891 protein-coding genes, 4 tRNA genes, 1 other RNA gene, 2 pseudogenes, 8 riboswitches and 1 other annotated feature (2 of these 907 only partly in view) are annotated in these 922,746 nt (G+C 43.2%); of the genes and pseudogenes, 676 read left to right on the top strand and 222 right to left on the bottom strand.

What is annotated here, in order from left to right:
* Together dnaN and dnaA are read right to left on the bottom strand one after the other, a co-directional pair.
* Positions 1-809, bottom strand: partial view of a DNA polymerase III subunit beta gene (dnaN, locus tag ACSVDE_RS16280; protein ID WP_439301896.1) — the 5' portion only. Its footprint begins 334 nt before the window's first position; 809 of the gene's 1,143 nt are visible here — the first part of the coding sequence; its start codon is at positions 807-809; its stop codon lies off the left edge, out of view.
* Between the two features lie 249 nt (positions 810-1,058).
* Positions 1,059-2,414: a chromosomal replication initiator protein DnaA gene (gene dnaA / locus ACSVDE_RS16275; protein WP_439301895.1), complete on the bottom strand. Its 1,356-nt coding sequence runs from the start codon at positions 2,412-2,414 to the stop codon at positions 1,059-1,061.
* An 851-nt stretch (positions 2,415-3,265) separates the two neighbouring features.
* Here dnaA and rpmH point away from each other — a divergent pair.
* The 12 genes from rpmH to ACSVDE_RS16215 all read left to right on the top strand — a co-directional run bounded on the left by rpmH (position 3,266) and on the right by ACSVDE_RS16215 (position 13,554).
* A complete protein-coding gene (gene rpmH, locus ACSVDE_RS16270; RefSeq protein WP_221567513.1) occupies positions 3,266-3,400 on the top strand; it encodes a 50S ribosomal protein L34 in 135 nt (44 codons plus the stop codon).
* 95 nt (positions 3,401-3,495) lie between these two features.
* Positions 3,496-3,846, top strand: a complete 351-nt coding sequence (gene rnpA, locus ACSVDE_RS16265) for a ribonuclease P protein component (protein ID WP_439301894.1) — start codon at positions 3,496-3,498, stop codon at positions 3,844-3,846.
* A gap of 4 nt (positions 3,847-3,850) precedes the next feature.
* Positions 3,851-4,084, top strand: coding sequence for a membrane protein insertion efficiency factor YidD (yidD, locus tag ACSVDE_RS16260; RefSeq protein WP_439301893.1), 234 nt, complete (start codon positions 3,851-3,853; stop codon positions 4,082-4,084).
* Positions 4,085-4,166: 82 nt separating this feature from the next.
* Positions 4,167-4,904, top strand: a complete 738-nt coding sequence (gene spoIIIJ, locus ACSVDE_RS16255; protein WP_439302031.1) for a YidC family membrane integrase SpoIIIJ — start codon at positions 4,167-4,169, stop codon at positions 4,902-4,904.
* A complete protein-coding gene (jag, locus tag ACSVDE_RS16250) occupies positions 4,901-5,521 on the top strand; it encodes an RNA-binding cell elongation regulator Jag/EloR (RefSeq protein WP_439301892.1) in 621 nt (206 codons plus the stop codon). The genes spoIIIJ and jag overlap by 4 nt, the downstream gene beginning before the upstream one ends.
* Before the next feature lie 444 nt (positions 5,522-5,965).
* On the top strand, positions 5,966-7,342 hold the full coding sequence (mnmE, locus tag ACSVDE_RS16245) for a tRNA uridine-5-carboxymethylaminomethyl(34) synthesis GTPase MnmE (RefSeq protein ID WP_439301891.1): 1,377 nt from the start codon (positions 5,966-5,968) through the stop codon (positions 7,340-7,342).
* A 26-nt stretch (positions 7,343-7,368) separates the two neighbouring features.
* Complete coding sequence (gene mnmG / locus ACSVDE_RS16240) at positions 7,369-9,258, top strand: tRNA uridine-5-carboxymethylaminomethyl(34) synthesis enzyme MnmG (RefSeq protein ID WP_439301890.1); 1,890 nt, start codon at positions 7,369-7,371, stop codon at positions 9,256-9,258.
* Between the two features lie 12 nt (positions 9,259-9,270).
* On the top strand, positions 9,271-9,984 hold the full coding sequence (gene rsmG, locus ACSVDE_RS16235) for a 16S rRNA (guanine(527)-N(7))-methyltransferase RsmG (RefSeq protein ID WP_439301889.1): 714 nt from the start codon (positions 9,271-9,273) through the stop codon (positions 9,982-9,984).
* A 111-nt stretch (positions 9,985-10,095) separates the two neighbouring features.
* Positions 10,096-10,980, top strand: a complete 885-nt coding sequence (gene noc / locus ACSVDE_RS16230; protein ID WP_439301888.1) for a nucleoid occlusion protein — start codon at positions 10,096-10,098, stop codon at positions 10,978-10,980.
* A gap of 138 nt (positions 10,981-11,118) precedes the next feature.
* Positions 11,119-11,880 carry a ParA family protein gene (locus ACSVDE_RS16225; protein WP_439301887.1) on the top strand — a complete coding sequence of 254 codons (762 nt, stop codon included), beginning with the start codon at positions 11,119-11,121 and terminating at the stop codon, positions 11,878-11,880.
* A complete protein-coding gene (locus ACSVDE_RS16220) occupies positions 11,873-12,721 on the top strand; it encodes a ParB/RepB/Spo0J family partition protein (RefSeq protein WP_439301886.1) in 849 nt (282 codons plus the stop codon). Before ACSVDE_RS16225 ends, ACSVDE_RS16220 begins: the two co-directional genes overlap by 8 nt.
* 95 nt (positions 12,722-12,816) lie before the next feature.
* The gene (locus tag ACSVDE_RS16215) at positions 12,817-13,554 is read left to right on the top strand and encodes a DUF554 domain-containing protein (RefSeq protein ID WP_439301885.1); all 738 of its coding nucleotides are present in this window, start codon (positions 12,817-12,819) and stop codon (positions 13,552-13,554) included.
* 34 nt (positions 13,555-13,588) lie between these two features.
* Here ACSVDE_RS16215 and yyaC read toward each other — a convergent pair whose 3' ends face one another.
* Positions 13,589-14,206 carry a spore protease YyaC gene (gene yyaC, locus ACSVDE_RS16210; protein WP_439301884.1) on the bottom strand — a complete coding sequence of 206 codons (618 nt, stop codon included), beginning with the start codon at positions 14,204-14,206 and terminating at the stop codon, positions 13,589-13,591.
* Positions 14,207-14,328: 122 nt separating this feature from the next.
* On the opposite strand from yyaC, the gene ACSVDE_RS16205 reads away from it, so the two are divergent.
* The 24 genes from ACSVDE_RS16205 (at position 14,329) to rlmH (ending at position 36,467) form a co-directional block, all read left to right on the top strand.
* A complete protein-coding gene (locus ACSVDE_RS16205; RefSeq protein ID WP_439301883.1) occupies positions 14,329-15,333 on the top strand; it encodes a YkvI family membrane protein in 1,005 nt (334 codons plus the stop codon).
* Between the two features lie 114 nt (positions 15,334-15,447).
* The gene (locus ACSVDE_RS16200) at positions 15,448-15,645 is read left to right on the top strand and encodes a DUF951 domain-containing protein (RefSeq protein ID WP_439301882.1); all 198 of its coding nucleotides are present in this window, start codon (positions 15,448-15,450) and stop codon (positions 15,643-15,645) included.
* Positions 15,646-15,817: 172 nt separating this feature from the next.
* Entirely contained in the window at positions 15,818-16,915 is a 1,098-nt protein-coding gene (gene ychF / locus ACSVDE_RS16195) for a redox-regulated ATPase YchF (protein ID WP_439301881.1), read from the top strand.
* Between the two features lie 211 nt (positions 16,916-17,126).
* The gene (gene rpsF / locus ACSVDE_RS16190; protein ID WP_226552535.1) at positions 17,127-17,417 is read left to right on the top strand and encodes a 30S ribosomal protein S6; all 291 of its coding nucleotides are present in this window, start codon (positions 17,127-17,129) and stop codon (positions 17,415-17,417) included.
* 17 nt (positions 17,418-17,434) lie between these two features.
* On the top strand, positions 17,435-17,968 hold the full coding sequence (gene ssb, locus ACSVDE_RS16185; RefSeq protein WP_439301880.1) for a single-stranded DNA-binding protein: 534 nt from the start codon (positions 17,435-17,437) through the stop codon (positions 17,966-17,968).
* 50 nt (positions 17,969-18,018) lie between these two features.
* Positions 18,019-18,246, top strand: a complete 228-nt coding sequence (rpsR, locus tag ACSVDE_RS16180) for a 30S ribosomal protein S18 (RefSeq protein WP_226552531.1) — start codon at positions 18,019-18,021, stop codon at positions 18,244-18,246.
* A 538-nt stretch (positions 18,247-18,784) separates the two neighbouring features.
* Positions 18,785-19,480, top strand: coding sequence for a Type 1 glutamine amidotransferase-like domain-containing protein (locus ACSVDE_RS16175; RefSeq protein WP_439301879.1), 696 nt, complete (start codon positions 18,785-18,787; stop codon positions 19,478-19,480).
* A 114-nt stretch (positions 19,481-19,594) separates the two neighbouring features.
* Positions 19,595-20,524, top strand: coding sequence for a YybS family protein (locus tag ACSVDE_RS16170; protein WP_439301878.1), 930 nt, complete (start codon positions 19,595-19,597; stop codon positions 20,522-20,524).
* A 19-nt stretch (positions 20,525-20,543) separates the two neighbouring features.
* The gene (locus tag ACSVDE_RS16165; protein WP_439301877.1) at positions 20,544-22,517 is read left to right on the top strand and encodes a DHH family phosphoesterase; all 1,974 of its coding nucleotides are present in this window, start codon (positions 20,544-20,546) and stop codon (positions 22,515-22,517) included.
* On the top strand, positions 22,514-22,960 hold the full coding sequence (gene rplI, locus ACSVDE_RS16160) for a 50S ribosomal protein L9 (protein ID WP_439301876.1): 447 nt from the start codon (positions 22,514-22,516) through the stop codon (positions 22,958-22,960). Before ACSVDE_RS16165 ends, rplI begins: the two co-directional genes overlap by 4 nt.
* A 15-nt stretch (positions 22,961-22,975) precedes the next feature.
* Positions 22,976-24,343 (top strand): replicative DNA helicase, encoded by a 1,368-nt coding sequence (gene dnaB / locus ACSVDE_RS16155; protein WP_439301875.1) that lies wholly within the window; start codon positions 22,976-22,978, stop codon positions 24,341-24,343.
* Positions 24,344-24,742: 399 nt separating this feature from the next.
* Positions 24,743-26,029 (top strand): adenylosuccinate synthase, encoded by a 1,287-nt coding sequence (locus ACSVDE_RS16150; RefSeq protein ID WP_439301874.1) that lies wholly within the window; start codon positions 24,743-24,745, stop codon positions 26,027-26,029.
* A 322-nt stretch (positions 26,030-26,351) separates the two neighbouring features.
* Positions 26,352-26,427: transfer RNA gene (locus ACSVDE_RS16145), tRNA-Lys, on the top strand.
* 135 nt (positions 26,428-26,562) lie between these two features.
* Positions 26,563-26,638, top strand: a tRNA-Asp gene (locus tag ACSVDE_RS16140).
* A 29-nt stretch (positions 26,639-26,667) separates the two neighbouring features.
* A tRNA-Phe gene (locus tag ACSVDE_RS16135) sits at positions 26,668-26,743 on the top strand.
* A gap of 305 nt (positions 26,744-27,048) precedes the next feature.
* Entirely contained in the window at positions 27,049-28,476 is a 1,428-nt protein-coding gene (locus ACSVDE_RS16130) for a peptidoglycan DD-metalloendopeptidase family protein (protein WP_439301873.1), read from the top strand.
* Positions 28,477-28,655: 179 nt separating this feature from the next.
* Positions 28,656-29,363 (top strand): response regulator YycF, encoded by a 708-nt coding sequence (gene yycF / locus ACSVDE_RS16125; RefSeq protein ID WP_439301872.1) that lies wholly within the window; start codon positions 28,656-28,658, stop codon positions 29,361-29,363.
* A 5-nt stretch (positions 29,364-29,368) separates the two neighbouring features.
* Positions 29,369-31,198, top strand: a complete 1,830-nt coding sequence (gene walK, locus ACSVDE_RS16120; protein ID WP_439301871.1) for a cell wall metabolism sensor histidine kinase WalK — start codon at positions 29,369-29,371, stop codon at positions 31,196-31,198.
* The gene (gene yycH, locus ACSVDE_RS16115; protein WP_439301870.1) at positions 31,195-32,637 is read left to right on the top strand and encodes a two-component system activity regulator YycH; all 1,443 of its coding nucleotides are present in this window, start codon (positions 31,195-31,197) and stop codon (positions 32,635-32,637) included. The genes walK and yycH overlap by 4 nt, the downstream gene beginning before the upstream one ends.
* A gap of 3 nt (positions 32,638-32,640) precedes the next feature.
* Complete coding sequence (gene yycI / locus ACSVDE_RS16110) at positions 32,641-33,504, top strand: two-component system regulatory protein YycI (protein WP_439301869.1); 864 nt, start codon at positions 32,641-32,643, stop codon at positions 33,502-33,504.
* Positions 33,479-34,294 (top strand): MBL fold metallo-hydrolase, encoded by an 816-nt coding sequence (locus tag ACSVDE_RS16105; protein WP_439301868.1) that lies wholly within the window; start codon positions 33,479-33,481, stop codon positions 34,292-34,294. The genes yycI and ACSVDE_RS16105 overlap by 26 nt, the downstream gene beginning before the upstream one ends.
* Before the next feature lie 151 nt (positions 34,295-34,445).
* On the top strand, positions 34,446-35,648 hold the full coding sequence (locus ACSVDE_RS16100; protein WP_439301867.1) for a S1C family serine protease: 1,203 nt from the start codon (positions 34,446-34,448) through the stop codon (positions 35,646-35,648).
* A 92-nt stretch (positions 35,649-35,740) separates the two neighbouring features.
* Entirely contained in the window at positions 35,741-35,905 is a 165-nt protein-coding gene (locus ACSVDE_RS16095; protein WP_439302030.1) for a CxxH/CxxC protein, read from the top strand.
* Between the two features lie 82 nt (positions 35,906-35,987).
* Positions 35,988-36,467, top strand: coding sequence for a 23S rRNA (pseudouridine(1915)-N(3))-methyltransferase RlmH (rlmH, locus tag ACSVDE_RS16090; RefSeq protein ID WP_439301866.1), 480 nt, complete (start codon positions 35,988-35,990; stop codon positions 36,465-36,467).
* A gap of 127 nt (positions 36,468-36,594) precedes the next feature.
* Here rlmH and ACSVDE_RS16085 read toward each other — a convergent pair whose 3' ends face one another.
* On the bottom strand, positions 36,595-37,596 hold the full coding sequence (locus ACSVDE_RS16085; protein ID WP_439301865.1) for a tRNA dihydrouridine synthase: 1,002 nt from the start codon (positions 37,594-37,596) through the stop codon (positions 36,595-36,597).
* Between the two features lie 272 nt (positions 37,597-37,868).
* On the opposite strand from ACSVDE_RS16085, the gene ACSVDE_RS16080 reads away from it, so the two are divergent.
* The 5 genes from ACSVDE_RS16080 to ACSVDE_RS16060 all read left to right on the top strand — a co-directional run bounded on the left by ACSVDE_RS16080 (position 37,869) and on the right by ACSVDE_RS16060 (position 42,676).
* Entirely contained in the window at positions 37,869-38,657 is a 789-nt protein-coding gene (locus ACSVDE_RS16080; protein ID WP_439301864.1) for a GNAT family N-acetyltransferase, read from the top strand.
* Positions 38,658-39,303: 646 nt separating this feature from the next.
* Positions 39,304-40,812, top strand: a complete 1,509-nt coding sequence (locus ACSVDE_RS16075; protein WP_439302029.1) for a malate:quinone oxidoreductase — start codon at positions 39,304-39,306, stop codon at positions 40,810-40,812.
* A gap of 317 nt (positions 40,813-41,129) precedes the next feature.
* Positions 41,130-41,573, top strand: coding sequence for a hypothetical protein (locus tag ACSVDE_RS16070; RefSeq protein WP_439301863.1), 444 nt, complete (start codon positions 41,130-41,132; stop codon positions 41,571-41,573).
* Between the two features lie 53 nt (positions 41,574-41,626).
* On the top strand, positions 41,627-42,262 hold the full coding sequence (locus tag ACSVDE_RS16065) for an NUDIX hydrolase (protein WP_439301862.1): 636 nt from the start codon (positions 41,627-41,629) through the stop codon (positions 42,260-42,262).
* Between the two features lie 6 nt (positions 42,263-42,268).
* Complete coding sequence (locus ACSVDE_RS16060; protein ID WP_439301861.1) at positions 42,269-42,676, top strand: YbaN family protein; 408 nt, start codon at positions 42,269-42,271, stop codon at positions 42,674-42,676.
* A 95-nt stretch (positions 42,677-42,771) separates the two neighbouring features.
* Here ACSVDE_RS16060 and ACSVDE_RS16055 read toward each other — a convergent pair whose 3' ends face one another.
* From ACSVDE_RS16055 to ACSVDE_RS16045, 3 genes are all read right to left on the bottom strand, one after another.
* The gene (locus ACSVDE_RS16055) at positions 42,772-44,676 is read right to left on the bottom strand and encodes a diguanylate cyclase (protein WP_439301860.1); all 1,905 of its coding nucleotides are present in this window, start codon (positions 44,674-44,676) and stop codon (positions 42,772-42,774) included.
* 16 nt (positions 44,677-44,692) lie between these two features.
* Entirely contained in the window at positions 44,693-45,094 is a 402-nt protein-coding gene (locus ACSVDE_RS16050) for a hypothetical protein (RefSeq protein WP_439301859.1), read from the bottom strand.
* A gap of 77 nt (positions 45,095-45,171) precedes the next feature.
* On the bottom strand, positions 45,172-45,885 hold the full coding sequence (locus ACSVDE_RS16045; protein WP_439301858.1) for a DUF421 domain-containing protein: 714 nt from the start codon (positions 45,883-45,885) through the stop codon (positions 45,172-45,174).
* Between the two features lie 191 nt (positions 45,886-46,076).
* On the opposite strand from ACSVDE_RS16045, the gene ACSVDE_RS16040 reads away from it, so the two are divergent.
* The 12 genes from ACSVDE_RS16040 (at position 46,077) to ACSVDE_RS15985 (ending at position 58,112) form a co-directional block, all read left to right on the top strand.
* A complete protein-coding gene (locus ACSVDE_RS16040; RefSeq protein WP_439301857.1) occupies positions 46,077-47,021 on the top strand; it encodes a BMP family lipoprotein in 945 nt (314 codons plus the stop codon).
* Positions 47,022-47,024: 3 nt separating this feature from the next.
* Positions 47,025-48,677, top strand: a complete 1,653-nt coding sequence (locus ACSVDE_RS16035) for a methyl-accepting chemotaxis protein (protein ID WP_439301856.1) — start codon at positions 47,025-47,027, stop codon at positions 48,675-48,677.
* 325 nt (positions 48,678-49,002) lie between these two features.
* On the top strand, positions 49,003-49,533 hold the full coding sequence (locus ACSVDE_RS16030; protein ID WP_439301855.1) for a GNAT family N-acetyltransferase: 531 nt from the start codon (positions 49,003-49,005) through the stop codon (positions 49,531-49,533).
* A 13-nt stretch (positions 49,534-49,546) separates the two neighbouring features.
* Positions 49,547-50,365, top strand: coding sequence for an AraC family transcriptional regulator (locus tag ACSVDE_RS16025; RefSeq protein WP_439301854.1), 819 nt, complete (start codon positions 49,547-49,549; stop codon positions 50,363-50,365).
* A 47-nt stretch (positions 50,366-50,412) separates the two neighbouring features.
* Positions 50,413-50,775 (top strand): VOC family protein, encoded by a 363-nt coding sequence (locus ACSVDE_RS16020; protein ID WP_439301853.1) that lies wholly within the window; start codon positions 50,413-50,415, stop codon positions 50,773-50,775.
* Between the two features lie 238 nt (positions 50,776-51,013).
* Positions 51,014-51,148, top strand: a complete 135-nt coding sequence (gene yhfH, locus ACSVDE_RS16015; RefSeq protein ID WP_439302028.1) for a protein YhfH — start codon at positions 51,014-51,016, stop codon at positions 51,146-51,148.
* 112 nt (positions 51,149-51,260) lie between these two features.
* Positions 51,261-52,850, top strand: a complete 1,590-nt coding sequence (gene aceB, locus ACSVDE_RS16010) for a malate synthase A (RefSeq protein ID WP_439301852.1) — start codon at positions 51,261-51,263, stop codon at positions 52,848-52,850.
* 22 nt (positions 52,851-52,872) lie between these two features.
* Complete coding sequence (gene aceA / locus ACSVDE_RS16005) at positions 52,873-54,156, top strand: isocitrate lyase (RefSeq protein ID WP_439301851.1); 1,284 nt, start codon at positions 52,873-52,875, stop codon at positions 54,154-54,156.
* Between the two features lie 603 nt (positions 54,157-54,759).
* Positions 54,760-55,950, top strand: a complete 1,191-nt coding sequence (locus tag ACSVDE_RS16000; protein WP_439301850.1) for an Alp7A family actin-like protein — start codon at positions 54,760-54,762, stop codon at positions 55,948-55,950.
* Positions 55,951-55,959: 9 nt separating this feature from the next.
* Positions 55,960-56,520: a hypothetical protein gene (locus tag ACSVDE_RS15995; protein ID WP_439301849.1), complete on the top strand. Its 561-nt coding sequence runs from the start codon at positions 55,960-55,962 to the stop codon at positions 56,518-56,520.
* Positions 56,521-56,607: 87 nt separating this feature from the next.
* Positions 56,608-57,786 carry a chromate transporter gene (locus ACSVDE_RS15990; RefSeq protein WP_439301848.1) on the top strand — a complete coding sequence of 393 codons (1,179 nt, stop codon included), beginning with the start codon at positions 56,608-56,610 and terminating at the stop codon, positions 57,784-57,786.
* Between the two features lie 20 nt (positions 57,787-57,806).
* Positions 57,807-58,112, top strand: coding sequence for an antibiotic biosynthesis monooxygenase family protein (locus tag ACSVDE_RS15985; RefSeq protein ID WP_439301847.1), 306 nt, complete (start codon positions 57,807-57,809; stop codon positions 58,110-58,112).
* Between the two features lie 17 nt (positions 58,113-58,129).
* On the opposite strand, the gene ACSVDE_RS15980 is transcribed toward ACSVDE_RS15985, so the two are convergent.
* Positions 58,130-59,215, bottom strand: coding sequence for an acyltransferase family protein (locus ACSVDE_RS15980; RefSeq protein WP_439301846.1), 1,086 nt, complete (start codon positions 59,213-59,215; stop codon positions 58,130-58,132).
* Positions 59,216-59,321: 106 nt separating this feature from the next.
* Between ACSVDE_RS15980 and ACSVDE_RS15975 the strand changes: the two genes are divergently transcribed.
* The 3 genes from ACSVDE_RS15975 (at position 59,322) to ACSVDE_RS15965 (ending at position 60,681) form a co-directional block, all read left to right on the top strand.
* The gene (locus ACSVDE_RS15975; RefSeq protein ID WP_439302027.1) at positions 59,322-59,678 is read left to right on the top strand and encodes an ArsR/SmtB family transcription factor; all 357 of its coding nucleotides are present in this window, start codon (positions 59,322-59,324) and stop codon (positions 59,676-59,678) included.
* Entirely contained in the window at positions 59,675-60,127 is a 453-nt protein-coding gene (locus ACSVDE_RS15970) for an SRPBCC family protein (RefSeq protein ID WP_439301845.1), read from the top strand. The genes ACSVDE_RS15975 and ACSVDE_RS15970 overlap by 4 nt, the downstream gene beginning before the upstream one ends.
* A gap of 71 nt (positions 60,128-60,198) precedes the next feature.
* A complete protein-coding gene (locus ACSVDE_RS15965; RefSeq protein ID WP_439301844.1) occupies positions 60,199-60,681 on the top strand; it encodes a DinB family protein in 483 nt (160 codons plus the stop codon).
* Positions 60,682-60,736: 55 nt separating this feature from the next.
* On the opposite strand, the gene ACSVDE_RS15960 is transcribed toward ACSVDE_RS15965, so the two are convergent.
* Genes ACSVDE_RS15960 through ACSVDE_RS15950 form a run of 3 tightly spaced genes read right to left on the bottom strand, consistent with a single transcriptional unit; the run spans position 60,737 to position 61,904 of the window.
* Entirely contained in the window at positions 60,737-61,132 is a 396-nt protein-coding gene (locus ACSVDE_RS15960) for an SRPBCC domain-containing protein (protein ID WP_439301843.1), read from the bottom strand.
* 18 nt (positions 61,133-61,150) lie between these two features.
* A complete protein-coding gene (locus tag ACSVDE_RS15955) occupies positions 61,151-61,597 on the bottom strand; it encodes an SRPBCC family protein (RefSeq protein WP_439301842.1) in 447 nt (148 codons plus the stop codon).
* Complete coding sequence (locus ACSVDE_RS15950) at positions 61,581-61,904, bottom strand: ArsR/SmtB family transcription factor (protein ID WP_439301841.1); 324 nt, start codon at positions 61,902-61,904, stop codon at positions 61,581-61,583. Before ACSVDE_RS15950 ends, ACSVDE_RS15955 begins: the two co-directional genes overlap by 17 nt.
* Before the next feature lie 115 nt (positions 61,905-62,019).
* Here ACSVDE_RS15950 and ACSVDE_RS15945 point away from each other — a divergent pair, with 115 nt between their 5' ends.
* The 3 genes from ACSVDE_RS15945 (at position 62,020) to ACSVDE_RS15935 (ending at position 64,624) form a co-directional block, all read left to right on the top strand.
* Positions 62,020-62,961: an AraC family transcriptional regulator gene (locus ACSVDE_RS15945; protein ID WP_439301840.1), complete on the top strand. Its 942-nt coding sequence runs from the start codon at positions 62,020-62,022 to the stop codon at positions 62,959-62,961.
* A gap of 20 nt (positions 62,962-62,981) precedes the next feature.
* Positions 62,982-63,368, top strand: a complete 387-nt coding sequence (locus ACSVDE_RS15940; RefSeq protein WP_439301839.1) for a DUF1761 domain-containing protein — start codon at positions 62,982-62,984, stop codon at positions 63,366-63,368.
* Positions 63,369-63,457: 89 nt separating this feature from the next.
* On the top strand, positions 63,458-64,624 hold the full coding sequence (locus ACSVDE_RS15935; protein ID WP_439302026.1) for an iron-containing alcohol dehydrogenase: 1,167 nt from the start codon (positions 63,458-63,460) through the stop codon (positions 64,622-64,624).
* A 44-nt stretch (positions 64,625-64,668) separates the two neighbouring features.
* Here the strand turns inward: ACSVDE_RS15935 and ACSVDE_RS15930 are convergent, their stop codons facing one another.
* Positions 64,669-65,028, bottom strand: coding sequence for a Lin0512 family protein (locus tag ACSVDE_RS15930; protein WP_439301838.1), 360 nt, complete (start codon positions 65,026-65,028; stop codon positions 64,669-64,671).
* 186 nt (positions 65,029-65,214) lie between these two features.
* Between ACSVDE_RS15930 and ACSVDE_RS15925 the strand changes: the two genes are divergently transcribed.
* Both ACSVDE_RS15925 and ACSVDE_RS15920 read left to right on the top strand, forming a co-directional pair.
* Positions 65,215-66,930, top strand: coding sequence for an ABC transporter ATP-binding protein (locus ACSVDE_RS15925; protein WP_439301837.1), 1,716 nt, complete (start codon positions 65,215-65,217; stop codon positions 66,928-66,930).
* Positions 66,930-68,765 (top strand): ABC transporter ATP-binding protein, encoded by a 1,836-nt coding sequence (locus ACSVDE_RS15920; protein WP_439301836.1) that lies wholly within the window; start codon positions 66,930-66,932, stop codon positions 68,763-68,765. Before ACSVDE_RS15925 ends, ACSVDE_RS15920 begins: the two co-directional genes overlap by 1 nt.
* Before the next feature lie 49 nt (positions 68,766-68,814).
* Here ACSVDE_RS15920 and ACSVDE_RS15915 read toward each other — a convergent pair whose 3' ends face one another.
* Positions 68,815-70,158 (bottom strand): MFS transporter, encoded by a 1,344-nt coding sequence (locus ACSVDE_RS15915; RefSeq protein ID WP_439301835.1) that lies wholly within the window; start codon positions 70,156-70,158, stop codon positions 68,815-68,817.
* A gap of 180 nt (positions 70,159-70,338) precedes the next feature.
* Between ACSVDE_RS15915 and ACSVDE_RS15910 the strand changes: the two genes are divergently transcribed.
* From ACSVDE_RS15910 to ACSVDE_RS15900, 3 genes are all read left to right on the top strand, one after another.
* Positions 70,339-70,983: a glycosyltransferase gene (locus tag ACSVDE_RS15910; RefSeq protein ID WP_439301834.1), complete on the top strand. Its 645-nt coding sequence runs from the start codon at positions 70,339-70,341 to the stop codon at positions 70,981-70,983.
* An 80-nt stretch (positions 70,984-71,063) separates the two neighbouring features.
* Positions 71,064-71,630: a DUF6944 family repetitive protein gene (locus ACSVDE_RS15905; protein ID WP_439301833.1), complete on the top strand. Its 567-nt coding sequence runs from the start codon at positions 71,064-71,066 to the stop codon at positions 71,628-71,630.
* Positions 71,631-71,698: 68 nt separating this feature from the next.
* Positions 71,699-72,895 (top strand): class I SAM-dependent rRNA methyltransferase, encoded by a 1,197-nt coding sequence (locus tag ACSVDE_RS15900; protein ID WP_439301832.1) that lies wholly within the window; start codon positions 71,699-71,701, stop codon positions 72,893-72,895.
* Positions 72,896-72,937: 42 nt separating this feature from the next.
* Here the strand turns inward: ACSVDE_RS15900 and ACSVDE_RS15895 are convergent, their stop codons facing one another.
* Positions 72,938-74,170, bottom strand: a complete 1,233-nt coding sequence (locus tag ACSVDE_RS15895; protein WP_439301831.1) for a DUF418 domain-containing protein — start codon at positions 74,168-74,170, stop codon at positions 72,938-72,940.
* 371 nt (positions 74,171-74,541) lie between these two features.
* Between ACSVDE_RS15895 and abc-f the strand changes: the two genes are divergently transcribed.
* Complete coding sequence (gene abc-f, locus ACSVDE_RS15890; RefSeq protein WP_439301830.1) at positions 74,542-76,356, top strand: ribosomal protection-like ABC-F family protein; 1,815 nt, start codon at positions 74,542-74,544, stop codon at positions 76,354-76,356.
* Between the two features lie 17 nt (positions 76,357-76,373).
* Here abc-f and ACSVDE_RS15885 read toward each other — a convergent pair whose 3' ends face one another.
* The 3 genes from ACSVDE_RS15885 to ACSVDE_RS15875 form a co-directional block, all read right to left on the bottom strand.
* Positions 76,374-77,639 (bottom strand): ATP-binding protein, encoded by a 1,266-nt coding sequence (locus ACSVDE_RS15885; RefSeq protein WP_439301829.1) that lies wholly within the window; start codon positions 77,637-77,639, stop codon positions 76,374-76,376.
* A 246-nt stretch (positions 77,640-77,885) separates the two neighbouring features.
* Positions 77,886-79,451 (bottom strand): BCCT family transporter, encoded by a 1,566-nt coding sequence (locus tag ACSVDE_RS15880; protein WP_439301828.1) that lies wholly within the window; start codon positions 79,449-79,451, stop codon positions 77,886-77,888.
* A gap of 82 nt (positions 79,452-79,533) precedes the next feature.
* Positions 79,534-81,075 carry an FAD-dependent oxidoreductase gene (locus tag ACSVDE_RS15875; RefSeq protein WP_439301827.1) on the bottom strand — a complete coding sequence of 514 codons (1,542 nt, stop codon included), beginning with the start codon at positions 81,073-81,075 and terminating at the stop codon, positions 79,534-79,536.
* Positions 81,076-81,341: 266 nt separating this feature from the next.
* Here ACSVDE_RS15875 and ACSVDE_RS15870 point away from each other — a divergent pair, with 266 nt between their 5' ends.
* The 3 genes from ACSVDE_RS15870 to ACSVDE_RS15860 all read left to right on the top strand — a co-directional run bounded on the left by ACSVDE_RS15870 (position 81,342) and on the right by ACSVDE_RS15860 (position 85,716).
* Positions 81,342-82,403, top strand: a complete 1,062-nt coding sequence (locus ACSVDE_RS15870) for a fatty acid desaturase family protein (RefSeq protein WP_439301826.1) — start codon at positions 81,342-81,344, stop codon at positions 82,401-82,403.
* 459 nt (positions 82,404-82,862) lie between these two features.
* On the top strand, positions 82,863-84,695 hold the full coding sequence (locus ACSVDE_RS15865) for a cation:proton antiporter (RefSeq protein ID WP_439301825.1): 1,833 nt from the start codon (positions 82,863-82,865) through the stop codon (positions 84,693-84,695).
* Positions 84,696-84,819: 124 nt separating this feature from the next.
* Positions 84,820-85,716, top strand: a complete 897-nt coding sequence (locus ACSVDE_RS15860) for a hypothetical protein (RefSeq protein WP_439301824.1) — start codon at positions 84,820-84,822, stop codon at positions 85,714-85,716.
* 65 nt (positions 85,717-85,781) lie between these two features.
* Here ACSVDE_RS15860 and ACSVDE_RS15855 read toward each other — a convergent pair whose 3' ends face one another.
* Positions 85,782-86,732, bottom strand: coding sequence for an isopenicillin N synthase family dioxygenase (locus tag ACSVDE_RS15855; protein ID WP_439301823.1), 951 nt, complete (start codon positions 86,730-86,732; stop codon positions 85,782-85,784).
* 157 nt (positions 86,733-86,889) lie between these two features.
* Here ACSVDE_RS15855 and mscL point away from each other — a divergent pair, with 157 nt between their 5' ends.
* The gene (gene mscL / locus ACSVDE_RS15850; RefSeq protein ID WP_439301822.1) at positions 86,890-87,369 is read left to right on the top strand and encodes a large conductance mechanosensitive channel protein MscL; all 480 of its coding nucleotides are present in this window, start codon (positions 86,890-86,892) and stop codon (positions 87,367-87,369) included.
* A 9-nt stretch (positions 87,370-87,378) separates the two neighbouring features.
* Here mscL and ACSVDE_RS15845 read toward each other — a convergent pair whose 3' ends face one another.
* A complete protein-coding gene (locus ACSVDE_RS15845) occupies positions 87,379-87,813 on the bottom strand; it encodes an SRPBCC family protein (protein WP_439301821.1) in 435 nt (144 codons plus the stop codon).
* 161 nt (positions 87,814-87,974) lie between these two features.
* Here ACSVDE_RS15845 and ACSVDE_RS15840 point away from each other — a divergent pair, with 161 nt between their 5' ends.
* From ACSVDE_RS15840 to qoxD, 6 genes are all read left to right on the top strand, one after another.
* Entirely contained in the window at positions 87,975-88,547 is a 573-nt protein-coding gene (locus tag ACSVDE_RS15840; RefSeq protein WP_439301820.1) for a TetR/AcrR family transcriptional regulator, read from the top strand.
* Positions 88,548-88,597: 50 nt separating this feature from the next.
* Positions 88,598-89,530, top strand: coding sequence for an SDR family NAD(P)-dependent oxidoreductase (locus ACSVDE_RS15835; RefSeq protein ID WP_439301819.1), 933 nt, complete (start codon positions 88,598-88,600; stop codon positions 89,528-89,530).
* A 159-nt stretch (positions 89,531-89,689) separates the two neighbouring features.
* Complete coding sequence (gene qoxA / locus ACSVDE_RS15830; RefSeq protein ID WP_439301818.1) at positions 89,690-90,589, top strand: cytochrome aa3 quinol oxidase subunit II; 900 nt, start codon at positions 89,690-89,692, stop codon at positions 90,587-90,589.
* Positions 90,590-90,616: 27 nt separating this feature from the next.
* Entirely contained in the window at positions 90,617-92,545 is a 1,929-nt protein-coding gene (qoxB, locus tag ACSVDE_RS15825) for a cytochrome aa3 quinol oxidase subunit I (RefSeq protein WP_439302025.1), read from the top strand.
* 15 nt (positions 92,546-92,560) lie between these two features.
* Entirely contained in the window at positions 92,561-93,211 is a 651-nt protein-coding gene (gene qoxC, locus ACSVDE_RS15820; protein ID WP_439301817.1) for a cytochrome aa3 quinol oxidase subunit III, read from the top strand.
* On the top strand, positions 93,204-93,500 hold the full coding sequence (gene qoxD / locus ACSVDE_RS15815) for a cytochrome aa3 quinol oxidase subunit IV (RefSeq protein WP_439301816.1): 297 nt from the start codon (positions 93,204-93,206) through the stop codon (positions 93,498-93,500). Before qoxC ends, qoxD begins: the two co-directional genes overlap by 8 nt.
* Positions 93,501-93,595: 95 nt before the next feature.
* Here the strand turns inward: qoxD and ACSVDE_RS15810 are convergent, their stop codons facing one another.
* A complete protein-coding gene (locus tag ACSVDE_RS15810; protein WP_439301815.1) occupies positions 93,596-93,856 on the bottom strand; it encodes a spore morphogenesis/germination protein YwcE in 261 nt (86 codons plus the stop codon).
* Positions 93,857-93,969: 113 nt separating this feature from the next.
* The gene (locus ACSVDE_RS15805; protein ID WP_439301814.1) at positions 93,970-94,305 is read right to left on the bottom strand and encodes a DUF488 domain-containing protein; all 336 of its coding nucleotides are present in this window, start codon (positions 94,303-94,305) and stop codon (positions 93,970-93,972) included.
* Positions 94,306-94,440: 135 nt separating this feature from the next.
* On the opposite strand from ACSVDE_RS15805, the gene ACSVDE_RS15800 reads away from it, so the two are divergent.
* From ACSVDE_RS15800 to msrB, 6 genes are all read left to right on the top strand, one after another.
* Positions 94,441-95,547, top strand: a complete 1,107-nt coding sequence (locus ACSVDE_RS15800; protein ID WP_439301813.1) for a PRK06851 family protein — start codon at positions 94,441-94,443, stop codon at positions 95,545-95,547.
* A 456-nt stretch (positions 95,548-96,003) separates the two neighbouring features.
* Positions 96,004-97,329 carry a S8 family peptidase gene (locus tag ACSVDE_RS15795; protein ID WP_439301812.1) on the top strand — a complete coding sequence of 442 codons (1,326 nt, stop codon included), beginning with the start codon at positions 96,004-96,006 and terminating at the stop codon, positions 97,327-97,329.
* A 70-nt stretch (positions 97,330-97,399) separates the two neighbouring features.
* On the top strand, positions 97,400-98,296 hold the full coding sequence (locus tag ACSVDE_RS15790; protein WP_439301811.1) for a GNAT family N-acetyltransferase: 897 nt from the start codon (positions 97,400-97,402) through the stop codon (positions 98,294-98,296).
* A gap of 243 nt (positions 98,297-98,539) precedes the next feature.
* Entirely contained in the window at positions 98,540-107,701 is a 9,162-nt protein-coding gene (locus tag ACSVDE_RS15785) for a carboxypeptidase regulatory-like domain-containing protein (RefSeq protein ID WP_439302024.1), read from the top strand.
* Positions 107,702-107,813: 112 nt separating this feature from the next.
* Positions 107,814-108,980, top strand: coding sequence for a class I SAM-dependent methyltransferase (locus ACSVDE_RS15780; protein WP_439301810.1), 1,167 nt, complete (start codon positions 107,814-107,816; stop codon positions 108,978-108,980).
* Between the two features lie 187 nt (positions 108,981-109,167).
* Entirely contained in the window at positions 109,168-110,139 is a 972-nt protein-coding gene (gene msrB / locus ACSVDE_RS15775; RefSeq protein ID WP_439301809.1) for a peptide-methionine (R)-S-oxide reductase MsrB, read from the top strand.
* 533 nt (positions 110,140-110,672) lie between these two features.
* Here msrB and hmpA read toward each other — a convergent pair.
* Positions 110,673-111,884 (bottom strand): NO-inducible flavohemoprotein, encoded by a 1,212-nt coding sequence (hmpA, locus tag ACSVDE_RS15770; RefSeq protein WP_439301808.1) that lies wholly within the window; start codon positions 111,882-111,884, stop codon positions 110,673-110,675.
* 212 nt (positions 111,885-112,096) lie between these two features.
* Here hmpA and ACSVDE_RS15765 point away from each other — a divergent pair, with 212 nt between their 5' ends.
* Positions 112,097-112,543, top strand: a complete 447-nt coding sequence (locus ACSVDE_RS15765) for an RrF2 family transcriptional regulator (protein WP_439301807.1) — start codon at positions 112,097-112,099, stop codon at positions 112,541-112,543.
* A 108-nt stretch (positions 112,544-112,651) separates the two neighbouring features.
* Positions 112,652-114,118: a potassium/proton antiporter gene (locus ACSVDE_RS15760; RefSeq protein ID WP_439301806.1), complete on the top strand. Its 1,467-nt coding sequence runs from the start codon at positions 112,652-112,654 to the stop codon at positions 114,116-114,118.
* Positions 114,119-114,164: 46 nt separating this feature from the next.
* Here the strand turns inward: ACSVDE_RS15760 and bshB2 are convergent, their stop codons facing one another.
* From bshB2 to ACSVDE_RS15740, 4 genes are all read right to left on the bottom strand, one after another.
* Positions 114,165-114,830, bottom strand: coding sequence for a bacillithiol biosynthesis deacetylase BshB2 (gene bshB2, locus ACSVDE_RS15755; protein ID WP_439301805.1), 666 nt, complete (start codon positions 114,828-114,830; stop codon positions 114,165-114,167).
* Between the two features lie 24 nt (positions 114,831-114,854).
* Positions 114,855-115,202, bottom strand: a complete 348-nt coding sequence (locus ACSVDE_RS15750; protein ID WP_439301804.1) for a YojF family protein — start codon at positions 115,200-115,202, stop codon at positions 114,855-114,857.
* A gap of 124 nt (positions 115,203-115,326) precedes the next feature.
* On the bottom strand, positions 115,327-115,878 hold the full coding sequence (locus tag ACSVDE_RS15745) for a GNAT family N-acetyltransferase (RefSeq protein ID WP_439301803.1): 552 nt from the start codon (positions 115,876-115,878) through the stop codon (positions 115,327-115,329).
* A gap of 24 nt (positions 115,879-115,902) precedes the next feature.
* Positions 115,903-117,153 (bottom strand): GNAT family N-acetyltransferase, encoded by a 1,251-nt coding sequence (locus ACSVDE_RS15740; RefSeq protein WP_439301802.1) that lies wholly within the window; start codon positions 117,151-117,153, stop codon positions 115,903-115,905.
* 113 nt (positions 117,154-117,266) lie between these two features.
* Between ACSVDE_RS15740 and ACSVDE_RS15735 the strand changes: the two genes are divergently transcribed.
* Positions 117,267-117,821, top strand: a complete 555-nt coding sequence (locus ACSVDE_RS15735; protein WP_439301801.1) for a flavin reductase family protein — start codon at positions 117,267-117,269, stop codon at positions 117,819-117,821.
* A gap of 100 nt (positions 117,822-117,921) precedes the next feature.
* Positions 117,922-118,602 carry a uracil-DNA glycosylase gene (locus ACSVDE_RS15730; RefSeq protein ID WP_439301800.1) on the top strand — a complete coding sequence of 227 codons (681 nt, stop codon included), beginning with the start codon at positions 117,922-117,924 and terminating at the stop codon, positions 118,600-118,602.
* Positions 118,603-118,716: 114 nt separating this feature from the next.
* Here the strand turns inward: ACSVDE_RS15730 and ACSVDE_RS15725 are convergent, their stop codons facing one another.
* Positions 118,717-119,691 (bottom strand): YbgA family protein, encoded by a 975-nt coding sequence (locus tag ACSVDE_RS15725; RefSeq protein WP_439301799.1) that lies wholly within the window; start codon positions 119,689-119,691, stop codon positions 118,717-118,719.
* A 120-nt stretch (positions 119,692-119,811) separates the two neighbouring features.
* Positions 119,812-119,934 (bottom strand): YuzL family protein, encoded by a 123-nt coding sequence (locus ACSVDE_RS15720; RefSeq protein ID WP_439301798.1) that lies wholly within the window; start codon positions 119,932-119,934, stop codon positions 119,812-119,814.
* A gap of 119 nt (positions 119,935-120,053) precedes the next feature.
* On the opposite strand from ACSVDE_RS15720, the gene ACSVDE_RS15715 reads away from it, so the two are divergent.
* Entirely contained in the window at positions 120,054-120,272 is a 219-nt protein-coding gene (locus ACSVDE_RS15715) for a DUF2188 domain-containing protein (RefSeq protein WP_439301797.1), read from the top strand.
* Between the two features lie 43 nt (positions 120,273-120,315).
* Here ACSVDE_RS15715 and ACSVDE_RS15710 read toward each other — a convergent pair whose 3' ends face one another.
* The 3 genes from ACSVDE_RS15710 to ACSVDE_RS15700 all read right to left on the bottom strand — a co-directional run bounded on the left by ACSVDE_RS15710 (position 120,316) and on the right by ACSVDE_RS15700 (position 123,235).
* On the bottom strand, positions 120,316-121,182 hold the full coding sequence (locus tag ACSVDE_RS15710) for a hypothetical protein (RefSeq protein WP_439301796.1): 867 nt from the start codon (positions 121,180-121,182) through the stop codon (positions 120,316-120,318).
* The gene (locus ACSVDE_RS15705) at positions 121,179-122,309 is read right to left on the bottom strand and encodes a mechanosensitive ion channel family protein (protein WP_439301795.1); all 1,131 of its coding nucleotides are present in this window, start codon (positions 122,307-122,309) and stop codon (positions 121,179-121,181) included. The genes ACSVDE_RS15710 and ACSVDE_RS15705 overlap by 4 nt, the downstream gene beginning before the upstream one ends.
* 128 nt (positions 122,310-122,437) lie before the next feature.
* Positions 122,438-123,235: a class I SAM-dependent methyltransferase gene (locus ACSVDE_RS15700; protein WP_439301794.1), complete on the bottom strand. Its 798-nt coding sequence runs from the start codon at positions 123,233-123,235 to the stop codon at positions 122,438-122,440.
* A gap of 109 nt (positions 123,236-123,344) precedes the next feature.
* On the opposite strand from ACSVDE_RS15700, the gene ACSVDE_RS15695 reads away from it, so the two are divergent.
* The 4 genes from ACSVDE_RS15695 to hflC all read left to right on the top strand — a co-directional run bounded on the left by ACSVDE_RS15695 (position 123,345) and on the right by hflC (position 128,710).
* Positions 123,345-124,184, top strand: a complete 840-nt coding sequence (locus tag ACSVDE_RS15695) for a DUF4037 domain-containing protein (RefSeq protein WP_439301793.1) — start codon at positions 123,345-123,347, stop codon at positions 124,182-124,184.
* A 27-nt stretch (positions 124,185-124,211) separates the two neighbouring features.
* Entirely contained in the window at positions 124,212-126,623 is a 2,412-nt protein-coding gene (locus tag ACSVDE_RS15690) for a penicillin acylase family protein (RefSeq protein ID WP_439301792.1), read from the top strand.
* 208 nt (positions 126,624-126,831) lie between these two features.
* Complete coding sequence (hflK, locus tag ACSVDE_RS15685) at positions 126,832-127,791, top strand: FtsH protease activity modulator HflK (RefSeq protein ID WP_439301791.1); 960 nt, start codon at positions 126,832-126,834, stop codon at positions 127,789-127,791.
* On the top strand, positions 127,781-128,710 hold the full coding sequence (gene hflC / locus ACSVDE_RS15680) for a protease modulator HflC (protein ID WP_439301790.1): 930 nt from the start codon (positions 127,781-127,783) through the stop codon (positions 128,708-128,710). The genes hflK and hflC overlap by 11 nt, the downstream gene beginning before the upstream one ends.
* Before the next feature lie 417 nt (positions 128,711-129,127).
* On the opposite strand, the gene ACSVDE_RS15675 is transcribed toward hflC, so the two are convergent.
* The 4 genes from ACSVDE_RS15675 to ACSVDE_RS15660 all read right to left on the bottom strand — a co-directional run bounded on the left by ACSVDE_RS15675 (position 129,128) and on the right by ACSVDE_RS15660 (position 133,209).
* On the bottom strand, positions 129,128-130,057 hold the full coding sequence (locus ACSVDE_RS15675; protein ID WP_439301789.1) for an NAD(P)/FAD-dependent oxidoreductase: 930 nt from the start codon (positions 130,055-130,057) through the stop codon (positions 129,128-129,130).
* Positions 130,054-130,602 (bottom strand): 5' nucleotidase, NT5C type, encoded by a 549-nt coding sequence (locus ACSVDE_RS15670; RefSeq protein ID WP_439301788.1) that lies wholly within the window; start codon positions 130,600-130,602, stop codon positions 130,054-130,056. The genes ACSVDE_RS15675 and ACSVDE_RS15670 overlap by 4 nt, the downstream gene beginning before the upstream one ends.
* Positions 130,603-130,896: 294 nt before the next feature.
* Entirely contained in the window at positions 130,897-132,048 is a 1,152-nt protein-coding gene (locus ACSVDE_RS15665) for a S1C family serine protease (protein ID WP_439301787.1), read from the bottom strand.
* A gap of 18 nt (positions 132,049-132,066) precedes the next feature.
* Positions 132,067-133,209: a zinc-ribbon domain-containing protein gene (locus ACSVDE_RS15660; RefSeq protein WP_439301786.1), complete on the bottom strand. Its 1,143-nt coding sequence runs from the start codon at positions 133,207-133,209 to the stop codon at positions 132,067-132,069.
* A 165-nt stretch (positions 133,210-133,374) separates the two neighbouring features.
* Between ACSVDE_RS15660 and ACSVDE_RS15655 the strand changes: the two genes are divergently transcribed.
* From ACSVDE_RS15655 to ACSVDE_RS15620, 8 genes are all read left to right on the top strand, one after another.
* Positions 133,375-134,154, top strand: coding sequence for an SDR family NAD(P)-dependent oxidoreductase (locus ACSVDE_RS15655; protein ID WP_439301785.1), 780 nt, complete (start codon positions 133,375-133,377; stop codon positions 134,152-134,154).
* A gap of 67 nt (positions 134,155-134,221) precedes the next feature.
* Positions 134,222-135,250 carry an FUSC family protein gene (locus ACSVDE_RS15650; protein WP_439301784.1) on the top strand — a complete coding sequence of 343 codons (1,029 nt, stop codon included), beginning with the start codon at positions 134,222-134,224 and terminating at the stop codon, positions 135,248-135,250.
* A 213-nt stretch (positions 135,251-135,463) separates the two neighbouring features.
* Complete coding sequence (locus ACSVDE_RS15645) at positions 135,464-136,003, top strand: DUF420 domain-containing protein (RefSeq protein ID WP_439301783.1); 540 nt, start codon at positions 135,464-135,466, stop codon at positions 136,001-136,003.
* 15 nt (positions 136,004-136,018) lie between these two features.
* Positions 136,019-137,092: a GGDEF domain-containing protein gene (locus ACSVDE_RS15640; RefSeq protein WP_439301782.1), complete on the top strand. Its 1,074-nt coding sequence runs from the start codon at positions 136,019-136,021 to the stop codon at positions 137,090-137,092.
* A 117-nt stretch (positions 137,093-137,209) separates the two neighbouring features.
* A complete protein-coding gene (locus ACSVDE_RS15635; protein WP_439301781.1) occupies positions 137,210-137,803 on the top strand; it encodes a histidine phosphatase family protein in 594 nt (197 codons plus the stop codon).
* Positions 137,800-138,309, top strand: a complete 510-nt coding sequence (locus tag ACSVDE_RS15630) for a DUF6886 family protein (RefSeq protein ID WP_439301780.1) — start codon at positions 137,800-137,802, stop codon at positions 138,307-138,309. The genes ACSVDE_RS15635 and ACSVDE_RS15630 overlap by 4 nt, the downstream gene beginning before the upstream one ends.
* A 68-nt stretch (positions 138,310-138,377) precedes the next feature.
* Positions 138,378-138,989 (top strand): YczE/YyaS/YitT family protein, encoded by a 612-nt coding sequence (locus tag ACSVDE_RS15625; RefSeq protein WP_439301779.1) that lies wholly within the window; start codon positions 138,378-138,380, stop codon positions 138,987-138,989.
* A 115-nt stretch (positions 138,990-139,104) separates the two neighbouring features.
* Positions 139,105-139,806 (top strand): MOSC domain-containing protein, encoded by a 702-nt coding sequence (locus ACSVDE_RS15620; protein WP_439301778.1) that lies wholly within the window; start codon positions 139,105-139,107, stop codon positions 139,804-139,806.
* A gap of 76 nt (positions 139,807-139,882) precedes the next feature.
* Here the strand turns inward: ACSVDE_RS15620 and ACSVDE_RS15615 are convergent, their stop codons facing one another.
* Entirely contained in the window at positions 139,883-141,919 is a 2,037-nt protein-coding gene (locus ACSVDE_RS15615) for a sigma-54 interaction domain-containing protein (RefSeq protein ID WP_439301777.1), read from the bottom strand.
* Positions 141,920-142,101: 182 nt separating this feature from the next.
* On the opposite strand from ACSVDE_RS15615, the gene yfcC reads away from it, so the two are divergent.
* The 4 genes from yfcC (at position 142,102) to ACSVDE_RS15595 (ending at position 146,532) form a co-directional block, all read left to right on the top strand.
* Entirely contained in the window at positions 142,102-143,604 is a 1,503-nt protein-coding gene (gene yfcC, locus ACSVDE_RS15610; RefSeq protein WP_439301776.1) for a putative basic amino acid antiporter YfcC, read from the top strand.
* A 38-nt stretch (positions 143,605-143,642) separates the two neighbouring features.
* Positions 143,643-144,821, top strand: coding sequence for a beta-aspartyl-peptidase (gene iadA / locus ACSVDE_RS15605; protein WP_439301775.1), 1,179 nt, complete (start codon positions 143,643-143,645; stop codon positions 144,819-144,821).
* 188 nt (positions 144,822-145,009) lie between these two features.
* Positions 145,010-145,936, top strand: coding sequence for a DMT family transporter (locus tag ACSVDE_RS15600; protein ID WP_439301774.1), 927 nt, complete (start codon positions 145,010-145,012; stop codon positions 145,934-145,936).
* A gap of 23 nt (positions 145,937-145,959) precedes the next feature.
* Entirely contained in the window at positions 145,960-146,532 is a 573-nt protein-coding gene (locus ACSVDE_RS15595) for a cysteine dioxygenase (RefSeq protein WP_439301773.1), read from the top strand.
* Here ACSVDE_RS15595 and ACSVDE_RS15590 read toward each other — a convergent pair.
* On the bottom strand, positions 146,522-148,000 hold the full coding sequence (locus ACSVDE_RS15590; protein ID WP_439301772.1) for an amidase family protein: 1,479 nt from the start codon (positions 147,998-148,000) through the stop codon (positions 146,522-146,524). The genes ACSVDE_RS15595 and ACSVDE_RS15590 overlap by 11 nt on opposite strands.
* Positions 148,001-148,178: 178 nt before the next feature.
* Here ACSVDE_RS15590 and ACSVDE_RS15585 point away from each other — a divergent pair, with 178 nt between their 5' ends.
* From ACSVDE_RS15585 to ACSVDE_RS15540, 10 genes and pseudogenes are all read left to right on the top strand, one after another.
* Complete coding sequence (locus ACSVDE_RS15585; protein ID WP_439301771.1) at positions 148,179-150,530, top strand: FdhF/YdeP family oxidoreductase; 2,352 nt, start codon at positions 148,179-148,181, stop codon at positions 150,528-150,530.
* Between the two features lie 119 nt (positions 150,531-150,649).
* Entirely contained in the window at positions 150,650-151,336 is a 687-nt protein-coding gene (locus ACSVDE_RS15580) for an LppM family (lipo)protein (RefSeq protein ID WP_439301770.1), read from the top strand.
* 291 nt (positions 151,337-151,627) lie between these two features.
* Positions 151,628-152,032, top strand: coding sequence for an SLAP domain-containing protein (locus tag ACSVDE_RS15575; protein WP_439301769.1), 405 nt, complete (start codon positions 151,628-151,630; stop codon positions 152,030-152,032).
* 78 nt (positions 152,033-152,110) lie between these two features.
* Positions 152,111-153,076, top strand: a complete 966-nt coding sequence (locus ACSVDE_RS15570; protein WP_439301768.1) for a TAXI family TRAP transporter solute-binding subunit — start codon at positions 152,111-152,113, stop codon at positions 153,074-153,076.
* A gap of 162 nt (positions 153,077-153,238) precedes the next feature.
* Positions 153,239-153,754 carry a DUF1850 domain-containing protein gene (locus tag ACSVDE_RS15565; RefSeq protein WP_439301767.1) on the top strand — a complete coding sequence of 172 codons (516 nt, stop codon included), beginning with the start codon at positions 153,239-153,241 and terminating at the stop codon, positions 153,752-153,754.
* Positions 153,755-153,806: 52 nt separating this feature from the next.
* Positions 153,807-155,732, top strand: coding sequence for a TRAP transporter permease (locus ACSVDE_RS15560; protein WP_439302023.1), 1,926 nt, complete (start codon positions 153,807-153,809; stop codon positions 155,730-155,732).
* Between the two features lie 114 nt (positions 155,733-155,846).
* Positions 155,847-156,281, top strand: a complete 435-nt coding sequence (locus ACSVDE_RS15555) for a MarR family winged helix-turn-helix transcriptional regulator (RefSeq protein ID WP_439301766.1) — start codon at positions 155,847-155,849, stop codon at positions 156,279-156,281.
* A 126-nt stretch (positions 156,282-156,407) separates the two neighbouring features.
* Entirely contained in the window at positions 156,408-157,037 is a 630-nt protein-coding gene (wrbA, locus tag ACSVDE_RS15550) for an NAD(P)H:quinone oxidoreductase (protein WP_439301765.1), read from the top strand.
* A gap of 370 nt (positions 157,038-157,407) precedes the next feature.
* Positions 157,408-157,995: pseudogene (locus ACSVDE_RS15545) on the top strand (DsbA family oxidoreductase); the annotation flags it as partial.
* Positions 157,996-158,140: 145 nt separating this feature from the next.
* Positions 158,141-158,590 (top strand): chemotaxis protein CheX, encoded by a 450-nt coding sequence (locus ACSVDE_RS15540; RefSeq protein ID WP_439301764.1) that lies wholly within the window; start codon positions 158,141-158,143, stop codon positions 158,588-158,590.
* A gap of 87 nt (positions 158,591-158,677) precedes the next feature.
* Here ACSVDE_RS15540 and ACSVDE_RS15535 read toward each other — a convergent pair whose 3' ends face one another.
* Complete coding sequence (locus ACSVDE_RS15535; protein WP_439301763.1) at positions 158,678-159,028, bottom strand: general stress protein; 351 nt, start codon at positions 159,026-159,028, stop codon at positions 158,678-158,680.
* 195 nt (positions 159,029-159,223) lie between these two features.
* On the opposite strand from ACSVDE_RS15535, the gene ACSVDE_RS15530 reads away from it, so the two are divergent.
* A complete protein-coding gene (locus ACSVDE_RS15530) occupies positions 159,224-159,586 on the top strand; it encodes a DUF1499 domain-containing protein (RefSeq protein ID WP_439301762.1) in 363 nt (120 codons plus the stop codon).
* A 743-nt stretch (positions 159,587-160,329) separates the two neighbouring features.
* Complete coding sequence (locus ACSVDE_RS15525) at positions 160,330-160,608, top strand: YwdI family protein (RefSeq protein ID WP_439301761.1); 279 nt, start codon at positions 160,330-160,332, stop codon at positions 160,606-160,608.
* Positions 160,609-160,798: 190 nt separating this feature from the next.
* On the opposite strand, the gene ACSVDE_RS15520 is transcribed toward ACSVDE_RS15525, so the two are convergent.
* Positions 160,799-162,436 carry a glycoside hydrolase family 13 protein gene (locus tag ACSVDE_RS15520; protein ID WP_439301760.1) on the bottom strand — a complete coding sequence of 546 codons (1,638 nt, stop codon included), beginning with the start codon at positions 162,434-162,436 and terminating at the stop codon, positions 160,799-160,801.
* A gap of 133 nt (positions 162,437-162,569) precedes the next feature.
* Between ACSVDE_RS15520 and ACSVDE_RS15515 the strand changes: the two genes are divergently transcribed.
* The 5 genes from ACSVDE_RS15515 (at position 162,570) to ACSVDE_RS15495 (ending at position 165,326) form a co-directional block, all read left to right on the top strand.
* The gene (locus ACSVDE_RS15515; protein WP_439301759.1) at positions 162,570-163,739 is read left to right on the top strand and encodes an MFS transporter; all 1,170 of its coding nucleotides are present in this window, start codon (positions 162,570-162,572) and stop codon (positions 163,737-163,739) included.
* Positions 163,740-163,908: 169 nt separating this feature from the next.
* Positions 163,909-164,436, top strand: coding sequence for a sigma-70 family RNA polymerase sigma factor (locus ACSVDE_RS15510; protein ID WP_439301758.1), 528 nt, complete (start codon positions 163,909-163,911; stop codon positions 164,434-164,436).
* A complete protein-coding gene (locus ACSVDE_RS15505) occupies positions 164,429-164,635 on the top strand; it encodes a YvrJ family protein (protein ID WP_439301757.1) in 207 nt (68 codons plus the stop codon). Before ACSVDE_RS15510 ends, ACSVDE_RS15505 begins: the two co-directional genes overlap by 8 nt.
* Positions 164,592-164,870 (top strand): helix-turn-helix domain-containing protein, encoded by a 279-nt coding sequence (locus ACSVDE_RS15500; protein ID WP_439301756.1) that lies wholly within the window; start codon positions 164,592-164,594, stop codon positions 164,868-164,870. Before ACSVDE_RS15505 ends, ACSVDE_RS15500 begins: the two co-directional genes overlap by 44 nt.
* A gap of 84 nt (positions 164,871-164,954) precedes the next feature.
* Positions 164,955-165,326, top strand: a complete 372-nt coding sequence (locus ACSVDE_RS15495; protein WP_439301755.1) for a DUF423 domain-containing protein — start codon at positions 164,955-164,957, stop codon at positions 165,324-165,326.
* A 340-nt stretch (positions 165,327-165,666) separates the two neighbouring features.
* Here ACSVDE_RS15495 and gerQ read toward each other — a convergent pair whose 3' ends face one another.
* From gerQ to ACSVDE_RS15475, 4 genes are all read right to left on the bottom strand, one after another.
* Positions 165,667-166,122: a spore coat protein GerQ gene (gene gerQ, locus ACSVDE_RS15490; RefSeq protein WP_439301754.1), complete on the bottom strand. Its 456-nt coding sequence runs from the start codon at positions 166,120-166,122 to the stop codon at positions 165,667-165,669.
* 91 nt (positions 166,123-166,213) lie between these two features.
* On the bottom strand, positions 166,214-166,645 hold the full coding sequence (locus tag ACSVDE_RS15485; RefSeq protein ID WP_439301753.1) for a cell wall hydrolase: 432 nt from the start codon (positions 166,643-166,645) through the stop codon (positions 166,214-166,216).
* A gap of 133 nt (positions 166,646-166,778) precedes the next feature.
* On the bottom strand, positions 166,779-167,525 hold the full coding sequence (hemQ, locus tag ACSVDE_RS15480) for a hydrogen peroxide-dependent heme synthase (protein ID WP_439301752.1): 747 nt from the start codon (positions 167,523-167,525) through the stop codon (positions 166,779-166,781).
* Positions 167,526-167,740: 215 nt separating this feature from the next.
* Complete coding sequence (locus ACSVDE_RS15475; RefSeq protein WP_439301751.1) at positions 167,741-168,517, bottom strand: sporulation protein; 777 nt, start codon at positions 168,515-168,517, stop codon at positions 167,741-167,743.
* Positions 168,518-169,059: 542 nt separating this feature from the next.
* Here ACSVDE_RS15475 and pta point away from each other — a divergent pair.
* Positions 169,060-170,031, top strand: a complete 972-nt coding sequence (gene pta, locus ACSVDE_RS15470) for a phosphate acetyltransferase (RefSeq protein WP_439301750.1) — start codon at positions 169,060-169,062, stop codon at positions 170,029-170,031.
* A gap of 19 nt (positions 170,032-170,050) precedes the next feature.
* On the opposite strand, the gene ACSVDE_RS15465 is transcribed toward pta, so the two are convergent.
* Complete coding sequence (locus ACSVDE_RS15465) at positions 170,051-170,893, bottom strand: lipoate--protein ligase family protein (protein ID WP_439301749.1); 843 nt, start codon at positions 170,891-170,893, stop codon at positions 170,051-170,053.
* A 358-nt stretch (positions 170,894-171,251) separates the two neighbouring features.
* Here ACSVDE_RS15465 and ACSVDE_RS15460 point away from each other — a divergent pair, with 358 nt between their 5' ends.
* The 6 genes from ACSVDE_RS15460 to ACSVDE_RS15435 all read left to right on the top strand — a co-directional run bounded on the left by ACSVDE_RS15460 (position 171,252) and on the right by ACSVDE_RS15435 (position 179,767).
* The gene (locus ACSVDE_RS15460; protein WP_439301748.1) at positions 171,252-172,499 is read left to right on the top strand and encodes a dicarboxylate/amino acid:cation symporter; all 1,248 of its coding nucleotides are present in this window, start codon (positions 171,252-171,254) and stop codon (positions 172,497-172,499) included.
* Between the two features lie 1,022 nt (positions 172,500-173,521).
* Entirely contained in the window at positions 173,522-174,814 is a 1,293-nt protein-coding gene (locus tag ACSVDE_RS15455) for an HD domain-containing protein (protein ID WP_439301747.1), read from the top strand.
* Positions 174,815-174,827: 13 nt separating this feature from the next.
* Entirely contained in the window at positions 174,828-175,337 is a 510-nt protein-coding gene (locus tag ACSVDE_RS15450; RefSeq protein ID WP_439301746.1) for a YwgA family protein, read from the top strand.
* Between the two features lie 203 nt (positions 175,338-175,540).
* A riboswitch (cobalamin riboswitch) is annotated at positions 175,541-175,750 on the top strand.
* A gap of 161 nt (positions 175,751-175,911) precedes the next feature.
* A complete protein-coding gene (locus ACSVDE_RS15445; RefSeq protein WP_439301745.1) occupies positions 175,912-178,140 on the top strand; it encodes a ribonucleoside-diphosphate reductase subunit alpha in 2,229 nt (742 codons plus the stop codon).
* A complete protein-coding gene (locus ACSVDE_RS15440) occupies positions 178,130-179,173 on the top strand; it encodes a ribonucleotide-diphosphate reductase subunit beta (protein WP_439301744.1) in 1,044 nt (347 codons plus the stop codon). Before ACSVDE_RS15445 ends, ACSVDE_RS15440 begins: the two co-directional genes overlap by 11 nt.
* 222 nt (positions 179,174-179,395) lie before the next feature.
* Entirely contained in the window at positions 179,396-179,767 is a 372-nt protein-coding gene (locus ACSVDE_RS15435) for a DUF1992 domain-containing protein (RefSeq protein WP_439301743.1), read from the top strand.
* 41 nt (positions 179,768-179,808) lie between these two features.
* Here the strand turns inward: ACSVDE_RS15435 and ACSVDE_RS15430 are convergent, their stop codons facing one another.
* Together ACSVDE_RS15430 and ACSVDE_RS15425 are read right to left on the bottom strand one after the other, a co-directional pair.
* Positions 179,809-180,678, bottom strand: coding sequence for a glycerophosphodiester phosphodiesterase (locus tag ACSVDE_RS15430; protein WP_439302022.1), 870 nt, complete (start codon positions 180,676-180,678; stop codon positions 179,809-179,811).
* Positions 180,679-180,869: 191 nt separating this feature from the next.
* A complete protein-coding gene (locus ACSVDE_RS15425; protein WP_439301742.1) occupies positions 180,870-182,180 on the bottom strand; it encodes an NCS2 family permease in 1,311 nt (436 codons plus the stop codon).
* A 352-nt stretch (positions 182,181-182,532) separates the two neighbouring features.
* On the opposite strand from ACSVDE_RS15425, the gene ACSVDE_RS15420 reads away from it, so the two are divergent.
* Positions 182,533-183,075, top strand: coding sequence for a YwhD family protein (locus ACSVDE_RS15420; RefSeq protein ID WP_439301741.1), 543 nt, complete (start codon positions 182,533-182,535; stop codon positions 183,073-183,075).
* A gap of 147 nt (positions 183,076-183,222) precedes the next feature.
* Here the strand turns inward: ACSVDE_RS15420 and ACSVDE_RS15415 are convergent, their stop codons facing one another.
* Positions 183,223-185,289 (bottom strand): transglycosylase domain-containing protein, encoded by a 2,067-nt coding sequence (locus tag ACSVDE_RS15415; protein ID WP_439301740.1) that lies wholly within the window; start codon positions 185,287-185,289, stop codon positions 183,223-183,225.
* A gap of 227 nt (positions 185,290-185,516) precedes the next feature.
* On the opposite strand from ACSVDE_RS15415, the gene speE reads away from it, so the two are divergent.
* From speE to ACSVDE_RS15375, 8 genes are all read left to right on the top strand, one after another.
* Entirely contained in the window at positions 185,517-186,344 is an 828-nt protein-coding gene (gene speE / locus ACSVDE_RS15410) for a polyamine aminopropyltransferase (protein ID WP_439301739.1), read from the top strand.
* A gap of 15 nt (positions 186,345-186,359) precedes the next feature.
* Positions 186,360-187,232 (top strand): agmatinase, encoded by an 873-nt coding sequence (speB, locus tag ACSVDE_RS15405; protein WP_439301738.1) that lies wholly within the window; start codon positions 186,360-186,362, stop codon positions 187,230-187,232.
* A gap of 372 nt (positions 187,233-187,604) precedes the next feature.
* Positions 187,605-189,704, top strand: coding sequence for a PAS domain S-box protein (locus ACSVDE_RS15400; RefSeq protein ID WP_439301737.1), 2,100 nt, complete (start codon positions 187,605-187,607; stop codon positions 189,702-189,704).
* A gap of 91 nt (positions 189,705-189,795) precedes the next feature.
* The gene (locus tag ACSVDE_RS15395; protein ID WP_439301736.1) at positions 189,796-190,233 is read left to right on the top strand and encodes a DUF1934 domain-containing protein; all 438 of its coding nucleotides are present in this window, start codon (positions 189,796-189,798) and stop codon (positions 190,231-190,233) included.
* Positions 190,230-191,900, top strand: coding sequence for an arginine--tRNA ligase (gene argS / locus ACSVDE_RS15390; RefSeq protein WP_439301735.1), 1,671 nt, complete (start codon positions 190,230-190,232; stop codon positions 191,898-191,900). Before ACSVDE_RS15395 ends, argS begins: the two co-directional genes overlap by 4 nt.
* A gap of 268 nt (positions 191,901-192,168) precedes the next feature.
* Positions 192,169-192,342, top strand: coding sequence for a XapX domain-containing protein (locus ACSVDE_RS15385; RefSeq protein WP_226547509.1), 174 nt, complete (start codon positions 192,169-192,171; stop codon positions 192,340-192,342).
* Positions 192,343-192,357: 15 nt separating this feature from the next.
* Complete coding sequence (locus tag ACSVDE_RS15380; protein WP_439301734.1) at positions 192,358-193,125, top strand: alpha/beta fold hydrolase; 768 nt, start codon at positions 192,358-192,360, stop codon at positions 193,123-193,125.
* Positions 193,126-193,196: 71 nt separating this feature from the next.
* Positions 193,197-193,667: an RDD family protein gene (locus ACSVDE_RS15375; RefSeq protein WP_439301733.1), complete on the top strand. Its 471-nt coding sequence runs from the start codon at positions 193,197-193,199 to the stop codon at positions 193,665-193,667.
* A 43-nt stretch (positions 193,668-193,710) separates the two neighbouring features.
* Here the strand turns inward: ACSVDE_RS15375 and ACSVDE_RS15370 are convergent, their stop codons facing one another.
* Both ACSVDE_RS15370 and cls (ACSVDE_RS15365) read right to left on the bottom strand, forming a co-directional pair.
* Positions 193,711-194,346, bottom strand: a complete 636-nt coding sequence (locus tag ACSVDE_RS15370) for a hypothetical protein (RefSeq protein WP_439301732.1) — start codon at positions 194,344-194,346, stop codon at positions 193,711-193,713.
* A gap of 174 nt (positions 194,347-194,520) precedes the next feature.
* Positions 194,521-195,717 carry a cardiolipin synthase gene (gene cls / locus ACSVDE_RS15365; RefSeq protein ID WP_439301731.1) on the bottom strand — a complete coding sequence of 399 codons (1,197 nt, stop codon included), beginning with the start codon at positions 195,715-195,717 and terminating at the stop codon, positions 194,521-194,523.
* A gap of 244 nt (positions 195,718-195,961) precedes the next feature.
* Between cls (ACSVDE_RS15365) and ACSVDE_RS15360 the strand changes: the two genes are divergently transcribed.
* The 10 genes from ACSVDE_RS15360 to ACSVDE_RS15315 all read left to right on the top strand — a co-directional run bounded on the left by ACSVDE_RS15360 (position 195,962) and on the right by ACSVDE_RS15315 (position 210,732).
* Complete coding sequence (locus tag ACSVDE_RS15360; RefSeq protein ID WP_439301730.1) at positions 195,962-198,094, top strand: (Fe-S)-binding protein; 2,133 nt, start codon at positions 195,962-195,964, stop codon at positions 198,092-198,094.
* 129 nt (positions 198,095-198,223) lie between these two features.
* The gene (locus tag ACSVDE_RS15355) at positions 198,224-199,411 is read left to right on the top strand and encodes an acetyl-CoA C-acetyltransferase (protein ID WP_439301729.1); all 1,188 of its coding nucleotides are present in this window, start codon (positions 198,224-198,226) and stop codon (positions 199,409-199,411) included.
* A gap of 19 nt (positions 199,412-199,430) precedes the next feature.
* Positions 199,431-200,282: a 3-hydroxybutyryl-CoA dehydrogenase gene (locus ACSVDE_RS15350; RefSeq protein WP_439301728.1), complete on the top strand. Its 852-nt coding sequence runs from the start codon at positions 199,431-199,433 to the stop codon at positions 200,280-200,282.
* 33 nt (positions 200,283-200,315) lie between these two features.
* Entirely contained in the window at positions 200,316-201,458 is a 1,143-nt protein-coding gene (locus ACSVDE_RS15345; RefSeq protein ID WP_439301727.1) for an acyl-CoA dehydrogenase, read from the top strand.
* A gap of 172 nt (positions 201,459-201,630) precedes the next feature.
* Positions 201,631-202,773 carry an acyl-CoA dehydrogenase gene (locus ACSVDE_RS15340; protein ID WP_439301726.1) on the top strand — a complete coding sequence of 381 codons (1,143 nt, stop codon included), beginning with the start codon at positions 201,631-201,633 and terminating at the stop codon, positions 202,771-202,773.
* A gap of 29 nt (positions 202,774-202,802) precedes the next feature.
* A complete protein-coding gene (gene meaB, locus ACSVDE_RS15335) occupies positions 202,803-203,777 on the top strand; it encodes a methylmalonyl Co-A mutase-associated GTPase MeaB (RefSeq protein ID WP_439301725.1) in 975 nt (324 codons plus the stop codon).
* A 2-nt stretch (positions 203,778-203,779) separates the two neighbouring features.
* A complete protein-coding gene (locus ACSVDE_RS15330; RefSeq protein ID WP_439301724.1) occupies positions 203,780-204,421 on the top strand; it encodes a TetR/AcrR family transcriptional regulator in 642 nt (213 codons plus the stop codon).
* A gap of 65 nt (positions 204,422-204,486) precedes the next feature.
* The gene (icmF, locus tag ACSVDE_RS15325; RefSeq protein ID WP_439301723.1) at positions 204,487-207,750 is read left to right on the top strand and encodes a fused isobutyryl-CoA mutase/GTPase IcmF; all 3,264 of its coding nucleotides are present in this window, start codon (positions 204,487-204,489) and stop codon (positions 207,748-207,750) included.
* A 586-nt stretch (positions 207,751-208,336) separates the two neighbouring features.
* A complete protein-coding gene (gene rpoE / locus ACSVDE_RS15320) occupies positions 208,337-208,891 on the top strand; it encodes a DNA-directed RNA polymerase subunit delta (RefSeq protein WP_439301722.1) in 555 nt (184 codons plus the stop codon).
* 236 nt (positions 208,892-209,127) lie between these two features.
* Positions 209,128-210,732, top strand: a complete 1,605-nt coding sequence (locus ACSVDE_RS15315) for a CTP synthase (protein WP_439301721.1) — start codon at positions 209,128-209,130, stop codon at positions 210,730-210,732.
* An 898-nt stretch (positions 210,733-211,630) separates the two neighbouring features.
* Here the strand turns inward: ACSVDE_RS15315 and ACSVDE_RS15310 are convergent.
* On the bottom strand, positions 211,631-212,152 hold the full coding sequence (locus tag ACSVDE_RS15310) for a DUF2529 family protein (RefSeq protein ID WP_439301720.1): 522 nt from the start codon (positions 212,150-212,152) through the stop codon (positions 211,631-211,633).
* Positions 212,153-212,321: 169 nt separating this feature from the next.
* Between ACSVDE_RS15310 and ACSVDE_RS15305 the strand changes: the two genes are divergently transcribed.
* The 10 genes from ACSVDE_RS15305 to ACSVDE_RS15260 all read left to right on the top strand — a co-directional run bounded on the left by ACSVDE_RS15305 (position 212,322) and on the right by ACSVDE_RS15260 (position 220,847).
* Entirely contained in the window at positions 212,322-212,690 is a 369-nt protein-coding gene (locus ACSVDE_RS15305) for a response regulator (RefSeq protein ID WP_226547492.1), read from the top strand.
* Positions 212,691-212,953: 263 nt separating this feature from the next.
* Positions 212,954-213,817 (top strand): class II fructose-1,6-bisphosphate aldolase, encoded by an 864-nt coding sequence (gene fba / locus ACSVDE_RS15300; protein WP_439301719.1) that lies wholly within the window; start codon positions 212,954-212,956, stop codon positions 213,815-213,817.
* A gap of 178 nt (positions 213,818-213,995) precedes the next feature.
* On the top strand, positions 213,996-214,643 hold the full coding sequence (gene fsa, locus ACSVDE_RS15295; protein ID WP_439301718.1) for a fructose-6-phosphate aldolase: 648 nt from the start codon (positions 213,996-213,998) through the stop codon (positions 214,641-214,643).
* A 101-nt stretch (positions 214,644-214,744) separates the two neighbouring features.
* The gene (locus tag ACSVDE_RS15290) at positions 214,745-216,031 is read left to right on the top strand and encodes a UDP-N-acetylglucosamine 1-carboxyvinyltransferase (RefSeq protein ID WP_439301717.1); all 1,287 of its coding nucleotides are present in this window, start codon (positions 214,745-214,747) and stop codon (positions 216,029-216,031) included.
* A gap of 63 nt (positions 216,032-216,094) precedes the next feature.
* Positions 216,095-217,063: a class II fructose-bisphosphatase gene (gene glpX, locus ACSVDE_RS15285; RefSeq protein WP_226547488.1), complete on the top strand. Its 969-nt coding sequence runs from the start codon at positions 216,095-216,097 to the stop codon at positions 217,061-217,063.
* A 212-nt stretch (positions 217,064-217,275) separates the two neighbouring features.
* Positions 217,276-217,422, top strand: a complete 147-nt coding sequence (locus tag ACSVDE_RS15280; RefSeq protein WP_439301716.1) for a hypothetical protein — start codon at positions 217,276-217,278, stop codon at positions 217,420-217,422.
* A 275-nt stretch (positions 217,423-217,697) separates the two neighbouring features.
* Complete coding sequence (gene rho, locus ACSVDE_RS15275; RefSeq protein ID WP_439301715.1) at positions 217,698-218,981, top strand: transcription termination factor Rho; 1,284 nt, start codon at positions 217,698-217,700, stop codon at positions 218,979-218,981.
* 93 nt (positions 218,982-219,074) lie between these two features.
* Positions 219,075-219,275, top strand: a complete 201-nt coding sequence (gene rpmE / locus ACSVDE_RS15270) for a 50S ribosomal protein L31 (protein WP_226547486.1) — start codon at positions 219,075-219,077, stop codon at positions 219,273-219,275.
* A gap of 287 nt (positions 219,276-219,562) precedes the next feature.
* Entirely contained in the window at positions 219,563-220,177 is a 615-nt protein-coding gene (locus ACSVDE_RS15265; protein ID WP_439301714.1) for a thymidine kinase, read from the top strand.
* A 202-nt stretch (positions 220,178-220,379) separates the two neighbouring features.
* Positions 220,380-220,847 carry a hypothetical protein gene (locus tag ACSVDE_RS15260; RefSeq protein ID WP_439301713.1) on the top strand — a complete coding sequence of 156 codons (468 nt, stop codon included), beginning with the start codon at positions 220,380-220,382 and terminating at the stop codon, positions 220,845-220,847.
* A 58-nt stretch (positions 220,848-220,905) separates the two neighbouring features.
* Here the strand turns inward: ACSVDE_RS15260 and ACSVDE_RS15255 are convergent, their stop codons facing one another.
* Positions 220,906-222,240, bottom strand: a complete 1,335-nt coding sequence (locus ACSVDE_RS15255; RefSeq protein WP_439301712.1) for a CoA-disulfide reductase — start codon at positions 222,238-222,240, stop codon at positions 220,906-220,908.
* A gap of 128 nt (positions 222,241-222,368) precedes the next feature.
* On the opposite strand from ACSVDE_RS15255, the gene ACSVDE_RS15250 reads away from it, so the two are divergent.
* The 6 genes from ACSVDE_RS15250 to ACSVDE_RS15225 all read left to right on the top strand — a co-directional run bounded on the left by ACSVDE_RS15250 (position 222,369) and on the right by ACSVDE_RS15225 (position 227,877).
* Positions 222,369-222,698, top strand: coding sequence for a hypothetical protein (locus tag ACSVDE_RS15250; protein ID WP_226547482.1), 330 nt, complete (start codon positions 222,369-222,371; stop codon positions 222,696-222,698).
* Between the two features lie 386 nt (positions 222,699-223,084).
* Positions 223,085-224,155: a peptide chain release factor 1 gene (prfA, locus tag ACSVDE_RS15245; RefSeq protein WP_439301711.1), complete on the top strand. Its 1,071-nt coding sequence runs from the start codon at positions 223,085-223,087 to the stop codon at positions 224,153-224,155.
* 8 nt (positions 224,156-224,163) lie between these two features.
* Entirely contained in the window at positions 224,164-225,024 is an 861-nt protein-coding gene (gene prmC / locus ACSVDE_RS15240) for a peptide chain release factor N(5)-glutamine methyltransferase (RefSeq protein ID WP_439302021.1), read from the top strand.
* A gap of 131 nt (positions 225,025-225,155) precedes the next feature.
* Positions 225,156-225,803: a stage II sporulation protein R gene (spoIIR, locus tag ACSVDE_RS15235; protein ID WP_439301710.1), complete on the top strand. Its 648-nt coding sequence runs from the start codon at positions 225,156-225,158 to the stop codon at positions 225,801-225,803.
* A 476-nt stretch (positions 225,804-226,279) separates the two neighbouring features.
* The gene (locus ACSVDE_RS15230; RefSeq protein ID WP_439301709.1) at positions 226,280-226,723 is read left to right on the top strand and encodes a GNAT family N-acetyltransferase; all 444 of its coding nucleotides are present in this window, start codon (positions 226,280-226,282) and stop codon (positions 226,721-226,723) included.
* 101 nt (positions 226,724-226,824) lie between these two features.
* On the top strand, positions 226,825-227,877 hold the full coding sequence (locus ACSVDE_RS15225) for an L-threonylcarbamoyladenylate synthase (RefSeq protein ID WP_439302020.1): 1,053 nt from the start codon (positions 226,825-226,827) through the stop codon (positions 227,875-227,877).
* Between the two features lie 20 nt (positions 227,878-227,897).
* Here ACSVDE_RS15225 and ACSVDE_RS15220 read toward each other — a convergent pair whose 3' ends face one another.
* Entirely contained in the window at positions 227,898-230,099 is a 2,202-nt protein-coding gene (locus ACSVDE_RS15220; RefSeq protein ID WP_439301708.1) for a PAS domain S-box protein, read from the bottom strand.
* A gap of 225 nt (positions 230,100-230,324) precedes the next feature.
* Between ACSVDE_RS15220 and ACSVDE_RS15215 the strand changes: the two genes are divergently transcribed.
* The 39 genes from ACSVDE_RS15215 to ACSVDE_RS15025 all read left to right on the top strand — a co-directional run bounded on the left by ACSVDE_RS15215 (position 230,325) and on the right by ACSVDE_RS15025 (position 265,558).
* The gene (locus ACSVDE_RS15215) at positions 230,325-230,834 is read left to right on the top strand and encodes a manganese efflux pump MntP (RefSeq protein WP_439302019.1); all 510 of its coding nucleotides are present in this window, start codon (positions 230,325-230,327) and stop codon (positions 230,832-230,834) included.
* A gap of 277 nt (positions 230,835-231,111) precedes the next feature.
* Positions 231,112-231,705, top strand: coding sequence for a low molecular weight protein arginine phosphatase (locus tag ACSVDE_RS15210; RefSeq protein WP_439301707.1), 594 nt, complete (start codon positions 231,112-231,114; stop codon positions 231,703-231,705).
* A 111-nt stretch (positions 231,706-231,816) separates the two neighbouring features.
* Positions 231,817-232,266, top strand: coding sequence for a ribose 5-phosphate isomerase B (gene rpiB / locus ACSVDE_RS15205; RefSeq protein WP_439301706.1), 450 nt, complete (start codon positions 231,817-231,819; stop codon positions 232,264-232,266).
* Between the two features lie 48 nt (positions 232,267-232,314).
* A complete protein-coding gene (locus ACSVDE_RS15200) occupies positions 232,315-232,887 on the top strand; it encodes a TIGR01440 family protein (RefSeq protein ID WP_439301705.1) in 573 nt (190 codons plus the stop codon).
* 517 nt (positions 232,888-233,404) lie between these two features.
* Positions 233,405-234,640 carry a serine hydroxymethyltransferase gene (gene glyA, locus ACSVDE_RS15195; protein ID WP_439301704.1) on the top strand — a complete coding sequence of 412 codons (1,236 nt, stop codon included), beginning with the start codon at positions 233,405-233,407 and terminating at the stop codon, positions 234,638-234,640.
* Positions 234,641-235,024: 384 nt separating this feature from the next.
* Positions 235,025-235,654: a uracil phosphoribosyltransferase gene (gene upp / locus ACSVDE_RS15190; RefSeq protein ID WP_226547472.1), complete on the top strand. Its 630-nt coding sequence runs from the start codon at positions 235,025-235,027 to the stop codon at positions 235,652-235,654.
* A gap of 246 nt (positions 235,655-235,900) precedes the next feature.
* Positions 235,901-236,131 (top strand): AtpZ/AtpI family protein, encoded by a 231-nt coding sequence (locus tag ACSVDE_RS15185; RefSeq protein ID WP_439301703.1) that lies wholly within the window; start codon positions 235,901-235,903, stop codon positions 236,129-236,131.
* A complete protein-coding gene (locus ACSVDE_RS15180; RefSeq protein ID WP_439301702.1) occupies positions 236,128-236,508 on the top strand; it encodes an ATP synthase subunit I in 381 nt (126 codons plus the stop codon). The genes ACSVDE_RS15185 and ACSVDE_RS15180 overlap by 4 nt, the downstream gene beginning before the upstream one ends.
* 25 nt (positions 236,509-236,533) lie before the next feature.
* The gene (atpB, locus tag ACSVDE_RS15175) at positions 236,534-237,244 is read left to right on the top strand and encodes a F0F1 ATP synthase subunit A (protein WP_439302018.1); all 711 of its coding nucleotides are present in this window, start codon (positions 236,534-236,536) and stop codon (positions 237,242-237,244) included.
* Positions 237,245-237,346: 102 nt separating this feature from the next.
* Positions 237,347-237,559, top strand: coding sequence for a F0F1 ATP synthase subunit C (atpE, locus tag ACSVDE_RS15170; protein ID WP_226547468.1), 213 nt, complete (start codon positions 237,347-237,349; stop codon positions 237,557-237,559).
* Positions 237,560-237,636: 77 nt separating this feature from the next.
* Positions 237,637-238,182: a F0F1 ATP synthase subunit B gene (locus ACSVDE_RS15165; protein WP_439301701.1), complete on the top strand. Its 546-nt coding sequence runs from the start codon at positions 237,637-237,639 to the stop codon at positions 238,180-238,182.
* On the top strand, positions 238,179-238,727 hold the full coding sequence (locus tag ACSVDE_RS15160; RefSeq protein ID WP_439301700.1) for a F0F1 ATP synthase subunit delta: 549 nt from the start codon (positions 238,179-238,181) through the stop codon (positions 238,725-238,727). Before ACSVDE_RS15165 ends, ACSVDE_RS15160 begins: the two co-directional genes overlap by 4 nt.
* Before the next feature lie 25 nt (positions 238,728-238,752).
* Complete coding sequence (atpA, locus tag ACSVDE_RS15155) at positions 238,753-240,261, top strand: F0F1 ATP synthase subunit alpha (protein WP_439301699.1); 1,509 nt, start codon at positions 238,753-238,755, stop codon at positions 240,259-240,261.
* Positions 240,262-240,342: 81 nt separating this feature from the next.
* Entirely contained in the window at positions 240,343-241,203 is an 861-nt protein-coding gene (locus ACSVDE_RS15150; protein WP_439301698.1) for a F0F1 ATP synthase subunit gamma, read from the top strand.
* A 63-nt stretch (positions 241,204-241,266) separates the two neighbouring features.
* Complete coding sequence (atpD, locus tag ACSVDE_RS15145) at positions 241,267-242,670, top strand: F0F1 ATP synthase subunit beta (protein WP_439301697.1); 1,404 nt, start codon at positions 241,267-241,269, stop codon at positions 242,668-242,670.
* 26 nt (positions 242,671-242,696) lie between these two features.
* On the top strand, positions 242,697-243,101 hold the full coding sequence (locus tag ACSVDE_RS15140; RefSeq protein ID WP_439301696.1) for a F0F1 ATP synthase subunit epsilon: 405 nt from the start codon (positions 242,697-242,699) through the stop codon (positions 243,099-243,101).
* Positions 243,102-243,429: 328 nt separating this feature from the next.
* On the top strand, positions 243,430-245,040 hold the full coding sequence (locus ACSVDE_RS15135) for a gamma-glutamyltransferase family protein (protein ID WP_439301695.1): 1,611 nt from the start codon (positions 243,430-243,432) through the stop codon (positions 245,038-245,040).
* Positions 245,034-245,621, top strand: a complete 588-nt coding sequence (locus ACSVDE_RS15130) for a chromate transporter (protein WP_439301694.1) — start codon at positions 245,034-245,036, stop codon at positions 245,619-245,621. Before ACSVDE_RS15135 ends, ACSVDE_RS15130 begins: the two co-directional genes overlap by 7 nt.
* On the top strand, positions 245,621-246,148 hold the full coding sequence (locus ACSVDE_RS15125; protein WP_439301693.1) for a chromate transporter: 528 nt from the start codon (positions 245,621-245,623) through the stop codon (positions 246,146-246,148). The genes ACSVDE_RS15130 and ACSVDE_RS15125 overlap by 1 nt, the downstream gene beginning before the upstream one ends.
* Positions 246,149-246,423: 275 nt before the next feature.
* Positions 246,424-246,798, top strand: coding sequence for an NADH-quinone oxidoreductase subunit A (locus tag ACSVDE_RS15120; RefSeq protein WP_439301692.1), 375 nt, complete (start codon positions 246,424-246,426; stop codon positions 246,796-246,798).
* Entirely contained in the window at positions 246,789-247,307 is a 519-nt protein-coding gene (locus tag ACSVDE_RS15115; protein WP_439301691.1) for a NuoB/complex I 20 kDa subunit family protein, read from the top strand. Before ACSVDE_RS15120 ends, ACSVDE_RS15115 begins: the two co-directional genes overlap by 10 nt.
* Positions 247,304-248,524: an NADH-quinone oxidoreductase subunit C gene (locus tag ACSVDE_RS15110; RefSeq protein WP_439301690.1), complete on the top strand. Its 1,221-nt coding sequence runs from the start codon at positions 247,304-247,306 to the stop codon at positions 248,522-248,524. Before ACSVDE_RS15115 ends, ACSVDE_RS15110 begins: the two co-directional genes overlap by 4 nt.
* A gap of 3 nt (positions 248,525-248,527) precedes the next feature.
* Complete coding sequence (locus ACSVDE_RS15105; protein ID WP_226547456.1) at positions 248,528-249,628, top strand: NADH-quinone oxidoreductase subunit D; 1,101 nt, start codon at positions 248,528-248,530, stop codon at positions 249,626-249,628.
* Positions 249,628-250,629: an NADH-quinone oxidoreductase subunit NuoH gene (gene nuoH, locus ACSVDE_RS15100; RefSeq protein ID WP_439301689.1), complete on the top strand. Its 1,002-nt coding sequence runs from the start codon at positions 249,628-249,630 to the stop codon at positions 250,627-250,629. The genes ACSVDE_RS15105 and nuoH overlap by 1 nt, the downstream gene beginning before the upstream one ends.
* Positions 250,630-250,642: 13 nt before the next feature.
* On the top strand, positions 250,643-251,062 hold the full coding sequence (gene nuoI / locus ACSVDE_RS15095) for an NADH-quinone oxidoreductase subunit NuoI (protein ID WP_226547454.1): 420 nt from the start codon (positions 250,643-250,645) through the stop codon (positions 251,060-251,062).
* Positions 251,059-251,577: an NADH-quinone oxidoreductase subunit J gene (locus tag ACSVDE_RS15090; protein ID WP_226547453.1), complete on the top strand. Its 519-nt coding sequence runs from the start codon at positions 251,059-251,061 to the stop codon at positions 251,575-251,577. The genes nuoI and ACSVDE_RS15090 overlap by 4 nt, the downstream gene beginning before the upstream one ends.
* Entirely contained in the window at positions 251,570-251,884 is a 315-nt protein-coding gene (nuoK, locus tag ACSVDE_RS15085) for an NADH-quinone oxidoreductase subunit NuoK (protein WP_439301688.1), read from the top strand. Before ACSVDE_RS15090 ends, nuoK begins: the two co-directional genes overlap by 8 nt.
* Positions 251,885-251,899: 15 nt before the next feature.
* Complete coding sequence (gene nuoL, locus ACSVDE_RS15080; protein WP_439301687.1) at positions 251,900-253,762, top strand: NADH-quinone oxidoreductase subunit L; 1,863 nt, start codon at positions 251,900-251,902, stop codon at positions 253,760-253,762.
* Complete coding sequence (locus ACSVDE_RS15075; RefSeq protein ID WP_439301686.1) at positions 253,762-255,288, top strand: complex I subunit 4 family protein; 1,527 nt, start codon at positions 253,762-253,764, stop codon at positions 255,286-255,288. The genes nuoL and ACSVDE_RS15075 overlap by 1 nt, the downstream gene beginning before the upstream one ends.
* Positions 255,285-256,778 (top strand): NADH-quinone oxidoreductase subunit NuoN, encoded by a 1,494-nt coding sequence (gene nuoN / locus ACSVDE_RS15070; RefSeq protein ID WP_439301685.1) that lies wholly within the window; start codon positions 255,285-255,287, stop codon positions 256,776-256,778. The genes ACSVDE_RS15075 and nuoN overlap by 4 nt, the downstream gene beginning before the upstream one ends.
* A gap of 234 nt (positions 256,779-257,012) precedes the next feature.
* Positions 257,013-257,243: a DUF1146 family protein gene (locus ACSVDE_RS15065; RefSeq protein WP_439301684.1), complete on the top strand. Its 231-nt coding sequence runs from the start codon at positions 257,013-257,015 to the stop codon at positions 257,241-257,243.
* 188 nt (positions 257,244-257,431) lie between these two features.
* Positions 257,432-258,181 (top strand): YwmB family TATA-box binding protein, encoded by a 750-nt coding sequence (locus ACSVDE_RS15060; RefSeq protein ID WP_439301683.1) that lies wholly within the window; start codon positions 257,432-257,434, stop codon positions 258,179-258,181.
* 33 nt (positions 258,182-258,214) lie between these two features.
* A complete protein-coding gene (gene murA / locus ACSVDE_RS15055) occupies positions 258,215-259,537 on the top strand; it encodes a UDP-N-acetylglucosamine 1-carboxyvinyltransferase (protein WP_439301682.1) in 1,323 nt (440 codons plus the stop codon).
* Between the two features lie 567 nt (positions 259,538-260,104).
* Complete coding sequence (spoIID, locus tag ACSVDE_RS15050; protein WP_439301681.1) at positions 260,105-261,136, top strand: stage II sporulation protein D; 1,032 nt, start codon at positions 260,105-260,107, stop codon at positions 261,134-261,136.
* 313 nt (positions 261,137-261,449) lie between these two features.
* Positions 261,450-262,268 (top strand): peptidoglycan DD-metalloendopeptidase family protein, encoded by an 819-nt coding sequence (locus tag ACSVDE_RS15045; RefSeq protein ID WP_439301680.1) that lies wholly within the window; start codon positions 261,450-261,452, stop codon positions 262,266-262,268.
* A 310-nt stretch (positions 262,269-262,578) separates the two neighbouring features.
* Positions 262,579-263,379, top strand: a complete 801-nt coding sequence (locus tag ACSVDE_RS15040) for a hypothetical protein (protein WP_439301679.1) — start codon at positions 262,579-262,581, stop codon at positions 263,377-263,379.
* Positions 263,380-263,382: 3 nt separating this feature from the next.
* Complete coding sequence (locus tag ACSVDE_RS15035; protein ID WP_439301678.1) at positions 263,383-263,763, top strand: GntR family transcriptional regulator; 381 nt, start codon at positions 263,383-263,385, stop codon at positions 263,761-263,763.
* Complete coding sequence (locus ACSVDE_RS15030) at positions 263,763-264,452, top strand: ABC transporter ATP-binding protein (protein WP_439301677.1); 690 nt, start codon at positions 263,763-263,765, stop codon at positions 264,450-264,452. Before ACSVDE_RS15035 ends, ACSVDE_RS15030 begins: the two co-directional genes overlap by 1 nt.
* A gap of 206 nt (positions 264,453-264,658) precedes the next feature.
* Complete coding sequence (locus ACSVDE_RS15025) at positions 264,659-265,558, top strand: DUF1028 domain-containing protein (RefSeq protein WP_439301676.1); 900 nt, start codon at positions 264,659-264,661, stop codon at positions 265,556-265,558.
* An 18-nt stretch (positions 265,559-265,576) separates the two neighbouring features.
* Here ACSVDE_RS15025 and ACSVDE_RS15020 read toward each other — a convergent pair whose 3' ends face one another.
* The 3 genes from ACSVDE_RS15020 to ACSVDE_RS15010 are packed head-to-tail and all read right to left on the bottom strand — an operon-like array spanning position 265,577 to position 268,834.
* On the bottom strand, positions 265,577-266,446 hold the full coding sequence (locus ACSVDE_RS15020; RefSeq protein ID WP_439301675.1) for a transglutaminase family protein: 870 nt from the start codon (positions 266,444-266,446) through the stop codon (positions 265,577-265,579).
* A complete protein-coding gene (locus ACSVDE_RS15015) occupies positions 266,443-267,384 on the bottom strand; it encodes an alpha-E domain-containing protein (protein WP_439301674.1) in 942 nt (313 codons plus the stop codon). The genes ACSVDE_RS15020 and ACSVDE_RS15015 overlap by 4 nt, the downstream gene beginning before the upstream one ends.
* A 19-nt stretch (positions 267,385-267,403) precedes the next feature.
* The gene (locus ACSVDE_RS15010; RefSeq protein WP_226547437.1) at positions 267,404-268,834 is read right to left on the bottom strand and encodes a circularly permuted type 2 ATP-grasp protein; all 1,431 of its coding nucleotides are present in this window, start codon (positions 268,832-268,834) and stop codon (positions 267,404-267,406) included.
* A gap of 883 nt (positions 268,835-269,717) precedes the next feature.
* On the opposite strand from ACSVDE_RS15010, the gene spoIIID reads away from it, so the two are divergent.
* The 10 genes from spoIIID to ACSVDE_RS14960 all read left to right on the top strand — a co-directional run bounded on the left by spoIIID (position 269,718) and on the right by ACSVDE_RS14960 (position 277,417).
* Positions 269,718-269,984, top strand: a complete 267-nt coding sequence (spoIIID, locus tag ACSVDE_RS15005; RefSeq protein ID WP_221567262.1) for a sporulation transcriptional regulator SpoIIID — start codon at positions 269,718-269,720, stop codon at positions 269,982-269,984.
* A gap of 148 nt (positions 269,985-270,132) precedes the next feature.
* Positions 270,133-271,134 carry a rod shape-determining protein gene (locus ACSVDE_RS15000; RefSeq protein WP_439301673.1) on the top strand — a complete coding sequence of 334 codons (1,002 nt, stop codon included), beginning with the start codon at positions 270,133-270,135 and terminating at the stop codon, positions 271,132-271,134.
* Between the two features lie 67 nt (positions 271,135-271,201).
* Positions 271,202-272,023: a flagellar hook-basal body protein gene (locus tag ACSVDE_RS14995; protein WP_439301672.1), complete on the top strand. Its 822-nt coding sequence runs from the start codon at positions 271,202-271,204 to the stop codon at positions 272,021-272,023.
* A 27-nt stretch (positions 272,024-272,050) separates the two neighbouring features.
* Positions 272,051-272,881, top strand: coding sequence for a flagellar hook-basal body protein (locus tag ACSVDE_RS14990; RefSeq protein WP_439301671.1), 831 nt, complete (start codon positions 272,051-272,053; stop codon positions 272,879-272,881).
* Positions 272,882-272,903: 22 nt separating this feature from the next.
* Positions 272,904-273,224: a DNA-directed RNA polymerase subunit beta gene (locus ACSVDE_RS14985; RefSeq protein WP_439301670.1), complete on the top strand. Its 321-nt coding sequence runs from the start codon at positions 272,904-272,906 to the stop codon at positions 273,222-273,224.
* Between the two features lie 323 nt (positions 273,225-273,547).
* Complete coding sequence (locus tag ACSVDE_RS14980) at positions 273,548-274,135, top strand: transposase (RefSeq protein ID WP_439301669.1); 588 nt, start codon at positions 273,548-273,550, stop codon at positions 274,133-274,135.
* A 79-nt stretch (positions 274,136-274,214) separates the two neighbouring features.
* Complete coding sequence (gene fabZ, locus ACSVDE_RS14975) at positions 274,215-274,649, top strand: 3-hydroxyacyl-ACP dehydratase FabZ (protein WP_226547426.1); 435 nt, start codon at positions 274,215-274,217, stop codon at positions 274,647-274,649.
* Between the two features lie 27 nt (positions 274,650-274,676).
* Positions 274,677-275,294, top strand: coding sequence for an arylformamidase (kynB, locus tag ACSVDE_RS14970; RefSeq protein WP_439301668.1), 618 nt, complete (start codon positions 274,677-274,679; stop codon positions 275,292-275,294).
* Positions 275,295-275,446: 152 nt separating this feature from the next.
* Positions 275,447-275,605 carry a hypothetical protein gene (locus ACSVDE_RS14965; protein ID WP_439301667.1) on the top strand — a complete coding sequence of 53 codons (159 nt, stop codon included), beginning with the start codon at positions 275,447-275,449 and terminating at the stop codon, positions 275,603-275,605.
* A gap of 323 nt (positions 275,606-275,928) precedes the next feature.
* A riboswitch (cyclic di-GMP riboswitch) is annotated at positions 275,929-276,016 on the top strand.
* A gap of 129 nt (positions 276,017-276,145) precedes the next feature.
* Positions 276,146-277,417 (top strand): hypothetical protein, encoded by a 1,272-nt coding sequence (locus tag ACSVDE_RS14960; protein WP_439301666.1) that lies wholly within the window; start codon positions 276,146-276,148, stop codon positions 277,415-277,417.
* A gap of 45 nt (positions 277,418-277,462) precedes the next feature.
* Here the strand turns inward: ACSVDE_RS14960 and ACSVDE_RS14955 are convergent, their stop codons facing one another.
* Entirely contained in the window at positions 277,463-277,996 is a 534-nt protein-coding gene (locus tag ACSVDE_RS14955; protein ID WP_439301665.1) for a DUF2569 domain-containing protein, read from the bottom strand.
* 186 nt (positions 277,997-278,182) lie between these two features.
* On the opposite strand from ACSVDE_RS14955, the gene ACSVDE_RS14950 reads away from it, so the two are divergent.
* Positions 278,183-279,229, top strand: coding sequence for an acyltransferase (locus tag ACSVDE_RS14950; RefSeq protein ID WP_439301664.1), 1,047 nt, complete (start codon positions 278,183-278,185; stop codon positions 279,227-279,229).
* 7 nt (positions 279,230-279,236) lie between these two features.
* Here the strand turns inward: ACSVDE_RS14950 and ACSVDE_RS14945 are convergent, their stop codons facing one another.
* On the bottom strand, positions 279,237-280,034 hold the full coding sequence (locus ACSVDE_RS14945) for a GNAT family N-acetyltransferase (protein ID WP_439301663.1): 798 nt from the start codon (positions 280,032-280,034) through the stop codon (positions 279,237-279,239).
* A gap of 134 nt (positions 280,035-280,168) precedes the next feature.
* On the opposite strand from ACSVDE_RS14945, the gene ACSVDE_RS14940 reads away from it, so the two are divergent.
* Positions 280,169-282,187 (top strand): penicillin-binding transpeptidase domain-containing protein, encoded by a 2,019-nt coding sequence (locus tag ACSVDE_RS14940; protein WP_439301662.1) that lies wholly within the window; start codon positions 280,169-280,171, stop codon positions 282,185-282,187.
* Positions 282,188-282,213: 26 nt separating this feature from the next.
* Here the strand turns inward: ACSVDE_RS14940 and ACSVDE_RS14935 are convergent, their stop codons facing one another.
* The 3 genes from ACSVDE_RS14935 to ACSVDE_RS14925 form a co-directional block, all read right to left on the bottom strand.
* A complete protein-coding gene (locus ACSVDE_RS14935; RefSeq protein WP_439301661.1) occupies positions 282,214-282,906 on the bottom strand; it encodes an OmpA/MotB family protein in 693 nt (230 codons plus the stop codon).
* A 5-nt stretch (positions 282,907-282,911) separates the two neighbouring features.
* Positions 282,912-284,483 (bottom strand): hypothetical protein, encoded by a 1,572-nt coding sequence (locus ACSVDE_RS14930; RefSeq protein WP_439301660.1) that lies wholly within the window; start codon positions 284,481-284,483, stop codon positions 282,912-282,914.
* A 105-nt stretch (positions 284,484-284,588) separates the two neighbouring features.
* Positions 284,589-284,765, bottom strand: coding sequence for a Spo0E family sporulation regulatory protein-aspartic acid phosphatase (locus ACSVDE_RS14925; protein ID WP_439301659.1), 177 nt, complete (start codon positions 284,763-284,765; stop codon positions 284,589-284,591).
* Positions 284,766-285,025: 260 nt separating this feature from the next.
* Between ACSVDE_RS14925 and ACSVDE_RS14920 the strand changes: the two genes are divergently transcribed.
* Together ACSVDE_RS14920 and ACSVDE_RS14915 are read left to right on the top strand one after the other, a co-directional pair.
* The gene (locus ACSVDE_RS14920) at positions 285,026-288,358 is read left to right on the top strand and encodes a 5'-nucleotidase C-terminal domain-containing protein (RefSeq protein ID WP_439301658.1); all 3,333 of its coding nucleotides are present in this window, start codon (positions 285,026-285,028) and stop codon (positions 288,356-288,358) included.
* 232 nt (positions 288,359-288,590) lie between these two features.
* Entirely contained in the window at positions 288,591-290,039 is a 1,449-nt protein-coding gene (locus tag ACSVDE_RS14915; protein ID WP_439301657.1) for a phospholipase D family protein, read from the top strand.
* Between the two features lie 65 nt (positions 290,040-290,104).
* Here the strand turns inward: ACSVDE_RS14915 and ACSVDE_RS14910 are convergent, their stop codons facing one another.
* The 5 genes from ACSVDE_RS14910 to ACSVDE_RS14890 all read right to left on the bottom strand — a co-directional run bounded on the left by ACSVDE_RS14910 (position 290,105) and on the right by ACSVDE_RS14890 (position 295,318).
* A complete protein-coding gene (locus ACSVDE_RS14910) occupies positions 290,105-290,986 on the bottom strand; it encodes a diacylglycerol/lipid kinase family protein (RefSeq protein ID WP_439301656.1) in 882 nt (293 codons plus the stop codon).
* Between the two features lie 98 nt (positions 290,987-291,084).
* Positions 291,085-291,594, bottom strand: coding sequence for a hypothetical protein (locus ACSVDE_RS14905; RefSeq protein ID WP_439301655.1), 510 nt, complete (start codon positions 291,592-291,594; stop codon positions 291,085-291,087).
* A gap of 92 nt (positions 291,595-291,686) precedes the next feature.
* Positions 291,687-292,127, bottom strand: coding sequence for a hypothetical protein (locus ACSVDE_RS14900; RefSeq protein WP_439301654.1), 441 nt, complete (start codon positions 292,125-292,127; stop codon positions 291,687-291,689).
* 210 nt (positions 292,128-292,337) lie between these two features.
* The gene (locus tag ACSVDE_RS14895) at positions 292,338-293,852 is read right to left on the bottom strand and encodes a cell wall-binding repeat-containing protein (RefSeq protein WP_439301653.1); all 1,515 of its coding nucleotides are present in this window, start codon (positions 293,850-293,852) and stop codon (positions 292,338-292,340) included.
* Between the two features lie 518 nt (positions 293,853-294,370).
* Positions 294,371-295,318, bottom strand: coding sequence for an LCP family glycopolymer transferase (locus ACSVDE_RS14890; protein WP_439301652.1), 948 nt, complete (start codon positions 295,316-295,318; stop codon positions 294,371-294,373).
* Positions 295,319-295,458: 140 nt separating this feature from the next.
* Here ACSVDE_RS14890 and ACSVDE_RS14885 point away from each other — a divergent pair, with 140 nt between their 5' ends.
* The 10 genes from ACSVDE_RS14885 (at position 295,459) to ACSVDE_RS14840 (ending at position 307,435) form a co-directional block, all read left to right on the top strand.
* Entirely contained in the window at positions 295,459-295,743 is a 285-nt protein-coding gene (locus ACSVDE_RS14885; protein WP_439301651.1) for a YhdT family protein, read from the top strand.
* A complete protein-coding gene (gene panF / locus ACSVDE_RS14880) occupies positions 295,740-297,206 on the top strand; it encodes a sodium/pantothenate symporter (protein WP_439301650.1) in 1,467 nt (488 codons plus the stop codon). Before ACSVDE_RS14885 ends, panF begins: the two co-directional genes overlap by 4 nt.
* Before the next feature lie 226 nt (positions 297,207-297,432).
* Positions 297,433-297,960: a sigma-70 family RNA polymerase sigma factor gene (locus tag ACSVDE_RS14875; protein ID WP_439302017.1), complete on the top strand. Its 528-nt coding sequence runs from the start codon at positions 297,433-297,435 to the stop codon at positions 297,958-297,960.
* Positions 297,953-299,269: a hypothetical protein gene (locus ACSVDE_RS14870; RefSeq protein WP_439301649.1), complete on the top strand. Its 1,317-nt coding sequence runs from the start codon at positions 297,953-297,955 to the stop codon at positions 299,267-299,269. The genes ACSVDE_RS14875 and ACSVDE_RS14870 overlap by 8 nt, the downstream gene beginning before the upstream one ends.
* Before the next feature lie 231 nt (positions 299,270-299,500).
* Entirely contained in the window at positions 299,501-300,226 is a 726-nt protein-coding gene (locus tag ACSVDE_RS14865) for a hypothetical protein (RefSeq protein ID WP_439301648.1), read from the top strand.
* Between the two features lie 567 nt (positions 300,227-300,793).
* Positions 300,794-302,284 carry an AbgT family transporter gene (locus ACSVDE_RS14860; protein ID WP_439302016.1) on the top strand — a complete coding sequence of 497 codons (1,491 nt, stop codon included), beginning with the start codon at positions 300,794-300,796 and terminating at the stop codon, positions 302,282-302,284.
* Between the two features lie 25 nt (positions 302,285-302,309).
* Positions 302,310-303,497: a M20 metallopeptidase family protein gene (locus ACSVDE_RS14855; protein ID WP_439301647.1), complete on the top strand. Its 1,188-nt coding sequence runs from the start codon at positions 302,310-302,312 to the stop codon at positions 303,495-303,497.
* 2 nt (positions 303,498-303,499) lie between these two features.
* Positions 303,500-304,807, top strand: a complete 1,308-nt coding sequence (locus ACSVDE_RS14850; protein WP_439301646.1) for an amidohydrolase — start codon at positions 303,500-303,502, stop codon at positions 304,805-304,807.
* 3 nt (positions 304,808-304,810) lie between these two features.
* Positions 304,811-306,061, top strand: coding sequence for a M20 family metallo-hydrolase (locus ACSVDE_RS14845; protein ID WP_439301645.1), 1,251 nt, complete (start codon positions 304,811-304,813; stop codon positions 306,059-306,061).
* A gap of 72 nt (positions 306,062-306,133) precedes the next feature.
* Positions 306,134-307,435, top strand: coding sequence for a hypothetical protein (locus ACSVDE_RS14840; protein ID WP_439301644.1), 1,302 nt, complete (start codon positions 306,134-306,136; stop codon positions 307,433-307,435).
* Between the two features lie 85 nt (positions 307,436-307,520).
* On the opposite strand, the gene ACSVDE_RS14835 is transcribed toward ACSVDE_RS14840, so the two are convergent.
* Positions 307,521-308,564, bottom strand: coding sequence for a hypothetical protein (locus ACSVDE_RS14835; RefSeq protein WP_439301643.1), 1,044 nt, complete (start codon positions 308,562-308,564; stop codon positions 307,521-307,523).
* A gap of 337 nt (positions 308,565-308,901) precedes the next feature.
* On the opposite strand from ACSVDE_RS14835, the gene ACSVDE_RS14830 reads away from it, so the two are divergent.
* Positions 308,902-310,350: a TcaA NTF2-like domain-containing protein gene (locus tag ACSVDE_RS14830; RefSeq protein ID WP_439301642.1), complete on the top strand. Its 1,449-nt coding sequence runs from the start codon at positions 308,902-308,904 to the stop codon at positions 310,348-310,350.
* A gap of 24 nt (positions 310,351-310,374) precedes the next feature.
* On the top strand, positions 310,375-311,190 hold the full coding sequence (locus ACSVDE_RS14825; RefSeq protein ID WP_439301641.1) for a hypothetical protein: 816 nt from the start codon (positions 310,375-310,377) through the stop codon (positions 311,188-311,190).
* Positions 311,191-311,288: 98 nt separating this feature from the next.
* Here the strand turns inward: ACSVDE_RS14825 and ACSVDE_RS14820 are convergent, their stop codons facing one another.
* The 5 genes from ACSVDE_RS14820 to ACSVDE_RS14800 all read right to left on the bottom strand — a co-directional run bounded on the left by ACSVDE_RS14820 (position 311,289) and on the right by ACSVDE_RS14800 (position 315,875).
* On the bottom strand, positions 311,289-311,501 hold the full coding sequence (locus ACSVDE_RS14820; protein WP_439301640.1) for a hypothetical protein: 213 nt from the start codon (positions 311,499-311,501) through the stop codon (positions 311,289-311,291).
* Between the two features lie 19 nt (positions 311,502-311,520).
* Positions 311,521-312,600 (bottom strand): hypothetical protein, encoded by a 1,080-nt coding sequence (locus tag ACSVDE_RS14815; RefSeq protein ID WP_439301639.1) that lies wholly within the window; start codon positions 312,598-312,600, stop codon positions 311,521-311,523.
* 194 nt (positions 312,601-312,794) lie between these two features.
* Positions 312,795-314,609 carry a bifunctional diguanylate cyclase/phosphohydrolase gene (locus ACSVDE_RS14810; protein WP_439301638.1) on the bottom strand — a complete coding sequence of 605 codons (1,815 nt, stop codon included), beginning with the start codon at positions 314,607-314,609 and terminating at the stop codon, positions 312,795-312,797.
* A gap of 165 nt (positions 314,610-314,774) precedes the next feature.
* Positions 314,775-315,341, bottom strand: a complete 567-nt coding sequence (locus tag ACSVDE_RS14805; protein WP_439301637.1) for a DUF5317 domain-containing protein — start codon at positions 315,339-315,341, stop codon at positions 314,775-314,777.
* 204 nt (positions 315,342-315,545) lie between these two features.
* Positions 315,546-315,875, bottom strand: a complete 330-nt coding sequence (locus ACSVDE_RS14800) for a hypothetical protein (RefSeq protein WP_439301636.1) — start codon at positions 315,873-315,875, stop codon at positions 315,546-315,548.
* A 277-nt stretch (positions 315,876-316,152) separates the two neighbouring features.
* Between ACSVDE_RS14800 and ACSVDE_RS14795 the strand changes: the two genes are divergently transcribed.
* Both ACSVDE_RS14795 and ACSVDE_RS14790 read left to right on the top strand, forming a co-directional pair.
* Positions 316,153-316,974 (top strand): SGNH/GDSL hydrolase family protein, encoded by an 822-nt coding sequence (locus ACSVDE_RS14795; RefSeq protein ID WP_439301635.1) that lies wholly within the window; start codon positions 316,153-316,155, stop codon positions 316,972-316,974.
* A gap of 304 nt (positions 316,975-317,278) precedes the next feature.
* On the top strand, positions 317,279-318,235 hold the full coding sequence (locus ACSVDE_RS14790; RefSeq protein ID WP_439301634.1) for an MBL fold metallo-hydrolase: 957 nt from the start codon (positions 317,279-317,281) through the stop codon (positions 318,233-318,235).
* A 464-nt stretch (positions 318,236-318,699) separates the two neighbouring features.
* Here the strand turns inward: ACSVDE_RS14790 and ACSVDE_RS14785 are convergent, their stop codons facing one another.
* From ACSVDE_RS14785 to ACSVDE_RS14765, 5 genes are all read right to left on the bottom strand, one after another.
* Positions 318,700-319,830 (bottom strand): DUF2927 domain-containing protein, encoded by a 1,131-nt coding sequence (locus ACSVDE_RS14785; protein ID WP_439301633.1) that lies wholly within the window; start codon positions 319,828-319,830, stop codon positions 318,700-318,702.
* 152 nt (positions 319,831-319,982) lie between these two features.
* Positions 319,983-320,690, bottom strand: coding sequence for an ABC transporter ATP-binding protein (locus ACSVDE_RS14780; RefSeq protein ID WP_439301632.1), 708 nt, complete (start codon positions 320,688-320,690; stop codon positions 319,983-319,985).
* Entirely contained in the window at positions 320,677-321,825 is a 1,149-nt protein-coding gene (locus ACSVDE_RS14775) for an ABC transporter permease (protein ID WP_439301631.1), read from the bottom strand. Before ACSVDE_RS14775 ends, ACSVDE_RS14780 begins: the two co-directional genes overlap by 14 nt.
* Positions 321,822-323,030 (bottom strand): ABC transporter permease, encoded by a 1,209-nt coding sequence (locus tag ACSVDE_RS14770; protein ID WP_439301630.1) that lies wholly within the window; start codon positions 323,028-323,030, stop codon positions 321,822-321,824. Before ACSVDE_RS14770 ends, ACSVDE_RS14775 begins: the two co-directional genes overlap by 4 nt.
* A gap of 79 nt (positions 323,031-323,109) precedes the next feature.
* The gene (locus ACSVDE_RS14765) at positions 323,110-324,723 is read right to left on the bottom strand and encodes a hypothetical protein (protein ID WP_439301629.1); all 1,614 of its coding nucleotides are present in this window, start codon (positions 324,721-324,723) and stop codon (positions 323,110-323,112) included.
* A 289-nt stretch (positions 324,724-325,012) separates the two neighbouring features.
* On the opposite strand from ACSVDE_RS14765, the gene ACSVDE_RS14760 reads away from it, so the two are divergent.
* The 5 genes from ACSVDE_RS14760 to ACSVDE_RS14740 all read left to right on the top strand — a co-directional run bounded on the left by ACSVDE_RS14760 (position 325,013) and on the right by ACSVDE_RS14740 (position 334,119).
* Entirely contained in the window at positions 325,013-325,846 is an 834-nt protein-coding gene (locus ACSVDE_RS14760; protein WP_439301628.1) for a hypothetical protein, read from the top strand.
* A gap of 165 nt (positions 325,847-326,011) precedes the next feature.
* A complete protein-coding gene (locus ACSVDE_RS14755) occupies positions 326,012-326,872 on the top strand; it encodes a LysM peptidoglycan-binding domain-containing protein (protein ID WP_439301627.1) in 861 nt (286 codons plus the stop codon).
* A gap of 187 nt (positions 326,873-327,059) precedes the next feature.
* Positions 327,060-327,524 carry a hypothetical protein gene (locus tag ACSVDE_RS14750; RefSeq protein ID WP_439301626.1) on the top strand — a complete coding sequence of 155 codons (465 nt, stop codon included), beginning with the start codon at positions 327,060-327,062 and terminating at the stop codon, positions 327,522-327,524.
* Positions 327,525-327,670: 146 nt separating this feature from the next.
* Complete coding sequence (locus ACSVDE_RS14745; protein ID WP_439301625.1) at positions 327,671-329,701, top strand: cell wall-binding repeat-containing protein; 2,031 nt, start codon at positions 327,671-327,673, stop codon at positions 329,699-329,701.
* 227 nt (positions 329,702-329,928) lie between these two features.
* A complete protein-coding gene (locus tag ACSVDE_RS14740) occupies positions 329,929-334,119 on the top strand; it encodes a cell wall-binding repeat-containing protein (RefSeq protein WP_439301624.1) in 4,191 nt (1,396 codons plus the stop codon).
* A gap of 167 nt (positions 334,120-334,286) precedes the next feature.
* Here the strand turns inward: ACSVDE_RS14740 and ACSVDE_RS14735 are convergent, their stop codons facing one another.
* The 6 genes from ACSVDE_RS14735 to ACSVDE_RS14710 form a co-directional block, all read right to left on the bottom strand.
* On the bottom strand, positions 334,287-334,727 hold the full coding sequence (locus tag ACSVDE_RS14735; RefSeq protein WP_439301623.1) for a hypothetical protein: 441 nt from the start codon (positions 334,725-334,727) through the stop codon (positions 334,287-334,289).
* A 795-nt stretch (positions 334,728-335,522) separates the two neighbouring features.
* On the bottom strand, positions 335,523-336,605 hold the full coding sequence (locus tag ACSVDE_RS14730) for an acyltransferase family protein (RefSeq protein WP_439301622.1): 1,083 nt from the start codon (positions 336,603-336,605) through the stop codon (positions 335,523-335,525).
* Positions 336,606-336,619: 14 nt separating this feature from the next.
* On the bottom strand, positions 336,620-337,360 hold the full coding sequence (locus ACSVDE_RS14725) for a PIG-L deacetylase family protein (RefSeq protein WP_439301621.1): 741 nt from the start codon (positions 337,358-337,360) through the stop codon (positions 336,620-336,622).
* 208 nt (positions 337,361-337,568) lie between these two features.
* Positions 337,569-338,306 carry a hypothetical protein gene (locus ACSVDE_RS14720; protein ID WP_439301620.1) on the bottom strand — a complete coding sequence of 246 codons (738 nt, stop codon included), beginning with the start codon at positions 338,304-338,306 and terminating at the stop codon, positions 337,569-337,571.
* Between the two features lie 128 nt (positions 338,307-338,434).
* On the bottom strand, positions 338,435-338,797 hold the full coding sequence (locus ACSVDE_RS14715) for a DUF4870 domain-containing protein (RefSeq protein WP_439301619.1): 363 nt from the start codon (positions 338,795-338,797) through the stop codon (positions 338,435-338,437).
* 32 nt (positions 338,798-338,829) lie between these two features.
* A complete protein-coding gene (locus tag ACSVDE_RS14710) occupies positions 338,830-339,156 on the bottom strand; it encodes a hypothetical protein (protein ID WP_439301618.1) in 327 nt (108 codons plus the stop codon).
* A 202-nt stretch (positions 339,157-339,358) separates the two neighbouring features.
* On the opposite strand from ACSVDE_RS14710, the gene ACSVDE_RS14705 reads away from it, so the two are divergent.
* On the top strand, positions 339,359-339,835 hold the full coding sequence (locus ACSVDE_RS14705; protein WP_439301617.1) for a VanZ family protein: 477 nt from the start codon (positions 339,359-339,361) through the stop codon (positions 339,833-339,835).
* 8 nt (positions 339,836-339,843) lie between these two features.
* Here the strand turns inward: ACSVDE_RS14705 and ACSVDE_RS14700 are convergent, their stop codons facing one another.
* Positions 339,844-340,755: an LCP family glycopolymer transferase gene (locus tag ACSVDE_RS14700; RefSeq protein WP_439301616.1), complete on the bottom strand. Its 912-nt coding sequence runs from the start codon at positions 340,753-340,755 to the stop codon at positions 339,844-339,846.
* Positions 340,756-340,918: 163 nt separating this feature from the next.
* Here ACSVDE_RS14700 and ACSVDE_RS14695 point away from each other — a divergent pair, with 163 nt between their 5' ends.
* The 35 genes from ACSVDE_RS14695 (at position 340,919) to ACSVDE_RS14525 (ending at position 387,870) form a co-directional block, all read left to right on the top strand.
* Positions 340,919-342,715 (top strand): cell wall-binding repeat-containing protein, encoded by a 1,797-nt coding sequence (locus ACSVDE_RS14695; protein ID WP_439301615.1) that lies wholly within the window; start codon positions 340,919-340,921, stop codon positions 342,713-342,715.
* Between the two features lie 188 nt (positions 342,716-342,903).
* Positions 342,904-343,641, top strand: a complete 738-nt coding sequence (locus ACSVDE_RS14690) for a YveK family protein (RefSeq protein WP_439301614.1) — start codon at positions 342,904-342,906, stop codon at positions 343,639-343,641.
* Positions 343,631-344,332 (top strand): CpsD/CapB family tyrosine-protein kinase, encoded by a 702-nt coding sequence (locus tag ACSVDE_RS14685; protein ID WP_439301613.1) that lies wholly within the window; start codon positions 343,631-343,633, stop codon positions 344,330-344,332. The genes ACSVDE_RS14690 and ACSVDE_RS14685 overlap by 11 nt, the downstream gene beginning before the upstream one ends.
* 117 nt (positions 344,333-344,449) lie before the next feature.
* Complete coding sequence (locus ACSVDE_RS14680; RefSeq protein ID WP_439301612.1) at positions 344,450-345,214, top strand: tyrosine-protein phosphatase; 765 nt, start codon at positions 344,450-344,452, stop codon at positions 345,212-345,214.
* A 386-nt stretch (positions 345,215-345,600) separates the two neighbouring features.
* Positions 345,601-347,421: a polysaccharide biosynthesis protein gene (locus ACSVDE_RS14675; protein WP_439301611.1), complete on the top strand. Its 1,821-nt coding sequence runs from the start codon at positions 345,601-345,603 to the stop codon at positions 347,419-347,421.
* Between the two features lie 169 nt (positions 347,422-347,590).
* The gene (locus ACSVDE_RS14670; protein WP_439301610.1) at positions 347,591-348,706 is read left to right on the top strand and encodes a DegT/DnrJ/EryC1/StrS family aminotransferase; all 1,116 of its coding nucleotides are present in this window, start codon (positions 347,591-347,593) and stop codon (positions 348,704-348,706) included.
* A complete protein-coding gene (locus tag ACSVDE_RS14665) occupies positions 348,706-349,410 on the top strand; it encodes a sugar transferase (RefSeq protein ID WP_439301609.1) in 705 nt (234 codons plus the stop codon). Before ACSVDE_RS14670 ends, ACSVDE_RS14665 begins: the two co-directional genes overlap by 1 nt.
* A 55-nt stretch (positions 349,411-349,465) precedes the next feature.
* On the top strand, positions 349,466-350,680 hold the full coding sequence (locus tag ACSVDE_RS14660) for a glycosyltransferase family 4 protein (protein ID WP_439301608.1): 1,215 nt from the start codon (positions 349,466-349,468) through the stop codon (positions 350,678-350,680).
* Positions 350,681-351,538 carry a sulfotransferase gene (locus tag ACSVDE_RS14655; RefSeq protein ID WP_439301607.1) on the top strand — a complete coding sequence of 286 codons (858 nt, stop codon included), beginning with the start codon at positions 350,681-350,683 and terminating at the stop codon, positions 351,536-351,538.
* A gap of 12 nt (positions 351,539-351,550) precedes the next feature.
* Positions 351,551-352,582: a polysaccharide biosynthesis protein gene (locus ACSVDE_RS14650; RefSeq protein ID WP_439301606.1), complete on the top strand. Its 1,032-nt coding sequence runs from the start codon at positions 351,551-351,553 to the stop codon at positions 352,580-352,582.
* Positions 352,579-353,688 carry a capsular polysaccharide biosynthesis protein CapF gene (locus tag ACSVDE_RS14645; protein WP_439301605.1) on the top strand — a complete coding sequence of 370 codons (1,110 nt, stop codon included), beginning with the start codon at positions 352,579-352,581 and terminating at the stop codon, positions 353,686-353,688. Before ACSVDE_RS14650 ends, ACSVDE_RS14645 begins: the two co-directional genes overlap by 4 nt.
* 1 nt (position 353,689) lies before the next feature.
* Entirely contained in the window at positions 353,690-354,820 is a 1,131-nt protein-coding gene (gene wecB / locus ACSVDE_RS14640) for a non-hydrolyzing UDP-N-acetylglucosamine 2-epimerase (RefSeq protein ID WP_439301604.1), read from the top strand.
* Complete coding sequence (locus ACSVDE_RS14635) at positions 354,817-355,815, top strand: glycosyltransferase family 2 protein (RefSeq protein ID WP_439301603.1); 999 nt, start codon at positions 354,817-354,819, stop codon at positions 355,813-355,815. Before wecB ends, ACSVDE_RS14635 begins: the two co-directional genes overlap by 4 nt.
* Before the next feature lie 34 nt (positions 355,816-355,849).
* A complete protein-coding gene (locus ACSVDE_RS14630; protein ID WP_439301602.1) occupies positions 355,850-357,079 on the top strand; it encodes a glycosyltransferase in 1,230 nt (409 codons plus the stop codon).
* 52 nt (positions 357,080-357,131) lie between these two features.
* The gene (locus tag ACSVDE_RS14625; protein ID WP_439301601.1) at positions 357,132-358,502 is read left to right on the top strand and encodes a hypothetical protein; all 1,371 of its coding nucleotides are present in this window, start codon (positions 357,132-357,134) and stop codon (positions 358,500-358,502) included.
* A complete protein-coding gene (locus tag ACSVDE_RS14620) occupies positions 358,503-359,912 on the top strand; it encodes a lipopolysaccharide biosynthesis protein (protein ID WP_439301600.1) in 1,410 nt (469 codons plus the stop codon).
* Between the two features lie 82 nt (positions 359,913-359,994).
* Positions 359,995-360,915, top strand: a complete 921-nt coding sequence (locus ACSVDE_RS14615) for a sulfotransferase (RefSeq protein ID WP_439301599.1) — start codon at positions 359,995-359,997, stop codon at positions 360,913-360,915.
* A 238-nt stretch (positions 360,916-361,153) separates the two neighbouring features.
* A complete protein-coding gene (gene cysD, locus ACSVDE_RS14610; protein ID WP_439301598.1) occupies positions 361,154-362,053 on the top strand; it encodes a sulfate adenylyltransferase subunit CysD in 900 nt (299 codons plus the stop codon).
* Position 362,054: 1 nt separating this feature from the next.
* Positions 362,055-363,881, top strand: coding sequence for an adenylyl-sulfate kinase (gene cysC, locus ACSVDE_RS14605; RefSeq protein WP_439301597.1), 1,827 nt, complete (start codon positions 362,055-362,057; stop codon positions 363,879-363,881).
* 67 nt (positions 363,882-363,948) lie between these two features.
* Complete coding sequence (locus tag ACSVDE_RS14600; RefSeq protein WP_439301596.1) at positions 363,949-365,727, top strand: SLC13 family permease; 1,779 nt, start codon at positions 363,949-363,951, stop codon at positions 365,725-365,727.
* Between the two features lie 34 nt (positions 365,728-365,761).
* Positions 365,762-366,565 carry a 3'(2'),5'-bisphosphate nucleotidase CysQ gene (gene cysQ / locus ACSVDE_RS14595; RefSeq protein ID WP_439301595.1) on the top strand — a complete coding sequence of 268 codons (804 nt, stop codon included), beginning with the start codon at positions 365,762-365,764 and terminating at the stop codon, positions 366,563-366,565.
* A 147-nt stretch (positions 366,566-366,712) separates the two neighbouring features.
* Entirely contained in the window at positions 366,713-367,591 is an 879-nt protein-coding gene (gene rfbA / locus ACSVDE_RS14590; protein WP_439301594.1) for a glucose-1-phosphate thymidylyltransferase RfbA, read from the top strand.
* 16 nt (positions 367,592-367,607) lie between these two features.
* On the top strand, positions 367,608-368,174 hold the full coding sequence (rfbC, locus tag ACSVDE_RS14585; protein WP_439301593.1) for a dTDP-4-dehydrorhamnose 3,5-epimerase: 567 nt from the start codon (positions 367,608-367,610) through the stop codon (positions 368,172-368,174).
* Positions 368,171-369,025, top strand: coding sequence for a dTDP-4-dehydrorhamnose reductase (rfbD, locus tag ACSVDE_RS14580; protein ID WP_439301592.1), 855 nt, complete (start codon positions 368,171-368,173; stop codon positions 369,023-369,025). The genes rfbC and rfbD overlap by 4 nt, the downstream gene beginning before the upstream one ends.
* Positions 369,026-370,042: a dTDP-glucose 4,6-dehydratase gene (gene rfbB / locus ACSVDE_RS14575; RefSeq protein ID WP_439301591.1), complete on the top strand. Its 1,017-nt coding sequence runs from the start codon at positions 369,026-369,028 to the stop codon at positions 370,040-370,042. It abuts the gene before it with no gap.
* 179 nt (positions 370,043-370,221) lie between these two features.
* Positions 370,222-372,381, top strand: coding sequence for a glycosyltransferase (locus ACSVDE_RS14570; RefSeq protein ID WP_439301590.1), 2,160 nt, complete (start codon positions 370,222-370,224; stop codon positions 372,379-372,381).
* A 385-nt stretch (positions 372,382-372,766) separates the two neighbouring features.
* Positions 372,767-373,558 (top strand): sulfotransferase family 2 domain-containing protein, encoded by a 792-nt coding sequence (locus ACSVDE_RS14565; RefSeq protein ID WP_439301589.1) that lies wholly within the window; start codon positions 372,767-372,769, stop codon positions 373,556-373,558.
* A 29-nt stretch (positions 373,559-373,587) separates the two neighbouring features.
* Entirely contained in the window at positions 373,588-374,487 is a 900-nt protein-coding gene (cysD, locus tag ACSVDE_RS14560; RefSeq protein WP_439301588.1) for a sulfate adenylyltransferase subunit CysD, read from the top strand.
* Position 374,488: 1 nt separating this feature from the next.
* A complete protein-coding gene (gene cysC, locus ACSVDE_RS14555; protein WP_439301587.1) occupies positions 374,489-376,315 on the top strand; it encodes an adenylyl-sulfate kinase in 1,827 nt (608 codons plus the stop codon).
* An 80-nt stretch (positions 376,316-376,395) separates the two neighbouring features.
* Positions 376,396-378,174, top strand: a complete 1,779-nt coding sequence (locus ACSVDE_RS14550) for an SLC13 family permease (protein WP_439301586.1) — start codon at positions 376,396-376,398, stop codon at positions 378,172-378,174.
* A gap of 325 nt (positions 378,175-378,499) precedes the next feature.
* On the top strand, positions 378,500-380,524 hold the full coding sequence (locus ACSVDE_RS14545; protein ID WP_439302015.1) for a sulfatase-like hydrolase/transferase: 2,025 nt from the start codon (positions 378,500-378,502) through the stop codon (positions 380,522-380,524).
* 142 nt (positions 380,525-380,666) lie between these two features.
* On the top strand, positions 380,667-383,177 hold the full coding sequence (locus tag ACSVDE_RS14540) for an ABC transporter substrate-binding protein (RefSeq protein WP_439301585.1): 2,511 nt from the start codon (positions 380,667-380,669) through the stop codon (positions 383,175-383,177).
* Between the two features lie 204 nt (positions 383,178-383,381).
* The gene (locus tag ACSVDE_RS14535) at positions 383,382-385,472 is read left to right on the top strand and encodes a cell wall-binding repeat-containing protein (protein ID WP_439301584.1); all 2,091 of its coding nucleotides are present in this window, start codon (positions 383,382-383,384) and stop codon (positions 385,470-385,472) included.
* Between the two features lie 24 nt (positions 385,473-385,496).
* The gene (locus tag ACSVDE_RS14530; protein WP_439301583.1) at positions 385,497-386,246 is read left to right on the top strand and encodes a hypothetical protein; all 750 of its coding nucleotides are present in this window, start codon (positions 385,497-385,499) and stop codon (positions 386,244-386,246) included.
* Positions 386,247-386,532: 286 nt separating this feature from the next.
* Positions 386,533-387,870, top strand: coding sequence for a cell wall-binding repeat-containing protein (locus tag ACSVDE_RS14525; protein WP_439301582.1), 1,338 nt, complete (start codon positions 386,533-386,535; stop codon positions 387,868-387,870).
* Positions 387,871-387,914: 44 nt separating this feature from the next.
* On the opposite strand, the gene ACSVDE_RS14520 is transcribed toward ACSVDE_RS14525, so the two are convergent.
* Positions 387,915-389,357 (bottom strand): lipopolysaccharide biosynthesis protein, encoded by a 1,443-nt coding sequence (locus ACSVDE_RS14520; protein ID WP_439301581.1) that lies wholly within the window; start codon positions 389,355-389,357, stop codon positions 387,915-387,917.
* A 158-nt stretch (positions 389,358-389,515) separates the two neighbouring features.
* On the opposite strand from ACSVDE_RS14520, the gene ACSVDE_RS14515 reads away from it, so the two are divergent.
* Positions 389,516-390,625: a glycosyltransferase gene (locus tag ACSVDE_RS14515; protein WP_439301580.1), complete on the top strand. Its 1,110-nt coding sequence runs from the start codon at positions 389,516-389,518 to the stop codon at positions 390,623-390,625.
* A 9-nt stretch (positions 390,626-390,634) separates the two neighbouring features.
* On the opposite strand, the gene ACSVDE_RS14510 is transcribed toward ACSVDE_RS14515, so the two are convergent.
* Entirely contained in the window at positions 390,635-391,441 is an 807-nt protein-coding gene (locus ACSVDE_RS14510) for a glycosyltransferase family 2 protein (RefSeq protein ID WP_439301579.1), read from the bottom strand.
* Between the two features lie 322 nt (positions 391,442-391,763).
* On the opposite strand from ACSVDE_RS14510, the gene ACSVDE_RS14505 reads away from it, so the two are divergent.
* From ACSVDE_RS14505 to ACSVDE_RS14460, 10 genes are all read left to right on the top strand, one after another.
* Positions 391,764-392,117 carry a hypothetical protein gene (locus tag ACSVDE_RS14505; protein WP_439301578.1) on the top strand — a complete coding sequence of 118 codons (354 nt, stop codon included), beginning with the start codon at positions 391,764-391,766 and terminating at the stop codon, positions 392,115-392,117.
* Positions 392,118-392,158: 41 nt separating this feature from the next.
* The gene (locus ACSVDE_RS14500; RefSeq protein ID WP_439301577.1) at positions 392,159-393,529 is read left to right on the top strand and encodes an O-antigen ligase family protein; all 1,371 of its coding nucleotides are present in this window, start codon (positions 392,159-392,161) and stop codon (positions 393,527-393,529) included.
* A gap of 82 nt (positions 393,530-393,611) precedes the next feature.
* A complete protein-coding gene (locus ACSVDE_RS14495; RefSeq protein ID WP_439301576.1) occupies positions 393,612-394,559 on the top strand; it encodes a hypothetical protein in 948 nt (315 codons plus the stop codon).
* Positions 394,560-394,830: 271 nt separating this feature from the next.
* On the top strand, positions 394,831-395,709 hold the full coding sequence (gene galU / locus ACSVDE_RS14490; RefSeq protein ID WP_439301575.1) for a UTP--glucose-1-phosphate uridylyltransferase GalU: 879 nt from the start codon (positions 394,831-394,833) through the stop codon (positions 395,707-395,709).
* Between the two features lie 20 nt (positions 395,710-395,729).
* The gene (locus tag ACSVDE_RS14485) at positions 395,730-397,037 is read left to right on the top strand and encodes a UDP-glucose dehydrogenase family protein (protein WP_439301574.1); all 1,308 of its coding nucleotides are present in this window, start codon (positions 395,730-395,732) and stop codon (positions 397,035-397,037) included.
* A 380-nt stretch (positions 397,038-397,417) separates the two neighbouring features.
* On the top strand, positions 397,418-399,649 hold the full coding sequence (locus tag ACSVDE_RS14480; protein ID WP_439301573.1) for a SpoIID/LytB domain-containing protein: 2,232 nt from the start codon (positions 397,418-397,420) through the stop codon (positions 399,647-399,649).
* 462 nt (positions 399,650-400,111) lie between these two features.
* On the top strand, positions 400,112-400,753 hold the full coding sequence (locus ACSVDE_RS14475; RefSeq protein ID WP_439301572.1) for a sugar transferase: 642 nt from the start codon (positions 400,112-400,114) through the stop codon (positions 400,751-400,753).
* 152 nt (positions 400,754-400,905) lie between these two features.
* Positions 400,906-401,664 carry a glycosyltransferase family 2 protein gene (locus ACSVDE_RS14470; RefSeq protein ID WP_439301571.1) on the top strand — a complete coding sequence of 253 codons (759 nt, stop codon included), beginning with the start codon at positions 400,906-400,908 and terminating at the stop codon, positions 401,662-401,664.
* A 19-nt stretch (positions 401,665-401,683) separates the two neighbouring features.
* Positions 401,684-402,610 carry an NAD-dependent epimerase/dehydratase family protein gene (locus ACSVDE_RS14465; RefSeq protein WP_439301570.1) on the top strand — a complete coding sequence of 309 codons (927 nt, stop codon included), beginning with the start codon at positions 401,684-401,686 and terminating at the stop codon, positions 402,608-402,610.
* A gap of 30 nt (positions 402,611-402,640) precedes the next feature.
* Positions 402,641-403,594 (top strand): LCP family protein, encoded by a 954-nt coding sequence (locus ACSVDE_RS14460; protein ID WP_439301569.1) that lies wholly within the window; start codon positions 402,641-402,643, stop codon positions 403,592-403,594.
* Between the two features lie 23 nt (positions 403,595-403,617).
* Here the strand turns inward: ACSVDE_RS14460 and ACSVDE_RS14455 are convergent, their stop codons facing one another.
* Entirely contained in the window at positions 403,618-404,700 is a 1,083-nt protein-coding gene (locus tag ACSVDE_RS14455; protein ID WP_439301568.1) for a glycosyltransferase family 4 protein, read from the bottom strand.
* 63 nt (positions 404,701-404,763) lie between these two features.
* Positions 404,764-405,408 (bottom strand): YigZ family protein, encoded by a 645-nt coding sequence (locus ACSVDE_RS14450; protein WP_439301567.1) that lies wholly within the window; start codon positions 405,406-405,408, stop codon positions 404,764-404,766.
* Positions 405,409-405,630: 222 nt separating this feature from the next.
* Here ACSVDE_RS14450 and ACSVDE_RS14445 point away from each other — a divergent pair, with 222 nt between their 5' ends.
* The 32 genes from ACSVDE_RS14445 to ACSVDE_RS14290 all read left to right on the top strand — a co-directional run bounded on the left by ACSVDE_RS14445 (position 405,631) and on the right by ACSVDE_RS14290 (position 435,107).
* The gene (locus tag ACSVDE_RS14445; RefSeq protein ID WP_439301566.1) at positions 405,631-406,785 is read left to right on the top strand and encodes a sensor histidine kinase; all 1,155 of its coding nucleotides are present in this window, start codon (positions 405,631-405,633) and stop codon (positions 406,783-406,785) included.
* A complete protein-coding gene (locus tag ACSVDE_RS14440; RefSeq protein ID WP_439301565.1) occupies positions 406,782-407,501 on the top strand; it encodes a response regulator in 720 nt (239 codons plus the stop codon). Before ACSVDE_RS14445 ends, ACSVDE_RS14440 begins: the two co-directional genes overlap by 4 nt.
* 192 nt (positions 407,502-407,693) lie before the next feature.
* Positions 407,694-408,545, top strand: coding sequence for a DegV family protein (locus ACSVDE_RS14435; RefSeq protein WP_439301564.1), 852 nt, complete (start codon positions 407,694-407,696; stop codon positions 408,543-408,545).
* Between the two features lie 19 nt (positions 408,546-408,564).
* The gene (locus ACSVDE_RS14430) at positions 408,565-410,055 is read left to right on the top strand and encodes a DEAD/DEAH box helicase (protein WP_439301563.1); all 1,491 of its coding nucleotides are present in this window, start codon (positions 408,565-408,567) and stop codon (positions 410,053-410,055) included.
* The gene (locus ACSVDE_RS14425; protein WP_439301562.1) at positions 410,048-410,755 is read left to right on the top strand and encodes a ComF family protein; all 708 of its coding nucleotides are present in this window, start codon (positions 410,048-410,050) and stop codon (positions 410,753-410,755) included. The genes ACSVDE_RS14430 and ACSVDE_RS14425 overlap by 8 nt, the downstream gene beginning before the upstream one ends.
* Before the next feature lie 99 nt (positions 410,756-410,854).
* Entirely contained in the window at positions 410,855-411,250 is a 396-nt protein-coding gene (locus tag ACSVDE_RS14420; RefSeq protein WP_439301561.1) for a TIGR03826 family flagellar region protein, read from the top strand.
* A gap of 29 nt (positions 411,251-411,279) precedes the next feature.
* Entirely contained in the window at positions 411,280-411,543 is a 264-nt protein-coding gene (gene flgM / locus ACSVDE_RS14415; RefSeq protein WP_439301560.1) for a flagellar biosynthesis anti-sigma factor FlgM, read from the top strand.
* A gap of 11 nt (positions 411,544-411,554) precedes the next feature.
* Positions 411,555-412,058: a flagellar protein FlgN gene (locus tag ACSVDE_RS14410; protein ID WP_439301559.1), complete on the top strand. Its 504-nt coding sequence runs from the start codon at positions 411,555-411,557 to the stop codon at positions 412,056-412,058.
* Between the two features lie 17 nt (positions 412,059-412,075).
* Complete coding sequence (flgK, locus tag ACSVDE_RS14405) at positions 412,076-413,599, top strand: flagellar hook-associated protein FlgK (protein WP_439301558.1); 1,524 nt, start codon at positions 412,076-412,078, stop codon at positions 413,597-413,599.
* An 8-nt stretch (positions 413,600-413,607) separates the two neighbouring features.
* Entirely contained in the window at positions 413,608-414,483 is an 876-nt protein-coding gene (flgL, locus tag ACSVDE_RS14400; RefSeq protein ID WP_439301557.1) for a flagellar hook-associated protein FlgL, read from the top strand.
* Between the two features lie 46 nt (positions 414,484-414,529).
* Positions 414,530-415,081 carry a DUF6470 family protein gene (locus ACSVDE_RS14395; RefSeq protein ID WP_439301556.1) on the top strand — a complete coding sequence of 184 codons (552 nt, stop codon included), beginning with the start codon at positions 414,530-414,532 and terminating at the stop codon, positions 415,079-415,081.
* A 22-nt stretch (positions 415,082-415,103) separates the two neighbouring features.
* Positions 415,104-415,559, top strand: coding sequence for a flagellar assembly protein FliW (gene fliW, locus ACSVDE_RS14390; protein WP_439301555.1), 456 nt, complete (start codon positions 415,104-415,106; stop codon positions 415,557-415,559).
* 1 nt (position 415,560) lies between these two features.
* Positions 415,561-415,791 carry a carbon storage regulator CsrA gene (gene csrA / locus ACSVDE_RS14385; RefSeq protein WP_439301554.1) on the top strand — a complete coding sequence of 77 codons (231 nt, stop codon included), beginning with the start codon at positions 415,561-415,563 and terminating at the stop codon, positions 415,789-415,791.
* 141 nt (positions 415,792-415,932) lie between these two features.
* On the top strand, positions 415,933-416,802 hold the full coding sequence (gene hag, locus ACSVDE_RS14380) for a flagellin Hag (protein ID WP_439301553.1): 870 nt from the start codon (positions 415,933-415,935) through the stop codon (positions 416,800-416,802).
* A gap of 538 nt (positions 416,803-417,340) precedes the next feature.
* On the top strand, positions 417,341-419,005 hold the full coding sequence (locus ACSVDE_RS14375) for a tetratricopeptide repeat-containing glycosyltransferase family 2 protein (protein WP_439301552.1): 1,665 nt from the start codon (positions 417,341-417,343) through the stop codon (positions 419,003-419,005).
* A gap of 294 nt (positions 419,006-419,299) precedes the next feature.
* On the top strand, positions 419,300-419,650 hold the full coding sequence (flaG, locus tag ACSVDE_RS14370; protein ID WP_439301551.1) for a flagellar protein FlaG: 351 nt from the start codon (positions 419,300-419,302) through the stop codon (positions 419,648-419,650).
* 12 nt (positions 419,651-419,662) lie between these two features.
* Positions 419,663-421,264, top strand: a complete 1,602-nt coding sequence (locus ACSVDE_RS14365) for a flagellar hook-associated protein 2 (RefSeq protein WP_439301550.1) — start codon at positions 419,663-419,665, stop codon at positions 421,262-421,264.
* Between the two features lie 33 nt (positions 421,265-421,297).
* Positions 421,298-421,696: a flagellar export chaperone FliS gene (fliS, locus tag ACSVDE_RS14360; protein ID WP_439301549.1), complete on the top strand. Its 399-nt coding sequence runs from the start codon at positions 421,298-421,300 to the stop codon at positions 421,694-421,696.
* A complete protein-coding gene (locus ACSVDE_RS14355; protein ID WP_439301548.1) occupies positions 421,697-422,047 on the top strand; it encodes a hypothetical protein in 351 nt (116 codons plus the stop codon).
* Positions 422,048-422,056: 9 nt separating this feature from the next.
* Entirely contained in the window at positions 422,057-422,443 is a 387-nt protein-coding gene (locus tag ACSVDE_RS14350; RefSeq protein WP_439301547.1) for a hypothetical protein, read from the top strand.
* A gap of 85 nt (positions 422,444-422,528) precedes the next feature.
* Positions 422,529-423,131 (top strand): pyroglutamyl-peptidase I, encoded by a 603-nt coding sequence (pcp, locus tag ACSVDE_RS14345; protein ID WP_439301546.1) that lies wholly within the window; start codon positions 422,529-422,531, stop codon positions 423,129-423,131.
* A gap of 158 nt (positions 423,132-423,289) precedes the next feature.
* Positions 423,290-423,487 carry a cold-shock protein CspD gene (gene cspD, locus ACSVDE_RS14340; protein WP_236336607.1) on the top strand — a complete coding sequence of 66 codons (198 nt, stop codon included), beginning with the start codon at positions 423,290-423,292 and terminating at the stop codon, positions 423,485-423,487.
* Positions 423,488-424,022: 535 nt separating this feature from the next.
* Positions 424,023-424,598, top strand: coding sequence for a ribosome hibernation-promoting factor, HPF/YfiA family (gene hpf / locus ACSVDE_RS14335; protein WP_439301545.1), 576 nt, complete (start codon positions 424,023-424,025; stop codon positions 424,596-424,598).
* Positions 424,599-424,791: 193 nt separating this feature from the next.
* Positions 424,792-427,299 (top strand): preprotein translocase subunit SecA, encoded by a 2,508-nt coding sequence (gene secA / locus ACSVDE_RS14330; RefSeq protein WP_439301544.1) that lies wholly within the window; start codon positions 424,792-424,794, stop codon positions 427,297-427,299.
* 208 nt (positions 427,300-427,507) lie between these two features.
* Positions 427,508-428,609 (top strand): peptide chain release factor 2 gene (gene prfB, locus ACSVDE_RS14325; protein ID WP_439301543.1). Its coding sequence is split into 2 segments (ribosomal slippage): positions 427,508-427,579 and positions 427,581-428,609, totalling 1,101 coding nucleotides; the frame shifts between segments, so codons are not numbered across the junction.
* A 280-nt stretch (positions 428,610-428,889) separates the two neighbouring features.
* A complete protein-coding gene (locus tag ACSVDE_RS14320) occupies positions 428,890-429,747 on the top strand; it encodes a YitT family protein (protein ID WP_439302014.1) in 858 nt (285 codons plus the stop codon).
* Positions 429,748-429,873: 126 nt separating this feature from the next.
* Complete coding sequence (locus tag ACSVDE_RS14315) at positions 429,874-430,509, top strand: collagen-like triple helix repeat-containing protein (RefSeq protein WP_439301542.1); 636 nt, start codon at positions 429,874-429,876, stop codon at positions 430,507-430,509.
* Between the two features lie 79 nt (positions 430,510-430,588).
* Complete coding sequence (locus ACSVDE_RS14310; protein WP_439301541.1) at positions 430,589-430,978, top strand: thiol-disulfide oxidoreductase DCC family protein; 390 nt, start codon at positions 430,589-430,591, stop codon at positions 430,976-430,978.
* On the top strand, positions 430,936-431,679 hold the full coding sequence (locus ACSVDE_RS14305) for a DUF4166 domain-containing protein (protein WP_439301540.1): 744 nt from the start codon (positions 430,936-430,938) through the stop codon (positions 431,677-431,679). Before ACSVDE_RS14310 ends, ACSVDE_RS14305 begins: the two co-directional genes overlap by 43 nt.
* 536 nt (positions 431,680-432,215) lie before the next feature.
* The gene (gene ftsE, locus ACSVDE_RS14300) at positions 432,216-432,926 is read left to right on the top strand and encodes a cell division ATP-binding protein FtsE (RefSeq protein WP_439301539.1); all 711 of its coding nucleotides are present in this window, start codon (positions 432,216-432,218) and stop codon (positions 432,924-432,926) included.
* A complete protein-coding gene (gene ftsX, locus ACSVDE_RS14295; RefSeq protein WP_439301538.1) occupies positions 432,892-433,788 on the top strand; it encodes a permease-like cell division protein FtsX in 897 nt (298 codons plus the stop codon). The genes ftsE and ftsX overlap by 35 nt, the downstream gene beginning before the upstream one ends.
* A gap of 98 nt (positions 433,789-433,886) precedes the next feature.
* Positions 433,887-435,107, top strand: a complete 1,221-nt coding sequence (locus ACSVDE_RS14290; protein ID WP_439301537.1) for a murein hydrolase activator EnvC family protein — start codon at positions 433,887-433,889, stop codon at positions 435,105-435,107.
* 42 nt (positions 435,108-435,149) lie between these two features.
* On the opposite strand, the gene ACSVDE_RS14285 is transcribed toward ACSVDE_RS14290, so the two are convergent.
* The 5 genes from ACSVDE_RS14285 to ACSVDE_RS14265 form a co-directional block, all read right to left on the bottom strand.
* Positions 435,150-436,091, bottom strand: a complete 942-nt coding sequence (locus tag ACSVDE_RS14285) for an ABC transporter ATP-binding protein (protein WP_439301536.1) — start codon at positions 436,089-436,091, stop codon at positions 435,150-435,152.
* Positions 436,078-437,142, bottom strand: coding sequence for an ABC transporter ATP-binding protein (locus ACSVDE_RS14280; protein WP_439301535.1), 1,065 nt, complete (start codon positions 437,140-437,142; stop codon positions 436,078-436,080). The genes ACSVDE_RS14285 and ACSVDE_RS14280 overlap by 14 nt, the downstream gene beginning before the upstream one ends.
* A gap of 20 nt (positions 437,143-437,162) precedes the next feature.
* The gene (locus ACSVDE_RS14275; protein WP_439302013.1) at positions 437,163-438,080 is read right to left on the bottom strand and encodes an ABC transporter permease; all 918 of its coding nucleotides are present in this window, start codon (positions 438,078-438,080) and stop codon (positions 437,163-437,165) included.
* Between the two features lie 26 nt (positions 438,081-438,106).
* Positions 438,107-439,006, bottom strand: coding sequence for an ABC transporter permease (locus ACSVDE_RS14270; RefSeq protein WP_439302012.1), 900 nt, complete (start codon positions 439,004-439,006; stop codon positions 438,107-438,109).
* Positions 439,007-439,187: 181 nt separating this feature from the next.
* A complete protein-coding gene (locus tag ACSVDE_RS14265) occupies positions 439,188-440,822 on the bottom strand; it encodes a peptide ABC transporter substrate-binding protein (RefSeq protein WP_439301534.1) in 1,635 nt (544 codons plus the stop codon).
* A gap of 358 nt (positions 440,823-441,180) precedes the next feature.
* On the opposite strand from ACSVDE_RS14265, the gene ACSVDE_RS14260 reads away from it, so the two are divergent.
* The 4 genes from ACSVDE_RS14260 to ACSVDE_RS14245 all read left to right on the top strand — a co-directional run bounded on the left by ACSVDE_RS14260 (position 441,181) and on the right by ACSVDE_RS14245 (position 445,237).
* Complete coding sequence (locus tag ACSVDE_RS14260; RefSeq protein ID WP_439302011.1) at positions 441,181-442,647, top strand: S41 family peptidase; 1,467 nt, start codon at positions 441,181-441,183, stop codon at positions 442,645-442,647.
* A gap of 102 nt (positions 442,648-442,749) precedes the next feature.
* Positions 442,750-442,914 carry a DUF4083 family protein gene (locus tag ACSVDE_RS14255; protein WP_439301533.1) on the top strand — a complete coding sequence of 55 codons (165 nt, stop codon included), beginning with the start codon at positions 442,750-442,752 and terminating at the stop codon, positions 442,912-442,914.
* Positions 442,915-442,929: 15 nt separating this feature from the next.
* Positions 442,930-444,126, top strand: a complete 1,197-nt coding sequence (locus ACSVDE_RS14250) for a hypothetical protein (protein WP_439301532.1) — start codon at positions 442,930-442,932, stop codon at positions 444,124-444,126.
* A gap of 133 nt (positions 444,127-444,259) precedes the next feature.
* Complete coding sequence (locus ACSVDE_RS14245; RefSeq protein WP_439301531.1) at positions 444,260-445,237, top strand: glycosyltransferase; 978 nt, start codon at positions 444,260-444,262, stop codon at positions 445,235-445,237.
* Positions 445,238-445,244: 7 nt separating this feature from the next.
* Here ACSVDE_RS14245 and ACSVDE_RS14240 read toward each other — a convergent pair whose 3' ends face one another.
* Positions 445,245-446,237 carry a glycosyltransferase family 2 protein gene (locus tag ACSVDE_RS14240; RefSeq protein ID WP_439301530.1) on the bottom strand — a complete coding sequence of 331 codons (993 nt, stop codon included), beginning with the start codon at positions 446,235-446,237 and terminating at the stop codon, positions 445,245-445,247.
* 152 nt (positions 446,238-446,389) lie between these two features.
* Between ACSVDE_RS14240 and ACSVDE_RS14235 the strand changes: the two genes are divergently transcribed.
* From ACSVDE_RS14235 to pruA, 18 genes are all read left to right on the top strand, one after another.
* Positions 446,390-446,812 carry a hypothetical protein gene (locus ACSVDE_RS14235; protein ID WP_439301529.1) on the top strand — a complete coding sequence of 141 codons (423 nt, stop codon included), beginning with the start codon at positions 446,390-446,392 and terminating at the stop codon, positions 446,810-446,812.
* Positions 446,813-446,943: 131 nt separating this feature from the next.
* The gene (locus tag ACSVDE_RS14230; protein WP_439301528.1) at positions 446,944-447,171 is read left to right on the top strand and encodes a DUF2198 family protein; all 228 of its coding nucleotides are present in this window, start codon (positions 446,944-446,946) and stop codon (positions 447,169-447,171) included.
* Positions 447,172-447,463: 292 nt separating this feature from the next.
* Positions 447,464-447,946, top strand: coding sequence for a flavin reductase family protein (locus ACSVDE_RS14225; RefSeq protein WP_439301527.1), 483 nt, complete (start codon positions 447,464-447,466; stop codon positions 447,944-447,946).
* A gap of 21 nt (positions 447,947-447,967) precedes the next feature.
* Positions 447,968-449,449 carry a 4-hydroxyphenylacetate 3-hydroxylase family protein gene (locus ACSVDE_RS14220; RefSeq protein WP_439301526.1) on the top strand — a complete coding sequence of 494 codons (1,482 nt, stop codon included), beginning with the start codon at positions 447,968-447,970 and terminating at the stop codon, positions 449,447-449,449.
* Between the two features lie 82 nt (positions 449,450-449,531).
* On the top strand, positions 449,532-450,281 hold the full coding sequence (locus ACSVDE_RS14215) for an IclR family transcriptional regulator (RefSeq protein WP_226547256.1): 750 nt from the start codon (positions 449,532-449,534) through the stop codon (positions 450,279-450,281).
* A gap of 31 nt (positions 450,282-450,312) precedes the next feature.
* On the top strand, positions 450,313-450,867 hold the full coding sequence (locus ACSVDE_RS14210; protein WP_439301525.1) for a 3-hydroxyanthranilate 3,4-dioxygenase: 555 nt from the start codon (positions 450,313-450,315) through the stop codon (positions 450,865-450,867).
* Positions 450,864-451,925, top strand: coding sequence for an amidohydrolase family protein (locus ACSVDE_RS14205; protein ID WP_439301524.1), 1,062 nt, complete (start codon positions 450,864-450,866; stop codon positions 451,923-451,925). Before ACSVDE_RS14210 ends, ACSVDE_RS14205 begins: the two co-directional genes overlap by 4 nt.
* The gene (locus tag ACSVDE_RS14200) at positions 451,867-452,328 is read left to right on the top strand and encodes a RidA family protein (RefSeq protein ID WP_439301523.1); all 462 of its coding nucleotides are present in this window, start codon (positions 451,867-451,869) and stop codon (positions 452,326-452,328) included. The genes ACSVDE_RS14205 and ACSVDE_RS14200 overlap by 59 nt, the downstream gene beginning before the upstream one ends.
* A 56-nt stretch (positions 452,329-452,384) precedes the next feature.
* Positions 452,385-453,860: an aldehyde dehydrogenase gene (locus tag ACSVDE_RS14195; RefSeq protein WP_439301522.1), complete on the top strand. Its 1,476-nt coding sequence runs from the start codon at positions 452,385-452,387 to the stop codon at positions 453,858-453,860.
* Positions 453,861-453,895: 35 nt separating this feature from the next.
* Complete coding sequence (locus tag ACSVDE_RS14190; RefSeq protein WP_439302010.1) at positions 453,896-454,675, top strand: 2-keto-4-pentenoate hydratase; 780 nt, start codon at positions 453,896-453,898, stop codon at positions 454,673-454,675.
* A 29-nt stretch (positions 454,676-454,704) separates the two neighbouring features.
* Positions 454,705-455,583: an acetaldehyde dehydrogenase (acetylating) gene (locus tag ACSVDE_RS14185; RefSeq protein WP_439301521.1), complete on the top strand. Its 879-nt coding sequence runs from the start codon at positions 454,705-454,707 to the stop codon at positions 455,581-455,583.
* Between the two features lie 24 nt (positions 455,584-455,607).
* Positions 455,608-456,627 (top strand): 4-hydroxy-2-oxovalerate aldolase, encoded by a 1,020-nt coding sequence (gene dmpG / locus ACSVDE_RS14180; protein ID WP_439301520.1) that lies wholly within the window; start codon positions 455,608-455,610, stop codon positions 456,625-456,627.
* 15 nt (positions 456,628-456,642) lie between these two features.
* Complete coding sequence (locus ACSVDE_RS14175; RefSeq protein ID WP_439301519.1) at positions 456,643-457,413, top strand: 2-keto-4-pentenoate hydratase; 771 nt, start codon at positions 456,643-456,645, stop codon at positions 457,411-457,413.
* 14 nt (positions 457,414-457,427) lie between these two features.
* Positions 457,428-457,628 (top strand): 2-hydroxymuconate tautomerase, encoded by a 201-nt coding sequence (locus ACSVDE_RS14170; RefSeq protein ID WP_439301518.1) that lies wholly within the window; start codon positions 457,428-457,430, stop codon positions 457,626-457,628.
* Positions 457,629-457,710: 82 nt separating this feature from the next.
* Positions 457,711-458,727 (top strand): TRAP transporter substrate-binding protein, encoded by a 1,017-nt coding sequence (locus tag ACSVDE_RS14165; protein ID WP_439301517.1) that lies wholly within the window; start codon positions 457,711-457,713, stop codon positions 458,725-458,727.
* A gap of 23 nt (positions 458,728-458,750) precedes the next feature.
* The gene (locus tag ACSVDE_RS14160) at positions 458,751-459,230 is read left to right on the top strand and encodes a TRAP transporter small permease (RefSeq protein WP_439301516.1); all 480 of its coding nucleotides are present in this window, start codon (positions 458,751-458,753) and stop codon (positions 459,228-459,230) included.
* Positions 459,227-460,507, top strand: coding sequence for a TRAP transporter large permease (locus tag ACSVDE_RS14155; RefSeq protein WP_439301515.1), 1,281 nt, complete (start codon positions 459,227-459,229; stop codon positions 460,505-460,507). The genes ACSVDE_RS14160 and ACSVDE_RS14155 overlap by 4 nt, the downstream gene beginning before the upstream one ends.
* 155 nt (positions 460,508-460,662) lie before the next feature.
* Positions 460,663-462,210, top strand: a complete 1,548-nt coding sequence (gene pruA, locus ACSVDE_RS14150; RefSeq protein ID WP_439301514.1) for an L-glutamate gamma-semialdehyde dehydrogenase — start codon at positions 460,663-460,665, stop codon at positions 462,208-462,210.
* Positions 462,211-462,269: 59 nt separating this feature from the next.
* Here pruA and ACSVDE_RS14145 read toward each other — a convergent pair whose 3' ends face one another.
* From ACSVDE_RS14145 to ACSVDE_RS14135, 3 genes are all read right to left on the bottom strand, one after another.
* Positions 462,270-463,127 (bottom strand): sulfite exporter TauE/SafE family protein, encoded by an 858-nt coding sequence (locus ACSVDE_RS14145; protein ID WP_439301513.1) that lies wholly within the window; start codon positions 463,125-463,127, stop codon positions 462,270-462,272.
* Positions 463,128-463,446: 319 nt separating this feature from the next.
* Entirely contained in the window at positions 463,447-464,142 is a 696-nt protein-coding gene (locus ACSVDE_RS14140) for an AIM24 family protein (protein WP_439301512.1), read from the bottom strand.
* Between the two features lie 60 nt (positions 464,143-464,202).
* Positions 464,203-464,589, bottom strand: a complete 387-nt coding sequence (locus ACSVDE_RS14135; RefSeq protein ID WP_439301511.1) for a YobA family protein — start codon at positions 464,587-464,589, stop codon at positions 464,203-464,205.
* Positions 464,590-464,818: 229 nt separating this feature from the next.
* On the opposite strand from ACSVDE_RS14135, the gene uvrB reads away from it, so the two are divergent.
* From uvrB to ACSVDE_RS14105, 6 genes are all read left to right on the top strand, one after another.
* A complete protein-coding gene (gene uvrB / locus ACSVDE_RS14130) occupies positions 464,819-466,798 on the top strand; it encodes an excinuclease ABC subunit UvrB (protein WP_439301510.1) in 1,980 nt (659 codons plus the stop codon).
* Positions 466,799-466,803: 5 nt separating this feature from the next.
* Entirely contained in the window at positions 466,804-469,671 is a 2,868-nt protein-coding gene (uvrA, locus tag ACSVDE_RS14125) for an excinuclease ABC subunit UvrA (RefSeq protein ID WP_439301509.1), read from the top strand.
* 190 nt (positions 469,672-469,861) lie between these two features.
* Positions 469,862-470,167, top strand: coding sequence for a DUF4870 domain-containing protein (locus tag ACSVDE_RS14120; protein ID WP_439301508.1), 306 nt, complete (start codon positions 469,862-469,864; stop codon positions 470,165-470,167).
* An 18-nt stretch (positions 470,168-470,185) separates the two neighbouring features.
* Positions 470,186-471,340 carry a DUF4097 family beta strand repeat-containing protein gene (locus ACSVDE_RS14115; RefSeq protein WP_439301507.1) on the top strand — a complete coding sequence of 385 codons (1,155 nt, stop codon included), beginning with the start codon at positions 470,186-470,188 and terminating at the stop codon, positions 471,338-471,340.
* An 11-nt stretch (positions 471,341-471,351) separates the two neighbouring features.
* Positions 471,352-471,714, top strand: coding sequence for a phage holin family protein (locus ACSVDE_RS14110; protein WP_439301506.1), 363 nt, complete (start codon positions 471,352-471,354; stop codon positions 471,712-471,714).
* Between the two features lie 553 nt (positions 471,715-472,267).
* Positions 472,268-474,193, top strand: a complete 1,926-nt coding sequence (locus ACSVDE_RS14105; protein ID WP_439301505.1) for a heavy metal translocating P-type ATPase — start codon at positions 472,268-472,270, stop codon at positions 474,191-474,193.
* Between the two features lie 338 nt (positions 474,194-474,531).
* Here the strand turns inward: ACSVDE_RS14105 and ACSVDE_RS14100 are convergent, their stop codons facing one another.
* Positions 474,532-474,930 (bottom strand): GNAT family N-acetyltransferase, encoded by a 399-nt coding sequence (locus ACSVDE_RS14100; protein ID WP_439301504.1) that lies wholly within the window; start codon positions 474,928-474,930, stop codon positions 474,532-474,534.
* 194 nt (positions 474,931-475,124) lie between these two features.
* Between ACSVDE_RS14100 and hprK the strand changes: the two genes are divergently transcribed.
* From hprK to ACSVDE_RS13990, 22 genes are all read left to right on the top strand, one after another.
* Complete coding sequence (gene hprK, locus ACSVDE_RS14095; RefSeq protein WP_439301503.1) at positions 475,125-476,060, top strand: HPr(Ser) kinase/phosphatase; 936 nt, start codon at positions 475,125-475,127, stop codon at positions 476,058-476,060.
* An 11-nt stretch (positions 476,061-476,071) separates the two neighbouring features.
* Positions 476,072-476,884: a prolipoprotein diacylglyceryl transferase gene (lgt, locus tag ACSVDE_RS14090; RefSeq protein WP_439301502.1), complete on the top strand. Its 813-nt coding sequence runs from the start codon at positions 476,072-476,074 to the stop codon at positions 476,882-476,884.
* A gap of 24 nt (positions 476,885-476,908) precedes the next feature.
* On the top strand, positions 476,909-477,862 hold the full coding sequence (locus ACSVDE_RS14085) for a nucleoside recognition domain-containing protein (protein ID WP_439301501.1): 954 nt from the start codon (positions 476,909-476,911) through the stop codon (positions 477,860-477,862).
* Positions 477,852-478,502, top strand: coding sequence for a pyrophosphatase PpaX (gene ppaX / locus ACSVDE_RS14080; RefSeq protein ID WP_439301500.1), 651 nt, complete (start codon positions 477,852-477,854; stop codon positions 478,500-478,502). The genes ACSVDE_RS14085 and ppaX overlap by 11 nt, the downstream gene beginning before the upstream one ends.
* Positions 478,502-479,029, top strand: a complete 528-nt coding sequence (locus tag ACSVDE_RS14075; RefSeq protein WP_439301499.1) for an acyltransferase — start codon at positions 478,502-478,504, stop codon at positions 479,027-479,029. The genes ppaX and ACSVDE_RS14075 overlap by 1 nt, the downstream gene beginning before the upstream one ends.
* A 27-nt stretch (positions 479,030-479,056) precedes the next feature.
* Positions 479,057-479,587 carry a hypothetical protein gene (locus ACSVDE_RS14070; protein ID WP_226547227.1) on the top strand — a complete coding sequence of 177 codons (531 nt, stop codon included), beginning with the start codon at positions 479,057-479,059 and terminating at the stop codon, positions 479,585-479,587.
* A gap of 332 nt (positions 479,588-479,919) precedes the next feature.
* Positions 479,920-480,789, top strand: coding sequence for a hypothetical protein (locus ACSVDE_RS14065; RefSeq protein ID WP_439301498.1), 870 nt, complete (start codon positions 479,920-479,922; stop codon positions 480,787-480,789).
* Between the two features lie 308 nt (positions 480,790-481,097).
* Positions 481,098-482,279, top strand: coding sequence for an ATP phosphoribosyltransferase regulatory subunit (locus ACSVDE_RS14060; protein ID WP_439301497.1), 1,182 nt, complete (start codon positions 481,098-481,100; stop codon positions 482,277-482,279).
* A complete protein-coding gene (gene hisG / locus ACSVDE_RS14055) occupies positions 482,276-482,923 on the top strand; it encodes an ATP phosphoribosyltransferase (protein ID WP_439301496.1) in 648 nt (215 codons plus the stop codon). The genes ACSVDE_RS14060 and hisG overlap by 4 nt, the downstream gene beginning before the upstream one ends.
* The gene (gene hisD / locus ACSVDE_RS14050; protein WP_439301495.1) at positions 482,920-484,188 is read left to right on the top strand and encodes a histidinol dehydrogenase; all 1,269 of its coding nucleotides are present in this window, start codon (positions 482,920-482,922) and stop codon (positions 484,186-484,188) included. Before hisG ends, hisD begins: the two co-directional genes overlap by 4 nt.
* 3 nt (positions 484,189-484,191) lie before the next feature.
* Entirely contained in the window at positions 484,192-484,785 is a 594-nt protein-coding gene (gene hisB, locus ACSVDE_RS14045; protein WP_439301494.1) for an imidazoleglycerol-phosphate dehydratase HisB, read from the top strand.
* A gap of 1 nt (position 484,786) precedes the next feature.
* Complete coding sequence (gene hisH, locus ACSVDE_RS14040) at positions 484,787-485,437, top strand: imidazole glycerol phosphate synthase subunit HisH (protein ID WP_439301493.1); 651 nt, start codon at positions 484,787-484,789, stop codon at positions 485,435-485,437.
* The gene (hisA, locus tag ACSVDE_RS14035; protein ID WP_439301492.1) at positions 485,421-486,158 is read left to right on the top strand and encodes a 1-(5-phosphoribosyl)-5-[(5-phosphoribosylamino)methylideneamino]imidazole-4-carboxamide isomerase; all 738 of its coding nucleotides are present in this window, start codon (positions 485,421-485,423) and stop codon (positions 486,156-486,158) included. Before hisH ends, hisA begins: the two co-directional genes overlap by 17 nt.
* Positions 486,159-486,917: an imidazole glycerol phosphate synthase subunit HisF gene (gene hisF, locus ACSVDE_RS14030; protein ID WP_439301491.1), complete on the top strand. Its 759-nt coding sequence runs from the start codon at positions 486,159-486,161 to the stop codon at positions 486,915-486,917. It abuts the gene before it with no gap.
* Positions 486,914-487,561 (top strand): bifunctional phosphoribosyl-AMP cyclohydrolase/phosphoribosyl-ATP diphosphatase HisIE, encoded by a 648-nt coding sequence (gene hisIE / locus ACSVDE_RS14025; RefSeq protein WP_439301490.1) that lies wholly within the window; start codon positions 486,914-486,916, stop codon positions 487,559-487,561. Before hisF ends, hisIE begins: the two co-directional genes overlap by 4 nt.
* 144 nt (positions 487,562-487,705) lie before the next feature.
* A complete protein-coding gene (locus ACSVDE_RS14020) occupies positions 487,706-489,325 on the top strand; it encodes a tetratricopeptide repeat protein (protein ID WP_439301489.1) in 1,620 nt (539 codons plus the stop codon).
* 197 nt (positions 489,326-489,522) lie between these two features.
* Complete coding sequence (trxB, locus tag ACSVDE_RS14015; RefSeq protein ID WP_226547215.1) at positions 489,523-490,476, top strand: thioredoxin-disulfide reductase; 954 nt, start codon at positions 489,523-489,525, stop codon at positions 490,474-490,476.
* Between the two features lie 430 nt (positions 490,477-490,906).
* Positions 490,907-491,365, top strand: coding sequence for an 8-oxo-dGTP diphosphatase (locus tag ACSVDE_RS14010; RefSeq protein WP_439301488.1), 459 nt, complete (start codon positions 490,907-490,909; stop codon positions 491,363-491,365).
* A 91-nt stretch (positions 491,366-491,456) separates the two neighbouring features.
* Entirely contained in the window at positions 491,457-492,368 is a 912-nt protein-coding gene (gene rapZ / locus ACSVDE_RS14005) for an RNase adapter RapZ (protein ID WP_439301487.1), read from the top strand.
* Complete coding sequence (locus ACSVDE_RS14000) at positions 492,352-493,305, top strand: gluconeogenesis factor YvcK family protein (protein WP_439302009.1); 954 nt, start codon at positions 492,352-492,354, stop codon at positions 493,303-493,305. The genes rapZ and ACSVDE_RS14000 overlap by 17 nt, the downstream gene beginning before the upstream one ends.
* Before the next feature lie 35 nt (positions 493,306-493,340).
* The gene (gene whiA, locus ACSVDE_RS13995) at positions 493,341-494,276 is read left to right on the top strand and encodes a DNA-binding protein WhiA (protein ID WP_439301486.1); all 936 of its coding nucleotides are present in this window, start codon (positions 493,341-493,343) and stop codon (positions 494,274-494,276) included.
* Positions 494,277-494,405: 129 nt separating this feature from the next.
* The gene (locus ACSVDE_RS13990) at positions 494,406-494,663 is read left to right on the top strand and encodes an HPr family phosphocarrier protein (protein WP_439301485.1); all 258 of its coding nucleotides are present in this window, start codon (positions 494,406-494,408) and stop codon (positions 494,661-494,663) included.
* Between the two features lie 319 nt (positions 494,664-494,982).
* Here ACSVDE_RS13990 and ACSVDE_RS13985 read toward each other — a convergent pair whose 3' ends face one another.
* Positions 494,983-495,891, bottom strand: coding sequence for a nuclease-related domain-containing protein (locus tag ACSVDE_RS13985; protein WP_439301483.1), 909 nt, complete (start codon positions 495,889-495,891; stop codon positions 494,983-494,985).
* A 128-nt stretch (positions 495,892-496,019) separates the two neighbouring features.
* On the opposite strand from ACSVDE_RS13985, the gene ACSVDE_RS13980 reads away from it, so the two are divergent.
* Complete coding sequence (locus ACSVDE_RS13980) at positions 496,020-496,871, top strand: VOC family protein (RefSeq protein WP_439301482.1); 852 nt, start codon at positions 496,020-496,022, stop codon at positions 496,869-496,871.
* A 415-nt stretch (positions 496,872-497,286) separates the two neighbouring features.
* Positions 497,287-499,023: an aromatic amino acid hydroxylase gene (locus ACSVDE_RS13975; RefSeq protein WP_439301481.1), complete on the top strand. Its 1,737-nt coding sequence runs from the start codon at positions 497,287-497,289 to the stop codon at positions 499,021-499,023.
* A gap of 78 nt (positions 499,024-499,101) precedes the next feature.
* Here the strand turns inward: ACSVDE_RS13975 and ACSVDE_RS13970 are convergent, their stop codons facing one another.
* Both ACSVDE_RS13970 and clpP read right to left on the bottom strand, forming a co-directional pair.
* Positions 499,102-499,587 (bottom strand): Gmad2 immunoglobulin-like domain-containing protein, encoded by a 486-nt coding sequence (locus ACSVDE_RS13970; protein ID WP_439301480.1) that lies wholly within the window; start codon positions 499,585-499,587, stop codon positions 499,102-499,104.
* Between the two features lie 96 nt (positions 499,588-499,683).
* Positions 499,684-500,277, bottom strand: a complete 594-nt coding sequence (gene clpP, locus ACSVDE_RS13965) for an ATP-dependent Clp endopeptidase proteolytic subunit ClpP (RefSeq protein WP_439301479.1) — start codon at positions 500,275-500,277, stop codon at positions 499,684-499,686.
* Positions 500,278-500,763: 486 nt separating this feature from the next.
* Here clpP and fdhF point away from each other — a divergent pair, with 486 nt between their 5' ends.
* Together fdhF and ACSVDE_RS13955 are read left to right on the top strand one after the other, a co-directional pair.
* Positions 500,764-503,718, top strand: coding sequence for a formate dehydrogenase subunit alpha (gene fdhF / locus ACSVDE_RS13960; protein WP_439301478.1), 2,955 nt, complete (start codon positions 500,764-500,766; stop codon positions 503,716-503,718).
* The gene (locus ACSVDE_RS13955; protein WP_439301477.1) at positions 503,718-504,188 is read left to right on the top strand and encodes a DUF1641 domain-containing protein; all 471 of its coding nucleotides are present in this window, start codon (positions 503,718-503,720) and stop codon (positions 504,186-504,188) included. The genes fdhF and ACSVDE_RS13955 overlap by 1 nt, the downstream gene beginning before the upstream one ends.
* A gap of 119 nt (positions 504,189-504,307) precedes the next feature.
* Here the strand turns inward: ACSVDE_RS13955 and ACSVDE_RS13950 are convergent, their stop codons facing one another.
* Positions 504,308-505,306 (bottom strand): LCP family protein, encoded by a 999-nt coding sequence (locus tag ACSVDE_RS13950; protein WP_439301476.1) that lies wholly within the window; start codon positions 505,304-505,306, stop codon positions 504,308-504,310.
* A gap of 133 nt (positions 505,307-505,439) precedes the next feature.
* On the opposite strand from ACSVDE_RS13950, the gene ACSVDE_RS13945 reads away from it, so the two are divergent.
* The 10 genes from ACSVDE_RS13945 to eno all read left to right on the top strand — a co-directional run bounded on the left by ACSVDE_RS13945 (position 505,440) and on the right by eno (position 515,536).
* A complete protein-coding gene (locus tag ACSVDE_RS13945; RefSeq protein ID WP_439301475.1) occupies positions 505,440-505,682 on the top strand; it encodes a hypothetical protein in 243 nt (80 codons plus the stop codon).
* A gap of 83 nt (positions 505,683-505,765) precedes the next feature.
* On the top strand, positions 505,766-506,362 hold the full coding sequence (locus ACSVDE_RS13940) for a cupredoxin domain-containing protein (RefSeq protein ID WP_439301474.1): 597 nt from the start codon (positions 505,766-505,768) through the stop codon (positions 506,360-506,362).
* A gap of 103 nt (positions 506,363-506,465) precedes the next feature.
* A complete protein-coding gene (gene rpoN / locus ACSVDE_RS13935) occupies positions 506,466-507,794 on the top strand; it encodes an RNA polymerase factor sigma-54 (RefSeq protein ID WP_439301473.1) in 1,329 nt (442 codons plus the stop codon).
* Between the two features lie 123 nt (positions 507,795-507,917).
* Positions 507,918-508,160 carry a glutaredoxin family protein gene (locus ACSVDE_RS13930; protein WP_439301472.1) on the top strand — a complete coding sequence of 81 codons (243 nt, stop codon included), beginning with the start codon at positions 507,918-507,920 and terminating at the stop codon, positions 508,158-508,160.
* Positions 508,161-508,298: 138 nt separating this feature from the next.
* Positions 508,299-509,312: a sugar-binding transcriptional regulator gene (locus ACSVDE_RS13925; RefSeq protein ID WP_439301471.1), complete on the top strand. Its 1,014-nt coding sequence runs from the start codon at positions 508,299-508,301 to the stop codon at positions 509,310-509,312.
* A gap of 62 nt (positions 509,313-509,374) precedes the next feature.
* Positions 509,375-510,382: a type I glyceraldehyde-3-phosphate dehydrogenase gene (gene gap, locus ACSVDE_RS13920; RefSeq protein ID WP_439301470.1), complete on the top strand. Its 1,008-nt coding sequence runs from the start codon at positions 509,375-509,377 to the stop codon at positions 510,380-510,382.
* A gap of 316 nt (positions 510,383-510,698) precedes the next feature.
* Positions 510,699-511,883 (top strand): phosphoglycerate kinase, encoded by a 1,185-nt coding sequence (locus tag ACSVDE_RS13915; protein ID WP_439301469.1) that lies wholly within the window; start codon positions 510,699-510,701, stop codon positions 511,881-511,883.
* A gap of 41 nt (positions 511,884-511,924) precedes the next feature.
* Positions 511,925-512,686, top strand: a complete 762-nt coding sequence (tpiA, locus tag ACSVDE_RS13910; RefSeq protein WP_439301468.1) for a triose-phosphate isomerase — start codon at positions 511,925-511,927, stop codon at positions 512,684-512,686.
* A complete protein-coding gene (gene gpmI, locus ACSVDE_RS13905) occupies positions 512,679-514,211 on the top strand; it encodes a 2,3-bisphosphoglycerate-independent phosphoglycerate mutase (protein WP_439301467.1) in 1,533 nt (510 codons plus the stop codon). Before tpiA ends, gpmI begins: the two co-directional genes overlap by 8 nt.
* A 35-nt stretch (positions 514,212-514,246) precedes the next feature.
* A complete protein-coding gene (gene eno, locus ACSVDE_RS13900) occupies positions 514,247-515,536 on the top strand; it encodes a phosphopyruvate hydratase (RefSeq protein WP_439301466.1) in 1,290 nt (429 codons plus the stop codon).
* Positions 515,537-515,734: 198 nt separating this feature from the next.
* Here the strand turns inward: eno and ACSVDE_RS13895 are convergent, their stop codons facing one another.
* Positions 515,735-515,914 carry a hypothetical protein gene (locus tag ACSVDE_RS13895; RefSeq protein WP_439301465.1) on the bottom strand — a complete coding sequence of 60 codons (180 nt, stop codon included), beginning with the start codon at positions 515,912-515,914 and terminating at the stop codon, positions 515,735-515,737.
* A 115-nt stretch (positions 515,915-516,029) separates the two neighbouring features.
* Between ACSVDE_RS13895 and uvsE (ACSVDE_RS13890) the strand changes: the two genes are divergently transcribed.
* The 7 genes from uvsE (ACSVDE_RS13890) (at position 516,030) to ssrA (ending at position 522,611) form a co-directional block, all read left to right on the top strand.
* Positions 516,030-516,995, top strand: coding sequence for a UV DNA damage repair endonuclease UvsE (uvsE, locus tag ACSVDE_RS13890; protein ID WP_439301464.1), 966 nt, complete (start codon positions 516,030-516,032; stop codon positions 516,993-516,995).
* Between the two features lie 215 nt (positions 516,996-517,210).
* A complete protein-coding gene (secG, locus tag ACSVDE_RS13885) occupies positions 517,211-517,426 on the top strand; it encodes a preprotein translocase subunit SecG (protein ID WP_439302008.1) in 216 nt (71 codons plus the stop codon).
* Between the two features lie 313 nt (positions 517,427-517,739).
* On the top strand, positions 517,740-518,462 hold the full coding sequence (locus ACSVDE_RS13880) for an alpha/beta hydrolase (RefSeq protein ID WP_439301463.1): 723 nt from the start codon (positions 517,740-517,742) through the stop codon (positions 518,460-518,462).
* On the top strand, positions 518,459-519,205 hold the full coding sequence (locus ACSVDE_RS13875; protein ID WP_439301462.1) for an alpha/beta hydrolase: 747 nt from the start codon (positions 518,459-518,461) through the stop codon (positions 519,203-519,205). The genes ACSVDE_RS13880 and ACSVDE_RS13875 overlap by 4 nt, the downstream gene beginning before the upstream one ends.
* A 55-nt stretch (positions 519,206-519,260) precedes the next feature.
* The gene (rnr, locus tag ACSVDE_RS13870; RefSeq protein WP_439301461.1) at positions 519,261-521,570 is read left to right on the top strand and encodes a ribonuclease R; all 2,310 of its coding nucleotides are present in this window, start codon (positions 519,261-519,263) and stop codon (positions 521,568-521,570) included.
* Between the two features lie 121 nt (positions 521,571-521,691).
* A complete protein-coding gene (gene smpB, locus ACSVDE_RS13865; RefSeq protein ID WP_226547188.1) occupies positions 521,692-522,159 on the top strand; it encodes an SsrA-binding protein SmpB in 468 nt (155 codons plus the stop codon).
* A 114-nt stretch (positions 522,160-522,273) separates the two neighbouring features.
* Positions 522,274-522,611, top strand: a transfer-messenger RNA (tmRNA) gene (ssrA, locus tag ACSVDE_RS13860).
* A 322-nt stretch (positions 522,612-522,933) separates the two neighbouring features.
* Here ssrA and ACSVDE_RS13855 read toward each other — a convergent pair.
* Positions 522,934-523,341, bottom strand: a complete 408-nt coding sequence (locus tag ACSVDE_RS13855) for an LAGLIDADG family homing endonuclease (RefSeq protein WP_439301460.1) — start codon at positions 523,339-523,341, stop codon at positions 522,934-522,936.
* Between the two features lie 193 nt (positions 523,342-523,534).
* Positions 523,535-524,086 (bottom strand): TetR/AcrR family transcriptional regulator, encoded by a 552-nt coding sequence (locus ACSVDE_RS13850; protein ID WP_439301459.1) that lies wholly within the window; start codon positions 524,084-524,086, stop codon positions 523,535-523,537.
* Between the two features lie 255 nt (positions 524,087-524,341).
* Between ACSVDE_RS13850 and ACSVDE_RS13845 the strand changes: the two genes are divergently transcribed.
* From ACSVDE_RS13845 to ACSVDE_RS13835, 3 genes are read left to right on the top strand one after another with little or no spacing between them, the layout of a single operon-like run.
* The gene (locus ACSVDE_RS13845) at positions 524,342-525,232 is read left to right on the top strand and encodes a 3-keto-5-aminohexanoate cleavage protein (RefSeq protein ID WP_439301458.1); all 891 of its coding nucleotides are present in this window, start codon (positions 524,342-524,344) and stop codon (positions 525,230-525,232) included.
* A 2-nt stretch (positions 525,233-525,234) separates the two neighbouring features.
* Positions 525,235-526,197 (top strand): 3-hydroxyacyl-CoA dehydrogenase NAD-binding domain-containing protein, encoded by a 963-nt coding sequence (locus tag ACSVDE_RS13840; protein WP_439301457.1) that lies wholly within the window; start codon positions 525,235-525,237, stop codon positions 526,195-526,197.
* A gap of 12 nt (positions 526,198-526,209) precedes the next feature.
* The gene (locus ACSVDE_RS13835) at positions 526,210-526,677 is read left to right on the top strand and encodes a thioesterase family protein (protein WP_439301456.1); all 468 of its coding nucleotides are present in this window, start codon (positions 526,210-526,212) and stop codon (positions 526,675-526,677) included.
* A gap of 43 nt (positions 526,678-526,720) precedes the next feature.
* Here ACSVDE_RS13835 and ACSVDE_RS13830 read toward each other — a convergent pair whose 3' ends face one another.
* Positions 526,721-527,272 (bottom strand): lipase family protein, encoded by a 552-nt coding sequence (locus tag ACSVDE_RS13830; RefSeq protein WP_439301455.1) that lies wholly within the window; start codon positions 527,270-527,272, stop codon positions 526,721-526,723.
* Positions 527,273-527,574: 302 nt separating this feature from the next.
* Here ACSVDE_RS13830 and ACSVDE_RS13825 point away from each other — a divergent pair, with 302 nt between their 5' ends.
* The 9 genes from ACSVDE_RS13825 to ACSVDE_RS13785 all read left to right on the top strand — a co-directional run bounded on the left by ACSVDE_RS13825 (position 527,575) and on the right by ACSVDE_RS13785 (position 533,809).
* On the top strand, positions 527,575-528,117 hold the full coding sequence (locus tag ACSVDE_RS13825; RefSeq protein WP_439301454.1) for a sigma-70 family RNA polymerase sigma factor: 543 nt from the start codon (positions 527,575-527,577) through the stop codon (positions 528,115-528,117).
* A gap of 2 nt (positions 528,118-528,119) precedes the next feature.
* Positions 528,120-529,253 (top strand): hypothetical protein, encoded by a 1,134-nt coding sequence (locus ACSVDE_RS13820; RefSeq protein WP_439301453.1) that lies wholly within the window; start codon positions 528,120-528,122, stop codon positions 529,251-529,253.
* Positions 529,254-529,417: 164 nt separating this feature from the next.
* A complete protein-coding gene (locus tag ACSVDE_RS13815) occupies positions 529,418-529,966 on the top strand; it encodes a 2'-5' RNA ligase family protein (RefSeq protein WP_439301452.1) in 549 nt (182 codons plus the stop codon).
* An 86-nt stretch (positions 529,967-530,052) separates the two neighbouring features.
* Positions 530,053-530,751 carry a zinc dependent phospholipase C family protein gene (locus ACSVDE_RS13810; protein ID WP_439301451.1) on the top strand — a complete coding sequence of 233 codons (699 nt, stop codon included), beginning with the start codon at positions 530,053-530,055 and terminating at the stop codon, positions 530,749-530,751.
* 39 nt (positions 530,752-530,790) lie between these two features.
* Positions 530,791-531,060, top strand: a complete 270-nt coding sequence (locus ACSVDE_RS13805; RefSeq protein WP_439301450.1) for a hypothetical protein — start codon at positions 530,791-530,793, stop codon at positions 531,058-531,060.
* Positions 531,061-531,172: 112 nt separating this feature from the next.
* The gene (locus ACSVDE_RS13800) at positions 531,173-531,637 is read left to right on the top strand and encodes an NUDIX hydrolase (protein ID WP_439301449.1); all 465 of its coding nucleotides are present in this window, start codon (positions 531,173-531,175) and stop codon (positions 531,635-531,637) included.
* Between the two features lie 10 nt (positions 531,638-531,647).
* Positions 531,648-532,076: an SRPBCC family protein gene (locus ACSVDE_RS13795; RefSeq protein ID WP_439301448.1), complete on the top strand. Its 429-nt coding sequence runs from the start codon at positions 531,648-531,650 to the stop codon at positions 532,074-532,076.
* A gap of 157 nt (positions 532,077-532,233) precedes the next feature.
* Complete coding sequence (locus ACSVDE_RS13790) at positions 532,234-533,172, top strand: hypothetical protein (protein WP_439301447.1); 939 nt, start codon at positions 532,234-532,236, stop codon at positions 533,170-533,172.
* Positions 533,165-533,809, top strand: a complete 645-nt coding sequence (locus tag ACSVDE_RS13785) for a lysostaphin resistance A-like protein (RefSeq protein ID WP_439302007.1) — start codon at positions 533,165-533,167, stop codon at positions 533,807-533,809. Before ACSVDE_RS13790 ends, ACSVDE_RS13785 begins: the two co-directional genes overlap by 8 nt.
* 50 nt (positions 533,810-533,859) lie before the next feature.
* Here the strand turns inward: ACSVDE_RS13785 and ACSVDE_RS13780 are convergent, their stop codons facing one another.
* Positions 533,860-534,036: a small acid-soluble spore protein H gene (locus ACSVDE_RS13780; RefSeq protein ID WP_439301446.1), complete on the bottom strand. Its 177-nt coding sequence runs from the start codon at positions 534,034-534,036 to the stop codon at positions 533,860-533,862.
* A gap of 137 nt (positions 534,037-534,173) precedes the next feature.
* On the opposite strand from ACSVDE_RS13780, the gene ACSVDE_RS13775 reads away from it, so the two are divergent.
* The 7 genes from ACSVDE_RS13775 (at position 534,174) to ACSVDE_RS13745 (ending at position 540,869) form a co-directional block, all read left to right on the top strand.
* Complete coding sequence (locus tag ACSVDE_RS13775; protein WP_439301445.1) at positions 534,174-534,926, top strand: endonuclease/exonuclease/phosphatase family protein; 753 nt, start codon at positions 534,174-534,176, stop codon at positions 534,924-534,926.
* 94 nt (positions 534,927-535,020) lie between these two features.
* Positions 535,021-535,248 carry a hypothetical protein gene (locus ACSVDE_RS13770; protein WP_439301444.1) on the top strand — a complete coding sequence of 76 codons (228 nt, stop codon included), beginning with the start codon at positions 535,021-535,023 and terminating at the stop codon, positions 535,246-535,248.
* A gap of 193 nt (positions 535,249-535,441) precedes the next feature.
* Entirely contained in the window at positions 535,442-536,863 is a 1,422-nt protein-coding gene (locus ACSVDE_RS13765) for a peptide MFS transporter (RefSeq protein WP_439301443.1), read from the top strand.
* 296 nt (positions 536,864-537,159) lie between these two features.
* The gene (locus ACSVDE_RS13760) at positions 537,160-537,411 is read left to right on the top strand and encodes a hypothetical protein (RefSeq protein WP_439301442.1); all 252 of its coding nucleotides are present in this window, start codon (positions 537,160-537,162) and stop codon (positions 537,409-537,411) included.
* A 153-nt stretch (positions 537,412-537,564) separates the two neighbouring features.
* Positions 537,565-538,665 (top strand): S8 family peptidase, encoded by a 1,101-nt coding sequence (locus ACSVDE_RS13755; protein WP_439301441.1) that lies wholly within the window; start codon positions 537,565-537,567, stop codon positions 538,663-538,665.
* Positions 538,666-538,704: 39 nt separating this feature from the next.
* Positions 538,705-539,805: a S8 family peptidase gene (locus ACSVDE_RS13750; RefSeq protein ID WP_439301440.1), complete on the top strand. Its 1,101-nt coding sequence runs from the start codon at positions 538,705-538,707 to the stop codon at positions 539,803-539,805.
* A gap of 146 nt (positions 539,806-539,951) precedes the next feature.
* Positions 539,952-540,869: a thermonuclease family protein gene (locus ACSVDE_RS13745; protein ID WP_439302006.1), complete on the top strand. Its 918-nt coding sequence runs from the start codon at positions 539,952-539,954 to the stop codon at positions 540,867-540,869.
* 41 nt (positions 540,870-540,910) lie between these two features.
* Here the strand turns inward: ACSVDE_RS13745 and ACSVDE_RS13740 are convergent, their stop codons facing one another.
* Positions 540,911-541,783, bottom strand: coding sequence for an esterase/lipase family protein (locus tag ACSVDE_RS13740; protein WP_439301439.1), 873 nt, complete (start codon positions 541,781-541,783; stop codon positions 540,911-540,913).
* Between the two features lie 223 nt (positions 541,784-542,006).
* Here ACSVDE_RS13740 and ACSVDE_RS13735 point away from each other — a divergent pair, with 223 nt between their 5' ends.
* The 9 genes from ACSVDE_RS13735 (at position 542,007) to ACSVDE_RS13695 (ending at position 549,301) form a co-directional block, all read left to right on the top strand.
* Entirely contained in the window at positions 542,007-542,750 is a 744-nt protein-coding gene (locus tag ACSVDE_RS13735) for an SDR family NAD(P)-dependent oxidoreductase (protein ID WP_439301438.1), read from the top strand.
* 129 nt (positions 542,751-542,879) lie between these two features.
* The gene (locus ACSVDE_RS13730; protein ID WP_439301437.1) at positions 542,880-543,446 is read left to right on the top strand and encodes a bifunctional transcriptional activator/DNA repair enzyme AdaA; all 567 of its coding nucleotides are present in this window, start codon (positions 542,880-542,882) and stop codon (positions 543,444-543,446) included.
* 3 nt (positions 543,447-543,449) lie between these two features.
* Entirely contained in the window at positions 543,450-543,998 is a 549-nt protein-coding gene (locus ACSVDE_RS13725; RefSeq protein WP_439301436.1) for a methylated-DNA--[protein]-cysteine S-methyltransferase, read from the top strand.
* Positions 543,958-544,881: a DNA-3-methyladenine glycosylase family protein gene (locus tag ACSVDE_RS13720; RefSeq protein WP_439301435.1), complete on the top strand. Its 924-nt coding sequence runs from the start codon at positions 543,958-543,960 to the stop codon at positions 544,879-544,881. Before ACSVDE_RS13725 ends, ACSVDE_RS13720 begins: the two co-directional genes overlap by 41 nt.
* 157 nt (positions 544,882-545,038) lie before the next feature.
* Positions 545,039-545,671 carry a DsbA family oxidoreductase gene (locus ACSVDE_RS13715; protein ID WP_439301434.1) on the top strand — a complete coding sequence of 211 codons (633 nt, stop codon included), beginning with the start codon at positions 545,039-545,041 and terminating at the stop codon, positions 545,669-545,671.
* Positions 545,672-545,773: 102 nt separating this feature from the next.
* Positions 545,774-546,334, top strand: a complete 561-nt coding sequence (locus tag ACSVDE_RS13710; RefSeq protein WP_439301433.1) for a TetR/AcrR family transcriptional regulator — start codon at positions 545,774-545,776, stop codon at positions 546,332-546,334.
* A gap of 15 nt (positions 546,335-546,349) precedes the next feature.
* Positions 546,350-546,778, top strand: a complete 429-nt coding sequence (locus ACSVDE_RS13705; protein WP_439301432.1) for an OsmC family protein — start codon at positions 546,350-546,352, stop codon at positions 546,776-546,778.
* A gap of 98 nt (positions 546,779-546,876) precedes the next feature.
* Complete coding sequence (locus ACSVDE_RS13700) at positions 546,877-547,983, top strand: DEAD/DEAH box helicase (protein WP_439301431.1); 1,107 nt, start codon at positions 546,877-546,879, stop codon at positions 547,981-547,983.
* Positions 547,984-548,548: 565 nt separating this feature from the next.
* Complete coding sequence (locus tag ACSVDE_RS13695; RefSeq protein ID WP_439301430.1) at positions 548,549-549,301, top strand: CAP domain-containing protein; 753 nt, start codon at positions 548,549-548,551, stop codon at positions 549,299-549,301.
* 155 nt (positions 549,302-549,456) lie between these two features.
* Here the strand turns inward: ACSVDE_RS13695 and ACSVDE_RS13690 are convergent, their stop codons facing one another.
* Complete coding sequence (locus tag ACSVDE_RS13690) at positions 549,457-550,683, bottom strand: O-antigen ligase family protein (protein WP_439301429.1); 1,227 nt, start codon at positions 550,681-550,683, stop codon at positions 549,457-549,459.
* Between the two features lie 304 nt (positions 550,684-550,987).
* On the opposite strand from ACSVDE_RS13690, the gene ACSVDE_RS13685 reads away from it, so the two are divergent.
* Together ACSVDE_RS13685 and ACSVDE_RS13680 are read left to right on the top strand one after the other, a co-directional pair.
* Positions 550,988-551,908, top strand: a complete 921-nt coding sequence (locus ACSVDE_RS13685; protein WP_439301428.1) for a Nif3-like dinuclear metal center hexameric protein — start codon at positions 550,988-550,990, stop codon at positions 551,906-551,908.
* A gap of 66 nt (positions 551,909-551,974) precedes the next feature.
* Positions 551,975-552,643 carry a class I SAM-dependent methyltransferase gene (locus ACSVDE_RS13680; protein ID WP_439301427.1) on the top strand — a complete coding sequence of 223 codons (669 nt, stop codon included), beginning with the start codon at positions 551,975-551,977 and terminating at the stop codon, positions 552,641-552,643.
* A 31-nt stretch (positions 552,644-552,674) separates the two neighbouring features.
* Here ACSVDE_RS13680 and ACSVDE_RS13675 read toward each other — a convergent pair whose 3' ends face one another.
* Complete coding sequence (locus ACSVDE_RS13675; RefSeq protein ID WP_439301426.1) at positions 552,675-553,094, bottom strand: organic hydroperoxide resistance protein; 420 nt, start codon at positions 553,092-553,094, stop codon at positions 552,675-552,677.
* Positions 553,095-553,635: 541 nt separating this feature from the next.
* Here ACSVDE_RS13675 and ACSVDE_RS13670 point away from each other — a divergent pair.
* From ACSVDE_RS13670 to ACSVDE_RS13610, 13 genes are all read left to right on the top strand, one after another.
* Positions 553,636-555,009: an ABC transporter substrate-binding protein gene (locus ACSVDE_RS13670; protein WP_439301425.1), complete on the top strand. Its 1,374-nt coding sequence runs from the start codon at positions 553,636-553,638 to the stop codon at positions 555,007-555,009.
* A 140-nt stretch (positions 555,010-555,149) separates the two neighbouring features.
* Positions 555,150-558,245 carry an extracellular solute-binding protein gene (locus ACSVDE_RS13665; RefSeq protein WP_439301424.1) on the top strand — a complete coding sequence of 1,032 codons (3,096 nt, stop codon included), beginning with the start codon at positions 555,150-555,152 and terminating at the stop codon, positions 558,243-558,245.
* Positions 558,190-559,152 (top strand): carbohydrate ABC transporter permease, encoded by a 963-nt coding sequence (locus ACSVDE_RS13660; protein WP_439301423.1) that lies wholly within the window; start codon positions 558,190-558,192, stop codon positions 559,150-559,152. Before ACSVDE_RS13665 ends, ACSVDE_RS13660 begins: the two co-directional genes overlap by 56 nt.
* Before the next feature lie 41 nt (positions 559,153-559,193).
* Positions 559,194-560,075 carry a carbohydrate ABC transporter permease gene (locus tag ACSVDE_RS13655; protein ID WP_439301422.1) on the top strand — a complete coding sequence of 294 codons (882 nt, stop codon included), beginning with the start codon at positions 559,194-559,196 and terminating at the stop codon, positions 560,073-560,075.
* Between the two features lie 15 nt (positions 560,076-560,090).
* A complete protein-coding gene (locus tag ACSVDE_RS13650) occupies positions 560,091-562,157 on the top strand; it encodes a YIP1 family protein (protein ID WP_439301421.1) in 2,067 nt (688 codons plus the stop codon).
* Positions 562,147-564,462, top strand: coding sequence for a DUF5696 domain-containing protein (locus ACSVDE_RS13645; protein ID WP_439301420.1), 2,316 nt, complete (start codon positions 562,147-562,149; stop codon positions 564,460-564,462). Before ACSVDE_RS13650 ends, ACSVDE_RS13645 begins: the two co-directional genes overlap by 11 nt.
* A gap of 7 nt (positions 564,463-564,469) precedes the next feature.
* Entirely contained in the window at positions 564,470-565,342 is an 873-nt protein-coding gene (locus ACSVDE_RS13640; protein ID WP_439302005.1) for a carbohydrate ABC transporter permease, read from the top strand.
* Between the two features lie 22 nt (positions 565,343-565,364).
* The gene (locus tag ACSVDE_RS13635) at positions 565,365-566,336 is read left to right on the top strand and encodes a carbohydrate ABC transporter permease (RefSeq protein ID WP_439301419.1); all 972 of its coding nucleotides are present in this window, start codon (positions 565,365-565,367) and stop codon (positions 566,334-566,336) included.
* A 95-nt stretch (positions 566,337-566,431) separates the two neighbouring features.
* Complete coding sequence (locus tag ACSVDE_RS13630; protein WP_439301418.1) at positions 566,432-567,592, top strand: Gfo/Idh/MocA family protein; 1,161 nt, start codon at positions 566,432-566,434, stop codon at positions 567,590-567,592.
* Between the two features lie 149 nt (positions 567,593-567,741).
* Complete coding sequence (locus ACSVDE_RS13625; RefSeq protein WP_439301417.1) at positions 567,742-568,518, top strand: sugar phosphate isomerase/epimerase family protein; 777 nt, start codon at positions 567,742-567,744, stop codon at positions 568,516-568,518.
* Between the two features lie 47 nt (positions 568,519-568,565).
* Positions 568,566-570,938 carry a beta-galactosidase gene (locus tag ACSVDE_RS13620; protein ID WP_439301416.1) on the top strand — a complete coding sequence of 791 codons (2,373 nt, stop codon included), beginning with the start codon at positions 568,566-568,568 and terminating at the stop codon, positions 570,936-570,938.
* Positions 570,939-570,977: 39 nt separating this feature from the next.
* Positions 570,978-571,613, top strand: a complete 636-nt coding sequence (locus tag ACSVDE_RS13615; protein ID WP_439301415.1) for a YesL family protein — start codon at positions 570,978-570,980, stop codon at positions 571,611-571,613.
* Positions 571,603-574,053 carry a beta-galactosidase gene (locus ACSVDE_RS13610; RefSeq protein ID WP_439301414.1) on the top strand — a complete coding sequence of 817 codons (2,451 nt, stop codon included), beginning with the start codon at positions 571,603-571,605 and terminating at the stop codon, positions 574,051-574,053. Before ACSVDE_RS13615 ends, ACSVDE_RS13610 begins: the two co-directional genes overlap by 11 nt.
* A 44-nt stretch (positions 574,054-574,097) precedes the next feature.
* Here ACSVDE_RS13610 and ACSVDE_RS13605 read toward each other — a convergent pair whose 3' ends face one another.
* Positions 574,098-574,871, bottom strand: a complete 774-nt coding sequence (locus tag ACSVDE_RS13605) for a helix-turn-helix domain-containing protein (protein ID WP_439301413.1) — start codon at positions 574,869-574,871, stop codon at positions 574,098-574,100.
* A gap of 198 nt (positions 574,872-575,069) precedes the next feature.
* On the opposite strand from ACSVDE_RS13605, the gene ACSVDE_RS13600 reads away from it, so the two are divergent.
* The 5 genes from ACSVDE_RS13600 (at position 575,070) to ACSVDE_RS13580 (ending at position 580,821) form a co-directional block, all read left to right on the top strand.
* On the top strand, positions 575,070-576,536 hold the full coding sequence (locus tag ACSVDE_RS13600; protein WP_439301412.1) for a sulfatase family protein: 1,467 nt from the start codon (positions 575,070-575,072) through the stop codon (positions 576,534-576,536).
* A gap of 13 nt (positions 576,537-576,549) precedes the next feature.
* Complete coding sequence (locus ACSVDE_RS13595; protein WP_439301411.1) at positions 576,550-577,845, top strand: hypothetical protein; 1,296 nt, start codon at positions 576,550-576,552, stop codon at positions 577,843-577,845.
* A gap of 85 nt (positions 577,846-577,930) precedes the next feature.
* Positions 577,931-578,725, top strand: a complete 795-nt coding sequence (locus tag ACSVDE_RS13590; RefSeq protein ID WP_439301410.1) for an endonuclease/exonuclease/phosphatase family protein — start codon at positions 577,931-577,933, stop codon at positions 578,723-578,725.
* A gap of 19 nt (positions 578,726-578,744) precedes the next feature.
* Positions 578,745-579,686: a formylglycine-generating enzyme family protein gene (locus ACSVDE_RS13585; RefSeq protein WP_439301409.1), complete on the top strand. Its 942-nt coding sequence runs from the start codon at positions 578,745-578,747 to the stop codon at positions 579,684-579,686.
* A 10-nt stretch (positions 579,687-579,696) separates the two neighbouring features.
* A complete protein-coding gene (locus ACSVDE_RS13580) occupies positions 579,697-580,821 on the top strand; it encodes a Gfo/Idh/MocA family protein (RefSeq protein WP_439301408.1) in 1,125 nt (374 codons plus the stop codon).
* Between the two features lie 86 nt (positions 580,822-580,907).
* Here the strand turns inward: ACSVDE_RS13580 and ACSVDE_RS13575 are convergent, their stop codons facing one another.
* Together ACSVDE_RS13575 and bglX are read right to left on the bottom strand one after the other, a co-directional pair.
* Positions 580,908-584,255 (bottom strand): GH36-type glycosyl hydrolase domain-containing protein, encoded by a 3,348-nt coding sequence (locus tag ACSVDE_RS13575; RefSeq protein ID WP_439301407.1) that lies wholly within the window; start codon positions 584,253-584,255, stop codon positions 580,908-580,910.
* A 10-nt stretch (positions 584,256-584,265) separates the two neighbouring features.
* Complete coding sequence (gene bglX, locus ACSVDE_RS13570) at positions 584,266-586,431, bottom strand: beta-glucosidase BglX (RefSeq protein WP_439301406.1); 2,166 nt, start codon at positions 586,429-586,431, stop codon at positions 584,266-584,268.
* Positions 586,432-586,781: 350 nt separating this feature from the next.
* Here bglX and ACSVDE_RS13565 point away from each other — a divergent pair, with 350 nt between their 5' ends.
* From ACSVDE_RS13565 to ACSVDE_RS13530, 8 genes are all read left to right on the top strand, one after another.
* A complete protein-coding gene (locus ACSVDE_RS13565) occupies positions 586,782-588,020 on the top strand; it encodes a sugar ABC transporter substrate-binding protein (RefSeq protein WP_439301405.1) in 1,239 nt (412 codons plus the stop codon).
* A 121-nt stretch (positions 588,021-588,141) separates the two neighbouring features.
* A complete protein-coding gene (locus tag ACSVDE_RS13560; protein WP_439301404.1) occupies positions 588,142-589,041 on the top strand; it encodes a carbohydrate ABC transporter permease in 900 nt (299 codons plus the stop codon).
* A 15-nt stretch (positions 589,042-589,056) separates the two neighbouring features.
* A complete protein-coding gene (locus ACSVDE_RS13555; protein ID WP_439301403.1) occupies positions 589,057-589,887 on the top strand; it encodes a carbohydrate ABC transporter permease in 831 nt (276 codons plus the stop codon).
* Between the two features lie 72 nt (positions 589,888-589,959).
* On the top strand, positions 589,960-591,618 hold the full coding sequence (locus ACSVDE_RS13550; protein ID WP_439301402.1) for a glycoside hydrolase family 13 protein: 1,659 nt from the start codon (positions 589,960-589,962) through the stop codon (positions 591,616-591,618).
* Positions 591,605-592,381 carry an alpha/beta hydrolase gene (locus tag ACSVDE_RS13545; protein ID WP_439301401.1) on the top strand — a complete coding sequence of 259 codons (777 nt, stop codon included), beginning with the start codon at positions 591,605-591,607 and terminating at the stop codon, positions 592,379-592,381. The genes ACSVDE_RS13550 and ACSVDE_RS13545 overlap by 14 nt, the downstream gene beginning before the upstream one ends.
* A gap of 15 nt (positions 592,382-592,396) precedes the next feature.
* Positions 592,397-593,389, top strand: coding sequence for a LacI family DNA-binding transcriptional regulator (locus tag ACSVDE_RS13540; RefSeq protein WP_439301400.1), 993 nt, complete (start codon positions 592,397-592,399; stop codon positions 593,387-593,389).
* Between the two features lie 72 nt (positions 593,390-593,461).
* Positions 593,462-593,638, top strand: coding sequence for a hypothetical protein (locus ACSVDE_RS13535; protein WP_439301399.1), 177 nt, complete (start codon positions 593,462-593,464; stop codon positions 593,636-593,638).
* A gap of 73 nt (positions 593,639-593,711) precedes the next feature.
* Positions 593,712-594,695: a nuclease-related domain-containing protein gene (locus ACSVDE_RS13530; protein ID WP_439301398.1), complete on the top strand. Its 984-nt coding sequence runs from the start codon at positions 593,712-593,714 to the stop codon at positions 594,693-594,695.
* A gap of 50 nt (positions 594,696-594,745) precedes the next feature.
* On the opposite strand, the gene ACSVDE_RS13525 is transcribed toward ACSVDE_RS13530, so the two are convergent.
* Entirely contained in the window at positions 594,746-596,218 is a 1,473-nt protein-coding gene (locus ACSVDE_RS13525) for a SulP family inorganic anion transporter (protein ID WP_439301397.1), read from the bottom strand.
* 343 nt (positions 596,219-596,561) lie between these two features.
* Here ACSVDE_RS13525 and ACSVDE_RS13520 point away from each other — a divergent pair, with 343 nt between their 5' ends.
* Positions 596,562-596,981: a universal stress protein gene (locus ACSVDE_RS13520; RefSeq protein WP_439301396.1), complete on the top strand. Its 420-nt coding sequence runs from the start codon at positions 596,562-596,564 to the stop codon at positions 596,979-596,981.
* Positions 596,982-597,103: 122 nt separating this feature from the next.
* Entirely contained in the window at positions 597,104-597,727 is a 624-nt protein-coding gene (locus ACSVDE_RS13515) for a hypothetical protein (RefSeq protein WP_439301395.1), read from the top strand.
* 39 nt (positions 597,728-597,766) lie between these two features.
* On the opposite strand, the gene ACSVDE_RS13510 is transcribed toward ACSVDE_RS13515, so the two are convergent.
* Genes ACSVDE_RS13510 through crcB (ACSVDE_RS13500) form a run of 3 tightly spaced genes read right to left on the bottom strand, consistent with a single transcriptional unit; the run spans position 597,767 to position 598,826 of the window.
* Positions 597,767-598,069, bottom strand: a complete 303-nt coding sequence (locus ACSVDE_RS13510; RefSeq protein ID WP_439301394.1) for a hypothetical protein — start codon at positions 598,067-598,069, stop codon at positions 597,767-597,769.
* 20 nt (positions 598,070-598,089) lie between these two features.
* The gene (crcB, locus tag ACSVDE_RS13505) at positions 598,090-598,446 is read right to left on the bottom strand and encodes a fluoride efflux transporter CrcB (protein WP_439302004.1); all 357 of its coding nucleotides are present in this window, start codon (positions 598,444-598,446) and stop codon (positions 598,090-598,092) included.
* On the bottom strand, positions 598,446-598,826 hold the full coding sequence (crcB, locus tag ACSVDE_RS13500; RefSeq protein ID WP_439301393.1) for a fluoride efflux transporter CrcB: 381 nt from the start codon (positions 598,824-598,826) through the stop codon (positions 598,446-598,448). The genes crcB (ACSVDE_RS13505) and crcB (ACSVDE_RS13500) overlap by 1 nt, the downstream gene beginning before the upstream one ends.
* A gap of 120 nt (positions 598,827-598,946) precedes the next feature.
* On the opposite strand from crcB (ACSVDE_RS13500), the gene ACSVDE_RS13495 reads away from it, so the two are divergent.
* From ACSVDE_RS13495 to ACSVDE_RS13475, 5 genes are all read left to right on the top strand, one after another.
* A complete protein-coding gene (locus tag ACSVDE_RS13495; protein WP_439301392.1) occupies positions 598,947-599,294 on the top strand; it encodes an ArsR/SmtB family transcription factor in 348 nt (115 codons plus the stop codon).
* Between the two features lie 30 nt (positions 599,295-599,324).
* Positions 599,325-600,623: an arsenic transporter gene (locus ACSVDE_RS13490; RefSeq protein WP_439301391.1), complete on the top strand. Its 1,299-nt coding sequence runs from the start codon at positions 599,325-599,327 to the stop codon at positions 600,621-600,623.
* A 27-nt stretch (positions 600,624-600,650) separates the two neighbouring features.
* Complete coding sequence (arsC, locus tag ACSVDE_RS13485; protein ID WP_439301390.1) at positions 600,651-601,070, top strand: arsenate reductase (thioredoxin); 420 nt, start codon at positions 600,651-600,653, stop codon at positions 601,068-601,070.
* A 26-nt stretch (positions 601,071-601,096) separates the two neighbouring features.
* Positions 601,097-601,564: an ArsI/CadI family heavy metal resistance metalloenzyme gene (locus ACSVDE_RS13480; RefSeq protein WP_439301389.1), complete on the top strand. Its 468-nt coding sequence runs from the start codon at positions 601,097-601,099 to the stop codon at positions 601,562-601,564.
* A gap of 78 nt (positions 601,565-601,642) precedes the next feature.
* Entirely contained in the window at positions 601,643-601,924 is a 282-nt protein-coding gene (locus ACSVDE_RS13475; RefSeq protein ID WP_439301388.1) for an iron-sulfur cluster biosynthesis family protein, read from the top strand.
* Positions 601,925-602,194: 270 nt separating this feature from the next.
* Here ACSVDE_RS13475 and ACSVDE_RS13470 read toward each other — a convergent pair whose 3' ends face one another.
* Both ACSVDE_RS13470 and ACSVDE_RS13465 read right to left on the bottom strand, forming a co-directional pair.
* Positions 602,195-603,061, bottom strand: a complete 867-nt coding sequence (locus tag ACSVDE_RS13470; RefSeq protein ID WP_439301387.1) for a permease — start codon at positions 603,059-603,061, stop codon at positions 602,195-602,197.
* 64 nt (positions 603,062-603,125) lie between these two features.
* Positions 603,126-603,446, bottom strand: coding sequence for an ArsR/SmtB family transcription factor (locus ACSVDE_RS13465; RefSeq protein ID WP_439301386.1), 321 nt, complete (start codon positions 603,444-603,446; stop codon positions 603,126-603,128).
* Positions 603,447-603,611: 165 nt separating this feature from the next.
* Between ACSVDE_RS13465 and ACSVDE_RS13460 the strand changes: the two genes are divergently transcribed.
* The 5 genes from ACSVDE_RS13460 (at position 603,612) to ACSVDE_RS13440 (ending at position 609,835) form a co-directional block, all read left to right on the top strand.
* Positions 603,612-603,788, top strand: coding sequence for a hypothetical protein (locus ACSVDE_RS13460; RefSeq protein ID WP_439301385.1), 177 nt, complete (start codon positions 603,612-603,614; stop codon positions 603,786-603,788).
* Positions 603,789-603,841: 53 nt separating this feature from the next.
* Positions 603,842-603,976, top strand: coding sequence for a hypothetical protein (locus ACSVDE_RS13455; RefSeq protein WP_439301384.1), 135 nt, complete (start codon positions 603,842-603,844; stop codon positions 603,974-603,976).
* A 197-nt stretch (positions 603,977-604,173) separates the two neighbouring features.
* Positions 604,174-608,526 (top strand): alpha-amylase family glycosyl hydrolase, encoded by a 4,353-nt coding sequence (locus ACSVDE_RS13450; RefSeq protein WP_439301383.1) that lies wholly within the window; start codon positions 604,174-604,176, stop codon positions 608,524-608,526.
* A gap of 309 nt (positions 608,527-608,835) precedes the next feature.
* On the top strand, positions 608,836-609,453 hold the full coding sequence (locus ACSVDE_RS13445; RefSeq protein WP_439301382.1) for a DedA family protein: 618 nt from the start codon (positions 608,836-608,838) through the stop codon (positions 609,451-609,453).
* A 238-nt stretch (positions 609,454-609,691) separates the two neighbouring features.
* On the top strand, positions 609,692-609,835 hold the full coding sequence (locus ACSVDE_RS13440; RefSeq protein WP_439301381.1) for a hypothetical protein: 144 nt from the start codon (positions 609,692-609,694) through the stop codon (positions 609,833-609,835).
* A gap of 50 nt (positions 609,836-609,885) precedes the next feature.
* Here ACSVDE_RS13440 and ACSVDE_RS13435 read toward each other — a convergent pair whose 3' ends face one another.
* Positions 609,886-610,956, bottom strand: a complete 1,071-nt coding sequence (locus ACSVDE_RS13435) for an undecaprenyldiphospho-muramoylpentapeptide beta-N-acetylglucosaminyltransferase (RefSeq protein WP_439301380.1) — start codon at positions 610,954-610,956, stop codon at positions 609,886-609,888.
* A 293-nt stretch (positions 610,957-611,249) separates the two neighbouring features.
* Here ACSVDE_RS13435 and ACSVDE_RS13430 point away from each other — a divergent pair, with 293 nt between their 5' ends.
* From ACSVDE_RS13430 to ACSVDE_RS13400, 7 genes are all read left to right on the top strand, one after another.
* A complete protein-coding gene (locus tag ACSVDE_RS13430; RefSeq protein WP_439301379.1) occupies positions 611,250-612,722 on the top strand; it encodes an ATP-binding protein in 1,473 nt (490 codons plus the stop codon).
* Between the two features lie 367 nt (positions 612,723-613,089).
* Positions 613,090-614,598 carry a spore germination protein gene (locus ACSVDE_RS13425; protein ID WP_439301378.1) on the top strand — a complete coding sequence of 503 codons (1,509 nt, stop codon included), beginning with the start codon at positions 613,090-613,092 and terminating at the stop codon, positions 614,596-614,598.
* On the top strand, positions 614,591-615,694 hold the full coding sequence (locus ACSVDE_RS13420) for a GerAB/ArcD/ProY family transporter (protein ID WP_439301377.1): 1,104 nt from the start codon (positions 614,591-614,593) through the stop codon (positions 615,692-615,694). Before ACSVDE_RS13425 ends, ACSVDE_RS13420 begins: the two co-directional genes overlap by 8 nt.
* Positions 615,695-615,725: 31 nt before the next feature.
* Entirely contained in the window at positions 615,726-616,787 is a 1,062-nt protein-coding gene (locus ACSVDE_RS13415) for a Ger(x)C family spore germination protein (RefSeq protein ID WP_439302003.1), read from the top strand.
* Positions 616,788-616,934: 147 nt separating this feature from the next.
* A complete protein-coding gene (locus tag ACSVDE_RS13410; protein WP_439301376.1) occupies positions 616,935-617,624 on the top strand; it encodes a PspA/IM30 family protein in 690 nt (229 codons plus the stop codon).
* 8 nt (positions 617,625-617,632) lie between these two features.
* The gene (locus ACSVDE_RS13405) at positions 617,633-618,175 is read left to right on the top strand and encodes an NfeD family protein (RefSeq protein ID WP_439301375.1); all 543 of its coding nucleotides are present in this window, start codon (positions 617,633-617,635) and stop codon (positions 618,173-618,175) included.
* A 30-nt stretch (positions 618,176-618,205) separates the two neighbouring features.
* The gene (locus ACSVDE_RS13400; RefSeq protein ID WP_439301374.1) at positions 618,206-619,762 is read left to right on the top strand and encodes a flotillin family protein; all 1,557 of its coding nucleotides are present in this window, start codon (positions 618,206-618,208) and stop codon (positions 619,760-619,762) included.
* 39 nt (positions 619,763-619,801) lie between these two features.
* On the opposite strand, the gene ACSVDE_RS13395 is transcribed toward ACSVDE_RS13400, so the two are convergent.
* Positions 619,802-620,257, bottom strand: coding sequence for a DUF3052 domain-containing protein (locus ACSVDE_RS13395; protein WP_439301373.1), 456 nt, complete (start codon positions 620,255-620,257; stop codon positions 619,802-619,804).
* A gap of 148 nt (positions 620,258-620,405) precedes the next feature.
* Here ACSVDE_RS13395 and ACSVDE_RS13390 point away from each other — a divergent pair, with 148 nt between their 5' ends.
* Positions 620,406-621,776: an aldehyde dehydrogenase gene (locus ACSVDE_RS13390; RefSeq protein ID WP_439301372.1), complete on the top strand. Its 1,371-nt coding sequence runs from the start codon at positions 620,406-620,408 to the stop codon at positions 621,774-621,776.
* Between the two features lie 265 nt (positions 621,777-622,041).
* Here the strand turns inward: ACSVDE_RS13390 and ACSVDE_RS13385 are convergent, their stop codons facing one another.
* Positions 622,042-622,389: an SgrR family transcriptional regulator gene (locus tag ACSVDE_RS13385; protein WP_439301371.1), complete on the bottom strand. Its 348-nt coding sequence runs from the start codon at positions 622,387-622,389 to the stop codon at positions 622,042-622,044.
* A gap of 115 nt (positions 622,390-622,504) precedes the next feature.
* Between ACSVDE_RS13385 and opp3b the strand changes: the two genes are divergently transcribed.
* Positions 622,505-623,434 carry an oligopeptide ABC transporter permease gene (gene opp3b, locus ACSVDE_RS13380; protein ID WP_439301370.1) on the top strand — a complete coding sequence of 310 codons (930 nt, stop codon included), beginning with the start codon at positions 622,505-622,507 and terminating at the stop codon, positions 623,432-623,434.
* A 52-nt stretch (positions 623,435-623,486) separates the two neighbouring features.
* Here the strand turns inward: opp3b and ACSVDE_RS13375 are convergent, their stop codons facing one another.
* The gene (locus ACSVDE_RS13375) at positions 623,487-623,654 is read right to left on the bottom strand and encodes a hypothetical protein (protein WP_439301369.1); all 168 of its coding nucleotides are present in this window, start codon (positions 623,652-623,654) and stop codon (positions 623,487-623,489) included.
* A 155-nt stretch (positions 623,655-623,809) separates the two neighbouring features.
* Between ACSVDE_RS13375 and ACSVDE_RS13370 the strand changes: the two genes are divergently transcribed.
* The gene (locus ACSVDE_RS13370; RefSeq protein ID WP_439301368.1) at positions 623,810-624,661 is read left to right on the top strand and encodes a hypothetical protein; all 852 of its coding nucleotides are present in this window, start codon (positions 623,810-623,812) and stop codon (positions 624,659-624,661) included.
* A gap of 6 nt (positions 624,662-624,667) precedes the next feature.
* Here ACSVDE_RS13370 and ACSVDE_RS13365 read toward each other — a convergent pair whose 3' ends face one another.
* Positions 624,668-624,949: a hypothetical protein gene (locus tag ACSVDE_RS13365; RefSeq protein WP_439301367.1), complete on the bottom strand. Its 282-nt coding sequence runs from the start codon at positions 624,947-624,949 to the stop codon at positions 624,668-624,670.
* Positions 624,950-625,042: 93 nt separating this feature from the next.
* Positions 625,043-626,545, bottom strand: a complete 1,503-nt coding sequence (gene cls / locus ACSVDE_RS13360) for a cardiolipin synthase (protein WP_439301366.1) — start codon at positions 626,543-626,545, stop codon at positions 625,043-625,045.
* A gap of 190 nt (positions 626,546-626,735) precedes the next feature.
* Between cls (ACSVDE_RS13360) and ACSVDE_RS13355 the strand changes: the two genes are divergently transcribed.
* Entirely contained in the window at positions 626,736-627,794 is a 1,059-nt protein-coding gene (locus ACSVDE_RS13355; RefSeq protein ID WP_439301365.1) for an HD-GYP domain-containing protein, read from the top strand.
* 47 nt (positions 627,795-627,841) lie between these two features.
* On the opposite strand, the gene ACSVDE_RS13350 is transcribed toward ACSVDE_RS13355, so the two are convergent.
* Positions 627,842-628,270: a CBS domain-containing protein gene (locus ACSVDE_RS13350; RefSeq protein WP_439301364.1), complete on the bottom strand. Its 429-nt coding sequence runs from the start codon at positions 628,268-628,270 to the stop codon at positions 627,842-627,844.
* A gap of 241 nt (positions 628,271-628,511) precedes the next feature.
* Here ACSVDE_RS13350 and ACSVDE_RS13345 point away from each other — a divergent pair, with 241 nt between their 5' ends.
* Positions 628,512-628,931 carry a MarR family winged helix-turn-helix transcriptional regulator gene (locus ACSVDE_RS13345; protein WP_439301363.1) on the top strand — a complete coding sequence of 140 codons (420 nt, stop codon included), beginning with the start codon at positions 628,512-628,514 and terminating at the stop codon, positions 628,929-628,931.
* 69 nt (positions 628,932-629,000) lie between these two features.
* Entirely contained in the window at positions 629,001-630,611 is a 1,611-nt protein-coding gene (locus ACSVDE_RS13340) for an MDR family MFS transporter (protein ID WP_439301362.1), read from the top strand.
* A 47-nt stretch (positions 630,612-630,658) separates the two neighbouring features.
* Here the strand turns inward: ACSVDE_RS13340 and ACSVDE_RS13335 are convergent, their stop codons facing one another.
* Positions 630,659-631,045 carry a hypothetical protein gene (locus tag ACSVDE_RS13335; protein WP_439301361.1) on the bottom strand — a complete coding sequence of 129 codons (387 nt, stop codon included), beginning with the start codon at positions 631,043-631,045 and terminating at the stop codon, positions 630,659-630,661.
* A 204-nt stretch (positions 631,046-631,249) separates the two neighbouring features.
* Between ACSVDE_RS13335 and ACSVDE_RS13330 the strand changes: the two genes are divergently transcribed.
* Complete coding sequence (locus tag ACSVDE_RS13330) at positions 631,250-631,963, top strand: phosphatase PAP2 family protein (protein WP_439301360.1); 714 nt, start codon at positions 631,250-631,252, stop codon at positions 631,961-631,963.
* A gap of 155 nt (positions 631,964-632,118) precedes the next feature.
* Here the strand turns inward: ACSVDE_RS13330 and ACSVDE_RS13325 are convergent, their stop codons facing one another.
* The 4 genes from ACSVDE_RS13325 to ACSVDE_RS13310 form a co-directional block, all read right to left on the bottom strand.
* Positions 632,119-632,784: a sortase domain-containing protein gene (locus tag ACSVDE_RS13325; RefSeq protein WP_439301359.1), complete on the bottom strand. Its 666-nt coding sequence runs from the start codon at positions 632,782-632,784 to the stop codon at positions 632,119-632,121.
* Positions 632,785-632,841: 57 nt separating this feature from the next.
* Positions 632,842-634,188, bottom strand: coding sequence for a copper amine oxidase (locus tag ACSVDE_RS13320; protein ID WP_439301358.1), 1,347 nt, complete (start codon positions 634,186-634,188; stop codon positions 632,842-632,844).
* A gap of 150 nt (positions 634,189-634,338) precedes the next feature.
* Positions 634,339-635,124 carry an anti-sigma factor gene (locus tag ACSVDE_RS13315; RefSeq protein ID WP_439301357.1) on the bottom strand — a complete coding sequence of 262 codons (786 nt, stop codon included), beginning with the start codon at positions 635,122-635,124 and terminating at the stop codon, positions 634,339-634,341.
* Positions 635,121-635,681 carry an RNA polymerase sigma factor gene (locus ACSVDE_RS13310; RefSeq protein ID WP_439301356.1) on the bottom strand — a complete coding sequence of 187 codons (561 nt, stop codon included), beginning with the start codon at positions 635,679-635,681 and terminating at the stop codon, positions 635,121-635,123. Before ACSVDE_RS13310 ends, ACSVDE_RS13315 begins: the two co-directional genes overlap by 4 nt.
* A gap of 178 nt (positions 635,682-635,859) precedes the next feature.
* Between ACSVDE_RS13310 and ACSVDE_RS13305 the strand changes: the two genes are divergently transcribed.
* The 7 genes from ACSVDE_RS13305 to ACSVDE_RS13275 all read left to right on the top strand — a co-directional run bounded on the left by ACSVDE_RS13305 (position 635,860) and on the right by ACSVDE_RS13275 (position 641,819).
* Positions 635,860-636,681 carry an alpha/beta fold hydrolase gene (locus tag ACSVDE_RS13305; RefSeq protein ID WP_439302002.1) on the top strand — a complete coding sequence of 274 codons (822 nt, stop codon included), beginning with the start codon at positions 635,860-635,862 and terminating at the stop codon, positions 636,679-636,681.
* A gap of 136 nt (positions 636,682-636,817) precedes the next feature.
* Positions 636,818-637,402 carry a copper resistance CopC family protein gene (locus ACSVDE_RS13300; protein WP_439301355.1) on the top strand — a complete coding sequence of 195 codons (585 nt, stop codon included), beginning with the start codon at positions 636,818-636,820 and terminating at the stop codon, positions 637,400-637,402.
* The gene (locus ACSVDE_RS13295) at positions 637,399-638,481 is read left to right on the top strand and encodes a copper resistance D family protein (protein WP_439301354.1); all 1,083 of its coding nucleotides are present in this window, start codon (positions 637,399-637,401) and stop codon (positions 638,479-638,481) included. The genes ACSVDE_RS13300 and ACSVDE_RS13295 overlap by 4 nt, the downstream gene beginning before the upstream one ends.
* Before the next feature lie 108 nt (positions 638,482-638,589).
* Complete coding sequence (locus ACSVDE_RS13290; protein ID WP_439301353.1) at positions 638,590-639,144, top strand: NADPH-dependent FMN reductase; 555 nt, start codon at positions 638,590-638,592, stop codon at positions 639,142-639,144.
* Between the two features lie 111 nt (positions 639,145-639,255).
* Positions 639,256-640,851, top strand: coding sequence for a GAF domain-containing sensor histidine kinase (locus ACSVDE_RS13285; RefSeq protein ID WP_439301352.1), 1,596 nt, complete (start codon positions 639,256-639,258; stop codon positions 640,849-640,851).
* A 1-nt stretch (position 640,852) separates the two neighbouring features.
* Positions 640,853-641,503, top strand: coding sequence for a response regulator (locus tag ACSVDE_RS13280; RefSeq protein WP_439301351.1), 651 nt, complete (start codon positions 640,853-640,855; stop codon positions 641,501-641,503).
* 67 nt (positions 641,504-641,570) lie between these two features.
* Positions 641,571-641,819, top strand: coding sequence for a YusU family protein (locus ACSVDE_RS13275; RefSeq protein WP_439301350.1), 249 nt, complete (start codon positions 641,571-641,573; stop codon positions 641,817-641,819).
* A 186-nt stretch (positions 641,820-642,005) separates the two neighbouring features.
* On the opposite strand, the gene ACSVDE_RS13270 is transcribed toward ACSVDE_RS13275, so the two are convergent.
* Genes ACSVDE_RS13270 through ACSVDE_RS13260 form a run of 3 tightly spaced genes read right to left on the bottom strand, consistent with a single transcriptional unit; the run spans position 642,006 to position 643,156 of the window.
* Positions 642,006-642,329: a spore coat protein gene (locus ACSVDE_RS13270; RefSeq protein ID WP_439301349.1), complete on the bottom strand. Its 324-nt coding sequence runs from the start codon at positions 642,327-642,329 to the stop codon at positions 642,006-642,008.
* 12 nt (positions 642,330-642,341) lie between these two features.
* The gene (locus ACSVDE_RS13265; RefSeq protein WP_439301348.1) at positions 642,342-642,653 is read right to left on the bottom strand and encodes a hypothetical protein; all 312 of its coding nucleotides are present in this window, start codon (positions 642,651-642,653) and stop codon (positions 642,342-642,344) included.
* Positions 642,654-642,703: 50 nt separating this feature from the next.
* A complete protein-coding gene (locus tag ACSVDE_RS13260) occupies positions 642,704-643,156 on the bottom strand; it encodes a helix-turn-helix transcriptional regulator (RefSeq protein WP_439301347.1) in 453 nt (150 codons plus the stop codon).
* A gap of 225 nt (positions 643,157-643,381) precedes the next feature.
* Between ACSVDE_RS13260 and ACSVDE_RS13255 the strand changes: the two genes are divergently transcribed.
* The 5 genes from ACSVDE_RS13255 (at position 643,382) to ACSVDE_RS13235 (ending at position 650,549) form a co-directional block, all read left to right on the top strand.
* Positions 643,382-644,299, top strand: a complete 918-nt coding sequence (locus tag ACSVDE_RS13255; RefSeq protein WP_439301346.1) for a proline dehydrogenase family protein — start codon at positions 643,382-643,384, stop codon at positions 644,297-644,299.
* 193 nt (positions 644,300-644,492) lie between these two features.
* Complete coding sequence (locus tag ACSVDE_RS13250) at positions 644,493-645,008, top strand: DinB family protein (RefSeq protein ID WP_439301345.1); 516 nt, start codon at positions 644,493-644,495, stop codon at positions 645,006-645,008.
* A gap of 153 nt (positions 645,009-645,161) precedes the next feature.
* Positions 645,162-647,558 carry a 3-hydroxyacyl-CoA dehydrogenase NAD-binding domain-containing protein gene (locus ACSVDE_RS13245; RefSeq protein WP_439301344.1) on the top strand — a complete coding sequence of 799 codons (2,397 nt, stop codon included), beginning with the start codon at positions 645,162-645,164 and terminating at the stop codon, positions 647,556-647,558.
* A 12-nt stretch (positions 647,559-647,570) separates the two neighbouring features.
* Positions 647,571-648,749 carry an acetyl-CoA C-acetyltransferase gene (locus ACSVDE_RS13240; protein WP_439301343.1) on the top strand — a complete coding sequence of 393 codons (1,179 nt, stop codon included), beginning with the start codon at positions 647,571-647,573 and terminating at the stop codon, positions 648,747-648,749.
* Between the two features lie 15 nt (positions 648,750-648,764).
* The gene (locus ACSVDE_RS13235) at positions 648,765-650,549 is read left to right on the top strand and encodes an acyl-CoA dehydrogenase family protein (RefSeq protein WP_439301342.1); all 1,785 of its coding nucleotides are present in this window, start codon (positions 648,765-648,767) and stop codon (positions 650,547-650,549) included.
* Between the two features lie 202 nt (positions 650,550-650,751).
* On the opposite strand, the gene ACSVDE_RS13230 is transcribed toward ACSVDE_RS13235, so the two are convergent.
* On the bottom strand, positions 650,752-651,405 hold the full coding sequence (locus ACSVDE_RS13230) for a LysE family translocator (RefSeq protein ID WP_439301341.1): 654 nt from the start codon (positions 651,403-651,405) through the stop codon (positions 650,752-650,754).
* Between the two features lie 210 nt (positions 651,406-651,615).
* On the opposite strand from ACSVDE_RS13230, the gene ACSVDE_RS13225 reads away from it, so the two are divergent.
* The 9 genes from ACSVDE_RS13225 to ACSVDE_RS13185 all read left to right on the top strand — a co-directional run bounded on the left by ACSVDE_RS13225 (position 651,616) and on the right by ACSVDE_RS13185 (position 657,968).
* Positions 651,616-651,972 carry an arsenate reductase family protein gene (locus tag ACSVDE_RS13225; RefSeq protein ID WP_439301340.1) on the top strand — a complete coding sequence of 119 codons (357 nt, stop codon included), beginning with the start codon at positions 651,616-651,618 and terminating at the stop codon, positions 651,970-651,972.
* Between the two features lie 101 nt (positions 651,973-652,073).
* Entirely contained in the window at positions 652,074-652,457 is a 384-nt protein-coding gene (gene gcvH, locus ACSVDE_RS13220; protein WP_439301339.1) for a glycine cleavage system protein GcvH, read from the top strand.
* 91 nt (positions 652,458-652,548) lie between these two features.
* A complete protein-coding gene (locus ACSVDE_RS13215) occupies positions 652,549-652,800 on the top strand; it encodes a DUF2553 family protein (protein WP_439301338.1) in 252 nt (83 codons plus the stop codon).
* A 247-nt stretch (positions 652,801-653,047) separates the two neighbouring features.
* A complete protein-coding gene (locus ACSVDE_RS13210) occupies positions 653,048-653,410 on the top strand; it encodes a toprim domain-containing protein (protein ID WP_439301337.1) in 363 nt (120 codons plus the stop codon).
* Positions 653,407-654,495 carry a PQQ-dependent sugar dehydrogenase gene (locus ACSVDE_RS13205; protein WP_439301336.1) on the top strand — a complete coding sequence of 363 codons (1,089 nt, stop codon included), beginning with the start codon at positions 653,407-653,409 and terminating at the stop codon, positions 654,493-654,495. The genes ACSVDE_RS13210 and ACSVDE_RS13205 overlap by 4 nt, the downstream gene beginning before the upstream one ends.
* A gap of 27 nt (positions 654,496-654,522) precedes the next feature.
* Positions 654,523-654,873 carry a thioredoxin family protein gene (locus tag ACSVDE_RS13200; protein WP_439301335.1) on the top strand — a complete coding sequence of 117 codons (351 nt, stop codon included), beginning with the start codon at positions 654,523-654,525 and terminating at the stop codon, positions 654,871-654,873.
* Between the two features lie 361 nt (positions 654,874-655,234).
* Entirely contained in the window at positions 655,235-656,002 is a 768-nt protein-coding gene (gene sigI, locus ACSVDE_RS13195) for an RNA polymerase sigma-I factor (protein WP_439301334.1), read from the top strand.
* 28 nt (positions 656,003-656,030) lie between these two features.
* Entirely contained in the window at positions 656,031-657,362 is a 1,332-nt protein-coding gene (locus tag ACSVDE_RS13190) for an anti-sigma factor domain-containing protein (RefSeq protein ID WP_439301333.1), read from the top strand.
* Between the two features lie 252 nt (positions 657,363-657,614).
* The gene (locus ACSVDE_RS13185) at positions 657,615-657,968 is read left to right on the top strand and encodes a hypothetical protein (protein WP_439301332.1); all 354 of its coding nucleotides are present in this window, start codon (positions 657,615-657,617) and stop codon (positions 657,966-657,968) included.
* Here ACSVDE_RS13185 and ACSVDE_RS13180 read toward each other — a convergent pair.
* Complete coding sequence (locus tag ACSVDE_RS13180; protein WP_439301331.1) at positions 657,936-658,361, bottom strand: TlpA disulfide reductase family protein; 426 nt, start codon at positions 658,359-658,361, stop codon at positions 657,936-657,938. The genes ACSVDE_RS13185 and ACSVDE_RS13180 overlap by 33 nt on opposite strands.
* A 180-nt stretch (positions 658,362-658,541) precedes the next feature.
* A riboswitch (SAM riboswitch) is annotated at positions 658,542-658,654 on the top strand.
* Positions 658,655-658,809: 155 nt separating this feature from the next.
* Here ACSVDE_RS13180 and ACSVDE_RS13175 point away from each other — a divergent pair.
* From ACSVDE_RS13175 to ACSVDE_RS13090, 18 genes are all read left to right on the top strand, one after another.
* On the top strand, positions 658,810-659,850 hold the full coding sequence (locus tag ACSVDE_RS13175; protein WP_439301330.1) for a methionine ABC transporter ATP-binding protein: 1,041 nt from the start codon (positions 658,810-658,812) through the stop codon (positions 659,848-659,850).
* Positions 659,828-660,496 carry a methionine ABC transporter permease gene (locus tag ACSVDE_RS13170; RefSeq protein ID WP_439301329.1) on the top strand — a complete coding sequence of 223 codons (669 nt, stop codon included), beginning with the start codon at positions 659,828-659,830 and terminating at the stop codon, positions 660,494-660,496. The genes ACSVDE_RS13175 and ACSVDE_RS13170 overlap by 23 nt, the downstream gene beginning before the upstream one ends.
* Positions 660,497-660,512: 16 nt before the next feature.
* Positions 660,513-661,328: a MetQ/NlpA family ABC transporter substrate-binding protein gene (locus tag ACSVDE_RS13165; protein WP_439301328.1), complete on the top strand. Its 816-nt coding sequence runs from the start codon at positions 660,513-660,515 to the stop codon at positions 661,326-661,328.
* 158 nt (positions 661,329-661,486) lie between these two features.
* Positions 661,487-661,867, top strand: a complete 381-nt coding sequence (locus tag ACSVDE_RS13160) for a carboxymuconolactone decarboxylase family protein (protein WP_439301327.1) — start codon at positions 661,487-661,489, stop codon at positions 661,865-661,867.
* A gap of 238 nt (positions 661,868-662,105) precedes the next feature.
* Positions 662,106-662,249 carry a hypothetical protein gene (locus tag ACSVDE_RS13155; protein ID WP_439301326.1) on the top strand — a complete coding sequence of 48 codons (144 nt, stop codon included), beginning with the start codon at positions 662,106-662,108 and terminating at the stop codon, positions 662,247-662,249.
* A 678-nt stretch (positions 662,250-662,927) separates the two neighbouring features.
* A complete protein-coding gene (gene sufC / locus ACSVDE_RS13150) occupies positions 662,928-663,710 on the top strand; it encodes a Fe-S cluster assembly ATPase SufC (RefSeq protein WP_439301325.1) in 783 nt (260 codons plus the stop codon).
* A gap of 19 nt (positions 663,711-663,729) precedes the next feature.
* On the top strand, positions 663,730-665,040 hold the full coding sequence (gene sufD, locus ACSVDE_RS13145) for a Fe-S cluster assembly protein SufD (protein WP_439301324.1): 1,311 nt from the start codon (positions 663,730-663,732) through the stop codon (positions 665,038-665,040).
* Entirely contained in the window at positions 665,037-666,257 is a 1,221-nt protein-coding gene (locus ACSVDE_RS13140) for a cysteine desulfurase (RefSeq protein ID WP_439301323.1), read from the top strand. Before sufD ends, ACSVDE_RS13140 begins: the two co-directional genes overlap by 4 nt.
* Positions 666,247-666,696, top strand: coding sequence for a Fe-S cluster assembly sulfur transfer protein SufU (sufU, locus tag ACSVDE_RS13135; protein ID WP_226547077.1), 450 nt, complete (start codon positions 666,247-666,249; stop codon positions 666,694-666,696). The genes ACSVDE_RS13140 and sufU overlap by 11 nt, the downstream gene beginning before the upstream one ends.
* A 106-nt stretch (positions 666,697-666,802) precedes the next feature.
* The gene (gene sufB / locus ACSVDE_RS13130) at positions 666,803-668,200 is read left to right on the top strand and encodes a Fe-S cluster assembly protein SufB (RefSeq protein ID WP_439301322.1); all 1,398 of its coding nucleotides are present in this window, start codon (positions 666,803-666,805) and stop codon (positions 668,198-668,200) included.
* A gap of 171 nt (positions 668,201-668,371) precedes the next feature.
* A complete protein-coding gene (locus ACSVDE_RS13125; RefSeq protein WP_439301321.1) occupies positions 668,372-669,667 on the top strand; it encodes a hypothetical protein in 1,296 nt (431 codons plus the stop codon).
* Positions 669,645-669,812 carry a hypothetical protein gene (locus ACSVDE_RS13120; protein ID WP_439301320.1) on the top strand — a complete coding sequence of 56 codons (168 nt, stop codon included), beginning with the start codon at positions 669,645-669,647 and terminating at the stop codon, positions 669,810-669,812. Before ACSVDE_RS13125 ends, ACSVDE_RS13120 begins: the two co-directional genes overlap by 23 nt.
* 302 nt (positions 669,813-670,114) lie before the next feature.
* Positions 670,115-670,236: riboswitch (SAM riboswitch) on the top strand.
* Between the two features lie 234 nt (positions 670,237-670,470).
* Entirely contained in the window at positions 670,471-670,953 is a 483-nt protein-coding gene (gene msrA, locus ACSVDE_RS13115; protein ID WP_439301319.1) for a peptide-methionine (S)-S-oxide reductase MsrA, read from the top strand.
* Between the two features lie 290 nt (positions 670,954-671,243).
* Positions 671,244-672,095, top strand: coding sequence for a DUF72 domain-containing protein (locus tag ACSVDE_RS13110; protein ID WP_439301318.1), 852 nt, complete (start codon positions 671,244-671,246; stop codon positions 672,093-672,095).
* 37 nt (positions 672,096-672,132) lie between these two features.
* Entirely contained in the window at positions 672,133-673,533 is a 1,401-nt protein-coding gene (locus ACSVDE_RS13105) for a bifunctional metallophosphatase/5'-nucleotidase (protein WP_439301317.1), read from the top strand.
* A gap of 66 nt (positions 673,534-673,599) precedes the next feature.
* On the top strand, positions 673,600-673,905 hold the full coding sequence (locus ACSVDE_RS13100; protein ID WP_439301316.1) for a YunC family protein: 306 nt from the start codon (positions 673,600-673,602) through the stop codon (positions 673,903-673,905).
* Between the two features lie 77 nt (positions 673,906-673,982).
* Positions 673,983-674,771, top strand: a complete 789-nt coding sequence (yunB, locus tag ACSVDE_RS13095) for a sporulation protein YunB (protein ID WP_439301315.1) — start codon at positions 673,983-673,985, stop codon at positions 674,769-674,771.
* A gap of 91 nt (positions 674,772-674,862) precedes the next feature.
* Positions 674,863-675,048, top strand: a riboswitch (Lysine riboswitch).
* Between the two features lie 142 nt (positions 675,049-675,190).
* Complete coding sequence (locus ACSVDE_RS13090) at positions 675,191-676,771, top strand: Na+/H+ antiporter NhaC family protein (protein WP_439301314.1); 1,581 nt, start codon at positions 675,191-675,193, stop codon at positions 676,769-676,771.
* A gap of 54 nt (positions 676,772-676,825) precedes the next feature.
* Here ACSVDE_RS13090 and ACSVDE_RS13085 read toward each other — a convergent pair whose 3' ends face one another.
* Both ACSVDE_RS13085 and ACSVDE_RS13080 read right to left on the bottom strand, forming a co-directional pair.
* Positions 676,826-678,196, bottom strand: a complete 1,371-nt coding sequence (locus ACSVDE_RS13085) for an ammonium transporter (RefSeq protein WP_439301313.1) — start codon at positions 678,194-678,196, stop codon at positions 676,826-676,828.
* A 22-nt stretch (positions 678,197-678,218) separates the two neighbouring features.
* Complete coding sequence (locus ACSVDE_RS13080) at positions 678,219-678,560, bottom strand: P-II family nitrogen regulator (protein ID WP_439301312.1); 342 nt, start codon at positions 678,558-678,560, stop codon at positions 678,219-678,221.
* A gap of 331 nt (positions 678,561-678,891) precedes the next feature.
* Between ACSVDE_RS13080 and ACSVDE_RS13075 the strand changes: the two genes are divergently transcribed.
* Positions 678,892-680,397, top strand: a complete 1,506-nt coding sequence (locus ACSVDE_RS13075; protein WP_439301311.1) for a sodium-dependent transporter — start codon at positions 678,892-678,894, stop codon at positions 680,395-680,397.
* A gap of 1 nt (position 680,398) precedes the next feature.
* Positions 680,399-680,509, top strand: coding sequence for a MetS family NSS transporter small subunit (locus ACSVDE_RS13070; RefSeq protein WP_226547067.1), 111 nt, complete (start codon positions 680,399-680,401; stop codon positions 680,507-680,509).
* A 27-nt stretch (positions 680,510-680,536) separates the two neighbouring features.
* Here ACSVDE_RS13070 and ACSVDE_RS13065 read toward each other — a convergent pair whose 3' ends face one another.
* The gene (locus tag ACSVDE_RS13065; protein ID WP_439301310.1) at positions 680,537-681,529 is read right to left on the bottom strand and encodes a M23 family metallopeptidase; all 993 of its coding nucleotides are present in this window, start codon (positions 681,527-681,529) and stop codon (positions 680,537-680,539) included.
* A gap of 279 nt (positions 681,530-681,808) precedes the next feature.
* Here ACSVDE_RS13065 and lipA point away from each other — a divergent pair, with 279 nt between their 5' ends.
* Positions 681,809-682,708: a lipoyl synthase gene (gene lipA, locus ACSVDE_RS13060; RefSeq protein WP_439301309.1), complete on the top strand. Its 900-nt coding sequence runs from the start codon at positions 681,809-681,811 to the stop codon at positions 682,706-682,708.
* Between the two features lie 56 nt (positions 682,709-682,764).
* Here lipA and ACSVDE_RS13055 read toward each other — a convergent pair whose 3' ends face one another.
* Positions 682,765-683,400, bottom strand: a complete 636-nt coding sequence (locus tag ACSVDE_RS13055) for a YhcN/YlaJ family sporulation lipoprotein (RefSeq protein WP_439301308.1) — start codon at positions 683,398-683,400, stop codon at positions 682,765-682,767.
* Positions 683,401-683,516: 116 nt separating this feature from the next.
* Between ACSVDE_RS13055 and ACSVDE_RS13050 the strand changes: the two are divergent.
* Positions 683,517-683,786, top strand: a pseudogene (locus ACSVDE_RS13050) (YutD family protein); the annotation flags it as partial.
* A 136-nt stretch (positions 683,787-683,922) separates the two neighbouring features.
* On the opposite strand, the gene ACSVDE_RS13045 reads toward ACSVDE_RS13050, so the two are convergent.
* The 3 genes from ACSVDE_RS13045 to glpX (ACSVDE_RS13035) all read right to left on the bottom strand — a co-directional run bounded on the left by ACSVDE_RS13045 (position 683,923) and on the right by glpX (ACSVDE_RS13035) (position 685,792).
* Positions 683,923-684,150: a cytosolic protein gene (locus ACSVDE_RS13045; protein ID WP_439302001.1), complete on the bottom strand. Its 228-nt coding sequence runs from the start codon at positions 684,148-684,150 to the stop codon at positions 683,923-683,925.
* Between the two features lie 389 nt (positions 684,151-684,539).
* Complete coding sequence (locus ACSVDE_RS13040) at positions 684,540-684,812, bottom strand: DUF3055 domain-containing protein (protein ID WP_439301307.1); 273 nt, start codon at positions 684,810-684,812, stop codon at positions 684,540-684,542.
* An 11-nt stretch (positions 684,813-684,823) separates the two neighbouring features.
* Positions 684,824-685,792 carry a class II fructose-bisphosphatase gene (gene glpX, locus ACSVDE_RS13035; protein ID WP_439301306.1) on the bottom strand — a complete coding sequence of 323 codons (969 nt, stop codon included), beginning with the start codon at positions 685,790-685,792 and terminating at the stop codon, positions 684,824-684,826.
* Positions 685,793-685,988: 196 nt separating this feature from the next.
* Here glpX (ACSVDE_RS13035) and ACSVDE_RS13030 point away from each other — a divergent pair, with 196 nt between their 5' ends.
* From ACSVDE_RS13030 to ACSVDE_RS13020, 3 genes are all read left to right on the top strand, one after another.
* Entirely contained in the window at positions 685,989-687,269 is a 1,281-nt protein-coding gene (locus tag ACSVDE_RS13030) for an EAL domain-containing protein (protein WP_439301305.1), read from the top strand.
* 27 nt (positions 687,270-687,296) lie between these two features.
* On the top strand, positions 687,297-687,743 hold the full coding sequence (locus ACSVDE_RS13025) for a DUF86 domain-containing protein (RefSeq protein ID WP_439301304.1): 447 nt from the start codon (positions 687,297-687,299) through the stop codon (positions 687,741-687,743).
* 111 nt (positions 687,744-687,854) lie between these two features.
* Positions 687,855-688,625: a TIGR01457 family HAD-type hydrolase gene (locus tag ACSVDE_RS13020; protein WP_439301303.1), complete on the top strand. Its 771-nt coding sequence runs from the start codon at positions 687,855-687,857 to the stop codon at positions 688,623-688,625.
* 24 nt (positions 688,626-688,649) lie between these two features.
* On the opposite strand, the gene ACSVDE_RS13015 is transcribed toward ACSVDE_RS13020, so the two are convergent.
* Entirely contained in the window at positions 688,650-689,159 is a 510-nt protein-coding gene (locus tag ACSVDE_RS13015) for a phosphatidylglycerophosphatase A family protein (RefSeq protein WP_439301302.1), read from the bottom strand.
* Positions 689,160-689,324: 165 nt separating this feature from the next.
* On the opposite strand from ACSVDE_RS13015, the gene yutH reads away from it, so the two are divergent.
* Together yutH and ACSVDE_RS13005 are read left to right on the top strand one after the other, a co-directional pair.
* On the top strand, positions 689,325-690,344 hold the full coding sequence (yutH, locus tag ACSVDE_RS13010; protein ID WP_439301301.1) for a spore coat putative kinase YutH: 1,020 nt from the start codon (positions 689,325-689,327) through the stop codon (positions 690,342-690,344).
* Between the two features lie 111 nt (positions 690,345-690,455).
* On the top strand, positions 690,456-691,427 hold the full coding sequence (locus tag ACSVDE_RS13005) for a 2-hydroxyacid dehydrogenase (protein ID WP_439301300.1): 972 nt from the start codon (positions 690,456-690,458) through the stop codon (positions 691,425-691,427).
* Positions 691,428-691,484: 57 nt separating this feature from the next.
* Here the strand turns inward: ACSVDE_RS13005 and ACSVDE_RS13000 are convergent, their stop codons facing one another.
* The gene (locus ACSVDE_RS13000; protein WP_221566648.1) at positions 691,485-691,706 is read right to left on the bottom strand and encodes a NifU family protein; all 222 of its coding nucleotides are present in this window, start codon (positions 691,704-691,706) and stop codon (positions 691,485-691,487) included.
* A gap of 238 nt (positions 691,707-691,944) precedes the next feature.
* Positions 691,945-693,585: an FAD-dependent oxidoreductase gene (locus ACSVDE_RS12995; RefSeq protein ID WP_439301299.1), complete on the bottom strand. Its 1,641-nt coding sequence runs from the start codon at positions 693,583-693,585 to the stop codon at positions 691,945-691,947.
* Positions 693,586-693,742: 157 nt separating this feature from the next.
* On the opposite strand from ACSVDE_RS12995, the gene ACSVDE_RS12990 reads away from it, so the two are divergent.
* From ACSVDE_RS12990 to erpA, 6 genes are all read left to right on the top strand, one after another.
* Positions 693,743-693,979 carry a YuzB family protein gene (locus ACSVDE_RS12990; protein WP_226547054.1) on the top strand — a complete coding sequence of 79 codons (237 nt, stop codon included), beginning with the start codon at positions 693,743-693,745 and terminating at the stop codon, positions 693,977-693,979.
* Positions 693,980-694,402: 423 nt separating this feature from the next.
* Positions 694,403-695,623: a NupC/NupG family nucleoside CNT transporter gene (locus ACSVDE_RS12985; protein ID WP_439301298.1), complete on the top strand. Its 1,221-nt coding sequence runs from the start codon at positions 694,403-694,405 to the stop codon at positions 695,621-695,623.
* 151 nt (positions 695,624-695,774) lie between these two features.
* Positions 695,775-696,005, top strand: a complete 231-nt coding sequence (locus tag ACSVDE_RS12980; protein WP_439301297.1) for a hypothetical protein — start codon at positions 695,775-695,777, stop codon at positions 696,003-696,005.
* Between the two features lie 15 nt (positions 696,006-696,020).
* Entirely contained in the window at positions 696,021-696,920 is a 900-nt protein-coding gene (gene dapF / locus ACSVDE_RS12975; RefSeq protein WP_439301296.1) for a diaminopimelate epimerase, read from the top strand.
* Positions 696,921-696,974: 54 nt separating this feature from the next.
* Entirely contained in the window at positions 696,975-697,154 is a 180-nt protein-coding gene (locus tag ACSVDE_RS12970) for a Spo0E family sporulation regulatory protein-aspartic acid phosphatase (RefSeq protein ID WP_439301295.1), read from the top strand.
* A gap of 62 nt (positions 697,155-697,216) precedes the next feature.
* Positions 697,217-697,588: an iron-sulfur cluster insertion protein ErpA gene (gene erpA, locus ACSVDE_RS12965; RefSeq protein WP_439301294.1), complete on the top strand. Its 372-nt coding sequence runs from the start codon at positions 697,217-697,219 to the stop codon at positions 697,586-697,588.
* Positions 697,589-697,978: 390 nt separating this feature from the next.
* On the opposite strand, the gene ACSVDE_RS12960 is transcribed toward erpA, so the two are convergent.
* Complete coding sequence (locus tag ACSVDE_RS12960) at positions 697,979-698,971, bottom strand: NAD(P)/FAD-dependent oxidoreductase (protein ID WP_439301293.1); 993 nt, start codon at positions 698,969-698,971, stop codon at positions 697,979-697,981.
* 283 nt (positions 698,972-699,254) lie between these two features.
* Here ACSVDE_RS12960 and ACSVDE_RS12955 point away from each other — a divergent pair, with 283 nt between their 5' ends.
* From ACSVDE_RS12955 to ACSVDE_RS12935, 5 genes are all read left to right on the top strand, one after another.
* Complete coding sequence (locus tag ACSVDE_RS12955) at positions 699,255-700,454, top strand: NAD(P)/FAD-dependent oxidoreductase (protein WP_439301292.1); 1,200 nt, start codon at positions 699,255-699,257, stop codon at positions 700,452-700,454.
* Between the two features lie 230 nt (positions 700,455-700,684).
* Positions 700,685-701,170 carry an NUDIX domain-containing protein gene (locus tag ACSVDE_RS12950; RefSeq protein ID WP_439301291.1) on the top strand — a complete coding sequence of 162 codons (486 nt, stop codon included), beginning with the start codon at positions 700,685-700,687 and terminating at the stop codon, positions 701,168-701,170.
* 140 nt (positions 701,171-701,310) lie between these two features.
* Positions 701,311-701,448 (top strand): YuiA family protein, encoded by a 138-nt coding sequence (locus tag ACSVDE_RS12945; RefSeq protein ID WP_226547046.1) that lies wholly within the window; start codon positions 701,311-701,313, stop codon positions 701,446-701,448.
* Positions 701,449-701,565: 117 nt separating this feature from the next.
* Positions 701,566-701,889 carry a YuiB family protein gene (locus tag ACSVDE_RS12940; RefSeq protein ID WP_226547045.1) on the top strand — a complete coding sequence of 108 codons (324 nt, stop codon included), beginning with the start codon at positions 701,566-701,568 and terminating at the stop codon, positions 701,887-701,889.
* Between the two features lie 415 nt (positions 701,890-702,304).
* Positions 702,305-703,003, top strand: coding sequence for a 3D domain-containing protein (locus ACSVDE_RS12935; protein WP_439301290.1), 699 nt, complete (start codon positions 702,305-702,307; stop codon positions 703,001-703,003).
* A 31-nt stretch (positions 703,004-703,034) separates the two neighbouring features.
* On the opposite strand, the gene ACSVDE_RS12930 is transcribed toward ACSVDE_RS12935, so the two are convergent.
* Together ACSVDE_RS12930 and ACSVDE_RS12925 are read right to left on the bottom strand one after the other, a co-directional pair.
* Entirely contained in the window at positions 703,035-703,865 is an 831-nt protein-coding gene (locus tag ACSVDE_RS12930; RefSeq protein ID WP_439302000.1) for a cobalamin-binding protein, read from the bottom strand.
* A 12-nt stretch (positions 703,866-703,877) separates the two neighbouring features.
* On the bottom strand, positions 703,878-704,360 hold the full coding sequence (locus ACSVDE_RS12925) for a divergent PAP2 family protein (protein ID WP_439301289.1): 483 nt from the start codon (positions 704,358-704,360) through the stop codon (positions 703,878-703,880).
* A gap of 118 nt (positions 704,361-704,478) precedes the next feature.
* Here ACSVDE_RS12925 and ACSVDE_RS12920 point away from each other — a divergent pair, with 118 nt between their 5' ends.
* From ACSVDE_RS12920 to ACSVDE_RS12895, 6 genes are all read left to right on the top strand, one after another.
* A complete protein-coding gene (locus ACSVDE_RS12920; protein WP_439301288.1) occupies positions 704,479-704,862 on the top strand; it encodes a DUF309 domain-containing protein in 384 nt (127 codons plus the stop codon).
* Positions 704,863-704,914: 52 nt separating this feature from the next.
* Positions 704,915-706,414: a leucyl aminopeptidase gene (locus tag ACSVDE_RS12915; RefSeq protein ID WP_439301287.1), complete on the top strand. Its 1,500-nt coding sequence runs from the start codon at positions 704,915-704,917 to the stop codon at positions 706,412-706,414.
* Positions 706,415-706,595: 181 nt separating this feature from the next.
* A complete protein-coding gene (locus ACSVDE_RS12910; RefSeq protein WP_439301286.1) occupies positions 706,596-707,918 on the top strand; it encodes a Na+/H+ antiporter family protein in 1,323 nt (440 codons plus the stop codon).
* A 118-nt stretch (positions 707,919-708,036) separates the two neighbouring features.
* Positions 708,037-708,633, top strand: a complete 597-nt coding sequence (locus ACSVDE_RS12905) for a sulfite oxidase-like oxidoreductase (protein WP_439301285.1) — start codon at positions 708,037-708,039, stop codon at positions 708,631-708,633.
* Positions 708,634-708,645: 12 nt separating this feature from the next.
* Complete coding sequence (locus ACSVDE_RS12900) at positions 708,646-709,113, top strand: hypothetical protein (RefSeq protein WP_439301284.1); 468 nt, start codon at positions 708,646-708,648, stop codon at positions 709,111-709,113.
* A gap of 84 nt (positions 709,114-709,197) precedes the next feature.
* The gene (locus ACSVDE_RS12895; protein ID WP_439301283.1) at positions 709,198-710,016 is read left to right on the top strand and encodes a helix-turn-helix domain-containing protein; all 819 of its coding nucleotides are present in this window, start codon (positions 709,198-709,200) and stop codon (positions 710,014-710,016) included.
* Between the two features lie 35 nt (positions 710,017-710,051).
* On the opposite strand, the gene ACSVDE_RS12890 is transcribed toward ACSVDE_RS12895, so the two are convergent.
* Together ACSVDE_RS12890 and ACSVDE_RS12885 are read right to left on the bottom strand one after the other, a co-directional pair.
* Positions 710,052-711,227, bottom strand: coding sequence for a CapA family protein (locus ACSVDE_RS12890; RefSeq protein WP_439301282.1), 1,176 nt, complete (start codon positions 711,225-711,227; stop codon positions 710,052-710,054).
* Positions 711,228-711,460: 233 nt separating this feature from the next.
* Positions 711,461-712,315 carry an alpha/beta fold hydrolase gene (locus ACSVDE_RS12885; RefSeq protein WP_439301281.1) on the bottom strand — a complete coding sequence of 285 codons (855 nt, stop codon included), beginning with the start codon at positions 712,313-712,315 and terminating at the stop codon, positions 711,461-711,463.
* A gap of 208 nt (positions 712,316-712,523) precedes the next feature.
* Here ACSVDE_RS12885 and ACSVDE_RS12880 point away from each other — a divergent pair, with 208 nt between their 5' ends.
* From ACSVDE_RS12880 to yugI, 5 genes are all read left to right on the top strand, one after another.
* The gene (locus ACSVDE_RS12880) at positions 712,524-712,913 is read left to right on the top strand and encodes a hypothetical protein (RefSeq protein WP_439301280.1); all 390 of its coding nucleotides are present in this window, start codon (positions 712,524-712,526) and stop codon (positions 712,911-712,913) included.
* A gap of 181 nt (positions 712,914-713,094) precedes the next feature.
* On the top strand, positions 713,095-713,376 hold the full coding sequence (locus tag ACSVDE_RS12875) for a hypothetical protein (RefSeq protein WP_226547035.1): 282 nt from the start codon (positions 713,095-713,097) through the stop codon (positions 713,374-713,376).
* Between the two features lie 192 nt (positions 713,377-713,568).
* Positions 713,569-714,969, top strand: coding sequence for a class II fumarate hydratase (locus ACSVDE_RS12870; RefSeq protein ID WP_439301999.1), 1,401 nt, complete (start codon positions 713,569-713,571; stop codon positions 714,967-714,969).
* Between the two features lie 358 nt (positions 714,970-715,327).
* Positions 715,328-717,250, top strand: a complete 1,923-nt coding sequence (gene asnB, locus ACSVDE_RS12865) for an asparagine synthase (glutamine-hydrolyzing) (protein ID WP_439301279.1) — start codon at positions 715,328-715,330, stop codon at positions 717,248-717,250.
* A gap of 134 nt (positions 717,251-717,384) precedes the next feature.
* Complete coding sequence (gene yugI, locus ACSVDE_RS12860; protein ID WP_439301278.1) at positions 717,385-717,777, top strand: S1 domain-containing post-transcriptional regulator GSP13; 393 nt, start codon at positions 717,385-717,387, stop codon at positions 717,775-717,777.
* Positions 717,778-717,926: 149 nt separating this feature from the next.
* On the opposite strand, the gene ACSVDE_RS12855 is transcribed toward yugI, so the two are convergent.
* Positions 717,927-718,157, bottom strand: a complete 231-nt coding sequence (locus ACSVDE_RS12855; RefSeq protein ID WP_226547032.1) for a DUF378 domain-containing protein — start codon at positions 718,155-718,157, stop codon at positions 717,927-717,929.
* A gap of 156 nt (positions 718,158-718,313) precedes the next feature.
* Between ACSVDE_RS12855 and ACSVDE_RS12850 the strand changes: the two genes are divergently transcribed.
* The 5 genes from ACSVDE_RS12850 (at position 718,314) to ACSVDE_RS12830 (ending at position 724,495) form a co-directional block, all read left to right on the top strand.
* On the top strand, positions 718,314-719,477 hold the full coding sequence (locus ACSVDE_RS12850; protein WP_439301277.1) for an iron-containing alcohol dehydrogenase: 1,164 nt from the start codon (positions 718,314-718,316) through the stop codon (positions 719,475-719,477).
* A gap of 165 nt (positions 719,478-719,642) precedes the next feature.
* Positions 719,643-721,271, top strand: coding sequence for an SLC13 family permease (locus ACSVDE_RS12845; protein WP_439301998.1), 1,629 nt, complete (start codon positions 719,643-719,645; stop codon positions 721,269-721,271).
* 69 nt (positions 721,272-721,340) lie between these two features.
* Positions 721,341-722,525 carry an MFS transporter gene (locus ACSVDE_RS12840; RefSeq protein ID WP_439301276.1) on the top strand — a complete coding sequence of 395 codons (1,185 nt, stop codon included), beginning with the start codon at positions 721,341-721,343 and terminating at the stop codon, positions 722,523-722,525.
* A 99-nt stretch (positions 722,526-722,624) separates the two neighbouring features.
* Complete coding sequence (locus tag ACSVDE_RS12835) at positions 722,625-723,974, top strand: glucose-6-phosphate isomerase (RefSeq protein WP_439301275.1); 1,350 nt, start codon at positions 722,625-722,627, stop codon at positions 723,972-723,974.
* Positions 723,975-724,090: 116 nt separating this feature from the next.
* Positions 724,091-724,495: a YugN-like family protein gene (locus ACSVDE_RS12830; protein WP_439301274.1), complete on the top strand. Its 405-nt coding sequence runs from the start codon at positions 724,091-724,093 to the stop codon at positions 724,493-724,495.
* On the opposite strand, the gene ACSVDE_RS12825 is transcribed toward ACSVDE_RS12830, so the two are convergent.
* Positions 724,492-725,247, bottom strand: coding sequence for an ion channel (locus ACSVDE_RS12825; protein WP_439301273.1), 756 nt, complete (start codon positions 725,245-725,247; stop codon positions 724,492-724,494). The two genes, ACSVDE_RS12830 and ACSVDE_RS12825, sit on opposite strands and share 4 nt — an antisense overlap.
* Positions 725,248-725,334: 87 nt before the next feature.
* Here ACSVDE_RS12825 and ACSVDE_RS12820 point away from each other — a divergent pair, with 87 nt between their 5' ends.
* The 3 genes from ACSVDE_RS12820 to ACSVDE_RS12810 all read left to right on the top strand — a co-directional run bounded on the left by ACSVDE_RS12820 (position 725,335) and on the right by ACSVDE_RS12810 (position 726,565).
* On the top strand, positions 725,335-725,649 hold the full coding sequence (locus tag ACSVDE_RS12820) for a YggT family protein (RefSeq protein WP_226547027.1): 315 nt from the start codon (positions 725,335-725,337) through the stop codon (positions 725,647-725,649).
* 71 nt (positions 725,650-725,720) lie between these two features.
* Positions 725,721-726,428: a chitin disaccharide deacetylase gene (gene chbG / locus ACSVDE_RS12815; protein ID WP_439301272.1), complete on the top strand. Its 708-nt coding sequence runs from the start codon at positions 725,721-725,723 to the stop codon at positions 726,426-726,428.
* A 64-nt stretch (positions 726,429-726,492) separates the two neighbouring features.
* Positions 726,493-726,565: transfer RNA gene (locus ACSVDE_RS12810), tRNA-Ala, on the top strand.
* A 274-nt stretch (positions 726,566-726,839) separates the two neighbouring features.
* Here ACSVDE_RS12810 and ACSVDE_RS12805 read toward each other — a convergent pair.
* From ACSVDE_RS12805 to ACSVDE_RS12790, 4 genes are all read right to left on the bottom strand, one after another.
* A complete protein-coding gene (locus ACSVDE_RS12805; protein ID WP_439301997.1) occupies positions 726,840-727,484 on the bottom strand; it encodes a transcriptional regulator in 645 nt (214 codons plus the stop codon).
* 269 nt (positions 727,485-727,753) lie between these two features.
* Entirely contained in the window at positions 727,754-729,904 is a 2,151-nt protein-coding gene (locus ACSVDE_RS12800) for a YhgE/Pip family protein (RefSeq protein WP_439301271.1), read from the bottom strand.
* Between the two features lie 244 nt (positions 729,905-730,148).
* The gene (locus ACSVDE_RS12795; RefSeq protein WP_439301270.1) at positions 730,149-730,871 is read right to left on the bottom strand and encodes a hypothetical protein; all 723 of its coding nucleotides are present in this window, start codon (positions 730,869-730,871) and stop codon (positions 730,149-730,151) included.
* The gene (locus ACSVDE_RS12790) at positions 730,852-731,382 is read right to left on the bottom strand and encodes an RNA polymerase sigma factor (protein ID WP_439301269.1); all 531 of its coding nucleotides are present in this window, start codon (positions 731,380-731,382) and stop codon (positions 730,852-730,854) included. The genes ACSVDE_RS12795 and ACSVDE_RS12790 overlap by 20 nt, the downstream gene beginning before the upstream one ends.
* Positions 731,383-731,650: 268 nt before the next feature.
* Here ACSVDE_RS12790 and ACSVDE_RS12785 point away from each other — a divergent pair, with 268 nt between their 5' ends.
* On the top strand, positions 731,651-732,781 hold the full coding sequence (locus ACSVDE_RS12785) for a mechanosensitive ion channel family protein (RefSeq protein WP_439301268.1): 1,131 nt from the start codon (positions 731,651-731,653) through the stop codon (positions 732,779-732,781).
* Positions 732,782-732,822: 41 nt separating this feature from the next.
* Here the strand turns inward: ACSVDE_RS12785 and ACSVDE_RS12780 are convergent, their stop codons facing one another.
* The 6 genes from ACSVDE_RS12780 to ACSVDE_RS12755 form a co-directional block, all read right to left on the bottom strand.
* The gene (locus ACSVDE_RS12780; RefSeq protein ID WP_439301267.1) at positions 732,823-733,221 is read right to left on the bottom strand and encodes a VOC family protein; all 399 of its coding nucleotides are present in this window, start codon (positions 733,219-733,221) and stop codon (positions 732,823-732,825) included.
* A gap of 64 nt (positions 733,222-733,285) precedes the next feature.
* Positions 733,286-734,380, bottom strand: a complete 1,095-nt coding sequence (locus tag ACSVDE_RS12775; RefSeq protein WP_439301266.1) for a GerAB/ArcD/ProY family transporter — start codon at positions 734,378-734,380, stop codon at positions 733,286-733,288.
* A gap of 18 nt (positions 734,381-734,398) precedes the next feature.
* A complete protein-coding gene (locus ACSVDE_RS12770; protein WP_439301265.1) occupies positions 734,399-734,635 on the bottom strand; it encodes a hypothetical protein in 237 nt (78 codons plus the stop codon).
* Between the two features lie 12 nt (positions 734,636-734,647).
* Positions 734,648-735,805, bottom strand: coding sequence for a Ger(x)C family spore germination protein (locus tag ACSVDE_RS12765; RefSeq protein ID WP_439301264.1), 1,158 nt, complete (start codon positions 735,803-735,805; stop codon positions 734,648-734,650).
* A gap of 12 nt (positions 735,806-735,817) precedes the next feature.
* On the bottom strand, positions 735,818-737,377 hold the full coding sequence (locus ACSVDE_RS12760; protein WP_439301263.1) for a spore germination protein: 1,560 nt from the start codon (positions 737,375-737,377) through the stop codon (positions 735,818-735,820).
* Positions 737,378-737,544: 167 nt separating this feature from the next.
* Complete coding sequence (locus ACSVDE_RS12755) at positions 737,545-737,979, bottom strand: DMT family transporter (RefSeq protein ID WP_439301262.1); 435 nt, start codon at positions 737,977-737,979, stop codon at positions 737,545-737,547.
* Between the two features lie 441 nt (positions 737,980-738,420).
* On the opposite strand from ACSVDE_RS12755, the gene ACSVDE_RS12750 reads away from it, so the two are divergent.
* The 14 genes from ACSVDE_RS12750 to ACSVDE_RS12685 all read left to right on the top strand — a co-directional run bounded on the left by ACSVDE_RS12750 (position 738,421) and on the right by ACSVDE_RS12685 (position 753,171).
* A complete protein-coding gene (locus tag ACSVDE_RS12750; protein WP_439301261.1) occupies positions 738,421-739,311 on the top strand; it encodes a nitrilase-related carbon-nitrogen hydrolase in 891 nt (296 codons plus the stop codon).
* A 167-nt stretch (positions 739,312-739,478) separates the two neighbouring features.
* The gene (locus tag ACSVDE_RS12745; RefSeq protein WP_439301260.1) at positions 739,479-740,846 is read left to right on the top strand and encodes an NAD(P)-dependent oxidoreductase; all 1,368 of its coding nucleotides are present in this window, start codon (positions 739,479-739,481) and stop codon (positions 740,844-740,846) included.
* 40 nt (positions 740,847-740,886) lie between these two features.
* Positions 740,887-742,173 (top strand): NAD-dependent dihydropyrimidine dehydrogenase subunit PreA, encoded by a 1,287-nt coding sequence (gene preA, locus ACSVDE_RS12740; protein ID WP_439301259.1) that lies wholly within the window; start codon positions 740,887-740,889, stop codon positions 742,171-742,173.
* A gap of 31 nt (positions 742,174-742,204) precedes the next feature.
* Positions 742,205-743,620 (top strand): dihydropyrimidinase, encoded by a 1,416-nt coding sequence (gene hydA / locus ACSVDE_RS12735; protein WP_439301258.1) that lies wholly within the window; start codon positions 742,205-742,207, stop codon positions 743,618-743,620.
* Between the two features lie 136 nt (positions 743,621-743,756).
* Positions 743,757-745,217, top strand: a complete 1,461-nt coding sequence (locus ACSVDE_RS12730) for an NCS1 family transporter (protein WP_439301257.1) — start codon at positions 743,757-743,759, stop codon at positions 745,215-745,217.
* Between the two features lie 110 nt (positions 745,218-745,327).
* Complete coding sequence (locus ACSVDE_RS12725) at positions 745,328-745,531, top strand: hypothetical protein (RefSeq protein ID WP_439301256.1); 204 nt, start codon at positions 745,328-745,330, stop codon at positions 745,529-745,531.
* Positions 745,532-745,590: 59 nt separating this feature from the next.
* A complete protein-coding gene (locus tag ACSVDE_RS12720) occupies positions 745,591-745,827 on the top strand; it encodes a hypothetical protein (protein WP_439301255.1) in 237 nt (78 codons plus the stop codon).
* Positions 745,828-745,892: 65 nt separating this feature from the next.
* Positions 745,893-747,512 carry a PucR family transcriptional regulator gene (locus ACSVDE_RS12715; RefSeq protein WP_439301254.1) on the top strand — a complete coding sequence of 540 codons (1,620 nt, stop codon included), beginning with the start codon at positions 745,893-745,895 and terminating at the stop codon, positions 747,510-747,512.
* A gap of 121 nt (positions 747,513-747,633) precedes the next feature.
* A complete protein-coding gene (locus ACSVDE_RS12710; RefSeq protein ID WP_439301253.1) occupies positions 747,634-749,100 on the top strand; it encodes a CoA-acylating methylmalonate-semialdehyde dehydrogenase in 1,467 nt (488 codons plus the stop codon).
* A gap of 16 nt (positions 749,101-749,116) precedes the next feature.
* Positions 749,117-750,478, top strand: a complete 1,362-nt coding sequence (locus tag ACSVDE_RS12705) for an aspartate aminotransferase family protein (protein ID WP_439301252.1) — start codon at positions 749,117-749,119, stop codon at positions 750,476-750,478.
* 114 nt (positions 750,479-750,592) lie between these two features.
* Positions 750,593-751,900, top strand: a complete 1,308-nt coding sequence (locus ACSVDE_RS12700; protein ID WP_439301251.1) for a lysine N(6)-hydroxylase/L-ornithine N(5)-oxygenase family protein — start codon at positions 750,593-750,595, stop codon at positions 751,898-751,900.
* 130 nt (positions 751,901-752,030) lie between these two features.
* The gene (locus tag ACSVDE_RS12695) at positions 752,031-752,237 is read left to right on the top strand and encodes a hypothetical protein (RefSeq protein ID WP_439301250.1); all 207 of its coding nucleotides are present in this window, start codon (positions 752,031-752,033) and stop codon (positions 752,235-752,237) included.
* A 69-nt stretch (positions 752,238-752,306) separates the two neighbouring features.
* Complete coding sequence (locus tag ACSVDE_RS12690; RefSeq protein WP_439301249.1) at positions 752,307-752,513, top strand: transcription initiation factor TFIIIB; 207 nt, start codon at positions 752,307-752,309, stop codon at positions 752,511-752,513.
* A gap of 241 nt (positions 752,514-752,754) precedes the next feature.
* Entirely contained in the window at positions 752,755-753,171 is a 417-nt protein-coding gene (locus ACSVDE_RS12685) for a hypothetical protein (RefSeq protein ID WP_439301248.1), read from the top strand.
* A 41-nt stretch (positions 753,172-753,212) separates the two neighbouring features.
* On the opposite strand, the gene ACSVDE_RS12680 is transcribed toward ACSVDE_RS12685, so the two are convergent.
* Complete coding sequence (locus ACSVDE_RS12680; RefSeq protein WP_439301247.1) at positions 753,213-754,550, bottom strand: DUF2254 domain-containing protein; 1,338 nt, start codon at positions 754,548-754,550, stop codon at positions 753,213-753,215.
* Positions 754,551-754,710: 160 nt separating this feature from the next.
* Positions 754,711-755,325, bottom strand: coding sequence for a TetR/AcrR family transcriptional regulator (locus ACSVDE_RS12675; protein ID WP_439301246.1), 615 nt, complete (start codon positions 755,323-755,325; stop codon positions 754,711-754,713).
* Between the two features lie 137 nt (positions 755,326-755,462).
* Between ACSVDE_RS12675 and kynU the strand changes: the two genes are divergently transcribed.
* The 3 genes from kynU to ACSVDE_RS12660 all read left to right on the top strand — a co-directional run bounded on the left by kynU (position 755,463) and on the right by ACSVDE_RS12660 (position 758,158).
* A complete protein-coding gene (gene kynU / locus ACSVDE_RS12670; RefSeq protein ID WP_439301245.1) occupies positions 755,463-756,749 on the top strand; it encodes a kynureninase in 1,287 nt (428 codons plus the stop codon).
* A 30-nt stretch (positions 756,750-756,779) separates the two neighbouring features.
* Positions 756,780-757,634 (top strand): tryptophan 2,3-dioxygenase, encoded by an 855-nt coding sequence (gene kynA / locus ACSVDE_RS12665; protein WP_439301244.1) that lies wholly within the window; start codon positions 756,780-756,782, stop codon positions 757,632-757,634.
* 188 nt (positions 757,635-757,822) lie between these two features.
* A complete protein-coding gene (locus ACSVDE_RS12660; protein WP_439301243.1) occupies positions 757,823-758,158 on the top strand; it encodes a L,D-transpeptidase in 336 nt (111 codons plus the stop codon).
* 70 nt (positions 758,159-758,228) lie between these two features.
* Here ACSVDE_RS12660 and ACSVDE_RS12655 read toward each other — a convergent pair whose 3' ends face one another.
* On the bottom strand, positions 758,229-759,026 hold the full coding sequence (locus ACSVDE_RS12655; protein WP_439301242.1) for a VLRF1 family aeRF1-type release factor: 798 nt from the start codon (positions 759,024-759,026) through the stop codon (positions 758,229-758,231).
* A 128-nt stretch (positions 759,027-759,154) separates the two neighbouring features.
* On the opposite strand from ACSVDE_RS12655, the gene ACSVDE_RS12650 reads away from it, so the two are divergent.
* Positions 759,155-759,376, top strand: a complete 222-nt coding sequence (locus tag ACSVDE_RS12650) for a hypothetical protein (RefSeq protein WP_439301241.1) — start codon at positions 759,155-759,157, stop codon at positions 759,374-759,376.
* 11 nt (positions 759,377-759,387) lie between these two features.
* On the opposite strand, the gene ACSVDE_RS12645 is transcribed toward ACSVDE_RS12650, so the two are convergent.
* Complete coding sequence (locus ACSVDE_RS12645) at positions 759,388-760,002, bottom strand: GNAT family N-acetyltransferase (RefSeq protein WP_439301240.1); 615 nt, start codon at positions 760,000-760,002, stop codon at positions 759,388-759,390.
* 82 nt (positions 760,003-760,084) lie between these two features.
* Entirely contained in the window at positions 760,085-761,620 is a 1,536-nt protein-coding gene (locus ACSVDE_RS12640) for a BCCT family transporter (RefSeq protein ID WP_439301996.1), read from the bottom strand.
* 583 nt (positions 761,621-762,203) lie between these two features.
* Here ACSVDE_RS12640 and ACSVDE_RS12635 point away from each other — a divergent pair.
* From ACSVDE_RS12635 to ACSVDE_RS12625, 3 genes are all read left to right on the top strand, one after another.
* The gene (locus tag ACSVDE_RS12635; RefSeq protein ID WP_439301995.1) at positions 762,204-762,992 is read left to right on the top strand and encodes a zinc-dependent metalloprotease; all 789 of its coding nucleotides are present in this window, start codon (positions 762,204-762,206) and stop codon (positions 762,990-762,992) included.
* A 249-nt stretch (positions 762,993-763,241) separates the two neighbouring features.
* The gene (locus ACSVDE_RS12630) at positions 763,242-763,619 is read left to right on the top strand and encodes a VOC family protein (RefSeq protein ID WP_439301994.1); all 378 of its coding nucleotides are present in this window, start codon (positions 763,242-763,244) and stop codon (positions 763,617-763,619) included.
* A gap of 92 nt (positions 763,620-763,711) precedes the next feature.
* Positions 763,712-765,343 carry an acyl-CoA dehydrogenase family protein gene (locus tag ACSVDE_RS12625; protein ID WP_439301993.1) on the top strand — a complete coding sequence of 544 codons (1,632 nt, stop codon included), beginning with the start codon at positions 763,712-763,714 and terminating at the stop codon, positions 765,341-765,343.
* Between the two features lie 51 nt (positions 765,344-765,394).
* Here the strand turns inward: ACSVDE_RS12625 and ACSVDE_RS12620 are convergent, their stop codons facing one another.
* Entirely contained in the window at positions 765,395-765,736 is a 342-nt protein-coding gene (locus ACSVDE_RS12620; protein ID WP_439301239.1) for a hypothetical protein, read from the bottom strand.
* A gap of 329 nt (positions 765,737-766,065) precedes the next feature.
* Here ACSVDE_RS12620 and ACSVDE_RS12615 point away from each other — a divergent pair, with 329 nt between their 5' ends.
* From ACSVDE_RS12615 to ACSVDE_RS12580, 8 genes are all read left to right on the top strand, one after another.
* A complete protein-coding gene (locus ACSVDE_RS12615) occupies positions 766,066-767,634 on the top strand; it encodes a fatty acid--CoA ligase (RefSeq protein WP_439301238.1) in 1,569 nt (522 codons plus the stop codon).
* 22 nt (positions 767,635-767,656) lie between these two features.
* Positions 767,657-768,802 (top strand): acyl-CoA dehydrogenase family protein, encoded by a 1,146-nt coding sequence (locus ACSVDE_RS12610; RefSeq protein ID WP_439301237.1) that lies wholly within the window; start codon positions 767,657-767,659, stop codon positions 768,800-768,802.
* A gap of 88 nt (positions 768,803-768,890) precedes the next feature.
* Complete coding sequence (locus ACSVDE_RS12605) at positions 768,891-769,736, top strand: 3-hydroxyacyl-CoA dehydrogenase family protein (RefSeq protein WP_439301236.1); 846 nt, start codon at positions 768,891-768,893, stop codon at positions 769,734-769,736.
* A 27-nt stretch (positions 769,737-769,763) separates the two neighbouring features.
* Positions 769,764-770,915, top strand: a complete 1,152-nt coding sequence (locus tag ACSVDE_RS12600; RefSeq protein ID WP_439301235.1) for a thiolase family protein — start codon at positions 769,764-769,766, stop codon at positions 770,913-770,915.
* 13 nt (positions 770,916-770,928) lie between these two features.
* A complete protein-coding gene (locus tag ACSVDE_RS12595) occupies positions 770,929-771,693 on the top strand; it encodes an enoyl-CoA hydratase-related protein (protein WP_439301234.1) in 765 nt (254 codons plus the stop codon).
* A 214-nt stretch (positions 771,694-771,907) separates the two neighbouring features.
* Positions 771,908-773,341 (top strand): alanine/glycine:cation symporter family protein, encoded by a 1,434-nt coding sequence (locus ACSVDE_RS12590; RefSeq protein WP_439301233.1) that lies wholly within the window; start codon positions 771,908-771,910, stop codon positions 773,339-773,341.
* Between the two features lie 130 nt (positions 773,342-773,471).
* Positions 773,472-773,810, top strand: coding sequence for a hypothetical protein (locus ACSVDE_RS12585; RefSeq protein ID WP_439301232.1), 339 nt, complete (start codon positions 773,472-773,474; stop codon positions 773,808-773,810).
* A gap of 88 nt (positions 773,811-773,898) precedes the next feature.
* The gene (locus ACSVDE_RS12580; protein WP_439301992.1) at positions 773,899-775,119 is read left to right on the top strand and encodes an MFS transporter; all 1,221 of its coding nucleotides are present in this window, start codon (positions 773,899-773,901) and stop codon (positions 775,117-775,119) included.
* 146 nt (positions 775,120-775,265) lie between these two features.
* On the opposite strand, the gene safA is transcribed toward ACSVDE_RS12580, so the two are convergent.
* Positions 775,266-775,886, bottom strand: coding sequence for a SafA/ExsA family spore coat assembly protein (gene safA / locus ACSVDE_RS12575; RefSeq protein WP_439301231.1), 621 nt, complete (start codon positions 775,884-775,886; stop codon positions 775,266-775,268).
* Positions 775,887-776,137: 251 nt separating this feature from the next.
* Between safA and ACSVDE_RS12570 the strand changes: the two genes are divergently transcribed.
* The gene (locus tag ACSVDE_RS12570; RefSeq protein WP_439301230.1) at positions 776,138-777,790 is read left to right on the top strand and encodes a M14 family metallopeptidase; all 1,653 of its coding nucleotides are present in this window, start codon (positions 776,138-776,140) and stop codon (positions 777,788-777,790) included.
* A gap of 86 nt (positions 777,791-777,876) precedes the next feature.
* Positions 777,877-778,803: a hypothetical protein gene (locus ACSVDE_RS12565; protein ID WP_439301229.1), complete on the top strand. Its 927-nt coding sequence runs from the start codon at positions 777,877-777,879 to the stop codon at positions 778,801-778,803.
* A gap of 18 nt (positions 778,804-778,821) precedes the next feature.
* On the opposite strand, the gene ACSVDE_RS12560 is transcribed toward ACSVDE_RS12565, so the two are convergent.
* Positions 778,822-779,607 (bottom strand): PAS domain-containing protein, encoded by a 786-nt coding sequence (locus tag ACSVDE_RS12560; RefSeq protein WP_439301228.1) that lies wholly within the window; start codon positions 779,605-779,607, stop codon positions 778,822-778,824.
* A gap of 134 nt (positions 779,608-779,741) precedes the next feature.
* On the opposite strand from ACSVDE_RS12560, the gene ACSVDE_RS12555 reads away from it, so the two are divergent.
* Positions 779,742-780,287 (top strand): GNAT family N-acetyltransferase, encoded by a 546-nt coding sequence (locus tag ACSVDE_RS12555; protein WP_439301991.1) that lies wholly within the window; start codon positions 779,742-779,744, stop codon positions 780,285-780,287.
* Here ACSVDE_RS12555 and ACSVDE_RS12550 read toward each other — a convergent pair whose 3' ends face one another.
* Both ACSVDE_RS12550 and uvsE (ACSVDE_RS12545) read right to left on the bottom strand, forming a co-directional pair.
* Positions 780,288-780,896, bottom strand: a complete 609-nt coding sequence (locus tag ACSVDE_RS12550) for a DUF6624 domain-containing protein (protein WP_439301227.1) — start codon at positions 780,894-780,896, stop codon at positions 780,288-780,290. It lies immediately after the preceding gene.
* Positions 780,897-781,112: 216 nt separating this feature from the next.
* Positions 781,113-782,069 carry a UV DNA damage repair endonuclease UvsE gene (gene uvsE, locus ACSVDE_RS12545; protein ID WP_439301226.1) on the bottom strand — a complete coding sequence of 319 codons (957 nt, stop codon included), beginning with the start codon at positions 782,067-782,069 and terminating at the stop codon, positions 781,113-781,115.
* A gap of 176 nt (positions 782,070-782,245) precedes the next feature.
* Positions 782,246-782,437: riboswitch (Lysine riboswitch) on the top strand.
* Between the two features lie 252 nt (positions 782,438-782,689).
* Here uvsE (ACSVDE_RS12545) and ACSVDE_RS12540 point away from each other — a divergent pair.
* The 5 genes from ACSVDE_RS12540 (at position 782,690) to ACSVDE_RS12520 (ending at position 789,833) form a co-directional block, all read left to right on the top strand.
* The gene (locus ACSVDE_RS12540) at positions 782,690-783,925 is read left to right on the top strand and encodes an aspartate kinase (RefSeq protein WP_439301225.1); all 1,236 of its coding nucleotides are present in this window, start codon (positions 782,690-782,692) and stop codon (positions 783,923-783,925) included.
* Positions 783,926-784,032: 107 nt separating this feature from the next.
* Positions 784,033-784,707 carry a response regulator transcription factor gene (locus ACSVDE_RS12535; RefSeq protein WP_439301224.1) on the top strand — a complete coding sequence of 225 codons (675 nt, stop codon included), beginning with the start codon at positions 784,033-784,035 and terminating at the stop codon, positions 784,705-784,707.
* Positions 784,704-786,056 carry a HAMP domain-containing sensor histidine kinase gene (locus tag ACSVDE_RS12530; RefSeq protein WP_439301223.1) on the top strand — a complete coding sequence of 451 codons (1,353 nt, stop codon included), beginning with the start codon at positions 784,704-784,706 and terminating at the stop codon, positions 786,054-786,056. Before ACSVDE_RS12535 ends, ACSVDE_RS12530 begins: the two co-directional genes overlap by 4 nt.
* Positions 786,057-786,156: 100 nt before the next feature.
* A complete protein-coding gene (locus tag ACSVDE_RS12525; protein WP_439301222.1) occupies positions 786,157-789,264 on the top strand; it encodes an efflux RND transporter permease subunit in 3,108 nt (1,035 codons plus the stop codon).
* A 122-nt stretch (positions 789,265-789,386) separates the two neighbouring features.
* Positions 789,387-789,833, top strand: coding sequence for a DUF4385 domain-containing protein (locus tag ACSVDE_RS12520; RefSeq protein ID WP_439301221.1), 447 nt, complete (start codon positions 789,387-789,389; stop codon positions 789,831-789,833).
* Between the two features lie 40 nt (positions 789,834-789,873).
* Here the strand turns inward: ACSVDE_RS12520 and fni are convergent, their stop codons facing one another.
* Genes fni through ACSVDE_RS12480 form a run of 8 tightly spaced genes read right to left on the bottom strand, consistent with a single transcriptional unit; the run spans position 789,874 to position 798,832 of the window.
* A complete protein-coding gene (gene fni / locus ACSVDE_RS12515) occupies positions 789,874-790,920 on the bottom strand; it encodes a type 2 isopentenyl-diphosphate Delta-isomerase (protein WP_439301220.1) in 1,047 nt (348 codons plus the stop codon).
* A complete protein-coding gene (locus tag ACSVDE_RS12510; protein WP_439301219.1) occupies positions 790,920-792,425 on the bottom strand; it encodes a phytoene desaturase family protein in 1,506 nt (501 codons plus the stop codon). Before ACSVDE_RS12510 ends, fni begins: the two co-directional genes overlap by 1 nt.
* Complete coding sequence (locus ACSVDE_RS12505) at positions 792,422-793,552, bottom strand: glycosyltransferase (RefSeq protein ID WP_439301218.1); 1,131 nt, start codon at positions 793,550-793,552, stop codon at positions 792,422-792,424. Before ACSVDE_RS12505 ends, ACSVDE_RS12510 begins: the two co-directional genes overlap by 4 nt.
* Complete coding sequence (locus ACSVDE_RS12500) at positions 793,528-794,277, bottom strand: lysophospholipid acyltransferase family protein (RefSeq protein ID WP_439301217.1); 750 nt, start codon at positions 794,275-794,277, stop codon at positions 793,528-793,530. Before ACSVDE_RS12500 ends, ACSVDE_RS12505 begins: the two co-directional genes overlap by 25 nt.
* A complete protein-coding gene (locus ACSVDE_RS12495) occupies positions 794,231-794,968 on the bottom strand; it encodes a carotenoid biosynthesis protein (protein ID WP_439301216.1) in 738 nt (245 codons plus the stop codon). The genes ACSVDE_RS12500 and ACSVDE_RS12495 overlap by 47 nt, the downstream gene beginning before the upstream one ends.
* Entirely contained in the window at positions 794,969-795,835 is an 867-nt protein-coding gene (locus tag ACSVDE_RS12490; protein WP_439301215.1) for a phytoene/squalene synthase family protein, read from the bottom strand.
* Positions 795,819-797,288: a phytoene desaturase family protein gene (locus ACSVDE_RS12485; protein WP_439301214.1), complete on the bottom strand. Its 1,470-nt coding sequence runs from the start codon at positions 797,286-797,288 to the stop codon at positions 795,819-795,821. The genes ACSVDE_RS12490 and ACSVDE_RS12485 overlap by 17 nt, the downstream gene beginning before the upstream one ends.
* On the bottom strand, positions 797,285-798,832 hold the full coding sequence (locus ACSVDE_RS12480; protein WP_439301213.1) for a phytoene desaturase family protein: 1,548 nt from the start codon (positions 798,830-798,832) through the stop codon (positions 797,285-797,287). The genes ACSVDE_RS12485 and ACSVDE_RS12480 overlap by 4 nt, the downstream gene beginning before the upstream one ends.
* A 188-nt stretch (positions 798,833-799,020) precedes the next feature.
* Here ACSVDE_RS12480 and ACSVDE_RS12475 point away from each other — a divergent pair, with 188 nt between their 5' ends.
* On the top strand, positions 799,021-799,938 hold the full coding sequence (locus ACSVDE_RS12475; RefSeq protein ID WP_439301212.1) for a MerR family transcriptional regulator: 918 nt from the start codon (positions 799,021-799,023) through the stop codon (positions 799,936-799,938).
* Here the strand turns inward: ACSVDE_RS12475 and ACSVDE_RS12470 are convergent.
* The gene (locus ACSVDE_RS12470; RefSeq protein ID WP_439301211.1) at positions 799,918-801,399 is read right to left on the bottom strand and encodes a phytoene desaturase family protein; all 1,482 of its coding nucleotides are present in this window, start codon (positions 801,397-801,399) and stop codon (positions 799,918-799,920) included. The two genes, ACSVDE_RS12475 and ACSVDE_RS12470, sit on opposite strands and share 21 nt — an antisense overlap.
* 122 nt (positions 801,400-801,521) lie before the next feature.
* Between ACSVDE_RS12470 and ACSVDE_RS12465 the strand changes: the two genes are divergently transcribed.
* The 11 genes from ACSVDE_RS12465 to ACSVDE_RS12415 all read left to right on the top strand — a co-directional run bounded on the left by ACSVDE_RS12465 (position 801,522) and on the right by ACSVDE_RS12415 (position 812,500).
* Positions 801,522-802,961 carry an aldehyde dehydrogenase family protein gene (locus tag ACSVDE_RS12465; protein WP_439301990.1) on the top strand — a complete coding sequence of 480 codons (1,440 nt, stop codon included), beginning with the start codon at positions 801,522-801,524 and terminating at the stop codon, positions 802,959-802,961.
* A 24-nt stretch (positions 802,962-802,985) separates the two neighbouring features.
* Entirely contained in the window at positions 802,986-804,068 is a 1,083-nt protein-coding gene (locus ACSVDE_RS12460) for a glycosyltransferase (protein WP_439301210.1), read from the top strand.
* A gap of 33 nt (positions 804,069-804,101) precedes the next feature.
* Entirely contained in the window at positions 804,102-805,484 is a 1,383-nt protein-coding gene (locus ACSVDE_RS12455; protein ID WP_439301209.1) for an FAD-binding oxidoreductase, read from the top strand.
* A gap of 114 nt (positions 805,485-805,598) precedes the next feature.
* Positions 805,599-806,723: an NAD(P)/FAD-dependent oxidoreductase gene (locus ACSVDE_RS12450; protein WP_439301208.1), complete on the top strand. Its 1,125-nt coding sequence runs from the start codon at positions 805,599-805,601 to the stop codon at positions 806,721-806,723.
* A 231-nt stretch (positions 806,724-806,954) separates the two neighbouring features.
* Positions 806,955-807,677 carry an SDR family NAD(P)-dependent oxidoreductase gene (locus ACSVDE_RS12445; protein ID WP_439301207.1) on the top strand — a complete coding sequence of 241 codons (723 nt, stop codon included), beginning with the start codon at positions 806,955-806,957 and terminating at the stop codon, positions 807,675-807,677.
* A 5-nt stretch (positions 807,678-807,682) separates the two neighbouring features.
* Complete coding sequence (locus ACSVDE_RS12440) at positions 807,683-808,768, top strand: S-adenosylmethionine:tRNA ribosyltransferase-isomerase (protein ID WP_439301206.1); 1,086 nt, start codon at positions 807,683-807,685, stop codon at positions 808,766-808,768.
* A complete protein-coding gene (locus ACSVDE_RS12435; RefSeq protein ID WP_439301205.1) occupies positions 808,743-809,087 on the top strand; it encodes a VOC family protein in 345 nt (114 codons plus the stop codon). Before ACSVDE_RS12440 ends, ACSVDE_RS12435 begins: the two co-directional genes overlap by 26 nt.
* 136 nt (positions 809,088-809,223) lie before the next feature.
* The gene (locus ACSVDE_RS12430) at positions 809,224-810,417 is read left to right on the top strand and encodes a M24 family metallopeptidase (RefSeq protein ID WP_439301204.1); all 1,194 of its coding nucleotides are present in this window, start codon (positions 809,224-809,226) and stop codon (positions 810,415-810,417) included.
* On the top strand, positions 810,414-810,878 hold the full coding sequence (locus tag ACSVDE_RS12425; protein ID WP_439301203.1) for an aminopeptidase P family N-terminal domain-containing protein: 465 nt from the start codon (positions 810,414-810,416) through the stop codon (positions 810,876-810,878). The genes ACSVDE_RS12430 and ACSVDE_RS12425 overlap by 4 nt, the downstream gene beginning before the upstream one ends.
* Positions 810,875-812,014, top strand: a complete 1,140-nt coding sequence (locus ACSVDE_RS12420; protein ID WP_439301202.1) for an NAD(P)/FAD-dependent oxidoreductase — start codon at positions 810,875-810,877, stop codon at positions 812,012-812,014. Before ACSVDE_RS12425 ends, ACSVDE_RS12420 begins: the two co-directional genes overlap by 4 nt.
* Positions 812,015-812,026: 12 nt before the next feature.
* Positions 812,027-812,500, top strand: a complete 474-nt coding sequence (locus ACSVDE_RS12415; RefSeq protein WP_439301201.1) for a DUF3830 family protein — start codon at positions 812,027-812,029, stop codon at positions 812,498-812,500.
* 281 nt (positions 812,501-812,781) lie between these two features.
* On the opposite strand, the gene ACSVDE_RS12410 is transcribed toward ACSVDE_RS12415, so the two are convergent.
* From ACSVDE_RS12410 to fdhD, 4 genes are all read right to left on the bottom strand, one after another.
* On the bottom strand, positions 812,782-813,387 hold the full coding sequence (locus ACSVDE_RS12410; protein WP_439301989.1) for an STAS domain-containing protein: 606 nt from the start codon (positions 813,385-813,387) through the stop codon (positions 812,782-812,784).
* A gap of 33 nt (positions 813,388-813,420) precedes the next feature.
* On the bottom strand, positions 813,421-813,624 hold the full coding sequence (locus tag ACSVDE_RS12405; protein ID WP_439301200.1) for a hypothetical protein: 204 nt from the start codon (positions 813,622-813,624) through the stop codon (positions 813,421-813,423).
* A gap of 164 nt (positions 813,625-813,788) precedes the next feature.
* Complete coding sequence (gene moaA / locus ACSVDE_RS12400) at positions 813,789-814,796, bottom strand: GTP 3',8-cyclase MoaA (RefSeq protein ID WP_439301199.1); 1,008 nt, start codon at positions 814,794-814,796, stop codon at positions 813,789-813,791.
* Positions 814,797-814,829: 33 nt separating this feature from the next.
* The gene (gene fdhD / locus ACSVDE_RS12395; RefSeq protein ID WP_439301198.1) at positions 814,830-815,624 is read right to left on the bottom strand and encodes a formate dehydrogenase accessory sulfurtransferase FdhD; all 795 of its coding nucleotides are present in this window, start codon (positions 815,622-815,624) and stop codon (positions 814,830-814,832) included.
* Positions 815,625-816,282: 658 nt separating this feature from the next.
* Here fdhD and ACSVDE_RS12390 point away from each other — a divergent pair.
* Positions 816,283-817,356 carry an NAD(P)H-dependent flavin oxidoreductase gene (locus tag ACSVDE_RS12390; protein ID WP_439301197.1) on the top strand — a complete coding sequence of 358 codons (1,074 nt, stop codon included), beginning with the start codon at positions 816,283-816,285 and terminating at the stop codon, positions 817,354-817,356.
* A gap of 270 nt (positions 817,357-817,626) precedes the next feature.
* Positions 817,627-818,427 carry an SDR family NAD(P)-dependent oxidoreductase gene (locus ACSVDE_RS12385; protein ID WP_439301196.1) on the top strand — a complete coding sequence of 267 codons (801 nt, stop codon included), beginning with the start codon at positions 817,627-817,629 and terminating at the stop codon, positions 818,425-818,427.
* Between the two features lie 48 nt (positions 818,428-818,475).
* Here the strand turns inward: ACSVDE_RS12385 and ACSVDE_RS12380 are convergent, their stop codons facing one another.
* Positions 818,476-818,751: an HU family DNA-binding protein gene (locus ACSVDE_RS12380; protein WP_226546948.1), complete on the bottom strand. Its 276-nt coding sequence runs from the start codon at positions 818,749-818,751 to the stop codon at positions 818,476-818,478.
* A 186-nt stretch (positions 818,752-818,937) separates the two neighbouring features.
* Positions 818,938-819,123 (bottom strand): cold-shock protein, encoded by a 186-nt coding sequence (locus ACSVDE_RS12375; RefSeq protein WP_439301195.1) that lies wholly within the window; start codon positions 819,121-819,123, stop codon positions 818,938-818,940.
* Positions 819,124-819,215: 92 nt separating this feature from the next.
* Here ACSVDE_RS12375 and ACSVDE_RS12370 point away from each other — a divergent pair, with 92 nt between their 5' ends.
* The 5 genes from ACSVDE_RS12370 (at position 819,216) to ACSVDE_RS12350 (ending at position 822,970) form a co-directional block, all read left to right on the top strand.
* Entirely contained in the window at positions 819,216-819,578 is a 363-nt protein-coding gene (locus tag ACSVDE_RS12370) for a hypothetical protein (RefSeq protein WP_439301194.1), read from the top strand.
* 55 nt (positions 819,579-819,633) lie between these two features.
* The gene (locus ACSVDE_RS12365; RefSeq protein WP_439301193.1) at positions 819,634-820,083 is read left to right on the top strand and encodes a TraR/DksA family transcriptional regulator; all 450 of its coding nucleotides are present in this window, start codon (positions 819,634-819,636) and stop codon (positions 820,081-820,083) included.
* A gap of 444 nt (positions 820,084-820,527) precedes the next feature.
* Positions 820,528-821,274, top strand: a complete 747-nt coding sequence (gene liaF, locus ACSVDE_RS12360; protein ID WP_439301192.1) for a cell wall-active antibiotics response protein LiaF — start codon at positions 820,528-820,530, stop codon at positions 821,272-821,274.
* Positions 821,275-821,286: 12 nt separating this feature from the next.
* Positions 821,287-822,348, top strand: coding sequence for a HAMP domain-containing sensor histidine kinase (locus tag ACSVDE_RS12355; protein ID WP_439301191.1), 1,062 nt, complete (start codon positions 821,287-821,289; stop codon positions 822,346-822,348).
* The gene (locus tag ACSVDE_RS12350) at positions 822,332-822,970 is read left to right on the top strand and encodes a response regulator transcription factor (protein ID WP_439301190.1); all 639 of its coding nucleotides are present in this window, start codon (positions 822,332-822,334) and stop codon (positions 822,968-822,970) included. The genes ACSVDE_RS12355 and ACSVDE_RS12350 overlap by 17 nt, the downstream gene beginning before the upstream one ends.
* Positions 822,971-823,007: 37 nt before the next feature.
* On the opposite strand, the gene ACSVDE_RS12345 is transcribed toward ACSVDE_RS12350, so the two are convergent.
* Positions 823,008-823,187 (bottom strand): H-type small acid-soluble spore protein, encoded by a 180-nt coding sequence (locus tag ACSVDE_RS12345; RefSeq protein WP_439301189.1) that lies wholly within the window; start codon positions 823,185-823,187, stop codon positions 823,008-823,010.
* Positions 823,188-823,576: 389 nt separating this feature from the next.
* On the opposite strand from ACSVDE_RS12345, the gene ACSVDE_RS12340 reads away from it, so the two are divergent.
* The 4 genes from ACSVDE_RS12340 to ACSVDE_RS12325 all read left to right on the top strand — a co-directional run bounded on the left by ACSVDE_RS12340 (position 823,577) and on the right by ACSVDE_RS12325 (position 829,376).
* Positions 823,577-824,830, top strand: coding sequence for a S8 family peptidase (locus tag ACSVDE_RS12340; protein WP_439301188.1), 1,254 nt, complete (start codon positions 823,577-823,579; stop codon positions 824,828-824,830).
* 815 nt (positions 824,831-825,645) lie between these two features.
* Complete coding sequence (locus ACSVDE_RS12335; RefSeq protein ID WP_439301187.1) at positions 825,646-826,338, top strand: ABC transporter ATP-binding protein; 693 nt, start codon at positions 825,646-825,648, stop codon at positions 826,336-826,338.
* Complete coding sequence (locus tag ACSVDE_RS12330; protein WP_439301186.1) at positions 826,335-827,687, top strand: ABC transporter permease; 1,353 nt, start codon at positions 826,335-826,337, stop codon at positions 827,685-827,687. Before ACSVDE_RS12335 ends, ACSVDE_RS12330 begins: the two co-directional genes overlap by 4 nt.
* Positions 827,688-828,023: 336 nt before the next feature.
* Entirely contained in the window at positions 828,024-829,376 is a 1,353-nt protein-coding gene (locus tag ACSVDE_RS12325; protein ID WP_439301185.1) for a glucoamylase family protein, read from the top strand.
* Positions 829,377-829,436: 60 nt separating this feature from the next.
* Here ACSVDE_RS12325 and ACSVDE_RS12320 read toward each other — a convergent pair whose 3' ends face one another.
* Both ACSVDE_RS12320 and ACSVDE_RS12315 read right to left on the bottom strand, forming a co-directional pair.
* Positions 829,437-829,820: a hotdog fold thioesterase gene (locus ACSVDE_RS12320; RefSeq protein ID WP_439301184.1), complete on the bottom strand. Its 384-nt coding sequence runs from the start codon at positions 829,818-829,820 to the stop codon at positions 829,437-829,439.
* Between the two features lie 24 nt (positions 829,821-829,844).
* Entirely contained in the window at positions 829,845-830,795 is a 951-nt protein-coding gene (locus tag ACSVDE_RS12315; protein ID WP_439301183.1) for a 1,4-dihydroxy-2-naphthoate polyprenyltransferase, read from the bottom strand.
* 248 nt (positions 830,796-831,043) lie between these two features.
* Here ACSVDE_RS12315 and ACSVDE_RS12310 point away from each other — a divergent pair, with 248 nt between their 5' ends.
* The 7 genes from ACSVDE_RS12310 (at position 831,044) to ACSVDE_RS12280 (ending at position 838,781) form a co-directional block, all read left to right on the top strand.
* The gene (locus ACSVDE_RS12310) at positions 831,044-832,447 is read left to right on the top strand and encodes an isochorismate synthase (protein ID WP_439301182.1); all 1,404 of its coding nucleotides are present in this window, start codon (positions 831,044-831,046) and stop codon (positions 832,445-832,447) included.
* The gene (menD, locus tag ACSVDE_RS12305; protein WP_439301181.1) at positions 832,444-834,201 is read left to right on the top strand and encodes a 2-succinyl-5-enolpyruvyl-6-hydroxy-3-cyclohexene-1-carboxylic-acid synthase; all 1,758 of its coding nucleotides are present in this window, start codon (positions 832,444-832,446) and stop codon (positions 834,199-834,201) included. Before ACSVDE_RS12310 ends, menD begins: the two co-directional genes overlap by 4 nt.
* Positions 834,191-835,012 carry a 2-succinyl-6-hydroxy-2,4-cyclohexadiene-1-carboxylate synthase gene (gene menH / locus ACSVDE_RS12300; RefSeq protein ID WP_439301180.1) on the top strand — a complete coding sequence of 274 codons (822 nt, stop codon included), beginning with the start codon at positions 834,191-834,193 and terminating at the stop codon, positions 835,010-835,012. Before menD ends, menH begins: the two co-directional genes overlap by 11 nt.
* Position 835,013: 1 nt before the next feature.
* A complete protein-coding gene (menB, locus tag ACSVDE_RS12295) occupies positions 835,014-835,835 on the top strand; it encodes a 1,4-dihydroxy-2-naphthoyl-CoA synthase (protein ID WP_439301179.1) in 822 nt (273 codons plus the stop codon).
* Between the two features lie 80 nt (positions 835,836-835,915).
* Positions 835,916-837,397 carry an o-succinylbenzoate--CoA ligase gene (locus ACSVDE_RS12290; RefSeq protein WP_439301178.1) on the top strand — a complete coding sequence of 494 codons (1,482 nt, stop codon included), beginning with the start codon at positions 835,916-835,918 and terminating at the stop codon, positions 837,395-837,397.
* Positions 837,387-838,493, top strand: coding sequence for an o-succinylbenzoate synthase (menC, locus tag ACSVDE_RS12285; RefSeq protein WP_439301177.1), 1,107 nt, complete (start codon positions 837,387-837,389; stop codon positions 838,491-838,493). The genes ACSVDE_RS12290 and menC overlap by 11 nt, the downstream gene beginning before the upstream one ends.
* Before the next feature lie 93 nt (positions 838,494-838,586).
* The gene (locus tag ACSVDE_RS12280; RefSeq protein WP_439301176.1) at positions 838,587-838,781 is read left to right on the top strand and encodes a small, acid-soluble spore protein, alpha/beta type; all 195 of its coding nucleotides are present in this window, start codon (positions 838,587-838,589) and stop codon (positions 838,779-838,781) included.
* 125 nt (positions 838,782-838,906) lie between these two features.
* On the opposite strand, the gene ACSVDE_RS12275 is transcribed toward ACSVDE_RS12280, so the two are convergent.
* Positions 838,907-839,497, bottom strand: coding sequence for a superoxide dismutase family protein (locus tag ACSVDE_RS12275; RefSeq protein ID WP_439301175.1), 591 nt, complete (start codon positions 839,495-839,497; stop codon positions 838,907-838,909).
* A gap of 131 nt (positions 839,498-839,628) precedes the next feature.
* Here ACSVDE_RS12275 and ACSVDE_RS12270 point away from each other — a divergent pair, with 131 nt between their 5' ends.
* From ACSVDE_RS12270 to ACSVDE_RS12260, 3 genes are all read left to right on the top strand, one after another.
* Positions 839,629-842,571 (top strand): bifunctional diguanylate cyclase/phosphodiesterase, encoded by a 2,943-nt coding sequence (locus ACSVDE_RS12270; protein WP_439301174.1) that lies wholly within the window; start codon positions 839,629-839,631, stop codon positions 842,569-842,571.
* A gap of 87 nt (positions 842,572-842,658) precedes the next feature.
* Positions 842,659-842,814, top strand: coding sequence for a hypothetical protein (locus tag ACSVDE_RS12265; protein ID WP_439301173.1), 156 nt, complete (start codon positions 842,659-842,661; stop codon positions 842,812-842,814).
* Positions 842,815-842,860: 46 nt separating this feature from the next.
* Positions 842,861-843,595 carry a GDSL-type esterase/lipase family protein gene (locus ACSVDE_RS12260; RefSeq protein WP_439301172.1) on the top strand — a complete coding sequence of 245 codons (735 nt, stop codon included), beginning with the start codon at positions 842,861-842,863 and terminating at the stop codon, positions 843,593-843,595.
* A 470-nt stretch (positions 843,596-844,065) separates the two neighbouring features.
* Here the strand turns inward: ACSVDE_RS12260 and ACSVDE_RS12255 are convergent, their stop codons facing one another.
* Positions 844,066-844,263, bottom strand: coding sequence for a hypothetical protein (locus ACSVDE_RS12255; RefSeq protein WP_439301171.1), 198 nt, complete (start codon positions 844,261-844,263; stop codon positions 844,066-844,068).
* Between the two features lie 183 nt (positions 844,264-844,446).
* Between ACSVDE_RS12255 and ACSVDE_RS12250 the strand changes: the two genes are divergently transcribed.
* Complete coding sequence (locus ACSVDE_RS12250; protein ID WP_439301170.1) at positions 844,447-845,121, top strand: hypothetical protein; 675 nt, start codon at positions 844,447-844,449, stop codon at positions 845,119-845,121.
* 42 nt (positions 845,122-845,163) lie between these two features.
* Here the strand turns inward: ACSVDE_RS12250 and ACSVDE_RS12245 are convergent, their stop codons facing one another.
* On the bottom strand, positions 845,164-845,652 hold the full coding sequence (locus tag ACSVDE_RS12245; protein WP_439301169.1) for a hypothetical protein: 489 nt from the start codon (positions 845,650-845,652) through the stop codon (positions 845,164-845,166).
* A 101-nt stretch (positions 845,653-845,753) separates the two neighbouring features.
* Entirely contained in the window at positions 845,754-846,359 is a 606-nt protein-coding gene (locus tag ACSVDE_RS12240) for a DNA-3-methyladenine glycosylase (RefSeq protein ID WP_439301168.1), read from the bottom strand.
* 123 nt (positions 846,360-846,482) lie between these two features.
* Here ACSVDE_RS12240 and ACSVDE_RS12235 point away from each other — a divergent pair, with 123 nt between their 5' ends.
* From ACSVDE_RS12235 to abbA, 8 genes are all read left to right on the top strand, one after another.
* Positions 846,483-847,055, top strand: coding sequence for a biotin transporter BioY (locus tag ACSVDE_RS12235; RefSeq protein WP_439301167.1), 573 nt, complete (start codon positions 846,483-846,485; stop codon positions 847,053-847,055).
* Between the two features lie 89 nt (positions 847,056-847,144).
* A complete protein-coding gene (locus ACSVDE_RS12230) occupies positions 847,145-848,608 on the top strand; it encodes an AMP-binding protein (RefSeq protein ID WP_439301166.1) in 1,464 nt (487 codons plus the stop codon).
* Positions 848,608-849,756: a thiolase family protein gene (locus tag ACSVDE_RS12225; protein WP_439301988.1), complete on the top strand. Its 1,149-nt coding sequence runs from the start codon at positions 848,608-848,610 to the stop codon at positions 849,754-849,756. Before ACSVDE_RS12230 ends, ACSVDE_RS12225 begins: the two co-directional genes overlap by 1 nt.
* A 1-nt stretch (position 849,757) precedes the next feature.
* Complete coding sequence (locus ACSVDE_RS12220; protein ID WP_439301165.1) at positions 849,758-850,189, top strand: hypothetical protein; 432 nt, start codon at positions 849,758-849,760, stop codon at positions 850,187-850,189.
* Positions 850,186-850,545, top strand: coding sequence for a MaoC/PaaZ C-terminal domain-containing protein (locus tag ACSVDE_RS12215; RefSeq protein WP_439301164.1), 360 nt, complete (start codon positions 850,186-850,188; stop codon positions 850,543-850,545). Before ACSVDE_RS12220 ends, ACSVDE_RS12215 begins: the two co-directional genes overlap by 4 nt.
* Positions 850,546-850,556: 11 nt before the next feature.
* The gene (locus ACSVDE_RS12210) at positions 850,557-851,387 is read left to right on the top strand and encodes an SDR family NAD(P)-dependent oxidoreductase (protein ID WP_439301163.1); all 831 of its coding nucleotides are present in this window, start codon (positions 850,557-850,559) and stop codon (positions 851,385-851,387) included.
* Positions 851,388-851,478: 91 nt separating this feature from the next.
* A riboswitch (cyclic di-GMP riboswitch) is annotated at positions 851,479-851,569 on the top strand.
* A gap of 55 nt (positions 851,570-851,624) precedes the next feature.
* Positions 851,625-851,810 (top strand): hypothetical protein, encoded by a 186-nt coding sequence (locus ACSVDE_RS12205; RefSeq protein WP_439301162.1) that lies wholly within the window; start codon positions 851,625-851,627, stop codon positions 851,808-851,810.
* A gap of 285 nt (positions 851,811-852,095) precedes the next feature.
* Positions 852,096-852,293 (top strand): antirepressor AbbA, encoded by a 198-nt coding sequence (gene abbA / locus ACSVDE_RS12200; RefSeq protein ID WP_439301161.1) that lies wholly within the window; start codon positions 852,096-852,098, stop codon positions 852,291-852,293.
* A gap of 54 nt (positions 852,294-852,347) precedes the next feature.
* Here the strand turns inward: abbA and ACSVDE_RS12195 are convergent, their stop codons facing one another.
* Positions 852,348-852,560: a hypothetical protein gene (locus ACSVDE_RS12195; RefSeq protein ID WP_439301160.1), complete on the bottom strand. Its 213-nt coding sequence runs from the start codon at positions 852,558-852,560 to the stop codon at positions 852,348-852,350.
* A gap of 478 nt (positions 852,561-853,038) precedes the next feature.
* Here ACSVDE_RS12195 and ACSVDE_RS12190 point away from each other — a divergent pair, with 478 nt between their 5' ends.
* From ACSVDE_RS12190 to ytkD, 4 genes are all read left to right on the top strand, one after another.
* Positions 853,039-853,299, top strand: coding sequence for a holin (locus ACSVDE_RS12190; RefSeq protein ID WP_439301987.1), 261 nt, complete (start codon positions 853,039-853,041; stop codon positions 853,297-853,299).
* 102 nt (positions 853,300-853,401) lie between these two features.
* Positions 853,402-853,890, top strand: coding sequence for a hypothetical protein (locus ACSVDE_RS12185; RefSeq protein WP_439301159.1), 489 nt, complete (start codon positions 853,402-853,404; stop codon positions 853,888-853,890).
* Between the two features lie 342 nt (positions 853,891-854,232).
* Positions 854,233-854,856, top strand: coding sequence for a hypothetical protein (locus ACSVDE_RS12180; RefSeq protein WP_439301158.1), 624 nt, complete (start codon positions 854,233-854,235; stop codon positions 854,854-854,856).
* Between the two features lie 270 nt (positions 854,857-855,126).
* Positions 855,127-855,612 carry an RNA deprotection pyrophosphohydrolase gene (ytkD, locus tag ACSVDE_RS12175; RefSeq protein WP_439301157.1) on the top strand — a complete coding sequence of 162 codons (486 nt, stop codon included), beginning with the start codon at positions 855,127-855,129 and terminating at the stop codon, positions 855,610-855,612.
* On the opposite strand, the gene ACSVDE_RS12170 is transcribed toward ytkD, so the two are convergent.
* The 3 genes from ACSVDE_RS12170 to ACSVDE_RS12160 are packed head-to-tail and all read right to left on the bottom strand — an operon-like array spanning position 855,609 to position 858,183.
* The gene (locus ACSVDE_RS12170; RefSeq protein ID WP_439301156.1) at positions 855,609-856,406 is read right to left on the bottom strand and encodes an ABC transporter permease; all 798 of its coding nucleotides are present in this window, start codon (positions 856,404-856,406) and stop codon (positions 855,609-855,611) included. The two genes, ytkD and ACSVDE_RS12170, sit on opposite strands and share 4 nt — an antisense overlap.
* The gene (locus ACSVDE_RS12165) at positions 856,390-857,163 is read right to left on the bottom strand and encodes an ABC transporter ATP-binding protein (protein ID WP_439301155.1); all 774 of its coding nucleotides are present in this window, start codon (positions 857,161-857,163) and stop codon (positions 856,390-856,392) included. The genes ACSVDE_RS12170 and ACSVDE_RS12165 overlap by 17 nt, the downstream gene beginning before the upstream one ends.
* Before the next feature lie 15 nt (positions 857,164-857,178).
* Positions 857,179-858,183: an ABC transporter substrate-binding protein gene (locus ACSVDE_RS12160; protein WP_439301154.1), complete on the bottom strand. Its 1,005-nt coding sequence runs from the start codon at positions 858,181-858,183 to the stop codon at positions 857,179-857,181.
* A gap of 87 nt (positions 858,184-858,270) precedes the next feature.
* Between ACSVDE_RS12160 and ACSVDE_RS12155 the strand changes: the two genes are divergently transcribed.
* Positions 858,271-859,059, top strand: a complete 789-nt coding sequence (locus ACSVDE_RS12155; RefSeq protein ID WP_439301153.1) for an alpha/beta hydrolase family protein — start codon at positions 858,271-858,273, stop codon at positions 859,057-859,059.
* Positions 859,060-859,238: 179 nt separating this feature from the next.
* On the opposite strand, the gene pckA is transcribed toward ACSVDE_RS12155, so the two are convergent.
* On the bottom strand, positions 859,239-860,822 hold the full coding sequence (gene pckA, locus ACSVDE_RS12150) for a phosphoenolpyruvate carboxykinase (ATP) (protein ID WP_439301152.1): 1,584 nt from the start codon (positions 860,820-860,822) through the stop codon (positions 859,239-859,241).
* 317 nt (positions 860,823-861,139) lie between these two features.
* Positions 861,140-861,228, top strand: a riboswitch (SAM riboswitch).
* 368 nt (positions 861,229-861,596) lie between these two features.
* Between pckA and metK the strand changes: the two genes are divergently transcribed.
* The 3 genes from metK (at position 861,597) to ACSVDE_RS12135 (ending at position 864,269) form a co-directional block, all read left to right on the top strand.
* Positions 861,597-862,790, top strand: a complete 1,194-nt coding sequence (gene metK / locus ACSVDE_RS12145) for a methionine adenosyltransferase (protein WP_439301151.1) — start codon at positions 861,597-861,599, stop codon at positions 862,788-862,790.
* Positions 862,791-862,955: 165 nt separating this feature from the next.
* Complete coding sequence (locus tag ACSVDE_RS12140; RefSeq protein ID WP_439301150.1) at positions 862,956-863,639, top strand: GntR family transcriptional regulator; 684 nt, start codon at positions 862,956-862,958, stop codon at positions 863,637-863,639.
* A gap of 9 nt (positions 863,640-863,648) precedes the next feature.
* The gene (locus ACSVDE_RS12135) at positions 863,649-864,269 is read left to right on the top strand and encodes a sterol desaturase family protein (RefSeq protein WP_439301149.1); all 621 of its coding nucleotides are present in this window, start codon (positions 863,649-863,651) and stop codon (positions 864,267-864,269) included.
* 65 nt (positions 864,270-864,334) lie between these two features.
* Here the strand turns inward: ACSVDE_RS12135 and ACSVDE_RS12130 are convergent, their stop codons facing one another.
* Entirely contained in the window at positions 864,335-865,492 is a 1,158-nt protein-coding gene (locus ACSVDE_RS12130; RefSeq protein WP_439301148.1) for a glycosyltransferase family 4 protein, read from the bottom strand.
* A 24-nt stretch (positions 865,493-865,516) separates the two neighbouring features.
* Complete coding sequence (locus tag ACSVDE_RS12125; RefSeq protein ID WP_439301147.1) at positions 865,517-866,047, bottom strand: phosphatase PAP2 family protein; 531 nt, start codon at positions 866,045-866,047, stop codon at positions 865,517-865,519.
* A 204-nt stretch (positions 866,048-866,251) separates the two neighbouring features.
* On the opposite strand from ACSVDE_RS12125, the gene ACSVDE_RS12120 reads away from it, so the two are divergent.
* Complete coding sequence (locus tag ACSVDE_RS12120) at positions 866,252-866,620, top strand: VOC family protein (protein WP_226546898.1); 369 nt, start codon at positions 866,252-866,254, stop codon at positions 866,618-866,620.
* On the opposite strand, the gene ACSVDE_RS12115 is transcribed toward ACSVDE_RS12120, so the two are convergent.
* A complete protein-coding gene (locus ACSVDE_RS12115; RefSeq protein ID WP_439301146.1) occupies positions 866,610-867,122 on the bottom strand; it encodes a gamma carbonic anhydrase in 513 nt (170 codons plus the stop codon). The genes ACSVDE_RS12120 and ACSVDE_RS12115 overlap by 11 nt on opposite strands.
* Before the next feature lie 94 nt (positions 867,123-867,216).
* Here ACSVDE_RS12115 and ACSVDE_RS12110 point away from each other — a divergent pair, with 94 nt between their 5' ends.
* Positions 867,217-868,026, top strand: a complete 810-nt coding sequence (locus ACSVDE_RS12110) for an alpha/beta hydrolase (RefSeq protein ID WP_439301145.1) — start codon at positions 867,217-867,219, stop codon at positions 868,024-868,026.
* Positions 868,027-868,030: 4 nt separating this feature from the next.
* Positions 868,031-869,098, top strand: coding sequence for a tetraprenyl-beta-curcumene synthase family protein (locus ACSVDE_RS12105; protein WP_439301144.1), 1,068 nt, complete (start codon positions 868,031-868,033; stop codon positions 869,096-869,098).
* Between the two features lie 103 nt (positions 869,099-869,201).
* On the opposite strand, the gene ACSVDE_RS12100 is transcribed toward ACSVDE_RS12105, so the two are convergent.
* The 3 genes from ACSVDE_RS12100 to ACSVDE_RS12090 form a co-directional block, all read right to left on the bottom strand.
* On the bottom strand, positions 869,202-870,080 hold the full coding sequence (locus tag ACSVDE_RS12100) for a hypothetical protein (RefSeq protein ID WP_439301143.1): 879 nt from the start codon (positions 870,078-870,080) through the stop codon (positions 869,202-869,204).
* A gap of 101 nt (positions 870,081-870,181) precedes the next feature.
* On the bottom strand, positions 870,182-870,757 hold the full coding sequence (locus tag ACSVDE_RS12095; RefSeq protein ID WP_439301142.1) for a class I SAM-dependent methyltransferase: 576 nt from the start codon (positions 870,755-870,757) through the stop codon (positions 870,182-870,184).
* Positions 870,754-871,707: a TIGR01212 family radical SAM protein gene (locus tag ACSVDE_RS12090; protein WP_439301141.1), complete on the bottom strand. Its 954-nt coding sequence runs from the start codon at positions 871,705-871,707 to the stop codon at positions 870,754-870,756. The genes ACSVDE_RS12095 and ACSVDE_RS12090 overlap by 4 nt, the downstream gene beginning before the upstream one ends.
* A gap of 185 nt (positions 871,708-871,892) precedes the next feature.
* Between ACSVDE_RS12090 and ACSVDE_RS12085 the strand changes: the two genes are divergently transcribed.
* The 4 genes from ACSVDE_RS12085 to leuS all read left to right on the top strand — a co-directional run bounded on the left by ACSVDE_RS12085 (position 871,893) and on the right by leuS (position 877,583).
* Complete coding sequence (locus tag ACSVDE_RS12085; RefSeq protein WP_439301140.1) at positions 871,893-873,080, top strand: MDR family MFS transporter; 1,188 nt, start codon at positions 871,893-871,895, stop codon at positions 873,078-873,080.
* Between the two features lie 139 nt (positions 873,081-873,219).
* Positions 873,220-873,867 (top strand): phosphatase PAP2 family protein, encoded by a 648-nt coding sequence (locus ACSVDE_RS12080; protein ID WP_439301139.1) that lies wholly within the window; start codon positions 873,220-873,222, stop codon positions 873,865-873,867.
* Entirely contained in the window at positions 873,855-874,406 is a 552-nt protein-coding gene (locus ACSVDE_RS12075) for an HD domain-containing protein (RefSeq protein WP_439301138.1), read from the top strand. Before ACSVDE_RS12080 ends, ACSVDE_RS12075 begins: the two co-directional genes overlap by 13 nt.
* A gap of 100 nt (positions 874,407-874,506) precedes the next feature.
* Positions 874,507-874,737: a binding site (T-box leader), on the top strand.
* 428 nt (positions 874,738-875,165) lie between these two features.
* Positions 875,166-877,583, top strand: a complete 2,418-nt coding sequence (gene leuS / locus ACSVDE_RS12070) for a leucine--tRNA ligase (RefSeq protein WP_439301137.1) — start codon at positions 875,166-875,168, stop codon at positions 877,581-877,583.
* 90 nt (positions 877,584-877,673) lie between these two features.
* Here the strand turns inward: leuS and ACSVDE_RS12065 are convergent, their stop codons facing one another.
* Entirely contained in the window at positions 877,674-878,024 is a 351-nt protein-coding gene (locus tag ACSVDE_RS12065; RefSeq protein WP_439301136.1) for a hypothetical protein, read from the bottom strand.
* Here ACSVDE_RS12065 and ACSVDE_RS12060 point away from each other — a divergent pair.
* The 4 genes from ACSVDE_RS12060 (at position 878,000) to ACSVDE_RS12045 (ending at position 879,487) form a co-directional block, all read left to right on the top strand.
* Positions 878,000-878,311, top strand: a complete 312-nt coding sequence (locus tag ACSVDE_RS12060) for a rhodanese-like domain-containing protein (protein WP_439301135.1) — start codon at positions 878,000-878,002, stop codon at positions 878,309-878,311. The two genes, ACSVDE_RS12065 and ACSVDE_RS12060, sit on opposite strands and share 25 nt — an antisense overlap.
* Before the next feature lie 31 nt (positions 878,312-878,342).
* Positions 878,343-878,672: a rhodanese-like domain-containing protein gene (locus ACSVDE_RS12055; protein ID WP_439301134.1), complete on the top strand. Its 330-nt coding sequence runs from the start codon at positions 878,343-878,345 to the stop codon at positions 878,670-878,672.
* Positions 878,673-878,759: 87 nt separating this feature from the next.
* Positions 878,760-878,951, top strand: a complete 192-nt coding sequence (locus ACSVDE_RS12050) for a sporulation protein Cse60 (protein WP_439301133.1) — start codon at positions 878,760-878,762, stop codon at positions 878,949-878,951.
* A gap of 59 nt (positions 878,952-879,010) precedes the next feature.
* Positions 879,011-879,487: an NUDIX hydrolase gene (locus ACSVDE_RS12045; protein WP_439301132.1), complete on the top strand. Its 477-nt coding sequence runs from the start codon at positions 879,011-879,013 to the stop codon at positions 879,485-879,487.
* 1 nt (position 879,488) lies between these two features.
* Here the strand turns inward: ACSVDE_RS12045 and ACSVDE_RS12040 are convergent, their stop codons facing one another.
* Both ACSVDE_RS12040 and ACSVDE_RS12035 read right to left on the bottom strand, forming a co-directional pair.
* Positions 879,489-879,959 carry a GNAT family N-acetyltransferase gene (locus tag ACSVDE_RS12040; protein WP_439301131.1) on the bottom strand — a complete coding sequence of 157 codons (471 nt, stop codon included), beginning with the start codon at positions 879,957-879,959 and terminating at the stop codon, positions 879,489-879,491.
* 13 nt (positions 879,960-879,972) lie between these two features.
* The gene (locus ACSVDE_RS12035; protein ID WP_439301130.1) at positions 879,973-881,235 is read right to left on the bottom strand and encodes an NAD(P)/FAD-dependent oxidoreductase; all 1,263 of its coding nucleotides are present in this window, start codon (positions 881,233-881,235) and stop codon (positions 879,973-879,975) included.
* Between the two features lie 87 nt (positions 881,236-881,322).
* Between ACSVDE_RS12035 and ACSVDE_RS12030 the strand changes: the two genes are divergently transcribed.
* The gene (locus ACSVDE_RS12030) at positions 881,323-881,691 is read left to right on the top strand and encodes a hypothetical protein (RefSeq protein WP_439301129.1); all 369 of its coding nucleotides are present in this window, start codon (positions 881,323-881,325) and stop codon (positions 881,689-881,691) included.
* A gap of 93 nt (positions 881,692-881,784) precedes the next feature.
* Complete coding sequence (locus ACSVDE_RS12025) at positions 881,785-883,428, top strand: putative polysaccharide biosynthesis protein (protein WP_439301128.1); 1,644 nt, start codon at positions 881,785-881,787, stop codon at positions 883,426-883,428.
* Positions 883,429-883,464: 36 nt separating this feature from the next.
* Here ACSVDE_RS12025 and ACSVDE_RS12020 read toward each other — a convergent pair whose 3' ends face one another.
* Positions 883,465-883,893: a DUF6884 domain-containing protein gene (locus ACSVDE_RS12020; RefSeq protein WP_439301127.1), complete on the bottom strand. Its 429-nt coding sequence runs from the start codon at positions 883,891-883,893 to the stop codon at positions 883,465-883,467.
* A 90-nt stretch (positions 883,894-883,983) separates the two neighbouring features.
* On the opposite strand from ACSVDE_RS12020, the gene ACSVDE_RS12015 reads away from it, so the two are divergent.
* Complete coding sequence (locus tag ACSVDE_RS12015) at positions 883,984-884,706, top strand: pseudouridine synthase (protein ID WP_439301126.1); 723 nt, start codon at positions 883,984-883,986, stop codon at positions 884,704-884,706.
* A 108-nt stretch (positions 884,707-884,814) separates the two neighbouring features.
* Positions 884,815-885,453, top strand: coding sequence for a PRC-barrel domain-containing protein (locus ACSVDE_RS12010; protein ID WP_439301125.1), 639 nt, complete (start codon positions 884,815-884,817; stop codon positions 885,451-885,453).
* Between the two features lie 68 nt (positions 885,454-885,521).
* Here the strand turns inward: ACSVDE_RS12010 and ACSVDE_RS12005 are convergent, their stop codons facing one another.
* On the bottom strand, positions 885,522-885,743 hold the full coding sequence (locus ACSVDE_RS12005) for a DeoR family transcriptional regulator (RefSeq protein ID WP_439301124.1): 222 nt from the start codon (positions 885,741-885,743) through the stop codon (positions 885,522-885,524).
* Positions 885,744-886,069: 326 nt separating this feature from the next.
* Between ACSVDE_RS12005 and ACSVDE_RS12000 the strand changes: the two genes are divergently transcribed.
* Positions 886,070-887,086, top strand: coding sequence for a potassium channel family protein (locus ACSVDE_RS12000; RefSeq protein ID WP_439301123.1), 1,017 nt, complete (start codon positions 886,070-886,072; stop codon positions 887,084-887,086).
* Between the two features lie 21 nt (positions 887,087-887,107).
* Positions 887,108-888,511, top strand: coding sequence for a dipeptidase PepV (gene pepV / locus ACSVDE_RS11995; RefSeq protein ID WP_439301122.1), 1,404 nt, complete (start codon positions 887,108-887,110; stop codon positions 888,509-888,511).
* A 342-nt stretch (positions 888,512-888,853) separates the two neighbouring features.
* On the opposite strand, the gene ACSVDE_RS11990 is transcribed toward pepV, so the two are convergent.
* Positions 888,854-889,771, bottom strand: a complete 918-nt coding sequence (locus ACSVDE_RS11990) for a nuclease-related domain-containing protein (RefSeq protein ID WP_439301121.1) — start codon at positions 889,769-889,771, stop codon at positions 888,854-888,856.
* 141 nt (positions 889,772-889,912) lie between these two features.
* Here ACSVDE_RS11990 and ACSVDE_RS11985 point away from each other — a divergent pair, with 141 nt between their 5' ends.
* On the top strand, positions 889,913-891,091 hold the full coding sequence (locus ACSVDE_RS11985; protein WP_439301120.1) for an MFS transporter: 1,179 nt from the start codon (positions 889,913-889,915) through the stop codon (positions 891,089-891,091).
* Positions 891,092-891,127: 36 nt separating this feature from the next.
* Here ACSVDE_RS11985 and ACSVDE_RS11980 read toward each other — a convergent pair whose 3' ends face one another.
* Together ACSVDE_RS11980 and cysK are read right to left on the bottom strand one after the other, a co-directional pair.
* Complete coding sequence (locus tag ACSVDE_RS11980; RefSeq protein ID WP_439301119.1) at positions 891,128-891,325, bottom strand: hypothetical protein; 198 nt, start codon at positions 891,323-891,325, stop codon at positions 891,128-891,130.
* A gap of 238 nt (positions 891,326-891,563) precedes the next feature.
* A complete protein-coding gene (cysK, locus tag ACSVDE_RS11975) occupies positions 891,564-892,502 on the bottom strand; it encodes a cysteine synthase A (protein WP_439301118.1) in 939 nt (312 codons plus the stop codon).
* Positions 892,503-892,656: 154 nt separating this feature from the next.
* Between cysK and thpR the strand changes: the two genes are divergently transcribed.
* The 6 genes from thpR (at position 892,657) to ACSVDE_RS11945 (ending at position 897,367) form a co-directional block, all read left to right on the top strand.
* Entirely contained in the window at positions 892,657-893,220 is a 564-nt protein-coding gene (gene thpR / locus ACSVDE_RS11970; RefSeq protein WP_439301117.1) for an RNA 2',3'-cyclic phosphodiesterase, read from the top strand.
* Positions 893,221-893,223: 3 nt separating this feature from the next.
* Positions 893,224-893,601: a CidA/LrgA family protein gene (locus ACSVDE_RS11965; RefSeq protein WP_439301116.1), complete on the top strand. Its 378-nt coding sequence runs from the start codon at positions 893,224-893,226 to the stop codon at positions 893,599-893,601.
* Positions 893,594-894,280, top strand: coding sequence for an LrgB family protein (locus ACSVDE_RS11960; protein WP_439301115.1), 687 nt, complete (start codon positions 893,594-893,596; stop codon positions 894,278-894,280). The genes ACSVDE_RS11965 and ACSVDE_RS11960 overlap by 8 nt, the downstream gene beginning before the upstream one ends.
* A 15-nt stretch (positions 894,281-894,295) precedes the next feature.
* On the top strand, positions 894,296-895,210 hold the full coding sequence (locus tag ACSVDE_RS11955) for a hypothetical protein (RefSeq protein ID WP_439301114.1): 915 nt from the start codon (positions 894,296-894,298) through the stop codon (positions 895,208-895,210).
* Positions 895,211-895,519: 309 nt separating this feature from the next.
* Complete coding sequence (locus ACSVDE_RS11950) at positions 895,520-896,455, top strand: diacylglycerol/lipid kinase family protein (RefSeq protein WP_439301113.1); 936 nt, start codon at positions 895,520-895,522, stop codon at positions 896,453-896,455.
* 123 nt (positions 896,456-896,578) lie between these two features.
* Positions 896,579-897,367 (top strand): phosphotransferase family protein, encoded by a 789-nt coding sequence (locus tag ACSVDE_RS11945; protein WP_439301112.1) that lies wholly within the window; start codon positions 896,579-896,581, stop codon positions 897,365-897,367.
* Positions 897,368-897,549: 182 nt separating this feature from the next.
* Here the strand turns inward: ACSVDE_RS11945 and ACSVDE_RS11940 are convergent, their stop codons facing one another.
* The 3 genes from ACSVDE_RS11940 to ACSVDE_RS11930 form a co-directional block, all read right to left on the bottom strand.
* The gene (locus tag ACSVDE_RS11940; protein WP_439301111.1) at positions 897,550-897,825 is read right to left on the bottom strand and encodes a YtzH-like family protein; all 276 of its coding nucleotides are present in this window, start codon (positions 897,823-897,825) and stop codon (positions 897,550-897,552) included.
* Positions 897,826-897,889: 64 nt separating this feature from the next.
* Positions 897,890-897,976, bottom strand: a complete 87-nt coding sequence (gene cydS, locus ACSVDE_RS11935) for a cytochrome bd oxidase small subunit CydS (RefSeq protein ID WP_439301986.1) — start codon at positions 897,974-897,976, stop codon at positions 897,890-897,892.
* 141 nt (positions 897,977-898,117) lie between these two features.
* A complete protein-coding gene (locus ACSVDE_RS11930) occupies positions 898,118-898,267 on the bottom strand; it encodes a hypothetical protein (RefSeq protein WP_439301110.1) in 150 nt (49 codons plus the stop codon).
* Positions 898,268-898,567: 300 nt separating this feature from the next.
* On the opposite strand from ACSVDE_RS11930, the gene trmB reads away from it, so the two are divergent.
* From trmB to ACSVDE_RS11915, 3 genes are all read left to right on the top strand, one after another.
* Positions 898,568-899,212, top strand: coding sequence for a tRNA (guanosine(46)-N7)-methyltransferase TrmB (gene trmB, locus ACSVDE_RS11925; RefSeq protein WP_439301109.1), 645 nt, complete (start codon positions 898,568-898,570; stop codon positions 899,210-899,212).
* Positions 899,213-899,278: 66 nt separating this feature from the next.
* Positions 899,279-900,121, top strand: a complete 843-nt coding sequence (locus ACSVDE_RS11920) for a YtnP family quorum-quenching lactonase (RefSeq protein ID WP_439301108.1) — start codon at positions 899,279-899,281, stop codon at positions 900,119-900,121.
* Between the two features lie 153 nt (positions 900,122-900,274).
* Complete coding sequence (locus tag ACSVDE_RS11915) at positions 900,275-900,841, top strand: hypothetical protein (protein ID WP_439301107.1); 567 nt, start codon at positions 900,275-900,277, stop codon at positions 900,839-900,841.
* Positions 900,842-900,938: 97 nt separating this feature from the next.
* Here the strand turns inward: ACSVDE_RS11915 and ACSVDE_RS11910 are convergent, their stop codons facing one another.
* Positions 900,939-901,244, bottom strand: coding sequence for a PepSY domain-containing protein (locus ACSVDE_RS11910; RefSeq protein WP_439301106.1), 306 nt, complete (start codon positions 901,242-901,244; stop codon positions 900,939-900,941).
* A 383-nt stretch (positions 901,245-901,627) separates the two neighbouring features.
* On the opposite strand from ACSVDE_RS11910, the gene queD reads away from it, so the two are divergent.
* From queD to ACSVDE_RS11885, 5 genes are all read left to right on the top strand, one after another.
* The gene (gene queD / locus ACSVDE_RS11905) at positions 901,628-902,104 is read left to right on the top strand and encodes a 6-carboxytetrahydropterin synthase QueD (protein WP_439301105.1); all 477 of its coding nucleotides are present in this window, start codon (positions 901,628-901,630) and stop codon (positions 902,102-902,104) included.
* Entirely contained in the window at positions 902,097-902,828 is a 732-nt protein-coding gene (locus ACSVDE_RS11900; protein ID WP_439301104.1) for a 7-carboxy-7-deazaguanine synthase QueE, read from the top strand. Before queD ends, ACSVDE_RS11900 begins: the two co-directional genes overlap by 8 nt.
* Before the next feature lie 6 nt (positions 902,829-902,834).
* A complete protein-coding gene (queC, locus tag ACSVDE_RS11895; protein WP_439301103.1) occupies positions 902,835-903,512 on the top strand; it encodes a 7-cyano-7-deazaguanine synthase QueC in 678 nt (225 codons plus the stop codon).
* 73 nt (positions 903,513-903,585) lie between these two features.
* On the top strand, positions 903,586-904,656 hold the full coding sequence (locus ACSVDE_RS11890; protein ID WP_439301985.1) for a M42 family metallopeptidase: 1,071 nt from the start codon (positions 903,586-903,588) through the stop codon (positions 904,654-904,656).
* Positions 904,657-904,717: 61 nt separating this feature from the next.
* Positions 904,718-905,224 carry a DUF84 family protein gene (locus tag ACSVDE_RS11885; RefSeq protein WP_439301102.1) on the top strand — a complete coding sequence of 169 codons (507 nt, stop codon included), beginning with the start codon at positions 904,718-904,720 and terminating at the stop codon, positions 905,222-905,224.
* A gap of 54 nt (positions 905,225-905,278) precedes the next feature.
* Here ACSVDE_RS11885 and ACSVDE_RS11880 read toward each other — a convergent pair whose 3' ends face one another.
* Together ACSVDE_RS11880 and ACSVDE_RS11875 are read right to left on the bottom strand one after the other, a co-directional pair.
* On the bottom strand, positions 905,279-906,124 hold the full coding sequence (locus ACSVDE_RS11880; RefSeq protein ID WP_439301101.1) for a hypothetical protein: 846 nt from the start codon (positions 906,122-906,124) through the stop codon (positions 905,279-905,281).
* A gap of 145 nt (positions 906,125-906,269) precedes the next feature.
* Complete coding sequence (locus ACSVDE_RS11875; protein WP_439301100.1) at positions 906,270-906,716, bottom strand: YtoQ family protein; 447 nt, start codon at positions 906,714-906,716, stop codon at positions 906,270-906,272.
* A gap of 133 nt (positions 906,717-906,849) precedes the next feature.
* Here ACSVDE_RS11875 and mltG point away from each other — a divergent pair, with 133 nt between their 5' ends.
* Entirely contained in the window at positions 906,850-907,851 is a 1,002-nt protein-coding gene (mltG, locus tag ACSVDE_RS11870; protein ID WP_439301099.1) for an endolytic transglycosylase MltG, read from the top strand.
* Between the two features lie 43 nt (positions 907,852-907,894).
* Here the strand turns inward: mltG and ACSVDE_RS11865 are convergent, their stop codons facing one another.
* Entirely contained in the window at positions 907,895-910,033 is a 2,139-nt protein-coding gene (locus ACSVDE_RS11865; RefSeq protein ID WP_439301098.1) for a methyl-accepting chemotaxis protein, read from the bottom strand.
* A gap of 249 nt (positions 910,034-910,282) precedes the next feature.
* Between ACSVDE_RS11865 and ACSVDE_RS11860 the strand changes: the two genes are divergently transcribed.
* The 8 genes from ACSVDE_RS11860 to murC all read left to right on the top strand — a co-directional run bounded on the left by ACSVDE_RS11860 (position 910,283) and on the right by murC (position 919,185).
* Positions 910,283-911,296, top strand: a complete 1,014-nt coding sequence (locus tag ACSVDE_RS11860) for a PTS transporter subunit IIC (RefSeq protein WP_439301097.1) — start codon at positions 910,283-910,285, stop codon at positions 911,294-911,296.
* A gap of 18 nt (positions 911,297-911,314) precedes the next feature.
* Positions 911,315-911,629: a thioredoxin family protein gene (locus ACSVDE_RS11855; RefSeq protein ID WP_439301096.1), complete on the top strand. Its 315-nt coding sequence runs from the start codon at positions 911,315-911,317 to the stop codon at positions 911,627-911,629.
* A gap of 81 nt (positions 911,630-911,710) precedes the next feature.
* Positions 911,711-912,130, top strand: coding sequence for a preQ(1) synthase (gene queF, locus ACSVDE_RS11850; RefSeq protein WP_439301095.1), 420 nt, complete (start codon positions 911,711-911,713; stop codon positions 912,128-912,130).
* A 122-nt stretch (positions 912,131-912,252) separates the two neighbouring features.
* A complete protein-coding gene (locus ACSVDE_RS11845) occupies positions 912,253-913,059 on the top strand; it encodes a DUF1444 domain-containing protein (RefSeq protein WP_439301094.1) in 807 nt (268 codons plus the stop codon).
* Positions 913,060-913,089: 30 nt separating this feature from the next.
* Positions 913,090-913,701, top strand: coding sequence for a YtpR family tRNA-binding protein (gene ytpR, locus ACSVDE_RS11840; protein WP_439301984.1), 612 nt, complete (start codon positions 913,090-913,092; stop codon positions 913,699-913,701).
* A gap of 230 nt (positions 913,702-913,931) precedes the next feature.
* On the top strand, positions 913,932-916,511 hold the full coding sequence (locus ACSVDE_RS11835) for a DNA translocase FtsK (protein WP_439301093.1): 2,580 nt from the start codon (positions 913,932-913,934) through the stop codon (positions 916,509-916,511).
* Between the two features lie 119 nt (positions 916,512-916,630).
* The gene (locus ACSVDE_RS11830) at positions 916,631-917,731 is read left to right on the top strand and encodes a nicotinate phosphoribosyltransferase (protein ID WP_439301983.1); all 1,101 of its coding nucleotides are present in this window, start codon (positions 916,631-916,633) and stop codon (positions 917,729-917,731) included.
* 152 nt (positions 917,732-917,883) lie between these two features.
* Complete coding sequence (murC, locus tag ACSVDE_RS11825; RefSeq protein ID WP_439301092.1) at positions 917,884-919,185, top strand: UDP-N-acetylmuramate--L-alanine ligase; 1,302 nt, start codon at positions 917,884-917,886, stop codon at positions 919,183-919,185.
* 238 nt (positions 919,186-919,423) lie between these two features.
* Here the strand turns inward: murC and ACSVDE_RS11820 are convergent, their stop codons facing one another.
* A complete protein-coding gene (locus ACSVDE_RS11820; RefSeq protein ID WP_439301091.1) occupies positions 919,424-920,539 on the bottom strand; it encodes an aminopeptidase in 1,116 nt (371 codons plus the stop codon).
* 185 nt (positions 920,540-920,724) lie between these two features.
* Here ACSVDE_RS11820 and ACSVDE_RS11815 point away from each other — a divergent pair, with 185 nt between their 5' ends.
* Together ACSVDE_RS11815 and ACSVDE_RS11810 are read left to right on the top strand one after the other, a co-directional pair.
* On the top strand, positions 920,725-921,165 hold the full coding sequence (locus tag ACSVDE_RS11815; protein WP_439301090.1) for a DUF948 domain-containing protein: 441 nt from the start codon (positions 920,725-920,727) through the stop codon (positions 921,163-921,165).
* Positions 921,166-921,179: 14 nt separating this feature from the next.
* Positions 921,180-921,629, top strand: coding sequence for a YtxH domain-containing protein (locus ACSVDE_RS11810; RefSeq protein ID WP_439301089.1), 450 nt, complete (start codon positions 921,180-921,182; stop codon positions 921,627-921,629).
* Between the two features lie 54 nt (positions 921,630-921,683).
* Here ACSVDE_RS11810 and ACSVDE_RS11805 read toward each other — a convergent pair whose 3' ends face one another.
* Positions 921,684-921,821, bottom strand: a complete 138-nt coding sequence (locus ACSVDE_RS11805; protein ID WP_439301088.1) for a hypothetical protein — start codon at positions 921,819-921,821, stop codon at positions 921,684-921,686.
* Positions 921,822-921,997: 176 nt separating this feature from the next.
* Here ACSVDE_RS11805 and ytxJ point away from each other — a divergent pair, with 176 nt between their 5' ends.
* Together ytxJ and ACSVDE_RS11795 are read left to right on the top strand one after the other, a co-directional pair.
* Positions 921,998-922,324: a bacillithiol system redox-active protein YtxJ gene (gene ytxJ, locus ACSVDE_RS11800; protein WP_439301087.1), complete on the top strand. Its 327-nt coding sequence runs from the start codon at positions 921,998-922,000 to the stop codon at positions 922,322-922,324.
* Between the two features lie 108 nt (positions 922,325-922,432).
* Positions 922,433-922,746, top strand: the 5' end (the start) of a protein-coding gene (locus ACSVDE_RS11795; protein WP_439301086.1) for a bifunctional 3-deoxy-7-phosphoheptulonate synthase/chorismate mutase. It continues 763 nt past the right edge of the window; 314 of the gene's 1,077 nt are visible here — the first part of the coding sequence; it begins with the start codon at positions 922,433-922,435; its stop codon lies off the right edge, out of view.

Here is a 922,746-nt window from a genome sequence, read left to right as displayed (position 1 = left end):
GTGGAAACGATCATTTCCGTCTTACTTTCGTTCGGGATGAGTTTAGATGTATCCGGATAATTCCCGTCCAGGAGTCTTGAGAAGAACAAAATGTTTTTCGCTTTGAACAACACCTGACTTTCGGTTAGAACGATATCGATCAAGTCGCTATTATCATCCAGAATTTTCGAGAGCTCTGTCAAACTCTTACCCGGGATCACTACATTGGAGAAGTCGATTTCTTCCGAAGTCGTTTCCACTGCAGCTGATCTCGATGCAAGTCTGTGACTGTCCGTTGCAACACACTTCAATTCACCATCTTCAATATGCCAGTTTACACCTGTCAAGATGGGGCGTGTTTCTGAGGTGGACACTGCGAATACGGTTTGACGAATCAACGTTTTCAAAAGATCTGCCTGAATGCTGAATCGGTTATTTTCCTGAACTTCTGGCAATCTAGGATATTCCTGAGGATCGAGTCCATTCAAATTGAATTCAGACGAACCAGAGCGAATTCGTGTCGCAAATCGTTCAGATACTTCAATTTCAATCTTTGAATCAGGTAACTTTTTTACGATTTCTGAGAAAAAGCGAGCTTGAAGAACGATGCTTCCAGGCTTCTCAACCGTTACATGCTCATAACCATCTTCTTCAGCTGGTACAAAACGTTCGATTGAAATATCGGAATCGCTTCCTGTCAACGTTACACCATCTTCATGTGCTTCAATCTTAATTCCCGTGAGAATCGGAATCGTTGTTCGTGTTGAGACAGCTTTCATTACATCTTGCACACTGTCGACAAGCTGATCTCGGTTCATTACGAATTTCATTTATTTATTTCCTCCTCAGAAAGGTAATCCCTGAATCACTAAGGGCAACCTTTTTTGTCTATCAATCGAATCTAATTTCGGAGACATATTATTCTTTATTAATAAATAAAAATTAGCAGTAATAATAGTAGGGGCTGTGATTTTGTGGATAAGTCCAACAGAACGTTTTGTTAGCGGTTATCCACATGTGGACAGGTTGTGCATAAAACATAGGATTTTCAGATGAATTATTCACAGTTGTTCACAGCATTAACTTTTCAGTGCATCCCGAATTTCTTTGATTTTGTTTTGTAATTGTTGATCAGACCCTATTAATTTAGAAATCTTTTCGTGGGCATGAATGACCGTCGTATGATCACGTCCGCCGAACTCTTCTCCAATTTTCGGTAAGGAGAAGTCAGTCATTTCTCTGGATAGGTACATCGCAATTTGTCTAGGAAATGCGACAGTTTTCGTTCTTTTCTTCGCTTTGAAGTCTTCAAGACGTACATTGAACTTTTCTCCAACCATCTCTTGTATATCATGGATCGTCAATGTCCGTGGTTTAGATGACGGGATGATGTCCTTCAATGCTTCCGCTGCCAGATCCGCATTCATATCTTGATTGATGAGTGAAGAATAAGCTACGACACGAATCAACGCACCTTCTAATTCACGGATGTTCGTATCAATCTGATTGGCGATGTATAGCATCACTTCATTCGGAATATCGAGACCTTCGGCTTTCGCTTTCTTGCGTAAAATGGCGATACGTGTCTCAAGGTCCGGTGGAGTGATATCCGTAATGAGACCCCATTCAAATCGAGACCGTAACCGGTCCTCAAGTGTCGGAATTTCCTTTGGCGGCCTGTCACTTGAGATGACAATCTGCTTGCTTTCTTCATGCAAGGCATTAAATGTATGGAAAAATTCTTCTTGAGTTTGTTCTTTTCCAGCTAAAAATTGAATATCATCAATTAGCAAAACATCGACATTTCTGAATTTGTTACGAAAATCGACTGTTTTATTATCACGGATCGAGTTAATGAACTCATTCGTGAACTTTTCTGATGATAGATAGACAACTTTCGCACTCGGTTTATGATCGATGACGTAATGACCAATGGCATGCATCAAGTGAGTCTTACCGAGTCCAACGCCCCCGTAAATGAATAATGGGTTATAGGCTTTAGCCGGTGCTTCAGCTACCGCTAGGGATGCAGCATGCGCAAACCGGTTACCAGAACCGATTACGAACGTATCGAATGTATATTTAGGATTCAACATGCTTTGCGTCAAATTTTCATCCGATTGTTCCGCTTCGACTTTTGCTCTCTTCTTAGAGGCTTGATCCAGGTCAATCTCATCCTGTGTCTGATTTTGCGGAATGATGAATTTTACAGCTAACTTCGTCCCAGTGATGCTATCCAATGTTTCTGATATCAAATTGGAATAGCGGGATTCAAGCCAATCACGTGCGAATTCGTTAGGAGCTGTAATCACTAATGTATCGTTTTGAAGCGAATGAGCGGACGTTGATTTCAACCAGGTTTCAAAGCTTGGTTTACTCAATTTCTTTTCGATTTCACCCAAAGCTTTGTTCCATAAATCAGTGATATTTTCCATCATCACCCTCCTTTACGTTTTTTGTCGTAATTTAAATAAAGGTTATGTACACGGCTGACGTACAAACCATCAACTTCATCTCTATACATTCACAGAAAATGTGAATAACTATTAATATAGTAGAAACTGGAGTTATTTTCTGTATACACAAATTTGTGGACAAGCTTATACACAGACGTGCATGAGTGTCCACATTTTTATCCACAGCGTGTGGATAAGAGATCTATTCGAGGAAGTTTTGAACGGGTTAAAACACACTAATCATATCAAAAGGATACTGTAGTTGCAACGAGTTTTTTGTGGTTATCCACATTCGCAACACGTTGTGGAGAGAGGTTGTCCACAGCACTAGATTTTGTGTGTAATTTGTCGATAAAGGATGTGGATATGAAAAATGCTGTCGAAATTTTATCCACAAGACAATAAACAGACATGTATCTGCAATTCTTGAAAGTGAATTGTTGATAACTTTTAATCAGGTCATTCAAATGTAATTTTTGGCTGGGAGATGGAAGAATCGGAATAGGGAGAATGTGAACTGATTTGAAGAAAGTAGTTTTAAGAAATAAATGAAGAGGAAGAAAACGAAAGTGTTAGAAGTAGATCTTTGGAGAGGAACAACTTTTGCAAATTGATTGGAGAGCAAGGTGCGAGACTCCAGCAGGATTGCCGCACGCCCCGCGGAAAGTGAGCAGCTGGAGCGGAAATCAATATCCTATGAGTATTTAACTCAATCAATTTCATAATGAAACTTGACAGAAAGTGCAGATGTTCTTATAATTACAAAGACTGTCTAAAAGCATTATGCAATTATTTAGTTGTACTTGAAATCCTCGAGGAGGTGTAAATAAATGAAACCTACATTCCAACCAAATAATCGTAAGCGTAAGAAAGTACACGGTTTCCGTGCGCGTATGAGTACAAAGAACGGACGTAAAGTTCTAGCTCGTCGCCGTCAAAAAGGAAGAAAAGTATTATCTGCGTAGGCCACTGAATAAACAGTGGTCTTTTTTCACTTGCACATTATTTTTTTGCAGTGAAAAGAAAGATCCAAGTAAAGTGTTGTACGGAGTGAATCCGGATGGAGAAGAAGTATCGAATAAAGAAAAACGAGGAATTCCAAGCGGTTTTCCGAAATGGTGAATCCTTCGCAAACCGACAATTCGTCGTTTATTTTTTGAAGAAACCGAACCAGGATTACTTCCGGTTGGGTTTGTCGGTGAGTAAAAAAATCGGTAATGCTGTTACCCGAAACCGGGTGAAAAGGTATGTCCGAGAAGCTTTTCATCAAATTGATGAAGAAATTCGAAATTCCTATGATTATGTCATAATCGCAAGAAAACCAACCTCTAATATGGATTTCCATGAAGTGAAGAGCAGTTTGATCCATGTCATGAAACGCTCTAAACTATTGAAAACATCGAGAGGATAATGGTATGAAATATATATTGATGTTCATCATCCAAATCTATCGAAAAGGCATATCTCCATTTACTCCGCCATCGTGCCGATTCTATCCGACCTGTTCATCATACGGATTAGAGGCGATACAAAAGCATGGCGCGTTTGCTGGAGGATGGCTGACATTGAAGCGGATTTTGAAATGTCATCCTTTTCATCCAGGTGGAGTAGATCCTGTACCTGAAAAGGACAAGATGGATCGGGAATAACCTTTTTTTGTAGAAAGGTACCGTTGTAAGGAGGATTTAGCAAGTGAGAAAGAGAATAGGCTTAATAATCTCAGCCATTTTCATGGTTATAGTTTTAGCAGGGTGTTCACTTGACAAACCAATTACAGATGAGAGTACTGGATTTTGGGACGAGTACTTCGTCTATCCATTATCCTGGTTGATTACTGAGGTAGCTGAGTTCTTTAATGAAAACTATGGCCTCGGAATCGTCATCGTAACCCTGTTGATCCGTTTAGTATTATTACCATTAATGATTAAACAGACAAAAAGTTCTATGGCAATGCAGCAGATTCAACCTGAAATCAAAGCATTGCGAGAAAAATACAGCTCAAAAGACCAGAAGACTCAACAGAAATTACAGCAAGAGACGATGCAGTTGTTCCAAAAACATGGCGTCAATCCTTTAGCTGGTTGTATGCCATTGATTATCCAAATGCCGATTTTATTAGGATTCTATCATGCAATTATGCGAACAGAAGCGATTGCGGAACATAACTTCCTATGGTTTGACCTTGGAAGTCCCGATCCATATTATCTCTTACCATTAATTGCAGGTGTGACGACTTATTTACAACAGAAGATTATGATGGGCGGGTCAGATGCGATGTCTGCCAATCCGCAAATGAAGATGATGCTTTACATCATGCCGATCATGATTATCGTCTTCGCAATATCATTCCCAGCTGCACTTTCCCTTTATTGGGTAGTCGGAAACCTGTTCATGATTGCACAAACCTACTTTATTACTCTTCCTATGAAAAATAAGGAAAGTAATGCTACGGGGGGCGCGAAAAAGTGAAGCAATTAACGATAACGAGCAAGTCAGTTGAAGAAGCAGTCCAAGAAGCATTAGCTCAATTACAAACATCAGAAGAAAAAGTTGAAATTTCGATCTTAGAAGATGCTAAGAAAGGGTTTCTGGGACTTGGTTCCAAGCCTGCGGTCGTTCAAGTCACTTTGAAGGTTGATCCTATCGAAGATTCCATCGAATTTTTGAAAAAGGTCGCTGCGAAAATGGGTGTTGAACTGTCCGTTGAAGTGAAGGAAGACGAAGATGGTACCGTATTGGACCTATCAAGTGAGAAGATTGCGATCTTGATTGGAAAAAGAGGCCAAACGTTGAATGCACTTCAGTATTTGACGAACCTTGTAGCCAATAAATCTTCTGATGAATATCAACGAGTGATCTTAGATGCTGAAAACTATCGTGAGCGAAGGAAAGAAACGCTCGAAAGACTTGCCCATCGTTTAGCTTCCAAAGCGTTGAAAATCAACAAGAAAGTATCGTTGGAACCGATGCCGTCGATGGAACGGAAAATCATCCATATGACATTGAAATCCAACAATAAAGTGCAAACCTCATCGGAAGGCAGTGAACCACATCGTCGCGTGGTCATCAAACCTTCATCGATCTAAATGAAACTGTAACTTATACGAGTGCTGATTCTTAGCTACCCTTAAATGGTAGGAGGATCAGCACTTTTTTAGCGAGATTTACCGTGAAAATTGTGCTGTCTTAGAAATAGACGCGCTTGTTTTGTAAAAATAGGTGGTCGTTTTAGAAATTGAGAGGCTGGTTTTAGAAAAACAGCAGCTCGTTTTAGAAAAACAGTGTTCGGTTTTAGAAAATCACCCAGAAGTTTTAGATTGATTCTTGTGCTGGAAAGAACTAAACTAGTATGTTGTGGATAAGTGCAAAAATAGGTCGAAAAAGACCGTTAAAAGTTATCCACAGTGGATAAAATGCAGGTAATGCAATCAAATTCTACCAATAGATGATTTATAGAGATTCGAAAGTGTGCTATTCTATTGTGTTAGGAAGCATGATTCGGGAAAACATAGAGAAAAGAGGTGAAATCGATGGAAGGAGATACGATTACAGCGATATCGACTCCTATGGGAGAAGCCGCGATCGCGATCGTTCGTTTGAGTGGGGATGATGCGCTGGATATTGCGGATCGAATGTTCCGGGGAAAGCAATCGTTGAAAGAGGTAGAAAGCCATACGATCCATTATGGCTATATCATTGACCCAGATACAGGGGAAAAAGCGGAAGAAGTCATGGTAACTGTCATGAAGGCTCCGAAGACCTTCACTCGAGAAGATGTGGTGGAAATCAACTGTCACGGTGGGCTTGTATCTGTGAACCGGGTCCTTGAACTTGCCTTGAGCGGTGGAGCGCGACTCGCTGAACCTGGGGAATTCACGAAACGAGCTTTCTTGAATGGTCGAATCGATCTTTCTCAAGCAGAAGCGGTCATGGATCTGATCCGCGCCAAAACCGATCGAGCGATGAACGTCGCTTTGAATCAAATGGAAGGTCGACTGTCTAAATTGATTCACACGCTTCGTCAAACATTGCTTGAAACGGTAGCCCATGTAGAGGTGAACATCGATTACCCTGAATACGATGCAGAGGAAATGACGCATCAGCTCTTAAACGAGAAGTTAGGATATGTGCAAAGCGAAATCGACTCGCTCCTTCAAACTGCAGAACAGGGGAAAATTCTCCGTGAAGGACTATCTACGGTTATCATCGGTCGTCCGAATGTCGGGAAATCATCCTTATTGAACAGTCTCGTTCATGAAAATAAAGCGATTGTTACGGATATACCGGGTACGACACGTGATGTGATAGAGGAATATGTAAATGTTCGCGGTGTTCCGCTCCGTCTTGTCGATACGGCAGGTATACGAGAGACAGAAGATATTGTCGAACGGATCGGAGTTGAGCGCTCTCGACAAGTATTGAAAGAAGCAGACTTGATCTTATTGCTGTTGAACAATGGAGAACCATTGTCAGATGAAGATCGGAAATTGTTCGAAGCAGCTCGTGGGATGGATGTTATCGTCATTGTGAATAAAACTGATCTGGATTCGAGAATCGACATGGATGAAGTTCGACAGTTAGCCGAAGACCATCCAGTCGTAAGTACGTCGATTAAGGAAGAAAAGGGAATTGATGAGCTCGAGGAAAGCATCAAAGAACTCTTCTTCTCAGGTAGTGTCGAATTAGGAGATATGACCTATGTGTCGAACTCCAGACATATTTCGTTACTGAAACAGGCTAAGCGTTCTTTGCAAGAAGCCTTTAATGGTATTGAAGCTGGCCTTCCTGTCGATATGGTGCAGATCGATATCACAAGAACTTGGGAAATTTTAGGAGAAATTGTCGGAGATACTGTATCAGAAAGCTTGATTGATCAGCTATTCTCACAATTTTGTCTCGGGAAATAAATTAGGAACGATTAGGAGGTTCCGATATGAAACGATATGATGCGGGAAACTTTGATGTCATTGTCGTTGGAGCAGGCCATGCAGGAGTAGAAGCAGCGCTGGCCTCAGCAAGAATGGGGGCGAAAACCCTCGTACTGACATTGAATTTGGATACGATCGCTTATATGCCATGTAACCCATCCGTCGGTGGTCCGGCAAAAGGGATTGTCGTCCGTGAAATAGATGCCCTCGGTGGGGAAATGGCAAGGAACATTGATAAGACCCACATTCAGATGAAAATGTTGAACACAGGAAAAGGACCTGCTGTTCGTGCACTACGCGCGCAAGCAGATAAATTCCTGTACCAAAATGAAATGAAGAAGACGATGGAACAAGAAGAAAACCTTACACTCCGCCAAGGTATGGTTGAAGAATTGATCATTGAAGACGGAGTATGTAAAGGTGTCGTGACCAAAACCGGTTCTGCCTACTATGCGAACAGCGTTGTCGTGACAACTGGTACGTACTTGAGAGGGAAGATCATCATCGGTGAATTGACTTATGAAAGCGGACCGAACAACATGCAGCCGTCAATCAACCTTTCTCATGACTTGAAGAAGCTTGGTTTCAATATGGTTCGTTTCAAAACAGGCACACCACCTCGTGTCAATTCTCACACGATTGATTACAGTAAGACGGAAATCCAGCCAGGAGATGATAAACCGCGAGCGTTCTCTTATGAGACGACGGAATACATCACCGATCAAATCCCTTGCTGGTTGACGTACACAGGTGAAGTGACGCATCAACTGATTAACTCGAACCTGGAACGTTCACCAATGTATTCTGGTATGATTCAAGGAACAGGACCTCGTTATTGTCCTTCTATTGAAGATAAAATCGTGCGTTTCAATGATAAGCCACGCCATCAGATTTTCTTGGAGCCGGAAGGACGTAATACGGAAGAAGTCTATGTACAAGGCTTGTCGACGAGTCTACCGGAGGATATTCAACGAAAAATCCTCGCAACGATTCCGGGTCTTGAAAAAGCGGAAATGATGCGCGCTGGATATGCGATTGAATATGATGCGATTGTACCGACACAGCTGTGGCCATCACTTGAGACCAAGTTGGTGAACAACCTGTTCACGGCAGGGCAGTTGAACGGCACAAGCGGATATGAAGAAGCCGCAGGTCAAGGAATCATGGCTGGAATCAATGCTGCACGAAAATCACAAGGTGAAGATCCAGTCATCCTGGATCGTTCCGAAGCATATATCGGAGTTCTGATTGACGATCTCGTGACGAAAGGGACGAATGAACCTTACCGTCTGCTTACATCGAGAGCAGAATACCGTCTCTTGCTCCGTCATGATAATGCTGATCTTCGTTTAACCGAGCTTGGTTACAAGATCGGACTTGTACCAGAAGACCGTTACCAACGCTTTGTTTATAAAAAAGAACAAATTGCTGAGGAAATCAACCGCCTGGAGCATACGTCCGTCAAACCGGATGAACAGACGCAAGCCATTCTTGAAAAAGCAGGAAGTAGTGCACTGAAAGAACCGATGAGTGCAGCTTCATTATTGAGAAGACCTGAAATCACTTATGACGTAATTGCGGAAATTGCTCCGGCAGATCAAGAGGTTCCGGAAGTTGTAGGGGAGCAGGTTGAAATCCAGACGAAATATGCTGGATATATAGATAAGCAACTGGCACAGGTTGAAAAAGTGAAGAAAATGGATGAAAAGAAGATCCCTGAAGATATCGACTATGATGCGATCAATGGTCTAGCAACGGAAGCAAAGCAGAAGCTAGCTGAAGTCCGCCCGCTTTCAGTCGGCCAAGCGTCCAGAGTTTCAGGTGTGAACCCATCTGACATTTCCATTTTGCTCGTCTACCTTGAACAAGGAAAGATTGCGAAACTTGCCAAGTAATGAGGTGCACCAATGAACATTGAACAATTCCAACAAAAGCTGGAGGAGAAAGGGATCACCCTTTCTCCTGAACAGCTTCATCAATTTGATACATATTACGAAACATTAGTGGAATGGAACGAGAAAATGAATTTGACAGCGATTACAGACCGGGAAGGGGTGTACTTGAAACACTTCTACGACTCGATCAGCGCGGCATTCCATTTCGATTTCAACCAGATTGAAAAGATGTGTGACGTTGGTGCCGGAGCCGGCTTCCCGAGCATACCGATTAAAATCTGCTTTCCACATCTAGACATTACGATCGTTGATTCGTTGAAAAAGCGGATGACGTTTTTAGAGCATTTATCTGAAAGATTGAACCTAACGAATACGCATTTTTTCCACGATCGCGCCGAAACGTTCGGAAAAAACAAATTCCACAGAGAACAGTATGATCTCGTTACTGCGCGTGCCGTCGCACGCCTTTCTGTGCTAGCGGAATTATGTTTACCGCTTGTGAAAGAAAACGGTACATTTTTAGCAATGAAAGCGGCCAATGCATCAGAAGAACTGGAAGATGCTAAAAATGCAATTACGCAATTAGGCGGCCGATTTGAAAACTTAGAGCAGTTCCAGCTACCGATTGAAGAGAGCGAACGGAATTTAATTTTCATTCATAAGCAAAAATCGACACCTAAAAAATACCCAAGAAAGCCTGGTACGCCAAACAAATCCCCACTATAGTTTCACGTGAAACATCCTATTTTGTCGGAAGAAAGATGCCTCTTCATGAAAGGATATAGGAAACATCCTGTAGAAAGTTATGTATGGAGTTTGAAAAAGGTGGTGTAAGAGATGAAACATCCGTTTTCACGATTGTTTGGTCTGGGAGAAAAGACTTCTGAGGCTGAAGAGGGTACTGTCGAGAATGAAACGATCGAAGAAGAGTTCAGTGGAAACGAAGAAGTGCTTCAAATACCAATCAAAGAAATCGTCCCGAACCGATACCAACCACGTACGGTCTTTATTGATGAACGAATAGAAGAATTGTCTCAAACGATTAAAACACATGGAATCATACAGCCTATTGTTGTCCGCCGTAGAGAGGATGTATATGAGATCATTGCAGGGGAGCGCCGCTTCCGTGCAGTCCAAAAGCTCGGGTGGTTGACGATTCCTGCAATCGTCAAAGAATTCAACGAGTCTCAGACGGCATCCATTGCGCTTATTGAGAACTTGCAACGTGAAGAACTCTCTGCCATTGAAGAAGCGACAGCGTATGCAAAATTGATTGAGATTCATGGCTTAACGCAAGAAAGTCTTGCCCAGCGGTTGGGCAAAGGGCAATCGACCATTGCGAATAAGCTTCGTTTGTTAAAGCTGCCTGATGCGGTCCAAAATGCTCTTTTGAATAAAGAAATAACAGAACGTCATGCAAGGGCGCTTATTTCATTGAAAGTACCTGAAAAACAAGAAAAGGTACTGAAGGAAATTAAGGAACGCAATCTGAACGTTAAACAAACGGAAGAACGGATCAAGCAGCTATTAGAAGCTGAAGATCCAGACAAAAAGGCGAAACCGAAGCCAAAGCGTAAATCGGTAAGTAAGGATATGCGCCTTGCGATGAATACGATTCGCCAATCGATCGATATGGTCCATCAAACAGGTCTTTCTATCGATACAACAGAAGAGGACCTGGATGATTGCTATCAGATCACCATTCGTATTCCGAAAAAGTAATCACAATCGACGATAGATTCATAGAGAGGGCTGGCTACACACCGTAGCTGGTCTTCTTTGTATTAAAATTATCATTCCTTTTTCCGTATTCATGATAGAATAAGAAAAAGTAGTTGTAGGGTAAGGGTAGGTGACATCGTGGCGAAAGTCATTGCAATTGCCAATCAAAAGGGCGGAGTTGGCAAAACGACCACATCAGTGAATTTAGGAGCATGCCTAGCATATCTAGGTAAGAAAGTGTTAATGATTGATATCGATCCTCAAGGAAACGCCACAAGTGGTGTTGGTATAGATAAAGGGGACATTGATCAATGCATCTATGATGTATTGGTGGATGATGTAGACGCTCAAAAAGTCATCCAACAAACGAATGTAGAAGGCTTGTCGATCATTCCTTCTTCCATTCAGCTTGCGGGAGCTGAAATCGAACTCGTACCGACGATTTCCCGAGAAGTACGATTGAAACGTGCGCTTGAGCAAGTAAATCATCAATTTGATTATATTATCATTGATTGCCCCCCTTCATTAGGGCTTTTGACGATCAATTCTTTGACAGCATCAGATGCAGTCCTCATTCCGGTCCAGTGTGAATACTATGCCCTGGAAGGCTTAAGTCAGCTTTTGAACACAGTCCGTCTCGTACAAAAGCATTTGAATACGGATTTACGTATAGAAGGTGTATTGCTCACCATGTTTGATGCCAGAACCAATCTTGGCATCCAGGTGATCGAAGAAGTAAAGAAATATTTCCAAGAAAAAGTGTATGGTACTGTCATTCCAAGGAATGTCCGGTTGAGTGAAGCACCCAGCCATGGGAAACCAATCATTATCTATGACCCGAAATCTCGGGGAGCGGAAGTGTATCTAGACCTCGCAAAGGAAGTGATGTCGAATGGCTAGAGGATTAGGAAAAGGAATCAATGCTTTCTTCCCGACGAATGAATCTGAAACCGAACAAGAGATCCAAGAAATCAAGCTCAGTGACATTCGTCCCAACCCATATCAACCAAGAAAAACGTTTGACCAGAATGCCATCAATGAGCTGAAAGAATCCATAGAAATGCATGGTATTCTGCAGCCCATCGTCGTTCGGAAAAGCATCAAAGGGTATGAAATTGTGGTCGGCGAGCGCAGATATCGTGCAGCCAAGGAATGCGGCCTGAAAAAAATCCCGGTTCTCGTAAAAGATTTGAACGAACAGAAAATGATGGAACTCGCATTGATTGAAAACTTACAAAGGGAAGACTTGAACCCAATTGAGGAAGGACAAGCTTATGCCAGCCTCATGCAAGAGTTGGAATTAACGCAAGAACAGTTGGCAAGCCGTTTAGGAAAAAGCCGACCGCATATCGCGAACCACTTGAGACTTCTGCAGCTGCCTGCGCTGGTACAACAATTGTTAGCAGAGAAAAAGCTGTCGATGGGTCATGGACGAGCACTTTTATCCCTTAAAAATAAAACGCACGTTTCTTCTGTCGTCCAGAAAATCATGAAGGACAACTTGAGTGTGCGCCAAGTGGAACTTCTTGTACAACAATTGAACCAGAATGTTTCACGTGAAACAAAGAAAAAGAAACCTGAAAAGAACGTATTCGTTAAAGAAAAAGAATCCAGTTTAAGAGAACGTTTTGGAACACCTGTTACGATCAAGCAGACGAAACAAAAAGGAAAGATCGAAATCGACTTCTTTTCAAAGGACGACTTGAATCGTATATTAGAGTTATTAGAAGGTAGAGAGTAGACCAAAACCATCGACTTCGATGGTTTTTCTTTTCGAATATTATGAAAGATAAATGCGATTACTTTTTAGTCATATAAATGGAAAGTAGGGGAATCATGGTACTGCTTGGGACACTTGTCAATGGTTTAGCCATTGCGTTAGGAACGTTGTTCGGCTTGATCTTCACGAAAATCCCTGAAAGCACAAAAACGACCGTACTACAGGCAATGGGATTAGCTGTTGTTTTATTAGGGATCAAAATGGGACTGCAAAGCAATCATATTCTCATCGTGATCATCAGTCTCGCACTTGGAGGGGTGATCGGGGAAAGCTTGAAGCTGGATGACCATCTTAATAACCTCGGTGCTTGGATTGAAAAGAGAGCTGGTGCTAAGCGGGAGGGAAGTGTCGCAAAAGCATTTGTTACAGCGACACTTGTATTCGTAATCGGCGCGCTATCGGTTGTCGGGGCTTTGGACAGCGGTCTGCGACTTGACCATGAAGTGCTTTATACGAAGGCTTTGATCGACGCCTTCATTTCAATGATCTTTACGACCACGATGGGTTTTGGAGTCATCTTTTCTGCTGTACCAGTCGTATTGTATCAGGGGACGATTGCCCTGATGGCAACACAAATCCAGAGCTTGTTCAGCCCGGATCAGCTTCAAGTGTTAATTACAGAGCTGACAGCGACGGGTGGAATCCTCATCTGTGCCATCGGCCTCAACCTGTTGAAGATCATCCATGTGAAGGTATTGAATCTACTACCGAGCTTAGTGGTAGCAGGTGTGTTGATTTATCTTTTACCTTATAAAAACACCATCTTAGACTTTTTCTCATTCATTCCTCTATAAAAATAAAAAGGCGGACCATGACGGTCTGCCTTTTTTAATGCAATTCTGCAATATCTTTCGTGATTGTACTTTCCGGTGGTCGTTTCTGGAAGCTTTTCCTCAAACTCGACAAGTAGATGCCTTCTGCAATCAGATCAGCCATCTTCATGACGAGATTCAATCGGGTATTTTGTAAGACGAAGTACTCCATGAACCCACTTACGTTGACGATTCCGGTCATGTGGATTTCACCGACTGGAGGTAGCTGTTTTTTGACCGCAGCACCTGGTTTTACAGGACCTTCTCCTAACGATACCATCCCGACACTGCTTAATTTACCGAGGCATGCGTCAATTCCGATAATGAACGGATTGATGTGTTCTTTTTTGATTTGGTCGAGTTTTTCCTCGAGATTCACAGCATGAACAGGGTCTTCAAGGGTCCCATAAACTTCATAATAAGCAGAATGTTTCGCTTTCAACTTCGTTCCGACTAGTGGTCCTAAAGAGTCACCTGTCGAACGATCAGTTCCAATGCAAACAATGACAATCGGTCTTGAATTTGGAAGGAGTTTGACTAGGTTACGGGTAATTTCTTGAATCGCATCCGCATCTTCATGATGAACTTTATATTGAAACGGTTTTTTTGGAAGTATTCTCCGTTTTAGATTCATAGGACCCTCTCCTTTGTAATAGTAGTATCAGTATACGGATAAAATTTGGACGTTATACATAAATCCGATAAATACTAAACGTTAGGGAGGATAACGAGTTGGTGAGAGCAGGATTTCAATGGATGTTTCTGATATTGGGTACTGTCATTGGAGCAGGTTATGCCTCAGGCCGGGAGCTGTGGCAATTTTTTGGTCAAGAAAGTGTACTTGCTATCATTCTATTTTCCCTATTGTTCAGTTTTTGCTGTTATATCATCATGTCGATGAGTTTCAAAGAAAAAACCATTCACTATCGACCGATTTTGGAAAAGCTCATCGGTTCACGACTTACCACAGTGTTCGATCTATTGATCATATTGTATTTATTCTCTACAACGGTCGTCATGTTAGCTGGGGGTGGGGCGACATTACACACGTTCCGCATCCCATATTGGTTCGGTGTCTTATTCATTATGGCGTTGCTCGTTCTACTCTTTTTCTGGGATGTTGAAGGTATGATCTCCATGAATGCATTCGTCATTCCGATCCTCGTCATCTTACTTGTGTTCGTATTATTTGTATTCACGAAACATCATATGGACGAACTTCCCTTTGATTTCCGTCATCATGCCAATTGGCCATCCGCATTCACTTTTACGGCACTGAATATTCTACCGCTTGTTGCTGTATTATCAGCTGTTGGGAACCAGATTCAGAGAAAAGGGGAAATTCTCATTGCAAGTATCGGAAGTGGCGTCATACTTGGAGGTATCTCGTTATTGTACAATCAATCGTTGTTGTCTATCGCAAATGAGATCGTCTTATATGAAATACCGCTGTTCGCAATCTTGAAGCATTATCCTTACTTCTGGGTGCTAATCATGTCGGTCCTATTATGGATCGCCATCTATACGACAGCGGCATCAGGTGTTTTCGGCATAATATCGAGATTCCGAAAGACGATTAACCTACCACTCTGGTTAATGAGCGCTATTTTATTATTGATCATGATGCCGATGACAAGCTTTGGATTTTCTACGCTTATAGCGATTTTATACCCGATTTACGGCATCCTTAACCTTTACATTCTTGCTGCCATCCTTTTGTACCCTTTCATGAACAAAAAGGGGTACAGAGAACACTTGTAAGGTAAAAATTAGATGAATTTCGAGTGAACTATAACGAAAGATGTATTGCGGAGAATGGTAAACCTTTTGTAAGATAAAGTTATCAATTCGAGATGAATGGAGGGAAAGGACGCTATGAGCCAGACAAAAGAATTCGAGCTGAACGACGTAGTCGAAATGAAGAAACCTCATCCGTGCGGTGAAAATCGTTGGAAAGTCATCCGTTTGGGTGCGGATATCCGGATTAAATGCATGGGATGCGAACATAGTGTCTTGCTTCCAAGAAAAGAGTTCGTGAGAAAGATGAAGAGAGTTTTGACTGAAAAAGAGTAAGTCGTCGATCGACTTACTTTTTTTAATGCGACTGGAATGTGTTCCACGTGAAACAAATGTAACAGGGGAAGGGTGATGGAATAGCGTTTCGTTGCTTGTTTTTTTCAACACTTCTCTCTATAATTGGAAAAGATGTAGAACTCGTGTTCAAACCTAAAAGGAGTGTATATAGATGGCGTTAACAACTGGAATCGTGGGGTTGCCGAACGTAGGTAAATCCACACTATTCAATGCAATTACACAAGCAGGAGCAGAAAGTGCAAACTATCCGTTCTGTACAATCGACCCCAACGTTGGGATTGTAGATGTGCCAGATTCTCGACTACAGAAGCTGACAGAGCTGGTCAATCCTAAGAAAACTGTCCCGACTCACTTTGAATTCACTGACATCGCTGGTATTGTAAAAGGCGCAAGTAAAGGAGAAGGTCTCGGAAACCAGTTCCTTTCACATATCCGCCAGGTCGATGCGATTTCTCATGTGGTCCGTTGTTTTGATGATGAGAACATCACACACGTTTCAGGGAAAGTCGATCCAATTGATGATATCGAGACAATCAATCTAGAATTGATCTTCGCTGATATGGATACGATTGAAAAACGAATTGCACGTGTTGAAAAATTGGCACGTCAAAAAGATAAAGAAGCATCCTATGAATTCGAAATCCTTTCAAAGCTGAAGGCAGCTTTTGAAGCAGAGCAGCCAGCACGTAGCGTGGAACTGTCAAAAGAGGAAAAGAAAGTCGTTCATGGACTTCACTTGTTAACGATGAAGCCTGTTCTTTATGTAGCGAACGTAGCAGAAGAAGATCTGCTCGAAGGCGGAAACGAACTTGTTGAGCGTGTTCGTGACTATGCTGCGAACGAAAATGCAGAAGTCATCGTCATCAGTGCAAAAGTAGAATCGGAAATTGCTGAACTTGAGGGTGAAGAGAAGCAGGCGTTCCTTGAAGAGCTTGGAATCGAAGAAAGCGGACTCGATCAATTGATTCGTGCAGCATACAATCTCTTAGGTCTGGCAACGTACTTTACAGCTGGGGAGCAAGAAGTGCGTGCTTGGACATTCCGCCAGGGGACGAAAGCACCTCAAGCAGCGGGAATCATCCACACAGATTTCGAACGTGGATTCATCCGTGCAGAAGTTGTTTCTTATGATGATCTTGTTGATGCAGGCTCAATGGGCATCGCTCGTGAAAATGGAAAAGTAAGACTGGAAGGAAAGGAATACGTCGTCGTAGACGGAGACGTCATCCACTTCCGTTTCAACGTATAAAACAACAATAATTAACGACCATCGATTTCGGTGGTCGTTTCTTGTTTGTTACAATTAACAAATCGTTTATCTTTGTTTGTGCTGAGACCCTTGTCTATGCATGGGCTTTTTGCTATAATGGTTCGGTGTGAGTTATTATTGTCTAAATAATTGACTCTCCTTGCTTTTACGAAACAGTAAAAGCCGCTAAGACCAAAAGGAGGTGACCGGAATGCGTAGATATGAAATCATGTACATTCTGCGCCCGAATCTAGAAGAGGAAGCTCAAAAAGCTACTGCTGAAAAAGCTGAAAGCATCCTTAAAGAGAACGGTGCAGAAATTGAAAAAGTTGATGACATGGGTAAGCGTCGTCTTGCTTACGAAATCAATGATTTCCGTGATGGCTACTACAAAGTTATGTATGTAAATGCAGAAACTGAAGCTATCAACGAATTTGACCGTCTAATGAAGATCGACGACAGTGTTCTTCGTTTTATGACTATCGTTAACGAACAGCAGTAATTTAAGGAGTGGTTCTGGTGATCAACCGCATTATTCTTGTCGGCCGACTAACGAAAGATCCAGAGCTACGATATACTCCGAACGGAGTTGCCGTAGCGAATTTCACACTAGCTGTGAACCGTCCATTCACGAACCAACAAGGTGACCGTGAAGCGGACTTCATCAACGTCGTAGTGTGGCGCAGACAAGCTGAAAACGCAGCGAATTTCTTGAAAAAAGGAAGTCTTGCAGGTGTAGACGGCCGTTTGCAGACTCGATCTTATGATAACAACGAAGGTCGCCGAGTATACGTAACCGAAGTGATGGCAGAAAGTGTCCAATTCCTTGAGCCTAAAGGGTCCAGCCAGGGTGGCGGTGGATATGGAAACAATGACAACAACAATCCATTCGCTGGTTCAGGTTCAGGACAAGGTGGTCAAGGCGGCTACGGAAATTCTGGTAATAAGAATTTCGGCGGTGGCAATCAGAACCGTAATAACGACTTTAATGATGATCCTTTCGCAAACGACGGTAAGCCAATCGACATCTCTGATGACGACCTGCCGTTCTAAGGACATCGACTGACGATATATTCTACAAAAAATGAGAAGGAGGGGTAATAATGGCTCGACCTAGAGGCAGAAAGCGTAAAAAGGTTTGTTTCTTCACAGTAAACCAAATTACCTACATCGACTATAAAGACATTGATCTTCTAAAGCGTTTCGTTTCTGAGCGTGGAAAGATTCTTCCACGTCGTGTAACCGGAACTTCTGCGAAGTATCAACGACAATTGACAAGAGCAATCAAGCGTGCCCGTCAAATGGCATTGCTTCCATACTCAGCTGAGTAGTATGAATGACAGCAGGGATTTGTTCCCTGCTGTTTTTGATTACATAAAAAAAGGTTTGAATCAGGGTGTGGTGTCTAGCTTCAGCGGCTAACTCCTTGGACTACTTCAGTCCCCTTGCGGCGGCCACAGCCTCCTCAGTGGACTTCCAGTAGCCATCGGAGTTACTCGAGCCGCTTCAGCTTTTCTTTTAAAAAATGTGCAGGAGACGTCAACACTTGTCCAAACAGACTTGTCCACCAAGCATAGTATGTATTGTAGCTAGCTAATCGACACTTGAAGTGCGATGCCACCCCATTCTCCTTTATTGTTAAAACCCTCATCTCGATTTCCAGTGTAGAGATGTCCTCCATCGCTTGACACACGATGTAAAATAAATCGGCACGCATGACAACGTATCCATTAGCTGGCTCATAAATATAAATGAACATTGAACGAATGATAGGAGCTTCAATAAGCTCTTTTTTATTTTTTGAAGGAAATTCATCAGATCCATGGAAAGTATCCTCTTATAACGTTTTTTGACCAGGAGGACATGCTGATGAAATCACACATCATCGCGATGGGCGGTGGCGGTTTTTCGATGGAACCCGATAACCTCCTATTGGATCAATACATACTTGAACAAGCTAATCAGAAAAAACCGAAGATATGTTTCATCCCAACAGCGAGCGGGGATGCAGAGGGATATATTGAGCGCTTCATGACAGCCTTCAACACACTGGAGTGCGAACCAAGCTATCTATCCCTCTACAAACCTCCCCAATCCATAGAAGCGTTTGTGATGAGCCAAGACATTGTGTACGTTGGTGGAGGCAATACGAAGAATCTCCTCGCATTATGGAAAGAATGGGGACTCGATACGATTCTGTACCGTGCCTGGAAAAGCGGACGGATTTTGGCTGGCTTAAGTGCAGGTTCGATCTGTTGGTTTGAGCAAGGTCTGACCGATTCTTATCCTGGAAAAATCTCTCCGATCACTTGCCTCGGGTTTTTGAAAGGAAGCAACTGTCCCCACTTTGACGGAGAAGAGACCCGGAGACCTTCGTATCATCGCCTTTTATCGGAAGGAAAGGTGAAGGAAGGTATTGCAGCGGATGATGGTGTCGCTCTCCATTATGTAGATGGTGAACTAATGGGGATTGTCTCATCCCGACAAGAAGCGTATGCTTATCATATGCGTGTAAAAGAAGGTACCGTTACCGAAGAAAGGTTAAATCCTCGTTATCTCGGCTAACATGAAGAAGAAACACTTTTTATGACTGAGGGGTAAGGTAAACATTGAATGAGACTACAAGAACCCATACAATGAAAAAGGTGTTTCGAAACGGAAGACAGATGAGGTGACACTGTGAATCGAACGCGAGCGCTGACAGAAGGTGCTATACTGGCATCTGTTTATGCAGTATTATTTTTAATAACTCTATATATACCGGTTTTATCAATAGTTACGTTGTTTCTATTATCCTTGCCTTTCATCCTATATACAGTAAGACACGGTTTCAAGAAGAGCTTATTGTTCTTTGCAACGACCCTTGTCTTGTCCGTGATTGTTGGTAGTCTGGCAGCCATCAACGTACCGATTTTATTTGGCTCAGTTGGAATCGTTCTAGGCCATTTATATCGTAAGAAGAGTGGAATGTTTGCGGTACTGTTAGGTGCGACGCTCACTTATCTCGTGAACTTCGTATTGATTTATGTGATGAGCATCATTCTATTGGATATCAATCTAGCAACTCAACTCAAGGAATCTCTTGAAGAGTCCATCCGATTGACAGAAGAGGTCGGTGGCATGTTGGGTGGAGATGTTGAACAGACGGTAGGGCAGCTACGTGAGCTCTTATCCATCGTTCCATACATTTTACCGGCTTTGATTGTGATTTTATCCGTATTCTTCGCATTCCTTACAGTGGTTGTTTCCAACTTGTTTCTGAAAAGGTTCAAAATCGAAATACCAGACTGGAAGCCATTCCGTTATTGGTCTTTCCCGAAGAGCATCATCTGGTATTATCTAGCCGTCATTCTCCTGTTTCTCACCAATCCAGAGGAGGGATCGGCACTCTATATCATTACGATGAATCTTTATCTTGTCCTTGAAATCGTCCTGGTGATTCAAGGTTTAGCATTCATTTATTTTTACTTTTGGAAAAAGAACAAAGGAAAAACGATTCCTGTACTCATAACAATCTCACTATTTATCATTCCAGTAGGATTTTATGTCATTCGAATCTTAGGTATAATTGACTTAGGATTTGATTTAAGGAATCGGATTAAAGCCTGAAGCATGGGAGCTGACCTTCATGCCAAAGTTTTTTGAGAAAAGGTGGCAGGAGCTGCATATCGTATTGCTGCTTGTCATTTTGGCTATATTTATTGGTGTCATAACCTACTATAATTGGATATTCGGAATCGTTGCCTTTTTCCTGTTAGGAGCGACGATTTATTTTGCGTTAATGAAAGAATTGGAATTCAGGACAAAGATCGAGGATTACATATCGACGCTTTCCCATCGTGTTAAGAAAGTCGGGGAAGAAGCGTTGATGGAAATGCCGATCGGAATCATCCTCTATGATGAACAATACAAGATCGAGTGGACGAACCCGTATTTGACGACGATCATCGAACAAGAATCGTTCATCGGCAACTCCTTGAACCTGATTTCTGAAGAACTGATCCCTTTCATCAAAGGAGAAGAGAAAGAAGATATCATCAAAGTCAATAAAAGGAAGTACCGAGTCTATTTAAAAAGGGAAGAACGTCTGTTATATTTTTCAGATGTAACCGAACAAGTCGAAGTAGAACGCCTGTATGATGAAGAACAAACGGTCATGGGGCTTATCTTCTTAGATAACTATGATGAAGTGACACAAGGGATGAACGATCAAGTCCGAAGCAACATCAACAGCAAGGTCACTTCCATCCTGAACCAATGGGCGAACGATTATGGCATTTTCCTGAAGAGGACATCTTCTGAACGTTTTGTAGCGGTCCTGAATCAGCGAATTTTGTCGGAATTGGAGAAGACGAAATTCGCGGTGTTGGATGAAGTGCGTGAATTGACGTCGAAGCAGAACATTCCATTAACATTGAGTATCGGTTTAGGAAGCGGCTCTGCAAACTTACCGGATCTTGGTCAGCTTGCTCAATCCAGCTTGGATCTTGCCCTCGGCCGAGGCGGAGACCAAGTCGCGATCAAACAGACGAATGGCAAAGTCCGTTTTTATGGCGGTAAGACGAATCCGATGGAAAAACGAACACGGGTCCGTGCACGGGTTATTTCTCATGCATTGACGGAACTGGTGTCGGATAGCGATCAAGTCATTGTCATGGGGCATAAGAACCCAGATATGGACGCGATTGGCGCAAGCATCGGAATTCTGAAGGTCGCAAGTATCAACGAAAAGCCCGGAAGTATTGTGCTGGATCCGAACGATATCGATATCGGTATCCAGAGACTGTTGGAAGAAGTCCGGGAGAAAGAAGAGTTGTGGGAGCATTTCATTACGCCTGAAGAAGCGTTGGAACGTGCGACACCGAATACATTGCTCGTTGTCGTAGATACCCACAAACCATCTCTTGTGATTGAAGAGAAGCTGCTGAATAAGCTGGAAAAAGTGATCGTCATCGATCATCACCGCCGTGGTGAAGATTTCATTGATGATCCAGTCCTTGTCTATATGGAACCTTATGCGTCATCGACAGCCGAGCTCGTGACTGAGCTATTGGAGTATCAACCAAAGCTTCGTAAGATGGATATCCTGGAAGCTACCGCTTTACTTGCCGGTATCATTGTAGATACGAAGAGCTTTACGCTACGAACCGGTTCAAGAACATTTGACGCCGCTTCTTACTTGAGGTCACATGGAGCGGATACGATACTAGTCCAGAAATTCCTGAAAGAGGACCTTGATCGATACGTGAAGCGTTCCAGATTGATTGAAAATGCTGCAATCTATAAAGGCGGAATTGCTATCGCCCTAGGGGAAGAGGACGAGGAATATGGCCAAGTGTTGATCGCGCAAGCAGCGGACACACTTCTCTCTATGTCCGGCGTTCTTGCATCGTTTGTCATTTCCAAGCGAATTGATGATAAAATAAGTATTAGTGCCCGTTCATTAGGGGACGTGAACGTTCAAATGATCATGGAGAAATTGAACGGTGGAGGGCATTTGACAAATGCAGCCGCTCAATTGGAAGACGTTACGATAGAAGAAGCGGAACTACGCTTAAAAGAGATATTAGATGAATATTTTGAAGGGGGAGACGAGGAATGAAAGTCATTTTCTTAAAGGATGTAAAAGGAAAAGGAAAACAAGGTGAAGTGAAGAACGTTTCCGAAGGATACGCTCGAAACTACTTGTTCCCGAACAACCTGGCGGCAGAAGCGAATAAAGGCAATCTGAAGTCATTAGAGAAAAAGAAAGAAAGTGAAGAAAAGAAAGCCGAAGATGAACGTCTTGAAGCTGTTGCGTTGAAAGACGAGCTTGAGAAGCTCACGGTTGAACTTTCTACCAAAGCCGGAGAAGGCGGTCGTTTATTCGGTTCCGTTACAAGCAAGCAGATTGCGGATGAATTGAAGAAGAAAAAATACAAAGTCGATAAACGGAAAATTGAACTTTCAGAGCCAATCCGTTCGCTTGGTTACACGAATGTTCCCGTCAAACTTCACCCTGAAGTGACGGCTACGCTAAAAGTACATGTCTCAGAACAGAAGTAATAAGGAGGAAAAGCAATGAGTGATCTATTTTCGGATCGTATCCCTCCTCACAATATAGAAGCAGAGCAGGCAGTCCTCGGGGCTGTCTTTCTCGAGCCCGAAGCATTGACGACAGCGACTGAGCTGTTGATGCCAGAAGATTTCTACCGCGCTGCCCATCAGCGGATCTTTTCGGTCATGGTCGACCTTTCGGAAAAAGGCGAGCCGATTGACCTGGTTACCGTTACGTCAGAGCTGCAGGATCGGAAGCTTCTAGAGGAAATTGGCGGCGTATCGTACCTGAGTGACCTGGCGAACTCGGTCCCGACTGCCGCAAATATTGAATATTACGGCCATATCGTCGAGGAAAAATCGTTATTAAGACGTTTGATCCGTACGGCAACCGATATTGCCGCCAACGGTTATTCCCGCGAGGACGAAGTCGAAGAGATTTTGAACGAAGCGGAGAAAAACATACTGGAAGTGGCACAGCGGAAGAACACAGGTGCTTTCGTATCGATTAAAGATGTCCTAGTGGACGCATACGATAACATTGAACAGCTTCAGAATAAAAAAGGGGACATCACAGGGATTCCGACTGGTTTCGTAGAGCTTGATCGTATGACCGCAGGGTTCCAACGGAACGACCTGATCATCGTCGCTGCGCGTCCTTCGGTAGGTAAGACCGCATTCGCGTTGAACATCGCACAAAACGTGGCAACGAAGACCGATGAAAACGTCGCGATCTTCAGTTTGGAGATGGGGGCGGAACAGCTCGTCATGCGTATGCTGTGTGCAGAAGGAAACATCGATGCTCAACGTCTACGTACTGGTGACCTGCAAAGTGAAGACTGGCAGAAGCTGACGATGGCGATGGGAAGTCTATCCAATGCTGGTATCTATATTGATGACACGCCAGGTGTCCGAGTCAGTGATATCCGTGCGAAGTGCCGTCGTCTGAAACAGGAAAAAGGCCTCGGCATGATTTTGATCGACTATATGCAGTTGATTCGTGGGAATGGTGGAAAATCCGGAGAGAACCGTCAGCAGGAAGTCTCTGAAATTTCCCGTTCATTGAAAGGGTTGGCACGTGAACTTGAAGTTCCAGTCATCTCCCTGTCTCAGCTCTCCCGTGGGGTTGAGTCCCGTCAGGATAAGCGTCCGATGATGTCCGATATCCGTGAATCCGGAAGTATCGAGCAGGATGCCGATATCGTCGCCTTCTTATATCGTGACGACTACTACGATAAGGAAAGTGAAAGCAAGAACATCATTGAAATCATTATCGCGAAGCAACGTAACGGTCCAGTCGGAACTGTAGAGCTCGCCTTTGTAAAAGAATACAATAAATTCGTTAACCTCGAACGGCGTCATGATGAAAGTGGAATGCCGCCAGGGGCATAGATGAAGCCAGGATGGAGTGATCCATTCTGGCTTTTTTGTATGTTGATGAGAAGCGGTGTTGAAATCCCATGGATTTCTCCTTTTGGTTTATAAATTAATAATGCGGATTATAATTTCCTGATTTGGATTATAAATCCGGAATCTGGATTATAATTTCTGAAATTGGATTGTAAATTCTAAATTTGGATTATAAATTCCCAAAATGGATTTATCCCTTCCTATCTGTTCCACGATCTGATTTTTTACAAATGAAACCGATAATCATTCAGATAACGAACGTATAAAATAAATAATCATTTAATGTTCGGATTTGATTGACATCAGACGTGTGAGTTGGTACACTTAGCATGGTTTTTAAAGCAATAAACGAACTGTTCTAATACCTTGGAGGTGCACATTATGAGTTCTGTAGTCGTTGTTGGTACCCAGTGGGGAGACGAAGGAAAAGGAAAAATCACAGATTATCTTTCACAAGAAGCGGAAGTGATTGCTCGTTATCAAGGTGGAAATAACGCTGGACATACAATTGTGTTTAATGACAAGAAATATAAATTACATTTGATCCCATCCGGTATTTTCTTTGATGACAAGATTTGTGTCATCGGAAACGGTATGGTCATCGATCCGAAAGCGCTCGTTGAAGAGCTTGCTTATCTTCATGATAAAGGTGTAAGTACGGAAAATCTGCGCATCAGCAACCGCGCGCATGTCATCCTACCTTATCATTTGAAGCTGGATATTTTAGAAGAAGAAAGTAAAGGCGCAAACAAAATCGGTACGACGAAAAAAGGAATCGGTCCAGCATACATGGATAAAGCAGCGCGTACTGGCATCCGTATCGCTGACCTTCTCGATAAAGAAGAATTCGCGGAAAAACTAGAGCGAAACTTGAATGAAAAGAACCGTCTATTTGAGAAAGTCTACGAAGTCGAAGGCATGAAGCTGGAAGACATCTTAGAAGAGTATTATGAGTACGGTCAGCAAATCGCAAAATATGTAACGGATACTTCTGTTACATTGAACGATGCGCTTGATAATGGACGTCGTGTGCTCTTTGAAGGTGCACAAGGTGTTATGCTCGATATTGACCAGGGAACGTATCCATTCGTAACTTCTTCCAACCCGATAGCGGGTGGCGTAACAATCGGATCCGGTGTCGGCCCATCCAAAATCCATCATGTCGTAGGTGTATCCAAGGCATATACGACACGTGTAGGTGACGGTCCATTCCCGACTGAGCTTCATGATGAAGTCGGCAATCAAATCCGTGAAGTTGGAAATGAATATGGTACCACTACAGGCCGTCCACGCCGTGTCGGTTGGTTTGATAGTGTCGTAGTTCGCCATGCACAGCGTGTCAGCGGGATTACAGACTTATCTTTGAACTCGATTGATGTATTGACAGGTATTGAAACGTTGAAAATTTGTACGGCATACAAATATAAAGGTGAAATCATTGAAGAGTTCCCAGCGAGCTTAAAAGTTCTTGCTCAATGTGAGCCTGTTTACGAAGAAATGCCAGGCTGGAAAGAAGATATCACGGGTGTACGCTCATTGGACGAGTTGCCTGAAAATGCCCGCCACTATGTGGAGCGTATTTCACAGCTTACAGGTATTCCACTCTCCATCTTCTCTGTAGGACCGGATCGTAAACAAACAAACCGCGTGAGAGGCGTATTCTCTTAATTGTAAAAGAAAGTAGTGACCTTGCGAAAAACAGCAAGGTCACTTTTTATACAGTTCTTTAGACCCCGCATAGATGGATGACTCTTTCCTCTGGATCGGTGTAGGTCTAAAATCACCTTTGAACTAAATTGAAAGACAATTAAAACTTGTCGATTTCTCGTTGTATTTTCATAGATTCCATGGTACTATTTATTTTGTCGGTCAAAACGAGAGCCATTAGCTATGAACGACACATCTATGTTTTGGCTGTGAATTGTCCTGACGCAGCACTCTACGGTAGGAATACTGGCAGAGGAAAGGTCACAGTTTGAGTAAACTTCGAGAGCCATTAGCTCAGTCGGTAGAGCATCTGACTTTTAATCAGAGGGTCGAAGGTTCGAGTCCTTCATGGCTCACCATTTTTTCAACGCAAGGGACTCTCACCTACGGTTCCCCTGCAGAAGTTTCATAACGCGTGCTTATACAGCAGGACTAGCTGACGCGTCGGAGTCCTTCATGGCTCACCATTTTTTCTTTTAAAACAGTTTTTTCATGGACCCGTGGTGTAGGGGTTAACATGCCTGCCTGTCACGCAGGAGATCGCCGGTTCGAATCCGGTCGGGTCCGCCATTAATAACTTAAAAATTTTAACTTCATATGGCTCGATAGCTCAGTCGGTAGAGCAGAGGACTGAAAATCCTCGTGTCGGCGGTTCGATTCCGTCTCGAGCCACCATTTTAAACATTCAGCATGAGAAATCATGCTTTTTTTATTGTCTTTTTCCACTAAATTCCTGAAAAGAGAGTTAACTGGAAATCATTTTACAGCAATACTACAGTTACATTACAAAAAGATGTAATATATTGTCGAAGAAATACATCCTATGATAATGTTGAAAACGGAATCTAAACTAGATAAAAAGTCATGAGATAAAGAGACTAGCTATATAGAGACTACATAGTAGGAGGAGAAGTAAGGTTTTGGGTATGGGGATCTGTAATTCAAAAAAGTATAAAATCACATTTCTAAGTTTACTTGTTATGGCATTGGGAATGTTCGGTTTCAGTTCCAACACATATGCGTCAGATGATCGCTTCGAACTGATCAAGACTGTATTCCACGTGTATGTTGATGGAGAAGAAATTGGCATAGTGAACGAAAAAAGTGTCGTAGAGGACACAAAGAAAAAAATCATCAGTAAGAATGAAGATCGTTTCAAGGATATACAATTGACTGTAAACGAAGACATCCAGTACGTCCCTGAAAGAATCTTCAATCCAGATATAGATCACGAAGCTGTAAAGAAGAAATTGAATGAACGTTTAACTGTTGGCATCATGGGTGCAAAAGTAACCTTTGGTGGGAAAACACTAGGTTATTTCAAAACGCCTGAAGAAGCGGAAAAGTTTTTACGTGAGTTGAAATTGAAGCATGCTGATGCTGATACGCTTGACCGATTGGAAAAAGAAGCAACTGCTAAGAAGAACGGTACAGAAGGCATTGAAACAGTTTCTTTAGACAACACAAGCAAGGATACTGAAGAAGAAAAACAAGACAAAATCACGAGCGTCGATTTTGATACATCTGTTCAAATCACGCCTTCCAGTGTTTCAATTGATGAAGTGACAGACCAAGAAAAAGCTCTTTCTCTATTTGAAAAAGGGACACACGAAAAGAAAGTACACGAAGTAGAGAAGAATGACACAATTGAATCGATTGTGAAGGAATACGACCTGAGCTATGAAAAAATCTATGATTTGAATCCTGGTCTTAAAAAGGAAGACAAGCTCAAGATCGGACAAAAAATTAATGTAATGGCATATGAGCCTTACGCACGAGTCATTGTTAAAGAACACGTTACAAAAGAAGAAACAATTGCTCATGAGTCTGAAGTTAAAGAAGATGACTCCATGCCTAAAGGTGAAAGCAAGATTACACAAGATGGTAAGGACGGAAAGAAAAAAGTCCAATATGCCGTCACCAAAATCAACGGAAAAGTATCTAAAGAAGAAGTGCTTTCTGAAGAGATTCTCTCAGAACCTGTAACCGAAATTGAGCTTAAGGGAACGAAAATTATTCCTTCCCGCGGAACTGGTTCTTTCCATTGGCCGACAGTAGGAGGTTATATCTCCAGTAAAAAAGGTCAACGTTGGGGCAGAGCACATAAAGGAATCGACATTGCAAGACCAAGCAATCGCTCCATTCTATCAGTTGATAATGGTACAGTCGTTTCTGCTAGTTTCAACAGTGGTGGTTACGGAAATCGAATCATCATCAATCACAATAACGGATTCAAGTCTGTATATGCCCACCTCGCATCAATGGATGTGAAAGTCGGACAAACTGTCAAGAAAGGGCAAAAGATTGGAGTAATGGGATCCACAGGACACTCCACAGGAGTTCATCTACACTTTGAACTTTATAAAAACGGAGCGCTACTGAATCCGTTGCAATATATTAGCCAATAACGCTATTGCCTCTGGTAGGTCATACCTACCGGAGGTTTTTCTATAAATTTTACAAGAAACGAGCAAATTTCCTCATATCGGGTTAGTGTGGTAAAATAAGTGAAAACTATGAAAAATAATTATAATGTTATATATGTACTTGAATTGGTTTTAACTTTTCTGAAAAGGAGACCATCAACATGGATAAAAAAATCTTAGTAGTAGACGATGAAAAACCGATTGCAGATATTCTGCAGTTCAACCTAGAAAAAGAAGGATTCAATGTCGTTTGTGCGTATGATGGTGCAACAGCTTTAGAAAAAGTAGAAGAAGAAATGCCGGATATGATCTTATTGGATATCATGCTTCCTCAAAAGGACGGTATGGAAGTTTGCCGTGAGATCCGCAAGAAATTTGACATGCCGATCATCATGTTGACGGCTAAAGATTCCGAGATCGACAAAGTCCTAGGATTGGAGCTTGGTGCAGATGATTATGTGACCAAGCCTTTCAGTACACGTGAACTGATTGCGCGTGTGAAAGCCAATATGAGACGTCACCAGCAAGAAGGGGACAAGGAAGGTATCGATTCAACAAGCGAAATCAAAATCGGTGCACTTACCATTCACCCGGAAGCGTACTTAGTGACAAAACGCGGTGACACGATTGAACTGACCCACCGTGAATTTGAGCTGCTTCACTATATGGCGAAGCATACAGGACAAGTCATGACTCGTGAGCACCTATTACAGACTGTTTGGGGTTACGATTACTTTGGAGACGTACGTACAGTTGACGTAACGGTTCGTCGTTTAAGAGAAAAAGTGGAGGATAACCCGAGTCATCCAATGTGGATCATTACACGTCGCGGAGTAGGGTATTACCTTAGAAATCCAGACCAGGAGTAGTTTACATGAAAAAGGTTGGCTTCTTTAAATCTATACATTTTAAGTTTGTTGTGGTATATATTCTTCTCATCCTGATCGCCATGCAAGTCATTGGCGTTCTTTTTATGGATCGACAAGAACAGAAATTACGAGAAAACTTCACAAAGAACATCGACGAAAATGCAGACATGATTGAAGTTAACGTAGAGGAAGAACTCGAAAATATCCTGACACAATCAGATAAAGAAGCTCCTCAAGAAAGATTATCTTCTTTGTTACAGGATTTTTCATTCACATTTTCTGATATTGATAAGATGATGGTGGTCAATCTAGACCAACAGATTATAGCCGCGGATGATGAAGATTTAGTCGGAAAAAAATCAACTCAAAATTTAATCTCCCAAGCACTTTTAGGTCACAGTACAAATGATATCTTTCAAATAGAAGATGGAGATCAGCTTGTACGCACATATGTTGTATCTAAACCTGTTCGCTCTGCTCAAAATGGGCAATTATTAGGAGCTCTATATCTCGAAGCCTCTATTGAAGATATTTATGGTTTGTCGCGAACACTCAACGAAATTCTCGCAAATGCGACAATTATTGCCCTGGCAATTACCGCATTATTAGGAATTGTCCTCGCGAGTACGATTACACGACCTCTAGCGGATATGCAAAAACAAGCTCAAGTAATGGCAAGAGGAGATTTTACACGTAAAGTTAAAGTGTATGACAAAGACGAAATCGGACAACTTGCGGCTTCATTCAACGATTTGACTAAAAAACTTCAAGAAGCGAATGAAATCACAGAGAGCGAAAGGACAAAATTACGTTCTGTCCTTTCTTACATGACAGATGGTGTTATTGCAACTGACCGTGATGGATTTATTATTCTCATGAATGATCGCTCTGAAGAAATGTTGTCCATGTCCAGACATGAAGCGATGGGTAGATATTTACCTGAAGTGTTGGGGATAGAGAAAGACTTTTCAATTGATAAATTAGAGGAATCTTCAAATTCCTTAATATTGGATTATAGTTCTCATGAAGTGCCATTCATCCTACGGGCAAGTTTCTCTGTCATTCAAAAGGATGATGGACCCGTCAATGGAATCATTACCGTATTACATGATGTAACAGAGCAAGAGCAGATTGAGAGAGAACGTCGAGAGTTCGTTTCGAACGTTTCCCATGAACTCCGTACGCCATTGACGACGATGAGAAGTTATTTAGAAGCATTAGAAGAAGGTGCGATGCAGGATGAGAACTTGGCACCTAAGTTTTTGAGTGTAACCCAGCAGGAAACAGAGCGTATGATTCGATTGGTAACGGATCTGCTTCAACTTTCCAAGATGGACAACAAAGATTTCCGACCTAATTTCCAAAAGGTCAACCTACGTGAGTTAATGCTGCAGGTAATTGATCGTTTTGAGATGTCGAAAAGTGATCAGATTACTTTTGAAAAACATATATCAGATAAACCTTTACCTGTAAGAATCGATCGTGACAAGATTACTCAGGTGCTCGATAATATCATCTCTAATGCTTTGAAATATTCACCTGATGGAGGTAAAGTGACTTTCCATCTGAACAAAGATGGGAAAAGTGTCCACATCAGTATAAAGGATGAGGGAGTAGGTATCCCGAAGCAGAATCTATCTAAAATTTTTGATCGATTCTATAGAGTGGATAAAGCAAGGTCTAGGGAAATTGGCGGTACTGGACTTGGTCTAGCTATTGCAAAAGAAGTCGTCATTGCGCATAATGGTCAGATTTGGGCTGAAAGTGAGTATGGTAAAGGTACAACTATACATGTGAAGCTCCCCACTCATCAAACTAGGGAGGCAAGTGCATGATGTCAGTAAAAAATTTACTAGAGAGTATGCATAAGTTCTACTCATCTTTATGGGATAATATTGAAAGAATTAAATCCGTCCTTCTTACTCTGTTGATCCTTCTCAGCATTTTTTTGACATGGAATCTTTGGACGTATACACCCCAAAACAATGTGCTTGAAGAACAAGAACCATTCAAGTCGGCTATTGAGGAAGGGGAAAAGAAGAAGTTAAGTGACATCATCCAACCTAAGCAAATCATCCTTCATGAGAATGGTAAACATTATTGGTTTTATGGATATGGTCAAGAAAAGTTATACAATTCAATCCAATCAAATCTTTTAACCTCTGGAGATATCAAAAACAAGAAAATTGAAAATCCTGAATATGGAATTACTATCTCTTATCCAACTCCAATCCCAGTGGAAGTACTGAAAGAGACATTTAACTTTAGTGGTGAGAGCGCAAGAGCTAAATTGAATGGGGACAAAGCTGTAGAAAAAATAATTTGTTTCAAGGAAAACAATGGTTGGAAGCTACAATTTATTATTGGAGACAGAAAATCAAATTCTGAAACAGACCAAATAGTAAACTCAAATCAAGTTATTGAGTATCAATTAAGCAATCCTGATGATATTGATAATACAGTTGTAGAATTAGAAGAAGATGAAGATATTGAGAAAACAGAAGTGGTACAGCGTAGTTTTCAGCGGAAAGATTATTACTGGCCGAAGGAGAACATGACACTTGATAATTACAAGGTTCCTGCGAACACAATAGATATAGAGTTATTCGTAAAAGCACTACTTCCGCCAGATGTGGTTTCTAAAACCTCTAATGAAACAGAGACGACTCTCTTTTTAAGACAACGGAGTCAAATCAAGTACTTTAAAAATCGTGAGGAATTCACGTACATCAATAATCAATATAGTCAAGAAGAGGTTATTAGGCAGAATGCAATTATTCAGAGCCTTGATTTTATTAATAGTCATGCAGGGTGGACTTATGACTTCTATTTAGAACATTATTATGATGCAGAAGAAGACCCAACAACCAACAATAAACAAAAAGATTTGACATATCGATTGTTAATGCATGGTTTCCCGGTTATGGAAGGATTACCAGGGAGCAGATCTATCGGTAGTATGGATCTAGAGTATACGTATAATCAGGTGACCAAATATAATCGCTATCTAGATTTTCCTGAAGAAGACTATAAACATGTACCAGTCGGGGAAACGAAGATTCAGGATGATGAGGCAGTTCTTAATGCTTTAAAAAGGCTAGAGGAAACTTATAGTAATCTAAAAGTTACTGATGTAACGATTGGTTACAAAGCCAATAAGGAACAAGATGTTGATAGGTATGACATTGTTCCAACATGGTTCTATAAAAGCGGATCTTCCTGGGTGGAACTTGATATTGACACAAATGAAACACCTACGAATAAAGGAGGATAACTTATGGATTGGAAAAACATTAAAACCATTTTCATCTTTACGTTCCTCCTGTTAAATTTATATTTAGGTACAGAATTTTATAATAAAGTGAACCCAGACCTAGACATCTTAAATGAAGAGACGCAAAAAAAAGTTAATGAAATTATTGATTATAGTAAATCTCTCCCTAAAATTGAGAAGAAGTTATTTATCACTACAGGGACAGTAAAAGAATTTACGGATGAAGATATAAAAGAGTTCACTAATCATAATTCGAATCAGGAAATTAATTTAGGCCCTACAAATGAGGGTGAAGATAAGCGAATCATTAGTGCAATATTGAATAGTCCATATCCATTTACTCCAGATAGTGAAGTTAAAGGACAACTAGAGCAATTTGTAGAAAATTATATTCCAAATGGAGAACAGTATAAATATTGGAAGTACGATGAGGAGCGAAACATCTACATTTTCACACAGCATCTGGATGGCATTCAATTTTACTTCGAGAATTATATTGCTGATAACAATCTTACTGGAATGATTGAAATCTACGTAGATTCCCAAAGTAAAGATCAGAATGAATCTAAAACTTCAAAACATCAAATTACTAGTTATCGGTTGACCCAGATGGAGTTAAATAAAGAACAAGAAGTGAAAAAGTTTTTGACTGCAGAAGAAGCATTGTTAGTTCCTGATATTAAGCCTCGAACAACTCTGGAGGATATTAAACTGCTTTATTTTACATCCATCAATAATGAAAGTATCAAAGTATTTGTACCGAACTGGTATATTGTTACGGAGTCGGATGAATGGATGGTTGATGTTACGGATTCCAATGACATCAAGCTGGATCAGGAGAATGAAGAAGAAAGCGAAGTGGAGTAACTTGAGATTTAGTGTATTGGCAAGTGGAAGCACAGGGAACGCCTGTTATATTGAGACCGACCAAAGTCGCTTGCTGGTCGATGTCGGTTTAAGTGGGAAGAAAATCGAAGGATTGTTCAAAAAGATCCAACGTGACCCTAAACACTTGGACGGTATTCTAGTGACCCACGAGCATAGCGATCACATCAAAGGGCTCGGTATCTTGTCTCGTCGTTTCAAGTTACCGATCTATGCGAATGAAAAGACATGGCTAGCCATGGAAAGTCAGATCGGTGCGATACCGACCGATTTAAAATTCCAGTTTGATTGTGAACGTGTGAAAACCTTCGGTGATCTGGATGTCGAATCGTTCGGTGTATCACATGATGCTGCGAGCCCTCAGTTCTATGTCTTTCATCATGAAGGAAAGAAGCTGACCCTGGCGACCGATATGGGATACGTGAGCGACCGGATTAAATGGACTGTGAAGGATTCGGACATGCTTATTTTTGAATCGAACCATGATATCGACATGTTGATGATGGGACGTTATCCATGGAACATTAAACGACGTATCCTTGGAGATCAAGGGCACGTATCGAACGAGGATGCGGGTGAAGCGCTCGCTGAGATCATCGGAGATCGCACGCGTCGCGTCTATCTTGCGCATTTGAGTAAAGATAACAATATGAAAGATTTAGCGAGAATGTCTGTTCAACAGACCCTTGAAAAGCATGGGTATCAGATTGGTGAAGAGCTCGGTCTATACGATACGGATGCCGAACATCCTACTGAGCTCATCACTGTATGATTTAAGCAATTGAATACCGTTTAAGGACCGTCAGTAACGGAAATATAGTAAGTGATAGACAAATGTCAAAAATCACCCAAATTCCGGTACTAGGCGGTTTTTTTTTTCTTATAATGGGTATACCAAAAGTAGTGAAAGGGCTGATGTTAGAATGGGTTACTATGATGATGGATATCGTAATCCTCAGAAACCGACGAGGAATCGATCAAGAAGCTTTTTAATGGGACTAACCGGGGTACTGCTGGGTGCTCTTTTAGTTATATTTGCGACCGATTTCGGGTTGTTTTCTGGTGATGTGAAACCGGATCGCAATACGGAAGCAAACGGTGACACGACTGAGACCACACCTGGTGAAACGATTAACGTGGATGTGAACACAGCCATCACTGAGGCCGTTGAAAAAGCCCAGGGAGCCGTCGTTGAGGTCGAAAACATCCAAGGATCAAGCCTATTTGAGCAAGAAAACAAAGCCGGAGTTGGATCGGGTGTCATATATAAAAAAGAAGGCGGAAATGCCTACGTCGTGACCAATCATCACGTAGTCGCAAATGCCGGTCAAATCGAGATCGCATTAGTAGATGGCACTAAACTGGATGCTGAATTACTAGGTTCTGATGAAATCATGGACCTTGCTGTGTTAAGAGTAGATGGAAGTAAAGTTGAAGATGTAGCTGAATTTGGCAGCTCCAGCACTTTAAAACCAGGAGAACCTGCGATTGCTATCGGGAACCCGTTGGGGAATTTTCCAGGTACAGTCACACAAGGAATTGTCAGTGCGGCGGACCGTACAATCCCAGTCGATCCGAATGGAGACGGACAACCCGATTGGCAAGCTGAGGTCATCCAGACCGATGCAGCAATCAACCCTGGTAACAGTGGAGGAGCTTTAATCAATATCAAAGGTCAAGTGATTGGAATCAACTCGATGAAAATTGCACAACAAGCGGTAGAAGGGATCGGGTTTGCGATACCATCTGATATCGCTCGACCGATCATTGCAGATCTTGAGGAACATGGACAAGTGAAACGTGCATATATGGGAGTGGCAATCGTTCCTCTCACTCAAGTATCGAATTATCACCGCCAACAAACATTGAAAATTCCGAGTGATGTAAATCAAGGTGTCGTCGTGACACAAGTGGAGGCGACTTCACCAGCAGGTAAAGCCGGATTGAAAGAATTTGATGTCATCATCTCACTCGATGGTGAAAAAGTGGAATCACCTGCAGAGCTGCGAAAGCATCTTTATTCTAAGAAAGATATCGGCGACGAGATGGAAGTAGAGTTCTACCGAGAAGGTGAAAAGCAGACAACAACCATCACGTTAGGAGAAACACAAGGCCAAGGAGAGTAATCCACACTCTCCTTTTTCTTTCGCATATTTTAAATGTTTACTGAAGCTCTGTGCTACACTATTAACATGTGTATAACTAACAAAGGAGTGTGATGGACGTGATTGCTTGTTGTAAAGAGCACGTCGAACTGGCCATTGATATCATCGTTGACGAGCATGAAGTCGCTCCGGAAATGCGGATATTGACGGAGGAAGAGCAATTATCCACAACCTGTGAATATTGCGAAAAACATGCCATATATATGGTATCAAACTAATGTTCCTATACTGAATGTGGATAGAAATTGTGTATATGTGGATAAAAATTGTGGATAACGTGTTTATAGAGGTGGACAACCTGTGAATATACAAATTATTAGTGTTGGAAAGTTAAAAGAAAAATATTTAAAACAAGGAATAGCAGAGTATGTGAAGCGGCTAGGACCTTACGCAAAAGTGGAGATCATTGAAGTTCCTGATGAAAAAGCGCCGGAACAATTAAGCGAAACGGAAATGCTACAGGTAAAGGATTCGGAAGGCCATCGGATCCTTTCTAAAATTGGACAAGACGTACATGTGGTAGCCCTTGCTATTGAAGGGAAGCAGCAAACCTCTGAACAACTGGCGAAAAACCTCGACCAACTCGCAACGTATGGAAAGTCAAATGTCGCGTTTGTAATCGGAGGCTCATTAGGCCTGAGTGATGAGGTTTTGAAGCGCTCCAATGAACAGCTCTCTTTTTCTAAGATGACCTTTCCTCACCAACTGATGAGACTAGTGCTGGTGGAGCAGATCTATCGTGCTTTTAAGATTAACCGAGGGGAACCGTACCATAAATAGAGAAAGTGAGTTATGAAGCCAATCAGCTACATAACTCACTTTCATTTTGTTTATAAAAAAAAGAGAGAAAAGCCCGAAGGCTCCTCTCTCCTGAAATAGCTCATAAATAATTCAATTCATACGTGACTTAAGAAACAGAAAAACCTTTCTCTTCCTGAATGCCGTCTTCTTTCGCTGCAAACTCATCCAGTAGAGCACGTACTTCGTCCGTCGATTCTGTTTCCATCAGTTGATTCCTTAACTGACTTGCGCCTCGGAACCCTTTGACGTAGATCTTAAAGAAGCGGCGGAGCGGCTTGAAGAGTCGTGGCTCTAGTTCTTCTGAATATTTATCATGAAGATCGAGCTGCAGACGTAGAAGATCGAGCAGTTCTTCGCTCGTATGCTCCTTCTTCTCTTTCTCGAAGCAGAACGGGTTATGAAATACGCCTCGTCCAATCATAATGCCGTCTACGCCATATTTTTCCGCAAGTTCAAGTCCCTTTTGGCGATCAGGGATATCCCCGTTGATGGTCAGAAGCGTATGTGGAGCGACTTCGTCACGAAGTTTCTTGATCTCCGGAATGAGTTCCCAGTGCGCATCGACAGCACTCATCTCCTTCTTCGTACGGAGATGGATGGAAAGATTGACGATATCCTGTTCCAGGAGATGCTTCAGCCAGTGGCGCCATTCATCCACTTTCGTATAACCGAGGCGTGTCTTCACACTCACAGGGAGTCCTCCTGCTTTAGCTGCCTGGATCAGTTCCGCTGCAACTTCAGGACGGCGAATCAGCCCGCATCCTTTTCCATTCCCTGCAACATTCTGCACAGGACATCCCATATTGATATCAATGCCACGGTAGCCCATTTCAGCCATGCCAATACTCATTTGGCGGAAGTATTCAGGCTTGTCTCCCCAAATGTGAGCGACGATCGGTTGTTCATCTTCCGTGAACGTAAGACGCCCTTTTACGCTGTCTTTTCCTTTCGGATGGCAGTAGCTTTCCGTATTCGTAAACTCTGTAAAAAATACGTCAGGTCTCGCTGCTTCACTTACGACATGACGAAAAACGACATCCGTCACAGCTTCCATTGGTGCCAGAACAAAAAACGGTCGCGGCAACTCATGCCAAAAATTATCTTTCATAGTATATCTGAACCCTTTCCTTAATGGAAAATATATTTCCAAAATTAAAAAGCGAATATATTTCAATCATATCTATTAACATTTAGGTTAGATTTCAACCATTATATACTTTAATAGTATTGCACGAAAAGTGCAAGGGAACGAGCCATGTTGCTATAAACCAGATTATTCCATTTCGGTCTTGCTACTCTAATTTGGCTTACATAGTAAATAGGAACAGTATTGTTGGAAATGATAGAATGGATGAAAAATAAAAGAATAGGCGGTAAACAATGGATTTATTAAAACAGATTGAAGAGTTGAATTTTGCACTATTACAGTCCTTTTCAAATAAACAAGATCGAACGTGGGGTGTTTTGTTTTGGAACAAGCACCAGCCAGACTATTATGATGCCAACCATGCTCATGTAAGTGAACCACCTGACCACCCTGAAAAAGTAATCGATGAGGTCATCTCATTTTATGAGGCTTTGAATATCATTCCAAGATTTTATTTATATAACGTTGATTCTTTGACGAATTTCATTGCTCTTTTAAAAGAGAAGGGCTTTCAATTTGAAGACTTTTCCCAGCCCATTCAGCTCTGGAATAAAGAAGTCATACAGTTACCAATCAATAGCGAAGTCATGATAGAAAAAGTAACCACTAAGAATTATCACGACGCATTAACGGTGGAGTGCCAGATAAAAGAATTTGGAGGGAAAGCCGTTCGAGAAAAGGCTTTTGAAACTGAATTCAACGATCAACGTTATACGCATTTTTTATTAAAATATAACGGAACACCTTGTTCCACTGCGTGCTTATTTGTTCATGGCGACCAAGGAAGAATAGAAAGCGTCGCCACAATTGAAGAATTTAGAGGAAAAGGATTAATCGGCTCTATACTCCAGCACATACAAAAAGAAGCTCAAACCCTCCAACTAGAACAACTATGGGTTCATCCGATCAATGAACGAGTTGAAAAGGTGTATAGTCGTTATGGATTTAATACGATAACGACCTTACAGACCGGCCATGCTTTTTTAGGTGGAAAAAGTGTTAAGGAGATACAAGGACAATAAAATACAATATTAGAATAAGGTCCATTCATAAGAATGGGCCTTTTGAACGTCATAAAATTTACAAAACATCATACAAATGGATATAAGCAATGTGCTTTTTTGCCGTTTTTTTAAATGAAGAAAGCTTGTTCGATGTGGGTACTTTCCAAATTTGGAGGTGGACGGATGCCTGAATTCATTGAAAAGAGGCACAGGGTGTCAACAAAGCCGAAAGGTCAAGAGTTGAATTTCGAAAGAATGTTTGAGGAAGACGGAAACTTTCTTGATCACATCCCACTTGATGAGCTGCAAAAGCATATGAGAAAGACAAAAACCTATTACAAAATTAAGAAAAGAAAAAGATGAGAATAAAAAATTGGAGGCAACCCTTGTATGTATGCATATAAAGGGTTGTCTTGTTTTTATACTAAACCAAGGTCATGATTTTAGGACCTCGGTTTTTGTTGTTTTCTAGGACAATATCCATAGACTTACCTTTTTTACCAGCCCAAAATAGTGTATAATTATCAGATAATAGTACTTTTTTGAATAATAATGAATTTTAATAGATTGAAGATCGAAAAGGTGTGTTCCTAAGTTTCGACCTACATTTCAACATCTAATCAGGAGCGCCTATTCTTTTTATGCAAAAAAGAAGATAAGGATGATGAGCATGAGCAACTTGCAGAAAAAAACAGACGTTATCTTAATTGGTGCTGGAGTCATGAGCGCGACTTTAGGATCGATATTAAAAGAGTTAGCACCTGACTGGGATATTAAAGTGTTTGAAAAACTTTCTAGTTCAGGCGAAGAAAGCTCGAACGAATGGAATAACGCGGGTACAGGACATGCAGCCCTGTGCGAGCTTAACTATACGAACGAAAAGCCGGATGGCTCGATTGATATTAGCAAGGCGATTAAGGTCAATGAACAATTCCAGGTATCAAGGCAATTTTGGTCTTATCTTGTAAACAGAGGACTGATTGAGAATCCACAGGATTTCATCATGCCACTGCCTCATATGAGTCTTGTGCACGGTGAGCAAAACGTCGATTTTTTGAAAAGACGATATAAAGCGCTTTCAGCTAATCCGCTTTTTAAAGGGATGGAATTTTCCGATGACCCTGAAAAATTGATGGAATGGTTGCCACTGATTATGGAAGGTCGTAAAATGGATGACTCGATGGCTGCCACCAAAATCGACTCTGGAACGGATGTCAACTTTGGGGCGTTGACGCGATTGTTGTTCGACCATTTACAAAAGGAAAACGTAGACGTCCACTATCGACATAGTGTAGAAGACCTCAAACAGACGAAGGATGGCACTTGGGAAGTGAAAGTGAAAGATATCGATGGTGGTAAAATCGAGTATCACACAGCGAAATTCGTCTTTATCGGTGGTGGAGGTGGAAGTCTCCCTCTACTTCAAAAGACAGGCATACCTGAATCGAAGCAAATCGGAGGGTTCCCGGTAAGCGGGCTGTTCATGGTCTGCAATAATCCGGAAGTTGTTGCGCAGCACGATGCGAAAGTGTACGGCAAAGCGAAAGTCGGCGCACCTCCAATGTCAGTACCGCATCTTGATACAAGGTACATCGACAACAAGAAATCATTACTGTTCGGACCGTTCGCCGGTTTCTCACCGAAATTTTTGAAAACTGGATCCAACTTCGATCTTTTCGGTTCTGTCAAACCGAGCAATCTCTTAACGATGATTTCTGCTGGGGTCAAAGAGCTCGGGCTGACGAAATATTTAATAGAGCAAGTGACATTATCAAAAGAGCAACGTATGGAAGAGTTGCGCGAGTTCATCCCGAATGCGAAGAGCGAAGATTGGGATATCGTCGTTGCAGGTCAACGTGTGCAAATCATCAAGGATACAGAAAGCGGTAAAGGGACGCTACAATTCGGAACAGAAGTCGTCAGTGCAGCTGATGGTTCAATCGCAGCATTACTTGGTGCTTCACCAGGAGCATCCACTGCCGTTCAAGTCATGCTTGAAGTATTAGAAAGATGCTTCCCAGAACAAGTAGACGAGTGGGAACCGAAAATAAAAGAAATGATCCCTTCTTATGGTGTCTCATTAGTGGACAACCCTGAGTTGATTAAGGAGATTCATTCTACAACAGCGCAGACACTTGGCCTGATTGAAAAAGAAGAAGCGGTTTACAGCTAAAAGTACATGGGAACAAAGAAAGAACCTTCGATTAGTGGAAGGTTCTTTTTCATAGACAAAGTCGAAAGGAGCTGTTCAACATCCACTTTGATCGAGTAGACATTTACACGTACCAGCTTCAAGAGTTAAAAGAATTTTACGTAGAAAAACTAGGGTTTACGCTAAAATATCAGAGCTTAGATGAAATCGTCCTTCAGATCGGTAGCAGTCAACTTTCATTCAGAGACGGTTTCCATAACTCAAAACCGATTTATCATTTTGCGTTCACCATTGCGGGTGATCATTTTAACGAAGCGAAAAAATGGTTTCGTTCCAAGGTGGAGCTGAACAAAGAGGGAAGTGACGATGAGGTCTATTTCAAGTTTCTCGATGCTCACTCATTTTATTTTCATGACCCGGCAGGTAATGTTGTGGAAATCATTGCACGGAACGCCTACAGCACCGAAAATGAATCTTTTACCATCGACGACCTCATTACCATCAGTGAGATGAATTTGACAGTAGACGATGTTTTTTCAGAGGGTGAGAAGCTATTGTCTCATGGATTCGACTTTCTAGGAGAAGGTCCTTTGGATGCAGACACATTGAACTTCATCGGTGAGCAAGAAGCTTATTTCTTACTGGGGCCACAAGGGAGAACGTGGTTCTTTTCCCATCATGTATCGGACATCTTTCCAGTAAAGGTTGAATTGAGTGGTGGAAAGACCGTCCGTGTAGACGAAGAAGGCGTTCTGTACGTTTCTGAAAACCCGCAAACATAAATGTGAGATGAGGATTTGTTATACTAATAGAAAATCACACAAGAGGTACGTGTATGAATACAAAAGATTTGATTGAAAAAGCGAAAAACCATACACCATCCATACTGGGGAACAGCAAACAATTACAATATTCTATCCTAATTCCGATTATTGAAAAAGAAGATGGCTTGCATGTTCTGTTTGAAGTGAGATCGCAAAAACTCAGGAGGCAGCCAGGAGAAATTTGTTTCCCTGGAGGAAGAGTGGATCCTGAAGACGAGAATGTTCAATTCACAGCTGTGAGAGAAGCGATGGAAGAGTTGAGAATCGCAAGAAAATCCATTACGCATGTGTATCCTTTTGATTACATGGTTTCACCTTTCGGCATGGTACTGAACACGTTCATAGGCGTGCTGGCGTGCGAAGACACTGAAATCGATCCTAATCCAGCAGAGGTGGCTGAAGTCTTCACCGTACCCCTTTCCTTCTTTCTAGAGCATAAGCCTGAGGTTCACCAAGTCCATTTCGAGGTAAAGCCGAGAGAGGATTTCCCTTTTGACCTGATTCCTGGTGGTGAGGACTATGATTGGTCAACGAGAGCGTTTGAAGAATACTTCTACTTATACGATGGAAAGGTCATTTGGGGGTTAACTGCGAGAGTACTCTATCATTTTGTACAAATGCTGAAAGGATCAGAAAGTCCGAGGTGATCATGAATGCACCAAATCATTAAGGTTGTACTTCTCATAATCGGGACCATCTCCTTATTTCTAGGGATCGTAGGCATTGTATTGCCACTTGTCCCTACCACCCCGTTTCTTTTGTTAACAGCAGCCTGTTATGTAAGAAGTTCTGAGCGGATGTACAAATGGCTGATGACAAATAAGTGGTTCGGCTCTTATATACAAAATTATAAAGCGGGGAATGGTATTACGGTAAAAGCGAAAATGATGATGCTCATCATGATTTGGTTTTCTATGCTGTATTCCGCAGTCTTCATTGCTTCTAACCTGTTCTTGAGGATTGGATTCATATTCGGTGCATGCTTCTTCACCGTCCTTATCCTCCTGGCAAAAACGTTGAAAACAGGGCAACACAATGAATATGAGCAGAAGCAATTTTGATTGAAGCAGAGGGACGGTTCTTGTTCTTCATAAATCCATTACTGAAATTGCCCACTAAAAGAGCCCCTGATACCCTCAGGAGCTCTTTTTGGTACTTATTTTAATTTTTTCAAGTCCCAATTCGCCACCGGACAACTTCTGCTGAAACGGTCTGCTATGTCTTCTGTAGATTGCAGTCTGATTTCTTCTATGACCTTAATAAACTGGTCGACAACCTCCGCATCGAACTGTGTTCTTTTTCCTCTCCTCAATTCCTCAATGGCGTGAGAGACGGATAACGGTGCCTTTCGGTATGGACGTTCAGACGTCATCGAATGGAAGGCATCTGCTACAGATAGAATGCGAGCTCCTAACGGAATGTCATCCTGCTTCAACCCTTCTGGATAGCCTTTGCCATCAGGTCGTTCGTGGTGATAGAGCACATAAGGCAATGTTTCTTCCAATTCATCCACGCAAGCAAGAATGTTATAGCCTAGTACCGGGTGAGACTTCATCATTTCATATTCTTCATCTGTCAAACGATCTTCTTTATTCAAAATATGGTCTGGAACGCCGATTTTTCCTACATCATGCAGGAGACCAGCGATGGAAATTTTCTTCACTTCCTCATCTGTCAGCCCCATGCTGCTTGCTAAAGTACCCGCGTATTTAGACACCATTTCTGAATGACTATGGGTGTATGAATCCTTCAACTCAACTGTTTTCGTCAATGAAATGATGGTATCCAAAATCCATTTCTGATCGTCTGTCTTCCGTTCATAGTCTTGATTTTTGTAAGCCGCAAGATCACGAGCGGATACGACTCGGTTTTTCCCAAGGCTTTTTGCCGTATACATCGCCTTGTCTGCCATATGTACGAGATTTTCCTCATCCGTATCATCTGGATAAATAGCGATTCCAATACTGATTGTAATCGGCGTCAGTATGCTTTCATGGCCATTTAATGCGACCATATGGCGGACTCTTTCGGCAACGGATTTCGCCGTAGCTTCATCCGTGTCTGGCATGATGATGACAAACTCTTCGCCACCGTAACGGCAAACCGTATCCTGAGGTCGGATATGATTCAAGATGACCTCCGAGATATGCTTCAGTACCTTATCGCCATAAATATGCCCTTCATGGTCATTCAACCGTTTAAAATTATCAATATCACAGAAGAGAAGTGCCATCGGTTGTTCCAGGCGTTTCGACGCTTCTACGACCTCTGAAAACTTTTGCTTGAAGTAGGCACTATTATAAATGCCAGTCAGCGAATCCGTTACACTCTTCTGATAACGATCCTCCAGGTTGTACACCATCTCATTAAAGGCAACTGCGACTTCATTTATTTCTTGACTCGCGTTCAACAAAACGTCTTCATACTCTTTCCCATGCTGAATGGAAACGGCTGCTTCACGTAAGGTCATGAGTGGTAATACGAGAAGTCTGCGGATGATTATCCATAATAGGATGATTAAGATGAGACTAACGATGAGGACGACGATGGTCATCCAAATGATACGATCCTGGATGAATGCTATTTCATTTGAATTGTCTAGATACAATTCTATAGCACCAACTGATGTACCATCTTCGAGTAAAGGGGCTACCATCCGAACGATATGTAGATCCTGATCTTTAATATGAGAGATCAATGTCTTGCCCGATTGAAAGGTGGGTGCTAATGCATCGGTGGACGCACTTCCGATTAAACTGCGATCGGTCGAGGCCATGATGGCATGCTCATTTTCATTAAGCGCATGTAAATTCAATTTGATGACGTTTTCTTCCCTATGTTTTATGTAATCAAAAATCGTTTGTACATTATCGATTGAACGGGATTCTTCATATCCCCCATTAATGGTGGTCGTAATCCCTTTCAATTGGCTTACATACGTCTTTTTCATCGCATCGTTAAAAGTGTATGAATTGAATGCAATGGCAACAGACATGGTGGCTATGATAACGGTTGAAAACAGTAGAATGATCTTTGTTTGCAGGCTCAATTTTTTGGACACCAATACTTCCTACCCTTTATTTATTCATTTCAATTTCCATTGTCTCGGAAACGCCATATGGAGTATGGTCATTGTTATGTAAGGATACTTTGATCTGATTCGTTCCTTTTTCTAGGTTTTTCAATTCGTGGGGGAAGGTTGTAACCCCTTGTTTTTCACCGTTATTGACATAGACATGGATATGTCCCTGGCCGTTGATTTTCTTTGCGCCATAATTTTCTTTTGAAACGACAAGGTCGGTTTCAACATACAAAAAAACTTTTCCGTCTTGTTTTTTCAACTCAGTTTGTAGACTTGGTTTCTTTTCTTGACTGGATGAAGTGCCTTCTTCCACGACTTCAAAATCATTATGAGAATGTGTATTGCAAGCGGTTAATAACCCGACACTGACAAGTAAGCTTAGACCGATTTTTTGCACAGTTGAATTCCTTTCTCTTTCGTTTTTTCGATAATCAAATTCTATCATACTATTTATCGTCAGATTGCCTGGATTTGTTAAAGGTTTGATAGGTTTGAGACATGCTGATGCTCGTAGGGATAAGTGACGACATATAATCCGTCCCCTTCAAGCCATTCCGCAAAAAGGACCTCTTCGATCTGATAGATTTCGTTCATTTGAAGTTGCTGTCTTAACCAATGCTCGTCTTGATTGATTTCTCTTAAGTTTTCTTTGATTACCTTCCCATCCCGTATGAGTGTAAATGGCAAATAAACGGCTTGTGGAGACATGTTGAAGTCTTCCTGAGTCGTTTTTTGATACGGTGTCTTTTTCAATATGCTGATAGAGCCGTTCGCTTCTATGAAAGCATAAGCGACTTCACGGATCGAGAAGGTTTCACTTTGTCGGAGGAGACTTTGCAATTGATTGATGTTCATGCGGTTCTTTTTTAATTGCTCATAATCGATCTGACCGTTCCGGATGACCATGGATGGTTTCCCTTCAAATCGTTGTTTTAAATATGAAAATTTCAACGCAACATAGTCCACAAGAAAAATGAGACCACCCCAAACGAGAATGGTGTAGAAAATATGGGGTAATGGGATTTTCTCATCATAGACCGCATTCCCTAACAATTCACTCAAAACAATCGCAGAAATAAAATGGAACGGTGTGATTTCATTCATCAACTTTTTGCCGATGACCCGCACTAAAAAGAAAAGCAGTAAAAACCCCAATATCAATTTGATCGACATATCCATCCATTCCATCTGCCACACCCCCAGTGCACGCTACTAATCTCATTACTTCTAGCATTTACAAGATTGATAGGATTGATACATGTAAAGGATGAACCCGCCAATATTCTTATACTGTAAAAATTCTTTCTAAAACTCGAGGGTTTTCCGGTCGATAAATAAGACATCGGACATCTTACAACATAGAGCAAAGGAGAAACACAATGAAAAAGCAGTATTGGTTGATGGTTGGATGCTTATTACTTCTATTAAGCGCATGTAACAATGAATCAGACAAAGCGATTGAAGAGAAAAGCATTGGACTTGTCGTAACGGAAAATGGTCTCGGTGACGAATCTTTCAGTGATTCGGCATTGGTAGGGTTAGAGAAGGCACGTGATGAAGAAGGTGTACTCTTTGATTATCGTGAGCCGTTAGAAGGCGATCATGAGAAGCAAATGGAAGAGCTTATCAAAAACGGTCATGATCTCATCATCGGCTTGAGCTTCCGTGTTCAAGGAGCGATGGAGACGTTGGCACAGAAATATCCAGAGCAGCAATTTGTTCTGATTGATGCAGTTTCAGACTATGAAAATATCACTTCCATCACGTTTAAAGAAGATGAAGGAAGCTACCTGATCGGATTGATTGCCGGAATGCGTACACAATCGGACACGGTCGGCTTCATTGGTGGGGAGAAGATCCCTGTCGTTGAAAAATTTGAACAAGGCTTTACAAGAGGGGTAAAAGAAGTGAACCCGGATGCACAAGTCCTAGTTGACTATACAGGAACATTTGGAGATGACAAAAAAGGAGCTCAAGTCGCGAAGAAACAGATCGACGACGGCGCTGACTTTGTATTTCCTGCAGCTGGTTTTACAGGGATTGGAGCCTTAAAAGAAGCACAAACACAAGGCATCTATGCATTTGGAGTAGACAGCGATCAATATTACTTAGCGGAAGATGCGATTGTCACTTCCATGCTGAAACGGGTAGACATTGCCTTATTTGAAATGGCGAAACAATTGAAAGAAGAGAAGGCGTTCACGGGTGAGCACAAGGAACTCGGCCTTGACCAAGGTGGAGTGGGGCTTGCTCCGATCCGTGTCATTCAATTGAATGAAAAGGAACAGTCCATACTGAACCAAGCAGAAGGGAAGGGTGAATAGGTTATGTCCATCGGAAAAAGAATTCTCATCTATTCGTCCATTCCACTCGTATTAAGTCTTGCCTTGATTGGGTTCATCATTTTTCAAATGGTAGGGATCCAAAAGTCATCAAGTAATGAAGTGCAGCTGCTCCTGACATCAGAACGTCTGAATGGTGATTTCATTTCAGCAGAACAAGCATTAAGCCATTACTCGACGAATGCATCGGAAGCGAACAAGGAGATTGCTCTAGCATCGCTCCAAACGATTCAAAAAGACATTGATGAACTGAAACCACATCTGAAAACGGATGACCAGAAACAATGGTTCGACCGAATGAGTATGAAATTTGATACATTATCTTCAACAACTGAGGACTCGTTAACAACAAACGAGGTCAATGAAGTGAAGCGTCAGGCTGCTCGTACAGGCGGTATATTGAACGATGTCTTCATGTTGAACCGTTCAGCTACTGAGTGGTATGAAGCAGAAATGGCACAAAGGAAATCCAACATCCAGCAATTGATTATTTTCACGATCATTGCAAGCATTGTGCTAGTCATTTTATCTGTCGTTGCTTCATACATGCTAACGAAACGGACGGCAAGTCCTCTTCGTAAACTTGCCCAAAATGCCAACCGCGTTGCTGAAGGTGATTTGACGGTGCAACTCGATGCCAAAGCTGACAGAAAAGACGAAATCGGCCAACTGGAAAATGCTTTTCAATACATGGTGACGAGCTTGAAAGAGACGATCCAATCCATTGAAAAAATGAATGTCGAGGTCAACCAGTTCAGTAAGGATCTTGCTGAGGAAGTCGGCATTTTAACGGAAGGCTCTAAACAGGTTGCTTCTACGACAGAAGAGCTTGCCCAGGGCAGTCAATCGATTTCACATGACATCCAGGAATCTACCACTCTAATTGAAAAAATGGCGAGTGATTTCCGGGCGAATGTCGAATCGACCAAACAGTCTCAAGTCCAAAGTGACGCTGCCTTACAGTCTGTACATAAAGGACAGTCTTCACTGACAAGCCAACGTAAGCATGTCGATGATAGTGTACAAGCAACTCGGAAAGTGGAAGAATCCGTTCAGTCCTTCGTACAGTATGCAGACCAAATCGAAAACACGGTCCAATTTGTAAAAGAGATCGCGGAACAGACGAACCTTCTCGCTTTGAATGCGGCGATTGAAGCGGCTCGTGCAGGGGAGCATGGGAAAGGCTTTGCAGTCGTAGCAGAAGAGGTACGTAAACTGGCTGATGAATCAGGGCGTGCGACCGTCCAGATTTCGAAAATGGTCCAGCAAATACAGACCGGTGTTCATGATATTCAAAAAGTGACGGTCCAATCCATGGATCTGACGAAAGAACAACAAGTATCCATGGAGCAAACGGAAGGTGCTTTCTCGAACATCAACGAACAAGTATTGGTCATTCATAACCAGTTGAAGAACCTTGTCGAAGGTGTGGAGCAATCCAATCAAATGGCGGAACAGATGGCTGCCTCGCAACAGAACATCAGCGCGGTCATTGAGGAAACAGCTGCGAGTACAGAAGAAATCTATGCTTCTACCGATCAGCAACAGCTCTCTTTCCAGGCCGTGCAAGACAAAGCGGTACGATTGGAAGGATTGGTTCGAAATCTTGAACAGCAACTGAACCGATTTAAAGTATGATAGAAAAAGCGACGGCTCCGGCTGTCGCTTTTTTCGTCTATATTTTTCATTTTTTATGGCAAATCTCTCATTCTGATCTATAATTTTTTATTTTTATGGAAAAACCGAAAATCTGATCTATCATTTTCTGTTTTTATTGGAAATACCATGATTTTTATGGGAAATAATTGTGAACAGCTCTAATGATGAGTTTTCAACCTTAAAACCGGCAAAAGTTACCGGAAAAAGAACTGCTGCACTCCTTTTTTACTGGTTTGTGAGCTGATGTATACTGTGAATGAGGAGAAATTTTCTCAAAAGCCATCTTATGAAGAGGAGAAAATTCATGATTCATTATAAAAGTTTGAAAGAGGAAGACCTATCACACGATTTTCTGAAAGACTTCAATCGTTATCAAGAAACGAACCAGATCGTATACAAGAACAATGCGGATTACATAATAAAGCAGGACCATTTTGTCGATCATTGGGACGAAGCACATAAAGCACGGGTAATTGGTGAATTGAAAAGCTGTATTATAACAGGCGGAGCGGTCATTGGGGCTTTCGATAAGGAGGCTCTCGTCGGTTTTGCCAATATTGAAGGAAAGAAGTTCGGTTCCAGAAATCAGTATTTTGAGCTCCCGTACATTCACGTATCACAGGAAAAGCGGGGACATGGCATCGGTAAGAAGCTCTTTGAACATTGCTGTGAAAGTGCGATAGAAAAAGGGGCAGAAAAGCTTTATATTGGTGCTCACCCTGCTGTTGAGACCCAGCAATTTTACCGTTCATTAGGGTGTACGTATGCAGAAGAGATTAATGAAGAGATTTTTAACAGAGAGCCATTGGATATCCAGCTTGAGTATAGATTGTGAGGAGAAGTAGATCATGCATTATGAGGAAAGGAAGCCTCCAAAAGAGCTCCAGCCCTATGTAAAATGTTTTTGGACGCTCAACCGGACGTACGATGAAAATGACAGTGCAGAAGTGTTGTGGCCTGATGGTTGTTACGAAATGATTTTTCACTTCGGAAGTGCTTATCAGGTAAAAGGTCAAGAACTCCCCGTCGCCTTTCTTATTGGCTCGTTGACGAAGTATCATGTGTTAGAAGCCGAAGGACAGATCAAACTGTTCGGCATTCGTCTGAAGCCATGGGGTTTAAAACGATTCGTCAATGAACATCTGAAAGGCTTGAAAGATCGTTTCGTACCTTTAGAAGACCTATTGAATAGCGGAGAAATCGCCCGTCTTACCCATCAGCTGGAGGAGATCCCTTTTGACGATGCCTTCAATGCACTCTCACAATTCATGATCGACGAAATAGAACATTACCCGATGGATAATCAACTCCTTGCTCAAGTATCAAGAATATACGATAACCCCATTGAAACGGACCTTTCGGAAGTCATAGAGAAAAGTCATTATTCCAAGCGCCAATTTGAAAGAAAGTGCAGCGATCTGACTGGGCTTACTCCGAAAAAGCTCAGTAAAGTCGCTCGGTTCAATCAAGTGAGGTTAAGGATCTTTTTCAACCCAACCGTTCATCTTCATGACTGTATGCATGAATTCGGTTACTTCGACTATGCCCATTTTTCCAAAGAGTTCAAAGAAAGTCTGGGGATCACCCCGAAAGAATACCAACAATGGATATTCAATCAATTCAACCAACCGAGGGATGACGTCGCTTTTTTACAAGAGGAAGAATAAGACCTCTGATACAATGAGAATAAATCAATGAAAAGGGAGTTTGATTCATGATTACGAACTTAGGAACAGTAGCGGTATACGTTGATGATCAACAGAAGGCGAAGAACTTCTGGACAGAGAAAGTCGGATTCGAAGTTGTGGTAGAACAACCGATGGGGCCGGACACTTATTGGCTTGAGGTTGCACCAGCAAATGCACAAACTCGTCTCGTCCTTTATCCTAAAGCGATGATGAAAGGACATGAAAATATGAAAGCATCCATTGTTTTTGAATGTGACTCGATTACCGAAACGTACGAGAAGATGAAGGCGAATGGCGTTCCTTTCAAGGAAGAACCGCAAGAGATGCAATGGGGTACATTCGTTCAATTTACAGACGAAGATGGAAATGAATTCATTTTAAAAGGATAACTACCTGAAACAACCATTCCTGACATCTTGGGGATGGTTTTTTAAATATTTTCCAACAAAATGAAGGTCTTTTGGTCTAAAAAAGACCTATCATTCATCGTCTTTATAGGTCTTTCTATTAAATTTTCAAAAAAATGAAAAAATGGGTACACATTTCTTTTTTATTTATGTATACTGTACTATAACAGATAGACAAAACAGATTATTGTTATATAAAAAAGGAGGGAGAATGATGAGTATGTTAGAAAATCCGGTAACATTCTTTAGAAATCTACCAAAGAAAAAATGTCCAGAATGTGGGGAGCAAATCCAAGAGCAAGCAGAATCTTACTTCATGGAGTGTGAGCGCTGCCTGGCTAAAAAAGAAGAGTAGAAGGATGAGGGAGACGCCTCGTCCTTTTATTTGCGACGAGTGGAAAGAAACCATACTTAACCATTTATAAAATTCAATACCATTGAGCTGGGAAGGAAGTGTCTGTACGTACATGAAAACAGAGGAAAAAGGCATTCAAATCAATGCTACTGTTCAACCGCAGCATGAAACAATCCTAACACCTGAAGCATTGCAATTTGTTGAAAAACTGGAACGCAAATTCGGTACTCGCAGAAAAGAGCTATTGAAACGACGTGAGATTGTCCAACAAGACATTGATGCCGGGAAGAATCCTGACTTTCTGAAAGAGACCGAAGAGATTCGACAGTCAGATTGGACCATTGCGGCGATTCCTGAAGATCTCCAAGATCGAAGGGTCGAAATAACCGGTCCGGTCGATCGGAAAATGGTCATCAATGCACTCAATTCTGGTGCAAAGGTGTTCATGGCGGACTTTGAGGATGCCAATTCACCTACGTGGACCAATTGTCTGGATGGGCAAATCAACTTAAGAGATGCCATCCGAGGTACAATCTCATTTGAAAATGAGAGTGGGAAGAAGTACGTATTGAATGAAACACATGCTGTACTAAAAGTACGCCCTAGAGGCTGGCATCTAGAAGAAAAGCATGTTCATGTAGATCACCAACCTGTTTCAGCGAGTCTTTTCGACTTCGGGCTTTACTTTTTCCATAATGCAAAAGCACTGATTGAAAAAGGAAGCGGTCCATACTTTTACCTTCCGAAGCTTGAAAGTCATCTGGAAGCAAGATTATGGAATGATGTGTTTATTTTCGCACAGGAAGAACTTGGCCTACCTCAAGGCACCATTAAAGCAACTGTACTTATTGAAACGATCCTTGCCGCTTTCGAGATGGACGAAATTCTGTATGAATTGAAAGATCATTCCGCAGGTCTGAATTGTGGAAGATGGGATTACATCTTCAGCTTCATCAAAAAGTTCAAGAACCGTCCTGAAGTAATCCTGCCGGATCGCTCACTTGTCACGATGACGGTCCCGAACATGAGAGCGTATTCCCTGCTAGCCATCCAGACGTGTCACAAGCGTAATGCACACGCGATTGGTGGTATGGCAGCGCAAATTCCTGTAAAAAACGACCCGGATGCAAACCAAGCCGCATTCGAAAAAGTGCGTGCGGATAAGGAGCGGGAAGTGAAAGATGGTCATGACGGGACATGGATCGCCCATCCTGGAATGATTCAGATTGCAATGGATGTGTTCGATGAACACCTCAAGTCGGCGAACCAAATAGACCTGAAGAGGGATGATCTGACCATCCAGGCAAATGACCTCCTTCATGTACCAGAAGGAAAAATAACGGAACAAGGTGTAAGAACGAACTTGAATGTAGGAATCCGGTATATCGCAGCATGGTTATCCGGAAGGGGAGCTGTACCTATCAACAACCTTATGGAAGATGCAGCTACTGCTGAAATCTCTCGAGCTCAAGTATGGCAATGGATTCGACATCCACAGGGGGTATTAGAGGACGGACGGAACGTAACGGTCGAACTATTCAAAGAGTTGTTAGAGGAAGAAATGACGAAGATCAGTGTCGACGTCGGCAAGGAAACATTTGAGAAGGGTCGCTTTGAAGAAGCGAGGGTCTTATTTGAGGACTTGATCTTACAAGAACAGTTTGAAGAATTCTTAACACTACCAGCTTATCAAAGATTATAAAACCGGTTAGGGAGGAAATAAAGTGAATCAAGATAAAGCGTTGAAAATGCAAATGGACTGGGATACGAACAAAAGATGGGACGGCGTTACGAGACCTTATACGCCAGAAGATGTGATCCGACTAAAAGGATCCATCGATATTGAACATACATTAGCAAGGCATGGGGCAGAAAAGCTGTGGAATCTACTTCACAATGAGGATTATGTGAACGCACTTGGCGCATTGACAGGAAATCAAGCGATGCAGCAAGTAAAAGCGGGGCTGAAGGCGATTTACTTGAGTGGCTGGCAAGTCGCTGCAGACGCAAATCTCTCAGGACAGATGTACCCGGATCAAAGCCTTTATCCTGCCAACAGCGTGCCGCAAGTCGTGAAGCGAATCAATCAAACACTACAGCGCGCAGATCAGATCCAATGCATGGAAGGTAAAGGGGAAATCGATTGGTTTGCACCGATTGTAGCAGACGCGGAAGCAGGATTCGGTGGGCAATTGAATGTGTTCGAATTGATGAAAAACATGATTGAAGCGGGTGCAGCAGGTGTGCATTTTGAAGATCAGTTGTCATCTGAGAAGAAATGCGGACATCTTGGTGGGAAGGTCTTATTGCCGACTCAGACAGCGGTAAGAAACTTGATCTCGGCAAGGTTTGCAGCGGATGTGATGGGAGTACCGACCATCATCGTAGCACGTACGGATGCCAATGCAGCCGATCTGATCACTAGTGACATTGATCCAGAGGATGCGTCCTTTATTACAGGAGAACGGACAGCAGAAGGATTCTTCCGCACAAAAGCAGGAATCGACCAGGCAATTGCCAGAGGACTCGCATATGCGCCATATGCAGACCTTGTTTGGTGCGAAACATCTGAACCGAACCTAGAAGAAGCGAAACAATTTGCAGAAGCAATTCATGCAAAATATCCAGGGAAGCTCTTAGCATATAATTGCTCACCTTCATTCAACTGGAAAGCAAAGCTGGACGATGCAACGATTGCAAAATTCCAAAAAGAACTCGGGAAGATGGGTTACAAATTCCAATTCGTCACACTGGCAGGCTTCCATGCGTTGAATCACAGCATGTTTGAACTTGCTCGACAGTATAAAGATAAAGGGATGGCAGCATACTCTGAGTTGCAACAAGCGGAGTTTGCGAGTGAACAATATGGCTATACAGCAACACGTCATCAACGTGAAGTCGGAACAGGGTACTTTGATGAAGTTGCAAAAGTGATTTCAGGTGGTACATCATCCACCACAGCTCTTGGCGGTTCGACAGAAACTGAACAATTCCAATCAGCAAAATAAATCAATATAGGTGGCCTTTAAGATCCTCTACCCCTTTCGACAGTTTGACAGCATTCATGTCGATTACTGGATCTTATTGGTCACCTATCTTTGTATGGACACCCCCATTTACAAAAAAATACATATGATCGTTATCTTCTTCCTCTTTTATAAGACTCCTGTCCTATTTCTTCCTCTCTATATCTCTTCTTTAATCATTCTCTTATATCTGATCTTACACACAAACAATTCGAACAGACATAGTTCTCATTTCCATATATTCTACTCATCTTTTCATCTTTAAAACCAAACAGTCAAAACCACCCCTCTCAATCTAAATGATAGCTCTATTATTCAGCTTCTAATGAAGAGTAGGGGAGGGGACTTTTTACTATATAAGAGCATGTATACAATAATGTGTACATGTGTACAAAAAGAAAACATGATGTTTACAAAAACGTTTACATGTATACGAATAAGCACACATGCTGTTATACCAGCCGTGTACAAGAATGTGTACATGTACACGCAAAAGAACACATCGAAAGGCTGATTGACTATTTGTCGTTTCTCTAATACCTTTAATCTAGTAACATACTTTTCTCTGAGAGGGGTAATGGAAGAATGACAAAATCAAGAATTGCTGCGGTTGATGTTGGTAATGATGCGGTGAAGGCGAATTTCGGGAAACTTGAGAATGAGTTATACATCCCGAATGTCATCGCAAGGGATATGGAAGATCGACCAGTAATCGGAATAGAAGAATTAGATGAAAAAGACCCACTAGACAATCTACATATTCGAGTACACTCCCCTGCTTTAAAAGAAAACAATGCGATTTACAGAGTAGGTAACTTAGCAACGAAAACAAGCAACTCTACAGAATTGGATCCTGGAAGTAATAAATCAGAAGAAGATCAGACACTTGTCATGTTGTTTGCGGCGATCGCATTAGATGCAGTCGGTTATGAAAATGGAGCAAGTTCGTTCAAGACAGCGAACAATGTCATTGAGGCGAATTATACGCTTGGGACAGGTCTTCCACTGAGAGAGGTTAAGGAAGGTAAGGATGTTGGATATCGTTCACAATTGCTCGGCTCAGTCCATCAGGTTGAATTCCTGATTACACCTCAATTTCAGGGCAAGAAAGTGAATATTAAGTTTGATGAAGTGAAAGTGTATCCAGAAGGATTTGCAGCTTACGTGAACCTTGTCATGGATAACGATTTGAACATCATTAACAAAGAGTTGATCGACAAGCAGATTCTCATCCAGGATATTGGAGGTCTTTCAACAGATATCGCGGTAATCCGCAACCGGAATGTAGATGACGATAAAGCTCAAGGTTTCAACCTAGGTGTAGCTGAGTCTCTTGAACAAATCCGTGATGAAATCCTCACAAAGCACGGTGTTGAACTGGACAGCCGTCGTGATGTAGTCGATATCATTACTAGAAAGAATAATCGTCACCATATCATGGTGAAAGGAAGCCGTACGAACGTCCATGATATTACCGATCGTATTCTGCTTGAACTAGCAAAGAAACAATATCGTTACCTCCGTAATGTATGGCAACGCAACTCCCAATCCGAGATCTGTTACTTTGTTGGGGGTGGCTCTGCAGTCCTGAAGGATTATCTGAAGACGCTGAATAATAATTTGGACGGATTCAACATCGAATTCTTTGAAGATGAGAACGAAAGCATCTGGATGATGGCCAATGCTTACTATAAGTTGATTTCGGATTATATCCGTAAATCAGAGAAAGAAAAGAAAGTAGAGAAGAAAGAGAAAGAGACTTCAGCTGCTAAGTAGGGTGATGGTATGAGAGATTCGAAAAAAGGTGTAGAACGAGGTCAAACAATTACGTTTCGTGTCCCTTCAGATACACCTGATTATCTTTTAAAACAACTTCAAAAGTTGAAAGAGACAGAGAGAAGGAATTTTTCCAGTAGAATCGCTCAGTATGTGATGCAAGGTGTGAATGAATCCCTTGCAAAAGAACGCGAAACCATCACGATCCCTCTCCCGAAGCAACTGACGAAAGAACAGCGAAATTGGATTAAACATGAACATTCTGAAGCGTTGATCGGTACAATCGTTTATCAATTGATGAACGATCCGATGCGTGCAACGACTCTTTTAGCAGCGTTGAACAGTAATTCAGTCGATATCGACCAGGCGTTGTATCTTCAGGAAGAAGCTGCAACGATTCCCTTCCCTGTTCAAAAGGAAAATCAGGAAACACAATCATGGTCGAGCGAAGATGACTTAAATGACATCAACTTGGATACGTTAAAAGATGAAATTCATACAGAAGTCGAGGAAGAGGAAGAAGAGGATGATGATCCTTTAGCGGACTTTTTCTCAAGTATGAATAAATAAGTGATTCAAACCCCTTGTGAACAAGGGGTTTTTTCATTACAGTAAGGATGTTAAAAAAGTTAAAAATAGAGTGAGAGGTCATAAACGATGCGGAAAAAATCACATGCATGGTTAGAAATATTAAGTGCTTCAACAAAGTTAGGCTTTACCTCCTTTGGAGGTCCAGTCGCTCACCTTGGATATTTTAAGAACGAATATATCGACAAGCGAAAATGGCTAGATGACAAAACATATGCGGATATCATTGCATTGTGTCAGTTCCTACCGGGTCCAGCGAGCAGTCAGGTCGGGATTGCAATCGGTATGTTACGTGGCGGTTTAATTGGCGGGCTTATTTCCTGGCTTGGATTCACCCTGCCGTCCATCATCGCACTTGTCCTGTTCGCCTTCTTTTACCAAAACAGTACCATCGATGATGCTGGTTGGATCCATGGGTTGAAAATTGTTGCCGTAGCTGTCGTTGCACAAGCTGTCATTGGAATGGGGAAAAAATTGACCCCGGATAAACCGAGAATCACGATTGCCCTACTGGCTGCAGTACTAACCCTTGCCTGGCCATCTGCAGTTGGTCAACTCGTAATCATTTTGGCCGCTAGCCTTATCGGTCTAATCCTTTATAAAAAGCAAGATGTTCCAGAAATCCAAGAAATGAATGTACCATTCAGTAAGAAGGCTGGCATTATTGCCTGGGCATTATTCTTCGGTCTATTGATCGGTCTTCCGATTCTAAGACCAATCATTCAAAATGGCGCGTTCGATGTTTTTGATACCTTTTACCGGGTAGGTTCTCTCGTGTTCGGCGGTGGGCACGTTGTTTTACCATTACTGGAGCGTGAAGTGGTACCGATCGGCTGGGTGAGCGCAGAGCAGTTTTTAGCCGGATATGGATTTGCTCAGGCTGTACCTGGACCACTGTTTACATTTGCAAGTTATCTAGGAGCTATGATCAATGGTGTGAGTGGCGCTATCATTGCAACAATCGGAATCTTTTTGCCATCTTTCCTGCTCATCATCGGTTCGTTGCCTTTCCTGAATGAAGTGCGTAAGCGACCTAGGTTCCAGGCTGCACTGACCGGAATCAATGCAGCAGTCGTAGGGCTTCTGCTTGCCGCACTCTATGACCCGGTTTGGACAAGTTCAATTCAGACGACATCCGATTTCATGTTGGCGTTAATTCTGTTCGGGTTATTATTTTTCTGGAAATTTGCACCTTGGCTTGTCGTATTGATTGGTGCAGTTGGTGGAATGATTTTGACATATTTATAAAAGGAAATGAGGGATACGGAATGGTTTTAGAAGTCGCTTTTTTTCACATTAAGGAAGGGATGGAAAATGACTTTGAGAAAGCTTTCGAACGAGCAAGTAAGCTTTTCAACAAGGTCGATGGCTACCTCGGCCATACCATCCATGCCTGTGTTGAAACGAAAGGGAAATACATGGTGCAAGTACAGTGGGAGACGCTGGACAGCCATATGAAAGGTTTTGTGGAGTCGCCGATTTTTAATGAGTGGAACGACCAGGTTGGCCACTATTTCAAACCCGACATCTATATGGAACACTTTACAATGGTACATGAAAGAGGAGATGACTAGATGGTCATCTCTTTTCTTTATGCTTTACTGCCAAATAAAATGCGGATGAATGGTATAGGTCGGATTATATAGCGAATAGACAGATAAATCCCTAGATAGCTAAAAACGAGAATTAGAAAATATGAAAGTGTGACCGATAAATTCAATTTCTGAATATAGAAACCTGCTAGAACGATATACGTCTGATGAAGAATATAGATGGTAAAAACATTCTTGTTCAGTTGATGGATCGTTTCATACTGTGTGTTGATATAGCGCTGGACATAACCGATGATGGCGGCTACACATAGGAACGTGTTGACAGCGTATAAGGTTTGGAACAGAACATAGGAAACAGGATCCTCAAAACCGACAGAAAATCCCCAGTACTCTAATAAAAGAACCGTACTCATCGTTATAACCCCGAAACATAAGGAAAATCCACGAGTCTCCTCAAACGCCTTTTCAAATGCTTTTTCTCGTACAAGAAGAAACCCGTACATAAATAATATGAAATAGAACAGTGGATTCATCTCCATACCTAATAAGACAATTCTCGCCAGGATCAATGGAATGGCAAAAAAATAAATACGGTATGACAATGGTCGGTTTGAGAACGCATCCTGTTGTTTTTTCAGCCAGGAATATACGGGCTTAGCAATAAGTGAAAATATGACGAGGTACAATATGAACCACATATGTGCAGGCGTAAATGTACCAGTAAATCCATGGATTGTCTCTAATTTAAAAGTGAAAAACGCTGGGAAATAATCCAAGTAGTGTTTGAAGTCACCTATTCCTTTACTAATGACAGCTATATAACCTTGTGGAGGAACAATGACCAGCACGGCAAAAAGAAAAGGTACAAGTAATCGAGTGAGGCGGTCCTTTACGAAATGATTGTTATTTTTAGAGCTAAGTAGAAAATAAGTTCCAACACCTGAAACTAAAAATAAGATGGGCATACGCCACTGATGCATAGAATGGGCAAATAAATGCATCAGCATATTAGGTTCATCTTTTATGTAAAACGGAACGAAATCATAAATCCTCGCTGTATGATAAGGGACAAGCAAAAGTACGGTTATGACTCGCAACAGATCGATATAGTGTTTTCTCTCCAAAATATCCTCACGCCTCTATTTTCATCTATTTATAGCGTAATACAAAAATGGATGCAATAAAATATCAAGCTTGACGACATTTGAAAAATATCATATAGTTAACCATATGGTTAACTATTATAAAGATAACCTTGATCAAATATTTTCCGTGTTGTCAGATCCTACTAGGCGGAAGATTGTAGAGGAATTGTCGAAAGGCGAAAAAACCGTCAAAAAGTTAGCAGAACCTTTCGATATGTCGTTGCCGGCTTTTACAAAACACCTTAAAATTCTGGAAAACGCCGGTGTAGTAACGTTTAAAAAGGAGGGACGTTATAAGTACTACAGCCTGAAACCAGATGCATTGGAAAGCGCCATTCAATGGATGAACCACTGGAGAACATATTGGGAAAGTCAATTATCAAGGTTGGAAACATATTTCGATAACTTAGAAAATGAAGAAGATGAAGGAGGAAAATCATGATCACAATGCAAACCGAACAGAATTATAAACTTGAACTCAGTCAGACGTATAACGTGAAAAAAGAAAGAATGTATCAAGCATGGACAAATGCAGAGGAACTCGCAAAATGGTGGGGGCCTGAAGGTTATACGACCACTGTTGACCAAATGGACGTTAAAGTCGGCGGTGAATACAAGTTTGCCATGCATCCACCTGAAGGAGAAGCAAAAGTGCTTGTTGGCCGATATGAAGAAGTTGTACAGAATGAAAAGCTTGTTTTTACATGGCAATGGGAAGATGCTGACAATGCATTTCCTGAAACGAAAGTGACTGTACAGTTTGTCGATCAGGATGGATCAACAGAAGTGAAGGTGACTCATGAGCAGCTTCCAAGCGAAGAAGCAGCAGAAGGCCACAACCAGGGCTGGAGCAGCTCTCTAGAGGGAAGCCTGAAGAACTACTTTGCATAACCTGAGAACCACTCGCCGGAAGCGAGTGAACTTTGAAGAATCAAAAAAAAATTGTAAAGGATGGATGAACAATGGATCAAAACTTGATATTCAACCAATTCGAAATGGGTCGTAAATTCTTGATGATGGGTGCAGAACACATTACAGAAGAGAATGCCGATATCATCCCTGAAGGATTTCCGAACAATCTTCGTTGGCAGCTAGGCCATATTCTTGTATCTGTAGAATACTTGGTGTTCATGAAAGCTGGAGAAGAAATGAACTTGCCAGAAGGATATGTGGAAATGTTCAGCAGAGGAACAAGCCCTAAGGATTGGACGACAGAACCACCAAAAGTGGATGTACTGAAAGCTCAATTAACCGACCAAATGGGACGTGTTAGGGAAAAATTCGACGGTAGGCTGGATGAAAAGTTGCCGGAAGTGTTCCAAGCTGGACCGGTTGAATTCCATACAATCGGAGAAATGCTGTTATTCGTATTGTTTCATGAAAGTGAGCATATCGGATGCATCAAAGGCTTGAAAGCCGGTATCAAATCTCACGTAAATGCGTAAAACCTAATCAAACAAAACCCAGGAAGGCTCGTTGCCCCCTGGGTTTCGTTTTCATTTACTTTTGAAGATATTTTTCTATATTCGACCAGTAATTTTCTTGCCACCCTGCTTTCAAATGGTCAGCTTGTCCTTCTGGAAAGCCGATATGATCAAAAACCAGCAACGTTTGATCACCTTGAGGTTTCAGCGTGAATGTGACGATAGAGTAAACACCAGGGTCCCAGTTACCTGCTCTCCATGCTTGAACAATCCGTTCCCCTGGAGTAAGTTCAATGTTTCTTCCGTGGATCATTCCTCCAAAACAAGAGAACGATCCTCCGTCCTCCGCATGAATTTCCGTCGGTGCACCACCTGTCATTGCACTGAATTCTTCAGAATTCAAGAGTAATTCATACAAACGCTTGGGTGTTGTGTGAAAAATAATTTCTTCATGAATCTTCGTGTTCACCATGATTCCCCTCTCCATATCTTATTTAGTAATCGACCATGGATCCTGACCGATTTCATTACCTTCTCCTAGTTGTTTCATTCGTTCTAAATAATGTGTCCAACCCTTGTGATTTGAAGTGACTTTTTCACTTGGGATGTCATAATGGTTCAATACAAGCCGTGTACCTGAATCTTCTGGGATTAGGAGGAATTCCACCGTACTTGAGCCAGGTGGCATGATTTCTGATCCTTCCCATCCCCAAGTCATGACGACCTTTTCATTTGGAATGATGTCGATATATTCACCTATAGCGATATTCTCACCGTTAATATCAATCCGATATTTCCCTCCGATTTTCGGCTCAAGCAAAACCTGCCTGCCCATCCAACGAATCAGTTTTTCAGGGTCGACAAAGAAAGGAAATAAAGTTTCGGGCTTACACTCTATGAAGATTTCCTTTTGCAAAGTCTCAGTCGGTTTCGTCATGCTTCCTCCTTTCTTCCTCTTCTGCTGCTTCTTTTAAGCGTAACAACTGATCGTCCCAGAATTGGTCGATGAATTGCTTCAAGTCTTTGAAGCCTTCCCTTCTTATACGGTAGAAACGTTTCGTACCAGCCCTGCGTACAGAAACAAGACCTGATTGCTCTAAGATTTTCAAATGCTGTGAAATTGCTGGTGCTGAGATATTGAAGTTCGAGGCGATTTCGCTCGAGGTCAGCTCACCACCACGTAATAGATATAAAATGTCGCGACGTGTCGGTACAGACAATGAGTGGATGGTTTGTTCAATCATGACATTAATTTAGCACACACTTAATTAAGTGTCAACTTAATTAGTAGGTCCTCTTTTATAATCCAATGGAATTCGTCGATAATACAAGTATGAGACTTAAGGGAGATATGCTTTTATGACCGATTTACATGAACAGAAGAAATACATATTCAATGTATTAGACTACATAAAACAAAACCTTCATGCGGATTTGTCTTTGGAGAAGCTAGCAGAAGTTTCTACATACTCGCCACATCATTTTCATCGATTATTCAATCGTATTATGGGGGAGACACCCTCTGATTATGTAAAAAGAATACGGATGGAAGAAGCTGCTCACTTATTGATCTATGAACCAAAACGGTCTGTGACGGATATTGCAATGACTTGTGGCTTTTCTTCTCTATCCTACTTCACGTATGCATTCAAAGAATTTTATAAGCACTCTCCAAAGGAATGGCGTGAAGGAGCTTATCTGGAAAAATTCCCGAGACCGTATCTAGATAGCAAGAAATCTAAACAACGTCGCACGAATCTGAAAGAAACGACGGAAAACAAAGGATATAATGAATTCCAGTGGTTGGATTTATCCAGGGTGAAAGTGGAACGGCTGCCAGAACTCCAATTAGGGTACCTTCAACATATTGGGACATATTCTGACGAAGTACATGAAACCTGGGAGAAGATATACCGGTTTTCAGAAACGAGAGATTTGATTATGGAAGATACAATGTGGATAGGCATCCCACATAACAATCCTTACCTGACCCCTGAAGACCGATGTCGGTATGATTGCTGCATTTCTTTACAAGAAAATATGGATCCTGGTACAGGATTGAAAACGACACAATTACCCGAGGGCAAATTCGTCTTTTATGAGTTAGAGACACCTGTTGAATTCAATCGGAGAGATTTTTTAATAGAGTGTTATTCTGAGCTTTATAGCTATTGGCTTCCGAAAAGCGGATATAAATGCTTGAGTACACCGGTAGAGATCATCCAACTCACTCAGCAGCAGGATTCTTTTGATATACAACCTCTCATTAAGAAGATCGGCTTACCCATACAACCGAAATAATACAGAAAGAAGGGATTTCAATGGATTTGAACATTCTCGCAATACTTGTAGGTGGACTTTTATATATGGCATTTGGAGCATTTTATTATTCGCCTGTACTCTTTGGAAATCGATGGGGGCAGTTGAACAACATTGGTGAAGAAGGGATGAAACCAATCAACTTCGTGTGGTCAGGGGTGGTGGCGTTCCTTAGTTCGTTCTTTATGGCCGTCGTTGTAGAGCTGACAGGAGCACAGGACTTAGGATCCGGACTGCTTGTTGGAGCAGTGGTCGGCGTTCTGCTTGGGTTAGGTCTTTTTAAGAATATGGTGTTTGGAATGACGTCCAAGAAAGTATTCGCGATTGCTGTCGGAGATCACTTCATCATTCTCTGTCTGCTCGGCATTTTGCATGCGCTTTGGAGCTAAAGATCGTTTAAAGGACTTATTTATTTCAGTCTTAGGAGGGGCATGTTAAACTTCAGAAGAATCATTTTTGAAGTGAAGAGGTGCTCATGATGAATACATTTTTACAATATAATCCGACTCGTTTATTGTTTGGAGAAAATCAGATTGAACAACTCCCAGAAGAATTAGGGCGTAAAGGCTTGAACGTCCTTGTCGTTTATGGCGGAGGAAGCATCAAGCGCAATGGTGTCTATGAAGACGTTATGCGTGAATTGAAAAAAGCCGAAGCAAACGTATTCGAGCTTTCGGGAGTCGAACCGAACCCTCGTTTATCAACGGTACAGCGGGGTGTGGAGCTTTGTAAAAAGGAACAGATCGATTATCTGTTGGCAGTCGGTGGTGGTAGTGTCATCGATTGTACGAAAGCGATTGCCGTTGGTGCGAAGTATGAAGGGGATCCGTGGGATCTGATCACCCAAAAAGCACCGATTGAAGACGCGCTTCCAATCGGTACCGTTTTGACACTTGCAGCGACAGGTTCTGAGATGAATGCTGTCTCAGTGATTACGAACTGGGAAACGAAAGATAAGCTGGGTTGGGGTTCTCCGCTCGTCTATCCGGCGTTTTCCATATTGGACCCTACGTATACCTACTCAGTCCCTGAGAACCAGACGGTATATGGGATTGTGGACAGCATGTCGCATGCGCTGGAGCACTATTTCCACCGAACAGAGAATACCCCGATGATTGATGGGTTCATCGAGTCATTGCTGAGAACCGCGATTGCAACCGGACCTAAGTTGATGGAAAACTTGCAATCCTATCAGCACCGGGAAACGATGATGTATATCAGTACAACCGCCTTCAACGGTACCCTGATGAATGGGACGGATGGTGGAGACTGGGCAACGCATAGAATCGAGCACGCCATTTCTGCCATTTATGACATCCCGCATGGTGGAGGTCTGGCTATCTTGTTTCCGAACTGGCTAGAGCACGTGTTGGAAGAAGATCCAAGTCGAGTGAAACAGCTTGCGGTCAACGTTTTCAGTATTGAGGATGCTGGAAAAACAGATTTAGAAGTTGCGAAAGAAGGGGCAAAAGCTCTCAGAGACTTCTGGAACTCAATAGGTGCACCGAGTCGTTTAGCCAACTATGATATCAACGATCAGGAATTTGATGCAATCATCGAGAAAACGTTCATCAAACCAGGCGTCGGAACCTACAAAGAAATGAATCCAGAGAGTGTAAGAGATATTTTGAACCGTTCGTTATAATTCATTCAAACGAAAAGCCGGGAAATCCCGGCTTTTTTCATTCTTTAATATCCAACTTCAACAGATGCGTTGACGATATACATCAGATCGTTTTTGTCGCCTTTATCCTCTAATTTAATGCCGCTCGTCGTCGCCATACCACCTTCGATGACCTCTACAGAAACCTTGCCATAAGGAATCGCTTGTTTAATCTCTTCTTGATCGAGTTGGTCCTGGTCACGCGGGACGGCGAGTTTAACGTTCACTTTCATATTTTCCGTTGATTGGTCCGGTAATGTGTTTCTTATTCCTGGCATTGAATTCGTGTAAATCGCATTATCGACCGCACGAACGGCTGCTTTCGTCACGTTTTGACCGTGTACATCAATACCCATTCCAGTTTGGATGAACAGTACTTGTTCCATTTTGAAATACACTCCTTTTTAGTGGGGAATGATATTTTCATTTTGTAATTGCGATTCCCGCTCAACATGAACTTAAACATAGAGTACAGTCTGGATGAATAAACTAAGAAGAGCGACCTTATCGGTTCGCTCTTTTTTCGATATCCTGTATAATTGTACCAACTCTAACTTAGGTGTGAAGATCATATGCGCAAAGTGTTTTCCTATTTACCTACATATAAATTTTCTGTTGCTGTAGCACTATCTCTAATGGTTCTTGAGCTAATTGTCGAGCTCATGCAACCTTTACTAATGGCGAAGATCATTGACGAGGGTATTGTAGCGGAGGATATGTCGGTGGTGACCATTTGGGGTGGCGTTCTGTTGGGATTATCGCTAGTAGCTTTTGCGGCTGGAATCATCAATTCTTATTTTGCAGCCAACGCGAGTCAAGGTGTCGGCCATGACATTCGTCGGGATTTGTTTCAAAAAGTGCAGGCGTTCTCCAGCAGGCACTTCCAAACCTTCACGACACCCGGACTTGTAACCCGGATGACCAATGATGTTACACAAATACAAGGTGTGCTATTCATGCTCATGAGAATTGCGCTCAGAGCGCCACTTTTCATCATCGGTGGGATTGTCATGTCCTTTGTTGTCCATCCAGGTCTTGCGACGATTCTTGTACTGTCCGTTCCTATTCTCCTTCTATTTCTGTTCTGGATTTTGACGAAAGGAATCGTTTTATTTCGGAAGGTGCAGGGAAAATTGGATCGGATGAATACGGTGTTACGTGAAAACCTTTCTGGAATTCGCCTCATAAAAGGATTCAACAGAAGCAAGTACGAAGAAGAACGTTTTCAAGACGTGAACAAAAACCTCATGAATGACAATAAAAAAGCTTTATGGATCATGGAAGTCGCGATGCCGGTCGTCATGCTCGGCATGAACATCGTCATCCTGATCATCCTTTGGATTGGTGCCATCCAACTGGAAACGGACATGGTCAAAGCGGGAGAGTTGGTCGCCATCATCAATTATGCGACGAAGATCATGTTCACTTTCTCGGTGTTTACGTTCCTCATTATGAACTATTCAAGAGGGAGTGCTTCTGCAGCAAGAATTACAGCGGTTTTAGAAGAGGATACAAAGGCTATACATGCAACCGATCAAGCGTTAAAGCCTGACGTGAAAGGCGGGGTTTCGTTTGTAGATGTTTCTTATCAGTATGATGCTGACCAAAGGGTTCTACAGAACATTTCTTTTGCTGCAAAACCAGGAGAAATGATTGGGATATTAGGGGAAACCGGATCGGGTAAGACGACCCTTCTGAACTTGATACCGCGCTTGTTGGAAGAAACAGAGGGAGACATTTATCTTGATGGGTACCGAATGAAGGATTTGGACGTCGAACATGTCCGTAACCAGATCAGTGTCGTGCCTCAGGAAGCCCACCTTTTTTCAGGTAGTTTAATTGAGAACATCCGGTGGGGAAAAGAAGATGCTACAAAGAAAGAAGTCATATCAGCAGCAAAAGACGCTCAGATCCATGAGTTCATCAAAGGACTGCCAGACGGATATGAAACGATACTTGGCCAAAAAGGGATTACGTTTTCAGGTGGTCAGAAACAGCGTTTGTCGATTGCAAGAGCACTCGTGCGTAAGCCGAAAATCCTCATTTTGGACGATAGTACGAGTGCATTGGATGCCCATACAGAAGAAAGGCTGCTCAGTACGCTGAGACGCCAGAACTGTACCGTGTTCCTTGTCGCACAGAAAATCAGCTCGATCCAGAATGCCGATCAAATTCTTCTTTTACATGAAGGGGAAGTGATTGGAATCGGTGATCATCGTTCCTTGTTGAAGGAGAATCCTTATTACCAAAGTGTCTATCAGTCCCAAATGGAAGAGGATGTGATCTGATGAAACGAGATTTGAAAGAGACCAACAAGACACAGCACACTCCTCGTAGGAGGCATCAAGGGATCGGGACGAAACCACCTAAGGTAGAAAATATGGGCGTGACCTTGAAGCGGATATGGTCGTACATGGCAGGGGAGAGGAAACGATTCATTCTGATCCTATCGATCGTCGTCATCAGCTCGGCATTATCCTTGTTAGGACCTTATTTACTGGGAGTTGCTGTCGATGCCATCATCGCAGACCCTGTCACGGATACGCTCCTGGTAATGGCGGGTATCCTTCTAGGCGTGTATATCCTCCAATCTGTGACGATGTGGCTTCAGAACTATTGGATGATCGGAATCTCCCAGAACACTGTTTTTGCCATCCGTAATCATCTCTTTTCTCACTTGCAGCAGTTGCCGCTGCTGTTTTACCAGAAACGTCAACAGGGAGAGCTGATGAGCCGATTGACGAATGACATCGAGAACATCAGCCGGACCTTGAATTCAGCCATCATCCAGTTCACGACAAGTATACTGACCATTACGGGAACAATCGGGATGATGCTATGGTTAAGTCCGCTGCTCACCCTTTTAACGTTGACGATCATTCCGGCGATGTATTTCGGGATGAAGTGGATCACGAAACGTACGGGCCGATTTTTCAAAGAACAGCAAAAGCATTTGGGTGATATGAACGGTTATGTAGAAGAGATGTTTTCGGGGCAACAAATTGTGACGATGTATTCTCAAGAAAAACGGGTCATTGAAGAATTTTCCCATAAAAATCGATCCTTGAAGGAAGCCAGTTACTGGGCCCAAACCTATTCGGGATTCATCCCTAAATTGATGAATATGTTGAATAACGTCAGCTTCGGAATCATCGTCGGGGCAGGTGGATTGCTGGCCTTGAATGGAATCATTTCCATCGGAATCATCGTCACGTTCACGACCTATTCAAGACAATTTACGCGTCCCCTGAATGATTTAGCAAACCAATACAATATGATTCTTTCTGCAGTTGCAGGGGCGGAGCGGGTATTTCAAATCCTTGATGAAGCGGAAGAAAGTGCACAGGATGATAAAGCGGTCGATATCGAACGTATTCAAGGAGATATTACATTTCGATCGGTCGATTTTTCGTATGAAAAAGATCAGCCAATCCTGCAAGATGTCAGTTTCCATGCAGCACAGGGCGAGACGGTTGCACTTGTCGGACCAACAGGGGCAGGGAAAACGACCATCCTATCTTTGCTCTCCCGTTTTTATGAACATGAAAAAGGTGAGATCCTCATTGATGGGAAGGATATCAAGACGATTACGAGAGATAGCTTGAGAAGGCAAATGGGGGTCGTCCTTCAAGACTCGATTCTTTTCCATACGACTATCCGTGAAAATATCCGGTATGGAAGATTGGACGCTACAGATGAAGAGGTAGAAGAAGTAGCGAAGGCTGCTCATGCCCACGATTTTATCTCAAGATTGCCTGAGGGGTATGACACCATTCTGGATTCGGATGGAAAAGGGATCAGCCATGGGCAAAGGCAACTGCTCTCTATTGCTAGGGCGATGCTGGCGGATCCAGCATTATTGATACTAGACGAGGCGACGAGCAGTATTGATACGGTTACTGAAATGAAGATCACCGATGCGTTGGATAAACTGATGGAAGGAAGAACGAGTTTCGTCATCGCCCATCGGTTGAACACGATTCGGAATGCAGATTGCATTTTGGTGCTACATGAAGGCCGGATCATAGAAAAAGGCAACCATCACGAGTTGCTACGAAAAAATGGCTTCTACGCGGATCTCGTCCATACTCAGTCAGGTCGTGCAGAAGTCGTCAATGAATAGAAAAAGGGTGTGCCATTTGCTGGCACACCCTTTTTTCGTTGTGGTCAATTCATCGAGCTTGTGCTGCATTTTTACGATAGAGAACCAATAATCCGAAGGCAAGTGTCATAAGGACAGTGGTTGTGAGGTACGTAAATTGGAAATCGAACTCCGTATACGTATCTCCACTCAGTTCGAGTAAGATCCCTCCAAGGACCGCTCCGGTCGCACTTCCGACAAATTGCGTGAGCTGTTTCAAACCGATTCCCGCTGCAGCCTGCTCCCTCGGCAGGATTTGTGAAACCTCGTTAGTCGAACTCGAGGAGAGACTCGAAAACCCAAAGCTTGTGAACATATAACCGAACATGATCATGTATTCGTTGATTGGCGAAAGTAAGCCGAATATCAAAGTGGATACACCGAGCATGAGGGTTGCCCAAACCATGACACGGATATTTCCATAGCGATCGATCAGTCTGCCGACATAAATTGCCGCGACCGCTGAGAACATCGCTCCTGGGAAAATGATCAATCCGACGAGGGATGGGGACTTTCCAAAAATCTGTTCAAGCATGATCGGCATCAATAACAAGATGGCGAAATGCGTACAAAACCCGAAAAAGCTGATGTATAGTATCTTCCGGTATCCCTTATTCTGAATGAGCTTCGGCTGGATGAACGGGATGTCGACGCGGGTGATTCTTAACCAAAGGACAAAAGCAAGCACGAAGAATGCAGCGATGTAATACCATTCTCTCGTTGAAATGAAGAGCAGGAACGAAGTGATTGTCAACCCGGTCAGCAATCCACCAATCACATCGAATCGTCCTTTCCGAATCTCTTCTAGTGGTAGTTGGCGAAAAATGATAGGAATGACGAACAACACGAACAACGTGACGATGAATAAGAAATTCCAGTCAAACGTATTCGTAATCCAACCCCCGACTACAGGACCTAGACCGAAGCCGAATGAAGCGGCAGATGCGATCATCGCCATTGCCTGACCTCTTCTTCGCTTCGGAATGAACCTCCCTGCAAAGACCATGGATAAGCCGGGTATCGCTGCTGCTCCGGCAGCTTGGCACAATCGGGCGATCATCAACCAGACAAAATTCGTAGCAAAAAATCCGAGGATGGATGCGAGACCGAAAATACCAATTCCCGTTATGAGTAATCCCCTGATCGGTAAATAATCCGAAAGACGCGTATAGGTGATCGTAAAGATCGCGAGGACAATCGAATACCCCGATACAATCCATGCGCCTTCAGAGGCTGCCAATTGGAAGTCTCTCAAGATCGTCGGCAGAGCTACATTGAACATTGTCGTGTTCATGACGACGAGCAACACTGCCAGACTCAATATGAGTATCGTGCGTTTATAAGAAACAGATGGTTCTTCTGTTGCTTGATTCATACGAATTTGCTCCTTCTTTCTGAACATCACCGAAAAACTATAGCATAGAGCCTATCTTTTTAAAAATGATAAGACTTTCATAGTCATTGTCCTTATTATGGTGAAAATCAGAATGAATTAATGAACGGAAGCCAAAATAATGAAGAAAACGACAACCCTATCCATGAAAGGAGTTCTAAAATGAAAAAGATATTCGTCTTGAAAACGATCCTACTGATGATGATGGCTTTCGTCTTATCAACGCCATTACAAACTGAGGGGAAAACAAGAGTTCAACAGTCTTATACCCAAAAAGAGGCCGCATTAACATTTGACATGCGTAAGCTATGGATCGACCATACGATTTGGACGAGGAATTATATCGTAAGTGCCCTTGCTGGCGCTGATGACCAGGATGCTGCACTTACAAGGCTGCTTCAAAATCAGAAGGATATCGGAAACGCGATCAAGCCTTATTACGGTGAACAAGCAGGAAATAAGCTCGCTGAGTTGTTGACGGAGCATATCGTCATAGCTGGACAACTGGTGGAAGCCGCAAAGAACAAGGATCAAAAGAATGTTGATCAATATAACAAGGAATGGTACCGAAATGCAGATGATATCGCGACATTCTTAAGTTCAGCGAATCCGAACTGGTCCAAGAAAACCTTGAAGGGATTGTTGGACGAACATTTAGTCCTTACATTCGATGAAGCTGCCGCGCGCTTAGAGAAGAATTGGGAAGCGGATATCAAGGCTTTTGACGATGGGGAAGTGCACATCATCAAACTGGCAGATACTTTATCAGAGGGCATTATCAAGCAGTTCCCGAACAAATTCAAATAACCTCTCTATTATTCCTCTCGAACAGTCTCTTTCGGACATGAATATGATTTAGAAAGAGATGAGAGAGGAAGGTGGTGGGAGTGGGCAAAGGAAATACCCAGGTTATTGAAATAACGGGTTCTTGGACGCAAGCTGTCGGTACAATTCTCTCGGCAATCGGTAGTACGCCGAGTTTTCAATTACCGAAAGAAGTGAATAAGCAATTGAGGATTGTCGGAAACGTTCTTCAAGCGCTAGGTAATGCCATCCAAGCCTTTGGTGCACCCATCACCCTAGAATCAACAGGGAACCGGATACAAGCTGTAGGGAACTTGACGGTCATTTACGGGATTGTGGCAGAGCTCCCGTATGTGCAAAAACAAGAATATCAGATTGCAGGGAACTGGCTTCAAGCGCTAGGTGCCCTGCTTGCTGTGTTTGAACAATTGAAGGATATCCGAAATGAGTTTCTGAATATTTTAGGGAATACGTTGCAAACATGGGGGAATTCACTGCAAGCGATCGGGGGTATTCTCGGTCTAAGAGGGGATCAGATCACGAGTACATCCCTAGGGGTCAATGGAAGTTGGATTCAGGCATTGGGATCCGTGTTCACTGCAGGAGGTACGACTTTCCAATCGGTAAAGGATGAAAGTGATGATGATTAAAGATGGCTTCATTCCGATATCATGATACTATGTAAAAAGAAATCTTCTTAAGTAAGGATGTTATAAATATGAGTGAAGCAGTAACGGTAAAGATAAAATCAAAGTTTGCCAACCGTTTTCATGACGGTTATCCGCTTATTTTCAAAGAGGCAGTGGTGAACCTGCATGACTTGAAGGAAGAAGGGGCTCTTCTGGAGCTTGTAGATGAGCAGAACAGGTTTATCGGAAAAGGGTATTATGGGCAGCAGAACAAAGGATACGGATGGGTCCTTACGCGGAAAGAACATGAGGCGATCGATCAGTCTTTCTTCAATCGAAAATTGAAAAAAGCGATGGATTCCCGACAAGCATTCTGGGATGACCCGAATACGACAGCCTTCCGGTTATTTAACGGTGAAGGAGATGGAATAGGCGGATTCACCGTAGATTATTTTGATGGCTATTTACTGATCAACTGGTACAGTGAAGGCATTTACAGATTCAATGAATTCGTTATGGAAGCATTGAAAAGCCATATGGATTTCAAAGGCATTTATGAGAAGAAGCGGTTCGATCAGAAAGGACAATACATAGAAGATGATGATTTCGTCTTGGGGGAACGGGCTGAATTCCCGATCGTCGTAAAAGAAAACGGGGTCCACTTCGCTGTTTACCTGAATGATGGTGCGATGGTCGGGGTATTCCTTGATCAGAGGGATGTACGGAAAAGCATCCGGGATCATTATTCGAAAGGGAAGACGGTTCTGAATACGTTTTCGTATACGGGTGCTTTCTCGGTCTTCGCAGCACTTGGTGGAGCTGAAAAAACGACCAGTGTAGACCTGGCGAATCGTAGTATGGCTAAGACCATTGAACAGTTCAGTCTGAATGAGATCGATTATGAAGCACAAGAAATCCGCGTAATGGATGTTTTCAACTACTTCAAATATGCTGTGCGGAAAGAGATCAAGTTCGACATCGTCATCCTCGATCCTCCGAGCTTCGCGCGTTCAAAAAAACATCGATTCAGTGTAGCGAAAGACTACAAGGATCTGATCAAGGATGCGATTGCCATTACAGAAGACAAGGGAACCATCGTCGCTTCCACAAACTATGCTGGATTCGATATGAAAAAATTCAAGTCGTTCGTCGATCAAGCCTTCAAAGAAACGAGCGGCAAATATAAAATTCTTGAAGAACATTCTTTGCCTGAAGATTTTAAAACGACAGAAGCTTTCCCGGAAGGTAATTACTTGAAAGTACTGTTCATCCAAAAAATCAGATAGACAAAAAAAGCTGGCTCGAAATTTCGAAGCCAGCTTTTTTTTCTAGGAAATCTCACGCTCTATTTGGTCTGTTCTTCGCATCGGTTGTTTCCGTCCGTAGGTCAATGTACGCCATAACCATTCAAAAGGACCGAATTTGAAATGCTTCAACCAATAGAGGCTGAACACGACCTGTAAGGCGAAGAAACCAAGTGTGAGCAACAGTCCCGCCCACAGACTCACTTTCCCGTACAGATCAAATCCTAATGCAAGAGTGACCGCAAACATCGTTTGTAGAAGATAGTTGGTTAGAGCCATTCGGCCAGCTGCACCGATTGCTGCAATCAGCTTCGTCAGTGGAGATTTCACCATGAACAAGACAAGTGAAAAAATATAGAACGTGGCTAGAAATAACCCGCTTATCTGCTGCACCAGGAAATGCACGGTCTCTTGGTGGTAGCCATAATCAATCCCCTCAAGTTGCACCACGGCAAGCCAAATCAGAAGTGGTAATGCTAACAGACCACTTACGACCCACACTTTTCGAATGAAAGGTAGATGGGAGGCTGCTTCGGTTATGTATCCTTTTTTCGCAACGTACAAGCCCAATAGGAAGAGTGCAAGAATCATCGGTGCACTGAATAGATAGAGTTGTAAGATCGGCATCACTTCGTTCGACAAACGATATCCGATCAGTTCGCCATAACCTGCCCCAGTGTAAATCTCGAGCGACTCATCGACTTTCTTGTTCCCTACTGTTTCATTCATGTAAGTTACAGATTCCATATAGGAGGAAGGGATGAGAAGTTGTGTAGCTGTAAAGGCATAAAAGAGTACGAGTAACGAAATCGCCCAGATTAAGACCGTTCTAGCTTTCCGGTAATAGAATAAGAGCAGGAAAAACCCAGTCAATGCATAGGTGTGAAGGATGTCCCCATACCATAAGAAAACAAGATGAAGTAAACCGAACAGAAGAAGGATAAACAGTCTCTTTGAGAAAAGTTTCCTAGGTTTGTCTGACTTCAATTCCGCTCTGGATAGAAAGATGTAAAAGCCGAATCCGAACAAGAAGGAGAATATAGGATAAAATCGAGCTTGAACAAACAAATCGAAGAAAAGGCGTATCCATTGATCCAGTCCCTCATAAGGAATGGATAAAGAATAGAAATCGTATTTAAAAGCTGGTGTGAAGAAGGATGGCATATTGACTAGGAAAATGCCCAGAAGCGCAAGCCCCCTAAGGACATCGATCGTTGCAATACGCTGGTTAGTAGATAATGGACCTGGCTGTTGCATAACGTTGAAACCCCCTCGACGATGAAGTGCTTATTATTTTGTTCCATGTGAAACATTTTATCATAATTGTTGGAATTATCAGGAACATATGTATATAATAAAAACAGAAGTTTAAGGAGGTATCGAATCGACAAGTCATGGATTCCCTAAACATTTTTCGCGTAGCTTAATACGAAAAATGGCTCTGCCTGTAATCAGAGTATAGGGATAAGTGTGTCTAAATTCGATATCGTGTTCATATGTCGTTTTATTTTTTCATGAATTTTATCGCTTTCATGAAGCATGACTCCAATGATCTGAAACCACAGGCGGACGCCTGTGGTTTTTTATGTACACGAGCGATGGCAAATGAAAAACATTGGAGGGATTCGATGCTAGTATTGAAAGCGGATGAGGTATGTGTAGAACTGAACGGCAACCTCATTTTTGAAAAGGCGAATATAGAAGTGTTCCATGGCGACAAGATTGCACTCGTCGGTAGGAACGGTATAGGGAAAACGACATTCATTCAAAGTTTAATGGGAAAGCAGGCAATCAAACAAGGCTCCATCCATCACGGCGTGAAAAAAGAAGACTGGGGCATTGTGCTTCAGCACTCTGAAGCAGATGAAGATTTGAAGCTCCGCTCTTTTGTGGAAAAAGGAAACAGAGACTTGTATCAAGCCAAACAAGCACTCCGTTTTGCTGAGGAAGAGTTGAGCATGCATCCTGAACAAATGGATGTGTTGAACCAATATAGTAATGCGCTACAACATTTTCAAGAGCTAGATGGGTATGAGTGGGAGGCTTCCGTTGATCGATGGATGCTACAGCTTGGACTGCCGAAATCCGTTTGGGATACACCTCTTGTCAATCTGAGCGGTGGACAGAAGACACGTGCAAAGCTTGCAAAGGTCATGCAGCGAGAGCCCGCTTGCTTATTGTTGGATGAACCGACCAACCATCTCGATCTAGAAACGATGGATTGGCTGGCAGATTGGCTTAGCACATACAAAGGGACGGTATTGTTCATTTCACATGAGCGTGCATTCATCGACCGCGTAGCTAACATCACATATGAGCTTTCTGAAGGCGGTACCAAGAAATATCACGGCGGCTATACGTCTTATAAGAAGCAGAAAGAGCATGAACGTCAGACGGTGGAGGCGGCTTATCAAAAACAACAAGCTGAAAAGCGTGCATTGATGGAGGCGGTTGCTAACTACAAGCAGTGGTTCCAAAAGGCTCATAACTCGGCAAGTGAGCGTGATCCGTTCGCCAAAAAGAAAGCGAATAAAAATATGACGCGTTTCAAGGCAAAAGAAGCTGCCTTAGAAAGGTTGGAAAAACAGAAGGTAGAGAAGCCGAAAGAAACTTCAAAAATCAAGGTTGAACTGGAATCGAATGCTCTAAGCGGCAGAACGTTCGTCCGGTTTGAAAATGCGTCCTTTCACTATGAACGCCAGACTGATTTACTCGAAGGAATCAATTTTACGATTGAGAAAGATGACCGGATCGCCGTTGTCGGTAAGAATGGAACAGGCAAAACCACTTTATTGAATTTGATTACGGGTCAGTTGTCCCCGACAGAAGGAATCGTCCATCATCATCCACAGTTCAGACCCGGGTATTTCATGCAACAGCTCGAAGGACTGCAACCCGACTCGACCATTCTGGATCAAATTCTTGAGCTTCCTGGTATGACGGAGTCAGAAGCCCGTACCATTTTGGCGTGCTTTCTATTCAGGAGAGACACGGTTTATAAAAAGGTGAAAGACTTAAGTATGGGAGAGAAGTGCAGAGTCGCATTTGTTAGATTATATTTCTCCAACGCAAATCTACTCGTATTGGATGAGCCGACGAATTATCTGGACATTGAGACCCGGGAACGGATCGAGGATGCTTTAGCAATCTATCCAGGAGCCGTCGTAACGGTTTCACACGACCCTTACATGCTGGAAAAAGTAGCAAACAGGGTTCTATCATTAGATGACGGTTTCTATGATTATAGAGGCTCTTACAAGGAATGGAAGGGGCACAGGCAACGGACCAATGAGGAACAATGGACCGACAATGAGATCGATCGTTTGAAGCTGAAACTTTCCAATCTGATGACTTCTGAGATCGACCCTGCACACGAAGAAGAGTTGAATGCAAAAATAAAGGAGTTAAGAGATCAGATTCATGACATTGAAAAAAGAGGTTGAGCCATCGGCTCAGCCTCTTATGCTTCTTCATGGTTATCCATTGTGCTCGGCAATGAAATCGTGAAAGTCGTACCTTGGTTGATTTGGCTCTGGACATCGATCGTACCTCTCATCCGACGGATGATCTCGAAGCTTACCGTCAGCCCGAGTCCTGTTCCTTGATCTTTTGTCGACAAATAAGGGGTTCCGAGACGTTTTAACTGATCCTTCGGAATCCCGCATCCATTGTCCTGTATCGTCACTCTGATCGATTTGCCCTGCCGGGTAGCAGACACATGCATTTTACCGGAACTATCTATCGATTCAATGCCGTTTTTCATTATATTGATCAATACTTGCTGAACCTCATGTTTAAAACACTTTACTTTCAAATCGTCATCAATCGCTTTGGAGATTTCGACATTGTTGATGATTGCATAGGTGGAAATGACTTGTACAGAATCATTCAACACTTTCGTAAAGTCAATGACTTCAAAGGAGCTTTGTGTCGGTCTCGATAGCGACAAATACTCGTTAATGATCATTTGCGCGCGATCGAGCTCTTCAATCGAAATCGAGATGAATGAGCGATCCGACTCTGGTATATGTTTGCTGTTGCTCAGGATTTGCAAGAAACCTCTGACGGTTGTCATCGGGTTCCGGATTTCATGTGCAACGGAAGCTGCCAATTGACTGATGGCGTTCATCTTCTCGACATGTTCCAGCTCACGATTCAAGCTCAGCTGTTTTCGCAAGGTTTCAATCAAGGCTATCACACATATGAGCGTGATCAAGGTGATGATGGATAAAAGGATATTCAATACCATCTGTTCTGTATTGCCGCTTGTAATGAGATATAGCGTCCTAGTCGAAGCGATGACAAGATAAAAACAAGACAGGATCAAGATTTTATATTTGTTCGATTGTCGGTGATAAATCTTATGTAAAAGAATCAACACAACAGAGGCAATCACATAATTCCCTACTGTTGGCATGAAATCCTCAGGTGTAAGTACATATGTCAAACCAAACATCGCGATCGTCAATGACACCCCAGGAAAGGCACCGCCATACATGTACGCGATGATGATAGGTATAATTCGAAGATCATACTTGAATTCTTCTGAATAGACGGCTGGTAATGACATTGTCAGAACGAGCGACAGGATCAACGTTAAGAAAAATTTAGACACAAAAATCTTTCCCCGCACTTGTTCATCTTCACGCATGAAGACGATATAAAAAAGAGTGGGGAATAGGATGAAAAGAACATTGACGAGAATGTCTTTTACAATAATCCACATAAACTGACCTCATCCGTTAAAATTTGTCTTTCATTGTCCAAAGGGTATTCATACATTGCTTTCAAAACCATCTCATCTCTTTTACTTCGTTTTTGCACCTTCAAATCCTTTTTTCGATTACTCGGATACTGAACTTTAGTAATAAAGGATGGAGATCATCGTTCCTTTAAATAGTCCATATTTCGCTGTTTTTCGTCAAACTAAAACAGGTGATCCTAGAAGCGGATCACCTGTGAGATTACTTTTTTAGTTATTTTCTTTCGGTTTCACTCGGCTCCTTCTTAAAGTAGCCCGGATTTTTCCTCTCACTTTTTCCTTTTGCCCTTGTTCTTGTCGCGATGCTTTCAAGTCAGCACTGAAGGCTTTGACGAGAGCGTAAGAAGTGAACAACAGTACGACTCCTAACGGGAAGGCACTGATGATGATGGCGGACTGGAAGCCCTGTAGTCCTCCCGTGAACATCAACACGACTGCAGAAGCAGATAGTACGAGACCTAACACGATTTTGACAATGGTAGGTGGATCGATACTTCCGTAAGTCGTTTGCATACCCAGAACGAATGTTGCAGAGTCTGCTGAAGTGATGAAGAATGTAAGAATCAACAACAGCGTAACCACAACGAGGATGATCGTGAATGGTAATTGTTCATATACAAAGAACAATGCCGTTTCTAAAGCTTGTCCTGATACATCTAGACCTAGGTTGTATTCCATGTAGATCCCTGTTCCACCGAAAATAGCAAACCAGAATGCACAGACGAGGGTAGGGATGATCAGGACAGCAGTAATGAATTCTCTGATGGTTCTACCTCTGGAAACACGTGCAATGAACGTCCCGACAAACGGTGCCCAGGCAATCCACCATGCCCAGTAGAAAATGGTCCAAGACTGCAACCATGTAGCATTGTCCTCACTGAATGGTGCAAGTCTCAATCCCATGCTGGCTAAGTTCTGTACATAACCACCCAGTGTTGTCGTGAACAAATCGAGCACGAACACAGTAGGTGCAAGGAAAATGAAGACAATGAATAAAATCAGAGCCAATCCAAGGTTTGCGTTACTTAACCATTTGATTCCTCTCTTGATTCCAGTTGCTGCAGAAATCAAGAATAACACTGTGACGATGGCGACGATTGTAAATTGGATCGTGAAATTGTTCGGAACGCCTGTGAGGTAACTGAGACCCCCATTGATCTGGGCAGCTCCTAACCCGAGCGATGCGGCAACACCGAACAATGTAGCTATGACCGCTATGATATCAATGATGATTCCGATTGGACCTTTCGCTTTATCTCCAAGTATCGGAATTAATGTAGCACTGACAAGACCGGGATAACCTTTTCTGAACTTGTAGTAAGCAAGTGCTAAGGCAACGATTGCATAGATTGCCCAGGCATGGAATCCCCAGTGCAAGTAGGTGTATTGAAGTGCGTTTTTCGCAGCCTCACTTGTTCCTCCTTCACCGATAGGGGGATTCGCAAAGTGTGAAATCGGTTCCGAAACTCCGAAGAAGAGAAGACCGATACCCATTCCCGCACTGAACAACATGGCAAACCATGTAGGCCGGCTGAATTCAGGTTTGTCTTCTTCCTTTCCGAGCTTAATCTTCCCATACCGGCTAAAAATCAAAAACAGGGCGAATACAAGGAAGAAAGTAGCAGAAAGCTGATAGAACCATCCAAAACTTTTCATGAAAAAAGATTGGGTGGCACTCATCGTATTGATCAAGTTTTCAGGGATTATCGCACCCCAGATGACGAATATGACAGCAATAACTATTGATATCCAGAAAACACTTGATACCTGTTTCATTGTAACCCTCCGATTTGTAGTAATTTCTATCTATACTAATACCCTATTAAGTAGGAAATAATCCTCTTATTAGTGAAAGGACTTAAGGTTGCTGGTCAAGTGAAACTTTCTTGAGCGGCATCTCTGCAGGACCTTCCACAACGTCCCCATCATAGGAGAATCGGGAACCGTGGCAAGGACAATCCCAGGTTCGATCGCCGCTGTTCCATTCACACTCGCAGCCCAGATGGGTACATGTCGTATCCACCAGATGGAGATATCCGTTTTCATCCTTATATGCACCTGTTCTTTTTCCTTTTACTTTGACAACAGCACCTTCATCATTAGACAATTCTTCGATTTTCTTATGCTTCATTCCCAATTTACCAGTAATGAAGTGCCCGGCAACATCTGCGTTTTGCACGATGAAGTCTTTCAGACCTGGATCCGCTAAAAATCTGGACGGGGTAAAAACATCTTTAAATCGATTATCCTGTCTCATGACTAGGTCGGTGAGCAATTTTGCTGCAACGGCACTGGTGGTCATTCCCCACTTTCGGTAACCGGTAGCTACATAGATATTGTCATGCTTTGAACTGATTCGACCGATGTATGGAATGTTATCAATGGTAATTAAGTCCTGTGTCGACCAGCGGTACGGGATCTGTTTAACGCCAAGGGTGTTTTGTGCCCATTCCTGTAAGGCTTCATAGTGCTTGATCGTGTTGATGCCCTGACCGGTCTTGTGGCTTTCACCACCAACAAGGATGTAGTTTTCCCCGTTTATTGTCGTGTACCTTAGAGAACGGGTCGGTTGATCGACACACAAGTACATGCCGCCTGGATATTCTTTTTCTGCTTTAACCGCCAATACGTAGGATTTTTCAGCATGCATCCTAGTAAAATAAAAGCCTCTACCATCAAAGAAAGGGAAATGAGAGCTTGTAACGACAGCATTACAAGTGATTTTCCAGCCTTGTTTCGTGACGACGACAGGTTGGCTGTTGTTCGTCTGGATATCGACCGCTGTCGTGTTCTCATAAATGGATCCCCCGGAAGCATGGATGTCTTGAATAAGCGGAATCAGGTATTTGAGAGGATGGAACTGAGCCTGGTTTTTCATCACAAGGGCAGATTTCACATCGATGTTAAATGGAATATCACTAACCAGGTCCCCATCGATTCCTAGCTTCTGATAGGCTGCAAATTCTTTTTTCAGTTTTTGATGAGAAGAGTCGGTGGTTGCATAGAGATACGCGTCTTCTCGTGTGAAACCACAATCAATGCCTTTTTCGCGGATGATCGCCTCTATGAACTCCAGCCCTTCCATATTTGCTTCGTAATAGAGTTTTGCTTTTTCTTTTCCAATATGACTAATCAATTCGTCATAGATCATATCGTGCTGAGCAGTTACTTTTGCGGTTGTGTGACTGGTTGTCCCATTCACCAGTGGACCTGCATCGATCAATGCTACGGTCATGCCTGCTTTTGATAGGAGATAAGCGGTGGTTATACCAGTGATGCCTGCTCCGACAATGGCGACATCAACTGATTTATTGCCATTCAAGGGACCGAACTTCGGCAGCGTCGTATCCTCATTCCAAATCGGTTCAGGGAATTGCGGGAAGTTTTTTGTGCTCGTCATGTTCTTCCTCCTATGTAATCAGATTCACCTTATAATTTTTCCGAAAGAAAGAATTTCATGTAAGACGTGAGAAAATAGTATCTAATCTTATTAGCTGGTAATAATTATGGATTGACAACTCGTTGTAAAGACTGTTAGCTTTAACGAAGTTCAATAAAAAAATTTTAATGGTGTATAGATCTTTCATAGATAGAGAAATAATTTGGAGTGTGCGTACCATTTCACACGACGGTCAAGAGGTTACATCATCAGAAAGGGATGTTGAAATGAAGGAATATCATTCATTTGGTTGGTATGCTGCACGTATTGCTCCTCACTTACCAAAAAATGCATTTAAGCCTGTTCCTACAAGATTGTTTGGAGGACTAGCTTATTTACTGATCGTCATAGCAAGCTTTGTATCGATCATCTTTTTTGATTTGAATATATGGGTGAACCTGATGATCAGCTTCATTCTAGGTTCAAGCTTTGCAGGACTTGGCTTCTTAGGGCATGAAATCCTGCATGGTACAGTCGTACGGAAACCATGGCTACGAGATTTACTTGGTGCAATTGCTTTTTGGCCATTGACCACTGGACCGAAGCTATGGAGAAAGTGGCACAACTTGACGCACCACGTCCATACGCAAGACGAAGAGAAGGATCCGGACGCGTGGCCGAGTATGCAGAAATTTAAGAAGAGCCGGTTTATGAGATGGATTTATCGTGTTCCGTTTTCCATTCGTGCTCTTTCAAGTTTCGCGTCACTTGCTTTGATGTTCACGCTCCATTCCTTGAAAATGTTCACGGTCTACGTGAAAGAGTTCAAACCGAAAAAACAACCCGCCGTTTGGTTGGAAGCCATTCTTCCTTGGGCGACTTGGATTGGGCTTCTACTTTTGATCGGTTTTGTAAAATGGTTGTTTGCGTTCCTTCTGCCGCTATTGATTGCCAACTTCATCGTAATGGCCTACATTTCGACCAACCACAGGTTGAACCCGCTCGTACCGGTCAATGATCCGTTGGCAAACAGCCTGACAGTCACAACACCTAAATGGGTGGACGTGCTTCATTTCAATTTCTCCTACCATACGGAACATCATTTGTTCCCAGGGATGAGTCCTAAGTTCTATCCAATGGTGAAGGAGCAGATCAAACAGAGGTGGCCAGAGCGCTATCACGAGATGCCTTTCGGTAAAGCGTTGATTGCGTTATTGAAAACCCCACGTGTGTACTACCACGATAAGGAATTCATCGACCCGCACAAAGGGAATTTGTTCGGTTCGCTCGGAAATGGCCTGAACCCGAAGAACTTGAAAATCAGAAGAACCAAATTGAAATTGAGATAACAAAATGGAGAACTGACCCATAAGGGCCAGTTCTCTTGTTTTTAAAAAATAGGATTAGTGTTTTATAAATAAAGTTGATTGGAAATCTACTGCGGAAAAAGCGAGCCAAGCGAGACCCGCAGTAAACTGTACATATAACTTAAGGATCTTCGACTAGTCGAAGCCAGCACATCCTGTGCAAATGAAGAATTATAGTTCTTTTAACAGACACAAAAAAGTTACAAAAAATTTAAGCGAAAATGATAGCTTTTTCTCTTTTCGACAAGATAAAATAGGTGACGTATTTCTTGAGTCATGTATAATTTATGAAAAGGTTCATAAACAACTGAGTATATTTTGTTCTGGTGAGGGACAATGAAGATATGCCATTAAGTCTCAACCGGCGGATAAGGCTTGGCTCTGCCAAGTTTTCTTCACTTTTATACAACGAATGAATGAGAACCTAAAAGGAGTAAACGGATGCTAGATTCGCTATTATTTTTACTTATGCTGACAATCGCATTAGGGGTCCTTTCACAATGGGTCGCTTGGCGATATCGTTTCCCTGCAATTGTATTGATGTCATTAGTTGGACTTATTGTTGGTCCTTTCCTTGGCATATTGAATCCGAAAGATGACTTCGGAGAGTTGTTCAATCCGATCATCTCCATTGCAGTTGCCATCATATTATTCGAGGGGAGTCTGAACCTGGATTTCCGTGAAGTGAGAGGACTTCGTCATTCCGTTTTGCGAATTGTAACGGTTGGAGCTTTCATCGCCTGGATTCTAGGATCATTGGCAGCTCACTACGTTGCAGGGCTTTCATGGGCAGTCGCCTTTGTCATCGGTGGTTTGTTCATCGTGACGGGACCGACTGTCATCCTTCCTCTCTTAAGGCAGGCAAAATTAAAATCAAGACCTGCGAAGATCCTGAAATGGGAAGGGATTGTCGTAGACCCGATCGGGGCTTTGCTCGCGGTATTTGCATTTGAGATCATCAAATTCTTATCCGATGAAGCGATCACGGCTACCATTCTATTTCATTTCTTCTTAGGGTCTTTATTTGCGGCTCTTTTCGGATGGTTATGTGCGAAGCTCGTCGGTTGGATGTTTGAACAAGGTTATGTTGCCGAGTTCTTGAAGTCCCCAATGGTGTTCACCGTCGTCATTGCTTGTTTCACAATTTCGGATGAAATCATGCATGAAACAGGTCTTTTAGCCGTCACTGTAATGGGTGTGGTGCTTGCGAATATGCACATCTCGTCCATCGATGATATGCGGAACTTCAAAGAGAACATCTCTGTCTTGTTGATTTCCACCATCTTCATTATGTTGACTGCATCATTGACGATTGAAACGTTGCTGGATATTTTGAATTGGCACATCATTTTGTTTGTCATTTTGATGTTGTTCATCGTCCGTCCGATTTCCATTGCGCTTTCTACAATGGGAACTGAACTTTCCTTTAAAGAAAAAATCTTAATCGGTTGGATTGCACCTAGGGGAATTGTAGCCCTGACGGTTTCCGGTTATTTTGCCAGTGTCTTGATGGACCAAGGGTTTGAAGACGCGAATCTTCTCATCCCTCTTACATTTGCACTTGTGTTTGCAACAGTTGTGGCTCATGGATTTTCGATCGTACCTTTAGCGAAGAAGCTTGATCTTGCTGTTGAAGGGAAGCCAGGAGTGATGATTGTCGGCGGGAGCAGCTTCAGTACAGCACTCGCGAAATCATTCGAAGAGCTGAACATTTCGACGGTTGTGGCAGATTCTTCATGGGCAAGGCTGATTACAGCTCGTAAAGCAGGTGTGACTTCTTACCATGGGGAGATTTTATCAGAACATACCGAGTATCATTTGGACTTTACGCCATATGAACAACTCATTTCCATGACTGAAATCGACTCTTATAACGCACTGGTCTGTACAAACTTTGTGCCGGAATTCGGAAGAAACAATGTGTACCAGCTGTGCTTGCATAACGACCACATAGACGATCTGGAAGATCTCGTGCATACAATCGGAGGCAGAACCTTGTTCCGTAAAGGGGCGACATGGGAAGAGTTGAACAAACGGGTCGAGTGCGGTCACGTCATCCGTAAAACGAAACTCACCGATAAGTATAACTATAAACAATACTTGGAAGAGCGGGATGATGATACGATCTTGCTCTACATCATCAAATCAGGAAAAGTATTTTTCTATACACAGGAAACGGAATTGAACCCGGTGGTCGGCGATCTGATCGTCAGTCTTGGACCACCGAATAATGGAAAAGATAAACCCAAAAACCCAGTGGGTGGCAAGTTATAAACGAAACTTTCAAGAGAGAACGTAGTCGTCGTAGGGCGACTACGTTCTTTTTACGTTCAAAGAAAGGAATTCCTGACAGACGAATCGAACAATAACGAAAGACCCAGAATAAGGAAGTGTTGTTGTGTTTCGAAAAATAGCGCGTCAAATCCCTGCCGTCATTCTATATACAATTGTCTTCATTTTGCTTACAACGTTTTTCTTTTCACTAGCCTTTAAACAAACTGCCATGCAACCTTACGAAACGACAGAGGCATTAGAAGGGACGGGCGTGTATGCCGAACTTCAAGATATATTGCCAGAAGCCCTTCAGCAATCCGAAGAACTGAATGATGTCACATCTGACGAAGAACTGAATGCCGTTTTTGGAGAAGTGATGGAAGAGGAACTGACCATTGGCAGGATTAAAGAAATGGTGCACTTCATAGAAAAGGATATTTGGGATTACATATTGGAACGAGATCGACAGTTGGAACCATTGGATATAAGGGATATCCGGACTGTTTTGCTCGAACAGATCAATGACAATGAAAATATGGGGAACCGAATCATTTATACCGACAAGTTCGTAGAAGAAATCGAGTGGTCCTCGATTATGAGTGTCAAAACAAAAACCCTAGATCGGCTGGCGAGCTATTATGAACGAATCACATCGCTCACCATCATAAGTGGCATGGTCGTATTGATTTTAGTCGGATTGAGCTTCCTGCTCCTTGAAAAAAGAAGGCATGCGATCCGGTGGCTTGCGGGTGCATGTGTGGTTACAGGCATCGCCTTGCTCGTGTCTGTCATTCTGTTTCATATCATTGGGATTGATTGGATGGATACGAACTTAGAAATCACAGGTACTTTTGCTTCACTTAGTGACAATGTAGAAGTGGCGATCGACAAGCTGTATATCGCATTCCTGACCGCATTACTCGGATGTTCGGGAATCGTGACCATGTCAGGCATCGGACTGTTCAGTCTGAGCTATGTACGTCCGAAACCCGTACAAAAAAAGACCTCCCGTGCGGCATAGTATGCATAAAAAAAGGACTCCACATCGTTTTGAACGATGCAGGAGTCCTTCTTTCTTTATGGCGTTTACGCTTTGATCAATCCGATTTCAACAAGTCTTTCGTATAAGAAATCTCCAGCCGTAATCGCAGGATACTTTTCAGGATTATCCTTCGACACACAAGCAGGAATCGTTTCTAACAAGCAGCTGCTGTATGGATGTACGAAGAAAGGCATAGAGTAACGAGACGTGTTTTCACCAACAGGGTTCACAACACGGTGCGTCGTTGCTGGAATCACTTCATTCGTGATTCGAGAGAGCATGTCCCCTGCATCGACGATGATTTGACCCTTCTCAGCTTTTACTTCCATCCATTCGCCTTCACGAGTAAGAAGCTCTAATCCGGAAGCAGTGGATTCAACCAATAAGGTGATCAAGTTGATGTCTTCGTGTTCAGCTGCACGAATCGCATTTGGATCCATAGATTCATCCAATTTCGGATAGTGGATAGAACGGAGGATACTGTTTCCGTCTTTAATCATATCCGAGAAGAAATCTTGACGAAGATCGAAGTGCATTGCCAAAGCTTCAAGCATGTTACGTGCAACACGCTCTAATTCACGGTAAAAGTTCAAAGCATTTTTACGTAGCTCAGGTACTTCTTCTGGCCAAACGTTTGCCGGGTACTCAGAAGTCAGAGGATGACCGTGAGGCAATTCTTGTCCAGTATGCCAGAATTCTTTCAAGTCACCGACTGTACGATTTTTCGCATGTTCCTTACCGAAGCCTGTGTATCCACGTTGACCACCGTCAATACCTTCGTACTTTTGCTTCGTTTCAGTGTCTAAGCTGAAAAGCTCTTCCCAAAGCTCGTAGTTCTTGTCGATCAACTTGTGGTCAACACCGTGACCTTCCAAGATGATGAATCCGATATCCTTCAGACCTGCTGCAAACTCCTCAGAGAATGCTTGTCGAGATTGCGAATCTCCATGTGTGTAATCTTTTAGATTAAGCGTGCGGATAAATGGTTTACTCATTACTAAAAAACCTCCTGAACATTGTTGTGAAAGCGATTTCAATCCTTTATGAGTATATCACGACATTAGAGGTCTAACAACTTGGTAAATAATAGATTGATAGCCACATATTTGGGGGCGATGTTCATATAAATGGTGAGAGAAGGGGGGACAACTTGTGAGGTTTTTCTTTGGCTTGAAGGAGTTCTTGTTACGAGGCAATGTCGTCGATATGGGGATCGGAATCATCATCGGAACCGCATTCAGCAAGATCGTACAATCCTTCGTCTCCGACATCATCATGCCCCCGATCGGATTGATTCTGGGGAAGACCGATTTTTCAGAGCTTTATTTGAATCTGTCTGGTAGGACCTTTTCATCCTTGCAAGAAGCGCAAGAGGCAGGGGCAGCAACCGTCAACATCGGTCTTTTTGTAGAAACGATCATCCACTTCCTGATCGTTGCGTTTGCCGTCTATTTGTTCATCTTGCAGGTGAACAAGGTAAGAAGTGTACCCATTGAACAAACACGGTTCAAAACATGTCCGTTCTGTTATTCGACGATCTCTAACCTGGCCTCTCGCTGCCCTCAATGCACGTCTGAATTGAATGAACCACCAACCAGCTCTAGTGAGCGTTTGAAGGTGAGGTTTAAATAGTGACAGCGATTACGTTGTCTCAAGCTGTTTCTTCAATTTCTTATAATCCGACTTCACTGATTGTTTCACCATCAGCTTCATGAATGGTTGAGCGATCTTGAATGTGCTGCTCGCGTCCCCTTCGACAATCGCTGTCACTTTTGTAGCGCCGTCATGCGGTTCTACCACTCGAGTTACTGTGATCGGAAACGTACTCTTGATGCTTTCGATTTTGATTTTGTGGTTCTCTTCATACTCCACTACTTTAAAAGTCGTAAGGATTTCTTTTCCGAGAAAAGTAGCAACCTGTTCGTAGGTGGAACCGACCCCGATCGGTCCATCTGAAGTGAATCGAGCCTCTACCATGCCGCCTTGCCATTTAGGGTTGTTCTCAAAGTTTGAAATGTAGGAAAACACTTTGTCATGAGGTTGATTAATGGTATTGCTGACGATCACTTTAATCATACAATTCACCTTTTTCGTTAATTTATGTGACTTAAAAGTAACATAATAACTGGTTTGTGACAATCCTTTTCCAAAATTTAACGAATAATGTATTGCCAAATTCTACTTACAAGAATATAATGAGAATAATTAAACAGTGGTCAATTAATAGGAGTTGAACAATGTCACCGAGAAAAAAAGTAGATCAAGAACTGTCTAGAGAGATGATTTTAGAAGCTGCTAGACAATTATTTGTGGAAAAAGGGTTTCAAAACGTATCGATGCGCCAAATCGCGAAAGAACTGAATTATAGTCACGGAGCCATTTATTATCACTACAAAAACAAAGCTGAGTTGTTTTATGCCCTTGTCGATCAAGATTTTCATCTGCTCAACCAAACTTTAGAAACGATTATGGCTGAACAGAATGATTACGCTGTTAAACTGAAAAAAGTGCTGTTGGGTTACATTGAATTTGGGTTAACACATCAGAGCCATTACGAGATTATGTTCCTTATTAAGGACGAAGAAATCCAGCATCATATTCAAAATGGCCCAAATGTGAGTTATGCAAACTTTGCACAGGCGGTAAGTTCCTTAAGCAAAAGTCAATTGACGATTCAAGAAATTTGGTCGGTTTTTTTATCTCTACACGGCTTCGTCGCGCACTACTGGCGCACCAATCAATCTTATGAGGATATTCAATTTTTAGCTGAGGCACATGTGTCTTTCATCATCAAAGCAATGACCAGATAGAAAAATTTTTACCCATTAATTGACCGGTGGTTAAAAAAGGAGGCTTATGCATGAAAAAAGCTTTAGTGTTAGGTGCAACGGGTGGGATGGGATACGCGATCGTAAGTGAATTAAATCAGAGAGGAATAAAAACAGTCGCATTTGCAAGGAACCAAAGTAAGTTAGAAAAATTATTTGGAACATATTCATTTGTGGAATGTGTTGTGGGGGATGTTTTTCAAAAAGAACAAATGATCACTGTAGCAAGTGGAGTGGATGTCATTTTCCATGCTATCAACATTCCTTATCATCGCTGGGAAGAAGATCAGCCTACTATTGTACGAAATATTGTAGATACTGCTAAGCAAACGGGCGCAAAGCTTGCCATGGTAGATAACATTTACGCATACGGTAGGGGAGATGGAAGCCTTGTGCAAGAGACGACACCGAAACGCCCTCATACGAAAAAGGGAAAAATCCGTCTGGAGTTAGAGCACATGGCTTTCAAAGCGAATGTGCCAGTCTTGGTGGCGCATTTTCCTGACTATTATGGACCGAACGCTGAAAATACCTTCATTCATTTTCTATTGAAAGATGTACTCCAAAACAAGCGTGCAAGTTATGTTGGGAACACGGCGATTGCCAGGGAGTTCCTCTACACACCAGACGGAGCAAGAGCTATCGTTGAGCTTTCCCTTAGGGAGGACGCTTATGGTCAAAATTGGAACATTCCTTCAGCAGGTAGCATTTCAGGAGAAGACATTTTGCAAACTGTAAGAGAGTTGACAGGTTATGAGAAGAAGGTTTCAGTCGTAACAAAGAATATGATCCGTATGGTAGGGCTATTCAATCCCCAGATGCGTGAGTTGACTGAAATGATGTACTTGAACGAACAACCGGTCGTCCTTTCCGGCCATAAATTTGAATCGAAAGTCGGACCTGTACCGAAAACCCCATATAGAAAAGGTCTGGAACAAACCATTGAATTTATGAAAGCACAGTGAAATACTTTGCCAGAGCAGTCCCTAGGTAAGAAGGCAGGGGCTGTTTTTTATATGGCTGCAAACGTTTGATAGTTGAGCTTCAAAGGGTAATGAAACACATATCATTCAGAACATACGAAGTTTTTTAAATATACAGATAAATTATCATGTTAAAGAAGGGTGGTGATGACGTTGAAAATGAAGACTAGAGTACTTTTCGTCAGTTTGTTCCTTATAGCTTTGACTTTTGTAAGCGGGTGTAGCGAGCTCGCTGTGTTGGATCCAAAGGGACCAGTCGGTATTCAGCAGAAGGATCTGATCATCTGGTCGATTGGATTCATGCTGTTCATTGTCATCGTGGTCTTTGTTCTTTTTACATTGTTCATTGTCCGGTACCGAGAACGTCCAGGGAACAAAGACTATGAACCGCCTCAAGAAGAAGGGAATAAATTCCTTGAAATTTTGTGGACCGTCATACCAATCCTCATTGTGACCGCGCTTGCTGTCCCGACGGTGAAAACGATCTATGCCTTAGAAGAGCCTCCTAAAGCGACGTCCCACAAGGACCCGCTTGTCATACATGCTACGTCTGTCGATTGGAAGTGGATTTTTTCTTACCCTGAACAGGAAATCGAAACCGTGAATTACTTGCACATACCGGAAGACCGTCCGATTCTCTTTAAGCTGACATCAGCTGATTCAATGGCTGCAATATGGATACCACGGCTAGGAGGACAGAAATACAACATGGCCGGGATGTACACGGAACTTTATCTCCAAGCGGATGAACCGGGTACATATAAAGGCCGGAATGCCAACTTTACAGGTGAAGGATTTGCGAAGCAGACGTTCATAGTTACTGCTCAGGAAAAAGAAGAATTTGACGAGTGGGTAGAAGACACGAAGGCTACTGCACCAAAACTCACGAAAGAAACTTACGACAAGTTAATGCTTAAAGGAAACACGGATCGACACACATTCTCTTCTATGCATCTGGAATGGGTCGACCATGCCAAACAGCCGGATTATGCCATCAAGGTAAGAGAACGTTTGAATCCGGATCACGATGAACCACATTAGTGGAGAAAGGGGGAGACCAGGTTGAACTTGGAATGGGACGAATTTTTCGTAACCGGAGAGCCGTTCATCTATGCTGCCGATATTTCCATATTCCTCACAACGATTGCCATCGTCACCGTACTTACGTATTACAGGAAATGGACATGGCTGTGGAAGGAATGGCTTACAACCGTTGATCATAAAAAACTGGGCGTCATGTACATCTTTTCTGCGTTATTGATGCTGTTCCGTGGTGGAGTGGACGCGCTGATGATGCGAGCGCAAATCACCGCTCCGAATGCCAAAATACTCGATTCACAACATTATAACGAGATTTTCACCACGCATGGTACGATCATGATCATTTTCATGGCGATGCCTTTCTTGATCGGATTGATCAATTTCGTCGTTCCGCTGCAGATCGGTGCAAGGGACGTGGCATACCCGTACTTGAATGCGGTCAGCTTTTGGACGTTCTTTTTCGGAGCGATGCTGTTCAACATTTCATTCATCATCGGAGGCTCACCTTCTGCCGGTTGGACAAGCTATGTACCTCTTGCAGGCAGTGAACTCAACCCTGGACCTGGACAGAATTATTACTTACTCGGACTCCAGATCGCTGGAATCGGAACCCTTCTGACGGGGATCAACTTCCTCGTCACCATTTTAAAAATGCGAGCTCCAGGCATGTCGTTGATGAGGATGCCGATGTTTACTTGGTCCTCCCTCATCACGATGATTTTGATCATTTTCGCGTTTCCGGTTTTGACGGTTGCGCTTGCTTTGATGACATTTGATCGGTTGTTTGACAGCCATTTCTTTACGTTAGCCGATGGCGGTCTTCCGATGCTTTGGGCGAACCTTTTCTGGATTTGGGGTCATCCGGAAGTATACATTGTCATTTTGCCAGCCTTCGGAATCTTTTCAGAGGTGATCAGCACGTTTGCCCGGAAGACGTTATTCGGTTACAAAGCGATGGTCTGGTCGATGGTCGCTATTGCCGGGCTCAGCTTCATCGTTTGGGTCCATCATTTCTTCACGATGGGTGCGACAGCAGCCGTCAATTCATTCTTCTCAATCACGACGATGTTGATTGCCGTCCCGACGGGTGTGAAAATTTTCAACTGGTTATTTACGCTCTATAAAGGAAAAATCAAAATCACAACCGCGATGCTTTGGTCGCTCGCCTTCATTCCGAACTTCACGATTGGCGGAGTGACGGGAGTCATGCTTGCAATGGCCGCAGCAGATTACCAATATCACAATACGTATTTCCTGGTCGCGCACTTCCATTACGTATTGATTTCAGGAACCGTCTTTGCATGTTTTGCGGGCCTCTACTTCTGGTATCCGAAGATGTTCGGTCATAAGTTGAACGAACGACTAGGTAAATGGAGCTTTTGGCTGTTCATGATCGGGTTCAATGTCACCTTTTTCCCGATGTATTTCTTAGGCCTTGCCGGAATGCCACGAAGAATCTACACGTATGAATGGGCAGACGGTTGGTTCAGTTTGAATGTGACAGCCTCTATCGGTGCTATCGGAATGGCACTCGGCTTCGTCCTTCTCGTCTATAACATTTACTGGAGCTTCCGGTACGCCGAGCGTGAAAAGTCAGGGGATCCATGGGACGGTCGTTCCCTTGAATGGGCCACCCATACTCCGGTCCCATTCTATAATTTTGCTATCACGCCCGTGGTTAAAGGACTTGATGCTTACACAATCATGAAAAAAGAAAAGGAACCGAAGAAGACAGACTATAAACCGATTCACATGCCGAGTTATTCTGGACTGCCGATCATCATGAGCGTGTTCTTTTTCATAAGTGGATTCGGACTCGTTTTCAAATGGTGGTGGATTGCCATTTTTGGATTGATCGGTGTGTTGGTCACTCTAGTGCTCCGGTCTTTTGATTATGATGAAGGTTATTACGTTCCTGTCGAAGAGATCGAACGAATCGAGAATTCTCATGAATGAAGGAGGCGTGTAAAAATGGAATATGTGCAGTCAGAAGAGAGCCGGCACGAAGCTCCAGACACGCCGTTAGAATATCAATCGGAAACTGGGCGGCTGAACATCTTAGGGTTCTGGATCTTCTTAGGAGCAGAAATCGCGTTGTTCGCAACCCTTTTTGCCACCTACCTCGTTTTGTTGGGCCGATATGGGGATGGTCCGACACCGAAAGAATTGTTCGAGGTGAAGGGCGTGTTGATTGAAACGTTCTTGCTTTTGACCTCGAGTTTCACTTGTGGCCTAGCCATCCACGAAATGCGACGGAACAGTTTCAAAGGATTAATTGTATGGTTGATCGTCACTCTAGGCTTAGGACTTGGATTTTTAAGCTTTGAAATCTATGAATTCATCCATTACGTCCATGAAGGAGCAAGCTTGACGACAAGTGCGTATTGGTCCGGATTTTTCGTACTCGTCGGAACACATGGTGCCCATGTCACAATGGGGATTGGATGGATCGTACTGATCATCATCCAGTTGTTCCAGCGAGGTCTGACGAAACGAACGACAGGGAAAGTGTTTGTTGCGAGCCTTTATTGGCACTTCTTAGATGTCGTCTGGATCTTTATTTTCACAGCCGTATATCTTTATGGAATGATTGGAACGGGGGCGGTGATGCACCATGGCTAATCAAACATCTCGTTTTCCTTGGAGGCATTTGATCGGGTTCCTTTTGTCGGTTATCTTGACGCTCGCTGCACTTTGGATCGGGTTATACTCAGGTTTTTCGATGACATGGATCATTGGAATCATCGTTGCACTTGCCATTTTGCAAGCGCTCATCCAACTACTTATGTTTATGCATATGACCGAAAGCAGCAACGGAAAGCATCAGACGCACATCATGATGCACTCAGCATTCATTGCAGTCGTTGTCGTCATTGGGACGCTTTGGGTCGTATCCTATGGGTTTCATTAGGTTGGGTTGAGGGTGCTCGTACCGTGAAAAGTGGTGAAACGCGAAAGTATGTATAAAATAAAAAGACCTCAACGCCGACAAGTTGAGGTCTTCCGTTAAATTTTCTTCGCTTTCTTAAGCACGTGTGTCGTGAAAATCATAAACGCGGCAACATGTGCAAAAATGACATTCGCCACAAATATAGAACCTAGTATGATATGGACGAGTATGCTTAACTCAAAGGATAGGTACAAAATGACATAGAGCCACATGCACATGATGAATGGTATTTGAATCATGGCTAGCTTTTTTTTGTCATGCCATAAGAAAAGCGGTGTCGCGCTTGCCACTAACAAATAGACAAGAAAGACATCCATCCATAACGACTCCTTTATCAGTAGTACATTTGAATTGTGAACAATTTGTTACAATTAGTATAACACGATAACGAAATATTGTGAAAACGCTTTTACAGTTGAGTCAAATATTCTTATAGCACAACGGCGTGATTATGCGTTTCATCTTTTGCTGCATAAAGCAGAGTGACCTTCCCGTTCTTGAGATAACGCCTGATTTTTTCCATTGCATCCATCTTCTCTTCCTCTTGATCCAGCTCGTTTATGTATTTTTTCCTGAATGCTTCAAACCGTTCTGGATCATGGTTGAACCATTTTCTCAGGTCTGGGGAAGGCGCGACTTCTTTCAACCATTCATCGAGTTCAGCATCCTCTTTAGAAACGCCTCTTGGCCAGATTCGATCGACTAAAATTCTTATGCCATCCCTTTTTTCTTTTTGGTGATAGATCCTTTTGATCTGGATATCCATACTGGGCGACCTCCTTCCTTCAATATTTTTCCCTGATCATAGATCCCCAAACCATAGGCATTCACCTACATAAGCCCTACCGCATAATCTGAAAATAGGCATCTTTATGACTATAGGAAGAGGGAGTGTATGCGAGTGCCAGGAAAGATCACGAATTATTATGCCGGTGGGAATACTGCCAGAGGTTTTTATAGTCTGTACGACTCTTGTCTTCAGGGCTTGGAACGTCTTTATATTTTAAAAGGAGCACCTGGTTGTGGAAAGTCTTCCTTGATGAAATCGATCGGATATGATTGGAACGATAAAGGATATGACATTGAATTTCTGCATAATGCATCGGATAACCAGTCCGTGGAGGGTGTGCTAATTCCGTGCCTGAAGGTCGGGATTGTGAACGGGTCCGGTCCTCAGGTGATCGAACCGAAATACCCTGGTGTAGTGGAGGAGTATATTAACCTGGGAACAGCCTGGGACTCGAATCAATTGATTCCATATCGGGATGAGATTGAAAAACTGAACGCTCAAATCCAGAAGGCATACGACGATGCTTACAGTTGTTTTTCCAAAGCATTAGAAGTGCATGACGAGTGGGAAGCGATCTATATTGACAATATGGACTTTACAAAAGCGAACCAACTGACAGACGAGTTGATCGAAGCTTTCTTTGCAGGGAAATCTTTGCACAAGAAAGCGGATGTCCGTCATCGTTTCCTAGGGGCAGCCACACCGAAGGGCGCCGTCGATTTTGTCCAAAACCTGACGGAAGGCGTTTATAAGCGCTATTTCATCAAAGGTCGTCCGGGATCTGGTAAGTCTACGCTGTTGAAAAAGATTGCCGCCATTTCAGAAGAAAAAGGGTTCGATACCGAAATCTATCATTGTGGTTTCGATCCGAACAGTCTGGATATGATTATCATACGTGAACTCGGCATCGCCATATTCGACAGCACAGCGCCACATGAATATTTCCCTGAGCGAGAAAATGACGAGATCGTCGACATGTATAAACGAGCGATAACAGCAGGTACAGATGAAAAATATGCAACAGAACTTCTGGATATTACCGAGCGTTATTCATCTTACATGAAGGAAGCGATCGCGTATCTAGCTGAAGCGAAAGCCTGCAACGACGAGCTGGAACAGTACTATATCCATGCCGTCGATTTTGAAAAAGTGGAAGCACTGAAAGAGGAAATCGAACAGGAAATCAAGCGCATCTCAATGACAGCACAAACCACATAAATGGGTAAAAAGGATAGGCTCAAAGCCTGTCCTTTTTTAATTTCAGGATTATTGCTATTGGAGCTCTTCTCCATTGTAAGTTGATTGAAGCGCAAGGTGCGAGACTCCTACGGGACGAGCGGGCCAGGTGAGACCATTCAATGTCGCAGCGCGACGAATGGGCTCACCGCACGCCCCGTGGAAAGCGAGCATCCTGGAGCGGAAATCAAAGACTTTTAAAGAAAACTTGGCGAGACTAAGCCTTTTATAGATCGAGCCTTAGTTGCCCTTATACTGAAGAAAGTATTTTATACTTTCTTCAAGTGCAAGAGCAACAATATATTGCTAAACAGCCTTGATTTTACTAGGCTTGTTTGTAAAAAATTACTAACTCTATTGAATGGACAAACACCGTTACCAACTTGCTAGATTCACATACTATGTTAAGAATTCAATACATTTAATAGAGGTGAAGGTATGTTTGGCTATTCAATGGTTCAGACAGTAAGAACCTATGCACATAAAATGGATCAACCTCTTCGTGAACAAATGCTATACATTTATCGACCGTTTACCTGGATCCCGTGTTTCCTGCATAAAACGATTGAAACATGGATCAAAAGGATGAAGAAGATATCTGTCGTGATCGAATTTTACGAAGATGAGTATGATCAAGGCTGTGAAGATCTGCATCAAATTTCAAAGATTTATAGTCGCTGCGGGATGAGGAAATCGTTCTCAAACGTCTCTTGTTGTACGATGGATGTCACTCCTGCCATGCTGGAAAATATCCTGTCGAACTGTAATCATATCAAAAAAGTTTATTTGAATAGGGAAGTTCAAGCCTTGCTGGATGTTGCGGTCCCTTCAGTAAAAGCGGAAAATGTCGTACGTAATGGACAACCTGTCTCAGGCAAAGATGTGACCATCGCTGTCATTGATACAGGAATCTATCCCCATCAAGACCTGGAAGGTAGAATCATAGCTTTCAAAGATTTCGTCAATCAAAAGGAAGAACCGTATGACGATAATGGACATGGCACTCATTGCGCAGGTGATGCTGCAAGTAATGGGAAAGCCTCTGGAGGTAAGTATACTGGACCTGCTTATGAAGCGAACCTGGTCGGTATCAAAGTTCTGAACAAGATGGGCTCAGGTACTCTCGAGTCGATTATGGAAGGTGTCGATTGGTGTATTCAATACAATGAAAACCAGCCGGACAAGAAAATCGACGTCATCAGTATGTCTCTTGGGGCCGCAGCACAGAAATACGAAGAAGAAAATAAAGATCCGATGGTCCAATTAGTAGAAAAAGCATGGGAAAAGGGCATTGTCGTTTGTGTAGCAGCAGGCAACAGTGGTCCGAGCGGTCAGACGATCGCAAGTCCTGGCGTAAGTGACCGTGTCATAACGGTAGGTGCATCGGATGATAAAAATACGGTTGATTCGAACGATGATGATGTAGCAAGCTTTTCGAGCAGGGGTCCTACCATTTACGATGTGACCAAGCCTGATCTACTAGCTCCAGGCGTGAATATCATTTCGCTCCGATCCCCGAATTCCTATATTGATAAATTGCAAAAATCCAGTCGGGTGGAAGGGGACTACTTCGTTATGTCGGGTACGTCCATGGCAACCCCCATCTGTGCTGGTGTTGTCGCTTTACTTCTACAGCTTTACCCTGATGCTACGCCTGATGAAATCAAGCAAAAACTCATCAATGGTGCGGACAAGCGTGATGACATGGATCCGAACAGCTACGGAAACGGGTTTTTGAATTTTGAAAAAACAATATCTGAGTGATGTGAAACCGATATATAATAGACTGTGAAGCAACACTGTTCACAGTCTTTTTCATGGAGAGGAAGCGTGCATGATGAGAATTGAGCCGTTGACAGAGAATCGTTTGCAAGATTTCATAGCTTATTGCAAGAAATACAGGTCGATCGTTGATGAATCGTTTTTAACGGATGAGGATCTTCATTCAATTGAAATCAGTGATGAGCAGCCGACTTATCTATTGTTGGATGGCGAAAGGGTGATCGGTGTCGCCTCCCTGATGATGGATGATTATTTTCTCAGAGGAAAGAAAGGACGTTTTCGTATTTTCCACTCTGAATTGGATGATGTGGAAGCCTATCGAACGTTGATGGAATCAATTATCCCGCACACATCTGAAATCCATCGTGTTTTCCTGTTTACGCAGGATGTACATCAGGATTTTCGACGTATTGTGGAATCACTTGGTTTTGGTATTGAACGATACTCCTATGTATTAGATAGACCGGACCAACCTGCTAGTGATATTGAGTTTCCGCTCGGTTATGAGTTGAGAGATTTTGTTTTCGATTGTGATGAGGACAAATGGCGAGATATTCGAAATGAGGCATTCGCTAATCTGGCAGGTTCAGAAACACCAATCACCGTTGAACAAGTGAAAAAGATGAAGAAGGAGGAAGGCTTCCTGAAAGATGGTCTCAAACTCCTCTACTATGAGGATGAGCCTGTCGGTTTGCTGCGACTTACGGAAGAACCGCATAAGGGAGAAACTCATCTGTTCATCCACCTGTTGGCAGTCCGTCCTTCCCATCAAAAAAAAGGACTAGGGCGTAACCTGTTGCGGTCTGGTATCCAATACGGACGTGCCAAAGGACTTCCGAAAGCACTTCTGACCGTCAATGCGGAAAATGAAAATGCGGTAAAACTCTACCTGGCTGAAGGCTTCCAGAACGATGAAACAATGATTTGCTACAACTACAATCTAAAATGACCCATTCCTCACCTATCGACTCGATCTCCACCTTCGATAGGTTTTTTATTTTCTTACCCTTTCATAGTCTTATAGTCCCGAACGTTAACCCAAACAAAACTCCTCCTTGCTCTATTGTTGTCTGAATCAAAGGAACGAAAAATTTCTAAAAAGTCCCAATTATTAGAAATTAAGAAGGTGATTGTCAATATTTGTGTAAATTTCGTCTTAACCACAAAAAGAGGAGTGAATGGTTTGCGACGGATGAAACGGCAAAGAAAGCACTTTGGACTGGTGTTCAGTTTTCTACTCGTTTTTTCTATGTTCATGCCACAAACTACATACGGTCAAACGGAATCAGAACGGAACTTAGGCGTAGAACATGACATGCTTGAAAAGGAAAGAGAAAAAGAGCAGATCACAACTGAAGAGAAAGACATTACATCTGATTCAAGTGAAGAAGAATTAGCCTCACTCATGGAAGGGATCGGATGGGAGCCTCCTCCATTGTCTGGACAACCTGACCCTTCAGCTAAGGAGCCTGAAAAAGTCGAGGCAGATATCATCAAGCAATTGAAGCAATCCGAGAAAGTGGACGTCATCATCCGGATGAAAGAGCGTCCGAACATCGATGCAATTTTCCCTCAAGTAAAAAAGAAACCATCAAAGAAAGACAAGATTGAACTCATCAAAGCCCACCTCCAAGAAAAAACAAATGCCTCTCAAAAAGCACTCAATCAAGCAATGAAATCTCTTGAACAAAAAGGAAAAGCCCAAAAGAAGAAAAGCTTGTGGATCATCAATGGAATGACTGCAACTGTAACAACTGAAGCTTTGGAAGAATTGAAAAAGCGCGATGATATCGAACGGATTTCATTGGACCGCACGCTACAGTTACCGGAACCTCAAGAGTCTGAGAACCCTCCTAAGTTACCACAATGGGGTCTAGAAAAGATCCAGGCAACAAATGTGTGGGGAGAGTATGGTCTCAAAGGTGATGGTGTCGTTGTCGGAATCATGGACTCCGGGGTAGATGGGACACATGAAGCTTTGAAGGATAACTATCGAGGTCGAGATGGGAATCACCAGTATTCCTGGATTGATGTATCCGGTCAAGGGTATACGACACCAAGCGATGGTCATGGACACGGTACACACGTCGCTGGTTCAGCTGTTGGTGGGGGATCTGGTGAACCGATCGGGGTTGCGCCTGAAGCGGAATGGATTGCCGCTAAAATTTTCACAGATGGCGGTTCGACCACGACATCTGCAATCCATGCTGCGTTCGAATGGTTCATGGCACCAGGCGGAGATCCATCCAAAGCACCTGATGTCGTAAATAATTCTTGGGGGAACTCGAATGCCTATACGACGGAATTTTATGAAGATGTCGAAGCATGGGTTTCTGCAGGGATTTTCCCGATGTTTGCAGCCGGAAATGATGGACCTGGCTCACAAACGATCGGCTCACCGGGAAGCTTTCCGCATTCCTTTGCAATCGGGGCGACAGACATCAATGACCAGATTGCTTATTTTTCGAGCCGTGGGCCAGTGTTTTGGGAAGATGAGAATGGTAACCAGGTACGGATCCTGAAGCCGGATGTATCTGCACCAGGACATCATATCTATTCAGCATGGCCAGAGGGTAAAGGAGAAGGTAAGTACAACACGATCAGTGGTACGTCTATGGCAACACCTCATGTAACAGGAGCAGTAGCCTTACTATTGCAGGCAAACCCTGATTTGACAGTAGATGAAGTCAAGAGCCTTATTCGTGATACAGCCAGGGTGGAGCCGTTCATGGGTTCTTTGCCGAATGATGTGTACGGGCACGGAATCGTCAACATCTATCAGGCAGTCACAGAAGCTGCGTTTGCCGGTGATTTGAAAGGAACATTGAAAAATGATGCCGGAGAACCGATTGCTGGAACGCTTGATTTTGAAAACGGTGGGACTTACACCATTGAAGAAGATGGCGTCATCGATTTGAAAATCAGAGAAGGGAAGCACAATGTCCTCATAAAATCGTTTGGATACGAAGATCAGACGATTACGATTGAAATCCAGAAAGATGAACGGACAGAAGTGGATTGGATTTTAGACCAAGCACCTTCTTATAGTTTGAACGGAGTCGTTGTGGATTCAGCTTCGGGTGATCCAGTCTCTTTTGCCTATGTTCGGGTGAGAGATACCCCGATCGAGACAGCACGGACTGATGAACAAGGGAATTTCACTATAGAAGACATTCCTGTTGGAACCTATCAGCTGCAAATTTCCGGTGAGGGAATTGCTGGCAAGTCTATGGAAGTCGTCATGGATTCTGATCAACAGCTCCAAATTGAGATGACAGCAGCTGAATCGAGTTCGAAGAAGGGCTGGAGTACAGCGAACAACAATAATGCTCGGAACGCTGTATCACCTGCTGCAATTGATGTGAAGAAGCTCGATCTTGGCTGGGCATACGACCTCGGTTCGAAAGGACAGATTTTGTTCTCGACCCCTGCAGCAGCAGATCAAAGTGTTGTGCTGACCACCGATCGGGGTTGGGTCGTGAATCTGAATTCGGATACCGGTGAAGAAATGTGGAGCATCCGGTTAGGTTCGACAAACCGTTCTTCTCCTACGATTGTTGATGGCAAAGTCTATTTATCAGGTGGGGAAGATGGTCGAATCTATGCACTAGATCTCGCCAATGGAAATATCCTATGGAACTACCAGACTGATTCATACACCATCTATGAATCTCCAATTTATCAGGATGGGAAACTGTATGTAGGATCTGGTTTGGATGAGAACGCCAAGGTGACTGCCTTGAATGCTGAGACTGGAGAAAAGATTTGGAATACCGCACTAGGGGCACCGTCTTTCTTCGGGGGCAGTTTAGGTGATGGAAAACTTTATGTCGGCAGCTACGATAACATGACCATCCGGGCATTGGATGTATCGGATGGATCAGAAGTGTGGAGCAAAACACTCAGCAATGAAGGGGTTGCCGCCAGACCCGTCTATGTGGATGGGGAGTTGTATGTTGTCGGCACAAACTTTAATACACAGGCTGGCACGCTTTATAAACTGGATCCGTCTACTGGAGAAGAAGTTTGGAAGGCTGAAGGTGTAGGAGATACGCAGGCTGGTTCACCTGTTGTCTATGAAAATATCGTTGTGATGACATCTGCCGCTCACCCGATTTTACGAGCGTTCGATCGTGAAACAGGTGAGATCCTCTGGACGAACCGTACGGTCGGTACCGCTTTGAACAATGGCTCTGTCACAGCAAATGGCGTATTGTTCATTGCTGGGACAAGCGGCACGTTGTTTGCACTTGATATCTATTCCGGTAAAAGTTTAAAAGAATTCTCATTGCCGGATTACAGCACTTCCGGTTTACCCATTTTAGCCGGAAAGGTCATCGTCCCTTATCGCACTGGAATCCAAAGCTATCAATCTCCGGGAATCTTAATGGGAACGATGAAAGATACAGATGGGAACCCTGTGCAAGGTAAAGTGACTGTACTCGAAACAGGAGTGGAAGTAGAAGCGAATGAAAATGGAACCTTCACCATGGAGCATCAACCTGGTGAATACACCGTTAAGGTTGCACAATATGGAAAACAGCAGGTGGAGGAATCGATCAAGTTCGTTTCTGGATTTGAACGAACGAAGGATTATATCCTTACAGAAGCAGAATCCGGTTCTCTCGATATCCAGGTCAAAGATCAACGGACCGGAGAGGGCCTTCCGAATGTGAACGTCACTTTGAAAGACACGTCTATCAACGGGGAAACCAATGAGGGTGGATCTTTTACAAATGCAAACGTTTATGAAGGAAAATATGAGTTGACCTTAAGCTTAAGCGGATATGTCGAGCAAAAACAATGGATCACGGTTCAACCAGGAGAAGAAACGGTTCTAGAAGTTAACATGAAACCAATTGACATTGCCGTTTTGAACGATTGGAATTCTGAAGTTACGAAGCTATTGAACGTCAACGGTTATGCAGCTGAAGAACGGGATTGGGATATCGTCGACAATATTGAACGATATCAAGTCGTATATCTGAATGGTGCGTATGGGTCAGGTGGGGAACAGCCTGATGCAGCAACTTTCGATTCGCTCGTTCAAGCAGCGAACGAACATGATGTGAGTTTGATTTTCGCGGATCAATGGGGTTCCAGCTACGGAACGATTGAACACTTACATGAATATTATGGTGATCCGAAAGAATTCGCTCATCAATATGATGGCGGTGCTGTCAGGATGCAGGTCGATGTCGAGCATCCAATTTTTGAAGGGTATCAAGCTGGAGATCGTCTTACATTGTTTGAACGTACTGGTGATTTAACCTGGTTCAACCAGTATTCAGGACGTCATCTCGGTACGATCGGAAACGGTTCTCTAGGCTTTGTCGGTACCGGGGTCGCGTATAAGGCTGTTTCCGAAGACAGTGCACACTTGCTGTTATCTGGTCATGCCGCAGCACCTTGGATTTCTCCTTTACAAGGCTGGTTGACTGACCAACAGAATATTCTATTCAATGGGATCGACTTCTTGATCGACTCCGATTTTGGACAAGTATCCGGAACGGTCATGGACGTAGATGGAAATCCTGTTGAAGCACAAATTGAAATCCTGGAAACAGGGGTTAAAACGACGTCTGTTCTAGGAGAAGGCTCTGGCGCAAATGCACAATATGAACTATTCCACGATCCGGGAACGTATACGATGGAAATCCGTGCAATCGGGTATGAAACACAAACGCAAGAAGTGACCTTCACCCACGGCGAGCCAGCTGAAATCTTCGTTACACTTGGAGCGTCGAATGGTGGAACGATATCAGGTCTTGTAACGGATGCAAACACACAGCAAGTCTTAAGTGGTGCGCACGTGAAAGTGACGAACGAAGCAGGGGAAGTTGTCACGGAAACAACGACAGGTTCAAATGGACGCTATGAAGTGAGCGATCTGGAAGATGTCGTATACAACTTGTCCATAGAAAAAGACGGGTATATCAAGTACTCCAAACAGATCGACATGGCAAGACATGAAGGTGAATTGAACGTCGAATTGTCTGCTGTCCCTAGACTCGCAGTCGTCGGTGATTACTGGTCATCGGAACGTAATTTCGCCTCCATTTTCACAGCGATGGGTGTTCCGGTCACAGAAGTCGATGAAACGGAGATCGCAGCGGAAGTCGGTAATTACGATGTTGTCTTCTTCAACGATGCAACTTCTTACAGATTCAAAGAGCCCGCTTTCGAAGCGATGATGAAAGCAGCTGATGAGCATGAAACAAGTATCATTTTCGGTGAAACGTATTGGAGCGGTTCAGGAATCGATTATCTGGTGGATTATCGTGGGGATCCTGAATCAAGGGAAACAATCCGTGGCTCCAATCTTGCGGCTGGATATGTGGTGACCGAAGAACATCCTGTTTTCGGTGACGCTCAAGCTGGCGATTTCATTGAATTGCTTTTACCAGAAGCAAGCTCAATCGGAACATTCGAAGGATACAGTGGATACTCATTAGCGACGATTAAGCATGAAGGAGACGCTGAACCATATGGCGGAGGTCTTGCCTATAAACCAAGATCGTCCGGAAGCATGGAAATCTTGATGGCAGGTCACGGCTTCTCTTTCTCACATGATGCGAGCGATTATACCCCTGAAGGAAAGGAATTGCTCGTCAATACGGTGCTTTGGGCGGCAAATGCGAAGTTTTCGACCATCAGCGGTACGGTAACCGATGAAAGTGGGAATCCTCTGGATGCCACGGTCAAAGTGAACGGAATGGAGTTCTCTGACAAGACGAATCCAGATGACGGCTCTTACGCCATCGCCATTTTAGATGGCGAATACGAAGTCGAAATTCAATCATTCGGGTACCAGACGCAAACAATGAACGTGAGTGTATCTGGAGACAGTGAACCACTGGATATCCAAATGAATGTAAAAGGGAATGTCGGTTCCATCTCAGGAGTGGTCGCCAATGAGAAAGATGGCAATGCGATTGAAGGTGCCACAATCGACGTATTGAATGTTCCACGGGCAACAGTTTCAAATACGCAAGGTCAGTATTCACTCGAACGTCTAGAGCCAGGAACGTACACGTTACGTATTGAAAAAGATGGCTATGTTCGTAAAGACATAGAAGTTGAAATTGGCGACACAGAAGAGGTGAACCTGCCGATTGACCTTAAGCCGTCACCGACGGTAGGTGTCATCGTCGATATTACAGCCTCAGGCTATCCGACTTTACGAGGCTATCTAGAAGAACGAGGCTATCTCGTCGAAGATATGAACTTCACAGACCTGGATAAGCTCAGTGAAGTGGACCTTGTTTTTGCAAATTCAGATTACGCACCGGCCCTCGAACCTACTGAGGGAGAATTCAAAACATTCTTGAAAGCGCTCGATCAGTCAAGAACACCGGTGATCTGGACGGGTCAGGATGGCGGTCGCGGATCCATTGATATTTTGAACGAGTATTTGAATGACCCTACGACCGTATTCGGTGGAAGCGAAGAAGGCTCCACAGGTAAAGTGGTCAAAGAACATCCAATTACAGAAGGTCTTGCTTTAAACGAGTCCTTCGATATCCCGGCTCGTTTCGATTACTACTATGGATTTGACGGTTACTCTGGGGAGACCGCAGTTGAATTCTCGAATGAAACGACGGGTGATCAAGGAAGCATGGTCGCATACAAAGGTCGTACGATCGATTCCGTCGAAATTTTACTAGCCAATATGACATTCAGCCACGTCTGGAACCCAGACCAATCGTTTGATCCAGTCCGTGAGAAAATATTGAACAACGCAATCCTTTGGGCGTTGGATAATGAAGAACCATTTGTGGGTGAATTGCATGGCCAGGTGCTGAATGATCAGGGTACACCTGTTAAATCGACAGTGACAATTACGGAAACAAATGAAACGATCGAAACGGACAATGAAGGTCGTTTCTATGCAGGACTTGAAGAAGGAAGCTATGAACTGACCTTTAATGCTTTCGGACACGAACAAAAATCTGTGCGTGTAGACATCACGAATGGAGAACGATTGGATGAAAGCTTCGAGTTGAAATCAGAAAATGCAGGAACGGTAACTGGTACAGTCATCGACAGTTCGACGAATGAACCGATTGCCGATGCATCTATCTCGTTCTTAGGTACTCCAATCGAAGTTTCAACAGATGAAAATGGAACGTTCACAGCATCTGTCCCTGAAGGAACCTATGACGTACGGGCACTCGCTTCAGGTTATGGCCCGAATACGCAAAACAATGTACAGGTCGTTGCTGGTGAGGAAATTGATCTCTCCTTCGCAATGCAAGTATCGGAAAAACTTGCAGTCATCGGCTATAGCCCGAACGAAGCGCGACTCGTTCCTTTCTTGGAAACGAACGGATATGAGGTCGATTTCTATCAAAGAGCTGACTTCGAATCCTTGCAAGATGCACTTGCAGATTATGCACTAGTCATCTTCAACGATAAAGATTATTCAATGAGCAACGATCAATTCCGAGCTTTCGTTGAAGAAGCGAATCAACTGGAAGTGAGTATGATGTTCGTCAGTCAGTATGGTGGCGGAACGATCAAGAGCTTGAAGGATGCCTACGGGGATCCTGAGAATGTCATCTCATCCTTTGAGAGTCAGTCTATCAACGTTAAAGTCGATCAGCTCCATCCGATTTTCAGCGGTTTTGAAGTCGGAGAAGAGATCGAAATATTGAACAATGGAGATCGTAACCAGCAGTATTCAGTTTATGAAAACTATTCCGGTACGACAATTGGATCCTTGACACATCACACAGAAGGATTACTCGGTGAAGGTTTCGGAATCAAGTATCCAACAGCGAATAGTGTTCACGTATTATTGTCTGGTTTACAAGCAAGCAGCTATGGCTCTCCTGATGATGGCTGGACGGAAAATGCAAAACAAATCTACTTGAATGCAATCGAATTTGCAACGACAGCTAGTCTTGGTGAAATCAAAGGGACTGTGACAGATGCTGAAGGGATGCCGATTGGAAATGCCAAAGTAACGGTTGCTTCTGAAGGCATCGAAACGGTCACAAGCGCTGACGGCACTTATCGATTAGGAGTCGGTGTCGGAACGTACGATGTTAAAGTACAAGCACGTGGTTTCGTTGAACAGACGCAGGAAGCCAATGTAGCTGAGCTTGGTGATTCTGTCACATTGAATTTCACACTTGAAGCAATTGAAGGTGTGGCGTTATCAGGAAAAGTGGCGGATGCTGAAACGGAAGAAGGTATTGAAGGTGTTAAGCTGACCCTGACACCAGAAGACCCTGCTGGATTTGTAGAAGAAGCAACAACCGATGAATCCGGTAACTATTCGTTCGAACAACTGCTGCCTGGTAATTACGAGTTGAAAATGGAAGCGGACGGCTACTTGCCAGCTATTGAAACGATCGCTGTCGGAGAAGAAGATGTTGAAACGAACCTGACGTTGAACGCGTATCAAGTTGCTGTATTAGGTGACATAAACGGAACGCTCGCCTCCTTCCTGAACGGACAAGGGGTCTATGCAGAATCTCGCGACTGGGATGTGCTGGGCAATGTAGACGATTACAGAATCATTTTACTCAATACAAAAGACGGAACAGCTGAACAGGTAAAACAATTGATTGCTGAAACGGATGAAAAACAAGTAAGCGTTGTGTTCACTGGAACGTGGGGAGTTGGTGAAGGCTCCATCCAGCTGTTGGAAGCAGCGAAAGGATATCCGCAATTGGATCAACAAGGATATGATGAAGGAGCCGTATACGTACATCCACTGGAAGGGCATCCGATTTTCGAAGGATTGGTAGCAGAGGATGGGGAAGTCACTCCGATTAAGATTCATACAGCGAAGAGTCCTTACGCGACCTTTAAAGGATACCCTGGTATCACACTTGGAGATCTAGCAGTAGATGAAACGATGAAAGGATCTTCGATCGCTTACGATTTCACAAGTGCTACGAGTGTGCAATTGCTTCTCTCTAGCTACAACGTGACCAACATCATTGGACCGGAGTACGGCTGGACGGAAGAAGGAAAACAACTTTTCGTCAATGCATTGAATTGGGCGATGGATGCAGAACAACAAGCTCCAAACGCGCCTGAATGGGATGATGATAAATTGAAATTCAAGCGTGAGCCTGTTGTTGTGACAGGACAAGCAGATCCGAATACGACCATTCACGTGTACAATGTGAAAGGTAACAAACGTACTAAACTAGGTTCTGGTCAATCGGATACAGACGGAACATTTGAAATCAAATTGGAGCTGGCAAACGGAAGTTATTTCTTGGTAGCAGAGGCTGAGAATTTTGCAGGAACTGCTGAAAGCGAAGACCAACTTCATGTGATTGTGGCAGGGAAACCAGAAACTCAAAAATCAAAAGAAAAAGAAAAGGTCAATTGATTTGAAGGAAAGAGGCACCCCTGTATCGTAAGGGGTGTCTTTTCTTATCTTGAATTTTGTTGTGGTTTCTGTCATCTTTTATTAAAGATCATAATCAGACGGAGGATCAACCATGTCATCTGATATATATAGTACACAAATCCATAACCTTGCTGTAGCCTTCCAAGAGCAGGCCATCCCTTATCAATTCATAAATGAAACAGCCCTTTCTTTGCAGGGGATAGACTTAGAATCGGATCGAGTATGCGTGGAAGTGCAGTGGGACGTTTTCGAAACGGTATATGACGTTTTTGCACCATACCACCCGAGTCCGGTTGAGCAGACGACTGAGAGAGGCGCTTTTCATTTTAAAATGGAGGATGTGACCGTCGATGTTTCCTGCCGATATAACACCACAATTCGGACGAACCGTTACCGAATCGAGGTTGAGAACAGTGGGGCATCTTTATGGTGTCAGTCCTTATATGACTTGAAGGAAGATCCGCGATTTGAAGGACTCGTTGCTTCGTACTTAGCTGATCAACAAGCTCGGATGACGAATCAAAACGAATCTGCCTGGAACCAAAATACGTATGAGGCACTGGTTAACCGTCATGGAACACCAGAAGTAGCAGCGGAAAAAATCAAACGGCATCCAGCTGGAAGGCTCGGATCGTTATATCCTCAATTCGGATCTTTGGAAGGAAAAAAGGTCGTTCATCTGATGGGCTCGAATGGAATCAAAGGTGTGGCGATGTCTTTACTCGGTGCAGATGTAACGGTTGTCGATTTTTCAAAAGAGAATGCGGCTTACGCACAGGAAGTTGCGGAATCCTCCGGTGTCGAACTAGACTACCGGGTTGCAGACGTATTGTCGTTTGAAACGGAAAACCACTATGACGTCGTTATGATGGAATTAGGAGTCCTGCACTACTTCATCGATTTGAAACCTTTGATGAGTAAAGTCCAAGCGTTGTTGAAACCAGGAGGCAAATTCATCCTCCAAGAATTCCACCCGATTTCGACAAAACTGATCACTTCCAAAGGGAAGAAACATAAAGTGGACGGCAATTACTTCGACCCGACGATTGAACGAAGAGGTGTAGCATTCTCAAAGTATTCATCTGAGGGGAAGAAAGAAGAAAATGAAGTGCTGCAACGGAAGTGGACTCTAGGAGAAGTTGTAACAGAAATCGCTCAACAAGGGCTGGTTGTCAAGATGTTGGATGAAGAAACGAACCAAAAAGTCCATGACATCGGACTACCGAAGATGTTCACGCTCGTTGCGGAAAAAGCGTAATACGGATGGAGACTGCCCATAAAGAAGGGTAGTCTTTTTTCGTTAGTGAAAAGTCCCCGGTACACTCAAGGCGTTTAATTTGCTAATGGAATAAAGATGACTATGATGAAAGATAAGCACTTTTTTTGAAAAACTTTTTCCAAAGAGGATATTCTAAAAGTGGAGCAGGAAAATTGGAGGGATGAAGATGGCTGAAAGCAATAAGCAATTACAGAAGGCTACTTTTGCAGGTGGCTGTTTCTGGTGTATGGTAAAACCCTTTGATGAAATGCCTGGAATCGAAGAAGTTGTATCCGGCTATATGGGTGGAACGATTGAGAACCCGACCTATGAAGAAATCGTTGCGAAGCAAGACAAGCATCGTGAAGTCGTCCAGATCACGTTCAATCCGGAGATTTTTCCATATAAAAAATTACTGGAAATCTACTGGCCGCAAATCGACCCGACAGATGCTGGCGGGCAGTTCTATGATCGCGGCGAGATTTATAAGACCGCCATCTTTTATCATAATGATGAGCAGAAGGAACTAGCAGAAGCATCCAAGCAAGAACTCGAACAGAGCGGTCGCTTTTCCAAGCCGATCGTAACTGAAATTCTGCCGGCTTCTGAATTCTATCCGGCGGAGGATCATCATCAAAAATATTATAAAAAACATCCTGGCCATTACAATGCGTATTACAAGGGATCGGGTCGTAAGGACTTCACCGAAAAGAACTGGACAATGAAAAAAGACGACAAGGAACTTCGTGAAAATCTGACTGACATCCAGTATAAGGTGACCCAAAAGAACGGAACAGAGCCTGCTTTCCAAAACGAATACTGGAACAATGAGCGGGAAGGCATCTATGTCGATATCGTTTCTGGAGAGCCGTTGTTCAGCTCGAAAGACCAGTACGATGCAGGCTGTGGATGGCCAAGTTTCACAAAGCCGATCCACGTTTCCAGAATCAAAGAAAAGAAAGATTTGAGCCACTTCATGATCCGTACTGAAGTGCGCAGTAAAGGCGGAGACTCGCATCTTGGACATGTGTTCAACGATGGACCTGGTCCGGATGGTATGAGATATTGCATCAACTCTGCCGCACTCCGTTTCATTCCGAAAGAAGACCTGGATAAGGAAGGGTATGGGGAGTACAAGGTGTTATTCGAAGACCAATAAAATAAACCCGAGATATCAAATCATTCAAGACGCAATGTGGTTTCTACACGAACCACTTGCGTTTTTTATTTGAGCAAGCATTAAAAAGGAAGCTAGAAAAATAGGGCTTAACGGACAGGAGATCCGTTATTTGTGACAAAAATGCTCAATTGGAGATGCTAACGGACATCTGATACGCTATTTGTTAAAAAGTACATTGTTTTTGATGATTTTGGACCAAATAAGGTCTCCTATGTCCGTTAAGTTTAGCAAAATGACTATTTTATAGAAATAAGGTACTCAATGTCCGTTAAATTTATGGATCAGTCATTCTTCCTTCATGATCGGGTGCATACTCGAAATTCCACATAGTTAGATTACAAAAGAATATTAGATGATCATAAACAAGGAGAACAGGCAAGATTCCGACTTTTAGAAGTATATGCTTGCATTAGGTCTCAATTCTAGTTCAATTGATGGAAAGAGAGTTTGATAGATAAAGGGGCAACCTATAAAAATTTGTGGTTTGCCCCTTTTCTAGTTTGGAAATCAGGTTATTCAACCGATACGGTCTCTAGTCCTAAATCAATGGCTGGGCCGAAAAACTCGTAGTGGATGTTTTCGGCTGGTACACCTATTCGTTGTAATGAGTTGATCACATTTTTCATGAACCCTTCTGGACCACAGATGTAGCACTCTGCGTCACTTGATACTACATTTTGTAGCCAGTCAAAGTCTACATATCCTTCTTTCGCAAAAAGTCGATGCGCACGATCATGATCTGACGGTTTTTCAAAAATGAAATGTGCTTTCATTTGATCATGCTCATTTGCCAAATTTAAAACGTGTTCACCCAACGCCTGATATTCTCCATTGATGGCAGCATGAATGTAATGAACTTCCCGATCAGGTGTGTGCGTAAGTGTTGTTGCAAGCATGCTCATGAGTGGAGTAAGGCCAACTCCTGCGCCAATCAATACAAGTGGCTTTTCGGATTTTGTATCCAGGGTGAAGTCTCCTGCAGGAGCACTTAAGAACAGGCGATCTCCTTCTTTTACGTGGTCATGCAAGTATTTAGATACCCGACCTTCTCTTTTGATAGACAGTCGGTAGTGCTCTTTTTTTATAGAGTCGGATAGACTGTATTGGCGAATGTGCGTGTGTGGATCTCCTGGAATTTCCGTCTTCACACTTACATATTGTCCTGGCAAAAATGGTGCCAACGCGTTTCCGTCAGAAGGCTTCAAATAGAACGAAGTGATGACCTTGCTTTCCACCTCTTTTTTGACCAATGTAAATTCACGATAATCTTTCCATCCGCCTACCTGATTCTCAGCTTCTTGATACATGTCGGCTTCAACCTGTATGAACACATCAGCAATGACTTGATAAGCTTTGGCCCACGCATCTAAAATCTCATCAGTTGCAGCATCTCCTAATACATCTTTAATGGCTTTAAGGAGATTTTCACCTACAACAGGATATTGCTCCGGCTTGACGCCTAAACTACGGTGTTTGTGAGCGATTTGCTTCACAGCCGGAAGGATTTCCTCCAGACGATCGATATGTACTGCAGCAGCATATACAGCATTCGCCAAAGCACCTTGTTGGCGTCCTTTTTGCTGATTGGAATGGTTGAATAGGTTCAATAGTTCTGGATGGTTCGTGAATAGCAATTCATAAAAACGTGAAGTAATAGCGGTTCCACATTCCTTTAATACAGGGACAGTCGATTTGATCGTTTGAACGGTTTTTGGATCTAACATCAAAATCAGCTCCTCTTATAAAAGATGTATTTTGAATACACCTTTATTATAGTTGAGGTTCCTGTATAAGATGTATATGAAATACATCTTTTCGCTGATTTGTCACATTCATGTTCAAAAAGCTGTCACACGTGAGTTCAAGTGCTTTTCCTGCATGGTTGGCAGTGGTACGATTAGAGCATAATAGTAACTCCTATGAAGGAGGGATTCCTTTGCGAATGACCCAGTACAGTGATTTTTCTTTAAGAGTGTTGATGTACTTGGCGACCCAGGTGGATGGCCGGCTCGTCCAAATTAAAGAAATCGCTGATACCTATAAAATTTCCAAAAATCATTTGATGAAAGTGACGCACGAGCTCAGTAAGCTTGGTTACATTAAAACGGTGCGAGGAAGAAATGGTGGCATCACACTTGGTAAGAATCCAGATGAGATCAATATCGGTACATTGATCCGAAGGACAGAAGAGGACTTTTATCTCGTAGAATGCTTCGATGCTGCGAATAACACCTGCATCATAAGCCCGGCGTGTAAATTGAAAGGTGTATTGAACAAAGCATTGAAAGCTTATTTCGACGTATTGGACCAATATACGTTAGCCGATCTGACCCAGAATACAGATCAATTGCAATCACTCTTTTCAATCGAACAAGAAAATTAATACGCATTTACCCGATGATTCCATTGGTATCATTGGGTTTTTTAGTTGTAAGATTTGTTTTGGAGGTTCGTAATTTCATATAATGGAAGTAGACGAGGGAGGACGGAAATGGAATTCAGTGTAGATGGTACGATTTTGCTTGTTTCAATTTTATTGATTATTGGCGTCATAACCGCCAAGTTCTCTGCAAGATTAGGGTTGCCTTCATTAGTTCTGTTTATCATGGTCGGTATGATACTGAACGAGTACATATATTATGATAATGCATTGCTTACCCAACTGATCGGTACCTTTGCGTTGATTGTCATTCTGTTTGAGGGTGGTCTTAAAACGCAATGGCATGATATCAAAAAGGTCTACAAACCGTCTTTATCTTTGGCCACAATCGGTGTGCTCATCACGACGATGGTTACTGGTATAGCAGCAAAATACATATTGGATGTCAGTTGGTTAGAAGGATTTCTTTTCGGTGCGATTGTCGGCTCTACAGATGCCGCAGCGATTTTTGCAGCGCTAGGGAATAAGAACATCAAAAGAAAACTGACATCGACTTTAGAAGCCGAATCCGGTACGAATGATCCAATGGCGATTTTCTTGACGGTCACGATTTTACAGTTAATCCAGATCGACAATGTGAATCCGGCTACGTTCCTGTTGGACTTTTTCTGGCAAATGGGTGTAGGACTCCTTATCGGATTACTTTTTGGAAGAGTGGCAGTATGGGTCATCAATCAAATCAACCTGGATTCATCAGGCTTATATCCAGTCTTATCGATCGCTTTAGCCATCTTCACCTTCGGAATTGCTAGTCTCATAAGCGCGAGTGGTTTTCTTGCCGTATATGTGATGGCGGTATTCCTAGGGAACCGCGATTTGACCTATCGACATTCTATTGTTCGGTTCAATGAGGGGTTCGCATGGATGATGCAAATAACCATGTTCATCTTACTAGGTCTGCTGGTATTCCCGAATCAATTACTGGATGTCGTCTGGCAAGGGATCGCTCTATCTTTCATCCTGATGCTCGTTGCTCGTCCAATCGGGGTTTTCATTAGTCTGATCGCGACCAAATTCGACGTAAGAGAGAAGCTCTTCATCTCGTGGGCTGGGTTGAAAGGAGCGGTACCCATCGTACTGGCCACCTATCCGATGGTCGCAGGATTGGAAGACAGCGGATTACTCTTTAATGTCGTCTTTTTCGTTGTCTTCACTTCAGCATTGATTCAAGGGGCAACGATCTCACCGTTAGGCAAGTACTTTAAATTTTTGCACGGTGCTAGAGCAGAAGTACCACATAGTCTGGAACTCATTTCGATTGGTAAGACCCAGAATGAAATGATGGAGATCCGAGTGGAGAAAGAATCTGCTGTCATAGGAAACAAAATCAAAGATCTTCCCCTTCCAGATCATACTTTGATTTCGGCGGTCATACGGAAGGACGCTCTCATTACTCCGATGGGGGATACCGTTTTATGTGGGGGGGATACGTTGTATATCCTTGTTCATAAAAAACAACGCAGTATGGTAAAAAAGCTTATGCTTGAACATGCTAAGAAGCCTGCTGAGTCAGAATAACGTAAAAAAATGGCTGGACTCCTATGAGTCAGCCATTTTTTTGTGATCACTTATCGAATGAATACGTCCAGAATCGCTCAAACTTGATCCAGTTCATCAGTTCCTCTTCGTTTGCTTGAAGGCGCTTCTTCATCCCAGCCATCAAGCCTGCTGTTTGGCTCTTATGGGCTTCCAATGTGTTCAGCTTCCGGTCGATAAAATCTGAAACATCGCGGATGACATCGGGCTTCCCGAGGTCCTCCTCACAATTATGGGAAAACGCGACACACTCGACTTTCGGTCGTTTCGCTTCCTGCAATCGGCTCACAGCTTTGATGACTGCTGCGCCACATGCGTCATGGTCTGGATGTACGCTGTATCCTGGATAGAATGTGATGATCAACGATGGATTCAGCTCTTCAATGGCATCGTTGACCATATCAGCGAGCATTTCAGGATCTTCGAACTCAATCGTCTTGTCTCGAAGCCCCATCATTCGCAAATCATTCAAGCCCATGACTTTGCTGGCATTCAATAGTTCTTGTTTACGAATTTCAGGCAAGGTTTCCCTCGTTGCGAAAGGAGGGTTGCCCATGTTACGTCCCATCTCTCCGAGGGTCAAACACATATATGTGACAGGCGTTCCGCTATCAATGTATTTTGAAATCGATCCCGAGACCCCGAACGCTTCATCATCAGGGTGAGGGAAGACCACTAATACTTGCTTCTCCATGTTATCGCTCCTTTCCGCTTTTCTTTATTCAAACGGTGTTTCGCTGATTTGCAGTGCGACGGCTAGTTTTCCGTCTTGATCATGACCCGCCATCAACAGTCGGTTTTTCGCATCCAGCTCCCAATGGGTGATCCCCTCAGCATAGATCCATCCAAGGTCCATCTTCAACCCGACCCGGTACGGTCCTTCACCAGTGATTTTCCCACGTGTGTATTTAATTTTACCGTTTCGGATATATGCACCTGCAGAGAACACTTGCTCATTGAAATGAGAAGCGTACGCTCCGTTTGTCGTTTCCAGGTGGATGTAGACGTCTTTATCGACGAAACGTTCTATGATAGGTTGTACTTTCGAAATATCGATCAGATCCAAAACAGAATCCCTCCTACATAACAACTAGTATTCACTATTGTACTAAAAATAGGACAATGATGTTTGTACAGACGCTCATAAAAGAAAAAGAAACGTCAAAAAATGACGTTTCCCATCGTGATCCTTATGCTTGCTTTGTCCATTCGTGGCTTAATATCCCGTACATGAGCATGTCGTAGCGTTCGCCGTCCCGTTGAAGGAATTCTCTTTGGGCGCCTTCGTGTTGAAATCCTAACCGCTCGTATAGTTTGATCGCTCGCTTGTTGTAGCTGAAGACGGTCAATTGAACGCGATGGAGGTTCAGTTCGTTGAAGGCGAAATTCAACACAAGCTCCATCGTTTCGTATCCTAAGCCTTGGTCCCACAAGTCCCGTTCGCCGATGCCGATCGCTAGCCAGGCATTGCGATGCGGCCAGAGGATATCATCCAAGTCCACCCAGCCGATGACGCGGTCATCCTGTCGCATGCGGACGGCGAATAAGTATGATTTCTGTTCTCGGGGTTTAAGCTCGACCCAGTCTTTGAAGTCCCTTTTCAATAATGGAAAAGAAGGGGACGCATCCATACAACGCATATATTCATCATCGTGGTACCATGCTGAAACCTTCTCCAAATCTTCTTCTGTAAATCGACCTAAATAGACCCGTTCACCTTGTCTGATCGTTTTTGCTAACATATAAATCCCTCAAATCGTAAAATCTTAGAAGCGGTTGAAACAAACCGGTTTCTGATGTGTGTAAAATAATTGCGTTACCTTTGCGACGTAGGCTGGATCTGATATTTTCGCTTTTCCATACGTGTATAAGGCATGGAAAGGGAGCACGCCCATGAGCATGGACGAGAAATCGGCTATATCGAGCTCGATTGCGACATCCGTCTTTGTCTCCTTCTGGATGGTCATTTTACCGTCTTCAAAATGGACATAAAAGCGCTTATCGTTTTCCGGCAGGAACGTGTCGGAAACCTTAATTTCCAACGCCAATTCCACACCGTTAAAATGATGCCCCTTTACCGAATCCATGAACTTTTCCGTATCGAGGACGCGATACATGAGTCCGACACCTTGTGTATTGCTCTCATGGAAAGCATGCGGAATCAGATGCCCAGAGCCGTTGCTCGGATCGGTGAGCAGGTGGTGGAAATGTTCGTCTTGTGTATCGAAATAGATGGAGCGGATCTGATCCTGCTGGCTATGGAAAAACGTAAGCATCTCAGAGAGAACTTCACTGTCCTCATACATGAACTCATGAATGAGGATGTCGTTTTGCAAGAAGCTGTCCCTCGTTTCGGATTTGAATGAAAAACCTGCGTAACCTTTGATTTCTCCATTGTCTATGTATCCGATCGTGTAATTGCCTGGCTGTTTCATCGGTTTCTCAAAATCCTTCTCAGAACGAATCATGAGTCCATGCGTTTGAACAGCCATTTTATTGTAGAACGTTACAAGATCACCGATTTGCCCAAGCGATATGTAGGCGATATGCGACTTTGATGGACCTTTCGGGAGATGCTGTGGCTGTACTCGATAGCGGTCTTTCTTCGTACCGTATCCATACCCCATCTTTTTATAAAAATCCGGTCTGAACGGATAGAGGGCCGTCATGTAAACGCCTCTCTCCAGATAATGCTGATGGAAATATTCGAGCATCGTCTTGGCGACCCGTTCTTTTTTATGTAATAGATCGACGGCCACCATACCGATCCCGCCTACCGGTACTTTCTGCCCATAAAACATCATCTCGAAATCATGGAACAGCATGCCGCCGACAAGTTTCCCCGATTGATAGGCACCGTAAAGGGCTTTTGTCGTATCGTTCTCTTGTATATCAATGAAACGGTCGGTCATCTTCTGTATATCGTCATCCGATACGACCTTCATTCCTGGATAAGACCGGCTGACGATTTCGATGAATGAATTGATATCTTCTGTAGGTATACGTTTAATCTCCATATGGAACCCCCTTTGAGCTATGACCCAACGATTTTCATTATAGCAAACTTATGACAAAACATTCCGATTCGTGTGATAATTAAAAAACAGAAAGATGGAAAGGGGTTAGTGGAATGAGGAAACCGACAGATCAAATGGTCATGCACAGTTATCCAGGCATGGTCGCAATCGTGACCGTTTCATATAACGGAGAAGACAATGTCATGGCAGCAGGGTGGCATTCTTATATCTCCTATGATCCTGCCATTTACGGTGTGGCAATCGGAAGGGAGCGACATACCCATCAACTTGTCAAAAATGCGGGATCATTCGCGATCAATTTCCTGCCATACGAGAAAGCGGAATTCATCCAACAATCAGGGTCATACTCTGGAAGCGATACGGATAAGTTTGAGCTGGGAGGCATTTCTTTCGACAGAGGGATTACGACGGACGCGCCGATTTTACATGATGCGTATGTGGCGTATGAGTGCAAGACGATCGACGTCAATTCGTATGGAGATCATGACTGGTTCGTCGCGGATATCACGAAATTTTATCGTGATGATACCTTGTTCAATGAAAAAGGGTTGCCGGACTTTGAAAAATTGGAAATCCCGCTCTACTTGGGACGATCCAGGTATTTGCGAGCGGATGCGACAAGTGTGATCCGAAAGTATATGGTATAACGGTGTAGAATATTGTCGGGGAAATAATACGGGCATCGAATGGGATAATTTCGTGTGATATACTACCCGTAAAACAACGTTAAAAACAGGTGATTGAACGATGGAAATCCTACAAAATGATTGGTCTGTACTTCTAAGAGAGGAGTTCGAAAAGGACTATTATCATAAACTGAGAGAGCAATTGAAAGTGGAATATGGTACCCATACCGTTTTTCCAGATATGTATGATATCTTCAATGCGCTTCACTATACATCTTACGAGGATGCGAAGGTCGTGCTCATCGGACAGGACCCTTATCACGGACCAGGACAAGCGCATGGGTTAAGCTTTTCAGTTCAACCAGGTGTACGACAGCCACCGTCTCTGAAAAATATCTTCAAGGAGCTTCAAGCTGACCTTGGACATGATATCCCGAACCATGGATCGTTACTTCATTGGGCCAAACAAGGTGTCTTGCTGCTGAACACAGTGCTCACCGTACGGAAAAAGGAACCCAATTCCCACAAAGGCTTAGGCTGGGAGCAGTTTACGAATTCCGTGATCCAGACATTGAATGAAAGGGAAAAACCAGTCGTATTTTTGTTGTGGGGGAGACATGCTCAAGCGAAAGAAGAGCTCATCACGAATGGTCATCACTTGATTCTGAAATCACCTCACCCAAGTCCTTTTTCAGCGAACAAAGGATTCTTCGGCAGTCGACCTTTTTCAAAAATCAATATGTTCCTCCGAGAGAATGGGATGGAGGAAATCGATTGGCGTATACCGGATCTGGATCGATAGGTGAATGAGTCTCTTGGAAATGCCGAATGAATTTCAAAGAATCAACTAAAAGTGAAAGCTGTCCTTAGGGGCAGCTTTTTGTCTTGCAAAAAGACCAAGCCTGAGGCTCGGTCTTCATGCATAACTTCTTCCTTTTCCTGAGTCGGCCATCTCGACCAGATCTTCCGGGTAAGGTTCGAAAAACGATTGTTGCAGAAGGTATTCGTTGTCAAAGCGATATACCCATGACTTCAAAATGCTTAAAAGGTTGCTGAGCGGTATTTTCCGGTCCTTATAGCGTTCTAACAAGTGCAGAAAATGGTCCCGTTCATTTTTACTCAACTCCTCTGAAAAATAGCCCATGATGTGCTGGCATACATTGATGTTGGACGTGTATCGGGCAGCTTTTTGGAACATCGCATGAAGCTCTTGTTCATATTCCGCAAATACTTCGTCAATGGAATCATACTGCTTATGGTTTGCAATGATTCTTCCCATCTTTTTCATACGTGTTTGGTTATAGGCCATGAACAAATATTTGTTCTGTGATTGAAATTGGATCAATTTTTGTATCGACGGATCTCCCTTTAGAATACGAAAGGAAGTCAATGTGTACAACTTTGTGAGGAAGTGTTCCCTGATTGTAAAGTTAGACAATCGGCCTTCTTCTTCAATGGCAAGGTTTCCATACTCATTTAACACGTTTCCTCCAAAGAGGCCAGTACCTTTTTCTTTGACGGGTGCTTTCTCTACTCCCGTGTAAATTCGCACATCACGTGTTCCACAGCTAGGGGAGCGGTTTTTCAGGATGAAGCCGTCCACATCTGGCAAGGAATCAAAAAACGCTCGGCTGAACGTATTCATGTCTTCTGTCAGATCTTGTTTTGTAGAGGGTTGAATCATTCGTACTTCATTTTCCTGAGAAACGAGCCTGACCGTCTCTCTAGGGGTTCCGAGACCGATTTCTACTTCAGGACAGATCGGTATGAATTCTACATATGGCATTAAACGGCGTACGGTCATGTCCTTCAACACATCTCCGTTATAACGGCAGGCCTCGAACTCCAAGCACTTGCTGACGACGACTCTTGGTTTAGGAAAAGATCGCATATATACCTCCAACAACTCGAAAATGATGATAGTGATGTTTACCCTTTACTATGTAAGGTTACTCGTTGTTTTGAACAAAAGGGTAACGCTGTGCCTGACACGTGGTTACCCTTCTCACATTTACTTCTTCTTTTTCTTTCTAGTCGAATCGAGCGGTGTTCCTATTTCGATGCCGGTACCTTGACCTTCCGGCTGGGAGGATGGCAATCCTGATGTAGTCGCATTCTTCTTCTTTTTCTTCAATTCGTTCACCTCCGTACTGTTACTTTGACCTGAAATAAGGCAATTCAACCGAAAAATAGGTGTAAATATTTACAAGCAGGGTATATAACTATCACAGAAAAATGAAGGAGGAATGGAAAATGGAAGCTAAGATCTACCATGTCGTACCGAACGAAGACAACAATAAGTGGGATATCAAAATCGAGGGCAGAGACCATTCAGAAAAGACCTTCGATACGAAGGATGCCGCAACGGACGAAGCAAGGAAAATGGCAGATGAAGCGCGTCCGAGCCAAGTCGTCCTACACCGCGAAAATGGAGAAGTCGAAGATGTCAGCAAATATTCCATAAATGGATGACAAACATAACGAAAGCCGCCGGAATTCCGGCGGCTTTTCATGTTCAATCGACTTTTTTCATCATCATGATGTCTTCTGTGACTTTTTGAAAACCTAGGTTTGTAAGATGTTTAGTAGTTGGAGCAGCCGCTTCATAAATGCTGATTGAGCCGGCGTTGCGTTCATAGAGCTCATTGATGATGGTTGAAATGACACCTTCGAATAGATGTGAATCTCCTTCAGCCAAAGAAGAAGCAATCACTTCAGCATACCCTGTGTCTTTTCGGTGGGTGACACCGAAGCAACCGATTACGTCGGCCTCTTTTACACATAAAACGGTAAAATCAAAATCCACCGAAGCATAATATGTCCGGTAAAACGATAGGTCTTGCTCGGTTGTTCCAGGTAATTTCTGTGCAGTACACACGAAGGTATCGATATCGAACCCTGACTCGATTTTCAGCTCGATTCCCTTCGTCACTGGCACAGGAACTTTAGAAATATCCCTTCCGAAAATCGGAGAGCGGCCAGTCACCTCGAATCCTTTGCTTTTGAAGAATTCGATCTGCGTCGTCCATTGTGATCGGAAACGCTGAGCGAACATATTCGCTCCGTACTCCGGACTGATGGCATAGTGGTAGATTCTCTCGAACATCTCTTCCTGTAGAGCGCCTTCATATCCTTCCAATACCCAGGGGTAGCCTAAAGATACGAAACTTCCTTCGCCTGTAAAACCCATATGTCCAACCAGCTTGTCTCCGTCGAAAGCAAAACAGCGGGTTTCAGGGTCAAACTCATTCTGTTGGCGAAACTTCTTCGGTGACAGCGTCGGCTTCCACGCATAGGGAAGGTCAGAGGTCACTTTTCTCCAGAAATCATACTGAAGGTCCATATCGCTTTCGTTTTCGTATCGGCGGATCGTCAATTTCATTCTTTTGCCTCCGGTTTACCATTCGTGTCATTTTCTTCTGTTTCTAGAGAAAAATCCTCTTTCTCTACATAGATGCTTCTGCTTGGGAATGCGACGGATACACCTTCACGATCAAGGATTTCCATGATGCGCAGATTGATATCTTCCTTGACATCCAAGTAATTGACCCAAGCCGTCGTTTTCGTGAAGAAGTAAATCATGATATCCAGACTGCTATCGTTGTATTTATCAAAGCGAACTTCAATCAGTTCCGGATGGACCTCTTGATGTTCCTTCAGCATGTCTTTAATCTTTTTCACACACGTTTCAAGCTTCTCTTTCGGAGTCGTATAGGTGACACCAAGATTGAAGTAGACACGGCGCTTACGCATACGCGTCCAGTTCGTGATTGGGTCGTTCGCGATATTAGCGTTTGGAACAGTTACCAATGCATCGGCAAACGTTCGGACCTGCGTACTGCGGAAGTTGATGTCTTCAACCACCCCTTCTACAGATGGCGTCTGAATCCAATCACCGATTGAAAACGGCCGCTCGATGATGATGACGATACCGCCGAACAGATTCCCGAGTGCTTCTTTTGCAGCGAAAGCGAACGCCAAACCGCCGATACCAAGGCCGGCTACAAATCCGTTGACGTCATAGCCCCACTCTTGTGCAAGGACACTGATGCTGATTGCGACGATGACGAATTTCAGGACTCTTGATACGAACGGAATTAGAATCTGATCTACCTGTAGATCCAGTCGATGATGGAATCTATGGAACAGGACTGATGATGAGGAGGATAAATTAACAAGCCCCCAAGAGATCATCAGGATGACAGATGAACGGAAAAGTCTGAGTGGTAGTTGGACAAATCGCTCACTTATTTCTAAAGATTCGTAAGCCAGATATAACCCGAGGAAAATGAAGAACACATTCAACGGACGTTCAAAGGCGAGCAAAATTTTATGTAAAACTTGTGTTGAGGTCTTATCAGTTAGGTTCGTAATTAATCTGAAGATATATTTGGTGAACAGCTTTCGAAACACAGCAATGCCAATGAAAATAGCAAGTGCAATTCCGATATCGATCCAAAAGTTCAGATCGGTCAAATAATCGATGGTTGTATAATACCAATCCAGCATGACGGCACTCCTTCACAATATTTTCTCTTACTAAATCTATCAAAAAAAGAGTAAAGGGTAAAATTTGGTTCGTATTCATATATGTTCTAATCATGTCCGTCTATACTGGGGGTATACCATCCGCTTCCTTATTTCGAGGACTTGAAGTATCCAGTTTCTTTTGTAATGAAGACAGGACCTACTTGTTGAATCTTCAGGGCAATAAAATCTTCAAACGATTTCCCGTTGTCCGTTTGTAACTCTATTGCAGCCTCACTCATGGTTGAAAGCACATATTCAACGAGTGGACGAGCTTCTGTAACTTTCAAGTGACAGTCATATAGAGAGCGGGAAACTTCAGAGAATATCTCCTGGAGCTGACTTTGGCCATTCTGTAGTCCGAATGCTTGATGGAATTTCGACGTGTCATAGCGTAAGGATGGGTTGAAATCTTTCAAGATTTGGCTCAGTTCTACCAAGTGATTTTCACCAACAGTCGACGTATAACAGGTCCCACCTTGTTTCAAAACTCGACGTAATTCCATCAACCCCTTTTTACGGTTGTGATCTGATAGGTGATAAAGCATATGGTTCGCCATGACGATATCAAATTCCTCAGCATGAAATGGAAGAGAACATAGATCACCGACGTAAAATTCAGCCGAAACGCCTGCTGCCTCCAAATTATTTTTCGCTTCCTCAATCATCCCTGCAGACTGGTCCATCAAGAACAGTTTTAACGATTTTGGCAGTTTCTTTGCATTCTCTGCCCAAAACCATCCCGTTCCACAACCAACATCCAGGATGGTATCTGTATCTGAAAATCTCATTTGATTGAAATACCATTCTGACCAGCTGACTGGGTTGGTACCATACATTTCATGTAATTGAATACGCGCGTTCAATGGTTTACTCGTTCGATATTGATGATGCAGTGTATGTTTCATCCTTCTCGCTCCTTTTTCAATATTCTTTACATTTTAACAAAAAGTTGAATTATTTTTCGAAATATTTTGATATACTTGAGTTGTATTTCCATGAAATAGGAGAATGAAAATGAACTTACAACAAGAAGCACGACAAATGGCAGATTACTACATAAACAATCCGAAATTAGAGGTTTTATTTCTTGGTGGGTCGGTCTCGAGAGGGTGGGAAGACCGATATTCCGACATAGAACTGTTTTTACTATGGAAGGAACCTCCGACAGATGAAGAGCGGCAAAGTCCGATCCGAAAAGCAGGAGGAGAAATCCTGTCCTTTTATCCATACGAGGACTTGGAATGGTCCGAAACCTATCTCGTCAATGGTACGAAGTTTGAAATCAGCAGTTTTTTGACAAAGACGGTCGAGCAATTCATACAGGATATGAAAAACGGCGACCTCTCATTGGAAAAGCAGTGCTTGATTGGGGCTGTCGCAGACGGGAAACCCTTTATAGGCGAAACACGTTTCCAAGAGATTTATGATCGGGTTTTTCCATATCCTGAACGTTTGAAAAAAGGTTTGATTGAACAGGCGTTTGAATTCGGCGGGCCCTGGCAGAGCAGAGAAGCGCTCATTGATCGGGGTGATGTGCTCTTATTTCAAAAGACACTAGCGGATATCGGAATGAAACTGATGCTTTCTTTGCAAGCCTTGAATCATCAATATATCCATCATCCTGGCATGAAGTGGCTGAAAGAAACGAGCGACCGAATGAAATGGAAACCGGATCGTTTCTATGAAAGGATGACAACTGTTTTTTACGCGGATAACCCAACAGAAAGAATAAGGGTTTTAGAGCAATTGATTTATGAGACCGGGCAACTTGTTCAGAAACATAATCCTGGACTGGATCTCACAGCTCACATGCAACAGGCACAAGCGAACCGGCCGGGTGTCAAGCCGAGTTAACGGAATGGCTTTGAAAGGGGAGGCAGAATGGAAAAGGTCATCGAGAGAGAATATGAAAAAGAGTATAGGACCAGTCGGGGGACGAAGCTCAAAAAAGGATTGACCATCGGTTTCACTATCATTCTCATACTTGCATTGATTGTCACATCAATCGCGATCTATGTCCTTCAGAGAAGTCTCCCAGATATCAGAGGAGAAAGAGCATTAGCTGGACTTACGGGTCCTGTATCGGTCTATCGGGATCAGGCGGGGACTCCCCATATCGAGGCTGGCAGCTTGAAAGATCTTTATATGGCACAAGGTTTCGTTACTGCCCAGGATCGTCTCTTTCAAATGGACTTGAGCAGACGTCTAGCTTCAGGAAGATTAAGTGAAGTTGTAGGCGATGGAACGGTTGACCGTGATCGCTTTTTCCGGACACTTGGTTTAAGAAGAGCGGCTGAAGCCTCTTATGATCAATACTCCACCGATGCTCAAAAAATCCTCCAGTGGTATGCCGATGGGGTGAATGCATACATAAAAGAAGCGAAAGAGAAAAACATACTCCCGCCGGAGTTTACAATTCTGGATTATGAACCGGAAAAATGGACGCCGACCGACTCTTTGACAATCGGCAAATACATGGCTTTCGACTTAGGGGGTCATTGGGAAGGACAAGCTTTCAGACAGTACTTATTACAGACTTTTCCGGAAGAGAAAGCGTTGGAACTTTTCCCGTCCTATCCTAAAGACGGGCCGGTCATCATATCAGAAGCGAAGTCACATCCCGTTGATTTCGAAAAATCTTTTGCGGGTGCCGTTATCCCGGATCCGTTCAATGGGAGTAACAACTGGGTCGTTGCTGGTCAGAAAACAGAAAGTGGGGTTCCTCTTCTAGCGAACGATCCACATCTCGGACTTGGAACACCGTCAATTTGGTACGAAACACATCTGAAGGCGGATGAGATGAATGTCAGCGGGGTCATATTCGCTGGCATCCCAGGAATCATCGTCGGACACAATGAAAAGATCGCTTGGGGAGTTACGAATGTTGGACCGGATGTGCAGGATCTTTATATCGAAAAAAGACATCCGGAGAACGCAGAACTCTTCTTATATAACGAAGAATGGGAAAAGGCTGAAGTCATTGATGAACCGATCAAAGTAAAAGATGGCGAAACCGTCGATCATCAAGTGACGATTACAAGACATGGTCCGATCGTTTCTGAATTTGCTCGATACGACGAAAAGGATACAGCCCTGGCTATGAGGTGGACCGCCCTGGACCCATCCACCGAGCTTGAGGCGGTGATCCGTATGAACCAGGCAGATGATTGGGACACGTTTAAGGAAGCCTTGACGTACTTCCATACTCCGGCACAAAACTTTGTGTTCGCTTCTGTTGATGGTGATATCGCTTACCGTGCGAACGGTTTGATTCCGATTCGTAAGAAAGGGGACAGCCTGCTTCCTGTGCCAGGTTGGACAGACGAATATGAATGGGAGGGCTATATTCCATGGGAGGACCTTCCGACGGTCGTAAACCCTTCTAAAGGATTCATCGCTACGGCCAATAACAAGATTGTTGATGACGATTACCCTTATCACATTACGCATATATGGGCACAACCGTACCGGCAACAACGGATTGTAGATACATTGTCGAGAATCGGCCAGCTGACGACGAAATCGATGAAAGATTTGCAGATGGATCAGTACAACCTCCAAGCTGCTGAAATGGTTCCGATCCTTTTACCGAAAATCTCAAGAACGGACCTGAATGAGATTGAAAATGATGGGTATGAACTGCTCGCTAAATGGAGTTATGAGGACCGGATAGATCTAGGGGGACCGTTGTTATTCCATTTATGGATGTCTGCCATGAGTGACGTATTGTTTGAAGATCAAATCGATAAGAAAATGATGAAGTTCTTTGATGGACGGGCACAAGCAGTAGATGAGCTGATCCGAAATGCCGATCGAGGCGAAATAGGGATATGGATGAGGGATGCAGGAGGATTGAAAGCAGCCGCTACGGAATCTTTTAAACGAGCTGTAAAAGAGGCTGTCGCCCTGCAAGGAGATGAAACGAAAAACTGGCGATGGGGGCAGTATCATTCCTTGTTGTTTGAACACCCTCTTGGCTCCATCGAACCCTTGAACCTATTGTTCAACCCGGATGAAGTGGAAGTTGGAGGAAGCCGCGTCACAGTTATGGCGGCCGGCTGGGATCAAAAGACCGGCAAAGTGAATCATGGAGCAGCATGGCGTACCGTTGTCGATCTTTCAGATATTCAACGCTCACAAAACATTGTCGGTCCTGGTCAATCAGGACATGTTTTAAGTACGTGGTATGATGATCAAGTGTTGGATTGGGCGAATGGGACCTATCATACGACTAGCATCGAAAAAGAAGACTATGCTGACGGCGACCAACTAAGGTTGGTACCGGCAGAGTGATATGATAGACTGAATATGGTTCTTAAGTCATGTTCGATTTGAACTACCGCAGAAATTCTGTGGTAGTTTTTTTATTCCGGAATGAGTGAATTTCTATAAATTTGAAAAGAAATTCAACATCGCAATAGATATAAAAACTTTCATGAAACCATATGGTCTTATGAACGTATAAATTGATAAGTGAGTTTTTAAAGGGGGTTGTAACAACATGAATCGTACAATGAAACTAATCATCTTCATCCCGCTCGGGTTGTTGATTGCTGCGGCATTAGTCACGAGTGTGTATACAGTGGACGAATCCGAACAAGCCGTCATTGAGACATTCGGTCAGGTGGAAGAGGGGATCATTCCTTCTGGCTTACACTTCAAATTACCGTGGCCGATCCAACAAGTGCGGAAGTTTTCAAAAGAGACATTCAGTTTGCAATTCGGCTATGAAGAAGTCGATGGTGAAGTGACGAAGGAATACCCAGAGGATACGAAAATGATTACAGGGGATGAAAATATCGTCTTAGCGGATATGGTCGTCCAATGGAAAATCACAGATCCGAAAAGGTATCTTTATGCCACAAATGATCCGAAGCAGATCCTTTATAATGCGACATCTGCTTCACTAAGGGGAATTATCGGGACATCAACCATTGATGAATCTTTGACATCCGGAAAGGCAGAAATTGAAGCGGAAGTCCGTGATCTTCTGGTCAAACTGATTGAAGACTATGACATTGGTGTTTCAATCTTAGCGGTCAAGCTTCAAGATGTGGATCTGCCGAACAAAGAAGTTCGCCGAGCATTCACAAAAGTAACGGATGCCCGCGAAACGATGAATACGAAAATCAACGAGGCGAAGAAGTATTCCAATAAGCAAAGGGAAGAAGCAGAAGGGGAAAAGGATGCCATCATCTCCAGAGCGGAAGGAGATAAAGCCGCTCGTGTCGAGAAAGCAAGAGGGGATGTCGCGACATTCAACGCTCTTTACTCTGAATATACGAAACAACCGGATATTACAAGAGAACGTCTTGTACTGGAAACACTTGATCAAGTTCTTGCCGAAGCTGAAATTTATATCATGAATGATGAAGGCGGGACATTGAAATACTTACCGATCCGACCTGCTGAGACGAAGCCGGCTGCGGCACCAGAGGGGGAGAAGAACAATGAGCGATAACATATATGATATCAATGAACAGAAGCGATCGTTCAACTGGAAAAGACACAAGAAGCCGATCATCTTCGGAGTGATCATACTTCTCCTATTAAGTTTCATCATCAGTAACCTGTTTATCGTAAAAGAAAATGAATACCGCGCGGTCCGTCAGTTTGGAGAGGTCGTCAAAATCATTGATGAGCCTGGTTTGAACTACAAGCTACCGTTCATCCAAACGGTGTCGACTTTACCGAAATATCAAATGATGTATGATGTGTCAAAAGCGGAAATCAATACGAAAGATAAAAAGCGGATGATCATCGACAATTATGCGGTATGGCGTATCGAGGATCCGAAAAAGATGATCACCAACTTGCGTACGACGGAAAATGCAGAAGCTAAAATGGCCGAATTCATCTTCTCCATTGTCCGTTCGGAGCTTGGTAAGTTGGATTACGATGAAATCATCAATGACGAGAACTCATCGAGGGGTAGTCTGAACGAGCGTGTAACGGAGAAAGTAAATAACTTACTGGAGCGTGATCAATTCGGTATCATTGTAAAGGATGTCCGTATGAAGCGGACCGACTTACCTGATGAGAACGAAGAATCCGTCTTCACACGTATGATTTCAGAACGTGAAACGAAGGCGCAACAATACTTATCTCAGGGTGATGCAGAAAAGAACCGGATCATCGCCAATACGGATAAAGAAGTGAAACAACTATTAGCGAAAGCAGAAGCGGACGCTGAAAAGATCCGTGCTGAAGGGGAAAAAGATGCAGCGTTGATCTATAACGAATCCTTTAGTAAAGACGCAGGATTCTACTCGTTGTATCGAACGCTGAATTCTTATAAGAAAACGATTGATGACGAGACAGTCATCATCTTGCCGAAAGACTCTCCATACGCCCGATTGTTGATGGGATACTTGGATTAATAAAACGATGAAAAAGACTGCCAGCACATCCTATAGTGGACTGCTGACAGTCTTTTTTTAAGTCCCCAAGGACTTTTATAAACATCGTAGAATTACCATCCATGCTCAGAAGGTTGATTTCGCACGAGATTCACGACACTCCTCGAAAATGAAATTCGCATTTTCTTCGTGCGATGGAATGCTGTCGAAGTTTTTCTTGTCCTGCGGGAATAGCGAGCCAGGCGAGAACCCGCAGCGAACACGATCGAGTGTTCTAAGGAACTTCGACTAAGTACCATCACGTCCTGTGATGAACGTCGAAGTCAGTACATCCTGTACAAGTCCGTCCTGTGGTGAACGTCGAAGCCAGCACATCCTGTGGAAGTGAGGCTCGCGGTTCGCCCGCGGAAAGGGAGTGAATTTCGAAGAAATCATATGTTATGAAAGCCGTAAAGAAAGGTGTTTCGCTGCAACCATGCCTTGAGCGGTCGCTGATGAAATGCTTGAAAACATCGGATGCGTACATACATCACCAATCGCATAGATCGAAGCATCACTCGTCTGTTGGCAGCTGTTGACGACTACATAATTCTCCTCATCAAGATGGACATAATCTTTTACGTAACGAGTGTTAGGTTGGACACCGATTCGGATAAAAACACCTTCTACGTCTAGATGATCCGTTTTTTGTGTCAGCCGGTTATATAGGTCAACCCCATTGATCCCGTTTTCTCCATGATGGATCTGCTTCACGACAGTATCCTCCATGACCCTGATACGGGTGTGATTTAAAGCGGGTTTGGTGAACTCATCTCTTGCGCGGAACTGTTTAGATCGGTGGACAAGATACACTTCAGCTCCGCTTTCTGCAAGCAGAAGAGCTCCTTCAAATGCGCGATCTCCTCCGCCTACGATGACGACCTTACGCCCTTGGAAGCGGTGGCGATCTTTTGTCGCCGAGTAGATTTCTCCCCGATCAATCATCTCCTGCTCACCTGGAATGTCCAGACGACGGACGGAAGTACCTGTTGCAAAGATCAAATATTGATATTCGACCTGCATTTTTTCTCCGTTAGAATGTAAGTGGACCGTTTTTTGATCATGGTCGAATGACTCGATCGACATCTTGACATGGGCTGTACAATCGAGTTCTTCCAAATGGTGTTCAAACTGTTTTTGAATTGCTTTTCCATTTTCAAATATGCCACCAAGGTAATCGACAATTTGATTATGGATGTCATTCAACTGTCCACCGAGGTAATCAGCTTCTTCAATTAACATATAATCCAACCCGAGTCTTTGGCACCATACAGATGCTGACATTCCGGCAGGACCACCACCGATTATGAGAATATCCTTTTTGATCAAGTGCGTTCACCCATTTCGAATTTTTCGATTAACGTTTCAAATTCAATCCAGCTTCCTACTCGATCCACATCGACATTACGATTGTATGGATAATCCATTGCCACAGCTTTTCTTCCGGTTTCAGAAAAGGCAATGAGATTATGGGGTGCATCATCAAAAAGCAAATCCCCGACGACCATTTCTTTTCGGTGAGTGAAAACCAAGTTTCGTGCACCGATGAACGGTAGATGTTTCTCCACCCATTTTTCTTTTTCCGTATAGGCGTAAGTCCGACTGCTTGTGACAATCAGAATCTCGTATGTTCGAGAAAGACGTTCGAGGACTGCAATGGCGTTCGGAAAAGGTTCTAGGTTCAAAAAGAGGCCTGGCTGATCCAAATATTCATAGATCTTTTTCCCGCATGCTTCTTTAACGTATTTTTCACTTTGCCAGCACTTGAGGTCTTCCACACTCAAGTTGTCATCATAATCTTCGTTATATCTTCGATGCCATTCCGTCATTAGATCCACGATGACGGAATCCATATCTATGAGTAGCGTTTTCATCCTAAAATCCCCTTTTGCATTCGACACTTGTTAACAAGATTATAACAAGAGGTTGTTGAAAAACAAAAAGCCGTGAATCTCGCTCAAAGAGAGCTTTTGGATGGGTGAAAAAAAGGAAAGCGGTGAAGTCACCTACCCAAAGAGAGCTTTTGGATAGGTGAAAAGAAGGAAAGCGGTGAAGTCACCCACTCAAAGAGAGCTTTTGAATGGGTGAAAAGATGAAAATCGTTGAAGTCACCCACTCAAAGTGGGTTTTTGCATATGCGCAAAGATGAAATGGACCTTTAGCAGTCGTTATTCAACTTTAGTCGCTTTTCCATTGAGGATCTTCAGTAAATTGTTTTCAAAGCTTACAGTGTAAGTGCATTTATAGACGAACGTTTTGGTCTCGCGATTTTTCTGTCGTTCCAACGCATCAATGATGATCGTGACTTTCATCGCTTCTTCCTCTTCCATATGTTCCGCTTTGATCTGGTTGATCGTAATATCCACCGTATGAATATAGCCGTTTCGAAACTTCTCATATGATGTGTTCTTCTGCCATTCACTTCCGAGCAGAGAGTATGCAGTCACGTAGTCTCCCATCGCAAGACTTTCATAGAAGTATCCGACAATATATTTACTATCTTCTGCATCAAGTTCTTTCGTTATCGAGTTGTCATCCTCGTTTTGAGGTGGCGGTGTCACGTTTGATGGATTTTCCGACCAGGAAGACAATTGTTCAAACACATCTTTCATCGGAATACTGAAGCCGATGGAACCTTCTTCTGTTCCGGCTGAATTGATGGCAACCACTTCACCCGTTCTCTGATCGATCAACGGACCACCACTGTTCCCTTGTGTGATGGGAGCGGATATTTGATAAACATTCGAGTATGTATAATTTTCTAATGTGAAATCTCGATTCAAACCGCTTATGATTCCTGTCGTGACAGAGTTTTGCAATCCTAGAGGGCTTCCAAGCGCAATCACTTCGTCCCCGATTTCTGCCAGATGATCATGAAGGACAGGAAGCGGATCGTTTCCTTCCAATTTTGGAACTCTTACGAGCGCAATGTCTGTTGATTTACCGATTCCGATCAGTTGCCCTTCATATTGCTGCGCATCTGCTGTCCGAATGGTGATTTTCTTCGCTCCAGCAACGACATGTGCATTTGTGACGACATCACCTTGATCATTGTATAGAAAGCCGGACCCGACGCTATTGCCAGAATCACTTTCAACATCCAGTTGGACGACGCTTTTCTGACTCTCATGGATGATGGTTTTCAGATCTTTCTCAAGATGAACGTCCGACTTTTCCTTTGCTTCTTTCAGACTGCCGATGGTAGAGGTCGCGTTCACTTGAAAATGGTTGAAATGATTGTAAAGGAGATACCCTCCTACGATACCCGTGATGAGTATGAGGGAGGTGGTGATGGTTGATATCCAAGTTCGAGTGTTCATTGATGACCTCCCCTTCATTCAATTGACATGCCAATCTGCTTCATTGAATTTTACATTCAGTTCTTCGTTGACCAGATAATGCGTGTATTCAAAAGTTCCAGTTTCATCAGGGTATAAGATATCTGGATACACGAATACTTCATTCTTATCAAAGATTTTCCCGTCCTGATCCGTGAGCGTATAGGAAATCCGGATTGAGCCGATCGGCACGGTTGCCTGACTTTTAATAGTACCGGTTACGATGATATCCCCGAGATGATTCATCTTGGCTTCAATGGAATTGAGCTTGATCGCATTGTTCAAGTTATGTTCCTTTTCTTCAGCTGCGGCGACAATCGCTTGTTCAATCCGCTTTTGCTCTGCTTGTTCGAAAGCGACTTGCTCGTTATGGATCGTCGTCTTCAAACTGAGCAGCTTTTTGCTCTTCGGTTCATGGTAGAGACCCTTTTTAACAGAGGCAAGAGCTGCAGAGAATTGATTGTCGGTCAGAAAATCATTCGCCTGCACATAGGCGATTTCAGCAATTCTCTTTCGAATTTCTTCCGCGATTTGTTCCGCTTCAGGTGATTGGATTGCGTCTGCTTTCGTTAAAAGGGGTTCCAGCTCATCCAGGGTTGATTTGCCTTCCATATCATATTGCAGGTGGGCGATATTCAGTGCATTCTCATTTGAGGTGATTTTCTGATCGAGTGCAGATGCAACTTTTCCTGTATAGCTCCTTAGCGTGCTTTCTGCTTTTTGGATCTGTTCCGAAGCTTTGTCGAAGGCTTTCTCTTCAATATGTTTCTCGGATATGTTCAACCGTTCTTGTATGTGAAGGGCATCTTCTATCAATCTCATGTTCTCTGTGGCGGCTTTAAAATCGGACCGGTGATCCAGAGCCGTCTGGAATGCTTGTTTCGCTTTTTTATAGTCGCCGTCCAGTGCAGCCTTTTCACCATTATCGAAGGCTTGGATAGCCGCTTCGGTCTTCCTATGCTCACTATAAAAATAGCCTGCTAGACTGGTAGTCACGAGGATGAAAGCGAGGAGAGGAGCAAGCCACTGCCAACGTTTCATTTTCTTAGTAGTTTCATCAACTGTAGGCAACCGTTTGGATCCGCATGCTAGACAATATGTATCTCCTATTTGGAGTTGTTTTCCACAATTCGAACAATACATCGAAATCCCACACCCTTAAAAGCAATTACTTCTTCTATTCTGTCATAATTTAGGACGCTTTGGAACTCCTAAATGCACCAATTTTAAGCAAAATAAGTTGACGGATGAACACGTATAATTTATTATATGTTTAAACAATTAAACGAATAAACCTAAAAAGGGTGAATGAATATGAAAACAGCGTTGATCACAGGAGCTTCAGGTGGAATCGGTCTGAAATTGGCTCACCATTTTGCGAAGGATGGACACAACCTCGTGCTTGTTGCACGATCGAAAGACAAGCTAGAGAAGCTTGCCGGTAATTTGAAAGACCGCTTCAACATCCAAACGGAAGTGATTATAGCGGACCTTGGTGCCACAGGCGCGGTTGATCGATTGCTTGAAGAACTTTCAAACCGCAACATCAGCGTCGATATCCTCGTCAATAACGCAGGTTTCGGATTATACGGGGAATTCTTTGAAACGCAATGGGAAGAAGAGAAGGAAATGATGATGGTCAATATGATGGCATTGACCGAATTGACCAAACGACTTGTTCCATCAATGATGGAACGCAAGTCAGGGAAGATCCTGAATGTCGCCTCTACAGCTGCCTTTCAGCCTGGGCCTCTTATGGCAGTCTATTATGCTACCAAAGCCTATGTTCTTTCATTTTCAGAAGCGTTAGAAAACGAATTGAAAGGTACGGGTGTCTCTGTATCGATCTTATGTCCTGGTCCGACAGATACAGGATTCCAGCAACGAGCAAGCATGGAGGAATCCAAGTTGCTTGAAGGTGGAGTCATGAGCGTCGATCAAGTCGCAGATATTGCTTACAAAGAGTTCATGGCTGGAAAGACGTTGATCATTCCTGGGTCTCAAAACAAGCTTCTTGCGTTCATGATTCGATTCTTGCCGCGTAAAATGGTGACGCGAACTGTACGTAAGGTTCAAGAACGGAAGTAGGGCAAGTAGCATTCCCCAGTGCCGATTGTTACAATAAAAGGAAATGATTGGTGCCAGGGTGATCTGTATGAAAATGAGCGACATTAAAAAATGGGTTGGAGGACGTGTAATCAAGACAGGACTTGCAGCCTTCGTGACCGCCTTGATCTGTAACCTTTTCCATCTCCCTGTCCTCTTTGCCGTCATTACCGCAATCGTAACCGTCGAGCCGACCGCTTCAGATTCCATCAAAAAGGGAATGATCCGCTTCCCTGCTGCGATGATTGGAGCGGCTTTTGCGATGGTTTTTGAGTATTTTCTCGGACCATCGTCTCTTACATATGCGTTAGCTGCCACACTTACCCTTCTAGCCTGTCATAAGCTGAGACTGGATGCGGGTATGCTCGTCGCCACCTTGACCGCTGTTGCGATGATCGCTGAAACGGAAGATCAGTATTTCTCTTCTTTCGTCGTACGCCTTTACACTACCCTTATCGGCCTGGTCGTCTCAACAGCCATCAACTATCTGATCCTGCCACCTCATTATCATGAAATGGTCCGCACGCAAGTGGATGAACTCTACGACCGTTCTGGGATGCTATTGAACCGGTTTGTAAAAGGAGGTACTCCACGTGAGCTTCAATCGGAATACCGCAAGATAAGCAAAGATATGGAACGCACCTTTTCACTTGCTCAGTATCAGAGGGAAGAGTGGAAATACAGACGTCATAACTTGAGGGATATTCGGGAATTCGGAATTCTCATGAAGAAGCTCGAGTACTATCAGAAGATCCTCTATCATTTTGCCAATCTCGTTTACTTGAACATTGAGGAAGCGAAGCTGAGTGAGGAAAAAGTCACTACGATCATGAAAGCAGTCGATTCCATTGGGTCGATTCTGAGAGATCCTTCTCATCGAATTCCAGATGAACACAACGCACTGATTGAAGAGTTGGACGAGTTGTTCATCTCAGAAAGAGAACGACGGATCCAGACAGAACATAAGTCGACAAGAAAACACTTATCTGTTCGGATTGCCATCATCTATGAATTGTTGGCTTTGGAAGATGTATTGGAAGACTTGGAAAGGATATGTACAAAAGAAAAGGCACACTAATTCTGTCAAAAAAGCTCGAAGGATTCTTCGGGCCAATTTACTTATATGAGCAGGATTTTCTATGGTTATAAAGAATCAGAAATGGGTACATAGTTTTAGAGTCTTTTTTGGGAACGTAATGTGAACGTTATGTGGATTCATCTTCTCATAGTTGCTGTCCAAGGGTGACATCCGATATTCTTATGACAGGACTATCGATATAGGAGAGAAACGATGAATCAAAATCAACCGAAACAACAGAAGAGTTACACTGGCGTTGTTGTCATTTTATCCATTGTCATTAATGCACTTGTGGTCGTCTTGTTCTTTTTACCAGAATATCAGGGCGAAACAGGATTCGATATTAAGATCCTTCCATTGTTGAATGCGATTTTCAACAGCTTTACATTCGTCTTTTTGCTTGCAGCATTATGGTTTGTGCTACGGAAAAACATTAAACTTCATCGTCGCTTTATCTTTGCGGCATTTACGACGACCGCATTGTTCTTGGTGTCTTATGTTTCCTATCATTATCTAGCGGAATCCACTACCTATGGGGGAGAAGGTCCGCTGAAGTACATTTATTATTTCATTTTGATTACCCATATCATTCTTGCGGCAGTCATCGTTCCGCTTGCTTTGTTATCCCTTGTGAGAGGGTTGACGATGCAGGTAGAAAAGCACCGGAAGATTGCAAGGTGGACCATGCCTTTATGGCTTTATGTCAGCCTGACAGGAGTGTTGGTGTACATCTTGATTTCTCCATATTATTAACAGGCGGGGTGCGCAATGGGGCAGTTAGGGCTTGATACTCGAAAGTTGAATCGAAAAATTTTAAGCGTCTATTGGATTGTGATTGGATTAGCGATTCTCATCAAGCTAGTCAACAGTAATTTTTCTGAACTGCCATTTACGGAATACTTTATAGACTTTGTGCTCATTCCGAGCGGTATAGGAGTCCTGGTCGTCTTATCGACAGAATGGTGTGTAAGGAAATTGAGTTGGAATGTCGATTTGATCGTTATACTGGCAGGGCTCGCTTTAGCGCTCAATTTCATTTACAGCCGTCCAGATATCATCATTCTTCGTTCTGCCCTGTTCTTGCCGATACTTGTTTCTGGAGCGTATTTCAAAAGGAACACCATCATCATGACGTCTGTCGCGACGATTGTCAGTTACAGTTTTCTCACGATGATGCAGCCGATTCTAAGGACTGGGGTGACCATCACCGATCATTTTACGATGATAGCGATGCTGGTCATAGCAGCCATTGCGGTCATTGGAATCATGGAAAGAGGGCTTGAACTGGCAGGGCATTATCGCCAGTCAATCGAGAACCAGCAAGATTTGCTCGTCAAAAATACCTTGATGGAGAAATTGACGAAAACAGACTCATTGACGGGGATGTACAACCAGATTTCGTTTCATCAATTCCTGGATGAACTGCTCGCTCATCATGCTCAATATCACTTCTCGATCCAAATGGCGATTTTCGATCTGGATAATTTCAAGCAAGTGAATGATACATATGGTCACCGTGCAGGTGATGAGGTGCTGAAACAGATTTCTAAGCTGATCAAAAGTGAAATCACACCAGATGACTTTGCGGCCCGTTATGGCGGGGAAGAGTTCATCGTTTTGTTTGTCGGTAAGCCGATGAAAAAGACGGCTCATTTAGTGGAAGACATCCGTAGAAAAATTGAAAGCATCTCCTTCCGCGTTCTGGAAGGACAAAGTGTTACGGTGAGCGTAGGCCTACAGGAGTACGAAGCGCACACTGGAAAAGACGCCTTTTTTGAAAAAGCCGATTCGTTATTGTACGATGCCAAACGAAACGGTAAAAACCAGGTGATTACAGGATGATACAGAGGAAACTGCAAAGTGCTGCAGTTTTTTCTTTTTTGTTCAAAAGATTGCAGGAGTCCACTTCCATATATGGAATATTGGTAGTCTGGCATTTTTATAGGAGGGAAGAAAGGTATGACAACCATTGCTTTTATTAGACACGGCGTGACGAACTGGAACTTGGAGAGAAGAGCACAGGGGCAGTCGAACATTCCACTGAATGAGGAAGGCATCCTTCAAGCGAAAGCGGTTGGACGCAGATTTGAAGGAGAAAAATGGGATGCGATTTATACGAGCGATTTGAGCCGGGCAAAAACGACTGCTGAAGAGCTTGGTAAAGTCCTTCAACTAGAAGTCACAGGAGATGAACGGCTTCGGGAAGTCTCATTCGGCGACATTGAGGGAACGCTGGAAGATGAGCGTGTAGAGCGTTGGGGACCGAATTGGAAGGATCTGAACTTGAATATTGAAAAAACAGAAGAGGTTTATAAGCGGGCTCAAAGCTTCATGGATGAAATACGAAACCGCCATGAAGGTCAAAAGGTCATCGTCGTAAGTCATGGTGCATTTTTGAACGACTTGTTCAAGCTTTTGCTTGGTGATCAATTTGAACATTGTCGATTGGATAACACATCCATCTCCATTGTCGAATTCCTTGAAGACCAGTGTGAAATGAAGCTTTTGAATTGCTCCACGCACCTTTCCGAAATCGGTGAAAAAGAGGCGTGAATAAGCGCTATTATCATTATAGTGAAGAGCCGGATATCCAAGACTTCAAACCGAGGATATCTCCATCTTTTCCAGATGAACCACCTATGGTGTGGGCGATTGATGCAGATCATCGCCCGCTTTATTATTTTCCAAGAGATTGTCCCCGTATCGCTTTTTGGGAAAATGAGAAGACGACACCCCAAGATATCGATCGGTTCAAGTTGAATACGAAAATGGTCATTATCATAGAAGAAGGTTGGCTGGGAAAACTGGAGGATGCGGTTCTCTATGAGTACACATTCTCAGGTGAAACTTTCCGATGCTTTGATGAAAATGCAGGATATTTCACCTCAATGTCCTCTGTAAAACCGGATAGCGTGAGGAGACTGGACGGTTTGATTCACCGGCTGCTGATGGAAGGCGTTGAGCTAAGGTGGGTGCCCTCTTTGTGGAAGGTAAAAGAAGACGTCCTCGCATCTTCACTCGCCTTTTCGATGATTCGTTTGAGAAATGCAAAATACTGACAATTCACTCTGGGCAAAGAACGTGGTATGATGGATAAATGAATTTTGAACAACGGAGGAAGAACAACATGAAATCATTCATCGTACGGTTGATCAGTTTTATACTTGGGCTGAGTCTCATTTCATTCGGCGTAAGTTTGACGATAAAAGCAGAACTTGGCACAGGCGCATGGGATGCCCTGAATGTCGGGCTCTCGAAGACGATTGGTTTGACGGTTGGAAGCTGGGTCTTCATCGTCGGCATCGTGCTTATTGTTTTGAACGCAATTTTGATGAAGTCGCGACCTGACTTTCTGGCGGTCATTACGATTTTCCTAGCAGGTCTTTTCATTGACGGCTGGTTGCTGGTTGTACTGGATACGTTCCAGGCCAATGGGTTATGGGAGCAAATCGTTGTGTTCGTTGTCGGTGTGATCGTCCTTTCATTCGGGATTGCAGTCTATCTGCAAGCGAACTTCCCGCTCATTCCGATCGACAAGCTTATGCTGGCCATTCAGGATCGTCTAGGTGTGAGTATGGGAACGGCCAAGACCATCGGAGAGCTCTCTGCACTTGTCGCAGCATTCCTTTTCAGTGGACCGATCGGCTTAGGGACACTGATCGTGACCTTTACGATTGGACCGCTTGTCCAATTGTTTGCACCTCGAGTCCACAAGTTTCAACAACGATTACAAACATGATATTTTTTAAAAAGGTGGGTCAAGGGATCCACCTTTTTTTACTGTATAAAAAAGGGTTTGGCATGTCGGAATTGGTATATATTAAGAGAGTGATCAAGGAATGGAGGGGATTTACTTGAGTAAGGCGACTGTCAAACATGTCGTTCGTTATCCTGTCAAATCAATGCAAGGTGAATATATGGACACATTGGAAATACATAAGCATGGAGCCGCTGGTGATCATATTTTCGCATGGGAAATGCAAGACAAACCGGGCGAATACCTGACGATACCGAAATATCCATTTTTGCTGGACTATGAAGTGACGTTAAGTGAAGGTGGCGCGCTGAACATTCAGAAAGAGGCCCTTCAGCTGAGCAGCCTTAGGTCGAAGGAGGCGGAAGCTCATATATCCGACCGCGCTGATCGACCTGTTTCACTCGTATCAATGGATGTTGAGAACGAAGAACCGAGCTATTGGGAAGAACCGCTTCTCATAGCAAGTACAGCCTCGCTTCGTAAAATCCAAGAAATGACCGACCGGGACTCATTGGACATGCTCCGATTCCGACCTAATCTGATCGTTGATGTTGAAGGGGACACGCCGTTCGTGGAAGAATCTTGGATCGGGAAAGAGCTCGTTCTGAATGATGTTGTCTTATTTGTGAAAAAAGCGTGTGAGAGATGCGCTTACGTCAATGTCGATTCAGGTACGAAAGAAGTGGATCCGACTGTATTGAAGACGGTCGTGAAAGAGAACAAAAACGTATTCGGCGTCTATGCCACAGTGAAAAAGACGGGAACCGTGCGAGTCGGAGACCCGATTGAGATCAAATAGAGGAAAAGCTGCCTGGTAAGGTTCCAGGCAGCTTTTTGTGTGCTTATTTATACGAGTCGTTTAATGCCTCACTCTCTCACTCTGACCGATGGCTTGCTAACCATTGCATACCTGCATCTGTCAGCTCGGATCCTTTTCTTCCGCGGTGGATCTTCACGAACCCGACCCGCTGCAAGTCTTCCATCCTCGTCCGGATTTGTTGAGGGGTCAAAGGGGTAGCCGTCTCTTTTAGCGTATCGACGAGCTTCAAGCGGCTCGCATTCTCGTTCCTTTCATGCAATATCTTCATGGCTTGGAGCAGTTCGCCGTATTCTTTCCGATTTTTCGGCGTGAATGGCGAGCTCGGTACTCCTTTTTGCACTGGAGAAGGACTGTATCCATCCATTTTCGGCATATCTTCAACCTTTAGCTCGGACGCTTCACTCAGCGCAAGCATATAGAGGATCGTGTTTTTCAACTCTCGCACATTTCCTTTCCACTCCGCATTTAAGAGCCGCTCCAACACGTCAGGATGGAATGATTTCTTATAACCGGCTTCCTGCAGAATGAAGGATTCTGCCAATAAGGGGATATCCTCTGTCCGTTCCCGCAAGCTCGGCAGCTCGAGCGACAACACTTTGATCCGGTGGTAAAGGTCCTCCCGGAACAATCCTTTCTCGACAAGTTCAGGCAAGTTCTTGTTCGTAGCCGTGACGATCCGTACATCGACGGATATGTTTTTCGTATCACCGATCCGCCTGACCTCCATCTCTTGTAAAACGCGCAATAGCCTCGCCTGTAGCTTCAGACTGATATCACCGATTTCATCCAGAAACAGCGTACCGCTATCCGCCTGCTCGAAGACGCCTTTTTTACCGCCTTTTTTCGCACCTGTAAAAGAACCTTCTTCATAGCCGAACAATTCGCTTTCAAGCAGCTCTTCCGGCAAGGCGCCACAATTGATGGCGAGATATGGATTTTTCCTTCTGGAGGATTCATTATGGATAGCGGATGCGAACAATTCCTTACCGGTACCAGTTTCACCGTGGATCAAAATCGGCAACTCACTATTCGCGAGTTTACGGGCGATCCGTTTCGTGTCTTCCATGATGGCACTCTGGCCGAGAATGCTTGAGAAGGTATACTTCGCCACATAACCGCGTCGCTGTAGCTCTTGTTTTCTCGCCTTTTCCATCTCCAACGTTTCTTCCATATCCTTGAACGTAGCGACGATCACGCCTTCCTGTTCCATCCGGAATCGATAGACCATCACTTCTCGTTGCCGTAGAGTGAAAAAGCTTTGAGATTCGGCTTTTTCAGAGAGCAAAAATCTTGTCAGCTCGATATTCTTGAAGACCTTTGATAGCTTTTTCCCTTCGGCATAGCTGCCGGACATGCCGAGCATTTGTTCCAACGCTTCATTGAACACGGTGATTTCTCCATTTTCCTGAATGGCGAGAATTCCGTCGTTGACACCATCGACAACCCGGTTCAAAAATTTGTTCAGCCTTCGAGCTTGCATGTGGGTATCTGAGAGCTTTTGACTGAGCTCGATGATTTTCTTCGTGTACCGGTCTGTGATATCAATACTCAATTCCTCTGAGAGTTCAAAATGATTGGCGATTTTAATGATCGTGTTCAAATCGATGAGTCGGACACCAACATCGATCTGCTTTTCAATCCACGAAGGAATCAGATGGGTTTCACCAGGTGAAATGGCAATGTGTACGCCATCCGGCTTTTGTGTACTCTCACTTGAATAGGGAATATAGTCGACGTGATTGATCCCGAGCTTATTCAGCTTCGTAATCGCCTCTTTCGACGTTTCCAAAAGATCGTTCACATAAAGGACTTTCTCTCCACGCTTCAGTTCGAAGATACGGTCAATGAATTCGTAATTGATCGTCCTGGTCGAACGAATCACGGTACAGGATGAAAAGTCGATGTAACTTTCGACCTCTTTTTCAATCAAAGAAGAAGAGAGAACGATAAGCTCATTCTCGAAATAGTGGGGGATGCCATGATCGCTCGCATGGCTTTCGATATGTATAAGGTCACCGAACACGGAGGCTAATTGGTTTTTTAAAGCTTTCTCCGTTTCTCTCGTTCCGGCAAGTAGAATTAAACGTCTCATGAATCACATCTCCTTTACGCCTTTCCTATGCTCTCAATATGGTGTAATAGGTTTAAGTGAGAAGAACCAATAACAACTTATTGTTACCAGAATAACATACATTTGTTGATATTTTCTGATTATTCTTCTTGGCACGAATCTTGCATTATTAATGGACAAGTACAAAATAGAGGGGGATAAGAATGGATCAAGAACAAAAAGCATGGAAAGTACCACATACATTCATCATCATTTTTTTCGTCGTATTGTTAGCTGGATTGCTGACGTACATCGTGCCGAAAGGGCAATTCGAGACACAAGACGTTACATACGTCAAAGACGGTGAAGAACAAACGAAAACCGTCTTGAATCCGGAATCGTTTACATATGTGAAGGATGACGAAGGAAACCTGGTTCGTGAAGGAACGAGCTTATTCGAGCCGGGTGGTGGAATCGGATTTCTGAACTATGTGTTTGAAGGGCTTGTGTCAGGAGATAAGTGGGGCTCTGCTGTCGGAGTCGTCGCATTCATCCTGATCATCGGTGGTGCTTTCGGTATCATCATGAGGACGAAAGCGATCGAAGAAGGCATCCTGAAAGTCATCGACCGTACAAAAGGGAAGGAAGGACTGATCATTCCAGTCATGTTCTTCTTGTTCTCACTCGGTGGTGCTGTATTCGGTATGGGAGAAGAGGCAATCGCATTCGCCATGATTCTCGTTCCAATCATGATTGCCATTGGTTATGATGCGATCACAGGTGTTATGGTCACTTATGTTGCAACTCAGATCGGATTTGCGACCTCTTGGATGAATCCGTTCGGTGTCGCCATCGCACAAGGGGTTTCCGATGTACCGGTCTTGTCCGGTGCAGGGTTCCGTATCACGATGTGGATCGTCTTTACGCTAGTCGGAACGTTCTACACTTGGAGATATGCACAAAGCATCAAGAAAGATCCAAAGAGGAGTTTGACCTATGAGTCAGATGGCTATTTCCGTAAGCAAGGTGAGGTAACGGATCTCAACTCGAAATTCTCGCTCGGACATACACTGGTTGTATTGACGGTCGCGTTGGGTGTAGTCTGGATCATTTGGGGAGTCGTGGAGCACGCGTATTACATTCCTGAAATTGCGAGTCAGTTCTTTACGATCGGATTGGTAGCCGGCATCATCGGCGTCATCTTCAAATTGAACAACATGACATGGAACGATATAGCGGAAGGCTTTACAGATGGCGCGAAGGATCTGCTTCCAGCTGCATTAGTCGTCGGGATGGCGAAAGGAATCGTCATCATCTTAGGAGGAGACAGTCCGGATGCACCGTCCGTATTGAATACCGTGCTTTATGGTGCTGGACAGGTTGTTGGTGATTTTCCTGAAGTGATTTCAGCCTGGTGCATGTATCTGTTCCAATCGATCTTCAACTTCTTCGTCGTGTCCGGTTCCGGTCAGGCAGCATTGACGATGCCACTTATGGCGCCGCTTGCTGATATTGCTGGTGTAACGCGTCAGACTGCTGTCCTTGCATTTCAATTAGGTGACGGGCTGACGAACATTTTCGTACCGACATCCGCTGCGTTGATGGGTACACTTGGAGCTGCAAGAATAAATTGGGGTGTTTGGGCGAAATTTATCATTAAGTTCATGCTGATCATGTTCGTTCTATCCACGATTTTCATGGTTACAGCCGTTATCATCAACTTTTAATATAGGGTAAAAATATCAGATAGAGAGGAGCTTGCATCATGTTGAAACTAGTTCGGAACGGAGAAATATATGCTCCCGAATATCTAGGGAAGAAAGATGTATTGATCGTCGATGAGAAAATCGGGTATATCGATGATCAGATTGACGTACCGGAAGGCTTTTTCGGTGAAAAAGTGGAAGTCATCGACGTGGAAGGGAAGGTAATCGTTCCCGGATTCATCGACTCGCACGTCCATATCATGGGAGGTGGCGGAGAAGGAAGCTTCAAAACGCGCACACCTGAGCTTATGCTGACAGACGCGACGACGTCTGGCATCACGACCTTGATCGGGGTGATCGGAACAGATGGGACGACACGGACGATGGCCAGCCTGATTGCGAAAGCGCGTGGCCTGGAGGAAGAAGGAATCACCTGTTACGTGCAAACGGGATCGTACCAGGTACCCGTGAAAACGTTGACCGGTAAAATCGAAGACGACATCATCCTCGTCGACCGCATTATCGGAGCAGGGGAGATTGCGATTGCTGATCACCGTTCTTCACAGCCGACTGTGGAAGAGATGGCGAAAATAGCTTCTGCAGCACGTGTCGGAGGGATTTTATCCGGTAAATCAGGAATTGTGAACGTCCATGTCGGGGATAGTCCGGATTGCCTGAATCTGATCGAGGAAGTCGTTGAAACGACTGACATTCCGATCAAACAGTTCTACCCGACGCATATCAATCGTAATTCCAGATTGTTTGAAGCGGGCATTGCTTATGCGAAAAAAGGCGGATATGTCGACTTCACGACGAGTACGATTCCGAAGTTCCTTGAAGAAGGGGAAGTGAAATGCAGTACAGGTCTGAAGCGGATGTTGGATGCAGGGGTCCCAATCGAGCAGATCACCTTCACATCCGACGGTCAGGCGAGCTTGCCTGAATTCGATGAAAACGGAGACTTCAAAGGCTTGAAGCTCGGAAAAGTATCCAGTCTGTTCAAAGAGGTGAGGGATGCGGTGCTAGAGGAGGATGTTCCGCTTGAGACCGCGATTCAGGTGGTAACCTCAACGCCAGCGCACATTTTGAAGCTGAAGCAAAAAGGTCGGATTCGTGAAGGGAACGATGCGGATCTCGTCATCCTTGAAAAAGAAACGCTCGAGATTGATACTGTACTTGCGAAAGGAAAGCTGATGGTGAAGGAGAAACAGGTAATCGTTAAAGGGACTTTTGAATAAATAATACGAGAAGAGGCGCATTTTGTGTTGCGCCTCTTTTTTGTGGTAGTAATGATGTACTATTTAAGTTCCCCAAGACGAAGCAAAAGTTCCACAGGTAGGACAATCAGCGTTGCTTTTTTCTTTAGACATGCTTGATCCGGACAGGCATAGGATGGTGGTATAGGACTTTTTGAAGGAGCACCGCTATGATTCCATTCAAAATGAAGCTGGCCTCATCCTTATATGCCACGATGTCGATCACGTTCTGGGGGATTTCATTCGTGTCGACGAAAGCTGTGCTTGATAAGCTTGATCCTTTTACACTACTCGTTGTAAGGTTCGGCATCGGTTCACTGTTCCTATTGGTCCTGATTCTTGCTTTAGGTGGGCAGCTGAAAATACCGCTCAACTATATTCCGCATTTGATTGTGCTGGGTATTTTAGGGGTGTTCGTCCACCAAGTGTTCCAGGCGACAGCGCTATTGACGATCGACGCCTCATCAGCAGGCTGGCTCATCTCCTTTTCGCCGATCTTCACGGTCATCCTGGCGATGCTCTTTTTACATGAAAAAATGACGTTGCGAAAAGCGTTCGGAATGACGGTAGCGGTGTGCGGAGTCCTCATGGTTACCACCCAGGGTGAAGCCGGCTCCTTCAATCTTGCGTTGAATATCGGGTACTTACTCATGGTGTTGAGCACGCTGAATTGGGCGGTGTACTCCGTACTTTTGAAAAAGTTGCGCGTTCCCATTCCGCCGCTCGTGCTTACGTTTTACATGAGCACATTAGGCTTCATCCTCACGATTCCGTTTCTGATCCGGAACAAAGGGTGGAACGAGATGGCCCTGCTATCTGCGAGCGAATGGACCCATTTACTGTTCCTCGGTATTTTCGTATCAGGTGTCGCTTATTGGTATTGGGCGAAAGCGCTTGAAGTCCTCGATGCTTCTCAAGTTTCCGTATTTCTCTATTTGGAGCCGATTGCGACGTTAATCGCCGCGGTCCTTTTACTACATGAAAAAATATTCATCATAAGTGTCATAGGTGGAATTATGATTATATTAGGCGTCGTTTTGGTCAATGGGCAATTGTTGTCGGCAGTACACCGGGTAATGATGAGATTCAGAAGCTGAAAAAGCCGAATGGAGGATGGTCGATGGATCTGTTGAAGCGGATTGAACAGCATTTCAGTCAGTTGCAGTCTACATCTAAGGAATCCTTACGAGAAGCGCTCGAACAACTGGATGTCCAGCTGGAGGAATTGGTTCCTTTTTTACAAAGTCCGGAGGGGAAGCCGTACTACCGGAAGCTTCTCTATCAAGACGACCAAGTGGAGATGCTTGTCATGAATTGGTCTGATCTCGAATGTGCGCCCCATGATCACGGGGATTCCTGTGGGTGGATCCAGGTCATGAATGGGATTTCCCGCAATACGGTTTACGAAGTGAAGGAGAATGAACTGCCTTTCGAAGTTTTCTCTGAATATAGGAAAAAGGGTCGGCTATTCTTTGCACCAAAAAAAGGGGTGCATAAGATGACGGACCCGGCAAAATCGGATCTCGTCACTCTGCACCTCTATTCACCACCCATCTCCGGTATGGTGGTCTATGATCTTGCGACTTGCGCAGCCTGTGTCGTATCGGATGATTGCGGCGCATGGTGGCCGGATGAGCAACGGCAAAAGCTGAAGGAATTCAAGCTGCAGAAATCTGAGAACGTCAACCTTTGAACTCAGGGGGTTTCCGGTGCTTGGTCAACTGTTCATAGGCATACCCAAGTGAAACCAAGGTCGATTCTTTGTACGCTTGACCGGTAAAGGTTACTCCGACAGGCTCTCCTTCTGGCGTGAACCCTCCTGGGACCGTGATGGAAGGATAGCCTGCTTTTGCTGGGATGCCCGCTCCATTGGAATTTGGAAAAAGAAGTGCACTCAATTGATGCTCTTCCATGACAACGTCGATCCCTCGCGTCCGCGAAAGCTGGAGGTCTCTCAACCGGCTTTCGATATAGGCAGGCTCTGTCATCGTTCCGGACGTTTCCTCCGCCTGAATCAAGATGTCTTGTCCATATTTCAACGCCTTGTCCTCATGTTCTTCGTTGAATTGGATCACATCGGCGAGCGAGTGGACAGGCAAGGACGGGTGCAGTTTTTTCAAGTACGCGTTCAAATCGGACTTGAATTCATACAACAGCACATTGTAATCCCACTTCGTGTCCATTTCCATCGGTGAAATCGACTCTAGTTCAATGATCGTTGCACCGGCTTCTTTCATATCCTCGATCGCTTTTTCCATGACCGCGCGCTGGCCATCCGGTAAACCGTTGAGGTATAGCGTACGGCAAACGCCGATGCGTGCACCGTGCAGCGCATAGGGGTTCAGATAGGTCGTAAAATCTTGAAAGCTTCGTTCTCTGCTTGTGTGTGTAATCATGTCTTTGTCATCCTGACCGGTCATCGCACCGAGTAAAATGGCCGCATCCGTTACGGTACGGGCGATTGGCCCAGCAGTGTCCTGACTGTGAGCGAGCGGTATGATGCCTGCACGACTGACGAGACCGACTGTCGGCTTGATCCCGACGACATTGTTTTGGCTCGCTGGACTCAATATGGAACCGGAAGTCTCGGTACCGACAGCAAGGGTGGCAAAGTGAGCCGCTATTGCTGCCGCAGAACCTGAACTGGATCCCCCAACGTCAAATTGACTACCATAAGGATTTAACACCTGGCCCCCACGAGAGCTGTAGCCGTTCTCCATCTTCATACTCATGAAATTCGCCCATTCAGTCATATTCGTTTTACCGATGATGACCGCTCCGGCCTCTCGTAATTTATGTACAATCGTCGCATCCTCACTTGCATAGTGATCGGCTAATGTGAGCGATCCGGCACTCGTATGCATCCGATCGGCGGTTTCCACATTATCTTTCAAAAGAACCGGAATCCCGTGTAAAAGTCCCCGCATCCCTCTTAGTTTACGTTCCGCATCGAGCGTTTCCGCAATTTGGAGGGCATCAGGATTCACCTCCAGGACTGCGTTGATGTTCATTCCTGCGTGGTTCTGTTTTGCGATATATTCCAAACAACGGCTGACCAGTTGCAGTGAAGTCAGGTCTCCGTTGTTCATCGCTTTTTGGATATCAAAAATCGTCGCCCTCTCAAGCCAATCTTCATTCCGTAATTTGAAGCTTTCTCTCATGATTCTAAACTCCTTCTAGTTTGTTACTTTTTACATTCAACATAAGAATTGAGGACTCCTTTTTAGTGTGTGTCAAAAAATCGAATGTAGACATGTAGTTGTGTTGATACCGCTTTCATACTACTATTAAACTAGAGGAAACAGTGATTTCTGTTCAGGTAGAGAAAGGGGAATGGTTGTGGGGAAGACCAAACACACGGGCCCGATGAAATTAGCAAAGGACCTCGATCCATCACTATGGGTAAGCAAGGTTCCTTTTGGACTTGGAAAAATAAAACCGAAACATATACGAGATACAGCCAAGGTCGCTTGGGAAAATAAAGACAATCTTCCATATGCAACGAGGATTTTGACACAAGGCGTTTGTGACGGCTGCGCGTTAGGGGTAGCGGGACTGCAGGATCAGACCCTGCAAGGTCCGCACTTATGTACGACCCGTTTGAACGTTCTGCGGTTGAATACGATGCCGGCGATGAAACCAGAAGTTGTTCATGCGGATATTGATGATTTGAGAAAAAAGAGCAGCACCGAACTGCGGAAGCTCGGACGGATTCCGTACCCGCTCATCCGAAAGCCTGGCGACAAGAAATTCAGCCGTCTTTCTTGGGATGATGCGCTCGATTTGATCGCCGATAAAATGAAGACAATCGATCCGAAGCAATACGGATTCTATTTGACCTCCCGCGGAATTACGAATGAATCGTATTATACCGCTGCCAAGGTTGCGCGTTTTTTGGGGACGAACAATATCGACAATGCATCACGCATTTGTCACTCACCATCCAAGACGGCACTCAGCCGCTCGCTTGGAATCGGTGCATCAAGCTGTAACTACCAAGATTGGATCGGGACGGATGTACTCGTATTCTGGGGATCGGTTGCAGCCAACAACCAGCCAGTCTCCACGAAATACATGTACGCTGCCAAACGGAAAGGGACGAAAATCATCGTCATCAATCCTTACTATGAGCCTTCTATGGACAAGTATTGGATTCCGTCGATTCCCGAGTCGGCTTTGTTCGGCACGAAAATCGCCGATGATGTATACCAGGTGAACATAGGTGGGGACATCGCGTTCATGCACGGGATCATGAAGCATTGGTTTGAGATGGAAGAAGTAGAGCCAGGTTCAGCGATCAATCATGCATTTATCGAGGAGCATGCGAATGGATTGGACGAGTTGAAGGAGAAGGTAGAGTCTTATGACTGGTCTACGCTTGAACAATCGTCTGGACTGACGAAGGACCGCATGAAAGAGCTTGCCATTTTACTCGCCAAATCTGATTCAGCCGTATTCGTCTGGTCGATGGGATTGACGCAGCACCGCTTCGGCACCGATAACGTTTCACAGGTGGCCAACCTCGCTCTGTTACGAGGGTTTTTAGGTCGTGAACATTGCGGTGTCATGCCGATTCGCGGGCATTCCGGAGTACAGGGATCTGGTGAAATGGGAGCAGATCCATTCGTATTGCCAGGCGGTGGATTCGATGACACGAACGTTGAACGCGTAGAGAACGTATGGAACTTCAAGATTCCGAGGTGGCAAGGAGATATCGTCGGTATTTCACTCGAAAACGCTCTGCTTCCGGAAGACCATGAACGCAAGTTGAAACTGTATTACATGTCGGGCGGGAACTTCCTCGAGACGATGCCGGAACCCGACTTCGTCAAAGAATGCCTGGAGGGTGTCGACATTCGCGTCCACCAAGATATCATCTTCAACACATCAACCTTCGTTGATGCGAAGGAAGCGGTTGTTGTCTTGCCGGCAATGACCCGCTATGAGCAGCCTGGAGGAGGAACATCCACGTCGACTGAGCGAATGGTCTACTTTTCACCGGAAATCAAAGGACCGCGCATTGAAGAAGCCCGCTCCGAATGGGAAATCTATGTCGATCTTGCGAAACGTGTAAAACCGGAAGAAAAGCATCTGATCGATTTTAAAAATGCACAGGAAATCCGGGATGAAATTGCGAAAGCAGCACCGAATTACGATGGCATTCAGCACTTGAAGGAAAAAGGCGACGTCTTCCAATGGGGTGGTGCATGGCTATGCGAGGATGGTGTCTGTCCGACACCGGATGGTCGAGGTAATCTGATTGCAATGGATATTCCGGAGCTTCGCAAAGCAGACGGTCTCTTTTATGTGACGACTCGCCGTGGGAAGCAATTTAACTCGATGATCTACTCGGACAAAGATCCATTCAATGAAGCGGATCGATACGATGTGTTGATGAACGAGGAGGATGGCGAACGCCAAGGGATTAAGCAGGGCGATGCTATCGTCGTATACAACAAGCATGGTCTGTTCCATGGGAAGGCGCGTTTCGTCGATGTGAAGTCAGGGAACATCCAGGTCCACTGGCCGGAAGGAAACGTAGTCATTCCGAAAGGCGTGTACGAGGAGTACGCCGGCATTCCTGAATACAACACAGCCGTCATCGTAGAAAAAGCCGAAACCTTCCACGCACAAAAAGATACGAAATATCTCGAGAAAAGAATCGAAGAGCTGGAAATGGAAGTAGGATAATAGATTAAATGAGCGCAGGTGAGGAATCACCTGCGTTTCCTTTTAGAAGAATTATGTTTAGGGAAAATATGTTAACCTAGTGAGGGATATGTTTTTTTATGGAAATGGAGAATGACAAAATGAGATCGAGAAATAAGTTTCCCATTATCTTAATAGCGATCATTTCCTTCTGCTTCCTTACTGGCTTTACAGAGGTAGACTATTACATAGATGTAGCTGAGGATGAAACCACTAAACTGAAGCTTGTCGTTCAGGTGGATAAGAAGTACTCGGAAGCACAAATCCTAGAATATATAGATGAGCACTTTTTTCTGAATTTTGAAGAGAGCGCTTTTACAAAATATGAATATACGTTTGCTGAAGAAAATCAAAGAAGAGTAATGATTGTTGATGTGCACTACGATTACTTTTCTTCAACCTTTGATATTAACCATTTTCATGCCTTCAATATTCTTGGGAATTCAGGAGGCCATACAAGGACCTTTCCTTTTTATAAAAAAGCGGAAATCGAAGCTGTCATGGAGATTCCTGAAGATTCGATTAAAGGAAACGTCAATCATGGTTACATAAATGAAGAAGAGGTGGATGTTCAGGTACACTTATCTCTCCCTTTTACCGTAAAAAATCATAACGGAAGCTACGATGGAAAAGAGATCGTTTGGACGTTGGACCCCGTGAGAAATAATCACCTCCAAGTCACCTATGTTAACAATGAACTTTACAAACCCGTTATTTACGTGGGGGCAGCTGTCCTTTTCATATGGATGATTAGGATCAGAAAAAAGAAGCATATGGACCTTAAGTGAGTTTAAAAGGTCATGAAAATGCTAGAAATGAGATTTGGTATATTCATGGAGGACCATTCTGTCCCCCAAATGAGCGAAATCAGAAAATGAGGGACAGTAAGAGGCTCTTTCTATCCTCGAAAAGCACAAAATCCCAAAATGGAGGATGGAAAGAGTACTTTTCGTACCGTGATAAGAGCAAAATCCCCTTATAACGGATAGAATAGTCTCCTATTCTTCTAACGATTTGTCATTGGACCGGTTTTCCATGTAGGATGGGTATAGTAGAAGGTTAAGAGAGGAAATAGACTCATGGATGACAAATTGGTGTTCGACCCTGCCTGGGAAAAGGCAATTGCGCCACAAGATCGTGAGGCGATCGAAGAGTTGCATCGCAACAATCCAGTCAGAGAAGGAGAACTTCGCTGGACTCCGATACGTGCGGCGCTCAACCATCAAGGCTCGTTGCTCGCAATGGTGTTAATGCAAAATGGCCTATCGGAAAGTTTTACAGCAGATGCAATTGACCTGACATATGCTGAGAAAGAACGAGGGACCATTGCAGAATCCCAATTCAATCTGCCCAACGTCCACGTCCCGCCGGGTGCCTCCATGCCTTGGACATTCGTATTCTCTCAACAGAAATTAACGATGCGTCCATTGCTTCAGGATTGGTTCATCAAGCTATCCGAAAAATCCACCAATTTGAAATTATGAGACATTTTCCCTACTCTTCCATGCTTTATTGTGATAAAATGAGAACGTCATACATATTGAGAAAGGGGAAATAAACCAATGAAAAAGCTTTCATTAACATTCGTTCTTATGTTAGCGTTTACACTTGTTTTGGCAGGATGTAACGAGCTCGGCGGCGGAGACGGAGCAGAAGCTGACCCTGAAGAAGTAAGCATGCTTACAGGTGGGACAGGCGGTACTTACTTCCCACTGGGCGGTGAAATTGCCGAAGTGATGTCCAAGAACTCCGAAAAATCCGTCAGTGCACAAGCATCTGGTGCATCTGTCGAAAACATCCAAACACTACAAGATGGTGACGCGGACCTTGCGTTCACACAAACTGACATCGCTAGCTATGCGGTTGAAGGTAAATTGATGTTTGAAGATTCAGCAGCAGATAATGTTCAAGCGATTGGTACATTATACCCTGAAACGATTCAAATCGTTGTATTGAAAGATAGCGACATCAAGTCTGTTGAAGATTTGAAGGGTAAAAAGGTTTCAATCGGAGACGTAGGTAGTGGAACGGCTGAAAACGCGAAGCAAATTCTTGAAGTTCACGGAATCTCTACGGACGATATCGAGGTACAAAACTTGCCGTTTGATGAGTCTGCAGAATTGCTTCAAGACGGTGATTTAGATGCAGCATTCATCACTTCAGGTGCGCCAACAGGTGCGATTGAAGGACTTGCAGCATTGAAGCCAGTTCGAATTGTACCGATTGAGGATGACAAGGCGAAGGAATTGAGCGAGAAGTATCCGTACTACGCTCAGGATACGATTCCATCTGGAACGTATCAGCTTGAGGAAGAAGTGAACACTGTAGCAGTCCTTGCGATGCTTGTTGCACGTAAAGATTTGAGTGAAGACGCAGTGTACAACTTGACGAAAGCATTTTTTGACAATGTCGGGAATATCAAACACGCAAAAGGTGAGAAGATCAGTGCTGAAAATGCATTGAACGGTGTTGGAATTGATCTTCACCCTGGTGCAGAAAAGTACTATAAAGAAAAAGGCTTGAAATAATAGAATAGAAAAACGGTTTGACCCAAGAAGTGTCTGACTCTCTCCGTATGAAACAACATTTGTAAAACGCGTGTTTTGGACACGGAATGTTGTGCCGGAGGAGTCTGGCACTTTGTTTTTGGGTTTACACTTTACAAAAATACACAGTTTAAGGTGCTCATTATGAAACAGTGGAAAAAATGGAGCTTGCTCATCCTTTTAGTGATTGGGCTTCTATCAATGGGAATGATTCCTTATGGAAAGGTGCTCGCGCTACAACTTGAAAGCAGTGGACAAGTTCTCGTCTACATGGATGTGAATGAGGGTACAGACTTCCGAATCCGTTATACCCACTCGGTTCATCAGACACCTGTAACAGAATTTTATGAGATCAACGAGGTAAACCAGATTGTACAAACGAAACTTGCCTATGAAAACTTTGCAATTGGCATGCCATCGAATGCAACTGGTGAAGAGAAGTTCATAGAAAAAGATGGCATCTATTACATTACGAATATGAATCGCGAGTTCTCACACGTTGATTTACGAACGGGACAGGTCATCGCGAATCATACATTGATGATGGATGATAACGAAATCCCGTTGAAGAATTGGGTCGAGCCAGGATCATGGATTCGCCTAGAGGTTCGACCGATCAGTCTATGGCAACGGCTGAAAGGAGAGGATATTCTTGGATGAAAAAGCAACGAAGAAGGATCAACAACTATCAGAAGAAGAATTAGAACAGCTGATGTCTAAGTTCGATCCAGAAGCTGGTTACCGGAAATTGACCGGAATCCTTGGTTGGATCGTAACCATTGGACTGCTATGCTTTTCTCTTTATCAATTGTATACATCGACGTTGGATCGATTCTCACCACAGATCCATCGTTCGATTCACTTAGGTTTTGCCTTATCATTGGCATTCTTACTATTTCCTGCTTCTAAAAAGAAGAAGCTGAAACAAGCGAAATCACGTTTCCAAATTACATGGCTGGACGGGTTGTTGGCGGCACTTAGTGTCGTTGTCGGATTATATTGGCCATTGTACATGGACGACCTAGTCATGAGGGTTGCGCGATTGACGCCGATGGACTTGATTGTCGGAGCATTAGCGATCTTCCTTGTTTTAGAAGCGACACGAAGGGTCGTCGGACTGCCGATCACCATCATTGCGTCCGTTTTCCTCGCGTATGCTTACCTAGGACCGATCATGCCCGGATTTTTGGCGCATAAGGGGATTGGCATCGACCGGATCATCCGGACGATGTTCTTTACGACCGAAGGGATTCTCGGTACACCGTTGAAAGTATCCTCGACCTTCATCTTCCTGTTCCTCTTGTTTGGAGCGTTTTTAATCAAAACAGGGGTCGGACAATATTTCAACGATCTGGCGGTTGCGATAGCCGGTAAACGGACTGGAGGACCTGCGAAGGTTGCGATATTCTCCAGTGCCTTGCAAGGAACGATTTCTGGAAGCTCGGTCGCAAACGTGGTTACATCCGGTTCCTTCACCATCCCGATGATGAAACGGCTCGGATACCGGAGAGAATTTGCAGGAGCGGTAGAAGCAGCCGCCTCGACAGGAGGTCAGCTTATGCCGCCGATCATGGGGGCAGCGGCCTTCCTGATGGTCGAATTCATCGGTGGCGGCATCACTTATTGGGAAATTGCCAAGGCAGCCGCCATTCCTGCATTGCTGTATTTTGCGGGAATCTGGGTCATGACACATTTCCAGGCGAAGAAAATCGGATTGAAAGGTTTGGATGAAAGTGAGATGCCGAACCGAAAGGAAGTATTGAAGAAAATCTACCTGCTTGCTCCGATTTTCGTTGTTGTCATTTTACTCATGTCTGGAGTGAGTGTCACGAGAGCAGCACTATGGTCCATCGTTTCTGCGATTGTTGTAGGTATGCTTAATAAAGAAACACGTATGGGACCAAAAGATTTTGCAGAAGCGCTTATTAACGGTGCACGTACAGCGATCGGTGTAGCGACAGCAACCGCATGTGCGGGTATCATCGTCGGTGTCGTGACCATTACCGGCTTAGGGCTGAAAATGGCGGGCGGGCTCATCGCACTGTCCAACGACATCTTATTCTTGACGCTGTTGTTCACGATGATTGCATCCCTCATCTTGGGAATGGGATCACCGACCACGGCAAACTACGTCATCACGGCGACGATTGCAGCGCCAGCATTGATGACTTTGAATATTCCAGATCTCTCGGCGCATATGTTCGTGTTCTACTTCGGAATTATTGCGGATATCACGCCACCTGTAGCACTTGCGGCCTTTGCGGCCTCAGGGGTGTCGGGAGGAGAACCGCTGCGGACCGGGGTCAATTCAGCCAAGCTTGCCATTGCAGCCTTCATCATTCCGTATATCTTCGTCTACTCACCTGAGCTGATGATGATTGATACGACCTGGACAGAGGTGCTATGGATCATAGTCACTTCCCTGACCGGTATGATTGCAATCGGAGCTGCGATGATCGGTTATTGGCTGAGAAAAGCACACTGGGCTGAGCGAATCGTCTCCCTCGGAGCTGGAATCATGCTCATCTATCCGGAAGGAAGTACGGACTTGATTGGGTTAGGAGTCTTCATTGCACTGTTTGCTTTACAATATTTCATCAAAGAGAAAAATTCAGAACCACAATCGGCAAGTGCATAAAAAAAGAAAAGGGGATGACAAAAAATGTCATCCCCTTTTCTATATATGATTGACATAGTATACATACAGCGGTATACTTATCTCGAATTCGAGATAATGAAGGAGTTAATGAATATGCAAAATTCATCATTAGAACTCTTCGTCGTACTATCCAGAGCGTATCAATCCATCATGGAGGTCGCTCGAAAAGATATTCAACGATATAACCTGAATGTGACGGAATTTGGTGTGCTTGAATTACTATACCATAAAGGTCCTCATCCTCTACAGAAAATCGGAGGAAAGATTTTATTGGCAAGTGGAAGCATTACGTACGTTGTCGATAAGTTGGAGGAAAAAGGATACTTAGAGAGAAAACCTTGTGAAAACGATCGACGGATTACGTATGCACACCTCACTGAGCAAGGAAAATCCTATATGGAAGAGATCTTTCCACCTCACCATGAAGTCCTTGAGAAAGCGCTAGCTGGCATACCAGAAGAAGAGAAGCGGCAAGCGATTGAAACGTTGAAAAAACTTGGGAAGTACGCCCAGAATTACCAGGCATAATTTTTTTACCTAAATATCTCGAATTCAAGAAGTATGAATACAGGATTTTTGCTTAAAAAGAGATTAAATTACATCAGGTATGGGAACGTATAAAGAGACGAAATTTTGAAAGAGGAGTGATTTTGAATGGCAACGAAAATTTTAATTCCGTATTACAGTGCGTTCGGGCACATCTTACAAATGGCAAAAGCGGTAGCAGATGGCGCAAGTAAAGTAGATGACGTCGAAGTGAAGATCGTGAAGATCAAAGAGTTTGAAGAAGTGAAGCAAGCGATGTCCAACAATGAGTATTATGTAAAAGCACAAGAAATGCAATCGGACATTCCTGAAGCAACGCATGAAGATCTACAGTGGGCAGACGGCATCATCTGGGGCATCCCGACTCGTTACGGCTCTATGCCAGCTCAAATGAAGCAATATCTTGATTCTGCTGGTGGTCTATGGATGAAAGGGGAACTTGAAGGAAAGGCGACAGCTGTATTCACAAGTACAGGTTCCATCCATGGTGGTCAGGAAACGACAGCGGTCACTTCTTTCGTACCACTCATGCACTTCGGGTTGATCTATGTGGGACTTCCGTACGGTGAAAACCCTGAACAGTTGACAGCTGAGGCGGTCGGAGGATCCCCTTATTCTGCATCCACAGTTGCTGGACCAGAAGGTGGCGAACAGCCGAAGGAAGTCGATCTGACAATGGCAGGACGTTTAGGTGCACGTGTTGCGAAAGTAGCCGGCGCATTGAAAACACTACGATAATGTAGGAAACAGGACTGGCCATATAGGGCCGGTCCTTTTTTTGATGTCCTATCTCTAAAATAAAAGGCTTTTTCCTCTCTTCTTAGACAAGTTGAGTTGGAGCGGAAATCAACAACATTTAAAGAAAACTTGGCGAGACCAAGCCTTTTGTAGGGCGAGCCTTAGTTGCCCTTATACTGAAGAAAGTATTTTATACTTTCTTCAATTGCAAGAGCAACAAAGTTTATGAAAACAGATTTTAATATGCTTGAGTCGAATCAGTTGGCGAGCGGTGGCAAACCTTTTACAATAAAAGGATAGAAAGAAGGAGGATGTTCACATGACCTTGAAAATACAAATCTATTCCGATTACGTTTGACCATTCTGCTATTTAGCGGAGGTTCCGCTACAAGAAGCAATGAAAGGGAAAGACGTTGAAGTAGAGTGGAAGCCGTTCGAGTTAAGACCTGAACCCGTTCCACCACTTGATCCGAGCGGAGACTATATACAGAATGCCTGGAAACACTCAGTCAAACCGTTGAGCGAGAAACTCGGCGTCCCGATGAACTTTCCACCTGTCCAACCGAGGACACATCTAGCATTTGAAGGATTCCAATATGCGAAAGAGCAAGGGAAGGCAAACGAATACAACCACCGGATGTTGGTAGCTTTCTTCGTAGAAGGGCAGGATCTCGGCGATGTCGATGTACTTGTGAGGTTGGCTGAGGAAGTCGGACTCGATGCAGACGGATACCGGGAAGCGGTAGAGTCACGAAGGTATAAAGATACCCATAAGGCAGCATTGAATGAAGCAGCTGCTAAGGATATCCGCGCTGTTCCGACGTTCTTCATCGGAGACCGAAAGTTGCAAGGTCTGTATCCCGCCGATCGCCTGACTCAGATCATTGATGCCGAATTAGAAAAACAGGGAACTGCTGAATCGGAAGAAGGACTCTCCTGTGATATAGATGGATGTTAAATTGAAACTACTGAGCTTGGCTCAGTAGTTTTTTCTATAACCATTCCTAAAGTTCTATACCGATTTTCCTATTTCTACTTCACAATCATTCTAAAGTGTCGATATAAAGGGAAATTAATGTGAAGGTCCGTGGGGGAAATTGGTTATGACGATAGCAGCAACAGAACATATTACAACTCTATTGAATGGCACAATCAATGTGGTGAAAACGGTGCTCCCGATGGATTTTACAGTCGGGAAACCGGTCAACGATATAGAGTCGGTCGATGTTCATCAAACTGGGGTTATGATCGGATTGGAAAAAGAAATTAATGGATCGCTCTTGTTTCTCGGATCCCGAGACTTATTTGGCGAATGTGGAAACAAAATGTTCGGTATGCCATTTGAAGGTGAGATGCTTGATTCGTTCATGGGGGAGCTCGGCAATATTCTGGCTGGTAACATTGCAACGCAGTTATCAACTGAGGACATCACCATCGATATTACAACACCGAGGGTCGTCGAATCCGTCTCTATAACGGAAGCTAGAAAGATTCTCTCTGTTCCTATGAAATTTGATGAAGAAGATCTAACGATCATCTTCATCATTGAATAGGTTCATTTCTATAAGATAATAGCCTTCAATAAAAAAACAGACCATTAAGGTCTGTTTTATTTTAACGACTGGACTTGTCTCTTGCGATTACGCCCAATCGGATACTTTTTCTTTATCGGTAACCATCATGATGATGCGTCCTTGGTCCAGCTTGTCCTCATAATGGTTCGCTTCTTCTTGTGAGAATCCCATCTCTTTGAATTTCGCTCTCAGCTCATCGCCTTTTTTATTGAAAATGTTCCCTACTGTACTTTCAAGACCCATTTCCTTTAGACCTACAGTATTTGCATCTGCACTGTCCGCTACACGGTTCGTGCGATCATCGTCGTGAGAAATGACATAGATATCGTCCTTGTACACACCTTTATTTTGCAAATCGTTGATGTCGTTCTTCAGTTCTTCATCATTGACATATTCGCGTACAATCGGTTTTTCCATTTCACTCACTCCTTATATTTGTAAAGTCTAGTATTCTATATATCACGTATCCGCAATCGCTAAACCTTTTCTTCGAGCAAGTGAGGGGAATCACGATCAAGCGGGATCTTTTTCAAAAAATCAGAGAGCAGTTATGATTATAGATAAATAGGGGAATAAGGAAGTAAGGGGACAATATAGAAGGAGGAGATAAGTATGACAGATAGACGATTGAAAGACTGCCCGTCTTCACCAAACTGTGTTTCGTCTCAAACGGATAGTTCCAATCATTATATCTCACCGATTTCATATAATGGATCCTCTCAGCATGCACTTTCAACCTTGGTGAATATATTGAAGAAAATGAAGCGAACCAAGATTGTGGAAGAAGAAGGAGATTACATCCTGGCGGAATGTAAGTCGAAGCTGTTCCGTTTCACAGATGATGTAGAGTTCCTTTTCGATAAGGAACAAAAGGTCATTGAAGTCCGCTCAGCATCACGGATGGGATACTCTGACATGGGCGTGAACCGGAAACGGATTGAGAAAATCAGGCAGCAATTCATCAATGATTTGTAGAAGAACATAGTGAAGAATTGTCGAGTACATGCGTTTTGACGCACTTTGTACTTGGCAATTCTTTTTTTATGGATTTTGTCACCGATATTACGTGCTAACTTGTGTGAATGTGATACCATTTTCTGGTTCGTCAGAGAGATTTTCCGATTACTTTGACCTGACGTGGAAAATGGGAAAGGTTTTTGTAGATAATTTCTTCCATTTCTCACCCAGATTGTGACAAACATTGAGACTAGCTTTACGTATACTTTTACTCATAGACGAATACATTGGTACGTTCCGATTCGAAAAAAGGAGGTGCGTGTTGAGCTTCGGGACATCATACATCAAATTCTAATCTTGTGAGGGAGAAAGGGGTAAGGGTATTATATGATGAGCGATTTGGTTACGTATTGTATGGTGATGTGGTTGGCTATTATTCAAATTGTTCGTATCAAGCACCATGAATGGAACGGATCCAAACGACAGAATGCATATTTCCCTAATCGACCGGTTCAACGTCCATTTAGAATTCTGGAAGTCCTGATGCTCAATCCCAGCGTGAAGATCATTTACCGACTAAAGACGAACGTGCTTTGGGATACATCATAACTACACCGATACGACCGAATGATGAGCTTGTATTAATATAATTGCAATTAAGAAATTCACGAAACACATGCGAGAAAAGCACCTGAACTTTTCATTAACAGGGAGTCCCTTTATAATGAGGTAAGAATGATTCTAAAGGAAGAGGGATTCTCTTGAGTATAAAGTCCAGCATTGTTGTACAGAAAATGATCGACCGCCTTGAAAACATAAAAGAAGAGGTGGATGTAAATGCATCTTCCAGCTCAGTTCGAGATGAACTTACAGCGATTAAAGCTTATTGTGATTTGTTATTGGAGGCCAAGGATGTAAAGCCGTCAACGTACAGAACGGTCGAAAATAAACCGCAGAGTCCTGCGCCTGTCCAGAACTTATCCACTAAGCGTTTAGAAGAAGATGATGACGTGAACGGAGATTCGATCTTTGATTTCTAAAAACTTCATATTGAAAAAATGAATGTTCAAAGAGGATACATTCCTATTTGAGCAACCTGAATATAAGGAAAAAGGGAGCACTCTCAATCCGATCAGCCCCTTTCTATCAAACGGCCTGAGTCAACCGCTTGATAGAGGGAGAGGTGTGATGGAGTTGGAAGAGTCGCTCCCCAATTGAAGTTGGTTTCATTTAGTTTGTATACTCATAAATGCGAGCTTCATGAGGCTGCAGAGTGGTTTCCAGTTCTCTAACCGTTTTTTCCGTGTCCCCGTAGTTACCGATCATTAATTGAGCGCCTTTGCTCTCTTCAGGCAACTCCAAATCATGTGCTTCATCTGAATGGTTGAGCACGACCAACCAGGTCACTCCGTCCAAGCTTCGTGTATACATATAAAGTCTTTCATCGCCTTCAGAAAGGTCTTCATAATTTCCATATACCATCACATCGTTCTCTTTTCGTAGTGAAATGAGTTTTTGATAGTAATAGAAAATGGACGTTGGGTCCTCCAATGCTTGTTCCACATTGATCTCTTTATAGTTCGGATTGACCGGAATCCAAGGTTCTCCATCAGTGAAGCCGGCATGCTTTGTATTGTCCCATTGCACCGGTGTACGTGAGTTGTCTCGGCTGAGTGGCTTCAATTCCTCCAACACTTTCTGAGGATCGCGTCCTTTCCCGACTTCCTCTTCGTATTTGTTTTTCATCGCAATGTCGTGGTAATCCTCAATCGAGTCAAAATCCACACCCGTCATGCCGATCTCTTCACCCTGGAATATATAAGGTGTACCAGGCAGGGTGTGAATCATGGTAGCCAACAGTTTCGCAGACTTCTCACGATACTCACCATCATTCCCGTAACGCGTAACCTGACGGGTATGATCATGATTGTTTAGGAATTGCGAATTCCACCCTTTGCCATACATGCCTTCGTACCAGGTCTTCTGGATCTCCTTGAAACGAAGCATATCCCATGTCGGCATATCGTCGGCGACCTCGAAATGGAAAAGCGTATGAAGCTCATCACGATCTTCTCCAACGTATTTCAAGCCATCTTCAGGTGTGACAAAAGGAATTTCCCCGACCGTCATGATGTCATAATGGCGTAGAACTTTTTCATTCATTTCCTGAAGATACGCATGAATTCCAGGATTATTTCCCAGATAATTAATTTTTTCAGGCTGCTCGGCATCCGGGAACCCTTCTAATTTGGCAAGTAAATTGATGACATCCATCCGGAACCCGTCGATGCCTTTATCGAGCCAGAATTTCATCATATCGAAAATGGCTTCTCTCACTTCAGGATTGCGCCAATTGAGATCCGGCTGCTCAACGGCGAAGGAGTGGAAGTAATACTGACCGGTTTTTTCATCGTATTCCCATGTTGAAGGCGTGAAATAGGAACGCCAGTTGTTCGGTGGTCCACCTTCCGCACTTGGATCCTTCCATATGTACCAATCACGCTTCGGATTCTCTTTTGAAGAACGGGACTCCTGGAACCAAGGGTGCTGATCGGACGTATGGTTCACAACAAGGTCCATGATCAACTTCATGTCTCTCCGGTGGACTTCATTCAACAGGTTTTCCCAATCATCCATCGAGCCGGCCTTATCCATGACAGACTGGTAATCCGAGATATCATAACCGTTATCCTTGTCCGGTGATTCATAGACTGGGTTCAACCAAATCACATCGACACCTAGCTTCTTGATGTAATCCAACTTTTCTATCACGCCACGGATGTCTCCGTATCCGTCACCATCTGTATCAAAAAAGCTTCGCCAATACACTTGATAGACGACCGCTTCTTTCCACCATCTCTTATTCACGACAAGTCAGCCTCCTCATGTTCGAATACTATTCTTAGTCACATTATGCTTTCTATTCCCTTACGTGTAAAGTTCGCAGTCTGAGGGTAAAAATAGGGGATGGAAAGTTTGAATTCGATTGGAGCGAATATCTATGGTTAAAGTGAAAAGTATGGCCGCACTCATCATGATGTTTTTTACAATGTTCCTTCTTGGAGGATTATCGAGTACAAAAGGAATCGTCCTGGACGAAGTCGAGAAAGATATTGGACTTGATCTCAGCCAATTCGGTCTCGTCGTCTTCATCTTCCAATGGGGATTCGTCCTTGCGAGTGTGTTGATCGGTTATTTTACAGATAAAAAAGGCGTCAAACTCATGATGATCATCGGAAGCATCATCATGGGTGCTGGGCTGCTCGGAACGGGAGTTGCGCAAACCATCGCGTTCTTCCTCGGCTTCTATTTGATCGTCGGATTTGGCCTTGGTGCCATGACCGTCGCTTCCAATGCGATCGTGCCAGCCGTCTACCCTGAGAAGCAAGGTGTCATGTTCAATGTTGCCATGGGGGTTTACGGCTTTGGGATGTTCATTTTCCCGATCGTTTTGAAAACGATGTTCGCTAACGAGATTTCCTGGCGATATTTTTACATTGGGATCGCCATATTGCTGATCGGGTTCATCATATATGTCTTCGCTTCCAATGTGCCACAAGGAAAAGTCGACAAAATCGACCTGTCTGCATTTAAAGAGATGCTGAAGCAAGGGCAATTCCTGCTCATCATGGTCTTCCTCATCTTTTACGTGTCAGCAGAAGTGTCGTTCTTGAACTTTTTCCCGAACTATTTAAAAGATCTCTCGCTAGGTGGAGCATCTGAAGCGGCGAAAAACAGCATGGTTGCCACCATCATTTCCGTGTTCTCACTCAGCTTCACAGTTGGCCGACTCGGTGGCGGATGGCTGATTAGTAAACTAGGAGAACGGTGGTTGTTGATTTCCTTCTCCGCACTAGGATTGCTCTTCGTTACGGTGAGTAAAGTGTTCGCTGACGAATGGGTATACTTATTCGGTGTGGCTGGACTGTTTTTCTCTGTGTTGTTCCCGACCGCAACTGCGATCGGTACGAAAATGTCCCGAACAGGTGGCTCAGCACTTGGTTTGGTGTACGTCGCTGCAGGTGTTGGAGGGGCGTTCGCCGGTTGGATCGTCGGTATCGTATCCGAAGCGTTCGGCTCGAGCGCAGGCTTCAACCTACCGATCGTTTTCCTCGGGATATTGCTAGTGATCGCCTTTTTCATCCGTCCGCCTAAGGAAGAGGCTGCATAATCCAAAGCTGGAAAAAGTAGGACGTTGGACACGAACAAAGAACACCCTAAAAGCCTCATGGTCAAAGGGTGTTCGCTTTTTTATACTTAAAAATAAGAACAAACGTTCGCTTTTTAGTTTGTTTTTTGTCCATTTCATTTTGCTTTATAGATAAAGGGAGGGATGCAAAATGAGAGATGCCAAACAGATATTACAGGAATTCCAAAGACAGAAAGATCTCTTGACTGCATTTTTAGATCAGCATGAAAACCAGAAAGAAATGCTCCGGTTCATTCAGTCACCGACATCGGGTCGGTTGAAAGAACTGAATCATCGCTTCCGACAATTCTGTTTTGAATGCAGGTTCATCCACTATATGTCGAAATTCATCTATTTCCAATCGATCAATACGATCCGAAAACTGCGACGCAATCAATTGCACCCGTTGGAGGAAGTGCCAGGAGAAGGCGTTGCCGTATGCGGAGGCGAGCCGGAACAAGGTTTGATCGAGAACGAATTCGGTTGCCCGGTTTTGGCGAGTGCGATTGAAAGACTGACGGATTTACAGCAAAAAGTGATCCATCTACATTATCAAAAAGGCTGGAAACTGAGGCGGATCGCGGAATCGTTTCGGGTGACCCCGCAATCCATCTCCAAAACCCATAGACGTGCCCTTGAGGAAATCAAAAAAAGAATGGAGAGTGAGAAGCATGCTTGAAGGTAGCGTAGTGGGCTGGTTCAATCTCATCTCGAACATCGGTTTCCCTTCAGTAGTCGCACTCTACTTACTCTTTCAACTAGAAAAAAGACTTGTCAGCCTGGAAAGCGCTGTTGAAGATATTGGAGAACATATAGAAGAGAGGAATGAGCAAGATGAGTTTGTACGACGAGGTCCAAAAAGCAAAAAGAAACGATAGGGAAGCGATGGAGAGGATCCTTGAACGGCTCGAGCCGAAAATCAAACACACCGTCCTGTCGATCGAAAAGAAATATCAAGAGGACGTCGAGCAGGAGGTCAAATTACGGGTGATGGAGGCTGTCCGCCGATATGAGGTCGACGATTTACCGTCGTTTGTAGAAATGCTCCAGAAATCTGAGGCAGGACATGCTCTTTTGGAAAAATTGAAAGATGACAATTCCGAGGCACTCTAGTGAAAAGGTTGGCAGAGGCGTTCACGATGATTTAAGATGATGGTAGTTAGGTTAGACAGCTAAAACGCAGTAAGGAGCTTAAATATGTTTAAACTATTCATTCTTCTAGGTGCTTTGAATGCAGGGCTTTCCGTCATACTAGGTGCATTCGGTGCACACGGTCTGGAATCAAAATTATCGGAAAAGATGTTGGACGTATTCAAAACAGGCGTTCAGTATCACATTTTCCACTCACTAGGGTTATTTGTCGTCGCTTTCTTAGCTGATAAGTTCCCGGCATCAGGTATGATTGCCTGGGCAGGCTGGGTCATGCTGATCGGAATCGTCCTGTTTTCCGGAAGCTTGTATGTGCTAAGCATCAGCGGAATTTCGAAGCTTGGCATCATCACGCCATTCGGGGGACTCGCATTCATCATCAGCTGGTTACTCATCGTGTTTGCCATGCTGAAGGTGTGATGCATGAAAGTGAAAGTGTCTGATCAATGAGATCAGACACTTTTTTTGTGCAATGGATTATAAATTCTGGATTTGGATTATAATTCCGAAATTCGGATTATAAATCTGAGTTTTGGATTGTAATTTCCGAATTTAGTCTATAAATCTGAAATCTGGTCTATAATTTCTGAATCTAATCTATAATTTTCATTTTGTATGGGAAATACACCGATTTTTATGGGAAATAACGCAAAACTGAGCTATAATTCTGTTTTGCTATGAAAACAAGCGCAAGATGACATCAAAACGAAGGCGATTCCTCCACATCCAGCCAAAAGAGTGGGAAGAATCGCCTTTTTCTTTACCTCGGTGAATAGTTCACCAATTCATTTTGATTAAAATAGTCGATTTCCTCATCAAACGTCACATAATCGAGATAAACCATTAAGAGAAGATAGCGTTTTCCTGTTTCCGGATCGCTGATGATGATATGGTCACGACCCGCAGCCTCTACGACCCCTTTGAAAATCTTTGCCGGCCACTTCGGATTACCTTCGAACGTCATATAGAAAGTACCCACTTTTCCACGGTTCAGTCGAAGGATATTTTCTATATAGGACTGTTCAATTGGAAGCTGCCCATTCATTTGCGAAGCACCAGGGAATCCGGATGGGAACTGGCCAGGCATTCCACCCATTCCCTGCATACCAGGCATTCCACCCATTCCTGGCATCCCTTGCATACCGGACATACCAGGCATTCCCGGCATTCCTTGCATCATCCCACCTTGGTTTTGGCGATTATTCGGATAGTTCATAACAAACCTCCCCATCTTCAATAGTACTCCCTATTAAACAGGTATACTCGACGCTCGTATAACTTATGACTATGAAAAATGAGGCACACCCCTAATAGGTGTTGTACGCCTCTGGACAATCGGATTCGGTAGGAATATAGAAACAGTGCGATTTGAAACGGCCGGAATTCCACTGGTTGAACCACTGGGCTGGACAGCTTCCGCCAGGCTTGAAAAACCAGAGCGCATTCGAGGCTGGGTGAAATCTCTCTCCAGCAATGGCGCGTTTCGCCAATCTGATCTCACTTGATCGAGCCCGTTGATAGAAATATCCCTTCTGGGTCGCTTCAAATCCACCTGGCGATTGAAAGACCATTCTGGGAATCGTATTGATATCTTTGAAATCGAGACAACGTACTTTGACACGATTGACTCCGACATTGCCGACCATGAGCATGCCCTGTTTTCCTTCTCCTTCTGCCTCAGCGCGCATCAATCTCGCGAGTGTTTTGATGTCCTCCTGGGTCGCCTTGACCACTCCCATGATGTCACCCCCGTGAAGTAGGCTTTCACTTATTATACGTATGACTTCAGTTGGGAAAAAAGAAGGAAGGACGGTATTTGTGTATAAAAAAACAGCCCTCTAAGTGAGGGCCGTTTGATACCTGTATAGGTTGTTACACTGCGAGGAACGAGCTTACTTTTTCCTTCGGCAGGATGTTGCCGACGTAGAAAGAGCCAAACTCGCCGAAGCGTGCACTTACTTCGTCGAAACGCATTTCGTATACGAGCTTTTTGAATTGGAGTACGTCATTTGCGAACAATGTAACGCCCCATTCCCAATCGTCGAAACCGACAGAACCGGTGATGATCTGCTTCACTTTCCCTGCATAACCGCGGCCGATCATGCCGTGGCTGCGCATCATGTCACGACGCTCGTCCATGGAAAGCATGTACCAGTTGTCGTTACCTTCACGACGCTTGTCCATCGGGTAAAAGCAGACGTGGTCCCATTTCGGTAGGGTCGGCTTCAGACGGCCTTGGATCATAGGATCCGTTTCAGGATCGACGTCTTTAGAAGCCATGTAGTTGCTCAATTCTACGACAGATACGTAAGAATACGTCGGAATTGTATATTCAGCGAACGTCGTTTTATTGAAAGCTGTTTCGATTTCGTTCAGTTCTTCCATAGTAGGGCGGAGTAACATCATCATGAAGTCTGCTTTCTGACCGACAATCGTGTAGAATGCATGACTGCCTTTTTGCTGTGCTTCCGTTACTTCCCACTTTTCCAAAAATGTAAGTAGTTCTTGGATGGCATGCTCACGCTCATCACTTGAAAGGGACTTCCAAGCTGTCCAGTTCATCGTGCGGAAATCGTGGAGGCAATACCAGCCATCTAATGTTTTCGCTGCTTCGCTCATCATTAGACACTCCTTTATCCTGTAAACTATTATAACTGTTTTTACACCGCCTCTATCATATCACAAAACCCCTGAAACCTAAAAAAGAGCACCACTTTGGCAGATTTAACAGAGAGGGAGAGCGCAATGAGTACCTAAAAACGGGGAAAACAGAAAATGGAGGACAGGATGGGCTTTCATAAGGAAAGACTCGTCAGTCGACGAGTCTATCATTTTTACATATATGAACGAATGTGGTTTTCGAACATTTGCTTGAGTCTTTGTGGGTCTTCGGCATCCGCACGAGAAATGCTGATCATGGACTTTTGTTCGTCCAAATCCAATGCATCTTCTAAGAATCCGAAAAGGCCTTTACCTCGTTTATCTACTTCAATCAACATCTGAACATGGTTTTGGTCAGGGTAGAGGACAAGTTCAATCTCATCCAACTCACCACGAAACGATCCAGACGAAGGCACGAATTCAAATTCCTGTACAAATGGATGATTGCGTTGCATGTGTCTTTTCACATGAAGACATTGGGACTTTTTCAAGCGGAATCCAAGCTCTTCTACAGTTGAAAAGATGCGGTCTACAAGGTCGTGTGGAACGACATGAATGTAATCATTGTCGGTCGGGTCGACAGCTTGCTTGATATCCAGCGCCGTTTTCAACCAGATCGGTGTCTGTCCAACAGATAATGGGACATCATAAGGAAGTGGGATAGAGAGCGGGATTTCCTTCACTTCATTCGCGGCGATCGTGAACGGTTCAGAAACACGATATTTACCGAGTACGTGTGTTTCAGTAACGGTATTATCATCCATTTCACGAAGATATTCCGTCATTAAATAGATATGGATTTCATCGATATTTTGCTCAACCTTACCACCCTTAATGTGGACGACACCATGGATGTTCCCTCCAGCCTGGAATGTACTACCATCAAGCTTCGTATCAACGACAGCAGAGCCGATTCCTACACTAGCGAGCATGCGGTTTACGAAAGACATCTAATTACCCCTTCCTTTTACAAAATGATATGTTCAAGTTCGACGCGTTACGGGAAAGTACCCTGAAGAACGACATCAAACCTAAATACAGAATGACAAGCATTCCTGTAAATCCATTTTACTCCTTATACGAACGACCCGTCATCAAGTTTCAAAAAAATCAAACAAAACTTAACATAACGAAGCTCTGCAACATGATTAACCCTAAAAGTGGGACCCCGAAGCATATTCCTCAATGCTCCCCCTTTAAAAGTATTTTGAAAGCGTAGCGACTCTTGGGTAGCAAATGAAGAACACAAGTTTACTTGTAGGGCTTCATTTGATCCCTAGGATAGGAGGAGCATTAATGACTGTATAAAGTGTTGAAGAATTAAGAAATTAAAAACTTCTCCAATAAAGCGCTTTCCGAAATTTTTTTGGTTTCGTCCACGGTTAAAAAAGAGTATTGTAGGAAATGAAATAAAGAGTAGGTCTTTTTGACGTTGAACCATACTGGCTAAGAGCCTTGAATATATACGGATTGTAAAAAGGAGGACTTTGACATGGCGAACATGTTCACAGCAATGGAGCAGAAGCTTCAAGCAAACTATCCTTCCATCGTTTTTCCGGAAGGTGAAGACCCACGTATCCTGGAAGCTGCAGCAAGACTTGCAGAAACGAAAATCATCAAACCGATTTTACTAGGAGACGAGGAAGTCATTCGTACTGATCTTACGAATAAAGGCGTAGACCTTGATTATGTAGATGTGGTTTCTCCAGGATCGTACGAAGGCTTTGATGAGCTTGTACGAGCGTTCGTGGAGCGCCGTAAAGGTAAAGTGAGTGAAGAGGAAGCACGGGAAATCCTCATGGATGTGAACTACTTCGGAACGATGCTGGTATACACCGATCAAGCGGCAGGTCTCGTAAGTGGGGCAGTGCATTCAACTGCAGATACAGTGCGTCCGGCTCTGCAGATCATTAAAACGAAAGACGGCATCAAGCGTACGTCAGGTGCATTCTTGATGGTTAAAGAAGATGAGCGTTACATCATGGCCGACTGCGCCATCAACATCAACCCGTCTGCATCCGATCTAGCAGAAATTGCAACGACCAGTGCTGAAACGGCACGCATCTTCGGTATTGATCCGAAAGTCGCTATGCTCAGCTTTTCCACGAAAGGATCGGCAAAGTCGGATGAAACGCAAAAAGTCATCGATGCGGTCAGCTTGTTGAACGAAGCAGGTACAAATTTCCCAGTCGACGGTGAACTTCAGTTTGATGCGGCATTCGTACCAGAAGTTGCTGCGAAAAAAGCACCCGATTCTCCACTGGAAGGGAAAGCGAATGTGTTCGTATTCCCTGGACTTGAAGCTGGAAACATCGGATACAAGATGGTCCAACGATTGGGCGGTTTTGAAGCGATCGGACCTGTACTACAAGGTTTGAACAAGCCGGTCAATGATCTTTCCAGAGGTTGTAATACAGAAGATGTGTACAAGCTCGCATTGATTACAGCCATGCAATCCCTATAAGTCAAAAAAAGCACTGGAGTCATTGCTCCAGTGCTTTATTATTACGATCGACCACTCGTTTCAGATAGAAGTCATATTGATTGATTTCAGTGATGGAAAGGTGAGAGGACAACAGGTCTGCATCCTGCTCCTTCAAGAACAAAAGCACATCCCTCATCAAGTCGCTGACAGTAAGATCCTTACCCACCAACTCAGACAACGATGCCATCACTTCGGGATTGACCTTCGGATAAGTAAACTTCATAGACTCATGACTTTTTGCTTTATCATAAAAATCACGAATCAATGCAGCTCGATCAGCACCAGAGCCTGTTACACAAAGATAAATCTGGACAGCGATACCACCACGTAAACGCCGCTGCGAAATCCCCGCAAACTTTTTCCCATCGATACTCAAATCGAACTTCCCAGGACAATAGGAATCGCTGATTTCTACCACATCAAAGCTCAAACCGTATTTTTCCAGGATCCTGCGTGTCATATAGACCATCGCATCATACCCCTGGTCGATGTCGATCTTGTTCTTCTTTTCCGATAAAATCAAGGACAGGTTCAGAACCCCATGATCCAATACGACAGCCAGCCCGCCAGAATTGCGGACAATCACTTGATACCCTTGAGATTCTAAAAACTTTACCCCTTCGTGCAGTTCAGGTAAGCGACTATCTTGGATGCCAAGGACAACGGTCTTCTGATGGACCCAGGCCCGGACTGTTGGGGGTGAATCCTCAGATCCGATGGAACTGCATAGTGTATCGTCCATCGCAAACGATTGAAGTGCATGGAATGAATCTCCTAGCGTCGTCTGATCGATTATTCTCCATTTCGGTTGTGCTAACAGCTGTTTACTCTTATCTTCCATTGTTCCAAATCTCCTTTAAAACTCAACCGTTCTATTATAGCATGTCCTGTAAATATTCAAATCTACGAATTACGAAGGATGTCGAATTTTCTTTGCATATGTGAGGAGCAGTTTGGGAATATAAAAATGGGGTATGCGCGCATTGCTCGAGAGTGTATAGATTTTGCATAAAAGAATGCGTTTTCTTGTTAGTTTCTAGCAAGGGATATTCTTACAATAGCTTACATATCAGTGCTTTAGCAGGGTGAAAATGTATAAAGATACGAAATGTTTTATATTTACATTTGACAATTTTCCTAAACAATTAGAAAATAATCGATAGACAAATTCAAATCGTAGAATTAATAGGAGGAGAACTATGAAGCTAAGCATACAAATCATCATCGGTTTAGTTGTAGGTATTATTGTCGGACTATTACTTAATATCTTTGCAGCTGACGCTTTTGATGTTCTGGATAAATACATTTTCAGTCCAGTCGGAAAATTATTCTTGAATCTGATCAAGATGCTCGTCGTTCCGATTGTCTTCTTCTCAATTGCGCTTGGAGCTGCTGGTATCGGAGATCCTAAAAAGCTCGGTCGTATCGGTGGAAAGACGATTGGTTATTTCTTGGTGACCACTTCAATCGCACTTGTAATCGCTTTATCATTAGCGACACTCATCCAGCCTGGAGCAGGTGGAGGATTTGATACAGAGCAAGCCAATTTTGAGGAGGATGCTGAAGCACCTCCAGTGGTGGACACGATTCTGAACATCATCCCGACCAACCCGATTGACGCGATGGCGAAAGGGGATATGCTTCAAATCATCGCATTTGCGATCTTCGTAGGATTTGCAGTTGCGGTGTTAGGTGAGAAGACGAAAGCGGTGCATCGTTTACTTGAAGAAGGTAACGAAATTCTGATGTATCTCGTCAATATCGTCATGATCTTAGCTCCTTATGGTGCGTTTGCATTGATTGCTTCTGCAGTCGGAAGCTTCGGACTCGAGGCGCTGCAAGCGATGGGACTATACTTCGGAACCGTCGTACTCGCACTCTTGATTCATGCTGTCTTGACTTACGGAACAGCGGTTTCTACGCTTGGAAAAATGAATCCACTTGCATTCTTCAAAGGCTTTGCGCCAGCAATGTCCGTGGCATTCAGTACGTCCAGCAGTAGTGGTACACTGCCTGTTTCCATGAAAACAGCACAAGAAAACTTGAATGTGCCAAAACAGGTCAGCAGTTTCGTGCAGCCGCTCGGAGCAACGATCAACATGGATGGTACAGCGATCATGCAGGGTGTGGCGACGGTCTTCATCGCGCAAGTTTATGCAATCGATCTATCTATGGCTGACCTCGTAACTGTCGTATTGACAGCAGTTCTTGCGAGTATCGGTACCGCAGGTGTTCCAGGGGTCGGACTGATCATGCTTGCCATGGTATTGAACCAAGTCGGACTTCCAGTCGAAGCGATTGGACTCGTACTTGGTGTCGACCGACTACTTGATATGACACGTACTGCAGTCAACATCACAGGTGATGCATCTTGTGCCGTCATCGTTGCGAAATCAGAAGAAAAGCACGGTGGTCCACAACAACCACAAGCAGATTTGGATATTTAAATGCAGTAAGGAGCTGACTCATTGTTGAGTCAGTTCTTTTTTTGCTGTTTTCGCAAACTTTTATAGTAGTTGATCCCGCTTCAGGTGCTCGCTTTCCACTGGTCGTGCGGTGAGCCAACTCACTTGCACAGGATGTGCTGGCTTCGACGTTCACCACAGGACGTGGTGGGTCTTAGTCGAAGATCCTTTTAAAAAGTGAATGCTCTCCCTGTCCCGCTGTTCTCGCAGGACAAGGAAAGCCTCAGCAGTGTTACATCGCATGAAGAAAATGCAATTTTCATTTTCGAGGAGTCTCGGCAAGTTGAACGGACATGAGATCCGTTATCTGTGTCAAAAACGCTAACTTCGGGGTGCTAACGGACATCTGGTAAGCTATTTTTTGAAAAGCACCTTGTTTTTGATGATTTTGCCGCAAATAAGGTCTCCTATGTCCGTTAAGCTTAGTGAAAACGACTGTTTTATAGAAATAAGGGCCTCAATGTCCGTTAAATTTATGAATCAGTCATGCTTACTCAATTATCCAGGGGCTTTAATAGAATAAGAAGCAAGTTCCATTCTGTATAGACAAAAGACTCGTCAAATAAACGAGTCTTTTTTAATTTTGATTTTGCGCCTCTAAGTGGAATCCTTTACCTAAAGATGACAGCCTTTTTGCTGACCAAAAGATAGGTACTGAATTTCGTCTATTTATCTTGAAAATATTTTTTCCAAGCTGAAACCCTCTGTAGAAGTAATGGAAAGTCTGGCCAAGATTTTTCAAGAGGTTTTTTTCTTCTTTTGAAGAATATATAATTAACTATTGTCGAATCAAAAAACATAATCATTCGTTTTTCGTGGTACTAATAAGCATAGATACTTTTCTGGATACGGATAAAGAAAACTTGGCGATGCCCAGCCTTGGTGAAGGTAGAGCCATAGTTGCACTCATACTTTACACTTGAACTTTTCACCTACCTCGATTCACATCCTTGCTGAAAAGTTTTACATTCGTAAAGTGAGATGAAAGGGGAACTAGCCAGGCAATGAGCTATATGCAGCAACAATTAGACGAAGAAAAGGTATTCAAGGATCCTGTCCATCGGTACATCCACGTACGTGATCGTATCATTTGGGACTTGATCGGAACGAAAGAGTTTCAACGTTTAAGAAGGATCCGACAGCTCGGAACGACTTTCTTGACGTTTCATGGCGCTGAGCATAGCCGATTCAGCCATTCGCTTGGTGTATATGAAATCGTTCGCCGGATTACGGAGATTTTCCAAAACCGACCGCATTGGGATGGAGAAGAGAGGATCCTCTGTTTGACGGCAGCATTGCTCCACGATGTGGGTCATGGCCCTTATTCCCATTCATTTGAAAAAGTGTTCGATCTCGATCATGAAGATTTTACACAAGCCATCATCCTTGGAGATACCGAAGTGAACGAGGTATTGAAAAGGGTAGATGATGATTTTCCTAGAAAAGTGTCTGAAGTCATTGCGAAGACGTACGAGAATAAGCTCGTTGTCAGTATGATTTCCAGTCAGATTGACGCGGACCGCATGGATTATCTGTTAAGGGATGCGTATTTTACAGGTGTGAGTTATGGACAATTCGATATTGAAAGGATTCTCCGGGTGATGCGACCGAAGGAAGATCAGGTTGTCATCAAACAAAGTGGCATGCATGCTGTAGAAGATTACATCATGAGCCGATATCAAATGTATTGGCAAGTCTATTTCCATCCGGTGACGCGAAGTGCCGAGGTCATCCTGTCGAAGATTCTGAACCGTGCGAAGTCCTTGTATGAAGAAGGATACAAGTTCAAACTTGAACCGCTTCATTTCATTTCGTTGTTCAAAGGCGAAGTCAAGCTTGATGATTACATAAAACTGGACGAAGGCATCATTCAATTTTATTTCCAAGCATGGCAAGAAGAAGACGATCCGATTCTTCGGGATTTGTGCGAGCGGTTTTTGAACCGTCGTCTGTTCAAGTATATGGAGTTCAATCCGAATGTCCATATGGAAGATTGGCACAAGCTGTATACGTACTTTGTAAAAGCGGGTATCGACCCGGATTATTACTTGATTGTCGATTCTTCATCCGACTTACCGTATGACTTTTACCGTCCGGGTGAAGAAGAAGAACGGCTTCCGATCCATTTGTTGACGAAAAGAGGAGAGTATCGAGAGCTCTCAAGAGAGTCGACGGTAGTCGAGGCGATTTCAGGTAAGAAACGGACAGATCATAAATTGTATTATCCATCAGACTTAATCGAACAGATAGAAGATCAAGATATAAAGAGAAAGATCAGTGAGATATTAGATTTTTAGGAGGGGATTCAACGTGCTTGAGCATCATGCGCGGTTGATTGCATTGTTCAATTATGCGAGGGAAGTAGTAGGTCGTAAAAAGCTGCAGAAGATGGTCTACATTGCCAAGAAGCTGAAGTTTCCATTCGGGGAGAAGTATCAATTCCATTTCTACGGGCCGTATTCGGAAGAGTTGACGCTTCGAGTCGAAGAACTGTGTAACTTAGGGTTTTTGGAAGAGATGAAGGAGAAAGTGTCGGGATATTACCAATATCGGTACGTGTTGACGGAACAAGGAGAGCAATTCTTGAAGCACTATGATCTGGAGCTTGAGCCGCTTCAATCTTGTGTGACATCGATGAACGAGCAGCCTTCCCGCATCTTGGAACTGATTTCTACCATTCTTTATTTCGACCACTTGGCGAAGGAAGAAATCGTAGAGAAGGTTCAGACCGTCAAACAGAAACAGAAGTATACGACAGAAGAAATTGAAGAAGCGTTCAACTATATCGATGACTTGAAGAAACAAACGGTCGTATCGTAAGAGCAATTGGATAGGCTGAGAAGAAGAGATTTGAAGAAAAACACTCCCACCCCGCGTGGCGAGTGTTTTTTAATTCAAAAGACCTATGGTACCAGGTACTGAAAGAAAGCCCTTGCCCTGCAAGGGTTTCTGATCCGTACCTGGTACTGCCTATTGACACGTGCTATATTTAGTGAGATTCTATAGTGGACAACACAATATATTGATGAATTCGAGTGTCGGGTGCCTCTATCCATGTATTTAGAGGCTTAAAAGGGAATCTGGTGTAAGTCCAGAGCTGTCCCCGCAACTGTAATTGTGGACGAACGGAAGTGACCACTGTATAAGTCAGTCTAGCAATAGGTGCTTATATGGGAAGGTTCCTAGTAGGATGAAGCATAAGTCAGTAGACCTGCCTGCCGCTTGAGTGTTTCAATTCTTCGGGGATTGAGGGTTGAAGCGTAGGCGTTACATATGACGTATGTCTAACAATGCTCGTCCTCAATCGACGAGTTTGATGATACGGTCATTCATTCCGTCTCCGTTTCAACCACTCCCTCCGAGTGGTTTTTTTATATACAGAGGAGGAATAAGAATGATCACAAAAGTGAAAAGAAAGTCAGCAACAAGCCGACTGAAACAACAACTTCAAAAGGAATTTCCCCAATTGGATGTAAACGGTCTGTTCCGTAAAGTGTCGATCCAATCGACGGATAAAGAAAAAGACCCTGACACTAATCTGCTCCTATTAGAAGGGTTGGCGCGAATCACTCAACAAGAACCCGACTGGACATATGTTTGCGCCAGAATCTATCTGCATTCCCTCTATGAGGAAGCATCTATGAACCGATTCCAAGGCGGCCCTTATCAAGACTTTTACGGTCTGATCAATGAACTCGTGCAGCGGAGAATTTTCGACCTGGAACTCCTCAACCATTATACGAGAGAAGAGGTCGCTGAATTAGAAGCAGTCATCGCTCCAGAGAGAGACCACCTTCTTACATATGCAGGCGTCCGGATGTTAGCCGATCGTTATCTAGCAAGAGATCATGAGCGGAATCTATTCGAGCTCCCACAAGAACGGTGGATGATCATTGCGATGACCTTGATGATGCCAGAAACGAAGGAACAGAGATTAGAGCTGGTAAAAGAAGCGTACTGGGTGCTATCCAACCTGTACATGACGGTCGCGACCCCCACTCTATCAAATGCGGGCAAGGCCCATGGCCAGTTGAGTTCGTGTTTCATTGATACCGTGGATGATAGTCTGCGAGGCATTTACGACTCGAACACAGACATCGCCATGCTCAGTAAAGCTGGGGGCGGAATAGGCGTTTATCTTGGGAAGATCCGCAGCAAAGGCTCCGATATCAAAGGGTATAAAAACACGTCATCAGGGGTTATCGCCTGGATGAAGCAGCTCAATACGACCGCGGTGAATGTCGATCAACTGGGGCAGCGGAACGGAGCGATTGCGGTCTACTACCCGGTGTTCGGAAAAGATATTTTCGCTTTCCTGGACGCGAAGCTGAACAATGGCGATGAGCGTCAGCGGACACACGACCTTTTTACAGGTGTCGTCTTACCGGATCTGTTCATGGAAAAAGTGGAAGCGCGTGAAGATTGGTACCTGTTCGATCCGCATGAAGTGAAGAAGATGATGGGATTCGAGCTCGATGATTTTTACGATGAAAAAGAAGGCGCAGGGAGTTTCCGGGAGCGGTATGAGGAATGCGTCAATCATCCGCTTCTTTCGAAAGATAAAGTGCCCGCGATCGACATCATGAAGCGAATCATGATCAGCCAGCTCGAAACCGGAGGTCCTTTCATGTTCTACAAGGATACGGTCAACCGGCTGAACAACAATCGCCATGAAGGCATCATCTATTGTACGAATCTTTGTACGGAAATTACGCAAAACCAAACGGCCACGACGGTTGAGGAAGAAGTGACCGCTGACGGGAAGATCATCATCACGAAAACTCCGGGTGATTTCGTCGTTTGTAACCTGTCGAGCTTGTCGCTTGCGCGAGTCGTAGAAGCAGATGCGCTGGAACGGGTGATTCCGATCCAGGTCCGGATGCTCGACAATGTGATCGAGTTGAATAAAGATAAAATTGAAGTGAAACAGGCGGTCCTAACGAATGACAAATACCGCGCGATTGGGCTCGGTACATTCGGTTGGCATCATCTTCTCGCGAAAAAAGGGATCCGCTGGGAATCGGAAGAAGCGGTTGCGTTTGCCGATGAACTTTATGAAAAAATCAACTTCCTGACCATCCAGGCGAGTCAGACGTTAGCAGAAGAGAAGGGCAGCTATCCGACGTTTGCAGGCAGTGATTGGGAAACGGGGCGATATTTTTCAGAACGTGGTTACGAAGGCGAAGAATGGACGGAGCTTGCGGAAAAAGTTCAGGCAGGCGGAATTCGGAACGGCTGGCTGCTGGCGGTCGCACCGAACGCATCGACAAGCATCATTGCCGGATCGACAGCGAGTATCGACCCGATTTTCAAAAAGCAATATGCCGAAGAGAAAAAGAGCTCGAAAATTCCTGTCACTGCCCCTGATCTGTCACCTGAAACGACCTGGTTTTACAAAAGTGCATATGAAATCGACCAAAAATGGAGCATCCGCCAAAATGCGGCACGGCAGCGCCATGTCGATCAGTCCATTTCGTTCAATCTATATGTAAAAAATACAGTGAAAGCGAAAGAACTGTTGGACCTACATCTGTCAGCGTGGAAATCAGGATTGAAAACGACTTATTACGTCCGTTCGACCTCCCATGAAGATGTGGAAGGATGTGATTCCTGTGAAAGCTGATCAGACTTTGAAAGAGAGGAAGCTTTATGTACCAGATGCGCCGAACGCTTCGACTGGCATTTTGAATGGGCAAAGCTCGAATGTATTGAACTGGGATGATGTCCGTTATTCATGGGCGTATCCACTCTATAAGCAGATGCTTTCGAACTTCTGGACGCCGTTTGAGATCAACATGTCCGGCGATCGGAAACAGTATGCGGAACTCGCTCGGGATGAGCAGGATGCCTTCAACAAAATCATCGGGCTGCTTGCCTTTTTGGACAGCATCCAGACGGATTATGCGAACCGGGTAGCCAATTACCTGACGGACTCGAGCCTGACGGCATTGATGACCGTACTCGCCTTTCAGGAGGTCGTCCATAACCAATCGTACTCGTATGTATTGTCGAGCCTAGTTGATAAAGGGAAGCAGGATGAGATCTTCGAGTACTGGAAGCATGATGCGGTTCTGAAGGAGCGGAACGAGTTCATCATGGAGGGTTATGAAGCGTTCGTAAACAATCCGACTCCTGAAACATTCCTGGAGTCAATCGTTTACGATGTTGTGCTGGAGGGGCTGAACTTCTACTCGGGATTCAGCTTCTTCTATAACCTGGCCAGGAATCAGAGGATGGTCTCCACCTCGACGATGATCAACTACATCAATCGGGATGAACAGCTGCACGTGAACCTGTTTACGAAAATATACGGAGCTGTGGTTGCAGAGTTCGATTTGGATAAAAAGGAAGCAGCACATTTTGTGGAGAAAACCTTCAAAAAAGCGGCAGAGCTTGAAATCAAATGGGGGAAATACATTATCGGTGACCGCTTCCCTGGGATCTCGACTTCTGAGCTCGATGCGTACATCAAGTTCATCTCGAACATCCGAGTCAACCAGCTCGGAGCAGAGCGACCATTTCCTGAACATCGGAAGAATCCGATGCCATGGATCAAAGCGTACGAATCCGTCAACGAAGGGAAAAGCGACTTCTTCGAACAAAAATCTCGCCAATACACGAAAGTCTCCGAGGACAACGGCTTCGACGAACTGTAACCAGAATCAGACAGTACCAGGTACCGTCACAGATACCTTTGGGCGCAACGGGTTTGAGTCGGTGCCAGGCACCGAAAGAAAGCCCTTGCCCCGCAAGGGTTTCTGTTCAGTGCCTGGCACTCGTCGTTTTTGTCATACAATTGACATTAAATGGGCGGGGATTTTCGTGCCTAATCTCGTATTACTAATAATAGGAAGTAGTAATTTCGAGGAGGGTGCGACATGAGTAACAATGATGAATTTTATTACCAGGATCACATCGGAGAAATCATCAAACGTTCTGAAAAAGAAGGCATGTTCGACAACTTAAAGGGGAAAGGGAAACCACTAGAGCTTGATGGGGACCTCTCCTATAATCCAGATCGCCTCCTGAACAAAGTACTGAAAAACAACAATGTACTACCGGCCTGGATCCAAATGGACAAGGATATTGAAAAAATGAAAGCAGAGCTAGCGGGGTATTCGAGTGAATACAACATTCGGAAATACGTCGAGGAGATCAACAAAAAGATTTTCAACTTCAATTTAAGCTGTCCACCGCCAGCCCAAAAGCGTAAACTGAAGCTGGAAGATTACTTGCCAAACGAATCATAATTGATGAAAAGGGACTGTCGCGTAGACAGTCCCTACTTAAATTAATCTTCGTCTTCCTCATCTTCTTCTGATGAGCTCGGAACATAATCAGGGTAGTCAGTGATGATGCCATCCACTCCTGCATCCAACAGCGGTTGGACGTCTTCTTGGGCGCGGACAGTCCAAGGCATGATCCCCATCTCAAGCCCATGAATCTCCTCAACGAGCGCACGGTTCACTTTACTTTTACTCGGATTGACGTAATCTGCATATTCCGTAAATGCTTCCAACGCTTCAGGTGTTAAGTCTTCTGACTTCCAAGTGAGCACTCCGACCGGCACTTCATCGCTCAATTCGTTGAAAATTTGCATAGAGTTGAAATCGAATGATTGGACGATGACGGAATGATCTTCGGGCTCATCCATATCTCTCGCTTCCAGAGCGTCAGCCACTTTTTCCTCAATTCCAGGGTAGAGGGAAGGGGCCTTCAACTCAATCAAAAAATTCGTCTTTCCACGGTACTCATCCAAAACCTCACCTAATGTCGGAAGGTGTTCACCTTTAAACTCAGGAGCAAACCAGCTTCCCGCATCCAACGCTCGAAGCTCCGCATATGTAAGTTCGCCAACTTTTCCAGTACCGTCTGTCGTGCGATCGACGGTTGTATCATGAATGACGACCAGTTCACCATCCTTACTCATCTGTACATCGAGTTCAATGTAGTCGGAATCCATCTCAACAGCTTTATCAAAGGCCGCCATCGTATTTTCAGGTGCATATCCGGCAGCTCCTCGGTGAGCGACGACCTCAACACGCTGGTCTTCGTCATCCTCATCTTCAGCGACCACTTGGACTGGAGTCAATGCAACCAAAAGCGCCATCATTGTAAAAGTAAAAAGCAACAAGCTAAACCGTTTGAATTTTGTTTGAATCATCTTCTCATCTCCTCTTTATTCTTCATTTCACCCCTTATGTTAGAGCTGCTCTATTGAGGGCCTATGAATAAGAGATGAAGGATTCTAAAGAAAAGGAGGTCGATGGTCGCTCTAAATGACATCTGTTTGTCATCAATGAGTCTTTAGGTATAAAAAAACCGCCTGATATCAGGCGGTTTGGCTTGTTTTTAGTGTGGTACGAAAGCCAGTTGAATGAAAAACAATACTGCGAAAAGCATGACGAGCGGATGAACCTCACGCCATTTCCCACGAACGATTTTCAATAAAGGATACGTGATGAATCCGAGTGCAATTCCTGTCGCGATGCTTGACGTCAACGGCATCGTCAAAATGATCAAAAACGCAGGGAACGATTCATCAAATGTATTCCAGTCAATTTTCGCAAGACTCGATAGCATGAAGCTTCCGACGATGATCAAGGTTGGAGCGGTGATGGCTGCCAAACCTGAAATCGCACCTACTAGCGGAGCAAAGAACATCGCCATCAGGAACAAAAATGCAACAACAACGTTCGTCAATCCTGTACGTCCGCCAGCGGCAACTCCTGATGAGGACTCGATGTAAGCACTTGTCGGGCTTGTTCCGAAAATCGCTCCGACAGAAGTGGCGACAGAATCCGCAAGCAATGCCTGTCGTGCTCGTGGCATTTTGTTGCCTTTCATGAGACCGGCTTGCTCAGCCACCCCGATCATCGTTCCGGTCGTATCAAAGATCGTGACAAGTAGGAAAGAAAACACGGCTGCATATAATCCATATTGGAACATGTCGACAAAAGCTGTGATCGGACTTCCGAAGATGAACGCTTCGGGCATGGAAGGTGCGCCGACAACGCCTTCTTTAAACTCCAACTGTCCCGTTAAAAAGGCGATTGTCCCTGTTGCAACGATACCGAAGAATAAGGCACCATGTACGTTCAACGCCATCAGGATCAATGTGATGGCCAGACCGACCAATGTCAAAATGACGGTTGGAGAATGAAGGTCACCTAACGCGACAAGGTTCACTGGATGGGAAACGACTAGTCCTGTCATACGCAATCCGATGAACGCGATGAATAACCCGATTCCAGCTGTGATTCCGTGTTTCAAGTTCGAAGGAATCGCTTCGATCAACTTTTTACGGAAAGGTGTCAAAGAAAGAATGACGAATAAGATACCAGCGATGAAAACAGCACCGAATGCGACTTCGTATGAAATCCCCATACCGCCGACGACGGAGTAAGCAAAGTAGGCATTCAATCCCATACCAGGTGCGATGGCAATCGGATAATTCGCGAACAATCCCATCCATAACGTCCCGACGACGGTCGCGATGATCGTTGCCATGAAGACAGCGTCAAATGGCGCACCTGCTTCACTTAATATCCCTGGATTGACGACGACGATATAGACCATTGTGAGAAATGTCGTGATCCCCGCAATGATTTCCGTTCGGAACGTCGTATTGTTTTCTTGAAGCTTGAAAAAATTCGATAACATGAGAATAACCCCCAAAATACGAACAATTATTATGACCATCCAATATAATATTCGTTTTTGGTGCATGATGCAAGGGAGAATTCACAATCATTCATAAGATTTGTATAGTATGATAAGATAAAACCATACATTAGAAGGCATACTGAATGGTACTTATAGTTTGAAATTCGTATGTTTTATTTGATTTCAATAAAAATTCACGACACTCCTGCGGGAATAGCGAGCCAGGCAAGACCCCGCAACGGACTTGAGGATAACTCGTCCTGTGGAAGTGAGGAGGCTTGCGGTTCGCCCGCGGAAAGGGAGTGAATTTTAATGAAATTAACTTTTAACAATATAGGAGGTTTTGATCTTGAAAGATCTCTTTAATAACAATAATAATCAAGATGGAAATAAGCCGAAGAAAAAACAAGGCTTCACGATCTTGAGTGGTGATTCGACGGACGGGCACGGTGGTTACGGTGTCGGAACCATCAACTTGAATAATGTCACGCCCATCTTTGTCGATCCAGCTGAAGAAGAAGTGTTCATTGATATGGGCGCACTTCATGCCCGGAGTTCAGTTGAAAAGCGTATCAAATTCACCGCAAACCGTGAGGATGCACCAAATCCGAAGCTTTATTGGCTTGTTTGGGTGATGGTGGACGCTTCTGGTGAAGGACCCTATTACGCAGGACTGGGCGCGTGTGAGCTACAGGTCGATGCGGAAGCAAGAAGAGGGTACAAGAGTATGCCGGAACATGTGAACAACATGGATAAAGCGCTCAAAAAACGGGTCGTGATCGACCGCATGGATGACAAATCCAAAGCGCTCTTGAAAAAGTTCTTGATTGATCATAATGAAGAGTTTTGGAATCGCGCGAGTGAAGATGTGAAAAACGCGCTTGGAGAATAATTGAACCTTTTTTGAACAAAATGAAAAAGTTCTGTGCGTCTTCGACAAAATGAAGTAAAATGAAACTATTCTTTTCTTTACACACATATTTACTAGGACAGAAAAAGGGATTGGCTACATCATTGTAGTCAGTCCCTTTTTCATTAATTAACTCGCAAGCCAGTTCCAGATTCGCTTGAACAACCCTGGTTGAGGCTCATTGGTAGGTTTTGGTTTTTCATCCTTTGTTTCCACGGCTTTTCCTTCGCAATACTGTGTCGGTTCTGTCCCGGCGATATAGTAGGACACACGCTTTTCGGGACAGTTTTTGTTGGAAAGCAGCCCAGTGTCCGGATTGACACTTACCGCGACGACACCTTTTGGCTTGGAAAACTGAGTGATTGGACGATTGGCCATGGCATCCTTCATGAAGTGTGCCCAAATATTCTTTGAATACAGGACGTCATTGAATTCGTGCAACGTTTTCCCTTTGTCATAACCCGTCCATACACCCGTTACGAGCTGTGGTGTGTATCCGATGATCCAGTTGTCATAGTTCGTCGAACCGGTTTTTCCTGCTGTCGGCCGGTCGATCAATCCACTCACTGATGCTCCGGTCACGCGTGTATAGTCATTCAGCCGTTCATCAAACACCCCACGCATCAGATCCGTCATCACATACGCGTATTCAGGCTCGATGACCTGCTTCCTCTCCACTTCCTGTTCATACACGACATCGCCTTTGTAATCGACGATCTTCTTAATGAAGCGAGGCTCGCTCCTTTCTCCGTTGTTCGCAAACACGCTGTACGCTGAAGTCATTTCAAGTACACCGACCGGTTTCGTACCAAGCGCAAGGGAAGGAATAGAGGAAAGTTCACTCTTGATTCCGAATTTCTTCGCCATTTTTACAAGCTGATCCGTCCCGATGAAAATGTTCGTTTTTACCGCATAAACGTTATCGGACAATGCCACCGCCTGAGCCAGCGTGATTTCTTCGTTTGCATAATAGTTCCCGAAGTTTTCCGGCGTATATTGGTTTTCCTCTCCTTCATAGAAGGTTGTCCGTTCACTTCTCAATAGACTCGAAGGCGTATAACCTTTTTGAAGGGCTGCCGTATATAAAAACGGCTTGAACGTTGAACCAGGTGCGCGGCGCGCCTGAGTCGCCCGGTTGTATGAGCTTTCTTCGTACGACCGTCCTCCGACCATCGCCTTGATGTCACCGGTCCTCGGATCAATTGCGACCATTCCGACCTGGATGCTCGATGTATCAGGAATCGTATTTTCCACCCAATAGTCCGCTTTTTTCTGTAGCTTCGGATCCAGTGTCGTGTAGACGTGATATCCGCCAAGCTCCACCTCATCCGGGTCAAGTCCGACCTTGTTTTTCAATAAATATTCCACTTCGTCCTGGAAGTAGGAAGCCTTTTCTTCTGGTAAAGCGGATTTTCCGACGATTTCAATCGGCGTCTTGTATGCGTCCACCGCTTCTTTTTCCGAGATCGTGCCGGTTGCGACCATCGCGTCCAAGACGATCTGCTGTCTGTCTTTCGCATTTTCGATATTTTTAATCGGGCTGTAATACGTCGGACCCTTCGGCACACCAGCCAGAAGACTCGCTTCCGCCAGATTCAGCTCTTTCGATGACTTACCGAAATAATATTGAGCCGCAGCTTCAACGCCATAATGTCCGTGCCCGTAATAGATCGTGTTGAGATAGCCTTGTAAAATCTCGTCCTTCGTGTAATTGGCCTCGATCCGAGCTGCGTAGAACGCTTCTTTCAGCTTTCGCTCCCACGTTTTATCAGGGGCCAAAAATAGATTCCGAGAATATTGCTGGGTGATCGTACTCGCGCCCTGTACCTTCGCTCCGGCCTTGATATCTGCTAAAAGGGCAGCCGCGATCCGTTTGTAATCGAACCCGTGATGGCTGTAAAAACGACGGTCCTCAACCGCAATCGTCGCATCGACAAGGTGAGGGGAGACGTCATCGAGCTTCACCCAGAAACGATTCTGCCCGAGTGGCTCATGCTCTCCAATGATCGAACCGTTCGACCCATAAAAGATGGTCGTTTGCGGAACCTTCAACGGTGGAGGGCCAAGAACATTGATATATATAAGGAAAAAAAGTCCGAGCACAACAACGGGTATAGACAATAGTAAGAGTGTGCGGATCCATAACCACGCCCACTTCCACGTCTTTCTCAAGTCTTCTACTTTTATAAGCTCCATCCGGTTTCCCCTCCCTCGTAAACTTTTTCCGTACAAAAGTTATTTTTACTAGTATGGGAGGGTTTCATAGATTCTAAACGTCTATTCATAGCGGCATTTCTGGAAATAAATTTTGCTTGCAAAAACGGTGGATTCCAGTATACTTTTCTTGTTCTGATTCGAGATGGAATGTAGAGCTATGATACAATTCAAAATAAGATTCAACGATAATAGATGAGGTGATTGCTGTGGAATTATGGTACACGGAAAAACAGACGGAACGCTTTGGAATCACGGCGAAAATCAAGCGTACGTTACATACAGAGCAGACAGACTTCCAACGCTTGGACATGATTGAAACAGAAGAATTCGGAAACATGCTCGTATTGGACGGCATGGTCATGACGACGCAGAAGGATGAGTTCGTCTATCATGAAATGGTTGCGCACGTGCCTCTATTCACGCACCCGAACCCGAAACATGTACTTGTTGTCGGAGGCGGCGATGGCGGTGTCATTCGTGAAGTGTTGAAGCACCCTTCAGTTGAGAAGGCGGTTCTGGTTGAAATCGACGGGAAAGTCATCGAGTATTCGAAAAAATATTTGCCAGAAATTGCAGGCGACTTAGACGACCCGCGTGTTGACGTACAAGTGGACGACGGGTTCATGCACATTGCGAAAAGCGAGAACGAATACGACGTCATCATGGTAGACTCCACTGAGCCAGTCGGACCTGCTGCTAAGTTGTTTGAGCGCGGATTTTATGAAGGAATCTCTAAAGCGTTGAAAGAGGACGGAATCTTTGTCGCACAAACTGACAACCCATGGTTCAAGGCGGACCTCATTTCTCAAGTGAACCGTGACGTGAAAGAAATCTTCCCTGTGACGCGCCTTTACACAGCGAACATCCCGACGTATCCAAGCGGATTGTGGACGTTCACGATCGGATCGAAGAAACATGATCCGTTAAAAGTGGAAGAAGACCGTTTCCACGACATCGAAACGAAGTACTACACAAAGGAATTACACGCGGCTGCTTTCGCGCTGCCGAAATTCGTGCGTGATCTAGTCGAATAGGAGGGCCAGCACAACATGCGATTCGAAGAAGCTTATTCTGGTAATGTATTCATCAAAAGTCACCCTGATTTGGAAGAGAGCCAGGTCGTTATCTATGGCATGCCGATGGACTGGACGGTCAGCTTCCGCCCAGGATCCCGATTCGGTCCAGCTAAAATCCGTGAGGTCTCTCTCGGACTGGAAGAATACAGCCCGTACATGGACCGTGAACTGGAAGAAGTGAAGTTTTACGATGCAGGAGATATCCCGCTTCCGTTCGGGAATCCACAAAACAGCATCGACATGATTGAAGACTATGTCGGTAAAATATTAGACATGGGGAAATTTCCACTTGGAATCGGTGGCGAACACCTCGTTTCTTGGCCGGTGTTCAAAGCGCTTCACAAGAAGTATGACGATTTCGCGATCATCCATATCGATGCACACGCAGATTTACGTGAAGAATATGAGGGAGAACCGCTCTCCCACTCAACACCGATCCGTAAGGCGTGCGAGTTGATCGGACCGGAGAATGTCTATTCATTCGGAATCCGTTCTGGTATGAAGGAAGAGTTCCAATATGCAAAAGAGTCCGGCATGCACATGTCGAAGTTCGATGTGGCTGAACCTTTGAAGGAAGTGCTTCCGAAATTAGCTGGACGTAACGTGTATGTCACGATCGACATTGATGTACTCGACCCAGCGCATGCACCTGGAACAGGTACTGCAGAAGCGGGCGGCATCACTTCGAAAGAGTTGCTCGAAGCAATCGTCCTCATCGCGCAGTCCGACGTGAACGTCATCGGTGCAGACCTTGTCGAAGTAGCGCCAATCTACGACCACTCTGAACAAACACCAATCGCAGCAAGTAAATTCATCCGTGAAATGCTTCTCGGATGGGTAAAATAACGAAATGACAGGATGGCCGATAGGGTCATCCTGTTTTTTGGATTATAAATCTTGAATTTGGATTATAATTTCTCGATTTGGCTTATAATTTCGTATTTTGGTCTATAAATCCTGAATCTGGTCTATAATTTCCGAATCTGGTCTATAAATCTCAAAATTTATGGGAAATAACCCGTTTTTTATTGGAAATAACGATGTTTCACGTGTTTTTTATCAATCTTCGGTGGTTTCAAACAAAAATTACGACATTCATACAGAATCTGTGCTCTCCGCATTCAATAATGAACAAAATACGACCCCAAATTGCCCGAAAGAAGGAATATCTCTTCCAGAGTCTAATCTATAGGTAACAGACGAAAAGGAGAAGGTAGTGTGCAACCTATATCTGCTGCTTCAATGGAATTGAATCAGTCCATGATTGACCAGCTATCCGACGGATTCATACGAATCCAACCAGATGGTTCAATTTCCTATTCAAACCAAAAGGTCCACGATTGGTTCGGTGAACCGATTTTACAGCATAACATCCATCATTTTATTGAACAGATCAATGTTTTTCACATACAACAAGGGAAGTGGCTCCAGACAGAATGGAACACTCCACTGAACACCGCTCACATTAAAGTTTGTTCCTATCAACACCCTAACGGCGTCATCGATCTCCTCGTACGTAAAATGGAGGATGATCATGATGCGGATCAGCCATTCAATTCTCTCTTTTACCAAAATGATGTGCCGATTCTGATGATCGATCTGGAAGGCACGATCTTAGAGGTCAATTGGGCTTGTCTTCAAATCCTTTCTTACGATCGAAATCAGCTCAACGGCAAGCATTTGACGGACATTTTCGCAACAACGAACAAGGCAGATGCCAAACAGTGTCTCCAACAGATTAACGAAGGAAACATCTTTACCCAGGATATCCATATGGAATCGAAAATGGGTGAAAGGATCGAGTTTCAATTCACTCATATTCCGTATTACACGAATGGACAATTGGATGGGGCTTATTGTGTAGCGAGGAACAACTCTGAACTGCGAAGGGCTCAGGAAGCACTTCTCGAATCCGAACAACGCTACCGGCAACTCGTAGAGCATTCGCCAGATCCAGTCTGTCTCCACGACTCAGAAAAAATCATATATTTGAATGATGTCGCTGCCATGCTTTTAGGTGTGGAAGACAAAGATGCGCTCATCGGACAAGATATTTCCCGGTACATCCATATGGAAGATTACAATGATTCCATGCAACGAATCAATAAAGTGATGGAAGGTACACGGGTGGAACAGCTCTTCCCGTTGAAAATCGTCCGTCCTGACGGTGTAGTGTTGGAGATGGAAGGAAAGTCGATTCCGATTAAAGAAAACGGCAAGACGTATGTGTTAGCCGTTTTCCGGGACGTGACCGAGAAAAATCACGCGAAGCGGTCGCTTCAACAAAGTGAACGGCGCTATCGCTCGTTATTCCTGCACAATCCAGATGGCATCTATTCCATCAATTTGAATGGTGAGCTCACGAGCATCAATCCGGCTATCGTGAAAATCACCGGTTTTACAGCAAAAGAACAAATCGGTCTGCATTATTCCGATTTCATCTTGCCGGAAGATTGGGAACAGACGAAGGTTCATTATAAAAATATCTTCGAGGGCAAGACGGTCAAGTTCGAAAAGCGGATGTTGCGGAAGGATGGCAAAACCATCAGTGTCCGTGTCGTCGGCTTCCCGATGATTGTTGAAAATGAGATTGTCGGTATGTATGGCATCTTGCGGGATATTACGGAGGAAAAACGATCCGAAGAACTGCTACGCCGATCCGAAAAGCTCACCGTAGTCGGGGAGCTGGCTGCTGCGGTTGCCCATGAAATCCGCAACCCGCTCACTTCCATTAAAGGGTTCATCCAAATGATGGAGAACGGCGTGCCGGAGAAGGATCTCTATTATCAAATCGTGTTATCTGAGCTCAATCGCATTGAACAGATCATCAGCGAGATGCTCGTCCTGGCAAAGCCTCAGAGTGTTTGTTTTCAGAGGAAAAAAATCGGACACCTCATACGACACGTCCTCAAGTTGCTGGAAGGACAAGCGAATTTGCATAACATTCAATTCATCGTGGATTTTGAGGGTGATGATCTAGAGATCGATTGCGAAGAAAACCAGCTGAAACAGGTTTTCATCAATTTAATCAAAAACTCAATAGAAGTGATGCAGGATGGCGGAAAGATCATCGTCACCTGTCGAAAAACAGAAGATGACCAGCTTCTCATCCGAGTCATCGATCAGGGGCCTGGCATACCTGAAGATCGTCTTTCCAGACTCGGCGAACCTTTTTACACGACAAAAGAGAAGGGAACGGGGCTCGGTTTGATGGTCAGCTTCAAAATCATCAAAGATCATAAAGGGACGATGCATTTTTCAAGTGTCGTTGGTGAAGGGACGACAGTCGACGTTCTTCTACCGTTGCCATCCTCCTAGAAAAATTTCCCTATGGCGCTGCACCTTGAAAGAGGTGGCGCTTTTTTTATATAATGTGTAGGTTAATGAAGAATGAAGGGTGTGAAACAGTATGGACGCTAATCCTATTCCTGTAAAAGTCATGTTACATACTAAAATTACAGATTCGGGTGAAAATGAGGATACAAAGCTCACTTCTGACGGAACGATTCTCAGAAAGGCGGACACTGTATACCTTCGTTACGATGAAATGCTGAACGACACGGATCAAGTGAATACGACGATAAAAATCAAAGACGAAGATATAACGATCATCCGCAGCGGAGCCGTTTCAATGAAACAACGGTTTGCGCCGGGGAGTTTGAAAGAAGGAACGTACGAAAGTCCGTATGGTCCGATCCAAATCGCTACAAGAACAGAATCGATGGGTTTCGAGTGGCATGAAAACAGCCAGGAAGGGAAACTGTCTTTGAATTACCAGGTCCTTTTCCAGGGTGAAGAGGCTGGATATCATGAACTGGAAATCAAGCTGAGAGGGGAAGAAGAATGACAATTGTTGAACAGGTGAAAGAGCTACTGAAACAAGAAATTGCTGACTCTGTTATAAAAGCTGGACTCGCAAAAGAAGATCAGTTGCCAGACGTCGTACTGGAACTTCCGAAAAATAAAGACCACGGAGACTTTGCAACGAATATGGCGATGCAGCTTGCGCGTATTGCGAAAAAAGCACCACGTCAGATCGCAGAAGATATGGTCGCGAACTTCGATCGTTCGAAAGCTTCCATTGAAAAAATTGAAGTCGCTGGTCCGGGATTCATCAACTTTTACTTGGATAATCAGTATTTGACGAAGCTGATTCCGACGATCATTGATGCAGGTGAAGAATACGGCTCGACGAACACTGGTAATAACAAAAAGGTGCAGATCGAGTTCGTGTCTGCGAACCCGACAGGAAGCCTTCATCTAGGGCACGCACGAGGAGCAGCAGTCGGCGACACACTCTGCAACCTGCTCGATAAAGCGGGATATGAGGTAGGAAGAGAGTATTACATCAATGATGCGGGTAACCAAATCCATAACCTCGCCCTTTCCCTTGAAGCACGGTACCTGGAGGCGTTAGGAAAAGAAGCGACTATGCCAGAAGATGGCTATTACGGAAAAGACATCATCGGATTTGCGCAAGAAGTGGTTGAGAAGGACGGAGACAAGTACGTCCATTACAATCAGGAAGAGCGCTTGCAATTTTTCCGCGAGTTCGGACTAGAAAAAGAGCTTGAGAAAATCAAAGCGGACCTGGCTGAATTCCGAGTGAACTTCGATGAGTATTATTCTGAAACAAGCCTTTATACGTCAGGTAAAATCGACCAGGCGTTGGATATGCTACGTGAAAAAGGCGTCACATACGAAAAAGATGGAGCGACTTGGTTCAGAACAACGGACTTCGGTGACGATAAGGACCGCGTTTTGATTAAAAATGACGGGACATACACCTATCTGACACCAGACATCGCGTATCACTATGACAAGTTCAAGCGTGGATTCGAAACGCTGATCAACGTATGGGGAGCAGACCACCACGGCTACATTCCGCGTATGAAGGCCGCGGTCGAAGCGATGGGATACAATCGAGATCAACTCGAAATTCAAATCATCCAGCTCGTCAGCTTGTTCCAGAACGGTGAAAAGGTGAAGATGAGTAAGCGTACCGGTAAAGCAGTTACGCTAAGAGATTTGATGGATGAAGTCGGTGTTGATGCAATGCGTTATTTCTTCGCAATGAGAAGCTCGGACTCTCACCTCGATTTCGATATGGACTTGGCTGTTTCCCGTTCGAACGAGAATCCGGTCTACTACATCCAATATGCGCATGCGCGGGTATGCAGCATGCTCAGACAGGGTGAAGAGAAGGGGTACTCTTTTGAAGAGGATGTCGATCTGTCTTATATCAACTCGGAGAAAGAATTCGACCTGTTGAAAAAGCTTGGTGAATTCCCGGAAGCAGTGGATGATGCTGCGTTGACACTCTCGACGCACCGCATGACGAATTATCTGTTTGAATTGGCATCTGCACTTCACAGCTTCTATAACGCAGAGCGTGTACTGGATGATGAACAACCAGAGCAAAGTAAAGCTCGATATAAGTTGATGAAAGCAGTTCAACAGACGTTAGAGAACGGAACGAAACTAATCGGAGTTTCCGCTCCGGAAAAAATGTAAGAGAAACATATTTTCAGATGCTCTCTGTCATACTAATGCAGAGAGCATCATTTGTTGTTAAGTGATTTTACAGTATAAAAGAGGATTAAAGAAATTCACGAGACTCCTGCGGGATTAGCGAGCCAGGACAACATGGACCTTCGACTAACTACCACCACGTCCTATGGTGAACGTCGAAGTCAGCACATCCTGTGCAAGTGCGGAAAGCGAGTGAATTTCTGAACTTTGTACGCTAATAAGAGCATCATTTATTTGGAGGAATCATGAAATGAAACTATTACTATTATCCATCTTATCTGGCTTTATTGTGGGCGTTGTATTTGCGCTCTTCAAATTGCCCATTCCAGCACCTCCTGCCTTCTCAGGTATCCTTGGAATCGTCGGAATCTACTTAGGTTATAAGTTCGTTATTTCAGTTTTACCTTATATCATGAACAATTAAAGGAGTCATTGGCCATTGGATACCTTGTCTGTACACCATCGTCAACTGAGCATCATCGATCAGGGAGAAGGGACTCCGATCCTATTCTTGCATCCACCTGGATTGGGAAAAAGCGTCTTTTATTATCAAAAGGCGCTTTCGTCATCCTATAGGGTCATCTTCTATGACATGTGCGGTCACGGAGAAAGTGAAGGGACTGAAGAGCCTGTAACCATCGAGTCACTGGCAGAGGAACTGCTCCATCTGATGGACACTTTGAGTTTGGAAAAAGCGGTTATTTGTGGCTACTCGGCAGGTGGGACAGTTGCCCAGCATTTTGCCCTCACTTACCCGGAACGGACGAAAGCGCTCATTTTGAGCGGGGGCTTTCCGCATGTCTGTACACCTATGTTGAAAGCGGAATTCCTTGCTGGAATGAAACTGTTGAAACTCAGTCCGGATCTTTTAGGAAAAATTCTCGTAACAAGTCATGGAATCCAGCAGGAAGATCGAAATCGGCTGTGGAAAACCGTAAGTAGTACAAATCAGCGCAATTGGTATGAATTCTATGAAGCATCCTACCATTATTCCTGCTGTGAACGTCTGCCGGAAATGGATTACCCAGTCCTTGTCATCTATGGACAGTTCGTCAAGCACATCCGACGGTATCAAAGGGATTACGAGACATCATTGAAAAACGGAAAGATTGCGATTGTAAGGAATGCATTTCACGAAGTACCAATCCGACAATGGCGCGCGTTCAACCAACTTGTCGATACATTCATGAGCTCCAACGTCGACTGACACCCGAAATAATTGTCAGTGTTCGTGCATACAGTAGTTTTATACAAGCTATTGTTTAGGAGGAGAGGCTCTTGGACGAAGTCATGAACAAGCAACGTCCGAACATTCATGTGTACGCTTCGATTTGGCAACGAGTTCTTGCTTTGATTGTCGACCTTGTCGTCATTACTGCTCCATTGGCCGTCATCAGTTTTCTCGTTGTAGGGAATTGGAGGGGAGATTGGGTAACGATTGCCCTTGAAGCCTTCTATTGGTTGATGGTCCCTGTTTTGACCCGAGGGTATACCATCGGAAAATGGATGGCTGGAATCCGGATTGAAATGCGAAAAGGCAATCCGCCTGGTTATCTTTCCATGTTTCTCCGTTATGGAATCGTTCCATTTTTCTATATCGTTTCATTTGGGGCTTTGCTCGTGGTCAGCTTCGGTATGATGCTCTTGCGAACGGATCGAAAGAGCTTGCATGACCTGGTCGCAGGCACCGTCGTCGTGAAAGGTTCAGTCCCGAAATATGTACAGAAACAAGCCAAAATATCTGCATAGCGCAAACGACAGTCCACGGACTGTCGTTTTTTACATTTCAAAACTATGCATTATTGGCTATGTCACCAGGTGCTTTTTTGAATCGATGATACGCTTTCTTTTTTCTTGGTTGTTTGAACATGAACAATTGAACCAAACGATTGCCAAAATAAATACATTTACCCGTAAAGATAATGATGTTGGTGGACTGATAAATGGCGATGGTTTTGCAGATCGCCTTACCTCCAACGGTTAGTGCAGCAATGATACTCGTCAGAATAACGGTAATGATGATGAATAGAACAGATCCTTCCGTCGTATTGATTATTTTGGCTGCTTGAAAAACAACGGCAGTCGATGCAGCGCCACTTACGATTCCTGCAATATCACCGACAACATCATTGAAGAAGCTACAGAATACGGGTGCGTTTTTGGAGATGTAGGCAGCTTCCTTTGCTCCTGTCACTTTTTTCGATGCCATCGCATGAAAGTGGACCTCTTTCGAAGTGGCAGCAGCAAGTCCGATCGTATCGCCGATAATACCGATCAATATGAACAAAAGGACGACGAACATACTGACAAGTAAGCTGGAACCACTTCGGAAAAGGGTGGATACGAGGGAAAAGATGATGGCGAGACCGAATGTCAACAAACTGATTTTACTACTCCACGGGATAGATTCGTGTAATAGTTTGAGCATGAATAGAACAACTCCTTTTTACCGAGCGCTGTTTTGTTACCCATTCACATGAATTTTGCTCATGGGAAACATTTGCTCAAATTGTAACGCACCTCCAGCCTTATGTAAATGATAGGGCAAGGAGGTGGGGGGGGAGGAGACCTCAGATGGTCGCTCTATTCATCAGCATTCATCTCATAAAAATCTAGATATCATATTTGCGAAAAGCCCTTTTGTACGATCCAGAATAGATCGTTGCGTCAAATCGGGCAGGGAAAGCTGTTCGGATTGTTGTAGATCGAAGTCGATCACCTTTGAAATCTTCTCAATCAACGTTTCGCTCGTGAATAAGCAGTTCACTTCATTGTTCAAATAAAAGCTTCTTTTATCAAAATTAGCCGTTCCAATATCACAAAAAGAGTGGTCGATCATCAACACTTTCGCGTGATAAAAACCTGGATAGTACCGGTATATTTCTGCTCCTGCATTGAGTAACGGGAGTAAATACGGGATGGCTGCTTCTTTTACGAAAAGGTGATCCGCTCTCATCGGAATCAAAATCTTCACTTTCACGCCATTTTGACATGCGTTTTTCAAAGCTTGGACAAGCTTCCGACCAGGGATGAAATAAGGTGTACCGATAAAAATGGAGGACTTCGCTTCGTTCACTTTGTTGACGAAAAATTCCTCCATATGCTGACCGTTGGTGGCAAGTAACTCGAATGGTTCTGAACCGGTTTCAGAGACATCAGGAAAATCAATGTCGAATGATTCATCTGTTGATTGCTCCAATTCCCATCGGATCAAGGAATGGAACTGCCTTACTACTTGTCCGGACAATCGCAAATGATAATCCCGCCAATGGCCTAATTTCGGATCTTTTCCAAGGTATTCCTCTCCGACATTGTATCCCCCAATATACGCATAACGTCCATCTATGACGGAGACTTTGCGATGGTTTCGTCGATTATAGGAATAAAACAAGTAAGGAAATTTCGGTCTTTCTATAAGCAACACCTTTACGCCTGATGAACGAAGATTTTCCACCACTTGCTTCGGCAATTTATGGCTCCCAAGTGCATCCACGACAAAGAACACTTCAACGCCCTCTGAAGCCTTCTTCTTTAAAATCTGGAACAGTTCGCGACCGAGAGGATCATCCCGCACGATATAGAACTGGACGTAAATGAACGACTGGGCAGCCCTCAGATCTTCGAAAAATTGTGCAAAAAAAGTCGACCCTTCTGAAAAGAAGTCCCAATCACCATCTTCTGGGGAGAGCGTCAGTTTATTGGATTCAGATTGATGTTTTTTTCTTCCGAGAGTGAAGTCGGCAATCGCCCAAATCACTATGATGGCAAGGATTATGACGATTGTCATAAGCACGCTCATGGGAACCGCTCCTCTTTTCGTAGTGCTCTTACTATTCCCAAATGCACCTTCAACTATCAAATTCAGGAAAAAAGGCTCATCCAAAAATGTAGAATTTTTTACAAAAATATCGTTGACTGAATGCTCATTCACAAGAATCTATGCTATAATGATGTCAGAAAATTAGTTTCATTCTGAATTGAGGTCCTAATTTATTTTTTTCCGTAAATTCACCGCATGAAAAACCGAAGGGGGCTGAAACATTTTGGACGCACTATTGATTATCAACTGGCTTGCATTTCTTTTTGTAACCGCTTACGCATTCTACTTATTCGCTTACGTCGTGAAAACGAGATACGAGTATATCAAGCTTGGGAAGAAAGCTGAATTCGATCATACGATGAAGGAACGATTCCAGTCGATTCTCGTCAACGTTTTCGGGCAAAAGAAACTTTTGAAAGATAAAAAGAGTGGAATCATCCACGTCATGATGTTCTATGGATTCATCATGGTTCAATTCGGCGCGATCGATATGATCTGGAAAGGACTGGCGCCAGAATCGCATCTGCCACTTGGACCGCTTTATCCAGGCTTTACATTGTTCCAGGAACTTGTCACCTTGATGATTCTTGTAGCGGTGATCTGGGCTTTTTACCGCCGTTACATCGAAAAGCTCGTCCGCTTGAAGCGTGGCTTTAAAGCAGGACTCGTACTGATCTTTATCGGTGGCTTGATGCTTTCCGTACTATTCGGAAACGGAATGGAAATCATCTGGCATGACCTTGAATTGAGCTGGACAGCACCTGTTGCGAGTGCCATCGCCTTTTTATTCGGGTGGGTAGGAGAAACCGGCTCTGCCGTCCTATTCTATGTATCCTGGTGGGTTCACCTGTTGATCTTGCTCACATTCCTAGTGTACGTACCGCAATCCAAGCACGCGCATTTGATCGCAGGTCCGATCAACGTATTCTTGGGCCGTACGCATAAGGTTGGAAGGCTTGCAGCGATTGATTTTGAAGATGAAACACAAGAAACATTCGGTGTTGGTAAAGTAGAGGACTTCAACCAGAAGCAGCTAGTCGACCTTTATGCATGTGTCGAGTGCGGACGTTGTACAAACGTCTGTCCAGCGACGGGTACTGGTAAAATGCTTTCTCCAATGGATCTGATCATCAAGATTCGTGATCATTTGACGGAAAAAGGAGCAGCGGTCACATCTCGTACACCTTGGGTACCTGCTGTTGCGTTCAGTAACACGACAGGGAACCAATTGGCAGCACAAGGTGTCGGACATAACGAAACGGCTGCAGCTGTAGAAGAAGGAAGCCGTGGATTCGAATATACGATCGATCTGATCGGTGACGTCATCACGGAAGAAGAAATCTGGGCATGTACGACATGTCGTAACTGTGAGGACCAATGTCCAGTCATGAACGAACACGTCGATAAGATCATCGACATGCGTCGTTACCTCGTTCTGACGGAAGGGAAGATGGATGCGGATGGCCAGCGTGCAATCCAGAACATCGAGCGTCAAGGTAACCCTTGGGGCCTTAGCCGTAAAGAGCGTGAAGATTGGCGCGACGGACACGATGATGTCCATATCCCAACTGTAAAAGAAGTTGAAAAAGCTGGTGAAGAGTTTGAGTACCTGTTCTGGGTAAGCTCAATGGGCTCTTACGATAACCGAAGCCAAAAGATTGCGTTGTCTCTTGCACGCATGATGAACTCAGCAGGCATCAAGTTCGCAATCCTCGGTAACAAGGAGAAAAACTCTGGAGATACGCCTCGTCGTATCGGAAACGAATTCTTGTTCCAGGAAATCGCGACGAAGAACATCGAGTTGTTTGAAAAGCATAACGTGAAGAAGATCATCACGATCGACCCTCACGCTTATAACACATTCAAAAATGAGTATCCTGATTTCGGTCTAGAAGGCGTAGAAGTGTATCACCATACAGAGTTGTTAGCAGAATGGATCCGTGAAGGTCGCTTGAATCCAACACACGAAGTCAACGAGACGATCACATATCATGATTCTTGTTACCTAGGTCGTTACAACGAAGTGTATGAACCACCTCGTGATATTTTGAAAGCGATTCCGGGCGTGAACGTCGTTGAAATGAACCGTAACCGTCAAAACGGTATGTGCTGTGGAGCCGGTGGCGGACTGATGTGGATGGAAGAAGATGCAGGACATCGAGTCAACGTATCACGTACAGAGCAAGCGCTCGAAGTGAGTCCGACGATGATCGGAAGCGGATGTCCTTACTGCCTGACGATGCTCAGTGACGGTACGAAAGCGAAAGAAGTGGAAGACAACGTCCAGACGCTGGATGTCGTTGAAATCCTCGAACGCTCCGTACTTGGAAACGAAGAACAAAAGATTGCTCAATAGATGAAAAGCTTAAGCCCATAGATCAGCTCGGCCGAAAACCGAGCTTGATCTCTTTCTATGTAGCCGATTGAGCGTTCGCTCGCAATTTTAGTCTAATGCAATTCACCAATTAAAAGGAGGAGTTAGCAAATGGGGAAGACCGTAATCGTTAGTGGAGTCCGTACGCCGTTTGGAAAATTCGGAGGTGCTCTCAGTTCATTGACAGCGTCCCAACTTGGAGGAACAGCGATCAAAGAAGCGCTCGTCCGCGCAGGCATTTCGCCACAGGATGTCGACGAAGTCATCATGGGTTGCGTCCTTCAAGCAGGGCAAGGGCAAATCCCATCCCGTCAAGCTGCCAACATCGCTGGCATTCCATGGGGAGTGAAAACGGAGACTGTCAACAAAGTTTGTGCCTCTGGAATGAGAAGTGTGACGATGGCAGATCAGATCATCCGTGCTGGAGATGAAGAGGTCATCGTTGCCGGTGGCATGGAATCGATGAGTAACGCGCCTTACATGATGCCAAAAGCACGTTGGGGCTTCCGTATGGGTGATGGCAAGGTCATCGACTCGATGGTATCCGATGGATTGACGTGCTCTTTTAAGGGTGTCCATATGGGGAACTACGGAAACTCGACGGCAAAAGAGTTCAACCTCACGCGAGAGCAGCAGGACGAATGGGCATTCCGAAGTCATCAACGTGCAGTAGCGGCAACGGAATCTGGAAAATTAGCAGAGGAGATCATCTCAGTCGATGTTCCTCAGCGAAAAGGAGATCCAGTCGTAGTAGATGCCGATGAGGCACCACGTAAGGATTCGACAGCTGAAGCACTTGGGAAATTGAAGCCGGTGTTCGACCATGATGGAACGATTACGGCAGGAAACGCACCAGGCGTAAACGATGGTGCTGGTGCGCTCGTCCTTATGTCTGAGGATCGCGCGAAAAAAGAAGGCAAACAAGTGATGGCAACGATTCTTGGTCACACGGCAATTGCGATGGAACCGGAAAACTTCCCGCAAACACCGGGTGTCGTCATCAATGAACTCCTTAAGAAAACTGGAAGATCTTTATCGGAAATCGATCTTTTTGAAGTGAATGAAGCCTTTGCGGCAGTAGCACTGGCAAGCTCACAAATTGCAGATCTTGACGCGGAAAAAGTGAACGTGAACGGTGGTGCGGTCGCACTCGGTCATCCGATCGGGGCAAGCGGAGCACGTATCATCATCACCTTGATCCACGAACTGAAACGTCGCGGAGGCGGAATCGGTATCGCTGCAATTTGCAGTGGCGGTGGTCAAGGAGACGCAATCATGGTCGAAGTAGAAAAGCAATAATCCAAGGAGGCTCACATACATGCAAATTAAAAACATAATGGTCGTCGGCGCAGGACAGATGGGCGCTGGAATTGCACAAGTTTTTGCACAAGCGGAGTACAACGTCGTTTTACATGACTTGAAAGAAGATTTCGTACAAAAAGGGATGGACTACATCTCCAAGAACATGAACCGACAAGTGGAAAAAGAACGCATGACAAGAGAAGAAGCGGACGCGGTTTTAGGACGTCTTAAACCGTCCACAGACTTGAATAACGCATCCGATGTCGACTTGGTCGTCGAAGCGGTTGTCGAAAACCTTGATGTGAAATGCAAGTTGTTCACTCATCTCGATGAAATTACGCCAGAACATGCAATTCTCGCAACGAATACGTCCTCTTTACCGATTACAGAAATCGCAGCAGCAACGAACCGTCCGGAGAAAGTGATCGGCATGCACTTCATGAATCCGGTACCGGTCATGAAGCTGGTTGAAATCATCAGAGGACTTGCGACAACAGACGAAGTGTACAAAGTGATTGAAGATACGACAAAAACACTTGCCAAAACACCGGTAGAAGTGAACGACTTCCCAGGATTCGTTTCCAACCGTATCCTTATGCCAATGATCAACGAAGCGATCTACACGGTCTATGAAGGAGTTGCTGAACCAGAAGCGATTGACGAAGTGATGAAGCTCGGTATGAATCACCCAATGGGACCGTTGACACTCGCTGATTTTATCGGATTGGATACTTGCCTCTATATCATGGAAACGTTGCATGAAGGATTCGGGGACGACAAGTATCGTCCATGTCCATTATTGCGTAAGTACGTGAAGGCCGGATGGCTCGGTAAGAAAACTGGAAAAGGATTTTACGAATACAACTAGATTGTCGATGGATCGACAGACAGGGGGATGACCATGAATCTTCGTTTTACAGAAGAACAAGAAATGATGCGGAAAATGGTCCGTGATTTTGCGGAAGCGGAAATCCGACCGATTGTCGAGGAGATGGATGAAACCGATGAGTTTCCGAGAGCAGTCATTGATAAGATGGCTGAGCTTGGACTGATGGGGATACCGATCCCTGAGGAGTACGGTGGAGCTGGGATGGACTTCACTTCCTACATCATAGCGATCAATGAGCTCTCAAGAGTCAGCGCAACGGTCGGTGTCATCTTATCTGTGCATACTTCTGTAGGAACGAATCCGATTTATTACTTCGGGACAGAAGAGCAGAAGAAAAAATATGTCACGAAACTTGCGAGTGGACAGTACCTTGGTGCATTCGGATTGACCGAGCCAGGAGCAGGATCGGACGCGGGCGGTTTGAAGACGAAAGCAGTACGAGACGGAGATCATTACATTCTGAACGGATCGAAAGTGTTCATCACGAACGCTGGGGAAGCGGATGTGTACATCGTTTTCGCCTCGACGAACCCGGAAGAAGGCAGTCGCGGAATTACTGCATTCATCGTTGATAAAGATACGCCAGGATTCGAGGTCGGGAAAAAAGAGAAAAAGATGGGCTTGAACGGGTCGAATACGAGCCAGCTCATTTTTGAAGATGCCAAAGTACCGGTGGAGAACAGACTCGGAGAAGAGGGTATGGGCTTCAAAATTGCGATGTCCAACCTTGATGCTGGACGAATCGGAATTGCAGCACAGGCGCTTGGAATCGGTCAGGCAGCGCTTGAATATTCCACTGCGTATGCGAAAGAACGAAAGCAGTTCGGTAAGCCGATCGGATTGCAGCAAGGTGTCGGGTTCAAGCTGGCGGATATGGCAACGGAAGTGGAAGCTGCGAAGCTTTTAACCTATCGTGCAGCGAACTTGAAGTCACTTGGCAAGCCGTGCGGCAGAGATGCATCGATCGCGAAACTGTTCGCTTCAACAACCGCGACGAAATCGGCGATAGAAGCGGTGCAGATCCACGGCGGATACGGCTACACGAAGGAATACCCAGTTGAGCGATTGTTCCGTGACGCGAAAGTATGTGAGATTTACGAAGGAACGAGCGAAATTCAGCGGGTTGTAATCAGCAAACATTTGATGAACAACTAGTCAACGAATGATAAACGGCGAATTTCGTTGTTACTTGGTTTTTATCGGTCCTCATGTATGATTTATACACTCCGGCCGCTAAAAACCTACGTGCCTCGAACTTCTTGTTTCTAATCCGTTGACAGTAGAACTCATTGATGAATTGATCTAATTAGAAAAGGGAGAGGGAAACATGCAATTCCAACTAACAGAAGAACATGAAATGCTGAGAAAGATGGTCCGAGATTTTGCGAAAAATGAAGTGGAACCGACAGCAGCAGAGCGAGATGAAGAAGAACGCTTCGACCGCAGTCTATTCGATCAAATGGCGCAGCTTGGGTTAACGGGAATCCCATGGCCGGAAGAGTACGGCGGAATCGGTGCGGATTACCTTAGCTATGTCATCGCTGTAGAAGAGCTATCAAGAGTATGTGCATCTACGGGTGTAACATTATCTGCTCATACATCACTTGCTGGCTGGCCGGTTTATAAATATGGAAATGAAGAGCAGAAGCAGAAATTCCTTCGACCGATGGCGGAAGGGAAGAAGCTAGGAGCATATGGTCTTACTGAGCCAGGCTCCGGGTCTGATGCTTCCAAAATGAAAACGACAGCAGTCCGTGACGGCGATGACTATATCATCAACGGGTCGAAGATTTTCATCACGAACGCTGGAGATGCAGAAATTTATGTTGTATTCGCAGTAACGGATCGCGAAAGCAAGCACAAAGGAATCACAGCATTCATCGTTGAAAAAGGGACGCCTGGATTCTCATTCGGTAAGAAGGAAAAGAAACTTGGAATCCGTTCATCCCCTACACTGGAAATCATTTTCGAAGATTGCCGCGTTCCAGCGGAAAACCGTTTAGGAGAAGAAGGCGAAGGATTCAAGATTGCGATGCAGACGCTCGATGGTGGTCGTAACGGGATTGCCGCTCAGGCAGTCGGAATCGCACAAGGTGCACTTGATGCATCCACAAACTACGCAAAAGAACGTCAACAGTTCGGAAAACCGATCGGCTTACAACAAGGTATCGGATTCAAGCTGGCGGATATGGCGACGAAAGTTGAAGCTGCAAGACTTCTAACCTATCAAGCGGCTTGGCGTGAAAGCGAAGGGCTTCCATATGGTAAAGAATCAGCCATGTCTAAACTGTATGCGGGTGACATCGCGATGGAAGTGACGACAGAAGCCGTTCAGGTGTATGGCGGATACGGATATACGAAGGATTATCCGGTCGAGCGCTACATGCGTGATGCGAAGATCACTCAAATTTACGAAGGAACCCAAGAGATTCAAAGACTCGTCATCTCAAGAATGCTTTTAGCAGATTAATGGTCAGGTGAAAGACAGGAGGACCAACGATGCACGACCTCGCGAAGAAATTGATTGACAAAGATATGAGAGCGTTAGCCCGGGGTATCAGCTATCTCGAAAATGATCATGCCGATAAGCTTGCGATTTTGAAGGATGTGCATGACCAGGGGAAGGGTGCTCACATCATCGGAATCACAGGATCACCTGGTGCGGGGAAGAGCTCGCTCGTCAACCGGTTCATTCAATACCTCCGTTCAAAAAAGTTGACAGTCGGAATCGTTGCAGTTGATCCGACCAGTCCGTTCAGCGGAGGAGCCCTGTTAGGCGACCGGGTCCGTATGGCTGAACATTTTACCGATCCAGGGGTGTACATTCGAAGCATGGGGACCCGCGGCAGTCTTGGCGGACTTGCGAGAACGACGAAGGAAGCGGTCCGACTCCTGGACGCATACGGCTTCGACGTCATTCTCGTCGAAACGGTCGGTGTCGGACAGTCGGAGCTCGATATCATGAAAGTCGCGGATACGACCGCGGTCGTCTTGAATCCGGGAAGCGGGGACGTCGTACAGGTGTTCAAGGCGGGAATCATGGAAATTGCAGACTTGTTCATCATCAATAAAGCGGACTTACCAGGGGTGTCGAAGCTGATGACAGAAATCGAGGGAATGCTTGACCTCGTAAAACACGACGCCGCTTGGCGCCCGCCGATCGCTCAGACGATTTCCACCGAGAATAAAGGATTGGAGAGCCTTTGGACGCTGGTACAAAAACACGCCGACTTTTTAAAAGAGAGTGGAGAAGGCGAACGGAAGAAAACACGGATTTTACAAGAGGAAGTTCTGGAGGTCGTCCATTATGAACTGATGAAACGACTGCAAAAAGATCACCAGAACGGGAGCTGGAGAGACCAGATTGAACGCAGAGAAATCGACCCGTACACTGCTGCATCACAGATTTTGAGGGAGTTCATCGACGATCCAGCAGACGTTGAACGAGAAGATACAACTACGAAAGAGGGATGAGGTTGGGGAAGAAAAAAGTACCTTCACTTGTAAAAGATGAAAAGCTCATTCAAAAGCGTAGAGAAGAAATGGTCAAAGCGGCGGTGAGCCTTTTCAAAGATAAAGGATTCCACCGGACGACCACAAGAGAAATCGCAAAAGCAGCAGGATTCAGCATCGGTACGCTTTATGAATATATCCGTACGAAGGAAGACGTATTATATCTGGTCTGTGACTCGATCTATGATGAGGTACGTTCGAGGCTTCAAAGTGAGATTGTCATGGATCAGCCAGGCATTAACAGGCTCAAAGAAGCGATTGCCGCGTATTTTAAAGTAATGGATGAAATGCAGGACGAAGTGCTTGTCATGTATCAGGAAGCGAAGTCGCTTTCAGATGAAGCGCTTCCATATGTACTTAGGAAAGAAATCGAAATGACGGGCATGTTTGAAAAATTGATCCAGCGCTCTGTAGATGCTGGAAATCTGTCTTTATCGGAAAAAGAAGTGAATCTGCTCGCCCATAACATCATGCTGCAAGGGCAGATGTGGACGTTCAGACGCTGGGTGTTGCAGAGGGAACATACATTGGAGAGCTACACGCAGTTCCAGATCCAATTGCTGGTGGAAGGGATTGGGAAGGATCAAGCGGCGAGTCAGGTGTAGTTGATCTCACCAACAAAGTACTCTTTAAAACATAAATAGTTAAAAAAGAAAGGAGCAAGCCTCACATGGAAACGGAAATTTATAAGCCGAAAAATCATGTACGTTTCGTAACGGCAGCAAGCTTATTCGATGGGCATGATGCGTCCATCAACATTATGAGAAGAATCATCCAGGCGAGCGGTGCAGAAGTCATTCACTTAGGACATAACCGCTCAGTTGATGAAGTCGTGCAAGCGGCGATCCAGGAGGATGTTCAAGGAATTGCAATCTCTTCCTATCAAGGTGGACACGTCGAGTATTTTAAATACATGGTCGACTTGTTGAAAGAATACGGAGCTTCTCATATCCGCGTTTATGGCGGAGGTGGCGGCGTCATCATCCCGAAGGAAATCAAGGAATTGCACGAGTACGGTGTTGCGCGCATCTTTTCACCGGAAGACGGTCGAACGCTTGGCTTACAAGGCATGATCAACCAGATGGTCAAAGAGTGTGACTTCCCGACGTTCACTCAACTGAATGATGAACTGGATCTTCTTCCTAATCGTGACCCGAAAGCCGTGGCACGTCTCATTACCGTTGCTGAGAACTTTGGAAAAGTGAAAGCGGAAGAGATGGCTGCTACAGCTGAAAAAGCGATCACACAAATGAAAGAGATGCAGAACAAAGTACCTGTCCTCGGAATCACTGGTACAGGTGGAGCGGGTAAGAGCTCCTTGACCGATGAGCTCGTCCGTCGTTATTTGAACGAATTTGAGGATAAAACGATCGCGATCATCTCGGTCGATCCGACGAAACAGAAAACAGGTGGCGCATTGCTCGGAGACCGGATCCGTATGAACGCGATCCATTCTCCGCGTGTGTACATGCGAAGTCTCGCAACCCGTGGTTCGAAAACGGAGCTTTCCGAAGCGATTACCGATGCGCTGTCTGTCGTGAAAGCAGCCGGCTATGATTTGATCATCGTCGAAACGAGCGGTATCGGGCAAGGAAATGCGGAAATCGTCGAAGTCTCAGATGTATCCATGTACGTCATGACAAGTGAATTCGGAGCGCCTTCTCAATTGGAAAAAATCGATATGATCGATTTTGCCGATTTGATTGCGATCAACAAATTCGACCGAAAAGGTTCAGAGGATGCACTTCGTGAAGTGCGCAAAACGTATCAACGCAGCCGTATGCTGTTTGATCAAGACCTTGATAAGATGCCTGTCTATGGCACGATCGCAAGCCAGTTCAACGACGAGGGTACGAACATCCTGTTCAATGCACTCGTTGGTGTGTTGAATGAAAAGTTCGGCCTCGATTGGACGACATCTTTTAGCAGTGAAGGGAAAGTCGAAAAGCAGAATATGATCATCCCTCCTGACCGTGTCGGATATCTGAATGAAATCGTCCAAACGGTCCGTGGTTACAAGGAGTTCGTTTCTGAGCAATCTGAAACCGCTCGCAAACTGTTCCAAATCGAGGGTACTCTTGAAGCGATCGAAGAAACGAACGAAAACGGTGACGTGACAATCCGCACATTGAATGATGTGAAAAACAACTACGAAAAGAAAGTCCATCCTGAGGTGAAAGAAATTTTAGACGGATGGGATTCGTTGAAGGAACAATACAGCAAGGATGAATTCGTCACGAAGATCCGCGACAAGGAAATAGTGACCGAACTGAAGACACGAAGCCTATCGGGTCTTGATATTCCGAAAGTCGCTTTACCGAAGTTCAAGGATTGGGGCGAAATCGTCCGCTGGTCGATGCTCGAAAACGTTCCAGGACGTTATCCATTCACAGCAGGCGTATTCCCGTTCAAACGAAAAGGCGAAGATCCGAAGCGTCAATTTGCGGGTGAAGGGACACCAGAGCGAACAAACCGCCGTTTCCATTATCTATCGAAAGATGACGATGCGAAACGTCTATCGACGGCGTTCGATTCGGTCACTCTATATGGCGAAGACCCTGACCACCGTCCGGACATTTATGGAAAAGTTGGGGAGAGCGGCGTCAGCATCTGTACGCTCGAAGATATGAAAAAGCTGTATGCTGGCTTCGACCTGACGTCACCGACGACTTCTGTCTCCATGACGATCAACGGTCCAGCACCGATCATCCTGGCGATGTATATGAATACTGCGGTCGATCAACAGCTTGCTCGTTTTGAAGAAGAAAATGGACGCAAGCCGAATGAAGAGGAAACTGCAGAAATCAAGGCGAAGACGTTGTCTGTCGTGCGTGGTACAGTCCAAGCGGACATCCTGAAAGAAGACCAAGGACAAAACACTTGTATCTTCTCGACTGAGTTCGCATTGCGCCTGATGGGTGACATCCAGGAGTATTTCATCGACAACAAAGTCCGAAACTATTATTCTGTGTCCATTTCCGGTTATCATATCGCTGAAGCTGGCGCGAACCCGATTACGCAACTCGCGTTGACGCTCGCGAATGGTTTCACATATGTCGAGTACTACCTCAGCCGTGGCATGGATATCGATACGTTCGCACCGAACTTGTCGTTCTTCTTCAGTAACGGTCTTGATCCGGAATATACGGTCATCGGCCGTGTTGCACGTCGAATTTGGGCAACAGTCATGAAAAACAAATACAAAGGCAATGAGCGAAGCCAGAAGCTGAAGTATCATATCCAAACGTCAGGTCGTTCCTTGCACGCTCAGGAAATCGACTTCAACGATATCCGTACGACCTTGCAGGCGCTCATGGCAATTTACGATAACTGTAACTCGCTTCACACGAACTCTTATGATGAAGCGATTACGACACCGACGGAAGAATCTGTACGCCGTGCAATGGCAATTCAGATGATCATTACAAAAGAGCTTGGATTAGCGAAAAACGAAAACTCCTTACAAGGCTCCTTCATCATTGAAGAGTTGACTGACCTAGTTGAGGAAGCTGTTTTGAGAGAATTCGAACGCATCAATACGCGCGGTGGCGTGCTTGGCGCGATGGAAACACAATACCAGCGCGGTAAGATACAAGAAGAATCGATGTATTACGAAATGAAGAAACATGACGGTTCACTGCCGATCATCGGAGTGAACACGTACTTGAACCCGAATCCTCCTTCTGAAGAGGACTTCAACATGCAGCTCGCTCGTGCGACGAAAGAAGAGAAGGAACAACAAATCACGCACTTGCGTGAGTTCCAGAAGCAGCACGAAGATACGACTGCTGAAGCGTTACACCGCCTGAAGCAAACGGCATTGTCGGGTGGCAACTTGTTTGATGAGTTGATGACGACAGTCCGACATGCAAGCCTCGGTCAAATCACCCGAGCGCTGTATGAAGTAGGCGGAAAATACCGACGTAACATGTAATAGAATCATAGAGAGGGCTGACAAACGTCAGCCTTTCTTTTTTGAGGTTGTTTTCGTAAACTTTGTTGCTCTTGCACTTGAAGAAAGTATGAAATACTTTCTTCAGTATAAGGGCAACTAAGGCTCGACCTCATAAGCTTGGTCTCGCCAAGTTTTCTTTAAAAGTTGTTGATTTCCGCTCCAGGATGCTCGCTTTCCGCGGGGCGTGCGGTGAGCCCACTCGTCACTTCGCGACATTGAATGGTCTCACCTGTCCCGCTGATCCCGTCGGAGTCTCGCACCTTGCTCTACAATCAACTTACACAAGGTGATTTTTAAAAAGGGCTTAAAAGCAACAACTAACAACAAGACCAACATATGAGAACCATACAGAATCTATTATTTCTTTCTAGGAGATTTATTTGAAAAATTTATGCACAGCTATAGCATATCTTTAGAGAAATTGTTTATAATGGATGGTATGATTACGTTAGCTATGGCTATGGATACGTAGACATTGTTCTGCTTCCATCGCTTTATGTATAGAACAGCCTGAAGTTGGCTGGTTCACGATATCGATCCATAAGTAGAAAGGACGTGCCTTTAGATGCTCGATATGTACTCTAAGGAAGAATTGAAAGAAGTTTCAATGCTAGAAATCGCATATCATATTTTAAAAGACAACAAGAAACCGACACCGTTCACACAACTGATGGAACAAGTGTCCAGTGTGCGTGATATGGAACCACAGGAACAAAAAAAGCGTGTCGCTCAATTTTACACAGACATCAACATTGACGGCCGTTTCGTTTGTGTCGGAGACAACCAATGGGGTCTTAAGGTTTGGTACCCAGTTGAAAGCAGCGATGAAGAGCTAGCAACGACAATCAAACCTAAGAAGAAAAAAGGTAAAAAAGCGAAAGCAGCTTATGAGGATGACCTCGATGAGGATTTCGAAGATTTCGAGGATGAGCTGGATGAAGATTTCGAAGACGATCTTGAAGACGACTTCGACGCCGATGATGAAGATGATGTCGACGAGGAAGATGAGGAATACGTAGACTTCGACGAAGAAGAAGGCGACCTTTCCGACGATGACGAAGATTCCGAAGACGATAACTACGATAGCGAAGAATCGGAAGACGACGAAGAAGACCGATAATAGACCTTGACATTTACAAGGAAAGTAGATAGAATCATTTTTGGGCTTTACTTATAGTCTTAAAATGAATTGAAATCGAATATATATGAACCCAAAAACAAAAGCGCCCCCCGTGAGGGACAGGTGTCGCTTTTGTTTTTTTTATATTTATTTTGCCCCTTCTATTAATACCTGTTTATTTCGGCATACTGTTAAGAGGATAAAATTAAAATTACGGAACTCAAGGGGGAACCAACGTGACAAAAAAGTATATCTTCGTAACTGGTGGAGTAGTATCTTCCTTAGGAAAAGGAATAACAGCGGCATCACTCGGCCGTCTTTTAAAAAATAGAGGTGTAAAGGTCACGATTCAAAAGTTCGATCCATATATCAACGTGGATCCAGGTACAATGAGTCCTTACCAACACGGTGAAGTATTCGTAACAGATGATGGCGCAGAAACTGACCTTGACTTAGGGCACTATGAGCGTTTCATCGACATCAACCTGAACAAATACAGCAACGTTACGACAGGAAAGATCTATTCCACTGTATTGAAAAAAGAACGTCGTGGAGACTATCTTGGTGGAACGGTACAGGTCATTCCGCACATCACGAATGAAATCAAAGAGCGCGTTTTCCGTGCAGGACGGGAAACAAACGCGGAAGTCGTCATTACAGAAATCGGCGGTACAGTAGGGGATATTGAAAGTCTTCCATATCTCGAAGCAATCCGTCAGATCAAGAGCGACATCGGTGTCGAGAACGTAATGTACATCCATTGTACGCTCGTTCCATACATCAAGGCTGCAGGCGAAATGAAAACGAAGCCGACTCAGCACAGTGTAAAAGAACTGCGTTCACTCGGAATTCAGCCGAACATCATCGTCGTTCGTAATGAAATGCCGTTACCGCAAGAAATGAAGGACAAAATTGCCTTGTTCTGTGACATCCACCCGGATTCAGTGATTGAAGCGATGGACGCAGAGACGTTATACGAAGTTCCCCTATCTCTACAAAAACAGAACATGGATCAAATCGTCTGCAAGCACTTGAAGCTTAATTGTCAGGAAGCGGACATGACGGAGTGGAAAGAGCTCGTCAACCGAGTTACGAATTTGAAAAACAAGACGAAAATTGCATTAGTCGGAAAATACGTCGCATTACCAGATGCGTATATTTCAGTTGTCGAATCCTTACGTCACGCAGGTTATGAATTTGATGCTGACATCGAAATCGACTGGGTGAACTCTGAAGAGGTTACAGCTGAAAATGTAGAAGAAATGCTAGGCGATGCAGACGGGATCTTGATTCCTGGTGGATTTGGAGATCGTGGTATTGAAGGTAAAATTTCTGCTATTCGTTATGCACGTGAAAATAAAGTGCCGATGCTTGGTATCTGTCTTGGAATGCAATTGGCTTCCGTTGAATTTGCTCGTCACGTACTCGGATATGAGGATGCGCACTCTGCAGAAATCAACCCTGCGACGACACATCCTGTCATCGACCTACTACCAGAGCAAAAGGATGTAGAAGACCTTGGAGGTACACTCCGACTTGGGATCTATCCTTGTAAGTTGCAAGAAGATACAAATGCTTTTGCAGCTTATGGTGACGAAGTTGTATATGAACGCCATCGCCACCGTTATGAGTTCAACAATGAGTTCCGCGAAGAGATGGAGAACGCTGGGTTCATTTTCTCTGGGACAAGTCCGGACGGAAGACTTGTCGAGATCATCGAATTGAAGGATCACCCTTGGTTCGTCGCATCTCAATTCCACCCGGAATTCAAGTCACGCCCGACAAGACCACAACCACTCTTCCGTGACTTCGTAAATGCAGCAACAAACCTGAAAAAATAATTCATTATAGAAACCGATCGACGAAAAGCTAACGGGTTCACTTCAGAGGTGCAAACAAGTTAATAACAAAGAGAAACGCACTGGATTTCACAATGAAATTCACAGTGCGTTTTTTATTGTTATATCAGCCATTCCCTAATCTTTTGTGCCTAAATAACATATGAATTCACATACCATTTTACAAGGGCTGAAATAATTATTGGAGGGCTGTGAATTTAGGTGTGATTTTTTGTTGTACGGACAGGAGATCCGTTATTTGTGACAAAAAAGCTCATTTCGGGGTGCAAACGGACATCAGAGACGCTATTCTTTAAAAAGTATATGGTTTTTAATGATTTTGGCCCAAATAAGGTACCATATGTCCGTTAGGTTTAGTAAAAGTGAATAATGTATAGAAATAAGGTCCTCAATGTCCGTTAGATTTATAAATTAGTCATTCTTCATCAATTATCAATAAGTAACTGGATCCATTAAGACTCAAGAGTGGATTCAAGAAGTATAATCAAGCACAAATCGGAGGGAGATATATTAGAGACAACATTAAATATCCAAAAAACCCAAACAGGCTATGAACATTCCGTCGCTGGTTCCGGAATGAACATAGCCTGAAAAGGTCTCGCGTTCCACTATGTACGTGGCTCCTGCTACAGCCATTTTGAAGTATCAAATCGGGTCAGTTTCTGCATATGGGTCCAGAGATTGAGGGGAGAGAAGGTAGACTCTGAAATGTTTTGGGGGATATATTGTAGATGGGCTGTAGAGGATTTGCGGAAAAAGGTGACTTTTGTCACGCTTTAATCTAATGATTCTCCATCTTTTTACAATTTACCTGCTAAAATATTAAAAAAATATAAAAAATTTAACAGAATTAAACTTTTTCTGTAGAATGAAGACTAATTTAATCTTCAATATCATATTCTTCGAGCATTTCTGAGACGGTAAAATAAAGTGCATAGTAAGCATAAAGGGCGCACATGAAAGTCGGGTAACCAACTCGGCGGCCTTCATCGTCTGGTACCAGACCTTTCAGTAGTTTCGTATCAATGTGAAATTCATCAATAGCCGTTTCTTGTCCGCTTTCGACAGCACCAACGGATACAGTGGAAGCACCAACGGAACGGGCAACCTCAAGTACCTTCAAGCTTCGATCATCATTTGCTTTGTTTGAAAATACCAGCAAACAGTCTTCTGGCTTGAGCTCAACATCGTTCCGATAAGGTGAAACAGAAGGAATTCTTTCCTCACTATTGACGATGACCGTAGCAATGGCTTCGAGTTCATCGAAACCTTTTACATAGATGGTTCCATCACCAATGACGGATTGGGCTAGAAGACGGGCGCAGTCTTCAATTCGATCCTCTTCGGTTTCTTGTATATTACGAAACACCCCGAATAATTGGGTTGTGAATATTTTCAACATGTCGATCACCTCCCAAATAGTATAACGTGTCGACTGAAAATCATAAAATCCGAATTCAAATGGTAGATTTTGACGATATAGAAGGAGAATGAAGAAATTCAGCGAATTATGTAAAGAGATCATATAGAAGGGCATTACAACAACAAGGAAGCTAGGGTGTGATATAGGTATGAAAGGGAAAATTCTAATCGTCGATGACCAATATGGAATCCGTATTTTGTTGAATGAAATCTTCAAAAAGGAAGGCTATCAAACCTTTCAAGCTGCAAACGGAGTCCAGGCATTATCCATTGTAAAAAATGAAAAGCCAGATTTACTGATTCTCGATATGAAAATCCCGGGTATGGATGGGCTAGAGATTTTACGCAGAGTCAAAAAAGTGGATAAAGATGTCGGCGTCATCATCATGACTGCTTATGGTGAGCTGGATATGATCCATGAAGCCATGGAGTTGGGTGCGATCACTCACTTTGCAAAACCTTTTGATATCGATGAAATACGGGAAGTCGTGAAGAAAAATCTACCAATACGCTCATAATTGTTGTACACAACGCACAGAATAGGGTTGATTCAAAACCTTAGAACCGCTCCATTACGATTATCGGAAAGGAGCTGTACCTTGGGGAATTTGGATCAACCTTTTTTCGTACGGATTGCGGATTCCGGTCAAAATTGATATGCTATAATTGTTTTTATGAATCCAAGTTAATCTTGTCAGGGGTTGATTGGCGATCGATTCGCAATCACCCTCTGTAAGCATGAATAAATAAGGGTCAATTACCCACAAGGAGGAAAATGTCAATGCCTTTAGTTTCAATGAAGGAAATGCTCGAAAAAGCCAAGGCGGAAGGATACGCAGTTGGTCAATATAACTTGAATAACCTTGAGTTCACTCAAGCGATTCTTCAAGCTGCTGAAGAAGAGAAATCTCCATTAATTTGTGGAGTATCTGAAGGTGCAGCTCGTTATATGGGTGGCTTCAAAACAGTCGTCAACCTGGTTGAATCACTAATGGAAGAATACAATGTGACAGTACCGGTTGCCATTCACCTTGACCACGGCTCTAGTTTCGAAAAATGTGTCCAAGCAATCAACGCTGGATTCACTTCCGTTATGATTGATGGATCCCACTACCCACTTGAAGAGAACATCGCTCTAACGAAGAAAGTGGTAGAGGTTGCACATGCTGTCGGAGTTTCTGTAGAAGCGGAACTTGGACGTATCGGCGGACAAGAAGACGATGTGATTGTTGATGATGCAGAAGCAGCATACGCGATTCCATCCGAGTGCGATCAATTGATCCGTGAAACAGGTGTTGACTGCTTCGCTCCAGCACTAGGTTCTGTACACGGACCATATAAAGGAGAGCCTAACCTTGGGTTCGACCGTATGAAAGAAATCAGTGAATTGACTGGTGTACCGCTTGTCCTTCATGGTGGTACAGGAATTCCGACAAAGGATGTCAAAAAAGCGATCTCTTATGGTCACGCGAAAATCAACGTCAACACTGAAAGCCAAATTTCAGCATCAAAAGCTGTTCGTGAAGTACTTGCTGAGAAGCCTGAGTTGTATGATCCTCGTAAATACATGGGACCTGCACGTGAAGCGATCAAGGAAACAGTCAAAGGCAAGATGCGTGAATTCGGTTCTTCAAACCAAGCATAAGTCTAATTTGATACAAGTTGGTAAAGGAAACCGAGACTCGGTTTCCTTTCCACTTATCCATTAAGCCAGGATAACTTTCAGCAAAGTTGTCATTTCCCCTCCCTACTACAAAGTCAAAACCCACTAATATATACAAATACAAACGAACGTTTTATAAACATAAGGAGTGAAACTGCACATGAAATTCTTTATTGATTCAGCGAACGTAGACGAAATTCGTGAAGCTCATGAGCTTGGAATTTTAGGAGGCGTCACGACAAACCCTTCATTGGTTGCAAAAGAAGGTGTCGATTTCCATGATCGGTTGCGTGAAATCACTTCATTCGTTTCCGAATCTGTTAGTGCCGAAGTCATTGGCTTGAAGTATGAAGAAATGGTGGAAGAAGGGAAAGAGCTTGCAGCCATCGCTCCTAACATCACCGTTAAAGTCCCTATGACAAAGGACGGACTGAAAGCTGTAAAGACTTTTACTGAATTAGGAATCAAAACGAATGTAACGTTGATCTTCTCGGCAAACCAAGCGCTATTGGCAGCGCGTGCAGGTGCTACATATGTATCACCTTTCCTAGGAAGACTCGATGATATTGGTCAGGATGGATTACCGTTGATTTCTGAAATTGCGGAGATTTTCAATGTCCACGGAATCGAAACAGAGATCATTGCGGCATCTATCCGTCATCCGATCCATGTAACAGAAGCAGCACTTCGTGGTGCGGATATTGCGACGATTCCAGCGAAAGTACTGAACCAACTCATGAGTCACCCTTTAACAGACCAGGGCATTGAAAAATTCCTGGCTGACTGGAATAATAGTCAAAAAGGTTAAAAGAACTCAGGAAAATAATGGATGATTTATCCATTTTTGCTTACAATAACGTTAGACGAGTTTTGACTTCTTGAATTTGTATACGAAGAAGGGAGAAAGCAATGGAGAAATTAATGATCGAGGGAGGACATCCCTTAGAAGGTACGGTTCAAATCAGTGGTGCGAAGAACAGTGCGGTTGCGCTGATTCCTGCTGCGATTTTGGCTGATTCGACCGTGACGATCGACCATCTCCCAAACATCTCGGATGTAGGTATTTTACGTGATTTGCTTGAAGATATCGGTGGGGAAGCGAGCCTGGAGAACAACTCACTCACCGTTAATCCGGAAAAAATGATCTCTATGCCACTTCCGAATGGGAAAGTGAAAAAGTTGAGAGCGTCCTATTACTTGATGGGTGCGATGCTCGGTCGTTTCAAAAAAGCAGTTATCGGTCTTCCGGGCGGTTGTAATCTTGGTCCTCGGCCGATCGATCAACATATAAAAGGTTTCCAAGCACTTGGTGCGACTGTCACGAACGAACAAGGTGCGATTTATTTGCGTGCAGACGAACTTGTCGGCGCAAGAATCTACCTCGACGTCGTAAGTGTAGGTGCAACCATCAACATCATGTTGGCAGCGGTTCGTGCGAAAGGACGTACGATCATTGAAAACGCTGCGAAAGAACCTGAAATCATTGATGTAGCCACATTGCTATCCAGCATGGGCGCGAAGATCAAAGGAGCAGGTACGGATGTTATACGTATTGATGGCGTCGATTCTTTACACGGCTGTCGTCATTCTATTATTCCAGATCGTATAGAAGCTGGAACGTACATGATTTTGGCAGCAGCTATGGGGAATGGTGTCACAATTGACAACGTCATCCCACTTCACTTGGAGTCGTTGATTGCGAAGCTCCGTGAAATGGGGATTCATATTGAAGAGTCCGACGATTCCGTTTTCGTCAAAAGAGATCGTGAGCTTAACGGGGTAGATGTGAAAACACTTGTATACCCTGGATTTGCAACGGACTTGCAACAGCCTTTCACAGCTCTTCTGACGAGCACTGAAGGTACAAGCATCGTGACCGATACGATCTACAGTTCACGTTTCAAGCATATCGACGAACTGAGACGTATGGGTGCGAATGTAAAAGTAGAAGGCCGCTCTGCGATCATCAATGGCCCGACTCCGTTAGAAGGAGCAAAAGTGAAGGCGACAGACCTGAGAGCGGGTGCTTCACTCGTCGTTGCCGGTCTGATGGCAAAAGGCATTACGGAAATCTCGAATATCGAACACATCGATCGTGGCTATGAAAATCTCGTCAATAAACTGCAAGGGTTAGGAGCAAAAGTTTGGCGCGAGAATTTTGATGTGGAAGAGTTGAATGAAGTTAACCAGTCTTAGACAAACTCAGTTTGTCTAAGATTGATGTGTTGTTTTAAATAAGTTTTTGTAGGGGGAGAAGGTATGGAGAGAAGTTTATCCATGGAGCTAGTCCGTGTGACGGAGGCAGCTGCTTTGGCATCTGCACGTTGGATGGGCCGAGGTCGTAAGGAAGAAGCGGATGATGCCGCAACTTCTGCAATGCGTGATGTTTTCGATACCGTTCCGATGAAAGGAACTGTCGTAATTGGAGAGGGAGAAATGGACGAGGCACCGATGCTTTATATCGGAGAAAAGCTCGGAACAGGTTTCGGTCCACGAGTTGATGTAGCTGTCGATCCTCTCGAAGGTACGAATATTGTAGCGAACGGTACTTGGAATGCACTTGCCGTTCTTGCCATTGCGGATCATGGCAATCTTCTTCATGCACCAGACATGTATATGGACAAGATTGCAGTCGGTCCTGAAGCGGTAGGGATGATCGATATCAATGCATCAGTCACCGATAATTTGAAAGCGGTGGCACGCGCGAAGAACAAGGATATTGAAGATGTCGTAGCGATTATTTTGAATCGTGAACGTCATCAGAAAATCATTGATGAAGTACGAGAAGCGGGCGCTAGAATCAAGCTCATCCAGGATGGAGATGTAGCAGCTGCTATCAATACAGCATTTGACGATACAGGCGTGGATATCCTCCTTGGAAGCGGTGGAGCCCCTGAAGGCGTCATCGCAGCGGTTGCTTTGAAATGCCTCGGTGGAGAGCTTCAAGGAAAGCTTTTACCACAAAATGATGAGGAATTAGCGCGTTGCAAGGAGATGGGGATCGATGACATTCACCGTGTCCTGATGATGGACGATATCGTGAAGGGTGATGACGCCATCTTTGCTGCGACAGGGGTAACAGATGGAGAGTTGTTGAAAGGTGTCCGGTTCAAAGGCGCATCAGGTACAACGCAATCCGTCGTAATGAGAGCGAAATCTGGAACCGTCCGATTCATCGACGGAAAACACAGCCTGAAAAAGAAACCAAATCTAGTAATCAAGCCATAATTATTTCTTTATAAATTACAGTTGATTTCAAAAGAAATTGCTCTATTCTAAAAGATTGTTGCTTTTAAGGTATTTTAATATCAACTTGTGCAAGTTGATTGGAGAGCAAGGTGCGAGACTCCAGCGTGCCTACTACCTGAATAATCTGCTCGCAAGGCATGCGACGAGGAAGCTTGCATCGACAGGACTTTCTTGTAGACGCAGGAGCACAAATGGCTTCCTTGAAAGGAGACTCCTTAGATCGCAAAGCGACGAATGGGCTCACCGCACGCCCCGCGGAAAGCGAGCATCCTGGAGCGGAAATCAACGACATTCAAGAGCAACAAAGTTTTGCGGAAGCAACGAAAGAGATGGAGTAAATTTCGAAGAAATCAACGTCAAAAGGTTGCCACAATGCTGTTTTGAGAAAAACGGCATTGTGATTTCTTGATTATTGATGCTATTTTTGGGTAAAATAAGAATAACTATGTTTATTGCTTCATTCTATAAACTTCTTTTACAATACACTTCTTAATAAACGTTTCATTCCTTCCATGGTATGTCCCTAAAACAACGTTCCATTCTTGAAGAACACATTTGAAGAGCTGAAAGTTATATATGAACTTATTTAAATATGCATGAAAAGTGGTGTACTATGTCCTTTAACTTATCACAATTAGAAAATATGAAACTCAAGGATCTCTATGAGAGAGCCAAAGAACTGAAAATTTCATACTACAGCAAGCTGACGAAAAGAGAATTGATCTTCGCGATCCTAAAGGCACAGGCTGAAAAAGAAGATCTTTCTTTCATGGAAGGAATCTTAGAAATCATTCCTACGGAAGGGTTCGGCTTTTTACGTCCGATCAATTATTCTCCGAGCTCAGAAGATATCTACATTTCCGCTTCCCAAATCCGTCGTTTTGATTTGCGAAATGGGGACAAGGTATCTGGTAAAGTTCGTCCTCCAAAGGAAAATGAACGTTATTACGGTTTGCTGCATGTAGCGGCAGTAAACGGCGAAGATCCGGATACAGCAAAAGAACGTGTCCACTTCCCGGCTTTGACTCCGTTATATCCAGAGCAAAAGATGACGCTTGAAACATCCGCACAGAATGTGTCGACAAGAATCATGGATATGATTTCACCCGTCGGTTTCGGTCAGCGTGGTCTCATTGTCGCACCTCCAAAAGCGGGTAAGACAACTCTTTTAAAAGAGATCGCTCACAGTGTGACAACGAACAATCCTGACACAGAGCTCATCGTCCTGTTGATTGATGAGCGACCTGAGGAAGTAACCGACATCGAGCGTTCTGTAGAAGGTGATGTGGTCAGCTCGACGTTCGACGAAGTCCCTGAAAACCATATCAAAGTAGCTGAGCTTGTACTTGAGCGTGCAATGCGTCTCGTCGAGCACAAGAAAGATGTTGTCATCTTGATGGATAGTATCACTCGTTTGGCGCGAGCTTACAATCTTGTCATCCCACCGAGTGGACGAACACTCTCGGGTGGTATCGATCCAGCTGCCTTCCATAAGCCGAAGCGTTTCTTCGGGGCTGCGCGTAACATTGAAGACGGTGGAAGCTTGACGATTTTAGCGACAGCTCTTGTCGAAACAGGCTCCCGTATGGATGACGTCATTTATGAAGAGTTCAAAGGTACGGGTAACATGGAACTTCACCTCGACCGCAAGCTTGCAGAACGTCGTATTTTCCCTGCGATCGATATTCGTCGATCTGGAACGAGAAAAGAAGAAATGTTGATTGCAAAAGAGCATCTTGAGCACTTATGGGCAATCCGTAAGACGATGGATGATTCGTATGATTTCATTGAGCATTTCATGAGACGGATCAAGAAAACGAAGACGAATGAAGAGTTTTTCCATATGTTCGAGAAAGAACGTTCCGGTGGACAATCGAAAAAGATGACCGTTAAATAGGTTGTTGAAATCTGTAAGAAATCCTGATATACTACGTCATGTGTGCAAATAACTCTGTTCCTTAAGGGTTCAGGGCAGAAGGAGATGAATAGGATGAAACAAGCAATCCATCCAGATTACAAAAAAGCGAAAGTATCTTGCGCTTGTGGAAATGAATTTGAAACAGGTTCTGTAAAAGAAGATATTCGCGTTGAAATTTGTTCTGAATGTCATCCGTTCTACACAGGTCGTCAGAAGTTTGCTGACGCTGGTGGACGTGTTGATCGCTTTAAGAAAAAATACAACCTTAAGTAATAAGGTATTTTTTAAAACAGGCAGGGGATCGCCCTCTTGCCTGTTTTTTACTTCTTAAAAGCTCATGGAATGCAAGGGTTAGCAGATGATGAAATGAATTATCTGCTTTTTTCACGGAAATTTGTCGTTTTTCTCAAGTTTACTCTGTTAAACGGAAAAGCGTCTAAAAAACATCCAATCCTATACTTATGTTTTGTTACAATAGACAAAGAATACATATAGAGAAAAAATCGGATACGTAAGGTATGAAAACAGTTTTATTTAGAGTGGCGAAGGGAGATACGGACATGTACGTAATGAAAAAAGATGGTTGGGTCGAGCTGATCTGTGGCAGCATGTTTTCGGGAAAATCAGAGGAGTTGATTCGACGTGTTCGCCGTGCCACGTTCGGAAAGCAGAAGGTACAAGTCTTCAAGCCATTACTCGATGATCGGTACAGTAAAGAGGAAGTTGTGTCCCATAACGGAACTGCTGTCTTGGCGCTACCGGTGAAGGATTCAACGGAAATTTCAAATATCGTTTCTTTTGATACAGAAGTCGTTGCAATTGATGAAGTGCAATTTTTTGACGATGAAGTCGTAGAAGTCATCCAACAACTCGCGAACAGTGGAAAGCGAGTCATCGTTGCAGGATTAGACCAGGATTTCCGAGGAGAACCGTTCGGCGTCGTTCCTGAATTGATGGCGTTGGCTGAAAGTGTGACCAAGCTTCATGCAGTGTGCCTCGTTTGCGGAAGCCCAGCAAGTCGTACTCAACGGTTGATCGATGGTAAACCGGCATCCTATAACGATCCGATCATCCTTGTAGGCGCATCGGAATCGTACGAGCCTCGATGCAGGCACTGCCATGAAGTACCCGAACATCCCAAAATGACAACAAAAGAACAACCACAAACGTTCTAAATCATATAGCCGAAGGGGAACCGCAAATCGAGCGGTTCCTTTTTTAATTACAAAGCCCTACGGTGCCAGGTACCGAATGAGAAGCCTTGGTACCGTTTACTTCCTTTTCGGTACCTGGCACTGAAATCACTTTTCATCTCCAAAATCTGTCATGGGAGTCTATCTCGTATGTGGTTATCCTAAGCATACGGGGGTGTATATTTTGAAAACAGCAGCATTTCTAAGTGCAATTGTGCTCATGACTGCTTGTTCACCAATGCGACCTCCAACGACCGAGGAGATTGCCGAGCGGGAGCCTTCTGCATTTGAAACGAAAGAAGACAAAAATCCTCTCGTAGGTCACGGCATCGTCAACCACCATTTGACGAATCGGAAACCGAACCGAAGCTACATCTATGAAGCGAATCAAAACCCGAACAGCTATCGAAACCTCAATTCGAAGCGATTCACGATCAGTGATGATCAGGATAAGATTCGTGAAGCTGTAGTGGATGCGACGGGTAGAAGAGCGCAGTTCGTGACCATCAATGGAAACCGTGCCTATATTCATGTGAATGTTCCAAAGGACTTCACGAAAAAACAGATGAAAGACATGCGCAATGAAATTGAAGACGCCGTCCAACTATCTGTTCCAAGGTATCGGATCCATGTTCGCTTAGACAATAAATAAGCGTAAATAAGGGGCCGACCACAGCATGTGGTCAGCCCCTCTTCTAAAAAGTATTTCTTTATTTTTTCGCTCTTCTTGCTGCTTGTTGGATTGGATCCCACACACCATTGTACGGCGGTGCGTAGCTCAAATCGAGATCCTCCAAGTCATGCAGACTCATTTTATGGAACAGAGCCATCGCCATCACATCTACACGTTTATCTACGCCGTTTTTTCCGATAAACTGGCCGCCGAGCAATCGCTGATTTTTCGTGTTGAAAAGTAGCTTTACATACAATTTCTCAGCACCTGGATAATAGCCAGCAATGTCCTTCGCTTTCGTTCGAATCGTATCGTACGGGAGGTTCATTGCTCGTGCTTCACGTTCCGAAAGGCCTGTCCGCCCGAGGGTCAGGTCCATGAATTTAATGACAGACGTGCCGACGATACCCTGGAACGCTTTCGGTTGATCGATCATATTCAACCCAGCGATTCGCCCTTGCTTGTTCGCTGTTGTTCCCAGTGGGATATGGTCGTTCGTTTCTTTTACACGGTGATAATGAGTCGCGCAGTCCCCTGCAGCATACACATCTTTTACGTTCGTCTTCATGTATGGGTCAACGATGACGACACCTTTCTCATTCATATGCACAGGTGTATTCTTCAAAAAGTCCGTATTCGGCTGAACTCCAATCGCAATCAGCACCAAATCAGATTCATACTTGTTCTGGTCTGTCACCACAGTTTCGACGCGATCCGTTCCTTCAAAGCTTTCCACTTGTTCGCTGAAGCACAGCTCAATCCCGTGCTTTTCAGCTTCCTCATGAATATAGCTTGCCATATCTTCATCGAAAATTTTTGCAACTTGCTCATTCCGTTCGATCAGCCTTACTTTTTTACCGAGTTCAGCGAAACTTTCCGCCATTTCAAGCCCGATGTAGCCACCACCGATGACCGTCACTTTTTCCACCTGATGGTCGAGACTTTCCATGATTGCTTTCGCATCCGGAATCGTCTTCAACGTATGGATGCCGTTCAGGTCGCGTCCATCCCAGTCTGGTACAATCGGTCGGACCCCGGTTGCAACGAGCAAACGATCGTACTCATATGTAAAATCCTCATCCGTTTCAAGGTTTTTTCCGCTTACCGTCTTGGTTTCGGTATCCACACTTCTTACTTCATGATAAACCGTCGCGTTTATGCCGTATTTTTCACGGAAGGTTTCGACATCGCGCGCAATCAGATCTTCCGCTTCCGGAATTAGACCGCTGATTACGTAAGGCAATCCGCATTGACCGTATGAATAGATATCTCCTTTTTCAAGGGTGGTGACCTCTGCATCCGGGTCGTTCCGAACGATTTGCATGGCCGCACTCATTCCTGCAGCATCCCCACCGATAATGACATATTTCATCTCGATCACGACTCCTTTCTAATATGGACTAGATGTCTATTAGTATGGCACTTCTTATCTTCTTTCATTATACACTCAAGAATACCTTCCACTCATCGAATCTTACTTTGTGAAAGGGGTTTTTACACATGCTATACATCGATGCGAATGGACCTGATTGGGGAGGTCAAGAACCTGAAAACATACCAGCACTGATCAAACGGTTGAAATCGGAACCACTCGATCCCATTTATGAAACGATGGGCAACTTCATCGTATCGTACCAACCGAGTAGTTGGACGCCGGAAAACAAGCGATTTGAAGGCTGTACGCACTTTTTCGGTCACTTTGCGACGTCACCATACGTCTTCAGTATCATTACTGATGAGAAGGTCGTCATCGATTCGTTGACTTCCGCCATTCGAATGAACCAATGCCGGACGGACTACGAACGAATCAAACATAACGCAAAAATATAACGAACGCTCCCCGTACTTCCATTCCCGACTACATAGAAGATGAACCGTTTTTAATGCGAAGACTGCTACCGAAAAATCTCAGGTTCTAAATCTCCCTCCTAGCGAGGCTTAGTTTTTAGATATGATTTCACACGAAATTCACGACACTCCTGCGGGAACAGCGAGCCAGGCAAGACCCCACAGCGAACGGGTGGTCTGTGATCAACCTGTGAGCGAGGAGGCTTGCGGTTCGCCCGCGGAAAGGGAGTGAATTTCGAAGAAATCATTTCCACTCTATCTTCCTGAAACTGTACTTTGACGACCTATGAGACGTATACTATAATGTTAATGTTAAGCAACTTTTCGGATTTATGAATGAAAGTAACACATTGGGATGGTGAACCGTTGTGCTAGAGCGTTTACAATCGATTGAAGATCGATACAATAAGTTGAATGAATTGTTGAGTGACCCGGAAGTCATCAGCGATTCGAAAAAGCTGAGAGAATATTCGAAGGAACAGTCGGATCTCGAAGAAACTGTTACAGCCTATCGTGAATATAAAGAGGTAACGGAAGAGCTTGAAGGAGCAGAGCAAATGCTCGAAGAAAAGCTCGATGCTGAAATGCGTGAAATGGTAAAAATGGAGCTTTCCGAGCTGAAAGACCGTCATGAAGAGCTGACTCAACAGCTGAAAGTCCTTCTTTTACCGAAAGACCCGAACGATGACAAGAACGTTATCATCGAGATTCGTGGGGCAGCTGGTGGAGATGAAGCGGCGTTGTTTGCTGCGGACCTTTATAAAATGTACAGCCGATATGCGGAAATGCAAGGCTGGAAATCAGAAATCATCGAAGCAAGTTATACGGAGCTTGGTGGCTATAAGGAAATCATCTTCATGGTGAACGGTGCAGGTGCTTACTCCAAACTGAAGTATGAAAATGGAGCTCACCGTGTGCAACGTGTTCCGACGACAGAATCTGGTGGACGTATCCATACTTCCACAGCTACGGTTGCGGTTTTACCTGAAGCGGAAGAAGTTGAAATTGATATCCATGAAAAAGATATCCGTGTCGACACGTTCGCATCCAGTGGTCCTGGTGGACAGTCGGTCAACACGACGATGTCTGCAGTCCGTTTAACGCATGAACCGACTGGAATCGTCGTTTCCTGTCAGGATGAAAAGTCCCAGATCAAGAACAAAGAAAAAGCGATGAAAGTATTGCGTGCACGTATTTATGATAAGTTCCAGCAGGAAGCGATGGATGAGTACGCGGCGAACCGTAAGTCTGCGGTCGGAACAGGAGACCGTTCTGAGCGGATCCGTACGTACAACTTCCCGCAAAACCGTGTGACCGACCACCGTATCGGTCTGACGATCCAAAAGCTGGATCAGATCCTACAAGGTAAAGTGGAAGAATTCATCGAAGCGCTGATCTTGGAAGAACAAACAAACGCGATGAAACAGGCGGAAGCATAATGAAACAGATGAATGTGATTGAAGCCCTCCGTTGGGCTTCTTCTTTTTTAAAAGAAAAGAATAGGGAGCCGAACGCAGGCGAGTTGTTGCTCGGACATGTCCTCAGAATGAGACGTGGTGAATTGTTGGCTGCTTTCGAACGCGAGTTGTCCGAAGTGGAACAGAAACAGTTTACGGAATTCGTTCATCAGCATGGAGATGGAGAGCCGATCCAGTACATCACCAAGACGGAAGAGTTCTACGGTAGACCGTTCACAGTAAATCCTGAGGTGCTCATCCCGAGACCAGAGACGGAAGAACTTGTCCTCGCTGTACTCGAACGCTTAAAGCACTTTTTTACCGAATCAAAAGCACTCAACGTCGTCGATATCGGAACAGGGAGTGGGATCATTGCGGTTACGCTAAAGCTCGAGCGTCCGGACATGAAGGTGACTGGCGTCGATATTGCGGAAGAGTCGTTAAAAGTTTCCCGCAAGAACGGTGAAGCGCTTGGAGCGGATGTCCGTTGGGTGCAAGGAGATTTGCTGCAGCCGTTCCTGGCAACAGAAGAACGGTTTGACATCGTCGTTTCAAACCCACCGTACATTCCGGAAGCGGACATCGCGACGCTCGATGAAGTCGTGAAGGATCATGAGCCGATCCGTGCGCTCGTCGGCGGTGAAGATGGCTACGTTTTTTACAAGCAGATCATAGATCAGCTTCCTGAAGTCGTAGCGGACCGCGCGCTTGTCGCTTTCGAAGTCGGTTACGACCAAGGGGAAACAGTCGCATCACTGCTTAAAGAACGTTTTGGAGAGAAGATTCAGTCAGAAGTTCTGAAGGACATCAACGGAAAAGAGCGGATCGTAATCGGGACTTTGACGAGATAATGAGAGAACTTGTTGCGACTTTCCCAGGCACGACGCGATTCACTCAACCTAGCAAAAAATTTCACTAGATTACGAGTATAAAAAGATCATCCACCGTCCACACTGTTTACCAGAAAGGGTGTGGGTGAGAGATGAAACGCAAGACAATCGTACTTATCTTATTATCTTTAATGATTATGGTCGTATTCTATGAAACTCAAATAAAAGTGGCGAATGCCTCTTTCAATGACGTACCGCAAGAAATGATTCCGGATGAGTCGATCCGATTAAGAATCCTCGCGAACAGCGATTCGAAAGCCGATCAAGAAGTGAAGCGCTCCATCCGAGACGAAGTGAATGCACAAATCACGAACTGGGTATTGGGGATCGAATCCATTGATGAAGCGAGAACGATCATCAAGCAAGAGCTTCCATCTATCAAAAAGATCGTCCAACAAGCACTACTTCAAAAAGGGATCCAAGAAGCGTTTTCTGTAGATTTCGGCAATGTATCTTTTCCGACGAAAATGTATGGGGATCTTGTCTATCCAGCAGGGGAATATGAAGCAGTGTTGATTTCAATTGGAGAAGGAACAGGTGCAAATTGGTGGTGTGTATTGTTCCCACCGCTATGCTTCCTTGATTTTGACAACGGAGATGCTGTCCAACCGGAACAAGAAGGTAGTGAGCAAGCTGTTGCTGAAGCCGTTCAGGAACAGGCGGAAGAACCGGAAGTGAAATTTTTCGTTTTCGAGCTTTTCGATAAAATAGTTGGCGGGCTAGGGAATCTATTTGCTTAATGATAGATTCCTTATTTCATTAGGGTAGGAGTTGCAGTTTAAAATAGGGTTGTTTTCGCAAACTTTGTTGCTCTTTAACCCTGGCAGTTGGTTTAAACTACGAGATATTCTACCGCTTCGGAAATACACTACGCTTTCCGCGGGCTCGCGCTAAGCCTCCTCGCTCGCAAAGTACGCTCACTGTAGGGTCTCAGCGTCTTCGCTTTCCCGCAGGAGTCTACGTGTATTCCCTTCGCTAGGTCCTTTTGATTGGAGTGTAGGACAGTCGACTCCTGCGGGAAAAGCAACGGCTGAAGATCCCGCAGGAAGCGGTTTTACTTCCGAGGAAGCTGAAGCGTTGCCCGCGGAAAGCGACTGTCCGTAGTGGAAATCAACGACCTTCAAAAGCAACAAAGCCTTCTAGTAAAAATAAAGTGGGATAATCTCTTCTTTCCATTCATAGAATAGAGTAGAATTGCTAGAAGGGAGAGGGTGAGATGTTATCGTTTCGACCTGCTGAGACGAACGATACCCCATCTATTAAACAATTTGTAGCACAGGCCGGTCTTTCAAGTGAAGGCATTGAAAATTGCATACAGACATTCATCATCCTGGAAACGGACAAAAAGAAAATGGCTGGAACGGTAGGACTGGAGCGATTCGGAACCGATGGACTCATTCGATCACTCGTATTGGATAAAGAGTATTCATCAGAGGAATTATTACTGCAATTATTGAAAGCCGTCATTCGGCTTGCCGATTACAAAGGCATTGAAACAGTGTATTTGTTAACGAGAGTGACCTCGATTTTTTATGCGCTAGGATTCACAGAAATTCCGTATGATAAGGTTCCGGATGACTTGTTGAACAGTCCACATTTGAAGCAATATGACCGGGATCAAATCGCGATAATGAAACGACAATTGATACCATCCACATAGTTATCCACAGCACTATCCACAAATCCGGAATAGTTGTGGGTAAGGTGTGGAAAGACCTGAATAATATACACTTTAAAGGAGTACTTACCCACATGGAACAGTTGATAACATCGAGATGGAATGTGGAAAATGTGGATAACTTACGTGAGCATCCTTCGATACAGGAGGCTGCAATGTGGATGAGGGAAGGCGAGGTCATCGCGTTCCCTACAGAAACGGTTTACGGACTGGGGGCGAACGCTTGCTCCAACGAAGCGATTGAAAAGATTTTCGAAGCGAAAGGACGTCCGAGCGATAATCCACTGATTGTCCATATAGCAAATCAAGACCAGTTGAAGCAAGCGGCTTCTTCCTGGTCGCATACGGCAGAACGACTGATGGATGCGTTCTGGCCAGGTCCTTTGACGATCATTTTACCGAAAAACAAAAGTATTGCAGAGAGAACGACTGCTGGACTTGAGAGCGTAGGGGTGCGGATGCCCGACCATCCTGTTGCCCTTGCCTTGATTGAAGCGGCTGGGGTACCGATTGCCGCGCCAAGTGCGAACCGGTCTGGAAAACCGAGCCCGACAAAGGGTGACCATGTGGACAAAGACCTGAATGGTAGAATCAAAGGAATCATTGATGCAGGGACTACTGGTGTTGGGTTGGAGTCGACCGTCGTCGAAGTGACGGACGACCAAGTTACGATTCTTCGGCCAGGCGGCATCACGAAAGCTCAGCTTGAATCGGTTGTGGAAAACGTCTCATGGGATCATGCGCTTTTTGAAAAAGAACAAGTGCCGAAATCTCCAGGGATGAAGTACACCCACTACGCACCGGATGCGCCTCTCTTCCTAATTGAAGGTTCCAACGACTTTTTCCAATCCGTCATTGATCGATTCAGAAGTGAAGGGAAGAGAGTCGGAATTCTTGTGAGTGACGAACTTGCTTCGCATTTATCCACAGATGTGTTGAAAACATTGGGAACCTCGACCCGAGTCGAAGGTATAGCGCAAAGGCTTTATGATCAGCTAAGAGCATTCGATGAGACGGAAGTGGATGTCATTTTAGCTGAAATGTACCCGATTGACGGGCTAGGGGAAGCGCTCATGAACCGGCTGTTGAAGGCAGCGGGAAATCAAGTGATTTCTGAACATAAGGAACGGGACTGACTAACGTCAGCCCCGTTTTTTTACACTTGGAAAGACAATTTCACGGTTGTGCCTTCTCCAACTTCACTCTCGATTTCAATCGTTCCATTATGATTCTCTACAATCTTGTTGCAAATCATCATGCCGAGTCCGGTTCCTCTTTCTTTTGTAGTGAAGAACGGCTCACCGATACTAGGAATTTGATCCTGCGGTATTCCACATCCTTCATCGGTAAACGAAATCGTAACGATGTTTTCGTGCCGTTCCGCTTTGATAAAGAGTAACCCGCCTTTCTCCTCCATCGCCTCCATACCATTTTTCATCAGATTGATGAACACTTGCTTTAGCTGGTCGGCTTCACAATCTATAATTAAATCTGAATCAAAATCAAGGATGAACTGGATATTGTGCAAGTTAGCCTGGGCTTCCAAAAGTGCTGCAGCTTCCTGTAGAATGCGTCTTACATCGTTCTTTTTCACATTTTTCGGCTGAGGTTTCGCAAGCATCATGAATTCCCCGACGATCGTATTAATTCTTTCAAGCTCTGAAAGCATGATTTGATAGTATTCGCTTTCCTCACTCCGAGCGTTCGCTTTCAGCAGATGGGTGAAACCTTTCAAGGAAGTGAGTGGGTTTCGGATTTCATGTGCGATTCCAGCTGCCAATTGCCCCAGTACTGCGAGTTTTTCAGACTTTCTGAGAAAATCCTCAGTTTGCTTCCGTTCTGTAATGTCCCTTGAGATCGTCACGATGGAATCCAGTTCACTTTGACAATTGACGACCGCTGTCCCATAACTTTCTAGAATGATATAATCTCCGCCCGCTTTTCTCAAGCGAATTTCCATTTTCAAAGATTCCTTCGTCTGCTTCAATTGTTCAATCGCTTCCAACAAATCTGGTAGGTCTTCTGGATGGACGAGCTGGGTCCATTGAGTTTGAGTGAATTCTCCTTTTTGATACCCCAAAATCGATTGATGGGAGGGAGAAGAGTATTTGATTTGTCCATCCGGATCGAACACGTTGATCAAGTCCATCGTGTGCTCGGTTATGATTTTGTATTGTTCGTTCTTGTTCCGGAGCTCATCCTGCGCAATCCGCTGGGTATGGATATCCCTCGTGATGGCGGAGTATCCGATGATGTTTCCGTTTTCGTCTTCTAGCGGTGATAAGGACACACTTACATAAAATCGCGAGCCGTCCTTTTTGATTCGCGTCGTCTCGATGCCTGTGAATTTTTTCCCTTCTAGAACCTGTTGAACCGTTTCTAGATAGTGGTCCTTACTTTCCTCTGGGACGTAAGGGATGGATTTCTCAATCAGTTCATCTTCTTTCCAGCCGAAAAAATGCTCGAACGCCGGGTTTGCTCGGATCAAGCGATTGTTTCGGTCGAAGATTGCAATGGAATCCGCAGAGTGTTCAATCATGGAGGAAATCCGGTCTTTCAGAAAATGGACCTCACGCTCATTTCTCTTTTGTTCCGTAATATCCTTCACGATACCGTATATGATATGAACCTCATTCTCGATGAGGATCGGAATGGTCGTAACGTGTATGTAGAGTCGATGACCTTTCTTATGCATGATGACCGTCTCAAAGTCTAAAACTTCTCCATTCAAGGACCGCTGAAAATAGTCGGCAGCACGGTCTCTTTCTTCAGGGACAATCAGGGGCATGAACGGATGATCCGCAAGCTCATCTTCCTCGTAGCCACCAATCAGGCTCGTCACAGAATTGATGAAGTCGAACTCCCCATCTTTATTTAATGTAAAAATGCCATCTGGATGGTTCTCAATCAAAGTGTGGAAATAATTCTCGCGTTTATCGAGTTGCTTTTCTACCTTTATCTTTTCGCTGATGTCCACGCAGAAACCTTGCAATTGCAGAACATTGCCATTCTCATCACAGACAGGGGAGACGGATCCCAGATAAGGAATTCCGTTCACCTCATCTTCATAAGTGACCGCATCTCCTTCCCAAGCGCGGTTATATGAAATGACTCTGCGCATGGCGACTTCCATAGGTAAGCAATCTTCTATGCATTTCCCTGTAAAATCATCCGTTTCAAAACCGAATTTTTGAAGAAGCACACCTTTGCATGTGAGAAAACGAAAGGTATCTCCATCTTTTTCAACGAGGAACATCAAGCTGTCCCGAACTTGATTCTTCACTCCGAGTCCAGCTGATGTAAGAGTTGAAGACATAGCTCTATTCAGATGTGTACGATTTCCGTTGAATTCCTGCATGCTGATCCTCCGCTCGGCTAATTTCAATTAGGTAGTTGATTAAATCGATCTCTCCGTAATACATTCCCGATTATACGCTCATTTCCTTCGTCCTCTGAAGATTTCTTCCTATGAAATGGAAGAAATGTCTAATCCCAAGTAGACATGCATACGTTGAATTAGGGATAAAGGGGGAGGACAATCTTGGGTATACCGGTAGTTGGGGAATTTCTTACACTGACGATCATGGCGCTTGCTTTAGGTATGGATGCTTTTTCAATGGGATTAGGGATGGGGATGATCACCCTCAGGCTCAAGCAAATTTTGAAAATCGGTATTCTGATCGGCATTTTCCATATGGTCATGCCCCTACTCGGAATGACTGTAGGGAAGCAGCTGACCGTCCATTTCGGCAACATCGCAACACTGATTGGCGGAGTTCTGTTGATCATACTCGGCATCCAGATGATCGTTTCCTCTTTACGCTCGAACGATGAGCCCTTCATCACACCTAGAGGCTTTGGTGTCTGGCTATTTGCGCTGAGTGTCAGTTTGGACAGCTTTTCAGTCGGCTTGAGCCTTGGGATTTTTGGTGCGAAAGTCGTCATGACGATTTTCTTATTCGGCGTCATCAGTATGGGATTGACCTGGCTCGGGTTATTGATCGGACGGAAAACCCAAAAATGGTTCGGATCCTACGGAGAAGCCCTCGGCGGATGCATCCTCCTATCCTTTGGATTGAAGCTGCTGTGGTGACACGCGTTATATTTATATAAGGCTTTAAAGAAAGTGCGGAAAGTGACCTTCTATGAATAATCCTCAATGCCCTCCATAAAAAAGTTATGGACGCGGAGCGGAAATAAGCTTGGGTGAGAAGAATAAGGAGCCAAGTTGACTTGAAGCTCCTTATTTTAGAGGCCAAGTATGGAGGGCATGAAGTGCTCTTAGAGTTGAACCGCCCAACACTCATCCATTAAAATAAAAAGTAATAAACACAGAGCAAAACTCACAAGCTACCACTAGGAGGCTTTACATGAACATCTTATTCGTATGCACTGGAAACACATGCCGAAGCCCGATGGCGGAAGCGATCTTACGCCACCGCTCGGACGACTCCATCCAAGTGCGCTCGGCAGGCATTTTTGCCTCGAACGGAAGTCCTGCGAGCCGTCAGTCGATCGAAGTTTTACAAGATCAAGGAATAGAAATCAATCACCAGTCACAACCACTGACAGCAGAGCTCGTCGAATGGGCAGACCTGGTGCTGACGATGACTGGCCAACATAAGCAGGCAATCCTTTCTCAATTCCCATCCAAGATTGGACACATTTTTACATTAAAAGAGCATGTATTAGCAGAGAAGGAAACGTTAGACAAATTGGAGCAGATTTATGACAAAATCGGCCAAATCCGAATGGAGCTGTACGACCTTGGGAACAGTGATGAACACAAGCGTCAGGCGCTCATGAGGGAAATGGAAACCAAGATGAAAGAAGCTCAGAAAATCGAACGTACCATGCCTTCTATGGATGTTTCGGATCCATTCGGTGGCTCGAAAGACGTATATTGTCAAACGTACGAGGAATTGGACGAACTCGTACAAAAGTTGGCTGAAAAATATAGTTGAAATAATCTGAGAAACCTGCGATAACAAGGATAGGGAATCAGACCAGTTGAAAGTCTGTTCACGTTCCCTTTACAATGAAGACAAACATCAAATCACTGGAGGCTTCATGCAATGAAAGTAGCAATTGGTAGTGACCATGCAGGTTACAAAATTAAAGAAGATATAAAAGAAGTAATGGATGAGTTGGGTGTTGAATATGAGGACGTTGGCTGCAACTGTGAAGATTCAGTCGACTATCCGGACTACGCCCTTCCAGTCGCTGAGAAAGTGTCTAACGGCGAAGTAGATCGTGGCATCTTGATTTGTGGGACAGGAATTGGCATGTCCATTACAGCGAACAAGGTAAAAGGTGTTCGTTGTGCACTAGTCCATGATCTGTTCAGCGCTAAGGTGACACGCCTTCACAATGATTCAAACGTTCTAGCGATGGGTGAACGAATTGTCGGACCTGGCATTGCAAAAGAAATTGCGAAAGTATGGCTTCAAACGGAATTTGAAGGCGGACGCCACGAGCGACGCGTAAACAAAATTAAAGACGTTGAAACGATGGGCGCTGAGTGATTCACAGCTTTACCTTAAACTAAGGGGAATAGAGAAAGGAAGAGTAGAATGGACGAAACACTGCATCAGATTCAACCTCAAGTGGTGGAAGCCTTGGAGGATCTGGAGCAAGCAACACCGTTGTCATCGAACCATCTGTTGGTTATCGGAGCTAGTACGAGTGAGGTCTTAGGTGAAGAGATCGGGACGTCCGGTACGATGGATGTCGCGTCTCAGTTGTTCGAAGGGATCACTCAATTCCGTAATAAAACGAATGTCCAAATTGCCTTTCAATGTTGTGAACATTTAAACCGCGCATTAGTGATGGAGCGAGAAACTGCTGAACAAAGAGGTTATGAGATCGTCACGGTCATTCCGGTAAGGTCCGCTGGTGGAGCGCTATCCACTTATGCGTATCACCACTTGAATGATCCGGTCGTCGTTGAGCATATTACTGCTGATGCTGGCATCGATATCGGGGATACGTTCATCGGTATGCACCTGAAACATGTTGCTGTACCGGTGCGGTCTAAGGTGAAGTCCATCGGGCATGCACACGTCACGCTTGCACGGACCCGACCGAAGCTGATTGGCGGCGAAAGAGCGGTCTATCCATCTAAAGAAGAACTCACATCCTGTTGATTTCAATAAGGAGGCCGATCCAGTGTGCTGGATCGGCTTTTTATATTGGTAGGAAGAGGGGTCGATTGAGTTATTCATCCCTATTAGAGAGGAAAACTGGATTGATAGTAATGAATAGAGGCTATTCATCCCTAACGGAGCGAAAAACAGGGTTGATGGTAATGAATAGATGCTAATCATCCCTATCGGAGCAAAAAACAGGAATGAAGGTAATGAATAAGAGCGCTATCCTGCCCCAAAGTGGAGTAAGCATAGCATTTCGGGAAGGATAGAGGACTTATCCTGCCCCAAAGTGAGGTAAGCACACATTTCGGGAAGGATAGAGGGCTGATCCTTCCCAAAATAGCGCTAGCCCTCAAGGCACTATAGCTAACTCTTTTGCCTTCCAACACCTTGAATCCTCTACTTAGTTTTAAAAATAAGAGTTTACCATTACAGGACTATTGTAATAATGATAAAATAGATTTGTTGTGAAATTTCGAAAAAATGCAGTTGAGGTCAGTAAAGGAGTGAAACCATGGAACAACTTAAGAAGCAAGATGCAGAACTATTCAATTCGATACAGGATGAACTAGGTCGTCAACGGAACAAGATAGAGTTGATTGCATCTGAAAACTTTGTCAGCCAGGCTGTCATGGAAGCACAAGGATCCGTCCTTACAAACAAGTATGCGGAAGGCTATCCAGGACGCCGTTACTATGGCGGATGTGAGTACGTCGATGTCGTGGAAAATCTGGCGAGAGATCGCGCGAAGAAATTGTTCGGAGCGGAACATGCGAACGTACAGCCACACTCAGGGGCTCAAGCGAACATGGGCGTCTATTTTACTGTGTTAGAACCGGGAGACACTGTGCTTGGGATGAACCTTTCACACGGGGGACACCTGACACACGGAAGTCCGGTCAACTTCAGCGGTAAACTATATAACTTTGTCGAGTATGGTGTAGATGAGAAAGACCATACGATTCAATACGATGATGTCCTTGCGTTGGCACGCGAACACCAGCCGAAGCTGATCGTAGCTGGAGCTAGTGCATATCCAAGAGAGATTGATTTTAAAAAGTTCCGCGAAATCGCAGATGAAGTCGGCGCATACTTGATGGTTGATATGGCGCATATTGCTGGATTGGTCGCGACTGGTCTCCATCCGAGCCCGGTTCCGTATGCAGACTTCGTTACGTCTACGACTCATAAAACGTTGCGCGGACCTCGTGGCGGATTGATCCTCTGTAAGGAAGAGTTCGCGAAGAAAATCGACAAGTCGATCTTCCCTGGAATTCAGGGCGGTCCATTGATGCATGTCATTGCAGCGAAAGCAGTAGCGTTCGGTGAAGCGTTGCAAGAGGACTTCAAAGACTACTCCAAGAACATCATAGACAACGCACGCGTACTTGGTGAAGCATTAAAAGAAGAAGGGCTGTCACTTGTATCGGGTGGTACTGACAATCACTTATTGCTCGTGGATGTCCGTGGTATGAATGTAACAGGTAAAGTTGCCGAACACCTTCTAGATGAAGTCGGTATTACAACAAACAAAAACACGATTCCTTTCGATCCGGAAAGCCCGTTCGTCACGAGTGGACTACGACTTGGAACGGCAGCTGTGACGACAAGAGGATTCACGCAAGAAGATATGAAGGAAATTGCATCCATCATTGCACTCGTCCTCCGCAACCCGGAAGACGAAGCCAAGCAACAAGAAGCAGCACAACGTGTGGAAAAATTATCCTCAAAATATGAGCTCTACGTATAGAACCCTATATTAATAGGAAAGGCGACCCGCAAAGGTCGCCTCTTTTATTTGAATGAAAGTGCAGTACCTGGCACCGACTCGGACGCCTTGGGGCACAAGGGATTTCAATCGGTGCCAGGCACCAAATACAAACCCTTACGGCACAAGGGTTACAAAATGGTACCTGGTACAGTTGAGTACTGCAGAGGTACTGCAGATCATTTTGGGCAGTTATCACTTTGGTACTGTTTTTGGCTTCTCCTGTTATTTCCTGCTGATTCGTGTTGAACTTCACACCTTTTTTCTGTACAATTTTCGAGAGGCAAAAAACCTGCTAAGTTCGTATTCTTTCAGGTTTTAAGACAAGTTACAAACCTCATAAACTTTTTGAAGGAGAGATGATGAATGAGTAAAGTACACGTTCTGGAACACCCGCTGATCCAACATAAGATTACATACATTCGTGATGTATCGACAGGGACGAAAGAATTCCGTGAGCTTGTCGATGAAGTGGCAGCATTGATGGCATTCGAAATCACCCGAGAATTACCACTCCAAGAAGTAACGGTCCAAACACCGGTTTCGGAAGCAAAAGCATATACAATTGCGGGTAAGAAGCTTGGATTGGTACCGATCCTTCGTGCAGGACTAGGAATGGTCGACGGGATCCTGAAGCTGATTCCAGCGGCAAAGGTAGGGCACGTCGGATTATATCGCGACCCTGAAACTCTCCAACCGGTCGAGTATTATGTGAAGCTTCCAAGTGATGTTGAAGAACGTGAACTCATCGTAATCGATCCGATGCTTGCAACAGGCGGTTCTGCAGTGGCAGCAATCGAGTCACTGAAAAAGCGTGGCGCACAGAATATCAAGCTCATGTGTCTGATCGCAGCTCCTGAAGGCGTCAAAATGGTCCAAGAGGCACATCCTGATGTTGACATCTATCTCGGAGCGCTTGATGAATACCTGAACGAAAAGGGGTACATCGTACCAGGTTTAGGTGATGCAGGAGACCGTTTGTTCGGTACGAAATAAACGTTGAAAACATAAAGCCAAAAGGTTCAAAAAGTTTTCAAATCTTACCATAGAAATTGCCTGTAACGCAATTGACATGTACTAGTGGCTATAGTATTCTTACAAAGGATGTATGATAAGGTTTTCATACGCATCATATAAAGCTTTTTCGCTACATCCGAATCTCGTAAAATACTCCACAAAATAATCAGGAATTGACTCACCTGATGACCTCAAAATCAAGTCCAAAGAAAAGGGGTGCGGCAAATGCGCACTGATAAACGATCACCCTTTCATTCAATGGCTCTCATGTCTGGAATCCTCTCGCAACTCGTCGGTACCATTCTGGTCGGCATTTTCGGAGGCATGTGGTTGGATCGTACCTTTGACACAGCACCGTTTCTTATGATCATCGGACTGTTTCTTGGCTTGGCAGCAGGAGTTTACGGGACCATCAAGTTAATTCAGCGATTTTTTGGAGAAGAAGGCGAACAATGACCGAAAACCTCTCAACTTACAACAATGCGTTCCGTCGATACATAAAATACGGACTATACTTAGCTTCGATTTTCGTACTAGGTTGGGGGTTCACAAGCTACAAAACAGTCTTTCTCGGACTGTTGTTGGGAATTGCTGTGAGCATTCTGAACGTATGGTCGATGCATCGCAAGATCGACCGCGTCGGACAAGCTGTCGTTGAAGGCACGAAGGTTCGGACGATGGGCTCCTTATCCAGGTTGATGACCGCCGGGCTTGCCGTTCTGGTCGCGACCCGATTTCCTGAATACTTTGACTTGATTTCCGTAGTCGTAGGTTTACTCATGATATATCTCATCATGTTGATAGATTTTTACTTTGCATCAAAACGAAACTGAACTTTGGGGAAGAGAGGTGAAAGAATTGGAACACGAAGCGCCACATCTTGAACTATTAGGTTTAACTTTTAACCCATCGAACATCCTGATGATTACGATTGCTTCTGTAATTGTGTTCATCATTGCCGTACTCGGCTCACGTAGTTTGCAAATGCGTCCATCTGGTATGCAGAACTTCATGGAATGGCTGATCGATTTTGTAAAAGGAATCATCAACAGCACCATGGACTGGAAGACTGGAGGTCGATTCTTGACACTAGGTTTGACGATTATCATGTACATATTCGTCTCGAACATGTTAGGACTTCCGTTTGCAATCGCGATCGATCATGAGCTTTGGTGGAAATCACCAACAGCTGATCCAACCATCACATTGACACTCGCTGTAATGGTAGTCGTATTGACTCACTTCTACGCGATCAAAGTGAAAGGAACTAAATCATACGGTAGTGAATTCTTCAAACCGATGAAATTTATGTTCCCTTTGAAAATCATTGAGGAATTCGCCAACACGTTGACACTAGGTCTTCGACTTTACGGTAACATTTATGCCGGTGAAGTATTGCTAGCCTTGTTAGCAGGAGCTGGTACTGCAGGAATTTTTGCAGGGGTCTTATCCTTCCTACCGATGATGGTGTGGCAAGGATTCAGTATCTTTGTCGGTGTCATCCAGGCATTCATTTTTACAATGCTGACAATGGTTTACATGGCACATAAAGTCAGTGATGAACACTAGAGCTCACAAAGCTCTACAGTAAAAGGTTCAATTTTAACTCTGTGTACAACCCCATAATGGGAAGAAATTATAAAATAATACAATTCCAAGGAGGAAATTTAAATGAATTTAATCGCAGCTGCAATTGCAGTAGGTCTAGCGGCAATTGGTGCCGGTGTAGGTAACGGTCTTATCGTAGGACGTACAGTTGAAGGAATCGCTCGTCAACCAGAATTGCGTGGTACGCTTCAAACAACAATGTTCATCGGTATCGCACTAGTTGAGGCACTTCCAATCATCGGTGTCGTTATCGCGTTCATCGTACTTGGTGGTTAATAACGAGTAACGATTCTACCGAAGTTTTCATAATGGCGAAGTCTGTGTGAGACCTCGCCATTCCTTATGTATGACCAATGAAGGGAGGAACCGCTGTGCATTTCTTGAATCCTGACAATCTTGTTTTGGGTGCGGGTGCCGGTGTTAATACAGGAGATATCCTGTTCCAGTTACTAGCGTTCATCGTTTTACTTTTCTTACTGCGTAAATATGCATGGGGTCCATTGATGGGCATCATGAAAAAGCGTGAAGAGCATATCTCTAACGAAATAAACGAAGCTGAAAAAAGCCGAAAAGAAGCTCAGTCATACTTAGATGAGCAGACTGCGGCTTTGAAAGAAGCACGTAAAGAAGCACAAGCATTGATCGAAGCAGCTAAGAAGCAAGGTGAGCAACAAGGTGAGGACATCCTTCGCGCTGCTCGTGAAGAAGCAAACCGCATGAAGGAATCTGCACTTTCTGAAATCGACCGTGAAAAAGAGCAAGCTGTACAAACGTTGCGTAATGAAGTTGCAACACTTTCTGTACAAATTGCTTCTAAGGTAATCACCAAGGAATTGGATGAGCAAGCTCAACAGAAACTTGTGAATGATTATCTTAAAGAGGTAGGCGAAGGTCGATGAGCAAGGACACAGAATCTGTAGCAAAGCGATACGCAGCAGCTCTATTTGATGTTGTAAAAGAGAAAGGCTCTCTTGATCAAGTCGAAAAAGAGCTTCGCAGCGTTCAATCCATCATCGAAGAGAATGAGAAGTTACTCACCATCTTGAACCATCCGAAAATCTCTGCCGAAGACAAGAAAAGCTTGCTTTCGAAGGTGATCGGATCTGAAGTTTCTGAACCTGTTCACAATACGATTTTATTGATGGTAGACCGTAAACGCGAAGCAATGATTCCGAATATGGTCGACCAATACATCTTACTGGCGAATGAAGAGCGCGGCATTGCAGATGCTACGGTCTACTCCGTCCGCCTTCTTACTGAAGAAGAGCAACAGGAGATCTCCAGAACATTCTCTGAACGTATCAACGTCAAAGAACTTCGCGTCGAAAACGTAATCGATCAAGACTTGATCGGTGGGATCAAAGTCAAAATCGGTAACCGTATCTTCGACGGAAGTGTTAGTGGTAAGTTGAACCGAATTCAACGTCAATTAGTCTCCGAGTGAGACGAGTACGATAGGGGTGAAATTCATGAGCATAAAAGCGGAAGAAATTAGTTCGCTAATTAAACAACAAATTGAAAACTATTCTTCTGAAATAGAAGTAAGTGATGTCGGTACTGTCATCCAAGTCGGTGACGGAATCGCACGTGTCCATGGATTAGACAATGTCATGGCTGGTGAGCTCGTTGAATTCTCCAACGGTGTAATGGGTATGGCCCAAAACCTTGAGGAAAACAACGTCGGTATCATCATCCTTGGACCTTATGTCGATATCCGTGAAGGCGATGAAGTGAAGCGTACAGGCCGTATCATGGAGGTACCTGTAGGTGAAGAACTTCTAGGACGTGTCGTTAACTCTCTTGGACAACCAGTTGATGGTAAGGGTGCAATTGAGACTTCCAAAACTCGTCCAATCGAAAGTCCGGCACCAGGTGTTATGGATCGTAAATCCGTACACGAGCCGCTTCAAACAGGAATCAAGGCGATCGACTCCCTTATTCCGATCGGTCGTGGTCAGCGTGAGTTGATCATCGGAGACCGTCAAACAGGTAAAACAGCAATCGCAATCGACACGATCTTGAACCAAAAAGACGAAGATATGATTTGTATCTACGTTGCAATCGGTCAGAAAGAATCAACGGTTGCAGGTGTTGTTGAAACACTACGTGAGCACGGAGCACTTGATTACACAATCGTCGTAACAGCGAGTGCGTCCCAACCAGCTCCACTTCTTTACCTTGCTCCATATGCTGGGGTAACAATGGGTGAAGAATTCATGTACAACGGTAAGCACGTATTGTTGATCTATGATGATCTTTCTAAACAAGCGGCTGCATACCGTGAACTGTCACTACTACTTCGTCGTCCTCCAGGTCGTGAAGCATTCCCAGGGGATGTCTTCTACCTACACTCTCGCTTACTAGAGCGTGCAGCGAAGTTGAGTGATGCGAAAGGCGGAGGTTCACTTACTGCCCTTCCATTCATCGAAACACAAGCGGGTGACGTTTCGGCTTATATCCCGACAAACGTTATCTCGATTACAGACGGACAGATCTTCTTGCAATCCGATCTCTTCTTCTCCGGTGTACGTCCAGCGGTAAACGCAGGTCTATCCGTATCCCGTGTTGGAGGATCCGCACAAATCAAAGCGATGAAGAAAGTATCCGGTACGCTACGTCTTGACTTGGCATCTTACCGTGAGCTAGAAGCATTCGCACAATTTGGATCTGACCTTGATAAAGCGACTCAAGCGAAATTGAACCGTGGTGCTCGTACGGTTGAAGTATTGAAGCAAGGCCTTCACAAGCCACTTGCTGTTGAAAAGCAGGTTGCCAGCCTTTATGCGTTGACGCGCGGCTTCTTAGACGATATTCCAGTTGAAGATATCACACGTTTCGAAGCAGAATACCATACTTGGTTAGATCATAACCGTAAGGAATTGCTTGCTGGAATCCGTGAAACTGGAAACCTTCCTGAAGAAGACGACTTCAATAACGCAATCAACGAATTCAAGAAAACGTTCGTTGTATCTGAGTAATTTTTAGATCAACCGACGCTTTCAAACGGATCATAATGGGACGGACACCATTTCGTCCCCTTTATAAAGGTGGTGAAACGAGTGGCATCGTTACGTGATATAAAAACGCGTATTAATTCTACGAAAAAGACGAAACAAATTACGAAAGCGATGGAGATGGTTTCAGCTGCGAAATTGAACCAGGCTGAAAACAATGCGAAATCCTTCGTACCTTACATGGATAAAATCCAAGAGGTCGTATCTGGTATTGCAAGTGGCAGCTCAAATGCCCGTCACCCAATGCTTCAATCTCGACCTGTCAAAAAGACTGGATACCTCGTCATCACTTCAGACCGAGGCCTAGCCGGTCCATACAACAGTAACGTCCTTCGTCACGTGTTCCGTACGATCAAAGAACGACATAAGTCGACTGATGAGTATACGATCATCGTCGTCGGTAAAGTCGGACTCAGCTTCTTCAAAAACCGCAACATGCCTGTCCTTGACAGCATTGTAGGAATTGATGACCAACCTGAATTTGCGGAAATCAAATCCATTGCAAGTGAAGCTGTGAAACGATTCGCGGACGAAGAGTACGATGAGCTGTACATGTACTACAACCATTATGTGAGTGCGATCCAACAGGACCTCACAGAAAAGAAGTTGTTGCCACTTTCTGACATCGCAGGAGAGGAAAAGGCGAAAAGCTCCTATGAATACGAGCCATCTGAAGAAGAAATTCTTGAAGAATTGCTTCCTCAGTATGCGGAAAGCTTGATTTATGGTGCTTTACTGGATGCGAAAGCAAGTGAACATGCTTCTCGTATGACAGCGATGAAGAGTGCGACGGATAATGCAGACGATATTATCGGCAGTCTTACGCTTTCCTACAACCGTGCACGTCAGGCAGCGATCACACAAGAGATCACCGAGATCGTTGGTGGAGCAGCTGCGCTTGAATAGACCTTTCGACCATGTGGTCAGAAACATAAAAGCATCCTCAAAAGGACGTTAGGAGGGAAAAACATGAACAAAGGACGCATCACTCAAGTCATGGGTCCAGTTGTCGACGTACAGTTCGAGAGCGGGAACCTGCCTGAGATTTACAATGCACTTAGAGTCCAAACCACTGAGGGCGAAAAGAACATCGAGTTGACGCTTGAGGTTTCACTTCACCTTGGTGATGATACTGTTCGTACCGTCGCGATGGCTTCCACCGACGGACTCGTAAGAGGAACGGAAGCAATTGATACTGGATCACCGATCTCGGTACCAGTAGGTGACGCAACATTAGGTCGTGTTTTTAACGTATTAGGTGAGAAAATCGACCTTGATGAGGAAATCGGCGCAGACGTACAACGCGATCCGATTCACCGCGAAGCTCCAAAATTCGACCAATTAACAACAAAGACTGAAATCCTTGAAACAGGAATTAAAGTCGTTGACCTTCTTGCACCATACGTTAAGGGTGGTAAGATCGGATTGTTCGGAGGAGCAGGAGTTGGTAAGACGGTATTGATCCAGGAGCTTATCAACAACATCGCTCAAGAGCATGGTGGTATTTCCGTATTCGCAGGTGTTGGAGAGCGTACACGTGAAGGTAATGACCTTTACCACGAAATGACGGATTCCGGCGTTATCAAAAAGACAGCGATGGTATTCGGTCAGATGAACGAACCACCAGGAGCACGTCAACGTGTTGCCCTGACTGGATTGACAATGGCGGAATACTTCCGTGACGAGCAAGGACAAGACGTATTGTTCTTCATCGACAACATCTTCCGTTTCACACAAGCAGGTTCTGAGGTATCAGCCCTACTAGGCCGTATGCCTTCAGCGGTTGGTTACCAGCCGACACTTGCTACTGAAATGGGTCAATTACAGGAGCGTATCACATCTACGAAGAAAGGTTCCGTAACGTCTATCCAGGCGATCTATGTACCTGCCGATGACTACACTGACCCGGCTCCAGCGACGACGTTCGCCCACTTGGATGCAACAACGAACCTTGAGCGTAAGCTTTCTGAAATGGGTATCTACCCAGCGGTTGACCCGCTTGCTTCAACATCTCGTGCACTTGCACCTGAAATCGTTGGAGAAGAGCACTACAACGTTGCGCGTCAAGTACAGCAAACGCTTCAACGTTATAAAGAACTTCAAGACATCATCGCAATCCTTGGTATGGATGAGTTGAGTGACGAAGACAAGATGACGGTATCTCGTGCACGTCGTATCCAGTTCTTCTTATCTCAAAACTTCCACGTTGCTGAACAGTTCACTGGTCAAAAAGGATCTTATGTACCTGTTAAAGAAACGATCAAAGGATTCAAAGAAATTCTTGAAGGTAAGCATGACGATCTTCCTGAAGACGCATTCCGTCTTGTAGGACGTATCGAAGAAGTAGTAGATAAAGCGAAACAAATGGCTTAAAGATATTTGGCCCGAGGAGGGGTTTCATGAAGACATTCGCAGTAAGTGTCGTCACCCCTGATGGCCCTGTGTATGACGAGACAGGCGCAGAAATGGTCAGCGCGAAAGCCACCAGCGGTGAGCTTGGAATCCTGCCAGGCCACGTTCCGCTTGTAGCACCGTTAACCATTAATGCGATCCGCATCAAGAAGGAAAACAATACACAGATCTTGGCTGTTAGTGGTGGATTTATAGAAGTACGACCTGAAAAGGTTACCATTCTTGCTCAAGCTGCTGAGCTTGCGAACGACATCAACGTCGATCGTGCTCAAGCTGCGAAAGAGCGTGCAGAACAACGTCTGCAGAAATCCAAGCAAGAAGGTGTTGATTTTGCGCGTGCAGAGCTTGCTCTGAATCGTGCAGTCAACCGTATCAACATCGCAGGAAAATAAATGAGGAAGACCCTTTCGGAGACGAAAGGGTCTTTTTTCTATTCAGATTATGTAGTAAAAAAAGTGCTGAGTTCCCCAAGTAAGCGTCAAAGTTCCACAAGTTCCCCAAAAAGTTCCCTAAGTCAGCATGAAAGTCCACAAGACGGAAGGAAAGTTCCCCAAGTCTTCCTAAACATACATCTAAAAGGAAGGATTTTTAGGAAAATCCTTTCCAAATTGATTTGTTTCGACCTTTCAAAACAGAATTTTCAGACAAAATAATTGAACGCTCGCTCATTCTCGATATAATGGAAATAACGTGATTTGGAAATGAGAGGATGAAGTACGCATGAATCAGGACTATTTACATAACCCGTATCCATCGCAAAGAATGACGACATTCGCTAAAAAAGGAATGGTTGCGACATCGCAACCACTCGCGGCACAAGCTGGTTTGGATATTTTAAAAAAGGGAGGAAATGCAGTTGATGCGGCGATTGCGACAGCTGCATGCCTGACTGTTGTGGAACCGACCTCCAACGGAATCGGAGGGGATGCTTTTGCACTCGTTTGGATGAAGGGGAAACTGCACGGGCTGAACGCGAGTGGACCGTCTCCAAAGTCGATTTCTATTGAGGGTCTGAAAGAAAAAGGAATGGAGGAGATCCCGAAATTCGGATGGACGCCGGTCACTGTACCAGGTGCACCGAGTGCATGGGCTACTTTATCTGAGCGATTCGGAAACCTTCCGTTAACCGAAGTGCTGGCACCTGCAATCGAGTACGCGGAGAATGGATACCCGGTCTCCCCGACGCTCGGAAAGTTTTGGAAGTCTGCAGCTGACCACTTCAAAAAAGCACTGACGACAGATGAGTTCAAGCACTGGTTCGACACATTCGCACCAGAAGGAAAAGCACCTGAAATCGGTGAAGTGTGGCGCTCGGAAGGCCACGCAGCCACACTGAGAGAAATCGCTGAAACGAAAGCGGAATCTTTTTACCGTGGGAAAATAGCCGATCAAATCGATGCATTCTCGCGAAAATATGATGGCTTCATAAGAAAAGAGGACCTAGCAGACTATGAGCCTGAATGGGTCGATCCGATCGGGGTGGACTACCGAGGATATAAAGTTTGGGAGATTCCTCCGAACGGACAGGGAATCATTGCGCTTATGGCACTCAATATCCTCAAAGGCTATGAGTTTACGAGTCGGGAGGATGCCGATACGTTCCACAAACAGATTGAAGCAATGAAACTTTCATTTACGGACGGTCTCCACTATGTAACAGAAGGAAGGAAGATGGAACGCTCCGTCCAAGGACTATTATCCGATACATATGCTGAAGAACGTCGAAAGCTCATCGGCGAGCAAGCGCTCCAACCAGAACCGGGTGAACCTCCAAAAGGAGGAACGGTTTACCTGGCAACAGCAGACGGTGAAGGCAACATGGTCTCGTTCATACAGAGCAATTACATGGGCTTCGGATCCGGCCTCGTGGTACCGGGTACTGGAATTGCCCTACAAAATAGAGGACACAATTTTTCGATGGATCCGGATCACGATAACCGTTTGGAAGGCGGTAAAAAGACATTCCATACGATCATTCCAGGCTTTCTGACAAAAGGGGACCAGGCTGTCGGACCGTTCGGCGTCATGGGTGGATTCATGCAACCACAAGGACACCTCCAAGTCGCTATGAACACAATCGACTTCCACCTCAACCCGCAAGCGGCACTTGATGCTCCGAGATGGCAATGGATGGAGGATAAAAAAGTACTCGTTGAACCCAACTTCCCGAACCATATTGCTCAAGCGCTCGCTAGAAAAGGGCATCACATCCAGGTTGCACTAGACGGTGGACCTTTCGGACGTGGACAGATCATCTGGCATGACCCTGAAACAGGTGTGCTAGCTGGAGGGACCGAATCCAGGACAGATGGAAGTGTTGCTGCTTGGTAGAAGGAAACGAGGCTACTCAACCAGAAAAGAAGCACAATAAACAACTTGCCTTATTCCTAGCATTTTTCAGAGTAGGCATTTTTGGGTATGGAGGAGGTCCTTCTTCCATCCCTCTTGTTCATAAAGAAGTCGTTGAGCATTATCGTTGGTTTACGGATGACGAATTCGGAGATTTGCTCGCGCTCGGTAACACTCTCCCAGGACCGATCGCCACGAAACTCGCAGGCTACATCGGGTATCGGGTAGCAGGACCAATCGGTATAATTAACGCTGTGTTAGCGACGATTTTACCTTCGATCATTGCGATGATTGCCTTGCTGACGACGCTCAGCATGTACAAAGACAAGCCGTGGGTGCAAGGGATGACGAATGCGGTTGTTCCGGTCGTCGGGTTCATGCTCGCACAGCTCACCTGGCAGTTCACGAAAAAGTCGAAGGAAGGCATGGGATGGACAGTAGCCATCGTGTTTATTGTCATCTCTCTGATTGTGATGGAATTTCTTCATATACACCCTGGAATCTTAATTGCCATCTTACTGCTGTATGCACTTTTTGGCGGTAAAAGAAGGAGGGAGGAGTAATGCTTTATTGGAAAATCTTCCTTGCTTTCTTCATTCCGGGTGTGCTCGGATATGGCGGTGGACCCGCTTCCATTCCGCTCGTTGAAAATGAAGTCGTCGACCGGTATGAATGGATGACGACCGAGGAGTTCAGTGAAGTGCTCGCACTCGGAAATGCACTGCCAGGACCGATTGCTACGAAGATGGCGGGATACATCGGGTACGCCGAGGGCGGTTGGCTAGGAGCTGTGGTCGGTGTTTTCGCAACCGTTGCGCCATCCTTACTTTTGATGATCATCCTGTTAAAAGTATTGATGAAATATAAAGAATCGGAAAAAGTGAAGCGTATGACGATTACCGTACGACCTGCGATTGCGGTGTTGCTTGGGGTGATGGCGTTCCAGTTTTTCCAAAGTTCGTACGCCAACAGCGGAATCTTGCAAACCATCATACTATTGGCTGCGAGTTATCTGACGCTCGTCCGTTTCCGTATCCATCCCGCGATTGTCATCGCAGGGGCGCTCGTTTACGGAGCACTATTTCTATAAAGAGAACCACAGCTTACTGCAGCTGTGGTTTTTTGTGAGGCCAGCGTATCTTTTTTAGGGTCATTCCTCTTTTATATGAAAAAAGAGGTAAAAAAATGAGGAAAATAACCGATACTGAAAAGGGATAAATCCTACGCTTGTATCATTTACTTATTATGGTATTGTTTATTCCACACCGTGTCGACACCCAAAATGGTATTTGGTATAATTGATAACGATTACAATTTTTAAAACTTTCTAACAATAACGTTGAATGACAGATTCGGGAGGTACATATGGAGCTCTATCACCTGTATCAAAACAATTATCTGGTCGTCCTCATGTTCCTGCTTTTAGGGATACTGTTGCCTGTGGTCGCATTGACAGCCGGGAAAATTCTTCGGCCGTCAAAACCGAACAAAGAGAAACAGACAACCTATGAAAGTGGGATAGAGCCCTTTCATCAAAGCTGGGTGCAATATAACGTACGCTATTATATCTTCGCGTTATTGTTCGTCATTTTTGATGTAGAGACCGTCTTCCTATATCCATGGGCTGTGGCCTATGAGAAACTAGGAATTTTTGCATTGATTGAAATGACAATCTTCATTGTGATGCTGTTGATCGGACTCATCTATGCGTGGAAGAAGAAGGTGTTAAAATGGATGTAAGATTACAAGATATCTCCCCGCAAGACCATCAGGAACTCCAGAAAAATGTATTCTTTGTCACGCTCGAACAAGTGAAAGCGTGGGCTCGAAGCAACTCCCTATGGCCCCTCACGTTCGGGTTGGCTTGTTGTGCCATTGAAATGATGGGAACTGGAGCTTCCCACTATGACCTGGACAGATTCGGATCTATATTCCGTACATCACCGCGTCAATCGGACGTGATGATCGTTTCCGGCACGGTTACGAAAAAAATGGCGCCAGTCCTGAAGCGTCTTTATGACCAAATGCCAGAACCGAAGTGGGTCATCGCCATGGGTTCATGCGCGACTGCCGGTGGACCATACATAAAATCGTATGCTGTTGTAAAAGGAGTCGACCAGATCGTACCGGTCGACGTCTATATTCCTGGCTGCCCGCCAAACCCGGCAGCACTCATCTATGGAATTAATAAACTACAAGAAAAAATCCGCTATGAAGCTAAGACAGGAAAGCGGGTGACCGATAAATGAGCGATCAAGACAAACCGTTCTCCGAGATGACGCCAGAAGAGAAGGCGGAAGCGAAGCGTAAAGCCGTGGAAGAGGCGAAACGCAAGGCTGCCGAGAAGAAGGCGGCGAAGGAAGCGGCTGAAACCTCTGAAGCCCCCGCCGAAAAACCTTTTTCTGAAATGACCGAAGAAGAGAAGGCGGAAGCGAAACGAAAAGCCGTCGAAGAAGCAAAGCGCAAGGCTGCAGAAAAGAAGGCAGCGAAGGAAGCGGCTGAAACCTCTGAAGCCCCAGCCGAAAAACCTTTTTCTGAAATGACCGAAGAAGAGAAAGCGGAAGCGAAGCGTAAAGCTGTGGAAGAGGCGAAACGCAAGGCTGCCGAGCGCAAAGCTGCTAAAGAAGCCGAAGAGTCGTCTGCTCAAGCAGACTCACCAGCTGACGAAAAAGCCAAAGCTGCAGCCGCTGCCAAGGCTAAGGCCGCAGCTGCCGCTAAAGCCAAAGCTGCTGCCGCTGCAAAAGCGAAAGCTCAAGCGTCTGGTGGAGCTTCTGACGATGAAAAAGCAAAGGCGATTGCCGCTGCGAAGGCCAAGGCTGCCGCTGCTGCTAAGGCAAAAGCTGCAAAATCCGGTGGCGGAGACGGCGATGACGAAAAAGCGAAAGCAATCGCTGCCGCAAAGGCAAAAGCGAAAGCCGCTGCTGCTGCCAAAGCAAAGCAAGCGTCCGGTGACCAAAAGGAAGAAGCACCGGTCGAAGAAAAGCCATCACCTAATCAACCCCTCCTAGACAAGTACGTCAAGGTCATCCAAGACAATCTTGGCGACGACATCCTAGAAGATTCATATATTAACCGTTTGGCAAAAGATGTGCCAACGCTTGTTGCGAAACATGAAAACTACTATAAATTGGCTGAGTTCATGAAATACAACGAACAGCTCTGTTTTGAATATGTAAGCGAATTGCATGGAACCGATTTTGAGACCCATATGGAAGTCTATACCCATATGTATTCCTTCAAAAACAACCAGCCTGTCGCACTGAAAGTGAAAGTCGATCGGGACAAACCTGAAGTCGCTTCACTTGCACCTCTATGGCCTGGTGCAAACTGGCCGGAGCGGGAAGCGTACGACTTGCTCGGCATTCATTTTACAGGTCATCCGAACTTGACGCGGATCCTGATGCCGGATGATTGGGTCGGCTACCCGATGCGCAAAGACTATGAACCTTACGATGTGGAGGTGTAACCTATGATCCGTACAGAAGAAATGCTCCTCAATGTTGGACCTCAGCATCCGAGTACGCACGGTGTTTTCCGTATTGTCCTGAAAATTGATGGAGAAATCATCAAGGAAGCGAAGCCGGTCATCGGTTACCTCCATCGTGGAACCGAGAAACTAGCAGAAGACCTGCAATATACGCAGATCATCCCTTATACAGACCGGATGGATTACTTATCTGCGATGACGAACAACTACATCATCTGTCATGCGGTAGAGACGATGATGGAGATGGAAATCCCGGAACGCGCGGATTACTTACGTATTCTCGTCATGGAGCTTGGTCGGGTTGCGAGTCACCTCGTCTGGTTCGGTACATATTTACTCGATATCGGGGCGATGAGCCCGTTCCTGTATGCGTTCCGCGAACGTGAAATGATCATCAACATGTTGAACGAAATTTCAGGTGCCCGCCTGACGTTCAACTATATGCGTGTCGGCGGTGTGAAATGGGATGCCCCAGAAGGATGGATCGAGAAAGTCCGTGACTTCGTACCGCACATGCGTAAACAACTAGCAGGTTACCATGACCTGATCAGCGGAAACGAAATCTTCTTGAACCGTGTAAAAGGAGTTGGCTATTACACGAAGGAAGACGCCTTCGCTTATTCCTTGAGTGGCGCAAACCTCCGTTGTACAGGAGTCGATTGGGATCTTCGTAAAAAAGAACCGTATTCACTGTACGACCGATTTGACTTCGATGTTCCGGTCTTCGACGGTGGCGATGCGTGGACACGTTACCAATGCCGAATGGCGGAAATCGAAGAATCGTTGAAGATCGTCGAACAAGCTGTCGAGCAGTTCCCGGCTGAAGGGGACATCATGGCGAAGGTTCCACGGATCATCAAGCCACCGGCGGGAGAAACTTACGTACGAATCGAATCCCCTCGTGGTGAAATTGGTTGTTATATCGCTTCACAAGGCAAAAAAGAGCCATACCGGTTGAAATTCAGAAGACCGTCGTTTTATAACCTGCAAATATTACCGAAGCTGTTGGAAGGCGAAAACATCGCGAACCTCATCACGATCCTTGGCGGCATCGACATTGTACTCGGGGAGGTTGACGGCTGATGATTGAAGAACTGCTTTATTCAGCACCTTCATACTTGAGTACATTGATCTTTTTTGCACTTGGCGCAGGCTTACTGATGATGGTACTCGGATTCGTAACGTACGCCATCTTAGCAGAGCGTAAGGTCATCGGGTTCATGCAGCTCCGTGTCGGACCGAACCGAGTCGGTGGACCGCTTGGACTCCTGCAAACCGTAGCTGACGTTCTGAAGCTTTTATTAAAAGAAGATACCATTCCGAAAGCGGCGGATCGACCGCTATTCATATTGGCACCGATCATCGCTTTTGCACCCGCATTTATGGTGCTTGCGGTCATTCCATTTTCCGAGTCACTCCGATTTTCTGACATCGGAATCGGACTTCTCTACTATATCGCGATTTCTGGAATCTCAACCGTCGGAATCCTGATGGGTGGATGGGCATCGAACAACAAATACGCCTTGCTCGGTGGCATGCGTTCGGCGGCCCAAATGATTTCATATGAAGTACCACTTGTCATGTCGGTCATCGGAATCATCCTGCTGACAGGAAGCTTGAACCTTGTGGAAATCGTTGAAGCGCAACAAAATCTGGCGTACTTGTTCGTCCAGCCACTTGCGTTCTTCATCTTCCTCGTCGCTTCAGTTGCTGAGTTGAACCGTACACCGTTTGACTTACCAGAAGCCGAGTCTGAGCTTGTCGCAGGTTACCATGTCGAGTATTCCGGATTCCGCTGGGCGTTCTTCATGCTCACAGAGTACGTGTACTTGTTTGCAATGGCTTCGATTACGACGATTCTTTTTCTCGGAGGATGGAACCCGGTTCCGTTCCTTGAATTCATACCAGGGGTCATCTGGTTCGCAATCAAATTCAGCATCATCGTGTTTATTATGATCTGGCTCCGTGCGACGTTACCGCGTCTCCGTGCCGATCAGCTCATGTCATTTGGATGGAAAGTACTATTACCGTTAGCCTTGCTCAACATTTTTATCAGCGCGGTGATCAAGGAAATCTGGTTCTAACGGAGGGATTGCAATGAAAGGACTCGTAAAAGGGTTAAAATACACACTGAAAAATTTGACCAAACAGAACGTGACGTATTCGTACCCGGATGAACCGATCGATATGCCAGACCGATTCCGCGGAATCCAGAAGTTTTATCCGGAGAAATGTATCGTTTGTAACCAATGTGCCAACATCTGTCCGACCGATTGCATCGAGCTGACAGGGAAGAAGCACCCTGACCCGAACAAAAAGGGGAAAATCATCGATACGTATGACATCAACTTCGAAATTTGTATCCTTTGCGACTTATGTACAGAGGTTTGCCCGACAGAGGCGATCGTCATGACGAACAATTTCGAGCTTGCGGAATATAGCCGTGATGAGCTGTTCAAAAACCTGGAATGGCTCGATGAAAACGACACGAATGTTCGAAGGGAGAATAAGGCATGAATGGTGAACTGATCTTATTCTTCATCCTCGCGCTCGTCGCGATCGGTAGCGGTGTGCTGATGCTGAACCTGACGAAGGTCGTGCACATGGTCATCGCTCTCGTGTTTACATTTTTATCAATTGCAGGATTATACATCATGCTGTCAGCGGAATTCCTCGCATTCGTGCAAATCCTGATCTACTCGGGCGCAATCACGATCATCATGCTGTTCGGAATCATGCTCACGCGGCATGACGATAAGACGGAGTCGAAAATCGGGCTCCCGAAATTGATTCTGGTGCTTACCGGAATCGGTGTCTTTTTCGCGATCATGTTCTTCCAGATCAATGACTTGAGCTTTGGAGAGCAGGCGACGGAGCTGCATGTTGATAACGCTGAGAAAATCGGTATTGAACTTTATTCAAAATACGTCATTCCATTTGAATTGACATCCGTCCTGTTGTTGGTCGCATTAGTCGGTGCGATTGTACTGGCGAAGCGGGATGATGAAAAGGAGGCGGAGGACAATGAGTAGTGTCCCTTTATCGGTTTATCTTGTCCTTGCTTTAATCCTCTTTTGCATCGGATTGTACGGGGCACTGACGAAACGAAATGCCGTTATCGTCCTGATCTCGATTGAATTGATGCTGAATGCAGTGAATATCAACCTTGTTGCGTTCGCGAAGTATGGTATCAACCCAAGTATCACGGGACAAATTTTTTCCTTGTTTACGATTACCGTCGCAGCTGCTGAAGCAGCGGTAGGACTTGCAATCCTCATTGCACTCTACCGTAACCGCAAGACCGTAAACGTAGATGAGATGGATATATTGAAACGATAAGGAGGAGGCCGAAACATGAATCCCATCATCTGGATCATACCCGCACTACCGCTTCTATCCTTCGTCCTTCTCTTATTGTTTGGTCGTAGGTTGAAAGAAGCGTCCGCACTGGTCGGCTCATTGCTGACTTTCGGTTCGCTCATCCTCTCACTCGTCATTTTCGCAGGGCAGTGGGGTGGAGAATCGGTAAAAGCAACGATGGAATGGCTTGCGATCGGCGATACGGTTCTGACCGTCGGATATCTGGTCAACCCGTTGAATGCCTTGATGCTCGTCATCGTATCGCTTGTCAGCTTTTTAGTACAAGTGTATTCGAAAGGCTATATGCACAAAGATGAAAGGTTTCCGATCTTTTTCGCCTATTTGGGCTTGTTCACATTCGCGATGCTCGGATTGGTCATATCGCCGAACTTGCTTCAGTTGTACATTTTCTGGGAGCTCGTTGGAGTCGGATCGTTCCTATTGATCGGATACTACTTTTATAAAAGAGATGCGCGTGAAGCCGCGAAGAAAGCGTTCATCATGACGCGTATCGGGGACGTCGGCTTGTTCATCGGGATGATTCTCCTGTTCTGGCAAGTCGGAAGCTTCGAGCTTGATGTCATTTTCGATGCCGTATCGGGTGGCGATATATCAGAAGGATGGATCACACTCACAGCCATTCTGATCTTTGTCGGCGCAATCGGAAAATCAGGTCAATTCCCGTTACATACATGGTTACCGGACGCGATGGAAGGTCCGACACCGGTTTCCGCATTGATTCACGCCGCTACGATGGTAGCAGCCGGGGTCTATTTGGTCGCTGCGATGTTCCCGTTGTTCGAAGCATCTGAAACGGCGATGACGACGGTTGCGGTCGTAGGTGGCTTCACCGCGATTTTCGCCGCGACGATCGGTCTTGCTCAAGCGGATATCAAGCGGGTTTTAGCCTATTCAACAGTCAGCCAGTTAGGCTACATGATGCTTGCACTCGGATCATCTGGATATGTCGCAGGAATTTTCCACCTGACGACACATGCCTTTTTCAAAGCATTGCTGTTTCTGGCAGCAGGTAGCGTCATCCACGCGGTACATACCCAAAACATCCACGAGATGGGTGGCTTATGGAAAAAGATGAAATGGACCGCTCCGCTCTTCTTGATTGGAGCGATGGCAATTTCAGGCGTGCCTCTGTTATCCGGATTTTTCAGTAAGGATGAAATCTTAGCTTCGACTTATGCAGATGGTCGTTACGGACTGTTCTGGGTCGCAGTCGTTGCAGCATTCCTGACCGCCTTTTATATGTTCCGACTGTTTTTCCTCGTCTTCACAGGCGAGTCGCGCAGCTCGGATAAGAAACTGAAGGTGCACGAATCTTCTGGCGTGATGGTGTTCCCGATGGTTGTTCTCGGTATTCTTGCGATTGTTGCCGGATATATCAATACACCAATGGCGACCGTGTTAGGAGACTACCTGGCACAAAATCAGTATTTGGACATTCATCACCATGAAACGCACTGGTGGATTCCGGTCGTCGCAACCGGCGTATCGTTGCTCGGTATTTTCATGGCATGGCTCGTCTATGCAAAGAAAAAGGTCGCTCGACTTTCAGAGTCCGCACCGGATTTCCATTACATCTTATTAAATAAATATTTTATCGATGAAACATATGATTATAGCTTTGTTAAAGGAACGAGAGGCTTCAGTTATTTATGGTACTATGTCGATCGGTTCGTCGTTGAAGGCTTAGTCCAGTTGGTTGCTTCAGTGGTCAGCTGGTTCAGTAAAATCGGCTCCAAAGTACACAACGGACAGGTTCAAATTTACGGGTCCGTTGCATTCGCCGGCATGGCGATCCTGTTGCTGATCGTCGCCTGGTTAGGGGGGTACTTGACGTAATGGATTCTATACTTCTATCAGCACTCATTTTCTCCCCGTTACTCGGTATTTTGGTTTTATTATTCGTCCCGAAAACGGATGAAGTTCTTATCAAGTGGATTGGTTTATTGGCAACCCTTTTACCATTAGTATTGGCGTTCTTCGTCTATTTCGGTTTCGACACAGCGAAAGAAACGCTTCAATTCGCTGAACAGTACAAGTGGATCGATTTCAATATTCAGGGACAGCCGAACGGGAATGATTTCACGATCAAGTATGACCTCGGCGTCAATGGATTGTCGGTTGTGTTGATGTTGTTGACGGCGATCGTTTCAACTTTGGCCGCAGCAACGTCGGTTTGGATCAAAGACCAGTGGAAAGGATACTTCATGTTATTCCTTCTCCTCGAGGTAGGAATGCTCGGCGTCTTTGCTTCTCAGAACCTATTGCTCTTCTTCATCTTTTTTGAAATTACGTTGATCCCGACGTTTTTCCTGATTGGAAAATGGGGTTATCTTGATAAGGAAAAGGCCGCTTACAGCTTTTTGATTTATAACGGATTAGGCTCAGCGATCTTGCTGATCGTCTTCATCATTCTGTACATGAAGTCAGGTACGATGAATTTTACGGGGTTATCAGCGTTCCTGAGTCAACCCCCGGAAATGCTCGAACGTTACTATTTAGGTGATAACTTCCGCATGGGACTGTTGATTGCCTTGCTTGTAGCGCTCGGTGTAAAGCTGCCGATTGTACCGCTACATTCGTGGATGCTACAAGTACACGTGCAAGCACCACCATCCATCGTGATGATCCACTCAGGCATCCTTTTGAAAATCGGTGCTTATGGACTGTATCAATTCGGACTCGGTTTCTTCCCGGGTGAATTTGAACAGATCGCATTCTGGATCGCATTGCTCGGCGTCATCAACTTGTTGTACGGCGCATTCATCGCGTTCGTTCAGATTGATTTTAAAAAGGTGCTCGCCTATTCCAGTGTGTCTCACATGGGGATAGTGTTGATCGGACTTGGGAGTTTGACTGAAGCCGGAATCCAGGGTGCGATGTTCCAAGTGATCTCTCACGGATTGATTTCCGCGCTGCTGTTCTTCCTCGTCGGGTTGATATATCAGCGCACGGGCACATCACTCATCACCCATCTCGGTGGGCTGGCGAAGATGATGCCGATTACTGCTGGATTCTTACTTGCTGGAGGATTGGCGTCACTTGGATTGCCGGGTATGTCCGGATTCGTCAGTGAATTCATGGCCTTTTTCGGATTGTTCAAGACGATGCCAGTTTTAGCCGCAATCGGAACACTCGGTATCATCCTGACAGCTGTCTATATTTTACGAGCTGTGTTGACGATCACGTTCGGTGAAACGAAAGAAGCGCTCGGCACGATTAAAGAAGGCCGTTTCGTCGAATGGCTGCCAGCGTTGATTCTCACCTTTTTCATCATCTTAATCGGTGTCTATCCGGCAGTGCTGTCTGATATGTTGCACCTTACGATTGAAGCCATGATGGCAGGTAAGGGGGCGATCACATGACATTAGAAAAATTACTCAGCTACGACTGGGGCATCATGGCTCCGGAATTTACGATTTTGATCGTCGCGACTCTGTTATCGTTGATCGATTTGTTCATGCCGGCCAAGGCTAGCCGCAAACCGCTCGCACTTCTCGGATTGCTTGGTGTCGTGGTGGCGATCGTTTTCGCCGTTTTTCAGATTGGCGAGCCGACAACGTCCATTCTTTTTGACACGTATCGCTTTGATTCATTTGCACTTGCTTTCAAACTGCTGTTCCTTGTTGCGACCGGACTGATCCTAGTACTCGCGATGGATTATGAAGGTGAGCACAACTGGCAGTACCGGGGGGAATTCTTCTACCTCTTATTGACCGCGCTACTCGGTGCGATGATGATGGCGTCCAGTGCCGACTTGATTACCTTGTTTGTAGGGCTCGAGCTACTATCGATTTCCTCTTACATTCTAGCTGGAATAAGGAAGAAGAACTTGCAGTCGAATGAAGCAGCCTTCAAATACGTTGTGAACGGCGGGATTGCCACTGCAATTACATTGTTCGGGATGAGTTATGTATACGGCTTGACCGGTACGACGAATCTATACGGGATAGCAGAAGGATTGACCAGCCCAATCGTTGAGCAGAATAAGTTCTTATTGCTTATGGCGTTCGTCATGCTGCTCGTCGGTCTTTCTTTTAAAATCGCAGCCGCACCGTTCCATATGTGGGCACCGGATGTATATCAAGGTTCACCGACGCCAGTAACGACATTCCTGAGTGTCGTTTCGAAAACGGCTGGCTTTGCGCTCATTTTGAAAATATTCTTGATCAGTTTCTTGTCGGTGCAAGGCTGGCACAATACGGTCGTCCTGGATCTACAGCCTTATATCGCATTTGTAGCGGGCGTGACGATGATCGTTGGAAACGTCATCGCGTTAAGGCAACGGAACATTAAGCGCATGCTCGCTTATTCAAGTATCGCGCACGCAGGTTACGTGCTTGTACCTTTCGTCTCTTTGTCTCTGTTGGTCTTTAAAGCGACTTGGTTCTATCTACTCGCTTACCTATTGATGAACATTGGGGCTTTCGCTGTCATCCAATTTGTGACGGAAAGGGAGAAGTCAGAAGACATGACCGCTTTTTCAGGGTTATATGCACGCTCACCATTTGTAGCTGTGATGATGTCCGTGTTCATCATTTCCTTAGCGGGCTTACCATTTACGGCTGGGTTCATTGGGAAGTTCGGAATCTTCATGAGCGCGCTCGGAACGGGCCACTACGTCCTCGCGTCGGTCATGATTGCGACGACCGTTGTCTCGTACGTGTACTATTTCAACGTGCTTGTGCACATGTATTTCCGAAAAGGAATACTGGAGCGGATTCGCCCTTCAGTCGGCATGCTCATAGTCATGATTGTATGTGCGGTTGGAACGATCGCGTTCGGCGTTTATCCAGCTGCTGCGCTTGAATTTTTCCATAACGGATTCGACATGAGTCAGTTGTTCGTAAAATAAATCGACAGAAGAATGCACTCCAGTAGAATGGGGTGCATTTTTTGTTCGAAATTCACCCTGTCGCTTATGTTACACTCATCAAACGACATCATTTTCGAGGAAATCGTCATATATTGCGTGGGAAATAACAACTATGTAGGACAAAAGGTGTAATTTGTAAAAAGATGCAATATACTGAAGGAAACATAAAGATCTTGTCGAAAAATATAGAGAACCTGAAATGGAGGTCCCTAAATGGAGCCTTTTGGACAACAGTCTTTGTTAAATATCATCGTCAACCTGGTTTTTCTAGCTGTATCATGGTGGGCGATTCAAGGACTTCACATTGAAAAGTTTATAAAGAGTGGAAAAGTGGTACAAGCAAGATTGTTGATGATCTTGCTCACGATTGCACTTGCGTCATTGGTCAGCACATTTTTCATGAATTATTTATCTTGGTCATTGCAACTTCAATACTTGTTTTAACGTCTAATGGAATAAAGGCTTTTGCAAGCAACTTTTTACGAACAAGAGGATCTGTACATAATATGTCGGTTCTTGACTACATCTTCCATGTATGAGTCTCCATCTAAGGGCAAAAATGGTAGTAGAGACGTTGTACAAAAATTCAGCCCTTTTTGTACTCATATCGAACGGGAGAGGTAGTGGGGAAGATGAACCGGAAGCTTACTGTGTTATGGATGACATTGGCGATTTTGCTTGCATGCTTTTCAGGTGCTGAAGCGAAGCAATCCGATTGGACGGATCGAGAGCTTCAGGACATCACACGTGTCATGGCAGAATCTGGGGTATCCATCCAGAACTGGTCATTATATGGTAAAAATGACTTGGGTTTTATATCTGATTTTGTCGGGTATGTATTGTTAGTAGAAAGCCTGCAGGCAAAAACACCAGAGTTTCGGTGGGATGAGGTTGACGAAACAAATGAGCATTGGAAGGTATCCGGATATACCAATAACTCATTTGGATTAACTGAAAAGGTTACCCTGTTTGCTTACCCCCACAAAGGACAGTACATGACGTACATTATCTATGAAGTTATGGGGACAGCATGGGACCCAGAGGAGTGGGACGCTTATAGGCCTATCTATAGGGAGAAAGTCCAATTGCTGATCGGAAAGAATCCTACAATTTATACTTGTGTCAAAGGTGAGAAGAGTGCTACAATGGGTATTGTTTTGCAAAAATTGGCGAAACAACTCGTTCAGTCATTTGACGCAACGATCATCGAATCAATAAACGAAGAGACATTTCTGTCCTTATCAGCATATACTGACGAATGGAAGCAATCCATAGCAACGAAACAACAAGAGATGAACTTACAAATTGGACTTCGAAATAACGGAATAGGCGGAAAGACAACCATTACTATTGGAACACCGATCATAACGACTGAATATTAATATTTATATAAATTGGACGCGGAGGGGAATATCTTGGAAAAAATCATCGTCCGTGGTGGTAGGCGGTTAGAAGGCTCCGTTAAAGTAGAAGGAGCAAAAAATGCCGTACTGCCTGTCATCGCAGCATCTATCTTAGCAAGTAAAGGAACAAGTACAATTTCGGAAGTACCGGCACTTGCCGATGTATATACGATTCAAGAAGTTTTACGTCATTTGAACATTGATGCGGAGTATGGGAACAACCAGATCAAGGTTGACGCATCTAAGACTTTGAAGACGGAAGCACCTTTTGAGTATGTACGTAAAATGAGAGCATCATTCTTAGTCATGGGACCATTGCTTGCTCGAGTCGGAATTGCAAGAATCGCATTGCCAGGCGGCTGTGCAATCGGCTCTCGACCGATCGACCAGCATCTGAAAGGTTTCGAAGCGATGGGTGCCGAAGTGAAGATCGGAAACGGCTTTATCGAAGCGAAAAAAGAAGGACGCTTACAAGGAGCGAAGATCTATTTAGACTTCCCAAGTGTAGGTGCCACTGAAAATATCATGATGGCCGCTGCATTGGCAGAAGGCACAAGTATCATTGAAAACGTCGCGAAAGAACCTGAAATTGTTTGCTTAGCGAACTATTTGAACGCAATGGGAGCAAAAGTTTACGGTGCTGGAACTGGCACACTTCGAGTCGAAGGTGTCGAGGAAATGCACGGAGCGGATCACACTGTCATCGCAGACCGTATTGAAGCAGGAACTTTCATGGTCGCTGCTGCTATTACGGGTGGAGACGTGACGATCACGAACGCTCAACAGGAACACTTGACTCCGTTGGTAGCAAAGCTTGAAGAAATGGGTGTATCTGTTACAGAAACACCTGCAGGCGTACGTATCGTCGGACCTGAAACTTTGAAGCCGGTCGACATCAAGACAATGCCTCACCCTGGATTCCCGACGGATCTCCAGTCTCAGATGATGGCTCTATTGCTTGCTGCGAAAGGCACAAGTGTTATTACTGAAACGGTATTTGAAAACCGCTTCATGCACGTGGAAGAATTCCGCCGCATGAATGGTGATATCAAAATCGAAGGACGCTCAGCAGTCGTGAATGGACCTGCAAAACTGCAAGGTGCAGAAGTTGCTGCGACAGACCTACGAGCAGGAGCTGCATTAATCCTTGCTGGATTGATTGCAGATGGATATACACGAGTGACTGAATTACAGCACTTGGACCGCGGATATGTCGATTTCTCTGGAAAATTAGCCGGACTCGGTGCAGACATTGAACGTGTGAAAGAAGAAACAGAAGAAATTGTGGCTGAACAACAAGAACAAACACTTAACGCAAAGCCAAACATGGCATAATACATGGATTATTAAGAAAAGCCATTCTCCAACTATGGAGGATGGCTTTTTTGCATTAAAGTAGAGAAGAAGTTCGATGAAGTGGTGCCAGGTACCGATTTAGAAGCCAGTTGTACCAGGGGTTTCTGATCGGTACCTGGCACTTGTTGAGGAGTGAGTGGTATCAAGGGTTCCTGATCGGTACCTGGTACAGACTCGGTATTCCAACTGCGTTTGGTTTATATTTTCTGATTTTGGATTATAAATCCCTGAAACGGGTCTATAATTTCTGAATTTGGATTATAATTTTCAAATCAGGCTTATATTTCTTCAAATTGGGTCTATAATCCCGAATCCTTCAATCTATGAAATGAAAAGGCGGCCAAAAGTCGTCTTTTTCCATTAACTATGACTTACGAGGGATTCTTTTTTACATCATCATGTCTTCTAATTAAGTTTACCATTGAATAGTATGGGACATGCTGTTTTTGAACACTGACGGGGGTCGAATCGTGGGTGGCAACGGTTCTAAATGGTTGTCCAAGCCCATAAGCTATACTATAACCCGTCAAATTTGGAGGATTGCCTATGAAGCCTATTCCTAACAAAATGCCATTCTACCTTCTCATCATTGGACTTCTTGCACTCATCATTTTACTGCCAGCCATGATTGTCATGCCATTCGGAAATGAGACGAAGCAGATGAACCAGCCTGTGCAATCAGACCGAGTAACGACAGATGAACCGATTGTCTTGAATTCTGATGTCGACGTTTCGGTTTATAAGACGGCTGCCAAAACCATTGAGACCCTACCACTTGAAGAGTATGTAAAAGGAGTCGTCGCAGCAGAGATGCCAGCTGATTTTGAAATGGAAGCATTGAAAGCCCAGGCATTGACGGCAAGAACGTACATCATCAAGATGCTTTTGAACCCGACCGATATGAACTTACCGGAAGGGGCCGACATCACTGACGCCATCATTCATCAAGTTTATAAAAACGATGCAGATCTTCAAAACATATGGGGCAAGGATTACGATTGGAAAATCAAAAAGATCACACAAGCCGTAAAAGAGACTGAAGGTAAAATCATCACCTACGATGGAAAACCGATTGAAGCGCTGTTTTTCTCAACAAGCAACGGTCAAACGCAAAACTCGGAAGATTACTGGTCAAGCGCTTTCCCGTATTTGAGAAGTGTGGATAGTCCTTGGGATAAAGATTCACCGAAGTATTTCTTCCAACAAGCATTTTCCGTTGGAGAAGTGGAATCCAAATTAAATGTAAAACTTTCTGGAGATGGTCAGATTGGGAAAATCGTCAAACGAACTTCAGGGAATTATATTGATGTAATTGATATTAACGGAAAGAAACTGAGTGGGAAGGATATCCGAGTCAGTCTGAACTTGAAATCCTCTGACTTTACGATTTTGAAAAAGAAGGATCAAGTCATCGTTCAAACCCGTGGGTACGGTCATGGCGTTGGAATGAGCCAATACGGTGCCAACGGAATGGCGCAAGAAGGTAAGGACTACGCAAAGATTGTTCAACACTACTACAACGGAGTCGAAATCACCGACACGAAAGCCTACACAACGAAGCTGACCGCCCAAAAATAAAAATGAAGTGCCAGGTACCGATTGGGAAGCCTTACAGGGCAACAACCACATATTGGTACCTGGCACTGTTTATTTCATCAATGATACCAACGCTTCTCAAAACGTACCAGGTACAGAATAGAAGGTAGCCACCGCTGAAACTTCAGCGGTGGTTTTTATTGTTCTTAAAGCATGGTTCATTTAGAGCGCAAACCATGCGCCACACCAGGCAACCCGTTACTTTCCCCTGTTTGTCGAAAATTTATTCAGGAAAAAATATCCGGAATGTATATATTTTGAAAAATGTGCCAACAATGTTGCTGAGGTGATAACCATGAGAGAAGAAGAAAAACAAAAATCAGTCAATCCTCTTAAAGGTAAGTGGTACAAAAAGAAGCGTTGGGTTTATCCGGCAGTATATCTTGGGTTCGCAGCAGTGATTCTAGCATCTGTCCTTTGGTATCAGAACACGATTGGGGAAAATCTTAAAGAAAAAGCTAACCCGATCGGGTATGAAGATCAAGATTCAGTACCAGTAATGTCAGATGCAGAGGTATTTAAATCTCCAGTCGATGACAAAGCTGTCGAAGTACAAAAGAAGTTCTATGACAGCGCAGCATCAGAAGCAGAACAAGAAGCAGCTCTCGTATTCTATAATAATACCTACTTCCAGAATAAAGGAATCAACTATGCTACTGAGAGCGGCGAACCATTTGAAGTACAAGCAAGTTTAAGTGGTAAAGTCGTAAAAGCAACTCAAGAACCTCTACTTGGATACGTTGTTCACATCGAACACGACAATGGAGTCATGACACACTACTCTAGCCTTGCAGACCTTCAAGTTGAAGAAGGCGACACTGTTAAACAAGGAACTGTTCTAGGAACAGCGGGAATGAACCTTCTTGATAAAGAAGCGAAAGTGCACGTACACTTTGAAGTACGTAAGGATGGCGTAGCCGTCAATCCGGACGCATACTTCAACAAATCCGTCACTGACATTCCTGATCAAAAACAGGACGTCAACAAAACAAACACGGAAGCTGAGGAAAACGCTGATGTAGACCCAGCTGACGAAAATGCGAACGAAACCCAAACCGACGACGCTTCACCACAGGAAAACTCAACTGAGGATGAAGACCAATCAGACGCATAAAACCAAAACTGCGTCAAAACTAAACCAACGATCAAAAGCTCTGGACAAAGTCCAGGGCTTTTCTTTTTGTCTTGCAGTGCCAGGTACCAAAAGTGAACCCGCTTGTATCAAGGAATTTCTTTTGGTACCTGGCACTCTTCTTAAATCCAGCCATACCAACGGTTTAAAATCGGTGCCTGGTACGAGAAGAAAAGTCCCCTTCCATTCCTCCTCCAAAAAATGGTTAATTACCTATTGACTTAGAAATATGTACCAGTGTATTATTTAACTAGTACACTAATACTTCGGTACATTAGGAGGTAACAATTACATGAATGCTTGGTTAAGTTTGACGAAGAAGGAATTGCGTTTAGGGTTTACTGCGTTTCTGGTACCGGTAATCGCATTTATTGTCGTCGCTTCAATTGCTACATTCTTTGGCTATCGTGGAGGTTACACGTGGGAAGTTCTGGCGAGCGTTTCGTTTGGCGCGACTGGAGCGCAAATCGCTTACCTGACTTATTATTTATTGTGGAGTCTCCAATCTGAACGAAAAAAACTGCACCTGTGGCTTCACAATCCACTGCCAGCTTACGCATTGCTTTTAGCAAAAATCGTAGCCGGGCTGATTTCCATGGCAGTAACCACAATCTTCACACTGAGTGTGTTCTTCACTGCAGCAAACCTTTCAGAAAACTTTTCAAAAGGAATTCCATGGTCGGTCATTTACGACAACGCTTGGATTATCGGATTGCATTTCTTTGTGTTCGCACTCGATTTAGCAATTTGGTTCATGTTCTATTGGATGATTTATCTATTATTCACACGCTACATTTCCCCATTCTTAAGTTCGGTGCTCATCATCATCGTCGCCATCGTCACATCCAGTCTTTATGGGTGGTTTACAGACTCGTGGCTCTATCAAAAGCTGACGATGTGGGGAAAAATCAATGTATCTGAATTAATAAAGTTTCCAGAGTTCAAAACTGACATCGGTCCAGATGGCGGCGAATTTACGAGCGAAATGAGTAACATGAGCGCTTATGCTGGTGAATACGTATTTGGAATTGCGATTGCTCTGATCTTGTTCTCCATCACTGCTTGGATGCTGGACCGAAAAGTTGAGGTGTAAACGATGACAGACATTTTTCAATCCACTCAACCGATCTACAGTCAATTGGCGGATCGGATCAACCGGCAAATTTTACGAGGAGAATTGAAACCTGGAGACAAACTCCCTTCGGTTCGGGATTTGGCGCTGCAGGTCAACGTGAATCCAAATACAGTCCAACGAACATATCGAGAGCTGGAGGGGATGGAAATCGTGGAATCGAAGCGAGGTCAAGGAACGTTTGTAACAGAGAACCAAGACATCCTGAACACGATGAGAGAAAGACTCAAGCAAGATGAAATCTCTCAGTTTGTAAAAGGAATGCATGAGATGGGATACACGGATGAAGAGATTGAAGCGGGACTGCAACATTTTCTCCATGATCAGAAAGGAGACCAGACATAATGATTCAACTGAACAATGTAACGAAAAAATATTTATCTAAAGTCGCATTGCAAGATGTGAACCTTGAACTGGAAAAAGGGAAGATCATCGGACTGATCGGTGAAAATGGAAGCGGAAAATCGACAACGATGAAATTGATCGCAGGTCTGACGCAACCTTCCAAAGGCTCCGTAACTGTGAATGGAGTAGTAGCGACGAGACGTATCGCGAGCCAGGTCTCTTACTTGTCGGAACTCGATGAATATTATGGTTTCTACAATGTCGGGCAAACGATTGATTTCTTCGCTTCACAGTTTGAAGACTTCAATATGGAAAAAGCGGAAGAGGTCCGAACATTCATGAAGCTCGACCGCAATGCGAAGCTGAAGCACTTGTCCAAAGGAAACCGTGGACGACTGAAAATTGTATTGACCCTAGCCCGTGAAGTACCAGTGATCTTAATGGATGAACCGTTATCCGGCCTCGATCCAATGGTCCGAGACTCGATTGTAAAAGGACTAATCTCATTTATCGATTTGGAAAAACAGCTTGTACTGATTACAACACACGAAATTCGAGAACTTGAAATGGTGCTCGACGAAGTCATTGCCATAAAAGATGGAGACATCATCGGCCACCACAACGTCGAACAGCTCCGCATCGACAACGGACTCAGCATCGTCGAATGGATGACCAAAGTATACGAATAAAAACTAGTGCCAGGTACAGAAAATGAACCCAGTAGTATCAAGGGATTTCAATCGGTACCTGGCACTGTTTATGATTCTAGTAATACCAAGGGTTTTACATCAGTACCTGGTACAAAGTTCTATGAATGTGTCAGGCTCTGAAAAAAGGGGTATGGGGTGGGTGTCGAGAATTATGTGGGTAATGAAAAGGAGGGAGAGTTGTCGTTATGTACACAGGTAAGATTCCAAAGGATTTAGTAGCGACCTTTTCGATCGTTGGTTATGACCCGGAAACAGAGGAACTTGGTATTGCTGTTCAATCGAAGTTCATTGGTGTCGGTTCTGTTGTACCGTGGGCGAAGGCTGGTGTTGGAGCGGTTGCGACACAGTCGTTTGCGAACACTTCTTACGGATCTAAAGGACTCGAACACATGGCATCTGGAAAATCGGCTGAAGAGGCCATTCAGCTCTTAACGGAAAAAGATGAGGAACGGGAGCTTCGTCAAGTCGGGATCGTTGATGCAAAAGGAAATGCAGCGACCTTCACCGGAACGAAGTGCTACGATTGGGCAGGCGGAAGAACAGGCGCGAACTACGCCGCGCAAGGAAACATCCTCGTCAACCAGGAAACGGTCGAGCAAATGGGGAAGACGTTCGAAACAACGGAAGGAACCTTAGCAGAGCGGCTACTCAAAGCGCTCAACGCTGGTCAACATGCCGGTGGCGACAGTCGTGGAAAGCAATCGGCAGCTCTTTTAGTCGTAAAAGAAAAGGGCGGATACGGTGGATACAACGACCGTGCCATCGACCTCCGAGTAGATGACCACCCTGAACCGATCTCAGAATTGATTCGGCTCCATGAGCTTCACCAGCTTTATTTTTCACGTTCAAAAGAAGAAAAGATCACGAAAATCGAAGGTAACGTTTACCGAAATCTTACGTTCGAGCTGGAGCGGCTCGGTTTCCTTGAACGAAGCGACGAGCATAATGAGGATGCGGTTTTCGACGCTCTCCGCGTCTACATCCACCAGGAGAACTTCGAAGAACGCGAACAAAAACGAGGCTATATCGATTTAGAAATACTCGAATACCTACAAAGAGGACACGAAAAAAGCGTGAGGGTGTGAGCCCTTACGCTTTATCTTTTACTCAACCAATGCATTTTCCTCCAGCGCATGTACGCTGACTTTCACTTCGAGTTTTTGAACACCACCATGGTAAACGCCTTTCAACGGTACGATATCGGAATAATCCCGACCCACGGCGATTCGGATATGCTGATCTTTTGCCAGCACATTGTTCGTCGGATCGAATCCGACCCATCCCGCTGTCGGAAGCTTTACCTCGACCCACGCGTGAGTTGCGGCATCTCCACGCATGGCGGAATTTTCACCGATATACAGATAACCACTTACATAACGTGCTGGAATCCCGCGGTATCGGCACAGCGCCAACATGAGATGCGTATAGTCCTGACAGACCCCGACTTTCTCTTCTAAAGCCTCAGCGGCTGTCGTATTCACTGTCGTGCGGCCCGGCTCATACGTGAAAGTATCGTAAATGTACTTATTCACCATTTTTACATAATCGAACGGATTCGCCGCCTCATTCCATAACGGAGCGGTCACTTCTTCACAAATCTCAGCGGGAAGCGTCGTATAATTCGTCGTCATCAGAAATTCCGCATATTGCTGGCGGAACCCTGGAGAAAACAGCGCATCGTTCATCTGAGAACTGAACGTGTACGCCTCCTTGAACGCATACGGATCGATCATCACTTCAGACGTCGTCACGAGGAGAAGCTCATCATGGTCTTCCCAAGCATAGAATGTCTCGACATGATTGCCCCAATAGTCATAATGGACGTAAGAAGGGACATCAGGCGTAATTTCCTTTATAAAAGAGATGCATTCCTGCTTCAAGTCATCAATCGGCTTCAATCGGAACTGATTGATGCTCTGGCTCACTGGGTGCTCATATGTGTAGTGCGTATGCTGGGTGACCCGATATTTCATACACCGACTTCTCCTAAGTAGTAGGTTTTGTTAATCAAGCGCCCAAGCTGGAAGCAGTTGGACTGAAACTCTTGTAAAAACTCATGAATATCTTCGGTGATGACGTCAACGACCGAACGCGACTTGAAGTTGTGCCTCATTTTCGCGATCAGCTCATGCAAGTCTTCCGAGTAGTGCTCGATTTTCCCGTTCTCAAGCTCTTGGAAAACCTGGTACACTTGCTCGACGCAATACTTGATCGAGCGCGGGAAGGCATCGTCGAACAGAAGGAATTCGATGACACGCTCACCAGTAATGAACGGATGGTGTTTTTTCAAGTAAGCTTCGTGCCCACTCACTGATTGCAACACAGCGAACCAGTGACGGTACAACGACGGATCGTTATGCTCAACATTTTCAGATCGGTAATAGAAGATGTTCAAAATACGAGACGTTTTCTCCGCGCGCTCGATGAACTTCGCCATTTTGATAAAAAGATAAGCTTCATCGAATGAGAGCGTCGCCTCGACCATCCCCTGAAACAAGGCGGAGTTGCGGATGATCATCTGATAAAAATCATCGATCGTTTCTGCCGACCAGTTCTCATACTTGTATTGTTTTACCTCCCAATAGAAGGCGTTGATCATTTCCCAAAGCTCCTGCGGGATGATTTCACGAATCGCACGTGCATCCTCACGGGCTAATTTTACACAGTTCAAGATTGAGTTCGGGTTATCATTCGAAAACGACATGAAGTCCATGACCGACTTCGCGTCATAACGGTCATAGCGCACCTCGAAATCATCGTTCGCTCCGATAATCGAAATGAGCTCGTCCCAATGGTTTTCCTTATGTTCAATACTTCCGATCAGACGCACAGAGATCAAGCGGGCCGTATTCTCTGCACGCTCGATATTCCGTGACATCCAATACAATGAATTCGATACTCTACTTAGCATGTATGCTTGTCCCTCCTCGTTATTCGGTCATCACCCATGTATCTTTTCCGCCGCCGCCTTGTGATGAGTTGACGACCATCGAACCTTCCTTCAAAGCCACTCGCGTCAAACCGCCAGGGAAGACGTGCGGCTGCTCGCCATTGAAAATGAACGCACGGATGTCGATGTGACAGCCCGAGAATTTTTCCCCACGGAAAACAGGTAATCGGGAAAGCTTGATCATCGGCTGTGCGATGTAGTTTCCTGGGTTTTTCTCGATTTGTCGGCGATACGCCTCGCGCTCTTCTTCTGACGCGTGCGGTCCAATCAGTAGGTTATACCCGCCTGAACCGTCCGTCTGTTTGACGACAAGTTGGTCGAGGTTTTCCAGTACATATTTCCGTTGTTCTTCATCTCGTAAAAAGTAAGTCTCCACATTCTTGATGATCGGCTCCTCACCGAGGTAGTAGCGGATCATCGTTGGTACATAATGATAGATCGCTTTGTCGTCGGCTACGCCGTTTCCGATGCCGTTGCAGATGGTCACATTCCCAGCACGGTACGCATCAATCAAGCCGGCAACACCAAGCATGGAATCCGGACGGAACTCAAGCGGATCGAGGAAATCGTCATCAATACGGCGATAGACGACGTCGACGCGTTTCAGGCCACGGGTCGTTTTCATGTACACAACACGATCGCGTACGAGAAGATCCCGGCCTTCAACGAGCTCAATGCCAAGCTGCTGCGCTATGAAACTATGATCGAAATAAGCAGAGTTATAAATTCCTGGTGTGAGGAGTACAATGTTAGGGTTGCTGACCCCGTTCGGTGCAACGGATGATAGGGCGTCATGGATGTGAGTGAACTGGTCTTCTAGAGATTGAACGTCATAGTCTTGGAAAAAGTCAGGGAAAATGTGCCGCATGACGTAGCGGTTTTGGAACACGTACGAAAGTCCTGACGGATTCCGCAAGTTATCTTCAAGCACACGGAATTCACCGTTGTCGTCCTTGACGAGATCGATCCCTGCCATGAAAATGTGATTTCTTCTTGGAACTTTGATTTTCGTAACTTGAGGATAAAAGTGGTTGCATGTGACGACGAGTTCACGAGGGATGAGCCCGTCTTTCAGGATTTGCTGGCCATTGTATACGTCATCTAAAAAGAGATTCAAAGCTTTGACTCTCTGAATCAAGCCTTTCTCGAGGTTCTTCCATTCATCCTTCGGAATGATGTTCGGAACGAAATCGAATGGAATCGTCCGCTCCGTGCCTTGATTGTCATTGTAGACGGTAAACGTGATCCCCTGTCTGAGGAAGTTTTGCTGCGCCGCTTCATGACGAATTTTCAATTCATCTTCGGGAAGGTCCGACAAACGATCGTAAAGCGTTTGATAATGGCTGCGCGGCCTTCCTTTTTCCTGGAGCATTTCATCAAAGAATGATTCCGTTTCATACGTCTTAAACATTCAATGTCCCCTTCCCATCATTTTTAGTTTGAAAATTCTAACACTTTTAGCGTACACCATAGAATCCCCGTTATCAAGGCAATATAAACACTAATACTGTCGAAAAAAGAAGGATATCCAAAATAAATCACCATCGATGTTTTTCCCTGTCACTGGAGGTGGTTTTTTGGAGGTAACTCAATCAGCTTGAACGTCCACAAGCTCTTATTGCAATATATAGGATTTTCAGTGAAAATCCTTTCCTTATGAGTGAAAGTCGCGAATTTTTACGGTAGTAAGAAGGTGCCGACTTCCACAAGTTGAGGGCAAAGTTCCACAAGTGAGCAGCAAAGTTCCACAAGTAGGCATAAAAGTTCCCCAAGTCAAAGCAAAAGTTCCACAAGTCACCCCGATTCCCAAACGATAATGTAGGATTTTTCATGAAAAATCCTTTCTTTATTGAATAAAATCCTCTTGAAGGCTGTTTCTGTATAGAAAACGATGAAGTATCTCTCGAATTAAACCTCAATTCCACGTCGGTACCAGGTACCATCACAAAATCCACATCTGATGCGCTTCCAAAACAGTGCCAGGCACCGATGACAATTCCGCACCGCACAAGGCTTGAAGATCGGTGCCTGGCACGGCCTGCAGCACCGCCAGTGATACAACCAAAACAAATTCCCTTGTCCCACTTGACTTTTAGGTATATAACCTCGTTCCGAATAATAAAATGTTACAAAACGAACATTAGGGGAACGCGATGAGAAGTCTAAGTAAAGCTGCGTGCGAGCTTAGCAGGTCATTTCATTCTTAAGGAAACGATGACAATTTAACATTTCGCAGCCTAGATATTGAAGTCTCATATCGCACCTCTTACATCCAATTTAGGGAGGCGAGTGGTGTGCACGATTACATCAAAGAACGAACCATCAAGATAGGCAGGTATATCGTGGAGACAAGAAAAACCGTTCGTATGATCGCGAAAGAATTCGGTGTTTCTAAAAGTACTGTCCACAAGGATTTGACGGAACGATTACCTGAAATCAACCCGGAGCTGGCCAACAGTGTCAAAGAGATTCTGGAGTACCACAAATCGGTACGACATCTTCGTGGTGGGGAAGCGACTCGGGAAAAATACAAGAAATCAACTGAAAAGGTGGTCAACTGATTTCTGGGTAGTGATTATGCACTATTTTTTGACAAATTCTGTCCCTATTCAACACATTCTATGGTAAACTGTACAGTGGATGAACTACATAAATTTAACAAAACATACTAACTATAGAACTAGTGTATAAAATAGGGGGATTTACCGGATGTTTTCAAGGGATGTCGGAATTGACCTGGGTACTGCGAACGTACTCATTTATGTGAAGGGACGTGGAATCGTCCTCGATGAACCATCCGTCGTTGCCATCGATAAGAACACGGATCGGGTCATCGAAGTAGGAGAAGAAGCACGGAGAATGGTTGGCCGGACTCCTGGAAATATCGTTGCCACACGACCTTTGAAAGACGGCGTCATCGCTGACTTTGAAGTGACCGAAGCAATGCTCAAATATTTCCTCGATAAGATCAACGTGAGGGGGCTGGTAGGCAAACCGAGAATCTTGATCTGTACCCCGACGAACATCACGACAGTTGAGCAAAAAGCGATTCGTGAAGCTGCACATAAGAGCGGAGCGAAGCACGTCTTTCTTGAAGAGGAACCGAAAGTTGCTGCTATTGGAGCTGGAATGGATATTTTCCAGCCGTACGGTAACATGGTCGTTGACATAGGCGGTGGAACAACTGATGTTGCCGTACTTTCCATGGGCGATATCGTCACCGCCTCTTCGATTAAGGTCGCAGGGGACAAGTTCGATCAAGACATCCTTCAATACATCAAACAGAATTATAAGCTGTTGATCGGTGATCGGACTGCAGAAAGCATCAAACATGAAGTTGCAACGGTCTTTCCAGGATCTCGGGACGAAGAAATGGACATCCGTGGTCGTGACTTGATCAGCGGACTGCCACGCAACATCACGATCCGTTCTTCTGAAATTGAAGAATCATTACGGGAATCCATCCACTCGGTTGTTATGACGGCGAAAAGTGTTCTTGAAAAAACACCACCTGAACTTTCAGCAGACATTATCGATCGTGGCATTATCCTCACTGGTGGTGGGGCACTTTTGCATGGAATCGATCAATTGTTCTCTGAAGAACTTAAGGTACCTGTGCATGTAGCTGATGACCCGATGACTTGTGTCGCAAGAGGGACAGGGTTGATGCTTGAGCATATAGACAAGCTCCCTAAGCAGAAGTTATCCTGATCCGCCCTGAATCTATCAACCATTTTTCAATCAATAGATTATGTAAAAATTTTAGGAGGAGAGCAGCATGTTTCGTGGATTTTACACAGCCGCTTCCGGAATGATCAGCCAGCAAAGACGTCAGGACATGTTAACGAACAATCTAGCAAATGCTAATACGCCTGGGTATAAAGCCGATCAGGCTTCGCTGCGCGCGTTCCCGCAAATGCTATTGAGCCGACTTGGAGAAACGAACATAGCCGGAAATTCAGTTCCGACGAAAAAACAGGTCGGGACGTTGGCGACTGCCGTTTATATGCAAGAGATGACGCCTAAATTCCGTCAGGGAGACATTCAAGAAACGGGCAACCGCCTGGATGTTGCCCTCCTCCAGGGTGCCGTGCCGACGGACGAGGAAACCGGTGCACAAGGATCGCTCTTTTTTACTGTACGAAATGAAGCGGGTGAGCTTCGCATGACCCGTAACGGCAATTTTTCCTTGGATGCAAACGGCAATCTCGTCACATCCAATGGTGACTTCGTGCTCGATACGAACGGCAATCCGATCCAGGTCGACAGCACTGATTTTACAATGGATACGAACGGGTTCATTCCTCAAGCGAACGCACAAGTGAACGTAGCGCTTGTCGAGAATCCGAATCTACTAGAAAAAGAAGGCAACGGACTTTTTCGTCTGGAAAATGAAGAAGCACTTGTCGCTGCAAACGGAAACCCGGAAGTTTCCTATCAGCTTAAGCAAGGTTTCGTAGAACGCTCTAACGTTGATGTCGAGCAGACGATGGTAGAAATGTTGAACGCTTATCGTACATTTGAAGCGAATCAGAAAGTTTTACAGGCATATGACCGGACGATGGAAAAATCTTCGAACGAAATCGGACGACTAGGGTAAAACTAGCGCGTATCAGGGGGTAGAAAGATGAACCGATCGATGATCACCGCATCCGTATCAATGGGACAGCTGCAGCGACAACTGGACACGATTTCAAATAACCTTTCGAACAGTAATACATATGGGTTTAAACGCCGCGATGTGCAATTCTCGGATCTACTCACGCAAGAGATGAACAGTCAGACGAATCCGAACCGCGAAGTAGGCCGATTGACGCCAGATAATATCCGGTTAGGCAATGGAGCAAGAGTTGCTGGGACCGTGTTGCGAATGGAGCAGGGGACGGTCGTTCAGACGGGTCGATCACTCGATTTAGCCTTGCTGGACCCTAGTATGATGTTCCAAGTACGAAAAACTCTTGAAAATGGCGACGAAATCATTGAATATACTAGAGAAGGGTCTTTTTATGTGACACCTGTTCAAGGGAACCCGAACCAACTGCAATTGACCGCTGGTAATGGGGACCGATTGGTAGGCGAAAATGGCCGCCCGATCACTGTGCCGGCTGGATTCGAGTCTTTCAATATCGGGTCTGATGGCTCCGTACGAGCGACAATGCCAGATGGTACGACGGTGAATGCAGGTCAGCTTTCTTTAGTAGAAATCATCCGACCGCAGCTGTTAGAATCTACAGGTGACAACCACTATCGTGTCGAACGTGATACCGAGTTGGGACAAGCACTCGCCCTGGTAGAAGGTAGAGATGGAATTGTTCAGCAAGGCGCATTGGAACAATCCAATGTCGATGTTTCACACGAAATGACACAACTCTTAACGACGCAACGTTCCTATCAAATGAATGCTAAAGCTGTAACGATGGGCGATCAGATGATGGGACTTGTGAATTCGATTCGATAAGTAAGAGGTATAAGGAGTTAATATGGTTCAAAATCATTCAGAATCCAACAACAACGAACAATCGACATCGCGTGAGGAATATAAAGCCAACAAAAAGAAGCAGGGATCTTCTCCTAAAGACGCTTCTAAAAGAGAAGAGATGAAGAGAGACGAGATGACGAAGCTTCGAGAACGAATCGTACCGATCTGGCTTCGCTTGATCATCGTTCTTCTGTTGTTCGCACTGTGTCTGGGAGCGGGACTCGCTGTAGGATACGGTGTCATCGGTGATGGAAACTGGACAGATGTCTTCTCGAAAAGCACCTGGCAGCACATCGTCGACCTTGTGAAGAAGGATCAATAGAATATATAGGATAACCCGGTTAAACGCCTATCCGCGTCCAACCGGGTTTTTGTTTGGAAGGGCAGTGCCAGGCACCGAATGAGAAGCCTTGGTACCACTGACTTCCTTTTCGGTGCCTGGCACCATCTCCAAACCCGTGTCTACCAAGGGTTCCGAATCAGTACCTGGTACCGTGTCGAAATTTCGAACTCCCATTTAATTGGAAGTAACGGTATAATGGGATTATCCCTTCATTCAACTTGGTTTGATTTCGTTCAACATTCCTCAACACACATCCACCCAGTCCTTTTCAAATCTACTAAATCTATTTAGGAGTGATGCATTTGCCTCGCCAACCTCGCGTTTGGTATCCCGGTGCTGAGTACCACATCACCACCCGCGGTAACCGAAAGACCCCGCTTTTCTATGACTCGCAAGACCGCCACATCTACTTGAAATACCTCTCCGAAACCCGCACACAATACCCCTTCGATTTATATGCATACTGCCTCATGACAAATCACATCCACCTGCAACTGAAATCTCACGACACCCACATCCAGCTAATCATGCAAAAGCTGAATTACCGCTACGCCACTTACTTCAATCGGAAGTATGATTACGTCGGACACTTGTTCCAGGGGCGTTATTTTTCCAATCTAATCGGTTCGCCTGCCTACCAGCTCGACGTCAGCAAATATATCCACTTGAATCCGGTCAAAGCGGATCTCGTCACACAGCCTTCAAACTATGATTGGAGCAGCTATCGCACCTACACTGAATTTGAGCGGAGAGCACCCGTCAACCCGTATCCAGTCCTCTCACAATTTCCATACCCACAGAACATTGAATACCAGAAGTTCGTCGAAAATGACCCAGCCGCATCCATCAACGGCAACAACCTTACCGAAGAGATCTTACTCCCTACGTAATCCACCTTCACGGATTTCTTTTTCCAAAACGATTTATGCTATCATAAGGAAAAAGAGTGTTAACCATAGGAGGATACATATGTTGAACATTGACGAAATCAAAGAAATTATCCCGCACCGCTATCCATTTTTGCTTGTAGATAAGATTTTAGAAGTGGAAGAAGGGAAGCACGCAATCGGAGTGAAAAACGTGTCTGCAAATGAAGAATTTTTCAACGGACATTTCCCTGAATACCCTGTCATGCCAGGTGTTCTGATTGTAGAAGCACTCGCTCAAGTCGGGGCTGTTGCGTTATTGAAAAAAGAAGAAAACCGTGGACGTCTCGCCTTCTTTGCAGGAATCGACAACTGCCGCTTCAAGCGTCAAGTCCGCCCTGGAGACCAGCTACGCCTCGAAGTGGAACTGACTCGAGTTCGTGGTTCGATGGGTAAAGGAAAAGCGACGGCGACTGTAGACGGAGAAGTCGCATGTGAAACGGAAATCATGTTTGCGCTAGGTAAAAAAGAAGACTAAGAAAGCGGGAAGAGGGGGAGTTTGGAGATGAAGATTTGGGATATTTCTCAACCGTTGAAAGAAGGCGTGCCTACATGGCCGGGAGATACGCCTTTTTCATTCAAGCTGAATTGGACGAAAGCCGAAACCGGATCTGTTAATGTCGGAAGCGTCACCTTCAGCACGCATACAGGAACGCATGTGGATGCACCGTTTCATTTTGATGATGACGGCAAAAAGATGCTGGACCTAAAGCCCGACCTCTATGTCGGTGATGCGCTCGTCGTCCACTTAGAAGGACGAGAATCAATCACACCGGAAGATTTACAAAACTATGATCTGAGCGAAGTGGAGCGGGTGTTGATCAAGACGGCCTCATGGAAAGATCGAACGAAATTTCCAGAGTCGATTACGTATCTGTCACCTGAACTTGCTCCATTTTTAAAAGAAAACGGAATTCGATTGATTGGCGTGGATGTACCATCCGTCGATCAAGTCGACTCCAAAGATTTGCCAGCACATCACAGCTTGCTCGACCACAACATTCATATCTTGGAAAGCGTCATGTTGGACGATGTAGAAGAGGGGATTTACGAGCTGATTGCACTGCCACTTCCATTAGCCGAATCCGACGCGAGCCCAGTGAGGGCAATACTTCGTAGGTGATTATTAAGCCAGTGTTAGCGAGATGTAAACATCGTTAGAGTTGTGTATTCATTCAGTAAATTCTAACAAATATCGCAAAAAATTTACTATAGTGTAGTTAACCGGGAAACAAGCCGGTCAAAAACTTTTGCGATATAAGGAGTGGATTGAACGTGAAGAAAAGTTTTCTCGCTAAACTAGGCTCTGCACTACTCGCAATTATGTTAATTACAGCTTGTAATGGAACGGAAGAAGAACCAGCTAACGAAGAACCAGCAAACGAAGAACAAGAAACCAACACTGAAGACGGAGAGTCTGAAGAAGGTTCTTGATCATATTATTTTGTAAAATTGAATAGTAGGCACACGACCTACCTCCCTCACCCTCACATTTGGAGCTGCCCCGAGCAGCTCTCTTTTTTTTGTGAGTAAAAAAGACGGTACCAGGCACCGATTAGGAAGCCAATGGTACCAACGCTTCTCAATCGGTGCCTGACACCACCCTTCAAATTACCTATTTCATATTGCTTATAAGAGTGGAAATATCATGCGGGATTGCCATTTCTGATAGAAAACACCTATAAATTATCAGAAAAAATAGGAAGATAGAACTTCGAAGAATGGTGTCGAATTGTTGTATACTAAAACCATTGAAGAGCAGATAAAGGCAAAGCTATCGAAAGGTAGTGACGCAAAGCTAAAGGGACTAACGGTGAACCCCACCTATGTCAGCCAGTTGCCTAGGACCGATCAGTCATACATAAGAAGGATTAAAGCTAGCATAGGTCAACAAGGCAAATTACAAGAGTACAGGATTCTGTAACTCTCGTAGTCTGCTTTTTTTATGAAAAATAAACGAAAGGAATGAAGCAAATGATGAAGAAATGGATTGCAGTACTAAGCGCAGCTTCTCTACTACTATTCGGAACCTCACCAGCAGCGTTCGCAAACACAAATGAGTCTACTCCAAAAGTTGAGATGAAAGACAGTACATCCACTACGGAAGAACCAACAACTGAAGAAAACAATGAGGAATCCACAACAGAAGAAAGTAATGAGAAAGAAGAAACTAACGAAGACGAAGCTACAGAAGATGAGGAATCAGAAGAAGCAGAAGAAGAGCCGTCCCTATTACCAGGTGACTTCTTCTATTTCGTAAAAACAATGATTGAAAATGTACGGCTTGCAGTAGCTTCTGACGACTTTGAAGAAGCAAAGATCTTAGCTGATATTGCATCTAAGAGAATTGCTGAAGCTAATGCTCTTTTTGCTGCTGGTGAAACTGAGCTAGCTGAGAAGACGCTTGAAGAAGCAATTAAAGCACAAGAAGCAGCTCTTGAAAAATCAGAAAGTAACGAAGAGTCTTCTGAAGAAACAGAAGAAGGAACAGAAGAGTCTGAGGAAGGTTCTGAAGAAGAGGAATCTTCCGAAGGTGACGAAGAGTCCACTGAAGGTGAACAAGAGTCTGAAGAAGGAACAGAAGAAGAGGAAGAGTCCACTGAAGAAGAGGAAGAAGATTCCGATATGGACGAACTCCAATCGAAACTTTCTCAAAACATTAACGCATTGCTAATGGCATTAGCGCTTGTTGAGAACCCTCAAGCTCAAGAGTCTCTTATGAAAAATATCCAAAAAGCATTCGCAAAATTGGATAAAAAGATTGCAAAACTAGAAGAAAAGCACAACAAAAAAGAAGATATGGATGAAGAAGAGTCAGAAGAGGAAGAGTCTGACGAAAATGAATCAGAATCCGTTGAAGAGGAAGCAAATGAGGACGAGGAGTCCGAAGATGAGGATAAAGACGATGAAGAAATAGCTGCTAAGAAAGCAGAAAAAGCAAAACAAAAAGCTGAAAAGAAAGCTCAAAAAGAACGAGAAAAAGCAGCCAAGAAACAAGAAAGAGCTGAAAAGAAGCAAGAAAAGCAAAAAGAAAGAGCGGAAAAGAAACAAGAGAGAGCTGAGAAAAAGCAAGAGAAGCGCGAAAAGCAAAAGCGTGACCGAGACGACGATGATGATCGTGAAAAAGAGCGTAAACGCGACCGAGACAAAGATCGCGATGACGATGATGAAGAAGATGAAGACGACGATGATGACCAAGACAACGATGATGACGAAGACGATGATGATGAAGAGGACGACGATTAATCGTTCCGTTGAGAAAGGAGACTGCCACGAGGCGGTCTCCTTTTTTTATAACGTCAAATTGTTACTCGCAACCGTCTTTTCCTTAGGACCACTGACAAAAGTCGCTTTTACTCTTTTTGACCTCATCAGATAAGGAATCCATATGATACTTAATAACAGCGCTCCAGCTTGCTGTCGATACGACTGGTTTTGGATATATTGCAATGTATCAGCTGTAATAGGTAGTGTACCGAAAATCCAATTCGTAATGAATCCATCAGCGACTGCAAAAACCGTCATGGCAATCAGAAAAGAAATCATAAACCTCGGAAAAAGAGAACTCCTCGTTAACAACAGCCACAGACCAACCAAGGAAAGAATGATCAACAGAAGATCCACACCAACACCCATCCAAAAAGCAGGTTCAAACCAGGTGTGATAGAGGGGATTACCACTTTCCGTCAATAAACTCCAAGCGGGTGTATTGTAAACGGTCCAATACGTTTGATACAAAGAATAGAGCCGAATGACCGGGACTAACAGAAGACCAAAGACAATGAGGATCAACCATCCACCAATACCTTCATGCTTAGACCCCATAAGGAATCTCCTTTCCTCTTAATAAGTTATAAATACCCTTCCCATAGTTACTTCAATCCAATTTTTTGAAAACCTTTAATTCGTTACCATAAATTACAAAAACAAATATAGACAACAAACATATGTCCGGACCGAATGAATTACTTAGTTAATTCAACTAAGGAAAGGTAAAAGGTGGAGAAGACAATGGCAGCTCAAACAACACGAAAATTCTTCGAAGAGATCCATTTTTTACGTGCATTTGCCTGTTTAGGTGTTATTTTAGTTCATGTGAGCGCAAGCTATGACACATGGTTCATATACATGTTTAATCAATTAGGCCGATTCGGAACACCAACATTCGCGTTGATTAGTGGATTCCTTTTGTTCCACCAAGTGAAATATAAAGGATTTGATTCGCAAAAATTCATTAAATCCAGGTTTACGAAGATTGTCGTACCATTCATAGTGTGGAGCATATTTTACTTTTTGCTGGGTCTCATACTGTGGAAATCGTTTCCTGATTTAGAAGTATTGATCAAAAGGTTCTTATTTGGTGATTCTTTTTATCACTTATATTTCATGGTGATTGTGATTCAGTTTTATCTCTTTTTCCCTTTAATGCAGCTCATTCGTACAAAAAAAGCCTGGATGATTGCCTTACTTGTATCATTTATCGTGACTTTTTTCTGTCTATATCATAAACAAATACCAATAGATGGACCTGTTGGAACATTCGTTAATGATCCCATCTTTTTATTTAAGTGGATTTTCTATTTTATATTTGGAGGGTTTTTAGCATTTTATTGGGAGCAAATCCTGCAATTTACGAAAAATAAAGGTCTTCTAATCCTGATCATAATTGCAGTTTATGCATTTACGATTTATGAATATCATATTGTAGGTGCAATAAGTTCGAGACGAGTTTCGAATTTAGTGAACATCCCATTGCTCACTATAGCTTGTATTGGACTTATTCCATTATTAAAACAGATGAAATTCCTTTACAATCCATTGAAGGTAATTGGTACTTTCTCAATGGGGATCTATCTCGTCCACCCTTTTGTGCTTATTATTTTAAAAGAGCTCATTCCTGAAGGGGTTTGGGCTGCTCCTGAAAGCTTCCCGGTGATCACATTGATGGTTCTAATCATTTCAGTTGCGATTGTACAAGCGATTCGAATGTTATCATTCGTACAATATATTGTCCCAGTGCCACAAATGAAGCCACGCAGACAGGAAGCAATCAGCTGACTCAAAATTATGAGTCAGCTTTATTTGTCTTCTTATATACTTCATAACTCCCGATCTCTTCAAACCCTAACTTTCGTAAAATCGGTTCAGAGTTATCCTTCCGAGCCTGGGTAACGATATACTTAGAACCGTTTTGTGCGGCAAGCTCCATTCTCTTTGTTAAAAGCGAATGATAAATACCTTGCTTCCTGTACTCCGGTAAAACACCTGTCCCGGCCAAATACATTGCTACGCCATCTGAGCTGAACCGATACCCGGCATATCCAACAGGTTTGTCCCCATGCATAGCAATCAGGAAACCTCCCCGTTTGTTTTCAGTCTTTAAATAACCATACCGTTGCTTCACCAAATGTTCTTTCGTAGCATCATCATGTCCCCAAACTTCTGCACTGACATCCACATAGTGCTGAACATCTTCCACCGTTTCCACTACCCGAACTTGGTAGGGGATAGGCTTAGGTTTAAGGTCATCTTTTATTGGTAAGATCAGTCCATAATAAGTATCTTCGTATGTCAGACCGCGTTCCAAAAGCAACTCTTCAAGACTTTCAGGCTTCGAATCAGGCCCAATCCACCATGAAAAAGGCTTTCCATCGTAAAACTGAAGCACTTCATCCAACAAAGCTGCAACTTCTTCCGTCGATTCAGCTTCAAATTTCGCCACTTTGTTCGATAAGATACTTGAGGACCCTTCCGTCTTATACATGAGAAGATCATCACGTTCTACAAATTCAACAGATTCCGGGATATGTTCATAATCCCACATGACTCCGCGGACATATTTCCAAAGTTGTACATTCATCATAGGTGCACCTCATATACATCAACATTAGCGAAACTTTTTCAGAAAACGAACGTCTATCTGAATAAGGTCGCTTTTACTCATTATTCCATCTCAATCAAAGGATTCCTTCAACCATGTACAGAAAGGAGAACAATATGATACGAAAAACCATTATTTTTATCGGACTAATTTTACTCTTAACGGCATGTTCTGAAAAACCGAAACCTGAAACGACATTTGAAAGATACATGAAAGCTTGGGAGCAGCAAGACTTTAAGAAAATGTACAGTCTCTTAACAGATGAATCGCAAAAGAACATAACGGAAGCAGATTTCGTTGAACGCTATACCAAAATATATGAGGATATTAAAGCCGAGAACTTGAAGGTTACATATAAGCTCCCTGAAGAAGAGCAAGACTACGAAGAGGAAGACACACCTCAGTTCGACTTTAATGTAAAAATGAATACGATCGCAGGACTTCTTGAAATCAATCACAAGACAACATTAGCATTCGAAAAAGAAGAAGATAATGACCACTGGGGAATAAAATGGGATACCTCCATGATATACCCGGGTATGAAAGAAGAAGATAAACTCTCTCTTGAAATACAGAAGCCAGTGCGCGGAGAAATCTATGATACCAACGGAGAAGGACTTGCAATCAATGGAATTGTACAGGAAGTCGGTCTAGTTCCAGGCTGGATGAAAGAGGATAGAGTGGAAGTAAAGAAAAGGCTATCTGAATTACTTGAAATGCCTGTCGAGGAAATCAACGCAAAGCTTGAGCAATCTTGGGTGAAAGAAGATTCATTTGTTCCACTCAAGAAAATCCCTAATGACGACCGTGCAAAAATAGACGCAATCCGACCGCTTAATGGAACCAAGTTTGTTGAAAAAGAAGGTAGAGTTTATCCATATAAAGGAGCAGCAGCTCACCTGACCGGCTACATCGGAAAAGTGACAGCAGCCGATTTGGAAAAGAAACAGAACGAGGGCTATACTGCAAACGATTGGATTGGAAGAAGAGGACTTGAACAAGTCCTTGAAAAGGAATTACGTGGTGAAGTAGGAGCGGAAATTTTCATTGTAGATCAAGAAAATGTCCGCCAAGATCTACTTGCCAAAAAAGAACCTGTTGACGGGAAAGACTTTACCCTCACAATTGATGTGTCGGTCCAATCCGTATTATTCCACCAGATGAATAAGGATGCCGGAACAGCTTCAGCCATCAATCCAACAACGGGTGAGGTGCTTGCATTAGTCAGTACACCAGCTTTCGACCCGAATGATTTCGTAAATGGGATTTCTACTGAAAAATATTCGAAACTGGAAAAGAACCCACTCAAACCATTAACGAACCGGTTCACCAAAACCTATGCGCCAGGGTCTGCCTTTAAGCCGGTCACTGCTGCAATCGGGTTAAAAACCGGAGCGATTGATCCTGCTGAAGAAAAAGCAATTCCCGCAAACAACCAATGGAAGAAGGATTCGTGGGGTAACTATTATGTCACAAGAGTGGATAGCCCTGATACAGCTGTGAACCTGCAAGATGCGCTCGTTCGCTCTGACAATATTTATTTTGCAATGTCGGTGCTCGATATTGGAGAAGAAGCCTTTTTACAAGAAACGAAGAACTTTGGCTTTGATGAAAAAATTCCGTTTCCTTATCCGATTCCAGCCTCCCAAATTGCGAATGAGGATGGTATCAAAAATGAAATACAGCTCGTTGATTCCAGTTATGGTCAAGGGCAGGTCGAGATGAGTGCCTTGCATCTGGGACTCAGCTATACACCGATTGTGACGAAGGGTTCTTTGTTAAAACCAAGTCTGTTCAAAGAAACAGAAAAACAAACGTGGAAAGAAAATGTCATCAGCGAAGAGACGGCAAATAGAATCACAAATGACTTAATACAAGTGATTGAAAGTCCGAACGGTACAGCTCCAGAGGCAAAGATTAATGGACTGCGTTTAGCTGGTAAAACTGGAACGGCAGAACTGAAAGCATCAAAAGAAGAAAAAGGGAAGGAAAACGGTTGGTTCGTTGCCTGGAATACGGAGAATCCATCCCTACTTGTGTCAATGATGATTGAAGATGTGAAGGATCGAAGAGGAAGCCATTATGTAACACCAAAAGTGAAAGAGGTATTCCAAAGTTTATATCCAAACCAATAAAGAAGAGGCTGCTCCTGGCAGCCTCTCTAATATTCATTAACAATCCCTTTCAGCTTACTTTGCCACTTTTCATCATCCAAAATGATCTGGAAGGAGATGCGTCGGTTTTTCTGAAGTGAGGCATCTGAACTTCCTTCTTCAATCGGCTTATATTCGGAATACCCAGTAGCAGCAACATATTGCGCATACTTCGGATCCTTGAACTTCGGATTCGCTTCTTGCATGTATTTTACAACGGAAACAGCCCGCTCTGTCGACAGGGACCAGTTGTCATAAGGGACGGAGTCGGTGTGTCCCTCGATCAGAATAATGTACAAGTAGCGGCTCAGCTCTTGCTCGTCGATGATCTGCACCAGGGCATCCGACAGCTGAGCAAGCACCTTTTTTCCGGACGCACTGATCTCCGCACTTCCCGTATCGAATAATATGTTCCCCTCAACGGAAATCGTATTGTTCGGTCCCCGAATGATCTTATCCTTCCCGACGTTCTCTTCTAAACGCTTTTCAATCAAGTCTGATATGTGTTGCTTCACATCAGCCACCTTCGCCAATTCATGCCGTACTTCCGTCTGCTCATATGCGTTGTAGATGCTTTGGATGTAAGCGATGATTGCTATGAACAGCATAACGAGCACCATCATCGCCATCATATCGGTGAATGACGGCCAAAAGTAACCCTGGACACCTTCTTCTTCGTTGTTCCATCTCCTTTTTCGCATGGCGATCACCGTTGATTCGAATCATGAATCGTGATCCGACGTGGCTGATCATAGCCATCACGGTCATAGCGTGCATTGGCTGATTGAACGGTCGCATCAAGCAACCGCTGCAACACATGATAGACATCCCCGAAATATTGATGCGTCTGTTTGAACTCACGGGAAAGATTCTGATACACCGAATCGAGCGCACGGATGAGCTCACGCATTTCCTGATCTCTTCCGTTATCATGCCGGGAATTACGTTCACGCTCAAACATATGTCCAAGCTGATCGATGAAATCACGCTTAAACGTTTCAATCGTCGAGTACCAAGCCTTTTCTAAATGCTGAACGGAAGCGGCAAATGTGTCATTGGCGCGACCGTATTGCTCCGTTTTATCCTGATACCGGTAAAACCACTCGTCGTTCTGCTGCGCCATCCGCCGCTCAAAATCCTCCTGTTTCGTTTCATACCTGGAAAGGACTGTCTCTACACCGCCGATCAACGAGCGTCCGAGTTCTTCGGTTTTCTTTTGCGACTCCTCGATCATCCGGTCGGAATGCTTCATGACCTGTTCCATCCGCTTTTGCCCCTGGTCCAGCTGTTCACTTGTTCGTTTGTACTGCTTTTCAAAGCCGGAAACATGTTCACCGAGCTTTCCCAGCCCTTTATCGACGGAATGCTGGACGGTTTCTAGCTTTACAATCGTATCGGAAAAACGATCGCCGAACTGCACGAGCACATCCGTACTGTTTTTAAACTGTTCGGTGTGATCCCGCTGTGCGGACAGGATGCCTTTCACATCTTCCATTGCACCCTCGAGTCCCGCAGTGAAACCGACCATCTTCGTGCTAAAATCTCCGATACTTTCCTGGAAGCTTTCCTGAACCTTCGTCACAAGGCGGTCCAGCAACCGTTCAAGAGAGTCCTTCGGCTTTTCGTTCTGCAATTGCTCCTGGACGACATGATCCAGCACACCTTCTGCTTCCGAAATGACCCGGTCTTGAAGATAAGCGAGTGACGTTCCGCCTGTCAGAAAACCTGACTGAACGAGGGATAAACAGAGGGAGCTGCCGATTCCCGCGATACTCGTCACAAATGCGATGCTCATCCCTCTAAACGGTTCAGAAATCGCGGTTACGATGGATGAAACGGACAAATTCGAACCACCGGGCTGATTCCCGATATTCACGAGCGTATCCTGCATCGCCATGATCGCAATCGTCAAACCGACGAACGTACCGAGCACCCCGACGATGATGGCAAGAGAGGGGAGTCCATGGATGAGGCGGATGATATTGCCCGTTGGTACTCTGAGTAGCCCCATCACCCGAATTGGCTGCTTCATCAAGTGTTTTTCCACAAGGACCGGGCTGTTTACATTCGCTACGCCGGAGAGGTGATACGTGCGGTATTCCTCGATCGCATCGTTCATCCACTTCGAGCTCCGTCCAGACTGGAGTGAAGCGGCATCCATATGGCCAAGCTCTTTTAACCAGTCCGCCATTTTTAGACGAGCTTGCATATTTCCTATTACACCGAACATCGTAATGAAACCGATGATGCACATGACAATAATCGTGACGTTTTCCAAGCTGCATTCCCCCTTGACATGTCTACTCACAGTCTATGAAAGACAACCAGGGAACTTGCCCACAAATAAAAAAACCCATTGCTAAAATAACAATGAGCTTGTACATCAATTTTTAAGTTTTGTTTTTTGGATCATATTCAGCTTTTCATCAAGCTGCTGACTGATCTGGACAATCATCGGATCGGAGTAACTATCAATCTTTTTACTATATTCATACATCAACTTTTGCAGCGAATAAACTTCATCTTTTTCTTCAATTCTACTAGATAGGATTTTGTTCATGAGAGCCTCCGTAATCAGACATCTATCAATCTCGTAGGAATAATTTTACAATAATGTTGATTCGTTGTAAATAGTAAATTAGCCAAATGGGCCTATTTATCTAAATTATGGATATAAGACATCAAACATGGTTGTCAGACCTATTTATGGTAAGCAGGGATGGTTTTTTCAGATATTTACAAAAAATACATTTCAACTTAATGAAAGTCTAGTAAAGTGAGAAATGGTGTTTCCAAAACTATTAATGGGAGGTTTATCATATGCATCATTTGCTCATGAAAAAGTGTACAACCTTTATGGTTGTAATTGCGATGTTGGTCGCGTTGCTTCCAGCTGGAATGGCGCAAGCGGCTACAACGTCGATCTCTGACGCAAAGATCATGACAGGACAGACCGTCACGGTTGAAGGCATTGTGACAGCTGATTTTACAGGCAGCAATCTATCGGCATACATACAAGACGAGACAGCAGGAATTAACGTATTTTCTTTCAATGAAAATCTAGTAGATTTACAAGAAGGTCAACAAATCCAGGTTACAGGTGAAATTAAAACATATAACGGTTTAACAGAGATCGTACCTGGTACAGTTGAAATCCTTTCCAGCGGAAATGCGCTTCCTGCACCACAAGCTACGAATCTCGAAACGCTTTACACGGATCAAGCGGAGCCGCTAGAAGGCTCTCTTGTAAACGTGAGAGGCTATATCCAGTCCATTCCTAGTAACACGGCAGGAAGCGGCTACAATATTTCATTCATCGATGATAGTTTACAAGGTGTAACGCTCCGAGTGGAAACGGCAACTGGCATCGATGTTGCATCTCTCCAAGAAGGCAAGTGGTACGACGTGACGGCGATCGTCGGCCAGTACAATGACTATCAACTTTTACCGAGAAAAATGGAAGACTTCAAGCTGGTAGAGCCACAACCACCAGCACCAAAACCGAAAGAATCTTATGAAGCGACAATCGACCGCGTCGTTGATGGAGATACGGTCCATGTAACCGATCCAATCTTAGGATCTACGAAAATCCGAATGCTTTCCATTGATACGCCAGAAACGAATTACAACGGTGAGTCCCAAGGCTATCATGCAGAAGCCGCGACAGAAGAACTGCAGCGTCTGCTCCCAGCTGGTACAAAGATTACGGTTGAAGTCGGCGAACAGCCTTTAGATGACTACGGCCGCTTGCTCGGTCACATCCACAAGGGCGAGATGGACGTGAACAAGGAAATGGTTCGTCTCGGGCGCGCAGTCCCTTACTTCATCTACCCGAACCTGAAGCATTTTGAAGCATATCATGCAGCTGCGAAAGAAGCGATTGAAAACGGCAGCGGGATGTGGGACCCAGCCAATCCAATTGCCGAATTACCTTACGAGTTCCGTTTCAATAAACGTGGCGGACCGGACAAGTTCGTCGGCGACTATTTTACAAAAGAATATGTCGCTCCTGAAAAATGGGAGGACATCCCGATCGAGAACCGTGTCTTTTTCTTTGAAGAGCAAGATGCCATTGATGCAGGCTATACGAAGAGTGACAGCGGTACAGGAGATCTGATTAAGGTACAATTGCTCGGACTTAACGACTTACATGGAAAAATTGATGTAACGAAGCGCGATGGAGACCAATCCTATGGACGCATCGATTACTTAGCTACTTACTTGAAAGAACGCGAAGCGACGAACCCGAACACGTTGACCGTACATGCTGGAGACATGGTCGGCGCAAGCTCTCCGGTGTCCGCGCTTTTACAGGACGAGCCAACAGTTGAGCTAATGGAAGCGGTCGGCTTTGACGTTGGAGTTGCTGGAAACCACGAGTTTGACGAAGGTGTCGATGAAATGCTTCGCCTCGTGAACGGTGGAACGCATCCAGACGGACTTGCAGACTACGATGGAATGGACTTCCCGCTTTTAGGAGCGAATGTCGAGTATAAAGATACAGGCGAGAATGTCCTTGATCCGTATAAAATTTTTGAAATCGGCGGCACGAAGATCGGTTTTATCGGAGTGGTGACGGAAGACACGCCGAGCATGGTCATCCCGGATGGCATTCAGAATGTCCGTTTTACAGATGAAGCAGAAGCGGTGAATCAATACGTACCTGAATTGCAGGCACAAGGCGTTGAAGCGATCGTTGTCCTCGCACATGAACCGGTTGATATGAATGGTGATGTCGCGACAGGCGAAGCGGCAGAGCTTGCGAATAACATCAACGACGCAGTAGACGTCATTTTTGCAGGGCATAACCATGTAAAAGTGAACACTGTTGTTGATAACAAGCTGATCGTTCAATCTTGGGAATACGGCATGGCGTTCTCTGATGTTGATCTTGAAATCGACCCAGTCACGCATGATATTGTAAAAAAATCAGCTGAAATCGTAGACGTTGTACAAAACGGCGTAACACCAGACGCTGAAGTAACAGCTCAACTTGATGAGTACCTAGACATCGTCGGACCTAAGCTGAGTGAAGTCGTTGGAGAAGCAGCGATTGCAATTGAAGGCGGATACTCTGAAAAAGGTCTCGTCGGGGACAATGCACTCGGAAACCTAATTGCAGAAGGCATGCGCACAGAAATGAGTGCCGACTTTGCATTAATGAACGGCGGAGGAATTCGTGACGACCTCGATGCAGGAGAAATCACTTGGGGTGAGCTGTACAACATCCAGCCATTCGGCAATACGTTGGTAAAAATTGAGCTCACCGGTGAAGATGTACGCCACGTATTGAACACACAATTCCATCCAACATACGGACCAGACTTGAGTATTGCAGGATTCCGTTACACATGGAATGAAGAGACGAACGAAGTCGTTGATCTGTACTTGCCAGATGGCACAGAAGTCGATCCAGCAGCAACGTATACGGTCGTCGTGAACAGTTACATGTATCCACACGGAACAGACCGTTACCGCCTGGATGAACTTGGAGCAAACCCGGTTCAAGGACCAACGGACTTGGATGCAACAGTGGATTACATCGAGAGCTTTGGAGAACCGATCGAAGCCTATCCTGACGGACGAATCAGTAGCGATTACGTTGCCCCAACTACGACTGTGACTCGTCAAACTGGCAATGGTGAAGACGATGACGATGATGAAAACGTCACGTACATGGTTGAAGCGACAGACGGCGAGGGTGTAGGAGTATTAAAAACCGTTTACCGAGTAAACAACGGTGAATGGAAGGTACTCGAAGGAAACACACTCACGTTCTCAGAAGAACGATACGATGACGATGAAAGACACCAAGTCGACATCCGATCCATCGACCAAAACTTCAACAAAGAAGTCATCCAAACATTCTACTTTGGGGAAGAAGAGGACGATTCCGATATGGGTGAAAATTTGGAAGAACTTCGCGAAGTGATTGAAGAAGGAGCAGAGGAAGGGAAGTTCAAGAACCACGGAATCTCCCAATCCATGCTCTCTAAAATCGACTCTATCGAAAACGAACAAAATGTAGAAAAACAAATTAAGAAACTTGAAAAACTCCAAAGCTGGATCGAGAAGAAGAGCGGAAAACATATCGACTCTGAACTAGCTGAAGAATTAATTGAAACAATCGAAGACATCCTAGAAGAAGACTAATCATTGAAGTGCCAGGCAACCCACAGTAGAGGGTGCCTGGCACTTTTTTTGACCCCATGGGAGAGTAAGGACGCTATTCGGTACCAGGTACCATTTTGAAACCGTTGGGAGAGTAGGGAGGAATTTTGGTACCTGGCACCAAGTAAGTGTCGCGAGCTTGATTTTGGGGAATAAATAGGTTTAATAGATACTGTTTAGATCAACCAATAGATATAGAAATGGGGAGTTGTCGTTGAAAAAGATTCAGTTTAAGAAGAAAACAGTGGTATGGAGCTTAGTTTGGGCTCTCCTTCTAATTTACATAGTGACGATGATTTATCATACGTACAAGCCCCTTCCAGAGGGGATTTCTTACGAAAGTGAAGTCTATCAGGTAGATGACGTGAAGTTCTATTATGATCTGACCTATAAAAAAGGCGATCAGTTGAATCATGAGCTCAACATTTTCAATCGAATCAATGAAATCATTTCCGAAGCGGAAGAGTTCATCGTGATCGACATGTTCATGTTCAACGGCTACCATGACAAGAAAAAAGAGTTCCCACCCATCAGTGAGAATCTGGCTGAAGCGATCATCGAAAAGAAAAAGCAGAACCCAGACATCAAGGTTGTCTTCATCTCAGACGAAATCAATACTGGTTACCGATCTTATGAATCTAAATTGTTATCCACGCTTGAGGACCATGGGGTAGAAGTTGTTTACACGAATTTGAATCGACTGCGTGATTCCACACCGCTATACTCCGGTGCATGGCGGATGTTTTTCCAATGGTTCGGTCAGAAGGGTGACGGCTGGATCATGAATCCGTTTGCGAGCACAGCTCCAGAATTGACAGCTCGATCGTACTTGAAACTTTTAAATGTAAAAGCGAACCATCGTAAGATTGTCGCGACAGACAAAACGGCGCTGGTATCAACCGCAAACCCACATGACGCATCCGGTTATCATGGAAATGTTGCATTTGAAATCAAAGGACCGATCATACAAGAAATCATCCAAGCGGAGCAAGCAGCAGTGAACATGTCAGAAGAGGGCGTTGAACTTCCAAAATACGAACCGAAACCGGACGCCAATCCTAATGAAGGCCAGTACAAACTGCAATATTTTACAGAGGGGAAAGCGCACAAGCATATCGTTGAAGCGATTGAGAAAACGTTGCCCGGACAGAAAATCCGCCTCGGTATGTTCTACATTGCTGACCGATCGGTAATTGAACCACTCATCAAAGCATCAAAACGAGGAGTGGATGTGCAAATCATACTCGACCCCAACCAGGTGGCATTCGGTAACAAGAAAACCGGTCTACCAAACATCCCTGTAGCAACCGAAATGGTAGAGGATTCAGGGGGCAAGGTCGACGTCAGATGGTACAACACGACCATGGAGCAGTATCACACGAAAATGCTCTATATAAAGGGTAAAAAGGAATCCACCATCATCGCAGGCTCTGCTAACTACACGAAGCGGAACTTGGAAGCCTTCAACCTCGAAGCGGACCTGCAAATTCAGGGACCGAACGATTCTGAAGTGGTGCAAGAGGTAGACGCATACTTCGAACGACTTTGGACGAACGACGGAGGAAAGTACACCGTCGATTTTAATGAATATACAGGTACGCTCACCTTCCTGCAAAGAGGGGTTTATGCGGTGCAGAAGTTCCTGCGACTCACAACATACTAATAAAACACCATAAAAAAAGTCCTTCATCAAAATCGATGAAGGACTTTTCAACATGTACGACAAAGTCAAGGAACGTAAATATCTAAATGTCTCGGTAAAATCTCGATCTTTAGTGGAAGCAAGTCTCCTTCTTCTCCATCAATATTGGAGTGCAGTTTCTCGCTAGACGAAATCTCTAACCGTGAAGTGCTGATGTACTCGACTTCATCGTCTTCCACATGCTTTCCTCTAATCAACTCAGTCACGATCTTGATGAACTTTGGTAATGCAATATCGTGCACTACGAGGCACTTCAGCTTCCCGTCATCCACCTCCGCATCGGGTGCAAGCTTTTCAAAGCCTCCAACTGAATTTGTCAACGCCGCTAAAACAAGCAATGCATCGCCTTTCCATTCACCGTGATCATGTTTGAGGTGGATATCATATGCTTTTTTAGAGCTCAGCGTTTTAAGGCCTTCCAACATATATGCAAGTGGTCCGAGCATCGTTTTCTGTTTCGGTGATACCTCATATGTAGCTTCTGCGATAGCTCCAACCGCTGCAATATTCATAAAGTAACCATCATTCACTTTCCCGATATCGACAGCACGTGTTTCGCCTTGCTGGATCAATCCTAATGCATCTTCAAATTTCGTAGGGATGTGTAAAGCCCGCGCGAAATCGTTCACCGTACCCATCGGGATGATCCCGAACTTTGGACAATGCTTTTGATCCGCCAAACCATTGACCGTTTCGTTCAACGTCCCATCCCCACCCATGGAAACAACCACATCAAATGCTTCTTCACAAGAAGTTCTTGCAAACTCCATTGCATCGAGCTGTTTCTTTGTCAGCTTAACAATGACATCATAACCTTTATTCCGAAGCACTTCCTCAACTTTATGCTGATTAGCCTCAGCCTCTTCCTTACCAGAAGACGGGTTTACAATAATCATGGCCTTCTTCATTACATTAATCACCTCACGATACCACATTTACACACACCACAAATATACCCCTTAATGGACCTAGTCAATCTTAATGAAGTTTGAAGGGTAATAAATATTTAGAGGTTTTGTTTTCCTTTAGTATCAATCATTTTTGGTACTAGATATTCAAAGAGTAATAGTATTGAAGGTACACTAGTTGATATAAGTACTGTAAATTCTAAACTAATTGACATTAAAATACATATAAGTGAGAGCAGAAACATACGGTAAAGAAATAATCCTACTAAACTATAGAATTGATTATCTCCTACAAAATATTTTAAGATAGTTATTATAACATTATCTACTGTGAGATTAGAAAGAACTAGAGCCACACCCATTATGATAAGCTCTGTTTTAGAGATATCTATCTTGAATAACGAAGAAACCAAGCTTGCAGATCCAGTAACAACCACAATTAATGCCGTAATAGTGATGGTAATAATCAAAGAGAGAATACTTGAAACAAATATTGTCATCGGTATTCTCACATTATTATTTTCTTTTCTTTCAGATTTGTAAATAAAGATAAAAAATAATGGGAGTATAATAAAGAATATAATCATTGCTGTTATGAAGAGTTCCATAGTAATCCTCCGATATTGAAAGAGAGTAGACAACCAATAAGGCTAAGTCCACTCTCTCCAAATCATATTTACATATAAGTATACTATTTCATTTATAAGAAAAAACAAACAAATTTAGCGATGTTCCTAGCATCTGATGGTGGAATACCAGCTTTAACTAGTCCTAAAGTTACTCCTGTCTCAGTAAAATTGTTAATTTCTTCAATGACATTTGCGGCTTTATTTCCGTATTTTGCTATCGATTTACTTGAACTCTGTGCCCACCGATAAGGAATTTTCTTTATTAAATTACTTAGTGCGAATCCCCCATGACGAACAGCTAGGACGACGGCTTTTTTACCAATAGAAACCCAAATTTGAGGCTCAGCTTCTTTTCCGGGACTTGGACCCTTAATAGGTGCAGGGGCTTTAATTTTAGTAACAGTACTCGGTGTTGTAGTTTTTGAATATGCGCTTGCATAAGTTGGTGTAACAGTTGCGATGACCATTACAGTCAAAGCAAAAACAGTAATGAACTTGAACCAGTTTTTCATTTTTCTTCACCTCTAGATTAATTTTTTTTATCTAGAATAAAGTTACACAACAAAATATCCCAAGTAAATACATAATATGTAATAAATTGTAAAACAGGAACATTAGTCTATTTATCATTTTTAGTTAATTAGTACACTTGACCCTGGTAAAAAAATAGAAGATGCTATAAGCATGTAGTTTGTAGCATCTTCTATAAATATTACATGAATCTATCTCAAGTATTCTTCCAAGACCTTGTTGTTGGCTTTCATATAACGAGCTACTGATTCACCCACATAACGTAAGTGCCATGGTTCATACTTGTAGCCTGTTACATCTTCTTCACCCTCAGGGTAACGGATAATAAATCCGAATCGATGTGCATTCCGTTCAACCCAACGGCCTTCTTCCGTATCACCAAACTCTTCAACCAACTGATAATTAACTGCAGGACTCGTCACGTCCATTGCAAGTCCAGTTTGATGTTCACTGTGCCCAGGTTCTGCACTTACACGATCGGCATAGTCTTCACCATATTCTCGAGTGTAATAGCGGTGAATTTCTTGTTGACGTTCATATGAGCGATAACCTGATTGAGCATATAATTCCATACCATCGTTCCAGGCTGCATCAAATAAACGTTCTAAATGTCCTTCTGCAATTGAGTTCATCAAACGCTTATTGTCATTCTCTGAAACATTCGGAGAGAAGCGTACATTTGGTTCTACTAATCTCTCTGGCTCGTAACTTGCAGGGATATTTCTTCTTTTATTAACAAGTAGTAATTGAATTGGATTTGCAAGCTCTGTATCAACATACTGATCAATAGCATTGTATCCACCGAATACAGTAAAGTTATTTAGCCCTCTGTCATCAACATACAATTTCGTAGGGTTCGGTACATAATTTTTTTCTGCTAAAAGAATCGGGTCATTTGTTTTCGCCGCTAAAATGGAGCCAGTCAAGGCGTCTGCAAAATCATACCCCGTTGCTACATACGCTTCGTCCGCATCTCCCATTTGGAAGACTTCTAGAATTTCTTTCGATGTTTCAAAACGATCTCCACCAGCTAATCTTTCAGCTCCATTGAAATCGTTTGCAACGCTTTCTGAAATAACGCCATGACCACCTAGAATATAGGACTTATTAAACCGATCTTTAAATTGATTTACTGCAGACGGAATTTCATTCGTTCTTGTTAACAAGATTGGGAATCCTTGTCTAGCTGCGTAAGGTGCTGCGGAAAGGGCATCAGGATAATTACCTCCATAAGCCACTACTGCAGTATCACTTGAACCTAGTTCTCTAGCAATCTCTACAGACGTTTCGTATCGATTTTTACCTGATATACGCTTGGTTTCAAGACCCATTGAGTTTAATTCAGATTCAATTCTAGAGGAAAGTGCTGCTTCTCCACCGAGTAAAATCACTCGATTCGCTTCTAATCGCTCAATCTCATCTTTTGTGACCTGTGTTAAATAATCATTATCTGTCAATAATATTGGAGCATCTTCTTGATAAGCAAGGGGTGCTCCAGCAATCGCATCAGGGAATTCATATCCCCTTGCGAGAACTACCGTGTTTGAGCCATCAGGCCATCCGTTTTGAGAAATTTCTACGGCAGTCTCATATCTGTTTTCACCTGAAATCCGATCCATATGTATAGCTGAGGCGGATTTTGGTATCGTTAATATCAACAACAGTGCTAAACCTATGACAACCAGAAAAAGTCCCTTGTTTTTCAACCCAAAGATAGTACCCCTCCTAAAAGTTTTATTACAGAACATTTCCCATATATACCCAAAACTCAAACTATGTTTTTAATGAAAATGAAACAAAAATTTTATATTTTGATAATAAAGTGTAATGATAAGTATCCCGAATAGGAAGAAGGGTTCTTTGTGGTAAAATAAGGATAGACAGTGTGTCTAGGGGGCTTTAAAGGTGTGGGATATTAAGGTATTGGATCTTATCGTTATGATTAGTTCATTTTTAATAAATACGTTTATCACTATTTTCTTTGCTCTATTATTTGCCTGGGGCTTTGTTAATGAGTTTTTATATTATTTATGGTTGGCCATCAGTATAGGTAGTACATTTTATTTCGCATTTTTTTCTAAACAAATATTTATGTTCAAATGCCTTTTCCACACTGTATTTATATTCCTCATTGGTATTTTTTTATCGTTCTTGGCATCAATATTTTATTATGTATAGAAAAAAGACTCGTCATCAACGAGTCTTTTGTTATGAATGCTTTTCTTTAAGCTGCTTCATCACTTTCAGAAGCGGTACTTTTAATATTCAAATGTTCTTTTAATCTATCGCTGATTTTATTACGCTCTTCCTCTGGAACGATGTAATAGAAGATTTCATTAATATAAGTTTCTTGAGCTTCCACTTCAAACGTTTCTAATTCTTTTCTAGCCTCTTTATAATTCGATTGGATATCTTTCATTTCAGAGAACGTGATGTTTGTTTTTACATTTTCACTAATAACATTCAGCACATCATCAAACTTTGTAATGGAAGAAGCTCGAGCCCCTTTGTCAATGACGGCCTTGATCACCTGGCGTTGACGCTCGTTACGTCCTAGATCGCCTTTTGGATCTTGCTTTCTCATCCGAACATACGCAAGAGCTTCCTTACCTGAATCCAGCTTAATTTCACCTTGTGGGAACGAGTATCCTCCATATGAAAAAGTTAAACCATTATCAACGGTCACCCCGCCAACCGCATCAACAATATCCTGGAAGGACTCCATATTCACTTGAACGTAATAATTGATAGGGATGTCCAAGAAGTTCTCAACCGTTTCAACTGCCATTTTCGTGCCGCCAAAGGCATAAGCATGATTGATTTTATCGTCAAAATCCATCCCTATGATTTCTGTACGTGTATCCCTCGGGATATTGAACATGATCATGGACTCTTCCTTTGGATTTACAGTCATGACAATCATTGTATCTGAACGTCCCTGATCGTTTTCACGTTCATCGACTCCCATCAATAAAATTGAGATGGGTTCAGGAGCTTCTTTATCATTTACTTTCGGTTTCGGAACCGCCTTTTCACGTTCTGGATCAATCGGTTCGTGAATGTTCTCAGCTGTATCTTTCACCGAATCATATAAATAGTAGGCATACCCAGCAACTCCAATCACAGCAATCCCAACTACGATGACCAATGCCCAAATAAACTTTTTCAACATAAATAGCCTCGCTTCTCTTTGTCTTATAATGCAATTATACAGTAAGCTTGGCTTGAACCAAATCATTTTAAAGATCGAGTTTAAACGTTAGGTTTGGTAAAATAGGACAAAACTTCAAAAATTGATTTGAGGGATACAATATGGACGAAAAAAGGTTCAAAGAGGATCCTCGTTTCCGTATAGCGAACCGTGAAGCGTTATTCGGTATTGGATTAGCGATCCTCAATTTCATCTGGTGGTTTGCTTTCGCGTATGGTTTAGGGCGAAAGGATCCAGAAGAATATACATACATATTTGGCTTTCCTGCGTGGTTCTTTTACAGCTGTATCGGTGGATTCGTCTTATTTTCTCTGCTCGTCATTGTAATGGTTAAATTTTACTTTACAGAGGTGCCATTCGAGGACCGAAGGGAGGAGTCTGAATGAATTGGGAAGTCATCATTCCACTCTTTGGTTTTCTCTTGGTGGTGTTTTTAATAGGAACCTATGCATCTAAACATATACAAAAAGCGCCTGACTTCCTACAAGAATACTTCCTTGGAAGCCGCCAGCTCAACGGGTTCGTTTTAGCGTTAACGATGGTAGCAACCTTTGGTAGTGCGAGCAGTTTTGTGGGAGGACCTGGCGTAGCCTATAACCTGGGACTTGGTTGGGTTCTACTGGCTATGTCGCAACTCGTGACCGGTTACTTCACTTTATCCGTTTTAGGTAAAAAGTTTGCCATTGTTGCTCGTAAAATCAATGCAGTTACACTGATCGATTTTCTAAAAGAAAGATACCAAAGCAAATGGGTTGTACTCCTTTCCGCATTCAGCATCGTCATCTTCCTTTTCAGTGCCATGGCAGCACAATGGGTTGGGGGGGCAAGGCTGATTGAAAGCTTTACAGGACTCTCTTATACGACTGCTCTTTTCATATTTGCGGCTTCTGTCCTCGTTTATGTTGTGATAGGGGGATTCCGAGCAGTCGCCATAACTGATAGCCTGCAGGGAATCGTCATGTTTATCGGAACATTACTATTGCTTATCGGAACAGTCATTGCAGGCGGAGGGCTCTCCAACATCATGACAGAGCTCACCTTAGAAAACCCTGACCTTGTATCCCCTTTCGGAGCAGATCGTTCACTCACTCCCTTGTTTGTGTCTTCCTTCTGGATACTAGTAGGGATAGGAGTCGTCGGTCTACCACAGGTCTCGGTAAGAGCCATGTCCTATCGGGATTCCAAAGCGATGCACAAAGCGATGATTATCGGAACGATTGTCGTAGGTTTCATCATGCTTGGTATGCATTTGATCGGTGTGTTCGCCCGTGTCGTCATACCTGGAGTAGAAGTAGGGGATAAGGTAATGCCACTAGTGGCACTTGAAGTCTTGCCCGGCTGGCTTGCTGGTATCGTCCTTGCAGCACCAATGGCAGCCGTTATGTCCACTGTGGATTCATTACTACTTCTAGTCAGTTCAGCTGTTATCAAGGACGTTTATGTGAACTATGTAAAACCAACAGCTTCACAGCGTCAGGTCAAAACAATCAGCATTTCAGTGACAGCTGCTATCGGAATTCTCGTATTCCTAATGGCAGTAAACCCGCCGGATCTATTAATCTGGTTGAATCTGTTTGCCTTTGGAGGGTTGGAAGCCGCCTTCATATGGCCGGTCGTTCTTGGCCTCTATTGGAAAAAAGGAAACGCCTACGGAGCCTTCACTTCGATGATTGTCGGAGTCGGTTCATACATGCTCTTACACCTGAACGCACCTAATTTGTTAGGCATGCACACAGTTGTGGTGCCAATCGTCCTATCCTTCTTTGGATATGTAATTGCTAGTCTCGCAACCCAGCAAAAAAACAACATCACGCAACAACAAATCATCCAACGCTTCTGGGGCATTTGACCTATGGTGCCAGGCACTGTTTAAGAATCCTTGTTACACATGGACTTCCTAACAGTGCCTGGCACTTTCGCGTTTAATCAAACGTTTGATTGAGAATGTAAAAGATTTGTCGAGTATATACTTCGAACGATATTTATAGTAATTCCATTATTTTGAATCCTTTTCTACATAAATTACGTCTCAGTGTTAGAAAAAGGGGGAGGGAGCTGTTTGGACCTTGGCAAATATGAACCAGAGTGAAAGCATGGATTGCTCAGCTGAAGAAGTCGATTTGTTGTATGAGGCAGTTGCAACAATTGGTAAGCAAATGACCAATTTTGCATTCACCTATGTGAAGGATTGGGGGCTGGCTGAAGATCTCGTGCAAGAAGCGTTTATCAAAGCGTATAAAAATTTTCACACGTTCAATGGTGAATCTGCTTTAAAGACTTGGCTCTACAGCATCCTTGCGAATCAATGTAAGGATTATCTTAGATCCTCTTATTTTAAGAATGTTTTTTTATCAAATATTTTCCCCATACGTAAAAGTGGTGACGAGTATGACAAGATCGGCACTAATGAAGAGTTATCCCAAAATGTTTTAAAACTTCCAGTAAAATATCGTGAAGTCATTATCCTACATTATTATGAAGAATTAAAAATTAGTGAGATTTCCAGCTTGTTAGATTTAAAGGAATCAACTGTGAAGACAAGACTGCAAAGGGCGAGAGCGAAATTGAAATACGAAATGGGAGGAGGCTCTCTTCATGCATGACGAGTTTGAACAACTAAAACCTAATCTTGATAATTCACTGTTCAACAAAAATCCTTTCAACAAAGATAGCGAACAAAAAATTATTAACAAATTGAATGAACTTCACAATCAAAAACATCAAAAAAGGAAAAGAATTGCTTTTAAACCAACCATCGCTCTTGTAGCACTGTTATCAATCTGTTCCTTCCTTATCTTTTTAGTGATACAGGGAGAGGGAGGGAGTAATCAACCCACATCCACAAAGCAGCCACAATCAGAACAATACCAAGCTCCGACGACTAATGACGAAGATTCTGATGACCAATCAGTTGAAAGTGTTGTTAAGAAAATAGATGAGGAAGAAGTTGTGGATGAAGAACCTCCACCTGAGAAAGGTCTAAATGGCAAAGAAGAATTATATCAATTGATGCTAAATAATCAAAGTGTATTCAAAACGGTTAATGCAACTTATAAAATTCAACACAATGGAACAGTGAACCCCATAACCTACCATTTAGCCGCCAGGGTTAGAGACAATCCCGCTTTCTATATCCATGAGCTGAGCAAGGATGGCTTAGATGAGGAACGTCTATATAAAGATAATCAAATTGTTTCGTTATACCATCTAACAAAGGAGTTCAGTGTAACCAAAAATATTGAATATTTACCTACTGAAATCTTGGATTTTGAATATGTATTCCCTAAAAATGAAGCGATTAGTTATTTAGAAGATTTCAGTCAATGGGCAATTAAGGAGCGTACTCAGTATTTGAATTTAGATACCGTAGTAATTGAAGGGGAGCTAGGGAGAAGTGGGCACCTATTCAATATATGGGTGCATGAACCATCGGGTATCTGGTTGAAATTTAGAATTTCTGATGAACAAGGTACAATTTTAAGAGACATGGAGATGGAAAAGTTAAAATTAAATACACAACTAGAACACGATACATTTACACTGTCCATACCTTCCGATTACTTTGGGGAAGGACAAGAGCATAACGGGGATGAAAGCGTAAAGGATTTATACAAAGCATATGAAAAAATAGGGGACCAATATCAAGACAAAAATGAAGTACAGGATGTAGAGATGTTTGGTGAATTTAAATATGTAAGATTGACGTTAAAAGCAGACTCGGAATTCGTGACCATAGATCAGTATCATAAATATGGTGCAGATATCCTGGATCAATTAGATGAATTGGATCCACCATATGTCGATGATCACCGCTTAGGATTAGTTTTGAAAACGAAAGACGGTAGTAAAAAGATTGATGGTTATTATGACTCTGATAAGGAAGAATTCATCATCGTTGAATCCAATGAATGAACCTTTTTAAACAAGCGTTTGATTTAAATTGAAACCCTACTATTTTCAACCACTAACAGGATTCAATCAAACGCTTGATTGACATATTGAAATAAATGTCGAAGTCAAAATCAAAGTTAAATAGGCTCCTTTCACTCCCTGTAATGTTTTTGTAACAATTGAAACAAAAGTGAAACTTTTCAAGTTAATGATTCGTCTAATTTATATAAGGAATTTTTTGGAGGGATTTTCTTGAAATCATTGTTTCTAAGTTTCGTAATTCTTACATTGGGATGGAACATTGGATCGGGTGTAGATCTCCATCAAGAAAAACTTGAACATTCTACGAAAGACGATTTGTTACAAGTTCATACGCTACAAAAAAATATTAATACCACAACAATTTCGGCTGAAAAGAGATTTGAAAATCCAGAAGTAGTAGTTGAAGAGAATACAGGTGAAGTAGAAACAAAAATAGTAGAAAATGAACCAAAAGAAGAAAAGAAAACAGAAGTAAAAGTTATTAAGAAACAAGAAAAGGTTAAGTCAGAAACCAAGGAAGACAAGATTAAGAACCAAGAAGTGGCCGAACCGAGTAAAGAAGAACTTATCCATACCGCTCGTACCTTTATGGATGAACTGCTTCAACCTTATGACGAAAGCAATAATAAGGTGAAGAACTTCAATACGAAACAAGAATTAGTGAGTCATGTGAGTAGTTATGCGACAGAAGCTGTAGCTGTACCGTATGTAAATATGTATTTTGAGGAAAAGGAAGATGGTCTCTATATCATACCGATGTGTCTTAATCCTTGGATTACGGATCAACAACCATTTACGATGACAAAAATTGATGATAAGCAATATAAGCTTAGTCAGTCCAATTCATCCGATATGCATGGTAGTTACACGATACACTTAACATTCAAACAAATGAATGAAAAATGGATCATGGTCTCAGAAGATGTTAAATATTAACCGTATATGATTCAGGATAAAGGGCTTAATCAAACACAATTTGATTAAGCTTTTTCTATTGGTTGTACATTAGTTTGTCCTCATCACCTTACAATTCGGCTAATGAGTTTGACCCATCCAAAGATAGAGATCCAAAGAGGAACGCTTAGCGAAATACCCCATAAAAGCCCGGTAAAGAGATTTCCTTCTTCTTTCATAGAATACACATCCTCAAGTAGCATATTAGAAACCAGTATATCCACACTCAATAAGAAATATCCCAGAAATGAAGTGTACCCGGTACCGATTACAACTGCAGTCATACCAAGGGTTTAAAATCGGTACATGGTACGACAATCAAATATTTCCATGTGATAAGTTTTCTGAATTCACTAGAAATTACATTCGATATGCGTTATCCTCTTTATTAACGGAATAAAAAAGGACATTGTCCGTAAATATAATTCAAGCCTTTAATATTCATCACCCGCACACGTAACAATGTCCTGAAACTTAAGAGGAGGAATTGCATTGCCGTCAACTAACCCAAACCATGCAAACGAAAATGAAACCGCTAACAAAGGGTTCATGCTTCGCTTTCTGGATCGGGTGGAAGTGCTCGGAAACAAACTTCCACACCCGTTCATGCTATTTGTTTACTTAGCACTTGGAATCATCGTCCTTTCCGGTGTCATCAGTCTGTTCGACGTGACGGTCGACCACCCGGGTACAGGGGAAACAGTCGCCATCAAGAGTCTGTTGACCGGTGAAGGACTGAAATACATTCTCACATCTATGCTCACGAACTTTACCGAATTCAAACCACTCGGACTCGTTCTCGGTATGATGCTCGGTATTGGACTTGCCCAAAAAGTAGGGCTTATCCAAACGTTCATGAAAAAGACGATCATCAATGCACCGCCTAAGCTGGTCACATATGCGATCGTCCTAACGGGTATCTTAGGAAATCTGGCCTCCGACGCAGCATTTATTATTGTGCCACCCATTGCAGCAATGGTCTTCCTAACACTTGGTAGACACCCGATTGCAGGACTAGCTGCTGGTTTCGCCGGTGTTGGTGCTGGTTTTACCGCAAACTTCCTGATTACAGGTACAGATGCCCTGCTTTCTGGTATTTCAACTGAAGTATCCAAAAACATCGGGGATGGAATCACTGTAACACCTGTCGATAACTATATTTTCATGTGTTTCTCAGTTTTGATGCTCATGTCAGTGGGTACCTGGGTAACGGAAAAAATCGTAGAGCCGAAGCTTGGAAAATATGAAGGTCCTGCGAATGGAAAAGAGCTTGAAAAAATCCAACCCATTGAATCCCGTGGTCTACGAAATGCTGGTATTGTTGCCCTAATCTATATAGGACTACTCGCATTGGCGATCTTTTTACCAGGGTCAGCACTTCGTAATGAAGAAGGCGGACTGATCCCGTCACCATTCTTAGATGGAATCGTCCCGATTATTCTATTCTTTTTCATAGCATTATCGGTTGCGTATGGCGTTACAGTTAAGAAGATCCAATCGGCAAATGATGTGCCGAAGTACATGGGTGAATCCATGAAAGACATGTCCGGTTTCATCATCCTGATCTTTGCAGCTGCCCAATTCATCGCTTACTTCGACTGGACGAATATCGGTGTCTGGATTGCCGTTTCAGGTGCCGAATTCCTACAAAGCATCAATATGACAGGATTACCAGTTATCATCGGATTCATCTTCCTGACAGCCATCCTGAATCTATTAATTTTCAGTGGTTCAGCTCAATGGGCATTGATGGCGCCAGTATTCATTCCGATGTTTGCGCTGCTTGACTATCATCCAGCGTTCACGCAAATGGCGTATCGTATAGCCGATTCATCTACAAACATCATTACGCCATTGAACCCATATGTACCGATGATCCTGGCATTTATGAAGGATTATGACAAGAAAGCAGGATTCGGAACATTGTTTTCTGTCATGCTTCCGTACACGGTCGTATTCTTGACAATCTGGACAATCTTATTCGTTATCTGGAATCTACTTGGATTGCCAATCGGACCTGGCATCCACATGAAACTATAGTCACAAGACATGGGGGTAATATCATATGATTGATTTTAAAAGACAAGGTGAGCGAGTGGAGGAAGAGATCATCTCAATGCGCCGTCACCTGCATGAAAATCCGGAACTGAGCGAAGAGGAATTCGAAACCTCTCAGTTCATCCAACGAAAGCTTGATGAATACGGAATCCCATATAAAAAAGGTTATGCCAAAACTGGTGTACTCGGCATCATTAAAGGCGGTAAACCAGGAGGTGTCGTCGCTCTCCGTGCTGATATTGACGCGCTGCCGATCCATGAAAAAACCGAATCATCCTATGTTTCGAAAAAGGAGGGCGTCATGCACGCCTGTGGACACGATGCCCATACTTCAATGCTCCTCGGGACTGGAAAACTCCTGAACGAACAAAAAGCAGACATCAAAGGAACGATTTTATTAGTCTTCCAACCCGCAGAGGAAAATGCACCGACGGGAGGCTCCCAGCCAATGATGGACGATGGTATTTTCGATGAATACAAACCAGACGTTATTTTCGGACAGCACGTATGGCCAGACCTTCCGAAAGGCCAAATCGGAATCCGTGATGGTGCGATGATGGGTGCATCGGATCGCTTCATCGTGACCATCAATGGGACAGGCGGACATGCGAGTATGCCACACCAAACGAATGATGCGATTACGATGGCATCCGCAGTGGTCAGTCAATTACAGACAGTCGTCAGTCGGAACGTTGATCCTCTAGAAGCGGCTGTATTGACCGTTGGAAAAATTGAAGGTGGATATCGTTACAACGTCGTCGCTGATAAAGTGACGATCGATGGCACAATTCGGACCCTGAATCCAGAAGTGCGAAGTAGAGTACAAGAGCGATTCAATAAAATAGTTGAAGGAGTTACTGCTGGAATGGGCGGTTCAGCTGAAATCGAGCATATAGAAGGCTATCCTGCGACTGTCAATACACCGGAATGGGCACAACAAGTCCGTGCGACGGCGCAAAACCTGTTAGGGGAAGAGTCAACTCCAGTACTCAATTCCTCCCTTGGCGGAGAAGATTTCAGCCGGTTTCTTCTGAAGTATCCGGGAGCGTTCTTCTGGTTAGGAACAATGCCGAAGAACGGCCAACCAAAACCGTTGCACGATCCTTACTTCGAGCTTGATGAAGACGCACTTGCTGGTGGAGCGGAAATGATGGCACAAGTGGCAACTGATACATTGGAAAAGTTGGAGAAATGAATATGAAAATGGAATCTTTCATTGAACAGAATAAGGATCAATGGATTGATTGGAGACGTCAATTCCACCAATACCCGGAAGTCGGCTGGACCGAATACGTGACCACCTATCGGATCGCCAAAGTATTAACAGAACTCGGCTATATCACTCATATCGGAAAAGAGGCACTTGTCAGTGATGAAAGGATGGGAGTCCCTTCTGAAGATGTCCTTCGAAAGGAAGAAGAGCGGGCACGAGCTGAAGGGGTTCCCGAATCCTTTATGGAAAGAATGAAAGGCGGTCACACTGGAGTGGTCGCTACATTCGATACAGGTAAAAAGGGGCCTCATATCGCCATGCGATATGACATCGATGCCCTGCCAATCAAGGAATCTGACAAAAAGCAGCATCAGCCGGCTCAAAAAGGTTTCAACTCTCAAAGAGAAGGTCAAATGCATGCCTGTGGTCACGACGGCCATACAACAATCGGCCTTGGAATCGCAACATTTTTAAAGCAGAATTCAGAAGGACTTACCGGGCGATACACGCTATTGTTCCAACCTGCTGAGGAAGGCTCACGTGGAGCAAAATCAATGGTAGAAATGGGCTGGCTGGACGATGTCGACTACTTCTTATCCGGTCATATTGGCATCCATAGCGGCCGATCCATCGGTCAAGTCTCCGCAACGACAAGTGAATTTTTAGCAACGACCAAATGCGATGTCACCTTCAAAGGACTTTCTGCACATGCGGGAAAAGAGCCTGAAAAAGGTCGCAACGCTCTACTTGCTGCTTCAAGCGCAGCACTACATCTACATGGCATCCCTAGGCATGGAGATGGAAAGACCAGAATCAATGTCGGGACATTGAACGCTGGGACGGGTCGAAATATCGTTCCAGATCATGCCGCTATGCAACTCGAAACACGAGGCGCTATAACGGAATTGAACGAGTATATGATGAAGGAAGCTGAGCGAATCATCCTTGCAAGTTCCGCGATGTATGGTGTGGAAGCAAACATCCAAATTGTCGGACAAGGAATCGATGCCGCAAGTGACGAATCTTTTATCCCGATATTGGAGCATATCGTTAAAGAAAGTCCGATAATCCAGTCGGTGATTCCTCGTGACGTGATTGGAGCATCAGAAGACGTCGCCTACATGATGGAACGTGTACAACAAATAGGGGGACAAGCGACATATCTCATTTTCGGAACGCCCCTTGCGAATGGACATCATCATTCAGAATTCGACTACCTAGAGGATGTTCTTGCCGTAGCGGTCGATACGCTCGCAAGAACCATCGTCCATTTACAAGAAAAAGAGGTGTAACATATGGAGAAAGAATCGTGGCTGATGACCACATTGAAACAACTCAATCTGACAGACAGCATGGAACAGGAAGAAGGCTTCAGCCGCCTCGGCTACAGTGAAGAGGAATGGAAATCAATCGCTGTGTTCGAAGAAAAAGCGATATCGATCGGGCTTGAGGTCCGACGTGATGAAGCCGGCAACAGTATCGCACGTTGGAACGCTAACGATGATAAACCTGCCCTTGCCATGGGATCCCATTTGGATACAGTGAAAAATGGGGGAGGATACGACGGAGTTGCGGGTGTGCTTTGCGGATTGGCAGCTGTCAAAGAACTGAAGGAAGAAGGCTTCCAGCCCGCATTCCCAATAGAAGTGATCTGCTTCGCTTCAGAAGAATCTTCTCGATTCGGCGTCTCTACAATCGGCAGTAAAGCGATGACCGGTCAGTTAAATAAGGGTCAGCTTGCTGAGGTAAAAGATGACGATGGAATTTCAATAAAAGAAGCGGTTGAAAGTTGCGGTCTTTCATGGAAAAATATCACCGACGCTGAACGTCCGAAAGAGGCGCTTCGTCAATTTATTGAGCTTCATATCGAACAAGGTACGCGTGTTGAAGAAGCAGGCAAGTCCTTTGGAATTGCAACTGCCATCGCATGTCCAACACGTTTGATGATTGAAATCGAAGGACAATCCAGCCACACTGGATCGACCCCGATGGATAAACGAAAAGACGCTCTGGTAGCTGCTGCCCCAATCATCTCGTTCATCTCGCAACGAGCTCGTCAGCTTTCAGATGAAAACGAAGTACCCGTCGTTGCAACGGCTAGTATGGCGAATGTCTATCCGAACAAAATGACCAGTATACCCGGTCGGGTTGAACTTGGCGTAGACATCCGTAGTGTCAGTGATGAATTGAAAAGAGGCCTGGCTGATGAAATACAGCTCGAACTTGAAAAAATGACTACGCAATACCAGGTGAAAATCAATACACGCACACTTGTAGACGATGACTCCGTATTCCTTAATCCATCTGTAACGGAATCAATAAAGGAAACCGGTGAACAAATCGGTTATCATGGTTTGATGATGGAAAGCGGTGCCGGTCATGATGTTATGAACATGGCATCCCGTTGGCCGACTGGACTCGTATTCATCCCTTGCCGAGACGGTCTGAGTCATCATCCAGATGAATTCGCTTCAGAAAGTGACTTGAACATGGGTGTCGAGATATTAAAACAATACATGAAGAATGAAGCGAGTAACCCTTCTTGATGAAGGGTTTTTTCGTACATCCATAAATTTTTGGTATAGTTAGAAGTAGAGATTGTGAGACGGAGGATATTTATGAAATTACGGTTAGGCATTCTAGGTCCAGAGGATTCAATAGGACGGATTAAAGAATTTGCAGAACAAATGAATGAATTTGAAATCGCCTATTTTCCTTACGAGCACGCTTCGGAATCAGCTGGTCTGATTGAAGGAAATGAAAAGGAGATCGACCATTGGTTTCTTTCTGGACCCGCATTGTACCGATATTTGATTCGGAATGAACTTCTCAATGCTGATAATACGAGCTATCCAGATTTGTATGGTGCCAGCTTGATGGGGACAATTGTTGAGGCAATCACCACGTTGGACAAGCCGATTCGAAGGGTGAGTCTGGATACGATCCGTGTTTCAGAACTGGAGAGTGTCAAAACGGATTTCAATCTATCCAATTTAGAATTCCACCTTTACCAGGGAGAAGAATTTTTACCGGCAACAGAGGTCATTGAATACCACGAAAGCCTATATAGAGAAGGGAAGATTGATGCAGTTCTCACTTGTATCAAAACCGTTTACCTATCCATGAAAGATAAGGGCATACCATGCTTCCGCGTCATCCCATCAAGATTAGGAATCGAACTCGAACTCCGATTTGTAAAAGAGCACGCACAAGCCATTTGGTACCGCAAATCGTCTCTCGGAATCGTCGGTGTTGAAGTAGGTACATCTGATGAGCAGCAGAACAATCAATTTTATTCCTATAAACTGAAGCAGCAGATGCTGGATTTGAAGCGCCTCATGCTCGATTATTCGGAAAAAGTTCAAGGTTCATTCGTGGAAGTCGGTGATGCACTGTATTTCATTTATACGACAAGAGGCGAACTGGAACTAAAGTTGAATGAATACAACCCATCGCAGGTTGTACAAAACCTGAAAGAACAATCAGGATTGAACCTTCAAATGGGGATTGGGTATGGAATGACCGCGTGGGAAGCGGAACAGAATGTACGCCATGCACTTCACCTATCAGGAGACCATGAAAATCAAACAGTTGTCCTCGTGAACGAAGAGAAGGAAATCACATTGCTTCAAAATGAAGAACGGCTTTCGTATCAGCAACGATTATCCGGGTCAGTTTGGGAGGAGAAGTTGAAGGACGCGAAAATCAGTCCGTCCGTCATCTCGAAGATTGCTTCCTACTACAAGTATTATGAAAAAGATTTCGTGACGGCAAACGAAATCGCCCAATGGCTCAAAAGCACCGACCGGAATGCCCGCCGGATCCTCGCTGAACTAGAACGGCTAAAACTTGCTACTATTAAAGGCGAAGAACAAGTCGGACGAGGACGCCCTAGAAAAGTGTATGAACTGAACATTTAGAAAAGCCCTTACTAGAGGGCTTTTCTTATATCAATCAAACGTTTGATTGACAAAACGTAAAATATGTCGTCTGTCTTTTCTTAGATCATTGACTCATAGAGATTTCTTGGTCTGCATAAGTGAGTACAATTCCATCTGGGTTTAATGTTATTTTGAAATTCCCGCTGTTACCCCATCCATCTTCGTCATAGCTATGAGAAACGCTGTTTTTATCGAAGTTAAGAGTAACAGGACCAATTGATGCCAACCGCACACATTTGCTTGAACATATATCTAATGAAATATCTGCAGAAATCCCCCTGACATTTTCTACTTTCAAAAAGAAAATACCATTAGAATCTTTCCATTGCCCGCTATAATCTTTAAGGCTAGAATAATTGGTTTTCACAGGCTTACTTGTGCTTTCTGTGTTATCTTCAACACTATCATTTTCTGCATGGCTCCCTGTGTTTTCTTGTTCAGGAACAGATACAAAACTTACTAAACCATTGCTTCTATCAATTTTGAGAACACTACCTTTTATGTACATTTGGTTATTGTTGATAACAGAGAACTCAAAATAACGAGGGTCTATCTGTTCATCTGCTTTTTTAATCTCTACACCATTTAATTTGGTATATTTTTCAACTTCTTCCCAAGTCAGTTCGAATGGTTCATTTGCAGCTTCTTCAATTTCAATATCGTCCAGATACCATTGTGCCTCTTTACTGTTATATAAAGCTGTCAAACGGATTAATCTACCCGTCTTATATGCTTCGTTTGCAAACTCTAGAGTTTCTACTTTAAACCTTGATCTGCCTTCCTCAAATGTTTTAAGTCTTACTTTAGGTTGTAATTCATTAGGTGGACCGTTTTCTCCTAATGTATTTTTTGACTTTTCAATAAGTGGACCCATTTTTTCTCTAAATTTTTCGGTCACCTTATTGCTATTAGGATTTTCAAGGGCTTCAAGATACAGTGCCATAACTTCATCAGGTGTAATTTGTTTTTGCTCAATCTGATTGATTTTCTCACTTTTTACATTTTTGCTTTTCGTTAAATCTTCGCTTTCGATAGTATTTGCTTCCTTTTGTTCACATGCGCCTATGATCATGATTGAGGATAATAGTAGTGCAAAAATTCTTTTCATGTTTTTCTCCCTTTGTTGGTTTATGATCATAGAAAATAATACCATAAATATTGTATTTATAGTAAAATATGTAATTCTGTTTATTGTGTTTTTATGTGATCAACTATAAAATAAATATCTTTTTTGATATGAAATTATAGTAAAATTTCAAAACCTCTATTAATGAAAAAAGAATCACGTCGATAATAATACTATGATTCCTATTTACTATAAATTATATAATTTTTCCCAAATAATTATAGTTTTATAGGATTAATATAGTGTTCGGGGGTGGTTAATTAGTCTGCTTTCTACGTAAACCAATTCATTACCGTAAAAAGAAAGGAGAAAGTATCTAATGAGATACTGTACTGAATGCGGGTCAGAATTAAATGAGGAAAGTACATTTTGTACGGAGTGTGGGACCAATCAAACGACTTCTAAAAGCACAAAGAATGTAGTTGAAAAACCATTGCATTCTAAGACCTCAAATGTAAAGACATTTAAGCCTCTATCTAAGAAAAATAAGATTCTAATTGCTTCAATAGCTATCATTTTTATTGCAGTTTTTGCGACACATAAGATTTTTTCTAATTATTATGATCCGATGGCTCAACTTAAAGAAATAGATCAAGCTGTCAATAATGGAGATAGCGAGTTATTGTTTTCTCATATTGATTATGATGAGGATGCTTTGTTGGATAAGGACCAGTTTATTAACCACCTTCAGGAATCTGACTGGGAATTTATTCGAACAAGCCTCACAAACACCATAATGAATGAAGAGAATAATAGCTTCCATCAAACAGTAAAGGACTTTTCAGGAAATAAGGTATTTGTAGTAAAAGTCGAGGAAGAGTTACTTGGACTTTATCAAAAATATATTTTTGAGGCAGTTCCAAATAATTTGTATGCTATATCCAATTATTCAGCGACCAAACTAAATCTATTAAAGAAAGATTATGAAATTGAATCTGCTGATGAACCAACTGAGATTGTTAAAGCTTATCCAGGTACTTATAATTTCAAAGCCATCCTAGATAACGAATTTGGTTCCATAACCCTAGACGAGCAAGTAGTGGTTATGGGTGATGGTAACAATCAAGATAATTTATACATAGACTTTCCGGTTAGACAGTACCATGCGAGTTCAAATATGGAAGATGCAATTCTATACATTAATGGAGTGAGCACAGGTAAAACATTAGAAGAATACGAAATTCTGGGACCATTTCCAGATGGTGAAAAAGTTGAAATGTATGCTGAATGGTCTGCACCTAATGGAAAGAAAGTTAAATCAGAAACTATTACGCAAGAAGATGTATCTTGGGGAGGATTGTTTTTTGACTTTGACTTAGAAGTGATAGAATCATTAGCTACCCTAGAAATACATGATGAGCGAAATATTGAAAATGCTAGTGAAAATGCTAGTAATGAAGATATTGTGGCTAACCACATCTTATCATTTAGAGATGCCTATGAGGTTTCATTAAATACGAGAGATTTCTCCCATATCGAGGGTTTCATGCTTAGTGATAGCCATGCCTATGATGAACTTAAGACTTATATTGGAAAGTTAAAAGATCAGGGATATAAATATGATTTTATAGAAAATTCCATCTTGGAGACTAATGAAATAGCTGATGGGAAATTCGAAGTATCTACAAACGAACATTTTATATTTACTAATCATGAAGGAAAACAAACGGAATACAACCGCTCAAAGATTTATACGGTAATAGAAGTTGATGGAACTTACAAGATTCAAAAAATAGATATAAACGATACAGATCGAAATAAAATTTAATACATTATGGAAGGAAAGTGAATTATGATTTGTCCAGTTTGTAAGCATGAACAGGAAAACGGAAAATTTTGTGGCAGCTGTGGTGCATCCATGATTGTTACAACAACTGAAAATGAGATAGCGGCAACCTCAGAAAGTGTAAATGTAACAACAAGCACTGTAAGTACCCCAAATGAAAATCTAGACAAAGCAAAGAACATTTCTAGAATGTATGGGAATTACGTATTAGCTTTATTGAAACGTCCAAGTCTTGCATTTACATTAAATGAGCAACAATTTGTAAATGGAATTATAACGATCATTCTGTATGCTTTAACTTTTGCGCTCAGCTTATATTTCTTAGCCAATAGCATATTTAAGGCTGCGATGGATGGAATTGGAGAATTGTTCATGGAAACTACTCCAGCCGCATCATTACCTTTTTTCGATATTACGTTTAAACTTTTATTAATTGGTGTGGTCTTTGTTGCAATTGGTATGGTTTCTACGTTACTAGTAGCAAAACTGATGGGTAACAAACTACCAGTTAAAGAATCCCTATCTCAATATTCGAGTGTATTGGTTCCATTTACTGCGTTGAACATGGTTGCTATGATTTTGGGATTACTCGGTTCTGTTTGGGGAACAATTATCATCATTGTACTATCACTTCTTTTTGTTATTCTATTTATACCAGGATTTGTTGTCTATGAATATTCTAAGGATACGAAAGGAACTGTTGACCGATTTTATTGGAGCTTCGGAGCGATTCTAGGTGCAATGTTATTCACTTATTTGGTTGGCAAGATGTTCGTATGGGAAGCGTTCTCTTCACTAATGGAATTAATGGAAAGATTTTAACTGAAAAATATTATTTAGTCTAAATAAAGCAAGCCAGGCCAAGTAGTAATTCTACTTAGCCTGGCTATTTAGTTGGGACTAAATAAATTCCAACAAAATTAAATTTTTTTCGGTGAATCCGGAACAATAGTTTCACGATCCGCTAACAATTTTTTCTTTGAGTCAGGAACAATGGTTTCTCTGTCAACAAATGCTGGATTTTCAATATCAGGGACGATTTCTTCTCTTTGACTTAAGCTTGTGTCAGTCGATAAGAGCGGTGTCACAACCAAACTAAGACACATGAATAGAAAGGCTAACCTTTTCTTCAATTTCTTTCCTCCTTAAAAGTTAAAGATGTCTTTTTGCAAGTATAACTCTTTGCGATGTTTTACTCGATTTTTCGAACTGGTGTTGGTCATGATAATACCTGGTCAATAATTCACCAATATGAATAACATCGTTCCACATTTCATTCTCTTCAAAATATGATAATCCTTCTTGTATTTCAGATTCATGTTCCTCAATCTTTTTATCAGAGTAGACATACAATGTCTTGAACCTCTGTAAGAAAATCTGATTATCTTGTTCCTCCGATAGCACCTGCCCTTCATTTTGATATTCAGTTGCAGTTCCGAAGTCTCTATTCAGATAATATAATTTTGCCAATTGGTAAGTAGCTTTTATAGCATAATCTGATTGATTCTGTTCTAAGAAATACTCTCTGGATCTGTTGAAATATTGAACCGCTTCGTCTTTATAATTTTGAGAATGATAGAAGGTCCCTAAGTTGAAAATTACAGCATGCTTGTACTCTAAATCATTAAAATGATCACAGTAACGAAGGGCATTATGATAGTGAAGCTCTGCATCTTCATAATCTCTAAGATCTGTCAGGTTAAGTGCAAGAAGAAGTTCACAATCTGCGCTTCTCTTGTAGAGATAATTCTTTTGGAAAACCTTTAATGCATTGTGCAGGTGTTTTATAGATAATGCATTTTGATAATGTTCATAATACGAAGCAGCCATCTTATAATGGAATTCACCAATCTCATCCTGATGCTCAGAGAAAATGATATGTGGTTGAGCCTTTTTGAAACTATCAATTGAATCCTGATAACGATTCAGTATGTAATAATAAATCCCTTTGAAGCTATGATAATAATATTGTAAAATCTCACTCGACTCATGAAATGGTTCAATATCTTTTAAGACTTGAGTAGCCGATTCAACATCCTTAAACATTAATTGATACCGAAATAAAATCAATTGATAATAATTATAAGCGAATGAATCCGCTGATGATTGCTTATATAATTGATCAAGTTCTGTAGCTAACTCTCTAGCTTTAGTTATGTTTAACTCCTTAATAGCTTTATACCAACTGTCAATTTTCTCATTAACAATTATTGTATCTAAAGATACCGTCATGAAACCCCTCCTAAATTTTAAATTGTATAAAAAAACAAAAATTTCAAATAATTTATTTTCTACTACATATGATACTATATATTTCCAAATTATGAGTTGGGAAAATTGTACCGAATAACCGTTTTTAAAGTATGATAATAAAGTTGTATTTTCCCAACAATGAAAAAAACACCTCTTCCTTAAGAAAAGGTGTTTTATAGGGCATGTTCCGTTGTCAGATACATTTCACAAATCATCTCAATAAAAGGTCCAACATATTCAGGATCAAATTGTGATCCGGAACATTTGCGTAGTTCCTCAATCGCTTCTTCAAAAGTTCGAGTGGCTTGATAGGGTCGTTCAGTTGTCATGGCATCAAAAAAATCAATGATACAAAGGATCCTTGCTAGTTTCGGAATCGATTTTCCACTTAACCCGTATGGATAACCTTTCCCATCAAAGCGTTCATGGTGTAATTCGACAAGGGGAACAATCTCTTGAAGTCCATCTATAGATTCTATCCATTCCTTGCCCCAAACTACATGCTTTTTTATTGTACTCCACTCATACTCAGTCAGCTTTTCAGTTTTAGTAAGCATATCTCTTGGTATTTCTACTTTTCCAATATCATGGATGAGAGCGCCCAAGATCAGTTGCTCGCGTTCGATATCTGTTAGATTGAGTCGTTCAGCCATTTGCTTACTATATTTATAAACTTGCATAGAATGGCGGAATGTAGTCAAATCCTTCTTTAAAAAGATACCAATTTGTTGTTTTAATATTGCGAGCTTTTCATCAAATACTTCATCACTTGTCTTGTTTTCTTCCAGCATTTTTGAAGGAGGGATTATGATGTTTTTTCCTCGACTTTTAGCGATATACATAGCCTTATCAGCTTTTTGTAAGAAGTCCTGAACGGTTCCATTTTCGTATTCGATAACCCCACCTGAGTAGGAGATACATCCAAATGGCAAGACCTCTACACCTTCATAATGTGAATCATTTACTTTTTTTCGAAGTCGATTCATACGTTGATAGGCTTCATGGCCAGGAGTGTTCGGCATTAGAACGACATACTCTTCGCCGCCATATCGAGCGACGATATCATGAGGACATTCCTTTTTAATGAGCTCCCCGATGAACTTTAAGAGGTTATCTCCTTGTATATGACCAAAAGTGTCATTATATTTTTTGAAATCATCTAAATCGAGCATCGCGAGACTGAGTGGTTTACCTGTTCTAGTAGATTCATTCACTTTTTCTTCTAACAACTCTTTAAAATAACCATGATTATACAAACCGGTAAGATGATCTGTATTCGCCTTTTCGGTTATTTGCTGATACAAGTTAAAGTACTGTTTAAAAGCGATAGAAAGAAGTAATGTAATAGTTGAAAAAAGAATAATACCAATATAAATATTAGTCTTTAGTAAAAACACAAGTACCAACGACAAAATTAACATAATTAAATAGCTGAATAGGGAATCCTCTAAAATAGAACGATAGATTCCGGAAAATTCATCTTTTGAATATAGGTAAAAGTAGCCACCAATGATAAAAACATTTAATAGGTAATAAACACTCAAAGCGATGACATAAATAAAAATATTTTTTGGTGTTATAGCGCCATGTACACCTTCAAATAGCTGAAACGTAAAATTTGCTCCAAACAACATTAGAGAATAATTGGATAAATTGAATAAGTGCTTCCACCAGGCAACATTTTTTGTTGTTATTAAACCGTATGCAATTGTTGTAATAACAAGAAGTTCAATGGTTGTGGACAAACCGAATAATAGCAAACATCCCAGGTATACTGCTGAGTCCATGGATAATGAGTTACCTTTAGGTGGTAATAGAATCATATTATGGGTTAGTAAAAGTAATGCAATAGTGAATATGCCAAGTAAATCTAAAGGTAGTTGAAGTAGGTTGGAACCCCATAATGTCAAAGAGGCAGTCAATATACCAGTAGTAATAATACCTGTAAGATATAAGTTAACCGGCTTAATACGTTTAGTAACTTGCAAGAGGCGCACCTCCTTTATTAAATATGGGGAAGCGTACATGCTCCCCCGTGTTTGTCCATTAAACTAGCTTGTAACCAGAAGTCAATGCAATTACAGCGGAACCAATGATGAACAAGTTGATAAGGACATTCTTCGTTTTTGCAGACATTTATTTCACCTCCTTCACTATGCTGGTAACATTGAAGAACGTTTTCGTGCTACCATCAATTTCTGTATAAAGAGGAAGATTCCTATGTTCATAATAATGTCTCCAATACTAATAACCTGATCTCTTGGGTAAGGATCGCTAATAGGAATGATGTCACCCAAAAACCCTATATGGGTTTCACTATTAAGAGCTGTATGTTTACCGTAATTATCTTGTGTTAGTGCTTGGGAGTATGAAGGAGCTAACACTTTGGCAGCATCTAATGAAACAGGCATCCGGCCATCGTTCGCAATCATTACAATGAAATTGAGTACAACACCTATAAGAATAAGTTGAACACCTATTCCTAATTTGCGATTTAACCATAGAAGGAAAATGCCAATTATGTATACCATTATGAATAAAAACCCACTAATTCTGTTTATCAAATCTACTTGACCTTGATAAAGAAAGATGAGGATCTGAAACACTAATAAAAGAGGGAAAACCCATCCAAATTTAATATTCAGATCAGCAATTCCTTTGAAGTTTCCTTTTCGTAACAACCCGACAATAATAGATAAGAGAATGCCGTCATATACCATGTAAGTGCTCCTTTATTTACATAGAATGCTTGTTATCGTTTATATCGGTAATTATGTTAAAGGATTATGAGTATTTGTAACTAAACACGCAATAGTACAATAGAACTATAAGCTTCTACTACCTTGGTTTAATGAAAATACTTCAAAAAGCACAAATAAAAAAACCTTCGTTAGATCAACTAACGAAGGTTTTAATGTAAGTTGTTATTTGAAGAGAGAAAACAATCCCCGCTTTTTTCCGCTTTTGTTTTTCTTTTCTCGTAAGACTTTCTTGATTTCTTCCGCTTCATCAACAGTCATAGGAACAAAATCGGTATCATATTTAGCGATGAAGTATGTACCTTCTGGTAAACCATGCTCTCCAATGCTATAACCATCATCTACATTACAAATGAGTCGAAATCCGCTATAAGCAAATTTATTAATGTCTACTGGACCCTCCAATATTTTCTCAAAATAATTTATGTCGTTAGGGATATTGGTCGTGACAGGGTTCTTATTAGACTGTTTTAGTACCACTAGAATATCACTCATTATATAACACCGACCCTTCCTGTCTTTTTTCCTATATTATCAGTCAATTCAGAACAAGTAAACATAAGAATTAGTCGTTATTTAGTCATATGGTAACAAATTCACAGCCGCATTTCTTGGTTGAACATTACTTAATGCCCGATTCATTCGACAAACTTTTTAGTTTTACGACTGAGAAAAGTTAATATAGATATATAATAAATACTTTTTTGACAAAATCCACTTTTTTCTGCATTCTAGTAGTAGAAGAAAAAATTTCTAGTTATGGGTGAAAAACATGAAAAAGTTACTATACATATTCGTCGTTGTTTTATCAATTTCGGCTGTCATCTTCGGTCACCTGCATTGGCAGTCAAAGCTAGCAAGTAAAGTAGAGGCTGCAAAAGATAATGTGATAGATTCTGATCGTGGAACTGAACGGGATAAAGAAAAAGCTCCAGCTCAAAAGGAAACAAATACTGCGACTGATTCAACTCAGACTATTGAGCAACTCACTTCAAACTTACCTAGTTCCCTCCAAGAACGAATAATGTCAGCCAAGGAAAACAATGAGAAGGTTAAATTTGCTATTATCGGTTCTGGTGAGCTTACAACAGATAACGGATGGACTGGCCAATTTGTAAATGGTATGAAGCAAGCTTATGGTGAAGAACTATTTGATATAGTTGCTATTGGATTTGGTGATACTTCATCCACAGAAATACATAGTAGCGAAAAATATATTAAGATTTCTCAATCACAACCTGATATAGCATTAATTGAACCATTTATATTAAATGATAATAAAGGGATTAACATTGATGATTCCATGGATAGTATCAAGATCATGGAACGTAGACTTAAGGATGAAAACCCTGAAGTATCTATCTTTTTACAACCGCCACACCCCATTTATCAACCAGGTCACTACATGACTCAAATTAATTCTGTTAAAGAACTTGCTGACGAGACAGAAATGATTTACTTGAATCATTGGGATGCTTGGCCGGATGTTCAAGATGAAGAAATTAATAATTTCGTAAATGGTGTTAGCGGTCCGAAAGAAGAAGGTAATACACTTTGGGCTGAATATTTAATCAACTATTTTACAGGTAAGTAAAAAGGATGGGCTCCTGCCCATCCTTTTATATTCCCTAATAGAAAAAATGCAAACCGAAAGTGGTGGAATTCTGGATACTTTAGCGCATTTCTTCTATAGTCCATATGAGGCTGCAATCATAAAAAAACTAGATTTACCTGTTAGCTACTCATCAAAAGGAATGTTTACAATGAACTTTTTTAAAATGTTCATCTACCCGATTATGACGTTCTTAGGAATTGTGCTCTTTATATTTGGGCTTAAATAAAGGAAACGACTTAGGATAAATGTTTAATGATGGTTGAAAGAAAGTTAATTTAAGGATGTGTTTTTATTGCAAGCTAAAGTTTATCCAATAATGATGCCTACCCGTTCTAGTTTGAAGTCATTCAATTTTTATCTACTTCAAAAAGAGCAGGGGTTTTCGTTGATTGATGCAGGTATTCATTCTGAAAAATGTTGGGATTACTTTCAATCTACTTTAAAAGAGTATCAGCTTTCCCTTAAAGATATTAAAGAAATTATACTCACACACAATCATGAAGATCATGTTGGATTAGTGGATCGGATTGTTGGCCGTCATGATATACCGGTATTCGCCCCGAAGAATTCTATTCATCGATTAAAAAGAGACCGGAGCTTTTTTGAAATGAGAATCGAGTTTTTCCGAAACCTATATCAACAAATGGATTGCGGAGAGCGAGGGGATTTGCAAGTCGAAAAACTTGAGGAAGCTCTTCAACAACATGAAAAGAAAAAACTGCATGCGGACATCATACCCATTACAAAGCTACCTAATTTAGAGCCGATTGAAACGCCGGGGCATTCACCAGACCATATGGTATTTTATCACCCCCACAACCGTTCCCTATTTGCAGGTGATCTGTTCCTTAAGCACATCTCCAGCAATGCACTCGTTGAACCTGATCAAGATGGGAATCGCATGTTTACTTTGCTAGATCATGAAAAATCATTGGAAAGATGCTTATCGTTGGATGTAGATATTGCTTATCCAGGTCATGGAGACATTATTGATAACCATAAAGATCTCATTAATAGAAGATTAGACGGAATCAAAAGAAAAGCTGATAAAGTTTATAGAAAAGTGAAGGAAGGGCACCAAACAGGCAGTCAGATCGCCCAAGAGATGTATGATGAAAAATACGAGAGTCAGTTTTCGCTTGTCATGTCAGAAATTATCGGTCATTTAGATTATCTTGAAGCACATGATAAAGTCAAAAAGGAACGAATCAACGGTGTTATTCATTATGAACATTTGTAAAAAAGCGAGTTCTGTTTGCTCTTAATTATTATTGGAATTTGAGCATTTCCCATAAAAATTGCGTTATTTCCCATAAAAATGAGAATTTATAGATCAGTTTTTCGAATTTGCCATTAAAATAAAAAAATATAGACGAGTTTCAGAAATTATAGATTAAAACACATCTTACCACACCATATTAAAAAGGGACTGGCTCAATAGAATGAATACTTCAGATTCTATTTGAGGCAGCCCCTTTTTAAGTAATCATTTTGAGCGTCGGATGGATTTTATCCCTTTCATAAATACGATCCAAAGTGGCAAACTTAATGAGATTCCCCACACAAGACCAGTGAAAATGTTTTTATCCTGTTCTTGTTTCATAAAGCCTCAGCTCCTTAGGAAGCAGGGAAGATTCTTCTGCTTCCTTTTTCTTTCAATTCCCCAGATTGTCTGTTAAATAACTCCGTTTGATAGCAGACTTCCTAATTCGTAACCCAGTCTTTCAAGGAATTTAGAAATTCCTCTTTTTCCATCCCGATCGTTACGTTAGGGTGATACAAGATTTCTAGCGTTTTGAGGTCTTTTTCATTCCAGGTTTGTACGTTGGAATTTACATCAGGATAGAGGATGCTTGAGCGATCGGTTTCAAAGTGGCTATGTAATCCAAGTGCATGCATCAATTCATGTGTGATGGTTGGAAGACGTTCCTGTTGATCTGTTTCGGTACCGATTAATATGGTGGATGCTTTGATTCCAAAGCTACGATAAGCCTCATCTATAACAGCTACCCCGATAATTTTGCGGTTCCCATCAATGATTTTTCCGTCAAACCCCATCTGATTAAATTCATATGTCGGCATAAAGTGGACATCAATACGTCGGTCAGGGAGTCCAGTAATTTTTTCTTCGTATTTCAAGTTAAAGGGTAAGAGATTATTCAGGTTTTGTATATCAGACTTTAACCTGGATACATCTTCAGGCTTAGGGTTGCCATGGACAAACACGACGGTGTCCGATTTATACTTCCATATCTCTGGTGAGTTTTTGAAATAAAAATCAGAGAATGTATCCACTTCCTGTTGTGAGTAGGTCCGATTGTCAATTTTGAACGTATAATCATTTTTAGCCACAAGGCCGTTATCTTTTTCAGCAACCAAATACAATGTATGTTTGCCTTCAGTTGTAATTTCATCACCAAATAGATACGGATCCTTACCGAGGGTTGCTTTATATTTCACACCAGGTTCTTCCTTTACTTGAAAGGAGGCTGATTGAAAGTACGCATTTTTAGGTTCTTCCAGTAATACAGGTTTTAAAGGTGGTTCATCGTCTCTTTTGAAAGTCATAGACTCCCTTTTCTCTTTCCAAAGAAAACGAGATTTTACCTTTAATGTATAGGAACCATTTTGGTTGATGGTTTTTTTAGTATGGATCTCTTTACCATTTAGCGTTATCGATGGTTGGATAAGACCCGTTTCAACATGAAGATTAACATCTTCAGCATACACGTCTCCATCTTTAACACCCTTGACTACAAATTCATGGGGTTCAAGAAAGTATAGAGACCCTATTCCAAATGAAAAGATGACCACTAACAAGATGTATTTTTTCAAGATGAATATTCCTTTCTAATGCGTCAAAATAAACCATTATTAAACAATGGAGGAAAATGAGTCAAACAAACGTTTGATTAATTCCCTATTGGTGTTAACCTCTAAGAACAAAGCCAATAAATTTATTTTAAACAAACGTTTGATGGAACCCTTTAAACACGTATGATTTGGAGATGCTTAAGTAACTCTTGTGTCGGATTTTGCGTGGAAGGTAAGTCGTTTATGGAGCCGAAATGTCGTAAAACTCCGTCCTCCAACACTAATACATAGTGACAGAGCATCTCAATTTCCTGCAGATCGTGGGAAGAAAAGAGAATCGTCTTATCGTGCCCCAATGCTTTCAAGAAAGCGACGATATCAGTTTTAGAAGGTATATCGATCCCGACAGTCGGTTCATCCATAATGAGCAGTTCTGGATTATGCAACAAGGCGATAATGATATTCAGTTTACGTTGCATACCACCTGATAGTCGATCGACTCGTTCGTTCAATTTCTCGTTCAGACCAACCATATCTAATAATTGCAAAACCCATTGATCAGAGACTGAGCCAGGCGCCATTCCAGCCCAGAATTTCAAATTGTCTTTTACAGTTATAGTTGGGTGAAGGGCAATTTCTTGAGGCACATAACCAATGCGTCTTCTCAGTTGTTTTTTCTTTTTCGTAACAGATTGTCCATCTACAAATATTTCACCACTTGTAGGTTTTACAAGGGTAGCGATCATCTTCATCAAAGTTGATTTTCCGGCGCCGTTTGAACCGACAAAGCCAACACGAGCCCCACGGGGGATCATCACGTCGATCCCTTTAACGACTTCTTTCCGCTGATAGCTTTTATGGACATTTCTAATTTCGATCATGCCGAACAACCCCGATTCCTAATCCAAATATGATCAATCCTAATCCGATAAAGAATAAAATATACAAATTGGTACCACTGTCAGAACTTATAAGACCACTTAATAACCAGTGTTGTGGCGTATACTCGGCTGCAAGCATTAGCCTTCCGGAAAATTCTTCTAGCTTGATGAAGCTCCCTCCAAGAATGCCCGTTACAATTGTAAAAGCTACAGCTGTGAGGTGGTAAAACATCTTCTCGGTAAAAAGGTTTGCTATGAAAAAGCTGATTCCTATACAGGCAAATAGATAACCGGCAATCATCCATCCTTTTTGAAAGAAATCAGTGAAACCAATGAGAAGATAAAGACTCACCGGCAATAATGTCAAAAGGAGCAAGAAGGATGTTCCAACCAAGTTAGAAATATATCTGGTCAGTTTGCTCACACCTAACATCCTTGTTCTGGATGCAATCCCGCTTCTTCGTTCAGTCAACACCCAATCCTGCAAATAAAAGTTAATTAAGAGGATATAAATACTAAGTAAACCGAATAGAAGAGTGGAGCCATCTGAGCTTTGTTTTTCTGCTGCTACGCTCTGACCGTCTAATTCGTAGCTTACAGTCATCAGTGGCTGAGGCTCCCATTGTTGATCAGTATACTTCCATGCATACTCATACAACTTGTCGCCATTAAACTCCTCATCCAGGTAGGTCGCTGCTTTTCCATTGCTGGCAAGACGAATGACTTCACTTGCGACGAATTCCTCAATCAGTCCGGTTGATATGGCATTTGGTGCTTCATACAAGTGAATGACATTTTTAATCTTTCCTTGTTTCAACTGTTCTGCTAGATTTTTTGTAAAAAGTACCGCTGCTTCAGCCTGGTTCCGCTCGAGCATTTCCAACGCAGTAGTTTTAGAATGTTCCATGACCCTCAACGTTTTATTTTGCTTCACTCGCTCAATAATGGTTTGTACCGTCTCATCATTCTCTTCATTGACCATAATGACAGGTACTTTCAATTCATCTGATCCTTGTTTCAAGAGCTGTTCAGCTGTCCAAAACACGACTAACGGTAAAATGAGCATGAAAACGAACTGCCAGCGGTTACTGAGTATCAGTTTCCATCTTGTAAGAATGATATGCCACATTCTCATGCTTGTTTCACCTGCCTTAACAGAAATGCAGAGAAGAGCATGATTCCACCCATTCCCCCAAGTACACCTAAGCATGCAAAAAGGATCTCCTCATTTTCGATAAAGAAGGAATGGACTAATAAACTATGAATCCAGTGGGAAAGCGTGGACAGGTTCACCCATTCAAGTATTCCAGTAAAATAGGACTCCGGTAAGCTTAAGCTTCCTAGAGTAGTGAAGATAACGAGGAAAACAAAAGCCACAAAAAAACGGATCCCTTCACCTAGAGGAAGGTTACTCAGAAACGTATACCAAATACTGATGATCAACACTGCACATAGTGTTGTTAAAGTACTCCAACCTAGGTGACCCGTTATTTTCAGATCGGTCAGAATCCACAAACTACCGAGAATGATAAGGGCTTGCATCATTAAAATGACAGCCTGTGTTAGAAAAGTACTCACTACGTGAGAACCAGCTGATACGCCGAAAGTACGAAGGCGTTCATCAACTTGACGATTTGAGGAGGTAATCAAGCTCATGGTAAGAAGTCCAGTGAACAACAAAAGGAATAGAAAACCAGAGATGCTGTAATATTCAAGAGGTTCAACCCCCTGTAAAGACTCAACTTTCTCCTTTTCAAACATGTTCTGCCGTCCAAAAGCAAATAGAGTGAAATCCGTTATGGTTTCATTTGCGACTCTATTGATGTAATCCTCGCTATATCCGATCTCAACCATATAGTCGTATATCGTGTTCACTCCACTCTGTGCAGCGCTGACCAAATCCGCAGCACTTTTCATCATTTCGAGAAATAATGAAGCCTGGAACGGTCGTTGCTCATTTCCAATCACTGTAACAGGTTTGTTCTCACCATAGCGTATTCCATCTGTAAAGCCTTCAGGGACCTTCAAGATTGCTGCAATCTTATTTGCCTCGAGTAAAGATTGGGCTTTCTCCTCATCCATGTTTCGAAATGTAATCAATTCGCTTAATTCATCGTCATCTTGGAACTGTTGAATCAAGATCTTTGTTTCCTTTGTATTGTCATCATCTACGATGGCAACATCGAAAGGAGGGAGGAGGGATTCAGTTTTTATAATATGTTCGAGTCCATACAGTAAAAAGCCGACAAGCGCAATTGGCATGACGAATAAAACGACCCATGAAACAGGCTGTTTCAAGATCTGTTTCAGCTGTGTGGTTCCTAGTGTAATCGCCCTCATGTCCTATCCCCTAAACATAGTATGTAAAAAGAAGGCAAGTGCAGAGGTTACTCAGGCACTTGCCAATAAGAATCATCCATTAGAATGGAAGTTGTGGTCCATTCATCATAAGACCTTCTATGCGTGTTTGAATGTCCATCATGAGTTGTTCTTTCTCCTGCTGGTTCAATTCTGCTACATTGACACCATCTTCCTGGACATTCGGGAACTTCAGTTGTTCCTTGAATGCTGTTGTTGCTTCGTAATCGAATACAACATTAATTGGTGAACCGAGACCAGGGTCCATTTCTAAAGCAAACTCTCCATTTGTGGAGTAGTTTCCGTTATCGAGATCATCTTCCACTTTACGAGTAAAATGTCCCTTTACTGGCGGAATCGGTTGCATCGCATTTTCAACGGATAGTTCGAATTGAACTTCCATGTCTTCAGGCGTTCCTGTCAAGCTCGCATCCACATTAGCTCCGGTTACTTGACCGGCTTCTGCAACAGCGAACGTTCCTTTTATATCACGTACCATTTCGTTTTCGCCCTTGTTTTCACCCTTCATTTCGAGAAGGAATTTCACATATTCCTGCTTCTCGCTACCGTCCGGGAACATGTTCAATTCCCATTTACCATCTGTTACGACGTTATCAGTGCGTAATGAATGGCTGGAGACTTCAGCATTAATAACTTCTCGTTCAGATCCAAATTTAAAAGAAACATCCCGCTTTACAATGAGGTCATCATCATTAATAAGGATGACACTTTTTAGTCCATCTGGAAACTTCATATCGTCAATATCTGTTTCCAGGTTTTCTAACATTTTCTTAAACTCTTCCTTAAAATCAACGTCATCCATATTCGAATTCATATAGCTTGTCATCATATCTTGACCGATGTAAAGGTCTAGAAGTTCATCATCATTGCGGACTTTGTTCAATAATTCTTTCAGTAGTCCTTTTGTTTCTTTTTCTGAAAGCTCGAGTGTTACTTGACGGTAATTTTCACCTTCAAATTCGACTCCGTCTTTCATCGTAACATTTTCATCTTTCACTTGATCAAAGATGAATGTTCCGTATTCTTCTGCATTTTCTTTCATCTTTTCACGGTTCTGCATCGCTTCTAATTGCAGCTTGACGAAGTTATCCAATTTTTCCGGTCCATCATAAGCAGGGTCCATTTCACTCATCACTTTACCGAAATCTTCATTGTTCATATACATGTACTGATTATAGAGCAACGGTACATTTACGCCGACGACTTCATCGGATTGATAGGCCTCCGCTTTAACAAGCTCTGTTCCGCCCATCCCAGCTTTCACCTCTGCAAGACCTATGTTTTGTTTCGGATCAAGTTTTGTGGACATGTTTAATTGTACCTGATTTAAAAATGAACTGAACATTGCAATGTTCGGGTCGATAGCTTCTAGCCCTTCAACACTCTTAACACTCAGATTCACAGATGAATCAGATGGTTCCTCCAACGTTTTTGTTGCAAGGTCTTTATTTACGGCGAACATTTGATTGAAGTCTTCAGACGTTTGTTCCATCGTCTTCTTCTCAGCTAAGAAATAGGTTTCTTTTGCACTTAAATCAAAAAAGAGTGCGTACACCGTTGCGCTGATTCCGAGTAGAACGATGACAGCCAGAGATATAATAAGCGGTTTTTTGCTTTTTTTAGACTGTTGAGATGGTTCAATTGTTGCAGACATTTTTCTCCCCCTAATATGTATGTATTATCAATTTATGAATCTCCTAATTTATTCATGCGAACAAGCTCTCGATATGAAATTTGTAACATTCGACATATTTAAGGAAATTCTTTGAAAATGCTTTACCTTCTAATCCTACACCCTCAATATAAGGGTTTCAACCATCATTTTAGCAATATAATGGTTTAGTAATAATTTACTAATTCACTATTTATTTAACTTTATTACTAACTTAGCCGATAAGGTACAATAGAATACTAGTTATTTAGATGGTTGGGAGTTGGATAATTTGAAATACAAATGGTATACCAATTTATTGAGCATAGTGTTGTTAACAATCTTCTTTTTTCCACCGCCGAATGGTTATGCGACAGGCTCGAATCAAGCGACTTGTGAAATGACAATCATATCGAGCCTACATACTCCTCAGAATCCAGCCCGGCCCAGCAAACCATGTACAAATGTCATTCAAGGATACTATGTAAAAGAATTAAATAAGTTTGGAATTTCCGGTCTAGCGACCCATACAGTAAGATACAGTGGACAACAATTCGAGGTTTCACTTCCAAGTGGTGAATATTCTACAGCACTGATTACAGTATACACGGTAGTTCAAGAGAATAAGACTCCTGATCCAGTGCCTACACCTGAACCTACACCAGAGCCAGAACCAACACCTGAACCTGAACCAGATCCACCAGAGACTACACCTGAACCTACGGAACCACCAGATGAAGGATCTGAACCACCTGTGGTCACAAACCCAGAATCTGAACAACAAAATTCTGATCGAGATACAAGTACTGAGGAAGATCAAGAATCAAATGAACAGTCAACCAGCGACGAAGAAGATGAAGAAACGGAAGAAAGCGAAGATCGAGATTTAAGTCAGGATGAAGATGAAAACGGAGACGAAATGAATGGGGATTCCATCTTCACAAGCTCAAATGCAGGCGATGTGGAGATCCAAAGTAATACAACAAATGAGACCACTCAAAAGAAACTTGCTTCTTCGAACGTAAAGGGGAAACAAATTCCTTTAATGGTTTATGTATTCTTCTCGTTTTTAATCGTCATCGCAGCTATCAGTGTCGTATTCATGCTTCGTTCCAGGACAAGATAATTTCCTATCTTTTTTTATGATAAAAGTAGGATGTTGTGATAATTGGGTGCTAAACGGCATAAGTTGAGTTAGACCGAGCAATAGAGGGCTTTTCCGACACAGACAGGCATAAAGCAACCGAGTCCAAGTCGTATATCCGTCGAAAAAACAACAGGAGGGATTCGGATGAAAAAGGTTTTGCCGAGTGCGTTGGCAGCGGGGTTTGTCATGAGCGTCGGGAGTGAAGCATATGCACATGCTGGTGAGGAAGTGGTGAATCAAGCCAAGAGGTATCTTGGAACACCTTATCGGTATGGCTCAGCAGTCGGAAATACCTCAAGCTTTGATTGTTCGTCATTCACAGCATTCCTATTTAAGCAGTACGGCATCAACTTGCCGAGAACGAGTCGAGCCCAAGCGACGATTGGAAAAAAAGTTCGTAGCGGGGATCTACAAGCGGGTGATCTAGTTTTTTTCGATACGGATTTTGATGGGCGAATCAATCATGTGGCCATTTATGCGGGGAATGGAAAGATGATTGGTGCGCAGAGCTCTGGAGTCGGGTATGCCAATCCTTTTTCACCTTATTACTGGAGCAGTCGTTATGTTACAGCAAGAAGAGTGTTACCTGATTCAGCAAGTGTGAACAAAGCTCCTCAATTAAAAGTGATCAATGGTGGAGGTCAAACGCAAGCCAATCACTCAGACTCGAACGTATCTGTAAGGTCTGTTAAGTTTCATACCGTAGCCAAAGGGGATACGCTATGGGACATCAGCCGTCAATACGGGACAAATGTCCAAACGTTGAAAAAGCTCAATGATATTAAATCCCATTGGATATACCCGGGGCAAACAATCCTACTACCTGGAGCTGAAAAGCATAAGGATGTCAGTGTTCATTCCTACAGCGTTTATACCATTCAGAAAGGTAACACCCTATGGGGAATCGGGAAGAAATACGGTGTATCTGTCGAGACATTAATGAAAGTGAACAAACTGACCTCATCACTCATCCACCCTGGACAACAATTAGTGATACCTAAATAATTATATAACTAGATTATCTCATAGAGGGTTAAGGCGTTAGGATCTTAACCCTTTTTACATACTTTTAATATAGGTATAAATGATTATAAAAATAGTATTTAATTACAAAAATATCTAAAATAAACAAATTGCAGGTCGATAATAACGGTGTAAAAGTTCTATAAAAGAAAATAAGGGGGAATTGGGTTTGAAGTGTTACATGCATAATGACCTAGATGTCATTGTACAATGCCATGGTTGCGGGAAAGGGTTATGTAAAGAATGCGCGGATCGTTTTGAAGCAATACTTTGTGAGCAGTGTTTATTATCAAATAATGTTTCAGCAAAGTCATCCGCTAAAAAGAGCTTGATCATTGCAGGAGTATTGTTTATTTTAGGTTTTAATTTTGGTTTAAGTTCATCATTCATGGCAGCTGTCATATGGGGGTACATACTTGCTGGAGTTCCTTTAGGTTGGAAGGCTGTCAACAAAATTACACCGAACTTCATATTAATACTTCCAATTATGGGGTGGGTAATTTTCTTTGTGTATAAATTTGTCGTATCTGCTGCAATTGGTATTTTCATGACACCGTTCCATATAAAGAGAATGATTAATGAAATAAAAATTTCAAAGACTACAAACGAACAAGTAGCTGCGGGAAAAATGTAAGTATATTAAAGATGACCTTGAACTCATTTCATGGTCATCTTTTTTAACATATAAATCTCCTTATATTAAACTACTGCAAAAAATAGTGTAAACCGAAGCCGAAATTATGTATCCTATAATTATCAGAATATTTGGGGGCATCGAGAATGAAGATACGTACGGTTTCTATTTTAGTAGGTTTATGTCTTTTGTTTTTCTTACATAACAATGTTTCTGCTGAAGAAGAGGTCAAGATACTCGTAAAATATAAAAATCCAGATACTTTTATTACGCAATCAATTGGAAAACCGGACTTAAAAAAGTTGGAAGTAAAAAAGTCGGAAGCTCAAAAAAGACTGCAAGAACTCAACAACAGCTCACTTGTTGAATACGCGGAATTGGACCAGCCAGTTTATACAATGGGAAATGTTTCAAATGACCCGTACTTCTCTTATCAAGAATCATACTTTAATCAAATCAATGTAATGAACGCATGGGGCGTCTTCTCACCAAAACAGAATGTCACAGTAGCGGTGCTAGACACAGGTGTTGATCACACCCATGAAGATTTGGAAGTATTATCTGGTAAAAATATTCTTAATCCAGAAACTATCCCTGATGATACAGATGGACATGGCACCCATGTTGCTGGAATTGTGGGTGCAAAAACGAATAATGAAGTTGGTGGCGCAGCGATCTCCCAACAAGTGAACATTTTACCTGTAAAAGTCTTGGAAGGAGAAAAAGGGGACATGTCTGACGTAATAGAGGGCATCTATTACGCAGTTGATCAGGATGTGGATATCATTAATCTGAGCTTAGGAATGTACAATAACAGCCAAGCTCTAAATGAAGCTATCCAATATGCAACTTCCAAGGATATATTGGTAGTGGCTGCAGCTGGAAATGACAATGTGGATCGAACCGTCTATCCAGCTGCCTACCCAGAAGTATTGGCTGTTTCGTCAGTTAAAACGGGGACAGAAGAAAAGGCGCATTTTGCCAATTATGGGTCCGGAGTTGATGTCGTTACCCCAGGTACAGAAATTTTCAGTACTTTCCCAGGTGGATACGGTTATATGGAAGGAACCAGTATGTCGACGCCGATGGTCTCTTCATTAGCCGCGATGCTCATACGACACCAGCCTACACTACATAATGATCAACTTAGAGACATTATAAAAAGTACCGCAAAACCAATCAGTCCTGAGTTAGGAAGAGGACTGATTCAAACTGATCAAGCTTTAGCTTACCTAAAGGAAAAGAATCGGATCTATGGAGCTAATGCAACAGAAACAAGTATACAAATTTCTAAATCACATTGGACGGAGCTTGAAAATAAAGTAATCGAAATTGAAGGGGATAAGCATAGTGGAAAGTTTATCATCCTTGCCACACGGAACGACTTTCCAGATAGTCTAGCTGCATCTCAACTATCTACTAAACTTGAAGCACCTGTATTATTGATTCGTAATGAAAACCAGGTGGGGAAAATAGTAGATGAAGCTAAACGGTTATCTGCCAATCAAGTTCTGATACTAGGAGGATCGGGTGCGGTTTCAGATTCTATTAAGAATAAAATTGAAAATAGCGGGTTAAAGACAGTAAGGTTAAAGGGAGTGAACCGTTACGAAACAGCTGTAAAAATTGCTGAAACGTCTACAAGCGCTTCTAAAAAAGCGTTTATCGTTTCAGGTCAACAGTTCCCTGATGCTTTATCAATCGCTCCTATAGCAGGAAAATTAGGAATCCCTGTGCTTTACGTCAATTCAAACAAAATACCAGACGCTACCCAACAGTATTTGAAAAAGCATAAGATTCAAGAAACGATTATCGTTGGAGGGTACAGTGTGATTAGTAATGATGTAGCGAAGAAGCTACCATCTCCTATTCGATTGAGAGGTAAGGATCGCTATGAAACAAATTATGAGGTCTTGAAATACTTTAAACAGTTTAATAGTGAGATTTATATAGCTTCTGCAAACGACTTCCCGGATGCATTGGCGGGAAGTGCACTAGCTTCTACTAAAGGGACGTCTCTGCTTTTGACGAATTCTCCTACCATTTCGACAACAACCAAGTCTTCCATCAATTTCATGAAAGGATATAACGTTTCTGATTACAGAATCTTAGGCGGATCTGCCGCTATCTCTATTCCGACAGCATGGGAGATTGACTCAAAGTTTATATCAAAATAATAATTCTGAAAGGTCCATCTAGGAGTATAGGCTAATGGACCTTTTTAATTCAATGAAAATTTTGTCGTTTTAAGTAATCTGAAAAATAGTTTTATTTAGAATTTTCAATTGACCTGGCAAGTTATAGGAGATAAAATAGAATCGTGCTAATTTTTACTATTTTTTGAAGAAAGGGGGGTAATTAGTAATATTTTGCGGTCAGAAACATTAATATAGGGGGAAAACGAATGACATTCAAAAGAAAGTTTCTTTCGGTTGTTGCGAGTGCTTCAATTGTGGCTTCTTCTTTTGCTGGATTCAGTGCAACAGAAGCCGATGCTGCATTAGACGCAACAAAAAAGTTCAAACCTGGAATTTCACAAGAAATTTCCTCGTTAGCACTTAGTCAAAATGAAACCCAAGAACTAGTTATCGTCACTAAAGGGAAGAAAGATATTTCTTCTGATTTGAAAAAATTAGGAGTAGAAGTTCTTTATAACCACAAGAACTATGTATATCTTGCAAATGTACCTACTGCCAAAGTGTTGGATGTCTATCACTTGGATGCAGTAGCTTCATTAGGTAAAAATGGCGAAGTAAAACTTGAAAAAGTGGACGATGCCGATCTTAAACCTGTGAATAAACCTGCTGAAGAAGTTGTGGTTCCTGCAACGGAGGAAACTCACGACGCAACAGGTGTTGATAACTTCCACGATAAATATGATGGATCTGGAATCCGCGTAGCGATTATTGACTCAGGTCCAGACCCAGGTCATGAAGCTTTCACCGAAGAATTAGGTGAAGATGGTAAATATGGAGAATCAAAGATTGTGGGAGTAAGAGATTACACAATCGGCGATCAAAGTAATGAGTTCCAAGTGCCTATTGGTGAAGGTGACGTACTCTTTGGAGAAGCGATTACAGAAGCGGACTCAATTGATGTTGACGGAACTACATACAATACAACTGGACTCGATTCAAATGATGACGAGTACCATTTCGGTATGCTAATGCCTGATGTGTACGCTGGAGATCTAAATGCAGACGGTGTTACGGATGCTAAAGAAGTAAAGAACTCGAAAGGTGAAATGGAAGGCACAACTGATGAATTTGGTGTATTGCTTGTAGACGATAAAGTATATATCGATACAGACAATGACCAAGATTTCACTGACGAAGTCGCTTTCGGTAATAACGAAGCGGGTACGTTTGACGTAGATACTTCAGATGATGAAGTTGGTGCGAATTTCCGAGTAAATTCACTAGGTTCTGAGAATCCTGTTAACCCAGACAATCCATTCGTTAACATCTTCTTCGATGTAAACGGACATGGTACCCACGTTTCTGGTATTACTGCAGCGAATGGACCAGCTGTTGATAACGGTATGGGTGCTGTGGCAATGCAAGGTGTTGCTCCTGGGGCTGAGCTTGTAGGACTTAAAGTATTTAAAGCTACTGGTGGAGCATCTACTTTTAGTATCATGAGTTCTATGGTTGATGCAGCCTTGCCTGAGTCTGAAGGTGGATTTGGTGCAGACGTAGCAAATATGAGTTTAGGTTCTCAACCTGACTTGAATGATGGAACAGACGCTGATGACCAACTCGTAAACATCTTATCTGAAGATCATGGAATTGTATTTGTTATCTCAGCTGGAAACAGCGGTCCTGGGGCAGATACAGTAGGATCTCCAGGAACAAGTTCAGATGCGATTTCAGTTGGTGCACACATCAACAGTACGATGTGGGCAACAGAGTATGGAGCGTATCCATACGGAAAAGACAAGGATGGTAACCCGAATCCTGCGGATGGTTTATGGTACTTCTCTTCTAACGGTCCTCGTGAGGATGGAATGCAAAAACCTGATATCGTAGCTCCAGGGGCATCTTTTGCAGCATACCCTGCACACTTAGGGAACTATGATGTTCTTCAAGGAACGAGTATGTCAGCTCCTTACGTAGCGGGTGTCGTTGCAGCTTTAAAGGATGCAGCAGAAACAGACCGTGTACCATTTAATTACGAAACAGTTCGGGAAGCATTGATTCAAACAGCAAACCCAATGGAAGGGTACACTCGTACTCAACAAGGTGCTGGTTTAATTGATGTACCAGCTGCATTTGATTACTTGAAATCCAACTTCATCAACGAGTTGAAAGAAGTAGATGTAACAGTTTACCACGGAGAAAAAGTATCCGGTGGTGAAGGCCTGTATGTAAGAAACGGTGAAACGCCTGAAGAAGTAGAAGTCCTTGTGACGAACACTTCTGATGAGAAAAAGAACCTTACATTAAAAGCAAGTGAAGGTTGGTTTACGCCATCCAAATCTTCAATGACACTTGAACCAGGTAAGAGTGAAGTTGTAAAGGTGAATTATGACACAGATGCACTAAAAGTCGGTAGAAACGAAGGTACTCTAGTAATTGATGATGCTTCTACTCCATATGTTGAAGCACGTTCTTACCAAACCATTGTGCATGGTGATCAATTCACTGCTGAAAACCACTTCCGTCATAGCTATGAAGGTGAAGTACAAGCTTCACGTTCTAAGAGCTATTACTTTGATGTAAAACCAGGTGCTGACAAAGTTCGTTTTGCATTAAGTGCATTAAAGGAAAGTGGAGAATACCAAGGTAGAGTACGTATGATCGTATTCAACCCAGACGGTTACGAAGTGAGTAGTTACCAGGGTTATGCTGGTTATGGCAACGGCGGACTTGGTGTAGAAGAAAATGTATTTGAATCTCCTAAGCCAGGCGTTTGGGAAGTAGCGGTATACGGTTCATTTGCGCCACAACCTGGAAAAGAAATGAACAAGTTCTCCCTTGATGCTTTCGTACAAGGAGTAGCGAAAACTCCGGGTAAAATTACAATGAACCAGCCGAAAGCTGGAGAAAAAGTAACGGAATCTGTTACTTTCCATAACTACCTTAAAGATGCTCGTAATGTAAAGGTAGAAGGTGCTGCATTCAGTAATCCTGAAAGCATGAAGACTCGTGAAACTGTTCCAAACAAAGGTTACTTTACTAAGTCACTAACACTTAAGAATAATGTTTCCTTGACTGTGAAGACTTCTAATCCTACAAATCCAAGTGATGATGTAGATTTAGAGTTCTACAAAATGGTTGATGGAAAGCCAGTAATGATTGGTTCTTCCGGATCTGCTTCCTCTGATGAAGAGGTATCCTTCAAGAGCCTAGAAGACGGTGAATATCTAGTTGCAGTCTACGGTTACTCTACAGTATCAGGTGGTCCAACGGATATTGACTTTACATTGACAGAAGCAAGAGTGCTTGATCCAGGTGAGAAAGGCAAAGGATCCGTTGAAACTTCTGATGAAGTTGTAAAACTTGGCGTAAGTGAAAAGCTGACAACTGACGTTAAGATTACGGCTCCTAAAGAAAGCGGAGATTTCTATTCTGGAGTATTCTTGAAAGATGCTGATACGGATGAAGTGTTGACATTGTTACCAGTAGAAATCGTCGGGGATATGATCAATGTCATCAAAGGGCAAGATCGTATTCTAACATCTGTTGAAACATCTAAAACGATGTATCCAGACGGATTTGTAGCAGAGGATAGTAAAACGATTATACTTGCTACTGCATGGAACTTCCCTGATGCGTTATCTGCTGGTCCACTCGCAGCTCATTACGATGCACCAATCCTATTGGTTGGTAGCAAAGGGCTTACAAAAGACGTGAAGGATGAAATCACTCGTCTTGGAGCAGAAAACGTCATCATCGTCGGTGGTGAAGGTGTTGTATCGAAAGACGTTGTAAAAACACTTACTGACGAATTGAAGATTGACGAAAACAACATTGAGCGTCTTGCTGGTACAGGTGATCAAAAGAACCGTTACGGTACCAACATGGCAATCGTTGAAAAACTTCAAGATGAAGGATTTATGTCAGGTAACGGTGTATTCCTTGCAACCGGTAAGAACTTTGCTGATGCACTAAGTGCGGGAGCGGTTGCTGGTGAATATCACATGCCGATCGTCCTTACTGATGGTGAATCTCTGACTAAAGAAGCGGAAGCAGTTCTTACGAACGAAGATGTATACGTTCTTGGAGGAACTGCAGCGGTGAAAGATTCTGCTTACCAGGCTGCTGAAGAAGTAGCAGGTATGGTAGAGCGACTTAAAGGAGCTAACCGCTACGGTACATTAGTTGCGATCTTAGAGCAATTTGCTTTAGATTCCAACAAGCTGTTTGTAGCAAGTGGAGATAACTTCCCAGATGCATTGTCTGCGACTCCACTAGTAACAATGAATGACAGCTCGCTAGTACTAGTGAAATCAAAAGAACTTCCAAAAGAAGTGAAAGCTTTCTTGACGAAGTATGACACAACAAATGATATCCAAACGGTTCACGTTCTTGGTGGAGACAGTGCGGTATCAGAAGAAGTTAAGAACCAACTTCGTAAAGCGTTACAAGATTAATAGAAAAAGAGCGAGGGAAATCCCTCGCTCTTTTTTTCTATGAAAAAACATACCTTATGTTAGTAACGGGTTTACTTGTGAGGTTCAAAATGAAACACAGTAATTCTTTTAAAATACTCAAAGCCGGGTCGCATATATTGAATAACCAAATTCTATTTAAAAAGGATTCAAAATAAGGTCATTACAAAAATTATATAGGATACAACCATGATGGTTTTATATTGTTTTAAGCTTATTCGATTAAACAGTAACTCTTCAATTACAAAAAATAAACATGCTACCACAATTGAAAAAAAGCTCAGCCCCAATAGTGAAAACATAAATAAAACTGCTACTACAATTGCAAAGAAAATATAAATAATAAATTTAAAACTACTTTTTCCTGCTGGTATTTTTCTCAGTATCAATTCTGCAACTATTCCAACCGGATATGCATATAAAAATACACCCAAAAAAATCACATAGGAAAATAGCGAGAAACTATTTATAACACTATTCATATCTTGGAAGTCTGTGAGAACAAATTCAGTTGGACTTAACATCAAGAACACAACAATACATGAAATCCAATATGTTACAATTGAAGCATTAAGCTTCTTTAATATCATGCTGACCTCCAAAAACCTATAAATTTTCATAATAAATAAAGGCTTCTTCCTACTTAGATCAATGCCACTGGTTATGAAGAAGACTAAAATATACATCAGATAGATGGTTAGGTGCTAGCTGAAAAGTACCGCTTGTATAACATTAAAAACTATGAGAACAGTATAAATAAAAGTCCCATGTAAAAGACTTTTAATCATAAATTCTTTTCCATTTGTAAATCTCCTAAAGTAAAACGCAAACCAAATTGCACTAACTATTCCGATGGCCAACCATATATAATAAAAAATAATACTAAAGAAACCCCAAACAGCAAAGAGTGCTATTACTGTTAAAAACAGAACATTAATTATAAATACCATTAGATTAAGTAATGTGTTAGAGTTCATTACTTCCTCCTTAAATCTTCGGTAGTTTTTGTAACCTTCTCATTCTTAAAAAAACATTATGAAGATTTTTGTCAAAAAAACTTATTGTGAAATATAAGTGTAATTAAAGACTCTTTATTATAAAAAACACCTGTTTAATACTATCCTTCGCACCTACATTTTAACATAATTTTCAAGTTTCCTTTGAAATCTCATACACATTACAACACAAATTCGTAATCCATTAAGTCGGTGTTAGTTGGTGAATACATATGGATTTTGAACTGAAAATATTGAAATCGTTTAATATAAGAATAAAAAACGCACTGTGAATTCATTGTGAAATCCAGTGCGTTTTACTTTGATATTTTTTCATTTGCACCTCTGCATTAACCGGATATTAGGTTTAGGTAGAGAGGTTCTTTGTCATTAGACTTTAAAATACCATTCTTTCCGGTGTAAATACAGGGCTAGAATTGTCCATAAGCCTAGAATGCCTAATGCATAAATGAGGTGTCCGTGTGGTACAGCTTCAGGAATGAAGTCTCTTAACCACATTTGAATGGATTGAGTATCAACCTTGAGATTCTGTAATACAGAAGTAACAAGGTCTTTACCGAAATAAATTAATAGACTGTTTCTCCCCAATGCCATTAGAAATGTAGGTGCTTTTACTTGGTCAGCAAACTTTTGATCATAAATATAATATATAATGGCCAAAACTAGAATGGTAATGCCAGAGGTTAAGGTTACAAATGATGGAGTCCATATCTTTTTTGCAATTGGTACAAATAGAGAAAAGACCGGTGTGATTGCAATCAATCCTAATGCATAGACCGTCAACAACCTCACTTTATAGCGTTTTGCAGCCAGTATGATTCTGGATGCACCATAACCTAATAGGATGTTTGCTACTGCAGAAATCATTGAGAGGGTCCCTTCAGGGTCATATCCCTTAGTTCCATTATGATAAGTATGTTCATTTCCATAGATCATAGCATCTATCTTATGTAATGGATTACAGTCAGGTTGTACAAGTTGATCTGTACAGCTTTGCCCCCCAAAGCTTAGCAAGATTGAATAACCAATTAATATGACCAATGCTGTAGATGTAACGTACAACCAAGTTCGGCTAACAATGGTAAGAATTACAGCAATTAAACCAGAGATTGCAAAAAGCTGTAATACACCTGTAATTCTTAAAGTACTTAAATCATTATTCCAAGTGACGACAGCATTATAAGCAAGTCCGATTACCCAAAACCAGAAAGTCCTTTTAAACACTTTTTTCCACCGGATACTATTTCGATACGCTACAGCCAATCCTGCTCCAAATAACGTCAAAAATCCCGGGAACAATACATCGGAAATGGTTAATCCATACCATGGAGCGTGTCGTAACGATTCATAACCACCTGGTGGGATATTACTCACAAACAAAGCTAAAATAACCAAAATACCTCGTGCAATATCCAGCGCATCAATTCTTCTACTTAATTTGATTTCTTTCATTATTAAAAGCCCCACTATTTCTCTAATTTATGCCATTTATTTTTTGGATCTTTTTCCATTAACTTAAATGATTCAGTGACTGAAATCTTCCCTATACTATAAAAACCGTTCTCAGGATTCCATATACCATAGGCATCCAATGCAGGTTTTACATCCTTCAAATAACGGAATTCAAACGGTGCAATCTCACCAACATTCACATCTACATATCGGGGAACAAAGAACATCCCTTCGTTCACACGCCCTGATTGAAGAAGGTCCCGCAACGCTTTTCCTGTTGCTGCATGGTCAGGATGTGGATCATAATAACTGAAGGCGAAATGTTGAGCTTTTGGATATCTTTCGTCAAAGTTTGCCATGACCGAATTGACATTATCGATCTTCAGATTCCCGTCTGTGAAACCATATATATGGACATTTTCCTCATCTGCACCTAATTCACTGACAGCAAGTTTAAATTCTTTCACTCTAGCTTTCTTGAATTCTTCTACCGTTAGAGGAGCTTTCTTCTCGTTTTGTAATTTTTCATTTATCTTTCCTTTAACTGCGGATCCTCCGCCTTCGGTCAAAAGGACAACATGCACGTCATACCCTTGCTTTATGTAATGCACAATGGTAGAACCCATAGATAAGGTTTCATCATCTGGATGAGGTGAATAGAATATCGCTACCCCTTTAGGTTTTGAAGCAGTAAATATCATAAAGCCTATAAAGAAAATGATGAGTAATAAAACTGTAAAGCTTTTAACTCTCATTATAAAACCGTCCTTTAATTGTTCTAAAGAAATATTATATCACACCATAAAATACTGTTCTCGAGGGTAAAGAAATGTTATGTCTACCAAATTGTTATAAGGAAGAGACCCTTAAGAATTTTTATGTGGGAGAAAAGTTAGAAAAGAAAAGATGCATATCCTTTTGAAAAGGATGCATCTGTAGTTCGGAATCATTGCTTGTGAATTTTTAAGGTCTGTTCCCATTTCTGATTCCAAAAGCGAAAGTGAACTTTTGTGTATCTTTCATTTCTACAGTTACTTTAACAACTTGTTCAGGTATGGTTGAAGGTAAGGTAAATGAAGATCTTTGGATTGTTTTATCATGTATTTCATCATTCTCTATGTACATATACCGAATAGATTTATAATCTCTCTCTGTTTGATTTAAATTGATTTCAATATGTGCTTTACCCTGAATATCAAACTCCGCTATACCTATCGGATCAATGGGAAGTACATATGGCCCAGGGTGTCCTTCCATACAATCAATCCCCCAGCACATTCTTTCAACTTTTCCAATTAAAGAAGCTTCATCATTGATTTTGACAACGGGTACAGGAATCTCAGTAGTGTCCATTTTTCTTACAATAATTTCGTGCTGGATAGTTTCATGAAAAATGGGAATGAAAGCGGCGAAGAAAGAGATCAGTAGGATGAAAGATACGAATATTCTAGCAGTAGACTTCTTCTGGAACGAAAACCGTAAACAAAATATGATCACCACCAAGTTCCATAGGGCTAAGAGGTAAAGGGCAGATTCGAGCGGAATTTTCATAAGAGCAATCGACATTGGGAGATAGAAGAGGAGTGAAACAATCATAAACTTCCAAGATTTTATCCGATAGGCATATATGAACCAACCAATTGACATTAAAGAAAGGATTATAAAACATCCCATAATAAAATAAACCAAAAACCATCCCATACTAGACCTCCCTGATTTAGACTTTTTTGTTATGATTTAATATCTATTTTAGCATCAGTCACATAAAAAAAGAGGTGTGAATTAACGTACTAATTCCACCTCAATACTTTATGCAATTTGCTTTAGCGTTATTTTATGAATCGAATCGTTAGTGGATAGCGATAATAATTTCCTTCACTCGCTTTAATGGTGCCGATGATCATGAAGATTAAATGAAGAATCACCACTATAGGGAGAAGGACCATTCCAATAAGGACCAACATCAGTGCACCAGCAATCAATCCATATAAGAAAAAGCTGATTTGGAAATTCACCGCTTCTTTTCCATGATAGTCAATATAAGATGACTCATCTTTTTTAATTAACCATAAGACTAGGGGACCCAGAATAAACCCGAGTGCAGCTGTAAGATAGCCAATAAATGCAGCTAAATGAACATACATGCCCCAATTCTTTTCATTCTTTGTTAGTGTATCGTGATTTGTTTCCATGTTTCATCACTCCTTTATTAATATTTAGGCAACTAATCAATCGCTTTGACTTTTGTTTTCTCTTTATCACTGAATATAGCACTGATGAGAAGTACAATTGCTGTAAGGCTGTGCATGAACCAACCGATAAACGGAATCCAGGCTATGGCGGAGGTGATGATGCCCAAAATGCTTCCTGCACGCTGGAACCCAATGCTCGCTTCTTTACTCGCATAAATCAGAGTCAGGATGTGCAACCCAAGCATCACGAATAATGGTACATAGCCATTGCCGATTACAAATGCCCCTCCAAGAACAGGAATTGCTAATAGTGCTTCACAACCACCCGTAATCCATTGTAATATTTTATATGTCTTCATTTGAATTCTTCCTTTCAAGTTGAAAGCTCTAACATTAATGTATACGCACAAAAAAGAAAAAGGTCTCAAAATTATACTAGTGCCAAGTACTTCCGTACATATCCATTATATCAAGGGTTTCTAATCGGTGTCAGGCACTGAAGTTTAACATAGATATACCAAGGGTTCTGAAAAGGTACCAGGTACATAAAGGAGTTCGGTTATGAAGAAGTTTATCGTCTATTGGTTGCCGGTTCTACTCTGGGCTGGGGTTATCTTTTATTCTTCCTCGCAACCGTATGAGGATCAGGATATCAAGCCGTTTCTAAGTGGAAAGATTCCATTGGAGTGGGTGAATACATTCAGCTTTGTGAACTTTGACTATGCAGGTGAAGAAGTGAGCATAGAAGCTCTTGGGGAAGCTCGTTTTTTGGAATTCTTCATTCGTAAAGGTGCACACCTCACAGTCTATTTCATATTGGGTGTATTGCTATTTAGAGCGCAATACCGCACTAAGACATTAAATTACAGTTTATGGCTTGCGATAATATTGGGTGTGTTATACGCAGCATCAGATGAAATCCACCAGGGATTTACGCCGAACAGAAGTCCGCATGTTGAAGATGTCCTCATTGACACGGTTGGCATCATACTAGGTACCATCTTCATAAAAAACATACACAAAAAAAGAGCGGAGTAAAATCCGCTCTAGCTCAATTCCAAGTGACTTTTCAGTTTGTTCGTAATTTGATTACGTTCCTCGTCAGAAACGATATAATACCAAAGTTTATCAATGGTTTGTCCATGTCCTTTTACTTCAAAAGTCTCGATGTTATGTCGAACATCTTTATAGTTTTTCTGAACCTCTTTCATCTCATCAAACGTCATGTTGGTCTTAATGTTTTTACCAAGAACATTTAAGATGTCATCAAACTTCGTGATAGTGGATACTTGAGCACCTTCGTTAATGACCGCTGTAATGATTTGACGCTGACGATCGTTTCTACCTAAATCACCACGAGGGTCTTTCTTACGCATTCTGGCATAAGCCAGGGCTTCATCTCCATTCAAATGAATATTCCCCTCAGAGAAACTATATCTTCCAGCTGAGAAGCCGAAGCTATTATTGACACTAACTCCACCCATCGTATTTACGATGTCTTTAAAAGATTCCATGTTCACTTTGAAATAATAGTTAATAGGAATATCTAAGAAATTTTCTACAGTGTCAATTGTCATCTGAGTTCCGCCGTACGCATATGCATGGTTGATTTTCTCAATTGTTCCTCTTCCAACAATTTCAGTTCTTGTATCTCTCGGTATACTGAACATATACATGGAATTATCTTGGGGATTCAATGTCATAATGACCATGGTATCCGAACGACCTTGATCATTTTTCCTTTCATCCACTCCCATTAAGAGGATCGAAATAGGCTCCAGTTCATCTTTATTCCCATCTACTTTTGGTGGAGGCGTTTGTCTGCTGGATTCAATGGGTTCATGCATCTCATTTACTGTATCCTTTGCAGAGTCATATAGATAATATCCATATCCACCTAACGCTAAAATCCCAATACCTACTAAACTACCTAATATCAATAGGATTTTTTTTATCATTCAAATACCATTCCCAACTCTAAAAATTAGTAAATCTGATAGAGATTATAACCCTTCCAGAAGGAATAGGCAATACTACCAAAAATTATTAAATATGGAAAATTAAATGGTAATAGATTGGTAAATTTGATAGAATGAATGAGAAAAAAAGAGGAGGGATCATTTGTATAAAAAATTTGTAGCTTTAATACTTTGTTTTGCACTCACGTCATTTTACATACCTCAGGATAGTTTAGCAGCAGAATCCTATGAAAATCCATCCTATTCAGAGATTAATAAATTGCTAACTGAAAAAGCGATAGAAAAGGGAATTCCACCTGAAATCGTAAAAGCGGTAGCATATGCGGAAAGTGCATGGGATCAGTTTAAAAATGGTCAACCCCATATTACTTCAGACGGTGGAATCGGAATCATGCAAGTAACCGATAAAAGCCAGTTTAACGAAGAAAAGTTGAAATCCGATATCGAGTACAATATCGATGCAGGTCTTCAAATACTATTAGAAAAATGGAATATGTCTGGTAAAAGAATTCCAAACATCAACGACCAAACAAAAGACAAATTAGAAAATTGGTATTTTGCCGTAATGGCATATAACGGATTGGTTCCTGCAAACAGCCCGGTCAAAAAAGCAGACGGAACAATCAATAAAGACGCGTATCAATACAAAGTCTTTGGGTTCCTTGAAGCGTATAACCCTGGAATCAACCTTGCAGAAATAAAGTTTAATCCTTCAGAATTCCGTTATGAAAATGATCTACTATACTTTGAAAAGCAGCTATACAAAACAGAAAAACCAGCTCAAACGACAAAGCATCAGTTTAATGATACGAGTATCACCAAAACAGTATATGGAGCAAATATCAGAAGCGGACCATACCGTGATTCTAGAGATGTTGGTAACATCGAGAATGATGAATTTCAAACAGTAACCATCTTGGATTCTTTTGTATATGATCAATCACACAAACATGGGACTTCTGATAGTGGCATGAGATACAAACATTATGTATGGTACAAAGTTCAACTGAAAGATGGAACCATTGGTTATGCCGCCTCTAGTACATTAAGAGATTTTGCAGAAAGGTTATCAGGTAAAGAGCGGTATGAAACAGCTGTTGAAATTTCGAAGGAAGGCTGGAAGACAGCGGATACAGTTGTGTTAGCTCGAGCTTTCGACTTCCCGGATGCATTGGCTGGTGCCCCACTTGCCTATCATCTGAATGCACCAATCTTGTTAACGAATACAGGCAAGCTGAATGATGCAACCAAGAATGAAATCAAACGGTTAGGTGCTAAAAAAGTGGTCATTTTAGGCAGTGGATCTGCGGTAAGTGACAAAGTCAAAAATTCGATTAAAACTGAATTGGGTATTACAAACATACAACGTATCGGTGGGAAAAACCGTTATCATACTGCAGCTCTTATTGCAGAAGAAATGAAGAAATTGGGCGTCAACTACGATCAAGCAGTAGTCGCCTACGGATGGAAGTTCCCGGATGCCTTAGCCATTGCACCATATGCGGCGCGAAACGGAATCCCGATTTTATTAACCAACAACAATGAATTACCAGGTTATACATCTACAGCTCTGAAAGGCGTTAAGAAATCAATTGTCGTAGGTGGAACTAGCATGGTATCGAATAACATACTGAAAAATCTTCCTGATGCCAATCGGATTTCTGGAGCAGAGCGTTGGGACACGAATGCAGAGGTTGTAAAAAAATATCATAGTACCGCGAAAGAAGCTTTCGTCGCTACAGGTTACAAGTTTGCGGATGCACTTACAGGTTCTGTTTTAGCCGCCAAACGAAATACCCCAATATTGCTGGTGAAAACGGATTCTGTACCAAATGCAATTCAAAAGAATGTTACAAGCAACCAAATGACACACTTTAAGTTGTTAGGCGGTTCGGACGTCGTTAATGTTCAATATCAACTTAGTGATTTAACTGAATAAACAAAATTAGGGAATCAGTAACGGATTACTGGTTCCTTTTTTGTGCCAAAATTATTCTAGAATGATAGTGCAAATGTCATATTTGGACTAATATTTACAAAACTAACAAAAAATTTCCCGATTTATGCCAGTTAAATGTGCTATAATACGGGATGAAATATAGAACTTATCATTTAGTGGGGGAAATTATGGAAGAAACAATCAGTCTCAAAGAAATATTTGCAACGTTACAGAAGCGGATCTGGATGATTATCCTGGTCACCGTCATTGCAATGGGGATGAGTGGGGTCATTAGTTACTTCTTTCTAACTCCAATCTATCAATCTTCAACACAAATTCTTGTCAATCAATCAAATGAAGGACAACAATCTTTGGACATAAATCAAGTGCGAACAAATGTCGAAATGATTAATACATACCGAGTGATCATCAAAAGTCCAACGATTCTTCAAAAAGTCCAAGAAGAATTGGGGTTGGACTCAGTCGGTTCATTGACCGAAAAAGTGACAGTAAACAGCGAGCAGAATTCACAGGTGTTTTCAGTGGTTGTAAAGGACCCTGATCCAGAAATGGCTGTTAATATTGCCAACACCGTATCGGAAACATTCCAAGCGGAAATCACATCGATTATGAATGTTGATAATGTGAAAATTCTATCAAAAGCAGAATTGAAAGAAAATGCATCTCCTGTAAGCCCGAATCCACCTCTTAACATTGCTATTGCAATGGTTGTCGGATTAATGGTTGGTGTAGGTTTAGCATTCTTACTAGAATATTTGGATAATACAATTAAGACTGAACAAGATTTAGAAAAGTTACTAGACCTTCCTGTATTGGGAGTAATTGCTGAAATGGATGAAGAACAAACCAATCCACACCGCAATCAATTAAAGCATCGAGTAGGAAGTGAAAGCATTGAAGCGTAATCAACGAAAAACGATACGGGACTTTAAAGAAAGAAGCCTAATTACACATTTCAACTCAAAGTCACCAATTTCAGAGCAATATAGAACCATTCGTACAAACATTCAATTTTCTGCCATCGATCAAGAATATCGAACAATCATGGTGACTTCTTCAGGACCTGGGGAAGGGAAATCGACAACTGCAGCAAACCTGGCTGTCGTCATGGCTCAACAAGGAAAAAGAGTACTACTTATTGATGCAGATATGAGAAAACCAACAGCCCACTACACATTCCGTGTAAGTAATGTCCGTGGCTTGTCGAATGTGTTGACTCGCCAAGCTAATCTTTCCGAATGTATTAATTCATCTGAAATCGATCGCCTAGATATATTAGCAAGTGGTCCGGTTCCGCCAAACCCAGCTGAACTTCTAGGGTCACGTGCATTGAAAGCACTAGTGGAAGAAGCGAAAGAGAGTTATGATCTTATTCTCTTCGATTCGCCACCGGTATTGGCTGTAACGGACGGTCAAGTACTTGCTAACCTATGTGATGGTGTAGTGCTCGTCGTTTCAAGCGGCAAAACGGAAAATGAGATGGCACTAAAGTCAAAAGAACTCCTAAATTCTGCAAAAGCAAAGGTCTTAGGTGTCGTATTGAACCGAAAAAAGATGAAAAAAGGCAACTATTATTATTACTATGGTAGTAATTGATAAAAAATGGGGGATTCGACAAAATTCCCCCCTTTCCATTCGTGGGATATTTTGTTAAGATAACATTCGTAAACAGGAAAAATGTACTAGTTAACCTAAAAATAGGTGTGATTAAACATGATTGATATACATTGCCACATCCTACCTGGAATCGATGATGGAGCCCAGACAATTGAACAAAGTCTATTGATGGCAAATGCGGCTGTTGATGAGGGGATTACACAAATCATCGCCACTCCCCACCATAAAAACGGTAGATATGATAATTACAAAACTGATATACATACACATGTTACACAATTGAATGAAAAGCTAAATGAAGCGCAAATTCCACTAACGATCCTACCAGGACAAGAAAACCGAATCTATGGAGAAATGGTACAGGATTATGAAAAAGGTGAACTATTATCCCTGAATAATGGCGGGAAATACATCTTTTTAGAATTTCCATCTAATCATGTCCCTCGCTACGCCAAGCAATTAATATTTGAACTTCAACTCGTTGGGCTAATCCCGGTAATCGTTCACCCTGAACGAAACCAGGAGTTGATTGAGCGCCCTGAAAAGTTGTATGAACTGGTAAGTGATGGCGCTTTAACTCAAGTCACAGCATCTAGTGTAATTGGAAAATTCGGGAAATCAATCAGGAAATTCTCCTACCAACTTATAGAACACAATCTAACACATTTTGTAGCCTCAGATGCACATAATACAACATCGCGTGGATTTAATTTACGACCTGCTTATGAGGAAATTGAAAAGAAGTTTGGTATTAGCCAAAGATATATGATGATGGAAAACGCAGAACTACTTATTCAAGGGGAAACCATACATCTAGAATCACCATTACAGATTAAGAAAAGGTTTCTTGGGATTTTCTAAATAGGTTCATCTTCCCAAGGGGTAATGTCTCCTCACCACTATCAATGGAGGCACTCGGCTATACTGTGGGTAGAAACACACCTTAGACACTTCGTTGTCACGAGTATAGCGTGAGGGCGGGTTAGATGCCTAAATACATAATTATCTTATATTCGCCATTTATAACTTTCGTAGTATATATGTTTTTTTGAGGGTTATTTTATTGGATGATCCTCATTTAGGAGAGGTAGATGTTTTTGAGAAATAATGAATCATTTCCGAAATCCATTAATAAAGCCATACGATACATAAAACAAGATGCACCCTTAGAACAAATAGAAGAAATCAGGATCCAAATCAATCATGCCATTGAACAAAGAATAAAAAATGAATCGAGGTGTAAGTAAGTGACATATCGAAAAAGAATTTCCTTTTTGATTTTCGTAGATTCCATTATTGTGCTATCTGCAATCTATGTAAGTAGCTATCTATTAAGTTACCATAAGGTGTTATTTTCAGAGTCGATTCTTGCAAGCTCGATCGTGCTATTAATCAGTCATCATATTTTATCCTATTATTATAAGTTGTACAAGCGAGTATGGCAGTATGCAAGTATTGGAGAATTGGTTGTCATCTTTAAGACCGTAACGTTTTCAATTGTAGGTGCAGGGTTAGCGCAACTTTTGATTGTACAAGATATCTTTTTTAAAGCACTCATCATAACCTGGATGCTGCACATGCTATTAATTGGAGGTTCAAGATTTATTTGGCGCATCTATAGAGATACATACATAAGTCCAAAACATAAACAAAAACGAACATTAATCATCGGCGCTGGTTCAGCTGGAACGATGGTATTACGACAATTAAGACAAAATAACATAACGGAATTAAATCCGGTTGCTTTTGTGGATGACGATGTAAAAAAGCAACAACTTGAAATTCTCGGTGTACCGGTTCTAGGAACTTCCAAAGACATAAGTAAAGTTGCAAATAAACTAGAAGTGGATCATATTATTATAGCCATTCCTTCTTTAAAGAAATCAGAATTAAATCGAATTTATCAGGAATGTATGAAGACAAACGTTAAGACACAGATCCTTCCAAAGATAGAAGATCTTATGCTCGGCAATGTTTCCATCAACCAATTTAGGGATGTGAAAGTCGAGGATCTATTAGGAAGAGATCCTGTAGAACTGGATATACAAAGTATCTCTAATGAATTATTCGGACAAACCATCCTTGTAACTGGTGCAGGAGGATCCATCGGATCGGAAATTTGCCGGCAAGTATGTAAATTCAAACCGAAAAAGGTTTTACTATTAGGTCATGGAGAAAATTCAATCTATCAAATTGATATGGAACTAAAACAAAAATACGGTAAGCAACTTGAAATCATCCCGATTATTGCCGATATCCAGGATCGAGACCGTATCTTTGAAGTGATGAACACACATAGACCGGATGTCGTATATCATGCAGCCGCTCATAAACATGTTCCACTAATGGAATACAATCCACAAGAAGCTGTGAAAAACAATGTCATCGGAACAAAGAATGTTGCAGATGCTTCTGATGTATTTGGTGTAGGTACATTTGTTCTTGTTTCATCCGATAAAGCGGTAAACCCGACAAATGTAATGGGATCCACAAAACGCATTGCTGAGATGGTTATTCAAGACTTAGATTGTAAGAGCCATACCAATTTTGTGGCAGTACGCTTTGGAAATGTATTAGGAAGTCGAGGTAGCGTCATTCCATTATTCAAAAAGCAAATTGAAGCTGGGGGACCGGTAACCGTTACACATCCAGAGATGACAAGATACTTTATGACGATACCAGAAGCATCTCGTTTGGTCATTCAAGCTGGAGCTTTAGCAAGTGGAGGAGAAATATTTGTATTGGATATGGGAGAACCAGTAAAAATCGTAGATCTTGCTAAGAACCTTATCCAGCTATCAGGCTATGCTGTTGATGAAATTGGAATAAAGTTTTCAGGGATTCGACCAGGAGAAAAGATGTATGAGGAGCTTCTTGGTGAAAATGAAGTCCATCCTGAAGCAGTATTCCCTAAAATCTTCATTGGGAAGTCAGTTGAGATTGAATATGACAGAGTATCTTATTTAGTTGAAAATCACTGGAGTTTCAATAAAGAAGATTTATCAAAATATGTGTTGGAACTAGCTAACAAGAAACAAGAAGAGTTGTTAGTGAGTAACCTTAATTAATACTTATAGCATTACAATGGAAAACCCATCTATCAAGATGGGTTTTCCATTGTGAGAATCACTTAGTGCTTTAGTAGTTATTTAGGGATACATAGGAACTAAAGAATTCAAATAAGTACTAAACTACTAAGATAAATAAGCAATAATTTATGGAAGGAAGACTCCTAAAATGAAAGATAGAATATACCTCTCTTCACCACATATGAGTGATGAAGGTTTTGAGATGGAATATGTAAAAGACGCTTTTGAAACAAACTGGATAGCTCCATTAGGAAAGAATGTGAACGAGTTTGAAAATGAATTTTCAACTATAGTTGGTTCCAATGCTGCAGCTGCACTTTCCTCAGGTACTGGAGCCATTCACCTGGCACTAAGAGCAGCTGGTATTGGTGAAGGGGACATTGTTTTTTGTCCAACTTTAACCTTCTCAGCAACTGCAAACCCAATTATCTATCAAAATGCAACTCCTGTTTTTATAGATAGTGATTTTAAAACCTGGAATATGTGTCCTGAAGCTTTAGAAGAGGCTTTCAAAAAATTCCCGGAAGTAAAAGCAGTTATTGTCGTCCATCTGTATGGTCTCTCTGCAGACATGGATAAGATCATGGAAATCTGCAAAAAACATAATGTAGTAGTCATTGAAGATGCCGCAGAGTCCTTGGGTACTTATTATAAAGGAAAACATACGGGTACTTTTGGTGACTATGGAATCTTCTCTTTTAATGGCAATAAAATTATTACAACTTCTGGCGGAGGTATGCTCGTTTCTGATAATGAAGAGCGTATTGCAAAGGTTAGATTTTGGGCTACTCAATCTAGAGATCCTGCAAGACACTATCAGCATAGTGAGCTAGGGTTTAATTATAGAATGAGTAATGTTGTTGCCGGTATCGGACGAGGGCAGCTTAAAGTTTTGGATAAGAGAGTAACTAAGAAGAGAGAGATTTTTAATTTTTATAAAAGAGAACTTAGTGACCTGGAAGGCGTTGAGTTTATGCCAGTTAATGAATGGGATTACCCTAACTTCTGGCTAAGTTCAATGACCTTAAAAGGAAATGTTAGACCAATAGATATCATGGAAGCTCTTGAAAAAGAGAATATAGAATCAAGACCAATTTGGAAGCCGATGCATATTCAGCCATATTTTAAAAAATATAATTTTGTTGGTACTGGTATAGCAGAGGAATTGTTTGAAAATGGAGTATGTTTGCCATCTGATACGAAAATAACAGATGAGGATTTAGAAAGAGTTGTTAAGATTATTAAAGGGTTGTGGTTAGATTAATGAATGTTTCAAATGTTGGTCCATATCAAAAATTTATTAAACGGCCCTTGGACTTAATATTATCAGGATTGGCTTTAATAATTCTTAGTCCAGTCCTGGTGGTTGTTTCCTTTTTTGTGAGAATTAACTTGGGAAGCCCAGTTTTATTTAAACAAAAAAGACCGGGACTTAATGAAAAGATCTTTTTAATGTATAAGTTTAGAACGATGACAGATGCAAGAGATGAAAAAGGTCAACTATTACCAGATAGTGTAAGGTTAACGAAATTCGGTAAACTACTGAGAGCTACTTCCTTAGATGAACTCCCAGAACTAATTAATATATTTAAAGGTGATATGTCTATTGTGGGACCCAGACCTCAACTAGTACGAGATATGGTATTCATGAGTCAAGAACAAAGAAGGAGACATAGTGTTTTACCTGGTCTTACTGGATGGGCTCAAGTTAATGGCCGAAACGGTATAACTTGGGAAGAGAAACTATCACTAGATCTTGAATATATTCACAATATTTCATTTCTAAAAGATTGCAAAATCATTTTAATGACATTAGTGAAAGTATTTAAGAGTGACGGTATAAGTGCAGATGGATTGGATACTGCTGAAGATTTTGGTGATTATTTATTAAGAGAGAAGAAAATTAGCAAATATGAGTACCAGGCTACTATGGAAAAGAGTAAGGGGTTATTGAATACGAAACCTTAACGCTTTCTTGTGAACTATCACTTAAGTGGAAAATAATAATAAATGAGGTTTTTTTATGAATGTTTTATTTCTAATGCTGAACTATCCTTTTGAACAAGAAAGAGAACATATGTATAAAGAATTAAGTAGAAAGTATGCTGAAGAAGGTCACAATGTTTATGTTGCTGCTCTATTAGAAAACAAACATGGTAAAGAAACCTTCCTACAAAGTGAAGATAACCATCATATATTGTGGATTAAAGCAGGTAATTATTTTGGGGTTAACAAAGTAATGAAAGGCATTACAGCATTGTTATTACCACAATATTTTAATAACAATATAAATAAGTATTTTAAAGGCGTAAAGTTTGATCTAGTTGTCTATCCAACACCCGCAATTACACTTTACTATACAGTCAAATTGATAAAAAAGAACAATCCGTCAGCTAAATATCTATTAGTAGTTAAAGATATCTTCCCTCAAAATGCCTTAGACATAGGTTTAATGAAGAAAGGTATAGTATTTAATTTATTTAGAAATATTGAAAGGAAAATCTATAACATATCGGATTATTTGGGATGCATGTCCCCTAGAAATATAGAGTTTATTTCTAAATTTAATAATGTACCAAAAGATAAGTTCTTTATTTTAGAAAATTGGTTAACCCCTTCAAAACAACAGAAAATACCAGAATCTGACTTAATTGAAATTAGAAATAAGTACAATTTGACCGATAAATTTGTATGTACATTTGGTGGTAATATTAGTCCGGCAAATGAACTAGAATTTTTAATTCAGTTAGCCGAAAAAGTTGAAGACAACAGTATAAAGGATTTAGTTTTCATCGTCATTGGTAAAGGCACTGCAAAAAAGAAGATTCTAAATGAGATTAAAAATAAGAAATTATCTTGTATTAAAATTTATGATTTTGTACCAACCCAGGAATACGACCAATTAATTCATGCAAGTGATGTCGGATTAATTAATTTAAATAGAAGATATACGATACCGAACATACCATCAAAAACATTGAATCTAATGAGAATTGGCAAACCAATACTAGCAGCAACAGATAAAAATACAGATTATAAAGAATTAATTACTGAAACAGCTAACTGTGGGTTGTGGTGTGAGACAGGCGATTTAGATTCATATTTCAGAAACCTAATAAAAATAAAAGAATCTAAAGAACTAAGACAATTGTTTTCAAAAAATGCAAGAAAATACTTCATAAACAATTTGACAACAGATAATGCGTACAAAAGTATCCAAGAAAAAATGGGTGAGTAAATGAATGTTATAATTATTGGAGCTGCAAGATCAGGAACAAACATGCTAAGAGATACCTTAGTTAAATTCGATGATTTTGCTACATGGCCGTGTGATGAAATTAATTATATTTGGCGATACGGATTAAGAAATGAGATTGACGACCAGTTTGCCCCCTCACAAGTTACCAAAGAGAAAAAAGAGTTTATTAAAAATAAGTTTGATTGGGTTAGAAACAAATATCATGTAAAAAATGTAATTGAAAAAACTTGTGCTAACTCTTTAAGGGTCGATTATGTTAACGAACTAGTAGATGATGCAAAATATCTTTTTATTTTTAGAGATCCAATAGATGTTGTATCTAGTGCTGAAATTAGATGGAAAGCAAAATTGGATATCAAATACATTATGGACAAAGCTAGATTCGTACCAACAAAAGACATACCTTATTATGCAGGTAGTTATCTAACAAATAGAATAAAAAAATATTTTAATAATGAAAAAAGATTGAGTTATTGGGGACCGAAATATAAAGGATTTGAAGAAGATGCTATCAACTTATCTGCACTAGAAATTTCTGCAGTTCAGTGGAGAAAATCCATCGAAGCATCTGAGAGTAGTTTTCTAAAAATGGATAAATCAAAATATCTCTCAATTGACTATAACGATTTCGTTATAACTCCAAAAGAAGAATTAAAAAGAATATTGACATTCTTAAACTATGAAATTGATGAAGCGGATATTTCAGAAAGTATTTGTAAAGTATCCACAAGAAGCATAGGAAAAGGATACAAAGTTTTGTCTGAAAAAGAGCTAGAAATAGTAAATTCGATAGTCGGTAATAAATATGAAATACTAAAAAAAACTTTTGATAGGTAATGGTGATAATTTATGTTTAATGGTAAAACTTTATTGATTACTGGTGGTACAGGTTCATTTGGAAATGCAGTTATGAGAAGATTTCTTAATACAGATATTAAAGAAATTCGAATTTTTTCAAGAGATGAGAAAAAACAAGAGGACATGCGCAAGCTTTATAAGAATGACAAACTAAAGTTTTATATAGGGGATATAAGAGATTTAGGGAGTGTAAAAAATGCAATGCATGGTGTGGATTATATATTTCATGCAGCAGCACTTAAACAAGTACCTTCGTGTGAATTTTTTCCTTTAGAAGCAGTTAAAACTAATGTGATTGGTACAGATAATATTCTCACTGGGGCAATTGAAAGCGGAGTAAAAAAAGTGATTTGCTTATCAACAGATAAGGCTGCATATCCTATTAATGCCATGGGAATTTCAAAAGCTATGATGGAAAAAGTGTTTGTAGCTAAAGGAAAAACTGTTGACCCTGAAAGAACATTAATCTGCGGGACGAGGTACGGTAATGTAATGGCTTCCAGAGGATCTGTAATACCACTATTTATTGAACAAATCAAAAATGGGCAACCATTAACTGTTACAGACCCAAACATGACTAGATTTTTAATGAGTCTTGAAGAAGCAGTAGAACTTGTAGTATTTGCCTTTAAAAAAGCTGAAGCTGGTGACATTATGGTTCAAAAAGCACCTGCATCTACTATTGGTGATCTCGCACAAGCGATAAAAGAACTATTCGAAGTGGATAATGAAATAAAAGTGATTGGTACTCGGCATGGGGAGAAACTTTATGAAACACTTCTTACACGTGAAGAGCATGTAGTTGCTGAAGATTTAGGCGGATTTTATCGAGTTCCTGCAGACAAGAGAGACTTGAACTATGATAAGTATTTTGTAGAAGGTGATAAAAATTTATCATCTGAAGAAGAATACAACTCTCATAATACAGAAAGATTGAATATTGAACAAATTAAAGATCGATTATTAACACTTAATTATGTTCAGGAAGAGTTAAAAAATATGAAAAGGAAAGTATTTGTATGAAAATATTAGTTACTGGTGCTAATGGATTTATAGGCAAAAATTTAATTGCAGAACTTCGTAACAGAAATTATACAGATATCTTTGAATACACTAAGGAAACTGAACAATCCCTCCTGAATGAGTATTGTAAAGAAGCAGATTTTGTATTTCATCTTGCTGGTGTAAATCGTCCAAAAGATGAAACAGAATTCATGAAAGGTAATTTTGGTTTTACCTCTACCCTTCTTGCAACACTTAAAGAGTACGATAACAAATGTCCGGTAATGATTTCATCCTCTATACAAGCCGAATTTAATAACCCATATGGTAAGAGTAAAAAAGCTGGGGAGGCTATATTATTTGAATATGAACGGGAAACTGGTGCCAAAGCTCTAGTTTACCGCTTTCCAAACGTTTTCGGTAAGTGGTGTAAACCGAACTATAATAGCGTAATTGCAACATTTTGCTATAATATCGCAAATGATCTACCTATTACTGTAAACGACCCTAGTGTTACAATGAATTTGGTTTATATTGATGATGTAATAGAGGAACTAATCAATGCATTAAACAGTAATATGAATTCAGTTGGGGAGTTTTGTGAAGTCCCCACCGTTTATAGAGTTACTCTTGGTGAAATTGCAGATTTAATTTATTCTTTCAAAAGTAGTCGCGATGAGCGCTTAATTTTGGATATGTCTAATCCATTCACCAAGAAATTATATAGTACATATTTAAGTTATTTGCCAAAAAATCAATTCAGTTATGACCTGAAAATGAATATTGATCAAAGAGGTTCTTTTACAGAGTTTATTAAAACTCCAGATCGAGGACAAGTATCTGTTAATATTTCAAAACCTGGTATTACAAAAGGGAACCATTGGCATCATACCAAAAATGAAAAATTCCTTGTTGTGAGTGGTAAGGGAGTTATTCGTTTTAGAAAAATAGATTCCAATGAGGTCATTGAGTATTTTGTTAGTGGAGAAAAAATGGAAGTTGTAGATATCCCAACAGGCTATACTCACAATATTGAAAACCTTGGTGATACAGATATGGTAACTATAATGTGGGCAAATGAGCTTTTTGATTCAGAAAAACCAGATACTTACTACCTGGAGGTTTAAAATGAAAAAGTTAAAAGTGATGACAGTTGTAGGAACAAGACCAGAAATTATTAGACTGTCTGCAGTAATAAACAAATTAGACGAATCAGATGCTATTGAACATACACTTGTCCATACTGGTCAAAATTATGATTATGAACTCAATGAAGTTTTCTTTAACAATTTTAATTTAAAAAAACCTGACTATTTTCTTGAAGCAGCAAACGGAACAGCAGTTGAAACTATAGGGAATATTCTTGTGAAAATTGATCCTATCTTAGATGAAGTTAAACCTGATGCACTTTTAGTACTTGGAGATACAAATAGTTGTTTATGTGCAATCGCTGCGAAAAGAAAACAAATCCCAATCTTTCACATGGAAGCAGGGAACAGATGCTTTGATCAAAGAGTTCCAGAAGAAACAAACAGAAAAATTGTGGATCATATTGCAGATATTAATTTAACATATAGTGATATTGCAAGGGAGTACTTACTTAAAGAAGGATTACCGGCAGACCGTATTATTAAAACGGGTAGTCCAATGTTTGAAGTTCTTAAATCTAGAAAAAATGATATTGAAGAATCAGATGTACTAGAGAGGTTGGAACTTCAAAAGAGTGAGTACTTTGTAGTATCAGCTCATCGGGAAGAAAATATTAATTCAGAAATTAATTTTCAAGACTTGGTTGATAGTTTAAATGGGATAGCAGAAAAATACAATATGCCTATTATTGTAAGCACCCATCCTAGGACTAGAAATATGATAAATAATAAAGGGATTGAATTTAATCCATTAGTAAAGACATTAAAGCCACTAGGTTTTAATGATTATGTAAAACTTCAAATGAATGCAAAGTCAGTACTGAGTGACAGTGGAACAATAAGCGAAGAGTCCTCTATACTTAATTTTAAAGCGCTAAATATTAGACAAGCTCATGAGAGACCAGAAGCGATGGAAGAGGCATCTGTCATGATGGTTGGGCTGAAAAGAGAAAGAATTTTACAAGGATTAGAAGTATTAGAAACCCAAAGAAATGACACATTAAGGAATGTATATGATTATAGTATGCCTAATGTTTCAGATAAGGTTCTAAGAATAATCCTGTCTTATACTGATTATGTAAATAGGATTGTATGGAGGAAGGAAAAGTGATAAGCGTAATTATCCCATTATATAATGTTGAAAATTATATTTTAAAATGCTTACACTCATTTGAAAAACAATGTTATTCTGATTTCGAATTAATCATTGTAGATGATGGCTCAATAGATAATTCTTCTACAATTGTTGAAAAGTTCCAGTTAGACAGCAGTTTAAAAATTAAACTTTTAAAACAAAATAACGCTGGGGTAAGTGTTGCAAGAAATGTGGGACTGGATAATGCAAGTGGAGATTATATTTGCTTTGTAGATGCTGATGATATTGTGGCTCCCGAATATTTATCCGAAATGATAAAACAAATTAAACTAAATCATGCTGATTTAGTTATATGTGGTTTTAAATCTGTTCCTCAAGACTGGGGACTAGATTTTTATAGTTTTAATAAAAATACTCATACAAACAATACTTTAACCTCATATGAAGGATTACTTAAATTTTTGTATTTTGATATAAAAATTAGTATTTGTTCTTTAATGGTAAAAAAAACAATTATAGAAAATAATCACTTAAGATTTTCTGAAGGGTATAGGTATAGTGAAGACATGGAAATGGTATGGAAAATAATTGCTAATTCAAAAACACTTACCTATATAAATAGTGAATTATACTTTTATCGAATTAGAAATGATTCCGCTATGAGTCTTATCGATGATAAAAGATTAGATGGTTTTAAGTTAATAAAAAATTTAGAATCTTACTTTGAAAAGTATCGTCCAGATTTTTCAGAAGAGTTTAAAAGGTTTGGAGCAGCAAGGTGGGTCTGGGCTACTATGTGGCAACTTGCTGTAGCCAGTAATAACTATTATCTATTTAAGATAAAGAGAGGAAAATACAAACCATTTTACTATATGAAACAGCTTGTCTTTTATCCTAAAAAATATGTTTCATTAAGTGCCTTATTATACTGCATCACTCCTTATATATACTATAAAATTGCAAGTTATAAAGGTGAAAAAAGACTTAACAATAGAAAAATCACCACCTAATTTAATAAATCTGAATCCAAATAGGAGTGTATTAATGAATATATTATTTATAGGTGTTGCATGTACTAAAAATGCTATATTGGAGAGTAACAAAAAATATTATAATTTTGATCAGGTTAGACCACAACAATATTTTGATATGACACTAATATCTGGACTGTCAAACAATGCAAGTGTTACTGCGGTTTCTTTGCCTCCAGTTGCTTCATTTCCAACATCTAGTTGTTTGTATTATAGAAGAAAGAAAGAAAAAATAAACAAAAATTTATTAATAAATTATATCTCTTTAATTAATTTACCTTTTATTAAAACAATAATAATTATGATGTATATTTTCTTTTTCACTTTAAAGTTTTGTGTAATGACTCGTAAAGAAGATAGAGTTATATTATTAGGTAATTTAACTTCATATATTTCTTTTCCAGCTATGGTAATTTCAAAAATTACTAAAACAAAAATATTTGCAGTAGTTCCTGATGTTCCTAAATTTGCAGCTTCATATACACGAATAACTAATTCTGCGAAAAGAATTATTAATAAAGCGCTTGGAGTACTAGATAAATATATAGAACACAGATTTGATGGATATATACTACTAACTGAAGCGATGAATGATTTAGTTAACAAAAAACGTAAACCTTATATTGTGATAGAGGGAATGATTAGAAAAAAAGATTTTGAAGTTTTTTCTAATAAGGGTATAAAAAAATATCCATCTAAGGTAATGATGTATGCGGGTACTTTACATGCTAAGTTTGGTATTAAAAATCTAGTGGAGTCATTTGATTCAATAGATCCATCATTTAATGCGGAACTTTGGATATACGGTAAAGGGGATTTTGAAAATGAATTGGATTACTTTATTAAAAAAAATCCGAATATAAGATATAAAGGTTCCCAACCACGGTCGGAAATTATCGAAAAAGAACATATAGCAACAATATTAGTTAATCCTCGTCCCGCTAGTGAAAAGTTTACCAAATATTCCTTCCCGTCAAAAACACTTGAATATATGGCATCTGGTACTCCATTGATTACAACAAAATTATCTGGAATCCCTAAAGAATATTATAAATTTGTTTTTACATTTCGTAATGAAGATATTGAGGATATGACAAGGGATTTAGAAAATATTTTATCGCTTCCAACTGAAACACTCAAAAATTTTGGGAATAAAGCAAAAAAGTTTGTTTTAGAGAAAAAAAACCACGAAATACAAACTAAGAAAATTTATGATTTCTTGAAAAAAAGTAATGATTTATAAATTATTCATTAAAATTCATAAAAGGTTTTCGCACATAGAAGGATGTTAAATAATGAAAAACGATAGCCAAAAAACATTAAATAAGAATTTTAGAAGATATTTATATAGACCACTCATCCTTGTTGAATCATACATAATTTTCACTATAATTCTTTACGTATTTGGACCATGGGAATGGCAAACGGAAAATCCTATAAGTTTTTATATGCTTTTGTTTGGATATAATTTGGCCTTTATTTTGGGTTATTTTTTAAGTGCTAATAAAAAAAGAAAAAGTAATCCAAATTATATATTTTCACAACAAACACAGCTTAAATTTAAATCACTAATATTAAACTATTTAAAGATCGCTATATACATTTATTTGATTTTTACAATACTTAACTGTATAAGAGTAACTGGTCTTCAATATCTTAATCCAGTGGCTTACTTTAATGAGGTTTTAAATGGTTTGAAAAATCCAGCATTACAATATCACGAAAAATTCACATATAATTCAGGGAACTTATATGGTGGGTCTGTACTTTCATATATAAATGTTTTAATTTCCCCTTTAATTTATCCAGTAGTCCCGTTATCGATCTTTTATTTTAAAGATCTAAAAATAATGCAAAAAACAGTGGTATTCTTTTCTATATTATTGGAAGTTTCACGATGGATAGCTATTGGAACAAATAAGGGTATTTTTGATATTGCAATCATAATTGTAACTGTTTTGTTAATTAAAAACATTATTAGTAGGTTACACAGTAGAGTTAAGATTAAAAGGAATTTCACCAAATTTAAAACATTAGCACTAATTATTTTCCCCCTTTATTTTTTTGTTAATGCCATTAGTGATAGGCTTGGAGGAAGCAAAGTTATATATAGTCGATATATTAATAATACCGGAATAAACCCAGATAGTTTACTCATGATAATTACTCCGGACTATCTAAAGACCGCATTAATTTTATTGTCATCATATCTGACCCAGGGATACTATGCGCTTTCATTGGCTACAAATATTCCTTTTACACCAATGTTTGGAATAGGAAACTCAATGTTTTTAATTGATAATTTTCAAGGTATTTTTAAAGAGAATTTTTTTGAACATACCTTTCAAGAAAAACTAACAGTTTATGGATGGGACCCATTTGTTCAATGGCATACTTTTTATTTGTGGATAGCAAATGATGTTTCATTATTTGGCGTTATATTTGTTATGTTTTTTATTGGGTATGTTTATGCAACTATTTGGAAGGATGTTCTGCTCTATTCTAATCCCATTGCGATTGTTCTCATGTCGTTATATTCAATAATGTTTGCTTATATCTCAGCTAACAATCAAGTACTTACTTATCCAACTACATTTTTGGCTTTTTGGGGATTAACTTTTTATTGGGTAATAACTAGAAAAAGATACCGAATGAAGGGACAGTAAATGCTGAATAAAAGAAGCACCAAAGACTTTATCAGGGTTCTTTTTTCGAATGGTTTAGGATTGCTTTTAGGGATGGTAATCACCTTTTTGTTACCAATAAAACTTTCTGTAGAAGAATATGGTTATTGGCAATTATATTTTTTTTATAGCGGATATGTAGGTTTATTCATGATTGGCTTTGCTGATGGGATTCATTTAAGATATGCTGGTATAGACTACAATGCTCTAGATAAAGGATTATTTAGAACGTACTTCAGGATAGTATTATTTTTGTCTATGATAATGGCATTTTTTTTAATTAGTTTTATAGCTATTACCATAGATGATCCTGATAGAGCATTTGTATTAGTATTTGTATGTTTAAATATAATTTTATTTAATATTAATGGATTTTTTATTCATGTTAATCAGATATCATCAAGGTTTAACTACTATTCATGGGCTACCGTATTGAACAGATTAATATTTGCTGTTTCAATAATACCCATGTTCTTTATGCCTATAACCAACTATAAAATTTATATAATAGTAAATGTAATTTCTCGTGTCTTAGTTGTTTTTTATAGTATTTCAACATCAAAAGATATTGTATTTGGGAGGGCTACTCCAATTGGGGAGTGTATATCACAATCTATTGAAAATATACGAACTGGTCTCCCATTAACAATATCTGCGATTTTATCTATGTTTTTACTCAGTTATACTAGAATAGTTGTGGATAAATATATGGGCATAGAAGAGTTTGGTTTATATTCTTTTGCAATTTCCATACTATCAATTATTTTGCAGGTTGTAATGGCGGTATCTGCAGTTTTATATCCACTGTTAAGAAAGATTGATAGTGAAAAGTATCAGTCACTAAATATTATGTTAAACCAATTTGTAATAATATTAGGTGCTTTATTTCTTTGTACGTACTTTCCAGCAAATATAATTATTGGGTTATATTTGCCAAAATTTTCACCAATTCTTGATTACTTATATTGTTTATATCCGATAATGATCTATCAGGCTAAAAGTAATATAGTTTTAACTACATTTTATAAAACACTAAGGTTAGAAAAATGGTTACTAGTAAATAATCTTTTGGGGTTGATATTCTGCGTAAGTGTAACTATTCTTTCTTATAAAGTTTTCGAAAATATCATCTCAATTGTTGTTTCTTGGGTAATCTGCTATGTTATTTGGATTTACTATTCTGAATGGATTATAAAAAAGAAATGTAACTGGTCATTTTCTAATAGATTTCTTGATATTGTTATTATATTTGGTTTTTTATTGACAACTCAGATTCCTAATTTATACATTGGACTTCTTATTTACATTTTATATCTAATAATTTTAGGAGTTATTTACAGGAAGTTATTAAGCCATATGGTGAAGAAAATTTTAATTCTAAAGACTTCATAGTAAAGTGCTTTCATAGGAGTTTTACTATTAATAGATGAATTATTGATAGTAAACCAATTATTATTTAGGAAGGTTGTTTCTTATGGATAAAAACATTTTAGTTACTGGTAGTCATAGAAGTGGAAGCACATTTGTTGGCAAAATGTTATCAATTAACCATGATATAGGATACGTTTCTGAACCATTTAACTACAATTTTGGGATAAAAGGAGTCGAAAATTGGTTTCCTTATGTTGATCACCTGACGATTAACCAAGATAAATACAAGAGAATGGTAAACGATTTATTAAATGGTAAGGCCAAATACAAAAAAAATAAAAGTAATAGTTCGAATATTAAATCTAATATTCGGAAGCTAATTGGGTCGAAATCATCTTTACAGTATAAGGCACATTTTATAAATCCAAAAGTAAAAAGATTGTTAATTAAGGATCCAATAGCATGTTTTATGAGTGAATGGTTACACAGAGAATTTGATATGGATGTAATAATTTTGGTGAGGCATCCTGCAGCTTTCATTAGTAGCTTAAAGAGATTAAATTGGAGATTTGATTTTAATCATTTTACCAAACAAGAAATTTTATATGAAAAGTATCTTAATGTTTTCTTAGAATATAGGGATCTCGACAATCTAACCATTTTAGAAGAAGGATGTTTATTATGGAATAGTTTATATGGGGTATTACTGCAATATCTTGAAAACAATCCTTCAATGATATGTATGACACACGAACAAATTTCTGAAAATCCGATAGATAGTTTCACATATTTATATCAATTAGCCGACCTTGATTTTAATAAAAAAGTTGAGAGAACTATAAAAGATTACACTGGATTTTCGAACCCTTCAGATCCAACAAGTAATAAAGTTCATGTATTAAAAAGAAATAGTGCTAAAAATACAAAACGGTGGAAACAAAACTTATCAGCTGAAGAAATTAGCTATATAAAAGATCGTACAAATACTTTATCCAAAAACTTTTATAAAGAGGATGATTGGTAAGTTGAACGTCTTTTTAATTAATCAATAGAAAAATTATTAATCGAGATTCTAAAGGATATAAGATTTATTGGATTCCTACTTTACTATAGAGAAAATTTAATTAGTGTATTTTTCTTATGGAGATTTTATAAATAATTTAATGCATTAACATAATTATATCGGATTTTTATACTACAGTATATTTATAAGTGGTGAATTATTAACATTGGAGAAGACTAATAGAAGGGGGTACATCACCATGAAGGAATTAACACACCTCGATCAACTCGAGGCTGAAGCAATCTATATTATACGAGAAGTAGCTGCAGAATGTGAAAATCCGGTTATGCTCTATTCAATCGGTAAGGACAGCTCTGTTATGCTGCACCTTGCTATGAAAGCTTTCTATCCTGAAAAACCACCGTTTCCATTCATGCATATCAACACCACATGGAAGTTCAAGGAAATGATTGAGTTCCGAGATCTTAGAGCCAAGGAACTTGGAATTGAAATGATTGAACATATTAATCAAGAAGGTGTCGAACAAGGAATCAACCCGTTCGAGCATGGTTCAGCATATACGGATATAATGAAAACGCAAGCATTGAAGGAAGCATTAGATAAATATGGGTTCACGGCTGCTTTTGGTGGAGGCCGACGAGATGAAGAGAAATCACGTGCGAAAGAGCGTGTTTTCTCCTTCCGTAACAAAAACCATGCTTGGGATCCGAAGAACCAGAAACCAGAAATGTGGAAGCTGTATAACACACGAATCAATAAAGGGGAAAGCATGCGTGTCTTCCCACTTTCAAACTGGACAGAAAAAGATATTTGGCAATATATTCGCAGAGAAAATATTGATATTGTACCTTTATATTTTGCAAAAGAAAGACCGGTTGTCTACCGTGATGGGAACATCGTAATGGTCGATGATGACCGTATGCAATTAGAGCCGGATGAAAAGGTGGAAATGAAGAAAGTCCGTTTCCGTACATTAGGCTGTTACCCTCTTACTGGCGGAGTAGAATCTGAAGCAGATACTTTAGATGAAATTATTGAAGAGACGCTTGGAGCGGTTTCATCAGAGCGTACAAGTCGTGTCATTGACCAAGAGGCCGCTGCCAGCATGGAAAGACGTAAGCGAGAGGGGTATTTCTAAAATGAAAGGTCTATTGAAATTTATTACATGTGGAAGCGTGGACGACGGAAAATCAACTCTGATTGGACACATGCTTTATGATGCAAAGCTATTGTTTGCAGATCAAGAAAAAGCGTTAGAACTAGATAGTAAAGTTGGTAGTCGTGGTGGTGAAATCGATTATTCCCTTCTTCTCGATGGCTTAATGGCAGAGAGAGAACAAGGTATTACAATTGATGTTGCGTATCGCTATTTTACAACCGATAACCGTTCCTTTATTGTTGCCGATACGCCTGGACATGAAGAATATACACGTAATATGGCGGTCGGTGCATCTTTTGCTGATCTAGCTATTATTCTTGTGGATGCGACAAAGGGTGTCATCACTCAAACGAAACGTCATGCGCGTATTTGTTCCTTAATGGGAATTCGACACCTCGTCTTAGCAGTCAACAAAATGGACTTGATTGATTTTGACCAAAATCGATTTGAAGAAATCAAAAAAGACTTCATGCAAATGACACATGGTTTTAACTTGGAAAGCATTCAAGTCATTCCTGTTTCAGCTACTGAAGGAGATAACATCACGAAAAAATCAGAAAATACGCTTTGGTATAAAGACCTACCACTTTTACCGTATTTAGAGAATGTAGATGTTACGAAAGAGAATGAACAAGATCATTTTGTCATGCCGGTTCAACGCGTAAGTCGACCGAACCATTCATTCCGAGGATTCCAGGGACAAGTTGAGGCTGGAACCGTTTCTGTGGGAGATGAAGTCATTACTCTACCTAGTAATGAAAGAGCAAAAGTAAAAAGCCTCTTGGTAGGTGATCAAGAATCCGATAAGGGTGTTAATGGACAGCCGGTTACCGTTCAGCTAGACCGTGAAGTTGATGTTTCTCGAGGAAACGTACTAACTACTTCTGAGAATATTAACGTAACGGACATGTTTACGGCAACGATTCTTTGGATGGATGATACCAAGCTCGTTCCTGGTAGAAACTATTTGGTGAAAGTCGGCACCAAGGTTCTACCTGGTACGGTGATGTCAATTAAACATAAGATTGATATCAATACTGGAAAACAAGTTCCCGCTGAACAAGTATATAAAAACGAATTGGTTGAATGTGATATTTCATTATCTGAGAACATGGTATTTGATAAATTCGAAAATAATGAAGCACTCGGTGGACTGATCTTAATTGATCGAGTCACGAATATGACTTCTGCGTGTGGGGTTATTGAGCATGATCTTCGTCGCTCTACGAATGTCAAATGGCAAGAGACAGACATCACAAGAGAAATCCGTTCACAACAAAAAGGTCAAAAACCTTTGACACTTTGGTTTACAGGACTTTCGGGATCAGGTAAATCAACCCTTGCGAATGCAGTTGAAAAACGATTGGTATCCATGGGTCATCACACAATGCTTTTGGATGGCGACAATGTACGTCATGGATTGAACAAAAACCTTGGATTCAAAGAAAATGACCGAGTGGAAAACATCCGTCGTATTTCCGAAGTTGCTAAATTGATGAATGATGCAGGACTGATTACTTTGACTTCATTTATCTCTCCTTATGAAAGTGATCGTCAAAACGCACGAGAAATCATTGGAGAAGAATATGTTGAAATTTATGTGAGTACTCCGCTTGAAGAGTGTGAAAAGCGCGATGTGAAAGGTTTGTATAAGAAAGCACGTGCAGGAGAAATCCCGAACTTCACAGGTATTTCTAGCCCGTATGAAACACCTGTCGATCCAGAAATTGAAATCGATACAAGCCGATATTCATTAGATGAAGCAACTGACTATGTTGTCGATCAAATCATGAAGTATCTTGACTAAAATTTGTAAAGCTACTATCAGTTTTTGGTAGTAGCTTTTTTACAGGATTGGAAGGAACGACTTTCCCATGTCATTAGAAATGATTTTTGTATTAGTCGTGATTATTGGCATGTTTGTGGCCCTACTCCTTGAGTTGGCTCGTCCAGACATGATTGTTTTCTCAGTGTTGGTAATCTTTTTAATTACAGGGCTGTTAACCCCTGAAGAGGCTCTTAAAGGTTTTTCGAATGAGGGGATGTTGACGGTAGCCTTATTATTCATAGTGGCTGGAGCGGTCCAAAAGCATGGCATCATTAATCAAATCATGCAGAAATGGTTGAATAAAAGCAAAAGTTTTAAAGGTTCGATGCTTCGATTTTTTGTACCACTTCCATTTTTTTCAGCCTTTTTAAACAATACCCCAATTGTCGTTACCTTTACGCCGATACTGAAAAATTGGTGTGAAGAGCGTGGGATAGCCCCTTCTAAAATCTTAATTCCCTTATCGTATGTAACGATTTTGGGAGGCACAATTACCTTAATGGGGACTTCCACAAACCTGGTTGTACATGGTTTGCTGATTAGTTATGGCGTAGAAGGTTTTACACTGTTCCAACTTGCTATAGTCGGAATTCCCATAACGATCATTGGTTTCATCTATTTGTTTACTGTAGGGTACCGGATCCTGCCTGATCATCTAGGATTCCGCAAACAAGTTTTAGCGGATTCAAGGGAATATATTGCAGAGATGATCGTGCATCCGGACTTTGCCTATTTGAATCAATCGGTCCAAAAAGCAGGTTTAAGAGATTTGAAAGGTCTATATTTGATTGAAATTATCCGTAAGCAAGAGAGGATCTCCCCAGTACGATCAACCACAATAATTCAATCAGGAGATCGCTTGATTTTTACCGGGTTAATTTCAACTATTGCGGATCTGCAAAATATCAAAGGGTTATCCCTTGAAACGGGCTCTGATCTTGAGTTAGATGATTTGAAAAATGGGGATGTCCAATTGGTAGAAGCGGTTGTATCCCATCAGTCCTCATTGTTAACAAAGTCGATTAAGCAATCACAGTTCCGCTCAAAATTTGATGCTGGTGTCATTGCTGTACACCGTAATAATGAACGGATTAAGAGCAAGATTGGTGAGATCGTACTTCGTCCAGGGGATACATTGTTACTCCTTGCTGGCTCAGATTTTATACGGAAGTACCAACAATCCAGTGACTTTTATGTCGTATCTTCTCTCGACACACCTTCCAAATTACATGAAGATGGAAGGAAAGGCTGGTTTAACATTGGATTATTAATAGCAATGATTCTTCTTGTAACTTTCGGGGTTTTAACTATGTTCAAAGCTATGGCTTTGGCCGTATTCATATTGATTATAACGAAAATGATTACACCAGAGGAAGCCAAGAAATATATCCAGTTTGATGTCCTTTTGTTGATTGCAAGTGCCTTTGGAGTTGGAGCAGCTATGAAGGAAAGCGGATTGGCGGCATTTATGGCGAAAGGAATGCTTGCATTTGGAGAGCCGTTAGGAATTTTTGTTGTTCTTTTACTTGTCTATGTTTTGACGAATTTATTTACTGAATTGATTACGAATAGTGCAGCCGCGGTCTTGATGCTACCAATTGGATTAGAAATTGCTTCATCTCTAGATGTATCCTATATGGGGTTTGCAGTCATTATTGCAATTGCAGCTTCAGCTAGTTTCATTACACCGATTGGCTATCAAACGAACTTGATCGTGTACGGACCTGGTGGTTATACGTTTAAAGATTATGTAAAAGTAGGAACACCATTAAGTATTTTAGTTATGATTGTATCTGTAATGATTGTACGATTGGTCTGGTTCTAAGGAATAAAAAATTTGGTGAAAAGGCGGTTTTGAAGTGAAGGATTTGAATCTGTTTGACTTGTTTAGGACCTCATTAGAGGCTGGAAAGGAAATTTTAGACGTTTACGCACAAGATTTTGAAGTAGAGTTTAAAGAAGATGAATCTCCATTGACGCAAGCTGATCAACAAGCACATGAGTCGATTATGAAAGGTTTAAAAGCGATTGACCCTGACATTCCAGTATTAAGTGAAGAAGGAAGAGCTATTCCATATGAGGAACGACGTGAATGGAGTCGTTTTTGGCTCGTAGATCCATTAGATGGAACGAAGGAGTTCATTAAGAAAAATGGTGAATTTACTGTAAATATTGCACTAATTGAAGGGGAATACCCATCCATAGGTATTATATATGCACCGGCATTGGATGTGTTTTATTTTGGGTGTGTGGGTGAAGGTTCATTTAAGCTTGAGAATGCTTCCAAAACAGAAGTCCGAGATGAAAGAGATCTAATTTCGAAAAGTACACGGTTACCGGAAATAAAAGATCGGCAAGTGACACGAGTTGTTGCAAGCCGTTCACATATGTCAGAGGAAACAGAAGCGTTCATTAAGGAATTAGAAGCGAAACATGGAGAAGTTGAAGTAGTCTCATCTGGAAGTTCCTTGAAGTTTTGCTTAGTTGCAGAAGGAAAAGCTGACTATTATCCTCGATATGCCCCTACTATGGAGTGGGATACTGGAGCAGGACAAGCCATTGTTGAAGCTGCTGGAGGGACAGTATCAAGGTATGAAGACAACCAACGATTCTACTATAACCGCGAAGATCTATTGAATGGATGGTTTTTGGTAACAACTTAACATCGTAATCTATCAATATATTCCCCCGCTAAAAGATTCTTTGCGGGGGATATTTATTGTTGTAAAATGTTTGTATTGTTCATGATGTTCTTTTAAATAAATTTAAAACTTACATCAAAATGTAGTTATGAGGGAGAGTGATTCGATGTGAAAGGAATAATACTGGCTGGAGGAAGTGGAACTCGTTTATATCCTCTGACAATGGTAACTAGTAAACAGCTCCTACCAATCTATGACAAGCCCATGATTTATTACCCACTTTCAACATTAATGCTTGCAGGCATAAAAGATATTTTAATTATATCTACGCCGGAGGACACTCCTCGCTTTGAATCTTTGTTGGGGGATGGCGCTCAATTCGGAATTAATCTTGAGTATAAAGTCCAGCCTAGCCCAGATGGACTCGCTCAAGCTTTTTTAATTGGTGAAGAATTTATCGGGGAAGATTCTGTTGCCATGATATTAGGTGATAATATTTATTATGGTAGTGGGATGAGAAAAATCCTTCAGCAAGCAGCGAAGAAAGAAAAAGGTGCTACTGTGTTTGGTTACCATGTCCAGAATCCAGAACGGTTTGGTGTCGTTGAATTTGGTGATGATGGTGAAGTAATTAGTATTGAAGAAAAGCCGAAAACACCTAAATCAAATTATGCTGTAACCGGTTTATATTTTTATGACCAACGTGTAGTAGATATTGCAAAAAACGTAAAACCTTCTGTGCGTGGAGAATTAGAAATAACTTCTATTAATGAAGCTTATTTAGCGACTGGAGAATTGGATGTTGAACTGTTAGGTCGTGGGTTTACTTGGTTAGATACAGGTACACATGAAAGTTTAGTAGCAGCTACGAACTTTGTTCAAACCGTAGAAGAACATCAAGGGATTAAAATTGCAGCTCCGGAAGAAGTCGCTTACATAAATGGATGGATCGGCGTAGAACAATTAATGGAATCCGGAGAATTATTTTCAAAAACAGGGTATGGTCAATATCTATTAAAAGTTGCCAATGGGGAAATCAAATACTAATTTGGAGAGGTGAAATATGAATATTATTAAAACGAATTTAGAAGGCGTGTTAATCATCGAACCCAAAGTATTTGGTGATCATCGAGGTTGGTTTATGGAAACCTATAGTGACCAAAAGTTAAAAGAGTATGGTGTTCATTTAAATTTTGTTCAGGATAATCATTCTTTTTCAGCATCCAAAGGTACATTACGAGGATTGCATTATCAATTAGATCCAAAAGCACAAACGAAACTAGTACGATGTACAAAGGGCTCTATTTTTGATGTTGCAGTAGACATCCGTAAAGAAAGTCCAACATATGGTCAGTGGATCGGTATTGAGCTCACAGCAGAGAATAAAAAACAATTATTAGTACCAAAAGGGTTCGCACATGCATTCTTAACCTTAACGGATGATGTGGAAGTTCAATACAAAGTAGATGAACTGTATTCTCCAGATCATGATCGCGGAATCAAGTGGAATGATCCTAAGATTGGAATAGAATGGCCTGCCGATTTAACACCAATTCTATCTGAAAAAGATCAAAATGCACCATCTTTGGAAGGGGCAGACAATAACTTTACATATAGAGCTAAGTTATGAAAATTCTAGTTACCGGAGCGAATGGACAGCTTGGATACGATGTGGTTCAAGAAGGCATAAAATTAGGTGTAAAAATGCTTGGAGTCGGTAGAGAAGATTTTGATATAACTTTAGAACAAGATGTTCATAAATTTATAAAAAAAGAAAACCCTGATGCAATTATCCATTGTGCAGCTTACACAGCAGTAGATCATGCTGAAGATGATCAAGATACATGCTGGAAAGTAAATGTAGAGGGTACAAAAAACTTAGCTGCAGCAGCTAAAGAAGTAAATGCAAAATTCATGTATATAAGTACAGATTATGTTTTTGACGGCATGGGTAGTGAGCCATTTAAAGAAACAGACACCCCTAAACCGGTAGGTTACTATGGTTTAACGAAATATGATGGAGAAAAGGTCGTCCAAGAATTATTAGATCAATGGTTTATCGTTCGTATTTCTTGGGTGTTTGGTATCAATGGACATAATTTTATTAAAACGATGCTACGGTTATCAGAAACGAGGAATCAACTCAACGTAGTGGGCGACCAATATGGTTCTCCAACATATACATTTGATTTATCCAAACTAATACTAGATATGATCGTCACGGAGAAATATGGAATCTATCATGCTTCCAATGAAGGATTCTGTACATGGGCTGAATTTGCGAATGAAATTTTCAAACAAGCAGACAAAAATGTAACAGTAAATGCTATATCAACAGAAGAGTACCCTACTCGTGCGGTAAGGCCAAAGAACTCTCGTATGTCAAAGCAAAAGCTTGTTCAAAATGGATTTGAGCCTTTACCATATTGGAAACACGCTTTGACACATTATTTAAATGAAATATCCGAAGAGGTGGAATAGATGGGGAAAAAGATTCTTGTTACAGGCGGTGCCGGTTTTATCGGCGGTAATTTTGTGCACTATATGCTAGGTAAATATCCCCAATATGATATCTATAATTTAGATTTATTAACCTATGCAGGTGACTTAATTAAACATAAACATGTGGAAGAAAAGGATAACTATCAGTTTATTAAAGCAGATATTGCGGACCGTAAAGAGATAATATCGCTTTTTGAGAAAGAACAATTTGATTATGTGGTTCATTTCGCAGCGGAAAGCCATGTGGATCGATCCATCACAGATCCAGGAGTTTTTATTAACACAAATGTGGTCGGCACCCAAGTGTTGTTAGATGCGGCAAAGTCTGTGCAAGTTACGAAATTCGTTCATGTATCCACGGATGAAGTATATGGAGAACTGGATTTTGATCCTTCAACATTCTTTACAGAAGAAACCCCACTGCAACCTAATAGCCCATATAGTGCAAGTAAAGCATCATCTGATTTACTAGTTCGAGCCTATCATGAGACCTATGGCTTACCTGTTAATATTACACGTTGTTCAAATAACTATGGCCCTTATCATTTTCCGGAAAAACTCATTCCCTTAACGATTTCTCGTGTTCTTAAGGAACAAAAAGTACCCGTATATGGAGATGGTCAAAATATTCGGGACTGGTTACATGTGGAAGATCATTGTGCTGCAATTGACTTAGTACTTCATGAGGGAGTTAACGGAGAAGTATATAACGTTGGTGGGCATAACGAGAAAACAAATTTAGAAGTTGTAAAAGCTATCATCAATACCTTGGGGAAATCGGAAACTTTGATTGAATTTGTTACCGATCGTCTAGGGCATGACAAGCGGTATGCCATTGATCCTACTAAAATAGAAAAATTAGGGTGGAGACCTACCTATACATTTGAGAGTGGCATCGCCCAAACCATCGAGTGGTATTTAGATCATCAGGATTGGTGGGAGCAAATTTTAAGTGGTGAATATCAAAAATATTTTGATACGCACTCCACATTGTAAGAGTAGAAGAATTTTTGAAAGCGTTTGGCGAGGAAGCAAAACATCACTTTTGCTTCCTCGTTATTTTTGTTTTTGAGAGGACTAATGTACTAATTGCCTGCACTACTATTAAAAGATTGGGAGATAAAACCGATTCTTAAGAAGAAGGATTTAAATAGTGTAAATGAAAAGGTGAATGTATGCTTACCAGTATAGTCATATTGACTTATAACCAACTCGAATATACAAAACTATGTATTGATAGTATTAGAAGATATACTAAGCCTGGAACTTATGAAATGATTATTGTTGATAATCATTCAACAGATGGTACTCCTGAGTGGCTACATGAACAAGATGATTTGAAAGTCATTTATAATTCTGTAAATGAAGGGTTTCCAAAAGGCTGTAATCAAGGAATAGAAATTTCAAATGGTGACAATATACTGCTTTTAAACAATGACACAATTGTTACCTATAAATGGCTTGAAAATCTAACTGATTGTTTATACAGCTCAGATAATATTGGAGCGGTGGGCCCTGTTACCAACAACTGTTCTTACTATCAGGCTATTAAGGTCAATTATAATGATATAGATCAGATGCAAACATTTGCTCGTAATTATAATCAACAAAATTGCGATTGGGAAGAACGAATTAAACTGATTGGTTTCTGTCTATTATTCAAGAAGGAATTGGTTCATAAAATTGGCTATCTAGATGAAAGGTATACTCCTGGAAACTTCGAGGATGATGATTATTCCTATCGAATAAAGCAATGCGGATATAAGCTAATGTTAGTGAGAAATACATTTATCCACCATTTTGGAAGTATTTCATGGAAAGACGATCCTTATCAATATACGGAACTAATGACAATCAATGCGAAGAAGTTCTATGATAAATGGGGATTCGAAGCCTCTTACCCTAGTATGATGCGTATAGATCTAATTAAATTGTTAGATGAGAAAGATTCCTTTTCAGGTAAAATCCTGCAGTATGGCTGTGGCAGTGGTGCTACACTTTTGTCCTTAGAAAAAGCTTTCCCTCATTCTACCATTGAAGCTTATGATACTAGACAAAACAGTGTGCTCCTCTCGGTGATGGATAAGGTCTATGACCATACAAATTTACCATTAGAGAATACTTACGATTATATAGTGGCGGATACTTATAATACCGAAGTGGATCTATGCAAAATCATAAGCGAGTGTAAGGCTTATTTGAAAACCAATGGTAAATTAATAATAAGTCTAAATACTTCTTATCATGATGAAACTGTGGAAGAGGTAATGAATGGTTTTGAGTTATCAGGTTATCAAGAGCTAGATTATGATACGGATCACAAGATCAACCATTATTTCGTCGGATACAAAAGTGAAAAACCACAGGTAGGTGAATCTCGAACTGACAAAATTAGTCAAATGGTTGAGAAACTCAAAAAATACAATCCAGAACAAATCATACATTATATTGGCACCTTACCTACCAACACCCAAATATCTGTATTAAATGTCATTGCTGAATCCAATTTTGAAAAAAGCAATCATGATAATGTTCTTCCATTCCTCCAATATGCACATCAATTAAATCCGATAAATGAGGAGACCATAGTCAATTTGGTAAATGTGTATAAGAGCATGGGAGAAAATGACCTTGCTCAACAATATTCAGAAATGCTGACGAATAACATTAATCAACATAAAGATAACCGTCTCTTCCTAATCATGTCATTACATAGGTCTGGATCAAGTGCGACCGCCGGAGTAATGCATCAATTAGGAGTTTCTATGGGAGATAATCTATTAGGTCCAGCTCAAGATAATCCGAAAGGCTTTTTTGAAGAGCGAAGTTATGTATTATTGAATGACAAGCTGCTGAATTCCATTTCAAAAAGCTGGGACAATCCACCAAGTAGACATGAAGCGACTCATATTACTCCAAACTTTAAAGAGTTGGCAAACCTCCTTAATACTCAGAAAAGGGAATTCTGGGGATTGAAGGATCCAAGAACACTTTTAACATTTGATATTTGGAAACCGTTATTTGAAAAGGTGGCTAACATAACCTATATCTTTGTTCATCGTCCATTTGAAGAGTCTGTAAAGTCGATTTCCAAAAGGAATAATGTTCCGCTTTCGCAGTCTGTAAAGATACTATCGCCATACCTTGAAAATTATTATTACTACAGGGACCAGTTGTACAGTGAAAACGCTGATGTGATAGAGGTAGAATTCAATGATCTATTAACGGATCCAAGTCAATTTGTAGCGGAAATCAATCAAAGAATGGGTGAATCTCCATTATGTAATATGGAGAAGGTTGAGGATTTTTTAGATTTGAAACTTAAGAACTTTTGAATCACTAAGCTGAACGGATTTGTATAAACGCCTGAGTTTTATAAAACTCAGGCGTTTGTTTATTTAATTTAAGAAATCACTTTAATTTCATAAGTCTTTCTCGTCTTTTAACCTCTATACTCTAACCAGCTATGAATTTCACTATAGAACAAAGTTTGTATATATGTTCTTAAAATGATTGGTTATTGGAATAACTCTCCCTAAAGAAGGGTATAAAATGACCGTAAAACTATTTGGTCTTAAAAGTAAATCGTGAGGATGAATTTTACATCGCTTTTACACACATAGAAAAATGCACATAACCGAATAGTATGTTAGTTTTATATTGAACTTTTGGTATTTTTATGGGAATTATCCAATAATAACTTTTGAAAAGGTGGTTTGTATGGTAGAGGAACTAAAAAGAAGCATTAAAGAAAAACCCCAAATTTACAGTAAGGTGATATTATTATATAGGTTTCTAATCGATCTGAAAAATGTTCTTTCCTATGGAACGCTGGAAAAGAAAGAATACATTATTGTGCATAACAAAAAATTAGTGTATTTGAACAATTCGAAAGTTGCTTGTTCATCCATTAAGAAAACGTTCATTTCTGATGACGTTCCAGATGATTACAGCATTCATACGAAAGCACAGGATTTAAGTCGAGAATATTTAACTGATGGAGAAAAAGAGTACTTTAAGTTCACTTTCGTTCGAAACCCATTCGATCGCTTAGTATCTTGCTATGAAAGTAAATATAAAAAGGATAAGAAAATGGGTCAAGAATACCTCCATTATGATAAGTATCTGCTAGGTTATATCAAGAAAGATAAGGGGTTTGAGAACTTTGTTAAAAAAGTGGACAAGATTCCGGACTTTCTCGCGGACCGTCATTTCCAGTCCCAGTATAATCTTACTCATGATAAAAAAGGGGAGCCGCTTGTCGATTATATCGGGAAGTATGAAAATTTGGCAGAGGACTTTGAGCACTTCAAACATAAATACAAATTAGGAGATCTGCCTCATTTCAACAAAGCGGTACAACGGAACTGGATGGACTATTACACAGTGGAGTCTGCAAAAATCGTTCGTGAAAAATATGCGAAGGACATTGAGGAATTCGGTTATGAAGAGGAGTATCAAAAATTACTTGAATATCTGAAAAATAAACAAAATAACGAAGTATCTAAATAAGGATTTGTCTGACAAGGAGGCATACGTCAATGGAAGAATTAAATCACCTCGATCAACTCGAAGCTGAAGCAATATATATCATTAGAGAAGTAGCAGCTGAATGTGAGAATCCAGTCATGCTGTATTCAATCGGTAAAGATAGCTCTGTAATGCTACATCTCGCAATGAAAGCATTCTATCCGGAAAAGCCACCTTTTCCTTTCATGCATATCAACACAACATGGAAATTCAAAGAAATGATTGAGTTCCGTGACCGTAAAGCGAAGGAACTCGGTATTGAAATGATTGAACACATCAATCAGGAAGGTGTCGAACAAGGGATCAACCCGTTCGAGCATGGCTCAGCATATACAGACATCATGAAAACACAAGCTTTGAAGCAAGCGTTAGACAAATATGGGTTCACTGCAGCGTTCGGTGGTGGAAGACGTGACGAAGAAAAATCACGTGCCAAAGAGCGTGTCTTCTCTTTCCGTAATAAAAACCATGCCTGGGATCCGAAGAACCAGAAACCTGAAATGTGGAAATTGTATAATACAAGAATCAATAAAGGGGAAAGCATGCGTGTCTTCCCACTTTCCAACTGGACAGAAAAAGACATCTGGCAATACATTCGTAGAGAAAACATCGACATTGTGCCATTGTATTTTGCACAAGAAAGACCGGTTGTCTACCGCGATGGGAACATTGTCATGGTGGATGATGATCGTATGCAGCTGGAGCCGGGTGAGGAAATCGTCAATAGAAAGGTACGTTTCCGTACGCTAGGCTGTTACCCTCTTACTGGTGGTGTGGAGTCTGAAGCAGATACTTTAGACGAAATCATTGAAGAAACGCTTGGAGCGGTATCTTCAGAGCGGACAAGTCGTGTCATCGACCAGGAAGCTGCTGCCAGCATGGAACGACGTAAGCGAGAGGGGTATTTCTAAAATGAAGAGTCTATTGAAATTTATTATGTGCGGAAGTGTAGATGACGGAAAATCAACTTTGATTGGACACATGCTTTATGATGCAAAGCTATTGTTCGCCGATCAAGAGGAAGCGCTAGAACTGGATAGTAAAGTAGGGAGTCGTGGTGGAGAGATTGATTATTCTCTCCTTCTCGATGGTTTGATGGCAGAAAGAGAACAAGGCATCACTATCGATGTTGCGTATCGTTATTTCACGACCGATCACCGTTCGTTCATCGTGGCCGACACGCCTGGTCACGAAGAATATACACGTAACATGGCGGTCGGGGCATCCTTTGCCGACCTTGCTGTCATACTTGTTGATGCAACGAAAGGTGTTATCACACAAACGAAACGCCATGCGCGAATTTGTTCGTTGATGGGAATTAAACATCTCGTATTGGCTGTAAACAAAATGGATCTGATTGATTTTGACCAAAATCGTTTTGATGAGATCAAGAAGGACTTCATGCAGATGACGCATGGTTTCAATATTGACAGTGTAGAAGTGATTCCGGTTTCCGCTACAGAAGGGGACAACATCACGAAGAAATCCGAGAACACACTTTGGTATCAGGGACTTCCGTTACTACCTTATCTAGAAAATATCGATGTTCGTAAAGAAAATGAACAACACGGTTTTGTCATGCCTGTCCAGCGTGTGAGTCGTCCAAACCATACGTTCCGAGGCTTCCAAGGACAAATTGAAGCGGGAAGCATCAATGTCGGGGATGAAGTGATCACACTCCCGAGTAATGAAAGAGCAAAAGTCAAAACTCTTTTAGTCACCGATCAAGAATCTGATAAGGCTCTGAATGGACAGCCCGTAACCATCCAACTGGATCGTGAAGTGGACGTTTCCCGAGGTAATGTCCTCACATCATCAGAGAATGTTCAGGTTGCAGACATGTTTACGGCGACTATTCTCTGGATGGACGATACGAAACTTGTACCTGGTAGAAACTATCTGGTGAAAGTCGGAACGAAAACACTCCCTGGAACAGTCATGTCGATCAAGCATAAAATTGATATCAACACGGGGGACAAAGTTCCTGCAGAACACATTTACAAAAATGAACTGGTTGAATGTGACATCTCTTTATCGGAGAATATGGTTTTCGATACATTCGAAAATAATGAAGCACTCGGCGGTTTGATCTTAATCGATCGGGTATCCAATATGACTTCAGCTTGTGGTGTCATTGAGCATTCGCTCAGAAGATCAACGAATGTCAAATGGCAACAGACGGATATCACAAAGGATCTACGGGCTCAGCAAAAAGGGCAGAAGCCGTTGACGCTTTGGTTCACTGGTCTATCAGGGTCTGGAAAATCGACACTGGCCAATGAAGTGGAGAAACGGTTGGTTTCCATGGGGCACCATACGATGCTACTTGATGGGGATAATGTAAGACACGGCTTGAACAAGAACTTAGGCTTTAAAGAAAATGATCGTGTGGAGAACATCCGTCGCATTGCAGAAGTGTCCAAGCTGATGAACGATGCAGGATTGATTACGTTGGCATCCTTCATATCACCTTATGAAAGTGACCGTCAAAATGCACGAGAGATCATTGGTGAAGACTATATTGAAATCTATGTCAGCACACCACTTGAAGAATGTGAGAAGCGCGACGTAAAAGGCTTATATCAGAAGGCTCGTACAGGTGAAATACCGAACTTCACGGGCATTTCCAGTCCGTATGAAACACCAGCCAATCCAGAAGTTGAAATTGATACGAGCCAACATTCTCTTGAAGAAGCAACAGAGTACGTTATTAATCAAATCCTGAAATACTTGGATTAAACAATGGGAAGCTACTATCTTTATGGTAGTAGCTTTCATTTTTATAATGTGAAACAGGATTCGAAGGGAAGACGACCCCTATGACATTTGAAATGGTATTCGTCTTAGTCATGGTCATCGGTATGTTAGCAGCACTTCTATATGAATGGGCACGTCCAGATATGATCGTCTTTTCGGTTGTCGTTATTTTCTTAGTAACCGGTTTGTTAACTCCACAGGAAGCTTTGAGAGGCTTTTCTAATCAAGGGATGTTGACGGTTGCGTTACTGTTCATTGTAGCTGGTGCTGTTCAAAAGCATGGAATCATTGAACATTATATGCAGAACTGGTTGAACAAGAGTAGAACGATTAAAGGGTCGATGTTACGGTTCTTCATTCCGACTGCATCATTTTCGGCATTCCTGAATAACACACCAATTGTGGTTACCTTTACCCCGATCATCAAAAAATGGTGTGAAGAACGAGATATCGCTCCTTCTAAATTTCTGATTCCCTTATCATATGTCACGATTTTGGGTGGAACCATTACGCTGATGGGGACTTCTACCAACCTTGTCGTTCATGGGATGCTGATCAACTATGATTTGGAAGGCTTCACACTCTTTCAATTAGCCGTCGTGGGAATCCCTATTACAATCATCGGCTTGATCTATCTTTTTACAGTCGGATATCGTCTATTACCGAACTATGTAGGCTTTCGTAAACAGGTGATTGCCGATGCAAAAGAATATATTTCTGAGATGATTGTCGAGCGGGATTTTCCTTTCGTGAATCAATCTGTCCAAAAAGCAGGACTACGAGATTTGAAAGGTCTTTATCTGATTGAAATTATACGTGGGAAAGAGAGAATCTCACCGGTTCGTTCGACCACCATCATTCAACACGGAGATCGGTTGATTTTCACAGGATTGATTTCCACGATTGCTGATTTACAAAATACAAAAGGGTTAGCACTGGATACAGGATCAGACCTCAATCTAGACGATTTGAAGAATGGAGATGTGCATTTAGTAGAGGCTGTTGTTTCGCATCAATCTTCTTTATTATCGAAGTCTGTTAAACAATCTCAATTTCGTTCAAAGTTTGATGCAGGGGTACTCGCCGTACACCGAAATAATGAACGCATCAAAAGCAAAATCGGGGATATTGTACTCCGCCCAGGAGATACTTTGTTGTTGTTGACTGGATCCGATTTTGTCCGTAAGTATCAACAATCAAGCGATTTTTATGTTGTTTCATCAATGGATACTCCAACAAAATTCCATGAGGATAGTAAAAAAGGCTGGTTGGCCATCGGGTTGTTGATCACCATGATCCTAACGGTGACGTTTGGGTGGCTCAGTATGTTCAAAGCGATGGCATTAGCTGTATTAATCTTGATTGTAACCAAAATGATTACTCCAGAGGAAGCAAAGAAATATATCCAGTTTGATGTGCTCCTATTGATTGCGAGCGCTTTCGGGGTCGGTGCAGCAATGACGAAGAGCGGACTTGCCGCGTGGATGGCGAAAGGATTACTTTCACTGGGAGAATCATTGGGAGTATTTGTCATTCTGCTATTTATGTATATCCTAACGAACATTTTCACCGAATTGATTACAAATAGTGCAGCCGCGGTCTTAATGCTTCCGATTGGTCTCGAATTAGCAAATTCATTAGATGTTTCCTATATGGGGTTTGCAGTCATTATTTCTATTGCAGCGTCAGCTAGCTTTATTACGCCGATTGGTTATCAAACCAACCTGATTGTATATGGACCAGGGGGATATAAATTCAAGGATTATGTGAAAATCGGGGCGCCATTAAGTGCCTTAGTCATGATTGCTTCTGTAACGATTGTTCATTTTGTGTGGTTTTAGAATAGTTGTGGGAAAAGAAATTTAAACGATTTAATCTCAATAGAGTAAATTTGTTGAATTGAATAGGTGTTTTATAGTTGAACCGTTCGAATTAGCTTTGTACCAAGTTTCGACATGCTCCTCAATCAAACGTTTGATTGAGGGCATTTTTTGTATGATTAATAAGGAATTTTCAATTTAAACAAACGTTTGTTTAGTAGAAATACTTAAATTTACATTCCCTTTACATTTGTAATATAATAGATACTTGTATTGTAATAAAAGTAAAGGGTTGTTTTGTATGTTGTTTAAAAAGTCTTTTAGTAGATGGGCAGTGTTGGGTATTGTGAATTTTATATTCGCAATTGCTTTATATACGCTTGTACAGTTATTCGTATTCATGTTTGATGTCGATCAAATGATTGATTGGACTCAAATGAATACAAAAGCATCACTAATGTATCTTGGGACCTCTTTTGGGGTTCTCCTATGCACATATAAATTTCAGATTAAAATGATTGATCATATCAATCAGTCCGATTTCTTTAATCAATGGTATGGAAAACTATTAACGACATCCATCCTGTTAATAGGATCATCACTGCTAGTGAATCTATTCTTTCAATTATCACAAAAGCTGTTCAATTTAGATCGAACGATCGATTGGATCCAATTGAATTCCAAGTTGTTTTTGATGGGTTCCTTTTATGTATTCTTTTTTGCTTTACTAATCTATTTGGTTATCGGAAATCCATTCACTTCCACAATCATATTCCTGCTGATTGGTATCACATTAGGCTATACCCATTACAATAAGCTGAAGTTCCGGATCGAGCCTTTATTTCCATCCGATTTTTCACAAATAGGGCATATGAAAGAAGTCCTGCCAATGGTTATGAGTTATCTGTCCATCTGGACGATCATCATCTTAATCGGTTTGATTGCCCTATTCGTACTGGCACTTCGTTCATTCCCGAAAATGACAATAAAATGGTGGAAGCGTCTGATCGTAGTACCTGTAGTATTATTTATGATCTACTCCTTTACGTTTTACCCAAAGACCTTTATGAAAGACTTTGTGGAATCAACAAGTTTGGATCTGATTGGGTGGAATCAGCTTTCCAATTATCGTGACAATGGATTTGTGTTTGCATTTCTCTCTAATTTACAAGGGGATAATTTTGAAAAACCCGATGGATATAATAAAAAAAATGTTGTGAAGCTAGCGGAAGACTTAAAAGCTCGTTATGATAGCCGCAATGTCCCTGAAGAGGAAATAAATCCGAATATCATTTATATCATGAATGAAGCGTTTTGGGACCCGACTGAATTTGAAAATATCAATTTAAGTGAAGACCCATTACCGAATATAAGAAAAATTCAACAGCAATATCCTTCTGGAAAGATTCTCTCACCTATGTTTGGAGGAGGAACGGCTAACGTCGAATTTGAAGCCTTGACTGGATTTAGCATGTCCTTCGTTAGAGCCGGCGTTACGCCTTTTCAAAATATGGTTGACCATCAGAATCCATTTCCTACATTAGCGAGTGTATTAAAGGACAAAGGATATTCTACAGTCGCCATTCATCCGTACAATAAGGTTTTTTATAAGCGTAACAGAGTATATGATAAGTTTGGTTTTGACTCATTCCTTCATATGAATTCTATGGAATTCACAGAAAAAGACGGAAGTTATATCTCAGATGAATCCGTTACAAAAGAGATCATTAAAGAACTGGAAAAAAGTAAAGGTCCGGCCTTCATCCATGCTGTGACCATGCAAAATCATTTTCCTTATCTAGAAGGAAGGTTCGATGAAAATACGATAGAAGTAGAAGGGCTATCTCAGGCCTACAAAACTGAATTAGAAGTCTTCGTAGAAGGCATTAAGCGCAGTGATCAGGCAACTCAACAATTAGTAGATTATCTGAATACGTTGGAAGAACCGACTATGGTTGTTTTCTGGGGTGATCATTTGCCGATTTTAGGGACCGATAAGGCCATCTATAAAGCCGCGAATTATACAGAAGGTCTGCCGCCTGAGACTACAAATCGGAAGTATTCAGAGACGCCATTGTTCATATATGCGAATTATCCCATCAACAAAACGGAATTAGGTACGGTAAGTCCAGCTTTCCTTCCTCCTACCGTCATGCAGTATGCAGGAATGGATTTACCACCGTTCTACTCGTTCTTAGAGAAGATAAAGCAAGAAATTCCAGGGTTGAAAGCCTCACTTAAAATCGGTAAAGATGGGCAGCCAATTAAAAAGCTTAGCGAAGAACAAGCTCAGCTTCTAAAAGACTACAAACTTTTGGAATATGACCTGTTGGCAGGAGAACAATATAGCAAGGATATTTTATTTGAATAAACGTTTATGAGATCTTTTCAAGCTCACTTGAGAAGATCTTTTTTTGTGTCTTTAGACCCAATTAGGAAATATATTTCTATTTTAGTAAAAAAGTACCTCTTAATCGTCGACATAAGAGTTGTAACTTTAAGGGGGGAAACACATGAAAAGAACAATGTACTGGTTCATTGGAATAATGACCATCATGATGATGATTGGTGTACATCAAAGTCATGCTGCTACAGATTCCTATGAGCGGATTTCAGGAAAAGATCGTATCTTAACAGCGATCGAAATGTCCAAAATGGGTTGGCCATTAGGATTACACGGGGGTAATCAGGATGTCATTTTAGCACGTGCAGATAATCCAATCGATGCCCTTGCAGCGTCTAATTTAGCCGGCTATATTGATGGTCCGATCCTCTTGACTTCTCCAACGAAGCTTCGTCAAGAGGTATTAGATGAAATGGCTCGTCTCAATGCAAATGAGGTTTATCTTGTAGGGGGGACAAGTGCGATATCCCTTGGGATTGAAAACCAGTTGAAGGATCTTGGATACACTGTTCATCGTGCAGGTAAAAAAGATCGTTATTACACAGCGGCGATGATCAATGCGCATGCAGATGCTCACATCAGTACGAAAGCCTTGATCGTCAATGGAAGTCGTGTGGCTGATGCCGTATCGGCTGCTTCTGAAGCTGCATTGAACGGAGTTCCTGTTTATCTGGCAACACATGACACATTGCCAATTGAACTGCCAAAGTCTATTAAAGAGATTGCCTTATATGGCGGGACAGGGGTCTTGAGTGAAAAACTTGAAAACAAATTGAAGGCACAAGGTTATAAAGTAACGAGAAAGTCCGGGAAGAACCGTTATTTGACGAATGTGGCTGCACTTTCGACGCTCGACAAAACAGAGCGGGCTTTAATGGTAAGAGGAACATCGACCAGCAGTAAAAAGGAAGATTATCCAGATGCTGTTGCTTCTGCGGGATTAGCGGCGAGACTGGGCGCTCATATCATTATCAGTGATAATGATTCAGCTGTCACGGATGTCAAGAACTTCCTTCAATCCAACTACCAGAAAGTTTTTGTAATTGGTGGAAAGGAGGCGATTCAGTCAAATGTCATGGAAGGGCTCAACTTGACGAATGAAATGAAAGTTGAAGACCACACAGTTACAATGAATGCATTTGACCCATATATGACGCTTGACAGTAAAATTGCAAGCGACTCAACTTCACTTGAAACAATCAACAATGTTATGGAAGGGTTGTTCCGAATAGGACCGGATCACAAGCTGCTTCCAGGAGTGGCAAAGACCTATGAAGCAAATGAAGATTATACGGAATTCATTTTCCATTTACGTAAGGATGCAAAATGGTCTGATAATCGCCCAGTATTGGCAGAAGATTTTGTGAGGACGTGGGAGCATACACTTCATCCATTTACAAACAGTGTTTATTCTTACTTGATGCATGATATTAAGAATGCAAAAGCTATTCAAGATTGGCAGGATCCAATGTATGCAATGACTGAGAATTTGGGTGTTTCAGCGATTGATGATCATACATTGAAGGTAGAACTTGAACGAAGCGTTCCTTATTTTGCTTATAACACAGCAAACCCAGTCTATTTCCCACAACCACGGTGGACCTACTTGGGGAGGGAATTTGGAGGCGAACAAAACAATACCTACTATAATGGACCATTCATCATTTCTGAATGGAAAAAGGATGGTAAGTGGACATATAAAAAAAATGAGTTGTATTGGGACCATTTGAATGTCGATTTGAGCGAAATTCATGTACAAGTTACGAAGGATACCAATACAGCTGTAAATCTATTTAATATGGATCAATTAGATCTAGCAGTGTTGGATGAAATCAATCAGGAAATTCAATCGAAGCCAGAATATTTGGCAACACTTGAGCCAATCACATGGTTTATTGAACTCAACCATAACAGGGCAATCTTCCAGAATACAAAACTACGAAAAGCTCTTTCTGCATCGGTTGATCGAAAGAAATTGGTTGATCAAGGTTTTGGAGGATTACATCAACCAGCAACGTATTTGGTACCAAAAGAATTTAGTTATAATGGAACGACCGATTTTAGAAACTTGTATCCGTCTTTTGACCTAGGGACTAGTTCTGAAGCTCAACAATTATGGTCTGAAGCTAAAACGGAATTAGGTATGAGTACTGTGGAGCTTGATTTGCTCATTTCTGAAAAAGGTACAAATACAGGTCAAATTGTGAAAGCAGACTTGGAAAGCAAGTTGCCTGGTTTGACAGTGAACGTCGTGGCACCAAGTTTTTCGGAACTCTTGAATAAAGCGTCGAATGGTGACTTTGATTTGTATTTCACTGGATGGGGAGCGGATTTCAGAGATCCTTCTAACTTCCTTGAAGTATTCACTGCAACGAGTTCATACAATTATGGCAATTACCTTAACAGCCAATTTGATGGTTTAGTGGAAGACATGTTAGCGGCAAATCGTTGGAAGAATATGCAGAACGCAGAGAAGCTTCTCATCGTTGAGCAGGCAGGAGTCATACCAGTCTATCAACACAGAACACCGTATTTACAAAAAGAGAATCTTTCTGGAATCATCAGGGAAACGGCAGGTATAGAGAATCTACAATCGTTTAAATGGGCGTCAAAGAAATAATTCGAGAAAAGAGACAGAAAACGTTCTGTCTCTTTTTTATGTATAACATTTTAGCGTAATGAAAAAATGAATGTACTAATAAAAAAATATGTCGGTTATTTACTAAAAATATGGAAAATAGGTAAATTGTATGTCGAAATTCCTCTAATTAGGAGTTAGAATTAATATTATATTACTAGACTAAAAATTTTAAGGAGGAACAGAATGGGGAAGGCAAAACTTTATATCTCTTTCCTCATAGGATTTGCGGTATTTATGGCAATTCCTATGTTGACGCACGCCCAGAAGACGGTAATTATTGACGCGGGACACGGTGGTGACTATTCAGGCACAACTGGTTACTCAGGTTCACAAACCGGTTACCATGAGGAACATGCGAACTTGAGTATTGCTAAAGAATTACGTGCAGCACTCGAGAACGAAGGCTTCAAGGTTTACATGACACGAGATCGGGACATGCACTTCGGTAAACCTTTACATACTGATTTAGCGAATCGAATGAAGATTGCCAATGATTTTGCAAAAGCAAACCGAGATCAAACAATCTTGCTATCGATTCATCATAATGCCAATCCATATAACATATATACCCGCGGCCATGAAACTTATTATTACTCTAAGAGTAAAGCATATGATCCGGAATATCCTCCAGATCCTATTCAAGTAAGCTATGAGGCTGAAAGTCAAAGACTAGCACATACGGTTCATCCTACGGTTGTAAATAAAGTAGGAATGGTTGATAGAGGCATTCGAAACAACCAGGCATTCTATATGATTCGAAATGCACAAGTCCCTGCCTTGCTACTCGAGATGGGTTATATGTCCAATCCTCAAGAGGAAAGTTTAATTCGTTCATACTCCCATAGATTAAAAGGCGCATTAGCAATTAAAGATGCAGTGGTTGAGTACTATCATGTTTTTGAAGTATTCACGAAAGATGATCAAAGGCTAAAAGTTTACAAGTCTAAGAGTGATGCGATTAACTACGCAAAAGGTCAACAAAACGTATATGTGTATGACAAGTTTAATGAAACAAAAGTGTACTCGAATATAGAAAAAGCATTTGCAGTCGTTCATGAGACAAACGGAACCTTAAGTAAATTCGTTACAGAATCTGAAGCGATTGATTACGCAAAAGCAAGAAAGCAAGTGAATGTTGTCCATGTTAAAAATGAGGAAATTGTTTGGTCAAATTATATCGACAAGACATATCAAGTCGTAAATAGTAATGGAAGCTTAGTAAAAGATTTTTATGAGTATGAAACAGCCTTGAATTTTGCAAAATCATACTCTAAACAAGTAAGTATCCAGCGAAAAAACAGAGGAGATATCCTTTGGACGAATGTTTCTGGGAAGAAAACAACAAAAGAGTTGAACCAGGAAGTTCTGAAAGGTGCAGAACGATTCCACACCTCAGTTGAAATTTCGAAGAAGCTATATCCAAATGGTTTTGCAGCAAACAAATCCGAAAAGACAGTCATCCTAACGACAGCTTATGATTTCGCTGATGCACTGTCTGTAGGTCCTATGGCAGCTATGAAAGATAATGCGCCGATTTTATTGACCTATTCAGATCGATTGGTATCTGTTGTAGAAAGTGAAATTAAAAGACTCGGTGCAGAGAAAGTGATCATCGTGGGTGGATCGAATGCGATTGAACCATCTGTTGAAAACAAGCTTAAAGGTATGGTGAAAGAGGTTCAACGTATCAGGGGTAAAAACCGTTACGAAACCAACATAAAGATTAATCAAGAACTTAAGAATGTTGATAAAGTGTTTGTTGCTTCAGGTCAGAATTTCCCTGATGCATTAAGTGCAGCTCCAATTGCATCGGCAAATAACATGGCGATTGTATTGACGAAAGATAATGAAATTGAAAAGACCTCGTTACAGTATCTAAAGGGTAAGAAAGTTTACCTAGTAGGTGGATCCAGTGTTATTTCTTCTTCTGTTGAGAATGAAATCAAAAACAGTGTTGGTTCATCTAACGTAAAACGTCTATCTGGTACAGACCGTTATGAAACATTAGCAGCGGTATTGAATGAATTCCAATCGATGTTTAACTCAGATGACCTTATTGTTTCAACAGGTGATAAATTCCCGGATGCATTAGCGGCTTCTGCATTATCAGTTAAAACTGGCTCACCAATCGTTTTAGTCGGTAACAATTCAAATGTGCTTGTGAAAGCAGCTCTTCTAGAATACGGAATCTCTAATGATGTCCGAAACATCTATCAAATAGGTGGAGTTGTATCATCACAACAAATACAAATGATTGGGAACAAGGTCTATTAATATTAAAGAGGAGAAGATACACCTATGAAAAAGTTGATCACAATAATAGGGTTACTCATGATTTTGCTTGTTGGTTGTAGCCCTACTTCTTCTCAAGAAACAGAAGAAAAAAACGCAGAAGAGAAAAAAGAAGAAACAGAAACCACATCTGAAAATGAATCAGCTTCCGATGAAGAAACACAGACTTCCGATTCAGAGAATGGGGAGCAAGAGGATCAGGATTCTTCTGAGAAGGACAAAGAAGAAACGAAAGAGGAAAGTCGAGTCAAGAATCTTCGTCCTTCAACCGGAATGTTGAAAGTATTCCAACAGACGGGTGGATACACATTGAAAGAGAAAATCATTGCAACGAATGGTCAGTATGTCCAACGGCTTTTAATCCTTGGGGATATGAAAACCATGCAAGTTTTGAAGTGGGATTCTTCGGAAATTAAAAGAATCTATGAACAGAGTAATCCTTCTAATGAAGATGAAAATATTTTAGACACGTTCAAGCCAATTGATAATACCGAGATATTATTATCAGAAAGTAAGACCGGAAAAGGTGATCAATCAGATTGGCAGATCATTGAAGAAAATGTAGAAACAAAGACACCATTTCAAACATTTAAAGACACAATCGTCGTCCAAAGGACATTTATGGAAGGCGAAAATGAAACCATTCACACCATGTATTACGCTCCAGAATTTGGCATGGTGAAGGAGATTTATAATGTAACGGGTGATAATGGCTACAAGGTTGAAACGCAATTAGAATCTGTTGAAACAAATTAAATAGTTCACTGAACTAAAGCTATCGAGAACGACTCTCGATAGCTTTTTTGTTACAAAATTATTGTAGAATGCTGTAGATTTGTAATGTTATTGTAAAGTAAGTTTTGTTTCATTTCATTTATAATGAGAACTAGGTTGTTTTTAATACTTAACAAATTCTTCTATGACGACATTAATTATCCATTGATACATAATCTATACATTTTTCTTTAGAGATCAAGTTACATGACATCCATACATTACTTCAGTAAGTCATAAGGGGAAAAGAAGAACAGGGGGAGAAAGGTTGATAAAGTTTACTTCTTTAGTACGGTTTTTTGTCGTGTCATTTTTGGTAGTGACTGCATTAATCGTTCATCAGAATGAGGCTTCTGCAGCTCCAAACAGTGTCGATCGAATTCACGGTTCTGATCGTTTTTCAACAGCTGTTCAAATTTCCAAAACAGGTTGGCCAAAAGGAGCGAACACTGTTTTAATCGCTGAAGGGTACGGGTTCGCAGATGCACTTGCAGGAGCACCGTTAGCTTATCGAATGAATGCACCGATCCTTTTGACGGGGAAAGATCAACTAAGTGGAACAACTGCGAAGGAAATTGCTCGGTTGAATCCATCTAAAATCATCATTCTAGGCGGAAACAGTGCAGTATCAGGTAACGTTGAGAAAGCACTGAAAACAGTAGGTGGAAAATCACGTACGGTAGAACGTATCGGTGGAACCAGTCGATATGACACAGCAGCTAAAATAGCATCTAAAATGGGGAATCCATCTAAAGCTGTAATTGTTTACGGTTGGAACTTTCCAGATAGCTTATCCATATCATCTTATGCTGCACGAAACGGTTACCCAATCTTGTTAACCAACACAAATGGTTTACCTGGTGAAACGAAATCAGCGTTAAAAGGTATCAATGACACAATTGTTGTTGGCGGTCCAAGTGTCATTAGTAATAACGTCATTTCACAACTAAATGGTAAGAGCCCAGAACGAATTTCAGGTAGCAGCCGGTACCATACTGGTTCGAAAGTTTTCGATAAGTTCTATGGGTCTTCTACCAAAGCATTCGTTACAACTGGTAAAAACTTTGCTGATGCTTTAACGGGTTCAGTATTAGCAGCGAAACAAAATGCACCGATTTTATTAGTCGAACAAAATGAAATTCCTTATGAAATTCGTAAAGATGTTCGGACAAGCCGTTTAAGTAAGTTCTCAGTCCTAGGTGGTACAAGCGCTGTATCACATCATGTCATCAATGAACTAAAGATCGATGTCGACGATATCATTTCTACCGCAAAAGCTCAAAAAGGGGTCCCATATAAATGGGGAGGGACAAGCCCGTCGGGATTTGATTGCAGTGGATTTTTGAACTATGTGTACGATAACAACGGTGTGAACATTCCTAGAACAGTTAGTGATATTTGGAATGCAGGAAAGAAAGTTAAAGAGCCAGTAATCGGCGATGTCGTATTCTTTGAAACCTACAAGTCAGGTCCATCACACGCAGGCATTTATTTAGGGGATGGGAAATTCATACACTCCAGCTCGTCTAATGGAGTAACAGTAAGTGAAGTGAACAGCCCATACTATTGGGGACCACGTTACTTAGGATCAAAACAAATTTTCTAATACATAAAAAGAGGATGAACTCTAAAGACGAGTTCATCCCTTTTTTATATCCTTTTGGCGAGGATCCTTTTTGCTTTTGATATGGCAATCATGACTTCATCAATTTTCAGAAGATACGTTGAGATCAGGAAAACAATGATCCCGATGGCACTCTTAACAATTAATGTTACAATCGAATTCTCAAATTCAAGAAAGAGTAATATGGCGCTCATGGCAGAGACGGCTATGAAAATCTTTAATACGTTCAGCCAAGGGAATACCAAAGGAAAGATTTTCTTTCCTATTAAAGCGCTTAAGATAAGTGATACAAGGTAAGCACTAATGGTCGAATAGGCAGCACCATATATTTGGTATTTAGGAATCAAGAATAGATTTAATACAACATTTAATATACTAGCCACTAGAACTGGCCATATTTGAAGTTTCGTATTTTTCCCTAATTGGAAGGCTAAATCGAAATAGAACATCTTAATTCCCTGTATAAAGATACCAATAGAGATTAAGGAGAAGATCACTTGCCCTTTTTCACGATAAGCCTCTCCTAGGAATACTTCTACGATAGGTTGACTTAGAATAATCAAACCAGCGACTGCCGGTAAAGATATCATAAATAGTAACGTCGTGTTTTGTCTTAGTTGATTTTGACATGCTTCTAATCCTTCCTTTTCCAAAGCCCGAACAACTAAAGGATATGCCGCCAGGTTGACGATAATCATGATCAACATAAGGATCTGTTTAGACAGATCATAGGAAACAGCATAGATTCCTGTCGCATTCGTACCTACAAACTGATTGAGAAGGAAACGGTCTGAAGTAAGTATGATATATTCCATACTTAAAGTTGCTATGAATGGCAGTCCATACATCACGACTTCCTTAATTAATGAACGATCGATCGTATTCAATTTCAATCGGTGGATATATCTTGGTAGAATGAAGATTGCAGCCAATGATGTTCCTGTAATCAGACCGAGAATGATTGCATCCCCACCAAGCCCTAATTTGATGTATAGATACGAAAAGGCTAGTGAGCTAATTACCTTAATCAGAGTAAGTACACCATACAGTTTAGATCGTAATTCAGCTCTCACGAATTCCGTTAATAATTCGAATGCGCTTAATGTACATAAAAGTGCTAGTCCTAATAACCAAAGATATCTTAAATGAGGCTCTTGTATAAATAGAAAACCACCGGTTGTACCTAGTAATACAGAAAGCAAGATCATAGATAAAAACGTTGCGATAATAGAACTGAAAAAGGTGATTTGTTCTTTCTCCGTATCATTGTGTCTCGCACTAAAGCGTAACATGCCGAGCTTCAACCAATGAAAGAGAGATGCATTGACGAACGTAACAGCCGCAAGAACAAGCGCGTACTCACCATATTCTTTTGGTTCCAGCATACGGGTGTAAACGGCAATGGCAACAAAATTGATGATGCCTGGCAACCCTTTCGCTAGAAAGTAATTCAATGTATGTTTAAGCATTCTAATTCCTCATTTGTCTATAAATGTCATACTGATTAATTTTACTTTAATCCAATATTATTTACAATATCATATTTGATTTCAATCAAGAGCTTAAATAGTGGCTAAGTTGTGATAAAATAGAGAAAGATTGATGAAGGCATTGAGAGAGTGGTAGCATGAAAATCATTATTCTGGCACCTGCCAATAACGTACATACAATAAAATGGTTGGACTATTATGAAGAATTAGGAATAGAGACGATTAATGTCAGCCTGGAAAATCATAAAGATTATACATCTCACAACTGGAAAAATGTTCGTAGAGAGTATTTGGAATTGAAGTTCAACGGGAAGCTTTCTTACCTATTCACCGCACGGCAGCTGCAGTCGATTATTAATAAGGAACAGCCCGACTTACTCCATGCCCATTATGTATCAAGTTATGGGCTTATTGGTTCCCGAGTAAATTTCAAACCATTCGTCGTTTCAGTATGGGGTTCGGATATTTATGATTTCCCCCGACGTAATCTGATTAACCGGAACGTTATTCGATATGTATTAAAGCAGGCAGATGTAATATGTGCAACAAGTAATGCTTTAATGAATGAAACGTTGAATTACGTTCAAGATAAACCTTTGGTTATCACTCCTTTTGGTGTGGATACTACAAGGTTTTCGCCAAAAGATCATCACAATGAAAATAGAAAAACAGTTACGGTTGGCATTGTTAAAGGGATGGAAGAAAAATATGGGATTGAGTACTTGATTAAAGCCTTCAGGTATCTTAAAAACCAATTGACTGTTGAAGAATTTTCAAACCTTCATTTGAAAATTGTAGGAGACGGTCCATCCTTGGAGTATTATAAACGGCTCGCAAAAAAGTATAGGTTAGAGAATACGATTACCTTTACTGGTAAAGTTCCGCACGATCAAGTGCCTCAAGTCATCTCGGATATGGATATTTTTGTTGTACCATCGCTTATTGAAAGTTTTGGTGTAGCCGCCGTCGAAGCTCAGGCTTGTGGGGTTCCTGTAATCGCTTCTGATGTTGGGGGATTGCCAGAGGTTGTATTGGATGGGAAGACAGGTTATATTGTTCCTCCAAAAGACCCAAAGGCAATAGCGAAAAAGATTACACAATTGATGATCGATCCTGCTTTAAGGAAGAAAATGGGAGAACAAGGTGTGCAACACATCAAGCAACAATATAGTTGGAATCAAAATGCAGAGTTGATGAGAACGTTGTACGAAGATATTACTTCAAGTAAAAGGAGTGAAACCAGCTAAGGTTCACTCCTATTTTTTATATTTGAATGTTTCTTTTATGGAATGAAGATACGTGTAAATCGGTTTATCCAAGTGGTTCGCTTTCTTGAAGAAGAAAAGAGTCAGTACGCCTAAAGCGACAGGCGTATTAAAAAGTTCTTTGAACATAGGCCCTTTTCCGATAAACGTTTTGTGATTAATTCGCGACTCCATCGTCGGTTTCTTATGAAAGATGATTTTTTTGGGAATGTAGGAAATCTTTTTATACCCTTTATTATAGAGGCTGAAAAGGAAGATGTTCTCTTCACCTGATGGATATTTTGCTCCTAATCCAAATTGTTCATCAAAAGCGATATCCTCAATTTTTACTTTCTCTAAAGACAAAAAAATCTCAATCGATGATTTTCGGAATAACCCCTTCAACGGTACTGTTTGTTGGCTGTCTGAAGGGTATTCTTTATAGTAGACATTTTGAATCGGGTCATAAATCTGAAAGCATAGGATATCTGAATTAGTATTGTTAAAGGAGGTTTGTACTTCTTCGAAACAACTGTTTTCATACCAGCAATCATCATCTGAGAATGTTAGTATTGAACCTTCGACATGCTTCAAACCTGCGTTTCTTGCTTTAGATAAACCTTTTTCCTGCATCTTCACATGTTTGGAAGAAAAAGAAAACTGGTTTAAAATCGCTTCAACAATGTCATGGTTGTCTTGTGAGACAACAATTACCTCATATTCTTGTGAGGTTTGGTTAGTTAGGCTCTCAAATAATCTTTTCAATTCTTCTTCTCTTGTTCCTAGTGTAGGTACTATTAGACTAATCATGACGTTCATCCTCACGAATAAAGGCTTTATCACCTGTATTATAGCATAAAATTGATGATGCAAACTTTCCGCAAATGAAAGCTTTTAAAAGAATACTTTCCATACATATTTTATTGATGGAAAGAAGATTTGTACATAGGTATCAAATTATTCTTTTGAACCATCCTAAGGTTAAATAAATTGTTAGATTTCTCATTTGTTCCTTATAGAGAAATACATGAAAATCTGGTATTCTTTCTGTATTGAACTTATAGGAGATAAGTTCGACATAAAATTCATGTTTATACGAAGGTTAATATATCTACATATTATTTCGTACGAGGAGTTTATTATGCGGTCATTCATTTTACTATCTTTGATTTTTTGTATAGCATTACTTTCTGGATGTGGGCAAGAACCTTTGAAATCCAGAAATCTAGTTGAAGCGGATTTATATATGAGAAACAACATAACGCAAATGAACTGGAATGAATTTCAGCACCTTCTAAGTGACGATCATAAGGTGACAAAAGAAGAGTTTACACATTTGAAAGATCTCAATTCAAAGAAGTTCAAATCTCAACGGACAGAAGTGGAGAATAAGATCTACCGTTTCAACCCAGACGAAGAATTGATTTACATGACAGAATGGAAAGATCAAGAAGACATACTTTATTTAGAAGATATTTATTACATTTCGAAATAGAATTATAAAGCTGAGAATCAACTAAAGGAGTACTACTGCTGATGAACTTTCGTTCTAAATTCGATCATTTACGCAATCCCTTTCTAACAACTATTATTGTTACGTTTTGTATCTACCTAGGATTGGTTCAATTTACAACTTCCTACCCATATATTCATATGCTGCCAATTCCAACACCTGCTGTATTGACATTAGGAATGGCAGGTTTATTTATCGTATATCACGTCTTATATGGATTGAAGGAGCAAGGTTTATATATATCTATAGCTGACCGATATATGAAATACTTCATTTATGCATTTGTCTTATCCATCATACTTTCTATTTTTTCAGCTCTGTTCACTGCGAGCGTGGTAAATAGTGTGGAGTTTGTCTCTTATTTGAAAAAATCCTTGATCACCAGGATGTTATATTACATCGCTTTTATCGGGATGACCTACTTTGGTTATAAAACCCTTTCTAAACTTGATTTGAGTAAAATCAAAAAGATCGTCAACGTATATCCTATCTCCATTTTGTTAATTACGGCGATTGGGATTTGGCAGCTCTTGTATTTTTTATTCAACGTTCCATTTTTGAACATTGAGACTCGATCCTTTGTTCATAGTGTCGGTGGACTAACTTTATTCGATTTCCGACTTACCTCTTTTGCGGATGAGCCAAGTTATTTAGGTCCGATTATCATTGATATGGTGATTGTTGGATACTTATTATTCAAAAGAAAGTGGATTTATGTAATCGCTATATTGATACCGGCATTGATTGTACTCATCTTTTCTTTCTCGGTTGCAGTTTATTTCAATTTGCTTATTATGTTCGGGATATTATTTTTGTTTATTCTTTTCCACCCAAAAGTACCGAAGAAATACATATGGATGTTCTTAGGGTTATCAGTAGCTGCAGTCGCTGTTGCAATTCTTGTGAAACCCGAACTATTCGCCAAGTTTTTCAGTCCGATCCTTAATCGGGAAAATCTGTTTGACCCTGAACATTCCAGTAGGATTTACATGTATTTGATGCCGTTATTTTGGTTATTTGATCACTCTGTCATCTCTGCATTATTTGGATATGGTCCAGGTGCTTTCGAGTTCATATCAGAGACGAAAATATTACCGAAAGATGGATCCAGATTAAATGTCTCTTCGAACAATATGTATATTGACCTGCTTTTTGAACATGGAATCATCGGGTTTACGTTGATCATGGCTGCTGCAGGTTATCTCTTTTTCAACCTGTTGAAAAGAGTGAGAAGAAACATCTATTTCTTAATTGCATTCTTAGAATTGATGCACTTATTGGTCACATCTTTATATCGAAGTGATTTTGTCACCCCTAGGTTTTGGGGCGTTCTATTAATTGTATTCTTGCTGACGAAAATAGGCGAGGTTACTGACAAGGAAAAGGAAATGTAATGGAGTGAACAATTTGAAGCGCAAATTTCTACTCACAGTCATATTGGTAACAAGTTTAACCTTATCAGGTTGTATCTTGCCCTTGAAAACGAAAGAAATTGATACAAAAGAATATCATTCAATCGGAAATGAGTTGAAGTTATTCGGCTTTGGCATAGGGGAAGACATTCATAATATTAATAAAGCTGTTGAAGGAACCGTTGAAGAGGAAGAACTTTATTATGAATTCCCTAAACATGAACTAAGGGTTTATTTAAATCCATATAAAAAGTCTCATTTCATATCCACAACCAATCCAGAATTTGAGATTCTTGATGAAACTGCACTGAATATGACAAAAGAAGATGTTATGGCTGAATTCTCGGAATATGATTTACATGAATTTGTTTTTGGCTTTGGTGAAGACAACCCTGAGGATACTTCATATATCTACTTTAGCGTAGAGAAAGAAGAAGACGATGATAAACAGAAAGTCGTATTGAAGTTTAATCAGGATAGAGTGGAAAGTGTTTTCCTTGGAACAGAAGACGTACCATTTCATCAAATTATTGAACCAGGTGTTGAAGAAGACGATTTATTTACGGATGATGAGTTGATGGTCTTATCGAAGTACTTGACCCTTGATGTGGATCTAGGTTTAAACAATAAGAAGGTTTTATCAAAAGAATTCATGCAGTATGCACAAGTCGGGCTTCTAGAAGGAATGCCGTTCCCTCTCGGATTTAGTAAAGATGACTTGATTAACAGGTTTGAGTTACCAAATACAGTTACAGCAGGTAGTGGCATGGTCAAACAGTATTATTATTATACAGCCTATAATGCTTATCTTGGTTTTACGCAAGAAGATGAAGAAAGCAAAGAGTTATTAACAGAGATTGTGATCCCTGTCGATCTCCCTATAGAGGAAATGGAAGAACGATATGATTTTAAAGATAAAAAGATGGGGGAATACTCTATTTCAATTGTTACTGAGGAAGAACGAGTGGTTGAAGTGATTTTGACTTTAGCTGACCCTTTTGATAAATCTTGATTGAGAACCCCGCTTTAGAGTGGGGTTTACGTATTTCTAAAATCGTTATGATTATCTAAAATGAACAACCTCTGTTAATATAAAAGTGGATTATTCAATACTGTCATACTTGCGTTGTTCTGTACGAATGATGTTTTTATGAGGATCGTAATTTGGGTATAAAGGAATAAAGCCACTTATTTAAGAGTAATTAAGTTCAAACAAAATGGAATACTAAAGAACTAATAATTTTGAAAAGATACTCTAAGAGATGGATTTAGGAGGAATGTTAATGAGAGTAAAAAAAGCAGTAATTCCAGCAGCAGGTCTTGGTACTCGTTTTCTACCAGCAACCAAAGCGCAGCCGAAAGAAATGCTGCCCATTGTAGATACTCCTACAATTCAATATATTGTGGAAGAAGCTATATCTTCGGGCATTGAGGATATAATAATTGTTACTGGTCGTGGAAAAAGAGCGATTGAAGACCACTTCGATAAATCATTCGAATTAGAAGAATCCCTCGAAAAGAAAGGTAAAACCACGGAATTAGCTAAAATACAAAAAATCTCGGACATGGCCGATATACACTATATTAGACAGAAAGAGCCTAAAGGGCTCGGTCATGCGATATGGTGTGCCCGTAAATTTATAGGGAATGATCCATTTGCAGTCATGCTTGGTGATGACATTGTAGTTTCAGAAGAACCATGTCTTCATCAAATGATTGATGAGTTTGAGAAAAGACAGTCTTCTATCATCGGAGTCCAAGAGGTAACAACTGAGGACGTTTCCAAATATGGAATTGTGGACGCTAAGGATACACCTAATAACACCAACCGGGTATATGAGATCAATGACTTGGTTGAAAAACCGAGTATTGAAGAAGCGCCGTCAAATCTTGCAATTATGGGACGCTATATTCTTACACCAGAAATTCTCGATATCTTAGAACATCTTGAGCCAGGTGCAGGCAACGAAATTCAATTGACAGATGCACTTCGGAAATTAAATATGGATCAAGGAATTTTCGCCTATCTCTTTGAAGGTAGAAGATATGATATTGGAGATAAATACGGGTTTGTACAAGCTACAGTTGAACTGGCACTTCAACGTGGTGATCTTGGAGAACCGTTACTTCAGTGGTTGAAGGAAATTGTAAAAGACCGATAATGCTAAAAGGAGAAAGTACATTGAATATTTGTGTGATAGGTACAGGATATGTTGGACTTGTGTCTGGAACGTGTTTTAGTGAAGTGGGAAATCATGTTACTTGTGTAGATTTAGATGCAGATAAGATAGAAAAGCTGAAACAAAGCATTATTCCCATCTATGAACCTGGTTTAAAAGAACTGGTCCAAAAAAACAGTGCAGAAGGACGCTTGAAGTTTACAACGGATTTGCAAGAAGGTATGGAAGCCGCTGATGTTGTCATAATTGCTGTTGGAACTCCTCCAAAAGAGAATGGTGAAGCCGATCTTAGATTTGTTAAGAATGTAGCAAAATCAATTGGAGAGAACTTAAACGGCTATAAAGTTATAGTGACGAAAAGTACGGTTCCAGTAGGCACGGGTAGCATGATTAAAAGGATTATTCAAGAAACGTCTGATGGCCATTTTGAATTCGATGTCGCTTCCAATCCAGAGTTCCTAAGAGAAGGCTCAGCTGTTAAGGATACTATGGAGATGGAAAGAGCTGTAATTGGTGTTGAGTCTGAAAAGGCTGAGAGGCTTTTGAAGAAATTACATGAACCTTTTACATCCAACATCATTGCTTCTGATGTTGAAACGGCTGAAATTATTAAATATGCTTCAAACGCATTTTTAGCTACGAAGATCAGCTTTATGAATGACATCGCAAATCTTTCCGAAAAATTCAACGCCAATGTAGATCTGATAGCTAAAGGGATGGGTGCAGATAGCCGTATTGGACCACAATTCTTAAACGCGGGTATTGGCTATGGTGGATCTTGTTTCCCTAAAGATGTCAGTGCTCTGATTAATATCGCTGATTCCCAAGATGTTTCACTTGATATTTTGAAAGCTGTAGAAGATATCAATAAGAAGCAAAGATTAAGAATGATTGATAAGTTGAAAAAAGCATTTGATGGAGATCTATCTAATAAGAAAATCGCTGTATTAGGTTTAGCCTTTAAACCAAATACAGATGATATGAGGGAAGCGCCATCCTTAACTGTTATCCCTGAACTTCAAAAGCTGGGTGCCGAGGTCGTCGCATTTGATCCAATCGCTGCTGAAAATGCTAAGAAAGAGATTGATGGTCTGAAAACGGTCGACGATATGTATGTGGCAATCGAAGGTGCAGACTGCATCGCTATTCTTACAGAGTGGGATGAGATTAAACAATTGGATTTAGAGAAAGCGAAACAACTATTAAAACAACCTGTTATCATTGATGGACGCAATATCTTTAAATTAGAAGAGATGGACCAACATGGTTACTACTATGACTCAATCGGTAGGACGTTAGTCCAAGGATAATTTAATGAGATGATGAGGAATGCGACTCTGGAAAAGGTGATTTTCCAGGTCGTATTTTTTATTTCATAAGATATTTCCAAATACCAATTAAAGTAATGGGTAGTCCATAAGTCCTTTAATATATATTCTCTCAGATCTTTAATATTCGTGTATTAAGATTCTTACGAGGAATGTCGATATATTAGATAAGTGAATCTTCACTAACATTATTTCATTACCAATATAGTATTTTATTACCTACTATTCCAAAATTACATATGGTAACCTGAAATTAACAAAACTAAACATGATTCGACTTTAAAAGGGGGGTTCTGTCAAACTTTGCAGGGGTTAAAAATCGTAATCATTTTATTTAAAACTTTTAAGGGGGAAACAAGAAATTGCGTGCCTTATTAACAATACTATTGGCTTGTATTATGGCCATTGTTCCATTCAGTTCGTCTGCTCTGGCTTTTTCTAAAGATATAAATGTCCGTCTAGTAAACTATATTGGAAATCAAGTGGATGTTCACTTCAATGTTGTCGGATCTTATCAGGTTGAAAATTCATCTGTGAAATTAGTACCGGGAGAAAGGTACTCTGTCGCAGCATTAGGTTCAAAAGTAACGTTATTCAATTCCGGTAAAAAATTGATGGAAGCTTCAGAAATTGTTCTCAAACCTACCATTAAAGGTTCTATAGATAGTCAAGTCCTTCTTGAGAACATGGAATACATTGGCGCTGTAAAGTTCATTAATGAAAATGGTTATGTCAGACCAATCAACACGGTTGATCTAGTCAGTTATCTGAAGGGTGTCGTTCCAAGTGAAATGCCTCAATCATGGGGTTACTATAGTGGGATGGAAGCATTGAAAGCACAAGCAGTTGCAGCTCGTACATATGTGTTAAGAAGAAACGCCACAACGATTGATGATGGACAGAGTCACCAGGTGTATAGAGGGTATGACTGGTGGTTGAGTACTTCAGATGCTGTTATGGAAACACAAGGTAAAGTATTGAAGTATGGAAATGAATATGTGAATGCACTCTATTCCTCCTCAAATGGGGGAAGCACTCTTACAAATAAAAACTCATGGGGTACAACCAATCTCCCATACTTTGACACGAAAAAAGATCCTTATGATGCAAAGATTTCGCCATATTCTGATTGGTCATTTACCTTAAACAAAGAACAGATCGACACTTCTAAATTGGATTTGAGTAAGCCGGATTCGTGGTGGGATGATACATATGAAGTCGATCGCTCGATTACGGATAGTATCATTAGTCGATTGCAATCCAAAGGGACTATTTCAAAATACAATGAAATCAAAGTTGTTAGATTTAATTCTATGTCATTTGATAGCCCTCCAAGCAATGCAAATGATGTACTGAATGGTACTTTCACATTTGAATACTTTGTTAAAACTCCAACGGATTATGTCATGGAAGATGGCAAGATAAAGACTTATAAAAAGACGATAGAGGATACTTCCTACAATATTCGTTTTATGATCGGTACTTCGACGATGAGAAGTCCAGTCATTAAAAATGTGGAGCAAGTGAACGGTGAATTCATCGTCAAAGGTTCAGGGTTCGGTCATGGAATCGGGATGAGCCAATACGGTGCTTATCAAATGTCCAAAGATGGTAAACATTATAATGAAATCCTTGATTTCTACTATCCTGGAACGAAACTTGTACGTGAAATTAATAAAGAAGATTACTTTAGTAGATTGAAAGGTCAAGACCGTTATGGGACAAGTGTCGCAATTTCTCAACATGCTTGGGAAAACAAATCAGAGGCTGTTGTGTTGGGACGCGGAGACTTGTCAATTGACTCTTTGACAGGAAGTGTTTTAGCCAAGAAGTATGACTCTCCATTGCTTCTTACGTATACGAACAAAATTCCAGACAATGTTAGAGACGAAATTCAGAGGTTGAGTCCTAAAAAAATCTTCTTACTAGGTGGCACAAGTGCGATATCTGACAAGGTGAAAGCGGAGCTTGAAAAAGCTTATCCAAATGCTCAAGTGAATCGAATTTCAGGAACGGATCGTTTTGCAACTGCGATTGAAGTTGCTGAACAAATCAACAACACGACTGAAGTCATTTTGACAACAGGTGACGAATCCTCACCAGATGCGTTATCGATTGCTTCTCACGCAGCTAGTAATCAGATTCCGATCTTGTATACGAATCCTAACAATTTACCTGAAGATGTTGAAACCTTCTTGAAGAACAATAAAGTCAATAAAGTTACGATTATTGGTGGTAAATCAAGAATATCAACTAATTTGGAGAAATATATTGATTCCATCGTGAACCAGGTGGAGCGAGTATCTGGTCCTGATCGATATGCCACAAGTATTGAAATTGCAGAAAAAATGAATTACCGTGTGTCTCAACTGTTCTTTGCACAAGGGAATGTATTCATTGATGCATTACCAGCTTCCGCATATGCCGCTGCTGTAGATGCCCCTGTCATCCTGACTTACAAAGACCAGGTTCCAGCACCGGTTCAAAATTACTTGAAAACATTTAATAATGTACCGGATACCTATATTTTGGGTGGACCAGGTGCGGTTAGTGATCAAGTCGTTTCAGAGGTTGAAAGCCTTATCTTGAATTAAATATGAGAATAGATTTATTAGATAGGGGTGGTATTGATACTACTCCTATCTTTTTTGGTCAAAACAATTATCGAAAAGTAGATTTTAAGTTATAATAATTAATTATTACGATTTCTAGGGGATGATACTTTGAAAAAAGAAGGAGGGATTGCGATAGCTCTATTCTGGGGAGTGACCCTGGGATTGATCTTATGGACGTCTGTTATCGGATGGCTGAAGCTATGGATAAAAATTATTGTTTATATGTTATAAGTACATAAATGATCGATTTATAGCGAATATTCTGGTGCTTGAAAGTGGTTTTGTTGTAGATTTATGGTTTCATTCGTCTGTAAATCGGTTAAATAATAGAATAGTAGTCCAATGAAAATTTGTTTTGACTTTTTTTGGCGATGTGGTATTATAACTTAGTGATGTACTATATAAGTTGACTTTTTTCTAAAATTAGCTGAGGTGAATTGCATGGCTTTTAATCGCTATCAAGAAAGTTCTATGAGCCAACATACTTCATTAAAATATCAAAATGCAAATGTTTTATATATGAAACGAATTTTAGATGTCATGTTTTCCATCGTTGCATTAGCATTATGTGCACCTATCATTCTATTTACCATGTTAGCTATTAAAATTGAATCTCCTGGATCAGCGATTTTCAAACAGGAGCGTGTAGGTTTAAATGGTCGAACATTTAAGGTGATTAAACTGAGATCGATGCGCAATGATGCAGAAAAAAATGGACCTCAATGGGCTTCCAAAAATGATCCACGAGTAACTAAAATTGGTGCCTTTATCCGAAAAACACGAATTGACGAGCTTCCGCAGTTCATCAATGTGTTGAAAGGTGAAATGAGTATTGTTGGACCGCGACCTGAACGTCCGGTGTTTGTAGAACAATTTAACAAAGAAATTAACGGATTTGATCAACGTTTGAATGTGAAACCAGGTTTAACTGGATTAGCACAAGTAAATGGCGGATATGAAGCTACGCCAGAAGAAAAATTAGAATATGACCTCAAATACATTGACAATTTGAGTGTCTGGAACGATTTTAAAATCATGATGGCTACAGTAAAAGTAGTCTTCACAGGTGATGGAGCGAGATAATCCTTTAATGCACTACTCTAAAACTTATTCCTTTGCAATAAAGGAATAAGTTTTTCTTTATTTTACACTGAATGTTCCATGTCTATACGGAGAAACTAAAGGATGCAACTTTTTCCACTCATAATCGTCTAAATAATTGGAGGATCACAAAAGTGAATGAACCTAAAGTCAGTGTCATAACACCATCATATAAATCATCAAAATTTATTGGTGATACGATCTCTTCTGTTTTAAATCAAACCTATAAAAACTGGGAAATGATTATCGTTGATGATTGCTCCCCCGACAATTCTGTCGAAGTCATCGAAGAATATGTGCAGAAAGACTCTAGAATTAAACTGCATCAGCTTTCTGAAAATAGCGGCGCAGCTGTAGCGCGAAACACAGCCATTGATATGGCTGACGGAAAATACATCGCTTTTCTAGATAGTGATGATTTATGGCTTCCAGAAAAGCTTGAAAAACAAGTGCGATTCATGGAAGAGAACAAGAGTGTATTTTCTTTTACAGAATACCGAATTATGGATGAAGAAGGATCGCCGACTGATATTACCGTTAAAATACCTAAGGAAATGTCCTATAGGGATTTGCTCAAAAGAACGGTGATCGGATGCTTGACTGTAATGGTCAACATTGAAGAGACCGGTAAAGTGCAGATGCCAAACATCCGTGCAAGGCAAGATCTAGCGCTCTGGCTCTCTATTCTCAGAAGAGGTTATGTTGCCCACGGTATCCAAGAAGAACTCGCCATGTACAGAAAAGTAAAAGGGTCGGTTTCAAGTAATAAATTCAAAATGATTAAGAAGAACTGGACAGTATACCGTGATCTTGAAAAGATAGGACCTATCCGTTCAGCCTGGTATGTCGGCAACGTTGCAGTTACATCTGTCTTAAAAAACATCAAAGGATAGTTGAGAGGGGAATTATGTCATGAAAGTGTTAGTAACAGGTGGAGCAGGATTCATTGGAATGAATATCGTTGAACAATATTTAGAGGACGGACACGAAGTAGTGGTTGTGGATGACCTTTCTACTGGAAAAGAAGAAAATCTAAAAGAGTCCGTCACATTCTATAAAGCAGATATTACTACACCAGATTTCATTGATATCGTTAAAAAGGAAACACCTGATGTCATCAACCATCATGCAGCACAAATCGATGTACAGACATCCTTGAAGAATCCAGTATTTGATGCACATATTAATATTTTAGGAACAATCAATGTGCTTGAAGCATGTAAAGAAGTCAATGCAGCAATTGTTTATGCTTCATCTGCAGCGGTATATGGTGAACCAGATTATCTCGGTGTTGATGAAAAGCATAAGGTGGACCCAATGTCTTACTATGGTGCTTCTAAGCATACACCTGAACATTATATAAAAATCTATGGGGATTTACACGGAATCCAATACAGCATCCTCCGTTATGCAAACGTTTATGGAATCGGACAGATTCCTAAAGGAGAAGGTGGGGTCATTTCCATCTTTGTCGATAAAATTATTAAAGGTGAAGATTTGACGATCTTCGGTGATGGAGAGCATACGCGCGATTTTATTTACGTAAGTGACATTGCTGAAGCAAATTTATTAGCGAGTAAACACCCATGTAATGATATAATAAACATCAGTACGAACACACAAGTTTCTCTTAATGATTTAGTGAAGACATTTGAAGAAGTAGTTGGAGATTCTCTCGAGAAAAAACATGAAGGCGAACGTCCTGGAGACATCCGACATAGCTACCTTACAAATGATAAAGCTGAACAGTTGATTAATTGGAAACCGAAAGTTTCGTTGAAAGAAGGACTCGAAAAAACGTTGCTTTACTATCAAAAGAAAGCAGCTGGTAACATCTAGCCTTTTTAAAGAAGGAATGAGGAAGTTTTCATGGAACAATCCAAAAGGAAAAAAACGAAACGGAAAACACTATCAAGGGTCATGATTGTTCTTCTAGCCATAGGTTTCATTTTTTTGACCTATGGAGGATATATAGGATATCAAACATATGTGGCCTCGAAGGACACGTATGAAGAATTGGACCGCAATTCCAAGTATCGTGATGAAGCTGTTACGATTGGAGAAGAGCCAATTTCCATTTTACTGATGGGTATTGAAGACTACTCTACTGGTGGGAAAAACGGGCGGACAGATTCACTGATACTTTTAACATTGGATCCTGATGATAAGACTGCATCTATGTTAAGTATTCCACGTGATTCACGGGTGAAAGTTCCTGGTAGAGAAGGACTTACGAAAATCAATCATGCACATGCATTTGGTGGTACTGAATTGACCGTTGAAACGGTAGAGGAGTTTCTGAAAATTCCTGTGGATTACTATATGAAAGTGAACTTCTTCGGATTCAAGAAAGTCGTAGATGAACTGGATGGCATTACCGTTGATGTACCATTTGACTTCTCTGAGACAAGTGATATTGGTGATAAGCGCCGTATATACTTTGAAGAAGGACCAATGGAGCTGGATGGAGAAGAAGCTCTTGCCTATGTAAGGATGAGAAAGCAAGATCCTCTCCAGGACCTTGGGCGTAACGAACGTCAAAAGCAGGTTGTTAAGGCCGCTGTTGAAGAGCTTCAGTCGCCAAGCGGTGTGTTGAAATTGGACAATGTCATTAAACATCTCGGCAAAAATATAAAAACAAATCTCAAGGCAAGCGACATCTTGTACTTGAGTGAACAATACGAAGGATTTGATAAAGAAGATATCACTTCTTTAAAATTCGATGGAAAAACAGAAAAAATTAATGGATCTGATTTCTACATTCCATCTGAAGAAAGTCTTAAAGAGATTCAAGATCAATTAAACAAACACTTGTTCAAGTAAACAGTCATCATCTGATGGCTGTTTTATTTTTTGATAAAAATAGAACGGAATTTAAGATATACGTTGATGAGAGGGGTCCTCCGTTTCCCATAAAGCTCAATGATTTCTCCAACAATTTGCACAGATACAATGAGAAGGATGACAATGATGAGGGATAACCAGATGGTAGCTCTTGAAAAAGTGATGGCAGCTAATCCGAATAAAGCGGATAACAAATAAATCAACCAAACTGTATTCCTGTGGCTGAACCCCATTGCAAGAAGTCTATGGTGCAAGTGGGATTTATCCGGTTCTGAGAAGCTTTGGTTGTTGAGGATGCGTCGTATAATGGCCGAAAGTGTGTCGAAAATGGGTACGCCAAGAATGATGAACGGGACAACCAGGCTGAATAACGTGATACTTTTGAAAAAGCCAAGAACGGATAATAAAGCAATAGAAAATCCTAAAAATAAGGACCCTGTATCTCCCAAAAAGATTTTTGCGGGATTGATGTTGTAAACAAGGAAGCCAAGAGTTGCTGCAATCAATGTCAATGACCATAAAAACACGGTCATATCGTTTTTCTCGATCGCCATGATCATGATGACAAATAGAGAGATACATGATATTCCAGCTGCTAGCCCATCAAGTCCATCGACCAGATTGATGGAATTCGTAATGCTTACAATCCAAATAATCGTTAGTATGTAGCCGATTATGCCTGCATACTCCAAACGATTGTCTGTAAAGGGTAATGATATGTATGTAATTCGAACTCCAGCATGTACAGCTAAGAATGCAGCTGTAACTTGCCCAATCAACTTTATCTTTGCAGGCAATTGAAAGACATCATCCAATACACCGATTGCGATGATAATTGAAAAAGCAATTGTCATCATGCCTAAGTTGGGTAGAGAAATCTTCAAATAGAAAAAACCGATCATATTGGATAGTATGATAGCCAATCCCCCAAGTCGAGGGATGGCTTTACGATGGACTTTTCTCCAATTCGGTTTATCAACTGCATTTATTTTATGTGCAATTAGGCTAACAACTGGAACCAAGAGGACTGAGATTAAAAAGCAACCTAAAAAATATAAAACGTAGCTGTCAAAATTCATCATCATAATCGCCCTAACCTATATTTGTCGTTTATTAGTATAGGTAAAGGCAGACGAATTTAACCTGTTTCATGAAGATTCTTTAACGTCTATTTCAATATAAAGATCCTCTTTTTCATCAAGCTCGTGAGCATCCATAGTAATGTTCGTAATCCAGTTATGGAAATCCTTAACGTCTTGTAATCGTACATAAATGTTTAAGTCCACCTTATCCAAATAAGTAATGTCATTCAGTATAAAGTTGGTTTGCTTGATGTCATTCTGGATTTTCCCTAATAACGTGTAATCGATCTTGATGGAAAATTGCTTAACCATCACCTTTTCGACAATTCCTGTCGCATCTAGTACTTTAGATGTAGAAGAGCCGTAAGCACGTATTAATCCACCTGCTCCGAGTTTGATTCCACCAAAGTAGCGGGTAATTACTACTACAGTATTTTTCAATTTTCTTTTTTTGAGGACCTCTAATATCGGGACTCCAGCAGTACCACTTGGTTCACCGTCATCATTGGCTTTTTGAATCTGATCATTTTCGCCTATGAGGTAGGCTGAACAGTTATGATTCGCACCATGGTGCTTTTTCTTGATTTCTTGAATGAAATGTTGGGCTTCCTCTTCCGTTTCAACCCTTTGGACATAGCCGATGAATCTAGACTTTTGTATGATTTGTTCGTGTTCTCCGTACGTTTTTACGGTATAATATGATGAGAGCATAAATACCTCCAGATATATTCAATAACATTACTTATTATATATCTGGACCATTATCCCATCAAATTTTACAAAAAAATTGAGTAATAAAGTCATAAATCCTTAGGTGAGTTCGAAACGTATATCGAATGGGGAAAATATTGGCATAGATTATGGGATAATTAGGAAAGAAGGACCTAGTACCTACTACTAAATGTTCGGTACAGTAGTATTGGAGGCATAGGAATGACGACTACAAAAACGTTTGATCCAACAAGTATCGATACGATCTTGGATAAAACGATTGCCACTGTTACCGAGAGTAAAGAACAGATCTTTGAAATTGGCGAGCAATCTCGACAAGAGTTCGAACAGTTAACAAGTGAATTGAAAGAAATTAAAGAGCAAGTGTTAAAGGTGATCCAACAAGGCGATGTCCTTGAAACCAAGTCTCGACTATCTCGTGCAAAGCTTGCTGAAGTAAGTAAGCACTTTGAACGTTATGGAGAGCAAGAAATCAAACAAGCGTATGAAACAGCAAGTGAATACCAGGTTCAATTGATTTCTACCCGTCAAAAAGAAGCTGCTCTTCGTCAGAGAAGAGATGATATTGAACGGCGACTTCTGAATTTAAAGGAAACGATTGAACGCGCAGAACGATTGGTAAGCCAGATCAGCGTTGTGTTGAATTACTTGGACGCGGATTTACGAAAAGTCGGCGAAATGGTAAAAGATGCTCAGGCCAAGCAGGATTTTGGGCTTCAAATCATCGAGGCACAAGAGGAAGAACGAGGTCGAGTCTCACGCGAAATACACGATGGGCCGGCGCAAATGCTTGCAAACGTATTGTTGAGATCTGAACTAATTGAAAAAATATACATGCAAAAAGGTGTCGAAGAGGCGCGTAGCGAACTAAAAGATCTAAGGCATATGGTTAAAGAAGCCTTGACTGAAGTCCGAAGAATCATTTATGACCTGAGGCCGATGGCACTCGATGACTTAGGACTTGTTCCAACGTTAGAGAAATATTTAAGGAACCTGTCTGAATCAACCGGAATCAACATTCAGCTAAGAAGTTTTGGTAATGAACGCAGACTTCCTTCTAAAATGGAAGTAGCAACATACCGATTGATTCAAGAATCTGTCCAAAATGCATGTAAGCATGCAAAAGCCGATGAAATACAGGTGAAAGTCGAATTCCAACAGAACTTATCCATTTTAGTAAGAGATAATGGAATTGGTTTTGATCCTGATGAGAAAAAAGAACAATCCTTTGGCTTGATTGGTATGAAGGAACGAGTCGATCTTTTAGAGGGGACTTTGAAAATAGATACGAACCCAGGCAAAGGGACTTTAATTTTTATACAAATACCATTAACTGAGCAGGAGGCATGGACATGACACAAATGAACGCCGTAAAGACGAGAATCGTACTAATTGATGACCATAAGCTATTCCGTGAAGGTGTCAAACGGATTTTGGATATGGAAGAGAATTTTGAAGTTGTAGCAGAAGGTGACGATGGACAAGATGCGGTCGAGTTGATAGAAACTCATCAACCGGATGTTGTCTTGATGGACATCAACATGCCGAACATCAATGGTGTAGAGGCTACTCGTCGTCTTGTGGAGAAATACCCAGACATCAAGGTCATCATCCTATCGATCCATGATGATGAGGCTTATGTTACGCATGCTGTGCAAACGGGTGCGTCTGGTTACCTGTTGAAGGAAATGGATGCAGACGCTTTGATTGATGCAGTTAAGGTTGTCGCTGACGGTGGTGCATACCTTCATCCGAAGGTAACCGTAAACTTGATCAGCGAATTCCGCCGAATCAAGACACAAGGCAACGGATCAGCTAATGGAGGCAATGGAGAAGTTGGCTTTAAGGAAGTTGAATACCGTAAGCCACTTCATATCTTAACTCGACGTGAGTGTGAGGTGCTTCAAATGTTGGCGGATGGAAAGAGTAACCGTTCGATTGGAGAAGCCCTTTATATCAGTGAAAAAACGGTCAAAAACCATGTAAGTAATATCCTGCAAAAGATGAACGTGAACGACCGTACCCAGGCAGTTGTTGAAGCGATCAAGAACGGTTGGGTAAAAGTGAATTAAGAGATGTGTGAGGACCTTCTGCGGAGAGTGGAAGGTCTTTTTGATTGCGTAAATTCTTGGATGAGTGCGTTTCATTGGTCATTTGTTTCGGTTGAAGCATTTTTAGAGAGTTTCAAGTAAAATAGAGAAGGTAATTCCCCCTTAGAAGTCAAATACATAAAAGAGGGGAAAAATAATAGAAAGGATCATGGTATGCATAAAGTTGCGATAGTTACAGACAGCACTTCGTACTTACCGAAGTCGCTCCGGGATCAATACGATATCAAGATGGTTCCGTTGAACGTCATCTTTGAAAATGAATCGTATCAGGAAGAAAAGGAAATCAGCGCAGAAGATTTTTATCAACAGGTGCGAGAGGGCGGAAAGTTACCTAAGACATCTCAACCTGCAGTCGGGCTTTTTGCGGATTTATACGAGAAGCTTGCTGAAGAAGGGTATACGGATGTCATCGTCATTACGTTATCTAGTGAAATCAGCGGAACTTTCCAAAGTGCACAGTCTGCTGAGACCATGGTGGATAACATCGATGTCCATATTTTCGACTCCGAGATCAGTTGTATGCCGCAAGGATTTTTTGTTTTGGAAGCAGCTAAAATGGCACAGCAAGGGCAAGCCGCAAAGGTCATTTTTTCGCGTTTGACGGTGATTCGCGCAAAAGGTATTCCAGCTTATTTTATGGTTGATGATTTGAGTCACTTACACCGTGGTGGTCGATTGAATAGTGCGCAGTTTTTTGTAGGAAACCTTTTACAAGTGAAGCCAGTCTTACGTTTTGTCGATAAGAAAATTGTTCCTTATGAAAAAATCCGCACGCGTAAAAAAGCAATCAAACGTTTGTTTGAACTTATTCATGAAGATGTTAAGCCTGAAGACAAGGCAACCATTTCCGTCATTCACGCAAATCGTGAAGAGGAAGCTAAAGAGTACGCCGATGAATTACAGAAGGACTATCCGAATTCTGAAATTATTATATCTTATTTCGGTCCTGTCATTGGAACTCATCTCGGTGAAGGAAGTATCGGTCTTACATGGATCAAAGAATAATGAACAGGTGGCAAAGCTGATGCGTTTTGCCACCATTTCTTCTGAACAAGGAACGATTTTGTGTCCTGAACCTCTCGTAAAGTCAACGGTATATCCTCTACAATCAATTGGAACATTGAACGAACTACCTCATTTACCACTCAATCCTACATTTCATTTCAATCCTCAGCTCCAACAATGCTTATTCGGAAAACATCTCCTACTTGATGAACTCTCATTTCCTATTGAAAAAATCCAAGAACATTATTTGAGTGGTCATATTTCGTATGAAAAAGGAATTATAGACGAAAATCAGAAATATCGTTGTGCAAGGTGTGGAAATCGCGAACAAGATTTATTTGCTTCTTTCGACTGTTTTCGTTGTAAGGAAGAATGTATGTATTGTCGAAATTGCATCATGATGAGAAGAGTCAGTCAGTGTACACCACTTTTGAGATGGAGTGGACCTGAAGTTATGTGGAGCAACCCATCTGACTTAAAGTGGGATGGTCAGCTTTCGGAACTTCAGCAATCAGCATCTCGGAGAATTACAGAAGTAGTTGATCATCCTCAGGACCTGTTGATATGGGCGGTTTGCGGAGCAGGGAAGACTGAAATCTTATTTGAGGGGATTAAAAGAGCGATTGGACAAGGTAAACGAGTTTGTTTAGCAACACCGCGAACGGATGTCGTGACTGAACTCCTTCCTCGATTTGAGAGAGCGTTTCCTTTCGTGAATACACAAGCTATATATGGTGGAAATGTCGAAATGAAAGACACCTCACAACTAATCCTATCTACTACGCACCAACTATTTCGCTATAAAGAAGCATTTGACTTAATAATTGTCGATGAAGTTGATGCCTATCCTTTCTCATATGACAAAACACTCCAATTTGCAGTAGAAAAAGCCTCTAAAAAGAAGGCCGCAAAGGTCTATCTAACCGCTACTCCCTCAAAAACGATGTTGCAACGTTTGAAACTTAATTCCCTTGAAGTTGTTCATATCTCCAAGCGTTTTCATGGTTATCCATTACCAGAACCTAAATTTGAATGGTGTGGAAATTGGTCCAAGAAATTGAAAAAGCGAAGATTGCCGGCTAACGTGATGGCGTATATCGCCACCCGATACGAACAGAAGCGAAAATGCCTAGTGTTTGTGCCAACTGTAGATTTCGGTAAAGAAGTACATTCCATACTTAATGAACTGAATTGTGAGTTTGTCCATTCGGAAGATCCAGAAAGATTGAAGAAGCTAAATCAATTTCGGAAAGGAGAGATTGAGTTGCTCATTACGACAACCATTTTGGAAAGAGGTGTCACGGTACCTGAAATTGATGTGGCTATATTAGGAGCGGAACATGAAGTTTTCTCATCCAATGCGTTGGTCCAAATAGCAGGTCGAGCCGGGCGGAGTATTGAGGATCCATATGGCGAAGTTGTTTACTTTCATTACGGGAAATCAAAAGCGATGGTTTCAGCTAGGAAGACGATTCGGGATCATAATCAGAGAGCTTTGAATAGTGAATAAGTGCTTGTATTGTTTGCAGCCCTTTCAATCACAGGTTGGATGGCGAATGTATTTTAGCATTGAGCGTCCGTCATTGTTATGTGATACATGTTCGCAGCAGTTAGAGTTTTTGCACGGAGATATTTGTCGAAAATGCGGTCGTTCTTTTTCGCTATTTCCTGAGAAATATCGTCATGGAGATAAATGCTCGGATTGTGTAAAATGGGAACAACAAGGGAGTTTTATCACAAAGAATCGTTCATTGCTTATATATAACGAATTTGCAAAGGAAGTCATTGCGAAGTACAAATATCGTGGAGATGTAGAGCTTATTAAAGCATTTAAAGATGAGTTTCGCCAGTTGGGTAGAAAAGAGTTTCCGAAGTCCTTGTTTGTACCAATCCCTTTAAGTGAACAAAGACAGTACGAACGGGGATTCAATCAAGCAGAAGGAATCGCTAACCTGTTTGGAAAAGAAGTTGTCAGCTGTTTAACAAGACCGCTTCATGAAGAAAAGCAAAGTAAAAAGGGACGTACAGATCGTCTTAGTATCCAGACGGTTTTTGTGTTTGACTCTAATTTTGTAGCCAAAATACACGGAAAAGATGTCACCTTAGTCGACGACATTTACACGACCGGATCCACTGTTGAAGCAGCGGGTAAGATTTTACTAGACCATGGGGCCCGAACAGTCTCTTCTTTTACATTAGCAAGAGGGTAATTCCTACCAAACATGTCTAAAAGTTAAACTTTTCATTTAAACTTCCGATATAGACATTAGATAAAGAATACGGAGTAGGTATGTAAAGGAGAGACTGTTATGGCGGAATTAGCCAATTGCGCACAATGTGGTCGCTTATTCGCGAAAGTGGTGCGATCCGTCTGTGATGTGTGTTATCAGGAAGAAGAGAAAATGTTTGAAACGGTTTATAAATTCATTCGCAAAAAAGCGAATCGGGAAGCTTCTATAATAGAGGTTTCACAAGCCACAGGAGTTCCTGAAAAGACGATTATCCGGTTTGTAAGAGAAGGACGCCTTCGGGCAAGTCAATTTCCCAATCTTACATTCCCATGTGACAGTTGCGGTAAGCAGATTAGTACAGGACGAACGTGCGATGATTGCCACAACCAATTGAAAAAAGAATTGGAAACACATGACCGTTTTGTACAAAAACAACAAGTGAATGAACGAATAACTTACTATACAGAAAAATAATCCAAAGGTGGAGTAAGGAGGAAATTCCATTGAAGATCAATCGAAATGGAAACATCTCAAACAACCCATACAAACACCAGCTCAATAAACAAACTCAACAGCAGCCACAACAAATGAAGCAAGATCAACTGGAAATTTCAAAAAAGGCACTTGAAATGCAGAAGAGCGGAAAGGCATCAACAGAGCGTATGGAAAAGATCGAACATCTGAAAAACGAAGTTCAATCCGGAAATTATCAGGTGGACGCTGCCAAGGTTGCGAAAAAGTTTTATGACTTTTGGACGAAAAGCTGAGGGTGAATGAAATGACAGCAAAACAAATGGTCGGACTTTTGTCCGATATACATATACAGCACGAAAAGCTTTTGGACTTGTCGGTTCAGAAGACAGAAACGCTCAAAAAGAATGACATTAAATCGTTGGATCATTTGCTGAGTCTTGAAACCCAATGCATTCAGCGAATAGAATCGTTAGAAGATAATCGGGTAAGAGAAGTAGAGCTACTGTTGAACCGCAACGGAATCGTGGCTGATGAAAACCCAGCACTTGCTCAGCTTTTACGTTTCTTTGATGAGGAAGATCAAGAACAATTAATTGCGGTTCAGGAAAAATTGAAGGTTACCATTCAACAGCTCCAAGAACAAAATGAGTTGAACAATGAGTTGACGAGACAATCGTTACAGTTTGTCAATGCGTCGCTGTCGTTGATGGAGCCGAAGAAACCTACAGGAAACTACAGACGCCCTGGGCAAGCCCAACAGAAGAACAGCTACCAAAAACAACAATCGATTTTTGATTCTAAAGCATAGAAAGGCGGCATTGAATAATGTCATCTACGTTTCACGGACTTGAAACATCACTGAGAGGTTTACGTACGCACCAAAGTGCGTTGAATACAACCGGTCATAATATCTCTAACGCAAGTACACCTGGTTATTCAAGACAACGAGTCAATTTTTCACAAACGGAACCTTATCCAGCAGCTGCCCGAAACCGCCCTCAAGTTCCCGGGCAGATGGGTACTGGTGTAGAGGCTGGGACGGTTCAACGTGTGCGTGAAAGTTTCTTGGATCTACAATTTCGAGGTGAAAACACGAAGTCTGGCTATTGGTCTGCTCGAAGTGACGCACTTCAAAAGATGGAAGAAGTAATGAATGAACCTTCTGACCATGGGTTGGCAAAAACAATGGATCGCTTCTGGCAATCATTGCAAGATTTAGTGGTGAATCCAGAAGACTCGGGAGCGCGTTCAGTCGTTCGCCAGCGTGGGGTTGCCCTAGCTGAAACGTTTAACTATCTTTCAACTTCTTTAAACTCTATTCGTGATGATTTTAAAACACAAATTGATGTGACCACAAAAGAAATCAACTCAATCGCAGAGCAAATCAATGATATTAACCGTCAAATTAGTGAAATAGAGCCACACGGTTATTTGCCAAATGACTTATACGACAAGCGAGATGGATTAGTAGATCGTTTGTCAGAGCTTGCCAATGTTAAGGTAACGGCAGTTGGTAGCGGTGGACAAGCACTTGATATCGCAGAAGGAAAATATACTGTTGAATTACTAGATTCGAATGGTAATTCAATCGGCAACCTAGTGGATGGAAGTACACTCTCTACAAACGGATTATCCATTACTGATAGCGATGGTAATGGAGAATTTGATCAGTTTGCACTAGGTGGTGCAACAGGTGCATTGGACCAATTAGGCCAAGGGAAACTAAAGGGACTACTCGAATCTCATGGTTTTGAGTCTGGAGGTTCTGTTAAGGGAATCTATCCAGATATGCTAGCGGACCTAGATGAAATGGCTTATCGTTTTGTTAGTGCATTCAATACGCAACATCAAGCTGGTAATGATTTGAACGGAGCTAATGGTGGTAACTTTTTTGCCTTTACATCAGCTGTAGATGCTACTACTTTTGCTGGTGCTGCATCCAAGTTAACACTTGATAACAATATTTCAGGGGCAAATGGATTAAGCAATATTGCAGCTTCAATGGACGGAAATCCTGGTGATGGAAGTAATGCTCTAAATCTGGCGGATGTAAAAGATCAAACACTAGCATTTAATACTGGGAATGCAACGTTCCAAAGTTATTTTGAAGGGGCTATAGGTGAAATGGCGGTTAGTGCGCAACAGGCGAACCGTCTGGTCGAGAACTCCAATACATTAAAGCAATCCGTAGAAGAACGTCGTCAATCGGTAAGCGGTGTGTCTCTAGATGAAGAAATGACGAAAATGATGCAATTTCAACACGCTTATAATGCGGCGGCTCGTAATATTACGAGTATTGATGAAATGCTTGACCGCATCATCAACGGCATGGGTCGGGTAGGAAGGTAGTGAACTAAATGCGTGTAACACAAAGTATGCTGACAGGAAACATGTTGCGTAATCTAAGCCAAAGCTATGAACGAATGGGGAAATACCAAGAGCAGATGTCTACAGGAAAACGGATTACCAAGCCTTCTGATGACCCTGTAGTCGCTATGAAAGGGATGGAATATCGCACCGACCTGACGGAAGTGGAACAGTTCAAACGTAATCTATCTGAAGTGTATAGCTGGATGGATAACTCAGATGCAGCATTAGATGAGGCAGGGCAAGCATTACATCGAATCCGAGAACTGACTGTACAAGCAAGTAACGGTACTTATGAGCAAGGTCAAAGAAGTGCGATTGGCGATGAAATTGATCAATTACGTGATCATTTGATTTCTGTAGCAAATACAAAAGTCGGTGGAAAATATATCTTTAATGGAACGAATACAACAAATCCACCAGTAGCAACTGATGGAACGGTTGTAGCACCAGTTAATACCAATCCAGTCAATGTAGAAGTGACAAAAGGAATTAAAATCAAAGCAAATATAGATCAAACCAATGTGTTTTCACAGCAAATGTTTGACGATCTTCGAGACTTGGTTTCTGATTTGAAGAGTGGAAACGGAAGTAACGTAGACAGCTATCTTTCAAAAATTGACATTCATACGGATAGTTCAATCGCTGAAAGAGCTGAGCTTGGTGCACGATATAATCGCGTTGAGATGATTCAAGACCGTGTCGCTGAGCAAGAAGTCATTGCGAATCGTATCCTCTCTGACAATGAAGACGCCGATATGGAACGGGTCATCATTGACTTGAAAACCCAGGAAAGCATCCATCGTGCAGCGCTAGCAGCAGGGTCAAGAATTATTCAACCAACCTTAATGGACTTTTTGCGATAAAAGCTATCTAGATAGATAGCTTTTTTTCGATAATGAGGTGAAGTAGATGAAGATAGCCCAAATACAAATACAATCTCAACCTGCGTTAATAGGGCTGAAAACAAGAAATGCCATCCAGGAAATAAAACAACCCAAAGCTGAACAAACCATCCAACAACCGAAAGCTGAATTGAAGATTAATACTACAAAAGGATCCCTAACGATAGATCAAACTCAAGCATGGAACGATATGGATCTGAAAAGTGTGAACGTTCGTATGAGAGCGGCAGCTCAACTCGGTCGTAGTGGTGTCTTAGAAGGTATTGCTCGTCGAGCTCAACAAGGTGACCAGCTTATGAAGATTGAAGATGGTGGCCATCCGATACCTGAGCAAGCGCGAACCAACAGTGGTGATGGAATGAAAGAATGGAACATAGGGTGGATTCCTTCAGCTGGGAGTGTGAAGATTCATTACCAACCAGCTGAGGTGCAAATTGATATCAAAGCGAACAAACCTGTTATTGAAACTATTGCCAAGAAGCCTGAACATATCTATCAACCGGGGAAAACAGAAGTATATTTAAGACAAGAAAACTCTTTGAAAATAAATGTTGTCTAATAAAATGAGTGTGGTGAAGAATATGTTGATTGAAACAAGATATTTTGGAGAAGTTGAAGTCGAAGGAAATGAAGTTATTACGTTCGAGCAAGGTTTACCAGGATTTGTTGATGAAAAAAAGTTTGTAATCATCCCCTTTGCAGATGAAGAAACACCTTTAAGTATTTTGCAATCTACTGGAACTCCATCTTTAGCGTTCGTGATTGCAAATCCATTCATGTTTTATAAAGATTATGAATTTACGATTCCTGAAGGAGTTTTGGGTCAACTTAAGATTAAAGATGAAAAAGAGGTGGCGGTATTTGTCATTTTAACCGTTGAGGATCCATTTGAAAACACGACAGCAAATTTGAAAGCTCCAATCGTACTTAAAGTAGAAGAACGAGTAGGAAAGCAAGTTGTTCTGAACGATGATAACTATCATACAAAACACAAATTAATACAAGAACCCTTAAGTGCAATTAAGGGGGAGAGCTAACATGTTAGTCTTGACGCGTAAACCGAATGAAGCTATTCAAATAGGAGAGGACATCGAAATAAAAGTCCTTGGAATTGATGGTGATCAAGTAAAGTTGGGAGTCAATGCTCCAAAACATATCGATATACATAGGAAGGAAATTTATTTATCCATACAGGATGAAAATAGTAAAGCTAGTCAAGCCCCATCCGATTTACTTGAGACGTTAAAATCAGTAAAAAAATCTAAATAAACTATTAAAGAGAGTTTATGTGATGTCGATAATAGAAATGTAAGCAAAAACAGCCATCATGGTCGGCCGACATGAATGTTTGTTTTTGTCAAAATCAAACCACATGGACGTGGTTCGGACAATTCAAGGAGGAATTTTATAATGAGAATTAATCACAACATTGCAGCTCTTAATACGTATCGTCAATTAGGAAATGCAAACAACATGCAATCAAAGTCTATGGAAAAGCTTTCATCTGGTCTTCGTATCAACCGTGCTGGAGACGATGCAGCTGGTCTTGCAATCTCTGAAAAAATGCGTGGACAAGTTCGTGGACTTGAGCAAGCATCTCGTAACTCACAAGATGGTATTTCATTAATTCAAACTGCTGAAGGTGCTTTGAATGAAACGCATTCAATCCTTCAACGTATGCGTGAATTAGCAGTTCAATCTTCCAACGATACTAATACTGCAGAAGATCGTACAGCTCTACAAAATGAAGTAGATGAATTAGCTAAAGAAGTAACTCGTATCTCTAACCAAACAGAATTCAATACAAAAACACTAATTGATGGTGTTGGGGCAGCGTCATTGGATTTCCAAATCGGTGCCAATGATTCTCAACAACTAACCATTTCAATTGGTGCAATGGATGCTGCTAGTTTAGGTGTAGATGATGGGACAGGTACAGCTGCTGTAACTGGAGGAGATGCAACAGTAAATGGTGGTATTGATATCTCTACTGACGCTGCAACTGCTACTGCAGCAATTTCTACAATTGACACTGCAATCCAAACAGTTTCCGATGAGCGTGCTAAATTAGGTGCGAACCAAAACCGTTTAGAGCACACAATCAACAACCTTGGAACATCTTCTGAAAACTTAACTGCTGCAGAATCTCGTATCCGTGACGTAGATATGGCAAAAGAAATGATGGCACAAACCAAGAATTCAATTCTTGCACAAGCAGCACAAGCGATGCTAGCTCAATCCAATAGCATACCTCAGGGAGTATTACAACTACTTAGGTAACTATTGAAGGGCGTCTTATCTGGTAACGGATAAGAAGATAACTGGGTGAATTGCTGGAACTTCCTAAAGCTGACTCAACCACAACGTAGTTGGAAACGACAAGCGTGAAGGTATGAAAATGAGTGAGATTGGATAATCAGCAGCCAAGCTCCTGGCTCGAAAGAGTGGAGAAGGTTCAACGACTAGAAAAGACCATCTAAGGCCATAAGGCTATGATGATGAATTTCGTAGGGTGGGAAATTCCATTCGAAGTGCCCAGCCCCAATTTGGGTGAAGATATAGTCTATTCTATGATCGAAAGACATAGCGGCGAAGCAAGCCAACCAACAACCACAAGGAGTTCTTCAACTTCTTCGTTAATTTTAAAAGAATGGTCGTCTCATTTGAGGCGACCATTTTTATATTGATCAACTTTTTCCTAGCTACAGATGTGTATAAGTTCTCAAATTCATATAATATTTGTCGATAATATAAATAGGTAAGAAGGTGTAGAGGTGAGTTTGAATATTATTTCAAATCATATATAAGGTGGTACGATATGAATACATTTTTATCAGCATGCTTAATAGTAAAAGATGAAGAAAAAGTGTTAAAAAGATGCTTGGAATCTATTGTTGGAATTGTGGATGAATTAATAATAGTTGATACAGGATCTACTGATAAGACAAGAGAAATCGCATTAGAATTTACTGATTCGTTTTACGAATTTAAGTGGAATGATAACTTTTCTGATGCTCGTAATTATGCAGCATCTAAAGCAACAGGAGATTGGATTTTTGTACTTGATGCTGATGAATTTGTAGACAGAACTAGTTTTGAGCAATTCAAATCCAGTCTTAAATTAGGAACTTCAGATAATATCTTGTCTGTACAAATCGTTAACTTTGTAGGAGAGAACGGAAAAAGTACAGTTTTAAACAATCACGAGCGTGTTTATAAGAATGATGGGAGTATTAGATATTATCGTAATATACACGAAGAGTTAAAACATCAGAGTAATAATGAAAAGAGAGGAATAGCTGAACTACAAATATTTCATTCTGGTTATATGAAAAACGTAGTAATTGAAAAAGGGAAATCAGAAAGAAATCTTAGGTTGTTAGAACAAAAGAAATCAAAAGATCCTATAGACTATTATTATTTAGGAAATGAGTATTCTTCGACAGGAGATATTGATAAAGCAATATCGAATTATAAAAAAGGTTACCGGTTAAAAAAGGATTTGAGCATAGATTGGATACAAAAACTATTAGTGAGATTGGTTAAATGCTTACATATTACTGGGGATTATAATGAAGCTTTAGAAATAGTTAAATCGGTTGAAAAAGTTTATCCATACACGGTTGATTTTAAATTTTTGAAAGGAACGTTACTTTCAGAAATAGGAGCAGAATCAGAAGCGATATCAATTTTTAATGAGATTATCCGAAAAAGGAATGATCTGAGGGCGGATTATAGTATTGATTATTTAGAGTATTTGCCACATAAACATCTTGGTGAATTATATGAGAAGGAAGGAAACCTGCAGCTAGCTGTTCATCATTATTCTAAATCTTTATCTGTTAATGATTCAGATGATTATATTTGGATGAGACTAATTAACCTACTATCCCATAATGTATCACTGGAAGACTTGATTAAATTTATTAATAGTAACTGTTTAAATAGGAGTACCATAAATACTTTAAGAGGTATGAGAATATTATTAAAGGTTCCTAACTTGGAAGTTCAAAAACTTACAAAGTCTTTTCTAGAGGATCCTTCTCTTTCATCTATAGAAAAAGAATCATTAATATTAAAAAATCTAATCCTTGAAGATAAGTTTATTGAAGTCGAACACCGATTGAAATTAATAAGTATTGATGAACATAGTTCGATACTTTCAACTGGCTTATTTAATATCGTTGATTACATTATTCTTGTTCTAAACACTGATGACAATTACTTTAAGAAGATTTTATCGAATGTAAAATCAGACTTAAACATTAAAAATTTGTTGAATGTACTGTACGGGACGAAAAGTAAAAAGCTAACCTCTTTTGAAGAAGAATTATTTAGTGTAATTTACAAGCAATCTTTGGTTATTAATCACCTCAAAATAATTAAATCGCTTGAAAATAAGATGAGACATCTTAGTGTTGATGGAAGAAGAAAGCTAAAGAAAGAATTAAGGATGTACAAATTACATTCACTAGCTAATTAGTTTTTTTGGTTTTAATAAAAGTAAAAAGAAAACGTAAATAAAATAACCCAAATCATTATTGATTAGGGTTATTTTTATGGAAGTAAAATCATCAAAAATGGAGTATTTCGATATGGAATAATACATGAAATCGGCAGTACTTAATAAGTAGTTATTATTTGTAAGTGGAACAAGTATAATAGCTACTCTTATCGAATTTCTTTCACACTTATAATAATGACGTAAAATATCTTAAGGTTTATTCACTTTTTACCGATAAAAAAGGTAAAGAAAAGAAGTGATGGAGGAGCGGTTATGAGCGTAGGGAATGCGGGGAAAATAACGACAGATTTACCTTCTCTTAGCAAGATTGTAGATCTTAAGTATCAAAAGGCTAATAAAAACCAAAATCAAAAAACTGTTGCAGAAGATACTAAAATTCCAAAAGAAGTCTTGCAAGAAAAGGTAGAAAGCATGAACGAGTTTTTGGTTCCAACTCATACCTCTTTAAGGTTTCAACTCCATGAACAATCAGAAGAATACTATGTACAGGTAATAGATGATAAGTCTAAGGAGGTCATCAGAGAAATTCCTGATCGGAAATTCTTAGACATGTATGCGGCGATGGCTGAACTTGTGGGAATTGTTGTAGACAAGAAGATTTAGAGGTGATAGTAGATGGACATGCGAATTGGTGGTCTAGCCAGTGGAATGGACATTGATCAAATAGTTAGTGATCTAATGAAGGCAGAGCGTATGCCACTAGACAAGATGAATCAAGATAAGCAGCTTCTTGAATGGAAACGCGATGACTACCGCGAGATGAACAAGCTGTTAAAAGAATTAGATCAGCACATTTTTGATGGAGTTTTTCGTCAAAGTACTTATTTGACCAAATCAACTTCAAGTTCTAACCCTACTGCAGTAACAGCTAAGGCTGGGAATAATGCTGCAGCAACGAACACGACTATTAATGTAACGAATCTTGCAAAGGCGGCAATGTATAATTCAGCAACTCTGGTAACAGACAATGGCGGGCAACCCGTTTCCGGAGATGATAATTTAGATACGATTACGTTTAATAATGGGAGCAAGTTTGATACACCATTCACATTGAAATTAAGTGTGATGAAACCTGGTGAATCAGCTGCAAGCGACATTACTCTAGATATTGATCCTTCTACGGACTCTATCAATGATGTGATGTCTAAAATCAATTCCCACACCTCATTGGGTGTCTCTGCCTTTTATGATGAAGCAACTAACAAAGTTGTCCTTACCATGAAAAATACAGGTAGCGGGGCTAAACTCAGTATTACGGATGATGGATCTGGTGACACGAAGACTGCGGAGTTTTTCAGTTCGCTAGGATTCACAAATGCAACAACTGGTAGGGAGTTAGGAGACTCCAACGGGGATGGTGTGGTGGATGGTAGTGATGCAGCTATCAAAACTGTTGGACAAGATGCGTCTTTTACCTACAACGGTTTTGCCACAACCCGTAAGACGAATAATTTCACCATCAACGATGTCACCTATAGTTTAAATCAAACAGGTTCAGCGAACATTTCTGTTTCACAGGATACGGATACGATTCTTGATAAGATCGTTAAGTTCGTCGATAAGTATAATGAGACGATTGAAAAGATTAATGGCGAGTTGAAAGAAGAGCGTTTCCGGGATTATCGTCCACTTACAGATAAACAGAAGGAAGATCTTTCTGAGCGTGAAGTGGAGCTTTGGGAAGAGAAGGCTCGCAGCGGAATGCTGAAGAGTGATTCGATCCTTAACGGTGGCTTGAACAGCATGCGGACCGACCTTTACTCTCAAGTGACAGGTGCAAACGTAAATACGAAGTACGACCAGCTTGCTGAAATTGGAATCAAGACTTCGTCCAACTATTTAGATCGTGGAAAACTGATCATCACTGAGGATAAACTGCGTGCTGCTATCCAGGATGACCCGGATGCTATCTACCAGTTGTTCATGAGTGATGGTGCGACCAATAGTGAAAAGGGAATTGCTCGCCGTCTTCGTGACTCGATTGATCAGACGATGGATAAGGTTGAGGTGAAAGCAGGGAACTCGCTGAAAACGAATGCCCAGTTCACGATCGGCCGGAACTTATCAGATCTGGATACTCGAATTACAGACTTCGAGCGTCGCCTTATCGACATCGAGGATCGGTATTGGAGTCAGTTTACGGCGATGGAAAAGGCGATCAGCCGCATGAATCAACAGTCCATGTTCTTGATGAATCAATTCGGCGGCGGCATGTAAACCGCATTAAAATAAGGAGTTGTTTGTATTACCATGTCTCTTAATGCTTATCAGACATACCAACAAAATTCTGTCGGAACGGCGTCTCCAGGTGAATTGACGTTAATGCTATATAATGGTTGCTTGAAATTTTTAAAACAGGCGAAAACAGCGATTGAAACAGGAAATGTTCAAGATAAAAACACCAACTTGCAGAAGGCTCAGAAAATCATTCAAGAGCTGATGGTGACCTTGAACACGGATGTCCCAGTTGGAAATCAGATGCTGCAGCTTTACGATTACATGAATCGTCGTCTGATCGATGCGAATGTGAAAAATGATGTGACAATCATTGAAGAAGTGGAAGGGCTGACGACGGAATTCCGTGATACTTGGAAGGAAGTCATCCAGCAGAACCGTAAGGCAAACTATGGGATGGGTGGCCAAGCTTAAATGAGTCACGTACAGGAATTGTTGGAACAGACAGAAAAGCTTTACGACCATGTTCAAAAAGGGCTGCCGGAGGAAGAGCCAGAAGACTATCTGGACGAACTGAATGCCTATATGGACTATCGTCAAAAGCTGATTGAGCGGTTGTCAGGGGATTATACAGATGAGGAAAAAGAGCTGGGTGAACAGCTTGTGGAAATCAACAAGCTGATTCAACCCTATCTCGACGAACAGATGAAACAGATCAAGTCACAAATGATGAAGATCAGAGTGAAGCGGACAAACAATACGAAGTATTCAAATCCATATCAGTCCAATCGTGCAGATGGTATGTTTTTTGATAAACGGAAGTAGGTTTTAAATATGATTCAAATGGAACAAAAGCAATTTGAAGTGATCAGTCAGTATGTGGATTTGCTGCAGGTGATTGAGGAAGGATTCAACTATATTGAAGGTCGGTACCAAGAGGATGCAGTCATGGCCGGAGACCGAATTCTTGGGGATGTATTCCTCGCGTTTTCTCAAATTGAGGGAGCGAACAAGATTATCTTGGATGTGTTTAATGGGGAAAAGGCCGTGGAACAAGAAATTGGGATGTTCAGTTCCATCATTGATATTGTAAAAGAATTGGAACAGAACTTTGAAGATGCGGATGAGAAAAAACGAATCGTTCTAACGAAGCTGATGCCGGCATTTCTATCATGGAAGGTTCTGATTGAGTCCGAGTTCAAACCATATTTGCAGCATTAAGTCTGGTGTGACCCAGGCTTTTTTATTTGGAGCAGGACATTATGAGTTGTAGATGGAATCCTTTTTACATAGAAAGGAGAGAATCATGAAAAAGTTACTGCTTACCGGCTTTGAGCCGTTCTTGGATCATAAGATGAATCCGACTGAAATGATTGTAAAAGAATTGGATGGGAAAACCATTGGAGCGTTTGAGATTATTGGGCATGTGTTGCCTGTAGATTATGAGCAAGCTTCGCCCAAGTTATTGAACTTAGTTGATGAACTAGAGCCAGATGCAGTCATTGCCCTGGGTTTAGCGGCTGGTCGTAATAAAATAACACCAGAACGTGTAGCGATTAACGTGAATGACGGTGTGAAGGACAATTCCGGTCGGGTACCTGTTGATCAACCAATAATTGAAGGTGGCCCCGCAGCCTATTTTTCAATGTTACCGATTAGGGAGATGGTCAACGCTTTGTTAGAAGAGGGAATACCAGCTGAGATTTCGAATACAGCGGGGACATATTTGTGTAACAATGTCATGTATTCCGTACTTCATGAATTGGAAAAAAGAGGTGGGGAATTTCCAGCTGGGTTCATCCATGTTCCTGCTTCTTTTGAACTTGGGACACAAGATGGGAGACTTTCTTGCTGGCCTCTTAAAACCATCCAAGAAGCGGTTGAAGTGTGCATTAGAATGGTGAATTAATACCCTTGGTGTATGTGCGTCCTAGCTAAGCTTGTCTGACATTTAGTAACTTTTTACTAATCATTTTTGGAAAGTTGACTCTAAAGCTTGTCACATTGTATACTTTTATTGTGGAAATTTCCACATGATTTTTTCAATACGAAAGGAATGTGAATTACATGCAAGGTAAAGTAAAATGGTTCAATGCAGAGAAGGGCTTCGGATTCATCGAAGTTGAAGGTCAAGACGACGTATTTGTACACTATTCTGCTATCGAGTCTGAAGGCTTCAAAACTCTTGAAGAAGGTCAAGACGTTGAGTTTGAAGTTGTAGAAGGCAACCGTGGACCTCAAGCATCAAACGTAACAAAGCTTTAATTCACATTCCTTTTTGAGAATTTGAATTAATAGCAAGCCCTCCCGCTTCTCGTTCAGAGGAGCGGGTTTTGTTTTGCCCATTTGAGGTTAGTTGTACAGAATTAATTTGGAATTGGGCAGAATTAAATTGGAGTTAGGCAGAATAAATCCGAAAGTGGGAAGAATAACTTCCGATTTGGTCAGAATTATTCCGAAATTGGACAGAATAACGCCGCAAGCCTACAAGACCAGCTCCAATTCACACATAATTTTGATCTATCGGCGTACCTTATGCTCATTTACAATCCCTTCATATATCCTCCGAAAGACCTCTACAGTTTGGACACTAGTTTGTCGAATAATCTCTGTAACATGCCGGAACTTCGGCATGTAAACCGCGTGTTTCCTTATATATTTCGCTGTTTTTGCCCGTTTTCCACTACTTTACTAGAAAGTTAAAAATATTGTCAGAATTTTTGATTTTCTTTTATGTTTATGAAGGAATTGTTAAGGGGTATAGCGAAATATATATTAACACCGAAAGGAGGAGTCTTTCATGAACTTTAACATTCGTGGAGATAATATTGAGGTAACACCTGCATTAAGGAACTACTCCGAAAAAAAGGTAAGTAAGCTGGAGCGTTATTTTGATGGTACTCCAAACTCTGATGTTTACATCAACCTAAAGGTGTTCAATAATGAGCAGCTGGTGGAAGTGACGATTCCGATGCCTGGCCTGTTGTTACGAGCTGAGGAGTCTCACGATGACATGTATGCTGCGATTGACTTAGTGGTTGAGAAATTGGAAAGACAAATCCGAAAGCACAAAACGAAAGTGAATCGTAAATTCCGCCAGGGCGGCGCGATTAAGTTCGCCTTCGCAAATGGTAACGGAAGTGCAGCACCTGCTACTACGACTCTTGTGCAAGAAGAAGAGGATGAGGAAGAATTCCCGGTGGTGCGTAACAAGCGATTCGATTTGAAACCGATGGATACACAAGAGGCGATCCTGCAAATGGATATGCTAGGACACAATTTCTTTGTATTCTCACATGCGGAATCTGGAGAAACGAACGTCGTGTACAAACGTAAGGATGGAAAGTACGGGCTGATTGCTCCGGACATCGAATAGACGAATGAAAATGCACTTGGGTGCGGTCGATAAGACCGCGCCCTTTTTACATGGAAAAAAGAAGCACTTCTGCGGGGCGGTTATCCCTTGAATTCTTGTCCTTCCTCTTGCAAACTGTTAAAATAAAGCATGGACTATAGTTAGAAGAATTTTCAAAAATCATATTGATTTTGCAAATAGAGGTGCTGACTTCATGATCGGAATGTTAAAGAAGATTTTCCCTACTGGTAACGAGCGTCAAATCGGCCGTCTTCAGAAGTATGCGGACGAGGTTGAAGCGCTAGGACCAGAAATGGAAGCTTTGTCACATGAGCAATTGAAGGCGAAGACAGAAGAATTCAAGTCCCGTCTGGAAAACGGCGAGACGCTAGATGATATTCTAATTGAAGCGTTCGCAGTCGTACGTGAAGCGGCGACGCGTGTGCTTGGGCTACGACCATACCCGGTTCAGATCATGGGTGCGGTTTCGTTGCACGAAGGAAATATATCTGAAATGAAAACCGGTGAAGGTAAGACGCTAGTCGCCACTATGCCGGTCTATTTGAATGCCCTGACAGGAAAAGGCGTACACGTCGTCACGGTCAACGAATACTTGGCTGCGCGTGATGCTGAAGAAATGGGCCAACTGTATAACTATCTTGGTTTGACAGTCGGGTTGAACGTCACGGGTCTTTCGAAAGAGGAGAAGAAAGAAGCGTACAGTGCGGATATTACGTATGCGACGAACAATGAGCTTGGGTTCGACTATCTCCGTGACAACATGGTTCTGTATAAAGAAGAAATGGTTCAGCGTCCGTTGAACTATGCGATCGTCGATGAGGTCGACTCGATTCTGATTGACGAAGCACGTACACCGTTGATCATTTCGGGGAACTCCGCGAAATCGACTGAGCTTTACCGAATTGCAAACCAATTCATTCATCAGTTAAAACTTGATGAAGATTACACGTTTGATATCAAAACGAAGAACGTTCAGCTGACGGAAGAAGGTATGTCCAAAGCCGAGAAGTTCTTCAACGTAGAGAACTTGTTTGATATTTCCAACGTGTCAATCAACCATCACATCAACCAGGCGTTGAAGGCGCATGTGATTATGCATCGTGATACAGATTACGTCGTGCAAGAAGGCGAGGTTGTCATCGTCGATCCATTTACGGGTCGTTTGATGGCAGGTCGTCGTTACAGTGATGGACTTCACCAGGCGATTGAGGCGAAAGAAGGGCTTCAAATTCAGCGTGAGTCGATGACACTTGCCACAATCACATTCCAGAACTACTTCCGTATGTACAACAAGCTTGCCGGTATGACCGGTACGGCGAAAACGGAAGAAGAGGAATTCCGTAACATTTACAACATGGATGTTATCGTCATTCCGACGAACAGGCCGATTGCGCGACTGGATAATCCGGACCACATTTATAAGACGCAAGAAGGGAAGTTTCGTGCGGTTGTAAACGATGTGGCTGAGCGTCATCGAAAAGGACAACCTGTTCTTGTTGGTACGGTTGCAGTTGAAACATCTGAATTGATCGCAACTTTACTGAAGAAAAAAGGCGTCCCACATAACGTATTGAACGCGAAGAACCACGGTCGTGAGGCACAGATCATCGAAGATGCCGGTCAAAAAGGTGCCGTTACGATTGCAACAAACATGGCTGGTCGTGGTACGGACATCAAGCTTGGTGAAGGTGTTCTGGATCTTGGTGGTCTTCATATCGTCGGTACTGAGCGTCACGAATCCCGTCGTATCGATAACCAGCTCCGTGGACGTTCCGGACGTCAAGGGGACCCAGGTTCCTCTCAATTTTATATTTCAATGGAAGACGAATTGATGCGTCGATTCGCTTCAGATAACATGCGTGCGATGATGGACCGCCTTGGTATGGAAGAAGACCAGCCGTTAGAAAGTAAAATGGTTACCAAAGCGGTTGAGACGGCGCAAAAACGAGTGGAAGGTCATAACTATGACGCTCGTAAGCAGTTGCTGCAATACGATGATGTTATGCGTCAACAGCGTGAAATCATTTATGCGCAACGTGCTGAAGTGCTTGAGTCAGATAACCTTCGTGAAATCGTCGAGCGCATGATCAAGTCGACGGTCGAGCGCATTGTTGAAGCGCACACACCGGAAGAAGAGGTTCAGGAAGATTGGGACCTTCAAGCAATCCTCGATTATGCTAACGCGACGTTCTTGCATGAAGGGGAAGTGACGGTCAAGGACATCAAAGGTAAAGAGCGCGAAGAGATCATCGATGTGTTCATGGCAAAAGTGAAGGAAGAGTACGACCGTAAAGAGTCTAAGCTTGAGCGGGAACAAATGCGTGAATTTGAAAAAGTCATCGTGCTTCGCTCTGTCGACCGTAAATGGATGGATCACATCGATGCGATGGATCAGCTTCGTCAAGGTATTCACTTGCGTGCCTATGGTCAGAATGATCCGTTGCGTGAGTATCAGTTCGAAGGATTCCAAATGTTTGAAGCGATGGTTGAAGCGATTGAAGAGGAAGTTGCGACTTACGTCATGAAGGCGCAAGTGGAGCAGAACCTGCAGCGTGAAAAAGTCGCCGAAGGAAAAGCGGTCGATCCGAAAGCGCAAGAACAACAAAAGAAAAAGCCAGTCCGTAGGCAAAGTGATGTGGGGCGAAATGAACCATGTCCTTGCGGAAGCGGAAAGAAATATAAGCACTGTCACGGTGCGTAACGTATAGTGATTTACCTTAAAGAAGGCTTGGCCCTGCCAAGTTTTCTTTTCACTTTAACGTGACTTTCTTCCTACGGTGCCAGGTACGCTCGAGGAAGTCAGTCATACCAACGGTTTTGAAATGGTGTCAGGCACTGATTCTAATCGCTGCTGTATCAACGGTTGCGAATCAGTGCCTGGTACTTCCTAAACAAGGAGGAGTACGATTATGGAATTAGTGGAGATTAAGCAAGAGTTATCTGCGATGCAGAAGCGAATAGAAGATTTTAGGGGGTCTCTTTGACTTAGATCATAAAGAGGCTCGTATTGCTGAATTGGAACAACAGATGACAGAGCCGGATTTTTGGGATAACCAGGATACGGCGCAAACGGTCATCGGCGAAGTGAATGGTTTGAAAGAAGTGGTCAACGAATTCCGTGAGCTTCAGGAAACGTTTGAAAACCTTGAAGTTTCCTATGAGCTTGTAAAAGAAGAGGAAGACGCGGACTTACAAAGTGAGCTGGAAGGCGAATTGAAGGAACTCTCGAAACAGATGGGAGATTTCGAGCTGACGCTTCTTCTCAGTGAACCGCATGATAAGAACAATGCGATTCTTGAGCTCCATCCAGGTGCCGGTGGAACAGAGTCCCAGGATTGGGCTTCTATGCTTTTACGAATGTATACGCGTTGGGCGGAAAATAAAGGGTTCAAGGTCGAAACGCTCGACTACTTACCTGGTGACGAAGCCGGCGTGAAGAGTGTGACCCTATCAATCAAAGGGCACAATGCTTATGGATACTTGAAAGCGGAGAAAGGTGTTCATCGTCTCGTGCGAATTTCGCCATTTGACTCATCTGGTCGTCGTCATACGTCCTTCGTTTCTTGTGAGGTTATGCCTGAGTTAAGCGATGATATCGAAATCGAATTGAAGCCGGATGAAATCAAGGTGGACACGTATCGTGCTAGTGGAGCTGGTGGTCAGCACGTCAACACGACTGACTCGGCGGTTCGTATGACACACGTTCCTACGAACACGATTGTGTCATGTCAAACTGAGCGTTCTCAGATCAAAAACCGTGAACGTGCAATGAAGATGTTGAAAGCGAAGCTCTATCAGAAGAAGATTGAAGAGCAGCAAGCCGAGCTCAATGAAATCCGTGGTGAGCAGAAAGAAATCGGCTGGGGAAGCCAGATTCGTTCTTACGTTTTCCATCCATACAGTATGGCGAAGGATCACCGTACGAATGTGGAAATCGGAAACATCAACGCGGTCATGGATGGCGAAATCGACCCATTCATCGACGCTTATCTTCGTTCTAGAATTAAATAATCGTGTGAAACCGGGGACAGCGGAAAAACGTTGTCCCCGTTGTTTTTGCCGCAGTTTTACAGTGATGATGCAGTGCCAATCAAACGTTTGATTGACGATTCGTAAAAGATGTCGAACACACTCTGAAACAAAACTCTCATCCCTTGTGCCACTTGACTTTATAGACAAACTAGTGCTAATAATCGGAAAATTTACTTAATCACGAGGTAGTGATATACTTTTTAAGGTTATAACACTACCAAAATTTCCTTTTACATAAAGTGAGTGGTACGACATGATGATGGCAGTTCGACGCAATAAAGTAAATCCTAAAGTTCTGACGGCACTCGATTATCTATTCGTTTTGATCGGTTCCGCTTTTGTCGCGTTAGCATTCAACTTGTTTCTAGCACCGAACAATATCGCTTCAGGCGGTGTTGTCGGGATCAGTTTGATTTTGAAAAATTTATTTGGATGGATGCCTTCGATCGTCCAGTGGTCGTTGAATATTCCATTGTTCATAGCAGGCGTGGTCATCCTTGGGAAAAACTTCGGGGTGAAAACGCTGATCGGAACGCTGTTTTTACCATTCGTCGTCTTCTTATCGGAGGGGGCAGAACCGGTTACGAACGATCCTTTGCTAGGGGCATTGTTCGGAGGTCTCGGGGTCGGTTTAGGACTCGGGATCGTGTTCCGCGGAAAAGCTTCAACGGGTGGAATCGACCTAGCGGCTCAAATCGTCCACAAATATACAGGAATCTCCCTAGGTCTTTGCGTTCTATCCATCGATGGTGCAATCGTAACGGCTTCGGCGTTCGTTTTCTCTATTGAACAAGCGCTCTATGCGATGATCGGTATGTTCTTGACGGCAAAAACGATCGACGTTGTACAGATGGGACTCGGTTATTCTAAGATGGCGTACATCATTACGCAGCATGAGGACGAAGTGCGGGATGAAATCTTCAAAGAAATCGACCGTGGTGTGACGCGCATTAAAGCGACAGGTGGATTCACCGATCACGAGCGTCCGATGCTTATGTGTGTCGTGGAACAATTTGAAGTGACCCGATTGAAACAACACGTGAAAAAAGTGGATCCAAACGCCTTTGTCATCATCGTCAATGCCCACGAAGTTTTAGGTGAAGGATTCAGTCAATAAAGGAAAGCTCCCATTTCGGGAGCTTTTTATTTAGCCTAATTTTTACTGTATATAGGTGAATGCTTACGATTCGTGATTAGGCTTGTCATATAATACACCATTACGAGATTATTAGGATGTGTAGATATGAAAAGAAAGCATTGTAATTGCTATGGGTGTACACCCGGTAATGGGTGTTGTGTAATCATACAAAAGGGTGAAGGACCACCCGGACCACCTGGGCCAGAAGGACCTCCAGGACCTCAAGGTGAACAAGGATCTCAGGGGCCACAAGGTGATCCAGGTCCTCAGGGTCCACAAGGGGAGCAAGGGCCACCGGGACCTACTCCAACAGAAATTGCCTTTCGAGCATTTGATTCAGTAGCGCAAATCGTACCTGGTACGAATACACCAACAACGATCACATTTGAAACAGAAGTTTTTGATATGAGCAATGGATATAATCCTGCAACTTCCACGTATACTGCACCACAAACCGCGACTTACTCGGTGTGTTCCAGTGTAGAATATACAGTGGCTACAGGTGGAGGACAAGCACCGACGAATGTTCGATTGATCCTCACCAGCAATAGCGGAGCGGCTGTAACAGACTTGGATCTTGCTGTTTCCAACCCAGGAACGACAGATAAAGTTCAAGGATGTACCATTATCCGTTTGAATGCTGGAGAAACCATTCAAATCCAGCTCCAGTCATCCAGCCGTAGCGTGACAACGATTATAGGGAACCGTTTCACTCATTTTGAAACTGGTCGTATATTTTAAACCTTGGCTATGAAAGCTAGGGTTTTTTTAATGCCCACTTTTAGGTGATATAATAAAGGTAGAGAAAGGGGTGGCTAATATGAGTGACATTCTGTTGTTTGATGGGGAGTGCAATATGTGCAACGGGGCGGTTCAATTCATCATCAAGCGGGACCCGTCCGGTCATTACAAATTCGCACCTCTGCAAAGTGAAATCGGACATTGTTACGTTCAAAAGCACAATCTACCGAACACGTTGGAATCGTTCGTGCTTATTCGGAACGGCAAGGCGTATCAACACTCGAGCGCAGCTTTGCGAGTATGCCGTCGCTTGAAAGGACCATGGAAACTAGCGACAACCTTACTCATCATTCCAAAGCCGCTCAGAGATGCCATCTATACATTTATTGCTCGAAACCGTTACAAGTGGTTCGGAAAAAGGGAAGAATGTATGATACCGACACCGGATATGAAGAGTCGATTTCTATAAAAGAGAGAGGACAAGTGGAGATGCCATCTTTTTACGAAAACGCGTTAGGATCGGATTTCAATAAGCTTCACCCTAAAATTCAGGAGAAGTTCAACATCTCTACGGAAGATCAGGAGGCGATTTTCTGCAAAGGCGTGATGGAGGAGATTTCCGGACCATCATGGGTTGTGAAGCCCGTAAAAAAATTCGGTACCGACCGCCATCTCATTTTTCCGGAAAGAGGGAGAGACATTCCATTTGATCTGGAGATCTACGCTTTCAAAGATCCGATAGATCGTGAGACGCTGTCCTGGATTCGTACCTTTCATTTTGATAAAGTGGATCGTCGCTTCGACTCCACGATGGTGTACAGCAACCGATTCAATGAAATCATGGACTATCTGGGAAACGTCCAAGCAACGCCAGTCGGAATCGATCTGAAAGTGACCGAGTCAGGCGGCCTCATCCTAAGTACGTCCAAGCAGTACTTTTATGTAGGGAACAAACGCCTTTCGGTGCCATCTGGCCTCATGGTAAAAGGGATCGTCCATGAAGAGTATGATGACACGGCTGATCATTATAAGGTGGATATCACCGTCAACAATGCTGTCCTGGGGACAGTGTTCCGTTATCGAGGGACCTTTGAGATGGAAAAGGTTCCGTTCCGGTCCCCAGATATTCCCCAATACGCTTATCCTAAAAAATATGATGCTAAAGGATAAGTGTTTTTCCCTTGCTTTCATTTCCTACGATAACATTCCAATGGTTCACGACCACAACGACCAGAAATCTGTGTCGAAAAATCGCTACTAAACTAAAATGAACTCGCTTCCGATATAAACAGTGAATCGAAAGTAGCGGTTGACCTCTTCCAGTGACATCCTACCCATACTTATTTTACCAACAGTATCAATACCACTATAGTAAGATCTGTTTACCGTTAATAGAAAATTTTGTACTTCTTGACTATTTCTTTGCAGGATTTTATGAAGTATTGTAGAAAGGTACAACAAAGCAAAAAGTTTGTCGAATAATATTTAGTGCCAAATCTCAGTCCATTACTCGCTTCGTCATATTTTGAAACAGAAATGTAATATGATTTTGGGTTTTTTTGACGAAACGAGATGTTATAATTAATTGTGCAATTCAATGCTAACTATTTATACTAGAATACTTTGAAATAGATAAACAGATTAGAGATAGAAAAAACACTACTAAGATTTGACAGCAAAAGAAACTACATAGGGTGTGATGAAGTTTGATCGAAATGATCGATGTATGGAAAACTTACCCAAATGGTGTAATGGCACTGAACGGGATAGACGTCCATATTGAAAAGGGTGACTTTGTCTATGTAGTCGGTCCGAGTGGTGCGGGGAAATCAACATTCATTAAATGTATGTACCGTCAGGAAAAGCCGACGAAAGGCAATATTATTATAAATGGCAAGAGTTTAACGAAAGTGAAGGAACGTCATATTCCTTACTTGAGACGCCAAATTGGGGTAGTCTTCCAGGACTTTAAACTGTTATCGAAACTATCTGTCTATGAAAATGTCGCGTTTGCTCTCGAGGTTATCGAGGAGTCTCCGAAAGTCGTAAGGAGACAAGTCATGGAAACACTTGAGCTCGTAGGTCTCAAGAACAAAGCGCGGTTTCTTCCAGATGAACTTTCCGGAGGAGAGCAGCAGCGTGTTTCCATTGCCCGCTCCATCGTCAATAAGCCGGCCGTCGTGATTGCGGACGAGCCTACCGGTAACTTGGATCCGGAAACAGCATGGGGCATTATGGAAGTTTTCGAAGAAATCTCGAATCGTGGAACCACTGTAGTTATGGCTACCCACAATAAAGAGATTGTAAACACAATTAAGAAGCGTGTTATCGCCATTGAAGGTGGACGAATCGTACGTGACGAGAAGAGAGGTGTCTACGGGTATGAGGATCATACGGACCCAATCTCGTCATATTAAAGAAGGATTCAAGAACCTTGGACGTAACGGATGGATGTCTTTCGCATCTGTCAGTGCCGTAACGGTTACACTTTTACTCGTCGGAGTATTCCTTGTACTACTCCTGAACATCAACTCGGTCGCTTCACAGATTGAAGATGATGTTGAAATCAGAGTATACCTGGACAAGACGATAAAGGAAGATAAGTACGCACAAATTGAAGAAAATCTCAGCAGTATCGATCGCGTAAGCAATGTCCAATTCGTACCGAAGGATGAAGGGCTGAAAGATCTAATCAATAGTTTAGGTGATGAAGGAAAAGTCTTCGAATCACTGAAAAGTGAAAATCCTCTTCCGGATGCATTCTCCGTGAAAACGGAAAAACCTCAAGATACGCCAGTTGTCGCTGAGAAGATTGAGGGCATGCAGAGTGTAACGAAGGTCGAATATGGAAAAGGCACGGTCGAGAAACTGTTTAAAGTTACCGATGCTGCTCGTAATATCGGGCTCATCTTGATTGTAGGTCTCCTCTTCACAGCAATGTTCTTGATTGCCAATACAATCAAGATCACGATTGTGACGAGAGGTAAAGAGATTGAAATAATGAAATTGGTAGGAGCGACAAACTCCTTCATCCGAGGACCTTTCTTTGTGGAAGGATTACTCTTGGGGATATTGGGATCGCTCGTTCCGATTGGATTGTTGATTCTCGGCTATCAATTCGTGTATGAAGCGGTAAGCATGAATCTGAAGACGGTTTTCATTCAGCTTTTACCGGTTTATCCACTCATGTTCCAGCTAGCCGGATTGCTCGTCGTTATTGGAGCATTCATCGGTGTTTGGGGCAGCTTGACATCTGTCCGCAAGTTCCTGAAAGTTTAATAGGTAAATTGATCGATTAAGAGAAATGTCCAGCAAAGCCCGCCTTGGCTTTCTGGACCTACATATTAAAAAAGAAGAACCGAATGGGGGATGTAGGGTTGAAAAAGAAAATAATCGTAGCCGTTGCATCACTTGGCCTTATACTTGGAAGTTTTCCGGGGGTCAACAACGATGTTTCAGCTGAATCACTAAAAGACAAAATCAATGATGTAAAAGAAAAACGAGAAGCGAATAAATCAGAACAAGACAAAGTGAAATCCGAAATTGAAAAGATCAAGCATGACCAAGAACTTCTAAATGCTGAAATCAAGAAACTCGACCAACAGGTCTCTGAAACAGAAAACCAAATCGACAAGAAAGAAAAAGAAATCAAAAAGACAAAAGAAGATATTGAGCGTTTGAAAGCCGAAATCGTTGTCATTGAAAAGCGTATCGCTGAACGAGACAAAATGTTGAAGGACCGTGTCAAAGCTATGTATGAAAACGGTGGATCCGTCCAGTACATAGAAGTATTGCTTGGCTCAAGCAGCTTCGGTGACTTCCTGGATCGTGTCTTCGCATTGAACCAGATCGCTGAGCAGGATAAAGAGATTCTAGAAGCGCATAAAGCCGATAAAATCGCACTAGAAGAAGCGAAAGCGAAAGTCGAAAAAGAGCTTGAAACATTGAACACACAAATGAAAGAATTGGAAAGCTTGAAAGTAAGCTTGAACCAAAAAGTAGAACGAAAAAATGCATTGCTTGGTGACTTGAAAGAAGAAGAAAAGCATATGCATGATGAACTTGCTAAGATTGAAGACGAAGGTGACCTGCTTGCGAAACAGCAAGCTGCATTTGAAGCAGAAAAGCGTCGTCAAGAAGAAGCAGCACGTCGTGCAGCTCAATCGAACAGTGGTGGTAGCTCAGCTTCTGCACCAGCTGTAACAGGCGGAATGTTCATGAAACCGTCGGCAGGAGCATTCACTTCTGGATTCGGTCCACGTTGGGGAAGCATGCACGCTGGTATCGACATCGCACGTGGTGGAACTGTTCCGGTCGTAGCATCAGCTGCAGGAACGGTCATCAAGTCTTACTACTCAAGCAGTTATGGTAATGTTGTCTTTATTGCCCACTATCTCAATGGACAAACATACACATCGGTTTACGCTCACCTAAGAGATCGTCACGTTGGTAATGGCGCATCTGTAGAAAAAGGACAGCAAATTGGGATTATGGGGAATACAGGAAGATCGACTGGACAGCACTTGCACTTTGAAATCCATAGAGGACAATGGAACTCAAGCAAGTCAAACGCAATCAACCCGAGACAATTCTTCTAAAATAAGGATATAAAAACAACCTCCGAAATTGGAGGTTGTTTTTTATTGGCCATTTCTTTGCACGAACTTGTTGTACTGTTCTTCCGTAAATGCGACCCAATGACCTGGTTTGACTTCACGGAACTCCACGTCTTCATCATGGGGGTTCGACTTTTTCGGGTCATAGTGCGTTCGTTTTCGGTCTCGTTCGTAATCCGGGTCTGGACGCGGGATTGCGGTCAAAAGTGATTGCGTATATGGGTGCATCGGATTGCGGTATAGCTCGTCACTTTCAGCCAGTTCCACGAGACGACCGTTGTACATGACGCCGATTCGGTCGCTGATGTATTTGACCATGGAAAGGTCATGGGCGATGAACAGATAAGTGAGCCCTTTTTCTTTTTGCAGCTTTCTCATCAGATTGACGACTTGCGCCTGGATCGACACATCGAGTGCGGAAATCGGTTCGTCCGCGATGATGAATTCCGGATCGACCGCTAAGGCTCGTGCAATACCGATTCTTTGTCGCTGACCACCACTGAATTCATGTGGATAACGGTTCGCATGCTCTCGGTTCAATCCTACTGTGACGAGCAGGTCATACACTTTTTCCATACGTTCCGATTTATTCTTCGCAAGCTTATGGATGTCGATGCCTTCTGCGATGATGTCCGCTACCGTCATACGTGGGTTAAGGGATGCGTACGGATCCTGGAAAATCATCTGCATCTTCCGGTTGAACTTGAGCATATCTTTCGTATTTTTCTTTCCGTGTACATTTTCTCCGTTAAAAATGACCTCTCCACCGGATGCTTCGTAAAGCCGGATGATGGTGCGACCTGTCGTTGACTTTCCGGATCCAGATTCACCGACGAGCCCGAATGTCTCACCTTTATAGATGTCGAAGCTGACTTGATCGACGGCTTTCACAATGTTCCCACGGCCGGTATTGAAATGCTTGGACAGGTTTTTCACTTGTACGATCTTTTCTCTATCGGCTGCCATTCGGTTCACCTTTTCCTAGTTTCTTTTCTCGGAAGTATTGAATCCGTTTCTGGACGACTGGCGGTGGCTCTACTTTCGGTGCATCTTTATGAAGAAGCCACGTTTTTGCAAAATGTGTATCGGATACTTGGAACATCGGTGGCTCGTATTCGAAATCAATTTTCATCGCATACGCGCTTCGGAGGGCAAAGGCATCTCCTTTTGGCGGATTGACGAGGTCAGGAGGAGACCCTGGTATCGCAGTCAGTTCTTCCTCTTCGTTCGTCAGGTCAGGCATGGAGGAGAGCAGTCCCCAAGTGTACGGATGCTTCGGATTGTAAAAGATTTCGTCTACTGTGCCGGTTTCCACGATCTGTCCGGCGTACATGACAGCGACGCGGTCTGCGACGTTGGCAACGACTCCGAGGTCATGCGTGATGAATATGATGGATGTGCCAAATTCTTCTTGTAGTTCATTCATCAGCTCCAGGATCTGTGCTTGGATCGTAACGTCGAGAGCAGTCGTCGGTTCGTCTGCAATAAGGAGCTTCGGCTTTGTCGCGAGTGCAATCGCAATCATGGCCCGTTGTCGCATTCCACCTGAGAATTCGTGCGGATATTGGTTCGCACGTTTATCCGGCATCGGGATCCCGACCCGATCGAGCAGCTCAATCGCTCGTTTTTTCGCATCAGATTGAGAGATCTTTTCGTGCTTCATCAATCCTTCGATGATCTGACGACCGACTTTCATCGTCGGATTGAGGGAGGTCATGGGATCCTGAAAGATCATGCCGATATCTTTTCCACGGATTGATTCCATTTGGCGGTCGGACTTATGGACAAGATCTTCACCTTCAAAGAGGATCGAGCCTCCGACAAATTTACCGGGTGGCATCGGAATCAGTTTCATGATCGATTGTGTGGTGACACTTTTACCGGATCCGGATTCGCCGACGATGGCGAGCGTTTCTCCTTTACGGACCTCGAAATTCACACCCCGTACAGCTTTTACCTCACCAGCATGGGTAAAAAAGGAGACTTCTAAATCTTTCACTTCTAAAACTTTGTCCACGGATTTCACTCCTTTCAGCATTATTTTCGTAGTTTCGGATCCAAGGCGTCTCGTAATCCGTCACCGATGACGTTGAAGGCGAAAATCGTCAAACTGATGAACGTCGCAGGGAAGAAAAGTCTCCATGGGAAGTAGCGCATGGCCGGGAGACCCTCACTCGCCATCGTTCCCCAACTCGCAAGCGGTGCGGGTACTCCGAGACCTAAGTAGCTTAAGAATGCCTCTGTGAAAATCGCATTCGGTATTGTAAGAGTCATCGTAATAAGGATCGGTCCCATCGTGTTCGGGATGAGATGTTTGTTCATCACCCGGGTCGTTTTCGCCCCTAACGTTTGGGAAGCGAGCACGAATTCCTGGTTTTTCAATTGTAAAACCTGACCGCGGACGATACGGGCCATGTTGATCCAACCGGTGATGGTCATCGCGATGATCATCGTCGTCAGTCCTGGTTCCAAGACGACCATCAGGAGGATGACGAGTAGTAAGTAAGGAACAGCCCATAAGATGTCGGCTGCCCGCATCATGATTTCATCTACCCGACCACCTCTGAACCCGGCGATACCACCCCAGATGACACCGATGAATAAGTCGATGACTGCAGCTGAGAACCCGATGAAAAGGGAGATACGAGCGCCTTCCCAAACACGGGTGAACATGTCACGGCCGAGATTGTCGGTTCCGAACCAATGCTCTGCACTGGGTGCTTCGTTAACGGCTTCCAGATTGTTTTCATAGTAGTTGTATGGGGTCATCATCGGACCGAAGATGGCCATGAACAATAAAAGGGCCAGCAACACGACTCCTGAAAGGGCAAGCTTGTTCTTCCGGAAACGCATCCATACATCTTTCCAGAAGGAGAGGCTTGGACGGGTGATTTTTTCTGCGTCATCTGCCCTTACATCAACGAGTTCGAGAGATTCAATCGGTATATCATCCATGTTCATATGTTGTTTAGACATAAACGTTAGTCTCCTTTCTTCCCGGCGATTTGGATACGAGGGTCAATCAATCCGTATGCGATATCGACAAGGAGAATGGATACGAGTAATAAGATACTGAAAAATACGGTTACACCCATGATGGTCGTGTAATCCCGATTCGTGATGCTTGTGACGAAGTGCATACCGAGACCTGGTACACCGAAGATTTTCTCAATGATGAAGCTTCCGGTGAGGATCGCGGAGATGAGCGGTCCCATGTAGGAAACGACCGGGAGCAACGCGTTCCGGATCGTATGACGCCAGATGATGACGTTTTTGCTGAGACCTTTCGATTTTGCCGTCCGGATGTAATCGTTACTGAGCACTTCGAGCATGCTTGAACGGGTGAGCCGGGCGATGAAAGCCATCGGTGTCGTAGCGAGTGCAAGTGCAGGTAAAACGGAATGCATGAACGAATCCCAACGTGCGACGGGGAAAAGTCCGAGCTGCATCGCTAAAAAGTATTGGAACACCGAGGCGATGATGAAGGAAGGGACCGAGATGCCGAGTACGGCAACAATCATTGCTCCGTAGTCCTGCCATTCATTATGTTTCAATGCAGCGATCGTACCGAGAAGGATTCCGACTGCAACGGCGACAAGAATCGCTTCCATTCCGAGATAAAAAGAGACCGGAAAACCGTTGTTGATCAGGTCGTTTACGGTCTGTCCTTTATAGGTGAACGATGGACCGAAATCCCATTGTGCGATGGATACGAGGTAGTCGAAATATTGTTTATACCAAGGTTGATCGAGACCGTAGAACGCATTCAAGTTCGCTTGGATGGCAGGCGGCAGTTCTTTTTCACCGGTAAACGGACCACCAGGTGCTGCCCGCATCAAGCCGAATGTCGCTGTCACGATGACGAGAAGTGAGATAATCATGAAAAAAAGGCGTTTCAAAATGTAAATGAACAACGGAACCACCTCCTTAATTTTATGGAGGTGCCAGGCACCGATTCGGAACCCTTATGGCGCAAGGGTTCCTGAACGGTGCCTGGCACTATTTACAAACCCTTGTGCAGCAAGGGGTTTAAATCAGTACCTGGTACGGCAGTATTTTTGGTTACTTCATCGAGGCCCATTTGAATTGGGCGTCTCCGAGTCCGGATAGGACGACATCTTGCAGGTTTTCATTTTGCACCCATGTGTTTGTGTAGAAGTAGATCGGTGCAATTGGCATATCATCCATGAGGATTTCTTCTGCTTGCTTCAACAATTTCAGACGAGCTTTTTCATCAGTTTCAGTTGCGGATTGCTCTAGCAATGAAGCGAACTCTTCATTGTGCCAGCGTGTATCGTTGTTTCCGCCTTTTTCTTTATAAAGCTCAAGGAAGTTGATTGGGTCGTTGTAATCTCCAAGCCATCCCATACGACCGATTTGATAATCTCCGCCGTGCAGCTTGTCAATGTACACTTTCCATTCCGCGTTACTGAGCTTCACGTCGATACCAAGGTTCTTCTTCCACATGTCCTGGATCGCTTGTGCTACTTTTGCATGCGATTCGGATGTGTTATATGAAAGCGTGATTGGCGGTAAGTCTGTCACACTGCCATAGCCTTCTTCTTTCAATCCTTTTTCAAGCAGTTTCTTCGCTTCAGACACGTTGTTGTCTTCGAAGTAGCCTTTTTCATTTTCTTCGATCATGGTAGGAGGGACAGCTGCCATTCCAGGGATTTGTCCACCTTTCGTGATGTTGTTGACGATAGCATCACGGTTGATTGAATACGCAAAGGCTTTACGGATGTTTACGTTGTTGAACGGTTTTTTCTCAGTGTTGAACTTGTACCAGTACGTTCCGGCAATCGGTTCAATGTTCAAACGGTCTTCCTTTTTCAGAGACGGAATTGCTTCAGTCGGCAACGTCCCCATCGGAGATCCAGCCCAGTCGAGCTCACCGTTATCAAACATGCTAAGCTCTGTATTCGGATCGTTGACCATGATCATCTCGATCTGTTCAAGGTTCACAACCTCGTTATCCCAGTAATCTTTGTTTTTCTCTAAAATGATCTTGTCGTTGTGCTCCCAAGTCGTCATCACAAAAGGTCCGTTAGACGTGTAGTTGTCACCAGCATCTGTGTACCAGTTTGGATTTTCCTTCGCAATCTTACTGTTGACTGGGAAGTATGTGTAGAATGCAGTCAGCTCTAAGAAATAAGGTGTCGGATTCTCAAGCGTTACCTCTAACGTCTTCTCATCTACGGCTTTTACACCGACTTCATCGACAGACGCTTTACCCATATTCGCAGACTCACCATTTTTCAAATAGTACAATTGATAAGCGTATTGCGCTTCATTCTTAGGATCGAGCGCCCATTTCCAAGCGTACTCGAAGTCCTGAGCAGTCACTTTGTCCCCGTTAGACCATGTTGCATCACGGATCGTGAATGTGTACTTCTTCAAGTCCTCAGACTTCTCAATTTCTTCAGCCATCGCGTTTTCAGGCTCGCCATCTTTACCGATACGCGTTAACCCTTCAAACGTTTGCAGCAAAACACCACCTGAAGTCGTGTCATTCGCTAGACCAGGATTCAATGAAAATGGTTCTGTGTTGATATTTACGCGGATTTTCTGTTCTCCGCCAGCTCCACCGCCATCACCGCCGCCTGGTGCACAAGCAGCAATCAGAAGCGTGAAAGCGAGTACGAAACTAAAAGCAACGAAAATATGTTTCTTGTGATTTTTTAATTGGTTCAGCACGTCATTACCTCCATATTCTCTTTCATTTCGGTTTAGTATCTCTCTCACCGGTCTGTAAATATGCATGAAAAAGTGTTTGATTTTACGGAAGCGGTACTATTTCAATTGGATAAAAACTGGAGGAAATGAAGGGTGAATTGTTGTTTCAGCAGTCTTTCTGTAGTAAGCTAAAAGGAGCAAATATAGTGTGAATTTTCAATGGATGATCATGACTCATAAAGTAAACAAGCTGTTCATATAGTATAGTGAGTAAGCGAGCGGCACGGACTTAAGGGGGACCTTACTCATGTGAGAAGGCATCGCATCTTGGAGGTGTGATGCCTTTTCCTGCAAACACGATGAGGTGATAGAGATGGATTTGAAAGGAAAAGTGGTTGCGTTGATCGCTGCCGGTTCGTTAGCAGTCGGAGCAGGTGGTACATACGCCGGCATGACACTGTTTTCGGATGACGACCGCACGCCTTCGTTACTGGAAAAGGCGAAGGAAAACGGAACGAACCTGAATGTCGGAAGTTCGGCGACCGAAGAAGAGTTTGATAAAATCGAACAAACCTATGAACTCATTCTGGACAAATATGTAGAAGACGTGGATAAGCAAAAGCTGTTGGAGGGCGCTATCCAGGGGATGGTGAACACGCTCGACGATCCGTATTCCGTCTATATGGATCAAGAGACCGCCAAGCAATTCAACGACACGCTCGAGTCTTCTTTCGAGGGGATTGGAGCGGAAGTGACAATGATGGACGGTTTCGTGACGATCGTGGCGCCGTTCGAGGATTCCCCAGCCGAACAGGCAGGCTTGAAGCCGCACGACCAGATCATCTCCATTGACGGAGAGAGTACGAAAGGTCTGGATCTTTACGAAGCAGTCTTGAAGATTCGTGGTAAAAAAGGAACGACCGTCAAGCTCGAAGTGAAACGGGCAGGCGTCACCAACCCACTGACGGTTGAAGTGAAGCGCGATGAAATTCCGATCGAAACAGTCTACTCGGAGGTCATTGAAGAAAACGGAAAGAAAGTGGGTCACTTGAAAATCACGTCATTCTCAGAAGATACGGCTGCGGACTTTGAAAAGCAGCTGAAGGCTTTAGAGAAAAAAGGAATGGATGGCCTCGTCATCGATGTGCGTGGTAACCCAGGTGGTTTCCTGAATGCCGTCCAGGATATTTCCAAGCTGTTCATCACGAATGAAGAGCCGATCGTCCAAATCGAGTCGAGAGCAGGCGACAAGCAGCGCTTCTTCTCTGAACTGAAGAGTAAGAAGGACTATCCGATCGTGGCCTTGATCGACCGTGGAAGTGCGTCGGCATCTGAAATCTTAGCGGCTGCGTTAAAAGAAGCGGGCGGATACGAGGTTGTCGGTGAGAAATCCTTCGGAAAAGGGACCGTCCAGCAAGCGGTTGAAATGGATGATGGAAGCAACATCAAGCTGACGATGTACAAATGGCTGACACCAGACGGCAACTGGATCCATAAGAAAGGCGTCAAGCCGACCGTCGAAGTTCAGCAGCCAGACTTCTATCGTGCAAATCCGATCTCTCTTGAAGATAAAGAGCTTACTTTTGATATGAACGGAGAACAGGTGAAGAACGTCCAGACGATTTTGAAAGGACTTGGTTTCAACCCGGGACGTGACGACGGATACTTTGATGAAAAGACCGAAACAGCAGTCCGCGCATTCCAAAATGCGAACGGCTTGTCGGCAACGGGTAAAGTAAATGAAGAAACAGCGTCCTTGATGGAGCAAAAACTGCTTGAAAAGATTGATAGCGGCAAAAACGACCAACAGCTGAAAACAGCAGTTGAAGTCCTTTTCAATAAGTAATAAGCAGGATGAACCATGCATCTGTCGAATATATCCGTAGAAGATGACCCTTCTACGGATTTTATTTTTGTTTCCGGAACGAATGGTTTAGGAGGAGCATTAATGAACATTGGAGATCTATTGTATCAGCTGTTCGCTTTTATAGTATTGATCGGTACAATTGCCGGTATTGTTTTCGTGGTGAAATATATGATCGTCAAACAAAAACAAATGCGTGAGCTGAATAATAAGCTTGATCGACTTTTGGAAGAAAAACAGAAAGAATAGTCTGGGGGAAGACTTATGCAAGAAATCGTTTGGGACATCTTTAAAGGAATGGGATGGTTCTTTCTCAACCCGCTTTTTTATGTAATTTTACTGTTGATCGGGTTTCATGCAGTCGTCCGGGTCAAGCGTGAACGGAGTGATTTTCACATCCGTGTATACGACGCGATGGATGACTTTGTGAAAGGGATCTTCCCGGGACTTTTAATCGGACTCATCTTTTGCTTATTGAGTGTATTTGCAGGACTGCTTTTGCCGTTCGGGGTCATTGCGGTCATGTCGGCGTTTTACATACTATTAGGACTTACTTTACGGAAAAACTTATTTCATCCGGTGTTCGCCGGGTTGCTGACCTTTTTGGCAGCAGCTTATTTACCGGAATTCACAACTGGTGTCACACTGATTGATGGCTGGCTTGCTGATTTACAAGGGGCTTCGCTCGGTATGATTGCCTTGCTAGTGGCGGCTCTCGTTGTGGCGGAAGGCATTTTATTGATGTCCGTAGGTGCACAAAACACTTCACCGATTCTTTTGCGTGGTAAAAGAGGAAAAGGCATCGGCGCGCATGTCATCAGCCGCATCTGGCTCGTGCCGTTGTTCGTGCTCGTTCCAGGTGGCGCGATTGCGTCGAACAGCTGGTTTCCATTGCTGCAGCTTGGTGAAGCAAGCGTTGGCGTCGTGTTAGTGCCGTTTGCGATTGGCTTCCACCACGTCGTATCCCAGTCCATGCCAGAGCCTGTCGTGAAAAACATCGGGTTACGGTTCATGTGGCTCGGGGTGATTTTGCTGGTCGGAGCGATAACATTGGTCTGGTTCGAGTTGGAGCAGTTCGCTTTTGGGGTCGTTGCGCTCGCATTCGTTGGCCGAAACGCGCTGATTCTCTTTTATCGTAAGCTGGAGGTGGAGCGTGCCCCTTATTTCAGTGCCTTGAACGAAGGTCTGCGCGTGCTTGGTATCATCCCAGGTTCTCCAGCATCTAAAATGAACGTTTCAATCGGGGAGCGGATCGTGAAGGTGAATGGTCGCAAGATGGAGCGAGTGGAAGACTTCTATGGAGCGGTCCAGAGCAATGCCCAGTTTTGTAAAATGGAGGTGCTGAATGCGAATAACGATGTCCGCTTCGTGCAACGCTCTCTATATGAAAATGAGCATCACGAACTTGGATTGCTTTTCGCCCAACCTGAAAAAGCGAAACGTAGAAAAGTTGTAGGTTAATATTGAATTGTTCTAAACCGTCCAGTAGGGCGGTTTTTTTATGTTTTATTCGAACGAGTATTTCCATAAGTTCCAAAGTGTGTGAGGACAGAATAGGATTATTGTAAGTCAATCCGAACCAAGAGGTGAGAGAATGCTCGTAAGTGTGGTAATGGCGGTATATAACGGTGGGGAATATCTGAAAGATGCAGTCGATAGTATTCTGAATCAATCGTATAAAAATCTAGAATTCATCATTGTAAATGATGCCTCGACGGATCACACCAGAGACTACCTCGAATCAATAAAGGACCCACGCGTACGCGTTTTTCATCAAAAAACGAATCGAGGGACACCGGTTTGTTTAAATCTCGCAATCAGTCATGCAAACGGGGAATGGATTGCGATCCAGGACGCAGACGATATGAGTATGCCGTCGAGAATACAAGAGCAAGTCAATTATCTTAAGCGCTTCCCAGAGGTAGGGCTCCTCGGTACATTCGTCAAATGCATTTGTAATCATGGAGAATTACCAGTGATGGAATTAATAAAGATGGAGTCAGGGTTTAATGTGTATCGTGAACATCAGGAAATCATGGAGAACCGTTTTTGGGGATGTCCTTTTTGCCACGGCTCCACCATGTATTCCAAAAAGCTCTTTGACGATGTTGGAGGGTACAACGAAGATTATCGAATATGTCAGGATTACGGTTTATGGCTGCGCATGCTAGAAAAAACAAAAGCTCACAAGCTACCTCAGTACTTATATCAATATCGTGTTCATAGTGATTCTGTCAGTCATCAAGATAACCATTCGACCTATATTGAAATATGGAGACTGATCACTCATCATATTAAAAATCAACTTGTGAGTAAAGGTGTAGAAGAGCCAAGTTTTATTCTTGTTGCTTTAGAGCCGGTTAGTGATCTGTTTATGGAACATGTGTCAGTAATGAATGATTTAAATGTGATACAGGTTGTCAGTAATCCTGAACAACTCGATGTTAATAAAGGTCAGGCTGATGCAGTTGTATTTTTAGATACGAACAACTTCAAGGAATTGTATCAGAGGTTGTTAACAATGGGGTGGACACTTAACGATAATCTGTTCAAAATTTGGACGCAGCTATGACTCAGCCTTACAAGTAACCAGCCCATATTTTAAAAAGGGAAGCATTCCATACCATTCCTTTGTTTTGAAGCTCTTGAAAGAGGGCCAGATATTGAATGCCTTCTAGTAAAATGACTGCATCCGTTTTTCCACTTAGAAAAGAATTATGGATCATTTGTGCCTCGTCTGGTTGAGGCGAGTGGATATACCTATTTACATTCAAATCACATTTTTCCGCCAGTCGTTCAAATTCCTTACAAGCTTGAGAATTACCCAACACAGAAATGAAGGGACGATGTCCGACCTCCTTTGAAACGATATTATGAATGTATTTCGTAGCTACGACCCAGTCCTCATTGATCTGTCCGTCATTCCCATTACTTAAGGATTCGGCATGGATTCGATAATGATAAAGATGTTTCGGAAGTTTATGAATTTCCCCAAATTCAAACATCCTCATCCAAAGATCGTAGTCATAACATACTCTGAATGTAGGATCATACTTACCCGCCTTGTAAAAGGCAGTTCTCGAAAACAGCATAGAACCGTGACATAATGGATTGATATAAAAGCGATACCTTTTCATCTGCTCTTCATCCATCAAGAAGTTGCTGTGCTCTTCCCTTTTCAAGCGTTTCTCTTCTACAGGTATTTTTCCGCTGATGCATTTTTTCAACGTACCGACCGCTACAAGGTCCGGATGCTCTTGAACATACTGGACCTGCTCTTCTAGTCTTGTAGGATGACTTAAGTCGTCCGCATCTTGTATCGCAATCCAATCTCCACTCGCTACCTGTATACCATGGTTCAGAGCATTGGCTGCCCCGCCATTACAATCTAAATGGATGACCTCAACCTTTTGATTTCGAACCTGATCCAGGATTTGTTTCGTGCGATCGGTCGAGCCATCATTCACAATGATGAATTCAAAATGCTGATAAGTTTGCTGCAATATGCTTTCAATGGCCTCTTGTAAATAGAGCTCACTATTGTAGACCGCCATCACTACCGATACCCGCATAGTATCACCGCACCTCTTTTTTCCACAGTGTATGATGACGAGATCTTATAAATGAAAAATCTATCAACTTATCAAATCTATTAATATATCTACCAGTTTGTCCATTCATACTGGAGAATACTTACATATAGTGGAGGTGTGGAGGTGATTTCATGCCAAGAAAATTACTAGATTACTTTGTAAGTGCTCCGGTTAACAGCAGCGGCTCATTGGATCGTGTCATACCTGTATCTCCATCTAATATCAAACTTGCGGAATTTGGTCTTAACGTGACACAATCGCCGAATATCGTAGACTTGAAGGCTACGATTGGATGGGAAGCAGTTGCAGGCCGTCCTACCGTCCTATTCAAGATCTTCCGCGGAACGCAAGTTATTTTTACAACGATAGATGAATTGGATATTACGCTCATCCAGAATAAAACTGTGACATTCACAGCTGTCGACTTCAACGCTCCAGTCGGTTTCAATAAATACTCGCTGACGGTTGAATTGACAAACCCAGAGGGATTGATCAACCAGGCATCTGTCGTTGGACCGATTACTTTTTCCGGTGCCGCTTACGGCAACGCATAACACTATAAAACACCAGCTCATCAAGGCGGGGATGACCGCCTCGTGAGCTTATTATTGAATTGCTTCCTCGATAAGAAGTATAATGACCGTACATACATAGTTTGGTAAGTGGTTGGGAGGCGTGCTTTGTCATGCTAGAAATAATCGGGGCTTTCATTTTGCCCATCCTGTTGATCCCTTTTCTTGCAAGGGTGACCTATAATCGGCTCGTTGCAATCGGGCTTGTGATCATCGTCATGGTCGTGATCTTCAATAAGTTTGAAAGCTTCTGGACAGTCGTGACCGCAGTAGCGGGGATTCTCATCGGTAGTTATTTTTCACTACGCATCGGTAAAAAAGTAAACAAAAAATGGAGCTAGCGTCTATTTCTTTCAGAGATAGACGCTTTCTTTTTACGTTTAGAAAAGATAACTTTTTAGCAAGAAGATAATAGACGCAGATAAAAAGTTTACGTACAAAGTATAAGTTCAACTAAGGCTCATCATGAGCCAGCTTTTGCTTCACTGAGTTTCCTTTATACGATAAAAAGATTAACTAATCAGATTTTTTAGAAAAATCTGATATAAATTTCATAATGTGAAATAATCCGATTGTTCGATTTTGTCGTTCCTTATATAGTTGTATCAGATTTTACTTATTGGAGGTGACTGGATGGACGTACGCGAGTTGCGTAATTGTTTCGGTAGGTTTGCAACAGGGGTGACCGTCGTGACTTGGGCGGGTGAGGATAAGGTTAAACAAGGGATTACAGTCAATTCCTTTACTTCCGTTTCCTTGGATCCACCGCTCGTACTCGTTTCAATCGACAAAAAAGCGAAGGCTTGTGACAGATTAAAGGAACAGTCATTCATTGTCAATATTCTGGCTTCCGGTCAAGAAGCGATTGCCTGGCAATTTGCAGGTAAAGAGCAACAAGGGTTGGAGATTGAATGGGAAGAGTCGATTCTTGGACCTAAAATCAAAGACTGTCTAGCCACCATTGAGTGTTCCCCATGGGAAGCGTATGAAGGGGGAGACCATATCCTCTATGTAGGAAAAGTTCAAGACTTCAGCTACACAGATGGGGACGGACTCGTTTTTTATCAAGGCAGATTCTCTCAGACGAAAGAGATTGAAAACTATATGAAAAAGTAAATTTCAAAAGGAGGAGAATGGATGGGGATAAGAACAGGTGAACAGTACATTAAAGGGTTGAAAGCGAGAAAGCCTGAAGTTTGGTTAGGCGGTCGAAAAATCGAGGATGTATACTCTGAGCCAATTTTCCGGCAACCGATCCATGAAATTGCAAAACTGTACGATATGCAGCACGATCCAAAGTATCAGGACCGCATTACACATGTCTGTGAAGAGACAGGGGAGCGGGTAAATAACTCCTTCCTCGTTCCAAAAACATTCGAAGATCTGAAAAAAAGAAGTGACTTGTTTGAAGTTTGGTCAAGAGCAACATTCGGTACGATGGGACGTACGCCGGATTTCTTGAATGTGACGGTAACTTCCATGGCTAGCAATACGTGGTTTTTGGAGCAGTATGACCCGCAGTGGGGAGAAAACATGGTCAACTATTTCAAACATGTGCGTGATAATGACGTTTTCTTGACCCATGCCATCATTAATCCACAGAACGATCGGAGTAAGGCATCCCACGAACAGGAGAATGAATTTACCCACCTTGGTGTGGTTGCTGAGAAAGAGGATGGCTTAGTCGTTAGTGGAGCAAAAATGCTTGCTACATTAGCACCTGTGACAGACGAAGTCATCATCTACTCATTCCCAGGATTCCAGCCGGGTGATGAAAAGCATGCAGTAGCTTTCGCTTTGCCGATTGATACACCAGGTCTTAAAATCATTTGCCGCGAGCCGACGCAAGATGGTAAGCGTTCATTATTCGATCATCCTCTCGCTTCCCGTTTTGAAGAAATGGATGCACTTCTCGTGTTTGAAAATGTATTCGTTCCATGGAATCGAGTGTTCATCAATCAAAATGTCGAAGCTGCGAATCTGTTATATCCGAAGACCGGAATCGGAATTCAGCCAGCACATCAATCCGGTGTTCGAGGTTGGGTGAAGCTCTCATTTGCGATGGAAGTAGCTTGTAAGATTGCAGATTCAATCGGGGTGGATGTATATCCGAATGTAAAAACCCAATTAGGTGAATTGATTCAGTCGGTGGAAGTGATCCGCTCCTTGTTAAGAGTGTCCGAGTATGAATATGAAACCACGCCTCAGGGTGAATTACGTCCAGCTGCAGCTCCACTGGAAACGATCCGTGGGATGCTGCCTAAGCTCTATCCGCGTGCGATTGAAATCATTCAGACCATTGGAGCAGGTGGACTGTTGATGTCACCGATGGGTGCAGACTTTGAACATGAAGAACTGAAGCCAATCGTAGACAAATATTATGTAGGCCGTGAAGGGGTTTCCTCTGAAGAACGCGTTCAATTGTTCAAGCTTGCCTGGGATTTATCCGGTGAAGCATTCGGTCAAAGACTTCTCCAATATGAACGGTATTATTCTGGTGACCCACTTAGAAGATTATGCTGGTTCTATGACGGTTTCAAACGAAAATACGACTTCCCAATGGTAAAAGATGCATTAGAAACAGCATCTGCCACACAAAAACAGTTGATTAAAAATTAAAAGTTTAAAAGGAAAAACTCTCCACTTATCTAATAATCTACCGTAGCGGATTTTTAAATATGTTTACAAGGAGAGTAAATATATGATTTCGTCTATCAATAAAATTACGAAAATTTTGAATTGTTTTACGAATGAGGAGCCCGCTCTTGGGAATCTGGAAATCGCTCAAAAGCTGGATATGAATCCAAGTACGACACACCATCTCGTAAGAACACTGTGTCAGGAAGGCATCCTCATTCAAGATAGTCGTAAAAAATATCGCCTCGGTTGGAAGTTATTAGAGTGGAGCAATCATGTCATGTATCAGCAAGATATTTATAGCGAAGCGATTCCGATTGTAGAAAATCTCATTCGGAAATACTGCGGCACGGTGCATATCGGGATGTTCGACGCTGGCGAAGTTCGGTTTGTACTGAAAGTAGCTTCTAAAGATTCGATGCCTCTCCCTACATATGTTGGTGCGAAAAAACCAGCTTATTGTACAAGTACAGGGAAAGTGTTGTTAGCATTCAATCCTTCTTTCGTACAACCTACATTGTCTATGGGGCTGTTGCAACGGGCACCGAATACAATCACGTGTGTCGACAAGTTGATGGATGAGTTGAAGCAGATCCGGAAACAGGGATATTCGATTTCTAATAATGAGAATGAACACGGGATGTATGCAGTAGCTGCTCCTATTCAGTCCTATACGGGACAGACCGTAGCTGCGCTCAATATGGTTGGACCGATTGCTTACATGCAAGGAAGGGAAAGCCGGACAATCATTCAGAGTGTCGTGAAGACAGCTCAGTCCATTTCAAATGAATTGGGTTATATCAGCGTTTTATGACAGCGCTTACAAAAAATCGAGGAGGAATATCATGTCTGTTAAAGCAAATAAAACAAATTTGAATAGTAGAGTCGGTAATTTGATGAAAATCATTGAGGATAATAAAGATCTTTTAAAACCACCGGTGAATAACAAAGTCCTTTGGGAGGACTCTGAGTTCATTGCCATGCTCATAGGTGGACCGAATAAAAGACGAGACTTCCACGTCGATCCTTCTGATGAATTCTTCTATCAGGTAAAAGGCAATTGCTATGTGGAATGCATCAATGACCAGGGTGAAAGAGAAGTTGTCACTGTGGGTGAGGGAGATATCTTCATGCTTCCTGCACATGTTCCTCATTCTCCCCATCGGACAGCGGACTCTTACGGAATTGTATTAGAACGGAAACGCGGCGAAGGGGAGCTCGAAGATTTCGTTTGGTATTGCGATAACTGTGACCATGAAATGCATCGGGTCACTGTTCAGTTGACGAATATCGAGACACAGGTCAAAGGAGCGATCGAACAATTCAACAGTAGTGAAGAGCTCAGAAAGTGTGACAATTGCGGTCATATGATGCCTGAAGAAGCAGATGAGTGGAAATGAGAATAGATTTTCATACGCATGTCATTCCACATGACCTACCTGATTTCATGGAAAAGTACGGACAGGAACGTTGGCCGGTCTTGAAACAGACATGTGCATGCGGTGCCAATATCATGGTCGGTGGAAAAGTGTTCAGAGAGGTCACGGATCAAGTTTGGAGCCCAGAAAAGCGAATTCAAGATATGGATCGTGAAGGTGTAGATATCCAAGTTCTCTCACCTATTCCGGTAACATTCTCTTACTGGGCACCAACGGATGCAGCACTTGAAATGGCTCGGATTCAGAACGATTTTATTTCTGAAACGGTAAAACAAAGACCAGACCGATTTCTCGGGCTCGGGACTGTTCCAATGCAAGACAGTGCAGCTGCAATTCAAGAAATGGAACGCTGTATAAATGATCTTCATTTGTATGGCATTGAAATCGGAACGAATGTGAACGGAGAAAACTTAGATGCTCCGGAGTTTCAGGAATTTTTCCGTATGGCAGAGGAATGGAATGTTCCGTTGTTCATCCATCCATGGGAAACGCTCGCCAAAGACAGAACGCCAAGGCATAACTTCATGTATACCGTTGGCATGCCGAGTGAGACCGCTTTGGCAGCAGCAAGTCTCATTTGGAGCGGCGTGATTGAGAAATTCCCTAATCTGAAGATCTGTTTTGCGCATGGAGGAGGATCGTTTCCTTATATCCTACCGAGGTTGGATCAAGGGTGGAAAGTATGGCCACACTTACGGCTTACAACTCATCCACCGAGCCATTATGTGAAAAACTTCTATTTTGATTCTCTGAACTACGATCCGTTGAACATCCAATATTTAATAGATCGTTTCGGATATGAGCGGGTCATGATGGGTTCTGATTATCCGTTCTTGTTGAGGGAGATCCCTCCAGGCAATGTGATTGATGAAATGACGAGTCTATCGGATGAACAGAGGAATGCCATTTTAGGCGGAAACGCTTTGAAATTCTTAAATGTAAACGAAAAGAGGCGGACAAATGGAACAGAAAGTACTGACACCGGAAGAGAAGCTGCAAAGTCTGGGACTTCAACTTAAAGCGGTCCGACCTTCTGCAGGAAATTATGTCAGTCACGTCCGGGTCGGTCAACTGATTTTCACTTCTGGTCAAGGTGTGGATGAGTATCATGGCAAGCTCGGGAAAGACCTTACCTTGGAGGAAGGTTATTACGCTGCTAGACAATCCATGCTCAATTTGCTCAGCGTCCTTAAATATGAACTGGGTGATTTGAGTAAAGTGAAAAGGGTCGTGAAGTTGCTGGGATTTGTGAATAGTACAGAAGATTTTACGGACCAGCCAAAAGTGATGAATGGAGCTTCCGACCTGCTTGTTGAGGTGTTCGGAGAACGCGGGAAGCATGCCAGGTCTGCGTTAGGGATGGCGCAACTTCCGAATAATACAAGTATTGAAATCGAGATGATCGTTGAAGTTGAGGACTAAATGGTGGCCATCGTGTCACCATTTGTTTTTCAGAAGAGAAGGAGGGTTCAATCCAAATGCAAGTGAAAGAGAAAATCCTAAAGGAAGTAAAGCCGATCAATTGCAGGCATTTCATAGACGGCAGTTATGTTGATTCTATTAATATGAAAACCTTCGATAATATCAACCCGGCAACTGAGGAAGTGATGGGGAAGGTAGCAGAAGGCGGGAAAGAAGAAGTTGACCTAGCTGTAGCTGCAGCGAAAAGAGCTTTGAAAGGTCCGTGGAAGGACTTCACTACGCAAGAGCGTTCAGCGGTTTTACGTCGAATCGGCGATCTGATTTTAGAAAGATTAGAAGAATTGGCTGCCTTAGAAGCGATGGATACTGGAAAACCTTATCAAATGGCGCTTGAGGTCGATATCCCGAGGGCAGCGTACAATTTTCATTTCTTCGCAGACTATCTGACTTCAATGGGAACCGAAGCTTACCAGCAGGATCAGACGGCACTCCATTATTCCATCCGTAGACCCGTCGGGGTTGTCGGGATGATCAACCCGTGGAATCTCCCGATGCTGTTGTTGACTTGGAAGCTCGCTCCTTGTTTAGCGGCTGGAAATACAGCTGTGATGAAGCCGGCAGAATGGACGCCGATGACAGCGACTGTGCTTGCAGAAATTTGTAAGGAAGCAGGTGTACCCGACGGCGTCATTAATCTCGTCCATGGCTTCGGGCCAGATTCAGCTGGTGCAGCAATTACGGAACACCCTGATGTAGATGCGGTCACTTTTACAGGCGAAACGAAAACAGGGACTGCGATCATGAAGGCAGCTGCGTCTACACTGAAAAAATTATCTTATGAACTGGGTGGAAAGAATCCGAATATCATTTTTGCTGACTCAGATTTGGATGAGGTCATCGACACGACATTGAAGTCGAGTTTCATGAATCAAGGGGAAGTATGCTTATGCGGTTCGAGAATTTATGTGCAGCGTCCGGTTTATGAGGCGTTTTTGGAAAAGTTTGTGGCTCGAACGAAGGAACTTCTCGTCGGGGATCCGTTCGTTGAAGGGACCAAAGTTGGTGCAGTCATCAGCAAAGAACACTACGAGCGGGTCAACGGTTATATCGAGCTTGCGAAGGAAGAAGGCGGCACCGTGTTGACGGGTGGTGACCGGCCTGAAGGTCATGAGAAAGGTTTTTACATCAAACCGACCATCATTACAGGGCTGACACGGGATTCCCGTTGCGTCCGTGAAGAGATATTCGGACCAGTCGTAACCGTACTGCCGTTTGATTCGGAAGAAGAAGTGATTGAGCAAGCCAATGATACGCATTATGGTCTCGGCACGACGATCTGGACGAATGATCTACGCCGTGCCCATAGAGTCGCTCACCAGATTGAAGCAGGAATCATATGGGTGAACACCTGGTATCTGCGTGATCTCCGAACGCCATTTGGCGGCATGAAGCAAAGCGGGATCGGTAGAGAAGGTGGTATGCATAGCTTTGAATTTTATAGTGAGTTATCCAATATTACGATCAAACTCTAGTAATCAGGTTCATGAAAACCAGAAAGGAATGGATGATGACAGAACGTGTGATAGAGCTTTCAGAGCATTTAGTGACGGCAGAAAAAAACCGAAAAGGCGTTAAGCCACTAACAGAAGTATACCCTGATCTTGATATCCATGAAGCTTATCAAGTGCAGCTGATGAATGTAAGGCGGAAGACGGAGTCAGGCCAAAAGATTATCGGGAAGAAAATTGGACTCACATCAAAAGCGATGCAAGATTTGTTAGGGGTGGGAGAACCGGATTATGGGCATTTACTTGATACGATGGCCATCGAAAATGGTGGGGAGATCACATCCGAACTTGTCCTTCAACCGAAAGTGGAAGCAGAAATCGCTTTTGTTCTACGTAAAGACTTAAATGGTCCAACAGTGACAGCTGAAGATGTATATGAGGCAACCGCTTATGTGGTACCAGCTCTGGAGATCGTGGACAGTCGTGTAGCAGATTGGAAAATTAAACTGGCTGATACGATTGCTGACAATGCTTCTTCCGGATTATATGTATTGGGCGATAACAAAGTACCGGTTCGCGCGGTGGACCTACCGTCGATACAGATGATCCTGTATAAAAATGGTGAAGAGGTGAACTCAGGAACAGGGGCTGCTGCACTTGATAATCCTGCAAACTGTGTTGCTTGGCTGGCGAACAAGCTATCCGATTATGGAGTGTCACTCAAAGCGGGTGAAGTCATTCTGTCAGGAGCCCTTTCTGCGGCAGTGGATGCGAGACCAGGGGATGAATTCAAGGCAACGTTCAATGCACTAGGAGAGGTGACGGTTCGGTTCACTTGATTCGAGTTTACTAGAAAGGAAGTGATCCAGTGTCAAAAGTGAAAGTCGGAATCATCGGCTCTGGAAATATCGGAACAGACCTTATGTTGAAGCTCAGGCGTTCAAAAACGCTTGAACTGACAACGATGATCGGAATTGATGCGAATTCTGATGGATTACGCAAGGCAAGAGAACTCGGCTATGAGGTCATTGTTAACGGGATAGAAGGTTTTATGGAACAGCCCCATTTAGCAGAGATTCTGTTTGATGCTACTTCGGCAAAAGCGCACCAACACCATGCTGAATTGCTGAAATCGATCGGGAAACAGGTGCTTGATTTGACCCCTGCTGCGGTCGGACCCTTTGTCGTTCCCCCCGTCAATTTAGGGGACTATTTGGAAGAATCGAACGTGAATATGATTACTTGTGGTGGACAGGCTACCATTCCGATCGTTCATGCAGTCAATTCAGTGTGTGATGTGGAATATGCGGAAATCGTTGCAACCATTGCAAGCAAGAGTGCTGGACCAGGGACGAGAGCGAATATTGATGAGTTCACCATTACGACGGCGAGAGGCATTGAACAAATCGGGGGAGCAGATAAAGGGAAAGCGATCATCATCCTGAATCCTGCTGAACCTCCCATTATTATGCGGGACACGGTTTATTGCTTGGTCCGAGGTCAGATGGATGAAGAAAAGGTTACTTCTTCAATTCAAAAGATGGTTCGTAGGGTCCAGGAGTATGTGCCGGGTTATAGACTTCGAAGTGAACCGATGTTCGATGGAAATAAAGTGACTGTGTTTCTTGAAGTGGAAGGAGCCGGTGATTACCTTCCGGCGTATGCTGGGAATCTCGATATCATGACGGCGTCCGCTGTTAAAGTGGCTGAGGAATTAGCGAAAAACAAGATGGTCCAGAAGGCATGATTTTTACAAGAAAGGAGTTCTGATATGAAGCAGCGGGAGGTAACGATTACAGAGGTTGCACTTCGGGATGGCAGTCATGCGATCGGTCATCAATTTACCGTGGATCAGGTGAGAGAAGTTGTGCAAATGCTGGATGATGCGAATGTGCCATACATTGAAGTTTCTCATGGTGATGGAATCGGTGGATCTTCCTTGCAATATGGTTTGTCGGGTACCGATGAAATGAAGTTGATTGAAGCAGCTGTTTCAGTTAGCCGACAAGCGAAAATCGGCGTACTACTTTTACCTGGCATTGGTACAGTCCATGAATTGAAAGAAGCCGCAAACATAGGCGCGCGAATGGCTCGGATAGCCACACATGTGACAGAAGCAGACGTTTCTAAGCAGCATATCATGTTGTCAAAAGAATTAGGGATGGAGACGGTCGGATTTCTGATGATGGCGCACATGGTTCCGGTTGAAAAGCTTGTAGAGCAAGCCAAGCTGATGGAAAGCTATGGAGCGGATACGGTCTATGTCGTTGATTCTGCTGGTGCGATGCTGCCACATGAAGTGAGAGAACGGATTCGTGCCTTGAAAAATGAAGTGTCCATTCAAATCGGTTTCCACGCCCATAACAACCTATCCCTTGCAATGGCGAACTCAATTGCGGCCATTGAAGAAGGAGCGACATGGATTGATGGAAGTGTCCGTTGTTTAGGTGCAGGCGCTGGCAACACCCAGACAGAGGTGCTTGTTGCGGTCTTGGATCGATTAGGAATCCAAACCGGAATCGATTTATACAAAATGATGGATCTGGCAGAAGAGGCTGTAGCGCCGATTCTCCCTAAACCACAGGAAATTACGAAAGGCAGCCTTGTCCTTGGTTATGCTGGTGTCTACTCCAGTTTTCTCTTACATGCCAACCGTGCTGCCGATAAGTTCGGGGTTGATGCACGGGACATTCTTGTAGAACTAGGAAAGCAACGGGTAGTCGGTGGACAAGAAGATATGATTCTAGATGTAGCAAGTGATTTGGCAAATAGAAAAACACCGATTGGATAGAAAGGAGAATGGAAATTGGATTTAAAACAATTAGCGGAAAGAATCGATCAACATCAACGGACAGGCAGGGATATGGATAAAGTGACCATTGAACATCCCTCACTGAATGTGAATGATGCTTATGATATTCAGAAAATGTGTATAGACTTCGCACAAGAACGTGGAGACAAGATGGTCGGTTGGAAGATGGGTTTGACGAGCAAGGCGAAGCAAATTTCAGTTGGAGTCGATGAGCCGATCTATGGAAGATTGACGCAATCGATGGAGCTGTCAGAACCTGTTCTTCACATGGACCAACTGATCCATCCTCGTGTTGAACCTGAAATCGCCTTCGTATTGAACAAGGAATTAGGAGGGGAACATGTCACACCACGGGATGTGTGGATGGCGACCGAATGCATTTTCCCTGCTATTGAAGTCATTGATAGCCGTTACAAAAACTTTTCGTTCACACTGGTTGATGTGATTGCAGATAATGCATCCTCAACGAAATTCATCTTAGGAGACCAAGCCTTTTCTCCGTATCATACTGCATGGGATGAAATGGGTGTGGCCATGTACCGGAACGGAGAAATGCTCCATTCTGGAACAGGCGCAGCTGTACTAGGTCACCCTGTCAGGTCGGTTGCGATGCTCGCTAAGATGTTGAGTCGGACGGAGCAAACCATCAAGCCTGGTATGGTCGTTCTTGTCGGTGGTTTTACAGAGGCGATTGATGTGAACAGTGGGGACCATGTAGAAGTCCGATATGAAAAATTAGGTTCATTGAACTTAGACATCAAGTGATCGGAGGATGAATAATGCCTATCGCACAAATTCACATCCTGGAAGGTCGCAGTAAGGAACAGAAGCGGACATTGATTAAAGAAGTGACAGAAGCGATCCATAGAAGTACCGGTACCGATATTGAAAGAATCCGTGTGTTGCTATATGAAATTCCAAACGAGAATTGGGCAACGGGCGGTGTGTCGAAAGAGGAAAGCAAGATGAATCATTCATGAAATTCTCTATACTCCTAAGAAATACATAAAAAATATTGGGACATGGGTTGTTGAATCTCTAATGAAAATGGAGGGGTATGAAATGAGGAAGGTCGTTAAAAGTGTTTCATTGTTGGTTATAGCGCTTATGGTCATTCTGTCCGCGGCATGTAGTAATGATGGGGGCTCAGAACCAGCCAACGCAGACTCGGATCAAACGTATAATTTCAAACTCGCTCACATAACACCGCCAAGTCATATGTGGCACAAAGCAGCTGAAAAATTCGCAGAGGAATTGGACGAGCGCTCGGATGGTCGGATGCAAATGGAAATCTATCCGTCCAGTCAGCTAGGAACGGAAGCGGATATGGTTGAACAAATTTCTGCTGGCTCAGTGGATTTCGGATTTATCACTGCAGCGTATATGAGTTCTCGGTCTCCTTCTTTTGCAGCCTGGTTCACGCCATATGCTTTCAAAGATCTTAAGGAAGCGAATGAAGCGCGTGACAGTGAAATAGCGAAGAAAATCTTAGGTACATTAGATGAGCAAGGCATGGTAGGTCTTGATTACTTTTTCGCTGGACAACGCGTCATGCTGTCTAAAGATAAAAAGATTGAAAAGCCGGCAGACATGGATGGACTTAAGCTGCGTGTAACACCAAGTCCGCCAATGCAGGACTTCTACACTTCATTGGGTGCATCTACTGAAGGTCTTCCACTTCCAGAGGTCTATTCCGCTGTACAAACTGGCGTCATTGACGGGATGGATATGGACCTGGATGCAACCATCACGAACAAATACTTTGAAGTTGTAAAGTATGGTGCCGTGACGAACCACATGGTTTGGCCTGCGGTAGCAATCGTCAATAAGAATACGTTTGAAGGCATGCCTGAATCGGATCAGAAAATCATCCAAGAAGCGATTTCGGCAGCAGCAGAATATGCGGCTTTGACGAGAGCGGGACAAGAAGAAGAATTCAAACAAACGCTTAAAGATGAAGGAATGGAGATCTATGAAATTGATTCTTCACTCTTTGATCCATATAAAAAGCAATTTGATGAAAAGTACGGAAAGAAAGACCCTCTCATTCAAGAATTCATCGACACCTTCCGTGACTAAGCAATCCTAAAGGGGGTTATCTTATGAAAGCTTTGAGCAATGGCATATCACTGCTCGAAAAATATATATCCATTGTTCTGATGTTTTCAATGGCTGTCATTGTGACATTGGCTGTGCTGTTCAGGTATGTGTTCAATGCACCTCTATCGTGGGCGGGTGAAGTGTCTATTTTTCTATTAATTTGGGTCAGCTTTATTGGAGGGAGTCTGGGACTGAAGTATAGGTCCCAGGCTGCTGTATCCATTGTCATGGATTACTTGCCGTTAAAGGTAAAACAAGCGGTTAGCATTCTAGGACACTTGTTGATGCTCGCCTTTCTCCTATTGATTATCTACTATAGTTTCCAGTGGGTGTTATCACCAAGCGTAGCATTTCAGAGATCCACCTCTTTATTACTTCCGATGTGGATTCCGTATTTAGTCGTTCCCGTCGGGTTGACCTTTGCATCAATTCATTTAATTGCGAACTTGCTTGAGGTCGTCAGAGGGGATGTTGCGCAATGACGTTTGTCGTAATTCTGATGTTTTTCGTGTTCCTGTTTATGGGCATACCAATTTCACTCGTGTTAGGAATGACGACGATTTTGTATTTCTTTGTGATGGGGAATACGGTGTTGTTATCTTCTACCCCGATGCGTTTGTTTTCGGGGCTGGATAACTTCGGCTTACTTGCCATACCTCTCTTTATGCTTGCGGGAGAACTGATGAATGGAGGGGGCATCACTACAAGACTAGTAAAGTTCGCGAAAGTACTGTTCGGACATTTTCGAGGCGGACTAGCTTACGTAACGATTGTAGCCAACATGTTTTTGGCTTCGATTTTGGGGTCGGCGAATGCTCAAGCTGCAATGATGAGTAAGGTAATGGTTCCTGAAATGGAGAGGGAAGGGTATAAGAAGGAATTTTCTTCAGCTCTGACCTTGGCTTCATCCATCGTAGCACCGATCATTCCGCCAAGTATGATCTTCATCATCTATGGGACGTTGTCTGGTACGTCCATCGGTGGGTTGTTCATGGCCGGGATCATTCCAGGCATCATGTACGGGATCGGGTTCATTTCACTGATTGCTTTCCTAGGTTACAAATACAATTTTCCGAAGCATGAACGGTCAAAAGGCGCAGAAATCCTCAGGAGTAGTTTAAACGTCATTCCAGCTTTGCTCGTACCGTTCATCATCATTTTTGGAATATTAAGTGGAGCCTTCACTGCAACAGAATCAGCTGCGATTGCCTGTGTGGTCGCTTATCTGGTAGGGGCCTTCTTTTACAAGGAGTTGGGTGTTCGGAAATTACCACAAATTCTCGTAAATACTGTAATCAGTACGGCGACTGTCACGTTTCTGATTGCCATGGCGAACATATTCGGCTGGATGATCGCATTTGAACAGATTCCTCAAATGATATTGGATTCGATGCTGACTTTGTCGGATAGTCCGATTGTATTTTTACTGTTGGTGAATTTGTTCTTATTGTTGCTCGGAGCGGTTTTGGATGGGATCGCTGCACTCATCATCCTTGTTCCTGTCTTCATGCCTTTGTTGACAGCCTTCCAAATCGACCCGATCCACTTTGGCGTTATTATCTGTATCAACCTGACAATAGGGTTGTTGACCCCTCCTGTAGGAACAGGTCTTTTCATCGTCTCCTCTATCGCAGAGGTGAGGTTTGAACGTCTGGTCAAAGCGACCATGCCGTTTTTAATCATGGGCATTCTGATCTTATTTGTCATCACCTATTGGGAAGATGCGGTGCTTTGGATACCGAATATGTTCAACCTTTAAAAATTGCTGAAGAAGACAACGAGCTTGAATAAATCGAGCTCGTTGTTTTTTTATATGTTTTCCTATGAAAATTCCTCGTTTACTACCCCTAAGCAACAGGGAACGAGACGACTGAAAACGATTTTCAGCATGTAATTTGGAAAGGAGAATTCATTGTGGTAACACCTTATAAGCACGAACCCTTTACTGATTTTACAGTGGAAGAAAATATAAAGGCTTTTGAAGAGGCTTTACAAAAAGTGAAAGCAGAATTAGGAGAGAAACACGATCTGCTCGTCAATGGTAAAAGGATTCGTACAGAAGATGAGATTGTTTCCCGCAATCCGGCCGATACTGACCAAGTTGTCGGTCACGTCTCTAAAGCGGATCAGAAGATCGCCGATCAAGCAGTAGAAGCAGCTTCAGAAGCTTTCGAGAGTTGGAGGAAATGGGATGAAAGAGCACGTGCTGAGCTACTATTCCGTGCAGCAAGCATCATCCGTCGCCGCAAACATGAATTTTCCGCTTACTTGGTTTATGAAGTGGGTAAACCATGGAAAGAGGCCGATGCAGATACTGCCGAAGCAATCGACTTCCTTGAATACTATGGTCGCCAAATGATTCAGTTGAAGGAAGGGAAACCGGTTGAAAGCCGTCCAGGTGAACAAAACCGATACATTTATACGCCTACAGGTGTATCTGTCGTCATTCCACCTTGGAATCTCGCATTCGCTATCATGGCAGGTACAACAGTAGCGCCGCTCGTAACCGGAAGTACAGTCGTGATGAAGCCGGCAAGCAACAGTCCAGTCATTGCGGCAAAATTCGTGGAAGTACTTGAAGAAGCAGGTCTACCGAAGGGTGTATTGAATTTCGTCCCTGGAAGTGGCGGAGAAGTAGGTGACTACCTGGTCGACCATCCGAAAACATCGCTCATTTCCTTTACTGGTTCACGGGATGTAGGAACACGGATCATCAAGCGTGCTTCTGAAATCCAGGAAGGCCAGAACCACTTGAAACAAGTGATTGCTGAAATGGGTGGTAAGGACACTGTTGTCGTTGATAACCAAGCTGACTTGGAAACAGCTGCTGACGCTATCATCGTGTCCGCTTTCGGTTTTTCAGGACAAAAATGTTCATCAGGGTCACGTGCAGTCGTCCATGAGGATGTGTACGACGAAGTGCTCGATATGGTGAAAAAACGGACGGAAGAATTAACGGTAGGAAATGCGTCAGAAGAAAATGTCTATATGGGTCCGGTCGTTGACCAAAGTGCCTTTGACAAGATAATGAGTTATATCGAGGTCGGAAAAGAAGAAGGACGTCTGGTCACGGGTGGTAAAGGTGATGATTCCGTAGGATATTTCATCGAACCTACCATTTTTGCGGATCTCGATCCTCAGTCCCGAATGCAGCAGGAAGAGATATTTGGTCCTGTCGTCTGCTTTACAAAGGCAAAAGATTTTGATGAAGCAATCGAAATCGCCAACAATACGGAATATGGTTTGACTGGCGCCGTTATTTCAGATAACCGTGACCATCTTGAAAAAGCGAAATACGATTTCCATGTAGGGAATCTCTATTTCAACCGTAATTGTACAGGCGCAATTGTCGGTTATCAGCCTTTCGGAGGGTTCAAAATGTCAGGAACGGATTCCAAAGCCGGCGGTCCGGATTACTTGATGCTCCATATGCAGGCTAAGACCATCTCTGAAAAATACTAATAGTAAAAATCCACCAGCAGGGTAAGCTTGGACTTACCCTAACTGGTGGATTTTTTTGTTTACGATACGGAAGCGTTTTGCTTTCGCTGTATAAGATCGATCGTGAATTTGCCGAGTAAAGTTACGACATACAAGCCGAGTGCAATCATGCCTGCGATATTGAAGTTAAACAGTTCGAACAGAATACCGACAAGGGTCGTGATGTAGAGTAGGCCAAAGTATTTTTGGATCTGGTCATTGGAATAAAAGGATGTCAATTTCGCACCGACCTGGCTTCCAAACAACGCCCCTATAACTAACAAGAGTCCGATCATATAGTTGATATCGATGGACACTGAATAGGAGATGAAACCAGCTGTTACAATCATCAAGACGCTGACTAAGCTTGTCCCCACCGCTTTTCTAGGCTGAAAGCCCATCAAAGAGATCATGAAGGGTACCATTACGAAACCGCCGCCTACACCTAATGTGGCAGACATGAGCCCACCAAAGAATCCGATTAAGAGGGTTTTCAGAATTCCTGGTTTCCCCATCTGTTCTAATTTCTTTTTGTCTTTCTTTTTCAATAACGAATAGGCAAAGTATCCAATGATGACCGCATAGATGATTGGGATGATCGTTTCGTCATATCCCTTTTGATCAAGCCATAACACGAAAGGCTTTGCAAACTGGGTTGCGGTCACACCGCTGGCTCCGAGAATGAGGGCGGTTTTCCAAACGACGTTGTTCATTTTGAAATGCGCCCATACGCCAGATACAGACGATCCGATGGCGTACATCAGGCTTGTCGTGATGGCAACGACTGGCGCAAATCCGACCAACATGAGTACCGGAGTGAGGATGAATCCGCCTCCAATTCCAAAATAGCCGGACAGAATACCGACCGCAAAACCAAGTATGATATATATAATTTCCATTAAAAAGCTCCTCTAAGTTCAGCTATCTTTTACCTTGTTAATGTTACATGATTGTGAGCGAGAGTTCCAGAAACATTCGAGATGGTTTAGATGAAGAGGCTTTTAGTATAGTAAAAAGGTAATGACTTCCCCAAGTAGAAGTGAAAGTTCCCCAAGAAAGCAGGAAAGTTCCACGAGTTGAAAAGAAAGTTCCACGAATAGGCCAGAAAGTTCCACAAGTTGAAAAAAAGTCCCCCGAAGAATGAAGGGAACTTCCCATGAAATCATAAAATTTACTCTTTTAAAAAGAAAAAAAGCGGCTCGCTGCCGCTTTTTCCAATCAACTGTTTTCGTTCTGGAAGTACACTTCTTCATATGGTTGAACGACGACGAAACCGTCTCCTTCGAACCGCATTTGGATTGATTCACCGCTACCTCGACCGAAGAACGTTTTCAACGACACGTCCGTCTGGAAGTCTGGGGAGAGGGACCCGGACCAGGCGACGGTTGCATTCGGATCAGTCAACACAGGACGTCCTGGCTTCACCTGGATCGTCAACGGCTCATAATGGGAGGTGATTGCAATCATCCCGGTTCCCTGGCAGTGCACGTTGAACAGACCACCCGACATCATACCGGTAATTCTGCGCATGAGCTTGATGTCCCAATCAATCGACGGCTCAAACGCCAACAGGTCATTTCCATTCACATAAATGGAATCGTTCTGAAGCTGCAAGATGGAAATCTTCTTTCCCTGATCCGCGAGATAAAGCTTGCCGGAACCATTCGCTTTCATAAGAGAAGCACCTTCACCCGTCAGTGCTTTCTTGAACATTTTTCCGATTCCATGTTCAAGGATCCCTTCACGGACAAACTTGATCTGCCCATGATACGTCACCATTGACCCGGCTTTCGCCCAAACAGTCCCATCTAAATTGACCTCAAGGATTCGAGGCGTTTCCAGTTCGAAAAAGCCTTCTCCTTTATCTTCCTGGGAGGTTTGTCGTACAAATTCTTCAATTGAATACTTTGACATCGAATCACCTACATTTCTTCTTTATACTCTTTTACGTTCACCACCCGCAGAAAGTTTCCTTCATTTTCGCTCTTCTAAAATGATCACTTTTCCTCCCTCGCCTTGAGCGGGGTAGGACTCCATCATGCCACCAATCGGCCAGACTTCTAGTTTTTGTCCGATTTTGAATGCTTCAATATCTTGGACTTTCAACCAATATGCCTCAGGACTTGCAGTTTCCAGCAATTCTTGGATGCTCATCTGCTCCAGCTGTTCCTTCGTGATTTTTCCGATCAAAAGAATCCGAGAGTCATCCTTATCAGCCACATATCCGGTGAGGGAATGTTCCCAAAGCTCTTCTTCATTCGTTCCTGTATCGCTCCCTGAACTCCCGTCATTCATTGAACTTCCACATCCGACCAGGGAGAGGAAGAATAGAAAGATAGCCCCGATGTACCAACTTTTCATAAAAACACACCCTTCTTTCGCAACGTTTCTTCTTGATTTGAAACGGGAACCTTTCAATAGAAATCAAACCTATTTCTATCTGTATAGACGTTTTGATCAGGTCCAACGTTACATGGAAAATTTCCAGAATTTAAAATGCGAATGTAAGTTCGTTTTTCTTGTTATTTTTTCCTTCTCCTGTGCTATAATGTTGGATAGTGAGATTTAGGAAACGGAGGGAATTCAGGGTATGAATCAGAAGTTCGAGCTCATGTCTAAATACCAGCCAGAAGGGGATCAGCCCAAAGCGATCAAAGAATTGGTCGAGGGAATCAACGCTGGCAAGCGACATCAGACCTTGCTTGGTGCAACAGGTACCGGTAAGACGTTCACGATGTCCAATGTCATCCAACAGGTGAACAAGCCGACGCTTGTCATCGCACATAACAAAACCCTCGCTGGTCAGTTGTACAGTGAATTCAAAGAGCTTTTTCCGAACAATGCGGTCGAGTATTTCGTCAGTTACTACGATTATTATCAACCTGAGGCGTATATCCCTCAATCCGATACATTCATAGAAAAAGATGCGAGCATCAATGATGAAATCGATAAACTCCGACACTCGGCAACGTCTGCGCTTTTTGAACGGAACGATGTCATCATCGTTGCCAGTGTCTCTTGCATATACGGTCTAGGTAATCCGGAAGAATACAAGGAACTCGTCGTTTCATTACGCTCCGGTATGGAAAAAGATCGGGATCAACTGCTACGCGACCTGGTCGATGTCCAGTACGCACGGAATGACATCAATTTCACACGTGGTACGTTCAGAGTTCGTGGAGATGTCGTCGAGATTTTCCCTGCGTCCCGTGACGAGCATTGCCTCCGCGTCGAATTTTTCGGAGATGAGATTGATCGGATTACAGAAGTAGATGCCTTGACGGGTGAAATCCTTGGTGAACGGAATCACGTAGCAATCTTCCCTGCATCCCACTTCGTAACGCGTGCTGAAAAGATGAAGCTTGCGATAGAACGGATTCAAGCGGAACTTGAAGAAACGTTGAAAGAGATGAAAGAGAACGGAAAACTGTTGGAAGCCCAACGACTCGAGCAACGTACCCGTTACGACATCGAAATGATGGAGGAAATGGGCTTCTGCTCTGGAATCGAGAACTACTCAAGACACTTGACGCTACGACCAGCGGGATCGACGCCTTATACGTTGATTGACTACTTCCCTGAGGATTTCTTACTGATGGTGGATGAGTCCCACGTCACGCTTCCTCAGGTTCGAGGTATGTATAACGGGGACCAGGCACGTAAACAAGTGCTGGTTGAGCATGGCTTCCGTTTGCCTTCCGCGAAAGATAACCGCCCTCTCAAGTTTGAGGAGTTTGAGGAAAAAGTAGGTCAGTCGGTTTACGTATCTGCAACTCCAGGTCCATACGAGCTCGAGCATTCGCCTAAGATGACCGAGCAGATCATCCGACCGACAGGATTGCTTGATCCGACGATCGATGTCCGCCCGATTGAAGGACAGATCGATGACTTGATGGACGAAATCCAGGAACGTGTCAAGAAAAAAGAGCGTGTCCTTGTGACGACGTTGACGAAGAAAATGTCAGAGGACTTGACTGATTACTTACATGAAAATGGTGTGAAGGTCCGATACTTGCACTCCGAAATCAAGACACTTGAGCGGATTGAGATTATCCGTGACTTGCGTAGAGGCGTGTTCGATGTACTTGTCGGAATCAACCTGTTGCGTGAAGGTCTCGATATTCCAGAAGTTTCTCTCGTCACGATTTTGGATGCAGATAAAGAAGGGTTCTTGCGTGCTGAACGATCGTTGATTCAGACGATCGGTCGTGCTGCGCGTAATGCCAACGGACATGTCATCATGTATGCGGATAAAATTACGAAATCCATGCAGATTGCACTCGACGAGACGGAGCGTAGACGTACGAAGCAGATTGCTTACAATGAAGAGCACGGCATTACACCTACGACGATCCAAAAGTCGATTCCGGATCTCATCCGAGCGACCGTCGATGCAGAAGACGAAGCAGGTACGACGAAAGAGAAGCCTGTTGCGAAGATGACGAAGAAAGAACGAGAAAAAGTCATCGAGAAGATGGAAAAAGAAATGAAAGAAGCGGCCAAGGATCTCGACTTCGAAAGAGCGGCCGAGCTTCGTGACTTAGTATTAGAGCTAAAAGCGGAAGGATGACTCCTATGCCAAACGAAAACATTACAATCAAAGGAGCGAGAGAGCATAACCTGAAGGGCATCGATGTGACGATCCCTCGGAACAAACTGGTCGTCATGACCGGTTTGTCCGGTTCAGGGAAGTCTTCTCTTGCATTCGATACGATTTATGCGGAAGGGCAACGCCGTTACGTGGAGTCCCTCTCTGCATATGCCCGACAGTTTCTAGGTCAGATGGATAAGCCAGACGTAGATTCAATCGAAGGTCTTTCACCTGCCATTTCGATTGATCAGAAGACGACGAGTAAGAACCCGCGATCCACTGTCGGAACCGTTACAGAAATCTATGACTACCTGCGTCTATTGTTTGCGCGTATCGGAAATCCGGTCTGCCCGAATCACGATATACCGATCACTTCACAGACGGTTCAGCAAATGGTCGACCGGATTATCGAGTATCCCGAGCGTGCAAAACTTCAAATCCTTGCACCGGTCGTTTCCGGTCGTAAAGGAGAACACGTCAAAGTGCTTGAAGATATTAAAAAAGAAGGCTACGTACGTGTTCGGGTAGATGGCGAGATTGTCGATGTGAGTGATGAGATCAAGCTGGAGAAAAACAAAAAGCACTCGATTGAAATCGTAGTCGACCGGATCGTTGTAAAAGAAGGCGTGGAAACACGTCTCGCGGATTCCTTGGAAACGGCGCTGAATATCGCAGACGGAAAAGTCATCGTCGACGTCATCGATGACGAAGAGCTGTTATTCAGTCAGCACCATGCTTGCCCATATTGCGGATTTTCCATCGGGGAACTCGAACCTCGACTATTCTCGTTCAACAGTCCGTTCGGGGCTTGTTCCACATGTGATGGACTCGGTACGAAGCTTGAAGTCGACCTGGATCTGATCATTCCAGACGGGGATCGTTCCTTGCGTGACCATGCGATTGCGCCGTGGGAGCCGCAAAGCTCTCAATATTACCCGCAGCTTTTAAAGAGTGTGTGTGATCATTATGGCATCGACATGGACGTGCCAGTGAAAAAGCTTCAAAAATCCCAGCTCGATAAAGTGTTGTACGGAAGCGGGAAGGACAAGATCTACTTCCGATATGAAAACGACTTCGGACAAGTGCGGGAAAACAAGATCTTGTTCGAAGGTGTCGTGAACAATATCAAGCGTCGTTATCACGAAACGAGCTCCGATTATATCCGTGAGCAAATGGAAGGATATATGACGCAAAAGGCATGTCCGAAATGTGATGGACACCGATTGAAGCCAGAAGCGCTAGCGGTGCTCATCCGTGATCACCATATCGGTCATGTGACGAAAATGTCGGTAAAAGAAGCGCAAACGTTCTTCAGTGAACTTGAATTGACGGAAAAAGAACTACAAATCGGGCGGCTCATCCTGCGCGAAATCAACGACCGTCTCGGGTTCTTAGTGAACGTCGGACTCGATTACCTGACGTTGAGTCGTTCAGCTGGGACGCTATCCGGTGGAGAGGCACAGCGTATCCGATTGGCGACGCAGGTCGGATCTCGATTGACAGGTGTTCTCTATATTCTTGACGAGCCTTCGATCGGTCTTCACCAACGGGATAATGACCGTTTGATCAATACGCTTGAGGAGATGCGCAGTCTTGGCAATACGTTGATTGTTGTCGAACACGATGAAGATACGATGCTTGCTGCGGACTATCTCATCGATATCGGACCAGGAGCAGGGGCTCATGGTGGACAGATTACGGCACAAGGCTCTCCGCAGGAAATCATGGATGATGCTAACTCATTGACTGGCCAATACCTGTCAGGAAAACAATTCATCCCACTTCCGACGGAACGTCGTCAATCAGATGGCCGTAAGCTGACGATCAAGAATGCGACTGAAAACAACTTGCAAAATGTGAATGTGGATATTCCTCTTGGTGTGTTCACCGGGGTCACTGGCGTATCGGGATCCGGCAAAAGTACGCTCATCAACGAAATCCTGTATAAATCACTTGCCTTGAAGCTTCACCGTGCAAAGGAAAAGCCGGGTGAACATAAGAAGATCGAAGGACTCGACCATATCGACAAAGTCATCGATATCGACCAGTCGCCAATCGGTCGTACACCTCGATCAAACCCAGCAACGTATATCGGTGTCTTCGATGATATCCGTGACGTTTTTGCTCAAACGAACGAAGCGAAGGTGAGAGGCTACAAGAAGGGTCGTTTCTCCTTCAACGTAAAAGGCGGGCGATGTGAAGCGTGCCGTGGAGACGGAATCATCAAGATTGAAATGCACTTCTTGCCGGATGTGTATGTCCCTTGTGAAGTGTGTCACGGGAAGCGATACAACCGTGAAACGCTCGAGGTAAAATATAAAGGCAAGAACATCGCAGATATCTTGGATATGACGGTTGAAGAAGCTGTCGAGTTCTTCGCGAACATTCCTAAGATCAAGCGGAAAGTGCAGACGATGATGGACGTCGGGCTCGGATACATCAAGCTCGGTCAGTCATCTACTACGATTTCAGGTGGTGAAGCGCAGCGTGTGAAGCTTGCTTCCCAACTTCATAAACGGGCGACCGGTAAAACGCTCTATATCCTGGATGAACCGACAACGGGTCTTCATGTCCATGACATTGCACGCTTGTTGAAGGTTCTGCAGCGTCTGGTCGACAATGGTGACTCTGTCCTAGTCATCGAGCACAACCTTGATGTCATCAAGGCGGTCGATCATATCATCGATCTAGGACCAGAAGGTGGAGATAAAGGTGGTACGATCGTTGGGACCGGAACACCTGAACAGATTGCAGAAAACAGTGCGTCTTATACCGGAAAATATCTTGCGCCGATCCTAAAGCGTGACCGTAAACGGATGGATGCGAAGATCAAGGAAACGGTTAATAAATAAACGAAAGAAAGTCTTCTAAGAATTTTACTCTTAGAAGGCTTTTTATTTTTTATGTCGAAATAAAGAGAAGGATTGGACCTCCCGCTGGAGTGTCGTCATTTTCACTAAGAGTTGTGCTTTACCATATAAAGAAAAGGGAAATAAACAACATAGCCTTACACAGGTCAGGCATAAAATGGAGGAGAGACAGGTGTCTTCAACGTGTAGAGTAATCTCATCACTAGGCTATATGAGCATTATCTTTGCACCTTTCCTAGTCCCGGTAATGATCTATTGTTTCATGGGTGACCACCTAGTAAGGGAGCATGCAAAAAAAGCGATAAAATTTCATTTGATTCCGATCGTCGCTTTAGCGATGTTATCTATCCTCTTTTTCGAAATGGGGATGCTTTTCAATGTGTTTTCCATCAGCTGCATCATCTTGTTCGGTGGGATCGCGTTAACATTGGTGGTATGGAATATAGTGAGAGGGATCGTTGTACTATTAGAGAAATAAACGAGGGGGGAGTAGTTCGTGGAAGAACGGAAAATGATTTTGAGGATGCTGGATGAAGGGAGAATTACATCCAGTGAAGCCATCGACCTTTTAAAAGCGATCGGTGAGAACACGGACGACGTAGAACAACAAGCCAAAGCAGAAGAACCAACCAAGCAAGAAGTGAAAACATCAGCCACTCAAAAGCAAGGGTATCAGGACCAAACCTATTCGAAAACCGAGCAACAAAAGACGGAGCAGAAGACGAACCAATCAACCTCCAGTAAAGTCGAATCGACGATCAGCCGATTTTCCAGTTTGTTTGATCGGGTCGTCAACAAGCTGAAAGAGTCTGATTTCGATTTTAACTTTGGTCAATCAATTGAAGTCGATCATGTGTTTCAAGAAAATGAGGTCGATATCAGTAAAATCAGGGCACAAATCACGAATGGCGGGATCAAGCTGCATCCTTGGGAAGAGCAAAGTGTCAGAGTAGAGTGCGCTGCATCCGTGTTCCGGACCCAAAGCGTCGAAGAAGCGAAGTCGTATTTCATGAAAAACGTCCATTTTACAACTGAAAACGGTCAGCTTCAATTAATGGTCGATGAAAACCGGATGAAGGTCCATGCCGACGTATATGTTCCGGCAAAACAATACGAAGAAATCCACTTGCGCACCTCGAATGGTGCCATTTCATTAGAAGAGCTCAAGACCAAATCGATGACGATCCGTACATCGAACGGTGCGGTCTCGCTCGATCGGGTTAAAGGAGACTCGCTCACCTCTTCAACATCAAACGGGAAGATCAAGCTTGAAAACAGCGAGTGGGATAAAGTTGATTTAGAGACGTTGAACGGAGCCATCCGTCTCAATGGGAAATATGAGAAGGTGGAGGCAGAAACCCTTAATGGCTCCATCACGTTCATTTTAGATGAGGCACTGCCTGGAGAAGCTTCTTTTAAAACCGTTGCAGGTAAAATCGAGTTGCTTGTGCCTGATTCCTTACGTATCAATGGGAATTTGAAAGCGACCATCGGTAATCTCAATTGTTACCTGGATAAAGTGAAGGTGCATAAGGAAAGTAAAGATGTCGTGCAAAAGCGTATGGAATTCATCGCAAATGAAGAAGCTGAGAACACATACAAAATAGAAGCAGAAGCGAAAACAGGCTCGATTTCCATCGCAAAAAGATAAGGAGGCAGAGGATGAGAGGCTGGATCATATCATTAATAGTCAATACTGTCGTACTTATGGTCGTTTCAGGATTTTTCAGTGAATCATTTTATTTATCAGGAGTTGGTGCAGCAATTCTCGCAAGTCTCTTGCTCTCCATCATGAATGTGATCGTCAAACCCATTCTTGTCATACTGACATTACCGGTGACAATCATGACCTTAGGGCTGTTCCTAATCGTCATTAATGCCATCACACTCATGTTGACGCAGTGGCTAATGGGAGATGCATTCGTCATATCCGGTTTCGGTATGGCATTGTTGGCAGCCATCATCATTTCAATCCTCACACTGCTGATCAATACATTGATTGTAAAACCGCTGAAAGATAGCTAATGTAGCTCTTTTCTAAAAGATTGTTGCTTTCAAGACATTTTTAAAAATCACCTTGTGTAAGTTGATTGGAGAGCAAGGTGCGAGACTCCTGCGGGATCAGCGTGACAGGTGAGACCATTCAATGTCGCAAAGCGACGAGTGGGCTCACCGCACGCCCCGAGGAAAGCGAGCATCCTGGAGCGGAAATCAACAACTTTTAAAGAAAACTTGGCGAGACCAAGCCTTTTATAGGTCGAGCCTTAGTTGCCCTTATACTGAAGAAAGTATTTAATACTTTCTTCAAGTGCAAGAGCAACAAAGTTTGCGAAAACAGCCATAACGAATAAGAAGAGCTGGTACTTTTTTCTAAAGTATCAGCTTTTTTTAGTTCCATTTTAGATAGAGGATGGTATAATAATTATAATTATTCCATTGTAGGAACCATTTTAATTTCAATTGAATAGATTAAAAGACGAATAAAACCGCTGTCAACGTAATGTTGGCAGCTCTTGTATTTTTATAAGGGTAATGAGTATAGTTTTCATTCTCAATTATAAGAGGGGTGCAAAATCCAATGGAGGAAAAACTGGTTTATTCCAAACAAGTGGAACAAGAACAGAATCTCAGTTATAAAGCCATAGGTAGTGTATTTCGTGAGCATTGGGAAATGATTGCAGCTCTGACGAGTGGTGTTCTGATTTTAATCGGTTGGTTCCTTGCGACCATTCATATAAGCGTTGTACCAGTCATCTTCTACGTTTTTGCTTATGCGATCGGTGGTTTTGCGAAAGCGAAAGAAGGTATCCTCGAGACGATGGAAGAGAAGAAGCTGAACGTTGAGCTCCTGATGGTTTTGGCGGCGATTGGATCTGCCATCATCGGCTACTGGCTTGAGGGGGCCTTGTTGATCTTCATTTTTTCCATGAGTGGTGCGTTAGAGACCTATACGTTGAATAAGAGTAAAAAAACGATTACTTCCTTGTTGAACATGAAGCCTTCTACCGCTCTTCGTATCCAGGGAGAGCAACTCGTTGAAATCAATGCTGAAGATTTAAGTGTCGATGATTGGATTCTCGTCCGACCGGGTGAACAATTCCCTGCTGACGGGAAGATTGAAAAAGGGCATACGACGGTTGATCAATCGGCGATTACGGGTGAATCGATTCCGGTGAAAAAGGAGATCGGGGACCCGGTGTTCACAGGGACCGTGAATGACAGTGGAACGGTGACCGTTCGGGTGACGCACGCTAGCAATGAAACGATGTATCAACGGATCGTTGATATGGTACAGACCGCTCAAAACGAAAAGTCCGAGTCCCAGCAATTCATCGAGCGATTTGAGGGGCATTATGTGAACATCGTGTTGGCAGTCGTCGGTTTGATGCTGTTCGTACCGCATTTTGCGCTAGGTTGGAGCTGGACGGAAACCTTTTATCGGGCGATGATTTTGCTGGTTGTCGCATCTCCTTGTGCGGTGATGGCTTCCATTGCGCCAGCTGTGTTGTCGACGCTTTCCAATGGTGCTCGGAAAGGTGTACTGTTAAAAGGCGGAAACCATCTGACCTTGTTAGCAAAAATGGATGCGATCGCTTTTGATAAAACCGGGACGCTCACGCATGGAAAAGCGGAAGTGACGGACCTTGTCGTACGGGAGGACTTAGATGAAGCGGCTGTCGTGCGAGCGGTGGCGTCCATCGAGTCATACTCCAGCCATCCTCTGGCTGAAGCGTTCGTCCATGCAGCTGAAGAGCGTTCGATCCAGATTTCCTCTCCAGAAGCGATGGAAAGCATAACAGGGAACGGTGTAATCGGGACTTTTTCCGATAAAACATGGACAATCGGGAAGCGTTCTTTTGTCGGTGAAGGGTATGATGCGTTCTATCCAGAACAGACGAAAGCCTGGATGAAGCAAGGGAAAACACTTGTCTATGTAAAAGATGAAAACGGGATCGCGGCCGTTTTTGCAATCAAAGATCAGATTCGTGAGGAAAGTAAGCGAGTCATTGCTGAGCTGAAGCAGTTGGGTGTGTCGGCGATCATGGTGACGGGCGATAGCGAAACGACCGCGAAAGCTCTCGCCGAGGAAGCTGGCATTGATTTGTATATTTCGGAATGCCTTCCGGAAGATAAAGTAACTCAGATCAAGCGGCTGAAAAAGGAGTACGGCCAGGTCGGAATGGTAGGGGATGGAATCAATGACGCACCTGCATTAGCGGCGGCGGATATCGGCATCGCCATGGGGCGCGGAACGGATGTGGCGATGGAAACTGCCGATGTCGTGCTGATGAACGACCAGCTCACCAATCTGCCTGAAGTGTTGCGCATTTCACAAAAGATGACTCGCATCATCAAGCAGAATCTCGTATTCTCTGTCATAGTCATCCTTTCTTTGATCGCTTCAAACTTCGTCCAGGTCATCGACTTGCCACTCGGCGTCATCGGTCATGAAGGCAGCACGATCCTGGTCATCCTGAACAGCTTACGGTTGTTGAAATCATAGAATATAGATGAGGAGGCTGACTCGTGTCAGCCTCTTTCATTATGGGGGGATTTTTGGGTCCATTCTATCCTCCATATCAGGAAGTGGCAAAAATGGAGGATAGAAAGAGGGTGATTCTGTCCTCCAAATCGGGAGAAAGTAAAAATGGGGGATAGAAAGAGGGTGATTCTATCCTCCAATTTGGGCAAAAGTAAAAATGGAGGACAGAAAGAGGCTGATTCTGTCCTCCATATTGGGCAAAAGCAAAAATGAAGGACAGAAAGAGGTCGATTCTGTCCTCCAAATCGGGAGAAAGCAAAAATAAAGGACAGAAATAGGTGCTTTCTACCCTCTTAAAACTATCTTCCCCTCCAAATCATCCCTGGTGCTTCCGAATCCCTCTCTACAAAACCGAATCTCTTGTAAAAGCCTGCTTTCCCTTTTGCGCTCATCAATACGACCATCCGAATGGAATGTTGCTCACATTTTCGCAACAACTCTTCCAATATCCGACTCCCGATTCGATTCCCCTGGTAGTCTGGGAGGACAATCAGATCACAGATCATCGCTTGGTAAACACCATCGGACACGACTCTTCCAAAGCCAACAAGCTCTCCATCTTCATAAGCCGAAAGCACATACCAGCTGTTGGAGATGGCTTCAAATAAGGAATCTACTGTAAACTTCAAGTCCCAACCGGTCGTCTGGAACAACGCAAAGAATTCATATTTATCCGGTAACTCATTAACAATCTGCACGATACATCACCTCTACTACAAATTCTCCTAAGGTCCACAGCTATCCTTTTCATCAATAACTCAAATATTTCACCTACGAAGGACATATTTTTTAGCCTGTTAATGGAAAAATAAGTGTAGTTACGGCATATTGGATGAAAGCATGATAAAATATAGTGTGGTATTAACGTTAGACTTTGGGAGTGACCTTCTAGATGGCGAACATACATATAAAAGATCTCATTGAGGAGTTCGAACTCGAACTCGTCCACGGTGAAGAAGGGATACACCGTTCCATATCAACGAGTGACATTTCAAGACCCGGCCTGGAAATGGCGGGCTATTTTGCGTATTACCCGGCTGAACGTCTGCAGCTTTTAGGAAAAACAGAGCTTTCGTTCGTGTCAGGTCTGGACCAGCGCATCCGTCGCGAGCGGCTCCGGAAACTGTGTACAGAGGAAACTCCGGGGATTGTCATTTCACGAGGCTGGGAAGTGCCGGCTGAACTGGCGGAAGCAGCGGAAGAGCAGAACATTCCGATTCTGCGATCACCGATGACGACAACCCGTCTCAGTAGCCGACTCACCAACTTCCTTGAAAGTAAGCTCGCGCCAACAACGGCTGTCCACGGCGTTCTCGTCGATATTTATGGAATCGGCGTGCTCATTACAGGATCCAGTGGTGTTGGTAAAAGTGAAACCGCGCTTGAACTTGTGAAAAGAGGACACCGACTCGTTGCGGATGATTCCGTTGAAATCCGCCAGGAAGACGAGAAAACCCTCGTAGGTAGTGCACCAGATCTGATCAAGCACCTCCTCGAAATCCGAGGTCTTGGCATCATCAATGTCATGACGCTGTTTGGTGCTGGTGCGATCCGCAACTATAAAAAGATCGCGCTCACGATCAACCTGGAGACGTGGGATTCCAAAAAAACGTACGATCGACTTGGGTTGGATGAAGAAACAATGACGATCATCGATTGTGAACTGCCTAGGCTGACGGTTCCCGTCCGACCGGGACGTAACCTTGCGATCATTATCGAAGTGGCTGCAATGAACTTCCGTCTGAAAAAGATGGGCGTCAACGCGGCACAGCAATTTTCCGATAAATTGAATCATGTCATCGATACACCAGATTACGACGACTTTTAGGAGGAGCATAGATGCTTTCACAAATACAACCGCTGGATCGGGTTGCGCTTGAACTTGGTCCATTGACCATCTACTGGTATGGGATTATTATAGGATTTGGAGCCTTACTAGGATTGTATATCGCTGTCCGGGAAACGAAACGGTTAGGGATGAACTCGGAGACGTTTGTCGACCTGGTCATGATTGCTGTGCCGGTTGCGATTTTATTTGCGAGAATCTATTATGTCACGTTCGAATGGTCCTATTATAAAGACCATCTCGGGGAAATCTTCAAGATTTGGGAAGGCGGTATCGCCATTCACGGCGCGCTGATCGGATCGTTTTTGACAGCTTACGTGTTTGCAAAAGTGAAAGACCTTTCATTCTGGAAACTAGCTGACATTGCAGCACCGAGCATCATCCTCGGACAAGCGATTGGACGCTGGGGCAACTTCATGAACCAGGAAGCGCACGGCGGCGAAGTGAGTCGTTCCTTTTTAGAAGGACTGTACTTGCCGGACTGGATCATCAATCAGATGTACATCAATGGAACCTATTATCATCCGACGTTTCTCTATGAATCCATTTGGAACATCATCGGGTTTGCGATTTTGATTGGTTTGAGAAAAGTAAACTTACGACGCGGGGAATTGTTCCTCACGTACGTCATATATTATTCTGTCGGGCGATACTTCATTGAAGGATTGCGGACAGACAGCTTGATGCTCACGGAAAGTCTTCGAATGGCGCAGGTCATCTCGATCGTCTTGATCGTGGTCAGCATCGGAATCATGATCTACCGTAGAAAAGCAGGTCTTGCAGACAAACGGTACATGGATCAGTAAACATCGAAAGAAGGGGTGAAGGAAATGAATACTTTGCGAAAAGGTCTGAAAGTTGGACTGAATACGACCTGGGAGCTTGGAAAGATCATTTTCCCGATCACCCTTCTCGTTACAATACTAGGCCAAACGCCCGTCATGGGCTGGTTGGTCAAACTGGCTGAACCGCTCATGAAGTGGATTGGCCTCTCCGGTGAGGCGGCACTACCGCTCGTCATCGGAAACTTCTTGAATCTATACGCTGGAATCGGAGCGATTTTGAGCCTTGATTTAACGGTGAAAGAGGTGTTCATCCTCGCGGTGATGCTCTCTTTTTCTCATAACCTATTGATCGAGTCCACTGTTGCTACGAAAGCGGGCATCAAGATGTGGATCGTGCTTGTCGTGCGCTTAGGGCTGGCGTTCATATCTGCCTGGATGATTTCGATCTTCTGGAAGGGCGGTACGGAAAAAGCGGTATACGGACTGATTTCCCAGTCTGAGGAGAATGTTTCAGGATTCTGGAACATCCTTTGGCTTGGTGTGGAAAAAGGGTTCATCGGTATCGTCCAGCTCGCGGCGATCGTCATCCCGCTCATGATCTTCATCCAAATCATGAAGGACTTGAACTGGTTGACGGTATTTTCGCGATGGATGTCGCCGATTACCCGTGCCCTTGGAATGAAACCGAACACGTCTACGACGCTCGCGGCGGGTATCGTTTTCGGACTCGCGTACGGAGCAGGCGTAATGATGCAGGCGGTAAAAGAAGACGGCGTCGAGAAGAAAGACTTGTATCTCGCCTTCATTTTTCTCGTATCGTGTCACGCCGTCATCGAGGATACATTGATCTTCATTCCGCTCGGGATCCCGGTATGGCCGTTGTTAATGATCCGATTAGTCGTTGCCATTGTCCTGACGATGATTGTTGCTGTCGTCTGGAACCGATTAGACGCAAGAAAAGCTTATAGACATCGAAAGGAAGCCAACTATGAAAGTTGATACGATTTTGTTTGATTTGGATGGAACGCTGATCAACACGAACGAGCTGATCATCGCATCCTTTACCCATACATTGGAGCATTTCCAACCTGGTAGATTCAGCAGGGAGGACATCATCTCATTCATCGGACAACCTCTTGTCGATAGTTTTAAAGAAGTCGATGAAACGTCTGTACCAGATATGGTAAAAATGTATAAAGAACACAATCTTGCCCATCATGAAGAATACGTACATGCCTTTGAAGGTGTGGTAGAAACGGTGAAAACGTTGCATGAGAAAGGCTTCAAGCTCGGGATTGTCACGACGAAGATGCGTGATGCGGTCGAGCTCGGACTTGAAATCACTGGTTTGAGCGATTATTTCACGACCATCGTTACGTTGGATGATGTGGAAAAAGCGAAGCCGGATCCGGAGCCGATCATGCGCGCGCTGGCGAATTTACAGTCGGATGTGAGCTCAGCGATCATGGTCGGGGACAGCCGATATGATATTGATGCCGGTAAAAATGCCGGGACAATGACGGCGGCCGTCGCCTGGACCATCAAAGGACGCGCGACACTCGAGCGATTGCAACCAGATTACATGCTAGAAGAAATGCCAGACCTACTGAACGTATTAGAGGTAGAGGTGACGGTATAATGCGGAACACCAAGCGCTACCCTGTCAAAGGAAGCAATGCGCTTTGGCAGATTTATAGGACGGTTCCTTTTTTCAAAGTGTTCAAGAATTTCATCGTCATCCAGCTGGCGAGGTATACGCCGATCATTCCGGTGAAAAACTGGCTTTACAAGACGTTTCTCCGGATGAAGGTCGGTGATCAGACTGCTTTTGCGTTGATGGTCATGCTCGATATCATGTTTCCGGAGAAGATTTCGGTTGGAAAAAACTCGATCATCGGCTACAACACGACGATTTTGACGCATGAATATTTGATAAAAGAGTATCGGCTTGGTAGTGTAGTGATTGGTGATGAAGTGATGATCGGAGCGAACAGTACGATATTGCCAGGAGTCACAATAGGTGACGGTGCGATTGTATCTGCTGGATCCCTCGTCCATCGGGACGTCGAAGCCGGTTCATTCGTCGGAGGCAATCCGATGCAGGTCATCTATACGAAAGAACAGATGGACAAGCGTAAACAAATGGCGAAAAATGACGATATATAGGATAGATAAAGGTGAGGTGTCATCAGAATGGAACAAAAGAAGAGAATGTCAATGATCTATATGAATGGTGAGTTCCGTATCAGCGATGCATGGATTCGTCCAGCGGCTGTCTCGAAACAGAAGAAAGACAGCGAGCAGCAAGATCGTTTCTTCTTTTTATCTGCTGTATCCCGTTTAAGAGGAAGCGACTACATACGCGATGCGTACTGGAATGGGCAAGAAGCCGTCATCCGTTTCGAAAACAGCGACCATGTCAGTCCTGAATTCCTTGACGACTATGACGAATACTTCGCTTCCAAGCTGACAATCGGACGATTGCTGTTGGATAATCTCGTATACTTGTTCAAGGAGCTACCGTATATTTCCCGTTTGAAAATCATGGTTCCTTATCAGGAGAACGAACTGGTCGTCCATATCCATCGCAGACAGTTGGAAAAGTATTTGCAAACCGATTTCAGCTATTTCAAAAATGCCCATCGCTGCCAGTACCATTTCATCGTCCAAGAACGGGACGTGCGTCGTTTCGTACAACGTTACGTGAACCTGGTTTATAAATAAGGAAGCGTGTGAAGCGTGGGGACGGTTCTTCTGCTTCACTATACGATTTGTGAGCCTCATTCTGAGCGAATCTCTAACGGATTCCTTCAGAATGGGGCTCTTTTAGTTGAAGGTGAGACTGGAATTCGGAGGAATCGCCCCACTTCTCGAGGGTATCGAACCACTTCTCAGCGGTATCGCCCCACTATCCGGAGGTATCGACCCACTTCTCGAGAGAATCGAACCATTCCACGTAGATATCGCCCCACTTCCCAAATATATCTCCAATAGATGAAAATTTGGAGAAACTTTCCATCAAGTTGTCCCGTATATCTTTAGAGGGGGGACGAGATATGAAAATATGGGTAGGTATTCTTGGATTAATGATTGTACTAGCAGGATGTTCGCCAACAGAAGTAATAGTGAAATCAGAGAATGGAACACCTGAAATAACATTCCGACTTATTGACAAAGCAGGATTATCAAAAGAAGAATTGAACAACGTGGCAGAGCAAGTTAAAGAAGCGACAACGATCATAACTGGTTTAATTGAAACAGATTATGTGCCCGCAGAACAAATTGATATTGTGCTCTATGAGGAAAGTGGAATGTCATATGGAGATGTAAGTCAGATCACGCTTCGCAAGGTTAATGGAAAGTACCCTATTTTCCATGAATTAACGCATTCGTTACTAGGGTACGGAGAAGTCATTGACGGGAAGTTTGGTGGATCATCTTCTGGTTTTTTCACTCAGGAAGGACTTGCTGAGTATGTTGAGTCTGAATATGGTTCTGGTACGATACCAGGATATGAATTGTCTCTACATAGAATGATGCGACAATGCATTGAACTTAATCGGAATCTACCGCTTAGAAAACTAACGGACAATGTATTGAGTGGAACTTATTTTCGATCATACGTAGACAGTGAGGAAGAGAGTGCGCTTCAATTACTTAGCTATGTACATGCGGGTTCATTCGTATCGTATCTAATTGAGGAGTACGGTCTCAAGACATTTGAAAAGATTTATAATGTAGATCAATTGAATATCGCAATTAAAGAAACCTATGGAAAAGATATAGACACACTAGAAACGGAATGGTTGGATTATATCAAGGAAAATGAACGGTCTTTCAGTGATAAAGAAAAGAATGACATGAAAGGATACTATGAGCTCGAAAAGACCATTTTACAAATAGATGATCGATACTATTCAAAATGATTGGGAAGCAAATATGAGTCAAATAATGGGGCAGTCCTATTAGTCGAAATTGGATCGATTTTGTAGGACTGCCCCTTCTGTTTTGTCCCAAATCACTCCATTATTGTATTGGAACTGTTTTTATGTGGATCTTGACTATTAAGAAGGGATAAATAGGGTAAACATAAACGACAGTACTTTAAAATTTATTGGTTGACGAGTATTCGGAAGAGCGTTAGACTACTTATTAAGTCTTTATCTTGTTAGTTAATTAGCGAACTAAAGGATTTTCCTTTTATAAATAAAAAAGAAACCGGAGAGTGAATGATGTGTCGAAACCGCTTGTATTTGAAAAACCATTGGGGATGCGGGACACGCTTCCTCAGCTTTATGAAATCAAATCAATCAGCCGGACAGCGATGGAGAGCATCGTTCGGCAATGGGGATACCGCTTCATGCAGACGCCGACCGTCGAGTATTACGACACAGTTGGTGAGGCTTCTGCCACATTGGATCAGCAGCTTTTCAAACTACTCGACCAAGAAGGGAAAACGCTCGTTCTGCGACCCGATATGACGGCACCGATTGCACGGGTTGCAGCGTCCAGCCTGAAAGACGAGCCGCTTCCGATGCGTATTGCTTATGCCGCGCATGTTTTCCGAGCTCAGGAACAGGAAGGCGGTCGTCCCGCAGAGTTCGAACAGTTCGGAGTCGAGCTGATTGGCGATGGAACGACAAGTGCTGATGCAGAAGTGATCGCCTTGATGATTGAGACGCTGAAAGCTGTCGGCTTGAATAACTTCCAGGTTGCAGTCGGACACCTCGGGTATGTCGATGCACTCTTCAAGGAAATTCTCGGAACCGATCAACGGACGGAAACACTCAAGCGGTTTTTATTTGAGAAAAATTACGTCGGTTATCGCCAGCATGTGAAAGAGCTTCCGTTGTCATCCATCGATCAAAAGCGACTAGTCGACTTTCTGCAACTGAGAGGCGGTACGGCTGGTCTTGAACAAGCGGAGGAACTGATCACATCCACTCGTGCTTACGAAGCGTTGGAGGAGCTCCAGACGTTGCGTGATGGACTCGCAGCTTATGGTGTAAGCGACCTCGTGTCCCTCGACCTGACGCTGGTCAGCCATATGACGTATTACACCGGTGTAGTTTTTGAAGGATATGCACCTGAACTCGGATCCCCGATCAGTAATGGAGGTCGGTACGATACACTGCTCTCCAAATTTGATATGGATACGAAGGCGACTGGATTTGGCATCCATCTTGACCACTTGATCGAGGCGGTCCATCCCCGTGAGGAGAAAACGTTCACGCACTGCATCGTCTATTCGGAAAAACAACGGAAGGATGCCATCGAGTTTTGTCAAAAGCTTAGAGGACAGGGCGAAACAGCGGTCCTTCAAGATATTAAAGGGATTGAAAACCTGGATGCGTTCACCGAAAAGTTTTCCAATGTGACCTATTATTTAGGAAAAGAGGAGGGAGTAAGCAAATGACATCATCGAAGCTGACCATCGCCATGCCGAAAGGGCGAATCTTTGAAGAAGCAGTTCAAATGCTGCGTGAAGCCGATTATGCGCTCCCTCCCGAATTTGAAGACTCACGGAAACTGATCATTGATATCGAAGAAGAGGATTTACGGTTCATTTTAGCGAAACCGATGGATGTGCCGACATATGTGGAGCATGGCGTAGCAGATGTCGGAATCGTGGGAAAGGATGTCATGCTTGAAGAAAAGCGGGATGTCTATGAGGTGCTAGATCTTGGAATCTCGCGTTGTCACTTGTCAGTAGCAGGACTCCCGGGAACTGAACTCGATTCCGTTGCGCCAAAAATCGCTTCCAAATATCCAAACGTCGCTTCGAGCTATTTCAGAAGCCAAGGCAGACAGGTCGAAATCATCAAGCTGAACGGGTCGATTGAGCTTGCACCGATGATCGGTCTTGCCGATCGAATCGTCGATATCGTCTCAACCGGCCGCACGTTGAAAGAAAACGGACTTGTTGAAACGGAAAAAATCATGGAAATCACGTCGAGGTTCATCGTCAATCCCGTCAGCTACCGAGTGAAAGCGAACCGGATCGATGAGATGGTGAATCGACTGGAAAAGGTGATTGAAGGAAAGGAGGTTGTCCGATGAAAATACAGCAGTTAAGGGATGCAACATTACGGAAACAGCTCGATCAAGGAACAGAGGATCAAAGAGAAGCCGTCATCGGAATCCTCAATCAAGTAAAAGAAAGAGGAGACACGGCACTTGTCGAATTGACGGAAACATTCGATGGCGTCCGGTTGGAATCGTTGAAGGTGACGGATGTGGAAATTGAAAAAGCATACGCTTCACTCGATGAAGAAGTGGTGCACATCATCCGCGAAGCGGCGCAAAACATCCGTGATTACCATAAAAGACAGGTGCGAGAATCCTGGATGGTGACGAAAAAGGATGGTACAGTACTCGGACAAAAGATTACCCCACTTGAATCGGTCGGAGTGTATGTACCAGGTGGAACCGCGGAGTATCCATCTTCTGTTTTGATGGGGACGATTCCTGCGAGTGTTGCAGGCGTCAGCCGAATCGCGATTGCGACTCCACCCCGTGAAGACGGAACGATTCCTGCAAGCGTCCTTGTCGCAGCGAACGAAGGCGGCGTCCATGAAATTTATAAAATCGGTGGTGCGCAAGCGGTCGGTGCTTTTACATTCGGAACCGAAACCGTACAACCTGTCGATAAAATCGTCGGACCTGGAAACATCTACGTCGCACTCGCGAAACGGGAAGTGTTCGGGCTTGTCGGCATCGATATGATCGCTGGGCCGAGTGAGATCATGATTTATGCGGATGATACCGCGAACCCGGTTTACCTTGCCGCTGACCTATTGTCTCAAGCCGAGCACGATCAGATGGCGAGTTCCATTCTCGTTACAACTTCGATTGAAGTGGCGGAAGAGACGTCGAAAGAAGTGATCCGACAGTTGGAAAGCCTGCCGCGTAAATCGATCGCCGAGGCTTCAATCATCAGTAATGGTGTCATTTACGTGGCCAATACGGAAGAAGAAGCGATTGCCGCGATTAACGAGGTGGCACCGGAACATTTGGAACTTGTTGCACATGAACCGTTCGAGCTGCTTGGTCAGATTAAGCACGCAGGTGCGATCTTCGTCGGCAAAAACAGCTCAGAGCCTGTCGGTGACTATTTTGCTGGACCGAACCACGTTTTGCCGACAAACGGGACAGCACGATTTTCGAGCCCGCTTAGTGTGGATGATTTCATCAAGAAATCGAGTATCATCTCGTACGGAACAGATGCATTGTTCAACGATGGACGGAAGATTAGTAAACTAGCACGACTTGAAGGCCTAGAGGCACATGCTCGAGCCATTGATATTCGACTGGAGGAAAATTGATACATGTCAGAACGCACTTCATCTATCACTCGTAAAACGAATGAAACGCAAATTGAACTGAGCCTCCAGATCGATGGTCAAGGCCAGTCTGAAATCCATACACCGGTTCCTTTCATGAACCATATGCTCGATTTATGGACACGTCATGGGCTGTTTAACCTGCAGGTGAACGCGACAGGGGATACCGAAATTGACGATCATCATACGACCGAAGACATTGGGATCTGTCTCGGACAGACGTTCCTTGAAGCGTTAGGTGATAAAAAGGGAATTCGTCGGTATGGCAACGCAATCGTGCCGATGGACGAAGCGCTTGCTCAAGTCGTCGTGGATCTAAGCAACCGACCGCACTTCGAGTGGAAAGTCGGTGAGCTGCCATCTTCCAAAGTCGGTACCTTTGATACGGAAAACGTCCACGAATTTTTGTGGAAATTCGCGCTTGAGGCACGGATGAACCTACACATCATCGTCCATCACGGATCGAACACGCATCATATCATCGAGGCGATCTTCAAAGCGCTCGGTCGTGCATTGGATGAAGCGACCCAGCTCGACCCCCGTGTCACCGGAGTCCCGTCAACGAAAGGAATGCTCTAAAATGATCGGAATTATCGATTACGGAATGGGGAATCTCCATTCCGTTCAAAATGCGCTCCGCCGTTTAGGCGTAGAGTACTTTTTATCGGAGAAAAAAGAAGACCTCGCCGATGCTGATGCACTGCTCCTACCCGGAGTCGGGGCGTTCAAGGATGCGATGCATGCTTTGAAAGAGAATGGTATGGATGCGTTTATCAAAAGTGAAGTTGCTGGCGGCAAGCCGTTGTTCGGGATTTGCCTTGGCATGCAACTTCTTTTTGAAGAGAGCGAAGAGAATGGTCTGACGGAAGGCTTGAACCTGTTGCCTGGCCGAGTCGTCCGATTCCCTGGCAAGACAGCTGGCGGTGTCAGCTATAAAGTTCCTCATATGGGATGGAACCGTATGATCCTCCAGCAACCAGATTCTCCTCTTTTACAAGATTTGAGCACGGACTATGTCTATTTCGTCCATTCTTATTTTGTAAAAACGGAGGATCGCAACGTGTTGCTGGCAACGGCGGATTATCATGAAGAGGTTCCAGCCGTTGTCGGAAAAGGGCATATTTTTGGTGCACAGTTTCATCCGGAAAAGAGCAGCACAGCAGGCCTGGAAATTCTGAAAAACTTTGCGGATTACATCGAGGGGAGGAAGTCTGATGCAACGAAGATTTGAACTGTATCCAGCGATTGATATGCGGGGCGGCAAGTGCGTCCGTCTGTTCCAGGGCGATTATGATCAGGAGACGGTTTATGGTGACTCCCCGTTCGAGATGGCGAAAAAGTTCGCCGATGAAGGTGCCGACTGGATTCACATGGTCGACCTTGATGGCGCGAAAGCCGCTGAGAAAGTGAACCACAAACATGTGTTGCGGGTCGCTTCTGAACTCGATGTAAAGGTGCAAGTTGGTGGTGGCATCCGAACGGAAGAAGACGTTGCTTTTTACCTGGAACGAGGTGTTGATCGTGTCATCTTAGGAAGTGTCGCTGTGAAAAATCCAGCGTTTACGAAAGAGATGCTGAAGAAATACGGTGAACGGATCGCGATCGGGCTCGATGCGCGCGATGGCTATGTTGCTACAGAAGGCTGGCTGGACAAATCTGAAGTGAAAGCGACGAACCTCGCTAAAGAGATGGCGGAGGCTGGAGCGCGTCACTTTATTTTTACCGATATATCCAGAGATGGTACGCTCGAAGGTCCGAACATCGAGGCGATTGCCGAGCTTGCAAAGGCATCCGGCGCTGAAGTGATCGCTTCAGGCGGCGTCAGTTCATTGGAGGATCTCCGTAACCTGGCGGACAGACAACACGAAGGGATTGAAGGGGCGATCATCGGAAAAGCCCTCTACACAGAGAGGTTCACCCTATCGGAAGCCCTTGGGAAAGTAGGTCAATAAATGTTAACGAAACGAATCATTCCTTGTTTGGATGTAAAAGATGGACGCGTCGTCAAAGGTGTCCAATTCGTGAATATCATCGATGCAGGAGACCCCGTGGAGCTCGCGAAAATGTACGATGAACAAGGCGCAGACGAGCTCGTGTTCCTCGATATTTCCGCTTCGAATGAAAAGCGGCATGCCATTATTGATGTCGTGAAAGAGGTCGCAGCTGAACTCGCGATTCCTTTTACCGTCGGGGGAGGAATCAACGCTCTGGAAGACATGAAGAAGGTGTTACGGGCAGGAGCCGATAAAGTTTCGCTGAATACGGCAGCGGTAAAAAATCCGGATCTGATTACGCTCGGTTCGCAATACTTTGGGGCACAATGCATTGTTGTCGCCATTGATGCCCGGTACGATGAAGAGATGGGGTCGTGGCGGGTGTATACGAATGGCGGCCAGCGTCCGACTGACTGGGAGGTCATCGACTGGGCGAAGGAAGCGGTCAAACGAGGTGCAGGAGAGATCCTGCTTACGAGCATGGACCGGGATGGTGAAAAGTCCGGCTTCCATATCGAGTTGACGAAAAAAGTACGAGACGCTGTGACGGTGCCAGTCATTGCATCCGGTGGAGCAGGCGCTGCTGAGCATTTTCATGACGTTTTTACCGAAGCGGATGCAGATGCGGCGCTGGCAGCATCAATTTTCCACTATAAAGAAACGTCCATCATGGCTGTGAAGGACGAACTGAGAAAGCAAGGGGTGAACGTGCGATGAACATAAGTGACTTGAAGTTTGATGAAAACGGGCTGATTCCGGCGATTGTCCAGGATGTGCAGAGTAAAGAAGTCCTAACACTCGCTTACATGACTGAAGAATCGTTGCAAAAGTCAATCGATACCCGTGAGACGTGGTTTTACAGTCGTTCGAGACAAGAGCTTTGGCACAAAGGTGAAACGTCTGGGAACACTCAAGTGATTGAGGACATCCGATACGATTGCGATCAAGATGCGCTCATCGTGCTCGTTCATCCGAACGGACCTGCTTGTCATAAAGGGACGTTTTCGTGCTTTGAGGATTCGTTGTTGGAAGATGGCGGTGTCGAGCGAAGTGCTTCCGACCGTTTCGCCATCCTCTCTCAATTGGAAAAATTGATTGCTGAACGTGATGCGGCGCGTCCAGAAGGCTCTTATACGACGTATCTTTTCAAGGAAGGCGTCGATAAGATTTTGAAGAAGGTCGGAGAAGAAGCATCCGAGGTCATCATCGCAGCCAAGAACCGTGATAAGAACGAGCTGTCCTGGGAGACCGCTGACCTTCTGTATCACGTGCTTGTGTTGCTGAAAGAACAAGATCTTCCGCTTGATGATGTGTTGAAAGTACTAAAAGAACGGCACACTGAACCTGCTGAAAAAGAATGATGAAAGGAAGGCTGACAAAGGGTCAGTCTTCTTTTTGTAGTACCATTTTCTTCTTTTTCCAAATCTCGTGATTCGTATATTCGAGGGATGTCCCCGTGTGTTATACTTTCGAAAGAGAGTACAGAGAACGGGTGATTACATTACATGAAAGTCAAGCATAACCCATCTGAGGAACAAGGGAAGGTCATCCCTTTTTCGCGGAGTGGGGAGTATTATTTTCAACGTGGATTAAAGGCATATCAGAAGAAAGATTTGTACAGGGCGAAACAACTTTTTCAACGGGCGGTCGATGTCGATCCGAAAGAACCGACGTACCTTTGTCAGCTTGCTGCAACACTCGCAGAACTCGGAGACTTCATCGAGTCGAATGATCTGTTGGAATACATCGTGAGTGAAATTGATTCAGACATCTCAGAATGCTACTACTTCATGGCAAACAATTATGCCCATCTCGGAATGTTCCGCGAGGCCGAAAATGAAGCGGTCCGCTACATGGAAAACGATCCGGATGGGGATTTTTACGAGGATTCAGAAGAATTGCTAGACCTGATACATAGCGAATTTGGCGAGGATCTCGAAAACCGTTCATCTGAAGAACGGCTGATTGTACAACATGAAAAAGCGCGTCGCAGCCTCGAACAGGGGAAATTTGCGGATGCGCGAGACCTATTGAAGCAGATGATCCAGAACCATCCGGAATTCTGGGCAGCCTATAACAATTTGGCGCTTGCCCATTTTTACCTTGGAGAATATGAAGAAGCTTTCGTCGTGCTTGATGATATCTTAGACAAGAATCCAGGAAATCTTCATGCGCTTTGTAATGCTGCTCTTTTTTATAAACAGCTTCAACAAAGGAACGAGCTCGACCAATTTGTGCGCATGCTCAGAGTCATCCATCCAATCATTCCTGAACATCGGTATAAGCTCGGAAGTACATTTGCTCTTCTCGAGGAGAATGAGCTTGCTTTCCTATGGCTTCATTCTGTGAAAAATCACGGATACGCATGGAATGTGACGTATTTCCACTGGTTGGCTATCGCCTCGTTAAAAACAGGGCGTACGCAGGCAGCACAATGGGCTTGGGAAAAGCTCCTCGACCTCGATCCGGAGAGCCCAGTTGCGACGTATTATCTAGATAAATTGGAAGATTACGCACTCCAACCCGAGTATGCTGAATATCAATATACTATACCGATCAATAATTTTCATGAAACGACCGAATTGACGGAGCGGATTCAACAATTGAAAGGAACGATCAACAAAAATAAGCTTGCTCATCTGTTGTTGATCCGGAAGTGGAAGGATGAAGAGGCATCTGCTGCATTGGAAGCATTGTGTGCTGAAGTGAGTGAAGCAGAAATTGTAAAAGAGCTAGCAGCCACGGTTCTGTTCGAGAATGGTTATGAACAGGTGGAGATGCAAATGGAAAAAGGTATTGTTCAATTAAACGAACCGCCTGTCGAGGCAGTGGCAGGACTAGAAATCCTCGATCAGCTTCTCCAGCACCGGAGTGAATTGGGTGGAGAATCAGCGCTTCTATGGTATCTATTGATTGGAGAATCGAAAAGCGGAACGATTTCATTGAATAATACAGAGGCTTGGGCTGGTGCCATTGAATATCTATCCGACTTATTACATGAAAAGAAGACTTCTCAAAAAGAAGTTGCATCACGGTACGGTATTTCCATTTCGACTGTCGGTAAGTATGTAAAGAAATTGAGAGAGCTATACGATAGAGAAACTGAAGGTACTTTTAGCGAGTGACAGGGACCGCTTTTTTAGTAAGCTAGGTTACAATGATGGGGCTCGTGAGCATTTTGTTAGACGAACGACCACTCGATTTTATACGATACTAATAAGATAAAAATAATGGTCCAAACTAAAAGTACTTTGGTTATGGATGTATGCTCTGTTCAAATCAACATGATTTGACAAAGCCTAGGAATAAAGGAGTGGAGACAATGTCTGAAGAAAAAATTTACGATGTAATCATCGCAGGCGCAGGTCCGGCTGGATTGACGGCTGCTGTATATACTTCACGTGCGAACTTGAGCACATTGATGATTGAACGCGGAATTCCAGGCGGGCAAATGGCGAACACAGAAGATGTGGAGAACTATCCAGGATATGACCATATCCTTGGACCGGATCTTTCCAACAAAATGTTCGAACACGCGAAGAAATTCGGTGCTGAATACGCTTATGGTGACGTAAAAGAGATCGTTGATGGGGAAGAATATAAGACAGTCATCGCAGGCGGCGGTAAAGAATACAAGGCTCGCTCCATCATTATTGGTACGGGTGCAGAATACAAGAAGCTAGGCATTCCTGGAGAGAAAGAATTGAGCGGTCGCGGTGTATCCTACTGTGCAGTCTGTGACGGTGCATTCTTTAAAGGGAAAGAGCTTGTCGTCGTCGGTGGAGGAGACTCTGCTGTCGAGGAAGGCGTGTACTTGACTCGTTTCGCATCTAAAGTGACGATTGTTCACCGTCGTGATCAATTGCGTGCGCAAAAAATCTTGCAAAACCGTGCGTTTGATAATGACAAGATCGACTTCATCTGGAACCATACGGTAAAAGAAATCAACGCTGAAAACAACAAAGTCGGAAGTGTGACGCTTGTCAGCACAGAAGACGGTGAAGAGCGTGAATTCAAGACAGACGGTGTATTCATCTACATCGGTATGATTCCATTGAATGCAGCGGTCAAAGATCTTGGCATCACAAATGAAAACGGCTATGTAGAAACGAACTCAGAGATGGAAACGAAAATTCCTGGCATCTTCGCTGCAGGAGACATTCGAGAAAAAACGCTCCGTCAGATCGTGACGGCAACAGGTGACGGCAGTATCGCTGCACAAAGTGCTCAGCACTATGTTGAGTCGTTGATGGAGAAGTTGAGCGTCTCTTCATAAAATCTAAATGATTCGTAATTCTGTTTTAATCCGATTGTAACAGCCGTGAAACATTGGTGGGGTAGTATATAATTAAGAAATTGACCCCCTTTTAATAAATTTCTTATTTTGTGCACGGGACAAACGTTCCGTGCTCTTTTTTTGCGCATTTTTAACAGTGCCAGGTACCACTTTAGAACCCTTGTGGTGAGGGAACTTTTGGTCGGTACCTGGTACCACGAAGTCTATCCTTCCCAAAAATGAGCAGAACCGTAACTTTGGGGAAGGATTCAGGACTTTTCAACAATGTCATCTGTCAAACAAACGTTTGTTTGAGTGGAATCAATCAAACGTTTGTTTAAGATGACCCCCAGTTTACACAAACTATAAGAAATTAACGGTAAGCGTAGGAACATAGGATGTAGTATAATGATAGAAAGAGGTGAGTGAAGTGCAACGAGTCGCCAATTGTGTACTCGAAAAGGATGATCAAATCTTAGTGCTGCAAAAGCCACGACGTGGATGGTGGGTAGCACCAGGCGGAAAAATGGAGTCTGAAGAGACGATTAAAGATGCAGTCATTCGCGAGTACCGTGAAGAAACAGGATTGTACTTGAAGAACCCGAAATTGAAAGGGGTCTTCAATTTCATCATAAAAGAGGGAGATCAAATCGTCCAAGAATGGATGATGTTCACCTTCTATGCAACGGATTTTGAAGGAGAAGTACTTTCGGAGTCAGAGGAAGGGAAACTCGCCTGGAAGCCGAAGGATGAAGTTTCTGATTTACCGATGGCACCGGGAGACTATCATATTTTGGATTACATGATGACTGGAAACGGCATGATCATCGGTACGTTTACGTATACACCGGATTTCAAGCTTCTCAGTTATCGATTGGATCCATCTTAAGCTGATACTTTTACAATGAATCAGTTCCTGCGTAAAAAGAGGACTGATTTCCGATACACTGAAGACGATCCTATGAAAGGCGGGTTTACCCATGAAACAACAAGAACAACATGAATTTCGCATGGTCATCATCACTGGTATGTCAGGTGCAGGTAAAACGGTCGCGATGCAAAGCTTTGAAGACTTGGGCTATTTTTGTGTCGATAATCTTCCGCCTGCTCTTTTACCGAAATTCGTTGAGTTGATGGATGGTTCAACCGGGAAACTAAACAAGGTCGCTCTTGTCATGGACTTACGTGGTCGCGAGTTCTTCGATCAATTGTTTGCTACAATCGATGAAATGTCCAATAACGATCAAATCAAACCACAGATCCTTTTCTTGGATGCACAGGATTCCAAGCTGGTCCAACGATATAAAGAAACACGCCGTTCCCATCCGCTTGCACCGAACGGATTGCCGCTTGAAGGGATTAAGAATGAGCGTGAACTACTGGAAGAGCTGAAAGGCAGAGCGCAAAAGATTCTCGATACGACCAACATGAAACCGAAAGAACTGCGTGAGAATATCATTGAAAGATACTCTGTCAATGAGTCTCATCCTTTTACAGTGAATGTTCTTTCCTTCGGTTTCAAATACGGAATGCCGATTGATGCAGACCTCGTATTCGATGTACGATTCCTGCCGAATCCTCATTACATCGAACATATGCGACCGAAAACAGGCCTGGAAGAGGAAGTGTCATCATACGTCCTGAAATGGTCTGAAACCCAGAAGTTCATCGAAAAGCTGACGGGCTTACTCGATTTCATCATCCCGCACTACAAACGGGAAGGGAAAAGCCAACTCGTCATCGCTGTCGGTTGTACGGGTGGTAAACATCGTTCTGTCACGCTTGCAGAACACCTGAGAGAATATTTGAGCAAAGACTATCGCGTCCATAGCAGCCATCGCGATATTGAAAAAGATAAGAGTCGGAAACCGGAAATTGAATCGAAAGCCTAAGATCGTCGTCTTTGGCGGAGGAACAGGACTATCTGTACTGTTACGGGGATTGAAGAAGTTCCCGGTCGATATCACGGCCGTCGTGACTGTGGCAGATGATGGCGGAAGTTCTGGAAGGCTGAGAGAAGAGCTCGATATCATTCCACCTGGGGATATCCGAAACGTTTTGGCTGCTCTTTCTGAAGTCGAACCGCTCGTTGAACAACTGTTCCAACACCGATTCACAAATGGAAATGGATTGTCCGGTCACTCTCTCGGCAATCTATTATTGGCTGCAATGTCTGACATCACAGGTAATTTCGTAACAGGAATACGTGAGTTGTCTAAAGTTTTGAATGTACGGGGAAAAGTACTGCCTGCATCCGATCACAGGGTGGTCTTGAATGCGCAGTTCAATGACGGATCCATCGTATCAGGTGAATCAAAAATCCCGCATACGGGTAAAAAAATCGTTCGCGTCTTCTTGACGCCGGATACGGTCAAACCGCTCGATGAAAGTTTACGTGCCATCCGGGATGCAGATATGGTCGTCATCGGCCCAGGGAGCCTTTACACTAGTATCCTACCGAGTCTTCTAGTTCCAGGGATTGCTGAAGAGATCAAGAAGTCCTCGGCAAAGAAGGTCTACTTGTGTAATGTCATGACTCAACCGGGTGAGACGGATCATTTTACCGCATCGGATCATGTAAACATACTTGTCGCTCATACCGGTCTACAGATAATTGATACGATTATTGTCAATAATGAGAATGTATCACCTGATTTATTGGAGAAATACGCCACTGAAGGTGGAGAACCGGTCATATATGATGAGACGAGGTTGAAATCCTTTGGGTTTGAAGTCATAAGTGATAAAATAATTCAATATAATGATTCTTTAATTCGACACGATGCAAAACGTGTTTCAGAGATCATTCTAGAACTAGTATCTCAATAAACCCCGATGCAAGAATGGGTGAGGGGGTGTCAGTAGTGTCGTTTGCATCCGATACGAAAAAAGAACTGACCAAGCTGGAGCTGAAGAGCTGTTGCTCAAAAGCAGAGCTTTCTGCACTGATTCGGATGAATGGGTCGATATCGCTTGCCAACCGGGAGATCATATTGGATATTCCGACAGAGAATGCAGCGATTGCACGACGCATCTACACATTGATCAAGCAACTATACAGTTACCCAGCGGAATTACTCGTACGTAAAAAGATGAGATTAAAGAAAAACAACGTCTATATCGTGCGCATCAAGCAAGATTCCAGAACGTTACTGCGTGAACTGGACATCATCGATGATACCTTTTCTTTCAAACGGGATGTTTCCACGTCCATTACGAAGAAAAGTTGTTGTAAACGATCTTATTTGAGAGGGGCTTTCCTGGCAGGGGGATCATTGAACCATCCTGAATCTGCCTACCATCTCGAAATCTTCTCCATGTATGAAGAACATTCACAATCTCTTCTGAACTTGATTAATTCTTTTGGACTAAATGCAAAAATGTTAGAGCGGAAAAAAGGATTTATCATCTACATGAAAGAAGGAGAAAAGATCTCGGAATTTCTGACGTTGATCGGTGCGCATAATGCACTCTTACAATTCGAAGACGTCCGGATCATGAAAGATATGCGGAATTCCGTCAATCGTCTCGTGAATTGTGAAACGGCGAACTTGAACAAGACCGTCGGTGCATCCATGAGACAGGTTGAAAACATCAAGCTGATCGAACGGGAAGTCGGTCTTGAAACGTTACCTGATAAGCTTCGGGAAATCGCCGAACTGCGTGTGAAGTACCAGGATGTTTCGTTGAAAGAACTGGGAGACCTCGTCTCTACAGGACCGATCAGCAAATCAGGGATCAATCACCGATTGCGAAAGCTCGATGAATTGGCGAACAAAATACGTCTGGGTCAAATGTAACCTCAGACGTTTTTCTTTCAAGATCATACGAGAACGCTTACATTTTACAAATTGTTAAGAACTTCACATTAATTCGTGGTAAGCGATATATATATTATAAACAGGGAATGTACAAGGAGGAATGGACCAGTGATGGAAAAGGAATTGAGGGTTGAGTTGAAAACCGGATTACAGGCTCGACCAGCAGCATTATTTGTTCAAGAAGCAAACCGATTTTCTTCAGATGTGTTTTTGGAGAAAGACGGGAAAAAGGTGAACGCAAAAAGCATTATGGGAATCATGAGCTTAGCAGTTGCTTCTGGTTCGACGGTCACAATCGTCACAGATGGTAAAGATGAAAAAGAAGCACTCAATGCATTGGAACACTTTGTAACCACCGCAGAGTAATACATAAGTACTATCCAGAGGTTGGAAATGGATAGTACTTTTTTATTTTGTTAAAAAAGCCTGTTTAAGAGGGCATTTGATGGGGTGAAAACAGTAAAACGATGCAAGTCACCTAACGAAAGAGGGCATTTGATGGGGTGAAAACACTAAAACAAAGCAAGTCACCTAACGAAAGAGGGCATTTGCTGGGGTGAAAACACTAAAACGAAGCAAGTCACCTAACGAAAGAGGGCATTTGCTGGGGTGAAAACACTAAAACAAAGCAAGTCACCTAACGAAAGAGGACATTTGATCGTGTGAAAACGAAAAACCTAATATATCAGTCAGATCTTAAATAATAGGAATTCCTTCCACAACCTACTAGTAAATAGTTGCTCATAAGGATTTTGCGTATCGACGCTTTGTCATGAATAATACGACACCATTCATGTATGCCACTCGTTGTTATTTTTTTGTCTGGGAAGAGCATTTGATATTCTTCCACGGCCCTCAAAACAGCTTGCTGATATTCTTCGGTTCTGCCGCATTTTTTACAATTCAGAGAGGTTCTTTCTAATCTGCTATACAGCGTCAAACACTGAGGACAATAAATCCCTTTCTTGAGCTGATCATATTGGTATTTTGGTAACTTTGAATATGGATTTTCTGTCAGATGATGAGCTAATAATTGTTGGGGCAGTTGGGGATGCTGACCTTTTGAATGCGGGGGAGCTTTCTTCAAGTAATTCAAAAAGCGATTTAACTGAGGGGGATGTATGATCGGGAGATTTCGAGACGAGTCGTAAAGATGGAATTCGGGGTTTACGAAGACTAGGTATGGTTCAATGGGTACATTGTAACCAAATCTTTTAAGCAATCCTCTTAATACAATTTCATTTCGGTGTAGCTGATGTAAGGGATTTTTTATAACATTCCCGGATGTTGAATACCAATGTTCACGTTCAATATAGTAATCACCTTCGAAATTTTTAATTTCAATCAGATTGATTTTTGGGGATGAAAGGATTAGTGAGTCCATTTGACATACAGTGTTGTTATGCTCCAGCAACATGTCATTGAGAACGATCTTTCCAACTAGAAAAGGTTCTGCCAAATTATCGAATCTTTTTTCACCTATGTAGCCTTTTTCAAGGTTGTCCTTATAATTCTTATCATCTTGTGAGAGCTTCATTCGAACATTTAATGACCTCATAATCCTTAATTCCTTTGATTCATAGCGAGGTTTCATATCCCTCTCCTTTACATTTTTAGTAATCATACCTGTATTTAAGAACTTGTACAACCCCTTTACTTACTTAAGAAAAGCTGCTACTATTATATTAACTTATAAAAAGTAAGTGAAAAGAGGGGATGAACATGTCATTTCATCGTGGGATCAATCCATATGTCAATCAAGTTGAGTTATTCGTTTCAGAAATAGAGAGATCGAGGGCGTTTTATACAGAAGAGCTAGGTTTCAAAGTACTAACGGAAGAAGGAAAGTCAATCACGTTAACGGCTGATGGTGTTAATCCACTCATTACGTTGGTTGAAAATCAAGAGGCTGCCCCGAAACAAGCAAGAAGAACGGGATTGTTCCATTTTGCTATCTTGTTGCCTTCACGAAAGGATTTAAGCAACTTCATCATCCATATGCAGGAAAAGCGCTATCTTTTACAGGGAGCTGCTGACCATCTGTTCAGTGAGGCCTTATATTTAGCCGATCCTGATGGTCATGGAATTGAAGTCTATCGCGATTTGCCACCTGAAGAATGGACCTGGCAGGGAGAAGAGCTGCCGTTGGTGAGTGATCCGATAGACATGGAGGGCGTCATCCAAGCGGGAGATGGACACTGGAACGGTCTCCCATCCGATACGGTCATCGGTCATATTCATTTGCATGTTCGTAATTTGGAAGAAGCAAAGCGATTTTATGTCGATGGACTCGGATTTGATGTAACGATACCGATGAGGCACCGAGCACTCTTTGTTTCAACAGGTGGCTATCACCATCACATCGGACTGAATACGTGGAATGGGACGGACATTCCGAAACCAGATCAGGGCAGTGTTCATATGCGATGGTATTCCATAAAGTTTCATGATGAGGCGCAAAGGAATGAAAGAGTTGAGCAGTTGAACAGGATGGGATATTCGGTAGAAACCGAAGGAGATCTTATATGGACGGAGGATCCTTCAGGTAATCGAATTTTACTAGATGCAAAATAAATTTTTAAAAGGCATCAGCACTAGAGGCTGATGCTTTTTTCATGTTTTAAGTCATCTTTTCTGAAAAAAATGGGTTGACGTTTTGAAAAGTCCTGTGTATAGTATGGATAACTTAACTTTAGTACTTAAAAGCGTCTAAGCGTTTAAGTGTGTAAAAGAATTCAATTCAATATCAAAGCCTTTGCAAAAGCAGTAGCAATTCGGTGGGCAGCACATAGAGACCGGACGGGTGGTGAAAGTCCGGGCAGTCGAATTCGTGAATTACATTGCAAGTGAAGGGCTTTATGTATGAGTGGATGAACGATTCAGTTCATCAATCAGGGTGGTACCGCGGAAACTTTTCGTCCCTATGTGGATGAAAGGTTTTTTTGTTTTCCAAAAAACAAATAAATTCAAAATAAAAGGAGAATGAAAGATGAAACAAAGACCTTTACCGGCGCATTTAAGAAAATTTGTTGTGGAGCAGCATCACGAGAAGTATTCACCGATCAACCACGCGGTTTGGCGTTATGTCATGCGACAGAATCATAATTTCTTGAAAGATGTGGCGCATGAGGCGTATACGGATGGCTTGGTTTCATCTGGGATCAAAATCGATTCAATTCCGAAAGTCGATGATATGAACGAGAGCTTGAAGCCATTCGGTTGGGGAGCTGTTACGATTGACGGATTCATTCCGGCTGTCATGTTCTTCGATTTCCAGGCTCATGGATACTTGCCGATTGCAACGGACATTCGTAAACTCGAAAACATCGATTACACACCAGCTCCTGACATTATTCATGAAGCGGCTGGGCATGCACCGATCCTTTCAGATCCTACTTTTGCACAATTTGTAAAACTGTTCGGTGAGATCGGATCGAAGGCACTCGCGACCAAGGAAGAGCATGAACTGTTTGATGCCATTCGTTCCTTGTCTGCGATACTAGAAGATGGTTCTGCATCTGAAGAAGAGATCGAAGCGGCACGTTCGAATTTTAAAGAAAAACAGGAAGCGGTCAACGAGATTTCTGAAGCTGAACAGATTTCAAGGTTATACTGGTGGACGGTCGAATTCGGAATGATTGGTACTGTAGAGAAACCGAAACTGTACGGAGCAGGTCTATTGTCTTCGATCGGTGAAAGTGTCACGAGTTTATCAGATGAAGTTATGAAACTTCCATTCGATTTGGAAACGGCGATCAACACAGGTTTCGACATTACCACCCAGCAGCCACAACTCTTTGTCTGTGAAAGCTTCGAGCAATTGATTGAAGCGGTGGAACAGTTCTCTGAGACGATGGCATTCAAAGTCGGAGGTACGGAAAGCCTGGATAAAGCGGTCCGATCGGCGAACACAGCCACTTCTGTCTTCAGCTCTGGCCTCCAGGTGACAGGAACTGTGACGGAACTGATCAAAGACACTGATGGGAAAGCGATTTTAATGAAAACGGAGGGACCAACAGCCCTCTCCGTAAATGATGAAGTGCTTGAAGGGCACGGGAAAGACAGCCATGTGGAAGGCTTTAGTTCTCCTATCGGTGATCTCACTGGATCGGAAAAAGCACTCGAAGATTGGACAGATGAAGACTTTGTCGCGAACGGTCTTGAAGTAGGAGAACCACTTCGGTTGGAATTTGATTCAGGTGTCGTTGTCCAAGGTACACTCGATCATGTCGTCCGCAAAAACGATAAAGTCATCATGTTGGGTATTGAAGGTGCAAAAGTGACGCATGAAGGAATCGTTCTTTTTGAAACGGACGAAGGAATCTTCGATATGGCGGTCGGAAGCCGAATCACTTCGGTCTTCGCTGGAGCTGCCGACAGTGAGCATTTCTTTGGTGGGGATGTGAGAGATGAAGAGGATCCAGTAGAACCGAGAGAACATTCTCCGCTTGAAAAATTGTACGGGAAGATTCGTAGTTTGAGAGAGGAAGAGAAGACACCACAAGAAGTCATTGAGACCATCAACCTCGTCGTGACGGAGTTGGAAGACTTCCCTGAAGATTGGCTATTAAGACTCGAAATTGTAGAGATTCTCACCCAGAAACCGTTGTTACCGACGACGAAAAACAAGTTGATGACGGATCTTGAAGAAATGAAAAAACAACCCAAGCTCAATAAATGGATCAACAATGGGCTCCATTTGATCAAAGTTCGAAAATCAGCTTAATCCGATTTGAAAGAATCGTGCACAAATAAGGAAAACCAGAGCGGCATCCTCCCACTGCTCTGGTTTTTTCTATTCAATCTATTTTTCTACATTCAGAGGGATCTCCAGGATATTGATTTCTGAGCCGTCTTTGGCGCTCTCTACGAAAACCTTGATAACCAATTGATCTTTCAAATCTTCAGGTACTGAAATCGTCGTTTCAAAAGTACCCCATGCCGGCGCGCCTTCCGATGCCATCAGAAAATCACTGGCAATTACCGTGTCGCCATCCTTCAATTCATATTGAAAAGCGGCTTCAAACACCCTTGCTTTACCTTTAAAAAGGAACTCACCACTGACTTTTTCGTTCGGGAGAGGACTTTCAATCTTGAAGGCATCGTTTTCAACCGGATCACCGACCGCTGCGTCTTCATCCGATCCTGTATCCCCATCCTCATCAGGCTCTTTTTGATCCTGACCCTGCTGTTCTTCAGACGCTGGAGGTGGACTTTCATTTTCCGAAAACCATTGGTAGGTTCCAAATCCAAGAAGGACAATCAATATTAAGACAACAAGACGTTTCAACCGAAATCCCTCCTTTATTTCAGCTTATGAGTGTTCTTTCACTTTTTACCCATAAAAAAAGGTCGACCCTATCGGTCAACCTTTCTCTGTTCCTTATTAAGTTGTTGCTACTGGCTTTTCAATAACGTCATCGATCAAGCCATATTCTTTCGCTTTATGTGCACTCATGAAGTTGTCACGATCCGTGTCACGTTCTACAACTTCGACTGGTTGACCAGAACGATCAGCGATGATCTTGTTGATCTTCTCACGCATTTCGATGATACGACGAGCGTGAATCTCAATGTCAGCAGCTTGCCCTTGCGTTCCACCAAGTGGTTGGTGAATCATGACTTCACTGTTTGGAAGTGCATAACGCTTACCAGGCTCACCTGCTGTAAGTAAGAATGCACCCATGGATGCAGCCATACCGATACAGATCGTGCTGACTTTTGGTTTGATGAATTGCATCGTATCGTAGATCGCCATTCCAGCAGTGATGGATCCGCCAGGACTGTTGATGTAAAGGGAGATATCCTTATCTGGATCTTCTGCAGCTAAGAATAGCAACTGTGCAACGATCGAGTTCGCTACATTGTCATCAATCGCGCTCCCTAGCATGATGATACGGTCTTTTAGAAGGCGGGAGTAAATGTCATAGGCACGTTCTCCGCGGTTCGTTTGTTCAATAACTGTTGGGATTAAGTTCATTTCAGAAATCCTCCTCTTTCCATAAGTATCTTTATGGCTTAATTTCATCTTACTCAATAGGTCAATATAGGTCAAACTATTAGGCTTCATCGACCGTACTTTTCGTTCGACGATTTTCTCCTTGATGAAAGCATTCGTTGATTCTTCGAAATTCACTCGCTTTCCACGTGCGAACCGCAAGCCTCACTTCCACAGGATGTGGTGACTTCGACGTTCACCACAGGACGTGGTGTGGCTTAGTCGAAGCGGGGTCTTGCCTGGCTCGCTATTCCCGCAGGAGTCTCGTGAATTTCTTCTTATCAACAGATGTTATTCAAACCATGAAAGACTATTGAGATCATTATGTATGGACTATGGTTACATCATACCATTTTTCCCGTTCTTAGCGGATTTAAACGTTGAATCGAGGATAAAAGTTTTATAAAAGAGGGTGTCGGGTAAAAATGTTGATAAGAGTATAACGTGGTAAAAAGGGAGGTCCTTTATGTGACTGAAGTGATCAAAGTAACGGTCAATGGTGTCGAATACCAAACGACGGCTGGACAGAATGTACTACAATTTCTCAAAGCGGAAGAGGTCGATGTGCCTTCCGTCTGTTTTCACGAGAGTCTTGGCCCCATCCAGAGCTGTGACACATGCATCGTCGAAGTGAACGGAGAATTGCAAAGGGCATGTGGTATGAAGCTTGAAACTGATATGGTCATCCAAACCCAACTTGAAGATGTACATAAAGCGCAAGACCTGGCGATGGACCGTATATTGAAAAACCATGAGCTCTACTGTACGGTTTGTGACCACAACAACGGCACGTGTGACATACATAATACGGTTGCAGAAATGCAGAAGGAACATCAGAACATACCGTTCAAAGAGAAAGGCTACGAAGTCGATTATTCCGGGTCCTTTTACCGATATGATCCAGACCAATGCATACTGTGCGGACGTTGTGTCGAGGTGTGTCAGGATGTCGAGGTCAATGAAACGCTCTCAATCGATTGGTCGCGCGAACAGCCTCGCGTCATCTGGGATAATGACGTTCCGATCGACGAGTCGTCCTGTGTCAATTGCGGTCAGTGCGTCACGGTGTGTCCGTGCAACGCATTGATGGAAAAGCCGATGTTGAAGGAAGCGGGCTATCTTACAGATGTGGAACAAGGCACACTGCGGTCCATGATTAATTTTACGAAAAATGTAGAATCCGGTTTTGGTCCATTGTTTGCCATTTCGGACACAGAAGCGGAAATGCGAGAAGATCGCATCAAAAAAACAAAAACGGTTTGCACCTATTGCGGAGTCGGCTGTAGCTTTGACGTCTGGACGAAAGGACGGGATATTTTAAAAATACAGCCTCAACCCGAAGCGCCGGCAAATGGAATTTCCACATGTGTCAAAGGGAAGTTCGGCTGGGATTATGTGAACAGTGAAGAACGTCTCACCAAGCCACTGATCCGTGAAGGGGATGTGTTTAAAGAGGTTGAATGGGACGAGGCGATTTCGTATGTCGCGAAACGCATGTCTGAAATCAAAGCCGAGAGTGGACCGGATGCGCTTGGATTCATTTCCTCCTCCAAGGCGACGAATGAAGAATCTTATTTGATGCAGAAGCTCGCACGCCAAGTGATCGGAACGAACAACGTAGATAACTGTTCCCGCTATTGCCAGTCTCCAGCGACGAAAGGGCTTTTCCGAACGGTCGGATACGGTGGAGATGCAGGTTCGTTGAAAGACATTGAAACGGCCGGGCTTGTGATCACGATTGGGTCTAATACAGCCGAGTCCCATCCGGTTTTGGCGTCGAAAATAAAGCGCTCTCAAAAGTTGTTCGGACAGAAGCTCATTGTCGCAGATATCCGTGAACACGAAATGGCAGAACGGGCCGATCTGTTTTTCCAGCCAGTTCCAGGTACAGACTTGATCTGGTTGTCCGCCGTGACGAATTATATCGTGGAAAAAGGGTGGCACGATGAAGAATTCTTGCATAACCGGGTGAACAATGTGGACGAGTATTTAGAAAAGATTAAGAAGTTCACACTCGAGTATGCAGAAGAGGTGACTGGTCTCTCCAAAGAAACGATGATCCACATTGCGGAAGCGATTCATGAAGCAGATTCGACGGTCATCTGCTGGGCGATGGGTGTGACCCAACAGAAGGGTGGCAGTGATACGAGCACCGCGATCTCCAATTTGCTCATCGTGACAGGGAATTATGGTCGTCACGGTACAGGTGCTTACCCCCTTAGAGGGCATAACAACGTTCAGGGCTGCAGTGATTTCGGTAGCATGCCGAATTCGTTCCCTGGCTATCAGGATGTGGAGGATGATGAGATCCGGGGCAAGTTTGAAAAAGCTTGGAAAAGCGAGCTGCCCGCTGAACCTGGTATGACGAACCACGGGATGGTCGATGCAATGCACGAAGGATCCTTGCGAGCACTGTATTTACACGGTGAGGATATGGGAATCGTCGATGCGAATGCGAATTACGTACAACGTGGATTCGAGGAATTGGATTTCTTTGTCGTCCAGGATCTGTTTTTATCGAGGACATCCGAATTCGCTGATGTCATTTTACCGGCCGTTCCTAGTCTTGAAAAAGAAGGAACGTTCACGAATACCGAGCGTCGCATCCAGCGGATTTATCAAGCGCTTCCGACTTTAGGTGATGCGAAACCGGACTGGGAAATCGTTCAAATGTTAGCGAGAGAGCTTGGTGCAGACTGGAATTTTGGAGGACCAGCCGAAATCATGGACGAAGCAGCGAGTCTGACCCCGATGTTTGCCGGTGTTTCTTATGAACGATTAGAAGGGTACAACAGTCTGATCTGGCCGGTGGATCCTGAAGGAATTGATATGCCAATGTTGTATGAAGATAAATTTCATTTTGAAGATGGAAAAGCACGGCTGTATTTCGTGGATTGGACAGAACCGACAGGGACAGACGTGGAGTATGACCTGCACGTCAACAGTGGTCGATTGCTTGAGCATTTCCATGAAGGGAACATGACTTACAAATCGGAAGGAATCACAAGAAAAACACCGAGTGCGTTCATTGAGGTGTCTCCTGAACTTGCTGAAGAGCGTGGTGTGAAAGATGGAGCGCTCGTCAAGCTGACATCGAGGACGGGTTCCGTTAAAGGTCGTGTCGTCGTAACCGATCGAGTGAAGGGGAATGAGCTCTTTATCCCGCTGAATGATAATGGAGAACTTGCCATCAATAAATTGACTTCCAGTGAAGTGGATAAAGATACGGATACACCAGCTTATAAGGATACAGCGGTTAAAATGGAAGTGCTGGAAGAGAAGGGTGAAAGACCGCTACCACACAACAATCACCGATTCGGAAACCGGAATCCACAAATCGGTGTGCGGATTGAAGAGAAATGGAAGCGTGATGATTATGTGTTTCCTGGGAACATCATCCGTAAGAAGGAAGTGAAGAAATAATGGCAAAGCCGACGAGAAAAATCGAGCCACTCGTTCCTTCAAAAGATCAAATCCGAGAGCAAGGGATGGAAGAAATTGAAGATGCACTGGTCGAGCGGAAAGAAGCCGTATTGGAAATGCTTACGCTCGTTGACCGGCTGCACGAAAGCGATGTTCTACCTTTGTTAAGTGCACTCGTCCATCATAAAGATCAAGCGACTTCTGCACTGTTTCAAGAAATCAACCGCCCACAGAATGCTCAGTTCGCTCGCAACATGGTCGACTTGATGGGATTCCTCGGAAAGGTCGAGTTTGAAAAAATGCAACCACTCATGGAGCGGATGAATGAAGGGATACTGGAAGCGAATAAAGAAGAAGAAAAAGAAGACTTGATCAGTATGTTTCAACTGCTCAAAGCGCTGAAAGACCCGGAAATCAACCGATCCATTCGCATGCTCCTCGCCTTCCTGAAAGGCATGGGCAGGGAATAGTAAGAAAGAACTGCGGTGCCAGGCACCGAACAGAACACGTTGTTACACAACGGTTCTCATTCGGTACTTGGCACTTCCAAAGCAAAAAAAGATTGGAGGACGGTCCCCCAATCTTTTCTTTATGATTCTTCGCTTTCTTCTTCTTCGTCGGTTTCTGAGTTATCAGTGTACGTGTTTGAACCAGGTCCGAGTCCGAGGAAGTCTTGCAGTGCTTGTGTGTTTTTTTCAAAATCGAGTTGCAGAATGGATCCTGCGGAATTGGATGTTTCAGTGAAGCCACCTTCTACAGGGATCTTCAACGTTTCGATTTCACCTTTGTTCGTCATGATATCTTTAGCCAGTCCAACCGCAGTCAGTGTTTTCATGTTCGTATCAATATAAGGTTGAATCGTTCCAATAACCTTTGGAAGCTTACTGATTCCATAGAGGCTTGTGAATTCATCTTTTACTTTAGAAACCACTTCTTGTTGTCTTTCGACACGGGCGAAATCACCTCTGGCATCATGACGGAAACGAGCATAACCTAATAGCTCTTTACCATTCAGTTTTTGTACACCCGGTTCTAATGTCACTCCGATGTTCGTGGACATCCGTTTTTCGACGTCCATTTCGATACCTTCTGGAGCGACTGTATCAACGATTTGTTCAAAGCCTTTGAAATCCACGAGCGCATAATAATGGATATCGATGTCAAAGTTCTCTTTGATCGTTTGTCTCAACAGTTCTGGACCACCGTGGAAAAAGGCAGCATTGATCTTGTTATCTTTGTAACCCGGAATTTCAACGTAGGAGTCACGCATGATAGACACCAATTTTGCTTGATCAGTATCTGTATCGTATTGAGCAATCATGATCGTGTCTGTACGCGAATTGTTTTCCCCTTCTCGAGCGTCAACACCTAAGAGAAGGACATTATACTTTCCTTCGACGGGTTCTTCTGCATTGAATTCATAATCGGATTCCATCTCTTTTGAAGGTTCTGCTTGTTGAAGCCCTCGATAATACTCTATAGCAGCATAGCCGGCGACAGCTATGAACATGATGACTAGAAATAATAGCGTCTTTTTCAGAAAGTTGCCTTTCTTTTTTTGCTTTTTTCGATCTATACGTGAAGGCATAAACTCTTTCACCACCAATTAAACATTATAAAAACATGCCATATCAACACTACATACTGACACTAAATTATATCACAATTTGTAAAGTCCTGTATAAATGTCGGGAAAAATATTTTTTTAAGGGGGTTGTTGAATGGACATCGAGCAAGTGTACCACACTCTTCAAATTTCCCTCGCATTCGGGATGTACGTTATTATCCCCGCAATGATCATATATAAAATGTTCCGCCGGAAGAAACTCCCGAATAATGAGTACACTCCATATGACGACATGTTGTCGGGAAGAGTTTCATTTGACCGGCAAAAAATTTCAGAAGACAATAAACATCAAGTGCGTTATGCAGAAATTGAACATGAAAATCATGAAAATAAGTGATCCAATCTGTATTTTTGAACGTTTGCATATTAAAAGTAACTTTGTTAGTTTTAGACCAATAACAAGGTCCAGGAGTGAAAAATATGCAACTAAAACGCAATACATTTTTTTTGGTCGTTTCTATACTCATGATCTCTTTCTTAGTTGGGTGCGGTTCAGGTGAAAAAGAAGATGCTCCGAAATCTGATGACTCCGCAACGACTGATGAAGAACTGAAGAATGAGGACCAAGACGATGCGAATCAAGCCGACAAGAACAGCGATAAAGCACATGAAACGGATCGAAAAGGCAATACAATTGAAATTACAGCAACAGAAATGAAGTTCGAGCCATCACAAATCACTTTAAAGAAAGGGCAAGAGTATGAATTTGTCATGACGAATGATGGACAAGTCTTTCACGATTTTGTGGAAGATGAGATGGAGATTAAAATGACCTTCATGAGTGATATGCCCGATCACCCAGACCAGACATCCATGCTCGATCGGCTATTAGGCACAAAGAAAGCCTTTGCGCACAGTGACGAAAAGCATAAAAAGACGCTACACATGAATGCAAAGCCAGGTCAAACGGTCAGTATAAAATTCATTCCGAAAGAAACAGGAGAGTTTGAATTTTACTGCAGTGTACCTGGCCATAAAGAAGCCGGTATGAAAGGAACAATCATTGTAGAAGAATAAATTGTTTAGAGTGTTCATTTGTCGGACACTCTTTTTTTTGTAAATATTGCATAGTGATAAAGCGCATACATTTTTGATATGATGGTGTTAGGGAGGTATTGTTATGGAGTTAGGTCTATATCAAACGCAATCGATGAAACTTGTCATGACGAACGAGTTACGGCAAGCAATCACGATTTTACAATACCCAACACTTGAATTAGCTCACTTTCTACGTCAACAAGCACTAGAGAATCCTATTATAGAACTGATCGAACGAGACACACATACAGATAAAGTCGACCAACCTACGACTTTCGACAAGGACTCATGGTTTTATGAAGACGATGAAGTTCATCCAATCTATTATGTAAAATCAGAAGATCCTTCTCTTCCGCAATATTTAGTCGGTCAATTGACCTGGCTCGAGATACCGGAGGAGGAGAAGACCATCGTCGAGTATATGATTTATTGCCTGGATGAAAACGGCTATCTCGATTGCAGTTTCGAATGTTTGCAAGAAGAGCTCGGCATTGAGATGGACAGGATCGAGAAGGCATTAGGAGTCATCCAGCAGTTAGAGCCCGTCGGTGTCGGTGCCCGCACGCTTTCGGAATGTCTTCTTTTACAATACAAAGCGGGTGATGATACATCGCCAGTGGTCCAGGAAATCATTGAACATCATCTTCCGGATCTTGCGGATAAAAAGTTCAGCCAGCTTTCCAAGAAGTTGAGCATTTCGTTGTCGGAGCTCCAAAAGGCGGATGCGATCATTCGCTCGCTTAACCCTAGACCATGCTCCGCTTTCTCGAAACAACGCAGCGAGTGGGTCGAACCGGAATTTTTCATTGAGAATGATGATAGCGGCGGATTCAAGATCCGTATGAATGAGGAACTGGTTCCAGAGGTGACCTTGAATGATCGATATTTCCGTATCATGAAACGTCACTCGGATGCTCGCTCTTATTTGGAAAAACAACTGCAAAAGTATGAATGGTTGAAGCGAAGCCTAGAGCAGCGCAGGGAAACTTTGCAAAATCTCGCGGATTTCCTCGTTCAGAAGCAACGCACCTTTTTTGAAAAAGGGTATGAGGCATTGAAGCCGATGACGTTGAAGGAAGTCGCACAAGCAATCGATGTGCACGAATCGACCATCAGCCGAGCGGTCAAAAACAAGACGATCCAGACGCCGAAAGGGACGATTCAGTTGAAATCGCTGTTCACTTCGAAGCTGGATAAAGGGAATCATACGGAAGAAACTTCGTCAGCCCAGGTGAAAATCAAGATCCAGCGGTTGGTTGAAGCTGAAAAGAAACAAAAGCCACTCTCGGACCAAAAGATCGCCGACAAACTGAAAAAAGAAGGAATCGACATCTCGAGACGAACGGTTGCGAAATACCGGGAAGAATTACGCATCCCTTCCTCATCCAAACGAAAATCACTTGTAGTATAATGAAGATGGAACGAAACCTGTTCCATCTTTTCATTTGGATAAGGCTTATCGTGTCCCGAAAACACAGAAAACGAATCTTCGGGTAACGATAAGGGAATAAAAGAGAACCAAAGGAGCTTACATATGTTGACCGTTCATTTTTACACAAAAGAGAATTGTCCGCTTTGCGATCAAGCGCTCCTCATCTTGGAGGACCTGCAAGAGGAACTTGGTTTTACAATAGAAGAAAGAGACATTCACTCAAACGATGAGTGGCTGGAGGCTTATGGCCTGATGATTCCGGTTGTACAGGTGGCTGGCGAAGACCTGCAATATGGTAAAATCGATCGAATTTCCTTAAGAAAACGCTTACTTACATTTATTTAGTTATATTAGTTGAACACCTTTCAAAGACTTGCTATTATACTAATTGAAAGGGCAGTAAATTTTTTTACATGAATTGGGACATAATATGACTAACCGGGACAAAAATAGTCCTACTTACTCTCATAAAGGGGAGTTGCGATGGAGCCGATCATTGAAATACAACGAAAATTATTGCCAGATTTAATGGATGTTATGCAAAACCGCTACCGCATCCTTCAGAACGTCCGATATCTCCAGCCGATCGGAAGGCGAAGCTTAGCAGCGAACCTTCAACAGACGGAAAGGGTGCTTCGGGCGGAAGTGGAGTTCCTGAGCAAACAAGGTCTCTTGAATATCGCCTCGTCAGGTATGACATTGACCGATGAAGGCAATCATATTCTCCTAGAACTTGAAAATATTATGAAAGAAGTTTCAGGACTTCATGTTTTAGAAGAGCGTTTACGGGAAAAATTAAAGTTGGCAGAAGTGATTATCGTGCCAGGTGACAGTGATCGAGATCAATGGGTTAAAAAAGAAATGGGGAAAGCGGCAATCAAACGTCTTCTCCCGCTTCTGAAAACCGAGAAAACCATCGCTGTTACTGGAGGAACGACCCTTTCGGCTGTGGCTGAAATGATGAAGCCCTTGCCGAATAAAAGTAAACCTCTGATTGTCCCTGCAAGGGGCGGATTAGGGGAGCAGGTTGAAAATCAGGCGAATACGATCTGCTCGACAATGGCGCGCAAAGCCAATGGAGAGTATCGACTCTTACATGTCCCAGATCAATTAAGCGAAGAGTCGTATCAATCCTTGATTGAAGAGCCTGGTGTAAAAGATGTACTGGACCAGATCCGATCTGCTGAAATCGTCATTCACGGAATTGGTGAAGCGAAAACGATGGCAGAACGCAGAAAATCATCCGAAAACGTTTTTCATGAAATTGAAAAACATCAAGCCGTTGCCGAAGCATTCGGTTACTACTTCGACAAGGACGGATCCATCGTCCACAAAGTGAAAACTGTCGGATTGCAGCTTGATGACTTATCGGATGATAAAACGATTTTTGCGGTTGCAGGGGGCAGTAGTAAAGCGAATGCAATTGCAGCCTACATGAACCGCGGACCGCGTCAGATTCTGATAACAGATGAAGGCGCAGCAAAAGAGTTGATTTAAGGACTGGCATACTCTGTCAGATACTATTACTTAACATACACATTCCAAGGAGGAGTTTTAACATGGCAACAAAGATTGGTATTAACGGTTTTGGACGTATTGGACGTAACGTATTCCGTGCAGCTCTTAAGAACAACGACGTTGAGGTTGTAGCAGTAAACGACCTTACAGATGCAAACATGCTTGCACACCTACTTCAATATGATACAGTTCACGGTAAGCTTGATGCGAAAGTAGAAGTAAACGGTGAAAACCTTGTTGTAGATGGTAAAGAAGTCAAAGTTCTTTCTGAGCGTGACCCAGCTCAACTTGGTTGGGGAGATCTTGGTGTTGAAATTGTAGTGGAATCTACTGGACGTTTCACACAACGTGACGATGCTGCGAAGCACATTGAAGCCGGCGCTAAGAAAGTTGTCATCTCTGCACCAGCGAAGGACGAAGACATCACAGTCGTTCTTGGTGTGAACGAAGACAAGTACGATGCAGCTAGCCACAACGTCATCTCTAACGCTTCTTGTACGACAAACTGTCTTGCACCACTTGCAAAAGTATTGCATGACAAGTTCGGTCTAAAACGCGGAATGATGACAACAGTTCACTCTTACACGAACGACCAACAAATCCTTGATCTACCACATAAGGACTACCGTCGTGCACGTGCGGCTGGAGAGAACATCATCCCGACAACAACTGGTGCTGCAAAAGCGGTATCCCTTGTCCTTCCTGAGCTTGAAGGCAAGTTGAACGGTATGGCTATGCGTGTTCCAACTCCAAACGTTTCTCTTGTTGACCTTGTAGCAGAGCTTGATAAAGATGTAACAGTTGAAGAAGTGAACGCAGCATTGAAAGAAGCTTCTGAAACAAACTTGAAAGGTGTGCTTGGATACAGCGAAGAGCCACTCGTATCAACTGATTACAACGGCAACCCTGATTCTTCTACAGTAGATGCTCAATCTACTATGGTTATGGAAGGAAACTTGGTTAAAGCAATTTCTTGGTATGACAACGAAAGCGGATATTCTCACCGTGTTGTTGACCTTGTTGCTTTCATCGCATCTAAAGGTTTGTAAGAAAACTCTAAATGAGACTTGGTCAGAGCAGTTTTCACTATGAAAAACTGTACCTGAATCGCAAGTTTCTATAGAATATAGATTGTGGGGGAAGAGGGGTAGTTTTTACTCCTCTTTTCACATGTCCATATACGAAAGTTCTGATGGAAAGCGATTCTGATATGTTTATCGGACAAGTTTGTGTATATTTCTGACCTGTTTTGATTTTTATCTGACAAAAGTTGAAATATATCTGACTTAAATCGCTTTTTATCTGACCAATTTGAATTTTTATCGGACATTTAACTGAATTCATGTACTTAAGGAGGCTTTCCGAATGCAAAAACAATCTATTCGCGATGTCGATGTAAACGGGAAAACAGTGTTCTGCCGTGTCGACTTCAACGTGCCAATGAAGGATGGAGAAGTGACGGATGACACGCGTATCCGTGCAGCACTGCCGACGATTCAACTTCTCGTTGAAAAAGGAGCAAAAGTCATTCTCGCAAGTCACTTAGGACGTCCAAAAGGTCAAGTAGTAGAAGAACTGCGCCTTGATCCTGTGGCGAAGCGTCTAAGCGACCTACTCAACAAGACAGTGACGAAAACAGACGAAGTGTATGGTGGAGAAGTCAACAAAGCGATTTCCGGGTTAAGCAATGGAGACGTCTTGTTGATCGAAAACGTACGATTCGAAGCTGGAGAAGAGAAGAACGACGCGGAACTAGCAAAAGCATTCGCTGACATGGCGGATGTTTACGTCAATGACGCGTTTGGCGCTGCGCACCGTGCCCATGCTTCTACTGAAGGCGTCGCTCATCACCTACCTGGCGTGGCTGGACTTTTAATGGAGAAAGAATTAGAGGTTCTTGGGAAAGCATTGGCTGAACCAGAGCGTCCATTCACAGCGATCATTGGCGGAGCGAAAGTAAAGGACAAGATCGGTGTCATCGACAATCTATTGGACAAGGTTGATAACCTGATTATCGGTGGCGGTCTTGCATACACGTTTGTAAAAGCGTTAGGTTATGACATCGGAAAGTCATTACTAGAAGAAGATAAGATCGATCTTGCGAAATCATTCATGGAAAAAGCGGAGCAAAAAGGCGTGAAGTTTTACATGCCGAAAGACGTTATTGTAGCGGATGATTTCTCTGGAGACGCGAACACGAAAATCGTCTCAATCGACGAAATTCCATCTGACTGGGAAGCGCTTGATATCGGACCAGCTACTCGTGAAGAGTACGAGTCCGTGATTGAAGGCTCTAAGCTTGTCATCTGGAACGGACCGATGGGTGTATTCGAGATTGATACATTCGCAAATGGAACAAAAGGTGTGGCAAAAGCTCTAGCTGACGCAAAGGACACGTACAGTGTCATCGGTGGCGGAGATTCCGCAGCAGCAGTTGAGAAATTCGGCTATGCCGATCAAATGAGCCACATCTCGACAGGTGGAGGAGCATCCCTTGAATTTATGGAAGGGAAAGTTCTTCCAGGGGTAGCAGCTCTACAAGACAAGTAATTTTACAGAAACTCTAGTTGAAGAAAGGTGGTCCTTAAAGGATGCGTAAACCGATTATCGCAGGAAACTGGAAAATGCATAAAACGCTCGAAGAATCAAAAAGCTTCGTTAAGGAAATCAAAGAATTGATTCCTTCAGAAGAAAAAGTCGATTCTGTCATTTGTGCACCTGCTTTATTCCTGAATGCCCTTGTAAATGAAACAGCTGAGACGAAACTTCATATTGGGGCACAAAACATGCACTTTGAAGAAAGCGGCGCATTTACGGGTGAAATCAGCCCACATGCACTGAACGATATGAATGTTGAATATGTGATTCTCGGACACTCTGAACGTCGTGAAATGTTTGGTGAGACGAATGAATCCGTCAACAAAAAAGTCCACGCTGCCTTTAAGCATGACCTTGTACCAATCGTTTGTGTCGGGGAATCCCTCGAACAGCGTGAGAACAACGAAACGAAGCCTCACGTGAAAAAGCAAGTCGAGCAAGCGCTAAGCGGATTATCTGAAGAGCAAGTGCCTACCGTCGTCATTGCGTATGAACCGATCTGGGCGATTGGAACTGGAAAATCAGCCACTTCAGAAGATGCTAACGAAGTTTGTGCTTACATCCGTACAGTGGTTGCAGAGAAGTTTTCTCAAGAGATTGCGGACCAAGTGCGTATCCAGTACGGTGGAAGTGTGAAACCGGAAACGATTGAAGATCTTATGAGCCAATCCGATATCGACGGTGCACTTGTTGGTGGCGCAAGCTTGAAGCCACAGTCTTTCTTACAGTTGTTGGAGGTTGTTCATAATGGCTAAAAAACCAGTCGCACTCATCATTCTTGATGGGTTTGCGTTACGGGATGAAACAGAAGGGAATGCGGTCGCCCAGGCGAACAAGCCGAACTTTGACCGTTATTGGAACGAGTTTCCGCACGCCCAGCTACAGGCATGTGGAGAAGCGGTCGGACTTCCGCCCGGCCAAATGGGGAATTCCGAAGTTGGGCACTTGAACATCGGTGCTGGACGAATTGTTTATCAAAGCTTGACTCGTGTGAACCTTTCCATTAAAGAAGGCGAATTCTATGAAAACCAAACTTTCTTGGATGCGATGGATCACGTGAAGAAGAAGGATTCAGCCCTTCATGTTTTCGGACTGTTATCCGATGGCGGTATCCACAGTCATATCGATCACTTATATGCGTTGCTGAAGCTGGCTGAGGAAGAAAACGTTGAAAAGGTCTATATCCACGGATTCTTGGATGGACGTGACGTTGGTCCACAATCGGCAAAAGGGTATATCTCTGCGCTACAAGAAAAAATGAACGAGTATGGTGTGGGTGAAATCGCAACCCTATCTGGTCGTTATTATGCGATGGATCGTGACAAGCGTTGGGATCGTGTGGAGCGGTCGTACCGAGCGATGACTTACGGTGAAGGCCCATCGTATACGAATCCGATCGAAGTCGTTGATGATTCTTACAAAAATGAAATCTACGACGAGTTCGTCCTTCCTTCTGTCATCACGAAAGACGATGGATCACCGGTTGCGACGATTAAAGACGATGACGCGATCATCTTCTTCAACTTCCGTCCCGACCGTGCAATCCAAATTTCTCAAGTATTCACGAACGACGACTTCCGTGGTTTCGATCGTGGAGAAGGTCGTCCGGAAAACTTGCACTTCGTCTGCTTGACGCAGTTCAGTGAAACGGTCGATGGTGAAGTGGCATTCAAACCGACGAATCTCGATAACACACTCGGAGAAGTTCTTGCTCAGCAAGATTACAAGCAGCTTCGTATTGCGGAAACGGAAAAGTATCCGCACGTGACTTTCTTCTTTAGTGGCGGTCGTGAAAACGAGTTCCCGGGTGAAGAGCGAATTTTAATCGACTCGCCGAAAGTCGCAACATACGATTTGAAGCCTGAAATGAGTGCGTATGAAGTGACGGACGCATTGCTCGATGAACTGAATGCGGACAAGCATGACGTGATCATCTTGAACTTTGCCAACCCGGACATGGTCGGACACTCAGGAATGCTTGAGCCGACGATCAAAGCGGTCGAAACGGTTGATGAGTGTCTCGGTAAAATTGTCGATCTTATCTTAGAAAAAGATGGAGCAGCGATTATCACAGCTGACCACGGAAACTCAGATGAAGTCATCACGAAGGAAGGCAACCCGATGACAGCTCATACGACGAACCCTGTACCTGTCATCGTGACGAAGAAAGGTGCGAAACTCCGCGAAGATGGAATTTTAGCGGATCTTTCACCGACTGTTCTTGACCTTCTCGGAGGTAAGCAGCCGAAAGAAATGACAGGAAAAACACTGATTAAATAAACCTATACTTTTTTAAAAATAAGGAGATGAATGTAATGCCATCAAGTATCATTAACATTTTTGCTCGTGAAGTATTAGATTCTCGTGGTAACCCAACAGTAGAAGTAGAAGTATGGCTAGAGTCCGGCGCTCGTGGACGCGCACTTGTACCAAGTGGAGCTTCAACTGGTGAGTACGAAGCAGTTGAACTACGTGACGGTGACAAAGACCGTTACCTCGGAAAAGGCGTATTGAACGCTGTAAACAACGTAAACGAAGTGATCGCTCCTGAGCTTGTCTACTTCGACGCGCTTGATCAAGTGGCAATCGACAAGCAATTGCTTGAGCTTGACGGAACAGAAAACAAAGGTAAGCTAGGCGCTAACGCAATCCTTGGTGTATCCATGGCAGTTGCTCACGCGGCAGCAGATCACCTTGGTGTACCGCTTTACAACTACCTTGGCGGATTCAACGCGAAATCTCTTCCAACACCAATGATGAACATCTTGAACGGTGGAGAACACGCGGACAACAACGTGGACATCCAAGAATTCATGGTTATGCCAGTTGGCGCGGAATCCTTCCGTGAAGCGCTTCGTGTCGGTGCTGAAATTTTCCACACGTTGAAAAAAGTATTGAAGGAAAAAGGCTTGAACACAGCTGTTGGTGATGAAGGTGGATTCGCTCCGAACCTAGGATCCAACGAAGAAGCAATCTCTACGATTATCGAAGCGATTGAAAAAGCAGGATACAAGCCTGACGAAGAAGTGAAATTGGCATTGGATGTTGCATCCTCTGAGCTTTATAAAGATGGCAAATATCATCTATCTGGTGAAGGTGTTACGAAAACATCTGAAGAAATGGTTGCTTGGTACGAAGAGCTTACTTCGAAATATCCGATCGTTTCCATTGAAGATGGTCTTGACGAAAACGACTGGGACGGATGGGAAAAGCTTACCGCTGCTATCGGAGACAAAGTACAGCTTGTCGGTGACGACTTGTTCGTAACGAATACAGCGAAGCTTTCTGAAGGTATCAAGCGTAACGTTGGTAACTCCATCTTGATTAAAGTAAACCAAATCGGTACGTTGACAGAAACATTCGACGCAATCGAAATGGCGAAGCGCGCTGGATACACTGCAGTCATCTCTCACCGTTCTGGTGAAACAGAAGACAGCACAATCGCTGACATTGCGGTTGCGACAAACGCTGGACAAATTAAGACGGGTGCACCATCTCGTACAGACCGTGTAGCGAAGTACAACCAGCTTCTACGTATCGAGGACGAGCTCGACTACGCTGGTTACTACGCTGGAAAAGACGCATTCTACAACATCAACAAGTAAGTTATTTAAATAAAGCAACACACATTCAGGGAAGTGGAAGCACAACTGCTGATCTGAATCATGCAAGGAAGAACCCCGATTGGACGGCCGCCAATTGGGGTTCTCTTTTGTTATGGGAGTGCCGCCAGGTACCATTCTGAACCCGTTGCGACGCAACGGTTCTGAAACGGTACCTGACACTAAAGGTCGAAAGTCTCGTTACATGTCTTCGTTGTCGGCATGTACATCGCTTCGTTGGGGCTCGATCCCACTGTCGGCTTGTTCAATGAGCATATCGAGCGGTTGGAAGGCATCACTTTGGACGGTGAATCCTGGGTTCAGGTTCGTCGCCGTTTGCAATTCTTTATTTTTTTCGATATTTGGATCTTTCTTTGTCATTGCAGAACACCTCCATATTTCTAATATGGTTTCCTCTGAAAAAATTATGTTCATCATCATTTACCATGACATTTAGGCAATACTAACCGTAACAGGAAATCGGAGGAGTTTAGATATGACACTTGTTCGTCTCGGATATGTCGCAATGGCGTTGAGCCTTCAAAATGCATCCCCATCCCAAACGATGACCATCAAAAACTTCAACAGCATTCAGAACAGGGATGCGGCGATGTTGAAGCTCGAGCGGATTACGAGAGCCAATCTTCATAACACGTTGAGAATCCTGCGTCATAATGCGGCACATGACATCCAGTTTTACCGAATGACTTCAAGACTCGTTCCCTTGGCAACCTATGAAGAACTTCCGGATTGGAACTACATGGATGCCATTACCGAAGAGCTTCATGATATCGGTGAATTTGTAAAAGAAAAAGACATGCGGGTCGATTTCCATCCGGACCATTTCGTGCTAGTTAACACGCCGAAAAAAGATGTGTTGAAGATGACGGTGAAAACGCTCATGCTGCATAAACGTTTGTTGGATGGAATGTCTATAGACCCGACACATCGATGCGTGCTACATGTTGGGGGAATGTATGGAGACCGGCAGATTGCACTGGAAAGGTTCGTTGATAACTGGATGCTCATTCCGACAGGTGTTCAAGAAATGATTATCCTTGAAAACGACGACAAGTCCTTTCATCTGGAAGACACTTTGTATTTATGTGAAAAGCTCGGTGTGCCACTTGTTTTCGATTACCACCATCACCTCGCACACCATGAAAACGAACATTGGGAAGAAGAATGGGAGCGGGTCGTGAAATCGTGGTCGACTTCACCCTTACCGGTCAAGATGCATATCTCAAGCCCTAAGAGTGAAAAGCAATTTCGTTCACATGCAGACTATGTCAATGTTGAAATGTTCATGGACTTCTTGAATCAGATCAAAGGTAGCGTCGATCAGATCGACTGTATGATTGAAGCGAAGAAAAAGGACGAAGCCCTCTTCCAACTTATGAGAGATCTGAAGGATCATCCGAATGTCGAAATCGTTGACGGCGCGAGCTTTTACGTGAAGTAAAAAAGACCTACAGTGCCAGGCACTATTCATGAAGTACTGGTACTGTAAGCTATCCGAAAAGTGCCTGGCACTGACCAATAACCTTTGCTGCGCTTGAGATTAAAAATGGTACCTGGCACGATCTCAAATTTTGTTGAAACAGTCAGCTTCGTTGTGGTACATTTAAAGTACTGGATTTGTGTCGCTGGAGGTGGATTAACGTGGAAACATTCTTGATGGTCTTATTAATTATTAATGCGATTGCCTTAATTACGATTGTGGTACTTCAATCTGGTAAGAGTGCTGGACTTTCCGGTGCGATTACAGGTGGAGCGGAGCAATTGTTTGGAAAGCAGAAAGCACGCGGAATCGACGCTGTCTTCCAAAAGGCAACGATCATTCTAGCTGTACTATTTTTCATTCTTACGATTCTTTTAGGTTACGTATATTAATAAAACGACGAAGAACAGCAAGTTTCCACGCTTGCTGTTTTCTTTATTTTCAGGTTACATAGATGTGATGTCTAGCTTAGCGCCAAGTCACTCGGATCACTTCAGACCTCCTGTGGCGGCGACAGCCTCCTCGTCGGTCTTCCAGTTCCCTACGTCTAGTAAGGCCCTTCGACTAAAAACATCACGTCCTGTGATATCGTCGAAGTCAGCACATCCATGTGCAAGTCATGGCGCTTCCGCTTTTCTTATGTACATACGTTTTAACGATTCCGACAAGGGGCAAACTATAAGAAAGAATGAAGGAGTCCGAGCGATGATCGGTTGTTTATGTCTCCACGGATTTACCGGAAGCCCTTATGAGGTGGAGCCGCTTGTCCGATATTTAAAAGAGAACACAGATTGGCTCGTCGAGTCGCCGACTTTTCCGGGACACGACACGGGTGGCCGTATGGAATATGTTCCGTTCGAGGAATGGATCAAGACCGCTGAAATGGAACTAAGAGCCCTTGAAAAGCGATGCGATACGATTTATCTCGTCGGGTTTTCAATGGGTGGAATGATTGCGGGTTACCTTGCCTCATCCCACAAAGTCGACAAGCTCGTTCTCATGAGTGCCGCTGCTTATTATGTAAGTCCTCGTCAGCTTTTCGAAGATATCAAAACGATGATCCTCGATTTGTTCAAGGGAAAGATCACAGAGAACGAACTGTTCCAGCGGTATCTTCGGAAGTTCAGAACAACCCCGATGTCGATGACATACCAATTCAAAAAGCTCATTTACAATCTGCGCCCATATATAGACAAAATCGAGACACCCACACTGATCCTGCAGGGAGAATGTGATGGGGTCGTTCCGAAGAAAAGCGCGCAATACATTTATGATACGATTCAAAGCGACCAAAAAGAGCTCGTCTTTTTACCACAATCCAAACACATCATTTGCCATGGTATGGAGCAAGAAGACGTCATTCAACACGTCTTTCACTTTTTAACAGATAAAGAAGCAGTAGATCTAAAAGGAGAGGAAACATCATGAAAATCGTGGCACCAAAACCATTTTTCTTCGAAGGTGGAGACCGGGCAGTCCTTCTGTTGCATGGGTTCACAGGAAATTCAGCCGATGTTCGCATGCTCGGCCGATACTTACAAAAAGAGGGATACTCTTGTCTGGCACCACATTATAAAGGACATGGCGTACCGCCTGAAGAGCTCGTCCATACCGGTCCTGACGACTGGTGGAAGGACGTTATGAACGCATATAATGAGCTGAAAGACAAAGGCTATGAAGAGATTGCTGTCGCTGGCCTGTCACTGGGAGGCGTCTTCTCACTCAAGCTCGGCTACACGGAACCCATCAAAGGGATCGTTCCGATGTGCGCGCCTATGTATATTAAAAGCGAAGAGGTCATGTACGAAGGTGTGCTCGAGTACGCAAGAGAGTACAAAAATTACGAGGGTAAAACGGATGAGCAGATTGAAGAAGAGATGGAAGAATTCAAAAAGACGCCGATGAACACATTGAAGGCGCTCCAAGAGCTCATCTCTGATGTCCGCTCGAACATTGATATGATTTATACACCTACATTCGTGGTACAAGCAAGACACGATGAGATGATCAATACAGACAGCGCGAACATCATTCATGACTCAATTGAATCTGACCAAAAGAGCTTGAAATGGTACGAAGAATCTGGCCATGTCATCACGCTCGATAAGGAAAAAGAACAGCTTCATGAGGATGTGTTGGAGTTCCTAAACTCACTAGACTGGTCAAAATAATGAAGACAATACTTAAATCAAAAGATATAGACAACATTGAAGGAGGGATACAACCATGGATCAAGAAAGAATTTTAGCATTTATGAGAGAAGAAGCCTATAAACCATTGACCGTACAGGAACTGGAGCAAGAGCTCGGGTTAGGAGATGCGGAAGATTTCAAAGAACTTGTCATTACGTTGAATGATATGGAAGAGAACGGTGACATCGTCCGGACGCGAAGTAACCGATATGGTGTCCCAGAGCGGATGAACCTCATCAAAGGAAAGCTTCAAGGTCATGCGAAAGGATTTGCGTTTCTCATCCCAGAACAAAAAGGGGAGAAAGATGTCTTTATTTCGCCATCTGAGTTGAATGGTGCAATGAATGGAGACACGGTGCTCGTCCGGATTTCGAGCCGACCTGGTGACCAAAAGCCAGAAGGAACGGTCATCCGAATCGTCGAGCGTGGCGTAACGGAAGTGGTCGGAACCTTTATAGATAGTAAAAGTTTCGGATTTGTCGAAGCGGACGATAAGCGTATTCCGAACGACATCTTCATCCCGAAAGAAGCCACAAACAACGCGGTGGATGGCCATAAGGTTCTCGTCAAAATCACAGGATACCCGGAAGGTCGTTCCAGTGCGACAGGTGAAATCATTGAGATTTTAGGCCACAAAAACGACCCTGGCGTCGATATTCTATCCATTATCTATAAGCACGGATTGCCGAGAGATTTTCCGGCAGATGCGATGGAGCATGCGAACTCCGTTCCTGATGAAATTGACCCTGATGATCTGCATGACCGCAGAGACTTGCGGGATGAAACGATCGTCACGATTGACGGTGCAGATGCAAAGGACCTGGATGATGCGGTTAACGTTGTAAAGCTTGATAACGGAAACTATAAGCTAGGAGTGCATATTGCGGATGTCAGCCATTATGTGACAGAAGGATCTCCGATTGATGTGGAAGCACTTGAACGTGGGACGTCTGTCTACCTCGTAGACCGGGTCATTCCAATGATTCCGCATCGTTTGTCCAACGGGATTTGTAGTTTGAATCCGAAAGTCGACCGGTTGACGCTTTCTTGCGAAATGGAAATCAATGCGAATGGTGACGTCGTCAATCACGAGATTTTCCAAAGTGTCATTCGCACGAATGAACGGATGACCTATACTGACGTTCGTAAAATTTTACTTCGTGAAGACGACGAAGTACTAGAACGTTACAAGGATCTCGTCCCGTTCTTCGACTTGATGGGCGAGCTCGCAGAAATCCTTCGTAAGAAGCGCTTTGAACGTGGCGCAATCGACTTCGATTTCAGTGAAGCCCGTGTGCTCGTTGACGAAGAATCGAAGCCAGTTGATGTCGTTTTACGTGACCGTACTGTCGCGGAAAAGCTGATTGAAGAGTTCATGTTAGCAGCGAATGAAACGGTTGCCGAACACTTCCATTGGATGAATGTCCCGTTCATGTACCGGATCCACGAAGACCCGGATGAAGAGAAGCTCACGAACTTCCTCGAGTTCATTACGAACTTCGGTTATGTAGTTCGTGGATCAGCGAATTCCATACACCCTCGTGCCCTTCAACAGATTTTAGAAGAAGTGCAAGGGGAACCGGAAGAAGCGGTCATCAGTAAGGTTATGCTACGTTCGATGAAACAAGCTCGTTACGAGCCTGAAAACCATGGCCACTATGGTTTGTCGACGGAATTCTATACGCACTTTACATCACCGATTCGTCGTTACCCGGACTTGATTGTTCACCGTCTCATTCGAACTTACCTCATTCAGAAAAAAGTGGATGAGAAGACGAAGAACCACTGGGGTGAACGATTACCGGAAATCGCACAGCATGCCTCTGAACGGGAACGTCGTGCGGTTGATGCCGAGCGCGAAACTGACGACTTGAAAAAAGCGGAATTCATGCAAGATAAAATCGGTGAAGAATTTGATGGGGTCATCAGTGGCGTCACGAACTTTGGATTGTTCATTGAGCTGCCGAATACGATTGAGGGACTTGTCCACGTCAGCTACTTGACGGATGACTATTATCACTTCAACGAACAGCAGTATGCAATGATTGGAGAACGTACCGGGAATGTGTTCCGAATCGGAGACGAAATACAAATCCGAGTGCTCAATGTTAATGTAGAAGAACGAGCAATCGACTTCGAAATCGTCGGAATGAAAGCTCCAACACAGAGACGACGCAAAGAGAGTTCACGTGTCATCAATAGTGGTGGTAAGAGTCCGACGAAGGAAAAGAAGCGAAATGATAGACGAAATGACAAAGAGGGATCATCCCGTAAGAAGAAAGGCAACAAACCTTTCTACAAGGATGTTCAAAAAAAGAAAAAAGGTAAAAAGAAGAAGAGGTAATGAACAGATGAGAGGGCGTCCATTCGGGCTTCCTCTTCTGTCTATCCAAGGGTGGATTTCTTGACTTTTTTTGACCTTTGTTGATAAAATGTATCATGCAGTTGAAAGGGGAAACGAAGCTATGGCACGTAATGAAGGGAATGCAATCGCACAAAATAAAAAAGCTCGTCATGATTATGCAATTGAAGAAACGTTCGAAGCTGGTATGGTTTTACAAGGAACAGAAATCAAAGCCATACGTGCAAGACGTGTTCAATTGAAAGATTCCTTTTGCCGTGTTCAAAACGGGGAAGTCTTCCTTCATAACATGCACATCAGCCATTATGAACAAGGCAACCGTTACAACCATGATCCGCTTCGAACTAGAAAACTGCTGTTACACAAGAAAGAAATCAATAAATTGATTGGTGCTTCTAAAGATCCTGGATATTCGATTATCCCATTGAAAATGTATATCAAAAACGGAGTCGCGAAGGTCCTAATCGGTGTCGCAAGAGGTAAGAAGAAATACGACAAGCGTGAAGACCTGAAGCGTAAGACGGCGAAACGTGAGATTGAGAAAGCTTTCCGTGAACGCCAAAAAATGTAAGTATCTGTAAGATCATTAACAATATAGCTTCTATATGCTATAATAGATGTTGTCGCCAGTTAGGATAGTAAGATTTTAAAGCAACTACCGAACACTCCTTTTATATGGGGACGTTACGGATTCGACAGGGATAGGTCGAGCTTAAGTTGCGAGCCGAGGGGGTCGGCCTCGTTAAAACGCCAACGCCTATAACTGGCAAAGAAAACAACAACTTCGCACTAGCTGCGTAACAGTAGCTTTGCGGTTCCTCCCTGCATCGCCCATGTGCTAGGGTAAGGGACTCACTTATCAGTGGGCTACGCCGGATTCCACCGCCTGAGGATGAAGGAAGAGAACAACCAGGCTAGCCACACGGAGGCCTGTCAGTAGGCTGAAGTGCTGGCGAAATGCTAATATACTGACTACGCTCGTAGAAGCTTAAGTGCCGATATTTCTGGACGTGGGTTCGATTAGTAAATAGTCGCCTTTTGTGGCAACACAAAAGTGATAACCCGGCTTAATCGGTGAAACCTAAGTCGCTTTAGCGATAGGGCAATGCCGAGCGGTATGTGGAGTAATCCAACAGCCGTGTATCGACTTATAGGCTACCTAAAGGGTAGTACTAGGATACGGAATACTACTTGAAAACAAGTAAAAATTACATTTCGTATAATACGCCGGGGGACCTGATCAAACAGGTTCAAGATATAGTCAGTGCCATGACGAAAGCATGGAACAACATGTCCCACCGTCTCCACCATACATAAAACTATGGTGGTTTTTTTATGGAGTTTTTTATAATTTAAAGAAATCTTCCTCGAACTTCAATTTCCTCGCGAGTACATCTTTTACGTATTTTCCATTCCTTGGTGTGACTTTATCATAATTATCTAATATCCAGGCAGCTCGCTTTCTTTTTTGATCAATTCTCAAGTAAGGTAAACAAGATTGTAGGACATAGAATACCTCTTTTTTTATTTTGATATTTAAAATGAATGAATTTTTATGTTTAGATGGGTTGTAATTTTTCTTACTGTAAAGGTAACCTCCTGCGACAGACTGGACATATGTAAGCAATTCTAAATCTGTAGAAGCAATTGTTATTACAGGTCTACGGTGTTCATTGGCATGCATCCTAGTTAAAATGATGCTCCCCTCACCGTCAATAACACCAGCAATATAAGCGGCTTCCAATTCCTTCATCACATATTGCTCCTCTCCCAAAAATAAGAACGTTCGTTCTTATTTATTGTGCCATTAATTTACTGAATTTAGGGAGAAGTGTATTTAATAAAAAGAGCACATTTATCTCTAAGAGATGAATGTGCTCAATGGTGTTTTAAAAAAAGTGGCTAAACTCCACTTCTACTATAAGAGTTCAACAGTGAGTGCTTTTTTATGCGTTGTTCTTATCCTGGTGTGTTTGCTCCAACAAAGTATCAAGCACTTGCTTTCGCAAGTCCTCATTCAGAGGTGCAAGCCCGAATATCTCTGAAAACCATAACCCGTCTGCTGCCAGTCGGAGGATGGTAGCTTGAACGGGATCTAAACCGTCATGTGCAATATTATCCTGCCAATTGGCGTACGTTTGTTGCAACGGTTTTAGCAAATCAGGATTAATACCTTGAGCAGCTAGCATTCCTGCACTGGTTTCTGTATTCTTCAAGCTTTGATCATAAGTCGCTTTGATAAACGCTCTCGTCCACTTGCCTTCGCGATTGATATCTTCATAAACTGCCTTTTCCACGTTCGTACGGTAAATATTGTTCATGTGGAGGACAAGCCCCTCCACCAATGCTTCTTTACTTCTGAAGTGATAAAGAAGTCCACCCTTACTCACTTGTGCTTCTTCCGCTACAGCATCAAGAGTCAGTGCATCAATACCACGATTATGGACGATCAATGCTGCTGCTTCTAATATTTTGTGCCGTTTTGATTCTCTTGGCATGAAACTATACCTCACAGACTTTTTGGATTTCTCCCAACATCATATCACTCGGCCTAACTGTTTTCAATTTAATCCCTTCATTTCCCTCTATAATGGTGTAGTAATAAGGACATACCTGCCTAAACGAACGTTCAAAATGGATAAACGAATCGAAAAAAAATCCCTTTTCTGGGTTGAAAGTAAACAGTCCAGATGGTATAGTTTCAACTGGATTTGAAATACAAAAACGGAACGAACGAGAAGGAGGAAGTGAACATGAAAGGGAAAGTATTGTTAACATCAGCGGTTACGGGAGCAGGAGAAACAACACAAAAGAATCCTCATGTTCCAGTGACACCAAAAGAAATTGCAGAATCAGCGATAGAATCAGCAAAGGCAGGAGCGACCGTCGCACACGTACATGCTCGTGACCCGAAAACAGGTGGCATCAGTCACGATATCGAACATTATCGTGAAATCGTCGACCGAATCCGTGAATCGGAGACAGATGTCATCATCAATATCACGTCAGGTGGGGGAGGAGACTTCATCCCAAGTCTTGCAACGCCAGCTGCTGGTGGAGATGGAACAGACATGCAAACGCCTGAAGAACGACACCGACCAGTGGGTGAACTTTTACCGGAAATGTGTACGTTGGATTGTGGAAGTACGAACTTTGGCAACATGATCTACATGAGTCCGACAGATTGGTTGCGCGATCAGGCAAAATTAATCCAAGAAAGCGGTGTGAAGCCAGAGCTTGAATGCTTTGATACCGGACACCTTCGTTTTGCGAAGCAATTGATTAACGAGGGTCTGATTGACGGGGACCCGATGTTCCAATTCTGCCTCGGGATTCCTTGGGGAGCTGAAGCGGATGCAGAAACGATCCTATATATGAAAAATCGCCTGCCGGAAAATGCACATTGGTCAGCGTTTGGCATCGGACGGATGCAAATGCCGATTGCAGCTCAATCTGCATTACTCGGTGGAAATGTCCGTGTAGGACTGGAAGACAACATCTACCTCAGTAAAGGTGTCATGGCTAGAAATGAACAGCTCGTTGATAAAGCCTTTACGATGCTGGATGGACATGGACTGGAACCGATGACGCCACAAGAGGCACGTGAGTATTTACAGCTTAGAAATCCACATGGAGGGAAATAAACATGACAGACATCAAAAAAATCGCAGTCGTTGGAACGGGCGTAATCGGCAACGGATGGATTACGAGATTTTTAGCGCATGGTTATGATGTTGTGGCAACTGATCCAGCTGAAGGTGCAGAAGAACGGATGAGAAAAGCGGTCGAGAATGCTTGGCCGTATGTGGAAGAACTGGGTCTTGCTGAAGGCGCGTCGATAGAACGCTTAACATTCGAAAAAGACTTGAGCAAAGCAGTCGAAGACGCTGATTTTATCCAGGAAAATGTACCGGAAGTGGAGGATTTGAAAGAATCGGTCCTTCAAGACATTGATCGTTATGCGAAGAGAGAAGCCATCATCGCTTCCAGTACGTCAGGTATCAAACCATCTTACTTGCAGCGAGGACTTCAGTATCCAGATCGGCTTGTCGTGGCTCATCCATTCCATCCGGTCTATATCCTGCCTCTCGTAGAGGTTGTCCCTGGGGAAGCAACGACCACTACAAACACAGAGCGTGCGACAGCTTTCTTTGAAGGCATGAATATGAAGGCACTGCTTGTCCGAAACGAAATTGAAGGGCATATCGCAGACCGCCTGATTGAAGCAATTTGGCGGGAGTCCCTCCACATCGTCAATGAAGGAATTGCAACGACTGAAGAAGTTGACCAAGCCTTCATTTATGGAGCTGGATTACGATATGCACAGTATGGACCGTTCTTAACGTTCCACTTGGCTGGCGGTGAAGGTGGTATGCGCCACATGCTTAAGCAATTCGGACCTGCCCTGAAGAAGCCTTGGACAAAGCTTGAGGCACCTGAGTTGACCGATGAATTGCATGATCGTGTCGTAGCAGGTTGCGAAGAACAGTCTGGAGAGTGCAGTTTATCTGAGTTGGATCAAAACCGGAATGAATTTCTAGTCCGTTTGCTTGATTTGGTCAAGGATTACTGGCCAGAAGCGAAGCAAGCGCAAAAGTCCAACGTGTAGGAGGATATCACAATGGAACAATTTCAACTTCAACAGCAGGTGAAAAATGAATGGGTCGATTACAACGGTCATATGAATGATGCCGAATATGCAAAAGTATTCAGCATTGCCGTTGATGAGTTCATGAATCATATCGGTCTGCATGAAGAAGGACGAAATACCTTCAAATATACGATTTTCACACTTGAAACCCATGTATGTTATTTAAAGGAAGCTCATGAAGGGGGGCAGTTGACGGTCACTAGTCAGATTCTTGATCTGGATCAGAAAAGAATCCATATCTTCTTCACCATGGAAAATGAACAAGGTGAGACCATCTCCACGAGTGAACAAATGCTCATGGGAATGGATACCACAGAGGATAGACCAGGACCATTCCCTGAGTCCGTCTTTGAAAAATTAAAGGAGATGTATGAAGCTGATCGTGAAAAACCACTTCCAAAACAAGCAGGTAGAACAATTGGAATCAAAAGAAAATAACATAACTAACTAAAAGCACCTTTCATAGGTGCTTTTTTTATACCTATAAGTAATGGGTAATGCCACGATGATAAGCCTTGAGCGAATGATTGTAGGAGCGGTCTTTCTGCATATCTTGCATATCCGGTAGGGTAAATGATACGCCAGTATGCACATGTTCATAGCCCCATCTCGGATACGGAATCATTGGAACCACATCATGTGTATTGACGATCCTAATACTATTTGGAACTATGGCATTGTAAATGGATGCAAAACGATGGTCACCAACGAGCGGACTAGCGTAGTTATACATGATGATGTTTTTAAAATGAATGCCTTTTCTATTGTTGGCTACATCCAATGCATGTAGGGTAGCAAGCGCTGCACCAAGACTATGCCCCGTAATGTACAGCGTTTTGTTTTCCTTTTGTGCTAATCCCATGTATGCATTTAGTAGGGAATCCTGACAACTCCGGTAAACGGAATAAAAGCCATCATGGACATAACCACCATGGAAGGGTTTCTTCTCTATATCCGCATCAACAAGCCAATCAGGTGTTGATCTGGTCCCACGGAAGGCCGTCACAACTGCGTGACTGGAATCAAGAATCATGCCAAACCATTCTAGCTTCCAAAAAGCATAGGCTTTAAAAGGGAGAAGAAGCTTAAACTGTGTTGGCATCGGGAAATTACCGTGATTTTCATATTGAATACTCGGCAGTTCAGCAACCTTCAACAAATCCAGAGCTAACCTTTTATCGAGTGAGTGTGTTTGAGATATATCCACCACCCCCCCAATCGTCAGTTATCTTTTAATCTATGTGGGAGGTTAGGGGGTTATGTTTTTAGAAAGACGAAACAATGTTTAGAATTTTATCGTCAAACAAATTAGGAGGGGAAAGGGAGGAATGTAAATTGGAAGACAACATACAATTTTCGGAGAAAAACACTCTCGAAGAAGTTATAGAAGATCTTATAGATGAATATGGAGATGCCATCAAGAGATTGATTTATACATACATTAAAGACTGGAGTATGACTGAGGATGTTACACAGGAAGTATTTATTACTTGCTACAACAAATATCATCTCTTCCGAGGAGATTCTAATATTAAAACTTGGGTGTATCAAATTGCAGTTAATAAAGCAAAAGATACATTGAAAAGAAAGTCATTTAGACAGTTTTTGGGCCTTGAACGTCTCAAGGAAAATCTACAACTTGATCAACCTTCCATAGAGGAACATGTAATAAGAGAAAATGAAAAGCTGATTTTTTCAAAAAAGGTGCTTGGGCTTCCTGTAAAATACAGAGAAATCATCATTCTATTTTATTATGAAGATCTTACAATAAGGGAAATAAATGAACTTACTGGAATCAACGAACAGACCATCAAGACTAGACTCAGAAGAGGGAAGGAACTATTACGAAAGCAGTTTGAGAAGGGAGTGAGTAATTAAATATGGATGATAAGTTGAACAATTTACGAGACAGTATGAATGATACAGTTTTTAAAAATACAGGAATAAGTAAAGAAGAAAAATACCAAATTCTTAATACGTTAAGCCAGAGAAGAAAGAAGTCTGTTTGGTTTACTTATACAAGTAAGCTTCTCAATCCCGCTCTGACGATAATAGTTGCTCTGATTCTTATTCCATCTATCATTTATTTTGGATATGAAAGCATGACTGTTTCAAGGATTGCACAAACAGATCATGATAATACTGATATTTTTTTAAGTAAACATATTGATGATGCTGGAATTAGGGCTGCCATAAAAATGGGGCATGGTCAAGTTTTAAATCAAACATACTATGATGAAGAACATGATATCTCGGTAAATTTTGAGAGGGTAATGGCGGATGATGCGGAAACAAAACTTTTATTAACTTTTCAAAGTGAAAAGACAGATCTAAAGAATTATTATCTTGATATTTTTGAAGGTAGTACATCCATTCATCTCATAGTGGGAGACGAAAAAATTGAATTAAATCATGTAGGTTGGGGAAGCAGGTATTACGACAGCGAAAAAAACATGGTTGCTGAAGCCTTATCCTTTGAATCCATAAACAAATATGAGGGAAAGGATATTCGTTTAGAAATTAAAGATTTAACCCTGTACGGAAAAAATACTAATCAAAAAGTAGAAACAACATGGCCACTTGAGTTCCAAATCAAATCATCTGCTACCTCAGCAAGAGAAACAATAAAGGTAAATGAAGAATTTACATTTAAAGAAATAAGATACAAGATAAAACAGGTGGAGTTTTCTCCTTTTGAAACAAGAGTTGTAGTCTCTGGGGCAGATACTAAACTCCTTACAGATGAAAATGGAGTTCAGTACGAAGTAAAGAGTAAATTAGAACATCAATATCTCAATGCGAGGAAAATTGATAAAGAATTTGGTTACATCGTTAACGAAAATAAATCTGGTGTATTTTTGAGGTCAGCTGGAGAGAAGGTTATTCCAATCTTTAGTAAAGGTGAAGTGCAAGGCGAAGATGACGAGTTTATAATGGTTTTTGCTCCAGTTAAGGAGCGAAAAGACACTGTTCTCTTAGTGGGAGATGAAATTAAAATACCTTTAACGAAATAGAGATGAACTACACAAAGGGTGCGATGTCTAATAAGACTGTTGCGCCTTTTTTTGCTTCAACTCTAGAGAAAAATGGAGAAATACATATGGAAAAAGGGATTGAGTGTATAAAAACAGAAATTTCTTATTGAGCTAAAATTTTATCGTTTTAGGGAGGATTCATCTTGCAATACTTTATTGGAATTGTGCCACCTGAGGATTACAAAACAAATATAATTGAATTCCAAAAGAAATGGAATGGGCATTGGATTACAGAGGTCGTCGAACCGCATATCACTGTAAAAGCTCAAGGTGGCTTAACCCCAGATCAAGAGTGGTTGAGTAAAGTCGAAGAAGTCTGCAAAGAATTTCAACCATTTACTGTTTCAGTAGGTAAACCGATGTTTTTCGGTGAAGACATTCTATATCTTAACGCTTCATCAATAGAGTTAATTCAACTCCATCAAAGTCTGGTACATAGAATATCTCCCTCAGCTGAGCTAATAAAGAAGTATTTTGAGCTGGATGACTTTACACCACATATGACACTGGGTAAGACTTATTTTGGCTTGTCCAACAGAGAGCTAAAAGATATGGCCAAGCTGTCAGATGAAGAACTTAGCCCCTATCCTACATATGAAGTTGATTTCATTAGAATATATCAGGAAGTCGAACCTATGAAATATATAAAGTATTTGGATATTCCATTAAGCAGATCATGTGTAACTAATTGAATGTTTTTTCGTCTAACTAAACTAAAAGCACAAAAGTTAAGAAAGTACATAACAAAGCGTTCTACATAAAAAGGAGAATGAAACGTATGGCGACATGGATGGCGCATTTCAGAATTGCGGAGAATTTATTGAAAAGGGGCTTACGAGTACCTGAAAAAGAGTTTGTAGTCGGGAATATCGGACCTGATTGTGGTTTGCCTGATGAAGATACAGGAGAATTTTACCCATCACCAGAGGTAACTCACTTTAAAGTAGATAAGAAAATAACCCCCAATCTGTTCCTTGAACAATACCTGAATAAGGATCAGCTCGAATTTACTACTGCCCAACTCTCATTTTATTTAGGTTATTATGTACATTTAGTAACGGATGTTGAATGGAGTGCTCTTCATCAAGAGAAGAAAAAAGAACCGGTCTATCGAGATATACTCGGAACTCCTGAATATACCAGAAAAATAAAAAGCGATTGGTACGGTGGTGATTTTGTTTATCTGAATGAGAATAGAGATAATATTTTTACGAATGCTTTTCAACATATTGAGAGTTTTCCAGATTACCTTGATCTCTTTCCAGAACATCAAATTACAAAACAAATCAAACGGATTACAGAATTCTATTTAAGTGATGTAGGTAATTTTGCATTGGATCCTACATATGAGTTCAAATATTTAACTCCAGAGGAAGTTTCAAGGTTTGTAGAAGAGACTAGTGAAAAATTAGTACATAATCTCAATGCGACTTTTGATAAAGAATTACTCTGGGAAAAGCAAGCCCATAGCAAGTAAAAGGAGAACTTTTAGTCTAGTAGTAGAGAGGAGCTAGTTATGAAAAGTATGAAGGATTGGGTTTTACCAGTTCTTTTTGTTGGCTTGTCGATTTTAACTGTACTAAAGGGACTTGAATTACATTCATATGGAACAAATGTGGACGGACAAGGAATAGGTGTCTATTTTTTGTTCTTTGAGATTAATGATCGAGTTCCAGAAAACGATATTCCAGCCTATGCTTATGGATTTTTCCTTTCAAGTTTGGCAGCCCTTCTTGTTGCGATCGGTTTGTTTTTTAACAGATATTTGAAATTAAAACATGAGTAAGATATGGGGAAAGAAGGTCAGTAATGATGAAATAGAGAAGAAACTAGAAGAAAATTTCAAGAGTTGACTCACTTGAAGTCTAGATAATGGCTAGGGTTTAGGAGTGGTATTTTTGAGTTATGTAAAAGAATTAAGACAATATGTAGGGCATCGACCGCTCATTCTTCCAGGGTCGGTCGTTCTCATCATTAATGAAAATAATCAATTACTGTTACAACATAGAACAGACGGCGGTTGGGGATTGCCTGGTGGAATCATGGAACTTGGAGAAAGCCTTGAAGATACAGCTAGAAGAGAAGTGAAGGAAGAAACGGGACTTGATGTCGGTGATTTGAATCTATTAGGCGTTTTTTCAGGTCCAGAGTACTTTTTGAAAGTATCGAATGGTGATGAACTATATGCCGTGACTGCTGTGTACGTATCAAGGGATGTAAAGGGAACACTTGCAATTGATGAAAGTGAAACGATGGAATTACAATATTTCGACCTCCGTTTTTTACCAGAAGACCTAATAGATTCTTATCGAAGTTATATAAATCCGTACATAGAACAAATATCGAATGAATCCTCATATTAAAAAGGAGTGGATGTACGTGAACAACGTTACAAAAATGAAGATACGAAAGCCTGCTCGTGAAATATATGAAGCGTTTGTTGATCCAGTTAAGATCGGGAACTTCTGGTTTTCCTCTAGTTCTGAAAGGTGGGCAGAAGGAAAAACCATCACTTTGAAATATGAAGAGTATAACGCTCAAGGAGATATATACGTAAAAGAACTTCGAGAGAACGAAAGAATCGTATTCGAATGGGCAGGAGATCACACTGTAACCATTACATTTAAAGAGGATGATCATGATCTTACAGTAGTTGAAGTGATAGAAGAAGGGTTCAAAGAAAATGATGATAACCTGATTGACCAACTACTGGACAATAAAGAAGGCTGGGTGTATATGCTGTCTTGCTTAAAAGGTTATGTGGAGTACGGTGCAGATTTAAGAGCTTCGTTGGTGAAATAGAAGGTAATTCTGATGGATCACATTCTTGATAATCAGAAGACCACGATGATTAATTGAATTTGTGGAGGCAGGCTCTTAGGAGTCTGCCTCCTCTTTACCAGGATGAAACTTCAATAATCGTTGTCCGTATATAGAAATAAAGACGGGAGTGATGGCTTTGTTGAACAAATTAAATGAACGTTTGATTGAAATTAAAGTAGAGTTGAGAAAGAAGCGAAAGTGGGAAAAACAGCTCGCTCTATATAAAGCTGAACAAATGAATATGAAGGAAAAGGTCTACAACCTTAAAGATCAATTAACTGAAGAGCAAGCGGATGTGGACCAGCTGAAAGGGATAGGTGTGACGAACCTGCTCTACACCATTCTAGGTACGAAAGAGCGAAGGATAGAAGAGGAAAAAAAGGAAGTCGCAGCGGTCCAACTGAAACTGAAGGAAGCAACAGAAGCAAGGGATGAAATCAATCAATCCATCGTAGAGCTACAAAAGCATCTTTTAGCAGTTAAAGGATTAGAAAGGGAGTACGAGAACATACTCGCGACAAAAGAAGAATACATAAAAGGGAGCGCATCTCCAAACTCTCAAAGATTAACCGAGTTAACGGAAAGGGAAGGCGACACCGTTGCTTACCTAGCGGAATTGAAAGAGGCAATCCAAGCAGGAGAAGCAGTCACTCAAACCCTCTCCATGGCTATTCGTTCATTAGAAAAAGCGAACGGCTGGGGGACACTCGACATGCTCGGTGGCGGCATGATTTCTAGCTTAGCTAAACATAACCACATTGATGATGCTTCGGCTTACATCCATCAGGCCCAAAGCAAAATGCGTAGTTTTCAAAAGGAATTGTTGGATGTGGATGAAGAAGCTCATCTGGACGTCGATCTATCCTCGATGCTTAAATTTGCCGATTTCTTTTTTGATGGATTGATTGTCGACTGGATGGTCCAAGGAAAAATCAATGATGCTTTAGAAAGAACCAATGCACAAAGTAATCAGATCCATAGTCTTCTAAATGAACTCAAGTACCAAGCAGACCAACAGGAAAAAGAACTTGAGCAGATTTTGCACGAGAAAAAGCAATTGATTGAAAGTGTATAATCTGCGATTTTGGTTGTTGTTGCTCGGACCGACATTAATGATTTTTGTCGGTCTTCAATGGATGAATAGTGTAGTCGTCACGTTCTTGCTTTTCTATAGTTGGCTTCTATTCGTACCCATCTTAAGCAAACGATTTTCTAATAAAAATGTCATTTCGAGCGAACGGAAATCCATTTGGTATGGAATCTTGAGCGGAACTGTCTTCTTTACCTTCATTTTTGGAGGCTTATTCTGGTTGCATGCCTACTTCATCGACTTAGAAGTTCTCCGACAGTTATTGGACGACTGGGGTTTTTCAGGTAATGGAGTCTTCGGTTTGATATTTGTTCTACTATGTGTCAATCCAATACTCGAAGAGCTTTACTGGCGCGGGTTCATGCACAATCGAATTAAAGAGAAGTGGACAGGAGCTCATGCAATCTGGCTAACCGCTATATTTTACACACTTTATCATTTCCTTTCTGTTATTCCGATGTTCCAGTGGCCGTTGAACATAGTTGCCGTACTTCCTGTTTTTATTGCTGGTCTCTTTTGGGGATATTTACGGGAAAAAACGGGTTCTATCACCGCGGGCATCATCAGTCACTTTTTAGGTGACCTCGGGATCATGTGCGTGTACTGGTTCATTGTCAGGTAAGAGCATATAATAAACCCACCACATGACCTGTGGTGGGTTTTCCTTTACGGTTATTCACTCAAATCATTCACTGAAACACTTTGTTTGTTGTTCGGATTATCAAGTGGATGGATGGTGGCCATCCCTTTATCTTGATCCACATGCTCGATATACACATTTTGTCCATTGCAGTTCACTTGAATCATGTTTGGAGACGATGCGATTTCTTGTGCACGTTGTGCGTCCATTGAATTACCTCCTTCGAATTTGTAACACTTCTAATGTGTGTATCCACAGTGTCAGATATACAGCCCCAGGAATCCTTCTTTGTAAAAGTGGTAACGATAATCATGTGAAAAAACGTACTCTTAAAAGGTGATGGCACTTGAATATCAATGTGATGACTTTCAATATCCACCATGGAAAAGGAACCGATAAGAAGCTGGATCTAGAGCGAATCGGAGAAACCATTTTACATTCAGGAGCAGATATTATCGGTCTGAACGAGGTAGACAAAGAATTTTCAAGCCGAAGTGAATTCATGGATCAGGCTCAGCAAATCGCAGATTATTGCCAGATGGAATATGCCTTCGGTCCAGCAATCACAATCAGTGGGAAAGGGAAGGGTGAAGTTCGTCAGTATGGAAGTGCGATTTTGACTCGTTTTCCGATTGTGCAATCAGAGAATTATCCATTCGATTTTTTACCAAGGATTGTGGAGGATCGCGCGTTATTGGAAGTGATCATTCATATAGAAGGTCAAAATTTTGCCGTCTATACGACACATTTGAGTTTAGCGCCGTTTCTGCATGGGAAACAGACGGAGTTCATTTTGAATCAGTTACGCCAACAGCAGTATCCGTCCATCATTCTGGGCGATTGGAACATGAAACCTTATTCGAGCAGTTGGCGTCTCGTTTCTGAACAATTGATCGATACATGGGTGGATCATCATTCGCAATCAGATCAGGGCTACACTTATCCTTCTGACAGACCCAGGATGAAGTTGGATTATATATTTACAACCGAAGAGTTCACCGTGTTGATGACTAAGGTGCTTAAAAGCAATGCAGAAGCCTCGGACCACCTGCCACTATTCGCTACGTTACAGCTCCCAGGATCTAAATTCACCCAGTAATTTTTCGCGTTACAGTTTTAATCCGTAAAATTTTTACTTTATTCAAATAACGTTTTGTAATAGAATGGGAAAAGTGGAAAGGGGGCTGAACGAGGTGGGATGTAATATTGACCATACTCTAGAAGATGTGCAAGCTAAGCTGGAAGCCCAGCGTACTTTTTTACCAGAAGAGGTTGTACAAATGAGTGAACGGTTTCTAGCAAAAGGACCATCGCAAGATCAATTGAACGAGTTGTTTCATTTATTGAAGAAATATGACTTGGCGGATGAAGAAGAGCAACATGAGCGCAACAGACAAATCACTGCTTTAACAACTGGATAAAGTAGAATGTTTGGCAATGCTCTACATAATGTGTAGTGCATTTTTTCTATTTTTGGAGAAGTAAGTCATTCTATTCGTTATATTTTGAAAATTTGCCTTACTCCCAATAGATGATTTTTTACGACGAAAAGTATGTAATCATTCCTATTTTCATAGGACAAAAGGTTGAGACATCTTAGAAGGAGGACACATCATGGAAGGAACAATGAACGAAGATGCAGTGATGATGGAGAAACAGAAGCAGAAGCATCCGAAAGGCTTATTCCTGCTCTTCATTACGGAAATGTGGGAGCGCTATAGCTACTACGGTATGCGGTCTATTCTGATCTTATATTTGACTGCTGAATTGATCAGTGGAGGGCTCGGTTTTGATGAAAAAACAGCCTTGATGTTATACGGAATCTATACAGGACTCGTCTACTTTACTCCACTAATTGGGGGGTACTTGACGGATCGATTGATGGGCTTGAGGACGGCCATCACAATCGGTGGTATCACGATGGCAGTCGGAGATTTCACGCTCTTTGCCGTGCAGGAACAATGGGGATTATATCTTGGACTTCTCATGTTGATCATCGGTAATGGTTTCTTTAAACCGAATATTTCAACACTTGTCGGAGAATTGTATACGAAGAATGATCCTCGTAAAGACTCTGGGTTCACGATTTTCTATATGGGGATCAACTTAGGTGCATTGATTTCACCGCTTGTAGCGGGATTGATCTATGCGAACTGGTTTGCTTCGACGACACCGACTGGTATTGAAGTATTTGGATTCAAATATGCATTCTTAGCGTCTTCTATCGGAATGATCATCGGACAAGTCACATTCAATCTACTATCTAAAAAATATCTCGGCGATATCGGAACGAAGCCTGCTGCGTCTAAAATGAAGCCGTCACCAGAGGCGAGTGCAAAGCCTTTGACGAAAAAGGAAAAGCAACGTACAGCCGTTATTTTGATCCTTGCTTGTTTCACGGTTGCCTTCTGGGCAGGATTTGAACAAGCTGGTGCATCCTTTACGCTTTATACAAGGGATTTCATTGATCGTACTGTATTCGGTTACGAAGTACCCGTATCGTTCTTCCAGTCCCTGAATCCATTATTTATCTTACTGTTTGCGCCAATCGTTTCAATCCTCTGGTTGAAACTATCCAAAACGAAACGTGGCGATTTTGCGATTCCGACAAAAATGGCGTTTGGTCTGATTTTACTTGGATTAGGTTTCATGGTCATGGTGCCAGCTGTCATGATGACAGGTAGTGATGCATCAAGTACGGTCAAAGTATCGATGATGTTCATGGTCGTCACCTACTTGCTTCATACACTCGGTGAGCTTGCACTGTCACCGATAGGTCTCTCTCTTGTCAGTAAGATGGCTCCCGTCAAGATCGCTTCTTTACTGATGGGGGTATGGTTCTTGAGTAATGCGGCTGCCAACTATCTGGCTGGTCATATTGCCTCGTTAACAACCGAATTCGGTTATCTAGAAATCTTCATGTATCTTGGAGGAGCAGCACTTATACTTGGTTTGATCCTGCTTGCACTTTCCAAACCGCTTCAGAAGCTGATGCATCTGGATGAAGATGACGATGATATTGAAAAAGCAGCGTAAAATCGTTTGAAAAAGACTTATTTTAACGAAAGATAGATGTAAATGGTGCAAAACAGAGCGCGACAGTAACTATAGTCGGCTCTGTTTTGTCATTTTGGATAAGGATTTAGATATTTCCCATAAAAATCGGGTTATTTCCAATAAAAATGAAAATTTATAGATCAGTTTTTTGATTTTCCCATAAAAAAAAAATTATAGACCAGATTGAGAAATGATAGAACTGAACCTTCACTATGTATGAAATTCAGATTCCATGCCACATTAAGGGTTAGACATGCATACAAGGAGGGAATGGTATGGGTTTTTATGTCCTTTGTGATTATGATGAACCGGACCGTGATTCGTACCGGGGTATTGTGGTCATTGATACGACGACCAACCAGGAAGCGCATCGCTTCAATTCCGGCGTTTTCCAACAAGATTACGAAGCGTATCAAAACTGGCTGAAAGAAACGGATCCATACTTCTATGAAGGGGAGAGTGTCCTCAACTTCATCGAGGAAGGTCAGGAACATGACGCGTCAGGTGATACGGAACTCTATACGTAAAACGCAACCGCTTAGAGCAGATCTAAGCGGTATTTTTATTGTAAAAATATACCTATTTTCCGAAAAGCCTCTCTACTAGCCCTGTCCTCTATCAACACTACTACATAAAATAATAGGGAACTCTGAAATGATAGGAGGTAAACCAAAATTATTATGAGTTTTCTACCAGATCAAATCGTCATACGTTTCTTCCCGAGTATTCCTAGCAGTCGTGCATTGGAAATTATCCAATTGGTAGGAGGAACGTTGATTGATCGAATTCCTCAAATCTACGTTTATGTCATTGAAGTAGACCCAAGTCGTATGAACATCACTCTTCGTATCCTCGCCAATTTTCCAGAGGTCGACTATGCTGAATTCAATGGTTTGATGTTCACACAGCTCACTCCGAATGATCCTCTTTTCAACCAGCAATGGGGCTTGTTAAAAATCAATTCGACTAGAGCCTGGAACGTCACCCGTGGTTCTTCTCTTCTTAAAATTGCCATCCTCGATACTGGGGTAAATGCAGGTCATCCCGATTTAAATGAAAAAATGGCGCTGAATGTGAACTTCTCTACCTCTTCAACATCACAGGATATCAACGGACACGGAACACATGTTGCTGGTATTGCAGCAGCGGTCACTAGAAATGGAATTGGAATAGCGGGTCTCGCAATCAATCCAAAAATATTGAACATCAAAGTACTAGACGACAGTGGTAGCGGTTCATTTAGTGATGTCGCGAAAGGAATCGTCAACGCGACCGACAATGGTGCAAAAGTCATCAACATGAGTCTCGGCGGACCTTCTTTCAGTAATACCGTCCAAAGTGCCGTTCAATATGCAGATAGCAATGGTGTCATCCAGGTCGCTGCAGCTGGGAATGACAATGCTGACGATCTGTTTTATCCAGCAGCTTATCCGGAAGTCATCAGTGTTGCCGCTCTGGATCGTGACAATACGAAAGCGTCATTCTCGAACTTCGGTTCTGCGTGGGTTGATGTTGCAGCTCCTGGTATCGACATCCTTTCCACCTTGCCTACGACGACTAATATGATGGGGCAAACGGATTACGGTTATCTTTCCGGTACCTCGCAAGCCGCTCCTTTTGTCAGTGGGTTAGCCGCTCTGATGGCATCCCTCGAGCCAGATGCAAGTAAAGTTCGAAATGCGATTGAAACGACTACAGTACCAGTTCCTGGATCGGGTACGCTCTATCAAAACGGTCGGATCAATACGTATGCCGCATTGTTGAAGATAACGAATCAATAATCCTAGTTAGCAATTTTCAATAGATTGGAGGTGAACAAATTGAGAGAAACTTCTGATCGACTCATCGTATGTGTGAAATCCCGAGTTTCTGAAGAAGAAGCACGACGAATGATTTCAGATGAAAATGTTCGAATCATAAGAGAAATTCCTCAACTAAATGCTTATGTATTAAGGGTGCGACCGGGTTCCATAAATGGCATGAAACGTCGATTTGAAAACAAACCCGAAGTGGAATATGCAGAAGTGGATGAGACGATGTCGATACAGCTAGTTCCAAACGATCCACTATTCAATCAGCAATGGGGTCTTCTGAAAATCAACTCCACAAGAGCCTGGAACATTACTCGTGGCTCTTCTCTCCTAAAAATCGCTATCCTCGACACTGGTGTGAACGCTGCCCATCCCGATCTAAACGCAAAAATTGTCTTGAACGTGAACTTCTCCACCTCTTCGACTTCCCAAGATTTGAATGGACATGGCACGCACGTAGCTGGAATAGCTGCAGCTGTCACCCGAAACGCAATTGGTGTTGCAGGACTTGCCATCAACCCGAAGATCATGAACATCAAAGTACTCGATGATAATGGGATCGGCTTTTTCAGTGATATTGCCAGTGGTATCCTCAATGCTACAGACAATGGTGCAAAAGTCATCAACATGAGTCTGAGTGGTCCGACTGCCAGTGCTACCGTCCAAAATGCGGTTGTATATGCAGCGAATAACGATGTCATATTAGTTGCAGCAGCAGGGAATGACAACACATCCGCACAATATTATCCTGCAGCTTATGCACAAGTCATCAGCGTTGCTGCGGTAGACCAGAACGATGCGAAAGCATCCTTCTCGAACTTTGGGGCTAGTTGGGTAGATGTAGCTGCCCCAGGAGTCGATATACTATCGACATTACCGATTACGGCAAACTCAACAGGTCAGACGGATTATGGAACGTTGTCCGGGACATCGCAATCCGCTCCTTTCGTTAGCGGTCTTGCCGCCTTGATGGCTTCGCTTGAACCGGATCCCACAATTGTCCGGAATGCGATCGAATCAACGGCAGTTCCTATTTCCGGGACTGGCACCCTTTATGAGCATGGACGTATTAATGCTTATGCGGCGCTCCTACAAATTACCGGTCCTTAACGAGGTTCCAGGAAAAACAAACTCATGACGCAATATACGTACTAAGCCTCATTTTTTGTAATGTGGATGGTTTTTACAAGTACATTCACGCTTCTTATATTACACTGAGGATATCCTGGTGAAAGAAGGTGAATGGATTGAAAGATGTGAAAGTACGTATTGCAGAGTTAGCGGAACAGGACAAGTCCGAATTAAAAGGAAATGACGTGACTGTAAGCGGCTATCTCGTTGGAAAAGCTGAAGAACCGTTGGAGGATGGCTTCAACTATCCTTTCATCGATGAGAACATGTATAGTGTACTGGTCAAATCGAAAGAAAAGCTGGACCGGCTTGAAAGAGGGAAATGGTTTCATGTTACAGGGAAATTGGACAGCCTAGAACAGCAAGAGATGCATGTCATTTCTGACACAGATGTTGAAGAATCTGATGAACAAACCGAACCACCACAAACCCCAAGACGTTTTTCCTCTTCCGTCAAAAAAGTCGTAGACGGCGATACCATCCATCTTGAAAAGCCTGTGTTAGGGACGACAAAGGTCCGATTCGTTTCCATCGATACCCCAGAAACGAATTATCAGGGAGCTTCCCAGGGCTATTATGCGGAAGAAGCTACACGGCAACTCCAGAACCTTTTACCATTAAGCGAAAATGTAGAAATTGAAGTAGGCGATGAACCCTTTGATCAATATGGACGTCTATTATCGATCGTCATAAAAGAGAATAAAAACATCAATAAGGAAATGATTGAGCTTGGTATGGCCGTTCCGTACTTCATATATCCGAACTTGGATCACTTCAAGGATTATGGTGAAGCCGTCGTGAGAGCGAAGGAAGCAGGCAAAGGCTTATGGAACCCTGAACAACCGATTGATGAGCTTCCATACGAATTCCGTTTCAATAAGCGTGGAGGACCGAACAAGTTTGTCGGCCACCATGAAACGAAGAAATATGTTGAACCGGATAAATGGGAGGAGATCCCGATTGAACACCGTGTCTTTTTCTTGAATGAAAATGATGCGGTTCAAGCAGGTTATGAAAAAGCAGAAAACCCGAAAGAATGTTAGATTATGAAAGGACTTCCGAATGAACGGAAGTCCTTTTTCAATCATTTGAATAGTGCTACAGCACGGTCAGGGTCTGCAGGTCCATCATGGTCGAGTGCATCAAATACAAACTGGAAGGCAAGAGGGTCTTGCGCGATGTTTTGATGTTCGATCTGGTCGTATGGGTAGTAATCCTGAATCGTAATGTTCACGACCTTCTTATCGGGACCATTCAAAAAGGCTGAGGTATAGGGAACGACAACTTCATCGTTACGGGTTGTGACGACCGTATACGAGGTGTCACCTGGTGTCTCGTCGCCTTTGTTGAGGTTCGTTATAAAGTCAGAACCTGTAAGCTGTTGATGACAGGCTGTACAGGAGGCCACGTCTGCACCGGTGGTCGTCAGTTCAGTGAAACCTGCGACACCATCTGTCCCATGGTTGGAAGGGACAAGACCGACGAGATCTTCCACCTGGTCTGCGCCTCCTAGGTATTTCATGTAATAACGAGGCATCATACCGCCTTGGCTATGACCGACAATTGATACCTTCTCTGCGCCGGTCAGCTCAAGCACGTTGTCTATGAACGTCTTCAGTTCCGCTGCCGATTGTTCAATGGGACCGGATGCAGGAATCCCGTTTTCGTATCCATAGTTCAGCGCGAATACACAATATCCTTTTTCTTTTAACATAGGGGAAAGATTGATGAAATTCCTTTCCATCGTTTCAAAAGTACCTGGTACGAGGACAACCGGTTCAGGGTGTTCCTCACTTGGACGGCATTGTGGATCATTGGCACCTGGTGGCGGAGGACCTTCCTCTTCACTAAGGAAATCATCCTGTGAACCATTTTCAGCCCAGACCTGTGAATGCTCCGTTCCAAGCAAACTTAAGAAAACCAACATCGAAATGAACAAGCTTATTTGTTTGACCATTGGATCTCCTCTTTTCTTTAGAATGTAAAAAAAGGAGACACACATAAATCCACTAGTGAATTTATGCGCGTCTCCGTGTCTCCTAGCATAAGTGAATATGAACTTAGTCATAATTAAAACATGACATTGAAAGCGTTGTCAAAAGGAAACTTATGGTTCGAGAGGTAGTCTTGGAGGGTATGGAATGGAGAATAGATTATATAAGTAGAGGAGAGAATCGGTCATGTCATTTGAAAATAAAGTCGTTATCGTGACTGGCGCATCGAACGGAATTGGGAGAGGAATCGCCATTGAATATGTGAGCGCTGGAGCGCGTGTGGTACTTGCCGATATGGATGATCGAGCTGGTAGGGAGCTTGAAAAAGAACTGTCGGAAAGAGAAGGGAAGGTACTCTTCATCAAAACAGATGTACGGGAAGAAGCCGATGTGGTCAATTTGATGGTGCAGACGATCCAGGAGTTCGGCAGCATCGACATCCTCATCAATAATGCGGGGGTAACCGTCTTCAAGTCACCATACGAACTGACGATTGAAGAATGGGATGATGTGCTGAATACCAATCTAAGGAGTGTGTTCTTGTGTTCCCGTGAAGCTGCCAAAGTGATGAAAGAACAGGGCGGCTCGATTGTGAACATCGCTTCGACTCGAGCGGGGATGTCTGAGCCGAACTCAGAAGCGTATGCAGCCTCCAAAGGTGGAATCGTTTCGATTACACATGCGCTTGCCCGTTCTTTTGCAGAGGATGATATTACCGTCAACGCGATTTCACCAGGATGGATTCAAACGGAAAACTACGAGCAGTTGAGAGACATCGACCATGACCAGCATCTTTCCAAAAGGGTCGGAAAACCCGAAGACATTGCCCGAGCATGTCTTTACCTGACAGATGAACGGAACGATTTTGTAAATGGGGAGAATATCATCATCGACGGTGGAATGACGAGGAAGATGATGTACGAACACTAATTGAATTGAGCCAGGATCCTTTGGGGTTCTGGCTTTTTTTGATGTTGTAAAATTGCGGTCCTATTCCCTGAGTATTATCAGTTGCGTCCCTTTCGTTTATAATGTGGTAAAACGAATGGGGTGAGCGGAGTGAGTGATCTAATTTTTCAATCGGTGTACCAGACGATGATCGAGCGTGATACAAGATATGACGGTAAGTATTATGTCGGGATCCGTTCAACGGGAATCGTCTGCAGACCGTCTTGCCGGTCGCGCCTGCCGAAGCCGGAAAACGTGATGATCTACCCTTCAGTGGAGGAAGCGCTCAAAGCAGGCTTTCGCCCTTGTAAAAGATGTAAGCCGGAGACTCCGTCATCGCATGGACCGGATGCAGAGATTGCCGATGCAGTGCTGAAAAACATCAGAGAACGGTACCGGGAACCTCTGACCCTTGAGAGGATTGCTGCCGAACTTCTCATGAGTCCGTATCATTTGCAGCGAGTCGTTAAACGTGTGACAGGTTTGACCCCGACCAAACATGTACAAAAATTTCGTGTAGAACAGGCACAAATTTTATTGAAGTCAACGGAATTGAATGTTGCGGAAATTGCATACGCGGTCGGATTCAAAAATGCCTCTCATTTCTCAGCAACATTTAAAAAACTGACAGGCTCAACGCCGAATGAATATCGACTAGAACCAGTTGGAGGTGGATGAAGGATGAGCAACGTGTATTGGGGAACATTTCAGCATGCTGTTTTTGAAGGACGAGATTTATATGTAGCTGTGACGGATCAAGGGCTATGCCGAATCACTTGGCCGACTGAATCGTTTGAGACATTGAAGGGATGGACCGAAAAACAGGTACCAAACGCTCAATTGATTGAGGATGAGGAGAAAATAGCGGATTTTAAACAGCAACTTGCTGAGTATCTGGATGGTAAGCGTGACGCGTTTTCAGTTCCGATCGATTTTAAAGGAACGGCATTTCAGACCTCTGTCTGGCGAGCGTTGACAGATATTCCGTTTGGAGAAACGCGAAGTTATTCTGAAATTGCAGATGCCATAGGGAACCCGAAAGCGGTCAGAGCAGTCGGTACAGCGAATGGAGCGAACCCGGTTCCGATTGTCGTTCCCTGCCATCGTGTAATCGGTAAAAGCAACGCTCTCACCGGTTTTCGTGGAGGACTTAAAACGAAAGAACGATTGCTTCACTTGGAGGGTTATCATGACTTTACACAACAAGGCCATGCCAGATTCCAATTCTAAATCGAGTGTAACGATTTCAACACCTGGGCTTTTCGATTTTGAAGAAGCCTTGGTGTATTTGAATCGCTCATCCCTGGAGTGTATGCACCTAGTAGGAGATGGAGCAGTCTACAAGCTTTTAGAAGTGGATGGGGAGTACACGCTCATTAAGATCAACACCAATAATGAACGTGAATTACAGATCAGTTGTTTGAACAGGACACCGAGTTCCTATGAACCCATCAAAGCGTATGTGAAAGACTGGTTGGATTTGCGAACGGATATGGCACCTTTTTATCGGATGGCTAAGAATGACCCCATATTAGGTGCATTGACTCAAGATTATGCCGGCTTGAGAGTAATCGGGGTACCGGATCTTTTTGAAGCGCTTTGCTGGGCCGTGATTGGGCAACAGGTGAATTTAACATTTGCTTATACTGTGAAAAAGCGGTTAGTCGAATCCTACGGGGACTCCTATGAATGGGATGGGCAGTCTTTTTGGCTGTTCCCGACACCAGAAAAAATTGCGGAATTAACCGTGGAGGATTTGAAGGCACTGCAGTTAACCGGCCGAAAAGCGGAATACATCCTACATATCGCAAAGTTGATGTCTGACGGTGAGCTCTCCAAAGACACTTTAATGGAGATGGAAGCTGAACGAGCAGAAGAAAAACTACTCAGCATCAGGGGGATTGGTCCGTGGTCAGCCCACTATGTGATGATGCGTTGTCTTCGTGATCCTTCCGCTTTTCCAATTGGCGATGCAGGCTTACATAATGCGTTGAAGCATCTCTTAGCAAGGAGTAAAAAGCCTTCTTTAGAGGAAATCCGTTCCATATTCAAGCCTTGGAAAGGATGGGAAGCGTACGCGGTGTTCTATTTGTGGAGGAGTTTACACGGGTAAATGTAAGCTAGCTCACACTTTGAGCATCAAGCTTTGCATCGTACAATGTCCTGTGATACATTCGCATTGTACCAACCGGTTGGTTTTGTTCTGTCGTTGAATAAGTGTCCAATGTTCAGAGGCCATTGGACACAACCGCATCCTAGGAGGTGGCAGCATGTCTACAAAAAAATTGGTCGTTTACTCTGATTTCATTTGTCCATTTTGCTACATCGGAAAAGTGAATGCAGAACGACTGCAGCAAGAGATTCCGGGACTGGAATTGGAGTGGAGAGAGTTCGAGCTTCATCCAGAAGGTCAACCAGATTCGACAAGCCCTTATATGAAGCAAGCGTATGAAAACGTCAAGATGCTTGCGGATCGCCATGGAATCGACATGAAGCCAGAAGTGTTGACGGAAGTGACAAGCGATTCCCGTAAAGCTTTGCTTGGATTTGAATTTGCGAAGGACCAAGGAAAAGAAGCGCAATATCGCGACACGGTTTTCCATGCTTATTGGGTGGAAGGCAAGAATATTGGTCATGATGACGTATTAAGAGAAATTGCAGAGAAAGTATCACTAGATCCCGATGAACTTCTTCATGCAATTGAGAATCCGGTTTATCAGAACCGACTCATCGACTCCATGCAAGATGCACAAGCACAAGGTATTACAGGCGTTCCGACGTATCAGTATGGCGAAATGACATCCGTCGGTGCACAACCGATTTCTGTCTTGAAAAGAATGATTGAAGCTGAAAATGAAAAAGACGGAGCACAAGGGCTTTATTGTGGACCAGATGGTTGCTGATTTTTGAGAGAACCTTGAATGAGGAAATTTCAGTATGTTATGTTTGAATTGTACCGACTGGTTGGTAGGAGTCGGCAATTGAAAACTGAACAGGTGATAATTATGACGACAAAGAAAGAACACATCATTTCAACAACAGCTGAATTGATCCATTCAAAGGGATATGAAAATACAAAGCTCAGCGACATTCTTCATTCAGCTGACATAGGAAAAGGGCAGTTTTATCATTACTTCTCAACAAAAAAAGATTTAGGGATCGCAGTCGTGGACCAATTCGTCCGGACCTGGGAGCAAAATCTCATAGTAGCAATTCTCAAGTCAGACAAGCCTTCGGTTGAGAAGCTGAATGAAATGCTTGATTGGGCGGTTTCGTATCATGAAAAATCAGCAAGCTTTCGTGGCTGCCCGTTCGGAAACCTTGCACTCGAGATGAGTGAACATGATGAAACCTTCCGTGCCAAAGTCAATGATCTATTTGAAAAGTGGATCAACAGTCTTGCGGAAGTTTTGAAAGACTTTGTGGGAGAAGACAAGGCAAGACAACATGCACAAGCGGTTGTCGCCCAAATTGAAGGCGGCATCCTGTTGATGAAGAATTTTCAGGATCTAACGATTCTACAAAATATCGTCGAGAATATAAGAACGCAATACGTAAAGCATTGAAAGGGGAATTCAGCAATGATTGAAAAAATTACAGCTGTATCAAAAGGTATGAACACAACAGGTAAATCTCACGATCACACCGTCGTAATTGACGAACCAGCAAACATGGGTGGTACCGATGATGGTGCCAATCCACTTGCGACACTGCTCATCTCACTTGCAGGTTGCGAAAACGCAATCGCAAACTTTGTTGCAAAAGAGATCGACTTCGACTTGCAAGGAATCGATTTTGAGATCAACGGAGACATCGATCCAAAAGGAATGATGGGAGACAAGAGCGTTCGTCCTTATTTCCAAAAGATCACGGTTAACGCAAAAGTTCAAACAAGCGAGTCTGAAGACCGCATCAAGGAATTGCAAGAAATCGTCGACAGCCGTTGCCCGATCTATACGACAATGGTAGCAGCAGACGTTGAAATGGTTCCAAACTGGGAAAAAGCATAACTTTTAATAGATGAAGTCCCTTCTCTTTTGAAGGGGCTTTTTACTTTTGACGGAAAGTGGAGTAATCTAACATATATCCTACATAAAGCGGTGAAAAAATGACGAATTTCAATACACTAGGCATTACAACTACCTTTATTGATAAATTGGCTGCGCAAGGTATCGTTGAACCTACTCAGATTCAACAAGACACCATCCCGTCGTTGATGAAAGGAAAAGACGTCGTTGGTCAGGCGAAAACTGGTTCAGGTAAAACGATCGCCTTCCTGCTTCCGATGATTGAAAGGGTTCGAGTGGACGATCCTCGCATTCAATCCTTGATCCTCGCGCCTACACGTGAGCTTGCTCTGCAGATTACATCAGAGCTTGGAAAGCTAACGAAGGAGACCGGCATCAAGGTCCTAGCGGTGTATGGTGGACAGGATATCTACAAACAAATGAAAGTACTCGAAGATGCTGTACACATCGTTGTTGGAACCCCTGGTCGAGTTCTGGATCATATGCGAAGAGGGACGATTGATTTATCCACCGTTTCCATGCTTGTATTGGATGAGGCTGATCAAATGCTCCAAATCGGTTTTTTACAAGAAGCGGAAGCCATTATTGATGCCTTGCCAATGGAACGGCTGACAGCACTATTTTCTGCAACGATGCCTGTTGAAATTCTGAAGTTGACGAAGCGATATATGAACAATCCAGATCAAGTCATGGTGGCACTCCGTGATTTGGACATTCATGAAATCAAGGAGTATGTCGTTGAAACGACGGATCGTAAAAAACAACAAGCCCTTCTGAAAACGATCAAGACTGAGCAGCCGTTACTTGGCATCATCTTTTGCCGGACGAAGCGGCGGGTGACGAAGCTGAATACTGCCCTTCAAGAAAAGGGTTATCTAACGGATGAGCTGCATGGTGGTTTGACTCAAGCTAAGAGGGAAGAAGTAATGGAACGTTTTAGAGAAGGTCAGATTCATTTACTTGTGGCTACTGATATTGCTGCTAGAGGACTTGACATTGAAGGTGTAACGCATATTTTCAATTATGATGTTCCGCTTGATGCTGATAGCTACACGCACAGGATCGGTCGAACGGGACGTGCTGGTGAGACTGGGGTAGCAGTGACGTTTATTGCACCGAAGGATCTCTCTACATTAGCTTCGATTGAAAAAGGAATCGATAAAAAAATTGAGCGAGATAAGTATTAAAATGGACTGTTCCCCATTCATTAATGTGCGATTTTCGTCACAATATTCCCATGCAGAAAAGAGTAAAATTATGTATGGAAATCAAGCAAGGGGGTAGTTCGACCATGAAAAAACTCTTTACTAGTGTACCACTTTTTTGGTTGATCTTAAGTGATGAAGTTTTTGCACAGACTCCATTGAATGGAACAGGTCACACGTTTTTTATGTATTTAGTTTCAAGTATTCCGATCTTTTTTTATTTGATTTTAATCTATATTTTCAGTGACTATAAAGTACTCTTTTGGAGAAAGCGTGCTATGTCTTTAGGTGCTCAGTCATCTGGAAAAGTGACTTCGATAAAAACGTACCGTAAATTATCAAAGATCAAAAATCGCATATCCATATGATGTTCAAGTCTTATCACAATGAAGTGGTAAGACTTTTTTATATTTACGATTATTTTGTGATACTGCAGAGATTTTATGATTACCGTAATTTTCCCTATGCACCAAGTGTTACTCAGGTTTCTTTTGTTCAATCATGCAAACATTAAGAAGGCAAAACCTTCAATAAAGGAGATCAGTGCATGAAAAAACAGATCGTAACCTTAAGTCTTACTGCTGTCCTGTCATTAGGTGCTTTGGCAGGATGTAATATGGATACAGACAATAACGAAGAAGGTATGCAACTTAAAACGGTCAATGATAATCGATACAACAATGATGACCTGCGTACTCGTATGAACAATGATCGGTTCCGTCCGATTTGGTACGGTGGTCAAGGGCAATATCGATTAGAGGTGCCGTTTTCTGGGGAAATGAGAGGTAATGGTCCGCAGTACCGTGGTCAAAACGGTGGAGGTATGCCTGCTGATCGAGGAAATTACCAACAAGCTGATCCACAGCAAGGTCAGGATCAGCAAAAGACCCAGCCATCTGCAGATGGTAAGACAATGAGTCAAATTGAACGAGAAGTGGTCGACCTGACCAACCAGGAAAGAGCGAAAAATGGACTACCGAACCTGAAAGCAAGTTCTAAGCTTGCTGAGGTAGCTCAAGCGAAATCCGATGACATGTTGGAAAATGGATACTTCTCTCACAACTCACCGAACTACGGCTCACCTTTCCAGATGATGCAAGAGTTCGGCGTATCTTACCAAACCGCAGCTGAAAACATTGCAGCTGGTCAGCAATCGGCTGAACAGGTTGTAAAAGATTGGATGAACAGCCCAGGACACCGACGTAACATCATGAATCGAGAGCTTACCCATATCGGGATCGGGCACGCGACAGGTGGAAACCAAGGATCGTACTGGACACAGATGTTCATCGAGAAATAAACAAGGAAGAGACTGGATCGCATGCGATCCAGTCTCTTTTATTAGTGCCTGGTACAGATCGAGAAGCCTTGGCGCTGTAGGGGTGCAAATCGGTGCCAGGCACCAATTATGAACCCTTGCGGCTGTAGGGATGGATTTCTATACCTGGCACTGCCCTATAAATAGTACCGGTAGCGTTCGTAAGGGATACTGAAGAATTGCAGATCCCATAACGGAATTCGCGCTGTATACTTGTCCCAGGATGCCATGAGCAGGATTGCCATCACAGCAACCTGCGGTGAGAAGATGACGTAATCGAAAATCCCTGTCAAAAAAATGACCGGAAGCGACAACAAAAATGTATCCAAATTCAAGCTCTGATACTTGATCAGGAACAGGGATGATGCTTTATAGATGTTAATCAGTACGACAACGATCAAAGCGACGCCGCCTAATGCTCCATATTCTGCGAACATCGCTAGAAACAGATTGTGGGCATGTGGTATCTCTTCATGGAACATGTACACATATTCTTCTCTAAAGCCTAAAGGTGTCATTCCGAATAACGGATACTCTTGCCATAGATCAAAGGATTTTTTCCAGATATCTTTTCTTGTTTCGGCTGATTCAAATAGGTTTTCATTTCTCGGCATCCATTCCAAGATGAATTTGTATTGGACGGCTAACATCAATGTGAAGAGGAGTGTGACCACCTTGTTCCATCGAAAGCAAAAAAGGACGAAAATAATCGACATTGTGGCAAAACCGGCTCTTGAACCTGTAAGAATGATCGCATGAATGATTGCTATTATCGCGATGGACTGAAAGCCGACTTTTACATAAGCGGCATTTCTTAGGTTCTTCAACAGCTCCGCCAATAGAAAAGCGAGTCCTAAAAGCAAGATGGTTACCGAAAAATTCGGATTGTATGCAGCACCGATCAGCCTCGGGTAATGGTTTACATCTCCGACTCCGAGTAAGGCTGTGCCTGCCAGATAGTTCTTAATAGTTGGATGGATGGTCACTTCTTGAAAGGGATACAATCCATAAAAGTATAAGCATCCATAAATCGTGATCCATTTATAGACGGAAAAAGTTTTCATAACGCATTCTTTCGTTATCTTAATATATAAACCAATGTAGGCGAGCATTAGAGCTGATACAAGAAAATAAGAGTGATCTTTCATGACCACTCCTGCTCCAAGCGATGAAATGAACATACAGCAAAGCAGGAATAAACCAGGTGTCAGGTTTACTTTTAACCTGTTTTTCCACGCTTTATTCAACGAATAACAACCGATGAGAAGCATTAGGGTTACGCCCAGCGGCGGTAATAGGAAGCACAGGATGATACTGATTGTCATGAAATGCTTCTTGGCAAAGACGGATAGAGACATCATCATTGAAAACCTCTTCTTCTAAGTGATGAGATAAATTTATAATAATCATCATACAAAAGTGGAAGTAAGAAGAGTCCGATTTTACAATAACAACATAATAACTTTACGATGTCTAAATCCTAATGTACCTTCATGTTTCGGTACCAGGTACCGATTCAGAACCCTTGTCGGAGAAGGGCTCCTGATCGGTGCCTGGCACTCTCAAACAAATCGCGTGGCTCAGGGGGTCCTAGACAGTGCCAGGTTCGGTCCCGTGAAGGTACTGTGGTATAGTCGACTATAAAGAGAATAGAGGGGGGCGATACATATGATTTCATTAACGAAAATTGAGAAGGAACTGAATGACTACTTCAGAGTGAAGGAGTTACCTGAAGATCCGGCGTTCAGCCGTTTCATCCCGATGGTTTACGACCCAATCGGTTTTGATTGGAGATCCTTTTTTGAAGAGGATTTTGTCCAACGGTTCAACGGCGTTATGATGCGGGGGAGCGAAACGGTCAAAACGGTATACCTTGCTGTTTTTCCGACGGATGAGGTGTTAGAAAGCTTCATCCAACAAGCGGAGGAAGGAGACCTCCTATTCATGCATCACCCACTTTTGATGGAATGCGGAGATCCGAGAGGAGCATCTGGAAGAGGGTTCGTCCCGATCAAGGAACAGTACATACACCAACTGAAAGAAAAGAAGCTTAGCGTCTACACATGTCACGTGCCAATGGATTATCATGACGAACTCAGTACCGGTTTGGCAATTGCTGAAGCGCTCGATGCGAAGGTGACAGACCGTTTTCTCCCTTATAAAAACACTGGTTACGTAGGCTTGATTGCAACCATTCAAGAAACGAATACGAAAACACTCGCGCATAAGCTTAGAGATATTTTTGCAATTCCATATCTGGATTTTGAAGGTGTGCACCACGAACAGATTGAAAAGGTCGCTATCGTAGCCGGGTGTGGAGATTCGGTCGAAGCGATGAAAGATGCAGAGGACCGGGGTGTACAAGCCTACATAACAGGTGAAGTCCATTGTCATATTGATAACGAGTATGGACAGAAGAAGTACAAAGAGATGATGAATTATGTGCCAATTACCAATATGTCATTGATGGGTGTATCCCACTCGTCCTCTGAATTCCTCGTTATGAAAACTCAAATGAAAAAATGGTTTGAGGATCACTTCCCTTCAGTGAATGTTCGTTTACTTCATCAACACAAATGGTGGTTGTAATGGAGAACGGAACATATACTCGAATAATAAAAAGGGAATTCGACTGACCTAGGGGGGGTGAAACGTTTGAATTGGGCAAAATCGAGCGTCAACAGATGGAATGAACAAGCAGCTTGGTGGGATGAGATGGAATCGATTTGGCAAAAAGGACCACGTGCTGAAATTCTAAAATTCTTCTTCAATTTCATCGGAAACCAACCTCAGAAAATCTTGGATCTTGGGTGCGGTCCTGGTGTAAGCACGAAACGCATGAACCAGTCAGGTCATTGCGCAATCGGTGCTGATCATTCACCAGAAATGGTACAAAAAGCGGGCACACGTGGTGTGGAAGCCCATGTGTGTACCGATAACAGACTTCCATTCCCCGATGAAGCATTTGATGTCGTCTTTGCCTGTACATCCCTGGAATGGACGAATCAACCACACGAACTGATAAAAGAAGCCTCGCGTGTCTTGAAAAAAGACGGTAAATTCGTAGCGGTCACTCTTGGCCCATATGCTGTACCGAGAACAAGTGCATATGATCGCCTTTATGGAAAAGAGGTTGTCCATAACATGATGATGCCGTGGGAACTACATCGGCTTATGGAAGAGCATGGCTTTACACATAAAGAAAACTACGGGGTGTATTCCGGAAAGAACAGGCCGGACTCCAATATCATTCCACTTCTCAAAGACAATTGGGTTGCCAAGTCCTCCTTATCTTTCTTGTATGCGTTTGCTGCAACCAAATAAAAAAGCTGACCAACAGGCCAGCTTTTTTTCATTACACTGCTTTCGTATTTAGCTCCACATCAATGTTGTTCCTCGTTGCTTTTGAGTATGGACAAACTTGATGAGCCTTCTCGACTAATTCTTCTGCTTCCTCCTGGCTGACGCCATTCACTTCCACATTCAGTGTCACACCAATTTTAAATCCGTTATCACTCGGGTCCTTCATGAAACTGACATCAGCTGTAACAGATGAATCAATGTCCTTTTTTGATTTGGAAGCGACGAGGTTGAGCGCTCCATCAAAGCAAGATGCATATCCAGAAGCAAACAATTCCTCAGGGTTGGTTCCCTTCTTATCCGTGTCGTCCGTCGGCATCACAAGATCATGGTCGATCTGTCCTGTGCTGGACTTCACATGGCCTTTTCTTCCGCCTTTTGCCGTCGCATGTGCTGTGAATAATACATCACTCATCTTAAATTCCTCCTCTTTTGCTACAAACATACACTTCTAATGTTCCTCTAATATCGCAAATAAAAACATTCGATGGTTCTGGATTACACAGTCTTTTATACGACTTTTGTATAATTGTTAGAAAATTTTAAAAAAACTATTGAATTGAAAGGGCTTTCATGGTAATTTCTTAAATAACGACAATCGAAACGTTTCGATAAATAGCGCATATGAACCCAAAACTAATGTTTGTGCATCTAAGAAGCTGATGTCTAGTACATAAGTAACACCTGTGAAATTGTGAGCTCTAGTATCTTTAATTAATCGCTATAATCACTATTTGTTAAGCTTTTTAACCGAATTGGAAGTCATGAGCTTCAAACTGTCTACATCTGAAATCTTATACGGATTTCATTTGAAGAATTTATCGATACGTTTCAATCACATCGATTTTCCATATCATCAGGTTTATCTATTTTCCAAAAGGAGGTCCGTAGGTCTTAGGGGATCACAGGAACATGTGTAGGGAAACGACTAAAAAATTACAAAGTGAGGGATTCAATTGAAAAGCAGTAAATTGTTTCATTGTATATTTGTAGTTTTGCTTAGTTTTGCTGTTGTGTTGACGGGTTGTAAGAGTAATGAACCAGCCGGCTCAGAAGGATCGGAGAACGAGAATAGTAACAAAGAATCATCCGAAGATTCCGGTGATAAGGTCACCATTACATATGGTACATGGCAGGATGAAAAAGAGGTGGATCAAGTCATCAAAGCTTTTGAAGCATCCCATCCCAATATTGAAGTCAAATTGGATAAATCACTTGGGTGGCCGTGGAATGAAAAATTGTCCGCTGCAGCTGCAGCAGGTAAGCTTCCAGATGTGTTTTGGACATTCGGAGTTCCGACAGCTGTAACGAACGGATGGCTGGAAGATTTGACGCCTTACTTGGAAAAAGACGAAGATTATGATCCTGAAAAAACATTTGAGAGTATTCTGAACACCGCCAATTATGAAGGTCATCAATACGCGATGCCACATTCGTTACACGCGATTGTTATGCTGCTCAACACGGACTTGTTTGAAAAAGAAAATGTCCAGGTCCCAGATAGCAGTTGGACATTAGATGATTTACGGAAAGCTTCCGTACAATTGACGAATTACAATGAGCATCAATTCGGATTCCTGAACCCACGTGCCTATCGTGAAGTACTCCCGGTTCAATTCGACAATTCCCTGGAATGGGGTACTTGGGATGGCGAACAATACAACTTCAGTTCTGCAGCTTATGTAGATTCACAGAATTACATCAACACACTATGGAGTGAAGATAAAGTTAGTCCGGATTTCTACGAGCAAGCGGAAAGAGAAAAGTGGTATGGAAAGGACAAGGACCCTTGGACGCTCGGGAAAGTGGGAATTCGATATGACGGGACATGGGGTCTTACAGGAAACAAAGAAAATAATAAATTCAATTGGACAGTCCTCCCGATTCCTGGTATTGAAGGAAACCGCCTTCCTCTAGTCGCTGACTATGTCGGGATCTCCAAAAGTTCAAAACATAAAGAAGCATCGTATGAATTCTTGAAGTGGTTAACGCTGTCAAAAGAAGGCTGGTTTGACCGAAAAGACGCAGGTGTTCCTGTGGCAAGAAGTATTCCACTTGTCAACGATGAAGAAATTTGGGACGCGTATCTGAGTGATGAAAACGTTCCAGAAGAGATGAAAGAAATCATTAAGGAAATTCCAAATGGTACAGTCGATCCGTTGAAAGCACATCCAGGTTATACAGAAGCCTTGAATATCATCGGACCTATGAATGAAAAGTTCGACAAGGGTGAAGCAAAGCCGAGTGATGTTGGACCTGAAATGGAAAAGAAAGCGAATGCGACCTATGAAAAAGCGATGGAAGAATTAGAAAAAGCTATAAACAAGTGATCGAACGAACTTGAAAAATGGATGGGGCTTATTACCTCCCCATCCATTGTATTTTATATCACACTACATAAGCTGAATTCTAGACTGCACCGAAAGTGTAGTGCTTGAATTTTTACTCTGCTAAGAGAAGGAGAAATCCTATGCGCAGAAAAACCATTACCTTTCTACTAATTGGTTTGTTATTGCTAACTACTGGATTACTTATAAAAGACCAATCGTCTTCTGTCAGTTTGGCCAACACGGACAAAAAATCTGATACAGGGGATTTATTGGACGATCTCTTCAATGACGATAAGAAAAAAGACAATGAATCCAAGGACGATGGCAAAAAGAAAGACAAAAAAGAGCAATATGAAACGAGAGTCGTCGAAGCGGATTACAAGGATCGATTAACTCAGTGGGAAGACGAAGGGATATCGGATACGAAAGGCTTCCAAAAAGTTATAGAGCCTGAACAGTTTACCAACACAAAAAAGCAATTGGAATTGACCAGACATGAGGATTACGAAGGTCAAGTGTTTCAGTGGGAAGAAGCAACCAAAGAATTGCAATTCTCCATCAATGTTCCGAAAGAAGGTCTTTATGAAATTCATGTTGATTACTTTGCCTTGCCTGGAAAAATCATTCCGATTGAGCGAGGCATCAAAGTCAATGGAGAATTTCAATACTATGAATCCAGAAGAATCGTCCTTCCACGATTATGGAAGGATTCTGTAAATAAATTCGAGGAAGATAAACTTGGAAACCAAGTCTTTCCGAAACAAGAAGAAATTCGTACTTGGCAGGATCGACCCTTCATGGATGCGAGTTATCTCTTCGATCGCCCACTTAAGTTCCATTTAAAAAAGGGTGAAAATACACTCACGCTCCTGAATATACGTGAACCGATGCTTTTGGGAGACGTTACGGTCAAGTCACCAGAAACTCCTCCATCCTACAATGAATATCTACAGAAGAATGATGCGAATCAAAAAGCCAAAGGTTTGCTCGAGCTTGAAGCCGAGCACCCACATCATAAAACCGATTCCTCGATAAGAGCGTTATCGAACGGTGAGCCGAATGTGACACCGAATCGTGGAAGTAAGCTCTCTCTGAATGCGTTCGGAGGCGATACATGGAAAGCGGGTGGACAAGCGGTCACTTGGAAAATCGATGTCGAAGAGGCGGGGTTCTATCAGCTAGCCTTCAAATATAACCAGTATTTCAATGTGAATGTGCCAGTATATCGAACCATTAAAATTGATGGTGAAATTCCATTCGAGGAATTGTTGAAATACCCATTTGATTACACGACAGAATGGAAAAACGAAACGTTATCCGATGCGAATGGGAAACCTTTTCAATTTTACCTGACAAAAGGGGAACATGAGCTTACGTTCGTTAGTAATCCATCACCATACCAACCTGTCATCAGTACGATCAAGGATGTCATGGAAGAAGTGAATGATCTTTCATTAGAAATCCAGATGGCTACCGGGAAGTCTGTTGATACCAATCGGGATTGGGATATTGAAGAACAGATTCCGGATATCGTACCCCGCTTGAATGAGCTTGCAGAAAAGCTCAGGAATCGATATGCCTACCTTGAAAAGTTGAGTAACAACAAACCCGATCAAGCGAGAAACTTGATGATCAGTGCAAATCAACTGGAGGATATCGCAAATGAACCGGATAAGATTCCTGTTCGTTTCAAGGAATTATCACAAAGCTCAGGATCTGTGACGCAACGGCTTGGAGATTTGTTGCTATTGTTACCGAACCAACCTTTGCAGTTCGATAAATTTTATGTGTACTCTGATGAAGATTTGCCGGATGCGAAAGCGAACTTGTTGCAAAAAGCAGGATCCATGGCGGTCAACTTTTTTTCCTCTTTCACCAAGGATTACACCCAGGTAAGCTCGACCGATGAAGAAGCCATCGAAATCTGGGTGAACCGCCCACGTCAATATGTGATGCTCATGCAGCAAATGGCCAATGAAGATTTTACAAAAGAAACGGGAATCAAGGTTAATTTGAGCTTGATGCCTTCAGAGGAGAAGTTGATTCTGGCGAATGCTTCCGACGAATCACCTGATCTCGCTATGGGTATCCAACAGAAGCTGCCGTTTGAACTTTCCGTGAGGGACGCTCTTGCTGATCTGAGTCAGTTTTCGGACTACGATCAAGTCATTGAACGCTTTTCACCTGGGGCACTTCTCCCGTTCATGTACGACGAAGGGACTTACGCCTTACCAGAAACACAAGAATTTTATGTGTTGTTCTATCGGAAGGATATCTTGCAGGCACTTGATATGAAAGTGCCAGACACGTGGGAAGACGTGCAAAAAATGCTCCCGAAACTCCAAAGGTTCGGAATGAACTTCTATGTACCGATTGCCGGACAAGGTGGTCTTAAAGAGCCGGCTGTGACCGTCCCATATATCTACCAGCATGGTGGAGAGCTGTTCAATGAGGATGGAATGAGTACAGCGATAGGGAGCGATGCTGCATTGAAAGGCTTCAAACAGATGACGAATCTGTTCACGATTTACAGCATGCCGCTTCAGGTTCCGAACTTTTACAGTCATTTCAGGCAAGGAGATCTTCCGATCGGGATTGCTGATTTCGATAATTACGTCAAAATCACGGCTGCTGCTCCTGAGCTTCAAGGCTGGTGGGGAATCGCCCCTTATCCAGGCGTGAAAAATGAAGAAGGTGAAGTCGTCCGATGGGCACCAGGAACCGGGAAAGGTGTCATCATGTTCGACAGCAGTGAGAAAAAGCAAAACGCCTGGGAATTCATCAAATGGTGGACGTCGAAAAATACACAATCTGAATTCGGAAATTTGATCGAGACGATTTATGGTACAGAATTCAGATGGAATACGTCCAATGTTGAAGCCCTGAGTGAACTGCCATGGCCGGATGAGGATTTGAAGGTCATCAAGGACCAATGGGATTGGTTGAGGGATATCCCGCATGTGCCTGGTGATTACATGCTTGAGCGGGAAATCAGCAACGCCTGGAATAAAGTCGTATTCGAGGGCGAGAACGAACGAAAAGCGATTGAAGATGCAGTCATTACGACCAATCGAGAAATGCGGAAGAAGCTTGAAGAGTTTGGTTTTATCAAGAATGGAAAAGTGGTCGAAGAACTAGAAGTCCCTACAATCGAAAAAATACAGTCAAAGGGGGAGGCACGTGAAACCGGTAACCAATACAGAGCAGAACGTCAACATCCGATCAAAGACGAATAGTCGGGCAGCGGTATGGTGGGAAGCGGTCAAAAAGGAATTGAGTGCCTTAGGATTCGTCGCCCCTTTCTTGATTGTCTTTTCATTGTTCATCGTCATACCTGTCATTGTTGCAGCGTATTTTGCGTTCACCTATTTCAATACGATTCAGCCTCCGGAATTCGTGGGACTCAAAAACTTCGTGAACTTGATTACGCAAGACAACGTGTTCATGATGCACGTCTTGCCGAATACCTTCCAGTTCGCCTTGATTGTCGGTGTCGGAGGGTATGTCCTTGCCTTTTTCCTGGCGTGGATGCTTGCTCAGATCCCGAAGAAACCGAGAACGATTTTAACGCTTGCGATCTACTCCCCTTCCATGACGGCTGGGGTAGCCATGTCCGTTGTATGGCTCATCCTGTTCAGTGGAGATCGTGCCGGATATTTGAACAGTATATTGATCCATATCGGTTTCATCAATGAACCGATTCAATGGCTGCAATCTCCAGCACATCTTATGACCATCATGATCCTCGTATCCCTTTGGAACAGTATGGGCGTCGGATTCCTGGCCATGTTGGCAGGTATCCTGAATGTCGATCGGGAGTTGTATGAGGCAGCTTATATTGATGGAATGAGGAACCGGTTCCAGGAGATCTGGTATATCACGATTCCACAGATGAAGCCGCAAATGTTGTTCGGTGCGGTAATGGCGGTCGTCCAGACATTCCAGGCCGGTGACATAGCCGTGCAGCTTTCTGGATCGAATCCTACTCCACAATATTCGGGTCAGTTGATTCTGACACACATCGCGGACCATGGATTCATCCGTTTTGACATGGGATATGCATCTGCCATTTCACTCGTCCTTCTCATATTTGTTTATGGTGTATCCAGGTTCTGTTGGCGCTTGTTCGGTGAAAAGGACTAACTTAGCATTGACCTTCATCAACATAGAAAGGGGGAATCTGTATGGCTTCATTCCAAGGGACGAAAATCAATCCTGAGAAATTCAATATCAGTCAATCGAAGTTCTTCCTATTTTTGATCCCGTTGTCCATTTTTATGGCACTGCCAATCATCTTCATCTTTTCACAGGCTTTAAAACCGATTGATGAGCTCTTTCTATATCCACCGAGATTTTTCGTCGAAAAACCGACGTTGCAGAACTTCGGGGATTTGTTTAAAGAGACGAGTGTGACGGTCATTCCGATGACCCGATACTTATTCAACAGTATCATCATATCCGTTGGAATCGTGTTTGCGAGTGTCATTATCAGTGCAATGGCTGGTTTTGCCTTGTCCAAACTGGATTTCAAATTGAAGAAAGTGATCTTTGAGGCGAACATCATCGCTTTGATGTTCGTTCCAGCAGCGGTTGCGATTCCGAGGTACTTCATCATCGATGGAATCGGTCTGACGGACAATATGTTCGGGCATGTTTTGCCCGTACTCGCCATGCCGGTAGGACTATTTCTGATCAAACAATTCATCGATCAGATTCCGGATGCATTGATTGAAGCGGCAAGAGTGGATGGTGCCAGCAATTTTTATATATTCAGGAAAATCGTCCTTCCGATGGTCACGCCTGCAATTGCGACGGTCGCCATCCTTGCTTTCCAAATGGCGTGGAACAATACGGAAACTTCTGAGATCTATATGAATAATGAAAGCTTGAAAACCTTCGCCTTCTATATGAGCACATTAGCAGGGAATATGGGGAACGATAATCAAGTCGCTGGCCAGGGAATGGCGGCAGCAGCTGCTGCTCTCATGTTCTTACCGAACCTCATCATCTTCTTACTCATGCAGAGTAAAGTAATTGATACGATGGCGCATTCAGGATTGAAGTAATGGAGGAGGTACATAATGGCGCGGCTCAAGATCATGATGCTTCTGATGACGGTTGCTGTTGTGCTGTTTGGCACAATACCGGCATCTGCTGAAGCACCTTTTATCACCTATACATTCGATAAAGATGGCTATCCGATCTATACCCAGACAGCGTATCAACCGATCGGGTCCATCGATGGTTACGACATTGAACCGAGTGAATCCGATGTCGCTGCAGGAGAAAGCGATCCATTGTTTCAACCTGAAGATATCTTCATCGATCAGGATGACACGATTTATGTGGCAGATACAGGTAATTCAAGAATCGTCATTTTTGATTCGTTCGGAAATTATGAACGGACTGTGGGAGAAGAGATTCTTTCCAAACCAACAGGCGTTCATGTGGATGAAGATGGCTCGATCTATGTAGCGGACTATCAAAAAAAGAAGGTTTTTAAATTCAATAAGGATGGATCCGTTGCTTTTGAATATGAGAAGCCGGATTCCGTCATTTATGGAAAAAAGAGTCGTTTCAATCCAACCAAAGTCATTGTAGACAAACAGAAAAATGTCTATATGGTCGGCGATGGCTCAACACAGGGGCTGATCCAGCTAGGGCCGGATGGAGACTTCCTTGGATATTATGGAGGGAATCAGACGAGCTTTGACTTTGTCCGTCAGCTGCAAAAGCTCCTATATACAGATACACAATATAGTCAATTGATGAAGAAATATCCCCCATCCGCAACGAATGTTGCAATTGATGATGAAGGCCTCATCTATACAAGTACGGCAGGATTGGAAACGGAAACGATCAAAAAGCTGAACGTGGCCGGTAAAAATCTTCTCCCGGAAGTGAGTTCCTCCAAGAGTATTACGGACCTGACAGTCGATCAAGATAAAAATATTTTTGCGGTGGATTCCAACCTTGGCTATATCTTCGAGTACGATCCGGATGGTAATCTTCTATTCGTCTTCGGGGGCCTTAATACAGGCAATCAGAGACTAGGTTTGTTCAAAGCGCCTTCCGGAATCGCGGTATCTTCCGATCGCAGATTATTCATATTAGATAAGAAACAAAGCAACATTCAAATTTTGAAACCGACGGAATTTACGAACCTCATTCATAACGCGATATCCCTTAATTCGGATGGTAAGTATCTGGAAAGTGAGAACTACTGGAATGAAGTTCTGAAGCGTAACAGTATGTTTTCACTTGCGCACAATGGGATCGGTAAAGCCGCATTCAAAAAGGGAGATTACGAGAAAGCACTTGAAGAATTCCGGTTGTCAGGAAATGAACAAAGTCTTTCTGAGGCCTATTGGGAAATTCGGAGAAATTGGTTGATGGAGAATGTCTCTTCAGTCATGATCGCAATCGTCCTCGTTTCACTGGGCATTTTCCTTTTGAAACGCCTGTACAGGAAATTCGGATTCGGCAGTCGGATAGTGGGCCTTTGGCAGAGGTTCAGACAGATTGAGATCATTGCACAATTGTTCCACGTTTTCCGCATGCTAAGGCATCCGATTGATGGATATTACGAGCTGAAAAAACAAAATAAAGCTTCTGTTCTATCAGCGACTTTGTTATTGATGTTTTTGTTCGTAGCTCATGTTTTTGCCATTTTTGAAACGAACACCTTGTTCAGTGATGTGGACACCAAAAGGGTGAACATACTGACAGAACTGTATAAAATCTATATTCCATTGCTGGCATGGGTCATCTGTAACTATTTGATCAGTACGATCAACGATGGCATAGGTCGATTCAAAAATGTGTATGTCGGTACCGTTTATGCATTAAGCCCTTATCTCGTATTCTCCATCCCACTTACTGTCATGTCGAAAGGGCTGACGAACATGGAGTTCGTCCTCTACGACTTTTCGAAGAAAGCGATTTTTCTATGGAGCGGATTTCTTCTATTCATGATGGTGAAGGAGATCCATTCCTATGAGATCGGACAGACGGTCAAAAATATGGTGCTAAGTGCAGCTGGCATGCTTGTGTTGGGGATCATCTCCTTCATCTTATTCGGACTCTCCAATCAGGTGGTTGATTTTGTGTACTCTATTTTCCAAGAGGTGAAGCTTCGTGTCTACTAAAAAGAAAATGGTCATCTTACTTGGAAGCCTCTTCTTGATGATCTTGATAACCTATCAAATTGGCTATAGTGAGGAAAATAAGAAGAACAAACAAGAAAAAATAGACGAAGAAATCACACATAGCACTTTTCAATTCAAAGGAAATGACTTCACTCAACCTGAGATAGAGCAGGAAGGGGAACTCCCTGTCAAAGAGATACCGAGTGGGTATGAAATGGCAGCTGAGAGTGAGGGACTTGAACTTTATGTCTCTCCGAAAGAGCTGAACATCATGATCAAAAACAAGAAAACAGGCTACATCTGGAGCTCTGTTCCTGATCAGGAAGCTCTAAAGGATACACAGCTGAATAGTGAATGGGCGGCAACAGTTACCTCACCCATCGTCGTCCAGTATTTTAACAAAGATAACATGCTGAAAAGCGGAAGCTATGTATCTCTAGAAGGAGCGGTCAAACGATTTGAAAAGACGGATAATGGCTTCATAGCTGACTTCAGTTTGGAATCAGTAAAAGTGGACCTGTCCATGGAAGTTTCTTTGGATGGAGATGCACTCGTCGTTCAACTGCCGGATCAGTCTTTCAAGGAAAACGCCGATCAAAAGATTGCATCTGTGCAGCTATATCCTTTCCTTGGTGCTGTGAAGAAAGAAGATATACCGGGATACATGTTCATTCCGGATGGAAGCGGTGCGCTTATTCGATATCAAGCCGAACATCCACAATTTGAAAACCCGTTCATCGGCAAAATCTATGGAAAGGATGAGGCGGTCGAGTCGAAAGGAGATTTCGAAGTAGAACCGCAGCCGATTTCCGTCCCGGTCTTTGGAATGGTGCATGGCGTGAACAAGAATGGATTCCTCGGTGTGGTGGAAAAAGGGCAGTTCAATGCGGAAATCGTTGCCTATCCGAGCGGCGTCAACACAGATTTCAACTGGCTTTCTCCAAGGTTCATCGTCCGTTATCCGTACTTTCAGCCAACGAGTAAAAGTATGGGTGGAATCAATACCTACCAAAAGGAACGACTTCACGAGGATAAGCAAATCCGGTATGAGTTTTTGTCTGATGAGAACGCCGATTACGTAGGAATGGCAAAAAAATACCGAACTTACCTTGAGGAAGACAAGCAGATTTCCTTAGATGGAAAAGATCGTACAGATCAAGATGTTCCTGTTCGGATCGAGTTTCTTGGCGGAGAGATGGAACCAGGACTGATTGGGGATCACCTCGTTCCTATGACAACATTCGATCAAGCGAAGAGCATCATCAACGAATTGTCAGCATCGGGTGTTCAAAATATGACAACGGTTTATCGAGGTTGGAACAAGGGCGGATTGACGGGTTCAAATCCGGCGAAATTCCCTGTTGAAGATGAGCTTGGCGGGGATGAGAGATTGAAAGATTTGAAAAATCTTTTAGATGAAAAAGGGATTCCGCTTTATCTTTATACGAATTACACGAAGGCATTCGGAAATCAGGATGACTTAGATGTGAAAGTGGACGGGGTAAGACGGATCAGCAACCGGATTCTGGAATATTCCTTCGCCAACAGCCTGGTCGATGAAAAGTTTGAAGACCTGAAAATCAATTATATCAATCCGGAAAAAGCTTCGGAATTGGCAGTAGATGATGTGGAACGGTTCAAAGAATTAAAGATAGAAGCCGTCTCCATCGAGGATACAGGGTCTCTTCTATTCTCCAACCATCATGCTGAAAGCCGACTCTCCAGAGAGGAATCGGTTCTACTATATCAGTCGTTGGCTGAAGCCTTCTCAAAACAGATGGAAAATGTATCGTTCTATCAACCGAACGACTATATGTTCCAATACAGTGATGAAATATTCAGTGTTCCGATGAGTTCGTCCCGTTTCGTCTATGAAACGGATTCAGTCCCATTTCTTCAAATCGTCCTTCATGGATCCATCGATTATTACACGACATTTTCTAATTTTCATGCGGATCCTCAGAAGCAATTGTTACGGATGATCGAGTATGGGGCATACCCATCGTTCTATTTGACACACGAACCATCGTGGAAATTGCAGAATACCCCTTCTAAATATTTGTTCACGTCTTCGTTTGAAGATTGGAAGGGAGACATAGTTGAACAGTACGAACTGGTCAATAAGGCATTGAAAAAGGTGCAAGACGCGGTGATCGAGGATCGGAAGGTCATTGAATTAGGCGTCGTCGAAGTGACCTACTCCAATGGCGTGCAGATCGTCGTCAATTACAACTCGAAAGAAATGGACGTAAATGGTCACACGGTCGGAGCCATGGACTACACCATCATTAAAGGAGGGGAATGAAGTGAAAATGCCATCGTTCAATCGAAGGACGAGAGAATACTTCACAGGATACATGTTCATCCTGCCATGGTTGATCGGCTTCGCTTTATTCATGGCGTATCCGTTATTCTACTCCTTGTTCATGAGCTTCAACAAAGTCTATGTGACGGCATCTGGTATCGAAACGACTTTCTTAAAATGGGAAAACTATAAGTTTGCCTTCTTATCCGATCCTCATTTTCTGGAGGAACTGATCATGTTCTTGAAGTCGGTTGTTTTACTGATACCGATTGTCATCGTCTTTTCGCTCATTGTCGCATTGATGATCAATCAGCCGATCCGGGGGAAAGGACTTTTCAGAGCGATCTTTTTCCTTCCGGTCATCATTACGAGCGGTGAAGTCGTCAATGAATTGTTCGCTCAGGGAGCTGCGACGATACCGATCATTGAGCGGTATGGCATCATCGACTTTCTCGATGCGAATCTGAGTCCTTCATGGGCCGCACCGATCATAAAAGTCATCGAGCAGTTGATCATCATCCTCTGGTACTCCGGTGTCCAGATTTTGATCTTTTTAGCTGGATTACAGAAAGTGAACAAACAAATTTATGAGGCAGCAGCCATTGACGGGGCATCCCCGTGGGAAATCTTTTGGAAGATCACGCTGCCGAGCATCAAGCCTTTCATTCTTGTGAACATCATTTATACGACTGTTGACCTTTCGACGAATTCGTTGAACAACGTCATTGTGTTGATCAAGGAGAACATGTTCAAGGTGGAGACAGGATTCGGCTATGCAACAGCATTGTCATGGATCTATTTCATGATCATCTTTGTCATTTTGCTCGTCTCGATTTTCCTTTTTACAAGAAAAGAAAGATTGGAATTCAAAAAATCTTAACCAAGTAGGATGTGGACACCATATGAAACTGGAATATGCCACAAATAAAACGGTTTTAAGAAAAGTGAATACGGTTGGAACACGATTGAAAAAATGGTTGCTCGGAATGCAAGGTAACGATGGTCTTGTTTTTAAAGTCTTCATCTATGCGCTTTTGATCAGTGTAGGGTTCATCTACCTGTATCCGATTCTCTTCATGGTTTCCCAAAGCTTCAAGAGTTTACAAGACTTACTCGACCCTACGGTATTGTGGATTCCGAAAGAATTGTATTTTGAGAATTTCATAAAGGCATGGCATGTTCTTGAATTTCCAAAAACCTTTTTGACATCACTTCTGAATTCGGTTCTGCCGGCTATCGCGCAAATGGTTTCGTGTGCAATCGTAGGATTCGGATTCGCAAGATTCAAGTTTCCAGGTAAGAACATCCTTTTCGGGTTGATGCTTTTGACCTTCATCATCCCGACGCAGATTGTCATGATTCCCATGTTTCTCATGTTTGAACAATATGGAATGCTCGGGACTCCGCTCCCATTCATTTTACCGGCCATATTTGCAGGAGGGATTAAGAGTGCGTTGTTCATCCTCATCTATACGCAATTTTTCAAGTCGATTCCTCAAGTTCTGGATGAATCAGCACAATTGGATGGGGCGAACTATCTGACCATCTTCTTTCGGATCATCCTGCCGATTTCCATCCCGGCTTTGGTCGTCGTGTTCTTATTTTCGCTCGTGTGGCATTGGAACGAGACGTATACAGCATCCCTCTATTTAGGGGACAGCATGTCGACATTGCCATTGAAATTGAAGGAATTCAACGATTCTTTCAAAGCGCTGTATTCCTCTGCGGGTGGAGAGGGTAGTGGTGCCGACATCAATGAATCTATCAAGTTCGCAGGTACTGTATTGGTCATCCTTCCATTGCTTGTACTCTATATGTTCGCGCAGAAATGGTTCGTTGAAGTGCTGGATAAAACCGGGATCACCGGAGAGTAACCATCTAATCTAGGACATAGAAACTCGCTTTTATTTTTATGAAAAATGAAACGATTCGAATCCAGTGAACGAAACTAGTTTAGGAGGTCGAGATTATGCAAAACGTTCGAGTAGGGATCATCGGAATCGGAAACATGGGAACCGAACATTCCACGATGTTATTGAATCATCAGGTCAAGGGAGCACAACTGACGGCTGTATGCGATGTAAGGGAAGACCGTCGCAATTGGGCATTAGAACACCTTGGAAACGATGTAAGTGTCTATCAAACCCCAGATGAGTTGATTGCCTCTGATCGAGTCGATGGTGTCATTATCGCGACTCCGCATTATCAACATTCTGATATAGCTATCAATGCATTTGAGAAGGGACTGCATGTTCTCTGCGAAAAACCGGCAGGCGTGTATACGAAACAAGTCAGGCAAATGAATGAAGCTGCTTCTGATGCTGGTAAAGTGTTCTCGATCATGTACAACCAGCGAACGAACCCGGTATTTCAAAAGGTAAGAGATCTGGTGCTCACCGGAGAGCTGGGAGAAATCAGACGAACCGTTTGGATCATTGATTGGTATCGTTCGCAGAGCTATTATGACTCTGGCTCCTGGCGTGCGACCTGGGCAGGTGAAGGAGGCGGTGTGCTCATCAACCAGTGTCCTCACCAGCTTGATCTCTGGCAGTGGGTGACAGGAATGATGCCGACGCGCGTCCGTTCGTTTTGTAACTTTGGAAAATATCGTAACGTCGAAGTCGAAGATGATGTAACGGCCTATGTGGAATATGAAAACGGCGCGACAGGGTTGTTCGTGACCTCAACCGGAATGGCGCCAGAGACGAATCGATTTGAGATCTACGGAGATCGAGGGAAGCTTGTGGTGGAAGATAACCGGATCACGTTTTGGAGGAATCGCGTACCAGAGAGTCAGTTCAACCAGGAATGGAAAGGCGGTTTCGGACTGCCTGAAAATTGGAAATGCGAAATCCCTGTCCACGGCGTGGAGTCTGGACACGGCGGCATCATTACGAATTGGATCGAGACTATTTTATTTGGCAGACCTTTAATCTCACCAGGGGATGAAGGTATCAAAGGGTTGTCGATCTCAAACGCCATGCACCTATCGACATGGACGGATTCCTGGGTCGACCTTCCGATAGATGAAGAGTTGTATTATGAAAAGCTGAAAGATCGGATCGCGCACTCTTCTTACGACGAAAATCAAGCTGAAGATAAAACCCTGGATGTGAAAGGCACTTATTGAGGGCGAGAATTGGTGTGTAGCATTGAAGTGAACAGATTATCGCGCGAAGTGAACAGATTGTCACGGGAAGTGATCAGAATAACCACGGAAGTGAATAGATTAACCCCAGAAGTGATCAGATTCACAGAAAATCAAAAGGAGTTTTCATAATGAGGGAAAAATTTGCGGCTCAATTGTATACGTTGCGTGATCAATTGCAGGATGATTTTCCAGGCGTGTTGAGAGAACTCAAGAAAATGGGATGGTCAGGTGTCCAGATCAGTGGATTGTTCGGATTTTCGAAAGAAGAGGTTGCGTCGGTTTTACAAGAAACAGGACTGAAAGCTGCTGGTATGCATGTGGGACTCGACCGACTAAGGGGGGATCTCCAATCTGTTGTCGAGGAGGCTGAAGCTTTTCAGACAAAAGATCTCGTATGTCCGTATGTTCCTCCTGAAATGCGAAACTCGGAAAGCTACCAGTCAATCCGACGGGATTTGAATGAGATTGCAAACAAGCTCAAGGAGGATGGCTATCGGATCAGTTATCACAACCATGATTTCGAATTCGAAACGACCATTGATGGACAGTCTGCACTTAAATTCATGCTTGACCCAACCCAGGACAATCAAGTTTTAGCGGAAATCGATACGTATTGGATTCAGAAAGCGGGACACGATCCGTTAGAGTTTATCAAAGCCTATAGCGGTCGGATGCCCATCATTCACCTGAAGGATATGTCCAAGGATGAAGCACAATCCTTTGCGGAAGTTGGAACCGGAGCAATCGACTTCAAGCCGATCCTCGTATGGGGAGAACAGAACGGTGTCGAATGGTATGCAGTCGAGCAGGATGAATGCCCAGGACATCCGTTGGACAGCTTGCAAACCAGTCTTAATCACTTGAATCGGATGGCAGAACAACTGAAACCTGTACTGAAAAAATGAGTGACCACAGTGGTTCACTGGATAGGAACCAGAGGAGGAAACCATTAATGACCGTTCAAATGAAACAACAGAAATTTATCATCAATGGAAAAGAAGAATTTCTTTACGGTGGAGAATTGCATTATTACCGTGTTCCGAAAGGGGAGTGGAAAGATCGCCTTCAAAAATTGATTGAAGCAGGTTGCAATCTCGTCAGTACATACGTGCCGTGGGTGTGGCACGAAATAGAAGAGGGGGTCTATGACCTGAGCGGTGAAACACGTGGTGAACGTGATTTGAAATCGTTCCTGGAACTCGTCAAGGAAATGGGGTTGTATTGCATTGTCCGACCTGGACCTTATGTGATGGCAGAAGTGCGTTTTCATGGCGTGCCGAACTGGTTGCTGGATACATACCCAGAGTTGGTCGCTAAGAAACGGGATCGCTCGGAACATCCGACGCGAGTCGTTTCGTATCGTCATCCCACTTTCCTCGAAAAGACGAAAAAATGGTATGAAAAAGTGAACGAGGTGATTCGACCTCAACAAATCGATAATGGTGGTTCGATCATCATGTATCAGCTCTGTAATGAAATCGGGATGTTCCATTGGGTGACCAATACGAGCGACTACAACCCGGATACACTCGAACATTTCGGGACTTACTTAGAAAAGAAATACGGGACGATTGACCATTTCAACAAAGATCACCAACTGAAAGAGCCGACCTTTTCTGCGTTCATTGGAAAATTTGAAGCTGGACTGCCTGATGATTATCCTTCATTCCATTATGAATGGAGCGAATTCAGAAGAGCGTATATCAAGGATTATACAAGTGACTTGAGAGGATTCGCGAAAGAGACAGGCATTACGGTCCCTTTCATCATCAATGTTCATGGATTCAAAGATTATTCGATCTACAGCAGAGGGACAGACTATCCGATCGGCTTATCTCAGCTTTATCAAACTGCAGAATTTGAGGACGTTGTCATTGCTGGCGACTTTTACCCGGGACACATCGGATATGACAACTACCATGACCTGGTACTCGCGACCACGTTTACAAGAGCCATCTCAAACGCGGATCAGCCGGTCTTTTCAGCTGAATTCCAATCAGGAAGATTAGCCGACCGTCCCCGACTTTATCCACAGGACTTGGATTTGAACACGCGAACATGTGTCGCACATGGGATGAATGCCTTGAATTACTATATGTTCGTCGCAGGTGAAAACTACGAGAACATCGGATTGTTCGGGAGACGTCATGAATGGCAGGCACCTATTGATTCAAAAGGCGAATGCCGTCCTAATTATGAAAAAGCACAACATCTCGGGAATGTATTCCGCACGGTTGGAATACGTTTGCTTGATTGTCCGAAAAAGATACATACTCACGTAGGATTCAACCCCGATGATTACATGACCGAGGTGGTCGAACCTCGTGACCAAGGGCTTCTAGGGGAATTGATCGGCAAACGAGAAGGGTTTTCCTTTGATGGAATCCTCCGTTTACTGACAGCAGCGAACATCCAATTCGAAGCATTGGACCTCTTGAAGGAGATATCGGTTGAGGAGGTTCCGTCCTTATGGGTGTTCTCCACGAAAAAGATGGATGCAGGTTTGCAAAAGCGGCTCGCTGACTATGTACGCAAAGGCGGGAAACTGATCATATATCCAGAACTTCCATCCGAAGATCGACTTGGGAATTCGTGCCGTCTCCTTGCCGATGAACTCGATCTTGGTGAATGGGAAGTGGTTGGAGGTCATCAGGATTATCTCGATGTCCTTGACATAGATGCGGTCAACATCAAGCAGCGTCTGCGTTTCACTTCATTTGAAGGGGAGGCGCTTGCGTCATTCACCAGAACAGGTGGAAAAGAAGTGGCTGCTTACAAGAAAACAGCCGGAAAAGGAGAAATCCTCGTATTTGGAATCGCGATCGGACACGATTACAGCTACCAACTGGATGTAATCCGGAAGATTGCAGAAAAGATGGAGATTTCAGTGCATCTGCACGCTACAAATCCCGATTTATCAATCGTTGAACGGACGAATGGACATGAGTCATTCGTGTTTGTCAGCAATTACGATGAAATGGATCAAGCCGCCGTCATTTACGAAAATGCCGAGCCTTTGTTTGATGGAGAAACGATTGAATTACCACCTCGTTCATCAGCCATATACTTGCGGAACTATGCGTTAGCAGATGGATTGACGATTGATTACACCACATTGGAACTGACGAACCTCAATGAATCAGATGATCAGTTTGAGATCACCGTAACGCCTATTGGTCCAATTGGAGTATTGAAATTGAGAGCTTCTAACGATTGGCTGGTTGACCCGAATGCTGCTGAAGAACACGGAACAATACGATTCACCGACATCAGTGAACCGACAACACTTGTAATCAAGCGGTCTAGAGAAACGATTACAGGTTGATGAAAACAAACAAAGATAGAAATGGATCGGAATGGTTGTATGAAAACATCTGGTATCAAAGGTAAGCTTTTTATTCTATTTGAATGGATCACCAGGCTTGCGTATGTCAATTTACTTTGGCTCGGTTTTACATTACTGGGCGTGTTCTTTTTTGGGATATTTCCGGCTACGTCTGCGATGTTCTCTTTGGTCAGGCGGTGGGTGCGCAAGGACGATGATTTCTCAGTCCTTCCTCTCTTCTGGGAAACGTATAAAGCTGATTTCAAGCGAACCAATGGATTCGGATGGATCATGCTCGTTCTAGGCGTCATTTTATATTTGGACTATATGTACTTTGCATCCTCCAATTCAACCCTGTTTTTCTTATTGAAATCCTTTACGATCATGCTCGTATTCGTCTATGCATTGATTTTGATGATGATTTTTCCGGTGTTTGCCCACTATAAGATCTCGATCCTGCATCTTTTCCGGAATGCGGTCTTCATTTCGATGTTGCATCCGTTGAAAAGCGTCATTGCGTTATTAGGAAGCGGGGCTATCGGGTTGATCATGGTCTTATTACCGACACTCATCCCGTTTTTTGGAGGAAGTTTGATTGCACTTTACCTGACATGGATCACACAGCATATGTTTTTAAAAATTGACCGAAGGATGCAAGAGAGTAATGAAGCATGAAGATTCAGATCGGGAGGGGAACGAATTGATTGAAACAAAGAACAAACAAATCCTCATAGATGGGGAACCACAGCTTATCATGTGTGGTGAAATCCATTATTATCGGCTCAGTCCAGAGGAGTGGCAAGATCGACTGGATAAGTTGAAGTCAGCAGGCTGTAACGCGGTAGCTTCCTATGTGCCATGGCTATGTCATGAACCGCAGGAAGGTGCAATTGAACTGCATGGTCAAACAAGACCAGAGCTGGATCTTGCAGGCTTTATCGATTTGTGTGAAAAAAATGATCTTTACTTCTTCGTCCGCCCAGGTCCATTCATTATGGCGGAGATGAAAAATGAAGGAATTCCACACTGGGTCATGGACAAGCACCCTGACATCGTTCCGGTTACATGGGACGGAAGGCAGGTCCTTGCCAAAACATTGGATTATCTTGCACCAGGTTTTTTAGCAGAAACGCGTAAATGGTTCGAAGCGGTCATGGAGGTGATTGCTCCGAGATTATATCCGAACGGTGGGAATATCATCGGGGTACAGCTTGATAATGAAATCGGAATGCTTTCCTGGGTCAGCAATAGTCCGGATCTGACAGATGTTGTCCTTGAGGATTTTACTAGATGGTTGAAGGAGCAGTATGATGTGGGTCAACTCGAGCAGCGATATCCATTCGACCTGGACAATGAGACTGTCCGTAGTGGGGCGATTCGATCTCCGAAGGAAAATTATGCGCCTTCCCTTCATCTCGATTTAGGGTATTACATGCGTAATCGTTTTGCGCGGTATGTTGCAACCCTTCGAGGCTACGCTGAAGAATTTGGTGTGAAGGATGTCCCTTTCGTCGTCAACATCCACGGAACCGGTGGTGGTCGTGCTTTGACCTATCCGATTGGAATCAGTCAATTATATGAAAGCTATACGCAGGCTCCGGGTTATATTTCCGGCTCAGATATCTATTTTGGCGATCTGACGATGGGGACGTTCCAAGATCTCTATTTGATTAACGGCTTCATGGATGCAGTTCACAATCCAGATCAGCCACTTACATCAGTCGAATTCAATTGCGGTGATGGAAATTTCGGTGAAACACATAGTGGCAGATATGATCCATCCGCTGCGGATTTTAAGATCCGGATGTGTATCGCGCAAGGAAATCGAATGATCAACTATTATCTTTTTACAGGTGGCAGGAACTATCGGCTTGATGAAACGTTCGACGATGGAAACGATCGGATCGCTCATACAGGTGAACGTCATGGTTTCGCGGCCCCAGTCAGCCCGGAAGGTGAGTTGAACTATACGTTCCCGAGGATGGCGAGAGCAACTAGGACGATGATGGCTGTTGCGGACAAGCTAGCGGTCATGGAAGAAGAGCATGATAATGTTTCCTTCGCTTTCATACCGGATTACTTCATGACGGAATCCCGATATCCTGAAAGTGAACAAATGCGGGAAATGTACCAGAACATTGAGGCGAACCGAGCTCCTGCTGCATGGGAGAACCTAGCCAGGGCGATGCTTCTTGCCGGATACCGATTCGGCTCGGTGGACATCCAGAACAAACCGTTGGATCCAAAAGCCACCCCGGTTTTAGTGTTGGCTTCTGCCCTTTATTTGGACCGGACTGTCCAGCAAAAGCTTGTCGACTATATGAACGTGGGAGGCCGCATCATGTTATACGGTCAAGTCCCCAACTATGATTTAGAGGCCAAACCTTGTACGATCCTTGCTGAAGCGCTCGGGGTAAAACATAAAGCGGTCAGAAGCGGCGATGCACACTTTGCGCTTTCGGTTTATGGTGTAGGACGGGCTGAATCCCGACCGGAAATCAGGACGCATATGGCACAAGAATTCGACATACAAGGCGCAATCGAACCGTTCCTCCGTGTTTATGGATCGGATGAAGTTTGCGGGTTCCATACTCAAGTCGGGGACGGGGAAGCAACAGTCATCGCGACCGTATATAACTGTCAAATTGAGTTTTATAAAGAGATGCTAGAAAGTCTTGGGACGAAGGCAGCACTTCAGCATGACTGTAAGTTCCATGGAATCTTCATGACATCGACCGCTAATAAAGAAGGAGAGCGCTTCATTCATCTTTTGAACCTGGATGGATTTGATAAGACATTCTCTATATATGAAAACGGAAACGAACTCTTCAATGGTCGATCCATTGAACTTCAAAGTAAAGATGGTGTCATGCTACCAATTAACATGACAATCGGAGATGTGAAAATCAATTATTCAACAGCGGAAATACAAAAATCATCAGGGAGTACAATTGAGTTCCGTCTCACACAAAGTGAAGACGTCATCTCCGTTACAACAGACCGCGATATTGATGAGAGTGATGATTACTTGATCGAGCAGCGAAGGGATCAAACTCTGATCACCTCACGAAAACATGCAAAAGTCGATGATAAACTGATCATATCGTTCAGGTGATTTCCCATAAATAATAAAAGTAGAGGACGTCAATGTCCTCTGCCTCATTCTATAGGATTTGTCTTCACCTTAGACGGGGCTGTCCCCATCCATTTCTTGAACATGCGGTTGAAATAGGATTGATCACAGTAACCGAGGTACTCCGCAACTTCCCGGATGCTCATACGCGTATCGGACAGTAGATTCCAAGCTGTGTTGATCCGAATCTGATGTAGATATTGGATCGGCGTGACGCCAATGACTTCTTTAAACAATATGGTTACGTAATTCGGTGTGACTTCCGCAATGGAAGCAAGTTCTTCAATCGTAATGTTCCGTCTGAAATGATGAAGAACGTATTCTTGCATCTTCCTGACAATCTGTTCTTTAATCGGGGAAGCATTTCGTTCCGTTTTTTCCTGGTGGACGAGTAGGAGTAGTTCGGTGATGACATTACATGCTAGCATTTCGTAACAAGTCCTTCGACCTAGCCATTGGACAAAAAGGAAAGCGAACCGTTGTTCAAAATAAGCTGTATGACGAGGCTCAAAGCTAGATACCTCTTTCTGTTCGGTGATAATTTCCAGTCCATCGGGGGCATGACCTTCCCAAGAAAAAACAACGGTGTATTTTTTGTGAGATATGTTCACATCGTTCTTCCAGGATCGGTAGACGTTTGAAGGGATATATAAGAAATCTCCTTTTTCCAACACAACCGTTTTGCCATCAAGCGAATATCGGACTTTTCCATCCGTTACATAGACGAGCGTATTCAGCCCCCGTGATTGTTCTGTTGACCAGGTTGGCTCGACATCATGATAGACTCCATGGATTTTCATCACTGTCACTCCATAAAAAATTTAATGAATCATACAAGTATGTATGTTTTGTTTATGTTCATTGTAAGCGTTATCTTCTATTATTAACAATAAGAAATCAATGGTTTGTTTACATTTTACTGTTTGGTTGAAAGATGAAACGTCAATTTCATTAGATGATGAATTGTACAAAATCGAAATGAGAAAGGGAGATTATTCATGCGAGTGCTTTACATCGACATTGATTCATTACGACCGGACCATTTAGGTTGTTATGGTTATCACAGAAATACCTCTCCAAACATTGATCGAATTGCAGAAAGAGGGACGTCATTCACCAACTATTATGCATCGGATGCACCTTGTGCCCCGTCACGCAATGCCATGTTCAAATCCCAATTCGGTATCCATACTGGGGTGATCAACCATGGAGGATTGGAAGCCGACAACCGCCCTGTCGGGGCGAACAGAGCTTTCAACAACCACCAGTCTCCGCACCAAGCATGGGTCGACGTTTTGAGAGTGCAAGGACTCCATACAACCATCATCAGTCCTTTCCCGGGACGTCACTCGAACTGGAGTGTGTTGGAAGGTTTCCTGGAAGTACATGATACGAACAAGCAAGCGGGAGAGACTGCAGATGATGTAACGAAGGAAGCTTTAAGGTGGATCAATGGTCGTGCGACTGAAAAAGATGACTGGATGTTGTACCTCAATTTCTGGGATCCACATACCCCATATCGTACACCGGCTTCTTACGGTAATCCGTTCAAAGAAGATCCAGCACCAGAATGGTTGACGGAAGACATCATCGCTCAACATCAAGAAAGCTATGGACCAATGAGTGCTAGAAATGTACCCGCAGGCAATCAGTGGCCGGACCTTCCACAAGAAATCCGATCACGTGCAGACTTTAAACGATGGATTGATGGCTATGACACGGCTATTCGATATGTAGATGACCATGTCGGGAAGATTTTGAATGCCTTGGAAGAGCAGGGAGTGCTTGAAGAAACGACGATCATCATTTCTGCCGATCATGGTGAAAACCAGGGAGAATTAAATGTTTATGGAGACCATCAGACAGCAGATCATATCACCAGTCGAATTCCACTGATCATGTCTGGACCAGGCATACGCCGTCGTCAAGTGGACGAAGAGTTCCATTACCAGGTGGATTTAGGACCAACTTTGGTCGAAATGGCGGGCGGAAAACAACGCGGGAAGTGGGATGGACGCAGCTTCTTACCGGCATTGAAGGAAGGGAAGTCTGCCGGAAGACCATACCTTGTTGTCAGTCAGGCTGCCTGGAGCTGTCAACGCTCTGTGCGATTCGATAACTGGATGCTGATTCGAACGTACCACGATGGATTGAAGGATTTCCCTGATCTGATGTTGTTTGATATCGAAAATGACCCACATGAAACGACCAACCTGGCAGAAGAAAGACCGGATATAGTAGGACGTGGAATGGTACTGCTGGATGAATGGGTAGCTGAACAGATGGCGATTTCCGACTACCCGACAGATCCGATGTGGAATGTCATCCATGAGGGAGGACCTTATCACACGAGAGGTGAGCTTTCCATGCATGTCGATAAATTACGTAAAGAAGACCGTCATGAAGCAGCAGATCGGTTGGAAGGTCGGCATGAACAATTCCACCGCATTTACGAAAGAGTATAGGAGGCTGAAGGGTATGAGTGAAGTTACAAATGTCTATAAGAAGCTACCTGATGAAGTAAGGGCATTTTTCGATCGTCAATATGTAGATGCCTACGCGCTGTTGGACGCCTCACGCCATCCAAAGACAGGTTTGTATGCAGATGGGTTCATGACATTCGGTGACAATCCTGATTTCAGGTGTTCAATAGCAGCGACAGGAGTCGGACTGATCGGTCTGAGTGTTGCGGACATGGAAGGCTGGGATGATCAGGCCGCTGAAAAAGCGCTCGTCACATTGAAGTGTGTAATGGGTGAGGTCGATGGTTGCAAGCCTGCTCGGGATGATTCTACCGGCTTTTACGCTCATTTCGTAGATATGGAAACAGGGGAAAACCTCCATTCAGAAATATCGACGATCGATACTTCTCTATTGGTCGCAGGTGCCCTTTTTGCCGGAAATCATTTTAAAGAAACGGTACCTGAGATCCAGGAAAGAGCTTACCGACTTTTGCGTGAAATCAATTGGACTGTGGTGATTGCCGATAAGGATCAAGGCGTCATCAATATGATTGTGAAGGAGGGGGTCGGTACTGCTCCGCTCGCTTGTTTCAACGAGTATGCATTGGTCTCCTACCTTGCTTTGTTAGGTCAACCCGAGCATGAAGGTATTCGGACGCTTTGGTACGGGAATTTTGCTGAGGATCAGCTGAGTACGCTGCCACAGGTGAAGTACCGTGATATTCCGGTATTGAACGACACGAATGGCAATCATCAATCGTACCTATCGTCTTTCGTCCATCAATTTCCTTTTTTTCTCGTTCCGGAGTATGCGAAGAGTCCTGTATATAAGGAATACTTGAAAAATGCGTGCACGGCAGATCGGTTGAAGTGGAAAGAGCTTGATGATGTTCCTTCGTACGTATGGGGATATGGAGCTGGACCGAATGATGGACTGCATGGCGGTTATCATGCAGACCAGATCAACAATTCGCCGGGAGATATCGCATCCGCCTATATCGTAGCAGGCTTCTTACCCGTATACCCTGCAGGTATCCATGATCTATATGCTTTATATAAGCTCCATCTCCCATATGACAAGTATGAGAATAAGGATGATCCTGAGGATGAAAAGAAGCTTCGGGCCGCTTATCAGTATGGGTTACACCGTTATTCCTGGTGGCATTTGGAGCTTGAAAACAGATGGTACCCTACCAAGATTACATTGATTGACTGGAGCTCGATGTTATACGGATTGACTGCTTTCAAACGAGGTATGTCTTTCTTTGCTGAACGATTGACAGAAGTGGATGAAATCTCGAAGACCGTTTAAAGAGATTGCCGCATCATACAAAAAAGGATCAGCTGTTTCGATGGTTGATCCTTTCTTTATAAGACAAGTGAGAAGGAAGATTCAGATGAAAGTGATGACATTCAATATACGGGTGGATCTGCCTCAGGATGGGGAAAATGCCTGGGGTCATCGTGTCCAAGCTGTAACGCGTATGGTCCAAAAGCATCAGCCTTTGATCATTGGTATTCAGGAAGGGTTACGTCCAATGCTCGAGGATCTGGAAAGGGACTTATCTGAGTATCGATGGATCGGACAAGGAAGACGAGGTGGTGACGAGGACGAATTTTGCGCAATTTTCTATGCACACCGTGAACTAGAACCTGTGGATTCTGGACAGTTCTGGTTGTCTGAACATCCGGAAGTTCCGAACAGCATTAGTTGGAATAGTGATTTCCCCAGAATTTGTACGTGGGGACGCTTTTGTTTCAAGAAGGAACCTTCCAAAACGTTCACGCACTTCAATACCCATTTGGATCACATCAGTCAATGGGCACGAGAACAAGGGGCTCGCTTAATCGTTAAAAAGATGAAGGAACAATGCCCTCTTGAAGGGATGCCGTTCCTATTGACAGGAGATTTCAACAGCAATCCCGACAATCCGGTCATCCGCCAGTTGCGTGGGGAGTCCTCCTTATTGGAAGGGAAGGTCCATTTGAAGGATGCATACAGCTCTTTCGTCGGGTCACCGGGGAAAACCTTTCATGGTTTCCTTGGTGGGACGGAAGGGGAACCGATTGATTTTATTTTTACATCGCCTTCAATCAAGATCTTGAATACGGAGGTTGATCGAAGTACGGTGGATGGAAAATATCCATCTGATCATTATCCAGTCATTTGCACATTGAGATGGAAAGTATGAGTGAATTGGGAGGAGAAGTATGAAGAATTGTTGTGCACCTGGGCGAAAACATCAACAACAAAGTCAAAGCACCATTCAAACAACCACAAACGAGCCTTCGCTAAAAGGGATGGTTCTTCTTGAAGGTGGGTCATTCACAATGGGAACGGACAGCAAGGTCGGCTTTCCGAAGGACGGGGAAGGACCAGCACGGAAAGTGGTGCTTGACCCGTTTTATGTCGATGTTCATGCTGTATCCAATGAACAATTCCAGCAATTCATCACTGAGACAGGTTATATAACAGAGGCAGAAAAGTTCGGCTGGTCATTCGTATTCCATACATTTGTAACAGAAGAAGCGTTGGCGTCAAACCCTCAAAGAGTACCGAATATTCCATGGTGGTTGGCAGTTGGTGGCGCGACCTGGAACCAGCCTGAAGGTCCCGGTTCAGATATCTGTGATCGTATGGATCATCCTGTGATCCACGTGTCATGGCATGATGCCAAAGCCTATGCAGACTGGGCGGGTAAGAGGCTTCCGACAGAAGCGGAATGGGAATACGCTGCCCGAGGAGGATTGGAGCAGAACCTCTATGCTTGGGGGAACGAGCTTATTGTAGATGGAAAGCATCAATGTAATATATGGCAAGGCGACTTTCCGAACCGAAATACGGTAAGGGATGGGCATGCCGGTACCGCACCTGTGGATGCTTACGAGCCGAACGGGTTAGGACTCTATAATGTTTGCGGAAATGTTTGGGAGTGGTGCTCGGATTGGTTCAGCCCGAATGTACATCTTGCGAGCTCGAACAAAAATCCAAACGGTCCCGATCGAGGGCATGTCCGTTCGATGAGAGGCGGCTCGTATCTCTGTCATAAATCGTACTGTAATCGTTATCGTGTCGCTGCTAGAAGCTCGAATTCTCCCGATAGTTCAACAGGTAATATCGGTTTTCGATGTGTAGTGGATATAGAGCAATAAGGAGGCTTATATGCAGAAAACGGATGGAATGAATTATGCGCCTGAAGGAAAAAGTGAACCTGTCGTAAGCGATGGGGAGTTCAACTTTGCTGCGGTTGCCCTGGACCACGGTCATATTTATGGGATGTGTAATGGTTTGACCGAGGCAGGTGCGACGCTCAAATGGGTTTACGACCCAGACCCGAAGAAAATGGAGGCGTTTTGCAAGGTCTATCCACAAGTCAAACAAGCATCGTCAGAAGAGGAAATCCTACAGGACCCGACCGTACAATTGATTGCTGGAGCTGCCATTCCTTCGCACCGTTGTGGTCTCGGTCTGCGTGCAATGGACGCTGGAAAGCATTATTTTACCGATAAAACCCCGTTCACCACATTGGCTCAACTAGAGGCTGCACGAAGGAAGACAGCTGAAACCGGACGGATCTGGGCGGTCTATTACAGCGAACGGCTGCATGTTGAAAGTGCCGTCTTTGCAGGACAGCTCATTGAGGAAGGCGCAATCGGAAACGTCGTACAAGTGCAAGGGACGGGACCTCATCGGATCAGTACAGACAGTCGACCGGAATGGTTTTTCAACAGAGAAGAATACGGTGGAATCCTATGTGATATCGGAAGTCATCAAATTGAACAGTTCCTTTATTATACAGGCGCAGTAGATGCGCAAGTCGTCCATAGTAAAATCGGGAACTACAAGCATCCGCAGTTTCCTGAACTGGAGGATTTCGGTGATGCTTCTCTGATTGCGGATAATGGTGCCACGAACTATTTTCGAGTGGATTGGCTCACTCCGGACGGGCTCCGAACCTGGGGAGACGGGCGTACGCTTATTCTTGGGACAGATGGCTACATCGAGTTGAGGAAATATGTCGATATTGCAAGAGAAGAGGATGGCGACCACCTTTACCTTGTGAATCATGAAGGGGAAAAGCATTTTGCCTTAAGCGGAAAAGTCGGTTTTCCTTATTTCGGTCAGTTGATTCTGGACTGCATGAATGGAACGGAAAGTGCGATGAAGCAATTCCATACATTCAAAGCTGCAGAGTTGTGCCTGATTGCTCAAAGGGATGCAATACGTATCCGTCCAGGAAAGATAGATCGAGTGAACGAACAGGAGGTCTCTAGCCCTGTTGAATGAAAAAAGGCTTTCCTTTTCGAAGGAAAGCCTTTTAGATTCTAATGATTGTTATTACTCGCAATGAATGAAACAAGTCTTTTTCTTAACTACAAATGAATCGAAATCTGATTATCTGCTGCAGCAAGGTATTGATCCAGCTCGTTTAAAGGAATGGAGAAACCACCCTGGCGGTAGCGATTGGAACAAGTTTTATTGTCTACTTTTGTTCCGTTCACCAGAACGTTTTTCTCAATATTATTGAGGTAATAAACGAAAGTCACAGGGCGATTGAGAATGGTAAACTCTAAAGTCAGTCCATCCAGTTCATCTGTAAGAACGGGATCAATTATCAGGTTACCATTCTCTTGTCGGATGCCAAGCGCATTCGAGATCAGTTGATTCATATAGATACCAGGGCCGCTGGAATATATTCTCCAACCACCTTTGACAGGTACTGTGCCTTTCCTTAGCTCATCAAAGCGTTCTTGTGCCTCATATCGAGTGTTGAATTTCCCGTCTGAACTACTGAAATACGTATTGCTTTGTCGTAATTCAGCGTTCGGCACGACCTCTTTCAAGCCGATTGGATTAATAACGTCGAGCCCTTTCCACACTTCCTCAGCATGTCCCATTTTCGCCATCGCTTCAATGAAGCGGATATGCGCATGAACGTACTGCAGTCCAATCTCTCTTCCGAAGTTTGCAGCTTGCTCAGCACGTTTGAATTGTTTACTTACTCCACCTGAATAAACAGCCGGCCGATTCATCAGTCGTACGCCGTCCGGACAATACAAGTGGTCTTTAATCAAACGATAATGAGATTCAGCTTGTTCCTGAGTGAAAAGTTCACTGATGATGCTTCGATTCATCGGAATCAATCGGTAGTCGATTCCGGTTTTGGATTCTGTTGGATGAATCATCTTTTCCGGGTTGTCCTTGTTTTCCAAGTATAAGAACCCAGGGAGTACATCCGATTGAAGCAAGTGATGATCAAAGTCTTTCTTGATACCGGTTGCCAATGCTTTCATTTCCTGTGCTTCTTGAGGATCGACCTTTTCCAAAGCAATCGAAAGCTGATGGATGACTTGGTAGGTTAGGGCAACCGTCCAGCTACTGACTAAGTATTTTTTCAATTGTTCGTTCGCAGGCTGTAAAGTATCGTCCCAGTCTCCATCGTCATAGGAAGATAAGAACGTATCGTGTAAGAAATGCGCTTTGATATAGGAAACCTGTTTTCTGATATGGTCGGACAATCTCTCTTGATCCTCTGTAAATTCAAACCCTTGCTTCCTTGTATAAGGCATTTTCGTTTGTAAAATATCGTAGTTTCCGGTGGCGCGGATGTAATCACTGACCACCTTCAACGGCCAGACAATGATATCACCGTGGCTTTCATTGGCCTGGATCTTGAAGTACTTATCGAACATGAACCACTGCGGCCAACTGCCATCCTCGGCGAATTGATGGGAATAAACAGTGTGGATGATTTCACGTACAGTCTCATAGTTTTGTGTCGCCAAGAAATATTCGGTCGGACCCTGGCAAACGTCCCTTGTCCCCCAAGCGGCTCCGCCATATTGTTCAAGTCCATGAGGGACAGAAAAATGAACGAGCATATTGTGCGTATACCACCAGGAAAGCGTGTTGAGCTTTTCAATCTGGTTGTTCTTTTCTTTCGCTGATGAGAGCTTGAAACCGTTCATTACTTTCGCCAAAAATTGACGGTATTTTTCTGTCTCCTGTTTGAAGTCCTTTGGTGCAGAATCCAGATTTTCACCGTACAATGAACCGTGAATTGTAACGGTCCAATCACTTGTGTCCCTTATCTCCAAAACGGAAAGGGAAGCAGAGTTGGCCTCGAAGTCAGATGAGAAGATCGATTCATCTGTCAGTGAGAATTCCGCTCCATCCAATTGAAGACGATAGCTTAGATCCGGGAAAACCTTTGCGTTGTCGGCGTTTTCATCGGAAGTATAAAGGATCGTTTGACCCGTTTGTTCCACAACAAATGGAACTTCGTATTCATTATTGTTCATCGTCACCTGGTTCGTTAGCAAAAATCGATACGACTTCCCTTTTGAAGACTGAACCTGTAAACGGACTTCAGGTTTGTCTACTGCAGTGAAGTTGGTGATGAGGATTGTGTCGTCTTCTGTTTTGTAGAACCATCGTGTGTAATTGAACCCGATTTCAAAGAGTGATGGCATCGCTAACAGTTGAAATTTTCCGTCCTTCTCAATATAGATTCTTTGACCAGACGTTTTCAAGATGTTCAAAGCGTTCCGAGTATTCGTCATCATCTTGTTAAAGGAAGTATTACCGATAACAAGCTGTGAATTGAACACCCCTGTCATGTAAGAGGTAGTGGATAAGACATCATCTTTCAATCGATCGTTATGACCCGTCATGAGAATATGGCCATGCGGACGTTCAACAAGTTTTTCTTTTTCTTTCAAGACGACATGTTCATGTGTATCGGTGAAAAAGGAGAGAAGTTTCCCGTTCTCAATTTCCTCATGTTTACGGTGCGGGTATAGCTCGTTTATGTCCTCTTCAGACAGTTCTACTGTATGTAGTGGAGCTCCGAACTTTGGTGAAAGCGATACGTGGTCCACCTCTGTGAAAGTAGTGGCAGCTTTATTGCCGATTCGATTCCACGTAGCATTCAATTCATCTTCAAATTCAAGCTCTGTCACCGCATCCGGATGGTTTTCTTTAAACATGCCATAAAAGACAATCTGATCTTCTCCATTTAGTTGAATGCGTTCTGATTGCAAGGCGATATACGCGAATTCATATTGGTAGATTTCATTAGCCAACATCGGTTTGTGTAATGCTTTAGGTTCATTCGTCTCTCTGTAAGATGTACCGAAGAATTGGAACCCGTCTGTTGAAAAGCCTTTGACTTTATTCAGGGATCCTTGTTGTACGTAAGGGAAACCAGTACCTTGTGGTTGATTTTGGCGAGAGCAAACGACGTAACCGCGCTCGTCATGTTCATAAACGGTATGATCCGTATATTGAGCCATATATGCTTCGTTTGAACGGACAGCACCACGATCCGCTAATCCGAGATCCTGACCATAAATGAGATCTACCTCAACTCCTGTTCCATTCAAATTCACATCCCAGAACCAGATACCTGCATCCGTCAAGGTAAACAACACTTCATATGAGATGTTCTCGACTGAACCGCTCCACTTGATTTGATCTTCCGCAACGAACATCTCACTGTCCGATTGGATTCCTGTCAACGGATACGACTTGATGGCGTCCGGTCGGTGTATTCTTAAATAAAGATTGTTCAATGAACCATCGATTGGATTGGTCAGGATTTGATTGATCATCGTTGAAGAGTGGGAACATTGAAAAAGGTCCCCGCTCTTCAAGAATGTGAATGTTAATGCACCATTCTGTATTTCATATTTCTGTTTATATGTTGTTTTAATAGACATCAAAACACCTCTATTTTACAAGTTTGAAAGGATGTGCACTTACATCTCTGCTGTTTGACCCGATATAAGCTGTAAAGTCGCCGGCATCACTGTCAAACGTTAAATCTGGATGATAGTATCGTAGTTGTTCTTCAGATAAGGTGAATGAAAGTTGCTTTGTCTCACCAGGTTCGATCATCACTTTTTGGAAGCCTTTGAGTTCTTTGAGCGGTCGAACGACTTCTCCTGTGATATCTCTTACATACAACTGCGCGACCTCTTCACCTGCTATTTTTCCAGTGTTCGTCACTTCCACTGACACTTCGATCGGTTGACCGGGCTGGACGACATCACTGGATAATGAGACCTTGCCATACTCGAATGTCGTATAGCTTAATCCGTAGCCGAATGGGAAGAGCGGTTCATTCGGGATGTCGAGGTATTGGGAAACAAAACGCCCTTTCGAGTCAGGAGCTACCTGAGGCCGCCCCGTATTATAACAATTGTAATAGACTGGTACTTGCCCGACAGAGTAAGGGAATGACATCGTCAAACGTCCTGAAGGGTTCGCATCTCCGTATAGAATGTCCGCAACTGCCGCTCCACCTTCTGAACCTGGATACCAAGCTTCCAGCACAGCATCGGTTTGATCGACGACTCCGTGCAAGTCCAGGGGCCGCCCATTGAACAGCACGGCGATCATAGGTTTATCTTGAGACTTTAACGCTTGGATTAAATCCAACTGTGCTTGGGGTAGGCGGATATCTGCTCGACATCCAGCTTCACCACTCATATACGAATCTTCCCCTAGAGCGAGTACAATGACATCAGACTTTTCAGCCACCTCAATCGCTTCATCGATTTGAGACTGTGTAATTTGTTCAATATCACTGCCCTTTGCGATGGTAAGGAGAGAAGAATCGATTTTTGATCGGAATCCTTCACTTACTTTGACAGCATCCTCTCTTGAACCAATCCAAGACCAGGGACCGAGCAGATCATCATGTTCAGCGAATGGTCCAATCAATCCGACTTTCTTGTCTTTTTGTAATGGTAAAATACCTTCATTTTTCAGTAGGACAGAGGATTTGATCGCCAATTCCTTTGCTGCCTGACGATGAGAAGCAGAAAAGACGAGTTCCTTTTCCAGTTCTTCATTGGCACCGCGTGTAGGATTTTCGAACAATCCTAATTTATGCTTCAACTCTAAAATTCGTAAAACCGCTTCGTCGATAATGGACTCATCGAAGGCACCTTCTTCAATCAGTTCTTTTGCATGATGGACGTAGCACGTCGTCATCATTTCAATATCCACCCCTGCACGAAGGGCTTTTAATGCAGCGTCCTTTTGATCCGCAGCATATCCGTGATCGATTTGTTCCTTTACAGCTCCCCAGTCGGAAATCATGACACCGTTGAAGTTCCACTCTCCTCGCAGGAGATCACGCATCAATTTTCTATTCCCTGTAGCTGGAATGCCATCTAGTATATTGAAGGCCGTCATGACCATTTCGCATCCAGCGTCTAGTGCAGCCTTGTAGGCTGGCAGGTAAAATTCGCGGAGTTGCCGTTCAGACATATCCACAGTATTGTAATCCCGACCCCCTTCAGGAGCGCCGTATGCTGCGAAATGTTTAACACAAGCGGCAACTCGGCTATGGTCATTGCTCAAATCTTCACCTTGGTAACCTTTTACAAAAGCTTTGGCAAATTCGCTGTTCAAGAATGGATCCTCACCGGTTGATTCCATCACTCGGCCCCAACGAGGGTCTCTAGCTAGGTCGACCATAGGGGAGAAAGTGACATGTACGCCTGAAACCGCTGCTTCTTTTGCTGCTATTTCAGCACTTTGTTCGGCTAACTCTAAATCCCAGGAACAACCGATTGCTAAAGGTACCGGGAAAATGGTTTTATAACCATGGATAATGTCCGCCATGAATAATAGTGGAATGCCGAGTCGGTTTTCTTCTAGATGAGCTTTCTGGATATCCTTTGTCGTTTTTGCTCCTGAAGCTCCCAATACAGAACCACTATTCAAGGCTACATCTTCCTTGATTCCCATCTCAGCCATCGGTCCTGTGATCTGACCTTCATTGGATGCGCCTTTATAAAAAGGAGTTGCTAGCTGTATCAGTTGAGCAATCTTTTCATCTAAAGTCATTTTAGAAATGAGTGAAGTATACGGCTCTTTGCTCATGTTTTTCCTCCTAAAGTATTCAACTGGTGTTTTTCGAAACGTTTCAATATTAATTTACAATGGATTATAAGCGCTTTCGAAAAAGGAGTCAAACGCTTAAGTTATCATATGGAAAGATAAAAACCTTAATATTATAGGGTTTATACATGAAATACTGAATTTTATAAAAATTTTTTCTCATTAAATATTGAAAGCGGATACATCATTGACTATAATCAATGTATCGAAACGTTTCAATCAAGTTGTTTCAACTCGATTGGTCTCCATTGAAAATGAGGAGCGAAATGTCAGTCAACGTGTTTTTTTATGATGGATGGAATTTAAATAATAGGGTCAGAAGGGAGTAATGGATGATGATGCGTAAGAGAACATTCTTGTTATTCTTAGTCTGTATTTTATCCGTTTCAGCTTTGTTAGGAGGTTGTTCAAACGGATCTGGAGATGATGAGAATACCATCCAAGTGTGGGCAATGGGTGAGGAAGGTAAAAAACTGGACGAAATCGCCAAGAAGTTTGAAGAGGAAAATCCGGATATCAAGGTCAAAGTACAGGCGATCCCTTGGGAAAATGCGCATGATAAATTATTGACTGCTGTTGCTTCTCAGAAGGGTCCGGATGTTGTTCAATTAGGAACAACATGGATGTCTGAGTTTGCAGATGCAGGAGCGTTGGTCGATTTGACGGAACATATGGATGACTATCCTGAGTTCAAACCTGAAAATTATTTCGATGGTGCTGCACAAACCATGAAATATGAGGATCAGATCGTCGGCGTTCCATGGTATGTGGAAACAAGAGTATTGTACTACAGATCCGACCTTCTGAAAGAAGTCGGTTACAACGAACCACCGGCAACCTGGGATGAGCTGAAGGATGCATCTAAGAAACTAGCGGATCGCGGGGATAAGTACTATGGATTGGATATTGATCGGAACGACCAGATCATGCCATTCATTTTTGCATGGCAGAACGGATTTGAATTCGATTTGGACAAGCAGAATCTGAATCTGGATAGTCCAGAATTCAATGAGGCGATTCAATACTATACAAGTTATTTCGAAGAAGGAATCAGTACGACGGCAGAAGGAATGGACATTGTCCAATCCTTTAAAGACGGTGTGAAACCTATGTTCTTCAGTGGACCATGGATGGTGAACATCCTGAATGATCAAGCACCTGACCTTGAAGGAAAGTGGTCCATCACGACTATGCCGAAGAAAGAACAGGTTGCATCTAGTATCGGTGGTTCCAACTTCTCCATTTTCAGCAGCTCAGATAAAGTGGAAAAATCTTTGAAATTCATCTCTTATATGAACGACGTGGATACACAGATTGAATGGTTTAAAATGTCCAATACACTCCCATCAAGAGTAGAGGCTTGGGAAGATGAGACACTTAAGAAGGATGAGAAGCTTGCGGTATTCGGGGAACAACTGGAGACGGCAAAGGCATCACCTCAAATCCAGAACTGGGAAGTCGTTGGACAAGAATTACTGAATGCCATTGAAAAAGTGACGGTCGGGGATGCAGATGTGGAAAAAGAATTGGACAAGTACCGACAAAAAGTAGAAGAATCAATGGAAGAGTAGTATTTGCATGACTTGATAAGAGCTAATAGTGGAGTTGCAGGTATCCAGAGAGGATGCCTGAACTCCATTTTTTCGAAACAACGAAAGTATTGTGAGTACAGTTTCAGTTAGGTGGGGTATTATGGGCAATGGCTTCAAACGGCTTTATCATGATCGACATCCGTTCATGTTCATTGGACCTGCAGTCTTGATTTTAATTGTCTTCAGCATCATACCGATATTCGTCGCATTTATCATCAGCTTTACAGACCTGGATCTGAAAGGATTAGCCAACTGGTCGAATATCAGTTTCATTGGAACAGAGAATTACAGAGAATTGTTTTCCGATGAAGTGTTTCACAAGTCGATCTACAATACATTGTTTTATGCCTTGATCGGTGTGCCTCTTGTCATCGTTTGTTCATTAGGAATCGCTTTACTTTTAAACTACGGTTCCAACTTGCTTTTCCGGTTTTTCAGAGGAGTCTATTACATGCCCTCGATTACGAATATCGTAGCGGTTGCCGTCATCTGGGGCTATTTATACAACACGGAATATGGGTTATTCAACTATATATTATCGCTTTTGGAAGCAGGGAAAGTCCCCTGGTTGGAAGAGCCGACGATTGCAAAGCTTTCCTTGATCGTGCTTGCTGTTTGGAAGGGAATTGGAATCAATATGATCATTTTCCTTGCCGCGTTGCAAGGCATTCCGCAATCGTACTATGAGGCAGCGAAAATAGATGGTGCAAACCGCTTTCAAATGCTTTTCAAAATCACTATTCCATTATTGCGATATGCCACCTTCTTCGTCACGATCACGACGCTGATCGGATGGCTGCAATTTTTCGAAGAACCGTTTGTCATGACGGATGGTGGCCCATTGAACGGTACGATCTCGATGGCTCTATTCATCTATCAAGAAGGTTTCCAATACAGTGAATTCGGATATGCAGCAGCTGGATCGTTCGTCCTTTTCATCTTCATCATCGTGGTGACGCTCGTCCAGTTCAAATTCAGAAAATCGGATACAGAGTACTAGATTGAGGTGAACGATATGGAATCGAATACGATCAACAAAAAAATTGAAAAATCAATCGTCAGCATCCTTCTCATTATCGGCGGGATCCTCGTGTCCATTCCGTTTTTCTGGATGATTGCCAGCTCATTCAAACCGTCAGGGGAAGTGTTGATATTCCCTCCGACTTTGTTTCCGGAGGATCTGACTTTAGAAAATTATCTGAACTTGTTTGAACGGTTGAACTTTGGAATCTACCTTCGTAACACGCTCATCATAGTGCTTTTCTCATTCGTCGGGCTATTGTTGAATGCAATGGCGGGCTATGGGTTCGCAAAGTATAAATTCAAAGGACGGGAACCGATCTTCTACATGGTCCTGGCTACGATGATGATACCTGCCCAAGTGACCATGATACCGGTTTATTTGATTTTGAATGAAATGGGTCTGACGAATACGATGGCCGGAATCGTGTTACCGGGATTAGCGGTAGCGTTCAGCATTTTCTTGTTCAGACAGTTCATGACGACGATCCCTACAGATTTGATTGAAGCAGCCCGGTTGGATGGCGCAGGTGAATTTTATATCTTTTTCCGACTGATCATACCGATCGCCAAACCGATTTTCGCCGTTCAAGGGATTCTTACCTTTATAGGGGCTTGGAACAGCTTCTTGTGGCCACTGATCATCGCGAATGATGAAAACCTGTATACGCTATCCGTCGGATTATCGTTGTTGCAAGGTCAATATGCAAGCAACTACGGTTTGCAGATGGCTGGAGCAGCTTTCATGGTCGTGCCGATCATCATCATATTTTCCTTCTTCCAAAAATACATTGTCGAAGGATTTACGATGTCGGGGCTCAAATAATGCATCGCTTGTGGAGTCAAGATCATATTGACTCCACTGTTGGCTCATTCCGTTTATTAGTAGGAGGTACGTATGGAGAGAGAATGGTGGCATTCGTCAACGGTATATCAAATCTATCCTCGCAGCTTCAAAGACAGCAATCATGATGGTGTCGGGGATCTCCGTGGAATCATAGAAAAACTGGATTACCTTGCAGAGCTGGGGATTGATGTGATCTGGTTAAGTCCTGTGTATGAATCACCGAACGACGACAATGGATATGACATCAGTGATTATTACAGCATCATGGATGAATACGGATCGATGGAAGATATGGAGAACTTGATTCAGGAGGCACGAGCGAAGGGAATCAAAATCATCATGGATCTCGTCATTAACCATACCTCTGACGAACACCCATGGTTTGTGGAATCGAGGAAATCGAAGGATAACCCTTATCGGGATTATTACATTTGGCGGGATGGAGAAGATGGACCGCCGAGTGATATCGGCTCCGTTTTCAGTGGCTCTGCCTGGGAATACGATGAGCTGACTGGACAATATTATTTCCACTTGTTCAGTAAAAAACAGCCGGATCTGAATGTTCATAATCCGGAGGTCCGGGCAGAATTGCACAAAATGATGGACTTCTGGCTGGCAAAAGGGATCAGTGGCTTCCGGATGGATGTCATCGACTTGATTGGAAAAGAAGTTGATGAGAAGGTCTTGACGGATGGACCCCAGCTCCACCCTTATTTGCAAGAGATTCATGAGAAAGTGCTGTCAAAGTATGACGTTATGACAGTTGGTGAAACGCCCTCTGCAACGACAGAGACAGCCAAATTATATACCGCACCAGATCGTCATGAACTAGATATGGTCTTCACTTTCGAGCACATGTCCTTGGATGAAGAAAAGGGACAGGGGAAGTGGGCATTAAAGCCACTCGATCTCAGTGAGTTAAAAACTGTGCTGAGCAAGTGGCAGACCGAGCTCCACGGCGAAGGATGGAACAGTTTGTATTGGAACAATCACGACCAACCACGCATTGTATCCCGGTGGGGTAATGATCAGGCATACAGGGTTGAATCTGCGAAGATGCTCGCGACTCTTTTACATCTGATGCAAGGCACGCCTTACATTTATCAGGGTGAGGAGATCGGAATGACGAACATCCGATTTGAAAACATCGAAGAATACAAAGATATCGAAACGCTCAACATGTATAAGGAAAAAGCAGAACAAGGGACCGCCCATGAGGAAATCATGACCTCCATCTATGCAAAAGGAAGAGATAATGCCCGTACCCCTATACAGTGGAATGTTACGGAAAGCGCTGGTTTTACAAATGGGAAGCCTTGGATCCAAGTGAATCCCAACTATGAAGCGATCAATGTGGAGAAAGCACTCGAGGATGAGCAATCGATTTTTTACCATTACCAAAAATTGATTCAGCTGCGAAAAGAACGGGATGTCATCGTTTTTGGAAAATATGAATTGATTTGTGCAGAACATGAAGAGATTTTTGCTTACACACGACAGCTTGGCGATGAACGGTTACTGATCGTGGTGAATTTCTATGATGGGCATCCGAACTTCTCGTTACCGAAAGGGATTTCCTATGCGGATGCTGAATTAGTCATTAGTAACTATGAAGATTCACCTATAAGACCGGATGAATTTGACTTAAGACCTTTCGAAGCTGTCGTCTATTCGTTGAAAGGATCAGGTGATGAGAATGGCGCATATTAAATGCGATTTCTTTTCAGAGGCGTTAGAGTGTTCGGCTTCTATCCATGTAATCATGCCGCAGCAGCCAAGTTTGCTGAATAAAGATCGAGTTGAGCAGGAGAAATATCCGTGTCTCTATTTATTACACGGGCTGTCGGATGACCATACGATCTGGTCACGATTCACTTCCATAGAACGTTATGCATCCTCTCTCGGTATTGCGGTCATCATGCCGGCGGTCGGACGCAGCTGGTATACGGATATGGCGTATGGACAGAATTATTTTACGTATATCAGTAAAGAGCTTCCAAGGTTCGTGCAATCGATGTTTCCGGTATCAGCGGCCAGGGAAGATACGTACATTGCTGGATTGTCAATGGGTGGATACGGTGCGTTGAAGACGGCAATGCGTTATCCTGATAAATATGGGATGGCTGCGAGTCTTTCAGGTGCCGTGGATATGGCGGAGAGGATAGCGGATTTTAAGAATGATTTTCCTGCGATCTTTGGTGATCGAAAGGTAAGAGGGAGCGAGGATGATCTATTTTATCTGGCGGAAAAATTGTCGGAAAGCTCTGCACCGAAACCTTTCCTCTATTTGAATTGTGGAAGGGAAGATCATCTGCATGCTTCCAACCTTCGATTCCGCGACCATTGTGAACGAATCCAGCTGGATGTCCTCTATGAGGAATTCCCTGGTACGCATGAATGGGGATACTGGGATGAACATATACAAAGAGTTTTGGGGTATTTTTTTAAAGATAAATCAATAATGAGTAAGTAGTAGGATGTGAAAGGTATGGCAACAATCAAGGATGTAGCAAAGCGTGCAGGAGTAGCTGTTTCTACAGCTTCTTACGCTTTGAACAACATTAATAAAATCAGCCCAGAAACCAAAAAGAAGGTCATAGAGGCTGCGAGAGAATTGAATTATTTAAAGAACGGGATCGCTTCTGATCTGAAGCGGACAAATACGAATACGATTGCACTCATTCTGACAGATTTATCAGGTCCGTATTATTCAGAACTGATCAACGGGGTCCAAACCGTCGCCATGTCGAACGGGTACGACTTGATTGCGTGTAATTCGATGGGAGATGCCCAATCGACTGCAGTCAAATTCATAAGGGAAAAACGGGTCGATGGCGTCATTATTCTAGCGCATAACATTAGTGATGAAACGATCCTGGAGTCAGCTCGCGAAGGTTTTCCTATTGTCGTATTGGACCGGAAGCTTGATGACGAACACATTCTTCAGGTAGAAGTCGATAACTGGCAAGGTGGTTTCATTGCGACGGAACATCTGATTAAGCAGGGACATCGGAAGGTGGCCTATATCAGTGGACCGAACAATTCACATGACAATGACTTAAGATTTAATGGCTATAAAGCAGCCCTGGAGAAATATGATCTGCCTTATATTCCGAAGTGGAAAATCTCTGGAGATTTCACGCGTGAAAGCGGCTATAAGGCGACGAAAATGCTTATTGCACAGAATGATCTCCCTGAAGGGGTATTTTATGCGAATGACGAAATGGCGATTGGTGGGATTCAAGCGTTCAATGAGAAGGGAATTGAGATTCCTGGGGACATCTCGATCGTCGGATTCGATGATATTCAGTTGTCAGAGTTCGTTTCCCCACCATTGACAACGATCCGTCAGCCGAAGTATGAGGCAGGAGCACTAGCTGTTCACCTCATTTTCCAGAAGCTCTCCAAGGAACAAGTAGAACCTTATTACAAGCTCACGACCGAGCTGGTGGAGCGGAAATCCGTAGCAATACGTAAGTGAATTTCTGATAAGGAGCCTATCGCCCGAGTGGCGATAGGTTTCTTTTTTAGTTGAGAAGCGGGGCGATATGACGTGACGTGGAAGTGGGTCGTAAACGTGCATGAGTGGGTCGTAAGTGCGGAGAAGTGGGTCAATATATGTGTGGAGCGGGTCGTAAGCTCGCGGAAGTGGTTCGATACACGGAGGGAGTGGGTCGATACGCTGAAGAAGCGGGGCGATACGCGAGAAAAGTGGGGCGTAACCTCTTAAAATTCATCCCTCAGCAGGGTTTTAGAGTGCAATATAGAAAGTACTACTATTCAATTAGGAAAGGGATGATTTTTTGACGCAAAAAATCTACTTTAAAAATCTAAAAATCGAAAAATTAGATGCATTAACAAGAAGGTTGAAGGACAATCATCCTGCTCGAGCAAAATTGGAATCCTGGTGGGATTCCAGTAAGTCTGGCGAATGGGGAGAACGGAGTTTAGATTACTACTTAAGCTTTCTAAATGAAAGTTCCTACCTCATCTTTGATGGTACTCGTTTATCGGGTGGGAGGTATTATTTTCAAATGGACACACTACTTGTCCATCCGTCGTTTATCATCATATTTGAAGTGAAAAACTTAGCAGGAACATTGATATTTGATACGGATCACAATCAGCTCATCCAACAAATTGAAGACAAGGAAGTGATCTATAAAGACCCGATTCAGCAAGTCGAACATCAACATTTTCAGCTTACACAGTGGTTGTTGAAATACAACTTCCCAGATCAGATCCCGATACAGTCTTATGTCGTCATTGCGAATGAAAGAGCGAAAATCGTATCTAGAAATAATGAAACATTACTCGCCAAAAAAGTTATTCGGAATACTAAAATACTGAATACAATAAACGATCTCCATCACATTCATAAAAAGCAGGTACTTCGTAAAAAAGACCTTCAGAAATTGAAAGATTTGATCATCCGATTGCATACTCCTCATAACCCTGATCTTATGACCAAACTAAACATCCGGAAGGAAGAACTGCTAACCGGAGTCCAATGCCCCCAATGTTTGGAAATCCCCATGAACAGAGCCCGAAATAAATGGATCTGTCCTCAATGTAATACAACCTCTACCAATGCCCACATTAATGCGCTCCGAGACTATTTCATCCTTTTTGAAGAAGAGATCTCAAACAAACAAATGAGAGACTATCTCCACATACAATCCAAAACAACATGCCAGCGATTCATTTCCTCACTTAAACTTAACCCCCAAGGAACCTACAGAAATCGAACTTACCAACTTCATTCTCTATGGCCTAACAAATATTAATATACAAAAAAAGGTGCGAAACCTTTTGGCTTCTGCACCTTCATTCTAAATTAATGATTCGCGATATTCGCGCCTGTTTTATTGTAAACCGCAAGCTTGTTGACCAACTTGTGGCTGTCGGCATTCAACCCGATGATTTTAACGGGTACGCCGTTCTGTTTGTATTTCAAGACGATCTTATCGACAGCTCCGACGGCTGAGTCATCCCAGCAGTGGGCGTGCGTAAAGTCGACTATGACTGTATCGACGTTTTCTTTGAAGTCGAACTTCGATACGAAGTCTGTTACAGAAGCGAAGAACAGTTGCCCTCGCACTTGATACGTCTTCGTATTGATGTGATCTTCCATTTTCGTATCGACATGTACTTTGGAAATCTTAGCGGCAAAGAAGATTGCGCTCAAGATGACTCCGGCTATGACACCTTTGGACAAGTCGTGCGTAAAGACGACGGTCACAACGGTAACGACCATTACTGAAGCGTCTGTCTTCGGCATCACGTGCAATTTCGTCAACGAAGACCAGTCGAAGGTTCCGATTGAAACCATGATCATGACACCGACGAGGGCAGCCATTGGAATTTGTACAAGTACATTGTTGAAGACGAGAATCAATAGCATGAGCACAACACCTGCGACGAGCGTAGAGAGTCTTCCACGCCCACCGGATTTTACGTTGATGACGGATTGTCCGATCATCGCACATCCAGCCATACCACCGAAAAATCCAGCAACGATGTTCGCAGCTCCTTGACCTTTCGCTTCTTTGTTTTTGTCACTTTCCGTATCTGTCATATCATCAACGATTTGTGCAGTCAGAAGTGACTCAAGCAAACCGACGATGGCTAATGCAAAGGAATACGGGAAGATGATTTGTAATGTCTCGAAATTCAATGGAATTTCAGGAATCAAGAATAACGGTAACGCTTGGGTAAGTTCCCCCATATCACCGACAGTCCGTACACCAACGCCTGATGTAATCGCAATGATTGTCATGACGATGATCGCAATCAGTGGAGATGGGACTGCTTTCGTAAATCTCGGTAAAATATAAATGATGGCTAAAGCTCCGGCAACCATCGCATACATGACCCAAGTTTCTCCTACAAAATGAGGAAGTTGAGCCATGAAAATCAAAATCGCAAGTGCATTGACGAATCCGACCATAACGGATTTAGGGATGAATTTCATCACTTTACCCAGCTTTAAAACACCCATCAACAGTTGGATGACACCAGTCAAAATCGTCGCGGCTAATAGATATTGTAGACCATGATCGGCAACTAACGTCGTCATCAGGAGCGCCATCGCACCGGTCGCTGCAGAAATCATTCCTGGACGACCACCTACGAAAGCAATCACAACTGCGATACAAAACGATGCGTAAAGACCTACCATCGGATCGACCCCAGCAATGATTGAAAAGGCAATGGCTTCAGGAATCAAGGCTAATGCAACGACAATACCCGCAAGGATATCCCCTCTGATGTTGCCAAACCATTCTTGTTGTAATTTTTGTACGTTCAAAAGTATTTTGCACCTCTCTCTTTCTTCTTTATAAAGTTTAAAAATTCTAGCTTCAGCACCATGTGCATCAGCTTCTCAGAAATGACTTTCAACTCTCATGAAAGTCGGGGCCGTTGTGAACATACGGATTATAACATCGTTCGTAAAGGAAGGATAATCGCAGGAAAGCGCGTACTTAATTCTTTTTCTCTCATTTTCGACATTATGCTCCTTTATGGATGCCAATCTGATAAATTTAAAATTAGGAGATAAATGGGATATTGTTGAGCAATTGTAAATTTATTAAAAAAGTGAGAAAATTAAATCAGTTAGAAGTAATGGGGTTGAAGTGAGGAGGACGACGATGTTTAGACAAATACTATTAGCTTCAGATGGATCCGAACATGCCATCCGGGCAGCGGAAAAAACACGTGCAATTGCAGAAAAGGATGAGGATGCGAAAGTGACGGTTGTGTATGTCATTGATGGTGCAACCTCGAAATCCGATGTCCTTTCAGAGGGCAGTAGGGAAGCGATCGAAGCGAAACGGAAGCTGCGTCTGCACCATACAGAAGAAATTTTACAAAACAGTCGTATCGCCTATGAAGTGAAAGTGTTGAAAGGCGAGCCAGGACCTACCATCGTCCAATTCGCGAATGAAAATCCGTATGATCTAGTGGTCATTGGAAGTCGTGGCCTGAATACATTTCAAGAAATGGTTCTAGGCAGTGTCAGCCATAAAGTGGCCAAGCGGGTTCAATGTCCAGTCATGATTGTTAAATAGCTTTCCACATGTTGGGAGCCAGTGTGTCCCACGGCTACAATTTGAGATGTATGAGCGAATCGTTTTAGTTAAAAAGGGTACTAAATATTAAAGTCCAAATAAAACGATAGAGGGGAATGGCTATGCATCCCACACCTCAACATTTAACGAATCAAGTTTACATCCAATCGGACCGGCTGATTCAGAAGCCTGAGGAGTATACACTGATTGGAAAGGGGAGAAGTGCTTTCGTCTTTAGGGATGAAAGGACGAACCACGCCGTCAAAATCTTCTTCACTGAATATGAACACCTAGCAAAACAAGAGGCTGACATCTATGCAAAGTTGAGCGGCTCACCCTTTTATCCGAAGGTATATGAAGCCGGACATAATTACATTGAGATGGAATATATCCAGGGATACACGTTCTATGAATGTCTGGAAAAAGGCATATGCATATCAGACGAAATGATCGAGAAAGTCGATGAGGCCTTGGAATTTGCACGCTCGAAAGGGCTCAACCCGTCTGACATCCACCTGCAAAACCTGATCCTTACTTATGATGGAGAAGTGAAGGTGATTGATGTCGTCCGATTCACACAGGACAAAGCGTGCCGTCAATGGGACGATTTGAAGGAGGCGCATCAGCGCGTCTACCAAAAGAAACTTTTCATGAAAAGGGTCCCGAAATTCTTCATTGAACTTGTTAAATTCTATTATAGAAGAGTCGTCCTCCCATTGAGGATGTTTCGAACAAACCGACCATAAAAAAGGACTGCCTACAATCGTTGGGCAGTCCTTCCATATTTATTCCTCTGTTGGCTTTTCTTCTTCTGTAAGATAAAGTTCCATTCCACCGAATTTACCAGAAAGCTTATTGTAAATGACAGTGTTGAGCATAGCGAGTAGTCCATAAATCAAGATGAGGAAAACCGGCATCACAATGTACGAAATGCCCATGAACAACAAGGGTGGCTGGTCGATAGCAGCACCGATGATCGTCATGAACAGACCGATCACACCCATAATCCCGAACGGTAAAATCGTAAGGTAAATCGTGATCTTAAACATATTTTTGGCACGTAGTTTGTTGACGAGCACTTTTTTCACGTAAAAACTCCCCTTCTGCTTTATTGCACTAGTAGAAATCCAAGAGTAGCTGCGGAGATTCCTAGCATGACAGAGGTTACTACATATATAATGGCCTGTCTACCGTGGTTTTCCTGTATCATTGTCAACACATCAACGCTGAAAGTGGAAAATGTCGTGAACGCGCCACAAAATCCGGTGCCGAACAGCATCCAGCTCCATTCTGGTATGGATTCGGTCCAATATAAGCTGGCAAGTACTCCGAGTAATAAGGATCCAGCGATGTTGACGACCCACGTCCCGTTCACCCAATGGTTAGGATTTTTTTTATGTAAAAATTGACCGATTAAATACCGAGCTGCTGCCCCCACTGAGCCTCCTAATCCAATCAGAATCATCACCGGAGATCACCTGCTTTCTGGCGCGTTCCCACCCGGTAACCAACAAAAGCGAGCGCAATGCCGGCGAGGACACTCGACAGCACATAGGTTGCCGCAAAAACAAATAGTTCCTGCTTAACAAGTTCGAGGGTTTCTACGGAAAACGTGGAGAAAGTCGTGAACGATCCAGCAAATCCTGTTCCGATCAATAGAGGAATTTCAGGTCGTAGAGACTTACGTTGACTAAAAGCCGTGAACCATCCAAGTAATAGGCAACCTGCTAGGTTTACGCTTAACGTCCCCACTGGAAATCCGCCAGTTGTAGGTATCCATTCACCGAGCATATACCGACAGATTGCACCGAAAAAACCTCCCACCATCACAGAAAGGATAGACATGATCGTTCACCTCCTTACCTTGTTTTGTTCCTATTAATGTATCATATTTTGATTGTTGAAGAATTTTGTACTTGAGTATATAAGTATATACTTATATAATGATGCTTGTGAGGTGAGAAAATGATTAAGGATTCTGCTTTAGAAACCGTTGAGGTAGCTCAAGCTCTCAAGTTGTTGGGTGATAAGACGCGTTTGACGATCATGGGACTTCTGAACGTGCGTGAATGTTGCGTGTGTGAGTTCGTCGAGATGATCCAAATGAGTCAACCATCCGTCAGCCAGCATTTGCGGAAACTTCGAGATGCGCGCCTTGTAAAAGAAACGAGAAAAGGGCAGTGGATCTATTATTCCATCAATCAAGAATATGAAGGATATCCGCTGGTAAAAGATATATTGAAGTATATTTCTGGGGCTGAAGAACAACTGGAAGCCCTTGAAAAAGCGGGTTTGAACGTCCGCTGTACGTAACAGGGGATTCTGTAATTTAAGGGGGAAAACATGCTTTCAGTCATCTTAGCATTACTCATTTTTATCGTGACGTTGGTTCTCGTCATCTGGCAGCCGAAGGGATTAGGAATCGGATGGTCTGCGTGCGGTGGAGCAATTCTTGCGCTCCTAGTAGGCGTTGTCAACTTCGGTGATGTCATCGCCGTGACGGACATTGTCTGGAATGCGACACTAGCATTCATCGCCATCATCATCATTTCATTGATTTTGGACGAAATCGGGTTTTTCGAGTGGTCAGCGCTACATATGGCCAGGATTGCAAAAGGAAACGGCGTGAAAATGTTCGTCTACGTGACGATCCTCGGTTCGATCGTTGCCGCTTTCTTCGCCAACGATGGTGCAGCTCTTATTCTGACACCGATCGTTCTGGCGATGGTTCGTGCGCTGAACTTCAAAGACCAGATGATTTTTCCGTTCATCATGGCGAGTGGATTCATCGCGGATACCACATCCTTACCGCTCATCGTCAGTAACCTGGTGAACATCGTTTCGGCAGACGTATTCGATATCGGTTTTGTGGAGTACGCTTCACGCATGATTGTGCCGAACTTGTTCTCCATCGTGGCGAGTATCATCGTATTGTACTTGTTCTTCCGGAAGGATATTCCGAAGAGCTATGATGCAGGCCAATTGAAAAAACCTGCTGAAGCGATTCGAGACCACAAGATGTTCCGATTATCATGGCTTGTCCTTGCGATCTTGTTGGTCGGATATTTTGCGAGTGAATTCTTCGCAATTCCAGTATCGATCATTGCAGGTATCGTTGCGATTTTCTTCTTGTTTATGGCAAGAAAGAGCGCGGCGGTCGAGACGAAAAAAGTCGTGAAAGGTGCCCCTTGGGCGATAGTCTTTTTCTCAATTGGAATGTATGTCGTCGTATATGGTCTTCGTAACGAAGGATTGACAGACGTATTGGCAGTGGTCATTGAGGCAGCTGCGGATCAAGGATTGTATGCGGCAACGATTTCTATGGGATTCATTGCGGCGATTCTGTCATCGGTTATGAACAACATGCCGACTGTCATGATTGACGCACTGGCGATTCAGGATACAGCAACGACTGGTGTCGTACGAGAAGCGTTGATTTATGCGAACGTCATCGGGTCGGATCTAGGTCCTAAGATCACACCGATCGGATCATTGGCAACATTGCTCTGGCTTCACGTTTTATCGTTAAAAGGAGTGAAAATCTCCTGGGGTTACTACTTTAAAATCGGTATCATCCTGACGGTGCCGACCTTGTTCATTACATTGACTGGCCTGTACATCTGGCTATTGATCATCACATAAAAAATACATCAAAAGGAGTTTTTACACATGTCTAAACCAATCATCTACTTTTTGTGCACAGGAAATTCATGCCGCAGTCAAATGGCTGAAGGATTCGGTAAAAAATACCTAGGTGACAAGTACGACGTTTATTCTGCAGGGATCGAAGCGCATGGTTTGAACCCGAATGCGGTGAAAGCTATGAAAGAAGTTGAAATCGACATTACAGACCAAACTTCAGACATCATCGATACAGAGCTATTGAATAAAGCAGACCTGGTCGTTACACTTTGTGGAGATGCAGCCGATAAATGTCCAATGACTCCGTCTCATGTAAAAAGAGACCACTGGGGCTTTGACGATCCAGCGAAAGCGGAAGGTACAGAAGAAGAGAAGTGGACATTTTTCCAACGTGTCCGTGGTGAAATCGAAGAACGTATCCAAAAGTTCGCAAAAGAAGGTAAGTAATTTTTTCTCGCAAGGAGTGATTGTATATGATTAACCGTATGCACGTTGCCGTAAACTGTAGTGACCTGGAGAAGTCCTTAGAATTTTATAAAAGTTTCTTTGGAGCTGAGCCTACGAAAGTGAAAGAGAACTACGCGAAGTTTGAGCTCGAGCAGCCTGCTTTGCATTTCTCATTGAATGTTCGTGATTTTAACAAAGAAGGTGTATTGAACCACTTAGGCTTCCAGGTGGACAATACAGAAGATGTCTTGAAAATGGGTGAGCGTTTGCGGGAGTCAGGTCTTCTCTTGATCGATGAGATGGACACGACTTGCTGTTATGCCGTTCAAGATAAAGTCTGGGTTTACGATCCGGACGGCAACGCGTGGGAGATCTTCTATACGAAAGAAGATTCGGAGTTTGAATCCGCTGGGGATGCACGGGATATGTCCCTTTGCTGTGCACCGCCAAAACCTCAGCCAATTTCGATTGAAATGACTTCCCCTAAGAAATAAGTCGATTAACGTTGAGGATTCGCTTCGAATACTCTACACTAAGAGAGGCTATAACAGTAAGAGTAAGGGGGAAGATCAATGCAAATCACAGATAGCGCTAAACAAGCCATCGAGGGAATCCTCCATCAGCATGGTGCAGACGGCATCCGTATTTATTTTGCCGGCATGGGCTGAGGCGGTCCCAAGATGGGAATGGCTCTGGATGAGCCACAAGAAAATGATCAAGTGGAAGAGCTGAATGGAATCCGCGTATCTATCGATGAACGAATCGTTTCATATACGAAGGATCTGACAGTCGACTTCCAACAAACTGAACAAGGTGCAGGACTTGTCTTTCTAGGACAGGAAGACTGCTGCTAATTGAGTCTTCATGACTTAAAAATGATAGAAAGCAGAGCCGACTATGGTATAGCCGGCTCTGCTTTTCCTTTATACATAAACCCGTTTCAGAATTTATAAGCCAGAATCGGGAATTATAATCCAAAATCAGAAATTATAATCCAAAATCAGAAATAACAAGCCAAAATCAGAAATTATAAACCGAAATCAAGGTACAGTACCAGGTACCGACAGAGAACCCTTGACCAGAGCGGACTCCAAATAAGTACCTGGCACCATAGGTAAATCTACCTATACTAAATAGAAGATGAATCCGGATATGGTGGACATGGTGATTACAGAGATGACGAAGGTGATCACCAGTTCTTTGTGAAAGATTGATTTCAACAAAACGACCTCGGGTAGACTAGCGCCGGCGGAACTAATCATCATCGCCATGACTGGTCCGAGCGCCATCCCTTTAGCAATCAAGACTTGGGAGATCGGTATCATGCTGGATAGTCGTATATAGAGTGGAATACCGATAATAGCGGCAACAGGGATGAGCCACCAGGCATCTTCGCTGAACAGATTGGAAATCCATTCAGTCGGTACAGCTCCATGTATGACGGCTCCAATCCCTGCACCAAGCATCAAGTATGGATAAACACTTTTCATCAAATCCCAAGTTTCGCGCAACGCAAACCGAACATTGAATTTCTGATTTTCCTCATTGTAGCCAGACATGACGACATTCTTGACCGCTCTCTCGAATCCAAGCGCCCCAAGCGTGAAGCCAATTAGAATCGATAAAACAGTCGTTAAAATTGTATACACGATGGTAACCTTCCAGCCAAGAAAAACACCCATGATGGTCAAAATCGTCGGATCAAGAACAGGTGAAGCGAATAAGAAAATCATGACGATGTTAAACGGGAGCTTTTTCTTCAGCATATTGACGACCACGGGAATCGTGGAACAAGAACAAAACGGCGTAATGAAAGCAAAAAATACCGCAACGAATGCCGCGAGTAACTTGTGCCGCCCAATCAGCATTTGTTCAATCTTCTTGTAAGGTATGTATCCTTGCAACAGACTGATGACAAAGGAAATCACAACGAATAATAGAGTCAATTCCAATGCAATCCATAAAAAACTTTTAAACGTTTCCACCCACATGATATTCATCCTCTCACATTATATCAAATTATTTTGATTAATTAATTCAAAAGAAAACCTCCTCTTAACAAGAAGGTCTGAATAAGCAACAAAGTTCAGCAGATAACAGATGATTTACTTCCTCTTGATTCAATTGATAATAGCTCCAGGTTCCGCGTGTTTCTCGTGTGATGATTCCCGCATCCAGTAGTATTTTCAAATGATAGGAAAGTTTCGATTGTGGCATTTCCATCATATCTACAAGATCACAAACGCAAATTTCTCCTTTTTGGGTTAACAAATACATGACTTGAAGTCGTTTCTTATCGGCCAGTGCCTTGAACTTCGCTTCATATTTTTCAAACGTTCCTGGTAGAGATTCATCTACTCGTTCAATATCTTTCATCCTTCACACCCCAAATCAAAAAAGTTTGATTAATCATAGTATATGATGAGCTGTAATGAATTGCAATTTATTTATCAAAAAAAATTGATTTATAAGTTGCAATTCCATCCGACGAAACATATAATCATATTAATCAATAAAAATTGATTTAAGGAGATGATGATAATGTTTGATTCTTATTTACTAGAAACGGAAATTAAATATCGGCAAGAGCAATTGAACAAGCTGGAAACGCGCCTTTACCATGAGAATAACAATAGGGAAAAGTCTCGATCCTGGTTACGCGTACTTTATAAACTTGGCAGGAGAAGACAACCACAGACGGATTGCTGTTATGCTTAAAATTTTTCAACCAATTAATCAAAAAAATTCAATGAATGAAAGGAGGTGATTAAATGGCTAAGGCTTGTTGTGGAATTGAAATTAAAGAAGTTGAAGTGAAGCAAGATGAGGTTTGTTGTAGTGATGATAAAAATGATCAAACTGACTGTTGTGACCCGTCAGAAAAAGATGACGATCAGTGCTGCTGATCCTCCAAGTACACTCCTCTTCATTGGGGAGTGTTTTTTCTCCTTATTTATGAATTTGGTCCTATTTATAGTAGTTGGAACTTTCTGTATACTTATATGAAAGCGGTTGCACAAATTTTATATGCAGCCCTCTTTTTATGAGGTTTGTGCAAACGTTTTCACAACTCAATCGACAACAATTTTGAGAGGAGATTTTTATGAAAATAAAGCGTTCAAAACCTTTTTTAGTGGTTATGGTATTGCTGCTTGTCATGCAAAGCTTGGTCGGAATGGCATCAAACGATGCAGAAGCAGCTGACCGAACGGTTCGTATCGTCGGAAGCTTCGGTTCAGATGGGGATCCGACCTTTTGGAACCCAGCATCTGATGAGATGAAAATGACTGCTTCAGAACGGGACAAGTATTATTTGAAAAAAGTGCTGGATGCCGGTACATACGAGTATAAAGTAGCCATTAATGGATCATGGGATGAGAATTACGGTCAAAATGGCGAAGCAGGTGGTCAAAACATGACCTTCGCACTGAGTGAACAGAAGGAAGTGCTGTTTGTCTATAACGATCAGACGCATGTAACGACCATCATGACAGAGGATCAAATGCCCCGTCTCGCGGGTACGATCCAACCTGCAATTGGTGCGGGAGATGAATGGTCCCCAGGAACATCCAGTGCGCTTTTAACGGATGAAAACCATGACAATGTGTATGAGTTTACAGCGGATGTTCCGAAAGGCAATTACGAATTCAAAGTCGTCCTCGGGAACGATTGGGGCACTCAGTACCCTGAAGAGAACGTCAAACTGAATGTGACGAAAACTGAACAAGTCACATTTTTCTATAACCATGAAACGAAAGAAGTCACGACTGACTATGAAGGATCCGGTCCGGATGGGCTCATCAAAACAGATCAGCTCCATCACGATACGTGGGACGAGCTATACCGGAAACCATTCGGTGCAATCAAAACAGGAGAGAAGGTCAAACTGCGCCTGGAAGCTGCAAAGGGTGACTTGACCGGCGCGAATGTCCAGTTGAAAAATTACACGTCAGGGAATTCCGAGCTGATTAAAATGGATTTAGTCGGATGGACAGATGTGGACGGAAAAGGCGCACGTGAATACTGGGAAGCGACCATCACACCAAGTGAAAAAGGGGTGTATGGTTACAAATTCATCGCTAAAGATGGTCAAACTGTCAAAGAGTATGGTGAAGATACCGCGCAAGGTCATACAGGACGCGTTGGTGACAACGTACTGGATCTCTTCCAGATGACGGTCTATGAACCGGAATACAAGACCCCAGATTGGATGAAGGAAGCGGTCGTTTATCAAATCTTCCCGGACCGTTTTTACAATGGAAACAAGAAAAACGATGACGCGAAAGAATACGCACGTGGAATGGAGCCGATTGAGGATCAGGACTGGTCTGAACTCCCGGATAATCCACGTTTATCGAACAACTCCAATTATGAAGGAGACGGGATATGGAGCAATGATTTCTTTGGCGGAGATATCAAAGGAATCCATGAGAAATTGGACTATATCCAATCGCTCGGTGTCAACACGATTTACTTAAACCCAGTTGCCCATGCGGCATCCAACCATAAGTACGATGCGACAGACTTCAAATCGGTTGACCCGATGTTCGGTTCACCGAAAGAGTTCAAGCAATTTACGGATGAGTTGAAAAAGCGTGATATGCATCTCATCCTCGATGGCGTGTTCAATCACGTCGGGGATGATTCCATCTACTTTGACCGATATGGAAAATATGAAACTGTCGGTGCTTATGAATATTGGGCAAGAATCTATGATTATATGAATGAGGAAGGCTTGTCGGAAGAGGCTGCAAAGGAAAGAGCGGAGAAAGAATTTTTACAAGAAGGTCAAGTATTCAGTGACTATGGCTTCCACAATTGGTTCAACATCGACAATAGAAAAGTGGAAGTAGGCACGCCTAACGAACGCTATGATTACCAGGCATGGTGGGGATTCGATAGCTTACCGGAAATTGCTTCAGTACCCGGAAAAGCCGTCCCATACGATTCCGAACTGAACAACGAAGCATTTTCGAACTACATCATGTATGACAAAGACTCTGTTGCAAAATCCTGGCTGAACCGCGGTGGTTCGGGGTGGCGTTTAGACGTTGCGAATGAAGTAGATACAGAGTTTTGGAGAGAGTTCCGAGATGAAATCAAAGCGACCAAAACGAAAACGAATGATGATCCGTTGATCCTCGGTGAAATTTGGGATGACGCTTCAAAATACTTCCTTGGAGATCTTTACGATTCGGTCATGAACTACCGTTTCCGAGGCGCGATGCTCGATTATTTGAAAAATGGAAAAGCAGAGCGGGCAGCTGAACAGTTGAAGGCGATTGAGGAAGATTATCCCGAGGAAGCTTTCTATAATCTGATGAATCTGATGGGGTCACACGATACAGCCCGTGCTGTCTACTTACTCGGAAATGGAAACGAAAATGCAGAGCGCGCTGAGTTCGACGCAAACTATGATCACGAGCTCGGATTGAAACGTTTGAAGCTCGCTGCCATCTTCCAATTCGGGTATCCTGGTGCACCGACCGTTTATTACGGGGATGAAGCGGGTGTGACGGGTTCAAAAGACCCGGATGATCGAAGAACCTATCCGTGGGGCAACGAGAATAAGAAATTGATCGAACATTATCAGAACCTAGGGAAAATCCGAGAGAAACATCAAGATCTTCTTGCATACGGCGATTTGAAAAACCTTCACATGGAAGGCGATGTATTCGTATATGGCCGCAGCTTGAATAAGAAATCAGCCATAGTTGCTGTCAACCGAGGCAATCAAGAGCAAACAATCAAGGTGGATGTGAAGGAATTCGCATTGAACGGCATTACGTTTGATAATCAACTCGGTGAAAATGATGCTGTTCAAGTGAAGGATGGAAAAGTGACATTGACCATCCCGGCAATGAGCGGACAGATGCTGTTTGCGAAGAACAAGAATGTAAAAGCGCCGAAAGCAATCAAAAAATTGACCGCTGTTGAAGGCGTCAATGAAGTGAGTCTTTCCTGGAAAGGGAAAGCGGAGCAGTACAACGTGTATGTGACCACCATTAAAGGCGCGCTTTATGAAAAGGTAGAAACAACGAACACGTCTTCAATCGACGTAACTGATTTAGACAATGGTAGGAAATATTATTTCGCGGTGACAGCTGTCGACAAGTATGGGAACGAGTCTATGAAAGTAGCGACAGATGAAGTCATCCCTCATATTCCTTTAACAGAAGATTCATATGAAATTGAGGACCTGACAGAAATCGAAGAAATTGAACTCGATTTATCTGCACCGAAAACGATGAATGTTGGGATTCAGATTGGAAAATATACAGCTGAGGATCTGGCTGAAGGTTTACAGGCTAAACTTCAAGTGAAAACTCCTGGAGAACAGGAATGGGAGAGCATCCCTGCTGTCTACACTGGACAAGGCGAGAATGAACAAGGGACAAATGTGTTCTCAGCTGAATTTTTACCATTAGAAGCTGGACAATATGAATACCGATACGCATATACAACGGACCTAGGAAGAAATTGGATCTATTCGGATGAACAGGCATTCACGGTGTTGAAGGCTGAAGATGAAATACCTCCAGTAGAATCAGTTGCGTTGGAAGAGCCTAAACAAGAATCGGGTCAAGTGAACTTGAACTGGAGCTTGCAGAATTCAAAGGATCCATACATGATTGCCATTGTCCGTGATGGAGAAGTCATTGAGAAGCTTTGGGATCCAAGTATGACTCAATATAAAGACTTGAGTGTCGAAAATGGGAAGTCGTATGAATATGTCGTCCGAGTGTATGACCAATATGGCAACAAGGTGGATTCCAATGCAGTGACAGTAACTCCGGATATCGTCATGGTTGAAGTGACCTTCAAAGTCAATGCGCCAGACTATACGCCATTAGATGCCAAAGTGAACATGCCGAACAGCTTGAACGGCTGGAACACGAACGCATGGGAAATGAGCAGGAATGGAGCGGTAACGCCTGATTGGGAATATACCGTCGAGATGCAAGTCGGTGAAGTACTGACGTACAAGTATGTTAAAGGAAACTCGTGGGATCAGGAAGGGTTGCCGGATCACACGCCTGATGATCCGAACGACGATGACGTCAGCTACTATGGTTACGGAGCTATTGGCACAGATATGAAGGTTGTCGTTGAAAATCAGGGGAATAACAAGATGGTCGTCGAGGATAAGATCCTACGTTGGATTGATCAACCGGTCGTCATTTCCTCTCACGCCAACGGTCAAACTGTTTCAGATGATGTTGTGACATTGAAAGGGAACGCAATCAAGGAAGGCATTCTCACCATCAATGGTGAACGGGTAACCGTAAATGATGACATGACATGGAGTCATCAAGTGAACTTGAGAAACGGTGAAAACCGCTTTGACATCCATATCGAGCCATCGGAAGAAAATAAATCGGAAATCTTTAAAAATGACGCTGGAGCCATCGGCAAAAATACAAAAGACATCACCTTTACATTGGTGAAGCAGTAAGCCAATGGAGATTAGGGATACTTACACCAAAGAAGGACCGTCTAAAAGGCGGTTCCTTTTCCTTGTGCGCCGAAGTACCTATGACTGTACCAGGCACCGGTTGAAAAGTGTTGATACAGAAGGATTCTAAAACGGTGCCAGGTACAAGATCAATTTTTAGTAATAAACTCCATATTACCGTCGAAAACTTGTTGTATGAAGTTCGACTCGATGAGACGCTTAACATAAGGGTTCCGTAAACAGGGACTTCGTTTCACCACGAACAAATAAGGGGACATTAAAGATAGATAAAACCTAAAGGAGATCGTAATGGAGAGCTGGTATACGGAGTTTATTGAACAATACGGCTATTGGGGCATTTTCCTCGTCATGGCATTAGAAAATCTTTTCCCGCCTATTCCATCAGAAGTCGTCCTTCCTTTCAGCGGTTTCATCACAACGAAAACGGATCTGAATGTGTACGGTGTGATTGCGGCTTCTACGGGCGGAGCACTTTTTGGTGCAGTCGTCCTATACGGAGTCGGGTTACTGTTGGATGTAGAAAATCTCGAAAAAATCGTCGACCGTTGGGGGCATATTCTCAGAATCAAGAAAAAAGACATCTACCGAGCGGATGACTGGTTTGATCGATATGGAAAATGGACCGTTTTCTTCGGTAGAATGATGCCATTTCTTCGAAGTGTCATATCGATCCCAGCGGGCATGGCCAATATGGGCTTTGTACTGTTCATCGTGTTTACAACACTGGGGACATTGATTTGGAACATCTTACTCATCAGTATAGGAGCTGCACTCGGGGAAAATTGGAAAGAACTCATTCAATATGTAAAGCTTTACTCCAACATCATTTACATCGCACTCGCTGTTGCAGCGATCCTCTTCATTATTTGGTATATTCTACATCGGAAAAAGAAGAAGGCGTCTTAACCCTGATATGATTCCCACATAGTAGACAGATAAAAGAAAGCACATTAATTTGTCTATTATGCAGGGGATTTTTCTATGGGAAAAGTTTAAGAAAAAAGCTGTTGATTTATATTTTCAAAAAGGCATGGGTTACAAAACAATAGCTAAAGAGTTGGGAGATGGGAGATAAAACCCGATCCATCCATATACGCGTTCTTTACTGGCTTCTATCCCGAGAACAGATCCGAACTTGCGACATATGAAACAAGAATCCATTGAAGTCCCCCCTCAATCCCCTCATCCACCTCAATTGATTGATGTGGGGAATGGGCATTATGTGGCTGCGAATGTCATTGAAATCAAGAACTTTGAAGTGAGTGAACGAATCCGAATGGAAGTCTGATAGAGATGTAAGAAAGCTACCGTCATTGACGGTAGCTTTCTTTGTGCAGGTTATTTTCGACTGTATTCATCAAGTAGTTCGTACAGCTTTTCCAACGGATTGCTTTGCTCGCTTCGTTGCATGTTTTTCCGGTAATCCGAACGGTTATCGTATGTTTTGTCGATCAGCGATCCAAGTGCTTCTTCTGAAAGATCTTCCTCTTGAATGACTTCTGCAAATCCTTGTTTTTCAAACGATTCGGCATTCTGGATTTGATCCCCGCGGCTTTGACTGAGTGGAAGTGGGATCAAAATCATCGGAAGTTCCAAATCGAGAAATTCATAGATGGAGTTGGAACCTGCTCTTGTAACGACGAGGTCCGTCATTGCAAGGATATCCGGCAGTTCATCTTTCACATATTCAAACTGTTTGTATCCGTGGACATTGATGGATTCATCCACTTTTCCTTTTCCGCAAAGATGGACGATTTGATACTTCTTCGTCAAGGTAGGTACCAGACTTCGAATCGTCTCGTTAACTCGTTTCGCGCCCTGGCTTCCACCCATTACGAGGATGACCGGTTTTGATTCGGTAAAATCACATAAATGAAGGCCTTTTCGTTTCGATCCCTCGCGTAATTCTTCACGAACGATGGATCCTAATAAGATCCCTTTATCTTCCGGCAAGTGTTCCAATGTTTCAGGAAACGTCACGCATACTTTGGATGCGAACGGCATGGAAATTTTGTTTGCCAGACCTGGACTCATGTCTGATTCGTGAGAGATGACCGGAGTCCCATTCAATCGAGAAGCGAGGATGACCGGTACCGATACGAACCCGCCTTTGGAAAAGACGATATTCGGCTTCACTTTACGAAGGATCCGATATGCCTGGCCAACGCCTTTAATGACTCTGAACGGATCTTTGAAGTTGTTCAAGTCGAAGTATCGGCGCAGCTTACCCGTGGAAATCGGATAATACTTTACATCCGATAGCGGCTCAATCAATTCTTTTTCTATCCCATTATGAGAACCAATATAATGGATCTCCCAATTGTTCCGTTTCAAGTGTGGGATCAAAGCCAGGTTCACAGCGACGTGCCCTGTCGATCCTCCACCTGTTAGTAAAATACGCTTCATCAACATCAATCCTTTTATTAGTAAACAATACCTACGGTGCCAGGCACCGAAATTTGTTCTTACTCTCCCAATAGGTCTTCGGAAGTACCAGGCACCGCTATGGGTGCCTGACCCCTATTATATAATGAAAGTTTGTGTGTTTTCACCTTCTTTGTGGAGTTTTTTAAGTCTATGTATAATTCTTTTCGGTAGGAGGAAAGCGGCCTAACGGTAAAGAATTATATGTATAAAAGCTTTTTTGCCTATTGCCAATAAAATTGTTTGTAGTCAGATTGTCCAAAAGGGGTGTGACGTCAATGGAGCTTATTGAAAACAGAGTGCTGGAATTGGAATCGAAGGTACAACAATTAGAGGCTGAAAACCAGACTATGAAAGAAAAACTCACTCACTTTCAAGAAATGTTCAATAATATCTATTGTTTATTGTTCAAGTTTATCAAACGTCCCGATGGTAAATTCGAATATACCTTCTTAAGTGGAAAAACAGCTCAGAACAACGGGTTGACTCCGAATCTTATCGTTGGTAAAACACCGGAGGTTTTATTTGATTCTTCTACAGTTTCCATGGTTGCCGACTTCTATGAACGGGCTTATGAAGGAAAGCGGGTACACTTCGATCTCAATTATCGCAATTTTACATATGAGGTAACGCTCATTCCTCTCAAAGTCAACGGATTGACTGTGGAGGTGATGGGTACAGCAATCGATGTGACTGAAAAGAAGCAGATCCAAGGAAAAATGGAGACCAACCATAATAAGTTCACAGCCCTTTTTGAAGAAGCGCTTGATGCTATTGTCTTGTTCGATGATACAGGCATACCAATAGAAGCGAATCCAGCTGCCAGTAGGTTGCTCGGTTTTACCACAGAAGAAATCAAGAGAGCGGAACATTTCGCATTACTAGACCCAAAAATCCGAAACCGGATGCCAGAAACGTTAGAACGATTGAAAGAGGCAGGAACCTTATCCGGAGAGTCGACAGTGACCAATAAAGATCGTACCATCCGTCACGTCGAACACGTGACAAAAGCCAATATTCTTCCAGGTGTCCACTTGACGATCTTAAGAGATATCACCCAAAGGAAAAAACTCGAAGAATCAATACGCAAATCAGAAACACTGAATGTGGTTGGTGAACTCGCAGCAGGAATCGGGCACGAGATCCGAAATCCGATGACCTCCATTAAAGGTTTCATTCAACTGATTAAAGAAGATCCTTCGAACATTGAATACTACAACGTGATCCTCAATGAATTTCAGATCATAGAAACGGTCATATCCGAGTTGATGGTGCTATCCAAACCCCAGGCAAATCGAATGACAGAGGAAAACCTTCAGGAAATCGCTCTTAACACATTGGTCTTACTCGATGTCCAGGCAAGACCCAAGAACATCCAACTCCATCTGGAAGTAGAAGAGGATCTCCCTACTATCATATGTGAAAAAAATCAGATGAAACAAGTATTCATCCATTTTATCAAAAATGGGATTGAAGCGATGGAAAGCGGCCAGAATCTTTGGGTTCGTATACGGAGAGGTGCAGGTTCAAACGTACTGATCGAGATCGAAGACGAAGGATGCGGAATCCCCAAGGAGCGACTAGACAAATTGGGAGAGCCTTTTTACACGACAAAAGAAAAAGGAACAGGTTTAGGAATGATGATGAGTTATAAAATCATTCAGAATCATAAAGGAACGATAAAAGTTGAAAGTCAAGAAGGAGTCGGTACGATCTTCACGATTACACTCCCAATCACAATACAGCCATAATGGCCTACAGCACTTGATTACGAGAGTGCTTTTTTCTTTGCACGAATTTCACTTATTCGGGTTGCGCTTTTCTTCTTGCCCCACTCGACTTTTTTCATCCACGATAAAAACGACGAAGGGGAGGAGAATGATCCAGATTAAGAATATTGATAAAGATACCAACGCAAAAAAATCAAACAAGAAATAGACCAAAACAAAAAATACGACTAGTAATACATAAGGGCTTAACATCAGCCAAATCATTCATCCTCACCCTCTTCCTACCTCTATCCTCTCCAAGTGAATATTCCTATAAACCAAACGTATACAACTGTCATCTAAAGTTAAAAATGGAAGGTATAAGCTGATATCCATGAGAGGGATTTCTATGAGGTCAAAGTGGATCAAAAAATATAAACGTCTGAAAAATAAAGAAAAAGAGGAAGAGCAGTCGTCGATTACAGAAGCACTTTCAACATTTAAACACTCAAAAGACTTCATCCAATTCCAACATACTGGTCACACAGTATGTTTTATTTCGTATATCAAAACGGTCATCGAACCAAAGGTCCTGTCAGAGACGATCTTGGAAAATCTGAAAGAAAAGCAAATGGATACACTCGAAGAAATGATGGAGCAAATAGCTGTCCAGGATCAGATTCTTACACATGATCTGGATCTGATTCAGCAGTCCATTCTACAAGGTCATATCATGATTCAATTGAAAGAAGAGGATGAAAGAGTCTTACTCATACCTGCCGTGTCAACGGAGACCAGGAAGGTAAGTATTCCAGAAGTGGAGTTCAGTGTCGTAGGTCCGAAAGAGGCATTCGTAGAGTCAATCGATACGAACATCAACTTAGTTCGAAAAAGAATCACTCTACCTGAATTGACCGTTGAAGAAACGACAATCGGGAAAGTGACGAAAACAAGAATTTGTACGCTTTACATAGATGGGATTGCAGACCAGGAGAACGTCAATACCGTCCTGCAGCGACTGGATGGTATAGAATTTGATGAAATCAATGACAGTTCTTATATCGCCCAAATGCTCTCGGACAATTCGAATTCACCTTTCCCACAGTTCGTGGATACCGAAAGGCCGGACCGGGTGGCAGGCGCGTTAGCAGAAGGGAAAATCGTCATTTTGGTTGATGGCTCTCCTCATGCTTTGACGTGTCCAACCACACTAGTTGAATTCTTTTCCGCATCGGATGACTACTTTTTGAACTGGCATCTAGCCTCTACTTTACGGTTGTTACGATTATTTGCAGTTGCTTTTTCGGTTATTTCTACTCCGTTGTATGTAGCGATTTTAACGTACCATCATGAAATGATTCCAGAAGATTTGATGGCGACGATTATCACTTCCAGAGCTGATATTCCTTTTCCTCCCATACTGGAGGTCATCATATTAGAACTTGCTATTGAATTGCTCCGTGAAGCTGGGGCGCGATTACCCACAAAGGTCGGTCAAACGATCGGTATCGTGGGTGGTATCGTAATTGGGACAGCAGCTGTCGAGGCAGGCTTGACAAGTAACGTTTTACTTATCATTGTTGCCCTGGCAGCTTTGGCATCTTTCACAACACCCGTCTATCAAATTGCCAATTCAATCCGATTGATCCGATTCCCATTTTTGATCGGGGCTCAGTGGTGGGGGTTGATCGGAGTTGGGTTAGTCATGGCTTTATTCTTAGGGCATTTGATCCGTCTTCAATCCCTAGGCAGACCATTCTTATCGCCGATTTATCCAATGCGCATCAGTGACTTGAAGGACGCTTTCATCCGTCTTCCATATAATAAGCAGACTGTCCGTCCATTCCTATCCAGACCTCAGGATGCTGCCCGATTCAGTAAGCATCGGGCGAATGAAAAGAGGGATATCGATGAATAAGATCAATCTTCCACAATCGGTACCTGAGAATGTAATGGTACAGCCTCAGATGGCTTTCTTTCTCGTGCATGCAATGATCATCGGTATTGGCGTTCTAGGTTTTGAGCGCTATATCGTATTGGATGCCGGATTTGATTCATGGATTTCGATTATTATCGGAGCCGTTTGGGTCCATTTTCTCATCTGGATCATCTATCAGCTTTTAAAAGACGGACAAGGTGATATCGTCACCATCCACCATTCATTATTTGGAAAAGTATTTGGCAGCCTGTTAAATGTGATTTTCAGTCTATACTTTCTCATTTTATGTATTACGGTCTTAAGAACGTTCACAGAGTTGATTCAATTGTGGATTTTTCCACAGTTGAACGTATGGATCTTTTCAACCATATTTATTGGGGTTGCCTACTATTTCGTAGCTGGAGGATTCCGGACGGTTACCGGTATTTGTTTCTTTAGTGTCATCCTAGGTTTGCCTTTGCTTCTATTAAAGTTTTATCCGCTGCAATATTCACACGTACAAAATGTCTTCCCTGTCATTGATCATAGTTTCATGGAATTGTTGAAGGCAGCCCAGACGATGTCATTAAGCTACATTGGTTTTGAGTTAATCCTGATTTACTACCCTTTTTTCAAAAGACCCCTAGAATCTCATAAGTGGGCGCAATTTGGATTTTTGTTTGCTGTATTTATCTATTTGGGTACCGCTCTAACTTCTTTCGTTTACTATAGCGAAAATCAAATTACTCATGTTATTTGGGCTACGATTTCGTTATGGAAAATCATTGAGCTACCCTTTCTTGCTCGATTCGAATATATAGGGATTGCTATCTATGTGTTTGTTGTGCTCCCAAACATATGTCTTAGTCTATGGGCGGCGAGTAGAACCTTGAAGAGAACCTTTCGATTCAAGCAGACCTATGTGATTTGGGCGTACATGATCGTTGTTGTAGCCGCGTGTGGCGTATTTCGGGACCGACCGGAAATTGATATGTTGAATTCAATATTAGGCCAATCCGGTTTTTATCTGACATCCGTTTATCTTCCATTCTTGTATCTCTTACAAAAAATTGTGTTGAAAGTGAGGGGGAAATGAATTGAGACAGCGCTTCGGCTTTTTGATCTTGATGATTTCTTGTCTTCTCCCTCTGTCAGGGTGTTTACCCCGAGAGAGTATTGAGGATATTTCGTTAGTGCAGATCGTTGGATATGATTACGAAGATGGAGATTTAATCCGTGGTACAATTGTAGTTCCTCATTTTTCCAAAGTGGAAGAAGGAACCGGTGTGACTGAAGAAACCTTGACGACAACAGCACATTCCACCAAACAAATCCATACGAAGCTACAAGCAAAAGCCTCCAAACCGATTTCCGTCGGGACGCTGAAAGTAGCTCTCTACAGTGAGGAATTGGCGAAAAAAGGAGTAGGGACCATTATCGACAGTATGGCAAGGGATCCCCGAATCGGACGGAATATTTTCTTAGCCATCACACAAGGTGAGACGGAGGAAATCCTCAATGCAGGTAAATCGAAGAAAGAAACGACGGGAAAATTCATTTCAGGATTAATTGAACAAAATTCAGCCACGAATTATCCGAGAACGAACTTGCATGAATTTCTGTATACCCATTTTGGGGTAGGGAGAGATGGTTTTCTTCCTTATATTAAATTGAATGATCGAGATGAAATTGAGCTAGATGGCATTGCGTTCTTCGACGATGGGAAATTCGTATACAAGGTTCCCTATGATAAAAGTTATACCTTTACGTTGATGAAGGAAAATTTCAAGGAAGCCACCCAAGAAGTAAAGTTTAAGAATAATTACATTGTGGTGGAAAGTATAGGATCCAAGGTTCGTTATGTTCTAGAAGGAGATAAAAACAATCCGGAATTCACAATCCAGATCAAGATGACCGGTATCATAAATGATGCTCCTACATTATCTCTAGAAATGACCCCTGATAAATTAAGGCAAATGGAAAAAACGATCAAAAAATTCAACGAAACAGAAGCATTGAAAATGATCAAAGATTTCCAAGAGCACAATATCGACCCACTTGGGCTAGGAAGTATTTTACGTAATCGAACGACAGGTTTTGATATTAAAAAATGGGACGATATGTATCCTGATATACCAATCAAAGTGGAAGTAGATATGCAAATCCTTGAAGTAGGAACGACAGCATAACAGGAAGGTCGACAATAACGTCGACCTTCTTTTTTATGATAATATTTTGAAAATAATTGAAACTTTTTACATTTATAGCCGTAATAAATAATGAATATAAGTTCAGTATTTCATTACATGATGAGTAAAAAAATGGAGGGGATTCATGTGTTCGAGCTTTTTAAAAGAGTCAAAACGGTTGTCCATTCTGAGTTGAATAACTTGATTGATAAGGCTGAGGACCCGATTAAGATGGTCGATCAATATTTGCGTGAGATGGGTTCTGACATCCAGGAAGCCGAAAAGGCGACTGCCAAAATCATGGCCGAAGAAAAGCTTTTGAAGCTGAAGTGGGAAGAAGCAGAAGGTATGATCAAAAAGCGTGAAGAGCAAGCGGTACAAGCGCTGCAAGAAGGGAACGAAGACCTTGCGAAACGAGCTCTTGAAGATAAGCTCCGTATGCAGCAAGAAGCAGAACAGTTACAACATCTCTATGTAGAAGCATCCAAAACCGCTGCAGATCTAAAAGCGAAGTTAGCTGAAATGAAATCGGAATACCGAGACATGGAAATGAAGAAAGCTTCGTTAAAATCCCGAGCCCAATCGGCAAAGGCAAGAACAAACATCAATCGCTCCATGTCGATGCACAACAGTGAAGGCTCGAAACAGGGCTTTAAACGTATGGAAGAGAAAGTCCTACGATTTGAAGCCGAAGCAGAAACAAGTGAAGATCTGAATACCGCAAGTCGAACACTTGACGATGAACTCAAACAAATGACTCAAAAAACAAAGCTCGATGAAGAGTTGGACCTCCTCAAGGAGAAACTCGCGAAACAAACTAACGTCACGAACGAGTAGGGGATCGTATGGAACTGTTCGGGTATACCATGGAAACGCTTTACCTCTATGGTCTCATCATCGGTGGAATTCTGACATTCGTATACATCTTAATGAGCGATCTTTTAGAAGGGATGTTCGAGGTGCTGTCGGATACGTTCTTCAATCCGACCCTCGTCCTCTCCTTCGTCACTATTTTGAGTGGAACGGGATTCGTTTTAGAAAAAGTGACAGGTCTCCACAGTTTATTGATTTTAGCAGGATCGGTCGTGTCAGCATTACTTCTTGTCACTCTTTTGAACGTTTTTGTCCTTGTTCCGCTTTCCTCAGCGGAAGAGTCCAATACGTATGCATTGGAAGATTTACAAGGACGGATAGGTAAGGTCATCATCTCAATTCCTCCTGACGGATTTGGAGAAGTGCTTATATCCGGAACAAGCGGCAACATTGCCAAATCCGCTAAAAGCTTGGAGAACGTCCCGATTGCGGAAGGTACTGAAATTCTGGTCATTGATATTGAAAGCGGGGTACTACACGTAACCCCTTATGAACGAGCTTCTTTTAACGTGTAAAATAAAAATTTCATATATTAGGAGGTTCTTATGAATTTGATTTTCATTGTTGGTGGGATTGTCGGTCTTTTCATTCTTGCACTCATTGGTGTTTTTGTATCCAAATACCGGACGGCAGGTCCTGATGAAGCCCTGATCGTAACTGGTAGCTATTTAGGTTCCAAAAATGTAAATATTGATGAATCAGGAAATCGGATCAAAATCGTCCGAGGTGGAGGAACGTTCGTGTTGCCTGTTTTCCAACAGGCAGAGTCGTTAAGCCTTTTATCAAGTAAAATTGATGTCCAAACGCCGGAGGTCTACACTGAACAAGGTGTTCCAGTAATGGCGGACGGAACGGCAATCATCAAAATCGGTGGTTCGATCGGTGAAATTGCAACGGCAGCGGAACAGTTTTTAGGTAAAACGAAAGAAGACCGTGAAAATGAAGCGCGGGAAGTACTAGAAGGACATCTCCGTTCCATTCTTGGTTCCATGACCGTTGAAGAAATCTATAAGAACCGTGAAAAGTTTTCCCAAGAAGTACAACGTGTAGCGACACAAGATCTGGCGAAAATGGGACTATACATCGTTTCATTCACCATCAAAGATGTCCGTGACAAAAATGGTTACTTGGAATCCCTAGGTAAGCCTCGTATTGCTCAAGTGAAAAGGGATGCGGACATCGCAACAGCTGAAGCAGAGAAGGAAACTCGAATCAAGCGGGCGGAAGCGGATAAAGACGCGAAGAAATCTGAGCTCGAACGTGCGACTGAAGTGGCTGAAGCAGAAAAATACAACCAGATGAAAATCGCAGAATACCGCCAGGAGCAAGATCAGGCAAGAGCGCGTGCTGACCAGTCATATCATCTAGAAGAAGCACGTGCGATGCAAGAGGTTACAGAACAACAAATGCAAATCAAGATCATTGAACGTCAAAAGCAGATCGAGCTAGAGGAAAAAGAAATCGCACGTCGTGAGAAGCAATACGATTCTGAAGTCAAGAAAAAGGCGGATGCGGATCGATATGCGGTGGAACAATCAGCGGAAGCAGATAAGCGCCGTGAAATTGCAGCAGCTGATGCAAACCAATACCGCATCGAATCGATGGCACGTGCAGAAGCTGAAAAAGTCCGTATCGATGGTATTGCGAAAGCGGATGCGGAACGTGCTCAAGGAGAAACTGCAGCTGATGTCATCCGGCTGAAAGGTCTTGCAGAAGCGGAAGCGAAGCAGAAGATTGCAGAAGCATTTGAACAGTATGGTCAAGCGGCGATCCTCGACATGATCGTGAATATGCTTCCGTCTTATGCGAAGGAAGTAGCGAGCCCGCTTTCGAATATCGATAAGATCACAGTCGTAGATACAGGAAGTGGTGCAGGTGGCGGTGCTAACAAAGTAACGGGTTACGCTACGAACTTGATGTCGACCCTTCAAGAATCGTTGAAAGCATCCTCTGGGTTAGACGTGAAAGAGTTGATTGAAAACTTCTCTGGAAAAGGGAATGTCCGTTCAAGCGTCGACGACCTGACGAGAGAAATTACGAGAACGAGGGAAGGTATCCCGACGAACGAGGAAGAAAAGGAATTCGCCAAAACTGAAAAGTAAGGTTCAACAAGAAAGGGGCTGGCTGCGATGCCAGTCCCTTTAAATTTCTCGTTCTTTCCCTTTGACACTCATCGCTCTCTTTTTTTCACGTGTCAACGTTTTGATGTAATCGATATGCCGGAATCGAATTGCGGACCAATCCTCATTAACCGCAACTTGTCTGACACCCTCAAAGCCAGCGTCTCCTAACGGTTGCCACCCCGTATCCCGAGTAAGGTCCGACTTATATTTTTTGGACGTTTTTTTCGGATATGCGAACCATACGACTGCTTCTTCTTCTAGTTGAGGAAGCAACTCTTTCACAAATGGTTCCACATCTTCTTTTTCATAGGAAAAGACTAAAACGAAGTTGATCTTTTCTCCAGCCTTTAAATCTTCCATAATTGTCACTTCATCGGCGATTTCCGTCATGGTCGGTTCAAATTCATCTGGTGCTTTGATCACCCAAATTTCAGGTTGTCCTTTATAGTTCATCTTTTTCAATAAAGGATGCATGAGAACCCTCCTCTAATATGTACTAAGCTTATCTTATCAAAAAGTGTAAAAAAATACCCTGTTCATCCGTATCAATTGACGAGGAGATGGAAGTGGGGTACATTATGTTTAAGAGTTTGAACCAATTAACACAAGGAGATCGATAACCTTGCAAAATATAGAGCAAATCCTACATTTACAAAAAGAATATTTCTTCACTGGTGAAACGAAATCTGAGACGTTCCGGCTTAATCAACTGGAAAAGCTGAAAGCTGCCATTCAGCGATATGAACGTGAAATTATAGAGGCGTTAAAAACAGATCTGAACAAATCCGAATTCGAATCCTATTCCACCGAAATCGGCATGCTTTACAAGGAAATCGGGTTTACGATGAAAAAATTGAAGAATTGGATGAAACCTGAAAAGGTGAAAACACCGTTGACGCACTTCGGGACAAAGAGCTACATCCATCCTGAACCATATGGTGTCGCATTGATCATCGCTCCATGGAATTATCCATTTTCCCTTCAGATATCACCTCTGATTGGGGCAATTGCAGCAGGAAACTGTGCGGTCATCAAGCCTTCGGAACTGACGCCTACTGTGTCCAACATCATTTCTAAGGTTATTACAGATATCTATGACGAAAAGTATGTGGCAGTCGTAGAGGGTGGAGTTGAAGTCAGTCAAACATTATTGGATCAAGACTTCGATAAAATCTTTTTCACAGGTAGCGTCAACGTTGGAAAGATCGTGATGGAAGCTGCATCAAAAAGATTGATCCCTGTCACACTAGAACTCGGTGGGAAAAGCCCTGCAATCGTAGATGAAACGGCCGATTTGAAATTGGCTGCAAAAAGAATCGTTTGGGGCAAGTTCACGAACTCCGGACAAACGTGTATCGCACCGGACTATCTTTATGTCCAGCGGAGTGTCAAATCTGAATTGATCAAATACATGCTTGAGTACATTCGAGAGTTATATGGTGACAATCCACTTGAAAATGAAGAAATGACGCATATCGTCAACACAAATCACTTTCAACGTTTGAATCGTTACTTAGAAAAGGGAAAAATCATTACCGGTGGAAAAGTCGATGCAGAGACACTTGCTATTGAGCCGACCTTAATAGAAGAGATCACCTGGGACGATCCTGTCATGCAGGATGAAATCTTCGGTCCGATATTGCCGGTATTAGAATTTGATCAAATTAAAGAAGTGGTCGAGAATGTACGCATTCATCCGAAGCCGCTTGCCCTTTACTTATTTACTGAGAAGGACGAGAATCAACGTTATATTGTCGATTCTTTATCTTTTGGTGGAGGATGTATCAATGATACGTTGATTCATGTCGCTTCTCCTTACTTGCCATTCGGTGGAGTAGGGCAGAGCGGTACAGGTAGTTATCATGGGAAAGCGAGCTTTGACGCGTTTTCTCATGAAAAGAGTATCATCAAGCAGACGAACCGGTTTGACATCGTGTTCCGCTATCCTTCATACAAGCATGGTCTCAAGATTATGAAGAAGCTGTTGAAGTAGTATTTGATTTCTTCGAAATTCACTCGCTTTCCGCGGGCGAACCGCGAGCCTCCTCACTCCCACAGGACGTGGTGGTGCTTAGTCAAAGATCCTTATCCATACTCCATATGGTCGTTGCGGGGTCTCGCCTGGCTCGCTGTTCCCGCAGGAGTCTCGTGAATTCTCTTGAAATCAACATTTATTCCAGCTAATATCAATTTGAATATAAAAAGAGGTTGTCCTAAAGGAGTCCACGCTGACTCTTTTAGGGCAACCTCTTTTCGTATTATAAAGAAGGATCCGATAACCAATCGACAAAGTTCTCTTTCACCTCAGGAGCATGATTATGTATCACAGAGAAAGCTTCATGGATTTTTCTTCTCCGTACATGGTCTTTCGCCATGCCAAAGACGACATCATGCTTACTATAAAGCAGACGTATCCTTGAAACGTTCCCACGGCCTTTGCCAGGAGTCCAATCGATAAAATTCTCCTTATTCAATTCTTGTATGATCTTTTTCGCATACCGAGTCGTAATTTCCCACTCTTCAGCCAGCCGTTTCAACGGCACTTCAACCAATTCTTCAGTTGAGAAAAGATCGCACAATTGCAGGTAGTAAGTTCCGTACTTCATCTTTCTCCCCGATAAAAGGGGAACAACTCCTTTCAAAAGTTTCACTTTTTTCCATATGCTTCTTTTATTATACTGTAAAATATCGAAAAAGTCAGACAAAAAAAGGGGATGTCAGATGAAAAGTTACATTTTGAAAAGGGTTATGTACTTATTGATTACAATGTTCGTCATAGCCTCTGCAACTTTTTTCTTAATGAAATTGATGCCAGGTTCGCCTTTGGCATTATCAGAGAAGCTTACTGCTGAACAGGAAGCGATGATCTTAGAGAAATATAATTTAGATGAACCGGTTCCTGTACAGTATGTCACTTACTTGGTGAATCTCGTTCAGGGGGATCTCGGGAGTTCATTCCAATTTGATGGCCGTAGCGTGACGACGATGATCATGGATCGGATCGGTCCGTCTGCCTACTTAGGGCTTCAATCCATGATTATTGGAAGTTTGGTCGGTATGTTATTAGGAATTATTGCTGCCCTAAAGCACAATTCTATGTTGGATTATACGTCAACAACAATATCAGTTATTGGGGTATCGATTCCGAGTTTCGTGTTTGCCGGGTTACTTCAGTATTATATAGGGGTTAAATTAGAATGGTTGCCAGTCGCTTTCTGGGAAGGTTTCGAATACACAATTCTACCTACCATCGCTTTGGCGATATTCCCAATGGCGGTTGCAGCCCGTTTCATGCGTACAGAGTTATTGGAAGTATTCGGACAAGACTTCATCGTTACTGCGAAAGCGAAGGGTGTCAGCACAGCTAAAGTCATCTTCGTTCATGCTGTCCGAAATGCATTGATTCCTTTGATCACAGTACTTGGACCGATGTTGGTCGGAATCATGACAGGTACACTTGTCATCGAGCGGATCTTTTCTGTTCCTGGCCTGGGTGAACAATTCGTACGTTCCATTATGACAAATGATTATCCGGTCATTATGGGTACGACCTTGTTCTATTCATTTTTATTTGTTGTCATGATTCTCCTAATTGATATAGCTTATGGCTTAATCGATCCACGGATCCGTGTCGGTGGAGGAAAAACGTAAAAAGAAACCAAAAAGAGGGTAGCCGGTTTACTGGCTACCCCTTTTTTTACCCTTACCCTTGTGCTTGACGATCGCTGTAGTCGTCATAGGACTCAAACATGAATTGTTGTTCACGTTCTTCTTCCACACCTGGGTGTACGGTACGTTCTTCAATTTCTCGGATTCGTGGATGTTCAATTTCGACTAAGGTTTTCTTTTGTCGTTTGTTTTCAATCATCATGATCCCACCCTCCTTATACTTATCCTTCCCTGTCTCTTCGGTAAATCCATACTAGAAAAAGACACCAAATCTGTACAAAATATTACCTGTTATAGATTGTTCTCCTTTTGCAACACAATAGTGAAGAAGAATTCATTTAGAACGGAGAACAGATGATGATGCGAACAGCTTTGTGTACCATTACAATCGGTATACTATTATTCAGTTGCATGACTGATGAACTTCATGGAAAAGGGATCAAAGTCGAGCAATTGCCTACAATTTTCGATGATGGTACATACATTCCAGAGCAAATCACTTGGAAGACATGGGAAGACACGAGTGAAATCATACCGAGAGGAAGCTCGTTTGAAGTCGTAGATTATGAAACGGGACTTTACTTCCAAGTCCAAAGGAGAGCGGGTTCACGTCATGCAGATGTGCAGCCTCTTACCAAAGTGGATACGTCGATCATGAAGGCGATTTATGATGGGAAATGGAGCTGGAAAAGACGAGCGATTTTCATTCGTAAAGGTACCCATCTCATTCCTGCGTCCATGCACGGTATGCCTCACGGAGCTGGTGCTCTCGCCAACAATTTTCCAGGGCATTTTTGCATCCACTTACCCAAGAGCACGACCCATCGTTCCAGTAAGGAAGATCCCTCTCATCAATTGATGATTATGAAAGCTTCTGATCGACTGGACGATTACATTGAACATGCATCAAGTGAACAAATGGCGAATGTTTTCATGCTGGCTGTCAATCAAGAAGATGACTCGATCATTCAGAAAACGATCGAGTCATCCGCACACAATGCATTATTGGAAAATTTGTTTTTCATCTTTCCGGATCGACCTTTTTCAAAAGTGGATCACAAGGATTTTCACCTTGCAGAATTTCCTGTCGAAATCACTGTAAGCACCGGTAAAGGACTTGAAAAGCGTAAGGCGATGCTGACTGTTGAACGTACTAGTTTGACCGGTCGATGGTACGTCAATCTGGAGTCTTTATTCCAGGAGGATTAAAACCCATCAACCTGCCAACACGAAGCTTAACGCAATGAAACCGAATGTAAAGAAGATGACCGCAAGAATCGAGCAGGAAAGCGTGAGGGACCACCAGGGGATCGAGCTTAAGATTTTCTCTTCGACACTGAAGAAAATCGATGCCATATGGTCTCTGAACCGCGTTTCTGAGGATTCTTCTCTAAGGTGTTCCTTTTCTTTCTCGATCAGTCGGAATAGGATTCCCGGACTTGCGGCGATGATGGTACCGATCAACCAAAAGCCGACTACAAATACCCAACCAAACATCCAAACACATCCTTCATTCATCGTAATGTGTTTAGTATGTACGGTTTGGAGTGTTTCGTTTCATGATTCCGGACAAAAGGAAATCTCCCGCCTTTATAGAACGGGAGAAAACAGGCGACAAAAGGATTCTTTGGTTCTAAGTGCAATCCCTCTTTGTCGATAAGTATCCAGATCCACCTCTACACTGTCCTCAATATCCTCTTCATAGTGACGGATGAGTGTGTCGATTGACGGTGTCCGGAACATGAACACATTCACTTCAAAGTTCAGATGGAAACTCCGTAAGTCGACATTCGCGGTACCTAATGTGGCATAGGTTCCATCAACGATGATCGTTTTCTGGTGTGTGAAACCTTTACGATACATATACACTTTCACCCCATACTGCAGCAATTCATTGAAATAAGAACGGGTCGCATATTGGGTGAGGAATCCATCGCTCTTTTCAGGGACGATGAGGCGAACGTCGATACCTTTGATTGCAGCAATCAATAGAGCTGTCCGTATTTCTTTACTCGGAATGAAATAAGGTGTCGTAATCCAAACCGATTTCTTAGCGTTCGTAATCATGCTGTAGTATAGATAACTCATGATGCCTTGGGAGGTGTCTGGCCCGCTTGGAACGACCTGTATACCGCCTCCTTCATCATGTGGTTCAACATCCAGATACCTTTCTTGGAAAAGAGAATCATCTTGCACATAACTCCAATCCAACAGGAATACACGATGAAGGTCTCGTAATGCTTCTCCTTGTAAAACCAGATGCGTATCGCGCCAATAACCGAAGCGTTCATCTTTTCCAAGATACTCATTACCAACATTAAGACCACCGACGAAGCCGATTTTACCATCGATGACGACGATTTTCCTGTGGTTCCGGAAGTTGAACTTTTGGTTGAAAAATCCTTTGCGGATCGGCAAGAAGCTATGTGCTTCAATCCCCGCTTTTCTCATTCTCGATAGGTCACTGTCAGCCAACCCGATACTACCGATTCCGTCAAAGATAAACCGGACTTCCACGCCTTCTTTTGCTTTTTCACATAGCACTTCGATGATTTCTTTGCCGATATCGTCTGAACGGAAAATGTAATACTGGATATGAATAAAGTCCTTTGCTTGCTTCAATTCTTTTATCAGCCTAGGGAATTTCTTGTCACCGTTCCGAAGCACTTCCGTATGCGAGAAAAAGCTGATGTTCTGGCCGCTGAGGGAAGTGATCAATTTGGAAAATTCACGCTCATCTTCACTCAAATGTGTCCATTTATGGGAGGGTCTGTGATCAAGTTGCATGGAAAGGGATTGCTTGAAATTCGAAAGTCTCTTCTGTTTGAAGAGATGCCCTTTCACCTCCAGCTGCCCGGAATAAATGAACGTGATATAACCGATTACTGGAATGAACAGGATGACGTAGATCCATAACAAGGTTTTATAAGGTGAACGGTTCTCAAGCATCAATACATAACAAACGGACAGGACGATGGATAGATAAATGATTGCAGCAAAAATCTTCACCTGATAAGACTGTTCAGTAGATAAGATCATGACAAAGCAGATAATCATCGCAATGCTGAAAAAGAATTGGCGTGTACGTTTCATCTAGGTTTCCTCCACATGAGAATACGATACAACTAGGTTACCCGTTATTATGGCGATAAAAACGAACCCCTTTTAGCTCAATTCTCTACAAATTTAAATAGCGGTTGGATAATTTTGCATGTATACTATAATTAAGTTTACATTGCAAGTTTTTTGAAGGGTTTTTATTTAGACATGGGGGGATGTCTAATTGGAAAATAATAATGATTTGCATGAGGGAATCTGTTTAGCTTCAAACGTTTATTCGAAAAAAGGGATTCTGCTTCTGAAACAGGGGACGGTGCTGACGCAAGCGCAGATTGACATGTTGGACAAACATGAATGGTTTTATGAAGGGGAGCCATTACCATCTGTAGGTCGTTCATCAGAAATCATTCCAGCCACCATCATAAACAGTGATGATCCACCAATACAACAAGCATATGATCAAGCCGTTACAAGTATCAAAAAGTTATTCACGAATATCCAAACCAACCTGAAGAACAAGGTGAATATTGTTTTTAACCAGTTTTCATCTGTGCTTGAAGAAGTGCTGGAAGATGAAGATCAGGCAATCTCTCTCATCTATGATGTAAAAGATCATGATGAGGTGACCTATCGGCATAGTATGAATGTCGGTCTTGTCGCCGGAGTGATCGGGAAGGTGCTCAAGCTTCCTGAAGAACAAATCTTCCTGTTGGGGAAAATGGGGATCCTTCACGATATTGGAAAGACGAAAATCAAAAACGACATTCTAAAGAAACCTGAGCGGTTAAGTGATGAAGAATACGAAACGATCAAGCTGCATACACGTTACGGTTATGAGATTTTAAGTGAAATCCCGAATCTGAATCCATTGGTGGCAATCGGTGCATTAGCCCATCATGAACGTTTGGATGGTACGGGTTATCCGGATGGCAGGACAGCCGATGATCTTCCGTACTTGGTTCAAATATTGGCCGTTGCAGATATTTATGATGCGATTTGTACAGAAAGGGATTACCATGAGGGACGCTCTTCATTCGTTGCCATTGAACAGCTCGTGAAAGAAGCGGAAATGGGGAGGCTGAATCAAGCCGTGGTGAAAGAATTCGTCCGCTATCTTATGAAACAATATGTAGGAAGGAACGTCCTGCTGAACAGCCAGAAGAATGCAGTCATCACGTTCATACCATATGAACAACCTCATCGACCGTTGTTGAAGATCGGTTCAGAGTTTTTGGATTTGAAAAAAGTGCCTAATGTATCCATCAAAGATTTTGCGCATTAAAAAGAGGATGACAGCCTGTCATCCTCTTTTTCCATTCATATTGTCGATTAATTGGTTTGTTTGTTTTCCCAGATGACACTTGCGCAGTATTTGATGATGTCGCGCCGACGGATGATACCGATGAAATGACCATCATCATCGGTGATCGGGATGAAGTTTTGATCCGTCGCGAGCGTAATCAGGTCTTCCATATTCGCATTGATGGAAATCGGTATGTTTTGAACCCGCCTAGGGACATCCTTCAACCTCGTTCTTTGGATGACCTCTTCATAATCTTCCTCTTTATCCATGTCATCTTTCAGTTTCCATAGCAAATCACCTTCAGTAAGCGTACCCGAATATTTTCCGTCTTCATCCACTAGTGGTACGGACGTATATTTGTGATAAGACATCTTTTCAAGTGCTTGGCGTATGGTCGATTCAGGATTCAAGTACTTCACTTCGCTTTTAGGTAATAAGTAAAAGCCAATGTTCATCTGACTCTTCCTTTCAATCAGAACTCCACTATAAGTATAGTATAAATTGATGCAAATTGATAATTCATAACAAAAAACACACTATGTAAGGTTTACAGACTCTCTATGTATTCTCCTTCTTAACATGTTCAAAACAGGAATTATTTACCACGATCTTGAAGCCTTTTCGTTCGTAACACCTACTCTAATCTGTTATAATGAAATGGTTAAAAATAGGAAGAGGATTGAATAGGTGTGAAGTATGGAGAAACGTGACCAGTTGATTTGGGACTTGGAAAAAAGCTTTCGGAAGACCTTTCGGATGTTCCGAAAAGAAATCAATCAGCTATTTGAAGATGAATGCACTGCAGCCGATTTTTCGTATTTGAAATTCATCATGGAAAAAGGGCAGGTCATGAATTCGATGCTGTCTCAAGAATTCAATGTAGCGATGAGCCACATTTCGGCAGTGACCGATCGTTTCGTTCAACGGAACCTCGTACAACGGAACCGTGCTGAGAATGATCGTAGAGTCGTTTATTTAAGCATTACGGAGGAAGGGCGTAAGCAGGTCCAAGCCCTCGAATTACGTAAGCATGAATACATGGAACGTAAATTCAAAAACCTTGAAGACGAAGATATTGAAGAATTGTTGCGGCTTTTTTCTAAAATATATGATTAAAGCTTCATTTTTTGAAAAATACTTCATTAAGTGAACTATTCATCTTATGAAGGATAGGAGAACGAACGTATGGAACATTTACCACTAAGAAAGAAAATTACGATAATGGTAGCCGTGCTAGCATCCATGTTGTTTGCCGCATTGAACCAGACAATCATTGGAACAGCGATGCCGAAAATCGTATCCGATCTCGGAGGCATGCCTTATTTCAGTTGGATCTTTACAATTTACATGCTCGCTTCTAGTGTGACAGCGATTTTGGTAGGGAAGCTGTCCGACATGTATGGACGGAAACCTTTCATTTTGTTGGGGCTAGGAATGTTCATTATTGCGACCTTCCTGTGCGGAACAGCGACCAGCATTTTCATGTTGATTTTATATCGTGGATTTCAAGGTCTTGCTGGCGGAATGATCTTTTCGACTGCATTTGCATCGATTGGAGACCTCTTCTCTCCACGTGAAAGAGGGAGATGGCAAGGGTTGATGGGTGCTGTCTTCGGTTTGGCGAGTGTGTTCGGACCAACGCTGGGGGGATATATTGTCGACCATTTTGCTTGGAAGTGGATTTTCTGGATCTTCCTACCAGTCGGATTCGTCGCATTCATCCTGATCATGCGGTTGTTTCCGAGTGTTCCTCGCCAGGCGCATGGGAAAATCGACTACTTCGGCTCGGTGTTCCTGGCCGCGACAATCATACCGCTGTTGCTTGCGTTCTCCTGGGCAGGAAATCAATTTGCATGGGGATCGTTTCAAGTGATCGGGCTTTTTGCCTTATCAGTTGTTTCGTTGATCGCCTTTTTGGTTGCCGAAAAGAAGGTGGAGAACCCTGTATTGCCGCTCAATTTATTTAAGAACAGCGTCTTCACTATCTCCAACGTCATCGGATTGTTGATCGGTATGGCAATGTTCGGGGCAATCATGTATATGCCGTTTTTCATACAAGGTGTAATTGGTACTTCTGCTACGACAACCGGATTCATCATGATGTCGATGATGCTCAGCATGGTCGCATCCAGTACGATTGTCGGGCAGCTCATCACTAGGACAGGAAAATATAAAAAACTTGCAATACTTGGTCTGACGACGATGGGAATCGGTATATTCTCTCTGACGACCTTGACGAGTGCCAGCACGAATATGGATGCGATTCTAAGATTGATCATCATCGGTCTTGGGTTAGGATGCAGTTTCCCGATCTTTACGATTACGATACAGAATGCAGTTGCATATAAGCATCTGGGCGTTGCGACTTCTTCTGTCCAGCTGTTCCGTCAGTTAGGCGGAACGATCGGGGTATCGATCATGGGGGCGATCATGAATATCATCATGAGCTCAAACATGAAATCTTCAGCAGAAGCTGTTTCAAGCGGTGCTACAGGTGGTTCAGTGGAAAAGTTGAGTGATCCTAAGCTATTGATGGACCCGGACCAGCTTCAAGCGATCAGATCTCAATTTCCTCAAGACCAACTTGATACGTTCGTGAAAGTGGTAGAAATGATGCGTACGGCTTTAAGCGATGCACTGAGTGGCGCATTCATGTTCGGAGCCATCATGATGGTGGTCGCCGTCGGTCTGGTGTTATTCCTGAAAGAAGTCCGCTTGAAAACCTCCAATCAAGAGGATGATGAAGAGGAAGAGACGCCAATGCCGATGAAGAAACATGCGCATGCCACGAAATGATCTCACAAATAAGAAAGAGTGACAGGCAGCCCGCTTGTCACTCTTTTTTATTTAACAACACGTATCTCTTTATTCTTTCTCCAAAAACAAAGGAAAGTGGAGGATAACAGCATGATTGCTGGAATCCAGTAGAAGAAACTCACACTGAGCAAACCCCAAATGGAACAGATGGCAATGCAGATAGCGAATTTCCTTGTTTGGTAATCCACAAGATTCAGACACAGATAAGCTACGAGTGATGCAATCGCTCCTGATAAGCTGGAAATGATGGCGTGTGTCATGTCATTCATGGATTCATACATAAACTCGAAGAACACAAAATACATGAAAGAGAGGAAGAATCCGATCAAACTCCCGACAAAGACCAGTTTGTGCTCGAGTTCCCTTGTTGGCTTAGTAAGAATGATTGTTCTCTGCTTCCGCCCAAACCTCATCAATAGACCACCCCGTATATTTTTCTGTGATATTGTTATTTCAATAAAGGAAATTAAAATCCCTTCTTGAATTCATAAAAAATGGAATTCATGGTACATATACGAACCAGAGGGCATGTTCGTTTCAGGGTAAAATAGGGAATCAAACAAGTAATAGACATTTTTTGAATGAAAAGTCGTGTCGAGAAGGGGATGATACATGGTATGGGAAAAATAGAAACCACTTTGAACCATAAAGTGTTACAGAAAATCAGTATTCGATTGATCTTTGGCATCTTGGTCGTTTTAGGTCTGATCGGAGTATTTGCACAATTTGCGGACAGTCTTCTGGAAAATGAATTAGGTGATTTCGACGGTGTGCTTTCAGATTTAGTTCATGGCTTGCAAGTCCCATGGCTGACGGAATTTATGATAACGGTCACTCATGTCGGAAATACAAGTACATATCTGGTCGTCGTCCCAATCTATTTAGCCATTCTTCTTTTTAAGAAGTTGAAAGCTGAATCGTTCATCTTGCTGACGACAATTCTTGGTGCTTGGGGCTTGAACGGAGCGTTGAAGTTCTCATTCCAACGCGCAAGACCGGATATTGAACACCTGATTGAAGTGGGGGGCTACAGCTTTCCAAGCGGACATGCGATGGTGTCTATGGCTGCATATGGAATCATGGGCTATCTGATTATCCAATATATGAAGAGAAAAGGGCGATCTACCTGGTATGTGGGTGTGCTTGTCGGTCTGCTGATTTTCCTGATCGGGATTTCCAGGGTCTATCTGCACGTCCATTATCCAAGTGATGTCATTGCCGGTTTTGCAGCTGGTGCCGTTTGGCTGATCATGAACATTTATGCATTGAATTTGTTGCAAAGAAGAGGCAAACGTACGAAGAGGGTCATGGAAAGAAACGAATCGATATGATATTAGGATATGCACCCTCCACAGGGATTTATGAGTACTCATAAAGCTTTATTGCACCCCGAAACGGAGAAAAAAGAGAGATAGGGGTACGAAGCAATGCATGATTTGCTCCCCATATTGAAAAACCCCAAATGAATCGCTCATTTGGGGTTCTATTATTGATTTTTAACAAGTTCGGCGGACACGACGAGCCGCTCTTCTCGTTCAGTTGTATTCGGGTCGTATTCACCCGTGCAGGTAATCAGATTCAACATGCTTCGATATGAAAATCCGAAAATGTTTTCAATCGGTGCGTCTTGTCGTGGATATACATCCGACTGAACCACTTTAAAAGTAAGCTTTTGCCCCGATTCATCTTCCACGATGATTTCGTCTCCGCTTTTCAGTTTATGAAGATGATAGAATACGGCTGGGCTCGTCAAATCATCTACATGTCCTGCAATGACGGAGTTCCCTTGGGCACCTGGCATGGTTCCGGGTTTATACCAGCCGACGTTATCCGCATCTTTCGGAACATCCATCCGACCATCATTGAGTGTCCCTACATGTTCGACTTTCGTTTTTACATCAATAGCAGGAATTTCAATCGTAACCGGGACGATCCCTTTGCGTTCATCCTTAATGATTTCAACATCACTTGAGGATTGGTCCGCGCTAGTGTCAGATGAATCCATTTGTTTCGCTGTTTCTCTTTCTGAAGAGTCCTCAGTACCTGCCTTCATTTCCTGTCCATTTGAATCATTATTCGCTTCGTTCATACATCCCGCTAAAGCCAGAACGAAAACGATCATACTGATCAACATTGTCGTTCTTTTCATCATCAAAATCATCCTTTTTTAAGAAGGAAGAGAGAAGGAGAACCTCCTCTCTATGAATGGTTATTTTGTTTGTCCACCGAGTCTTCTAACGGCTAGCATGGCAAGTGCAATAGAAGCTGCAAATCCAGCGAGTAGAATGGAGGTAAGTGACATCCCTTGATCAGCTGTTCCGCCCATACCTGTCTTTGGCATATCTGTCGGCATTTCTCCTGCAAACTTGTCAGGGAATTGATCGACGAATGCTCCAGATAATCCTGCTGCTGGCTTCAGCATGTGTGCATAAGCTTCACGAAGGTTTGTGTAAGTCGTATCATAATCTTCTGCTACATAGCTGTCGAAAGTTGCAACTAGTTGATCGACGTGCATTTGCAATCCTTCAGATAGCGCGTCCGCTTTCAAACGTCCTTCCGTTGCTGTTTCAAGGAATTGAGAGAAGTTGGCCTTGTATTCAGATAGGGCATCAAGTGCCGCTTGTTTCTTTTCTTCGTCGTTCGCGCCAGTTGCTTTTACATATTCGACAAAGTTACCGATATGACCAGACCACATCTCCTTGAATTTCATACCGGCTTCTTCACCATAAACAGAAGAGATTGCAGCGGTTAGATCTTCTGTATTGTTCGCGAGTGCTTGGGCAGAGGCTTCGAAATCTTCTGAGCCGTCAATGCCATTTTGCATCGCCATTGCCGCTAATCCAACATGTTCTGTCATCAGGTGGTTCAGGTTAGAACGCAAGTCATTTGCAGGTGTTACAGCTTTCGAGTTCTCAAACTTGTCTGGGAACTGTTGTACGATAGCAGAGGATAGACCTTTACTGACCATGTACATATGGTTGATTGCTTCACGCTCATATTCATAAGCTTTTTCATAGTTTCCAGCGACATAAGCGTCAAATGCGCCAATCAATTGCTTCACGTGCATTTGAAGTCCTTCAGCTAGTGCGCCGGCTTCAAGACGTTCTTCCGTAGCCGTTTCCAGGAACTTCGAGAATTCTTGGCGATAGTTTGCGAGGTTGTCTAACGCTTCTTGTTTCTTAGCTTCGTCGTTCGCGCCAGTTGCTTTTACATAATCAACGAAAAATCCGATATGACCCTTCCACATTTCGTCGAATTGCTTACCAGCTTCCTCACCATATACAGAAGCGATTGCTGCACTCAAGTCGTCTGCGTTTGCCATCAATGCGCCAGAGGCTTGTTCGAAGTCTCCCGCTCCTTCTGCACCTTTACGCATCGTTTCAACCGCTAAGTATGCGTGTTCACTAAGGAGATGATCGAGCGATGTACGTAATTCAGATGCAGGTGTCGTTACGGTCGGTTTCGCATGATCATCAGCAAATGCTGTTGTTGCGACGCCTCCTAGAATTAATGATGTGCTTAATGGTATTGCGACAAGTCCTTTTTTCAAATTCATGTGTGAATCTCTCCTTTTTACTTATTTGTAAGGCTAACGAGAGCGATCACGAAACGGATCACTTTTTTATGAAAAAAATTTATATTTTTTGATGAACCATGGATAAAGAGGGCGAAAAAAAGAACATCCCGGAGGATGTTCTTTCAAGATTTATAGCTTGGAGGCGAGGATGATCTGCCCTTTCGGTTGCTCGCTGTCCGGAGTCGGCTCAAGGGTTACGGCAATTGTATCCCATTCATGATCACCTTCAATTTTTACAGGGTGGATGACACCGCCTTGACCGTTCTCGTTCGGCAGGAAGGTTCCGGCTCTGAATTTTTCACCGTTCGCATCAATCAACCAGACTTGATAGGCTTCAGTCCCTGATACTGCCTGTAGATTATTCGCCTGCATGACGAGTGACATTCCGTCTTCTTTCTCAATCATTGCAGCTTGTGCACTTGCATCAAATCCTTCAGTCGCAGCCAGTTCCACATTTTTCAGGACTTGATTGACACTATCGTCCGGGAGCACAACAGGCGTCTGTTGATCATTCATATAAAAATAGACATTCGCTGTCATAGATAGAAGTAAAGAGGCAGCGAGTAACGGTTGAATCCATCGTTTCGGTTTTTTAGCCGACTTATTGGTAGATGTCGATTCAGCTGGACGAATGGGTTGGACATTGGAAATGAGTGCGTTCTTCTCACCACCAGATCCTTCTGTCTCAATCGGCTGTTCAAATACGGTGGAGAGGATCCGCTCTTTCATACCTTCATTAGGTTCTACTGGTTCGGAGGCGTACGGAAGATCAGCCGTCAGTTCTTCTAACTCTTGTAATTCTTCTTGGCAATTTTTACATTCGGAAAGATGTGCCTCAAAGATTTTCTTTTCATCTGCATCAAGACATTGATTGAAATAATCGAGTAGCATTTCACAACGATCTTGATTTGTCATAGGTGATCCCTCCCTTGCCCAGTAGATTCCAAGTTTTTACGTAAGTGTTTCAGAGCCAACCTCAACCGGCCTTTCACTGTGCCGAGTGGAATTTGGAACTTATCAGCAATCTTACTTTGCGATAGCCCTTTGAAGTAGAAGAGGTCGACGATTTCTCGTTGTTCGTCTCCTAAAATCTTCATAGCCTTTCGTAAACGTCTACCGTCTTCCTTCCATTCTACTTGTTCTTCGATGGTGGGTTCGTCTTTTTGCAATGCATCTCTATCTTCAATTTCGTATGTGTTTTCATTTTTTCTTCTCAAATGATCGATGCTTGTGTTCCTTGTTACAGTGAGGAGCCAGGAAGAGAATTTACCTTTGGAGCGGTCATAGATACCAGGTTTCGTCCATAGTTTGATGAAAACCTCCTGGACGATCTCTTCGGAAAGTTCCCTTCGTTTCGTCATGCGGTATGCAAATGAGAAAAGCAGCTTTTCGTAGCGTTCGTATAGGAGCTCTAGGGCTTTTCTATCTTGCTTCAAAACCCGTTCATAGAGCTCGAAATCCTTCTCACTCATTCAATTCTCCTTTTGACAATGTTTTCTCTAAGCATATACTAGTTTACACTTGTTTCAAAGAGAACTCATTCAGTATACGTTTATACAAGGGTTTCGGATCACTAAAAAGGGGAAATTCACTCAATAGGACCATAGGTATATGGAAAGGAGTGAGACATTGGGTAGCTGGAGAGGTAAGATCATACGTACCGATCGGGGAGATTTTGAGATTTTCACGAAGGGTAGAGGTAAGCCCGTGTGTGTAACGCATTTATATTCAGAGTTCAATGAAACGGGTGACCACTTTGCAGACACGTTTACACAAAGGTATGAAACGATTCTAGTGAATTTAAGGGGAGCTGGAAAATCCTCGTCCTATCAAACAGAAGATGAACTATCGATGGGAGAGACTGTCAAGGATCTTGAATCTATCAGAAAAGCGATGGAGTATGATAAATGGGCGTTCGCAGGACACTCCACAGGTGGAATGTTAGGGTTGCATTATGCAGCTGATGTTCCTGAAGCGCTTAGTCAATTGATTGTCGTCGGAAGTGCAGCAGATGGCAAATATGCGGATACGAAGAATAGTATCTATCACCACGATCATCCTCAGTTTCAGATCATGCAAGACTTGATTGAAAAATTGAAGTCGAAAAATTTGCATCCAGATGAACGAAAATTGCTCACCAGGGAACGGACTAAGCTTTCGTTGAACGATCCTGAAAAATACGAAATGTATTTCTCAGCGGATATTTTCAAAAAGATTGCGGCGGATCGCTTGAATTATTTCGGTGAACATGAATTTCAACACTTTGATTTGAAAGACCGGTTGAAGTTCGTCAAAACACCAACGCTCATCGTATGTGGAGAGAATGACGTACAATGCCCTATCCGCTGTTCAGAGGAAATGTACGATCTGATGGAAGACTCTATATTCTTAAGATTCCAGTACAGCAATCACTATCCGTTCTTGGAAGAAAAGGATCGTTTCCAGTTAGCCATCCGCTCTTTCCTATCGTAAAAGAATGATAAGAGGACGTAAGCACGGAGGAGCCTGACTCCATCGCAAAAAAGAACGATGTGTGAACAAAGTAGAATTACCATGAGTTAGGTGATAAGATGGATTCGAAAGTTTTGAGAAAGGAACGGAATCCATCATGCACAAGAAAATGTTCTGCGCACTTACCATTTTATTAACGATTTTCATAATTCCCATTCAAACATTCGCACATGCGAATTTACAAGGCACTACTCCAAGTGATGGTGAGGTCGTCAAATATGCTTTGGATGTCATCACCTTTGAATTCAGTACTGATATTAAGGAAGGCAGCCAATTCATCGTGACCGATGAAGAGGGTCAGGAAATTGATGTCGAAGCTGTCCAAATTGATGGTAACGTCATGCTCGGACAAACGGTAGAACCCCTCAATTCGGGTTCTTATACCGTCAAGTATGAAATCATTTCAGAAGATAGCCACGTCGTTGACGGGGAATATTCTTTCCAAGTCGAGAGTGGAGAAGAGACAAAAGACGATTCGGAAACAGCAGCACCAGATTATGAAGATGGCGACGAACAAACATCTGAAGAGGATGCAAACCAGTCCGCTAATCAAACGAATCCGACAGATGAGCGAGCAGTAGAAGACGGGTTGTCTCCTACTGTGTTCATTATCGCAGGTCTATTCATACTTGCTGGAATAGGCTTTCTTATCTGGGTGATTAGGAAGAAGGGCCAAGCATGATCATCTTCTTCAAAGGTGTCCTCTATCTCGTATTTTCTTTATTGTTCGGAGGATTGCTGCTTGCATCCGTACCAGAGAACAAAAAGCCGAAAGTAAAGGTCCCAAAAGAGCTGCTGTTATGGCTCATCGTCCTTGTTCCGATCATTATGTTCATATCCCTCTTGCAGATTATCGGGTTTTTATCCGAAAGTGTCGGCTATTGGGATACGTTTACAGCCGTGTTGTTTGAATTCAATATCGGAAAGGCATGGTTGGCGAGCATCATGATTTCCGTTGTACTCCTTTTACTCGTTTATAAAAATGATCTTCAGAGTACAACTTTTTACGCTCGGTTAGGTGCGTTCTTGACGGTGATTTTGATGAGCTCTTATTCCTTTGCGAGCCACTCAGCATCCCTATATCCGGTCATCGGATTCATCGCCCATTTCATCCACGTTCTTGCTGTTACTGGATGGGTGGGTGTATTGCTTTATGTGGCATGGAGTTCGAAGGAAGACTCAAACTGGATACCTTTCTTGAATTGGTACACGCCATTTTCGATTGGAGCTGTACTTTTATTGACAGGTGGCGGCTTGTTGATCAATGAAATCGTCGCACCACAATATGTAGATTCGTGGGCATTGAACTACGGACAAGCCTTATTGATCAAACATCTCTTGTTGATCCCATTGTTCCTGTATGCCGTGTTACACGGTGTGTATTTGAAGAAAGCGATCCAAACGAAAGGGAATCGATATGTCCTGCGTTCCTTACGTGGCGAAACGATCTTGATCCTATTCGTGTTCGGGGTAACAGCGTTCCTGTCACAACAGGTCCCACCGCATGAAGTGTGGCGCACGATTTTACAAGAGGATCCATCTCCATTGTTCATGTCTCAGTTTAATGGAACAATCGATTCGCAAACCGTTCTGACCTTCGAGTGGACGATGAAGGTTTTCCTTTGGGGATTAGGTGCGATTGTGGTATTTGCGCTTACCGCAATTACCATTGTAAGAAGATGGCCGATCCTCATCAGTGTTCCGTTAGCCGTCCTAGGCTCCGGACTTGCTTATGTAGCGTTGATAACAGGCGTTCTTTAACGTCTACAACTATAGTCGTAGAAAACTTCAGCCGTATTTCGGATGTTCATACAGTCAGGAAAACATATAATAATACTATAACTTGTTTTAAAAGGCGTGATGTACTTTATGAAGATTTTAGTGTTGAATGGAAGCCCGATGGAGAAATCGAGAACACGGGGTATTTCGAAATTGATGAAGGAATTGCTTGAAGAGAAAGGTGCTTCGGTCGAATATATTGATCTCGGCCTTGAAAAATTACCACTATTCCCAGGTGACGGTGGGAATGAAAACAATATGACGCTTCAGAAGCTGTACAAAGAGGCAGAGGAAGCAGACGGATTTTTCATTGCATCTCCTGAATACCACAATGGTATGAGTGGCGCATTGAAGAACGCATTGGATTTCCTTGGTGGCTCGCATTTCAAGCATAAACCAGTTGCAATTGCGGCAGCTTCAGGTGGGAGCAAAGGCGGTATCAATGCGGTGAACAATATGCGAACGGTGTTGAGAGGTTTATACGCAATGGTGTTGCCAGACCAGTTCGTATCCGATCCGTATTGCTATGACGAAGACTACAACCTTGTAGACCGAGAAGCAGTTGAGCGTCTGGAACAGATGGCGATTCTTCTCTTTGAAATGACTGAGAAACTTGCGAAAACACAAACGGGACAACTCCGATAAGAAGAAATCAAATCCGTCATTTTATGATATTCTTGATGTAGATCATAAAAATGGCGGATTTTTACTATTCTGATCTGAAATACATACAGATTTCAGCAAGGGAGGGGGAGTATGGTGTCGAGAGTCCACACTTTGAAAGTCATCGCTGAAACATTGAACCAATCCAATAATGTACGTGAGATGCTTCAGTCGGTTTTGGAAAAGCTGTTGGAAGTGACCGGCTTGTCGACAGGGTGGATCTTTTTGACCGATGAAGAACCGATCTATGCCTTCATCGCCGATGTCAATCTGCCGCCAGCATTAGCTTGGGATGATAAGAAACCGATGTGCCAGGGAAGCTGCTGGTGCTTGGATAAGATTTGGGATGGACGTCTGCAGAAGGCGGTAAACATCATCAACTGTAAGCGTATTGAAGATGCGATCGAATATGATTGGGGCGACACGAAAGGTATTACCCATCATGCGACCGTTCCATTGATTGCTGGTGGAGAAAAGTTCGGTCTTCTCAATGTAGCAGAGCCAGGGAAAAATGAATTCACAGAGGATGAGCTGGACTTATTGCAGTCGGTCTCATTCCAAATTGGGACAGCGATTAAGCGAACGAAGCTGTACGAAGCCCAGCAAACGAAAGCAGATCAGTACACGAAGCTGGATGAAATCAGCCGCTCCATCTGGAAGATGAATGACATCCATCACCTTCCTCAAAATACGGTGGATGTAGTCGGAAAGCTGTTCGGCCTGGAAAATCTCGCATTTTTCATAAAGGAAGACGACGTACTAGCGTTACGCGCCATTTTCAGTCCTCAAGGTTCGAAGAAAACACACAAACGGTATCCGATTGCTAATGGCGGGGATCTGCAAAAAACGCTCGAGCAACAAATGGTGAAATCAGACTTGCAACAAGCTGGTTTGGACATAGAGCGGTCATTTGTCGTACCGTTATTGATTGGAGAAGAATGGATCGGTTGCTTGGTCGGGGTACAAGAAGGGAATTCGTCAGCAATAGAGCATGAAGTATTGAAGGCTTTAGGCGATCATGTTTCTCTCGTCCTGGAAAAAGCGCGATTGTTTGAACGATCAAGAGAGCTGGCCCTAATTGAGGAACGGAACCGGTTAGCACGCGATCTTCATGACTCTGTGAATCAAAAATTGTTTTCCCTCAGTCTGACTGCGCGTGGATTACGAGAATATGTGAAACAGTTGGAAAACAGCGAAACGATTCTTGAATCGTTGACGGAAATGCAGGGTCTTTCACAAGAAGTGGTCGGTGAAATGCGTTCGATGATTTGGCAGTTAAGACCGGTCGGACTGGAAGAAGGCGTGATTGTATCTCTCAAAAAGTACGGACAGTCGCTTGGTTTGGGTGTCACGGAATATATTGAAGGGGTAGGGAATATCCCTAGGTTGGTTGAAGAAACGATGTGGCGTATCGGGCAAGAAGCGCTTAACAATGTCCATAAACATGCACGGGTGAATGAAGTACGACTCTATTTATACAGGAAAATGAATGAAGTGGTCATGAAGGTTGTCGATGATGGCGTCGGTTTTCCTGTCCCTGAAAACGGTGAGCATAATTGGTCTTTCGGATTGTCGAGCATGAAAGAGCGTGCAGAAATCATGGGAGGCAAAATGGACATTTACAGTCAGCCTGGGAAAGGCACGACAATCGAAGTGAAATTCAATGTCGAGAAGGAAAGAGGGAGTTGAAATGGGGATCAAGGTACTATTAGTCGATGATCATCTGATGGTGTTGAAGGGGCTGCGATTTTTCTTAGGGACACAACCTGATATTGAAATGGTTGGAGAAGCTTCGAATGGCCAAGAGGCGATCGACCTTGTCGAGCAATTGAAGCCGGATGTCATCCTGATGGATTTGACGATGCCTGTCATGGACGGAATCGAAGCGACGAAACGGATCAAAATTGATTATGCAGACGTCAAGATCATCGTTTTGACGAGTTTTTCAGATCAAGACCATGTCGTCCCTGCTCTACAAGCGGGAGCAGATGGTTATCAATTGAAAGATATAGAACCAGACGAACTCGTCAAATCAATCAAGGCCGTGTATTCAGGAGAAACGCATCTTCATCCGACGGCAACCTCCCAGCTTCTCAACCATGTAAATACGGGTACAAAAACGAATGAAGCCGAAAAGAGCTTCAATCAACTGACAGCAAGAGAAAAAGATGTGCTCCGCGAAATTACGCTGGGGAGGAACAATAAAGAGATCTCATCTGAACTGTTCATCACCGAAAAGACCGTGAAAACGCACGTGAGCAATATTCTTAGTAAACTAGGACTGCATGATCGGACACAAGCGGCCATTTTGGCAATGAAAAACAAGTGGTACGATGCTTGATCCGAATTTTTACGTTTGGATGGACCTATGATAGAATGTGATGAAACGAAGAAGGTTGGTGACATCTATGGATCAAACATTAAGAGAACAGTTTGATGGATTGATGACCAAGTACACGGAATTGTTGACGGGTGAAACCGATGAAGCGTCAAAAGAGAAAGTGCAGATGTGGGCGCTTTACACGTACATGTCCAAATCAATGCCACCTCTTGTGAAGCATTGGAATGAGAAGTATCCCGATGCGAAGGATGGCATGAAAGAATTAATCCAAGAAGTACGTGAACTCAATGAAAAATATCGGGAAGAACAAAAATAGACAGCAAAAGAAATTGGGCGACCGCTTAGGTCTGCCCAATTTTTTTAATTGAAATGTGGTTGCATAGATGGAATGTCTAGCTCAGCGCCAGGCCTCTCGGGTCACTTCAGACCTCCTGCGGCGGCAACAGCCTCCTCGTCGGACTTCCAGTGCCCTTCGAGTCTACCCGAGGCGCTTGCGCTTTTCTTATTGAATCGTTCCGCCGTTCGGCAGTTGTTGTTTGTATCCTGAGAACTTTTGATACGCCTGTTGTAAGGCTTGAGGCTGAGCTTGATCGAACGAGTACCAGCCTTTTTGGAACATCACGTTGTATAAGTTACGTTGACAGTCCTGTGTTTCTTTAGCCATAGCAGAAATATCCTGGTACAAAGCTTGATGACTTGCTTCGTTCAATGCTGTAGAATAAGCGTCTGTCATATATTTTTCAGTCGCTAACGTATCGTTGATGAAATCACGATCATTCATGTCCGGGGTTTGCGGAATGTTCGTTTGCGGATTTTGAATTTTCATCTGAGATCCCCCTTATTGAGTCATATTTTGGTTTTGTGGTTGATCGCCCAAGTGACTTTGTAAATGCTGAAGCAGCTGATCATAATGGCGCGTATGCATGCTTGCTGCCTGTTCAATCGCCGACTTCACTTCTTGATCCTGACACTGTTTAGCAAAAAAGCTGCATTTCTTCGCCGCTAACAAATTCCAGCTCATCATATCGGTTATGAAGAGCTGATCCTTGACCGTCATGACTCGTGGAGGTTGGGGCATGAAACCTTGCTGATCCTGCGGGGTCTGTTGTTGTGGCACGATTTGACTCCTCCTTAAATGATAAAATTCCATTTCGAAGATTAGGGTGCCACATCCAAACGATGTTATTCCGAAACGCCGATTTAAGAATGAGCGAGCTCACTCAAGCGTTCATTCGCTTCTTCCTCATCAAATGAGCTATACCACCGATGGTTATCCTCATCCAAAATCCGGAAGTGTTGGCTGATGACATTTTGCTGAAGACGATAGCCATTCTCACACTTCACATCCCGCCACCAGACTTTCCCCCCCAGCGTTTGTTCTTTTGGACGATCGATCCCTTCATGGGCAAGGATCTCGACGATTTCAACAGGATCGCCACCTAGAGCTGAACGGAGAATTTCACTATTTCTGAATAGCGCAGAAACAGCAGCGACGGTCGTCCAGTTCGCATTCGTCCTTTGTTTTTCAATTTGTACGAGAGTCTTTTTGGAAAGACCTAATATCATCGCCATTTTATCTTGGGTGTAGCCGCGTTCTATGCGGATCAATTTCATTTTTGAAGAGACAATTTCAATCATTTGATCAATGTTCATGGTTGTTTACCTCTCACGGAAAGATTTGGTGTAATTTTACACCTTACACACCATCATTACAACTCATATACTATAGAAAAAAGGAAAAAATTAAATTTTGAAAAAAGTAAAAATGTTGTCGAAAAGATGATAAAATACGGTAAGAAGTTTAACTTATTTCCTAAACGTTCATATATATAGTACCTATTTTTTTGTATCCGTTTTCAGTATAGGGGGATTCTTGTCATGGAACAAATTTTGAAAAATTTCTTCTTATTCATGGGTAAAAATAAAGTCGCTACCAAAATGGCGAAAAAGTATGGGCTTCGTTTCGGTGCAGGCCGTTTTGTAGCAGGTGCTTCTCTGGAAAGTACTCTAGAGACGATTCGCAAGCTGAATGAGGAAGGGCTCGAGGTTACAATCGACCATCTCGGAGAGTTCGTAGACAATGAAGAAGAAACGAACGAGATGACGAATCATTGTATAGAAGCGATTAAATCCATTGCGAATCAAGGGCTCAATTCCCAGCTGTCATTGAAATTGACATCCATGGGACTCGATATCAGTCGCGAGCTTGTTATTCGAAATATGAAGCGAATCATGGAAGTGGCAGATAGCTACGATGTTTTCGTAACGATTGATATGGAGGATGAAGCGCGTTGTCAGGCGACAATTGATATTTTCAAAGAATTGAAGTCTCAATACGATAATATCGGTACAGTTCTGCAATCTTATCTGTATCGTACCGTTGAAGATATTCAGGACCTGGATTCATTGAATCCGAATCTTCGATTGGTAAAAGGGGCCTATAAGGAATCTCCAAGCGTTGCGTTCCCTCAGAAAAAAGACGTGGATGAGAACTTCAAAAAAATCATCAAGATGCATTTGTTGAATGGCAACTATACGGCAATTGCAACTCACGATGATGCGATGATCGCTTACACGAAAGAACTCGTCAAAGAGCATAACATCCCGCTTGATCAATTCGAATTCCAAATGCTTTATGGTATTCGCATCGATGCGCAGCGTAAATTACGTGATGAAGGTTACACGATGAGAGTCTACGTACCATACGGAAAAGACTGGTATGGATACTTCATGCGTCGACTGGCAGAACGTCCAGCGAACGTCGCTTTCGTACTGAAAGGCATCTTCGGAAAGTAAATATGGATCATTTGATAGAGTGCCATCTATACGATAGGCACTCTATTTTTTTATGGATGGAGAGCGTATGGTTCTTGTCTTTCATCACTTCATCATTTCCAGCATAAGATATTGTAACCATTTTGAAGGAGAATGGAGCGGGCCCTGTCGAATATGGAAGGTAAGTAGGATTCTTTTTAAAGGAGGAATACCGATGTCTGTATTAGAGTCAGGAAGACAGGAACTGCTCGATGTCGTTAATGAAATTCCGGAAGAGTTAAGCCACGCCCAAGTCTCTTCAGACACTTGGACGATTTTAGAGGTGCTTGAACATCTTGTGTTGATTGAGCGCGTGATTGCCAATCAATTCGAAAATCAACTGAATGAAGGGAAAGATCGAGAAATTGAGGAACACCCTGTTTATCGTTCAGCCAAAAGATCCCCTGCAGTAGAAGCGCCGGAATATGTCCGCCCAACTGGACAATACAAGAGCTTAACGGAAGCTAAAATAGCTTTGGAGAAGTCTAGAGGATACCTGTTCCACGTGTTGGAAAGAGTAGAGGACCCGACGATTCTGGAAAAACGCTCTTTCAAACACCCGATATTCGGTTTCATGCAGTTGAAGCAGTGGCTCGATTTCATCGGCTATCACGAACGTCGCCATTTGGAGCAAATCAAAGAAATTTTAGAGAAAATTCGAGTGGAAAGCCCCTATAGCAAGGAATCCTGAACAAATTAGACAAAATCATAGAAATTTTCAGAAATTTGTATTGCGAAATTGCTTTTGTTTTTTTATAGTAGTTAGTGAGACCACTTATTTTAGTAAGTTCTATTTTTTGCAGAAAAAATGAATGAGTATTCATTCATATAAAGGAGGTACAACATGTCTTACCAGATTCGTAAGGTAGCAGTAATCGGTTCAGGCGTGATGGGGTCAGGAATTGCAGCACATCTAGCCAATGTTGGAATTCCGAGTATCCTTTTGGATATTGTCCCAAGAGAACTGGACGAAAAAGAAAAAGCGAAAGGGCTCACGCTGGAACATCCAGCAGTCCGTAACAAGCTCGCTGAAACGGCGAAACAAAAGCTGTTGAAGCAGAAGCCAGCTCCGCTCAGTTCCAAGGAGCATATTCAGATGATTGAAACAGGAAACCTGGAGGATGATCTAGAGAAGCTTGGTGAAGTGGATTGGATCATCGAGGTTGTCGTAGAGAATCTAGACATCAAAAAGAAGGTTTATGAACAGGTTGAACAGTACAGAAAGCCTGGAACCATCATCAGTTCGAACACATCAGGTATCTCAATCAATGCGATGGCAGAAGGAAGAAGTGAAGATTTCAAAGCCCACTTCTTAGGAACACACTTTTTCAATCCGCCTCGTTACTTGAAACTTTTAGAAGTGATACCGACGAGCGAGACGAAGCCTGAAGTCCTCCAATTCATCAACCAGTTTGGTGAGGATGTACTTGGTAAAGGGGTTGTCGAAGCGAAAGATACTCCGAACTTCATCGCGAACCGAATTGGAACGTATGGGTTACTCGTAACGGTTCAAGAAATGGTGAAGAACGGTTACTCGGTCGGTGAGGTGGATTCAGTCACGGGTCCTGCGATCGGACGCCCGAAAAGTGCGACGTTCCGTACCCTCGATGTTGTCGGACTAGATACGTTCATCCACGTTGCAGGTAATGTGTATGATCAGGTGGAAGGCGATGAGAAAGCCGTTTTCGATGTCCCTGAGTTCATGAAGAAGATGAATGAAAAGGGATGGATCGGAAGCAAGAGCGGCCAAGGCTTCTATTTAAAACAGAAGTCCAGTGGAAAAAGTGAAATCTTAGAGCTGGATCCTGATACGCTCGAATACGGACCACGGAAGAAGCTGAAAACCGCATCCGTCGAAATGAGCAAGCAGGCGAAGACGATGTCGGATAAATTGAAAGCGCTTGTATATGCAGATGACCGCGCAGGACAGCTCGTTTGGTCGATCTTGAAACCAGTCCTTCTCTATTCAGCGGAAAAAGCGTACGAAATTGCGGATGACATCAAAGCAATCGATGACGCGATGAAATGGGGATTCGGCTGGGAACTTGGTCCGTTTGAAACGTGGGATGCGATCGGTCTTGAGAAATCCGTCGAACGGATGAAAAAGGAAGGCGAAACGATTCCAGGCTGGGTTACCGAAATGCTTGAAGCTGGAGAAAAATCCTTCTATAAGCAGGCCGGTACAGATATCGAGTTCTACCATAAAGGTGAACACACGAAAGCGAATGAAAATGAAAAGGTCATTCGATTGCACCGTTTGAAAAATGAAGACCGCGTCATCAAGAAGAATACGGGTGCAAGCCTCATCGATATCGGTGATGGTGTCGCTCTACTCGAATTCCACTCGCAAAACAATGCGATCGGTCCGGATATCATTCAAATGATCCATTATGCGATTGATGAGGTCGAGCAGAATTACAAAGGACTCGTGATTGGTAACCAGGGGAAAAACTTCTGTGTCGGTGCGAACTTGATGCTGATCATGATGGAAGCGCAGGACGATAACTTCTTCGAGCTTGACTACATGGTCCGTCAATTCCAACAAACGATGGCGAGAGTCCGTTACAGTGCCAAACCGGTCGTAGTAGCGCCGTTTAACATGACACTCGGCGGTGGTACGGAAGTATCCCTACCAGCAGCTGGCCTACAAGCTTCATTTGAAACGTATATGGGTCTAGTCGAAGTCGGTGTCGGTATCATCCCTGGCGGTGGTGGAAACAAAGAACTCTACACACGCTTGTTGGATCAAGTACCGAAAGATGTGAAGCCGGACTTGCAGAAAATCGCCATTCAGACGTTTGAATCGATTGCAATGGCGAAGGTTTCTACATCAGCTCACGAAGCGAAGGAAGCTGGATTCTTACGACCACAAGACGGAATCAGCGTGAATGGGGATCACCTCATTTATGATGCGAAGCAACAAGTCTTGTCACTCTTCAACAGAGGATACCGTCCGCCACAGCGTAAATTGATCCCTGTTGCTGGTGAAGCAGGTTATGCAACGATGTATCTCGGTGCACAAACGATGAAATTTGGAAACATGATATCCGATCATGATTTGAAAATCGCGAAAAAATTAGCGTATGTCATCGCAGGTGGAAACGTACCTGAAGGAACGCTCGTCGATGAACAGTATCTACTCGACCTTGAACGGGAAGCATTCTTGAGTTTGGCTGGAGAACCGCTAACTCAACAACGGATGCAACATATGCTCGTCAAAGGAAAGCCATTACGCAACTAAGGAGGGGTGAAGATGCAAGAAGCAGTGATTGTGGCAGGTGCAAGAACACCTGTCGGAAAAGCGAAGAAAGGGACGCTCGCCAATGTGCGTCCGGATGACCTCGGAGCTCTTACGGTAAAAGAAACACTTAAAAGGGCAGGAGGATATGATGGACCGATTGATGACCTGATTATGGGTTGTTCCATTCCAGAAGCGGAACAAGGGATGAACATGGCTCGCTTGATCGGTGGATTGGCTGGTCTTCCAGACAATGTTCCGGCCATTACGATCAACCGTTATTGTTCCTCTGGTTTGCAAAGTATCGCATACGGCGCGGAGCGGATTATGATCGGCCATGCGAATTCGATCATCGCTGGAGGAGCAGAGTCGATGAGTCTCGTTCCTGTTCCGGGTCACGTCGTGAAGCCGAACGTGAAATTGCTCGATTCCCGACCGGAGTACTACATGGGAATGGGGTATACAGCAGAAGAAGTCGCTAAACGATTCGAAATTTCACGCGAAGATCAAGATCAATTTGCATTACGCAGCCACCAACGAGCAGCCAAAGCGATTTCTGAAGGTAAGTTTGATGATGAGGTCGTACCGGTTGAAGTAGCAAAACGCTGGGTGGATGAAAACAATAAATTGCAAGAAAAAATGATGACGTTTTCAAAGGACGAAGGTGTCCGAGCGGATACATCCCTCGAGGTGCTTGGGAAATTACGACCAGCCTTTTCGCCGAAAGGTAGCGTTACGGCAGGAAACTCCTCTCAAATGAGTGATGGAGCAGCTTCCGTACTCGTTATGAACCGTGAAAAAGCAGAAGCGGAAGGATTGAAGCCGATCCTGAAGTTCCGTTCGTTTGCGGTAGCAGGTGTCGCACCGGAAATCATGGGTGTCGGACCGATTGAAGCGATACCGAAAGCCTTGAAGCTCGCTGGTTTGGAACAGTCGGACATTGGATTGTTCGAACTGAATGAAGCCTTCGCTTCCCAATCCATCCAGGTGATCCGACATCTCGGATTAGATGAGGAGAAGGTGAACGTCAATGGTGGAGCAATCGCATTAGGTCATCCACTAGGATGCAGTGGCGCGAAGCTTACGTTGACTTTGATGCATGAAATGATTCGCAGAAATGAACAGTTTGGTGTTGTGACGATGTGTATCGGTGGCGGAATGGGTGCCGCTGGTGTATTCGAATTAATTCAGTAAAGGGAGGTAAAACCTATGTCGAGCAGTGTTGAAAAAGCAGCAAAAGGCGGAAGTTTTCTAGTGGAGGAAGTGGAGGCGCAAAACGTCTACACGCCTGAAGATTTTACCGATGAACAAATCATGATGGGGAAAACGACAGAGGATTTTGTCGTAAAGGAAGTCGTCCCTCAGCTTGAGAAGATTGAGAATCACGAGTTTGATATTTCACGTAACTTGTTGACGAAAGCGGGAGAGTTAGGACTACTAGGTGCGGATGTTCCTGAAGAGTATGGTGGATTGGCACTTGATAAGATTAGTTCTTCTCTGATTACAGAGAAATTCTCGAGAGCTCGCTCGTTCTCACTCAGTTACGGAGCACATGTCGGGATTGGATCTTTACCGATTGTATTGTTCGGAAATGAAGAGCAGAAGCAAAAGTATTTGCCGGATCTTTCAAGTGGTAAGCGTATTGCAGCGTATGCACTGACTGAGCCAGGTTCAGGATCTGATGCACTAGGTGCAAAAACCGTTGCCAAGTTGAACGACGCTGGAACCCATTACATCTTGAACGGTGAAAAGCAGTGGATCACGAACTCTGCGTTCGCAGATGTATTCGTCGTATACGCGAAGATCGATGGCGACAAGTTCTCCGCTTTCATCGTCGAGCGTGAGTTCGAAGGCGTATCCACAGGTCCAGAAGAAAAGAAAATGGGAATCAAAGGTTCATCTACTCGTACGTTGATTTTAGAAGATGCGTACGTACCGAAAGAAAACTTGTTAGGTGATGCAGGACGCGGACACGTCATCGCATTCAACATTTTGAACATCGGACGTTACAAGCTTGCCGTTGGCTGTGTAGGGGCAGCAAAACGTGCACTTGAAGTCTCAATTAAATATGCGAATGAGCGCCAACAGTTCAAGCAACCGATCTCTCGTTTCACATTGATTCAAGAGAAATTAGCGACAATGGCTGCGAAATCTTATGCGGCAGAAAGCTCTGTCTATCGTACAGTCGGCATGTACGAGGATCGACTGGGTGTCCTGTCAGCAGAAGAGCAGAAGGACGGCTCATTGTTAGCGAAGGGGATTGCGGAGTACGCGATTGAATGTTCATTGAACAAGGTCTTCGCTTCCGAAGTGTTGGACTATGTGGTTGATGAAGCAGTTCAGATCCACGGTGGATATGGCTTCATGTCCGAGTATGAAGTCGAGAATATGTACCGTGACTCCCGTATCAACCGAATCTTCGAGGGTACGAATGAAATCAACCGTCTATTGGTACCAGGTACGTTGTTAAGAAAAGCGATGAAAGGTGAATTGCCACTTCTTCAAAAAGCGACAGAGCTTCAGAACGAGTTGATGATGCTCATGCCTGAAGAGTTGGATAACGAGCCGCTCGCACAAGAAAAACAGTTCATCAAGAACGCGAAGAAGATTTTCTTGATGATTGCTGGACTGGGTGTACAGAAATACGGAGAAAAGCTGGAGCATGAACAAGAAGTGCTTTCGAACGTAGCTGACATCGTAAGTGAAGCGTATGCAATCGAGTCGGTCGTATTGCGTACGGAAAAAGCGATTCAAAAAGTCGGTGCTGAAAAAGCGAAGCAAAAGATCTTGTTAACGGAAGTCTATTGTCAGGAAGCATTTGAGCGTATTGAAGCGCATGCGAAAGAATCCATCGTTGCCATTGAAGATGGAGATCAGCTACGTATGATGCTTTCCGCATTGAAGAAGTTGACGCGTTACACGCCAGTTAATGTTGTGAAAAAGAAGCGTGAAATTGCTGAAGTGTTGTTGGAAGAAGAAAGATACGTCGTTTAACAACTATTAATGAAAACTCTCTCTTTTCCTATTTGAAAAACAAACTCTCTCGAAAAAGGTCCTCCCCGAATGGAGGACCTTTTTTCAATGGGCGATGAGTAGTAAGAAGGAATTAAATTCCCCAAGTTGATGTGAAAGTTCCCCAAGTGGAGACGAAAGTTCCATAAGTCGAGGCTAAAATTCCACAAGTTGTAGCAAATGTTCACACCCAACCTAGTTCCGAAACCAACTCTGTTACCCCGATCCAGCCGAACTTGATGCCAAATCCGATCAAAACAAAGCTGGCAACGATGTTTACTCCTTTCATGATCCGAGTATTCATTAACAACCGTCCAAAATGAACCGTGAACGCCAGGTTTAAATTCCACAAGCCAATACCGATGAAAACGAGACTGCTCACTAGAAACGCATGGAGGTGATTGCTTTCTTGAAGGACCCCGCTTAACACTGATCCATAAATTCCAAGCCAGAAAAGCAAGTTCATCGGGTTCGATGCTGCAATCGTCATACCGGACAAATAGGAACGAGCATTTACTTGCCCATTCCGCTGCTCAGGATTCTCCCCATTTTCCATCCAAGCGGTCATTCTCAAATTGTTCAAGCCGGATTGGATCAAAATGAAACAACCGAGCAAGGTCAATGCAATTTTGACCCAAACGAAGGTCATGATATGTGAGAGCCCGAAGAACATCAGGGCCATTAGGATAAGATCAGAGGAAATGCCGCCAGCACCAACCAGTAATGCAGCCCAAAATCCATATAATAATCCTCTTTTGATGATTTCAATATTGATCGGACCGATTGGAGCTGCAATGGAAAGCCCTAGAATGATGTAGCTGGATATCGTAGCAAGCATGAGCACTCTCCTTTAAGTAGCTTGTCTCTATTGTCTCTACTAATAAATGTAGAAAAAAGCTTCAATAGAACCGTCAATATGGAATACGAAATGATGATATAGGATAAAATGAACCAGCCTGAGCTTGAATGCGTATTCTCAGGAGGTTTATGATAGAATGGAACTGAGCTCTTTTAGAAAATACAGAATATAGTGTAAGGAGTGTCGAACTTGTCATTAACGGTCTATGAGTACCCTAATTGTTCAACTTGTAAGAAAGCGAAAAAGTGGTTGGATGATCAAGGGGTTTCTTATGAAAACGTACATATCGTCGAAAACCCTCCTTCTAAAGAAGAACTTGCTTCTCTACACGAAAAGAGTGGTTTAGAGCTGAAGAAGTTCTTCAATACGAGCGGGAAAAAATATCGTGAGCTCGACATGAAGGAACGAATGAAAACTGCATCACAAGATGAGTTGTTGGAATTGCTTGCCTCAGAAGGCATGTTGATCAAGCGACCAATCGTTACAGATGGAGAAAACGTTACCGTCGGGTTTAAAGAGGACACATTCGACCAAACATGGAAGTAGAACAGATTGCGAATGTGGACTGTTTTATAATAGTATTACTGTAGAAGGACTTTATGAAATGGACCTTTTAAGAAGCTGATGAAACTAATGGAGGGATAAGAATGGAATTTCCAAAGGAACTGCGTTATTCAGAAGAACACGAATGGGTAAAAGTTGAAGGAAACAAAGCACATATCGGGATTACGGCATTCGCTCAAGATGAGCTTGGCGACATCGTTTTCGTTGAGCTTCCAGAAGTGGGCGACGAAATTGAAGTGGACGAGCCTTTCGGGAGTGTAGAATCCGTTAAGACGGTATCTGAATTGTATGCACCACTTAGCGGTAAAGTCGTTGAGATCAACGAAGACCTTGAAGATAGTCCTGAATTCGTAAACGAATCTCCATATGAAAAAGCTTGGATGATCGTGGTTGAAATGTCTGATGAGTCAGAACTTGAGAAACTGATGGATTCAGAAGGATATCAGAAGATGGTCAGCGAAGAATAATATACAGCGATCTTACAGAACATAAGAAAGATTCATGTACATCACAGCTGGGTAATATAACGATATTATGCTAGTGGAAGGGTGTGACAGTATGGACCAGAACATTCGTCGAACAGATGTCACGAATAAGGTCTACGGTAAAATGGATCAAGGTTCTATGTCTCTGTACTTGAACAAAGATATAATAGGAAAAATCCGATTTACCAATCAGGGGAATTTGTATGAGATGGGAGAAGGGTTTGAATTTGAAGGGGACAAGATCTTCCGTCAAGATTCAAATTCAGCTCCTAAAGCTCAAGGTCAGCAACAACTAGTTGACGATTGCGAATTCGGTTGGTGTTAAAGCAGCGATCCAAGCGATCGTTGCTTTTTCTTTTATGATGAGAGTTGATTTTTGCTGCAAATCACTCCCTTTCCGCGGGCGAACCGCGAGCCTCCTCGCTCACTTGCCATAGTTGTGGTGTATATTTTTGAGTTCGCTGTGGGGTCTCGCTTGGTCCGCTGTTCCCGCAGGAGTGTCGTGATTTTTGCTTAAAATCAATAGATCGAAGCGGTTAGAGATTTTAAATAAATGACATGGTGGGTTCGATATGGATGAGATAGAGACGAAAGTATTAATCGTTGAGGGGAAAACGGACCGAGAAAAGGTCAAGAAACTGATCAGTGAACCTGTCGAAATCATCTGTACACATGGAACGATCAGTTTTACAAAGCTGGAAGAATTGATTGATTTGATCGAGCATCGGGAGATCTACATCCTTGTAGATGAAGATGATGCAGGACATAAGTTGAGGAAAACGTTGAAAAGAGAATTGCCGAACGCAACGCATCTTCATACGCAGAGTGTTTATAAAGAAGTCGCTGAAACGCCTTTAATGTATCTGGCAAAAATTTTAATGAATGCCAATTTCCGAATTGATCAGCGTTATTTATTCAACGGAGGTGCAACATGAGGATTCTCTTGAGTGCCATTCTTATGATTGTGTTAGTTGGATGTTCGGATCAAGAGCAGATGCCTTCTGAAGGGAAGCAGAACGCATCTGAAGATACAACTCAACAAGTGAACGGTGGAGAACGTGAAGACGCTGAAATAATAGCCACGAAGCTCAAAGTCCCATGGCAGATCAATGTCATTGATGACACGGTCTACTATTTGTCTGGGCGAACTGGTGAAATCATGAGTGTTAAGGACGATTCTGTTCAACTACAATCCGTAAATCTGAACAAGCCTGTAGTGGCTAGAACAGAAGGTGGTCTGCTCGGAATTGTCGTACTCGGTAATCAGTCTGAGCCACAAGAAGCGATCCTCTATCATACATACGAAGAGGATGGCCGTCTCCAGAATCGAGTCGTCAAAGTAAAAAAACAGAAAAGTGAGTGGCAAGAGAGCGATGTTCTGATTGAGGGCATTCCTGGAGGACGTATCCATAACGGGGGACGGCTTGCAATCGGTCCGGATGATAAGCTCTATATTACTACTGGTGATGCTGGGGACGAAGATCAAGCTCAGGACTTGAACACTTTAGGTGGAAAAATCCTCAGACTTAACCTTGATGGGTCCATCCCTTCTGATAACCCTTTTGAGGACTCTCCGATTTATTCATATGGACACCGTAATCCGCAAGGGCTTGGGTGGACTTCGGAAGGGAAGATGTACAGTTCAGAGCATGGGCAAAGCGCACATGATGAAATCAATGAGATCGTGCCTGGCGGTAATTATGGTTGGCCGATTATCCAAGGAGATGAAGAGCAGGAAGGATTGATCCGACCAGTGTTCCATTCAGGTGAGACCACCTGGGCACCTTCAGGTATGGCTATTTCCGGAGATAAGGTTTATGTAGCCTTACTCGCTGGCAAACAAATCAGGGTATTTGACCTGGCGAAGGGTACCCATGAAAAGTGGAAAGATGGATTTGGCCGGATGCGTGATGTTAAGATTGTAGATGGAACCCTATATGCTGTCACTAATAATACAGATGGTAGGGGAAATCCGAGTGAAAACGACGATCAATTAATTAAGTTTTCTTTAGATGAATAAGGTACTCAGGAGGCAGGGCAACCATCTATGATACGTGAAGCAACCTATGAACAAATTATGCACAAACGATTCAAACGCTCTTCTACGATCCTATATTTCTATACCCCATTGTGCGGGACGTGTAAATTGGCAAGACAGATGTTAGAGGTTGTCCTGGCTACGCTGGATGATCCAAACCGTCAAGAACAGGAGGTTTTGGCTTGCAACTTGAACCAAATGCCTTCTGTCGCAAAGGATTGGGAGATCACAAGTGTCCCTTGTTTGACCTTTTTGCATGATGGTAAAATCGTAGAAAAGCTATATTCCTTTCAATCTGTCGACAATATCTATCATAAAATCCTAAATTTCAACCAGAATACTCAAAAAAGTAGTGGATAAATCTTCCTGATTTATGTCAAAAAACAACCTTTCTCAACAAAAATAATGAGAATAAGGTTGTTTTTTTATTGTATAAAAGTAAGCGTTTTCCTATTGGTATTATAGAGTTTTTTAGCAAATACAGGGACTATTGTTACAAAATTCACCCTAATCAGTCTTAATAAAAGCATGTTACAATTGTTAAAGGGCTTGTAACATTGTTATCAAATTGTATCCTCCAAACGGCGAAAATAATGATATAAATGAATTATGGATTCATTAATCCTAAATACAAAATTTCGTTTTATATCATATAAATTCGTTTAGGAAATCCTCAATCAAAAAAGTTAAATAACTTGTCCGTAGCGAGGTGGATACAAAAATGACATCAATGAATATGAACTTACTAATGAAACCGAACTTCAATAAAGCAGTAAAGAAAAATGTTACCATAGAAGATAAAGTAAAAAGAATTGCCCGAGGAGACGAAGAACTCCGCAACGAGTTACTAGAGGATTATCAACCCTTCATTAAAAAAGTAACTTCTAAAGTATGCAATCAATATATCGATCAATCGAGAGATGAATATAGTATCGGATTGACAGCGTTCAATGAAGCGATCAATCAATATCAAGAAGGACAGGGAAGCCGTTTCCTTACTTTTGCAGATATGGTCATCCGTCGACGTGTCATTGACTTCATCCGAAAAGAAGCTCGTCAGAATCGATATGTTTTCCTCGAACCAGAGGAAACAGATGAAGAAGGACGTCTAGAAGACAGTTACGCAGAACAACAAGCTGCGATTCATCATTATGATCAACAGCTACAGGTCGAAAACCGCGTTTATGAGATCGAAGAATACCAGGAATTGTTGAAAGATTATAGCATTACCTTCAAAGTGTTAAGTAAAAATTGTCCAAAGCATATCGATGCTCGTGAAAACGCCAAAAAGATTGCTCAGCTCTTGGCTGAAGATGAGAAGTTAGCGTCTTATCTAGTTGAGAAAAAACAACTGCCAATAAAAGATTTATTAAATATGGTCTCTTGCAGTCGTAAAACGATCGAACGGAATCGAAAATATATAATAGCAATAGCATTGATTTACATTGGAGGGTATACATCGCTTAGATCCTACATTGAGCCCTCTTGATCAATCAATTGAAGGGAGGGACCAATGAGTGAAACGCGGCCTTATCATGAAAGTTTCAAAGCGCAAAGCTGTAATCATGACGAAAGATGGCAGTTTTGAACAGGTTCGGCTGAAAAAAGGCGACCAACCAGAAGTAGGTCAGGAATACATCTGTCCTACGGATGGTGCAGGTATTGCCTTTCGCCCGAACCGTGTACTATTACCTTCATTCTCACTTGCGTTAGTTGCCCTTATTGTATTCGTTTTAGTAGCAGGTGGGATGCCTTTTGGCCATCAGAAGGCTTCTGCTGCAGCTTATGTCAGCTTTGACATCAACCCAAGTATCGAAGTCGCGGTTGATAAAGAAATGAATATCATCAAAGTCCGTGCGTTGAATGAAGACGCTAAAAGTCTATTAGAGGGCTCTGATGGGTACGTAGATTCGTCATTGTTGTATTTTTCCGAGTCTTTATTTGAGATGCTCGAAGAATATGGCTATTTCGACACATATGACGATCTCCTGATCACCTCTTCATTTGAAAAAGGTGATGTATCTTCTGAATTACGTAAACGTCTAGATGATGCAATCAAGCAAATTCGGTCTGATAAGAGCATTGAGAACACGAGTATCGTCGTATCCGTTATGGAAACGTCTTCAGATACACGTAATAAAGCGAATGAACTTGGTTTATCCATGGGGAAATTCCTCGTGTATCAAGATGCGATGGAACAAGATGAATCACTTGAAGTGAATCATGTACGCACACTATCTTTTTCTGAACTGAGAAAGCTAGTTGCTGCTGGAAATGAGGAAGAAGCTACAGATTCAACAGAAGACGCGGCTTTACCAAAAGCTCCAGAAGCTCCAGCACTCGATCATCCAGTAGAACAAACCGGTCTTAAAGATGACAACGGTGCTAAACCGATCAACACGAATCAAACGAAAGAGAATAAAGAAACGATTCAACAGAAAGTGAATAAATCTGTTGAATCGGCGGCGCCTAAAGAAACGCCTAAAGAAGTAAAACAGCCTAAAACTACCGCACCTGCAGCTGTACAAAAACCGAAGTCTGATGACAACGAAGACGAAGATGAGGAACAACGAGAAGAGTCTCCAAAGGATGCAGAACGGGATGACGAAGGCGAAGAAAACGATCGTGAAGACGGTGAACGCGAAGAGGAAGACGAGGATGGTGACAACAATGTCAGTCGCAAAGATTCTAAGCCATCCAACTCTTCAAACTCTTCGGAGGATAAAGATGAAGAGGGTTTGAAGCTGAAGATCAACATTAAAATCGGTGAACGGCTCGAGAAACCTGCGGAACATTTGAAGCAGTTGGACTTATTGAAAATCCAATTCATCCACAACAAAGCGAGTTAATCGAAATCATGGCTCTACGTCATGAAATTTTGTAATGCTTAATTACATAAAGCGTTCCCTTAGGGGGACGCTTTTTTGGATGCACGAAAGATTTGGTGCCCTTATGGAGGGCTAATGTGTGCACGAAACCAGATATCAAACCCTTATGAAAGAAAAAATATCTCGAATTATGCTTGAGAAAGTGTCGAACGTTTCTTAGAGGACATACGATACCCCCATCGAAAAGTTATTGTAGAAAGCGAGGGGGAAATCATGGGGATTGATCTGGTTATTGAGGCGTTCAAGGTGAGGTTTGAAAAACAAAATTATTTATCGCCATTTTTCCGTTTGCAGGATTTCGTCGTCGCGCTCTCGTCTACTGAAGAGCGTATTTCCGTCCATATACGAAAACGTTCCTGTAAGGTCATCACCCAAACGGATCAACCGCAAAGTGTCGTTGAAATAACGGGATCTACTGAAGCGCTAAAATCACTTATTGAGGGTAGAGTGAAGCTATCTGAGTTGATCAGCCGAAAAGAAATTCATATGGATGCATCTTATAGAACGGTTCTAAAACTGGAATCCATCTTCTACTTATCGGGGCAACAAACGAGTGATGCCGTATAAAATATCTTGGAACTTATCCTTATCGGAATAAACATCCTGGATGCGATGTTCTGCATCAAGCAAGACCGTCGTCGGTACAGAAGTGCAGTTGAATAGATCATAAACCTTGGTGCCATCATCTTCTAGAACGGGTACAGTCAATTGATTCTTTTCTATGAAAGCATCACGTTGTTCTATTGCGCCTTCTCTTCCGGTAACATTCACTGTTAAAACGATGAGTTCATCATTGTTCATGGACTTATAAAATTGTTCCAGAAGGGGGACTTCCCGCATGCAATCTGGACACCAGGAAACCCAGAATTGCAATATCACGGGTTTACCCGAATAGTGGGACAAAGATATAACTTCATTCGATTGAAGATCTCTCAGGCTGAAAGCTGCTTTTTCAGTCATTTTTTATGCCTCCTACGACCAAATGTACTTTTAGCATAACCGAAAACGTCTAATATGAAAGTAACATATGTGTTTGAAAACATGCAGTAAAAAATGATTGACACCTAAAAATATCACATGCTACAATGCATTCATGCTTAAATAAACTAAAGTGATAAAGTTTTTAACGAATTAAATAAAATCTTATCAAGAGCGGCGGAGGGACTGGCCCGATGAAGCCCGGCAACCATCAAACCATTATGGGTTTGAAAGGTGCCAAATCCTGCAGAGTGAGAGACTCTGGAAGATGAGATGGAGAGATCCTATAAACCTTTCTGCTCATTTTCGAGTGGAAAGGTTTTTTTGCATTTAACCGAGCCTTAGACAGATGGCTTGGATTTGCCGTGGGTCCTTTACATTTACAGAGACGAATATGCGGATGATAAGGGTTAGGAAGGAGATGAACGACTTGATCACTTTAAAAGATATTAAAAAAGTCTTCTATACAAAGGACGGCACCCTGAATGCAGTGGACCGAGTAAATCTTACGATTGAAAAAGGAGAGATCTTCGGGGTCATCGGATATAGTGGTGCCGGTAAGAGTACGTTGATTCGGATGTTGAACATGTTGGAGCGCCCGACTGAGGGCTCAGTCGACATCAACGGCCAAGCACTCACCAGCTTGAACAGCAAACAACTCCGTGTTGCACGACAAAACATCGGGATGATCTTTCAACACTTCAACTTACTATGGAGCCGTACGGTGAGAGAGAACATCTCATTCCCACTGGAGATTTCAGGCATCGGTAAAGAAGAACGTGAAAAACGGGTGGAGGAGTTGATTGAACTTGTCGGGCTGAAAGGGCGCGGAGATTCGTATCCGTCCCAGTTGAGTGGAGGTCAGAAACAACGTGTCGGAATTGCAAGGGCACTGGCCAATAATCCGGATGTCTTATTGTGTGACGAAGCGACATCCGCTCTTGATCCGAAAACGACAGATTCCATTTTGAACCTGCTCGTCGATATCAACGAGAAACTCGGTTTGACGATTGTGCTGATTACACACGAAATGCACGTCATCCGGAAGATTTGTAATCGGGTCGCGGTAATGGAAGAAGGACGAGTCGTGGAACAAGGACCGGTCCTGGAAGTATTCCGTTCACCTGAACAAACGATTACGAGAGACTTTGTCAAGCAAGTCACAGAGCCAGAAGAAACCGATGAAACGATCCAACATCTCATTGAAAAAGGTGAGAATCACAAGGTTGTGAAACTGACGTTCGTCGGCGGTACTGCTGAGCGACCACTCATCAGCGATCTGATCCGTCAATTCCAAATCAACGCAAACATTTTACAAGGAAAGATTTCACAAACGAGAGACGGTGCTTATGGCACACTGTTCATCCAACTCGAAGGTGAACCTGGTGAATTGGAAAAGGCGATCAGCTATATCAGACAGCAAGAAGTAGAAGTTGAGGTGATTACACATGCTGACAAACCTGTTTCCTAATGTCGATTGGGAGGATATGTGGGAAGCTACGCTTGAGACCTTATACATGACGGTCATTTCTGTCAGCGCCACATTCGTACTGGGGATCATTTTAGGGTTGCTCCTCTTCCTGACAGAAAGAGGAGGCTTATGGCAGAACAAGCCGATACAAACGGTCGTTGCTGCAGTCGTGAACATATTCCGGTCTATTCCATTCATCATATTGATCATTTTGCTGGTGCCTTTCACAACCTGGTTGGTCGGGTCTATGCTTGGAGCTGAAGCGGCGCTTCCAGCGTTAATCATAGGGGCAGCACCTTTTTACGCAAGAATGGTTGAAATTGCACTGCGAGAAATCGATAAGGGTGTGATTGAAGCGGCAAAATCGATGGGAGCGACCGACTGGCAGATCATTTATAAAGTTCTGCTGCCGGAATCCTTACCTGCCTTGATTTCAGGTATAACGGTTACCGCAATCGCATTGATTTCTTATACCGCGATGGCAGGCGTCGTCGGTGCAGGTGGACTTGGAACACTGGCCTTCTTGGATGGGTTCCAACGAAATCAGAACGACGTGACGTTGATTGCGACGATTATCATCTTGGTGATTGTATTCCTCATCCAATGGATGGGCGATATTTTGACACAAAATACAGACAAACGATAATTTGGAGGGAAGCAACATGAAAAAGTTTTTATCCATTATTAGTTTTGCATTGGTCATTACGGTATTAGCAGCTTGCGGTGGAGCGAGTGGCAGCGGCGGAGAAGAGTTGGTCGTCGGTGCGTCCAACGTTCCTCATGCTGAAATTTTAGAAGAAGCAAAACCACTACTTGAAGAAAAGGGCATTGATCTTGAAATTGAGACGTTCCAGGATTATGTGATTCCGAACAAAAGCCTTGATAACAAAGAATTGGATGCGAACTACTTCCAACACATACCTTATTTGAAATCACAAATGAAAGAACATGGCTATGAATTTGAAAATGCAGGCGGGATACACATTGAGCCAATCGGTGTTTATTCGAAAAAACACGAGAGCCTGGAAGACCTTCCGAAGGGTGCTACGATTATCATGAGTAATTCCGTTGCCGATCATGGTCGTATTCTATCGATGCTGGAAAGCAAAGGCTTGCTTACATTGAAAGAAGGCGTTGAAAAGTCAGAAGCCACTGTTAAAGATATTGCCGATAATCCGAAAGAACTGAATTTTAAAGCAGATGTTGAAGCTGGGCTTCTTCCTAAGATTTTCAACAACGGTGAAGGAGATGCAGTCGTCATCAATACGAACTATGCCATTGATGCTGGCTTGAGTCCGAAAGATGACGCAATTGCGCTTGAAGGATCCGACTCTCCTTACGTGAACATCATCGCGGTAAACAAAGGCGATGAAGACAACAAGAACATCAAAGCGCTTGTTGAAGTGCTTCGTTCGAAAGAAATCCAAGACTTCATCAACAAAGAATACGGTGGAGCAGTCGTTCCGGTCAGTGAATAACCTGCCCACAAGAGTGTCGATACGTCGGCACTCTTTTTTTATTACACGCTTTGCCAAGTTTACTTTACGTGAAAAATTCATTCCTTTCGGGGGATACAATTCTCAGGAAGATTCATACTAACTATGAGAAATATTTGAGTATGTAAGGAGTGAATGCTATGAACCAGAAGGAAACTCATCAGCAACCTGGAACACCGACTGAAGCGGCATTGATGGATTACAAACATGGACTTGGCGTATTTACGGAAAAAATGCCCGACATCGCACGTAAGTACAATGCTTTTACAGAGTCTTGTTTCAAAGCCGGGAAATTGACGAAGAAAGAAAAGCAACTGATTGCCTTAGGAATCAGTATCTATTCTCAGGATGAATATTGCATCATCTACCATACAAAAGGATGCCTCGACCAAGGATGTACTGAGGAAGAAATCCTTGAATCAGTCGGCGTTTGTGCTGCCTTTGGTGGAGGGGCAGCAATGAGTCAGTCTGTTACGCTTGTCCAAGAAGCGATTGCAGATCTGAGCCAGATGAAACATTAATCAGAATTATGAGAAAACGGGATGTATTCGGGGGAAATGTATCAATGATTCCCGTAAAACTTCACCAATGGTTGTGAAGAAGGCACAGTGCGAATAATCCATTCATATGGAATTTGGGGTTTAATCAAATTACTGGTAGGGTAATATCTGTAGTGAAAATATTATTGAATAAACCCGAAAGGATTGATTCATTATCCATCAGATTGACACGAACCATACCGGTGAAATGGAGAAAGCCATGCACCAAAATCACGGAATAGGTTATGCGCAATATGCACGCAGCCTAGAGAAGCGTATGGAAATCGAACGTAAACGTGAGCAGGAGTATAAGCGAAGTCAACAAATGCTTAGCGAATTTACGGGGAAAGTCAATAAGTCATAAGCTACAAGAAAAATCAAGCTACAGCAAAGATCGTCACAAGAAATGAGCTCATATATTTTTGGACCTTATCGCACACTAGATAAGGTCCTTTTATATTTACTGAAGGCTCTTTCGGAGCGCGAAAACGAGAAAACTCGGATATCGCACCCTGCAAGAGGCTCTTGCGCCCCCCGAAAACGAGAAAACTCAAGTTTTGCACCCCGCAAGACCGGAAATCTTGAATCCTTATCAGGTTTATGAAAGCTTGTTAATGCCGAAAATAGATCAGGGGCACACTTTACATACCCTTACACAGCAGAAACATACGAGGGGTGTTACTTTCAATAAGCAACAGTCATTCTCAATTAGATTCTAAAAACAAGGCATTTTTTAATACTTCTGTTGAGAATAATTTTAATTTGTTTTAAAATTAGAATGATGATAAAGTAAACTTGGTGAAGACGAACCGACAGGTGAAGTTTGAACCTTAGTTGCACTTATGCTGGAGGCGAAAAGTAAACTTGGTGAAGACGAACCGACAGGTGAAGTCAAAGCAACCATTATACTTACTTGAAGAAAGTCAGTCAGCTTTCTTCATACAAAAATAAAAAATCAGGAATATTTCATTTTTCCATTGTTTTTCGTTACAATGTTAGATGGAGTAAAAATGATTGAAATACGAAATTGGAGGGTTAAGTCATGACTGCACCAAACATTAAGATCGAAAATCTACATGTTTCCATTGAAGGAAAAGAAATCATTAAAGGTCTTGACCTTGAAATAAACGGTGGAGAGATCCATGCGGTAATGGGACCAAACGGAACAGGTAAATCTACACTTGCTTCTGCATTGATGGGTCACCCGAAATACGAAATCACAGACGGAAAAGTGACGTTCGATGGTGAGGATCTACTTGAAATGGAAGTAGACGAGCGCGCGAAAGCTGGACTTTTCCTTGCGATGCAATATCCAAGTGAAATCAGCGGTGTTACGAACGCAGACTTCCTACGTTCTTCTATCAACGCACGCCGTGAAGAAGGAAACGAAATCTCCCTAATGAAGTTCATCCGTAAAATGGACAGCAAAATGGAGCTTCTTGACATGGATGAGTCCTTCTCTCAACGTTACCTGAACGAAGGTTTCTCTGGCGGTGAGAAGAAGCGTAATGAAATTCTTCAATTGCTCATGCTTGAGCCAAAAATCGCAATCCTTGACGAAATCGACTCTGGTCTAGATATCGACGCATTGAAAGTTGTATCCAAAGGTGTCAACGACATGCGCAGCCCAGACTTCGGTTGCTTGATCATCACGCACTATCAACGTCTATTGAACTACATTACACCTGACAAAGTACATGTAATCATGCAAGGACGTATTGTGAAATCCGGTGGACCTGAACTTGCACAACGCCTAGAAGAAGAAGGTTATGACTGGATTAAAGATGAACTTGGAATTGAAGACGAAACTGTAGAACAAGCATAGGCTTTGAAGGAGGATTTATATGTCAGTGGAAACGAAGATTGCGTTCGATCAATCATATGTAAGTGACTTTTCGAAACAAAGAAATGAACCAGAATGGCTAACGGAACTTCGTCTTCGTGGATTGGAACTGGCTGAAAGCCTACCGATGCCGAAGCCGGAAAAAACGAAGATCGACAACTGGAATTTCACTCAATTTCAACATGTTGTAGACGCACCACAAGTTGATAAAGTCGATGAACTTCCTGAATATATACTGAACTTGATCGGGAAAGAGGATCGTACGGATAACTTCATCGTACAACGTAACTCGACTCCTGCTTTCCAACAGTTCTCACAAGACTTGAAAGACAAGGGTGTTATTTTTACAGATATCGCAACTGCTGTCCAAGAGCATGGCGACCTTGTAAAAAAATACTTCATGAATCAAGCTGTGAAAGTCGATGAGCACCGTTTGACAGCGCTACACGCTGCACTATTGAACGGCGGTGTTTTCGTATACGTACCGAAGAACGTTGAAGTTGATGTACCACTTCAATCTGTTTTCGTTCAAGAAGATGGAGAAGCATCTCTGTTCAACCACGTACTGGTTGTAGCAGAAGATAACAGTTCCGTTACGTATGTTGAAAACTACCTTTCTCATAGCGATGATCAAGCTTCCGTAGCAAACATTGTTGCAGAAGTATATGCTGGTCCGAATGCACGTGTACAATTCGGAGCGGTTGATAACTTCGCAAAAGGCATTACAACCTACGTAAACCGTCGTGGACATGTCGAGCGTGACGGAAAGATTGAATGGGCGCTCGGTCAGATGAACGACGGAAACACAGTTTCAGATAACACAACGAATCTTGTTGGCGACGGATCCTATGCAGATACGAAAACCGTTTCTGTCGGACGTGGCGAGCAAAAGCAAAACTTCGTCATCCGAGTGAACCAATGGGGTAAAGAATCAGACGCTCAACTTCTTGCACACGCAGTTATGAAGGATAGCGCAAGCTCCATTTTCAACGGAATTGCAAAAATCGAACACGGTGCTACGAAAGCGAACAGTGAACAGACAGAACGCGTTCTTATGCTGAGCGACAAAGCACGTGGTGACGCGAACCCGATCCTCTTGATTGATGAGGACGATGTTACAGCAGGACACGCAGCTTCTGTCGGACGCATGGATCCGATCCAAATGTTCTACTTGATGAGTAGAGGGATCTCCAAGCAAGAAGCGGAACGTCTTGTCATTCACGGATTCCTTGCACCAGTCGTTAAACAACTACCGATCGAGGGCGTTAAGAAGATGTTAGTGGAAGTCATTGAAGGGAAAGTAACGAAATGATTGCGAACGACATTCGCAAACAATTCCCGATACTTGACCAAGAAGTAAATGGGAAACCACTTGTCTATCTGGACAGTGCCGCAACATCTCAAAAGCCGAAATCGGTGATTGAAACCCTCGACCACTATTATAAAAACGACAACTCTAACGTTCACCGCGGTGTGCATACGTTAGGGACACGTGCCACGGACAGTTATGAAGGTGCACGTGAAAAAGTCCGTCGATTCATCAACGCTTCCTCAATGGAAGAAATCATTTTCGTAAGAGGAACGACGACAGGACTGAATACGATTGCCGGAAGTTACGGTCGTGCAAACGTCGGTGAAGGTGACGAAATCGTCATCACACCGATGGAGCACCACAGTAACATCATTCCATGGCAACAGCTTGCGAAACAAACAGGCGCAACGCTTAAATACATTCCTCTTCAAGAGGATGGAACAATCGATTTGAACGATGTTGAAAATACAATTACAGAACATACTAAAATTGTATCGATCATGCACGTATCGAATGTTCTAGGAACGATCAACCCGATCAAAGAAATTACAGAAATAGCTCACCGAAAAGGTGCAGTCATGGTCGTGGATGGTGCACAAGCAGCACCTCACATGCCTGTTGACGTTCGTGATTTTGATTGCGACTTCTATGTTTTCTCTGCTCATAAAATGTGCGGGCCAACCGGCATCGGTGCACTTTATGGTAAGAAAAAGCTTCTTGAGAAAATGGAGCCCGTTGAATTCGGCGGTGAAATGATTGACTTTGTAGGTCTGTATGAATCTACTTGGAAGGACCTGCCTTGGAAGTTTGAAGGCGGTACACCGATCATCGCAGGCGCAATCGGAATGGGCGCAGCGATTGACTTCTTGGAACAGGTTGGACGTTCTGAAATCGAGAAGATTGAACATGAACTCGTCACTTATGCGATGGACCGTATGTCCTCTATTGAAGGCTTGAAAATTTACGGACCGAAAAATCGAGCAGGGCTTGTTACATTCAATATCGATGATGTTCATCCACACGATGTTGCAACCGTTCTGGATGCAGAAGGGATTGCCGTTCGTGCCGGACATCACTGTGCACAACCATTGATGAAATGGCTGGATGTTACAGCAACTGCTAGAGCAAGCTTTTACCTCTATAATACGAAAGAAGATGTAGATGCTCTGATCGATGGACTAAAGACAACAAAGGAGTATTTTGGTCATGTCTTCTAATTTAGATCAGCTATACCGTCAGGTCATCATGGACCACTATAAAAATCCTCGTAACCGCGGGGAGTTGGAAGATGATGGCGCGCTGACGTTCAATTTGAACAACCCGACATGTGGAGACCGGATTCAAGTATCCATGCAAGTGGAAGATGGGAAAATCAAGGATGCGAAGTTTGAAGGGGAAGGCTGTTCCATCAGCCTCGCTTCTGCTTCCATGATGACAGAAACCATCAAAGGACTTCCGGTTGACGAAGCACTAGAAATATCAAAAATCTTCTCTGAGATGATGCTTGGAAACGATTACGATGAAGGCGATCTTGATCTTGGTGATTTGGAAGCTCTTCAAGGCGTATCGAAGTTCCCTGCACGTATCAAATGTGCAACTCTCGCCTGGAAAGCACTGGAGAAGAGTGTTGAACAGAAAGAGAACGAAGAGGAATAAAGCCAGCCCGGTTGTCTTTTGTATCCATGCACCTTACAATGGAAGTATAGATACTACGTACTCAACTGGCTCTGGATGTATGTATCCTTTAAGGAGGGATTGAACGATGGCTAAGAAAATGCCAGAGATCGGCGAATATAAATATGGTTTTAAAGACAAAGACGTTTCGATCTTTAGATCCAAGCGCGGATTGACGGAAGAAATCGTACGAGAAATCTCCCGTATGAAAGATGAGCCGCAATGGATGCTCGATTTCCGTTTGAAATCACTTGAACAGTTCTATAAGATGCCTATGCCTCAATGGGGCGGTAACTTGAAAGAATTGAACTTCGATGACATCACGTACTATGTTAAACCGTCTGAGAAATCTGAACGCTCTTGGGATGAGGTACCAGAAGAAATCAAGCGTACGTTTGATAAGCTAGGTATCCCTGAAGCAGAGCAAAAATATCTTGCTGGTGTATCCGCTCAGTACGAATCTGAGGTTGTATACCACAACATGCAAGAAGACCTTGAAAACATGGGGATTGTCTTTAAAGACACTGATACTGCTCTTAAAGAGAACGAAGAGCTGTTCAGAGAGCACTTTGGGAAAACAATACCTCCATCTGATAACAAATTCGCAGCATTGAACTCTGCAGTATGGTCTGGTGGTTCCTTCATCTACGTTCCAAAAGGTGTGAAGTGTGATACACCACTACAAGCGTACTTCCGAATCAACTCAGAAAACATGGGTCAATTCGAGCGTACATTGATCATCGCGGACGAAGATTCTTCTGTACACTACGTTGAAGGTTGTACAGCTCCAGTTTATACAACGAACTCACTACACAGTGCAGTCGTTGAGATTATCGTCAAAAAGAACGCATATTGCCGTTATACGACGATCCAGAACTGGGCAAACAATGTCTTCAACCTCGTTACGAAGCGTGCTGTAGCGGAAGAAAACGCGACGATGGAATGGATCGACGGAAACATCGGTTCCAAGCTGACGATGAAGTACCCAGCAGTCATCTTGAAAGGTGAAGGCGCACGTGGTATGACATTGTCCATCGCACTTGCTGGTAAAGGTCAACACCAGGATGCTGGTGCGAAAATGATTCACTTAGCTCCGAATACGTCATCTACGATCGTATCGAAGTCCATCTCTAAAGGCGGCGGTAAAGTAACTTACCGCGGTATCGTACACTTCGGACGTAAAGCACAAGGTGCTCGCGCAAACGTTGAGTGTGATACGCTCATCATGGATAACGAGTCTACTTCTGACACGATTCCATACAATGAGATCCTGAACGAAAACATTTCCCTTGAGCACGAGGCGAAAGTTTCTAAGGTATCAGAAGAGCAACTCTTCTATCTCATGAGCCGTGGAATCTCTGAAGAAGAAGCAACAGAAATGATCGTAATGGGCTTCATCGAGCCATTCACAAAAGAACTTCCAATGGAATACGCAGTCGAAATGAACCGACTGATCAAATTCGAAATGGAAGGCTCAATCGGATAAAAATGATGAAGAACCCTGGCATGATTCATGCCAGGGTTTTTTTATGTATTCTAATTTTCCAAAAATATTGATAGGTAAAATGTATAATAGACTTTATTGATATTCTGAAATGTGTAGCAGGAAAAAATAACAATATATAGAATTTATTTATTACTAAAGGGGGGAGAGATTATGACAGCGGAAGTAAGTATTCTCAACCGTTCTGGAGTTGCTCTCGCAGCTGATAGTGCGGTCACGATTGGCGCAAGAAAAGTGTATAATTCTGCAAACAAGCTTTTTTCATTATCTAAATTTCATCCGGTTGGAATAATGATATACGGTGGAGCGAGTTTTATGGAAATTCCTTGGGAGACAATAATTAAATCCTTTAGAAGCCATCTTGGGATGAAAAAATTTGATAAATTAAAAACATACCAAGAGGAGTTTATAAAATACATATCTAGTGATGACCGATTAAAGAATGTAAATACTGAAAGAAAAGTTGTAGGTAGAACATTTTCTGAAGTACTTAATTTTGTTATTAATAAAGTTCAAACTATAGTTGAAGAAGAGTTAATACAGGGGCGTAGAATTCCTGAAGATCAAGTTAAGGATCATTTAGAAAACAGTGTTAAAAACTATCTAGATCATTTAAGGGATACTAATCACATCATATTGGAAATAAATTTAGATGATTTTACACGTGAACACTCAGAGGTAGTTGAAAGTGTAATTAAGGAGAAAGTACTGTTTAACATCGATAGCTCTACTCGAGTAATATTAATGGAGTTGGCATTTGAAGCGGTACGAAGAAATTATTTTACTAATGGATCATCAGGATTGGTTATTTCTGGTTATGGAGAAGATGAATTATTTCCTTGTTTGTATGAATTTAAAACTGATGGATTTGTACTTAACACACTCAAATTAGAGCAACAAAATGGGTGTGAAATATCTATAGATAATGATAAACCGTCCTCAGCAGTAATACCATTCGCTCAAAAAGAAATGGTTTATTCATTTATGAAAGGTATGGATCCGGTACTACAAGAAAATATACAAAATTTAATTGGAGATATTTTTTCAAAGCTTCCACAAATAATTCAAGAAAATACCAGTGTTCAATTCTCATCAAATGAAGTTTCTGAATTATCGGACTTGGGTATGGAAATCATTAGACAAATATTTCATGAGATATCTTCATTTCAAAATAGTCAGTATTCGTCACCAGTAGTCGAGATTGTTGATTTCTTGCCGAAAGAAGAAATTGCAGAAATGGCAGAAGCATTGGTAAATCTTACATCGTTTAAAAGAAGAATTTCGATTGATACTGAAACTGTGGGTGGACCAATTGATGTTGCAGTAATTACTAAAGGTGATGGTTTTATTTGGATAAAAAGAAAACATTATTTTTCTCCAAATTTGAATTATGGATTTTTTCAAAATTATTTAAGGGGTGGTAAAAATGATGATTCCGTTAATGAGTGATGAGAAATCAAACAAGGAGAAATTTTTCAATTTGACCCCAGAAGAAAAACTTTGGTTTAACTTAAAGGAAAAAGAGAAGGAAGAGGAAAATGAGTTGTATAAAAGAGTAATTGAAGGTCTGAAAAAAAATAAAGATAATAATTAGGACATGGTAAATCAAGATCAAAAACAGTCTTAAACTCAAATTCAAAATGTTTTGCTTGATTAATTGACTTCGGGTCTTCCGAGGTCTTTCTTATCAAATTAATGCCTGTATGCTTGTAAAAAATTTTGTTCAAATAAAAAATATGTCAAATGCATTCACTCATTTTACTTTATGTTCATAATATAAATGTACTACTGAACAAGCTAATGTAACGATATAATTTTATGAGAAAAAATCCTTTACAACGTTACCGAATCGTAGTAAGATTCTAATTAAATCAAATTTAAATGAATAATGAAAACTTCTTATCCAGAGAGGCGGAGGGACTGGCCCTTTGATGCCCGGCAACCATCGAATCAATCTTATGATTGACGAGAACGGTGCCAATTCCTGTAGGATAGTCAAATATCCTAGAAGATGAGAGGATCGTTTATGATCATAACGAACCCTTTTCTTACTGGATAAGAAAAGGGTTTTTATATTGGGTATAATGTCTAGCTTCAGCACCTTGTCACTTGGATCACTTCAATTCTCCTGCGGCGGAAACAATCTCCTCGTCGGATCTCCAGTGACCTTCGTGACTTGACGCGGTGCTTACGCTTTTCTACCTACAAGCTCTCGAAGGAAGTTTCGTTATTTTTGAAAGGACAGATGAGTAATGGCAACAACTACAGCTACAGCAATTTTTGGTGCAGGATGCTTCTGGGGAGTGGAAGCGTTCTTTGAGCAAATTGAAGGAGTCGTTTCAACTCGAGTCGGATATTCTGGAGGACTTTTAGAAAATCCAACTTATGAGCAAGTGAAAGCTGGAAACACGGGACACGCTGAGGTTATTAAGATCGAATTCGATCCTACTGTCATTTCGTACATTGAGTTACTGAACAAACTGTTTGAAATACATGATCCGACTACCTTGAATCGACAAGGCATTGATATTGGTCATCAATATCGTTCCGCCATCTTTTACACAGATGAAGATCAGAAGATCGAGGCTGAAGGAAAAATTACGGCTCTGAAAGAACAAGCGGTATATAAGCTGCCGATCGTAACAGAAGTTAGACCGGCTTCCACTTTCTATGATGCAGAAGAATATCACCAAAAGTACTTTCAAAAGAATGGTTCTGCAGCTTGTGGCATCTAAAGGTTTTCTTACAGCCCTACGAACAGCAATCGTTTAGACAAGTCGAATAGTTTTCTGAAGAGACTTAAACACGAAGGGCTAGAAATGTATGCTACGTATTCAATATTTCATTCTTGCGACAGGGATTGTGATTTTGATATCCCTGAGCATAGCTGCTTTTGGAAACTTATGAAGAATGATAGAGCTCTTAAAACGATAAGAGCTCTTTTTATTTTGCTATTACTTGCACTTTTTACGTGAAGAACTCAAAATATAAGTACGAATATATGAAAATGAGAGGTTACGAATGTATGATTGAGATTGGAGTGACGGGTTGGGGAGATCATGACTCGCTGTACCCGCCGGATATCAAATCAACAGATAAATTGAAAACCTACAGCAGCTTCTTTCCGACTGTGGAAGTGGATTCGTCTTTTTACGCGGTTCAACCCATCAAAAATTATCAAAAATGGGTGAGGGACACTCCCGAGCGCTTTTCATTCGTGGTAAAAGCGTATCAAGGCATGACGGGACATACGAGAGGGGATATCCCTTTTGAAAGTACTGAAGAGATGTTCCGCTTATTCAGAGAGTCCATCAAACCTTTGCAGGAAGCGCATAAGCTGAAGATGGTGCTTTTCCAATATCCTCCGTGGTTTGATTGTAACCGGGACAATGTGGAACAATTACGACAAGCGAAGGAAAAAATGGGGGATATCCCTGTGGCGCTCGAATTCCGCCATCAATCCTGGTTCCATCCATCATTTCAACAACGGACCTTGGAATTCATGAAAGAGGAAGGCTGGATCCACAGTATTTGTGATGAGCCCCAAGCTGGAACCGGCTCTGTACCTACAGTCCTTGAACCAACTCATCCGGACCAAACGCTGATCCGGTTTCACGGTCGAAATGTCCATGGTTGGCAAAAGAAGGGCAAGAGCAACCAAGATTGGCGGGATGTCCGATATCTTTATCGATATTCTGAGGATGAGCTCATAGAATGGAAAGAGAAGCTTCTCGAGCTCCATAAGCCGGGTCACGATTTGACGGTCCTTTTCAACAACAACTCAGGTGGAGACGCCGCAGACAATGCAAAACAGATGATCGACCTATTAGGCATCGATTATGAAGGACTTGCACCGAGACAGCTTGATCTTTTCTAATGAACAAATGACTAGAATCATCAAAGGAGATGGTACAATGAGCCGTATGAAGCTCCATCTGTATCATACGAATGACTTACATAGCCATCTTGAACAGTGGCCGAAAATAATGGGCTTTCTTAAGCAACAGCAACAGATCCATGACCAGAACGGTGAGTGTGTGATCCGTTTCGACATCGGTGATCATGCTGACCGTGTGCATCCAGTGACCGAAGGAACGGACGGTCAAGGTAATGTGCAGCTCATGAATGAGGCTGGTTTTTTGAACGCGACGATCGGGAACAACGAAGGCATCACATTTTCTAAGGAACAACTCGATGCCTTATATGACGATGCCAACTTCCAAGTCATTCTTGGGAATTTGAAAAACAAAAATGGAGATCAGCCTCACTGGGCAAAGCCTTACGACATCCACACGTTGCCTAACGGGCTGAAGATCGGTGTCATCGCTGCAACGGCACCGTTCAAAGCGTATTATGAATTGTTGGATTGGGATGTACTCGATCCTTATGACACAATCAAACAATATGCTGAAGAAGTGAGAGGAGAGGTTGATCTCCTCATACTCCTTTCCCATCTTGGTTTGGAAGCGGACAAACAATTAGCTGAAGAAGTCGAGGAACTGGACATCATCCTCGGATCCCACACCCATCACGTTCTACCTGAAGGCATTCACTCTACGAAAGGTGTAACGGTCGGGCAAGCGGGTAAATTTGGTCTCTATGTCGGGCATATGGAGATCGATTGGAATGAAGAAGAACGGAAAATAGACCATATAAAAGCGGAAGTGTTCGACGTTCGAAACCAGGCTCCAGATGAAGAGAGTGAGCTGCTTCTCGACCGGCTGAAGGATTCTGCGAGAGAAAACCTTCAAGAGGTCGTCGCTGTTTTGGATGAGCCGCTTGAACTAGAGTGGTTCAAAAAATCACCTTTTTCAACGTTGCTTGCCGAAACGATCCGTGAATGGTGTGATACCGAAATCGGGATGATCAATGCCGGACTCCTTCTAGAGCCTTTGGAAAAAGGCCCGGTAACGAAGGGGGATCTTCATAGGGTTTGCCCACACCCGATCAACCCGTGCAAGCTCCTTTTAAAAGGAGAGTACTTGAAAGAAATGATTCATCAAGCTATGACGAAAGAGCTTGTCCATCTGGAGATCAAAGGTCTAGGATTCCGTGGTAAAGTGATTGGGCAGATGATTTTTGACGGTGTGGAAACGGAAGGACAGATGATGGAAGACGGCGAATATCACGTACGCAGGATCCTGATCAATGGCGAGGCACTTGATCAAGAGAGAATCTACACGATCGGGACGGTAGACATGTTTACGTTCGGTCGATTATTGCCTTCTGTGGCATACGCGGAACAAAAATCCTACTACTTGCCCGAAATGCTTCGCGACGTAATAGCCTGGAAATTAAAAACCCTAGAAAGATAGGCAAAGCGCCAACACGCTTTATTCTGCTATGACATATTCATAGTAAGGAAAAGGAGCGTGAGGAAGATGATTACCGTCACCCCGATTGAGATTGACGGGCATTTGTTTACTGGAGTCACAGTTGCATTACCAAAAACAAATTTCATGTCCATCAGTAACGATAAGGGCTATATCATGTGTGGCGCACTAGATGTCGCCTTACTCAACGAAAAATTAGCAGAGCGCAAAATCATTGCTGGTCGAGCAGTAGGTGTTCGAACACTGGATCAATTGCTGGATGCTCCATTAGAGTCTGTCACACTCGAAGCAGAAGCGCTGGGCATTACAGTTGGTACCACAGGTCGAGAAGCCTTGCTTAAAATGGCTCAATGATGATGTTCCCTTTGAAAATAATAGCGATACAACCCCCGTTCATTGCATACATATAGCAATAGATAGGGGGTATTTTTATGTGGCGGATCCGAAGGCGGGCCCGTGCAAGAGGTCCACTGCCTTTTCAATATGTCTTCATCATTTCGTTCATCATCTTTATCTTGTTGACCGCCCAAGCATTATGGCTCGTCGATCGGGGCATTCAACCTGCGCTCATGAAAATAGCCGAAACGGAAACAGAGGATATCGCGCAATTGGCGATACAGAGTGCGGTCAAAAACCGAATTGTAGACTCTGGAAAACTAGACAACTTAATTGTGAACATCCAAGATAACGATGGGAAAGTCGTTGGTGTGACCACAAATCCACAGGTAGTCAATGAAATCCAAGCTTTAGCGACAGCCAATGTACAAATGCTTTTAGAACAAATTGAACAGGGTAAGAAACCTGATTTCTATCGATTTGCAGATGTCGATGTGGAAAGGGAAAATGAACAACAAGCAGGTATCGTCACCGAGATTCCTCTCGGTCGGGCCACGAACAACTCTTTACTAGCAAACTTGGGGCCAAGTATCCCAGTCCGTTTCCGTGTAATCGGAAGTGTGCAAACCGATTGGGTCGAAGAGACCCAAACTTCTGGTATCAATAATACGAAACTAAGAGGATGGATCCATGTGGTCGTCAAAGTACAAGTCGTCGTACCATTCCAGACAGAAGAAAAAGAAATCAAAACGAACATCATGCTATTGTCCCACTTCATACCTGGTGAGGTGCCAGACTATTATGGTCCGGGTGGTTCGGTTCAGCCGACTGTCCCGATAACGGATAGTAATAAAGATGAGAAAGAGGATAAAAAGCCGGAGTAAACGACTCGAATGGTGCAGCCCTTGTATTATTATAGGAATTCTATTATAATATTACATGGCGCGCAAAGATAATATCATAAACCTTATCATCGGATGAGGTAGTGGAGCAAGGAACAAAAGTAGCCTGATGGGAGTATGACATCAATGATCATCAGCGAAAGGGTTCATTGCCGAAACCAGTTACGATTGTCAATGAATGACTGGTTGGGGTTGCACCGAACAGGTGTATCACTGTCACTATTCGGGAAAGATGGAATAGTGGAGAACTACGTGATCGATGGGGGATAACCGTTACAAAGGTAACGATAGGTTATTTTCTATCTATCGTTACCTTTTTTATTTTTACCTAAAAATGAAAAACCGGTTGTTACATCGATTCTGACTTATTTATAGATAAACTAAGGAGGAACATCGAACCAATGGAAAATACAATATACTCACTAATACCACCATTATTGGCACTCTTGATGGTTGCGCTGACTAGACGCGTGCTGTTGTCACTTGGGACAGGCATCGTCGTTGGTGCGCTTATGTTGAATGATTTTGATATTGCTGCGAGTGGTATGAAAATCTTTGAAATCCTGAGAGGTCTGTTCGTCGTTCAAAACGATGCAGGTGCCTGGGAAGTTAACACATGGAATGTCTTCATCTTATTGTTCTTACTCTTATTAGGTATCATGACGTCACTGATTGCGATTTCCGGGGGAAGTCGTGCATTTGGAGAATGGGCGATCAAAAAAGTGAAGACACGCGTCGGAGCTCAAATCCTGACGATCGTGCTCGGTATCATCATCTTTATTGACGATTACTTCAACTCACTTGCGGTCGGAAACGTCAGTCGTCCATTGACGGATCGTCATCGCATCTCACGCGCCAAGCTTGCGTACTATATCGATTCCACAGCTGCGCCAGTCTGTGTCATCTCTCCTGTATCCAGCTGGGGAGCGTACATCATCGGATTGATTGGAAGCATACTAGCTACACATCAAGTTGCTGATTACGGAGCACTAGAGGCATTCATCAGAATGATTCCGATGAATATTTATGCGCTAGCTGCGTTGCTTCTCGTATTTGCGACTGCTCTTTTCAACATCAACCTCTTCTCAATGAAGACGCATGAAGAGCGTGCGATTAAGGAAGGGCAAGTATTAGATCCTGAGAACAAAGCTGTTCCTGGTGAGCAAACTGGACTGCCCGAAAGTGATCGCGGAAAAGTCGGTGACTTGATCTGGCCGATCATCGCACTCATCGTCGGGACAGTTGCAGCAATGCTTTACACAGGTGCCCAGGCGACTGAAGGAGATGTGACTTTGCTTTCCATGTTTGAAAACACAGACGTGGCGAAGTCCCTTGTGTATGGTGGATTGTTCGGATTGGCTGTCACTGTCGTCTTGTTCTTGATGAAACAACTGCCTGGTAAGCATTTCGGCATAGGGATCTGGAAAGGTATTCAATCCATGTTGCCGGCTATCTATATTTTGATTTTTGCATGGGTGATTGTTGCAATCATCGATGAAATCGGCACAGGTAAATATCTTGCTGGTATCGTTGACGGTAATATCAACCTGGCATTCTTACCAGTCCTCTTGTTTTTGATAGCAGGCATCATGGCATTTGCGACTGGAACGTCATGGGGAACGTTCGGCGTCATGCTTCCGATTGCTGGGGAGATTGCTGCAGCAACGGACATTACGTACCTACTACCAGTCCTTGCGGCTGTTCTAGCTGGCTCCGTATTTGGAGACCACTGTTCACCGATTTCCGATACGACCATCTTGTCATCAACAGGTGCGGGAAGTAATCACATCGACCACGTTATGACGCAATTGCCATATGCAATCCTGGCAGCGGTCATCAGCTCGATCGGATTCTTGATTTTAGGCTTCACACTGAGCATTACACTATCCCTGTTGATTTCAATCGCCTTGATGGTAGGAGTTGCTTTTATCCTTCGAAATATGAATGCCGTTAAAGTGGATGCGCCAATAGAAAAACAGTAATGATCATAAGAAAACCTGAGTCGTTTTAAGTAACGGCTCAGGTTTTTTTCACGTTTAAGAGTTCTGTTTCTGTGGTGATCCAAGAGAGTTCAATCGATTGACGAGCCCATAGCCGAAGGTCGGCTGACTGTTTGCTGGACCAAACGATTCTCCTCTCGTATCGTAAGCGGTTGAACCATGTTCGCTGAAGTCGAGTCCCTGGATTTCTTCTTCTGCTGTAACACGGATTCCAGCAGGGATTGAAATCAGTTTTAACGCCAAAAATGAAATTCCGAAGGTCCAAAGGATGACGGCTGCCACGCCAGCGAATTGCACGGCGAGCAACGATATTCCACCACCGTAAAACAAGCCACCTTCCAAAGCGAAGAAACCGATAGCGACCGTGCCCCAAATACCGCAAATCCCATGAACGGCAATAGCACCGACCGGATCGTCCAGCTTCAGTTTTTGATCGATGAAAGGCACGGCTTCAATTAAAACGATCCCAGCAACGAACCCGATGATGAGTGCACCAAAAAGGGATACGTTCGCTGTTCCAGCTGTAATCCCGACGAGTCCTCCAAGTGCTCCATTCAATGTCAATGTTGCGTCCATCTGTTTAAACTTCATGTAAGAGTAGATTGCACTTGAAATAACTCCTGCTGAAGCGGAAAGGAGAGTAGTGGAGACAACCATTGGTACCAGATCAGGATCTGCGGCAAGACTGCTCCCAGCATTGAATCCGAACCAACCGAACCATAAAATGAAGACGCCGAGAGCTCCCAAAGGGATGTTGTGCCCCGGGATGACATTGACTCGGCCATCTCCATATTTTCCAAGGCGCCCCCCTAACAATAGAACCGCAACGATCGCACCAGTCGCGCCGGTCAAGTGAACGACGGTAGAACCTGCAAAGTCAATGAACCCAAGCTCTGCAAGCCATCCGCCTCCCCAAACCCAATGCCCGACCACTGGATATATGAAAGCCACCATGCTCACGGTAAGGAGTAAATAAGAACTTAACTTCATGCGTTCAGCTACTGCGCCGGATATGATCGTCGCACACGTTGCGGCAAATACAGCCTGGAAGACGAAGAAACCGATCTCACTGTCAGCATTTGATAAGAAGAAATGCGAGCTTCCTATCAATCCGCTTATTGAGTCTCCAAACATGATGCCATATCCGACTGCGAAATACAGGACTGCTCCAAGTGCCATTGTAAGGAAATTCTTCATTAAAATATTGAGCGCGTTTTTGGATCGTGTGAACCCTGTCTCCACCATAGCAAACCCCGCATGCATGAAGAAGACGAGGAAGGTTGCGACCATGACCCACATCATATCGATGGATTGGATGATACTTGGAATGGACTTTGATTCAGCGGCAAAGGTAACGGTTGGCAAACTGCTGAACAAGAAAGCAGACAATACGATTTTTTTCTTCAAGATTCATTCAATCCTCTCTAAATTAAATAATCGCTTGTGTTCCATTTTCTCCAGTGCGAATCCGATAGACGTCTTCTATGTCTGACACGAAAATTTTCCCATCACCGACCTGTCCTGTAGAACATGCCTCGATGATGACTTGGATCGTTTGTTCATATAACGATTTGCGGATGACCATTTCCACTTTCACTTTCGGTTCGAGTTGCAATTCAAATGGATTCCCCCGAAAAACACCTTGCTTTTTCCGTTGCTTTCCACAGCCCGCTGCTTCATACACGGTCAAACCATCAATTCCAATTTCTAGAAGCTTTGTACGGAGTTGTTGGAATTGCTCTGGGCGGATGATCGCTTCAATCTTCTTCATATGACACTCCTTTCATGTTAGGAAACCTAACATTTAACTGATTTATACTTTATAATATAGTAAATTTTCAGAAAATCAAGCGCAAAACTTCAGTCTATGTAAGAAAACCTAACATTAATTTCTGGTTCATATTATAGAAAACCAAAAATGTGTAGTATTTTCATACTAAAATTTGGTTCTTTTAATGTAGATAGATATCACTAATTTTTTTGAAAATTCTTTGACATGCCCTATGTGAATCGATATACTTATAGACGAAATAGTCAGAAAAAACTAAAGTTTTACATTAATCGCTTTAGTGTAAAAATTTCAGGAGAATGGGGGAGCATTCATGGACAACAGAGCACAGTGGGGAACAAGAGCAGGCTTTATTCTGGCTGCGGTCGGATCTGCAATTGGCCTCGGAAACATCTGGCGTTTCCCGTATATCGCCTATGCAGATGGTGGTGGGGCATTTTTCCTACCTTATTTGATCGCTTTGCTTACAGCAGGTATTCCAATCTTGATTCTTGAATTCACAATGGGACACAAGTATCGTGGTTCATCACCATTGACTTTTGCACGTGTCAGCAAAAAGGCCGAATGGCTAGGTTGGTGGCAAGTTCTTATTTCATTCGTTATTTCTACGTATTATGCCGTAATCATCGGTTGGGCGTTAGCCTACGCATTCTTCTCTTTCAAGCTTTCTTGGGGAGACGATACAGGCGGATTCTTGATGGGAGACTATCTGGGAGCTGCAGATACGGAGATTGGTACACTCGGTGGAATCGTACCGAATGTTTTCATTCCATTAATTATTGTTTGGGTCATCACACTTGGCGTTTTGTTTAAAGGTGTCAAGAAGGGGATTGAAGCTGCGAATAGAATTTTCATTCCAGCTCTTGTCGTACTATTCATGATCATCGTCGTCCGTGCTCTGACATTGGACGGAGCAGAAATCGGACTGAATGCATTATTCAAGCCGGATTGGAGCAGAATCGGTGATTCGAAAGTCTGGATTGACGCCTACGGGCAGATTTTCTTCAGTCTTTCCATTGCTTTCGCGATCATGATTACGTACTCCAGTTATTTGCCGAAAAAATCGGATTTGACGAACAACGCGTTCATCACTGGTTTCAGTAACTCCAGTTTCGAGTTGCTTGCCGGGATCGGGGTATTCAGTGCCCTTGGATTCATGGCTAAAGCATCAGGTGTAGACATCAGTGAAGTTGCGGCAGATGGCGTTGGACTAGCATTCGCTGTTTTCCCGGCGATCATCAATGAAATGCCGGCATTCAATGAAGTGTTTGGATTCCTGTTCTTTACATCACTTGTTCTTGCGGGATTATCATCACTCGTATCAATCAGTGAAACATATATTGCCGCTTTCCAGGACAAGTTCAACATTTCTCGTACGAAAGCCGTTGCGATTGGTGGAGGACTATCCGCATTGATTTCCATCTTATACGCAACGAAAGGCGGACTTTATCTATTGGATGTTGTTGACCACTTCGTACTATCCATGGGTGTCGGCTTATCCGGACTTGTTGAGGTCATCTTGATTGCATGGGTATTCCGTAAGGTCAAATCTCTTCAAGGACACGCGAACGAATTATCAGATATCCGTCTAGGCAGCTGGTGGGTGATCTGTTTGACAGTCATTACTCCACTACTACTCGGATTCATGATGATCAAGAACGTTTATACAGACATCATCCAACCATATGGGGGTTACCCTGTTTCCTTCCTCGTCACTTATGGTTGGGTAGCACTAGGATTGACCCTTGTCGCTGGATTCTTATTTGCAGCCCGTCGTTGGAATAATGATGTGGATGCTCACAATAAGGAGGTAAGCTAATATGGAAGGTTCAGCTATTGTCATGTTCATTATTGGCGCGGTCATTATCTGGGGTGGACTTGCTCTTAGTATTGGCAACGCCGTGAAAGTTGCAAAACAAAATAAGAAATAAAGAAAAAGGATGAGCTGGTTAGTCAGCTCATCTTTTTTTACTTTTGATACGGTCTTGTCTTTCCCATGCTTTCAAATACGGATATGGATCAAAAGACCATTCGTTATAGCCGTTATCTCGGTACATTCCATAATGGAGATGGGGTGGGAATTTCCCTTGGGTACCTGGTGGTCCATAACCGGAACTGCCTACATATCCGATGATTTGACCAGGTTTTACAACCGATCCTTTACCGATGCCCTTCTCGAATCCATTCAAATGGGCGAAATAATGATAAACATTATTCAAATCACGAATACCGATTCGCCAGCCACCAAATCGATTCCAGCCTTTCATTTCCACAATTCCATAAGTCGTCGCTCGGACAGGAACACCATAGTTCGCAAAAATGTCTGTCCCTTCATGGATCCGTAGACCACCAAATCCGCGTCGGTCGCCCCATGTATTCCGGTAGCTGTAATTGGAGCGTATCGGCACCGGAAAAGCACGATCATGAAGACTGAGCGTTTGGAATTCCTTATAGACTTTTGAGATGCCCATGATGATGTCTACAGTTTTGTCCCTTTGATAATAATCCCATAGGCCGATTTTGATGTTTTCTTCATCAAAACCATACGACTGCAGGTAATTCGCAAATGTGTATAACAAATCTTCATCATTGTTACGATCTGCAATCCCATCATTGTTGCCATCCAAACCGATACCTCCAAACAGAGATATAGTGGATGCGTTTTTATCATCCAAATTAGGATTCAATGGTCCTACCCACTGGATTGGGGAGTAGTAGATGCCAATCAATCCTTCCTCCTCGGGGAGGTCCCTTTGAGCGCGTCGGATGGACCGTTCATATTGATCGACAGAAGCTAGGTAATACCAGGGGATGGAAGTTAACGCCTCCATTTTATGATAAAGGGCGTACCTGGCTACATCTTCTTTCTGGTATGTGGTCTTTGCATGGGTTTCTTCAATACATATGCCAAATCCTATAATGAAAATGATGGTGAGTACGAGTTTTTTCATACAGGGAATTCAGTCCTTTCCTGTATCATTTGCACGTCAGAATAGGTGCAATCAGGGTTCAATCTTCGCAATGCTCGACATTACCAAGTTTTTTATCATAATGTTAGTTTGTATTGAATGAGGCAAATGATGATTCTCAAATGTTGGAAAAGTTGCTTGTTAGTGCAGATGATGGAACTTGTTTGCGCAATATGATACAGTAATAAAGAATTGGATTACCGCATGGGAGTAGTAGGAACTTCATGCCGGTAATACGAATCCAACGATGGAGTGAGTAAGATGGCAAAAAAGGAAGAACACATCCGTAAGCCTGAGTGGCTGAAGATCAAATTAAATACAAACGATAACTATACAGGCCTCAAGAAGATGATGCGTGAGAACAATCTACATACCGTGTGTGAAGAGGCGCGTTGTCCGAATATCCATGAATGCTGGGCAGAACGTAAGACTGCTACATTCATGATTCTTGGTGATGTATGTACTCGTGCTTGTCGTTTCTGTGCAGTCAAGACAGGATTGCCGAACGAACTGGACCTTAAAGAACCTGAACGTGTAGCAGATTCAGTACGACTGATGGGACTTAAGCACGCAGTTATTACTGCAGTTGCTCGTGACGATTTGAAAGACGGTGGATCTGGTGTCTATGCAGAAACAGTCCGTGCTGTTCGACGTGCGAATCCATTCTGTACAGTTGAAGTATTGCCTTCTGACATGATGGGGAAATATGAGAACTTGAAAACATTGATGGATGCTCGTCCAGACATCCTGAACCATAATATTGAAACGGTTGAGCGTTTGACGCCAAGAGTCCGTGCTCGTGCAAAATACGACCGTTCATTGGAATTCCTACGTCGTGCGAAGGAAATGCAGCCTGACATTCCGACTAAATCAAGCATCATGGTAGGTCTTGGGGAAACGAAGGAAGAGATCATTCAAACGATGGACGATCTTCGTGCGAACGATGTTGATATCATGACGATTGGTCAATACCTGCAACCTACGAAAAAGCATTTGAAGGTTCAGAAGTATTATCACCCAGATGAGTTTGAAGAATTGAGAGAGATCGCAATGTCCAAAGGATTCAGTCACTGTGAAGCTGGACCATTGGTACGTTCTTCTTATCACGCAGATGAGCAAGTAAATGCGGCATCTAAGCAACGACAACAAGGTGCTCAATAATAAAGCGAAAGGTTGAACCGGATTGACGGTTCAACCTTTTTTTTAGAAATCAACTATCACTTCATTTTCCCTTTTTGGTTACGGATTCCCATATCCATATCTTCTTGTCCTTCTTCGCCTTCATATCCGCTCATTTTTTCACCTTGAGGGGATTTTTTCATTTCCATGACAAGGCTGTCGATGCTGTTTTTTACGTGTAGAGTTGTTTCATCCAAATTCTTATAACGTTCAATGTATTCAAAAAGAGTGGTATCATCGGATACATAGACCTTGAACCAACGTGGTACGACAGAGAGGGCATTTTTCTTGACCATGTCCGCTGTTTTATTGCGTTCGTCCGTTTTGGCCTCATAGACAATAAGTACTTTATCACTTGTAACGAGTGTTGCTGTATCTTTGATCTGCGGGGATTGCATGATCATACTGGAAATCATATCGGATAGCTGTTTCTTATCGATTTGAGGTGCTTGGGCCAATGGACGTCTCTCGTCACTTGGGCTTTGGATACGGGTATAGCCGAAATCATTCTTGGCATCTGCAGGTGTTTTTCCTGGAGTTCCAGCTCGATCCCGAGCATCCATGGTTGCATTCAGCCCATTCCCGTTCGCGCCATCATAATCTCCTTTATCCATACCGCATGCAGGAAGGATTAGAAGGGTACATGTCAATCCAGCAATGATGAAATTTTTCAAGTTCATTCACCTCCTATGTATAGAATCTGCTGGATATGGAGTGGTTATACAGAGAGAACGTAGGCAATGAAACGGAAAACATGGTAAAATAGGAAGTGTGAAATGGAGTGATGAAATTGGTTTGCGTAAATGGGAACCATTATGAAGTCATAGAGGATTTTCGGGATGGGTGGAATGAGGAAGAATTTACATCTCGATACAGTGAAATCTTACATAAATATGATTACATTGTAGGCGATTGGGGATACAATCAATTGCGCCTCCGAGGTTTTTTCGAAGATCAGCATGATAAAGCCAATCACGAAACGAAGATCAGTGCGGCTCCGGAATATCTACTGGAATTCTGTAATTTCGGCTGTGCTTATTTCATCGTGAAAAAAGTGAAGGGCAAAGGACAGAATAAAGAATCGAACTCATCCTCTAAAAAGCAAAAAGAAAAAGTTGCTCATAAATCAGAAAAAGGGAGCTGACTCTAAAGTCAGTCCCTTTTATTTTTGATCAGGAGCGCTTTGTGATTGCCGCTTAACTTAGGCCGTATGGTGGCTCTTCATTGCGGTCTGGATCATCGTGAGTTGGGTGGGCACCCGGAAATTGTCGCGGAATATCTTGATGAAGATTTTTGAACTCATAGTTGAAGGCACTATAGTATCGCTGATCTTCATCAAACGGCGTCGATTTACCAAGGGAACGGTTTACTGGAGAGCCATAAGGACCCTCTGGCAAATCCTCTGGTAAAACGTACCGGTGCATCGTCTCGACATTTGAGAAATCCGTATACTGCTCGGCTTCTTTTCGATACCCATTATAACCTCTTGCCAAAGGACACCACTCCTTCTCGGCATTTGGATAGGGATGTTCCTATCCATTTTTAGATTGCCCAGAACGAATGGTGCTTACAGTAGCAAAAGCTTACCATTATGTTTACAGATATAGGGATATTGGTGTGATGGGTCCTCAATATTGAGATAAAAGGACATTTTAATGTCCTCCAAATTGAGTGAAACGGAAAATGAGGGACAGAAAACAGCTCTTAGTGTCCTCCAAATCGGGGAAACCATGAAATGGAGGACAGAAAGCACCTTTAAATGACCTACATATAAAAAAATGAAGGACTCATGGTCAACATGAGTCCTTTCCTATTAGGATAATATTTCTTCTGCTAAAAACTCGCGCAGTTCTTGTGCGTCCTCTTCATTCAAGCTGAAGGCGTGTTCGATATAGCCTTCTTCTTCCAAATCGTCTGGGCCGATTATGGCGAACTTACCACCTTGAATATCGAGTACAAGTGGTTTTCCGTAATGACGGTCCGTCTTCGTAATCGCAAGGTCGAAGCGTTGATTCTCCCCCATGAAGCTGACGAAGCGGGTTTTGGTTTCTTCTGTATCATCGTATAGATAAAAACGTTCAGTCATATCGTTTCCTCCTATTCCATCACTAAGTTCGGTTTATGACCTAGATGGTGCTGTGCTTTTATGGAGCGGATCGTTTTCGTCTTCGCTCTCATGACGATCGAATCGGTTTCAACCTGGTCACCGGATAAGAATCTGACCCCTTCCAACAGCTCACCGCTGCTCACTCCTGTGGCAGCAAAGATCGCGTCATCTCCACGGACAAGGTCATCCAGGTGTAGAAGCTGTGAAGGATCTTCGAGACCCATGCGGATGCAACGTTCACGTTCGGCATCGTTATCAGGTACGAGCCTCGCTTGCATTTCACCACCGAGACATTTGATGGCTGCTGCTGAAATGACACCTTCAGGAGCGCCACCTTTTCCGACGAATAGATCAATCCCTGTGTTCGGCATGGCAGCGGCAATCGCAGCTCCGACATCACCATCTCCAAATAGTTTAACACGTGCGCCTTTTTCACGGATACGTCGGACTAGGTCTTCGTGTCTCGGGCGTTCCTGGATGATCACCGTTAGGTCATGCATTCGTTTGTTGTTCGCCTCTGCAACGATATCCATCGTTTTTTCAATCGGATCGAGGAGACTCACTTTTCCGGCAGCCGCTTTACCGACGACAAGCTTATCCATGTACATGTCCGGTGCGTGCAGTAGGCTTCCACGGTCAGCGATGGCGATGACTGCCATTGCATTCGGGTGTCCTTTCGCTACAATATTCGTTCCCTCTAACGGATCGACGGCGATATCCACTTCCGGACCATGGCCAGTGCCAAGCTCTTCACCGATATAAAGCATCGGTGCTTCATCCAGTTCACCTTCCCCGATTACGACAGTACCTTTCATATTGACGGAATCGAACATGGCTCTCATGGCTGTTGTTGCTGCATGATCTGCCTCATTTTTCAAACCTCTACCCATCCATTGAGCTGATGCAAGTGCTGCAGATTCTGTCACCCTTACGATTTCTAAAGCTAATTCACGATCCATCCTCTTCCCCCTTAGTGTAAAATATCCTGAAATGTTCTATACTAAATCAGCTGAAAGAACGATTTGTATGACATTAAGCTTCCTTTATGATAACAGGAAATGTCGAATATAAAAATATTTCAATGATAGTGGGAATTTTCAAATATATATATGGTACAATAGTAGCACATTACGATCACTTCGAGGTGATTATTGAGTGAACGATCAACTGAAAGATTTGCTTCTGTTATGTAAGCACCTTTTTTCGACAAATCAAAGCCTTCGATTCTTTCCTCCACATTTCTGGGTGAGGAATCCAGTCAAGCCGATTTTGAGGGAAGTGTATCGACGAAATAAGACGACTGCAGTGATTGTTTTTGATGTGCAAACCTATAAACACCAGATCGAACAATTCGGTCGTGTATATGTGGAGCAGTTTGAAAAGGATGTTCGACATCATTTCAAAAAAGCGGTTTGTGAAATCGTCGAGGACAAAGAGATTCTTTTTTTACAGCAATATTGGGGAGATGACATCGTCCTATGTCTTTCATTGGAAAAAGAACAAAATGCGATCAGTCAAATCGAATACTACATAGATGAAATCAAGAAAAACATCAATACCCATTTCTTTGCGTATAACGAAGAGGATCAGGATAGCTTTTTGACAGGGTACATGGTGATGGACGCGCAATCGGATAGCCCGTTCCATTCTTTTTTGAGTGCCTATCAGAAAGCGCTCGTCATGGCGAAAAAAGGCCTCGGTGGCAAGTACAATCTGATGGTCCACGAAATCAAAGACATCATCAAGCGCGAGAACATCACCCTGTATTCGCAGCCGATTTTGGATATCGATGTGATGGAGGTTTCCGCTTGGGAAGTGTTGACTCGTGGCCCGGAAGGCACGATTTATGAAAATCCGTTACAGCTTTTTACGATGGCACGCCAAACGAACATGTTATATCCATTAGAGCTTCTCGTCGTGAAAAAAGCACTCCGCCAGATGAGAGGGCAAGAGACGCTCTTCATCAACGTTACGCCGATGACGATTGCACACGAACATTTCGTCGAGGACGTGAATGCGATTTTGGAAGAGTATCCTGAAGTCGATCCTTCTCGAATCGTGTTTGAGATTACTGAGCGAGAATCGATTGACCGCTACCCACACATCCGCACAACTATCGAAGGATTGAGGCAGAGGAAAATCCGTATTGCTCTTGATGATACTGGGGCAGGATATGCAAGTTTGAATTCGATTTCTTTCCTCCATCCTGATATTATAAAAGTGGACCGTTCATTGATTGAAAACATCAATGGAAACAAACTGAAGGAATCGATGCTACAAGGGCTTTTGCATATTGCGAAGGAAGCCAATGCCCTCGTTGTGGCAGAAGGGATTGAAACGGCAGAAGAAGCGTCCGTTATGAAACGGAACGGTGTACATATGGTGCAGGGCTTCTTCTACGCGCGACCTAGATTGATTCCGACTCCATCTTTATAACGTTGTAAAAAAGTCAGGTGAAAAGAGATGTACTTTGTAGATCGAAAGAAAATTGAAGAATTGCTTACGTTTTTGGAAGATTGCATGGCAACGCTCGAAAAAGAGGCGTTCAAAGACACAAAAAAAGACAACTTCGCTTTAGAGCGGATTGCCCATATGACGGTTGAATCCATACTGGATGTTGGGAACAAGATGATTGACGGATTTATCATGCGAGATCCAGGAAGCTACGAAGATATTATCGATATTTTGGACGATGAAAAAGTCGTGACCCAGGATGATGCTGTCCAGCTGAAGAAAGTAATCGGTTTGCGAAAGCAATTGGTGCAAACGTACACCGAGGTGGATCACGGGGAACTGCTTGATGTTCTTCAAACGAACCTGTCCTCTCTTCAAACGTTTCCTCAACAAATCCGTACGTATTTGACGGATGAACTCGGACCGGTGTCCGCCTTTTTACCGGATGACAATTAGGATTATTTAACACGAAAAGCTGCCTGAAACAGGCGGCTTTTTCCTTTGCGTTAATCGAGGAGGACTTGTGGTATCCTACAAATAGATGAAAACAGGAGGAAGAGACAAACCATGAAATATGAAGGTTATCTGATTGACTTGGATGGAACGATGTACCGGGGGAAGGAGCAGATCGACGAGGCGGTCGAATTCGTAAAGGGTCTCAAAAGCGCTGGAATTCCTTATCTGTTCGTCACGAACAACTCTGCAAATACACCTGAACAGGTGACTGAACGGCTGCAAAAGTTCGGAGTACCTGCCTCTCCGGAACACGTATTCACTTCATCAATGGCGACAGCCGCCTACATAGAAAGAAAACGCAAATCAGCCAGAGTCTTTATGATTGGTGAGCTTGGTCTGCAACATGCCTTAGAGAGCAGCGGTTTTGAAGTGGTTGATGATGAAAATGTCGATTATGTCGTTATGGGAATCGATCGAGGGCTGACTTATCAAAAGTTGGAAACGGCTTGTCTTGCGGTTCGGAAGGGAGCCACCTTATTGTCAACGAACAAAGACGTGGCATTTCCAACAGACAGAGGCTTCGTTCCAGGAAATGGCGCGCTCACTTCCGTGGTTGCAGTATCAACAGGGGTTAAACCTATTTTTATTGGAAAACCTGAGTCGATCATCATGGAGCTTGCCATGAACAAACTGAACTTACCGAAAGAAAAAGTATTGATGATCGGTGACAACTATCATACGGATATCATGGCAGGGATGAATGCTGGAATCGATACATTGTTGGTTTATACAGGTGTGACAAGAAGTGTAGAGGATATCAAGTCGAAAGAAAGACCGACTCATACGATCGATTCCTTGGACTTATGGGACATCAAACAATGAAGTAGAGTTGAAAGTGGATCAACTCTACTCCGAATTGTTAGCTCTATGGGCTAGACGACTTGAGGCTGCGGCCGCAATTGCACCGACGATGTCATCCAAGAACGTATGACATTCACCTGTCGATTTATCATTCAACTTTTTTAGGATGCCAGGTTTTAGTTTATCGATATATCCATAGTTCGTAAAACCGATCGAACCGTAAATGTTGACGATGGATAAGGCGATGACCTCATCTACGCCGTAGAGGCCTTCATCTTTTTTTAAGATTTGGAGTAGAGGTTCCTCGAGTTTATTTTGCTCAGCGAGGATGTCCAGTTGAACACCCGTCAGGATGGCGTTCTGTACTTCACGTTTCGCTAAGACACGGTCCACATTGATTTTGCACGTTTCCATGTCGAGATTTTCGTGATATTGACTTTGGAGGTAGTGGACCAATTCAGCAAGATGATCTTCTGTGACGCCTCGGTCATGTAATAACTGGCGAGCTTTCTTCTCCACTTCACTTTGTGATTCTGGTGTATTGTGTTCAGACATAAATGAGTCCCCAATCTTTGTTAGTGGATTTGGTGAGATTTGCGTTTTCTTAGTATATGGTGTTTAGGTTATGTTATGAACAAAATCAAAAATTGCGAGTAAATGATAAACACTCCACCCATTTCTTTCATAAACTACTTATAAAATGGGAGGGGAGTGTAACCATTGTTAGAACGAGAGATATATCACCATTACAATCTTTATGTAGATCGGCAGACTCGTATTGGGGGATACGAGGGGTTCAGTGCCCAGGGCCGTTACTATATCATCGTTCCGATCCTGGATGCGCATCAACAAAAAATCGAGGATATGCAGACGATCATCCGTTATCTCATGGAAAAAGGCGAAAAAGACATGCCGCTCTGGGTAGCGAACCAAAGAGGCAGATGGGTTTCTCGAGTCGAGGGGCGTGATGTTCTTCTATTCGAACTGCCACAAATGGAGCGCAAAGAACGAGGATCCATAGGGAAACAGCTTGCAGAATTCCATAGATCAGGTGAGCAATTTCCATATATAAGTGAGGAGTTGTTACGATATAACCAGTGGGTGGAATTATGGACGACCCGGTTGGACAGTCTGCAAGAACGTTACAGGGATATCAGTGTGAATGGCCCCAGGGGTGAATTCGATTTTCTTTTTTATGACTCGTTCCCGTATTATGAAGGGCTGACGGAGAATGCGATCCAGTACATCGTTGATTACGAGTATGATCGGAATGGGCAAGAGGAAGGAAGTTATACGATTACCCATGACCGGTTTTATGCAGGTTCATGGATCCCAATCAAGCAGGAGCACCATGTCTATTTGAAGCTACCAACGAACCTGGTCATTGATCATCCTGTCAGGGATGTGGCAGAATATATCCGGTACCTGGTCACGGAAAAAGCGAGATCCAATGACATTTCAACGTTCCTCGACGACTACACGCGTTCAAAGCCGCTCACACGCGGGGGATGGCGATTGTTATACGGAAGACTTCTGTTCCCGGCTACGTATTTTGATGTAGTAGAGACATACTACAAAACGTCCCGTTCCAGTGAGCAGGCAATGCTTCTGAGCAATTTGAAATATGTCTTATCGGTGGAAGAGAACCATGAATCGTTCATGAAGAACTTTTTCAAGATCAGTGCGCTTCCAAGAGAAGTCGTCAATATCGAGCCCGTTGGCTGGTTAACAAAGTCATAAGCAGGGAAGGGTGACCTTAAGAGTTGGTGTTTTAGCACACGAGAGGTGGGCTGAAATTTCCGGTCGCCCTCTTGCTATACATAGGTTTTTATCAAAAGGAGAGTGTAAAAGTTGGACAACCCATACGTTTTTATTACAAGAAAAGTTCCAGAAGAAACGATTGAACCGATCCGCCAAGTTGCTGATGTGAAGATGTGGGACTATGAAGATGAACCGGTACCGAGAGAGATCTTATTAGAAGAAGCAGCTCAAGCGACTGCACTTTATACGATGTTGTCCGATCAGATCGATCGTGAATTGCTGTCAAAAGCTCCTCACTTGAAGGTCGTCGGAAATCTGGCTGTCGGATACGATAACATAGATGTTGAAGCAGCAACAGAACACGGTGTGATCATATGTAACACGCCGGATGTATTGACGGACACCACGGCCGACTTGACATTCGCTTTGTTGATGGCGACGGCAAGGCGTTTGACAGAGGCAGAAAAATACATTGAGAAAGGATATTGGGTGAATTGGAGTCCCCTTCTCATGGCAGGACAAGATATCCACCACAAGACGATCGGTATCGTCGGAATGGGGAGAATCGGTGAAACGGTTGCCAAACGTGCGACTGGATTTGAAATGAATATTCAGTACCACAACCGTTCACGCAATGAAAAAGCAGAGCAAGAACTCGGTGCGAAGTATGTGTCCTTCGATGAGCTTGTCGAAACGTCTGACTTCGTCGTGAATCTGACACCGCTGACGTCCGAAACGGAAGGGATGTTCAATGCGGAAGTGTTCAATAATATGAAAGAGTCTGCGATATTTGTAAATGCAGGGCGTGGAGGTGCTGTCGTAGAAGCGGATCTCGTCCACGCGATTGAAGAGAAACAAATTGCAGGAGCTGGACTCGACGTTTTTGAACAAGAACCGGTTCCAGACAATCATCCGTTCTTGAAATTCCCTAATGTCGTATGCCTCCCGCATATCGGAAGTGCAAGCATTGAAACACGCATGGAAATGTGCCGTCTAACCGCTCGAAACATCCGAGCTGTGTTACAAGGGGACAAGCCTGAAGCAGTTGTGAACGGAAAATAAGCTACAAAAAAAGAGCGGACGATTGTTCCGCTCTTTTCTAATATCATTTATATCGTTTTAGAATACTTGTTCTAATTCTGTTACGCCTGGCACTTCTTCAAGTAGTGCACGCTCGATTCCTGCTTTAAGCGTAATCGTTGAACTAGGGCAGCTTCCGCATGCTCCCATTAAACGAACTTTTACGATTCCGTCCTCGATGTCAACCAACTCAACATCTCCACCGTCACGAAGAAGGAATGGTCGTAATTTATCTAGAACCTCTTCGACTTGTTCACGCATTCTTATCTACCCCTTTCTATCCTTTATTATAATCATTTTTAATAAAAAATGCTATTGTTAATAGCTGATAATTCTTTGTTTTTATCGTAGCATAATCAAAATTCCTTCGAAAGAGCCATTTTTCATGGTAAAAAAGCGAGTAAAGCATACCCGATCAGCATGACGAATTCATTCTCAATTAGAGATAGCTAAATAATAATAGAAAAGCATTCCTGGTGAGAGGAATGCTTTGTTTGGTTTAATTGGAGTGGTATTTGTACATCCATAGGATTCCGGATTTCAATAGGCGTGGCACTCGTCCGGTCAATGCTGTTCCTTTCATCATTCCGAATCCGTGCTTTTTACCGAGGGAGCCGAGAACACCTTTCAGCTTGATTTTCTGAAGATCTCCGAGTGGCTCATCCTTCCAAAGCTTGAGCAAGACTTCAACGATTTGATCGCCTTGACCTTCTGCAAGCTGTGCACTAGGTGCGTGTGGCAGGCTCGCGCAATCTCCAACGACAAACACATGCTTGTCATTCGGAAGGTGATGATGAGGGGATAACACGATACGTCCTGACTCATCCTTTTCCACATCCATATTACGGACGATCCGGTTCGGCTGGATTCCTGCAGTCCACACGATCGCGTCGCACTCAACCGGCTCATCTTTATTGTAGAGAATATTTGGCTCCACTTTAGTGATGTTGGAGTGGTTGACGACTTCTACACCATGGTCGATGAACCATTTTTGAACATAGTTGCTTAAGCGTTTCGGGAACGTAGAAAGGATCGTTTCCCCGCGATCGAACAATTTGATGGTGAGATCCGGACGGCTTTCCCGAAGTTCACTTGCAAGTTCGACACCGCTCAGTCCGCCACCGACGACGCCTACAACTGCTTTTGGCGGCAGGTTGTTTAAGTGTTGGTAAGTTTCACGGGACTTGTCGATCGTCTGTATGCTGAGTGTATTTTCAGGAGCACCCGGTACTCCGTGATATTTATCTTCACAGCCTAATCCGATGATCAGATCGTCGTAATCAATCGACTCTTCTTTTTCAAAATGGATGGCTTTGTTCTCCAAATCGATTTCTGAGACTTCTCCATATTTGACGATGACACGAGAATCTTCCGGGAACTGTACACGAATATGGTGATCGGATACGGTTCCAGCTGCCAATGCATAATACTCTGTCTTCAAGCAATGATATGGAAGTCGATCCACCAGGGTGATTTGAATGTCTTCAGGAAGGTCAGATGAATCCAACAATCCGTGTAAAATCTTCATTCCACCGTATCCAGCACCTAAGATGACCAGCTTTTTCATTCCAGCATTTCCCCTTTTTTCTTGAAATCCTTGTATACTTAATTCCATTAATGTCATGACACGTCGTATGAGCGATTCCTTGGTGTCGGTCTTGGAAGAAGTCGATAAGACATAATGGAAATGACTGTTGCAAATATGTGCACATGTATTCAGATCCATCTGTGCACGTATTTCTCCTCTAATGCTCGCTCTTTCCAGAATCAGCATCCAACATTCGATTAAAGGGCTTTCGTCGCGGATGACAGTTCCCCATAAGTCTTTAGTGAAGTCGGAATCGAGATCATAATAAGTCAACAGATGACCGATCATCACTTCCATTTGTTTATGGAAAGGCTGGGATAATATATACCCTTTACCGAGAAAAATACTCAGTGTATGTAGCCTTTCTTTGGCAAAATGTTGCATGAGGTCTTCTTTAGTAGGGAAATAATTAAAAAACGTCCCTTTTGCGATGTTCGCTCGCTCTGTGATTTCTTTGACACTTGTATGGGCATATCCTTTTTCGTAAAAGAGATCGAGTGCTGCTTTTATGATGCTTTCTTCTGTAAAATTGCGTTTCTTGCTACGGGTCATTTTTGCAGCAACTCCTTTTATGACCGTGGTCATTTTTAGTATATCGAAATTGTGACAATCCTACAACATTCTTTCTTATTCAGCAGGAAAACAAGTAAGTTGACGGGTATGTTCATAAGGTTGTAGGATAAGTATGGAAAGAAAGGGTGGTTGAAAAATGAGGCCAATCATCGAATTTTGCGTAAGCAACTTGGCAAATGGATCTCAAAGAGCACGTGAAGTCCTTGAACGCGATCCAAATCTAGATGTGATTGAATATGGTTGTCTCGGGAATTGCGGTCAGTGCTTCCGATCACCTTATGCATTAGTGAATGGAGAGTACGTCCCAGGCGAAACGCCCGATGAACTCGTCGACAACATATATCAATATTTAGAAGAAAATCCGATGTTCTAATTCTCATATAGATGGAAAAGAAAATCCCCGCCGTAATGGTGGGGATTTTTTTATTTTTGAACATGACTCTTGGTTGCGCACCCCGAAATCGAAAAAATACCGAGATCCCCCCCCGCAAATAACTCTTTATTCGGTTTCATACCCTGATAGGGTGGTATAGAAGAGTGGATGAATATGCCTCCTCGCTTAAGTGGTGAAATTCTTTGGATATCTATAAGGAAGAAGGGGAATCTAACGGTAACTTCAAACATTGAAAACGCTTTAGGAAGATTTTGGACCATTTGAAACAATTCTGAAAATAATTAAAGCACTTGTTTTTTTGTCGAATTCTGTTACATTATTTATGTTGAATGTTAGATGTCAGACAACATACCTCGACGGAAAAAGAAAGCGTTCACAATACATTAGGGGAGTGAAGGATTTATGCAACAATACATTTGGGGGATTGGCGGAATTCTTACGATCTTGCTGATTGCCTTTCTTGTATCGAACAATAAGAAACGTATTAGTTTAAGAACCGTTTTAGGTGGTCTAGCGATCCAGATTGGATTCGCGTTGATCGTTCTGAAGTGGGAAGCTGGTAAAGCGGCATTGAAAACAGCTTCAATGGTCGTTCAAAACATCATCAACTACGCGAACGAAGGAATTCAGTTCCTATTCGGTGGCTTGGTAGCTGAAGATAGTGGAATCGGATTTATTTTCGCATTCCAAGTATTGACGATCATCATCTTCTTCTCATCTTTAATCGCGGTATTGTACTACCTAGGTATCATGCAATGGGTTATTCGTTTGATTGGTGGAGCGATCTCTAAGCTTCTTGGAACAAGTAAAGCTGAGTCTCTTTCCGCTACTGCAAACATTTTCGTAGGACAAACTGAAGCACCACTTGTAATCCGTCCTTATCTTGCAAAAATGACGCAATCAGAACTCTTCGCAGTTATGGTTGGGGGACTAGCTTCTGTAGCTGGTTCAGTATTGATCGGGTACAGCCTTCTTGGAGTACCGCTCGAGTACCTACTAGCGGCAAGTTTCATGGCTGCACCAGCAGGTCTTGTCATGGCGAAGATCATCTTGCCTGAAACAGAAGTATCTGAAACGACAGACGAAATCAAAATGGAAAAAGATGAAGAAACAGTCAACGTCATTGATGCTGCCGCTCGTGGTGCATCTGACGGATTGAAGCTTGCTTTGAACGTTGGTGCAATGTTGCTTGCATTCATCGCATTGATTGCTTTGATTAACGGACTTCTTGGATTTATCGGTGGATGGTTCGGAGCTGAAGGACTTTCTCTAGAACTGATCCTTGGATATATCTTTGCGCCATTTGCATTCATCATCGGTGTACCTTGGGACGAAGCAGTTCGTGCAGGTAACTTTATCGGACAAAAGCTCGTATTGAACGAATTCGTAGCGTATTCTTCATTCGCACCAGAAATTCCAGAGCTGAAAGACAAGACTGTTGCGGTTGTCAGTTTCGCGCTTTGTGGTTTCGCAAACCTTTCTTCACTTGCGATCCTACTTGGAGGACTTGGTGGAATTGCGCCAAACCGTCGTCCTGACATTGCAAAACTAGGTGTGAAAGCGATCATCGCCGGATCACTTGCAAACCTACTAAGTGCAGCAATCGCTGGTATGTTGATCTAATAATAGATCTTGAATAGTGTAAAAGCTCTCCGTTCTGAACGGGGAGCTTTTTTTAGTGACGTTTTTATTACAGGCTGTCCGAATTCATTGTCAGAAATCGTAAAGCTGATTATACTATACAAATAAAGAAAAAGAGCAGGGGGAAAATGGCATGTCTTCTTTCCGGAACACTTGGCCGTATGAGCGGATGATGAAAGATATCTATATACAAACATGTCCATATTGCAGTAAGGAAAACATATTGACGAACTTGAAGGAAGAAGACCTCCAACATGCGATGGAAGGCTTCCGAACATATTTGATCATGCCATGCTGTAATACGAAAATGACGATTTTGAAAGCAGACGAAGATTACTTCTGGACGACAGAACAACTGCGCTAATTGGAGGAGCATCCTATGAACCAGTTCAATTTTACGAAAATGCACGGACTAGGTAACAACTACATTTATGTGGATACATTCAAAGAAAACCTACCGGAAGAAGAGCTGTCTTCCATTGCGATTGCAGTTTCGAATCCGCATACCGGAATTGGGTCTGATGGCCTCATCCTGATCGGAAAGTCGGAAAAGGCACATGTCTTAATGAGGATTTTTAATAATGATGGTTCCGAAGCGAAAAATTGCGGGAATGGTTTAAGGTGTGTAGCCAAATATGTATATGAAAACGCCATCGTGCATGAGGAGCATTTTACAATTGAAACCTTAGGTGGCGTTGTACAGGCTCAAGTTCACCCAGTAGATGGTGAAGTTACACAGGTGACGATCAATATGGGGGAACCGCGATTAAAAAGATCGGATCTTCCTATGGTCGGAAAAGGACATCCTGATGACGAAGTTTTAGAGGAAACAGTAGAGGTCGAAGGTCAGACCTTTCAAATGACCGGTGTTTCCATGGGAAATCCACATGCAGTCTTTTTTATCGAGGATATTGAAAAAGCACCTGTCACGACGATGGGTCCTATATTGGAAAAACACGAAAATTTTCCAGAAGGTGTGAATGTGGAATTCGTCGAAGTGGTAAATGAGAAAGAAATGCATTTTCGGGTATGGGAACGAGGCTCTGGGGTAACGCAAGCCTGTGGAACCGGTGCTTGTGCTGCGGTAGTAGCAGCTGTTTTGACAGGTAAAGCAGAGCGTGGAGAAGAAACGGTCGTTCACCTATCAGGTGGAGATCTCCACATCACATGGTCGTTGGACGGAGAAGTACTCATGACTGGCCCAGCCGTCACCATTTGTGATGGGACCTACTATTATAAAGGTAAAGACTTGAAAAACCAGGGAAACTTTACGATATAAAGAGTAAGCACTTCGTTTTTAATAATGGGGTGTATTATAGGAGTGGTGAGTCGCATGATCAAGACATCCAAAAAGACCCTGTTTGAAAGATATAACGAACAAATCGAGTGCCTGAGGGCTGAAATGATCCGCACAGCACGTGTGCTAGGACTGAATCATCCGAAGGTCTTATATTATAGTCAGGAAATCGATCGCCGTCATAACGATCTTCTTCGTCTGAAAGAGGATATGTAACGAATTGTCAGTCCATGAAGGTTGAGGTTCAATCTTTGCCCCTGTATACTATATATAGAGGTATGAAAGGAGTGATTCCATTGATCACAATCACAGAATCTGCTGCAAATCAAATCAAGCAAATGATGGCTGCTGAAGAGGAAGAAAATCTTTATCTTCGCGTTGGAGTTCAAGGTGGAGGCTGCAGCGGTCTTTCATATGGCATGGGCTTTGATACAGAAGTAAAAGAGAACGATACGAAATACGACCAGCACGGAATTGGTGTCATCGCTGACCCGGACAGTGTAAAGATCCTTCAAGGTGTCACGATTGATTATAAAGAGAACATGATGGGCGGAGGCTTCACGATCGACAATCCGAACGCCATCGCATCATGCGGTTGCGGCTCATCCTTCAAGACAGCGACGAACGCTGGTACGCCTGAAGAGTGCTGATATGGAATACAAAGAGTTGACCCCTAGAAGATGGGTTCAACTCTTTATTTATTTTCGCGGGAATTGGTCATACTAACTGTAAAAAGGAGATGACTGTAATATGGACGACAAGTCTGCCCGCGACCGTAAAATCATGAACGCAAACTTCCTAGTATACGGCCTCATTTTAGCCATTCCTTTTATCGGATTACTCGCCTTTTTGTTGTACTACAATTTGTAAAAGCAGAAACCTTCATTCCCAGATGGAATGGAGGTTTTTTATTGAGTAAGAACATCTTGCAGGGGGCGATCTCCGGATTTAAGCGAGATCGGGGTGTGAAAGAGCCTCTAACTGGTATAACGGGGTAAATAAAAAGGTTCCGATCATGATCGGAACCTTCTTAATTCATATTAAAACAAGCTTGTACTATGCATTGGTTGTACTTTTGCTTTCGGATCGATATATGCTTTCGCATTGTTGATCGCCGTCGGTGCTTCACCAAATCCAGTCGCAATCAATTTCACTTTCCCTTCATATGTACAAACGTCTCCAGCTGCATAAATGCCAGGTATGTTCGTTTCCATACGTGAGTTGACGACAATGGAGTTCTTCTGGATGTCCAGACCCCATTCTTTTATCGGACCAAGAGATGAAATGAAGCCGTAGTTGACGATCAAGGAGTCACATTCAATGACTTCTTCTTTCTCCCCTTTGGATTCCTGCAAGACGACCTTTTTCACGCCATTCTCATCTCCAATGACTTCTTTCACTTGGAAAGGTGTCTTGATGGAGACCTTTGAGTTCATCAATTGCTCGACGCTGTGTTCGTGTGCACGGAACTTATCACGACGGTGTGTCAATGTGACTTCCTTCGCAAGTGGCTCAAGCATGTTTGCCCAATCGACTGCGGAATCTCCGCCTCCACAAACAACGACCTTCTGGCCAGCAAAAGCATTGAGATCTTCTACGAAATAGTGAAGGTTCTTCCCTTCATATTCTTTTGCATTCTCATGCTCAAGACGTCGAGGTTGGAAAGCACCAACGCCAGCGGTAATAATTACCGTTTTGGAATAATGTGTTTCCTTATCCGTAGTGAGTCTGAACGTTTTGTCTTCCATTCGCTCTACTTTTTGTACAGATTGCTCTAAAGCTACAGATGGGTTGAACTGAAAAGCCTGCTCTTTCAAATTATCAACGAGATCTTGTGCAAGTACTTTCGGAAATCCTGCTACATCATATATGTATTTCTCAGGATAAAGTGCCGCTAATTGTCCTCCTAATTGAGGCATACTCTCGATGATCTTTACCTTAAGCTGTCTCATGCCTCCGTAAAATGCGGTGAATAACCCTGTCGGCCCTCCACCTATGATCGTTACATCATAGATATCATGTTGCTCGGTCATATCATTCTACACCCCCAGTTATCTGTTGTTGTACTCATTATAAGCTTAATAAAGGATGAAGAAAAGGGAAAAACTGTGTAATAGGGTGGTCGACAAAAAAGTTGCGTGCTATGGGTTGAAAAAATCGAATAAAAGCACTAAACTTGACAATGGGACAATTACGGAGATTTTATGACATTTTGCGTTAAAGTACGTGAAATACGTAACAAACTTTATGGTTCATTTTCGATGCTGCACGCATTTGTCCAACGCTATATAAAAAAGAAAAGGGTGGATGAGAGATATGAGTAGACCAAAGATCGTCATTCTCGGTGCCGGATACGGCGGGATCATGACAGCAACTCGTCTCACAAAAGAATTAGGAATGAACGAAGCGGAAATCACGCTCGTTAATAAGCACAATTACCATTACCAAACAACTTGGCTTCACGAGCCAGCTGCAGGTACGTTGCACCACGATCGTACACGCATGGCGATCAGTGATGTCATCGACACGAACCGCATCAACTTCGTTCAAGACACAGTCGTTTCCATTGATGATGCAAACAAGACCGTCAAATTGGAAAACGGCGAACTGACATACGATTACCTTGTCATCGGACTTGGTTTCGAATCTGAAACATTTGGAATTCCAGGTGTTAAAGACTATGCGTTCAGTATTCGAAGTGTAGATACTGTCCGTAAAATCAAAGAACATATCGAGTACTTATTCGCTAGTTACAATAATGAAGACAACCCTTCTGAAGGCATGTTGAACATCGTTGTAGCAGGTGCAGGATTCACTGGTATCGAGTTCATCGGTGAGATGGCTGACCGTATTCCTGAGCTTTGTGATGAGTTCGACGTACCACGTGAAAGAGTTCGTTTGATCTGTGCTGAAGCTGCTCCGACAGTGCTACCTGGCTTTGACGAAGAACTCGTCGAGTACGCTGTGAACCTTCTTGAAAGTAAGGGCGTCGAGTTCATGCTTGGCACTCCGATCAAGGAAGTCACTGAAGACAGTGTCGTTCTTGAAGAAGAAGAAATCAAAGCAGACACAATTGTTTGGACAACAGGAATCCGCGGTAACTCCATCGTTGAAAACTCTGGTTTTGAAACGATGCGTGGCCGTGTGAAGGTTGAGAAAGATCTTCGCGCTCCTGGTAAAGATCACATCTTCATCGTCGGAGATTGCGCATTGATCATCAACGAAGAGATCAACCGTCCATACCCACCAACTGCCCAAATTGCGATCCAACAATCCTTTACGGTTGCACGCAACTTGAAGGCATTGATCAACGGTGGCAAAATGGAAACATTCGTACCGGACATCAAAGGTACAGTAGCTTCTCTTGGTAAAGGTGAAGCAATCGGTAAAGTCGGCAACAGAAAGCTTTACGGAGCAACTGCAGCAGCGATGAAGAAGATCATCGACAACCGTTACCTCTACCTACTAGGTGGAATTCCACTCGTCATCAAAAAAGGTAAGCTCAAATTATTCTAATAGAAGTTTGATACGATCAAGAGTGAAGTCGTGATGAGCGGCTTCGCTCTTTTTTACATAGTGGCGAAACTGCGTTTTGGATTATAATTTTTGAATTTGGATTATAAATTCTGGTTTTGGATTATAAATTCTGATTTTGGCTTATAATTTTGGATTTTGGTTTATAAATCCTGATTTTGATTTATATTTTCTATATAGAGACAGTTTGCATAGGTAGGGAGGAACCGAAAATGAGCAGAAAACGTGAAAAAGTTTGGCTTTCCGTTGCAGGAATCATTGAACATGACAATCAATGGCTTGTCGTGAAAAAGAAATACGGTGGACTTAAAGGCAAGTGGTCCTTTCCTGCTGGCTTTGTCGATGAAGGGGAAACGATTGATGAAGCGGTAAAACGTGAAGTACGGGAGGAGACCGGCATCATTGCAGAAATCACGGGTGTAATCGGAATCCGCTCTGGGGTCTTGAATGAAGAAATCAGCGATAACATGGTCATTTTCTCAATGGATGCGATTGGTGGCGAATTGAAGCCGCAGCAGAGCGAAATTTCGGAGGTCGGATTTTTTTCTAAGACAAAATTATTGAACGACCCATCATCTTCACTCATGATTCACTTTTTTCTTGGTCAAGACCCTTCCAAAAACGGCTTTTCGACACACGATTTGAACCCTGGAACGCAGTTTGGGTACACGAATTATAAGATTTTCAATATCCGTTAAAAACGTTTGAAAACGAAACATTGTGGAAGAAAAAAGCTCGTGTATACGTTTACATGAACCAATATGGACTAATATCAGATTTTTCAAAAAACTACAGAGTTGGTATATTATCAGAAAATTTAAATAAAGAGGTGTCTATCATGAACAAAGAACAAAAGCATCGCAGTCCTCAAACCGTAACTTGTCAGTATTGTAAAGGGGTAGGGTATTTCCAGCTATTGCTTGGTGGATCTGAAACTTGTGATCATTGTGGAGGCAGTGGCAGGAAGCACATCTGAAACTTATGACAGGTTTATGAACAACTGAGAATAACGCACTGGATCCCCTTTCGCTAGCATTGACTCTGCAACTGATAATGCAGTAAACTAGTCAATGGATATAAAGGGGTGACCAGTATGCCGTTAACCATTCCGACCTTGATCATCTCCATGCTGTTGTTCATGGTTTTGTTCTTTGGAATAGGCTTTCTTTTGAACATGTTGTTAAGAATGACTTGGGTTATGGCTGTTCTTTATCCCGTTGTTGTAATCATGATCATTGACGATGTACCGTTTTTTGATTACTTTGCAGCACCAGGAACAACCTTCCAAGAATTGATAAATAAAATAATTCTATTGCACTTTTCTGATATTCTAATTCTCTTATTCGGCTTACTCGGAGCGATTTTATCGGGCATTACGATCAAGATGCTCAGAGTCCGAGGATACCAGATGTTCTAATTGAAGACCGTATAGGATATGAGCTATGAGAAGACTGTCGAAACCATTCGACAGTCTTTTTTATGTTTACTTTTATATACAACGGGAACAAACCATAACTGTCGGCTGTGCCGACTGTAAATCAATGCCAATCCGTGCTGACCAGTACCAGGTACGCGAAGAGAACCCTACTGCTTGCTGGTGTTCTAAACGGTACCAGGTACCATCTAAGAAGTGTTGATACATAAGGATTTCTGAAGAGTACCTGGCACCGTCTCAAAAGCGTTGACACCAGTGGGTTTTGAAACGGTACCTGGCACTGCTCACCCCCATTCTGGAAGAATATTCAAATAGTCTGTATTTTTCGTCTTTGGACGGGCTTCATGAATACTTTCTTCCGTTTTTGGAAAGGATTAGGCGTGAGAGGAGTGAAAAGATGCAGTTTACCAAAACCATTCTGAAACGCTCTCTTATGACTTGTTTATTTGTAATTGCATTATTCACGACCATAGGGAAAGTTTCAGGAGTCGAAGCTTCGGGACTTGTGAGTTTCGCAAATTCGAAGGAATTCACAATCGATACGAAAGCTTTGGAGCATGTGAAAAAGACAAGCAGCTTCATGATGAAACAGCTGTTAAGCGTCAAAAACAAATCGCTGCAGCTATCATCGAGCGCATTGGCAAAAGGAAAGACATTAGAAGATACCATAGATACGGATCGTTATCCAAAGGTGAAGGTAGTCGCGACGGGGTACACGGCGGGAGTCGAGTCGACCGGTAAGACGAAAGAACACCCTGCCTATGGGATTACGAAATCCGGTGTAAAGGTCCGGCGAGACCTCTACTCGACGATCGCTGCGGATACGAGGGTTTTTCCAATCGGAAGTATCCTTTGGATTCCTGGATACGGCTACGGGGTTGTAGCGGACACAGGCTCAGCCATCAAACAGAAGAAAATCGACCTCTATTACGAGACGGTAGATGATGTGTATAAAAAATGGGGCAAAAAAACCCTTGATGTCTATGTGATCCACCGTGGTGAAGGGAAGTTGAGCGAAAAAACGCTCACCGCCCTCAATGAACAGGAATCGATGCAAGTGTTCCGAGAGCAGATGTTCAAGCCGAAAGATACTTAATCGTATATGTAAAAAAAGGACTGGCTCACTATCAAGCCAGTCCTTTGCTCATTTTCAATAGAGGATCTTCCTCATCCTCGTAAACGGGATAATCATCCGGATGGATGATGGAAGCAATCTTCTGCAATCCGATCAACAGGCGAGGTGAGGGTCTGCAAAAGTAAGGTTCCTCCAACACATGCACATGATTCATCTGCATCGCCTTCATTTGATCCCAATCCGGTCGTTTATCGAGGATCTTCGGGTTGACCTTCTGCTTCCGCACACCTACCCAGACGAGACAGATATGGTCCGGTTCACGTTTCCGAATCGTTTCCCAATCCGTCTGGACACTTGCAACATCTTCATCTGCAAAACAGTTCTCCGCACCGGCAAGCTCACTGATCTCTGTCAGCCAATTCTCGCCACCAGGTGTAAAAGCAGGCTTCGGCCACCATTCCCAATACAAAGAAGGTTTTTCGGTCACCGTCCTCGAAATTCCTTTATACTCTTCAATCACATTTCGAAAATGAGCAACAATCTGTTTCGCTCGTTCTTCAAAGCCAGTCAGTTCTCCAAGCTTCAGGAGATCGTCTGCAATTTCATCAAGGGAGTTCGGATTGAATATATGGTACCGGATCCCTCTTTCGTCAAGTCGTTCAATGTTCTTTTCCATACCTGGTACACTGAGCGAGGCTAATACAAGGTCAGGCTCTAACGCTTGCAAACGATCCATATTGATATTCAAGTCTGGACCTAACCTTGGCAGTTCTTCAATTTCTTTCGGCCAGTCAGAAAAGTCATCCACTCCGACAAGCGAGGAGGTCAAGCCTAAATAGGCAACCAGTTCGGTATTACTCGGACAGATCGATATGATTCGAATATGAATCCCCTCCTATTGGACAAAACCGTAAAAAATCGCTAAGCTTAGACCGATTCCAAGCAGGGCGCCGAAAAACACTTCGCTCGGACGGTGCCCTAACAGTTCCTTCAGTTCTCTTCTCTTTTCTTCTTCGTTCTTTTTCGGCCAATTCTTGATTTCCGTCGTCAAGTGCTGGAAATCTCTGACCAACTGGTTCAACACGATCGCTTGCTCGCCGGCCTGCCAGCGCACACCTTTCGCATCATACATGACAATTATGCTGAATACTGCAGTAATGGCAAATAACGGTGAACCGACCCCTTCCACCAAACCGATGGATGTCGTCAGTGATGTAACGCCGCTCGAGTGGGAGCTCGGCATTCCACCTGTACTGAAGAATAAACCCCATTCGAGTTTCCGTGTGGAAATATACATGATCGGAATTTTAATCAATTGAGCGAACAGTATGGAAAAGATCGCACACCATAATGGAAAATTCGTTAATAAGTCCTCCAAGAAAGCAACTTCCTTTCATCTAATCCTAAATTTAGTTTACCATATCGTTTATTCATTCATTACCCCGATTTAGAAATACATATGCAAGTGATAACATATAGTGGCAGGGGGAGATTGCATGCGTTCAAATTATCCGATGGAATACTATGAATTCTTCGTCAGCTTTAACGAGGGCGATTATTATACATGTCATGATTTGATTGAAGAAATCTGGATGATAGACAAGCAGAATCTTTTTTTAAAAGGCTTATTGCAGATGTCTGTCGCGATTTATCACTATGAATATGGTAATGTAAAAGGAGCAAGGCAAATGTTCCAACGAGCTCAGGAGTGTTTCGAGCCTTATCCTGACGTGTTTTGGGGACTCGACACGAATGAATTGCGTGTTTTTGTGAAAAAGTGCTTGCATATACTGCCGGATATCGATGCTGTTCCTTATGAAAGAACAAAGGAACTCCCGGCACTGCCGAATATTTATTTGTATTTACAAGATGATGTTTAGGTAATCGAAATATTTCGATATAATGAGGAAAAGAGATTAGAGGGGGAATTGGATGTTTACAGTCAAAAAAGGGTTAGATGTGAGACAAGATATACATACGTTGGTTGTCGGAATCTATGGTGATGACAAAAAGCCGACGGGAATCGCAAGTGAAATTGATAGCGCTTTAAATGGCCATATCAGTGAACTGTTCAAAAGCGATGACCTTTCTGCAAAACTGAAGAAAGTGACACGCATTCACACGCTAGGAGCACTTGGTGTGAAGACCATCTATTTCGTTGGATTAGGATTACGCAAAGACCTTAATTACCGTAAAGTGAGAGAGGCTTTCGGTAAAGTCGCAAAAGAATTGAAGCAACACAAGCAAGAAGAAATCGCCATTGCGATGGATTCATTCTATTCCGAAGCGGTTGAGTTCAAGCAAACGGTTCATGCGCTATCCGAAGCATTCATGCTTGCGACATATCAATTTGAAGATTACAAGGAAAAGAAGAATGAAAGAAAGTATGAGTTGAAAAGGATTGAACTCTACTCAGAAGAAGATGAAGCAACAATTGATTACGCCCTGAAGAGTGGGGAAGCGTATGCTGCAGGAACGAACGTAGCACGTGATCTGGTCAATACGCCAGGAAACCTGCTTACACCAACTGACCTTGCGGCTCAAGCTGTAAGTATTGCTCAAAAGCATGGTTTTGAATACGATGTACTCGAAGAGTCGGACATGAAAGAACTCGGAATGGGTGCTTTACTTGGTGTCAGCCAAGGGTCAGATCAGGACGCGAAATTGATCGTCGTCAAATACAAGGCAAAAGAGAAGTGGGAAGACGTCCTTACTTTTGTAGGGAAAGGTCTCACATTTGATGCAGGTGGTTACTCCTTGAAGCCTGCCCTGAACATGCACGAAATGAAGTCTGACATGGGCGGAAGTGCTGCGGTTCTTGGAGCGATGGAGTCGGTCGGCCGATTGAAGCCAGACGTGAACGTCATGTTTGTCATTCCATCCAGTGAAAACCTGATTAACGGCTCTGCAATGAAACCAGGAGATGTTCTGACGTCCATGAGCGGTAAAACGATCGAGATCACGAACACGGATGCAGAAGGACGATTGATTCTAGCAGACGCGATCACGTATGCAAAAGAGCAAGGTGCATCTTACCTGGTGGATCTCGCTACACTTACTGGAGGTGTCGTCGTCGCATTCGGTGACATTGCATCCGGTGTGATGAGCAATGATGAAGCGTTCTTCCAGAAATTCGAGCAATGTGCGGAAGAAGCGGGAGAGTATGTATGGCGACTTCCGATGTTCGGACCGTACAAGAAAATTCTACGCATTAGTAACGTAGCGGATTTCGTCAATTCTGCCGGTAAGAATGCACACCCTGTTCAAGGTGGTGTCTTCCTATCCGAATTCGTGGAGGATACACCATGGCTTCACCTTGATATTGCTGGAACAGCATACAGCAATAAAGCGAGCGACCTCGGGCCAAAAGGTGCAACAGGCGTCATGACTCGTTCGATCGTCAAGCTCGTTGAAAAATTCGCAGCGAAATAAATAGCTTAACCAACCCTTCCGACTACAGTCGGAAGGGGTTTTTTGTACTTCCATACAAATATCGGTAAAAGAAACTTTATAGGATCATGTGATTGACACTTTATCGGAATCGTGTTAAATTGATTTTCGTAATTTAGTACATTAGTGATTTATCGAGATAAAGTAGTTGGAGGTCATTTTCATGAACGCTGTTGTCATTGCTGTACTTGTCATGCTGCTCTTAAGCTTGTTGCGAGTACAAGTCGTTTTGGCCCTTGCTATCGGTGCATTGACTGGGGGATTGGTCGGTGGACTGGGCTTGAATGAAACGATTACCGTTTTTACTGAAGGATTAGGGAATAACGCTACGATTGCTCTGAGCTATGCATTGCTCGGTGCATTCGCATTAGGTCTATCGAAAACAGGTCTACCTGAACTACTCGTGTCAGGTGCCTTGAAAATGACGAAAAAACAGGGAGATACGAAAAGACAAGCGCTTTCAAAAGCTCTGTTACTATTCATCATCGTGACAATCTCAATCTTTTCGCAAAACTTGATTCCGATCCATATCGCATTCATTCCGATTTTGATTCCACCGTTGTTGTTGATTTTCAATGAACTGAGAATGGACCGAAGAGCATTGGCCTCATCCATCACATTCGGGTTGACTGCACCTTACATCTTGCTTCCCGTCGGATTCGGTCTCATTTTCCATCAGATCATCCAAAAGGAAATGGAGAAGAGTGGGTTGACGATTGATATGGCGATGATTCCGCAAGCGATGGCGTTACCGGTCGTAGGTATGGTCATCGGCTTGCTGATTGCGCTTTTCGTATCTTATCGAAAACCGCGTACGTATGAAAATAAGGACATTGCGAGTGAGAGTGAGACCATCCCATCTACATTCACTGCTCGTTCCATTACATTTTCAGTCATCGCAATCATCGTGACCGTCGTTGTACAGGTCTTGACGGAATCTATGATTCTCGGGGCGCTATCCGGAATTGTCGTCCTCTTTTTGACGGGTTCTTTCTCTATAAAAGAATCCGATCTCATCTTCACAGACGGCATGAAGATGATGGCGTTCATCGGTTTCGTCATGATTACAGCTGCTGGGTTTGCTGAAGTGATGAGACAAACAGGAGACATAGAAGTCCTTGTGAAGCAGACTTCTGGACTGTTTGATGGGAATCAAGTGCTGGCAGCGCTGATGATGTTGATTGTCGGGTTGCTTGTCACGATGGGAATCGGGTCGTCCTTTGCGACGATTCCGATCATCGCGACAATCTTCGTGCCGCTCGCTCAGGAGCTTGGATTCAGTCCGCTTGCGATCGTCGCACTTGTTGGAACGGCTGGCGCACTTGGTGACGCTGGGTCCCCCGCTTCAGATAGTACGCTCGGACCGACTGCCGGCTTGAACGCGGATGGGCAACACAATCACATCTGGGATACGTGTGTGCCGACATTCTTGCACTACAACATCCCGCTCATCCTCTTCGGTTGGATTGCTACGATCCTCCTGTAAAGACCGATAGTACTGTAAGACCTCTTTCACTTGGAAAGAGGTCTTTTTTCATAAGTAAAAGAAGGGTAGACTAATATAAAAGAATCGAAAAACATCGACGGAAAGAGGCGAAACCCTCATGTATTTTGGAAAAGAAAAGTCGGAAAAAGTGTCAGAGCGAGTGCCTCCGAACCAGGTCGTCACGAAAAAATGGCCGGTGCTCCATTACGGCAATGTTCCGTATTATGAGGACTTGAACAAATGGGATCTGAGATTGTTCGGTCATGTGGAGGAGGAAGTGCGTCTCACCTATGACGAAATCATGGACCTGCCTCAAACTGAACTGAAGAACGATATCCATTGTGTTACAGGTTGGTCGAAGCTCGATAACCGATGGCAAGGAATCGCAACACAGGAGATTTTAAAGAAGGTGAACGTACTGCCTGAGGCGAAATATGTCATTATACATGCTGAAGAAGGTTGGACGACCAATTTGCCGATGGAGGACTTCATGATGGATACGAGTATGCTTGCCCATAGTCATGATGGAGACACCCTTACACCAGAGCATGGTTTTCCACTCAGGGCAGTCGTTCCGCATCTCTATTTTTGGAAAAGTGCCAAATGGGTGCGGGGAATAGAGTTCCTTACCGATAACAAGCCAGGATTTTGGGAGCGTAATGGCTATCATATGGTCGGTCGTCCATGGAAGGAAGAACGATTCAGCTGGGATTAAAGGAGGAATAAGATGGATTCGAAAGAGTTACATACGTTTCACCGAAAAATAGCGGTCGACCTGTTTAATCATGTATGGGATCTGATGGAGAAAAAGGATCGGACAGACGATGAAGAACTCGAAATGATTCATGCAGCGCATGCGTCTAGATATCACTGGGGAATCGTCGGAAACGAGCTGAACTTCGCAAGAGGAGAGTGGCAAATTTCTCGAGTGTATGCCACCGTCGGCAGCTCAGAAAGAGCGTTGTATCATGCCGAGAAATCATTGGATTACTGTTTGGCAAACGATATCGTCGATTTCGATCTCGCGTTCGCGTATGAAGCGATGGCTCGTGGTTACTCACTTACACAGGACAGGAAACAGTTCGAAGAGAACCTGGAAAAAGCGGTTGCTGCAGGAGAAGCGATTGCGAAAGAAGGCGACAAGAAGGTATTCATGGAAAGCCTGGAAGACCTCAGACAAATCCCGACCACATGATTCTTTCATGTGGTTTTTCTTTTGAAAGTTGACCGGGCATCTGAATTAATGTTACGATTTTGTCACATAAAAAGGGGGGAGGTGTTGGTCATCGCTGAAATGGTTGATGATTTATCCACTACGTTCAAAGCATTGAGTCACCCGATCAGGAGACAGATATTGGACGCACTAATCAACGGTCCGATGTCAACGGGCGACCTGAATGAAAGGTTTCCGGATGTGACCCGCTATGCGGTTATGAAACACCTTGGAATGCTCGAGAGTGCCAACTTGATCACGATCCGTAGAGTCGGACGTGTCCGCTTGAATTATTTGAACGCTGTGCCATTGAGAGAAATGTACAACCGATGGGTGAATAAATACGAGGATCAAGATGCACACTCTCTTTTATCGTTAAAAGAAAAAGCCGAACAATCGGTAGGGAGGCATGAAGAGATGGAGAATGGATTAAAGCAGGATTCATTTCAAATCGAACAAGAGATCACGATTAACGCAACCCGGGATAAAGTGTTCAAAGCGCTCACAGAAGATATCAATGACTGGTGGGCGTATCGACTGAATGGAGATCAAGGCTCTACACTTTCCTTTGAGCCTAAAGTCGGCGGCCAATTCCTGGAGTCGTGGGGAGATGGTGAAGGTGCCCTATGGGGTGTCGTCACGTATATCAAAGCACCAGAAGAAATTCGGATGAATGGACTTCTTGGCATGAGAGGGGCTGTGAACAGTGCCTATACGTATTCCTTGGAGGAAAAAGGAGATCAGACCGTGCTGAAGCTGTCTCATCATGCGTATGGATTACTCGATCCCCAATGGCGTGATGCCCATGATGGCGGTTGGCAGGAATTACTCGGACAGTTCCTGAAAGAGTACGTCGAATCGGGCAAGCGCCCAGAGAAAGGGTAAATCAAAAGGAGATGCCACATACATGGCGTCTCCTTTTACCGTTCAGGTGTTTCGATGAATTCTAGGTCCTTAATCCAGCGGGACATATGTTGTTTCGTTTCTTCGTATTCCTTCTGCTTGTCCTCTAACTGATACATTGGGCGGACGATGTAATTGCGGTCCACATATGTCGGTAAGAAGGCAGGCTTCTCAACCGTGATCGTTTCTTCTTCCCCTTTTACGACCTTGGTGACGCCTACTTCAACTATGCCGCCAATATCCTTGTAATCCCATTTTTGTCCTGATAAAAAGTTTCCGAGGGAGTAGATGACGAACGTTTTTTTACCGTCAGGTCTTTCGATCCATTCTGGCGGCTGCAGGACATGTGGATGGTGTCCAATGATGATGTCTGCCCCTGCTGATGCGGCTTCATGGGCCAAGTATTTTTGTTGTTCATTCGGCAATCGTTCATATTCTGTTCCGAAGTGAAGGCTTAATACGACGACATCGGATTGCTGCTTCGCCTTTTCCACTTCAGTCTTAATCAGATCGGCATCGATCAAGTTGACGAGGTGAGGTTTCGATTCAGGGACAGGAATCCCGTTCGTCCCATAGGTGTAGCTCAGGAATGAGAACTCGATATCATTTCTTTCGAGAATCCGAATTTCAGAGCGGTCCTCTTCTGAACGATAGGAGCCAGTGTATTCCATACTGATGGCATCCCAGTGATCGAGCGCATTCATGATCGCCTTTTCACCACGATCGAGTGTGTGGTTATTGGCAATCGTAACGAGGTCGACTCCGGCTTCCTTCAATGCAGTTCCGATTTCGACCGGACTGTTGAATTGTGGGTAAGTAGACAATCCAATTTCCGTACCGCCAATCATGGTTTCTTGATTGGCAATCGTAATGTCAGCCCCTTCTAGAAAGGGTTTCACATTTTCAAGCATCGGAGTAAAATCATATTGTTGAGGTCCTGTTAAGGCTTTATCATAAACACGGGCATGGATCAAAATATCACCAACAGCACGCAACGTAGCACTTGTAGTCACCGTTTCCGGTTCTGCGGGTGGGTTCGGTTTGGCAGCCTCGATCTTTGTATTTTCAACTTTCGGGGATTCTTTTGGATCTTGTACGGTTTGATTTTCTGGAGAAAACGTATAATTCAACATAAATACAAAGACAAAACTGAATAGGACGACAAAGAGTGAAATAAATAAGACTTTCTTCATAAACAACCCCCTTACCACTATAATAGTCCCCTTTTGTCGCTGATTCCATATCTAGTTTTAGCGAATTAAGTCAGACTTTCGAACTTGTTGTCGAAATTAAGTCAAATGGAGTATCTGAAATGATTCAATATGGATTAGGAGAATATTCACACTGGATCAATAGCAACAATTCTTAAGTAAAACGCATTAAAAAAAGTGTTTGTCACCTGTTTCAAAAGGCGGACAAACACTTTCTAATTCATATCGAGAAAGGAACAGATTTCTTCGCTGACTTCCATCGGGATTTCTTCTGGAAGAAGATGACCAGCATCATCGTGTACTTTCAATTTTGCATTAGGCAAGTCCTTGACCATGCGTTCTCCTACTGAAGGAGGGATGACTCGATCATGTTTGCCCCAAAGGAGCAGAACGGGAGACTGAACTTCCTTCAATTCGTCCGGCAACATATCTCCTTCTCGATGTCTTAATACGCGAATGAGTGAGTGGAAGATGTTGTGGTCCGTAAATGGCTGGGCATAACCTTGGATCAGTTCGTCATCAATCAATTTTGGATTATGAACGACTGTGAGAAGATTATCCCGCACGCCCTTTTTTCCGACCCATCGCCGTATGACATGTACGAAGAAGGGTAAATAAGAACAGCGAACAATGAAAGAACTAGGTCTTTTCAAGTAACCGGAACTACCGAGGAGGATCAGTTTTGCAATCTTATCAGGTGCGATTCGTGCTGCATGCATCGCCACTTGCCCGCCCATGGAATGTCCGATTACATATGTGTTGAACAGTTGTAAATGCTGAATGAAATCGACGATGAGTTGACCGTAATTTTTAAGCGAATAATGGAATGTTCTCGACTTTTCACTTTTTCCGAAGCCAGGTAAGTCTACAGCGTAAATATGGAAACGATTTTTCAGCTCAGGGATGAGCTTTCTGAAGCTGAAACATGAACTCAAGAACCCATGAATCATAATCATGACAGGCGCGTTAGGATTAGGATGTGGGTAATGTTCGTAGTAAAGTTTCGTATTCTGCAGTATCAATTCTTTTGCAGGATTCATTTCTTGAATCATGGTGGTTGTCATCGCCATCGACCCATCACTCCCCTTTTGTCTGAATTTGAACGGACTATATCTACGCTTGCTTGTCCATGGTCTTCGTTATTAGGATTTCCCACTGTGATTTATGGCATGTAGTAAATTCCTGACAAAAAAGGGCGCATTTCCGCTAATACCCCTCTTCCGTTTTTGGATGTTGGTACATATTTTATTATGAAGAATGATAAGGAGGTTTAGGGGAATGCCTCAGTACTACGATAACGAAGAGTTCGATTTTGAAGCGAATGCCGATTTTTCTGATGCCGACAGACCTGGCTGCTATCCAAAACCATACCCGCCTTGTCCACCTGCTCAAGCACCTTCACAAGTGGCAGGTGCCCAAACCCAGCAGCAACCACAAGCGAATTTGCTTTATTGCATGCCTGTGGGTCAAGTAGCTGGAGCACAAGCGCCATCTTTGGTCGCGGGTGCACAAAGTCCATATAATGCATCACCTTATGGTGGGTTCGGAGGATATCCATATCCTTTCTATGGAGGATTTGGATATGGTTGGATTTGGGCTGTCGTGATTATCATCTTTATCCTGTTGATCATTGGAGGATTCTGGTGGTGGTCCTGTTACTGGCGTTAGTCGATTTGACTTTAAAGAAAGGGCTTGGCTTACATTCAAGCTCTTTTCTTTAGGTCATATGAAAATCGTACAAGCGGGCGTTCGCCTGAAGGATAAGTCTGAAGAAAAGTGAGCCTGAATACTGTTTTTCATAAAATTTGGGTAAACTGTTACATATTCCGAATACTATTGGAGGTAGACTATGCATTCTCGTCAAACTGTCATATACATTTGTGAAGAATATCCAAGCGGCAACAGGTATTACTATAAGAAGGAACTGATTACCCATGACTCGTGGATGAATCCGAAATCCCTCGAGTGGTCTGCTCCGAGACCCATTTCTGAGAAGACGTTCATCGAAAGGGCTCGTGCAGGATATCGTACCGAATACAGAAAGATCAACAAACCGAAGGCGAAAGTCTATCCATTCCCACCACCAGAACATCGTTGTTATCCATACTATCCGAACATGCGATGGCGATAAGATGTATAGCATGCACAAAGGTGCCTGGCACCGATTAAGAAGCCCTGTCCCACCAGGTTTCTTGCTCGGTACCAGGCACTTTCTGAAAATGCAGATGTATCAAGGGATGAAAAACGGTACCTGGTACTGGAAGAAAAATGGGTTTTAATTTGCGTATTTGTGGAACATAAGATTGTAGCGATACTAACAGGGATGGGAGGAATATCAGACGTGGAAAATTATCGAATTGCAAAAGATACACTAGGAGAAATAAAAGTACCCGCAAATGCTTATTACGGAGCCCAAACCCAACGAGCGGTCGAAAACTTCCCGATCAGCGGTCAACGATTGCCGCGGGCTTTCATACGTGCCCAAGCGATCATCAAGCGTTGTGCAGCCGTTGCGAATCGTGATACGGGCCAACTTGAAGAAAAGAAAGCGAATGCCATCATTCAAGCTGCTGAAGAAGTGATGGAAGGGAACTTGGATGAAGAGTTTGTCGTAGATGCTTATCAGGCCGGTGCTGGAACGTCACAAAACATGAATGCCAATGAGGTCATCGCATCTCGTGCGAGCGAACTTCTAGGTGGCGAAAGAGGGGATTGGACGAAAGTCCATCCGAATGATGATGTGAATATGGCACAATCTACGAACGATACGATTCATGTCGCCATCAACATCTCGGTTGCTGAAGAGTTGAACCGACACCTCTATCCAGCGCTCGAAAAAACGATTGAAGCGCTCGAAAAGAAAGCACAGGAATTTCAGCCCTACATCAAATCGGGGCGAACCCATATGCAGGACGCAGTTCCGATGCGATTGGGACAATCGTTTGAAGGATATGCTCAGAGTCTCAGGAATGCGTATGACGCTGTAAAGATGGCAGAGCCGTTTCTTTATGAGATCGGTTTAGGTGGAAACGCCGTCGGAACAGGCATCAACTCACACCCTGAATATAGTGACCGGGCAATTCAAGCGATTGCAGACACGACGGGCTTGGATTTCAAACAGCCGAAAAACCGGTTCAGCTTCATGCAAAATACAGGAGCGGCGATTCGTGTCAGTCATGCGTTAAAAGAGGTAGCCATCCATTTAATCAAGATTTCAAGTGATTTCAGACTGCTCAGCTCAGGGCCACGAACCGGCATCGCAGAGCTGACGTTACCAGCAGTTCAACCAGGCTCCTCTATCATGCCAGGGAAAGTGAACCCAGTCATACCGGAAAACCTGTATATGATTTGCTCACAAGTCATCGGTAATGATACCTGTGTTTCAACGGCAGGAGTCGGTAGTCAATTGGAGATCAACCCGATGATGCCAATCATAGGGTACAACGTACTACAGTCCATTACCATTCTCTCAAACGGGATGGACACGTTCACTGAACGATGCATCAACGGAATTGAACCGAATGAAGAGCGCATGAGCGAATTGATGGAAAAGAGTCTTGCCCTCGCGACAGCACTGAATCCGAAAATCGGATATGAAAAAGCAGCTGAAGTTGCAAAAGAAAGCTTTCGATCAGGCAAAACCGTTCGTGAAGTGATCCTCGAACAAGGGATTTTGACGGAAGAAGAAGCAGAGGACTTGTTGGACCCAGAAAATCTAGTGTAAGAAAACGACTACACGAAAGGGCAGAACAAAGCGTCTGTCCTTCTTTTGGTGCCAGGTACCATATTCAACCCATTGATCCATAAAGGTTCTCAATCAGTACCTGGTACTTTTTTTAAACATTTTAAAACTTTTTGAGATTTTGAAAGGTAATACATATAGTGAGTTTTTTGAGTTGAAAAAGCGCATAGTAAGAAATAACCAAAGGGAATTTATGGAATACTAAAAAAAGAAGAGATTTTTTGAAACAATGTCTAAAGTCACTCGTCTAATACTATTGCAAGCATATATAATGAGGTAATAGAGGTTATTCCAAATTTCACCTGGAGATATGAATAACTTCGAAAAAGGAGGCAGTCACATGTGCGGATTTGTCGGCTACGTCTCAGATGAGAACATCGAGCCAGAAGTTACAGAACAGAATCAATTGAAGAATATGACTGGTTTAATCACACATAGAGGACCCGATGATGAGGGGTTCTTCTATGATGAACATATACGTTTTGGTTTCCGTCGTCTAAGTATCATTGACCTTGAAAGCGGACACCAGCCGTTATCTTATGAAGATGACCGTTACTGGATCATCTTTAACGGCGAAATTTACAATTATGTCGAATTGCGTAATGAGTTGATTGAAGAAGGATATGAATTCAATACAACTTCCGACACAGAGGTTATTTTAGCGAATTATGCCCGAAAAGGTGTCGAGTCCATTAAAGATCTCCGAGGCATGTTCAGTTTCCTCATTTGGGATAAGGAAACGAAGAAACTCTTTGGAGGTCGGGATCCGTTTGGTATCAAACCATTTTTCTATTTAGAAGAAAATGGTCATCTTTATTGTGCATCTGAAAAAAAATCAATCCTGGCACTTCGGGACGAAAATGAAGTTGATCCTGAATCACTTCATCATTACCTGACATATCAATTCGTTCCGGAACCTGCGACCATGTCCGTCGGAGTGCAAAAATTGTCGCCTGGACACTATTTTACAAAAGAACCAGGTGGAAAGATGTCGATTCACGCCTATTGGCTACCGACGTTCCATCCGAAAGCTGCACCGATGGTTCGAACAATTGAAGAGATTCGAAATGTGATGAGAGACTCCGTCAAAGTACACATGCGAAGTGATGTACCTGTCGGAAGTTTCCTGTCAGGCGGAATCGACTCAAGTGCGATCGTTGCTCTCGCCCGAGAAATCAATCCGGATATCAAAACATTCACCGTCGGCTTTGAGCGCGAAGGGTATAGTGAAATTGATGTCGCCATTTCGACAGCAGCCGAATTGAATGTCGAGAACATCCATTATATCGTCAAACCAGAGGAATTTATTAGCGAATTACCGAAAATTATCTGGTACATGGACGACCCAGTAGCAGATCCAGCCGCAATCCCGTTATACTTCGTCGCTCGTGAGGCAAGGAAACATGTAAAAGTTGTCCTCTCTGGCGAGGGAGCGGATGAATTGTTCGGTGGGTATACCATCTACAACGAACCGAATTCATTAAGAAGCTATCAATCATTGCCACTAGGACTTCGAAAATGGCTGAAAAAGCTTACGGATGTCCTGCCAGAGGGTACGAAAGGCAAAAGCTTTATTGAACGAGGCAGCATGACGATGGAAGAACGCTATATTGGTAACGCGAAAATGTTCACTGAACATGAGAAAAAGCAGCTTCTCAACAAATATAACGAGGATTGGCATTATCGCAAAGTCACACAGCCGATTTATGACAATGCTCGGACCTATCAAGACATCCATAAGATGCAGTATGTCGATATGCATACGTGGTTACGTGGAGATATTCTTGTAAAAGCCGACCGTATGACGATGGCGAATTCACTTGAATTACGTGTTCCATTCCTTGATAAGGAAGTCTTCCGAGTGGCATCTCAAATCGCCCCATCCGACTCGGTTACAAATGGAACGACCAAGTATGCTCTCCGTGAAGCGATGAAAGGAATTGTTCCAGATTCAGTCCTGTACAGAAGGAAGCTCGGGTTCCCAGTTCCGATCCGTCACTGGTTGAAAAACGAGATGTATGAATGGGCGAAAAACCTCATCCAAAAGAGTCCGACAGACCAATACATCGATAAGAAGATCGTACTTGAGATGCTCGAATCACATCGTTCAGGGAAACTGGATTACAGCCGAAAGATTTGGACGGTGCTCATCTTCATGATCTGGCATCAGATTTATGTGGAAAAGCTCTATGATTTTTCGAACTTCCGCAGTTTAAGCGACTACGAAGAAGTGATTGAAGAATTCAATATCGCGACGAGCTGAGAGAATCCGGATGATTGAAAACCGCCGTCACCACGGTGGTTTTTTCTTTTTGCAAGTCTTATCGCCTTTTTGTACAATTAAGCTTTCTGTGTTATACTGTTAAAGTTAAAAAATATGTAGGAGTTGTTACTTTTATGAAATACGAAGTTGGAAGCACTGTAGAGGGGAAAGTCACTGGGATCAAACCGTTCGGTGCGTTTGTTGCCCTAGATGATCAACACCAAGGATTAGTACACATTTCCGAGGTTTCTCACGATTACGTGAAAGATATAAATGATCACCTTTCTGTAGGGGATACAGTAGAGGTTAAAGTTATGAACGTTGAAGAGGACAGCGGAAAGATCTCCCTCTCTATCCGTAAGACACAAGCTGCTCCAGAACCGAAACAGCAGCGCCCTCGTCGTAAGCGCCCAGCTCAAAACGACAACAATACTCAAGGATTCAACACGCTTGAAGACAAGTTGAAGAGCTGGTTGAAAGAGTCTAACGACCGCCAAGCTCAATTGAACAAGCGTCTTAAGAAATAAATAGAGTACAGTGCAAAAGCAGCCATAGGGGCTGCTTTTTTCTATTTGGAGGGCTCTACCTTACCCCAAAATGATCGGAAATTCCATTCTCAGTAACGAAAAAGAACCTGAGCCATGTTCCGGCTCAGGTTCTTTTCCATTAAATCAAGTTATGTCAATTCGCTGCGGTCTTCCGTACTGAATTCTTCAGACGGTTTGAACAACAGTGTCAGACAGTACAATCCACTAAGTCCAACCAATCCGTACACGATTCTTGCCAAAGCAGCATCTTGTCCACCGAAGATCGCTGCAACTAGATCGAATTGGAAAAAGCCGATAAGTCCCCAGTTGATTGCACCGATAATGACTAACACTAAAGCTGTACGTTGAATAGCACTCATGTTGTTTCCTCCTTTATTGAAGTGGAAGATTTTACTTCTTCTTTATTTTGGAATAGGACGGTCCTTTTTATGCATGAATGGCCAAATCAAATTACTTTACTCAAATCCCTGCTATTCGAGATAATAACACTATCTGATTCATAGAGGAGGATAAGCATGGATGCTTTTCAATTTCGAAATCCTACAAAACTGATATTTGGTAAAGGACAATTACAAACATTAGATACAGAAATCCCTCAATACGGTAAAAACGTGCTAGTCGTATATGGTGGTGGAAGCATTAAGAGGAATGGTCTGTATGACCAGGTGATGGAGCGGCTGTCCGCAATCGGTGCAAATGTGGCGGAGCTAGCTGGTGTTGAACCGAATCCACGATTGACGACCGTACGAAAAGGTGTCGAGCTCGTACGTGAAAACGATGTAGATTTCCTTCTTGCAGTAGGGGGAGGAAGTGTCATCGACTGCACGAAAGCCATCGCAGCAGGTGCGAAGTATGACGGTGACGTTTGGGATCTTATTACGAAAAAAGAGGAAGTGAAAGCGACGCTCCCATTCGGAACAGTGCTTACTCTTGCGGCAACGGGTTCTGAGATGAACTCAGGTTCCGTTATCACAAACTGGGAAACGAACGAGAAGTATGGTTGGGGAAGCCCGTTGAACTTCCCGAAGTTCTCCATTCTTGATCCTGAAAATACATTCACCGTGCCTGAGAATCAAACGGTTTACGGAATCGTCGACATGATGTCTCATGTGCTGGAGTCCTACTTCCATCCAGCGACAAACACGAAATTGCAGGAGCGTATGGCAGAAGCGATCCTACTCACCGTTATGGAAACAGCCCCTCAATTGCTTGAAAATCTGGAGAGCTATGAACATCGTGAAACGATTCTTTATAGTGGAACGATGGCATTGAACGGCATCTTACAGATGGGTGCACGCGGTGACTGGGCAACACACAATATCGAGCACGCTGTTTCTGCGGTGTATGATATTCCGCACGCCGGTGGACTCGCCATTCTGTTCCCGAACTGGATGCGTCACAATATCGAAGCGACAGAGCCGAAGCTGAAACAGCTTGCGATTCGAGTGTTCGGCATCGATCCAGAAGGTCAATCCGATCGGGAACTCGCCTTAACGGCAGTAGACAAAATCTCTGAATTCTGGACTTCATTAGGTGCTCCAACCCGTCTAGCCGATTATGACATCGACGATTCTCAATTGGATCTGATGGCTGATCGTGCGATGAAACGTGGATCATTCGGAAACTTCCGCACACAAGAAAAAGAAGACGTCATGAACGTACTCCAAATGTCCTTGTAAAAAGAATACTGCACACTGCTGATCAGGCGGTGTGCAGTATTTTTTTATCCGCATGTACTCCCAATTATTACAAACGTCTTACGAAAGCGTTTTACAAGGTATCAGGACGGGAATTTCCAATATGTAAATTTCATTGAATAGGAGGGATTGGATTTGGAACATTCTTTGTTACGCTCAGTGTGGGAAAATCTATGGAGATGGCACCACCAGGCAAAGGACTTATTAACGTTTTCATCATCTCAATCAGGGTCTTCCGCTCATTCTAATTCTGAGAAGGAAGCGTCCCAACAGACAGACCCTGGTCCGTCATACGATAAACGAAAAGGTGTCGGTCTGATTCTAGGACCATTGCTATTCGTAGCAACACTTCTTTTCTTCCGACCTGAAGGTCTTCCGCAGGAAGGATTAGCGATTCTTGCAAGTACAATCTGGATTGCGACTTGGTGGATTACGGAAGCGATTCCGATACCGGCAACGTCATTATTGCCACTGATCTTGTTCCCGCTGACCGGTGGTTTGAGCGGTGATCTGACCGCCTCTTCTTATGGAGATAATACGATTTTCTTATTCATGGGAGGGTTCCTGATTGCGTTATCCATGCAAAAGTGGAACTTGCACAAGCGGATCGCTCTCTTCATCATTTCAGCAATCGGAACAAGCACGGAGCGGATCATCCTCGGATTTATGGTCGCAACCGGCTTTCTATCCATGTGGATTTCCAACACAGCCACTTCCATGATGATGGTACCGATCGGGATGGCGGTCATTTTCCAGGTTTCAGAACAGCTGAAGAAAGAAGGGAAAGAAGACACAGCCGTCCACAAGTTCAACTTCGGTAAAGCAATCATGCTTGGGATTGCCTACAGTGCGTCCATCGGTGGTCTCGCTACCTTGATTGGAACTCCACCGAACACGATTTTTGCAGCCGTCGTTCAGGAAACCTATGGGATCGAAATATCGTTTGCCCGTTGGATGCTTTTCGGTGTACCAATCGTAATCGTCATGCTCTTCGGTACCTGGTACTACTTGATAAAAGTAGCGTTTCCGATGAAAATTCGAGAGCTTCCAGGTGGTCGGGAAGTCATCCAGAAAGAGAAGAAGTCACTTGGCAAAATCGGTCCTGAAGAAAAAGTCGTACTGACCATTTTTACATTAACAGCATTAGCCTGGATTTCACGTTCATTCATCCTTGCGGAGCTGAATCCGAATATCAATGACACGATCATTGCGATGTCAGCGGCCATCTTATTGTTCTTGATCCCGTCTGCTACTAAAAAAGGAGACTTCTTGCTTGATTGGAATACGGCGAAAGGTCTTCCATGGGGTATACTACTCCTGTTCGGTGCAGGACTAGCGATCGCTTCAGGCTTCCAGGAATCCGGTCTTGCGAAATGGATCGGTAATCGCCTGACAGTCTTAGAAGGCATCAATCTATTCTTGATCCTTGCCATCGTCGTTGCACTCGTCATCTTCTTGACGGAGATCACATCGAACACAGCAACCGCAACGATGATGTTCCCAATCATGGCATCTCTTGCATCCGCAATATCTGTCCACCCGTATACGCTGATGATCGGTGCAGGAATTGCAGCTAGCTGTGCGTTCATGCTACCTGTTGCTACACCACCGAACGCCGTCGTTTTCGGTTCAGGCTATCTCCGTATACCTGACATGGCACGTGCAGGATTTTGGCTGAATGTCGTTTCGGTCATCATCGTGACATTAGCGATCTATTTTTACATGCCAATTATCTGGGGAATCGACATCACAAGCTTCCCAGATTCATTCAACTAATCAATCCGATGGAAAAGTGGGGCGTTCACACGCTCCGCTTTCTTCTATCCTGGAAAAGGATGACCGTCTATGGATGTACATACACCTTATACAAAAGAGGATCGCCAATTCTGGCAGGTCATTCTGGCACTGACGATCTCTTCGTTATTGAATTTTTCGACCCTTTATGTGTTCCAACCACTGCTGCCCGTATTTGTGGATGAATTCAATTTGACGGCGACTGCGTCCAGTTTCTTGATGTCTGCATCGGTCGTAACAATGATGATTGGTCTGTTCATTCTCGGATTCCTCTCAGATCGATATGGCAGCAAAGTGATTATGATCGTCTCACTGATGGTTACGATCGTGACTTTAGCAACCATGGCCTTTTCAACGAATTTCACGTTAATTGTCATTTTACGCCTTGTTCAAGGATTTTTCTTAGCTGGTGTACCGGCTTCCGCAATGGGATACCTCGGCAATGCGATTGACCGAAGGCATATCGGTGTGGCGATGACCTTTTACATTGCGAGCAATGCATTAGGAGGGATGGCTGGACGCGTGTGGGGAGGCTACAGCACAGATCAATGGGGATGGGAATCAGCAGTCATGAGTCTGGCCGGAGTTGGTGTGGTAGCGCTCGTATCATTCATCGTCCTGCTTCCGACCGAACGCTATGCTACTGATGAAACAGCCTACTTACAGGATGACTTGAAAGGCATGCTCGTCCATTTGACTGACAGAAGGCTCATTCCGCTTTTCGCCATGGGACTTCTCCTGCAGATCATGTTCACAGCAGTATGGACGTACTTACCTTTTTACTTAAAAGGAGACCCGTTCAACTGGTCGCTCAAGTGGATTTCCCTTACGTATTTCGCTTATGTGCTTGGAGTACTTGCGCCACCTTTAGCAAGCCGATTTTCCAACCGGCTCGGATTATCCCGTGTCATGATGGGGGGACTTCTATTACTCGGTATCGGCACATGGATGACAGCTATTCCGAGCGGAACTTTCATCGTGCTCGGCTTAACTTTGATCTGCACCGGCTTTTTCGTCTCCCACTCGATGGCAGCGGCACTCGTCAACAAGACAGCGTCGCATCATAAGAGCGGAGCGTCGAGCTTTTACCTGATCAACTATTACTTAGGGGTGGCCATCGGGAGTACAGCGGTCGGAACGCTATGGGATCAGTTCGAGTGGATCGGGATTCTCAGCACAAGTTTGCTGCTCGTATTGATAGTGATTTTCCTCCCGATCTATAAGCAGCTGAAATAATTTTTCGGTGTAATCGGTTACATGTTTACAAGAACTTGCGTTTGATTTTTCATTCCGATAAAGTGATTATGAATAGTGAATAGAAGATGGAGGGTTAACATGTCAACAATCCAATTTGATTATAAAAAAGCATTGTCTTTCATTGGTCAGCACGAAATCGACCAGTTCGCTGACCAGGTGAAAACAGCCCATAATGCACTACATAACGGAACCGGTGCCGGTAACGATTTCATCGGCTGGGTCAACCTGCCGGAGAATTATGATCGAGAAGAATTTGCTCGTATCCAAAAAGCAGCAGAAAAAATCAAATCAGATTCAGACGTTTTGCTTGTAATCGGAATCGGTGGTTCTTATCTTGGTGCTCGTGCAGCGATTGAAATGCTCAACCACTCTTTCTACAACATGCTCGGAAAAGAAGACCGTGAAACACCTCAAGTCATTTTCGTCGGTCACCACATCAGCTCAACGTACGTTCAAGACCTATTTGATGTGTTGAAGGACAAAGATGTTTCCATCAACGTCATTTCAAAATCCGGAACGACCACGGAGCCTGCGATTGCTTTCCGATTGTTCCGCAGCTTCTTGGAAGAGAAGTACGGTAAAGATGAAGCGCGTAAACGGATCTACGCTACGACAGACCGTGAAAAAGGAGCGTTAAAAACGTTAGCAAATGAAGAGGGCTATGAAACATTCGTTATCCCAGATGACGTTGGAGGCCGTTACTCTGTACTCACTGCTGTAGGGTTGTTGCCGATCGCAGCGACTGGCATCAATATTGAAGAGATGATGCAAGGTGCGAAAGATGCGCGTGAAGCGTATGCGAACCCGAACCTGGCAGAAAACGAGGCATACCAATACGCAACTGTTCGTAACGCACTTTATAATAAGGGAAAAACCATCGAGTTGATGGTCAACTACGAACCAGCACTTCATTACGTGGCAGAGTGGTGGAAGCAGCTTTACGGTGAAAGTGACGGGAAAGACAACAAAGGTATTTTCCCAGCTGCAGCTGACTTTTCTACAGACCTCCACTCCCTTGGACAATACGTCCAAGAAGGTCGCCGGGACTTGTTTGAAACGATCTTGAATGTAGAGAAACCACGTAAAGAAGTGGAGATTAAAGAGGACGAAGGCAACCTTGATAATCTGAACTTTTTAGCTGGTAAAACGATGGACTTCGTAAACCAGAAGGCGTACGAAGGTACATTGCTTGCTCACACAGATGGTGGCGTGCCGAACCTGGTGTTGAACATTCCTGAGCTGAATGCCTACCACTTCGGTTATCTCGTCTATTTCTTCGAGAAAGCATGTGCCATCAGCGGATATTTGCTCGGTGTGAATCCGTTCAACCAACCTGGGGTTGAAGCGTACAAAAAGAACATGTTCGCATTGCTCGGTAAGCCAGGATTCGAAGATCTGAAAGAAGAATTGGAAGGCCGTTTGAAGTAATAATCCTATTAACCAAAAGATGACCTGTCATCGATTTCTCAATCGATGCTTCAGGTCATCTTTTTTCGTTAAATGGACACGCTAAAGGTAATGATTGTCTGAAGGGAGAAACAAGCATGCTTGAAATTCGCTCGAAACTAGAAGGAGAGAAATACGAACTGAATGAGTTGGAATATTCGTTGAAGCCACTCGGATATGATATCGGTGGCGGTTGGGATTACGATCATGGCGCATTTGACTACAAATTGGACGATGAAAACGGCTATATGTTCCTCCGCATACCGTTCAATGCAGTCAAAGGTCAATTGGATAAGGACAACTGTGTCGTCGAACTCGGAACACCTTACTTGCTTCATCACGTATACCAGCGTGGTTTGGATGACAACGTTTCTGTCTGGAACAAGACCGCATCATTCAACCAATTCTCAGAACCACAAGACCCGGATGGTTCCATCGATGATAAGTGGATCAGCATAGGAGAAAAAATGGTCAAGGACCTGGAGGACCAACTCCTCGATTAATCCATTTTTTTCAAAAGCGCTTTGCTCACAATTGTAGAGGTGTGGATGATTTCTTCGGCTCCAGCACGTTTCGCATTTTCATATTGAGCAGAAGTGAGAATTTCAACGATCGTCCGAGCGACGGGACTCATCCCGACGACAGCCAGCAGTGTCAGGACCGAATCCATATCGGACTGTTCTTCACTCACTTGATTGTTTGCGGTGATGAAGACCATTTGAGCAAACCGAACATTCGCTTTATTAAGTGTTGCATCTTCGTACGCTTTTCCATGGATAAAGTGGACATTGCTGTTATGAAACGGATTCGTATTGATTGTCCGATCGATTAACACGATGTCTTTGTCAGGCGTCTCTTGATATATTTGTTCAATCAGTGCTTTGGAGCGTTCATTCCAGCCGACGACGACAATATGACCGCTCTTGCCGTAAGCCATATCACCTTTCAAAAGGGCATTCTGTCGTCTGACTGTATAAGTTGCCATTTGCGAGAAAAAATAAGTGATAAACGTTGTTCCTGTAAAAACCAACAGGATCGTCATCCATTTTCCAAAAACGGTCTTCGGGACGAGATCACCGAAGCCGACAGTAGAAGCCGTGACCACAGCCCAATAAATCCCGTCGAAGATCGATTGGAAATTGTCAGGCTCTAACGCATGCATCATTGTACCGAAAAGGAACAACACGGTGAAGACAATGATGATTAATCGTAATAAGGTTGGTAGGCGGAGATAGTGATTGGCAAGAGTCTTCATCAAAGTCACCTTTATCTAATAAAGTCAATAGTAGCAGTATAACCATATGTATGTAGTTGAAAACGCGAATGAAAGGAGGAAGAACCTATGCGGAAAAGACCTTTTCTCATCTATCTAGTCAATTTGTTCATGGGAATCATTGAAGCACTCATTTTATTGCGCATTATCTTAAAGCTGTTTGGAGCAAATCCATACACCCCTTTTGTCCAATGGATCTATAATTTGACGATGCCATTACTCTCCCCATTTCGGAATATCTTCCCGTCTCCGATGATTCAGGGAAGATATGAATTGGAGCTGACGAGTATTTTCGCCTTGATTGTCTATGCGATTCTTTCTTACTTCCTTGTTCAGTTCATCTTAATGCTGAATTCGGGGGACGGCGACAATCGCAGGAGATAAACAGATTGCTTTGGAGAAGGAATCGACTATGCGTATAATAAAAGCAACAATGAACGGATGGAGCGATTTCTTTGATCAAGTTACTCGTGAATGCCGATGACTTCGGCTACTCAAGAGGTGTCAATCACGGAATCATCGATGCGCACCGTTTCGGTATCGTCAACTCGACGACGATGCTTGTAAACATGCCAGGCACTGAGCACGCAATTGAATTGGCAAAGGAAAATCCGGATCTGAAGGTCGGGGTTCATTTGACGTTGACATGCGGAAGAGCGATGGCTTCAGGTGTACCATCGCTTGTTGATCAGGACGGACGATTTCGTATGACCAAACGATTTGAGGACTTTGAACAAGTCAAGTTGGATGAAGTTGATAAAGAGTGGGAAGCTCAAATTGAGTATATGATTCAAGGAGGATTGAAGCCCAGCCATTTTGACAGCCATCACCACATTCACGCTCAACCACGGTTGCTTCCGGTTGTACAGCGGTTGTCTGAGAAGTACGATTTACCCGTACGGAATGTGTTCGGCAATAAACCAGTGGGTGTGAAGCTATTAACGGACGTGTTCTTCGATGACTTTTTCGGAGAGGAAATACGTGTCGACTATTTTAAGCAATTGAAAAGGAAAATGACAGAAGGTCAAACGGTTGAAGTGATGTGCCATCCAGCATACGTTGATGAAGCATTATTATCAGGATCTTCCTATCACTTAAAAAGGGCAAAAGAACTGGATGTCTTGATGAACACGAAACTGGATCAGGAGTTCCAGTTGCTTTGATGGAAGATATTGCTCATTTCGAGAAGGTTGTGCTATACTCTTCTTGTCGCAAAAATTGAATCACGGGGCATTAGCTCAGCTGGGAGAGCGCTTGGCTGGCAGCCAAGAGGTCAGCGGTTCGATCCCGCTATGCTCCACTTATCGGGAAACCCTTGCATACAGCAAGGGTTTTTTTATTTTGTTTTCATTGCTACATAATTGGCCTATGAACAGGTCACTGTTTCTGTGGACATCTGTTCCGCTATTTTTGATGAATAGTCAGATTTTAAAGTGTAAGCGGACATCTAATCCGCTATTTTTATAGAATTCAGCTAATACAATCATATTTTTGCTCAATAACGGAATAAATGTCCAAAAGATCACTAAAATGTATCAAATTTTTATAAATAACGGAATAAATGTCCATAAACTTTATCTTAATTTATACCTTCTCGCTCGTTCTTTGCTGCTCTCTACCATTAAAATTTTTGACTTAACCATACTGTGTAAAAGGCGCCTAGCGTGCCGATCACTTACATTGAGATGATTTGCTACTTCCAGAGGTGTAAACGATCGTGGTAAGCGACGTGCAAATCTCAGAATTTCTATTTCGACCCAAGTTAAGCTAGAAGGAGCTTCACTCGAGATAAATTTGCCGATGAAAGCAAGAATAAGCTGTGACACTTTTTTGGGTTCATCCTTAATCGATAAATAGGCGATAGGTAAAAAGGTCCAACCATCTAAAGCTAACAAAGAATGCCTCCAACATAAATCCTTAAATCTTCTGACATCTAGGTCTCTCGCATGAGGACCGTATCCTTGAATTTTTATTCCTCCTTTGACGCCTCCTGGCATGTATGCAAGATCCAAGTAGCGATATCCATTGTTGAAATCACGTACCTCCCATTCTGGATATAAATGATCAAAATTGCCGATCGTAGGAAACCATATAACTCTAAGAAATTCGATAGTGCCATGTCCCAATCCCTTGTTTAAAATTTCTAGTCTTCTATGATTTTTTTCATCTGTAATATTTTTTTGAAGCCATTCGTTAAAAGTTTCTTCAAATGTGGGTATGGTAACCACGTCCTTTTCAAATTGGATTTTAATAAAAATATAGAAAAGCAAGTGTTGAGGAGAAGGGAGAATAAATGTACTGAGGTAGTGGGAAAAGGTAATAGAAACAGAAGGGTTTACTCTAGATCTATCATACAGGAAAATAAATTAAAAAATAGTAAAAATTAACATATTTGTTTCGGAGGGATTTAAGATCATTACTCCTAATAATTAATTTTGTAATCATGAAAAGACAGCCATCCAATTGGTGGCTGTCCTTATAAATATTATTACATTGCTGCAGCTTCATTTTGTTGATGTTTCTGTGATTTTTGTTTCTTGAATAGGAACACTGCATATGACAATCCAGCAAAAACGAGAAGATAAGTTAACAGGATCGACATGTTCCACATCATACCGCTGATTGAATCCAGTGTAATCACGGATTTGAAACCGGCAATCGAGTACGTGAATGGAAGGTACTCACTGAGGGCCCGTAAGTTATCCGGAAGCATTTCAATCGGCAAGTTCGCACCTGTAATGGAAAGCTGTAAGATGACAAGTCCGATTGCAATGAATCGACCGATGTTTCCTCCGAACGAGGCAAGGAACAACACAATCGCTGAGAAAACGATACTGACGACGATTGCAAAGAGAATGAGACCGGATGGATTCGTCACATTCACTTTCAAGATGAATAATACGACCATCATGAGTAAAATCGCTTGAACGACTGCAAGAGAAGCGAGCTTCAAGAATTTCGTGATGAACCAGCTCAAGCTTGAAATATGGGCTGGGCGTTTGAAATTGATGAACATCGACATGATCAGGATTCCGACAAACAAACCGAGCGTCAGTACATATGGAGCAGTCGAATCCCGGTAATGTTCATACTGATTCAGTTCTTTCCCTTTCAATTTCACAGGGGAGGAGAACATCCCGACATTTTCATCTCCTGTTTCAATACCACTTGTTTTCTCTGCACCTTCTTTCAACCCGGAAGCGAGTTGCTCACTTCCGTCATCTACTTTTCCAGCACCATCGTTGAGTTTTTCTGCCCCGTTGGCAAGCTTTTGCCAGCCCTCGTCTACGGCAGAATTCCCATCAGCAATTTTACCTGCACCTGTATCAAGCTTCGAGACACCGGCGATCAAGTCGTTCCAGCCTTTTTCCACTTTTGCATTTCCATCTTCAATTTGTCGAGCACCATCTTCAACTTTTCCAGCACCTGTATCGACTTTTTGTTGACCAGCTACGAGTTGATTGAGTCCATCATGGAGTTTGGCTGTTCCTGGTACAACCTTATTGTCGATGCCGTCAGCAACCGTAACTGCTCCATCACTTAGTTTCACAGATTTTGAGGACAGACTGTTCAGACCGTTTGATATTTTCTTCGCTCCGTTAATAATTTTTTGGTAGGATTCCGCATATGGAGGTAGCTGTGTGGAAGGATTTGCATCCCCGAATTCTTCTAATCCAGCTACCAATGCTTCAGCACCAGCAGCTAGTTCTGCTGATCCGCTTTTTAAACGTACCGTTCCATCTGCTACTGCTCGTGCACCTGGTGCTAGGTTCGAAGCAACGCCGTTTTTCAGTTCTTCACTACCTGCCTCAGCTTTTTGCAATCCGGCTAAAATTTGAGAGGTTCCGTCTTTCAGCCGGACCGTTCCATCATGCAGTTCTGCTGAACCATTGGCAAGCTTCGAGATGTCTCCAGACTTGCCTTCTAATTTATCCAGTAGAAGAGCGGTACCGTCTTTCAATTGTTGTGATCCGTTCGCTAGTTTTGTAATATCGGATTGTTTGGATGTCACAGAGTTCAAAAGTTTCTCGGTACCGTCATTCAGCTGACTCGTTCCATCTGACAAACGCGCCGAACCATCTGCTGCCTTCTCGAATCCTTCTGAAACATCTCCTAAACTTGTAAAGACTTTGGATGTATAGTTTTCTGTAATTGTGTTCGCGAGTTTTTCACGAATACGTTCTGTTGCCGTTTTGGTAATAGAGGAGGCAAGAAAGTTGAGCCCTTCATTCTGTATGTATTCCAATTCAAGCTTTTGCGGGTTCGGCTCCATAACGGTTGTGACACGCTGAGAAAAGTCTTCTGGAATGATGATCGCCATATAGTAATCATTTTGTTCAAGCCCCCGCATGGCATCCGTGGAACTGACGAATTTCCAGCCAAGATCGTTCCCTTCTTTCAAATTCGAAACGAGTTGATCTCCGACATTGATTGCTTCTTCTCCAGATATTGCGCCATCATCTTCATTGACGACTGCAACTGGGAGATTCGACAGGTTGTCGTAAGGTCCCCAGGTTGCTGAAAGTAAGATGCCGCCATAAAGGACGGGCACCAATAAAGCGGCTATGACTGAAAAAAGAATCGCTTTATTCGTTGCGAGTTTCGAAAACTCAATCGAAAGCAATTTGAATAGATGCATCACGATACCTCCAAGTAGAGTAGTAGACGCCCCTTAAGCAGAAATGAATGAAGACCCATTCATTTTTTTCTAATTCTCATAATATTCTAATAAAATGTAAGATGCTAGCTTTTGAGGTCCATTTACATATATGGCACTAATCACATTACACAATAAGTAGTATACTGAGATATTTTTGTGCGTGATAGATTTACTATTTTTCGTTTGAAAATAAAAACTAGCTCGGAGCACCGAGCTAGTCAATCTATTTCTCCACAATATGGAATTCCTTCAGCATTTCACTGAGTCGCACCCCATGTCCTTCAGATGCTTCGAGGAAATATTTTTGATGGAAGATGTATGAGCCTCCATTTTTATCTGATATGACAAAAAAGCGATTGACCGGACTGTTCCATTCTTGACCATCTATCGTACGGGCGGTTTGCGCGTCGATGGGGTAGTCAGTAGATTCAAATGTCAAATCATATTCCGCTTCCAGCTGACGGATCGTATCTTCGACTGGCTGATCTTTTTCATGAATGATTTTCATGGACACTTCAGGATATTGTTCAGGTAGTGGTTCTTTCGTTGTAATGAGATCGTACTTTTCATGTTCTTCCAGCTTGTAGTGTTCCTCATCTACATAGATTACGTAGCCTTTCTCCGATTGGTCATTCAAGGTAGCGGTTTCTTCTTCTTCAGATCCTTCCATTGGGATCTTCACTTGCTTTTCAGGTTCAAACCATTTTATTACGGTGTCGACGAGTGCGTGACCAGGTGTGGTAAACAGAAGTCCAGAAGCTAGAATCAAGATGGCAGCAGCTGTCGAGACAAGTCCAATCCAATAAGGTTTCTTCTTTTTCTCTTTCTCAAATGATAGCTGTTCCTCAAGTTCTTGCCACATTCTTTCTTTTTGAAGTTCGTCCACTTTATATTCTTCTTCTTTCAAGGTTTTCTCTATATAACGTTCAAACTTGTTGTTGTCCATGGATATCACCTCTTAATTCTTCTTTCAACATTTTCCGGGCTTGGAACAGCCTTGATTTTACGGCACTTAAGCTGATGTCGAGCACAGTAGACATTTCCTTTTCACTCAGCCCTTCCAAATACTTCAGAACGATGGCTTCACGATGATCCTCTTTCAATTTCGCCATCGCATCATCGAGAATTTCGTGATCAGTCTCAGGAGGTTGCACTTGAGCGATTTCGTTATGGGGAACCTGATCAAAGTCCTGCTCAGGTTTGCGCTTTTTGATGAGCCTCCTTACCTCATTGGTCAATATCCGATAAAACCATGGTTTGAACGGTTTGGATTCGTCAAAAGTATGAATGCCTTTGTAAACTCGGATGAATGTTTCTTGAACAGCATCGGATGCATCCGAGTCATTTTTAAGCATAGATACCGCAGTTCTCATTGCGGATGGGTAGTATTCATCGTATAAAGCCCTGAAGGCTTTTTTATCACCTTTTTTGATTTTCTTGATCGTCTTTTTATTCAAATGGGATCGCCCCTTTTATCTTTCTCATATGTAATACCTCAACAAAGCCTCAAAAGTTGTTACGAACTACAGATTCGTACCAGGTACGTCAGTAGAACCCAACAACCGCAAGGGATTGGGGATGGTGCCAGGTACCTTTTTAGACCCGTTGGTACACAAGGGGAGTGAGAAGGTACCTGGCACTTCAACGACTTTGTTCATTTCCATCTTATGATACACTTGAGATTATCTAACATTAATTTGAGGCTGTATAGGGGATGGTGAAAGTATGGTCGGTTCAACAATCAACTTCGGTGTGGAATGGGAGAAGTTTCTGTCTCACTTTGATTGGATAGATACACTCATCTTCTTCGGTTTCGTATTGTTCATGTTCATCGTACGTTCAGTCATCATCTATTCATTACATAAAGCAGAAGAGAAGAGCGAACGATTTCAAAATCGGCTCGGTCCAGCATTAAAGTCGATTACGAATTGGGTGACGACTTACGGCATCATCGTTTTCGTGCTCATTTACTTTGCGGATGCGGGCTGGATGTTTGGCAGTATCTTTTCAATTGGGAAGGTTGACGTTTCATTCTTTTTGATTCTTCTCGCTGTGTTGATCATTTCCTTTGCGAATCGGACGTCTAAAGTGATTACTCAGTTCTTGCTACCAAACGTTTATGACAGGTATCAACTGGACCGTGGTCTCCGGTTTACGTTCAACCGGATTTTCCACTATATCATCATGGTCTTTGCGATTTTGATCAGTTTTACGACTGTCGGAATTGATATGAGTGCGCTGACCGTATTTGCAGGTGTTCTTGGTGTCGGTATCGGGTTTGGAATGCAGAACATCGCCTCCAACTTCATCTCTGGTCTGATTATTTTGTTCGAACGTCCAATCAAGGTAGGAGACCGCGTCATCATTAACGATGTAATCGGTGATATCGAGAAAATCAACATGCGAGCGACGATCATCCGGACGCTTGATAATGAACGGATTATCATGCCGAATTCCTATTTCCTAGAAGAAGAGGTCGTCAACCGGTCGTATGGTGACCCTAGGCTACGACTCGTCATTCCGATTGGTGTCGCCTACGGCTCTGACGTCGAGCAGGTGAGGGAAGTCTTGTTGGAAGCTGCTCAGGAGGAGTTTGAAGCATCAGAAACCGTATTGATGCAGCCGCCTCCTTATGTGAACTTCACGGGCTTTGGCGATTCATCTCTCGATTTTGAATTATTCATCTGGATCTCCAATCCGGAATATGTCATCCAGATCAAGAGTAATCTGAACTTCAGAATCTATCATCTTTTGAACAAAAACAACATCGAGATTCCTTTTCCACAAAGAGATCTGCATGTTCGTAGCATAGACCAGAAACTCATCTCGAGCTATCTCGATAACAATAACAAATGAACGAAAAAACGGACCTGGCCAGGTCCGTTTTTTACATCTTATTAATCGTGTTCCGTTGAAATCTGCCACGTCAGGCCGAATTTATCTTCTACCCGACCGAACATTGCTCCCCAGAACATCTTTTCAAATGGCATTAATACTTTGCCGTCTTCTGAAAGCTTTTGGAAAACAACATGTGCTTCTTGTTCTGTTTTATATTCGAGAACCAAATTGATTTGTGTCCCTAATCGAACTGGCTCTTGCACTGCATCTGCCATGAAAAAGATCTGATCGGCAGCACTCAGCGTCAGGTGCATGACTTTATCTTTGATGGACTCATCGACATTAGGAGCTTGTTCAAATGTTTGTACACTGACGACCTCACCGTTCAAAGCATAGGCATAAAATTCGGCTTGCTTGCGAGCATCCTCACTGAATATGTATGGGTATAAATTTGCCACTTTCAACACTCCTTTACTTTTAAATAAAGTATATCAGACAACCTCCATCTCAAAAATTAAATCTTTATGAAGACTGCCTTTTAAAAAGACTCCTGATTGTAACAATGACGAGTGGGACGAAAGCTAAGAAGAACGCGAGAATAGTTTCCATGATCGAACCGCTTTCCCCTAGCTCCACTTCATTTTCATACATCGTCAAGGAGAAGAGGAAGACAAGGAGAGCGTTCGGGAAGACGAATGCCCGTTTGTCAGACAGATTGAACAACTGCGTCATCACCTCATTGATGATGAAGAGCATCAAGGTGATCTTCATGTAAGATCCGATGATCAGAGCCATTCCAAAAACCGATTCAACCCGCTGGATGATCTCACCGATTTCAATGATTCTTGCAGCTTGATAGATCGGAAACTTCTCACTCATAGCAATCGGCCCAAGAATCATAATGGATGCAACAATGGTAAAGGCGAGAATCAATCCATTGAATAAGAGTCCCGCATACATCCACCGTTTGAAGGGCTTATCCTTTTCCATTTTTAAAAAAGGTAAGATCATCGCAAAATACATGATGTCCATATAGGGGAATCCAAACCCGACATAAGCTCCGTGTATGACCGGCTTCCAACCGTCCGGAACGACTGGCAATAGGAATTCCGGATGATAATGTGTGATGTTCAAAAGGAAAATCATCAAGATAATGAAGAGGACGAAGAAGAGAAGCCCGTTGAACATCCTAGCCATCACTTCGACACCTGATCGGACCGTCAATCCAGCCACCATCAATATGAGAAAATGAAACACATACAATGGCGTTTCTTTCATCATCGAAGTCGTGAAGAACTGCCCCATTCCATAGGTGATGTTTGCGTTGAAGTGAAACAAGAGCAATAAGAATGGTACGCCAAGGATTAACGCCAGTGGTTTCCCTAATAGTTTTTTTGAGTACTGGATATAGGATTCATCAGGGTAGCGTTCATGGAGACGTAAGATCAGGGCCAGGATAAGAAAAGAGAAAGCGTTGATGATCAGGATGGAGATCCATGCCCCATTTTGGGCAATACCAATCAAAGGTCCTTGAATATTGAGGATAGAGGACCCGGTAATGAATGCTTGAAATAAAATGATGATCTGCCAATTGCCGACTGATTCAACTTTACGCATGGTATACCACCCTTAATTTTAAGAGGTGAAAAATTTCAATATTCCCCTGGCGGGCATCTCGAATGGCCAATCCAAAAGGTCATTTAAGTTAAATCCATCTGTCCCTGTAACGAACAGAAGGCTTAAATAGAAGGAGAGGAGAAGGACACCCATATAAAAGATGTTTTCTTTACGTTGATGCTTCGTCCGATCCAATAGACGGGTATACCCCAATAGCAGGTAGACAATCACCATAATGATTATGTGTTCGGACATCCTCAACACCTCTTATTCTTTAAAAAATGGTTTGCCAATGTCTGCTCCGGAGTTAACGATGTTCATGCTCACTTTGACATCGAAATCCACTTTACTGAAAATTTGTGGCCACTCTTTTTTGATCTTCATCCATTGTTTCGGATCCTTACGATAGATTTCATTCCCAAGGCCGATTAGGTCGATTTGATCCTCTTGTATCTGTTTAAGTGTTTGTTCCACATTGTCTAAGACGACTTTCTCCACTTTTTTGTTGTATTGATCGACCTTTTCACTTTTATCAATTGACGTGCATTTCAATTCACCGATACTTCCCTCAAGCGTGATGGCAATCTGGACGGAAGTTTCCTGCTCCTTAGCTTGAGTGTTCATTTTAGTTTTAGCACTGGCTACTTCAACGGTTTCCTTTAATCCAGCATCATTCTTACAAGGTATTTCAACGATACCGGATCCATATTCGTTCAACAGCATGAGCAATGCTTCCGTTTGGAGTGGAGTAATTTGCCCGGTCATTTTTCCCTTTCGAAAAGTGGCAAGTCCAGATACAAAAGGCTCACCTTCCTCAGATTGTTTATAGTAGGGCATTTTGCTCGTTTGTAATTCGCTGTTCATTTGCCTACCTAATGATAAAAGGTTCACTTCCATTGTTTTGGAACTGAATCTGTGTGCAGCTTTACCTACTTCTTTCAATTGTTGACTCATCGTGTTTTCAATAAACGGTTTGCCTTCCAAATATTCTTTCGCTTTTCCTTCTGTAACCCCTACATTGATCAACAGACGGGGCTCATGATCTCGATAGAAAAATTCGAGCATCTCACCGATATGCCTAGATTCTGCTAGTTCGTCACTGATTAAGATGATTCTCGTGTGACTCCATTGAGCTTTTCGACCTAAACGATTCGTAATATCTCGGATCGCTTCAAATGCGCTGTCACCACGGGTTTCAATGTTTACGAACGCTTTATCGCCACCTCCGCCTGCACTTCCGATCTTGGGGGCAGGTTTGATGAATTGAGTTGTCAATTCAAGCATGTTCTCATTTTCCTCAGAAAGATCAAGAGCAATCGCTTGAACGAAACCATAAATCGGCAATTCTTTATGATCCCAGCATCCGCTTAATAAAAAAGTGGAGCTGAACAACAAACATATGGCAATCCACTTTCTACAATACATCACTAAAACACCTTATTTCATTTTGGAATTCGGGCTTAAATCATCACGTTGATGTCGTCTTAATTGAACTGATAATGGTGAGCGGAAAAGGAATTCGTATAACACACCTCTTCGGATAGGACCAAGCGGTGCGAAATACGGCTGCCCCAATGAACGTAGACCAGCTAAATGTAAGTAGATGAGCAGAAAACCGATCATCAATCCGAATCCGCCCAATACCGCGGCAGCAAACATCAATGGTATTCGGAGAATACGTGCGGACGTCCCAAAGTCGTATTGTGGGATTGAGAAAGACGCAATCCCTGTCAGTGCGACAACTACGACCATCATTGGAGACGCGATTCCGGCATTGATGGCTGCGTCTCCAATGACCAAAGCACCGACAATACTGACTGCTGAACCGATCGGTCTGGGCAACCGTAACCCCGCTTCTTGGAGCAATTCGAAAAAGAAGATCATGATAAGTGCTTCTACTAAGGCTGGAAAAGGCATGCCTTCACGTGTATCCAAGATCGCCATCAACAACACGGTTGGGATCAATTCGGTATGGAAAGTGGACAAAGCGATATAAATACTCGGTAACGTCAGACTGATAATGAAGCCGATAATCCGAAGCGAGCGGATCAGTGATGAAAAAATCGTTCTTTGATAATAATCAGAAGGGGATTGGAAAAACTCCGTAAATAAGCCAGGACAAATCAAAATGGTCGGTGTCCCGTCCAATAAGGCGATGATTTTCCCTTCTAATAAAGCTGATACGGCAACATCCGGTCGTTCGGTCGTCCGATATTGCGGAAAAGGAGAAAACGTCGAGTCTTCAAAAAGCTCAGCGAAATAGGAGGTTTCCAGAATTTCTTCTTCATTGACTTTTTCAAATTTCTTTTTGAACTCTTTTAACGTATCTTCTGGTACAGCGCCTTCCAGGTAAGCATAGGCAGCTTTCGATTTTGTATTGTTTCCGAGATTTTTTATCGTAAATTTCAATTTCTCGGTTTTCAACCGTGACCGAATCAGCCCGATGTTCTTTGTCAGATTTTCGATCGTACCTTCGCGTGGACCGATGATCGACACTTCATTCTGAGGCTCGCCAACCGATCTCTTTTCGACTGAAAACACATCGAAGGCCAATGCTTTGTTCCAATTATGGAAAAGGATGACGATATGACCTTCAAGTATCTTGTCGCGGACTTCTTCTTGCATTTCGACCAATTCAAAAGCTCGAGAACTTACACCATGTTTGATGAAGAACCGTTTGACATCAAATAGGTCTACTTCAGTTGCTGGACCGACTTCATGGGTCACGAGGTCTTGCATGACCTCTTTCAATAGATTCGCCTTTTCATTCTGTACAATCGTTTCACAGAAAACGACCAAAGCCTGTTCTTTGAACTCTTTACTATATTGATACGTGTGATAGACGATGTCCTGGCAATCTACAAATATATCCTTCAAGGCCGTTTCGTTTTTTTTCAGGTCCGTTGAGAGTTCGGTTTTTTCCTGATTAGTATTAGAGTTGTTAGAATCCTTCTGGTTTTGTTTCGCTTGCTTTTGCCAATGTCGTCTCAGTCTCATTAGAAAAGCTCCTTTACCATACATAACGTTACTGATTATCCTTCCAAATATTTGAAACAAGTATGCATTTCGAGCACCTAGATCGGAAATCAAGATCAACAGAATTTACGAAAACCGCCAATAAAAAAAGAGCCCTTAAGCTTAGGGCTCCCTTTAGATATGTATTATTATTTTTTTGTTATGAAAAAGAGCGCTGCAAGTAATAAGATGAAGCCGAATATCCGTTGACCATCAATCGGGATCTGTTTAACACCTAGAAGTCCGAAATGATCGATTAAAGAACTTGCGATAAGTTGAGCGGCGATCACAGTGACCAGAACAGCAGCTACGCCAATTCTTGGCACTGATAAGACCATCGTATATACATAGAATGCTCCAAGGATTCCTCCGGTAAGTTGCCACTTTGGAACCGTGCTTGCTTGGAGGATATTCCCCTTTCCAAAGACAAGCATAATGATCAGCAGCGAAACTGTCCCAATCAAAAATGACAGGAATGCACCTTCAATAACACCGATCTGTTTTCCGAGTCCACCGTTTATGCTTGCTTGGACAGCGACCGCCACACCGCCCATGAATACGGTTATGATAATGATCCAGTTCATTGCACGAACATCTCCTATCCCCGGTAGAAATGGTACAATTTTCTTCTAACTTTAACACAAAGTTAAAAAGAGGGAGAGCATTTCATCAAAAATGAACGAAACGACAAAAAAACAGTTTATTTCGGAAAAATTTCTACAATCTTCTCAGAATAGGTATGATATGTTTTGCTTTACAGAGCCTGTTTCTACATCTAACCAGGCGAAACCACACCACCCCATCACCACTGAAAATCATCATCAATTAGCCCATAATTCCCCATTTTTATCCATCGACTTTTACAGAATGAACAACAAGCTAAAATCATTTTTTGACACTATGTCAAATGTAAACTTTCTTTCGACATCGTAAAATAGACTTAAGATTCAAATAATTCTGTCAAAATAGCATGTTTTCAATGAAACACTACATATCAATTCAGATTTTTAAAGGAGGAATTGTGAATGTCAGATTTAGTGAAGATTGGGTTGATCCAGGCAAAACATGACGTAGACGGGAATGAGCCGGTATCTGTTCATAAGGAAAAATCGATTGAAAAGCACATTAAACTGGTTCGGGAAGCTGCCGAGAAAGGTGCGCAGATCATCTGCTTGCAGGAGATCTTTTATGGTCCTTATTTTTGCGCAGAACAAAATTCGAAATGGTATGACTCTGCTGAAGAAATTCCAAACGGACCAACCACTGCACAATTCATGTCACTTGCCCGGGAGTTAGGTGTCGTCATCGTCCTTCCCATCTATGAACGAGAAGGCATCGCAACCTATTACAATACGGCTGCTGTCATTGATGCAGATGGATCCTACCTTGGAAAATACAGAAAACAGCACATCCCTCATGTAAAAGTAGGAGACGAAGGCTGCGGATTCTGGGAAAAATACTATTTCAAGCCGGGGAACATGGGCTACCCGGTATTTGATACCGCATTCGCAAAAGTGGGTGTCTATATTTGTTATGACCGTCATTTTCCTGAAGGAGCACGACTCCTTGGATTGAAAGGGGCTGAGGTGGTCTTCAATCCATCAGCAACAGTCGCAGGGTTGTCTGAATATCTTTGGAAGCTTGAGCAACCTGCACACGCGGTCGCCAACGGATATTACCTCGGGGCGATCAATCGTGTCGGCACAGAAGGTCCCTGGAATATGGGAGAATTTTATGGACAATCTTACCTCGTAGACCCTCGAGGAAGTTTTGTTGCGATGGGCAGTCGTGATCAGGATGAAGTAATCATTGGTGAAATGAATAAGAAAATGATACGTGAAGTACGGGATTTATGGCAATTTTATCGTGACCGTCGACCAGAAACATATGGAGAAATGACGGCATTACTACCATAAGTAAATCGTAAGCTGACTTTTTCTAAGCAGAGACTTCCTTCACACCATGACAATACGTCAGTTTCTTTAAAGGTGTGTGATGGTTTACTCAAAGATCAAGTCAGCTTCTTAATTTTACATGACGAAAGAATGGATAAACGAGACTACTCCTAAAGGGGGCCTTACAATTGCCGAATACGGATAAATTCCATATTTCATTGACTGATTTGTCCCGTAATTTTAATGAAGTTGAGCCAGCTTTGACGAACAGGGAAGCGGTTGAAGAAGCGAACCGCTGCCTGTATTGCTATGATGCACCATGCATTACAGCTTGTCCGACAGGGATCGATATTCCGAAGTTCATCAAGAAAATCGCCTCTGGGAACATGAAAGGTTCTGCGACAACGATTATGGACGCCAATCCTGTCGGAGCGAGTTGTGCGAGGGTTTGTCCGACTGATGAGCTTTGTGAAGGGGCATGCGTTCTGAATCATTCTACGAAACCCATCATGATCGGTAACCTTCAACGACACGCCACAGATTGGGCGATTCAGAATGACCAGGTTCTTTTTCAAAAAGGTAAGAGCAATGGTAAAAACGTTGCGGTCATTGGAGGAGGACCTGCAGGGCTTTCTTCAGCTCGTGAACTGGCTCGTCTTGGATACGATGTGACGATCTACGAAGCTTCAGAGCAAGCTGGAGGCTTGAATACGTATGGAATCGTATCCTTCCGTCTACCGCAAAAAATCTCGTATTGGGAAGTCGATCAAGTAAAGGGTCTCGATGTCAAAATCAAGACGAATACAGCTGTCGGTAAGGATATACCGGCTGAAGAGATTCTTTCCAATTATGATCGAGTCGTTATGGCTGTCGGGATGTCCTCTGTACCGAACCTTGGTATTGAAGGAGAAGAACTCGATGGTGTCTATGATGCGATTGAGTTTGTGAAAGATACGAAAACCAAACCACTCACCGACCAATTCGTCGGAAAAAATGTTGTGGTCATCGGCGCAGGAAATACCGCGATTGACGGTGCAACCTGTTCTGTTCGATTGGGTGCTGAAAATGTCAAAATCCTCTATCGAAGGACGCATGAAGAAATGACGGCTTATGATTTCGAATATGAATTCGCAAAGCAGGATGGCGTGGAGTTCAGATGGCTGACCCAACCGGTCAAGATTCATGGAGATGCTGGTGGAAAAGTCCGGGCGATCGAATGTATGAGGATGGAACTTGGTGAACCAGGAACAGACGGAAGAAGACGACCAAAACCGGTAGAAGGATCGAATTTCATGATTCCAGTCGACGCGGTCATCAAAGCGATTGGTCAAACACGACATCTCAGTCTGATCGAACAATTCGAATTAGAGCATGCCGATGGCGTCGTCCAAGTTTCTGAAACATATCGCACGTCGAATCCGAAAGTGTTCGCTTGTGGAGACTTGGTCTTTGGTAAAGGAAAAGGTGAAGCGATGGTCGTGACTGCGGCCCAACAAGGGAAAAAAGTGGCATACGCCATCCATCAGCAATATAAACAAGAATCGTTGACCGTATAGAGGAAGTGAATGAACCGAGAGAAGAAAGGGGCGTATATGAATGGCAGATTTACGAACGAGCTTAGCTGGCATTGAATCTCCAAACCCATTTTGGCTCGCATCGGCACCACCGACGAATTCCGGTTATCAAGTCCAACGGGCATTTGAAGCTGGATGGGGCGGAGCAGTTTGGAAAACGCTTGGAGAACCGATTTTGAACGTCACATCCCGATTTGCAGCGGTCAGTTTCAATGGGCAGCGGGTAGCGGGTTTCAATAACATCGAGTTGATTACAGACCGGCCACTGGAAGTCAATCTGAAGGAAATCTATGAAACAAAGAAAAGGTTTCCGAACCATGCGGTCGTAGCTTCTTTAATGGTAGAGCCAAAACAAGAGAAATGGCATGAAATCGTCAAAAAGGTCGAAGAAGTCGGGGTCGATGGACTCGAGCTGAACTTCGGATGTCCGCACGGAATGGCTGAGAGAGGAATGGGATCGGCTTCTGGTCAAGTTCCTGAACTTGTGGAGAAGCAGACGTATTGGGCGAAGGAAGCTGCCCAGACACCCGTCATTGTAAAATTGACACCGAATATCACCGACATTACCGCAACCGCTGAAGCCGCCGTTCGCGGAGGAGCAGACGCGGTCAGTATGATCAATACGATCAACAGCCTGGCTGGAGTCGATCTTGACTCGTGGAATACGATTCCGCATGTCGGCGGGAAAGGTGCACATGGTGGATATTGTGGTCCGGCCGTTAAGCCGATTGCCTTGAACATGGTCGGAGAATGTGCACGTCATCCACGCATCAACGTACCGATCTCAGGTATGGGCGGTGTGTCCAATTGGCAAAATGCGGTCGAGTTCATGCTTATGGGAGCTTCAAACGTTCAAGTTTGTACAGCTGCCATGCACCATGGATTCCGGATTGTTGAAGATATGATCGATGGTATGAACAACTACCTTGATGAGAAAGGGATTGCTTCAGCACGCGATCTTGTTGGGCAATCAGTACCGAAATATTCCGACTGGGGAAATCTCGATCTTAACTACAAAATCGTTGCGCGAATCAATAATGATGTTTGCATCAACTGTAACAAATGCCATATCGCCTGTGAGGATACATCTCATCAATGTATCGATATGCTGCAGGATGGACATGGAAACGCCTATTTGGAAGTAAGAGAAGAGGACTGTGTCGGTTGTAACCTTTGCTCGATTGTGTGTCCAGTCGATGGTGCGATCGATATGATTGAGATCGAAAGTGAACACCCGCCAATGACCTGGAACGAACGTCAAGCAATCCTTAGTGGCGTTCAGGATGGAAAAGCGAACATCGTCAAATAACTTCATTCATTTTTGAAAGGAGCCTGAAAAAATGAAAAAAATCATTAAAAACGGAACGATTGTCACTGCTTCAGATACGTATTGTGCAGAAATTATGATTGAAAATGAACGTATAGTAGCCATCGGTGAAAATCTAGATACCCAAGGAGCAGAGATCATTGATGCAAAGGGATGTTATGTGTTCCCTGGTGGCATCGACCCGCATACCCATCTGGAAATGCCATTTGGTGGGACCGTTTCAAAGGACGATTTTGAAACAGGAACGATGGCGGCCGCTTTTGGTGGGACAACAACTGTTATCGACTTCTGTCTCACCAATAAAGGAGAACCCCTCCAAAACGCCATTGATGTTTGGCATGAAAAATCTAAAGACAAAGCGGTCATCGACTACAGCTTCCATCTGATGATTTCTGAGTTGAATCAAGACGTGTTGAATCAGCTTCCAACCATCATGGACAAAGAAGGGATCACTTCCTTCAAAGTTTTCATGGCGTATAAGAATGTATTCCAAGCGGATGATGAAACGTTGTACCGCACGCTTGTCATGGCAAAAGAACAAGGTGGTCTCGTCATGGTACATGCGGAAAATGGGGATGTCATCGATTATCTGATCAAGGAAGCATTGGATAAAGGCAATACCGATCCAATTTATCATGCACTAACCCGACCACCTGAAGTAGAAGGGGAAGCGACTGGAAGAGCCGCTCAATTGACGGGCCTTGCTCATTCGCAACTTTATGTTGTCCATGTCTCTTGTGCAGAAGCTGTGTACAAAATTGCAGAAGCACGAAACAAAGGATACGACGTTTGGGGAGAAACATGCCCTCAGTATTTAGTGTTGGATCAAACGTACCTTGAGAAACCGAATTTCGAAGGGGCGAAGTATGTCTGGTCTCCTCCACTGAGAGAAAAGTGGAACCAGGATGTCCTTTGGAATGCGTTGAAAAACGGTCAATTACAGACGCTCGGCTCGGACCAATGCTCGTTCGACTTCAAAGGACAAAAGGATCTTGGTAAAGGAGACTTCTCGAAAATCCCGAACGGAGGACCGATGATTGAGGATCGCGTATCCATTCTCTTCTCAGAAGGCGTCAAAAAAGGAAGAATTACGCTGAACCAGTTCGTAGACATCATGTCTACCCGGAATGCAAAGCTGTTCGGCATGTTCCCTAAGAAGGGTACCATCACAGTTGGAGCGGATGCGGATCTCGTCATTTTCGACCCGAATGTGGAGCGGACGATTTCAGCGAAGACCCATCATATGGCGGTCGATTACAACGCATTCGAAGGAATGAAAGTGACTGGAGAGCCGGTTTCTGTCCTCTCTCGAGGTGAGTTTGTCATCAAGGATAAGAAGTTCGTCGGAAAACCTGGGAAAGGGAACTATTTGAAGCGTGCACGCTATAATCAACTGTTGAATCCAGTTGATGATAAGCTGACCATTTGATACATGTCCATAGCGATTAAAAGTTGAGTAGAAAGGAGGGGGAGTGACCCTGAAAGCCCGAGTCATGTGCTTCGCTTTTGGGGTCACAACCGTGCACGCCGGTTGCAGTTGAGAAAGGGTATAAGGAGTGATTGTATTGAGTAAAAGAGAAAGTTATTTGAAATCCCCTGACCTATTACCGATTGGTCAGGACGGAAGAAAGATTACAACACTTGGCTTTTCCTTCATGTGGGTCGGTATGGTTGTGGTTCTTGCGACATTTGCAATCGGTGGAGCGGGCGTCATTTCGCTTCCACTGCCACTGGTCATTTTAGGGACCATCATCGGATCGGTTGCGATAGGATTGTTCATCGCTTTGATTGCGGATATCGGTATTGAACATGGGCTTTCCTTTCCGGTCTATATGCGTGCGCCATTCGGTACGATGGGTACGCACATTCCGTCCATTGTTCGTGGCGTAGCTGCATCCATGTGGTTCGGGATCAATACGTATTTTGGTGCGACTGCTATGAACGGAATTTTGGGCATGTTGTTTGAGTTCAACAACTGGCTTGCTTGTTTCTTCATTTTCGCTTTCGTTCAGTTGTTGAATACAGCACTCGGAATCAAGGCGGTAGAACGCTTTGCCGATATGGCAGCTCCGACAATCATCCTGATTTCCATTTGGATGTTCTTGGAGCTATCCGGTACTGCAGCAGCAGAAGGTCGAAATGTATGGACGTGGACAGAGAACCCGGTGACAGGAGCTGAAGCGTTTACGGCATTCTTAGTTGTCATCTTCAGTAATATGGGCTTCTGGGCAACCTTGTCAGCAGATATACCTTCCATCTCCCGCTTCATCAAAGCACCGAGCTTTGAACGGAATTGGTTTAAACGTAACAAAGGAGCCATCATCGGTAGTTTAATAGCTTTGCCTCTGACCCAGACTTTCATGATCATCATCGGTGCGGTAGCATATATCGCTGTGCAAAATTATGACCCGGTCATTGCTCTCCAAGAGACCGCAACTGGTGTTGTACTTGGCGTCTTACTACTCATGATTGTCCTTGCTCAATGGTCGACGAACATATCGGCGAATATCGTTCCCGCCGCTACAATTTTCTCCAATGTCGGAGGTCCTAAGTTCCCGTTTTGGGCAGGGGTTTTCGCAGCTGGAGTCGTCGGGACAGTCGTCCAGCCATGGAGTTTGTTCGGCATCATCATCCCTGTCTTGCTGATTGTTGGTGGAATTCTGTCCGCCATTGTCGGTATCCTATTCGCTGACTATTACTTATTGAGAAAACGTAGAGTGAATGTGTACGATCTTTATAAATCAGAAGGCCAATTTAAATATGCTGGTGGGGTGAACATCGCCGGTTTCATTTCCTGGGTAGTAGGTGCAGTCGTTTCCTACTTCTATCCAAGCTACTCTTTCCTCATCGGTTTCATCTTAGGGGGCGCATGCTACTACGTCCTTTGTAAGTATTGGTATTTCAACAAATATAAGCAAGCGGAAATTGAAGATCCGAGTGATGAACGATTCCTCGGCATTACGGTAGGGCGCAATTGGAATTTGGATGATGAAAAGGTTCCGGTGAAATTGAAGGACGCAAAGTAAAACTATGTATCTTTGAACTTACCTCTTGTATGCAGCTTCTGTAAAAGGAGGCGGAACCAACTCTCCGAACCAGGAGCTGCAGATAAGAGATTGGAAGAGGAGGAGCTGAGTTGACCGAATATGCAGAGTATGTCTTGGAAAGGGAACAGATCGACTTGATGCTTGAAAAGGGGTACAAGATTAAAGATGTGAAGGAGAATTTGAGCGGCGCTTTCGTCACTTTTGAAAAAGGAAAAGACGATACCGACATCCTCCATATCAAAACAGCTGATGGAAGAAAGTACTTCTCAAATCTGCTATTCCATCAAAAATAAGGATACTTGTATGTGAGTTTTTAGAACCGGTGCTCTGAAAACGAAAAGGAGGAACTTCGATGGAGTTTTCCTTGAAGTGCAAAGAAAGTGTGTTTCCATGTGAAGTGGTCATTGATGAGGATAACGGCCGTTATATGCTTCGTAAGGCAGACTCGAGTGGTGAATTCTTCAATACCCCCCAGGAATTGGCGACATGGATTTTCAGGAATTGGCATTCTGACGATTTTCACGAGCAGGATTCTTTCAACCGCATGCTGAATATCTTGGAAAAGTATCTGCCAATGAACAGTTCCTGAGTAACAAAAGTGATCTACTGAATATCCTAAAATTCTCGCTTCAAAAAGATCGGAGTGTTCCTATCGTGCAGCACCAATCGAGTTTAGCAGTGAAGGATATATTGAACCGTAAACACTTTGAAAAGACAAAGGTGATTGCTGGATTTGAAGGACTTACTCGACAGGTGAAGTGGGTTCATGTCGTCGAAGTGCCGAACATCAAAAAGCTTTTGAATGGGAACGAACTGATTTTATCGACGGGAATCGTTTGGAAAGAAAACGATGATTTATTATTGGATTTCTTACAACAATTGATTGATTGCGGAGCAGCGGGTTTGTGCATCGAAATCGGAACGTATACTTCAACGATACCGGAAAGTGTCATCGAACTTGCTGACCGCAATCGATTTCCGATCATTCTTTTCATGGAGGAAGTCCAATTCGTCAACATTACCCAGGATATCCATGCGCAGTTGATCAACCAGCACTACCAGACGATACAGGACCTTGAACAATATTCTCTTAAACTCAACCAAAAGCTGTTAACGATTGAAAACAGTCAAGAAATGCTGAAGCTGATGCACGAGTATACGGGTTTGCAAGTCATTATGAAGACGTCCGATGAAAAGGATCTCTATGTACCCGAAGTGAATGAAGAACGGAAGAGCCGGGAAGCCCTGCAACAGCTGCCCTATGACTCCCCGTTTGTCGCTAAACGTCCTGTGAATGTGATGGAGCGTCACTTCGGAGAACTCTTTCTGTTCTCAACCGAAAGAGAAATCAACGAATTCGATCTGCTCATATTGGATCGGACGACAACTGCACTTGCCCAACTGTTCTTACGAGAGCTGTATGTAGAAGAAAAAAGAAGAACGGAAAAAAACGAATGGATTACGAGATGGGTGGATGGTGAGTACAGCGAGCAGGAATCATTAGTCAATCTCGTCTATTACGAAGGGAAAATGAAAGTCTATGGTGCAACGGTAGCCATTTGTAAATTGCCACCTAGCATCTCCAATTCGGATCGAACGTACTTGAACCTCTTCATCCGTTCCATTTTTGAACAGCAAGGGTTTCATCTCATTTCGACCGATCGGCATGGTTATGCGGTTTACATCCTTTTGAATCTAAGAGGAGACGGAGCGTGGAAACAACGTTTAAGTCAAGGAATGGACCGGGTGATGAACACCGATTTTCTAAAAAAACATGCTTTCCAAATCAAGAGGATAGCGGTAGGACAATATACAGAGCATTTGAATAAGGTTGGAACCGCCTATCTAACGGCTTCAGAAACACTAAAACTCCAAAAGAAGATCCAACCGGATCGGTTATGTATGTATTATGAAGACTTACATATGCATCGTGTCATCAGTCTATTTAAAACGCAGAATGAATTTCAGGAGATGATTTCGGAATACTTGCAACCAGTCATTGAATACGACCGGAAGTATAACGGTAAATTGCTACAAACGTTGAAGGTGTATCTTTCTTGTAATGGATCGAAGAAAGAAACGGCCAAACAACTTTATGTCGTACGTCAAACGCTCTATTACCGAATTGAGAAGTTGGAAAAATTGCTCGGAGAAGATTTTATGTCTAATTCTGAAAAACGTCTTGCCATTGAATTGATGCTATTCGCCCATGAGTACCTGAACGGATCTGGAAATGAGCAAAATGTCAAAACAGATGATCAGGTGATGAGTTAAGGATTGGGCAGTATGTGTTGAAGTAAGAAGTGATGATTTTACATTATGTCTAATGTATCAGGATGCCAAATTTTAGATAATGAAAGAAAGTCTTTCGATTTTTAAAGGAGGCGTAAGTGAAATGACGGTAACGAAAAGCGATACGAAAGAGTTGAAAAACTATATCAATGGACAGTGGGTAGCATCATCTGGGTCTGACACATTAGAAGTACCGAATCCTGCAACGGGTGAATTATTGGCCAGAGTGCCCATCTCGAATAAAAAAGATCTCGATGGAGCAGTGAAGGCTGCAAATACAGCGTTCCAATCATGGAAGAACGTCCCGGTTCCGAAACGCGCACGTGTCATGTATAAATTCCATTACCTTCTGACTGAGAACCATGAAGAGCTCGCGCGCTTGATTGTGCAGGAAAACGGGAAAGCCTATAAAGAAGCATACGGTGAAATACAACGTGGCATCGAATGTGTAGAATTTGCAGCCGGTGCACCTACTCATTTGATGGGAGAAACGTTGTCCAATATTGCAGAAGAAATCGATTCTGAAATGTTCCGTTATCCACTTGGTGTCGTCGGTGGAATCACGCCTTTCAACTTCCCGATGATGGTTCCACTATGGATGTTCCCGCTCGCAATCGTTTGCGGAAATACATTCGTTTTGAAGCCTTCTGAACGCACGCCCATCTTGGCAAATCGTCTCGGAGAACTCTTGACGGAAGCGGGCATCCCGGATGGTGTGTTCAATATCGTCCATGGCGCACATGACGTTGTGAATGGACTCCTTGAACACCCAGACATCAAGGCGATTTCATTCGTCGGTTCACAGCCTGTAGCCAAATACGTTTACGAGCAGGCAGCGAAAGAAGGGAAGCGGGTTCAAGCTCTTTCAGGTGCAAAGAATCATCACGTCGTCATGCCGGATGCAGATATGGAAAAAGCCGTTCAAAATATCATCAGCTCAACCTTTGGAAGTGCCGGACAGCGCTGTATGGCGTGTAGCGCAGTCGTAGTCGTGGGTGATAATGATCCGTTCGTAGACGCTCTTCGCAAAAAAGCGGATGAGTTGACCATCGGTAATGGTATGGATGAAGAGGTTCTTCTCACGCCAATCATCCGAGAAGCTCATCGTCAAAAGGTACTTGGTTACATTGAGAAAGGTGTGGATGAAGGTGCCGATCTCATCCGTGATGGTCGAAGAGAAATGGCCGACATGAAAGATGGGAATTTCCTTGGACCAACGATTTTTGATCATGTTACACCAGACATGACGATTGCAAAAGAGGAGATTTTTGCGCCCGTATTAAGTTTGCTGCGCGCTGAAGACTTGGATGGTGGACTTGAGTATCTCCGTAAGTCACGATTCGGTAATGGGGCGACTCTTTATACAAAAGATGCCGCAGCTGTACGAAAATTCCGCGAAGAAGCAGATGCGGGCATGCTAGGGATCAATATCGGCGTTCCAGCGACAATGGCTTTCTTCCCATTCTCCGGATGGAAGGACTCGTTTTACGGGGATCTCCATGTCAACGGAAAAGATGGGATCAACTTTTACACACGCAAGAAAATGATTACATCTCGATTCGAGTATTAAAAAAGGAGGGCGTACCATGGTTCATCAAGTCGATCAAACACAAGATGTTTTGAAAAAAGATGAGCAGTATGTCTGGCATTCCATGAAGCCTCACAACCCGAACACGACGATGGTGGTGTCCAGTTCCAAAGGGGCCTGGGTGACCGACATCAACGGTGACCGCTATTTGGATGCCATGGCAGGATTATGGTGTGTCAATGTCGGTTATGGCAGGACAGAACTGGCGGAAGCGGCTTATGAGCAATTGAAAGAAATGGCGTATTTCCCGCTGACCCACAGTCATGTCCCTGCAGTCAAACTTGCAGAGAAATTGAATGAAATGCTCGGTGGAGATTACGTCATCTTCTTTTCCAATAGCGGTTCAGAAGCGAACGAAACAGCGTTCAAAATCGCTCGACAATACCATCAACAACGAGGTGAGCACAGCCGTTACAAATTCATATCGCGATACCGGGCGTACCACGGCAACTCGATGGGATCCCTGGCAGCCACAGGGCAGGCGCAACGTAAGTATAAATATGAACCACTCGCAACAGGATTCTTGCATGTTTCCCCTCCTGATACGTATCGCATGCCGGATGCGGATATAGAGAACGCGCATGATATGGCATGCGTCCAGGAAGTCGACCGAACGATGACGTGGGAGCTTAGTGAAACCGTGGCGGCGATGATCATGGAGCCTATCATTACTGGAGGTGGTATCCTCGTTCCACCAGATGGATATATGAAGGCGGTAAAAGAGATTTGCGAGAAGCACGGTGCATTATTGATTGTCGATGAAGTCATCTGTGGTTTCGGACGTACCGGAACGCCATTCGGATTCCAGAACTACGGAGTGCAGCCGGATATCGTTACGATGGCGAAGGGAATCACCTCTGCTTATCTACCATTATCGGCCACTGCCGTTAAGAAAGAAATTTATGAAGCATTCAAAGGAACGGAAGAATATGATTATTTCCGGCACATCAATACGTTTGGAGGCAACCCGGCAGCATGTGCATTAGCATTGAAGAACATCGAAATCATGGAAAATGAGAAGCTTTTTGCCCGTTCTCAACAGTTGGGTGATCGTCTGAAAAATGATTTGGAGACAAAGCTTCAAAACCATCCATATGTGGGTGACGTAAGAGGAAAAGGATTACTGATCGGTATTGAAATGGTGGCGGATAAAGCAACGAAACAGCCTCTTGAAGTAAGTAAACTGAATGAAGTGATTGCGACGTGTAAAAAGAACAAGCTGATCATTGGGAAGAATGGTGTGACGGTTGACGGCTACAGCAACGTTTTGACCTTGTCACCACCGCTCAATATCGAGGAGGAAGATTTAGATTTCATTGTTCAAACATTGACGAACGCCTTGAACGACCTTACGAAATAAGATGGAAAGACTGTGCTTGAAAACAAAGCACAGTCTTTTTTTTGTTTAGAAAACTTTTATTTTACACAATTTAACGATAACCTTAAGTATAGAAAATATAAAGGTGGGAGTTTTATGGAGGACCATGTATATGATTTATTAGGAGTCGGAATAGGACCATTCAATCTAAGCCTTGCGGCATTGATTGATGATCGAACTGAAGTCGACTCACTCTTTTTCGAACAGAAGCCGGAATTTGATTGGCATCCGGGCATGTTGATTGTAGGGACAAGGCTACAAGTACCGTTCATGGCTGACCTCGTCACCCTTGCGGACCCGACGAGCCGATACAGCTTCTTGAACTATTTAGCGAAAGAAAATCGCTTGTATCCCTTCTACTTCTTACAACGTCTGGACATTCCGAGGCGGGAATACAACGATTATTGCCAATGGGTCGCAAAAGAGTTGAATAACTGCAGTTTTGGTAAGAGAGTCATTGAACTGGATTATGATGAGCAAAATGAAATCTACTTAGTCACGGTACTGGACGTACATACCGAAGAAACATCCGTTTATAAGAGTAAAAATCTCGTGCTGGGTACAGGGGGAACGCCTTCCATTCCGAAAACGTTCCGAGGTTTTTCAAATCAGGATGTTTTCCATACCGCAGAATACTTAAATCGACAAGATCGATGCAAGGAAGCGAATTCGATTACAGTCATTGGGTCTGGTCAAAGTGCGGCAGAAGTGTTCCGCGAGCTTCTTAAGGATCATATGGAGCACGAGTACACGCTGAACTGGATTACGCGCTCCCAAAGTTTCTTGACGATGGAAGAATCGAAATTGAGCGTCGAGCAATTTTCACCAGATTATGTGAATTATTTTTATGAGTTTCCTCAAAAACAGAAGGACGAAATCTTTGCGACACAGGATCTATTGTATAAAGGAATCAGTTCACATACCGTTACGGATATCTATAATCTGCTCTATGAGAACACGGTTTCTCGCCGAAAGATGAAAGTTCGTTTACAAGCGATGACAGAAGTGACTGGCATTGAGCAGAAAAACGGAGCGTATGAGCTGCAATGCAACCAGTGGCAGCAAGAGCAAGATTTTACAATCGATAGTGAGGTTGTCATCATCGGAACGGGCTATCACCCGAATGTGCCTTCGTTCGTCAATGGTTTGAAGGATTATATCTCATGGGATGAAAAAGGCAGATATGAGGTGGAATCTGACTATCGATTACGGATGGATATCCCGAATCCAGTCTATGTCCATAGCGGCATTTCACACTCTCATGGTGTCGGATCGACCAATCTAGGGTTAGCTGTGCATCGGAATAAAGTCATCATCAATCATCTTACAGGTGAAGAAGTATTCCCGATGTACGACCAACACGTGTTCCAGAACTTCGACGCAAATACATTCCACAGATACTAAGGTTGGAAAAGCAGGCAAAAGTTTGCCTGCTTTTTTTCGTCTTTACACAAAATTTGATTGTTAATATTCCTTGCTTTTGAAATAATTGGAATGAGGAAGTCTTTTAAATAAACGGTGGGGGCTTTGAACGATGAATCAAGTGATATCCGCGATTTACATTTCCACTTCTCTAATACTCTTTTTTGCCGTAAGAGTACTTGTCATGTATGGAGAAATAAGTACTCCAGAGAAGCCTCTTGCATTTATGAAAATGTCTGTTTATTATTTCCCTGTTATTCCTTTGATCATTGGTCTCGTCTATTTAGTTGTTCATCTGAATTCCATTTATAAAAAGTGAAACCGACCATAGAGGCATTCGTAAATATTGGTACATAAATGGACAATGTCAGACTTGGGAGGTAAGTATATGAAACAACCTATGGACACTTCAGAATGTCCGAAGTGTGGCGGGAAAGAGTTAGGCAGGGGAAAACATAGTGGATATGCTGTTATGGCTCCATTGAAGAAGTTGAGTACCGGTTCAAACATTGAATACATCATTTGCACAGATTGTGGTTATATCATTGAAGGATATGTATCGAAACCAGAAAAATTTAAAGGGACGATTGATTAACCCTGATACCCTATTGAATGAAAAGAGCTTGGAATTCCAACCAAGCTCTTTTTGATTTTCGGGAAGGATACTTCTTGCTCATCTTGATGCATCTATCAAAATAACTGAGCAAAATCGCCCCTAATAATAAAGAGTATGTATAAATTGTGATAGGATATAGAGTAATAGATTCCTACTTTAAAATGTATGTTTACAACTCTATATCCTACAAGTTTGACGAGGAGAGGAAGTGTCACATTCCATGCTTTATATATGGCAGATTGAAAAAATCATAAATGAAACATTAGGCGAGCTCAGACTTAACATCAATTGTGATTTTGACAACCAATTGAGTGTACCTATGAGTTATAACATTTCAACAAATACAATAAAATTCAACTACCTTCAGGTGAATGGCTATAAAAGTCAAATTAAAGTGAATGAGACAGAAGAAAACTTCGTTAAGATCCTTGTCTACCGAATGGCAGGGTATTATTTTGAAGCAAAGAAAGTGAATTTAAGGAAGCTCATGTATGGAGGCGAGGAGGAAAAAGAGAAGTTTCAGATGGAAATTGAAGAAAATGCCTGGGGGAGAGGAAGGAAGTTGGTTCCAGAACGTTTAATTGATTCCTATGACCGTGTACGTGAACTAGATAAACAGCTGATTAAAAACAGATAGTGTTGTAATGAAAAAAAGAGCTTGGAATTCCAAGCTCTTCGTTATTGTTCATATTTTCGGTCAAACGCTCTCTCCAGCTCCTGGTATTCACTTTCCATGTCCGTTGCAGTCGAAAGTTGGGATAGTTCTGAAAGCAGATACTTCCGATCCAAGTAATAGATTTCATGATTTTCAATGCCTTTTACCGTTTGGACGGCAAAGTTCCATAATTCCTTGTGAAAGACTTTATCCATCGATTTAGCCATTGATTTCAACGAGGATAGGATTTCTGTGATGATGACCCAATTCCGATCCGCATAGTGGCGGATATGAGCAAAACCTCTGTAGAGATAATATTCGAAATCCTCCTCTTTAAGAATAATCCGGATGTTTTCATCTTCATCAATAAGAAAAGGAGAAAAATGTGTGTACCGAGCGATGATGGTCAACAAATCCGACATTTGATGAATTGTGTTTATAGCAGTCTTTGGATCATTATTCCCGAGTGCTTTTATGGCAATTTCGGATAGTTTATTGACCCCGAATTCCAGGTCTTGAATTTCTGTCTGCTTATGTCCAAGTTCAATGGTTTTCAAGTACTCAAGCTCATTGATGGCGGTCTCTTTTTCTTTCCAGTAGGTAAGGATTGGAGCACCTTCCAACACATACTCCCCGACACCGTATTCAAATCGGACCACAAGATTGTCCCTTTTGGCAATCTCAATCAATTTAACGAAATTGACCAACTGGATATATCCCGATTCTTTTGAGTCTAATGGATGGCCATCTCTTGGGTATTCTTTGTCATCCAGCTTCATCTCTTTAGTGCTTCGGTACGGCTCGACTTCTTTTAGAATCGAGAAATTGATGATTCGCTTCGAAATTTCTTTCATATTATCCGTGATGTTATGAACCTGCATCCACGTCGTAGCATGATTGATGAAATAAATGAATGTGACAGCTGTCAAAAATGCTAAGAAAACGGTGATGATCGGGATGGCAAGATAACGCTCGTCATCGGTGTTACTGATGAATAGGAAGACAGTCAATACGTAAATGAAACTACCATTGAAGATTCCTAGAACGTGTTGGGTCTTCTTGTCAGACACGAAATTCAGCAGCATCCTCGGTGAAAATTGGCCACTGAATGTCGTCAGTACGACAAGTAAGGAGTTGAAGGTGAATGCGCTCAACGTCAAGATGCCGCCGATCAGTGTACTGACCAGTATACGTGTTAGACGGGCTTCTGATGTCAATTTCACATTGACATACTGACTAAGTTCCACTTTCAAATCAAGCAATAAGGTAAAGACGGCTAATAATATGGCTAGAAAAATATAAATGCCTGGGGTAAACCATAAGGTAGCGTTTATTTCTTCCCAGCGCTGTCTCTTGGACATCTTGAAATATTTTCTTATAGACTTCGGCATTTTAACTTCGATGGGTAACACCTGCTTTGTTAGGAATACTTCTTATTGTCTACCCGTCTTTTTTCCAAACTATGCAAAAGAATCTATAAAAAATAAAAAGAAGATGACGATTAACAAGTCACCTTCAAAATTACCGGTATAAGCCTCTCACATACATAGTTGAAAGGTTATGGACTATGGATTCAATGGAAACAGGTTTGTTCCGTACAATCTCCCATAAGTACATTTCATTGGAAAAGAACCACCCTCTTCCAACCATTTCTGCATCCACATCTTTATAAGCGATCCCGCTTTGTTGAGAGAAACGGATGTCTTCTGCAATCCGATGGATGAATCTTTCCCGGATTTCGCTCCATTTTTGATAGACGGCATCTGAATGTCCAATTGCTTCTTCCACGACAGATAACATCTGTTGTTCTTCTTTCGCCATTTCCAGAAACATCTGAACTTGTTTTTGAATCATTGTTGATGCATCATCTGGGCTGGATGGACGGAAAGGTAATTCAGCTATTTCATAGAACTTGTTCATGACATCTTCCATTAACGCTATGAGAATGTCGTCTTTATTCTTGAAATGAACATAAGCCGTTCCATATCCGGTATCGGCTTGTTTGATGATCTGTGTAATGGTCGTTTTCTGAAATCCCTGTTCGATAAAAATGCGGCTCGCTGCACCTAACAAGTTTTCACGAGTTTGTTGCGATTTCAGCTGCCTTTTTGTCAGTTTCTCGTTCTTATCAGTCATGTTATTTTCATCCTTTTAAAGAGGTGCTTTCATTTTATAAAGGGCGGAACGGAATGTCAATGACATGATGTCATTGACACTTTGTCAACTTCAACTGTATAGTGAAATTAATTACATACAGAAAAGGAGTCGATCCAATGGGGAAGCAATCATTTGATGCATCCAAAGAGCATGCGTTGCAACTTGATCAACAAGATGAATTGGCATCCTTCCGAGATGAATTCTATATAAAAGAAGATTCCATCTATTTAATTGGGAATTCTCTTGGATTATTATCCAAACGTGCAGAAAAGTCTTTGGAAAACTTGAAAGAATCCTGGAAAGAATATGGCATCGGTGGATGGACAGAGGGAGAGAATCCTTGGTTTTATATGTCTGAAAAATTAGGTGAGATGTCTGCCCCTCTTGTCGGAGCGAAGCCTGAAGAGGTCATCGCAACCGGTTCCACGACTGTAGATTTGCACCAGTTGGTAGCGACATTTTACAAACCTGAAGGAAAAAAGACAAAGATTTTAGCGGATGAACTGACATTCCCGTCTGATATATTCGCTCTGCAAAGCCAGCTGAAGCTGAAAGGGTATGAGCCGGCTGAACATCTCGTGCAGGTGAAGAGTCCAGATGGTAGAATCGTGGAAGAAGACGATATCATCGACGCGATGACAGATGAAATTGCGTTGATCATGTTGCCGAGTGTCATGTATCGTAGCGGCCAAGTGTTAGACATGAAACGGCTGACAGAGGAAGCGCACAAGCGTGGAATCACGATCGGATTCGATCTCTGTCACTCCATCGGCGCGTTGCCGCATGCATTGAGTGAATGGGGGGCTGATTTCGCCTTCTGGTGCAACTATAAATACGTGAATGCAGGACCGGGTTCTGTAGCAGGAATCTATGTCCACGAAAAACACCTTGGGGAAGCACCGGGTCTGGCTGGTTGGTTCAGCTCTGATAAAAATAAACAGTTTGATATGGACCATCAATTGACCCCGGCAACAACAGCGGGAGCCTTCCAGATTGGAACGCCGCACATGTTGAGCCTGGCACCATTGAAAGGATCTCTCGAGATTTTTGAAGAAGCGGGTATCGATCGTCTGCGTAAGAAATCGCTTCGTCTGACTCAGTACATGATGGATCTCGTTGAACATGAACTGAAAGACTATGGTTTTGAAATCGGGAATCCTAGAGAAGATCATCGTAGAGGTGGACATGTGTACTTGGAGCATCCAGAAGCAGCACGAATCTGTACAGCGTTAAAAGCGAATAAGGTGATTCCGGATTTCCGTAATCCGAATGGAATCCGTTTGACACCTGCCGCTCTATACAACACTTTTGAAGATGTATGGAATGCCATTCACATCTTGAAACGGATCATGGACGAAGAACAATATAAGCAATATGAAAATAAGCGTGGCGTAGTCGCATAATTGTTATCGGAAAAGAAAGTGAGTGAGACGATGGGAAACAAACATGAAGAAGGAAAAGAGAAGTATGTAACAGAAAAAGGGATCCATACTGATTTTTCGAAAAACATGACGTACGGAGAATATTTACAGCTGGATCGTTTACTTTCTAGTCAATCCAGATTGTCTGGTCATCATGATGAGATGTTGTTCATCGTCATCCATCAAGTGAGTGAACTATGGATGAAGATGATCTTGCATGAATTGAATGCAGCAATCGATAGCATTCGGAACAGTGAGATGCAGCCGGCTTTCAAAATGTTAGCGCGAGTGTCGAAGGTCCAGTCCCAAATCATCCAGGCGTGGGATGTGCTTTCCACATTGACACCATCTGAGTACTTAGAGTTCCGTGATAGCCTTGGACAAGCGTCTGGATTCCAATCGTATCAATATCGGATGATTGAGTTTGCTCTTGGATACAAGACACCGCACGTGTTGGAAATTTATAAGAAAGACCCGGAATTGCATACGAAATTGAAAGAGGCTTATGAAGCACCGAGCATTTATGATGCGGCCATTCAAGAGCTATCCAATGCTGGTTTTGAAATCAATCCGCAATTATTGAGTCGCGATTTTTCCGTCACGTATGAAGGGGATCCAACGGTCAAAGCAGCTTGGGTCGAAGTGTACCGAAACGTTGATCGATATTGGAACCTATATCAGTTAGCGGAAAAATTGGTGGACATAGAAGATTGGCTTCAACAATGGCGATTCCGTCACATGAAGACAGTAGAGCGAATCATCGGTCATAAGATGGGGACGGGAGGCTCTTCTGGCGTATCTTATTTGAAGCGAGTCCTTGACCATCGCTTCTTCCCAGAGCTATGGGACATTCGTACAGAGCTATAGTATTGAAAAATAAAGAGCACGTGCTGATGCACTTGCTTTTTCTATTGTAATTGGTGGAAAGTTCCACAAGTCAGAACGAAACTTCCCCAAGTCGACCAGAAAGTTCCCTAAGTTCGGCACAATCCAACTTGAAAATAAAAGCATCCCTCCAAGCATATAGTGAACTAAAATGAGGGAGGCGATCCCCTATGCCGCTTTGGATTGATGTGTCGCTGAAAAAACATCAGCTCAAATTATTCGATCATACGAGGCTCCTGAAGACATATCCGATAGCAGTAGGAAAAATGCTGACCCCAACTCCAACTGGAGAATATACAATCATCAATAAACAACCTGATCCAGGCGGACCTTATGGCACCATGTGGATGGGGTTGTCGAGACCGCACTATGGCATACACGGAACAAACGATCCGTCTTCAATCGGCAAGAATGTATCAAAAGGGTGCATACGGATGTATAACAAGGATGTGAATGAACTGGCAAACCTGGTTCCAATCGGCACGAATGTCTGGATCCATAATTGACACAAAAAGAGACCGGAGGTTATTCCGGTCTCTTCCATATATTTAGGGGGGAGGTTATTAATATGAAGCTTTATCCAGCAATCACTTGGTCAATGATCTTGGATGGTTCCATCCGGCTAGGATTTTTACCTGTTTTCTTCGTTTCCTTGATAGGGAGATGACGTTCAAATTCATTCAGATAACCTTTTTCTCCCATGAGATAAGTTTCTTTCCATTTGTTCTTCTTCGCCTTTTTGGTAATCTTAGAACTCAACTCTTTCAACCAACGTTTTTGGTTTTCTTCAAAACGCTCCTGGAATTCATCCTTTTTGTTTGTTTCAGCTGCAGAAATAGAAGCAGCCATTGGACCTTGATGTTCACGCCAGTCATCAATATCCGGATCGAATGAATAATGGTATTCATCCACTAGCACACCCATCTCAGTTTCAAGAACCGTGGCGTCTTCTTTATGGATGACGATGATTCCACTGTAAGGATAGTTGGATTGCAATTCCTTCAATTGATCAAGTTCAGGCTTGTCTTCCCAATGGAAGGACGTTTCAATCGGTACTTGCAAATCTTCCATGATCCAAATGCTTTCATCAGGAGTTGCGAATAGTACGACACTTCGCTTCAATTCACGTTCTCTTCCAATGATTTTGTTATACACCTTGTCTTTCAACTCACGGTAACCCTTCAATTCGTCGTGGTCACCCATCTCTTCGATGTATTCCTCGAATTTGTTCAAACCGTTTTTCAGCTTGATTTTCCATTCGCCGCCTTGTTGATCAGGGCGGCTACGGTCTGTATTTAAGTATACTGATAAAATTTTCTGAGAGCCCTCAGCTTTCTGTTTTTCTAGATTTTGCAGCTTTTCGGAGAATCTCATATACGTTTGCCTCCTTATATTGAAAAATGAATCTACTAATCCATTACCGATTAAAAAAAATTCTAAACGTAAAACTCGGAACCAAAAGTTCGGATCTTCGTAGATTCTACTGAATGGAGGTTTATACCTTGAAAAGATTTGCCTTGATCATAAGCTGGATTCTAGTTGTATACATCGTTTGGAAGCTAGGAACGATAAATCTCTTTAATTATCACTTGTTCTCTGAAAGATATGCACAAGGCTTGGAGATTCAAAAATATTTTGCTATACATATCGGCATACCTCTTGTGGGGATTCTCTTTGTCATGGTGTTGTTCTTCATCACCGTTCTGAACGCTAAAAAACGTTAAAAGACACCCCCTTAGGGTGTCTTTCGCTTCATATGCTCCCATTCTTCCCGTAGAATGCCCATCTTGATAGAATCATAATATTCTCCATCTACGATTCGTGCTTTCCGGATGCGTCCTTCTTCAATCATGCCGATTTTTTCAGCTAGTTTCATCATTCTCACATTGCCGGACCAGGTTGATATACCAACCCTTACGACATTCATGCTTTCGAAGATGTAATCCGTCCATAGTTGGAAAGCTTCTGTACCATATCCTCCAGCCCAATAGCGAGAATCAAAGATCACAATGCCGTTACTGAGCCAATTTGTCACTTCATCCTCCCAGTACCAATTGACGGTTCCAATGAGTCTCCCATCTACTTCAATGACGAGTATCTTCCTTGGCTGATTCAATTCGATATTCGTAAAATCTGCCTTGAACTTTTCTTTGAATTCCTGTCTCCCAAGAGAAGGTCTTTTATAGTACGGTCCGTTCCACTTGAGATGTTCACGATCGGTCGCTTCATAATTCCAATAGAATAAATCATCTAGGTCATCGACCGTCAAATCCCTCAAAACAACCCTGTTTCCTTTTATATGTACAATTGACACAAAACCACTCCTTCTGCTAAAAGTATAGCATTTCATATGAATAAAAAACTCTGCCGACTGAAAATCGGCAGAGTTTCTATGTTTTACGCATTTAATTTCCGGAAATGGTTAAAGAGGATCAGCTTGCTTTTTTCGCTTCTTTCTTTTTCTTTTCAGCCATAAGCAGATCGTGATCTGCAGCCTTGACGAAGGAAGCTGCGAGCATCGTCATGATGAATAGAAGTGGGAAACCACCGACGATACTTGCCGTTTGCAAGCTTGATAGTCCACCGATATACATCAGTATCAATGGTAGTAAAGATAATGCAAATGCCCAGAAAAGACGGTTCCATTTTACGGGTTCATCTTCCACATAGTTTTGGACGACGGCTGCTAGAATGTAAGAGCCAGAGTCGAACGTTGTTGATAGGAAGATGATGGCCAGCAAGATGAAAACAGGTATTACGAGCCAATCCAGTGGCAACTGTTCAAGTGTACCCATGATGGCAGCAGGTGCACCTTGGTTATTCAATACTTCTACGACCGAGAACTTTCCGCTAAGTTCTAGATATAGTCCATAGTTTCCTAGTAGTCCGAAGTACAATACACAACCAAGTGTACCGTAAAGGATCGTTCCAAGAACGATTTGTTTTACAGTACGACCTCTTGATATCTTAGCGATGAACAAACCGATGAATGGTGCATAAACCAACCACCAAGCCCAGTAGAATACCGTCCAGTATTCAGGGAAGCTGGTTTTTTCAAAAGGACCATAGTTGTTGAATGGTTCTGTCCATGTTGCCATGTGGAAGAAATTATCCGCAATCAAGCCGATGCTGTTGACGGTCGTTTCTGTCAAGAATACAGTGGGACCAACAACCAATACGAAACCTAGCAACAAGAAGGACAACCATAAATTGATGTCACTTAAGACCTTGATACCTTTCTTCAGACCTGAGTAAGCACTAAATGCAAAAATGATGGTACAGACAACAAGAATATATGTCTTCATGGATAGGGTTTCTTCCCATCCGAACATGTTGTTCAGTCCTGCAGCAATCAATGGTGTACCTAGTGCGAGTGTGGTACCTGCTCCACCTAGCAGACCGAAGATGAACAAGACATCAATCACTTTTCCTAAAGGACCATCCGCAAGTCGACCAATCAACGGACGACAAGCTTCACTGATTTTGAGTACAGGTTTTTTACGAACGTAGTAGAAATAGGAAATCGGCAGTGCCGGCAGGCAATAAATCGCCCATGCGACCGGACCCCAATGAAAGATTCCATAAGATGATGCCCATTGAATCGCTTCAGTGGAATTCGGCTCTACTCCTAGTGGTGGACTTGAATAATAATAGGCCCACTCAATCGTTCCCCAATATAGGACACTCGATCCAATTCCTGCGCAGAATAGCATTGCTGCCCATGAGAAGTTGGAGAACTCCGGCTTGATATCTTTTCCCATCTGTATTTTTCCAAATCGACTGAATGCGATGTAGAGTAGGAAAATAAGTACGGCTAATCCAAAAACTAAGTATAATACCCCGAAATTACCTGTCATGAATGAATTCATTGCGAGAACGACAGCTTCCCCTTGCTCAGGAAATACAATCAGAGGAACCGTCACGGCTAGTAATAAGACGAAAGCGCCTATGAATGTCGGCCAATCCATAATCTTGTTTTTCTTATCCACCTAATCACTCCTTTTATAACTTTTTCACGATTTATTATTTTACACGAATCCTGTCGAATGTAAAATTTATATTCTATTTGTTTAAAACTTCTGAAAAATAAAAGCGCTTACAAAGTGTGTGGTCATGGTAATTATATACCATATCAAACCAATAAAATAATTATTATTAGATATAAATGGTAATTTAATAGTAAGTTAGAATGTAATTAGGTAAGGGATAAAAGTCATATTATTATTTGAGTTACTGTCAAGGGCTCGAACCGCTTATTTTGTCCATCCAACAATGTGATAAAAATCTGAATGGAGATGAATTGAACCATAACAGAAATCTTCTTACTACAAGATTCGACTTTTAATAGTAAAAAGGTGCAAGATAGTTTCTTTACTTAACTGAATCGAAAGGAATATTGGGAAAAATGTTGTTGAAATCCCGCTAATCTAGCTGTTCATTTAAGGCAGCTTTCCCAACTTCATAAAGAAGGAAATCTCCCTACAAATAGACAATTCCTATTAGTATAGCGCGCGCAATTGTTTAAAAATTTGGGGAGGTATTTTTTTGAAGTTGTCCAAAGGAATTTTGTCCATGTCGTTAGCATTGTCCGTAGCACTTGTCCCAGGAATGGCCGACGCAAAGGGAGCACCAACAACTGAAGCACCGAAAGTCGAAGTTCTACCAAAAGCAAAAGACAATACGAATGAGAGAAGCATGAAGCCTGCAAAAGTCGAATCAACTTCCAACGCAAAGATTCTGAATGCTCAAGGGAAAGAAATCGGGAAACGAACATTCAAAAGCAATACCTTGAACAACAAATCGATGATGCAAGCAGCAGCTGCAACCAGAGTCGTAACGGTTTTGGCGGTTGCAGATGAGGAATATAGAGCTCAATACAGCGATTGGCAAACACGGATCCAGAACGCTGTCGAGAGCGCAGACAATGCTTTCTATCGTGACCATGACATCGATTTCCAAGTGCAAGCAGTAGGGAATTGGTATTCACAAGGCAGCAATGCATCTCAAATCCTATCTGACCTTAGCAACGATTGGAGCGGGTACAGTTATGACTTTGTTGTAGGATTCACTCGTGATGCAAATTTCGATGCAGGAGGAATCGCCTACGTTTACTCTTCTGCTCCAAGCGGAAGTGCATTCAGTGTAAATCTGGATCAAGGTACTACGAATACATGGCATGCAGCTCAACATGAGTTCTCTCATAACTTTGGACTTGGCCATGATCCACAAGGAAGTGGGATCCGTTGTATCATGAACTATGATTATTCCTATAGCGTGGACTACTGGCATCAAGAGCACGACAATCAAATTGAACAAAACGAATACTGGTACGGTAGCTAATCGGTCTACTAGAGACACTCATCCTATTGGTGAGTGTCTTTTTTTGGATAGGACTTTACAAACGAACATATGTTCTGTATAATGAAAACATGATCTTCTAATCGATCTGTTCAAACACACCTTTTGCTGCGTACACCTTGATACGCAGCTCTTTTTTTTGAATGAAATGTAAAAAATTACTAGATAACAAAAGACTGTCCTTTATAATAGAGTTAATAGATTTTTAAGGAGGCTGAAGTTGTGGAAAAGATGCAGAAACTATCTTTGAATGAAATCGGTCAGATCAATCTCAACGTGAAGAATGTCGAGGAAGCGGTTTGTTTTTATCGTGACACACTCGGGCTACCATTATTATTTTCTATGGAGAATATGGCATTTTTTAATTGTAACGGGATTAGATTGATGCTCTCTGTTCCTGAAGATGAATCATTCAACCACCCTGGTTCTGTCATCTATTTCAAGACAGAAAATCTCCAAGGTACATATGAACAATTTAGGGAAGAAGGGGTTGCTTTTACGAGTAGACCTCACATGGTTGCAGACATGGGCCAATATGAACTTTGGATGGCATTTTTCAAGGATCTAGATGGCAATGTACTCGCTCTTATGAGTGAGATTACGAAATGATCGTTAATTAAATCGGAAGGGGTGTTCTTGTGAATTTCTTTAATGAAGATCGGAATCTTCAATTTGTCTTAAACCAATACTTAGAGGGACCGATGAAAAATTGGGCATTTACTGAACTGGATCAGTTTGGAGAAAGATGTGGGACAGAAATTGACGAAAGAGCCGCTCATACGGACCGGGAAGGGCAACCTAGATTAATCAAGTATGACCGATTTGGAAATGACATATCACATGTCTGGATGAATGAGGGTTATAAAAAGACAGTAGAGGAAACGTACAACACTGGCATTGTCGGTTATGTTCATAAAGAAATACCTGAACTGAACCAGAAAGGAAATTACATCTATTCTTATGCCCAAGGTTATCTTCTTTCCCAGACAGAAGCGGGTTTCTATTGTCCTGTGACATTGACAATGGCAACTGCATATTTGTTGGACCATTATGCAGATGAGAAAGTGAAAGAAGAATTCCTTCCACATGTGATTTCTACTGGAGAAACAGAGCTTTTTGAAGGAGCTACGTTCCTTACAGAACGTCAAGGTGGATCGGATGTTGGCGCGAATGAGACAGTAGCTATCAAAGACGGTGACCATTATCGTCTTACTGGTGAAAAGTACTTTGCCAGTAATGCGGGAGCTTGTGGAGTGGCAACGGTTTTAGCCCGAATGGAAGGAGCACCTGAGGGAACGAAAGGGTTGAGTCTATTCCTAGTCCCTTGGAGGAACAAAGATGGGTCGTTGAACAATATTAAAATACGGCGATTGAAAGATAAATTAGGTGTTCGGGCTGTTCCTTCTGCTGAGGTGGAATTTGAAGGGGCTATGGCTTATTTGATTGGTGACTCGACAAAAGGCTTCTATTATATGATGGAAGCATTGAATCTCTCTAGAGTGTGTAATGCTGTGGCTTCAGTCGGAATCATGAGAAGAGGGATCCTGGAAGCAAAACGATATGCAGATCAAAGAGAAGCTTTTGGGAATAAATTATCAAACTATCCGATGATCCAAGAGACATTGGTGAATCTGACAAGTAGACAAGAAGTTCAGCTTGGAGCATTGTTCCGTTTGATATCACTTTTCGATCGAGTCATGAAAAAGGATAGCGGTCATGTAGCAGATGATGAAAAAGTACTTCATCGACTATTAATCGCACTGGTTAAAATGAGAACGGCTGAGGAAGCAGTCACCTTTTCACACGAAGCGATTGAAATGCATGGAGGGAATGGATATATTGAGGATTTCGTAACACCTCGCCTTTTACGAGATGCACAAGTGCTGACAGTATGGGAGGGTACAGCCAATATCCTTGGCTTGGAAGTTTTGAGGTTAATTAACAAATACAATGGAGCTAAAATCTTCACAACCTATATAGAGAAGCTTCTGAATGACATTCCTGATGATCTGCATCCTTATCTTTCACCTATCAAAACCGGTTTAAAGCGCATGGATGATTTCATCCAACAAGTACAAAAGTTCGATCCGAAGACCCAAACCTATCACGCAAAAAAAATTGCAAATCTAATGACGGATCTATATTTGAGTGGATCCGCATTTACGGAAGCAATGAATGGAGGCGAACGAAAACTTCTTATTGCCCGTCAGTTCTGCAAGCAGGTTTGGGATGAAGATGCGGTGGATGTGGATGCGCTACCTCTTCAATTTTTTGATGTATTCATGAATCCGTCATCACAGCCTATGCTCGGTAAGCGTATAAACCAGACATGACGGTCACAAAAAAATAGACAGCCCTTTAGTCGAGGTCTGTCTATTTTCCACTTAGCATGGCATCGTCGTTTCTTTTTCTTTTCTCAGTTCATTGAGTCGATCCCAAACCTCTAAAAACCATTCTTTATCTTTGGTTAATAGAGCCACATCAATAAGGTTTTCAAGGAACACTTCTTGATCATCAATTGATTCTGTTAAAGGTTGGATCCTGTGGATGAACGTCTCGATTGTTTTACTCACAATCTTTCTATTATCGGATTGTGTGACAACAATCTTAACCGTACCATTAGCAGGATGAATCGAATGAATAAATCCTTGAATGATCTCATCATTGATCGTTTTCCCCTTAACCCAATCTCCATTGTAGAAAATCGGTAGCTTTAGGCTACTCATATCGAATTCCTCCTATCCATTTGGTGTTTGTATGGTTTTAGTTCATAGTTCAAAAGTTCGTCGTTATTCTTGATTTGTGTCTATGTGTTGTGATTTGTTTACTAAGTTATTACCCCGTTTATTCGACAATTAACCCTATTTATATTAAATTTCTACAATTTTACCTCATTATTTCTTCAATAGTACGAAAATTCAAAAATTAGTAGGATTTAGCTCTATGTATAAAGAATTAATTAAGTAGATTTCAAGATAAGGAGGATTCGTAGTCAATTAGCATCAGTGCCCGAGGAGAAAAAGACATTCTCGATTGATAAAAAGGAGGAACAAGTATGTATGTAACGATTGGTAAGATGTTTAATCAAACCGTACAAAAGTTTCCGACAAAAGAAGCACTAGTGGATGCAGGAACGAATCAACGTTGGACCTATCAACAATGGAATGAAAAAGTGAATCAGCTTTCAAATGCATTAATGGAGTCAGGGGTACGAAAAGGAGACCGAGTTTCTACTTATTTATTTAACAACATGGAATTCGCTACGACATTTTTTGCTTGCGCTAAAATTGGTGCAGTATTAAACCCCATCAATTTTAGATTAAAGGCTCAGGAAGTCGCTTATATTTTAGAGGATGCTAAGCCTACGGTATTTCTTTTTGAAGCAATGTTAGAACCTCATGTAGCTGCAATTCAAGAAAAATTCGAAGGTACTTCTTTCTGGTGTATCAGTGAAAAGTGTCCTGCTTATGCCATTGATTATCATGAGCGAGTCAACGCATGTTCAGACAAAGAACCGAACGTTGAGGTAGATGAAAACGACTTATACGCAATCATGTATACGAGTGGCACAACTGGTCGACCAAAAGGTGTGATGCATCGTCATAGGAACATGGTGGAACAGAGCTTGGCATGTATCGCCATGATCGACATATCAGAACACGATCGCGGTTTGGTCGGTGCGCCTATGTTCCATTGTGCAGAGCTTCATTGTTGCTTCTTACCACGAGTTCATATTGGGGCGACAAATGTAATCATTCATCACTTTGATCCTCAACAAGTGTTGGAAGTTGTGGATCGAGAGAAGATCACCGTATTCTTCGGAGCTCCGACGATGTGGAATATGATGTTGCAGCAGGACCTTTCTTCATATGATAGGAGTACCTTGAAGTATGGATTATATGGTGCAGCACCGATGGCACCAGCACTCGTTAGAGCGTGCAAAGAAAAATTAGGTGTCGATCTCATCCAAGCGTATGGCATGACGGAAATGGGACCAGCGATCACTTTCCTTTCTAAGGATGAACAGTTGACGAAAGCTGGATCGGCAGGAAAAGCATTCTTGAATCATGAAGTACGGGTCGTCCGACCGAATGAACATGGTCCATCTGAACCTGAAAATGTTCTACCTCCAGGTGAAATTGGCGAAATCATTGTTCAAGGACCAAGTATGATGGTCGGTTATTATAATCGCGAAGATGCAACAAAAGCAGCTATGCACAAAGGTTGGTATCATACAGGTGATCTTGGATACATGGACGAAGAGGGTTACCTCTATGTCTCTGATCGTGTCGATGACATGATCATATCCGGAGGAGAGAATGTGTACCCTCGGGAAGTAGAAGATTTGCTTTATGAACATGAAGGTGTGCTTGATGTAGCCGTGCTTGGAACACCTGATGAAAAGTGGGGAGAAAGAGTAACCGCCATCATTGTGAAAAAAGATGAAAGTCTGAACGAAGACAAATTAGAAGAATTCTGCAAATCCAGTACAGCTTTGGCGGATTATAAACGTCCTCGCCAGTATATTTTCGTAAAAGATCTACCAAGAAACGCGAGCGGAAAAATCCAGAAGTTTTTACTTAAGAACCAATTTAAGCGTGACCGCGAAACACAAACGCCGTAAGAGATAGGAAAGAGGGGTTCATGTGACAGCTAGATACTTGCAAGAGGAGCATCACATTTTTCGAGAGGCTTTTCGTAAGTTTCTTCAGAAAGAAGCTTACCCGTTCTATGACCAATGGGAAGAAGATCGGGTGATCCCCCGGTCATTTTGGGAAAAGATGGGGGAGAATGGCTTTCTATGCCCTTGGGTTGATGAAAAATATGGAGGATTGAACGCCGACTTCGCATACTCTGTCGTACTCCTTGAAGAAATGGAACGAGTCGGGTCAAGCTTGGTAGGAATCGGACTCCATAACGATATCGTGACGCCCTACATTGAAGAATATGGTTCAGAAGAACAAAAACAACGCTGGCTGCCAAAGTGCATCAGTGGGGAATTTATTACTGCTATCGCAATGACTGAACCTTCCGCAGGGTCCGATCTAGCAGGCATTCGGATGACAGCTGTCAAGGAAGGGGACCATTACGTTTTAAATGGAGAAAAAACATTCATTACGAATGGTATTCACGCTGATCTCGTTGTTGTCGTCTGTAAAACCGATCCGAAAGCAACTCCTCCTCACAAAGGCATCAGTCTGATTGTAGTGGATCGGGATACACCAGGTTTTTCACGTGGCAAGAAGCTGAATAAAGTAGGACTTCATAGCCAGGATACAGCAGAACTGATCTTTGAGGATGCGAAAGTCCCAGTTGAAAACATTCTAGGCGAAGAAGGAAAAGGTTTTTATTACTTGATGCAACAACTTCAGCAGGAACGGCTTATTGTTGCAATTGAAGCAGTCACGGCAGCAGAGGTCATGCTGAAACAAACGATTCAATATGTGAAAAGTCGCGATGCTTTTGGGAAAAAAATCAGTGATTTTCAAACCGTTCAATTCAGATTAGCTGAAATGGCCACAGAGGTGGAAATCGGAAGAACGTTCTTAGATGATCTGATTGAAAAACATATTAATAAAGAGAACGTGGTAAAAAAAGTATCGATGGCGAAATATTGGACTACAGAAATGGCTCGTAAAGTTGCGACTGAGTGTATGCAACTACATGGCGGATACGGCTATATGGAAGAATATGAGATTGCAAGGCGTTATAGAGACATACCGGTAGCGTCCATTTATGCTGGTACGAATGAGATTATGAAGACGATTATCGTAAAGGAACTAGGTTTGTAGAGCCTGTAGGGCTGGTCTATACATGACGAATGGATCAGCCCCCATTCTTTTTATCATATACATAGATTCATAAAGGAGACTGTGATTCATGAACAAAATTGGAGTCATCGGCGCTGGTTTGATGGGAAACGGAATTGCCCAAGCCATGGCGATGAAAGGCAAACAAGTGATATTACAGGATATAAATGAAGAAGCCTTGGCAAAGGCTCAATCGAAAATAGAAAAAAGCTTAAGTCGACTTGAAAAAGCAGGGCATATCCAACGAGATGATGTTACAAACACGTTGTCCAACATCACAACTACTTTAGTTATTGAACAAGCATGCAAGGACCGTGATCTGATTATTGAAGCTGTGCCGGAAAATCTACAGTTGAAAAAAACGATTTTCGAACAATTGGACCGTTTTGCTTCACCTGATGCAATTCTTGCTACGAATACGTCAGAGCTCAGTGTCACCTCAATCGCTTCTGCAACGAATCGGCCTGACAGAGTCATTGGAATGCATTGGTTCAACCCTGCTCCGATCATGAAGCTTATAGAAATCGTCAAAGGAATCGATACGTCTGATGAGACGATCAAGGCGGTGGAAAACGTTTCAAGTGAAGTAGGTAAAGAGACGGTTTTAGTGAAAGATGCACAAGGATTTGTCACCACGCGTGCATTATCTGCTCATATGTTGGAGTGTATGCGGATCTATGAGGAAGGTGTTGCTTCATTAGAGGACGTAGATAAAGCGGTCCGTCTTGGACTGAACTATCCGATGGGACCTCTACAGCTTGCAGACTATGTCGGACTAGATACGATGCTGTTTGCCAGTGAAGGATTGGTTGAAGCGTTTGGAGACCGGTTCCGCCCGCCTCAAATCTTAAGGAAGCTTGTCGAGGCTGGCCATCATGGAGTGAAGACTGGAAAAGGCTTTTATACGTATGAATAATTGAAAAGACATCGGGAGGGAATCGGAATGAATCGAGAAGTCGTCATTGTAGAAGCTGTAAGGACAGCAATTGGAAAACGAAAGGGTGTGTTCCGAAACACCCATCCGGTACATTTAGCTGGAAAAGTGTTGGATGAGGTCACGAATAGGGCCAACGTTGAGAAATCTTTGATTGAAGATATCGTAATGGGTTGCGTCACACCACACTCAGAACAGGGATTCAACATTGGTCGTCTAGCTGCGCTCGATTCTGGTTTTCCTGTAGAGGTCCCTTCTGTGCAAATTAACCGTATGTGCGGATCAGGACAGCAAGCTTTACACTTCGCTGCCCAAGAAATTTTGGCAGGAGATATGGATATCACTATTGCGGCTGGTGTAGAAAACATGACGATGGTGCCGATTTTGAGTGATGGTAATGAGAATACGATCCCGACCTCATTAAAGGAAAAATACAACTTCGTCCATCAAGGTGTATCCGCCGAACTGATTGCAGACCAATATGGTTTATCAAGAGAAGACCTTGATCAATATGCATATGAGAGCCATCAGCGTGCCTTGAAAGCTCAAGCAGAAAGTAGATTTAAGCGTGAAATCGTTCCGATGATGGGTGTTGATCCAGAAGGGAATTCGCTTGAGATAACCGATGATGAAGGTCCGAGGAAAGATACTTCGCTGGAAGCATTGGCGAACTTAAAGCCTGTGTTCAAGCCTGATGGGGTCATTACTGCGGGGAATGCGAGTCAAATGAGTGACGGAGCGGCAGCCGTATTACTGATGAGTTCAGGAAAGGCAGCATCATTGGGAATGAAACCACGAGCAAGAATCGTAGCAAGAGCTGTCGTTGGCTCTGATCCGACAATGATGCTCGATGGTGTGATTCCTGCGACTAGAAAAGTGTTGGACAAAGTAGGTATGTCGATTCAAGATATCGATCTTGTGGAAATCAATGAAGCCTTTGCACCGGTTGTGCTCTCCTGGAATAAAGCAATCGGATATACACTTGATCAAGTCAATGTGAATGGAGGTGCCATCGCATTGGGGCATCCACTTGGAGCGACTGGGACAAAGTTGTTGACGACCTTATTGCACGAACTGGAGCGTACAGGTGGCAAGTATGGACTACTCACTATTTGCATTGGACATGGAATGGCAACTGCCACGATTATTGAACGATTATAGAAGGAGGAGTTTTATGAATATTGCTATGGAACCCGTTCGTATGACTGTAAAAGATGACATCGTCCACCTGGAATTGAATCGACCTGAGCGGCTGAACGCTATGAATGTAGAAATGGTAGAGAGCATCATTGAACGCTTGGAGGAAATCGCTGAAAGTGACCAAAAAGTCGTGATCATTTCTGGAGCAGGTGCAGGTTTTTCATCAGGTGGAGACATCCAATCGATGAGTGCAGGTATTTCTGACCCATTATTCATGGAAATCATGGGGAAAGTTAAAGAAATGATCCTCAAAGTGTACACGTTACCAAAAGTGGTCATTTCAGCCGTACAAGGACCTGCCGCAGGTCTCGGTTTCAGCCTTGCACTAGCATCTGATTATATTGTTGCATCTCCCCAAGCGAGTTTTGGATTGAACTTTATTAAAGTAGGTCTTGTTCCTGATGGAGGATGCCACTTTTTATTGAAGAAAAGAATCGGATATCAAAAGGCAAAACACGCGATATGGAACGGAAAAACATTCAGTGCTAATGAGGCGAATGATCTAGGAATTGTCGATCATCTTGTGGATGAAGCCCCTTTGGAGGCTGCTGATGACCTTGCAGCTACGATTATACAACAGCCTCATCAAGCTCAAATCGAATCCAAGCTCATTCTGAACGCAACGGAAGTCTTAGAATTAACCAAAATATTAGATTTGGAAAGTGAAGCTCAAGGGAAAATGCGGAAAACAGTGGAACATCAACAACGGATCCAGGCCTTTCTGAATCGGATGAAGTAACACTGTCAAACAGCCAGGGAAACCACCGGTCAGGTGGTTTCCTGATTTTTTTCATTATTCTAAAATAATTGGAAGTTTATCTCAATTTGAAATGTGGAAAAGGATATTGAGCATACATACACCGCATTACCAGGAATCCCCAATGACAACCTGTTTAGTGATGTAATACAATAAAGGACGGTATGCTTAATACTACTTATTGAGGTGAATTATTGTGTCGTGGTTAGAAACGATAGTCGGATGGGGAAATAACCTCTTATGGACTTATGTGTTAATTGCACTTCTATTGATTTTAGGTGTTTATTTCACAATCCGAACCAATTTCGTACAATTTCGAATGCTAAAGGATATGGTCGTGCTTCTTGGAGAAGGAGCGACTGTGTCGAAAGACAAAAAAAGGCGTGGGGTTTCATCCTTCCAGGCGTTTAGTATCAGTACCGCTTCTCGTGTGGGAACAGGAAACCTTGCAGGGGTAGCACTAGCGATTTCACTAGGTGGACCCGGAGCGGTCTTTTGGATGTGGATCATTGCTTTGATTGGTGCTGCTACCGCATTTGTTGAAAGTACGCTTGCACAGATTTACAAAGTCAAAGATGATTTCGGTTTCCGTGGTGGACCTGCCTACTATATGGAAAAGGGTCTGAACAAGCGTTGGATGGGTATCTTGTTCTCAATCTTGATTACATTCACATTTGGACTTGTTTTCAACGCAGTACAAGCTAATACGATCTCACTAGCTTTCGAACAATCATTTGGATTGAATCGTTTCTTCTTTGCCATTGTTCTAAGTGCAATCGTCGCAGTTATTATCTTCGGTGGAATTAGACGAATCGCTAGAGTGGCAGAAACGATTGTTCCATTCATGGCTGTTATTTATCTATTGATTGCATTATATATCCTAGTTGTGAACATCACTGAGCTTCCATCTGTCATTGCATTGATTGTAAAAAGTGCATTCGGTCTGGAAGAAGCCGTCGGTGGAGGAATTGGTGCTGCATTGATGAATGGTATCAAACGTGGATTGTTCTCCAACGAAGCTGGTATGGGTAGTGCGCCGAACGCTGCTGCTACGGCCAACGTATCCCACCCAGCGAAACAAGGACTGATCCAGACATTGAGTGTATTTACGGATACGATTCTGATCTGTTCAGCTACTGCATTCATGATTATTCTCTCGGGTGTATATACAGGGTCAGAGGATGGAATTCAGTTGACGCAACAAGCGATGAATTCACATCTAGGAGATTGGGCTGGCGTTACAATCGCTGTCTTCATCTTCCTCTTTGCATTCAGTTCAGTTGTTGGAAACTACTATTATGGAGAGTCGAATATCGGCTTCATGCGGTCTGGTAATAAGAGCTGGATGTTCATCTATCGTCTAGCGGTAATCGGAATGGTCTTCTTCGGTTCTGTTGCCAAAATTGCGATCGTATGGAGTCTGGCTGACTTGTTCATGGCATTGATGGCTCTCGTCAACTTGATTGCCATCTTCATGCTTGGTAAGATTGCCTTCGCCACATTGAAAGATTATCTTGCACAGAAACGTGAAGGTAAAGATCCATTGTTTGATCCTCGAACGATTGGTCTTCACAATACAGAAGTGTGGGACGAAGAAAGAGAATACAGACAGAAAGCTTCTAACGAATAGTTTTCACTTTTAATTGAAAAAGCTGGTCTTTCATGGCCAGCTTTTTTTTATGAAAAATTTAGTCGAATGTGATTTACACCCTATCAAATCCGGGTATTGCATATACGTAATGAACGGGGAGGCTGGTCAAATGAATGCACAAATTGAAAGAATAAACAACTACATACAAACCTTTAACGTGAAGCAAGACTATGTAGAGTGTCATCACATCAGTCGCGAAATGTTGCTAGACGGTGATGACCGCTCCATCGCGAAGGCTCTTGCTACTTTGTCTGCATTGATGGAACAAGCCCAAAAGAAAAAATGGGCAGGGTATAAGAAGCTGCATAAAAAATTTTTGGAACAGTTGGATGAGATAGAACGTTTTCCATTTGATGAAGAGGATTTGAGGTTGCAATTACAACTAGTAGATGAGCAAGTCGAGAACGAACCGCAAGATTCAATTATTCCGATCCAATTACGAAAGTAAGGACATCCTATACCGCTTCATGTCAAAAAGTGGTATGCTAAATGCCATATGACAGACGAAAGAAGGAACTCATATGGCAGTTGAAACAATGAAAGCTTCTACTCAAAAACCAGCAACGACCATGTATTCAATTCTATTTGCAATCAGTTTCGTCCATCTACTGAATGATTCGATGCAAGCTGTCATCCCTGCTATATTCCCCATATTGGAGCGCTCAATGGGACTGAGTTTTACACAGTTAGGCTGGATTGCATTTACGTTGAACATTACGTCATCGGTCATGCAGCCTATTGTTGGTTGGTATACAGACCGCTCGACGTCTCCATATCTCTTACCATTTGGTATGCTGGCAAGTTTACTAGGAATGTTAGGTATTGCCTATGCGGCATCTTTTCCTTATATCATCCTTTCCGTCATCGGAATTGGACTCGGTTCAGCTGTCTTCCATCCAGAAGGATCACGTGTTGCTTATATGGCGGCTGGAAACAGGAGAGGACTCGCTCAATCCATCTATCAAGTCGGCGGTAATACAGGATCATCACTAGCACCGATTATGACAGCGCTCGTATTCGTACCGTTAGGACAATTCGGAGCGATATGGTTCACTTCCTTTGCAGCGATTGCCATCTTTGTTTTACTTTATGTATCTGGTTGGTACAGCAAGCAGCTCATTCATTTTCCAAGAGTAGGAAAAGTAAAATCGAAAGCGAAAAAGAGTATTGCCATCAAGCGGAAAAAGCAAGTGATCTTCGCTCTGATCGTTTTGATTTTTCTCGTGTTTGCCCGCTCATGGTATTTTTCCGGCATCGGAAACTACTATCAGTTTTACTTGATTGATGACTATGGACTGACGATCCGCCAGGCACAGATTTACTTGTTCATCTTTATGGCTGCTGGTGTGATTGGTACTTTCTTTGGAGGGCCGTTAGCCGACAGGCTAGGCAAGCGAAATATGATCTTCTGGTCTTTAGCAGGGACAGCACCACTTGCATTGGTGCTTCCTCACGTTGGATTATGGGTCGTCATTCCCTTATTCTTCCTGATCGGGTTCATCTTGAATACGAGCTTTGCGGTAACCGTCGTCTATGCTCAAGAACTCTTACCCGGTAGGATCGGAATGGTCTCCGGACTCATTGTCGGATTAGCATTTGGATTAGGTGCACTCGGGTCCGTACTGCTTGGAAAAATGGCAGACGTAACAAGCATCTCGTTTACGATGTTTGCCGTCAGCTTCCTACCGCTACTAGGCTTATTGACCATTTTACTTCCGAAGGACACTACATTAGATCAATGGGCAAAGGAATCTTGATAAGGATAGGATGAAAGAGCTTGGAAAGAAATCCAAGCTCTTTTTTCTTTATATTGGGGTGCAAATGTCGCTGAAGATGTGATGAGGGTAGATAGAGAACTTAAAAAGGCTGCCCCAAGCTTTTAGGGCAGCCTTCCGTTACTTTATTATTGAGCGATGAACATTTGTGTCCAGTAGTGTCCGTAGTTCCCTCCCTTAGCATATCCTACGCCAATTTCTTTGTAGCTGCCGGACAGGATGTTTTTACGATGACCTTCACTGTTCATCCACGCATTCACGACTTCTTCAGCTGTGCGCTGACCAGCCGCAATGTTTTCCCCAGCTGTCCGATAGTCGATTCCGAAATCTCGAATCATCTTAAACGGACTTCCGTAAGTCGGGGACGTATGACTGAAGTAATTGTTTTCAATCATATCTTTTGATTTATACCGGGCAACTCTTGAAAGCTCCCAATTCTCTTTCAGTGGTTGTAGTCCGTGTTTCGCACGTTCTTCGTTCACCAGCTGAACGACTTGCTTTTCGATAGACCGAACGCCACTGTTATCAGGGATGTTCAATTTTTGCCCAGGATAAATGCGATCTGGATTTTCGACTTGTGGATTGGCATTGATGATTTCAGACGTTCCAATCTGATAATAGGATGCAATTTTCCACATCGTATCTCCAGATTTAACTGTATGTGTAGAAGCAGCAGATGCTTCATTATGAATACCCGTGACTAGAGTGACAGTCAACAATAGTGTGAGTAGTTTTGTAAGTGTTTTCATACTAAAAGTATTACATAGTCCTATGAAACTATGAAACCGGTAATTGTTTCCTATGTCTTGGAAAAGAATATTTTACCAAAAATGAATGAATACTAAAATGAAGTTAATCCATCCTTTTTACTTAGTCCAAGATTCATACAGACTCAACCAAATGTACGATTTATCATCAAATTGCTCCTTTTGAGTCAAAATTTTCTGACACAAGTGATATAATGCGGTCGATTTCAACAAATGATGAGAGGAGAAAAGTCATGCTTAACAAGAAACTAATTGGATTTCTGACCGCATTGATGCTCGTGTCACCATTATGGTCTACGCACTCTGTCTCAGCCGAGGAAACGCCTTACTACGGAAAAGAATACTCACAACCGGATCAAGTTTTAGAGCTGTATCCTACTCCGGAAGTTGAATTTGATACGCCTGCTTTCAAAAAGGAAGGGGAAGCGTTCACCACCCAAGAAGAAATGCTCGAATTCATCCGGGAGCTAGATGAGAACAGTGATGCATTAAAGGTGAAAAACATCGGGAAATCACTGGAGGGAAGAGATATTCCTGCCCTATTTTACATGAAAGAGGATGGCTACAATCATCGTAAACCGACTGTATGGCTTCAAGGACAAATCCATGGTAATGAACCAGCAGCTGGAGAAGGTGTCCTTGTTATGGCGAAAAAACTGACGGAAGGTTTCGGCGATGAAGTACTCGATCATGTGAATGTCATCATCGTCCCAAGAATCAATCCTGATGGTTCTTATGCTTTTGAGCGTAGAATGGCGAATGACCTGGATGGGAACCGGGATCATGTGAAATTTGATTTACCGGAAATCAAGGCTGTCCATGACCTGTATAACCGTTATAGTCCTGAAGTGACAATCGATGCGCATGAATATAGCGTCGGGAATGAAGTGTTCAGCGATTTAGGAGAAGAAGGCTACTTGAAATACCATGATTTGCTCATATTGTCAGGTAAGAATTTGAACATACCTAAGAAGATCCGAGATACATCAGACTCCTTATTTGTTAAGAATACGCAAGAACAACTGACAAAAACCGGTTTCTCAAACAGCCATTATTATGTAACAGGGCGTGATGGTGATAAAGTCGTCATTAAAGAAGGTGGAACGGATGCAAGAATCGGAAGAAATGCTTATGCATTGACGCCATCATTCTCCTTCTTGGTTGAAACACGGGGGATCGGGATTGGTAGAGAGAATTTCAATCGTCGTGTTGCAGCGCAAGTTGAAACCCATTCAGAACTGATTCGTACGACTGCGGAAAATGCATGGGATATCAAAAAGCTCGTTTGGACAGAGAGAGCAAACCTTGTGAAAAAGGGACTCAAGATAAACGATGATGACCCGATCGTCATTGAAGATGAACGTGTTGAAGTTCCGAACCAGACGCTTGAAGTCGTTGACATAAAAGAAGGGAACGTTAAAGAAATTCCGGTCCAATACTTCAGTTCTTCAGATGCGAAAGCCACTCTGACGAGGGAACGACCGACAGCTTACTTGCTTCCTCCAAACCAGCGGGAAGTGGTGGAGAAATTGAAACATAGCGGTGTAAAGGTGTTCCATTTACCTCGTGATGTACGTTTACCTGTCGAATCGTTTACAGTAACAGAAAAAGAAGATGGAGGAACCTATGAAGGACATAAGTTGACGAACGTAAGGACTGAAGTGACGGACAAGGAAGTTGAATTTGAAAGAGGCACCTATATTGTATTGACTGCCCAGCCTTCAGCGAACCTGGCATCGGTTGCTTTAGAACCAGAATCAAATGACAGCTATGTAACATTTAACTTCATTGATTCTGAGGTTGGAGATGAGCTTCCGATCTACCGTTTCGTCAGAGGTATCGATTCTCGGAAACAGATTCAATCCATCATGGATTCAGGAAAATAAACAACATGCATGCGCAGCTCTCAAAAGGGCTGCGCTTTTTTATAGTACAATGATAGAAGCCCTGATATAAAAGTGAGACGATGCTTATGAACATAAATAGACCAATTGTATATGTGCTGCTATTTGGAGTACTGCTCCTTACGAGCTGTGCCCCAGATAAGTCCGATTCTCTTCATGACAAAGCGATGTGGGCATGGCATCCTAGTAAAGAAATCCATACGGAGGAAGCTCGTCTTGAATTAGTCAATTTTGCAATCAGGAAAGGAATCGACGCGATATATCTATACGTAGGTGAAAGCGAAGACTCTACCTATTTGACCCGCAATCCAGATCATTACCGATCATTCATTAGACTTGCCCATGAGAAGAAAATAGATGTCTATGCGTTGGATGGTGAACCCACATGGAGTTATGAGCAAAATGAACCTATCAAACGGATTGAACAAATCCTTGACTACAACGCAGACTCCACTCCTGAGGAACGATTTGATGGCATCCAATTCGATATCGAACCGTATCTCCTGGACGAATGGGATACAGGGGATGCAGAGCGAATGATCCAGCAATACTTGGATGGATTAAAGACTTATGTAACAAAAGTACATACATATGAAAAAGATAGACAATTCCCCTTCATGATCGCCATACCGTTCTGGTTTGATAGTGAGAAATATTACACCACATATGATGGAGAAGATAAAGCGTTATCCGACCATGTCATGGATATCGTGAACTATGTGGTCATCATGGCGTATCGAGACCGAGCGGAGGGAAAAGATTCAATCCTTTCTCACACTGAAAATGAAATGTCTTATGCAGCAGGCAATGGAACAAAACTGATTATAGGCGTTGAAACGAAGGGTGTCGAGCCTGAAAAGGTGACCTTCCACGAGGAAGGGGAGGCGTATATGGAGAAACAACTTCAGTTGGTAGAGAAGCAATACGATAATGAACAGGCTTATGGAGGAGTCGCTATCCACCACTACCACAGTTATAAAAAAATGAAGCCTTGAGTGTTAAACTCAGGCTTCTTATTCTGGTAAGTCAGAAATAGCAGTCTGGATATTGGCGAAGGCTTTCATGTTAAGTAGATTATTGTGTTCTTTACCGAGATTATAAGCCATATCCGGACTGATGCCAGACAAGACAAGTTCAACTCCGAGAAGCTGCAGCCAATCTTTCAAATGGGACAAGTGATTCGAGATTTGACCATCGAAGGAGGCTAATCCGGAGAGATCGACAATGAGGAAATCCACGTCGTCTAAAGCCTTGTCTTTCGATAGGACGGAAATCAGGACATCAAATCGAGTATCGGTCAAAACCCCAATCAACGGGATGACGGATACTGCATTTTTTACAGGGACGAGGGGAGTGGACAACAACTCCACTTCCTTCAAAGCTTCAGTCAATTTCCTTTGGTATTGGACTTCATTCGTGATTTCTTTTTGTACCCCGACGAAATAATATTTCTGCTCATCCTCGATATAGACAGGATCGATCGTAAGCTGATTGATGAATTCCTCACCATTTTTCCGATAATTGACCAGATTCACTGAGACGGATTGATATTCTTCAATCGACTTTCGAATTCGTAGTACATGATCTGATTCAGTATTTTCCCCTTGAAGGAATCGGCAGTTTCGTCCGAGAACTTCCCATGGTTCGTAACCCGTTGTGTATTTGAAACCTTGGTTGACATAGATGATTGGATTGTCGTCCTGTTCAGGATCGGTAATCACTATTCCAGTCTTTGAGGAGTCTAATGCTTTATTTAGTAGTTCAATATTATCGAATCGTCTATTGCCCCAATCAATCATTTGGAAAAACTCCTAACCGAATCATTTTGCTAGTTTAACCTTACCACACCTATTTAGAAAAACAAAAAATTAACTTATCGTAGAAGGAAAGGTAGAATGGAGGTGAATAGATGATGCAAAGGTGGGCTTCAAAAATGAAAGGAAATTTTCCTAGTTTAGAAACAGAGAGATTGAAATTAAGGGAAGTTACAAACGGGGATGCAAATGACCTCTACCTCTATTTATCCGATCCGGAGGTTATGAAACATATGGGATTGCAGCCTTATGAATCAGCGGAAAGTGTACAAGATGAAATCGATTGGTATGCATCCATCTATGGAAAAGGTACAGGAATTAGATGGGGGATTACGATAAAAGGTGATGATCGGGTCATCGGAAGTTGCGGGTTCCTCAACTATCAATCTAAACATCACAGAGCGGAAGTCGGTTTCGAATTACATAAAGCCCAGTGGGGAAAAGGCATTGCAGCTGAAGCGCTGCAGGCAGTATTGAAATATGGGTTTGAACAGTTCGAGCTGGAAAGAATAGAGGCATTGATCGAGCCGGCAAATACCCCTTCACAAAGATTAGTAGAAAATCAAGGATTTCTTCGCGAGGGGTTGTTAAGGCATTATGAATACACATGTGGTAAATTTGATGATCTTTATATGTATTCCATTTTACGAAGTGACTTTGAATGATTACACCCAGCCAACCCTCTTTCGCCATTCGTCGATTTCACGTGTTCGTTCTTTGTAAGTGGTCGGCATTGTTACGTTTTGTTCTTTTAATTCTATTCGGATTCTTTCCACTTCAACCTCGAGCGGAGGGAGTCCGACCTTTTCCCGCAAGGTGTTGACATTCTCTTCGCTCTCCAATTTCCAGGGACTCATATCACCATGCTCATCCCAATCGAGTTGTGTACCAAACCGTTGAGGCTTCCTTTCAAAAAACCGGATCCGGTCTAATAAATGAGCATATTGATAGGGCTGTATTTCATCCTTCTTCATTTCTACCTCTAAAAGTGGCAAGGAATCTCTCTGAAGGTCAGGCAAACTGATGGCATGCTGAAGGATGAGCCAAGCGGCTTCTGCGCCATCAATACCGACTTTTGATTGATTTGGCCAGCCGATTTGTTCTATGATTTGATGTAATCTGTTGCCATTAAGGATATGACATTCCTCCATTTCTGGATGATATCCATCATATAATGTTCCTTCTTTTAATAAACCCTCCCTCAATTCCAGGTCAGAATGCTTCAAATGTATCAATTCTTTTGCAATTTCAGGATACAAACACACCGGTACCACCGTCCTTTTCACCCATTTTAGCATGTGAAGGGGAATTGTTGGCGCGATGTTTGGCTAATTGAGCGACAGTGCTTAGAGATTATAGATCAGTTTCAGGAATTATAGATCAGATTCAGGAATTATAGATCAGTTTCAGAAAATATAGCCCAAATTCAGAAATTATAGCTCAAATCAGACCTATATCAAAAAAAGGGCGACACCCTAGTCAGCCCCCATCTATACTCTAATCACTGCACCATCAATTCGTTTGTATCCTCGTAACTTTGAGATCTCCTCTACGAGTTGAAGCATTGCCTTGTCTTTCAACTTGGCTTCTATCATGATATCTGCGTCTTTTCCGTATTTGACCAAACTTTTGATAAAAGGAAGAGCGAAATCCAGATCGACATATTCGGCATGTGCTCTATACTCTTTTTCAGACTTAGGAGAGGATAGATGGAACTTCGGTGGATAGTCATTGTGATCCCACGTTGCGTAAATTTCTGGCAGCAACGCTTCTAATTCATCTTCCTCCCATGGATTAGCCCAGAAATGATGATAATCGAATACGAAACACAACGAATGAGCACGGCAAACATCGAGTGTTTCTCTCGATGTGTAAGTTTTATCATCGTTCTCAAGCGTGACCTGTGTTTTGACTTTCGGATCCAACTGCTCAATATTCTGATGAAATCGTTCGAGGGCAGTTTCCTTGTCTCCGTATACGCCACCGACATGGATGTTCATGTTGGCTTGTTTATGTACCCCCATCATCTTAAGCATTTCATAATGATATTCCATGTCCTTTACTGCATTGCCGGTGACCCGATCATTTGGACTTGTGAAAACCGTATATTGATTAGGATGAAAACTGACACGCAATCCATACTGATGAATTAAATCGCCGATTTCCTTGAATTTGTCCCGAAATGGAGTGATATAATCCCACAAAACCTCTGGATGGGTTGCCAAAGGTACAATAGAAGAGGACAGCCGATACACATGGATGCCTTGAGCGATGTTATAGTAAATCGCGCGCTTCGTATTTTCAATGTTTTGTGCAGTCACTCTTTTCAGCTTATCTTCTCGTTCATCTTTCGAAAGCTTTTTCCAATTCGTAAAGGTAAGTGTGTGTGCAGGAGTAGATTCCCACAAATGAAGCGCAGTCGATACATACCCAAACCGAAGGATCATATATAAAACTCCTTACACAATCAAGATAACGTTATTATTTGCTTCTTCCCTCTCTATATGTGAACGAAAACAGAAATCAATAGAGATTGTCATTTCGTAAAAAGTTTTTATTGTTTCTTTTTCCGGTATTTGATAGAATACAAACAATTAAAATTTCAGGCCACACTTCATGATGAAGTGATGGTAGAGGCGCGGAAACCAATAGTACGTTGCATGAAGAGGTTGAGCTCTTATGAGTGCAATGGAAAGGGGAATTCGCCGAAGCTGGTTCGTGGACTCAACTTTCATCCAGCTGGATCTGCATTGAAGAAATGCAGGGCTGTCATACGACACATCTCCCTGATGTCGTATGGAGGACTATCTCACGCAAGGGAATAAGTGTGGCAGACGTTGAGGATTGACTCTCAAGTCTGACGATTTATTTCAATTCGACCATAACTCCGATCGAGAGGAAAGTGGTTCATTGGAATGTCCGTCACACTTTGATTTGAGTCAATCCTTTTAATTTTTGGCTGTTTCGCAAAACTTTGTTGCTCTTGAAAGCATTTGATTTAGTTGAAGAAACCATCAACCGTATACCCTTGCGTATATAAATTTTTATCAGTGAAAGGAATGGAAGCATGGCACTCATCGTACAGAAATATGGAGGTACCTCCGTTGGGTCCGTTGAAAGAATTCAGAATGTAGCAGAACGCGTCATAGAAACGTATCAGCAAGGGAATGAAGTCGTCGTCGTTGTTTCAGCAATGGGGAAGAGCACAGACCATCTGATTGAACTCGCAAACAACATTTCGGACAGTCCTTCAAAAAGGGAGCTTGATTTACTGGTGTCTACAGGAGAACAAATATCGATGTCCCTACTCGCGATGGCGATTCAGCAACGAGGCTATGATGCTGTGTCACTTACGGGTTGGCAAGCAGGAATCAAAACGGAAGCGGTTCATGGGAATGCCCGTATCATGGATATTGATCCAAAACGGATCAATGGAGAATTAGCTACCGGAAAAATTGTCATTGTCGCTGGATTTCAGGGGATAACAGAGAATGAGGAAATTGCAACGCTAGGTAGAGGTGGTTCCGATACGACAGCGGTCGCGTTGGCGGCTTCATTAAAAGCTGAAAAATGTGAAATATACACAGATGTGACAGGTGTCTTCACGACAGATCCTAGAGTTGTAAAGGGTGCTCGAAAACTCGAAGCGATCTCCTACGATGAAATGCTGGAGTTAGCGAATCTTGGAGCAGGGGTATTGCATCCAAGGTCTGTAGAATTCGCGAAAAACTACGACGTGCCTTTAGAAGTACGATCAAGTATAGATAAAGAAACGGGTACAAGGATAGAGGAGGAAGTAGAAATGGAAGGGAACTTGATGGTAAGAGGGATTGCGTTCGAGGACAACGTGACGAAGGTGACAGTACATGGGTTGCCAGATGGAATGGCGACCTTATCCACACTATTTACGACGTTATCCAATCATCATATCAACGTCGATATCATCATCCAGAATACGAACGGTAATCAATCAACGGATATCTCTTTCTCCGTCGATTCAGTGGCGTTACAAGAGACACTTGAGGTATTAAGTCAGCATCAGAGTCAGTTGAATTTCGAACAAGTATCATATGAAGGGGACCTTGCCAAAGTTTCAATCGTAGGATCTGGTATGATTTCAAACCCTGGAGTTGCGGCAAAAATGTTCGATGTACTCGCAAGAGATCAAATCAAAGTAAAAATGGTCAGCACGTCAGAAATCAAAGTCTCTACGATCGTCGATAGTTCATCGATGATTACTGCGATTGAATGTTTACATGATGCGTTTGAATTGGAAGCACGTAAACCGGTTAGTACCGTTTAACAATTACGTGTTAGAGAAGCCGTCGAAAGAGACGGCTTTTCTTTATGACTTTTTTTGGTGGTATACTTGAATCGTCTACTGAAAAAAGATGAAGGGATGCACGTTTCATGGTGAGAGTATTAATTGCAGACGATGATCCAAACATTCTGGAATTGATTTCATTATATATTGGAAATGAAGGGTACCAGGTCGTGAAAGCGAAGGATGGACAAGATGCGATAGAACAACTGGAAAGTGAACGGATTGATTTGGCGATTATTGATCTTATGATGCCAAAAGTGGATGGTTACGAGTTATGCGAGGAAATCAGACAATACTACAAGATTCCAGTCTTGATGGTCACTGCGAAGGGTGAAACAAAAGATAAAGTGAAAGGGTTCCAATTAGGAACCGACGATTATGTGGTCAAACCTTTCGATCCGTTGGAAATCGTCATGCGAGTGAAAGCTTTATTAAGAAGGTATCAGGTTGAGGCTTCCAATGAGCTGAAAACAAGGAATGTAACGATGAACACCTCAAAAAAAGAAATCCAGGTAGATGGCGAAAGGTTGACTATGCCCCTAAAAGAATTTGAGTTGTTGTATACATTGGCCAGCTATCCAGAACAAATTTTCACAAGAAACCAATTGATTGAACGCATATGGGGACTGGACTATGAGGGTGATGATCGGACAATCGACGTACATATCAAGCGGATCCGAGACAAGTTATCCAAGTCTAATGCAGCCATCTCAATTAAGACAGTCAGAGGATTAGGGTATAAGATTGAGGTATTCAAATGATGAAAACTCTTTATGTGCAAATAGTCCTCACGTTTTTAGGCGCTATTCTTGTCAGTTTGATCATCACATTTCTTATTTCAGGTCGAATTCACATGTATCAGGTAGGGGACAGGCTTGAAACTCGTATGGAGGAAGTCGGAAAAGACATCATCGAATTGTATAAAGAAACTCCAGAGATGGATGAAACGTTGTACTTTGATTCCATGTCATCGGTCAGCTTTGACTTATTGTTGATGAAAGAACAATCTGACATACCTTTGTACGGTAAAAGCTTAGATCCATGGGGCTTACAAGATGATGAGCTTCAAAAAGTTATAGCAGGTGGGGTTTATAGAGGTCATGACCTGCCACCGAGAAAAGTGGTGGGGCTTCCTTTTCAAAAAGGCGAGGAATCCTATGCCTTATTTTTAAGACCGAATTTCAAATTTTTCTTTCAGGACTTCGAAAAGCTTATGTTGATCCTGTTCAGCACGATACTTGTCATAGGAAGTGTCATTTTCCTGATTTCGACTAGATGGATCATCAGTCCAATCAAAGAAATGACTCAGTCAACAAAAGAGCTGGCTCAAGGCAATTTCAATGTATTCATTAAGAACAAAAGGAAAGACGAGCTCGGAAACCTTACCAAAAGCTTCAACCAAATGACGAGGGGGCTAGGTGAATTGGATGAGATGAGACATCAGTTCGTTACGAACGTTTCCCATGAAATCCAAACACCATTGACCTCCATACAGGGATTTGCAAAAGCTTTGAAAGATGGCGTTGTGAAGGATGCTCGTCAACAAAAGGAGTATCTGTCCATCATCGAGCAAGAGAGTAAGCGATTGTCGGATTTAAGTCAAAATCTATTAAAGCTTGCCCGATTGGACACGGATCAGGATCCAATCCAACCGGTCCCTTATCAGTTAGATGAACAGTTGAGAAGGGTGATCACCTTCCTCGAACCTCAATGGACCGCCAAAGAGAACGACATACAATTAGATGTAAAACCATTGGAGATTGAAGGAGACAAAGATCAACTGGAGCAAGTTTGGATTAACTTGTTGACGAATGCGATCCGTTACAATCCTTTCGGTGGCGTCATAAAGGTTACGGCTAAAGCATCTATTGATCATGTGGTGATCGCAATTAGAGACCAGGGGGAAGGGATCCCTGAAGAAGAACAACATCGTATTTTTGATCGATTTTATAAAGTCGATCCGTCCCGCTCGAAGGAAAACGGCGGGAATGGGTTAGGACTGTCGATCGCTCAGAAAATCACCCAATTGCATGGCGGGAAAATTGAAGTAGAAAGCGATGTTGGAGTGGGGACTACTTTTTACGTCACCCTTCCACTTAATGCTCGCTAGAAAAGATGGAGGATCCTCCATCTTTTTTTCATGTGTTCATATTCAGTTCATATTTCATGAGTATCCTCAAACTAGATCATTGAAAGGAGTCATGACAAATATGAGTTGGATGACAAAGTTTAGCTTGAAGAACATGGTTGCCATCTTGATCCTGACAGTTCTCGTGGTGGTCAGTGGAATTGTAGCAACCAATCAAATAAAAGTGGAGACGTTTCCGGATGTAACTTTCCCAGTTATGACCGTACAGACCGTCTATCCGAATGCTTCTACTGAAGAAGTGGAAGAGAGTGTGACGAAACCGATTGAAGATGTGTTATTGAACATGGAGGGATACGAGTCTATATCAAGTACGTCCAGAGAGAATCTGTCGTTGATCACCATCATGTACCCGTTCGGTGAAGATATCGATGAACTTCAATCGGAAGTTCAGAATAAAATCAATGGATTGACATTACCGGATGATGCTGAAGCGAATGTCCTCGCGGTCTCTTCCAGTTCAATTCCGATCTATCAGGCTGCTATATCGGATGCAGACCTGGGTGCGCTTCAAGAAGATGTCGAGTCCACGATTGTAACTCATCTAGAGAACCTGGAGGGTGTCTCTAGCGTTCAAGTCACTGGTAAGACGGACACGAAGGTTTTTGTGGAAGTAGATGAAGAGAAAGCCTCTTCGTATGGATTGACCTTGTCTGATATAAAGGAATCCATTCAACAGGCAGAATATAAGCTTCCGTTCGGAACGCTCTATGAGTCAGGAACATCCATACCAGTCGAGCTTAAAGGAAGTATCGAGAGTATTGAGTCGATCGAAGAAATTGAGATTCCTGTTCAGATACCAAACAAGAATGGTCAAGGAGCAGATTCAAACAGACAACCACCATCACAAGGTCAAACTGCTCCCTCGGAGAATCAACCTACTCAAACTCAGACAAAAATAACTTTATCCGAAATAGCCGATGTCACACAGGACACCGATCGTTCTGAAATCTCCCGCTTTAACGGGGAAGATAGTATTTTGTTGGAGGTCACCAAAACCCAGGATGCAAACACGGCTGAGGTAGCGGAAGCTGTCCAATCCTATCTGGAAGAGAAGACAGAAGATAAAGGATATGAACTCTATACCATCATGGACCAGGGAGAAGAGGTCAATAAATCCATATCTGCTTTATTGAAAGAAGGCGGGTTCGGCGCGTTATTCACCGTTCTGGTGATTCTGCTATTCTTACGTAATATTCGCGCTACGATCATTGCCATTGTTTCCTTGCCTCTTTCCATACTTGGTTCGATTGCGTTACTTGAGCAATTTGGTTACACACTTAACATCATGACATTAGGCGGTATGGCGGTTGCGGTTGGTCGTATTGTCGATGACAGTATCGTCGTCATTGAAAACATATACCGATGGAAGCAACTGCATCCGGAAATGGATCAGAAAGAGCTGATTTATAAAGCGACGAAGGAAGTGTTAGGTCCGGTTGCATCTTCAACTGTCGCCACATTGATTGTGTTCTTGCCACTTGGATTTGTAAGTGGGATCCTTGGCGAGTTTTTCCGTCCGTTCAGTTTATCCGTCATTTTTTCTGTAACGATTTCATTAATTGTGGCGATTGCGCTTATCCCTGTTCTAGGGAAATATTTTTTCAAAAACGTAAGCCATAAATCCAAGAAGGGCAAGCTCATTGGTCGATACGAAAAATTCTTACGAGGTGCATTGAATCGTAAATGGATTGTATTTACTCTATCGATCGTTCTATTAGTAGGCTCGTTCTCAATCGTACCTGCATTAGGTGTCTCTTTCCTTCCTTCAGAAGGAAGTGATTCGTTCGAAGTCGAGGTCACATTACCAGAAGATACGACACTGGAAGAGTCCAACGTACTTGCTCAACAAATTGAAGAGCTCCTTGCAAAAGAAAAAGCGATTGATTATAGTCAAGTGTCGATCGGTTTCTCCAGTCAACAACAAATGCCGGGTATGACGGCTACGACTACGGACAATGTGACGCGCTTCTTCATCAAACTGAAGGAAGATGCTTCAATAGATGAACTCATGCCTCAGTATGAGAAGGAAATATTAGAAGTTGCGCAAAATGAGTACGCATCAACCACTGTAAAAGCCATGGAAATCCAACAAGAGGGACCACCAACTGGAAATACGATTGATGTGAACTTGTACAGTAACGATTTGGATCAGCTATCGGAAGCCTCCACTCAGGTAGCCAATCTATTGGAGCAAGATGATCGGTTGAAGAATGTGAAGAATGATTTGAAAGATACACAAACGAAGTATCAACTTCAGTTGACGGAAATGGGAGAGGAGTTGAATGTAAGCCCATATCAATTGATGCAACCGGTCCAGGAGAGGTTGAACAACGTCAATGGTGGAACGATTAAAATCAACGACGAAGAATGGGATATGGAACTTACATTTGATGAAACCTTTGATTCTAAAGAGGACCTGGAACAATTCACCGTACAAACCATAGATGGTCCGAAGTCTTTGAGTGAAGTTGCGGATATTGAAGAGCTGCAGGTGCCGTCTTCAATCAAGCATCAAGAAGGAGAAACTGCCACCACCGTTTCAGCTACGATCAAAGGAAATGATACGACGGAAATCGCCCGTTTGGTGGAAAACGATCTTCAGTCGTTAAGTCTTCCTGAAGATGTTGAACTAGAGGTAACGGGCGGTATGGAGATGATTTCGGAAGGATTCGCTGATCTTGGATTAGCGATGGGAGCAGCAGTCGGATTGGTATTCCTTGTCTTAAGTATCACTTTTGGTGGAATCCTCACGCCACTTGTCATCTTATCTTCCTTGATTTTCATCCCGATTGGATCCTTGGCCGGATTACTCATATCAGGTCAAACGTTATCCATGAGTGCCATGATCGGAATGTTGATGTTGATCGGTATTGTCGTAACGAATGCCGTCGTTCTCTTGGATCGTGTTGAGACGAACCGGAAAGAAGGCATTGGATTGACAGAGTCGATTATAGAGGCTTCATCGACCCGTTTACGTCCGATTCTGATGACAGCTCTTGCGACAATCTTTGCATTGGTACCTTTAGCTCTATCCAATTCAGCGTCAGGACTAATTTCGAAAGGATTGGCGATAACCGTCATCGGGGGACTAACAACCTCGACGTTACTCACGCTCGTTTTTGTCCCAGTATTGTATAATGCCATCGGCAGATATCGTAAATTGGACTAATTGTAAAAACCGGCTTCTCTTTGTTGAAGCCGGTTTTACGATGTAAAGAATGAAGACGGGCCTACCAGCTGTTTTGAAAGGTAGATTGGAAGGGTACACTCTTCGTAAAAAGGAGTTTCCTGATGGCTTTTGATTATGATTTGGATTTTGACAATATCGATTTCCGGAAAAATCCGGAGCTATACAGAGTTGGACGCGGCGAGCAAGGGGTGTTGCTTGTAGAACCTTATAAAGGTGAGATCCTTCCGCATTGGAGGTTCAAAACCCCGGATATCGCAAAAGAGTCTTCAGAGAAAATCTACAGTATGTTCCAGGACTATAAAGCGAAAGACGATTTTGTCGGCATGGATATGGCTCGGAAGTTCATCCAGATGGGATACACGAGATCACGAAGGTATGCCAACTACAAAGGTGGCAAAAAGTACGACGAGGAAGGCGAGATTCATGAGCGACAGATCGATGAGGAAAAGGCGGATTCTGCTCGTATTTTTGAGGAGAAATGGAAGGTCGTCCGCAATGACGATGAATATCTGAAGATGAAAAAGGAACATCAGAAGAAATATGGATGAGAAAAGCCGAATCTCAAATGAGGTTCGGCTTTTTGCTTTATTATCTACCGACATTAATTTCAAGCCGGTCTGTATTTTTCAGTTCGTTTACTGATTTCACACCAATTCCGAACATGGCGATTTTGCATTCAAGTTCGATTTGCTCCAGCACCTCTGATAAAAGTTCTTCAGATTCTACCGCAGATTGGAGGACCGAACGACCGAAACCGACAGCATCAGCTCCAAGTGCAATGGCTTTTGCGGCATCGAGCCCATTCCGTAAGCCCCCGCTCCCGATCAGTGTACATTCTGGAACTCGCGCACTGATTTCACGGATGCAACGGGTGGTCGGAATCCCCCATTCACGGAAGGTTTCAGCAGCCCGCCGCTTCATGGAGTCTGTTTTGTTCCTGTATTTTTCAACCTGACTCCATGTCGTACCACCTGCGCCAGCAACATCCACAAAGGAAATACCTATATCGTACATCTCTTTGGCGAGTTCACTGCTGATGCCCCATCCGACTTCTTTAATTCCTACTGGAACATCAAGCTCTTTACAAACCTGTTCAATCTTCGGCAATAACCCTTTGAAGTTCGTGTCGCCTTCGGGTTGGAATATTTCCTGCAAACTGTTCAGGTGTAATACGAGGGCATCCGCCTCAGCCAATTCCACGGCTTTTCTACATTGATCGATTCCGTAGCCATAGTTGAACTGGACAGCCCCTAGATTCGCGATGATCGGAATGGTTGGTGCATATTCACGGACATTGAAGGTGTACGCCGTTTCTTCATTTTCGATGGCAGACCGAATGGAACCTGTACCCATAGCCCAGCCTCTTTCCTCAGCCACAGCGGCAAGGGTTCGGTTGATTTTCCACGCAACCTCTGTACCTCCAGTCATCGAACTGATCAGGAAAGGGGTTTTCAGCGGTTTACTCAAGAATTCCGTTTCCAAACCAATCTCTGAAAAATCGATTTCAGGAAGGGCAAGGTGCCGGAATTGAAAATCGTCAAAGCCAGTCGTGACGGATTTGGCTGTCACTTCCTCGTTCAGTACGATGTCGATATGTTCCGATTTTCTTTTAGATGTTCGATTCTCTGTTGTCATCAGTAAACTCCTTTCACCTGATGAGATTTGTCCTCTTCGATGATTTTTTCAGCAACGAGTCTTCCACACAATGTTACGATGGGGGTTCCACCACCTGGGTGGGTCGTACCGCCTGCAAACCACAATCCTTCTATATCTTTTGAACGGTTGGAAGGGCGGAAGAAGGTCTGCTGAAATCCGTTAGAGGAGATTCCATAGATTGCGCCTCGATGCGCATACGTATCTTTTTGCAAATCGTCAGGTGTGTATGTAGAAAGAACCTCTGCCTTTTCTTTGATACCATCCAACCCAACCTGTTCGAGCTTGTCCAAGATCCGATTCCGATAAGCTGCAGTCGACTCTTCATTCCATTCCCATGACGGGGATAAATACGATGCATTTGCCAGAATAAAGAGGTTAGATGAACCCTCACTGGCGATATCCAAATCCGAATGACTCGAATTGCAAATATAGAGCGTCGGATCTTCAGGCGGTATCCTTTTATGAAAAATATCTTCAAATTCCTTCTCATATTGTTCCGGGAAGAAGACGTTATGATGCACAAGGTCAGGGTATTTTCTTTGTATCCCTACCAACGTCACAAAGCCGGATAAAGAAGGTTCGTATGATTCGATTTTCTTTTGTGTAAAAGACGGACGGTCTGCTTCATCGATCAAATGGTTGTATACAGTCAAGACATCACCATTGGCTACGACAGTGTCAACCTTGAAATTCCCTTGCGTCGTTTCAACAGCGACGACTTTTTTACCCTTGACCACAATACGTGTCGCTTCTGTATTTTTAAGTATAGTGACGCCTAATTCATTAGCGAGTTGTTCAAAAGCACGGACGATTGTATAGGTACCACCTTTCACCCCGAGGATCGTTCCTTCTTTTTCTAAGTGAGCCAGCATGGAAAAGATGGCAGGGGACTTGGAAGGGTCCGAACCTACATAGGTTGCGTAACGTCCGAACATCGCCAATGTATTCGGATGTTGAAAATGCTTCTTCAATAAAGATTGTAACGTAGTGAATGGTCGGATATTTGCAAAGCCTCTCATCAGTGCCGGATCCATCTTATCTTTCCAGGTAAGCAACAGGCGGTTCAAAAATTGCTCTTGCGCTGTCTCATACATTTTACCAGCATGTTGCATGAATGACTTATATGCTTTTGCATCTTCAGGACTGTATTGGGCGATTTGGTCTTCCATTTGCGCATCGTCAGGCACAAGATCTACGATGGATCCGTCTGAGAAAGTGTTCCGTGTGAGCGGCGTAATCGGATAAAATGTAAGATAATCTTCGATGTTCCGCCCAGCTGCTCTAAATACATCCGCAAAAGAAGAAGGCATCGTAATCGTACTTGGACCCAAGTCGAAGGTATAGCCTTTTTCTTTGTAGCTTTGCAGTTTACCACCTAAGGAAGGCTGCTTTTCAATTAATGTGACTTCGTAACCTGCACTGGCAAGGCGGATTGCTGAAGACAATCCACCGAGACCGCCACCTAGTACGATGACTTTCTTCATTGGTAGGTCCTTCCTTTCCATTCGTAACCTTGTTGAAATTGAGAAGCACGCCAAGAATCAATCCCTATCAGATTGACGAACAAGATGCTGAAAGGGAGGAGGAAGGCTAAATAAAGAGGTTGACCGTTCTTCCAATCAATGACGAGCTTGATGATCACCCCGAGAGAATAAGCGATCAGAGATGGCCAGAACCAGCTTGGCATCAGGATGGATCCAATCAGAGTGAGAAGGGGGAGTAGATAGGCGCAAGTATAGAAGGTCAAGACCCCTGCAAACAACCATGGATTATAGCCCATCCCTGGGTATAAGTTCTTTTTGTAGCCTTTCCACACCTGGGAGGCTCTATCGTACATGCGCATCGTCAGATCATTGTGTACATCAGCGAGCATGACTGGATCGCCTGCTTTTTTCACAGCGCGCCCCATACTCATATCATCGACAAGATCTTTCTTGAATGCAGCATGTCCTCCAATCTTCTTGTACGTATTCTTATGTATGAAAAGAAACGCGCCATGAGCGGCCACGAATTTCGGATCTTTCTTGTGTTGGACGAAACGGATCGGCAGATGACAAGCAATGGTGAACATCATCATCGGCACCACGAGTTTCTCAAGCCACGTATTCACTTCCTGGAACGGAAAACCGGAAATCAAGCCTTTCCGTTGATACATCGCTGTCGCAATCGCCTTTCCGAGTGTGCCTCGTTTCAAGCGGAGATCGGCATCCAAAAATAAAAACCATTCCCCGTTGGCTTGCTGCGCGAGCTGATGACAGGCATAAGACTTGCCCATCCAACCTTCTTCAAGCTCAACGCCCTGGATGAGTCTTACCCGTTGGTCACCCTCTGCTATTTCTTTTACGATTTCGCCTGTGCGGTCATCGGAACGATCGTCCAACACGCATACTTCAATTGGGTAAGCTTGTTCTTGCAATATGGATTCCAGACAAGCTTTGATGTTGCCTTCCTCGTTTCGTGCTGGAATCAAGATTGAAATGAGAGGAAAGTCGGTATCCAAATGGTTGTTTGGGAGTGGATTACCGAGTGTAGGAAGCTGGGAAACATTCCACATGACAAATAACAATTGGAAAAATAACAAAACGATTATGATTGTGAGAAAGGTAGCCATCTTTTCACTTCCTTCTGGAATGAATCAAAACGATCACTCGTCGATCGTCCGGGTTGAATCAATCCTTTCGTATCTTCATCGTACCAACGTCCAGAAACGACGAGCTCCTTATGTTCGTTAAGCTGTGATTCTAATATTTTCTGAAGTTCGAACGTGATTTCTTTCTTCGTGTACTCATTCCAATCCAATCGGACGTGTTCGCCGTATGTCATGGTCACATCCGGTTTCTGATGAACACCGAAGCTGTAGTACAAGGTTACAGGGATAACGGTTGTACTCGGCATCTTTTTCAAAAGATATGCAATGCCCGATTGAAAAGCCAGAGGCCGTGTCTCTAAATGATAGATGTCGCCTTGCGGAAAGATCCAAACACACTTGTTATGCTCAAGCAACTCGATACTGTACCGTAAGGATTGAAGGATGCCTCGTTTATTCGTTTTATCGATGGAATAGGCACCGATCTTTCGGAAGAAACGGTATTCTTTCATTTGTTTTTCATCCATCATCATGTAATGATCTTGTCCAGACAAGGTTTTAATGGAATGATAAACAATTAGCCCGTCCCACCAGGAACTGTGATTCATCATGTAGACAATCGGTGAGTTCTGGAATTGGTCGGGCGTACCTTTGACAGAAACCGTGTGAAAGTGTCTCTTCAATAGGTAATCACGATTGTATTTATGAAAAACGGTTTGAAATAAATGTCTTTTGTCGGCTTCGATCAAGTAGAATCCTCCCCTCCGCAACAAGTACGAGGACAACGGATAAGAAGAAGACGCCTGTCATCCCTTCCTTTAGACCGAGAAGTCCGAACATGAGCAACATCGCTTGGAAGAGGATCGTGCCCTTTCTACGTAGTCCTTCTGCCATCGGCTTCAATGGAAAAACGAGTGACAATAGGGCAGCAATCAAGAACCAACTAATGAAATTTTCGACCGGTATGCCGAAATAAGCGCTTTTTGATTCCCATATCCAGAAGCCCCGAGCATAGGCGACAGGATCCAGTACAAGGTCGAACAGAACGACCCAAATGCCAACTTCAATTGCACGGCTCCATTTCGAGTGTGTGTTGGAAATCAAGAGGGCATTGATCAATACGCCGACCCAGGCACAAGCGATCGCGAAGGGGACGCCGAAAGCTCCAATTCCCAGGATGGAACTATAGGCATACTGACCGAAAGGAATACCGGTCCATACCCCGACTGCTTCGATGGTGAACGTTATTGCACCAACGACTAGGGCGAGCGGTATCAATTTTTTATATTGTCCGGTATGTTCCTTTTCCAGTTTCAAGGCATAGATGGCGAAGAAGAAAAGGAAGAGCCCGTTTGAAAATTTTAGTGCGTCGGGTACGTGAAAGAAGAGCATAAGCACAAGTCCGATGGAATACCAGATCCAGAAGATGACGTTGATCATTTAAGACACCACATTGCTCACTTCAGGATTGCTCAATTGATACCGTTGATTCAATTGAAAGAAGATCTCCAGCTTCCGATCGTCCGATACGATTGCTCGCTTAGTGAATACCTCATACCGGTTTCGTTCTACTACATCCAAGATTTCCCCGTAAGCTACCGATGCTAATTCAATGCAGAACGCACTTCTTGATGGATAGTCATTCAGGTAGGCGAGTCCTTTCTTGAACCAGACGGAAGCGGTTTGACGCAGGTCTTCAAGCATCGCAATGAAATTCTCATTGATTTCATGATTGTGAAGCTGTGTTTCTTCATACCGATGCTTCTGCATCAGATCGAGTGGCAAGTATCGTTTGCCTAGCCTCAAATCCTCACCGATATCCCGGATGATGTTCACGATTTGCATCGCCTTACCTAAATAAATGCCGGATGTTCGGATTTTTTCGTCCGGATTGTCATGTAGTACAGGTAATAGCATTTCACCTACTGTTCCTGCTACATCGTAACAATAAGCCTCGAATTCATAAAACGTATCAATGCTCGTCCTCACATTGTCGTAGGCTTGTCCATCCATCTGATTATAAAAGGGTTGCTTCGTAATCGGGAATTCAGAGAACAACCAGCGAAGAGCTGGCCAAATGAAATGACCTGAAGCATTCTCAAGGTGGTCGAATGAATGTCTCAATTCCTCCAAAGTAAAAGGCGCTTCTTCAGGTTCATCCACCGAGTCATCAATCAATCTGCAAAAGGCATAGATGACAAATACGGCTTCTCGCCTGGGACTTTCAAGAAAACTGAAAGCATTGTAAAAAGTTGAGGAACCCTCCCTAATCATTTCTTCACATTCTCTGCTAAACTCTTCCATCATCACTCAGCTCCTTTAAAAGATAGTTTGCAAGAAGTCGGGCGCCTTGCATGACAATCGGGATACCACCGCCAGGATGTACGGACGCTCCTACGGCATAAAGATTTTCAACCGGGTAGGGAATCATCTGAGGTCGATACACACCGGATTGTTTCAAGATTGGTGCAAGTCCGAAACTCCCGCCTTCATACAAACCGTCTTGTTTTGATTCAAGGGGTGTTCTCACTTTCTTCCATGTAATGGAATCTCGTAAACCGGTAAACTTGAGACTTTCAGCCTTTTCAATCACCTGATCGACTAACCTTTGCGTTTCATACTCCCAATTGATGGCTCCAGCGGAGGGGACGGGAATGAGAAAATAGAACACGCTCTCCCCAGGTGGAGCGGCCTCTTCATCCAATTGAGTCGGCGAGAAAACATAGAAAGAGGGATCTTCAGGGATTTTGTTCCGCTCGAAAATGTCGGTCATGTTCGAGTGGAAATCCTCTGAAAGGAAAAATTGGTGAGCCGATGTTCCACTCCACCGCTTATTTGTTCCTAAGTAGACGGTCACACAGCCTGATGAAGGGGTATACGCTCTTGATTTCTTTTGGACCGGCGGCTCAGTTTGCATCATGGACTCCATATGAGGAATCTCACCGTTGAAGACGATCGCGTCATGCATTACCGGTTCTTTATTCGTACGAACACCTTTACAAATGCCATCATTGATCATGAGTTTTTCAACTCTTGTATTCTTGTGGATGGTCACACCACGTTTCGTTAATTCTTTTTCCAAAATAGGGACAAGGGAGGCGTATCCTCCTTTTAAATACCAGATTCCAAAAGCGTGTTCTGCAAAAGGAATCAGCGAATAGATGCCAGGAGATTGGTGTGGTGCTCCACCGATATATAAGGTTTGCAACGAAAACGCGTGCTGTAATCGTTCATCCTTGAAATATTTTTGTGTCAATCTTTTCACGCTTTTGAAAGCACTCAGTCTACTGAGTGTGAATAGATTCTTCATCGTGAAAAAGTCTCGTTTACGGATAAAAGACTTTTCTAGAAAAGCGGGCTTTCCTAAGTCATATGCGACCTGCATTTCCTTCATATACTTTGGGAAATTCTCTTCTTCACCCGGGAACACTTTACGTATTTCTTCGTACTGTTCATAAGTGTCCTGCCATTTTTTGAATGTGGTTCCATCGTTGTAATGGATATCGTACATCGGTGAACATGGTATGAGTTCGACTTTGGAACGATCAATGCCTGCTTCCTCTAGCACTTCCAAGAGCATATCCGGTAACAGGACAATTGTAGGTCCACGATCGATTTTGTGTCTCGCTCCTTCTTCAAAGGCGAGCCGCCCACCAAGGCGATCTTCCTTTTCATAGATGGTGATATCGAAACCTTTTTTGGTTAAGAGCAAGGCTGTCGTCATTGCTCCGATTCCGCCACCGACGATACCGATATTCATAAGGTCGAGTGCTCCTTTTTCTTCTCTGCTGTAGTTCCCATAGACATCGGTGCAGAGGTGTGTTGTTTCATCAATAATGCAGATGTGATTTTAGCAGACTCCAAAATGGTAGGAAGACCACTGCCAGGATGGGTGCCTCCTCCGACAATCCAACAATTCTTCACCTCTTCAAATTGATTATGAGGTCGAAACATCATCATTTGATCGAGGGAGTGTGCAAGGTTGAAGGTGGCGCCTTTGTACACATACATATCATCCTGCCAATCTTGTGGTGTAAGGATCTGTTCCAATTCGATATGCGCTTCGATGTCTGCCAATTCAGGTTCTTGCTTCAGCCGAGCAAGGATTTGATTCCGCACATCCGCTTTCGATTCATTCCAATCGATATCTGCAGATAAGTTAGGGGCAGGCATCAATATGTAAAGCGCTGTCTTCCCACCTGGTGCCAATGTTGGATCGGTCTTACCCGGATTGTGAACGTAAATGGATGGGTCTTCTGAAAGGACTTTTTGCTTCGTCATTTCATCCACATTCCTATGGTAGTCTTTTGCGAAAAGGATGCTATGATGTGGCATATCGACCTTTCGATCCAATCCCACGTACATCATGAAAGCGGAACAAGAGTACTTTTTCTTTTCAACCTTCGCTTTTGCATACTTTTTCAAAGTTCCTTCTGGGAAGAGAGTGGATGCTGCAAAAGCAAAGTCCGCATTGATGACGACTTCATCTGCAGAAACGGTAGATCCATCCTGGAGGACGACACCTTTTGCCTGTCGCTTTTCAATGATGATCTGGTCCACGCCGGTATTCGTGTGAATTTTACCGCCGTATTCTCGTATGACTTCTGCCATCGCTTCACATACTTGATTCACACCACCGATTGGATGCCATAAACCGTAGCGATGCTCAAGGTAGGATAGGATTGTAAACGTTCCTGGGCATTCCCACGGTGACATGCCGAGATATTTGGATTGAAATGAGAAAGCCCACTTGAGTTTTTCATCTGAAAAGTAGCGACCCAATCTGCCTGCCACGGTATCAGCTGCATGGATCTTTGGTAGCGCAGCGAACACATCCTTGGATAAGAGATCCGTCCATTTGGACAGTGGGCGTTGAAGAAGTTTGATGACGTGTTCGAACTTCTCTCCCTCTTTTTCCATGAACCGTATATAACCGTCCCCGTTACCTGGGAAAAGGTTCTCAATCTCTTGCTTCGTCCGTGACGGATCGGTCGACGGTGAAAATTTCTTTCCATCAAACCGGAGCTCGTATAATGGATCAAGTCTTTCCAGGGTGACATAATCATGGAAATCTCTTTGGACGGATTCAAACAACTCCTCCCACAAATGAGGCATCATAAGGAATGTAGCCCCTCTATCAAACTGGTAATCTCCCAGTGTAAGACGGGAAGTACGCCCTCCGATGAACGGTTGTTTTTCATAGATGGTTACGTCATATCCTTTACTCGACAGGATCATTCCCGCGGCCAATCCTCCGGGCCCTGCTCCTATAATCTGAATTTTATTCTGTTTGATGGTCCTCACCGCCTTTACATTCGTAGCTATTTAATAGCATTATAATCTTTGTATAAGGTTTGTACAACTATTTAATCTTTTGTTTGAGCTTTGTGTAATGTTTGTATAATATATGGTTAAATGATGTATAGAATATACTTGTTGATGAATCAGATCAAGATATACAAATCCTTATCAAAAGAAATGAGCGTGTGCTTATGTATAGTATTAAGGTCGCTTCCAGGAAAACAGGAATAGAACCTGTTACAATTCGCGCATGGGAAAGGCGTTACGGTGTGATTGAACCGAAAAGGACGGATGCGGGATTCCGTCTTTATACAGATGGGGATATCGCCGATTTGAAATGGTTGAAACACCAGGTTGAGGAAGAAGGTTTGTCGATCAGTCAAGCAGCAAAACAACTGAAACAACGAAAGCAAGAACTGTATACTGTCTCTACACAAAATATTGGAAAAACAACTGTCCATTTGAACGACAGTATTCCTGCTTTGAACGAGTTAGCTGAAAAGTTGCATCACGCGATTGATACTTTCGATGTGGAGCGTGCTGATCAACTTCTTGAAACCGGTTTTTCCATGTATCCTTTTGACGATTTATTCCATCATGTCCTTACTCCACTGATGCATCGTATCGGAGATGAGTGGGAGGAAGGAACGTTCAGTGTCGCCCAAGAACATTTCGCCAGTCACTTGTTCCGTCAACGGTTATATCAATTTTTCAAAGTGTTTTCGACGAATCCGAATTTACCAAACGCCCTCGCGTTATGTCCACCAGGTGAAAACCATGAGATTGGTTTACTGTTGTTTTCTTTATTCTTAAAAAGAAAAGGTGTCGGCGTCATTTACCTCGGAGCTAACACACCGACACAAGGTTTAGAGAAGATCATCGTCGAAAATGACATCCATATTGTCTTCTTTTCTTTGACTCGATCGGAAAATACGGACGCATTGAAGAATCTGATTCTTCAATTGGCAGAGCAGTTTCCAGAATTGAATATCGTCCTTGGTGGTCAAGGCGTGCCTTCAGATGACGAAGTTTTACAGCGTTATCATCTGAAGGATCAGCCTGCCGATTGGGAAACGTGGTTTGGTCAATTAAGCATCTTCAAGAATTAAATCAGCTGTCAATTGACCAGACAGCGTCACCATTGGAACACCTCCGCCAGGATGTGTACTTCCTCCGACGAAATAGAGGTTCTTCAGAAGATTACTACGTGCCGGAACCTTGAATCCACCGTTCACTTTTCGGTCCGTTACCACACCATAAATCGAACCACCATTTGAACCATACAACCTCTCCAAGTCATCCGGGATGAATTCATATTGGAATTCGATATGGTTTTCGATGTCTTCCAGTCCCATTCTTTCAAGCTTTCTTAAAACGGTTTGACGATACGTTTCACGGAAGGTTTCCCAGCTTTCTCCTTCTTTCAATGGGGGAACGTGGGTCAGGATGAATAAGTTATCTTTGCCTTCCGGTGCTTGGCTCATATCAGACTTGGATGAAACACCTATATAGACCGTCGGATCATCTGCCGGCACTTTTTCATCGAAGATCTGTCTGAATTCTTTTTCAGGATCCTTGGAAAAGAAGAAATTATGGTGCAACAACTGATCGTATTGTTTATCAATTCCGAGAAGCATGACGAGACCAGAAACGGTCGGTTCGTACTTGTTGAGTTCCTTCAATTCTTTATTCGATTTCTTATGTTGGGAAAGAAGGGAACGATGAGCTGGTATCGCTTCTAAGTTGGAGACGACGATGTCTGCCGGGATTTCTTCTCCGTTTTCGAGACGGATACCGGTGGCTTTTTTGCGCTTGTAGGTGATATCGTCAATCTTCGCATTCGTATGGATTGGAACTTCCAACTCATCTAATAGCCTGACCATTGCATTTGCAATCTGGTACATACCGCCTTCGACATAATATATGCCTAATCCGAGTTGAACATGGACAAGCTGGGAGAGTACCGCTGGCGCATGATAAGGTGAAGAACCGATATACATGATGAAAAAGTCGAGCAACTGTTGTAAGTGGGGATCTTTTATGTAGGACCGAGTTTTCTCATGCATGGACTTCATAGGATCCATCTGTAACAAATCTTTGAAACTATGGAGCTTTCTAAGATCGCTTAAGCCAGATAGACTTTTGCCGTAGAAGCTTTTCATGCTGAGCTCATACATCTTAGTGCAATATTGAAGGTATTCCAGGAAATCTGAGGCTTCTGTGTTCGTTTTTTGTTTGATTTCGTTGAGCCAAGATGATAAGTCTGCAGATACATCAATGGTCTTACCATCTTCAAAAAATGTCCGCCATTGTGGATCTAGCTTTTTCAATTTCACATAATCATTCAGGTTTCGACCTGCACTTTCAAACAATTGTTCGAGAACCCATGGCATCGTCAAAATCGAGGGTCCTGTGTCAAAGGTGAACCCGTTTCCAGCTCGTTGATTCAGCTTACCTCCAACACGTTCATTCTTTTCGAATACTTCAACGTCATATCCATCTGCCTTTAAACGGATCGCTGCTGACAATCCGCCAAGACCTCCGCCAATGATTACTGCTTTTTTTGCCAAATCCAGTCCTCCTTTGTTAGGTACGGTTGCTTGGTTCGTTTAGAAACATAGATTTCCCAATAATCACCTATACCCTAATTCATAATAAGCAACTCATTTTAGGAAAATTGTATACTTGATGTATAATAATTGTAAAGTTAAGACGATTCGGACATATAAAGGGGCTGCTGGTCATCGACAACATCGACAAGATTTTTCAAATAGCGGGAGATGCACAGAAAACGTGGTCAGCCCTTTCTGTTCAAGACCGATTGGTACATATCAAAGCATTGAGAAAACGGATCACCTCAGAGTTGGATGAATGGGTTCGACTCGTTTACGAAGAAACAGGAAAGAGCGAAACCGATACTTTAGCAAGTGAGTTGTATGTGACGCTGGATGCAATGAAATATTACGAAAAAAGAGCAGGCAAGATGTTGAAAAAACGAAAGGTGAAAACACCGCTTACGTTTTGGGGAGAGAAGTCGTACGTATGTTACGAACCGATGGGTGTCGTGGCTGTGTTTTCCCCTTGGAATTTTCCGATTCAGTTGTCTCTACTTCCCGTCATCAGTGCCTTGATTGCCGGGAACACGGTTGTATTGAAACCGTCCGAGGAAGTTCCGGCAATCAACGATAAAATAGCCTCTACATTCCAAGCTGCTGGATTTCCGGAAGGTGTTGTACAAGTCGTCCAAGGAGAAGCGGATGTGGGTGAAGCCATCGTTAAAACGGGTCCTGACAAGATCTTCTTCACAGGAGGATTGAAGACGGGGAAGATTGTCAATCGGATGGCCGCAGAAGCGATGATCCCTTGCGATCTAGAACTGAGCGGGAAAGACCCGATGATCGTGTGTGAAGATGCAGAGCTGGACCGGGCAGCCAGAGCGGCTGTATGGGGATCGTTCTTCCATAGTGGACAAGTTTGCGTCAGTATCGAAAGGGTATACGTCCATAAAGATGTGTACGACCTTTTCCTTGAAAAAGTCATATCGCTCACGGAAGAACTGTCCACGAAAGATTATGGTCGTTTGACTACGGAAGGTGGATGGCAGGAAGTGAAAAGGCAAGTGGATGAAGCCGTACAGCAGGGGGCCAAACTTGCACTCGGAGGGACGAGTGAAGAGAGTGGTTATCCGCATTATCCACCGACCATCTTGACGAATGTGACACACGAAATGGACATCTTGCATACTGAGGTGTTCGGACCAGTCATGACTGTGATGCCATTTGAAAATGACGAAGAGGCGATCGAACTATCCAATGACTCAGAATTCGGATTGAATGCTAGCGTGTTTACTCAGAATCTCGATCGTGGACAGCAAATTCTCGAGCGTCTCGAGACAGGAAACGGATATGTGAATGGCGTAGTAAGAAACATCAGCAATATGAACCTTCCTTTCGGTGGGGTAAAAAGAAGTGGCCGTGGCAGGTATCATGCTGAGCACGGATTGCATACATTTTGTGAAACGAAATCAATCATGGTGAACAAAGGGAAGAAGAAAAACGACATCGCCTGGTTTCCATATAAAGAGCGGAATGCACAGTTCTTAAGGAAATTCATCAAAAAGTTGTACGGGTGATGCGGAAGAAAGGGACAGGAGCGAATGGTCGAACTATTGATATTCACATTACTCTGGCCGATTGGATTCCTACTGTTCCGTCGGCTGCCATTTCTCCATCATTCAACTCATTCAGAAATCGAGGGGATCTCCGTCTCTATCATTATTCCAGCACGGAATGAGGAGAGAAACATCACCACATTACTTGAATCTCTGAAGGAACAGGATTTAGAGAACGTTGAAGTCATAGTGGTGGATGATGATTCGGATGATCGGACTTCTGAGGTAGCGAGAGACGCAGGTGCAAAAGTGGTCCGTGCACCGAAGTTGCCAGCAGGTTGGTTCGGCAAGCCATGGGCGTGTTGGAATGGTGCAAATATGGCGAGCGGAGAAGTATTTGTGTTCCTTGATGCAGATATCAGTTTGTCCAAGAATGGGTTGAAGAAGATTTTACATACGTACCGTGAAAATGGTGGATGTATGACGATTCAACCTTATCATGTTGTCAAAAAACCTTATGAGCAGCTGTCAGCCTTGTTCAACCTGGTTGTCGTAGCTGCGTTCAGTTTGACGAAAGAGGAGGGCGCATATGGCCCCTGTCTCGTTTGTGAAAGGGATGACTATTTCCGGGTAGGTGGACATGAAACGATCCGTTCGGAAGTGCTCGAGAACTTTTCATTGGCACGCAAGTTCGGCTCGATGGGCATGAACGTGCGAGGATTGATCGGTAAAGATGTCCTATCTGTCAGAATGTATCCGGAAGGTTTTACACAGCTGATCGGTGGCTGGAGTAAGCATTTTGCAAGAGGAGCTGGGTCGACGCCACTCACGTCTTTATTAGCCGTCATAGCCTGGGTAGCTGGCGGTTTCTCCTTGTTTATGAATGCTTCGTTGTTATGGCGTACAGAAGGGATAGGGATCCCATTATGGTTTAGCTTGCTTTATCTTGCTTACGTTGTTCAAATGGGTTGGATGCTGCGTCAGGTAGGCTCATTCCGATGGTACACCGCTCTCTTTTATCCCATTCCTTTTATCTTTTTTTTCATCGTTTTCATCCGTTCCCTTTTCTTCACATTCATGAAAAAGAATGTGACCTGGAAAGGGAGGGACCTTCCGACGAATAAGTAAGATGAAAAACATCATTAAGTAGGAGGCTCAATCATGAATGTCACTTTGAATGTTTTCGAAGAACTGAAGGGAATCTTGAAAGATGAACAGGTAACGATGAACGAAACCATTTTGCAACAGCATAGCAAGGATGAATCCTATCACACACCTCACACACCCGATATCGTTGTGTATCCTGAAAGTTCGGCGGAAGTTCGTGAAATTGTAAAAGTAGCAGACAAACATGGTGTGCCGATTGTTCCTTTCGGAGTCGGTTCCAGCCTTGAAGGACACGTTATTCCTTACGACAAAGGCATTACGATCGATTTTACACTGATGAACAAGATTCTGGAGGTAAGGGAAAAAGACTTCCTTGTTAAAGTTCAACCTGGTGTCACGCGTATGCAGTTGAACAAAGAGCTGAAAAAGTATGGTCTCTTCTTCTCTGTAGACCCGGGAGCGGATGCGACGTTAGGTGGTATGGCTGCTACAAATGCCAGCGGGACGACGTCTGTTCGATATGGTGTCATGCGGGATCAGGTAAGAGATTTGGAAGTCGTTCTACCAGATGGTGAAATCATACATACAGGCAACATGGCCCAAAAATCTTCATCTGGATACAACTTGAACAGCTTGTTCGTCGGATCAGAAGGGACACTTGGGTGCATTACAGAACTGACATTGAAGGTGTTCGGAATCCCTGAACATATCGTTGCCGGTCGTGCATCGTTCCCGACTGTTGATGATGCTGTTGCAGCAGTCGTGTCTACTTTACAAGCAGGAGTGCCGATTGCTCGAGTCGAGTTGGTGGATGAAATCTCGATCCGTCAGACGAACCTGTACAATGAAACGACCTATGAAGAACAACCGACGTTGTTTTTAGAGTTTCATGGTAATGAGCCTGGTCTGAAGCATGACGTGGAGTTCACAAAGGAAATCGTTGCAGATCATGGCTGTAAGGAAATTGCTTTTGAAGAGGATAACGCAGCTCGGAATAAGTTGTGGGAAGCACGCCACACGCTCGCCTATGCGTTCATTCATGGACATCCTGGAAGGAAACAGATGGTCACAGACGTGTGTGTTCCGATTACAGAGCTTGCAGGTGCCATCAAGCATGCTCGGAATACGATGGACGAGCTTGGGCTGAACGGTGGTCTGCTCGGACACGTGGGTGATGGGAATTACCATGCGATCGTCATGATTGATTTGAATGATGAAGAAGAACTGTGGAAAGCTGACAGGTTGAATGAAGATATCGTCGAGTATGCCCTTGCGCGAGGTGGTACGTGTACCGGTGAACATGGCGTCGGGATCGGTAAAATGAAGTACCAGGAGCGGGAGCATGGGAAAGCTTTGCAAGTGATGGAGAAGATCAAGCTTGCGCTCGACCCGAAGGAAATCATGAACCCGCATAAATTGATTCATTTGAAAAAGTAGATGGCGAAGGACGACGTTGGGTCGTCCTTTTCTTTGTAGATCCGTTTGTTTAAGAAGATGTGGTCGTGTACAATTGCAAATTAGAAGCGATTTTTATTGAAAAAGGTGTTCATTATGAAAAAATACATTGTCGTTGGAGCTGGTATATTGGGCGCGTCGACTGCTTACCATTTAGCGAGAGCTGGGGCAGATGTCACGCTCATTGACCGCAATGACCGCGGACAGGCGACAGAAGCTGCAGCAGGAATCGTCTGCCCGTGGCTATCGCAGCGTCGGAACAAAGCCTGGTACCGTCTTGTAAAAGGTGGAGCGAAACACTATCCTGAACTGATCCGACAGCTTGAAGAGGATGGAGAGACGGAAACCGGTTATCGAAGAGTCGGTGCCATCAGCCTCCATACGGATGAAAAGAAGCTGGACAAGATGATTGAACGTGCTTTGAAGCGCAAGGAGGATGCACCTGAAATCGGTGAGATCACGAAATTGACCCCTGCTCAAACGAAAGCACTCTTCCCGCCTCTGTCAGAAGAATACGCCTCGGTATATGTAAGCGGGGCTGCGCGGGTGAATGGTAAGGCGTTAAGAGATGCTTTGATCCGTTCAGCTCAAAAGAATGGAGCGAAAATCCTTCGCGGAGATGCGTTCCTTTTACATGAGGGAAATCAAGTTACCGGAGTAGTGGTAGATGGTGAAAAGTATGTCGCTGACAAGGTGATGCTTACGACTGGAGCGTGGTCGAAGGAACTTCTCGAAACGGTCGGTTACACGTATCATCTATCTTCCCAACGGGCACAGATCGTCCACCTGGAAATTCCCGATGAAGACACGAGTGACTGGCCAGTCGTGATGCCGCCGACCAACAAATACTTACTCAGTTTCGATGACGGCAGGATCGTCGTCGGTGCGACACATGAGGACGATGTCGGGTTCGACCATCGAGTAACAGCTGGTGGGATTCAGGAAATCCTGAATCAAGCACTCGACATCGCACCTGGACTGAAAGACACCACACTTCTTGAAACGAGAGTCGGATTCCGTCCGTTCACACCTGGGTTCCTTCCAATCATCGGTCCAGTTCCTGAGGTGGAAGGGTTGCTGATTGCGAATGGTCTCGGAGCATCAGGACTAACGAGCGGCCCTTACCTCGGAGCTCAGCTGGCTAAATTGGCAAGAGGAGAAGAAGTGGAATTAGAGCTGTCTGAATATGATGTGAATGGCGCGATTGAAAAGAATCAATGATGAGCTAGAAGCCTTCTCAGTTGAGGAGGCTTCTTTATTTATGGAAAGCAAGCACCTGAAACAGAAATCAACTACTCTCAAGAGTATATACAACCATAGTCGTAGAAGAGTCTTAGAGAATTCGTACATCCATTTTTGTAGGGAAAGTTCAATCCCCGTTCCGACGAAAAACAGCTCCAAGCCCAATAAACTAAGAGTAAGCAAACTAGAAAAAATAAGGAGTGTTTTCATATGAACGAAACACAAGTTGTCATGATTACTGGCGCATCAAAAGGATTAGGTCGAGCCGTTGCAAGGGCTTTCGCCAAGCAAGGAGCAAATTTAGCAATCTGTGCAAGAGGCGAAGTGAAACTGCAGGAAGTGGCTAAAGAACTGGAGGCTCTTGGAGCTGAAGTACTGGCGGTAACCGCAGATGCGAGTGATGCACGAGACATTGAGCGATTCGTCTCTTTAACAGAAACGACGTTTGGAAGGATCGATGTGCTCATCAATAACGCCTCCAAGCTAGGTCCGAGCCCAATGCCATACCTGGCAGACTATCCGAGTGATGAGTTTCTCGAAGTTCTGCGCGTCAATGCAGCAGGTCCATTCATGCTGACAAAGAGAGTACTTCCAGGCATGTTGCAAAGAGATCGTGGCTCCATCATCAATGTCACCTCAGAAGCAGGGAATGTCGGATATGCTGGATGGGGCGCATACGGTGTATCCAAATTTGCCTTGGAAGGGGTAACAGGCATATGGGCTGATGAAGTTTCCGAAACCGGAGTGCGAATTAATATGGTTGATCCTGGTGAAATGAACACGGAGATGCACGACTTGGCAGTACCAGACTGTGACTACGAATTGGCAGAACCGGAAGATTTGACGGATGTATTTCTGTACCTAGCCTCTCTGGAATCAAAAGAAAACGGACAAAGACTTGAAGCACAGAGCTTTGTTCTGGAAAAGGGGTGAGTCGGATGGCACTTGCAGCAAAGAATCCAATCGAGTTTGAACTACCAAACGAACTGAATGCGGTCGGGCCCCCTGAAGCGAAAGGATTGAGGAGGGACCATGTGAAACTGATGGTGCTCGATCCTGCAACCGGAGAGACTGAGGATGACGTTTTTCCGAATCTCGAAAACCATCTGAAACCGGGCGATCTTCTCGTTATGAATCTCAGTCGGACCTTGCCGGCCTCTTTTAAAGTGGATCTCAAGAGGTGTGGCGAAACGATCGCTGAAAATATTGAAGTTCGGCTTGGGCAAAGGAAGAGCAATTCTGTTTGGCGTGTTCTGTTTGTGGATACGAAGGTCCGACAAGGAGACGAGGTCGTCTTTTCACCGAATTTGAAGGCTTATGTACGTTCCAGAAAATCGAATCAACCTCTTATGACGATCTGTTTCTCGTTGAAAGGGAACTCCCTTTACAATGAGCTATACACGTTAGGAGAACCGATTCGGTATGAGTACATCCATGAAAATTGGGGGCTCGACCTGTATCAGACAGTCTATGGAACGGTGCCGGGCTCGGTGGAGATGGTTTCCGCAGGAAGAGCTCTAAGCTGGGAGATGTTGTTACGGTTGAAAAAGCGAGGCATTCAGCTTGCGGACATCACACTCCATACTGGACTCAGTTACTTTGGGAATGACCAATGGCATGTCGGTCCGTCTGATAGCTTAGAGGAATATGAAGTTCCGACAGACACAATCGAGAAAATTAGACGGACGAAACAAGCTGGTCATAAGGTGATTGCCATTGGGACGACGGTCGTTCGTGCACTTGAATCGGCAGTCGATGCTGAAGGGACCCCGGTTGCAAAACGTGGTTGGACGAATCTCCATATCCATGAGGATTATGCTTTACAAGTGGTCGATGGATTGTTGACCGGATTCCATGAGCCGAAAGCGAGCCATCTCGATATGCTGTCCGCCTTCGTAGTACCGGAGCGGTTGAAAAAGGCGTATAGAGAGGCGATCAGAAAACGATATCTCTGGCATGAATTCGGGGATATGAATTTGATTTTAGCGAGGGATGAAGATGAACATGCATCACCTGGGCATTGAAACGCAAAGGTTGGATGAGTCGATTGAGTTTTACAAGAAATTTGGCTTTGAAGTGGAGTCGATTATGGAGTTGCTCGGAGAAAAACTGGTCTTCCTGAAGTTAGGTGTGTTTCAGCTCGAGTTGGTGTTAGTCGAAGAGAGTCTAAAACTCTCAAACAATAAACATATCGCTTTTGAAGTGGAGGACTTGGATGTCTTTTTAGAAGAGCATGCTGAATTGAATGTGAGCGAAGGCCCTTACCAGTTAGACAATGGATGGAAGAATGTTTTCATCCTCGGTCCGAGTGGTGAAAGCATCGAATTGCTACAAACGCATTGAAACGGACGTCATCATGGCGTCCGTTTTTTGTGCTGACGAGCTTTTAAATATAAAATAATCGGAATATTCGATATAATGAAGTTAATTTTACATATTCAAGGGGGCGGTTTCAATCGTTTCAACACAAGCTCAGATTGTGAAAGAGAAATTAGAAGCAGCGACTCAGCTCATGGATCAGGAGGAAATTGACACATGGCTCATTCTAACGAGAAAGGGATATGATCCGAGTCTGCCTTTTGTCACCGATATGGATACGGATCATCTAACAGCCTACTTCATACATAAGAGCGGAGAGCATGTCGCAATCGTATCAGAAGAAGATTACGATTTCTTCAAAGGAACAGGCGTCTACTCGAATGTAAAAACCTATTCGAGCCATATGGATGAAGTGTTTGTTAAAGTGTTCAACGCTTATGAGCCGAAAAAATTAGCACTTAACATTTCACTGTATGACCACCTTTATGATGGGCTTTCATTAGGCTTATATCAGTGGATTGAAAGGTTGATAGGTTCCGAAAGACTGAAAGAGATTGAAGTCTCAAGCGAACCGATCGTCCAACCTTTACGATGTATCAAATCACCAGCGGAAACCGAGGCTGTCCAAACGGCCGTCAATCATACGACTGATATTTTCGAGGCTGCATTCGAACAAATGAAAGTCGGGATGACCGAGAAGGAAATCGGGAAGCTGTTTGTCGAGGAGATGAAGAAAAGGGGCGTAACGAATGGATTAGGCGAACCATTTGATTTACCGCTCGTATGTATCGTTCGTTGTGGGCTTGCTCATAGGAAACCCGGGGACCACATTGTTGAACCTGGTGATACCGTCATCATCGACTTCAGTTTGCGCGCAGAGAGTGGGTATGTTTCAGACATTGCACGGACGTGTTATTTCCTGAATGAAGATGAAGATTCCGCGCCTCAAGATGTGCAAGCTGCTTTTAATGCCTCAGTGGAAGCGATATCGGCTTCGATCGAAGCTTTGACTCCTGGTAAAAAAGGACATGAGGTTGATGCGGTTGGCCGGTCCGTGATTGAGTCACACGGATATCCGACGATCCGTCATTCGGTCGGGCATCAAGTCGGACGTGCCACACATGATGGCGGAACGATCCTTGGACCAAGAAAAATGCCACCGCGCCCTCAAGTGGAAGGGGTCATTCAAGCGGGTGAAATCTATGCGATAGAACCGACAGTCATTCAAGACGACGGTCTTCCATGCATTTTGGTAGAAGAAAATGTGCTTGTTACGGATCAAGAACCAGTCGTGTTGAGCAAACGTCAGCTTGAGCTCGTGACAATCCCTTATGCGGTGGTGAAGCAGAAATGAAATATGTGGATTTGAAAAACAACCTACAAAATGCATCGGAACTCTTACAGAATGAACAGATTGATCTTTGGCTTATTTTCACAAGTGAAGGGAGCGATCCTTGTTTACCGTACGTGACAGGAGTGGAGACAGTCGGACCAGGTGCATTTCTGTTCACTGCGGACAATAGAAGACTCGCAATATGCAGTACAATTGACGCTCAAGACATCCGGGAGTGCGGCTTGTTTGATGAGGTGCGCACGTATCAAGGTGATTTAGAAGAGGTGTTGAAGAGGACGGTGAAAGAACTTGGATCTTCCAAGATCGCCCTCAACTTTTCAGAAAACCATGCAATTGCTGACGGTCTGACGGTCGGCCGTTTCAGGTGGCTGAAGGAAATGCTGCCGTTCGTACCTGAAGAGGCATTTGTATCCTCCGAAGATGTATTGTTACGGATTATCGAAAAGGAGCCGAGTCGATGAAAGCAGAAACGATCATCGTCGGTGCAGGCATCATTGGCTGTTCCATCGCTTACCATCTTGCGAGAAATGGGATGACAGATGTCATTGTCATCGACAAAGGCGGGATTGCTTCAGGAATCACCGGCATCTGTCCAGGCGGGGTGAGACAGCAGTGGGGCACGAAGATCAATTGTGAAATGGCAAAAGCTTCGGTATCGTTTTACCAAAATATTAATGAGGAACTCGATCCGGAATATGAAATCAAATACAGGGAAGTCGGTTACCTATACACCTTCCATAGTGAAGATGCGTTAACAAGGTACGAAGCGCAACATCAGCTCCAGCTGGAGTGCGGCATACCGACTCAACTTCTGACTCCGGTTGAAGCGAAAGGGATCATACCTGGATTGAACACAGATTCTGTCCTCGGAGCATCTTTTTGTCCGACAGATGGTTTTGCGGATGACGCTTACCATGTGACGAACAGTTTTGCTGATGCGGCCAAACGTATGGGTGTCCGTTTTATCAATGACGAATTGACCGATGTTCATGTACAGGACAGACGGATCACTGGCGTTGAAACGGTAAAAAGAGGGAGGATGGACTGTGAGCATCTCATCAATGCTGCAGGGTTGGGAGCGAAGCAGATTGCTAGTCTCGTAGGGATCGACCTGCCAATTGTTGAAGAAACGAGAAGAATCCTTTACACAAACCGGGTGGAAGAACGAGTGCTCGAGCCGTTGCTCGTTTCATTTGAAAAAGGATTTGCCGCGAAGCAGCTGACTGACGGGACCCTTTATTTGAGTTACCTTGGACCGGACCAGCAACATCCCTATAATTCTTTCTCGTTTCAGTTGAGGGCAGCGGAAGTGGGGATCAAGTTGTTCCCGAAATTGGAAGAATTGGAGTTTCGGAGTCATGTCGATGGACGCTATGATTCCACTCCGGATCACCAGGTGATCCTCGGTGATGTTGATGGGATTGAAGGGTACTGGCAAGCGGTCGGCATGAGTGGACACGGCTTCATGATGGCCCCTGCGATCGGGAGAGCGATGGCTGAATCAATGTTGAATTTATCTTCAACCATAGATGTGTCCTCATTGCACTTCCGTAGATTTGCAAACAATCAACTTGTAAAAGAACCGAGCGTAGTTTAAGGAGGAATGGATTTGCGAACGTTTATTATGGAATTTCCGAATGACAATATTGAAATCAGGGCGACTTTACTGGATGATAAATCCCCCAAAACGTGCGACGCCTTCTGGGATGTCATCGAGAAACCACTAGAAACTGCCGGGAAGCATGCGATGTATACGGGAAAAGAAATTTCTGTCCAGTTCCCTGCAGATTTATGTGAAAAGACGGATCTGCATGAAGTGAGACCAGAGAATCAAACGTGCTTTCCACAGCCGGGGGAACTGCTTTTTACATATGTAGGCGCGTATGCATGGGGAGGAATGCCGAAAGCGATTTATGATGTCGGCTGTTTCTATGGACCGGATGCACGGACGTTTTTCCCGATGGGCTGGCTTCCTGGGAACCGGTTTGCAAAAGTTTGGGAAGAAGACCTGGAAAAATTCGCAGAAATGGGTGCGAAAACCGGTAACGAAGGCATTCAACCGATGATTTTTAGGAGAGGGTGACAAAAACGGATGGAATTGCACTTAAAAGTGGTGATCTCAGGACTAAAAGAAGGGTGACCTTGCCAATATGCGGTGTGATTTCTCGAAATCAGAGCTTCATTTCCCGATTTTCACACATCGTCTCTCGAAATTCGCTCATCGTTTCCCGAAATTACAGCTTCGTTTTGCCAAATAGGTCAATTTTACTATATGAAAAAAGAGAGCCTTCCACAAATCTAACTTTTGGGAACAGCTCTCATTATAAGTGGAAAGTCAGGCTCTCGGGAGCCTGACTTTTCATTTTAATTTTTGACTAAGGTATAACCGATGGATTCAAGTGCTTGATTGAGGTCTGCTTTTACCATCAGCTGATCAAAATCACTGTTCTCTCTGACTGCCATCATGGCAAGGTCAGGGCGCATACCTGTCAATATGGTTTTCACGCCTAATAGTTTTAAGGACTTTCCGATTTTCATCAAGTTGACAGTGCTGTTCGAGTCTATGCTGATGAGTCCGGAAAGATCCAGAATGAGATATTCCAGCGTGTGATGGACGCTTTCTTCCAAGCTGATTTCCAAAATACGTTCAGTGCGCTCTTCATCCACATCTCCAATGACTGGCAGAATGGCAACTTCGTCGGAGATTGGGACAAATGGAACAGCCAGCGTTTGAATCTTTGAATGTGCCATTTCCAAATCCAACACATTTCCTAATAGGTTTGCCATTGCTTCAAATAGGTCGATATGATCATCTGTAAAATGATGCGGACGAAGATCCATACCGCATAGTGTTCCGAAGTTCTCGCCGTTACTATAATAGATTGGCATGCCGATTAAAGAACCGCCGCCCAAACTTTTAGTGACAGCCATATCCTTAGTAGAGTCATGCTCAAGTAGATTTTCGATGATAAGGGGTTCACGACCACCTTTTACGATGAATTGTCAGTAGGAATCACGGTAAAGTGTTTCAAATCCTGATTCAAGAACCACTTCATCGCGGTTGAAAGATTGGATGATCTCTACATCGTGTTGATCGTTTTTCGCCACAAAGAAAGTATTCACGTCAACAAAACGGCTGATCAGTTCGAGTACGTCTTTGGAAGCTTCTTCAATATTGGAATAAGACGAGGTCTTCGTTAATGTCATTTTATCACCCTTTATAATGAATAGTGGTGTCGAATTTATTCGAAATATACAAAAATATCTGTAAGTCTATAGTACAATGGTAACTTATTTCTAAGCTTTTGGATAGGGAATTGTATCGGTAAAAAGAAATGGAGAACGATTCCTCGTTCTCCATTTCTACATTTTTAACCACCAATGTGCGACATCTCGACTTTGGTTTTTCGTTTCGTATGATGGGTTCGTTCTTCAGAATAACGGTCTGTACGATGTGACCAGATATTATCGATCAAGTTCATCATTTCTTCATCGCTATATCCGTTTCTTAATGGACCGCGCAAATCATGTCCTTTTACCGAAAATAAACAAGTGTAGAGTTTACCTTCTGCGGATAGTCTGGACCGATTGCAAGCGGAGCAAAATGCATCCGTTACAGAAGAAATAATTCCGATTTCATCGTCTGAGTCGACATACCGGTAACGGGTTGCTACTTCTCCTGTATAATTTGGTTGGATTGGTTCAATCGGCATGACATCATTGATTCGGTTTATGATCTCTTTCTTCGAAAAAACATCATCCATTTTCCAACCATTGGAGTTGCCGACATCCATATACTCGATGAATCTTAGGATATGTCCTTGTTGTCTGAAATACTTTGCCATAGGGATGATATCCTCATCGTTGACCCCTTTTTGTACGACCATATTCATCTTGATGGACAGTCCTGCGGCTTTCGCAGCTTCTATTCCTTTCAGTACAGTCTCAACTGATACATCACGACCGTTGATTTTTTTGAAACGTTCGTCATCAAGCGTATCTAGACTGATGGTCACACGGTCCAGCCCTGCATTTTTTAGCTGATCAGCAAATTTAGGTAACAGGGAACCGTTCGTCGTCATAGCAATGTCCTCAATACCCTCAATAGAAGAGAGTTGAGAAATGAGTACTGGGAGATCGCGCCTCATCAAAGGTTCTCCACCCGTGATCCGCAATTTTTTTATCCCGGCTCGTTTACGGAACAATTTTGCTAGTCTCGTAATCTCTTCAAAACTAAGCAGCATGTTTTTCTTCAAAAACTCATAATTCGGTCCGAACACTTCTGCTGGCATGCAATAATGACACCGAAAGTTACAACGATCGGTTACAGAGATTCGTAAATCCCGTAAAGGGCGGTTATGTTGGTCCAAGATGTTCATGCGATGGATGCACCTCCTTCATGTGATGCGATGTTATAAAACGATTCGTTCTGGGTGTGTATATACATTAACGCGGTTTCCTCGTATGAAACCGGCTGTAGTGATGTTCAAATCTTCTGCCGCTTGAAGGGCTAGTTCTGTTGGGGCAGACTTGGACAATAGAATGCCGACTCCGATTTTAGCTGCTTTCAACAAAATCTCAGAGGATATCCGGCCACTGAATACTAATATTTTATCTTGTACGTGTATCTCGTTCATCAAACAATGACCATAAAGCTTATCAAGTGCATTGTGTCTTCCAATGTCTGTTCTGGACACGATCATTCCTTCAGGAGAACAGATTGCAGCGTTGTGAACGCCACCGGTAGCCTGGAAAGTACTGCTAGACGACTGAAGTTGTTCCATGAGATTGATGCACTGCTCGTAGCTGATCGTTCTTTTCGTCATGGAAGACTTTGCGGTTTTTACGTCATTTTGAAAGTAGAATGACTGTCTGCTCTTCCCGCAACAAGAACCGATAAATCGTTTTGTATGTTCTTGGATCGTCTGCTCAATCTTTGTCGTTGTCTCTACATAGGCAAAACCTTTGTCTTCATCAATCGTAATGGAAGCGATATCACGTTTAAATAAACGAATAACCCCTTCGGAAGCCAAAAAGCCTATGACCATTTCTTTTAAGAATGCTGGTGTACATACCATTGTAGCAAATTCATGGCCGTTCAGTACAATCGTCAAAGGAAACTCTGTCACTACGGTGTCAACTTTTTCAATGACTTCACCATCGATGTATGTATGAATTTTACGAGTCGTAATCATTTGGTCTTTCATCCGTCTCACTCAATTCTTTTCAAAAATGTTCCTATATACTAGTATAGCGTATCGAGGAATTTCTTGTCGTATGAAGACTGTTAAAGGCATTCTGGAAATCGACCTGAGTTGGGAAAATTCTACATCGAAAGGTGGGAATATCACCAGGAACATTCAGTTATTTTCCCAATAAACAAGCGTGTAAAGCCATGCTATACTGAAGTAGACAATCCCCTTAAGACTCTGACACCGCCCATACCTTTTTTAGCGCGAGCCTCCCCCGGCTTGCGCGTTTTTTTTGAAAAAATTTCGAGTTGTAACATCATACACCAAATTGTCTATTTTTACAGAAAATGGCATGTGTTTTTGTGGGGGTTTGACAGGAAACTGACAGTTGGGAAAATGGTACTTCGATAAATAAGATTTTAGTGCGTTAATTCATGTGATTTTCCCAATAAACAAGCGTGTAAAGCCATGCTATACTGAAGTAGACAATCCCCTTAAAACTCTGACACCGCCCATACCTTATTGACGTGCAAGCCACTCTGGCTTGCACATTTTTTTTGTGTATTTTTAAATGTTAGCAAGTAAAGTTTGTGTACAAGGGTATTCCAATAATACAGATAAGTGTGCATTGTGTGAGTCAAAACATTCTTGATTCTTTGAAAGGATGGTAGGAATGAAAACAGTAATATGTGGAATGTTGAACATTCAATATCCGATTATCCAGGCTGGAATGGCAGGGGGGATTACGACGGCTGAACTGGTTGCTTCAGTTTCAGAAGCGGGGGGTCTCGGTACAATCGGGGCAGGGTATCTGACCCCTGAAGATACTCGACAAGCGATCATTGAAGTTCGGAAACATACAAACCGACCATTTGCCGTAAATCTGTTTAATGTTCATAAAGTCCGAGAAGACCCCCGCACAGATGAAGTAATCAAACACCTCTCACCGATTTATGAAAATCTTGAGATAAAACCTAACCAAGATGTGTTCGAAGTAAAGGATTATTATGAAGAGCAATTTGAAGTGCTGTTGGAAGAAGATGTCCCGGTTATATCCACTACGTTTGGAGTGCCTGATTCGGAACAAATTGAGCGGGCTCACGAAAAAGGAATTAAAGTCGTGACCATGGTCACGACAGTAGAAGAAGCTCGATTAGCAGAGAAGGCAGGAGTAGATGTCTTGATCGCCCAAGGAAGTGAAGCCGGCGGACACCGTGGCACGTTTGAATATGAAGAACAATTCGTTACAGTAGGCACATTCGCGCTTGTACCACAAATTGTCGATCACGTTTCGATTCCAGTCATTGCGGCAGGAGGAATTATGGACGGAAGAGGGATGGTAGCTGCCATTGCGCTCGGCGCGAAAGGTATTCAACTCGGTACCCGTTTTTTGAATGCGTATGAAAGTGGAGCACCTGATCTATACAAAAAGGCCTTACTTGAATCAAACGAAGAAAGCACGGTACTGACGTCTGCATTTTCTGGTAGGCCTGCTAGAGCTTTGCGAAATACATTTGTCGATCTATTCCAATCCAAATCAATTGAACCACTCCATTATCCAATCCAAAATATGTTGACGAAAGAAATCAGGTCCCAAGCGAAGCGTCAAGGGAAATTGGACTATATGTCTCTTTGGTCTGGGCAAGGGAATCGATTGATTAAACCAGAACAATCTGCATCTGAAATTGTAGAAGAAATTGTCCGGGAAACAGAACTTTCATTGAAGTCGTTACGGGAACATGAATAAATAGAGTACAAGAGTCATAAACGAAAAACTAAAATACGCCGCACTTACTTTTCCAGATCGAGGGGTTTGTCAACGTTCATTGAAATTGGATGAACAATTTTAAAAAATTTTGCACCTATGCGGTTTATATCCAAAGACTGGAGGGTAAATTGATATTGTTTACTAAATACCAGCGTGAAGTTCGTACGATTGAGGGATTAACTCTCTATAGAGTTAGTCCCGTTTTCTAAAATCAATTGATTTCAGTCTTTATGCAAAGGAGTTTGGGCGATGAGTGTTTTCTCGGTTGATGCGCTTGAAAACCGTCATATCCTCATTACAGGTGCTAGCGGTGGAATCGGAAGTGAGACAGCCAAAGCCGTTGTAAAAATGGGTGGAAAAGTTACATTGACCGCAAGGGATACAAAAAAATTAGATTTCCTCAGACAAGAACTATTGGAGTTCACCCCTTCTGAGAATATCCATGTACATACGGCAGATTTGACGAGTGAATCGGCGCAAATAGGGCTGGTTGAGAATGCTGAGGCAGAGCTTGGTCCCATATATGGTCTGGTAAATTGTGCAGGCATTGCTGGCGGAGGCATCGTTGAGGATACTTCTAAAGAAGAACTCGAATACATCATGGAATTGAATTATACGGCAGCCGTCATGTTGACGAAGCTTGTCTACCAACATATGAAGCAGCACCAAAAAGGCGTTGTCATTAACGTATCCTCTTTATCTGGATTAAGAGGGACATATGGGAACACAGCTTATTCCGGATCGAAATTCGCTCTAATCGGATTTACGCATTCATTCGCACTTGAAGCGATTAAGAACGGAGTTCGCGTGAACGCAGTATGTCCGGGTTACGTCAACACACAAATGGGAATTCGAGCACTTGAAAAACGAGCCAAACGGGAGGGAATCTCGTTTGAAGAACAATTGCAAAAGGTAAAGGATGAATATCCTTCTGGAGAATTGGTACAGCCGGAGGAGGTAGCCAATACAATTTCATACCTCATCACGGACGCCGCTCCCAATATCATTGGAGAATCAGTTAAGATATCCGGGGGTACTGTTTTACGATGAAAAAGGGTTGACCTGAAGCGGCCACCCTTTTTTCATCTGTTCCTCAAGTTAAGCTTTGACAGCTTCTTTCAGTTGCTTTCCAGGCTTGAATGCAGGAGTACGTGTCGCTTCGATTTGGATCACTTCTCCTGTTTGAGGATTTCTTCCTTTTCTTGCTTGGCGTTGGCGTACTTCAAAACTACCAAAGCCGATTAATTGTACGTTTTCGCCATCTGTGAGCTTTTGTGTAATCGCATCGATTACTGCATTGACAGCTGTAGTTGAATGCTTTTTAGATAAGCCTGTTTGTTCAGCGACATGTTGGATTAAATCACGTTTGTTCATGTTTATTCCTCCTTGGAATTTGTTCATTAGAACATTATGTATCTACCATTCTTACCGCTTTAATCGAAAATATACATTTGTTAGTCATTTTTCAGAAAATAAAGGATTAAGTTATTAAAAAAGGAACATGAAAGAATGCAAAAAAGAGTGTCCCAATAGGGCCACTCCACTGTATTTTGCATTCCGTTATGATAATTCAGGCAATACCCGCGTTTCCATCGCCATTTCAGATTGACATAGTGGACAAGCTGGTTTTGCTTCAAAAGACAATCCGTCTCTCATCCATCCAGAACAATCCTGGTTCGTACAACTCCATACTTTTGTTTCGACTTCAGGAATTGGCTCTTGCTGATTCTTTGAGAAAAATGCCATTTGTTTCCACCCACTTTATCTTAATATCTCTATTATACCCCATTTTGCCATGAAATATAGATACAACCATTTTCCAATGGAGGGATGTTGAAATGGAAATAGCGAGAAGAATACAATTACCCGTAGAAAATTCTTGGAGTTTATTCACTCAATATGTGGAAGATAACAAGCGCTACTTGAATATGTACCGAGTAAGAGCCTTGATATGGAGCTTCTTCACTCCATTGATCATGTCCATTCCAGCATACCTATTTGTTGTGACTTTCGACCGTTTCAACTTCACATCTGTCATTCAATTTTTGTTGGCGATTGTATTGTTTGTCACCTGGACCGTTTTTCCCGGAATTTTTCTTTATGTTCTTTCTGATAAAAACAAAGCCTCTGCAATTTGGTTTTGGACATGGTCGGGACTCGTACCGATCTCGTTGATTGTATGGATGGTCCTCTTTAGTTGAACCGTGTTTATTTAGGAATCACCGAGGGTATGGATGCATGTAAGGAGGAGAGGATATGGCACTTACACAAGAACAAATCGAACAGTTCAAAACACAATTAGATACGATGAAACGCGATGTGTATAAACGATACCAAAAACGCGAACAAAACGTAGATACAGAAGAAATCACAAGTAATGAGAACCATATGGGTGACTCTGCTACGGTAGAATATGAGCATGAAAAAGAATTGACCTTAAAAGAAAGCGATGAAGAATTATTAGAGGAAATCAATCAAGCACTGGAACGTATTGAAAAAGGGACCTTTGGCATCTGCATCGATACAGGTGAAGACATATCGAAGGAAAGGTTAGAAGCTGTTCCATATGCAAAACGAACGATAGAAGCACAAAGAGCTTACGATAAAAGAAAAACCATACCCGATGAGCATACAAATGATCGCCGTCGGGACACTTCAAACACGATCGAACAAATCGAAGAAGAACAAAATGCGTCAGGAAGATAATCAGCACCGGCTGATTATCTTTTTTAATGGTGATTCGTTTCTAAATAAGGCTGGTACATCATGATGGCATAATTTTCTGGGTACGAGTATACTTTCTTTTATTCTTCATCCATATGAATCTACGCTTCATTGTAAAGTACACTTTCCCACACATGATCCGTAATTTGGAACGTTTAATCGGTTTAACATCCTCTAGGTTCATTAAGCCCCCCTTTCACTATTGATTTTAACATAAATGTAAATTATTGGAGTTTTTCACTTTCAGTTCTTCAATCCAAATATCCGCCTTAAGGCGGAGAAGGAAACGTCCCAGGGTTCGTTCTGCATTTGTTATGTGAGAGGTATCCTATAAGTAGGAAACAATCAAAAGAAGGGATATACCGAACTTTGTCAAAATGTAAAAGGCGGACCTTCTTAAAGATATAAATAAAGGTGTGTGGTCTTATGAAACTACGTTCTGGTGGTCAATTTATCGTAGCACTGATTTTTATACTAGGTGGAGCAGTGTTACTTCTTGTCAATTTAGGTCTTATTTCCATGGAAATAGACGAAGCGATACATTTCTTGTATCCTTTTGTACTACTTTTATTAGGTCTTAAGTGGCTACTTGAAGCCTGGTTGAGCAAGAGGCGGTCTGGAAGCTGGTTCTTTGGGCTGCTGTTCGCTGCTGTGGGAAGTTTGCTTTCGGCAGATCGATTAGGCTTTATAGAATTCTCTTTTGATCAAATCATCAACCTATGGCCTCTTCTGTTCGTCTATATAGGGGTCAAGATACTCTGGGGTAGAGGACCTAAAGTTTCTGTGAATATGGATAAAAACGCCAAGCATGCCAAAAGTGGCTTTGTCACGGATGTGTCTATGAAAGATGAGAACTGGCAAGTGGAAGATCTTGATGAGCGAAATGGTGTAGCTGATTATGATTTCGACTATACGCGGGCCTTCATTCCAGATAAGGAAACAACCATTCGTTTAGCTGGTTGGGTTGGAGACATAAAGATTTTAATACCGGAGGATGTTGACTTTTCGGTAACGGCCTCATCGAAAGTTGGAGACATCAAGATTGGGAATTACAAGAGAGATGGTCTGATGAAGGACGCGAGTTATAAGACAGAAGGGTACGATGAAGCGACTCGTAAACTGACATTCGACTTTCAATTTCAAGTATTAGATCTCAGAATTGATCGGGTATAAAGGGGTGGTCTTGTGAGTCAAAATCAAAGTGGTGTTCGTGGTATTCTCTATCGTACCCACCTCTTAACAGCGGTTTATACAACCATTTTCGTCTTTTTTATCTTCCAGATCCTTTATTATTTCTCTCCAGAAGCCGATCCAATAATAGGGAGTTTCATAATCTCGTTAGCTGTTTTTCTTTTGACGTTCATATTGGGGATCTTTTTCAGTTTCAAAAAAGGGCAACAGCTGATTCATAGATTGAATGAAATTTCTGTAGCCATCGCCAAGCTATCAAGAGGACATTATGACTACCGCATCAAAGATCATGAAAGCGACGAGATCGGGACAATCTGTGCCGAACTCAATGAATTGACGGCAAAAATCCAAAAACAAGTCCAGTCTTTGCAAAAGCTAGCGAATGAGAAAGCGGCATACGCTGAAAAGGCTCATACAGCAGCTACGATTGAAGAAAGACAACGATTGGCGCGGGATTTGCATGATGCGGTCAGTCAACAACTTTTTGCCTTGAACATGATGTCCTCTGCCGCTATGAAGCTGTTTGATCAGCATCCGGAGCGAGCGAAAGCGCAGCTGAAAGAAGTGGTAGAGATGGCCAATAAAGCTCAAGGAGAGATGAGGGCACTGCTACTTCACTTGCGACCAATCGAACTATCAGGTGAGAACTTACATACTGGTATTAAAGGTCTCGTTGACGAACTAAGACAGAAATCGGGAATTGCGATTGATTCCGAGATACATGAAATTCCGGAATTGCCGAGAGGAATTGAGGATCATCTCTTCAGAATGATCCAGGAAGGGTTGGCAAATGCCCTTCGACACTCACAGGCAGATCGTCTCACGATTGTCTTGAACCATACCGACCAACATATCCGTATTCATCTGAGAGATAATGGTGTTGGATTCGATCTGAATGAAAAGAAGAAAACGTCCTATGGTTTGAAGACGATGAAAGAACGTTGTGAAGAAATAGGTGGCAGTTTTTCCATCACTTCTGCAAAAGGAAAAGGGACAGCGATTGACGTCCGGGTACCGATTGAAAAAGGGGGTGTTCATATTGACGGAACCAATTAAGTTATTTTTAGTGGATGATCATGAAATGGTAAGAAGGGGACTAAGCTCTTATTTAATGACAGATCCATCGTTTGAGATTCTTGGCGAAGCCTCCAGTGGCAATGAAGCTGTGAAGGCGCTGAAGGAACTTGATCCGGATGTCGTATTAATGGACTTGATTATGGAGAATGGAAACGGCATTGAAGCGACGAAGGAAATCATACAAAGCCATCCAGATTGCAAAATCATCATTTTGACTAGTTTTTACGATGATGAACAGGTGTTTCCTGCCATAGAGGCAGGTGCATTCAGTTATGTCTTGAAAACAGCATCCGCTGACGAAATCTCAGATACAATCAAAAAGGCCCATGCAGGTGAGTCAGTCATTGAATCAAAAGTAGCACAGAAGATGATGAACCGTTTTCGTGGCAATGAAACACTCCCACATCACGAATTGACGAGACGCGAACTGGAGGTCTTGGTCTTGATTGGAGAAGGGAAGACGAACCAAGAAATCGGAGAAGAATTGTTCATCGGGATCAAGACTGTCAAAACACATGTAAGTAACATCCTTAGCAAGTTGCAGGTCTCTGACCGTACACAGGCCGCCATTTATGCAAACCGCAATAAGTTATCCTCATGATAAAGGGGCTACCCGGATTTTCGGGTACCCCTTTTTCTTATACTTCATCTAATAAGGTTACATTGACGGTCATTTCGTTTTCAGGTTCACCCTTCGAATAGATACGTGCTGTGTTGCCTGTTTCGTCCACTTGTTGGATCCAAATCGGATTCCCTCGATAATGGACCTCGATTTCTTTTGGCGATTCTAAAATCTGTTTTGCTCTTCCAGCATTCATGTACACATTCTCCTTCCAATCTTTGCTTTCCATAGTTTTTATATTTCAATGTGTTTTATACACGATCCATTACTTTCGAATTCCAACTATAACTTCATAATAAATCCTGTTGGGAAAATAGACTGTTTTAATATACAAATATTAGCTGTATCAAAGGCCTATTTTCCCAATACACCAGGAATGCACAATATGATAACATTAATAATGCAAAATTCAGAAAAAACCGACAATATATTCAGGTAGGGAGGTGAGTCGATTCCGCAGCCTATGATTTTAATTTAAAACTATAAGGTTAAAATGTAGGCTTGCTGCAGCACGTACATACATCGAGACTCTTTGTTCCACATCAATGGAAATTGATGAATCTATTTTGGGGAGAGATTGATAGGATGAAACGATTTTTGTCTATTGCTTTAACAGCGATAATGATGGTTTCCATTTTTGCAACAGGTGTATTTGCAGCAGGAGAAACGCCCGATCAAGCGAAAAATGAGAAGTTACGTGTATTGATTTCATCATCTAGTGATCAAGCAATAATGAATGCGAGTGCAAACTACGGAAAACGCTGGGATTTCCAAGAAAAAGGATTCACAACGGACGTAACGGAAAAACAATATGAAGCACTTCAGAAGAACAAAAATTTGAATGTATCCTTGGTTGAAAAGGTTTCTATAAATAAGGTGTCCCAAACTGCGACACGTACAGCTACTCCTTCTGACCAAACGCCATGGGGAATGGAAGCGATGTACAACGATGCTAATCTTACTGCAACAAGTGGAGGTAACGGCGTCCGTGTAGCTGTTCTTGATACAGGAACTTATGTCGAGCACGTTGACCTAGTTTCCAATGTGGAACAATGTAAAGATTTCAGTCAAAATAGAGCTCCGATTCTAGACGGTCAGTGTACGGATAAAAACGGACACGGTACACACGTTGCAGGTACAGTACTTGCTAATGGTGGAGCTGATGGACAAGGTGTTTATGGTGTAGCTCCAGAATCGAAACTTTGGGCTTACAAAGTACTAGGAAACAGTGGTTTCGGATACTCTGATGACATTGCTGGTGCCATCCGCCATGCAGCTGATCAAGGGAATGCACTTGGTGTGAATGTCGTCATTTCCATGTCACTCGGATCAAGCTCGAAAGATTCTATGATTGCAGATGCAGTCACATATGCAATGAATAATGGTGCACTTGTCATTGCGGCAGCTGGAAATGACGGTCCAGCAGCGGATACGATCGGATACCCTGGTGCATTAGTCGATGCAGTTGCGGTTGCAGCTCTTGAAAATGTACAAGAAAACGGGACTTATCGAGTAGCGGACTTCTCTTCTCGTGGAAATCCGAATACTGATGGGGATTATTCAATCCAAGAGCGTGATGTAGAGGTTTCAGCACCTGGTCGCGCAATCGAGTCTACTTGGAAAGATGGAGCGTATAACACAATCAGTGGTACTTCCATGGCAACTCCGCACGTTTCAGGTCTAGCGGCTAAAATCTGGGCAGCAAACCCTACGATGTCCAATGCTGCACTTCGCACAGAGCTTCAAAACCGTGCGAAAACGAATGACATTCTAGGTGGATCTGGAGCAGCAGCTGGTGATGACTATGCTTCAGGATTCGGTTTCCCTACAGTTCAATAATCTATAACTTTTAAACCCTCTGATTCAATCAGAGGGTTTTCTTCAGAGGTGCAAACAAGTAATTATCAAAGCAAAACGCACTGGATTTCACGATGAAATTCACAGTGCGTTTTTTTTGTTATATCAGCGCTTCCTTGAACTTTTGTACCTAAATAACAGATGAATTCACATACCATTTCACAAGGGCTGAAGTATTTATTGGAGGGACTGTGAATTTAGATGTGATTAGTGTTGGGATTACGTATTTGAAATATAGGTATGAAACAATATGGTCGTTCTTCTACAATCGGGCAGCATTTTTTTGTGGTGTGGTGGGAGATAGGGTTTAACGGACATCAGATCCGTTATTTGTGACAAAAACGCCAATTTCGGTGTGCAAACGGACATCAGATGCGCTATTTTTTAAAAAGTATATTGTTTTGGATGATTTTGAACCAAATAAGGTATCATATGTCCGTTAAGTTTAGTGAAAATGGATAATGTATAGAAATAAGGTCCTTAATGTCCGTTAGATTTATGAATTAGTCATTCTTCATCAATTATCGGGCGCTTAGCTTCAATAAGTCACGTGTCCGTTAAGTCATAGATTTGAACACTCAAATATACAAATGTGGTGAAGGAAATCTGGTGTGATTTATACTGTGAATCATTAAGTGACTAATACGTGATTTTACTTGTAATTTGAGCTGCGTTTTTGCGTTTTGCACCTCACAAGTAAACCCTCTGATTCAATCAGAGGGTTTTTTATTTTTCCATTGAACTTTTTTACGGTTTGGACGTCTTTATGTGTATATGAAAAGTAGGAGGCCAACAAGATGATTGAAGTGAAGAACTTGAGCCATCAATTTGAAATCGGTAAGAAGGGCAGGGAATCTGTCGTTCCGGTATTAAATAATATCAATCTACATGTGGATGAGGGCGAAATCGTAACCATCGTCGGCAGGAGCGGATCAGGAAAGTCCACGCTTCTGAATTTGATCAGTGGATACATGAGTCCAACAGAAGGTGAAATTATCATCACCGGGGAAAAAGTGACAGACTTCAATGAAAGCAAGTGGGCCGACTTCCGATTGAACCGTCTCGGCTTCATTTTCCAAAGCTTTCAATTGATTCCGAGTATGACCGCTTTCGAAAATGTGGAATTAGCATTGACATTAAAAGGCGTGAATGAACGTGAAAGAAGGAAGCAGACCGATGCGATTTTGAAAAAAGTGGGACTTGAGAAGTTCATGGAGCATTATCCGAGTGAACTTTCAGGTGGACAGCAGCAACGGGTGAGCATCGCAAGAGCGCTCGTTTTGAATCCGCCGATCATCCTGGCTGACGAACCGACCGGTAGTCTTGACAGTGAAACAGAAGAGGAACTATTGGACTTCATTAAGCAGTTGAACCGTGAATCAGGCATCACTTTCCTGATCATCACCCATGATGAAAAAGTGGCGAGAATCGGAAATCGTGTCATCGAAATTACAGACGGAAAGTTGAATAAGGAGGCCTATGCATCATGAGGTTCAAGGACCAGTTCAAGTTTGTGCGCGCGAATATGAAAAAGAACAAAAGCCGGATTTTCATGACGGTCCTAGCGACTGCAATGGGATGTGCTTTTTTGATCGTATTGGCTTCGGTCGCTTTCGGAATCCAGAAGTCGGTTGTTGATGAAGTGACATCCGGTCAGTTGATGACAGAAATTCAAGTTCATGGGAAAGAAAATCAAGAGGGAGTGACGATGAAAGATGTAGACTATTTCGAATCCCTTGAAAACGTCGATGCCGTCACTCGCAGAAACTATTTGCGCCAGGAGGCGATCTATCAACTTGATGAATACCGGCATATTGGCGGTTCATACGTCGTACACTATCCTTCCGAGACAAAAGCAGGCTTCGAGCTTTCAGAAGGACGTATGCCGAAAGCGGAACATGAAATCGTTGTCGGGTATGATTTCGCACAAAGCTTGGCTGACTGGGATGGAGAAGGTGACCCGCCTTACGGTGAAGATGGCGTTGTAAAAGAAGAGGTCAGGTATGACGGTGAAGTTCTCAATCAAACGATAACGATGGATGTAAAGAAGGTCAATGATGCTAAAGAGGAAGAAACGAAGCAAATCGAACTGAGCATTGTCGGTATTGGAAAAAAACCGTCTCGTGAGTGGATGCGCGATCCAAACATCTATCTTTCTGAAGGAATTTTGGAAGAAGTAGAAGCATTTACGGGAACGAAAAACGGAGAGATGTCCGATCCGAATGCTACGGAGAGTGGTGGAGATGGAGCGTCCGGAGCCGCTGGTGAAAGAACATTTGATGAAGTGAAGATCTATGCCAATCACGCAGAAGCTGTGAAAGGTATTTCTGAAATACTGAAAGAAAAAAATTATTACACCTATTCAGTGATCAATGAGATGGAGCAAATGAACCTGTTTTTCCTGATTGCAAAAAGCGGTTTGATCTTCATTGGTACGATTGCCATCATCATCGCCTCGATCGGTATTTACAATACGATGACAATGGCTGTAACTGAACGTGCGCCTGATATCGGAATCATGAAGGCGATTGGAGCGAATCCGAGTATAATCAAGCGGATTTTCTTGATTGAAAGCAGCTATATCGGTTTATTGGGAGCACTCTTTGGTACGATTGTCGCCTATGGCATCAGTTATCTGGTGAATTTGTTCTTGCCGATGATTCTTGGGAGCGCTTTTGGAGAGCAACCGCCAGAAGACTTTCTGTTCTCGGATATTCCTTTGAGTCTTCCGCTCATCTGTATTTCCATTTGTTTGATCGTAACGATCATTTCGGGACTACGTCCTGCCCGTCGAGCAACCAAAGTGGATGTTCTGAAGGCGATGCGAAGAGAAGTTTAACATGCGTAATTGAAGAGAGTATCTCGGTATTCAGCGAGTCTGGGTACACGGGTACTCTTTTTTGTTCAGCTTTATTTAACCACCGAACACTGGAGTGAACAGAATAAATGCGAGAGTGAACAGATTAAGCGCAGAAGTGAACAGAATAACTTAAAACTCGGTTCAGATGACCTTCAAAGGCCTATCCAACTAAATCGATACGTTTCGAATACAATCCGATTAAAAATTCTGAAAATTAATGCAAAAGTATTGTTTACGCTTTCATGAGTTGGTTGTACAATGGTATCGAAACGTTTCACCAAAGGTGGTTGAAATCAAAAAATAAAGGAGAGGGCTATGAAAAAACGATGGTCAATTATTGCAGCGGCTATTCTAATCATGAGTTTGAGCGTTATTTCATTTGGCGCAAAGGCCGATACCTCCAAAAAAGGCAAAGAAGTGGCTAGAGATGCTCAACTGAAGTCGATTGCGAAACAGACGTACCGGTATTTTGAAGACTTCACAGATTCGGGAACTGGGTTACCTTACGATGCTGTCCGTGTGGATGGTAACGTTGATCCGAAGGAGTACACTTCTCCAACCAATATCGGAATGTATTTTATGAGTACGATTTCAGCGGATGAATTGGGCCTCTTATCAGAACAAGAGGCAGTTGCGAAAATCAGCAAGTCACTGGGTACATTAGAATCATTAAAGAAGTGGAATGGCCTTTATTACAATTGGTATTACACGGAAGATGGTTCTTTGAAGAAAGATTGGGGACAATTCATCTCCACAGTTGATAATGGTTGGCTATCAGCAGGGTTGATCGCGGTCGGTAAAGCTTATCCAGAACTATATGATCAAACACACCAACTAGTTGAAGAGATGGATTATACACATTTGTATGATCCTGAAGTTGGACAGATGTGGGGCGGATATGATGTGACGAAGGGAGAAACGACGTCTCATCATTACGGAGCTTTCTACACTGAGCCTCGGGTAGCAAGTTATATAGCAATTGGTAAAAAAGATGCACCGAAAACGCATTGGTGGAAAATGGATCGTGTGATGCCAGTTGAATACGATTGGCAATCTCAAACTCCGGAAGGTTATACGACGACATATGATGGGGTCGAAGTGTTTGAAGGACATTATAAGTACAACGGGAAAAAGTTTGTTCCAAGCTGGGGAGGAAGTATGTTTGAAGCCTTGATGCCTTCCTTGGTCCTAAAGGAAAAAGAACTTGGAGAACGCGCACTAGGGTTGAACAACCAACGGCATGTGGATCTTCAAATCGAGTATGCTGAAGAGAAGGGGTATGATGTATGGGGAATGTCTCCTGCAGCTACTCCAGATGGATATTCTGAATTTGCAGCTACGCCTTTAGGGATTTCAGGGTACGAGAAAAGTAATGTGGTCACACCTCATGCCACTTTCTTAGCATTAGAATACGCTCCTGAAAAAGCAATGGACAACATCCATGAGTTGAAGGAAATGGACACCTATAGCAAATATGGATTCCTTGATTCCGTTAATGCGGAAACTGGAGAAGTGACGCAAGCATACTTAGCTTTGGATCAAGGGATGATCATGGTTTCGATTGCGAACTTTTTAGAGGATGGTGTAGTCCGAGACTACTTCCATGAAGACGAAATCGGTAAATACCCTGAGGACCTACTAAGTAGGGAAGAGTTCTCGATCAATTAATCTAATGTAAAAAAATCGCCTTACCCATAAAAAGTGGGGAGGCGATTTTTTATCAGGATGCTATTTCTTCTCAATCATTCCAGTTGTACAGCGTGAGATGCAGATCAGTGCATCTTGTTCATCGGTGATTTTGATTTCCCATACCATCGTCGTTCTTCCTTTATGAAGGGGAAAAGCGGTGGCGGTGACGATTCCGTCTCTTTTACTTTTCAAATGGTTGGCGTTGATTTCGATGCCGAACACGTTATGCGTATTCAGATCAACATTCAGGGCTGTGCCGATGCTTGCAGCAGACTCAGCAAGTGCAATTGACGCTCCGCCATGCAAATAGCCCATCGGTTGTTTCGTCCGTTCGTCAACCGGCATCGTCATCCTCACCACATCAGCCTTCGCTTCTACAACTTCCATTCCGAGCGCGTGAATCAACGTATTGGATAAGTCCATATGTGCAGCTCCTTTTAACAGAAATTAAAACTGTAAAATATAACTGATCAGCAGACCGACCGTCACAGCGATTCCGAAAACGGTGTGCATTTGTGCGGTTGCTTTCATTGCAGGCATCATCGTAGCTGGAGTCCGTTCGCCATGGAACAGCTTGACAGCTTGTACGGCTTTCGGAATACTCAACAGAACGAGGATCAACCAGATAGAGGCTTTTCCTACAAAGACCATCGTCAAAATCCAAGCGATGGAGAAAGCGAACATGCCGCCAAGAAATTGCACGGCTTTTTTATGTCCGAGTAAGATGGCAAGCGTCTTACGCCCACGCTCTTTGTCTCCTTCAAGATCCCTGATGTTGTTCGCCATCAAAATCGCACCGATCAGAATGGAAATCGGGATGGAGATAAGCATGCTGTTTACAGTGACAAATCCTGTCTGGATGTAAAAAGAAATCAATATGATGACAAATCCCATGAAAAAGCCTGCGACGATTTCACCGAGAGGCGTGTATGCAATCGGGTAAGGTCCACCTGTGTAGTAATACCCGGCCGCCATACAAAGACTTCCGATCACTGCGATCCACCAGGTCGTCGTTGCACTGATATAGGCTCCTAATAAGATCGCGGCTAGGAAAAAGACGAGCCCGACAGTCAAAACGGTACGAGGTGAAATGCCATCCCTGACGATTCCACCACCGATTCCGATGGATTCTTCCGTATCGAGGCCCCGCTTGAAGTCATAGTACTCATTGAAAAGGTTCGTAGCGGCTTGGATCAGCATCGAAGCGACCAGCATCGCAATCAATAAGCCCCAATGAAGTTCGGTGTAGAATAGGGCAAGTGCGGTCCCGATAAAGACGGGAATGAAGGATGCCGTCAACGTGTGAGGTCGTAGCTGGCGGTACCAGACCTTCACTTTGGACTCTTTCTTCATCCCGGTACCTGTAGCATTAGAGTTGTTTGCAATATTTTGTTCCATTATCGTTCACCTTTATCATAAGAATGCCTGAAAACTACGTCATTCTGTCATATTTTGACCCATTCTAAGTGTATGCAATGGGGGTATAGGTGTCAACTTGTGGATTTGGTAATAGATGTGAATGGTGGACAATGGAAAAACAGATATTTTTCCTTTATAATAGTATCGATAATAAGGTTTATTAGACTTATCATAGAGAGCGTTTATATAGAGAGATTAGACGTCGGAGGATGTTGGAGGGGAATACTTTGGCAGCTGTAACACAACATGACTTATTAGAGCGATTGGAAAGTGCTAAATTGAAAGCGCAGAGCACCCAAAAAACCATACTGGTCAGTCATCGAGTCCAGGTCGATATGATTGATCCACTCATGGTTTTCTCAAATGGCAATCAGCTATATGAAGGACATCGGTCTTATTGGTCTGATGCATCAAATGAGTTGACGCTAGTCGGAATGGGTGAAGCTCAGAAATTCGATATAGATGGTGAAGAACGTTTTTCCACGATAAAAAATGAATGGCAATCCATTGTAGATGAACAATTGGAGGATTACGAAACACCTTATGTATTTGGTACAGGGCCGATGATGCTAGGTGGTTTCTCATTTGATACGAAAAAAGATAAAACACCATTATGGACGAGTTATTCAGATGCGAGCTTTGTGTTGCCTGTCCACCTTTATTCCTGCTTCCAACACAAGGCGTATTTGACAACGAATTTGTTCGTCCAACCCGATTCGGATGTTGTGCAAGTTTTTGAAGAAAGTATGAAAGAAAAAGCGTTGTTATTGAAACGGACAGCAATCGAAGAATCCGAAGATCGGGACTATACGTTGACAGAGATTGAGCCGGAACAATGGAAAGGTACGGTCGCTGATACAACGTCCATGATCAAACAAGGGAAAATTGAGAAAGTGGTTCTGGCAAGGGAAGTGATCGCGGAAACAGATGAGAAGATTTCTGTGACATCTACGCTGCAACGCCTTGAAAATGAACAACCGAATAGCTTCATTTTTGCATTTGAACGGGGACACAAATGTTTTCTTGGCGCATCACCTGAACGACTTGTGCAAAAGCAGGATAGCGAAGTGCTCTCCACATGCTTGGCAGGTTCCATCAAGAGAGGGACCTTCTTGGAGGAAGATGAACATTTAGGAGCACAGCTGCTTTCCGATGATAAAAACAGGGAAGAGCATGCATTTGTCGTAAAAATGATACGGGATGCTTTGGAAGAAGTAGCCGGTTCAGTACACGTACCGAACGGACCTACACTTTACAAAGGACGTGACATCCAGCACCTTTATACACCAGTCGTTGTCAAACAGGCGAAAGATGTTCCATTGATGGATGTGGTGCAACGTCTCCATCCGACACCTGCACTAGGCGGTTTTCCGCAAACCGAGTCGGTTGAGATCATCCGTGAACATGAAAAATTGGATCGTGGATGGTATTCGTCACCAGTCGGTTGGATCGACTCACACGATCAAGGAGAATTTGCGGTCGCGATCCGTTCAGGTCTCATCAACGAAAATCACGTTTCTCTTTTTGCGGGATGTGGAATCGTTGCAGACTCGGATCCGGAGAGTGAATATGAAGAAACACAAATCAAGTTGAAACCGATGCTTTCTGCCCTAGGAGGATCCTTTGCATGACACTAGATCCACTAACAGCTTATGTTGGAGCTTTCATAGATGAATTAAGTGAATCGGATGTTCGGGACGTCGTCATCAGCCCCGGCTCAAGATCGACGCCGCTTGCGATGATGTTCGCCCAACATCCGGATATTAAAGTTTGGCTGAGCGTTGATGAACGGTCGGCAGCTTTTTTTGCCCTCGGAATGGCGAAGATGGAAGAGAGACCCGTAGCGCTTGTCTGTACGTCAGGTACCGCTGCTGCGAACTATTACCCAGCGATTATCGAGGCTTCGATTTCCCATGTCCCTTTGTTAGTCTTGACGGCTGATCGTCCCCATGAATTACGGGATGTCGGTGCACCACAAGCAATTGATCAGATCGGGATGTACGGAAAGTATGTGAAATGGTTCCACGAGATGGCTCTTCCTGAAATTGAAGCTGGCGTGATTCGCTATGTACGTTCTACTGCTGCAAGGGCTTGTGCAGTGGCGACACATGGTAAGAAGGGACCCGTGCATTTGAATTTACCGTTCAGAGAACCGCTCGTTCCGGATTACAAAGCACCGGACGCTTTTGATTATGGGAAAGGTGAGAACGGAGCTTATCGATCGTTCACCTCTGGGAAACGCCATCTTTCAGAAGCAGAATATACAGAAATGGCGAACGTGTTGTCTGGAGTGCAGAGAGGGTTGATCGTGTGCGGTCCTGGTCAATATCGACATGCCACACATGCGATTACTGAAATGGCTGCCGCGTTCGGATTTCCGATTTTAGCTGATCCCCTATCACCTTTAAGAACAGGAGCACATTCCAAAGAGCTCGTCATTGAGCATTATGATGCCGTTCTGAAAAGTGACATCGTAAAAGAATGGCAACCGCAAGTGGTGATTCGATTTGGAGCGATGCCGATCTCCAAGGCATTTTTCAAATATGTCCAACAGCATCATGAAACGGACGTTTGGATTGTAGACGAAGGAGAAGATTGGCGTGATCCTGCCCATTCTGGTGGCCGGATGATCTATGCCGATTCGGAGCAATTCGCCTCATCTGTTTCCCGATCGGTCCCGATAAGGGATCAATCATCCGAATGGACGACGAAATGGCTTGAAGCAAATAGCGTTGCGCACCAGGAAAAGCAAGCGTTTGTTGAAACAAATGTCTTTTTTGAAGGTAAGATCTTCTCTCGTTTGGAGGAGTTGATGCCTGAGAACACAGCTCTATTTGTAGGGAACAGCATGCCAATTCGTGATTTGGATTCCTTTTTCGGTAAAAATGAAAAGGACATTCAACTCGTTGCGAACAGAGGAGCAAATGGCATTGACGGAGTCATTTCCTCAGCTTTTGGTGTGGCCGCAACTGGTAAAAAGACGGTGCTCGTCATTGGGGATCTATCATTTTACCATGATATGAATGGATTGTTGGCGTCCAAAATGCATGAGCTCGACTTGACGATCGTCCTCGTCAACAACAGCGGTGGAGGTATTTTCTCCTTTTTACCACAGTATAAGCATCCGGAACATTTCGAAAATCTATTCGGTACACCGATTGGCATTTCCTTTGAACAGTCCACTGCACTTTATGGTGGAGAGTATCATCTGATGAGTTCCTGGAACGATTTTGATGAAGCTTTCGCAAAGAGTGTGAATGGAAAAGGATTGCACGTGCTCGAAGTCCAAACAAACCGAGACGAAAACGTACAGCTGCACCGGGAATACTGGAGCAGAGTAAACAACGCGTTGGAAAATAGGTTGGGAATGACCGATGCGAATTGAAGTGAACGACATCCATTATCATGTCAAAGTGATAGGTGAGGGAGAACCGTTACTCCTTCTCCACGGTTTTACAGGGGCTGGCGAGGATTGGACACCGTTCATTGAGGATTGGAAAAATGATCATCAATTGATCATGGTCGACTTGCCGGGGCATGGCCAAACAGAGTGTCCAGACCATTTGAAAAATTACTCGATGGAAGCGACCGTCGACGCACTGGATCAAATTCTCAATGAGCTCAAGATTGAAAGCGCGTTCGTTTTGGGGTATTCTCTAGGTGGAAGAGTTGCATTGTCTTTTGCGATGACTTATCCTGCGCGGGTTAAGAAATTAATTCTGGAAAGCAGTTCCCCCGGTTTGGCGACAGAAGAAGATCGTCTTGACCGTCAACAACGAGACAATCGTCTGGCGGATCGGATCATGGATGAAGGCATAGAAGCTTTTGTCGATTTCTGGGAGGCGATTCCGTTGTTCCGGACACAGTTGACATACCTTTCTTCCGAAGAGCGCGCGCGTCTACATGCGAGTCGGCTCAACAATTCGGAGGTAGGTTTAGCCAACAGTCTGCGAGGGATTGGGACAGGCGTACAGCCTTCTTGGTGGGACCACTTGCACCAATTTGAAGTGCCTACGACGTTAATTGTCGGACAACTCGACGCGAAATTTGTTAAAATAGCAAAAGAGATGCTCCGTTTACTTCCGGATGGTGAGCTTGTGGCCATTGAAGATGCAGGTCACACCGTGCACCTCGAGCAGCCGGAGGCATTCTCACAAACGGTACACAACATATTACATAATAGAAAGGATGACTGAAATGGCATTATTTGAATGGATTGCTGAAAGACAGTATGACGATATTTTGTACGAAACATATAACGGAATCGCGAAGATCACGATCAACCGACCTGAGGTTCGTAATTCGTTCCGTCCTAAGACGGTTCACGAATTGATCGATGCATTCGCATACGCACGTGACGATTCCGATATCGGAGTCATCGTGTTGGCAGGTGCTGGGGACGATGCATTCTGTGCTGGTGGAGACCAGAAGGTACGTGGACATGGTGGATATGTAGGAGACGATCAAATCCCACGATTGAACGTACTTGATCTTCAACGCTTGATCCGTGTCATTCCGAAGCCAGTCGTTGCGATGGTTTCCGGTTATGCAATCGGAGGCGGTCATGTTCTTCACGTTGTGTGTGACTTGACGATTGCAGCGGACAACGCGATCTTCGGTCAAACTGGACCGAAAGTCGGAAGCTTTGACGCTGGTTATGGTGCAGGATACCTTGCACGTATCGTCGGACATAAGAAAGCGCGTGAAATCTGGTACCTTTGCCGTCAATACAATGCAGAAGAAGCGAAGGAAATGGGACTTGTCAACACAGTCGTTCCACTTGAAAAGCTGGAAGAAGAAACTGTGCAATGGTGTTCTGAGATGCTTGAGAAATCACCGACTGCGATCCGTTTCTTGAAAGCTTCCTTCAACGCGGATACAGACGGACTTGCAGGATTGCAGCAAATGGGCGGAGACGCTACATTGCTTTATTACACAACAGACGAAGCGAAGGAAGGCCGCGACGCGTTCAAAGAAAAGCGTAAGCCGGACTTTAAACAATTCCCTCGTTTCCCTTAAGCCGAATAATTCCGGGGAGATTTGTAAGTAGCCACTACTTATGAATCTCCTTTTTTAACTAGAATCGTGGAGTGGTACATATGGAAGGACAAGTTATGAAAAATTGGCTGCAGCAGAGGGCGTACTTGACCCCGAATCGTGTTGCACTCGTTTTTGAAAATCAAGAATGGACGTATGAAGAACTGGATACAGAGGTGAGAAGTCTTGCGCGGAAATTGAGCGGAAAAGGTGTCCGGGAAGGGAATCATATCGCTTTCTTGATGGACAATCATCCAGAAACGGTCATGCTGATTCATGCTCTCCATTATTTAAATGCGGTGATGGTACCACTGAACAAAAGGCTATCTCCGGCAGAGTTGGACTATCAGCTGCAGGATGCAGACGTTGATGTGTTGGTTGTTGACCAGCGGCATCAATCAGTAGCAAAAGAGCTTCAGTTTGAGAACGTCTTCACGCTGGGCGAAATTTTACAAACCGAAGAAAGCACGTTCGGATTGAACGATTCCATCGATCTTGATCAACTTCATTCCATCATCTTCACATCTGGTACGACGGGCTATCCGAAAGGGGTCATGCTCACATATGGCAATCATTGGTGGAGTGCTACCGGTTCGGCGTTGAATCTCGGCATTCATGACAGTGACCGCTGGTTATGCGCTGTCCCTCTTTTCCATGTGAGTGGATTGTCTATTGTGATGCGGAGCGTCATCTATGGAATCACGATGGTACTGCACACCGGTTTTGAGGCAAAAGAATTCATCAGGTCTGTGCATGAGAACAGGGTGACCATTGCATCGGTTGTCAGCGTGATGCTCTCGAATGTCTTAGATTCAGAAGCGTTCAAGACATTTCCAGAATCGTTCCGGTGTATGCTCTTAGGTGGCGGCCCTGCTCCTCTTCCTCTTTTAAAAAGATGCGAAGCAGAAGGAATCCCCGTTTTTCAAACGTATGGATTGAGTGAATCCGCATCGCAAATCGTCACATTAGCACCTGATGACAGCTTCCGTAAGCTCGGTTCAGCCGGTAAACCACTGTTCCCTTCTCAAGTGAAAATCGTTCCGACGAATGATGAGGATGAGCAAGTAGGCGAAATTCACGTGAAAGGACCAAACGTCACGACGGGCTATTATAAAAAGGAAGCCGTGAACGTGGATAAGATCAGGGATGGATGGCTCGCGACAGGGGACATCGGATATTTGGATGAAGAAGGCTTTCTTTATGTGTTGGACCGGCGGAAAGACATGTTTGTTTCAGGTGGAGAGAACGTGTATCCAGCAGAAATTGAGGCTTGTTTATCCGGGCACGAAGCGGTGGCGGAAGTAGGCGTGATCGGAGCCGCAGATGACAAATGGGGGAGAGTACCTGCCGCTTTCGTTGTTGTCCGGAACGGGGCTGAAGTCAGCGAACGATCTCTCATCGACTATTGCGCAGAACGCCTTGCAAAATATAAGGTGCCGAAAGTCATCCATTTCATTGATCAAATTCCTAGGAACGCTTCAAATAAGATTTTACGGAAGGATCTACATCCACTTTTGAAAAAGGATGATCATCATGAAGGTTGAACGCGTCTCAATTCATAAAATCAAGATGCCTTTGAAGCAGCCTTTCATTACAGCATTGAATACGGTCCATGAACGCAAACTGCTGATCACTGAATTGACTTTCCAAGACGGGACGGTCGGCTGGGGTGAATGTTCAGCGTTTGATACGCCTTGGTACACGGAGGAAACGCTCGACACCTGTTTGCATGTCCTTTCCACGTACCTCATCCCGGCTTTATATGAGATAGGAGAGTTCGACCATCCAAAAGCAATCCATGCTTTGTTCAATCGTTATCGTGGACATCATATGGCAAAGTCGGCCATCGAAACGGCTTTGTGGGACGGTTATGCGAAAAGCTTGGATCGACCATTGTTCCAAGTGCTTGGAGGTCAATCAGGTGAAATAGAGGTCGGTACCGCAATCGGAATGCAGTCTGATAAGGAAGCACTTCTTCAAAGAATCCAAGAAGCCGTGGATATCGGCTATAAGCGGATCAAGCTGAAAGTGAAGCCTGGAGAGGATTTGGAGGTTTTAGAAACCGTCCGCTCTCATTTTCCCGATGTGCCTTTGATGGTGGATGCCAACTCCAGTTATACGTTGGCGGACCTGAATCATTTAAAGAAAATGGATCGCTACAACCTGATGATGATAGAGCAGCCTTTAGGTTCACGAGATTTTGTGGAGCATGCGGAATTGCAAAAAGTCCTCGACACACCGATATGTCTGGATGAAAGCATCACTTCTTTTGAAGCGGCGCAAACAGCCATCGCGTTGAAGAGCGCACAGATTTTAGCGGTAAAATTGAGTCGTGTAGGTGGACTGGCAAAAGCCGTTCGGATCCATGATCTTTGTAAAAGAAACGGAATCGAGGTCTGGGCTGGTGGGATGATCGAGTCCGGTGTGGGCAAAGCGCATAACATGGCGTTAGCGACACTAGACGGATTCGCTTATCCTGGAGACATTGCAGCCTCCTCGAAGTATTGGGAGAAGGACATCATTACACCTGAAATCGAGGTACAGGATGGTAATATCATTCTTTCGGAGAGGCCCGGCATCGGTTATGAAATCAATATGGGGGCATTGAAGGCTCATACAGAAGAGACGTTGGAGTATTGAAGGATGCATTTTACCGTATCATTCAAACCGATCCGGTTACATTAAAAACGAGCAACGATTGCGTTGCTCAAATAAACGTGTGGAGTGATCGACTTGCCAAGAAACAAACTCTTAGTACCTGGTGCAAAGAATTCATTGGAACAGATGAAGGAAGAAACCGCCGCTGAAATGGGGGTTCAACTAGGTGGCAATACGTCCTCTCGCGCGAATGGTTCTGTTGGAGGTCAAATGACCAAGAAACTCGTTGCGCAAGCTGAACAGCAACTGAGCAACAACCAACAGCAATAAAGGAAAGTGGCTGGTCCGGAAATATGGATCAGCCACTTTTTTTCATATAGGGTCGTACCGTGAACACGAGGGTAAATCATGTTTGACGATACTAACACCAATAGATCATTGCTAGCCCTACAATCTTACTTAATCACTCCACATGCTATCCGTGCTCCTGCATCTCCTGCTGGATTCGTCTTGTAGTCGTCGGCTTTTTCATGGATGACGAGGGCACTGCCGTCTTTATCGACCAATGAATTCGCTTTCCCTTTTTCCAACGTGACATGTTTCGTGATCGTCGTCATGGACACCATGCCATCTTCATCCACCTTCAAATTCGGCAGATCACCGGCATGATACCCTTTCGGATTTTCAAATCCGTGTTCCTTGGTGACTGGATTGAAGTGCTCACCTGCAGACTTGAAGTCCGGTGCTTCACATTTTCCGGTCTCATGGATATGGTAGCCGTGCACACCAGGAGAAATATTTGAAACCTTCAACTGGATCATGACGCCTTTCGGGGTTTGGGCCAGTCGAGCATGTCCGATCTTTTCTTTATCGGGATTGAATATCTCAACATCTTTGTAGCTTTGGGTATGGTGATTTGCCTGGTTCGAGACGTTGACAGGCACAGATTCATTTTCCTTTGCTTGTTGCTGGTCTTGATAGGCGCAAGCAGCAAGCCCGGAAATGACCAGAAATGCGGCAAAAGTGCTGATCAGCCATTTGTTCATCTTCCATCTTCTCCTTCGCGATATGATCCATATTATTTTTTACAAAACTAGGATAAATATGTAAAATGTTCTACAGGAACCGATATAGAGAATAAGACTAGATATCGAGTAGAAAATAGGGGACTTGGGGCATGTTTAATCGAATTCAAGAGGAGCATTTGCGCGCAATTTTCAATGGGTTCAAAGATATGGTGTTTCTGATGGCAGTGGACAAGGGACCATCCTTTCGTTATGTGACTGCCAATGATTCTGCACTCAAGTTTTCCGGAGTGGACGAATCCTCTTTCGGTAAAAGGATGCAGGATGTGTTACAGGAGGATGTTTTTGTAGAACTCCAAAAAGCATATGAAACGGCCTACTATTCTAAAGAACCTTACCACTATGAAATTGAAACCGAAGTGATGGAAGAAATCATGGTCGGGGAGACGATTTTGACTCCCATACTGAACGATCAGGGGACATGTACGCATGTACTTGCTGCGGTTCGGGATATCACGAATAAGAAGAGGATTGAGAACGAGCTGCAATCGAGTAAAGAACGGTACAGGTATTTGTATGAGAATACCCCTGCGATGTATTTCACCTTGAACAAGGAAGGGACGCTGCTTTCCTTTAATGAAACAGGCTCATCGAGGTTGGGATTCACGAACCAGGACCTCATCGGTCAATCGTTTTCCAATTTCATAGACTCTCGGGACAAGGAACGTTACAACCACTTTATCCGACAGATTAAACCGGGTGTGGATCAATGTATTGAAGTTCGACTTTTACATAAAAACAACCAATCATTCTGGGTGTCCCAGCGCATGAACGTCATATCGCCAAGAGTCGGTGAAACGGAAATCGTGTGTGTCAGTTATGAGGTGCAGGAACAAAAGGAAACGGAAGCACAGTTAAAAGGTCAGAAGCGAATTTTCGAGCTGATCGCGACAGACATCATGCTAGAAGAAGTGTTAGAAGTGACAGCCAAAACGTTAGAAAGCCATATTGATGATACGTTCTGTACGATCCATCTATATTCAGCGGAAAAAGAAGTGCTGCAACTGGCATCGGCACCCTCCATTTGCGAAAAGCATTCGTTACAACTCGCGGAAATGACTGTCGGGGAAGATGTGAGCGGGTGCGGTCGTTCAGCCTCGTTAAAAAAGCCGGTCATCGTTTCTGATATCGAGGATGACCCTTTGAGTCTGCATCTTCATCACTTTTTCTATGAGCATTCGATTCGGGCGTATTGGGTGATGCCGATTCTATCGAGCAACAATGAGCTCCTCGGAATCGTAACGATCTATAGTTTGAAAAACCGACTTCCTAGCAAGCAGGATGAGCGGTTGATTAAGATGTACACTGATATTGCGGTCATCGCGATTGAACAAAAACAGACGAAGCAAGCGTTGAAGGAAAGTGAAACACGGCTGAACATCATGACGGAAAACATGTCTGACCTGATCGTTCTATTTGACCGAAAAGGCCACATCAATTACGTTTCACCAGCCTATAAGAAAATTTTCGGCAGAGCTCCGATGTTGGAGAACAAGTTCATCGATCATGTTCATGTAGAGGATCAAGAGGCTGTACTGGAAAGCTTCGGACGGTTGTTCCAAACGAGTGAACGGCAAGACGTAGAATGTCGATATCGCAATGCTGAAGGGGAGTATGTCGTCATCGAGGCACGGGCGATGCCTGTTTTGGATGAGAACGATCAAGTGAAACAGGTCGTCGTCGTTGCGCGCGACATCACGAAACGGAAGAAGACGGAAGAAACGATTAAACATATGGCGTATCATGATTCGTTGACGGATCTTCCAAACCGGAGGAAGTTCCAGGAAGACCTGGACAAGCTCATCCATCGAAGTAAAAACAAAAATTTGATTGCAGGTGTATTGTTCCTCGATATGGATCGTTTCAAGGTCATCAATGATTCACTAGGTCATGCATTCGGTGATCGTGTCCTTTCCGTAGTCGCTACTAGGCTCAAGAGCTTGATTGCTGAAAAAGGTCAAGTATATCGGATGAGCGGAGATGAGTTCACGATCCTGATTCCGCACGTTATCCATATTTCGGATTTGAACAATATTACCAAGCTGGTATCGCAGTCCTTCAGGCAACCGATCGTCATCGAGGAACATGAATTCCACATTTCATTCAGTATCGGAGTAGCGCTGTATCCAGATGATGGGGAGGATGTCGAGTCATTACTGGCGCATTCCGATATGGCCATGTACCGGGCGAAAGAAAAAGGCCGGAACTCGTACGAATTCTACCGACCTTCGATGAACATCAACAATTACGAGCGACTTGTATTGGAAAATGACCTACATAAAGCGATTGAGAACGAAGAGCTACTGCTGCATTATCAACCTCGCATCGATGTTGCGACCAATGAAATCATCGGTGTCGAAGCACTTGTCAGATGGAAGCATCCACAATGGGGACTGATCTCTCCAGGAGAATTCATTCCACTTGCAGAAGAAACTGGCTTGATTGTTCAGATTGACAACTGGGTTCTGAAGGAAGCATGTCTACAAAATAAACGTTGGCAGGAACAGGGGATTCCCCCAATCCGGATGGCGGTCAATTTTTCCGCGCGCCAATTCTTGCAGCGTAATCTAGCCTCTTCGATCCGGAAAGTATTGAAAGAGGTCGAGATGGATGGCAAATGGTTGGAGATTGAAATTACTGAAAGTACATTGATGAAATATGAGGAAAGTATCGTCCAAAGCCTTGAGGAGCTGGAACGGATGGGAGTCGGAATCGCCATCGACGATTTTGGAACCGGCTATTCCTCCTTGAGCTATTTGAAAAAGTTCCATGTCCATGCTCTGAAGATCGATCAGTCCTTCATTAAGGGAATCGGTAAAAGTCCAGACGAGGCTGCAATTGCAAGAGCGGTCATCACGTTAGGACATAGCATGAAGATGCGCGTCGTTGCAGAAGGCGTTGAAACAGAAGATCAGTTCGCGTTCTTGAAAGAACAGAACTGCAACGAAGTTCAAGGCTTCCATTTTTACCGACCGATGGATGTCAGCAGTATCGATCAGCTCCTGAAAGAAAAAACGGTCACACCTCTCTTATGAGTGGATAGCAGAAGTACGTCCTTCAGTTCTAGCACCTGAACCTGATTAATAGAATGGTAGTAAATGATCAGGGAGGAGCGGGATCGAATGGCGTATTTTTTGCTATCATTCATGGCGTTTACGTTCTTTACTTTAGGGGTGTGTGGTCTTCTTCAACGCTTTATCAGGATTGACACGACGGACTATGATGTCTATCATTTATGGGAAGAGTTTGATTTGAAAAAAGAGGATTATAACCTCTGACGAATTTTTTTGAGAAATTGAGGAACAGCGTGTGTGGAACAGACCTTTGAGATATACAGTGGGAGTGCTCCTGATTGTCGCTCTCATTATCGGAATCAACTTCATAGATGACCAATTTGCTGCTGATGTTCCTGAAGCATCTGACGCAGTAAGGGTAGTGGCAATCGGGGATTCGTTGACCTTCGGTAGCGGAGATCCCGAGCGAACCGGTTATATTGGACGAGTCCAACAAGGCATGACGACAGCCATCGGTCAGCAGGTGATCGTGAACCGCTACGGCATCCGCGGATATCGCAGCGATCAGATCATGGTACACATCCAGGACGTTGAGGCGAAGCAAAAGATCTCTCAAGCCAATTATATTTTTCTTTTCATCGGCACGAACGACTTCATCCAGGCCGCGCGACGGGATTTGAATTCAATCAATCCGACCGAAATGGAAGAGAAGAGAGCGTTGTTTCAGGAGAATCTGACACAGCTCATCGCCCAAATCCGTCAGGACAATCAATTTGCACCGCTCGTGCTGATCGGGATGTATGATCCTTACACAGACTTCGTCAACCATGACCAGTTGAACGAGATCCTCGGTAAGTGGAACCAGGTGACCAAAGGGATGGTCAATGACTTTCCGAAAACGTATTATATATCGACGATCGACTTGTTTTTAGATAAGGAAAAACAGCGCTACTTCAAGGATATCATCCATCCGAACCCGGCAGGTTATCAGCTGATTGCCAACCGCGTGATGAATGAACTACGACGAAATGCGTTAGTGAATTAAATAAATGCGAGAAGACTCATCGATTGATGAGTCTTTTCTATTTTGAGAGCTTTTGAAATTGAGGTAGCGAAATCTTGCCCGGAAAACACAAGATGATTGCATTTGAGGAAAAGATGAGAGGGCCTACCTTATCATCCCTGAAAACGATGAAATACTAAATTTGGGGAAGGGTAGAGGGCCTATCCTCCTCGAAAATCAGGAAACACTGGATTTGGGGAAGGGTAGGAGCTCTATCCTCCTCGAAAACGAGGAAACACTGAATTTGGGGAAGGATACAGCCTTTATGAGTGGTTCATTTTCGGAATCCAGCGCTTTCAACACCTCATACATCCTCTATGAGTAGCCCATCCGCCGTTTCACATACTCATAGACTGTCCATCTCCATCTCCACTAATGACCACAAAGAAAAAGCTGGCCTGACATCCAAACAGTTGGATCTACCAGACCAGCTCTTTCCACAAAAAAGCTCTTTATTTCATTGCCATATCGTTTTCGAGCTTGCCGTTCATGTCGATCATGAACCCGATTTCTCTTCCAAGAAGTTGAGAAAGCTCTTTCGCTTTCTTCTCACTTTCGGATTTGATTTGTTCTATGGTGAGTTCCCCTTTAAGTTTTGAAGAACCTACGATAATCATTAATTCCCCTTTTTCAAAAAACACGATCTTCATATATGTCTAACCTCCAAAATAGAACTAGATTCTAACTATACTTTTCGCTGCTGTGGTGGGAAGATAGGGGGTAATGATCAAGTCGATTGACGGGAAAATTTTCTGTAATTATGTAAATGATTGTCATGTTCACTCGGAAAAAATGATATGATGGAGCTAACAGGAAAACAGGAGGCAATACTTGTGGAAAAAGTGACAGATCTCATCTTGCTCGTGGCAACGTTGTTCGTGACAAAGCTGAAAACACTTGTTATGGCGATTTGGGCCTATTTAGATTTCTTCTTAGAAAATTTTTGGGTACAATTCGCGCTTGTCACTATCCTACTTTATGCTGTCCTTCGAACGGCAGAAAAGCTCTACTTGTGGTATATGTATCACAACTATATGCATCGGAAAATTGAGAACAGTCTTTCGAGTTTCATAGATTTTGAATTGTTCTTCAAACATCTGACGGATAAAAAACGCTCAAACGGAATCGTGCCGGATTTGAAGTTTACGAAAAACCGTCTGCATCAATATAATCAGACCGAATTGAAGCTGTTATCGTCCTTCATCCAGACGTTACATAGAGGCTATCGCGATCTAAGACCTGGTGTGTGGGTTGCGGCGTTCCTGTTAGGTGTTGCAGCGGCCTATATCTTGAATGTCATCGACTTCGAGAACCTGACGTTCAACTTCGAAACCGTACTGAAAACAGCAACGATCATCGCCTTCTGGTATTTGATTACGCTCTTCCGCTATACGAATCGGAAAAAGAAAGTGGCACAAATGCTTGGACTTATCTCGACAAGCTCGAAAGAGAAGAGCTTACAATCGGAAAATGAATTGGAATTGAAAGAACTGAATCCATCACATTAAAACAGAACGGGGCTCCATGCCCCGTTCTTTTCTATGTGTACATTAAATAGCTGTTATATCTTGAATCAGATTTGCGAGAGGGATGTTGCCTCGATCCAGCACTAGATCAAGTTCAAACAAGTAATGGCCCTGTGCTTTGAACGTGATGTACAAAAGTGCACACGTGTTCAAGATCGGTTCTTCATAAACGAAAACACCATTTTCATCAAACTCGACTGGAACCAATGTCCCTCTTTCCGAGATGAATAGGTCAAAATCATGTCGATCTTCAGGATTTCCGAGCGTTACGATCACCTTTGAAGGCTTATCATCCGGATTTCCAGTTGTAAACGCACAGACCTGAAATGCTTGTTGTTCATAAACTCGCACTGTTCGTGATAAATTACTTGTCAAACTTTCCTGTGGTAGATCATTGCCATTTTGGGCATTGGCTGCTCTCCTGTTTTGCCGGTTGTTACTAACATTGTTTCTTCCATTGTTCCTTACTGGAGACACTCGATCCCTAAAGGGTTGGAACCATGAATCGTACATTCTATCAATCCTTTCATGCAATTAAAGTGTAAACAGCATATGGACATATACTCTTTTTATCTTATGATTCATTGATAGAATTGATATGGACAAGTTCCCCTTTATTTAGAAACATAGGGATTACTTTTGATTGAAAAGCGGTAAGGCAAACCAACATGTTCCTCTGCGTAATCAATATTGATGCGTGGTCCGACCTCGACTTCTGAGTCGGGTATCTGCTTATAATCTCTCAAAGTGATTTCCGATCCTATCAAAGGTAGGCCATAATGACTCATATCGAAGCCCATTGCCCGAGACAATTTTCCAGGACCATTTGATAGATTACGAATTTGCGTATTCGTATACCTTTCCTTCGTTCCATACCGATTGTTCAACATGCGGTCGGTACCTTCCGTCGGCTCCAAACCGCGAATCAGAATTGCTTCCGGCTTACTCACGGGTCCTGTTACGATATTGAAGCAATGGTGCATCCCGTAAATGAGGAACATATATACATGCCCAGGTGGACCGTACATGACTTCGGTACGAGTCGTTCGTCGGCCTCCATAAGAATGGGCTGCTTTATCCTCAGGTCCTTTGTATGCTTCCACTTCAACGATTTTACCGGAGAGGACGCCTTTTGGAGTATTGTGGATCAACTCCATTCCGAGCAGTTCACGCGCCAATGTAAGTGTGTCCTGTGTAAAAAAATGCTTTGTCACCATCATCTGTACCATCACCTCTAAAACTGTTAACCATAACTATTTTTAAGTTGACACAATTCCCGGCATCTTTCATAATAGTCTTGGACATAACTTTTGAATTCAACAAGAATGGGGAAGTGAAGAAGGATGAAGAAAACGTATACACTAGTTTATGCAGCCATGTTTGCTGCGGTTGTTGCTGCACTAGGTCTTGTACCACCGATTCCAGTTCCGGGATCACCTGTCCCTATTACAGCACAAACGTTAGGCGTAATGCTAGCTGGAGGTTTACTAGGTGCACGTCTTGGAGGACTGAGCTTACTCGTATTTATTGGACTGATCATTGCTGGAGCACCGGTCCTTTCCGGTATGCGCGGTGGAATTGATGAATTGGTTGGACCGAGTGCAGGTTATATTCTGAGCTGGCCGGTTGCGGCGTTCGTCATCGGTTACCTTGTTGAGAAATCTTGGAACAAACTGAAGTATTGGAAAGTGTTGCTGTTCAATATCCTTGGAGGAATTATCCTTGTCTATGCAGCGGGCATTCCAGTTACCGCATTTGTTCTCGATCTACCTTTAAAAACAGCCGCATTATCAGCGATCGCCTACATTCCTGGTGATATCATCAAGACGATCATTGCAGCATTCGTCATCGTGAAGATGAAGCGTAGAAACCCAGTCATCCAAAAGCAAAACCAAAGTAAAAATGTTGCTGCATAATGTGCATATGATACGCTTAAGAAAGAGGTTTCGTCGATTTAGACAAGCCTCTTTCTTTTTACACATAAAAGAGGCAGGGTGAATCCACCATGATATTCGATCGGATTAAACGACAAGCACAACTTCATCCTATGGCAGTCGCCGTCCAGACTGAAGCAGGTGAATGGATGTATGGGGAGCTGGTTCTGGAAACTGAAAAAGCGGCGAACCACATTTATTCGAGAGCTCCTTTTTCATCCGGGAGGCTTGCCATCTATTTTTCTAAAAACAGTCCGGATTTCCTTACATACTTTTTAGCGGCAGTCTCAATCGGCTGGACCGCTGTCCCGATTGACCCGAAACTACCTTCTGACAAAGTGCGGGATATTTTAATAGATAGTGAACCTGACGTACTCGTAACAGACATTTCGGAGGAAAAAGTGAAGGAGCTGTGGGAGGGCGAAATCGTTACTCCCAATGCCCGAAACGTTTCCTATGAAAAAAGAGCGCTACCAGTAGCGTCCCCTGAATCCCTCTTTTATCTCGGCTATACGTCTGGGACATCCGGAAAACCTAAAGGGTTTCTAAGAACGCAGCACTCCTGGACAGAAAGTTTCGATCATACCGATCATGAATATACAGTGGCGCAAGGGGATGAGGTCGTCATCACCGGATCACTCGTCCATTCGTTGTTCTTGTATGGAACGGTCCATGCGCTCGCGAGTGGCGCGACCGTTTCCATCTTAGATCGTTATTCAGCGACAGGCGTCGCAAGTCGAATCCATCCATCGGTAAAAACGATTGTATATGTCGTACCGACGATGCTTGAGTCCTTGTTGAGCGAATCGTTTGAAGCGTGGAACTGGGTGGACTGCATCATCTCATCTGGCTCCAAATGGAACGCCAAGCGGAGGGGCAAAGTCGAGGAAACATTCTCCAACGCAGAGTGCATCGAGTTTTACGGTGCATCTGAGCTCAGTTTTGTCTCCATTCTTCATCAGAAAGACGCGGAGAAAAAGTCTGACTCTGTCGGCAGACCTTTTACAGGTGTGGAGGTTTCGATTCGAAATGAACAGTTCGAGGAAGTCCAACGAGGGGAAGTTGGCATGCTGTATGTGAAGAGTGACATGATCTTCGAACAGTATCTGAATCTACCGGAAAAAACCGAGGAAGTACGGAAGGGAGATTGGGCGACGGTCGGTGACATGGCACGGATGGATGAAGACGGCTTCATCTATCTTGTCGGACGCGCGAATCAAATGATCATCACCGGAGGGCTGAATGTTTTTCCCGAAGAGGTCGAACGGATCATCTTAACGTGCCCTTCCATTCAAGAAGTGGTGGTTGTCGGCATACCGGACACGTACTGGGGTGAAAAAATCGTCGCATTCGTTCAATGGCAATCTGGTTTTGCAGGAAATGATGAAGAGGTCAGACAGATTTGCAGAGACCTTTTACCAAAGTACAAGTGTCCGAAAGAGTATGTCACTGTAAAAGTGTTTCCATACACAGTGAGCCAAAAAATCGCAAGGAATCAGTTGGTTGAACAATTCGTTCAAGGGGGGATTAGATGATGAATGAGGTTTATATCGTTGAAGCAAAGCGTACACCAATCGGAAAAATCGGTGGCGTTTTACGAACCGTACGTCCAGAGGAAATGGCAGCGACCCTCATCCGTACTGTTGTAGAAGCATGTGAGATCCCTCCTCATAAAATCGATGAAGTGATTCTTGGCAATGTTGTCGGTCCGGGAGGGAATTTGGCCAGGCTCTCTAGTTTGACAGCGGGCTTGCCTGTGGAAGTGCCTGGCGTCACGATCGATCGGCAATGTGGATCCGGTCAGGAAGCGATCAATCTTGGTGCTAGACTCATCCAAGCGGGTGGAGCGGACCTCGTTTTAGCAGGAGGAGTAGAGAGTACCAGTCTGGCTCCATGGAAGATGGAGAAGCCGACAAACCTCCATGATCCCACCGGCCCGAAACCGTTTGGACGGGCTCGCTTTTCACCTGATGATATTGGTGACCCGGACATGGGAGTCGCAGCGGAAAACGTCGCACAACATTACGACGTGACGCGTGAAGATCAAGATCGTTTTGCCTTGCATAGTCACGAAAAAGCGGTCGCCTCTCAGAAGTCAGGGCGATTCCGTCAAGAAATCGTACCGATTGGCGATATTGATATGGATGAGTGTCCGAGAGAGAATACGTCTCTCGAAAAATTAAGCCGGTTAAAGCCCGTGTTCAGAGCAGATGGCACTGTCACAGCAGGCAATGCGTGTCCCGTGAACGACGGAGCAGCAATCGTTCTACTTGCTTCTAAACAAGCATGCGAAGAACTAGGACTCAAACCAACAGTACGCTTTATCGATGCGTGTTCCGCAGGAGTGGATCCGAACCTGCTTGGAATCGGTCCGATACCAGCCGTTGAAAAGCTGCTGAACAGACAAGAACTCTCTATTGAAGATATTGATTTAGTAGAGTTCAATGAGGCATTCGCGTCACAAGTGCTCGCATCCACCCGTGCGTTAGGAATCCGAGAAGAAATCATGAATGTCGGGGGAGGAGCGCTTGCTCTCGGCCATCCATATGGTGCGTCCGGTGCAATCCTCATGACCCGAATGTTCCATGAAATGAAGTTTGGCGAAGCGCAGCGAGGGTTGGTCACACTCGGAATCGGTGGCGGCTTAGGATTGGCCACACTCGTTGAAAAAACGGAGGGATAGGATGAATCACATCGAACAGCTGGAAGTCGGCTTGAAAACAGAGCCATTCAAAATCGTTGTAACACGAGAAGAAGCCGAACACTTCGCGGACGTTGTGGGAGATTCGCCTTTAGCCGAACTTGGCGGTCATCAAATCGTACCTGTAACGTATCCGATCATCTACTGGCAAAGGGTGGACATGCCCTGGTTGGAAGGGATTGGACCACTTGTACATGGCGAACAATCCTTCCACTATGACAAACCGCTTTTAACGGAAAAAGAATATATCGGACAAATTGAACTTGTGAAGATCGAAGAAAAGAGTGGCAAACTAGGGACCGTCATTTGGGTGGAGCATGACCTGACAGGATATGAAGATGAAAATGCTGATGAAGTAATTTTCACCTGTAAAACGAGGGCCATGTTCAAGGCAGAAGTGGAGGGACAGGGATGAGTACCACATCACATGAACTACATTTCACAGATCAAGACATTTCGGATTATGCAGATGTCAGTGGTGATCATAATCCCATTCATACTTCTGTCACGGACGCGAAAAAGATGGGTTTCGAATCCTGTCCCGTGCACGGCATGCTGGTGATGGCGCGTGTCGGAGGATATTGTAGAAGGTTTGCAGCGCAAGGCAAGTTCATCCATGACATTTCTGTCCGGTTCCAGGCACCGGTTTTTACGGGAGAATCTTATAGGTTGGAATTCGAGACATTTGATCAAGAGAATATACAGTTCACTTTGACATTAAAAGGTGGTCACATCGTTATGAAAGGGACCGCCTCCACGACATCACGATAGGGGGTTAAGCTATGAATATAGAGAATCAAGTGGTCGTCATTACTGGTTCGACCAAAGGTATCGGAAGAAGTATGGCTGAATTACTGGCGCGACGAGGAGCTACGGTCGTCATTAATGGACGGGATCAAGAACGTATAGCTAATACCGTTACGGAATTGAAAAAGATTCACGACAGGATTCATGGGATATGTGCATCTGTTTCAGATGAAGAAAGCTGCAAGAGAATCATAGACGAAACGGTGGACAAGTTTGGACGGATCGATGTGCTCGTCAATAATGCAGGCGTCGTTAGGGATCGGATCTCTTACAAGATGACGGAACAAGAGTGGAACGAAGTCATTGAAACCCATCTGCGCGGCACATACGCGTGTACGAAACATGCTGTACTTGCGATGAGAGAGAAGGATGAAGGTGGAACAATCGTCAATATGACTTCCAAATCCGGTATGGAAGGATTACCTGGGCAGCTCAATTACAGTGCAGCGAAATCAGGCATCAACGGCATGACCTATACGTTGGCGAAAGAATTGGAACGGTTCGGGATTTCGGTCTATGCGATCGCTCCAGTTGCGGAAACGGAAATGACGAAGCCCGTCATCGATATGCTGCAGAAAAAAGCGGATGAAAAAGGCGTGCCGTTGCCGGATGAATGGAAAATGGGATCGCCTGACGATGTAGCGAAATTGCTTTCTGTGATTCTTGAGCAACAACCCGAAACCGGGACAATATACTCCGTCAATGGTCATAAAATTGGGAGATGGCTACCGCCAAAGCATGAGATGATCACTGGAGAATCAGACGATTTGACAAATCAAGCTATTTTTCGTGCTTTTTCTAAGTAAAACGAATGAAAAACTTAGTAAATACTGACAGATTTCGTCGATTATAGTATCATTGAACTAGAATCAGAAATCTGATCGTGTCTTGTAAATCGTTAGATAATGGCAAACTCGCTGAAAAGTGAGGACGCAAAGCTTTAGGGACTAAGTTGTGTGTTAGGACAATAAGTCAGCCAGCTACCGGAAACGATGAACACCTTCGATTTATGGGATAGGGTCGATAAAGGTGTGACAAATCGAATGACCTTTTATCAGCTCTTTGTACCTATGTCTTCTTTCATCATCGTATACTCGATCGTCCTGTTTTTCGTCCGCTTCTTGTTTAAAGGCATTTCCGATCGTCTAATGAATGTCCTTTTCAACATCGGAATTCTTTTCAGCACGATTCTTTGGGTATACTTGATGTCCATTCACCATCAGATTTAACATAATGAATGTTCGGTGAGCTTACCTTTATGGTAAGCTTTTTTCGTTGTGGAGAAAGGTATTTTAACGAACTTTGTCGATTTATGTTTTTGGAAAATAATGTTTATTTCGGAAGCCGAAAAAAATCCAAAAATATTCTGAAAATGAAAAAGACGAGTATTCCTTATATAGTAAAGGTTTTGTTCGTTTCCAATATTTAGAGCCTCGAAGAATTTCGGAAAACCCCTTCCTACATGATTTCTATACAGTTATAATATCTTTAAGGACTTTTAAAGGGGGATGGTTATGGAGACATTAACCAGAGTGAAATTGACAGAGGAAGATAAGGAATTGTTACTGGATGTCGTGTTGAAGCAAAGATATGCATCTGAATTAGTAAGCTGTGAGCTAACCGATATTGAAACAGGACAAAAGAACTGTGAAGAAAACCGCATTCGACAGTTGAATCATTTGTTACTACGATTACATAAAGCTGGAGTATAAAAATACGAAGGATGTCTCTGATGAGGAGACATCCCTTTTTTTATCTCGTGTAGGTCAGTTGTCCAATAATCCTTTTCTGCGAGCTTCCATACGCCATTCAGCCTCTTTAATATAACGTTTGGAAGCCGTATTACGTGTGCGTAAATACGACCAGTAATTGGTGTAGTTCGGTGGACGGAATTCTGTCGGGACTCTGCGCGCGTATCCCCACCAATTCAATTTCTGATTTTCTAAGAGGATTAAGTAATGATCGTATTCCTTATTCATGTTTACACTCCTATAACTAATTTTCTCGGTTAAACTCATTCTTTCAATTATGGACGAGAAGTATTCATGTCTCTTTGTGAATCTGGTCTATTCTGGTTTATAAATTCCGAATTTGGATTACAATTTCGGAATTTGGCTTATAAATTCCGAAACTGGTCTATAATTTCTCAATCTGGTCTATAATTTTTGATTTTTATGGGAAAATCGAAAATCTGATCTATAATTTCTCATTTTTATTGGAAATAACCCGATTTTTATGGGAAATACTCATAACTCCTTCAACAAAACCCCATCCCGAGAAAAAATCGATCTCTGCATGAAAACATTTTTGCTATTTCTTATTCATAAAGTAAGAAGAAATGAACCTTTTTTACATGAACTGCATCAAACAGCCTATTTAACTGAGTTTTAAAGGCTTTATGAGAGCGGGTATGGAATTATTATGGAGATGACAAATGATTAGGGGGAAATGAATATGATGGAACAAGTGTTGATGTTTGCGTCTGTTATGACTCCTCTTGTCACCGGTTTGACGGAAGTGGCGAAACGGACATTTCTGATTCCGAAAAGGTTCATCAACATTATCAGTCTGATGATCGGGCTGGTTGTCGGGTTGCTGGCGTTCCCGCTTACCGACCTCGATTGGACATTGCGAACATGGGCAGGGACGATGGCTGGATTGGCTGCGACGGGACTTTATGAAGTAGGTAAATACCGCGTGGGTACGAAACATAGGTGATTTTTTCTAGAAAAATGGGTGCAAGAATAGTGACGAAATAGAGTTCGTTTCTCTCAACTTTCATATAATAGAGTAGGGAAGTACAAGCTGGAGGTAATTAAAATGGAATGGACATTCTTCATCGTGTCCATGGTCGTCAGCGTACTGACTACTTTCGCAGCTGTCTATTTACGGCAAAAGTTGAAAGTCAAACTAGAGGCACGAGAAAACCAACTTAAAGCCAGAGAACTCGCGAAAACTGCATTGCTTCAGGAATTGCAGGATAATTTGAAATTATATTTACGGAAAGATACGAAGAACGGTGGAAGCCTTCAGGATTTCTTAGAACTAGGAACACATGAGATACAGGGTGACGAGAAGATTTGGATGGAAACATACCTCTTCCAACTCGAGGAATGGGATAATGTGAAATACGATATCGCAAAGCTGGATTCAACTCTAGCAGATCAATTAATAGAGGTTTATCGCCAATTTGAAAGACTTGATACACATGCAAAGGTCGAATCACCGATCTTCCGAGTGGACCGTTTAGGGTTTGAAGATTTTACCTTGAAATGTGAAAACATCATAAGAGAATTGAAGAGTGGATAAGAATCATTGCCTTGAGTGATAGGTGATGATTTTTATTTTTCGTAAAAAGATAGACCTTTGCCAAGTTTTCATTATCGTCAAAAACGAACATTATTCTTCTAAAACGATCGTTGTTCTACAAAACAGGTGATAGGGTGAAAAATTTGACGAACGAATTCCATAGTCCATATGGCATAAAAAGGAAATCTGAGCAGGGTTGAATTCTCACATATGGAATTTATAAAAGAGTACGATGCTGAACTCATGTTTTAACCTTAAACGAAACAGGTATACCAATACTAAAACTAGTTCAGAATAATAATAGGAAACATATACTTAATCAAGCAAAGGGGAGTTCGGGTAATGAAGAAAGGTCTATTTCCACTCATCATAGGGGTCGTTGTCGCTATCAGTCTCTTTTGGGTCGGCGGGCATACACAGTCCAATCATTATACGAGTACGGATCTTCCTAAGAAATCATTTTCAAAAGCTCCTATTGAACTCAACAATAAAGAGGTGTTTGCCAGTACACTGAACCGTTCTGAAGTCGATCGGCAAGAACAGGTGAAAACGGTAACCGCTTCAAAAGAAACTGATACAGCAAATCCTGACAAAGGAGACTTCGTCCAACTTGCAGATACATTCATGCAAGAAGCCGTTCAACCGACAAATGAGGACTATAAAGTGACAGAATTTGATTCTAAAGCGCAATTGGTTGATCATCTTGGTCAGTACGCTTCGAAAGAAATTGCAACTTATTATGTGGATGGCTTGTACGAGGAAAAAGCAGATGGATTATACATCATCCCGACAGAATTACCGCCATGGGTCATGAAAGGGGAACCTGCTCAGTTGATTCAGCTTGACGAGCAAAACTATCAACTGAACCAGAAGAATCAGACGGACCTTTATGGCACTTATGTGATACAACTGTCCTTCACGAAACAAAACGATCAGTGGATCATCCAGTCAGTGGACGTCAAATGATGCTTTGTGCTTAGGATAAACGAAACATGACCGAATGGCTTTTCTTGTTTAGCATATGTTGCTACATGACGTTAAGTGTGGTACAAAATGTTAAATAGGAAGAGTCTTTCGTTTTGTTTGAGAGAGTGACTCTTACGGAAATTCACTCCTTTACTGCAATAAAAAGTTTTGCGAATCATCAGTGGTCTTCAAATGTTTTTTTCATGAAGTTCATGTAGAATAAAGCATAAGGAATTGAACGAGGACAGAGATAAAATTGGAGTTTTGACGATGAGCTATTATACGTTCGAAGATTATTATAAAAACACAGTTGAATTATCCTTCACTGATCATCCATATTCTCCTCTACCGAAGCACGTCTGGGTCATTTGCCGCTTCAAAGGACAATGGCTACTGACAGAACATCCGAGAAGAGGCATTGAATTCCCAGGTGGGAAAGTGGAAGAGGGAGAAACAGCGGAGGTTGCAGCTGTTCGCGAAGTATATGAAGAAACAGGTGCAACAGTCGACGACTTGGTCTACTTAGGTCAGTATCGCGTAAATGGTAAAGGTGGAACGATCATCAAGAACATCTATTTCGCGACCATTGAAAAATTGAAATTAAAGGCCCATTACTTTGAAACGAATGGACCTTTACTATTAAATGAACTTCCGGCTACCATCAGTACTGACAAGCGTTTCAGCTTCATGATGAAAGACCAGGTGTTGGAGCGCAGTTTGGAATATATCCTGAGAAACGACATTACGACTTTTTAACGCTTACGCCAACGGTTTTCAAGCATTCCCACTCCGGTATACATGAATGTAGCCAGGATTGCAATGATGAACAGACTGAGCAGTACAAGCGTGAAGTTGAACACTTGGAATCCATAAATGATCATGTATCCTAACCCTTTTTTCGAGACGAGGAATTCCCCTACGATTACGCCGACCCAAGACAAGCCGACATTGACTTTCAGTGTTGAAATAATGGTAGGGATTGCTGCAGGTAAAGTGACCTCTTGAAACACTTGCTTTTTATCTCCACCGAATGTTTCAATGACTTTAATGTAATTCTGATCGGTTTCGTGAAAAGCAGCATAAACGACTAGCGTCGTGATAACGAATGATATGAGTACGCCCATCGCAATGATGGAAATGTACCCTGGTCCAAGCGCGACAATAAGGATCGGACCTAACGCGACCTTCGGCATAGCGTTCAAGACGACAAGGTAAGGGTCCGATACTTTTGACACAAAGGGTACCCACCAGAGAATTGCCGCGCAGGCTGTGCCGAAAATCGTTGCAATCACGAAACTGGCCAACGTTTCCCCTGTTGTAGCTGCTATATGGACGAGCAGTGTCCCATCCCCAATTTTAGTAATGAAAAGTTCCGATATCCGGCTCGGTGAACTGAACAATAACGGATTGATCCAGTTCTGAGTCGAAGCCAATTCCCATAACCCGACAAATAGGACGAAGATTAGAAATTGAGTCAATAAGACGTGTCTTTTCGTTCGTCTTTCTCGATGGATGAATTGATCATATGCAATCTCAATTTTCGACTTCAAGTTCGTTCAACTCCTCCCAGATCGTCTGGAAGATGTGTTTGTAATCCTCATGATTCCTTACTTCAAATGGTTCCATCCTTTGTAGTTCACTTGGCATCGTATGAATCGATTTAATCCTGCCCGGATTGGCGGACAATACGATGACCCGATCAGACATCGCAATCGATTCCCCGATATCATGGGTGACGAGAAGAGCTGTCTTTTGGTGCTCTTTCAAGGTATTGAATACGAGATTCTCCAGTTTCAGCTTCGTCTGATAATCGAGTGCGGAGAAGGGTTCATCTAACAATAATAATACCGGCTGGGTCGCTAACGTACGGACAAGCGCGATCCGCTGCCGCATACCTCCGGATAACTCATGAGGATATTTCGTCCGTGTATGCTCCAAGTTCAGCTGCTCGAGCAGATCGAGTGCAAATGTTTTACTCATCTTATTGAGTTTGTGCTGGATTTTTAGACCGATGAAGATGTTCTCTTCAATCGTCCGCCACGGAAAAAGGTAATCCTGTTGAAACATATAACCGATCTGATTGTGGGCTTTTTGGACATTTTCGTTCTGGATTTTTACTGATCCAATCGTCGGGGTCAGTAGGCCTGCAATTAATGAGAGCAGTGTTGTCTTGCCGCAACCGCTCGGACCGAGGAAGGAGACGAATTCCCCTTCCTCGATTTGAAGCGAGATGTTTTCCAGTGCCGTTGTGACGGATTGAGTAGAGAAGTAGGCGTGTGTCAGTTGATCGACAGTTAAGAATGCCAACCGAATCTCCTCCTCTTACTTAGCCACTCGCTCTGCAATATCCGTGTTCACGAGTATGTCATGGTCGACTTGTTTCGGAAGCTCACCGGCTTCATCCATAATCGTCTGCAAGTTGTTCCATTCTTCTACATCGAGGATCGGATTCGTTGCATAACTGTGTTGTTCTTTGTATCGTTGAGTTACAGTTTCAATCAATTCGATCGATGTATCATCGAAATAAGGCTCGATGACTTCAGCAATTTCTTTAGCTGAATGACTATCGACCCATTGCTGCGCTTTATATAAAGCACGAGTGAACCGTTCGATGACGTCTTCATTTTCTTTCAAGTAGCTCTGTTTGGACATGAATGTCGTGTACGGGATTTTCCCAGACTCTTTCCCGAATGATGCGACGATGTGACCGATGCCTTGCTGCTCGAACAAGCTGGCGGTCGGTTCGAACAATTGTACATAATCTCCTGTACCAGAGGCGAATGAGTTGGCAATGTTCGCGAATTCGATGTTTTGGATCAGATTCAAGTCTTTATGAGGATCGATGCCGTGCTTTTTCAATCCGAATTCACCGGCCATTTGTGGCATTCCGCCTTTCCGTTGACCAAGGAAAGTGCTGCCCTTCAATTGATCCCAAGAGAACGTTTCAGGTTTTTCACGGGCGACGAGGAACGTTCCATCCGTTTGGGTCAGCTGTGCGAAGTTGATGACAGGGTCGTTCGTACCTTGGGCATAGACATAGATGGTCGTCTCTGATCCGACGAGGGCGATGTCCGCTCCATCCGACAACAAGGCTGTCATCGTTTTATCTCCGCCCCACGTCGTTGTCAGCTCAAGCTCAATACCTTCCTCTTCAAAAAAGCCCTTTTCAATGGCGACATATTGAGGAGCATAGAAGATCGAGCGTGTCACTTCAGCGACCCGTACTTTGTCGTTTGTAGAACTGTCAGAGCATCCAGCTGCTAGTAAGGTGAATGCTAGTATGACAGAAGCTGCTCCTGCGATATGACGTCTTATTTTTTTAAACATTGGTATCCCTCCACAAACTATAGATGAAATAGTCTATGAAGGGACCAGTCAATGTGTGTTCGCCTAATTTGAGCTAGAGGTGTGGCCATGTTTACGTCTGATTTAGTGGAAAAAATGCAGCGATACCCATCGCCGCATCCTGATATAAAATTGTATGTCGTTACATATCGGAGCCAGGGACTTCGTGTGAAAGGATTGCTTGCAGTACCGGCTTCTGAAGATTTGTTACCTGGTCTTTTATATTTGAGAGGCGGGATCAAACAGGTCGGAAAGGTGCGGGTAGCTCGTATCATCCAGTTTGCCTCGCAGGGCTTTGTGGTGTTCGCACCTCATTATCGCGGGAATGAAGGTGGCGAGGGACAGGAGGATTTTTGTGGAGAAGACCGGCATGATGCGTTTTCAGCACTGCAAGTCTTGAAAGAGCTACCAGCAGTGGATGAAACGTCAATGCATGTGTTCGGATTTTCCCGTGGAGGAGCAATGGCACTATTCACAGCGGGCTATTGCGTAGACCTGGTTCGTTCTGTTGTCGTGTGGGGCGGCGTTTCCGACATGAAGCTCACGTATGAGGAGCGGAAGGGCTTGCGGAAGATGTTGAAGCGAGTGGTCGGCGGTTCCGTTTACAAGTACCCGGAACGGTATGAGTGGCGCTCCCCGCTTCATCTGGTGGGCGGGTTCGATGCGCCTGTATTGATCATCCACGGTGTATACGATCAAAATGTTACGATTGAGCACGCTTACCTTTTGGAAAAAGAGTTGGCTAAACAGGGTAAGCAGTTTGAGACGTGGTACATTAAGGACGACCACCATTTCACCCCGGCTAAAAAGCTTCAAGTGACCCGGGACTTATGTACCTGGATGAAAAAACAAAAATAAAGCCGTGAAAAAAACTCATCTTCGGATGAGTTTTTTCTTTATGAGGAAGTGGGTCTGATTTACTATTTTCCCCAAGTCGAAGCGAAAGTTCCCCAAGCCAGGCTAAACACTCCATGAAAAACCGAAAAAGCTCAAAAAAAGAAGCGACCCTTCGTTAGGGTCGCTCCTCATCGTATTTTTTAGACCAGTGGTCCTGCTTTTTTGATTTCTTCTGTTACGTTCGGGAACTTATTGAAGTTTTCTTTGAACTTCAGTGCAAGTTCGCGTGCTTTTTTGTCATACGCGTCTTGATCACTCCACGTTTTCTTCGGTTGAAGCACTTCTCCAGGAACACCTGGGCAGCGCGTCGGGATGTGCAAGCCGAAGATTGGATCTTTTACCGTTTCAGTGGAGCGCAATTCGCCTTCAAGTGCGGCTTGAACCATCGCACGAGTGTATGGAAGGTTCATACGCTTACCAACACCGTATTCGCCACCAGACCAGCCTGTGTTCACAAGGTACACATCAACGTCATGCTGCTCGATCTTTTCACCGAGCATCTTCGCGTAACGCTCTGCATGTAAAGGCAAGAACGGTGAACCGAAGCATGTAGAGAATGTTGCTTGTGGTGATGTAACACCACGCTCTGTACCTGCAAGCTTACTCGTGTAACCGGATAAGAAGTGGTACATCGCTTGTTCTTTCGTCAACTTACTGATTGGAGGCAATACGCCGAATGCATCAGCTGTAAGGAAGATGATCGTGTTCGGATTACCCGCAACACTTGGTGTAATGACGTTCGGAATTGCATCGATCGGGTATGCTGCACGTGTATTCTCAGTCAACGTCGTATTGTCATAATCGACGACACGTGATTCTTCATCTGATACGACGTTTTCAAGGACCGTTCCGAATTTGATTGCATTCCAGATTTGCGGTTCTTTCTCCTGAGAAAGGTTGATACACTTCGCGTAGCAACCGCCTTCGATATTGAAGATGCCGTTGTTTGCCCAGCCATGCTCATCGTCCCCGATCAAGCGGCGGTTCGGATCAGCGGAAAGGGTTGTTTTACCTGTACCACTAAGACCGAAGAATAACGCAACATCGCCTTCTTGACCGACGTTTGCAGAACAGTGCATAGACAAGATGTCTTTCTCCGGAAGGATGTAATTCATGACAGAGAAGATGGATTTTTTGATCTCACCAGCGTATTCTGTTCCACCGATGAGAACGATGCGCTTTTCAAATGAGATGATGATGAACGTTTCAGAGTTTGTTCCGTCCACAACAGGATCAGCTTGGAATCCAGGTGCTGAAATGACCTGAAACTCTGGTGTGAAGCCATTTAAATCGCTTTCATTTGGGCGGATGAAAAGTTGGCGTGCGAAAAGGTTATGCCACGCATATTCGTTGATGACTTGAAGCGGCAATTGATACGCCTTGTCAGCTCCAGCAAATCCTTCAAAAACGAACGTTTCATCTTTATTCATTAAGTATTCGATCACTTTTTTATATAAGTTATTGAACTTCTCTTCTTCGATCGGTTGGTTTACTGAACCCCAATCAATCTTGTCCTTTACTGAAGGTTCCATTACGATATATTTATCTTTAGGTGAGCGACCAGTGTATTTTCCTGTTTCAACTTGAAGAGCGCCTGTAGAAGTGAGGCTGCCTTCTTTACGTGTTAGTGCTTTTTCAACTAATAATGGAGTAGATAAGTTCTTATTCGTAGTAGATTTACCGATAAGTTCGTCAGTTAAAGAAGTAAATTGTGCCGTATTCATGTAAACCCATCCTTTTCAACATAATTATTTAACTCTGTCCTATGTTCGAGTTGATGCTGCAAAACCCACTGCGATAAGGATTAAGAGGCTTGAGTTTTGCCTGTTTCATTATACATCCTATTCGTCTGAATTAGTATAACATATTTATTTTAATAATGTATACTATTTTTCCGAATTTGTGACAGTTGAAACATTCTCCTCACATGAAATAGGCATTTTCTTAACAAATGCCCTATATATACCGCTTCCCAGCTTTTACATATTCAATTTCGTTGACATACCTATAGTACTGCGGTATGATATTGCGAGAACGGCTACTCTTATTCCGAGTAGGTGGAGGGACAGGCCCAATGAAACCCAGCAACCGACACCACAGGTGAGAAGGTGCTAACCTGAAAAATAAGAGGGTGAAAGGTTTACAACGAACCACCTTTCCTCTATTAGAAGGAAAGGTTTTTTTTTACGTAAAGAACCGATAACTTTTCTGCATGGAGATCTTCGATGTTGTTGAAAAGTTTACGAACTTAGTATAAGTGCAACTAGGGCTCAGTCATCGCCTTCTACTTGACTTCACCAAGTTTTCTTTACGTTTAACAGGGAGAATCCTTTCTTAAGAATGAATATAAGTGCAAACAAATTTGTCAGCTACATAACAGGTGTTAGGAACGTACGCTTACAAATAATTGAAAGATTGATGGCACTTTTTCGTACGGAATGAGTACCGTATCAATTATCAGCGATATTTTTTTGGGGTATCGCCGAGGAGGTTCCGTAATGTCAAAAAGCAGACGTCTATTCACATCTGAGTCCGTTACAGAAGGTCATCCGGATAAAATCTGTGACCAGATCTCAGACGCAATTCTAGACGAAATTCTATCCAGTGACCCGAATGCCCGGGTTGCGTGTGAAACATCTGTCAACACAGGACTCGTACTTGTAGCAGGTGAAATCACGACTTCTACTTATGTAGATATTCCGAAAATCGTACGTGAAACGGTAAAAGGCATTGGCTATACACGTGCAAAATACGGATTTGACTATGAGACTTGTGCAGTCTTGACTTCCATTGATGAACAGTCTGCGGACATCGCTGCTGGTGTCAACCAGGCTCTTGAAGCAAGAGAAGGTACAATGTCAGATGAAGAGATTGAGGCAATCGGTGCAGGTGACCAAGGATTGATGTTCGGTTACGCAACGAAAGAAACACCAGAATTGATGCCTTTGCCGATCTCTTTGTCACATAAATTGAGCCGTCGCCTGACAGAAGTCCGTAAGAATGAGGTTGTTCCTTACCTTCGTCCGGACGGTAAGACACAGGTAACTGTAGAATATGATGAAGACGGTCAACCTGTGCGCGTTGATACGGTTGTTATCTCGACTCAACACCACCCAGAAGTTACACTTGAGCAAATCAAGCGCGACTTGAAAGAGCATGTCATCAATCCGGTCGTACCGAGCGAGTTGATTGATGAGAATACAAAATATTTCATCAACCCGACTGGCCGCTTCGTAATCGGTGGGCCACAAGGGGATGCAGGACTGACTGGACGTAAGATCATCGTTGATACCTACGGTGGATATGCACGTCACGGCGGTGGCGCATTCTCTGGTAAGGATCCGACGAAAGTGGACCGTTCTGCAGCTTATGCGGCTCGTTATGTTGCGAAAAACATCGTCGCTGCAGATCTTGCAGATAAGTGTGAAGTTCAATTGGCGTATGCCATCGGAGTTGCACAACCTGTATCCATTTCAATCGATACATTCGAAACTGGAAAAGTTTCAGAAGAGAAGCTGGTTGAGCTAGTCCGTGAAAACTTCGACCTTCGTCCTGCTGGCATCATCAAGATGCTCGACCTTCGTCGTCCGATTTACAAGCAGACCGCTGCTTACGGGCACTTCGGACGTACAGACATCGAATTGCCATGGGAGCAAACAGATAAAGCTGAAATTTTGAAAAACAATGCATAAAAATAAAGGAATGGCTGTCACGAACACGTGGCAGCCATTTTTTTCATTCTAAAATAGAATACATTACCGTATACATTATCAGAAAATTGTTGCATTAATAGGTAGTAGTCGAATAAACTGGTAATACCAGAATGAATATTGGTATTACCAATGGAGGGTGAAAACATGAGGTCAACTGATCGAGTGGAACAACAAATTATTGAAAGGGTGATCGAAGGATCGATTCCAATCGGTACCAAGGTTCCATCTGAAAGGGAGTTAGCGGCTACATTTGAGGTGGGGAGACCCGTTATACGTGAGGTTCTTCAGAGGCTTGAAAGAGATGGGTGGCTCACGATACGACAAGGTCAACGTGCTGTTGTCAATGACTTTTGGAAACAAGGCAATTTGATGACGCTTGTACATTACATAAGACATAAAGAAGTAATTCCGAATACATTTATCGTTCACCTTCTTGAACTAAGAAGAGCAATCCTTCCTGCCTATGTTTATGATGCTGTTAAAGAAAACCCTATGAATGTCGTTTCCCTGCTTACTGAAATCAGTAGCTTAGAGGAGGCCCCGGAGGCCTATGCCGAATTTGATTGGTGGTTGCAGAGACGTTTAGCTGAAGGTTCGAGCAATCCGATTTATCTCCTCTTATTAAACAGCTTTCAAAAATTGTACATTGAGATGGCGATCGTCTATTTTGAAGATTCACGCTATCGAAGTGCATCAATGGAATACTACAAACAATTATTTGAAGCAGCTGTTGAGCGGGATGCCAAAAGAGCAAAGCATTTAGCAGAAGATATGATGGATCGAAGTATCGAAATGTGGAAGCTTCATAATTTAGTAAATAATGAATAGGAGGTTCTCATGAACAAGGTTTATCGAGATTTCTTCTTTTTCCCTGATGTGATTATATTACTGGGCCTTATTCTCGTCAGCTCTACCGCTTTATTTTTCACACAGCCTGGAACAGAACTCTTCATTTCGTTTGTTATCGGATTAGTCGCCTTTGTTGGTAGTGAATACTTGACGCACCGATTCCTTTTCCACCTGAAAACACCGAAGAATCCTTACCTCCTTAAACTATTGAAACGACTCCATTATGATCACCATTCATCTCCAGACAACCTGCATCTCTTGTTCTTGCCGATTTGGTACAGCCTGCCCAATATGCTCATTTGGTCTGCCGTTTGTTATTTAATCACGAGCAATATATGGATCACTTTAGCGTTTGCTCTCGGTCTGCAGGTGATGTTGCTCTTATATGAGTGGAAACATTACGTGGCACACAGGCCAATTAAACCGAAAACGAAACTTGGAAGGTGGATGAAGAAAATCCATATCCTTCATCACTATAAGAACGAGAACTATTGGTATGGTGTTTCAAATCCGATAGGTGATTACCTGTTCGGTACGATGAAGGAAGAAAAAACGGTTGAAACAAGCAAAACGGCCAAAGATCTAGAAAGTCGGACAATCGATATGTAAACGCGAAGAGACTTCTATGGTTAGAAGTCTCCCTTTTGTTTGAAAAATAGTATTCTCTATTTAAACTATGAAGCTGAATGGATTTTCTGTTTTCCTTGTGCTGCAATCTCCATGTAGTCATTCGTCAGGTTGCCGAAAATCGTATTCCACGACTGGGTCAGTGCATATTCCCTTGCTTTATGCGAGAACTGGTTCAATAGGTTTGGATGCATGAGAAGGAAGAGGATGCGGTCGATAAAGGATTTTGCATCGCCTGGAGTCACCAAGTACCCGTTCGTGCCATCCTTGATAATGGTCCTTACACCCCCTGAGTTCGCTCCAACCGTCGGTGTGCCGGAAGCCATGGATTCCAGCATGACATTGCCGAAGGTTTCAGTTGGCGATGGGAAGATGAACAAGTCTGATGAGCTATAAGCTTGGGACAGTTCTTCCCCTCTTAAATACCCTGTAAAACGCACGTTAGGGTACGAGTGTAACGACTGCTTCAACTCTTCTTCACTTGGACCTTCACCGACAATCATCCAGCAAACTTTATCATGCCATTCTGTTGAGAATCCTTTAATGATGTTCAACAGGGTTTCCACATCTTTTTCAGGAGCAAGTCTTCCTACATAGCTTAATAGGATACGATCCTGTGGGATGTTGTGTTTTCTTTTAAAATCGGCAGAATGTTGTTCAGGATGGTAGAGGACTGTATCCACGCCACGACCCCAGATGGAAAGACGGTCAAAACCTTTGGATGATAGATGGTCGAGCGTGTCTTGAGACGGGACGTACGTACGGTCAAAAAACGAATGGAACCAATGCATGTATTTCCATAAGAAACTCGTCGCCCATTGAAGATTGTAGTAGTAGAGATAGTGGTCAAAGTTCGTATGATAGGAAGCGACCATCGGTATGCCATACTTCCGGGCATGATTCATGCCGAACAAACCGGAAGAAAAAGGGGTAGCGACATGGATTAAGTCTGGTTCATAGGCTAATAGTTCCTGAGTAACGAAACGATTGAAAGGAAGAGCGACACGGCATTCTTTATAGAGGAGAAAACGCATGCTCGGGAGCGAATGCGAATGGGTCGCATAGACATTGTTAGAACTTGTTTTCGGTGCGATGACTTTACATTCGATTCCATTCTGCTCCCAGTAGCGGACGAGACGGTACAGCGTGTTCGCAACCCCATTGACCTGTGGATAGTAAGTATCAGAGAAAAGTGCAATTTTCATTTTTTACAACCCCCTAAACCTGAATTACAACACCAATACGGAACTCATCAGGATGCCGCTTCCAACCCCTAGAAGCATCCCGGCTAATACGTCTGAAGGATAATGTAGCCCGAGGTACATTCTTGAAATGGCAACGGAGATACCTAAAGGTACCAATAAGAGTGCCACCATCGGCGTCCATATGATCAAAGGTGTAATGACTGAGAAGATGGCGGTCGTGTGGCCGGAAGGGAAAGAATGATCCTTCAACAATTTCGAGATGGTCACTGTGTCAGGAAGGACTTGATACGGTCGTTTTCGTGGATACAATTTCTTGCTGATCTGCACAGGCATGTGGCTGATTGCAAGAGCGAGCAGGCTTTGGATTGCAGCCATCTGAAGGCTTCCAGTCGCTAATAAAATCAAGAATAGACAGCTGGTGATTGCCCCCGTGGCACCCCCTAAATGCGTGACGGTTACGAAATACTTGCTGTGAAATGAGTGCTGGCATTTATTGTTCACCCACTGAAAGACCGTACATTCCCTTTCATGAAGCCACCCAATTACCCTAGACAACGCAGCTCCCCCTTTGTTAGATGATTTACCAAAAGAATAACGTCCCAATATTAGGGAATTGTCAAACGAATGTAAAATCTTTGTGGAGTTTCATTTACAAGAAGCAAGAGAAAGGAGTAGGGGCCATCATTACCATAATGAGAAGCAGGATGATAAAATGGTGAAAGTGGGTATAAAAGAGTAGTAGAGAAGGAGGGATGAAAGATGTATAAGCAGATCCATCACGTTTCGTTAGAAGTGAAGAAACTGAAGCGGGCAAGGGCTTTTTATGAAAAAGTATTGAAATTCGAGGTTTGCCCTGATCGGCCGGACTTTGATTTTGAAGGGATTTGGTATACTTTAGGGAATACGCAGCTTCATCTGATCGTCAATCCATCCTTCTCTCCTGAGGACCAACCGACATTGAACAGCAGAAGCGCTCATTTTGCTGTAAGGGTGGAATCGATCGATGAGCTGATCAGCATGCTGGAGAAAGCGGGCTGCACGTACTTGGATAAACCAGCCAGTAAGACCGGCTGGCATCAAGTATTCGTTCAGGATCCCGATGGAAACATCATCGAGTTCAACGCTTAAGGGACTTGTAATACTGACCGCGTTCCACATATTCTGTACGAATGCGTTCCATTTCTTGAAGGTCATGCTCGTTCAGTTCCCGTACGACTTTAGCTGGACGTCCGAATGCGAGCGTGTTCGGCGGGATTTTTTTACCTGGAGGAACAAGGCTTCCCGCACCAATGAAGGCACCTTCACCAATCTCGGCACCGTCAAGAATCAATGAGCCCATCCCGATCAGAGCTTTCTTGCGAAGGGTGCAGCTATGTAGGGTGACCTGGTGCCCGACCGTAACGTCGTCTTCGATGATCAATGGTGTATTCGGACTTTGATGAAGCATGGACAGGTCCTGGATGTTGACGCGTTTGCCAATATGGGTAGGTGCGACATCCCCACGGATGACGGTATTGAACCAGACGGAGGACTTCTCTTCAATCGTGACGTCCCCTGAAATCATGACGCCATCTGCAATGAATACGGTAGAATCGATGTTCGGTTGTGAACCTTGATAAGGATAAATCATAAAGTATCATCCTCTTTCCTATAGGAATACATATGTTGTATGAAATCATAAGCAGTTTAGCAAATTATAGACTAGAAGAAAAGGGGGATCCATCATGTGGATTTGGGAAGCAGAAAATGCAAAAGCGGTTGTCGTCATGGTTCATGGCGCAGGTGAGCACCACGGTCGGTATGAATGGCTCTGTTCACAATGGGTCTCGAAAGGTTACCATGTAGTCATGGGGGATCTACCTGGACAAGGACTGACACGCCGGAATCGTGGTCATATCGAATCGTTTGAAGAATATATCGAGGCGATTTCTTCCTGGGTAGAAGAAGCGACTCGCTTTGAGCTCCCGGTTTATTTGTTCGGCCACAGTATGGGAGGGCTCGCTGTCATCCGTACCGTTACGGAAAAAAATCTGCCACTCTCAGCCGTTTTGCTGTCATCCCCAGCACTCGGAATCGTTGAAAAACCGCCGAAAGTTCTGGATGCAGCTTCCAAAGTGATCAATAAAGTGTACCCGAGTTTGCGGTTGCGCTCGAGTCGGGGCGGCGGTCCACCGAAAGGAACGCGTTCTGAAGAAGTATTGCAGCGTGACCGAGAAGATTTTTTACTCGTGAAAAAAGTATCCATCCGATGGTACCGTGAGTTGATGAAAGCCATGAAGGACGCGTTTCAATCGATTCATCGGTTCCCTGAAATCCCGTTACTCGTCGTACAAGGCGGTAACGATTTGATTGTCGATAAACAGAGTGTCCGTGATTGGTTCGACAGCTTGAACTTGATGGAGAAGGCGTACAAAGAGTGGCCGTCCCTCTATCATGAAGTGTTGAATGATCCTGAGCGGGAGCTCGTTTTCCAATATATCCATCAGTACGTCGAACTGAATTTGATCGTTCGAGAAAATAGCTTTAAGGAGTGATGGCATGAACGTACCGTCACAGCCATGGTCGTTGATGAACAAAATTTATAGACAAGTCCTTCCCTATGTCCATGAAGAGTTGAACTTCTGGAAGGAGCGGGCCGAGCACATTCCAAATGACGAGCTAAGGACACAGGCGTTGGAGAGTATTGGTTCGAAGACGTTCCATTGTGAGGGAGGGGGCATCTATTCGTTGCTGTCAGCAGATGGTGCCTGGAAAGGAGAGGTCATCCGGTTCATCGTTGCGTACCAGACGATCAGCGATTATCTGGATAACCTATGTGACCGCAGCACCTCACTGGATCCAGAGGATTTTGCTTTGTTGCATCGTTCCATGGAGCATGCATTGACACCAGGTGCACAGCTTGAAAATTACTATGCGTTGCGTGAAGATCAGAATGACGGCGGTTATTTACATGACCTCGTCCAGACGTGCCAGAATGTGCTAGCAGCCTTACCGAGTTTTGATGCGATTGCGGAGGCGTTGATTGAACTCGAGGAGCATTACAGCAATCTGCAAATACATAAGCACGTCATCCATGAAGAGCGGGTGCCACGTTTACAGCAATGGCATCAGGACAATGAAGGGCAGCTGCCTCCGATGAGCTGGTACGAATTCTCGGCTTGTGCCGGTTCGACGATTGGGATCTTCTGTCTTGTTTCTTATGCGACGAATGAAGACATTCCGAGCGATTTAGTTGTCAAAATTAAAGAAGGCTATTTCCCTTGGATTCAAGGGCTTCATATCATGATGGACTATCTCATCGATCAGGAGGAAGATAAAGCGGGTGGCGATCTGAATTTCTGCTTCTATTATGAATCGAAGGAAGAAATGATGGATCGACTGCTTCACTTTTTCAATAAAGCGGATGAAGCGGCACGGCAACTACCACATTCGAAGTTCCACGCGTTGATTACGAGAGGATTGTTAGGGATCTATTCCACTGACACGAAGGTAAGGAACCAGCCTGAAGTCCAGTCTGTATTTAAAAAGTTGATGCGCGCAGGCGGACTGCCCGCATACTATTTCTACTGGAACAGCTTCGTGTACCGGAAAGTGAAGACTTCCTAAGAGAAACCACCAAAAACACCTATCCGAATGGATAGGTGTTTTTTTGTATAGTTGAATCAATGCAATACTACTAAACGATGATTCATTGGAGGATGAATGACGACTAGCGGTGGGGATAATATTCATAGGTGGCGATTTGATTGAGAAACGATTCGGGGACGGTCGTTTCAATATCTCCACGATCCATACCTTCCAAAAATCTCATCCATTCTGCTTCCAGTTCACCGATTTCCTTTCCGTAAGTTTGCAAGATGATCGTTTTCAAATCTGATTGGTTGTAAATTTTCATGAAAGCATCCATTCCATATTTCTCGATAAGATATGTAGAAAAAGATTCAGACTGTATATAGAAAAACCCACGATCCAATCCTTCCTTGCGAGGATCGTTTATTCTGAGAGATTGCTCGGGATCGATCAGCGCTTCAAGCGGAATCCCTACATCTATCTCATTTAAATAGTTCATCCATTCATGGCTGGAATGACCAAAACGTGCTAGGGGTTCTGTATCGGTTATTTGGTTGTTTACATACATCGCTAAACCGTCCAGCGTAAAATACCCCGCATTTTTAAAATCATAGCCGAGAAGAGCGTGAACGAGTTCGTGGATGAGAAACTCATTGTCAGTCCCGACATTGTACAGATAGATGACACCATTAGAGTAGTGAGAGTATCCCTGACCTTTCTCCAGTTGGATCATCACTTCTTTTTGTTCAGCGAGCGCTTGATCCGTTAATTCCAGGATACTTTCATATCCATCTATGGTTTCGTCTTCGATTCTTTTCACCGTTTCTTCTGGAAAAGAACCATTGATTGCAATGGTGAATTGGACTTGATCGTCTTCACTCGTAAACTCTGAATATTGGTGGTCAGATGCCTCCGTCTCGACTACGTTTTCTTGCTTGTCGACAGGTTCATGATTGCTGCAAGCGTTCAAGAGTGTGAAGCATATAGCCATAGGTATGATCAATCGACGTTTGTTCACTTGGTCATTCAACTCCCCGTAATCGCTACTACTCATACGGAAGTGGATTGGAAAAAGTTTCAAAAAAGACGATTGGATGTCCAATCGTCTCAATATGAAAACTATGCTCTTTTTTCAACAGCTACCAGAAACGGTGGGTTGTTTTTCTGGTTCAGAAATTGGTACTGGAGGACGTGTGCTCGCTTTTGATCGAGCTCAGCCAAGTACTGCATCAAGTGTTCTTTCTCTTCAACGCCGCCTTCATGCCCGTAATAGACGACAAGGATGATCAGTCCACCAGGCTTCAAGATGTCAAGCAGAGCTTCAATCGCTTGTAACGTCGAGTCCGGTTTCGTGATGATTTCTTTGTCACTGCCCGGCAAGTATCCGAGGTTGAAAATCGCAGCTTCGACTTTTCCATGGTACTCAGCTGGAACCACTTCTTTCACTTCTGCATGGCTCCTCAACATGATTTGCGCCCGTTCTTCCAACCCGTTGTTTTTCAACCGTTCGATCGTGTTTTCAACAGCTTGCTCCTGGATATCGAATCCGTAAATGCGGCCTTTTTCCCCGACAAGTTCCGCTAAAAAGACCGTGTCATGCCCGTTACCAACCGTCGCATCAACGACAACCCCACCTGGCTCAACGACTTTCTCCAGCAGTTCTTTTGCATAAGGTAAAATCCGACTTAAGTTCATGGGGCAGACACCTCAGCAGGTTCATAATACTTCCCCTGATAGCTGTCGCGGCGCTCGAGTTCAGCCTCGATTGAATTGAGTACATTCCATTTATTCATGCTCCACATTGGACCAATCATCAGTTCAGCCGGACCGTCACCCGTCAACCTGTGAATCATCATGTCCGGTGGAATGATTTCCAGCTGATCACATACAAGCTGGACGTACGTGTCAAAGTCGAGGAACTCGACTAACCCTTTCTCATACTGCTTCACCATAGGCGTCTTTTTTAACAGATGTAAAAGGTGGATCTTGATGCCTTGAACATCTAGCTTCGCCACTTCCCGAGCCGTTTCCATCATCATCTCGGGAGTCTCCTGCGGTAGGCCATTAATGATATGAGCGCAAACGCGGATTCCGTGCTTCCTTAGCTTGTTGACGCCTTCAACGTAACAGGCATAATCGTGCGCACGGTTGATGAGTTGAGCTGTTTCCTCGTGGACGGTCTGCAATCCGAGCTCAATCCATAGGTAGGTACGTTCATTCAATTCTGCCAGGTACTCGACGACATCATCTGGTAGACAATCCGGACGCGTTGCGATTGCCAGTCCGACGACGCCTTCTTGTTCCAAAATCACTTCAAACTTCTCACGCAGTTCTTCAACTGGGGCATGCGTATTCGTGAACGCCTGGAAGTACCCGATGTACTTCCCGTTTTTCCATTTCCGGTGCATTCGATCCTTGATCGTGTGGAATTGCTGGACGAGATCGTCACGCCGGTCACCGGCAAAGTCACCAGATCCACTTTGTGAACAGAACGTGCAACCGCCGGATGCGACGGTGCCATCCCGGTTTGGACAGTCAAATCCACCGTCAATCGGCACTTTGATGATTTTTTCTCCAAAGTGTTCTTTTAAATGCTTGTTCCATGTATAGTAACGTTTATCTCCGAAATGAGAGGGAATCGACATAAGCTATCCTTTCTAATCCTTAAGTTGTTAAGATAGCCCTATTTTAGCACGGTCACAGGACCCTCGCCAAACCCGTCTGGAGACAGAAAAAAACAATTGCGCTTCCCTTCAAAAAGGAATACAATTTCTATGGTTCAGTTACATAAATTTTTACAGTGAACCAGTTCGAACGGAGGTCGTTGAAGGTGCCGAAGCATCTTTGGTTATTAATCATCGGGATGATCATCAATGTCACGGGTTCCTCATTTCTTTGGCCATTGAATACAGTCTATATACACGATCACCTCGGAAAGTCGTTGACCTTTGCTGGTTTTGTGCTGATGGGGAATGCAGGGGCAGGTGTCGTCGGAAACTTGATCGGCGGCGCATTATTCGACCGTGTCGGCGGCTATCGCTCGATTTTGATCGGGATTTCCATCACATTCGGTAGCTCTTTAGGACTCATCTTTTTCCATAGTTTTTATCCATATATGATTTTCTTGATTACACTCGGATTTGGAGGCGGAATGGTGTTTCCGTCTATGTATGCTTATGCCGGGACCGTCTGGAAAGAAGGCGGCCGGAAAGCGTATAACGCCATTTATGTCGCACAAAACGTTGGTGTCGCTGTTGGTGCTGCGGCAGGCGGATTGCTTGCTTCCTTCAGTTTCCAGTGGATTTTCGTCGGTAATGCGATTATGTACGTCGCTTTCTTCCTGTTGGCGTTTTTCGGCTATCGGAGCCTTGCGCATCGATCAGCTGAACCTGTCATCAAAAATGTGCTTGATGATCGATTCGTCATCAAGAGCCGCACGCGTTTCCGAGCACTCATCTGGCTTTGTGCCGCGTACTTCATTTGCTGGCTCGCTTATGTCCAGTGGCAGTCGACCATTGCCTCCTACACGCAAGACATCGGGATTTCTTTGAGTCACTATAGTTTGTTGTGGACAGTGAACGGCGCAATCATCGTTTTAGGCCAGCCGTTGCTTGCTTATATTGTGAAAAATTGGTTGCGTGTGACGAAGACGCAAATCATCGTTGGCATCAGCATTTTCATGGTATCCTTCCTGGTTGCTTCTCAAGCGAATATCTTCATGGGTCTTATGACCGCGATGATTATTTTGACAATCGGAGAGATGCTGGTCTGGCCAGCGGTTCCGACGATTGCTGGCAATCTTGCGCCGAAGGGACGCGAAGGTTTTTACCAGGGTGTCGTGAACAGTACCGCAACAGGCGGGCGGATGTTCGGACCGATCGTCGGTGGGCTCATCGTCGACTTGAGTGGCATCCAGTCGATGTTCTATGTTGTGTTCTGTTTGCTCATTGTCGGTCTGTTGATCACCTTTATCTATGATCGTAATATCGTACCAGAAGCGAGTTCCCAAGTCGCATAACGAAACCGTCCTCGGACGGTTTTTTTCCTTTGCGCAGAAGGCGCAGCTTCCGCCTCCGCCAAAAGGCTTGGCTTTGCCAAGTTTCTTTAAAAATATTTTTGGGAGAGTGAAATAAACTAGGTAGAGAAGGGGTGGGACAATGAGCAGTTGGCTGAAGCTATTGGTAGGCGGAATCGTTTTACTCATCATTTTTCTTTTCTTCGGGGTGTATCATACAACGTTGACCAATTTCGATTTCGTCGTCATGCATGGGGTTTGGAAGATGCGTTCAGATGGGCTGACCGAAGCGATGCTGTTCGTGACAGACCTCGGATCGAAGCACGTATCTTTTCCATTGATGTACATACTGATTGTGTTTTTCCTGTTGGTAAAAAACCCAAAGCTTTCACTGATTGTCGTATTCAATCTGATCGGTGTCCGTGAGATGAACAAGTGGCTGAAGTCGATCTATCATCGGACGAGACCCGATGAGTGGCCGCTCATCCACGAAACGGGTTTAAGTTTTCCCAGCGGACATGCGATGAATTCCGCTGCGTTCTTCGGTTTCCTTGGCTACTTGCTTTGGAGATACTTGCGTAATCGAGGTATTCAGGCGGGTTATATTCTGGTGCTGACTTGGATGTTCATCGGGTTGATCGGCTTCAGCAGAGTCTACCTCGGGGTCCATTTTCCGACCGACGTGCTCGGTGGTTTTACAGCAGGGGCGATTTGGCTTATTCTGACATTGATGCTGATGAAACTGACGAACACAAGCGTTGTTGGAGGGGGATGGATATGGAAAAAATAGAACGCGCTGAAGCGTTAGCGAAGAAAGTACACGAAGGGCAAATTCGGAAACTGTCAGGCGAACCTTACGTCGTCCATCCGATTTCTGTGGCGAATACGTTGAGGGAGGCAGGTTTGTCAGACGATGTGGTCATTGCGGGTTACTTGCATGATGCCGTTGAGGATACGGAGCTAGCGTTTGAAGACATCGAGCGGAATTTCGGTGTGCGTGTATCGGAAATCGTCCGAGGCAATACCGAGGATAAGAGCAAAACGTGGATAGAGCGGAAGCAGCATACAGTGGATTACATAAAGGATGCGCCGTTCGAGGTGAAAGCGCTGATTGTCGCTGACAAGCTCGATAACCTCCGGAGTGTAATCGAGTCCTTTGATGCGGATGGCGACGCGATTTGGGATAAGTTCAAAGGTGACAAGGAGAAGCAGACCTGGTATTACCGGGGTGTTGCAGAAAATGCGTTCGTCGGACTGGACGACGTAGAGGTACCAGCGTTCTTTTACACGTATAAAAAGATGGTAGAAGATTTCTTCGGGGATGTATAAAAGTGGGTCAAAATGCCCATCATGATAGATGTCCATTTTCAGAAAAAACCTTGACAATTTTTGAGAACCTGCATACAATACAAATTACATTCTTCACAAATTCAAGGCGAAGAAGAGGATTAGTAAAATAGTCAACGGTCCTAGAGAGTTGGCGGTTGCTGAAAAGCCAACCCGAGCGCTATTTGAACTCGCCTCCGAGCCATAAACGTGAACAACCGAAGTAGCGTTTATCGTCCCTCCGCGATAAGGAGCTTGAGTGAGTGCACGCTTTTTGTGTACTAATGCGGGTGGTACCGCGGGAGTATTGTTTATTCAACCTCTCGTCCCTGATGTTTAGATCAGTGGCGGGAGGTTTTATTATTTTCTGAGAAAAGATGAGCTTCTGATCTCTGCGTTGTCTTGTTCCTCCGGTCCTCATTTAGGTCAAACTAAACTCCGGTCCTCGGAACTGCGACGCCTTAATCTCATCGTTCCTCTTTCCTCAGAGGGAAGTTGATAAGCTTCTGATTCTTGGGTTGGGGCGTAGTAAGAAGGCCATGGTTTCTAAAACGGACCCTCATTTTCCTAAAACAAGCTAGGATTTTTACAAGACGAAGGGTGAAATTTACAAAACACCACACCTTTTTTCTAAAACCAACGCCGAATTTTCTAAAACCGTACTTATCTCGGCAGCAAATGGGTGCTCATCATGCCCCAATTTTTCATAAATCACGAGAAATCATACTTAAACACATAAAAACGAATGGGAGTGGCTTCAAAATGGCTTTCGATCATCAACAAATCGAGCGTAAGTGGCAATCGTATTGGGAAGAAAACAAAACGTTCAAAACAGAATTCGAACCAGACAAGAAAAAGTTCTACGCGTTGGATATGTTCCCGTATCCATCAGGTGCTGGGCTTCACGTCGGGCATCCGGAAGGGTACACGGCGACTGATATTGTCGCACGAATGAAGCGGATGCAAGGCTACAACGTGCTTCACCCGATCGGGTGGGACGCATTTGGCCTTCCAGCTGAGCAATACGCGTTGGATACAGGGAATGACCCGGCTGATTTTACCGAGCAGAATATCAACACGTTCCGCCGTCAGATCAAGGAATTAGGTTTCTCCTACGACTGGGATCGTGAAGTGAACACGACGGATCCGAACTACTACAAGTGGACGCAGTGGATTTTCCTACAGTTATATAAAAAAGGATTGGCTTACATCGACGAAGTTCCGGTCAACTGGTGCCCGGCATTAGGGACGGTGCTTGCGAACGAGGAAGTGATCGATGGTAAAAGTGAACGTGGTGGACATCCGGTCATTCGAAAGCCGATGAAGCAGTGGATGTTGAAAATCACGGCGTACGCGGATCGCTTGTTAGAGGACCTTGAAGAGTTGGACTGGCCAGAAAGCTTGAAGGAAATGCAGCGTAACTGGATCGGCCGCTCGGAAGGTGCGGAAATCACGTTTGATATCGCGAACTCCGGCAAAACAGTGACCGTCTTCACGACGCGTCCCGATACATTGTTCGGCGCGACGTACATGGTATTAGCGCCGGAACATGCTTATGTTGACGAAATTACGTCACCTGAGCAAAAATCCGCGGTTGAAGCGTACAAGAAAGAAATCAGCACGAAGAGTGACTTGGAGCGTACTGAGCTTGCAAAAGAAAAGACCGGCGTCTTCACAGGGGCTTATGCCATCAATCCTGCGAACGGTGAGCAAATTCCGGTTTGGATCGCAGACTATGTATTGGTGAGTTACGGAACAGGTGCGATCATGGCGGTTCCAGGACACGATGAGCGCGATTACGAATTCGCTACGAAATTCGAGCTTCCGATTATTGAAGTTGTTAAAGGTGGAGACATCTCAAAAGAGGCATATACGGAAGATGGCGAAATCGTCAACTCCGATTTCTTGAATGGAATGAACAAGGAAGAAGCGATTTCCAAAATGATTGCGTGGTTGGAAGAGAACAACAAAGGTGAGAAGAAGATCACGTATCGTCTTCGTGACTGGTTGTTCAGCCGTCAGCGTTATTGGGGCGAGCCGATTCCGATCATTCATTGGGAAGACGGCACGATGAGTGCGGTTCCTGATGAGGAATTGCCGTTGACACTTCCGAAGACGAGCAACATCAAGCCTTCCGGAACAGGGGAATCACCACTTGCGAACATTGAAGAGTGGGTGAATGTCGTCGATCCGGAAACGGGTAAAAAAGGTCGTCGAGAAACGAACACGATGCCGCAGTGGGCAGGAAGTTGCTGGTACTACTTGCGTTACATTGATGCAGACAACAACGATCAGTTGGCGTCGGAAGAGAAGTTGAAGCACTGGCTACCTGTTGACTTGTACATCGGTGGCGCTGAGCACGCGGTTCTTCACTTATTGTACGCACGCTTCTGGCACAAAGTTTTATATGATGTAGGTGTTGTGCCGACGAAAGAGCCGTTTCAACGCTTGTACAACCAGGGTATGATCCTTGGGGAAAACAACGAGAAGATGAGTAAGTCGAAAGGGAACGTCGTGAACCCGGACGACATCGTGAAATCCCATGGTGGAGACACGTTGCGCTTGTACGAAATGTTCATGGGACCATTGGATGCAAGCATCGCCTGGTCTGAGAGCGGTTTGGACGGATCCCGTCGATTCTTGGATCGTGTGTGGCGTTTGTTCGTCGAAGAAAATGGATCGATTTCTGGTAAAATCCAGGACGTTCAAGCTTCCGAAGACTTTGAGCGCGTTTACCATCAAACGGTGAAAAAAGTGAGCGAAGACTACGAAGAGTTGCGTTTCAACGTAGGGATCTCTCAATTGATGGTCTTCATCAACGAAGCATATAAGCAAGACGTGTTGCCGAAAGCGTTGATGGAAGGATTCGTCCAATTGTTGTCTCCGGTTGCTCCTCATATTACGGAAGAGCTTTGGGAGAAGTTAGGACACAGCGGCTCAATCGCTTACGCTGAGTGGCCGACATTCGACGAGTCGAAGTTGACCGAGAACGAAGTGGAAATCGTCGTTCAGATCAACGGAAAAGTACGTGCGAAGTTGTTGGTACCGACTGATGCGGATAGAGGACAAATGGAAGAAATCGCACTTTCCGACGATAAAGTGAAAGAAAACATCGAAGGAAAGACAGTCCGCAAAGTCATCGCCGTACCAGGCAAATTGGTCAACATCGTCGCAAATTAATCAAAATAAGGAAAGGATTGCTCCAGTGCGGAGCAATCCTTTTTTTGAACGGTGCCAGGTACCAAAAAAGAATCCTTGCGGGGCAAGGGCTTATGATTGGTACCTGGCACTCATTTGAATGCTCCCTGGAACAGGGAGCTTCCTTTTTGATGGGTCTATTTTACCGAATTCAAAGACCACCGCCGTTTTTTCTAAAACCACTGCACAAATTTCTAAAACCGCACCCCGATTTTCTAAAACTGCACCCGGATTTTCTAAAACCGCACCCCAAATTTCTAAAACCACCGCCAGAATTTCTAAAACCCCTCCCCGCAAAATCAATCTCTTTACTTTTTTTAGTGAAGTTCGTAAAATAAGTGACGGATGAACAAACAATAAACCAATAAAGCGAATATAGATGGAAGGAATGATTTTAAATGGAGGACTATACAGTTCGAACAATTACACCTGAAGAAGTTGACAAGCTATTGAAAGAAGGGAAAGACATCTCCATCATAGATGTCCGTGAAGACGAAGAAGTGGCTGCAGGTATGATCCCTGCCGCTAAGCATATCCGTCTTTCTGAGATCCCGGAACGTATGGAAGAAATCGAAAAAGACAAAGAGCATATCATGGTTTGCCGTTCCGGCCGACGCAGTGAAAATGCAAGTCTCTTCTTACAAGAGCAGGGCTACAAAGTGATCAACATGACTGGTGGCATGCTTGAGTGGGAAGGCGACACCAAGTAAAAGGACAGAGAAGAAAGGGGAAGTGGACCAAATGATATGGGAACTGATTTTGCTGGTTGCAGCAGCATACTTCCTTTATTCCTATATACTTCCTTATATGAAGCTCAGAACGTTTGAGCAAGATGCGCTCGACGAATATTGCATGATCGACATCCGGGATTACCAATTGTCTCACCGGAATCCGTTCCACGTGGGCACAAAGAACATCCCGCTATCCTATCTTCCACGGACCTCGAAGGAAGGGGAAATTTGTGATCGTGACATCGTCGTCATCGCTGAATCGAAAATAGCGGCAGCGATGGCAGCGCGCATCCTGAAAAAGAAAACGAAGAAATTCATATATTACGTTAAGGTATCCTGACAAAAGTAGAAGGCTTTCGTCAAAGGACTTTGAACACTCTCGGGTGAATTTTTACTATTAAAAGTGGAATTCTCTGGGGGTGTTTTTATGTTGCAGGTGAAAATTTTCGAGGCGGAACATGAAGAGGATCTTGAAGAAGCAGTGAACGAATTTCTAGCCGAATTACAGCAATCGAAATTCGTTGAAATCCAGTACCAGGTTTCCATCGCGGCGGACGAAGAGACGGAAGACTACGAATCGCTATACAGCTTTTCGGCTATGATTTTGTACAAAAAATGACCTTGTAAAATTTGGGAGCAGTGGTAGACTGGTAAAAAAACCTGTCTGGATGTGAGTGGATGATACGGTATTGTATTTGTTTTATCATGAGAGGTTCAGAAGTCCTTATGCTGAACCGGGTGAAAGCACCGAACAAAGGATTGTGGAATGGAGTCGGTGGAAAACTTGAGCCTGACGAAACCCCTGAACAAAGCGTGATCCGTGAAGTGATGGAGGAGACCGGCATGCGCATCGTCACTCCGAAGTATACTGGCGTCGTTTCTTGGGACGTGGAGGGAATCGAAAAAGGCGGCATGCACGTGTTCATCACGCAACTCGAGCCTCACACTGAATATCCAACTCCTCTCAAAATGGACGAGGGAATTCTCGAATGGAAAGAGCTTGAGTGGGTATTAGCAGAAGACAATATGGGCGTTGTCAGCAACATCCGGCATTTCCTGCCTGAGATGATGTACACCGGTGAACCGCTCGAATTCAAGTGCTACTACCGCCACGAACAACTGGACGAAGTGAAAGAATTAGGGCTGACGCGATAAGTCAGCCCTTCAGATATAAATCCTCAGCTTTCCGGCGAATGCCCATCAAGCCTTGATCCTCATTGTCATAAATCTCAAATCCGTACTGCTTATACAAACCTTGCGCGTCTTTGGTCACCAGCATCAACCGACGTAATCGTTGCAGCTCGGGATACGCCATGATTTCTTCCATCAACCACTTGGACAATCCCTTCCCACGGTGGCTTTCCACCACGAACACATCTGCCAGATATCCGAAAGTCGCATAGTCGGTAATGACACGCGCGAATCCGACTTGTTTTCCCAGCGTATCGTTATCTCCATCCATCGTAAAAATTCCGAAACAGAGCGAATTCTCGACGGATTTCTCGACCGTCTCGTAGTCGATTCCCCCTGCCCAATAGGAATCTTCATGTAAATACCGGTGGATGAACGCGACGTCCATCTCAGTTCGATCCGTCGTTAACGCATAAACGCCTCTCCGTTTGAGCATGTCACTTTTCCCCCTATGACCGGTCTGCTGCGGCATTCGTTCCAGCAAGATGACCGGTAACGAAGGCGCAGGTAATGTTATATCCACCTGTGTAGCCGTGTATATCCAAAATCTCACCACAGAAATACAAGTTCGGTACGAATTTCGAACGCATCGTCTTCGGTTCCACTTCTTTCGTCGACACCCCTCCGCCGGTTACGAACGCTTTTTCAATCGGCAAAGTCCCGTTCACGGTAAACGTAAAGCCATTCGCCATTCCTGCAAAATCCCGTAACGCTGAATGCGACAGCTGGGAATAGACCGTCTCAAGGGGAATCTCCGCCCGGTCCAGTAAAAAGTGAAGGTAACGTTCTGGAATCCAACCCTTCAACGCGTTCTTGATGGCTTTCTTCGGCTCATCCTTCAGCATCTTCATCAGTTCTTGGAAGATCTGCTCCTCATTTCGATCTGGAAAAAGATCGATCTGCATCGTCACATAGCCGTCCTTGCTTTTCTTGAGGGCTTTCACGACATATTGACTGCAACGCAACACAGCTGGTCCTGAAATGCCGAGATGGGTGAAGATCATATCCATCCGGTGGGTGATGATCGGTTTCCCGTTCGGTTTCAACACGCTGAGCGCAACATCTCGCAAAGACAAACCTTGCAACGCTTTGTCCTTGATGAACGGTTCATCGGAAGTGAGCGGCACTTCAGTTGGATAGAGCTCTGTGATCTTATGACCGGCATCTTGCGCCCATGCATATCCATCTCCCGTAGAACCGGTATGTGGAACGGACTTTCCGCCAACGGCAATGATCACCGCATCGCTTTCAATCTTTTCGCCATCTTTTAAAAGAATGCCTCTTGCTGTCCCATCCTCGTAAATCACATGCTCGACCTGAGTATTCGTGCGTATTTTAACGCCAAGCTCACGGATCTTATTGAGCATTGCATCGACAACCGATTGCGCCTTATCGTTGACAGGGAACATCCGGCCGTGGTCTTCCTCTTTCAGCTGGATGCCGAGCCCTTCAAAAAACGCAATGATATCTTCGTTGTTGAAGATGTTGAATGCGCTGTATAAGAACTTACCGTTACCCGGAATATGCTTGATGATTTCGTCGATCGGCAGGCGGTTCGTGACGTTGCATCGACCACCACCAGAAATCGCAAGCTTCCGACCGAGTTTATTTCCTTTATCGACTAGTAAAACGGAAGCGCCGCTCGAAGCACTTGCAACAGCGGACATGAGCCCAGACGGACCGCCTCCGATAATGATGACATCGTATTTCATAATTGCACCTACTTTTCGTTCGTTCCATTGTAAGATACCATGTTTAATAGGAAAAGAAAATGAACACGTAGAGGAGCGCTCCATTTCATGAACAATCATTATTCCCCATCCATTACAGAAGCTCACACGCCAGAGGATGGAGGCTGGACAACCTATGAAGACTCACCAGTCCTTCTCATATCCATACCCGCGTTCGGAGATCTCGTCCACATTGAAAACAAAGGGTATTCCTATGCCTGGCTTTGGGATGAATCATGCAACGGTCATATCTTCTGTTTCAAATTGAACAGCGGGGAGGAGCGGGCGATTCTATTCGCTGAGCAATTTGCAGGTAAACTTCTGAAAGAGCCTGAAGCAAGGGAAATTTTCCATATCGCCCTCACAGCCTCTGAACTTACAGAAATGGATGATGATACGACGATTTTATGGTTGCCTGGAATTGAATTTAAGTCTTAACCGTTAAGATAGGAAAAGCTTTCGCGAAAGCTATCATACTATGGTAAAATACATAAGATTACATGTGAATGGCATTGGGAGTTGGAAGTATATATGTCAAAACTGATTCGTGGCACGCTGATTCTGACAGCGGCTACCTTCTTTTCTAAATTTCTAGGGTTGATCTTCGTCATCCCGTTTGAATGGTTAGTAGAATCTGAAAACGGTCCGTCCGGTGGAGCATTGTACAGTTTTGCCTACACACCATACGCCGTCTTTTTAAGTATATCCACATTAGGTTTACCTTTAGCAGTTTCCAAATTCGTTTCGAAATATAATGCAATGGGCGATTATGTAACCGGTCGGAGACTATTGCGATCCGGACTCTTGTTCATGACGGTCAGCGGAATCGTATCCTTCCTATTGTTGTTCTCATTGTCCGGTTGGATCGCTGAATTCCTTGCCAGTCAAAGAGGAGCAGAAGGGAACTCCGTTCAGGACATTAAAATGGTCATCCAGCTCGTATCGACAGCGTTGATCATCGTTCCGGTCATGAGCTTGATTCGAGGGTATTTCCAAGGATTCCAATCAATGGGCCCGACGGGGTTATCACAAGTGGTCGAGCAGATCGTCCGTGTTAGCTTCATCCTGATCAGTGCGTTCTTGGTCATCGTCATTTTCAAAGGGGAAGTGAGTACGGCAGTCGGATTCGCGACTTTCGCGGCAACGATCGGCGCAATGTCTTCTTTACTCGTCCTCCTCTGGTATTGGAAAAGACGTCGTCCTCACCTGAACAAGATGATGAGGAACAGTGTGGACCACAAAATCCCGCTACCGAAAATTTATAAAGAACTGATCCGGTATGCAATTCCATTCGTGGCAGTCGGTCTCGCCATCCCACTTTACCAATTGATCGACATGTTCACGATCACAAATGCGTTGCAAAATGGATTAGGCTACGGCCAGGGTAAGGCGGAAGATTTCTACGCTGTCATGCAGACGTATACACAGAAGCTGATCATGATTCCGGTTTCTTTATCAACGGGTGTGGCGCTTACGGTCATCCCATTGATTACGACCTTATATACGAAAAAAGATTTTCCTGTCCTGCAAAATCAGATCACGAAAATCTTTGAAATCATCTTATTCTTGACGGTACCAGCTGGGATTGGCTTAGCGATTCTTGGTCTGCCAGCTTACTCGTTCCTATTCAACAACAATATCGAAATCGGAGGCTTTGTCCTTTCGTGGTACGCACCGACGGCGATCTTATTCGCGCTCTTCACGGTGACGGCTGCGATTTTACAAGGGATCAATAAACAACGATTCGCTGTCTACAGCTTATTGACAGGAATCTTCGTAAAGTTAAGCTTGAACTATGTATTGATTGCGAACTTCGGTATTCTCGGTGCGGTTCTCGGTACAAATCTAGGGTACGCCATCTCGATCACGATCAACTTGCTCATCATCAAACGTGCAGCAAACTATTCGTTCCGTCCTGTATTCAAACGTTCTATCCTGATCGGAATGTTCATCGGATTGATGGTATTGGCGGTAGTTGTTGCGAAGTGGGCGATGGAAGCACTTGTGGGAACCGATTACGGAAGTACTTTCACTTCATTCGTAGTGTTGACGGTAAGTGTGTTTGCAGGAGCGGGAGTCTATTTATATATGAGTCATTTCTCTGGGCTCCTACAACATATCTTCGGTGATAAAATCAATCGATTCTTCAAACGTCGAAGAACACGAGCAAATTAAAAGGCCTTTCACCGGGCCTTCTTTTTGTACCTTTTTTCACTCAGCGAGCTGTTGATCAAGCCAGGCAAGCTGTTGACCGATTCCGAGGCCTTTCATCGGAATCTTATATTCATAGCCCTTCTGTTCAAGCTGGGGTTCAAGGTGGTCTCGGTACACTTTCCCGCCATGCAGATAAACGATGATCTCATCAGGAGATTCATATTTACGGAACGTATCGATGACATTCCGAGCCCATACCTTCTTTTCCATAATGGAGAACGTCTTGATGGAAAGGTCGTAGGGTTCTAATGTTTGATCGGGTAATAAGAGTCCATCTTTTGCATTATAAAAGTAAAAACCGTCATAATGCTCTTTTGCATACTGTACTGATTTCTGAAACAATGGACTTGTATAAAAATCCAGCACCGGTGCGGGATGTCCTAGTTTTTTTCGTCCTGTAGCAAGTAGTCCGATTGCGCGTTTCAATGGTACCCCTCCTTTTGAACTAGTTTTACTTATTATACACTCATCGTTGAAAATTAAGCTACTATTTTACAATTGTTGGGAGGATCTCTTTTGAGAATCGATAAATTGTTGGCCAATATGAACTTTGGAAGCCGTAAAGAAGTGAAGAAGCTGTTGAAAAATGGTCTTGTGAACGTAAATGGCGAACCTTTGAAAAACGGAAAAACCCATGTCGATCCAGATAAAGATGTCATCACCGTCGCCGGAGAAGTCGTCGAGTATGTAAAACATATCTATCTGATGATGAATAAACCGGATGGGGTCATTTCTGCTACCGAAGATCACGTCCATAAGACCGTGATTGATTTACTAGATGTCGAGGATGCTGGGTTTGAGCCTTTCCCGGTAGGGCGTTTGGATAAAGATACGGAAGGATTGCTTTTGCTGACAAACGACGGACAACTTTCGCATGAACTGCTTTCACCTAAAAAACACGTCCCGAAGATGTATTACGCAAAGATCGACGGGGAAGTCACGCAAGACGATCAAATCGCTTTCCGCAAAGGCGTCACACTCGATGACGGGTATAAGACAAAGCCTGCCGACTTAAACATTTTAAAAAGCGGCACACAATCCGAGATCGAGCTTGTCATAACGGAAGGGAAATTCCATCAAGTGAAACGGATGTTTGAAGCCGTTGGGAAAAAAGTCACCTACTTGAAACGGATGGAAATGGGATCGTTGAAACTGGACCCATCCCTTGCCCCTGGTGAATATCGACCGCTGACAGAGGATGAACTTGAACGCTTACAAGATCGTCAACAAAACGAGTAATCCACTCAGAGACATCTGGCCTATTTTTCATCATCCTTTCCGCCTGGTTGTTTTATTCCCGAAAATGTCGGGTATTAATCAAAACATCCAACGAAAGGAGAATCCAATATGTTAATATTCGGAAAAGACATCTTAAAGAAAAAGATCGTCAGCAGTGAATATGATGAGGCACCTGAACACAAGGTCGAGGACATACTCCTGAACAAAAAAACATTTGATTTAGACTACCTTATATATTTAGAGAAACGACCTGATGAAGATCGGGTGGATAACCGAATGGAAACGTCAATGGATAATGTGGTGAACAGTTCTGGAGGGCAAGTAGCGATGAACACACCACCTGTAACAGACGAAGATACATTCGAGAAGAATTATACCACCGAAACGCTGTATATCCCTTTTAAGGATGTATTGGAATTAAGTGAAGACAAGGTGAGGATATCTGGAATCGATCAACAGTATCATGATCCAATCGATTCAATCGCGACAGAGTCCATTATCCACAAGAAAGTGAAGACAGAAAGCGGAGATACAGTTGGAAAGGTGCAGGATGTCGTCATAGACTGGGATACTCGAAGAGTCATCGGTCTTTCCCTATCAGAAGGTTTCTGGGCGAACTTGGTGTCGGATGCGAACCGTTACATGAGACTTGAAGACAACATGGAGCTTGCGACTGAACACATCATCGTACCGGATCACGTGAAAGATCATCTCGTAGAAGATTTACGCGAAGTCCAACCGAGATAAAAGGTTTTGAAATCAATAAAAGAGCTGGCCACATCGCGGTCAGCTCTTTTTTCTACTTATTTTTGAAGTTATTGTGCAATCTTTACCTTTTTGGATGTCGTTTCCCATTTTCCTCTAGTGGGGCTTTCTACCAGGTTGTTATACGTTAGTACGTTCAAATCTCGCTGAATCGTTCTCTTTGTCGTCCCGAATTCGTCGACAATTTCCTGCGTTGTTACCGGACCACTTTCATTAATAAACATATAAATAGCCTTTACGCGGTTCAACATACGTTCAGTCGAAGGACTCAAACAACCACTCCTTACCTTATTTAACGACTTCATGGATAGTGTACCCAATAATTGTTAAGTGGATGTTAAGCAATTATTGAATTATTTGAATAAATAGGTACATTAGCATAAATCGTTATCAATCGGCGGAAACTGATGATGAAAGAGATATGATGAGACTGTCCGTCATATGACATGTTGCTTCCACTCCATCCCCTGTTTTAGAGTGGATATTGTGACTTCAACCCCACCTCCTGGTTAGAAATATTGTATAATAATTCTGTAAATAATTCAAAACAGAAATTCAGTGTAGGTGTGGTACATTGAGGAGGAAGGGGGAGTATTCCGTGCAATTTTTCAAATGGTTAAGGGTCAAGGTCGTCCAGCTGAGTAACTGGGTCATTTTCGTCATGAGTATAGTCATGGTCGTGATGAGTTCCTTAGTCATGGTCCTGATTGAGCCCGAAACCTTCACCAACTTGTTCGATGCACTATGGTGGGTGATGACTACCGTGACGACCGTTGGATATGGGGACATCTCACCGATTTCCGTCGGCGGCCGTGTTTATGCGATGCTTTTATACATAGTCGGGATTGGCTTGATCGGTGTCGTCATTGGGAAAGTAGTCGATGGTTTCAGTGCATTCAGACGTAGGAAGGAGGAAGGAATGTTGACCTATAAAGGAAAGAATCACATCGTCATTATCGGATGGTCTCAGAAAGCGAAGTTTGCGATTCAAGAAATTTTACAAACGGATAAGTTCCGGGAAATCGTCATCATCGATCAGTTGAAAAAGTCACCCTATTTGGATGAGCATGTCCATTATGTAAGAGGTGATGCGGCAGACCAGGATACGTTGATGCAAGCGAATCTGTCCGAAGCAGCTGGTGTCCTATTGTTTGCGGATGACACGATTCAGGATCCGTTATTAACAGATGGAAAAACGTTGTTGATCGTAACGACGATTGAGCGCATTTCACCTGAAATACATAGTACGGTCGAAATTTTGAACGAAGATCATATCAAGAACTTCCGCCACGTGGATGTGGACGAGTTCATTTTATCCAACGAAACGATTTCGAGGTTGGCCGTCCGTTCAGCGATTACGAATGGGATATCCAAGCTCTTCAGCCAGCTGATGAGCCATGGAATTGGGGACAACATCTACGAAATCCCTGCCCGCTCGGATTGGAAGACGTACCGGGACGCGTTCACCTCATTGTTACAGGAAGGTGCGACGCTCATTGCAGACGGAAACAAGATGGACATCAATCGCCGGTTGAACGAAACAATCCCAGTGGATGCACGACTATTCGTCATTTGTGATAAGGAAACGTTTGATAAAATTCGCAGTGAAGCATAAAACGAACGGAGGGGTCATCACATGATTGATTGGAAGCAGGAAGTGGAGAAGCGCAGGGACGATTTGATTCATGATCTTCAAGCGCTGTTGCAGATTGAAAGTGTCCTTGATCCAGAAAGTGCAAAGGAAGGAGCGCCTTTTGGAGAAGGGATTGACCGTGCTCTCACGCACTTTTTGGAAAAAGGGGAAGCGGACGGTTTCTCGAGTAAAAATCTAGATGGATACGCTGGTCACCTGGAATTCGGTGAAGGGGAAGAGCTCGTCGGGGTACTGTGCCACTTGGACGTCGTTCCGGCTGGCGACGGTTGGAGCTCAGACCCATTCGCAGCTGAAATTCGAGACGGCCGCATCTATGCTCGTGGTGCCATCGATGACAAAGGACCTACGATGGCGGCCTATTATGCTATGAAAATCGTCAAAGAGCTCGGGCTTGATGTGAGCAAGCGCGTGCGCATGATTTTCGGGACGGACGAAGAAAGCAACTGGCGATGCGTGAAGCACTACTTCAAGCAGGAAGAAATGCCGACGATCGGATTCGCACCAGACGCCGATTTCCCGATCATTTATGCGGAAAAAGGAATCTTCGATTGCGAGTGGAAGCAGTCGAGTGCAGTCGGGGCTGGTGAGGGTGAAGGTGCGCGTTTGGTTTCGTTTGATTCTGGTAGAAGGCTGAACATGGTTCCTGATTATGCGGAAGCAGTCGTTGAGGGACTTTCAGAAGAAGTGGAAGCTTCGTTCAATGCGTTTCTAGCTGATACTGGATTGACTGGTGAGGTTGCTGCTACGGACGGCCGCTATACGTTTAAGCTGGAAGGTGTCTCGGTGCACGGCAGTAAACCGGAGACTGGAAAAAACGCAGGCCTGTTCTTGGCCGAGTTTTTATCCGCTTATTCCTTTGAAGGGGACGGCGATGCGTTCATCCGCTTTGTCAATGAGTATCTTACTTCTGATTCAGAAGGGACAAAGTTGGAGATCGCTGATTCCGATGAAGTGAGCGGACCGTTGACACTGAACGCGGGTATCATGCGGTACACGGTTGAAGAAGGCGGCAAGGTCGGGATGAACCTCCGCTACCCAGTGTCGCACGATTTCGAGCGCACACGAGGCATACTGGAGGAAGCAAGCGCTCAGTTCGGTTATGAGCTGAACGAGATCGAGCACTTGGCTCCACATCACGTTCCGGAAGATCACCCGTTGATCAAGACGCTGATGTCCGTGTATGAAGAGCAGACAGGAGAAGACGGCTACCTCATCTCCATCGGCGGCGGTACGTATGCCCGCTCGCTCGATGCAGGTGTCGCGTTCGGCGCCCTGTTCCCAGGCGAAGATGAACTCGCTCACCAGAAGGACGAGTACATCGACATCGAAAACCTAATGAAAGCCACCGCAATCTACGCACAAGCCATCTATGAGTTGGCAAAATAAATTAAATGGTCAAATCGGAGAACCGAGTACGGATGTACTCGGTTTTTCATTGTTGGAGGGGGGCGATTGGGCAGTGCGGAATGGTCTTTCGCACCCCGAAGTCGCAGAAATGACGAGATCGCCCCCCGCAAGAAGCTCATTCGCACCCCGAAGTCGCAGAAATGACGAGATCGCACCCCGTAAGAAGCTCATTCGTACCCCGAAGTCGCAGAAATGACGAGATCGCACCCCGTAAGAAGCTCATTCGTACCCCGAAGTCGCAGAAATGATGAGATCGCACCCCGCAAGAAGCTCATTCGCACCCCGAAGTCGCGAAATATGGCGAGATCGCACCAATGAGCATTACCTTTGTTGCTCTTTAACATAATGAGACATCTTACCGCTCTTAATTAAATCAAAATTCTTGGAAAGAATTTTCCGCATTGCTTTTTTGGTACTGATTATATCACACCATTCAATCATAGTAGTCGTTGTTATTTTCTCCGCTGGAAACAACAACTGAAACTCCTCTACGCTGCGTACAACGGCAGATTCATAATCCTCACCAAATCCACAATTCTTACAAACCAGGGTAGTTCTGACGAGCGCACCATACATCCCACCACAAGCCAAGCAAGGGATGCCTTTCTTCATTAGGGGATAGTCGTATTTGGGTAATCGAAAGGAGGGGGCGTCGGTCAACTCGAGGGATAGCAGTTGTTTTCCTATTTCATAGTGGTGATCTTTCAAAATCGATCGTTCTTTTTGCATCTTCGTAAAATATCGATTCAACTGGGGGAGAAAAATGATTGGAAGATTTGTAGGAGCTTGATAAAGGTAGAACTCGGGGTTCACAAACACAAGATAAGGTTCGATCGGGAGAAAAATGCCCAATCCTTTTAACAGATGACGGAGAAGGATGGTACTTCGGTTCAATTGATGCAGAGGGTTCGTGATCTCTTTATCGTTCGAGGAAAACCAGCTGTCGCCCTCCAAATAATAATCACCTTCGAGATTTTTCACCTCGAACAAAACAATCTTCGACGAGCTCATCACCAACGAATCATTCTGAAAAACGGTATTCTTGTGCGCGAGCAGCAGGTCATTGAGTACGATGCGTCCGTCCAGATATGGTTCAATCAATCCATCAAACTTGCACTCGCCTTCAAAACCTTTTTTCAAACTCAGAAGGTAGTTCCGATCAACCTCACATAAATCCATCCGCGCACCCAAAGATCTCATCACCTTCAATTCTTTAGATTCATTTCGATATCTCTTCATTCAATGCACATTCCTCCTTCACATAATTTCCATAATCATACATTTAACTGGTAAAATTAACAACCATTCCACTATTGCATTTTTCTAAGGGTGCGTTACAATCGACAGAGTAATTACATACGGTCAGACAGGAGAGGGCTTATGAAATCAATAGAACGTACACCATTGAATATCAGCTTGTTTTACTTTTTCATCTTCTTCGGTTTCGGGACGCTTTTTCCATTATTAAGTGTTTATCTTAAACAAGACGTCGGGCTCACGGGAACGCAGATCGGGGCAATCATGTCCGTCAGTCCGGTCGTGATGATCATCGCGCAACCGATATGGGGCGTCATTTGTGACTATACGAGGCGTCCGAGAGCGGTCCTCATTTTTACATTGGCGATGAGCGGATTCATTGCAATCCCGTTCGCAGTCATGGACTCATACATCAGTCTCATTCTCATTTCGATTCTGCTCGCGACATTCCAGAGTGCGATCGTACCGGTTTCAGATAGCATCACACTCAATTATGTAATGGCGACAAAAAAAGATTACGGGAACTTCAGGCTGTGGGGAGCGGTCGGTTTCGCAGTATCGGTCTATGTGATGGGAACGCTTGCTGAAACGCTAGGGCTCAAACTGATCTTCTACAGCTTCACAGCGGCACTGCTCATCTGTACGATCTTCGTTCTTTCTTTTCCAAAAGAAAGCAATACGCTAAAAGTGGACTTGCGCTCAGGATTCATGCGGCTCATCAGAATGCCGAAGTTCATCCTGTTCCTGTTTACAACGTTTTCGGTGTTCGGACCGATCCACTCGAACAACTTTTATTTCGGTCTCTATATACAAGAGCTGGGCGGAACCCTCGCTGGTGTAGGTATCGCTTTCTTGCTAGCGGCGGGTAGTGAAGCGCCGTTCATGAAACTGTCTGGCGGTTGGATTCGCAAACTCGGCTATGAGAAAATCCTCATTGCGGCCGCGCTCATTTCCGCAGTCAGATGGTTCTACTATTTTACAGAACCAACATTGGTCGGAGTCTACGCGACAACGATTGCACAAGGGTTCTCGATCGGTCTCTTCATTCCGGCAGCGCTCCAATACGTGAGGGAAATCGCACCGGATGACGTGAAAGCGACAGCGGTAGCGCTCTACAGCTCGATGGGGAACGGACTCGGCAGCTGGTTCTGCACGTTCTTCGGCGGAATCATCTACGACGCCCACTCCTTATTCGGCCTTTATTTCTTCTTCGGAACGATGACGACGATCGGTCTGATCCTACTGCTCATCAATCTGAAGGTCTTGCCGGAAGGTGCTGCGAGCGCCAGTCCATCCTCATAATATGTAAAAAACCCCCGGGAACCGGGGGTTTTCTTGTTAGAGATGACTGACGGTGTCATTCCATTTCGCAATCATATTTTTCAAATCGTTGATGTTGGACGTAAAAGGATAGTTCTGATGGATGGTCTTTTTCTCGCCGCTGTCCAGTTTTTCATAGCTATGGACGAGCTCCGACCAGTCGCGGGTAATCCGATTCAAATGCCACTTGAATGTATCCATTTCATCTGCAGCCATATTGGAAAACTCCTTTACAATGAGATTGTCTATATGGGAGTTTACCCTTTATGACCAGGCGAAAAACGTAAAGAAAACTTGACTCAGCCAAGCCTTGGTGCAGGCTGAGTCCTAGCTGCACTTATACTTTGTACGTAAACTTTTTATCTGCGTCGATTAACTTCTTGTTAAAAAGTTATTTATCATAATGTATAAAGAAAACGACCTCCACTCACTGGAAGTCGTTCCATTTCAACGATTACTCTTCACCGAAGTCGAACAGGTCGCTGGACAAGTAGCGTTCACCTGAGTCGCAAGTCATGCAAATGACAACATCGTCGCTACTCAACTTCTTCGCAGCTTGTAGTGCGGCATAGACGGAAGCGCCAGAAGACGGTCCAACTAAGATACCTTCCTCACTTGCAAGCTTGCGGGTCGTTTCAATCGCTTCCTCGTCCTTGATCCGAATGATTTCGTCGTAAATGTTCTGGTTCAGGATGTCTGGAATGAATCCAGGGCTTGTTCCGACGAGCTTGTGCTTACCAGGTTTACCGCCGGACAATACCGGAGAGCCTTCAGGTTCAACGACTTTGATTTCAAGATCCGGCATGTGTTCTTTCAACGTTTCACCTGTCCCGGTTATCGTGCCGCCTGTTCCAGCTGGTGCGACGAACGTTTTGAAGTTTTTACCGATTTCTTTAGCGGCTTCCAAAATTTCAATCGCAGTCGTATTTCTGTGGGCATCCGGGTTAGCCGGGTTTTCGAACTGCATCGGCATGAAGCTGTTCGGAATCTGGTCCGCCAGTTCCTTCGCTTTTGCAATCGCGCCTGGCATCTTATCATCGCCCGGTGTCAACACGACTTCTGCGCCATACGCCTTCAGCAGGTTGATTCGTTCCTTCGTCATCGTGTCTGGCATGACGATGATGGATTTGTAACCTTTCGCGGCTGCGTTCATCGCAAGACCGATTCCTGTGTTCCCGGAAGTCGGTTCGATGATCGTGGATCCCGCTTTCAGCAGTCCTTTTTCTTCCGCTACCTTCAACATATTGTAGGCTGCGCGGTCTTTGATGCTGCCGCTCGGATTGAAATACTCTAATTTTACATAAACGTCTGCACCGTTCGGATCCGTGAGACGGTTCAATTTTACAAAAGGTGTATCTCCGATTAATTCAGCTATACTATTAACAACACGCATGTTCAACACGTCCTTTGCTTACGATACTTCACACATATTATATCAAATCCAAGTAAACGGCTCTAATTAAACGGTCTTGAAAAAATACAATTACATTCAAGTCATTCCCTATTTCTGATAGACTTATGAATAGATTTAATGGAGGTTTTGTACAATGGATCGACATATGTTCCTGGCTGTACCGGTTCCAGAAGAGCTACAAGCGAAAATTCAGGGTTATGCGGAAAAAGTAAAGCCGATCCTTCCACTGAAAAAGTGGACGAGTGAGGGAGATTTTCATATTACGTTAAATTTCCTAGGGGCGACGTCCGATGAATCTGCGCGCGATTTAGTGGACAAGCTGCGTGGAAAGCTGCAAGACACCCAACCGTTTGAACTAGAGCTCTCTTCCGTCGGAGTGTTCGGAAACCCGAAAACCCCTCGTGTCTGTTGGGTCGGCATCGAACCGTCTGAACAACTCGACGAACTATACAAGCGCACCTCCGAGAGCTGTGCATCCGTCGGTTTTGATACGTCAAATCGGCCGTATCGACCCCATATCACGATCGGAAAAAGGTGGGGTGGGCAGAACGAGAAGGTTACCGAACGGCTTCCGGAACCAGAAGGACTCAACGGTCTCACCTGGCAAGTAGACGAAGTGATCCTATACGAAATCCATCCGCAAAGAAAACCGAAGTACGTTGTTTATGAGCGTTTCAAACTCAGAGAGGACCAATAAAACATGTCAAAAATCATGATCGGTACCCTGCAAATCTTCCTCTTGTACGGTTTGTATCTTATCGGGACCTTCATTCAAAATACGTTCGATCTCCCGATACCTGGGAGCATTCTCGGCATGCTTCTCTTGTTCATCTTACTGACGACAAAAATATTGCCGTTGAAATGGGTGCAGGAGGGGTGCAACTTCCTGCTTTCCCATCTTCCGCTCTTTTTCATACCGGTTACGGTCGGAGTGATGGAATTCGGATTCGTTTTCCAAGGGAAAGGTCTCCTGCTCATACCCGCGGTGCTCGGTAGTACGATCCTCGTGATGGTACTGTCTGCTAAAGTTTTGGAATGGATGATGCCAAACGATGTAAAGAAGGATTCATATGATTGATAGTTTACTAGCACTATTCTTCACAGCACTGACGATTGGCTTATATTTACTCGGCATCCAACTGTATAAAAAGAAACGGCATCCATTCACGACGCCGATCATCACGGCTACAACGCTCATCATCATATTCCTGCTAGTAGCGGATATTCCATATGACACTTATATGGAAGGCGCACAATGGATCGATCGACTGCTAGGACCTGCCGTCGTCGCACTCGCTTACCCGCTCTATATATACCGGGGCATCATTGTCCGTTACATGCTTCCGCTGATGCTCAGTATTTTTACAGGTGTAGTGGTCGGAATCTTATCTGGACTCTTATTTGCGAAGTGGGTCGGACCGCCAGACAACGTCATCTATTCGTTGTTGCCGAAATCTGTCACGACACCGGTTGCGATGGAAATCTCCAAAGTGACCGGGGGCACGCCTTCTATTGCAGTTGTGTTTGTCATGGTAGCTGGAATCGGTGGCGTAATGATCGCCCCATATGTGTTCAAATGGTTTAAAATAGAGGGAGAAATGGCGAGGGGAATCGGATTAGGGTCCGCCTCTCATGCCATCGGAACAGCCAAGTCATTGGAATATGGTCATCAAGCAGCGGCCATCAGTTCGGTCGCAATGACGATCTCAGCGTTACTTGCATCATTTTTGATACCGATTATTTCTTCATGGATGTAAAGAGGTGGTACACGAATGGCACAGCTTTTGAAAATCGAGGATTGTGTCTCTCGTTATGAAAAAGACGTATACCGATACACCGGTCAATATATCAGATTGAAAAGCGATCGCTGGAAACGGGTGAAAGCGAACTGGGAAAACGAGAAGCTTTCGGAACCTGATGATCGAGAATTCTCATCCGAACCAGAACGGAAAAAGTGGTGGCAGAGAAAGTCGGAGACGTCCGAGACGATTGAAGAGGAACCGTACACTCCACCAAGAACACCGATTACCCTATCGGCCTTGAAAAAGAACTTCCGGGAAGAACTGTTCGACTTCCAATTGAAATGGGCAAGCTCGACAATTCGGGAAAGGTCAAGAATTGGAAGAGAGAGGTTGCGAGAGGATTTCCTTCGCATATTATTGATGGATCTTCCTGATAATTATCTGGTCCTGTACCGACCGATCATCCGATTGAAAAAGGCCGAAGCCCAAATGGATGTGATCATGATTGGTCCTGATACGATTCATGCGATTGTTCTGATGGATACACAAAAAGGAGATGTTATCCATCCTTCACAAGGGCGTTTTTGGGAAGTCGAGAGGCGGGGTGAGGTCGTGAAAACTGTCAGCCCGATCGCAGCTGTTCAACGGATGAACTACTTTATCGAATCGGTCATCGACACGAATGAGACAGAGATGAAGATATCTTATACAGTTCTTTGTAAAAATGGATTCATCAATCGGAGCGGCATTCCTCCATACATCCAAGTCGTCGATCAGACCAATTACGGACAGTGGTGGGAAGCTCTGAAAAGACAGCCTAGTCCTATCAAAGCAAAACAATTGAAGGCAGCGAAGGGTCTCATGGATCAATGTGTAACGACCGCCTACCTCAGACCTGAATGGGAAACAGAACAGGATTTATGGAGTCGAGTGGATCCTGAATAAACTTGTTTGTTGAAAGTGTTCAACAATTGAACAGTATATGTCGATAAAAAATAAGACACGAATGATTCAACAAAACACTCCTACCTATATAAACCATTTCTTTGAAAGGACTTTTAGACTACACTAATGTAGTTCTATCATCCTTATCATCGACATTCATTTACCAATATTTATAAAATATTAGAGGATTTTCGATCATTTTGTTGAAAAAGGAGAGAGGATGAAAAACTTGTCGATGCGGATTTTACGTCATGCGTACAAGTTTTGCACTTTTGGTGGGAAAGTGCCATCTGAAAGAAAGAGGCTTCTATGGAAAAGTTCTTGATCTTCATCATTAATCCAAAAGCGGGAAATGGGAAAGGCGAAAAGGTATGGAAGAAAGTCAAAAAGGAACTACAGAAGCGTAAGGTACCTTATCGAAGCTTTTTTACCCAACGACCTGGACATGCAAAGGATCTTGCCCAGCAGATGACGCATATGCACCATGAAAATATGAAGGGAATCGTTGCGGTTGGTGGTGATGGGACGATCCATGAAGTCATCAACGGAATGGTGCAGTACATACATATTCCAGTCGGTTTCATCTCGGCTGGTTCAGGTAATGATTTTGCGCGTGGATTTCGTTTGCCGCGATCCACTACCCAAGCATTGAACCATATTTTATCTTCTAAATTTCAACGCAACAAAAGGTACGATCTAGGCGAGTTCCGTATTGGAGCACGCAAGCATAAAGCGAACCATTTTTCCAGCTCCATAGGCATCGGTTTCGATGGTGAAGTCGCAAAGCAGACCAACGAATCGAAATATAAAGGAATCCTGAATACATTCGGACTTGGGTCATTATCATACATTTTTACCTTGTTGAAACTGAGTTTGAAATATGAACCTTATGCATTGACGTTGAGAGTGGATGGCAAGCTGTACACGTTTGAAGATGTGTGGCTCGTCGCAACGACGAACATCCAATATTACGGTGGCGGTATGAAGATCTGTCCAAGTGCTCGCCCGGACGACGGTGTTCTCAACCTGTGTATCGTCCATAATTTGTCCAGAAAGAAACTTTTCTTTCTCTTCGGTACCGTATTTTTAGGTTTACATACAAGGCTGAAAGAGGTAACGATGTTAAGAGGAAGCGAAATACAAGTTGAAACGGATCGCTCGGTTACGATGCATGCCGATGGAGAAGTCATCGGCTCAAGCCCTGCTACAATCAAGGTTTTGCCGAAGCGTTTTACGGTAATCTGATCGGAACGTATCGATTTTGACCCGTTTCTGTGTTAAAATATTATATCTGTACAGAACTGTCCGATTTTAACGGAACAAGCCGATCATAATAATGATAGACTGATGAAATCGAAGGTGAAAGCATTGAAACACATATTAGGAAGCGGTTGGCAGGTGAAGCCTGCAGGTGGTGCAACCGGTGAAGCCTACATCGCACAATATGGGGAAGAGAAGATCTTCTTAAAACGCAATTCGTCCCCGTTCCTTGCTGTTTTATCGGCAGAGGGAATCGTCCCAAAGCTTTTATGGACGAAACGTTTGGAAAACGGAGACGTTATAACAGCTCAGCACTGGTTGAACGGCAGGGAATTGAAAGCTGCTGAAATGAACCAACAACCCGTTGCCCAATTGCTTTCGAAAATCCATCGTTCTCAGGAATTGCTTTCGATGTTACGCAGGATTGGCATTCAGCCGTTAACACCTGATGCAGTTTTGGATGAACTGAAAAACCGAACGTATAAAAATATAAAATTCCAAGCCGAAATCCAGCCTTATTTAGACTATTTGTCTTCCCATATTGAAGATATGCGCACAGACCAATTCGTCGTATGTCATGGGGACGTGAATCACAACAACTGGCTGATTACGGAAGATGAAAAACTTTACCTGATTGATTGGGATGGTGCAGTCATTGCCGATCCTGCCCTCGATCTTGCCATGCTGTTGTACTGGTATGTGCCAGACGAAGAATGGGACAAGTGGCTTCGTTCTTATGGAGTACCAATGACAACCGCTTTAAAAACTCGCATGCATTGGTATATCGTTGCCCAAACCATCGAGTCGATTTACTGGCATTGTGAACGAAACCAGGAACAGCAAGCGAACTACTGGATGAATTACCTCGTCCAGCTGAACAAGCAAATATTGCATTGAATATATATGGGTGAAACCTGATGTCAGGTTTCATCTTTTTTATTGGTAGAGGAACACTTACGCACCCCGAAACGGCTGAAATGAGAAGTTCGCACCCCGCAAGTTGCTCATAAGAACCTCAGCCCTACATAAAAAAACTCCAGCGCACATACACGCTGAAGCTCTCTCAACTCACTTTATTGCTATTGCGGGTCCAATACGCTCATCCACTGTGTGAGTTCATTATGATAGCCGACTACATGTTGATCTACCGAAGGGGAGGTGCTGCCTGTTCTGCTGTATGCTTGTATCGATGTTAATGTCTCCCTCAATTCCAGCGGGGTTTGAGGATTTTGAAGCAACGAGTTGGTCAGGCGTTCGATCTGTTGACACTCTGAAGAAGAACCGCATTGATCGAGCTGGTGGCTTCTTAGTATATCCATCAACAATGACAGCTGGTCAGTAACTTGCAATGGCATGAATGACGCATCCTTTCAAGTCCGTTTGAGTTTAGGATGTGCCAGTGCCTGAATATTCATCCGTTTATTTTTTAGCACCCCAAACGAACAAGCCGATGATGGCAATCAACAGGACAAGTGGTGGCGCCCAAAATATGAAGAATTGATCCATGTAAACCTCACCTTTTTTATACAATTGTACCCGTATTTACAGTGTTTATCACATAATTGGATCACTAAAATTCATCCAAAACAAAAGGTTCCTGATTCCGTTTTTAAAAAACGGGAATACAGGAACCATCGTTCTTACAAATTAATATTGAGAAGCGTATTTGATTTTCATCTCTTTTGCGCGTGTCGATTGTTTGTGAACAAGGCGTTCTAATGGATATATCGCTAAAGCATAACCTGCAAATAGTCCACTGAATACAGTTAGAACTGAGATTTCTGCTGTTTTCGTCATCACATTTTTCATCATAAGTTTGTTTAATTCACTCCTAAAGTGTTTTTGTCAAACAACACTTAATAGCATATATGTGTAAGCGTTTTCTTTCCTAATCACGTTAATCATGGTTATCCATGATATACCAGTCTGTCATAAGCCTCATTCGGTTCAGGTCTCATATATAAAAAATTGCGCCTATATGCGCTGGTATGCTCCCATATTCAAGAATCGAACCAGATAAATTCGATAGAAGTTCATTTTTTGGAACGTTTCATGGTAAAATATCCGAGGATATCGTAAATAAAGGAGTTTGAATGAATGCGTCTTAGAAACAAGCCTTGGGCACAAGATATGATAGATGATCACCCTGGAATCGTCGTACCCGACCCGGAAAACTGGAAAGGGAAGTGGAAAGAACTTTTCGGGAATGAAAACCCGATCCATATTGAAGTGGGAACAGGTAAAGGGCAGTTCATCACAGAAATGTCCAAGCTTCACCCGGATATCAATTTTATCGGAATTGAACGACAAAAGAGTATCGTCGTTAGTTCCATTGATAAAATCAAAGAGTCTGGACAGGAAAATGTCCGCATGATGAACGTCAATGCGATGGAATTGAATCAGTTTTTTGCAGAAAACGAAGTGCATCGTGTGTATTTGAACTTTTCCGATCCATGGCCGAAAGCAAGACATGAGAAGCGACGTCTGACGTACGAAACGTTTTTACAATCGTATGAAGCAGTTCTGATTCCAAACGGAGAAGTCCATTTGAAAACGGACAATCAGGGACTGTTCGAGTATTCTCTGCATAGCTTTTCAAAGTACGGGATGATCTTGAACAATGTCAGCTTAGATCTCCATAACAGTGATATCGAGGGCAATGTCATGACAGAGTACGAAGAGAAGTTCTCTGCGAAAGGGAACCGAATTTATCGATGTGAAGCGGTATATCGAAGCAAGTGAATCCGATAGAGCGTTTTCAATATGGTACAATAAACTCTAGATTAGCTAAATAAGGAGTGAAAGGTCATGGAAACGCTTCAATTCGGTGAAATCAAACTGCACTGGCTCAATGGGGGAGTCACACATATGGATGGAGGAGCGATGTTTGGTGTCGTACCGAAGCCATTGTGGAGCAAGAAATACCCGGTCAATGAAAACAATCAAATCGAACTTCGCACGGATCCGATCTTCTTTCAATATGAAGGGAAAAACATTCTGATTGAATCCGGAATGGGGAACGATAAATTAACCGATAAACAAAAAAGGAACTATGGCGTAAACGAAGAGTCCCACATTGATGATGAGTTGGCGAAATTCAACCTGACAACGGATGATATCGACTTTGTTCTAATGACACATCTTCATTTCGATCACGCTTGCGGCTTGACGAAACCAAATGCCGACGGATATGAATCCACTTTCAAAAATGCGACGATTTACACGTCTGCAACTGAGTGGAACGAAATGCGCAATCCGAATATCCGATCCAAAAATACATATTGGGAAATGAACTGGAAGGGCATCGAGGCTCAAGTTCAAACGTACGAGGATCGAGTAGAAGTGTTGCCTGGTCTTTTCATGATTCATACAGGCGGTCACAGTGATGGGCATTCGATTCTCATGTTCGAACAAGGAGAGGACAAGCTCATCCATATGGCGGATTTGATGCCGACCCATGCACATAAAAATCCTTTATGGGTGCTCGCGTACGACGATTATCCGATGACTTCAATCGGACAAAAGCAAGAATGGTTACCAAAGGGTATGACAGAGAATGCTTGGTTCACGTTTTACCATGATGCGATTTATCGTGCTGTTAAATTCAATGATCAAGGTGAAATCATAGATTCGGTCAAACGTGACAAATGATCAAGAATTTGTCACATTTACACCTTTTGTAAGAAAATGGATGGTAAAAACCGTCACATTTTTTGTAGAAACCTGTTACAATTATCATAGATTTTAATTGCAATAATAGTGTAATATATTACTTGGCTTATATTGTTAGGAGGGAATTGCGAAATGTTGAAACGAGTAACTGCAGCTATGATGGCTTTCGCATTGATGCTGACTGGTGGAGCTGGTGTACTTGCTGCAACAGAAAAACCAGAAGGCATGGATAAAGCGATCGAAAAGCATTTGGAAGAGGAATACTACGATTATAATAAAAAATATGAACCTAAATATTCTGAAACGATCAAGGTAGAAGCAACTCCTCAAGCAGAAGAAGGAGAAGAGGCTGAAGCTTCTGGTCCGATTACAGTTTATGCTTCTCTTGTAGAATTCCAAACAGTGCGTGATAACATCTTTACGTTTGCACACCGTGAAGTCGTATACTACGATGCGACAAACGAGAAGGTTCTTACTGGAACTGAAGTCGGAAAACTACAAAACGAAGAATTGACTCAGTTCAAAGAGCAATTTGCTCATCTTGGTAAGAAGATGAACATTGGTTGGATCATGTTCTTGCATGCATTGATTTTGATTGTTCCTGCCTATCTTATGTTCGTCTGGAGCAACCAAGTTTATTCTTCTACAAGTTTCCAAATTCGAAACAACCTTTACAACCAAAAGCACACATTCAACTAATAGAACGTACGCCTTAATAAAAAAGGGGCTGACTCTTGATGAGTCCGGCCCCTTTTACATGTGTTTAGAGAAGATAGGTATGTTCAATCGGTATCGGCTATATATTTGTACTTGAGACTTCCAAAACAGATCCTGTATCAGCATCAACTGTGAAGAGGAAATGTTCTTCACCGGATGGAGTTTCACGGGTGAACCCACCCTTGTAGACGTTGTAAGCCAATCCATGGAGATCCAGCGTCTCCTTGTTGGTGTAGATCCAAGAACCGCTGACTTTGGATGACACTCTCTTTTTGATCGTATTCAGTGCTGCTTCAGGCGTGACTGGTCTGGACTTCATCTGATTGGTTACGAGTGCACCAACGAGAAAGCCTATGCCGGCACCGACGAGGGTAGATGTTTTCAAAATGGCATGCCCCTTTCCAACATTATTGATATCCTTTATTGTATAGTATAACAGAATGGGTTTTGTCTTTAACATAACCAACCACTGAGGGTTCGTAATTCCCACCCCTCATTAAACAAAACTAGGGAGCGTGAACATTTATTTTTTGTGATTTCACACTCCACTTGTTTTCAGGTGGAGTTTTTCATTTTAAAAGAGAATGGTATTAAATGAATACACCTTGCAAAATCTTCAATGCTCCCCTTAAAAAGACTTTTGCGAGGATAGCGAGCAAGATCTTGATGAGAAAATGTCAATCGTCAAGCTTGCTTGTAAGATTTTATTTCTCATCAAGATCAAGGGGGAGCATTTGTTATGAACCTAAAAATTAAAGGAGGGCACGTATGATGGACTTTCAAATACCGAAGAAGGTCGAACGGATCGACGAAGACATCCAAAGACACGAGTTGAAATATCACCACAAGCGCGTTGCCGTGACGAAAGAATTCACTTTCGATGCTGCCCATCATCTCCATTGTTATGAAGGAAAATGCAAAAGCCTACATGGGCACACGTATAAATTGATCATTACCATCAGCGGTTACGTCAATGACATCGGCATTACCGTCGATTTCGGCGACATCAAAACCATGTTCAAGGAGGAGATCGATTCCAAACTCGATCATCGTTATTTGAACGAAGTTTTACCGAATATGAATACGACGGCTGAAAATATGATCGTTTGGATTTGGGAACAGCTCGACCGACGCCTCCAAGCGGATGAATACAAAAAGCTCGGGACCCGAATTGAAGAGTTGAAATTGTATGAAACGCCGACCAGTTATGCAACCTTGAAACGAGAGTGGATGGAAAATGAATAAACAAATGATTTTACCGGATAAAAAAGAATACATGCAATGGGAGCTTCCGATGGTAGAAATCTTCGAAACGGTTGAAGGAGAAGGTGGCATGGCAGGCTTTCCGACCGTCTTCGTTCGTGTCTTCCACTGCAACTTGAGATGTACATGGTGCGATACGGACTACAGTTATGCACCAGCGAAGGAAGAGTTCAAAGCGACGATTCAGGAAATCATCGAGAAAATCGATTCTTTCTCCAGTCACCGCATCTGTTTTACAGGTGGAGAACCGCTCATCCATGGGAAAAAATCTGCAGCTCTCTTAGCAGCGATGTGCGAGCTCGACCATATTTCAGACGTCCATATCGAAACGAACGGTGCGATTGATCTCGTTCCATTTGAAGAACTCCGGAACGAACATGAACAAATCAGAGAGAAAGCACGGTTCATCATGGATTTCAAACTGCCGGACTCTGGAGAAATGGACCGGATGATTTACTCGAATTTCAACATTCTGAAACCTCAGGATGAAATCAAGTTCGTCATCGGCGACGACGAAGATTTCGACGTCGCGACGTCCGTCGTCAAGGAGCATCACAAGCTCGGGCAAGTTTTATACAGTCCCGTTTGGGAAACGATGCCTCCGAAAAAATTGGTGTCTAAAATTTTGGCAGAACCATTACCAGAAGTGAAGTTGAGTCTGCAGATGCATAAAGTCATCTGGGACCCGAATCAGAGGGGAGTTTAGACTAAAATGAAAAAAGCAGTTGTCGTTTTAAGCGGTGGTCTGGATAGTACAACTTGCATGGGAATGGCTAAAGAACAAGGCTATTCTCTCTATCCGATCACTTTCCATTACGGACAAAGACATAACCGTGAAGTAGAGCAAGCAGAAAAAGTTGCAAAGCATTTTGACGCTCCAGAACACCGGATCGTTGACGTCAGCTTCCTTCAACAAATCGGTGGCAGTGCCTTGACAGATGAATCGATCGAGGTCCGCCAGGGCGGAGTGGATGAAGAAATCCCTGCAACTTACGTACCTGCTCGAAACATGATTTTTCTTTCTCTAGCGAGTGCTTATGCGGAGGTCATCGGTGCAGAAGCGATTTTCATCGGGGTATCTGCAGTCGATTTCAGCGGTTATCCGGATTGCAGACCGGAGTTCATTGAAAGCATGAATCAAACAGTGAACCTTGCGACGAAAGCAGGGGCTACTGGTGGACATTTGAATATTGAAGCACCACTCATCCATATGACGAAGAAAGAAACGATTGAAGAAGGACTCCGACTTGATGTACCGTATGAGCTTACAACTTCTTGTTACCTTGGAGAAGAAGTCGCTTGCGGTGAATGTGATAGCTGTCTTCTTCGCTTGAAAGGTTTTGAAGAGGCTGGAGCGAAAGACCCGATCCCTTATGCAAAAAGACGCTGATTCTAGCGACTCTCCTGAAGTTACGTTACAATAGTTGTGGAGAATAAACTATTGTAATGAGAAGGGTGAAATGATGAACGAAGAAACGATGCAGCTTTTTAAAACGCTGACAGAATTGCAAGGGGCACCTGGATTCGAGCATGACGTTCGTAAGTTTATGCGCAGTGAGCTCGAGCCAGTGTCAGATGAAATCATACAGGACAAGCTCGGCAGTATTTTCGGCGTGAAAAAAGGAAAAGAGAACGATCCGAAAATCATGGTAGCCGGGCACATGGACGAAGTCGGTTTCATGGTCTCCCAAATCACACGTAACGGAATGCTGAAGTTTGAAACGTTAGGTGGATGGTGGAGTCAGGTATTGCTTGCGCAACGTGTGCAGGTCATGACAGATAACGGACCTGTCATCGGTGTCATCGGTTCTACACCGCCTCACTTGTTGGAAGAATCTCAACGCTCTAAACCAATGCCTATGAAGCACATGTACATCGATATCGGTGCGGATGATCGTGAAGATGCAAAAGCAATCGGAATCCGACCAGGTCAGCCGATTGTACCAATCTGTCCTTTCACACCAATGGCAAACAGCAAGAAAATCCTTGCAAAGGCTTGGGATAACCGATACGGCGTCGGACTTGCCATTGAGCTGATGAAGGAACTCCAAGGTACAGAGCTTCCGAACACATTGTTCTCAGGTGCGACGGTCCAAGAAGAAGCAGGCTTAAGGGGAGCTAAAACGGCTGCGAACATGATTCAGCCTGACTTGTTCTTCGCATTGGATGCAAGTCCTGCCAATGATTCGAACGGAGATAAAGATGCATTCGGTCAACTAGGAAAAGGGGCATTGCTTCGAATCCTCGACCGCACGATGATTACGCATAAAGGAATACGGGACTATATCCTGGACACTGCTGAATCCAACGATATTCCTTACCAATATTTCATTTCCAAAGGTGGAACGGATGCAGGAAGCGTCCACGTGGCGAATGAAGGCGTTCCTTCCGCAGTGGTCGGGATCTGCTCCCGTTACATCCACACATCTGCATCCATGATTCACATCGATGATTATGCAGCAGCGAAAGAATTACTGATTAAGCTTGTCAAACAGGCTGACCGATCCACAGTGGATCAAATCATCTACGATTGATGGACAGAGGTGTCAGGCACTTAGTTGCCTGGCACTTTTTACATACGAGGGAGTGTTGAGAATGAAGATAGCAGTCGGATCCAAAAATCCAGCAAAGGTCAATGCAGTCTGTGAAGTTGTCCAGTCTCTCGGATGGGAAGTCGAAGGGGTGGATGTACCTTCTGACGTTTCGGCCCAACCATTCACGGATTCCGAGACGAGGAAAGGAGCATTCAACCGTGCGAAAGCTTGTTTGGCACTTGGTTATGACCTCGGAATTGGGCTAGAAGGTGGCGTAGAGGATACGGAAGAAGGTCTATTCTTATGTAACTGGGGAGCGCTCGTGACTAAAGAGGAAAAGACCTATTTTGCAAGTGGTGCCAAGATCGTGTTACCAGAAGAAATCAGTTCGCAAGTCCGTGCCGGTTCTGAACTGGGAGACGTGATGGCTACTTACACCGATCAAAAGGATGTCCGTAAGAAAGAGGGAGCGGTAGGTATTTTCACGACTGGACGAATTACACGTAGCGATATGTTCGCACACATCGTTAATCTCTTAATCGGACAGTATGAATTTAATCGACAATAATGGAAAAGAGTCATCCTCGATCCTATGAGTAGGATTGGAGATTGACTCTTTTTCTTACTTACGTCCTAATAAGCCACCAATGATTCCACCGTCTCCAGATCCTGAACCTGAACCGTTGTTATCGTTTGAACCTGAGTCACCGTTGTCCCCAGCTCCTGATTCAGATCCACCAGTGGAACCGCCGGAACCTTCTTCAGTGCCACCAGTTGTGTCACCTTCACCAGTTTCACCGTTTGTAGTTCCACCGTTTCCAGATTCTGAAGATCCATCTCCAGTCGTATCTCCGCCACTGCCACTCTCACCACCAGATGTTCCACCAGTAGAGGTTTGATCTTCTGTCGTTGTATCACCTGCTGAAGATTCATCAGTTTGATCTCCACCATTAGTACTAGTATCTTCCGTTGTGTTCGAAGAGGCTGTGTCCTGTTCCTCAGTTGTTGAAGATGTTGAATCGGATGATCCCACTGAAAGATCAGTTGGAACCGCTTGAACAGCAGTTTCACCCGCATGTGCGGCATTGAATCGATCATAAGCCTCTTTACTGATATCCATACGGAAAGCATGTAGCTTCGACTCCCAGGACTGTTGGAACTTGTCTACACGATAGCTGACCAACTTACTCGCCAGGTTTTGAAGATTGGTTTTCAAGTCCTCGAAATTGGCATTGCCACCGTTCCTGTAGGAATAATAAGCGTTCAACACATTTTTCATATCCGTGAACGATTGCTTCGACACCTTCTGGTCATCCGATTCATAACGACCCTTCAGGTGATCGTCATTCCTGGATTCATATCCATTCGTCTGTTTCGATTCATTTTTCGTGTAATCATTGCTGTAGTTATACGTGTTGTTATTGGATTGATAGTACGTATTAGATGAATGATTCACTTGCATCGTCAATCGTCACCCCCTTTCGTCACTTTATATATCGGCAAAGAAGGGTGACTATTTGACTATTAACAATCGACAAAATAAAACAAAAGTCCCGATATAGGAATAAAAAAACCAGTCTGATTAGGATTCAGACTGGTAGTTTCTAAAGTACTTATTCCGTTTCAAAAACGTAGGAGAGTGCTTTCAATGCTTGATCGAAATTTTCCACAGTTGCAGTCGCTTTATTGGAGAGTTCTTTCAAAGCATGATGAAGCGATTCATCTCTCACTAGAATGAGTGGCTTGTTATGGGCAAGCGCCGTCGACGCATCCATCGCTGTGTTCCATTGTTTATAACTGTCACCGAAAAAGGCGAGCACGACATCCGATTTTGCCATTAGGATCTCCGTCCGTAAATTATTGAAATCGGATGCTTTGTCATCTTTTACGATTTTCGTCGGTTGCTCACCAAGGATCTCTTCACCAATCGCATCTGAACGGCTATGATTGGTCATCGGACTGACGAACTGCAAAGGGAGATTCATCTGTTCTGCTTTCTGGATCAACTCATTCCGCCAATCGTCATGGATCTGCCCTGCTAGATAAACTGTTAATTGCATGGTCTCACTCCTTATTCATAATCTCACTCTATCGTAACATGAAATTTCTGAAAACTTGCCAGATTATGCTTGAATGATAGTCAGTAGAAAAGGGCATCCTGATGGCTGAGAATAGAAAGACAGGTGAGGTCACATGAATAAAAGAATCATTTTACAGATATCATTATTGATTGTATTGGTCATTTCGGTATGGGTCGTATATGAATCCATGCCTTATTTTGATGATACAGAAGAGAGTATCACTGTAAGAGCTGGCCAATCACTTGATGAAGTGGCAGACAACCTTCATAAAGAGAAACTCATAAAAAACAAGATGTTCTTCGTCCTGTACGGTAAAGTTCAAGGGCTGGACGGCCAGGTGAAAAAAGGGACGCATAACATATCCAGTTCTCAGTCGATTGCCTCCATATACAAGGAGCTGATCACTTCGCCTTTAGAGGAGGGGATTACTGTCACCATTCCAGAAGGATTCTCTGTAGAACAGATTGCGTCACGCCTAGAGAAGGTGGGGCTCATCGATCGGAAAGCTTTTCTGGACATTGCTAAAACGGGGAAAGGGGTTCAGCATCCTCTCCTGAAGGAAATCAAAGCAAAAAAAGGTGTTACTTACCGTCTGGAAGGCTACTTGTTCCCAGATACATACTCATTCCAGAAACAAACATCATCAGAAGCTATCATCGAACGGATGATTTCGAGATTTGACGAGGTCCAAAAGGAAATCGGTACCCGGAAAGACTTCTCCTTGCATGAATGGGTCACGCTCGCATCTATCGTTGAAAAAGAAGCAGTCGTCGACAAAGAAAGAGAGTTGATCGCAGGGGTCTTCCACAATCGGATGGAAGACGATTGGCGCTTGCAGTCCTGTGCCACAGTACAATATGTGTTGGATAAACCGAAAGAGCGCCTGCTGTATAAGGATTTGGAAGTGGAAAGTCCTTATAACACTTATGTGAATGAAGGATTGCCACCAGGACCAATCAGTAACCCTGGAAAACAATCGCTGATAGCGAGTAAAAATGCGGACAACCATGATTATTACTTTTTCGTTGTAAAAGGAGATGGCTCGGGTGAGCATCATTTCTCTAAAACATTCAAGGAACATCAGAAACATACGGATCATAAAGGGAATTGGTAACATGCACACGAAAAAGGACGCCCGCAATGGGCGTCCTTCTCATTTATTTTTGTTCGTCTTCTTCGATAGTCACAGCCGCTTCATCCTTGTACCCAGGTTGAATCCCTTCTGGGGGATGCTCTTTTTTCTCGCCGTCGTTATGAAGCTCTTCTTCCACATAACTGCTTACAAGGTTGAATTGACCGACTTCTTCTTGTAGCAACATCGCGATGTGCTGTAATTCGTTCGCTGCGTTATTCACTTCATTGATCGCTTCTTTCTGGTGGATGCTAGAAGCGCTCACTTGCTCAGATGTTGCAACAGATTCCTGAGAAATTGCGCTTACTTCTTGCAGCTTCTCAGATAGTGCGGTATTCGAGGTTTGAACATCATTAATCGCATCACGTACTTGTTGGATACGTCCGTTGATTCCTGTCACATTATCCACGATTTTCGTAAAGGCTTGCTTCGTACGTTCTACAGAAGATTGTTGTTCTGTACGATAATGGTCAAACTGTTCCGCTTCACTGGACAGTTGTTCCATCTGTTCAGACATGATCGCAATCAGCTTGTAAATGTTTTGGGCCTCAGACTTGGATCGTTCTGCCAATTTACGGACTTCCTGCGCGACAACCGCAAATCCTCGACCAGCGTCACCCGCACGAGCCGATTCAATCGCTGCATTAAGGGCAAGAAGATCTGTGCTGCTTGCGATGTCTTTGATCGTATCGACGATGGATCCGATCTGTTGGGAGTTCTGATTCGCTTCCTGAACCTGTTGGATCAGGTGGTTTGCTAAGGATAAGAATTCATTTGAGCTCTTGTCCAAGTTGTGTACGATTTGGAGACCTTCTTTTCCTTCTTGTTCGGTCGCTTGAGAGTCTTCACTGATCAGGAAACTCAGCTCAGCGGATTCGTTGACGGAAGTTGTTACCCGTTCAATCAGCTCTGTACTTTCCACAAGATGATCAGCTTGAGATTGAGCACCTTCAGAAACCTGTTGGATCGCTTCGTTCACTTCTTCAGCCTGCGCTGTCGTTTCTTCTGAAATGGCGGCCAGGTTCTGTGAGGAAGAAGTCAATTTTTCAGATGCTTGATTGACTTCGTTCATCGCTTTTTGCATCTTTTCTGCCATCATATTGAACGTTGTCGCAAGTTCGCCCATCTCATCATCTTGTTCCACCTCGACACGGTGTCCGAGATGACCTTCTCCAATGATGGTCGCACCTTCTTTCAAGGTCATGATGGACGATGTGATTGTCCGTGTCAGCCATAATCCTAGAGCAACCATTGCTCCGAGAATGATCAGACTAAGGATGATCAGTGTCCATAGGAGGATGGTAGAAAGAGAATCTTGATTCTTAGAAATTGCAGCAGCTTCTTTCGTTACGCTCTCTTCCACATCTTGAATCGTCATTTCAAGGTTCATGCCGATTTCTTCAAATTCTACGACCGTGTTGTTGATCTGATCACGGTAGGACTGAATGGTATCCACAGCACTCGTGTATGCGAGGAATGCCGAGTTGAAAGCGGATTTGCTTTCAGAAGGGATCTCTGAAGATTTTACCGCTTCTTTCAACTTATCCTTCTGATCGTTGTATCGGTTCAGATCCGTTGTGGTGGATACTAAGAAATATTGTTTTTCCAGTACGCGGAGCTTATAAAATTCGTTTAAAAGTCCTTGGTCTGCAGAAGATAAAACATTGACCATCGCGCCTGATTTTTCATCCAGGATTCCGAGCATACTGTTGATGTCACCCGTCAAAGTGGCTGTACTGGTGAATGCGTCTTGATAGGTCGTCACTTGATCAGAGATTTCTGTATACGACTTTTTAAAGTCATTGTTGACGCCTTGTAGCTTTGTAATATGACCCTGTAGGTCGCTCAGCTCATTTGTGATTTCAGTAGTAATAGCCTCCCGGCTTGTACGCAAATACTCCTGTTCAAGCTTTCGGATATGTGAGAACTCACTGTTAAGAGCTGTCGTCTCCGCTGATAGTTCCTGTAGATTTGTTTTCTTCTTATCCATGTTTTGTGTCATGAACACATAGAACATCGTAAACGCAAATAAGACGACGACTCCGACGATCGCCATGATCATCATCAATCGTACTTTGTTCTTGATCGTCATCTGCGGCATGTTCGGCATCTTTGGTACTTTAGGCATTTTCGACAATTTCGGTATTTTTGGCATCTGAACCATTGTTTCTCCCCCTTGAATTCCCTTCCAGTTGCTATCTCTACTTCTACCTTTATATCTCATTAGGACACGTTTATAATAAAGACCGTGATGGTTATGTATAGATTGGGGTAGTTTAGAAATAGTCTATTTTCCTTACTTTTAATATCGTAGTTTGACAGAAAATTTTAATACTTTTCCAACAGATATTTTAAGGATTCATAAATTTGATCAACGTGGTAAAAAAATCTACTAAAGAACGGAGGAAAAGAATTGAAATCATTTTTAGCGAAAAAAGGCGTCACGCTATCATTACATACATATTTTGTTACAGCCCTAAGCTATATGGCACTTGGTCTTTTTTCATCCCTCATTGTCGGTCTGATTTTGAAGACAATCGGTGAACAAGTGCCAGCTCTTCCGATTTTTACAGAGATCGGTACGCTAGCGATGAGTTTGATGGGAGCGGCAATCGGTGTCGCGATCGCCTACGGATTGAATGCACCACCTCTTGTATTGTTCTCTGCTGTAATAGCCGGAGCTGCAGGTAGTGCGCTTGGTGGGGGACCTGCTGGAAGCTTCGTCGCTTCCGTCATTGCCGTTGAGATTGGAAAAATCGTCTCCAAAGAAACGAAGGTCGACATCATCGTCACACCGATCGTCACTGTGACTGCCGGATACCTGGTAGCTAAATTCATCGGTCCGAAAATCTCTGATGTGATGGTGAACTTTGGCGAGTTGATCATGTGGGCGACTGAACAGCGTCCTTTCGTCATGGGGATTCTTGTGGCAGCTTTAATGGGGCTTGCACTTACTGCACCGATCTCCAGTGCGGCCATTGCCATCATGCTCGGTCTGGATGGGCTTGCGGCAGGAGCTGCAACAATCGGTTGCGCCGCTCAGATGATCGGTTTTGCGACCGCGAGCTTCCGGGACAATGGATGGGGCGGTTGGCTTGCTCAAGGTCTTGGGACATCGATGTTACAAGTCGCCAACATTGTCAAAAAACCCGTCATCCTCTTACCACCGACTTTGGCGGGTATGTTGCTTGCACCTTTTGGAACGGTCGTGTGGGTCACGTCGAACATACCTGCAGGAGCCGGAATGGGGACGAGCGGATTTGTCGGTCAGATCATGACGTTTAGAGCGATGGGCTTCAATATGGAAACGTTCATGATTGTTGCCCTGTTGCACTTCATTGGACCTGCTATCCTCTCTCTTGTAATATCAGAATATATGAGGAAAAAGGGACTCATCCAACCAGGTGACATGAAAATTGATTATTAAACAGGAGGAAAAGATAAAATGAAAACGATCAACTCAGTAGAAGAGTGGAAGGAAGCCATTCAATCGGACAACGCAATCATTATGTTTTCAGCAGATTGGTGTCCGGATTGTGTATTCGTAAAACCAATCATGGAAGAAATTGAACAAGAACAGGGTGCGTTCGAGTACTATTATGTGAATCGTGATCAACACATCGAATTGGCTCAAGAGAACGATATTTTCGGTATTCCGAGCTTCCTTGCGTTCCGGAACGGAGAAGAAGTCGGAAGGTACGTGGACAAAGAACGGAAGACGAAAGAGCAAATCGAGAAGTTCCTTCAATCAGTAAGGTAAAACAGTGACTTTTTCCCTTTCAGGTGTTACAATTTAGCATTAGAGATATGTTCTCTATCGTTTTCAGAAAGGGTGAAAAAAGTGGCAAAAGTTGATGTTGACCACAGTAAATACGCTGGTATTCGATTTGATATAGAAAATGAGGATGTTATCCTTGTCGATATTCTTGAAACAATTCCATACGAGTATGCAGGGAAAAATACACTCGTAACGATTCCGACGACAGAATTCACTTCTGTTTGTCCTTGGTCAGGCCTACCTGATTTCGCAGAATTCCACATCAGTTACATTCCGAATGAAAAATTGGTGGAAATGAAATCGTTGAAGTATTACCTGACTTCTTACCGTAATGTAGGGATCTATCAAGAGCATGCAACAAACCGCATCCTTGACGATCTCGTTCAACTCCTTGATCCGAAAGAGATGCAGATCACAGCAATCTGGAACGCTCGTGGCGGACTAGGAACAGAAGTTGTCGCTGAATACAAAAAAGGCGAATAATAAAAAACTAACTCTCTAGGGGTCTCGCCCTATCGGTAGCATGACCCTGGGGCTGGCTCATCTCTTATGTGTGATGGAGTCAGCCTTTCTTTGTATAGGAACATCGTCAGTTGAAGGAGGATTTGAAAATGGAGCCTATCGAACTGAAACGTATTTTAGAGAAAAAGTTGAAAGCGGAAGACCGTTCATTCAACTATGATCATAAGGAAAAGACATTAAGAATTGAACATACAGGTAGCGGGAAAGGCATCACCTTGTCCTTACCTGGATTGACTGCAAAATATGAAGAGCGGAAAGATGCTGCCATTGATGAAGTGGTGCATCACGTCAACGAAGTGTTCTCTGTCATGCAGAAGGAACAATCGCTAGATGGGAATCAAAAAGGCATTTTCCCAGTCATCCGTTCAACGTCATTCCCTACAGAAAACAATGGTGAGGAATTGGTTTTTGAAGAGCACACTGCTGAAACGCGTATATTTTACGCACAGGATCTCGGCAACTCTTACCGCCTGTTGACGAAGAAGTTGCTAGAAAAAGAAGGTTGGGATATGAAGCAGTTGAAAGAAATCGGCCGCTTCAACCTGCGATCATTGGACACTTCTATGAAAGAAGATCAGGTAGCAGGCAATCGCTTCTTTTTCCTCAACAGCAATGACGGCTATGACGCGAGCCGCATTCTGAACCAACAGCTTTTAGAAGAAATGAACGAGAAAGTCGAAGGGACGATGGCAATCGCAGTTCCCCATCAAGATGTTTTGATTATTGCCGATATACGAAATGATCAAGGCTATGATATTCTCGGACAGATGTCGATGCATTTTTTCTCAAACGGAAGAGTACCGGTAACCGCATTGCCTTTCTTATATGATGAAGGCGAACTGGAACCGATCTTCATCTTAGCAAAAAACAAACCAACTGAAGCAGAATAATTGAGTACGAGGAAGGGGTAAGACCTTATGGTGAACGTTCATTACAATGAAAAAGGAATTGGAGATGTTCTGTTAGTCACACTTGATGCAGGAGAAGTGACTGAACGTAACTACGAAAAGAGCGGAGATGTCGTGAAGCTGGTCGATCAAAAGGACGGTCGTACACTGGGTTTCAACATCTTCAATGCTTCTCAAAACTTTAATTTTTCGGGTCATGGAAAAATTGATGTGACCGATGAACTCGTAGATGAACTGAACACATTCTTGAAGAAAAACAATGTGGATGATCAAATCGAATTCGATTCCCGTCCTGACTTCATCGTAGGGTATGTGGAATCCAAAGAAAAGCACCCTGATGCGGACAAGCTAAGTGTCTGCCAAGTGAATATCAGCGATGAAACACTTCAGATCGTTTGCGGTGCTCCGAACATCGATCAAGGACAAAAGGTCGTCGTATCACGCGTTGGCGCTGTCATGCCAAGCGGTATGTTGATTAAAGAAGCAGAACTTCGCGGTGTGAAATCGTCTGGAATGATCTGCTCCGCTAAAGAGCTTGATTTACCAGATGCGCCTCAGGAAAAGGGAATACTTGTCCTGGAAGATTCCTACGAGGTCGGAACAGACTTCTTCGCTGGAAAATAAGTAGATACAGAAGAAAACAACCAGGGCTGACTCTGGTTGTTTTCTACTACGTATTTACCTTTTCATAGGAAAAACTGTGAGAATTACGATTGTTTCTTTTCTTTAGCCCCTTATAAAAAGAAGGTAATTCCGATATTCTTAAAGTACCTTTGAAATTAGCTTTTTCCGCAAAAAGCTAAAGAAATAAGGATCAGAGAGAGAAAATTCAATTAAAAAAGGTGAATGCATACATGTCAAATTGGTTCAAAAAAATGATGGATCTCATCTTAGATGATGAGGGTGAAAATAAAGAGAGTGGTCGTTCATCTGAACGGAAAAGTACTAAACCAAGCAGGTCACAGGGGAAAGCGGTCGGTCGTTTAGAAGACAGCAATCGTTCTATCGAGCCCAAAATGGTACACCAGTACCCGCAAGAAGGGAACTTCCGCTTCCCGGTAATTCCTGATGAGGAGAAGAACAGACCTCAGTTTAATCGAAAGCGAAGCCAAAACCGTCCTGTACACGATGATTCAGAGCGAAACCATTCTGTGCATCAGTCACAACGTACAGAAAAGACAACCGAAAGAAAAAGAGCGGACCGTCCAAAACCAAACGTACAAGATCAATCAGATAGACCAAAATTCACTGGCGTCAACTTTACGGCTTCGGACATACCGTCTCCTATTTATGGCTTCAGGGAGAGACCATCTGTCTTCCCACCTCAGCAACAAGAGCAGAAAAACGAAGCAGAAGAAAAATACACAACGTATGAACCTGGCTATGAAACGTTGAAGGCCATTCATGAAGAGTACGAAGATCATCATGAAGTCACCGAAACTCTACAAGAAGATGCTCAAGATTTTCAAGTAGAGTCAGATAGCTTGATTGAAGATATTGAAATGGAGTACCCACCTCAAACGACCGAGGAAGAATCCGATGAAGATGAACATGTAGAGGATCTCGGACTCCAAACCATTTTTGAATTAGAAAAAGAAGAAAACATGGACTCCTACACAGATACATATGAAGAACTAGATGAAGAATTCAGTGAAGAAATAGAAGAAGAAACATATGAAGATGAACTAGATGATGCAGCTTGTGATGATGAGCTTCCATCAGTCAACGATGCAGAAGAATTAGAAGAAACGAATGTTGCTGAAAAGCAAGAGGACCAACCAACTGAAGCTCTCCAACAGTCTTCTGAAAAACAAGAGCAAGATACACACGAAAATCCGGAAACAAGAAAAGAAAAACGGAATCCGATTGCTTCAGACCAGAAAAAAGGCATGATTCCTTTCAATGTCATGATGCTGCAACGTGATCGGAAACCTAAACAACAGGAAGATAGACAACAGAAAGAGCATCCACAGGAAAGAAAACAGACTCAAATGGTAGAACGAAATTATCGGTTCCCTTCTGAGCAATTATTGGATGAAGAATTGATTGAAACGAACGAGGACGACTCCTGGCTACAAGATCAAATCGACTTGCTCCAGTCGACACTCGATAATTTCAACGTTAAAGCGAAAGTGATTGGAGCTACGAAAGGACCTTCTGTCACTCGAATAGAAGTTCAACCAGCTCCTGGAGTCAAAGTCAACAAAATCACGAACCTGTCAGATGATATCAAGCTCAGCCTAGCGGCAAAAGATATCCGGATGGAGGCACCGATTCCAGGTAAGAATGCAATCGGAATCGAAGTACCGAACAAAGTGAGTCAAGCGGTCACATTACGCGAAATCATCACCCATCCCGCTTTCCATGAGAGCAAATCACCACTATCGGTCGCGCTCGGATTGGACATTTCCGGTCAGCCTGTCATTACAGACCTGCAGAAAATGCCGCACGGTCTGATTGCAGGTGCGACAGGCTCTGGTAAAAGTGTCTGCATCAACTCCTTGTTGATCAGCATTTTGTATAAATCACATCCAGATGATGTCCGTTTATTACTCATTGATCCGAAGATGGTCGAGCTTGCGCCGTATAATAAACTTCCTCATCTCGTAACGCCAGTCATCACGGATGCGAAGGAAGCGACACAAGGCTTGAAGTGGGCTGTGGATGAAATGGAACGCCGTTATGAATTGTTTGCGAAGTCCGGCGTGAGAGATATGGAACGGTTCAACAAGCTCGTCAAAGAAAAAGGTGAACCTGATCAGAAGCTTCCATACATCGTAGTTGTCATCGATGAGCTCGCCGACTTGATGATGGTCTCTCCACAAGAGGTCGAGGATTCAATCTGCCGTATCGCTCAAAAAGCGCGTGCGTGTGGTATCCACCTCTTGTTGGCTACACAACGTCCATCGGTCGACGTCATCACAGGACTCATCAAAGCGAACATCCCGACACGAGTCGCTTTCGCCGTTTCTTCCTCTGTCGATTCACGAACGATCATCGACACGAACGGCGCTGATAAACTCCTCGGAAAAGGTGATATGTTGTTCTTAGGCAATGGCGTCTCCAAACCTGTACGAATCCAAGGGAACTTCGTATCGGATGATGAAATCGAACGAATTACCGACCATGTGAAAAAACAAAAGGAACCGGAATATTTCTTTGAAAAGGAAGAACTGATCCAATCCACACTTGAATTCGATCAGAGTGATGAATTGTTTGATGAAGCGTGTGAGTTTGTTCTGGATCAAGGGGCTGCTTCATCATCCTCCCTTCAACGGAGATTCCGGATCGGTTACAATCGTGCAGCTCGACTCATCGACATGATGGAAGCGAAAGGTTTCGTTTCTGAAGCAATGGGTAGTAAACCAAGGAACGTACTCATAACGAAACAAGAGTACTATGAGCAATCTGGTGAAGAAATGAGACAATCGTAGAAACCCTTGTCATATCTTTAGTCGTTTTATATGATAAAGGAATGGTTATGTTATAGGTAATAGCTAGCCTACCTGTACGAATTATTCTTACATGAAGGAAATAGGTGCATGTTATGGACATGAAAGAAATCGAACTCAAAATGCAAGGAAAAATAAACCGGCTCACGAACCATACGTTCAAGTTCGACGAGCGTGTGGGCGAAGGTTGGTTCTCGGCGGTTTACTTCTTGAAAACTTGTAAAATCGCTGAAAATCATAAACCGGATAATATCGTCAAAATGCAATTTTTCCAGAAGAAGCACGCGGTCTTGTGTGGAACGGATGAAGCGATTGCTTTGATCAAAACGTTCGCCAAGGACCCAGAAGATCTGGTGATCTACTCCTTGAAGGACGGCGATAAGGTTGAGCCATATGAGACGGTTCTGACCATAGAAGGTCCTTATCAGAATTTCGGATTTCTAGAAGGCATTATCGACGGAATTCTGGGCAGAAGAACGTCTGTTGCTACGAATGTATATGAGGTTGTAAAAGCTGCAAGCACTTCTGGCGTGCAGAAACCGGTCATCTTCATGGGAGACCGTGATGATCATTTTACACAGCAATCAGGAGATGGCTATTCAGCTTATATTGGTGGCTCAACAGCCCAAGCGACCCACGCAATGAACGAATGGTGGGGAAAACGCGGTATGGGTACGATGCCACATGCACTCATCCAACTCTTTGAAGGGGATGTCGTCGCAGCTTCAAAAGCCTATCACGAGCAATTCCCGGAAGACGATTTGATTGCTCTTGTCGATTACAACAATGATGTAGTGACCGACTCGTTGAAGGTTGCAAGAGAATTCGGGGACTTGTTGAAAGGTGTCCGAGTCGATACATCTAGAACTATGGTCGACCAATATTTCTGGCGAAACCAGGATGTCCTAGGGAAGTTCGACCCTCGTGGTGTGAACCAGGAACTCATTTTCGCTTTGCGCCAAGCTCTTGATCAGGAAGGATTCGACCATGTGAAAATCGTCGTCAGTGGTGGTTTCACAGAGGATCGCATCCGTAACTTCGAAGAGCATCAAGTGCCGGTCGACATATACGGAGTCGGAAGCTCATTATTGAAGATCAACATCGGCTTCACTGGAGATAACGTCATTCTAAATGGAAAAGAAGAAGCGAAGAAAGGACGTAAGTATCGTCCGAACGAAAGACTGGAGAAAGTGGACTGGTAAGAAGACGGAATGGTTTCCACTTTACCTTTCTGCTATAATGGGAAAATGGGTTGAAAGCCCACAAGGGGAACTAGCCCCATTTAAGTAAGCTAGGCATATACTAAATATAGATCAATGAGCAACGATTCCAGATCAGTTGGAGGTTCGTTTTTATGACAACATATCATTTTGTTGGGATTAAAGGGACTGGAATGAGTCCACTTGCACAAATATTGCATGATATGAAATATTCGATTCAAGGCTCGGATATCGATAAATACATCTTTACCCAACAAGCATTAGAAGAAAGAAATATATCGGTGTTGCCGTTCCAGGCTGAAAACATCAATGATGACCAGGTCGTCATTGCGGGTAACGCTTTTCCGGATGATCACGAAGAAATTTCGAAAGCCAATGAATTAGGTGTGCCGATTTATCGGTACCATCATTTCCTAGGTGATTTCATACAGAAGTTCACAAGCGTAGCAGTGACTGGATCACACGGTAAAACATCGACTACAGGATTGCTTGCTCATGTGTTAGGAGCAGCTCATCCGACATCGTACTTAATCGGAGATGGATCTGGAAAAGGTGTGGAAGACAGTCAATACTTCGTATTCGAAGCATGCGAATACCGTCGCCATTTCCTTTCATACGAACCGTCCTACGCGATCATGACGAACATCGATTTCGATCATCCAGACTATTTTAAAGACGTAGATGACGTATTCGATGCATTCCAATCGATGGCGATGCAGGTTCAGCAAGGAATCATCGCATGCGGGGACGACCCACACTTGCAGAAGATCCAGGCGAATGTACCGGTTCTTTTCTACGGATTGAATGAGAACAACGATTTCCAAGCTGGAAACATTCAAGTGAGTAAAGAGGGTACAACATTCGATGTGTTCGTCCGTAATGCATATCACGAGACGTTCACGATTCCTGGATATGGTACACATCATGTGTTGAATGCATTATCCGTCATCGCACTTTGTCATTATGAGCAAGTGGATGTGAACATCTTAAAAGAACAGTTGAAAAACTTTAAAGGTGTTAAAAGACGTTTTACAGAAAAGCATGTTGGGCAACAAGTGTTGATCGATGATTATGCACACCACCCAACTGAAATCAAAGCGACGATCGAATCGGCAAAACAAAAGTATCCAGACAAAGAAGTGGTCGCGATCTTCCAACCGCACACGTATACAAGGACCCAGACGTTCTTGAAAGAGTTCGCGGACAGCCTCGGACACGCAGATGCTGTTTATCTTTGTGATATTTTCGGTTCTGCACGTGAGGACAGAGGCAACCTTACGATTGAAAACCTGCAGGAGCGAATCGATAACTCCCACATCATCCGGGAAGAAACCATCGATTTACTATCAAAGCACACCAACAGTGTACTCTTGTTCATGGGTGCAGGTGACATTCAAAAATATCAAAAAGCCTACGAAAGCCAAATGGCATCGTAAGCACGAAACTGTAGTTAAACCAGAACCGAATCCGGTTCTGGTTTTTTCATTTAGGTGGATTTTGCTCCGACTTGTGGAACTTTCTAGCTCACTTGTGGAAGGTTTACATTTACTTGGGGAACTTCCCCTCATACTTGTGGAACTTTTGTTTTAACTTGTGGAAGTTGGGACTATTTAACTATACCAATCTCCATAAAAAAAGCGTCCTCAACGTGAGAGGACGCTTTCCCTTAAGATATTACTTCAAGTTTTCCGGGTTAAGAGGTTCTAATTCTGGCAGAACGAATCTTCCGTCTTTACGGATCAATACGCCGTCGAAGTAGATTTCCCCTCCGCCGTAATCAGATCGCTGAATGTTCACGAGATCCCAGTGGATGTTGGAATCATTGCCATTGGCTGCTTCTGCATAGCACTGGCCTGGCGTGAAGTGGAAGCTGCCGTCGATTTTCTCATCAAACAGAATGTCCTGCATCGGTGTTTGAATGAATGGATTGACGCCGATTGCAAATTCTCCGATAAAGCGTGCGCCTTCGTCTGTATCCAAGATCTTGTTGATTCGTTCAGTATCATTTGCGCTCGCTTCAATGATTTTGCCGTCTTTGAACGTGAAGCTTACATTGTGGAAGACGAAACCTTGATAAGGTGATGGAGAATTGTAAGTAATCGTCCCATTGACTGACTCACGTACTGGAGCTGTGTACACTTCACCATCAGGCAAGTTCTTATGTCCTGCACATTTGATCGCTGGAATGTCTTTGATGGAGAACGTCAAGTCCGTACCTGGTCCTTTAATGTGAACCTTGTCTGTACGGTTCATCAAGTCTTCAAGTGGGCCCATCGCATCGAGCATCTTGCTGTAGTCGAGGTTACAAACATTGAAGTACAAGTTTTCGAAAGCTGTCGTACTCATGTCTGCAAGCTGGGACATGTTCGGTGTTGGATAACGGAGTACACACCACTTCGTTTTCGGTATACGGATGCCATGGTGGACACCTTTATAAACTTTCTTTTGGTACATCGCCATTTGCTCAGAAGGAACATCAGACATCTCTGAAATGTTGTTGCCAGAGCGGATGGCAACATACGCATCCATCTCCTTCATGATCGTTTCTTCGAATTTCCCTTGCAACGCCAATTGCTCTTCCTTCGCTTCCATCAGTAACGCACGTTGCGTCGTCTCATCTTTGATGTTTACGAATGGAAAACCGCCAGCCTTGTAAGCTTCCTCTACAAGTGCATTGACGAGCTCCCGCTGATAGCCTGTATTCTCAATCAGGACTTTCTCTCCAGGCTGAAGATCGACGGAGTATGTAATGATGTTGTTCGCTAAAGCTTGAATTCTAGGATCTCTCATTTTCATGTCTCCTCTCAATTTTTCCTATATGATTTCCCAACTTCTATTGTACTTTATTTCAACTTTAGAAAAAAGCTAGGAGGATTGTTTGTGATTTGCAGCGAATTTCATTAGAATAGGGTACAACTAGTTTAGGGAATAGACAGATTGGGAAATGGAATACTAAACAGGAGGTGGTATACGTTATGGAAATAATCTTGTATTTAAGTGTAGCTCTAATTGCAATTGCGTTTGCAGTACTGGTCGTATTTATCTCTCGAACATTGAAATCACTCCAATTGACGTTGACCAATGTCGCAAAAACACTCGACGGACTTGAGAACCAACTTGATGGAGTATCCAGGGAAACAACAGATTTGTTACATAAAACAAACCGTCTGGCAGAGGATATCCAGCAGAAATCAGAATCCCTTAACTCAGTATTCCACGGTGTGCGTGAAATCGGAGACAGTCTCTCCACCGTCAGTCATTCCGTAAAAAATGTTTCGACTCGAATTGCACGTGAAGGTGAGAAGAAGTCCGATACAGTCTCGCAAGTCGTGCAGTGGAGTAATGCAGCATTAGATATTTATGAAAAATTCAAACTTAGAAACAGAAGAATAGAGCGTACGACAGAACCAAAATAGAGGAGGAATTGTAAATGACAAATGACAAGAACAACCAAAACTCTAACATTGACACGAAGGACTTCTTGATTGGAACATTAATTGGAGGTATCGTAGGTGCAACAACAGCACTTCTACTTGCTCCTAAGACTGGTAAAGAGCTTCGTACGGATCTCAACGACCAGGCTTTACAATTGAAGGACAAAAGTACTGAAGTAGCAACAATGGCTAAGGAGAAGTCTTCCAACCTTGCACAATCCGTCAGTACTCAAACTTCCCAGGCTGCCAACAAAGTGAAAGAATTCTCCAACAACGTGAAGACTGATTACACCAATTGGAGAAACAAAGACAAGATGGATGAGCTTGAAGAAGAATACAACGAAGGTAAAGCGGATGCGATTGAAGACGCAATGCAAACACCTAACAAAGAACTAGACGAGATGGAAACGAACTACGAAGAAAAGCATACGCCTGAATATAAATAATCGTTAAAAGGTAAGAACATAGAAGTGCCGGCGTGCTCAAATGGATGGCGAATTTCATTTTTGAGTCTGTCCGGCACTTTTATTTGTTGGCTGCTTTCGCGAGCTTTGTTGCTCTTGAGAGTTGTTGATTTCCGCTTCAGGTACTCGCTTTCCGCGGGGCGTGCGGTGAGCCCACTCGTCGCTTTGCGACATTGATTGGTCTCACCTGTCCCGCTGATCCCGCTGGAGTCTCGCACCCTACTCTCCAATCAAATTACACAAGATGTTTTTTATAAAAACACCTAAAAGCAGCAATCCTTAGGAAAAGAGCATATTTTTTAGAAGGCAACTGATAAACATAGACATTTTTACAAAAGGAGCAATGATTCATGAAAAAAATCACGAGTTGGGATGAATTTAAGTCCATTGATACATCCAAACCATTTTACTTTCTAAAGAACAGTACGACTTGTCCGATCAGCGGTTCTGCTTATGAAGAAGTGGAGAAGTTTGCAAAGGATCATCAAGATATTTCTGTCTATTACTTGAACGTTCAAGAATCACGTCCATTATCCAATCAGATTGCCGAAGAATATGGGGTGAAGCACGAATCTCCACAGCTTTTCCTATTCAATGGGGACCAAGTGGTATTCCATGACTCTCATTGGAACATCACTTACGATAAATTGGACCAATTGACGAAACAACATATCTGATTTTTTCTGAAAAGTGCTCAAAGGTAGACGTCACCCGCAAGGTAGACTAAACTAGTATTGAATCATTCTTAGTAACAATGGCTTACTTATATTCTAGGAAGTGAAATTATGAGCAATCAAGAACTCGACCACTTACGAGAACAAATCGATCAGATAAATCTGCAATTAGTTGAGATGCTGAACAAGCGTGCCGAAATCGTCCAGGAAATCGGTCATGTAAAAAAGAAGCAAGGGATGAATCGCTACGAGCCAGTTCGTGAGCGGCACATGCTGAATCTTATTTCAGAACATAACCGCGGTCCATTAGAAACGACTACTTTGCAACACTTGTTCAAGCAGATCTTTAAAGCTGGTCTAGAGCTGCAAGAAGACGAGCATCGCCAGGCTTTACTCGTATCACGTAAAAACCAACCTGAAAATTC

The organism is Pseudalkalibacillus sp. Hm43 (genome assembly GCF_051842935.1).
Taxonomy (GTDB): domain Bacteria; phylum Bacillota; class Bacilli; order Bacillales; family Fictibacillaceae; genus Pseudalkalibacillus.
Note: the sequence above shows the minus strand (reverse complement) of the source record. Positions and strands in the feature narration are given on the sequence as shown.

Bases quoted from the DNA above. Each gene is read 5' to 3' on its own strand.
- ACSVDE_RS15640 (WP_439301782.1), top strand. From the start codon at position 136,019: ATGGGGCAGTTAGGGCTTGATACTCGAAAGTTGAATCGAAAAATTTTA.
- ACSVDE_RS12720 (WP_439301255.1), top strand. From the start codon at position 745,591: ATGGAGTTTTCCTTGAAGTGCAAAGAAAGTGTGTTTCCATGTGAAGTG.
- fba (WP_439301719.1), top strand. From the start codon at position 212,954: ATGCCTTTAGTTTCAATGAAGGAAATGCTCGAAAAAGCCAAGGCGGAA.
- liaF (WP_439301192.1), top strand. From the start codon at position 820,528: ATGAAACTACGTTCTGGTGGTCAATTTATCGTAGCACTGATTTTTATA.
- ACSVDE_RS15395 (WP_439301736.1), top strand. From the start codon at position 189,796: ATGGACGCTAATCCTATTCCTGTAAAAGTCATGTTACATACTAAAATT.
- ACSVDE_RS15695 (WP_439301793.1), top strand. From the start codon at position 123,345: ATGAACTTACAACAAGAAGCACGACAAATGGCAGATTACTACATAAAC.
- rho (WP_439301715.1), top strand. From the start codon at position 217,698: ATGTCCTTTAACTTATCACAATTAGAAAATATGAAACTCAAGGATCTC.
- ACSVDE_RS11990 (WP_439301121.1), bottom strand. From the start codon at position 889,771: ATGAAGAGATATCGAAATGAATCTAAAGAATTGAAGGTGATGAGATCT.
- ACSVDE_RS13740 (WP_439301439.1), bottom strand. From the start codon at position 541,783: ATGGTCAAACAAATAAGCTTGTTCATTTCGATGTTGGTTTTCTTAAGT.
- upp (WP_226547472.1), top strand. From the start codon at position 235,025: ATGAGTAAAGTACACGTTCTGGAACACCCGCTGATCCAACATAAGATT.
- ACSVDE_RS15725 (WP_439301799.1), bottom strand. From the start codon at position 119,691: ATGCGATCTTTTCCTAAACCAAGAGTCGTCGTCAGCAAGTGCTTGGAG.
- ACSVDE_RS15900 (WP_439301832.1), top strand. From the start codon at position 71,699: ATGAGTGAAGCAGTAACGGTAAAGATAAAATCAAAGTTTGCCAACCGT.
- ACSVDE_RS13365 (WP_439301367.1), bottom strand. From the start codon at position 624,949: ATGTTTGGTTGGGTATTTGTAGTCGGCTTTTGGTTGATCGGTACCATC.
- ACSVDE_RS16220 (WP_439301886.1), top strand. From the start codon at position 11,873: ATGGCTAGAGGATTAGGAAAAGGAATCAATGCTTTCTTCCCGACGAAT.
- sufB (WP_439301322.1), top strand. From the start codon at position 666,803: ATGGCTAAGAAAATGCCAGAGATCGGCGAATATAAATATGGTTTTAAA.
- kynU (WP_439301245.1), top strand. From the start codon at position 755,463: ATGGGGAAGCAATCATTTGATGCATCCAAAGAGCATGCGTTGCAACTT.
- flgL (WP_439301557.1), top strand. From the start codon at position 413,608: ATGCGTGTAACACAAAGTATGCTGACAGGAAACATGTTGCGTAATCTA.
- ACSVDE_RS13290 (WP_439301353.1), top strand. From the start codon at position 638,590: ATGAAGATTTTAGTGTTGAATGGAAGCCCGATGGAGAAATCGAGAACA.
- ACSVDE_RS14155 (WP_439301515.1), top strand. From the start codon at position 459,227: ATGACGTTTGTCGTAATTCTGATGTTTTTCGTGTTCCTGTTTATGGGC.
- mltG (WP_439301099.1), top strand. From the start codon at position 906,850: ATGAATAAAAGAATCATTTTACAGATATCATTATTGATTGTATTGGTC.
- ACSVDE_RS14850 (WP_439301646.1), top strand. From the start codon at position 303,500: ATGAAAATGGAATCTTTCATTGAACAGAATAAGGATCAATGGATTGAT.
- ACSVDE_RS15505 (WP_439301757.1), top strand. From the start codon at position 164,429: ATGCTTGAAGGTAGCGTAGTGGGCTGGTTCAATCTCATCTCGAACATC.
- ACSVDE_RS13950 (WP_439301476.1), bottom strand. From the start codon at position 505,306: ATGCCTTCACGTATAGATCGAAAAAAGCAAAAAAAGAAAGGCAACTTT.
- rpmE (WP_226547486.1), top strand. From the start codon at position 219,075: ATGAAACAAGCAATCCATCCAGATTACAAAAAAGCGAAAGTATCTTGC.
- ACSVDE_RS11965 (WP_439301116.1), top strand. From the start codon at position 893,224: ATGTCAAAAATCATGATCGGTACCCTGCAAATCTTCCTCTTGTACGGT.
- ACSVDE_RS12585 (WP_439301232.1), top strand. From the start codon at position 773,472: ATGAATGCACAAATTGAAAGAATAAACAACTACATACAAACCTTTAAC.
- nuoH (WP_439301689.1), top strand. From the start codon at position 249,628: ATGATTGAAGAACTGCTTTATTCAGCACCTTCATACTTGAGTACATTG.
- ACSVDE_RS16080 (WP_439301864.1), top strand. From the start codon at position 37,869: ATGGATTTATTAAAACAGATTGAAGAGTTGAATTTTGCACTATTACAG.
- hisH (WP_439301493.1), top strand. From the start codon at position 484,787: ATGATCGGAATTATCGATTACGGAATGGGGAATCTCCATTCCGTTCAA.
- ACSVDE_RS14565 (WP_439301589.1), top strand. From the start codon at position 372,767: ATGGTAGAGGAACTAAAAAGAAGCATTAAAGAAAAACCCCAAATTTAC.
- fni (WP_439301220.1), bottom strand. From the start codon at position 790,920: ATGACAACAGAGAATCGAACATCTAAAAGAAAATCGGAACATATCGAC.
- ACSVDE_RS12535 (WP_439301224.1), top strand. From the start codon at position 784,033: ATGGTGAGAGTATTAATTGCAGACGATGATCCAAACATTCTGGAATTG.
- ACSVDE_RS14650 (WP_439301606.1), top strand. From the start codon at position 351,551: ATGTTTAATGGTAAAACTTTATTGATTACTGGTGGTACAGGTTCATTT.
- ACSVDE_RS14355 (WP_439301548.1), top strand. From the start codon at position 421,697: ATGAGTCACGTACAGGAATTGTTGGAACAGACAGAAAAGCTTTACGAC.
- ACSVDE_RS13695 (WP_439301430.1), top strand. From the start codon at position 548,549: ATGAAAAAACAGATCGTAACCTTAAGTCTTACTGCTGTCCTGTCATTA.
- ACSVDE_RS13630 (WP_439301418.1), top strand. From the start codon at position 566,432: ATGCAAAACGTTCGAGTAGGGATCATCGGAATCGGAAACATGGGAACC.
- ACSVDE_RS12135 (WP_439301149.1), top strand. From the start codon at position 863,649: ATGAACAAGGTTTATCGAGATTTCTTCTTTTTCCCTGATGTGATTATA.
- nuoK (WP_439301688.1), top strand. From the start codon at position 251,570: ATGAGTAGTGTCCCTTTATCGGTTTATCTTGTCCTTGCTTTAATCCTC.
- ACSVDE_RS15540 (WP_439301764.1), top strand. From the start codon at position 158,141: ATGACGATAGCAGCAACAGAACATATTACAACTCTATTGAATGGCACA.
- ACSVDE_RS12275 (WP_439301175.1), bottom strand. From the start codon at position 839,497: ATGAACAAATGGCTGATCAGCACTTTTGCCGCATTTCTGGTCATTTCC.
- ACSVDE_RS15465 (WP_439301749.1), bottom strand. From the start codon at position 170,893: ATGGAAGATAAGAGTAAACAGCTGTTAGCACAACCGAAATGGAGAATA.
- ACSVDE_RS16075 (WP_439302029.1), top strand. From the start codon at position 39,304: ATGAGCATGAGCAACTTGCAGAAAAAAACAGACGTTATCTTAATTGGT.
- ACSVDE_RS15835 (WP_439301819.1), top strand. From the start codon at position 88,598: ATGAAAAAAGCTTTAGTGTTAGGTGCAACGGGTGGGATGGGATACGCG.
- ACSVDE_RS15740 (WP_439301802.1), bottom strand. From the start codon at position 117,153: ATGGAGATTAAACGTATACCTACAGAAGATATCAATTCATTCATCGAA.
- ACSVDE_RS13850 (WP_439301459.1), bottom strand. From the start codon at position 524,086: ATGCCAAGAGAATCAAAACGGCACAAAATATTAGAAGCAGCAGCATTG.
- ACSVDE_RS12035 (WP_439301130.1), bottom strand. From the start codon at position 881,235: ATGAAATACGATGTCATCATTATCGGAGGCGGTCCGTCTGGGCTCATG.
- ACSVDE_RS15255 (WP_439301712.1), bottom strand. From the start codon at position 222,240: ATGAAATATGTCATTATCGGTGGGGATGCTGCAGGAATGAGTGCGGCC.
- ACSVDE_RS11960 (WP_439301115.1), top strand. From the start codon at position 893,594: ATGATTGATAGTTTACTAGCACTATTCTTCACAGCACTGACGATTGGC.
- ACSVDE_RS13400 (WP_439301374.1), top strand. From the start codon at position 618,206: ATGAATTTGATTTTCATTGTTGGTGGGATTGTCGGTCTTTTCATTCTT.
- ACSVDE_RS15590 (WP_439301772.1), bottom strand. From the start codon at position 148,000: ATGAGAGAAAGCTTCAAATTACGGAATGAAGATTGGCTTGAGAGGGCG.
- ACSVDE_RS13275 (WP_439301350.1), top strand. From the start codon at position 641,571: ATGGATCAAACATTAAGAGAACAGTTTGATGGATTGATGACCAAGTAC.
- ACSVDE_RS14720 (WP_439301620.1), bottom strand. From the start codon at position 338,306: ATGGGATGGTTTTTGGTTTATTTTATTATGGGATGTTTTATAATCCTT.
- ACSVDE_RS14270 (WP_439302012.1), bottom strand. From the start codon at position 439,006: ATGATTATCTCACTTCTCGTCATCGTGACAGCGACATTCGGCTTGATG.
- ACSVDE_RS15700 (WP_439301794.1), bottom strand. From the start codon at position 123,235: ATGAAACATACACTGCATCATCAATATCGAACGAGTAAACCATTGAAC.
- ACSVDE_RS12490 (WP_439301215.1), bottom strand. From the start codon at position 795,835: ATGATGGAAGAGTTTAGCAGAGAATGTGAAGAAATGATTAGGGAGGGT.
- ACSVDE_RS14845 (WP_439301645.1), top strand. From the start codon at position 304,811: ATGGAGAAAGAATCGTGGCTGATGACCACATTGAAACAACTCAATCTG.
- ACSVDE_RS12140 (WP_439301150.1), top strand. From the start codon at position 862,956: ATGAGGTCAACTGATCGAGTGGAACAACAAATTATTGAAAGGGTGATC.
- ACSVDE_RS13855 (WP_439301460.1), bottom strand. From the start codon at position 523,341: ATGAAGGAATTGGAAGCCGCTTATATTGCTGGTGTTATTGACGGTGAG.
- ACSVDE_RS13465 (WP_439301386.1), bottom strand. From the start codon at position 603,446: ATGAAAGATATTGAACGAGTAGATGAATCTCTACCAGGAACGTTTGAA.
- ACSVDE_RS15000 (WP_439301673.1), top strand. From the start codon at position 270,133: ATGTTTTCAAGGGATGTCGGAATTGACCTGGGTACTGCGAACGTACTC.
- dmpG (WP_439301520.1), top strand. From the start codon at position 455,608: ATGAAGCAGCGGGAGGTAACGATTACAGAGGTTGCACTTCGGGATGGC.
- ACSVDE_RS13430 (WP_439301379.1), top strand. From the start codon at position 611,250: ATGGAGCTTATTGAAAACAGAGTGCTGGAATTGGAATCGAAGGTACAA.
- cysD (WP_439301588.1), top strand. From the start codon at position 373,588: ATGGAAGAATTAAATCACCTCGATCAACTCGAAGCTGAAGCAATATAT.
- ACSVDE_RS15045 (WP_439301680.1), top strand. From the start codon at position 261,450: ATGAGAGAAGAAGAAAAACAAAAATCAGTCAATCCTCTTAAAGGTAAG.
- ACSVDE_RS12855 (WP_226547032.1), bottom strand. From the start codon at position 718,157: ATGAGTGCTATTCAACGTACAGCTTTAGTGTTAGTCATTATCGGTGCA.
- ACSVDE_RS14655 (WP_439301607.1), top strand. From the start codon at position 350,681: ATGAATGTTATAATTATTGGAGCTGCAAGATCAGGAACAAACATGCTA.
- ACSVDE_RS12045 (WP_439301132.1), top strand. From the start codon at position 879,011: ATGATACGGTATTGTATTTGTTTTATCATGAGAGGTTCAGAAGTCCTT.
- ACSVDE_RS14170 (WP_439301518.1), top strand. From the start codon at position 457,428: ATGCCTATCGCACAAATTCACATCCTGGAAGGTCGCAGTAAGGAACAG.
- ACSVDE_RS15805 (WP_439301814.1), bottom strand. From the start codon at position 94,305: ATGGATATCCAGATCAAAAGGATCTATCACCAAAAAGAAAAAAGGGAT.
- ACSVDE_RS14725 (WP_439301621.1), bottom strand. From the start codon at position 337,360: ATGAGAGTTAAAAGCTTTACAGTTTTATTACTCATCATTTTCTTTATA.
- ACSVDE_RS15135 (WP_439301695.1), top strand. From the start codon at position 243,430: ATGAATCAGGACTATTTACATAACCCGTATCCATCGCAAAGAATGACG.
- ACSVDE_RS15615 (WP_439301777.1), bottom strand. From the start codon at position 141,919: ATGAGACGTTTAATTCTACTTGCCGGAACGAGAGAAACGGAGAAAGCT.
- ACSVDE_RS12580 (WP_439301992.1), top strand. From the start codon at position 773,899: ATGAAAGCTTCTACTCAAAAACCAGCAACGACCATGTATTCAATTCTA.
- ACSVDE_RS13300 (WP_439301355.1), top strand. From the start codon at position 636,818: ATGCACAAGAAAATGTTCTGCGCACTTACCATTTTATTAACGATTTTC.
- ACSVDE_RS13110 (WP_439301318.1), top strand. From the start codon at position 671,244: ATGATTGAGATTGGAGTGACGGGTTGGGGAGATCATGACTCGCTGTAC.
- ACSVDE_RS14245 (WP_439301531.1), top strand. From the start codon at position 444,260: ATGCTCGTAAGTGTGGTAATGGCGGTATATAACGGTGGGGAATATCTG.
- hisB (WP_439301494.1), top strand. From the start codon at position 484,192: ATGTCAGAACGCACTTCATCTATCACTCGTAAAACGAATGAAACGCAA.
- ACSVDE_RS12030 (WP_439301129.1), top strand. From the start codon at position 881,323: ATGAACAATCATTATTCCCCATCCATTACAGAAGCTCACACGCCAGAG.
- ACSVDE_RS13975 (WP_439301481.1), top strand. From the start codon at position 497,287: ATGAAACAAAGACCTTTACCGGCGCATTTAAGAAAATTTGTTGTGGAG.
- ACSVDE_RS14765 (WP_439301629.1), bottom strand. From the start codon at position 324,723: ATGTCTGCAACAATTGAACCATCTCAACAGTCTAAAAAAAGCAAAAAA.
- ACSVDE_RS14690 (WP_439301614.1), top strand. From the start codon at position 342,904: ATGGAAGAAACAATCAGTCTCAAAGAAATATTTGCAACGTTACAGAAG.
- ACSVDE_RS12870 (WP_439301999.1), top strand. From the start codon at position 713,569: ATGGGAGGAATATCAGACGTGGAAAATTATCGAATTGCAAAAGATACA.
- gcvH (WP_439301339.1), top strand. From the start codon at position 652,074: ATGGAATTTCCAAAGGAACTGCGTTATTCAGAAGAACACGAATGGGTA.
- ACSVDE_RS16030 (WP_439301855.1), top strand. From the start codon at position 49,003: ATGATTCATTATAAAAGTTTGAAAGAGGAAGACCTATCACACGATTTT.
- ACSVDE_RS15950 (WP_439301841.1), bottom strand. From the start codon at position 61,904: ATGATTGAACAAACCATCCACTCATTGTCTGTACCGACACGTCGCGAC.
- ACSVDE_RS14020 (WP_439301489.1), top strand. From the start codon at position 487,706: ATGAAAGTCAAGCATAACCCATCTGAGGAACAAGGGAAGGTCATCCCT.
- ACSVDE_RS12690 (WP_439301249.1), top strand. From the start codon at position 752,307: ATGAAACAACCTATGGACACTTCAGAATGTCCGAAGTGTGGCGGGAAA.
- secA (WP_439301544.1), top strand. From the start codon at position 424,792: ATGATCGGAATGTTAAAGAAGATTTTCCCTACTGGTAACGAGCGTCAA.
- ACSVDE_RS13720 (WP_439301435.1), top strand. From the start codon at position 543,958: ATGACTTTACACAACAAGGCCATGCCAGATTCCAATTCTAAATCGAGT.
- ACSVDE_RS12475 (WP_439301212.1), top strand. From the start codon at position 799,021: ATGTATAGTATTAAGGTCGCTTCCAGGAAAACAGGAATAGAACCTGTT.
- hmpA (WP_439301808.1), bottom strand. From the start codon at position 111,884: ATGTTAGATCCAAAAACCGTTCAAACGATCAAATCGACTGTCCCTGTA.
- ACSVDE_RS12060 (WP_439301135.1), top strand. From the start codon at position 878,000: ATGGAGGACTATACAGTTCGAACAATTACACCTGAAGAAGTTGACAAG.
- ACSVDE_RS12270 (WP_439301174.1), top strand. From the start codon at position 839,629: ATGTTTAATCGAATTCAAGAGGAGCATTTGCGCGCAATTTTCAATGGG.
- ACSVDE_RS12345 (WP_439301189.1), bottom strand. From the start codon at position 823,187: ATGAATGCTGGAAGAGCAAAACAGATTTTAGAATCGCCAAAAGAAATC.
- abc-f (WP_439301830.1), top strand. From the start codon at position 74,542: ATGCTAGTATTGAAAGCGGATGAGGTATGTGTAGAACTGAACGGCAAC.
- ACSVDE_RS13690 (WP_439301429.1), bottom strand. From the start codon at position 550,683: ATGATGATGTCTCTATCCGTCTTTGCCAAGAAGCATTTCATGACAATC.
- ACSVDE_RS14770 (WP_439301630.1), bottom strand. From the start codon at position 323,030: ATGAGGGCGATTACACTAGGAACCACACAGCTGAAACAGATCTTGAAA.
- ACSVDE_RS13215 (WP_439301338.1), top strand. From the start codon at position 652,549: ATGGACCAGAACATTCGTCGAACAGATGTCACGAATAAGGTCTACGGT.
- ACSVDE_RS15795 (WP_439301812.1), top strand. From the start codon at position 96,004: ATGTTTGGCTATTCAATGGTTCAGACAGTAAGAACCTATGCACATAAA.
- ACSVDE_RS14535 (WP_439301584.1), top strand. From the start codon at position 383,382: ATGGGGAAGGCAAAACTTTATATCTCTTTCCTCATAGGATTTGCGGTA.
- ACSVDE_RS16035 (WP_439301856.1), top strand. From the start codon at position 47,025: ATGTCCATCGGAAAAAGAATTCTCATCTATTCGTCCATTCCACTCGTA.
- ACSVDE_RS12800 (WP_439301271.1), bottom strand. From the start codon at position 729,904: ATGCATCTATTCAAATTGCTTTCGATTGAGTTTTCGAAACTCGCAACG.
- msrA (WP_439301319.1), top strand. From the start codon at position 670,471: ATGGCAACAACTACAGCTACAGCAATTTTTGGTGCAGGATGCTTCTGG.
- ACSVDE_RS13735 (WP_439301438.1), top strand. From the start codon at position 542,007: ATGTCATTTGAAAATAAAGTCGTTATCGTGACTGGCGCATCGAACGGA.
- ACSVDE_RS13945 (WP_439301475.1), top strand. From the start codon at position 505,440: ATGGACATCGAGCAAGTGTACCACACTCTTCAAATTTCCCTCGCATTC.
- ACSVDE_RS15495 (WP_439301755.1), top strand. From the start codon at position 164,955: ATGTTTAAACTATTCATTCTTCTAGGTGCTTTGAATGCAGGGCTTTCC.
- ACSVDE_RS13350 (WP_439301364.1), bottom strand. From the start codon at position 628,270: ATGAACATTGGCTTTTACTTATTACCTAAAAGCGAAGTGAAGTACTTG.
- ACSVDE_RS12520 (WP_439301221.1), top strand. From the start codon at position 789,387: ATGGCTTTTGATTATGATTTGGATTTTGACAATATCGATTTCCGGAAA.
- abbA (WP_439301161.1), top strand. From the start codon at position 852,096: ATGGAGACATTAACCAGAGTGAAATTGACAGAGGAAGATAAGGAATTG.
- ACSVDE_RS16040 (WP_439301857.1), top strand. From the start codon at position 46,077: ATGAAAAAGCAGTATTGGTTGATGGTTGGATGCTTATTACTTCTATTA.
- trmB (WP_439301109.1), top strand. From the start codon at position 898,568: ATGCGTCTTAGAAACAAGCCTTGGGCACAAGATATGATAGATGATCAC.
- ACSVDE_RS15760 (WP_439301806.1), top strand. From the start codon at position 112,652: ATGGAATTCAGTGTAGATGGTACGATTTTGCTTGTTTCAATTTTATTG.
- ACSVDE_RS12095 (WP_439301142.1), bottom strand. From the start codon at position 870,757: ATGAACTTAAGTCGGATTTTACCTTATGCAAAAGAACTGCTGGAGAAA.
- ACSVDE_RS14875 (WP_439302017.1), top strand. From the start codon at position 297,433: ATGAACCAGAGTGAAAGCATGGATTGCTCAGCTGAAGAAGTCGATTTG.
- cysC (WP_439301597.1), top strand. From the start codon at position 362,055: ATGAAAGGTCTATTGAAATTTATTACATGTGGAAGCGTGGACGACGGA.
- ACSVDE_RS15160 (WP_439301700.1), top strand. From the start codon at position 238,179: ATGAGCAAGGACACAGAATCTGTAGCAAAGCGATACGCAGCAGCTCTA.
- ACSVDE_RS13165 (WP_439301328.1), top strand. From the start codon at position 660,513: ATGAAAAAGTTTTTATCCATTATTAGTTTTGCATTGGTCATTACGGTA.
- ACSVDE_RS14840 (WP_439301644.1), top strand. From the start codon at position 306,134: ATGAAATTACGGTTAGGCATTCTAGGTCCAGAGGATTCAATAGGACGG.
- ACSVDE_RS12525 (WP_439301222.1), top strand. From the start codon at position 786,157: ATGAGTTGGATGACAAAGTTTAGCTTGAAGAACATGGTTGCCATCTTG.
- queD (WP_439301105.1), top strand. From the start codon at position 901,628: ATGATGGACTTTCAAATACCGAAGAAGGTCGAACGGATCGACGAAGAC.
- ACSVDE_RS13655 (WP_439301422.1), top strand. From the start codon at position 559,194: ATGGCTTCATTCCAAGGGACGAAAATCAATCCTGAGAAATTCAATATC.
- ACSVDE_RS15500 (WP_439301756.1), top strand. From the start codon at position 164,592: ATGAGTTTGTACGACGAGGTCCAAAAAGCAAAAAGAAACGATAGGGAA.
- ACSVDE_RS11865 (WP_439301098.1), bottom strand. From the start codon at position 910,033: ATGGTTCAGATGCCAAAAATACCGAAATTGTCGAAAATGCCTAAAGTA.
- bglX (WP_439301406.1), bottom strand. From the start codon at position 586,431: ATGAGCAAAGAGCCGTATACTTCACTCATTTCTAAAATGACTTTAGAT.
- ACSVDE_RS13025 (WP_439301304.1), top strand. From the start codon at position 687,297: ATGTACTTTGTAGATCGAAAGAAAATTGAAGAATTGCTTACGTTTTTG.
- hydA (WP_439301258.1), top strand. From the start codon at position 742,205: ATGAAAAAAATCATTAAAAACGGAACGATTGTCACTGCTTCAGATACG.
- ACSVDE_RS13075 (WP_439301311.1), top strand. From the start codon at position 678,892: ATGGACAACAGAGCACAGTGGGGAACAAGAGCAGGCTTTATTCTGGCT.
- ACSVDE_RS13715 (WP_439301434.1), top strand. From the start codon at position 545,039: ATGTCTACAAAAAAATTGGTCGTTTACTCTGATTTCATTTGTCCATTT.
- ACSVDE_RS15010 (WP_226547437.1), bottom strand. From the start codon at position 268,834: ATGTTTAAGACGTATGAAACGGAATCATTCTTTGATGAAATGCTCCAG.
- ACSVDE_RS13725 (WP_439301436.1), top strand. From the start codon at position 543,450: ATGAGCAACGTGTATTGGGGAACATTTCAGCATGCTGTTTTTGAAGGA.
- ACSVDE_RS11955 (WP_439301114.1), top strand. From the start codon at position 894,296: ATGGCACAGCTTTTGAAAATCGAGGATTGTGTCTCTCGTTATGAAAAA.
- ACSVDE_RS12205 (WP_439301162.1), top strand. From the start codon at position 851,625: ATGACCTTTTATCAGCTCTTTGTACCTATGTCTTCTTTCATCATCGTA.
- ACSVDE_RS15650 (WP_439301784.1), top strand. From the start codon at position 134,222: ATGAAAATGAGCGACATTAAAAAATGGGTTGGAGGACGTGTAATCAAG.
- ACSVDE_RS13315 (WP_439301357.1), bottom strand. From the start codon at position 635,124: ATGACAAATCAAGATCGTTGTGAAATGCTACTCGATTATTTCAATCAA.
- ACSVDE_RS14500 (WP_439301577.1), top strand. From the start codon at position 392,159: ATGAACTTTCGTTCTAAATTCGATCATTTACGCAATCCCTTTCTAACA.
- ACSVDE_RS13575 (WP_439301407.1), bottom strand. From the start codon at position 584,255: ATGTCTATTAAAACAACATATAAACAGAAATATGAAATACAGAATGGT.
- ACSVDE_RS13170 (WP_439301329.1), top strand. From the start codon at position 659,828: ATGCTGACAAACCTGTTTCCTAATGTCGATTGGGAGGATATGTGGGAA.
- ACSVDE_RS16085 (WP_439301865.1), bottom strand. From the start codon at position 37,596: ATGAAAGATAATTTTTGGCATGAGTTGCCGCGACCGTTTTTTGTTCTG.
- ACSVDE_RS13080 (WP_439301312.1), bottom strand. From the start codon at position 678,560: ATGAAGAAGATTGAAGCGATCATCCGCCCAGAGCAATTCCAACAACTC.
- ACSVDE_RS16105 (WP_439301868.1), top strand. From the start codon at position 33,479: ATGAAGAAGAAAGCGAAGTGGAGTAACTTGAGATTTAGTGTATTGGCA.
- ACSVDE_RS15940 (WP_439301839.1), top strand. From the start codon at position 62,982: ATGGATTTGAACATTCTCGCAATACTTGTAGGTGGACTTTTATATATG.
- ACSVDE_RS13375 (WP_439301369.1), bottom strand. From the start codon at position 623,654: ATGATGATTGAAAACAAACGACAAAAGAAAACCTTAGTCGAAATTGAA.
- ACSVDE_RS16025 (WP_439301854.1), top strand. From the start codon at position 49,547: ATGCATTATGAGGAAAGGAAGCCTCCAAAAGAGCTCCAGCCCTATGTA.
- ACSVDE_RS16215 (WP_439301885.1), top strand. From the start codon at position 12,817: ATGGTACTGCTTGGGACACTTGTCAATGGTTTAGCCATTGCGTTAGGA.
- ACSVDE_RS14105 (WP_439301505.1), top strand. From the start codon at position 472,268: ATGGAGGAAAAACTGGTTTATTCCAAACAAGTGGAACAAGAACAGAAT.
- sufC (WP_439301325.1), top strand. From the start codon at position 662,928: ATGACTGCACCAAACATTAAGATCGAAAATCTACATGTTTCCATTGAA.
- ACSVDE_RS11805 (WP_439301088.1), bottom strand. From the start codon at position 921,821: ATGTCGCAAAGCGACGAGTGGGCTCACCGCACGCCCCGCGGAAAGCGA.
- atpA (WP_439301699.1), top strand. From the start codon at position 238,753: ATGAGCATAAAAGCGGAAGAAATTAGTTCGCTAATTAAACAACAAATT.
- ACSVDE_RS15460 (WP_439301748.1), top strand. From the start codon at position 171,252: ATGAAGCTAAGCATACAAATCATCATCGGTTTAGTTGTAGGTATTATT.
- ACSVDE_RS14900 (WP_439301654.1), bottom strand. From the start codon at position 292,127: ATGAAAAACTGGTTCAAGTTCATTACTGTTTTTGCTTTGACTGTAATG.
- ACSVDE_RS14735 (WP_439301623.1), bottom strand. From the start codon at position 334,727: ATGATATTAAAGAAGCTTAATGCTTCAATTGTAACATATTGGATTTCA.
- ACSVDE_RS12960 (WP_439301293.1), bottom strand. From the start codon at position 698,971: ATGACCGAGCAACATGATATCTATGATGTAACGATCATAGGTGGAGGG.
- ACSVDE_RS12155 (WP_439301153.1), top strand. From the start codon at position 858,271: ATGTTTACGTCTGATTTAGTGGAAAAAATGCAGCGATACCCATCGCCG.
- ACSVDE_RS15425 (WP_439301742.1), bottom strand. From the start codon at position 182,180: ATGTTATCGAATTTTTTCAAGCTTCAAGAAAACAATACGACGTTCCGA.
- ACSVDE_RS14680 (WP_439301612.1), top strand. From the start codon at position 344,450: ATGATTGATATACATTGCCACATCCTACCTGGAATCGATGATGGAGCC.
- ACSVDE_RS11900 (WP_439301104.1), top strand. From the start codon at position 902,097: ATGAATAAACAAATGATTTTACCGGATAAAAAAGAATACATGCAATGG.
- ACSVDE_RS13470 (WP_439301387.1), bottom strand. From the start codon at position 603,061: ATGTGGGTGGAAACGTTTAAAAGTTTTTTATGGATTGCATTGGAATTG.
- ACSVDE_RS15565 (WP_439301767.1), top strand. From the start codon at position 153,239: ATGAAACAGTGGAAAAAATGGAGCTTGCTCATCCTTTTAGTGATTGGG.
- ACSVDE_RS14780 (WP_439301632.1), bottom strand. From the start codon at position 320,690: ATGATCGAAATTAGAAATGTCCATAAAAGCTATCAGCGGAAAGAAGTC.
- ACSVDE_RS15955 (WP_439301842.1), bottom strand. From the start codon at position 61,597: ATGACGAAACCGACTGAGACTTTGCAAAAGGAAATCTTCATAGAGTGT.
- ACSVDE_RS13370 (WP_439301368.1), top strand. From the start codon at position 623,810: ATGATGCGAACAGCTTTGTGTACCATTACAATCGGTATACTATTATTC.
- ACSVDE_RS14190 (WP_439302010.1), top strand. From the start codon at position 453,896: ATGACAGAACGTGTGATAGAGCTTTCAGAGCATTTAGTGACGGCAGAA.
- ACSVDE_RS15280 (WP_439301716.1), top strand. From the start codon at position 217,276: ATGGCTTCCTTGAAAGGAGACTCCTTAGATCGCAAAGCGACGAATGGG.
- ACSVDE_RS11835 (WP_439301093.1), top strand. From the start codon at position 913,932: ATGTCAAATTGGTTCAAAAAAATGATGGATCTCATCTTAGATGATGAG.
- ACSVDE_RS11855 (WP_439301096.1), top strand. From the start codon at position 911,315: ATGAAAACGATCAACTCAGTAGAAGAGTGGAAGGAAGCCATTCAATCG.
- spoIIR (WP_439301710.1), top strand. From the start codon at position 225,156: ATGAAACGCAAGACAATCGTACTTATCTTATTATCTTTAATGATTATG.
- ACSVDE_RS14700 (WP_439301616.1), bottom strand. From the start codon at position 340,755: ATGATAAAAAAAATCCTATTGATATTAGGTAGTTTAGTAGGTATTGGG.
- ACSVDE_RS13515 (WP_439301395.1), top strand. From the start codon at position 597,104: ATGCATCCCACACCTCAACATTTAACGAATCAAGTTTACATCCAATCG.
- ACSVDE_RS14520 (WP_439301581.1), bottom strand. From the start codon at position 389,357: ATGCTTAAACATACATTGAATTACTTTCTAGCGAAAGGGTTGCCAGGC.
- ACSVDE_RS12505 (WP_439301218.1), bottom strand. From the start codon at position 793,552: ATGGCTACCTTTCTCACAATCATAATCGTTTTGTTATTTTTCCAATTG.
- ACSVDE_RS15110 (WP_439301690.1), top strand. From the start codon at position 247,304: ATGAGCGATCAAGACAAACCGTTCTCCGAGATGACGCCAGAAGAGAAG.
- ACSVDE_RS12820 (WP_226547027.1), top strand. From the start codon at position 725,335: ATGCGGAAAAGACCTTTTCTCATCTATCTAGTCAATTTGTTCATGGGA.
- ACSVDE_RS13415 (WP_439302003.1), top strand. From the start codon at position 615,726: ATGATTTCTTGTCTTCTCCCTCTGTCAGGGTGTTTACCCCGAGAGAGT.
- gpmI (WP_439301467.1), top strand. From the start codon at position 512,679: ATGGCTAAAAAACCAGTCGCACTCATCATTCTTGATGGGTTTGCGTTA.
- ACSVDE_RS14210 (WP_439301525.1), top strand. From the start codon at position 450,313: ATGTCTGTTAAAGCAAATAAAACAAATTTGAATAGTAGAGTCGGTAAT.
- ACSVDE_RS14860 (WP_439302016.1), top strand. From the start codon at position 300,794: ATGCTTCGCTTTCTGGATCGGGTGGAAGTGCTCGGAAACAAACTTCCA.
- ACSVDE_RS11815 (WP_439301090.1), top strand. From the start codon at position 920,725: ATGGAAATAATCTTGTATTTAAGTGTAGCTCTAATTGCAATTGCGTTT.
- spoIID (WP_439301681.1), top strand. From the start codon at position 260,105: ATGAAGCCTATTCCTAACAAAATGCCATTCTACCTTCTCATCATTGGA.
- pta (WP_439301750.1), top strand. From the start codon at position 169,060: ATGGCGAACATGTTCACAGCAATGGAGCAGAAGCTTCAAGCAAACTAT.
- ACSVDE_RS13665 (WP_439301424.1), top strand. From the start codon at position 555,150: ATGCGCAGAAAAACCATTACCTTTCTACTAATTGGTTTGTTATTGCTA.
- ACSVDE_RS15510 (WP_439301758.1), top strand. From the start codon at position 163,909: ATGAGAGATGCCAAACAGATATTACAGGAATTCCAAAGACAGAAAGAT.
- ACSVDE_RS12645 (WP_439301240.1), bottom strand. From the start codon at position 760,002: ATGAAATGCTATACTTTTAGCAGAAGGAGTGGTTTTGTGTCAATTGTA.
- ACSVDE_RS14230 (WP_439301528.1), top strand. From the start codon at position 446,944: ATGCTAGAAATAATCGGGGCTTTCATTTTGCCCATCCTGTTGATCCCT.
- rplI (WP_439301876.1), top strand. From the start codon at position 22,514: ATGAAAGTCATTTTCTTAAAGGATGTAAAAGGAAAAGGAAAACAAGGT.
- gap (WP_439301470.1), top strand. From the start codon at position 509,375: ATGGCAACAAAGATTGGTATTAACGGTTTTGGACGTATTGGACGTAAC.
- ACSVDE_RS13280 (WP_439301351.1), top strand. From the start codon at position 640,853: ATGGGGATCAAGGTACTATTAGTCGATGATCATCTGATGGTGTTGAAG.
- ACSVDE_RS14830 (WP_439301642.1), top strand. From the start codon at position 308,902: ATGAGATACTGTACTGAATGCGGGTCAGAATTAAATGAGGAAAGTACA.
- ACSVDE_RS12540 (WP_439301225.1), top strand. From the start codon at position 782,690: ATGGCACTCATCGTACAGAAATATGGAGGTACCTCCGTTGGGTCCGTT.
- ACSVDE_RS12090 (WP_439301141.1), bottom strand. From the start codon at position 871,707: ATGTCGATTCCCTCTCATTTCGGAGATAAACGTTACTATACATGGAAC.
- ACSVDE_RS14225 (WP_439301527.1), top strand. From the start codon at position 447,464: ATGGACGTACGCGAGTTGCGTAATTGTTTCGGTAGGTTTGCAACAGGG.
- ACSVDE_RS12945 (WP_226547046.1), top strand. From the start codon at position 701,311: ATGAACAAAGAACAAAAGCATCGCAGTCCTCAAACCGTAACTTGTCAG.
- ACSVDE_RS15970 (WP_439301845.1), top strand. From the start codon at position 59,675: ATGATCACAATGCAAACCGAACAGAATTATAAACTTGAACTCAGTCAG.
- yidD (WP_439301893.1), top strand. From the start codon at position 3,851: ATGAAATATATATTGATGTTCATCATCCAAATCTATCGAAAAGGCATA.
- secG (WP_439302008.1), top strand. From the start codon at position 517,211: ATGGTCTTATTAATTATTAATGCGATTGCCTTAATTACGATTGTGGTA.
- ACSVDE_RS14220 (WP_439301526.1), top strand. From the start codon at position 447,968: ATGGGGATAAGAACAGGTGAACAGTACATTAAAGGGTTGAAAGCGAGA.
- ACSVDE_RS13140 (WP_439301323.1), top strand. From the start codon at position 665,037: ATGATTGCGAACGACATTCGCAAACAATTCCCGATACTTGACCAAGAA.
- ACSVDE_RS12420 (WP_439301202.1), top strand. From the start codon at position 810,875: ATGAAAGCAGAAACGATCATCGTCGGTGCAGGCATCATTGGCTGTTCC.
- ACSVDE_RS13310 (WP_439301356.1), bottom strand. From the start codon at position 635,681: ATGAGTGAGAAGGATTTCGAGCTCTATGAACGGGTTTTGAAGCAAGAT.
- hisA (WP_439301492.1), top strand. From the start codon at position 485,421: ATGCAACGAAGATTTGAACTGTATCCAGCGATTGATATGCGGGGCGGC.
- ACSVDE_RS12115 (WP_439301146.1), bottom strand. From the start codon at position 867,122: ATGATTTATCCTTATCAAGGTTCACAACCGAACATCGATTCTACCGTA.
- ACSVDE_RS12920 (WP_439301288.1), top strand. From the start codon at position 704,479: ATGCGTTCAAATTATCCGATGGAATACTATGAATTCTTCGTCAGCTTT.
- ACSVDE_RS13205 (WP_439301336.1), top strand. From the start codon at position 653,407: ATGAGGATTCTCTTGAGTGCCATTCTTATGATTGTGTTAGTTGGATGT.
- ACSVDE_RS16000 (WP_439301850.1), top strand. From the start codon at position 54,760: ATGACAAAATCAAGAATTGCTGCGGTTGATGTTGGTAATGATGCGGTG.
- ACSVDE_RS13155 (WP_439301326.1), top strand. From the start codon at position 662,106: ATGCACCAAAATCACGGAATAGGTTATGCGCAATATGCACGCAGCCTA.
- icmF (WP_439301723.1), top strand. From the start codon at position 204,487: ATGGAAACGGAAATTTATAAGCCGAAAAATCATGTACGTTTCGTAACG.
- ACSVDE_RS14910 (WP_439301656.1), bottom strand. From the start codon at position 290,986: ATGAAGAAGGCCATGATTATTGTAAACCCGTCTTCTGGTAAGGAAGAG.
- ACSVDE_RS15670 (WP_439301788.1), bottom strand. From the start codon at position 130,602: ATGAAAACGCTACTCATAGATATGGATTCCGTCATCGTGGATCTAATG.
- cls (WP_439301731.1), bottom strand. From the start codon at position 195,717: ATGAGCGTGCTTATGACAATCGTCATAATCCTTGCCATCATAGTGATT.
- ACSVDE_RS12325 (WP_439301185.1), top strand. From the start codon at position 828,024: ATGAAAAAACGATGGTCAATTATTGCAGCGGCTATTCTAATCATGAGT.
- ACSVDE_RS12705 (WP_439301252.1), top strand. From the start codon at position 749,117: ATGGTTCATCAAGTCGATCAAACACAAGATGTTTTGAAAAAAGATGAG.
- ACSVDE_RS13405 (WP_439301375.1), top strand. From the start codon at position 617,633: ATGGAACTGTTCGGGTATACCATGGAAACGCTTTACCTCTATGGTCTC.
- ACSVDE_RS15810 (WP_439301815.1), bottom strand. From the start codon at position 93,856: ATGGATGTCTTTCTTGTCTATTTGTTAGTGGCAAGCGCGACACCGCTT.
- ACSVDE_RS14255 (WP_439301533.1), top strand. From the start codon at position 442,750: ATGAACATTGGAGATCTATTGTATCAGCTGTTCGCTTTTATAGTATTG.
- ACSVDE_RS12210 (WP_439301163.1), top strand. From the start codon at position 850,557: ATGAATATAGAGAATCAAGTGGTCGTCATTACTGGTTCGACCAAAGGT.
- ACSVDE_RS15455 (WP_439301747.1), top strand. From the start codon at position 173,522: ATGAGCTATATGCAGCAACAATTAGACGAAGAAAAGGTATTCAAGGAT.
- ACSVDE_RS15215 (WP_439302019.1), top strand. From the start codon at position 230,325: ATGGCGCTTGCTTTAGGTATGGATGCTTTTTCAATGGGATTAGGGATG.
- ACSVDE_RS12050 (WP_439301133.1), top strand. From the start codon at position 878,760: ATGTTGCAGGTGAAAATTTTCGAGGCGGAACATGAAGAGGATCTTGAA.
- ACSVDE_RS13495 (WP_439301392.1), top strand. From the start codon at position 598,947: ATGATTAAGGATTCTGCTTTAGAAACCGTTGAGGTAGCTCAAGCTCTC.
- ACSVDE_RS11940 (WP_439301111.1), bottom strand. From the start codon at position 897,825: ATGCCATTGCAAGTTACTGACCAGCTGTCATTGTTGATGGATATACTA.
- ACSVDE_RS12785 (WP_439301268.1), top strand. From the start codon at position 731,651: ATGGTCGGTTCAACAATCAACTTCGGTGTGGAATGGGAGAAGTTTCTG.
- ACSVDE_RS13565 (WP_439301405.1), top strand. From the start codon at position 586,782: ATGATGATGCGTAAGAGAACATTCTTGTTATTCTTAGTCTGTATTTTA.
- flaG (WP_439301551.1), top strand. From the start codon at position 419,300: ATGAGCGTAGGGAATGCGGGGAAAATAACGACAGATTTACCTTCTCTT.
- ACSVDE_RS14310 (WP_439301541.1), top strand. From the start codon at position 430,589: ATGAGTGACATTCTGTTGTTTGATGGGGAGTGCAATATGTGCAACGGG.
- kynA (WP_439301244.1), top strand. From the start codon at position 756,780: ATGGGAAACAAACATGAAGAAGGAAAAGAGAAGTATGTAACAGAAAAA.
- ACSVDE_RS14375 (WP_439301552.1), top strand. From the start codon at position 417,341: ATGAATACATTTTTATCAGCATGCTTAATAGTAAAAGATGAAGAAAAA.
- ACSVDE_RS12510 (WP_439301219.1), bottom strand. From the start codon at position 792,425: ATGAAGAAAGTCATCGTACTAGGTGGCGGTCTCGGTGGATTGTCTTCA.
- ftsX (WP_439301538.1), top strand. From the start codon at position 432,892: ATGAGGATCATACGGACCCAATCTCGTCATATTAAAGAAGGATTCAAG.
- ACSVDE_RS12620 (WP_439301239.1), bottom strand. From the start codon at position 765,736: ATGAGTAGCCTAAAGCTACCGATTTTCTACAATGGAGATTGGGTTAAG.
- walK (WP_439301871.1), top strand. From the start codon at position 29,369: ATGAAAAAGGTTGGCTTCTTTAAATCTATACATTTTAAGTTTGTTGTG.
- ACSVDE_RS13260 (WP_439301347.1), bottom strand. From the start codon at position 643,156: ATGAACATTGATCAAATGATTGAAATTGTCTCTTCAAAAATGAAATTG.
- hag (WP_439301553.1), top strand. From the start codon at position 415,933: ATGAGAATTAATCACAACATTGCAGCTCTTAATACGTATCGTCAATTA.
- ACSVDE_RS13610 (WP_439301414.1), top strand. From the start codon at position 571,603: ATGAAGCATGAAGATTCAGATCGGGAGGGGAACGAATTGATTGAAACA.
- ACSVDE_RS14435 (WP_439301564.1), top strand. From the start codon at position 407,694: ATGCATAAAGTTGCGATAGTTACAGACAGCACTTCGTACTTACCGAAG.
- ACSVDE_RS14745 (WP_439301625.1), top strand. From the start codon at position 327,671: ATGAAGATACGTACGGTTTCTATTTTAGTAGGTTTATGTCTTTTGTTT.
- ACSVDE_RS15790 (WP_439301811.1), top strand. From the start codon at position 97,400: ATGATGAGAATTGAGCCGTTGACAGAGAATCGTTTGCAAGATTTCATA.
- glpX (WP_439301306.1), bottom strand. From the start codon at position 685,792: ATGGATCGTGAATTAGCTTTAGAAATCGTAAGGGTGACAGAATCTGCA.
- ACSVDE_RS13875 (WP_439301462.1), top strand. From the start codon at position 518,459: ATGAAAATCGTGGCACCAAAACCATTTTTCTTCGAAGGTGGAGACCGG.
- ACSVDE_RS13940 (WP_439301474.1), top strand. From the start codon at position 505,766: ATGCAACTAAAACGCAATACATTTTTTTTGGTCGTTTCTATACTCATG.
- ACSVDE_RS13755 (WP_439301441.1), top strand. From the start codon at position 537,565: ATGAGTTTTCTACCAGATCAAATCGTCATACGTTTCTTCCCGAGTATT.
- ACSVDE_RS15985 (WP_439301847.1), top strand. From the start codon at position 57,807: ATGGTTTTAGAAGTCGCTTTTTTTCACATTAAGGAAGGGATGGAAAAT.
- ACSVDE_RS15920 (WP_439301836.1), top strand. From the start codon at position 66,930: ATGAAACGAGATTTGAAAGAGACCAACAAGACACAGCACACTCCTCGT.
- ACSVDE_RS12765 (WP_439301264.1), bottom strand. From the start codon at position 735,805: ATGTATTGTAGAAAGTGGATTGCCATATGTTTGTTGTTCAGCTCCACT.
- ACSVDE_RS14250 (WP_439301532.1), top strand. From the start codon at position 442,930: ATGCAAGAAATCGTTTGGGACATCTTTAAAGGAATGGGATGGTTCTTT.
- ACSVDE_RS15870 (WP_439301826.1), top strand. From the start codon at position 81,342: ATGAAGGAATATCATTCATTTGGTTGGTATGCTGCACGTATTGCTCCT.
- rsmG (WP_439301889.1), top strand. From the start codon at position 9,271: ATGAACATTGAACAATTCCAACAAAAGCTGGAGGAGAAAGGGATCACC.
- ACSVDE_RS14275 (WP_439302013.1), bottom strand. From the start codon at position 438,080: ATGGATGATATACCGATTGAATCTCTCGAACTCGTTGATGTAAGGGCA.
- ACSVDE_RS13090 (WP_439301314.1), top strand. From the start codon at position 675,191: ATGGAAAATACAATATACTCACTAATACCACCATTATTGGCACTCTTG.
- ACSVDE_RS16045 (WP_439301858.1), bottom strand. From the start codon at position 45,885: ATGGAATGGATGGATATGTCGATCAAATTGATATTGGGGTTTTTACTG.
- ACSVDE_RS15115 (WP_439301691.1), top strand. From the start codon at position 246,789: ATGGATGTAAGATTACAAGATATCTCCCCGCAAGACCATCAGGAACTC.
- ACSVDE_RS13490 (WP_439301391.1), top strand. From the start codon at position 599,325: ATGCTTTCAGTCATCTTAGCATTACTCATTTTTATCGTGACGTTGGTT.
- ACSVDE_RS15570 (WP_439301768.1), top strand. From the start codon at position 152,111: ATGAAAAAGCTTTCATTAACATTCGTTCTTATGTTAGCGTTTACACTT.
- hflK (WP_439301791.1), top strand. From the start codon at position 126,832: ATGAATCGTACAATGAAACTAATCATCTTCATCCCGCTCGGGTTGTTG.
- ACSVDE_RS16060 (WP_439301861.1), top strand. From the start codon at position 42,269: ATGCACCAAATCATTAAGGTTGTACTTCTCATAATCGGGACCATCTCC.
- ACSVDE_RS12445 (WP_439301207.1), top strand. From the start codon at position 806,955: ATGAACGAAACACAAGTTGTCATGATTACTGGCGCATCAAAAGGATTA.
- ACSVDE_RS13015 (WP_439301302.1), bottom strand. From the start codon at position 689,159: ATGTCTGAACACAATACACCAGAATCACAAAGTGAAGTGGAGAAGAAA.
- ACSVDE_RS14160 (WP_439301516.1), top strand. From the start codon at position 458,751: ATGAAAGCTTTGAGCAATGGCATATCACTGCTCGAAAAATATATATCC.
- pepV (WP_439301122.1), top strand. From the start codon at position 887,108: ATGATTGATTGGAAGCAGGAAGTGGAGAAGCGCAGGGACGATTTGATT.
- ACSVDE_RS11930 (WP_439301110.1), bottom strand. From the start codon at position 898,267: ATGACGAAAACAGCAGAAATCTCAGTTCTAACTGTATTCAGTGGACTA.
- ACSVDE_RS13325 (WP_439301359.1), bottom strand. From the start codon at position 632,784: ATGATGAAAAGAACGACAATGTTGATCAGTATGATCGTTTTCGTTCTG.
- ACSVDE_RS15185 (WP_439301703.1), top strand. From the start codon at position 235,901: ATGCGCACTGATAAACGATCACCCTTTCATTCAATGGCTCTCATGTCT.
- ACSVDE_RS14475 (WP_439301572.1), top strand. From the start codon at position 400,112: ATGGCTTTTAATCGCTATCAAGAAAGTTCTATGAGCCAACATACTTCA.
- uvrA (WP_439301509.1), top strand. From the start codon at position 466,804: ATGCCAAACGAAAACATTACAATCAAAGGAGCGAGAGAGCATAACCTG.
- ACSVDE_RS15710 (WP_439301796.1), bottom strand. From the start codon at position 121,182: ATGAAATTGACGATCCGCCGATACGAAAACGAAAGCGATATGGACCTT.
- ACSVDE_RS14600 (WP_439301596.1), top strand. From the start codon at position 363,949: ATGTCATTAGAAATGATTTTTGTATTAGTCGTGATTATTGGCATGTTT.
- rfbD (WP_439301592.1), top strand. From the start codon at position 368,171: ATGAAAATTCTAGTTACCGGAGCGAATGGACAGCTTGGATACGATGTG.
- fabZ (WP_226547426.1), top strand. From the start codon at position 274,215: ATGTTGAACATTGACGAAATCAAAGAAATTATCCCGCACCGCTATCCA.
- ACSVDE_RS15625 (WP_439301779.1), top strand. From the start codon at position 138,378: ATGAAATCATTCATCGTACGGTTGATCAGTTTTATACTTGGGCTGAGT.
- ACSVDE_RS12230 (WP_439301166.1), top strand. From the start codon at position 847,145: ATGATATTCGATCGGATTAAACGACAAGCACAACTTCATCCTATGGCA.
- ACSVDE_RS12950 (WP_439301291.1), top strand. From the start codon at position 700,685: ATGAGCAGAAAACGTGAAAAAGTTTGGCTTTCCGTTGCAGGAATCATT.
- thpR (WP_439301117.1), top strand. From the start codon at position 892,657: ATGGATCGACATATGTTCCTGGCTGTACCGGTTCCAGAAGAGCTACAA.
- ACSVDE_RS12385 (WP_439301196.1), top strand. From the start codon at position 817,627: ATGAGTGTTTTCTCGGTTGATGCGCTTGAAAACCGTCATATCCTCATT.
- ACSVDE_RS15595 (WP_439301773.1), top strand. From the start codon at position 145,960: ATGGATCTGTTGAAGCGGATTGAACAGCATTTCAGTCAGTTGCAGTCT.
- ACSVDE_RS11810 (WP_439301089.1), top strand. From the start codon at position 921,180: ATGACAAATGACAAGAACAACCAAAACTCTAACATTGACACGAAGGAC.
- cysC (WP_439301587.1), top strand. From the start codon at position 374,489: ATGAAGAGTCTATTGAAATTTATTATGTGCGGAAGTGTAGATGACGGA.
- ACSVDE_RS15925 (WP_439301837.1), top strand. From the start codon at position 65,215: ATGCGCAAAGTGTTTTCCTATTTACCTACATATAAATTTTCTGTTGCT.
- yyaC (WP_439301884.1), bottom strand. From the start codon at position 14,206: ATGAATCTAAAACGGAGAATACTTCCAAAAAAACCGTTTCAATATAAA.
- ACSVDE_RS13480 (WP_439301389.1), top strand. From the start codon at position 601,097: ATGATTAACCGTATGCACGTTGCCGTAAACTGTAGTGACCTGGAGAAG.
- ACSVDE_RS13125 (WP_439301321.1), top strand. From the start codon at position 668,372: ATGACAGCGGAAGTAAGTATTCTCAACCGTTCTGGAGTTGCTCTCGCA.
- ACSVDE_RS14855 (WP_439301647.1), top strand. From the start codon at position 302,310: ATGATTGATTTTAAAAGACAAGGTGAGCGAGTGGAGGAAGAGATCATC.
- ACSVDE_RS12290 (WP_439301178.1), top strand. From the start codon at position 835,916: ATGGAAGGACAAGTTATGAAAAATTGGCTGCAGCAGAGGGCGTACTTG.
- ACSVDE_RS12760 (WP_439301263.1), bottom strand. From the start codon at position 737,377: ATGAGACTGAGACGACATTGGCAAAAGCAAGCGAAACAAAACCAGAAG.
- mnmG (WP_439301890.1), top strand. From the start codon at position 7,369: ATGAAACGATATGATGCGGGAAACTTTGATGTCATTGTCGTTGGAGCA.
- ACSVDE_RS13070 (WP_226547067.1), top strand. From the start codon at position 680,399: ATGGAAGGTTCAGCTATTGTCATGTTCATTATTGGCGCGGTCATTATC.
- ACSVDE_RS15350 (WP_439301728.1), top strand. From the start codon at position 199,431: ATGCAAATTAAAAACATAATGGTCGTCGGCGCAGGACAGATGGGCGCT.
- ACSVDE_RS12105 (WP_439301144.1), top strand. From the start codon at position 868,031: ATGAACGTACCGTCACAGCCATGGTCGTTGATGAACAAAATTTATAGA.
- ACSVDE_RS15435 (WP_439301743.1), top strand. From the start codon at position 179,396: ATGAGTAACAATGATGAATTTTATTACCAGGATCACATCGGAGAAATC.
- ACSVDE_RS13830 (WP_439301455.1), bottom strand. From the start codon at position 527,272: ATGATTCTTGATTCCAGTCACGCAGTTGTGACGGCCTTCCGTGGGACC.
- ACSVDE_RS15930 (WP_439301838.1), bottom strand. From the start codon at position 65,028: ATGGAACAAGTACTGTTCATCCAAACTGGAATGGGTATTGATGTACAC.
- moaA (WP_439301199.1), bottom strand. From the start codon at position 814,796: ATGAACATCTTGGACCAACATAACCGCCCTTTACGGGATTTACGAATC.
- ACSVDE_RS12040 (WP_439301131.1), bottom strand. From the start codon at position 879,959: ATGCTCAAACGGAGAGGCGTTTATGCGTTAACGACGGATCGAACTGAG.
- ACSVDE_RS13635 (WP_439301419.1), top strand. From the start codon at position 565,365: ATGAAACTGGAATATGCCACAAATAAAACGGTTTTAAGAAAAGTGAAT.
- tpiA (WP_439301468.1), top strand. From the start codon at position 511,925: ATGCGTAAACCGATTATCGCAGGAAACTGGAAAATGCATAAAACGCTC.
- ACSVDE_RS12025 (WP_439301128.1), top strand. From the start codon at position 881,785: ATGTCAAAACTGATTCGTGGCACGCTGATTCTGACAGCGGCTACCTTC.
- ACSVDE_RS13925 (WP_439301471.1), top strand. From the start codon at position 508,299: ATGGAGCCGATCATTGAAATACAACGAAAATTATTGCCAGATTTAATG.
- ACSVDE_RS12320 (WP_439301184.1), bottom strand. From the start codon at position 829,820: ATGGACTTATCCAATACGTTGATTCACGCGCTCGGAATGGAAGTTGTA.
- ACSVDE_RS14085 (WP_439301501.1), top strand. From the start codon at position 476,909: ATGAATACTTTGCGAAAAGGTCTGAAAGTTGGACTGAATACGACCTGG.
- ACSVDE_RS14395 (WP_439301556.1), top strand. From the start codon at position 414,530: ATGAAGATAGCCCAAATACAAATACAATCTCAACCTGCGTTAATAGGG.
- ACSVDE_RS14775 (WP_439301631.1), bottom strand. From the start codon at position 321,825: ATGAGAATGTGGCATATCATTCTTACAAGATGGAAACTGATACTCAGT.
- ACSVDE_RS14890 (WP_439301652.1), bottom strand. From the start codon at position 295,318: ATGTTGAAAAAGTTTATTTGGGCATTGGTCATCGTAGTTGGGATTGCT.
- ACSVDE_RS12370 (WP_439301194.1), top strand. From the start codon at position 819,216: ATGGAAATAGCGAGAAGAATACAATTACCCGTAGAAAATTCTTGGAGT.
- ACSVDE_RS16130 (WP_439301873.1), top strand. From the start codon at position 27,049: ATGGCATTGGGAATGTTCGGTTTCAGTTCCAACACATATGCGTCAGAT.
- ACSVDE_RS13675 (WP_439301426.1), bottom strand. From the start codon at position 553,094: ATGAGTGATGTATTATTCACAGCACATGCGACGGCAAAAGGCGGAAGA.
- msrB (WP_439301809.1), top strand. From the start codon at position 109,168: ATGGCTGAAAGCAATAAGCAATTACAGAAGGCTACTTTTGCAGGTGGC.
- ACSVDE_RS14515 (WP_439301580.1), top strand. From the start codon at position 389,516: ATGAAAATCATTATTCTGGCACCTGCCAATAACGTACATACAATAAAA.
- ACSVDE_RS14165 (WP_439301517.1), top strand. From the start codon at position 457,711: ATGAGGAAGGTCGTTAAAAGTGTTTCATTGTTGGTTATAGCGCTTATG.
- hisG (WP_439301496.1), top strand. From the start codon at position 482,276: ATGACATCATCGAAGCTGACCATCGCCATGCCGAAAGGGCGAATCTTT.
- ACSVDE_RS12630 (WP_439301994.1), top strand. From the start codon at position 763,242: ATGCAGAAACTATCTTTGAATGAAATCGGTCAGATCAATCTCAACGTG.
- ACSVDE_RS15645 (WP_439301783.1), top strand. From the start codon at position 135,464: ATGAATCAAAATCAACCGAAACAACAGAAGAGTTACACTGGCGTTGTT.
- ACSVDE_RS14955 (WP_439301665.1), bottom strand. From the start codon at position 277,996: ATGGGGTCTAAGCATGAAGGTATTGGTGGATGGTTGATCCTCATTGTC.
- ACSVDE_RS14835 (WP_439301643.1), bottom strand. From the start codon at position 308,564: ATGAAAAGAATTTTTGCACTACTATTATCCTCAATCATGATCATAGGC.
- ACSVDE_RS13335 (WP_439301361.1), bottom strand. From the start codon at position 631,045: ATGAGGTTTGGGCGGAAGCAGAGAACAATCATTCTTACTAAGCCAACA.
- ACSVDE_RS12595 (WP_439301234.1), top strand. From the start codon at position 770,929: ATGAATATTGCTATGGAACCCGTTCGTATGACTGTAAAAGATGACATC.
- ACSVDE_RS12055 (WP_439301134.1), top strand. From the start codon at position 878,343: ATGATATGGGAACTGATTTTGCTGGTTGCAGCAGCATACTTCCTTTAT.
- ACSVDE_RS14350 (WP_439301547.1), top strand. From the start codon at position 422,057: ATGATTCAAATGGAACAAAAGCAATTTGAAGTGATCAGTCAGTATGTG.
- ACSVDE_RS12375 (WP_439301195.1), bottom strand. From the start codon at position 819,123: ATGGCATTTTTCTCAAAGAATCAGCAAGAGCCAATTCCTGAAGTCGAA.
- ACSVDE_RS12710 (WP_439301253.1), top strand. From the start codon at position 747,634: ATGACGGTAACGAAAAGCGATACGAAAGAGTTGAAAAACTATATCAAT.
- yugI (WP_439301278.1), top strand. From the start codon at position 717,385: ATGAAATACGAAGTTGGAAGCACTGTAGAGGGGAAAGTCACTGGGATC.
- ACSVDE_RS12235 (WP_439301167.1), top strand. From the start codon at position 846,483: ATGAAGAAAACGTATACACTAGTTTATGCAGCCATGTTTGCTGCGGTT.
- ACSVDE_RS12915 (WP_439301287.1), top strand. From the start codon at position 704,915: ATGTTTACAGTCAAAAAAGGGTTAGATGTGAGACAAGATATACATACG.
- ACSVDE_RS12390 (WP_439301197.1), top strand. From the start codon at position 816,283: ATGAAAACAGTAATATGTGGAATGTTGAACATTCAATATCCGATTATC.
- ACSVDE_RS13595 (WP_439301411.1), top strand. From the start codon at position 576,550: ATGAGTGAAGTTACAAATGTCTATAAGAAGCTACCTGATGAAGTAAGG.
- flgK (WP_439301558.1), top strand. From the start codon at position 412,076: ATGTCATCTACGTTTCACGGACTTGAAACATCACTGAGAGGTTTACGT.
- ACSVDE_RS14620 (WP_439301600.1), top strand. From the start codon at position 358,503: ATGCTGAATAAAAGAAGCACCAAAGACTTTATCAGGGTTCTTTTTTCG.
- dnaA (WP_439301895.1), bottom strand. From the start codon at position 2,414: ATGGAAAATATCACTGATTTATGGAACAAAGCTTTGGGTGAAATCGAA.
- ACSVDE_RS13180 (WP_439301331.1), bottom strand. From the start codon at position 658,361: ATGACTGAAAAAGCAGCTTTCAGCCTGAGAGATCTTCAATCGAATGAA.
- queC (WP_439301103.1), top strand. From the start codon at position 902,835: ATGAAAAAAGCAGTTGTCGTTTTAAGCGGTGGTCTGGATAGTACAACT.
- ACSVDE_RS14905 (WP_439301655.1), bottom strand. From the start codon at position 291,594: ATGGAACTCTTCATAACAGCAATGATTATATTCTTTATTATACTCCCA.
- ACSVDE_RS14985 (WP_439301670.1), top strand. From the start codon at position 272,904: ATGGTTCAAAATCATTCAGAATCCAACAACAACGAACAATCGACATCG.
- ACSVDE_RS13105 (WP_439301317.1), top strand. From the start codon at position 672,133: ATGAGCCGTATGAAGCTCCATCTGTATCATACGAATGACTTACATAGC.
- ACSVDE_RS16100 (WP_439301867.1), top strand. From the start codon at position 34,446: ATGGGTTACTATGATGATGGATATCGTAATCCTCAGAAACCGACGAGG.
- ACSVDE_RS14805 (WP_439301637.1), bottom strand. From the start codon at position 315,341: ATGGTATATGACGGCATTCTCTTATCTATTATTGTCGGGTTGTTACGA.
- ACSVDE_RS12700 (WP_439301251.1), top strand. From the start codon at position 750,593: ATGGAGGACCATGTATATGATTTATTAGGAGTCGGAATAGGACCATTC.
- ACSVDE_RS15415 (WP_439301740.1), bottom strand. From the start codon at position 185,289: ATGGAGCTTATAAAAGTAGAAGACTTGAGAAAGACGTGGAAGTGGGCG.
- ACSVDE_RS13835 (WP_439301456.1), top strand. From the start codon at position 526,210: ATGGAACAATTTCAACTTCAACAGCAGGTGAAAAATGAATGGGTCGAT.
- rpmH (WP_221567513.1), top strand. From the start codon at position 3,266: ATGAAACCTACATTCCAACCAAATAATCGTAAGCGTAAGAAAGTACAC.
- ACSVDE_RS14825 (WP_439301641.1), top strand. From the start codon at position 310,375: ATGATTTGTCCAGTTTGTAAGCATGAACAGGAAAACGGAAAATTTTGT.
- cls (WP_439301366.1), bottom strand. From the start codon at position 626,545: ATGAAACGTACACGCCAATTCTTTTTCAGCATTGCGATGATTATCTGC.
- ACSVDE_RS13845 (WP_439301458.1), top strand. From the start codon at position 524,342: ATGAAAGGGAAAGTATTGTTAACATCAGCGGTTACGGGAGCAGGAGAA.
- ACSVDE_RS12380 (WP_226546948.1), bottom strand. From the start codon at position 818,751: ATGAACAAACGTGATTTAATCCAACATGTCGCTGAACAAACAGGCTTA.
- ACSVDE_RS12565 (WP_439301229.1), top strand. From the start codon at position 777,877: ATGAACATAAATAGACCAATTGTATATGTGCTGCTATTTGGAGTACTG.
- ACSVDE_RS13285 (WP_439301352.1), top strand. From the start codon at position 639,256: ATGGTGTCGAGAGTCCACACTTTGAAAGTCATCGCTGAAACATTGAAC.
- ACSVDE_RS12455 (WP_439301209.1), top strand. From the start codon at position 804,102: ATGAATGTCACTTTGAATGTTTTCGAAGAACTGAAGGGAATCTTGAAA.
- wecB (WP_439301604.1), top strand. From the start codon at position 353,690: ATGAAAAAGTTAAAAGTGATGACAGTTGTAGGAACAAGACCAGAAATT.
- yycF (WP_439301872.1), top strand. From the start codon at position 28,656: ATGGATAAAAAAATCTTAGTAGTAGACGATGAAAAACCGATTGCAGAT.
- nuoL (WP_439301687.1), top strand. From the start codon at position 251,900: ATGAATCCCATCATCTGGATCATACCCGCACTACCGCTTCTATCCTTC.
- ACSVDE_RS12980 (WP_439301297.1), top strand. From the start codon at position 695,775: ATGTCTTCTTTCCGGAACACTTGGCCGTATGAGCGGATGATGAAAGAT.
- ACSVDE_RS14705 (WP_439301617.1), top strand. From the start codon at position 339,359: ATGAAGAAGTTTATCGTCTATTGGTTGCCGGTTCTACTCTGGGCTGGG.
- ACSVDE_RS14710 (WP_439301618.1), bottom strand. From the start codon at position 339,156: ATGAAGACATATAAAATATTACAATGGATTACGGGTGGTTGTGAAGCA.
- ACSVDE_RS12875 (WP_226547035.1), top strand. From the start codon at position 713,095: ATGCATTCTCGTCAAACTGTCATATACATTTGTGAAGAATATCCAAGC.
- ACSVDE_RS12685 (WP_439301248.1), top strand. From the start codon at position 752,755: ATGCTTTATATATGGCAGATTGAAAAAATCATAAATGAAACATTAGGC.
- ACSVDE_RS13705 (WP_439301432.1), top strand. From the start codon at position 546,350: ATGATTGAAAAAATTACAGCTGTATCAAAAGGTATGAACACAACAGGT.
- ACSVDE_RS13445 (WP_439301382.1), top strand. From the start codon at position 608,836: ATGGAGAGCTGGTATACGGAGTTTATTGAACAATACGGCTATTGGGGC.
- ACSVDE_RS15535 (WP_439301763.1), bottom strand. From the start codon at position 159,028: ATGGAAAAACCGATTGTACGCGAATATGTCAATGATGAAGAACTGAAG.
- ACSVDE_RS13980 (WP_439301482.1), top strand. From the start codon at position 496,020: ATGTCATTTCATCGTGGGATCAATCCATATGTCAATCAAGTTGAGTTA.
- ACSVDE_RS13200 (WP_439301335.1), top strand. From the start codon at position 654,523: ATGATACGTGAAGCAACCTATGAACAAATTATGCACAAACGATTCAAA.
- ACSVDE_RS12110 (WP_439301145.1), top strand. From the start codon at position 867,217: ATGTGGATTTGGGAAGCAGAAAATGCAAAAGCGGTTGTCGTCATGGTT.
- ACSVDE_RS14925 (WP_439301659.1), bottom strand. From the start codon at position 284,765: ATGAACAAAATCCTATCTAGTAGAATTGAAGAAAAAGATGAAGTTTAT.
- ACSVDE_RS15735 (WP_439301801.1), top strand. From the start codon at position 117,267: ATGAGGAAACCGACAGATCAAATGGTCATGCACAGTTATCCAGGCATG.
- ACSVDE_RS12600 (WP_439301235.1), top strand. From the start codon at position 769,764: ATGAATCGAGAAGTCGTCATTGTAGAAGCTGTAAGGACAGCAATTGGA.
- ACSVDE_RS13985 (WP_439301483.1), bottom strand. From the start codon at position 495,891: ATGAAACCTCGCTATGAATCAAAGGAATTAAGGATTATGAGGTCATTA.
- ACSVDE_RS12880 (WP_439301280.1), top strand. From the start codon at position 712,524: ATGCCTCAGTACTACGATAACGAAGAGTTCGATTTTGAAGCGAATGCC.
- ACSVDE_RS12220 (WP_439301165.1), top strand. From the start codon at position 849,758: ATGAATCACATCGAACAGCTGGAAGTCGGCTTGAAAACAGAGCCATTC.
- ACSVDE_RS12615 (WP_439301238.1), top strand. From the start codon at position 766,066: ATGTATGTAACGATTGGTAAGATGTTTAATCAAACCGTACAAAAGTTT.
- ACSVDE_RS15305 (WP_226547492.1), top strand. From the start codon at position 212,322: ATGAAAGGGAAAATTCTAATCGTCGATGACCAATATGGAATCCGTATT.
- ACSVDE_RS12995 (WP_439301299.1), bottom strand. From the start codon at position 693,585: ATGACCCGTAGCAAGAAACGCAATTTTACAGAAGAAAGCATCATAAAA.
- ACSVDE_RS12835 (WP_439301275.1), top strand. From the start codon at position 722,625: ATGTCAACAATCCAATTTGATTATAAAAAAGCATTGTCTTTCATTGGT.
- ACSVDE_RS15220 (WP_439301708.1), bottom strand. From the start codon at position 230,099: ATGCAGGAATTCAACGGAAATCGTACACATCTGAATAGAGCTATGTCT.
- ACSVDE_RS13555 (WP_439301403.1), top strand. From the start codon at position 589,057: ATGGAATCGAATACGATCAACAAAAAAATTGAAAAATCAATCGTCAGC.
- ACSVDE_RS12775 (WP_439301266.1), bottom strand. From the start codon at position 734,380: ATGCGTAAAGTTGAATCAGTCGGCAATTGGCAGATCATCATTTTATTT.
- asnB (WP_439301279.1), top strand. From the start codon at position 715,328: ATGTGCGGATTTGTCGGCTACGTCTCAGATGAGAACATCGAGCCAGAA.
- ACSVDE_RS13710 (WP_439301433.1), top strand. From the start codon at position 545,774: ATGACGACAAAGAAAGAACACATCATTTCAACAACAGCTGAATTGATC.
- ACSVDE_RS14315 (WP_439301542.1), top strand. From the start codon at position 429,874: ATGAAAAGAAAGCATTGTAATTGCTATGGGTGTACACCCGGTAATGGG.
- ACSVDE_RS14660 (WP_439301608.1), top strand. From the start codon at position 349,466: ATGAATGTTTTATTTCTAATGCTGAACTATCCTTTTGAACAAGAAAGA.
- ACSVDE_RS13425 (WP_439301378.1), top strand. From the start codon at position 613,090: ATGAGGTCAAAGTGGATCAAAAAATATAAACGTCTGAAAAATAAAGAA.
- ACSVDE_RS15840 (WP_439301820.1), top strand. From the start codon at position 87,975: ATGTCACCGAGAAAAAAAGTAGATCAAGAACTGTCTAGAGAGATGATT.
- ACSVDE_RS13020 (WP_439301303.1), top strand. From the start codon at position 687,855: ATGAAATATGAAGGTTATCTGATTGACTTGGATGGAACGATGTACCGG.
- ACSVDE_RS13615 (WP_439301415.1), top strand. From the start codon at position 570,978: ATGAAAACATCTGGTATCAAAGGTAAGCTTTTTATTCTATTTGAATGG.
- ACSVDE_RS14510 (WP_439301579.1), bottom strand. From the start codon at position 391,441: ATGAACGTCATGATTAGTCTAATAGTACCTACACTAGGAACAAGAGAA.
- ACSVDE_RS12940 (WP_226547045.1), top strand. From the start codon at position 701,566: ATGCCGTTAACCATTCCGACCTTGATCATCTCCATGCTGTTGTTCATG.
- menB (WP_439301179.1), top strand. From the start codon at position 835,014: ATGGCATTATTTGAATGGATTGCTGAAAGACAGTATGACGATATTTTG.
- ACSVDE_RS15655 (WP_439301785.1), top strand. From the start codon at position 133,375: ATGAATATGAAAACAGCGTTGATCACAGGAGCTTCAGGTGGAATCGGT.
- ACSVDE_RS12910 (WP_439301286.1), top strand. From the start codon at position 706,596: ATGAACGCTGTTGTCATTGCTGTACTTGTCATGCTGCTCTTAAGCTTG.
- eno (WP_439301466.1), top strand. From the start codon at position 514,247: ATGCCATCAAGTATCATTAACATTTTTGCTCGTGAAGTATTAGATTCT.
- ACSVDE_RS13420 (WP_439301377.1), top strand. From the start codon at position 614,591: ATGAATAAGATCAATCTTCCACAATCGGTACCTGAGAATGTAATGGTA.
- ACSVDE_RS12120 (WP_226546898.1), top strand. From the start codon at position 866,252: ATGTATAAGCAGATCCATCACGTTTCGTTAGAAGTGAAGAAACTGAAG.
- ACSVDE_RS15885 (WP_439301829.1), bottom strand. From the start codon at position 77,639: ATGTGGATTATTGTAAAAGACATTCTCGTCAATGTTCTTTTCATCCTA.
- smpB (WP_226547188.1), top strand. From the start codon at position 521,692: ATGGCACGTAATGAAGGGAATGCAATCGCACAAAATAAAAAAGCTCGT.
- ACSVDE_RS12935 (WP_439301290.1), top strand. From the start codon at position 702,305: ATGCAGTTTACCAAAACCATTCTGAAACGCTCTCTTATGACTTGTTTA.
- ACSVDE_RS13450 (WP_439301383.1), top strand. From the start codon at position 604,174: ATGAAAATAAAGCGTTCAAAACCTTTTTTAGTGGTTATGGTATTGCTG.
- ACSVDE_RS13810 (WP_439301451.1), top strand. From the start codon at position 530,053: ATGGCGACATGGATGGCGCATTTCAGAATTGCGGAGAATTTATTGAAA.
- yfcC (WP_439301776.1), top strand. From the start codon at position 142,102: ATGGATCAAGAACAAAAAGCATGGAAAGTACCACATACATTCATCATC.
- ACSVDE_RS13395 (WP_439301373.1), bottom strand. From the start codon at position 620,257: ATGCATCCTTTATTGAAAAAGATGAACTATAAAGGACAACCTGAAATT.
- ACSVDE_RS14645 (WP_439301605.1), top strand. From the start codon at position 352,579: ATGAAAATATTAGTTACTGGTGCTAATGGATTTATAGGCAAAAATTTA.
- ACSVDE_RS15445 (WP_439301745.1), top strand. From the start codon at position 175,912: ATGATCACAAAAGTGAAAAGAAAGTCAGCAACAAGCCGACTGAAACAA.
- uvsE (WP_439301226.1), bottom strand. From the start codon at position 782,069: ATGATCCTTCGGTTTGGGTATGTATCGACTGCGCTTCATTTGTGGGAA.
- ACSVDE_RS14410 (WP_439301559.1), top strand. From the start codon at position 411,555: ATGACAGCAAAACAAATGGTCGGACTTTTGTCCGATATACATATACAG.
- panF (WP_439301650.1), top strand. From the start codon at position 295,740: ATGAATTGGGAAGTCATCATTCCACTCTTTGGTTTTCTCTTGGTGGTG.
- ACSVDE_RS16205 (WP_439301883.1), top strand. From the start codon at position 14,329: ATGTTTCTGATATTGGGTACTGTCATTGGAGCAGGTTATGCCTCAGGC.
- ACSVDE_RS13540 (WP_439301400.1), top strand. From the start codon at position 592,397: ATGGCAACAATCAAGGATGTAGCAAAGCGTGCAGGAGTAGCTGTTTCT.
- pckA (WP_439301152.1), bottom strand. From the start codon at position 860,822: ATGAATACGGCACAATTTACTTCTTTAACTGACGAACTTATCGGTAAA.
- ACSVDE_RS14885 (WP_439301651.1), top strand. From the start codon at position 295,459: ATGGACGAAAAAAGGTTCAAAGAGGATCCTCGTTTCCGTATAGCGAAC.
- qoxC (WP_439301817.1), top strand. From the start codon at position 92,561: ATGGAATATGTGCAGTCAGAAGAGAGCCGGCACGAAGCTCCAGACACG.
- ACSVDE_RS15030 (WP_439301677.1), top strand. From the start codon at position 263,763: ATGATTCAACTGAACAATGTAACGAAAAAATATTTATCTAAAGTCGCA.
- ACSVDE_RS13580 (WP_439301408.1), top strand. From the start codon at position 579,697: ATGCAGAAAACGGATGGAATGAATTATGCGCCTGAAGGAAAAAGTGAA.
- ACSVDE_RS12450 (WP_439301208.1), top strand. From the start codon at position 805,599: ATGAAAAAATACATTGTCGTTGGAGCTGGTATATTGGGCGCGTCGACT.
- ACSVDE_RS13780 (WP_439301446.1), bottom strand. From the start codon at position 534,036: ATGGACGCACAACGTGCACAAGAAATCGCATCGTCTCCAAACATGATT.
- ACSVDE_RS15875 (WP_439301827.1), bottom strand. From the start codon at position 81,075: ATGACGAGCACAAAAAACTTCCCGCAATTCCCTGAACCGATTTGGAAT.
- ACSVDE_RS15705 (WP_439301795.1), bottom strand. From the start codon at position 122,309: ATGCTGGATTGGTATTATACAACCATCGATTATTTGACCGATCTGAAC.
- iadA (WP_439301775.1), top strand. From the start codon at position 143,643: ATGTTGAAACTAGTTCGGAACGGAGAAATATATGCTCCCGAATATCTA.
- ACSVDE_RS15915 (WP_439301835.1), bottom strand. From the start codon at position 70,158: ATGAATCAAGCAACAGAAGAACCATCTGTTTCTTATAAACGCACGATA.
- meaB (WP_439301725.1), top strand. From the start codon at position 202,803: ATGCACGACCTCGCGAAGAAATTGATTGACAAAGATATGAGAGCGTTA.
- cspD (WP_236336607.1), top strand. From the start codon at position 423,290: ATGCAAGGTAAAGTAAAATGGTTCAATGCAGAGAAGGGCTTCGGATTC.
- ACSVDE_RS12680 (WP_439301247.1), bottom strand. From the start codon at position 754,550: ATGTCCAAGAGACAGCGCTGGGAAGAAATAAACGCTACCTTATGGTTT.
- ACSVDE_RS15575 (WP_439301769.1), top strand. From the start codon at position 151,628: ATGGATGACAAATTGGTGTTCGACCCTGCCTGGGAAAAGGCAATTGCG.
- ACSVDE_RS14920 (WP_439301658.1), top strand. From the start codon at position 285,026: ATGCATCATTTGCTCATGAAAAAGTGTACAACCTTTATGGTTGTAATT.
- ACSVDE_RS15485 (WP_439301753.1), bottom strand. From the start codon at position 166,645: ATGGGAGTGGTCAAGGCGACCCAGGAGGACATCAAAACACTCGCGAGA.
- ACSVDE_RS13230 (WP_439301341.1), bottom strand. From the start codon at position 651,405: ATGCTTGCTACGATATCCAGCTACATCATTCTAGGGCTTTCCATTGCA.
- ACSVDE_RS13385 (WP_439301371.1), bottom strand. From the start codon at position 622,389: ATGAAGTACGGAACTTACTACCTGCAATTGTGCGATCTTTTCTCAACT.
- atpE (WP_226547468.1), top strand. From the start codon at position 237,347: ATGAATTTAATCGCAGCTGCAATTGCAGTAGGTCTAGCGGCAATTGGT.
- ACSVDE_RS14665 (WP_439301609.1), top strand. From the start codon at position 348,706: ATGAATGTTTCAAATGTTGGTCCATATCAAAAATTTATTAAACGGCCC.
- ACSVDE_RS13160 (WP_439301327.1), top strand. From the start codon at position 661,487: ATGAACCAGAAGGAAACTCATCAGCAACCTGGAACACCGACTGAAGCG.
- opp3b (WP_439301370.1), top strand. From the start codon at position 622,505: ATGAAAAGTTACATTTTGAAAAGGGTTATGTACTTATTGATTACAATG.
- argS (WP_439301735.1), top strand. From the start codon at position 190,230: ATGACAATTGTTGAACAGGTGAAAGAGCTACTGAAACAAGAAATTGCT.
- ACSVDE_RS15355 (WP_439301729.1), top strand. From the start codon at position 198,224: ATGGGGAAGACCGTAATCGTTAGTGGAGTCCGTACGCCGTTTGGAAAA.
- ACSVDE_RS13245 (WP_439301344.1), top strand. From the start codon at position 645,162: ATGTCTTACCAGATTCGTAAGGTAGCAGTAATCGGTTCAGGCGTGATG.
- ACSVDE_RS15910 (WP_439301834.1), top strand. From the start codon at position 70,339: ATGAAAAAGATATTCGTCTTGAAAACGATCCTACTGATGATGATGGCT.
- ACSVDE_RS15105 (WP_226547456.1), top strand. From the start codon at position 248,528: ATGATCCGTACAGAAGAAATGCTCCTCAATGTTGGACCTCAGCATCCG.
- ACSVDE_RS13340 (WP_439301362.1), top strand. From the start codon at position 629,001: ATGGAACATTTACCACTAAGAAAGAAAATTACGATAATGGTAGCCGTG.
- ACSVDE_RS16200 (WP_439301882.1), top strand. From the start codon at position 15,448: ATGAGCCAGACAAAAGAATTCGAGCTGAACGACGTAGTCGAAATGAAG.
- ACSVDE_RS15780 (WP_439301810.1), top strand. From the start codon at position 107,814: ATGTCATCTGATATATATAGTACACAAATCCATAACCTTGCTGTAGCC.
- ACSVDE_RS13440 (WP_439301381.1), top strand. From the start codon at position 609,692: ATGAAACAAGAATCCATTGAAGTCCCCCCTCAATCCCCTCATCCACCT.
- ACSVDE_RS11920 (WP_439301108.1), top strand. From the start codon at position 899,279: ATGGAAACGCTTCAATTCGGTGAAATCAAACTGCACTGGCTCAATGGG.
- ACSVDE_RS15745 (WP_439301803.1), bottom strand. From the start codon at position 115,878: ATGTTAGCAAAAACGATCAGACAAGGTGAACGGGTCTATTTAGGTCGA.
- hisIE (WP_439301490.1), top strand. From the start codon at position 486,914: ATGAACATAAGTGACTTGAAGTTTGATGAAAACGGGCTGATTCCGGCG.
- ACSVDE_RS13650 (WP_439301421.1), top strand. From the start codon at position 560,091: ATGGCGCGGCTCAAGATCATGATGCTTCTGATGACGGTTGCTGTTGTG.
- ACSVDE_RS14570 (WP_439301590.1), top strand. From the start codon at position 370,222: ATGCTTACCAGTATAGTCATATTGACTTATAACCAACTCGAATATACA.
- ACSVDE_RS14200 (WP_439301523.1), top strand. From the start codon at position 451,867: ATGGAACAGAAAGTACTGACACCGGAAGAGAAGCTGCAAAGTCTGGGA.
- ACSVDE_RS12530 (WP_439301223.1), top strand. From the start codon at position 784,704: ATGATGAAAACTCTTTATGTGCAAATAGTCCTCACGTTTTTAGGCGCT.
- rpiB (WP_439301706.1), top strand. From the start codon at position 231,817: ATGAAAGTAGCAATTGGTAGTGACCATGCAGGTTACAAAATTAAAGAA.
- ACSVDE_RS13235 (WP_439301342.1), top strand. From the start codon at position 648,765: ATGTCGAGCAGTGTTGAAAAAGCAGCAAAAGGCGGAAGTTTTCTAGTG.
- ACSVDE_RS15880 (WP_439301828.1), bottom strand. From the start codon at position 79,451: ATGAAACAGGTATCAAGTGTTTTCTGGATATCAATAGTTATTGCTGTC.
- ACSVDE_RS13345 (WP_439301363.1), top strand. From the start codon at position 628,512: ATGGAGAAACGTGACCAGTTGATTTGGGACTTGGAAAAAAGCTTTCGG.
- ACSVDE_RS11875 (WP_439301100.1), bottom strand. From the start codon at position 906,716: ATGCAATTAACAGTTTATCTAGCAGGGCAGATCCATGACGATTGGCGG.
- ACSVDE_RS12655 (WP_439301242.1), bottom strand. From the start codon at position 759,026: ATGAGATTCTCCGAAAAGCTGCAAAATCTAGAAAAACAGAAAGCTGAG.
- ACSVDE_RS15965 (WP_439301844.1), top strand. From the start codon at position 60,199: ATGGATCAAAACTTGATATTCAACCAATTCGAAATGGGTCGTAAATTC.
- ACSVDE_RS14305 (WP_439301540.1), top strand. From the start codon at position 430,936: ATGTATGATACCGACACCGGATATGAAGAGTCGATTTCTATAAAAGAG.
- ACSVDE_RS12795 (WP_439301270.1), bottom strand. From the start codon at position 730,871: ATGGACAACAACAAGTTTGAACGTTATATAGAGAAAACCTTGAAAGAA.
- ACSVDE_RS12335 (WP_439301187.1), top strand. From the start codon at position 825,646: ATGATTGAAGTGAAGAACTTGAGCCATCAATTTGAAATCGGTAAGAAG.
- safA (WP_439301231.1), bottom strand. From the start codon at position 775,886: ATGAAAACACTTACAAAACTACTCACACTATTGTTGACTGTCACTCTA.
- ytxJ (WP_439301087.1), top strand. From the start codon at position 921,998: ATGAAAAAAATCACGAGTTGGGATGAATTTAAGTCCATTGATACATCC.
- cysD (WP_439301598.1), top strand. From the start codon at position 361,154: ATGAAGGAATTAACACACCTCGATCAACTCGAGGCTGAAGCAATCTAT.
- ACSVDE_RS15040 (WP_439301679.1), top strand. From the start codon at position 262,579: ATGAATGCTTGGTTAAGTTTGACGAAGAAGGAATTGCGTTTAGGGTTT.
- ACSVDE_RS12340 (WP_439301188.1), top strand. From the start codon at position 823,577: ATGAAACGATTTTTGTCTATTGCTTTAACAGCGATAATGATGGTTTCC.
- ACSVDE_RS15660 (WP_439301786.1), bottom strand. From the start codon at position 133,209: ATGTATTGTTCGAATTGTGGAAAACAACTCCAAATAGGAGATACATAT.
- ACSVDE_RS14950 (WP_439301664.1), top strand. From the start codon at position 278,183: ATGGCAGCTCAAACAACACGAAAATTCTTCGAAGAGATCCATTTTTTA.
- ACSVDE_RS12905 (WP_439301285.1), top strand. From the start codon at position 708,037: ATGTATTTTGGAAAAGAAAAGTCGGAAAAAGTGTCAGAGCGAGTGCCT.
- ACSVDE_RS13585 (WP_439301409.1), top strand. From the start codon at position 578,745: ATGAAGAATTGTTGTGCACCTGGGCGAAAACATCAACAACAAAGTCAA.
- ACSVDE_RS14505 (WP_439301578.1), top strand. From the start codon at position 391,764: ATGCGGTCATTCATTTTACTATCTTTGATTTTTTGTATAGCATTACTT.
- ACSVDE_RS12330 (WP_439301186.1), top strand. From the start codon at position 826,335: ATGAGGTTCAAGGACCAGTTCAAGTTTGTGCGCGCGAATATGAAAAAG.
- ACSVDE_RS13895 (WP_439301465.1), bottom strand. From the start codon at position 515,914: ATGACAAAGAAAGATCCAAATATCGAAAAAAATAAAGAATTGCAAACG.
- ACSVDE_RS12080 (WP_439301139.1), top strand. From the start codon at position 873,220: ATGAGCAGTTGGCTGAAGCTATTGGTAGGCGGAATCGTTTTACTCATC.
- fdhD (WP_439301198.1), bottom strand. From the start codon at position 815,624: ATGAAAGACCAAATGATTACGACTCGTAAAATTCATACATACATCGAT.
- ACSVDE_RS13915 (WP_439301469.1), top strand. From the start codon at position 510,699: ATGCAAAAACAATCTATTCGCGATGTCGATGTAAACGGGAAAACAGTG.
- ACSVDE_RS14815 (WP_439301639.1), bottom strand. From the start codon at position 312,600: ATGACGGTATCTTTAGATACAATAATTGTTAATGAGAAAATTGACAGT.
- ACSVDE_RS15865 (WP_439301825.1), top strand. From the start codon at position 82,863: ATGCTAGATTCGCTATTATTTTTACTTATGCTGACAATCGCATTAGGG.
- ACSVDE_RS12885 (WP_439301281.1), bottom strand. From the start codon at position 712,315: ATGGCGATGACAACCACCATGATTCAAGAAATGAATCCTGCAAAAGAA.
- ACSVDE_RS15140 (WP_439301696.1), top strand. From the start codon at position 242,697: ATGAAGACATTCGCAGTAAGTGTCGTCACCCCTGATGGCCCTGTGTAT.
- ACSVDE_RS14460 (WP_439301569.1), top strand. From the start codon at position 402,641: ATGGAACAATCCAAAAGGAAAAAAACGAAACGGAAAACACTATCAAGG.
- crcB (WP_439302004.1), bottom strand. From the start codon at position 598,446: ATGATTCTGATTGGATTAGGAGGCTCAGTGGGGGCAGCAGCTCGGTAT.
- ACSVDE_RS13520 (WP_439301396.1), top strand. From the start codon at position 596,562: ATGTTTAGACAAATACTATTAGCTTCAGATGGATCCGAACATGCCATC.
- ACSVDE_RS12890 (WP_439301282.1), bottom strand. From the start codon at position 711,227: ATGAAGAAAGTCTTATTTATTTCACTCTTTGTCGTCCTATTCAGTTTT.
- ACSVDE_RS13590 (WP_439301410.1), top strand. From the start codon at position 577,931: ATGAAAGTGATGACATTCAATATACGGGTGGATCTGCCTCAGGATGGG.
- ACSVDE_RS12440 (WP_439301206.1), top strand. From the start codon at position 807,683: ATGGCACTTGCAGCAAAGAATCCAATCGAGTTTGAACTACCAAACGAA.
- ACSVDE_RS12130 (WP_439301148.1), bottom strand. From the start codon at position 865,492: ATGAAAATTGCACTTTTCTCTGATACTTACTATCCACAGGTCAATGGG.
- ACSVDE_RS12850 (WP_439301277.1), top strand. From the start codon at position 718,314: ATGGATGCTTTTCAATTTCGAAATCCTACAAAACTGATATTTGGTAAA.
- pcp (WP_439301546.1), top strand. From the start codon at position 422,529: ATGAAAAAGTTACTGCTTACCGGCTTTGAGCCGTTCTTGGATCATAAG.
- ACSVDE_RS11890 (WP_439301985.1), top strand. From the start codon at position 903,586: ATGAACGAAGAAACGATGCAGCTTTTTAAAACGCTGACAGAATTGCAA.
- rpsF (WP_226552535.1), top strand. From the start codon at position 17,127: ATGCGTAGATATGAAATCATGTACATTCTGCGCCCGAATCTAGAAGAG.
- uvsE (WP_439301464.1), top strand. From the start codon at position 516,030: ATGACACTTGTTCGTCTCGGATATGTCGCAATGGCGTTGAGCCTTCAA.
- ACSVDE_RS12675 (WP_439301246.1), bottom strand. From the start codon at position 755,325: ATGACTGATAAGAACGAGAAACTGACAAAAAGGCAGCTGAAATCGCAA.
- ACSVDE_RS14205 (WP_439301524.1), top strand. From the start codon at position 450,864: ATGAGAATAGATTTTCATACGCATGTCATTCCACATGACCTACCTGAT.
- ACSVDE_RS15035 (WP_439301678.1), top strand. From the start codon at position 263,383: ATGACAGACATTTTTCAATCCACTCAACCGATCTACAGTCAATTGGCG.
- ACSVDE_RS14065 (WP_439301498.1), top strand. From the start codon at position 479,920: ATGAAAATATGGGTAGGTATTCTTGGATTAATGATTGTACTAGCAGGA.
- glpX (WP_226547488.1), top strand. From the start codon at position 216,095: ATGGAGAGAAGTTTATCCATGGAGCTAGTCCGTGTGACGGAGGCAGCT.
- ACSVDE_RS13100 (WP_439301316.1), top strand. From the start codon at position 673,600: ATGATTACCGTCACCCCGATTGAGATTGACGGGCATTTGTTTACTGGA.
- ACSVDE_RS15015 (WP_439301674.1), bottom strand. From the start codon at position 267,384: ATGCTAAGTAGAGTATCGAATTCATTGTATTGGATGTCACGGAATATC.
- ACSVDE_RS13065 (WP_439301310.1), bottom strand. From the start codon at position 681,529: ATGAAAAAACTCGTACTCACCATCATTTTCATTATAGGATTTGGCATA.
- leuS (WP_439301137.1), top strand. From the start codon at position 875,166: ATGGCTTTCGATCATCAACAAATCGAGCGTAAGTGGCAATCGTATTGG.
- dnaB (WP_439301875.1), top strand. From the start codon at position 22,976: ATGAGTGATCTATTTTCGGATCGTATCCCTCCTCACAATATAGAAGCA.
- ACSVDE_RS14630 (WP_439301602.1), top strand. From the start codon at position 355,850: ATGAATATATTATTTATAGGTGTTGCATGTACTAAAAATGCTATATTG.
- ACSVDE_RS14440 (WP_439301565.1), top strand. From the start codon at position 406,782: ATGACACAAATGAACGCCGTAAAGACGAGAATCGTACTAATTGATGAC.
- hisD (WP_439301495.1), top strand. From the start codon at position 482,920: ATGAAAATACAGCAGTTAAGGGATGCAACATTACGGAAACAGCTCGAT.
- ACSVDE_RS15250 (WP_226547482.1), top strand. From the start codon at position 222,369: ATGCTATACATCGATGCGAATGGACCTGATTGGGGAGGTCAAGAACCT.
- trxB (WP_226547215.1), top strand. From the start codon at position 489,523: ATGTCTGAAGAAAAAATTTACGATGTAATCATCGCAGGCGCAGGTCCG.
- ACSVDE_RS12955 (WP_439301292.1), top strand. From the start codon at position 699,255: ATGAGTAGACCAAAGATCGTCATTCTCGGTGCCGGATACGGCGGGATC.
- ACSVDE_RS12245 (WP_439301169.1), bottom strand. From the start codon at position 845,652: ATGTACGATTCATGGTTCCAACCCTTTAGGGATCGAGTGTCTCCAGTA.
- ACSVDE_RS14140 (WP_439301512.1), bottom strand. From the start codon at position 464,142: ATGTCAAAGTATTCAATTGAAGAATTTGTACGACAAACCTCCCAGGAA.
- menD (WP_439301181.1), top strand. From the start codon at position 832,444: ATGACACTAGATCCACTAACAGCTTATGTTGGAGCTTTCATAGATGAA.
- ACSVDE_RS12185 (WP_439301159.1), top strand. From the start codon at position 853,402: ATGGAATGGACATTCTTCATCGTGTCCATGGTCGTCAGCGTACTGACT.
- ACSVDE_RS13330 (WP_439301360.1), top strand. From the start codon at position 631,250: ATGGGAAAAATAGAAACCACTTTGAACCATAAAGTGTTACAGAAAATC.
- ACSVDE_RS14070 (WP_226547227.1), top strand. From the start codon at position 479,057: ATGGAACAAAAGAAGAGAATGTCAATGATCTATATGAATGGTGAGTTC.
- gerQ (WP_439301754.1), bottom strand. From the start codon at position 166,122: ATGAACTATCCGAATAATCGCCAAAACCAAGGTGGGATGATGCAAGGA.
- wrbA (WP_439301765.1), top strand. From the start codon at position 156,408: ATGGCAACGAAAATTTTAATTCCGTATTACAGTGCGTTCGGGCACATC.
- spoIIIJ (WP_439302031.1), top strand. From the start codon at position 4,167: ATGGTTATAGTTTTAGCAGGGTGTTCACTTGACAAACCAATTACAGAT.
- ACSVDE_RS15845 (WP_439301821.1), bottom strand. From the start codon at position 87,813: ATGATTAAAGTGATCGTCAGCAATACCATTAATCAACCTCATGACAAA.
- ACSVDE_RS15785 (WP_439302024.1), top strand. From the start codon at position 98,540: ATGAAACGGCAAAGAAAGCACTTTGGACTGGTGTTCAGTTTTCTACTC.
- rpsR (WP_226552531.1), top strand. From the start codon at position 18,019: ATGGCTCGACCTAGAGGCAGAAAGCGTAAAAAGGTTTGTTTCTTCACA.
- ACSVDE_RS12640 (WP_439301996.1), bottom strand. From the start codon at position 761,620: ATGGATTGGCCGACATTCATAGGCGCTTTCGTCTTATTACTAGCCGTG.
- nuoN (WP_439301685.1), top strand. From the start codon at position 255,285: ATGACATTAGAAAAATTACTCAGCTACGACTGGGGCATCATGGCTCCG.
- ACSVDE_RS12900 (WP_439301284.1), top strand. From the start codon at position 708,646: ATGGATTCGAAAGAGTTACATACGTTTCACCGAAAAATAGCGGTCGAC.
- ACSVDE_RS15310 (WP_439301720.1), bottom strand. From the start codon at position 212,152: ATGTTGAAAATATTCACAACCCAATTATTCGGGGTGTTTCGTAATATA.
- ACSVDE_RS13270 (WP_439301349.1), bottom strand. From the start codon at position 642,329: ATGAAAATTCAAAATCCGCAAACGAACATTCCGCAAACCCCGGACATG.
- ACSVDE_RS13605 (WP_439301413.1), bottom strand. From the start codon at position 574,871: ATGAAAATCCATGGAGTCTATCATGATGTCGAGCCAACCTGGTCAACA.
- glyA (WP_439301704.1), top strand. From the start codon at position 233,405: ATGGAACAACTTAAGAAGCAAGATGCAGAACTATTCAATTCGATACAG.
- ACSVDE_RS14540 (WP_439301585.1), top strand. From the start codon at position 380,667: ATGAAAAGAACAATGTACTGGTTCATTGGAATAATGACCATCATGATG.
- ACSVDE_RS13760 (WP_439301442.1), top strand. From the start codon at position 537,160: ATGGGTTTTTATGTCCTTTGTGATTATGATGAACCGGACCGTGATTCG.
- ACSVDE_RS15200 (WP_439301705.1), top strand. From the start codon at position 232,315: ATGGACGAAACACTGCATCAGATTCAACCTCAAGTGGTGGAAGCCTTG.
- ACSVDE_RS14715 (WP_439301619.1), bottom strand. From the start codon at position 338,797: ATGGAAACAAATCACGATACACTAACAAAGAATGAAAAGAATTGGGGC.
- ACSVDE_RS12195 (WP_439301160.1), bottom strand. From the start codon at position 852,560: ATGAATAAGGAATACGATCATTACTTAATCCTCTTAGAAAATCAGAAA.
- rfbB (WP_439301591.1), top strand. From the start codon at position 369,026: ATGGGGAAAAAGATTCTTGTTACAGGCGGTGCCGGTTTTATCGGCGGT.
- sufD (WP_439301324.1), top strand. From the start codon at position 663,730: ATGTCAGTGGAAACGAAGATTGCGTTCGATCAATCATATGTAAGTGAC.
- ACSVDE_RS13880 (WP_439301463.1), top strand. From the start codon at position 517,740: ATGATCGGTTGTTTATGTCTCCACGGATTTACCGGAAGCCCTTATGAG.
- ACSVDE_RS14755 (WP_439301627.1), top strand. From the start codon at position 326,012: ATGAAAAAGGTTTTGCCGAGTGCGTTGGCAGCGGGGTTTGTCATGAGC.
- ACSVDE_RS15370 (WP_439301732.1), bottom strand. From the start codon at position 194,346: ATGCTCAAACTATTACACGAATCTATCCCGTGGAGTAGTAAAATCAGT.
- ACSVDE_RS15560 (WP_439302023.1), top strand. From the start codon at position 153,807: ATGTCTAAGTTCGATCCAGAAGCTGGTTACCGGAAATTGACCGGAATC.
- ACSVDE_RS14800 (WP_439301636.1), bottom strand. From the start codon at position 315,875: ATGAGTGATATTCTAGTGGTACTAAAACAGTCTAATAAGAACCCTGTC.
- ychF (WP_439301881.1), top strand. From the start codon at position 15,818: ATGGCGTTAACAACTGGAATCGTGGGGTTGCCGAACGTAGGTAAATCC.
- ACSVDE_RS13040 (WP_439301307.1), bottom strand. From the start codon at position 684,812: ATGACTGAACGTTTTTATCTATACGATGATACAGAAGAAACCAAAACC.
- ACSVDE_RS14365 (WP_439301550.1), top strand. From the start codon at position 419,663: ATGGACATGCGAATTGGTGGTCTAGCCAGTGGAATGGACATTGATCAA.
- ACSVDE_RS14195 (WP_439301522.1), top strand. From the start codon at position 452,385: ATGCAAGTGAAAGAGAAAATCCTAAAGGAAGTAAAGCCGATCAATTGC.
- ACSVDE_RS12990 (WP_226547054.1), top strand. From the start codon at position 693,743: ATGAGGCCAATCATCGAATTTTGCGTAAGCAACTTGGCAAATGGATCT.
- ACSVDE_RS15730 (WP_439301800.1), top strand. From the start codon at position 117,922: ATGGAAATCCTACAAAATGATTGGTCTGTACTTCTAAGAGAGGAGTTC.
- qoxD (WP_439301816.1), top strand. From the start codon at position 93,204: ATGGCTAATCAAACATCTCGTTTTCCTTGGAGGCATTTGATCGGGTTC.
- ACSVDE_RS14935 (WP_439301661.1), bottom strand. From the start codon at position 282,906: ATGCGAAAAAGGAGATGGAACAACGAAGAAGAAGGTGTCCAGGGTTAC.
- yunB (WP_439301315.1), top strand. From the start codon at position 673,983: ATGTGGCGGATCCGAAGGCGGGCCCGTGCAAGAGGTCCACTGCCTTTT.
- ACSVDE_RS12625 (WP_439301993.1), top strand. From the start codon at position 763,712: ATGAAAAATTGGGCATTTACTGAACTGGATCAGTTTGGAGAAAGATGT.
- noc (WP_439301888.1), top strand. From the start codon at position 10,096: ATGAAACATCCGTTTTCACGATTGTTTGGTCTGGGAGAAAAGACTTCT.
- ACSVDE_RS16020 (WP_439301853.1), top strand. From the start codon at position 50,413: ATGATTACGAACTTAGGAACAGTAGCGGTATACGTTGATGATCAACAG.
- ACSVDE_RS12750 (WP_439301261.1), top strand. From the start codon at position 738,421: ATGTCAGATTTAGTGAAGATTGGGTTGATCCAGGCAAAACATGACGTA.
- ACSVDE_RS12160 (WP_439301154.1), bottom strand. From the start codon at position 858,183: ATGTTTAAAAAAATAAGACGTCATATCGCAGGAGCAGCTTCTGTCATA.
- speB (WP_439301738.1), top strand. From the start codon at position 186,360: ATGCGATTCGAAGAAGCTTATTCTGGTAATGTATTCATCAAAAGTCAC.
- ACSVDE_RS14420 (WP_439301561.1), top strand. From the start codon at position 410,855: ATGGCGGAATTAGCCAATTGCGCACAATGTGGTCGCTTATTCGCGAAA.
- lgt (WP_439301502.1), top strand. From the start codon at position 476,072: ATGCTTTCACAAATACAACCGCTGGATCGGGTTGCGCTTGAACTTGGT.
- galU (WP_439301575.1), top strand. From the start codon at position 394,831: ATGAGAGTAAAAAAAGCAGTAATTCCAGCAGCAGGTCTTGGTACTCGT.
- ACSVDE_RS15600 (WP_439301774.1), top strand. From the start codon at position 145,010: ATGATTCCATTCAAAATGAAGCTGGCCTCATCCTTATATGCCACGATG.
- rfbC (WP_439301593.1), top strand. From the start codon at position 367,608: ATGAATATTATTAAAACGAATTTAGAAGGCGTGTTAATCATCGAACCC.
- bshB2 (WP_439301805.1), bottom strand. From the start codon at position 114,830: ATGGAGAAGCAAGTATTAGTGGTCTTCCCTCACCCTGATGATGAAGCG.
- ACSVDE_RS15345 (WP_439301727.1), top strand. From the start codon at position 200,316: ATGAATCTTCGTTTTACAGAAGAACAAGAAATGATGCGGAAAATGGTC.
- ACSVDE_RS14995 (WP_439301672.1), top strand. From the start codon at position 271,202: ATGTTTCGTGGATTTTACACAGCCGCTTCCGGAATGATCAGCCAGCAA.
- ytkD (WP_439301157.1), top strand. From the start codon at position 855,127: ATGAGCTATTATACGTTCGAAGATTATTATAAAAACACAGTTGAATTA.
- metK (WP_439301151.1), top strand. From the start codon at position 861,597: ATGTCAAAAAGCAGACGTCTATTCACATCTGAGTCCGTTACAGAAGGT.
- nuoI (WP_226547454.1), top strand. From the start codon at position 250,643: ATGAAAGGACTCGTAAAAGGGTTAAAATACACACTGAAAAATTTGACC.
- ACSVDE_RS12770 (WP_439301265.1), bottom strand. From the start codon at position 734,635: ATGTCCGAACACATAATCATTATGGTGATTGTCTACCTGCTATTGGGG.
- arsC (WP_439301390.1), top strand. From the start codon at position 600,651: ATGTCTAAACCAATCATCTACTTTTTGTGCACAGGAAATTCATGCCGC.
- fsa (WP_439301718.1), top strand. From the start codon at position 213,996: ATGAAATTCTTTATTGATTCAGCGAACGTAGACGAAATTCGTGAAGCT.
- ACSVDE_RS12190 (WP_439301987.1), top strand. From the start codon at position 853,039: ATGGAACAAGTGTTGATGTTTGCGTCTGTTATGACTCCTCTTGTCACC.
- ACSVDE_RS15895 (WP_439301831.1), bottom strand. From the start codon at position 74,170: ATGCAACAGCCAGGTCCATTATCTACTAACCAGCGTATTGCAACGATC.
- atpD (WP_439301697.1), top strand. From the start codon at position 241,267: ATGAACAAAGGACGCATCACTCAAGTCATGGGTCCAGTTGTCGACGTA.
- rpoN (WP_439301473.1), top strand. From the start codon at position 506,466: ATGGAGTTAGGTCTATATCAAACGCAATCGATGAAACTTGTCATGACG.
- cysK (WP_439301118.1), bottom strand. From the start codon at position 892,502: ATGCGTGTTGTTAATAGTATAGCTGAATTAATCGGAGATACACCTTTT.
- hisF (WP_439301491.1), top strand. From the start codon at position 486,159: ATGTTAACGAAACGAATCATTCCTTGTTTGGATGTAAAAGATGGACGC.
- fliW (WP_439301555.1), top strand. From the start codon at position 415,104: ATGTTGATTGAAACAAGATATTTTGGAGAAGTTGAAGTCGAAGGAAAT.
- ACSVDE_RS13560 (WP_439301404.1), top strand. From the start codon at position 588,142: ATGGGCAATGGCTTCAAACGGCTTTATCATGATCGACATCCGTTCATG.
- ACSVDE_RS15180 (WP_439301702.1), top strand. From the start codon at position 236,128: ATGACCGAAAACCTCTCAACTTACAACAATGCGTTCCGTCGATACATA.
- yhfH (WP_439302028.1), top strand. From the start codon at position 51,014: ATGTTAGAAAATCCGGTAACATTCTTTAGAAATCTACCAAAGAAAAAA.
- ACSVDE_RS14615 (WP_439301599.1), top strand. From the start codon at position 359,995: ATGGATAAAAACATTTTAGTTACTGGTAGTCATAGAAGTGGAAGCACA.
- ACSVDE_RS12970 (WP_439301295.1), top strand. From the start codon at position 696,975: ATGATCAAGACATCCAAAAAGACCCTGTTTGAAAGATATAACGAACAA.
- ACSVDE_RS12425 (WP_439301203.1), top strand. From the start codon at position 810,414: ATGAAATATGTGGATTTGAAAAACAACCTACAAAATGCATCGGAACTC.
- ACSVDE_RS12660 (WP_439301243.1), top strand. From the start codon at position 757,823: ATGCCGCTTTGGATTGATGTGTCGCTGAAAAAACATCAGCTCAAATTA.
- ACSVDE_RS15125 (WP_439301693.1), top strand. From the start codon at position 245,621: ATGCTTTATTGGAAAATCTTCCTTGCTTTCTTCATTCCGGGTGTGCTC.
- ACSVDE_RS15340 (WP_439301726.1), top strand. From the start codon at position 201,631: ATGCAATTCCAACTAACAGAAGAACATGAAATGCTGAGAAAGATGGTC.
- ACSVDE_RS12555 (WP_439301991.1), top strand. From the start codon at position 779,742: ATGAAAGGAAATTTTCCTAGTTTAGAAACAGAGAGATTGAAATTAAGG.
- ACSVDE_RS11950 (WP_439301113.1), top strand. From the start codon at position 895,520: ATGGAAAAGTTCTTGATCTTCATCATTAATCCAAAAGCGGGAAATGGG.
- ACSVDE_RS15975 (WP_439302027.1), top strand. From the start codon at position 59,322: ATGGTTAACTATTATAAAGATAACCTTGATCAAATATTTTCCGTGTTG.
- fliS (WP_439301549.1), top strand. From the start codon at position 421,298: ATGTCTCTTAATGCTTATCAGACATACCAACAAAATTCTGTCGGAACG.
- ACSVDE_RS14960 (WP_439301666.1), top strand. From the start codon at position 276,146: ATGATGAAGAAATGGATTGCAGTACTAAGCGCAGCTTCTCTACTACTA.
- ACSVDE_RS13600 (WP_439301412.1), top strand. From the start codon at position 575,070: ATGCGAGTGCTTTACATCGACATTGATTCATTACGACCGGACCATTTA.
- ACSVDE_RS13550 (WP_439301402.1), top strand. From the start codon at position 589,960: ATGGAGAGAGAATGGTGGCATTCGTCAACGGTATATCAAATCTATCCT.
- ACSVDE_RS14945 (WP_439301663.1), bottom strand. From the start codon at position 280,034: ATGATGAATGTACAACTTTGGAAATATGTCCGCGGAGTCATGTGGGAT.
- ACSVDE_RS13210 (WP_439301337.1), top strand. From the start codon at position 653,048: ATGGATGAGATAGAGACGAAAGTATTAATCGTTGAGGGGAAAACGGAC.
- ACSVDE_RS12560 (WP_439301228.1), bottom strand. From the start codon at position 779,607: ATGATTGATTGGGGCAATAGACGATTCGATAATATTGAACTACTAAAT.
- ACSVDE_RS13320 (WP_439301358.1), bottom strand. From the start codon at position 634,188: ATGAATTTGAAAAAAGGACTTGTCGCAATACCATTAAGCACATCATTA.
- ACSVDE_RS14455 (WP_439301568.1), bottom strand. From the start codon at position 404,700: ATGATGATGAATTTTGACAGCTACGTTTTATATTTTTTAGGTTGCTTT.
- ACSVDE_RS13625 (WP_439301417.1), top strand. From the start codon at position 567,742: ATGAGGGAAAAATTTGCGGCTCAATTGTATACGTTGCGTGATCAATTG.
- ACSVDE_RS12840 (WP_439301276.1), top strand. From the start codon at position 721,341: ATGGATGTACATACACCTTATACAAAAGAGGATCGCCAATTCTGGCAG.
- ACSVDE_RS13185 (WP_439301332.1), top strand. From the start codon at position 657,615: ATGGGGATTGATCTGGTTATTGAGGCGTTCAAGGTGAGGTTTGAAAAA.
- ACSVDE_RS15090 (WP_226547453.1), top strand. From the start codon at position 251,059: ATGAATGGTGAACTGATCTTATTCTTCATCCTCGCGCTCGTCGCGATC.
- ACSVDE_RS13455 (WP_439301384.1), top strand. From the start codon at position 603,842: ATGGCTAAGGCTTGTTGTGGAATTGAAATTAAAGAAGTTGAAGTGAAG.
- ACSVDE_RS14285 (WP_439301536.1), bottom strand. From the start codon at position 436,091: ATGGCAGCCGATAGAGAAAAGATCGTACAAGTGAAAAACCTGTCCAAG.
- ACSVDE_RS14320 (WP_439302014.1), top strand. From the start codon at position 428,890: ATGGCAGTTCGACGCAATAAAGTAAATCCTAAAGTTCTGACGGCACTC.
- murC (WP_439301092.1), top strand. From the start codon at position 917,884: ATGACAACATATCATTTTGTTGGGATTAAAGGGACTGGAATGAGTCCA.
- ACSVDE_RS13840 (WP_439301457.1), top strand. From the start codon at position 525,235: ATGACAGACATCAAAAAAATCGCAGTCGTTGGAACGGGCGTAATCGGC.
- ACSVDE_RS16165 (WP_439301877.1), top strand. From the start codon at position 20,544: ATGCCAAAGTTTTTTGAGAAAAGGTGGCAGGAGCTGCATATCGTATTG.
- hemQ (WP_439301752.1), bottom strand. From the start codon at position 167,525: ATGAGCGAAGCAGCGAAAACATTAGATGGCTGGTATTGCCTCCACGAT.
- sigI (WP_439301334.1), top strand. From the start codon at position 655,235: ATGACATCAATGAATATGAACTTACTAATGAAACCGAACTTCAATAAA.
- ACSVDE_RS15690 (WP_439301792.1), top strand. From the start codon at position 124,212: ATGGAAAAGGTCATCGAGAGAGAATATGAAAAAGAGTATAGGACCAGT.
- ACSVDE_RS11885 (WP_439301102.1), top strand. From the start codon at position 904,718: ATGAAGATAGCAGTCGGATCCAAAAATCCAGCAAAGGTCAATGCAGTC.
- rnr (WP_439301461.1), top strand. From the start codon at position 519,261: ATGGATCAAGAAAGAATTTTAGCATTTATGAGAGAAGAAGCCTATAAA.
- ACSVDE_RS12265 (WP_439301173.1), top strand. From the start codon at position 842,659: ATGGCGTATTTTTTGCTATCATTCATGGCGTTTACGTTCTTTACTTTA.
- ACSVDE_RS14550 (WP_439301586.1), top strand. From the start codon at position 376,396: ATGACATTTGAAATGGTATTCGTCTTAGTCATGGTCATCGGTATGTTA.
- ACSVDE_RS15165 (WP_439301701.1), top strand. From the start codon at position 237,637: ATGAAGGGAGGAACCGCTGTGCATTTCTTGAATCCTGACAATCTTGTT.
- ACSVDE_RS13700 (WP_439301431.1), top strand. From the start codon at position 546,877: ATGACGAATTTCAATACACTAGGCATTACAACTACCTTTATTGATAAA.
- ACSVDE_RS14235 (WP_439301529.1), top strand. From the start codon at position 446,390: ATGCCAAGAAAATTACTAGATTACTTTGTAAGTGCTCCGGTTAACAGC.
- ACSVDE_RS13805 (WP_439301450.1), top strand. From the start codon at position 530,791: ATGAAAAGTATGAAGGATTGGGTTTTACCAGTTCTTTTTGTTGGCTTG.
- ACSVDE_RS15475 (WP_439301751.1), bottom strand. From the start codon at position 168,517: ATGTCTTTCGTAAACCGCATGCTCGCTAGTGTAGGAATCGGCTCTGCT.
- menC (WP_439301177.1), top strand. From the start codon at position 837,387: ATGAAGGTTGAACGCGTCTCAATTCATAAAATCAAGATGCCTTTGAAG.
- ACSVDE_RS11820 (WP_439301091.1), bottom strand. From the start codon at position 920,539: ATGAGAGATCCTAGAATTCAAGCTTTAGCGAACAACATCATTACATAC.
- csrA (WP_439301554.1), top strand. From the start codon at position 415,561: ATGTTAGTCTTGACGCGTAAACCGAATGAAGCTATTCAAATAGGAGAG.
- ACSVDE_RS15995 (WP_439301849.1), top strand. From the start codon at position 55,960: ATGAGAGATTCGAAAAAAGGTGTAGAACGAGGTCAAACAATTACGTTT.
- ACSVDE_RS12315 (WP_439301183.1), bottom strand. From the start codon at position 830,795: ATGGAACAAAATATTGCAAACAACTCTAATGCTACAGGTACCGGGATG.
- ACSVDE_RS12495 (WP_439301216.1), bottom strand. From the start codon at position 794,968: ATGATCAACGTCATCTTCTGGATCTGGTATTCCATCGGACTTGTGCTT.
- ACSVDE_RS13460 (WP_439301385.1), top strand. From the start codon at position 603,612: ATGTTTGATTCTTATTTACTAGAAACGGAAATTAAATATCGGCAAGAG.
- ACSVDE_RS15290 (WP_439301717.1), top strand. From the start codon at position 214,745: ATGGAGAAATTAATGATCGAGGGAGGACATCCCTTAGAAGGTACGGTT.
- ACSVDE_RS14940 (WP_439301662.1), top strand. From the start codon at position 280,169: ATGATACGAAAAACCATTATTTTTATCGGACTAATTTTACTCTTAACG.
- ACSVDE_RS13120 (WP_439301320.1), top strand. From the start codon at position 669,645: ATGATGATTCCGTTAATGAGTGATGAGAAATCAAACAAGGAGAAATTT.
- ACSVDE_RS12460 (WP_439301210.1), top strand. From the start codon at position 802,986: ATGGTCGAACTATTGATATTCACATTACTCTGGCCGATTGGATTCCTA.
- ACSVDE_RS13255 (WP_439301346.1), top strand. From the start codon at position 643,382: ATGGAACAAATTTTGAAAAATTTCTTCTTATTCATGGGTAAAAATAAA.
- ACSVDE_RS12215 (WP_439301164.1), top strand. From the start codon at position 850,186: ATGAGTACCACATCACATGAACTACATTTCACAGATCAAGACATTTCG.
- ACSVDE_RS13765 (WP_439301443.1), top strand. From the start codon at position 535,442: ATGGAAGGAACAATGAACGAAGATGCAGTGATGATGGAGAAACAGAAG.
- ACSVDE_RS12485 (WP_439301214.1), bottom strand. From the start codon at position 797,288: ATGAATATCGGTATCGTCGGTGGCGGAATCGGAGCAATGACGACAGCC.
- ACSVDE_RS13000 (WP_221566648.1), bottom strand. From the start codon at position 691,706: ATGCGTGAACAAGTCGAAGAGGTTCTAGATAAATTACGACCATTCCTT.
- ACSVDE_RS15385 (WP_226547509.1), top strand. From the start codon at position 192,169: ATGAAACTATTACTATTATCCATCTTATCTGGCTTTATTGTGGGCGTT.
- hpf (WP_439301545.1), top strand. From the start codon at position 424,023: ATGAACTTTAACATTCGTGGAGATAATATTGAGGTAACACCTGCATTA.
- ACSVDE_RS15555 (WP_439301766.1), top strand. From the start codon at position 155,847: ATGCAAAATTCATCATTAGAACTCTTCGTCGTACTATCCAGAGCGTAT.
- ACSVDE_RS14795 (WP_439301635.1), top strand. From the start codon at position 316,153: ATGAAAAAGTTACTATACATATTCGTCGTTGTTTTATCAATTTCGGCT.
- ACSVDE_RS15025 (WP_439301676.1), top strand. From the start codon at position 264,659: ATGTACACAGGTAAGATTCCAAAGGATTTAGTAGCGACCTTTTCGATC.
- ACSVDE_RS11985 (WP_439301120.1), top strand. From the start codon at position 889,913: ATGAAATCAATAGAACGTACACCATTGAATATCAGCTTGTTTTACTTT.
- ACSVDE_RS13640 (WP_439302005.1), top strand. From the start codon at position 564,470: ATGCCATCGTTCAATCGAAGGACGAGAGAATACTTCACAGGATACATG.
- ACSVDE_RS15945 (WP_439301840.1), top strand. From the start codon at position 62,020: ATGACCGATTTACATGAACAGAAGAAATACATATTCAATGTATTAGAC.
- uvrB (WP_439301510.1), top strand. From the start codon at position 464,819: ATGAATCAGAAGTTCGAGCTCATGTCTAAATACCAGCCAGAAGGGGAT.
- ACSVDE_RS12695 (WP_439301250.1), top strand. From the start codon at position 752,031: ATGAATCAAGTGATATCCGCGATTTACATTTCCACTTCTCTAATACTC.
- ACSVDE_RS14465 (WP_439301570.1), top strand. From the start codon at position 401,684: ATGAAAGTGTTAGTAACAGGTGGAGCAGGATTCATTGGAATGAATATC.
- ACSVDE_RS12570 (WP_439301230.1), top strand. From the start codon at position 776,138: ATGCTTAACAAGAAACTAATTGGATTTCTGACCGCATTGATGCTCGTG.
- ACSVDE_RS15715 (WP_439301797.1), top strand. From the start codon at position 120,054: ATGGAAGCTAAGATCTACCATGTCGTACCGAACGAAGACAACAATAAG.
- ACSVDE_RS15515 (WP_439301759.1), top strand. From the start codon at position 162,570: ATGGTTAAAGTGAAAAGTATGGCCGCACTCATCATGATGTTTTTTACA.
- ACSVDE_RS14215 (WP_226547256.1), top strand. From the start codon at position 449,532: ATGATTTCGTCTATCAATAAAATTACGAAAATTTTGAATTGTTTTACG.
- ACSVDE_RS12985 (WP_439301298.1), top strand. From the start codon at position 694,403: ATGCAACAATACATTTGGGGGATTGGCGGAATTCTTACGATCTTGCTG.
- ACSVDE_RS15265 (WP_439301714.1), top strand. From the start codon at position 219,563: ATGTACGTAATGAAAAAAGATGGTTGGGTCGAGCTGATCTGTGGCAGC.
- ACSVDE_RS14730 (WP_439301622.1), bottom strand. From the start codon at position 336,605: ATGAAAGAAATCAAATTAAGTAGAAGAATTGATGCGCTGGATATTGCA.
- crcB (WP_439301393.1), bottom strand. From the start codon at position 598,826: ATGTCTATCCTTTCTGTGATGGTGGGAGGTTTTTTCGGTGCAATCTGT.
- ACSVDE_RS14670 (WP_439301610.1), top strand. From the start codon at position 347,591: ATGAAAGATAGAATATACCTCTCTTCACCACATATGAGTGATGAAGGT.
- ACSVDE_RS14450 (WP_439301567.1), bottom strand. From the start codon at position 405,408: ATGCTCTCATCATATTATACCGTAAAAACGTACGGAGAACACGAACAA.
- ACSVDE_RS15120 (WP_439301692.1), top strand. From the start codon at position 246,424: ATGGAGCTCTATCACCTGTATCAAAACAATTATCTGGTCGTCCTCATG.
- ACSVDE_RS13820 (WP_439301453.1), top strand. From the start codon at position 528,120: ATGGATGATAAGTTGAACAATTTACGAGACAGTATGAATGATACAGTT.
- ACSVDE_RS15230 (WP_439301709.1), top strand. From the start codon at position 226,280: ATGTTATCGTTTCGACCTGCTGAGACGAACGATACCCCATCTATTAAA.
- ACSVDE_RS15530 (WP_439301762.1), top strand. From the start codon at position 159,224: ATGACAGATAGACGATTGAAAGACTGCCCGTCTTCACCAAACTGTGTT.
- ACSVDE_RS12605 (WP_439301236.1), top strand. From the start codon at position 768,891: ATGAACAAAATTGGAGTCATCGGCGCTGGTTTGATGGGAAACGGAATT.
- ACSVDE_RS15635 (WP_439301781.1), top strand. From the start codon at position 137,210: ATGACAACCATTGCTTTTATTAGACACGGCGTGACGAACTGGAACTTG.
- rpoE (WP_439301722.1), top strand. From the start codon at position 208,337: ATGCTCGATATGTACTCTAAGGAAGAATTGAAAGAAGTTTCAATGCTA.
- ACSVDE_RS15935 (WP_439302026.1), top strand. From the start codon at position 63,458: ATGAATACATTTTTACAATATAATCCGACTCGTTTATTGTTTGGAGAA.
- prmC (WP_439302021.1), top strand. From the start codon at position 224,164: ATGAATGTGATTGAAGCCCTCCGTTGGGCTTCTTCTTTTTTAAAAGAA.
- cydS (WP_439301986.1), bottom strand. From the start codon at position 897,976: ATGGATCAATTCTTCATATTTTGGGCGCCACCACTTGTCCTGTTGATT.
- ACSVDE_RS12010 (WP_439301125.1), top strand. From the start codon at position 884,815: ATGTTAATATTCGGAAAAGACATCTTAAAGAAAAAGATCGTCAGCAGT.
- ACSVDE_RS12825 (WP_439301273.1), bottom strand. From the start codon at position 725,247: ATGAAGACTCTTGCCAATCACTATCTCCGCCTACCAACCTTATTACGA.
- ACSVDE_RS12180 (WP_439301158.1), top strand. From the start codon at position 854,233: ATGAAGAAAGGTCTATTTCCACTCATCATAGGGGTCGTTGTCGCTATC.
- ACSVDE_RS11980 (WP_439301119.1), bottom strand. From the start codon at position 891,325: ATGGCTGCAGATGAAATGGATACATTCAAGTGGCATTTGAATCGGATT.
- hprK (WP_439301503.1), top strand. From the start codon at position 475,125: ATGGCGAACATACATATAAAAGATCTCATTGAGGAGTTCGAACTCGAA.
- kynB (WP_439301668.1), top strand. From the start codon at position 274,677: ATGAAGATTTGGGATATTTCTCAACCGTTGAAAGAAGGCGTGCCTACA.
- ACSVDE_RS12225 (WP_439301988.1), top strand. From the start codon at position 848,608: ATGAATGAGGTTTATATCGTTGAAGCAAAGCGTACACCAATCGGAAAA.
- ACSVDE_RS12240 (WP_439301168.1), bottom strand. From the start codon at position 846,359: ATGATGGTGACAAAGCATTTTTTTACACAGGACACACTTACATTGGCG.
- rnpA (WP_439301894.1), top strand. From the start codon at position 3,496: ATGGAGAAGAAGTATCGAATAAAGAAAAACGAGGAATTCCAAGCGGTT.
- ACSVDE_RS13250 (WP_439301345.1), top strand. From the start codon at position 644,493: ATGTCTGTATTAGAGTCAGGAAGACAGGAACTGCTCGATGTCGTTAAT.
- ACSVDE_RS14135 (WP_439301511.1), bottom strand. From the start codon at position 464,589: ATGAAAAGTTGGTACATCGGGGCTATCTTTCTATTCTTCCTCTCCCTG.
- ACSVDE_RS15020 (WP_439301675.1), bottom strand. From the start codon at position 266,446: ATGAAATATCGGGTCACCCAGCATACGCACTACACATATGAGCACCCA.
- ACSVDE_RS15960 (WP_439301843.1), bottom strand. From the start codon at position 61,132: ATGGTGAACACGAAGATTCATGAAGAAATTATTTTTCACACAACACCC.
- ACSVDE_RS13045 (WP_439302001.1), bottom strand. From the start codon at position 684,150: ATGCACCGGTACGTTTTACCAGAGGATTTGCCAGAGGGTCCTTATGGC.
- menH (WP_439301180.1), top strand. From the start codon at position 834,191: ATGCGAATTGAAGTGAACGACATCCATTATCATGTCAAAGTGATAGGT.
- sufU (WP_226547077.1), top strand. From the start codon at position 666,247: ATGTCTTCTAATTTAGATCAGCTATACCGTCAGGTCATCATGGACCAC.
- ACSVDE_RS13795 (WP_439301448.1), top strand. From the start codon at position 531,648: ATGTACGTGAACAACGTTACAAAAATGAAGATACGAAAGCCTGCTCGT.
- aceB (WP_439301852.1), top strand. From the start codon at position 51,261: ATGAAAACAGAGGAAAAAGGCATTCAAATCAATGCTACTGTTCAACCG.
- ACSVDE_RS12255 (WP_439301171.1), bottom strand. From the start codon at position 844,263: ATGAAGATCGTGTTTTTTGAAAAAGGGGAATTAATGATTATCGTAGGT.
- ACSVDE_RS13685 (WP_439301428.1), top strand. From the start codon at position 550,988: ATGATTTCATTAACGAAAATTGAGAAGGAACTGAATGACTACTTCAGA.
- ACSVDE_RS13620 (WP_439301416.1), top strand. From the start codon at position 568,566: ATGACCGTTCAAATGAAACAACAGAAATTTATCATCAATGGAAAAGAA.
- ppaX (WP_439301500.1), top strand. From the start codon at position 477,852: ATGAAAGTTGATACGATTTTGTTTGATTTGGATGGAACGCTGATCAAC.
- ACSVDE_RS13265 (WP_439301348.1), bottom strand. From the start codon at position 642,653: ATGGAATTTTATCATTTAAGGAGGAGTCAAATCGTGCCACAACAACAG.
- ACSVDE_RS14110 (WP_439301506.1), top strand. From the start codon at position 471,352: ATGAGAGGCTGGATCATATCATTAATAGTCAATACTGTCGTACTTATG.
- ACSVDE_RS14870 (WP_439301649.1), top strand. From the start codon at position 297,953: ATGCATGACGAGTTTGAACAACTAAAACCTAATCTTGATAATTCACTG.
- rapZ (WP_439301487.1), top strand. From the start codon at position 491,457: ATGAAACAACAAGAACAACATGAATTTCGCATGGTCATCATCACTGGT.
- ACSVDE_RS13240 (WP_439301343.1), top strand. From the start codon at position 647,571: ATGCAAGAAGCAGTGATTGTGGCAGGTGCAAGAACACCTGTCGGAAAA.
- ACSVDE_RS15060 (WP_439301683.1), top strand. From the start codon at position 257,432: ATGAACCGGAAGCTTACTGTGTTATGGATGACATTGGCGATTTTGCTT.
- ACSVDE_RS14145 (WP_439301513.1), bottom strand. From the start codon at position 463,127: ATGGAAATTATATATATCATACTTGGTTTTGCGGTCGGTATTCTGTCC.
- ACSVDE_RS16175 (WP_439301879.1), top strand. From the start codon at position 18,785: ATGAAATCACACATCATCGCGATGGGCGGTGGCGGTTTTTCGATGGAA.
- ACSVDE_RS14240 (WP_439301530.1), bottom strand. From the start codon at position 446,237: ATGCGGGTATCGGTAGTGATGGCGGTCTACAATAGTGAGCTCTATTTA.
- ACSVDE_RS15580 (WP_439301770.1), top strand. From the start codon at position 150,650: ATGAGATCGAGAAATAAGTTTCCCATTATCTTAATAGCGATCATTTCC.
- clpP (WP_439301479.1), bottom strand. From the start codon at position 500,277: ATGAACTTAATCCCAACAGTTATTGAACAAACGAACCGCGGAGAACGT.
- yycI (WP_439301869.1), top strand. From the start codon at position 32,641: ATGGATTGGAAAAACATTAAAACCATTTTCATCTTTACGTTCCTCCTG.
- ACSVDE_RS16065 (WP_439301862.1), top strand. From the start codon at position 41,627: ATGAATACAAAAGATTTGATTGAAAAAGCGAAAAACCATACACCATCC.
- ACSVDE_RS15665 (WP_439301787.1), bottom strand. From the start codon at position 132,048: ATGAACACTCGAACTTGGATATCAACCATCACCACCTCCCTCATACTC.
- hflC (WP_439301790.1), top strand. From the start codon at position 127,781: ATGAGCGATAACATATATGATATCAATGAACAGAAGCGATCGTTCAAC.
- yycH (WP_439301870.1), top strand. From the start codon at position 31,195: ATGATGTCAGTAAAAAATTTACTAGAGAGTATGCATAAGTTCTACTCA.
- ACSVDE_RS15075 (WP_439301686.1), top strand. From the start codon at position 253,762: ATGGATTCTATACTTCTATCAGCACTCATTTTCTCCCCGTTACTCGGT.
- ACSVDE_RS14445 (WP_439301566.1), top strand. From the start codon at position 405,631: ATGACGACTACAAAAACGTTTGATCCAACAAGTATCGATACGATCTTG.
- ACSVDE_RS12365 (WP_439301193.1), top strand. From the start codon at position 819,634: ATGGCACTTACACAAGAACAAATCGAACAGTTCAAAACACAATTAGAT.
- ACSVDE_RS14075 (WP_439301499.1), top strand. From the start codon at position 478,502: ATGCGGAACACCAAGCGCTACCCTGTCAAAGGAAGCAATGCGCTTTGG.
- ACSVDE_RS12405 (WP_439301200.1), bottom strand. From the start codon at position 813,624: ATGACATTAACGAAGACCTCGTCTTATTCCAATATTGAAGAAGCTTCC.
- ACSVDE_RS14625 (WP_439301601.1), top strand. From the start codon at position 357,132: ATGAAAAACGATAGCCAAAAAACATTAAATAAGAATTTTAGAAGATAT.
- ACSVDE_RS14990 (WP_439301671.1), top strand. From the start codon at position 272,051: ATGAACCGATCGATGATCACCGCATCCGTATCAATGGGACAGCTGCAG.
- ACSVDE_RS12435 (WP_439301205.1), top strand. From the start codon at position 808,743: ATGAACATGCATCACCTGGGCATTGAAACGCAAAGGTTGGATGAGTCG.
- ACSVDE_RS16150 (WP_439301874.1), top strand. From the start codon at position 24,743: ATGAGTTCTGTAGTCGTTGTTGGTACCCAGTGGGGAGACGAAGGAAAA.
- ACSVDE_RS14740 (WP_439301624.1), top strand. From the start codon at position 329,929: ATGACATTCAAAAGAAAGTTTCTTTCGGTTGTTGCGAGTGCTTCAATT.
- ACSVDE_RS12830 (WP_439301274.1), top strand. From the start codon at position 724,091: ATGCTTGAAATTCGCTCGAAACTAGAAGGAGAGAAATACGAACTGAAT.
- ACSVDE_RS12755 (WP_439301262.1), bottom strand. From the start codon at position 737,979: ATGAACTGGATCATTATCATAACCGTATTCATGGGCGGTGTGGCGGTC.
- ACSVDE_RS13930 (WP_439301472.1), top strand. From the start codon at position 507,918: ATGTTGACCGTTCATTTTTACACAAAAGAGAATTGTCCGCTTTGCGAT.
- ACSVDE_RS14530 (WP_439301583.1), top strand. From the start codon at position 385,497: ATGAAAAAGTTGATCACAATAATAGGGTTACTCATGATTTTGCTTGTT.
- ACSVDE_RS14430 (WP_439301563.1), top strand. From the start codon at position 408,565: ATGCGTTTTGCCACCATTTCTTCTGAACAAGGAACGATTTTGTGTCCT.
- ACSVDE_RS15990 (WP_439301848.1), top strand. From the start codon at position 56,608: ATGCGGAAAAAATCACATGCATGGTTAGAAATATTAAGTGCTTCAACA.
- mnmE (WP_439301891.1), top strand. From the start codon at position 5,966: ATGGAAGGAGATACGATTACAGCGATATCGACTCCTATGGGAGAAGCC.
- ACSVDE_RS13295 (WP_439301354.1), top strand. From the start codon at position 637,399: ATGATCATCTTCTTCAAAGGTGTCCTCTATCTCGTATTTTCTTTATTG.
- ACSVDE_RS16095 (WP_439302030.1), top strand. From the start codon at position 35,741: ATGGACGTGATTGCTTGTTGTAAAGAGCACGTCGAACTGGCCATTGAT.
- erpA (WP_439301294.1), top strand. From the start codon at position 697,217: ATGAAAGGAGTGATTCCATTGATCACAATCACAGAATCTGCTGCAAAT.
- ACSVDE_RS15210 (WP_439301707.1), top strand. From the start codon at position 231,112: ATGAACATCTTATTCGTATGCACTGGAAACACATGCCGAAGCCCGATG.
- ACSVDE_RS15855 (WP_439301823.1), bottom strand. From the start codon at position 86,732: ATGAGTAAACCATTTATCCGCACGCTTAATCTAAAAGATTACACACAT.
- ACSVDE_RS11915 (WP_439301107.1), top strand. From the start codon at position 900,275: ATGTTGAAACGAGTAACTGCAGCTATGATGGCTTTCGCATTGATGCTG.
- ACSVDE_RS13955 (WP_439301477.1), top strand. From the start codon at position 503,718: ATGGCAAAGCCGACGAGAAAAATCGAGCCACTCGTTCCTTCAAAAGAT.
- ACSVDE_RS15065 (WP_439301684.1), top strand. From the start codon at position 257,013: ATGGAGCCTTTTGGACAACAGTCTTTGTTAAATATCATCGTCAACCTG.
- preA (WP_439301259.1), top strand. From the start codon at position 740,887: ATGGCAGATTTACGAACGAGCTTAGCTGGCATTGAATCTCCAAACCCA.
- lipA (WP_439301309.1), top strand. From the start codon at position 681,809: ATGGCAAAAAAGGAAGAACACATCCGTAAGCCTGAGTGGCTGAAGATC.
- ACSVDE_RS12075 (WP_439301138.1), top strand. From the start codon at position 873,855: ATGGAAAAAATAGAACGCGCTGAAGCGTTAGCGAAGAAAGTACACGAA.
- dapF (WP_439301296.1), top strand. From the start codon at position 696,021: ATGAACCAGTTCAATTTTACGAAAATGCACGGACTAGGTAACAACTAC.
- ACSVDE_RS13545 (WP_439301401.1), top strand. From the start codon at position 591,605: ATGGCGCATATTAAATGCGATTTCTTTTCAGAGGCGTTAGAGTGTTCG.
- ACSVDE_RS11830 (WP_439301983.1), top strand. From the start codon at position 916,631: ATGAAAGAAATCGAACTCAAAATGCAAGGAAAAATAAACCGGCTCACG.